Origin of the sequence: Niallia sp. FSL W8-0954 (assembly GCF_038005605.1) — a bacterium.
Lineage (GTDB): Bacteria > Bacillota > Bacilli > Bacillales > Cytobacillaceae > Niallia > Niallia circulans_A.
The window spans coordinates 3,911,679-4,834,424 of record NZ_JBBOTN010000001.1; the positions used below are offsets into that span (position 1 = coordinate 3,911,679).

The following is a 922,746-nucleotide window of genomic DNA, read 5'->3' on the forward strand; positions in this document are numbered from 1 at the left end:
CTAAACCGATTGCTTTTGCAGCACCAGTTGAGTTAGGAATAATGTTTTCAGCAGCTGCACGAGCACGACGGAAGTCACCTTTTGGATGTGGAGCATCTAAAGTATTTTGGTCGCCTGTGTAAGCGTGAATTGTAGTCATTAAACCAGATACGATACCGTATTTGTTTTGAAGAACTTGTGCCATTGGAGCAAGACAGTTAGTAGTACAAGAAGCACCAGAAATAACTGTTTCAGTTCCATCAAGAACATCATGGTTAACATTGTAAACAACTGTTTTCATTTCGCCAGTTGCTGGAGCAGAGATAACTACATTTTTAGCACCTGCTTGAATATGAGCTTCTGCTTTTTCTTTTGTTGTGAAGAAACCAGTAGATTCGATAACTGTATCTACACCAAGTTCTCCCCATTTAAGATCAGCTGGGTTTCTTTCAGCAGTTGTAACAACTTTTTGACCATTTACTAAGAAATAACCTTCGTGTACTTCGATTTCACCTTGGAAAGTTCCTTGAGATGAATCATATTTTAAAAGATGTGCTAGCATTTTAGTATCAGTTAAATCATTGATTGCAACCACTTCTAATTCTGGGTTTTCCATGATTTTTCTGAATGCCAAACGTCCGATACGTCCAAAACCGTTAATACCTACTTTTACTGTCATTGTAAATTTCCTCCTCTAATTTTAAGAGTATTAAATATATAAAGGGATTTCCCATTATATCAACTTTTTTGCGGCTCCTTCATCTGTTATTAAAATAGTTGAAGTTGGTGCTTCCTTTAGATAAGCACGAATAGCCTTTGACTTCGATGCTCCACCTGCTACAGCGATGATATTAGGTACAGTAGATAAGTCTTCCAGTCTAAGGCCAATTGTTTGTACCTTGTGGACAACTTCTCCCTCTTCATTAAAATAGTACCCGAATGCTTCGCCAACAGCTTCTGCATTTTTAATCTTTTCTAAATCACTTTTGCTGGTATTTCTGCGATTCGCCATTGTAAGCGCCTCGCCAATGCCGTGAACTAAAAGATTTGCGGAACGAATGAGTTTTAATACTTCGCTGATACGAGGGTCTGTGGAAATGCTTTTGTACATTTCTTCGCTGACCTCATCAGGAGCATATAAAACCCGATGTTTTGATGCAGTATGATCTGCCATCATGGAACAAATTGTATTCGCCTGATTTTTGACATCTTCTCCTATTCCACCACGTGCCGGGACAAATAATAATTCCCCATCTGCAATATTAGGCGTCAGTGCCTCTGCAACAGAGGACATAGTAGTCCCACCAGTAACTGCGATGATATTATTTCCCTTTAGAAGAGATTTCATACAATTTGCTGTGGCAAGTCCTAATTCTTTTTTTACCCATGGAGAGTGATCACTGTCTCCAGCTACAATGATAACTCGGTTAATACCTAGTTTTCTTTGCAGTAGCTGCTCCATTTCGTTAATACCCGTTACTTCTCTCATTACACTAGAAAGACTTTCCAACACTTCTTCCCCTATCGAAGTGACTGTCATGCCGATGTTTGAAATATGTATAAGCTGCTGCTCCTTTAAAAACTCGACTTCACTTCTCAAGACTCTTTCGGTCAGTCCTAGGCTCACTGCCAGACTTCTTCTTCCGACAGGCTGCATATTCTTGATATATTGCAGAATATAGTACCTTTTTTGCATAACTGTAAGTAAATCAGGTAATAATCTTTTTTGAATCTCAATAAATGAAACCATGCTTTTGATGCGCTCCTTCACTTACAGTGGTCGTCAGAAGTCCCGCATAGACATTTTCCGTCCCGGGTACTACAAAAAAATAATTCCTTGCTACAAGAACAATTCTAACACCAGTATAGTATGAATTCAACTGATATGTGTCTATTTTTTGTTAAATTTGGCGAAAAAGTGTCGTTCTATCTTTTCATATTATTTGGAAAAAACTAATTATTACTTATGTTATTGATTCGCTAAGAAAATACAGCTTTAAATATGCTTTTTTTATTATAAAAGCTTTCATTTACTATACTAATCATTTTATGAGAATAACTTTCATCATGATGCACAATCGGTTAAAATTTGGATATTTTAGCATTAAGCGTCCATACTCTGGAGTTTTCAGCCCTAATGATGCGGATATCAACCACACTTCCTTTTTTCCAGCCAATGTTTAATCGGTACTACTCACCTGATGTATGATGAAAAAAAGGAGAATACACCTTTGTTACCTCCCGTTATTTCAAGAAGAACTGACAAGATCATAATGAATGCTCTTCATTTTTAAATAACTTTATTATTCGTGAAAAAACTGTTATTTCCGCTACAACAATATTTCAAAGTCAGGTCATTTTATCCCTATATACTAAGGAGGTTTCTTTATTGTGTAGTAAATCCCTTTTAATTCACAATAAATACCCCACTCCTAAGAGCAGGACTTATTTAAGTTTTTTCCCAGAATATTTAGGTGAATACGGAGTTATAATAACTAAAAAATTAACAGGAGATTATTATGACCAAAAAAAGTCAGATGTTACTAAACATTATTATGGTTATTGTATCTTGGCTTTCCATTCCTTTACTAGGTAAGCAAACTATAAAGAGATTTTCCCAGCCGCTATTTTTAGTATTATTATGTGTAGCTTAGATCTTCAAATAGGTAAAAGGCTTAAGTGGTGGAGTTTTTATAATATTCCTCATTCCACTTTGCAAAATGAAATTCCTTTCCTTATAGGTCCAATGTTATTAATGGCTTTATGCACATTAAAATGGGCTTATGGAAGTTTTGTGAAGTTCCTGTTATTGAATGCGTTTGGTGGAGTAATATTCACCTTTCCTTTAACAATGTTATTCTCTAAATTAAAATTGTATAGATTAGTAAAAATAAATCACACACAATTTTTCCTATATTTCTTTTATAAAGCATTTTTTCTTTATGGATTTCAATATTTGTATGAGAAAAGCAAAATAACTAAGGCTTATTAATTTACACAAATATACTATGTATCGCTGTTTACAGATACTTTATAACCATTACTCTTATTTAAAATTATAATTAAATATGCCCCCACTCCAAATGAGTACATACCACTCCACATATGTTTAGCCATACACATGAAACTATTTTATGGGAATCTAATATTCCGATATAAATTATATGAGTGCTTGCCTCGGAGACACGGACAAATCTATTTTATTGAATAATGACAAAGTGAATAGTTTTATGAGAGATTGGTTAAAGCAAATAAAGTGAAATAAAATAAGGATTTTTTGAGGAGAGCCGGACAAAAAAACACTCCTCAAAAAAATCCTTATTTATCAACATTTTAGCGCCCTCGGAGGGAATCGAACCCCCATTTTAAGAACCGGAATCTTACGTGCTATCCGTTGCACCACGAGGGCATTATGTTAAAGTTACGCTTTCATATTATAAGCGAACATTCCGTATATTGCAATAGAAGATGTTTAAAAAAAGGTGCAGTGGGTATCATGGAGAAAGGATTGTAACCGGAATAAAGAGATGGTATTTGATAATAGCTTTCTATATCACCAATAATGAAAAAGATGTCGAATGATATTTTCAGGGAATCAAGCTTTAACGTTTGACCTTAATTGACCATCCGTGTATCATTAGGAATACATACAGTTTAGATGTTTTTCATCTGACTGAAGAAACAAATACTTATGCTTTTCGAACAGATATTAAAAAGGAGGATTTTAAATGAATTTAATCCCTACAGTTATTGAGCAAACAAATAGAGGAGAACGTGCTTACGATATCTACTCTCGTTTATTAAAAGACCGTATTATTATGCTGGGCAGTGCTATCGATGATAACGTTGCTAACTCTATCGTATCACAGCTTTTATTCTTAGAAACAGAAAATCCTGAAAAAGATGTATCTATTTATATCAACAGCCCTGGTGGAAGCATCACTGCTGGTATGGCAATTTATGATACAATGCAGTATATTAAGCCGGATGTGCAAACAATTTGTATCGGTATGGCTGCTTCTATGGGTGCATTCTTACTTGCTGCTGGTGCAAAAGGTAAACGTTATGCATTGCCTAATAGTGAAGTGATGATTCACCAACCACTTGGCGGAGCACAAGGTCAAGCAACTGAAATTGAAATTGCTGCTAAACGTATCTTATTCCTACGTGATAAATTAAACGGTATTTTATCTGAGCGTACTGGTCAACCAATGGAGGTAATCGCAAGAGATACAGAACGTGATAACTTTATGACTGCGGAAAGAGCAAAAGAATATGGTTTAGTTGACCATGTTATCAGTCGTAATTCACTTGAAGACAAGAAAAATTAATATAAAAACTCTTAATAATTAAAAAAGGCTATTCCAAATTAGATTTCTATAGATGGATATCATCTATAAAATTTTCCTATTTGGAACAGCCTTTTTCATTAGGAGAGTATTATTAAGCAGCTTTACTTTAATAAACCTGTTAAATTTTGAAGCGCTTCCACTTCATCACTGCCATCAACTATTAATTTTATTGTTGCCCCTGAATGAATAGCTAGACCCATTATTCCCATAATACTCTTTGCATTCACTCTTCTTCCATCCTTTTCAATAAATACTTCAGATAAATAATTACTTGCCTCTTGGACAAATAAAGCTGCGGGTCGTGCTTGAAGTCCAGATTTTAAGTCCACTGTAATCTCTTGCTCTACCATCGAACATCCTCCCCTTCATCAATGTAGTAATATATCTATTATACAAGGAAAAGGAAAATTTTGCTCGATTCACCTCAAAGAATATTCAGTTTAGAACAATTTTTCTGATAATAATCTTCTAAATAAAAATGGATAATATATATCGTTTACTTGATATAATTATCCATTCTTATTAGTTGACTTTTTCTCCACGACGAAGAGCATCGGCAATTTCATCTATTTTTCTTAAACGGTGGTTGATGCCGGATTTACTGATGTTACCAGATGACACCATTTCTCCTAATTCTTTTAAGGTTACATCTTGATAGGCAACTCTAAGCTCTGCAATCTCTCTAAGTTTATCAGGTAGAATTTGTAATCCGACTGTTTTATCAATATAACGAATATTCTCAACTTGTCTTAATGCAGCACCGATTGTTTTGTTTAAGTTAGCCGTTTCGCAATTGACTAAACGGTTGACTGAATTTCTCATATCTCTAACAATTCGAATGTCTTCAAAACGAAGAAGTGCTCCGTGTGCACCGATAATATTAAGAAATTCAGTTATTTTTTCAGCTTCTTTTAAGTAAGCAATAAAACCTTTTTTTCTTTCTAATGTCTTACTTTTTAACCCAAATGTATTCATTAAATCACTGAGCGCTATAATATGTTCTTTATATAAAGAGGCAATTTCCAAATGATAAGAAGAAGTTTCCGGGTTATTAACCGAACCTCCTGCTAGAAAGGCTCCGCGTAAATAAGATCGTTTACAGCATTTTTTCTTAATAAGATCTGGAGAAATTTCATGTGTAAACACAAAACCTTCTTTAAGAATGCTCAGTTCCTCAAGCACTTCTTTTCCTTGATTAGAAATTCGCACAATATAGACATTGTTCTTTTTTAAACGCATTTTTTTGCGGACTAATAGTTCAACCGGGATATCAAAATACCTTTTTATTAGCGTATAAATTCTTCTTGCGATAGCTGCATTCTCTGTCTGGATATTTACAACTAGCCTCTGGTTAGAAAAGGAAAGTGTCCCATTCATTTGAATTAATGCTGATAATTCTGCTTTTCCACAACAATTTTTGGCTTCAATTGTTGTTAATTCTTTTTTAGTTTCTGAAGCAAAAGACATGTCCTTCCCCCCTTATAGACTCGGAGTATATTGTTCCAATACCTTGTCTAAAAAGTTACTCTTCTTTCAATCGATAATTGAATAGAGAATTTTCGCCACTTCTAGAGTATTATGGCGAATAACACCTTGATCAAGCTTAATGATATCACCAGCTATTACATCTAAATCCATCCGTTCCAGCCGATTAATATCAAAAACCACAGGCTTTGCTTTTTCTTCATCATATCTTTGTTGTATACTTGCAGGAATATTCGTTTTGTTCACGATTATTGTATCAATAAATGGCTTTTCTACATGTTCATATAGTGCCTTCACATGATCACTTGCCGTATAATCGGACGTTTCCCCTGCTTGTGTCATTATATTGCACACATAGACTTTTTTCGCTTTCGCTTCTCGGACTGCCGCTTTGATTTCTGGAACGACTAAGTTTGGTAAGATACTAGTATATAAGCTTCCAGGCCCCATCACAATTAAATCGGCTTGCTCGATAGCATGTATCGTTTCAGGAAGCGGCTCAGAATCTTCGGGGGTTAGGAAAACTTTTTTTATCTTTTTCCCAGCCTCTGGAATATTAGACTCCCCTATTACAATCGATCCATCTTCCATTACCGCATTTAAGATAACACTATGACTAGTCGCAGGTAATACTTTACCACGGACATTAAGTACTTTGCTCATTTCTTGAATCGCATAGGTAAAGTTACCAGTAATGGAAGTCATGGCCGCTAAGATTAAGTTACCTAATGAATGTCCATCTAAATCTTTGCTATTCGTGAAGCGATGTTGAAACATTTCCTCCACTAAGGGCTCGACATCCGATAACGCGGCTAACACATTACGAACGTCTCCAGGAGCAGGGATATCGAGATCCTCTCTTAATCTTCCAGAGCTTCCTCCATCATCGGCTACTGTTACGATTGCCGTTATGTCTACTGGATACTTTTTCAATCCACGCAGAAGCACAGAAAGGCCAGTTCCTCCCCCGATGATTACAATTCTTGGCTGTTCCTTTTCACTCATGCCTGTTGGTCCTTTCTCCTCTCCATATCACGGTGAGCAATAGCAATATTATATTCTTTTTCAAAATGATGGCCGATATACTCAGCTAATGCAACAGATCGATGCTGTCCCCCAGTACAGCCAATCGCAATAACTAGCTGCGATTTTCCTTCTCTCTTATATTGAGGCAGCATAAATGTTAATAAATCAATGACTTTTTCTAAAAATTGGCCTGTTTCCGTCCATTTCAATACATAACTGGATACCTCTACGTCTAATCCAGTTTTCGGTCTCATATGCTCAACGTAATGAGGGTTTGGTAAAAAACGCACATCAAATACTAAATCCGCATCAATAGGAAGTCCATGTTTAAATCCAAAACTCATCACATTTACAGTAAAGATAGATTGTTTATTAACAGAGAATTCTTTTAGAATCTTTTCACGAAGTTCTCTCGGTGAGCTTTGTGATGTATTATAAATAATTTGCGCTCTTCCTTTGAGCTCTTCTAACAATTCTCGTTCCAATTTAATTCCTTCTAAAGGAAGCCCAGCCGGTGCAAGGGGATGAACTCTTCTAGTCTCCTTATATCTTCTAACAAGGGCACTGTCATCAGCGTCTAGAAAAAGGATCTTGGGAACAACCCAGGAAGTTGCCAAATCATCTAGTGCAGTGAACAAATCATCAAAAAATTCTCTCCCCCGCAAATCCATCCCAAGAGCAACCTTATTCATCTTATTCTCCGACTCTTTCATAAGTTCGAGAAACTTAGGTAAAAGTGTAGGCGGTAAGTTGTCCACACAAAAAAAGCCTAAGTCTTCAAAGCTTTGAATAACAACTGTTTTTCCTGCTCCTGACATACCTGTGATGATTACGACTTGTGGTTCCATTTTAATTCCCCCTATAAATCTTTAGCTTGGATCTAATCGGTAACTAATTAATTCGAAATCTGGTGTATAAGTAAATGTTCCATAGATTATTCCATTTCCATGGATCATGTAATCTAAAATATGATAATCGCCCTCAGCCATTGGCAAATTTTTCACATCATCTAAATCGTGCCAGACAATTTTCCCTTCAGCTGATTCGTCTACATTGACACCATCTGCATTCGTAGAGAAAAAGGTGAACATCATCCACTCCGATATAATCTTATCTCCCTCTTTAATAATAAAGGTAAAAATTCCTTTGATGTTAGGATTTCGTAAATAAATACCTGTTTCTTCTCTATACTCACGAATACAGGAATCTCTAACAGATTCTCCCGGCTCCATTTTTCCGCCAGGCGCTACCCACCAGCCACGTCTTGGTTTTTGTAGCAATAAGACTTTATTATCTTTAAGTAACAAACAATTCGTCACACGTTGCAAAATTATTCACCCCAATTTTCTCTATATGTAGGCACTGCTTTTTATCCATTCCTTTTATTATACTATTATTGTCATGCCCCCACAATAAATTGCCTTTTCCAATTATGAAGGATTCTTTATTCCTGATAGAGAAATGATTATATATCTTTAGAAAAGGATGTGGATACTCTTGTATGTTAACCCTGTTAAAAAGGATTTAAAGGTAAGAAAATTAGAAGCACTCTTAAAACGCGGAGATAAACATTCGTCCATCAAAAAAGATGTATCGATTTATTTACGCGGCTATAAAGGAGAAAAGCAGCTAACCTATTATCTCGATTTTATCCCTGAGAAGGAATGCTTTATTATTCATAATCTTCGTTTATACGATGGAAAATCTTATTTTCAAATAGACTATCTCTTGTTGACACATTGCTTTTTTATTATCATTGATTGTAAAAACTATTTAGGCACATTACTATTTGATACAACTTTAAACCAATTTACCCGAATTCGAAATAATCAAGAAGAGGGCTACCTGGATCCCATCTCTCAAATGAAAAGATTAAAGCGCCAACTAGAATCGTTCTTACAAAAACGCCACTTTCCTATTCCTCCTATCAAGCCAATCGTTATTATATCCAAACCTTCTACTATCATAAAGGCAATCCCTCGATAAAAAATCATGTTCTCCACAGTCATAGTTTTCTTGAAAAATGGGATCAATTACAAAGGAAATATTCTCGATGACAAGAGCCTTCGCAAAATCTCCAAATTCCTGCAACAAGCATCACACTCCAGACCATACTAATTTATTGAAAAAATACAATTTAAGTAAAGAAGATATTATAACAGGCGTTCATTGCACGGCATTTGCAATGGTTAGAAAAAAGCGCAGCTGGTTTTGCCCATCCTGTTCGGCATTTGATAAAAAACCCCTTATTAAAGCAGTGAAAGATTATTTTCTTTTAATCAAACCTTCTATAACCAGTAAGGAATTTCGTGAATTCGTCCATATTTCTTCCAAAGATACCGCCAATCGACTTCTTGTCTCGATGAATTACCTTATACAGGTGAAAATCGAGGGAAAATTTATTACCCTACAAAAGATTTTTGGGAATGAATAGAAGTACTTACACTATATTCGCGTAATCACCTCTTAAATTCGCGAAAAGCGCAAAGTATTCGCGAAAACATTCCAGATATTCGCGAAAAATAACATTTATCAGCCAAATCCTACTAAATCGAGTAAAATCCATAAAAAAGGCATAGGCTCCATGTTTGAGCCTATGCTAAAAAATATATCTTAAAAGGGGGTCAATTTCTATTTCTATGATACCCTAACTATGTTTCACTACTGTTACATTCCAATTAAAACACAATGACACTTTCTTATGCTTGTTGTTTTAACTCTTCAGCTAGCTCTTCTACATAGTGTTGTGCACTTTGCGCGGCGATACTTCCGTCTCCTGTTGCTGTAACAATTTGACGAAGTGTTTTTTCACGAATATCACCAGCTGCAAAAATACCAGGCACCTTTGTTTCCATTTGGTCATTTGTTTCAATATAACCATTTTCATTGGTAATCCCTAAGCTTTCAAACGGTTTAGATAATGGAACCATGCCAATGTAAATAAAGACACCATCTGCCTCTAATTCTTGCTCGGACTGATCTACTGTCGAAACAAGTGTCACACTACCCACTTTGCCATCTTTTTCATTAATGGACTTAATGGTATGATTCCAGATAAAGTCTACTTTTTCATTATCAAACGCTCTTTTTTGCAAGATTTTTTGTGCTCTTAATTCGTCACGTCTGTGCACAATGGTAACTTGGGAAGCAAAACGAGTTAAGTATACCCCTTCTTCAACAGCTGAATCTCCGCCGCCAATAACGAATAATCGCTTATTCTTAAAGAATGCTCCGTCACAAACAGCACAATAAGATACGCCGCGTCCACCTAATTCTTTTTCCCCAGGAACTCCAACTTTTTTATATTCTGCACCTGTTGAAATAATAATAGATCTTGCTTTAAATTCTTTTGATCCAGCTTTTACTGTTTTATATTCTTTTCCATCCACTATTTCCTTAATGTCACCATATGCGTATTCAGCACCGAATTTTTTCGCATGATTAAACATTTTATTGGATAAATCAGGGCCTAAGATACTTTCAAATCCAGGGAAATTTTCTACATCTTCTGTATTTGCCATTTGCCCGCCTGGTATTCCTCTTTCAATCATTAATGTAGAAAGATTAGCACGAGATGTATAAACCGCAGCTGTCATTCCAGCTGGACCTGCTCCAATTATAATAACATCATAAATTTTTTCTTCCGTCATTTTAAAAACTCCTTTTCCATTAACTACCTATTAGATGATAGAATCCACATTGTCCATTTATTATTATAAGTATGATTATCTATTACTATCCTATAAAACAATCCCCTATCCGTCCAAATATCTGCTCATAAATTATTATAATAAATTCTTTAATTTCTTTGCTTCATTTTCTAAAATCAGCCGACGTTCTCGTATTTCATTTTCCTCTTGCAGCAGCTTCTCTAATTGTCCCGTTAAAATTTGATGAACTTGGCCAATTAATTGCTTATCCCCATAATCCACTGCCTCTTTTAAAGAAGAGATTTTCTGAATATCTTTTAAGGAAAAACCATATTTTTTCAACTCATTTACCACTTGAAAGTCGAGGATTTCTTTATCACTATATTCCTTTTTATTATTTTGCCAATTTGGTTTTAATAAATTTAGCTCTTCATAATGCCGAACAGTATCTTTTGTTGTATTTAACAACGCTACAAATTCCCCAATTTTCATTTCTAATTCTCCTTTTTACTGGGACCTTTTCACTTAAGAAAGAACCGATTCAAATTACTTTTAAAACAGGGGAGATAAAATGTCACAAATTGGATAAATATTGTCTGATGTTGAAATGAAACACCGGTTTGGCATGTTCTTATTTGGTGTTACATCCCTATTCCATATACACTCTACATCCTTTCCTTTATCTGTATAAGCAATAATAAATGGGTTTTACTTATATGGAAAACTTCATATCATGCATCATATCGTTAGATTAATTATAACTCTTTTTATTATATATTTAATGTGTCATCTTTTTAAAGCTTATAAAAAAGAAGCAGTCCAACTCCTAACTGCTTCTTCCTACTATTTATTCAATAAATGCATAAAACATCAAAATAATGGAATCTTAGTTATAGATGGGCTGCATAAAATTCTTCATTGATTTTATATATTTTTGTAAAGTAGAGGTAGAAAGTCCATAATTATTGGCAATTTCTTGCTGAGTTTTCTTCTTCTCTCGAGATTGACTCCACAGATAATCAATAGCAGCTGCACTTGCAATACAATTTTTAAATAAAGCTCCTTCTGTTTGCATTTCCATGATAGCTGAAAACCATAATAAATATAAGCTAGTTTCTTCCGTACCAATTGGATGATAGTTGGTATAAATTTGTTCGGCTGTATGATGTGCAACATATAAAAATGGATCCTCTATTTCAGTGCCATTTTTCACAAAATCACGATATTTTTTTTCTATTTGTGTAAAAGCATTCTCTTGCTGAAAAACAGAAGAAGACAAAATCTTATCTTTTTGAGAAGATATAGAAGTTAAAAAAGTAGCAAACATTCGCTCCTCAGCATGGCTGCTTTCAAATCTTTTGAGAATGGAGCTTACATGCTCCTCAAATCCATTGATTGTATATTCCGAGTTATTCCAAGGCTCTTGCCCTTCTTTTTCTGGATCGATATCCATTACCTTTTTCCATGCTTTCTTTGCTGTTTGCTTATTTCCTGTGTAATAAGCTGCATAAGATAGCCAATAGTAAAAAGAACCATCTCCCTGAAATCCTTGTTTATAAATCTTCTTCAACCAAAAATAGGCTGTATCATATTCACCAATAAGTGCGAAAGTAGTTCCTAGTTTGAACTGATGGTCAATAGAAATAGGGTTGATTTTTCTTAAAATAGCAGCCATTTCTTTCACATGTCTATCGTTATTTTGATAATAAGCAAATACAAGTTTATTACATAAAGCATGTAAGTTTCCGATATTATTCGTTAAAACATGCTCCAAAATCTCACTTGCCTTTTCCGATTGTCCAAGATAGAAATGGGCTAACGCTAAATTATTATATGCTGACCAGTATTCCGGATAATCTTGAATAATCTTTGTTAAAGCTTCGACAGCTTGTGCAAAGTTACCAGATTCAAGCAAAGCCCTTGCCTGCTCCTGTCTTGTAATAAGATCTTCTTCCTCGTTAGCTTCCTCTTCCTCGAGCTCCTCTGATTCGAGAGATAACACTTCCATAAGATCTTCTGTATCCTCTACAAACTCCCCATCTTTATCCAAACTTAAATATAGTTTTGCATGATAATATGCATCTTTAAAAAATCCCAAATGGGCGTAATTATTAGCTAGGAAATAATAACACTCAACCATGTCCTCATCTAATTCTTCAATAATAACATGGAGAAGTTCATTCGATTTTTGATATTCTCCAATATCTGCATAAACGACCGCAAGCTGACATGCAATCATTGGTTCTCCCGGTTCTAACGCCAGTGCTCTTTGCAAATATTTAAGGGATTTATAATAATCTCTTTGATGATATGCCTTAATTCCTTTGTTAAAATAAAATTCGCCTGTAGGATTAAATGTAATAAGTTTACCCACTGGTTGTACTCTATCTGAGTTTTTATTCATAAATCCTCCAATATATATGTTCCCTTATCAAGCTGCATTATAAAGTTCCTATTAACTCAACAAGTATACCATACTAAATACAAATCCGAGAAGAGTCAATGCCTTTTCGGAAAAACTTTTAGAGGGGGAAATTTAACTTAAGGAGACATGTATGGATGGAGCAAAAAAAGAGAGCGGCTCTCTAGATGAACCATTCTCTAGTTTGCTTACTTCCCTGTCTTTTCTTCATGGCGCGCTTCCAGCACCTGCAAAATCTCAGAAAATGGCAGTTTTTGTTCTCTTAATAAGACAAATAAATGGTAAAGAAGGTCAGATGCTTCCCACTTCAATTCTTCTGCATCGCGATTTTTTGCAGCAATAATAACTTCGGCCGCTTCTTCGCCAACTTTCTTGAGAATTTTATCTACCCCCTTTTCAAATAGATACGTTGTATAGGTACCTTCTGGGCGCTTAATATCTCTTTCTTCAATAACTTTCTCTAAATTAGCAAGAATTTGATAGTCCGCTGAAATTACATCCCTTGCTTTGTTTTGATACATGCTGTCTACAAAACAGCTTGTTGTTCCATTATGGCAAGCGGGTCCATTCGGTTGAATTAGCACTACTAATGCATCTTGATCGCAGTCGTATTTTATTTCTACAATAGATTGTGTATTTCCACTTGTTCCTCCTTTATGCCATAATTCCTGTCTAGACCGGCTATAAAACCATGTTTCTCCGGTGCGTATGGATTTTTCTAATGATTCTTTATTCATATAAGCCAAGGTTAACACCTCTTTTGTCACAACATCCTGTACGACAGCAGGTATTAATCCTTTTTCATCAAATTTCAATTCATCTAATTTCATCGTACAAGCACTCCTTTTTCCTTTAAATAGCTCTTCACTTCCAAAACGGATGTTTCTTTATAATGGAAAATGGAAGCCGCAAGTGCAGCATCAGCTTTGCCCATTTTAAATGCCTCTTCAAAATGAGCGGCGTTGCCGGCTCCTCCAGAAGCGATAACTGGAACAGAAACAGCCTCACTTACCGATTTGGTTAATGCTAAGTTAAATCCATTCTTCTCCCCATCCGTATCCATGCTTGTTAACAATATTTCCCCTGCTCCCAAAGCCACAGCCTCTTTTGCCCATGTAATTACATCCTTATTTACTGGTTTCCTACCACCATGAGTATAGACACGCCATGTGGCAAGCTCAGAATCATATTTAGCATCAATGGCAACAACGATACATTGAGATCCAAAAAAATTAGCTCCCTCTTCAATCAAAGCAGGGTTTAACACTGCTGCTGTATTTAAAGATACTTTATCGGCACCAGCCCGCAGAATTTTCTTCATATCTTCTAGGGAGTTTATTCCTCCTCCAACAGTAAAAGGAATGGCAAGTTCTGATGCAACTTCTTTTACTACCTCCACCATCGTTTTTCTACCTTCATGTGATGCAGAAATGTCGAGAAATACAAGCTCATCTGCTCCTTGTTCATCATAGAAACGCGCTAATTCAACGGGATCCCCCGCATCTCTTAATTGAACAAATTGAATTCCTTTGACCACACGTCCCTCTTTTACATCTAAACATGGAATAATTCGCTTTGTTAACATTAATAAACTCCTCTCACCATATCCAGTTACTTCCCATTCAATTGTTCTAACGCTTCTCGGAGCGTGAATCTTTTTTCATATAATGCTTTACCAATAATCGCACCTCTAGAGTCGCTTTTCTTTAGTTGATTCAAATCTTTTATACTGCTGATTCCGCCAGATGCGATCACTTCTTTTTTCGTTATCAGAGCCATTTCCTCAATCGCTTTAACATTGGGTCCACTTAGCATTCCATCTGTTGCAATATCCGTAAAAATAAAAGTTTCCGCCCCAGCATCTGCAAAGCGTTTTCCAAGTTCTACTGCTTTTACTTCTGAAGTAGACAGCCAACCATGTGTCGCAACAAATCCATTTTTTGCATCGATACCTATCACTATTCCCTTTCCATATTTGCGGATCATCTCCATCGCAAAGTCTGGCTGTGAAACAGCGATACTGCCAATTATTACTCTTGTTATCCCATTCTCAAGGTAATGGACAATATCTTCTTCTTTTCTAATACCGCCACCAATTTGCACTTTTACTCCTAATTTTGTTGCTGTATCAATGACAAATTGATCATTTACTTTCTTGCCATCCTTCGCACCATCTAGATCAACCATATGAATCCACTTCGCACCGTGGTCTACAAAGCTTTTTGCCATATCAAATGGTGAATCTCCATAAATTGTTTCTTTTTCATAATTCCCTTGCTGTAAACGAACGCATTTTCCGCCTCGCATATCAATGGCCGGATATAAAGTGAAGGTCATATTGTTCATCCTTTCTGTATTAAATTCGCAAAGTTGCTTAATAATTGCATCCCCAATTTGCTACTTTTCTCCGGATGAAACTGCATGCCAAACACATTGTTTCTTCCTACTACTGCTGGAACCTCTTTATCATAGGAACAGCTTGCTATAATAACACCCTCGTTAGTATCTGCATAATACGAGTGCACAAAATAAACGAAATCATCTTCCAAATCAGATGTGACCAAAGACTCTCTTTTAAAATGCAACTTATTCCAGCCCATATGAGGAACCTTATAGGCCGCACCACTTTCTGTAATGCCAGGAAAACGAACCACTTTTCCAGGTAGTAAATTTAACCCTTCACTGTATCCATGCTCCTCACTTGATTCGAACAATAACTGCATCCCTAAGCAAATGCCTAACAAAGGCCTCCCACTATCAACAAATACAGAAATCATTTCAGATAGGCCCGTCTTCTTTAATTTTTCCATTGCATCTTTAAACGCTCCGACACCTGGAAGAATCAATGCATCTGCCTGAAGTAATTTATCTTTATCCTCTGAAATAAAATAGGGAGCACCTAATCTTTCTAATGCTTTACTTACGCTGAACAAATTCCCCATTCCATAGTCAATAATTCCGATCATTTACAGCATTCCTTTCGTGGAAGGAATTCCTTTAATTCTTGGGTCAATCGTCGTGGCTTCATCTAATGCACGAGCCATCGCTTTAAAGATCGCTTCGATCATATGATGGGTATTTTTCCCATAGTGCAAAATAACGTGCAGATTCATTCTAGCTTCTAACGCTAGTTTCCAGAGAAATTCATGTACCAGTTCTGTATCAAAGGTTCCTACCTTATCATTTGGAAACTCTGCTCGGAATTCTAGATGAGGTCTGTTGCTTAAATCGATAACCACTTGTGCCAATGTTTCATCCATTGGTACAAAGCTATTCCCATAGCGCTTAATCCCTCTTTTATCTCCGAGCGCCTCTTTTATGGCCAATCCTAAACATATCCCAATATCCTCTGTTGTATGGTGATCATCTACCTCAATATCTCCATTCGCTTGAACTGTTAAATTAAATTGACCATGTTTGGTAAATAAGTCGAGCATATGATTCATAAATGGTACACCTGTGTCTAGTTCAGAAACTCCTTCTCCGTCTACATTAAAAGATAACTGAATGTTCGTTTCACCTGTTTTTCTACTAATTGCAGCTGTCCTTGCCATTTTCCTTCCTCCTTTTATTATTCCAGGTCGTCATATCGCGCTTCTATGGCTCTTGCATGAGCCTCCAATCCCTCTAAGCGGGCAAACTTGGCTATTTTATGAGCGTTTTCTTTAAATGCTGCTTCACTGTAATGTGTGATACTAGATTTTTTTTGGAAATCATCCACGTTTAGTGGGTTGGAGAACCTTGCTGTTCCATTTGTAGGTAATACGTGGTTTGTTCCAGCAAAATAATCCCCGACTGGCTCTGAGCTATATCTTCCTATAAAAATAGATCCTGCATGACGGATATGGTCGAGGAGAACGTATGGATTTTTTGTTATGATTTCTAAATGTTCTGGCGCAATAGTATTGATGACAGCGACAGCCTTATCTAACGTTTCTACAACCACGATTAATCCATATTGATCAATTGATTTTTCCGCTATTTCCTTACGTGGCAAATCATTTAACTGCTGCTTCACTTCTCGAGAGACTTCCTCAGCCAATAAAATGGAAGTAGTAACGAGAACAGAGGAAGCTCTTTCGTCATGCTCTGCCTGTGATAATAAGTCTGCAGCAATTTCTTTTGCACTTGCTGTTTCATCAGCTATGATGGCAATTTCACTTGGTCCTGCAATCATATCAATAGCAACATCGCCAAAAACTTCTCTTTTGGCAAGGGCAACAAAGATATTTCCAGGACCGACAATCTTATCAACTTTCTCAATTGATTCCGTCCCGTACGCTAATGCGGCAATAGCCTGAGCGCCCCCCACTTTGTAAATCTCCTTTACCCCAGCAATATCAGCTGCTACTAAAACAGCACTCGGGAGAATTCCATTTTCATTCGGCGGCGAGACCATAACTATCCGCTGAACTCCTGCAACTAATGCTGGAATGACATTCATTAATACAGACGAAGGATAAGCTGCTGTTCCCCCTGGAACATAAACACCAACGGAATCTAATGGGAGAATCCGTTGACCAAGAACAGAGCCATTTTCTTGGGTAAAATCCCATGAGGTTTTCAATTGCTTTTGATGGTATTCTTTAATATTTGCGGCCGCCTCTTTTATAATCGAAACCATTTCCTTGTCTACATAATTGTAAGCAGCTGCTAGCTCTTCTTTCTTCACCCGAAGACTTGTCAATTCAGCTCCATCCCATTTTTTTGTATATTCGATTAAAGCTTGGTCACCACTTCTTTTTACCTGTCCCATAATCTCCCGAACCGCTTTTCGCTGTTCTTCCGTACCTGCATCAACAGAGCGTTTTAAACTAATATTCTCTATATCTGTCACAATTCGCATCTAGAATACTCCTTATTCGTTATTTCACACTTAATTTCGACTTTACTACCGGCTGAAGCCTCACTACTAATTCACTAATTCGTCTATCCTTCAATCGGTAGCTTGCAGGATTGACAATTAATCTTGAAGTAATGTCTACGATTCTTTCATATTCAATTAGGCCATTCTCAGCAAGTGTCTTTCCTGTCGAAACAATATCGACAATTCGATCTGTTAAGCCGATAATTGGTGCAAGCTCAATGGAACCATTCAGCTTAATAATTTCTACTTGAGACCCTTGTTCACGAAAATAGGCTGCCGCTACATTAGGATATTTTGTTGCAATTCTAGGAGCAATTTCATTCAGTTCTGTATGAGGAAGCCCTGCTACTGCTAAATAACAGGCACTAATATGTAAATCTAGCAATTCATATACATCTCTTTCTTCCTCTAGCATGACATCCTTTCCTGCAATCCCCAAATCGGCAACGCCATGCTCGACATAGGTAGGAACATCCATAGGCTTAGCCAAGATAAAGCGGAAGTTTTCTTCTTCAACCTCTATAATTAATTTCCGGGAGTCATCAAATTCTGCTGGTAAACGAAAGCCTGCATCTCTTAATAAATCGGCTGCCTCTTCGAAAATTCTTCCCTTTGGCATTGCGATAGTTAGCATGTCATTCATTTGGCCACCTCCGCTCCTTTTTTTCCAACCAATAGTATGATTTCACTATACTGCTTTGTACAAGCATCTACATCTTTCACCCCATTAATATCTTGCGTAATGACATGGATGCCAGCTTGCCTTTTTTCTTGAGCTAATAGAAATGCTTCTTTTCTTCGTTCACTACTAAATAAAATACATTCGATCATGGTTGTTTTTGCGACCGTGCCTAATGCTTCCAATAGTCGATCCACTCGAATAGCAAAACCAGTTGCTCCAGTGTTTTTTCCGAATTTCTCTAATAGCAAATCATATCTGCCCCCACTACCAATGGGAAAGCCTACCCCTTCTGCATATACCTCATATACAATGCCAGTATAGTAGCTCATATGACTAACAAGTGATAAATCAAATGTCACTCTGTCTGCCACTTCGTAATCTACAAGGATATCTCTTAGCTGTTTTAAATCATCGATTGCTTTCTTTCCTTGATCTCCTTCCATTAGCTGATAGGCAAGGTCAATCACTTCTTCTTTTCCTCTTAGTGTTAGGAAATCATTTAAGCGCTGTTTATCAATACTTGATAAAGCAAGTTGTTCTACATGCTGACGATAGCCGACATAATTTTTCTCATATAAATATTTGGTTAAACTGTCCACTCTATCTTTTGTTCCAAGAATTTGTTGAAAAAATGATTGGACAAAGCCAATATGCCCTACCGACACTTGATAGTTTTTCACACCTGCTTGTTGAAGGGAGGAAATAAGTAGAGAAATTCCTTCTCCATCTGCACTAATGGTTTTATCGCCAATATATTCAACACCTATTTGTTCAAACTCCGCCGGTCTGCCGCCTTCTCGCTGCTGCGCTCGAAACACGGACGCATTATAGGCAAGACGTAATGGCAAATCTTCTGATAGAAGCTTAGATGCCGCTACTCTCGCTATTGGCGCAGTCATATCTGGGCGAAGAACTAGTGTATGTCCCTGCTGATCCAATAATTTAAAAAGCTGCTGGTCTAAAATAGCGGACGCTGTGCCGACTGTTTCATAGTATTCTAATGTCGGAGTTTCAATAAATTGATAACCCCATTTTTTTATTTCTGTATCTATTTTTTGTTTAACTTTATATTTTCTTTCGTAAATCGCTGGTAATGTATCTCTCATGCCTAATGGCTTTTCAAACATAAATAAGCTGCTCATCATAACACCTCATGTTTTAAAATTCCGAATGCTTTAGTTCGCTAATATACTACCAAATTAAAGAGTTGTTTTTAGTGTACTCTTCGTCTGAACTGAGGTCAAGAGAAAAGTTTCATTTATTAGATCTTTCTAAAAAATCCAACGAAACTTATAAACAAAGTCTTTCGGTATATTCAATTTATCGTTATATTTCAATGTTTTTTATTAATTCTGACATTTTCAAAAAAACCTATCTATTCCTTACTTCTAGAAACTTATTCTTGAAATAACGGACAGATAGGTTTTTGTCTTTATTCATCTAATACATAGGAAGGCTCATTTCGTTTACGTTCTTCCATTTGTTCTGCGGTATAAATGATTTGCATCGGATTTCCCCCAACAAAGCTTCCTGCCGGGACGTTCTTATGTACTAATGTACCTGCAGAAACAATCGCACGATCACCAATTGTCACACCAGGAAGAATAGTGGAATTGGCACCAATCATGACTTCATCGCCAATTTCAATCTCCCCAAGTCTGTATTCCTCTATTAAATATTCATGGGCAAGAATAGTGCTATTGTAGCCTATGACAGTATTCTTGCCGACCTTAATTTTTTCTGGAAACATAATATCAAGCATTACCATTAAGGCGAAGGAGGTTTGATCTCCCACCTGCATTTTTAATAGCTTTCGGTACATCCAATTTTTCACTTTCAAAAAAGGCATATATCTTGCTGTCTGAATAACAATAAAATTTTTAATTACTTTCAAAAACGGGACCGTTTTATAAACATGCCATAAGGAATTGGGTCCACTAACCGGATATCTCGTCGTTTTTCTCATGTTTGTTGTACTTCAGGAATAGAAAGAATGTCTTTCATATTCTCAAAAATATAATCAGGATTATATGCCTGCAAAAATTCTTTCCCTTTTAGTGTCCAAGCAACACCCGCTGTTAAAGTACCTGCATTTTTCCCAGACAAAATATCATGTTTATTATCTCCAACCATAATTGCATCGCCAGGGGGAGCCTTTAATTTTTCAAGAGCAAGGAGAACCGGCTCGGGATCTGGTTTAGCGTTTGTTACATGATCTAAAGCAACCACTACATCAAAAAACTCATCTAGCTTCGTCAATTTCAAGCCCATTTCCACTACATCGGAAAGTTTTGTTGATACAATTGCAAGCTTAAAGCCTCTTTGCTTTAATTCTTTAATAGCATCATAAACACCATCAAATATTGTAACAATCTTATCGTGATTCGCAATATTATAGGAGCGATACATTGCTATCATCTCTGGAGCTCTCATTTTATCAATCGACTCAAATATTTCCAATAATGGTGGTCCCATAAAAGGAATGACATCAACTCGTTTATATTTTCCTGGGTAATAATGATTTAATGTATGTAAGTAGGAGGAAATAATTAATTCATTTGTATTTATTAGCGTTCCATCCAAATCGAATAATGCTGTATTAATCTTTCCAGTCAACCTAAACATTCCTTTCCATGATTAACCATTTGCATCTAAATAACGTTCACTTGCAAGACCCGTTTTCCGTCTATAAGCGATACAGATAATAGAAATGACAATTAACGCTAATGAAATTAATTGAGCCATCCGTAAATCACCAATCATAAGGCTATCTGTTCTCATTCCTTCGATAAAGAATCTTCCAACTGAATACCAAATAACATAAGTTAAAAAGATTTCTCCTCTACGTAAGTTCACTTTCCGTAAAACTAGTAAAATTACGAATCCAACAATATTCCATAATGATTCATATAAAAAAGTAGGATGATAGTAAGTGCCGTTAATATACATTTGATCGATAATAAAATTCGGCAAATGTAAACCTTCTAAAAAAGAACGTGTAACTTCTTCGCCATGTGCCTCTTGATTCATAAAGTTGCCCCAACGGCCAATAGCTTGTCCAAGGATTAGACTAGGTGCAGCGATGTCCGCGATTTTCCAGAAGGAAATACCCTTTTTCTTTGTAAAAATATAAGTAGTCACAATCGCACCAATTAAAGCTCCATGAATGGCAATTCCACCATTCCAAATTTTCGGTATATCCCCTAGATGATCTTTATAGTAGCTCCATTCAAAAATGACGTAGTAAATTCGCGCACATATAATAGAAATGGGGATTGCCCATAACATTAAATCAGGAAAGTCATCCTTTCCAAGTCCTCTTCGATTCCCTTCTCGCATTGCAATAACAAGAGCAAGAATCAATCCAAAGCCAATGATAAGTCCGTACCATCTAACATCAAACGGTCCTAACGAAAAAGCAATTGGATCAATTGGTTGTATATCTTCCATTCGATTTCCTCCTATTTCCCACGTTTTTCACAGCATTTCACTTTATTTATTTTCTTTCGTCAGATATAACATTGTTTAATTTATTCGTGAATTGTTCGGCTGCATTAACACCCATTCTTTTTAAACGGAAATTCATTGCCGCGACCTCAATAATTACCGCTAAATTTCGGCCAGGACGAACTGGAATTGTCAGCTTGGTTACTTCTGTATCAATTATTTTCATTTTTTCCTCATCTAAACCTAAACGATCATATTGCTTGTTTTGCTCCCATAATTCCAAAGACATAACTAAAGATATTTTTTTGTGGGTACGAACAGCCCCAGCTCCAAAAAGCGTCATGACATTAATGATCCCTAATCCACGAATTTCCAATAGATGTTCAATTAACTCTGGTGAACTACCGACAATTAAATTCTCATCTTCTTGGCGTATCTCCACACAATCATCAGCAACTAATCGATGCCCGCGTTTTACAAGCTCAAGTGCTGTTTCACTTTTACCTACACCACTTTTACCAGTAATTAAAACGCCCACACCATAAATGTCAACAAGAACCCCGTGAACCGCTGTTGTTGGTGCTAATTTTCTTTCCAAGAAATTTGTAAGACGACTGGAAAAAAGCGATGTTTTATGCTTAGATCGTAGTACAGGTACAGCTAATTCTTCTGATGCCTCTATTAATTGGGGAGGCACCTCCATATTTCGAGTAATAATAATTCCTGGCGTTGTATCACTACATAACTTGGTTAAGCGATTTGCCCTATCTTCCTCACTTAATCGTTCAGCAAAGGATAGTTCTGTCTTCCCTAACAGCTGAACACGTTCTGCTGGATAATAGTTAAAATAGCCAGCCATCTCGAGACCTGGTCTTGATATATCACTAACTGTAATTGGTCGATTAATTCCCTCTTCTCCACTTACAATTTCTAAATCAAACTCTTCGATAACATCTTTTATTAGTACTTTCGCTGCCATGAAGCTCCTCCTTTAAAGGTCACTGCTGTTAAGTTTTTTATAAACAGTATTAGCTGTTTAAGGTATGTTTTTTTAGAATTCCATATTCACCTTATTTTAGCATTAAACACTAAATATATGCTAGAATTCAGTCAAAATAATAAGAAAAGCTGCTAGGTAAAGCAATGGCCATTTCTCCACTCCTTTACCCGGCAGCTTTCTATTCTTTTCCTCGCAGAACTGTGTTTTGAACGATTATATTGCAAAGTGACAGTAGAACGCTAAAAAATAAACACATACCAAAACTCGAAATTTCAAAACTATCTCCCATTAATCTGTCTGTTAATGACAGCGTAATAGCGTTGATGACAAATAAAAATAGCCCAAGCGATAACACTGTTACAGGTAACGTCAATAAAATTAAAATTGGTTTGACAATAATATTTAGCAAAGATAAAATCACACTTGCTCCGATTGCTGCACCTATTCCCGATAAATAAAATTGTTCCTGAAATAATCCAGCTAATGCTACAAAGAATATAGCATTAATCAGTATTCCGATAATCCATCTCATTCCAATTACTCCTCATTTAAACACAGAAGAAGCTGATTGATTTAAGATACAGAAGAAAACCACATTTTACCTTGAAGTCCCTGTATCTTATTCATTTCTTCTATTAAAATTAATTGCTTTTTTCAATTTTCTTCACTTTTATCGATCCTGTTTTAGTATTAGCTTCAATTTTTGTATGATGCTCACTTGATTGGATTGATTTAAATTGTAACGTTTTTTGCAGAACTTCATTTTTTTCCTCTATTATTTGTATTCCCTCTAACTCTACATTGAATCCACCAAAATTCGTTTTTAATTCACCGCTGACCGCTAATGTTTCAGGTAAACTTACTTCAATGCTTCCTGTTGTCCCTTGGAGCTCAAGGATTTCACAGGTTTCTGAATGGTTCACACATGATATACTGCCATTAAAGGCTTGTAAATCAACTTTATTGAAATACCCCTCAACCGTAATAGAGCCATTTATTGTTTCTGCATCCAGTTTATCTATCTTTCCTTTTTCGACTTTAATACTGCCGTTTGCAGCATCTGCCTCCACTTTTTTGTTTTCACCAGCTTTTAGCGTTATTTTACCATTAGCTGTTTTAGCATACAATTTTTCCGCTTTAACATCAAACGTAGTAATTGGTCCATTAAATAAACGGATGATGGCTGATTCATATGAAATTTGTGGAATATAAACCTGTGCTTTCACTTTCATCCACTTATGGTTCGTTTTCACTACTAAGCGCTCATTATCTACTATTACGTCTACTTCCTTGAGAAATACTCTTTTTGCTTCCTCTAAAGAATTCACTCGATAGACCCTTGCTTTACACTCAATACTTACTTCCTCTTGATCCCATGGAATCAGTTCTACTTCTCCATTGGGAATATCGATATCCAACTTTTTGGGAGCAATATTATTGAATTGAAAAATGTGAGAAACTTCTTCAAAATGACCGAAGTTTAAATCTAGGTCTACTTCCTTCACCTTTTTTATGGTTGTATCAACTATGTCAAAAAGCTTATCTTTCGCTGCTTGAAAATTAAATCCATAATTTGAAGACGTTTCTTTCTTTTTTTCATGAAACTTTGATTCTTTTTGAAAATCTTCTAAAATTATTTTTTCTTCTTCATTTAAAGACTTTTTCTCATTCACTTCATCAACCTTTTCCATTAGCTTTAACGCTTCATCAACAGTTAATTTTCCACTTTCCACTAATTCTAAAATTCGCTTTTTCTCTTCTGCCACTTTAAATCCTCCTCAAAAAATACGATTTTATTCTTTTAAGTACTTTTCACAAAACATTAAAACACCGCTTATTTCCATTTGCTAATGTGAAGACTATTAGATTAAAGAAAAAAGACACTTTCAAAGCCAATCATTGGTTGAAATTACTAATTAACAGAAAGGACTCCTATATGTTAATACGGAATCATCCCAGCAAAGGTTTCAATTTGAATACTTTCTGATCTTCTTTATTTTATGTAGCGGGTTTCTAATTCAGAAGAATTTCTCCTTAAGTTAGGAAAAAAGAGACGAGGTCTGGCAGGTAACTGTTGGTAATAATTCCATCAGCTTTTCTACTTTCCCCGTCTCTTGATTTAAGTTGTAGCGATTTTTTCCGCTTCTTCGATACTATTCTTCATTCTTTGCCGCTCTCTATCTAGGATCGGCTTTAAATATTTCCCTGTATAAGACCCTTTTAGATTGGCAATATCTTCAGGAGTCCCTGTTCCTAATATTGTGCCACCTTTATCTCCGCCTTCTGGTCCTAAGTCGATAATATAATCAGCAGTCTTAATGACATCGAGATTATGTTCAATAACTAGTACTGTATCTCCATTTTCGACTAGTCGCTGAAGAACAATCAATAGTCTTGAAATATCATCAACGTGTAAGCCTGTTGTCGGCTCATCCAAAATATAAAAAGACTTTCCGGTAGATCGACGGTGTAATTCTGACGCTAGTTTTACCCTTTGTGCCTCTCCACCTGATAAAGTAGTCGCTGGCTGTCCGAGTTTAATATAACCTAAACCAACGTCCACAATTGTTTGCAATTTACGATGGATTTTCGGTATATTTTCGAAGAAGGATACACCATCTTCCACTGTCATTTCCAATACATCGGAGATGTTTTTTCCTTTATATTTCACTTCTAATGTTTCCCTATTGTATCGTTTGCCATGACAAACTTCACATGGAACATAAACATCTGGAAGGAAATGCATTTCAATTTTTATGATTCCATCTCCGCGGCATGCTTCGCATCTTCCACCTTTAACATTAAAACTAAAACGTCCTTTTTTATAACCGCGTACCTTTGCTTCATTGGTTGTCGCAAAAACATCACGTATATCATCAAACACACCCGTATAAGTCGCCGGATTCGATCTTGGTGTTCGACCAATTGGGGATTGGTCAATATCTATGACTTTTTCCAATTGTTCAATTCCCTTAATTTCCTTATGGGCACCTGGCTTTGCCTTCGCACGATTTAGCTTTTGAGCCAAGCCTTTATGAAGAATTTCATTAATTAAAGTACTTTTTCCTGAACCAGAAACCCCTGTCACAGCGATAAACATTCCGAGCGGTATTTTTACATTTACATTTTTTAAATTATTTTCTTTTGCCCCAGTAATTTCAATATATCTGCCATCACTTTGTTTTCTCTCTAATGGAAGTGGAATGAATTTCTTTCCAGATAAATACTGACCAGTTATCGATTGTGGATCATTCATTACTTCTTTTGGCGTTCCCACAGAAATAATTTCGCCACCATGGACACCCGCACCTGGACCAACATCAATTAAATAGTCAGCAGCCATCATGGTATCTTCATCATGTTCTACAACAATCAATGTATTCCCTATATCACGCATCTGTCTTAATGTATCGATTAATTTATCATTATCTCTTTGATGAAGCCCAATGGAAGGCTCGTCCAAAATATAAAGAACACCCGTAAGCCTTGAACCGATTTGTGTTGCTAAACGAATTCTTTGGGCTTCTCCACCTGATAAAGTTCCTGCCGCTCTACTTAGTGTTAGATAATCTAATCCAACATTGATTAAAAATCCAACTCTTTCTTTTATTTCTCGAAGAATCAAGTTAGCAATTTGTTTTTCTTTATCTGTTAAATCAACCTTCTCCATAAATTCATAGCATTCCACCACTGATTTTTCAGTAATTTTGCCGATATGCTGTCCGTTAATTAAAACAGCCAAAGCCTCTTTCTTTAGGCGATATCCTTTACATGTGCGACAAGGCTGTTCTGCCATGTATTTTTGCATTTGCTCACGGATGTAGTCAGAACTAGTTTCTTTATATCTTCTTTCCACGTTTTTCATAACGCCTTCGAATTGGATATCATTTTCTCTCACTTGGCCAAAGTCATTTTCATAGCGGAAATGGATATATTCCTTTCCAGATCCATAAAGGATTTTATCCATTAAATTCTTCGGAATGTTCTTTACAGGTATATTCATGTCAATTCCATAATGATTACATACACTTTCAAGAAGCTGTGGATAGTATTGAGAACTAATAGATTCCCAAGGAGCTATCGCATTTTCCTTTAAAGTTAAATTCCAATCAGGAATAACTAAATCTACATCTACAACTAGTTTATTTCCTAGACCATCACAATCTGGACAAGCTCCAAATGGACTATTAAAAGAAAATAGCCTTGGTTCTAATTCACTAATAGAGAAACCGCAAATTGGACAAGCGTGATGCTCACTAAACAGTAATTCCTCTTGTCCCATCACATCAATAATGACTTTTCCATTCCCGAATTGTAAGGCTGATTCCAATGAATCTGCCAGACGAGCAGTTATTCCCTCTTTGACAACAAGTCGATCGATAACTACTTCAATATTATGTTTCTTATTTTTCTCTAGAGAAATATCATCACCAATTTCAAACATTTCTCCATCGATGCGCAAACGAACATACCCTTGTTTTTTTACATCTTCAAGTACTTTCACATGTGTTCCCTTGCGCCCTGATACAACCGGCGCAAGTACTTGCAGTCTAGTTCTCTCAGGATATTCGAGAATACGGTCAACCATCTGTTCTATTGTCTGAGAAGAAATTTCAATACCATGCTCTGGACAAGTTGGTCTTCCTACCCTCGCAAATAATAATCTCAAATAATCATAAATTTCTGTTACAGTCCCCACAGTAGAACGAGGATTTCGACTTGTCGTTTTCTGATCAATAGAAATAGCAGGAGATAAGCCTTCTATTGAATCAACATCAGGCTTATCCATTTGTCCTAAAAACTGCCGAGCATAGGCAGATAAAGATTCTACATATCTTCTTTGTCCTTCTGCATAAATCGTATCAAAAGCAAGAGAAGACTTTCCTGAACCAGATAAACCAGTTATCACTACTAATTGATCTCTCGGTATTGTTATATCAATATTTTTTAAATTATTTGCACGTGCACCTTTTACGATAAGTTTATCTTTTGCCATTGTTCTCTCACCCCTCAGCCTTTAATTCAAGCAGTAAATCGCGAAGTTCTGCAGCTCTTTCGAAGTTTAATGCTTTTGCTGCTTCTTTCATCTCGTTTTCCATTTGTGCGATCATTGCTTCTTTTTCTTTTTTCGTTAATTTATCAAGTTTTGTAGTTGTTCCATACTCTTCAGGCTCCTCTGCTGCTTGCGTAGCACGGATTGTATCTCTAATTCCTTTTTGAATGGTTTGCGGGGTAATTCCATGTTCTTCATTATACTTTTCTTGAATTTCTCTACGTCTTTTCGTTTCGCTGATAGCGACTTCCATGGAATGGGTAATCTTATCAGCGTACATGATGACATGGCCATTAGAATTTCTCGCCGCCCGTCCAATCGTTTGAATAAGGGACCGCTCTGAACGAAGGAACCCTTCCTTATCTGCATCCAAAATAGTAACGAGTGAGACTTCAGGAATATCCAAGCCTTCTCGCAATAGGTTAATTCCTATCAATACATCGTATTTCCCAAGACGTAACTCTCGAATAATTTCAATCCGTTCTAATGTTTTTACTTCGGAATGTAGATACTGTACTTTTATCCCTATTTCTTTTAGATAATCTGTTAAATCCTCTGACATTTTTTTCGTCAGTGTTGTTACCAATACCCGTTCATTTCGTTTCATTCTCTCATGGATTTCCGCTATTAAATCATCAATCTGTCCTTCAATTGGACGAACATCAATGGTTGGATCAAGTAACCCAGTTGGACGGATTATTTGTTCAATCATAACAGGAGTATGTTCGATTTCATATGGTCCTGGTGTTGCAGAAACACAAATCATTTGATTAATATGCTTCTCAAATTCTCCGAACGTTAATGGGCGGTTATCAAGAGCTGAAGGCAGGCGGAAACCATGCTCAACTAATACGTTTTTCCGCGCTTGGTCTCCATTATACATTCCTCTAATTTGCGGCAACGTAACATGGGATTCGTCAATCACAAGTAAGAAATCTTTTGGAAAATAATCCAGCAATGTATAAGGAGTAGATCCAGGAGGTCTTAATGTTAAATGTCTTGAGTAATTTTCTATTCCTGAACAGAATCCCATTTCTCGCATCATTTCTAAATCATAGCGTGAGCGTTGTTCTAGACGCTGAGCCTCTAATAATTTATTATCTGCTCTTAATTGCTCTAAGCGTTCTTCTAATTCTTTTTCAATGTTTTCAATTGCTATTTTCATTTTCTCTTCTCTTGTTACGAAGTGAGACGCCGGAAAAATAGCAATATGATTTCGTTCTCCTAAAATTTCACCCGTTAATGCATCCACTTCCCGAATCCGGTCAATTTCATCTCCAAAAAATTCGACTCTTATACAATGTTCATCTCGGGACGCTGGGAAAATTTCGACTACATCACCACGGACACGAAAAGTTCCCCGTTTAAAATCAATATCATTTCGATCGTATTGAATATCCACTAATTTACGAAGCAATTGATTTCTTTCCAATTCCATACCGGTTCTTAATGATACAACCATTTCTCGATATTCTTCTGGAGAACCTAATCCATATATACAAGATACACTGGCAATAATTATTACGTCATCTCTTTCAAATAAGGAAGATGTTGCTGAGTGACGGAGCTTATCAATTTCATCATTAATGCTTGCATCTTTTTCAATAAACGTATCCGTTTGCGGGACATAAGCCTCTGGTTGGTAATAATCATAGTAGCTAACAAAATATTCTACTGCATTATTAGGAAAAAATTCTTTAAACTCACTATATAATTGACCTGCTAAGGTTTTATTGTGAGCAATAATTAATGTTGGCTTTTTAACTTCTTTAATCACATTGCTTATGGTGAACGTTTTACCCGTCCCAGTTGCCCCCAGCAAGGTTTGAATCTTCTCTCCTGCTTGTATACCTGAGACTAATTTTTTGATTGCTTCTGGCTGATCTCCTTGAGGAGTATACTTCGAAACTAATTCAAAATCATGACTCACTAAACCATCCTCCGATCTATACACACGCCTGTTTATTCATCTATTCCATTGCTGCTTTATGTTAATACTCCACGATATTAGCTATTTTCGTACACTCTGTTGTTTTAAGGATTCAAATTCTCCGCAAAAACAAAAAGCAACAAATTAAGGAAAACAACAAAATGAAAAGACGATTTTTAACCATTTCTTTCTTTAATTCCTACCTATGTAATCAATATAACATCATTCTACCACAAACCTTCCATTTCAAACCACAAAAAAGAGAACAAACATTCGATTTATTTTTGAACATAATTTGATTAGGACGAAAAACATTTCCCTATAAAAAAATGACTATACGAAATACCTATCCTCTTTATCGACGGAAAATCGTTTAGTCATTCTTCTTCTCTATTCTTTTTTATATTTCTTCTATTAAGTATCCTTACTTGCTAATCTCTCTTTCCAATTTCTACTGATCATATAACCAATAGTCATAGAAAAAGCATCAACGACAATTAATAAAAATGTATCCGTATATCCTCTGTAAACCGAAGCAGCAATTAAAGCAACGGTTAAGACTAAACCAATAATTGGATAATAGGTTGCTTTTGAAAAAAGGATTACCAATAGGCACGGGAAAAATAGTGCAGCTATATATTTCCCCATCTATATACACCTCTATTTAACAAATTTCACTTCATTGACCGTTAATCCAAATTTCCCTAGTGCACTTGCTAAATTATTAAATATTGGTATCTGGCTAAAATCTACACCTAGTTGAATAGCTGTTTGTGCCACCTCTGGTCTTAATCCTGAAAGATAACCTTTGACACCAATTAATCGTAAAGCATGAATCACTTGGAAAATTTGATGCGCAACCATTGTATCAATTAGGGGCACACCCGATAAATCAATAAATAAGTGATTAAATCGTTTCTCGTTACATTCCTTTAGTGTATTCTCCATAATTAATTGCGCTCGCTTTGTATCAATATCGCCGATTAATGGAATAACACCAATTCCCTCCGTAATTGGAATAACTGGGCTGCTTAATTCATATATAGTTTCTTGCTGTGCCGTTAATTGCTGAAATTTATATTTATCGTAAGAACCAATAAAAATATTTACAAATAAATCAAATGCATAATGAATTAATCGTATCCATTCAAAGAGTGTAGGAATTGTTAAATGAGCAGTAGTCTCCGCAGAAAATTTTTCTACATATGATAAAAGAATGCCTTTAACCGTGTTAAGCTGTTCAATTGATTCTAAAATTGGTACTAAGTCTTTCGCCCGCTTTTCTGCAACTTTAAGAGCCCATTCAGAAATATTTGCTGAATATACTTCTTCTTCCTCAATAAAAACCTTTATTACATTTTCTAAAAGAGTTTGATGGGCGGTAATTAGTTCTGCCATATTCTCTGCTGATTTATGGACTGAATAAAAGGATGAATCACTATTTTCTATCATGCTTAGCCACTCTTTACGCATATCAACAAGATGGTCATTTAAATAAGTATATAAACTTTGCATACAAGGTTCCAACTAATTCTCCTCCTAATTCAAGAAACAAGGCTTCATTAGGTTTCTATATGGCTATTTCTTACAATACAATAACAGAAGCATTCACAACTGTCTATTTTGATTTTCTACTCTTTTTCTTAAAATCCGGTCTAGTGTTTATCGATAAATATATACTATTATATAGTTCTCCACATAGTGAAACAAGCAAGAAGCCTTTTGTTAAAAACAGAATCCTTATGTAATTTTTAACAAGCTTGTTGCAATCACTTGAAAGATTGGTTTCACAGAAGATGCTCTTTTCTTAGCTTGTTCTAGCAATACAATAATTTCATCTAGTTCTTCAGGACTTAACTCTTCCACAATCCAATCTTCCAAATCCTGATTCTTAATGATTATCGTACGATTTGGTATATCAATCGTACGATAATTCCTCAATTCATTATGAATGAAATTAATATGATGTTGATATTTCTTTTCCTTATGTAAAGAATATGTATTTTTATTCACTCGACTCCTCTTCATCCTTCCGCTCCTCTCTCTATGTATCTATGCATCTTCTTCTATTCTATTTGGTAAATATATAGCTATTATAATAGGAAAAATATACAGAAGGCCTTACTCCCTAGTAATTTCTACTAAAATAGGCAATAAGAAGTGCGATAACTAGTCAAAAAGTCCGTTTTATCTATGATGGAGCTAAGGTAATATTTACTAATAAGGGGATGCGAGGCAGCAATATATAGCCATTATGTAAAGGAGACAATTAATATGGGAAAAGGAACTATGGATATTGTTGGGTATCGTATAAAAAAGGATGTTTATTCAAACTCTATTGAAGGCTTACTTCTACTTAAAAAGGACTCCATCTTAACCAAGAAGCATGTTGAATTACTTACAAAGCATCAGGTTAATCCATTTGATGTTATTGAACCTACAGATGAAACCGCTACCTCCTCCGATAATAAGGAATTTACTAATTTGCTAGATGAGGTAAAAGAAACTTTCCATCGCATTATGGAACAAGATAACAGCACGGTGGAAAAACTCTTAACTGGCTTTAAAGACATCATTGATTCTTCTCTTCAAGAATTAGCAATTTTAGAAATTCTTCATAAAGAAGTCTCACCAAATGATTATATTTACCAGCATAGTATAAATGTTGGAATCCTTTCCGCCATTATTGGGAAGATTTTAGGATTGCCTAAAAAGCAATGCCATCTGCTTAGTCAGATGGGATTATTTCATGATATCGGAATGTTAAAGTTGGATTCATCTATTTTAAAGGCATCTGCTCGTTTAACACAAACAGAATATAAAGAAATGCAAAAACACACAATCTATGGAAAAAGTATTTTATTTCAAGTTCCACAATTGGATATATTAATATCGCGAACTGCTCTGTTACATCATGAAAAAATAAATGGCAGAGGCTACCCCTCTCAGCGTACAGAAAAGGATATTCCTTTCTTGATCCAAATTGTTTCCGTTGCAGACAAATTTAATAGCATGTGTACTGCTAATACGTATAAAGACAAGAAAACCTACATTGAAGCTATTGATGAATTAATGAGTGAATCCTATGGAAATGCTTTAAATCCAGCTATTGTTATTCCATTTACCAATTTCATCATGAGGAAGCAGCTCTTTAAAAAAGTCATGCTATCTAATAATGAAACAGCAGAAATTATCTTTATTCATCAAAATGAACCTCATTTACCATTGATTCGACTAAAGGATTCCTATATTGATTTACGCAGGACTTCCTCTTTAAAGATTACTGGATTAGCAAATTGAATAATAAAAATGGTCAAATCACGAGTGATTTGACCATTTTTATTATTCGAGGATTTTTTAAACCCCTTTATAGGCTTTACGATAAATATCTGCTAACTCTGTAACTAATGGTAATTTAGGGTTAGCTGTTGTACATTGATCTTCAAAGGCCCGGTCCGCTAAATAATCCACTTTTGCTTCGAATTCTTTTGCATCTACGCCTTGTGCAGCAATACTCATTGGAATATTCAGTTCTTTCCCTAGTCTGATTACTGCCTTTACAAAGTTGTCTACACCTTGTTCAACTGTATTAGCCGGCAATCCAAGAATTCTAGCAAGATCCGCATAACGTTCATCTGCTTTAAAATATTCATATTTAGGGAATGACATGAATTTTTTTGGTTTCTCAGCATTATATCTGATAACATGTGGCAATAAAATTGCATTAGAACGGCCATGTGCGATATGGAATTCGGCTCCTAATTTATGTGCCAAGCTATGGTTAATTCCTAAGAACGCATTTGCAAATGCCATACCGGCGATCGTAGAAGCATTATGCACTTTTTCACGTGCTTCTTCATCATTTCCATTACGATAAGCTCTTGGTAAATATTCAAAGATCAATTGAACAGCTTTAACTGCTAATGCATCTGTATAGTCATTTGCCATATTTGATACATACGCCTCCACAGCATGTGTTAGTACGTCCATCCCTGTATCTGCTGTAACGGATGGTGGAACTGTCATCACAAATTGCGGATCAATGATTGCTACATCTGGTGTTAACTCATAATCTGCTAAAGGATATTTAATATTTTGCTCTTTATCGGTAATAACCGCAAAAGATGTTACTTCAGATCCAGTACCAGAGGTAGTTGGAATTGCCACAAATTTAGCTTTTCCACCCAATGATGGATATTTATATACTCTTTTGCGGATATCTAAGAACTTTTGCTTTAAGCCAAAGAACTCTTCATCTGGATGTTCATAGAATAACCACATTCCTTTCGCTGCATCCATTGGAGAACCCCCACCAAGAGCGATAATGCAATCCGGCTGGAATTTAGCCATCATTTCTGTTCCTCTAACAACTGTTTCAATAGATGGATCTGGCTCTACATCGGAAAATACTTCTACTTGCACTAGATTTGAACGTTTTCTTAAGTTATAAAGTAATTTATCAACATATCCGAATTTGACCATATATGGATCAGTTACGATAAACACTCTAGAAATGTCCTTCATTTTTTGTAAATACTGTACAGAGTTTTTCTCAAAATAGATTTTTGATGGAACTTTAAACCATTGCATATTTACATTCCTTTTTGCTAGTTTTTTTACATTCAATAAATGAATGTCTGTTACGTTAGTAGATACAGAGTTTTTACCATAAGATCCACAGCCAAGTGTTAAAGATGGCATGAAAGCATTGTAGATATCACCGATCGCACCTTGAGAAGATGGAGCGTTGTTAATAATTCGGCATGCTTTCATTCTTAGCGCAAAGCTTTCGATTACTTTTGGATCTTCAGAGTGAATAACTGCTGAGTGTCCTAATCCGCCGAATTCTAGCATTTCTTCTGCACGTTTGATTCCTTCTTCTGTTGATTCAACTTTATAGCATGCAAGGACTGGACTTAATTTTTCTCTTGATAGCGGGTAATTTGGTCCCACACCCTCTAATTCCGCAAGTAGGATTTTGGTATCTTCCGGAACTTTTACTCCTGCCAATCCTGCGATATAATGAGCAGATTTACCAACGATATCAGGATTTACAGCACATGTGTTTTCATTAATTACTAGTTTTTCTACTTTGGCTAATTCCTCTTTATTTAAGAAATAACAGCTATTACGAACTAATAAATCTTTCACTTCTTCATAGATTTCTTTATCAATGATTACTGCTTGTTCAGAGGCACAAATCATTCCATTATCAAATGTTTTAGAAAGAATTAAATCAGTGACTGCTCTTTTAACTTTTGCTGTTTTTTCAATATAACAAGGTACGTTACCAGCTCCAACTCCCAGTGCTGGTTTGCCACAACTGTATGCAGATTTAACCATTCCTGGTCCTCCAGTTGCAAGAATTAGTGCGATATCATTATGGTTCATTAATGCTTTTGTTGTTTCAATGGAAGGTTTTTCAACCCATTGAATACAGTTTTCTGGTGCCCCTGCTTTTACAGCTGCATCTCTTAAGATTCTAGCTGCTTCACTACTGCATTTCTGTGCAGAAGGATGGAAAGCAAAAATAATTGGATTCCGTGTTTTAATAGCAATAATAGCTTTAAACATTGTAGTAGAGGTAGGGTTTGTAACAGGTGTTACTCCTGCAATCACTCCAACTGGATCAGCGATTTCGACAATTCCTGTTTGTTGATCCTCATTTATTACCCCAACTGTACGATCATATTTAATATTGTGGTATATATATTCTGTAGAGAATATATTCTTTGTTATTTTATCTTCATAAATGCCTCTTCCGGTTTCTTCTACTGCTAGTTTAGCTAAATACATATGTTTATCTAAGCCAGCAAGAGCCATTGCTTTTACTATTTCATCTACTTGCTCTTGATCTAAGGACATAAATTCCTTTAGTGCTCTTTTTCCTTTCACAGCCATTTCATCAATAACTGCTTGCACATCAACTTGTTCATTTTTCCCTTTTACTTCTTTTTCAACAACTGACATCGTAGATCCCTCCAATTATAGAGAATGATAATTATGTGAAGTTTTTCACATATTACTTTAAAGAAAAAACTACTTTATAAAAGCAGTTAATTTGTGAAATATTTCACAAATTATTCTTTAAAGAAAAACTACTAATATAGTAGTTTAATTTTCCTACCAACTTACAGTTCTTGTTGCTTGTTTGCAAATTCTCGTTAGTTTTTCTTTACACGCTTATCATATAACGACTTGTGAAAACCTTCAAGCCTATTTAAATAAATTTGTTCATATTTTCACAATGTCGTTCACATTTTATACAAATTTGAAATATCCCCTTATTTTTTCTATAATATTAAATGTGATAAATTCAACAATGAAAGGGTTTACAATGTGAATAAAAAAATAGTTAGGTCGAGTACCAATCATGATACCTATCAGTTCATTATCCATGTTTCCTATCAGCTATTTATGGAATTAGGATATCGAAAGGTTAGTACAAGAATGATTGCAGAACATTGTGGAATTACACAGCCAGCCTTATATCATCATTTCAAAAATAAACAAGATATTTATAAAGAAGTAATTAATGCGTCTATAAAACAAACCGAACAAGCTCTCTTAAACATTACGAAAAAATTCGAGAATCTTCAAGAATGTCTCTATCAAATTGCTATTTACTTTTTAGAAAATTATCAAGAGGATTTAATGCAAATGTTTCATGACTTACAGCATGAAATGCCAGCTGATGTCCAAACACATTTAAGAATTCGCTGGCAGGAAGGATTTTTGAACCCCATTATACAAGTATTTGATCAAGAGGAAAAAAACAATGCAAATATTTCCTACAATAAAATAGAAAGTAATAGCCAAGAAATTGCCTTGATGTTTCTTCAATATATTCAAACAGCGATGCAGCCTTCTTATATGAAAGAACTATCTTCTAATCAACAAAAAAAGGAAATCCAGCGAAAGGCAAAGTTAATTGTTCATTTATTTTTGTTTGGCCTAGTAGATAGGTAATGATTTTGTAAAAAACACTTCATTTCTTTCTGTATTAACTATATACTCAACTTATCAAGTGATAAGTTTGTTTTACATCTTACTTATCGATTGATAAGTTGCGTCTTTAAGGAGTGGAAAAATGAAACATTATATTCAGCAATATTTTACTGCAGTAACTAGTAAAAAGGGAAAGTGGATTACTTTAATTGCCTGGCTTCTCCTTGTCGGGATAGTAAGCATGTTTTTACCTCAGGCTAGCTCACAGAAAAATGATTTAGCTAGAAATATTCCCACTACTGCTTTATCACAGCAGGCAGAGGAAAAAATGAAAGAGGAATTTCCCAATGAACAAGGAACACCTGCATTAATTGCTTGGTATCGATCAACAGGATTATCTGATCAAGATTTACAACAAATCCAAGAGCTTACCAAACAACTAACAGAGAAACCGCTAATCCATCAAGAAATGATTATTCCCTATCATCAACTACCGATAGAAGCAGTAAAGCGACAAATTTCTGAAGATGGAACAACATTCGTTCTCCCGCTTTTATTTGAGAATAATTTAGCTACAAGCGAACTGAAGACTGGTATTCAGGAATTAGAAACGGCTGCAAGTGACTTATGGGGAGAAAATCCTTTTAACACCTCTATAAAAGACGAAACAAAATTGCACGCAAGAACAACCGGTCCAGTAGGTATCTCTATTGACGCGACAGAGCTGTTTAGCCAAGGTGACTTATCATTACTCATTGGCACAGTCATGATAGTTTTAATTTGTTTGCTTGTCATATATCGTTCTCCAGTATTAGCTTTAATCCCGCTAATCGGAGTTGGAATCGCTTATGGAGTTATCAGTCCTTTACTTGGCTTCTTAGGTAAGTCAGGGTGGATTGAATTTGATTCTCAAAGCATTGCTATTATGACCGTATTGCTTTTTGGAGCTGGTACAGACTATTGTTTATTCATTATCAGTAGATATCGTACGTTACTAACACAAGAATCAGTAAAGGAAATTGCGATGCAAAAAGCCTTAAAACGTTCTGGCGGAGCCGTGGCGATGAGTGGTTTAACAGTATTTTTCTCCCTCATTGCATTATTATTAGCTCAATATGGGGCAGTTCACCGATTTGCCATTCCATTTAGCATATCTATTCTCATAATGATGATAGCTAGTTTAAGTATTGTCCCTGCCATTTTAGCTATTATCGGCAGACTGTCTTTTTATCCATTCGTTCCTAGAACAGAAGAATTATTAGCAAAAAAGGGCATTAAAAAAACAGCGAAAAAAAGAAAATCACTCGGAACCGCGATTGGTAAGGTAGTAACAAAACATCCATGGAAAGTGACGATTCTCACGACAATATTACTTGGAATTTTTGCTCTTTTTTCCCTTAAAACGGAGTATACGTATGACTTATTATCCTCATTTCCGGATGATATGCCCTCAAGAGAAGGCTATACTTTAATTGAAGATCATTTTAATGCAGGGGAACTTGCTCCCGTATCGGTTATTATTAACACCGAAGGAGAAGCTGTAAAAGTCGAGGAATCCTTGAAGCAATTAGATTTTATCGCAAAGGTTTCAGAGAGTGAAGCAGGAAAGAAGAATCCTGATTTAATCAAATATTCAGTGGAGCTTCAAACGAATCCTTATTCAAATGAAGCGATGGATAAACTACCAATAATTCGGGAAACATTGGAAGAAACGCTTCAGGAGAATGGAATCAAAAATGCGAACGATAATGTTTGGATTGCTGGAATTACTGCAGAGCAATATGATACAAGAGAAGTAACAAATGATGATGCGCAAATGATCATTCCTGTTATTTTAGCCATGATTGCCATCCTTTTACTTATTTATCTACGCTCTATAACGGCAACCATCTATTTGATTGCGACCGTTCTGCTTTCCTATTTTAGCGCATTAGGATTGGGCTGGATTATCCTTCACTATGGATTTGGAGTAGAGGCAATTCAAGGTTTAATTCCGCTATACTCCTTTGTATTTATTGTGGCATTAGGAGAAGATTATAATATATTCATGATTTCAAGCATATGGAAGAAAAGCAAAGAAAAGCCTCTCTTACAAGCGGTGAAAGAAGGTGTAGCAGAATCTGGCGGCGTTATTACTTCTGCTGGAGTCATTTTAGCCGCTACCTTTATGGTACTAACGACTTTACCAATGCAAGTACTTGTCCATTTTGGAACCATAACTGCAATCGGAATTGTGCTGGATACCTTTATTGTAAGACCATTTTTAGTGCCTGGAATAACTTCCCTATTAGGAAATGCTGCCTTTTGGCCAAGCAAGAAACTACATGTAAAAGAAAAAGAATAGATTATTTATTCCTCCAAGTGCTGTCTCACCAGAAAGCTTGGAGGATTTTCTTCTCTCTTTTCCGTTTTATCCTTCCTTTTTTTAATTTATTTGATTTTCTTAAAACAAAATCCCCTTTCCATACGTCTATTCCTTGTAAAACTTAAGTTATTACGTATTTCTTCCATAAAGGAGCTCTTCTATGTTAAACAAAAATAAAAAAGAAACGGAGTTAATTACATTTATTATGGATCATAAGGAAAGCTTCTATCGATTTGCTTACTCTTATGTACGGAATCAAGAAGATGCCTTAGATATTGTACAAGACTCTATTCATAAAGCGTTAAGAAAACAACATCAATTAAAAGATACTGCTATGATGAAAAGTTGGTTTTATCGAATTGTCGCTACAACCTCTCTTGATTTTTTACGAAAAAAGAAACGTTGGTATGTGGCAGACGATGACAGTTTAGAAGTGCTTGCTTCAAGTTCTGTCGATACTTACAAAAATTTAGATTTAGAACAAGCAATGAATCAGCTTCCACCATCCTATAAAACCATTGTGATTCTTCGTTTTTTTGAAGACTTAAAGCTCGAAGAAATTGCTTCTGTACTAGATGAAAATATAAATACAGTAAAAACAAAACTTTATAAGGCACTAAAAATACTTCGTATAGAAATGAAATAGTGGAGGAATAAAATGGATAGAAAATTAGAAAAGATGAAAAAGGATTATTTGAATATACCCATACCAAATGAACTGGAGAAACAGACACATAGATCGATTAAACGATATCGTACTTTGAGAAGAATTTCAAAAAACGCTATCTTCTTAGCTGCTTCCATCCTTTTATTCATTACAACGGTCAATATAAGTCCGGCAGCAGCAAGCACCTTATCAGATATACCTTTTTTAAACAAAGTCATTAAGGTCGTTACAATAACAGAATGGAAAGAAACGAAGAAGAATAGTGAGCTAGATATTAAAACGCCTGAAGTAACTGGCTTAGAGAATAAAACTCTTTCTCAGACATTAAACCAACAATACGTTCAAGAATCAAAAGAGCTTTATTCTAAATTTATGCTAGAAACAGCAAATGATAATGGAAACTACTCGCTCGAAAGTGGCTATATCGTTAAAACAGATGATGATTTGTTATTATCGCTTGGTCGATATACGATCGAAACAAAAGCATCTGCTGCAGAATCTATTCGCTATGATACGATCGATAAACAAAACGAACTGTTAATCACATTACCAAGTCTATTTAAAGATGATTCTTACATTGATGCTATCAGTTCGTACATTTTACATGAAATGAACAAGCAAATGAAAGCAGACATCGGAAGCTATTTTGTAAAAAGTGATACCGATCCAGAAGGGTTTGATAAAATCGATCCATACCAAAATTTCTATATAAACAAACAGCATCAATTGGTCATTTGCTTTAATGAATACGAAGTAGCACCAGGGTATATGGGGACAGTTGAATTTCCCATTCCATCCGATGTGATAAAGGATTATTTAGTAAGTGATTTATATATAAGATAATTGGTTATCATTGATAAGTCAGAGGAGAGGATTTATTCTTTCCCTCTGACTTTTCTTCTTTTATAATTGAAAAGTTTTCCTCTGGCAAACTGTTTTCTCTTCCTCATACTTTTGTTGATAGGTATAAAAACGTTGCTCTAGACCCACCCTATAGTGACTTGATATGATTAGTGAGGTAGTTAAGGAGGCATTTGCAATGGATAAAAAATATGCAGACTTAAAGCTCGGAGAACGAGCCGCGATATTAAGCATTATTACATATATTATTTTAGCATCAGTGAAATTAATTATTGGAAATAGCACTGATTCGCAAGCTTTAAAAGCAGATGGATGGAATAATTTCACCGATATTATTGCTTCTGTTGCCGTTTTAATCGGGTTGCGGCTATCTCAAAAACCAGCTGATAAAGACCATCCTTATGGCCATTGGAAAGCGGAAACTGTTGCTTCGTTAATTGCTTCCTTTATTATGATGAGTGTTGGATTACAAGTATTATACCAAGCAATCTCTTCCTTCTTTACTCATTCTAGACAAGCACCTGATTTAGTGGCAGCATATACAGCTATCGCCTGTGGTGCTGTTATGTTCTTTGTCTATCGGATCAATTTACGATTGGGAAAAAAAATAAATAGCCAAGCTGTAAAAGCAGCAGCGAAAGATAATTTTTCTGATTCGATGGTTAGTTTTGGTACTGCTGTCGGTATTTTTGGAGCACAATTAAACTTGGGATTTTTAGATCCGCTAGCGGCCTGTATTGTCGGCCTGTTAATTTGTAAAACAGCTTGGGGAATTTTCCGAGAAACCACTCATTATCTGACAGATGGTTTTGACGTTTTATTGATTGATAAATATAAAAAGACCATTTTACATACAGATGGCGTTTAAGCTGTTAAAGAAATTAAAGCAAGAAATTATGGCAATAACCCAGTCGTGGATGTCGTCATTACCGTTAACCAGCAGCTAGATATTACTCACGCCCATGATATCTCTTCAGCCGTAGAAAATGCCTTAATAAATGAATTTAATGTGTTAGAGGTTCATGTCCATATTGAGCCAGACGAAGAAACCCAGTAAAGAAACGAATGAATAGTATTTAGAAGTATAACGGAGAAAGCTGAAGATTGACTTATGTAAGTATTCCACAATATAAAAAGGAATAATTTTCCTCACTATAGCTAATTCTGTCCTTTGCTTTTTTTGATTGCTGTGTATAGAGTGAGAAAATAGCCAACTCTCATTGAGCTGGCTTACAGTAATACTATTTTTCCCCTCCAATAAAATATAAAATGGTAATATGTATTGGATAAAAGAGATAAAAAAATATTTTAAGCCAACTCCTTTTTCCCCATTATAAAAATAGAGCAATGGCAAAGCTAAAATCATCATCCATTGGAAGTCTGCAAACGGAAGTAAAAATTGTGAAAACGGATTTAAACTGCCTCCCCATTTTTTATATACTAAAAAGATAAAAAGGCAATAAATTGAATAGCTTATTACTAATTGTTTTTTATTTCTAAATAAATAAAAGACAACACCTAATAAAACGAACAAGATTCCCCCTTCTACATATATTACATTTCCAAATATAGCTCCATAAAAAGGATATCTCAGAGCTGTATTTAATATAAATATTTCTGTAATGAGGGTAGAAAGCACAGTACTTATCATCTGCCATATTAAGTAGATACTAAAATATCTCCAACTTCTCTTATCGATTACATAAATTAACAATGCAACCGTAAATAATGTCGCAAAAAAATTATTAGTTAATCCTACTCCCGTATTATAATTTTGATTAATAAACACATTAACGCAAGCCATGATAACACTAGCAATATACAAACGGAAGAGATATCGATGTTTATTAGAGGTGTGAGTCATACCTATTATCACAAAATAAATAAAAATCGGTGCTGCTATTCTCCCTCCCCATCTTAAATATACTGGAGTACCAGGGATAAATTCCCCTATATGATCTATTAGCATAAAAATTAAAGCTATTATTTTTATTAAAGTAGTAGTCATGATCATCTCCTTAATGAAGAAAAGCACCTATACAACTAGGTGCTTTATATTTGTCATTTAGTGCTTTTTTATATTTAAACTTAGAATTTCATGGTTGGTAAAGTAGATGATCTTACTTTACCAACCTTTACATAAATTTCAGCTTTTTTATTAGAACATCTTCATATTTTCGAGATCCAAATTGCTCGTTTTTACTATCCATTTGATTTAGGCAAAAATATTAATATGCTTTAGCCCAATAGACTAATTTATTTGCTTTTTTGCCACAGCATATACAAGTGTCAGCGATTTTTTCTTGCTCAAAAGGCATACATCTAGATGTTGCACTTGTTTCTTCCTTTATTTTATCTTCACACGCTTGATCTTCACACCACATTGCTTTAATAAATCCTGGCTTTTCTTTTGCCGTCAACTGTTTAAATTCATCAAAATTTACAGCAGTATGAGTGTTTTCTTCTCTATGATCTGTGGCTTTCTTTAACATGTTGTCTTGGATATCCGTTAATAATTGTGTAATTGTTTCTTCTAATCCATCCATAGAGACAAATTGTTTCTCTCCAGTATCTCTTCTCACAAGAACCACTTGATTTTTCTCGATATCTTTTGGTCCCACTTCTAGACGGAGAGGAATTCCCTTCATTTCATACTCATTAAATTTCCAGCCTGGCTTTTTATCACTTGCATCAATACCAACGCGGATCGAATTACTTAGTTTCTTCTGTAAATCGTAGGCAAAATCCAATACCCCTTCCTTATGCTGGGCAATTGGTACGATCATCACTTGTGTTGGTGCAATCATTGGCGGTACGACTAAGCCGCGGTCATCCCCATGAACCATAATCATGGCACCAATGATTCTTGTCGTAAAGCCCCATGATGTCTGCTGAACATGCTGCAAGTTGCCATCTCTGTCCGAGAACTGAATTCCAAAGGATTTTGCAAAGCCATCGCCGAGATTATGCGAAGTACCTGATTGCAATGCTTTGCCGTCATGCATCAAGCTTTCAATCGTATAGGTGTATTTCGCGCCTGCAAACTTTTCTTTTTCTGTTTTACGCCCTTTGATCACTGGAAGTGCCAAGTACTTTTCGCATATTTCTGCATAGACCTGAAGCATTTGAATTGTTTCTCTATCTGCATCCTCTTCCGTTTCATGACATGTATGACCTTCTTGCCATAAAAATTCTAAAGTACGTAAGAATGGACGTGTCGTCTTTTCCCAACGCACAACATTAGCCCACTGATTATATAGCTTAGGAAGATCACGATAGGAATGAATAATATTTTTATAATGCTCTGCAAAAAGCACTTCTGATGTTGGGCGCACACAAAGTCTTTCTGCTAGTTTCTCGTCTCCGCCATGTGTAACCCATGCTACTTCTGGTGCGAATCCCTCAATATGATCTTTTTCTCGTTGTAAAAGGCTTTCTGGAATAAATAATGGCATATAAACATTTTCATGCCCTGTTTCTTTAATACGTTTATCTAATGCTTCTTTAATATTCTCCCAAATCGCTGTTCCATAAGGTCGAATAATCATCGAACCTCTTACACTTGAATAATCGATTAGTTCCGCTTTTGTCACTACATCTGTATACCACTGGGCAAAATCATCTTCCATGCTAGTAATGCTTTTTACAAAATCCTTCGCCATTTTAAAGGGCCTCCTATTTTATCTGTGTTTTAAACGTATTTCAAGCGATCTTTCTTAGAAAAAGACCATAAAAAAAAGCGTTGCTATTCATTAGGGACCAAATAATGGCGGTACCACCCTAATTCAAAGCAAAGCTTTACACTCTTCCATGTTAACGGTATTGAACCGCTGAATCTTCTTAAACAAAGTCTATTCGATACAGAACGAAAAAGGCAGGTTCAACAGGTAAGCCTATAGGTCCTTTCAGCATTTAGACCCTCTCTTTTTATAGACATTGCTGCATACTAATCCTTTTTATAGTTTCATTATTCATTTCTTTGTGAAAAATCATATCGGATAGAAACATTATTGTCAATATAGATTTTTTTTATTCTTTTTAACCGATAGGGCATATATCTTTTATTTTCGATAATGGAGAAGGAGTGAATGGCTTCTCTGTGTTTTCTTTAAGCTCTATGCTTTTTAGGCATAGAAAGTATTTCTCTGGACCCTTATCTATTAACCTCTTAAATAAAAATTCAGCGCTGCTTGCAGTGCTTGGCCTGCAGGGAGTTTTACACCATGGCTAATGAGGCATGCCTCTAAACTCGCAAGTACGAATAAGACATTTTCTTTGCGACAGCTATAGCCCATTGTTCCAATTCTCCATATTTTTCCGTGTAATGGACCAAAAGAGCTGGCTATTTCTACTCCAAATTGCTCAAGCATCATACTACGAACAGATTCTGCATCAATCCCCTTTGGAACGTTAATGCATGTTACCGTTGGCAGCTTCCACCTTTTATCACCGAACAATTCAAGCCCCATTCCCTTTATTCCTTCCATGAGCGCTTGTTCATGGTACTGATGACGAGCAAACCTCTTTTCCAAGCCTTCTTCTAAAACAATTCTTAATCCTTCATGAAGAGCATATAACATGGTAGTTGCTTCTGTATGATGATTCAGCCTTCGCGGACTCCAATAATCCTGCAATTGTGCCAAATCTAAATAATTTGAGCGAATCGGGGCATGGGCTTTTATCTCTGCTAGCTCCACTTCTGTAGCTATTCCTCTTTCTACTTTCTTCCGTGCATTTAACACTTTTTCCACTCGATCATTATACGTAATAGGGGCATTTCCAGATGGAACTGATAAACATTTTTGATTTCCTCCAATTACTGCATCGATATACCAATTATCTGTTTGAACATTGGCTCCTCCAATTGTTGCAACTGCGTCAACGATAAAGAGAATATCTTGTTCTCGACATGCTTTGCCGACCTCTTCTAATGGCTGCATACACCCTGTTGATGTTTCTCCATGAACAAGAGCAACTACTTTCGGTCTCACTCTTTTCATTTCTGCAATAATTACTTCTGGATCAAAAACCTCGCCCCATTTACATTGAAGCAAATGAATCTCAGCCCCATACCTTTCAGAAATTTCCGTCAAAAGATGTCCAAATCTTCCGTAAATTGGAATTAACACTTTATCTCCTGGCTCAATGACACTGGCCAATACAGCTTCCAGTCCAGATCTTGATGTTCCATCAACTGGATATGCCCATTGATTTTTAGTTTGGAAAACTTGTTGAATCATTCTCATAACATCATTCATGATAGATGTAAATGCAGGATCAAATTGTCCCAAAATAGGTGTACTTAACGCCCTTAACACTCTCGGATCAACCTCAACTGGTCCTGGTGTCATAATCGTTCTTAAGGGTGTGTTTAGTTCTAAAAAAGTCACTATGATACTTCCTTTCCTTATCTTTTAGTAATTCCCTCTGCTTGCTTCGTGATCCTTCTTTTTGGTCTTCATCAATCTCATAAACACCACTTTTCCTATTACTCTCCTACTTTTTGGCTTTCATCAACCCCATGAACTCCACTTCTCTCTTTCCTCTCTTACTTTTTGGTTTTCATCGACCTCATGAACACTACTTCTCTCTTTCCTCTCTTCTTTTTGGCTTTCATCAACCCCATGAACTCCACTTCTCTCTTTCCTCTCTTACTTTTCGGCTTTCATCAACCCCATGAACTCCACTTTCCTCTTTCCACTCTTACTTTTTGGCTTTCATCAACCCCATGAACTCCACTTTCCTCTTTCCACTCCTACTTTTCGGCTTTCATCAACCCCATGAACTCCACTTTCCTCTTTCCACTCCTACTTTTCGGCTTTCATCGACCTCATGAACTCCACTTTCCTCTTTCCACTCCTACTTTTCGGCTTTCATCAACCCCATGAACACCACTTTCCTCTTTCCACTCTTACTTTTCGGCTTTCATCAACCCCATGAACTCCACTTTCCCCTTTCCTCTCTTACTTTTTGGCTTTCATCAACCCCATGAACACCACTTTCCGCCTTCCCTGCACCTTAAGTACGTTCATCTCAGAAAAAATCAATAAGCCAAACGGTGTAGTAATTCTATAAGAACAACAACCCCATTTTTTAAATCTTCTAGATTTGTATGTTCCTTTGGGGAATGACTGATCCCCTTTACACTAGGAACAAATAGTAACGCTGTCGGGCAATAGGTTCCGAAAATTTGTGCATCGTGACCGGCACCACTAATCATTTTTTGATATGGGATATCTATTTCCTCCACAATTCTCTCCGACAGCTGCGTTAGTTTATCGTCCATTTCAACGGCCTTAACATCCAGCCATTGATTCCAACCTACTTCCATACCAGCAGTCTTACATCTCTCTTTAAAATGTGCAAAAATTTTCTCACAATAGTAATCTAGCACTTCTTCTTGGTGGTGGCGGACATCCAGTGTAAAAGTAACCTCTTTGGCAATCACATTAGGAATATTAGGCACTGCCTGTATTTTCCCAACTGTCGCCACTAAGTGAGCGTCCATTTCCGTAACTTGTTTAATGGCATATGTAATTAATTCCGCTGCAAGATGTATACTATCCTTTCGATAAGGCATGGGAGTTGTACCTGCGTGGTTACTCTCCCCCGTAACTTTGATCGTAAATCTTCTTTGTCCAACTATATGAGAGACAATCCCTATAGACTTCTGCTCTTTTTCTAAGACAGCCCCTTGTTCTATATGTATTTCTATAAAGCATTCAATATCCTCTCGCTTAACTTGTTTTTCAACTGGCTGCAAGCCCGCCGATGTCATAGCATGAGCAAAAGAAATATTTCTTGCGTCAGCTAATCCTTCGCAATCACTTTTAGTAAACTTTCCCGTTACCGATCCAGATCCCCAGAAAGCTAAAGGAAATCTACTCCCCTCTTCCTCACATAAAGAGACTACTTCTATTGTCTTTTTTGGTTTACCATAATGTTGTTTCAAATAATTGACAGCGATAAAACTCGCCATAATCCCGAAGGCTCCATCATATTTTCCACCATCTATAACAGTATCAATATGAGAACCTGTTAGAATGGCTTTCTCCTCTTGATCTACTCCTGCTAACCTGCCAAATAAGTTGCCAACACCATCAAAATAAGGATTCAAGCCATTTTCTTTCATTTTTTGAAAAAGAGAATGTTGGGCTAAGCGCCAATTTTCATCATAGAGAAGTCTTGTAACTCCACCATTTTTCGTCTTCCCAAATCGGGCAAGCCATTCTATCCAGTCCCCTACTTCTTTTGTTTCAATATCAATAGTTGTCTTCATTTCTCCCGCTCCTCTCTGCTGATACTCTCCCTACATTCAAAATAAAAAGAAAGAACTCTCCTTCCTTTTGTTATTTTCTAATAATATTTAAAACTACTTAAAACGCACTAATATATGTATCCATTATTTTAATAATCACTTGCTAGCAATTCATTAGATAAAATGTTAGAATTGTCTAAATACTTTGTATAAATTAACTAAAGAAGCTTCTTGATTACACGGATTACTTTGGGAGGGATACAATTGAAATTAGCAGAGATATTACAAAAACCTGCCTTTGCAGAAGTGCAAGTAATTGCAGGTCACGGAGGATTAAATAAAGAAATTAAGCATATTACCATGATGGATGCCCCTGATATCGTGGACTTCTTAAACCCAAACGATTTATTAGTCACTACTGCCTATCATCTTAAAGATAATCCTGGTGTTCTGCTCTCCTTAATAAAAAGTATGCATAAAAGGGATTGTACAGCTTTAGGAATTAAGTCCAAGAGATTTTTAGGACATATACCACAAGAAGCGATTCAATTCGCAAATGAAATAGGATTTCCCCTATTAGAAATACCTTTAGAAACTTCACTAGGGGAAATCGTTAATGCTTCTTTAAACTATATGTTGAGTCAAAGAACAGCAGAGTTAACCACTGCCTTTGAAACCCATCGGAAATTCACGCAGCATATTCTGAAAGGGAAAGGGATAAAAAGGCTAATTGATGACTTATCTCAAATGATTAACAAGCCGATCTTTTTACTAGATGCCCATTTTCAAATGCACACTTCTTCTCATAATCGAACATCTACCGATAGCTTTTTGAGCTCTCTCCATGCTAAAGGGTTTGAATTTTTATTAGCTAACTCACCATACTCTTGCTTTTCGAGTAGAAATACAGAAGAAATTTTTACTATTTTCCCCATTTATACACATATGAGAAAACCAGCATTTTTAGTTGTTCTGGGAGAAATCCCCATGGAAGATCATAGCTTGCTTCTTACGATTGAACAAGCAACTAATGTGCTTTCTTTTGAGCTAATGAGGGAAAATACAGTGAAGCAATATACTAGAAGAGCAAGAAATGATTTCTTCGCTCACTTTATGGAAGGAAAGTTTAGCTTTGCTGAGGAAATCGAAAGCAGAGCTAAAGAATTTTTCTTAAAAAAAGAACAGGCTTCCATCGCAATAATTGGCAAATTGGATAGCGGCGATCAATATAAATCTTTCACACAGCATTCTGTTGAGGTAGATTATGTATTTGAATTTATCGAAACAGAAATAAAAAAGGCACCTTTCGCTTCTCAGCTTTTTCTTATTGAGGATCATTGTATTATTATCATGGAAGTTACCGATTCCTCTTATGAGCTAGACAAAACCATTCTTCCTTATTTACAAAATATCCAAACCCATCTTGTGAACACATTTAAAACAAGTATTTCATTCGGTATCAGTAATGTTTATCAGCGCCTGTTAAATTTACCTAATGCTTATCAAGAGGCGCTTAGTGCATTACATACTGGACAGCTTTCTGGAAACACTCCTTTTATCCAGATACATCGACCAAAGGATGCCTTTGAAATGTTAAGAATCATTCCAACAAAGGATCTGCAGGAATTTTATGATCATATTTTTCAACCTTTCTCTAACAATCATCAGCAAGAAGATGAACAAATATTACTCCATACATTATCTGTTTACTTAGAGACCCATTGCCAAATTTCTGAAACAGCGAAACGTCTTTATGTACATCGTAATACAGTAATTTATCGCTTAGAAAAATGTGAGGATCTCTTAGGAAAAAGTCTTAAGGATCCAGAGACTACCTTCCACCTTCGTTTTGCCTTTCGGATTAAATCAATTTTAAAAATGAATGAAAGAAAAAAACAAAGCCAAATCTAAAGAAGTTTTTCATTTGTCTTAGTTATACAATCTATATTTTCTAAATATTTTGTATAAATTAACCAATGACTTCTTTCTTCTCACTTCTTATTATGTTAATAAATATAACACCATACGTTAGAATTAATAACAAAGGAGAAGGAGTGTTTATAATGCCTCAAAATAACAAAAAGGGAGTTCGAATTTTTTCTTTAGGTCTTCAACATGTTCTTGCTATGTATGCTGGTGCTATCCTTGTTCCACTATTAGTTGGAAGAGCCTTAAATTTAACAAGCGAACAACTAGCCTATCTTGTTGCAATTGATCTTTTAACATGTGGAATTGCCACATTGCTTCAAGCCTGGAAAAACAAATATTTAGGCATTGGCTTGCCAGTTGTACTAGGTAGTTCATTCGTCGCTGTTACTCCGATGATTTCGATCGGAACAAATTATGGAGTCACCGCTATTTATGGAGCCATTATTATTACAGGGATTTTTATGTTTATTTGTGCTCCTTTTTTCAGCAAAATTACCAAGCTCTTCCCTCCAGTTGTAATTGGAACAGTTGTAACTATTATCGGTTTATCTCTTATCCCATCTGGTATTAAAAATATGGGCGGAGGAGCAACAAGCGAAGATTTTGGCTCCATTGAGAATTTGCTTTTGGCATTTGGCGTCCTATTGTTCATTCTTTTGTTAAACCGGTTTACAAAAGGATTTATGCAATCATTGGCCGTCCTAATTGGAATTATTGCTGGTACTATTATTGCTGCTATTCTTGGTAAAGTAAACCTTACTCCAGTAAAAGAAGCTAGTTGGTTCCATTTTCCTGAACTATTTTATTTTGGGATACCTAGCTTTGAATTTGGGCCAATTCTAACCATGTTAATTGTCGGTTTAGTTATTGTAATTGAATCAACTGGTGTCTTTTTCGCACTAAGCAAAATAACGGAGACGCCACTAAGTGAAAAGGATTTAACGCGTGGGTATCGTGCCGAGGGTTTAGCGATTACTTTAGGTGGACTATTTAATGCCTTTCCGTATAATACCTTTGCTCAAAACGTTGGTCTTGTTCAGCTATCAAAAGTCAAAACGGTAAATGTCGTAATTGCCGCAGGAGGAATCCTTGTTTTCTTAGGCTTTATTCCTAAGGTTGCGGCTTTTGCCACTATTATTCCCACACCAGTGTTAGGCGGAGCAACCGTTGTTATGTTTGGAATGGTTGTTGCTTCTGGCATAAGAATGCTGAGCAAAGTTGATTTTACCAATCAGGCTAACTTGTTAATCATGGCTTGCTCTATTTCTATCGGTTTAGGAGCAACAGCAGTTCCTAATTTATTTGACCAGCTTCCTTCCGCCTTACGAATCATTGTAAGTGATGGGATTATCACAGGAAGTTTGGCTGCCATTTTATTAAATCTTCTTTTTAATGTTAAAACCAGTAAGAAAAGCTCTGATGTCTCTCTCTTGAGCAAACAAGTCGGCGAAACAAATACATTGTAAACAAAAAGAGGCTGCCCATTTGGAACTAGCCTCTTCATCAATCCTTTTATTCTTTATCAAAAGTCGTCATTTTCATTGTTTTCAGTCTTACAGCTTCTGGATTAACTTGAATTCTTGCTACCTTTGTTTCCATTGCTGCTTTTGCCACAGCAGAAGCAACAGCAGGAGCAACTCTAGGATCAAAGGGACTTGGAATTACATAATCTTCATTCAACTCAGCATCCGCAACTAAGCCTGCAATCGCTTCAGCTGCTGCCTTTTTCATTTCTTCATTAATAGTGGTTGCACGAACATCTAAAGCACCACGAAAAATTCCTGGAAAGGCCAATACATTATTTACTTGGTTCGGAAAATCTGATCTTCCTGTTCCAACTATGACCGCGCCCGCTTCTTTCGCCTGTGCCGGACTTATTTCTGGTACTGGATTTGCCAGTGCAAAGATAATCGCATCCTTATTCATTTTCTGTACCATTTCTTTCGTTAAAGTATTTGCTACAGAAACACCAATAAATACATCTGCTCCCACTAAAACATCTCTCAGTGTACCTCTCGTCAACTTAACATTCGTATAGGCTGCAACAGATTCTTTCGCTGGATTCATCCCAGCTGTCCTGCCAGCAAAGATCGCCCCTTTTGTGTCACATATAATCATATTAGTTACACCATAAGAGTTGAAAAGCTTTGTAATAGCAATACCTGAAGCGCCCGCACCATTTATTACTATTTTCAAATCCTTCATTTCTTTCTTTACTATCTTAAGGGCATTTAGAAGTCCTGCCAAAGCTACAATTGCTGTACCATGCTGGTCATCATGATAAACTGGAATGGCTAATTCTTGATTTAATCTTTCTTCAATCTCAAAACACTGTGGAGCAGCAATGTCTTCTAGGTGAATGGCACCAAAAGTAGGAGCCATTAGTTTAACTGCATCTACTATCTTGTCTACATCTGTTGAATTTAAAACAATGGGGAAGGCATCTACACCTGCAAAACTTTTAAGCAATATTGCTTTCCCTTCCATTACTGGCAAAGATGCTTCAGCACCAATATTACCCAAACCAAGTACAGATGTACCATTGGTGATAAGGCCCACCATATTACCCTTCATGGTAAAGTCATAGACAGTTTCTGGATTCTCAAAAATTTCTTTACATGGTTCTGCTACTCCCGGAGAATAAGCTAAACTTAAATCTTGGGCATTTTTTACTTCCACTTTTGCATAGATTTCCAATTTCCCCTGTTTGACTTGATGCATATGTAAAGCATCTTCTCGTAAAGACATTCTATCTCTCCCTTATTTCTGTAACATGATTGCATCCTTCCATTGGATGCATTTCTTAGTTAAGGATTCCCCTCCCTATCTACGATAATATAACGTAGAAACAAAAAAAGAAACGCTTTCAAGAAAAAATAAAGAATATCTTTAAAACTGTTCCAAAGCATTTCTACAGACTGCCACTCTTCTTTATCAAACCATCATTACAAGGGAATTTATCTACATAAATCCCCTATATCTAAAATTACCTGTTCTTATGCTCCACGCTGATTTGATCTTGCTCATTTATGGAAATTAAAACGTCTACCATATTAATAAAAAGGCCATTCTCTACTACCCCTACTATATTATTCAAGTCTTGATGTAATTGAGTGGGGTTTTGGATAGTAGGAAAAGAACAATCTATAATATAATTTCCGTTATCTGTTACGAAGAGCTTGCCATCTTTCTGCCGTATCGCTGTTTTGCAGCCAAATTTTCGAATGGCTTTCTCTGTATGTTTATAACCAAAAGGTACGACTTCAATAGGAAGAGGGAATTTCCCCAATGATCGGACTTTCTTGCTTCCATCAGCAACTACAATAAAGGTTTTAGCAGCACTGGCAATTATTTTCTCACGCAATAATGCTCCGCCGCCCCCTTTAATCGCAAAGAAGTTATCATCAATTTCATCCGCTCCATCAATAGCAATGTCTAATTGCTCTACTTCGTTTATATCAATCAGCTGAATTCCACATTCGCTAGCTAATTTTTCTGTAGCCTTTGACGTTGCTACACCTTTTAATTCCACCCCCTTCTTAATCATTTCTCCCATTTTTTTTATCACATAATAGGCAGTAGATCCCGTGCCTAGTCCGACTGTCATCCCATCTTTCACAAATTGAATGACTGCTGCTTCTCCGACTAATACTTTTTCATCCTGTCTTTCCATTCTGTTCACCTACACACTTTTTTTTATTCATCCAAATAGTTATCCTCCTTCTATAATAGATGATAACGCCTTCTCTTTCATCTATTTTCCTTAGAAATTTTCTCCTAAATATACTTTCACTTTATTTTTCACTTGTTCCATTTTATCTGCATTCCTCCTATAGATCGCTTTTGCTGCAATAATCATATTTTCCTTCAAAAAAAGAAGCCATTATATTTTTTGAACTGTCCGATTTCCTTTTTTGTGCCCTTTTAAATGATTTCATTTCCTCCTTAGTTATTCTGCAAAAAAATTCCAATTTACCGAGTCATAGTTCGTTTGTCTTTCATTTGAAACTTTTTCATGCGTTTTTCGTATTTGTTAATAAACAATATAAGGGAGTTATATGATGATTATTATTGTGATTGTAATAGCTATATTCTTGAGTTCCCTAGCTGGAATTATCACGGATCATTTAGAAAAAAGGGCCAAGCTCAACAAAGCAATGCTAAAAGATCAGTTAGAGCTGGAAAGATTAAAACATGAAAATTTCTTATTAGAAACAGAAAAATTGAAATTAGAAGTGGAAAAAATGGAGAAGGAAAACAACTTATTAGAAAAGAAGTAATGGTGAATTCTATTAAAATGAAAACCGGAATACACTTCCCTTTCGGGTGCGTGGATTCCGGCTGAATCAATCCAGTATTCAAGGACATTGACCATATAATTTTTCATTATATAAACAATAACAAACTTACTGCCATCACAGCCATCCCTGCTATCAGGCCGTATATGGATAAGTGGCCTTCGTCGTATTTTTTGGCTGCTGGCAGTAATTCATCTAAAGAAATAAACACCATGATTCCTGCTACTGCTGCAAATATGAGACCGAACATAACATCATTTAGAAATGGCATCAAGATGAGAAAAGCAACTAATGCGCCAACTGGCTCTGCTAATCCTGATAAAAACGAAAGTTTAAATGCCTTTTTTCGATCACCTGTTGCAAAGTAAATGGGTACTGCCACAGCAATCCCCTCTGGTATATTATGTATGGCGATGGCAACAGTAATTGCTACCCCCAGTCCTGGATCTTGTAAAGCTGCCGTAAAGGTTGCAATTCCTTCTGGAAAATTGTGAATAGCAATTGCCAATGCTGTAAAACTTCCCATCTTTAATAAAGAATGATCTGTCCTTTTTAGATTAGATTTATTAATTTCCTCTACTTTCTTTAATTCATGTGGGTTTCCTTGCTCTGGAACAAATTTGTCGATCAAGGCAATAAGGAGAATTCCACCAAAAAAACCCGCCACCGTAAGCCAATTCCCAGTCTGTATCCCCAATGATCCTACTAATGCATCCTTTGCCTTCACAAAAATTTCAATCATCGATACATAAATCATTACTCCTGCTGAAAAACCAAGCATCCAAGAGAGAAACTTTGTGTTTGTGGTGGATGTAAAAAAAGCAAGGACACTTCCTATCCCAGTAGCAAGGCCTGCTAATAATGTTAAACCAAAGGCAATTAATAAATTTTCGGGCATTTAAATCCCCCTTTATCTACTATAATATTTCTGTGTTTTTCATTTATATAAAATTTATTTCTTCATTAAAAAATGTTTCTCTCAGGAAAAATTTTATCTAAATTCCAAATATTCGTCAATCTATACATTATGTATTATAGGTGAATTATCCATATCTCTATGCTAATCTTTTGCTTTTTTTATCCTTCTTCCCTAACCATTAACATCACTTAATACATTATACGCAAAAAGATCACTTTCTTTCCTTCCTTCTTTGTTTTTTCGAAATCAGCTCCATCTTCTAGGTAGTAGTCTTATTTTTTATTATTTATCCCTTTAAACACTCTTTTAACTCCCTCAGTAATAATCGTACTTCCTATTAAATCAATAAGGAGATTGCCATTAATCATTTTAATTAAATAATAGGACAAAGTGCCGATTCCCATATCCATCATTAAAAATCTTTTCATTTGTGAAAATTCTAAAACCACAATCATTACTTCTTTTCCTCTATTGTCTTTCATTTTCCACAGCTCCCCTTTGCATTTAACGTATGAAAGCAAGAGATTGTCCGATGTCCCTAATTAATTTATTTAAGACAATAATCTTAATAGCAAAATAAAAGGTCCAAATCAAAAGTGATTTGAACCTTTTATCTATCAGCCTAATTGGCTAATGAAACTGAAATATAAGCTTTCACAGTACTATCGATTATTTTGCTTTTACATAATCTGCAGATTTCACACCAGCCTGACGACCAAAAATAATTATTTCTGCGACAGAATTACCGCCAATTCGATTTTCTCCGTGAAGTCCACCGGTAACTTCCCCTGCTGCAAATAAGCCTGGGATTGGCGCTCCTTCTTTATTAAGGACTTCTGTGTTTGTATTAATTTTTACTCCCCCCATTGTATAATGGATACCTGGGGCAATTTTAATAGCATAGAAAGGAGCTTTGGATAAATCATTGTCTATTCCTGTTGTTCTTCCGAAAGCTTGATCATCCTTATTTTTAACAGCACTATTCCATGTTTCTAGCGTGGCAGTTAACTCGTCAGCAGAAACATTCATCTTTTCCGCTAGAGCCTCGACTGTTTCTCCTTCTAATACAAATCCCATTTTTTTATACTGCTCAATAGCTTTTACACGAGATTTCACCCCAGCATCAAACACTAAAAATGCCGCTTTTTCTGGAAGCTCATTGATTGCCGCAGTAACTTTATCACGCGTGTCTAATTCGTTTGTAAATCTTTTTCCTTCTGCAGAGACCATTATTGCACCTTCTCCACGAACTGCTTCTCCTATTAAATATGATTCATCTTGTTGTACAGTTGGATGGACTTGAATTTGATCTAAATCAACGGTTGTCCCACCTAGTTTTTCAATCATTTTAATTCCGTCACCAGTACTACCAGCTTGGTTTGTTGTCACATAGTCTCCTAAATCACTTCTTACTTCTTTAATCATTTCCATATTGGCGCCGAATCCACCAGTAGTGACAACAACTGCTTTTGCAGCAATTTCTTTTTCATCGGTTTGATTGAATAATACATGGACGCCATTTACATTCCCGTCTTTTACTGTTATTTCTTTCACATCTGCATTAACAAATAATGGTATATCCTTTTCTTGCACATTTTTCAATAATCCATCTACAATGTACTGCCCAACTGCTGAGCCATCTTCAGGACGATGAGTACGTTTTTCGCTCATTCCACCTGTGATCGTTAAATTATTTAACCGGATACCAATGGAATCTAGCCAATCAATAGCACTTGCAGAATGATCAACAAAGAAACGTAACATTTCTTTATTATTTGTTCCATGACCACCCTTTAATGTCTCTTCATAAAAATTATCATTACTATCCTTAATGCCTTGTTCTTTCTGAAATTTAGTTTCTGAAGCATTCATTCCAGAAGAAGCCTTTGTTGTATTACCTCCTGCAACCGGCATTTTTTCAAGGATAACTGGATTTAATCCCTTGGCCTTTGCTTCTAACGCAGCTGTCATTCCAGCTCCGCCAGCGCCAACAATAATAATATCATAGCTGTCTTTAAGTTCTTCATATGGCGTATAACTAGTTTTGGACGCTCCTGATACTGTTTCTGCCCCCTTATCTTTTTTTTCTTGCTTTTGCGTGTTACTTGCTTTGTCGTTTCCACAACCAGCAAGGACAAGCACTAGGGAAAAAACTAAGATAAGCATAGATGTTATTCTTTTTTTCATCTTTTTACCTCCATACAGCACCTATTCTATTCATTGCTCAGGTGCCTTCATCTACCAAAGTATAGCACCAAAAACATAGTTTGTGCATAAGTTCACAAAAAAGTTAGAATTTCATTTACCTGTCACAATGGAAAATCTAAAAAGGCTGCCAATACTCTTATAAGGAGTATATCGACAGCCTATTTCCCTCTTTTTTATCGTTTTATTAATACAGATAATTCTCCTGTAAATACTTCCTCTTCTTTATCATTAAACGTCTTAAGCAATACAGTAAGAATACCGGTAGCACTTTTATTGGCTTTTTTTTCAAGAACTTTTACAATCGTATACAACTTATCACCTGGATATACAGGTTTAATAAATTGTACGTTATTCATCCCTGTTCCGGCAATAACATCCTCACCATATTTCTCCTCTTCGACCCATAGTTTAAAGGAAATAGCTAAAGTATGAATCCCTGAAGCAATTATGCCATTGAATCTTCCTTCTTTCGCTTTCGTTTCATTTACATGCAAATACTGCGGATCAAATTCTTCTGCAAACTTTATAATCTCTTCTTTCGTTAATGAAAGCGTCTTCGTTTGAAAAGTTTGTCCGATTGTAAATTCATCTAATTTCATCGTTACTTCCCTCTTCTTCTTGTAAATAATGTTTTTTCTCTAAAACAATGTAACTGGGTTCACAATTAATGATTACACTAATCTTTCATTTCCGCAAATCAAATTTATGAGGCTTAAGAGAGGGGCTTACCCTCTGATATAAAGTATTGTTACGTTATTGATACAAATACTATGTAGCGCATGAAAAAGTAATGGGAGTGGAGATCACCTGCAGACTGAATACACTTCACTTTCTAGGGCAAGCGGTGAGTTAATGCAATGGATTCGGTCCGCCAGTTTCTCTATTCCCATCTTTTGCAAAGTTCAAAACAAATAACTTTTCATTTTTTCCTTAAAGCAAGCTTTCTTCTAGTACCTTCATTTGATAAAAATAACCTTGCTTATCCATTAAATCCTTGTAAGAACCGCACTCGATAATTTCGCCATGATCCATTACAATAATTTGATCCATGGACTCTAAGCCATTTAAACGATGACTGACAATAATAAATGTATCCTGATCAGCATCTTTAAAAATTTCTTTGTAAATAGTTTGTTCTGTCTGTGCATCAAGTGATGAGGTTGGCTCATCTAATAACCATAGATGTCCTTTTTTCAAAAATGCTCTGGCAATAGCTAAGCGTTGTTTTTCTCCGCCTGAAAGATTTTCTCCTTTTTCTAATACGCGATGATCTAGGGAAAAATGTTCTAGCTGCACCTTTGCTAATACTGCTTCCATTTGTGTGTCACTAAGTTCTGATGCAGCTAATTGAAGATTTTCACGAATCGTACCATAAAAGTAATAATTCTCCTGCAAGACAACTTTTGTTTGTTCCCATATAGCCTCACCAGATACAGATGTTATATCTGCTTCTCCCCAATAAATATTTCCGGCATCTACTTCTTGCAGCTTTAAGATCAGCTGAAGGACAGTCGATTTTCCAGAACCACTGGCACCAACAATTGCCGTCTTTGACCTAGCTGGTATCGTAAAGGATATGTTAGGAATCGTGCTGCGCCAATCCCCCATGTAAGTGAATTGCACATCTTTAAACTCTAATGATGGCGGAAGGCTAGATAACTTATTAATAGCAGAATCACTATGATTCTTTTTATAACTAGGATCTTCTACCACTTCATATAAGCGACTTGATGCATCTCTACTTTCTTGCATATAAATTGGAAATACAGCCATTGGAGCTGCAGACTCAAAGACAGTTAAAGAAATCATAACAAGCATTGCTAAAAATATCCCCTCAAGCATGCCATTCGCAACTAAATAGGCTCCAACTCCTATGACAGTCCAACTTGTAACCAACGTGATAAAACCATTAAATGATTGACTCGATACTTTATTTAAATTTTCTCGTTTTTGTTCATTGATATACGATTCAGAACGATTTAATAGCTGTTGTTGTTTATATGGTAATTGATGAAACAGCTTTAATTCGCGAAACCCATACATCACCTCTGTAATATGGGTGGATAAATCACCTCGCGCATGCCTAACTTTCCCTTTAATATTAACCTGCTTTAAGGAAAATAGTGCCGGAATGATAATTGTCGTCAAGAAAAAACCAAGTAAGAGAATCAGCGCAATGGTGATGGAATAAAAACTAGTAAATAAGATCGTGCTGACAAAAACAAGTAAGAGCACAAGCGGTGGGTAAAACACCCTTAAAAAGAAATTTTGCAAGCTTTCTACATCTCCAACTACACGCGCAAGTAAATCCCCGCTTCTATATTTATGAAATATTTGCGGAATAAGCGGCGTCAATTTTTCAAAGAAAGCCACTCGCAAATTACTTAAAATCGTAAAAGTTGCTCGATGTGATGAAAGACGTTCTCCATATTTTGCTCCTGCTTTAACAAGACCAAGTAACTTAACAGTTGAAGTTAATATAATTAAAGTATAGAAGGGAGGAATTAATGCCGACTTAGATATAAGATAACCACTTGCAGCAAATAAGCCGACACTGCTAATTCCAGCAATAAAACCACATACTACCGCTATAATAATGTCTTTTTTCTCTATTAACATTAATCTCATTATTTTCTGCAGCGCACTCATTATTGTGCCCTCCCTTTTTGAATCATTACTATCTCCTTATATGCAGGTGAAATTTCTAATAATGATTCATGTGTCCCAACAGCTTGGAGTCTCCCATTTTCTAAAAAAAGAATTTGGTCAGCATTTTTTATCGTATGCAAACGATGGGCAACGGTAATCACCGTAGCTGTCTCCTTTAATTTTTGAATTGACTGCTGTAAGATTTTTTCAGTAGCTAAGTCAAGTCCACGCGTTGGTTCATCCAACAATACAATATGAGGCTTTTTCAGAAAAGCACGTGCTATCGAAACTCTTTGTTTTTCACCGCTAGAAAGCCCTCTGCCAGCTTCACCAATTCGAGTATCAAAGCCATGTTCTAATGAATTAACTAGTGGTGCAATTCCCGCTAATTGTGCTGCCGTTTCAATTGCCTGCATCCCAACTTCCTCTGTCGTTCCCATCGCAATATTCTCGCCAATCGTTCCTGAAAAAATATAAGGAGTTTGCGATATATAAGAAATCCTTTCTAACCAAGCAGCTTCTGTATATTTAGTGAGTGCTTCATGATTAATATAAATCGTCCCTTTTTCAGGAGTAATCATACCTGCTAATAAGTGAAGCAAGGTTGTCTTGCCAGCACCACTTGCGCCTACAATGGCAATTTGCTGCTTAGGTAAAAAAGTTGCTGTTATCGACTGTAGTCGGAAGTTAGTATTCGTATAAGCAAAATCAACTTGATGAAGCTGAATGGTTGGCGGTACTTTCCACTTAGGAAAGGTTTGCTTTCCCCATAAAGTGGGTTCATCTTCCTCTTCAAACACTTCTAATACCTTTTTTGCCGCTCCCATGCTGCTTCTGCCATTATGAAACGTTACACCCACTTCTTTTAAGGAAGTATAAAATTCTGGAACCAATATTAATATCAAAAAAGCCGTAAAAAAGGAAATACTTTCATAAATAATTAATTGAATAGCAAGTTCTAAAGCCACAATTCCAATACTTAGCATAGATATTAGTTCAAGTGCAAAGGATTGTGTAAAAGCAATCTTCAATATTTCTAGTGTTGTATCGCGAAAGCTCAAACTACTTTTTTCTAATTCGCCTTTTTGCCGATTTGTTTGAGCAAATAGTTTTAACGTCACTAGCCCTTGTAAAGTTTCTAAAAATTTACCAGAAAAAGAAGCTAGTTTTTCCAGCTTCTCCTCCGATTTTTTTTGGGTTTTGATTCCAATTACGATCATATAAATCGGAATAAACGGGGCAGAAACAATTAAAATAATCCCTGAATTCACATGCTGAGTAAGAATAACAAGCAGCATTAAAATTGGCACAAAGGTACTCTGCATAACCTGGGGGATAAACTGGCTATAAAAACTATCCATCTCATCCACACCGTCAAGAAGCATGCTTACCTTTTCGCCTGTCTGTCCTTTTTCATTCAGCTGGACAGAATTAGCAACATATTTTTTTAATAAATTCTTTCGTGTTTCCCCTTTTACCTTGCTCGCAATCGAAACACCAATTCGTTTACTTATATAATCGGTACTTGACCTTACAAATAGGATAATAAGCAGCAGCAGCAACCACGGTATAATCGCTGAAAACGACTGTTCTTTTAGGAAAACACCGTCTACAATGGACGTCATCACATATGCCTGGGCAACAATCGCAAATCCTAGTATTAAGGTTAGTCCAAATAAACAATAAATCTTTTTCTTATGCATCCAAACTGTTTTCTTTATATTTTGCATAATGATTCCGCCTTCTTATTTTTTTCCTTTGGCATAATCTGCATCGAATAAAAACAGGCGCATCAATAATATTAGGGACGGAATTAACAGTAAAAGTCCTCCAATGAAGGCAATGATAAGCGCCATTGCCATGGATGGATTTGTGGCACTATCCTCAATATTGATGTATGGATAGAGCAAATAAGGATATTTAGCCATTCCGTATCCGAAAAAGGCAAAGAGAAACTGCAGCATAATGGCAATAAAAGCAATCCCATAATTCCTGCCTATATATAATAGACCGATCCCAATAATAAAAAAGCCCATTGATAAGCCAAATACCCACCATAAATCCAGCATATTTTCGTAGTTAACTTGGTTTCTCTGGCTTAAAGCAATCATTGTTGTCAACGCCATAATAATGGTTGGCGTTGCCCAAAATAATGCCCATTTACGTACTAACTGAAGTGCAGCTAGATCTTTTGCCCTTGAGGCATAATAAGTAATAAAGCTTGCACTAATAAATAGAACAGATACAATCGCTAGCGCAACAATACTCCAAGCTAGCGGACTAGTAAATAATTCGAAATACTTTAACGAAACTTGGCCATTATGTTCAGAAATATATCCTCCTTCTGATATCGTTAAAGCGACTGATAATGATGCTGGGATAAATAGTCCTGTCGCTCCATATAGAAACATATAAACATTACTTTGTTTAGAACCGTAATTTTCAAAAGCATAAAAGGAACCGCGAATAGCTAGCAAAACGATTGCAAAACTTGCAGGTACCAGCAATGCGGAGCCATAATAATAGGCTGAAGAAGGAAAGAAACCAACAATACCTACAAAAAAGAAAACTAAAAACACATTCGTTACTTCCCATACTGGTGATAGGTAACGTGAAATGATTTGATTAATGATATGGTCTTGCTTTGTAATCTTTGCATAATAAGCAAAAAATCCTGCGCCAAAGTCAATCGATGCTACAATTAGATAGCCATACAGAAATAACCATAGTACCGTAATCCCGATTACCTCATAACTCATTTTTCAATCCCCTCTTTCCATTCAGGGTAGTTCTTTTCTAACTCCAGTTCTGCTGGATTGTCTTTAAATAATTTTCGTAAGGTGATCGTAAATAGAGTGCCAAGGACTATATACAGTGCTAGAAATAGAAAAAACATCTGCAAAATATAAGGAGATGATGTAGCTGCCTCATCCACAGTCATATATCCTCTTACTATCCATGGCTGTCTTCCCAATTCTGCAAAAACCCACCCAAGTTCTACAGCTAACATGGCAAGCGGCCCACTTATAGCGATTAACCATAGCATTAATCTATTATGCTGGTTCCAGCGTTTAAACCTAGCTAATACAATATATAAGAACGAGATTCCTAAAAGGAAGAATCCAATAGATACCATCGAATCAAATAAATAGTGGATGACCAATGGCGGTCTTTCTCCTTCTGGGGTAGCTTCTAACCCTGTTACTTCGCTCGTAAAATCGCCATGTGCTAAAAAGCTTAAAAAGCCAGGTACTCGAATCGCTCCAACGACCTCATTCTCATCATTCAACCATCCAAATAGAAGGAGATCTGCATTCTCTTCTGATTCAAATAGCCATTCTGCTGCAGCTAGCTTTTCTGTCTGATGTTTGGCTAAATATTTGGCCGATACATCCCCTGCTAATGCAGTAATTACGGAAAAGATAAACATAGCGATAACCGTCATCTTTAGTGCTTTTTTATGATATTCTCGTGCACCTTTGTTTCGCAATAACGCAATAGCAGCAATCGTTGCTAGTATAGCTGCTACAGTCAAATAGGAACCTCCTAAGACGTGAAAAATTCTAGTCGGTGATGATGGGTTTAACATCGCTTTTAACGGATTAACCGCAACAAATTCTCCATCGACCATAGTAAATCCATTAGGCGAGTTCATAAAAGAATTTACTGTCGTTATAAAAACCGCAGACATCCCTGCACCAATTACAACTGGTAATGTTAATAGCCAGTGCGTATATTTCCCTTTAAAGCGATCCCATGTATATAAATAAATTCCTAAGAAAATCGCTTCAAAGAAAAATGCAAATACTTCCATAAATAGTGGCAGTGCTATGACATTACCTGCAAGCTGCATAAAGTTTGGCCATACTAAAGATAGCTGTAGAGCAATGGCTGTTCCCGTTACTACTCCAATCGCAACCGTTATCACAAATCCCCTAGACCATCTTTTGGCTAGCAATTCATAATGCTTATCCTTCTTTCTAATACCAATAAATTCAGCTATAGAAATAAACAATGGTACTCCAACCCCTAATGTAGCAAAGATAATGTGAAAGATAAGGGTCATTGCTGTAATCATCCTGCTAATGGTGACTGTATCAAACTCCATGTTTCTCCCTCCTGTTTTCCTTAGTGAAATATTGAGCAAGTTTAAGCTATATATTAATATTTTGGATTTTAATCATGGATACTATCTATACTTCTTTATTAATACCCTAATTATTAAGTACTTATGTACTTATCCAAAATATACGAATACTGATATTAACACTATGATTATAATGTTAACATAAGGAGGTGGAAGTAATATGTGTACACTTTTAGAAGGATTTTTTTTCCATCTTCACAGTGGCGTTTTTTACATAAAAAAGAACCAACTCCATTTTAGAATTGGTTCTTGCTGGCTTATTTATTTTTTCTACTTAAGATGATTAGCAAAATTAAATCTACTTGAACATTCAGCAGACAGTACATTTTTAAACTGCTTCATTTCCATGAACTTTTTCATCCGGAATCAATAACAGACCTAATTCGTGGTGATCGCCCTCAAATAGAGCCCTTTGTACAAAACGAATTTCGCCATGACTATCAAAGACCTCCAATTTACAATGGGCAGAATTCTTCTGTAAAGCTTTATACAATTGAATTTTATCTTGAACGGGAATACTATTTACTTTCGAAATCATTTCTCCAATTCTAAGTCCCATTTTATCAGCAGGCGAATCTGGTACAATTCCTAAAATTACTACCCCATTATTTTTTCTAGAAAAATAAAAGGATCTGTTTTTTTCTTTATTTCTCTGTTTTGAGGTAATCCATTCACGACCGATAATTGCTACAAACACTAGACCAAGTGATGCAAGCGGGTATAAATAAGTTGCCGCTCCACCTACTATGACAAAAGAACCAAGGATAATTAGATTTCGCCCCACATTTCTAATAGCAACAATAGGATGCTCTCCTTGCACTTCTAGCTTTGCGCCAATCAAGAATGGAACGAAAATTAAAGAATAGGTTTGATTGGCAATAGTAAACATAGGCCACCATTCAAATGGAATTGTCAGTACGCCTGAAGGGATAAATAAAAACACCGGCATGAGCCATGCTCTTTCAAGTAAATGAACACCTATAACTTGGCCTCGTTTACTTTTCTTTAATCGCGGGGAAGTCCCTTTTACTCCGTTTCCACGAACAAATATTCCCTCGGAAATAATCAATAATCCTAATAAGATAATTGCCGTTGGAAAAATATACTCAGAAGGCTGAAGATTGCTTTTAGAAAACAAGAAATAATCCAAGCCAAGAAAAACAGACACACTACTTGCTATAATGCCTAGACCAGCCGTGTAAACAGGTGATAATATTCTTGTTTTTCCAATTAAAGCAAATATTATGGTGAAAATTCCTGTGAAAATAATAAATTCCATTGGAATTACTAAAACAAGACCAATTGAAAGAATAGAAACACATAGCCCTACAAGTATCCCTCGTGGAAGTAATTGTCTCAGTTCAAAATAAGCATCCTGTGCTCTTACTGTGAAATTTCTTCTTTCTTTTTTCACTCTAGAAACCCCTAAAAAAGCGGCAAATAGAAATGATAAATAAAAAACAGGATGCAAAAATAATTTACCAAATCCTTTTAATAGTTCAAGCAGCCAATCTTGCCACATAAAAACTTCCTCCATCCTTACAATAAGCTTTCAATCTATTCATTCCTCGAAATAAAGGAATTTAATCTTTTTGATAGTATAAATCTATTATATTCTACTCATATGGTAATAGAAAGACTATGTGGAAGAAATATCTATCTTTTTATCTGCTTTTCTAATTATATACTAGTTTTTTATACTAAAAAAGCTAACAACCCATTACAGTCGTTAGCTTTTATTCATTAGTGTTTAGTTTCTTGCCATGGAAGCTTTCACTTTAGCTACAACATTTTCCACCGAAAATCCATACTCTTGGAAAAGTTTATCCGCCGGAGCTGAAGCACCAAAATGATCAATGGTGATACATTCTCCTTTTGCTCCGACATATTCTCTCCAGCCAAGTGATGCACCAGCCTCGATAGCAACACGTGCTTGAACGCTTTCCGGCAGTATACTTTCTTTATATTCAGGAGATTGCTTTTCAAAAAGATCCCAGCTTGGCATACTTACCACATTTACAGAAATTCCTTCTTCTGCTAAAGCTGCTTGTGCATTGATTGCAAGGGATACTTCTGATCCTGTTGCCAGAATTAATGCCTGCGCTTTTCCTTGAGCTGGGGAAACAATGTATGCACCTTTTTTCACCCCTTCGTAGGCTTCTCCCTTCGTTAAGTCGAGAGTCGGCAGGTTCTGACGTGTCAATACTAGTGCTGTTGGTGTATCTGTACTTTCTAATGCCAGTTGCCATGCTGCTGCTGTTTCTTTGGCATCTGCTGGACGAATAATCGATAATCCTGGCATAGCGCGGAGGGAAGCCAATTGTTCAATTGGCTCATGTGTTGGACCATCTTCTCCGACAGCAATACTATCATGTGTGAATACATATGTTACTGGTAGTTTCATTAATGCTGCTAAGCGGATTGCTGGGCGTAAATAATCAGAGAATACGAAGAATGTTGCGCCAAATACTTTTACACCACCATGTAGTGCTAATCCGTTTAATGCAGCACCCATTGCAAATTCACGTACACCAAACCAGATATTTCTACCAGCATATCCATCGATAGCAAAGTTCTTTTCAGCAGTCATTAACGTCTTATTGGATCCTGCTAAATCAGCTGAGCCACCAAATAAAAATGGAAGTTCTTTCGCTGCTGCTTGAATCGTTTTCCCAGAAGATTCTCTTGTTGCCATCGATTCCCCTGCAGTAAATTCAGGTAGCTTTGCTTGCAAATCAGCTGGTAATTTCCCCTTGATTGCTGATTCTAATTGAGCAGCTAATTCCGGATAGGCTGCTTTATAATTTTCATAAAGTTCATTCCATGCTTTCTCTTTATCTGCGCCTGCTTGTGCTAATGCCGCATAATGCTCCGATACTTCTGCTGGAATATAGAATGCTTCTTCATATGCCCACCCATACGTTTGTTTTGCTAATTGTGTTTCAGAAGCTCCAAGCGGTGCACCATGTGATGCAGATTTTCCGCCTTTATTTGGAGAACCATATCCAATTACGGTTTTCACTTCAATGAGAGAAGGAATATCTGATTGTTTCGCCTTTATAATAGCCTTATGAATTTCTTCTATATTATTTCCATCTTCCACACGAATAACTTCCCATCCATATGCTTCAAAACGTTTTTGAACACTTTCAGAGAACGAAAGATGCAAATCACCATCTAACGAGATATCATTGGAATCATATAATACTACTAATCTACCTAATTTTAAATGGCCTGCAAGAGATGCTGCTTCTGCCGATACTCCTTCCATTAAATCGCCATCACCGCAGATGCTGTACGTATAGTGATCTACTACTGGATAATTTTCTTTATTATAAGTTTCTGCCAAGTGTCTTTCTGCCATTGCCATTCCTACTGCCATCGCGATTCCTTGTCCCAATGGGCCAGTAGTTGCTTCCACACCTGGAGTATGGCCGAACTCTGGATGACCTGGCGTTTTACTTCCCCATTGACGAAAATTTTCCAAATCATCAACCGTTACATCATATTGGAATAAATGCAACAAGCTATAAAGAAGCATGGAACCATGTCCTGCTGATAAGACAAACCGATCACGGTTAAACCAATTAGGATTAGCCGGATTATGATTCATTTCCTTTGCCCATAATGTGTATGCCATTGGTGCTGCCCCCATTGGCATTCCTGGGTGACCAGAATTTGACTTTTCAATAGCATCAATGGATAATGTTCGAATTGTATTAACTGCTAGTTTTTCTACATTTGCAACAACTGTATTAGTCATACTATCATTCCTTCGTATTTTTTATTTAAATAAAGAACTCCCTCTTTTTTAACTGCTATTTCTCCTGTTGGACTATCATTTTTTATCCATAATGAAATGATTTCCGCTATTTCGTTTGCTAAAATTCGGTCAATTGTTGTTGGATTGGTTCCCATGCACAGAGCTTCATCAATTTCCGTGTATTTCCAATCCACATTTAAAGAGCGAATCAGGTTCTTCTCTACACTTGCTTTGTTTAAATGACTATAAACTAGTACAGAAGAAGTTTGAAGAGAATTAAAACTATTATCGATTTTATTGCATAAAAGCTCTACTTCTTCTAATTCATCCGTATTTGCTAAAAAATGGCCATCTACCGCCATGGAAATATCTTGGAGCATATGATTCGATGGGAACCCGTTTATAGCAAAACCAAACAATCTTGGTTTATCATATTTTAGCGAATGAATGGTATCTTTTACCTTCAGAACCATTTGCGTGATACTATTAATTGCGGTGTCATAGCCTAAAGACCAATCTGAACCTTTGATATTATTATAAATAGAGACAGGAACATATAAGGAATGGATCGTTTCGCTCGCTGCAAATGTCTGCGTCCATCGTTCTTTTGCCTGTTCATCGCCAATAAAAATTATACTGTCCATCGGAGAACAGATTTCTTCCCATCTGATATTGTCTACTAATGGGGATGGCTTCAATACAGAATCACTTAAATAGGGAGAATCATTATTCACAATAAATTCAAGATAGTCCGCTTTCCCTGTTTCTTTATTCACTTCAATCCCAAATAATTGATGAGTTGGAGTCCATTCATTAAACATTTTATGAATAATCTGCTTTACCCCTGCAGGCAGTAGCCCTGCAATAATGATGCCTATCTTCAAAATGGATGCCCCCTGTTTACCGTTATTTATTTAGTCTTATAGATTTCTATTGATTAGCTGTTTTCCATCCTTTTATCTTTATAAGCTTTATCAATCTATCAACATTGGTATTTCTCTAATTCCCCAATAGCTCCGACTCTTCTTTCATGTCTTCCACCTAAAAATTCCGCCTGAAGCCATGTTTCTACTATTAGCAAGGCCAAACCTTCTCCTGTCACTCTCTCTCCTAAACATAGGACATTACTATTATTATGTTCCCTAGTAGCTTTCGCGGAAAAAACATCTCCAACTACAGCTGCTCGTATACCATTTATTTTATTTGCCGCAATACTCATTCCGATACCAGTTCCACAACAAAGAATTCCTAAATCATTTTGCCCTCTAACAATCGATTCTCCCACTTTTTTGGCATAGTCTGGGAAATCTACACTTCCTCGACTGTGACAACCAAAATCTTCTACTTCTACTTCTTGTTCTAATAAATACTTCTTCACTGCTTCCTTGAGCAAAAATCCACCATGATCACATGCAATAGCTAACTTCATGCTCCTCATCCTTTCTATTAGTCAACTCTATTAATCGGATTCAGAATGGGAAAAGACGTATTATTTCCTTCCAGGAAGAACCAAATAATAGAATCATGAAACAATCAACTCTCATGCCCATTACATTCTGTTAGTTCCTTTTGGCATGTTCATTTTATCACATAAATTCTAGTTGACTGTATACGTTTTCATTCTCAATATTGTTTTACCTTTTGTGCCATCTAGTGATGGAAGATAATTTATAATAAAGTAAACAGATAAAAATACCCCACTTTTATGATGGAAGAGGAGTATTTTTTATCTGACAGCTGCTTAAGATTCAATTAAAACTTTTATCTCATCACCAGCCATTACTTTTTCAAAACCATTGCGCCATTCAGCAAGTGATACGATCTTTGTAATCATTTTATCTGTATCGATTTTTCCATCTTCAAGTAATTTCAGGGCAATATCCCAAGAACTAGGTTTTTGAGAACGACAGCCGATATAGTTAATTTCGCGTTGAATAATGGACTCTTGATCGATTTCATTTGCTTTCTTTGCAAATAATCCTACTTGAACGAATGTTCCTTTTTTCTTTGTTAGTGCAAGACCTTGGTTTACAGCTGGAACTGCTCCCGAACAATCAAATACTTTATCTGCACCATAGCCATCCGTATATTGGTAAACCATTTTGCTCAAATCTTCTTGTAAAAGATCAACGACAACATCTATTCCTAATTCCTTTGCAAGATCTAATCGCTTTCTATCTTTTGTAATGCCAGCCAATATAACGAAAGCGCCTTGTGCTTTTACTACTTGACTTAATAACAATCCAATGGGACCAGGACCAAATACTAAAACAGTATCGGTTTCTGCAATCGTTGTTTTTTCTAACGCGGCATGAACACAACAAGCTAATGGTTCTGTTAAAGCAGCTGCTTCTAAACTAACCTTTTCGTTTAAAACATGAACGCTCTCTTCCCTAGCAATCACATATTCTGCCATACTACCATTTACTTGTGTACCAAGACCTGTTCGATTTGGACAAAGATTATAGTCCTTTTCTTGACAATAGATACATTCTCCGCACGTTGTAAAGGTCGTTTCACTTGTTACTCGATCTCCGACTTTTACTCTTGTAACATCTTTGCCAACCTCCACTACTACACCAGAAAACTCATGTCCTAAGACAACAGGAGTATTTTTGCTATTGTATTCCCCTTTAAAGGTGTGAATATCAGATCCACAAATCCCTGTGTATGCAACTTTTATTTTTACTTTATCGTCATATGCAGAAGGCTCATCGATTTCGATTAGCTCCATTTCATCATAGCCGGATTTTAATTTTGTTACAGCTTTCATTTAATTCTCACTCCCATTTGGTAAAATTAACACTTTTCCATAGTTCTCTTCACGATTAATAATTAGATTAAAAGCCGCTTGAGTATCTTCTAAAGGAAATCGATGAGAAATTAAATCTTTCAACTTAATTTGTCCCTTTTGTAAAAAGGTAATGCTTTTTGTCCATTCTTCACCAGGGAAAGGAGCTGAATAGGAATTCCAAAATCCCTTTAAGGTTAACTCTCTTCTAAAAATATTTTCAAATGCTTTTTGTGATAAAGTTACATCAGAATATGCAATGCCTAAATATCCGATCTTTCCCTTCTTACGTGTAATCAATAAACATTGTTCTTGTGTAATTTTTGAACCTGCACATTCTAAAGCTATATCTACACCCAGGCCATTGGTATATTCATCTATTTTTTGATATAAGTCTTCTTTTTTTGCATTAATAGTTTTTTCACAGCCAAATGCTCTTGCTTCTGCTAACTTTTCATCGGAAATATCAATAGCTATTATTTCTTTAACCCCGGCTATTTTTAACCACTGAATAACGAGCATACCAATTGTTCCTGCACCAAAGACTGCGACTACATCACCTAAATGCGGCTTAATATTTAATACTCCATGTAAAGCAACTGCCAGTGGTTCAATCATTGCTGCCTCTTCAAAATCCATTTCGCCAATTGATAAAATATTCGTAGCAGGAACATTACAATACTCTGCAAATCCTCCATAAGATTGGGATCCTATCATTCCATGATTTTCACACAATGAAAATTGTCCCTTTAGACAATATTCACATTCGTTACAAGGTATAAAAGGAATGACAACAACTCTTTCACCAACTTTTACATTTGTAACCTTAGATCCAATTTCAGTAACAATTCCGGAAAATTCATGCCCCATTATTGCTGGTAATGGATATTTCCAAACACTTGTCATTTTATGTGTATCAGATCCGCAGATACCAGCCGCCATTACTTTGACCTTAACTTCTGTGGCTTTACATGATTCTAGCTCTATATCTTCATAAATAATTTTGTTTTCAGCGTGGAGAACTGCTGCTTTCATCGTTTAAACCTCCATTTCTTATTTTCATTTCATAATAAAAGCAGACGCACCAGCATAATTGCTTAAATCATCTGCTTTTATTCATTAAGTTCTAGTTATTTTCCAAATAAAAAGGCAACCGCTTCAGAGAATTTTAAGATTAACCAGTTAAATAAGTTACCTCCTAGATCTAAGCTAGAAATTTGGGTAGCACCCTCAGGTAAAGTAAATTGCGCACCAGAAATCATCTGAGTATGAACCTCCGCAAAATTAGTAGCCATATATAGTGATAACGCTACCATTACGATTCCAGCTAAAACAGAGTGAATGATATTTCCTTTACGAGATCCTACAACAAACGCAATATAAAATGGAATTGTCGCTAAATCACCAAATGGCAACACTTTATTACCTGGTAAGATTACAGCTAAAAATAATGTAATTGGAACTAAAATAAGTGCAGTTGCCATAACTGATGGATGTCCTACAGATACTGCTGCATCCAATCCTATATAAATCTCTCTATCGCCATATCTCTTTTGTAAAAATGACCGTGCTGACTCTGAAATAGGGATTAAGCCTTCCATTAAGATCTTAACCATACGCGGCATTAATAACATTACTGCTCCCATTGAAATACCTGTTTGTAATATTTTTCCGATATCATAACCAGCAAGTAATCCAATAAGTGCACCGAGGATTATGCCCATCATCATTGGTTCACCAAAAATTCCAAAACGCTTTTGAATAGTTTCAGGGTCTGCATTTAATTTATTTATTCCTGGAATTTTTGCGATAGCCCAGCCTACTAATATACCAATTGGTCCGAATGCCGCTGTAGAACCAGTTGGTAATGAAATTCCATCAAGCCCATAAAATTTTTGAACCATAGGAGCCGTTTTATCAGCAACAAACAGAACAGCATATTGATAAATAATTGCACATAAAATTGCAAACCACCAACTATCTGTTACAATATAGCCAGTTGCACCAGCTGCAATAAAGTGCCAGTAATTCCAAATATCAATATCCAAAGTTTTTGTCATCTTTGTTAATAAGAAAAAGATATTTGCAAATAAACAAATCGGAATTAAAATTGCTGCAACAGGTGATGCCCAAGATAAAGCTGCTGCTGAGGGCCATCCTGTATCAATTACTGTTAGATTCAATCCAAAACGCTCAACCATCTGCTGTGCAGCTGGGCCTAGAGTACTAACAAGCAAATCAATAACTAAGTTAATCCCAACAAATCCAATCCCAATAGTTATTCCCGCTTTTAATGCCTTTTTAAAGCCTGTCTTAAATGCAAGACCCAATAGAATAATAGCAATAGGTAAAATTACAGTTGGTCCAAGATTTAATACATACTGAACGCCATCTAATAGCTTTTGCATATTTTTCCCTCTTCTCTTTTGTTATATATTAGATTTAATTTCTGTTAATTGTTATATAACAATTAACAGAAATTTCATCCAAATTCACTTAACTTCTTATTTCAAATGATCGAGAATTTTTTTATCTAAACTTTCCATTCCAATTCCAGTGATATAAGCCGTAGCTATAATTGCTGGTATCTGATAAGTTGTAGGAAGAATAGTAGTTGAAACGATAATATCTGCCTCACTTTGTTTTGAAGCTACTTCTGCTATTTTACATTGAATAACTTCCGCATTAATATTGTTATCCTTCACCAAATTCTCCACTCGATTACAAACTACAGTTGAAGTTGCGATACCTGCTCCACATGCTACTAAAATTTTATATTTTTTCATTTTTAAAATCCCCTTCCATTCTTTTAACGTATTTAGATTGTTTTGCTTGTTCTTTCAAAATAACTTAGAATCTCTTTATCTAGTTTTTCTATACCTAACCCACTAATATAAGCAGTAGCACTGATTGCTGGGACTTTATATTTTGTAGGCAATATAGTAGTTGATATGATTAAAAATGCATCATCTTGTAAACTTGCCACTTCTGCTATTTTACATTGAACAAGCTCTACCTTTAGATTTTCTCGTCTAAATAATTCTTCTAAATGATCTAAAACAACTGTTGATGTAGCAATCCCTGCACCACATGCCACAAGTACTATTGGCTTGTTCAATCTAATCACCACCTTTCATGAAATTTTAATGCTTTCAAATAATAATGTTATATCTGATTTATCCTTTGCATGAATAAGCTTTTCAAGATGCTCTTCTACTTGGATAACCTGCATTAACTCCTGTAGAACCTCAATTTGGCTATGTGGTTGATTTAAGCCAAGCATTAATACAGCTTGCACCTCCGTTGTTTTTGTATTATCTTCCATTAAATGAAAGGATACTGGTTTTTCTAAAACAGAAACGGCGATAAATTGCTCCACTACATGTTCCGGATCTGTATGAGGGATAGCGATACTATAATTATTGACACTGAGCCCTGTTGGGAAGATCGATTCTCTCTCTTTAATTTTCGGTAGAAAGGTTTCTTTTACAAAGCCTTGCTCATATGCCTTTTCGAACATTGCATGGAAAAGCTCATCTTGATTTTCTACCTTTAATCCGATGTTTATTAAACTTTCTTTAATAAATGAAGCAACTGCCATTTTAAACTCCTCCACTTTCACTTAACTTTAAGAATATTTTTTAATGATTTCATATAGTTGATTGGAATCATTACTGTTTTTTAAATTGCTGATATCTTCTTCATTTTTTGATAACTTCATCAGCTGTCTTAATGCATAAAGATGTTTATGCTTATCTGTAGATGCCAATACCACAATAAAATGGACGCAAACGTTATCATTAAATGGAATACCTTCTTCTATTTTTAATAAGCTCATGCCGACATTATTTACACCATCTTCTGGTCCTGCATGAGGTATGGCTATTACGTTTCTTAGTAAGATATGCTGTACCATTGTAGGATACTGTTTCACCATTTCTGCAATATAATTTTCTGTGATGCTGCCATTTTTCAGCAGCTTTTCTGCTGCAAGTTGGATTCCTTGCTGCCAACCTTCTATTCTTTTCACCACGGTAATCATTTTTGGTGCTAAGAGAGAGGAAAGGGATAAATCTGTCTTCGCCATTGGTTCTTGTGAATCATTAGCTGGTGTAATGGAGAAATGTTCTTGTAACGTACTGCGCAAAGACTCTTTATCTTTTATAGAAGCATATTTCTCAATTTTCCCCATTAATTGTTCAATGTTGATCACACTAGTATTTAAGTCAAATATTTCTCTTAATACTCTTTGTCTAAGCTGAACTTTTTCAAAATCTGTTAATATGCGATTAATGACAAATTGCTTTGTATCCGTTTGCAAAGGCACTGGTGAAAAAATAATATCCACTTGGTAATTAAGTTGTTGAAATTCCCGAATAGATAAAGCATGATAAAAGTAAAATTCAGGGAATAACTCACGTAATGTGCTTTCCATTAGGCGTGATATCGATACACCATTTGGACAAACAACGACCGCTTTCTTCTTCTTCTGAATTGTTTCTCCTGAGCTGATTAAATGTCCGCCAATGAAGATGGTGATGAACATTAGTTCACTTTCTGGTATGGGACAGCCGATATATTCTTCTACTGGAGAAATCGAATCCTTTACAATAAAATGAATTGTTTCAAATTCTTCGCTTACTTTTTCCATCATCGTGTAATTCGTCGTTAGATTATATTTCATTCGATAATAAGCAGGCTTCATATGAAGAACTAATCTTTCAAGTAATGCCGCTTTATCCTTGAAGGCTATACACGCTTTATATTCAAAAGTATGAAGAAATTGTTCCAAGGCCCTCGTCAGCTCTGGGATTTGGTGATCAGCTAAAAACTGTGCAGATAATATTTTGGATGTAAGCAGCTGCAAGGTCAAAAACAGATGCTCTTCTTTCGGAATAGCTTTCATATCTTTAATCAAGATTTCTGCAGCAATAAATTCTTTCGTATCGGACAAGGAGCGATAATCAATATGGTAAAAATCTTGAATTACTTTCCCTTGTTGAATACGCTTTAGTATGACTGCTAAAATATATGGCAAAAGATTAATTCGTTCATCAATAAACTGAAGGTGTAAACTGCTTTCGACTTCTGCAAGCCTTTCTTTAATCGTTGTCAGATTGTCTTTTGATATATCAATAAACTTTTGAATATAAACTTCTCCATTATAAATCGATAAGATATTTTCCAATACTTCCACTAATAATTTTCGGACATCCCATTCCTTTCCTTTTAATTCATATCCTTTCATTCTTGAATAACTAACTTCAAGCTCGTATGGTTCAATCATTTGCTGAACATTTTTCATATCACGAAGGACCGTGTTTTTACTTACACCTAAGGCGGTAGTAAAATGCAGTAAGGAAAGCTCTTCATTGCTACTGATAATATACAATAGAATAAATTGAGCTCTTTCCGTTTCAGATGGAATATAATGTTTATCCACTTGTTCGTCTGTCTTTTCAGCGAATAATTCCATAATGACTGGGCTAATAATGAATTTTCCGCCATTTGTTCTTTTGATAGCTGGATAATTATTCGATTCAAGCCAATCATTAATCTTCTGAAAACTGTAACTAACTTGCCTTCTAGATAACTGAAATTTTTTCTCTAGCTTTATGTTAGAAGTATCGGGATTACTCAATACTTCCTTTAATAAGATATTACTTCTTTCGTCAAGATACATTATCTATCACCTCTTAACTTGATTTCATTGTAGCATGTAAAAACAAGATATTGTATCCGTTTTCATTTCCATTACTAGTTTGTGAATTGTGTCACTAAGTGATTAACTTGCACAAATCCCCTTCTTTTCTCCTTCTATCATAAATACAAACTTGTTGCCAAGATTAATCTGATTATGTATATACAGCATGAAGCATATTTCTCTATTGTGACTGTATTTAACTACTTTTGCTACTTAAACTAATGATAAAGTTGACATCGATTCCTAAGACAAGATTTAACAATTTTATTTTTTCATTGGCGCCTACTTCTTTTTCTTTGTACAAAAAAGAAGCTAATAACCATCTCACATGGTTATTAGCTTCTGTCCTTTTCACCTAGAAACTTGCGGATATTATTTTGCTTTTGCGATAGATGATTTTACTTTTGCCACAACATTCTCAACAGTAAATCCATACTCTTGGAATAATTTATCTGCTGGAGCAGATGCACCGAAATGATCAATTGTAATGTGCTCCCCTTTAGAACCGATGTATTCTCTCCAGCCTAGAGATGCACCAGCCTCGATTGCAACACGTGCTTGAACACTTTCTGGCAATACACTTTCTTTATATTCAAGAGATTGTTTTTCAAAACGATCCCAGCTTGGCATACTTACTACATTTACAGAAATTCCTTCTTCTGCTAAAGCCGCTTGTGCCTTGATTGCAAGAGATACTTCTGAACCAGATGCTAAGATTAATGCCTGAGCAGCTTCTTTACCAGCTACAACTGTATAAGCACCTTTTTTCACGCCTTCGTATGCTTCTGCTTTTGTTAAATCTAATGTTGGTAAGTTTTGACGAGTCAACACTAGTGCTGTTGGAGTATCTGTGCTTTCAATTGCCAGTTGCCATGCAGCTGCTGTTTCTTTTGCATCTGCTGGACGAATGATAGAAAGCCCTGGCATTGCACGTAAGGAAGCAAGTTGTTCAACAGGCTCATGTGTTGGACCATCTTCTCCGACAGCAATACTATCATGTGTAAATACATATGTTACTGGTAATTTCATTAATGCTGCTAAGCGGATTGCTGGGCGCAAATAATCAGAGAACACGAAGAATGTTGCGCCAAATACTTTTACTCCACCATGCAGTGCTAATCCGTTTAATGCCGCACCCATTGCAAATTCACGTACACCAAACCAGATATTTCTGCCGGCATATCCATCAATGGCAAAGTTTTTCTCACTAGTCATTAATGTTTTGTTCGAACCAGCAAGGTCTGCAGAACCACCGAAGAAAGCAGGAACCGCACTAGCAATTGCTTGAATTGTTTTCCCAGAAGAATCTCTTGTCGCCATAGAATCTCCAGCATTAAATTCTGGTAATTTTTCTTGTAAATCAGCAGGTAGTTCTCCTTTAATAGCTGTTTCTAATTGAGTAGCTAATTCTGGATATGCTGCTTTATAATTTTCATAAAGCTCATTCCAAGCTTTCTCTTTTTCTGCACCTTCTTGTGCTAGTGCCGCATAATGCTCCGATACTTCTGCTGGAACGTGGAATGCTTCTTCATATGCCCAACCATATGTTTGTTTTGCTAATTGTGTTTCAGAAGCTCCAAGTGGTGCACCATGTGATGCAGATTTTCCGCCTTTATTCGGAGAACCATAGCCAATAACTGTTTTCACTTCAATTAATGTCGGTATATCTGATTTTTTCGCTTGAGCAATTGCCGCTTGAATTTCAGCTAAGTCATTGCCATCTTCTACACGAATAACTTCCCATCCATATGCTTCAAAGCGCTTTTGAACACTTTCAGAGAAAGAGAGATTTAAATCACCATCTAAAGAAATATCATTGGAATCATATAATACTACTAGTCTTCCTAATTTTAAATGACCTGCAAGAGACGCTGCTTCTGCAGATACGCCTTCCATTAAATCACCATCACCGCAGATGCTGTACGTATAATGGTCAACAACTGGATAATTTTCTTTATTATAGGTTTCTGCAAGATGTCTTTCTGCCATTGCCATCCCAACAGCCATCGCAATACCTTGTCCTAATGGACCAGTAGTAGCTTCCACACCTGGTGTGTGTCCAAATTCTGGATGTCCTGGAGTTTTGCTTCCCCATTGACGGAAGTTCTTTAAGTCATCTACAGTAACACCGTAATTGAAAAGGTGCAGCAAGCTATATAGAAGCATAGAACCATGTCCAGCTGATAAAACGAAACGGTCACGGTTGAACCAGTTAGGATTAGCCGGATTATGATTCATTTCCTTAGCCCATAATGTATAAGCCATTGGCGCTGCCCCCATTGGCATTCCTGGGTGACCAGAATTAGACTTTTCAATTGCATCAATGGATAAAGTACGGATTGTGTTAATAGCTAATTGTTCGATATCTGTTTTTACTTGATTACTCATTTTCCTCATCCTTTTTTGATTTATTTAATGCTAGCCAAAATTAAAAAGAGTTTATTTCTTTTGGCTTAGCGTTTATTTAAATTGAATTCCATCCTTTTGAACGGTGAGTTCACCTGTTAAGCAATTATTCTTTATCCATCGCAAGACTTCATCCGCAAGTTCATTTGCTAGGATTCGATCGATGGCTGTTGGGTTTACTCCCATACATAATGCTTCGTCAATTTCTGTATATTTCCAATCTACCTCTAGCTTACTAATAACTGAATTTTCGATTACCTCTTGTAAAGCTTGGCTATATATTAGAACATTAGATGTTTTTGTATATGTATAGCTTTTCTTTATCGCATCACATAAAGTGGTAATTTCCTCTTCCTCGTAATCTACTGCTAAATAGTTACCATCCACCGCAAGAGAGATATCCTGCAGCATATTAGTCGATGGGTTACCCTCTATCGAAAAACCAAATAATCTTGGCTTATCATATTTAAGAGAATGAATGGTATCTTGAACCTTTAACACATTCTGAGTAATACTGTTCAGTGCGGTATCATATCCTAGAGTCCAATCATTTCCTTTAATATTATTATAGACGGAAACTGGGACAAATAATGTACGTAGCGCTTCTTTATCAGCTATAGAAGTTTGCCATATTTCTTTTGCCTGCGCATCCCCCAATACAACAGTCATATCCATTGGAGCAAATGTTTGTTCCCATAGATTATTTACTGGTGCAGCGCTTACCTTTAAGATAGTATGGCTTAAGTATGGTGAATCACTCACTTCTTTTATCTCTGTATAATTGACTTCACCGGACTTTCTATCTATTTCCATTCCAAATAGTTGATGCTTAGAAGATAACTCTTCATATAAGCGATGAAGAATTTGCTTTACTCCCGAAGGCAAACAACCTAAGACAATTACACCAACCTTCAACACCTTACCCCCTAACCTTTACAAGCTATTAAGTAACTAATAATATACAGAAAAATGTACATACTTATTGAAGAAAAAGGACCAATTTCCCTTTTCTTCTCCGTGATATATTTTTCCAAACTCATTATAGCATACAACTTACCAAGAATAAACCATACATATTTAGTATAACCTATTAATAGTACGTACAAGTTATAATATGTTTCATTTAACAAATCCGAGGTTAATTTGTCCTACTATTAACAATAATATGATTCTAATTCTTTAATTCCACTGATACGCTTTTCATGTCTGCCGCCTAAAAATTCTGCATTTAACCAAGTATCTACTATTAAACACGCTAGTCCTTCCCCAGTCACTCTTTCTCCTAAACAAAGAATATTGCTATCATTATGCTCTCTTGTTGCCTTTGCTGAGAAGACATCACCAACAACCGCTGCACGAATTCCAGTGATTTTATTGGCAGCAATACTCATGCCTATTCCTGTTCCACAGCATAAAATACCTAGTTGGTTTTCACCATTCACAATCGATGCACCAACACTTTTTGCATAATCTGGAAAATCCACACTTTCTCTACTATGACAGCCAAAATCTTTTACTTCCATCCCCGCATTATGAAGATGGGCTTTTACTGCTTCCTTTAACTGATATCCACCATGATCACTGGCTATTGCAATTTTCATAAACTCATCCTTTCTAGATAAGATGGTTCTATTTCAGATGTATTCTAACATAAAAACTATTATTTGTATTCGGTTGCATGTGAAAACTTTATTAATTTTCAACCACAAACAAATGGGAATAAGATCTATACCTAAACAATTCCCAGACCATATAGAAATTTGTGTGATAACATACTTTAGTCCAACCCAATGTATTTAGTAATATTTAAAAACAAACAAAGAACGATGAATTTTAAAATTCTCTCGTTCTTTGTTTGGATGTTTTCTTGTGAACTAAATATATTAGTTTACAAGAAAGCATTACAATTATTTATTCATAGGATAGCTGAACTAAGAATGTCTTGTTCTTTTGTGAATAAAATAAAACCAAATTAATTGGACTATAAGGATAAATACAAATGGAACGGCCAAAATTATAAATGTAATAATTCTGATTTCAGGAGTTTGCACAGCCCCTGATCCATCTATTTGCCTTGTTGCGATGATAATCGATAGTATTGAAAAAACGACTACCCAAAAAACATTTGCAATCCACCAGAGTTTCACCTTTTTTCTCCTTCCTTCATTACTAATTTCTGCACAAATTGTATTACGGTAATTCAAGAGAAAAGGTTACATTTTTTTGATTTCCACCCTAATTTTAGAATATAAGTAATTGATATAATGACTTATTAACTGTTATTATTACTAATTTGGCTGCGAACTTATTTGTATGCTTATTCAGATGTTTTCAAAAGTGGCTGGACAAAACAAAATATATAATGAATAAGACAAACAATCTCTAATTTAATGGTGAAACCAATTCGTTCCATTTCACTCCGTTTTTAAAGATTATTTAGTTTTTCAGCAAACTAAAATTACTAGAAAAAAACAGAGCAGCCTGAATACACATAGACTCCTACGGGAGCTGCGAGAAAGTCCAAGGACCCGCAGGAACGTAGTGACGAGGAGGCTTGGCGCTCGCCTCAAGGAAAGCGAAGTGTATTCAGGCTGCGGGTGATTACCACAAACCTTCTTTCTTAAATTTAATTAACCCCGAACAATTATACGAATTTTTTTAGTGTGTACGTATAATTGTTCGGGGCTATATTTGATTGAAATACTTATGTCCCACCCTTTCGTACTACTTTTATTTGTTTCTTTTCCGAAACGGGATTAATGCTCCATTAAAAATCGAAATTATCTGGATCAGGACCAACTCGTTGATCCAAATTTAAGGCATCAATTTGTGCCATTTCTTCTTTTGATAACGTGAAATCAAAAACATTTCCATTTTCGATGATACGGTGCTCTTTAACGGATTTAGGAATCGTAATAATTCCATTTTGCAAGTCCCAACGAATAATTACTTGTGCAACAGATTTCTGATGTTTTGCAGCTATTTCCACTAATTCCGGCTGATCGAATAATTGTCCTTGCATTAATGGAGACCATGCTTCCACCTGTATGCCTTGCTCTTGGCAATACGCTATTAATTCTTTTTGTGTAAGTCTTGGATGCAATTCAATTTGATTAATCATTGGTTTCATTTCCGCATCTTTCATCAGGTCTTCTAAATGATGGATTTGAAAATTACTTACTCCAATTGCTTTTACCCTGCCTTGTTTATATAGTGTTTCTAACGCTTTCCATGCGTCTTTATATTTTCCTTCTTTTGGCCAGTGAATAAGATATAAATCTAAATAATCGAGTCCGAGCTTTTCTAAGCTTACTTCATATGCCTTTATTGTTTCTTCATATCCTAAATCATCTGTCCATACTTTTGAGGTAATAAACAAATCATCTCTTGTAATGCCTGCTTCTTTCATACCCCTCTTTATGCCTTCGCCAACCCCTGCTTCATTAGCATAAATAGCCGCTGTATCAATACTACGGTAGCCATTCTTAATTGCAGAGCTTACAGCATCCACAAGCACTTGCCCTTCCTCCACTTTAAATACTCCTAATCCTAGCCAAGGCATTTTGATTCCGTTTGTTAGTTGAATTGTATCTTGTAAGTTTTTCATCGTGTTATTACTCCTTTTTGCAATGAATTTTTTTCTAAAATTAAACTGAAACCAGTCAGGATAATAGCGGCAATAACCATAATTCCGCCTACCCATGAAGTATGGATAAGCCCCAATGAATTGGTCACTATTCCTCCCAAGTAAGAACCGATTGCTATTCCTGCGTTAAAAGCTGCAATATTAACAGCAGAGGCTACATCTACTGCACTTGGTACATAGCGTTCTGCTAGCATTACTACATAAACCTGCAGCCCTGGAACATTCATGAATGCTAATAAGCCCATGAAAAGAATACTTATTAAGCCAATTACCTTAAATGGAAGGGTAAAGGACAAAACAAATAGGATAATAGCTTGGATAATAAACATAAAAAATAATGCCCGAAGCGGGTTTTTGTTGGATAGCTTGCCGCCAATCATATTACCTATGGCAATTGCTACACCATACAATAGTAAAATCCCAGCAACTGTATTTTGCTGAAAGCCAGTTACTTCATGCAGTAATGGAGAAAGATACGTGAAAACAACAAATGTTCCTCCATAGCCTAATGCTGTAATTAAAAAAAGCATTAATAGTCGTGGATTTGTAACTAACTGCAACTGATCTTTAAAGGTTGCTCGGCCTCCTTTAGATAAGTTACTTGGCACAAGCAAACTATTGGCGATAAACGCTATGATTCCAATAATAACAATGGTGATAAATGCTAATCTCCAGCCAAAGTGCTGACCGATAAATGTCCCAAAGGGAACTCCTGTTACAGTGGCAACCGTTAATCCGGAGAACATGATAGAGATAGCACTTGCTCTTTTTTCTTTCGCTACTAAATCTGCTGCTATCGTGGAACCAATCGACATAAATATACCGTGAGCAAAAGCTGATACAATACGTGCAATCAGTAAAATAGTGATATTTGGAGCAATTGCAGCCATACTATTACCAATAATAAAAACAATCATGATCCACAATAATAAAGATTTTCGTGAAATATTAGAGGTAATGGCTGTCAAAACTGGAGCTCCGAATGTGACGCCCAGTGCATAAATAGAAACAGTTAATCCTGCTGTTGTAATCCCTACCCGAAAGTCATCGGCAATCAAAGGTAATAATCCAACGCTTATGAATTCAGTAGTACCAATAGCAAAAGCACTAACAGCCAAGGCTATTAACGCAAAAGTATTCATATTTTGCTTCAACTTCCTTTTCCTCCTCTTACATATATCGCTAACCACTAGTGGTATTTTTTGTAGTTTTGCATTTTAACCGGCAAGTGTTATTATGAATCATATAAGACAAATAGAAAAGTACGTACTTTTTTGTAATGTAGGAACTTAAAGGTAATATAGGTACAAAAAAGTTCCTATAAAATGGAGGTTATTATGGAAAATAAAAAATATAATATATCAGTTGAAGCCACTTTAGAAGTAATCGGCGGTAAATGGAAGTGTGTGATTTTGTGCCACTTAACACATGGCAAAAAAAGAACAAGTGAATTAAAACGATTAATGCCAAATATTACGCAAAAAATGCTTACACAACAATTAAGAGAATTAGAAGAAGATGGTGTTATTAATCGCATAATCTATCAACAAATACCACCGAAAGTAGAATATGAATTAAGTGACTATGGAAAAAGTTTAGAGCCTATTTTAAATGCACTTTGTGAATGGGGAGATACTCATATCACAAAAATATACGGAGATAAGAACTTAATGCTGGAAGATAGTGTGTTAAATAAATAAAACATTATAGAGAGTGGACAAAGATGAACATCTTCTAATTTAGCTAGAAACCCCTTTTTTCCATTGCGCTGCAGCACCGGAGAGCAAGTTTTAGAACACAGTATCTTTAGGTGTAGAAGACAGGCTATATTATGAACCTACATTATCATCATGGACAATGCAGTGATAATGAAGCTTAGGTGCAGCCCCTGGAAGGCGAAGCGTATTCAGTCTGCGGGTGATGTCCACAAACCTTCTTTCTTTAAATAAAATAAGCCGAACAATTATCCGATATACCTAATAGTATCTTCGTATAATTGTTCGGCTTTATATTTGGCTGAAATCCTTGTGTACCACGTTTTATTAATGAACTAAATAGCGGATAGCTGTTTGTAATTGAATATCGTTTTCGTCTTTTTGTTTTTCTGTTCTAACAGCTTCCTCCAGCTTTGCAGCTGTTTTTCCATCTATTACACCAGTAACCTCCAGTGCATTTTTGCTTTGGAATGCTCTTACAGCTACTTCTGTTTGCGGACTATAATAGCCATCTTGCCTATCTGTTGTAAATCCTAAGCTTGTTAAAATTTCTTGTGCGTATTGAACCTGCTCATCATTATCCTCCAGCTTAAGTGAATCTACAATCTGCAAAGGATGGGTATGATATAAGTCCGTTTGCTCGACATCGATAGTGGGTTTTATTCCTTGTTTATGAATCCAATTTCCATCAGGAGTAAGCCATTTAGAAACTGTTAATTTGATTTCACTGCCATCATCCATTAATATAGGCTGTTGGACGGTTCCCTTTCCAAATGAATTTTCGCCAATTAGCGGATAACCAGCTCCCTCTTTTAAGGCAGCAGCTAAAATTTCGGACGCCGATGCACTTCCATTATCAATCAATACTACAACTGGATATTCCTTTTGTTTCTTCAAATCAGAATAAAACTGTTCACGATCTCCATTTCGATTCTCTACTTGCACATAAGGTTTTTTATTTGTTAAAAATTGTTCTACGATCGCATTTACACTTGTTAGCAAGCCACCAGGATTACCACGTACGTCTAAAATTAGACTTGAAATGCCATTCTTCTCTAATTTGTTTAATTCCTTTTCAAACTCACTTGCAGTATCTTTAGAAAATGATGTAATTTCTATATAACCAATCTTTTCTCCGCCATCTTTTTTGATATCAGAATAAACTGTTATTTGGGGTACTTCATCGCGGACAATTTCCATTTTTAATGGTTTATCGACTGTTGCTCGCTTTATTTCTAATTCTACCTTTGATCCTTTTTCCCCTCTGATTTGGCCGATAACATCATTAAGATCTTTTCCTTCTACATTTTCTCCATTTACCGAAATGATTTGATCTTGAGCTTTAATACCTGCTTTTTCTGCTGGAGATCCTTTTATTGGTGATACTATGATCATTTTATCCTCCTCTATACTAATTTCTGCACCAATTCCTTCAAAAGAAGAATCAAGAGCTTGTTCAAATTGCTTGGCAGCTTCTTGATCCATGTAAACAGAGTATGGATCCTCCAATGTAGCCAGCATCCCTCTTATTGCACCATCTTCTAACTTTTGCTTGTCTACATTTTCCACATAGTTTTGCAAGATTATTTGATAGGCTTTATCCAATTTATCAAGCGAACCAGCCTCCATTGTTTGATTATTTAATTGTTCCTCCTGTCTTTTTTCTAACATATTTATTCCTATATAAGTCATTCCTGATCCTGCTAATAAGGAGCCTGCCATATAAATAGCCAACCACTTCCGATTCATTGCAATCGTCCCTTCTTCTACCACGATATATTTATCCTTTTTTATGTATATGAAGGGCTCGGACAACTTATGATTGAAACTATTTTTTAAACAGGACACGTACCTATAAAGAAAGCTTGCATAGTATATAGAGTATTTTATGAGGAGGGGAACCAATGTTTTTTCACATTAAAGAGCTAGCCTATGAAGCAAAACCGGAGAGACCCGATCCAGTTTTCGCGAAAAAAATACAAGAACTAATTGGTGGACAATTTGGAGAAATGTCCGTTATGAATCAATATTTATTTCAAGCTTGGGGAACAAGAAAAAATGATAAATATCGTGATTTATTATTAGATACGGGAACAGAAGAAATTGGTCATATTGAATTATTATCAACCATGGTGGCAAGATTATTAGATGATGCGCCCGTTACCGAGCTTGAAACAGCAGCTGCAACAAATCCAGCAATGGCTGCTATTATTGGGGGAATGAACCCGCAGCATGCGATTGTTTCAGGACTTGCCGCAATGCCCAAAGATAGCGTAGGGGTACCTTGGAATGGAGGTTATGTAGCTGCAAGTGGAAATCTACTAGCAGATATGCGCGCAAATTTAAATGCAGAATCGCAAGGTAGACTTCAAGCAGTCCGGTTGTTTGAGCAAACCGATGATCGAGGCATAAAAGATATGTTATCATTTCTAATCGCCCGTGACACGATGCATCAAAACCAATGGCTTGCCGCAATTTACGAATTAGAGCAAAAAGAAGGCGTAGTTGTACCAAGCACTTTCCCTAGACATTTAGAAAAGACAGAAGTATCTTATCTCTTTCTTAATCATTCGATGGGAGACGAAAGCAGTAAGGGGAGATGGGCATCTGGACCAAGCATGGATGGCATGGGGACATTCCAATATGTCCGAGATGTACCACCATTTGGTTCTGCACCTAAATTAAAGCCTGCTCCTCCAGCTGAACATAATACTCCTCCTAATCTTAAATAGGAGACAATTTCATTCATAAAAAAAACGGAGCCAGTCGTAAACACTAGCTCCGTTTTTCCTTGAAGTAGAATAAATGCAATTCTTCTCTCCGAAATCCTCTCTTTATATCCCTTTCACTTGCAATACTCTCATTGCATTAAGAACGGCAAGTACAGTAACACCTACATCTGAGAAAACTGCTTCCCACATCGTTGCAATCCCAAATGCACCTAGAAGGAGAAAGATTGCTTTAACTCCTAGTGCAAATATTATGTTCTGCCAGACGATTCGACGTGTACGTTTTGCAACAGAGAGTGCAGTGGCTATCTTAGAAGGCTCATCTGTCATAAGGACGATATCTGCTGCCTCTATTGCTGCATCAGCACCTAAACCTCCCATTGCCATTCCCACATCTGCTCTTGCTAAAACAGGGGTATCATTAATACCGTCTCCAATAAAGAGAATTTTTTCCTTTGCTTGCTTATGCTGATCAAGCTTTTCGATTTCTTCTACTTTATGCTGTGGCAATAATTCTGCATGAACTTCATCTATTTTTAAAAGAGACCCAATCTTCGCGCCAACCTTTTGAGCATCACCAGTTAACATCACTGTTTTCTTAATTCCTTGCTCTTTTAGTAGTTGAATAGCTTTCTCTGCATCTTCTTTTATCTGATCAGAAATAACAATAGAACCGATGAACTCTTGATCTGCTGCCACATAAATAACTGTTCCGACTTCTTCGTTTGGTAAATAATTGATATTTTCTTTGATCATTAATTTTTGATTACCAGCTAACACTTTTTTTCCATCTAGCTCAACCAAAATTCCATGACCCGATAATTCTTGATATTCTCCTATGCGTTCCTCTATGATCTGTCTTTGATATGCTTTGCGAATGGATTCAGCAATTGGATGATTAGAATGCACTTCTGCATATGCTGCATATTCCAGCACTTCTTCTTCTGCAATTCTAGGTGCTGGGTGAATGGAGTCTACTTCAAATACTCCTTTTGTTAAAGTACCAGTTTTATCAAAAACCACATACTTCACATCATTTAAAGCTTCTAAATAATTGCTTCCTTTTACTAAAATTCCTTTTTTAGAAGCTGCGCCAATTCCGCCAAAGAATCCTAATGGAATCGAAACAACAAGCGCACAAGGACAAGAGATAACAAGAAAGACAAGGGCTCGATACAGCCAGTCTGAGAAAGTAGCACCACTTATTAAGAGAGGTGGTACGATAGCTAATAATGCAGCTGTTATTACAACTACCGGCGTATAATATCTTGCAAATTTAGTAATAAAATTTTCGGTAGGCGCTTTGCGGTTACTGGCATTTTGAACAAGCTCCAGTATTTTCGTAACAGTTGATTCTCCAAAGTCCTTTGTCACTTCGATTGTTAATAAACCATGATTATTAATATAACCACTAAGTACCTCATTGCCAATTTCTATATCTCGCGGAATGGACTCTCCTGTTAAAGCGGATGTATCAACAGAAGAGCTTCCTTCTATCACTCGCCCATCAAGCGGGATTTTCTCTCCAGGCTTCACAATAATAATATCGCCAATGTTCACTTGCTCTGGAGATAGCTTCTTCAGTTCAGATCCATCTTTTACATTGGCATAGTCTGGTCGTATATCCATTAAGCTAGTAATCGATTTTCTAGAACGATTGACAGCTATCCCTTGAAATAACTCGCCTATTTGATAAAAAAGCATAACAGCTACTCCTTCAGGATATTCCTGAATGGCAAAGGCTCCTAATGTAGCGATAGACATCAGAAAATGCTCATCAAATATTTGCCCACGTAAAATATTTTTTATCGCTCTAAATAAAATGTCTCCTCCAACAATTAAATAGGCCAAAAAGAAAAGAGCGAATTCCATTATTCCGGTTAAAGGAGCAAAAAATCCAATTGCTGCAACAAATGTTCCCGCTACTAATCTTCCAACTAATCTCTTTATATTCTCTGTACCATGGTCATGGGAATGCTCATGACCATGACCATGTTCGTGATGATGCGAATGATCAGGAGATGGAGAAGTAGCCTTTTTCCTCTTTTCTACCATCTTCACATGTGGTTCTAGTCTTGAAATTGTTTTTTCCGCTTTTGCTAAAATACTCTTTTCTTCTATTTCATCCACCTGTAATTGTAATGTTTGTGTAGCAAAGTTAACCGTGCATTCTCTAACTCCATTAATGGATGCTATTCCATTTTCTATTTTCATTGCACAATTTGCACAATCTAAGCCTTCTAATATAAATTCTTTTTTCCGTAGCTGCTTCTCTTCCTCCATTTCTTTCCCTACTTTCTTTAAATTTAATTTATTATACACAATTGCTTCCACTCTTAATATATGAACAATTATTCATATACTCATATTTATATTATATGAATAGTCTAATAAAAGTGTCAATCTATTTTCTGATTTTTTATAAAAAAACCATTCAAATCTAGAGCAAAAAACCTCTAATCTGCAACGGCTATAAAAACACCCCTAAATCGTTAGATTTGATGTCTAACAATTTAGGGGCAGTACAGCATCTATCTATTATATAGAAGCATCTACAGTCTAGATAATTGGTATTTTTTAATGATGTCTTGCGTGATCAATCATTTGTTTTAACACGCCCATTACATGCTCATCATCACAAGAATAAATCATCGTAGTTCCTTCGCGCTTATATTTAACTAAGCGCAAATTCTTAAGGAAGCGAAGCTGATGAGAAACCGTGGATTGGAGCATACTTAGGCTTTCCGCTATTTCATTAACAGAATGTTGTTTTTTTGATAATAGATGGAGAATTTTTATTCTGGTAGGATCTGATAATGCTTTAAACGTTTGAGAAACAATAAATAATGTTTCTTCATCCAATTCAGACTTATTTATGGGATTCATTGATTCCTTTTTCTCATTAAATTCGCTCATCTCTATTCTTACCCCTTCATTATTACAAACCTTTCCATCTATTATAGCATAGAAATGATTGCTTTCTGTAGTAACATGATTCTTGTTCAGCTCGGTTCTTACTACAAAAAACAATGGCGTTCATTTAATATGAACGCCATAAAGTCAGGTTATAGGAGAATAAAGAGATTATGTTTAACTCTCCTTATTTCGGATAAACTAATACTATACTAATCTATTACAATGGAACAATTCCAACTGGGTTAATAGCATTTGATTTCGCTTGATTCCATGGTCCTTTATGCAATTCGAAATGTAAATGCTGACCAGTAGAATCACCTGTATTACCCATTGTACCGATTTGTTGTCCTTTGGAAACGACATCGCCAGCATTTACTAAACGACTGCCTTCTCTCATATGTGCATACACGGTTGTGTATTGTTGACCATTAATATAATGACTAATAAAAATAACTTGTCCATAACTGGTTGAAGGATATGATCTAATAACTACGCCATCAGCAGCTGCGTATATTGGAACTGTTCCAGTCGCTGCAATATCAACACCTGCATGGAAAGTACCCCAACGATGCCCTAGCCCTGAAGATAAATATCCTGCGCCTGCTGGTCGGGTAAAGCTGCCAGATGATACAGAAGTTTTTGGCTTGGATGCAGGAGAATTGCTTCCGCCATTAGATGAAGCAGTTGTCTTTGAAACTGCTTTGGAAGTAGCCTTTGTATTATTAGCCGCTTGTTTTTGTGCAGCCGCTCTTTCAGCCGCAGCCTTAGCTTCCTCTGCTTTTCGTTGTTTTTCTGCTTCTGCTGCTTGTCTTGCTAATTCAGCTTGTCTTTCCTTTTCTAACTTGATTGCTTTTTCCATCGCCACTTGTTGATCCTTCAATAACTGTTCTTCCTCTTCTAAAGAGAGCATTTCTGCATGAACGTGATTTTCTTCTTTTTCCAATTGAGCCATTAATTTATCTTTTTCTTTTTTCTCTGCGTTCAATTGAGAACTTAGTGATTCAAGATCAGCAAGCATTGTTTCAAGAGAGCTTAATTTTGACTTCAGCTCAGCTTTTGATTGTTCCAATAACTTTTTATCTGCTTCTTGTTCTTTAATGATTGTTTGATCCGCTTCTACGATTGTTGCTACTGCACCAACTCTATCAATGAAATCACTGATGCTTTGCGAACCCATTAACACATCTAGGTAATTAACCATACCACCCGTTTGTTGATAAGATCTTGCACGTTCCTTCAATAATTCATTTCTTTTTTCAATTCTTGCTTTTACTTCTTCAATTTGCTTCTCTAATTTTTTTACTTCTTCTTTCGTAGTGGAAATTTGTTCTTTTTTCTCTGTGATTTTCACTTGTGTACTAGAGATAGAAGTATTTATTCTTTTAATCTCTGTTTCTACTGAATCTTGTTGGGAATGGATATCACCTAATTTATTGGATGAATCATCTAGTTTTTTCTTTACGTTGCTATGCTTATTCTCAAGATTACTTTTTTCCTTATTCAATTCACTGAGTGAACCTTGGGCAGATACTGGTGATGCCGTAATAGATGTATATGCGATCATACTACTTACACTTAGTGTAGATACAAGTGTTAATTTTGCTAGTTTCTTTTTCATTTAGTACAAGCTCCTCCCCCGTATACCAATCGTTAAAATTGGTAAACCTGATGTTTTCTCTCTTTTTATAAGTTTTATTTCTTTAATCCCACGTCTAAACAATTGCCAATACATCTCTTTAAAGTAGCATTTTTTCCAATATAATAGCTTGAAGCACTGTAGTTCTCGCTCTTCAAGCTATTGACCATAAGACTAATTTATTTATCGACGACTACTTTACACTCTTAAAAACTTGCGGATACTCATTACGGAACCCCATATTCCAATCACCGCTCCCATTACTAGGAGTAACGTAGATACTTGGAATACAAATGGAGTATAATCCAAAATTTTAATATAGCTTCCTGCTAATTTTGCTTTTAAGAACTGATATGCATAGTAATATATTGCGCTAACCGCAGCTATCGGAATAATCGACCCTAAGAGGCCCAGCCACATACCTTCTAAGAAAAATGGCCAGCGAATAAACCAGTTAGTCGCTCCGACTAAACGCATAATTTCAATTTCTTTTCTTCTTGCTACAATCGTAATCTTAATTGTATTAGAGATTAGGAACATCGCTGTAAATAGCAAACCAATAATCAGGACAATTCCTACGTTTCTACTCATATTGATTGCGCTAAACAGCTTTTCAACCGTTCCTTGTCCATACCTTACTTTTGCAACATGTTCAAATTTCTCAATCTTCTTTACTACAGCTAATGTATCCTCTGGATCTTTCGTTTTCACCACAAATACGTCGTTCAACGGATTATCCTGTTCAAAGAGTTTAAAGGCATCCCCATCTTCTCCAAGACTGGTGATTAAGTTGTTCAATTCTTCTCCTTTAGGCGAGAAAATAACACTACCAACTTCAGGAATCGCCTTAATTTCTTCTTCTAGAGCGTTTTTTTCTTCTTTCGTTGCTGCCACATCAATATGCACTCTGATCTCTACATTTTCTTCAAGGGAAGTCGCTACATGATTTAAATTCATCATAATAACGAAAAATACACCAACAAGGATTAATGTGATCGTTACTGCGCTGACAGAGGCAAATGTCATCCAACCATTACGAAGAAGGCTTTTAAAACTTTCTCTTGTATGTCTCGCTACTGTTCTAGCCTTCATAGCCGTATTCACCTCTCGTTTCGTCCCTTACAATTCTGCCGCCCTCAATAGCAATAACACGATGCTTAATCGTATTAACAATTTCACGATTATGTGTTGCCATTACAATGGTTGTTCCTCTATTATTTATCGTTTCAAAAATATTCATAATATCCCATGATGTCTCGGGATCCAGATTACCTGTAGGCTCATCTGCAATTACTAGTTTCGGAGAATTAACGATCGAGCGCGCAAGCGAAACACGCTGCTGCTCTCCTCCAGATAATTCTGTTGGCAGCATTCTTGCCTTATGCTTTAATCCAACTAGCTCTAAAGTATCCATGACTTTTTTCTTTATATTTTTTGGGTTTTCTTCAATAACTTCTAATGCAAAAGCCACATTTTCAAATACAGTTAACGTAGGAAGGAGTTTGAAATCCTGAAAGACAACTCCCATGTTTCTTCTTAATAACGGAACTTTCTTATCTTTTAATTTTTCTAAATTAATACCATTTATTCGGATACTTCCTTGAGTGGGCTTTTCCTCACGATACATCATTTTTATGAATGTAGACTTCCCCGCACCACTTGGTCCTACTACATAAACAAATTCACCTTGATTAATCCTAACATTTATTCCATTAGCGGCTATTACACCGTTCGCATACTTCTTCATTACATTTTTCATTTCTATCATCTATTATCACACCTGAATTATTTTTTGTATGGATTATTGAAAAGCGAAGAAGGTACATATGAGTTTGAAAACATAAACGAATCACTGAAGAGTTATGGTAGAAGTGATTTGGTTTATGAATTTATCCTCTAGCAATAAGCTTTATTTCTTTCACTTATTCCTTCCACTCTTCCATATGATTCAAAAACCAAAATTCGACAAGTTTCAACCGACTAAAAATGACAATCTGCAAATAGTTGCAGGTTGTTACTTTTCTTACTTAAATTATTATAGCATCATAATACGACAAATTAATGTAAAAAATTATTACATTTTCTTTTCAAACATAACATAAAGTACTATCAATTTCATCATATGCCAACAATTCCTATTATTATAGTACTACAAATCGACCTATTTCCCCTTTATTTCTGTAATTTTTCTTGATAAATAGTAATATATACCTAAAAAATATACTGGGTATATCCAGTATTTACATAATGAAAGGGGGCGTTTTAGGTGTCCAAAAAAGTTCATAGAATTAATTTCATCTGCATTATAGGAGTTAAAAAGAAAATTCGACAAAAACAGGCTAGCTTTTTTTCCTATTTCTGTTAAAACCCACAAAAAAATATCTTTTTTAGTCCAATTCCCATTTCACGAATCAACTCTAAAAAAGATACTCTCATTAATTTATTTAAATCCTCTACCAAGAACCTCTGAAGCATCTGTTACAACAACAAAAGCTGTTTCATCGATTGATTGCACTAATTGCTTAAGCTTGATAAATTGGGATTGGTCTACGACACACATTAAAACAGGTCTTTCTGAATCTGTATAACCACCATGCGCTGTTAATCTTGTTACACCACGGTCAATCTTATTTAAAATCCCTTCTCTTACTTCCTCTTGCTTATCTGTAATGATTAAAGTCATTTTGGAACTGCCAAAGCCCACTTGAACAAAATCGATGGTTTTGCTCGTTACAAATAGGGCAATTAAAGCATATAAACCTTGTTCAATACTGAAGACGATAGAAGCGGTGATGACGATTACGCCATCGATCATAGCTACACATTTCCCTAACGAAATGCCTGTATATTTGTTGATAATTTGTGCGGCTAAATCTGTGCCGCCAGTAGATGCCTTGCCTCGAAAAACAATGCCAATTCCTAGGCCAATACCAATGCCCCCATATATCGCAGCTAATAATGGTTCATTGGTCCATGGCTCCAATCCTCTAGAGAGATACACAACAAATGGCAAGAATACGGTACCTATTAATGTTTTCACTCCAAAGTTTCTTCCTAATAATACAACCCCTAAAACAAATAAAGGAATATTAAGGGCCCACTGAACATAGGCTGGCTCCCAATGAAATACCGCCTTCGTAATAGTACTTATTCCACTTACTCCGCCAGATGCAATATTATTAGGTAATAAAAATAAATTAAAGGATAAAGCGACAAAAGCCGACCCTATTAGCACATAAATATATTCGCGCCATTTCATTTTTTTACACCTCTATTTTTTTGTCAGTTTATGTCATATTTTCACGGTGTTCTTATTCGACATCTTTATTAATGATAAAGAGTATAATCCAGAATATGACATGGTTTTAATATCAGCTTATTCTATAGAAAAAATCCACATGAAAAAGAGGAAGCGATGTACCTTTCCCCAGTTTTATGCTTCTAAAAAACAAAATGATTCTTCCAAGCAGAGAGTATATCATCTATTATTTGAAGTGTAAATGGTGGCAAATTAGCGTGGTAAAGCAGTGAAATAACGGGAATCATCTTCAGACGGGTTCGTTATTTTCCGTATTTATGGAAAGTTGGGATAGAATATAGGACCTCACATCAAATGTATGCGAGGTCTTTCTTTCAAGCTTATAAAATAAAAATCCAAAAGAGGAAGGCAAGTACAAAACGATAGTAGGCAAAAGGAGCAAGTTTAATTTTATTGATTAGTTTTAAGAAGAATTTGATCGCTAATAATGCAACAACAAAGGCGGTGATAAATCCAGTCAAGAAAAGAGGAAGATCCTGTGGGGATAAATAATTCCAGCTTTCGAATAAGTCTTTTCCTGTCGCTGCTGCCATAATAGGAATGGCCATAATAAATGTAAATTCAGATGCTGCTTTATGGCTCATTCCAGCAAGAACCCCGCCAGATAAAGTCGCTCCAGAACGAGAAAACCCTGGTACTAATGCAAAACACTGAAACATTCCTACTGTAAAGGCTTGCCGATAAGTAACCTCATCAAGTGTTTCTGCTGTAGGCTTACGTGGCTTCCATTTCTCAGCTGCAAGCATCAGTAAGCCGCCAATTATAAGGGTTATCACGACCGTTCCTGACCGAAAAAGCACTTCCTTAATAAAATCATAGAACAGGATGCCACCTACCCCAAACGGGATAATGCCAATTGCGAGATGAAAAATACTTAATGTCCCAACATCCTCTTCTGTCTGCCATTTTTTCATTCCAAGAATACTTAAAATCCGTCTCCAAAATACAAATACAACGGCAAGAATGCTTCCTAGCTGAATAATAATCTCAAATGTTTTTGCTTTTTCTCCTGTGAATTCCAGTAAATGTGCTACCAATATAAGATGTCCTGTTGATGAAACAGGTGCAAACTCGGTTAATCCTTCCACTATTCCTAATATAATAGCAATGATAATCTCCATGAAGCTCCTCCTATAAGAACAGTATGTGTAAAAGTGGCTATTAACGCCTGTCCATTTTAATATATTTTTTTACCTTCCTATCTAGAATCAAAAATAAAAAAATACCTGACTTCTTCTTGATTAGGAGAAGTCAGGTACTCTTTCACATCACTTTATATAAATAAATATGCCAATTGCTATTTTTTGATTCAAAGTCCTTCATAAAGGTGAGATTAGTTTCTGCTGCATTATTTATCGGAACGGCTGAGAGAACATATTGGCCACCCATCTCTTTCAACGCCTCAACATTTAGTTGTAAATGATTGATTTCTTTATTAGATCGCTTTGAGTATTGATAATTCTTGCCCAGTTCATCGACGAAAATATAGCATCTCCCGCCCCAGTCATCATAATAAGTTCTCAGTGCTTTATTTTTATCAAGCTCTGGCTCTATTATTTTCCTAAATTGAAGCTTGTAATCTAGTGGATAAATATTGCTGTAGGAATCAAGGGTATACAAGCCATTGTATTGTGCTATATTCGGATGAATACCGATGCTCACTACTCTATATTGGTCAAGCGGTTTTCCAATGTATTTCTTTATGTCAGTAAACTGATCTGTAGCAAAGTACGCTTTATAGCTTGGTTGATTTTTGTACATGATTTGTTCATTTGTTGGTACTAAAACAAGTAATTGACCAATAATCAGTACATAGACTAACTTTCGTCCCATGTTACGGTTCTTCCATAACATTTTTAAGGTAAGAGCAAATAAAACATATATAATCATTGGGCGCAGATAATGGAAGCGCGCAAAATTGAAGCTTGTTAAAATACCAAACTTCTCTTTTAATGGCTGCCAGCCTTCAAAAAACCAAAAAGCATACCATGTGGATAAGACAATATTCAATAGGTGAAGACCTATGTAAAGTTTATTTTCTCGCCACTGTTTTTTCAAAAGAACAAAAAGTAATCCAATTATAGTCACCGGTAAAATAATATATTGATGAATGGTACGATCTTGATTATGACTGATGACATAATTTTTTCCTACAAGCTTTAAGGTTTGGACAAAATCCAACTTTGATTGGTAAAATACATCTCTGTTCGTTAATTCATCGGATATCGGGGCAATCATCGAAGCAACAAGGCGATAATCGATTGCCAAATAAACCATTGTCATATACAAAATAGCAAAAAATAAAGCCCAGTTGCTTTTTTTATTCCGCACGAAGTCATATAGCCAGAACAACCCCAGAGCAGCTAGGAAATAGAAAAAGCCGATCACAAAGGTGGAAAAGAAAGGAAGCAGCGTTAAAACGGCTAAATCTTTCCAGCTTCTTTCACCCTTATAAATATTCAGCATACTCCATAAAGCAAGAGGCATTCCAAGAATACTAAGCATTCCTGACGGCCAATAGGGTGTTAAGCTAAAGGCAAGCGCCACACCAATAGTTAAGATATAAGCTTTATTATGCTCTTCTTTCATCACATATTTTTTCAATAATAAATACATGCCAATAAAAGCAACAAAATGTGTTATTGCTTGGCAAAGGCCATAGGCAATGACTGGTGGCAAGAATTGAAATAGAAACACCATTGCATAATACTCTGAATAATAGGTGTCTCGTGAAAATTCCCCATTCATAATTTGTTCCACTGGTGTATGTAATGGCGAGAAGGCAATTCCGTTATCCTTCATCACCTCATACCAGCCTAAATTAGAATCTAGATTATCATGTACACGCATATGTGCATCTTCATTTAACACAAAATAAGGAAGTACCCATACGAAAATAATGGCAATTGCTATATAAAAAAACTTTCTTTCTCTTTTTAGATAATTCATTTGACGCTCCTAGAATTTTGTTGATATCTTTTTGGAAAAACAAAATATTTTTGTCCAGCATAATTTAACAAAGTATAGAAGCCACTTCCAAACAGAACGGCGATTTCATCGGTATAGGAAGCGAAAATGTTCCATTCACCAAGCAGCATTTCAACCAGCACTAATCCTGCTTTATATGCCAGCAGATAAGAGGCTAAAATTACGGCAATAAAGCGAAGTCCACTGCTCCTTAGAGCGGCATTGCTTTTGAATGTAAATCGCTTATTTAAAAAGTAGCTCACACATGCTCCTACTGCATTTCCTATAAAAGTTGCGGCCCAATAATCGAAATGAAAGGCGGTCAAGCATAAATAAATCATCGTTAAACCAATAAAAGTATTCATAAGACCAACTACTAAAAATATAAGAAATGATTTATCCTTCATCAAGATTGTACCTTTGATCTTTTTTCTATTTTTTTGCATAGATTGCTTTCAATAATATAACGTGGCCGCTGCTTCACTTCTTCATAAATTTTTCCTATGTACTCACCAATTAAACCGATGCTCATTAGCATTAATCCACCAAGCAGCCAAACAGAAATCATTATAGAAGTCCATCCCGATTCTGTATGTCCCATAAATTTTTGAACAATGGCATATACACCAGCAAATACGCTAATAACAGAAAATAAGAAACCTAGTATGGTAATAAGTCGGATTGGCTTGACACTAAAAGAAGTGATTCCATCTAAAGCAAAAGCAATCATCTTACGGAACGGATATTTGGATTCTCCTGCCGCTCGTTCCTTTCGCTCATAATAAACCTTTGTTGATTTAAAGCCTAGTAAAGGGACAATCCCTCTTAAAAATAAGTTAGACTCTTTAAAGCGCAGCATTTCCTCAATCGCTCTTTTACTTAATAATCGGTAGTCAGCATGGTTATAAACAAGGGATAATCCCATTTTCTCCATTAAACGATAAAAGCCTTGGGCAGTATTTCTTTTGAAAAAAGTATCTGTTTCTCTCTTACTTCTTACCCCATAAACTATCTCATTGCCTTTTAAATACTCTATGATGAAATCTCTGATTACACCCGTGTCATCTTGAAGGTCAGCGTCAATGCTTATTACACAATCTGAAAACTTCACAGCCTCTTCCAAACCAGCTAATAGTGCCCGCTGATGGCCAAAATTTCTTGATAGCTTAATTCCACTAACTAAAGGATCAAACAAAGTTGCATTTTCTATTTTCTCCCATGTCGCATCTTTACTGCCATCATCAATAAACAATAATTGGCTTTGTTCACTGATTAAATTTTCTTCCATTAAATCGCGCAAAACAGTACGTAGATTCCCCATTGTCTGCTCAAATACCTCTTCCTCATTGAAACATGGTACCGCAATGGTTAATATTGTTTTTTGCATTTGTACTACCTCTTTTCTTTCCGTTTATTGCTCAAAATAAAATATCCCTTTTAAATTATCCCACTTAAGTAAGACGAACAAACTGTAGAATAGTTTCATAAATTGGAAAAAATTATATGAAAAATATGTAAAAAATAGTGAATAGCTAGTGATAACGGATACATTTTCCTGAACTCCCAATAAAAAAGGCCAAATTCTAGGATAGATTAGCACATACTAATCCATCCAGAATTTGGCTTCATTTATTAAGCATTAATTTTTGAACGAAGATAAGCATTAATAAAGATATCAAGGTCACCATCCATAACAGATTGTGTATTCCCGACCTCTGTATTTGTGCGGTGATCTTTCACCATGGAATATGGATGGAAAACATAAGATCGGATTTGGCTGCCCCAACCGATTTCTTTTTGTTCCCCACGGATTTCCGCAAGCTTCTCTTCTTGCTCTTCAATTTTACGTTGATACAATTTCGCTTTTAACATCTTCATGGCTGTTTCTCTGTTTTTTATTTGGGAACGTTCTGTTTGACAGGAAACAACAACCCCTGTAGGAATATGTGTAATACGTACAGCAGAGTCCGTGGTGTTAATATGCTGACCACCCGCTCCACTTGCACGGTACGTATCAATTTTTAAATCTTCTGTGCGCACTTCGATTTCGATTTCATCATTAAACTCAGGCATTACATCACAAGAAACAAAGCTTGTATGTCTGCGTCCAGATGAATCAAATGGGGAAATACGAACTAAACGGTGCACCCCTTTTTCTGCTTTTAAGTACCCATAAGCATTATGGCCTTTAATTGCCAATGTTACACTTTTAATCCCAGCTTCATCCCCTGGCAAATAGTCCAAAGTTTCCACCTTGAAGCCTTTTTTCTCTGCATATCTTGTATACATACGTAATAGCATGCTGCCCCAGTCTTGAGACTCTGTTCCACCAGCTCCTGGATGAAGTTCCAAGATGGCATTGTTTTTATCATATGGTCCACTTAATAATAAATTTAATTCGAACTGGCTTAAACGACCAACTAATTCTGTAAGCTCCTCTTCTAACTCCGCACGAAATTCAGCATCGTCTTCTTCTTTAACCAATTCATATGTTAACTCAAGATTTTCAAAAGTTTCCACTAATTTATAGAACTCATGAACTTGATCTTTTAATGCATTGCTTTCTGATATGACGGTCTGAGCAGCCTGCTGATCATTCCAGAAATCAGGATGAAGCATATCATCTTCTAACATAGCAATACGTGCCTCTTTGTTTTCTAAGTCAAAGAGACCCCCTAAAGTTTTCTAGTGTTACATTTATCTTTTCTAACTCATTACGAATATCTGCTAATTCCATTCATGTCACCCTTTATATAAATTATAGTACTAGGTAGTTTACTACTTCCTTTATGTATTATATGGCTTTTTGCAAAAAAATGCATGTTTTCCTGTTAATTTCATGGTGGATAATGTTTTTACTGGAGGAAAAAGAGAAATAGTTGTGCGTTTTTTTTATATGCTTGCGGCTTCTCCACCTTTACTTGCGACTCTCCCTTTCACCTACAAACTTGCTCCGCAAACCAAAACCAAGAAAAAAAACCTATCCTTTCTTAAAAGGAAAGATAGGCTGCTCACGAAATTCTTTTATAAATTTGCTCCATGGCAATTTTTATATTTCTTGCCGCTTCCACAGAAGCATGGTGCGTTACGTCCAATATCTAGTTGTTTTACTGCTGGCTTTTTCTTTGGTTTCTTGTCGCCGCCTTCTTCTTTCGGGTTTACTGCTTGGCCTTTTGCCACTTCTTCCCTTTCCAGATTATTGCGGATTTCTGCTTTCATGATATATTTAGCGACATCTTCTTCAATGGCAATAACCATTGCTTCAAACATAGCAAAACCTTCTGATTGATATTCACGAAGCGGGTCGATTTGTCCATATGCACGAAGGTGAATACCTTGGCGTAACTGATCCATTTGGTCAATATGATCAATCCACTTGCTGTCTACTGCACGAAGCACGATAACTTTTTCAAATTCGCGCATTTGATCAGGAGAAAGCTTCTCTTCTTTTTCATTATAGCTTTGTAGTACTTTCGCAAAAATGAATTCAACGATTTCATCGCCTTCTTTTCCGCGAAGATCACTTACTTCTACTTCGCCTTCGTTAAGAAGATTTCCACTTACATAATCCACGATCGCTTGTAAATCCCAGCTTTCTCTATCAGCATTATCTGGAGTATGCGCTTGGATATTTCTCTCTAATGATGATTTAATCATATTTTCTACAATAGAGCGCAGATTTTCCGAAGTTAATACCTCGTTACGTTGTGAGTAGATAATCTCACGTTGTTGACGAAGAACATCATCATATTGTAGCAATTGCTTACGTGAGTCAAAGTTATTTCCTTCAACACGTTTTTGGGCAGATTCTACAGCACGAGAGACCATTTTACTTTGAATTGGCTGAGAATCATCCATGCCTAGTCTTGTCATCATATTTTTCATATTATCGGAACCAAAACGGCGCATCAATTCATCTTCCATCGAAAGATAGAATTGTGTTACCCCTGGATCTCCTTGACGACCAGAACGACCACGAAGCTGATTATCAATACGTCTACTTTCATGACGCTCTGTACCGATAACGGCTAATCCGCCTAATTCTTTTACACCTTCACCAAGTTTAATATCCGTACCACGACCTGCCATGTTCGTTGCGATTGTGACGGAACCTTGTTCTCCGGCAGTTGCAATGATTTCCGCTTCTCTTTCATGGTTTTTCGCGTTCAAGACATTATGTGGAATGCCCTTTTTCGTCAAATATTTAGAAATAATTTCAGATGTTTCAATCGCAACTGTACCAACAAGTACTGGTTGGCCTTTTTTGTGGCGCTCCGCAATGTCCTCCACTACTGCTCTAAATTTCCCATCCATAGAAGCATAGATTAAATCTGCGCGGTCATCACGAACGATCTCACGATTTGTTGGAATAACAACAACGTTCATATTATAAATGTTGCGGAATTCTTCTTCTTCTGTTTTCGCTGTACCAGTCATCCCTGCAAGCTTTTCGTACATACGGAAATAGTTTTGGAATGTGATGGTTGCAAGGGTCATACTTTCATTTTGAATCTCTAAGTTTTCCTTTGCTTCAATTGCTTGATGCAAGCCATCGCTGTAGCGGCGACCTTTCATCAGACGACCTGTAAATTGGTCAACAATGACAATTTCACCATCTTGAACCACATAGTCTACATCCTTATGCATACTTGCATGGGCTTTTAGCGCTTGGGTAATATGATGGTTAATCGCAACATTGGAAACATCAAAGAGGTTTTCAATTTGGAATACACGCTCTGCTTTGGACATTCCTTCTTCTGTTAATTGAACACCCTTTGTTTTTTCATCATACGTATAATCTTTTTCTGGTTTTAAGCTGCTGACAAAAATGTTGGCACGAACATAAAGCTGTGTTGATTTTTGCGCGGAACCGGAAATGATCAGCGGTGTACGTGCTTCATCAATTAAAATAGAATCGACTTCATCGATTACAGCATAATACAATGGTTTTTGTACCTTCTGCTCATTATAAAGAACCATGTTATCACGCAAATAGTCAAAACCAAACTCATTATTTGTTCCGTAAGTAATATCTGCATTATAAGCAGCTTGCTTATCTTCTCTTGAAAGGCCATTTAAGTTAAGCCCCACTGTTAAGCCAAGAAAATTATACAATTGTCCCATTTCTGCCGCATCACGAGTAGCAAGATATTCGTTGACTGTAACAACATGGACCCCTTTACCAGAGAGAGCATTTAAATATACAGGCATTGTCGCAGTTAACGTTTTACCTTCCCCCGTTTTCATCTCTGAAATATTACCTTCATGAAGGGATGCTCCCCCCATTAACTGGACAGGGTATGGATAAAGTCCAAGCACACGCTTTGCTGCTTCTCGAACAACTGCAAATGCTTCTACCAATAAGTCGTCTAATGTTTCACCTTTTTGGAATCGCGCCTTGAATTCTTCTGTTTTTCCCTTTAATTGCTCATCCGATAATGCTGCTGTTTCATCTGCAAGCAATTCAATCTTATCCGCAATTTTAGTTAATTTTTTAATATCGCGTTTGTTTTGATCAAATACTTTATTTAAAATTCCAAGCATTAAAAAACGCTCCTTTTTCTATTATAATGAGAAATCGCACTAGTTATTGGGAAGATTATCTTTTTATCATTAAAAACAGATGAAAAATATTTGTCTTCTTTGTTAACTTATCCTGTGATTTCATCCTTTAAAATCCATTTTTTGATTATTTATCTATAAGACTGACGTAATACTATATATTATAGAAGAAAAATGATCGCTAAATACCCATTTTTCTTTAAAATGAAACTAGTATCATCTATACATCTTACCATTTCCACAATAGCGTGACAACTTATACCTAGTAAAACAAAGCACTCTATCAAGCAAACGGACACAAAACAAATAAAACGAGAGGCATGAATATTATTCTGCACTCTCGTTTTATTTGTTTTGCCTATCGCCAATTCACTAACACCTTTAATCGACCTATTCGATTTTTATCGCTTTTTCCTGTGCTTCAATACATAATGCCGCAGCAGTAAAGGCATGTTCCTGCGTCATCGCATTTTCTGTGCCATTTATGCAATCTAAAATAAATTGACCGAAAAATGGATAGCCTACTTTACCGCTTAATTGATAGTATTTTTCTCCTTCTCCATTTACCAAAAATAAATGGTTCCCCTCCTTGCTGCGTGCTATATCAATATACTTTCGCACTTCAATATAGCCTTCTGTCCCAATAATTGTCACACGGCCATCTCCCCAAGTTCCCAGCCCATCCGGAGTAAACCAATCGACACGGAAATAAAAGGTAGCGCCATTATCTGCCACCAAGGTTGCATCCCCATAATCCTGAAATTCTGGGTATTGCTTATAGTGATAGTTAGCAACCGTACTATGGAGGACTTTCGCACTTTTCGCATTTGCATAATGCAAAAATTGCTCGATTTGATGACTGCCAATATCCGTTAAAATTCCGCCATATTGCTCTGGATCAAAGAACCAGTCAGGTCGGCTATTTACATTAGCACGATGTGGCCCTGTGCCCATTACAGAAATAACCCGGCCAATCGCTCCTTCTTCTATTAATTGACCAGCAAATACGGCACTTTCTACATGTAATCGTTCACTATAATAAATCCCCCATCTTAGACCTGTCTCTGCTACCTTTTGCTTTGCTTGCTCGACTTGTGCCATTGTAGTAAAAGCAGGTTTATCCACAAAATAGTGTTTCCCAGCATCTAATACTCTTAACCCTAGTGGGCCACGCTGGACTGGAATATTCGCACTTGCTACAAGCTGAATCGTTTTATCTTGGAGGATTTCCTCTTCTGACGCTGCTGCCCTTGCTTGTGGATAGATTTGGATAAATTTTTGCACTTTTTCAGCATATAGTGATAGGTAAACCTTTGAGGCCATCTCCAGCTTTTCCCCCACTTCACACCGTGCATGAGACTTTCACCTCACACGGCGTTCCATTGAAAATTCCAAAAGAATCGTGTGTTATTTATTATGTATCTAGCATTCTTGGAAATTTCCAACTAGAGCCTATCCCTCCCCCATTTATTATCATGGTTTCATAGGTACTGTGACTCCACTCTCACGAAAGGCTACTCTGTTTTAATAGGTTAGATTGTTCCCCTTTATATACAGAACTGCTTCATAAGCAGGTTAATGCCTCCACATCCTTCCGCTTTCCACGTTCCAATTTCTCTATCCTTCCCATATATCCTTAGGTCTCTCCTATGGTCCTGTATGTATAACTTGCCTGTAACAAGCTATGGGCTTTCATAATCCAGATTCTTACTTACCCACCCATACGATCGCAATTTTGCCACCTGCTGCATTTCTACAGCATTTATGTCTAGAACCGTACATTCGGAGATTTGTCAGTATATCCCTATTCATTCTAACCATAGATACTTTATGGACTCCCGGCATATAGGATACACCATCTACCGCTAGACAGCTTTCGTGATTGACAAGGAAAGCCCCTTATCAACTTACGGTATCTCTCTGCCGACTTCACCGAGCTTCATACCAATCTATTTAACCATAGAAATGGCATGTCGGAGTATTAGAGTAGGCGTTTCAGAGCGTTACCTCTTCATTCCACCTATCGAGAAATCAGTTCTCCTAAGGTGATTAAAGAACCTTAGTGTCTAACCTTTTCCGTTAGAAACGTGTCGCACCTGGATCATAAACAGCTACTAACGTGCCGCCTGCTTCTATTAATCCATTACACATCCCATAGATATGCCCATGGTCTAAGCCAATCGCAGCAAACAGAAATTCCCCTTCTTCGACTACCTTATTTACTTGACCTTTCGGCGCATAATTCATTCCATCATTTTTATTCACATTTTTCTCCTCCTTCATATTACTCATATTTACCGCCTACCGTAATATCATTATCTTCAAAATTTTCAACGGCTGTTTTCTTTTCGTAAAAATGAATTGCATTTGTCTGTGTACCTTCTCTTGTGTAGAATAAATTATCTTTTGTTAATGGCAGCTTAATGGTTTTCCCTGTACTCGCAGATTCATAGATTGCTGAAATAAGCTCAAGTGTTTGTCTGCCTTGTTCTCCATCTACTAGCACTGCTGATCCTTGTTCCAACGCTGTTAACACATCATCGATTTGACCAGGGTGCCCTTCATATGGAATATCATCTAGCTGCTCATAATAGCGCTGAATTTTTTCTTCCAGTTCTGTATCCGCTTCTGGAAAGCCATTTCCCTTTGATTTAGACGCTTTTACTTTCCATGGTACGGAGACTCTAGCATTTTTACCCTGAAAGATTAACTGCTGTTCTTCTCCATGATGGATAACAGAGCTTGTTATTTGTGCAAGGCTGCCATCATCATAACGGCAAATAGCAACAGAAATATCCTCTACTTCCGCATTATCATGAGAGGCATTACTCATCACAGCAGTTACCTCTGAAGGCATTCCATTCATCCATTTAAAAATATCAATATGATGGACTGCATGATTTAAGGTACAACCACCACCCTCTTTTTCCCAAGTACCTCGCCACCATAAATCATAATAGCTATGCCCGCGCCACCAAAAGGAATCAACCTGTGTATGGACAATTGGTCCCATCATTTTCGTATCAAGTACGCTCTTTAACTTCATCATTGGACTTTGAAAACGATTTTGCGAAATAACGGACAATAACTTGTCATTTCTTTCTGCCGCTGCATTCATGGCATCACACTCTTCTAAAGAAGAAGCCATTGGTTTTTCCACCAATACATTTTTTCCAGCATCAAGAAAATCAATGGCAATTTTTGCATGAGTATAAGGCGGCGTACATACCGAAACTAAATCAATGTCTGTTCGCTCCAGCATCATTTGATAGTCTTCGTACACGGTTGCATTCAAATGGAATTCTTCGGCCTGTTTTTTTGCCTTTTCAGGATACAAATCACATAAGGCAACAATCCTACAGCGCTCAGGAAATTGTTGATATGCTTCAATATGAGCAGATGAAATAGCTCCTGAACCGATAATAGCTACATTTAGCACAAAACCCTCTCCTTTTCCTTAATCTATTTATTCTTGTTAAAAGAGATTTAGAATTGTTAATCTCCTCGAAATACCTTCTTAACGTTTCATATAAGTCTAGCAGTCTTCTTTGTTTGAAATGCTTCTAAGTAATTCTATGCGACTATTTCACATAAATATTTTTTTCGAAATCAGCGAATTACCATTTTATTTTTTACCAAGCCGTCTTTGGGTAAAGCTGGAAATCCATAAACTTATAAAAGCAAATAACAATAAGGGAAACATTAATGTTAATGCTAGTGAATTTAGCATTGGCTGCGGCTGGGAACCTGCTCCTTGAAGGACACTAAATACCATGACACTTAATGTCTGTGTCTTCGGTCCGGAGATTAATAGGATAATGGTAAATGTGCTAAACATACGAATGAAAATATTAATGGCAGAAGCCGTTAACCCAGGGACTAATTGCGGGATAACAATTCTACTAAATAATTTAAATTTAGTTGCACCTAAGGATTCAGCAGCCCATTCCAATCTTGGATCCAGCGACTCCATAAATGGAAGCAAAATGAAAACAGAAAACGGAATACCGACAATTAAGTTAACTAATATTAAGCCAGGAATTGTTTCCGCTAGACCTGTTGAATAAAAAATGGAAGCAACAGGTATAGCATAAACAAGTTCTGGTAAGGTAAAAGGCATCTGAAAGAAACTAATCAAGCCTTCTTTAAAAGGAAATGACTTACGCCCCAATACATATGCAGTTGGAATACTTAGCAACAATGATATAATGGTCGCAGTTACAACAATTTGTAAGGTTATTTTATAAAAATGCCCTATTTCATAAACCTGCCAAGCCTGAACAAACCAGTCCACTGTGTACCCCGCTGGAAGGAAAGTACCATACCATTCTGTTCCAAAGGCAGTTAATAATACCGCGATTGTCATCCCAATAATGGAGGTAATACATACTATTATTAAAAGCCATGTTAGAAATTTATAGAGTAGTTTGAGTAATCCTGCCACTTTACTGTTCTTAGGTACACTTGCTTCCGTAGGATTGTTTATACCACCCTTTATGGTATTCTCCACAATTCTCACTACATCTCACCTCATTGTTATTTAAATGTACTTGCTGAACCGACGAATCCTCGTTTACGTAATGCAAACACAATTGCCAGGATTACTAATTGCGTAATTGCCATTACTACAGCAACTGTATTAGCCATACTGTAGTTAAAGTTTCGCATCGCCTCTTCGAAAGCAACTACAGCAAATGTCCGGGTTGCCGATGCAGGGTTACCTACAATCACGGCAGAGGTATACACACCAATCTGCATAATAATATTTAAAGCAAATACTCTTAAAACCCCACCACGAATAAGTGGATAAAATACTCGTCTAAATGTAACCCATTCGCTGGCACCAAGCGATCTGGAAGCCTTTTCTAAATTTGGGTCAATGGAATCCATCATCCCGATGAAATTAGTAGCAAGGAATGCCACACCCAAAATAACACAAGCAATAAATGCACCAGTATAGTTATAGACAAGTCTGACTGGCTCATCAATAAGGCCAATTTGTAAAAGAATCGTGTTGAACCAGCCTGTTGGCTTGAAAAATGAAATAATCGCCATATCAATAATTAAGGAACCTAATGTAAGGGGGAAAATAATTAATCCGGCAATTATTCCTTTGCCCTTCATCTTTCCTCTTATATAATAGGTAATCGCGAAAGCAATAAATAGCTCTAGAAATGCTGCTGGAATCACTAAAGCAAGCGTTCGAAAAATAGTTTGATAATAATCTGGATTTGTAAAAAACTCAATATAGTTACCCATCGTGAAATGAGAGGTTCCATTTTCTTGGAACGTCATCATAATCCCTCTTATTAAGGGATAAACAAATATCAAAAGTACTGGAAGCAGACTCGGCAGAAGCATTAAATAATCACTTTTTTTCGGTTTTGCCTGATAATTCATGTTTTCACCCCTCATCCAAAATAATAATCTTAGCGGGATTCAAATATAGCTTTACTTTTTGGTGGGCCTTATAAGGATCCAGCCCTAAAACACTGGTCTTCAAAATAGAACCATCTTTGGTTTTAATTTCATAGCCAGTAGTGCTTCCAACATAATCCCCAACCAATATCTCCCCTTCTATTACATTGGCTCCGATTCGATCATTTGAGACAATTTCAATCATTTCTGGCTTAATTGTTAGAAGTACACTATCCCCTACCTGATGGCGACCATCCCCTTTTATTTCCAAACGAAGCTTGGCATCTGATTCAAAAATAAAGTGATCATTATTTTTACTGATAATTTTTCCTTTAATAAAGTTAGCGTAGCCTAAGAAATTGGCAACAAAGTGATTTTTAGGCTTTCCGAAAATTTCCTTTGGAGTGCCTAGCTGTTGAATTTCCCCTTTAGACATTACTGCTATTTTGGTGGAAAGCGACAATGCTTCTTCTTGATCATGTGTTACATAAATGGTGGTGATCGCTAGTTCATCATGAATTTTTTTAATTTGAATTCGCATATCTTTACGAAGCTTTGCATCCAAATTACTTAATGGTTCATCTAATAATAGAACCTTTGGGCGAATAACTAGTGCTCTTGCAAGGGCAACACGCTGCTGCTGTCCTCCACTTAACTCTTTAATAAATCTATTTTCCAGTCCATTTAGCTGAACCATCTCCACTGCTTCTTGTACTCTGCGCTTTTTTTCCTTTTTTTCTACTTTGCGCATATCTAAACCAAATGCGATGTTTTGAGAAACAGTCATATGAGGAAATAAAGCGTAGTTCTGAAAAACCATGCCAATATCTCGCCTATTCATAGCAATATGATTAATCGGAGAGCCATTAAATAGAATATCTCCTGAAGTCGGCTCAAGGGTTCCTAATACCATCGATAAAATCGTTGTTTTCCCACAGCCGCTCGGTCCAAGGAATGTCATAAATTCGCCGCTTTCAATGGTCAAATTCGCATTATTTACAGCTGTTGATTCACCAAATTGTTTTGTTAAATTCTTGATTTCAACCTTTGTACTTGTCGTATTCTTGATTGCTTTAGATGCTGCCGACTCCGTATTTGCCAATACTGATTGTTCCATACTAATTCTCCTCCTTCTCTCCCTAGTCTCTAGCAAACAAGAGACTAGGGAAAATACTTCCTATTTGAGTGCTTGAATTTTTTCTTCCCAAAGACCGTATAATTCATTGGTCTCTTCTAAGTCTGGGAATAGTATCCATTCTCCTTCTGGAACTTTCATTTTGTCGCCTTCTTTAAACTCTGGCATTACGGACTCCACTAGAGTTTCATATGATTTTTGATATTTAGGTTCTAGCATATCAGGTGTTGCTAGACTATTTGCTGGAAGGAAGCCTCGAACATATCCTTGTGCTTGTATTTCCTTCGAAGTAGCAAACTTTAGAAACTCGAGCGCAGCATTTTTACGATCTTCTGGTAAATCTTTTACCATTACATAAAATTGAGAATCGATAACTTGTTTGGCATCCTCCAATTTCACAGCTTCAATATGCGGCGGGATTGTTTTAATCGCTTTATTATCCGCATACCAGAATGGGATGTGCGGTACAATATCTACTGCTCCCTCATAAAGAAGATCAAAGGAGTCAGATGTTTTTGCTGGGTAGTATTCAATCGTTTCTCCAATTTCTTCTAAATAATCCCACGTTTTATCTAATGAGCTTGGATTATTTAAATCTTCTCCCATTGCTTGAATAAGACCAAAGAAGAATCCTCGTGCTGGACCACTAGATGGAACTGCAGGGTATGTAAATTTTCCTGGATTTTCTTTAATCCACTTTCTTAATTCTTCATATGTTTTCGGTGGGTTTTTAACAGTTTTTGTGTTATACATCAAGATAGGACCACCAGAACCAGTTGTAACTGGTGCACCATAGCCTTCGAATTTATCAATATACTCCTGACCAATTTCATTCCATTCTGTAGAATGAGTCTCTTCTGAGTATTCGGGTAATATCTTTTCCCATAAGCCTTCTTTAATGCCAAGTGGAAGACCATCTAAACCAGTCACCACTAGATCAATGGTTCCATTTTTACCTTGGGTTTTTATTTTGTTGATTACTTCTTGGGGTGTACCTCGACCATATTCCACGTTGTATTTTCCATCTGTTGCTTCTTCAAACATTGGTATAACAATATCCTTATAGTATTCATCTCCACCAGCGGCCGAATAAATCGTAAGCGTTATTTTACCATTTTTTCCTCCAGAACTTTTTTCAGCTCCTCCGCATGCAGATAGTAATAAACTAATTGTCATGATTATTGTTAAAAAAAGCCATCTATGCTTTTTCAAAATAATCCCCCCAATTCTCCTGTATTATTAATGCTCGCAAATAAAAATGCAGAATTGTTACTGGACTAAGATGTATTTTGTTTCCCCTTCTAAGAATCACCCCCTTTAAGTAACCTCGGCATCGTATAACGCTAAAATAATTGCAAACGATTACAATTATACAAATTCAAGATATTCGTTCTATATCCTTCTTTTACTCAAGAAGAATATACTAGTATGGCAGTTTGAAGTTTAATTATTATTTATCGTAAGATTTATGCTTAAAGTTTACGATTCTATTTTGAAAGATCTTTGCGCTGTGTAAACAATGGGAGAAATGATTTGTTTTAAAACTACTGTTAAATGAATCTGTTTTATTCAAAAAGGGTGGTTTTTTGGATGCTTTAGCTTTCACGATTTAACTTCCTCTATTAAACATGATCAATCAGTGGAGTTGTTGCCCCCCACTAATTGAAAGGTGACCAAATTGGTCTTTAAGCGCAGCTGTTCCTCCACCTTTGTTTTCTTTAGGTGTAAAAGTCGATTTTGCGGGGAAGAGTGGTACTAATTAATAGATCATTCTATTTTTTTCGTCGGCAATTCCTGATTTTCTATAAAAATACGTATTAATGCGATCACACCATTCTTTTGCATTTTCTAACTGCAGCTGTAAACGTTCTTGCACATTTTTAAAAATCCAATCCTCTACTTTTCCTTCTAATTCATGCCATTTCTTAATAAACATCGCCACTTCTTCTACCCCTTGAAAATGGGTATTATAAATATGCTGAATGACCGTCTCTCCAGAATTAAGTTTATGTAAGTATGGGACATGGTGGAAAAATAGCAGAAGCTCATCTGGACAATCTTCTAAAGAATTGTATCGTTGTGCATTTGGTCCAAAATATTGCCCTGCGTAGCCAGTTCCCGTTTCCATTGTACGATCTACCCCAATTCCATCACGATCTGCAAAGTGATAGGTACCCCATTTGGAATATTCGTATCCGTCTACATTCGGACCATAATGATGATCTGGATTAACCATCCAGCCAACACCAAGGGGGGCAGTATAATTTTCATATGTGTTCCATGATGAAAGTAAAATCTCTTTAACAACACTTGCAACTTTTGGATTTTCCCCAAATGTTAATTGAATCCATTCATTTGTGATTGTTTCTGTCGTTAAGTCAGGATTCCATGTTAATCTGCCAAAGCCATAAAGATTTGCCTGTGCTAAAGTATTTCCAGTCCAATTTATATCATTGCCAATATTGGAGACAGCAGCAATGCCACTATGGCTATAGTTATAAAGTGTGCCAGCTACGATTGATTTAACGGTCGATCCTTCTCCATCCGAATAGGTATCAAAATCTAGCACCTCTTTCCATTGTGGTACTAAATAGCAAACATCCTTCTGTTGACCGGTATATTCCTGTGCAATTTGAAATTCCACAACTTGATTTGTTTCCTTCATAGCACCTATTAGTGGAGAGATTGGTTCCCGCACTTGAAAATCCATGGGTCCGTTTTTAATTTGTAAAATGACATTATCAAGAAACTGCCCATCAAGCGGCTTAAAATGATCATACGCAGCTCTGGCACGATCTGTTTTTCTATCACGCCAATCCTGTAAGCAATTATAGACAAAACAACGCCATACTACTTTTCCATTAAAAGGCTGTAATGCTCGTGCTAAAACATTTGCCCCCTCAACATGGCCTCTTCCATAACTGAATGGTCCCGGTCTGCCCTCTGAATCTGCCTTCACCACAAAACCGCCGAAATCAGGGATATAGCGATAAATTTCTTCTGCCTTTCTCGCCCACCACTTTTCTACCTCTTTATCAAGTGGATCAGCAGTCGCCAGGTTTCCTAACTCTATTGGACTAGCAAAGTTTATACTTAAATAGGTAGTTATTCCATAAGACCTTAAAATATTTGCTACCTCTTTTACTTTAGGTAAAAACTCCTTTGTAAGCAATTTCGTTTCTACCTTCCATACATTAACATTATTAATAGAAATAGCATTGACACCTACAGATGATAAAAGACGAGCATAATCCTTTACCCTTGTTAAATCCTCATTGAAATCGTTATCATTAAAAAAGATTGATTTTCCAGAATAACCACGTTCAATGGATCCGTTCATGTTATCCCATTGATTCATCATCCTCAACTGATTCTGCGGTGCTTCCTTTATTTCTAAGCCAATTAACGGCTCTTCTTGCTGTAAAATTCTTAAGAAATGAAAAGCTGCATATAATGCGCCTCTATCTGTTTTTCCAATTAATAACATCTGTTTATTATCTTCAGTGGTTTTTAATAAATAGCCTTCCTCATTTAAGTCATCAAATAACGTGGATGAAATTCCGTAATCATTTAAGTTAACGCTTTCATATGTACCTAAAATAATAGAGCTTTTCTTTGAAGTATATGGTTGAAGAGTTGGATTAACGTCTAACATGGATTTAATTGCATTCTGGAGTTCCCTTGCAGCAGAATTAATAATGGGTGTATCTTCTGCTATTCCAATCATAGAGGCGATATTACTGTATTGATGAGCGTTTTCTATTTTACGATACTGTAGCCAACAATGATAACTATTGGTTACGAATTGTTGATTTTCTTTATCCACCATTTTTTCCATTTACTTAATCCTCCTATAATTAACCAATAAAGATTGATTAAAATTCTGTGAAAAGGTTAGGTTAGATTCTGTTCATTTTAACGAAAATAATCAGGATATGTCTTCTTTAGTTCCTCTTTCTCAAAGTTAACTAAGTTTAAATGTATTCCTATTAGTTTTTCTGCTTCGCTTGCTTTCTTTTCCTTTATAAACTGAAAAATATCTTTATGCTGAGAAACAAGCATATCCCATTCCAGATTGGATTCCACTCGAAGCACACGCAAGCGGTCAAAGTGACTATTCATTTTTCTAATCATCTTCCAAGTTCTCAGCTTGTTACATCCCTCAAATAATAAACGATGGAACTGATCATCCAATTCCAATAATTGATGGTAGGATTGATTTTTTAAGCATAATTCCTGCATGGCAATATTAGATTCCAATTTAAATAACTGCTCTTGTTTAAAAACCTGACAAACTTCTTTCACAACTGCTTTCTCCATATTTTCCCGGACAAACCTTGCTTCTTCCACCAGCTCTAAATCAATCAAGGAAACAATCGTACCAATTTGCGGATATATCCCCAGCAAATCTTCTTGTGACAGCTTTAAGAAGGCCTCTCTTACAGGCGTACGACTTACATTTAACTCACTTGCGATTTCTTGTTCAGAAATCTTTAGCCCTGGTTTTAACTCTAATTCTGTAATTCTATTTTTTAATGATTCATACACAAAATCTCTGGTAGAGATATTTTCCTTTTTCCAAATCGAAACGATTATACTCACCTTTTCCTCGGTATTCTAATCATACTAGTATGGTAGTTCGTATTTTCATTATAAAAGGACTCCCTTGGAATTTCAATCCTTTTTATTAGACTAATTTTGCATTTCTGACTATTTAAATTTTTATGATATAGGGAAAATAGGCGGTTGCAGTTTGGAATGAAGAATTAAAATTTTTAAAATTATCTCAATTGCATTAAACTATGAACGTTAACAATATCAAAAAACTCCCATATTAATAGGGAGTTTTTCTGCATTTTCATTTAAGCCAAGAATATTGCTCCATACACTAGAGAACACGCTATCACATAAGCTGGATGAACCTTAACCTTTTCCAATAAAATCAGGCTGACAGCTCCAAGAAATACAGTTTGCAAGATTCCTATTCCATGATAAGAATTCTGGAAAAAACTAATCGTCATCATGGCGAGTAAGACAGCAATCACAGGTCTCACTAAGTTTGTCAGCAAACTTACTTTAGGTGAATCTTTAAAATTCATTAACAGCCGTAATAAGGCAATCATTAATAATAAGGACGGTGCAACCGTTGCAAAAACCCCAATACTCGCACCAATTATTCCACCTTCTTGATATCCAATATAACCTGCCATTTTAGTCGCGATCGGGCCTGGCAGTGCATTTCCCATTGCCAGTATTTCACTAAATTCATTTTCGGTTACCCAGCCATACCGATCGACCACTTCTTTTTCCACTAAAGGGATCGATGCTGGTCCCCCTCCATAGCCAAGAATACCCGGAAGAAAAAATGCCAAAAAAATATGCCAAAAAATCATGATGCTTTCACCTCTTTCACTTCCTCTTTTTGCTTCTTGCTAAGTAGAGAGACGACAATGATAACTCCAATGACAATCGCGGGATGGATTTGGAGAAGGACTAAAAGAATAAGACTTGCGGCCATCAACCCAATAGTCATCTTCAGACGAAAATGACTATTTACTTTCTTTAGAAAGTCTACTGTCAATACCCCTAGCATTACACCAACCACAGGAACAACAGCCTTTGTCATTCCTAATACCCAAGGCTTATCTTTAAAGGAATTTAAAAAAGTTAATAAAACAATCATTAATAATATCGTCGGAACAACAGATGCAATAATAGCGTTTATCATCCCGAATACGCCCTTTACTTGCCAGCCAATATAACCAGCCATTTTCGTGGCAATTGGTCCTGGCAACGCATTTCCTAATGCCAAAACATTAGAAAACTCATCATCTGTCATCCATTTATATTTATCCACTACTTCGTTTTTTACAAGAGGAATTGAAGAAGGACCACCGCCATATCCTAAAATCCCTACTCGAAAAAAAGCAAGAAATAGATGCCAATGTGTCATAAACTCAACAACCTTTCTGCAGCTTTACCAGGAGGCAATCGTTCCATCTGTTCTTGATTCTGTTCCTCCAATTAATACACCTGTTTCTTCATCTCTCCAGATAATCTGTCCTCTGCCGAAATGTCCAAACTCTGTAGCCGTTTGAATCTCATGTCCCCGCCTTGCAAGTGCTTGAGCTAAATAGTTAGGAAAATGCGGCTCTACTAGTATCTTCTTCCCTTCCGTCCACTGCCAGCGCGGTGCATCTAAAGCCGCTTGTGGATTCAAATGAAAGTCGATTGTATTGGTGACAATTTGGAAATGACCTTGTGGCTGCATATAACCGCCCATCACCCCAAAAGGTCCGATTGGCTTATTATCTTTCGTAAGGAATCCAGGGATAATTGTATGATAGGTTCTTTTCCCCGGTTTTAATGCATTGGGATGGGCTGGATCGAGGGAAAAATCATGCCCCCTGTTTTGCATGCTAATACCTGTTCCGGGAATGACAATTCCTGAGCCGAAGCCCATGTAATTACTTTGAATATAGGAAATCATATTTCCTTCTTCATCTGCTGCGGCTAAGTAAACCGTTCCTCCCTTTGGAGGTGATAGCGGTTCAGGTGTAATGGCTTGGTCGCCAATTTTTTTTCTTCTTAAAGCAGCATATTCTTCGCTTAATAATTCCTTTACTGTATGAGGCATTTCCTTTTCATCGGTAATAAATGCTTTTCCATCCGTAAATGCAAGCTTCATTGCTTCTATATGTTTATGGTATGTATCAACAGTATCCTTCTCTGTTAACTTGAAGCCTTTAGCAATATTAAGTGCCATTAATGCGACCAATCCTTGCCCGTTCGGTGGGATTTCCCAAACATCATAACCTTTATAAGAAACAGAAATTGGCTCCACCCATTCAGGATAATAACGCTCTAAATCTTCTTTTTGAAGATAGCCATTATGCTCTTTCATAAACTGTGCTATTTTATCAGCTAATTCGCCACGATAAAAGCTCTCTGCATTTGTTTCTGCAATAGAGCGCAATGTAGAAGCATGACCTGGTGATGACCAAATCTCCCCAATTTGCGGTGCTTTTCTATTAGGAGTAAACGTATCAAACCAAGGCGTATATTCATCTCCTTGAAAACTTTCTTTAAAGCGATTATAGGCCAGATTCCAATACTTTCCGAGAGTTGGGCTAACTGGATAGCCTTCTTCAGCAAGACGAATAGCTGGTGCCAATGCTTCTTTCAAAGGTAATTTCCCAAACTTTTCTGAAAGTGACGCCCAGGCAGATGGAACACCTGGTACTGTTACTGGAATAACGCCATAAGTTGGTATCTTTTCTAGCCCTTTTGCTTTTAACGAATCAATGGAAATAGAGCTTGGTGCAGGTCCGCTCGCATTTAATCCATGCAGCTTATCCTTGAACCATACAAGTGCAAAGGAATCTCCGCCGATTCCATTAGAAGTTGGTTCCACTACTGTTAATGCCGCGGCTGTTGCAATTGCTGCATCAATCGCATTTCCGCCCTTTTGTAAAATCTCTAAACCAGCTTGAGCAGCAAGAGGCTGCGACGTAGCAACCATTCCCCTTTTTGCAAAAACAGTATTTCGCTGAGAAGGATAAGGGTGATACAAGTAATCTAGTTTCATCTTAATTCAATTCCTTTCCGACATAATGACAGGCAACAAAGTGATTTACTTCTGCTTCTTGCCACTCTGGCTTTGCTTGTTTGCATAGATCTGTTGCTATCGGACAGCGTGTATGGAATGGACAGCCAGAAGGAGGATTAGCCGGATTAGGAATTTCTCCTGTTAAGCGAATTCTTTGACCTTTTGCTCCCATTTTAGGACGTGGAATCGAGGATAACAATGCTTTAGTGTAAGGATGAAGCGGATTTTCGTATAATTTTTCCGAAGAAGCAAGCTCCACTGTATTTCCTAAATACATAACTAAAACCCGATCACAGAAATAGCGAACAACCCCTAAGTCATGTGAGATAAATAGATAGGTTAATTGATATTTATCCTTCAGCCCCTTCATTAATTTTAATACTTGGGCCTGAACAGATACATCTAATGCTGATACCGCCTCATCACAAATAATAAGGGATGGATTAAGGGCTATTGCCCGGGCAATTCCGATTCGCTGACGCTGTCCGCCACTAAATTCATGGGGAAAGCGGTCATAATGCTCTTCTTTTAAGCCCACTTCTTGTAACAGTTCTATTACTCTTTGTTTTCTTGCTTCTTTTGATAGATTCGTATGAATGACAAATACCTCTTCCAATGCATTCCCAATTTTTTGCCGAGGATTTAAGGAAGCATAAGGATCCTGAAAAATCATCTGCATATCTTTTTTAATTGCTTTCCGTTCTTTACTAGAAAGCTCCTTTGTATTTTGGCTTTGGAAATACACCTTTCCATCGGTTATGTCTTCTAAACCGAGAATCGTTCTGCCAAGTGTAGATTTTCCACACCCGGATTCGCCAACAACGCCAACACTTTCTCCTTCGATAACTTCCAAACTAACATTTTCAACAGCTTTGACATGTCCTTGAACACGCTGCAATAAGCCGCCTTTAATAGGAAAATACTTTTTAACCCCTTCTAATTTAAGAAGGGATGGTTTCTCGATCGTCTGCATGTATTTCCACCTCCTCCTGTAACCAGCATTTTACGCGATGTGCGGAATGGAGCTCATATTCACCAGGTGATGCTTCTTTACATCGGTCTGTAGCAAATGGACAGCGTGGATTAAAACGACATCCACTAATTTCCTCATTTATATTAGGGAGTGACCCAGGAATTGCCTCCAGTTCAAAAGATGGATCATCAATATCTGGTACAGAGTTCAGAAGACCTCTTGTATATGGATGCTGCGGATTCGTAAAAATACTCTCCACATCGCCTTCCTCCACCTTTTCGCCAGCATACATCACCATTACTCGGTCCGCTATTTCTGCGACTACCCCCATATCATGAGTAACCATAATCACACCCATGCCTAGTTGTTTCTTTAAATCATCCATTAAATCTAATATTTGTGCTTGAATCGTTACATCTAATGCCGTTGTTGGTTCATCCGCAATCAATAACTGAGGACAGCAGGATAATGCAATCGCAATCATGACCCGTTGTCTCATTCCTCCACTTAATTCATGGGGATATTGCTTCATTCTTTTTTCAGGATAAGGAATACCCACTTGTTTTAAAAGTTCAATTCCTTTCTCATTAGCCTTTTGCTTAGATAACTGCTGATGAAGCATAAGGGGCTCTCTTAACTGATATCCTATTGTCAGCACTGGATTTAATGCCGTCATTGGCTCTTGAAAAATCATCGATATCTCGCGGCCGCGGATAGAACGTAATTGTTCCTTTGTAAGCTTTGATAGATCTGTTCCGTTAAAATCAATCGCAGAATCTTTGCTTATATAGCCATTGCTTGGAAGAAGCCCCATGAGAGAAAGAGAGGTAATACTTTTCCCACAACCGGATTCCCCAACAATGCATAATGTTTCTCCCTTAGCTAAGTCAAAAGAAATTCCTCGTACAGCTGATAATTCCCCATCAGCTGTACGAAAATTTGTCCGTAAGTCTTTTACAGATAATAGCTTATTCTCCATTTTTTATCCCTACTCTCTGTAGACTTTATATAATGACCAAGTTCCTGTTGGATCAATGTCTAATCCTTTAACTGATTTATCATAAGCAAGTGTTACTACGCCATGATTCATCACAATCGCAGGAGCATCTTTTACAAGAAACTCATTAGCCTCTTTTAATTTCGCTGCACGGACATTTTGATCGACACTTTCACGACTTTCTTCTACTAATTTATCAAATGTTTCATTGCTGTATTTCACCTTGTTCGAAGATTCCACATTATCAGAATGGAAATTCGGATATAGAAGCTCACTTCCATCAGCAGTTGAATTCGACCAGCTTAAGAAGCTCAGTTCATAATCCCCAGTGCGAGTTGTATCTAAGTATGTTGCCCATTCCATTGTTTGAATTTTTATTTTGAAACCAGCTTCCTGTAATTGCGACTGACTAATCTCCGCCATTTTCATATAGTTCGCTCTGTTTGCAACTAGTAATGTATACTCATTGTCCCCAAATCCATTTTTCTCAACTAATTCTTTTGCTTTTTCTAGATTATATTCATAGCCAACATCGTTACTTGCCTCATCATAGCCAAATACTTTGGGTCCAATCACACTGTTGCCAGCTATCCCTAAACCATTAAGTTGTTGTACATAAGCTTCTCTATTTAACGCATAGGCTACTGCTTGACGGAACTCTAAATTGTTCATTGGTTCCTTTTGCATATTAAATCCTAACCAGTACACAGGTGTTCCCTCTTTTTTCGTTACTTCTACATTTTTAAGTCCTTCAACACGGGACAATTGCTCTGTCGCAATAGCATCAATAAATTGAACGTCTCCAGATTGGAGCATGGAAATTGCTGTCGTTACTTCCGGAACTACTTTAAAGGTAATTTTGTTTAACTTTGCTTCTCCCTGCCAATAATCAGGATTCTTTTCTAATATTACCGATTCTCCTGGTGTCCAGCTGACAAATTTAAATGGGCCAGTACCAACAGGATTTTTCATTAGATCACCATTTTGGTCTGCTTCTGGGCTAACAATTGCTGCATTGGAATGAGAAAGTGCCGCAAGCAATGCTCCGTATGCATACTTTGTTTTAATCTCAATCGTGTACTCATCTTGGACATTAACGGACTCAATTGGTTCAAGCAAGGAAGCACGAGGTGCCGCTGTTTTTGGGTCGCGGAATTTATCAAAAGTATATTTGACTGCTTCTGCATTAAAAGGTGTTCCATCTTGGAACTTAATTCCTTCTTTTAATTTGATAATCCATGTTAATTCATCGGGATTCTCATAAGATTCTGCTAAAAGTGGTTCAATTTCCATCGTTTCTGAATTACGTGTAAATAATGTTTCATACACTTGCTCATTGACAGAGGCAGAAACAGAATCATTTGTTAGAATCGGAGATAGTCCTACTACATCTGAAGTCGATGCATAGGTTATTTCTTGTGTTACCTTTTCTCCACTTGAACTACCGCTAGAACCTTTGGAACAGCCTGCTGCAACTAGCAGCATTAATGCCATTATGGCAAATACCATCTTTTTCATGTGAAATTTCCCCCTTGGTTTATGTATTATTGATTAACCTTCATATTTGGATCGAGTGCATCTCTTAATCCATCTCCTACAACGTTAAATGCAAATACTGTTAGCATAATGGCAATACCAGGAATAATCGTCATATGCGGGGATGTCCACATATACGCCTGTCCTTGGGAAATCATTGCTCCCCATTCTGGAGTTGGCGGCTGTGCTCCTAATCCTAAGTAGCTAAGAGAAGCAGTGGATAGGATTGCTGTCGCCATACGCATTGTCGCAAACACAATAATTGGTGCTGTACAGTTTGGCAAAATATGCTTAAACATAATGCGCAAATCACTTGCTCCAAGTGATTTCAATGCCAAAACATATTCTTGCTTTTTCACCGATAACACCGAACCTCTGACAATTCTGGCACAAGAAGGAATCGACCAAATGCTGATGGCGATCGCTACATTTACTAAGCTTGTTCCAAGAACAGCAATGATAAGCATGGCTAGCAAAATACCTGGAAAAGAAAATAGTAAATCTACGATTCTCATAATAATTCCGTCTAATTTTCGGTAATAGCCTGCCAGCAATCCAAGTGTAATACCACCTACTAATCCAAGCGTAACAGCTATACTGCCAACCACTAATGATATTCTTGCTCCATAAGCAATTCTGCTCCACATATCACGACCATAATTATCCGTTCCGAGCAAGTGACCCTCCGAGAACATTGGTAACTCAGTTGCTTCAAGATTTTGACTTGCAGGATCATAACCTGTGATTAGCGGTGCTGTTATCGCGATTGCAACCTGCAGAATAATAATCATCAGTCCCACGACAGCTAAACGATTTCTTATCAATTTTTTCCAAGTTGATACTAGAAATGAATCCTTTTTTGCTTTTTTCACTACTGGTGATAATTGTGGGTTTGTTACTGTTTCCATTAGCTTCCTCCTTTCTTAATTGTCATAGCTAATTCTTGGGTCTACAAAGACATAGATAATATCAACGATTAAGTTCACTAAAACAAAGAGGGATGCTACCAATAATACCGACCCTTGTACCATTGGGAAATCTCTTGAAGCAATGGCATTAATCATTAATCTCCCAACACCGTTTATTGCAAAAACCTGTTCTGTGATAATCGTCCCTCCTAATAGTCCGCCGAAGTTAACACCAATTACGGTAATGACTGGAATCATGGCATTTTTCAATGCATGTACGCCAATGATAGAGCTTTCCTTTACCCCTTTAGCTCTCGCCGTTCGAACATAATCAGCTTGAATTACTTCCAACATCGAGGAACGGCTCATCCTGGCGATCATCGCAGCTGAACCCGTTCCTAATGTAATAGCGGGAAGGATTAACTGCTGCATTCCTTCCACCGTCCAAAACGGTGCATCCAATCCTCCAACCGGCAATAGTTGCAAGTTGACGGCGAATACGAGAATCAAGATAGAGCCTAGCCAGAAGTTAGGAATCGAAATTCCCCCTAAGGAAAAAACAGTACTGAATACGTCAAGCCATGAATTTTGTTTTAGTGCGGAGATAATACCGGTTATTAATCCAATCACAACTGCGACAACGATACTTGCAATCGCTAAATTCAATGTATTCGGAAATCTTAATGCAATCGCTTCTGACACCGATTGTTTTGTCTGATAGGAATAACCAAGATCACCTTGTAAGACATTTTTTAAATAATCCCAATACTGCACAAGAAAAGGTTTATTCAACCCTAAACTTTCTTGAACCGCGGCAATATCGGAAGCAGTTGCAGTTGGTCCTGCTATGATAGAAGCTGGATCACCTGGTGCCAAATGCATACTAGCAAAAACTAAGAAAGATATTCCAATAAGTAATAGTACAAGCTGAAATAACCTTCTAATAATCATGGAGATCAATCATCTCACCTTCCCCTCTTTGTAAAAATATCCAATTTTAGCTTTCAGAAGGAAATCAAATCACTTTATTTGATTAACAAACGAAAGAAAATAATTAATATTCATGATTATAAGACAGTTATAAACAGAATTCTAGTCATTTTTCTAAAAAATTTAATAATTATATATATTCTGTATTTACAGAAAACAAAAGAATCCTTTCATACCTCTAATATTTATTTTTTCGAAATAATAATATATTTTTCACAAAGTATTGAGGGGAAATTACTAGAGAGCATGTGAGGTGAATTCTTTTAATAATCATTATTTTTTCAGTATTTTTATACTACTGTTATTTTCTTATAGTAATTTAGTTGCTTGAATCCCTTCAGATTTAGTAGGGATGTAAAAAGATCAATATTATTTCAATAAAGTACATACACTTATATTTTTTGTTGGAGATTTTTTTTAATTTGTAAATTTCCCGGAGAGAATCGATGAGGTTTCCAATAATTCACAATATAGCTATTTAAGAAGGTCGATTTGCTAGGAAGGTTTGGTAATGTCAAGACATGTAATTTCATTTATATGAATTGGTGTGTAGGAAGGTTTGTAGTAATTATCTATTATCCTCCGCTTTTCGTCAGGAAGCGGAGGACAATAGACAAGTAGAAGAAAGCAATATTTCTTTTCTTCTTAAGGCGCAAAATCAATTTGACCAGTAAACAAGAGGATAAAAATGATAATCCAAAATACAAACAAAGAACAGGAAAATATGAAAGATATAATAGGGATTACCTTTTTCTCTGTCTTCTTCACCATCGCAATGATTGATAATAGGATCCCTGTACCCGTAAGAATAAATGTAATATAATCACCAACCGCATTTCCGTTATTAGCTATTCTTGTCGGTGTGACAAAAACAATAAAGACGCAAATAATACCAATGGCAAGAGCAATATAACTAATTATACTGTGCTTTTTTGGTGTATTAATTTTATTTTCCAAATATAAACAACCTTTCTAATTTTTATAATACATATTTATTTTATCATGATTTTCCTTAATTATGGAAATTAATTTGGATAGGTTGATTAAAAGAGGGCGATAAAATACCAAACAAAAGATTAACATAATAAATTTGATCTTTGTTTGGTATTTGCATCAAATTTTTAAACCATTTCTACTTTTAAACCTTCTTAAAAGAATATGGCTTTCTACTCTTGTGATGCCTTCTAAGGAATATAATTCGTTGTTTGTAAAGCTTTCTAGTGCTTCGAAGTCTTCGACGAGAACGTGCATATGTAAGGTGCTTGGCCCCGTCATTTGATAGCAGCTGGCCACCACAGGATTTTCCGCTAGTGTTTGAGCTACTTGAATGAGGGAAGCTGGCTCGCAGTCTACTTCAAAAAAAGCAGAAACTGTTTTGCCTACTTTTTCCGAATTGATTACAGCACTGAATTTTTCAATCACTCCATTTTCGATTAGTTGGCTGACTCGCTCTCTTATAGCCACGCGGGATAATTGCAGCTCTTTGCCAATTTCCACATAGGAAAGTCTGCCATTTGCTGTTAGTAATTCTAATATTTTTTTATCTATTGCATCTAATTTCATTTAATCACCACGCATCTTCTCTTTATAAAATATGTTTCATTATAGCTTGTAGATAGGAAATAAGAAAGTATTCTTTAGAATTTTCAAACTTTCTAAAGTAAACGACAATCACGAATGGAATATTTAGTTGAATTGTCTATTGACTTGGGGGGATAACGAATTTTCTTGTGTTATATCAACATATAGAATAAAGCCTGCAATGTAATCACTGCAGGCTTTATCCATTATTATTGAGCTTCAATCAGGCCGTATTTCCCATCTTTCCGTTTATAGACGATATTGGTGTTGTTAGTTTCTGCGTCTGTATAAACGAAAAAGTTATGGCCTAGTAAATCCATTTGCAGGATTGCTTCTTCACTATCCATTGGTTTTAGATTGAAGCGTTTTTGGCGGACAATTTCTAGCTCCTGTTCTTCTTCCTCCACATTTGGTGTGCTTTCGTAAGAACCAAATAGTTCATTCAGATTTCCTTTTTCTCTATGCTTACGATTTACTTTTGTTTTATGTTTTCTTATTTGTCTTTCTAATTTATCAGAGATTAAATCAATAGCTGCATACATATCCATATGATCTTCTTCTGCACGTAACAGCAACTGGGACATTGGAATTGTAACCTCTACCTTGGATGTTTTATCATTGTACGTTTTTAAATTCACATTTACTTGTGCATCTGGTGATTCAGAAAAATATCTTTCTAATTTAGAGATTTTCTTTTCGACATACTCTCTAATTGCTGGAGTTACCTCAATGTTTTCTCCTCTAATGTTGAAATTCATAAGTTACTCCTCCTTTATAGTTTCCAGTGCAAGTCTTATTTTTTCCTTATAGTAAATGAAAATATACCATATAAGGAATTATTTTGACTATACTATCTATTTCTATCATACCCTGGCAAAATCCTGCTAAAACGATAAGAAATTTCGACAAAATTGTGAACTTTTTAAATACAAACGCTTACTATTATTCTATCAAAAATTATTTTCAACAAATTTTTATGTTAGAAAATGTTTCAAATCGATTAACAGCGGTTATATATACACCATAATCAAAACGTTTAGCTCGTACGAAAATAAAGTGACTGATTACCACCTAGTAAAAAGAAGTAGTTCTTTGAAAAAAGAAGATAGGCAAGTGTTAGTATAACCAGTATTTTCTATTTCAAAAGTAGAGGCTATTGAAGTTAAATATCTATACAAAGATTCTCCCTTTTGAAAAACATTTCGACATAATCTATGAGAAGAAGCCTATATTCCTAACAATAGATGGAATTATGAGTATTACTTATTCGGTCGGTGTCGAGTTTTAGCGAAATTAATCAAAATATTTTTACAATTCAATGTTTTATATTTGCTACAATGAACACATTAAGAATTTAACCTGGAGGTAAAAGAATGAGTGAAGCAATTTTACAGAATCAGCCTGAATTAGAACTAAAGGAAATGGAAGAGGAAGAGTACTATTACAAGTTGTGGGAAGACGATCGTTTATAGGCCGAAATAGATCTACTTGATAAGAAAGGAAAGAACATTTGCTTTTTTAAGAAGTGTTCTTAAAATTTGAAATCTCCCTGGTAAAATAAGTAATAAATTACTTTCTTTTGAATTTCTAACAAATGAACTTTGATAACGCATACTGGAGGGATCTATTTTGAATAAAAAATGTATTGCAATGCTATTGGCTGGCGGAAGAGGGACAAGACTAAAAAAACTAACAGAAGAATTAGCAAAACCGGCAGTACCCTTTGGGGGAAAATACCGTATTGTTGATTTTACATTAAGTAATTGCCGTAATTCAGGAATAGATACTGTTGGTGTATTAACACAATATCAGCCGCATGTACTGCAAAATTACATTAAAGACGGAAAAGATTGGGATTTGGACAGCAGAGATGGCGGACTAAGCATCCTCCCTCCATACCAATGTGGTACAGAAGAACGCTGGTATGATGGTACAGCCCATGCTATCTATCAAAATATATCCTATATTGACCAGTATAACCCGGATTATGTTCTCGTTATTTCTGGTGACCATATTTACAAAATGGATTATAATTTAATGCTGCAGCAGCATATCAAAACAGGGGCAGATGCAACAATTTCTGTTACGGAGGTTCCTTGGGAGGAAGCAAATCGTTTCGGTATTATGAACACAGATGGCACCAATAATCGAATCGTCGACTTTGAAGAAAAACCATCTAATCCTAAATCAAATCTAGCTTCCATGGGTGTATATATTTTCAAATGGAAAACGCTTAAATCCTATCTACAAAAAGAAGAAAAGAACGAATTATCTTCTAAGGACTTTGGAAAAGATATTATTCCTGCCATGCTGACAGATAACCGCAAACTACATGCTTACACATTTAAAGGTTATTGGAAGGACGTTGGGACAATCGACAGCTTCTGGGAAGCAAATATGGACTTATTATCAAAGGAAAGCAATATCTTTCTAAATGACAAAGACTGGACCGTATTTACCCACGAACAGTGCTACGCCCCGTCCTATATCGAATCTTCCGCTACCGTAAATCGCTCCATTATCAGTGAAGGCTGCGAAATTTATGGAACTGTTGAAAACTCTGTTATCTTCAATGATGTCATTATCGGAAAAGGAGCAATCGTCAAAGATTCCGTACTCCTACCTGGAACCGTTATCGGCGAAAATGCTGTCATTGAAAAAAGCGTAACAGCATGCAATGTAACAGTGGGAGATCACAGCATTATTGCACCAAAGGACGCTGATTCAGAAATTATTTTGATCGGTGAAAGTATTGAGAATAAACAGACCCGTGTTGGGTTGTCTAGAGTGATTTGAATATAATATTAAATAAAAAGATTGTTGCCTTAATTGGCAACAACCTTTTTATTTTTTCTTATCATAAAACATACCATCTATAGAGATATTTCCACCATACGGATCATTATATTGATTAATCCTTTTCTTTCTCACTTGCTGCTGCTTTAAATCTGTTTTTATTTTCCCTTGCAAAGAAACCATCTTGTCATTCAGAAGTTTCTCTGAAGCTATCATTTCCTTTTTATCTGCTTCATTAATCTTCGGCCATAAAGGAAGCTGATTTAATAGTTCTTCCCTCTTCTCTAATAACTCATTTATTTCCTTTATAACAGCTTCTCTTTCCTCTATCGTTCCTTCCTCTATCATAAGAAGTCCAAGCAGCTTTTTCGTACACTCTTTATAGTCAGTTAATAGACTCATTATGCTAATCCATTGGAAGGTCCAATATCTTTTTTCGCTATTTTTATTACTTCCTTCCAAGTATCACGAAATTCGATAACATAACCTTCGACTTCATTTAATATATTAATATCATTCTTAGTATTAGCTTCCACTAACCTTCTGTAAATATAATCGTACATTTGGAGCATATTTTTAGAAATATCGATCTCTAAATTTAATGTAATCATCAACTCATTAATAATATTTTGTGCTTTACCCAGATTTTCATTTCGTTTTTCAATATTTTTATCCTCAATAGCTCTTTTCGCTAATGTAATAAATTTCAAACAACCATTATACAGCATAAGAGTCAAATCACCGGGAGACGAAGTATTGACTGCATTCTGCTTATAGGTTTGGTATGGTTGATTAACTGCCATCTACTTACTCACCCCTAAGTTATTATTATCCATTTTGTGCAAAAAAGCCTGTTAATTGCGAAGATTGATTATTTAATTTTTGTATAGCCTTTTCCATTGCGTTATACTGTGCCCAATAACGATCTTCTATTTGCTTTAATCGATATTCCATTGATTCAATATTATCATCAATTCGCAGCATATCTTTACCAATGGTATAATTATATTCCGTTTTAAACGTATTACCAGCTTTTTCTTCAATTTGTTTCATTGTATCTGATATATCCGTTCTTAACCTTCTCGCTAATCCTTGTTGATCAGTTGTTGGGCCATCCGCCATAAATAACTGGTATACCGCTTCTGGATTATCTTCGATTGCTGCTTTTAATTTATCTTCATTAATTTCTAGCTTACCACGTTCTAAATAGTCCTTCGAAGTAGTGATCCCAATTTCAGCCAACTGATTATATTTTTCAATTGTTTTTGTTTTATCATTAACTGTTACAGACGCATATAAGGAGTTTCTCATTTTATTTAAACCAGAGGTTAAAAGGGGATCTCTCTTCAGTAAGCCACTTTTCGCCTTTTCCTCCCATTGCTCAATCTCCTTTTCACCCATTGCCGCCTTCTGTTCTTCTGTAAGAGGCTGAAAAGCTGAATAACGCTGAGCAGTAAGTTCTGTATTAACAGCACCGATTGTTTCATTATATTTATCTACAAAAGATTTTATCGTATCAAAAATACTATCTGTATCAGTTTGAATATTTACATTCACACTTTCACCAGCAGTAGTATTTTTATTTAAATTAAAGGTAACATCGTTCATTGTAAAGGTATTGGATTTTCTAGTAGTTTTTAAACCATTAATAGTGAATTCAGCATCAGACCCAGCAGTTTTTTCAGTTAAATTCAGAGTTTTAGTAAAAAATTCTGCATCCTTTCCCAAAAACTCAATTTCTTCTGCTCCATTATTTAGTATACCAGTATCTGTGCGTTGGGCGACTACTTTATCTGTACCAGTGTCATAAAACATACTGATCCCGACATTAGAACTGTTAATTTTACTAAACATACTATTTAATGAAGTGGAGCCATCAATTTTAAAACTTTGCTTATTCTTTGTACCATCTTCATTTGTTGTTTGAATATCAAACTCAATATAGCTGTTCTTCTTAAGATTGTCCCCACTCACTGTTACCGTGCTATTTTCTGGAAGAATTTCACCAAATGTCATTTTTCCAGTGGCTGGATTAACATATACAGTATCAGCTGCTCTAGTGCCTTTTTCTGGAGCATCTCCTTCTATCAGCTGAACTTTAAACGTTTTATCGGTCCCTCCTGTGACAGTTATTGAATCAGGAAATCCAGATAAGGAAGTACCACCTAGATATATTTCGTCTCCTTGTCCTGTTAAAGTCTGTGAAAAACTTTCTCCCTTCCATTGAATTCCTGAGTCATCAGAGAGTTTGCTTTGCTGGGAAAGTAAACTCTTGGTAGGATCTAACGTACTATTACTAATTTTATTTGCACTTTGTACTTTAGCGGACTTTGCCATTACAACATCGGAGATATTATAGGAAACATTCCCCGCATTCGCTTTTGCACTTACTGATACTATATCCTTGTTCGAAGAAACAGCAGTTCTTTTCATCATATTTGATTGTTTGGAAATACCTTCAAATATAAATGTATCGAACTCTTTTAATTTTGCATTCATTGTTCGGTAATTATCACGTTGCCATTCTAAAATTTGCTTTTGTTGTTTTAGTTTGTCTAGGGGCATACGCTGCACTTTCATTAATGAATCGACAATCGATTGTGTGTCAAGTCCACTGGCAAGACCGGTGAATTTTATTGAATTTACACTCATTATAAATCCTCCTGTAATTTAAAGCTTTTTATCGATAAATATTCCGATAAACTCTGTCATTTTTGCATAGATGTCTAAAAGTTCTTTAGATGGAATTTCTCTTATAACCTTCTCTGTAGCTTTATCAACGACTTCTATATAATAGCGTTCTGTTTCATCATGGACCTTAAAATTTATAGAAGTATAATGTGGCTTTAAAAATTCATTGATACTCGTTACTATTTCTTCCGCTTTCTCTTTTTTCAGAATGTTAGTCGATTCTTCTGAAAGAGTATCCACCAATTTAGTGTAGTCCCTATTATTTAAGCTAATTTCATTATCATTTCTGGTTGAGTTCACTAAGTTAGATATAGTCGATTGTTGTTGATTCATCTCCAATTTCATCCATATAACAGCTCCTCTATCAGATCCTTTAATTTTTATATCGGATACTCTAAACATTTATTAACAAAAAGTTATTTCAATTGTAAATAAAATGGGATAAATAAGGAAAATTACCTTTCTTTCGAAAAATAGCCTATTACTTTCTGCACTGCTTTTATTACAGATTGCACATCTTCCTCTGTCATTTTCGGAAATAAAGGAAGTGTAATCGCTTCTTCATAGTAGAGTTCAGCGTTAGGACAAATTCCCTTCTTATATCCTAAGTTTCGGTAATAAGCTAAAGTATGGACTGGGATATAATGAACATGCACACCTATATTTTCAGCACGTAAAGCTTCAAATATTGTCTTTCTATCTACCCTTAAACTCTCTAATCGCAATCGAAGCATGTATAAATGCCAACTTGATTCACCAGCTGCCTCTTGAAAAGGTACCACTACATTCGGAATGTTATGAAAAGCAACTGTATATTGATTAGCAATCTCTCTGCGTCTTTTCACAAAACTATCAAGTCTTTTTAATTGGGAACATCCAAGACTAGCTTGTATATCTGTCATTCGGTAGTTCATACCTAAATCAACCATTTCATAGCTCCATGGTCCCTCATCCCCTTTTAAAGTATCCTTCGTGATGCCATGTGACCGAAATAATCGAAGTTTTTTTGCATATTCTTCTGAATTAGTGACAATAATGCCACCTTCACCTGTCGTTATATGCTTAACAGGATGAAAGCTGAACATCGTCATATCAGCTTGAGAGCCAACCTTTTCTCCTTTATAAGAAGCGCCAATCGAATGTGCACCGTCTTCTATAAAAACTAAATGATGCTTTTTACATAACGCTTTAATTCCATCTAAATCCGCCGGCTGTCCTGTATAATCTACAGCAATAATTGCCTTTGTTTTAGAGGTAATCAGTTTCTCGATATTAATTGGGTCAATATTATAAGTTTGTTTATCAATATCCGCAAAAACTGGTTTTCCTCCCATATAAAGAACACAGTTGGCGGACGCTGCAAATGTCATTGGGGTCGTAATGACTTCATCTCCATTATCTATGCCAGCTGCATAACAAGCACCATGCAGAGCAGCTGTGCCATTTATAAAAGCAACGGCATATTTTGTGCCGACATATTCTGCTATCGCTTGTTCAAATTGATCAATTTTAGGACCCTGTGTTAAATAAGGACTTTGCAATGTTTCTACAACTGCCTGTACATCTTCTTCTGTAATCCATTGTTGGCCATATGACAGAAACTCCTGTCTTACTGGTTGGCCTCCATACAATGCTAATTCCATTTCATTTTCCTCCTTTGGAAAAAAGCCACCTTACATCAGGTGACTTTTAATCCATTCTTCCGTTTCTCTTAATCCTGCTTCTAAGGTATACTTAGGGCTCCAATTTAATAATTGTTTTGCCTTATCATAATTGCATAAAAGCTTTTGAATCTCACTTTGCGGATGAATATGTTCAATGTGTTTAATACGGTCCGAATCTCCAACAATTTTAAGGGCCAGTTCATTGATAGAAACGTCTCTTCCTAAGCCAGCATTTACAATTTCTCCGTTTACAGCATCTGAATATCCAGCATTCACAACAAATTCTGCACAATCTTCCACATATAATAAATCTCTTGTTTGCGTTCCCTCACCATATATATGAAGCTGCTCTCCAGCTATTTTTTTCTTCAGAAAAATAGCTACTACGCCACCTTCTCCTCCAGTTTTCTGAAAAGGTCCATATGTATTAAACGGACGGATTACAACAGTTGGCAAACCGTAAGCATGATAATAAGACAATACCATATTTTCCGCTGCAATTTTACTTCCTGCATAAGGAGAAGCTGGTTTAATTGCATGCTGTTCTGTAATCCCTGTTTCATCGGTACATTGATCATACACCATACATGTACTCATAAACACAACCTTTGTGTTGGTTTTTCTACACTGTTCCAATACATAGAAAGTCCCGATAGTATCGTTGTTAAAAGTTGTTCGAGGATCATCAATCGAATCTTGGACATTAATCGATGCTCCAAGATGATAGCAAATATCAAAGGATGTTTTAGCAAACAATTTCTCTAGCAATGCCTCATCCTTAATATCGCCAATAATGAATTCCTCCAGTTGATCTTTAAATTCCTCAATATTTTTCTCACTGCCATTGGATAAATCATCTAAAATCCAGACTTTATGTCCATCTGCCAGCAACTTCTTTGCCACAGCTCTGCCAATAAAGCCTGCTCCGCCTGTTAATAGAATATTCTTCAACTTTAATCCTCCTACTGAATTGCTTTACCTTGCTTTTAAGCTTAAAACATGAACCACATTATAATAAGATCCAATATTTTTTATCATAAACTTGTTCTTAAATAGATTATAAGATAGTAATTCGCCCTTTATTTGAAACAATCCCAAGATAATGGTGTCCCTTTTTTAAAGGACTTCTGAAATTTCATCCCTAATGTCCGTTCAAAATATTTAGGCGACAATCCTTTACCTGGACGGATAGATCGAACATTTTCAGTAGTAACTAGCTCTCCTTCTTCTACATCCTTAACAATGTAAAGAGAACGTCGATGTTCTAAAGAGGCGGATTCATCTTTTGTTGTTCCATAAGTAACTTTTCCTAAACTTTTCCATGCTCGCTTACTATCTTCCACTAGTACTTTCATTTCTTGCGGTTCCATGGAAAAAGTAGAGTCTACTCCACCATCAGACCGTAATGTTGTAAAATGCTTTTCTATTACGGTTGCTCCTAATGCTACGCTAGCAACAGAGACACCTACACCTAACGTATGATCTGACAAACCAACCTCACATTTAAAAAGCTCTTTCATATGTGGAATTGTTCTAATATTCGTATTTTCCGGGGAAGAAGGATAAGTACTTGTACACTTCAATAATATTAAATCCTCACACCCTGCTTCTCTCGCGGCACGCACGGCCTCATCAATTTCAGCGATGCTAGCCATTCCAGTAGAAATAATAACTGGTTTGCCTGTCGAAGCGACTTTCTTGATAAGAGGAATGTCGACATTTTCAAAAGACGCAATTTTATATGCAGGAACATTTAATGTTTCTAAAAAGTCAACCGCACTTTCATCAAAAGGAGAACTAAAAGCTAATATACCTAACTCCTCGCATTTCTTAAAAATTTGTTCATGCCATTCCCAAGGAGTATAGGCTTCTTTATATAATTTATAGAGTGAACTTCCCTTCCATAAATTATTGTCATTCTCAATAAAAAACTCCCCTTCATCAATATCCAAGGTCATTGTATCTGCTGTATAGGTTTGCAACTTAATTGCATCAACACCTGCTTCCGCAGCTTTTTCAACAATTTGTAATGCTCTTTCCAATGATTGATTATGATTTCCAGACATCTCTGCGATAATAAAGGGAGGATGGTTCTCTCCAATTAATCGATTTCCAATACGTATCTCTTTCATTTGTACCCTCTTTTAATATTTATTTATTAATTTCTAGTTCAGTAATGTATCTAAGAATTATTCCTCTACAAGCATACTTGATAAAGGTTAAGTGATTTGTCTTTAATTGGGTATAAACATTTTATCACTTTTATCAGGAATCCTACCATATTCTTCTCTACACGGTGAATTTCACTTCTTTATTACTAACTTACTTAACAAATGTATCACTAACAAAACGAACCATTTTTACTCCAGTTTTTGCGGGAACAAAGGAATAATCATTAATATTCATTCCCTCTGACTCTAATAAAAACCAACGGAAACTGTCTAACCCTGCATTTATACTTAACGTACTAGCTCCGCCAAATCTAGCATTGCACTCTATTATGTGATAATTTTCTTTCTCGTCTTTTATAACCTGCAAAACAACATGTCCATATAAATTTAATTTTTCTACTAATCCTTTTGCTAACTCTTCTAAGCGTTGATCTTGAATGGTTGTAGTAATTTGAGATTCCCCATTTACTACTAAGTCTCTTGTTCTACATATAACTCCCTTAGCCTTTCCATTTTTGCCAACATATAAATCTATGCTTATTTCTTTCCCTTCTATATAGGGCTGATAGATTGGCTCCATTAATTTTTCTGCATGCAATTTGGCATTTTCCTCATTTAAATTTATTCCGATATTTTGCGAACCTGCACCAAATCTTTCTTTCACCACATAAGAACTTGCTTTAACTTGATCAATTGACAAAGCAGTCGGAATAACAGGTAGGTTGAATGACTCTAACTCCTTAGCAAAAGTTAATTTATCTAAAGAAGCAGCAATTCCCTTTTCATCTGATACCATAACGTGTACACCCGCTGCTGCTAATTGGTCTTTATTACGCGCAAACCATAATAATTCGCCATCACGTGTCGGAATAATATATTTAATTGTATTTTCCTTACAATAACGCAACAGCTCATCAACAGTTAAATCAGAAAGTAATGGCATATGCCAAAAATCATCAGTAAAATATGCTGCCATGCTATTCTCGTTACCATCTGCACTTATTATTTTGCTATCCCAACCTAACTTTTGAACAGCTTTTCTAACTGCTTCTATTAAAGGTATTTTTTTAGAGGCACTGGTAATTAAAATATTTCCAAATGCTCCGGTATCTTCCTTCTGTTTCTCCACTTGTTTCTTTTCGAAAGCAATTAATTCTGGAATCATATCCTCTACTTGTTTTTCAGGCATCCAGCCAGTATATTGTTTTAACTTTGTTACATCAGCTTGAGAGGCTTCATAAAGGATATCACTTTCTTCTTCCGAATAATTCATATCAGGGAAATGCTGTTTTAAAACAGCTACTACATCTGATACTTTTCGTGCGTTTCCATTACCAAGGTTCACAATACCACTTGCATCGCTAACAGCAAGCCTTAAAAGTCCTTCTGCCACTTCTCCTGCATAAATATAGTCAAACATGCCTTCTTTTCGATAGACTTTGATTGGCTCCTTATTTAATAGAGCTCTAATCCATCTTGAAATGATGTCACGAGAATTCTTTCCATAAACTCGATAAATTCGAGCATTAACCGAACTAAAAGAAACCTGATTGAACCCTTCTAAAAAGCGCAGTTCAATTTCATGCATTAATTTAGCCACACCTGTCAGATTCCGTGGATAGATAGGGTCACTTTCTTTTAACAATGTTGGCACGGAAGCCGGCTGATTAAATTGATATAAATCAGGATTATAAATTAAGTAACTAGATGCAAAAACTACTCTTTTCAGATTAGGATTATCTTTTAAACAATCCATTAAATGATGGCCTAATTTTACATTATGCTGATCATTCTCACTCCAGAATTCATATGTTTCCACCGATCTTTCAAACGTTGCCGCTAAATGAAAGAAATATTCCGGATCAAAAGCATCCAGTTCTTCTTTTGTTATGTAGTTTAAATCTCCTTGCCAGTATTTAATATTTTCAGACCATTCTGCTGGCTTGGATTTTAAATCTCCTACAAGAATTTCTGCACCTAATTGGTGAAGCTTAGAAACTAATTCCCTTCCAATAACTCCTGCACCACCGCTAACAAAAACACGCTTGCCTTTAAGCATGATTAACACTCCTTACTTAATAAACATCCATGTAGTAATGAATCGACAAATTCATTTTTTATTACAACATGCTGCTTCATTCTTCCCTCAAATTCAAACCCATTCGCTTCTAAAATCCCCACATGAAATGGTCGTATATCATACGTTTCTGTGAATAAACGATTAAATTTTAACTGCTGTTTCGCTATTCTTTTTAAAAAGTTTAAGAAATACTGAAAATCTTTTTCATACAGTTGATTATTTTTTACTCGGTTAGGATTAACTAAAAAGGATACTTCTGCTCGTTTAGCCTCCCAATCAATATTTGTCAGTCCTCCATATCCGATTAACTCTTTATTATAAAAATAACTAAAAAGCAATTGTTTAGGTTCTTCTTCCCCAAAAAGCGGGATCACTACTTTTTGGTAATACAAAACTTGTCCTTCATCTGTTATTGGCTGCTTTTGTCTTAATACATCCATTTGTTTATTTCGATATTCCTTTATCTTCATCATATCTTCTCGTCTAAGCGGCTCTATATGATAATTATCCTGCTCTAGAATATTCTCCTTCAGGCACTTATATTGATAGGATTTACTTACCATGCTGTCCAACCACCATCCACACATAGATTATGTCCTGTTACAAAAGAAGAAGCATCTGATGCGAGATAAGCAACCGCCCCTTTCAATTCTTCCGGTCTCCCTACTCTGTTCAATGGATTCTTCCTAGCTAGCTGTTCTACAAATTCTCCATTCTTCAGTACTTCAGGTTTTGGAAAAGGGCCTGGCGAAATGGAATTAGCTCTAATTCCTTCCTTGCCATAATGACTTGCTATATATTTTGTAAATTGGATAATAGCTGCTTTGCCAGCACCATAATTGGGCGGATTATTTTGGCCACTGTCCCCATAAATTTCTGGATTTGGCGATACTACTCCATACATAGAGGAAATATTAATAATATTTCCAGAGCCTTGGGCAACCATATAGGGCAAAATACTATTCGTCAGGCGAAAGGCCTGATTAATTGTTCCATCAATACCCACTTCCCACATCTTGTCAGTCATGGATTCAATCTTCCCTGTTGATCCATATGAAGCATTATTAATCAGAATATCAACCTTTTCAAACTCTTTCAGAGCTACTTCAACACAATTAGTAATAGAATCTCTATTTGAAACGTCTAAATAGATAGGTAGGCAAATAACTCCATATTGATTCATTAATTTTTCCGCTAGCAGCTTATTATTTTCTTGGTTTCTGCCTGCCAATATTACATTGGCACCTGACTCTGCAAGACTTTCAGAAATGGTGGAGCCTAAATGCCCACTGGCACCAGTTATAAGAGCGGTTTTATGTTTTAAAGAGAATAACTCCTTCAACGATTTCAATACTAATCCCTCCATTTTGACGGATTTATTATATTTTCAGGAATATCTCTAAAGGATATATTAATTTCATCCATAATTGAAGAGGAGAGCGTAGGCAATTCACTAATGCGTATGTTTTCTCTCAACTGGTCCAAAGATTCACATCCAACAATCATTTTATCCACATAAGAATTGTCTCTTATAAAGAGAAAAGCGAGTTCACTTATCTTCAATTTCTCCCTTGCCGCAATTTTTTTTAATTTTAGTAAATACGGAGAGGCAGCTTTTAAAGAATTGGGCAGCTCCTGTTCCTCTAAAAATAATAGCCCCTGCAAATAAACGCTTCTCACATGGATTTCAATTTTATTATTACTTAATTCTTGTAGAAGTCCCTCATTTATTAAACGAAGATCAAAAACATTCATTGGCACTTGAATGATGTCAAAAACCCCTAACTCTATTACTCTTTTCACCTGCTCAGGTGAATAAATAGAAATTCCCATTTTATTAATGTGATACTTTTCTTTCAGGTTTTCAATCCATTCACAATCTTTGTTCGTTAATTTTTCCAAAACATTTGCATCATGGAATAACACACCATATAGCTTTTCTATCCCTAATTTGTTCTGTGATGCTTTTATAGATTTTTCTATTTCCTCAATATTATTTTCGTTCATAGAAGGAATTTTAGTAATAATATTTAACGATTCATCCATTTCTTCTTTTAAAAATGATCCTATTATTTCTTCACTTTGCCCATATCCAGGTGCAGTGTCAATTGTCTTAATTCCGTGTTTTACAGCATAATTTAAGATTTCTGCTGCTTTTTGCTTATCAGGTTGACCAATTCGGTTTGCAATCCCATATACCTGCCCTAACTGAACCGTTCCTAAGGCTAATTTCTTTTGCGTGTGATTCATCTTATTTCACCTTTTTTTGTTCAATATGTTGATTTATCATAGTTAATTCTTTATTTCCCTGTAGATAGTTTAGAATATCCTCTGTAGAGATAAATTTATTATCTGCAAAATGCGTCGCAATAACGGATAAGAGTTGATAATCCTCTTGTGTATCTAATGTTAATCTTACATCTTTGTCTAAAACATACTTAGGAATTTCCACGTTAACTTGTTTAAATAATTCTCTATTTTCATAAGCATAGTAGGTTACATGCTCTCGATGATAATCTTTCTTGCCATGGTTATAGATATAAGTCAACGCTGAGGAAGAAATAATTTCAACTCCTAATCCTAATGGAATAGGTTCCTTATATATTACAATATCTCCTTGCACTCTCTTTATCTCTTCAATAACTTCATCAGCTAGTTCATAATGAAAGAAAGGACAATCGCCAAGTGCCCTGATCACATAATCTGCTTTATATTGTTTTGCACATTCAAAATATCTAGATAATACATCTTCTTCCGAACCTTGAAATACCTCTATATCATTTTGATTACACCATTCTACAATTTGATTATCAGCTTCTTTCTCAGAAGTCGCCACAATCACTTGATCAATTCCTTTTGCTGCCTGACATCTTGAAACTGCATAATCTAACACGTTCGTATGTCCAAATGGTAATAGCACCTTGCCTGGCAATCTTGTCGATCCCATTCGCGCTTGTAGTATAGCGATAACTTTCATGTTTTCACCTGTTTCCTATCTTATTTCCATTAAGGAATAAATCTTTTTATCTGCTTCATAACCTTGATCAAGTTTTGTCTGCATATGATCTCCAATTTCTCTTACGATACGGATCGTATGGAGACCTAATTTTTTCGCCGTTACGAAATCCTTATTGGGATTATCCCCAATATATACACAGTCTTTCATATCCACCTTTAAACAATCGCTCATCCTCTGAAAAGCGAGAGGATGAGGCTTCCAAAACTCTGAACCACCTAAATCATCCGTAACAATAATAGAGGGAATTTGCTTATCTAACCCTAACGCTTTTAACTTATTCCATTGCATGGATGAATTCCCATCTGTGATAATACCAATGGGAATCTTCTTTTCCGTTAATCTCTTTAGGCATAAAACAGCGTCCTCGTATAAATGAATAGAAGGCTCATGCTTACGATATACATCTACTAGTTGCTTTACATCTACTTGAATACCATACCTGTCACAGACATGATTAAATACCTTCCCTCGTCCGTTTTGTTTCCATTCCATTATAAAATGCTCGGCCAATTCTTCTACATCGAGAAAAGGATTCACTTTTGCTAGAAAGGAAGCAACACTGTAAAATCCTGATTTTACATAATCATGCTCACAATACAAGGTATCATCCAAATCAAATATATAGGCTTTATGATTAAACATTTTAAAACTTCCTTTTTATCGTTCTGTTATCATCATTATTATTATCGGAAAAGTTTAGCGTTTATTAAACAAAAAAAGACTTGAGAATTCAAGCCTTTTTATTATTTTCGATACTGGGTTTTTAAACATTCCCATACCCGATATAGCCAATCTATATTTTTTAGTATTATAACAATATAAATAACCACATCTAATCTTTGAAAAATAGCTCCTAAAGAAATTAGAAAAAAGATTGTAAAATGATCAAATCCTGGTATAATTCCTTTACTTAAAAACCATTCCTTCCATTTGGCACGCTTCATTTTATTTCTTCTCATAAAAGGAAGTATATAATAATGAACAATAAATAAATCCCAATAGATTGTTACAATAAACAATATTTTTGCCCATAACGGTACATCTATAATTATTGCTAATGTTAAAAACAAAACTATTCTAACTAATTGATCAAAAAGTTTATCTAACTTTGCTCCTAAAGCAGAGCAATTATTAGTTAGTCTCGCTAAATTCCCATCTGCTCCATCCATAAAATGATGAAGCTGAAGAAGGATTGCACCTGTAATCCAATAGTCGAAAATAAAAAATACCGATGCGACTATTCCTAAAAAACCAGCAATAATAGTAACCATATTTGGTGTTAGCTTCAAATCATAGACTATTTTTGTAAAGAACGGATCAATTACATGGGCATAATAGCGATTAATTGCATATTCGTGTTCTCTTCTTTGCTGAACAATGTATTTGTTTTTAAATACCTGATACTCTTTTGTTAAATTCATATCTTAGCTACCATTCTTTTAATAATTCATTTTCATACCCTAATGAAACGAAATGCTTTAATCTTTTAAGTCCCAACTCTGTTAATTGCTTTTCAATATCCACATAATACATACTAGCAATAATGATAAAGATTTCATCTATATTTTCATCTGCTAACACATTAGGAGTATGGATTTTCTTACCATTAACTTCCTTCCCAGACAGCTCTTTATTGTTATCTAAGAAATAAGACACAGTACCATTCAATTCCATTACTCTTTCTAGTAATCTTAAGCCACTACCACCACTACCAAATATTATAATCCTCTTATCCATTAATAACTTGTGAATAATAGCATTTTCAGGTGGAATATCATCTTTCCAGGGTGTCATTGCTAAGTACTTTTCATATTCCTTTTTAAATGGGTGATTATTTAAGAGTTGCCAAGGCTTGGATGCTTCTGTGTAATGAATGATATTGGGAAGTTCGTCTTTACTATATTTCCCTAAATATAGTAACTGACTTGTCAAATTCCATGATGGATCTAATTCTATCCAGTCGTCGTATAAAATAGCATTCATCCCATCTTGATCATGGTAGATTACCTTAGTCCTATTTTCATTAATAAATTTTATAATTCTCTTTGAGAGATTTTCTTTTCTCCATTTTGTTAAATTTATACATAGTACACCTGAATTGAAATACTTTACTCCTTTGTCCATGTTAAGTTGTTTATGCCTATTAAAATTTAGTGTTTGTACAGCTGCTAGCGCATATCCAGAAAGTTCTACATCCCAAAGATTTTTTATATCTTTATTAACTATTAGATCACTATCTAGATAGATAACCTTTTCTATTTCGTTGCTACCTATAATTTGTGGAATCAATAAACGCAAATATGCGGCTTCCGAGATATGCTTATCAGTTCTTAAATTTTTTATACCAGAAATTTCTGGCACTAAGATGTTTAATTCTACAATCGAATAAGAACTAATTAATAATTCTAGTTTTTTTTTATTTTCTTCCGTTATTCCACCATCTATTATTAAAAATTGTAGTCTAAAAAGAGATCTAGTATTAAAAATTAATGATTGAATCATGACGCCCATATGCTTTACATACTTATTATCTGCCGCTGCGACAATGGTAATCACATAAATACCTCCCTAACAAAAAAATAAGACGGCATTAGTTCACAACGAAGAAGTCGATACCACTCTGATATCCCATCTTCTGTAATTCTTTAGCTATTTCAAACCTACCTAAAGAAGATGCAACTAAAACTTTAATTCTCTTTTGATTAATAATAGAGGGGGAATAAACCTTTTTATCAGATATAACTTTATCCCAATTAGCTTTATTACTATCAATAAAACCTACAACTCTCTTTGAGATAAATTCATATTTACTCAAAAGAGTTTTCCCAAAACTTCCTGCTCCCCAAATATAAACAGGGCTATTCCCATTAAGAAAATTCTCAAGATCCTTCCTTTTAATCTCTATTATGGATTCTAATATTTTGTCGTGTTCTCTTACTGTTGTTGAGTCGGAAGAAACACGAATATTAACAAGTTTCTTATTTATTTTAGCAAAGTTAAATCCTAATTTATTCATATGATAAATCAAATAATAATCTTCTGCTATCTGGAAAGAAGGGTATCCTACTTGCTTTATATGATCTGTTCTCCCCATTAAACTACCGTGAATAAAACAATTGTACCAATTGATTTTTTCCTTTAAATCTTGTTTATCAATAATATTATTTTGATGAATCTCATAAAAATGTTTTAAATATTTATATCGACTTGAATCTAGAATTCTCTCATTGTCAGGAAAATAATTGATTAAGGATCCTACCATAGAGATATCTGAGTTCGCTTTAAGAAACTCTATCTGTAACTTAAATCTATCCTTATGAAATAAGTCATCCGCGTCTGCTTTTACAATGTACTTAGTTTCAATTAATGATAACCCTTTCTGTAAGGTTACCCCCACTCCAACGTTTTTTTCCAAACTATATACATTGATTCTTTTATCCTTCTCAGCATAATACTCAATAATATTTTGTGTTCTATCTGTTGATCCATCATTTATTATTAGGAATTTAAAATTTTGATAAGACTGATTTAGCACACTATTTATTGTTTCTTTAATATACTTTTCTCCATTGTATACTGTCATTAAGACAGTTAATTCAACAGTATTCAATTAATATAGCTCCTTAATATAATTCTGTAACAAAATAATTGATGTTATATCAATATTGGTTTCTTAGGTTTTCGTTTAAACTAATTGATTGTAGTTATTCAGATGAATGTTCCATAGTTTCACTTAATTAACTGCAAAAAATAATTACGTTTATTTATTCTGTGAGAAAATCCTCTATGGTAAAAATACTACTTGCTTCCAAGTTATACTCTTTTATCAAGGTATCTTTAATATCAAATCTAGATTCTGACAATACTGTAATTATTATATGGCAAGAAGATAATGTTGAATCTATTTGAAATGGATTTCTAATTACAACTCCGTCAAGTTCCTTTTTATCTATGTTCTCATTATTATCAAGAAAATTTTTTATAAATAATCCTTTGTTCTCTAATTCTTTTTTCATAAGATAACCTAACCTTTTAGTCCCAAATACCATTACATTTTTTTCATCTTTTGATACCTTACTAATTATATTATTAAGATTAATAGTTTGTTTCGGGAATAAATTACTATTTCCAAATTTACTATAAAATAAATCAAATAAATTTCTATCATATATTTCTGATTGCTCTATTAAGCTATATAGCTTTAAAAGAACAACTCGCTCAAATTCCTTTTGATTAAAATAATTAGAACTTTTATTTCCATTTAATAATTGCTCACACCAATCGAGCAATTTATTAAAGTTAATCTTTTTTATCGGAGCGAATGATGCATATGAAAGATAATAATGTAGTTCCAATTCTTCCTTTGTTGGAGTAATACCAATCTTTGCTAACTCTTTTTTTCTTATCATGTTAGCGAAATATTGTTGTTTCTGAAAACCATTAGTGCTTATTTGATTAGGATGTCTTCTATATAAATATAAAGGTTCTGGTACACAGGACAAAATTATATCTACTGGTAGTGAAGTGTACCATTCATAATCTACTGCCGCTTCAAAAGATTCATCATGATATAGACAATTGTTTTTGATCAATTTCTCTTTTCTAAACATCATAAACGCAGGTATGCCAGGATTAAAAATTAAATTTGCTCGAATAACATTATTATCCGAACTGAATTTTATAATTCTATTTTGATTTTCATTAAATTCTTTAATCCAACAGGAAACAACATCTACATCTAGTCTTTCTTCTAAATAAGCCAACTGTCTCTCTAATCGTATAGGTGAATTTATATCATCAGAATCAGATATCGCAATATATTTTCCCTTTGCCTTGGAATAGCCAGTATTTCTAGCTGCTGCTACTCCCTTTCTCTTATTATGTTCAATCAAAACTATTCTAGGGTCCTTAATATTTTTGATAATCAATTTTGTTCTATCTGAAGAACCATCATCTACAATAAGTAGTTCAAAATTTCGATATGTTTGATTTAATAAGCTTTCTATAGTTTTTAGTATATATTTTTCTCGATTATAAACAGGCATTACAACACTAATAAGTGGTGAACTCATGATTATCTCCTTACATAACTAATTAGAAATTCCAAAAAAGAGCATATGACCGAATCAATAATTTACTAATTTGAATAACTAACCATCATTCCTGACAAAATTTGCTATTGAAGTTAAATCTTTAAAATAATTTTTATTTAAAATATATCCCTGATCAGTTAATTGTTCACTTATTTCCTCAACATACTTGCTTGCAATTATTATCACACTTTTATGCTTGATATCTCTAAGTAGAGATGGAGAATTTATATGTTTCATTAAAAAAGTATCATTCCATTTTTTCTTATCATTATCAATATAAAAGCTAACATCCAAATTATATTTATTTAACATATTGGTATAAGTTTTGGCCTTTTCTCCAGTACCAAATAAAATTATTTCCTTCTCAAACAATAGTTTTCTTTCAGGATATTTTTCGTATTCATATCCAGTTTTATCTAGATAATAAAAATATTCTTTTTTAAAAGGATGGTTATTTAAGTAATGCCATGGTTTTGATGCAGTTGTAAAATGTACGATTGAGGGGTCTTCCTTTACTTCCTCAAATGATTCAAAGTTATCAAACCCCGCATTTAAATAGTCTAATGAAAAAATTTGAGTCCTAACATTCCATGTATAATCGACTTGATGCCATTTATCATATAGAAGATAATTTAATATGCTTTGGTCATGAGCTATTAATTTTTCTGGATGACGCTTTATATATTCAAATGCTTTTCTAGTAATTTGTTCTTCTCTCCATTTATCTAAATTTATTACTAAGACACCAGCATTAAAATAAGGCGCATCTTTTGGTATATCAATTTTATCGTAACCATTGTACTCATTAAGTTTTATGGCACCAATTACAGAATCTCCTATTTCTGTATCCCATAACTCCATAATGTCTTTTCTAACAAGAATATCACTATCTAAATAGATAACTTTTTTTATATTCTCAGGAAATAACTCAGGAATCATTATTCTATAATAAGTTGCTTCAGAAATATGCCCTTCCAAGTTAGCCCCAACTAAATCCAATGAATCCAATCTTATAAATATAATCTTACTTTTATATCTTTTAATGAGATTATTTAGTGTGTTTTTACTCTTTCTATTAAGAGAATTATATATTACGGTAAAACATAAATTTTCATTTTTACCCACGTTTTCTAGTATTGAACATATGGTAGCAGATAAATGTTGGACGTAATTATTATCAACCGAGAACATAATATTCACTTTTTCCATTAACTTTTCATCTATCCTTTCTTAAAACCCATTCACAAAATATTGTATATTAAAATAAAGCCCAATTTTAAGTAGACATTTTAAAAAAGTCTAGACAATAGTTTATTTTATCTTTGAAATAATGAGGATCCTCTATTCCTAAATCCATGGTTGTTATTATGGGTGCATTAAAAGAAACGGCAGTTTCAATAACTTCTCTATTTTTCATAAACATAAATCTATTTTTATATTCTTCTACCACTTTGTACGTTGGTACCTTTTCCCAATTCATTCTAAGATTAGAAACCCAGTTTAGAATATCCAGAATTTCCTTTTCAAAAGTAGTACTTGCCCATTTTATAGCATTTTTCTTTGTTATATTCTTTCCTTTTGATTGGTAGTATAAGGGAAATAATAATGCAAATCCTGATAATAAATGCTTTAATTCATATAAATTTGATTTATTATTAACCAAGTCATTTACTCGATTTTCTATATTCTCACTTAGCAATAACAAACGGCCTGAAAAAATTGAATTCTTATCTACAAAATAACTTATTTCACTTGTTCCAAATATTGAGACACTCTCATTAAAAATTGAAGAAGGTATATTAACTTCATTATAATGATAAAGCTCATCAAATGAGACAAGCCAATGTCCATGATGCTGAGTAATATCTTTACTTTGATAAAATAGATTAAGTCTATGAAGCTCTTTTATTGTTGCCTCAAATACCTCAAAGGAAGTAAAAAACTCCTTTTTTAAAATTATTAAGTCATCAATATCAGAAAAAGCTGTGGCCGTACCATCAGCCTGACTACCATGTATTAATAAATCAAAACCCTTGGATAAAATTTGGGGATTTTCTTTAAATTCGTATCTCTGTAATGAAACAGGTATACCAGATTTTATTTTCTGATCAATTAATTCGTTGTTTTTAATTTTAAAAATATATTTTTCCTGAATTTCATTAAACAATGATTTTGTATTATAAATATCTAATAGGTATGGCTTTTGATTTATATACCCTTTAACTTTATTCCATATTGATTCAGTCTCATTTGTTTCTATAAAATCTAAAGCATTAATATAATGTTTATAATACTTAAAACCCATTTTTCTTAATTGAATTGAAATTTCTTTCTTATAAATACTTGCAATTAGAATAATAATATTATTATAATTTTCATCTTTTAGACACTCTGGACTCTTAACCTCTTTTCCATTAATAATTTCTCCTTGTTTCTTTTTATTATTATCAATATAGTAAGCAAAATTATTTTTAATTTTCTCAGCTACTGATTGCCCTCCATTGGAACTACTAAATATAATTACTTTTTTTCCATTTATAAAATTATTTAACCATTTATATTCACTACTCATACAAACTCCTGTCACACATAATAAGGAATTTCAAACATTGGTAAAGCACCAAACAATTTTCTAGCTTGGCTATATGATATATCCATTTCTTCTAGGGCTTTTTTTATCTTAATAACATATTCACTTTTCTCAGAAATAATTTCATTGTATAATTCTTTATATTTTGCCGGTAAGTAATTAATATCAAATTGACATACTTCACTTAATTTACCAATTTGAAAGTTTTCCTGAAATCTAATAATCTCCCATAAGTCATCCACAGCATTTAAGAAATAGCTAACAGTCAATTCCTTTGATAGAATTTTGCTTCTAATTTCCTCAACTTTTTTTTCTATATCTATCAAGTTAATTTCCTTACTGTTTTGTTTGAATAATATCGAATTGTTTTTTATTGAATGGAACATATTTTTTATTAACATCCCTGATTGTCGAAAATTAAACTCCGAATTTGTTCTTATTCTCCATATTCTTTTATAGAAATAATAATTCCATATTAATGTTTTTTCATATTCATAATTACCTTGTTCATAATTTAAATCTTTCCCGAATACTTTATTAAAGTTGGTAACAGTATGAAAAAGTGATAAGTATTTGAATGTTTGTTGATTAAGAAAAAGCGGATCATGACAAAAAAAGTATTCATATTTGTTCTCTTTCAAATAATGTCGGAATTTTATTTTTATTTCTTCTAATTTGCTTGGTGATTCATTAAAATATAATAAAAGATCTATGTCTGATATGGATGGTGTACTTATTGAACCAAAATTATATATACTTATGAGATTATAATTTGATTTCAAGAATCCTATTGCCTTCGCTTCAACTTTCTCATAATCCTCAATTGTATAGTGTTTAATATCATTAATAAATTTTTGGGGGAAATCACTATTTATTTTATCTGCATACAAATAATTACTTCCATTACAGAAATTTAAATTTTCGAAAAAACCTAGTTTTTTTAGTTGTTCTGCAATCTCTGGATAATATATACTTGCGACAATAATATATATGTTATCCTTTTTTTCATTAAGCAAAATGTCTGGTGCTTTAACAAAATGGTTTAAAAAAGTTCCTCCCCATTTCTTGTCATCATTATCAACAAAATACTCAACTACTATGTTATTATTTGCTAATAACCTTTTTGCATTTTCACTAGCCCCGAAAATAATTACTTTTTTTTCTTTTAGAAAATATTTCAATTGTGCCATTTTACCATACCTTTTAATATTATTTAAAACTATCTATTATAAATAATGGTCTAAATCCAATAGAGGGTTGAATTTCCGTCTTCTCTGATACATTTCTAAATCCCTGACTCCAATGTCCAACTCTTATTCTACTATTTTCATTTGCTGACTCTATTTTAAAGGAGCCATCCCCATATCTAAATTTTGAGGCTACAATTGGAGTCTCCATACACCATGAACATAAACTACTCCAATTCCATTTATGGTCACTATTACTCTCTTCACAAGATTCAATATATCTTGTCCATTCATTTTCTCTTGGATATCCCCCGAATCTAAGATTGTCAGGATATACTAATTTTCCAAACTCGTTACTGTAGCCTATTCCTCCACTTAGTATTCTAATGATACCTGATGAGTTATCAACTGTTTGATTTATACCATGAACCATACAACATCTATTTAAAACATCCCATGAAATACTATGCTGAACATTCCTATCAGCAATTAATTTGCTTTTACCATCTTCTTTATCCACCATAATAAAATAAAAATCCCCATCCGGATATGCAGAAGCTTCTGGCGGAAGGAATGATCCTGTTTCTTCGCCGAGCCCATAAAACTGTCCAACCTTGTTATATTTAGCAGCATAATGACAGCGAATTCGTTCACCGATTTTTATTGTATTTATATCTGTAACTTCGTTTACGTGAAATAATCTTCCTGTTCTCTCTATCTCCACTCCTGTAAAATAAAAATTACCTTCTCCTTTAATTACCACATGATGTTCTTTATTCTCCAAATTTGATTCTTGAAAGAGCATTTGATTTATTCTTTTTGCAAAAAGCTCCTCATTTTTATTTATATGGGTAGTAAATCTTTTAACATTACCATCTATCCTTATTTCCATATTTTTCGAACCTAGTTTACTAGTAGAGCCAAAAATCTTAAATGATGTTCCTGTAAATTTAAACTCTAATTTAGAATTCCCGTTAGAAACCATCTGTTTGACAGGATAATTAATCATTTTGCTAGGAGCATAATTTTCCTTTTTCCATTCTCCTTGAAAATCAAAAGCTCCACAATCACTTGCATAGAATTTGTAGTGCTGCTGTTTTGCATTTGTTTCAAGAAGTAAATGCACATTATATACACTTCCAATCACTTGATCCATTGTTTGTTTGCATCGATTAACATATGGAAGAAATGCATTGAGCACTAATTTTGCCTTCTGATAAATCCCCTCAGTCTTTCTAATTTCTGTGGCTCTTATAATCAATGCTTGATATTGAGTTCTATTTATTGGGAGGATGTATACTTTATAGAATTCATTATTAGTTAGTTTTTGCATTTCATTGTTCAACTGATTAATAGCTTTATCGAGTTTTCTTGCTTGTTTTTTCTCAGCTAACGCTTCAATTTCTATAAGGTATTTTAGAACTCGCCTATGCAATGTTAAATATTGCTCTATCGATTGTTCTAATAACCCTACCTTATTACTTAGAATGTTTTCAATGTAACTTGATTGTTTCTTATGCCAATCCTTTGAGACAACTTCGATTTTTAATCTTTCTTCCATTAAAAGACTTAATGGCTGATATTTAGTTCCAATGATAGCAGCTCCGCCATTTGTAGTATTTATAACTTCGATATTTTTATAGGAAGATACATAATGTTCTAAATAAGTCTTCATATTAATAAACCCTTTAGTAGACTTAATTAGATTGCCATGTACATCTTCTACCATTACAATATTTTCTTTATCCTCTTCAATCTTTTCCTTTTCATTTTCTATTTCACTTGAATAACGTTGCTCTCCTTTTAAAGCCAGGTTTTGTCCGACCAAAATGATTGGATTAGATTTTAATTCGCATGCAAGCTGCAGAGTAACTGCAGCGATAGTTGGTGCATCATTAATTCGTTTTACATATTGAGCAGAATCTCCAATATAATATGGTGTAACGGTATCCTGAGAAGTAATCATATGAAGTTTAGGTCCAGGATAGTGCTTAAGTGTTTCAAATCCCACGCTCGTCCCATAAATCATGGGGACATCAATCACATCATTTTCAAGCATTTTTGTAAATACTGAATAGTTTATTTCTTGAGGATCATAAGTGCACACAGCATCAGGAATAATCCCATTTACAATAAGTGCTTTATTAGCAGAACCAACTGCAAAAATAAATGCTGTCTTTTGCGCTTTTATTTTTCTTAAGTTTTCATATTCCTCTTCTAAAGATGGGCCAGCAGAAACAATAATTAATGGTTTATCCTTAAATACTTCTTCATACCCATTAAGTATATTGGGGCTAGATAGAGTAACTGGCAGATTAATAAGACTATTCAATGTCCATCGAGAACTATATTTATTATCAATATAATAACTTTCATATTTACGAGTAATGGCTTCCCTAAAGTGTTCCGCAAACTCCTCCGATTTTTGATTGAAGACTCTTTCATAACTTGGAAGTACTATAAGTAATATTCTCTCTTGAATATTCAATGTTAAATTAAGTAAAAATTTTTCCGAACCATCTTCTACTGTATCGATGTAGAGATTTTTTAAACGGTTTAAATCTAGTTTTTCTAACCTATTTAATTCAAGAAATCTTTTAAACACATTCGGTATTGGTTCAAACATAGAATAATTCAATTTTGGATATCTATTTAATAATTCCTCAACATGATATCCAAGTCCTACCCCATAAAATAGCACGTGATCATACTTATCTAATTCGTCCTTGTAGCGATCTATCAAAATCTCTGCTTCTCTTATTGGATCATATTTACTATGAAGATAGTAAGGACGTTTATCTATTGTTACAGAGAGCGTTGCAACTTGATCATCCTTTGTTTTAAGGATCTCTATATTCATCTCATCCTTATAATTTTCCAAAATACTAAAGGAACTACGCAAATGAGGAAATTTATTAATGATACTAGTTTGTTTATCCCCTATCATCTGAGTCTCTCCAATCATTAATTAAATTAAGTTTTCTTCCCGTATCCAAGTTTTTAATATATCCTTTGATATTACTGCCTCCTCATGTGGATGTGCTTTTTGAAACGTCGGAGTAATTAAATTTGGATAGTTCTCGCCTGTCGCACCATATGGTGGCCGAATTATATACATTTCTTCTGTTTCTAATGCAACTCGACCTTCATCCTCGGTCATTAATTCTTCATACATTTTTTCACCAGGGCGTAAGCCGATTTCTTTAATATCAACTCGATGGGAGCTGTACTGTTGTTCCATTTCATCGACAATGATTTCCACTAAATCCCGCAGGCGTATAACAGGCATTTTCAAGACAAAAACTTCTCCGCCGTAAGCTATTGCATTAGCCTTTAACATTAACGATATTGCCTGCTTAGGCGTCATCATATAACGAAGCATTTCCTTATTCGTTACAGTCAGGTAACCTTTTTCTATAATTTGCTTTTTAAATAATGGGATAACCGATCCCCTTGATCCCATTACATTACCAAATCGTACAGAACTAAAAATGGTATTTTTAGGACCCTTTTGATAGTTGGCTGCAGAAATAAGCCTTTCAGCCGTCAATTTCGTTGCTCCATAAGCATTAGTAGGGGCAATCGCTTTATCTGTACTTGTAAACAAGACTCTTTTTACACCAGCATCTAATGATGCTTGAATGACATTCTGTGTTCCGATAACATTTGTCTTTACTGCTTCAAAGGGATTATATTCACAAGCAGGCACATGTTTCATTGCTGCTAAATGAAATACAAAATCAATATCTTCCATCGCCATTAGTAATCTTTGTTGGTCTCTTACATCACCAATTAGGTATCTGATATTCGATTTATTTCCCATCTCTTGCTGCAGTTCAAATTGTTTATATTCATCCCTGCTAAATATCCGAACAACTTCCGGTTCACACTTTAAAAGTTCTATTAAAAGCTGCTTACCTATTGTTCCTGTTCCGCCAATAATTAAAATCTTTTTACGATAGTATAGATTATTATCCATTTAATTAACTCTTTTCTACTTATTTATAACCTGAAATGTCTTTTCAGTGATTGATTCAATTGATTCAAATTGTGGGAGAATTTCATAAGAAATAATATCTCCAATTAAGATGTAATCATGATTTTCAATTGCATCCAGCAGGTTAGGCAATTCAACTTCGAAATGATTAGCGACATTCAATAGATTTTCCTTATACTCATTTAACTCCGTATTCCCCATACTCTTTATCGTACTATACACCCAATTTAAACCTTCCAATAAATCTTGAAGCAATCCCCATGCTTCTTCTGTTGGAGATTGATAAAACTGCTCTGTAAGCTGCTTAATAATTGGGATGGCACGATTACTATATTGGTTTAATGATACCGTTAAATCGTTAATAAATTCATCAATTGTTTTTGTCACTAATTCTATTTTTTCAATTGTATTGATTTGCTCCATAATTTGTTCTTCAAAATCACTATAAACTTCTTTTCCATTAATAATTAAATGACTAAAGTATAATTTGTTTTTTTCTAAGTCTTCATTAATTTTTTGTATAAGTATATCTATATTTTTCACGCTATTTTCATAAATAAGTATTTCACTGGATAAATGTAATTCCATTTAGTAACCCCCAACAATGTATTCTACTTACTATATCGGTATTATTTCAAAGAGTTGAATAACAAAACAGAAGATAAATAATGGAAGGAAAGGAATCGAGGCGTTATAAAAGCAAAAAATGACTACCGAAATCCGGTAGTCATTTAAGATTATTAACCTAATAATTGTAATACTGATTGTGGACGTTGGTTAGCTTGAGCAAGCATAGATTGTGATGCTTGAGAAAGGATGTTAGACTTAGTCATTTCCATCATTTCTTTCGCCATGTCTACGTCACGTACACGAGATTCAGCAGATTGTAGGTTCTCAGCAGAGTTACCTAAGTTACTGATAGTATGCTCTAAACGGTTTTGGAATGCTCCAAGCTTAGAACGCTCAGCAGAAACTTGGTTAATAGCTGCATCGATAGTTGAAATTGCAGCAGTAGCTTTTTTATGATCACTGATATCTAGAGCATATACTGCAGCACCAGTAGCGTTACCAGCATCAGTAAGTTTATTTGCAGCACCTGAAGCAAATTTAGCATCAGAAGATTTTTCTACAAGTTCAGCACCAATAGTTGTGCCATTTTCAGTTAGAATTTTGTTTCCAGTTGTTGAAGCACCACTAGCAGATGTATATTTTTCAGTTCCATTAGTAGTCCAAGCATTTTTTTGACCAACTTTATCGGAATCACCAATTTTTGCTGTAGAATTCTCAGTTCCAGCAACACCAAGTGCTTCAGCACGCATATCGAAAATGTCTACTGTAAAGTTTTGTTGTGAGTTTGCACCAACTTGTAAATGTAAACCATTTCCACTAGCTGTATTACCAGCAGTTGCAACTCGCTCACCATCTTTTAATGCTTGTGAACCATTAAGAAGTTTCTTTTGGTTAAACTCAGTATTGTTACCAATACGGTTGATTTCAGAAGTTAATTGGTTCAATTCTTTTTGTAGCTCTTGACGGTCTTGATCTGTATTAGTATCGTTAGATGCTTGTGTAGCAAGTTCACGCATACGTTGCAGAATAGAATGCGTTTCGTTTAAAGCACCTTCAGCTGTTTGGATCAATGAAATACCATCTTGAGAATTACGTTGTGCTTGGTTTAAACCGCTGATTTGTCCACGCATTTTTTCAGAAATTGCTAGACCAGCTGCGTCGTCTCCTGCACGGTTAATACGTAAACCAGAAGATAATTTCTCCATAGATTTTGAAGCATTTACTTGGTTTGAACCCATTTGGCGATAAGTATTCATCGCTGATAAGTTATGATTGATAATCATTATTTGTTTTCCTCCCTGAATATAAATAGTTCCACATCCATGTGGTTAGCCGGTCATTTCAAAAAGTCGGCCGCCTTCTTGAATTGCCGTTCTATTAAATATATCGTCAGGGAATTATTTATGTTTAGTATATTAACAATAAAAATCTAATTATTTTTTCCTAATTGATTAGTAAGATTTTTTACGAAATCAACTGAGGCAATTCCCGCCTCATTATTCTCATTTTGGATGGCAACATAGACTTCTTTTCTATGTATTTCAACATGTTTCGGTGCTTCGATTCCGATTTTTATTTGCTCTCCTTCAATTGCTAGGATTGTTATTTCAATATCATTTGCAATTTTTATCGATTGATTTACTTTCCGTTTTAATACCAGCATTATTTAGAACCCTCCTTTTGTTCCTTGAAAAGAAAAAGTTCATGTTTGGTTTGATAATCTGAATCTACTAGTATGACTTGCTTGCCTCTTTTCAGCCTATCATTTATAACAATTGGACCTTGAAGATTAGCTGTAATGCTTTTCAGCTCTTCTTTAATGGTTAATAGAGAAAAGATAACTACTTCTTTTGTATCTTGTATTTTTAATAACTCTTTCACCTCATCGGAAATTTTCACTGCATATTCTTTAAAATACAAAAATGGATCTATCATGACAAAAGCTAATAAGGGGGTTGCTACTGATTGAAGTACGAAAAGGTCTGCTCCTCCTTCTAAAGGCAATATATAAAATTCCTTCTCCTCTTCAAAACCAGGTAATCCTTGTTCAAATCGAATTATTTTTTCTTTTTCTATAGCAACATTCCCATGAAATTTCGTTTTTATTTCCACTTTATTACCACCATTCTCATTTTAATTTATTATTTGCATCCAGTTAAAAAAAATTCTGTTTACCATCCTATCTATAGGTAATTCTATTATAAAGGAAAAAAGCTATCCAATCGGACAGCTTATCGTAAAAAGTCTACTAATGATCTTTGCATAATTTGCGCTCCTACTTGAAGTGATGCATTATGAACCAGCTGCTGTGTTAAGTAGCCCATCACAGCTTCTTCAAAATCCATATTTTCATTCTCAGAAAGTGTTTGATTCGCAACAACCTCTTGCTTCTTCAATCTACTTTCAACCATTTCAGCACGATTCAATTGTGCTCCTAATTGAGACTGTGTGGAAACAACATCCGTTATATATCCATCAATTGCATCTAATGATTTAGTAATTTCCTTGCCTGTTGCATCGGGGTCCAAGATCATTTTCTTAATTGCCTCAATTCCACCAAACATATCTAATGAAAAAGCATTACTTGAAGTTATGTTAACAGGGATAGATATACCTTTTGAGACTTCTAATAGCACTTGATTTGAATTCGTCGAAACAGCAGTATCTTTTGAAATAACAATACTTCCACTATCTATTTTCTTTTCAGCAGCAACTGTTTCTCCATCTTTATATGGTAATTCTTCTTGATAGGTATATGTTATTTCTCCTGTATTTCCATCAATTTCAATCGAAGAGCCATTTTTATTTTTAAACATATTATCTGTACTATCATAGGTATATTTATTTCCTTGATAGTTTATTACATATTCAGAAGGATTAATAGACCCATCTGCTAAACCAGCTTGAAATCCCTCAAATTCCATATCGATTTGATTTAAATTCATGGGAGAGGAAGCTGTATCAGTGCCATTAAAAATATACTTATCCCCTACTTTTGTTTCTGCCAATGTTACTAACTGTTCTTGTAATGTGGTAATTTCATCGACAATATTCTTACGTGCCGTTTCATCATACGTATCATTTGACGCTTGCACTGTCAATTCTCTAATTTTTTTTAAAATTTGATTCGAGCTATCTAGAGCTGTATCAGCATTTTCCATCCAGTTATATCCTTCATTAAGGTTGCGCTGATATTGTTTTATCTCCGATACTTGTGTACGATAACGCATCCCTTTCATAGCTATAACAGGGTCATCAGAGGGTCTAGTTATTTTTTTCCCCGTTGTAATTTGATCAGAAAGCCTTTGTAAATCCTTATAGCTATTACTAATGTATTTCATATTATTATTGGTAAGCATTGATTGAGTTACTCTCATTATCTATTACACTCCTAGTTTTAATTAGTTAGGAAATAGAAGTTTTTATCTTCCTCCGACACCCATTCCATTAATAACTTTATCAAGCATTTCATCCACGATTGTAATCATTCTTGCCGCTGAATTATATGCCTGCTGGTATTTGATTAAGTCTACCATCTCTTCATCAATTGATACACCACTTACAGACATTCTTGATTGCTCAACTGAAGTCTTTAATATTCCTGAAGTCTTTTCCATCCTATTTGCCTCAGAAGCTTGTTCTCCTAATTTGCCGATAACCCCTTGATAAAAGGCTTGGACATTTGTTTTATTCCCGCCAAAATCAAGAATCGAATCCTTTACTTTTGAAAGGTTTAAGGCATTTGTTCCATTTCCAGCAGAGGACTCTGTAGCAGCTGCTATGTTATCTACATCCTCCAAAATTTCCTTGGACAATACAATACTACCAGCTGCTCCTTTTGGATTATCAGCTGTTATATTGCTATCTGTAAAACTAAAGAAGTCAATATCTTTTGCAGTTCCATCTTCTATTTCATTTAAACTATATCCACTTCGGTGAACCTCATTAAAAGCTGTTACAAACGTATAGACCATTTCATCTAAATCGTCAAACATAGCATTATATGTGCCCTTTATTTCTCCGCCTTCCATATAACCGTAACCTTCAATTACGCCTTTCAGCTTCCCTTGACTATTTAAGGCCTTGAAATCGTTTAAAGTATATACACCATTTGCAGCATCAGCATCAGCATCCGTTTCTATTCCATCAAACTTACTTTTAGCAGTCGGGTCATCATTTAGTTTAAAAAATTTAAAAGAGGTAACTGGGCTGTCTAATTCTTCTCTACTATCAAATTGGATATGGATGCCATTTGCTGTTCTTGTTGATGCATCTATTAGTTTAATAGGCTGACCATTAGAATCTGTTAAGATATCCCCCTCAGGTGTTGCCATGTATACATCATAAAGTCCCTCAGCACTTGCCCGGGCTAATCCGCCGCTGGACTTAGCTTCTACTTTAATATTCATCATCGTAGAAAGAGAATCAAGCAATCTATCACGTTCATCATATAAGTCATTAGGCAAATAGCCATTAGGCTCCACAGCACCTATTTGCTGATTCAATTGATTAATTTGCTTCAACACACTATTAATATTGTCTTCTGTATTTTCTAATTCATTTCTATTATCTTTTTGAATTGCTTTTAAAGAAGAATACATATATTTAAACGTATCCGCCAAAGCAGATCCACGTTCTCTAACAACTCTTCTTGCCCCTTCATTTTCTGGCTCTGTCGCTAAATCCTGTAAGGAATTCCAAAATTGATCCATACTATTCGAAATCCCTGTTCCAGATAACTCATCCATAACATTTTCCATTTGTGATAACATTTGTGCCTTCGAATCCCAATATCCCAATTTACTAGATTCTTTGCGATATTGCATATCTACAAAGCTATCTCTAATTCGTTCAACCTGATCAGCTTGAACTCCAGTCCCCAAATGACCTGGCATTACCGGACTATTCTGACCAACTGTAGGAAATCCTTGTGTAGCAGCTAAACTTACTCTTTGTCTCGTATAGCCTAATGTATTAGCATTTGCAATATTATGCCCAGCTGTAGCAATAGCTGATTGCTGTGTTGTCAAAGCACGCTTTGCAGTTTCTAAGCCCATAAAGGTTGAAACCATTGATTCTCCTCCTAAATCTTTGATTCAAATATCGAAAATCCTTCTTTTTGATAAGGATTTTTCGTCTCTGACCGATTGTAATTATATGTGTCTATATCTGGCTTTAATAAATCAAGAGAGACCTCAATAAATTGCAGAGATTGGTTAATAAGTTGTTGATTTGTGTCATTTTGCGTTTTTATTAATCCCAGCACTTCTACCAGTTTCTGTTTTATTTCCATTAATATCTCTTTCGTTTGATCGTCAACCATTTTTATAACATCATTTAATGTTGTCTGCGTTGATTCATTACCTAAAAAATTATTACAATTCAATTGCAATTCTTGATCCTTTTTTTGAATAGCTTTAATATACTTTTGTTCTTTGCCTGTGATTACTCGTAATTGATCTGTATCGCCTTTAATAAGGATGTCTTTTTTTTCAAAAGAAAGTTGCAACAGATCTTCATGCAAGGAAAGTATGTCTTTTAACGAAGCTTCAATCTTTTCGGTCTGCATCCGAAATCCTCCTATCTTTCCTTAGCTCTTTTTCCAGAATGATAGAATTTTTTCAGCAACTTCTTTTGAATCTACTTGATATGTTCCTTCACTAATTTGCTTTTTTAGCTCTTGAATTTTTTCTAGTCTTACTTCATCTTGTGTACCTTGAAGTTCTAACGCAGCTTTTGATATTTCCACTTTGTCTTCTTTTTTTATGTTTTGTGCAGTTGCATTTTTTTCCATCTGCTTTTTATATGGATTCATATTTACCGGATTATAATTATTAATTTTCATTTTTACACTCCTCTACAGAAAATTTGACCTTATGTTTCATATATGGAAATTTACTATACTCATCTTTCAGTTCTTATTCTTCTATCTTCTATATCGGTCAAAATTTTTCCTTTTAAAGACTAAAACTTGTTTTTATACAAATTAGACTGATATTCCTATTTCTATTCTAACCAGTCTATTCATATTTCATGTTCAATTTAGTCAAAATATCCCGATATAATAAAAAAGCAGCATAGAATTCCTGGGAATTCACTTGCCGCAATAGTTCTAATTACTTATTCAAGTATATATATTAATTAAAAGACCTTGGATTTCACCAACTGATTGTAATATATCTAAACCGTTTTTTTCTTTGTCTAATAAGGTATTGGTTAAGTCCACCAGCTTTTTATCCACTTCTTTAACAATTTTATATACTTTCGTTCTTCCTCTTCGATTAAAACCACTCTGCTCTTCTAGTTTCAAAGCATTGTTAACCGCTTCATCCATAAAATCTTTTACCATTTTTTTGTATCTGCGCAAATCATCTACCGTACGGTGTTCCGATAATTTTTTCCCTTGTCCCTCAATTTCTTCTACTAATTTTGTTAATTTGTCATAAACTGCCTGTTGACGATTTTTAGAAATAACTTCTTGAAAAGAAATACTCTCTGCCGGCAAATTATCTTTACTTTTTATTTTATCCGTACTTGTCCTCGATACTCTTTGTACTTCCATATATAAACCTCCCTTTCATAATTATAAATATATTTAGATTTCCAAGAGAAGATTGTTAATGTAGTTAATTTTATATTTATTACACACATATAGCATTTATATTATCATAAAATAGAAAGAAAAAAGCTAGTCCATCTTTTACCAGGACTAGCTTTGATTTAATAATTACGATTGTAGAAGCTGTAGAACTCCATTTGGTAATTGATTTGCTTGAGCCAGCATCGCTTGAGCTGATTGATTCAAGATATTATTTTTTGTAAACTCGGTCATTTCTTGAGCCATATCTGTATCACGGATACGAGATTCTGCAGATGTTAAGTTCTCATTTGTTACTTGCAGATTGCTGATTGTGTGCTCTAAACGGTTTTGGGTAGCACCTAGTTTAGCACGAATGGAAGAAATTTGGTTAATCGCTTGGTCGATTTTGAAAATTGATTTGCTTGCATCATCGTTTGAAAGAATATTCAAATTATTAATCCCCAGCTTTACAGTGCTTAATTGCGGGATATCAATATTCAGATTCTGATTTGTATTGGCACCAATTTGGAATGTTAGAGCTTTGTTTGTTAAATCAAATTGTGATGAACCCTCTTTAACATTCGCTCCAAAAGATAGCTTCAATCCGCCGTGCTCAACTTCTCCATTTCTTGTAATAAGCTCTTTAGAGAAAGTAATTGGAGTAGTAGAATCGTCACCATTCACTTTAGAAACAGATAATGTAACTTTAGATTCTATTTGAACTTTAGCTGTACCATTTCCAGTAATTTGTGCTGTGTCTATCTTTATTTTCTTGCCAGTCTCTGTTCCAATTGTCTCAGTTTTTCCATCTTCACCTACTACTGCTGCAAGCTGGCCAATAGAAAATCCACTTGGATCAAAAATTTCAATATTGGCGCTTCTTTTTGTTCCATCATCCTGATATCCTGTAACCACCACAGAATATTCTCCTAATGCTAAGTCACTGTCTGGATCCATTGTAAGAACATCTGAGGAACTGATTCCCGCACCTGGTTGATTTAATGTATTAACAAATTGCGGAGTTCCAGAAACTGCCACTTCGTATTTGCCTGTTGCCAAAGTTGGATCTACTACTGTAGGAACCTGCTTTAAGTTTGTTTTTGCCTGTTCTCCATCAAGGAATTGTGTATCAACTGCACTAGAACCATCTAATAGCTTACGTGTATTAAATTCAGTTTTAGCGGCAACACTATCAATCTCTTTTAACAGCTGATCAATTTCTTGTTGAATGGAATTACGATCTGAATCGGTATTTGTGTCATTTGCTGCCTGTACAGATAGTTCACGCATACGTTGAAGCATTGAGTGCACTTCATTCATTGCTCCTTCTGCTACTTGCATTAAAGAAACGCCATCAAGTGAGTTGCGTTCTGCCATAGATAAGCCTTTAATTTGCGAACGCATTTTTTCAGAAATCGCAAGTCCTGCTGCATCATCGGCTGCACGATTGATTCTTAAACCAGAAGATAATCTTTCTAGGTTTTTGGAAGTATTGAATTGGTTTTGGTATAGATTTCGGTAAGCATTCAGCGCCTGAATATTGTGATTAATTTTCATTTTAATATACTCCTTTTGTTTTAATTTTTATCATATGTCATGATATTTTTTTCGTATGCCAATGTTTTTTGGCGAAGACCAGTATTTATCTTAGGTGTTTTTTCTTTCATGCTTGCAGTCCAAGCCGCAAGTAGTTCTTCTACTATCGTTTTGACTTCTTGGATAATGGATATATCTTTTTTTAAATTGGCATCAATAAGTTTTCCTGCTATATAGTTATATAACATGTCTAGTTGATCGGCGATAATTCCTGCCTCATAATTAATCCCAGCGCCAAGTCTCCAGACAATGTCATTAGCTTTCTTTAATTTAACATTCGCGAGGATATAATCTTTATTCTCTATATTTTCAATTGCTTCTTCTAAATTATTTAGGCATGCTTCGTATAATAACGCTGTGAGTTCTTGTGGAGATTTTTGATAGAGTACTTCTTCTGTAATAAGGTTAGCCATGATTTTCCACCTCCAAATGCTCCTGTTTTTTTTATCGGAACAACTTTTAATTTCTTTAATATTTTTTATTCATTTCTTCAATTAATAGAAGAATTTCTGCTATTACTGAATATAATTGAGGAGGAATACTATCTCCTAAGTCCATATCTAATAGATTTGCAACAAGAGAGGAGTCTTCTTGCATATGGATATTATTTTTTTGGGCCAATTCTATTATTTGTTGAGCAACTGCTCCCTTTCCTTGTGCAACAACGGAAGGGGCAGTACTTTTATCGTCATATTTTAATACTGCTGCAACTGGCCCATTTCTTTCAAAACGATTTTTTTGATTATAATATCTTGTCATGCTCATATTTGTAAGTTAACTCCTTTCTCTTGTATGAATTCATTAACGCTTGCAAGCCTTTTATTCTCTTTTTTCTCTATTGCTTCAGCTGAAGGATTCGTAAGATGCGTAAATTGGATATTTTGAACTTGATAACCAATCTCTTGTAAACGATCTACCGCAATTTTAGATAGCGGCGACATTTTCTTTTCAAAATCTGCTGAATCATTTTTTACGGTGATAGATAGATTGCGATCTGTCGCATTTAATAAAATTCCAACATCCCCTAATTTCTTCGTTTCTAAAAGAAAGTAAAGATTGCAATTTTCCCAATCTACCTGCTCTCCTTTTGATTTTGAATTGATAAATACTTGTATATTCTCATTTTTCTCGCCTAACAGCATGGGTAAATTAAAGAACATGCTTTGCAATTGGCTAGATGAATCTTGCTTATTTAATAATTGTTGACCATTAATATTGTTTAATGCCTGTTCCGCCTGCCTGCTAACTGTTTCATCACCTAAATTTTCACTGCTTGCCAATTTCAATAATGTTGTCTTTAGATTATCTTCTTGTTCTTTAGTTGGTGTATGGCTTGAAACTAGTTTATTTGCTACATCGCTCTCTCGATTTAAACCGAATGAGCGGATTTTTTCATACATTTGTCGTGAAGAAGGCTCTTCTCCTTCTAATATATAATTCCTCCCCATATCTTCAGATTGTTTTACCAAACTTTTCAATGGAGATACTTCTTCTAATAACGCACTATTTTTTGAAACATAGTGGACAATTTTTTGTTCAGATGGCTTATATTGAATACTCTCAACCATCTTCTTCACCTCTGAAACAATTTCAGTTGCTTTGGCAGTATTTCCATTAGAAAGATATTTTTTTGCCTCCGCTAATTGTGAGCTTGCCTGGAGTAATCGTTTTTCGGTACGCATATCGGCATATAACATTAAATCACTTTTTAAAATTGTTTGATCTAATTTAGCGATTGTACTTTCAATTATTTTGGATGCTTGCGGAATACTTGAATCTTTATATTTTTCCATTAATTTTTGTGCATTATCTAAATTCCGATAGATTTCTCTCTTTATATCTCTAAACTCATGTGTTGCCTCTGCTAATTTTTGCGATATTTTTGTTACCAATATATCCTTTGATGAGATGCCCATGGCTTGTAACTGACTATCCCATCGTTTCTCTTCCATCTCCACTTGTTTTGGAGAACTATCTTCTACATAATTTTTATTTTCCTGTTGTATTGCTGTTTCTACTTCTTGTAAAGCTTTAGAAATGTTTTGTCTAGATGCCATCTCTCTGCCTTTACTACTTAACTCTAATGAAGTATTAATTGCTTTTTCTATCTTTTCTTTTTTATCTGGACTTAAGTTTTCATTTTTACCAAGCTCAGACTTTAAATCATTCAGTGCCTTTTCTAAAATAGGCTCCTTCTGTATTTGTTTAACAGCTTGTTTGATACTATCCAACTGTAATTGAGTTGTCGCGTTAGCCCTAGCAGCTTCTCTATTGCTCTCATTTTGTTGAACTGGACTCTTTTCATTAGGAATTTTTGAATTATCCATATCGATAACCTGATTAAGAGCAGTTTTTATACGCTCTTTGGACGCTACATTTAATTGATCTGCTTGGTTAAGAATCTGTTCTACTTGTTTAACCACTTCCGGCGGCATTTTTGGATTATTGGTTATCGTTTCTTTTACCGTTTGGATCGCTTTTTGTAGGTTTGGCTCTTGCTTTATTTGGTCTTTCGTTTGGTTCAATTGATCTTGTACTGCTTTGCTTTGGTCTGTTGATATTGGTTTGGTTTGTTGGGCTGTTATTTCTTGTTCCGCTTTTGTGAGTGCTTGTACTAATTTCTCGCGGCCAGCACTTTCTTGGCCTAAACGCTGACTTATCGTTGCTTCTCTTACTGCCTGTTCTACTTGTTTAACCACTTCCGGCGGCATTTTCGGATTATTGATTATCGTTTCTTTTACCGTTTGAATCGCTTTTTGTAGATTTGGCTCTTGCTTTATTTGTTCTTTCGTTTGGTTCAATTGATCTTGCACGGCTTTGCTTTGGTCTGTTGATATTGGTTTGGTTTGTTGGGCCGTTACTTCTTGTTCCGCTTTTGTGATTGCTTGCACTAATTTCTCGCGGCCTGCACTTTCTTGGCCTAAACGCTGGCTTATTGTCGCTTCTCTTACTGCCTGTTCTACCTGTTTTACTACTTCCGGCGGCATTTTCGGATTGTTGACTATCGTTTCTTTTACCGTTTGGATCGCTTTTTGTAGATTTGGCTCTTGCTTTATTTGGTCTTTCGTTTGGTTCAATTGATCTTGCACGGCTTTGCCTTGGTCTATAGGTTTGGATGGTTGGGCTGTTATCTCTTGTTCGGCCTTTGTGACTGCTTGTACTAATTTCTCGCGGCCAGCACTTTCTTGGCCTAAACGCTGGCTTATTGTCGCTTCTCTTACTGCCTGTTCTACTTGTTTAACCACTTCCGGCGGCATTTTCGGATTGTTGACTATCGTTTCTTTTACCGTTTGGATCGCTTTTTGTAGATTTGGCTCTTGCTTTATTTGGTCTTTCGTTTGGTTCAATTGATCTTGCACGGCTTTGCTTTGGTCTGTTGATATTGGTTTGGATGGTTGGGCCGTTACTTCTTGTTCCGCTTTTGTGATTGCTTGTACTAATTTCTCTCTGCCCGCACTCTCTTGGCCTAAACGCTGGCTTATCGTTGCTTCTCTTACTGCCTGTTCTACTTGTTTAACCACTTCCGGCGGCATTTTCGGATTATTGATTATCGTTTCTTTTACCGTTTGGATAGCTTTTTGTAGGTTTGGCTCTTGCTTTATTTGGTCTTTCGTTTGGTTCAATTGATCTTGCACGGCTTTGCTTTGGTCTGTTGATATTGGTTTGGTTTGTTGGGCCGTTACTTCTTGTTCCGCTTTTGTGATTGCTTGCACTAATTTCTCGCGTCCTGCACTTTCTTGGCCTAAACGCTGGCTTATTGTCGCTTCTCTTACTGCCTGTTCTACCTGTTTTACTACTTCCGGCGGCATTTTCGGATTGTTGATTATCGTTTCTTTTACCGTTTGGATTGCCTTTTGCAGGTTTGGCTCTTGCTTTATTTGGTCTTTCGTTTGGTTCAATTGATCTTGTACTGCTTTGCCTTGGTCTATAGGTTTGGATGGTTGGGCCGTTACTTCTTGTTCGGCACGAGTCAATGCCTGCACAAGCTTCTCTCTGCCAGCACTTTCTTGGCCTAAACGCTGGCTTATTGTCGCTTCTCTTACTGCCTGTTCTACTTGTTTAACCACTTCCGGCGGCATTTTCGGATTGTTGACTATCGTTTCTTTTACCGTTTGGGTCGCTTTTTGTAGGTTTGACTCTTGTTTTATTTGGTCTTTCGTTTGGTTCAATTGATTTTGCACGGCTTTATCTGTTGCTATTGGTTTAGCTTGCTGGGCCGTTACTTCTTGTTCGGCACGAGTCAATGCCTGCACAAGCTTCTCTCTGCCCGCACTTTCCTGGCCTAAACGCTGGCTTATTGCTGCTTCTCTTACTGCCTGTTCTACTTGTTTAACCACTTCCGGCGGCATTTTCGGATTGTTGACTATCGTTTCTTTTACCGTTTGGATTGCCTTTTGCAGGTTTGGCTCTTGCTTTATTTGTTCTTTCGTTTGGTTCAATTGATCTTGTACTGCTTTGCCTTGGTCTATAGGTTGGGATGGTTGGGCCGTTACTTCTTGTTCCGCTTTTGTGATTGCTTGTACTAATTTCTCTCTGCCCGCACTCTCTTGGCCTAAACGCTGACTTATCGTTGCTTCTCTTACTGCCTGTTCTACCTGTTTTACTACTTCCGGCGGCATTTTCGGATTGTTGACTATCGTTTCTTTTACCGTTTGGATCGCTTTTTGTAGGTTTGACTCTTGTTTTATTTGGTCTTTCGTTTGGTTCAATTGATTTTGCACGGCTTTATCTGTTGCTATTGGTTTAGCTTGCTGGGCCGTTACTTCTTGTTCGGCACGAGTCAATGCCTGCACAAGCTTCTCTCTGCCCGCACTTTCCTGGCCTAAACGCTGGCTTATTGCTGCTTCTCTTACTGCCTGTTCTACTTGTTTAACCACTTCCGGCGGCATTTTCGGATTGTTGACTATCGTTTCTTTTACCGTTTGGATTGCCTTTTGCAGGTTTGGCTCTTGCTTTATTTGTTCTTTCGTTTGGTTCAATTGATCTTGTACTGCTTTGCCTTGGTCTGTTGATATTGGTTTGGTTTGTTGGGCCGTTACTTCTTGTTCCGCTTTTGTGATTGCTTGCACTAATTTCTCGCGACCGGCACTTTCCTGGCCTAAACGCTGGCTTATTGTTGCTTCTCTTACTGCCTGTTCTACCTGTTTTACTACTTCCGGCGGCATTTTCGGATTGTTGACTATCGTTTCTTTTACCGTTTGGATCGCTTTTTGTAGGTTTGGCTCTTGTTTTATTTGATCTTTCGTTTGAGTCAATTGATTTTGCACGGCTTTATCTGTTGCTATTGGTTTAGCTTGCTGGGCCGTTACTTCTTGTTCGGCACGAGTCAATGCCTGCACAAGCTTCTCTCTGCCCGCACTTTCCTGGCCTAAACGCTGACTTATCGTTGCCTCTCTTACTGCCTGTTCTACCTGTTTTACTACTTCCGGCGGCATTTTCGGATTGTTGACTATCGTTTCTTTTACCGTTTGGATGGCTTTTTGTAGGTTTGGCTCTTGCTTTATTTGGTCTTTTACTTTATTCAATTCCGTAGCAGACTCTTGTAAATTGCCTGTTTTTATATTAGTCAATACATCCATTATTTTAGTTTTGGCTATCGATTGCAGTTTTTCAGAATCTTGTATAGCTTGTGTAATACTTTTTATATGCTCTTTCGATATCCGTGGATTTTCGCTTATTTTTGTACGTAATAGCTCTATTCCTTTCTGAATATCCGCTTCCGTTTCGATTGCAGAAGATAATTCACTTATTAATTTACTCAAAGCATTATTTGGTTTTGAACTAGTTTCATTTTTTAAAGCATAGACTGTATTATGATGTTCTACTTGATTTTCCGATAAATTTTTTTGAAAATTAGGGTCTATCGCATTAGCTATTTTTGTAATGATATCATTTAAAGGCTCTCCATTAACTGCTGCATGAATAGAACGTAAATTAACTGCTGATATCTCTAGATTTTTGCTTGCCAGAGCACGTATTGAAACTAATTTTTCATCTATTGTTCCTGTTTCATCTTCCAAAAATGCATTTAACTGAACTAATATATCTCTATTTATAGTAGTCTTTTTTCCTAAAATAGCCGTTGCCATTCTTAATTCATTTTTACTTTTTTCTGAAATACTCATATCTTCTATCATTTTCTCTGATGAAGGATTCGATGGTAAGTCAGGAGTTTTAGTGGTGTTTGTTTTAACTTTTATTTCACCACCATCCATATCACTAATTTGGACAGAAACTCGATTTTCCTTGGGAATCGTTTCTTCAAATTTCACATTAAAGTCTTTTCCTTTAATTTGGACAACCGCTTCAGTTTCTGAAATCCGAGATTTAATTTGGGCATTATATGTTTCATTTTTTAAAAGCTCTAATTGTTTTTCATTGGTTGTTACATTGGATAGTTGGGTTTTATTAGATATTTGCATAATAACACTCCCATAAAATACATTCTTCTTACTATATCGGCCCAATGCTTTCTAACTTTATTTATTCAAGAAAAATGGTAAAATTTAATTAAAAAAGTTTAATAGAAAAATAATTCTATTAAACTTTTTTAATTATTCTACCTTTTATCTAATACTCGATAGGCTGATTTATTTCGTTCTTCAATTTCTCTTTTTCGTTCTTCTTCTTTTTCCATCACATTGAGATCATTCTGTATTCCTGATAAACAAGAATGACACAGCTTCCCTTCGCGAATAATCGTTCCACACTTGGCACAAGGATATCCAAGATTAGGGAATTGGGCAAGCTTGATTCTGCCTTTTTTAATAAATTTATAAATCAACGTTCTTTCTACACCAGTTGCTTCGACCACATCATCCATCTGTGCTGTGCGATTCTGCTTTTTGCGAATATATTGGTATACTTTTTCATAATCTGCTTCTTCTTGTTTATAGCATTTCAAACACACATCTCGAATGTTATTTAACACATATATATCGCCACAGTTTGGGCAATTCCCTAGTTCAGCCATCTATGATTCCTCCTCATCTTGCAATCGTAAAGGAAGTGATGGACTTTGCTCCCGCTTCCTTTAGCACTTTCGCTGCATTTCGTAACGTTGCACCTGTAGTATATATATCGTCCACCAGAACAATATCTTGAGCAATAACAGCCTCTTTCTGCTCTATTTTAAAAATATTTTCTATCTGTAATCGTTGTTTCCGTGTTTTTTTCGATTGTTTTTCACTATGTGTGCGCACAAGACCATTTACGTAAGGAACTTTTGCATAAAAGAGAACTGCCTCTACTTGATTAAAGCCTCTTTCGTACAAACGTTCGTCACTTAATGGAATGGGCATCACCACTTTATTTTTTCCGAAATCCTTCGGTAAAAATGAAACGAAAGCTGCAGCAATTTGATAGTCCCCTCTATATTTAAACCGTGCAATCGTTTCTTTCAAAAAATCATTGTACAAAAATAACGATTGGTTGGATTGCAGTATTCCTTTCCATTCCTCTACGCCCTCCCACTTTTGACAATCATGGCACATACCATCCTTAATATGAACAGATTCCAGCAACTGCAGAGATCGGCCACAAGTTCGGCAAGTATCTCCCTTTATTACTGCTAACTTCTCTTTACAACTGGCACATAAATAACATTCTGGTTCTTTTGAGAAAAGATAGGTCCAATTAAATTCCGGTATAACTGGAGCTAAACAAATCACACAAATCATAATAGAAGCATCCCCTTCTCTCTTGCTTCCTGATTGCTACTCTTAATTTGCTTTCGTGCTAATACCATATTATTTGTTTTTCCATAATGAAAAAAAGTTATCGTTCCATCTGGAAATTCCTTTTTCCTCCCTACTCTTCCCGCAATCTGTACAAGGGCACTCTCTGTGAAAATCCGATTTTCTGCTCCTAACACTGCAACATCTACATTTGGAAAAGTGACGCCCCTTTCTAAAATCGTTGTGGTAACAAGCAAATTCACTTCTTTATTACGCATTTTTAGTACCTTTTCCTTTCGATCAGGATCTTCGGCATGAACTGTTTCAATCGTATCAACAATTGGCTGCAACAGCTTTTTTACTTTTTCCATATAATGAATTTTCGGCACGAATAAAAGCATTGGTTTATTGTGTGGAACCCGTTTTCGAATCCAATCAACTAGCATGACAGGCAGCTTATCCTTTTTCAAGCCCTTTTCCCAATTCCCACACCATTGAAAATCTGGAACAGGCAACGGATATTGATGGAAGCGTGCTGGAATAGTCACAGAGTGTATTTTGTTATGCTTGCACTTTTCTTGCCAGCCTTTATTGGGAGTCGCCGTTAAATAAATAAGTGTCGATTGTTCTTTCCTAGCTTTTTGCACAGCGTATTGAAGCGATTTATCGACGGAATATGGAAATGCATCCATTTCATCCAAAATAATGAGGTCAAAGGCTTGGTGGAACCGGAAAAGTTGGTGAGTCGTGCTAATGGTTAGCGGACTATACTGATGACGTTCCTCACTACCACCATAAACAGGCAGTACCTTTATTTCCGGAAAAACTTCCTGCAATCGCGGAGCCAACTCGAGAACAACATCTGTACGAGGAGTAGCAATACATACACGTTGATTATCTCGCAGTGCTTTTTCAATTCCTTTAAAAAGAATCTCCGTTTTCCCAGCGCCGCAAACGGCCCAGATAAGGAGCTCCGATTGTACCTCGATAATATGCTCCATTTTCTCTGATGCCACTTGCTGTCCTTGCGAAAGCCTGCCGCTCCATTGTAAAGTGATCTTTGATGTTTCTTGATCTCGTTCTGGTCCGTGCCATGTAATTAATGGGGTACATTCACTTATTCTCCCCATCATGATGCAATTTCGACAATAAGTGCAGTGTTCCTGACAGCGCGCGCAGGGAAAAGTAGCAAATAACTCCTGATTTTCATTGCCACAACGCATGCAAATATATTTATTGCGTGCTTTTTTCACCACACCTTTCCTATATGAGCAATAACCATTTTCGTAATGTGTTTGGATTTCTTGTTCAGAGAAGGGGAGTTCAGCTAGTAGTAAAGCTTTACCTTGGAGCGTGGCTTGGAGTTGTGGATTAAATGGATAAGCGCTATTAAGCGACGGCGTTATCAGTTGGTTTTGGGAAGCATTTGAGATTCGGAAAGAGTGAGGGGAATTACTTTTCGTTGGGAGTAATATATTGTCCTTTTGATAAAAACGCATTATTTTCCTCCTAGTTCTGATTTACATCAATTTAGAAAAAATGTTTTCCGTCCCATAGGCGTTAATCATGCGGAATAAAGCATTCATCACCTGGCAAAAAACAAAGTGGAAAATCCACGTCCTTTCCCCCCTGTATCCTGCCAACTTCCCTTGATAAATGGAATATTAGGATGATGAGCTCTATTGCTCGAGAGCAAGGCCTCTAAGTGGAGCGCTCGATATGGATATTCAATTGGTTTACGATTAACTGCTCACTTCCTTTCTTTTTTATACTGAATTTATTCTATACTGCCATTTGAATTCCTGCCTATTTGATAAAAAAGGACTAGTGAATAAAACCAATTGCTTTTGTTTACTAAACTGCAATTTGGTAACTACATAATTTAAATTTTTTATCGTTAGTCGATATAAAATATAATACCAATTTTCAGTTTTTATATTAACTGGTAATAAAAAAGGAGTGTCGTTATGCAAATTAATCTTTTGTTTGAAGGAGCAGTAAAAGAACAATTTAAGCAACAAGTATCGACCAATACAGATGTACTAACGGGGCAGCCACTAGGTGGGAAAAAGGAAATTGAAGTAGAGCGTGACGGAAAAGCTTTTACTTTAAGATTCTCTGATGAAATCAAACACCTAAAAGCAGCGACAGATGAAGAAATTGCACAAATGTTTGCTCAGCAAGTAGAGGACCCATCTGATATTTTTTCATATCGTCCGCGAGACCAATGGCTTATTTTCAGTCAATATTTAAATGATAATGGTATCTTTGATGGGAAGAATGCGAAGGATATTGAAGAAATTGAAAATCTACTTGTAGATATAACGGATGGCTTAGATAATTTAGATATTGCTACACCAAAAGGCCGAGATATAAAATCTGGAAGCAAACCTATTACACAGCAATTAACTTCTGCTGAGGCACAATTAGAACTCGCCTCTTCAACAGCTGCATTACAACTATTTAGTGAGAAATATGTTACAGGCGATGCGAAAGAGGGCTTTCACCAATTGATTGAACAATACACAAAGCGAAATGAAAAACGTGTATTGAGTTATAAGTCAATCGAAGAAAAATTTTATCAAGGGCGTGCGAAGATTTATGAAACACGACATATGGATGCATCTTCTTTAAATGCCAAACAAAAAAATAATTTATCGATTACAAATAAACTAGGCAAAATCACTTATACAGAAGCAGAAATTTCCAAAATGATTGAAGGTTATAAAGAAAAATTCGGAATGCTTCAAAATAAATCAGATGTTGATGTCCTCATTGCTAAATTGCAGGATGAGCTATCGAAGTTTGTTACAAAAGGTATTTCTAAACAAGATAAAGACTACGAAGCAGCAAATAACTTCGTTAAAGAGAAAACAGCAAAAACTTTTGAGCGCATTGCAGATTATTGGAAAAAATTATTATAATAATATACAACCCCATACAAAATAACGTTTCCAAATCAAAGTTTGGGAACACACCCAAAACCCGTAAACGTTGATTTAACAATGTTTACGGGTTTTTACATAATGGAAGATTTCAAAAGCTTCCGAGAGCAACAAATGGAGATTAATAAACAGCTGATTGAAGAAATCCTTGGTCAGCATGAATACATAGAGAAGCGCTTATAAGAGAGGTACCGGTTGCTCGTAGAATCGATGAGCCAAACGCTGGTGGCTCGTAAAGAGATTACTGCAGCTGAGAATACGGAGAAGAAAAAATGGTGGTATTTTGGAAGATAGGGGAAGTTTAAAAATACCACCTTGTGGATCAAGAAGGGACCTTGAGCCTAGTCAAGTTCTTACAGCGGTACTGGACTGAATGTAGTAAGGGAGGATACAAAGCTGTAAATGCTTGACTAACACGATTTACAAGCTAGTCATGACGAAGGAATGAAAAGGGGCGCTCTTCCCCGTTCATTTTTCCTTGCGACTTCCACAAAAAAATCCCGATTCTTTTCCAAGAACCGGGATTCCAAACAGCATTTATTATCTTTTCTTTATCCAGCCAAGTCCCATTGATCCTTCTCCTAAGTGTGTACCAATAACAGCACCAAAGTAGCTTAAAGAGAATTCGATATTGGGGAATTCTTGTTCTAATTCTGCTTTCCATTCTTTTGCTTCTTCTTCACGATTACCGTGGATGATGGCAGCGTAGTAGCTACCTCCATTCGTTTCTTCGCGGAGAAGTTCGACAATTCGCCTCATTGCTCTTTTTTTTGTGCGGATTTTTTCAAATGGGACGATTATTTTATCCTTAAAATGCAGCAATGGCTTTACCTGCAGGAGACTGCCGATGATTGCTTGAGCACTGGAAAGTCGGCCGCCTCTTTGGAGATTGGATAGATCATCTACCATAAAATAAGCGTTGCTTGTTTGTTTTAATTCGTCCAGAATGGGTATGATTTCTGCTGCGGTTTTCCCTTGTTGGACTAATTTGGCTGCTTCTATTGCATAGAAGCCTTGAACCATGCAGCTTATTTCTGTATCAAAAGCAAATACTTCAATGCCCTCGACCATGTCTCCAGCAGTAATGGCTCCTTGATAAGTGCCGCTGATTCCACTTGATAAATGAACACTTATTACTTCATCATAATTCTTAGATAGTTCTTCAAATAGCTCTACAAATTTTCCAATAGCTGGTTGAGAAGTAGTAGGCAGGTCCATCTTTCTAACTGCTTCATAAAATTCAGATGCAGTTAATTCTCTTTCCTCCTCATATACTTCTGACCCTAAGAAGACTGTCAAAGGGATCATATATATATTGTACTTCTCCCTCACCTCTTTAGGAATATAGGCCGTACTATCTGTAACAATAGCTGTTTTCATGCAATTAGTTACCTTCCTTATCTATTCTTTGTATACATATTTTAACTAAAAAAGTTTATTAGCATTATCTATTAATTCTATTATAATGCACATAAAGAGGAATTTATATGGAATTTTAAATGGCAAGGAACTATTATAACAGATTTTTCACTTTATAGGTTGATTAGAATGGCAATAATTCTTCCCTATCACTTCCTCTAATTCTTTCGCATTTTCATATAATCGCAAGGAAAACACCAACTTCACCAAAATAGAACTATTCGTTAAAAAAAGGAGTTTCCTCAAACCAACAAGTGATTTAGGTAACCCCTTTTTTCTTAACGAACTTCTACCCAACCGTTTTTAATAGCAACAACTACTGCTTGTGTACGGTCGTTCACATTCATTTTTTGTAAAATATTACTTACATGGTTTTTAACCGTTTTTTCACTAATAAATAGTGCCTCGCCGATTCCTCGGTTACTTTTTCCATCAGCAAGAAGCTGTAAGACCTCACATTCACGTCTTGTTAATAAATGCAATGGTCTTCTTATTTCTACTACTTGAACATGATGTTCATCCGAATTTGCATTCTCTAATGCTAAACGGCGATATTCATTAACGAGATTATGGGTTACTTTCGGGTGTAAATAAGAACCTCCATCTGCTACTACTTTAACTGCTTCAACTAAAGCATCTGCATCCATTTCCTTAAGCAGATAACCGCTCGCACCAGTTTTAAGGGCATGAGTTACGTAATTTTCATCATCATGAATAGATAGGATAATGACCTTTGTCTCTGGAAATTTCTCTAGTAATTGTCTTGTTGCCTCTACACCGTTAATGGTAGGCATATTAATATCCATGATTGTTACGTCGGGTTGGTATTCTTCGATTAGCTGAATAGCTTGTGTACCATCGTCGCCTTCCGCTACTACTTCGAAACTCGATTCGAAGTCGAGAATTCTTTTTACCCCTTCTCTAAATAATTGGTGATCATCAATAATAACTATCTTTGTAGTCAACTGCTCCGCCTCCCTTATTTTCTTTAGGCTTTCGTCCCAATGTTATTTTTGGTAGGAAAATGAAGTTCTCGCTTTCCTATCCAGACAAGTATCCTCCACTCCATTCAACGCAAAAGTGTTAAACATCATTTTGGTTAAAATAACATACTTCTAGAAAACAGTCATTTTTATCATCTAATAGGAACGTTGATCATAATAATGGTTCCAACTCCAAGTTTGGAATCAATGGTTAATTCCCCATCCAGTAGTTCTACTCTTTCTTTCATCCCAATTAAACCAAAGGATTCTTCTTTTTTCTCATTCTTATCGAATCCTTTTCCATTATCCTTAACTAAGACGATAACTTGCTCCATTCGTAATTCTACTTTTACGGAGATTTTAGATGCTTCTGCATGCTTTAAAGCATTTTGGACTGATTCTTGAACTAAGCGAAAAATGGCAACTTCATATTTGCTTGGAAGTCTTGTTTCTTTTCCGATGGTGGCAAACTCAATTTTAATTGATTCATGATACTCTTCTGTTGTTTTCAAATATTTTTTTAGCGTCGGAATAAGACCTAGGTCATCTAAAGCCATTGGACGAAGATCATAAATAATTCTTCTTACCTCATATAATGCACTTCGTACCATCACTTTTAAATTTCTGATTTCTTCAAAGGCCTCTTTCGCCCCATGCTCTTTATATATTCTTTCCACTAAGTCAGAACGCATCATTACATTTGCCATCATTTGTGCAGGACCATCGTGTATTTCTCGAGAAAGTCTTTTTTTCTCTTCTTCCTGGGCACCAATAATTTTCAGACCGAAATCCTGCTTTTGTTTGGCGTCTTCGATTACTTCGCCAACTTGCTTTAAATCACTAACCAAATAATTCATCACGACAGAAATTTGTGTGACCAGATGTTCTGCCCGCTTAATTGTTTCATCTAGCCCTAACAATCGCCGCTCTAGATCATCACGGCGTTCTCGATACTGCTTTTCTAGGTGCCGATTCATGCTCAAATCCATTTGCAGTGTATGTGCTCTTTCATAAGCTTCGCGTACTTCTGCTTCTGAGTATTCATTAAAATGCTTACTCACTTCTGATAAGCGTTTACGGGCAAACCGAGACTGGATTTCTAGCTTGTCTCCTTTTTCTATCGTTTCTAATACAAGAACTTTCATTTCTTTTAATTCTTCGGTAAGGGTTTCATAATCTTGTCGACATTGTTCTCCAATACGAAAAATTTCATCTTTGCTTGAACCAACGGTTTTAATCATTTGTTCTACAATATAATCTAACGTTTTTGTGTCAAATTTCCTTATCAACATATTTAATTCCTCCAAAAAGGCTAAAACCCTTCCAACATCCATTCTTATTTTAGCTTGAAAGTTAATAATATGTTTAATTCATCGAAAAATAAATTAAAATCGTTATTTAGACATATATCCCCCTATATAAAACCATGTCCGAAGACCTATTAACATCAAGAATTACTGTGAAAAAGTATGTAAAAATGCAATAATATAATCTTATCCTATTCTAAACCAAAAAAAAAGTAAAAGAAAATAGATAGATAACGGCGCCTGTAATCAAAGACTCGTAAGCCTCTCCATGAAATATAGCCCATACCATATGTAGCGGGTCTTTTCGAGCATGGAGTTTTACTTATTATATCATGCTTGCTAAATCGCTATATTAAGATTTGATTACAATGCGAACAATAATTGAACAATAAACAATGTCGAATTATAATGAAATAAGACTAATTATCGATTTTCTACTATTTTTTTATAGAAAATGGTTACAAAAAAAAGCTTATATAACGAACAAACCAATATTAGTGGAAAGAGACACAAAGAAAGGAGCTGCCCATATGCTTCCTTCCTATCTTACTGTGCCTAGCTACGGAGAATATGAACTAATTATTCAAAAATCACGCTTTATTGCTCATATCGCTCGAACAGAAACAGAAGAAGCAGCACAGGCTTTCATAGGAGAAATCAAGAAAAAACATAAAGAGGCAACACATAATTGTTCTGCTTACTTAATTGGAGAGCATGATCAAATTCAAAAAGCAAACGATGATGGGGAACCGAGTGGCACCGCAGGAGTACCAATTCTTGAGGTCCTGAAGAAAAAAGGACTGAAAGATACAACAGTCGTTGTTACCCGTTACTTTGGTGGGATTAAGCTTGGTGCAGGTGGGCTTATTCGTGCTTATGGAAAAACAACCTCTGAAGGATTAGCAAATATCGGTATTATCGAAAGAAAGTTAAAGCAAATAATCAGTGTATCCATCGAGTATCCCTTACTTGGTAAAATAGAAAATGAATTACGTTCAAAGAACTATGAAATTAAAGATATCCATTATTTAGAAAATGTCGAAATAGATGTCTTTGTAGATTCTGATGAGGTGGAGACTTATAAGGATTGGATAACTGACTTGACGAATGGACAAGGTATTATAAAAGAAAAAGCCACCTTGTACGCTGAAACCCTCATTTGAATTTTTTACAATTAATACAAAAATATACCTGGTATAGAAATAAACTACTAATTTACGTTAAAGAGTGATAGAGGTAAGATAGTATGTATGATTTCATTCCGCTATTTCTTAATTCAAAAAGGAGAAACTTATGGCAAATAATACAAGAGAGACTTTAATAAAGGATACAAAGAAAAAGAAACGAAAAAAAATTAAGCTTTTTATTTTTGTCCCATTGCTGGTTATTATCTTAGCAGGGATTGGTTATGGAGCTACCTTATATTCCAAGGCAAAATCAGTGGCTGATGATTCTTACGAGCCAATTGACCGTGATTCTAAAAGGGATACAAAAGTAGATCCAAACATTGATGACGTTTCGATTTTATTCATTGGAGTAGATGATAGTAAGAAAAGATCGAGCAAATCCGGCACAACCCGTTCTCGTTCCGATGCTCTCATGCTTGCTACTTTAAATGAAAAAGAAAAATCCGTTAAATTGCTGAGCATCCCACGTGATTCCTATGTATATATTCCGGAACGCGGCTATTCTGATAAAATTACCCATGCCCATTATTTCGGCGGAGTTTCATCAACTTTAGACACAGTGGAAGAATTGCTAGATATTCCTGTTGATTATTATGTAAAAATGAATTTCGATGCCTTTATGGATGTAGTAGATGCATTAGGTGGAATTGATGTCGATGTTCCAGTAACATTTACAGAACAAAACTCAAAAGATAAAGCAGGCGCCATTCATCTTGAAAAAGGTTATCAAGAATTGGACGGCGAACAAGCACTTGCCCTTGCACGAACAAGAAAAATCGATAACGACATTGAACGTGGGAAAAGACAACAATTAATTATGCAAGCCATTATGAAAAAAGCAGTCTCTATCGAAGGGATTACCAAATACTCAAAAGTGATGGAAGCGATCGGAAGCAATATGACAACAGACTTATCATTTAGCGATATGCAATCTTTAATTGCATATGCAACTGCGGATAATGGTTTACAAGTGGAGACACTAACGCTAGCTGGAACTGACGGCCGTGTCGATAATAAATACATCTATCAATTGGATGAAACAGCATTAGCAGAAACAAAATCGATTCTTCAGCAACATTTAGGAATCACTAAAAGTCTTCAATCTGACTCCAACAGTACAACGGATACAGATACAACAGTAGACACTGAATCAAATACTAATACTAATACTAATACTAATACAAGCACTACAACAGACACTTCTACTTTAAATTAATCTTTATACCTGACATACACTTATCTTCTGGTGTATGTCTTTTTTTGCAAAAAATTTATACTTCTTCTGCTTACATCTATATTTGCCTTCACTCGACTTCTATCAAAACTATTTACCTCTTAAAATACCAGTATTACCCACGAAACAATAGTATAAAAGTATGATAGAATCATACTAGCTTCATGATGAAAGAAAGTTTTACTCTTCTCTCGTTCCAATGGTTTCAATTAAATTACAGATCTACATCAATTAAATAAAAGGAGCAACGATATTGAAAAAAACATTCTCATTGTTGTTATCATTCATCTTATGTATTTCTCTATTACCTACATTTGGACAGCCCACTTATGCAGCAAGCGGCAGTGAACCACAAGTACATGTTATGCTAAAAAATTATCTAGGAAACAAAACTCAAATTAGCATTGCACCATCAGGAACATATAAAACGACAGATGGAAAAATTTCCCTAAACAATACAACAGCCTATACCCTTAAAATAGAACAAGCTAAACTTAAGCTATATAAAGGAAGTACTTTTCTTTATGAAGCTGATTCATTAACATTTGCTCCATCCAATCCTGATGATTATCTAACAATTAACAATAGAAAATACAAAGGTTCTTTTACCTTTATGATGGAAACGATAAATGGTTCTAATTATGTTCGCCCGGTTAACACTCTTGGGATGGAAGAATATCTTAAAGGCGTTGTTCCGAGTGAAATGCCTGCTTCCTGGAATATAGAAGCTTTAAAAGCACAGGCAGTGGCAGCAAGAACATATTCTTGGAATTATGGCGGCAAAACCATTACAGATACAATCAGCCATCAAGTATATGGTGGCTTAAATGATTCCCATCCTAATTCAGATCAAGCAGTTGAAGCAACAACTGGCCAAGTCCTAAAATTTAATAATCGCTTAATTGACGCTGTTTTCTCTGCAAGTAACGGCGGGGTAATGGATTCGGCGAAAAACGTATGGGGCAATGATTTTGCTTATTTAGTAAATGCACAAGATTCGTTTGATACAAGCTATACATGGAGCTTCAATGTTCAGAAAGCCCAAATAAATATGCAAGATTATGATGTAGCAAACCCAGATGCTTGGTGGAATAAAGTTTCTGAAAAAGACAGCACCATTACAACGAATATAAAAAAATGGTTAAATGATAATGGATATAAGGATAAAGACATCAAAATTGTCGCTGTTCCTACCTTATCTTTTGATAACCCTTCTACAACGAAAAGAGTAAGCACAGGTTCTATCTCCATTCAATTCTATGTAAAAAATCAGAGAGATTCAAAAGGAGCACTCCTTTTACAAGAAATAAAACAGGCAAATGTGGCAGCATCGAAAGTAAGAGCAATCATCGGCATAAATAATGTAAAAAGCTATCTCATTACAAAGAGCTCTTCTACTGTTGATACACACAGCATCGCTGGAAGAGGATATGGACATGGTGTTGGTTTAAGCCAATATGGAGCAAATAACCGCGCAAGTGCTGGACAGAAGTACAATACAATCTTAGCGTTTTATTATCCTGGAACACAATTAGTTACAGAATACAGTAAGACTGCTGCAATTACAGTTCCTGAACTAAAAGAAGGAAAAGCTGAATTTAATCAAGCAAACAATACGGTTAAAGTGGGCTTTACCCTAACAAAAGCAACTAGTACTGTTGTAACAATTAAAGATAACGATGGAAACAGTGTTGCTACACTTTTAAACAATGGAGCCTTACAAGCTGGTAGTTACGATTATACTACTAATGCTTCAAGCTGGAATAATGGCAGTTACACAGCTGAAATAACAGCAACGGACATTGCGAATAATAAAGTGACAACGAACATTGCCTTCCAGGTCGCAAAAATAGAAGTGCCAACTATTAGTATTAGTTCCATCAAAACTGCATATGATCAGAAAGGCAATACTATTAATGCATCCTTCGCTATCAATCAACCATCTAAAGTAACGGTGACGATTTCGGACAGCAAGAATAAAGTAATGAAAACTTTAGCTAGCAATAAGTCTCTATCTGCCGGTACGTCCTCCTATAAATGGGATGTCCGTAGTGTAAAAGATGGCACTTATACGCTAACGATAAAAGCGGTTAATAATATAGGAAAAGAAAAAACAGAGAAACAAAATTTCACGCTTAAAAAAGCTGTTGCACCAACAATAAAAGATGTAAAAACAAGCTATGATACAGCAGGTAACAAGATAAAGACTAGCTTTAATATCAATCAATCAGCAACATCCACAGTAAAAATCTTGAATAGTAAAGGCAAGGTAGTTAAAACTCTAGCCTCTAATAAATCATTAAAGACAGGAATCCATTCTTTTACTTGGAGTGTTGGAAAAGCAGCAGACGGCAGCTACACTGTGTCTGTAGAGTCTGTAAATGGAAGTAAACTAAAGAGTACAGTTACGAAAAAGTTCACCTTATATAAAGTAAAAACAGGGACTGTAAAAGCTTCTAATCTTAATATTAGACAAAAAGCTTCCACCTCTTCCAAAAAGGTTGGTTCGATCCCAAACAATAAGAAAGTCACCATATACGCGAAAAGCGGTTCTTGGTACAAAATTAAGTATGGGAAAGTCACTGGTTATGTATCAGCACAATATGTGAAAAATGTGAAATAGCCAAAAAGGTAATTATTATATAGAGCACGGAGCATAGCCTCTGTGCTCTTTTTTATTCACTCCCTTAAATAATAGATAGAAAATCGAATTAAAAGCTTGCAAATTTGTACATACTATTTTTATTGGTATTAAAGTAGTTAAGCGAGGGATTGAAATGAAAAAGTTAAATATTTTCAATAAAGTTACTCCTGAACACTTAAAGCATTATGATAGTGAGATCTTTCATCTTGATGATGAAGAAGGAGAAGAAATAGATTCATTTTCTCTCAAGAAAGAGAATGAATGGATGTAAATGCATAATAATAAAAGTCGGGAATGTCTCCGTTATTAGAGACATTCCCGACTTTTATAATCATTATTTTTTTTCTGCTGAATATCTTATATCATTGATAAATTTTAAGATAGGTTTATAATTCTTCCCTACCAATCCTATTTTCTCTACGATTAATTCAATAACCAACAATACTGTAACAATTAATAAAATGGCTCCCCACACCTTAGCTTGGGAAAAAATAACAGCAACTAAGCCAAAGAAAGAGGCCATTGCATAAATAATAATTACTGTTTGTCTATGAGTAAAACCTACATTTAACAAACAATGATGCAAATGCGATTTATCAGGCGCCATTAACGGCTGCTTATTCACTAAACGACGAATGATCGCAAAAAACGTATCGGAAATAGGAACCCCTAAGATAATCACAGGAATAACAAAGGAAATTAACGCTACATTTTTAAATCCGAGTAATGACATAACTGCTATTATATAGCCGAGAAATAACGCACCCGTATCCCCGAGGAAAATCTTAGCAGGATAAAAATTAAAGAATAAAAAGCCTAATGTGGCCGCTAAAACGATAGAGGAAATAGCAATTACATACCCATTCCCCATAATCATAGCCATTCCAGTAATCGTAAATAATGCGATACTAGAGACTCCTGATGCTAGACCATCTAATCCATCAATTAAGTTCATAGCATTGGTTATTCCTACAATCCACAGAATAGTGATCGGAATATCTAAGAACCCAAACTCCAATTTACCTCCAAAAGGAAGATTGATGAATTCTACCTGTACTCCACCCCAAACAACAACAATCACGGCTGCTAATGTTTGCGCTAGAAATTTCACTTTCGCTGAAAGATTATAAATATCATCTAGCATTCCAGTTACAATAATTACCGCACTACCAAGTAAAATAGGATAATGATAATCTTTATCCGGATTAATAATTAATGCTCCAATTAAAAAACTTATATATATTGCTAAACCACCCATGCGAGGCATAACTTTCTGATGAACTTTACGTTGTTCTGGTTTATCCATTGCTCCTAATTTAAATGCAAGCTTTTTTACTACAGGAGTAAGCAAGATAGAAGCGATAAAACATACAACAAGCATTATATAAATCATATAGATCCTCCCTAATGCCTTAATAACGCACATTTGTAGGCATCCGTCTTTCCTTACAATATCGAGATTTATTATAGCACATTTATGAGATACTTGGTCTCTATAATTTACTATCTTTTTTTACAATTATATTACATAAAAATAATTGCTTTGTTTACTATCATAATATAAGACGTATAAAAGTCCAGAAGGTTTCAACTGATTAATACATTTTTCACCAATTATCGTTCGTTCAATAGAGTTAGTATACGATTTTTCATGTAAGAAAACAGTGACTTAAAAAAGCCACTGTTTTCTTTCTATTTTCCAACATTCAATCCTAAATTAGAGTTAACGGTTGTATAAAAATGAAAGGATTTTTTATCTAATACTTTTTGATGAGGATCTATTCGGCTTATACTTACTTTTTGATAATCATTATATTTAATAAAGATTCCATAGCTTCCTTTTGCTAGCTGTATTAATGCTGAGTTAGGTAAAAATGTTTCATAGAGATACTCTTCAGCTTTCGAAATAGAGAAGGAATATTGATCGTCTGGATTGCTTCGATTTCGAAAAATTAATTCATTTAAATTCTCCGTATAATCTCCATATACATAGAATTTAAATGTATAACCATCTTCTTGGAAACTTCCGTCCTTAAAGAAAGCTGCCATTGATACTCTTATATGTTCATATCCTTCAACAGGAGTGATCATATATGGTAAGTTATCATTAACAATAACTTCCTTCACTTTTTGACTTTTATCCCACATAAATAATTTCGCTATTTTGTCAAATTCACCATTTAGGTACATTTGATAAGCAGATTTATTGATATGATGGAAAAATTGATTTGTTATATCATATTTTAAATCCTTTGTTGTTTCGACTACCTCTGCAAATTTTTTAAAATAGGCACTCTTATTTTTGCTTTTGAAAAAATGCTGTCTATTAAAAAATCTTGTAATACAGTCAAACTCATATAATCTATTTAAAATCATTTTTTCTATTTGTTCATCCAATTGCTTTGCTTTAACATAGTTAATAACTTTAATATTCGTATCCATTTTATGCATGATATCAGTTTGTTTCGTTAGTGAAGCATTATTTTCATCCAAACGATTTAAATAGTAAATCGTTTTGGTTGTAGTGGAGATGGCGCGCGCATGGACCAAAACATCGATGAAAAACTGCTTGTCCTCAGCAAATTTCATTTCTGGATACTTAATATTATTTTCCTTTAATAAAGATGTTTTTACCATTCTTGCTCTTGGTCCTAAATGTTGAAAGATATGGGGAATTGAAGTAGGAAGTACACTTCTTCTTTCCATGCATGATTCATGTTCTCCAACAATCTTTGTTGATTTGCTTTCGACCTGAATCGTTTTCCCAACCACATAATCATCATTAGTTTCTTTTAAAATAGAATACAATGTCTGTAAACCATCTTCTTCTAACCAATCATCTGCATCTAAAAATGTCACATATGGAGAAGTAGATAATTCTATTCCTAAATTCCTTGGATGTCCAGGCGTACCGGTGTTCTTTTCCAGAAAAACAACTTTAATACTATTTGGATATCTTTTAGCATAATCTAGCAGAATAGGTCGTGAATTATCAGTCGATCCGTCGTCTACAAGGATATATTCCACTTGATTAAAATCCATTGTTTGATTAATGACAGATTCAACCGTTTTCTTTATATTTTCCTCTGCATTATATACCGGAGTAACAACTGTAACTAATTTGTCCATTTTCTTCTTAAATATTCCTAAAATGTTTGCTTTTTTTTCATATACATAGTATCCATCCGTGTTGTAATGAATATTATTCTCTCTTTCAAAGCTATTTCGGTTATAGGATTCAGTCATTCCATTAACCTCCCCAATCCATATGTATTTTCCAATATATAAATTACTATTATATCTATCATTCATCATATACCAAGAAAAAGTAATTTTCCATTATTATTCCACATATTCTACGAACTAAAACAAATTTACACAAATAAGAAACCGCCTTATCTGGCGGTCTATATTTTTCCAATATATTCGGGATCACTTTGCTTTTTAAAGCCCTGTTCTCTAAATTCCCTTTTTTCTTTATCATTCATCTTTTTATACTTAGCTAAAAATTCTTCATAGGCAGGGATAACTTCATCAATTTTCCCTTCCATTTTCAGTTGACCATGTTCTAACCATATTCCCTTTTGACAGAATTTTTTCATCTGGCCAATCGAATGACTGACAAAGAACATCGTTTTTCCATTTTTTTTGAATTCATCCATTTTCGCTAAACACTTTTCAGCAAAAGCTTTATCTCCTACAGATAATGCCTCATCAATTATTAAGACATCTGGATTTGTATTTACCGAAATGGCAAAGCCTAGACGTGATTTCATCCCACTAGAGTATGACTTCACAGGCTGATCAATAAATTTTCCTAATTCAGCAAATTCAATAATTCCTGGTTCCAGCTCTTTTATTTGTTCTTTCGAAAAACCAAGCATCAAACATTTCAATTCAATGTTTTCTCTACCCGTAAGTTCATTATTTACACCAGCAGCTACGGCAATTAAAGAGGCTTGTCCATCGATTTCTACTGTTCCCTCTGTCGGTGGAACAATCCCTGCAATAATATTCGATAGAGTAGACTTACCTGATCCGTTTACTCCGACAAATCCAATAACATCGCCATGATTTGCCTCAAAGTTGATATCTCTTAAAGCATAAAAAGGTTCCCCATAACTTTTAGGCAAGAAAATATCCTTTAATTTATCGCTGCTATTTTCATATAATTTATACCGTTTTGTTAAATTTTTAACAATAACTGATTTCTCCATTAAACCACTTCCAATTTTATAAAAAGTCAATAAAGTGTTTTCTAAATCTAACGTGCATATACGTTCCAACAAAAAGTAACACAAGTACTAAACTCCAGAAATAGATCGTAATTCCTAGATGCTCTGTGACAAACCAGCCTTGTCCTAAAAGGGCATAGCGATAACCCTCAATTAAATAATAAACCGGATTTATCTGCATAACTTTCTCAAATTTGTCTCCTAGATGATTAGCAGGCCACAAAATCGGAGTTAGATACAAAAGAACCCTCATTAAAGATTGTAAAAGCATTTGAAAATCTCTTACAATGGTAGAAATAGTTGAAGTTATTAATGCAAGCGCAAATAAAAACATAACTGCAGCAAATAAAAAATACGGAATCTGCAAATAGTATATGGAAATTGGATACCCAATAAATTGATATATAATCATTACTAGAACCATTAATAATAATTGTGGATACAATAATGACATAATGACATAAGAAGGTATAACACTTAATGGAAAATTCATCCTTGATACCATTCTTAAACGCGTGTAAATGGATTTAGAACTTTTCGTTATGGCAGGATATATAAAGAACCAAATCAAAATACCTGCAAGCATCCATATAAAATAGGGATAGGTTTCTCCATTAACACCTTTTACATCATGCCTTTTTTGTACAAATCCGAATACAAACCAATAAATCGAAATTTGGATTGCCGGATTGATTATTTCCCACAAGATCCCTAAATAGTTATTGCGATTAGCACTTTTTAACTCATAAAGGGATAATCTTCTAATTAAATGAAAATGATTAACTTGCTCTTTTAATACTTTAACAATAGAAGCCATTATCTTATAGAACCTTTCTTTAAGCTGTTCCCATTATCTATTCTCACCAAAATTAATGGGATTACACTATATATATTTATTTTGAGGAATACAATGTTTATTTCTTGTTTAAATTAATCATACGTTAGCATAAATTGCAATGCCTTTATTACTATACATCCTTTCCGCTTATTTTGAAATGAAATATTTCAACCTAGATCATACAATCTATCAAACATTATATAAAGAAAAAAGATAGATTTCAAACCTTATCATAAATACCTTTCATTCCACTACCGATAGAGGTAGTGACAGCAAGGTATTTATACTATCTTTACTACCCTATATTTTGAAAGTTTTAACCAATAAAAGGTATTGGTTAAAACTACGATTCACAACCTCAGCTTCAGGAGAGTTCGCTGAAACAACCTTCTTATCCATAAAAAGCCAAACAATCAACATGTAATTGTTTGGCTTTGACTTTAAATCCGGTCGGAACACTTGTATTCTGACCTTGTTAATTCGCTTTTATTTATATTTAGGTATCTCTAAATCCATACGATAAGAAGTTAACATATTATATAAATTATACATACTGCTTACTTGTTTGCTTGCCCATCCTATATCTGTAGCATATTGATGTACACCAGGTTTACTAGGGTTCCAGCGCATTTTATAAAGTGTGTCTTGTTTATATGTTGCATTATTAATATAATTCTTCCCTATAAACTCTGCTCCACCTATAATCGCTTTTTCTGGAGTATCCCAGCCCATCTTGTATGCATATTCAGATCCGCTCTTTACTGCAGAGCCATCCACTGCCCCGATACCATACATATTATATACTGTTTTCGGTGTAACTTTTTTTCCATCGACACTAGAAACTTTTATACCAGTTGCCAGACTTGAAGTTCCATTTCCAGTTTCTAATAAAGCATGGGAAATCAAATAAATTTCATTAATACCATATTTTTCTCCCGCTTTATTGAATGAACTTCCTTTTCCAGCTAGAATCCCTCTATTTTTAAGTATTTTATCATTTACTTCTTTTGAATTTAGATTCGCACTAGAAGATAATAATAAAAATTGTAGTTTCTGCTTGTTGTCATTCTCAAAATTACTTGGATTCATATAGTATTTAATGTCAGTTGGACTAGCGTTTACCCACGTATTATATTTAACTGTATACTTCGGTGTTATATCGGGTTTAACTTTCCCTACTGGCACCGAATATTTATAAAAGTCAACTTCATACCAGTATTTCCCGTCACTGTCTTTCTTAGCTGTTTTTGATAGAATGGTAACTTTATAATCTCCTTTAAAGGTACCTATAACCCAACTATTTTTGCTGGTCCCACCTCTAACATTCCACGTACCGCTCTTAACAAAAGCATAATCATTCTTGCTACTTACATATTCAAAGGCATCTTCTCTCATATATGCTTTATACTTTTTATCTGTTTGCGCATTTTTGCTAAGTTGAATATTCACAGCATCGTTTAATGAAGTTTTCAAGTCATTATAAGTTTTTGTCACTACTTTTGATTTTTCCATATCAAAAGAAAGATGCGCATCGCCGCTTCCCTCATAATATTTAATCACAAAAGTATGTTTCCCTTTTGGTAGATAGTAACCAATTACTTCTTTTGTTTTACCAATATTCCCATTCCAAGCATCGATTAGTACTTTTCCATCCACCTCAAGTACTGCTCCGTTATCTGCTTTCAGTTTAAAATTGTAATTACTGTTCTCCGTAACATTAAGCACTTTCTTGTAAACAGCCGAAAACTTGTTAGAAGGAATAGCACTATCAGGAGATCCTTTCTTCCAATTAAAATCGATATTATAGATTTTATTTAAAGAATCTTTTCCGCCAATAACAACATTTCTCTTTGAATCTGTTACCTTGTAAGAAGGTGATTGATTTTTGTTTATTACCTCTGGATAATACTCTGCATACCAAGTACCATCAATCATGTTTTGTTCATTATATGGCTGGATAGAGACTTGGAATTTAGCCGTTGATTTATTGTCATAGTATCTCACTTCAATCCAGTGAACATTATCGCCATTTACATTATCTATTTTTACCTTTGTTGCTTTTTCACGATAAGAACCATTTTTCCAATTATCAACGACAAGTTTTCCATCTATATACACTCTTACACCATCATCTGATAATCCTCTAATAACATATTCGCCTGCATCCAGCCTTTTAGCAGTCACATATTTTGCTGAAAAATTATCTTTATTGATTTTTGAAATCGGCGCATTTTTCCCATAATCCTTGGTAAGCGTATTAGAATTAGAATTATTGATTACATTTGATGTAACCGGAGCTCCAGAGAGATTTTTATTATTATAATAATAAGCTACCCAATTACCTAAAGGCTGGATATCAGCAAACGCATAAGCATTTCCTGTTTTCTCCATATAATCTGTTTGAATGATATGTTCTCCCTTTCCTGCTCCTTTAATAATTGCCTTATCAAATGTCCCACTAGAATTCTTCCAACGATCGATTACCGTCTTATTATCTAGTTTTACACGAATGCCATCATCTGCAAAAGTGGAAACAAAATAATCATTGTTTCCCGAAACTTTCCGTAAAAAAGAGGCGGAGAAATTATCTTTTGGCATCCCTGCTATAGGAGCATCTTTTTTCCAAAGATACTGGATGCTTGAAACTTTATTCTTTGAATTTAATCCACCTATAACTGTTCCATTGCCAGATAAACTGGTGTTAGGATAAAAAATATTCACCCATTCCTGGTTTGTAACTACTTGATTAATAGGCTTAATATCAAAATTCAATTTCGCGTTTCCTTTTTTCTCAAGATATTCCACTCTTATCCAATGAATGTTTCTTTTCGATGAATCTGCTTCATTAGTTCTATCGCTTATATTAATCTTATATGCGTCTTCCTTTGAATTCGCAGATGTCCAACGGTTGATAACTAATTTATCATCCACATAAACACGAATGCCATCATCTGCGACAGAACGGATTACATACTCACCTTGATTAAGCCTTAAGGCAGTTGTAAAGCTTGCTGAAAAATTATCTTTTGGTATACCAGACATTGGGGCATTCTTGCCATAATTAAAACTAAATGCTCCTTTGCCATCCCCTTTTAAAATGGTTTTATTTGCAGGGGCACCTTTTAAGCTAGTATTAGAATAATAGTAGCCAAGCCATTGTCCTAATGGAAGAACATCTGCATTTACAAACGCCTTACCTGTCTTTTCAAGATAATCTAACTGAAACACATTATTATTCTGATTTAGATTGGTGATTAATGCCTTATTTGCTTTACCTGAACTGCCTGTCCAGCGATCAAACAAAATGGAATTATTAATTTTCGCTCGTACACCATCATCTGCAAATGTATAAACAAAGTAATCCCCTTTATTTAAAAGCTTATAAAACGATGCTGAGAAATTGTCCTTATTGGTTGAAGCATTTGGCGCGCTTTTCCCCCAATTGTATTTAATATCTTTTATTCCTGTTGAAACAAAAGCGTTCCCTGAAACGTTTGTATTATTAAAATAGGACGCAAACCAAGTGGATGTTGATAATGCTTCTTGAACTGGTTTTAGAGAAAATTGCAAATAACTTTTTCCTGTTTTCTCTACATATTCAATTCGAATTTCATGGACATCCTTTCCTTGGCTATTCTCAATCTTTATTAGTCTAGTATCTTGAGAAACTCGATCACTATCGAGAACTAATTTCCCATCAATGTAGATACGTGTATCATCGTCATGCTTTGTTTGTAAAATATAATTTCCTGCTGGCAATTTTTTATAGGTAAAAAATTTAGCAGAAAAATGATTAGATCCAATTCCTTTAGCATTAGGCTTACCATACTGATAATCAAAGCTTAAATTGCCATTTTTATCTGGTGTAAATACTAAGGCATCTTCCGGATTGCCACTGAATTTTTCATTATTGTAAAAGTAACCAATCCATGAACCGAAAGGAAGCATATCTGCAAATAATACAGCATTTCCTCCGCCTTCATAATATTCAGTTTTTACGGTGTGATTGCCCGCAGATAAATTAGTCATTGGTGCTGCTGAGTAATTTCTACTTGAACTTGTCCAACGATCGATTTTCTTTTGATTATCCAAATACATTCTCACACCATCATCTGCATAGGTATGAAGAAAATAATCTTTTTGTGATTCCGAAATAGTTATATTTTTTTCAAAGCTAGCGGAAAAATTATCTTTGTTTATTCCGGCTATAGGCTCGTTTTTCCCCCAATTAAATCTTATATTGTTATACGATTTAGAAACAGGTGTTTCTGATAAGTTTTTATTATTGTAAAAATTGGAGGACCATGTATTTTCTGCTGCTTTTATGTTCGTTTGGGGTGACATTAACAACAAAAGAAAACATAAAAACAAAGCTGTACCTGCTATTCTCCAAAATACTCGAGTTTCTATTTCCCACTCACTCCTATCTATTTTTTCTATATTCTATTATCTAGTAAAATGGTAAATATGTTAAGAGGATTCGACGAAAATTCGTAGGTAATATTATCTATTTTTTATCGATTCTTGTCAAAATTGCTATTTTTATAAAAATTCACCCATCCACCAGAACTAGTCCATAAGACTTATTCATAGTGATTTATTTAACTATATGACAAAAAACTGCCTCCTATAGAAGGCAGTTTTCTCTATTTTTCATTTTATTTCCCAAAAACTATCTAAAAGTTATTACTTAGAAAGTTTATTCATTTCTTGTTCTTTTAGTCTTTCAGCAAGCTCTAATATATAACTTCTTAATTGTGAATTAATATCGGTGCGTTTTAACCCCAACTCAATCGTTGTTTGAATGAAACCAAATTGCTCTCCCACGTCGTAACGATTTCCTTCAAATTCATATGCAAAAACACGCTGAATTTTGTTTAACTTCTCAATAGCATCTGTCAGTTGTATTTCTCCTCCTGTGCCAACTTCTTGTGACTCAAGAAAATGAAATAGCTGTGGTGTAAATATGTATCTTCCGATAATCGCTAAATTAGAAGGTGAAGTTCCTTGCTCAGGTTTTTCTACAAATTTCTTTACTTGATATCTTCTCTTTGTATCCGGCAAAGGGTCAATTATCCCGTAACGATGGGTTTCTGAGTCAGGTACTACCTGTACACCTATCACAGAAGAAAGTGTTTGATCATATTGATCCATCAATTGCTTTAGACATGGTTTGTCATTATCAACAATATCATCCCCTAATAATACAGCAAATGGCTCATCGCCAATAAAGTTTCTTGCACACCAAACAGCATGTCCTAATCCTTTTGGCTCTTTTTGCCGTATATAATGAATGTCCACATTAGAAGATTCCTGCACTTTTGCTAATAAGGCAAATTTTTCTTTTGCAATCAAATTTTCTTCTAATTCTAAGGCATTATCAAAGTGATCTTCAATCGCTCTCTTACCTTTCCCAGTAACAATAAGAATATCTTCAATCCCAGATGCTATAGCTTCCTCCACAATATATTGAATGGTTGGCTTATCCACAATTGGCAGCATTTCTTTCGGCATTGCTTTCGTTGCTGGTAAAAATCTAGTTCCTAATCCTGCAGCAGGGATAATCGCTTTTTTCACTTTACTCATAAAAAAATACCTCTCTTATAAATAAATTTTTAGTGCGTCTCTTGCTACTATCTTTAGTATACTGCAATTCAACTAAAAGCTCTATGGCTACACTTTTTGATGGTATTCCCATTATTTCGCCATTTTTTCACATAAATAAACAAAAACCTAATTTTTTTTGCAACTTTTCTCCTTTAAAGATCGTCTATACATTCAGGGATTAGTGTATCATCATCTATTATAGAACATTTATCATATACTTTTCGTTATTTAAACAATCTTTACGAAATATTACGCATGGAAGATTAGCTTTGCCGGATAATAATTTCTGCATGTTGTCATAATAATAGGGTTCTAAGCTCTTTTTCATGACTTTATTGTATACGAAAAGTTTATCCATAACATTTAATAATCATTCCAAAAGACCTGTGATAAACAAATGACTATAAATTTGCTAATTATTACTGATTGAAAGGCAATGTTGCTTTTCTTATTGTTACTAAAAAAGATGTTCAGTAGAGATGATTTCTGCTATTCTTGAAATAAGTTTACTATCATTTCTTGTCAAGATATGGAGGATATTGTTAAATGAGTAGAAATAAACCGAAAAAAAAGAAAACATGGTTAAAGGTTACGGGTATTGTGCTTCTTCTCCTTATAATTGGGATAGGAATATATCTGTATACTGTATGGAATTCCCTTTCCACAGCTGTTAATAATATGCATGAGCCGATTGATAGACAGACGACCAAAAGAACGGACACTTTAAACCTTGGCAGCAAGGAACCATTTTCCGTTTTAATGCTGGGTGTCGATGAGCGTGATGGTGACTCTGGAAGATCGGATACAATGATTGTCCTTACAGTAAATCCTGATAAAAAGTCAGTTAAAATGCTAAGTATCCCGCGCGATACTCGCACTGAAATAGTTGGGCATGGTACTACAGACAAAATTAACCATGCATATGCCTTTGGCGGTGTTGCAATGTCGATGGATACGGTAGAAAACTTCCTCGATATACCAATTGATTACTTTATGCAAATCAATATGGAAGGCTTTAAAGATATTGTTGATTCTGTTGGCGGAGTAACGGTAGATAATGATTTAGATTTCACTTATGAAGGAGTTCACTTTGCAAAAGGGCCGGTTAATTTGGATGGAGAAAAGGCTTTAAAATTCTCCCGTATGCGTTATGATGATCCAAGAGGTGATTTCGGTAGACAGTTAAGACAGCGAATGATTATCCAAGCTGTTATTAAAGAAGGAGCTAGCTTAAGCTCTTTAACAAATTTTGATTCAATCTTTGATGCGTTAAGTAAGAATATCAAAACAAATATTACCTTCGATGAAATGATTGATATTCAATCTAAATACAAAGCAGCAGCTGGTAATATTGAGCAGCTTACAATTAAAGGCACTGGACAAACAATCGATAAAGTATGGTATTTAATTGTAGACGATGCAGAAAAAACAAAAATTCAAAATGAGCTAAAAGAACACTTGGATGTAAAATAAAGAGAAAAAGAATAAGAATAAGGCAATAAAAAAAGACCTAAACTGGTCTTTTTTTATTGCCTTAAAGTTTTACTTTTTAATGATTACCTTTTGTTAAAAACCTCTTCTACTACTCTTTCAGCAGATTTTCCCTCTTCTAGGTAGCAAAACTTGTCATAGAAGGTATTGAATTTATCACTTATTGGGTTAACTTCCGCCTCTTTGATAGATTGAATAACTTCTTCTGTCGTTTTCACTAGTGGACCCGGGGCTGTTTTTTCAAAATCAAAATAGAAACCACGTAAATTATCTCGATAATCTTCAATATCATATACAAAGAAAATCATTGGTCTTCTTAAATTTGCATAGTCAAAAAATACGGAAGAATAGTCTGTTACCAAAATATCCGACACTAAATAAAGTTCTCGAATATCTTCATAATTTGAAAAATCAAAAGCAAAGCCAGTGTATGGTGTTAAGTCAAAGTTTTCAGCTACTAAGTAATGCATGCGCAATAAAACTATATATTCATCGCCAAGCTGATCACGAAGCATATTTAAATCTAATTCTAAATCGAATTTATATTTTCCTCTTCCATAAAATTGATTATCTCGCCATGTCGGTGCATACAGAATAATCTTCTTATCCATTGGTAAAGCAAATTTTTGTTTTAAAGCTTCCATGTTTTCTGCCGTATTATCTACATGTAACACGTCATTTCTAGGATATCCAGATTCAATCATTGTTTTATTAAAAGCGAAAGCCCTTTGAAATATTTCCGTAGAATACGCATTAGGAGAAATTAAATAGTCCCAATTAGATGCTTCTTTTAAAAAGTTATTCTTATATTTAACCGTATTTGTACCAGGCATATGCACTTCATCCATATCGGCAGCCAATTTTTTCAGTGGCGTGCCATGCCATGTTTGCAAATAGGTTGTATGGTTTGGTTTTGGAATCCATAATGGTAAGCGACTATTACTCACCCAATATTGGGCTCTAGCCATTATAAATAACCACTTAATAGAGAAGCGTGGCACTATATTTAAATTTCTTCCTTCGAAATTTTTCATGTACTTTTTATCAACACTCCAGTACATTTTATATTCAGGATTAAAATCCTGCATATATTCAAAAATCGCTCTTGGATTACAGCTAAACTGCTTTCCAGCAAAACTTTCAAATACAACGGATTTTTTTCGAACCGGTGCATATCCCATCAACTTAAATGCTTTTTTATATAACGCTTTGATCTTTCGACTTCTCTTAATATCAGTCAATTTTCTTCTGATTCTACTTTTCCATTCTTTCGAACGATTGTAAACATATACTTTGACGGAAAGATAGCTCTTTACCTTGGTCTTTTTAATAAAAATTCTTCTATCTATTCCATCTATTCTGATCACTTTAGCTCTTCGCGATTGCAGAGGATTAAAAGGATTGAATGTTAATCTTGGACTGACCTTTACTATCTCTTCACCATTATCTATATAAGAAAGCTCTATATAGAATCGGAAATAGATTAATTCAGATGTATGTAAATATTCTTTTATAGAAAAGGTGCCTTTAAACCCAATATCATCATAATTTCTGATTCCATCCCCGTATAATTCGGTTAAATCCGTTCTAGTCACACTCTCTAAAGGAAGACGATACTGCTCATCATCTAAATGATTTGTAATGATTAGTGTTTTTTTCATATCATGTTTAGCGCCCATAAGCTTTGTATCTAATACATATCCGCTAATATTTAATAAACCGTCTTTACTAAGATAGGCATCTTCTACTTTCGAAATAAAAGACCTTTTCGTTGTTTTCAGGGAAAGATTCATTTTATTAGTTGTATATGGATAAAAAACAGTGCCCATATCAGCATATTGATAGTAGATCAAATTTAATTCTTGACGATTACTTACGATACGATATCGTTTGTATTCATCTTCTTCAGACTCAACAACAATATAGACATCCCATACTCCAGATTGTCCAAAAAAATCTTTTTCTTTATGTAAATCAATGGTAACTTCATAACTTCCAATCGTATTTTCATCGTCCAATGTATGAAATGGCAGATATTTTTCATTTTCCGTCTTTCTATTTAAAATGAGGAACGATGCTTTATTATCCTCTAAGATACTTGTTTTAAAACCAAATTGAATACTGAGCATATTGTGGATAATGCTGATCGTTTGTATTTGTTTATGATTAAATCCAGATTCACTCATTAAGAATCCCCTCTCCAAAATGCAAATTCCATTAAATCAAGTTATTGAATTATAAAGTTTATCCATTATCCGACAAACTTCTTATTCATCCATTCTCTTATAAAACACCTAACCAACATTATATATAACAATGTGCCGGAATTCAATCAACCATGAGAGCAACATTTATAAAGGTTGTAAAACTTCAAATAATGGCAGAGAGGAATAAATAAAAAATCACTTTTTTTCGCTATTCTAAACAAGGATAAAATGCATTCATTTGATAAATGATAAGAAAACATTCTTTACTATTATTTTAAACAATTTTTGCATAAATATTTCATTTTATGACAAAGCAATGATGATACTTGTCAATAAGCGGAAAAAGTTTTAAAATAAGATAATTAGGGAAAGCTAAAAAAAAGTTTTTCGATTTCACAATCATCATTCAAACATGGAACAATTATTATAGGTGTTTCAAATGACACATCTTAAATAATTAGCCTTTTAATAATTCTATCCTTATTAAATTGTCTATAATTGTAGGAGGAAAAAAATGAAGAAAGTTATTACCTATGGTACCTTTGATTTATTACATTGGGGCCATATAAATATTTTAAAACGAGCTAAAGAGTTGGGAGATCACTTAACTGTTGCACTTTCTAGTGATGAATTTAATGCCATTAAGAACAAACAAGCATATCATAGTTACGATAATCGCAAAATGATTTTAGAAGCAATCCGTTATGTGGATGAAGTAATTCCAGAGCATGATTGGGATCAAAAAATCAGAGACGTTGTGGATCATAATATTGATGTTTTCGTTATGGGAGACGATTGGGAAGGAAAATTTGACTTCTTGAAAGATTATTGTGAAGTTGTGTATCTTCCAAGAACCGTTGGAATCTCTACAACAAAAATTAAAAAGGACCTATTTAAAGTAAATGGTTAGAGAGTTAGCCATTTACTTATACTTAAAACTATTTTCTTTTCTATTTGAGATAGCAAAACTATTTCCTTTACAGAAGAAAATAGTTTTTTGTGTGTCTTTTGTTGAAAATACAACTCATCTCTATGATGAACTGAAGAAGAACAATCCAAACATCCCATGTATTTTATTAGCTGATTATAAAACCTATCGATTTTTTAATGACAAAATGATAACAGATCCGGTTTTATTATTTTCTCCCAAGTATCCTTTATCTTTTCTGAAAGGAATTTTTCATCTAGCAACATCTCAAGTGATTGTGCTGGATAATTATTATGGTTTCTTATCTTCTGTATCATTCAAAGAAAATGTTAAAAAACTACAAATTTGGCACGCCAATGGTGCCATTAAAACATTTGGATGGAATGACTTAAGTGTCAAAGATCGTTCCAAAAATGCCAAGGAAAGATTTGCAGCCGTTTATAAACAATTTGACTATATTATCTCTGGATCAGATAAAATGTCTGCTATCTTTTGCGAAGCTTTCTCTGCTTCCTCCCAGCAAATATTAAATACAGGAATACCTAGAACTGATATTTTCTTTGATAAAGATCATATGGAAAAAATAAAAACCAGTTTTTATAATAAATATCCTAATCTAAAAAATAAGAAAATCATTTTATATGCTCCAACTTTTCGCGAAAACGAAGAAGAATCATCTAATCAAATTCGATTAGATTTTTCCTATTTAAAAGATAGATTAGAATCCGATTATATATTTCTCGTGAGACTTCATCCCAGTATAACTAATCAAATGGATTTTAGTGAATACAATGGTTTTGTTTATAATTTTTCTGATTATCCTATTTTAAATGACTTGTTATTTATTACAGATATATTAATAACCGATTATTCATCAATTCCTTTTGAATTTTCCTTTTTACAAAAGCCCATGATTTTTTATCCATATGATTTAGATGAATATAGAAAAACTCGAGGCTTTTGGGTTCCTTATCATGAACTAGTTCCCGGTCCTATTGCCTATTCAACGGAAGAAATTGTGCAATTTATTCATCATTCATCTTTCAAAATGGAAAAAATAGCAAATTTCCATCAAGAGTGGAATACGTATTCAATTGGTAATTCTAGTAAAAATGTTGTTCAAACAATAAATAGCTGGTTAACAAAACAATAATATATATAAAGAAGTGGCAGATTAACAATTGTTAATCTGCAACTTCTTTATAAGCCGACATTTCTCGGGAAATACTTGTCAACATTTGTTGATAATTTAGTGTTTTCAATAAATACAAACGCGGTATATATAAACTATAAGAAAAAGAGTAGAAAGGATGATAAATATGAAAATAAAAGCTGGTAGCTGGAGATTACTAAGTTCTCAGGATAAGCAATTTATTTTACAAACTGTTTGTACCCTTTCTCAATATAAGGGAAAAGCACATTCTAATTAAGCCTCATATAATTCAATTGGTAACCCATCAGGATCAGCAAAAAAAGTAAACTTTTTGTTCGTAAAAGGATCGATCCGAATATCTTCAACTGTAATATTATTCGATTGTAAATACTGTACAGTTTCTTCTATATTATTCACTTCAAAGGCAATATGACGTAAGCCGGCAGCCTCAGGATAACTTGGTCTTTCTCTTGGATTAGGAAAGGAAAATAGTTCGATTTGATAGATATTGTTTACTAAAAGGTCTAGCTTATAAGAATCTCTTTCTTCTCTGTATACTTCATTTATAGGCTTAAAACCTAAAAGTTCCACATAAAAATGTTTTGATACTTCGTAATTGCTGCAAATAATCGCTATATGATGAACCTTATTTATATTAAACATTTTATAACTCCTTTTCCGTTAAAAAATAAACATCATTATGCTAGAAAAAAAGCGAAGAAACTGTTTGGATTCCTTCGCCTTCTATCTATTATTTATTGTGCCATTTCCATGCACTTTCAATAATTGTCTCTAAGCCTCTTTCTGCTTTCCAGCCTAGTTCGCTGAATATTTTCTCCGAGGAAGCAACTAATCTTGCAGGGTCGCCTGATCTTCTGTCACCTAAAATCACATTTGCCTTTGTGCCAGTAACCTTTTCACACATTTCAATTACTTGTTTGACGGAATAGCCTACTCCATTGCCTAGATTGTAAGTTTCTGCTTCTTTTGTTCCATTTAATAGAGCGTCTAATGCAGCTATGTGAGCATTTGCTAAATCTGTCACATGGATGTAATCACGAATGCATGTCCCATCCTCAGTCGGATAATCTGTGCCAAAGACAGAAATAGACTCTCTCTCTCCTAATAATTGCTGAAGAATAATAGGAATTAAGTGTGTTTCTGGATCATGATTTTCCCCGATTTCACCAGATACATGAGCACCAGCAGCATTGAAATAGCGTAAAACCACATAATGAAGACCATATGCTGCATGAAAATCAGCTAAAATTTGCTCTACCATTAATTTTGATCTACCATAAGGATTAATAGGTGCTGTTTCTGATGTTTCTACAATTATTTCTTCTTTTGGAATTCCATATGTAGCCGCCGTTGAAGAGAAAATAAAGTTTTTCACATTATGTTTTAACATAACATTTAATAACGTTAATGTATTGGCTACATTATTCTCATAATATTTATATGGATCTTGAACAGATTCTCCAACTAGACTATATGCTGCAAAATGCATAACTGCTTTAATTGGATATTTAGAAAAAATCGCTTCTAAATCGTCTGCATTTCCTAGATCTCCTTTTACAAAAATAGCACGGGAATCCACTGCTTCCTCGTGACCTGTTGCAAGATTATCTAATACGATCACTTCTTCTTTCTCTACTAATTCTTTAACCAAATGACTGCCAATATAGCCAGCCCCACCTACTACTAATATCATAGATAATTCTCCTTTAATAACAGTTTATCCTCCCTTCTATTTTATCACATTATTTGTAAATTTTTTTACTGTAAGATATTAATCGTAAATTGACACTAAAAAAGGAATAGACTATTGTCAAATAGACAAAATCATAGTATCTTTAAATAGACCTAAATAAAGAAACCGCTTTCAAGTTTTCCTATCTATCATTCTAGCAACAACATCTTATTTTGCTATTTTACACAAACGTTTTCACAAATACCCCATCATGAACTCACTTTCTTAATAAATCACCTTTATGCTATTAGGGCAATCGTTTTCTTTACAGTACATAGGTAGTAACAGAAGTCTTTCTGTTCTCATAAAAAAATGGAAAGGAGAATGTTTTTTGAAAACGAAAAAACATCCTTATCTCGCACTATGTTTAATTTTTCTTCTTATTTTCACAAGCTGTGGAGGTTATCTTCCAAGTAAAAAGGCAAAAGCAAATAATTTACTAGATTCTCCTATCGTCAATGCTGATAAGTCTGTACAATTCTCCTATGACAATGCATCTGCACAGGAAGTGAAAGTAGCAGGAAACTTTACTGACTGGCAAAATGGAGCATTAAGCATGAAAAAGGACACAGATAATCGCTGGTCCCTTTCTATTTCAAATCTTGCAGCCGGCGTCTATCAATATAAGTTTATTGTTGATAATGAATGGATAACAGATCCAGCCAATGAGACTATGGAAGATGGCAATAGTCGCTTCGTTGTTCCCGGCTTAAATCTTGATTCTATACCGGGGAAGGTTGAAAAAAGTAAATCCTATCCATTAGAAGCGACGCTAGTTAATAAAGATGGCAGTACACAAAAAGAAACAGAGCTGACTTGGTCAGTGAAAGAGAAAGTAGAAGGGATCGACATTGTTGATGGCCGACTAACCATACAAGACAATGCAAAAACTAATGAATCCTTTATCCTGCTTGTTGAAAAGGATGGGGAAAAGGTAGAAAAGAAAATTGATATTGTTGGCAATATGTATTCGTACACTATTAACTATTATCGTCTAGATGAAGACTATACGAAATGGGATTTATGGATTTTTAACAGTGGGATTCCTGATAATGGCTTTCCATTTACAGAGGAAGTGCCAAATAATTATACGTTTACAAGTGGGAACTATTCTTTTCCAGAAAATGAAATAACGATTATTCCTCGCAAAGGAAATTGGGAAGCGCAAGATATACAGAACTCTATTAAAATAGCTGATGGCAAACAAGCTGCAGAAGCATGGATAATTGAAGGAGTAGAAACTGTTTTCTACGCACAAGATGATGCTATTAAAGCGATAAAAGATTTAAAAGGAGGGGATTATGTAAGGCGCCATATTCAATTTATGTATGATCGTCCTGATTTGGATTATAAAGACTGGAATATCTGGGTATGGGGAACTGGTGTAAAAGATGACCAAATTGATTTTGATCGCAACCTTCATGGAATGGCGACTGCAGCAATTAATGTAAGCGAAGCCGCCCAAAGCGTTGGATTTATTTTACGAAAAGGCGAAAATTGGGATACAGCTATTAAAGAAGGAAATGGCGATCGTTACATTCCTCTAAATACATCGGATTTAATCACAAAAGTTTATGTTACAAGTGGTCAAGAGGAGCTATATATTGTGCCTGAAGTCACTGGACCCGTTTTAGAAAACGGAAATGCTACCTTCTACTACAGAGACAAAGATTTATATGCAAAAAACGAAATGAATAAAATAGAAAAAGTAGAACTTCAATTTAATGGAAAACGTTATAACATGACGAATGAAGCAAAAAATGAGCGTTTTTCCTATACAATAGAAAATATCCCTGAAGGAAAGCATCCCTATTCTTTCTTTGTAACAATCGATGGCATCGAAACAGAAGTAACTGATCCATATAATACGGAAAATGGAGCATCTATGCTTGTCTATGAAAAAGCAGATTTTGACTTGCTTACAGATATCACTCCAAAAGAAGTGACTTATAACGATAATGCCGTCCTTTCCGTTGATTGGCAAACAAACAAAAATACAGCTATCCGTGAAGTATATGCTGATTTACGCGCTATTGGCGGAAAAGAAAAAGTAGCAATTGATCCAAAATTAAAGGAGCTTACCATCGCCATTGACCAAAATACCACTACAGGGGCGAAAGAAATTCCCGTTTACATCACTGATCTGTATGGCAACACTCATACCGATCAAGCAAAAATCACGGTTAAAGCAAGACAATCAGTGGGAAAAGATGATTTTGACTGGGATGAAGCAAGAATTTACTTTATGCTAACAGACCGATTCTTCGATGGAAATTCAGCGAATAATGATCCATATGGCATTGGCTATGATCCAAGTAAACCTGGGACCTATCATGGTGGAGACTTTAAAGGAATTACGAAAAAGCTAGATTATCTCGAAAATCTAGGAATCAATACAATATGGATTAATCCGATAGTAGAAAATATCCAGTATGATGTTCGCTATGAAAATCCAGATACTCCTTATTATGCATATCATGGATATTGGGCTAGTAATTTTGAAAAATTGAATCCTCATTTTGGAACAATGGAGGATTTCCATGAACTAATTGATGCAGCCCATGAACGTGGAATAAAAATTATGGTGGACGTTGTCGTAAATCATGCGGGCTATGGGTTAAAAGCAAGTGATGCCGTAAATGATGGAAAAATCGCCAACTTCCCTACTGCTGAAGATAGAAATCGTTTTGCTGGAATGTTCCGTGATGGCGGCACAGATACTGTACAAGGCGAGCTATCAGGACTGCCTGATTTCTTAACGGAGGATCCAGATGTAAGGAAGCAAATTGTAGATTGGCAAACTAGCTGGATTGAAAAATCAAAGACAGCGAAAGGAAATACCATTGATTACTTCCGCGTGGATACCGTAAAACACGTTGAAAATACAACATGGTCAAGCTTTAAAAATGAATTAACAAAAGTTTTGCCAACCTTTAAATTAATTGGAGAAGCATGGGGAGCTCAAGTGAATGATGACCAAGGCTATTTAAATAGCGGGATGATGGACTCCTTATTAGATTTTGATTTTAAGAATTTAGCACGTGACTTTGCCAATGGTCATATAGAGCGTGTCCAAAGTGCGTTAGAAGAGAGAAACAATAAGCTTTCAAACACAGGCACATTAGGGCAATTTCTAGGTAGTCACGATGAAGATGGCTTTTTAGAATCTGTAGATGGTGATATTGGCAAGCTTAAGCTTGCAGCTGCATTGCAAATTACGTCTAAAGGTCAACCTGTCATTTACTATGGAGAAGAGCTTGGTCTGTCAGGGGCAAATAATTATCCCTACTATGATAACCGCTATGACATGGAATGGAATCTAACGAAAAACAACGATGTTCTGGAGCATTATACAAAACTATTAAATGTTAGGAAAAAATACTCCAGCATATTTTCCAAAGGGACTCGTACTCACCTAGCAGGTAGTGACGCGGAAGGTTATTCTGTCTTTAAACGCGAATACACAAATCAACAAATTTTTGTTGCTCTCAATACGAAGGAAACAGCGACAGACGCAACCTTTGAGGTTCCATTTATGAAAGAAGCAGTAGACTTATATTCTGGTAAAACATATTCTATTAGTGAAAATAAAATTACGCTAACCATTCCTTCTAGAGAATACGGCGGAACTGTTTTATTAGTAGATGCGGGGCAAGCAAAGCCGCCTCACCCTACAGAACCAGAGGTACCTTCTACTCCTGGAGAAACGGATTCAGAAACGCCTCCAACATCTAATGATAATGGAGGGAATCAACCTGGATCAGATGGTTCCAACAATCAGGGTTCTAAACAAGCAGCAGAACCCTCAACCACTCCTAACAAAGGGAATGGAATAGCAGCACTTCCTAATACTGCCACTGACTCTTATAACCTTATTTTAATCGGGTTAGGTCTGCTAGTAATTGGAACGGTAATATTTATTCGAAGAAAGAAACATACAGCAAATAAATAAGAAAATGCCAGATAAGTTTTTTTCCTTATCTGGCATTTTTCAGTTTGTTTTTCTTTGTTTATAAATAGAGTAGAAAAAGGAGGCATGTCCAACGACATTGCGTTTCCATAATCTTCTCGGTTCTTTACCCATTCGATATAGCCACTCAAGCCGGAGGTCGCGAAAGATTTTAGGAGCTCTTGTCACTTCACCGGAAGAAAAATCAATAAAAGCACCTACTGCCATCGTAATCGTACTCTCTAGCTTTGAACGATATTCATTAATCCATTGTTCCTGTAACGGCATTCCAAATCCTACTAAAAGGATATCTGCTTTACTTTCATTAATCTGACTAATTATATTTTCCGTATTCTCTTTCGGGAAATAACCATCCTGATTACCTACAAATAAAATATTTTGATATGTTTGCTGCAGCCGCTCTTGTGCCTTTTGGGCAACACCTGGTTTAGCTCCCAAAAGAAACACTCGATATGGTTGATTACGCTTCTCTTCATTTAATGATGCAAATAAAGCCGGAATAAAATCTGTACCATTTAAATTCTCCTTAAAAGAAAAGCCGAAAAGCTTTGCTCCCATTTCAATACCAATTCCATCATTTAACAATAAATCAGCATTATTCAGCATTTCCCGATATTCTGTGTCCTTTTGGGCAATATTATATCCATGGTCATTTAGAAAAAAAACATCCGTTGCTATTCTTTTGTCTAGTTTTTCCTTTATATACTTAATAGCTTCTTTTGAGCTTATAACATTTACTTTTAAATTTCCTAGCCATTTCTTATCCATTTTGTATCCCCTAATGAGAAATTTTTTAAAAAAGCCCTTTTCTATTATATAAAAATTGTCTACTAGAAACAATTCAAGCTAACAATCCCTCTACAAAGTAGGACTTCTAATTTGTAAAACTTTTCTCTTTATTAAGAAATATTCACTACACAAATGTTGGAATATGTCGAAAGATTTCATATGAAAATGTTATTAACTTTTGGATAATAGTGATAAAATTTTATTGTACAATTAACAGATAAAGGCAAACCATCTGAAAGGGTGGGACGCAAAGCTTCGGGTCTAAGGTAGATTTTTTTACTATGATGGCTGGGCCACCTTATATTCTATAAGGAGGTTAATTATCATGATTAATTTGTTTCCCACCGAAATTCAAACTGAAAGCAATTTGGATAGTGAATGGTTATCGCTTATCTCGGAGGCAAAAAAGCAGGGCTTAACACAAGAAGAAGTTCGTGCAATGTTAACAATACTAGAAAATAGCAACGAATAAATTGTTAGAATATTTTAAAATATGGTAGCGTTTCAACCTTAATAGTTAATCTATTAAGGTATCTTTTCTATTTCACTTCACCTGCAAACAAAAAAAGTGTCACATTGGACACTAAATAATGGGGAATAGAATCGAAGTGTGTATTGATTTTTTCTAATAAAGGATGGTGTTTCAAAGAAAGAGCTTTGAAACGGAAAGATAATTTTTGTGTGAGTAGTGTATATGGTGAAAGTCTTAAGATGTTGGGGAAGTTCGAGTGATAGTTTCCATCTGAATAATATGTTCTAGCTGTTTTATTCTTACATTACATTGTTCTAATTTTTCATTAGTCTTTGCCTGCATTTTAATTAATGTAACCATTAAATCTGGTACATTATTCACCTTGTTTTCCTCCTTTAAGGAATGGTTTGTTCTAGTTTTTTAGGGTCCAAGAAACGTACGGATTCAGCAATAACTTCTGTTACATAGACCTTTTTCCGCTCTTGATTTTCATAGTTTCTTGTCTGTATTCGGCCAACGACTCCAACTAGAGAGCCTTTATGACAATACTGAGCTGTATTTTCCGCTACCTTATTCCAAAAGGTACATTGCACAAAATCTGCATCATAATCACCAGCTTGATTCTTGTAGTTTCTATTTACTGCAACAGTCACATGGACAATAGAAGTTCCTTCTTGTGTTACTCGCAGTTCTGGATCTTTCGTTAGCCTTCCTACTAAAGTAACTTGATTGATCATCTTCTCCCTCCCTTCTCTCTTAAATTAGTAAAATCATACTATAAATTAGAGCAGAGGGAAAATGCCGAAAATTCAAGTTTTGAGCGTGTTTGCATAAAGAAAACGAAGATTTCGCCTAAGCGATTTTTAAGTTTTGGAGCAGATATAACGTTCAAATTTAAAGTTTTGCTTTTTTTATTTTTATCAATAAAAAAACTCCTTCATCGAATGTCTAGAAAAAGAATATCACTTCGCTTTTCCCAAACAATCTTGAAGGAGTTTTGGTAATTTATTTATTATATCCGTCGATTACTGCATTCACTTGCTCCATTACGCCTAGCTTCAGTGCTTCTAGCTTACTTGTGCTTTCTTCTAAAGAAGAACTATTTACGCTAAAATAGAATTTCGCTTTTGGCTCTGTTCCAGATGGACGAAGGCAGAACCATGAACCATCTTCTAAATAATATTTAATTACATTAGATTTTGGTAGATCAATCAATGTTTCTGTTAGACCTTCTGAACGCTTACTTGTTAAATAGTCTTCCACTGCTACAACGTTTAAGCCCTTAACCTCTTTGATAGGAGCTTTACGGAAAGTATCCATAATATATGCAATTTGCTCTGCTCCATCTTTTCCTTTTAATGTTAATGATTCTAAACCTTCTTGGTAGAAGCCATACTTTTTAAAGATTTCTAGTAAACCTTCATGAAGCGTTAATCCTTTTGCTTTATAATAAGCAGCAACCTCTGCAGCAAAAATAGCAGATTGAACAGCATCTTTATCGCGCACGAAATCACCGATTAAATAGCCATAGCTCTCTTCATAACCGAAAAGGAATGTATGCTCATGTGTTTGTTCAAACTCTTTAATTTTCTCTCCAATAAACTTGAACCCTGTCAAAGTATCAATAGTTGGAATGCCATAAGATTTTGCAATCGTGCGGCCGATTTCAGAGGTAACGATTGTTTTAATGACAACGCCATTTTCTGGAAGCATTCCTTTTGCTTTTTTCTCAGACAATAAGTATTCAAGCATTAATGCACCTAATTGATTTCCGGTAAGAACTGTGTATTCGCCACTTGTATCCTTCACTGCAACCCCTAGTCGATCTGCATCTGGATCTGTAGCAAGGAGAACGTCAGCATCGATTTCTTTGCCGTAACGAATCGCAATTTCAAAAGCTGCATGCTCTTCTGGATTAGGTGATTTTACGGTAGAAAAGTTAGCATCAGGTAATTCTTGTTCTTTCACAACTGTTACATTTTCAAATCCAAACGCTTCTAAACCAGCACGGACTGGCTTGTTTCCAGTACCATGTAATGGAGTATAAACAATTTTTAAATCCTTTGCTTCTGGCAAACGATTTAATTGGATTGTTTTTAGTTGTTCTACATAGGCAGCATCTACTTCTGCACCAATATATGTTAATAAACCTTTTTCTAGTAACTCTTTTTCCTCTAAAACTTCAATTGTAAGCTCATCTTCGACTTCATTTACATATTTAATAATGATATCTGCAGCCTCAGGAGGAAGTTGTCCACCGTCTTCTCCGTATGCTTTAAAGCCATTATACTCAGGAGGATTGTGACTAGCGGTAATCACTACTCCCGCAAATGTATTTAAATAGCGTACAGCAAAAGATAATGCAGGTGTAGGACGAAGCTCTTCAAACACATAGGATTTAACTCCAAGCTTACCTACTACTTTCGCAACTTCTAGGGCAAATTCTGGAGATTGATGACGAGAATCATACGCTACAGCTACCCCGCGCTTCATCGCTTCTTCTCCTTGCTCTACTATGTATTTCCCTAATCCTTCTGCTGCTTTACGAACAGTATAAATATTCATGCGATTAATACCAGGTCCTAGTTCTCCACGCATACCGCCTGTACCAAATTCTAAATGTTTGTAAAAACTGTCCTCCAGCAACTTATCAGATGTTTGTAATTCTGTTAGTTGCGTTTTTAAGTTCGCTTCTAATCCTGCAAAACTTGTCCACTTTTCTACGATCTCTTTATAAGCCATTGTCGCTGTTCTCCCACCTTTAAATTAATTAACCATATATCTTTACATTACCTAAAATATGTATATAAGTAAAGATTTTTTCAAAACCATTCTTGTGGAACACTCTTCACCAATTAGGTCGTAGTTCCTATCCCAATAAGATTCCTAGATCCATTTCACGCACATCATTTTTGTCTCCACATCTTTGACAGCGGGCCGTTTTCTCCATAGACTGGATCAGCAGCTGGAAAAAATGCACTTTCAATCTCTTCCTGTACACCATCTAAGTCTTTCTCTACATCTGTTTTTATATTATAATCTTCCCCATTTGGATATGCACCGATCACTTCAAATTCTGGAGAGGCAGATAATTTCTTATGACCAGTTCCTGCAGGAAGCAATAAGACATCACCACTCTTTACAATAAGCTTGGATCCACCTTCTCCGCCTATTTGTAATAAAGCAGAGCCTGTTTTTATCCCCAGAACTTCATGGGCATTGCTGTGATAATGATGATAGGAGAATACTCCTCCTGACCAGGTATTTTTCCAATTATTTTGCTGAAAGACCTTTTCCATTTCGTCTTCCTTATTCTCCATTGCCCTTTTATAATGAAGTGCTGGGAGATAAGGATGATTGGGTATATATCTATTCTGTTCGAAATAATACATTGTAATATCTGGATTCCCCATGGATGCACACCTCTTTGTCAATTGATATTACTGTATACCCCTCTTCTTCCTAAATCATTCCTACAGTTATTGATAGAAGCAACAAAACCATTAATTCAAATAATTACCTCTTTTCTTTTTATTCCGACTTTTGAATTTTCTACTAAAAATAAGCAAATTTCCGTCGATAATATTCAAGGTATCTTTTAATTTTGATATATGAGGATTATTTACATTAAAAAAGGAAGGCGAACAGTATGAAAATTTCCATCAGGTATAAATTATTAGCAAGCTTTCTGATTGTTTCTATTTTATTTATGATTCTGTCCTATTATTCTTATAAAAGTACAAAAGAAACAGTAGAAACTTATGATTATGTAATTGAAACCGTAACAGAATTACGCTCTATTTCTGAACAAATACAGACAAATGCAGCTAGAGAAATTTCAAACTTAAGGGGTTATTTTGTTTATAGAACTGATGCCTATAAAAATAGAGTAAATGGCGCAAGCACAAATATTGATACGCTTGTTAACACTGGGATAGAAATCTCTACTGAGGCAGAAACAGTAAAGCGATTAAAGGATATACAGACTTTAAACAAAGAACTTACTCATAAGGCGAATGCATTGATGAATAGTAATAACCCTTCTCCATCTGCTTTAGATGAGATTACGACATTATCTGACAGCTTATCTGATCAAACGGAAGCTTTTAATATTTGGCTGACCCATGATATTTTGAATCCAGAGGTTGAAAGAGCTCATACAGATTCTGAACAAAGAATGATGCTGGTACTTATTTTTAGTGTATTAGTTACGTTGCTATCTATCGTAATGGGTTTCCTTCAATCAGCTCTTATTATGAAACCAATTCAGTATTTAAAAACAAATATGCAAAAAGTCGCAAAAGGGAACTTACACACAGCAAAATCCCCAATAAAATCCAGAGATGAAATTTATCAATTAAATGAAGCTTTTGAACAAATGAAAGAGAATTTAGCAAAAATGATTGTTAACATGACAGAAAGCTCAAATCTTGTAGCAGCATCTGCAGAGCAATTAAATGCAAGTGCAGAACAATCAAGCAATGCGTCTGCAGCCATTGCTTCCTCTATTCAGGCAATTGCTGCTAGCAATGAACATGCAATTGTTAAAATATCTGGCAATACGCTTGCCTTAGATTCAATTTTAACCGGAGTAGAGGCGATTCAGGATCGTTCTTTGCATGTGTCTGCCTTATCACAAGCTGCCTTTACAAATGCAGAAAAGGGAACAAAACAAATCGAAGATAATTTAACACAAATGAAATTCATTTATGACTCTGTACAACGTTCCAATTCGATTATTGCTTCTTTAGCTGACCGATCACAAGAAATAGGAAAAATGATTGAGTTAATAAGTAATATTGCCGAGCAAACAAATTTATTAGCATTAAACGCGGCTATTGAGGCGGCTAGAGCAGGAGAAAACGGCAAAGGCTTTGCCATTGTAGCCGATGAAGTTCGTAAATTAGCGGAGCAGTCTCAAGCTTCCGCACAAGATATTTCCCAATCTTTACATGGAATTCAGCAGGATACATCCGACGCAGTCACCATGTTAAATGAGACAATGGATCGAGCGAAGAACGGAGTAACTATTTCAACAAATACGGTTGAATCCTTCTCGACCATTGTGTCCAACACTCAAAAGGTGGCCCCAGAAATAGAAGAGGTTGCCCAAACAGTTGCTACCATCACAATACAGATTAAAGATGTGGTCGAGGTTGCAAATGAAATTACCCTTCTTGCTAAAGAAAATGGAAATAGTACAGAAGAAGTTGCCGCTTCTACAGAAGAACAATCAGCATCGATGGAAGAAATTAAAGCTTCTGCTGAATCCTTATCCAGCATGGCAGATGAATTAATGAAAAGTGTGTCTCAGTTTAATAGTGAAAACTAAATTTTTTTGAAGCAAGAAGACCCGAAAAGTTAGCGTAAAAATTACTTTTCGGGTGTTTTTTTGAGGGGAATGGAATAATGATTTGTGGTTTGGCTGATTTCCTGCCCCGATCGGCTGATATTTTCTTACTTTGGCTGATTTCCTGCCCCAGTTGGCTGATATTTTCTTACTTTGGCTGATTTCCTGCCCCGGTTGGCTGATATTTTTTTACTTTGGCTGATTTCCTGCCCCGATCGGCTGATATTTTCTTACTTTGGCTGATTTCCTGCTCCGGTTGGCTGATATTTTTTTACTTTGGCTGATTTCCTGCTCCGGTTGGCTGATATTTTTTTACTTTGGCTGATTTCCTGCCCCGGTTGGCTGATATTTTTCTACTTTGGCTGATTTCTCGCTCCGGTTGGCTGATATTTTTTTACTTTGGCTGATTTCCTGCTCCGGTTAGCTGATATTTTTCTACTTTGGCTGATTTCTCGCTCCGGTTGGCTGATATTTTCTTACTTTGGCTGATTTCTCGCTCCGGTTGGCTGATTCCCTCCTATTTCCCCTGATTCCCCGGTGTATTTGACTAATTTCTCGCTACTTTTAGCCAAAATCACCATTCATTTCATCGAGTATTCCCTATAAATATTAATTTTTCATCCTTCTTCCACTCTACTCCTCCTTCTTTTTTCTCCAGACAGAATAAACAAAATAAATAGCAATTAATACCAGAAGAACAAATAAAAGCAGAAATAAATAGTGAAAGCCTAACATGACTGCCTCAAATTCCGAGCGTCTTGTATCATTCATCCAATCAGTAATCGTTCCATCTAACCACATATTCATAAAAGTAATCGCTAGCGCTGTCCCGATTACCATTCCAATATTTCTTAGCAAGGCAATAGTACTGCTCATCATTCCTAAGAATTGTAAGGGAACATATAGCATCATTATGCTGTAATTGGGCGATGTTAAGATCCCCATCGAGAACCCCAATAAACAAAGCAATATAATTAATGTAGGTAAGGATGTCCCAGGAGATAGGAAGCTCAGCCCAAGCATCGTTATACATAAAAGCCCTAAACCAACTAGGACTACCTTTTCTCCCCCAAACCGGTCTGCTAACGATCCACTAATAGGACCAAGTACTGCCAGAAGCAATGGATAACACATTAATAAAAGTCCTGACTGCTCAGCAGAAAAGCCTAAAACACCTCGTAAATAAAAAGGTAATATAACAGTCGAAGCAAATGCTGCACAATAGCTTGTCATTAAGATTAATCCACCGGCTTTCACAATGGGGGAAGAGAAAATCGACGGTTGGATAAACGGGTGCTCCTCCTTCTTACTATGGAAGAAAAAGAAAAGAAAACAGGCAACACTAACACAGGCAATCCCTAATAAATAGATCTTATAAGCTCCCTCGCCAATCGAGTTGAGAACAAAAACAAAGGAAACAATCCCTATCCCAAAATAGATACTGCCTTTGTAATCAAAGCTAGAATGTTCAAAATGGCGGTCAATTGGAACAAATTTCTGTGCTAAAAAATAGGCTCCAATACTTATTGGAACAACAGTCCAAAATAAGATATGCCAAGAAAAGGATTCGATAAAAAATCCACCAACAGAGGGACCTAATAATGCTCCGATTCCGACAGATGTACTGATAATCCCAAGGGCTTTTCCTCGATGTTTCTCAGGATAAACATCTGTCACAATTGCCATATTAACTGCTTGAAGCATTGCTGCCCCACTACCTTGGATTACTCTAGCAATAATCAACATAGGAATATTGAAAGACAGGGCGGATCCACATGCTCCCACCGCAAAAACTAAATAGCCAAGATTATGTATACGCTTCTTTCCAAACTGATCTGCTAGTTTCCCCATCAACGGTAAAAACAACATAATCGCCAATAGATAGCCATTGACAATCCATTGGGTAACAGAAAGCTTTGCCGAAAAGTCAATGGATATATCGGTTAAGGCAATATTGACAAATCCAGCAGAAAAGTGGGACAAAAAAGCACCCGTACAAACAGATAGCAGTAAAAGTATAGATTGGAATTTTTGGCTCGAGGCTGATGCTTCTTTTCTTACTTCTAAAAAACTCAGCTTATTTTTTGTCATTTAAATCATCCTTTATGCTATGCATTCAAATCGAAAGAGGAGGAATGAGAGTATTATAAACTTCTCCCCCGTTTCCTCCAATTAAGCTATTCTCTTTCTACTGTAGAGCATGAATAGATTTAACCACTTCTTTACTGGTGGCAACTGTACCAAAGAACTGGTTAATGGTTTGCAAGGTCATCTCATGTGCCTCTTTTGAGAAGGCTGCCGTACAATCTGATAAGAAAATAACATCATAATCCAGCATAAAACCATCTCTTGCTGTTGATTCCACACATATATTTGTGCTAACACCTGCCATTAACAGCGTCTCAATTTTTAATGCTCTCAGAACAGAATCCAATCTTGTATTAATAAATGCACTATATCTATGTTTTATTACGATAACATCATTCTTCTCTGGTTCCAATTGATAAAATCCTGCTCCCCATGTATCCTTTCGGCAAAGCCCCTTCTGATTTTTTCCCTTTAGTCGCTTAATCCACGTTTCTGAATCTGTGCTGTCCTCATGAATTGTTTGTATATAAATAATCGGCACATTTATATCTTTCATCGAAGCGATCATGTCTTTTAGATTTGGCATCATTTCATCTACCATAGATACATCTAAATCCTGCTGAGCTAAGCTTCCTTCTTTATGACAATAATCATTTTGAACATCAACAATTAGTAATGCAGTATGTTTGGGATTCCATTCTAGTTGATTCATCAGCCTCATCCTTTCGTGTTAAATTTATACCTACCTGTATCCTTTTGCATTCCCATCAAAATGATCCATGTTATTTAGAAAGCTCATCCACAAATTGCATGTCAATTAGCTTATCGTATTGATAGCCATTTGTATAAACTCCAGTTTTTTCGACAACTTCCATTGGTTTTGCAAGTGCCTCTTCGGAAATAAAGCCATCCTTACTCCAAAGACTGTCTGCATAAGCCCGATCAAGCGAAGCCTGCAAGCTTTTCTCCGCAGTCGAAGGGAATTCTTGTTTTAAAATTTTCATCGCCAATTCATGATCCTCATCAATCGTCTTAAGTCCTTTCATAACTGCACTGACAAAGCTTTTTACTGTCTCTGGCTCTTCTTCTATTGTTGATTTTTTCACGCTTAATACCGAATATGGGTAGTCACCAAGACTGGCAAAGCTATAAAAGGGTGCTGCCCAAACTCCTTTATTTATTCCTTCGGTAATCTGTGGTTCTGCGCCATTCGCTATATCAGCTTGACCCGATTCAACTAATGAAACGACAGCACTTGCATCTGCAGGTTCTTCTAGTTTGACATCTTTTTCAGGATCTAAACCGACATCCATTAATAACCACCGCGTTAATAAATTGGGACTTCCGCCAAAGCGCCCTGCTGCAATGGTTTTTCCTTTTAAATAATCAGCAAGTTTCTCCTTACTAGTATTGGCTATTGTTTGCTCTGTATCCGCCATTAAGTATACATTGGCTCGATTTACAACATTTACTACAGAAACAATAGGATCAGCATTTCCTGTGTTGGCCATTTGATTCGATTCTGGACCACCAATATTTCCCCATGCATCCCCACTAACTACAGAAGTAACATGGGCACCGCCTGTTGCTGTAATTATTTCAACCTCTAGTCCCTCTTCTTCAAAAAAGCCTTCCCGAATCGCTGCATATAAAGGCAGATAGCCAATTAAATGTACTGGTTCGGCAATAACAAGCTTCTTTGTTCCATTCTCAGACTCTTTTTTACTACTGGTGCCGTTTGCGGAGGAACACCCGCTAAAAATAATTAAAAGAAGTACTAAATAAACACAAATTTTAAAATAGCGACTTTTTTTCATGTAAACTCTCCCCCTATTGCATTATCTAAACTGGCTAAGACCCTACTCTCTCAGTCTTTTTCCTTTTAACAAGCGCTTTTCCAGCCAAACAGTCCCTATATACATCAACACTGATAATATGGATAAAACAACAACCCCTACCCATACTAAATTTATATTCATAATTTGTCCTGCGTACAAAATCATTCTGCCAATCCCTTGTCGCGAACTAATAAATTCCCCTACGATTGTTCCCGCTAAGGCTAAGGCAATATTAATTTTCAAACTGCTGACAATCCACGGCATAGCAGAGGGAATAACGACTTTTGCAAAAATATGATGTTTTTTTGCGCCAAGGGAGAAAAGCATTTTTTCTAAATCAGCATCCACACTTTTCACCCCACTATGTGCAGCAATAGCTGTTACAATCACAGTCATCATAAATGCCAGAACAACTTTTGAGCTGAAGCCAATCCCAAAAAGAATAACTAAAACCGGAGCTAATGCAAGTTTAGGAATGGCGTTAAAAGCAATTAAATATGGTTCTGTGATTCGGGAGTAAAAATAGGACCACCAAAAGGACAATCCAAGCAATGCACCAAAAAATGTGCCAAAAAGAAAGCCGATTATAGTAGCACCTGAAGTGTATAGAAGATCGCTCCATAAAGTTCCTTCTGTAAAAGCAATAATACCCGTTTCCCAAATAATCGTCGGGCTGCTCCAATAATAAGAATCGATTATTTTCCACTTTGTAAGTAGTTCCCATAAAACAAAGAAAAGAATACCAATTAAAACTTGCCCAATTAGCGTTATTCGCTTCTTCCTTCTTTCCTTTAATTCCTCATCCTCTATAATCGGCAATATACCTACCTCTTGCATTTTCACCTTATGCGGCAAAATAATTTGCTCTGAATTGTCTCTCATCTATGTTCCTCCTCTTTTCTAGAATCTTATTTTTCTAAAACTGCTTCTTCCTTTAATAGTGCAAATAAGTATTTTTTCAAAGCAATGAAATCCGGATGCAATAATGTTTCTTGATTGCGTGGTCTTGCTAATGGTACGTCTACCTTTTCCTTTAATCGGCCTGGTCTTGGGGATAAGACATAAATTTCATCTGATAAATAGATAGCTTCATCAATATCATGGGTTACAAACAAAATGGTTTTCTTAAAATCAGCCCAAATATCTAACAGCCAAGTTTGCATCAATAATCGTGTCTGGGCATCTAAAGCACCAAATGGCTCATCGAGTAAAATAATATCTTGGTCATATAACAAGGTGCGTAATAATGCTGCTCTTTGTCTCATTCCACCAGATAATTCATCTGGATAATGATGTTCAAATCCCCCTAATCCGTATTTTTGAAGAAGTGGTTTAGCTCTTGCCACAGCTTCTTTCTTACTCACACCCTTTATTTCTAGTCCTAATATGACATTTTGCAAAATACTTCTCCAAGGTAGAAGCAAATCTTTTTGAAGCATATAGCCCACATATCCATTCTTGCCAACAATGTTCTTGCCATCGAGGATTACCTCCCCAGTAGTAGGCTTCATTAGACCTGCGATTATATTAAATAACGTCGATTTACCACAACCACTCGGTCCAATTAAGCTGATAAACTTGCCTTCTTGGATTTTTAAATTGGCATCCCTCAATGCTACTACTTCTTTTCCTTCTTTTTTAAAGATCTTATTCGTATGGCGAACTTCTAGTTTATACACCCTAAAATCCCTCATTTCATAAAATATTTCTATTAATAAAAAAAACCGCCAGAATTTCCTGAGTGTTGTATCTCAGTCTAATTCTGACGGTTTTCCTGCTCTCTTCCAAAGAGTTCATTTAACCAGCCAAATAGGATTCAATTTTCTTGTCTAACATAATAATTGTTCCACTAATCTCTCTCATGGAATCATAATCCTTTAATATTAGCTGCACCTTGAAATGCAGTTTTTCTTCTAAATTGCGTAAAAGCATTTCCTTGTATTTATCAATTAATAGACGATCAATAATCTCCGCAAGGTTATCACTTGAACTTTCTATAATTTCCAGTACAGGAATACGCTTATGCTTAGCAATAATGATAATTTTATTATCGATTAAACTAATCTGCTGTTCAGTTAGCCCAACCTTAAAAATCAATTGATTGACAAGATTGTTTTCCTTCATGATACTTTGCTTCAATTCTCCGAGAGTTCTTGGTAGCTGATCAACTAATATAATTATCACCCCCACTAAAGATAGCAGAACGAATAAGCCATTCTATAACCTATCAAAAGCTCGCAGCACACAAGCAAAACAAATCTACCTATATAAAATATAGAATATTCTGTTTATTGGATCATATCATATCTTTGTACGACTTTCTTCTATTTTGTCAGAAATTCTAACTCTATTTTTTAGAAAAAGTTTAGAGATCTAATTCCAATGAAAGAAATTTATACTCTAAATAATCTTCTAATCCATACTTTCCACCTTCGCGACCGACTCCTGATTCTTTTACTCCGCCAAATGGTGCTTGTTCAGTGGTTGGTACCGGATCATTGATCCCAATTATGCCATATTCAAGGCCTTCTGACATTCTAAATACACGAGAGATGTCTTTTGTGTAAAAATATGCTGCTAATCCATAGGAAGTATCATTAGCAAAATGTAAGGCTTCTTCCTCTGTTTCAAATTCAAAAATTGGCGCCACTGGTCCAAATGTTTCTTCCGTCGCAATTTTCATCTCATGAGTAGCATGTAATAAAACTGTTGGTTCATAGAAATGGCCATTGTCATATTCTTCGCCAACTGGTTTTTTTCCTCCATAGATGACTTTAGCGCCTTTTTGGATAGCATCTTGAATATGCTCTTCCGTTTTGGCAACAGCTGCTTCGTTTATAAGTGGCCCAATGGTTACTTCAGGATAGAAGCCATTTCCAACAACCAAATTTTTCATTTTTGTTACTAAAATATCGGAAAAGCGTTCTGCAATTGTTTTCTGAACATAAATCCGATTCGTGCATATACATGTCTGTCCTGCATTGCGAAACTTACTTGCAATAACGCCTTCAGCTGCTCTTTCTAAGTCTGCATCCTCAAAAATGATAAAAGGAGCATGGCCCCCAAGTTCCATCGAGATCTTCTTCATGGTAGCAGATGCTTTTGCTGCAAGCTCTTTTCCTACTTTTGTTGAACCTGTAAAAGTGATTTTTCTTACTTCTTGTCTTTCCATCATCGCATCTCCGATTGGAGCCGCATCACCATGAACTAAATTTAACACACCTTTTGGCAGTCCTACTTCATGAAAAATCTTCATTACTTCTATTGCTGTTAAAGGAGTGGCTTCCGCTGGCTTTAAGACAACTGTACATCCAGCAGCAAGCGCTGGAGCAATTTTTCTAGCAAGCATGGCGATTGGAAAATTCCATGGAGTAATTGCTCCGACTACTCCTACTGGCTGTCTTAGCACAATGATTCGCTTTGTTTCTGAACTTGCAGGAATGGTATCACCATAGATACGTTTTCCTTCTTCCGCATACCATTCCAAATAATCTGCTGCTAAATTCACTTCCCCCTTAGCCTCTGCAACTGGCTTTCCCATTTCAGTTGTAATAATTGCTGCGAGATCTTCTATTTGTTCGCGCAGCTTATCAGCTACTGTTTTTAAATACATAGAACGTTCTTTTGCAGTTTTTTTCGCCCATAAAGGCAGCGCATTTTGAGCTGCATCAATTGCTAAATGCCCTTCTTCCTTTCCTCCTCTTGCCACTTCTTCAATGACCTCTCCAGTTGCCGGGTTATAGACAGAATAAGTTTTTCCTGAAACGGAATGACGCCATACCCCATTAATATATTGCATTTTCATACTCCTTTCATAAGTGTTTTTCCCCTATCATAACAAACATTTTCGATAATTCCACATAATCCGACTTGCTTACTCCTATAAAAAACGGAGCATCTTATTAAATAAAGACGCTCCGTTTCTCTTAATTCACATAAAAATATCCTATAACTCCAAGAATGATTAAAACGATTATAAGAATTCCATATTTGCGAAAAAACTTTACACCTGGATTCGCCGTTTGTTCACGAACTTCCTTTAAAAGTTTTTTCAAAGATTGAGATCGTATACTTGCTAATTCTCTTTTCCGTTCTTTCTTCTTACAAATAGAATTTCGATCCGTAATTAAGTAATCTTTTAAGGCATAATTGAACCTTGGGCTTGTCCCGAATTTTTTCAAGGACCATTCAATATAATCAAGCATTTCATCTTCAGAACCATATATCGCTATATACGAAAAGACTTGGCGATGCTCCACGCCCTCCATTCCTCCTGGAAACAGAAGGAGAAATCGTTCATATGGCTTAAAAAGACCATTGTCTTTCGTAATCTCTTGGGCTAAATCACTTGCTTTTGCTTTAATTGGTTCACTTGCCATCCGAAAAACATGTTGTGTTTGTTCCTGAGATAGATAGAAATAGGTATACAGTAATTCTAATACTTCAAACTTCTCCTTTTCCCAGCCCTTTATCTCAAAACTACGTTCCTCTTTGCCTTGTAAAAATATCTCTCCAAACTGCTTAACATCGGCAAGATCTACTTTTTCCAACTGTAATTGTACCAATAGCTGTGCTTTTACATCCGGCAGTACCATCCGCTTATATGATTCAAATGGAATAGACCTTTGAAAATAAACGATTATTTCAAAGACAATGGCCATAGGATGGCTGCTTTTTTTCACTTCATACACTAGTCTATTTTTTGTTGATTTTAAGAACGTTGCATTATGCTCAAAGGAAGAATTTACATGCAATAGATTTTTGATATTAATTAAAATTTGGGATAAGGAATGTTGAAAGCTGAATTCATGCTTTAAATAATCTTCAATAATCTCTGAGTAAGAAAAAATATCACTCATATAAGATAGAACTTGCTGATACGTTTCTGGATATTTTCCAAGAATTTCCCATAGTGATTGGCAAATATCTTCGCCTTCATAATAAGCAATCGTTTTAACAATAAATTCTACAACATCTACATGTTCAACAACCTTTTGGATTTCCAAAACAAATCGCAGATAATCTCGAACAATGGAAGCATCCTTCATCCGCTCTTCTCGATGGAGCACTTGTTTGAAAATATGTACAAGCTCGAGCTTTTCCCGATGATTTTTTTGCAGAAAAGTATACAGCATTTTCAATGTCGCCACTTTATCGTTATCATAAAAATAATAATCTAGTTTTTCCATATAAAATAGAAGAAATAAGTCATTGTATGATTGAAGAACAAGTTTCTTCTGTTTATCCAATCCTTTTAAAGCCCGTTCACAGTAAACAAAAAATTCATCTAGCTCTGTGGCAGTTTCGAGTGCTTCAAAAGCAAAATGAAGATAATCATGATCTTCTTCCTTAAAGTTTAAGCCGTTTCTTTTGTCCTGACTTAAATCAAAAGTAAATTGGTTTTCCACGGCTCTTTTTCGGAGACGAATGGATCCCTGTTCTACAAACATTACATGGATATTTTCTAATATTTCTGGTTCATTATGAAAAGTAGTTGCACCAAATAATCTTCTTGTTTCATACGGCATATATATAAATAATAGTTCCAATAGCCACATTGCATATTTATGCTGCAGATGAGGTGAGGCCTGAAACGATATATACACTCTTTTCTTTTCCGCAACTGCCGTAATACAAGCAAATAATAATTCTTTGAATTTCTTTTCATCCAGTTGTAAAACATGAAACAGTTCTTGCTTTTTAGTAAAGATATTCTCTTTCGTATAAGAGACATATTCTATTTCTTCTAATTTTTCTCCTATATTGTCGATATCTTCCAAGCTATAAAAATGTTCAATATGAAAAATTTGAGAGGGTTTATGAATCCATTCCTCTTTTCTACTTACAGGAATAATATAATTATGTACAAACAGGCGATTCTTTCGCTTTGGGCTTTCAGCAGGCGCAAAACTAGATTTCCCTATCACTAATTCTCCCGTATCAGGCTGCATTAAAGTAAATTGCGGTGGATAATTCTCTATTTCTTTGTCGCTGCTTTTCTTTAATTCACTCGGCATATGATACGTACTAATTGGAATTAGGTATTTCTTGATGAAGCTTTCCTCCACGTTAGGTGAGAAAACTATAGTATCAGACTCATCACCTGTAAGAAAAAGACCTTTACTATCTCTAGTTACTATTTGCTGCTGTATCAGGCTTTTTCCCATTATCCTCTCCTCCTTCTTTCCTTGATTGTATAAGTTAGGTTTATATTAATGCTTCTATATTCATCACTATATTTACAATATAAAAAACAACTTTCATTTCATTTTCGAAAAATAAAAAACAGCTAATATCTGTATTATACAGGCATGCTGTTTTTTTAAAAACCAACTTCGCTCCACTTTTCTAATAAATATAGAAATTCTTCCTGCTTTTTTACGAAAATTCTATATGTGATTGCCTATTCTAGAAAAGTTCTGGAGTCTGTATCCTTTTTCTTTTTTGTTTCTTGCTTTTGGTAATTGAGCGCTCCTCTCTGTTCCCCTTTTTCTTTCTGTCTCTTGCTTTTGGGCACAGAGCGCTCCTCTCTGTTCCCCTTTTTCTTTCTGTCTCTTGCTTTTGGGCACAGAGCGCTCCTCTCTGTTTCCTTTTTTCTTTCTGTCTCTTGCTTTTGGGCACAGAGCGCTCCTTTCTGTTCCCCTTTTCCTTTCTGTCTCTTGCTTTTGGGCACAGAGCGCTCCTCTCTGTTCCCCTTTTCCCTTCTGTCTCCTGCTTTTGGGCACAGAGCGCTCCTCTCTTATCGCAATTTTTCTAAAAGAAGGTGTTCACGCACGCTCTTTTCTTTTATTTCAGCTTACATGTTATTAACTCGATTATAAACTACTCAAAATAGCTCCAACGGTTGACTCCAGCTAGCTTAAAATGTTTTACTAATATTCTTCTTATTCTTTTTTTGGAATGAATGATTCTACACCAATCATATAATAAGGGGGTTGTTATTTTTTCATTAGGAAAAAGTAATTTCAGTTCTTCTACATTGCGTAATACCGCTGCTTCGACTGTTTCTGCCTGTCTGCATTCTTCACAAACTACCTTCATTCCTATTTCTACCACTTTAAATGAATGACATGTTTTGCAAAAGATGCCTTTCTGTAATTCTTTATATTCATAGATTGGAATTTTTGAAAAAGGAGATTTGTCGATGTGCAATGCTGTTAGTTTTTCAGCCAATTGCTTCTGAAACTTGTTCAGCTTTTTAGAAGGATGACCCATCCTTTTTAAATATCGCTGGACTTGCGTTGGAAAAATAAATGGTAAAGATAGTGGAGCTTGGTATAAGGTAAACTCGGGATTAACAAAAACAACAGAAGAAGTAATTGATTTATTTTCCCAACCATGCTTTTGAAGTAACTGTTGAAATAATGATTCATTCCTCCTTATTTGATTTAGCGGATTACTAATTTCTTTATGCTTCATTGTATAGATACGATCATTTTGATAGTAATAATCTCCTTCATAATTCTTTATTTCGAAAAGATGAATTTCATCAGAGTTAATAATAGTGGAATCGATTTGAAAAGTAGTGTTATTTATTTGCAGTAGTAGATCATTGATTATATAACAGTCGCTCAAAAAAGTTTCTGTGAAGGAATCAAATAATTTTTCTCCTGCCAAGCCTTTTTTCAGATGAGCTAAGTACTGTTTTTCATTTAAATCTAGTTCCATACGTTGATCCAAGGATTGTAAAACGAGGATTTCTGGAGAAAATGTCCGAGGTTTATAGAGCATACTAATTTGTTTCATCCCTTCTTTTTTATTAAAAAAGGCCATTCTATAAGAACAGCCTCTTTTTCTATTCAACTGCAACAATTATTCTGCCTGTTATTCCGCCTTCTAATATTTTGGGTAATTCTTCAGGTAATTGCTGTAAAGATACTTCTTTATACACAAAGGAAGAAAGGTTTTTTGGTTTTAAATCGGTTGCAATTCTTCCCCATATTTTTTGTCTACTTACCATCGGGCAATAGACCGAGTCGATTCCAAGAAGATTCACGCCTCTAAGTATGAATGGAAATACACTTGTCGGCACAGCTCCACCACCTGTTAAGCCACTTACTGCGACCGAACCGCCATAGATTATTTTACTAATAATTGCTGCCAATGATTCACCGCCGACAGGATCAATTGCTCCTGCCCATTCTTGCTTGTCCAACGCTTTTATCTTACCATTATAGACATCTTCTCTGCCGATAATATGAGATGCTCCGATGCTTTTCAAATAGCCCTCTGCTTCTTTCTTTCCAGAGCTTGCGATAACGTTAAAGCCCAATTGGGAAAGCATCGCTACACCGAAGCTGCCAACTCCACCAGTAGCACCTGTCACCAATACAGATCCATTCTCTGGCTTCAGACCATTATCCTGCAATCTTTGTACAGAAAGAGCTGCGGTAAAGCCTGCTGTTCCAATAATCATTGCTTCTTTTAAGCTTAATCCTTCTGGAAGCGGGACAATCCAATCTGCAGGAATACGAGCATATTCACTATAACCTCCAGAATGAGATACACCTATTTCATAGCTAGTAGCAATAACAGGGTCTCCTTCTTTAAAGCGACTGTCTTCTGAAGACACAACTATCCCTGCCATATCAATTCCTGGAATATGGGGATACGTGCGAACAATTTTTCCATCTGGAGTGCTTGCAAGTCCATCTTTATAGTTTACGCCAGAATAATGAACTTTTATGACTACTTCACCAGCAGATAAATCCTCTACGCTAACACGCTTTGTTTCTACTGAAAAATTACTATCTTTATTATCAACTACAACTGCTTGAAAATTATTTTCCATTATTAAGTCACCTCGTACTCATAGTATCAATTTAAAAATAGCAGGTCAAAGCAAAGAAATTACCCTATTAATATAGTAAAAATGTGAATTCTATCTTATAGATGTGAGTGATTTTTTTCGGCTGACTATATTTTTTGATAAAATGCTATCGCAAAATCAAAAAGTACATAGTCCAAAATGGTTAAGAAGAGACCTATTCGATCATATATTATTACATGGATCCTAGAGATTAGAACTATTTTCCCGCTAGTCGGAAAAACTTTCATTATGAGTAATATCTAACAATTCCATCACCAAAATTCATTGATTTCTTTATTTAAATAAGCTAATTTCCTTTAATTTATTCCATAATCTATCCGTTCTTTTTCTAAATGGATTTCTTTTATCATCTTTTAATTTTAAGCCTATAACCTGCGCAACTTTTTCGATTACTTCCTCGATATTTAAACCATTTGTGTCCACTTGCTCCTTAAAAATAGGAAGTTCTAGCTGTTTTAGTCGTGATTCAGCTTGGTTATATGCCCAAGAATCTTCTCCTTCTAATCTGCTGCGTAATCGTTTTTTGATCGTAGCTTTTGACGCCATCAGTGTAACATGTTTAACTATAATTTGATCATTCTGTAATCGCGAGATAATTTCATGAAAATATGCTTCATTCGTAATGGTCATCGGTACTATAATGATTCCATCGTAATCGCTGGTGATTTGTTTTAATAATGAATAGTTTGTCTCTCTCCAAAGAGGAAAATCTTGAAAATCATCCTTTTGTAAGGCAGGTGGAATATTTTTCATTAACACATATCCGAATCTTTCTGGATCAAATACAAATGCATTTTCTAATCTTTTCTCAAGCTCATAGGCAGTTGTCGTCTTCCCTGAACCAAATGTTCCGTTAATCCATATAATCATAAACTTCCCCCATAGTATATTCTTCTTTTACTATAGCAAATTTATCAATCTTCTTTTCTTCTCGCACAAAATTTTTTGAAAAATACCTACTTTTCGGTTTCCGAAAGTTGTATAATTTTTAGAATAATATAATTTATTTACAGAGACTATCTCTAAGGAGGAAAAAAATGCAAATTCAACCAGAGGACATCGTTAGAAGTGGTCCGAACCAATATATTTGTAAAGAAGGAATCCTAAAGGAGTTAGATAATTTATTGTCTCCTTTTCAAGCTCCTGCCATCATAACGGGCTATAAATCATTTGAAGCCTATAGTCAGTATGTCTCTTCCATTCCTGAACACTGGCAAATTATTCAGCACGCAGGCTATAGTTCGCAACAGGCAATAGAGGAGATCGCCCCATCATGTGGAGCAGCTGATGTCATTATTGGCATAGGAGGCGGCATTATATTAGATACTGCCAAGGCAGTTGCAGATAAATTAAATATCGAAGTTGTTTTAATTCCAACCGTTGCTGGAACATGTGCAGCAAGCACACCATTAAGTGTCATTTATTCACCAGATGGAGAGTTTGAAAGAGTAGCATATCATAGACGCTCTAGTTATTTAACGGTGGTTGATCCTGCATTTTTAATTCACGCGCCGATTGATTATTTAAAAAGTGGAATTGGTGATACCTTAACAAAGTGGTATGAAGCAGAAGCGATTATCCGAAATGCGAACGATGAAAGAGCTCACTCTTTATTTGTCCAAGCTGCATTAAGCCAATCTGTTTTCATCCGTGATATTTTATTAAAGGATAGTATAAAAGCTGTTCAAAGCAGTGAAGCTGGAAAGGTTACAGCGAGCTTTACTAAGACGGTAGAAGCAGTTATTACTTTGGCAGGAACAGTAGGGGGATTCGGCGGGAGATATGGAAGAATGTCTGGATCTCATGCTATTCATAACGGATTAAGCTTTATCGAAGAAACACACACCATCCTTCATGGGCAAAAAGTGGCCTATGGTATTTTAGTCCAGCTCGCTTTAGAAAACCGCATCGATGAAATTGATGCACTGCTGCCATATTATCAGCAGCTCGGTTTTCCAACCAATTTAGCAGACTTACATATTGTAGATAATCAGGCAATAGCTCTACAAAAGGTTGCAGAACATGCTGTTAATCCAAAAGAGTCGCTTCAGCTGATGGGTTCCTATCGAGCAGATGAGGTAATTGCGGCAATGAACGTCCTGGAAAGTCTCACAACTAGCAAATCTGTATAAAAAATGAAAAAGGAGATAGAATTCAACATCGCTTATAGCGATGTTGATCCATCTCCTTTTAACTCTTTTAAAACGGCCATTACATCGAATTCTCCTAATCCATTTTCAAGAGCGGATTGATATGTTTTATGGGCTGATGCTCCAATCGCATTTAATTCAGCCGTTTCACTTGCTAGTCGTAAATCTTTTGCCATATGCTTAAGGGCAAATGCTGCTGGAAACTCATCCTTTAAAATAGACGATGATTTCATTTTTGAAATTGCTGTTCCGACTGCACTTTCATTAATAATAGTTAACATGTCTTCTTTTTTTATTCCTTGGTTTTCTGCAAAAAGAACGGATTCGGCAATTCCTTGTACTGTAATTCCCAATAATAAGTTAATGGCAAGTTTTGCATTACTGCCGGCTCCAGATGGACCAAGATAAATAGAAAGCTTGCTCATCGGCTCCAATACAGCTTTCACTTGTTCGTAAACTTCTTCTTCGCCGCCAACTAAAACAAGTAAATTTCCTTCCTTAGCCGGTTGAACACTTCCTGAAACTGGGGCATCAAGAAACTTCACTCCATTTTCTAAAGCAGTATTATAAATGAATTGAGACGTTTGTGGGGAAACGGTACTCATATCAATAAATACTTTTCCTGCTTTTGCATGTGACAAGATTCCATTTTCAAGATAGATGCTTTTCACAGCATTATCGTCTGAAACCATTGTAAAAATGAGGTTACTGTTATCAACTAGTTCTGTTAACGATTCAGCCTGTTTGGCACCAACAGCAATTAATTCTTTTCCTTTATCAGGTGTACGATTATAGAACGTTAATTCATAACCAGCCTTGATTAAATTCAAAGCCATCGGAATCCCCATATTTCCTAATCCTATCCAACCTATTTTCATACAATCATCCCATCCTTCCCATCCAATAGTCATACACATTTTACCATATTATTTATCACAATACGTCAATGTGGTTATAGGATAGGAAGAAGAATTACCGTTTATAATCTTCTAAACAATACATTATTCTCTAGATGAATATGATCAAATGTTAAGCTCTCTAATTCTTCTAGTTTTAAATAGGTTAATCGGTACGTATTACATGCATGCAGTGGCAGTTCATAATCATTCGTAGCTTGGCGAATTTTCTTCAATATTCCCCCTGCTCCTTCATGTTCCTCTTCCAATATCGAGATTTCCGCACGAGCTGCTTCAAGACTTTCTGCTTCCTTACTCGCCTCATATTCTATTACTTGTGGAAAAATCCGCTGCTCTTCTCCAAGTAAATGTTGTTCTAATTCGTCCTTTAATAAATAAAACTGGGTATACACATCTTTCAAATGTAAATCGCGCTCTCCATGCACACGATAGACTTTACTAACAAATCCATCTAATTCTTCTAATAAATCTCTCGTATTTGCATGGTAATGATCAATAATATATCTCACTAAGTCAGTTAATGGCATATTCATCCAGTCAATCTCTTCGGTTGTCTGCATCTGTTCATACATAATATTGAGGACTTTTACTAAATCCTTATCTTCTAAATGTAAAGATTTAATTGCCTCCCCTATTGGTCGATTTCCCCCACAGCAAAAATCAATTTTATATTCTTTAAATAGTTTACTTGCTGCTGGAAACTTAATAATGATATCACCTGTTTTCGTCTCTTCTGTAAAAATGGCATTCATACGAACACTCTCCCTTATTAGAATAGCTAAAGTATAGAAGATATAGACAAAGGAAAATAGGATTGAAATCACAGATTAAAGATTGTTATAATTTAATTAGATAATCATCGTTTTAATTGTGAAAAAATACACAAATTGACTGGTGGTGTTAATAATGAAACAAAAAATGGTTAGCCCATGTCCTAAACGAGTTCCTATATTTTACTCCTTATCAGATTCAGAAATAAAAAAAATAACAGATATTGTTCATCATAGACTATTTAAAAAAGGCGAGATGATTATAGAGGAAGGAGATATTTCCACCTCTCTTTATATTATTCATAGTGGAAAAGTCAAGCTATCTAAGTTAACTATTCAGGGGAAAGAACAAATCGTTCATTTATTAACGACTGGTGATTTCTTTGGAGAAAGCAATCTTTTTCATGATGACATGGTTATGAACTTAAGCTGCCATGCTTTAGAAGATACAAAGATATGTGTATTAAATAAACAAGATTTTGATCACATAATGTTAAGTAATCCTGACATCTCTTTCAAACTGCTAAAAACGATTACCAAACGCTTATCTCATACAGAAGATCTAGCGAGAACATTAGCAACGAAAGATCCAGAAGTAAGAATTGCCGATATGCTTATTGAATTCTGTGAGAAATTCGGGACAGAACATCAAAATACTGTTCTTATTACCCTCCCTATCACCAGAGAAGAAATCTCCAGCTATGTTGGCCTTACAAGAGAAACAATCAGCCGTAAACTTGCAAAACTTGCCGACAAAGACATTCTTACCTTAATCGGTAACAAACAAATTCTCATTCATAATAAAGGGAAGCTTCAATCAATAGGGGGATAACTTCCCCCGTTATAATAATGAAAAACAAATAAATATTCATTGCAGCTATTCCTTCTCCTTTTCCAAGCAGGAAACACTTTTACACAAGTAACTTCTTCTACTCTACTAAGCTGTATGTCTTCCGCGCATGTCCAAATTTGATAAACTATCATTAATGATTTTAAAATCGTTACCAATTAATTATTTCTTCCTTTTTTATAGAACAACCTTCCTTTCTAATTAATAGAAAGGCGCTTCAAAAATCATCTCTCATTTCCATTCTTTTTGCTTCTTTTGAAATAATCTTCTCTACAAAGATATCTGTTTAAATATCCTAGTGAATTACTTCTTGGGAGAAGAACACCATTCTGAAGTCAAAATCTTTTAAAAATTCACTTGAAAAATATTTTAATTCGAATTACCTTATCTAAGAAGGAGGTTATAATATGAATATAACTATTGAAGAAATACCTAAATCAAGGATTGCTTTTTTCCGAAATGTTGGGGAGTATGGGGAAAAACAAAACAAAGAATTGATGGAATCCTTTAAAAAGTGGGCAAAATTGAATGGCATATTTGATAATTCTATTATTCTCGGCATACCGCAAGATAACCCAGAAATCACACCTAAGGAGGAATGCCGTTATGATGTTTGTATTGTGGTAGAAAATGATTTTAATGTAGCAAAACCAGCTCAAGTTGGTGAATTTTCCGGTGGGAAATACGCTGTTTTCTTGCTCGACCATACAAAAGAGGCAGTCAGTGAATTTTGGGGGAATATTATTTCTGAGATAGAAAGAAATAATCTATCATTAAAAGAACAACCAATTATAGAAAGATATACTTCACAAATGATTGAAGATCATTTGTGTGAAATACTAGTTCCTATACAGTAACCGAGCAGGGGCACAGTAGGGTATTAGACGAGTATTCGCTTGATGTCTTTATATAAAAGAATGGCGTTTCCTTATTTAAATTTTGGGCACAGCGAGAAAAGGGGGCTCTGTTACCTTTTTGCACTTTTTCTTTTGGATTTCATTCAAAGAGAGCTCTTCTCTTTGACTTTTTCTCTGTTCCCCTTCTTTTTGTGGCACAGAGACCATGGCTCTATTAAATGTTTCACTTGTTTCTCTTTATAATCGTTACTTTCCCTCTACATCCTTTAAAGTTTCTACATTCAACTTTCTTATGAACCTACTTTTTCATCATTCACGCTAACTTTCACTCATGCTACACCATATTGTATTCCACAAAAACTCTGTTTGATTATCAACATAGGAGATGCCCATCTACACTTCCCTTTCTAGCTTAAATACACTGAAAAGATCGAATACGGTTAGTATCTGTTCGATAATAGATCCAATATTTTTTTTGCCAACGATATCCTGCAATAGAATGACGTCCAATAAGAGTTGGAAAGAACCAAAATCCTTTACCATTTTCTAGCCAGATATAAGTAAAGCGGAATATACAGGGGCGGATAGACATAGATTCAACAGTTGAAGTGCTTGCTTGTGACTGGTTTAATTGTGGTGATCCAGGGTCTGTCCCCCCTCCAATCGGCGGTGCATCTGGATATGCTGGAGATCCACCTACTGGAGGAGGCGGTTGTTCTCCACCTGGAAACGGCGGCAAAATCCCACCTCCGCTTGGTGGTGAAGGAGGAACGGCCCCTCCTCCAATCGATGGCGGAGTCATTCTAGATTCTCCACCTTTTAGCAAACTGACCATCCTATATTGAGGTAGAAAAGATTGTTGTCCATAATGAGCATAATACGGCTGAAAATACATTACTATTCCCCTTTCGAGCTTTTGTATTACTCTATGTAAATAGCCCATTTGAGGTGCAGTAAATAATTTTCTTGTCCGCAATTACTAAGCCCCTTAATTAGGAATCTCCTTATTGCTTTATATCAAAATTCGCTTTCCATTTTTTACGGAAAAGAAAACCTACTAACCCCACATTGCCAATTCTCAGTAACTTCCCCATGTTCCTTCAATAAAATGGAGAGAGCGATAAGGAACAATTATACGAGTTAGTTAAAACAAATTCAGAAATAGCGACAAGTTTCCCGGGAAATTTTCCTAATATCCGTCGATATTACCTTATTAAACCTCAATCAGGCATACACCTTATCACTATTACAACTAGAATAGTAACATTAACCCTTAAATAATGGAGAAGAACGTCGAAATCCAAATGTCTCTTTTTCTTTCTTTGACCATGATCCCCTGTCTCAAACCATGATTTTGCACCTCTCCCCTCTTCTCTAGATATTCCCGAATAGAATAATATACCAATTCTACTCTTACATGAATGGTAAATTTAATCTTTGCATTGGAAAAGATATTGTTTCAGTCTTCCTTTATCATTTTCTTCCACTCGTGGATATTTTTTGAATAACTCCTCTTTTTATATGGGCATTGAATGGATAAACAATTATCAAATGTGAAAAAAAATAAAAAAAGAAATAATATATAGAGGAAAAAGAGTTTAAATGCCTAATATAGTATAAATAACCTATAATTACGACAAAAAATTTGACATTTATTTTTTTATAAAGATACCTATAGGTCTTTTGATACTGGTATTATGAACTAGTAAGTACTAATCTTATACTATAATAATCTGACTAATCGACGAAAGGGCAAAATCATTGAAAAGTGATGACGCAAAGCTATAGGGGCTTAGGGGTAACGAAGATCGATTTTTTCTACATGATAGCAAAAGTTATGACATTCATTACGCTTGCCAGCCAGTTACCGAATCCACCTTCGACGATTTAAATGAAGGGAAAAGTGAAGATGAGACAAAAAAATAATGATAAAATACTAATCAAACGATCAATCGTTGTAAGCGATCAAAACTATTTTTCACCAGAAACAGGTAATATTTGGAAAGGACTATTTTTCGGAATGCTTATCAGCATCCCTTTATGGATTTCCTTTTTTGGATGGCTTCGTATTTTCCTTACTTTTGTTGGTAAAATAGACTAGGGATCAGTAAATATTTTACTTATACTACACAAAAGCATATAATCATTATATGAATAAGCGCGAAAAAACCATTAGGAAAGGGGCTTTCATAATGGCAGAATCAAAAGAAAAATTGGAAAAAGAACTTGCTATAGCAGGAAAGCATTATTCGGAGAAAAAATTCTGGTCCAAAATTGCAAAGTTTGGAAAAAAGGCCGGTTCCTCTGTTGTTTATGCGGTGCTTCTCTTGTATTACACTTTACAAAAACCAAATGTACCTAAGAAGGTCAAAGCAACTATTATTGGAGCATTAGGTTATTTTATCCTTCCTCTTGATTTAATCCCTGATTTTTTAGTTGGTATAGGTTATACAGATGATTTAGGGGCACTAGGACTTGCATTATTCCAAGTTGCTATGTACATTGACGATGATATTAAATCAAAAGCAAGATTAAAACTTACTGAATGGTTTGGGAATAAAGTCGATACAACCGAAATAGATAAAAAAATAAATAAATGAAAAAGGGACTATTTTTTAGTCCCTTTTTCATTATTATAGAAATAATCCTACGATTGTAGCCGTTAATATAGATGCAAGTGTCGCCGCTAATAACATTTTCAACCCGAACTTCGCAACAATATCTGCTTTTTTAGCATTAATTGCTTGAATCGATCCAGCAATAATTCCAATACTAGAGAAATTTGCAAAAGATACAAGGAAAGTAGACACAATCCCTACTGTTTTGTTTGAAAGTTCTCCAAGTAATGGCTGTAATTGCAGCATTGCTACAAATTCATTTGCAGCTAATTTCGTACCCATTACAGAACCAGCCGTTACAATTTCGCTTCCAGGTATCCCCATTATCCAAGCAATCGGTGCAAAAATATAACCCAATATCCCAGTAAAACCGATGCCGAAAATACTTGTAAAGAAACCGTCAATTAGAGCCAGTAAACCAACATAAGCAACTAACATTGCAGCAACAATTAAAGCAACACGACCACCATCTAAAGCTCCTGCAGAGATTGCTCCAAAAACAGAATTCGTATTGGAGACATCTTTTACATTGATGCTCTCATCTTCATCTTTTGAAATTGGTGCAAGAAGTGTCGCTATAATTAGTGCAGATAATGCATTTAAAATCATTGCAGCTAGTACATATTGGGGAGGAATCATCTCCATATAGGCTCCCATAATAGATGCAGAAACAGACCCCATCGCAGAAGTACATACAATAAATAATTTATTTGCATTTATCGTATCTAAATGGCCTTTAATCGCAAGAAGTGCTTCCGATTGACCAAAAAAGATTGAGTTAATGCTGTTAAATGTTACTACCTTTGATAAACCAGTAATCTTAGCCAAAGCTCCACCAATATATTTAATTGCTAGAGGCAATACTTTGATATGCGTTAATAAAGATAATAAAGTAGAAGTAAAAATAATGATCATAAGAACATTAATAAAAAAAACACTTCCGCCTTCTGGAACTAATCCGCCAGTAACAAAATTTACCCCTTCATACCCATAGTTAAGGACTTTAGAGACACCGTTAGATGTAGCTTCTACTATTTTTAGTCCTACTGTAGTTTTAAACATTATTAGTGCTACAATAAATTCAAGCACAAATAATACGAGAATAGCTCTGAAATTAATCCTTTTTTTATCATTTGATAGTAAAAAGGCAATAGCTATCGTCACAATGATACCTAATATCCCAACTAAAATCGACATAGAAAATTCCTCCTAAATAAGAAGCAATAACAACCCTTTCCTCTTTATATAAACTATCTCAATATAGTTAATATAACTTCAAAAAACATTGTTAATACATTAAAAACGATATACAGTTTTAGATGTTACCTTATATTTAGGTCAATGTCATCCTTTAATTGAAGAATAAGTTAAATTAATAAAATTTAAATCTTTCTAAATATTATCTAAATATATTTAATTCATATCATTGCAAATACTTATCTAGGTAAATAGCAATATAAAAAGCAATTCCAGGAAATTCTCCTCTGAAATTGCCTTCTGCATTTCTGTATGCTATTGAACTTTCCAGTAACAAAAATAACTATTTTAAATGGAGTTTACTTTTTCTTTTTTCGCTGCTTCAAATGCTTTATTCACACGATTTAAAAGCACACTATCTGAAAGCAAACGATAGCCTGTTTTTGCGAGGACTTGTGCTCCTTTAACAAGGGCGGCATCTCCTGTTGCTGATTTTGCGGCTTCTCGAAATTCGTTCGTATGGGCAATTAAGTCGTCTGGCCCTATTTTAATATGAGGATGAGCAGTTGGAACTTCATAGCTAATATTTCCAGCGTCTGTTGATCCTTTTCCGCGAGATCTTTCCGTTACAACTGTTTCTCCAACTGCCTCTAATTCTTCTTTTAAGATTCCATCTAAAATTGGGTTTAATACAAAATCCTTCACTTCATTTTGAAATCTTTCCACTTTAACAGTCGCACCAGTGGCAAGAGCAGCTCCTTCAGCGATCGCACGAACTTTTGCTGCAACCTCTTCTGTTTTTTTCCATGTTTCGGCACGTATATAGAATCGCGCTGATGCATATTCTGGTATGATATTCGGTGCATCTCCCCCGTTTGTTATAATCCCATGGATTCTGATATCATCAGGCAGCTGTTGTCTAAGTGCATTGATGCCGACGAATAATTGGATAACGGCATCAAGAGCGTTTATCCCTTTTTCAGGTGATCCGGATGCATGTGCTGCTTTTCCGTAAAAATGAAAGTCTAAAGGATCAACAGCAAGTGTTTCACTAGTCAACGATGTTTGTCCAGAAGGATGAATCATTAAAGCGACATCAACATCCTTTAAATAGCCATGTTTCACAAAGCTTCCTTTTGCACTCCCATTCGGACCTCCTTCTTCTGCAGGTGTGCCAAGAACAACTACTTTCCCACCAGTTTCAGACAGCACTTGAGATAAGGCAATACCCGCTGCAACACTTGTTGTTCCAATAATATTGTGACCACAAGCATGCCCTAGACCAGGAAGGGCATCATATTCAGCAAGAAAGGCAATGGTGGGGCCAGATATCCCACTGTCTTTTACTGCATAAAAAGATGTTTCATGTCCAGCAACGGCAATTTCCACTTTAAATCCCGCATTTGTTAGAATATCTACATGCTTTTTGCTTGCAAAAAATTCTTGATTGCCAATCTCAGGATTTGCATGAATTAATTGACTCGTTTCAATATAAAGCTCCTTATTTGTTTGAATGGATTCATTAATTAAATCAAGACTAGATAATGTATTACTCATTTTTTCTCCTCCTTAAAGTCCTTTAAATTGTTTTGCCAACTCATCTTTTGCAATGTCCACTACAATTGAACCACCGTTTGTATCTGCTTCTACCGCTTTCACCACTTCTTCTTCATGATAAAGTTCAACAATTTTCTGATAGGTTTCGTTATTCGCATCCTTTGTACGAGCCGCAAAGATATTTACATATGGTAATACGTTTTTATCCTCTGCATCTTCTAAATAAATGGGATCTTTTACAGGATCAAAGCCTGCTTGACCAGCGACACCATTATTGATAACAGATGCTGCAACATCTGGTAAGACTCTTGGTGTTTGTTGAGCTACAACTGGCAAGATATCAAGCTTCTTTGGATTTTCTACAATCTTAGATGGATCACCAAATAATCCAAAATCATCAGCTAATGTAATTAATCCAGCAGATTCAAGTAATTTTAAAGCACGCGCTTGATTAGATGGATCGTCTGGAATAGCAATTTTGTCCCCCTCTTTTATCTCACTTACATCTTTCACTTTTTCTGAATAGATTCCCATAGGAGCAATCACTGTTGTTCCTATGGGCGTTAAATCTGTTTTGTTTTCTTCATTAAACTGACTTAGAAAAGCAATATGCTGGAAGGAATTAATATCAATATCGCCATTCTCTAAAGCTTGGTTTGGTAAAGTATAGTCTGAAAACTCGACTAACTCGATTTCAATTCCTTCTGCTTTCGCCTTCTTCTTCAAAGTCGGCCAGACTTCTCCATCGGATCCCGTCACCCCTATTTTCACCTTCACTGTTTTATCTTTACTTGATGCACTATCTGACGTGCAGGCAGCTAGTGCCCAAATAGTTGTTAATAATAGTAAAATTGCAAAATATTTTTTCATCTCTCCATCTCCTTAATTAGTAATTTTTGTATAATTTTAACTTTATAAAGCGATAAATATCCCATCGTTAAAGTTCTGTCTTAACGTCTCATTATTTTTCGTGATAATGTATTTCCAATCCATTGAGCAATTTGTACAAGTATAATCAGTATAATGACGGTAACAAGCATAACACTGCCATCAAAACGCTGGTAGCCATATGTCATCGCCACATGTCCCAGTCCGCCTCCGCCAACGGTACCAGCCATCGCAGAAAAATCGATTAAGCTGATCGTTACAAAGGTTAATCCTAGAATCAGTGGTCCTAATGCTTCCGGAATTAATACAGTAAAAATGATTTGCAAAGGGCTTGCTCCCATCGCTTTAGCAGCTTCAATAACTCCTAGATCAATACTGACTAAATTATTTTCTACTACTCTCGCAATTCCAAATGAGGCTGCAATAGTCATAGGAAATATCGCTGCCCAAGTCCCAATCGTTGTACCCACAACTGCTCTTGTTAACGGGCTGATTGCCACTAAGAAAATAATAAAGGGAATAGGGCGGATAATATTAATTAGGATATTGAGCAAACGGAAAACTAATTTATTTTCCAAAATATTTCCCTTCCTTGTCACAAAGAGAAGTAACCCAATCGTAATGCCCAATATAGATCCTAAGATAAGAGTGGTAATAACCATTAATATAGTTTCTCCAGTAGATTCCACAATGCGCGGCCAAAAAGTACTCCAATCAACCTTCATTAAACAAGCACCTCCTCAACTGTTACTAATGCTTCTAATTCATGCAGAACCGCTTTAATATTTTCCTTGCTGCCTTCAAAGGAAACAAGAAGATTCCCATAAAACTTCTCTTGCAATTCCCGCACAGATCCATAAACAATGTTTACATCGACATTAAATTTTCTTGTGACCTTTGAAAGAACTGGATCACTAGCGATTTCTCCTTTAAAAATTACTCTATATAACTTATCGCCGCCCTTATTCCTCCATTCAGCCAATAAAGAAGCAGATGGACGATCCTGCTGGACAGACTGAATAAAACGTTGAGTAGTCGAGTGTTGGGGATTTGTGAATACTTCAAAGACAGAACCATTCTCGATTACTTCACCATTTTCCATCACAGCCACTCGGTCACATATTTCTTGAATAACATGCATCTCATGTGTAATTAATAAAATCGTAATGCCTAAATCCTTATTTACTTTTTTTAATAGACGCAGTATTTCACCTGTTGTATCTGGGTCAAGGGCCGAAGTTGCTTCATCACAAATCAATATATCTGGAGAAGTAGCAAGAGCACGTGCAATCCCAACCCGCTGCTTCTGTCCTCCTGACAACTGTTCAGGATAGTCGTCTGCTTTATCGGATAAACCGACAAATTGCAAGAGCTCTGCCACCCTTTCTTTTATTTCCTTTTTCGATACACCAGCTAGCTTTAATGGGTAGGCTATATTGCCAGCTACCGTTCTAGATGTAAAGAGATTAAAGTTTTGAAAAATCATGCCGATTCTTCGGCGAAGCTTGCGAATCTCTTTTGGTGATAGGGAGGCTACATCTACTCCTTGCACATGGATATTTCCGTTTGTTGGTGTTTCTAATAAATTCACAAGTCGTAATAAAGTACTTTTTCCAGCACCACTAAAACCAATAATCCCAAAAATTTCTCCTTGTGCAATCGAGATAGAAACATCCTTTACTGCGTTTACTTTGCGACTGCCAAGCTTAAAGGTCTTGGCTACCTTTTGAAATTCAATCATTTGCCCTTCAACTCCTATACTAGGTTAAAAACATACGTATCTTGTCAAGAAGAAACAGGCTTTTAGTGAATGCAAAAAGGCCCTGCTTCTTCTTTCCAGAAAGAAAAAGCAGGGCCTTTATAAGACAAAGAAACTACTTTTTCTCATCTTTCAAATGCACAATTAGCATTTGCAGGAATTGGCACGGTGTTTAATATAAATCCGCTGCCGAGACTTCTTCGGGCCTGTCCCTCCGTCTCTCTGGATAAGAAAAATGTTTTATGTAATTTTGTAAGATTTGATAACAACTATAAAACTAGATAAATAAATTGTCAACTATGTTTTTGCATTTTTTTATTTTCAAATATGCTTCGTTATAAAAATAAATTATTCTTATAAAACATTCACTTGATATAAATCCCTATTAATCTTTCCGATTAGTTTTTTCTTATTGCTCGTTACTTCCCCAAGGAATAATAGAAAGTTTAATTGCTTTTACATGCGGGATAATAAATTATTCTTATTACACTATAGCTCCTTTACCATCGACTTCAATCAACGCAGAATATTCCCTTAACCTATTTTTATAACTATTGACAATTATATATCAATATAACAAATAACTTAAATACAATTAAACTTATCGGAATAATTTTTATAAAAAAGTGTAATTTCTCGATTTATTCTTATATTGGATTACTTTTGCCTTTTTGATTAAACAAAATAAGACTTCCCGTTTTCTCTGGAAAGTCTTATTTATTTGTTTTAGCGCCGCTATTTAGGCTGCTGTCTTTTCTTCCATTTGTACTGTTTTGGCACGAGACCCGGGAATTATGTTAAATAATATATTTAAGATAATCGCAGTTAGCCCACCTGCCACAATACCGCTTTGGAAGAGGATGCGGATGCTTTCTGGAAATTTCATAAAGATTTCTGGAACAACAGTTACACCAAGCCCCATTCCAATCGAGCAAGCAAGAATGAGCAAGTTTCCTTGCTGATTAAAATCGACCTGTCCTAGCATTTTAATACCATAGGACACAACCATCCCAAACATTGCAAGTGAAGCTCCTCCAAGGACAGCTGTTGGAATCAATGTTGTAATAGCTGCAATCTTAGGAATAAAGCCTAAAATAACTAAAATGGTTCCTGCTGCATAAATGACATTCTTTGTTTTTACACCTGTTAATTGAACTAAACCTACATTTTGGGAATAAGCCGTGTATGGGAAGGAGTTGAAAATCCCGCCAATTACAGAAGCAATTCCTTCCGCTCGATATCCTTGTGCTAAATCTTTTTCCGAAACCTTTTTATTAGTAATATCTCCTAATGCTAAATAAACACCTGTTGATTCAATTAAACTCACAATAGCAACAAGAGTCATCGTGATAATGGAAGTGAGATCAAAGGTTGGAGTCCCAAAATAAAACGGAGTAATACCATGAATCCATTTTGCCTCCCCCACTTCTGAAAAATGAACCATTCCCATAAAAGCTGCCATAACAGTTCCAATGATAATTCCTAGTAAAATAGAAATGGTTTTGATAAATCCAGTTGTAAATCTATTAAGTAAAATGATGATAGCTAATACACCAAAAGCAAGTACCAAGTTCTTTATGTTTCCAAAATCTGCGCTTCCTTCTCCTCCTGCCATATCATTAAATGCTACAGGAATTAAAGTAAGACCAATAATTGTAACGACAGAACCAGTTACGACCGGAGGAAAAAATTTCACAAGCTTGCTAAAGATGGAAGAGATAAGAACAACAATAATACCAGAAACAATAATTGCACCATAAATGGCCGTTATTCCATGCTTACTTCCAATCGCAATCATTGGACCAACTGCAGTAAATGTACAGCCAAGCATAACAGGAAGGCCAATTCCAAAAAATTTATTTTTCCAAACCTGGAGCAATGTTGCAACACCACATGTTAATAAATCAATCGATATAAGATAAGTTAACTGTTCAGGTGTTAATTTTAATGCTCCACCAACTATTAAAGGTACTAGCACAGCACCAGCGTACATTGCTAGTACATGCTGCAGACCTACAGACCATGTTTTTACTGACATTTTTTCCATTTTAATATCCTCCTGCATAAATGCCATCATGTATTCGCTGTTCAGCAAATGTTACTTTTCCACCCTTTAAAGAGGCAATTCTTGCTAGAGATTCTACTCGATAGCCTTTTGCGATTAAATCATCTGCTCCTTGCTGGAATGACTTTTCGATTAATATGCCAATTCCACTAACAGTTGCACCAGCCTGCTCGACAATATTCGCTAAGCCTAAAGCAGCCTGTCCATTTGCTAAAAAGTCATCAATTACAAGAACATGGTCATCTGAATGCATATACTTTTTAGAAACTGTAATTTCATTTGACTCTTGTTTTGTAAATGAATAAACTGTTGCTGTATATAAATCGCTTGTTAAAGTAAGGGATTTTCTTTTTCTTGCAAAAATAACCGGAACATCTAATGCTAGACCTGCCATTATAGCTGGTGCGATACCCGATGACTCTATTGTTAAGATTCTAGTAATCCCAGCATCTTTAAACAATCTAGCAAACTCCAAGCCAATTTCCTTCATCAGCTGAGGGTCCATTTGGTGATTAATGAATGAATCTACTTTCAAAACATGATCACTTAACACAATACCTTCTTTTTCAATTTTCTTCTTCAATAACTCCATTAACTAGACTCTCTCCTTTTTTGGAGGATAGCTAATAGCAATAAATGCTCTAACTAATCCTTAAATAATACAAAAAAAGCACAGCCGCTTACTCATAGAGTAAGCGGCTGTGCTTTTAAAAGCAAAAATAGACTGCCCTATTTATGCATAGATCAGTATATCTCCATTTTATACGCTTACCCGTAGTCAGATGATTAACGGTCATCTGGTAGAAACTTGCAGGCCATATTCCTGCTATTATACGAGTGTATTTATCGATTGATTATTTGACAACATAATGGATTATAACGGATTTTTTCGAAAATGAAAACTAAATTTTTTTAATGGATAAAGTTTCCAGCTTAGTGATTGAATAATTAATTGCTAAAAGCCGCTTAAAAAAGACTAATTCTATAGCTTATTAGAATAGTCATTTAACTTTTTTGCCATCTCTAAAATTTCTTCCATAAAGACGGATGTATGTTCAATGGAATCTGCTTGTTTTTCCCCGATAGCTGCAATTTTTCCAATCGATTCATTGATGGACTGAGTTGTCTGTTTTATTTGTTCCATTGTTTGTGAAATTGTCTGTGTAAAGCTGACAGTTTCTTTAGAGAATTTTCGAATTTCATTCGCTACTACTTCAAAGCCTCTTCCTTTCTCGCCTGCTCTCGCTGCTTCAATGGCAGCATTCAATCCTAATAGATTCGTTTGATCTGCAACTTTTTTTATGATAGATACTACTTCATTCGTTTTCCTAATATTTTCTTCGGCAACACTTGATTGTTCTAAAAGAATCTTTGAGAAATCTACTAAAGAATGAGACCCATCTGCAATATGATCAATATGCTTTTGCGATTGTGTTAACGATTTTGTTATTTGATCGACAATATTCCGTATCTCTGTTTGTCTTTTTAATTGAACAGCTATTCCACCAATTACTTCTCCCTTTTTATTTAATATTGGGGAAGCAGTGCCAATAAATTCAAAACCATAAAAATCTGCCGGCACTTCCTGCTTTAAGGTTTTCTTAAGCTGAATTGCCTCTCTCAGCGGTTCATCAGACTGTAAGGGCTGATTTGTTTTGATATGTAAATTAATTATCTCTCCAGGAAAATAAGCGATAAATTTTTCTTTATCACAAATGGCTATCGAAAGATCTGCTGGTATTGCTGCTTTAATAATTGGTACAATGGGAATAATATCTTCTAAAGATTCTACTTGTTTAATCACTGATGCTGCACTCCAATCTGTCAAAATCACTTTACTATAATAGCATACCTCTTCCATATATTAGCGATTTTTTAATTTTCGCTTCCACATCCCTCCTTTGTTAGGAATTAAGATGTTATAATGACCGTAGTTCTCTTCTTATTATTCACAAATAGAAGCGAATAAAAACCTATTCATATGTGGTGATTTCCATGTTTAAAATACTTTTAATCGAAGATGATCAAACGTTATTTCAGGCAATAAAGGAACGTTTAGAGCAATGGTCCTACGAAGCGATTGGGATTCATGATTTTAATAATGTAATGCAAGAATTTACGGAAAAGAAACCTGATTTAGTCATTATCGATATCCAACTTCCTAAATATGATGGGTTTCATTGGTGCCGATTGATTAGAAGCCACTCCAATGTCCCAATTATTTTCCTATCTTCTCGAGATCATCCAACTGACATGGTGATGTCGATGCAGCTGGGAGCCGATGACTTTGTCCAAAAGCCATTTCACTTTGACGTCTTAATTGCAAAGATTCAGGCTACCTTACGAAGAGTTTATAATTACAACATCGAGCAGTCCTCTCTGAAAACTTGGTGTGGTGCCACCATTGATTTTGAGAAAAATACAGTTACCTCCGTCAATGGGGAAATCGAGTTAACGAAAAATGAAATGTTCATTTTAAAAATATTATTAGACAAAAAAAATAAAATCGTATCGAGAGATGATCTTATCAATGAACTATGGAACGATAAACGCTTCGTTAGTGACAATACACTAACCGTAAACGTAAATCGTTTGCGAAAAAAACTTGATGAACTTTCTCTCGGAAGCAATATAGAAACTAAAGTTGGACAAGGCTACATGGCTATTGAAGAGGACACGTTATGATCAGAAAATTTCTAGTAGAAAAAAGAAGCTGGATTCTCTTTATTCTTTTTTTACAGCTGTTTCAATTATTTATGTCCATTATTGATGAGACAATTTCCTTTTATTCAATGATATATATTTGCTTTATTAGCATCCTCTTGTTTGTGATTTTCTGCTTTATCCGCTATCAGAAAGAGACTACGTTTTATAAAAGCCTTTCTGCTCGAGAAGATGATTTAGATCTTACAACCTTAGCGTCAGCAAAAACACCTTTTGAAAAAATAATTGCGGATAGCTTTACAACCCAAACTAGCATGTTAAAGATAGAAAGATATCAAAATCTTCAGCAGCTTGAACTAGAAAAGGATGAATTGCTTTCTTGGATTCATGAAGTAAAAACACCATTAACAGCATTACGTTTACTAATAGATGCTATTGAAAATCAGGAAATGAAGACATCCTTGACATTCGAATGGTTAAGAATTCACCATCTCTTAGATCAACAACTGTACCAAAAACGTTTTTCATTTATTCAAAATGATCTCTACATAGAGAATGTTGATATCGAAATGATTCTTTTCGAAGAAATAAAAACATTACAGTCATGGTGCATGCAAAAAGGAATCGGTTTTGATATTGAACTACAGAAAAAGATGATATTAACCGATGGAAAATGGCTTTCGTTTATTATTAGGCAGCTATTGAGTAATGCCGTTAAATATAGTAATGAATCAGATATTATCATAAGAAGCTATGAGAATGACGGATATAACTGTTTAGAAATAACCGATAATGGAATAGGAATAAGCCCGCAAGACTTGCCAAGAATCTTTGCAAAAGGCTTTACTTCCACCTCCAAGCACCAAAATAATTATGCTACTGGAATGGGATTATATTTATCTAAAAAAATCGCAGATGTACTCAAAATCAATATTGCTGTCCATTCTAAATTAAATAGAGGTACCACCTTCACCCTTACTTTTCCGAAGAACAATGAATTTAATCAAATTCATAACTAAACATAGTGACTGCGAGGCATCGTGACAAAAATGTCACATGCTTCTTTTAATTGTTCGTCAAATCGAGGGAATGGATAAAATACTTTTTGTATACTTAATCTATCATGTAAAGGAGTGTGGAGTATGGATATCTTAGTTGCTTCAAAGGTCCATAAAAGTTATGGCAATAAAGCAAATCGTCAAGAAGTGCTGAAGGGCGTAAATTTGAACGTCCAAAAAGGCGAATTTGTCAGTATTATGGGTGCCTCTGGCTCAGGGAAAACAACCTTGTTGAACGTTCTTTCTTCTATCGATCAAGCCAGCGGAGGAACTATTCGAATCGTAGAGAAGGAAATTACCCGTCTCAAAGAAAAGCAGTTAGCAGAGTTCCGAAAAAATCACTTAGGATTTATCTTTCAAGATTATAATTTACTCGATACTTTAACCGTTAAAGAAAATATTCTTTTACCATTATCGATTACAAAAACGCCCAAAAAAGAGGCTCATCAACGTTTTGATACTTTAGCGAAAGAATTAGGTATTTACGAAATAAAAGATAAGTATCCAAATGAAATTTCAGGTGGTCAAAAGCAAAGAACTTCTGCAGCCAGAGCTTTCATCCATGAACCAAGTATTATATTCGCAGATGAACCAACCGGGGCTCTTGATTCTAAGTCTGCCTCAGATTTATTAAATAAATTGAGTCATTTAAACCAAACAAGAAGTGCAACCATCCTTATGGTAACCCATGACCCAGTCGCTGCAAGCTATTGTAATCGAGTTGTTTTTATTAAAGATGGCCAAATTTATACACAGCTTTATAAAGGAGACCAGGATAGACAGCGCTTTTTCCAAGATATTATCAAAACACAGGGAATTTTGGGTGGTGTGCAAAATGACCGTAAGTAATCTTGTTATTCGAAATCTCAAAAAAAATATAAAATACTATTATCTTTATATTTTTGCCTTAGTATTCAGCGTGTCCCTCTATTTTTCCTTTGTAACCTTACAATATGACCCATCGATGGACGTGGTAGAAAATTCAGTCAAAGGTGGCGCTGCGATTAAAGCGGCCTCTATTCTTTTAATAGCAATTGTTGCGATTTTTCTACTCTATGCCAATACGATTTTTATTAAGCGGCGCGGAAAAGAAATTGGACTTTTCCAATTAATTGGAATGACTAAAAGCAGAATTTTCCGTTTATTAACACTGGAAAATTTCATTTTATATTTTCTATCTATTGTTATCGGTATTTTTATTGGCGTTTCTTTTTCTAAAATAACCATCATGATTCTATTCAAAGTAACCGGAGTCCAAGGCATTGCGAAACTTCACTTTTCGCCAGAAGCTCTCGTCCAAACAGTCATTGTCTTTTGCGCCATATATGTTCTCATTATGTTAATGAACTATATTTTCATTAAAGGCCAAACGATTCTTTCCTTATTCCGGGTTACATCTTCAACAGAAGCACGAGTAAAGAAAATGTCTGTATGGGAAATGATTATCGGTGCTACAGGAATTATTTTTATCATAAGCGGCTACTACATCTCGTCCCAGCTTTTTAATGGCAACTTTCAATCCATGAATGAATTGTTTTTCGCTATGATTTCTATTCTCGCTCTAGTTATAATCGGAACATATCTATTTTATAAAGGATCTGTCAGCTTTTTGTTTAACCTTATTCGTAAAAGTAAGAATGGCTACATTAATATTAATCAAGTACTTTCCCTGTCTAGTATTATGTTTCGGATGAAATCAAATGCTATTTTATTAACAATTATAACAACCGTTTCTGCGCTGGCACTAGGCTTTCTTTGTTTAAGCTATATATCTTACTATTCTGCTGAAAAAAATGCAGAACAAAATGTTCCAGCCGATTTCACCTTTGACAATGTCCAAGATGCAGAAGCTTTTACAAGCCGACTGAAAGAGCAAAAAATTGCTTATAAGGAAAACAGAATTCCTGTTATTCAGACTATCTTTGATATTAAGGGAGTCTTGGCTAATATTCCCGAGGGATTCGCACAAGATACCAGCGAGATGCAATTGCCGGTTATTAGTGAAGACTATGTAGATGATGTTCATCTATCTAAAGAAGAAGTACTTTTTGATGGATATAGTTCTACCTTAGAAAAATTTATCCAATTAAAATCTACAGGCTCGATTACCATGGAGTTAAAAGGCCAATCCATCCCATTAAGTTATTTAGGAATGAAGGAAATGAACATTCTTCCTTTTAACTTTTCTAGCGGCGGACTAATGACCGTAATTGTCGACTCTTCTGTCTTTGATTTAGTAGAAAAGAATAGGGATAAAAGTCTTCAATCTCCTTCTACCCTTTATATTGCGATTAATATTAATAAGGATCAAGATATTATAGACGCTGATAAAATTTATCAAAAACTAACTTTTGAAAGTCAGAAAACTTTATCACGTTATGAGACAAGCCAGTCTCAAAAGGAATTTATGGGATTAGCGATGTTTATTGTCGGTTTTCTTGGGCTAACTTTCCTTATCACATCAGGGTGTATCCTTTACTTTAAACAGATGGACGAAGGAGAAGAAGAAAAGTATAACTATACCATCCTCCGTAAGCTAGGCTATACACAGAATGATTTAGTAAACGGGATTAAATCAAAACAACTATTTAACTTTGGAATTCCATTACTTATCGGCCTGCTTCATAGTTATTTTGCTGTCAAATCTGGCTGGTTCTTCTTTGGATCGGAATTATGGGCACCAATGTTCATTGTAATGGGGCTATATGCAGTACTGTATTCCATCTTTGGAATTCTCTCCGTTATTTATTATAAAAAGATCATTAGCGAGGCGTTGTAAAGGCATCACCGCTTATCATTCAAATAAAAAAGGGAATCAGATAGCCTGATTCCCTTTTTATTAGTTTGCTTCTTGGTTCCAGCCAAAAAGTTCATTATCTCGTTGTTCGGATTCTAAAATAGCATGGTGAAAGGCTTTAAAATCAATAGGCTGATCTTTTTTCTCCGTAATCGCCTTAATATATTCACCAAGTTTCACCTTATTCTCCGGTGAAACTTGCCCAAATGGAATTTCTGCCGATCTGCCATAGTAAACATCAGCTGTTTTAGCCGCTAATTTTACTTTCTTACTATTAATTAAATAACGGGAATTAGGAACCGTATAAACAGTCTCCCAATCACTTTCTGTTTCCAACTGAATTTTTGATAGATGTTCTCCTGCAACTGAAATAAGGATTACATCAGGCTGTAAGTATTCAATAAGCTCATGCCATAATTTCACGCCTTCTGCTTGAAGATCTTTCTTTGCTTCTTTGCTTAAACTATCCCAAGTAGGATTAGTAGCAAGCGGTGAGCAAATATCTGTATGCAATGCCGTATTTTCTTTGTTACCATAAAAGCTTGCATTCATTCCATTCAATAACGGTTCAAAAGAAGGCTCATACCATGCTTTATATGGGTCTTTTTCAAAATACTGGTCAAGTGCAGTAATATACTGTTGATTGAATTGATAGTGATGGTCTCGTTTCATCGATTGAAACCTTTGGAAAGGGTCAGGGTCAGGGAAATCACGTCTAGACGGATTTAGACCTACAGTAATGATGCGGATAGGGGATTCAAAATATTTCTTACTATTACCAAAATACATAATTGGCATCGAGGGCTTTACGATATATGTCCTCTCTTTCTTACTTTCATACATTTCCCAATACTTTTTAATTAATTCGGTTTGTACTGCCTGTTGAATAACAATAAAAATCATCCTTTCAATTTAGTAAAAAATAATAGCAAGTCCACCAAAAAGGGACTTCCTTCCTCTCTATTATATATTATCCTTAGGCTATTGGTAAAGAATACGTCATCTTTTATAAAAAATCTTTTTATGGTAAAAAAACATAATCTTTCTCTATAAATTCCGGCTGATGCCCTGTTTATACACTAGGATAGTTAACTATTCTTTTAATCAAAGCACACAAAAAGAAAAGGAGCTGATCATTAAAGATACTTTTTCTAAACAAGTATATTTGTTTCCAGTTCATTCCTGTTAAAAGTATCAGTATAATCAGACCCTCGAAAAAAAGCTACGCTCTTTATTTTAAATCTGCGAACTCTCTTGCAATTCTTTCTATGGCTTCTTTTATTATCGGTCTTGGGGAAGGAATACAAATTCGTTGATGATTAATTCCTTCTTCTCCAAACATACTGCCATCTTCTAGTAAAACATTGGCTTTATGATAAATACGCTCATGCACTTCTTCTGGCGTTATTCCATATCCGCTGAAATCCATCCACATGATATAGGTTCCTTCTGGGATTGTTACTTTCACTTTTGGCATATTTTCATCAATGTAAGCCTTTACCCATTCCATGGTTCCGTCAATATATTCCTTTAATTCCTCCAGCCATTCTTCTCCTTCCTTATAAACCGCAATAAGCGCAGATATTGTAAAAGGAGATGCCAATTGGTGCCCCATTTCTTTATTAAATGCATTGCGCAGCTTCACATTTGGAATGATTAAATTCGTGCAGTGAAGTCCTGCCACGTTAAATGTTTTATTAATTGCCGTACATGTAATCAAATGATCCTGATTATCTGCTACCATCGCAATTGGAGTGAATTTCTGTGTACGTCTAATTAAATCCCCATGAATTTCATCTGCAATAATTAACACATTATGTTTTACACAAATCTCATTTAAACGAGTTAGTTCTTCTACTGTAAAAATGCGACCAGTTGGATTATGGGGATTACAAAGAATAAACAGCTTCGTTGATTCTTCCTTTGCCTTCTCTTCAAAATCAGCAAAATCGATGGTATAATACCCTGCTTCGTCTTGAAGTAATGCATTATTCCGAACCACTCTGCCATTTCCTTCAATTGCCGAAGTAAATGGCGGATAAACTGGACGTTGAATGATTACACCATCTCCAGCTTCTGTAAAAGCACGCACAGCCATATTAATTGCATGAACTGTTCCCGGACTGTAGACAATAGATTCTCTGTCTATCTCCCAATTATGTCTTTTTTTAAACCAAAGCTGAATTGCTTCATAGTACTCATCTGGAAAAATAGAATAGCCGTATATGCGATTATCTACCGTTTTATGTAATGCATCTACTAATGCTTGTGGTACGGGCAAATCCATATCTGCTGTAAATAAGGGGATTGTCTCTTCATCATACCGCTCTGTAAGTCCCATCTCCTTAATAATTTTTCCACCATCCCATTTAATCGAATAGGTATTTCGCCGATTTACTACTTCATCAAAGTTATTAATCACTACATCCACCATCCTTTTGCTAGTTTGAAGTCATTATAACATGGAGTGTTTGGAAAAAACTCGACTGGAATCTTTACCATCTAAAGTTTATTACCTTTTACGCCAAACTTATTTCCTTTATCCAAATAAACCTCCGCTATTTTAGTGGAGGTTTACATCTGCTTCTATTATGCTTTGGAAACTGTACCAAGTAATGTATCTTGTGTAGCGGCTGGAAAGATTATGGTTGCCTTTGTTCCTTTGTTTAACTCGCTTTGGAAGCTCAAATTGCCATTATGACTTTCAATGATTTTGAAACAGGTCATTAAACCAAGACCTGTCCCTTTTTCCTTCGTTGTAAAAAATGGTTCACCAAGTGTTCCTAATCTCTCGTCCGGAATGCCTACTCCCTGATCCATAATTTCTATCGATATATTGCCATCCTGGAGAGACGTACCCTTAATAGAAATATATCCACCCTTTGGCATAGCTTCTATAGCATTTTGTAGTAAGTTTATAAATACTTGTTTTAGGCGTTTTTCCTCACATAAAATCATTGGAATGTCCCATTCGTATACTTCTTTGATCTGAATATTATGTAAGCTTAATTGAGTATGTATTAATGTAACAACGTCTTTAATAATATTACGAATATCTTTAACTAAAAAAACATCCGCCGTAGGTTTAGCGAGAAAAAGCAACTCGCCGACAATCCCATTAATTCTTTCTATCTCTGACAATACAATTTCAAAATATTTATTTTGGGGATTTTCTGCCTTCGCTAGCTGAATAAAGCCTTTAATCGAGGTTAATGGATTTCTAATTTCATGGGCAATTCCTGCAGACATCTCTCCCAAAATCGCTAATTTTTCTGACTTTTGGAGCAAATGCATCGTTTGCTCTTTACTAGCTGTTATATCTTTTCCAATCGATAATATCACATCTTCACCATTTAACTTTATCGCTAAACAGGAGGCCTCATAGAAAAAATCATTTCCAGCAACACGTTTCATTTTATATTCAATAGGAGAGAGCGGTTTCTTTTTCTCTAAGGCAATATTCAGCCGCATTTTCCACCGTTCCATATAGTTTGCTGTGACAAACTCTCCAAATGATCGATTAATTAACTCTTGGTCGCTAGATGCTCCCATCATTCTAACAGCAGCATGATTGACATAGACTAACTTCTTTTCCCTTAAGGAGTGAATAAATATGGATTCAGGTAATGAATCCATTAGGAGTCGATAGCTTTCTTCACTATCCTTAGCCTTCTTCTCATAGTATTTGGACAGATCATACCTCCAGCCAACAATCCATGCTAATACCGTAAACAGGAAAAAATCAATATTGAAAAATGGTTCGTGCTTTATAACAAATTGATAAGTAGTAAATAATATAGAGATTGTTACTAACGTAATTTGTCCCCATGATTTTATTTGCCTATTACGATTCCAAAGCAGCATAGACATTGCCCCTTCAAAGTATAATTTCTATATACGTTCGTCTTAATGAACATCTTTTCTCCTATCTTATCATTTTTTAACTAGAAGCGCATTTGCTAATAATAGAATAATTAATTGCTGTTTTATTATTTTCCATCGTCCAGTATAATCTAATGAAAGGAAACATTAAAGGGGAGGGACACAATGGTAGATTTTTTTAAAATTATCGCGGAAATTGTTAATATTCTTCATGATATTATTATGGATGCTGCTGCTATTCTTGGTTGGCAAGCCACAGACAAAGATTTGCATTTATGGATTATCGGCCTTATTGGAATTATTGCATTCTTTATTGTTCAATTTATTTTTAAACGGTTAGCCGCTTGGAGTATCAAGAGTATTTCTTTTATTTATACATTTACACTTATTCTCGTATTAGTATTTGCCATTGAAATTCAGCAAGGAATTACAGGACGAGGAAATATGGAGTTCGCAGATGCTGTGGCCGGGATTAACGGGTTTCTTCTTTTCTTTGGGATCTATCTAGTTATTACTCTATTGTTTAAAGGGATTAAAAAAATCCTTCACAAAAAAAGTAATCATGTGGACACCAATAATCATTCAAACGAAGATAGCAATCTTCCATCTCGCCAATCACGCTATCATAAATAATAGTCTTCATAACTCATTAGTTACATTTTTGAAGTTAAAGGAAGGATACCTATGAATCGCTTGAACGCTTTTAGTAAGAAACATTCTAAAATTAATTATTCTGTTTTACTTGCTATTATTTTTGGCGGGTTCCTCATTTTCGGATTATCAGAGAACGTTAAAGGACCCGCTATCCCTATCATTCAAGCAGATTTTCTTTTAAGTGAGTCACAAATAGGATTTTTGCTTGCTATCAATTCACTTGGCTATTTAATTGCTTGTACCTTTACTGCCGCTTTAGCCAATAAAATTGGCATCAAATGGACTGGAATTGTTGCTTTCGCCGCAATGGCTCTTTCAGGTATTTGTCTTTATTTCTCCGAAATATATTTCACTCTTTCTTCCTCCTATTTCCTTTTATATATTGGAAATGGGATGCTTGAAATCGGACTGGGGATAATGGCAGCACGAATTTTCACAAAGAATACGGGATTTATGATGAATCTCGCTCATTTTTTCTATGGACTAAGCTCAATGGTTGCACCTATTATTGCCTCTTGGATGATGAAATGGACAATCGCAGGCGAAGAATTAAGCTGGCGAGGAATGTATTTTATTGTGCTGCTTTTAGCCATTCTCCCTATCATCCCTTCTATCTTCGGCAAATTTCCAGAAGAGGAAACTAGTGATGACGAATCAGTGTCATATCGATTTTTACTTCGCGATCCAGTTGCATGGCTTATTGTCATGATACTTTCCTTTGGGGTGGTATCTGAATTGGCTGTCGGAGGCTGGTTAGTAAACTTTTTAATTAAAGCGTATTCATGGAATGTGGAAACAGCTTCTGGTATGTTATCTATGTTTTTTCTCTTCTTTATGCTTTCACGGCTAATTCTTGGCCCACTAACAGATAAAATCGGCTATACACTCTCCATCATGATCTTTGCTGCCTTTTCCGGCATTTGCAGTTTTGCTGGCATTATCATCGGCGAAAAAGGTGCGATTCTTTTTGCTATCGCCGGAATAGGAATTGCCCCCATTTACCCGACTGTAATGGCATTGCTTGCCAAAAGGTATCCGAAAGGAACGGGTACAGCCATAACCTTTACTGTTACTCTAATGGGAATTGCCAGTGTGTTCGGGAACCTGTTAATTGGAGTCATAATTGATGGGATAAATCGTTTGTTTTATACAAGCAATGGTGTCATTGGACAACAGGCAGGCTATGGATTTATCGCATTATTATCGTTGCTTTGCTCCATTTGCTGTATCATTTTATATTATTATTTACGTAAAAGGCAGGAAGTTATTTAATTGCTACTGCCTCCTATTTAATCTTTAGATAGATAGATTTTATCGATATGGTTGTCAAGATAAGCAGCAAGAAGAGGATGCAGCATCCAATATAAAAGAGTACATCAGGATAATACTTCCATTGATAAAAGTAATAAATAGATACTCCTATTAACACTATAAGAAATAATTCAAAAAGAAATGCAGTAATCATAAAAGCAAAATAAGGATATATAATTCCTTTACGATTGACATTGGTCAAAGTTATACCGTCCCAAAAGCGATCAGCTAGTCTAGCAAAACGCATATAGTCCTCTCCTTCAAAAAAGATATATATTAATCTATGAATTTCCTTTGAAAGTCATGCCACACTTTTTGAAGAGAGGGTTTTAAAAAGGCGCTTTCCCAAAAGAAACACGCCTTTTTATTTAGTCAAACTGATAATAAAAAAACTGCTGAAACCTATTATCCCCGCTCTTTTCGATAGGTATCTCTGCTTTTATAACCAGATTGAAGGATCATCTTCATTTCTGCTTTTCTTTTTTCTCTTGTTGCTTCTTGTTTTGCACTATAGACATATCTTGCCCATTCCTTTTGATAACCTGGTGTAAGAGATTGGTAAAAGGCTAATAGCTCGGGTGTATTTATTAAATCATCTTCGATAGCTTGAATTTTTTCTATATAATCATTGACACGCTGACTCGCTTTGGAGGAAGCATCCTTTGTTGTCCTTTTTTCCTCTTCTTTTAAACCTATCACGGTAAATACTTCATCCAATCCAACCATTCGTGAAAATTTTATTGTATTCGTTCCCACATACCCATCTGAATCCGTATCTAGTCCCTTAAACAATTCATCACGATGAATAAAAGTAGAGTAGACTTTATTTCCTTTCTTTGGATATGCCAAAAAGATGTATCCCTTCTTGTTTAGCGAATTCGACTGCATAATCTTATCAATCGTTTCTCGCATTGCAGCCATGTCTAGCACAAAGGCGAATATAGCATCATATTTATCTTGAAGCTCTGTATCATATGCTTCCAATTCCCCAAAGTAATTCAGTTCTTTTGGTTGATTTAGAATCGCCATTTTTTTATATTTTTTTAAATTTAATTTATCGACAATTGTTTTTACCATTTATGTTCACCTCTTTAATCTTTGCTTTCATTTTTTCGAACTGCATAGTCTAAATAACCTCTATAAACCGAATCAATAACAGTAAATAACCCCAACAGGGATCGATGTTCAATCTCATAATGTTTCCCTAGCATAAAGGATTCATAATAAATATTATATGTAGATAAAGTTGCTAAATGGTTATTGTTGAAAGAAGTAATAGATAGGGTAGGAATTGATTTAACAGCCAATTGTCTTAGTTGACCTACTATATTTTTAACATCTCCACTTAAAGATATAACAATAACTAGATCTGTTGGCTTCATTTTGGCTAAAAGAAAATCAAATTCTGTTTCTGCGGGTATGATGTAGATTTTCTTATTATTAGAAATAAATTGCCGAGCCATTTCTTCCAAAGCATTTCTTTGACCCCATCCACTTGCAAAGCCGTATATCGTATCTGCATTTCTAATCTGATTATATATTGCTTCTGTATCAATATTTTTATATAGTTTTCTTGTCATTTCTATTTCTTTCATTTGCATAGTAAAAAAATCTAAATTTGGCTCAAAGGATTTGGGCTCATTCTTCAAAAAATATTTAAACTCACTATAACCACTAAAACCTATTTTTTGAGTCATCCTTAGAATGGAAGACTTGGAAATAGTGCATGCCTCAGACAATTCTAAAATACTCATTTTTTTACATTCTTCTATATGATTAAGAACATAATTTATCACATACAAATCATTTTCTGAGAGTTGATCATAATATTTATTCATTAAGTCTTTAAGCATATACAACTTCCTCCCTTGCCTTTATTATAAGGGATAATAGTATATTCAGAAAAACATTAATAAATAGAAAAGCAGAGTGCCCTTTTTCAAGCACCCTGTTTCTCTCTACTAATTAAGTTCTGGCCAATATTCTTTATTTGCTTCCATTAAATCATCTAAAATTTGTTTTGCTACTCTAGCATTTGGAACCGTTCTTGATAAGGTAATGGCTTGCCAAAGCTTTTGATAAGAATGTTCTTCCCAAGCTTCTACTACCAATTTTTCTACAGCTACTTGCTGCTCCATTAATCCCTTTTGGAATCGAGGAATAGTTCCTTGTACTAACGGTTCAGGCCCATTAACTCCGACAATACATGGAACTTCTACCATTGCAGTTGGATCAAAGTTTTGAATCGCTCCATTATTTTCAACAATTAAAAGCATTCTTTCCTGTGTATCATATGCTATCGCACGGGCTAAGTCTACGATATAAGAAGCATGTTCGTCTATTTCTAACTCTGAACCTTCTGTAGAACCTAACTCTGCTATTCTATTACATTGAGAAAATATAAATTTCTCTCTTCCATCCATAACCTGATTTGCTCTTGTATAGTTAGGATCTGTATGCTCTACTTCATCTTGAGGATAGAAGTAATATTTTAAGTACGTATTAGGTAAGGTGTCAGGATCAACTGCATACACATCTTTCGCCTTTCTAAAAGTAGATTGCCAGCTTTCATCTGCATGTTGTCCTTCATTTTTTGCTAAATCATAGCCATAATCCTTTACATGCTCTTTCAATTTGGGCATTAAATCATTTCCTTCTTTATCACGAATATCTGTCCACCAGCCAAAATGATTTAGACCATAATAGCGGATAGTCATATCTTTCCGTGAAGGGAGACCTAGTATCTTTGCCATCAGATTTTCAATTCCAATCGGCATATCACAAATATTAAGGATCTTTGAATTTGGTCGTAATTTTCTAGTTGCTTCTGCAACAATGGCAGCTGGATTTGAATAATTCAACATCCATGCATTAGGCGAATATTTTTCCATATAATCTAATATTTCTAATACGCCTCCGATGGATCTCATTCCGTAGGCAATTCCACCAGGACCACATGTTTCTTGACCAACTACCCCATATTTTAAAGGTATCTTTTCATCCTTTTCTCTCATTGCGTACTTTCCTACACGAATATGTGCCATCACAAAATCAATATCCACAAAGGCTTCCTCTGGTTCCGTTGTAGCTAAAAAAGTAATTTCAGGATCTTTTTCTTTAATAATTATTTCACAAGCATCAGCTATTTGTTGTTGGCGTTCTTTATCATTATCATAAAAATTAATTTGTCTAATCGGAAATTTATCTAGGTTTTCTAAAAGCATTAATATAATTCCCGGCGTAAAAGTACTTCCTCCACCTGCTACTGTGATTGAAAATTTTTTCATAAATAATCTCTCCTATTCTTCATTTTTTAACTTTTCAAACTCTTCTCTCACTTGAGGAACTGATAAGCCTACAATAATTTGTATGCCTTTATTATTTCTAACAACTCCATGAGCACCACCCTCTCTAAAGGCAATATCAGGCATCACTAGATTGGGATCCTTTACACTAATTCTTAGTCTTGTTGCACAATTATTTATTGTTTCAATATTCTCTGTACCACCTAAAGCATGAAGAAATATCGCAGCTTTTTCTCTATAACTGTTCTCCACAACTGTTACTGCAACCTCATCTTTTTTATCTCTGCCTTTTTGTTTTTCTTGATAATCTTTCTTTCTATATAGTTTAACCTCTTTATCATCCGTCTCTCTTCCAGGTGTAGCAAAGTTAAACTTCAAGATAAGAAAACGGAAAACCAAAAAGTAAATACCGGAAAAAATTAACCCAATTACGATTTGGGCTACATAAACATCCCAATGATTACCGAATAATGGAATCCAGTTTTTAGACATTATTTCAATCAGACCGCCACCCATATCTCCCACTACTCCGAATGTATATAGCGTTGCTGACAATGTAGCTGCGAGGACAGCGTGAACAGCAAATAATACAGGTGCAACAAATAAGAAAGTAAATTCTAGTGGCTCTGTAATCCCTGCCAATACCGCTGTTAAGGTAGCTGGAATTAGAAGGGCAGCTACTTTCTTCCTTTTTTCTTTTTTTGCTGTGAAATAAATTGCTAATGCAATCCCTGGTGCTGCAAACATCTTGGAGTTTCCATATAATCCAAAGCCACCAGCTGGGAACAAAGTTTTTAGTGATTCCGCACTTTGTGCAAAGTCCCCAAGATTACCCATCCAATATTTAACGATTCCATCTTCTACAACTGCTGGGCCAAACATAAATGGCGTATAAATAAAGTGATGCAATCCTGTTGGGATTAATGCTCTTTCAAAAAGATGGTAAAACCAAACACCGAATGTTCCTGAACTAGCTAAAAATCCTTGAAGGGAACCGATTCCAGATTGAATAATCGGCCATATCCATGCAACAACAACTGCGATAGGAATCATTATAAAGTAACCTAGAATGACGACGTACGTAGATCCCTGGAATATCCCAAGCCATTCCGGTAATTTCTTTTCAAAATACTTATTATGAAGCCAGACCGTTATACTAGAAATTAGTATTGCTCCGATAATTCCAGTATCCAATGTTTTTATGCCAGCAATTAGTTTCATTCCACTAGTACTGCCAACTTCCTGACTAAAATCAACACCGAATGTTGGTCCAAAGAATTCTAATATACCTGATAGAAAATAATTAAAAGTAAGATATACAACAACTGCTTCCATCACGGCTCTTGCATTAGCAGTTTTAGCCAATCCAAGTGCAATACCGATAACAAAAAGCAATTCCATCTGATTAAATACTGTCCATGCACCATCTTCCAAAATAGTTAAAATACTATTCCAAGTTGTACCTTCATCTGCTATACTTCCGACAATTTGGGGATTATTTAACATAATAGTAATAGCAAGAACAATACCCGAAAATGCAAATAAAAGTACTGGTGTAAACATTGCTCCACCAAATCTCTGAAGCTTTTGCATCATATAAATCACCCCTCTTTAATTATTTTTTTGTATTTGCTAACTTCAATCTCTATTTAATCACCAGATGAAAGCCGTTTCAATAACTCACGAGCATTTAGGTAAACGCTGTCATTTGTAGATAAACGTCCCAAATATCGGGAAAATTCCCGACAATTAGAGATAGTGGAAAATCAAAGTTTACTTGACCTTCCTTTCCAAAATGTAAATACATATGGCATGGTACTCGTTTTAGCAGGTATATTTTTCGCCAGAAAAAAGATAATAAACAGGATATTAGGCAAAATTTGTTCGATGGCAAGAACCATTCCAATTGGAGAGAAGAAACATTATATGAATGATAGATAATAAATCTTTTCTCTAAGCGGCTTTCTTGCTAATACCTGCAGAAAATCTTAAAATAGACAAAGTATTATTTACTGAACAATGATTGGAAGGAGTTGCTTTTAATGGCACAATCTTTAAAAGGAAAAGTAGCTTTCATTACGGGAGCTGGAAGAGGGATAGGAAAAGCAGTAGCAGTTGCACTCGCAAATGAAGGTGTAAATATTGGTTTACTTGCTCGTACAGAAGGCGCATTACAAGAAGTAGCCAAAGAAGTGGAAGCACTTGGCGTAAAAGCTGCTTATGCAACAGTTGATGTATCCTCTTTAGAAGAAGTAGAACAAGCAATTTCTACTTTAACAAACGAACTAGGGAAAGCAGATATTTTAATCAATAATGCTGGAATTGGTAAATTCCAATCTCTTTTAGATATGGACCCAGAAGAATGGAAACAAATCATCGACGTAAATTTAATGGGACCATATTATGTAACAAAGGCAGTTTTACCACAATTAATCGAAAAAAATGGCGGAGATATTATCAATATTTCTTCTACAAATGGCTTAAATGGCGCTGCTACTTCTAGTGCATACAGTGCTTCTAAATTCGGTCTAATCGGAATGACAGAATCATTAGCACAAGAAGTACGCAGAAATAATATTCGTGTTACTTCCTTAACACCAAGTACAGTTGCAACAGAGCTTGCTGTTAAAACAGATTTAATCAAAGGTGATGCAGAGAAATACATGCAGCCAGAAGATATCGCAGAACTGATTGTTTCTCAATTAAAACTGCATCCAAGAATCTATGTAAAAACAGCTACAGTACTAGGAACAAACCCGTTCTAATACCAATAGATATAATTGGAAAAGGGAATAGTGCTGCTATTAAATATAGCAGCACTATTCCCTTTCTTTCTTATCGGTTATTCATATCATTTGGGTGTGGACCTTTTCGTCTATTGCGGTTTAGCTCATTAATTTGTTTCATTTCTTCCTCTGTTAATTCAAAATCAAACACATGGAAATTTTCTTCAATGCGAGATGGTGTCACTGATTTCGGAATAACAATCGTATTATTTTGCAAATGCCAACGCAGTACTACTTGTGCTGGTGACTTTTCTTTTGTTTCTGCAATTTGTGTGATGACTTCATCCTGAAGAACTTCTCCCCCTTGATCAAGCGGGCTCCACGCTTCTACAAAAATATCATGCTTTGCGCAAAATTCCTTTAATTCATTTTGCGCTAAATATGGATGACATTCTACCTGATTCAAAACAGGTTTAACCTCACATTCATTTAAAATGCGCTCTAAATGTTCAATTTCAAAGTTACAAACACCAATTGCCTTGACTCTGCCATCTTTATATAATTTTTCTAGTGCTCTATATGTATCCACATACTCATCAAATTGTGGGGTTGGCCAATGAATCAAATAAAGATCGACGTAATCAAGCCCTAATCTTTCTAAACTTTCATCGAATGCTCTTAGTGTATTCTCATAGCCCTGATCACTGTTCCACACTTTTGTTGTAATAAACAACTCTTCGCGTGGAATAGAAGATTCTTTAATTGCTTTTCCTACACCTGCTTCGTTTTGATATACCATCGCTGTATCAATGGAAGTATAGCCTACTTTAAAAGCAGTGCTGACAGCAACAGCCGCTTCTTCATCTGGAACCTGCCATACGCCAAACCCCAGTTGAGGCATTTTTAAGCCATTATTTAATGTAACAACATTCATCTTTCCACACTCCTTTTTCGAATTCTCTTTTAGTTTAGCGCGAATAGAAATAAATTACAAAAAGTACGATTTCCTTATCCTTTAAAGATTCACAAATTCTCCACATACTTATGAACTTATTTTGAACATTATTATTTTGATAGCTAGTAGTTGAGCATGTTCTTTATGATAGGCATTGTGAAATAATGAACAATACATAGAGAGAGAGGGGAAAATTTTTATGAAAAGATCTTCTAGTATAGCATTTGTTCTTCTAGCTATATTTATGCTGATAATAGCAGGTTGTAGCAACAATACGAATACAGAAGAAAAAGCAAAGTTTAAAGCGGGAACATACGAAGGCATTTCCACTGGTCATGGAGGAGAAATTAAAGCTACAGTAACAGTTTCAAAAGATAAGATTGAGAAAATTGAAATCAGTGCAGACGGAGAAACAGGCAGTATTAGTGATGGGGCAACTACTCAATTAACCAATGATATTATCTCCTCACAAAGTTTAGCAGTGGATGTTGTATCAGGAGCAAGTGAATCTAGTAACGGAATTATTGAAGCTGTTACAAAGGCGTTAGAAAAGTCGGGAGCCGATATGAAAGCCTTAAAAGATGCTGCAAATAAAGTCATTGTAGAAGAGCAAAAGCAGGAAGACTTAGATGTTGATGTCGCTATAGTAGGTGCAGGTGGTGCAGGACTTGCAGCAGCCGTGAAGGCTAGCGAAGCTGGTAAGTCTGTTGTCATTTTAGAGCAAATGCCTATCATTGGTGGAAACACAAATAAAGCAACAGGTGGAATGAATGTGGCAGGCACCAAATACCAAGAAGCGGATGGAATTAAAGACGACAAACAAACATGGTTTGACGATACGATGAAAGGCGGCAAAAACTTAAATGATCCAAAACTGCTACAAACTCTAGTAGATAATGCTCCTGATGCACTGAAATGGCTAAATGATATGGGAGCAGGTTTAACAAAGGTAACATTATCTGGTGGGCAAACGAACCCAAGAATTCATCAGCCAGCAGATGGATCACCAGTTGGTCCTGTTATTGTAGAGGTTCTATCCAATAAATTGAAAAAATTAAATACTCCCATTTTATTAAATACTACAGCTGATAGTTTAATAAAAAAAGATGGAGCGATTGTAGGAGTAAAAGCTACCGATAAAAATAAGAATTCCTTCACGGTTAATGCAAAATCTGTTATTTTAGCAACAGGTGGTTTTGGAGCAAATGCTGAAATGGTTATTAAATACAATAAAGATCTGGAAGGTTTCTCAACAACAAATCATGCAGGAGCAACAGGATCAGGAATTGCTATGGCAGAAAAGGCTGGGGCTGATCTCGTAGATATGGATCAGATACAAATTCATCCAACAACCGATCCAGAAACAGGCTATTTATTTACAGAAGGATTACGCGGAGACGGAGCCATTTTAGTAAATAAAGAAGGAAAAAGATTTACCAATGAATTATTGACACGTGATGTTGTTTCGAAAAACATTTTGGCACAGACAGATAAAGTTGCATATCTCGTCGTAAACCAAGAAATGGCTGATGAAAATGCCTCATTAGCAGGATATATTAAAGATGGCTATGCTATAAAAGGAGAAACAATAGAAGCTTTAGGAAAGGCAGCAGGAATAGATAGCAGTACCATTGCTTCTACTTTAAAAAATTACACAAAATACGTTAAAAATAAAAAAGACGAAGAATTTGACAGGGTCCATCTCACTCAAACATTAGAAGAAGGTCCATACTATATAATTCCCGTAACTCCAGGTATACATCATACTATGGGTGGATTAAAAATTGATACAAAAACTCATGTTTTAGATAAACAAGGAAATATCATTAAAGGACTGTATGCTGCAGGTGAAGTTACTGGTGGTGTTCATGGTGGAAATAGAATTGGTGGAAATGCTGTTGCTGACATCATCGTATTTGGCCGTATAGCAGGTGAAACCTCTGCAATCGAAATAAAATAACCCAAAAGTGCCTTCTTTCTTTTTAGAATCAAGGCACTTTTTTCTCTCTCAATCAGTAAAATTTCGCAATTTTTTCTATCGGCATTCTGCTAGTATTAAAAGCTGGTGCAGCAGCTTTTCCTATTGCAATAAGGGTAATCGGAAATTGGTTTTCTGGTAACTCAAAACGTTTCGCAAATGCATCTTTATCAAAACCGCCCATTATAACGGTATCATACCCTCGTTCTTTTGCTAGCAGTAAAATCTGCATGGAAATTAAGCCTGCATCATAGCTAGCAATTTGTGCTAATATTTGTTTTGGTTGATTGGGATATAAACTTAGCGTGTTGTTAATCGTTCTATCTGCAATGGATTGATCCATATAGCCAAGGGAAACATTTTTCTCATAGATTTCTTCCACATTTCTATAAGCATCTGTATCTCCTAAAACAGCAATAATCGCTGAAGAATCTTCTATTTGCGCTTGGTTATTGCCAATTTCTCTTAACTCTTTTTTTAGTTCCTGATCTTGGATTACAATAAATCTCCAAGACTGCAAATTACTAGAAGACGGTGCACTTGTTGCTAATGCTAAAATTTCTTCCAATTCCTTTTTTTCTATTTTATGAGCTGAATCATATATTCTTACCGATTTACGGCTTTTCATTATTTCTTCTAAATGAGACATATTCTACCTCCAACTAATTAGTTAATTGTTTTCAAGAACTAACTTACCATTAGTAAGTAACAATTGTCAAAGATGATGATTTTATTCTTTTTCAATGGGATATAGGCCTCATTAATAAATGTTTTATTAACAAAATAATTTACTAACGCATACAGATAAAATTAGACGCTATACTGGTCCACAAAAACACCCATTTTATCCTTAGTATCCGAAATTTTTTAAAAAAATTTAATTATTTAGTTAATTGCTTCGATACTAGTAATGACAAGGTATACAGCTTATTACAAAAATCCCCTTTTGTGTTTTTTGACAGTGACATAGGCCAATATTATTTGACAGGACCAACATTTTTCGAGATAATCGAAACCATAAAATTTTTGGGAGGGGTTGCGTGAATATTATTGAAAAGTTAATCGCAAGTGGAAATACAGTACTGTGGGGGTATGTTTTGATAGCCGTCTTGCTCGGCCTCGGAATATATTTCACCATAGGATCGAAATTTGCACAAATCAGGCATGTAAAGGAAATGTTCCGCTTACTAAAGGTAAAAGAGAAGCCACCTGAACACACAGAGAAAAAACAAATTTCTTCTCTACAAGCATTTTTCGTAGGGGCAGGTACTCGAATTGGTACAGGCAATCTTGCAGGAGTAGCCATTGCCTTAGCAATTGGAGGACCTGGAGCAGTATTTTGGATGTGGATGGTAGCTATTCTTGGCAGCGCTAGCTCTTTTGTAGAGAATACGCTAGCGCAAATTTATAAGGCAAAAGACAACGGACGGTTCAAAGGTGGTCCTGCCTACTATATGAAAAAACAACTGAACAAAAAGTGGATGAGTGCACTTTTTGCTGTCATGATGATTCTTTCATATGGTACTACCTTCAATGCCGTACAGAGTAATACCATTGCAGTTGCATTAGAAAACTCATTTGGCATTAGTCCTGTCATTGCCGGAATTGCTTTAGTCATTCTCACAAGTTTAGTTGTATTTGGCGGTATTAAACGTATTGCTGATATTTCATCTCTTATCGTTCCCTTTATGGCCTTAGGCTATATTCTCCTTGCAGTCTTTGTAGTAATCACCAATATTACAGAGATTCCTCATGTTTTAGTATTAATTTTTAAAAGTGCATTCGGTATTGAACAGGTAGTGGGTGGCGGAATTGCTGCTGCTATTATGAATGGCGTGAAAAGAGGTCTATTCTCTAACGGAGCTGGAATTGGTGGAGATCCAATCGCTGCTGCAACAGCATCTGTATCCCACCCAGCAAAACAAGGGTTTATCCAAGCCCTCGGAGTGTTTTTTGACACTTTACTCGTTTGTTCTGCAACAGCGTTTATTATTCTTACCTCAGATGCGTATGGGTCAGGTTTAACAGGCATTGAATTATCACAAGCAGCAATGGCAGAGCATTTTGGTGCTTGGGGTGGAGTATTTCTCGGCATTGCCATATTTCTATTCGCCTTTACTTCCATCATCGGCTGCTACTACTACGGGGAAGCTAACCTGTCGTTTATTAGTAAAAGCAAGGGGTTCTTAATCTTCTATCGCGTAATAGCTCTAGGAATGGTGATGTTTGGTGCTGTAGCTAGTTTGCAAATTGTTTGGGATTTAGCTGACTTCACGATGGCAATCATGGCTCTTATTAATCTAGTTGCCATAGCAATTCTTGGGCCAATTGCCTTTAAAGCACTTGATCATTATATGAAACAACGAAAACTAGGAAAAGAACCTGTATTCTTTCGAGATGATATTAAGGGGCTTAGAGGAGTAGAAGCATGGCCTTTGCGAAAGAAAAAATCGATAAAACAAGTCATTTAAATATTAAAGATAAATAGACTAGGCTGTCAAAATTGGCAGCCTAGTTTTGATTCTCGGTTTTAAAGATTTATAGTTTGAATTCATTGCAAAAAGAAAGTTACTATCATAAGAATATATCTTTTCTCTTCCACATATTTTGTATTAATAACCCATATGTAAGGAGAGTAAGAGATGTCATCAAATAATAAATGGAAGGAAATACAGAAACTTTTGAATCAATGCCATTCTGATTTAAAGGAGATCCAAAAAGATCTTATAAAATTAGAGAATGCCTTAAAAATAAGGAAGAAGGCTCTACATTAACACCATTTAGGTATCCTCACATGATAGATTAATAGAAAAGTAAAAAGCAGATCCTTAAGTGTCGAGACGAACAATTGGGGTCTGCTTAAATCATTTAGATTTCCACTAAAAACGTCTTAACTTCATAAGGCTTTATGGCAAATGTTATTATTTCATTTTCTTGTTTCTCTCCATTTTTCCCTTCCAGAAGATTACATTCCTGCCATCCTTTTATAGGAGCATCTGAGGTTAATTCTACTGTTCCTCTTTTCCCCATAAATTCATGTAAACGAACAATGACTTTATCCTCATCCTCTGCCTTTTTCACTGCATCGATAAAGCAATGATCAGACGCTATTTGGAATAAAGAAAAATCTTGTGATTGTAGCTTTCCTACCAAACTTTTTAATGGCTGATTTAAATCCCATGCCTCTTGGACTGTTCTCCCTTCTCTCCAATCACCTTGATGTGGCAGAAGAGAATAAATAAATGTATGTGCTCCTTGATCTTGTAAATAATCTGGGTAAGTACCAGCCTTAATAAGGGACAGACGCATCACGGAATCTTTGATGTCATAGCCATATTTACAATCATTTAAAAGACTTATTCCATAACCTTGCTCCGATAAATCTGCCCATTGGTGTCCAACCGTTTCAAACTTCGCATAATCCCAGCTTGTATTCCAATGAGTTGGTCGTTGTACATTTCCAAACTGAATATCATAGGTTGCTTGCGTTGAACGAATTTCAACAGGAAATGCCACTTTTAATAGCTGATGCTGTTCATGCCAATCAACAGATGTCTTAAAGTCTATTCTAGGATTTTCAGCATAGAGAATTACCTCTTGTTCTACCTTCGAATGGTGATATGTCCACACAAATTTTATTACTGCTCTTAAGGAGTTGTTTTCAATTATTTCTATCTTCTCTAATGTAGAAATCTCTTGATGCTTTTCTTGATAAAAAATATCAATGTCCCAAGCTTCCCATCTTAATGGCTTATCTTCAAATACTTGCAGGACATTTCCTGCCTGATTTTCTTTTAACACATTTCTTTGTGCCTTTTTATCAAATATACGAGTTAATTGTCCCTTTTCATTCCAAAGAATTTGATAAAAAGGTGTCTCTATCCCATTATTATTTATCACAAAAGCAGACTGCTTATTCGCACCTTGATTTTCAGACGATTTAAATAAAAGATTAGCTAATCCATGTGATGGAACGTTTTCCACTAATATAAGCCACTTTCCATTTACTTTTTCAACTTGCAGCACTTTCCCATTTTCTGATGACCATTCTCCCTCTTCTAGTCCAAGTTTAACTGGCACCTCCACCAATCCGGAACGTATCCATGAAGAGTCATTTATCACGGTAAACTGATCAGAGACATCTGAATCGATTATTCTCGTTAATACTTGCTTTTGTGCTTTATTAGCCAGTCCTTCTGCTTCTTCATATTCTAATAGACTATCTTCATATACTTCACGAATCGAAGAACCTGGAATGATATCATGGAACTGATTGCGTAATAAAATCGTCCAGCCTTTATGCAGCTCTTCCTGTGGATAAATGGTCCAATCAGAAGCTAATACACCAACTAGGACACTAAGCAGTTCTGTCTCCCGGTATAATAATTCTTGTTTGCGATTGCTTCTTTTATTATATGCTTGGCTGGTATAGGTTCCTCGATGAAATTCTAAATAGAGCTCTCCATCCCATGTATGAACATATTCATCTGTGGTCTTCACTTTTTCATGAAGGGCATCAAAATAATCGCCTGCTTTAGTTGATTTAACAGCAGGCAGACCAGGAATTCGGTCAAACCGTCTTCTCATTTCCAGCATATCCCGATTTACTCCCCCTCCACCATCTCCATAGCCATAAGACATTAGTAAATCCTGCGTTATATTTTTATCCTTATAATTATCCCAAGCTCCCTGCACCACATCTGCCTGCATTTCTCCATTATAATCATAAGCCCAGCCTCTGCTGTTCGGATATGGTGTGGTCACAAAGTGGGTCAAAATTTCTGTTCCATCAATGCCTCGCCATTGAAAGGTATCATGCGGCATTCGATTGTACTGATTCCAGCTAATCTTCGTCGTCATAAAAGTTTCTATTCCTGCTTGTTTAAGAATTTGCGGCAATGCCCAGCTATAGCCAAAGACATCTGGCAGCCATAGATACTTACTCGTTACCCCAAATTCCTCTTTCAAAAATCTCGTTCCATGCAGTAATTGACGAACAAAGGATTCCCCAGAAGGCAAATTACAATCAGGCTCCAGCCACATCCCGCCTTCTGGTTCCCATCTTCCTTCCGCTACTCTATCTTTCAGCTGGGCATAAATTTCCGGATAATCCTCTTTTAAATAGGCGTATAGCTGAGGCTGGGACTGCATAAATAAGTATTCTGGATATTTCTCCATTAAACGCAATACGGTGGAAAAGGAACGTGCCGCTTTTTCTCGAGTATGCTTCAAGCGCCATAACCAAGCAACATCAATATGGGTGTGGCCAATTGCATGAATCGTTACAGCTGCATGCTTGTCCATCTTTTCTAATGTTGCATTTAAATAGTTATTTGCCTTGTTAATAGATTCATAAAATAAATCCGATTCTGGTTCTGTCCAGTCTATTTCATAAAATGCTCGATTTAATGCTGTTAGGATCGTCTGATACTCTGGTCTGTTTTCATCTAAAATATGTATGGTTTGGATCATTGCTTTGGCTGTATAGTATAAATCATCTGTCGCTTCGTCTAGCCAGGCAATCTCTGCCTTCTTTATCTTATGCTCCTGAATAAACGGTTTACCGCCACCTTCTAAGCCAGACCACAAACGAAAAATCAAGCTGACATTTGTGCCGCAATGTTCCTCTTTGAGAAAAACTTCCCGATGATTCGCATCTACTCCTTGATAGATTTTCTTATTTACATACAAAAGCGACTCAAAACCTGAATTCGTTCCACCATCTGTTATGCCAAAATCAAAATACCCCAATACTTGTTTCCCTTTCCAGCTCACAGGGATTGCTACTTCTGTCTTTAACCAGGCATAATGATCCCTTCCTGCCCAATGATCTCCGACATGGATGGTAGCCCATTCCCCATTTTCTGGTGGTCTTACCCCAATCTCTCCTTCTTCATCTAATTGCATCGAAAAGGAGTCTAAGGAAATTGATTCTCGATAGCGATATTTTTCCAGTTCCTTGATTCGTGCATCCAACTTCTTTTCTGTCCAGAACATAAAGCCCCTCCATATTAAGATAATTTTCAAAATTTTGATTATCTTTATTATCTAACAATAGGCGCTTTAGTCAATGCCAAAAAATAGTTTGGGGCGGAGATGGGGTTATCAAGCTGTTTGAATTCGTCACACTCCCTGTCCTAAATCATTTACATGCGTGCTTATTCTTTATACAACAAACAAAACCCTATTTAGAAAAGAAGGGTTTTGTTTGTTGTTCTATTTCTCTTATTCCTCACACCGTTATCTTCCTGCTGCTCTTCTAATTGGTTCAAGCTCTATCATTCTAACCTCTGGTCGGCCAATGGAGAAATAATTAATGCCTGCCTTACTTGCTTCCTCTAGTGAAAAGCAATTTCTACCATCAAATAAAAATGGTACGTTCATTTTTTCTTTAAAAATTGTTAAATCGATTGCTTTAATTTCAGCCCATTCTGTGTAAATAAAGCAAATATCTGCTCCTTCTAGTGCTTTCTCTGGTGTTTGTTCATAGACTACCTCTGTAGGAAAGAGCTTTTTAAAGTTTTCTCCTCCTACTGGATCATAAACATGTACTTTTGCTCCTTCGTTTAATAATAAGCGGACATTGGGAATAGAAGGAGCTTCGCGCAAATCATCTGTGCCAGGCTTAAAGGTAAGTCCTAATACTGCTACTTTCAGTCCATTGAAAGAGGAAAATTCAATCCGCGCCTTCGAAATCAGCTTAAATTTTTGCTTCTCATTGACCTCAATAGCAGCCTTTACTGTTCGTAAAACATAGCCTTCTTCTTCTGCAAGCCAATGCAGGGCTTTCGTATCTTTTGGAAAACAAGAACCACCATACCCAATGCCTGGATTTAAAAATTTTTTCCCAATTCGCTCATCGTAACTCATTCCGCTTTTTACATCCTCAATATTCGCACCAACTGATTCACATAAGTTAGCAATGTCATTGATAAAAGAGATCTTTAAAGCTAGAAAATCATTCGATGCATATTTTACCATTTCTGCACTGCGACGATTCATCGTTAAAATTGGCTGCTGAAAAGGTTCATAAATAAAAGTTAAAATCTTCTTAGCCTTTTCGCTTTCTACCCCGATGACAATTCGTGAAGCATGCAGTGTATCTTTAATGGCACTTCCTTGGGCAAGAAATTCTGGATTAGAGGCAACCTCTATCGAAACTTTATGTTTTAAGTGATTTTTTATGTATGTTTCAACACGGTCATTCGTCCCGATGGGAACGGTAGATTTAATGACAATTAAACAATCACGCCTTACACTTTCGGCAATTTGCTTTGCTACTTGAAAAACATAGTTTAAGTTAGCAGACCCATCTTCATTTTCGGGCGTCCCAACCCCTATGAAAATAACATCTGATTGCGCATAGGCTTTGTTATAGTCAGTTGTAAAAGTTAATTTTCCGGCCTGTGAATTTTTTTCTATAAGTGTATCTAGCTCGGGTTCATAAATAGGCGAAATTCCTAGATTCAGAAGAACAATTTTCTCTTGCTCTTGATCTACACAAGTTACCTTGTGACCAACCTCTGCTAAACAAACTCCTGTCACTAAACCAACATATCCTGTACCTGCCACTGTGATATTCATTTTGACAAAACTCCTTATGTAAAAGATTACAAATTCGGAAGATTTAAATAGTAATATAGTTAGTATAATGGTTGATTATTTCATCTCTATTTAATCTTTTTATATTTTTGGTAAAGGAATGTAAATTTTCTAACTAATTTATAAGGAGAAAATAGGAAATTTATGCTAAACTATAGCTAAAATAGCAATGGAGGAAGGATCAGTGGTCATTATCTTACTATTTATATCTTTGTTGTTTTCTGCAGTCCTCTCTATTTTTACACTCACAAAAACACAGAAGAAATGGGTGGCACTATTCGTTGCGTTCTGTGGGAATAGCGTTGTGTTAGCAGGTTTAACATGGATTATATATATTTCTAATGAAGAAGTGAGATTATTTGGTTTTGGTCATTCGCCTCTATCCTTGCTGCCACTTTTCATTCCTGTTATTACATGGATTAACTACTTCATTCTTGAGCTAATTAAAAAGTTTTCCAACTGGTCTGACTCATCTTGGATGGATTCAAATAAATAGCTGACTTTTATTAAAATTGTAATCGAAGTATTTTAAGAAGAAAGAAAGCCAGCTTTTTAAAAGCTGGCTTTCTTTCTTCTTCTGTTTTATCACTTTGCTTTTTATTCCGTTTGTTTCCTTTACTATTATCCTCACTAATACTAGACTGATGTCCCTTAAGGAAGTTTTGATTTTTACTTACAATAACAAAGAATAAGTATGGTGAACCGTATCTGTTATTTGAATCGAGATGTTAAGAAATGACAAACGCCATCTTCATCACAGCTTAACTCTGTTACTTCTGCTGCTAATTCTTTAATATGGTCTGGAGCATTTTGCATAGCAACCGGCATGGAAACAAATTGAAGCATTTGGATATCGTTATCACTATCCCCAATTCCCATAGTCTCCTCTGCGGAAAGATTAAATCTTTCTAACATCTCTTTAATCCCAGTTGCTTTATTTACGTTGGCAACCATTACTTCCACATTATGCGCGGACGAAGTAGATGCTGTAAAATCGATTTCTTTTCTTAAATCTTCTAACACCTGTTTCCATTGATTAATATGTTCTTTTGTTCGAGCAAAAAAATAGAACTTGGAAAACTCTTTTCCTTCAACCGTGTTCTTCCAAGCAATCTTTCTACTGATTGCTTCTTTTCGAGAAAGCCACTCATTAATACCTACGCTTTCTGGTTTCGGGTCTCTGATCTCTTGTATAACATACTCTTTATCCTGACTTAATGTCATTCGAGAGTCCCCATATGGAAATAACTCATAATATACTTTATTCTCTCTTGCCTTTTTAATAATGGTATCCACTAATTCTAAAGGTAGAGTATGCTGAAAAATAGGTTCCTTTCCTATGTAACCAGCCATGCCGTTAGAAGAAACATATCCATCCACTTCAAATCCTTCTGGCACGACGGATTCAATTTCATCAAAAGATCTCCCTGTAGCTATGAATACGAATAGACCATCCTTGCGTAGATCATCAATAATCTCTTTTGTCTTCACGCTTACCTGATTCTGATGATTTAAAATAGTACCATCCATATCTAGAAAAATAGCCTTTGGCTTTTGTAACAAAATAATTCCCCCTTTAACATTCTTCATTGGCAAGTATACACCTCGTTGCGTTTTCCCTCAAATGCATTGTTTACAATTAGTTTGTTTTCTTGGAATGTGAGGAGGGGTTAGCTGTTAACTCTCTTTTGGTAGCTCTTCGGTGATATTTGGCTTTCATCTTGTTTATGAACGCCACTTTTTTCACTTCTCCTTTCCATTTTGGCTTTCATCTTGTTTATGAACGCCACTTTTTTCACTTCTCCTTTCCGTTTTGGCTTTCATCTTGCTTATGAACGCCACTTTCTTTCGCTTCTCCTTTCCGTTTTGGCTTTCATCTTGTTTATGAACGCCACTTTCTTTCGCTTCTCCCCTCCGTTTTGGCTTTCATCTTGTTTATGAACGCCACTTTTTTCACTTCTCCTTTCCATTTTGGCTTTCATCTTGCTTATGAACGCCACTTTTTTCGCTTCTCCTTTCCGTTTTGGCTTTCATCTTGTTTATGAACGCCACTTTTTTCACTTCTCCTTTCCGTTTTGGCTTTCATCTTGTTTATGAACGCCACTTTCTTTCGCTTCTCCTTTCCGTTTCATTTTTAATCATAGTTTTCCATAGCGCATTTCTTGCTACTCTCTCGATTTTTCCACTTTCCTATCTTCTTCTGGACATGCAAAAAACTAGCATGTGCCTTATAAATACATGCTAGTAATAAACATTATTGCTGCTCGTCTTTCTTGAGGATTCTAAATTTCAACAATAACCTAGTAAACCAATATGCTACAAATACAATAAATAAATCCAAAAGGAATAAATGAATAACGTGAATTCCTCTATGAAACGTTACCAAGCCCATTGATTTTTCAATATTAGCGCATATAAAAGTATATACAGCACTCAATAGCACGGTTAGAATATAAAAGTTTTTCTTGCGATTCGTTGCATATTGATACACTAGCATAAACCCTACTGGCAGAAAGGAACCTGTAATATTTAATGCATTAGGAAGCATCGGTGTAAGAAAGTAAGTATGTGTTAAGTAATTAGTTCTACTAAGTGCTAGGTCTATGTATGCCCAAAGTAGATGGACAGTATAGCCAAAGAATAATATTTCAAATAATCTCCTTCTGTCTACCATAAAATATAATATGATTAATGGTACTAATAAAGATAGAAGAATGATCCAAAACTGCCATGTAGCAAAATCTGAATATTTATCCCAATAGGAAGAATATAAAGAATGCAATTGTCCATTTATTTCATTAATTTTATCCCAATATTCCTTGTAGTTCATTTTATTCATCTCCTTCTAAAAAAATTTCCATTATTGAAGGTAGAGGTATGTTTAAGGATCTCCAATAATCGAAGTTAGAGACCTATTTTTTGTCCACACATCATCATGAGTTATTTCTCTACTTTAAATAGTTTGTACAATTTATTGGTAATTACTCATAAAAAAATGGAAAAAGCTCTTTCAATTTTCCACACCTTGAAATGATTCTAAGAAGAGTGGATGCAGAACTACCTATTATTTCATAGAAAAAAGGCCAAGTGCATTTTCCACTTGACCTTGTTATATATGTGCTCTATAATTCTGCTTTCAGCTTTTTTATATAGGAAGGAATTAGATTTTCTCGGCTGCAATTGTTGCAATAGAATTGTTTTACCATGTCATCACATAAGTACGTTTTTAGCACAAACGCTGGAATACGTTGAGGCAATCCACAATGCTGGCAGAAAAATACGTATCCAACCTCTTTCTTCATGGACCTCACTCCATTCATTCATTTTCCACACTTACTTGATTCTGATGATGCTGTACTTCTATACAATTTGCCCTTTTATTCCTGTTTTCTTCTATTATACTATTAAAATATAGGTAAAGCATGAGTACTAAAACTTAATTTTCTTTCTAATTTCACCTAACGTAATCTTCCATTACACTGATTTTATTTATTAATATTTCCAGCACTTGTTTTGTTTCCGTTTAAAAATGCTTCCCATTCTTCTTTTAATAATCCCATCCGTATGGAGTCATAATATACGCCGTTATAGTAGCGGCACTTTCTCATGCGTCCTTCCATTGTCATGCCCAGCTTTTCTCCTACCTTTATCATTCGCTCATTCCCTGACCATGTTGTATATCCCACTCGAACTAATGGCAAGGTCTTAAATAAATGGTCGATCCATAGCTTCAATACCCGCGTTCCATATCCACCACTCCAGTAGTTTGGATTATAGATAACAATTCCCATCTCTAACCATTTGGACGGTTCATGTTCCCAGTAGTAGCCAACTGTTCCTATTAATTCTTCCCCGACAATAATTGCCCAGTAATCATCTCTTTCTAAGAAGCGCTCTTTTTGAGTTTTTAAGAATCCTTCATAACTTAATGCTTTATGTGCATAATACGGAGCATCCCATTTTTTCCATTCAGGATTTTCTTCTTTAAATGCCAGTGTCCAAAGCTGATAAAGATCCTCCTCTTTAATCGGTCTTACTGTCAATTCTTTATCTTGGTACAATCGCTTCACCTCTCCTGTCTTTGGGAATCCCTAAAACCTTCCCTTCGTTTTCCTCTTTTTAAAAAATATAGTACCAATAAAACCAATGACTAATCCTAATATAACGCCAGTTCCGTCGATAATGATGGCGTCTTGCCAATGGCCTGTTCTTCCAGGGACAAAGCTTTGGTGCCACTCATCTGTTAATGCATAAGCAATAGAAAGAGCTCCACTTAGTAGATAAACCCATGGTCGTTTGATTTTCGTTTGCATCAGGGTGAGAAATAGCAGCAAAGTTAAGAGACAATAACCAATTACATGCCCTGCTTTCCGAAATAAAAATTCGATAAAACCATATGGGTCAGAATCCGAAGATATAATTTGACCATCGTACTCAAATGTAATAGAGGGAAATGGAATATTTGTCAGGTCTATCTTATCTCGTAAAAATGGCTTAATATCCTGTTCTTCATACGGCATATGGGAGAACATAAAAATGATAACCATGGAGACAATGCAGATAAAAAATAATAAATAAAATCTTTTTTTTCGTGAAAACTTTAAGGGCAATTTCTTTTCATTCCTTTTTGTTTATTCCAATTTCAGCACTCATTCTTTTACCTTATAATGTAAAATTTGGCGAAATGGTGAGTTTTAACCATTATACAATTATTTATCATAAGAAGCGTAGTTTTTTATCTTTATCTTCTACAAATTATCATTAAAAAATATAATAAACAAAATATTCCTATAGTTCAATTTTTTATTGTATAATCAAACTAATCGTTTCGAAAAACGAAATAAATAGGTGGCAGAGGAGAATGTTTATGAATAAAGAAATAGAAAAAACACTTTATCGTTCCGAAGTTCCTTTCGAACAAACCTGGGATTTGCGCGATTTATTCGAAAGCGAAGCAGATTGGAAAAGGGAAGTAGAAGCGATTGAAGAAGATATTCCTACTGTGACACAATTTAAAGGGAAGCTTCACCAAAACGCTAAAATCTTGCTAGATTGTCTAAAAGCTCGAGATGCATTGGATGAAAGATTAGTGAGCGTTCTCACTTATGCAAACCTTAAGCAATCTGCAGACGGATCTAATCCTTCCAATCAAGAGAACGATGCAATTGTTTCTTCCCTCTATGCAAAAGTAAGCTCAAGCCTTTCTTTTATTAATTCAGAGATTCTTACGCTTGCAAACGATAAAATAAATACATACCTGAACGAGGAAGAAGAACTACAGCTTTTTTCCAAAACACTAACGGACTTAATGGATTTGAAGCCACATATGTTAACACCTGAAGCAGAGGAAGTATTAGCAGCATTTGGTGAAATCCAGCGTTCTCCTTATATGATTTATCAAAGAAGTAAAACATCAGATATGGAGTTTTCCTCCTTTATAACAAGTGACGGGACAGAATATCCTTTGACATTTAATTCTTTCGAAAAGTACGAAGAATCGGCAAATAAAGAAGTAAGAAGAAAAGCATATGAAGCCTTTTCGGCTAGTCTTAACCGTTATAAAAATACATATGCGGCTACCTATGGAACCGAAGTTAAAAAACAAATAATAGAATCTCGTTTACGAAACTATGAATCTGTAACAGACATGCTTTTACAAGAACAACAAGTCACAAAAGAAATGTACCATAACCAATTGGATACCATTCTTACAGAATTGGCTCCTCATATGCGCAGATTCGCCAAATTAAAAGAGCGTGTATTAGGTTTAGAAAAAATCCATTATTGTGATTTAAAGGCTCCGCTCGACACATCCTATGATCCTAAAATTACATACGAGGAAGCTTCCAAGCTTATCTTAGAAGCGCTTAATATTATGGGACCAGAATATATGGAAATAATGGAAAAAGGCTTAAATGACCGCTGGGTAGACTTAGCAGATAACTATGGAAAACGATCAGGCGCCTTCTGCTCCAGCCCGAATGGAGTACATCCATACATTTTAATGACATGGCATAACTCAATGCGTAATACGTTTACCTTAGCACATGAACTTGGACATGCTGGACATTTTGCTCTTGCTGGCAAAAATCAAATTATTTCAAATACCCGTCCATCTCGATACTTTATTGAAGCTCCATCCACCATGAACGAAATGCTTTTGAGCAAGTATATTATGAAACAATCTTCTAACAATCAAATTAGAAGATGGGTAATTCTCCAATCACTAGGAACGTATTATCATAATTTTGTTACCCATATTTTAGAAGGGGCACTCCAAAGAAAAATTTATGAATTAGCAGAACAAGGAACTCCGATTACAGCTAAAGTATTATGTGAACAAAATATCGATGTCTTAAAATCATTCTGGGGAGACAGTGTGGAAATAGATGAAGCAGCAGGCCTAACATGGATGCGCCAACCCCATTATTATATGGGTCTTTACCCATATACGTACTCCGCTGGGCTTACAGCTTCAACTGCCGTATCAGCAATGATTGAGGAAGAAGGACAGCCTGCTGTTGAGAGCTGGTTAAAAGTTTTAAAAGCCGGCGGCACTTTAAAACCATTCGATTTAATGAAACTAGCAAATGTGGATATGTCTACCCCTGAGCCAATCCGAAAAGCGGTTGCCTATGTTGGAAGCTTAATAGATGAATTAGAAGCAAGCTATTAATAGAAAAATACAAAACTGTTTCTCGTAAACTATTTAACTTCATTAAAAATAAAGTTTACTATACACTGAAAGGAAGAGGAAAATATCCCCTTCCTTTTTCTATTACAGTTTTTCCCCGTTTGACTTAATCACTTCTTGATACCAATAAAAGGAGGCTTTTTTCGAACGGCTCATGGTTCCTTTCCCTTGATTATCTCGATCTACATAAATCATTCCATAGCGTTTTTTCATTTCTCCTGTTGTAAAGGAAACAATATCAATAATTCCCCATGGTGTATATCCAATTAAATCTACTCCATCATACATTACCGCTTTCTCCAATGCTTCAATATGCGCCTTTAAGTAGGCAATTCTTTCCTTGTCATGAATAGAGCCATCAGCTTCGACAGTATCAATAGCGCCAAACCCATTTTCTACAATAAATAAAGGTATTTGATAGCGGTCATATAGACGATTTAACACATAGCGCAGACCTGTCGGATCAATGGACCAGCCCCAATCACTTGCTTTGATATACGGATTTTCAACTGCATTTGGTAAGGCGCCATTAACAATATCGCCTGTATTATTATTTTTCACATCACTCTTTACGGTAGTGGACATATAGTAGCTAAATCCTAAATAATCAACTGTCCCATTATGTAAAATCTCAGCATCCTCTGGCTCCATTGTAATTGAATAGCCTTCTCGTTCAAATTCCTTTAAGGCATAACTAGGGTAATATCCACGAACTTGCACATCTGGGAAGAAATATCTTTGTCTCATTTCTTCTTCCGCTAGCATCACATCTTCTGGATTAGAAGAAAATGGATAGATAGGAATATGGGAAACCATTGCTCCAATTTGGAAATCAGGATTTATTTTTTTACCAATAGACACAGCTAATGCACTTGCAACTAGCTCATGATGAGCAGTTTGATACATCACTTCTTTCGCATTTTCTCCTTCTTTGACGGTTACTCCAGAATTTGTCCACAAAAAGAGCGGATTAGAAACATCCATTTGATTGTTGATTTCATTAAAAGTCATCCAGTATTTTACTTTATCTTTATATCGATGGAAGCATGCTTCGGCAAAGCGTACAAAACAATCAACTACTTTTCTATTTCTAAAACCGCCATATTCTCTTGCTAGATGTAACGGCATTTCAAAATGGGATAAGGTAATAACTGGCTGTATTCCGTATTTAAGTAATTCATCAAATACTTGGTCATAGAAGCGCAGTCCTTCTTCATTCGGTTCTAATTCATCCCCTTTTGGAAAAATTCTGCTCCAGCCAATGGAAGTTCGTAAACACTTTAGCCCCATTTCAGCAAACAAGGCAATATCCTCTTTGTAACGATGGTAAAAATCAATTGCTTCATGATTTGGATAAAATTGCTCTTCTTCAATCAAGTCTGTTATTTTCCTAGGTACTCCATGAGCACCTGCTGTCATAACATCTACTACACTCGGACCTTTACCGCCTTGATTCCAGCCACCTTCAAATTGATGTGCAGCTAATGCTCCACCCCATAAAAAATCTTTCGGCATTTTGCTCATTTTTGTTCCTCCTTTTTAATGCTATTAAATTATCTTTTCTTTTTATTTTTTTGGATTACACTTATATTATAATTGTATCGGTATAATTTGATAAATACAATATAATATTTTTATACCCAATTAATCTAAATGAGTTTTTTTCCTATATATGCTATAATCCAGCTATAACGTTTAAGATAATCGAGGTATATATATGTTAAAATACCAGCAAATCGCAGAAGAAATAGAAAAATATATTGAAGAGCATGGCTTAAAGCAAGGCAGTAAGCTGCCAGTTATTGAGACATTAATGAAGCAATTCGAGGTTAGTAAAAGTACGATTACGAAAACGCTGGAGCTTCTTGAAAAAAGGGGAATCATTTTTCAAGTAAGAGGCAGTGGAATTTTTGTAAGAAGACAGAATCGAAAAGGCTATATCAGCTTGCTTTCCAATCAAGGATTTAAAAAAGATTTAGAGGATTATTCTCTAACCTCCAAAATAATCAAATTAGAGATAAGAAAACCGACTGAGGAAATTGCCCTAAATTTAAATATAGAGCTTCATGAAGATGTTTATTATGTCAAAAGAATTCGCTATATTAACGGCCAAACTCTTTGTTTAGAGGAATCTTGGTATAATAAGGCCTTCATTACGTATTTAAATAAAGAAATCGTAGCAGAATCTATTTTTCATTACATAACAGAAGGCTTAGGGCTAAAAGTAGGCTTTTCAGATGTGTATTTACATGTTGGGAAGTTAACGGCAGAAGAAGCTGCTTATTTGGGATTAGAAAAAGATGATCCTAAATTATTGGTAGAAAGCATCTTTCATCTAACTAATGGTCAGCCTTTTGACTTTTCGAAGGTTACCTATAATTACGAGCAATCCCAATTCTTTATCCAGGCGAATAGTCATTTCTTTTAACGGAGGTAACACATAGCTAATCAGGAAAAGTTTCCTAAATCTGAAAAAATATATAATTATTGAAACATTCCTATATTTCCTTTCGTATAACAGGTAGTACATAATTGAAAGGTTGGAATAGTTAATGTTAATGGAATTGAAGGATGCTTTTCTTTTCTTAATGGACATCTTTAAAGGAAAACTCCCATTACATGATTTATATTTATTAGTATTCATTATAGTTGTGACATCAATTGCTGAAACCATTCAGGAAAAGAGAAAACAGTCAAGCAGGAGTAAAAACACCATTTTTATATATTTGAAATGGATACCTATCTCATTTTTGGCTAGTTCTATTTATCTAACAAGTTTTTATTTTATCACCAATCTATTTACAAAATTCTTATTTACAGCAGAATTGTTCCATCAAGAACAAAACGTTCGCTCGATTGCGATAATGTCTTTGGCTATGACAAGTATCGTTTCGCTAATTATTGCTATTTGGAAGTTATATTCTTTTTTCACTGTAAAAAAAGCCCTATTAACTTTGATAAGTAATTCACTGTTAATAGCCATGGGTGTATACTTTATTAATATGTTTTGGTATGAAGCTATCATAATGCCGATATGGTGTTATGGAATAATAGGGTTGGTTAATACAATCTTTATAAGCTTTTTACTTTTAAAAGAGAGAGAAAACTTGCAAAGCAATTCATCTCCTATTAACGCAGTAGATCAATAGATGAAGCAACTTGGTGCTCGCCCACTGGAAAGTTTATTGCAGTCTTGCGGATAATTACCACTTATACCAAATAAAAAACGAACAATTATACAATATACATGTATAATTGTTCGCCCTATTTAGAGCCCACGGGTCCTTGCCTCTTAATTTCTCGATCTTTTTTAAATTGGATCTAGAAAATCTCACATAGTTTCTCTTTTTTTTTACATTCTTTCTTAGATTTTAAATCGGTGCACTAATTCCTGAAGCTCCTCTGCCATTTTGGATAATGCCATGCTTGAGCTTGTTATTTCTTGGAATGAGGCAGTTTGTTCTTCTGTTGCTGCTGCAACACTTTCAGTTCTTTCCAATGTCTCACGAGAAGTTTGGGCTATTTCTTCCACTGAATCTTGCACCTCTTGTACTTCTGCCGTGATTTCTTGCGTTGTTTCTGCCATCTTTTTAATATGGTCTGCGATGGATTCAACTCGATTTAGGATTTCCTTGATATGTTCATTTGTAGTATCAGATAATTTCGTACCACCATCTACATTTTCTTTTACAAAAGACATATTTTTTTCTGTCGTACTAGAATGATCATGAATAGAGCTTATCAGATCGTGTATTTGATTTACAGAAGTACCTGTCATTTCGGACAGCTTTCTAACTTCTTCTGCTACAATGGCAAATCCTTTTCCATGTTCACCTGCTCTTGCTGCTTCAATGGATGCATTCAATGCTAGCAGATTAGTTTGATTAGATATATCTTGAATACTTGCAAGTACCTCATTAATTTCATTTGTACTTAAAACAAGTGATTTCAATCCGTCTCCTGCTAAATCAACAGATGCATGAATGGCCTCCATCTGCATTTGCATTTCAGTCAATGCCAATTCTCCTTCTTTTGCTTTTTCTTTAATTAGCAGGGATTCATTTGCAACTTCGTTGGCAGTATGGGCCATATGCTTAATATTTTTCAAGGAATTATTAACTTCTATTAAACTATTTTGGGTAAGTGAATCTTGCTTATTTCCATTCTCTGCAATGGTTTGAACAGCATCCGCCACTTGCTCTACCGCTACAGTCGATTGTTCCATACTGGAAGCTAATTCATCGGAAGCTTGTGCAACATTTTTAGACGTCTGCCCTACACTTTTTATCATTATTTGAAGAGAATCAACGAAGGCGTTAAACGAATGTGCTAATTGGCCAAATTCGTTTTTCCCATTCACATTTACTCGCTGTGTTAAGTCCCCTTCTCCAGAAGCAATACTTTGAAGTTGATTATTAATTTTATTTAATGGTCGTAAAATAGACTTTAATAACAGAAAACCTAATACAATGCTCAATAGTGCTGCCATGGTGATAATTACGATTAATACCGTTTTTGTTATTTTATTATTTTTTTGATTTTGTTCTTCTATCTGAATAACATCTTGATTAATATGTTCCACTAATTCATTGACTGCTGGATCTAAAACTTCTTTCCTTAATGTCCGTAAATCCCCAAAATGGAGTTTTTTTGCAGCAGATGGATCTTCGGCATAAGCACCAGGCACTTTGTCACTTGTGGCTAAGTATGTTTGTAGACTGGATTGAAACGTTTGGATATCTTCTTTATACTCATAATAATTAGATAAAGTCTCCATTGTTTTCAAAGTATCATGAATGTCTGATTCTTTCTCATTGATTCCGTCACTATATTCTTTATTTCCAGTAAGAAGAAAGGCACGCTCGTCATTAGAAATTCCGGCAATACGATATTGCAAATGAGTAACAAGACGCTGAATTTCTTTTGCCTCTGTCAGTTCTTTACTATTTGCAATTAGCGACTGCAGACTCATATTGCTAAATCCGCCAATCCCCAACAAAGAAATAATTAAAATGAAGAAAATGATTGCCAATTGATATTTTATTTTCATTCTATCCCCCTGAATGTTTCTAGCTTTTTTCTTTTGTCCATTTCCTTTCTATATATCGGAGGTTTTTATTTTTTATATAGTTTGTATGCGATACCAAATTTTCTTTTCTCAAGAAAATTTATATTTATATCTGCAGATAAAAAAAGACAGCTTCAGAAAGCTGCCTTTTTTAATTTTCCACTCTAATTTTCCCATTATTTGTTTTCAGCTTTACTTTATTTTCCCCGTTTCCAATCACGGTACTTCCTTTGTATTTATCTAAAATATTGATGCTGCCATCATCAACTTGAACATCGAATGTGACATTTGTTGGTTCCTTATCTGTTACAATTTCGATACTTCCATCATCTGTTTCCAGTTGTATCGCCTGATCCAATGTGGCGGTTTTCATTGAAATTCTCCCATTATTCGTTTCTCCTTTCACGCTTCCGCTTACATGATCCAGCGATATTCTGCCATCGTCAGAGTTTACTTCTACACTTTTGGATTGAATATTTTGCAGATGAATGCGACCATTATTACTTTCTGCCTGTACTTGCTCAACCATTAGGTCCGCTAAATCAATCTTTCCATTATCATTATTTATGCGAAGAGATTTATATTCCTTCACAGGTACAAGAATTTTTAATGTAAGTGATTCATCTATAAAATTCATCTGAAAAAAGCTAATTTGTTTTTCATTCCAATTTACAACAAGTTTTTTCCCAACTACCTTGGCAGTAAAACTTCCCTTCGTTTCAGAGGAACCTTTTCCTTGCAACACAACCTTTGTTTCCTTTTCTGCTGTGGGAATAATTTCAATCCCTGCATTATTGGAATCTACTTCAATTCCAGTTATATTATTTTCTTTAAATATTTTCTCTTCATGAATATCTAGACTGTTATCGCGGAATGTTAGGAATGCCCCTATGCCGCCAATTAGAACAAGAACAAGTCCAATGACCATTAATTTTTTTAGACTAATCATGCTTTTGGCCTCCCTTCACTAATTTTGCATTAAATTTCAAATAATTGATGAAGCCTTTTGAAGAAATTCTTGTAATGTAATACATGGCAATTACAAGAAAAATTCCTAATCCCACTAGCAAAATAGTCATAAATAATTTAAAAAACGCAAAACTACCTGGATGAAAAACACTGTCAACAAGAACAAGTAGTGGGGAGAGTATAAAAGACACACCAACTATCCACCCAGATAGAATAAGGGCTGCTATGGTAACAAACGGTCCAAGTACAATAACCAAATTAAAGAATCCTAAACCAATAACTGCCCATACTGCTCGTAGAATATTTCCCGTTGTTCTGTTTTTCTCCACCTTTTCAAGGTGATAGGAAGCTATTAATTCTTTGGTAATTTGCTGAGGAGATCCTAAAGACTTGGCTATTTCTTCCTCCGTTTTTCCATCTTCTTTGCCTATAAAAAAATGTTCTTCATAATCATGGATGATATCTTTTCGTTCCTCTTGCGGAAGCTTTTTTAATCCAGCTTGGAGCTGTTTTAAAAATTGCTCTTTAGTCATTATTTACACCTTCTTTTATTAATTGATTGACACCATTAGAAAATTCATTCCATTCCGTAATAAGTTCATTAAGATAGGTTCTTCCTTTATCGGTTAACTTGTAGTATTTACGCGAAGGACCTTCTGTTGACTCTTGTAAATAAGTTGTAAAATATTCTTCTTTTGTTAATCTTCTTAAGAGGGGATAAACAGAGCCCTCTGAAATTTCAATTTGATTGGATATCTTCTGAACGAGTTCATAGCCATAGCGGTCCTTTTTATCTAAAAGAACAAGTACACATAACTCTAAGACACCCTTTTTAAACTGTACATTCATCTTTTTCACCTACCTTTATTCATCATCCAGTACCTTATAATAAACAGTACTATAATAAAAATAATACCTATTTCCATTAATATACCATTTAGTATTGTTCATTGCAAGGTACTGATTAAAAAATATATTTAGATTTCTCTTAAAGTCGATTAAAAATACACAGAAATCTATATCTGCACCATTTTAATGAGGACAAAAAAATAATCGCTTATAAAAAAGAGAGGATTATCTCCCCTCTTCCTACTGCTTATAACCATTCTCTACGCCATGCCGTCACATTTTCTTCTCTGTAAATTTCAGCTTTTCCAATGGATTGAAATAAATTCATTTTATATTTTACTATTTCTTTAGCTACCTCAATGCAGGCTGGATATATTGCGTTAGGATCCCAAAGCTCTGTTTCAGCTAAAATCTCACGGCATTTTTTATAAAATGCGTACTTATAATCTGATGAGATATTCACTTTTTGAATACCAATCTGAACAGCCTCTGCAATTTCTTCATCTGGATTAGCTGAGCCGCCATGCAATACAAGAGGAATGTCGACCGTTTCTTTAATTTCTTTTAAAATATCCATTCTCAACTTTGGCTCCATATCTTTAGGATAAATACCGTGACAAGTACCGATTGCAATCGCCAGTGTATCTACCCCTGTTTTCTCTACAAATTCTTGGGCGTCTTCAGGTCTCGTATAAATTACCTCCGATACCCCGCCCTCTACTGAGGTACCTGTATTTCCAATTGTTCCTAATTCTCCTTCCACTGATACTCCCAGTGAATGGCTCACTTCTACTATTTGTTTCGTTAACTGAATATTTTCTTCTAAAGAAAGCAAGGAGCCATCAATCATGACGGAACTAAAGCCTACATGAATCGCCCGCATAATATCAGCCATATTTCCGCCATGATCTAAATGCAGAACAAATGGGACATGGCTATTTTTAATTCTTGTTAATACATAAGAGAAAAAATCATCTTTGACAAAATCTAATTCAGTTGGATGTACTGCAATTATCGCAGGAGAATTATTGCTTTCTGCCTCTTCAACTACTACTCTCAAAAAATTACTATCTGCTACATTGAATGCTCCAACGGCAAATTGATGTTTTTGTGCTACTTCTAATAACTGCTTCATATTTAATAACATAATATATTCCTCTTTTCTTTAAATTTATAATGACTTTCCTTCAGAGCCTGCCAGTTCAATATAATATTTAACTAAGTCTTTTCCAGCCTTAATCGTTTGATGAATAACATCAAAATAATCTATTTCGTTTCCAACCATGTTTTTTTTTATACTATTTATCTGTGCTTTAAAAAAATCAGAGCCTACATTAATCTTATTAATACCTAATGAAATAGACTTTCTAATGTTTTCTTCTCCACATCCAGATCCTCCATGGAGTACAAGCGGGATACCAGTTTCTCCTTTAATTTTTTCTAAAATATCAAATCGAAAAGCTGGAATATAACCATCTGGATAATCCCCGTGACTAGAGCCATAAGAAATAGCTAGCGCGTCTATCCCTGTTTCTTTTGCATATCTAATGGATAAATCAGGATTCGTATACATTTCATCATCTGTCATCTGGTTCCTAGAAACAGAACCAATATTACCAATTTCCCCTTCGACGCTCGCATCATAGCTTTGCGCAAATTCTACCATTTCTTTCGTTATTCTTATATTCTCGTCAATTGGATAACGAGAAGCATCCATCATTACACTAGAAAATCCATCTCTTAAGCATCTCTTCACGAATCCAACATCCTGCCCATGGTCTAAATTAATGGCAACTTCTACACTTGCTGCATTTGCCATTTCTATAATTGGCCTTGTTAATAACTTACTTCCAAAATGCTGCATTAAATGATCTTGTAATAAATCTACAATGATAGGTGCTCTCAATTCTTGTGCTGCTTCAATCACTGCCTTAGCTGTTTCTAGGTTAAAGCAATTGATTGCCATTACCGCATATTTCCCTTGGTTGGCACGTGCAAGCATTCCCTTCATCGAAACATACATTCTAAGTCCCCTCCTTTATTGACTTACTCTAGCAAAATAAGCGTTCTTTCCTTCAGGTTAAAATGTAATCTTCACATCTGATAAATCTACTTCTTCCTCTTCACTCGATGTTTCTTCTATTTCTGCAGCTGGTTCCTTCTTCCATAAGAACAGCATAACTCCGGTAATGAGTGACCCGATAAGTAATGCCACACAAAAGAGAATTGGATGTGTCATCGCAGGTACAATAAACATTCCTCCTGATGGAACCGGAGATCCTACCCCCCACATCATAGAGAACCCTCCTCCGACGGCTGCTCCAATAGTGCATGAAGCAACAACTCTTACAATATCTACTGCTGCAATCGGGATAACGCCTTCTGTAATCATGCATATTCCCATCGGTAGAGCTATTTTGATGTTATCTTCTTCCGATTTTGTATATCGTTTCTTCTGAAATAATTTAGAAAGTCCCCAAGAAATGGCTACACCAAATGGGGGAACCATTGATGCCAATATTTTCACAGCTTCTGGCTCGTATATGCCCTCTAATAGCAAACCATCCGCAAACAAGGAAGCTACTTTATTAACAGGTCCGCCAAAATCAAATGCTGCCATTCCCCCTAATATTGCTCCAAAAACAAATCTCATCGATCCCTGCATACTTGTTAGAAAAGAAGTTAGCCCTTCTGTTGCCCATACAATCGGAAGGCCAAGTACAAAAAACATAAGTAATCCGATAAATAAACTAGATATTAAAGGAATAATCATCATTGGCATTAAGCCTTCTGCCCACTTTGGTACTTTTAAATTTTTTCTTAAAAATAAAACAAAGTAACCAACAATAAAACCACCTAGCATCCCACCCAAAAAACCTGCTCCAATGGCATTTGCTATCAATCCCATTAATAGCCCTGGAGCAATACCTGGACGATCTGCTATCGAATATGCTATTGCTCCTGAAATAACAGGAGCTAATAACCCCATTCCAAGTACTCCTAATGAAACAAGTGCTGAGGGAATATCAAAGGAAGCTTTATAATCTTCAATGACCGAACCACCTGTAAGATTCCCAATTGCAATTAAAAGTCCTGATGCCACAACAAGTGGCAACATATAACTAATGGCTGTTAAAGCATGCTTTTTTACTTGCATTTTCTTCAACATCTAGTAGACCCCCTCACTGTTTATTTAGTTCAGCGTCAATCTTTTGGTAAAGCTGTTTCGGTGCCTTTATAGCAATATGTGTAGGTATCTCAACAATTTTCTTCCCAGCAAAACGTTCTTTTCCACTAACCTTGATATCTGCAGCAATTATGACCAAATCAGCTTCCTCTATTTCCTTAGTTGTTAACTCATCCTCAATCCCAATAGTTCCTTGTGTCTCGATTCGAACTTTATGTCCCAACTCTTGACCCGCTTTAATCAATTTTTCTTTCGCAATATACGTATGAGCAATACCAGATGTACAAGCTGAAATCCCCACAATATTCATCATGATTCCCTCCAAATTGATAAGTTTTTAACAACATTCCCTTTAATCGTTTTTCGTTAATAGCTTTAAAAATTCTTTCTTTGTCTGCAGTGTTTGGAACTTACTAATTGTTTCTTCATCTGCTAATAAGACAGCCACCTTTTGTAATAATTTAATATGGATAGTGGTTTTATCCGTGTCTTTAACTGCAAATAAGATAATAATATTGATAGGATTTCCATCAAGCGATTCCCATTCTACAAATGATTTGGTTCTTCCAATTGCAATAGATGTCTTTTGTACATGCTTTGATTTACCATGGGGGATAGCTACCCCCTTTTCCAATCCAGTAATACCTTCTTCTTCTCGATACATCACATCCTTTATAAATCCTTCTTTATTCGATATACAACCGTTTTCATATAAGAGGTCGGTTAACTCATTCAGTACTTCTTCCTTTGTAGTTCCTTGTAAATTTAACTCGATAAGATCTTCTGTTACAACCTTATGAAAATCTAACTCTTCTATTTTCATGTCCACTTTAAACTCTCCTACCTCTCTATTTTTTCACCGATAATACTCTGCTGATTGTAGTAGTCCTTAATAAATTGATCTATCTTAAACTTATCCTCTTGATTTAAAATAGGACTCACAAGAATAGTAGGCTTATCAATGATACTATGTGTTTTCACAGTAGAAATAACTAATTCTACATCTTCATAATCTGTCTGTTTTATTCGTTGCTGGGCAATTATTTTCTTTATGTGGATATCAGGAAAAGTTCTTCTTATTTTTTCACTTAATAAATGCGAAGTGCCAATACCACTTGTACATTCAATCAATATAGGAATCTGATTAGCAAAATGATCATCATACGAAATTTGAAAATACAAAGTAATATAGCCAATTTCTTCATCGGTTATATACTTTTCATAATGTCCTTCTTCTACTAATTGTTGAATGCTTGTCTTCACTAAGCCAAATATATGGGAAAAATTAGTTGCTATCGATTTTATGATTGGATTAACTATATAGATTCGATGGCTTAATCGATATAACATTGCATGCATATGCAATGTTAGCCTTTCTAATAATTCATCATCTGTATCGAAGCGATATCCGCTATTTTCTGTCACTCTTGCTATTAACCTCTTTGTTAAAAGAACAACCTGAGCATTTTGATATAGCTCAGTACCTTGGTTTAATAAAAATCGTGAATTAAGTTTATACGCTTTCAAAATATAATAAAGAGAATAAATATCATATTGTTTTAACGAAAGAGAAAACTGATTTTCGATTTCCTCAATCATATCTTTACAAATACAATAAATAGCGGAATTTCCATCTATTTCTTCGTACACTACTTCTTCTTCATCTAATGAAAGCTTATTATTATGTTTTTCTATTATCGAAAGAAGAGAGCAGAATAAGGTTAAATAATAGGGCTGATCTAAGCTTAGATCATGCTTCACTTGGATATCATGCAGCAGCCTCTTAATTTTTATTAAATGATTATTTTTTACTTTTACTTTTTTGATAGAATCAGGAATATCATATTGACTAAAAGGGTCTCCCATTTGAGTTAAGTAATTCTCAATAATTACGGCCATCAAACGATAAATAGATAGTTTATCTCCCTTAATAAAGGTTCCTTCCTTTGTCCTTAATAGTCTTAAATGATAGGACCTTAATTCCTTTTCAATATGTTTAAAATCATTGAGAATAGAGCTCTGACTTACGATGTACTTTTCCGATATTTTTTGAATGGAGGTCTTACCGGGTGCAATGGCTAAAAGATATAATAGTAAATTCAAACGTCGTTCGTCAGGATAATCAAATATAATCGTTTCCTTTTCTAAAGGTTCTTTATGGTTCTGGAAGTAATAACCAAAGTTTTCTTTTTTTATTATCCTAAACGGCATTGAATTCGAATCAACTATTTGTTGGATATCTCTATATATTGTCTTCTTAGAAACTTTAAGTGATTGTGCTAACTCTGCAGCTGTCACATACCGTTTCTCCCTTCGTAAGATAGTAAGAATCATCTGATGACGCTCATTTATGACTTGACTCACAAAATCCTTCACCTCTTTTCTTCTTTCTATGGTAATATCTTATCCGACTGAAAGCGGATACACAATTACAAAATAATGCTGATTGTTATGTCCCTATTAAAGTGAGCACTCCTTATTTCTGATTTTCCGGCTGTGTTAAGAACTTGGGATTTTACAATAAAAGCTTTTTCCTTTCTTTTTGAAATAGCCGTCATAAAGACAAAAAAAAAGCACAATAGCTGTCCTATTGCACTTTTCTTCTTTGTCTATTATTCTCTTTATAATAAGTAAGTTACCACTAACAATATCGTTCCAACGATAAAGCAATAATAAGCAAAATATTTTAAATTTCCTTTTTCCATTATCCCCATTAGCCATTTCATAGAAAAATAAGTAAAAACAAGGGACGTCATAAAAGCAATGAAATAAGGCCATGCCAAAGTTTTCATATCTGGGCTGTTAATCATATCCGTTACTCCAAGAATAGCTCCTCCAACACTTACCGGAATATAAAGCATAAAGGAAAAACGCAGTGCCGTACTTTGTTTCATCCCCAATGCAATGGACGCTATAACAGTGGAACCTGAGCGGCTGATACCTGGTATAAGTGCAATCACTTGAGCACACCCAACAATTAGAGCATCTCGCCAAGATAAATCCCCATCTCTTTTTACACCACGCATATTTCGAATGATCCATAAAGCTATACCTGTAATTAGTAGTGTAATGGAAACAGTATAAAAAGAGGTGAAATAATCAGCAATATAATCGCCAAACAGTACGCCGATCACACCAGCTGGAATGGTTCCAATAATAACATACAGGGAGAATCGAAAATCAGCTCGATACCTTTCCTTTCGCGTTTTTAGATACAAAAAGCTATGTGTTATTAATTGCTTGATATCCTTTCGGTAAATGAAGACAATCGCAATTAATGAAGCTGTATTTGTAATAATCTCGAACGATAAGCCTCTCTGTTCAATTCCTAGGAGCCTTTGGCCAATAATTAAATGGCCACTTGAGGAAATTGGAATCGGCTCGGTAATACCTTGGATGGCTCCTAAAATAAAGTACTTTACCATTAATAAAAAATCATGCAAATCCACTACTTAACCTCCAACTTATCTACTTTTTTCCTAGTATACGGGAAAGTGAGATGGAAATATAGGGGATCAATTTGTTCTATCTCTTATTCTACCAAAATGTAATCGCTTTAAAACCTTTTATATTCGGAAAACAGATATTTTTTTAGATAAAATCTACTTTACATCTAACTTCGTAAAAAAAGCATAAGGCTCTCCCCTTATGCTCTTACTTTAATATTTTAAAATCATAAGAATAAATAGAAGTTCCTTTTACGGATGATAAGATGTCATCTAATCCCGCAATTGTTTTCTCTTCTACCTTCTCACCATTTTCCAAAGAGTAGCTCTCCAGATAATACTTCTCTTTTTGCGAACCGTCATATCTTAATGCAAATAAATAATCCCCTGCAAAATATACTTCTTCATTATGACAAGCTCCGTTCTGCGGAAAATCCTCCAGCAGAAATTTATTCTGTTCCTTTCCATCTTTACTTACCGCAACAACTTCTCCTAATCCGTTAACATAGAAAAAAACATCCCTCCATAAATAAGCTGCATTTTTAGAATTCATGGAATCAGCTGCAGGATCATTGGCAACATATCCTGAATTTAACTCTACTTTTGTTTGTTCCAACGTTACCTTATTAAGGAGAAATAAAACAGTATTTTGGCTCTTATCTTTAGTTATCTCTGAGAGTAAAACATAATAATGGAGTTCGTCACTTAAGATAGGAGCCAATGCTGAATACTCATATCCTTTTTCCAATTCCAAACCCTTAATGTCATTTATTTCTAATTGGTTATTTTCCAAAGACGCTTTCCTTAAGACATATTCCTTTTCTTCTTCATCATTGGTCAAAATGAGAATTTCATCCTTAGTGTAACCCGAAGCCATTATAGAATAAGGGAGATTTCCACCCTTAAACCCTTTTTGATTTCCCCAATAAATATGGGATATATCCCTTTCTTTATCATTACTAGAACGATAAATAGAGAAAAAGACATCCTGTTTCTCCAAATAGCCTGTTCGTTCTCCGTTTTGTTGGTATTCCAGATCGATTACCGCATTCTTTTCTCCAATCAACCTTATAGTATTTTTATCCTCTAGCAACAGCTGATGGTTATTTAGCGCCATGCTTCCAAATTCTAAACCACCCATTTGAAAACCACTCGCTTTTCCTTTATCATCAATAAAAACAGCGTAACTAATTCCTTCATTATTCCTATCTTGATTAGTTGTTGTGGAGAAATAGACAACTGCCTCTTTATCATGTAGAAAATCTGGCTGATTAAGCTCTTCCATCGTAAGGTTATTTTCTGAATGGCCAATTTTAGTAGTGACAGTAATCATTAGAACGATAATTAGAAATAGAGCTATACCAAATTTCGTTTTCATACTATCCTCCTAAAGTAAAAAGGCGGTATGCTAATAGTGCAAACTCGCCTTATAATCACTGATTTCCCACTATGAAATTAACGAATCTCTGAAACTATCTGTGGCATATAACCACTGAACGAAAATATAAGGAGGCAGCAATAATTTTCTCTCTTGGTGTTCGGATAACAACTCAGCAATCGCAATGGTAGATTCCACGCCTCCATGCAATGATAAAAAATAATTCAGCTTTTTCATCACCTTAATTAACTTATCCAATGTCTCTTTATCTTTTCTTAACAGTTTATATGATATCCCTAAATCTGATTTTATTCCAAGCTGCTTTTGATGAACTTCTATTTCTTGATATTGATTATCGGCAAGCTGATCAAGTTGCACAAAGATTTCATTTTCGGCATCCAACTTATAAACACCATTATGAGGTATTCCTGTCACAACATCTGGATTTAATTTAATAATTAGAGGAGAGATATCATTAATAAACTCTGGTTCAAACTTATCAAACACCTCAAACAATACTTGAGCAAGCGTATTTTTATGAAAAAGTGAATTTATTGTGTTCAATTTTTCTTTTTGATGTTTTTCAATCGAACAAGCAACGATATGAGAAGTTGATGGCTGTAAATAATCACGATTCATTTGATCTTGATAAGTTACAAATATCCGTTGCATCAACTGATTATTCATCTCCACCATTTACAATTCACTCCGTGGTTACCTTAATAATACTCAACGGACCAGGTTGTGCCTCAGCCTCTGCAAATGCTTTATCTAAATTAGTCCCTAAAGTTAAGATTACAAGAGCTAGAATAGCGAAAACTACTTTTTTCAATATAAACAACTCCTTTTTCATAATGTTTTATTACTATTAATTTAACTCAAAGGAATTGTTTAGTGAAAGCAGTAAAATTCTATTAAATTTTCTAGTATTTAAATAGTTTTTTTCTTTAACTATTTAACAAACTAGCTATCATAATGGTATTTCTTTATTAGTTTTCGTAATCAATTGCTTTCATTAATAGATCAGCTGCCTTTTTATAGGCTTTTTTTTCATAAAAATGACTTCCAAGTTCTTTCGTAATTCTTCGAATTAATGCACCTTGATTTAATTGCATAGCTGTATCAAGAAGTTTCTGCATTCCCTTTTCATACGAACTTTCATTTCCCTGCAACTTTTTCACCGAAAACTTTATAATATTAAGTAGAATATAATCATACTTTAACCGGTGTTTTTCTGAAATGAAAATTGCCTTTTCTAAATATTTATCTACTAGAACCCAATCCTTTAACTCTATATAAATCTCTACTAATCTTTTTAAAGGATAAACATTTTGTTGTTCTGAAGAATGATTTTCAAATATCTCTATGCTTTTTAAATAATAGGTAACAGCCCCCTGATAATCTCTTTTCCTTTCAAAGATTCTCCCCATGTTATGTTGAATCATAGCAATATAATTTACAAACTTCTCACTCTCTTTATCCTCCACTATAATCGCTTCCGCCTTTTTCAAGCAATCCATCGAAGTATCTAATTCATTATTCAATTGATATTGTACTCCAAGAGTAATTAATACAGTAATAATGTATTTTTTCTCTCCATATTTTTTAAAAATTTCATAAGCCTTTTGTGAATAATAAAGACTTACTTCTTGATTATCATATGTTCTTTGTTTAACCAAGCTGAGATTATAATATAGTTTCGCTGCATCTAAATTATCTCGATCAATTAGTAAGCTTTCTGCTTTTGAATAATAGTGATTTGCACGCTCAAAATCTTGGAAGTAATAAAAGTAGTTACCACATGCTAAAAAATAGTAAAAATATTCTCCCTCTAATCCATCACTTATTTCTCCAGAAATAAACCTTTTAGATAAATTAAAAATACTCCTAGCCTGCTCTATTTCTCCTTTGGCCGTATAATATCTCAACAGAACACCATAAAGATGCAAATTAATTTTAGTAGAATTTAATTCATATGTCTGAACAAGCAGATAAGAAAGATCTTCATCCGATATTTTTTCACTTTGCTTATAGTTTTCTACAATCTGTAATATCTTTTCATCTCTATTCGGACTACTCAATTCTGTTAAATCATAACCCAGTCTTTTGGACACTTTTCTTAAAAATTCTGCCGATGGATTGATTTGCCCATTTTCAATCCGGCTTAAATAAGTGATAGAACAAATCCCTTCCGTTAATTCCTTTTGCGTCAGCTGTTTATGGATACGTAGTTGCCTTATTCTTTCACCAACCATTATTTCTCCCTTCTCTCTTGTTATTTCCATTTCTCCGTATTGATATTACAATTATAGCGCTAATGTACCATTTATTAGAAAATATATGAGAAAATTCACCAATTTTTTTCTAATAACAGGAGTACTTCGACATATTTTTCATCCATAGAAAAAAACAATAAAAAACTTGGCCTTATATAAATAGGCCAAGCTCTCTTTATTTACTTATCGTTTTTTAATATTGCTCATAATAAATCCACTCTTCGGCAATGTTGGCATCTCATTTAAGTCATAATGTAAATCTTGATTTGGTACATTATAGTCCATTTTCGTTGCGAGAGTTCGCAAAACAACCTTCATTAATTCGACTGTAACTCCTTCTCCGGGACATCGATGTCCTTTTGCTGGATCTCCACCGCCATGGGGAATAAAATCATACAATCCTCCTTGCCAATTTTCAAATCGACTTGGATTAAATTGATTTGGATTTTCCCATAAACGTGCATCATGATTAGTTCCATAAATATCTAATAAGACTAAAGTTCCTTCTTTAAATTCTTGGTTCTTCCACATAAAATTAGTTCGGACACGAGCTCCAAGAAAAGGGCCAAACGGATAATATCGCCTTACTTCATGGACAAACATATCGAGATGTCGGTCATCAGCTGTGCGAAGCTTTTCTCTTTCTTCTTTATATTCATGGAAAGCTAAAGCAGAAAATGTAATGAAAGTGGCAATCGCAACGATTGGTCTTAGCACATTTATTAACTCAATTGCCGCCATTTCCGCATCAAGCCTTGCTCCATCGATTTTCTTATAAAAAGCCATTTCATGTAAGGCAGTTCCTTGTTCTGTTTCCAGTTTGCCCTCACGAACTACTTCGATCACTTGTTTAATCCACCGCTCAGCTCGATTACGAGCTATTCTGCCTTTCCAGTGCTCGGGGCCCAAGGTGCCAAATGCGTACACCATCGCAATAAAATCATCAGCACGCTCTGATATTTCTTCTTCCGCGAGAGGTACTCCTGCCCATTGACAGGCAACTTTACATAAAATATTCTTTATTTCATCAAATAAAACAATTTGATCCCGTTGTTCCCACTGTTTTATTGCTTCTTCCAAATAGACTGTTGTAAGATTCGCCAGCTTTTGTTGATGTTCAGGAGTCAACAAGGACATAAATAGAAGTTTTCTGTGAAGATGTTTTTCATCATCCATCGTTTGAACCGCATTCTTTCCAAATAATGTTTGCTGAATCCGATTAGGGGCCGCTCCATTGCGCTGAAATTTCTCGGAGTCGTAGAAAATCTTTACAGCCTCTTCTCCTCTTATACATATCACATCTTGTCCTAATAAACGTACTGTGAATATATCAGAATTAAATTTATCCATTCTGTTATTAATAAAAAGATATCCTTCCTTTAATAAGGAAATGGTTTTATCTAATCCTTTTTCTGAAGGTACGATTGAATTGGTCGGCATCTCTGACTCTCCTTTCTAAACTCCATCATCATTCACAGAGGAAAAACAAGTATTCTGCTTCTTATTACTTTGATTTTTTCCCTTTAGTCAAAAAAATAATCCCAATACTGACGGCAGCAGCAGCTGTAAGAATAGGATGCTTGCTCATTTTCACGTACATACTTCGAGAACGAATCCATCCCTGATTAGTTCCTCTTTCATGTAAACCATATCCTGGCTGATATAAATTACTGTTTTCACGATTGTTAGATGGTTGATCTTTATATTGAGTGGGTGGAATCCATTTCTCCATTAACTTGTCTGTAAATCGTGGTAATAATGTACCTAATAGATTTAATAATTTTGCTTGAGAACCAACATACATATCTCTCATTGGATTTTCTGCCGCATATAATATTGCCTCTGCTACAGCGTCAGGAGGATAAATCATTCCTTTATGAGTGGGCTGCTTATCCAAATAACTTCTAGCATGTTCAGCATATGGCGTATCTATTCTTCCGGGATGAATCAAAGTAATAGATACAGGAATTTGTTCCTTTTCCGCTTCCATTCGAATGCTTTCAGTCCAGCCATGGACAGCGAATTTCGAAGGTGCATATGTCGACTGGATAAGTGTTCCTCTATCCCCGAACAGGCTCCCTATATTAATTAGAGCACCAGCATTCCCTCGCTCTTTGAAATGGTTAATCGCAATCCTTGTACCGTAGACAACACCCCAATAGTTAGTATCATGCATTCGTTTCATGTCCTCAATGCTTACATCCATGGCATATCCGTATATCGTCACTCCTGCATTATTAACCCAAGTATCAAATCCCCCGAATGTTTCTTGCGCTGTCTCGGCAATTTTTTTAACGTCTTGTTCTTTTCCCACATCAGCCTTTACATAAACGACGGAAGCTCCTTGTTCTTTTAACTCAGCAGTCAGTTTTTCCAAGGCATTCTCATTTCGTGCTGCTAGCACAAGCTTTGCTCCTTTAGAAGCAGCCATTCTCGCTGTGACAAGTCCGATTCCACTAGAAGCTCCTGTAATTACGATGACTTGTTCATTGATTTCTTTTAATGTCCACTTGCCCGTTGAATCATCTAGTTTCTGAAACTTCCTATCTTTTAATTCCTTTAAGCTTTCTAAATGAAGTACTTTCTTATCATATTCTCTTTCCTTGCTGCTCATCATCATACCTCCCATATAATAGTAATAAGCTTAGTATTTAGTAATTCAGCAATAATAATCAGAAAAAGAATGGAAGTGACATATAGAAGATATACCCGTAAAAGCAATAAAAAAAGAATGAAAAATATCCCAAAAAGGATGCTTTCATTCTTTAGATTACTCTTTAGCCCATGGCTTCAGATAATATTTTTTTTCCTTTTTTCAGATGAACAAGGAGAGCTAGCATTGGAAAAGCCATCGCCAAAAGCAATGCCGTATTCGGACTGAATTGATAATAACTATAGCTTCCGATCCATGATCCAAACGCTCCTCCTAAGAAGAAAATGGTCATATATAACCCATTTAATCTATTTCGAATGGCCGGGTTTAAGCTAAAAATAACCTTTTGACCTAACAGCATATTTCCTGATACACCGATATCTAGTATAATCCCAGAGATTACAATAAGTGCAATACTTAAGATAGAATGATCTTTTACAAAAAATAAAAGAAAAATCGAAACAACTACTAGAACCATTGATACATTCGTCATGGAATAAATATATCCCTTATCCCCTAACTTTCCAATATATGGGGTTAACAATGCACCCGCAATGGCAACAAAGCCAAATAGGGCAATTTCGTTATTAGTAAAATGCAAGGACTCGGATCTTAATAAGATGGGCAAAACTGTCCAATACAAACTAAAGGTAGCAAAGATACAAGCATGGTAAAATGCCCTTTGTTGGAGAGGCTGCGTTTCTTTTAGGACACTTAACATCGAGCGCAATAAAGCAGGATACGTTATGCCAAGATTAGATTCTAATTCAAAATCTGGTAAAAATTTTAATAATAATAGCAAAATAGTAACTAATATAAGGCAAGAAAAAAGAAAGACCATCCGCCAACCAAGCCAGTCAGTAACGGCGATTGAAAATGGTCGCGCCACCATAATTCCAATAAAAAGCCCACTCATTACTTTACCGATATAATTCCCAGCTTGTTCTTTAGGGACAATTTTCATCGTTAATGGCACTAACATTTGAGCAGCACTTGCTCCAATCCCGATGAATGTAACAACAAATAAAAAGATCATCCCATTTGTCGAAAATAAAGCACCAATTAAAGAAAGAATGGTTAGCCCTATTAACAAGACAATGATTCGTTTACTTTTATAAAGATCTGCCAAGGGAACTAAGAAAAACAAGCCAGCACCATATCCAATTTGCGTTAAAGTCGTTAACAGCCCAGAGATATTTGAAGCAATATGTAAATCAGTAGAAATAAATTGAATAATCGGTTGGGTATAATATATATTAGCTACTACAGCTCCACAGCTTACCGCCAATAAAAAAATGAGAAAATTTGTTTTCGTGTTCATTACCAACACTCCTTTCACCAACCAAGATGATATATAATTATAACATAAGGACTATATCTGAAAATGTCTAAAACATTAATACTTGGCTAGTTGGTACTATATTTCATAACCCTATCCAAAGACAAGCTTTTTAAGAAACCTATATAAAAAAACAAGGAGTGTTCCCCCCCTTGTTTTTCACTGCTAAATTACTCCCATATAAATGTACAAATCTCCGCTTCGTTCATTTGATTGGAATCGAACATTTCTCCGTTCATTTCTTCCAATAAATTAGATTTCCTTGGGTATTTCCCATTATATTTCACCGTTAAAGGCTGTTTTTCGTCCGTTAAATTGTATCCTCGAAGAACTATTTCTTTGCTGTTTTCTCTCCGCTTAAATGCTGTTAGTCGAAAACCTTTTCCGTCCAATTGAATAAATTCATATATGGACGGATATGCACCTTTATGGATATCTGTTTGCACACTAGAAAAAGGAATTTGAAAGTTAATTGCTGCATGATAGGATTCCAGCTTGTTCGTGCTATCGTGAAATCCTACGGCAAATTTCACTGCTTGATTTCCTTGGCACTGAGCTTCTGGAGTTGGGAAGTAACCCCAATCTCCTAATTCCCCAACCGCTCGAAGCAAAGTAATGGCAATAGTATCTTCCATGATTTCATATTCATTCAGTCCATAATTCGCAACAGTCACCCCTCTATTCTCATCATGTAAATTAACGAATGCATGCTGATGCTGTGGGTTAGTTGGATTTTCCCAGTTGGAACTTACCTTATTTGCTCGCTTCACTACTTCGAAAATACTGTCTGCTTCATGCTCCTCTACATGAATGCCTGTTGGAAAGAGCACTCGTATGCGATGGTCCTTCATTTGGTTAGCAAATGATGTTTCGAATAAAAGCTGATTACTGTTTCGCTCTAATCTTATTTTTGTTTTCAGCTCCAATGTTTCCAGCTTGTTCGAACGACCTGCATGACGGCCTCGAAATTCAATTAGCCCTTTCTGCTCTTCCAATAACCTTTCATCTGCTGATTTTGGAATCAGCATTGTTTGTGTTAAAAGCACTTCTCCATATGCAAAAGTATCACCGATAACCTCCACCTCTGCTTTTCCTGCTGATGATAAAATGGGCTGATCTCCTTTTGGCATTTTGTAAATATACTCATTGCCAACATCGCCCGTATTCTCAAAAGTGAGGAAGTTTGTGTATATACTATTTGTTCCTTTATCCAAAACAGTCAATGTACCATTTTGTTCTATTTGCACCTTTAAATGGTTATTTTCTAAAAGATGCCCTTGCTGCTGAACAATTCTTTTGTGTTCTTGCTGCTGAGATTCTCCTTCTATCAACGCATAGGTTTGCCATGATAATGGACTCATTTCGTTTAATGGGAGCTCAACAGTCACATAAGCACCGATAAACGGCTGACGAAAACGATCCTCTGGAAGATCATATCCAAACCGGATATCTGTATAGATAACCCTTGCTGGAACTTCCACTCCCTCTTTATCGATTACTTTCATTGCTGGAAACTCTTCGGCTTTTAGCTTGCGATACAATTCATCTGGACGTCCGCTCGAAAAGGGAAGCCTTTTCCACTCTATCTCTATTTCAACCAAACCTGTTTTTGTACTGCCAGCAGTATTAAAGACAATAAAAGGGCGGCTTCCAGCTGGAAATTCACTCGTGTCAATTTGTTCTGCAAGCATAGTTAAAGCTTCTGTTTTTATAAATTGACCTACTTCCTCTGCTTTATGAAAGCGAGTCATCATTTCACGATGCACCTCATCCACACTGCAGCCGCAAATACTGTCATGGGGATGGTTTTGCATCAATTGTTTCCATGCAAACTGAAACATTTCATGGGGATATTTTCCGTCCTTTTGATAGGCCATTGCAGCCAATGGTTCCGCAATATTTTCTAACAATCTACTAACATCTGTATTTCTTTGTTTCAGATATACTCTAGAGGAAGCGGTATTTGCTAAAGTATACCAGCCATCTGTCTCCTGACTAGTTAATTCTCCTTTCACTGTATGTAAATTTTCAGGAATGTCTTGTTTTATTATTTTCATATACTCATCAAAACTACTATGAATGAAGGTTATGTCAGGATATAGATTATTGGCAGCTTCAATGGCAGCTGTAATATTCTTTTGAACTGGCTGATGATCACAGCCATTCATAAACAATAGATGATCTGTAGATGCATATTGAAGGGCATCCTTTAATTTCTGATCCCAAAATTGCTTTGCTTCCACTTCATCCACAGGAATTTCATTCCCATTACTATACCAATTGGCAAAAAGAATGCCTAAAACAGTGGATTTATCAGGGCCTTCCCACCACATTTCTGAATATGGTGAACTATATTGATCATCATTGATAACAATATTATTAAACCCCGTAGGTTTAACCCCGCGCCCAAACGCCGCCACATCCATACCAGACTGTTTAAGAATTTGTGGTGCCTGCCCCATATTCCCAAATGTATCTGGGAAATAGCCTAACTTAACTGGTGCTCCCCATTTTTGGCATTCTTGCAATCCAATTAAAATATTTCGTACATTTGCTTCACTACTAATTAAAAAATCATCTTGCAGAATATAGAAGGGACCAATTTTTAATTTTCCTTCTTGAATATATTTTTTAAGCTTCCATTCGTTTTGCGGCTTTATCTCCAAATAATCATCGAGAATAATTGTCTGCCCATCTAAATGAAAACTATTAAAATGAGGGTCTGTGTCAAACAACTCTAATAAATCATCAATGAGCTGAACCAATCGCATGCGATGCTGTTCAAAAGGCAAATACCATTCTCGATCCCAATGACTATGGGATACTATATACACTTTTTTCATCTTCAGCTACTCCTCTCTAGTTCCTTTACTGTCCTGTCATTTATTTTTTCTTTACTCGAATATCAAAGTAATCCATTACTAGTTCGCAAAACATCATATTTGCCCAAGAAAACCACTCTCTCGTATATTGAGTAGGATTATCCACATCAAAGCCTTCATGCATTAAATGTGTTCCTCCATCACAGGCTACTAGTAAGTCTAGTATTCTTTCTTTCTCCTTTTTATCCTCTGTCGTTAGACCTTCCATCGCAAGAGCAATCGGCCAAATATAATTTTCCGGTGTATGGGAGCTGCCAATCCCTTCCGCATATTTCCCTTTATAAAAGTAAGGATTCTCTTCACTAAGTATTGTCTGGCGTGTTGCTCGGTATCTTTCATCATTTTCCTCCACATATCCAAGATACGGGGCAGATAATAGATTAGGTATATTGGAATCATCCATAATTGTAAAGTTGCCTTTTCCATCTACTTCATAGGCATAAATTTCTTCACCGTTTTGATTGCGTACAACAGCAAACTCCTCAATCCCCTTTTCTATCTCCTCTTTGAGTTTTTGAAAGGCAGGAACTTGCTCCGTTATCTTCAAAACATCTTCATAAATCTCGATTAGATAACCTAGAACTACACTAGCAAACATATTCGAAGGCACTAAATAACCATATGTACAAGCATCATCACTTGGTCTAAATCCTGACCAGGTCATTCCAGTAGGCACTACTTCTGCCCCTCTCCCTTTGTTTATTAACGTATCCTCTTGTCGATCAGTCACTCTTTCAAATGTATAGGAGGAATTCGTATGATCTTGCTCTATCATCCATACCTCGATTATTTTTTGGACAGCTTCCTGAAACGACTGATTAAAATGATCTGTTCTCCCTGTTGCCTTCCAGAACAAATAACTAAGCTGGATTGGATAACACAGTGAATCAATTTCATACTTTCTTTCCCATATCCATGGATTCATTGTCGTTAAATCGGTTTGATGTCCTGCCCCATTCGCTTCTTTATTGAAAGCGTTCGCATAAGGGTCTAAACAAATATACTGACATTGTCGTTCAATAAGACCGGCAATCATATTAGCCATTTCTTCGTCCCTTTCAGCCAATACTAAATATGGTCTTACCTGTGCAGTGGAATCTCGCAGCCACATCGCTGGTATATCCCCTGTAAGGAGAAAAGTAGTTCCATCCTCCAGCTTTTCAACTGTTGTTTCTAATGTATTGGCAAAGCAAGTATTGAAATTAACGGCCCAATCCGCATGTTCATCCCCACATTTTTCTGTAATCCTTTTCATAAATTCTTTTACCGAAGACATCGTTGTTTTTTGATATGACATTTTTTAACCCCTCTCATATTTGATATATCATTTAAACTCATTTTAATTTCAATCGTCTTTATTGTCTAGTGTTTCTTTTTCTTAATTTAATGAAAAATTGTTTGTCTATCAATGGATATAACTTCTCTCCTATTTATCTTCATAAAATTTACTTAGCTTTACTATTTACGGAAAGCATTTTCATGTTATAATAAATTTGATATATCATTTAAGGAGTTTATGATGAAAAAAGAACCACTTTATCAAAAAATTGTCACTGACATACTAGCACAAATCCAAGCCGGTCATTTAAAGCCAGGTGATCAAGTACCGACAGAATTAGAAATTTCTAAGCAATACAACGTCAGCCGCATCACTTCAAAGAGAGCTTTAACCGAGCTGGAAAACAAGGAGCTAATCGAACGAATCCAAGGAAGAGGAAGCTTTGTTGCCGAACAAAAACCGTCTCCTTCCCATGTTATTCTGTTTATTCTTCCTTTTCCCAATAATCCGGGACTAGGAGATTATGCACAAGGCATTAGTCGCTTTATCGCGAACACACCCTATACAGTGCAAATCCAGACAAATGCTTACTTAAGCCAGCTTGATGCCAAAAAAATATCGTCTATGTATGCGGGTCTTCTCCTTTATCCAGAGGCTGGAACATCGCATTTAGATATTCTTTATACCTTATATCTCGAGAAATTTCCGGTAGTGGTACTCGATAAGAAAATCGAAAGCATCCCATTTCCTTTTATTACCTCTGATAATATGCAAGGTGGTTATCTAGCAGCACAGCATTTAATTAACCAAGGACATAAGAAAATCGTCTTTTATGCTACACAAAATTTAGAGAGAAGTTCCACTATTCGAGAAAGGTATTTAGGCTATTTAAAAGCTATACACGAAGCGAATATCGCGTATCATGGTTCAAAAGTAGTGCTCTCAGCTGAGGACAACAGCGCTTTTATCCATCAGCTAAAGGAAGAAGAAATTACAGGACTGATAGCGGAAAACGATATTAATGCAATTCATTTAATGAAAGAAATCAAAAGATACGGCTATCAAGTTCCTAAAGACTTTTCGATTATTGGCTTTGATAATATTCAAGCAGCTGAACTTGTCGACCCAGCATTAACCACAATTGCCCAAAGCTTCGAGGAGATCGGATATCAAGCAGCTGAACAACTTATTCAATTAATTGAAAACAAAGAAGCAATTCATTCTGTCGTCATTCCTATTGAAATGATCATTAGAGAATCCACTAATTAAGGAGCGGTGTCTATGCTAGAATTAATTGATACAAGACAAGGGACAGAAAATCAACATAGCTATTCAAACGGGAATACACTTCCCTATACAGGCTTTCCCTTTGGCATGAATTTCTTTGTTCCGCAAACTAAACATACAAATGGAAGTTGGTTTTTTCATCCGCGTGATCGGGTTTTTCAAGGCTTTCGGTTAACTCATCAGCCGAGTCCATGGATGGGGGATTTCTCTCATTTATTATTAACACCTCTTTCAGGCGCCGTTCACCATGACGATATTTACCATAATCAAAGTTCCTATCGACCTGAAAGTTCCGTATACCAACCACATTATTTACAAATAACGCAAGCACGCTACCGAATTAAGAATGAATTGGTTCCTACTACATATGGCTCCATACTTCGTTCTGCTTATAGAGATTTAAAGCTACCTGGTTTATCTCTACATCTTCCTGGCAAAGGAAACGTTTCACTAGATATAGAGAAAAACAAGCTAACTGGATATGTTTCCAATTTTGCTGGCTGTGAAGATTCTGATTTTAAAATGTACTTTGTCATGACCTTTAGCCATCCCATCGATCAAGTTAATACTGGCTTTTTCCAAGAGAATAAGATGTTTACTTCCGCTCTTTCAGCAACTGGCGAAGACCAGCACTTTTTGATGCGCTTCTTATTAACCGAAGACAAACCGCTAGAAACTCGTCTTGCCACTTCTTTTATAAGCAGTGCTCAAGCAGAATGGAATCTAAGTCAAGAACTATCGCCTTTTTCATTTAATGCTCTCAAAGAAAGGGCAGAGGAAGCTTGGGAACATTACTTAAATAAAATTGAAGTGAAGAATAAAGATTTTTCTACTGTTAAGACATTCTATCACTGTATGTATCGGATGTTTCTTTTTCCGCAAAAATTCTATGAAATAAATCAACAAGGTGAGCCGATTCATTATGATACAACAAGCAAAAGTGTAAAACCTGGTGTCCTGTATACAAATAACGGCTTTTGGGACACATTCCGAACCGTCTATCCTTTCTATTCTCTTCTTATTCCAGAAGAATATGAAGAAATGCTGAGAGGCTTTCTGAATAGTTATAAAGAAACGGGATTTCTCCCTAAATGGCTGTCTCCCGATGAACGTGGACTTATGCCGGGTACGTTAATCGATGCTGTTATTGCAGATGCGTCGCAAAAAGGGATTGCTCTTGATATCATTCCTGAGTTGTTTGAAGCAATGGTGAAAACTGCTTCTACCGTAAGTTCAAAGCGAACCTACGGCCGACAAGGAATCGAAGATTATGATACATATGGCTACATTCCTTCCAGCCATCATGAAAGTGTAAACCATACACTTGATTACGCGTACAGTGATTTCTGCATAAGCAGAGTAGCCCAAAAATTAGGACAGGATGATCTAAGGAAGACGTTTGAAAAGCGCGCTTATAATTACCGCAATATCTTTCATAAAGAAACGGGATTTATGCGTGCCAAAGATAAACAAGGCAAGGTAGAAGAACCCTTTAATTCCTTTAGCTGGGGGCAGGATTATGCAGAAGGAAGCGCTTGGCAAAGCAGCTTTGCTGTTTTTCACGACTTCGCTGGATTAATAAATGCTTATGGTGGAAAAGAACCTTTTCGAAACAAATTAGTAGATCTGTGCAATCAAGAGCCGATTTTTGATACCAAAGGCTATCGATTGGAAATACATGAAATGAGCGAAATGGCTGCAATTGATTTTGGCCAAGTTGCCATATCCAATCAGCCAAGTTTTCATCTACCTTATTTATTTACCTATGCTGGTGATCCCGCTTCGTCTCAAGTTTTATTAAAACAATTAATGACCCAGTTATTCTCTAGTAGTCCAACTGGCTATCCTGGTGATGAAGATAATGGCAGTATGTCTGGCTGGTTTATTTTTAGCAGTATGGGCTTTTATCCTATCTGCCCTGGTACAGGGGAATATGTAATTGGAATGCCGATTTTTGATGAGGTTACAATACATCTACCAAATGACAAAAAAATCGAAATTTCAACTGCATTCAACCTGCCACAATTTAATTTTGTTCATCAGGTTACTGTCAACAATGAAATTTACAACAAGCTATTTTTAAAGCATGACGTACTTATAAAAGGCTGCACCATCGACTTCCAGCTTGGTATTGTGCCGCCAAATAAAGACTATGCAGAAACAGATTTACCTTATTCCTTGTCGACAGACAGCGCCTCCCTCCTATAAATAAAAGCACACCAAAAACCTACCCGCGCCGCCCAAGCCAAAGGGTAGGTTTTCTTTATATTCAAATCTACTTCCTCATTCATCAATCGGCTCAAATAATTGCTGATAGCTGTCCCTAAACTCTTTTGGAGAAATACCACAATATTTTTTAAAGTTTTTATAAAAGTAACCTGGACTCATATAGCCAATTTTTTCGGAGATTTCATTTATATTCAGCTCTGAATTCAGCAATAGATTCTGCGCTAGCTTTATGCGATAGTGATTTAAATATTGAGAAAAACTCTTATTGGTTTCTTTCTTAAAAATCTGCCCTACATACATGACATTTAAGTGGAGCCTTTCGGCAATTGCTTTTAATGTTAAATCCTCGTGATATTCTTCTTGGATGATTTTGAGGACATTTTGTACATTCATGCTGTATTCTCTTCTAAACTTCTTATACTTCAGATTGTCCAACAGATCTTTAATGATCATTTGCAGCTTTTTAAAAGAACAAGCTTTATTTATTTTCTCCACCATCTCTTCATAGATGAATTCATCCTGAACTTCAAGTTCGCGATAAATATCCATGAATACCAGGAAGATAATATAACGAGTGTATGCAGGTGAAGCGGCAGATTCCATTAACTCCGCAAAGATTTGTTTAATCTCCGTTTGAATTGTTTCTATATTTCTTATTCCTAATGCCTTTTTAAACGCTGTGAACGATATATTCGGTACATTTTCATTTAAAACATTGGCGGTTGCCGTGTCCATAAATTGTTGCTGTCTTTCATAAAAAGAACAAAGATATAAACTACTCTTTGCATGTTCATAGCTTAAGGAAACATCAGCCATTTTCTTTACTTCTTCCCCGATTCCAAAAGTCACTTTATTTTGGCAGTATAGCAATTGGATTGATTTCATTAAGCTCTCCAATCCCGATCTTCCTCCAAAATAGATAACGACCCATTGGTCTTCTTCATAATGATGAAAAAAATATAAATCTTTATTCGTATGTAACAGCTGATGAACTTGGTCATGGAGTTTCTTTTTATAGGTAAAGATCAGCACTTGATACCTTTTCATCTCGGTACTTATATCAAAGGCAGCAAGCATCTTTTTTAAATCCATATAATCAATATCATCATGTACCCAGCGTTTGAGTAAATGTGCAAATAAATATTTTTCGCCTTGGATTCGCAGCTTTTCCTCTTCAAACTCCTTGATACACTTTTTTAATGTCTCGATTAATTCCTCTTTGTTTATCGGTTTAATTAAATAATTCTCTGCTCCCATCTGGAGACTTTCTTTCACATATTCAAACTCTTGATAGCCAGACAACACAATAAAACGGAAAAAGATGGACGCTTCTTGTGCTTGTTTTAAAAAGTCAATCCCAGAAAGGATCGGCATGGTTACATCGGTTATCACAATATCTACCTTTTGTCTTTTTACAAATTCAAAAGCCTCTTGGCCATTACCTGCTGTGCCGACAATTTCAAATCCAAGATTCTCCCAAGGAATCAACTTTTGCAAACCTCTTACAATCATATATTCATCATCAACAAGCAGAACTTTATACAAAGCTATCCTCTCCTTTTAAAACAAGATTTCGATTGTTAATCCGCCTAATGGATTGGTCTTTAACCTCATGCTGTATGTATCTCCAAAAAAGGATCGCAATCTTGCATTTACATTATGTATGCCGATAGAGGACTCTAACTGATTTTCTGAAGAAGGCGTTTTCAATAATTCGTTGATTTTCTTTAATTTATCTTCGTGTACTCCTGTTCCGTTATCTTTGATTAAAATGCAGGTATACCCATCTTGCTTTGAGACCTTTACACTAATTGTATTGTTTTTCCTTGTATGATCAATCCCATGTATAAAAAAATTCTCCACCAGCGGCTGAATAGAAAATTTAGGGATGCTAATTTCTCCAAGCTCCTTTTCTATCTGAAACCCGTAAGCGATGCGATCCCGATAGCGCATTTGATACAAATAAGCATATTTCTCACAAAATTCGAGCTCGTGTCTGATTGTAACTACTTTCTCTTGGGTGATGCTGTTTCTTAACAAGCTTCCAAAAACATAAACAACATTCGATAATTCATCCGCCCCTTCACTTACCGCATACATACGAATGTACTCAAGTGTATTATAGAGAAAATGCGGATCAATTTGAGACTGAAGCGCCCGCATATTAGCATCCTTTTGTTTGATTTCTAAGTTATAGATATCCTCAATATTGCGATTAATGCTATCTAACATCTGATTGATACTATGAGAAATATCTTTTAGCTCCCCTTGCTTCGTCTTTTCTTCAATGCGTACTTCCATATTCCCGTTTGAAACTTGATTGGTTCCTTTTTGAATATCTTCTACTTGAATCACATATCGTTTAAACGTTTTTCGGAGCCCAAAAAGGAGAATACCGTCTAAAATAGCACTAACAAATAAAAAGAAAAACAGACTTTTCATCGATTCGTTAATTACTTCCTTTTTACTGATGAAAGCGAGCACCTCAAAGTCATTGCTTGTATGAACACTTTTAATATAATATTGTTTTTCTAAATCCTTAAGACTAATAACGGAAGACTCTTCTAAATTTGCTGCAATCTTTTGGTGGAGCACAGAGTCTTGTCTGTATTGTCCTTGATAGTATACTAGTTTTTTTGTATCAGAAATAATTGCTGCTTGAAGAGACGTTTTCTCTTTGTCATTATCTAAAATCCGTTCTAATTCTTTATTATTAAAAACAATTGATACAATTCCAATTTGTGATAAAGTATTGGGATCCTTTATTGCTTTTTGGTAGACTACTTGATTGTTGCGGATAGGAGTATGGAAATACTTCTTGCCTCCCTTGTTTTCCTTCGTTGAATAATAGACTTCTTTATAATCATTTAATGAAATGGTTACCGATTCAATATCATCATCCAAGTAATACATCTCTGTTACGATGCGCGGAAGATAAAGAAAGGCATTATTTCTTTGCTCACTTAACGATTTTTGTAAATATGCTGCTGGTTCTAACTCAAAATACTGATACATACTTGTGATCATCTCTGAGCTGGCCATTAAATTAGCAACTACTTTATCTAACTTTTTCTCATTGTCTGTCACAATATTTTCTAATTGATTAGCGACCCTCTCAACAGAATCGATTGCGGTCCTTTGCTTATCCTGGCTTGTATTATAGCTGACTAATAAAGCAAAAAGAGTAACAGCAGAAATTAAGATAATAGAATATGTTTTTAATAGTGAATTAATAAAATACTTACTTCCCAATTAGCATCATCCTTAAGATACATATACGAGTTTTTGACTAAGTCTTATAAATAGCTTATTGGAAATAAGGCTAGCTAGTATGATAAATAGCGAGATACTTCCGAATAAAATTAGGGCAGGATTAAAATAGGTAAGAACAGAAATGACAGCGAGCAGCCCTCCTAGTTTAAGGAGTGTCCAGAAGTCCATAAAGAACAAGAGAAACGACAGCTTCCATACATCTTTTATCGCTGCTTCATATTGTGCCTCAATAAAGAGCGAAAACAGGAAGCTGATAGCCATTAAAAATAGGGCAAAAATAAGCAAGAAGTCAATGATGAGAAAGAGCAAATGATTAATTTGTAGGGAAAAATAAAGATTATAGCTTAAAATGACACCTAATAGCAAAAATCCGTAAAAGGAGAAATTGCCACGTTTATAGCTAGTCTTAAAGGTAGAAAAAACATTCTTCCATGTTAATTCCTGATGGTCCCAGCGGCACTCTAAAGATAGCTTTACAATCGTTAACAATGCAGGGCCAATACCAAAAATAATCCCCCCCATTATAGTCAGCAGCCAAAAATACAGATTCAGTTTTACTACTACATAAAATCGGTTAAAAAAAGTAGTCAAAAAAGAGGCAATCATATCGCTTTTCTCCTTTCTATTATATGATGAGAAAAGGCACGTTAACTAGAGCTAACGCACCTTTTAAAGATTAGTTTTTAGAGGCTTGAAATGCATCAAATTGCTTTTGCATTTCTTCGCGGACTTTTTCATACCCCGCACCTTCTAATTTCTCATTTAATTCAGGGATTGCTTTATCTGGATCTAAAGTTCCTGTGTTTAATCCATCAAGGTATTGACTCATTACATTCGAAATATTGGTGATTTCTGTTTTCACAGAATCTGTATTAAAGGTGAAGCCTAGAATTGGAGAGCTTGTTGCATTGGCAATATTTTCATCTCGCTCTTTGATCTGTTCATCAGTAATAGAATCTTGAACATAAACAATCTTATTATTGCCTGTATTCCAGGCTGCCATATGGTTATTTGACTTATAGCCATCTAATAATTTCACTTTGTTTTCTCCGGCCTTTTCCCATGCCTTTCCTTCTTCCCCATAAATAAGACCATTTAATAGTTCTGGATCAGAATTTAGAAGACCTAAGAACTCTACTGCTTTTTCTTTATTCTTGGAGTTACTAGAAACAACAAAGTTTGCCATTTGCGCTTGTGCTGTAGACTTAATTGGATCTGTAATCGGCATGGAAACTATTGGCTGCTCTGCCACTGTTGATAAAAGGGTATCACCATAGTCATACGGTCCCTGTGTCTCTTGGCGAACAAACCATGTACCACTATTTAATGGGTATTCCGTATTGCTTGTTGCTGCATCCTTAGCAATATATCCTTTATTGTAGTAGTCATGCATGATTCGCAAGTTTTCTTGCATTTGATCATTTTCATACTGATTAATAATTTTGGCGGTATCTCCATTTAAATCCACTGCAAAAGGCATGCCATTTCCTAAGACAAAATCCATATTAGGGAGAACGCGGAATCCTTGCCCAACAGAAAATGGCATGACGTCTTTTTCGTTTTCTTTTATCACTTTCAAAAGCGGCTCAAGATCTTTGTATCCTTTCACATCAGAAATATCTAAATTATATTTATCAATATATTGCTTATTAAATGAAAACATCGTCTGTGCGTACACATTACCATTTACCGGGAACGCATAAAGCTTTCCATTCACTGTATTCCCTTCAATATAAGCTGGATCCAGCATGTCATAGGCTTCTTTTGCATATTTTGGAAGTAATTCCGTTAAATCTGCATAAGCACCTTTTTGCGCATTTGTTACATAGTTATTGGCATAGGCAATATCATAATTTTCACCAGAGGATACGATAACAGACATTTTTTTCTCATAATCTCCCCAGCCAATATACTGTAAATTAACACGAACGCCAATCTCCTTTTCCGTTTTCTTGTTAACATTCTCCATTAACACATCAAAATTTTCCGGTTTATCGCCAATTTGATACATTAATAAGGTGGTTACGCCTTCTTTAGAACTGGTATCCGCTGTTGAATTTCCTTTTAAACTACACCCAGCTAACACAGTGCCAATCAACAACATCAATACAAGCAAAAAAGGAACTTTTTTCTTCATTTTCATATACCATATCCCCCTTTTATTTACTTACTCTTTTACCCCGCCAATTGTTAAGCCGCTAACAAAATAACGTTGAAAAAATGGATAGCTGCACGCAATCGGCAAGGTAGAGATCACAACCATCGCCATTCGCGTAGCCTCTTTTGGAATAGCGGCAAGGCCACCAGATAAGTTTCCACTTAAGCCCGCATTTTGGGTCATAAAATCAATATTGCTTTGGATTTTCATCAATAAGTATTGCAGTGGAATTAGATTATCACTTTGAATGTATAGCAGTGCATTAAACCAATCATTCCAATATCCTAGTGCGGCAAACAGGCTTATTGTTGCAATTCCTGGCACCGCTAATGGTAAAACAATTTGTGTAAAGATCCTCATTTCACTTGCCCCATCAATACGGGAAGATTCAATAATCGATTCTGGCACCTGTCTTCTAAAGAATGTTCGCATTACGATGATGTTAAACGGACTTAAAGCCATAGGAAGAATAAGGGCCCACACGGTATCTTTTAACTGTAGCATATTCGTCATCACAATATAGCTTGGGACCATTCCAGGGCTAAATAACATCGTAATTAAAGCGAAGATAGTGAAAAATCGCTTATAACGAAAATTTGGCCGAGAGATGGCATAAGCATAGGTTGATGTGAATGCAACATTGATAAAGGTTCCGACAACTGTTACAAATACGGTAATAAACAAGGATTGAATAATTTGCGTTTTTAAATCAGCTAAATATGTGTACCCTTGAATACTCCACTCACTTGGCCACAATGCATATCCATTCGTTATCAAGGCTGTTTCACTTGTAAACGATATAATAATTACGAATAAGAAGGGAAAAATACAAGAGAAGGCAAACAAGCCTACCATGATATTAAAAAAGATATTTGTTTTTCGATTAAAGGTTCGGACTCGAACATGCTCTATTTTTTTCTTTTTCACTGTATGATTTGGACCTCCTTTCCTCAAAACAATGCAGATTCTTCATCAAATTTGCGAACAATGAAGTTAGCCAGAACTACTAAAATACAGCCGACAACTGATTGATAAAGACCTGCAGCTGCTGTCATCCCAATATCACCTGTACTTGTTAGTCCGTTATAGATATAAGTATCTAAGACACTTGTTACTTCATATAAAGCACCTGAGTTTCTCGGGATTTGATAGAATAATCCAAAATCAGCTCTAAAGATATTGCCGACGGATAAAATAGATAGAATAGATATTAAAGGTACTAGCTGCGGAATCGTGATATTTTTTATCTGCTGCCATTTCGATGCCCCATCAACCATCGCAGCTTCATAATAATCCGAGTTGATTCCCATTATACTCGCAAAATAAATGACACTATTATAGCCGACACCCTTCCATATTCCTAAGACGATTAAAATAAATGGCCAATATTTTTGCTCGTTATACCAATTAATTTCTTCTCCACCAAAAAGAGTAAGGATACTATTCATTAGACCTTTATCTGGACTTAAAAATGCAAAGACAAAATAACTGATAATAACCCATGATAAAAAATACGGAAATAGCATCGAAGTTTGATAAATCTTAATCATTCTTTTAGAACGCAGTTCACTGAGTACTATTGCCAAGAAAACAGCAAAAATCAACCCTAACACAATAAACGCAACATTATATAAAACAGTATTTCTTGTAATCAAGTAAGCATTATTGGAAGAAAATAAAAACTTAAAATTATCAAACCCAACCCATGGACTTTCCCGCAAGCTTTGAAAAAATCCGCCACTTGAATAGTGGAAATCTTTAAATGCTACAACATTCCCGAATACCGGAATATAGAAAAATAGAATAAGCCATATAGTTCCAGGCAATGCCATTAACAAAAAGGCCTTATTTCTCCACAAATTTCGTAACATGGCCATTTTTCTATCCCTCCCCCCTTTTTAGAAAACGCTTTCTTTTTTTTGTATAGCTAAATTATAATATCGAAGAGGGTGATAACCAATAAACAAATTATAGGAAAAACTAAACGAATTATATGTTTTTGGAGTTAGAATATAAAGATGATGAACAAAATCTTAAATAAGGTTACATCCTTAATATGTACTCAATCACAGCCACTTCTGAAAACTTAATGATTTCCACCATAAAAAGAAAACCTGCCATTTGTGCTTCAAATAGTAGGTTTTCCTCATTTCCAATTATCTTGTAATTTTTTCACATCGCTTTTCGGCGGCAAGCCAAACATTCTGCTATATTCTCTGCTGAACTGCGACGGACTTTCATATCCAACTTGAAAGGCTGCTTCTGCAGCTTCCAATCCTTCAGCTATCAATAACCTGCGCGCTTCCTGTAAACGAATCATTTTTTGGAACTGTAAAGGAGACATACCCGTAATCAACTTAAAATTATGATGAAAGGAAGAAAGACTCATATTCACAGCTTTAGCTAGTTCCTCTACGCGAAGCGGCTGGGCATATGCCTGATTTATCAATTTAATGGTTTCTTTTATCGCCTGGGCATGGGTTCCTAAAATGGCAAATTGCTTTATCTGATCACCATCCTCCTTCTGTAAAATCCGATATAATATTTCCTTTTGATATAATGGCGCAAGCACAGGGATATCCTTTGGAGTATCAAGCAGCCTTATTAATCTAAGTAAGGCATCTGACATTTCAGAGGTGGTTTTATTTACAAGCATCGCTCTTTTAGGAGGATCTGAAACTACTTCCTTATGATTAGCAACTGCTTCTAAAATCTGTTCTGTCGTAAATCCAAGTCTAATACATAAATATGGCTTTTCCTTCATAGCCTCTGTTATTTTCCCGCGAATAGGCAGATGCACAGATATAACTAGATATTGGCTGGAATCATAGCGAAATATCTCCTCCCCCAACATCACTATTTTGGAACCTTGTATAATGAAACAAACAGAAGGCTCGACAATAGAATGAAGCGGTTCTGTTAATGTGGATGCTCGTACAATGCTTAGATGGTTAATTTCTGTTGCGTGTGTACCATCTGTTTTAAAGTGTTTTTCTACTAGATCCGTTAACTCATTTTTATTATTCACCATATCCCCCCTACTTTTCATACATTTTACCTCTTATTTGGAGAATTAGGCAAAGATTATACAGAAATCTTCTATCACTCTTGCTGAAAGTTTTCTTATCATTACAGTATGTTATCTAAAGACTAATAATTAGCTATGGGAGGAAGAAATGAAGCATTTACAAGATAAAGTCGCTATTATAACTGGTTCATCGAGAGGAATAGGAGCAACTATCGCAGAAGAACTTGCTCAATTAGGGGCGAAGGTGATAATTAACTATTCAAGTAGCTCAGAAAAAGCCAAAGAAGTTGTCGCAAGCATCGTGAATAAAGGTGGAGAAGCTATTGCAGTTCAAGCAGATGTCAGTAAAGTTAAAGAGGTAGAACGTTTATTTATAGAAACGCTTCAGCACTTTGGAAAAATAGATATTCTTGTTAATAACGCTGGCATAATGCACACCATACCATTAAAGGCTGTAACAGAAGAAGAATTTGATTTACATTTCTCCATCAATGTAAAAGGAACTTATTTTGCTTGCCAACAAGCGCTTCAGCATATGGAGGCTGATGGAAGAATTATTAATTTCTCCACTTCTGTAGCAGGAATGATGTTCCCTGGTTACAGCCTATATGCAGCAACCAAAGGAGCTGTCGAACAAATTACAAGACAGCTGGCAAAAGAATTTGGTCCCAAAAAAATCACTATAAACACGATTTCACCTGGTCCTACAAATACCGAGCTGTTTATGGATGGCAAAAGCCCTGAACAATTAGAAAACCTAAAAAAACTAAACGCCTTCGGCCGCTTCGGAGAAACGGACGATATCGCAAAAGTTGTCGCCTTTTTAGCGAGTGAAGATGCTCGTTGGATTACAGGTCAGACCCTTCGCGTTAATGGTGGAATGGTTTAATTGTAAGATAAAAATCGATTGAAAGAATCGGATTCACACTGAAAAGTGCAAATCGATGTTCTTCCAATCGATTTTTCATTATATTATTTTGCTATTAATGAGATGGATGGTCTACTTTCACTCGTTTGATAAAGAACGATAGAACTAGACCAATGATTGCAACAATAATCGCAAAGCTAAATGATTTTTGTACACCAGCTGTAAAGGCAAGCAATGGACTTAACGGGTTGGTTAAATCGGTCGCAGCACTATCTATATATTCCGCTGAACCTGAAGCTAAAAGAGAAATAGCAATTGCTGTTCCGATAGCTCCACCAACTTGCTGCAACGTATTCATAATTGCAGTTCCATGTGGATATAATTCAGGCGGCAATTGGTTTAAGCCATTTGTTTGTGCCGGCATCATTACCATAGAGACACCAATCATTAATACAATCAGCAAAGCAATAATAAAACCTGATGATGTATCAATATCAATTGTAGAGAAACCAAATAATGCAAGAGTTGCTAGTGCAAGACCAGGAATAACTAACCATTTTGGCCCAAATTTATCAAAGAGACTTCCCATAATTGGCGAAAGTAATCCGTTAATTAAACCACCTGGCAGAAGTAGTAATCCTGCTGTAAATGTGCTTAATGCAAGCACATTTTGTAAATATAGCGGCAATAAAATCATGGATGAAAGCATAACCATCATAATCATGATGACAAGTACTAAACCTATAACAAACATTGGATATTTAAAAGCACCTAAATTCATCATCGGCTGCTCACTTTTCACTTGGCGAATAGCAAACAAGATTAATGCTATTAGTCCAATGGCAATAGAAATAATCACTTCTAAGCTGCCCCATCCGCCGCCTTCTCCAGCATTACTAAACCCGTAAACAATACCACCGAATCCAATTGTTGATAAAATAATCGATAAAATATCAATCTTTGGCTTCGTTAATGTTGTTACATTTTGCATAAATATACTACCGAATACAAGCGCAACCACAAGCAGTGGCAGGGAAATCCAGAAAATCCAGTGCCAAGTAAGGGAGCGAAGAATTAACCCAGAAATAGTTGGCCCTACTGCCGGAGCAAAACTAATGACCAACCCCATCATTCCCATTACTTTCCCCCGTTTATGCGGTGGAATTAACACAAGAATTGTGTTAAACATAAGCGGTAATAATAGTGCTGTACCAATTGCCTGAACAACACGAGCAACCATTAAAATTGTAAAGGTAGGCGCGATTGCTCCTATAAGCGTTCCCGAAATCGAAAAAATAAGGGAAGTAATAAATAACTGTCTTGTCGTAAACCATTGTAGAATAAGTCCTGATACAGGAACTAAAATTCCAAGTGTTAATAAATAACCTGTTGTTAACCATTGTACGGTTGTTTCGTTAATACTAAAATCCGTAATAATTGTTCTTAGCGCCATATTCAGTGCCGTTTCACTAAATAATCCAATAAAGCCCGCAATTAAAAAGGAGGCAATAATCGGCACCGTCTTAAACTCCGTTTTCCCAATTGTTTCGCCTTTAGCGGGAATATCCATTGTCATTTCTTTTCCTCCTTTAAATCCAAAAAAATCACTGTTTTAACAGCACTGCTATTTGATTCGAAATGCAACGCAGGGGGTTACTGCTCTTATTCGTGAGAGCAAGCATGCACCCACCTTCTATCATTGCATTTAACGTAATACCCAGTTCCTTTGCCAGAGGTTCTGCAAAGCCAAAGTCCTCTAGCCTATTTGTATAAAGCGCCTGCCAATCGGTAAAAGTAGCATCACATGCCAAGCGCAGCGTTTCATGTGTTAACGCTGTTTCAGAAGCAATCAAACTAATTTGCAAGCCTTCAAGTGCACTGCAGCCCATCTGATCAAATTCATTTGCGATAGAATTCACATGTTGTTGAAATGCAGCCACAGGAGTTTCCCCACTATATAAGTCTGCTTTCATTTTCTCTACTACTAGCTCTCGCATTCGCTTAATTGCTTCTAATGCAATTTCTTCTTTCCCGTTTGGAAAGTGATAATACAAAGAGCCTTTGGGAGCACCACTCTCATCAATTATTTGATTAAGACCCGTTGCATGGAATCCTTGCAGTTGAAATAGTTTCGTTGCAGTAGTTAGAATTGCTTCTTTTTTATTGTTGCCTTTCTTCATTAGATCATCTCTTCTTAAAATTATTATAACAACTGGTCTACATAATATTAATGTGGCATTCTAGAAGTGTCAAGAAGATAATAGCTGATTTTGCTTCTTTTTTATAGAAAAATTACTGATTCTTTACTTATTTTTAAAGTAAAGGGTTTTCATTTATACTCTTCACCAAGATGCCGGTACAATTGTTTCATCATAAAAGTGACTGGCATAAATATTTCAACCAAATAGCCCCCAGAACAATTAGACGGACATCGTAAAAATACATTCGTCTAATTGTTTTGGGGGGTATTTATTTTAAGAAAGATATGCCAGTGATAATTTAAAGCAGGCTGAAGACTTATCCCGCTTATTGTGGTAGGAAGTCATAAACAATTAAAGCCATTGATAAGAGGCCCCCTGTCAAGAATACTAATAGGTTTCCAACAATAGAAAGGTATTTCAAGCGACTTTTTTCGCCTTTAAATCCGAATATCAATCCGACTAAAGGGATGATAAATATACTTGCTAATATGCTATAACCGAGATAATCGTTCCCAATTCCAATGTTAAATCCTGTTTCATCATATAACTTCCGCCTCATGTTAGCTAGAATAAAGACAACAATAAACTAAGAAGCAATAAAAAGATATGCCAGTGTTCTTGCTTTTCATTCGCCTACTCTCCTCTTTCCTGTTGTAAATTAATGGAACTTATATATATGTCATACACAAATAATGGAAATATATGAAGAGAAATCAGACTGATTTACCACAATAATTTCCTATGCTATACTCATAAACAAATTGGTTATCTTAAAGAAGTACTGGGTAATCAGATGGTATATAAGAAGGGAGATAAATTATGCGCAATAAAGAAGAGTTAAAACAGGAAATTCTTGCTGCCTATCATTTTCGTCATGCTACAAAAGAATTTGATCCAGAGAAGAAGATTCCTGAAAGTGATATGAAGTTTATTTTAGAAACAGCTCGTCTTTCTCCAAGCTCATTTGGTACTGAGCCTTGGAAATTTCTTGTGATTGAAAATCCAGAATTGCTAAATAAAATAAAACAATCATCTTGGGGAGCGTCTACAAAGATTCCAGCCGCTAGCCATTTTGTGATTTTATTAGCTAGAACAAAATTAGATACAGCCTATAATTCTACCTATTTAAAAGAACAGTTTACCAATGTATCCAAGCTTCCTGCTGGAGTGATTCCAAAAATGATTGAACGGATAAAAGAATTCCAAAAGGAGGATTTCCGCTTAGATACCGATCGTGCTTTATTTGACTGGGCTTCCAAACAAACCTATATCGCGCTTGGAAATATGATGACCGCTGCTGCCCAAATCGGCATCGATTCTTGTCCTATAGAGGGCTTTCATATGGAAAAAATGAATCAGTTATTAGATGAAGAAGGACTTTTAGAAGATGGCCATTTAGGTATTTCCGTCATGGTAGCATTCGGCTATCGTGCGAAAGATCCATATCCAAAAACACGCAGAGAATTTGACGATGTGGTGACGTGGGTATAAGTATTGTTTAAAATTGCTTAACAGAAACTCTCCCCGCTTTAGTGAATGTATTCAATGCGGGGAGAGTTAAAAAGGGATAACTAGTTCTTTATTTATACTGTCTCCATGCATCTTTTCTTTACGCTTCCTTTATACTTCTAGATATAAGACGATATTTTCTAGGGGTCACATGCTTAACTTGCAGGAATTTTTTTATAAAATAATCAGGATTCTGAAAACCTATATTTGTCGCTATTTGATAAATACGATCATCTGTTTCTTCTAAAAGCTGGCATGCTTTTTCTATTCTATATTCATTTAAGTAATCTTTAAACGCTACTCCATATTTTTTACTGAATAATTGGCCTAAATATACACTATTTATATTATATTTATCTCCTAATTTTCTTAAACTCAATTTTTCCATATAGCGCTCTTCAATGTCCCTTTCAATTTTAATTAAGATGTCTTTTGATGAATAATTTCTGATACTATATAAATAGTTTGCAAAATGTAATGAATAGGTTAAAAACTCATCCATTGAAATTTTTCCAGATAAAATATTCTTCTGATCATGAATAAACAGCGAGGACTCATCATTAGAAAAATTCCGTTTATTATTCTTGTTCCATAGATCTGTTAATTGATAAATTAACAGAGTAAGATTGTTTTTTATTAATTGAGGATGCAGACATTTCCGTTGAAATTCATCGTATATTTCTTTAACAATGACGGTTATTTTTTGCTCATTATTTTCTGATATACTATCCATATATTGATTTATCCGTTTTGGAGATAAGTGATATTGCTCTAAAGAAAATACTGGTGTATTATCGCAATAAATGATTGATTTATCGGCACAATAAAAATATTCATATTCTTTTCCTAAAACTACTTTATTATAGGAATCAGTTAGTTCTTCTATTTTCTGTACTGTATTTCCGATATACATTTTCACCCTGAACGGTACTTCACTTATTAATCTTCTTTGAAGTTTCTCTATATAATTTGCTCTATAAACCTCCGAACGATTGCATTGCCAAACAAGACTTACTGAGTATTCCATGTTTGTATTTTCTATATCATAAAGAATAAGGAAGTTCTCTTCCTGCACCATTTTTTCTATGACTTTATACAGCTTATTTCTCCACTCCTTTTTTTCATCTGTTGTAACACGTTCCTGCCTAGTTTCTTGTACAACATCCATATTAATAAAGGTATAGTTTTTGAAATCTCCATATCTATCTTTGATAAATTCAATGTCCTTTAAGGTAAATTTATCATATAATATATTTTTTAAATGATAATCATTAATTGCCTTGTTCTTTTTTTCTTCCTCTTTTTCTTTTCGCTTTAATACTATAAATCGTTTATTAATGGTTTCTAGTAAATCGATTAACTCCTTTTCCTGTATTGGTTTTAACAAGTAATCAGTAACCCGATATTGAATAGCTTTCTTCGCATATTTAAATTCATAATATCCACTTAAGATCACAAACCTTATTTCCTTATCCATACTCTGCTTTACTTGTTTAATTAATTCTAGTCCGTCCATAACAGGCATTTTTATATCAGTAAAAACAATGTCCACTTCATAGTCTCGAATAATTTGAAGAGCATCTTCCCCATTTCCCGCTTCATAACAAAGTTCAAAACCATAGTTTCCCCAGTCAATCATGACTTTAATTCCTTCCCGAATATATGGCTCATCATCAACAATAAGGACTTTTAACATTATTTATTCCTCCTAAATGATCTTTCTCCTATTCAAAATGAATTTGTGAAAGAAACACTAAATGAAAAAGTAATTAACACCTGCCTTAGAAATACTTTTCCCAGCTTACTCTCTATATAATGGGTAACTTAATGTATACTTCTGTTCCAGTGTAATTTTGGCTTTCAATTTCTAATTCCCCTTCCTCTTGATAGTGCATTTTTAACCGTAAATAGGCATTTAAGATTCCTGTGCTCTCTTCCCAATTGGATGTTGTCACATCATTTTTCTCAAGGTCCTCTCTTATTTTCCTTAATCTCTTTGCATCCATCCCAACTCCGCTATCTAAAATTTCAATATAAATAGCATTCTCTTGTGTAGAGACGATGATGCTAATTTCTCCTCCATTTTTCTTTTTCTCAATCCCATGAATACAGGCATTTTCCACAAAAGTTACTATCAGCATCTTTGGAATATAATGCTCCTTGCATTCCTCTTCTACATAGATAGAAAAGTTTAATCTATCTACAAAACGATATTTTTGAATATTTAAGTATCTTTGAACATATGCTAATTCTTCCTCGACAGTAACAAAATATGAATCACTCCATTTGGTCATTCTTCTAAATAACTGTGCTAATTCATTAATAACTGTTGCACTTTCTCGATCTCCATTTAGTAAATTCCTCATTCTGATGCTATCAAGCGTATTATAAAGAAAATGTGGATTTACTTGACTTTGAAGCGCATTTAGCTCTGCTTTTGTTTTGGCTAATTCTATTTTCTGCTGTTCTCTCTCCTTTTTGTACACTTCACCTAATAATTCATCGATTTTAACCACCATGAAATTATAACTCCTTATTAAATCACCTATTTCATCTTTCCCTTCATTTATATTGATTCTTTCGAATATCCCCTTTTCTACTTTCAATAAATGCTGCTCTGTTAGAGCAATTCTATCTTGAAAGGACTTATTAATAAGCAAAATAACAAGTGTGGGAAATAGAAAATTAAAAATTATTAACACCAGGAGTATGGTTTTCTTGTTCTCAATGAGATCAAAAATATTAATCTGATTATTAGATATATAGATATCCCATCGATCATTGATTGCTAGAAAAGAATCAGATAGATTAAATCTGGATTTTTCTTTTGATTTTAATTTTCGGAATATGGTATTCTTTTTCTCTGAGCCCTGATTACTAAAAATAACCTGATCATTATATGCTATTACAATATTATTACTCGTATCTTCATTTTTGATATTTGCCAATAATCGATAATAATTAATATTTATTTTTACAATACTTTTATATCCGTTGCTTCTATTTGGTAATTCTCTTATAAAACTAATCGTTCGATTCGACTCTAACTTTGGTGGGAATTGCTTATTCTCTTCATAATAAGGATATAAAATCATATTATGATTATTCTCTTTGTAAATTCTATACCAATTCGTTTGCTCGACCGCTCGCAAATTCCAAAAAACCCCACCGTTAATAATAGTTGGATTAGTAGTGTATATTTCTATACTTTCCAACGCTTGAGATACATAAAAATTATTAATGATGTTTTCTTGAACAAGGGAAATATAGTCACTATAATAATCTACATTATCTTTATACTTTTTTTGAAGAAATTCGTTGATTTTCAAATCTCTACTAATATAATTGGATACTTCCGTAATCTCGTTGAAGCTCTCATTAAGATGATATTTCAGCCGTTCTATCGTAATCTCCATTGATTTATTTTTTTGAATATCCTCATTTTCTCGAATGGAATGGATAATGACTAAATTAGTAAGAACGATAGGAATCACTACAGCTAATAAATAAATTAGTACCATTTTTTTCTTTATTTTTATATTATTCAGAAGCAGTGCAAGCAAATTTTTTTCCCATCCTTCCAAACCAGTCTCTACACAAATAGTAAAGCTAAAGGCTATTATCTACCATACTCAGACAGAAATATTAAACGATTGCGACTTCTGGTCCATTTGTTTTGTAAGCGTTTTCCACAATGCGTATTCTACCATTTATTCACTACTACTAGATAGAGATTTTTTTCATATAAATCAGTATTGCTATATTTCTTTGAAGATTTAGTTATAGTCTGTGCTTAATTCCTCTTCTTTCCCCCACACTCTCCTGTTATTTTTCTTTCAAATAGCTGGAGAATATAGTTTCCATATAGCGACTTATTATATAGGAGAAAAATGCAGGAATGATTACAACTAATATTGGTAATAACCATATACTAACTATAAAAAACACTAGAAGTATTAATAGAAATAGCGATTTAGGCAAATGGCTGATGGCTAAAATGGCAGCATTTTTCCAAACAATTTTTAATGGGGATTGAAATCTCGCTATATAGGAGATAGCATAAATAAAACAACAACATACCAAAGGGATAAGCAGAAGAAATATTGTTTGCCCTATTATAGATACAACACTCCCATTTGTTTGCGCTCCTAAAAACAGACTATTGTAATAAAACACAGAAATGGCAGCTACAAAAAATACCCAAGTAATAGTAGCCTGTTTAAAGCTACTTTTCATCGCTTTCCAAAATTGTTGAAATATATATCCCTCTTCCTCTCTAATAGCATGATGGGCTGCATAATACAATGCAGCCGTTGATGCCCCAATCGTAATGATAGGTAACGAAAATACTGTCCAAAGAATACTTAAATATAATAAATTAGCTACCTTTGTCAATCTCCTCATATATATGCCATTCATTAACCTATTCATACTGTTTCACCTTTTCTGTTACATGCAGCTCTACTTCCTCGTTTACTTGCTCCAACCATTGAAAGTCTGCATAACAACTGTTTGTAAGATCCGATTTACTAGTTACATAAACTCCCATTGTACAACCAACAAATCCTCCTGCCACTTCCGTACTTAGGATATGTGCATCTATATTCTTCACCACTTCTATTTCCTCGCCATCTTCTTGAGAATAATAGAAATGGAGTTTTTGACAATCGCCTTTTATTTTTAAGGTTAAATTACGAGAATCCTCTACTATACGTTCTTCCAGCTTCTCTTCCCCATTATAATTTGTTATGACTCTCAATTCTCTTTTTCCATCAAACAATCCTGAGACAAAGCGAATAGAATAACGATCATTTTGCAGAATGACAAGCCCGGCTTCATCCCCATTTTGTTGCGGAGTAAAATCCAGCCTCGTTTTAAGCGTATACCACATGGATTGTTGTCTAATCCCTATATAAGAAGGGGATGCAATATCTGCGATTGTATGTGGGGAAGCGTACATTCTTAACCAACCGTCTCTTTCATCAAAAACATACTTTTCTATATCAGGATTTCTTAAAAATAATAACCGCTTATCTAAAGGTTGTTCAAACAGAATTCGGGGATTTACTGTTTCTGTTGGAAAAAGTGGCAGCCTGTGCATCTGCTCTCTTGCTAACCTTCCTAATCCCGGATTAATGACTGGCCAATCACTCTCCCAGACTACTTCTGCTAGAAATGTCTCTCTGCCTAAATTGCTATATCCGTCAAAAATACGACTTGCAAGACAAGTCATATACCACTGCCCATCCGCTGTTTCCACTAAGTCGCCATGCCCTACATTACATACAGGATAATCACGTCCAAGATGCCTATGTGTAAGAATAGGGTTACATGGATTTCCTATATACGGACCATCAATTTTTTCACTTCTCGCAATCGTGACACAATGTTCAAACGAAGTGCCACCTTCTGCAATCATTAAATAATAATAACCGTTCCTCTTATATAAATGTGGTCCTTCTGGCCAAATTGCCTCTCTTAGAGCACCCTTCCAAAGTTTTGTACTGACTCCAATCAGTTTCATAGATTTTAGATCTATTTCCTGTAGCCATACCTCCCAGTCTCCATTGTAGCGCACTCCTTTGGGATTGGGCCTTGTCCCTACATAATAGCTTTTTCCATCTGTATCAAAGAATAGACTTGGATCGATTCCTGCTGCTCCTTCTAAATAATATGGATCAGACCAGGGTCCTGTTGGATCAGTTGCTGTCACAATAAAGTTTCCACCATTTGGAACATTTGTCGTTATCATATAGAAAATTCCTTTGTTATACCTAATAGAAGGTGCAAATATTCCTTGAGAATGTGTAACATCTGATAGGGGAAGCTGCGATTTTCGGTCCAATATATTTCCGATTAATTCCCAGTTAACAAGATCCTTACTATGGTAGATCGGAACACCAGGAAAATAAGAAAAAGTGGATGTAACCAAATAATAATCATCTCCAACTACACAAATAGATGGATCAGGCGAAAATCCTTTTAAAATTGGATTCTTAAAAGTCTGCACTGCCGATCATCCCTTCTTCTCAAAAATAGCACTACCATATTCTATAATTTCCGCTTAACGATAAAAACGCAAAGCTATAAAGAAAGTTATCATAATATCTCCGCTCTCCCGTTCTAAGGGGGGTATTCCAAAATTTCTCTACACAGTCTTTCGCATAATCAAACTTTCCTTCTGTTGCAAGGGAACCCATCGCATTTGTTGCTAATAGGCCAACAGGATGTAACACATTCTGCTCCACCTTTGTTCCATCTATAGCATAAACGTAATCCTCTTCTCCTTTGACTGTTTCGCAAAAGAATTTTTGAATCTTTGCCACGCAATTTCTTAATTCTTCGTCTTTGCCAAACCATTCGTAATCGAGGCCAATATTAGCCGCTACCCGATACGAATCACTATAAAAGTAGAAATGCTCGCTGTCATAGTAAGGATTTCCATCATAATCGGCATATTCTGCTGTAAGCCCCGTAACTGGATGACATGCTTTTAACAAATAGCTTCTACTCGCTTCCGCTGCTCCCTTCCAAAAATCACGATCTTCTTCATTTGCCCATAGGGAAAAAAGTTCATAAAAGTGGGGCAAATGATAGGAAGGATCAGAGTACTCTACTTCTGGAATAAATTTGATAAGCTTATTTTCAGGATTCCACATTGGAAAGCCATCATTGTTTTCTCCTTTATGGATGCAATAGTGGAGAATATCTTTCGCTTCTTTTGAATATTCAAAGATTCCGTCTCCATCTCCCCAGCGATGCGAAGCAAAAAATAATGCCATTGCAAAAAATTCTTCTCCGTCGGGAGCTGGTCCATAAGAATTTTTTACTCCTTCGGGTGAAACAGACCATGAAAAATAGTTAGCATGAACACCAGAATCCATCCACATATATGTTTTTGTCCATTTCCATAACCGATCAAATACTTCCTTTTGATCTAATTGCACACTTAACATCATTGCATAGGACATACCTTCTGTCCTTACATCGTTATTCCCCGTATCTACCACATATCCCATCTGGTTATCTGTTTCATAATAAATTCGTTCCTCCTCCTTTCCGAAAAATAACGTTTGCCAAATAAGCGCTAAGCGATTGTTAATTTCCTCTTCTTGATAGCCATATTTTTTAAATAAATTAGTATATTCCCCCGTCTGAAATGCTTTAACCATATTAATCTACCGAACTATCACGTTTTGATAGTAAGGCAGCTCACCTCCATCACTTATTTTTAACATCTTTATTCTTTTACTCCACCTATTGTTAGTCCACTCATAAAATATTTTTGTAAGAAGGGGTAGAGACAAACAATCGGCAATGCTGTAATAATGGTTGTTGCGGCTCGTATTGATGTAGGAGTGACCATAGAAGACGAATTTTTCATAGAATCCGCATTTGCACCTTGATTCGTCACAGAAGAAAGCAGTTTCATTAATTCATATTGTAATGTAGTTAATCGATCATTAAATCCATTGTATAACATCGCATCGAACCAAGAGTTCCATTGGTATACTGCTATAAATAATGCAACTGTTGCTAAAACTGGTTTGCATAGCGGCATTATAATACTTATAAATATTCTAAAATGAGATGCACCATCCATTTTGGCCGATTCCACTAAACTCTCCGGTAATCCATTAATATACGTGCGGATAACTAACATATTAAACGCACTTATCATTCCCGGAATAATATACACCCAAAAGCTATTTAACAATCCTAATTTACTCATCAAAAGGTAATTCGGAATCAACCCCGCATTTAAATACATAGTAAAGATATAGAGCAATGTAATAGATTTTCTAAATACAAATTCCTTTCTGCTTAATATATAGGCTAAAAGAGCAGTCAGAAATAATTGAACGATTGTAGCAATTACCGTTCTTGCAACAGTAATAATAGAAGCTTGGATAAGCGTATCTTTTTTCAATACAGTTATATAGTTTTCAAGTGTTAATTCTCTTGGAAAGAGGTAAATTCCTCCTTTAATAGAATCTAATCCATCATTAAAGGAAACTGCTAGCGTATTTAAAATGGGGTACAGTGTTGCAAGAATAAAAAACAGTAAAAAAATCCATTTAAAAATATCAAAAAGTACATCAGAATAATAGACCTTTTTCATCACTCTCCATCCTCCTTTAGAATAGTCTTTCTTCTCCCGCTGCTTTCGCTAAGTGGTTAGCAATGAAGATTAAGGTAAGACTAATTATTCCATTAAATATTCCAGCAGCAGTAGCTAATGAATAGTTATTTAAGCTAATTCCGTATTTTAAAACAAAGATATCAATTGTTTGCGATACTCCTTGCACTAATCCATTTCCTAATAAATATTGAACTTCAAATCCAGCATTTAATATATTTCCAATATTGATTAATAAGAGAATAAAGATAGTTGGTTTAATCCCCGGCAATGTAACATGCCAAATTTTTCTTAAGCGATTCGCTCCATCAATAGATGCTGCCTCATACAGTTCTTCATTAATCGATGCCATTGCCGCTAAATAAATAATGCTTCCCCATCCAGTTGATTTCCATACATTTGCAAAGCCTACAATCCACCAAAAGTATTTGGGATCTGCAAAAAAGTTAATAGGTGTATCAATTATGCCAAAAACTAACAATAATTGATTGATAATACCTGTTTCCGGAGACAATACTTCCATAACAATTCCTGTCACGATAATCCAGGATAAAAAGTGAGGAAGATAAGAAACGGTTTGCATAAACTTTTTGACTGTTTTATTTCTTACCTCGTTTAATAGAAGTGCAAATCCAATAGAAAAAATGAATCCTAGCACTAGGTTTATCATACTCATTGCTAACGTATTACGGACTACATTAATGAATGTAGGATCAGAAAAGAGAAATTTAAAATTGTTTAGCCCCACCCATTCTTGTTCAAATATTCCTCTTCCTGGCCGATAATTTTGAAAAGCCATTAACCAGCCACTAAGAGGAGCATAATAAAAAATTAATGCATAAATTACAAAGGGGATAGATAACAACACTAATTCTTTTTGCTCTTTACATTTTTTAAATAATTTTTTTAAAGAACCTACCTTTTTCGGAGATGGCTGTACGACAGTTTCTAACATTACCGGTTTCTCCTGCTGCACCCTTTACACACACCTTTCCTTAATACGAAAGGGATTGGGAAAACGTCCTATATTTCAGGGCGCACCCCAATATTTCGTTAAATAATCATTACCAGCATTTTTAATTATTAGATTCAGAGACTTCGATTCTTCGTTGTACTTCCTTTGTTAAGGCATCTTCATAGGCCTTTACATCAACTTGAGAATTGTAAGCATCCATGTAATCATCCCAAGCACTTTCAAACTTATCTGGTGATGTCATAATAACTTTTGGTAACCACTGCTGCTTTACTTCCGTCATTTTTTCTTTTGAAATTCCTTCTGGTGTGCTGGCAGTCCATCCATTTGTCGCTGAATAAATAGGATACCAAGGTGCATTTTCCTTCACTGGTGTTAAGAAATCTGTCCATTTTTTATAGCCATAAGCATCAAGAATTTTTCGATCCAAATCAGATAAAGTAGCATAGAATTCATCTGGCTGTTCACCTGGAGATACAGCATTGATTCCGTCTTCCAGCATTCCAGTGTATGTCGGGAAATAATTATAATCAGAAAAATTATTCGTCACGTAATTCTGATTTTTTGCGTTTTTACGTTGTTCTTCGGTTCGATAGAATAAACCTTTATCATCTACTTCATAATCAACGCCCTTTTCTCCCCAAGTTCTCATAACCATCACCTCAGGATCAAGTAAGTCATTTAGGAACTTCAAGGAGCCCTCAACATCTTTATTACTAATGCTAATACCAAGACCATTTGCAACATTCAATGTTGGCGGACTAAAATATTGCGGTGTAACATTTTTATCTAAGACTAAATCAAGCGGAACATAAGTTAGATGATCTAAACCTTGTGATTTAAGAGAAGTTTCTGCATCCTGGAATTGCCAATATTGATCAACCATTCCTAATACACGCCCTGAAGAAATTTTTGCAATATATTGATCATAAGACATCGTAAAAGTTTCTGGATCAACTATTCCTTTGGCAAATTTCTCACTTAGGATTTTGTAATACTCTTTTGCTTCTGGAATTTGATCATAAACTTTTGCTTCCTTTGTTACAGGATCAATAACCGCAGCTCCGTCATTAGGATATCCCGCTAAAAATTGCGGTGGGTTTTCTAAACAGAAATATCTCCAATCATCAGACAAAATGGAAAATCCAATATTCTTCTGGCCATCCTCTGAAGTAGGATTTTCTTTAAGATAGCTTTCAATTAGATCAAAATATTCATCTAATGTGGTGATTTCAGGATAATCAGCCCATTCCAAAATGCGCTTTTGAATCCAAAATGCTTCATCACTATGGTTAACTGCCATATTCTGCCCTTTAACGACACCAAATTGCGGAATAATATAAATATGTCCATCCTCATGTCTAATTTGATTCCATTGAGCATCCGTATACAAGTTTTTAATATTGGGATAATCATCTAAATAATCCTCTAATGGAATTAATGCACCAGCATTGATTAATGCAGCTGTACCATCTGATCCATCAATAAAATCAGGATATTCACCTCCTGCAATCATTACCCCGATTCGCTCAGAAGCGGTTTGTCCTGTTAACCACGTAACATCTGCTTTTGCTCCTATTTTTTCAGCAATTTTATTCATCATTCTATTATCATCCGGTAATTCTTTACCAGGCACAGCCATAAATGCAGTAAAAGTTTTTATTCCATTTTCATCCACATTAGACGATGTTTCCTTATCTGATTCGCAGCCTGAGAGCACTAATAAACCTATTAAAAACAAAGATAAAACGGATACTATCTTCTTCATCTGTACACCTCCGGATAATTGTTCAACCAATAAGAATAAAGAAATGTATATACTCCATATAAAATAAAAGATAGCAAGGTCTTCCTTATCTCCCCCTTTTCATTCTAATAAAGAAAACGCTTTCTTCATCAACCATAACAAATGTAAACAATGTTTTCATCCATACATTCTAAAGAGAATACACAAAAAAGACATGATATATTTAATTTGTCTTATTTTTTTGGTTTTTTTATCCAAAATTATAGAGGGTTTAATGATGTGGTGAAGGAGGTATTGAAGGTTGTTTTATTGATATACAAATAAATAGGACATTTTTTTTAGTCCTATTCCTTAGGAGGAAAAAACAAATATTTTCCTCCTAATTCTTCCTATACTGGTGACTATATGGATTAAACGGAGTGAAATAAGAAACGGAGTAGTCCAAGTTTATCATCTCACTATATTCAAATACGGTGCCATTCTGCAGAATTCCTCGATTAAAAATCTTCATAGCAGCCGTACCCTTTTTACAGTTAAGCAGCTCGGCATCTTCTTTACTGACATTTATGACACTATAGGTAGTAATAAAATGAGAGATTTGATAGCCACATTGCTGGACATACTCATGAACGGAGTTTTTTACTGCTTCCTCCTCTAAATCTGGGAAATAGACACACGGAAGTCTTGTCGTTTCTATTTGCATTTTTTGAAAATCCACAATGCGAACACGTTTATACTCCCATACTTTTGTTTTTTTACCACTTAAGTCAAATATTTTTTCTAAAGCATGATCTGCCTCTATTTTTTTAAAATAAATAATTTTTGATTGAATATCTTTAAACTTTCTTTCTGTGAGTGAATTATATATTAAAGGGCTTTTATACCGTGTCTCATTTACAAAAATTCCTGAACCCTGAATAACTTTTACACACCCTATATTCACAAGCTTTTTTAGTGCTTCACGAATAGTGTATCTCGATACATCATAATGTCTTGCCAGTTCTCTTTCCGTTGGGATTTTTTCGCCAGCTTTATATTTATTTTGATAAATCTTACTTAAAATATCTTCTGCTATAAAGTCTCTTTTTTTCATCATTCTTACCTCTCAAACAGAATAAGTTTCATCCGCCTCATCATTCTAACATATATTTATTTCTTAAAAATAAAAGAAAGAGACAGATCCCTTTTACTAAGACCTCTCTCTTCATTTCTATTATGGTGTATGAATAGCGCCGTTTGGTATTCGGGCTTGTGTCCATTCATGTTTGCGATAGATAACAGGGTAATTCTTCGCCATTTCCTCATCAAATTCTACGCCAATTCCCTCTCTTTCAATTGGGTAAATATAACCTTCATGCACTTTTATCGCATGCGGGAACATTTTCATTGTCGTTTCATCTGGTTCCTGAATCTCTTGAATTGCCGCGCTATGAAGATGAATATTTAAATGCGTATTAACCGCCACCCCAATTGGCGTCATATCAGAAGGCCCATGCCACGCAATGCGCACACCAAAATTTTCACAAAGAGCAGCTAGCTTAAGTGCTGGGGTAATTCCACCAATTTGTGAAACATGACAGCGTATATAATCAATTTGTCGATTAACGATTAGATTTCTCCATTCCATTGGATTATTAAAAAGTTCTCCCGTCGCAATAGGTGTCGTACATTGTACTTTTAGTTGGGAAAGCCATTCATTTTGATCAGGCGGCAAAATATCTTCTAAGAAATAAAGCTTATATGGTTCCAGTTCTTTTGCCAACTGAAGGGCTTGATTTGGAAATAACCGCTCATGAACATCGTGTAAGAAGTGAATAGAATAGCCATATTTTTCACGAAGTGCCTTAAACATAGTAATGACATCTGTCATATAAATATCTGGATCAAAATATTCCCCTTCACTTAGCTCGTTCGTCAAGTGCATTTTTTGATTTTTCCCACCATATTTCCCCAACTGACAACGAATATGACGATATCCCTTTTGGATTAACTCATCAACATTGGCGAAAAGTTCATCGAGTGTTAATCCGTCTGCATGAGTATATGCGGCAATGGCATTTTTAGATTTTCCGCCTAGCAATTGATAAAGAGGCATATTAGCAAGCTTTGCTTTTATATCCCATAAGGCCATGTCGATGCCGGCAATCGCATTATTTATTACTGGTCCATTGCGCCAATAGGAATTCACCATCATCATCTGCCATAAATCTTCAATATGATTGGCATCTTTATTTAATAATAAGGGTTTTAGATATTCCTCAAGGATGGATTGAACTGCTAAAGGCCGCTGCTGAAAGGTTGCACAGCCATATCCATAAATCCCTTTATTAGTTTCCACTTTCACGACAACTAAATTATGCCGATGTGGATTGGTTACAAAAGATTTAATATCTGTTATAATTGTCGGTTCCACCAAAATCTCCTTCTCTCTCTTTGCTTCTTCTTGTCAAATCAAAGCCAATCAATACTTAAATTTAAACATAGGAAAAATACAGCGTCAATTTGGTTAGGCAAGTCATAATATAACGTTAATTTACCGTACCAATTTTATAAACAAATCGGAAAAAACCTTTATTTTATAAGGACCAGATCATTATCTTGGTATTTTTAAACCGTTTTCAAAAATTAATGAGCTATGCTATGATTTCCTTGTCAAATCAAAGTGCAATTATACATTTTCCGCATTTATGTAAGAGGAAAGGATGCTATGAAACTATGAGGGAAAAAGACACGATTTCAAAAATCATTGAATATGTTGGCGGTAAAAGTAATATTAAAAAAGTTTGGCATTGTATGACTCGTTTACGTTTCGATTTATATGACCAGTCGTTAATAAAAAGAGAGCAAATAAAACAGCTGGATGGAGTAATCGGAGAACAATTACAAAGTGATCAATACCAAATCATTATTGGTACCCATGTCCAAAAATTTTATACAGCAATCATCGATGAGTTAGGACTAGATGAAGATAAGCAAGAAGCACAAGAAGGCGACAAGAAAAAAGGAGTTTTTGGAAGATTACTAGATGTTGTTTCAGGTGTTTTCGGACCAATAGTTCCTGCTATTGCCGGAGCTGGAATGATAAAAGGGATATTAGCTGGACTCATTGCCTTAAATATTCTTTCTAAGGAAAGTGAAACTGTCACTATTTTAGATTTAGTTGCAAGCGGTGTCTTTTACTTTCTACCATTCTTTTTAGCAGCCTCAGCAGCAAAAATCTTTAAAACCAATCAATACTTAGCTATTGCCATCGCTGGAGGACTGATGTATCCAACCTTATTGGATGCAGCTAAATTAGGAGAAATAAGTCAATTCCAATTTATCGGCTTACCGATTCCCGTTATTAATTATTCTGGTACAGTTATACCTGTTACCCTTTCAGTTTGGGCATTAAGCCATATTCACAAATGGGTGGACCGTTTTATGCCAAATGTTTTACGCACAGTATTTACACCTACTTTGGCTCTATTTATTGCTATTCCTTTTTCTTTAATTGTCACGGGTCCATTGGGTGGTTATGTCGGTAAGGCATTGGCTTATGTTATCGAACTTTTATTTGATATTTCGCCTATAGTAGCTGGTGTTGTAATGGGAGGAGCAAGACCCATTGAAATTGTATTCGGAGTGCATCACGCTATCACGCCAATCGCCCTGCAAAACTTCGCCGATAAAGGCTATGATATGTTAATGCCAATGATGTTTATGACCAATATGGCAATTGCTGGAGCGACCTTTGCTATGTTCTTTAAAGCAAAAAATAAAATGGAGAAATCGATTATCATTTCTGCAACTATATCAGCACTACTCGGCATTACAGAACCTGCTTTATTCGGTGTATTAATTAAAAATAAAAAAGCATTTATTGCATGTACAATCGGAAGTGCCATTGCCGCTACCTTCTTTGCCGCTGCAGGAGTGAGAATATATGGCTATATCCTTTCTAGTATCGTAAGTCTAGTTGCCTATGTTGGTCCTTACTTCCCATATGCGATAGCTGGAATTATTATTGCCATCGGATCCGCTTTCTTGATTGCCTACTTTACGATTAAAAAAGCTGATACTAATGATGTAAATGAGCCTGTTTCTGATACACAGAAGCTTTAATGCTAGCTACTAAAATAGCTGTCTCTACAAAGAGACAGCTATTAATCATAAGAATAGATAAATATGTATTAATTAATGAAAGATTTCTTATCTCTCACAAGCATACCCATCCTTATCTCTATCCATTTTTGACTGATAAGCAGGATGAGAGCTTGGTACCCCATTTGGATAGACAGATCTTAATTCCGTACAATTAGCAAAATTATTATTGCCTGAATTAACAGTGGAAGCAGTTGCATTATTATTTTTGGAACTAGCGGTACTGCCTGAATTCGAAGCTTTTGTTGAAGAACTTGATGGCGTATTCGCCGCAGCAGCAACTTTGTCTTCTAAGTTATTTACTTTTTCTTCAAGCTCCTTCTTTTCACTTTCTAAGTTAGCGATTTTTTCTTCTTGTGATTTTTTGTATTCTGCAAATTCCTTATCTTGATCCTTGCTATCAGAGAGCTTAGCTTCTGTATCACTTAATTCAGTTGAAAGTTTTTCTTTATCTGATTCGAGTTCTACGACTTTATCTTCAAGCTCTTTTGCTTTTGTTTTTAATGCTTTTACTTCTGACTCTAATTTACTATTCTTTCCCTCTACTTCTTGTAATTGTCCTTGAGTTCCTGTATCAAGAAAAGAAGCCGAAAGAATCATTAATAAGAAACCACCAATTAAGGAAAAATAAAATATTTTCTTTGAAAGAATTGGATTTCTGCCTCTCACCTTTTTAAGCAAATAGATAACGAAGTAAATAAGCGCAAATACCATTAATAATAATCCTATAAGTCCTAAGCCAATCATGCTGTCCTCCAAAAAATTATATTTAGGAGCCTCTTCCTATAACTTGAAAAGTAGTCATTAAGAAGTAAATCCCACCCATTTACTATCGGTAGTTTTTCCTATATTTCTATAAAATTCTTTCGACAAAATCTGCATATTCCTTTTAATTTTACTATCTCAATACAAAAAACTCCAATCTCACAAAACCGATATAACGCAGTTTTGATGAGATGGGAGCCTCTTTGATTTGCATCTACTTCTCTTAAACAACTACTCGTTAATCTATAGGCAAAAGTTATAGCGTAATACTATCATTTTTAGATACTTTCATAAATATTAAGAGAGAGAGAACTGTTATTATCGTTAATATTGTAGACAGTGCTGCTGCAATACCATAATTCCCCCGAATTACCTCCGTATAGATTGCTACTGTCATTGTTTTGGTATTTACCGTATATAGCAATATGGACGTAGAAAGCTCTGAAAGCATGGTAATCCAGCTCAATATTGCTCCAGAGATAATGCCAGGCAACATCATTGGAACGGTTATTTTGATAAAAGTATTTAACCGGCTACTGCCTAAACTTTCAGCCGCTTCCTCAATAGAAGGTGGAATTTGCTGTAAGGAGGCTACTGATGATCTTATCGTATACGGCAATCTTCTAATAGATAAAGAAATAACCATAATAAACGCTGTACCAGTAATTGCGATTATTCCACTTCCACCTATTCCCGTATTAAATGATGCTAATAAGGCTATCCCTAAAACAGTGCCAGGAACAATATAAGGAATCATACTTAAACTATCAATCAATGATGTAAATAGGTTACGTTTCCTTACCGCCAAATAAGAAATAAAGATAGCAAAAATAACTACGATTACTAGGGCTAAGAAAGGTATCCTTATCGTGTTAATTATCGCTGATCCCATTCTATCCCATGCTTCTATATAACTATTAAAAGAATATCCCTCTTGAAATACCATCCCTTTTGTATTTAAAAACGAGGTATACATCAGGTAAAATTGTGGCAGCATCGCAATAAATACAATGCCATAAACTACTATATAAACAAAAAGTTTCTTAAATCCTTTCATACTTTTGGGCTGCACAGGGTGAAGCGAACTCATACTAAAAGAATTTTTATTGGACACATATTTCTGAATTAAAAATATGACTAAGGCAATAACAATTGCAATAATAGCTAAAGAAGCTGCAAATGCTGCATTTCCTCCTACCTCACTAATGAACTGCGTATAAATTAACACCGGGAAAGTTCGATAACCTTCTCCAATTAACATTGGGGTTCCAAAATCGGAAAACGCCCGCATAAAAACTAGTAAAGCTCCTGCTAAAATGGTAGGAATCAACAGTGGTAATAACACTTTGAAAAACCGAGCTATTCCTGTACATCCCATACTCTCAGCTGCTTCTAAAATCGAATTATCAATACTCTTGAAGGCACCTGTAACATATAAGAAAATAAGCGGGAACAACTGCAAAGTAAAAACTAGGGTTATTCCAGAAAATCCGTAAATATCAAATGGAGGAAAATGAAGATATTCCACTAAAAATTTAGTAATGACTCCATTTCTTCCTAATAATAGGATCCATGAGTAGGCACCAATAAAAGGTGCTGACATGGAAGCTATAATAATTAATACTTGCAGCACTTTTTTTCCTTTAAACTGAAACATGGAAAATAAATAAGCTAAAGTTATTCCAATTACTAACGCAAAGAACGTTGCAGAAATAGAAACTTTAAAACTATTGATTAATGTTTCCGAGTAGTAACTTTTAGAGAAAAACTCAACAAAGTATTTTAATGAAAAGGAACCATTTATAAATAATGCTTGTATTAAAATCATTAATACCGGATATATAAGGAAAACGGTATAAGTAAGAAGGATAAATAAGGAGGAGCCGGTCCAAATATTAAATTTAAACTTGTTTCTCATTATTTACACCCCCAATAAATTACGTGAACCATCATCTGTAAATATATTGATTTTTTGTTTATTTATCGCCAGCCAGACTTCATCCCCAGCCTTCAAATCTTCTTCAAATGTTGACTCTTCACTTACTTGAATATTTTCTCCTGTATCAAGATGAATGAAATATTCCGTATTCATTCCTAGGTAGACACTATCAGTTATTACGCCACGAATAGTATCAGGATTTTGCTTTGTTCTTACATATTCCTCTGGTCTAATACTCACTCTAACTCTTTGACTATGTTCGCTGGCTAGTTCATCAAAGGAAAGATTAAAACCATTTTCGAACTCTATTGTGGCACTATCTCCAGTAGAAACTAGTTTCGCTTCTTGTATATTGGTTCTCCCAATAAAGGTAGCAACAAATTCATTAGCAGGGCGGTGATATAATTCTTTCGGACTTCCAATTTGCTGAATTACTCCATTATTCATAACAGCAATCTGATCTGAAATTGCCATGGCTTCTTCTTGATCATGGGTAACATATACGGTTGTTATCCCCACTTCTCTTTGGATATCCCTAATAGCTTGGCGCATATCAAGTCTTAATTTAGCATCTAAGTTACTTAGCGGTTCATCCATCAGTAGTACATCAGGATTTATTGCTAATGCACGTGCTAGCGCAACACGCTGCTGTTGTCCACCACTTAATTTTTCAGGTTTCCGCTCACTATATTGCTCAATTTGCATTAATTTCAAATATTGAGTCGTCCTCTTTTGTATTTCCTCTTTCGTAAGTTTTCTTTGTTTTAAACCAAATTCTACATTTTCTCTTACCGTTAAATGAGGAAAGATTGCGTAGTTTTGAAATACCATTCCGATATTTCTTTTACTTGGTTCTTTATCATTTATTCTGTTCTCATTAAAATAGAAGTTTCCTCCTTCTATTGAATTAAAACCAGCTATCATTCTCAGTAAGGTTGTTTTCCCACATCCAGATGGACCTAAGAGGGTAAATAAAGATCCATCCTTTATATTCAGGGTTAGATCTGGAATTACCGCTACTCCTCCATATTCCTTTTTGGCATGCTCTATATTAATAAAACTCATTCTCTTTCACCTCCTGGCCTCTCATTATTTAGATTGAATATCAACAAATATTTCATTATAATGTTGGACAATTTCATCCTTATGCTGAATAACATATTCATAGTCTTCTGTTAATGTCTTAATATCTGCAAGCGGCTTCATATTTTCTCCGATTTCTACATCATCTCTAACTGGTCTATTAGTTGTTGATTTTGCAAGTACCTCTTGAACATCTTTAGAAATAATGAAATCAAGGAATTTTTTCGCATTATCCATATTTTTGGCATTTTTCACAACCGCTGAGTTTGCAGGTAAGAAAACCGTACCTTCTTCTGGATAAATAATTTCAACATTCGCTCCATCATTCAATAACTTCACTGTCGGATCTTCATAAGATAATCCAACTGCCATCTCTCCATCGGCCACTGTTTTATATACATTACTAGAACTAGAGTTGATTTTTCCATCTATATTTGTAAAGAGATCTTCTACATAATTCCAGGCATCATCTGAATCATATCCGCCCTTTGCAAGTAAAATATTCGTTAATTGCGAAAATGCACTTGATGAATTAACTGGATCAGCTGTAGAGATTTTTCCTTTTAACTCGGGATTCAATAAATCAGCATATCCTTTAATATCCATTCCTTTTGTCAGATCTTTATTTACAACAAGTACACTTCCATCTAAAGTAAATGGAGTAGAATACCCATTAGTATTGCGATATTCCTCTATTACATTTTCGTTTTCAGCAGAAACATATTCTTCGAATAATTCTCCATGAAGAGCATAAGTAGTATAGGTTCCTCCAAACATTACATCCGCCACTGGAGAGTCTTTTTCGCTTTCCAACTTTTTGAATAACTCTCCTGTACCAGCCTGAATTAACTCAACCTTGATTCCATATTTTTCTTCAAAGGCAGGGATTGTCGCATTAATTAACCCTTCTGAATTTGGTGTGTAAATAACTAATTTATCCGATGCTCCTTCTCCCGCTTTCTCTTCAGATGAACAAGCAGTTAGTGCTAATACACCAACAACTACCAAAATCAACATTTTCCAATATCTTTTCATTTATTATCCTCTTTTTATCATTGATATGTTTAGGATAATATATAAGCAAACGCTTTCAAATGGTACTATTCTATAAATTCAGAGAAAATTCTACACTACTTTCTCTCCAAAAATTCAGTACAAGTATATCCTGTGTATTTCTTAAACACTTGATTAAAATACTTATAATCAGTGAAACCAACTTTTTCAGCTATTTGATAAATTTTATACTCTCCGCGTTGAACCTCTTCAATTGATTTTTTTATTCGATATTGATTCAGGTATTCATTAAAAGTTTGTTTGGTTTCCTCTTTAAATTTCTTATAAAGAAGAGATGAGCTATATCCCAGTTCATTTGACACTGCATTAAAAGTAAACTTTTTTGCGTAATTTTTCTCAATATATTGAATCATCTGCTTAACTAAATGATCATAATGACCCTCAAAAGATGAATGTGCTAACCCCTTAATCATATCGTCTATTTTCTGCTTTTCCTTTTGTTCCAGTTTCAATATATCTACCATTGTCCCTGCTTTTCTGATAGCTTCTTTTAATTCTGATTCATTTATCGGTTTTACAATAAATTCAACTGCGTCATAAGAAATTGCCTTTTTTGCATTAGGAAAATCATTATATCCCGAGACAATAATTTTTGAAAAAATAAGATATTTTGTTTCTTCAAGCATTTGAAAGGCATTTTTTCTTGGCATATTAATATCTGTAATGACAATATCAGGCTTTAGTTCATTTATAAGTTCAATTCCTTCTTCCCCATCACTTGCTTCTCCAATTACTACGCAATTAACTGATTCATAATCAAAACCATAACGCAGCCATTTTCTTATTAATTTTTCATCTTCAATAATGAGAACTCTGTACATTTTTCTCTCACTCCCTGATTTTCATAATGACAGTCGTATGTTCCCCAGGACTTTTTACTTTGAAGTAAGAATTTGGGTACATTAATAATAATCTTCTCTTTGCATTATATAGGCCATGATGGTTCCCACTTTTCTTAAATACATTTGAATTTACTTTAACTAACGTACTATCATCTATACCTCCTCCATTATCGCTTATTTGTATCGTCAAACTTTCCCCAGTTCTGACGATATTAATTGATAAATGTAAATCTCTTCTATCTCTAAATCCATATTTCATACTATTTTCTACTATTGGAAAAATTAACAATTTCGGAATGAGGAATTCCTCTGTTTGTTCCTCTATCGTTATGTCAAACGTAAATCGCTCAAACCGTTCTTTGCAAATTTCCAAATAGTTTTTAATATAAAGCATATCGGTTTTAATGGCTGCTACTTCATTCATTTTGGAAATGCTATATCTCAAAATAGTATTTAGATTTAAGATTAATTTGTTAGCTAATTCTGTATCATAATAAGTTGCTACTCGTATCGTTTCCAATGTATTATACAGAAAGTGAGGATTAAATTGCGCCTCTAGCATTTTGCGTTCTGAGATGACATTTTCCTTTAGTAAAGAAATGTTATTTTGATTTAATTCTTCTAATTCATCGAGCATTTGATTTATATTTTCACTCAAAAATTGGAATTCATCTTTTGACTCTATCTTAAAGCGATAGTTTTTATTATTTGTTACTTTTTTCATTTCATTGGATATAAATTCCACATATCTAGCATTATTGTAAGCGATCTTTTTAGAGGAATAACGAGAAAAAAGTAATAAAAAGAAAACCAAAATCATGACGATGCTAAACGAAAAGCGCCATAATATGTTTAGTGATTCTAATTTTTTATAAACAATTAAATTCATATTTGATTCCAGCAGTCTATGTTTGGAGTAATAGTTCTCTTCTTCACTTTGAAAATTTCCATCCCTTACTTCTGAACTTACTTTTTCTAAAGATCCTTTTAAAAATTCGAATGAGCTACTGGAGAAAACATTATGATAATTATCATACAGTAGATATTGGGTTCCATTTCCTGAAGAGTTTTGCAGAAAATCATTTCCATTCATTAAAAAAGCCGCATATCCAATCGTATAGGAATCCTCCTTTATCTTTTTTAAGGATAATAAGGTATGCTCTCTTTGAGGAGTCATAAATATCCGACGGATAACTTTTTCCTCTAATGGATTATTATCTACTACCGTATTTAAGAAATAGATCAACCTAATATCTTCTTTCTTCTCGCTATCAAATAATAAATTTTTATTTTTATCCAATAATAATAACCGAATTCTTATATTCCTTTCCTTTCTGCTTAGAAGGTGATAATACTCTTCATATAAATCTCTATCAGTTAATTTTCCATCTACATATCTTGCAAATATGGTTTCGCTGTACATTTCTAAATTTTCATCAAGGTAACTAGTTATACTTTTATACTGATTAGTAATCCTTTCCCTTTCTTCTGTTATTTCTTGGTTGATTGAATAGTAATAGTAGCCAAATAGTCCTCCAAAAATCACCAAGGAAGCCAGCGAGATAGTAATAAGCGAACTTACCATAATTTCCTTTCGTAATCTATCTTTAAATTTAAACGTTTTCAAAAAAATGATTCACCCACCTTTCTTTACTAACTCCTTATTATTACGACTACTTTACCAAGATAATTAAAAATTGGAAAGGTAATTTGAAAAACGATACTCACAAACTATTAAATACCAAAAACAGCAGAAGAGACAATTCAAGATAAATAGGATTGTTCTATGCGAATTATATGACTTTCAGGATCATATTGTAAGTCGCATATTAATGTATTCTTCACCATATAAGATAAAAAGAAGCATAGATTTCTTTTCACTTTCTTTCTTAATCATTTATGTAGGTATGTTTAAATAAAAACAGAAGATATCAATATGAATCATTGATACCTTCTGTTATAAATACTCTACTATTTATTGCGCCTTGCGCACTTTTCCAAATAATATTGTTAAAAGGAATGGGACGATTATGACAATGGCCATTCCAATGAAGAATGCTCCCCAATTATTAGGGAAAATGGACAGGAATCCTGGCAAGCCGCCTACTCCTATTGAAGGTGCTTTTACTGCTTGGATAGAAATAAAGGCACCAGCTATAGCAGATCCAATAATGGCCGAAATAAAGGCAAAGCGGAAGCGCAGATTAACACCAAACAACGCTGGCTCCGTAACACCAAGATACGCGGAGATAGCTGAAGTTACTGACAAACTCTTTAATTTTTCATCTTTTAATATAAACAACATGGCAAGTGCTGCTGACCCTTGAGCAATATTGGATAAAGCAACCATCGGCCATAGAAATGTTCCGCCAGTGCTTCCGATCAACTGCAAATCTACTGCTAAGAATGTATGATGCATACCAGTAATAACAAGCGGTGCATATAATCCGCCGTATATTAATCCACCTAAAATTGGCGCAAAATCAAAAATTGCTACAACGCCATCTGTAATTAAGTTGCCAATAAAAAATGTGATGGGACCGATTGCAATAAATGATACAAAACCAGTTACAAGTAAAGCAATAGGTGCCACGAATAACATTTGAAAAGAATCTGGAATTCTGTTTCTTAAGAAAATTTCTAATTTAGCTAAAACATAAGAAGCAAGCAGGACTGGTAAAACCTGACCTTGATAGCCAACCTTTTCTACTTCTAAACCAAAAATGTTCCATGTCGGAATTTCTTTTGCACTTCCATATCCCCATGCATTCAATAAATCAGGATGAACGAGCATTAATCCAAGCACAATCCCTAATAAAGGACTGCCGCCAAATCGAGTCATTGCAGACCAGCCGATTAAACCGGGTAAAAAAGTAAACGCTGTATTAGCTATTAAATTGATAATACTAGCAAAGTCTGCCCATTGTGGATATGCTTGAACCACCGATTGCTCAAAAAAGATACCTTCACCTGTTAGGACATTATTGATTCCCATTAGTAAACCAGCTGTTACAATTGCAGGCAAAATCGGAATAAATATATCAGCTAACATTTTTACAGCACGCTGTAATGGATTTAAATTTTGTTCTGAGGCTTTTTTGACATCATCTTTCGACCCTTCGGATGCACCCGTTTGATTGATTAATTCTTTATAAACCTTCTCCACCGTACCTGGACCAATTACAACTTGAAATTGTCCATTTGCCGAAAACGACCCTTTCACTAAATCTATTGATTCAAGCTTCTCTTTATCTACTTTTCCTTCATCTGCTAATGCAAATCGCAATCTTGTCACACAATGCGTTGCAGCAGAAATATTCTCTTTGCCGCCAATCGCGTCAATTATATTACTAACCTGCTGTTTATCTATGCTCATTTCTTACGTCCTCCCATTCTATGATGAAGATGAATTCTATTCCAAAACTAATAAAACGTTTGCAAATATTTGTCGAATCTTGTATATACATGTTATAAAACTAATGATATAGATGTATATACAAGTTGTCAATGAAAAAGTAATACGTTTACAATGGTGTTTTTTTCTATTTGGTTCTGAAATATAAATCCTATTAATAGTTATAAAACAAGTAGTATCGTATCGTATCGTATTGTATTTAATGATGATATTAAATCCTGCCAACCTTCCGTAGCTGAAGGGAGAAGATATTTATTCTTTTCTATAATATTTTAAGGATGTTTCTAATAGTTTGAGTTTGGAAAGCAAATACTTACAATGAAGCCATTAGCATTCAGCTGTTTACGTCATAGGAGTAGTAAAATATAGGAGAAATTACTGGAAAGATGCTTCCCAGTATGGCAAAGATAAGAGAATTCTAGCCGAAATGGGGTTTTATCAGTCAAATCTGTTGGCTTTTCAGCCAAACTTCTTTTTTATCAGCTAAAACTGGGGGCTTTTCAGCCAAACTTCGATCTTATCAGCTAAAACTGGGGGCTTTTCAGCCAAACTTCGATCTTATCAGCCAAAACTGGGGGCTTTTCAGCCAAACTTCGATCTTATCAGCCAAAACTGGGGGCTTTTCAGCCAAACTTCGATCTTATCAGCCAAAACTGGGGGCTTTTCAGCCAAACTTCTTTTTTATCAGCCAATCTCACTGGCTTTTCAGCCAAACTTCTTTTTTATCAGCCAATCTCACTGGCTTTTCAGCCAAACTTCTTTTTTATCAGCCAATCTCACTGGCTTTTCAGCTAAAGTCGAATTTTTTCAGCCAACATCAGTTTCCCTTGAAGCCTTACATAATTAACGTAAACACCTAATAAAGCTGATACCTTTCTTCTTTTACCCTTTTAGGCACTACATTATTCTTAAAATAAAAGCAAAAAAGACTGTTCTATATGTAGAAGCAGTCCTTCGCTTTCCATTATGGGAGATTCCTTGCCCATGTAGTTACTATTAATGTATAATCTCGCTTGCTTTTGCCTTTTCTGTCATTTTTCTTGTTCCATTTGCCAATGGCTTTTTTAAAAATAGAGCAATAATCAAAGCAATTACACTAAAGATGATAAGCATGCTGATTGAAAATAATACTTTTTCCTTTACCATCCCGCCTACGGTTTCTCTTAATAGGTTGATTGCATGTGTAAATGGTAGGTAGGGATTAATTTTTTGGAAAAAAGGTGGTGCAACTTGAATAGGAAAAGTTCCTCCAGAACCAGATAGCTGCAATACAAGAAAAATAATCGCTAATCCCTTACCTAAGTTGCCAAAAACAGAAACCAATGTATAAACAATTGTCATAAATACTAAGCTGATAAACATGCTGAACAATACGAATGCAACTGGCTCAGCTACATATGCCTTTAAGATAAACATATCTCCCAGTGTCACAATTAAGCTCTGGCATAATCCAATTGTGACAAAGGTTAGCCATCTGCCAAAGTAAATTTGGTTCGGTGTGTAAATTCCTTCAGGATCTCGAACATCCACGCGTAATAAAGAAATGAGCAGCAAGGCACCAACCCATAAACTCAAGGTTGTATAAAAAGGCGAATTCGCTGATCCATAATTAGGAATAGGAAATAACGAATTTTCATTTAATACAATCGGATCAGATATAAAGTCACTTTCTTGTTGTATATCATTTTTCAACAAGGAAATAATTTCTCCTAAATCATACTCATCTTCAAAATTCCGGATAGAATCTGCCGTTTTAGTCAAGGTCGCTTCTAAATTTGGCAATTCATTTTGTACCATATCTGCCGCTTTATGAACAGCCTCTTCCACTCTAGGTAAATCTGTTTTAATAAATGCAGCTACTTTAGAAATATCTTTTTCAGCTGCCGGAAGATCATTACGAACAAAGCTTGCTGCTGCATGAATCTTCTCTTTTAGACTTGGAAAAGATTTTTGATAAAATTCTGCAGCATCATTAATCCTTGCTAGAACTTTATCCATATTTTTCTGGATAAGATTTGTTGTTTCATGAATCTTCTTTTCTATTGTAGGTAGGTCAGAATGAAGCTTTGTTAATTCTTCTTGCGCAAAGGCAAGTGACTCATCCGTATTTTTTAATATCTCTTCTAGCTTTGGTATATTCGCTTGTGCACTTTCCAAATCATTCATTGCATTTTGAGCCGAATCCTTTATCCCCTCTAAAGCACGATGAATAGCTGGCTCTGTTTGCTTGTCATAGCGATTCACTAGAGTAGTACTAAGCTCGATTGCCTCTTGCGACAACGCCAATAAACTGGATGCTTTTTCTTTATCCTCTGCCTGTATCGTTTGTAGCAGCTCTTTTTCTTGCTGAAAATTGGTTTGTAATGCCTGTAAGTTTTTAATTTCAGACAAAAGAGCCTCATCCCCATTTGGAGTTGCACTATTAAGAGTAGTAAATAATGCAATAGAACGTGTTAAACTATTGATACTAGTTTGCACTTGTGCTTGCAAAGCTACTGCATTTGTCTTTGTTTCCTCTTCAGTTAGATTACCATTTTGAACTAATCCAGCAAATTGATGAACAGCATCAGCCGTTTTTTGATGGAGAAGAAGATTTTGTTTATAAACTGGTCCCACCGCATCGAGCGCTTCCCCATTTGCATCGATAAACGCCGGCAGTGTATCTGCTAATTGCTTCCCGTTATTTATCCCTTGTTGGATTTTCTCTAATGAACCACTTGCTGTTTCCAGAAATGACTGCATGTCTTCTACATTTGATAATGCTTTTGTTACCATTTCACTAATGTCAGCAAAATGAGCATCTAGCTCTATCACGCCATCTGCTAGCTTTTGAATCTCTGGCGCCTTTTCCTGTAATACCAGAATGCCTTCTCCAACCTTATCTAGTTCCGGAAGCTTTTCTTCTAATAACAGAATATTTTTACTTGCTTCATTAATATCTGGAAAAGCTGCTTCTAATGTTAAGATTTTTTGGGCTTGTTTATTGATTTCAGGCAATTTACCTTCCAGTGTTACTACTTTTTCTCCTAATTCATTTATTTTCGGAACTTCTTTTTCTAATGCGAAAATTTTCTCTTCTATATTTCTAATCGTCGGTAATTCTTCTTCCAGCTTAATTCCAGCATCATTAAATACACCCAATACGGATTCACTTACCGTATGAATAAAGTTTTCTTTTACTTGCTGCACAATCGTCGAGGCACCAGTAGAAGTCATCTTTGGTGCGATTGCGTTTAACTTTTCATTTACGCTATAATCAATTTCTGGCTTTACTTGTTTGTCCTCTAAAATGGTTGCAATCTTGGCAGAAAAATCATGAGGTATGTACAAGCTTGCATAATACTCTCCTTTTGTAACACCCTCCTTCGCTTTTTCTTTACTTACAAATTCCCAGCCAAGCTTATCATTTTTCTTTAAGCTTGAAATAATTTCATCGCCAATATTGACGGAGGAATCGCGAATAACTGCTCCATCATCTTCACTTGTTACTGCTATTTTTATCCCACTCGTATTCGAATATGGATCCCACGAAGCAGCCAAATTAAACCACGCATATAAAGATGGCAGCACCATTAAAGCCACAATGAGAAGTGCAGCAATAGGCGCCTTAAATATACGAATCCAATCATTTCGGTAAATAGTAAAAACATTCTTCAAAAAAATCACCCTTCGTTAGTTTATGAAGCCGGATAGAAAAGCATTCAGAGGAAAGATTTATTTAATCTTAAACAAAAGCTTCCTTCTGCAATCCCTATCATCTTAATAACGGCAGTCACCTAAAATCCATCCTCTTTTTTCTTAGTATATATTGGAAAAATCTAATATTTCTCTATGATACCACTTCAAGTGATACAACAAAACATTATGGATAAAGGAATTCATACAAAGTCCAAGTAATCAATACAAAACAATCTTCTAAGTAGAAACACTGTAGTACCATTGAATTTTGATTTCTATTCCACCATTTCCGTTTCTCTTTCATGTTCCCACCAAGTTATAAAGCCAATAAAACTTTGTGTTAAGACCCGTCAGTATGTTCATACTCTTTTAAAGAGTTACTTTATCACATGAAACTTTTGTCCATCATCTTCGTAAAATATTAAAAGGAGTGATTGGGCAATGTTGGAAGTCAAAGTAACAAAAAATGATAACAAGTTACAAATAAAATGGCAGCTATGCACCATTGAAATCCCTTTATCAGATATAACAGCAGTAGCAAATGATGAAACCTATGCTGGGAAAGAAATAACCGGAATAAGAATTGGTTTCCCTTATGGAAACACTGACAGGGTCCTTATACATACCAAAACAGATCATTATATTATTTTTACAAGTAGCGGAAATTTGAAGGACAAGATTACGGATTTAATTAAGGAAGAATAAAATTCTTTATCGCCACGATATTGGCTGACTTGTATTTTTGGATAAAAGCCGTTTACTTGAGGTTAAGAGAAACTATTGATTAAAATATACTACCAGTTTTCGAAGTTAATATTACCTTTCTTAAAAATCTTAACCGTACAAGCGGGAGACTTAGTTTTCATCGTTGATGATAGCTGTGGGAGGATACTCCTTGATAAAAAAGATGGCAAGCTAGGCTGGGTATCAACAGCATGATTATAACTCAGAGGGACGGTTTTTTTCCGCTTTCCTTTTTTAGTATGTGCTACCAACAATCTTTTAAGGAAAGAGGAGATTTTCTTATTTGAACGCGCTATCATTTAATGGTATAGTTTATTTTATTAATAAGACTATACAATAAATATTAAGGATTGAATCTAACTATGCTTGTGATTAACGAACTTCCTATTGAGGTAACCAAGATTTATCCGTCAAGTAGCTTTAAAGGGCTGGAAATTTTATTCCGCATAGAAAATCATGATTATCACTTAGAGTACTAAATTGCTTTGCTGTTCTCTCTCTACTTTTAATTTCCATTAAATGAAGTGCTTTCGACCGTTCCTTTACAATATAAAGGCTCAAACGTCTAATTCTCATATGTACCTATACAATAGCAAGTATTTTTCTTTCTTTATTAAAAGGTGGTGAGCCCATTAAAATGTATGAATTAACACCCAAACAGGCACAAAAAATTGTAAATAAAATGATGAAGGATATTCCATATAATATTAATATTATGGATAAAACCGGCATTATCATTGGCAGTGGCAATAAAGAAAGAATCGGCACGCTCCACCATGGTGCAGTTGCTGCCATCAAACAAAAAAGAATCGTTCCTATTGAAAAGGATGAAGAATTCGTCAAGAAAGGAATTAATCTGCCTATTGAATGGAATGAGTCTATATTAGGAGTAGTTGGTATTAGCGGCGAGATAAAGGAAACCAGTCCTTTCGGAAAACTAGTTAAATCAACCGTTCTGCTATTAATCGAACAGAGTATTGCTTCGGAAAAAGAAAATAGGAGAAAGAATGTAAAACAGGAATTTTTCAACTTATTAATAGATCCAAATACTATTTATACAAAAGATTTAATAGACCAAGCATCATCCTATAATGTTCAGTTAAATAAACCAAGCCAACTAGTCTATATAGAATTTCAGAAAAACGTTGATGAGACTATAGTAAAAGATTTCCCTTTCTTTCAGCCCTATCAAAATACACTATGTGTGGTTGTTCAAGAGCCAAACAACATGGAAGAGCTGCGAGATAATCTAGCTAAATATCAAGATATCTTTGTTTCCGTCAGCAAAATAAATGATAAAATTGCTGAAGGTTTTCTTCAGACAAAATTGGCATTAAAAGTATTAAAAGGATTGTTTCTTCATCAGAAAATCATTTTTTATGCTGATTGTGAGTTTATTGCTGACTTATCATATTCTTTGCAAAAAATAAAAAAAACAGCGCTTCAATCAGACTTGTTGGAAACAAATGATGAACTTATCAAGACACTCCAAGCTTACCTTAACTGTAATATGAATATGAATGAAACAGCCAGCCAGCTGATTGTGCATAGAAATACATTAAATTATCGATTAAATCGAATTTATAAAATTACAGGGAAAGATCCTAAAAATATATTGGATCTTTTAGAACTAATCTTTATGTTAATTAGTCGTATCAAATGAAGAAGCTGCTCCTAAGTCAAAGGAACAGCTTCCACAAAAAACATGACATCAGCAATGCTATTTTAATAGTCTCGCAATACTTTCTGCCGTTCTTGCAACATTTTCTTTTCCTTGAGCCAGCAAAGTGTCAATCGAATCTGCTCCAGGGACAATCCCAAAAATAGCATCGAAACCTTCTTCGTACAAAACTTCCACATCCTGACCAATACACCCTGCCAGTGCGATTACTTTAATGTCACGGTTCACACTTTTAGCCGCTTGTGAAACTCCATATGGGGCTTTGCCAAACTTTGTTTGAAAATCAATGCCGCCTTCTCCTGTAAAACAATAATCTACTGCTTTTAACTTTTCCTTTAAATTGGTATATTCAATTACGATATCTATTCCTTTCTTCATCGTTGAATGAGTGAAAGCAAGTAAACCTGCCCCAAGGCCACCTGCAGCGCCTGCACCAGGTGTATCTACTATATCGATTCTAAGATACTCTTTCACCTTGTTAGCGTAGTGACGTAGGTTTCTATCTAAAATTTGGACCATCTCTGGAGTAGCACCCTTTTGGGGACCAAAGACAACCGATGCTCCATTTTCTCCACACAATGGGTTTGTGACATCCGATGCCACCAATATATGCACATTTTTCAACTGTGGGATAACATGAGAACAATCAATTGTATTAAGTTCATTTAAATAACCGCCGCCAAACAACAATTCATTTCCATCTTTATCTAAAAATTTATAGCCAAGCGCAGCGGCCATACCCGTTCCGCCATCATTTGTTGCGCTCCCGCCAATCCCCAATATAATATCTGTAATGCCTTGCTCTATACATTCCCTTATTAATTCCCCTGTTCCAAAAGTTGTGGTAATAAGGGGATTTTTTGTTTCTTTGTTAACATGATGGATTCCGCTTGCAGATGCCATTTCAATGACAGCAGTCTTACCGTCTCCTAAAATACCATACTGTGCTAAAACTGGTGTATGAAGGGGTCCTGTAACTTCCTTTATAACTAGTGTACCGCCTGTAGCGTCTACTAGTGATTGAACCGTCCCCTCTCCGCCATCTGCCATTGGAACATGGATACATTCTGCATCAGGGATTGCTCTTTTTATCCCTGCTTCCATAGCAACACATACTTCTTTTGCTGTCATACTTTCTTTAAATGAATCAGGAGCTAATAAAAATGTTTTCCCCATTGCTTCCACCTCTTTTTATAAAATAAATCCGTATAGGATAATTGCTACAATAGTCATGGTTAAGCCAACAATACTTTCATAACCTGCCACTTTCATTCTGTCTGCCATACTCATATTCATAGCGTTGCGAGTAACATGAAAATAAGTTCCATGTGGTAAGTGGTCAATCACCGTAGCGCCAGTATGTGTCATCACTGCTGCAGCTATAGGTGCTACGCCAGTATTCAAGATTGCTTCTGAGAATGAACCAGTTGCCAAAATAACCCCTGTTGAAGTAGATGCTGTAGCGGCTGCCATTAAAGTTCCTGCAATTGGAGCAAGGAATGTGCCAGAAATGCCAGATGATTCTACTAAGGCAACTACTTGTGAAGGCAAGTCTGAAGCAGTAATCAATCCACCAATAGCACCTGCACCAATAATAATTAAAATGGTTGGTGTCATTCTATTTAAGCCAGCTGTACAATAATCCAGCAGCTTTTCTTTTTTCCCTAACGCCAGCGTACCGACAACTGCCGCAAAAGGCAAAATAAACAAGGAGTCAATGTTCAATTTTGTAAGTACATCTATTCCAAGCAATGCTCCTATTGGACTAATCATCAATAGAACAATAGCAATAATTGGTGTTATTAAAGCTTTAGATAAAGACGGCAGATTGGAGGTGTTTGCATTTTCAAGTTCTTCTGCCTCCTTATCTGTCACTTTCGTTCCTTTATACTTAATTAGCGATGCAAGGACTACTGTGACAATTACACCAAAAATAGCTGGAATTAGTCCCCCTATCATTACCTGATTAACATGAAGCTCAAATCCGCCTGCAGCAGCAATTGTATTAGGATTTGGAGATATAATATTTCCTGCTTTTCCTCCTCCGGATAAAGCGACTAAGACGGCAATCTTAGAATAACCCATTTTGTTTGCCACAGACAGAGCAATTGGTGCAACAATTAATACCGCTACGGGAATGAATACTCCTACTGCTGTAATAATCATCGTTGCTAATGCTAAAGATAACATCGCCTTTGTCCCACCGAGTTTATCAACAATAAACTTGGCAATTGTTTCTGCTGCCCCAGATTCCATCATGACACCAGCAAAAACCCCTGCAGCAATAATACGGATAACTGTTCCTTGAACACTTTGTGTCCCTGACACTAAAATCGTAATTGTCTCTGAAAAATTAGCACCACCAATAAATGCTCCAACAATCGCCCCCAAAATAAGGGAATAAGTTGGGGCTAACTTAAACAAAATTAAAATGATTGCCAGCGCCAAACCACATAAAGCTCCAATCCAACTAATTTCTAACCCAGCTGCCATAAATAATCCTCCTAATCTATTAATCTTGACAATAACGGTCTATTACATTCGAATCTCTCCAAAAATCATCCTTTGTTCTGCCCTTGTTTGGTAATATTACTAAAATTGGTGTATACCCCTTATAAACCAATTGCAAATAGAACCGTTTGAATACGGTTTCATTTTATTGTATTGTAAGCCCTTTAACAATTGATAAACCAACCAAATTTCCTTGTTCATTTGCACAAAAACTAAGTTAAAAATATATAAACAGTTTCTTTATCACCCTTATAAAAAGAAGAATTTTCTTCATGCAACATTACAATCTATCATGACTACTCGCTCGCTTACACTAAAATAATGTCAAAAAATCTTCCCTCCTACTAGAAAAATAAAAGAGAATATACTAAAGTTAGGAATATATAAAATTTTATCAATATTAAAATCATTCTTCCTTTAAGCGGTTCCTGCTATGATGCTCTATAGAGAAACTGAAGAACACATTTCATAAACCTCTCCATAGTTCGTTTTTTACCATATTATTTCCTCTACAAACGACAAATTTATATTTTTTTTGCCAAAATCCGCACATTCTATTGAATTATTTAAAAATGATATGTATAATAACCAATATCAATAAGTTTGGCAGGTGATTTATCATCGATGCAAATGAAATGAAAAGATTTCTATCTCAGGTATACAATAAGATTTCAAAAGATTTGTTTGGTGCTGGAACGACATTATTGAAGGTAACGATTGATCAGAATGTGATTACACTTCAAGCGAAGCATCCACGTGCCCCTCGATCTGCTGCTCTCGAAGGAGAAGTACCGAGCCTTAAACAAGAGGTTGACTTTCATCTGTCCTTACTTTTTAAGAAAAAGCTAAAAGAACAACTAGAAGAAACGACAAATTGGAATATTGAAGCGATTCTTAGGGATTATGATTCTTTCACACAGCTTGCTTTTACAAACATTGTATTAACTAAACATTAATCTTGGATTTCTTCTTGGATTTATCTAAGCAGAACGCCACTATATACAAAAGATAAGTTTAATCTTTGTTTACAAAGAAAAGACAATCTTAAGTAGAAGGATAATTCTATTTAAGCTTGTCTTTTTTTATTATTTATAGCTTACGAGAAAGATCGTTTCCTAAAGCCTAAAAAACTAAATCATTCGGAGGGTTCTAAAATGAAAATGAAAAAATTAGTTAGTGCAGTAGCCGCATCATCCTTTTTATTATTAGCAGCATGCAGTTCCGATGACACATCAAACAGTAAAGAAAAAAAAGAAAAGCTAGTTGTTTCCACTTGGGGTTTTAATGAAGATTTCTTCCGCAGTGAAATTTATGCCCCATTCGAAAAAGAGAACAATGTAGAAATCGTTTTAGATACAGGTAATAACGCAGACCGCTTAAACAAAGTGAGACAAGGAAATTCAGATGTTGACGTCATCTTTTTATCCGACTATTACGCCCAGCAAGGAATTGAAGATAAAGTTTTCGAAACGATTGATCGCAGCAAGCTGACTAATCTAGACAATATTTATGAAACGGCAAAAGCTCCACTTGGTGAAGAGTATGGACCTGCCTACACTATAGCGCAATTTGGAATTGCTTATAATCCAGATGAAGTAGCAAAACCCGTTACTTCTTGGAAAGACCTATGGAGTGCAGATTTAAAGGGAAAAATTACAATCCCGAGCATTACCTCTACAACAGGCCCAATGATGGTAGACGTGGCTTCTTTAGTTAGCGGTGAACAAACTTTTAGCGAAGATAAAGCCTTTAAACAATTAAAATCCTTAATGCCAAGCGTTGTAAAAGAATATGGTCAAACTTCTGAATATGTAAATATGTTTGCTCAAGGAGAAATTGCCGCTGGGCCAATCATGGAAATGTACTTTGCTGATTTAAAAGAAGCAGTTCCTAATGCTGAATTTATTACACCTGCTGAAGGTGGATATGCCGTTATGAATACAGTAAACATCGTAAAAGGTTCAGACCAAAAAGAACTATCAGAAAAATTCATCAACTATATTTTAGGAAAAGAAGCACAAGAAAAATCAGCTAAAAATAAAGTAGATTCACCAGTTAATACGCAAGTCAAATTAACAGAAGAAGAAGCACAAGGGTTAACATATGGCGAAAAGGTAATCACTAGCTTGCACACATTAGATATGAAATTTATCAACGATAACTTAAAGGGCTGGATTGATCGCTGGAACCGCGAGCTAGTTCAATAATGGAAAAGAGGGTCATCATGAAAGAGAAGCTGATATTAGATGTAGACACTGGCATTGATGATGCAATTGGTATTCTACTAGCCGTGAAAAGCAAAGCATTTGATATTCTAGGGATTACAACTGTTAATGGCAATGTCTCCCTGGACCAAGCAACAACAAACACATGCAAAATACTAGATTTAGTAAAAGCAGATCATATTCCAGTAATAAAAGGAGCTGCCACCCCCCTCGTACGGGCACCATTCTTCGAACATCGCATACATGGAGAAGATGGTTTAGGCGGAGCACTAAAGGAGACAGCTGTCACTCATCCAGTGAGTGATGGCTTCGCTCCCGACTTTTTAATCAATTCCATTTTAAGCTTTTCGGGCGAAGTAACATTAGTGTTTACTGGCCCCTTAACCAATTTAGCCTTAGCCGTGAAAAAATGTCCGCAAATTACGAATCATGTGAAAGAAGTTATTTTTATGGGTGGGGTTGTAAAAGGTCCAGGTAATGTAACGCCAACTGCTGAATTTAACAGCTATGTCGATCCCGAAGCAGTAAAAATCGTCTTACATGCAGGCTTTCCTGCTATCACGCAAGTCGGATTAGATGTAACAAGAAAAGCATTATTAACGAAAGATCATCTTCATTTAATAACGGATAAATCTTTACAAGATTATATTGCTCAAAGTACAAATGACTATCAACAAAAATATTTTAACCGGTACGGAGTCCATGCTTGCGCTATGCATGACCCACTCGCTGTAGGAATTGCCCTCAATAAAGGCCTAGTACAAACAGAAAAGTATTTTATCGATGTTGAAACAAGAAGTGAATTATGTGATGGTCAGCTCGTCTGTGATTTTCAAAATCGTCTACAAAGAGAAGCAAATTTACATATTTCCTTACAAGTAGATGCTGATGCCTTCTTCCAGATGTTTATTGACATTTTGAATGGTCACTTTGAGGAAAGGGAGTGACGTCTTGAAGAAACGATATTTATATTTACTTTTACTGCCAGGAGTATTATTTTTAACAATATTTTTAGTAATACCCATTCTTTCAATGATGGGGACAACCTTTAATGACGGAGGATCCTTTAGTTTGCAAGGATATATCGACTTTTTTAAAGATAAATACTTTATCGATATCCTTCTTACTACTTTACGCGTTAGTTTACTCACAACTTTTATCTGTATTTTAATTGGATTTCCCGTTTCCTATTATATCGCGAAGCTTCCTAGCAAAAGAAAAGCGGTTCTCCTGTTATTCACGATTTTTCCATTGCTGACAAGTCCCGTTGTTCGTTCCTTTAGCTGGATGATTATTATTGGGAAAAATGGTGTGTTAAATAAAACGTTATTGAGTCTAGGGCTTATTCAAGAACCTTTAAATATTTTATATACGCCTAATGCAATTATTATCGGTTTAGTTCACCTTTTTCTTCCATTAATTATCGTAACGCTTGTTGGTGTAATGGAGAATATCGACAATGATTTACTGCGCGCAGCAGAAAGTCTTGGTGCTTCCAAAATGGCATCCTTTATGAAAATCATTGTGCCATTATGTGTTCCCGGCCTTGTGATTGGAAGTATTTTAGTATTTGTGGGCAGCTTTACCGCATATACTACACCTGCTTTGCTCGGTGGAAAACAACGGGTTATTTCCACTTTTCTTTATCAAAATGCAATTACCTTAAATGATTGGAAACTTGCCTCTATTGTGGCAACTATAATGATTATTTGTACCTTTATCATTATTTCGATCATGAATGGTGTTGCGAAAAAACTAAATCCAAAGGGGTAAACGTGTATGCAGGAAAAACATAGAGGATTGGCCCTGTTTACGATCCTTGTTTTTATTTTTTTACTTGGGCCGCTTGTAATAATATCGATTACCTCTTTTGAGAGTGGAAGTATTCTGAAATTCCCTCCAGAAGAGTTTTCCCTTAGATGGTATGAGAATATTTTTAAAGTGGAAATGTTTTTAAGCACCTTTAAAACATCCATTATTGTATCCATAGCAGGAAACATTTTAGCATTACTACTTGGTGTACCAGCAGCCTATGCGCTTAGCCGCTTTAACTTTGCTGGCAAAGGGATCATTAATGCTATCTTCGTTTCTCCGATTCTTATTCCAGGAATCGTTCTAGGTTTCTCGTTTTTGCGCTATATTGTTGTGACCTATAACCTTCCTATTTATTTATCCTTATTTATCGGTCATACAGTCATCATGCTGCCATTTATTATTCGCGTCATTTCTTCTAGTCTGGCAAACTTTGATTTTTCCATAGAAGAAGCGGCACTTAGTCTTGGTGCGAATCGAATTGGTACATTCTTTCGTGTTGTATTGCCAAACATTAAATCTGGCATTATCGCCGCTGTCATGATTGCTTTTTTAGAGTCCTTCAACAATGTGGATATTTCGGTTTATATGACTGGACCCGGTGTCAGTACGTTCCCTATTCAAATGCTGCTTTATGTAGAGAATTATTTTGATCCTACTGTTGCAGCCATCTCTGTTCTATTAATGTTCTTAACTGCTATCTTTATGTTTGTAGTGGAAAGATTAATGGGATTGTCTTATTTCACGAAAAGATAATGGAGGATAAAAATGGCTTTATTTACTTTAGAAAATGTATCCGTAGCATATGAAAAGAAAAATATATTAGAAGATTTTAATTTAAGTATTGAAAAAGGACAGCTTGTTTCCCTGTTAGGTCCAAGCGGCTGTGGAAAAACAACGACATTGCGCTTAATTGCAGGATTTTTAGAAGCAAGTAAAGGAAAATTTATTTTTGAAGGTAAAGATTATACAAAGGTTCCTGTGAACAAACGAAATTTCGGCTTTGTTTTTCAAAACTATGCGCTCTTTCCTCACCTATCTATTTTTGACAATATTGCATTTGGCTTGCGATTACGAAAAATCAACAAAAAGGAAATCGAGAAACGCGTTTTAAATATGCTGGAGATCGTTAACTTAAGGGGATTTGAACAACGATTTCCCAGCGAGCTATCTGGTGGTCAAAGACAACGTGTGGCAATCGCAAGAGCTTTAGTAATCGAACCTGATATTCTATTATTTGATGAACCACTAAGTAACCTTGATGCAAACCTTAGGGTCAATATGAGAGTAGAGATTCGCAGAATTCAGCAAGAACTAGGAATCACTACTGTTTACGTCTCCCATGACCAAGAAGAATGCTTCTCGATTTCAGATCAAGTTGCCATTATGAATAAAGGAGTCATTGAACAGTTGAGCGACCCAGCGACCATTTATCAATATCCCGAAACAAAGTTCGTTGCTGACTTTATCGGCTTTAAAAACTTCATTTCTTTTGATAAACGGACAGATCACAAGGATCATATCGAACTTGAAAAGGCTGGATTGATCTTCAAGGTTGATCGACATGCACATATGGAAAATCGCAATAAAAAAGTTGGCGCCATTCGTCCCGATGATTTTATGATGGAGCCAAGCATAGATGCTATCCCAACGAATGGAATGAAGGGAATCATTAAAATTACGACATTCCTTGGCAGAAGCTATCAATATGTGGTAGAAACAGCCCTCGGTGATTTCACGATTAATAAAGAAATGGTTCAGCCATTTAAAAACGGACAAGAAGTAACGGTAATTATTCCACAGAATCAAATGGTACTAGTGGAATAGAGGAGGGTTTTTCGTGCAAGTAGATACACTCGTTTTGAACGGAATTGTGTTTAATAGTTATTTTAAACAATTTAGAAAAGAAAATATCGCGATTAAAGATGGAAAGTTCTTTTATATCGGAAAAAAGGGAAGAGAATTTTTCCAAGCAAAAGAGACGGTTGACGCTGATGGAAATTATATCATTCCAGGCTTAATTGATATTCACTTGCATATTGAAAGTACGATGGTTACACCTGCAACCTTTTCCTATGGATTAATAAAGAATGGAGTAACAACTATCGTTCCAGAACCCCATGAAATGGCCAATGTTTTTGGAATTGCCGGGGTAAAAGAAATGATTAAGGCAAGCAAAAATGAAGTGGTCGATATGTTTTATGGCATTCCGAGCTCTGTTCCCGCTACTGCAATGGAAACAACCGGCGGCGCAATTGAAATAGAGGATATCGAAGAATTGCTGCAGACAGAGTCCATCAAATGCCTAGGCGAAATCATGAATTACTATGATGTTCTCACAAAGCCAGATTGCAAAACCAATCAAATTCTCGACTTTGTTCGCAGCAACTATCCTGAACTAATAATTGAAGGCCATGTTCCTAAGCTATTAGATGATGAGTTACAAGGAATTGCTTTTGCTGGCGTCGGCTCCGATCATACCCACCAGACAGTGGAAGGAATGATGGAAAGAATTGCAATTGGCATGTTTTTAGAAATTCAAGAAAAATCGATGACAAAAGAAGTGATCGACTATCTTAGTGCAAATCCAGTTAAAGAACATTTTTGTTTTGTGACAGATGATGTAATGGCAGATTCTTTTCAAAGAAGAGGCCACTTAAATGTCTTGCTAAAGAAAGCTATTGCTATGGGAATGTCCATGGAGGACGCCATTTATGCTTGCACCTATACTCCTGCACAGCGGATGAGAATGTATGATAGAGGCGTTATCGCCCCAAGTAAAATAGCTGATTTTGTAATGGTGAGTAATGTCGCAGACTTTTCCATTGATGCTGTATATAAAATCGGCCAAAAAGTTTTTGACCGAGACCTCCCTTATGTGCAAAGAGCGGTCTCCAAACAATTCCCTGCCTCTTTCTATGAAAGTGTAAAGCTTGCTCCCTTAAAAGCAGAGGATTTTGAAGTACCTATCGAAACAAAGAAAAAAAGGGTGACTGTCCGTACGATTCATGTACAAAATGGCTCTACTTTTACAGAAGAAAGACAAGATACACTTGCAGTGGAAGAAGGCAAACTACAATGGATGAATAGTGCTTATTGTTTAGTGAAAACATTTGAACGCTATGGGAAAAATAACAATCAAGCACATGGCTTAATTGGCGGAGATATTTTAAAAAAGGGTGCTGTTGCCACCACCTACTCCCATGATAATCACAACTTATTAGTAGTCGGAAAAAACAAAGCAGATATGCAGCTCGCTGCAAATGAAGTCATCAAAAACCAAGGCGGCATCTGCTGTGTCTATAATGGAAAAATCCTCTCCATGGTGCCACTACCAGTTGGAGGCATTCTATCGGAAGAACCTTTAGAAGTAATAGCATCACAGGTAGAAGAATTAACAGATGCTTTAAAGTCATTAGGTTACGAACATTATAATGTAATCATGTCATTAAGCACCCTGTCCCTGCCAGTAAGCCCAGCCCTAAAAATAACAGACCACGGCTTAATTGCAGTAAACGAAGGCAAAGTTGTTTCCTTTGAAGTATAAGGACATTTCTTGTGATGTCATTTTTGGCGAAGGAAAAACTTTTCTGTTTTAACCCCTTGATAGAACGTACAAGAGAGAGTTCTCACAATTTGCTTTGTGGGGATTCTCTTTTTTTATTTGCAGTTTGTGAAACTGTAAGGATCTTCTTTTAATAGATGATAAGTATGGGACATTTCTCCACTTCTATTTTTGAGGAAGCAGAAGAACGTCTCTATGTTTCCCACCAAGAACTTGCTATAATGGAAGTAAAGTTAAAGATTACTTAAATTATACATGTATTGGTGATGATTATATGAACAGGATATTATGGGCTACTTTTATTTTTGTTGTGTTATTTGCGGGACTGGCAATAGGCAGTTCACTGGAAGTGTTAAATCCAACCACCATCAATGGCATTTTCTCCATCCTTCTTTCTGTTTTTATTATGTTTCTTTTAGATAGCTTCTTGCATCTGCTGTCTAATAGTGAAACAAGCTGGAAAAAGAAGCATTATAAAAGTTTGTTAGAATGGGTTGATGATGGAGGAAACGGCGGCAGAAGACTGGAACAAAATCTTTTGAAAGACATTAAACCGAAGTATAATCTTTTAGACAACCTTGAGCTTATCAAACAGGCATTCACTAAACTCGAGAAGGAAAAAAGAGAACTCTTACTAGCTTACTTTAAGGCACAAAGAAACTCAGTTTCCCTTCCTGCCACCATTATGGCCATTTTTTCTACTCTATTCGCTGGCATCCTGTTGTATTTCATTCAACACCCAGGGATATTCCGTATAGAAATTAGCGTCAATGCTGACTTTGCTTTCATTGTACAGCTATTTACTTGGATTTTCTTTTTTATCATTGTAATGTATCACCTTGTCAAAATGAATAAAAGAGCATCCACCAAAAATGAACTATTTATCGAAATATTGGAGAAACTAAAGGACTGATTGTGAGAACGGGGGAAATATGGATACTATTACACATACTTTATTTGGTATAGGAATCTATAAAAGTGTTAATAAAGAAAAAATGACTAGAAAAGAAAAATATGCCCTGCTTGTTACATCCATAGGCGCTAGCCAAATCCCTGATATTGATGTTATCTCCCAGCTCTGGGACACTACAGGACAGTATCAGATGTGGCATAGAGGCATTACCCATTCTATTTTTCTAGCTCCTATATGGGCTTTAATCTTTTACATGATCAGCCGTTTTGCTTTTAAAATAAAAGGATTTCAATCATTCTATATTGCCCTTCTCGCCGTTTTCATCCACAATACTAGTGATGTATTCAACGCATGGGGAACAGGTTATCTCGAACCATTTTCATCTGTTCGTTTAACTTTCGGAACAGTTCCGATTGTGGATTTGGTGATATGGTTTATCTTTTTACTAACCTTTATTGGTTCCAAAGTTTATCCTAAAGTAAATCCTCATGTATTATTCCGTATTGGCTGGATTCTAATTGCACTTCATGTCGCTATCCAATCTCTTCAGGGTGCTATTTTATTCCAAAACTATAAAACGGATTATCAGGATGTCGCGCTGTCTGCCAGCTTTATCCCTTGGCATTTTACCATTATCGGAAAAAATGCTGATACGGTCGATATCATTAATGATTCCCTTCTAACAAAAGCTAAATTTGTGGACAGACTTACTTCAAGCGATGAAGTGGACCTTGATTACCTATTTGCAGAAAATCCTGCAGCTGCAACATTATACAGATGGTCGCCATTTGTAGTTGTAGTAGATGACGACAATAGAATCGGCATTTATGATCCACGCTTTTACCGAAATGGAGAATCTTTTTTAGGAGAGTATTTAGATAAATAATCTTATCCTATGACAGCTATCAAAATAGTACTATGCTAGACCAGGAAAAAGACCAATTGGCGGGATTTCCCACGATTGGTCTTTTTGTTCATAATCCACACAGTATGTGTTTTTCTACTCTGCTTTCGTTACATTTTCCTTATCGTTTTTTGCATATACTTGCACTTCTACTAACCCATTAGCCCAGTTCCCATTACTATTATCATTCACACGCTTTATTGCAGATACTGATAGACGAACGTACCTAAATTTGCCTTTTAAAGGGGTTGATTTAAACCCTGCCCATGTATTTTGGGACTCATCCGCTATTTCAACCCAATTCTCATTATTATTAGAACCATACACCTTGTATTGATAATACATTTCCGATCCATTATATAATCGAAATGCAATATCTATTCTAGAAAGGTCATACGCTTCTTCTAAATCGACAGTATAATCAAATGGGGCATTACCTGGGCGATACCAATGTGTATTATCTCCTGAGGTCCTTAAATTAAAATCATATCCATCATTCGCTAATTCAATTGGTCTTTCAAGGTCTTCTTCATTTGAACCATATGCTGTTTTCCCCTGTGAAACTAATGATATTCCTTCTGGCAAGCTGATATTTCCATCTTCCACATTCACTTTCCAGCCAGTGGCGTATTTCATGGACGCAGTATGATTTTCTCTGTCAATCGTTAACGGCAGCCACACATATCTAGAATCGCCCAGTTGCTTCGAATTCCAACGATCTCCCATATATACATATTGTTTTGTTCCATCTTGCTTAGTGATCGTCATAATATTGGTAGATTGACTATAATACGTACTATTGTTCCCAAGTGCAGCATGCTCTAAGATAAGTCCATCGCTTCCTTTTAGCGGTGTCCATCCATCGGGATTTGTTATATCGTTTGTATATCCTACCGTTGACTGATTTGGCAGCCATCCAGATTGACCGGATGTCACTAGGTAATATCCGTCATTCTCCACATGAACGATGGCAGGAGCTTCTCGGCCAACTCCTTCATAGAAGTTATAGGATTCAAAGACTGGATCTTTGCTATCTGATGATGAAAATGGATATGTTGTAAAGTCTACATCATCAAAACGGTCATTTAATCGGTGGATTCTCATCGAATGTCCTTCAGAAGAAATCAAGTATGCGGTATCTCCTTCTTGAAATACAGTGAAATCTCTCGAAACATAACCATATTTCTGTGGATCGTTTTGTTCAGAGACTGGTATTTGCTCCCTATCTCCAGCTTTAAAATATTCTTCATCTGTATACCATCCATTATTATTTCTCCAGTTTCTTTCGGTTCCTCCCGGACGCCAATGTCCTTGAAATACATAGGGGCCTTCAGGTTTATCAGCTGTTGCCACCATTATTTGACTGGAGGAATAGCCACTTCCATCCTCCCAGTGTCCCCATAATACATATTTCTTTGTTTTTTCGTTATAAAGGAGCTTTGGCCGTTCCACCTTGCTATACTGTAATCCTAATTCAGCACCAGGTACTGTTTCCGAAAATTGGTCCAAGATATTTCCTTCATTTTGCCAATTCACCAAATCTCTTGATGAATATAAGCTCACTGCAAAAAAGTTTGCGCTATTGTGTATTTTATTCTCTCCAACCCAATAATAGATTGGTTTACCATCCGGGGCTGTTTGTTGTAAGAAGCCTCCCCCATGTGCCTGAATATGATTTCCTTCTGTATCCAACCATGTATCTCCTACAGGGATTCCAAGTTCCGAATAATCAACTGTTTCTCGAACGTGCGCTGCATATTGAAAAGCTTGCTCTATTTGTGCTTTAGCCCTATTTATGTCTTGAATGGTTATTTGCTCTTGTGCAAGGAGTGCTTCAGCATTTGTTAAAGCTCGAGTTATATTATTCCAAGTGCTTACCGTAAAGGTTCCCTTCTCTGTATCCTTATATTCATTATAAATTTCTGCTAGGCTTTCTTTTACACTTGCTAGATAACTCGTTTCAATTTCTTCCTCTGTTAGAGCTCTTGAATAAATTTTCACATCATCAATTAATCCTTGAAAGTACTCTCCATTGCCCCAATTCGCTTTTCCTAATTGAATAATTCCTCCAGTCTCCGATAAAATATCTTTTAGTTTATACGTACTCTCCTTCGTATCCTGCTGTATACCATCTACAAAAATAGTTGTTCTATTTTTGTTCACTACTAAATCAATATGTTTCCAAGAAGTACTGGATGGGGCACTTAGATTATTCCCTGGTCGAGCACCTTTATTATAGTATCGTTCTACTATAACATCACTGGTTTTATCCATTATCCCTAAATAACGCTCCTGTTGGTAAGATTGTGTTTTTTCATCGCTGGAAGCATAAAATACCCAACCATTTCCTCCTTCCGGTTTGCTATTATAAGAAATAGTTATTTCGTCTTTACTTTTTAATAATGGCTTACCGTTTTTCTTTTTGACTTGAAGCCAAAAGGTTTCACTCAGCTTTGCTGCTTTTCCACGTGGGGCATCTACATAAACAGGATTCCCTTGAACTTCAGCCTTTGCTCCTGAACCAACAATCCCATTCACCGGATCATCAAAATGAAAGCTTGCTATCAATGCATCATCAATGGAATTCTCCTTTGCTAATACTTCTTGTCCAATAAAGTACTGAGAAAAAAGTGTAATGAAAGTCAGAGCGGCAATCTTCATCAAATTATTTGAGTTAATTATCATTGTTCCCTCCTTTGGACTTATAAAGAACTTTAGTTTTATAAAAAGTCGTTTACTAACATGATCACTTAGTCTTTGCTAAGTTTGGGCAAATCTGTTAATGTAATCGACTCTCCAACCTTACCTTCTGATTCAAAAACAATAATTTCATTAATACCTTGCTTTAAGAGAGGACCTGGAATATAAAGACGCTGCTGCGGTCCTTTTTCCCAGAATCGACCTATATTGAACCCATTGACGGTTATAAAGCCTTTCCCCCATCCTTCTAAATCAATAAATGTATCTCCTATAGTCGAAGCATTAAATGTAAACTGATAGAAAGCTGGCTGCCCGGATTGCCAGGTTGCTTCAAAGTCTAATTTATTCAGATTATCCATGGGTAAAGAATAGATATCCCATTCACTTTGAAAAGCTCCATTGATGATTACCCCATCCCGAATTCCTTTTTCTTGATGATTCATTTTTACGGAATAATTGACTCTCCCCATATTTTCCACTAGAATGCCTAATTGATTTTTTGGTTCTGTTAATTCAAATTCTAATTTCTGTCCTATTTCTAAATCATATTGCGTGGCTATATGGTTCTCATTAATAAAAATTTGTGCTCGATCCATACATTCAATCAAGCGAAAATCTTCAATTGGACGTGCCTTACCAATTTGACTTTGATAATAAATATATCCAGTCCCTTGATTCAACTCCTCCATTGTCAGTGGATAGTTATGATGGAACCTCTTGCTCAATTTATCAAGGTTATGGAATAAGGATGTTTTAGCCCGTACCTTTAATTCACCATAAGCAATTTTTTCTATTTCTGTTGAAAAACGCACTTCAGGTATAGTGGTAAATTTTGCAATTACTTCTTGAAATTTACGATACTTCGGTGTAATATCGCCCCATTCTGTAAGTAATGCATCATAATCATAACTTGTCACATCTGGCGCCAATTTCTCATAATAATTGGCACCACTTGTAAAGCCAAAGTTTGTCCCCCCATGGAACATATAAATATTCACTGATCCTTCTTCTAAAATATCGGCTAATTCGTGTGCAGATTCCTCTGCATCTGTCGTATGATGAATGACATCTCCCCATGCATCAAACCAACCAATCCAGAATTCCATCACCATTAGTGGTTTTTTTGTGCCATGAAATGCTCTAAGTCGTTTAAAATGTTCCTTCACTTTTGACCCACAGTTAATAGTTGGTAAAGCCGTTTCCGGGATAGAACCATTTTCTAACATATCTCCCCATGGTCCGTCAGAGGTGACGAACGGAACATTTACGCCATGACTCTTCATCATGTCCGCCATTCTCTCCATATAATTTTTATCATTGGCATATCCACCGTATTCATTTTCTACCTGCATCAAAATGATAGGGCCGCCATTTGTAATTTGCAAATCTACAACTTGAGGAAAAAGATGCGCAAAATAACTACTAATTTTTTCCATAAATTTCGGATTCTCAAAACGAACTTTCACACTTGGATCTTTAATCAGCCAGTACGGTAATCCCCCAAATTCCCATTCTGCACAAATATATGGAGCTGGACGAAGAATCACATACAAGCCTAAATCACCAGCTAGTTGAATAAATTTACGTACATCCAATCTTTTTTCAAAATCGTATATTCCTTGATGCGGCTCATGTAAATTCCAAGGAACATAAGTTTCTACCGTATTACAGCCCAATGCTTTTAATTTTTCCAAGCGGTCTAACCAGTACTCTGGAACCACCCGAAAATAATGGATGGCACCTGATATAATTTTGAATGGCTGATTATCTAGATAAAAATCATCCTTTATTTCAAACCTCTTCATTTTTATACTCCTCTCTATTTAAGTAGTAAAATATTGTATTTGCCCTTTTGTACTTCTCTATTTCTTTTTGCAAATAGGAGGGAATATCTAAAAACACACAGTGACCAAGATGCAGGAGATGTTTCTTCATGGATTCTCTGCCAAGCAAAAAGTGATTTGATTCTAGTTGATTTTCAATCATCTAGTAAACTGACTTGTGACTGGTGTGGCAGGCATGATAGAGCTGCGGCAATTGCTGTTTGTAGGTTACTTAAAATGGTAGAGTTAATAGGGAATTCAGAAGAACCACCTTAAAAACTATTAACTGTTTTAACAGAGTAAGGCTGTAATTTTGCTAGAAATGCAGACTGTTCAGCAGTTTATAGAATTTAAGATGACAATGATATGCAGACATTCCATGTTGCTACTTTCTAATTAATATTGCCCCGTGAGCATTTACTATTTGTTTTTCCAAGCAGGTATCCTTATTCCCCCATAAATCTCTCACTACTTTATTCGCTCCAATAAATCTATTAGATAGCTCACTAGGAATCTCAAGATTAGAGTCACCCACATTAAAGAGGGCAATATATTCATTATGTTCACTTCGTCCTTCCCAAACGATCCAGTTATCATCTCGATAAGCTTGTCGACGATATGTCAGCGTTCGATACATATCTAGTACTTCTTCATTTGTAAATAAGCTTAGAGTAAAATCATCAATATCCGGCAATGTTCCACCATACATTAATGGGGATTGGAAAATGGTCCATAAGGTCATCAACAAATACTGTTCGTTCTTTGTAAACCTTGTCCAGTTATCTCCCCCTCCTCCATCCACAGCCCGAATCCCAATATGGCCCAATGGCAACATATCGCAATCTGGCCAATTTCCCGGGCGAACATAGGAAACCCACTCAGCTGCTCGATCAAACATTCGATATAACGCATCCCAATGATCCCAGAAATCATCCGTTAATCTCCACATATTGGCGTGATCCTGCAAAAATGTTCCATTTTTCAACTGTGCAGGACCAGGAGATAAAGAAAGAACAATCGGTCGCTTGGTTTTATCAATCGCTTTACGAATTGCTGCAATTTCTTTTTTATGGGCATCATCATATAATCTTGAATAAGCGATATCATCCACTTTAATGAAATCTACACCCCATGAAGCATAAAGCTCTATTAGCGAATCATAGTACAGCTGACCTTCTGGCAAATCAACGTTTACGCCATACATATCCGAATTCCAAGGACAAATATTATTCAACGCAATATCTCTGGCTCGTTTATCCGTTCCTTTAATAGCCGTATTTTGATGAACAGCCTGTCTAGGAATTCCCCGCATGATATGAATGCCAAACTTCAATCCTAATTGATGAATATATTCCCCCAAAGCTTTAAAACCTTGTCCATTACTAGAGGAAGGAAAGCGATTCTCTGCCGGAATTAATCTAGAATAGTCATCCATATTCAAAGGGAAAAATTGATTATATCTAGTCGATTTGGCAGCTGGCTCTGCCCATTGAATATCTACTACAATATACTCCCATCCATATGATTTAAGATGCTTGCTCATAAATAAAGCATGCTCTCTCACTTCTTCTTCTCTAACAGACGCACCATAACAATCCCAGCTGTTCCACCCCATAGGTGGAGTCTTAGCAAAATATAAAAATGTCATATAATTTTCACCTCAAGAATATTGATAACGTTTTCAACAGTATGATAATAACAGAAGAATAAATTAACCACTTCAATATACTCTATGTAAAAAGACCTTGGATATCCCATTTCCGCAGATAAACAGTACTTCTTTCTTGAGATAATTTCTTTCTAAGCTGCTTCTTCTATTTCTCGATTTACAAAGTCTATTACTGGTTTAAAATTTATCATACATAACAGAATAGCTACCGATGCCCCAAACATCAATAAATAGATTGGAAATAGTTTCAATAAAATAAAGGTTCCTATCAAAATTAAAAAATTCAAATTACTTCTTATAGACTTTACTATTGCTAATTTAATAGTTAAGATGGCTGTTTCTTTAATCGTCTGCTTCCAGTTCGCCATTACAATTAGGAAGTTAATCGTAAATGTAATAAGAACTAATAGAAAAAGGATGTTTAACCAAAAAAGTACTTGGAGTCTTGGCAGTTGTGCAGTAATAAAGATATTTCCGACCATAATCCATAAAAAAAACAGCAATATTAAAGACAGCTTCAAAAGTCTTTTATATCCTATTTTTAAATGAATAAAGAAATTCTTCATAACCTTCGGCTCAGTTGTAACATCTTTCAACGTTCTAATAACAGCATAGGTGGAAGGAACGAGAGTCACCGATGAAAGATAAAGGATAGGCAAAGTCCCTAGGCGTATATCCAAAATAAAAATTAATACTGCGAATGGTAAGTTCATGAGCAAAAAGAGCATATTCATTTCAAATAACCAAATAATATAGTTAAAGTAACTAGAGTAATGATAGAGTCTGTATAACCACTCGTCTTTTTTCATAGGTGACTCCTTTCTTATTTCGTTCCACTGCTACCTACACCCAATTTCAATTGGAACAAATATTTCTGACCAAAGAAATACAACAGAATTTGTGGTATTGACAAAAGCAATGATAAACACATAACAAGAGACGTATTAAGTGTACCTGTAGGGTTTGTGGATGCTGATAAATTCGCAGCACCTAAAGCTAAGGTAAATTTACTTGAATCGGAAATATAAATTAATGGGCCCATTACATCTCCCCAAGCATGATTAAAAGTAAAGATGGCAATTGCCGCCAGCGCAGGCATGATGAGGGGCAATACTATTTTCCGATAGATACCAAAATTATTTAATCCGTCCATCTCAGCTGCTTCATAAAGAGAACCAGGAATGGCAGTCATAAATTGTCTTGTAAAGAAAACGTTATATGCTGAAGCAAAAAATTGTGGAATAATTAACGGCCACAACGTATTATATAAACCTAAGTTTCTAAAGATAACAAAAACTGGAATCAGTGTTATTTGAGCAGGAAGCATCATTGTCGCTAACAATAATAGAAAATATTTGTTCTTATGCTTATATTTCATCTGAGCAAATCCGTATGCTACCAATGAACTTGAAAATATCTGCCCGATAATACTTAAAATAACGACAAACATGGTATTTAAGAACCATAACCCTATCGGGCGAGATCCCCCAAATATATTAGAAAATAGTTCTATGAAATTTCTCCAATAAAACTCCTTTGGAAAGAAGGTGAAGTTTTGTATGATGTTTGTCTCCGGAGACGCAAGCGAAATCGAAACCATATATAAAAATGGGGCAAATAATATGAAACCAAAGAAACAAAGTACTAGGTACACCACTATTTTCTTCGGCAAATTTAAATGTCTATCTAACATATTATTTAACCTCCTCTTCGTAGAATACCCACATCTTGGATGATCTTAAGACAATCAAGGAGAGAACCAAAATGATCGCAAATAAGACCCATGCCATCGCGGAAGCATATCCCATTCGATAATAGGAAAATGCATTTTTATAAAGATAAGGAACAATCATGGAGCTGGCGTTATCTGGTCCACCATCTGTTAATAAATACACTTGGGTGAATGTTTGTAAGGATCCAATAATCCCCGTAATTAAATTGAAGAAGATAACTGGTGAAATCAGCGGTATTGTAATCGATCTAAACATTTTCAAACGGCTTGCTCCTTCCATCATTGCCGCTTCATACATTTCGTCCCCAATACTGTTAATGGCGGAAAGCAATAAAACCATCGTACCTCCCACACCCCACAGTGCTAGTAAGACAAATCCATATAGTACAGCTCCTTTTTCAAGTAACCAAGCCGGACCATCAATACCAATGTAACCCAATACTTTATTTAACAATCCATTTGCAGCTAAAATATTGGTAAATAAAATAGAGCTGGCAACGATAGGAACAATTGCAGGTAGATAATATAAGGTTCTAAAGAATCTCATGCCTTTTAATTTAAAGCTAAGTAAATATGCCATACCAAGTGAAACCAATAAGCTTACCGGAACACTCATAAGTGCATAAATGAACGTATTCTTTACACTTAGAAGAAATATTTGGTCTTTAAATAGATTGATATAATTCTCCAGTCCAACAAACTCCATTTTTGTTAGCATATCCCAGTCTGTAAAGCTCATAATAAACGAATAAATCATCGGTCCTACTGTTAATCCAAGAAACCCAATTAACCATGGAGAGATGAAAATAAAGAACCATCTTCTATTCATTTTAACGCGGTGCTCTTTACTAGATATTTTGGACATTGTAGATTCTGCCAATTTCACTTCCATCATTCTGGCCTCCCTCATGAGATATGTGTGAGGATTCCTCCATGAAACCGCTCACACATAGTAGTTATCACTCTACTAACTTAATATTTTGCAACAATATCAGTTAAATTCTTTTGCAGTGTAGAAAGAGTCTCTTCAGGAGTTAAGTTCCCTAGTAGCATTTCTTTAATTTTCGCACGCGCTTCTGTTGTCGCTTCTGAATACCAAGGACCAGTTAATAATTCATCAATCACGACACGTTCTTGGGCAACCGGAATCGCACTTAAATCAATCTCATGACCTTCAACCTTTTGATTTAAGAACTCATCGGAATTTAAGGTTTTTAAGTTTGCAGGACAGTCATACAAACCTTTTCCTACTAATTGTTGCGCTTCCTCACTAGCCATATATTCAATAAACTTCCAAGATGCTTCTTGTTCTTTCTCACTAGATTGAGTAGAAATAGTTAATGCACTACCAGTTGACCAAGATGTTTTTTCTGTTCCAATCGGCATAGGGGCAATTCCGTAATCAAATTTGTCTCCAATTACTTTTGCATTACTATTCATATCCCAGAATCCTGTCATATTCATTCCGACAAGCCCTGCCTGAAAACGGTTAACTTTATCTTCGGCAATTTGATAAGAGACACTCCACTTTTTAAAAGCTTCATCATACGCTTTGATGGTTGCTTGGTTTTCTGCTGAATCAATTACAACTTTGCCATCCTCGATTACAGCACCGCCATTTGCTCGCAGGAAGTTGCCCCAAATTAATTGATAGTCACCTGCTGTACTTCCCCATTGATCAATTTCACTATCACCATTAGTGTCTTTTGTCAAGGTTTCTGCAGCCTTATAATAATCATCGATTGTCCAATTTTCATTTGGATATTCAATTCCCGCTTCATCAAATAAAACTTTATTGTAGTATAAAAGGGAAGAGCCGCCACGATCTGGTATACCAAAAATTTTATTATCTAATGTATAAAGATCAATAGCACTTCCCCATGTTGCTGCAATATCGATATTTGCTTCTTTAATTTTATCGGTCAAATCTATAAATGCATTTTTGGATGCAAAACCAGAACCGTTTTCTGCTACTTGTGCTACATCCGGTGCTTGTTTACCAGCAATCATGGTCTGTAGCTTTGTATCATAATCATCGGCAACGGTTATCGTTTTTACTTTGATATCAGGATTTTCCTTTTCGAAATTTTCAATTCTTTCTTGGTAAACTCCTTCAAAAGTTTCATCTCCGCCCCAATGCATAAATTCAATTGTCGTTTTGCCGTCGCCTGAGTCTGCATCAGAATTAGCGGCGCCTGCACAGGCAGTAGATAAGAGAGTAGTGGAAGCAAGCAATACTGAAAACCCTAGTTTTTTCCATTTTTTCATTTGTTGAGACCTCCCGATTTTTACTTTTTCTCCTTACTCATACTGAAAGAATAACTTTTTTACTAAAAAAAGTAAGCTAATTATGATTTCGGACTGCAATATATATTTTGATTTAACAATATTGTTTCCGCTTTCATGTTTTTATGATAAGCTTTTACCAATTAAAAGTAAATAGCAAAAATAATAATTTTTTAGTAAAATAATAGGCAAAGATTAACTTTTTCTGACACATTACTTTAAAAGATAACTATTTTTTCTGTATTATCGAATAATCCTTGTGATCGATTAGTCTTACTACTAACTTTTTTTGGGAGAAGAGGAAAACAAAAATGAAAATAACCTTATCAGAAGAATCGCTGCCCATACTTGAGGCTATCGCTAGCTCTGTTCGCATTAAAATTATTAAACTACTTTCTACCAAACGTATGAATGTTAAGGAATTAGCACACGAGCTTGGTTTGAGTAATCCAGTTGTTGCAAAACATATTAAAATCTTAGAGGAATCCGGTGTGATAAAAACCGAAAAAATCCCTGGGAAGGCTGGTCTACAAAAGCAGTCGATATTAAAAGTCGATTTAATAGAAATTGAATTTCCAAAGAAAATATTTCAAGCTTTCGAATTTTACGAAACCTCTATTCCTATTGGACAATATGTCGATTACCTTATTACCCCTACTTGCGGAATCGCCAGTATAGAACATCTTATCGGGGAGTATGACGAACCTAAATACTTTATGGATACTGATCGATTTAATGCAGCAATATTATGGTTTACAACAGGCTTTCTCGAATATAAAATCATTAATCCTTTAAAGAATACAGATAAATTAGAAATGGTTGATATAAACTTAGAAATCTCCTCTGAATTTCCTGGGGGAAATAATGTCTGGCCATCTGATATAACATTTTCCTTGAATAATGTGGAAATTGGTACGTGGACTAGCCCTGGTGATTTCGTTGACACGAAAGGAAAGTACAATCCAGACTGGTGGTCACCAAAACTTAATCAGTATGGTACGAATTTAAAAATTAGAATTACTGATTATGGAGTTTGGATAAACGGAAAACAGCTTACATGGATTTCTTTTAATCGCCTTGCTCTTGAAAAAAGCGTATGGAGTCTTCGGATAGAAGTCAAAGAAGATGCCGAAAACGTCGGTGGATGCACACTATTCGGTAAAGGCTTCGGAAATTATAATCAGAACATTGATTTTAAGTTTTACTATACAGATAAAGAAGAGCCCTTTTAATTTAGGGTTTGGTTACATACTGAACAATAGACGACTAAAAAGGAGAGGTGAAAACCTCCCCTTAAAAACGTTCATCAAAAAAAACGCCAATATTACGAATAATCGTTTACCGTTCGTTTGGACTCACTTTAATCTTCTAAATGCTCTGATCAATCGCACCCTCTTTCCCTTGCCATATTTTTTTACTACTCCATTCTTCATCCTGATCATTCCAAAAAGCGTCTTCTTCAGATAATCCCAGTGGTAAAAACACTGCTGAACAGAGATATAAGCTTCCAATGCCAATATAAGATTCCGCTAATGCAGGTTGATGTCCATATACTCCGGGTAACAACCACCCTTTTTCATCAAAGGTTCCAGGTGCTTGCATTCCTTTTTCCATTATAGCTGTTAACCCACATCTGACTTGAGCAGGAGTGACTGTAGCAGGCAAGGCATGTTGCAATGCTGATTGAGCTAAAGCTTGAAATGCTCCAAATCGATATGTACTAGATCGGCCAATCACAGGATAAGTTCCATCAGGTCCTATCATTCTTTCTTGAATTGCTGCATAACGAATGAATCTTGGCAGCATTTTTTCCCGATAATTTTCCAGCTCTTTACTTTGGTGATAGAATAGATTTAATAAATCTATTGCCATCGGCTGTATAACAAAGCTGTTGTAATAATCCCAATGGAAGACTGGACCATCCCCATAAACGCCATCCCCTACATACCAATCGTCTAATAGTCTAATAGCATAAATTACTCGAAGCAAATCGTATTCCTTCTCTCCTAGAACATATAATGCTCCTTCTACCATGGCAGAAAAAAGATTCCAATTCATATTAGGAGGCATTGTTCTTCTCGTTGACTTTAGTGCTAGAATAATATTTTCTCGCACATACTTTGGAAGCGCGTCTCCAATTTGTTTCGGCGCACGAATAATCGAATGAGCTAAAAAAGCAGCATCAACTAGTGGTTGACCCGGGTCGGTAAAGTTCATGTAGTCCTTAGAGTATGGATTTGTTGCTTTATCTAAACACAGAAGAACCATTTGTCGATATCTCTTTTGCATCTTTCTTTCTGACGATTCCGAGATAGAATCTAACTCAAGCCACGGAGCGATACCAGTCATCGTTCGTCCAAAAGCTTCTAACATTCCATATGATTTACGATCGGGATGAAAATCTGTTGGCAATTCTTGATGTAATTTCTCTTCACTTAATGCCTTAATTACTGGATATGCGATCTTATCCATTGCTTCTAACCATTTTCTTCTCGTCATAAGTAAAACTCTCCATTCCATTAAAAATTTTCTATCATTGATCTGGCTCAGAAATTGATAAAACCAAATCCCTCTCCTTTTTGACTAAATAAACAGGAAACATCGTAGTTTTTTTCCTAAAGTTCAGATATTATTATATTAAAAGAATTACTGAAAGGAATTTACATATGGCCACTATTACAGATATTGCCGAAAAAGCTGGTGTCTCCATTTCTACCGTCTCTCGCGTATTAAATCAGGACAAAAATTTATCCGTAACGGAGGACACAAAACGTAAAATATTTGAAATTGCGGAAGAATTAAACTACACAAAATACAAACAAAAGAAAAAGAAAAGTGCGGAACAAAAAGCAAAGCAAAAAAGCATTGCCATTATACAGTGGCGTATTGGCGAACAAGAGTTAGATGATATTTATTATATGTCTATAAGAATAGGAGCCGAAAGAAAAGCCCAAGAACTTGGCTATTATTTAATGAAATACTCTGATCTAAATGATTCTTTAAGCAATGTTGATGGAGTACTTTGCATCGGAAAATTCGATAAAATTACGATTGATAAGATACTATCAAAAAATGACAATGTGGTTTTTGTCGGCACAAATTTTCCTTTAAACAACTTCGATACTGTTAATAGCGATTTCTCTTATGCTGCCGAATTAGCATTGCAGCATCTGCTCGAACTTGGACATAAAAGAATAGCCTTTATAGGTGCAGAAGAAAGTAATAATTTATATGGCTATCGTACGTACCGCACTCCAGTAACGAACACTTACATAGACATGATGAAACATTTGGGATATTATGACGAAAAATATTTTTTCGTTGCAACAAATACTTACCTATCAGCTGAAACTGGTACAGATCTAGCTAGACAAGCTTTGGCAAAATGGGGGGGAAATCTTCCTACTGCTATCCTTGCTGGTAATGACGCTATGGCTATTGGCATTATGAACGTGTTAACTGCAAATAATATAAAAATACCAGCGGATATCTCTATTATTGGCATCAATGACTTAGCGTTCAGTCAATATACCAATCCTCCCCTTTCAACCGTACGAATTTTCACAGAAGAAATGGGGGAAATCGGTATGGAGACATTGAATCAAAGAATTTCCGCTCCAAAAATAGATCGCAGAATCATATTAACTACTGAATTAATCAAAAGGGCTTCCACCGCTAAACCACGTGAATAAGGAAAATTGCTTCCTTATAATTTATTTATTCCATATACTTCAAATTCGGTCAAAGCAGGAAACGGTGACTCATCCTCTGCTTTGACCAAGTTTGTTAATTGAACATATGTTACCGCTCTCTTTTTAAAATAAAAAAATTGTGGACTTGTGTTTTTCTGCAAGCTGAATGTTTCGCTTGATGCGTCTGAAAATAGCAAGGTAACTTCGGTCCAATAACTATCGTGAGGGAAATCTGCTCTGATTGTTATACCAATCTTATCTACCTCAACCAATCTACCAAAATCAATTGTCAATGTTGCATCAGACTGCCGATTTATTCCCCAAGATTGGTACGGATAGGACCCATGACTATTATTTGCATATATTCCGTTTATTGCATTGCACGCAAAGAATGTTGCATCATTTCTAGTTTCTACATTTGCACTCGCATGAGGATAAGCTCCTGAAAACTCCTTTTGATCATGAGGATTTAATGCCCAATTCTGATATCTTCTAATCTCTTCATTTGTCGCATATCTAACACCTAAATAATGTCTTTTGCTCTTAAAACGATGATCTGGCATTGCCTCTTTTGCCGTTTGCTCCATGTTTATTCTGTACGTCCAGCTATGACTTGGAATAAAGACAATTGTACTATCCAGACTTTCATCTAGCTTAACCATCAAATATTGATTTTTCTGTGCTACAAATATATTAATCTCATCCCCCTCTTCAAATATAAAATCTTGGGAAGCAATATAGCACATAGTATCTCCAGCACTTTCTAAGTTGTGACTTTCCTCTTCATAATCATTCCTCCCCTTTTTTATATTTCCATATTTATCACTGATACTTAATTTAAGCATTACATCCACCTCCATTGATTCTTTTTTGAATTATAATGTTTTTTTAGTACAAATACTACAAAAATTTCTGTTTTTTACTTTTGATTATTACATAAAAAATCCTAAAGATCAGATTCAATCAACAATTATCATTGATAAATAAGGGTTCATTTTAAAATCACGCATTGTTTTTTTTAGTAAAAGTAGTAAACTAACATTATAACAAAATATTTACATTTTCTTATCTTGAGCAAACACCATCTTCTTCCACTTGAAACAAACTCGAATTTCGAAAGGACGTACATTTTATGGACAAATGGATTAAGGAAGCTAGTGCTTTTATCGAAAGGAAAACGACCAAAAATGCAATCGATATTGGTGCATCCTTCCCTCATGCAACAAAGCAGGGTAAGTATGATAAGGAAAGCCCTCAATGGTGGACAGCAGGATTTTGGCCTGGGATTTTGTGGAATGTCTATCACGCGACTAATGAATACGCTTTCAAGAATTTAGCCATTCAGCTTGAGCATAAGATGGATTACTTATTAAATAATCCAAACAAAGTGGATCACGATATAGGATTTATGTGGACACTCACGAGCTTAGCCCGATACCAAATAACTGCTGATGAAACAGCGAAGAATACAGCACTTCTTGCTGCTAATATGCTGCTCGCACGTTTTAATAGTGCTGGTCATTTCTTTAAAGCATGGAACAATTGGCATGGGACTAATGATAATAGTGGCATTGTTATCATTGACAGCATGATGAATATGGGATTGCTTTTCTGGGCATCTGAAGAAACCGGTGATCCTCGCTTTATGGTGGCTGCAAAAGCTCATTGCGATATGGTCTTAAAGCACTTTATTCGGAACGATGGTTCTGTTCATCAAATGGTTAGATTTAATTCTTTAACAGGTGAATTAATAGAAAAACTTGGCGGTCAGGGGTATTCAAAAAATAGTTCATGGTCTCGTGGATGTAGTTGGGCTATATTTGGTTTTGCGATTGCCTATCATTATACGAAAGAAGAACGCTACTTATCTAGTGCAATGAAAGTAACGAACCATTTCGCGTTACACCTGCAACATGACCCTATTCCTCTTTGGGATTTTCGAATTCCTTCCCATACTGATGGAACGAAATATGACTATCGAGATTCCTCTGCTTCTGCAATAGCTGCTTGTGGCACCTTATTAATTTCCCAATATGCACCTTTGGAGGAAAAAAGATTTTACTTAGCTTTCGGAAGGGACTTATTAAAACGACTATACGAACACGCAGCAACAATAGAAGATGATCAAAATCAAGCACTCATTATTCACGGAACAAGTCATTGGCCAGAGAAAAAAAATTTAGATACTGGCTTAATTTACGGAGATTACTTCTTTACGCAAGGTATCTATGCACTCAATGGTATTAACAATAACTTTTGGTTAGGAGATTCTTGGAATGTACTTTAATACAATTTAATTTAATTTAATGCTTAAGCTGTTGAAAGAACAATTTTTGATCCTGTGCCACACCTATATAGTATTTACTAAGACAATTCTTCCTGCTCTTTGCAGAAAGGTAAAAAAACCATAGCAATCCTGTAACACGAGAATCGCATGAGAAATCATACTCTTCCTATCATTATGGGGGAAGAGTCAAAAAGAAAACACTTACTCACTTGAAAACTAGTGGTCTATTAGAAAATAGTTTAAGAAAAAGTATCAATATACAAATTATATTTTTCGAAAGAGAGTGTTCATAATATGAGAAACTATAAAATTTCTAACTGGTTATTCTTTCAAGGCGATGATTCTAATGCTTGGCAAAAAGATTATGAGGATAAATCTTGGCAACCCGTAACCGTCCCACATGACTGGAGCATTACCATGCCATTTAGTAAAAATAATTCTAGTGGTACTGGTTATTTACCTGGAGGAATTGGCTGGTACAGATGTCATATCCCATTAACAGACTTTACCAATATCGATAATAGTGTTGTTCAATTGACCTTTGATGGTGTTTATAAGAATGCTCAAGTGTGGATTAATGGATACAATCATGGCATTCGACCATCTGGATACTCGTCCTTTACCTTTGATTTAACAGAAATTCTTCCGTATACACCAGATAATGAATTAGTCATTGCAGTAAGAGTTGACCATTCAGATATTGCTGATTCTCGTTGGTATAACGGATCTGGGATTACTAGAAATGTTTGGCTGGAAATACATGATTACATTTATATCCCAAAATACGGAACTACATTCTCTACACTAGAGACCAAAACAGATGTCTCCAACATTCGTATTCAGCATTTAATCACAAATACATATCCTGCTGCTAGTGATGTAAGAGTTGTGAACGAATTAGTTTCTATCGATGGGGAACAAACCTATTGTTTTGAAAAGAAAGTAAAACTAAATCCACAGGAAACGTCGAATATTACATTTAATGAAAAACTAGATAATCCCAAATTATGGACAACTGATGAACCAAATCTATATATGCTCCATACTCATCTATATTATGAAGCAGACGACAACAAAGTCCATTCAGCCTATACTAATCACGTAGGAATTAGAACTTCTCAATTTGATGTTAATAAAGGATACTTCCTTAATAACCAAAATATGAAATTAAAAGGTGTGTGCCTTCATGAGGATGCTGGCTGCTTTGGGACTGCTGTGCCTGTAAGTGTATGGGTAAGAAGGCTTTCTAAGTTAAAAGAAATGGGATGTAACGCAATTCGCATGGCTCACAACCCACATGCTCCTGAACTGTATACCCTATGTGATATTCTAGGTTTTCTAGTTATTGATGAAGCCTTTGATGAATGGGAAAACCCCAAAAACAAATGGTGGCAAGGGCATAATGTTTATCCACCTAAAATCGAAGGCTATGCTCATCATTTTCCAAATTGGCACCAAGATGATTTAAAAAATATGATCATCAGAAATAGAAATCATCCTTCCATCATTGCATGGAGTATTGGCAACGAAATTGATTATCCTAATGACCCCTATGCAAATCCTTTATTTGAAGAAATGACAGGTAATAATGATGCGAACAAACCAGCTCAAGAAAGAATTTATAATCCAAATAGGCCAGATACTACTAGACTCACAACAATCGCCAATAGATTAATTAAAACGGTTAAGTCGATTGATGATACAAGACCTGTAACTTTAGCTGCAGCTTTTCCAGAATTGTCCAGCCAAACTGGCTTATTAACTGAAGTCGATTTAATAGGATACAATTATAAAGAGCATCTTTATGAGGAACATCATAAAATGTTCCCAAACCAGCCAATCATAGGCAGCGAAAATGGACATGGATATTCACAATGGAAGATTGTTCGAGATACTTCTTATATATCAGGACAGTTCTTATGGACTGGTATCGATTATCTTGGAGAAGCTCATGGATGGCCCATACACGGATCCGCAGCAGGAGTATTAGATTTAGCCGGAAATGAGAAAACACGTTATTTTCTTCGGAAAAGCTGGTGGACAGAGGAACCTATGATTTATTTAGTTACTCGTCCATTAGAAACTAATACGAATAATCATTCTCAGATAAAGGAACTATCGAAAAAGTGGGATTACTGTATAGGTGAAAAAGTAGAGGTCATCTGTTTTTCCAATTGCGAGCAAGTTGAAGTAGAGCTAAATGGAAATAGGATACCATTAAAGTTTGATGAAGACTTTGGTTATTTTGTTACATATATAGCTGCAACAGAGTCTCCTATCAAAGCTTTGGGATACAAAGGAGATAAAGTAGTCGCGGAGGAATTAGCCCCTGTTTTATCCCCAGCACAATTAAAATTAGATATATGGGAAATACCAGAAATATATAAGAATGTCTTACAATCAGTGTTTCCTAATATAACTCAGGACGTCATCCAAATAGAGTGCTCCCTTCTAGATAGAAGTGGAAAGTTATCAGATTATAGTCAGAAAGTAGCCGTTTCTGTGCAAAATGGAAGACTCTTAGGAATAGAAAACGGAAAATTAGATGACATAACCGATTACACCGAGCCTTTTAGAACATCAAATCATGGTAAATTAGTTATCTATGTCCAAAAAAATGGGGATAGTGAAACTCAAGTAAAAGTGGAAACAGATGGAATCAGAGATACTTTATTTACTTTAAAAACAATTAATTAGCGATTAATATATTGCTGAAGCTTTAGTGCAACATATATACTGGATTTCCGCTTGCAGATACTCTAGAGGATAAATTATTCGTTTTTTAAACATTTTTCATAAAAATAAAAGGCCAAGTAAAAGTATTTCCACTTCTACTTGGCTTTTTTATGGAGAAAGTCCTCCGAAGAACGTTCCCTCTGCTTATTTCACTAGACTTTCTACTACGTCGTCAATGATTTGTGTATTGGCGATTGGACCCGAGTATAGCCAGCTTGTGTCTGGACCGTATTCATAAATGTTTCCTTTTTTCACGGCTGGAATATTAGACCATAAGGAATCTTTTAGCACTTCTGCTCCTTCGCCATCACTGTTGATTAAGAAAAGATGATCGGCATCCAATTGAGCTAGTTTTTCTAATGAAATAGCTGACCAGTTTCCTGTTGCGGTAGCGGATATTTCTTTTACTACTTCTGGAACCTTCAAGCCTAAATCGCCATATAGAACCGCTCCGCTTGATACATTTTCTCCCACAATAAATAATTTATTCGATACAAGCCAGATTGCTGCTGCTGATTCATCCTTAATAGATGCTTGAATCTTCCCTTTTGCATCTTCTGCCTTTTGGTCATAGTCTGCTAATACTTTTTCTGCATCGTCCTTTTTGCCAATTACTTCTCCAATTGTTTGAAGTCTCTTGCGCCAGTCGTTATTATTTTCCTTTGAAACAACATAAGTAGGAGCAAGTTTCGCGTATTGATCATATTTCGCTCCCTCTACTTGTGCGCCCGATGACATTAATACTAAATCAGGAGCAAAGCTGGACACTGCCTCATAAGGCAATGAAGAGTCAATAGTTGGAACATCTTTTAACGAGTCTTGCAGATAAGCTTGAACTCCTTTTCCTTCTCTAATGGACCATTGAGCAACTGGCGTTACCCCTAATGATACTAAATCATCTTCTAAGTAAGAACCGATAATTCTTTTTGGCTCTGCCGGAACTTTCACTTCATTTCCGATAGCATCTGTTAATGTTCGTTCCTTTGTTTCTTGGGAAGCACCATTTTCTTTATTGTTATTTTCTTTACTATTATTTCCACATGCCGCAAGAACAGTGAAAACTAGTAGTAAACAAATAAATAATACCGATTTCATTTTCCGGTTATTCATTACGTATCCTCCTAATAGGTTATGTTATATTTAAATTATAAATGATAACGATTATCACTTTCAATAATAATATCGATTTTCAATTAATTTTATAGTAAAATTAATTGAAATGTTTCCGATATCCATTATTATTTAACCATTTACATACTATTATTTACTATTTTTCTCTCTATTTTATTAGAAAGTGGGTTCCTCATGAGTAAAAGTAACTCTATTGAAAATGATCAAGCTGCCATATTTAGACCAAAAGCTGCCACTTTGGTTCTCATAATTGGTCTTATAATGCTTTTCTTTTCTATTTGCATGTCCATCATTTTAGGAGTAGCCGATATTAACCTATCAACAGTTATACAAGGACTATTTCATTTCGATAATACGTCCACTGCTCATCAAATTGTTTATCGTTTACGCCTGCCAAGAGCACTTGCTGCAACCTTTATCGGAGCAAGCCTTGCTGTATCTGGTGCCATTATGCAAGGGATGACGAGAAATGCACTCGCTTCCCCTTCTATAATGGGGGTAACATCTGGAGCTATGTTTGCTGTATCGATTGCCTTTGCTTTTCTGTCTGCTGTTTCCAATATGACTATTATGCTCTTTGCATTCATTGGCGCAGGTTTAGGGGCAGCTTTAGTCTTCTTGATTGGCGCACTCTCCAAAAGAGGATTAACACCAATGAAATTAGCACTCGCTGGTACTGCTATTAGTGCCTTTCTTGGTTCCATTTCCACTGGAATTGCCCTTCGCTTTGATGTAGCAAAAGATATTAGCTTTTGGTATGCAGGAGGAGTAGCTGGAGTACAATGGATTAATGTAAAATTACTTATCCCTGTAGCTATACTAGGACTAATTCTCGCTTTTTTCATTAGTAAATCTATTACCATTTTAAGTTTAGGTGAGGATATTGCTGCTGGTTTAGGCCAAAAGGTTGGTCTAGTGAAATTATTAGGGACGATTGTCGTTTTGCTTTTAACTGGTGCTGCTGTGGCAGTCGGGGGAACTATTGGGTTTGTAGGACTCGTTGTTCCCCATATTGTTCGTTTTATTGTAGGATCGGATTATCGATTAATTATTCCTTGTTCGGCAGTTGTTGGTGCTCTTTTGTTAGTGCTGTCAGATATCGTTGCCCGTTTGATTCACCCTCCTTTTGAAACACCATTAGGAGCGATAACAGCGGTAATTGGCGTTCCTTTCTTTCTATATTTAGCACGTCGAGAAGGGAGGGGGCTGTAATGTCTTCTTTAAAATTAGCGAACAAAAAAATATATATTGTTAGCACCACCTTACTTACTGCTCTCGTTTTAGTCTTTATTCTAAGTCTAAATATGGGAACCATAAAAATTAGTCCGATGGAAATGATAGAAGCTTTTACCGGTAAAGGCACTGTTCAAAACTTTAATATTCTATATAACTTTCGATTACCTCGTTCTGTAATTGCCGTTTTAATAGGAATGGGTATGGCGATTGCTGGAGCAATTTTACAAGGGGTTTCGCGAAATAGTCTAGCAGATCCAGGTATTATAGGCATCAATTCTGGAGCTGGATTTGCCGTTATCCTTTATATCTTCTTTATTCAAGGAAGTGCCTTTCAAGCAGGTCCATTATCAGTTTATATCATGCCATTTTTTGCACTTGCCGGAGCTCTAATGGCTGCTGCACTCATCTACATCATTGCATGGAAGGATGGGGTTACGCCTGTTCGCCTAGTATTGGTCGGTATCGGCATTAACGCTGCTTTCGGTGCTTTAATCATCATTTTTCAATTGATGATGGACCCCCGGGATTTTACTCAAGCAACAATTTGGCTTTCCGGAAGTATTTGGAGCGCAAGTTGGAGTTATGTTCTTGCCCTTTTACCGTGGATTCTTATTCTTGTTCCAATTGCAATTAGTAAATTCCAATCCATTAATTTACTACAGCTAGGTGATAATCTGGCAAAGGGTCTTGGTGTTTCGATTGAAAGAGAGCGAGGATTACTTTTGCTGCTTGCTGTCGGACTTTCAGGAGCATGTGTATCAGTTGGCGGAGGAATCTCTTTTTTAGGGCTTCTTGCACCACATTTAGCAAGAATGCTAGTTGGTCCAAAACACCAACGACTCCTGCCGATAGCGGCCCTAATAGGAGCACTTCTCCTGTTAACATCTGATATCATCGCCAAAAGTCTCATGGTTGGCTCAGAAATACCAGTTGGGCTCGTTCTATCCTGTTTAGGTGCTCCATATTTTATCTATCTTCTAATTAAAGAATAAGGAAGCAGAGCCACGGTTCCTGCTTCCCTTTTTATGGTAAAAGAATATCCCCCTCTTATTGAATCAGCAAGGAATGGACTTCTCGTATTTTTAATTTTGATATGTTTGCACGCTTATCTGTTCCAGAGAAATAGGCTAAATAGGATTCTCCGAATAATTCAATGCGAACAATTTTCTTTAAATTAACAAGAAAGGAACGATGGGTACGATAAAAATACCACGGCAATCTGTCTACGAAGGAGAGAAAGGTTTCTGACGTTTCATATGACTTCTTGATTGTATGTACCATTGTTTTTCGTGCGATTATTTCTATATACAAAATTTCTTCTATTGGGATATAAACAAATCGATTACTTAATTTAATTAAGATCCGCTTTCCCTTCCCTGTATGAATCTGTCTTCTACTTTTAGAATAAGAATCCTTTATTTTATATAAAAGGGATAGGAAGGATGATTCCATAATAGGCTTCTGCAAATAACCAACAGCTGAATAATTAAATGCTTCAATTGCCATTCTCTTATCCTTGCCTACTAAAATAAGCTGGAAATCGGGGAGATAATCTTTATAGGCACTATTAAAAATAGTGGAATGGATAGATGGTAAGTCATAATCAACAATTATAATATTAGGCTTCGCTCGATAAATTAATTCTAATAATTCTTCTCCAGTCTTTGCTTCTCCTATTATTTTAAAACTAGAATGGATAGCAATCAAATGATGGATAGATGAATTAATAGGCGAATCGATACAAGCTACCGCTATCGTTAGCGTTTCCATTCTTTCTCCTTTCTATATAAGACAACTACCTCCTGATGTTCCATCTCATTAACTCCCTATTCACTGATGAAACTATCGGAATCACCTATGCAGCACGAAGAATCAAAAAAGTATCGCATCCCCTGTATTTTTCCCTGTAATAGATACTCATCCAACAGCCCTTATTTAAATGCCTCATATAACCTTATGTAAATATAACTTTATTTTATTCATAATTTCAATGTCATTCTATGATTCTCCGACTTTTTATGATTCCTTTATATAAAAAAGCTGCCATAAGATGTTTGATCACATGTAAGTAGTTGAGATCTAAACACAATGATACGGCAGCGTGCTTTTTCTATAAAAAACATTTATGTTAGTCCTTGTTTTTAATAAATAATCCATTAAAAACTAATTATACCAACATCTCCGGCTTTCCTAATAGAAACCCCTGGCCAAAAGGAACCTTCAATGCTTTAGTCATCGCTAAATCTGTTTCCTCTTCTATTCCTTCCAAGATGACCTTCATCTTCTCATCCGCAAAATCCAATAATAAGTGCACCAGTTTTTGTTTTTCAGCAGAAAAAGCCAAATTGTTGGAAAAATAGCGATCTAGTTTAAGATAGCTAGGAGCAATCTCTAAGATTTTCTCAAAATTTGCTATTCCTTTCCCAAAATCATCTAAAGCTATTTGAAACTGATTGTCTTTTAGAAAGGCAATTTTCTCCTTAAAAAGAGGGGAATTCCATAGCTCTTCTTCTAATACCGTTTCATTTAATTCAAAGATAATCTTCCCATTCATGGCTGGGAATTTTTCAAGTAAAGATAGAATTAATGATTCAAATGATTCATGTATGATAGTCGATGGAAATATATTGATAAATAGTGGCTTCTTTCTTCTTGATGAAAGTATCTGGTAGTGTTCGATCGTATCGTTAATAAGAAAGGTATCTAATTCAGATAAATAATTCTCTTTTCTCGCATCAGCGAAGAAAGCTTCTAACGAGATGTCTGGCTCTTGGGATATACGTAGCAATGATTCATATCCAATGATTTTCCATTCTTTTATATTCCAAATTGGCTGATATACATGATAAAACTTTTTGCTTTTTAATCTTGTTATTATATCCACTTAGGGTATCCTCCAAAATAAACGAAAAGTCCTGATTTTTCAAATTTATCTAATCATACAAGTAAATTTACCGATTCTGTCAGTATTTGTCTATTGAACTTAACGCCATTTAGACATAATTTTAGTCATTTCTGTATGAAAAAGATACATTTTAAACAGAACTTTAGTCATTTTAGAGTAGCTACATAAAATTCCATGTTTCGACATATTTAATTTTATTTAAAAGATATAAAAGTACTAGCTAGCTTATAAAAACAAAGATACTCTTTCCTTTACCTCATTAATTTTCAACTTTGATATTTTCGCTTGTCTGTTTACTCCATCAAAATAAGCAATATACGTTTCCTTATAGGGACTAATTTCTGTCACCTTTTCTAGATTGATAATATAGGAACGATGCGACAAAAAAAATGTATCATCTAATTGCGGTAATAATTCTCCGATATTCTCCCGAGTCTCCACTATTTCTGCGTCCGTATATATAACACATTTCTTGCCTATTTTTTCAATAAAATATATTTCTTCCTTTTTAATATAATACACGCCTTTATTATATTTAACTGGTAAATTGTTGAAAGAATATCTTTCTCTCTTGCTCGCTATTACTCGTTTTGCTTTTTCAATAGCTTTAGATAAACGAAAACTTCTGAATGGCTTGACCAAAAAATCAATAGCATCTAATTCCAAGGCTGCTAATGCATGCTTCTCATCTTCTGCTAAAAAAATAAAATGAATTTGGTCCCCTAGTTGATAACATTGCTTCATGACTTCCAGTCCGTTCATAGATGGTAAATCGACTTCTGTTATTATCAAATCAGGCTTCCACTTCTTATATTGATAAACTAAATCATTGCCGTTATCACACATGACAATAATTTTTATATCCTTATGATCCTTTAAATAATAACGAATACGAGCGATCACTCGTTTATCTTTATCGGCAATCATTACCCTAATTAACATAGTAACTCCTTTCTCTATGTTTCTATTAAATACAACAGGATAGAGTTATTTTCTTAAAACTTCTTCTCAAAAATCAATGTTTTTATCATTGCAAATAGTTAAGCAACTGAACTATTTTAACATGTTCCTTTTCTTTAAACCAAACAAAAGTCTTTAGTGAATCCTCCTACTTTTGCCATAAAAAAAGGGCGACTATAATAGTGACCCTTTCCACTTGCACTTATGAATGCTTTTCCAATCCTTCAATAAAAGTAGAAACCAAATAATGAAAGCTTTTATCTACCTCTATCGGCATGCCAAATCCTTGTTGATTTTCAATAGAGGCAAATCCATGAAGAATGCTCCTTAGCCCACGAATGGCATGAATGGTCTCTTCTTCGTTTAAGTCATATGGCTTTAATACTTCTATTAATAATTGAATGATTTGATTTGCAGCTGTTTGAATTTCCTCTCCTTTCTTCGATTCTGACTCGATAGTTAACATGTAGAGCCCTGGCTGCTCTCTAGCATAGGTTAAGTAGGCAAAACTTAGATTATGGATAGTCTCTTCTTTTCCCCCTTCCATTATTGCTTTCTTTAATAATTGATATAAACTTTCTAATGCTCGCAATGTTAACAGATTCATAATATCAGGAAGCCCCTTGATATGATTATAAAGGGATGGAGATTTAACCCGAAGCCGCTTAGCTAAATTAGCTATCGTTACTTCCTTTAATCCTTCCGTATTGGCAATTTCGATTGCCGTGACAATAATATCATTATGTGTTATTCCTGCTCTTGGCGTCATATTTATCCTCTTTCCTTTTGGAGTAATGATTCTATCAAAGGCTGTGGATTTTCGAGTAGATCTCCATGCCCAGTAGCTAAAAGACTAACATTTAGAGACATCACTTTCTTCGCACTTTCAATGGCTTTCTCTTTATTCCAGGTTGCCATTGCTGGAAAAGGAAAGAAAGACCGAAATTGACCACTTATAGCAAAGCCTCCTCTTGTATGAAAAGCATCTCCTGTAATCAAACTAGTATCTCGTTTATCGAGAAAACCAAAGCTCCCTGGTGTATGTCCTGGTAAAGAAATACTTATTAGTGAACCAATTTGATCCCCCTCTTTTATTAGCACATCTGGATTTGTCTTGATATTTTTAGGTAAACCGCCTTTTAAAACAAAGGGTTCCTCTTGCTTGTCAATAGTATGATCCCCGCCTAATATGCGAGCATCCCGTACAGATATATAGACTTTCACATCTGGTAATCTTTCTTTTAGAGCATCTAATGATCCAATATGATCTCCATGAGCATGAGTAAGAATAATCTTCGTAATCGGTTTATTCAGTTTTTCAGCAAATGCGAGAATTTTTTTATAACTAAAAGGCAAAGCTGTATCAATTAATGTTAATTCTTCCCCTTCCTCGACGAGATAGCAGTTCACTGGAAAAATTCTTGGCAAAAAAGTCAATTGATATAAATAATTATGGTGGATAATTCTCAATAGTCAAACCTCCTGATTAGAAAACTAATGGTATTAGTTTTATTTTAACTAATGCCATTAGTTTTAGCAAGTCATTGTTTTCAAACAAAAAAATACTCTTCATCATACGAGAGTATTCTAAAAAAACAGCTTATGATTTGTTATCCTTTTAAATCTCTCTTTTTTTGCCGCAACGTACACACTTATTGGAGTAATAGCTAAATTTATGGCGTCTTTTAAAAAAACAGATAATGGAACCTAGTCTCACTTTATCATCTCCATCCCCCAATAAATAACTCAAGTATTCAATTATCTTATTCTGTGATGTTACGACTTTGAAAGATTTAAGCCGCTTCTATATATTGTATTCATTATATAACAACATATTAATAAGATAAAAGGTAACACTGTAAATTTACTGTATATTTTTAATATTTCAATAGTGATTTGTACAGCAACTTTTCTCTTTACTTATTTTATTTATATCATGCATAAAATATGTAAGATTTCATCTATTAAAAAAAATATTTTTCTAACAATCAATAGGATTTATTTTCAGCATCTTGTATATAATAAATCATTGGTGAAAGCATAATATTTGAATTAAAAAGTGTCTGGTGGTAAGTTTTTTAGATAAACATATATTTTTTTTATGAAAGAAGGCAAGAATATGAAGGATCTATTTTCTCCTTTTTCTTATAAAGGATTAGAATTAAAAAACCGAGTGGTAATGCCTCCAATGTGTCAATATTCAGTGGAGAAGAAAGATGGAATTGCAACGGATTGGCATTATGTTCATTATGTAAGCCGTGCGATTGGCGGTGCTGGATTAATCATTATTGAAATGACTGATGTAGAACCAGATGGCCGTATTACAGATAACGATTTAGGTTTATGGTCTGATGAGCAAATTGCACCATTGAAACGTATTGTCGATGCTTGTCATCAATATGGCGCAAAAGTGGGTATACAAATTGCACATGCTGGTAGAAAAGCAGAAGATGCTCCACAACCAGTATCAGCTTCTGCTATTCCATTTGATGATAAATCAAAAACTCCAAGAGAATTAACAACAGAAGAAGTAAAAGAAATGGTAGAAAAATTCCGCCAAACAGCTGCCCGTGCAATAAAAGCTGGTTTTGATACTATCGAGATTCATGGTGCACATGGATACTTAATTCATCAATTCCAATCTGCCTATACAAATAAACGTACAGATGAATATGGTCAAGATTTAACGAAGTTTGGTGTAGAAGTCATTAAAGCAGTGAAAGCAGAAATGCCGACTGACATGCCACTAATCATGCGAGTTTCTGGTAAAGAGTATGTAGAAGGCGGATACGATATTGAAGACAGTGTTGCTTTTTCTAAAAAATACGAAGAAGCTGGAGTAGACATTTTCCATGTCAGCGCAGGTGGAGAAGGCCCAATTGCAGCTGCTGGCAGACCTGGGACTCATGTTGCCTACCAAGTTCCTCTAGCTCGTGCATTTAAACAAGAACTAAATGTGCCTGTTATTGCTGTTGGAAGACTAGATTCAGCAGAATTAGCAAACTCTGTTATTGGTAATGAAGATGCAGACCTTGTTGCGGTAGGAAGAGGAATGCTTCGCAACCCATATTGGACAATCGAAGCAGCGACACAATTACGTAAAGAAACAGAAATGCCAAAACAATATGCTGTTGCCTTTCCAAAAAGATAAAAAATCCCAAAGTGCCTGAGAAATGATCTCGGGTGCTTTTTTGTGGGGAGTCGGAGGGAAGGTTCTTCTGTTTCCATTTAGACTTGCTATTAAATAAGGATTCTATAGAACCATCCCTCCATTTTTCTTACATACCAGTTTTATACTTTTTTTCACTTGAAGATGTATTTTTGGTGTCATGTTTTGCCTTTTCTTCTCTTTGTTCTTCTTTTAAATCTTCCATTGGAATGGGATCAACTGTCTGCTCTATCTCAAACTTATCAAATAAACTTTCATTTTCTGTAGGATACTGTTCTGGATTATCCATATTCAGCTGCGTCTTATTCGAGGTAGATTTCCCTTTATTCTCAGCCATCAGCGTCACCTCCCTATTTATATTATTTATACCCGAGTTTCATAGAAAGTACTCCGAGGTTCTTCTGTTTCCCATGGTAATAATCGGGAACGCAACCTTCTCTCTGTCTGCCATTAATCTCCTATTTATTTAAAATAATTATTAGTTTATAATTATTTTAAAAGGAGGCTGAATAATGGCTAAACAAGCACTTATCAATAAACAAAAACGTACTGCTAAATATAAAGTACAAGAATATACGCGATGCGAACAATGCGGAAGACCTCATTCTGTATACCGCAAATTTAAATTATGCCGGATTTGCTTAAGAGAATTAGCTTACAAAGGCCAAATTCCTGGACTAAAAAAAGCAAGCTGGTAATATAGAGGAGAATCATGGGGATAGTTTTTACTGTTGCCTTTTCGTGTGTCTCTTCAAAAAAAAAGAAATGGTAGGTCTGTCCCCTCGCTTCTCTCCTCTTTACTGTTCCTTTCTTACTGCCCATCCTAAAACTCCACTTACCAAATACCCAAATAATCCCACTTTTTCCTATTACATTAACGTTTAATCTGCTTTAAATCGTCTATATATAAGAAAAAAGGAGGCGTTATAGATGGTTAAAAATGAAGATTTAAAAAACAAAACAGTGGATCGTGATTTTAAAATAACAGAGGAACAAAAAGAGAAACAGCAAGAAAAGAAAAAAGAGGATAAAGAGAAATAATAATCATAAAAAGGGTACTTGCTTCAGGAGCTAGTACCCTTTTTATGATTTAATTCTTTGCTGAACTTTTATTTTCCCTCTACTACTTCTCTCAATATTTCATAAGAGCGTTTCTGTTTTTCAGGATCAAAAATATAAGAAACTGCCATGATTTCATCGACATTAAAGCGTTCCTGAAAAGCTGTAAGCTGGTTGCGAACGGAATCTTTGCTTCCTAAAAGAGTCACGCTAGACATGGATTTGGCCATTTCTTCTTCCTGTGGATTCCAAAGACCATCTAAACTATCCATTGGTGGCTGAAGCGGCATTTGTGTTCCGCGCACAACATTTAGGAAAAATTGATGAGTAGACGTCTGTAAAACAGCTGCCTCTTCATCTGTTTCGGCGGCAATCAGATTTAAACAAACCACCATATATGGCTTATCCAAATACTTCGAAGGTTTGAAACGCTCACGATAAATCTTGATTGCATCTGCCATATATCTCGGTGCAAAATGAGAAGCAAACACATAAGGCAGTCCTAGACTTGCCGCTAAGTAAGCTGAATCAGTAGAAGAACCAAGAATATATATCGGTACATTTGTACCAACACCTGGATGTGCTTTTACATAGCCTTGATCCTCTTCAGGTCCAAAGTACGTTAGAAGAGCATTAACATCCTCTGGGAAGGTATAGACGGAATCCTTTTGCGAACGTCTTAATGCACTCGCAGTCAGCATATCAGTTCCAGGTGCTCTACCAAGTCCTAAATCTACTCGATTTGGATAAATCGTTGCCATCGTTCCAAACTGTTCGGCGACAACTAATGGAGAATGGTTTGGAAGCATCACGCCGCCAGATCCTACGATAATACTGTCTGTGTGTTCAAGCGTATGCTTAATGAGAATAGCTGTTGCCGAACTAACAAGTGTAGATGTATTATGATGCTCTGCAATCCAATAACGTTTATAGCCCATTTTCTCTGTTGCTTGAGCTAAATCCACCATTGATTCAATAGCTTCTTTAGAAGTTTGTCCCTCTCGAATCGGGGCAAGGTTTAATACGGATATAGGTATATTTAAATTTGCCATTTTGCAAGATCCTTTCTTATTTAAGTCATTCTTAATCATATCAATTGCCTTACAGGAAAAAAAATTATTTGCTTGCGGAGCACCACAGGAATAGAAAAAGAAGGATAAATAGCCATATAACTCATGAAAATATTGTTCCCTATTCAGTCACAAACATCCTTATGATCCACTCTAAAAGAAGCAGAAGATACTCCCCTCTGCTTCTATTTATACCATTGGATAGTTTGGGCTATACCGGTTTGAAATGTAAAAGTTGGCTGCCAGCCTAAAGCTGTTATTTTTGTTGGATCGATGGCATATCGTTTGTCGTGGCCGAGGCGGTCAGGGACGAATTCGATTAGATCTTCTGACTTACCTAGTGTGTTTATAATGGTTCTTACTACTTCTAAGTTTGTTCGTTCATTATGTCCACCAATGTTATAGACTTCTCCATTTTCGCCTTTATGGAGCACTAAATCGATGGCTGCACAGTGATCAAATACATGTAGCCAGTCACGAATATTCTTCCCGTCTCCATATATAGGAATCTTTTGATCGTTTAAAACACGAGAAATCGTCAAGGGGATTAATTTCTCAGGAAATTGATAGGGTCCGTAATTATTCGAACAACGGGTAATATTAATTGGTAAACCATATGTTTGATGAAAGGCACGAACAAGCATATCTGAAGATGCTTTACTTGCACTATAGGGACTATTGGGTTGAAGTGGGCTATCTTCCGTAAAGAAAGAAGTGAAATCGAAGTCTAATTCTCCATATACTTCATCGGTTGAAACATGTAGAAACTTTGTTACGCCAATTGTTTTTGCCGCATCTAATAATACTTGCGTGCCAAGAACATTTGTCCTTACAAAAATTTCTGGATTTGTAATGGAGCGATCAACATGGCTTTCTGCTGCAAAATGTGTTACGTAGTCGAACCTCTCTTTTTCAAAAAGAGCAAGGATGGTATCTCTATCTACAATATCTGCCTTAATAAAATGATAATTCTTCTTTCCTTCTATTGTTTTATGCTTTATTAAATCGCCTGCATATGTTAGTAAATCCAAATTATAAATTTCATAATCCGGATATTTATTCACCATATATTGAACAAAATTTCCTCCAATAAACCCTGCCCCACCTGTTACTAAGACCTTCTTTCTCCCCATTTCACTTACCTCCTTCTCTTTTTTTATATATAAAGCATTTATCTCTCTTTACCATTGGAATACAGTATGTCTATATTTATTATAATGAAAATTATCCTGCCAATATAGACAAACAAAAAACACTGCTTTCTTCAGTTTTTTTGTTCATCCATATAAGAAAGAGCGGTTGGGTTATAAAAAGAAATTCCTATACTTGTAATTTGCAATTCATTGCATCCTTTTAGCAAAGACAGAGACAGGAGAATTGTCCCCCTAAAAAAGGTACTAGCTATTTTCAGCTAGTACCTTTTTATCCTTCTTTATTGTAAATTCTCACTCAACATATCATGCACTTTCGTTTTTTCTTCTTCTGGAACATTTAAATAATAGGTTTGTCCAGGAGGAGTGCCTTGTCCTTTTACTTCATATTGCTCTACAGATTTTCGCACATCACGGTAATTTTTCTGTATGGTCATCATTTGATCAAACGTAATGTTTGTTTTTACATTTGCTCCAAGGGCATCTAGTATTTCATCAAAATGAGCTACTGTTGATATTCCTGTGGCCTTGTCAATAATAGCTGTAATGACTTCCCGCTGTCTATCGTTTCGACCAAAATCACCATTTGGATCTAGATGACGCATTCTAACAAATCCCAATGTTTGTGGACCATCTAATGTTAAAGTTCCTTTTTTATAATGATAGCCTTTTTTATAATATCCTTCATCAATCCAATCCAAGTCATTTTGAACTGTAATTCCCCCAATGGCATCAACTAAATCACTTAGCGCTTCCATATTTACTTGGATATAATAATCCATTTTAACACCTGTAAAATTTTCTACTGTATCTTTAGCCATTTTCACCCCGCCATAAGCATAGGCAGAATTGATTTTTGTTACTCTCCCATCTCCAATAATTTCTGTTTTTGTATCACGAGGAATACTTACCATCTGCATTTTATCTTTATTTGGATTCAAAGTCATGACGATGAGAGTATCCGATCTTCCTACATCACCTTTTCTTTCATCCACACCCATAAGCAAAATAGAAATGGGTTTTGTATTATCAAGCTTTTCTTCTCTTGCTTTTTTTTCTAAATTCGAATCACCCTCAAGAGGATTATACATTTTGTTTGCTGTCTCTTCTACGCTATGATATAGATAAAACACATAAGACCCTAATCCAATAACAAGTATTCCAATAATTACTCCTAAAGTAATCCATATCTTTTTCTTTTTGCTTTTCCTTGTTCTCATTCTCGCTCTCACTTTCCTTGTTAAATTTTCGCTCATCCATTTTATTATAAAAAAATGAGAAAATGATGAAAATAAGGATGATTCTCCTAAATTTTCTAACAAGAAAGCAGGAGAACCGTCCCTCTCTATCCTTAATAAACTCGTTTGGCTCCAACGTAATACTGGGACCAATAGGAGTTATCGATGAAGCGGAGATAGATTGGTTTATTCCCCTATAAAATCCTACATAGGAAATGATCTCTGTTGAATTAACTATAAAGAATGCTAAATCGTATAGCCGCAAATTAATCTAATACTTAACTTCCATCCTTAGTATGTATTCAAAAAGACTATTCTACTGCGAACAGAACCAACCAATTCATGGTAATTATCACTCTGTATCCCTCTAATTCCCATATGTAATTTTATTTAAAGGTGAAAAAATAAAAGGGTAAAAACTTTATATACAAAAGGAGAAAATATAATGAAGATTAAAAATACGTTTTCTGTCCTTGCATGCATGAGTTTTCTTGTGCTAGCAGGATGTAATAATAATGATCATGAAGCTTCAGATATGAATATAGATCGTTATAATGACTCTACAATTTCTAGCTTAAAAACAAATGTAAATAGTAAGAAATATCCGCATACACAACCTGTAAAAATACAAAATGCTAAATACGAATTTCGAACAATTGTCGGAACGTATGATTCAAATAATCCAAATGCAACAAATAAACAACAAGTGCAAAAAGCCACTCCACAACAGCAACAGGCTACAGAGCAGCAACAAGCAAATCAAGGTGCACAACCAGGTGCTCAATCTGCTCCGCAAACAACACCTAATAATACAGCAAAAAAAGAACCAAGTAACTTTGTGTCGGAAGTTATCGACTTAACAAACGCTGAAAGAAAAAAACAAGGACTTCCTGCTTTACAAGCGTATCCGGAATTAAACAACGTAGCAGATATGAAAGCGAAAGATATGAATGACAAGGGATATTTCTCCCATACAAGTCCTACTTATGGATCGCCATTTGACATGATGAGAGACTTTGGAATTACGTACGAGTCAGCCGGTGAAAACATTGCACAAGGACAACGTTCACCGGAAGAAGTAGTCAACGCTTGGATGAATAGTGAAGGTCACCGTGCCAATATCCTAAATGATAAGTACACACATATCGGTGTTGGTTTTGATGAAGGCGGTTATGAATGGGTGCAAATGTTTGTTAAAAAGTAAGGATAGCAAATGATAAAACATTATCATTTCTAGGAAAGCAAAAAAGACACAATTAGCAAGGCTAGTTGCGTCTTTTTTGTTATAAATTATACTTTCTGATTAAATAGGTTGGTGTGCAACTCGAAAAAATGAATTTAATGTTGAATAGAACGAGATCGATTATTCTTCTATTTATAAATGAGTTATTATTGTTTAAAAAAAATTAATTGTTATAGACTTTTTATTCTGTTTCCTCGATGTAACTCATTATTAAATAGCTAAGATTAACCTTCTCTTCATTGTTCTTATGCGCATCAATATACTTTAGAAATACCTGTCTTATTTCTTCGTTAAGGTTATTCCATTCAGTTTTCGGAATCGCTACTTCTGTAATTAAATTGGCTACTCCTTTTCTATCTTTTGATGGATCTTCAACAGTTTGTTTTAATGCATCTATAGCTCGATTTATATAGGGATATAGGTTGTTAAGCATATCAGGGTTATTGTGTAAATCTTCAGGAGATAAGTTTATCACTTTTCTCGTCCATTCTGCTGCCTTGTAATACTTTTGAATAATATTCCCGAGTTTTTCCTCTTTTACTACTTTTACTAACCCAAGTTCTTCTAGCTTTTTCATATGATAATACAGCCTTGATTGTTTTTCTTTCATTTCTTCCGCTATGTGTTTTATTGCTTTTGCTTCATACTCAATCGAATGTAGAATAGATCTTTTTTTTTCATCAAAGAAGACTTTCGCGATCTCCATTTCCTGTTTTTCCATTATCTGTTATCCTCTCTCTATCCATTCTTCCATTTTATTATATCTTAATTTCTTATTGACTAAAAATTTTTCACTCGTTAAAATAATTTTTAACGATAAAATTTATTTTAATAATAAAAAGGATGTTGATAACATGAAAACAACGATCGCTCTAAATAAAAAACAGGCCACCTTCCATTTATGGACGATTACCTTTAGTAATTTCATTTCTAGTTTTGGATCTCAGATTTATTCATTTATCGTTAGTTTTTCTATTTTACAATTAACAGGTTCTGCTTCTAGTTTTGCGATGAACTTACTTTGTGGTGTTTTGCCAAGAATTATAACGGCTCCATTCGCTGGATCCTTCACAGATCGATTTTCAAGAAAAAAAATAGTCATTTTCTCTTATATTGCTACTTCATTGACAATTTTCATCATGTTGATATCCTTTCTAACCCTCGGGCTTAACTTACCATTTCTATACTTAGGAACCGCTCTCTTCTCTTTAACTGCAACTTTTTCAGACATCGGTTTTAATGCATCTATTAGTGGATTAATCGATAAAGAGAGAATCCAAAGATCAGTATCTCTAAATTCAAGTTTTGACTCCATTGCAGCAATTATCAGTCCAGTATTAGGAGGGGTTTTATACCAATTTATTCCTATTTATACCTTTCTTGTTATTTATATGATTACAACAGTAATAGTTATTATTCTACAATTAAGTATGAACTTTAACTTATATTCCATAGAAAAAGCAATAAAAGAAACAGGTAAGAAAGAAACTATTTGGCAGAATATGTATGCTGGTCTACTCTATGTAAAAACAAAACCAGTAATAATTTCTATTGTTTCCTTTAGCATGGTTGCAAATTTGCTGGGTGGAGCATTTGGCATTGGTTACTCCTTTGTGCTAATTAATAACTTGAGTATGTCTTCACAAGTATTTGGACTCATAGAAAGTGCTTTTGCTGTGGGGATGCTTATTACTTCTATCTATTTATCGATTCGACCAGAAATTAATTATCCGTTATTAGTTACAAAGTTCGGTGCTAATTTAATGGGGCTTATTCTTATAATTTTTGCTCTACCAGTTCTTTTTCACCTATCTTCTATTTTTCTACTTGTTTATTATTTCATCCTAATGCTACTCCTAGGTATTATTCAAATTTTTGTAAATACACCAATCAATGTAATGTTGCAAACAGAAGTGGAAGATGAATATAAAGGGAGAGTTTTTTCTATTATTCGAACCGGAGCGCAATCTTTAGTCCCTATTGGTACAATTCTTTTTGGCTTTCTTTTTGATTGGCTACCCGCATATTGGGTATTTGGAATTTCTGGTTTATTCCTTATTCTTACAAGCCTATATTTCGCCAGACCAACTATCGTGCGGCAAGCGTATCCAGATTATGTAGGTAGAAGAAAGCAGGAGAACAGCACTACTGTAGCCAATTCGAGATTATTTTATGTAAAAAAACGCGACTAGTAGGACAATAAAAATGTTTGGTTGGGCGACAGTTTTATTTCGGAAAAACGTCCCCGTCCTGTTGATTACTGGAGTGGCAATAACTGGTCTTGGCATTTATGGAATCTTGGCACAACCAAATGCCACTCAAACACAATAAGCACTATCCTACATCGAAATAAGCTTCATCTAGGAATCAGTAGAATCTGATTCCTTTTTCTTTACTGTAAGTTTAAGAACACGTTTCCTCCAAGCATCTCTTCATAGCGTAGCTGCGCTTTTTCTCCTTTTTTCACTAATCCAGAGATATAGCCTTCTTTTTCGTTTCCTACATACATTTCATAACTAAATTCAGGATCGGTTGTACCGAGAATGTCACCACTATATATATCCCCATTTTCACTAACCATTTCGAAATTCATTATTCCGTCAATATAAAGGGACAAATCTTTTGTAGCCGATTCAGTAAACTTCACTTTTGTTTTCGCTAAAAGCCATTCATATCCATCTGGCGCAGGCTCATTGAATTCATTCATAGATTTCAATTTTTGATAAGCATCCTCTCCGCGTGTCACTTCCAATACAGTTAAATCAAATTTTATGGGAAAGGACTCCCCTTTGTCATTATATAGTTCATCTTCAACCGTTACTGTCTTCTTAAATGGGACTGGATTGGTTCGAGAGCCGAGCTTCGACTTTGCTTCTTCTTTCTTATCTGACTTTTTTTTCTGCACTTCTTCTTGAGCTTCATCACTCTCTTTCATTTTTACATCCTTGGTATCTTGTCCACATCCTCCAAGAATAGTGATAATAAATAAACTAGTTAGACACAGCTTAAATGTATTTGGTAGATTCTTTTTCATGTTCATTCTCCTTACTTGCTCTATATTAAAAACGACCTTCTATTTATTTCGAATCTTCTTCTAAATCATCAGGATAAATAGTTTCATCCAAAACGTCTTTTGTAGCCTCGTCTTTTGTCAAAATCTTGACCTGATAATCATCGGGGTCTACTCCACTATACACTTGATACATCATGCCTGTTATTCCAAGGGTAAAAATAGCAAAACTATCCATACTATCTTCATATTTCTTTTTATCAACCACTAACGTAAATTCAGAAAATGCTTTATTATGCGTGATATCCTTAATCGACACATAATCATCACTCTCTTTTATTTCCTTAATGGATTCTTCTAAAGAAGCTTCCATTTCCTTCATCATCTCTTTATGCTTTGCCTTAGACATTTTATAGGTAAGGGAACCATCTTCATTTTTAGTAACTTTAATGCCCTCTTTTTCTACATCGGCAATTACGGAATCAATATCTTCCCCTTCAAACAAAGAGGCTGGCAGTGTGATTTCAACATTTGAAAGACCTTTATCCACATTCATCTTTTGTTCATCTGCTTGTTTGTTATTATCCGTATTTTCCTTTTTATCCTTATCTGCTGAACAAGCAACAAGCAATATCATACATACTGCTAGAAAAGCATACGTAAATTTCCTCATAAAAAATCCGCCTCCAAATCATTTTTGACAGAACCATTTCCATTATTATTCCTTTTTCCTATTTTCCAATACATCTAAAAAAGAAGCATAGAGATGGTTCTTCCGAAGACATAACTTCAGATGATCCGTCCCTCTGCTTCCCTTAAACGAGTAATAATTCCTTCATTTCTTTTTCTGCTTTGCTCAAACTACTTAACCAGCTTTCCACAAACTTAACACCGTCGATTAATTCAACATTTAATCCTTTGGCATATTCATAAGCTGCCGGTGTAAAGCTGCCTGTTGTAATAACATATCCACCTTGAGCTCCTCGTTTGATTATATTCGAATGAATCAGGGCAATTGAATCAAATGGTAAATCTTCTTGATAACATTTTACTTGCCCAAGAAACAATCCTTTTTCTGTTTCATGTTCAAAGTCTACTCCAAAATCACCTGTTGGAGGAGTCACCCATGTCGATCCGCCTCTTGTCTTCTCCATAATTTCCGCAGCAAACCTTTCAAATTGGAGAGGATCTTGTTTTAAATAAATGGAAGAATAGTCCTTGTCTTCTTCCTCTTTACAAAACCTCAAATAAAGCCCCATCGCCAAAGTCTTTTTTAACTCGTCACTTGACTCGATATGATTAGCCAATAGAGCAGTCTGATATTCATTTTCTTTTTTCGTCCATAAATATTTCATAAAAGCCAAGATTAAAAGAATTGCTACTATAATCTCTATGTAGAACATTGCACAACACTCCCTGCATTATTAAAGGGTAAACAGGAATGCTGCTTTTTATACCGCCATTTGGTATTTAAATCTAATCTCCGTTACTTAATTTGCGCCATTCTTCCGTTTAATAACATATCAATATGGGGAATATTATCTTCTAAATACACTTCAGATATGGCTTGAAAGCCAAAAGACTGATAAAAGTTCCGCAAATAGTCCTGTGCCTGGATTTTTATCCTCTCTTCTTTTAACTCTTGCTTGGTATAATCAATTCCGCGACTTACAAGCTCTTCTGCAAACCCTTGTCCTCTATATTCTTTCTTCACAAAAATCCTCCCTAAAGAAGCCTCTGGATATGACACCCCTGGAGGTAAAATTCTTAAATACGCAACAATCTCCCCCTGTTTTTCAGCAAAAAGATGATACGATTCTAAATCCTTTCCATCTACCTCTAAATAAGGACAATTTTGCTCCACCACAAAAACAGCGGTTCTCTCTTTCAGAAGCGTATATAATTCCACATTTGTTAACTCATTAAATTTCTTTATATGCCATTTCACCTGTATATTTCCCCCTCTTTAGTCCTGAGAGGACCGATCGTACTAAAGGTATATCTCAGTAGTACCGTCCCTCCGCTTCCGCCATTTTCCTCCTCAGCTCAGCTGCCACCTCTGTTGGATTTTCAATTTGGAAAATGACATAGCGATACTTCTCATGGTTATCCAATTCGATGATTACGACTGGAATCCTTCCTTCGTAAGATAAAAAGTACCATTCATCTTGGTATTTATAAGAGCCCTCATATATATTTAACGGCGAAATAGAAGTTCCAGGCATACGAATCATCCATTTCGGTGGATCAAAATAATCAACAAACACACTTTTAATCATTCTATAGGGCAGCTTCACTTTATGCTTGAAAGTGAACAGCATCATTAATCCTCTTATCTTCAGTACTGCAGCATCCTCTTCAAAAATAATTTCCCTGTTCATTTGACTCCCTCCTAAAGAATGTCTCTATGTATTTACGAATTAACCAGGATTATGTTTCATCTACTATTGTATTGCCCTAGATAGCATTTTCCAAATTAAACGAAAAAATGCTATGTTTTATAAACAGCCTAAACTAAACTGAATAGTAAAAGATAGTGAAAAGTGTTTTAGCAAAAGGAGGGTGTTCCTAGGGAAGAAATTAGCAAACTAGGAACAGAGGGATGGTTTGAGGGGAGTGGAACAGTCTTTTTTCTTTAATGAGAATGTGTGAACAAGCTTCAAGAGGAAGTAGCACCAATAATTTTAAAATAATAGAAATGTAAAGAGGATAGTACGGCTGCTATCTAGTGAAGCTTGCGAAGAATCTGGCCACTCAGGGGTACTGCCGCGTCCCCTTTTCATTATTTAGAAGGAATAAAAGATTTGTTGTGGTTATCCTGACTGGCTACCGCATCGTCCGTAATTGTCGGAACACCTAATTTTCTCGGAGTAGCGTGTCGGTAGCACATATTTATAAACCAAACAGATTATAACTGATTGAGCTTGCTAACAGGCTCTTCTCCATTTTCTATACGTTTTATATTCTTTATAAAGAAGTCATATCTTTTTTTATGAAATTTCCGACCATCAGGCATTCCTGCTGTATGGGGAGTAAGTATCACATTACCCAGATTCCGGAGCTCACTGTCAATAGGAAGCGGTTCGGATTCAAAAACATCCAGGCATGCAGCTTTATTGATCAGGTGTTTGGTTTGCTGATTCAAAGGTACATGTACACTGACTATGTCCGATGTGCTTAGAAGTCTCAAGCTATTGTAAGCTATTGGTTAAAAACAATGGCGTAGGAAATGGGGACCATTTGATTGAGTGAAAAAAGGGGTACCAAAAAATCTGTCCCCCTCTTAGAAAGTCTCGAAATATATAGTTATCCTACTTAGCAAATGCTTCAAAATAAATCTTTTATTGGCAACTTCAGTTAGCGATACTTAGTTCTTTCCTCCATTCAATCATTTCCGCAATGAGCAATTTAATTGTTTCTGTACTCATAAATTGATCTTCTGCATGCATTAATAAAATGGAGAATTCTGTTTTATTACCCGCAGCCTCATTTTTAATTAATTCACCATGAATTTTATGACCTTCAACCAAAAGGTCTGATCCTTCCTTCATCAATGAAGCTGCACTGGAAAAATCACCATTTTTCGCTTGAGCTAGTGCTTCTATAAACTTTGTCTTCGCCATTCCTACATTCCCAATGATTTGAAAAGCAATTAGTTCTATTCCTTCCATTCCTATCCCTCGCCATCTAATAAACTATTTTTCTATCATTTCTAAAGCGGTCTCCAGAACTGCCGCTCCGTTTACTCTTCCATAATCAACAAAATCAATGACAGTAACAGGAATACTATTACCGACTACTTTCTCTGTATTGCTTTTTAAATATCCTACCTGTGGTCCCAATAAAATAATATCTGCTTTTTCCCAGTTTTCATGTAATTCTGCATCTGAAACTGCCCAAATATTTACCTCCATGCTCTGGTCTTTTGCCGCCTGCTTCATTTTTTCTACTAAAAAACTTGTAGACATTCCTTGATTACATACTAATAAAATATTTTTCATACAAACCACTCCTCCTATAGAATAGACTGTTTTATTTCCTTATTTATTCTGCATGGCACTTACTCTCTCATCTATTTTCAAAAATGGCAGATACATAAATACTGTTATGATGATTATTAATAATTGTAATATAGATGCTCGCCAGTCACCTCCTGTAGCTAGGAATCCTGAAATAATCGGTGGCGTAGTCCATGGGGTTTGAACAACCACGTGATTTATTAAACCTACAGCTGTCGCAAAATAGGCAACTGATAAAGAAAAAATTGGAGCAAGAACAAATGGAATGATTAACATTGGGTTAAATACAATTGGTAGCCCAAATATAATTGGTTCACTAATATTAAAGATAGAAGGTGTTAAGGACATTTTCGATATATCTCTATAATCCTTACGTCTACTAAAAATAAAAATGGCAATTAACAATGAAATCGTATTTCCCGATCCCCCCATAACAGCGAAGGTATCTTTAAAAGCCATATTAATTATATGGGGTATCTCTTGATGATTAGCGTATGCTAACATATTATCTTGCATGTTTTGTAATAAAAAAGGATCCAAAAGTGCTCCAGAAATAACTGCCTGATGGATACCGAATCCAAAAAATAAATTAGCGATAGAAGTAATTAATAAGAACCCTGGTAAACTGGTTGTCACATAGCTTAACGGCTTAGTAATAATGGTGGATATTAAAGTATTAAAATCCATATTAAATAATTGATTTAATAAAAAGGATGCAACTGCAAAGATGATAACATTCACCATAATTGGAATTAACACATTAAAAGATTTAATAACTGCCGGTGGTATATTTCCACTGATATTGATTTGCATTTTTTTATTTGAAGATAATTTTATAAATAAATCGGTTGCAAGCAGCCCTACGATAATTCCAACAAACATCCCTGATGCGCTTGTATAACTTACAGGAATCACATTAGAAACAAGAAAGCTTTCGGTTGATCCTTCTGGTGAAAAAGTCGTTGTCAATGGTGTAACTACTATCATTGTAGAAAGTACAACTAAGATTGGAGCTATTACATTTTTATATCCCCTATTTACACATAGATGATAAGAAATGGCAACAGCTACTAAAAGTGTCATGATATTCAGTGTACCGTTAGCAATGGATACCCCAATAGATTGCCAAGTTGTTAAAGTATCAGGATTAACCAAATTTCCCATAAAACCAGTTGGCTCTAAAATAACATAATTAATTAGAGTCATAAATCCAGCTAGTATCATAAATGGCATAATCGATGCAAAGGCATCACGCAAACTTCTTAGATGAATCTGCGCTCCTAATTTTTGTGCAACAAAAGCAAACCGATCTGCAATACCTTGCTTTGTTGAGTTATTCATGATCTATCCACCCTTTTTATTTTATTTATCCTAATTTACTCGTTTCGTACTCAAATCCGTTGTCCTTGCTCATTTTTTTATAAAATTCTCCACTTTTCTTGATTGTTCTTTCTTGTGTCTCTAAATTAAGAGAAACTAGTCCATATCGATTTTTATAAGCATTAATCCATGACCAGCAATCAATAAATGTCCATAAATGATATCCTTTGATATGGCAGCCTGCTTGAATGGCTTTATGGACATAGGCGAGATGATCTTTAATAAACTCAATTCGATACTCATCGATAATTTGTCCATGCTCATTAAGAAATCGTTCTTCATTCGCTACCCCCATACCATTTTCAGATATAAAAGCTTCTATATTACCGTAATTATCTCTAATGTCTATACATAGATCATAGATACCCTTTTCATAAATTTCCCATCCGCGGTACACATTCATTTTTTTCCCTGGCATATTATGAAGTTCAAAAAACCATTCGGGTAAAAAAGGGCTTTTTTTATTAATTTCTGTCAGGCGTGCCTTCACTCTTCTTGGTTCATAATAATTCAACCCTAAAATTTGAGAAGTATTTTCCGCAATTACTTTTAAATCGTTCTCTTCATATAAAGGCATCTGGTTATATTCCTGCAATATTTTTACCAATTTCTTTGGAAATGTTCCTTTAACCATGGGGTCTAAAAAGCTTCTTGTATAAAAGGCATCCGCAATTTCAGCTGCTTCTACATCAAACTCATTTTGGCTTCTCGGATAAGTTGGACTTAAGTTTAATATTACTCCTATCTTAGAAGGCAGTTGCTTTTCCTTAAAAGATTGAATAGCCTTCGCATGTGCCAATATAGTATTAAATGCTGCCTGTGCGCCACGCTTGAAATCTACTAAATTTGGATAATGAAAATCTTCTAAATAACTTCCTAAAATTGGTCCTAACGGCTCATTAAAGGTGAACCAATGATAAACCAAATCACCAAACTCTTCAAAACAAGCAGCTGCATAATTTACATATGCTTCAACCACTTCACGTGATTCCCATCCTCCCTTTTCTTGAAGTACATACGGCATATCAAAATGATAAAGATTAGCAAAAGGTTTGATACCGTTTTCATTCATTTCAGTCAAAAGGTTTCGATAGAAAGAAATAGCCTTTGGATTTCTTTCTCCTACTCCACCATCTGGAAACATCCTTGCCCATGAGATGGAAATACGGAAAGAATTATGCCCTGTTTCCTTCATTAATTGAATATCTTCCTTGTATCGATTTATATGATCAGTTGTTACTTCAGGTCCAATCCCCTGATAAAAACGTGATGGTTCCGTTTTAAACCAATGTTCCCAAACTGTTTCAGCTTTTCCTGTATTACCTCTACCTTCTGCTTGCTCAGCTGACCAAGCCGTTCCCCACCAAAAACCACTCGGAAACGTTAACATTTCTTTCATAATAAATGCCTCCCTCTTTCCTTTACGAACAAACTATAACACTCTTTTTAATATAAGTAAATACTTTTAATGAAAAGTATATATCTTTTGTGATTTATATACTTGTTTTTAACTGTATGGTATACTTATTATGAAAACCGTTATAAAATGGAGGATTTAACTTGAGTCAGTTACCTAAATATATGGAAATATATACAGATATTAGAGATATGATAAATAATAACGAATATGAAATAAATGAAAAGTTACCTGACGGGGATACGCTTGCTGATTATTACCAATGCAGTAAACTGACAGTAAAAAAAGCATTAGATATTCTTGTAAAAGAAGGAATGGTTGTTAGACGTAGAGGTTCCGGAACTTATGTAAAAGGGGTTTCTACTAATGGAGGAGCTATTGCATTAGGTCCATCAGAAGGTTTATCTAACATTGTTGGAAAAGAAAATATTTCCTCAAAAATCATTCTTTTTTCGATCGAAAAACCGTCCTTAGAAATTGCCAAAAAACTTGAGATTGATGACGAATATATTTATCGAATTATTCGAACACGGCATATTAATAATAAGCCTTATTCGCTGGAACATACTTACATGCCTTTATCTATTATTACTGGACTAGAGCCAAAACATCTAGAAGGATCCATCTATAATTATATACGCGAGGAATTAAAGCTGAAAACGCATAGCACCCATGTCTGGATTAGAGGAGACAAAGCAAATAGTGAAGATACTTCTTTACTAAAGATTCCAGACAACTCCTTCATGATGGAAATCGAAAAATTAGCTCAGTTAGAAGATGGAAGAATATTCGAATACTCCATCACACGCCATCTGCACGAGAGTTTTGTTTTTGAAACAGTTTTTGTTCATAACTAAGTAGGAAATAAGAGGGCAGGTGTGGAGTATCCCAAATCAGAAGGAAATTTCCAATCTTTACCCATTTAACCAGAACTGAGGACTATATTCATTAATAAAATAATAAAATAGTTTATATCCATTTTATTAATGAATAAGGGAGAAGAAAAAAATGGGAATAGTGAATGGAAAGACATATTTATCACGAATCAGCAGTTTATCTACAGAAATTTGGTTAGATGGGGAAAAAGTCCAGGATCTCTCTAACCATCCTGCTTTTAAAGGGATACTACATTCAAAAGCTTCTCTTTATGATTTACAATGTCAGCCTAACTTAAAGGAGGAAATGACTTTCTTGTCCCCATTATCTGGGGACTCTATAGGTATGTCATACTTACAGCCAAAGACAAAAGAGGATTTGCGAAAAAGAAGAAGGATGATCGAACGGTGGGCTAAGGAAACAGCAGGAATGATGGGACGGAGCCCAGATTATTTAAATACAGTAATCATGAGTTTTGCCACTTCTGCTTCCCTTTTAGAAGGAAAGGAAAATTGTTATCCAAAACATATCCAATCCTTATACGAATCGGCAAGAGAAAAGGATCTTAGTTTTACCCATACTTTTATAACTCCTCAAGTTAATCGCTCGAGTATGTATCTAGAGTATTCCAACGAGCCAATCTCTGCCCAAATAATCGAGAAAAATAATAAGGGGCTAATTATTAAAGGAGCGCGGCTCCTAGCCACACAGGGAGGCCTTACAGATGAACTTTTGGTTTTTGGGGCGCCCAGATTTGCAAAAGAGGAAGCATTTGCATTTGCAATACCTTCAGACACTAAAGGAGTAAAGTTTCTCTGCAGAGAGTCCTATGTAGGAGGAGAATCTACTATTGATTATCCATTAAGCTCACGATTCGAAGAAATGGATTCTATTGTTGTATTTGATAACGTCCTTGTTCCATGGGAACGTGTTTTTTTCCATGAAGATCTAGAAACCGCAAGTATGTTTTTAACTCAAAGCTCTTTTAATTCATTTGCTTATCATCAAGTTATTACTAGGCAAATTGTCAAAACAGAGTTTATTTTGGGCTTAGCGGAAAATATGATAAATACGATTGACGTAGGCGAATATCAACACATCCAAGAAAAGATGGCAGAAATCATTATTGGATTAGAAACGTTGAAAGCACTATTAGAAAAAGCAGAGAACGATGCTCTCTTAAATGACCAAGGATTTATGATTCCAAACAAAACCATCCTGCTAGTTGCTAGTAATATTTTCCCGAAAATTTATCCTCGTTTTTCCGAAATCCTTCAACTAATTGGCGCAAGCGGTTTAGTATCACTGCCAACAGAGAAAATGTTTCACTCAGAAGTTGGGAAAGATTTAAATCAATATCTTCAAGCAACGTGCAGATCTGCAGATGAGCGCAATAAAATCTTTCGATTAGCTTGGGATTTAACAATGAGCTCCTTCGGCACAAGACAGACACAATATGAAAGATATTTTTTTGGTGATCCTGTCCGTCTTTCTGGATTTTTATATAATAACTACCCTAAAAGTAATTATGTAGAGAGAATTAATGAATTTTTGACAGACTGAATTATCAACGGCTGCCCAAATGACTACATATGGGCAGCACTTCTGCATAAGGTTAATAACTAATGAGCGCCCTTCCCTTTTCCTCCCAAATTCAGCCGTCGCATTATTTTCGTCAATAAATCCTGGCATACTTTAACTCAGGAACAATAAAGGATTATTACAGATGGCAATCGAATATTAAATTTTTAAAAAAGGAGGAATAGAATCATGCAAAAGGTTATGGAGGGAATAAATTATTGGATAAAAAGATTACCAGAAGAATTCAACTCTATGTCTGAAAATAGTTCTTCTCATCGTCCCTTGCCAAACAAGTGGTCAAAAAAAGAAATTTTAGGGCATCTTTGTGATTCAGCGATAAATAATATAGAAAGGTTTATCAAAATTCAATATGAAGAACCGGTGTATGCTATTCAATCATATGGCCAAAATCATTGGGTTAAGATGCAAAATTATCAGGATAGACCACTTGATGAAATGATAAATCTTTTTCAAACACTCAACAAACAAATTATTCACATTGTAAAAAACATCCCAGTCGAAAAGCTTTCCAATCTTTGCGACATAGGAAATAATCAGCATAAAACACTAGAGTGGCTGATACAAGATTATCATGAGCATATGGAACACCATATTCACTCTCAAATCTTAATCGAAAAATCTTATTAAAAGAAAAGACACACATTAAAATCTGCTATATTTATAACCCCGTTCTCCTTTTAGAACGGGGTTATAAATAGGAAGTCAATCTAAAAAAGTCATATTGTCATTTTATCAATAGAAATCTTTTTACAAAGAATAATAATTACTTAAAGAAATAGGCTCTCCATTTTCATGAGAATCATTTGTAGCAAGGGTAGCAGCTAATGTTTGAACACCATTTTCATAGGATGACAGGATTAATTCTGGCTGATTGGCAGCAATCGCTTTAATGAAAGCTCGATCCTGGGCCTCATAATAATTCAACTTTGGTCGATACGTAGTAGTTGAAAATTCATCTGTAATCGTTATATTGGAACCGTTAAAAGCAACACGGAAATTCTTCCCTAAAATTTCTAGACCCATCCGGTGATCTGGTTGTATAAAAGAGCAGCCTAATTGGCCGATTGCCCCGTTCCTTAAAGTGAAATTGACCGAAGTGACATCTGGTATATCAATATGAGGAATATCCTTTGAAACCAATAGATTCATATTTGCATAGATTTTATCTATATCTCCTGCTAAATAGCGAATTAAATCCAAAATATGTGTGGCTTGTTCTACTAATTGTCCACCTGATTTGGATTGTTCCCGATACCATGGAGTTGGAACAAATTTTGTTAAATAATAGCTGTTAACCATCGCAATTTGTTTGCCTTGTAGATACTCTTTTGCTTTTGCCACTGTATCTAAGTACCGTAAACAGTATCCTGTAGCACAAATAATCCCAGAAGCTTTAATAACCGCAGATTTTCTCTTTACATTATCCAAATTTAATCCAACAGGTTTTTCTACCATAATATGAATGCCCTTTTTAGCAGCCTTTTCCTCGATATCTCCATGGGCAAATGGAGGGACACATATAAAAAGTGCATCCAATGCAGTCTCTTCCATCATCTTGTCTACATCTGTATATGCTGGAATTTGATATTTCTTCCCTACAGCTGTTGCTTGGTCTTCGGATATATCACATACCGCTGCCATTTCTGCCTGTTCAATCAAAGCAATATTCTTCAAATGTACGGATCCAATTCCCCCGACACCTATAAAGCCTACACGAACTTTTCTCATAGCGGACACTCCTCTAAGGACTAACCTTTTTCAGATTTAACACGACATCCAGATGCTTGGAGGTATCTTGGGCAAGATACTCTGGCCCAAATGCATAGGCTGGTATTTCAGCGGTTACTGTATCCTTATAGCCTATGTTCTTTAATGCTTGGTACACTTTTTCCCAATTTACATCCCCAGCTAATAATGGAACAAAGCCAGTAATATTCCCAACGTTCAATTTAAAATCCTTAACATGAACTTTTCGGATTCGCTCTCCTAATATGGAAATCCATTGTTCTGGATAGCCATATTGTAATGCATTGCCGACATCATAATAAGCACCAATATAATCGGAATGGAACTCATCAATATACCTGGCCATTTCGAGTGGAGATAGCAAAAATTTATTCCATACGTTTTCGATTCCCACATGAATATTGTGTTTTTCAGCTAATGGCAGAACTTTTCTTAACTCATCTTGACTGCGCCTATAACAATCAAGGTAAGACGTTTCTTCATTAACTACCCCTGGGACAACTAAAACAGTGTCTGCCCCAATATATCCGGCTAATTCTATTTGTTTTTCAATAACTTTTCTCCCTTGTTCCCGTACCTTTTCATCATAATGAGAAAGAGGGAACTTCCATAATAGATTCGTAGAAATACTGCTTAAGCGTAAACGATAATGCTCTGCCATTTTCCGAATTCGTTTTGCTTCTTCTCTAGACGTATTCATCGTAAGCCCAATGCCATCTATACTTACATTAAGCTCTATTGCATCAAAGCCTGCATCACGACTGTACTTAAATACCATCTCTAATGGTGTATCATCGGGATAACACCACTGATTAATCCCCTTTAGCATCTTTATTCCTCCCTAAATAGCATCCCTGCATAGAGCTATCTCTATTGATTATTCGATTCAATTTTTTCTATCAAAACAGGCCTTTTGCTTTGCGCAGATTCATAGCCTGCCAGAGCAACCTCCATTGCTTTTAGACCATCTTCTCCTGTTATAGTAGGTGCAATTCCCTTTTGCACATTTGTAACAAAGTCTTCTACAAGAGCTTGGTTCATATCATCTCCCCAATAATCCCATTTTGCTCCCTCTGCACTGTACAGCTCACTTTTCTGCGCAAAGGCATCTACTGACAATGTTCCTTTCGTCCCGATTATTTCTAATGTAACGTCTCCCCATGTTGGGAATGTCTTATTTCTTGACCAGCTACAATCAATTGAAGCAAACACATTGTTTTCAAATTCCATTGTTACGATCCCACAATCATCTATCTCATAATCAGAAAAGAGATTATCTACTTCTGCATATACTTCTTTCACATCTGAATTCATATACCATCGCATAATATCCACAAGGTGAACTGTATGATCCATTACGGCGCCGCCGCCTGATTTTTCTTTGTCTACAAACCAGCCGCCCGGGTTAGTGCCGCGATTCGTTCCTTTTATAGCAATAATACTGCCAAGTTCTCCTGTCTCGATAATGTGTTTCGCTTTTACTATTGGTGTACTAAAGCGTACAGGAAAAGCAATTTGTAGGAATACATTATTTTCTTTGCAAACTTCCATCATTTCCAATGCATCCTTCCTATTTGTCGCAATCGGCTTTTCGCATAAAACATGTTTTCCTTTCTTCGCTGCTGCAAGCACATGTTCATGATGCTTATAATTTTCGGAAGTAATGATGACAGCATCTATATCTTGGTCTAAAAGATCTTCATAGTTTGAATAGTAATTGGTACTGTATTTCTTCGCTACTTCTGCACCGCGAATCTCCTGGTCATCTGCGATTCCTACTAACTCTACTCCTTTGCTTTTCTTTAATGCCTCTGCATAGGCGTACGCATGACCATGAGCAAAACTAATAATTCCTACTCTCATCGTTTTACCTCCATTTCTTGTTTACGCAATTCTACTACTTTTCCTTCCTTTAATGACTCAATAGCAGCTAACGCAATTTCCATTGCTTTATAAGCATCTAGAGGAGTCACTATCGGCTCCTCCTTATTCTTGATACATGAAATAAAATGTTTTAATTCTGTTATATATGGATTTTCTTTTAATGGACTTTCGGGCACCGCGACTCCAGCTGAACCTGTATTATTGTGATTAATGCCTTTTACAAGCGGAGTTGCTTTCGAGCTATCATAGTGAATAACCCCTTCTTTTCCAGCTATTTCAAATTTTGTTGCAAAATTTTGGTGAGCCCAAGTTCCTTCCAAATGAGCAATTACTCCACTTTCAAAGCGCAATGTTACTAATGCATAGTCTAATTTTGCCATCGCTCTTCCTTGGGCACTTTTGGCATAGACTCGCTCTACCTCACCGAAGCACCAGCGTAGATAATCAAAATCATGAATCATTAAGTCGAGCACTAATCCACCACTGCTGTGATAGTCTGCATACCAATCTCTAGAAGCAGATGGGAATCCGCCTCCTCTTTTCGTATTTACAACACCTGGCTTGCCAATTTTCCCTTCTTCTATCATTTGCTTTGCACGCTGGTATTCCGGGAAAAAACGCACGACATGACCTACAAAAAGCTTCACGCCCTTTTTCTTGCAATAGTCGATCATTTCTTTAGCATCCTTTAAATTGCGAGCCAATGGTTTCTCACAAACAACTTGAAAACAATCATCTGCTACTTTTTTGACATATTCCTTATGAAATGGAGTGGGAACACAAACGGACACAACATCAACAGCACCAAGGCTTTCAATCGCTTCCTCATAGCTTGCAAATGCTTGAGCTCCTAATTTCCGTGCCAATTCTTCCGCTTTTTCTAAGGTTCTGTCCACAATTCCAACTAATTGAACATCATCCATGGTTGAATAGGCGAAGGAATGAGTACTCCCCATCGTTCCGGCGCCAATAACTAATGCTTTTAACATATACACACACTCCCTATTCTATTTATCAATTCTTTCTCTTTCTAAATATCTATCTTCTAACCCCTCCAAGTGCAATCCCTGCCAGTAAATGCTTTTGCAGAAAAATAAACATTAACAGCATGGGAATCGTGGACAAGACAGCACCAGCCATTAACAGCGGATAATCTGTAGAATATTGTCCTGAGAAAGTGGAAATCCCAACAGACAATACTCTCATTGACTCAGAGTTTGTCATAACAAGCGGCCATAAGAAATCATTCCATGCAGCGAGAATCGTAAAGATTCCTAAAGCAGTAAGGGCGGGTGTCGAATTTGGTAAAATAATTCTCCAATAGATTCCAAAGTACGAACAACCATCAATTTTAGCTGCTTCATCCAACTCTTTTGGAATGCCCATAAAGAATTGGCGCAGCAAAAAGGTACCATAGGCACTAAAAACGCCTGGAACAATCAAAGCAAAGAATGTGTCAATCCAGCCCAGCTGTGTTAATGTTGCATAATTTGGTATTAAAATTACTTGAGCGGGTACCATAAGCACGGACAGCATTAAAATAAAGAGAACATTTTTCCCAGGAAAATTTAAACGTGCAAAAGCAAATGCAGCTAAAGAACATAAAACAAGTTGACCAATCGTTCTACCTAAAGTGAGAATAATCGTATTCAGATAGTATTTTAAAAAATCCACAGCTTCAAAGACGTTCCCATAATTCTCGAAATGCCATTCCTTAGGGATAATCGTCGGCGGAACTTGCATGGATTCTCCAAAGGATTTCAGAGAGGTAGAAATCATCCAGAGAAATGGCACAATCATGATAAAAGCTCCGATAATGAGCAGTAAATGTCTAGAAACCCGCTTCAAGTAAATCCCCCCTTATTAAGAATCGTAATAAACCCATTTCTTTTGGAAAATAAATTGAATAATGGTCATCAATAGAATGGCAAGAAACAAGATAAATGCTTGGGCAGAAGCAATACCCATTTCACCATACTTAAAGCCTGATTCATAAACGCCATACACAATCGTACGCAGTGGTTCTAATAGCGCTGTACTATTACCAATCATGACAAATAATAAGTCGAATACTTGTAAGGAACTAATCATTCCTGTTATAAAAACAAAGAAAATAGTAGGTGTTAATAGCGGTAAGGTAATACTAAAAAACTTCCGAATCCTTGAAGCACCGTCAATGTCGGCCGCTTCATAATACGTCTTTTCTATTCCCTGAAGTCCCGCTAAGATTAAAATGATATTATTGCCGACACTCATCCATATGTAGACGATAATAACGGATATTAAAGAAATCTTCGGGTCAAATAACCACGATGGCTGCGGAAGATGAAAGATACCTAGAATGTAGTTAATTAAGCCATAATCGGTGTTATATAGCCATTTCCATACCATCCCAACTGCGACCGGCATCGTAACTACTGGCAAGAAATACAAGGTACGATAAAAGATAATGCCTTTTATTTTTTGATTCAGCATGACTGCTATAAATATCGCAATAATGACAGTAAATGGAACGGAAACAAAGGTAAATACTGCTGTATTAACAATCGAACGAAGAAAGGAAGAATCAGTAAATAATTGGATCAAATTTTCTAACCCGACATATTCTGGCATGGAAATACCATTCCATTTTGTAAAGGACAAAGCAAATGAGGCAAGTGCAGGAAAAATATAAAACATAAATAGCCCTATCATGGTGGGAGCAATAAATAAATAAGCAGCAATAGCTTCACGATTGAATTTCTTTTTCTTTCTCTTTCTTGCCACAGTCTCTGGACTCTTTTTATTCACTACCATCGTTTCCAATCGTATCTCTCCCTTCTTTCTTGATTTTTTTCATCCCTTCCCTTTCCATTTGGAATCAATGAAAAGGGAAATTACATTAAAAACCAGCTTAATCCTTCTGTTCTTCTTCCAAAATCGCATTCATTTCTGCAGCAATTTTCTCCAAAGCTTCATCAATCGATTTTTGTCCTAAGAAGGCACCTTGGATTTCCGTTGTTTCAATATTTTGCCATTCTGATGTTTTTTCGGAAACTGGATAAGGGACTGCTTTTTCAAGCGCATCTAAGAATATTTGTAATTCGACATTTGGCAGAGAATCTAACCAAACCTTACTAATTTCCATATGGGCTGGTGTAGCAAATCCTGTCTTAGCCATCACCGTTGTTCCTTCTTTATTAGATAAGCTTTTAATTAGTTCCCAAGCTAATTCTTCATTTTTTGTTTTGCTATTCATTGCCCATCCAATACCATGGACAATGGATGTATCTACTTTTCCTTTCGGCAGGGGCGCTACCCCTAAATCCTCTCCAAGAACCTCTTCATACTCCGCTGCATGAACAGAAATTTCTGGAGTCATGGCCACCTTCTGGGACATGAACCACTGATCTGCATCTGTTTCGATTTGTGCCTTCACGGTCGGAGAAATCTTCTTTTCAATTAATCTATTCAAAAATGCAAATGCTTCTTTTGCTTCTGGTGTGTCAAATCCAGACTTTGTTTTGTCTTCACTAATGACATAACCACCTGCTTGATGCATTAAGTTATAGTAGCCTGATTGATTTCGCACAACTTGATTTAAATAGCCATAGACTCCTTCATCTGGTTTTGTAAGCTTTTCGCCAACTGCCTCTATGTCTTCCCAAGTCCACGTTTCATCAGGGTAATCTACGCCTGCTTCATCAAACAATCTTTTGTTGTAAAATAGGCCAATAGAATCGACAAAATATGGAGCAGCATATAGTTTATCTTCATAGGAATAAAGATCCACAACGGCTGGATAATAATTTTCCTTGGCGAATTCTTCGTCTCCTTGAAGAAATGGTTCTAAATCTTTAATCAAATCAGAAGTTACATATTGGTAAAAGTTAGGTCCATTCATCCAAAAAACATCAGGGCCACTGCCACCGCCCAGACTTGTTCGCAACTTTGTCCAGTACTCCGCAAACGGGGTATAGGTAACTTTTACATTCACATCAGGATGTTCTTTTTTGAACGACTCAATCGATGCATCAACTGCATCACTAACATTTTCATCCCATAATGCAACTTCAATCGTTTTCTTTCCATCACCCGATGACTTCCCGCTACATGCCACAAGCATGATGGAGATCAACACAAAGATACAAAGGCTTAATAACTTTTTCATAATCCCCCTCCACTTTCCCTTTAGTAATGATTGAATATTCTTTAAATCACCTATCCACTCTTTATAATTGAAAACGAAATTTTCCTTGAAGAATAACCGCTGCCGCTCCCAATAAGTCAAAATCCGACCCCAAAGAAGTACTTTGAATGTTTATGTCCTCTTTTAATATAGGAATCACCATTTCAGATAATTTCTCTCTTATCTTTTTGATAAATAAGGGATTATCCTGTACCACTTCACCACTTATTATGATTATTTCGGGATTTAGTAAGTGAATCGTATTAGAAATCGCAATCGCTAAATAACTGATAATTTCATCAAGAATTTCGATACTTAACTTATCATTCCGTTTAATTGCATCAATAAAAATTTCAGGGGTAAGTTTTCGGATGTCATTTTCAATTAAATTTTTTATTAACGTATCACGCCCTTTAGTTAGGATGGAGGAAACTATATTAGAATAAATAGCTGGCCAGTTTACATAGTTTTCTAGACAGCCATTGTTTCCACATTCACACTTTGAACCACCTGGGACAACAGTTGTATGCCCAATTTCTCCAGAGCTTCCTTTGAATCCACGATAGATGGTCCCATTAATCATCAAACCGGAGCCTACACCATCTCCTATAGTGAGATACATGATATCTTTATAGCTGTTAAAAGAACCGAAATAATATTCTCCCACCGCAAATGCATTTACATCATTATCTAAAAAGGTTGGTAAGTTAAATTTTTCTTCTATCAATTCTGTTAGCGGAACATCATAAAGCTTAAGTTTGGTGTTATAACCAATCATCCCGTTGTTGGAATCTACAATTCCAGGAGTTATGATGGAAATCCCTTCGCAAAACTCTAATCGGTCATTCCCTGCCACAAACTGTTCCAATAAGTCTATCAAAAGCAAAATAATCTCATTACCTTGAAGCTGATTTACTGGATGAACGTTCTTCCTTAATATTTTTCCTTCTAAGTCCATATCAGCCATCTTAATATAAGAATTAGTGATAGATACCGCTATAATGGAATGCTTACTCGGGTTAAAGCGAAGCAATACCGGCTTTCGCCCGCCACTGGAATGACCAACACCATCTTCAATTACCATGCCTTTACGAATTAAATCATTGACAGCTGATGTAACGGTAGTAGGGCTTATTTTTATTTCTTTTGCAACCTGACTTCTTGAAATCGGTCCTTTTTTTCGGATTGTATCTAAAATAATGGATCGATTTAATTCTTGTATGAGCTTTAAATCCCCTGTTCTTTGCACAAATGAAATCCTCTCCCTCTACTTACTTTTACCAATGACTTTAAAAAGAAATGAAAATTCTACTTGAAATGAAATATAAATTAGTTCGACTAGGATGAGTATTATAGGAAATGAATGGGGGATCGTGGTGTATGGAAGATTCTATCAACTTACTTTTTCTAGTGTCGTTATTAAGTATAGAAAAATAAACAGATCTGTTGTAAATATGTTTTTCATAACCATCCAAATAATTGTTTTTATTTCTTTAGCCTCCTTTTATAACCGTTAGATTTTAATCATAGAACGAAATAAGTAAGGGAGCTGAAAGGTAAATATTCGTGAAGATAGTGTAGATAATTCCAATATATTATTATCATAATGAAAATAGTACATTTTATAGTTAAAGAGCGATAGTCTTAGTAAATAGATTCTACCGCTCTTTATTTTTATTAATAAATGATTATTAGAATTCCCTGTAGTTAAACCATAAATAGGAATAAATGGAACTAGATCCTATATTTCTCTACGTATTCTTCTCCAGTAAGCAACTACCATTCCTCCAATTAATAACACTAATCCTACCAGCATAATTGTATAATTTTCTGTAGCTGTATTTGGGAGTATGGTGGACTGATTATTTTTTGGTTCACTTTGATTGATAACGCTTGGATTTGGCTGTGTTGGCTTTTCGCTTCCTCCATCATTTCCTCCTAGATTCGGCTCCGTCGGCTTCTCGCTTCCTCCATCATCTCCTCCTGGATTCGGCTCCGTTGGCTTCTCGCTTCCTCCATCATCTCCTCCTGGATTCGGCTCCGTCGGCTTCTCGCTTCCTCCATCATCTCCTCCTGGATTCGGCTCCGTTGGCTCTTCGCTTCCTCCATCATCTCCTCCTGGATTCGGCTCCGTTGGCTTCTCGCTTCCTCCATCACCTGGTTCTGTTGGAGTTTCTGGTGTCGGCTGTCCTTTGGCAAAAGACCAAATATCAGAAGTTACTGATCCTGTATAATCATCAGAAGCTACTACGTACCAATCATATACTTGCCCTTCTTTTAGATTCTTCCATGCTATTTCTGCAATCTCGCCGCTTGCTACATTTTCTTGCTTGCCGATTTCTTCCTTTGTATAAACATTTACTGCAAAGTAATCCGTAGCAACTTGTTTCTCTTGGACTGTTAAATCTAAATCAATAGCCAATTCATCTTTCAATGGATACTCTATTGGGTCATAGAAATTATAATCATCTAAATATGGTGAATACGTATTAATAAGAATTCTATTATTCTTTTGATCAAAATGAAGTAGTTTCATATAGCCTTGCCCGCCTTCTGGACCACCTTGATAGTCGCCAAGCATTTGGTAGACTTTTCTATCGACTTTCCCGTCCTGATCATCATCCACTTCACTGATTAATGTCTCCGAATCATGATAATGTCCACTTAATACAAGAAAGACATTTTCATTCTTCTCTACTACCTTCTGGAAAATTTCTTCCCCAATAGGGCTTCTATTTCCGGAAACTAATAAGTATTCATGAAAATTAAGAATGGCTTTACGATCTGGATATTGTTTTAGTACATCATTTATCCATTTCATATCCTCGTCGTTTACTCCCCAGCCCATATATACCATGATAAAATCATTTCCACCCGCAGAAATCAAATCATAATGACCACGATTATTCTTGTAAGATTCTCCGTAAAATGGCTTATCTTTAAAGCGATCTTCTCCGAACCATTTAGAGAATTCTTTGTAGTCATTAGATAATTGGTTAACATCATGGTTTCCGGCAAGCACGCCATATGGAATTTTGTTTTCTTCTAACGTTCTCATATATTCATCGGCATACACCCATTGTTTCTCATCATCAAACTCGTCGACAACATCACCAGTATGCATGACATATTTAATTTTCATCTCTTCTTGTTTTTCCGCAATCCATTCTGTTTGTCGCTTATAAATATATGGATAGCTCTCTGCATAATATTGCGTATCCGACATCCAAACAAATGTATAATCATATTCATCTGGTGTGCTTGGAATTTCATCTTGAATTAACACATTAACTTTATTCGTCTTATCAGCAAATGCCCTTACATCGACGTCTGCTTTTAATGTGAAATCTTCTGATCCAGCAATTTTATATGTTAGCAGCTTCCATTTATTTTCTTGCATGCTCCAAGCATACATGGAGACCTTTCTTCCTTGCAGTGATTTTCCGTTCCACACTAGCTCCACTTTATCTTGATTACTAATAGAAGGATCAAGCGCTACTTCAAAGCGATGATAAGGGAATTTAGTACTTGAATTCGTTGTTAGATACTTTCCGTCTAAGGAAGAAATCGCCGAAACATCCTTAGCAGTTAATGCCTTTTCCCCTGCTGGTGCCAGCTCAACTGGTGGTTCTGTGTCACTAGCATTTTCAAATGATTTTACTTTACTATCCGATGCTTCATATTTATATCCTTTATAATACGTAACATCCATCGAATCATTTGTTGGATCCGTTACCTTTACCTTCAACTTCGGATCTCCATCGACGGGTGCTGCTGTGTTATTAGCTGGCGCTATTAATTCTGGCTTATTTGGATTTTCATTTGAAACAGAGAAGGAAATATCTGCTTCTGCTTTATTGCCCGCCTTATCTATTGCGACCATTTTTAAGGTATGCTTGCCTGGAGCAAGCTTGGAAGAAGCCGTATCAAATGGTACCTTAATCTCTTCCTCATCAAGGGTTACTTCCAGTGATTCTACACCAGCAATTGCATCTACTGCACTCGCTTCAATGGTAAAGACACCTTTATATTCTTTCTCAGCTTCTATATTTGTTTTGATTACTGGGGCAGTATTATCTACTTTTATAGTAGCAGTTGTTTCCCTTTCACTATCTGTAGCTTTAATGCTGTAAGCTCCATCAGAAACAGTCGTCGTATCCCAAACATAGGTTTTTGCTTTTGACTGCTCTTCTGTTATCGTAAAAGTAAAATCTTCAAATGGACGATACGTGCCATCATCCCCCATATCAAATACTTGAGAAGGATCGGCCTTTTGTGGATCTCTAATGACCGTACCATCAGCTAAAATTAACCTTACATTCCTTAGATTATAATCATCTCTATTTTCTTCACTTTCTTCTAATTGGAATGGAGAAGCCTTATTCCCCGAGCGAACGGTAATAATATTTTCTCCGACGGCTAATTTATTTGGGTCAATCGGAATCGTAAACGTTTTCCAATCAGAATTATTATCCTTATCCAAAAGGTGGATTATTTCCTCTCCCATTGTAATAGCATTTTTGAAATACATATTCAAACCGCTAATATCAACAGCAAGATAAGCTTGTGTCTCTAATGTGCTGTAGGTGCTTTCCTCTACTTTTTTTCCATCAATAAAAAGTTCTACATCCCTAGCGGCTGTTTCTTTGGATGCTGCTTTTAAGATTGCTTTTCCAGTTAAAATATCATCATCTTTAACATTTAAATAGATAGGTGCATTGTTTATTTCATTTTTAATAGTAATGACATATTTTTCGGATGTTACCTCATTTTGCCCATCTGTGGCAACGAAATAATATTCGATTTTCTCTTTCGCAATAAAGTTAGCTGCAGATAGAATAGTGGCATAATATTCGCTGTCGCTCGCATCTACTGTTAATAATATTTTTTCATAATCTGTTTGATCATTCGTACGATAATACAAAAGCACAGATTTAATTCCCTTGTCATCGGTTGCTTTTGCTCGAATGGTTAAATCATTCATCTGCTGAATTTCTTGAACATTCGTAGCGTTGATGAGAGTTGGCGGAACCGTATCATCCTCTACATGAACTGGCTCGTTCGGCACTTGTGACGGTTCTATGGAGCCAGGAGTTCCTAGTTTTGTTTTCGAACTAATTTTGACTGATTGCGTGGAGCCATCCTCCGGGAATTTATAAAGAACGCCCATATTCATTGCCGTATCTAATTGCGCTGCCTCATCATTATAATAAGCAACATTTATCTCTTCTTTTGTATTCGTGGCAATTACTAGACCACGCATACTTCCATTGGCCATGCCATCACTTTTAATACGAACAATATCTTTATTTTCGACAAGGTTTGTGCCATAATTCGCATTAAAATCAGCTACTGTTTTATCCCCATTTTGAGAATTAATCACCCAGAAGACAAGAGTGCCTTGCGGTTCGATTATCGTATCATCTGGTACAGATGGCCAGACAACATCTGTATTAGGATCTGCATTATAGCGATATTGAATTTTATAATCCTTGAAGTTTATTGCCTTATCGGTATTATTATAGATTTCTATGTACTCATAGCCATCTGCAGTCCCGACATTAGCACTATCAGGCACTATTTCTGTAATAAGCAATTTAGGAACTTTGGTAAAATCAATATCCGTTTTCTCCACCGAAATTGTATATTCTTCGGTTTTGCTTTCGTTGATTCCATCACTAGCTACCAGATAATAAATAATGTCTCCATCTATATCTGCTGCTGGTATAGTTGCTGAGTATTTCCCTTGCGTATCCTTTAAAAGAGATACAGATTTAAAATTTTCATCCGGTGCTTTTTTATAATGTAAAGTCACAATTGGATTTGCTGTCTCATTATCCGTTACCTTTGCTTCTACTGTAACGGCCGTAAATGCTTTTGCTGTTTTCATTGCCTGATGAGAAATGGCCGGTGGTTCCGTATCTTTCGGAACATCAGGTAGATCCACTATCTTAGTTGGAATTTGGTCTGCTTCTATTTTCCCAGGTGTAGGATCTGCTAATACTTTATACTTAACCATTTCCGTTCCCGTTTGAGGAAATTGATAATGAATCACTTTGCCATTATTATCATTTTCAGAACCTAAATAACTAGCTGAGATCGTGATATTCCCTTCGGCATCTTTGATTTCAAGAGCACGATTACCACCATTAGCGAAACCAGGGAATGTTTGATCTGTAAACATTACTACTTCGTTACTTGTAAGATTTGTCCCATACTCTTTATTAAAATCAGCTAATGTTTTATTTCCGTTATTAAACCAGAATACAAGCCTCTCTTTTGATTTTATTTCAGTTGCTGGTAATGGAAATAGAATCGGCTCTCTCGAATTATCTGTATATACATAGTAGAAAGAGTAACTTGCTGTGTTCAATGTTTGGTTGGAATTATTATATAGCTCAAAGTATTCGTAATAATCTGTGCCTCCTCCCATTGAATTAGGAGCAAGTTCTGTAATTAAAAGAGGACGATCACTATATGTATCTTGCGCTGGTTCTTTTTCTGGTTCTTTTTCTAATTCGATTGTATATTCGGATGTTTTTGACATATTCATGCCGTCTGAAGCTTCCAGATAATAGACTACTTTGCCTAATGCAGCCTCTTTTGGTATGCTGGCTGTGAATTTTTGTGGTTGGGCCGAATCTTGTTTCATCTCTAATGCTTTTAATTCTGTATCTGTTTCACCTTGATAATACAAAGTAGCTGTTGGATTCTTTCTATCATCTACAATAGTGGCTTCGATAGAAATTGCCTCTCCTGCTTTCATGGTTGTTTTTGCTTCGTGCGTTATGACGGGAGCTTCTGTATCCTTAGTTACGGGATTCACTGGAACTTGCTCTGCTGGTACTTGTCCATCACTTAATGCACCTGGTGTTGGGGCAGCCTTAACTTCCTGCTTTACCATCTCTGTACCTTCTGTTGGAAAAGCATAATGAACATCTGCACCTGTATTATCCGTTTCACCTGGTAAATAGTTTGCTGACACTACTTCCTGCCCTGCAAGGTTTTTTATGAGGACACCTCGATTACCACCATTGGCAAAACCTGAAAAATCCCCTTTAATGGAAATTACTTGTTGTTCTGTTAATGAAGTGCTGAAATGTTTGTTGAAATCCTCTACTGAAAGTCCCTTGACATTAAACCAAAGAACAATGGTTTCTTGGGGTGCTAGTATTGCTTCTGGCATAGACATTATTTTATCTGCTGTATTACCGCCTATGTATTGGTAATAAAAATAATAGCTATTTAAGTCTATTGGCTGATTAGTGTTATTATAGACCTCAATAAATTCAAAGTTATCTGTCCCTTTCGAATCAGGAGCTAGCTCGGTAATAAGCAATGGCGGTAGTTTTTTGTAATCAAAAGATTCTTGTTTCTTCTCTGCTTTCTCCTGATTTTGATTCGTTTCATTTGTTATTTCCTCTTTTGCTGGTTCCTTCTCTTCCGTTTCTTGAGGTTTATCCTCTTCCTTTATTACTGATTCTTCCTTTTGTTCAGCAGTTGGTGCTGATTTCTTCTCTTTGGAAATAGATGAGGATTCATTTTCATGCTGATTCTTTTCCTCCGCTTTTTCTTCTTCGGCTATTTCGCCCTTCTCTTTGTCGGTTGTAGTTTCAGGTGCTTCTACCGTGTTATTTTCTGCTGTGTTTGGCGGATTCTCCTCTACTTTTTTACCAGTTGGTTCGGCCGCATACATCGTTAAACCAGGAAAAATAGGGAAATATGTAGAAAAGAAAAATACCCCCATAACAAAAATGACAAAAGCCCTCTTTGTTATCCTCTTTTTTAAAGTCACAAGCTCATTCCTCCCTTAAGGTGATTATTCTACTCAGTAAAATCATAGAGGTCCTATTTTAAGGAACCTTTAAGCAAGTATTAATAAACATAAAATTTATGTAAAGAAAGGGAGATCAGAATTTTTTAACATTTTTACTTCACCTGTCGTAGTATATATGGTAAAGTATAATTACTACGACAGTCATAGTATGACAGATAAAGTATTTGAAAGGGGTGATTTTTTGATTAGCAGTGATATCATTCGCGGCTATAATGACACCATCATTCTTTTTTTACTATTAGAAAAGGATTCTTATGGTTATGAAATTTCAAAAGATATACGAACATTGACTAACGAAAAGTACATTATTAAAGAAACAACCCTTTATTCTGCGTTTAATCGATTAATCAAAAATAACTATATTCATTCCTATTACAAAGAAGGAGAATTCGGAAAAAGAAGGACTTATTACACCATAACGTCAGAAGGCAGAAAATATTATCAGGAAAAATGCCAAGAATGGTTCGTAACCCAGGAAGTAATTAACTTATTTATTAAGGAGGGATATAATGAATAGCATTATAAATTATTTAGACAATGTCTTTGTCAGCTTACCAAAAACTTTAGAAATGGAAACACTGAAGCAAGAAATGCTCTCAAATATGGAGGATAAATATAATGAATTAAAAAAGGCTGGAAAATTGGAACATGAAGCAATAGGTATTGTCATTTCTGAATTTGGGAATATGGATGAACTGTTAAGTGAGCTTGATCTTCCCTTAATCGAGGAAACAGCACTAGAACACCAACTTACGGAAGAAGAGGTAACAACTTTTTTACAAAAAACAACAAAGGCAATGAATTTTATCGGTATAGGTGTGATGCTATGCATACTTGGCTCCGCCCTGCTAATTCTCTTCCTTCAATTGTATAATCAAGGATTGCTGAACGGCATAACCGAAAACACAGCCACTTTAATCGGTGTTGGTCAATTACTTTTATTGGTAGCAATTGCTGTTAGTTTATTTATTTATAGTGGCCAGCTATTAGAAAAGTATAAATTTATGGAAAAAGCAGCTAATTTTGAGCTTTCCACTCCTTTAAAAAAGAAAATAACAGCAGAAAAAGATGCATATCAGCCAATCTTTTTTCGTTCAGTAATTATCGGGGTAGCATTATGTATTTTATCCCCAATCGCAATACTAATAACCTCTGGTATGAGTGATCAAGCAGCAGTTTATGGGGTCTGTCTTTTACTAGTCTTTATCGCAATAGCAGTATACCTATTTATTATTAGCGGCGGCAAAAAAGATGCATATGAAAAGCTGTTAAAAGTTGAAGACTATTCCTTTGAAAAAAGAACAGAGGATAAAGTAATCGGCGCCTTTGCAGCGGTTATCTGGCCACTAGCTGTTGTCATTTTCTTAATTACTGGCTTCGTGTACGGAAACTGGCATATCAATTGGATTATCTTCCCAATAGCCGGACTGATAATGGCCATGTTTAGCGGTGCTTATACCATTATAAAAAAAGATAGATAGGAAAACAGAGCAATGGCGGTGTTTGTGAAGGAATAGTTGCACAAAAGCAGAGAGGATACCAGCCAAACTCCGGAACTTATCAGCCAAACCCCGGGGGTTATCAGCCAAACCCCGGGGGTTATCAGCCAAACTCCAGGGGTTATCAGCCAAACTTCGGGACTTATCAGCCAAACTCCGGGGGTTATCAGCCAAACTCCAGAGGTTATCAGCCAAACTCCGGGGGTTATCAGCCAAACTCCAGGGGTTATCAGCCAAACTCCGGGGGTTATCAGCCAAACTCCAGGGGTTATCAGCCAAACTCCAGGGGTTATCAGCCAAACTCAAATTTTATCAGCCAAAGCAGAGAGGATATCAGCCAAAGCAGCATCAAAAATGTCTCTCTGCTTCTTTACAATCTTCGAACTTCCAAACGAATACCTCTACTTCCACATTAAAATTACAAATAAGTACATTAAATAAAAAAACAAACACATATTAATGGATAACGGATATTTTTACGGAGGTATTTCTTATGTATGTTCATTTTTTACTCGGAGTGATGCTATTTTCCCATCCTGTACTTTTATCAGGTGATATTATTAAAGCAACAGAAAGTATATCACAACCAAAAGATAAGAAAGAAGAAATTTTTTTATGGAAATCCCCTGGTTTACCTGTTATCCATACAGATGAGTTCAATAAAGTGATGGAGGAAATAGATAAAAAAGTATATATCGCACCCAAAGATGCTGCCGTCAATAAGTATGGAGGGATTGTCCCTGAAGAAGTTGGCTATCGTCTGCATCGAGTTAAATTTATAGAGCAAATGTATGCACATTATTTCAATGATATTTCTAGTAACAAAGGGTATCCTCTAGAAGTGATTTATCCTAAGGTAGATAGTGAGCTGTTAGAAAGTATTCGCCGCAAAAAAATAGGCAGATATATAACATCTTTTAACATGAGGAATAAAGAACGGAGTATGAATATTTCTCTTGCTACTGAAGCGATTAATAACAGTGTCATTTTTCCAAATGAAAAATTTTCTTTTAATCAAATTGTCGGGAAAAGGACCGTGGAAAAGGGCTATTTACAGGCACCCGTCATTATTAACGGGAAATTTTCAGAAGATATTGGCGGTGGAATTTGCCAAGTTTCCTCTACCCTATTTAATGCAGTAGATAATGCGGGATTAAATATCATTCAACGATATTCACATAGTAGAAAAATCTCTTACGTTCCTCCCAAGCGAGATGCTACCGTTAGCTGGGACGGACCAGATTTTGTTTTTGAAAATAATTACGAACATCCCGTCCTTATTCAAGCCAAAATGTTAGGGCATCATTTACTCATAGAACTCTATTCAGCAGAAACTATCTCTTATCAACCTAGAAAAGTTCCTTATCTATAGAGGAAAAACAGAGGGAGGGTTCTTGTGAGAACAACATATATATCATTCTAAATAAGAAGAGGGATGGTCCTATTGAAGTTCATTAACCTCCATAGAAACATCCCTCTGTTTGTTTTACAAATACTCTTTGTCGATTTCTATATTACTGCGCACTGTGTTTATAGGTCTTACGAGCTTTTCAATTTTTTCACGGTTTGGTTCAAAAAATGGTGGTAAGGATAATTTTTCTCCTAATGTTTCATATGGCTCGTCTCCCATAAATCCAGGGCCATCTGTTGCTAATTCAAATAAGATTTGCGGTGCAACATTGGAATATAAAGAACCGAAATAATAGCGCTCTACAAAACCTGAGTTTGGCAATTTAAAGCTGCTCAAGCGTTCTTGCCATTGATCTAATTCGCCACGATCTTCTACTCGAAAAGCAGCATGATGAACGGTACCAAACCCTTGTCTTGCTTGTGGAAGAATGGTGTTAAATTCTACAATAACTTGGGCACCATTACCTCCTTCTCCCATTTCAAATAGATGGAATGATCCCTCTTGAGAAACTTCTTTCATTAAAAATACTTTTTCTAATACTTCTTGGAAGTATTCCAAGTAAGCAGTCCGAACAAATATTGGTCCTAATCCTGTAATTGCAAATTCTAATGGAACAGGTCCATTTTGCCATGGAGTCCCTGATGCAACTCCTGCATTTTTTTCATCCGAAATAAGTTGATATTGTTGGTCATCAAAATCTACAAATGACAATGTCTTTTTCCCAAACTGTTCTTGAATTCCTTTATGCTTCACTTCATACTTATCAAAGCGTTTTACCCAGTATTCTAAAGCTGCATCTGTCGGCACTCGGAATGATGTTTTGGAAATCTCATTTGTGCCGTGGACTCCCTTTGGTATGCCAGGAAAATCAAAAAATGTCATATCCGTACCTGGACTGCCGACATCATCCGTAAAATATAGATGATAGGTTTGAATATCATCCTGATTAACTGTTTTCTTTACCAATCTTAGCCCTAATACATAGGTAAAAAACTCATAAATTTTTTCGGCACTGCTTGTAATTGCTGTAATATGATGAAGTCCTTTTAACTCATTCATTATTATTTCCTCCTATTATTTATCTCGAAGTTGAGATATTTATATAAAAAAATATATTTAATTAAGATATCTTTAATTCGAAATAATTTTATCACTTAATAGCATTTTGGTCAATTGTTTTTCTTTTACTATATTTTCTGCTTCCTTATAAACATCATAAATTCATATTCATCAAAAAATAAGCCAACTTAACGTAGCCTTCTATTAAATACGATTAACTAATTTTATCTAAGAATTGAGTGGAAGTCTCCATTCATTTTATCAAACAATTATGGACAAGTCTTGAAAACTACCTTAATCGTAAAGGAGATTCTTAAATAATTGTTCTAGTACATATTCTTTCTTGTTTTCTTTTATATTTTAGGGGATTATTAATAGAACGGAGAATATTCACATAACTTTTTGGGAAAGTTAACATTGTCAGTATTATTCGATGAAAGTTCTAAACTTTATATAAGATAAATGATCACCGAAGGGAGAGTTTGACATGAAACTATATCAAGTAAGAAAAGGACAATTTGTATATTTTAACAATGAGTTGCACAGGGTATATTCTGTGAAGCCTGTATACAAAAAGTCCGTCCATCTTATCAAACTTAAAGATTTAACCCAGCATTTAACCATTGCCTCGAAAATTGAAAAATATAAACCAAAACAGCTTGACAGTTTTATTTTCAACCATAAGGCATATACACTTCACAAGGATAAAAAAGCTGAAGAAGGGGACTATATCTTAATTACAAATCCAAATCCCGATTACATGGACAGCTATTCATTAAACGAAATTGAAATTGTATCGTCTGTTGAACCCGATGGAGTAATCACAACAAAACATAATGGAGTCAAACATAATGAATATTTACTGATGATTCCAGGCCGTGATAATGACAGTAACTCTATAGATTATTTTAATAAAAATTTGGCAAATAGTGATATATTGAGCGACGATTCTGATCAACCTGAAAAAAGTACTCAAGGTGATATGCCGAGTATTGGTGATGTATATAAAAAAATAGGTGGGGATCACCCCCTTCAGACGATGGTGGTCGCTATCAACGGCGAAAAAATTTTCTTGGGAAATAACTTAGAAGTCTCTTTGAATGAGTTAAACGATAAGGAAATATGGGAGTTTCAATATAGCCTCCTAGAGACAGACCTGAAATGAACACAAGTGTCAGAAAGTGGATTTGATGAAAAAAGTGACGATTGTTTTTACGATTTCAATAGTCAGCAATCGGTTGTATTCTGCAAGTTAAACCAATAATGACCTATCAATGCCATATGTACTTGCTGCTCAGATTGCTCCAAATCGTAATGAAATCTTTATCTCTAAAAAAACATAAGAAAAAGAAGCGAAAAGACGGTTCTAATGAGGATAGACCTCACTAGAACCGTCTTCTTTGCTGTTCTACTTCAACAACTGCTTGGCTAATCTCCGTTCTTCTTTATCTTTTGTTGTGCTCATTATTGTTTTAAGGGCATGCTGTATTTCTGATAGCTGCCTAAAGGTTGGCGACCATTCTGCCAACACACTTAATCCTAGCCAACGTAAGCTTTCATTTTTAGTTTCTAGAGATGCGTAAACTAATGGTGCCCCTATTCCCTCGAATTCATGTAAATCTTGAATAATATACTCTAGACAATACTGTTCTTCCAGCGATAAACTGGATAAAGAAAAATGTGTTTCTGCAAAGGCACAAAGATCTTGAATAGACTGTAAATCCCTTGTTTCCATGATAGCACCATACAATATACTGTTTGTCGGCTCTTTCTTCAGCTTTTCAAATAATAGTGCCGTAATGTCTAATTGATAGAATCGAGCTATCTCCATTGCTCGGAAATCTACCTTCTCGCTCGATTGTAATACATCCAATGCCAGCTGTGACCATTTAGGGTTGTCTATAAACGGTTGAACAGCTTCTTGAATTGCCTTGCGTTCATGCTGCTTCCATTGTCCATTTAATCGCTCTTCCCAAATGTCATCTTCAGCATGAACAAATTCGCTTATTTTCATTATCGGATAAAAATCCTCTAAGCTTTCACAGTGGGTTGTGGCGTGGTGAAGGAAGCGAGTCATTACAGCACTGGCGTAAGGATATTGATCCATGCCGTCTTGATTTTCATCGTCTAATAAGCCTTCTATAATCATAGCCGCTCCCGTGTATAGCTCCTTGGAAATATTCACTTCGTAGAGCGCAACATCTAGCTCTCCCTTTACTGCACAACGATGCGCTAGGAAATCAGCAAATTTCCTATTTTCACATCCTTTTGTAAGCAGCCAATACTTCATTTCCGGCGTCTTCGCTTCTACTAGCTCAATCGCTGTCATTTTACCAATCCCTCGGACAGATTGAACTAGTTTCCATATTTGATCATTTACTCCCTTCCCTCCGCTTCTTATAGCGAATATAGCATATGGGGTAAACTCATCGTGTAAGCCGATTGTATATAAAAGCTCCTGATATTCCTCACAGTTCGTAAACCCGAGAACAAGAATAGCAAATTTAACAACATCTCTATGTGCAGCATGTTCTAATAGCCATAATGCCTCTTGCTGTGCCAGCTGTTCATCCAATTCCGCTTGCCCTAACTGGTCTAGAAGCTCATCTCGATAGATGGCAATATGGTCAAAAATAATTTGATCATATGTCGCCTTTCTTGTTTTTATAGTGGGTTGTTCCAGCTGTTCTTTAAAAAGCTTCATCAGCTTACTCACAAAAAACGGCGTTTTCGGTTCATTCACGATGATATCAAATAACCCTGGCTCCAAAGGTGGATTATCTTCTCCAAAAAAGTACGTATCATCTGGTAAAGTATTTTCTACTATTCTATTATTTTCTAGAACTTGTCTTTGAATAAACGGAACTATTTTCTCTTTATGATCCCAGGGCAGAAATTCAAGTTTTTCGGATTCCTGCAGAATCGTCTCATTATCAATTTTGATGCTGCAGTTTAAACTTACGTAGCCACCAATTTTAACAGAGACTTTATGCTTTTTCCCACCTTCCAAAGTGAGGACTCCCGATAGTTTTGTGTAAGGAATAATATGCGATAGTATTGATTTCCGTTTATTCTGAGCTACCGTTATCCCATCAATGATAAGCAACTCTTCTTTCATTTGATTGATCACTTCTATCACATGTCCTTTATAATGAACGGTCCAACTCTTTTGAACCTCTTTCTCTATATCCTTTGTTAAATTCCGCATTTCATGTTTTAATTCATCTTTAAAGCCCATGCCATTCCTCCTCATTTTTGAACACAACAAAAATGGATAGTTTAGTATATTCACCCATATCTACCCATATTTCTATTAAATACTATCTTTCCCTTTTAGGAAAGACTTTCAGTAAAAAAAGACACAAAAGGAGAGTTTTAGCGAGGACATCCCTCACTAAAACCGTCCCTCTGCATCCTCTGTCAGATCTTTCACTGTTTCTCCTTGGATGAGTTCTGGTTGGTAATAGTTTTCATTTTTTAAATCTTTTTTGCCTTGTAGTTTTCTAATAATCCATTCCGCGGCATCGTGTCCCATTTTTTCTTGGGGATGCGTTAAGGTTGTCAGCTTGATATTAGCGTTTTTAGCCATATAGGAATTATCCTGGCCAATAACAGAGAGTTGATCTGGAATGGCGATGTTCAGTTTTCTGCATACATTAACAACCTCTAATGCTACCTCGTCGTTATAGCAGACAATCGCTGTCATTCCGTCCATATTTTCATGTAGAAATTCCTTTAATTTCACCTTTAAATCAGGCTTTGTTTCGGTTGTAAAAGAATAAACATGCTCTGCTTGAAAACGCAGCTTTGCTTCTCCTAATGCTTTTATGTATCCCTTCATGCGAAACTTTCCTTGTAAGTCATCCATTTTCGCTATAAGTCCAATTTTTGTATGCCCTTTTGCGATTAATTCATTTGTTGCAAGATAGCTAGATTTCACATCATCAAGACAGAAGAATGGCACTTCTAGTTCTTCATAATAGGCATTGACCATAATGAATGGAACGTCTTGCTCTTTAAAGGCTAGATAGTAAGCAATATTTGGATTGTATAAATTACTTTTTGTCGGCTCTACAATTAATCCGTCTACTCCAAATGCCAGCATCATCTCCAATGCCTTCTTTTCTTGTTCCACATCATTGTTTGTGCTTGCTAATAATAAAGAGTAATCCTCTGCATTTAACCGACTTTCAATTCCTCGAATAATGGAAGGAAAGATATAATCAGATATATAGGTGGTAATAACACCAATTGTTTTCCTTTTGGATTTTCCGTTCCCTTTTAATTGATAGTAGTTACTTACATAGGTACCAGATCCTTTTTCACTTCGGAGAAATCCGTCATTGGACAATTCCAAGATTGCTTTTCGCACCGTATGACGGCTAACTTTATACATTTCCTGCAAGATTGATTCAGTAGGAATTTGTTCTCCAACCTGATAATCTCCAGAAAGAATTTTACTTTTTATATCATCAATGATGATCTGATACTTTAATTTCATTTAATGCACTTCCTTCAATGTAATGGCCATCCGGTATTTGTATGGTCATATTTTAGCATAACTGCTACAGAAACAAAACAATGCATATTAGTGCATACAAATTACACACAACTAATCACATTATATTTTTCCGACAATTTTTTATACGAACATACATAAATTTATTTTCAGGCTAGTATTAATAGTAATAAGGCTATTACTGCTTCTTTTTATTTGTATGAACATTTATAAATATATTTGACAAGTGTACGTACACATTATAAAGTATAGGTAGAAAAATGATATTAATAAAGGCTATTATCTCCACTGATTACGAAACCGCTGTCAAGGAGGGAATATATGAAAAATAATCGAGCAAATACCAAACAAGATATTGTTGAGGGGGCAACTTCACTTGGAATTGAATTCGGTTCCACGCGAATCAAAGCTGTCTTAATTAACAACCGTTTTGAAACCATCGCAACTGGAAGTTATGAGTGGGAGAATCTTTTAGAAGATGGGTACTGGACTTACAATTTAGTGGACATTATTACTGGCTTGCAAACCGCTTATAGTGAAATGAAACAAGAGGTTGAGCGAAATTACGGGGTAACTATTCGCACAGTTGGTTCGATTGGTTTTTCTGCGATGATGCATGGCTATTTAGCCTTTGATCATACTGGTGAACTACTTGTTCCATTTCGAACTTGGCGCAATACTACCACAAGTACTGCTGCAAAAAAATTAACTGATGTATTCCAATTCAATATTCCAGAAAGATGGAGTATTGCACATCTTTACCAAGCTATCTGGAATAATGAACAGCATATCCCGCGTATCGACCATATTACTACTTTATCTGGATATATTCATTGGTTACTAACTGGTCAAAAGGTCATCGGCATTGGCGATGCTTCCGGTATGTTCCCAATTGATGAAACAACGCAAGATTATAATGAATCAATGATAGAACAATTCGATGCATTAATTGCTGCAAAAGAATACCCTTGGAAACTGAAGGATATCCTTCCAAAAGTCGCTATTGCTGGAGAGCAAGCCGGAAAATTAACAGAAATCGGCGCAAAAATTCTGGATCGTTCGCGGAATTTACAACCTGGTATTCCCCTATGTCCTCCAGAAGGAGACGCCGGCACAGGAATGGTTGCAACTAACAGCGTAAAGAAACGGACTGGAAATGTCTCCGTTGGAACTTCTGTTTTTGCCATGATTGTATTAGAAAAAGACCTTTCAGCCGTTTACCCAGAAATTGATATTGTTACAACTCCAGATGGATCTCCAGTTGCAATGGTCCATGCCAATAACTGTACGAGTGATTTAAATGCCTGGATGCGCTTATTCCGCGAATTTTCAGAAGCAATGGGACAAAAGGTAGAAATGGACAAATTGTTCCACGTTTTATTAAACGCCTCTTTGAAAGCGGATGCAGATGGTGGCGGATTGCTAAGCTACGGCTATTTTTCAGGTGAAAATATTACTGGTTTGGAAAGCGGCCGCCCCTTATTCGTACGCTCGCCAGAAAGCAATTTTAATTTAGCAAACTTTATGAGAGTCCATCTCTTTACGGCCTTTGGAGCTTTAAAAATCGGTATGGATATTTTAACCCAGCAAGAAAATGTGGCAATAGATAGCATCTTAGGACATGGTGGTTTATTCAAAACTCCTGTTGTGGGACAAAAAATTGTGGCAGCTGCGATGAATACACCTGTTTCTGTTATGGATACTGCTGGAGATGGCGGCGCATGGGGAATCGCTATTCTTGCTTCTTATATGTTAAATAATAACGAGAATGATAGTTTAGAAGAATATCTCGACAAAAGAGTATTTAAAGAAGTAGATAAGCAAACGATTTATCCAGACCGCTTTGACGTAGAAGGCTTTGAAGAATTTATCGAACGCTATAAAAAAGGGTTAGCAATCGAAAAGGCTGCAATCGAAAATTTGATTCATTAAGGGATGATTGGAGGGATTTACATGTTAGAAAAGCTGAAAGAAGAAGTTTTTCTCGCAAATTTGGAATTACCTAAGCAGGGACTCGTGAAATATACATGGGGAAACGCCAGCGCCATTGATCGCGAAAGTGGTTTATTCGTGATTAAACCTAGCGGGGTTGATTATGAAACAATGCAGCCAAGCGATATGGTCGTAATAGATTTAGAGGGAAATGTTGTAGAAGGAACGTTGAACCCCTCCTCTGACACAGCTACTCACGCTGTTCTCTATAAACATTATCATGAAATCGGCGGGATTGTGCATACTCATTCCACTTGGGCAACTATTTGGGCTCAGTCAGGACTTGATCTTCCCGCTCTGGGAACTACACACGCTGATACTTTTTATGGTGCTGTACCATGTGCTCGCTTTTTAACACAAGAAGAAATTGATCGTGGTTATGAAGCAGAGACTGGTAAAGTAATCATTGAAACTTTCGAAGAACGGGGATTAGACATCTTAGCTATCCCTGGCGTTTTGCTTCATGGACATGGTCCCTTCACTTGGGGAAAAGATGCTAAATCAGCTGTTATGAACAGTGTGGTGTTGGATGAAGTGGCGAAGATGAATTTATTTACAAGAGAATTAAATCATTTTTCCAAAGAATTGCCGCAGCGTATTTTAGATAAACACTATTTACGAAAGCATGGAAAGAATGCCTATTATGGTCAAAAATAATATTTAACTATAAAACTATCATTAGAAAGAGGGAAATAGCATGTCAACTAATAAAGTATTTTGGTTTGTTGTAGGATCCCAGCATCTATACGGCGAAGAAGCGTTAAAGGAAGTCAAAGCCCATGCACAAACAATGACAGACACTTTAAATGAAAGTGGTCTACTGCCTTATCCGCTTGTTTTGCAAGATTTAGCAGTAAGCGCAGATACCATTACAAAGATGATGAAAGAAGTTAACTACCGGGATGAAGTAGCTGGCGTCATCACCTGGATGCACACATTCTCTCCTGCGAAGATGTGGATTCGCGGAACTAAGCTATTACAAAAGCCTTTGCTTCATTTAGCAACACAATACAATGAAAGCATTCCATGGGATACGATTGATATGGACTTTATGAATCTAAATCAAGCAGCTCATGGGGATCGAGAGTATGGTTTCATTAATGCACGTTTGAAAAAACAAAATAAAGTAGTGGTTGGCCACTGGCAACGAGCGAAAGTACAGCAGCAAATTGCTGATTGGATGGACGTAGCCGTAGCTTATAACGAAAGCTTTCAAATTAAGGTTGCACGATTTGGCGACAATATGCGTAATGTTGGGGTGACAGAAGGAGATAAAATCGAAGCGCAAATCAAATTTGGCTGGACCGTTGATTACTTTGGAATTGGTGACCTTGTTCAATATGTAAATGAAGTAAGCGAAAATGAAATAAATGATTTATTTGCACAATATGAAAAACTATATGACTTTGACTATGGAAGCTATAGTAAGGAAGCTTGGGAAGCTAGCGTAAAAGTGCAGGCAAGCTATGAAATTGCCATTAAACGCTTCCTTGATGAAGGCGGATACAATGCTTTCACCACAAACTTTGAGGATTTATATGGTATGAAACAGCTCCCTGGTCTTGCTGTTCAGCGTTTAATGGCACAAGGCTATGGATTTGCCGGCGAAGGTGATTGGAAGACCGCTGCACTTGATCGCCTTCTAAAAGTAATGAGCCATAACGAGTCAACAGGCTTTATGGAGGATTACACCTATGAATTAGCTGTTGGCCAAGAAGCTGCACTTCAATCACATATGCTAGAAGTCGATCCAACTTTAGCAAGCAATAAACCGAAAATTATTGTATCACCATTAGGGATTGGCAATCGCGAGGATCCAGCTCGATTAGTATTTGACGGAAAAGCAGGAGATGGAGTTGTTGTTTCCATGGCTGACTTCGGTACTCATTACAAGCTTTTAATCAATGAAGTATCCGCATTTGAACCAACCGTTCCAGCCCCAAATCTCCCAGTAGCTCGGGTATTATGGAATATCAAACCAAATTTTCAAGAGGGCGTAAAGGCATGGATCGAAAACGGCGGCGGCCATCATACAGTCGTTTCTCTAAACCTAACACCCGATCAAATTATCACCTATGCAAAACTAGTTGATTTAGAATATGTCGTGATTAAGTAATGACCTTGGAAGGAAGGTTCTAGCTCAACTCCAAAAAAAGGACGGTTCATGTGATTATTATATATTCTCACAAGAACCGTCCCTTTGCTTCTTTTGCTCTCATTTATTCAACTCATTCCTCCTGGACCACTACTTGAATTAACTCGATTATAATGGACTACTTCTCCTAATTTATCTGCTTGTTTATTTTCATCAGGTGCTGTCATTCCAGATTTCTTTGCGAAAAATAGCACAAGTCCCATCACAATTACCACTGGTGCAAATAACCATAAAAATATCATTTTTACACCTCCACATCTATTGTTTAACAATTGCTACTTAAGAATACGTTTTAAAGAGCTAATTAGTTTCATTTATTTGGAAAAATCTGTTGGACGATTCTTGTATTTTTTTCCGTTCTATGTAGTCGGTTAGATTTATGTATTGAAAACTTACAAAAAACCATATCTCAATTCTAAACAGTTCTTTTTCCCATTACACTTTCCCTTTATTTTCTTATTTTACCTTTTCAATACTTATTATTTCTGTTAGAGAAATCAAGATAAAATTTGATGCTCTCCGTAGCTATAATCTATAATAAGTCAAAGCTCCCTCTTGTTTTTCCTTTTTTCATCCATATGATTGTATGGCTCTTGCATATCCAAAGGGAATACCGTGTTCTTTTGATGGACTTGACCATTTAGCAGCAATTTAAGATTATTTTCCTTTCTCCAATAGTGGAGCGGTAACCTGTTCTAATCCAACTAAGCCGAGAATCGTTAATAATATTTTTTGTGCCCCAATATGAGCATTGGTAGGATTATAATATTCCTGCAGTGTATGGAATCCTCCACCTTCGCCCCCACCGCCGAGCGTTAAGGCGGGAATCCCTAAATGAATAGGAACGTTCGAATCAGTGCTACTTGCCTGATCTAGGATCGGTTCAAATCCTAGTGTTGCTGTCGCACATCGAGCAGCTTGCACAATTACACTATTTTTATCTTGTGATCCTGCTGGACGATCGCCTACCTTTTCTATCTGAAGACTAACTTGTGCTTCCACATTCCAGCGAGCATTTTCTTCTTCCTTTGCTTGCTCCATCAAATGTAAAAATTTACTTTCGATTATTTCAAGCTCTTCTTGCGAATTCGAACGTAAATCAACTAGCATCTCTGCTGTCTCCGCAATCGTATTAACAGAAGTTCCTCCTTTTATCATCCCTACATTAAACGTCGTCTTTGGTTCAACAGGTGTTGCTAGATCAGAAATTTTGGCAATGGCTCGCCCTAATGCATGAATAGGGCTTGGAATACCAAAATTCCCAAAACTATGCCCACCAGGTCCTTTAAATAAAACATTAAATCTTTTGCTTCCTGTGCCTAAATAAGTGATACGACTTGGATCCCCAGGCTCTATCGAGATAAAACCATCTATATCTTGCCGATTTTCAAATAATGATTTCACCCCTCTTAAATCTCCTAGCCCTTCTTCCCCCACTGTGGCACCAATAATAAGATCTCCTTCTGTCTTTATCCCCGCCACAGCAAGAGCACGTATAATCGTTAAAACAACCGCTAACCCTCTTCCATCATCACAAATCCCCGGCGCATAGATTAATCCGTCTTCGTGGACAGCCTTTACATTTGTCCCTTTTGGGAACACGGTATCTAAATGAGCACAAACAACTAAGGAAGGACCATTCCCGCTTCCTGGCAGTACACCAAAAACATTTCCTACCTCATCTGTAGTTACTTTTTGAACACCTAACGATTCTAATCTCTTTTTATACCATTCTCCTTTTTCCTTTTCTTCAAAGGTTGGTGCCTCTATTTCCGTCAATTCAATTTGTTCCTTGGTTGTTGCTTCGTTATCCTCTTCTAAAAATTTGAGTGCTTTTTGGACTTGCTCATTCTCAGCAAGTAGTTTATATACTTGCCCTACCTTCTCGGTTAACCCCTCTGTTTTGTGCTCAATATTTGTCATGAAATATACACCCCTCTCTCACTTTTTAATCAATCATATAAATTTACAAGCAACAACATGTTTATCGTTAACTTGTAATTTTGAAGGCACTTCCTGCTTACATCGATCCATTGCAACTGGACACCTTGTGTGAAATACACATCCTGCTGGAGGATTTATAGAGTCCCAGCTTTATTTTTAAAATATTCTGTCTATTATTATTACAGGTGTATGATCTTTTAAACAAATGATTGCTATATTTCCTTCTAGAGTGATTTTCATACCATATAGCTCAGAAAGTTTAGCAAGTCTTTACAATATGTCCTGATTATTGGAGAGAATCGGCCAACCTCTTTCCTAATTCCACTGGATGCGACATATCCGTATGACTTAATTGATCTTTTTCCTAAAAGTCTATTGGCAAATTTGGTACAGTGTCATTTTGAAAAATAAAATTACCTAAGCTGTAAAACATCGGACGATTCTTATAAATTTCTATTCCTAAGGGATTACCTTCATTATGATGGAGTGTGACTTCTAAATTCGTAAATCGAAGGATTCAAATTTGACTGGAGCTTACGTGTGATAAAGGAATCATCAGTCGCAGCAAACGTATAATGGTATCTTACATTTTTCGACTCCTTTTATTAAATCAGAATATTCCCTTAATTATTCTTTTAATCAAAGTATAGAGAGACCAATTATCAAAGTCAATAACACATATTAAAAACACGGTAAGACTATCTTACATAAACCTTCCACACTTCATTATTACGGAAATTCAGTTTGCTCATTATTTACTATAGTATGCTCGAAAAAAGCATAGATAGAGGCATGGCAATCTTGAAAGCAAAAGCTATTCTGGACCCAAAAGACTCGGTTCAAAAAATAATAGATATCGCTATTAGCACAAATAATAAAATGATCGCAATCCAAAAAAACATTGGCAAACATGCAATAACTGCTTTCGATGTAGCTGAATGGCTCAATATGACACCAAGAAATGCCAGAAGAATACTGACAAATTTAGAAGAACAAGGACTAGCCAAAATAATCGGCGAAGAAGTTCCTCTTACAAGAGGAAGACCAAGGAAGATATATCAGATTGGTATATAAAAGGACGGTTCTTGTGAGTCGGATGATCTCACTAAAACCGTCCTTGTGCATACCTTAATTACTGATCACTTCTAAAAGCTGGTTAATATCTTCTGTAGAAGCCGCATAGAGATGGGCAAGATTATTGGATCTTACTGCGAAATAGACATTATTCTTTTTACCTGAGTATCCGTATTTTAATAGATTTGAATATTGATTGGGACTTAGCTGCACTTGCAGATGTACTCCATTTGAATAATCTCCTCCTACTCCATAGAAATTAGTATTATGGACCCGATTTACATGAAAGTCATTTACAATTCCATCAACACCGAAAAACGCTTGATAATCAGAAGACATTTCCATTCACTCCTCCATTTCTTTTCTCCCCTTATTGTACTCCACATAGATAGAAAAAAATCTCATTTGTTCACTAATTCACATATATTTCATAAAGGCAGCAAGAGAAGTTCTTCCGCTTCCCTTTTTAGCTAAAAAAATTTAATTTATATTTTTCTTAACAGGTTTCTAACTCTTGTTTTTATCCTTTGTTTGATGTCCTCACTAGAACTTACCCTCTCTTTCCCTTTGACAACGAGCAGGCTTGTTCTTATAATATATGAGGAATGTAATAATAAAACCTTGTGTAGGACGTGGATTTTTCTAGAGGAAACTCTATTTTCGCCACACGATTGTCTTTTGACAATTGTGTGGCTTTTTATGTTGAAAAGGAGGAAATTTATTTTGGCAAAATGGAATTATGCTTTAATCGTTTTTTTAGGTGGCTGCTGTTATGGAATTTTGTCTACATTTGTTAAACTTGCCTATGCTGCTGGATTTTCGGCAGCTGAAGTAACAGGAGCACAATATTTATTTGGTACTGCCATTACATGGATTCTTGTATTATTTACAAAGAAATATAAAGTAACGCGCATGCAAGCTATTAAACTCTTATTATCTGGTATCCCGTTTGGGATGACAGGAATTTTCTATTATCAATCCTTACAAACAATAAATGCTTCTCTTGCAATTATTTTACTGTTTCAATTTGTTTGGATTGGCACGCTTTTCGAAATGGTTATTTATAAGAAAAAGCCTACAAAGGAGAAGGTCATCTCGATTATTATTCTTCTATTCGGCTCTGTCCTCGCTGGAGGCATTTCTTTAGAAGGGGGCATGGATATTTCCTGGCAAGGTGCCGGTTGGGGATTACTTTCTGCCTTCACCTTTGCTACTTTTATTTTTCTTAGCGGATCTGTTGGAAAGAACACCGCTCCTCTCCTAAAGAGCGGGCTTCTTTCCTTAGGTGGATTATTCGTTGTTTTTCTAGTATTTCCACCGGTTTATTTAATGGATTTCTCCACATTAATAGGGGTAGCACCATATGGATTGCTGCTTGGAGTTTTCGGTGCAGTTCTTCCGCCTCTGCTCTATTCTATTGGAATGCCACAAATTGGACCAGGACTTGGCACTATCTTAACAGCTTCTGAGCTTCCAGTAGCTGTCTCTATGTCAGCACTCGTTTTAAGAGAACAAGTTGGCATGCTGCAATGGATCGGTGTTGCCCTAATATTAGGAGGAATCGCGTTTAGTAATGTTAGGCTTTCCAAAGCAAAAATAGTAACGGAGTATTAAGGAGTCTCTCCTAAATAAAAAGACGGTTCTTGTAGGTCAAATGACCTCACAAAAACCGTCCCTCTGTTACCAGCCTTCTATTCCTGCAGCAAAGTACTTGTTTAGTGTATTGGCTTGTTCGCCTAATAATGTGTTCGCTTTACTAGCTAAATCCTGCATTTTAAGTGGCTTACCTGGTGAACCTGTCGGCGCATCTACTCTAGAGACCAACTGTTGACCATCTTTTAACATAACTTTAGCTATACAATATCTACCTTTTGGATAACTAATTTCTTTTACTGGAATTGCGGGATCATACTTTCGATGAATTTTTTTTATTCCTGCTTGAATTTCATCGGCAATTTGATTGACAGAAAAATTTTCAATAGATAATGCTTCACCCTTTAATAATAAAGCAGCACAGTATTCTACACTAAAACGACCCTGTTCTCCATTCGTTGGGGAAGTGTAAACTAATGCAGCATCACCATTGGGAGGGAAGTACAAATCGACAGAAGTAACCTCTTCAACAGTAAAATTTCTTTGTGCCTGTATATTCTGAATGGCCTCAATGGCATGGGCATTTGCAGAACAACATGGATATAATTTGAACCATAATCCTGGTTTATCTATTGTCCAAGGTTCTCCCCACTTTTCAAAAACCTCGAATGGATTTCCGCTTTGCTCCACATACATAGAAAGTACACCATTTTTAGCTTGAATGGTATTAGCACTTCCGACAATTCCCTTATCAACAAAATGAAGAATCTGCCAAGCACTTTGGGCTGTTAGACCAGCATGCAGCGGTTTAACCATTGTTCCAAATTGACTTCGGGAACCACTTAATTTAGATACGCATAAATTAATAGCTTGTGAGAATTTCTCTGTGTCGAAATGTAAATAATGGGCTCCAGCTGCAACTGCTCCGTAAATTCCCGCAGTTGCAGTTGTATGGAACCCTTTTTCATAATGCTGTGCACCTAATAGTTGTGCAAAGCACTTCATCGTCTCTATTCCTATTAAATAGGCTTCATAGAAGCGGTCTCTATCACGCTTCTTTTCTATTAGGGCATGTAATAAGCTCAAAATAATCGCAGACGGATGTCCTCTAATCTCAGAATGAACATCATCTAAATCTAATGCATGTGCAGAATACCCATTAATTAAACAAGCATCAAATGGGTGAACCTTTAAATCAGTGCCTACTACTGCTGCTCCCTCTTCAGTAGGATAAATAGCAGTATGTAAAACAGTGGAAAAATTCATGTCAAACCTCACACTAGCAAAACACGACAGAAAATAATCGAATACTCCCTTTTCCAAATTCTCTTTTGTCTCATTAGTAAGCTCCTGATAAGACGGAGAGGATTGAATCAAGTCGACTATTGCTTTTGTTAAATCAGTCATTTTTCAAAATATTCTCCGCGAGCTTAGCAAAAAATTCAGCGGCCACTTTAATAGCATCTTCCTTTAAATCAAACTTTGGGTGATGCCATTCTTGGGGTCCATCCACTCCCATCCATACGAAAAATCCAGGAATATAGTTTTGATAAAACGCAAAATCCTCCCCACCGGCACTTGGCACAGCATCGACGACATTATACCCTGCATCCAAAACTGTGGCTCGGACAATATCTTCATAATCTTGATGATTGTTTACCACGGGAAGATAATCATCCCAAACAAATTCAACCGAACCACCATTTCCTTCTGCAATAGACTCCGCTAGCTTTTTCATTATTGTCGGAACTGCCTCACGAGCTTTAGGCTGAAATGTTCGAACAGTACCTTCTAGTTTGACTTCATCTGGAATGACATTCCATGTATTTCCTCCATGGATGCTTGTGATACTGACTACTACATTATCAAACAAATCCATTCTTCTTGCGACAATTGACTGAACTGCTGTTACGTATTGACTAGCCATAACAATCGGATCAATAGCACGATGTGGTATACCAGCATGACCTCCGACACCGATAAACCTTAAACTAAATTTATCTACACTTGCCATAAGTCCACCTGATTTTACCCCTATCGTTCCTACTGGCAAATCAGGTTTGTTATGCATTCCAAAAATAGCTTCTACTCCTTCTATTGCTCCTTTTTCTACAAATTTCTTTGCACCTTGAGCAATTTCCTCGGCAGCCTGAAAAATAAATCTTACATTTCCATGTAATTTGTCCTTTTGACTATTGATTAGAATCGCTGCTCCTAAAATAGCAGTTGTATGGAAATCATGACCACAGGCATGCATTTTCCCTTCATTTTTTGATTTAAATGCAACATCTGTTTCTTCTATTATCGGCAAGGCATCAATATCTGCCCGAATAGCAATGGTTGGTCCCGCAAACGCTCCCTTTATTTCCGCAACAACTCCTGTTTCTAGACCAAGTTCAACAATGGCAATACCCTGTTCTGTTAACCATTTTTTGATCAATTCCGTTGTATGAAATTCTTCAAAAGCTAGCTCTGGATGCTCATGCAAATATCTTCGTTTGACAATTAAATCGTTTAATAGTTCAGGAGACATGTTCATGATTTATTATTCATCTCTTTCTAAAGTTTTTAAAAATTGTTTTGTTCTTATATTTTGTGGATGATGAAATAATTCTTTCGGCTCATTCTCTTCAATGATATTTCCATCTGCCATAAAAATCACTCTATCAGCCACTTCTTCCGCAAATTTCATTTCATGGGTCACAATAATCATGGTTGTATTTTGTTGTGCAATATCTTTTATAACTTGCAGCACTTCTGAAACCCATTCTGGATCAAGGGCTGAAGTTGGTTCATCAAATAAAATGGCATACGGCTTAACAGCGAGTGCTCTAGCAATACCCACGCGTTGTTGCTGCCCGCCTGATAATGTGGCAGGGTATTGATGAAACTTATCCTCAAGCCCTACCTTCACTAAAAGTTCTTTCCCTAATTTCTCCGCATCTTGTTTATTCATTTTCTTGGCAACAATCAAGGATTCCGTAACGTTTTGCAAGGCGGTTTTATTCTTAAAAAGGTTATAGTTTTGAAACACCATCGCTGTTTCTTGGCGAAGTTGATGAATATCTTTCCGCCCCATTTTTTGTACATTTACATTTGTCTCGCCTATATGAATAGTCCCTTCATCAGGCATCTCTAATAAATTCAGACACCGGAGCAATGTTGACTTTCCAGATCCAGACGGGCCGATAATAGCCAACACTTCTCCACGATTAACTTGTAAATTAACACCATCTAATACTATGTTCTCTCCAAACCTCTTTTTTAGATTTGTAACAGCTATCATCCTACTACTCCTTTATGATAAATACGGTTTTTCCATTCTTTTTTCAATAGCCCGCTGAACGAAGGTAACAAGAATAATTAACACCCAATAAAGCAGCGCTAAAGCCAAATAGGTTTCAAAAAATTTAAGAGAACTAGCAGCAATTATTTTCCCTTGCGCGAAAAGCTCCACTACTCCTAAAGTAAACGCTAAAGAGGTTTCTTTAATTAAACCAATAAAAATATTACTTGTTGCAGGAATAGCATTTCGTGTCGCTTGAGGTAAAACAATTCTCCGGAAGGCTTGCACTTTTGTCATACCAACTGATAAACAAGCTTCCACCTGTCCCTTGTCAACTGAATTCAATGCAGCACGAAATATTTCTGCCAAAAACGCTGCTTGTTTTAAACTAAGCCCTAAGATTGCTGCTGTTATAGCAGTCATCGCACTTAGAGCTGGAAAAATTTGTGGCAGCCCATAGTAAATTAAAAATAATTGAACCAATGTGGGAATGGCACGAAAGAACGAAATATATACAGCAGCAAGCTGCTTTAATACAGGAATATTCGATCTGGATATCACAGCTAAAATCAATCCGCCAATGATCGCAAAAACCATGGATAGAACAGCAAGAAATAAAGTAAGCGGTATGAATTCCAACAGTTCTGGTAATATATCAACTAAATATGGAAAATCTAAATCAAGATTCATACTGGACCTCCAAACTATTCCTTAACGGTGATATCCTCGTCTGCAAAATATTTCTTCGATATTTCTGTTAAGGTACCATCCTCACGTAATTTTTTTATTTCCGCATTAAATGCTTCTGCCAAAGCTTCTCCATCTTTATTTTTAAGGAACGGAAAAGCAACATCTTCATACACAAACGGCTCTCCTACAAACTTCAATGGCAAATTCCCTTTTTCAATTTCTGCGATTAAAGAAGATTTAGAGTTAACATAACCATCAACACGTTTATTAATCGCATCATTCATTGCACCATCTCGGTTCTCATATGTTTTAGGGATGATGTCAGGATCAAAATTTTCTAAGTTCTTCACATTGTTCGATCCTAATACTCCGGATACTGTTTTGCCCTTTAAATCATCTAAACTATCATATGCATTGTCTTTATTTGTAACAATGGTAGCACCTGCATACGCATATGGCTCTGAAAACTGATACTTTTCTCTTCTTTCATCTGTAACTGCAACAAAGTTTGCCACTGTATCAATTTTTTTTGTTTCTAATTGTCCCATTAAACCAGCGAAGTCTGATCTAACCCACTCCACTTGATAGCCTAAGTTTTCAGCGATTTTCTCTAATACTTCTATATCAAAACCTACTAATTTACCATTTTCCTCATATCCATTTGGATAACTTTGTGCGGTTGAACCTACACGAAGTGTTTTTTGCTCCTTCGAAGATTCCCCATTTTCAGTTTTATTATCTGTTCCGCTGCAAGCAGATAATAATAGTAAAAATGCTATACTCATGATTACAGTTATTTTCTTAAACATTATCAATTCCTACCTTTTCTTATATAATTTTGCTAAAAGTAATTTTTCTAAATAGATTGTAATATGGCCTTTCCCTAAATCCGTCTCTCCAACCTTTTTGTATCCTCGTTTTTCATACATTTCTCTAAGCCAAGGATGCTCTTTCGCCGTGCCAAGCGATACAGATGGACAATGAAGAGTATCTCTTAAAAAACTCTCCTCCACATAATGAAGGATTTTGCTTGCATATCCTTTTCTTTTTTCTTCTGGTGCAACTGCAACCCACCAAATATGGGGAATTTCAAACGGACCAGGATGACCGCTCCATGGCATGCGAACAGAAGCAGTAGCAACCATTTTGCCTTCATCTCGTAAATAGAAGCATATATTTTCCTTGATATTCTTTTCTACCAATTCTACATCTGCTGTTGCAGCAGCAAAGTGAATTCCCAACTCTCGAATAGAGGCATATCCTCTTAGAGATAGATCAAGTAATTCGGGAATATCTTTGGATGTTGCTTGATGAAAAGATAAATTACTCACTTAAAAGCCCTCCATTTCTAATCGAAGCAATTACTTCATCTACCTTCTCACTGGCTAAGCCAATATATTGACTAGGATCTAATAGCTGATTAATTTGGTCTTCTGTCAATACAGCAGCCACCTTTTCATTCTGACCAAGTAATTTTTTAAATGGAATTTTTTGTTCAGCTGATTCCATTGCGATTTCATATATAAGATGATGGGCAGTTTGTTTACCTATTTTTTCTGATAAAGCAAACATGACACGTTCTGATAAAATCAGTCCACCTAATCGTTCCAAGTTTTTCAGCATGTTCTCAGGCTTCACTACAAGCCCCTCAAGAACGGTTATCATACTTTTCAATTGAGAGGATAAATATAAACAAATTTCTGGTAAAGCTATCCATTCACTTCTCCAGCTCATCGCATCCCTTTCATGTTCCATCACTAATGATTCATGCAATAGGGCAACACTATGTAAGATAGGTTTTGTTAGACTGGCAATTCCTTCAAAAATAGCTGGATTACGTTTATGCGGCATCGTAGTTGAGCCCACATTTCCTGCTGAAAACGGCTCTTCCACTTCGTCGATTTCTGTCCGCATTAAGTTATAGAATTCATTTCCCAGCTTTCCTAATGAACCACTTATTAGCCCTAGCGCTGAGCCATACTCCGAAATTCGGTCACGTGAAGAATGCCAGCAAATCTTTGGCGCATTAAGTTCTAAAATTTCTAATGCCCGTTCTTCAATTTTTGGTCCTATACTTCCTAAAGCGGCGTATGTACCAACACCACCAGCAAGAACACCTGTGAAAATACGCGACTGGACGCTCTTTAATCTATCTAGATGACGTTCAAACTCACTCAAAACGACTGCGAGCTTAAAGCCAAATGTGGTTGGCAGTCCTTGCATTCCGTGTGTTCTTGCTGGCATCGGCGTTTTCTTATACTTAGATGCTAAACCAATTAGAAGCTCTGCTACTTTTTTTGTATCTCTTCTTATGATTTCATCTGCTTCCTTCAATTGAAGAATCATCGCTGTATCCGTTACATCCTGTGTTGTTACACCATAATGAACATATTCTCCATAATCGCCTGATAGTTTCTGCAAATGGTTAACTGTAGCCATTAAGGAATGTTTTAGTTTAGCAGACTCCTTTGCAATTTCTTCAATATCAAAATTTTCTATCTTTGCAGCGTCCTTTATAGCTCTTCCAGCTTCCTTTGGAATGATTCCTAACTCACTTTCTGCTAATGCTAATGCTGCTTCTACATCCAAAATCTTCTGTAATCTATTTTCATCATCCCACACAGAACGCATTTCTTCTGTACTAAAATTGTTCTGCAGCATTTTTAAAGCTACTACATGTGAACCCATTTCCTATCCTCTCCTAGTACCAATATTATTTAAATTATCAAATAATTAATTCCAACAAAACTAATCCGAATTATTGACTATTCTAACATATTCCAAGTGGTTAATCCCACACTTTTTTTCAATTATTTATAATTTTCATTTGATTGCATTTATTAGATTATATTTTTTTAGTGTTGCAGGCATTTATAATTGAGCAAAAAAAGACGTTCTAAACTCGCAATTTAAAACGGCAAAATGTAATTAGGCTCCTTCTACAAGAAGAAGCCTATACACTATTTAATAGAAATTCTTTTCCTTCTACTTAATCAATTAAACTTCTCGTTAATCCTCAGAGGTAATATCATCTGCATAATATTTTTCTGAGATTTCAGCTAGTGTTCCATCCGCTCTCAGCTTTTCTATTTCTGCATTAAACACTTTTCTTAATGCATCCCCCTGTTCTGTTTTTGCAAACGGGAAACCAATTTCTGATTTCTTTAAGTCATCTTCTAATATTTTCAGTGGTAATTTCGATTTATTTATTGTTGCTTGCAAAATTGGCTTTCCTTGGACATAACCTGCTACAGCACCCTTAATTGTATCTGATTGTGGACCATCTCTTGTTTCATATTGTCTGACTTCAATATCTAATCCGTTTTTCTTCACATAATCTTCTAGTACATTAATTTTATTTGAACCCAATACACCAGCAACTGTTTGTCCATTTAAATCTTTTACAGAATCATAAGGACTATCTTTAAGAACAGCAATCCCTGTACTTGTATAAGAATAAGTTGTCGAGTAATTATATTGTTCTGCCCTTTCCTCTGTATATTCAAAGGCATTAGCAATCGTATCCAGTTTTCCAACTCCAAGCTGCCCTACTAACCCTTCAAAGCCTGCCAGTGTCCATTGCACTTTATACCCTAAATTGTTTGCAATCGTTTCAAGTACTTCTACATCAAATCCGATTAATTTTCCATCCTCTTGATAAGAGTTTGGAAAACTTTGACCAGTTGCGCCAACGCGAATAACTTTTTCATCTGAAGTTTCGCTTTTACTAGCAGTTTTCGTTGATTCTTCTTGAGAATTAGTAGAATTACTACAAGCAGCTAATAGATTTATAGAAATAACAAAAATAAAAAGTGCATTAAGCTTTAGAAAGTTCTTCATTTTAATACCCCCGCTTCCTTAGTAAAAATCTCTTTATTCGCTCAAATGATTCTTTCAATTGTTCCAAAGAGGTCACCAAACTAATGCGAATCCATCCCTCTCCGTTTTTGCCATATATACTGCCCGGAACCACGGCTACCAATGCCTCCTCTAGTAATTGGTCGGCAAATTCAATCGAATTTATTGGTAACGGGACTTTAGCCCAAAGGAAGAATGTACCTTGTGGGGCAACATACTCCCAATCTAGTGTTTTTAAAAAAGATTCAACTAACAATTGCCGCTCATGATATAACTCTCTTAAAGCATTACGTTCGGCCTGCTGATGTAATAGAGCAAACACAGATGCATCCTGTATTCCACCAAAAACACCTCCAACGGCATTTTGTAAATAGGCGCTTAGATGTTTAATAAGCGATTCATTCCCGACCGTAAATCCACTCCGCCAACCAGCCATATTAAACGTTTTGGAAAAGGTGTAAATTTCCACTCCTACTTCAACTGCTCCAGGAATAGATAAAAAACTGATTGGCTTTTCATCCGTATAGTAGATATCTGCATAAGCAAAATCATGAATGACTGCAATTTCGTATTTATTGGCATATGTAATCGTTTCTTCGAAAAATTTCCTTGTGGCATTTGCCCCTGTGGGATTATTTGGATAATTTAAAAATAGAATCTTCGCTCTTTGACTGACTTCCTCCGGGATGCTTGAATAATCAACTAAAAAATTATTTTTCTCGCTAATCGGCACGAAAAACGGTTCTCCACCTGCCAACTCAACGGCCGCTTGGTACCCAAAGAAACCAGGATCAGGAACTAACGCGATATCCCCGGGGTTTAAAAGGGATTGTGCTAACCCAGATAAGGCGATTGTAGAACCATTCATGATCGCCACCTGATTAGGCGAAAGATTTGCTCCATACTCCTTTCGGTAAAAAGCCACAATGGCTTCTTTAAACACTTGTTTTCCTCCATATGGTGGATAACCATGGTTTTTCTTATCATGGATGGCTTCTTGCAGACACTCCACAATACGGGGGAATGTTGGCTGATCCGGATTTCCTCTTCCCAGATTAATTACCTGCTTAGCTGATTGCTGGAGTTCTTTTATCCGTTTGTTTTGAACGACTAAATATTTCGGCTTTAATTTTCCCAGACGTTCCGAGCAATCAAAATGCATTTAACCCCACCTCATTTTCCGTAATAAATGCTTCTAATTTTTGCAGACCATCTATTACGCTTTGCTTGGTTAGCTCCATTGGCAATGCATAAATTCTAGAGGATGGTCTTAAGATTTGATCAGCCATTTTATCAAGGTCCCCTTTCTCAGGGGATAAATGCAAATCTCTCCAGCATATTGGCAACTTCAATTTTTTGTATAAAGGAACTAATTGTTTTATTTCTTCATAATTTTCTTCTAAACCCAACTGGAATAATATTCCATACGCAACAAGACTGCCATGTAAATGTCCCTTTTTCCCCAAACTGACATATCCGTAATTAAAGGCATGTGCGCCAACGCTTTGCCCAAATTTCCCTCCTAAACCACCAACAAGACCGGCTACTGCATAAATCGTATCAATCATGCGGGAGAAATCTGCATTGCTCTTTTTAGCTTCAGCTGCTTGAACAGCAGCTTCCCCCCATTTTAAAATATTATCTCGACATTGCTTAGCAGCAGTATGAGACAGTTCCAATAGAATGGTTATTTCTTCACTTGTTAATTTATTAAAACGAATTTTACTTTCATACCATTTAGCCAAGGTATCACCAATACCAGAAGTTAAATGCTCGATTGGTGCATTTACTAATAATTCTGGTTCAACCATTACCATATAATTTGATTGACTATGCCGTATCGTACCAAGATGGTCTCCTTCAGCAGAATAAACAATGCTGATTGGAGTAAAGCTAGCACAGTTGGAAGGCAATGTAGGAATTAAGATACAAGGTATTTTTGCTTTACTAGCTACCGCCTTTACCGTATCTAAAAGCTTACCTCCTCCAACTCCTATTATGGCATCATGCTGATGGTGTATGACTTCGCTCCCTATTCGGTCTATTTCTTCATAGCTACATTCACCAGCAAACAAAATTTTTTTATAGGGATGCTGAAATTCAGTTTCGGGCCAATATGGTTGAACTGCCTGCCACGACTTTTCCCCATGAATTACTAATGGAAATTGTAAATGGTTATCTTCCAAAAACTTCGGTAGTGTATTAATTACTCCTGAATAATGATAATAATTTTGAGGGCCAAAACGATGCACTAAATCGATCAATGATTAACCTCCTGAACCTTCCCTTTATCTTGTAAAGAGTTTAATTTTCTATTATTCTAATACACTTACTCGGAATTAGCAACCGCACTTTTCTGAATTTTCTAATCTATAACAACTTTAAAAATCTTAGATCGACTAGTGACTAATAGTTAAAAAAAAGAGCTCTTTCTCCTTTTTCCTTTCTTCTTTTACAATAGCAATATGCAAAAGGAAGTAAAAAAGAAGTGCTCTTTATACAATAACTTGATTATTTTCTTAAAAAACGATGATTAAACCCATTTTTATCGAAAGCTAGCCAGCCTAAATTATTCTTTGTATCAATCAATGAACCATTCGCCAATACTTGATGGGCAATTATTTCTTTCCACAGAAAAGGGACATCTGCTTCCTTTTCTTGAATTAAATAATCATGTCCGCAATAGCGGGATATTTTCTTTTCCTTCGTACGACTTTGTCTAAATTCGAGAATTCTTTTTAATGTAAAACCAGATAATCCTTCAAAAGACTGATTTTTAATGGGGCTGCTTGTAAATTGATGTAGAATCCGTTTTTGTTCTTGCTGGAAATATACTTCTACTTCGATGGCAGAGGCCATATGAGCATCACCAGAAAGAATAAGACATTCACTTGGGTTCCATTCTGCTATTTGTTGATGAAAAAAGGAGAATCCTCTGCCGTTAAATTTCCACCATTCTAAATCTAAGCTTTTTTGTAGCGATGGAAGGACCGCAGTAAGGGGCATGATGACATTTTTTAAAAAGGATTCAATCAAATGAACGCCATATAAGGGGGTAGCAGAGATAATGACTAACGGTGTTTGCTGCTGCCATCCACTTGATAATAAGAGTTCCGATAAATAATCCCATTCTTTTTTGCGGATTAAATTCGGGCCATTTGTCCGCTGTTTCAACATACTACCCACAACATAGGTTCGTTCTTGTGGATAGGCCCGTTTTGTCCGAGTGTCTAATACAAGGCTTCTTGGATTGGTTGGCGCAACAAAACTCCATGCACGAAATGTTAACATCATATGCAGCCACTCTGTATACGTCTGTGTATTTACGGTTAGTCTTTTGGTATACTTGCTTATTTTGCGAAAAAAGGAAGCTGGGAAAGCAGCTGGATTATTCCCCCATCCCTGAAAAGCCCAATAGGCTGTTAGTGCATTAGCGATAACATGGTTTCCAAGCGGAGAACAAGCTACTTTCTCCTGCCATTCTTTCGTTATATTCCAATCATCTGTTACATCATGGTCATCGAATATCATGTAGGTGGGAATATTCGCCAACAAGCGGCGCACCTTTGGCAAAGATTGCTGGAATGAGGTTATATCTTTTTGCTGCTGACTGTATGCTCTTTTTAGACTGCTTATTTTTCTTTCATACTCTTTTGCCTGATCCGCCCCTATCTGTATATGAATCTGGTTATCTTCTAAATAGTCATCGAAGTCTTTTAAATACCCTGCCCCGGTTGCCATGTCCCATATCTCTGTATTCCAGCTTAAGATATACATCGCTGCATACTCTCCCATGGACAGAAGGTGATTATCCGCTTTTCGCGAAGTAAATTGGCAGTATTCCTTTATTATCTCTCGTCTTCCATTTATCTGGCTGATGGTAATATCAAAAGCAGTATTTTTATCATCCTCTGTCTCGCACAATTCCTTTATAGGCTCTTCTTTGCCCATTAATAGCTTGCCTAATGCGAATAGAATGGGGGCAGCTGGCGCTGGAACATCATCGGCATAAATTTGATCCCCTATCAAAAAGAGCGCACTCGGCCTTTTTTCTAACTGAAAGTATTCCTCCTGTAGTTTGGCATCTCCGAGACTAAGAGCATCCTTGCCAATTCCGTGCAGTTTACGGCAAGAACCATATAAGATGTTTTTTTCAGCCGTTGCTGGTATGAAGAAAGTGGGATATTGTAAGTTTCCATAACAAATAGAGACTGGACTATCAGCTGCTAATAATCCAAAATCACTTAAATCATAGCTTGTTTCGCCTTTTTTAAATACTAGATTGTATCCTAACAATGTTTGGGTGGGAAAATTTTGGGAGATAGGCTGAAGTTTGATTAAATAAATATATAAGTTTTTTCCTAATCGACATACTTGTATATCCGACTGAATGTCAAACGGCTGGTATTCAAACTCTTTTGTCGTTTGATTGAAGTGAATCGCGTATAGATTGGCGTTCAATTGATATTTTCCACTTAAAGCTATCCAAAGATAAGCTGATGTTTCCTCCACTCTGCGCACCAATGGCCCAGCTAAAATAACCGGCAGATCCATCGTTACCACCATCCATTTCTGTTCTCTTACAACCTATTCAGAAAAAGAAGAGAATATGTTTGCAGAAAAATTGTCCTTCTGAAGTGAACATCCTTTGGCTTCTGTCTTTTTATGGTGCCTGACACCCGATTGATGTTATGATAAGGGAGGAACTTTATTTCGATAATAATGGAGGAAAAATCCGTGAGCGATATGAACGATAAGCAGACAAGGGAACAAGAAGGTAAAAAGAAAATTAGCTTACAAGAAGCCATGAAGCAGCAGCTGGCAAATAAAGCACAGCAAGGACAAGGCGGAAAAGCAAGTTTGAGTGGCAATCAAAAAATGCAAAAAATGAAAAGCCAGTTAACAAAAAAGCCAAATAACCAAAGAAAACGCATGGGTGTATAATGAACGGTCAGAATCGCAAAGACATAACACCAGGCACACCTGTTGAAATAGTACTAAAACAAGATCAAAGAACCGGGAAACGAACAGCAGGCATTGTAAAAGATATATTAACAAAGTCTCCCTCCCATCCCCATGGAATTAAGGTTCGCCTAGAAGATGGACAAGTAGGCCGTGTACAGTTAATTAAAGAAAAATAACAAAGGGAGGGGATGTCCCATATGCTGCCAATGAACAAAAAGTACAAAAAAACATCCCTGCACAAATTTTGCATGAAAGATGTTGAATAAAAAATGACCACACTGACTGGTCATCATTTTGATATTTATTTTGAATTTATAAAGTATGGCAGCTTCATCTAGGCTAAACCGTTACAGCTGGGTAACGGTTCCTTCCCAAAATAAAACAGCAACTTTGAATACATAAAAACCTCCTGTCCTAAAGCCGCAAGCATATATACAAAAAGAAGGGGCATTAATTACACCCTCTTAATTTACTAAGTTATGGCGGCTTTGATTTAGCTCAAAAATGCCATTTGCTTTTAATACGCAGTGATCCAACTTCCCAATGCAGAATCCAGCGTGTATTAAAAGGCAAAAGATATTGAGGACTTCTCACAAGTTCTTAGTGCCATACCTTATTAAGCAACAGACTATAGTTCAGCAAAATATTTAATTGTTCTAACCATTTGGCTTGTATACGAATTTTCATTATCGTACCATGCCACAACTTTCACTAAAGACTTCCCATCAGGAAGTGAAGTAACCTTTGTCTGTGTTGCATCAAATAATGAACCATATGTTATACCGATTATGTCAGAGGATACCAACTGTTCCTCTGTATATCCAAATGAATCAGAAGATGCCGCTTTCATAGCAGTATTTATATCATCTTTCTTTACCGTCTTATTGACGACAGCGACTAACTCTGTCACTGAACCAGCTGGTACTGGCACACGTTGAGATACACCGTCTAATTTCCCCTCTAATTTTGGAATTACCAGTCCTATTGCTTTGGCAGCACCAGAAGAAGTTGGTACGATATTTAAAGCGGCTGCGCGAGCTCTTCGTAGGTCGCCCTTTGCATGAGGACCGTCAAGAGTCATTTGATCACCTGTATACGCATGAATTGTTGTCATGAATCCTTTTTCAATTGGAGCCAATTCATCAAGTACATCAACCATCAGAGCCAAACAATTTGTTGTGCATGAAGCAGCTGAAATAACCGTATCATTTTTGTTCAAAACATTTTCGTTTACTCCATAAACAATTGTGGGCAGATCATTTCCAGCTGGAGCGGAGATAACAACTTTTTTAGCTCCTGCTTCAATATGGGCTGATGCTTTTTCTTTTGATGTAAAAAATCCTGTACATTCTAAAACCACATCTACGTCATGCTTACTCCAAGGAAGATTTTTAGGATCCTTTTGAGCATAAATTTCAATTTCTTTGCCTGCTACCACAATAGAACTTTCTTTCGCTTCCACCTTATCAGCTAAAGCATATCTTCCCTGCGCAGAATCGTACTTTAATAAATGAGCCAACATCTGTGGACTGGTTAAGTCATTAATTGCTACTACCTCATAACCCTCTGCAGAGAACATTTGTCTGAAAGCAAGTCGGCCAATACGTCCAAATCCGTTAATTGCAACCTTTACTGCCATAATTTATTTTCCTCCTTGTTAATTAAAATCATTTTACATAACTTTAATAGTAAAAAGCTGGTTAATATGATATTACCCTTGTGCTACATCAATATTCTATATCTCGCGATTCTTTGGTACAATGTAATAAACGAAGCATTCAACTATACTATCTGTAAGGAGAGTATTATGCCACAAATAGATCGCTATAAAAAAAGGATCGTTAATATAGATTTCTTTGCCATAGAAAATTTTAAAGAGTTACCATACCAGAATCGATTTACTATAGTATTTGTCACCAGTGGGAGTATAAAAGGAATGCTGAATAATCTACCTATTGCAATTTCTGCACCTGGGATAATCTGTTTGTCACAAACTGATGAGATACAAGTTTTTGAAAGAGAGAAAGTATCAGCACAATCGTTCAGCTTTGACCCAGATTTTCTTAGTACAATTCCAATTTCAAAAACAGAAGATTATTTTATGCCCAATCTAAAAATACACACAGGATTATCTTTATTTCAAAGAGACAGCACACATACAGGCGTACCCTTTATTACCACAAAAGCATTTCCAAAATTATTAGATTGGTTTTTTATTATTGGAACAGAAGTATTTGCTCAAAGCGATTCACTGTGGGTTTGCAGAATCAAAAAAAATCTTATTCAAATGTTAAGCTTAATTGAAAGCTTAAATTCGGAAAATGGACAGTCTCCTGTTGATACGGTTTTAGAATATATACACACTAATTACGCCAATAAAATTACTCTCGATGATTTAACACAATGTGCTCACCTAAACCGTGTTTCACTCAATAAATTATTTCATAAACGATGTAACTGTACTGCAATGTCATATTTATTATCCTATCGATTAAAAGTCGCAGAAGAATTACTCACCCATACTGGCATGAGTTTGAATGAAATTGCCCGTTCGACAGGCTTTGAGTATGATACCTATTTTATTAAGCAATTTACTTCTAAAAAAGGAATGTCCCCTACATCATTCCGAAATACTTCCCGTAAACTGGCAAGTTATCTGTAGCCAAGCAGGAGTAAATATCCCTCTTTCGCTAATCAGCAAGCAGGGCAAGCGTACACACGCTTGCCCATTTTAAAGAATTTTCCTTGTAGCAAAATCCTCAAATTAGCTTGTTGAGGAGCTCCCCAAACCCGGCGAATGTTGCGTCATTTCACTGTGGCTCATTCCTTATTTGACTTGGGGCCAAATTGGCCCGAAATCCTAAAAGCACAACCAACTTTGCAAGGTGGTCTAATAGCCTTGAATACTGTTTCCATAATTCTTCATAGTCTTTTTGCAGTTCTGCAATTTCAGAGTGATAGGCATTAAATAAGAGTTTTTTTCTCTTCTCAGCTACTTTTTTCTATAATTAATTCTGCTAATTCCACGCTCTCCATTTATTCTTTATAAATGGAATTTCAATATATTCATATTTACCTAATTCACAGGGGCTCGATAAGGTTCATGTCGAGTTTGATATTGTGGCATTGGTCCACAACCTATTGAAAGTAGCAGGCATCCACCAGCTACTTTCGGATAGAAATCAACAGAACAGAATAGAAAAGCAAGAGGAGAAAAACGTGCCTTTTTCTCCTCTTGCTTTATATTAGGGGCTTTTCAGACAGCCTCTTCTATTTATTATTATTTATATAATAATACTTTTCCTACTGTTCCGTCTTTGCTTTCACCAACTATGCGAATTTTCAAGCCGGTCGATGGAATATTGCGTCCTGCTTCTAGATTTCCTTGGTTGCTGTAGTCAGCACTATCATCAAATAGTGGAGTTCGTTTTGTAAAATTATCTTTTAATGTAGTGCCGTTAATAGCAGCATAATCTAAAAACATTTTATTAGATTTAGCTAAACTAAAGGCAGCATCATTTAACTGATAACGGGTTGCTCCTACAGTTCCATCACTCCAGTAGTTTGTATGTTGGTCTGCATCAACTACTCCTAAATAACCGTCTCCTGGATGCGCTCCCGTCCAGTTATCACTATATGACTCATCCACATACCAAACAACAAGACCTGGATCATAACTCATAAGACTAGCCCCACGGCGAATATGCGCGAGACCCTCATCTACTCCATTTTGTGATCTCCATTCTAATAAATAATAATGTTTTGAATAGAATTTTCCTTCATCCTTTTTAAAGCCTTCTAAAGCAAAGAAAGAATCCCCTTCTGCACCATCTGTTAATACTTCCGTTCCATTAGCTGTTACTTTGATATCATCTACATAGAAACCAGGATTAGCAACTGCCACGTCGGTCCAATAATTAAATTCAATTTCGACCTTTTGTCCAGCATATGCACTTAAATCAAAGACTCCATCCACCCATTCACCATTGGTACTGCCTGTAATCCCATTTCCAGGATTTTGATCGTTGGGATTTTCGGTTGTGGTAATATTTCCTTTAATCGTCTCACCATTCACCTTAATAGATGCATAATCCCATTCAGCCTCGATGTCGTACCATGTTTTAAAAGTCAACTCGGCACTTGTGGCATTAGTCAAATCTACTGCTGTCTTCATAGAATGATCGATATTATTTCCACTACCACTAAAGTATTCATATTTCCCACTTGCCGGTGTGTTTACATCTGTTGTTTTATCGGGAAGATTAATACGCACTGCGTCATTATTTGTTCCTTTTGTTACCGCTTCGTCCAGCAGTAGTTCTGTTCCTTTACTTGTAATTTCATTTGCATTTAACGTAGTGCCGCTTAACCAATTTCCCCCATGGGCGCCTTGCAAATATTCCTTGGCATATGCACTAAATCCACTCGGCTCCGTTCCTGGAACATCTCCGGCCCAGCTGCCACTAGCCATGATAGACCAGTAAGCCACAGCTTCACCGCCGCCAGTATACTGCGTATCATATTCATCTGGCAAACCTAAATCATGTCCGTATTCATGCGCAAAAACACCTGCCGCACCATCTTCTGGTTCAATGGTATAATCATATGCACCAAGTAAGCCACCGAAACGATCGCTATTAGATGTAGCCCCTGGCACTGCAACTAGGTTTCCTAAATTCCAACGATGAGACCAAATAGCATCTCCCCCTAGGGCTCCTCCACCAGCTTCTTCACCAACCCCTGCATGGATAACCATTAAATGATCGATAATTCCATCTGGCTCATTATATACACCATCGCCATCATAATCATCACGATCCCATACGTCGTACTCACTTAAGTCTACATTTGGATCTTGTGCAGCTTTTGATAATGCTTCATAGACTAATTCACGAGGACGCGCATCACTATCATCTGCCCCAGGATAATTTCCTCCATAATAAGCGGCCTCATGATCAGCTGTATACCAGCCAGCAACTTCCCCTTCTACCGAATAACTGCCACCAGATTGCTCTTCATAAAATTGTTTCATGGAGACAAGATTTTCACCGTTCGGACCTTCATAACCATCTTCGCCAAAAATCATATTTTGGAAGTGCTCATGTGTGTAATCTTCATAGAACATATCTGTCTCATCTTTTGAAATCGAGCTTTTTTTATAATCTGGGAAATCTATCGCTAAAACGAGAACCTTATCTTCACGAACTTCCCCTTCATATGCTTCCTCTTTGACAGATTCCACTGTATTTTTCTTTGCCTGTCCTAATTTATTTCCTTTTCCCTTTTGGAGACTATGATTAGATGTTTCGTTTTCTCCCTTTGTTTCTAATTTAGATAAGGCCTTCGGCAATTTATCCTTTGTTTCTTTTTTAGCTCCTTCTGCTTTGCCTTGTAAATACTTTTGTAAAGCTTTTTCCGTTTCACCAGTACTTGCATGCTTTGCCAACTTTCCCTCTTTTTTCAGCATTTCAATAATCCGTTCATCATTGGCAATGCCTAAATCAATAGGAGCTCCTCCGTAACTGGAGACAACCTCTTTATACGCTGCTTCTGCAGCAGCTTTCTCAGGAGGACTATATAACCCTAGTGAGAGAGTACTAATTCCAAGTACTGCTGCCAATGCTGTTTTTTTGAGTTTCTTCTTTACCACCAAAAATCCCCCTCTGAACACAATATGTAATATTACGAAACTTAATATTCTAAATTGATAGTCAATTCCCCTTTTTATTTTTGCAAAATAGTACTTTTATATCAGAAAATTGATTATTTTCAAACATCAAATCTCGTACTAATCTCTAATTGTGCTTCCTCCATATATTAGAGCACTGTCTTAACTAGGAAATAACAAACATTAAATCCCAGCAATAACCTTCTTTTGCTTTTCAAACTATATGAAAATATTAATAAAAAAAGAAAGGAGCATTTCTCTGTCTCCCTTTAAAAATCATGAAAAAAACGTAAACAACCTCCGATTACACTTTCTCCCCATAGAAAAGAGGGAAGGCGAAAATACCTTCCCTCATAAGCAAACACTTCTTCAAATACCTATTCTCTTTTTGAATCAATCATAGATGAACATTCATCGCCGACTGATTATATTTTTTTAATAACTTAGCAAAAGTCTCACGCTCTTCTTCTGTCCAAACCTTGGTCACTTCCGCCACCCTGCTTTTTCTAAACTTTTTTTCCTTTTGAAATTCTTCTAATCCTGTTTCAGTTATCTGGAGAGTATAAGCTCTTCCATCTGTTTCATCAGGAATTCTCAGCAAATAGCCCTTTTGCTCCAACGCAGCCGCCTGTCGACTTACAGTAGAAACATCTAATTGAAATTCTATCGCAAGCGCTTTAACACCAGCAGGGCCTGCTGTCACTATTTCATGCAGCAACAGATAAGCTGACCGATCCAAGCTGCTAGTTTTTTTATGAGAAGATGTATGGGTAACCCGTCGTATCAGTATAGATAATTCCACTTCAAGTTCTTCCAGCGATTGTTCATCCATTGATTAACTACCTCACCGTTTCCAATATTTCTATAAAATATGATAGCATACTTGATTAAAGATTTGTAATAAGAAGGGGAATCCATATCTCCGTAAAAACAATTGACGTTTCGTTATATAGTTGTATAATACAATTATATAGTTTCCTTATACAACTACTTGTCCAAAAAATAAAAGGGGGACAGATAAATGCTAGCCCATGATATTATGGTAAGCCGAGTATATAAAGTGAAAGAAGGCGACACCGTCCGTTCTGTCATCGAAAAATTCATTCAGTATAAAATTAGCGGTCTTCCTATCGTTAATGACCGCAATGAGATTGTCGGTTTCATCAGTGATGGAGATGTACTGCGATACATTGGCAAACATGATGATCATATTATCGACAGTATTTATTATACTGTTGTTATTAAAGGGGACGATGAAGATTTTGAACATAGATTGCAAAGTCTCTTACATTTGAACGTAATGAAAATTGCGAAGAAAAGGGTTATTAAAGTGTCTTGGGATGAAAATTTAGAAAAGATTGCAGCTCTGTTAGGTAAAAAGCAAATTAAAAAGGTCCCCGTTGAAAAAAATGGAGTTTTAGTAGGCATTATTAGTCGCGGTGATGTTATAAGGAATTCTTTTAAAGAATTAATCTAGTCTATAAAAACAAAGGGAATAAAAAAATAAAGGGGAGAATGAAATGTCATCTTCACAATCTGTATCAGCAGATTCAACCAAAAACAATTTAAATACGAAAACAGAAGCTAGTTTATTAAAACAGCCTAAAGCAGTATGGGCTGTATTTTTTGCGGGGATTATTGCCTTTATGGGGCTTGGTCTCGTTGATCCGATCCTTCCTGCTATTGCCGAGAAACTTCATGCCTCCCAAAGCCAGGTAACGTTACTCTTCACTAGCTATAATGCCGTAATGGCTGTAGCAATGCTGGTAACTGGGATGATTTCCTCCAGACTTGGAATTAAGTGGACACTTATTTTAGGAATTGTTATCATTGCTATTTTTTCTTGCCTAGGCGGACTATCAAATGGGATTTGGGCGCTTGTCGGACTTCGAGGAGGTTGGGGGCTTGGTAATGCCCTGTTTGTAGCAACTGCATTAGCGGCAATTGTATCTCTTTCAAACAGTGGTACTGCTAAAGCAATTATTCTTTATGAAGCAGCGATTGGACTTGGTATCTCTGTCGGTCCACTACTAGGCGGATGGTTGGGAGCCATGAGCTGGAGAGGTCCTTTCCTAGGGGTAGCTGTTTTAATGATTATTGCCTTTTTCGGTATTTTCATTTTAATGCCAAAAAATACTTCCATGAATACAACGAATACAGTTAAATCTAAAACGTCCTTGGCAGATCCGTTTAGAGCATTAAAACATCGCTCATTACTTGTTTTAGGGATTGCCGCAGCATTATATAATTTTGGATTTTTCACGTTGTTAGCCTATGCACCGTTTGTAATGGGCTTAGACGAACATGGACTTGGCTTTGTATTCTTGGGCTGGGGTATTTTATTAGCTGTCACTTCTGTTTTTATGGCACCAAGATTGCAGGAACGTTTCGGAACCGTAAAATCAATGTGTGCCATGTTAACCTTGTTTGCAGTTGTATTAGTTGCTATGGGAATTTGGACAACAACCCAATGGGTTATCATCGCAGCAGTTATTTTCGCTGGTGCCTTATTAGGAAATAACAATACGCTTATTACAACTGCCGTAATGAATGCTGCTCCTGTAGAACGATCTACCGCTTCAGCAGCATACAGCTTCTTGCGCTTTATAGGTGGAGCCATTGCGCCTTACACAGCAGGAAAGTTAGCAGAAATATTTAATCCATCTGTACCATTCCTTGTTGGAGCTGGATTTGTATTAGTTTCTGTGTTATTTATCTGGATTAATAGCAAACATGTCCATCATGTAGATGCAATGGGTTCTGGTCATTAATCAACATCTACCAATAATCATAAATAATTCCCATCTGTCTAAGTATAGATGGGAATGGCAGCAGAGGGACAGTTGTACTACTTCCCTCTAATGCTTGTGATCAGCCTTTAATCAAGTTTGGTTAACTGGAAAAGCTCCTTTTCCACTTCCCCTACTTCAACCCAGTCAACGTTATCCCCTTAATAATATGGCGTTGGAAGATTAAGAAGACGATGATTAGTGGTACAACAGCGATGGTAGCTCCTGCCATGACGATTTCCCAGTAAGTTTGGTTTTCACCGGAGAAAAAGGCAAGGCCGACTGGCAGTGTTCGCATTTCTTCTGTCTCGATAACAATTAACGGCCACAAATAGGCATTCCAGTTTCCTAAAAATGTGAAAATACATAGCGCTGCTAATGCTGGATATACTTGTGGAATGGCGATTTTAAAGAAAATTTTAAATTCATTTAAGCCATCAATTCTTGCAGCATCGAGTAAGTCATCTGGAATAGACTCCATAAATTGTTTCATGAGAAAAATACCAAAGGCAGAAATTACGCCTGGAAACATAATTCCCCAATACGTATCAACCCAGCCTAAGTCAGTAGACATGATATACCAAGGAATAATCAGCATTTCGGTAGGAATCATTAAGGAACTTAAGATGAATAAGAAAATAATACTCTTGCCAACAAAGGAAAATTTAGCAATAACATAACCAACAAGGGTGTCAAATAACGCAACACTTATAGTAGTAATAACCGCCACGATAAAACTATTTAAAAACCATTTACTAAACAGGGTATCCACCATAATCTTCCGATAATTCTCTAATGTAGGGTGGTCGGCAAGCAGCTTCAGTCCATATACTTCCGTCGGCGGCTTAAAGGATGTGGATACCATCCAAATAAAAGGGAACAGCATAAAGATAGCCCCAACGGTCAAGAGAATATAGACGATTGATTTTTTTAAATACCTTCTTTTCTTCAACTCCTCACCCCCATAAAAAACTAGTACTCAAATTTCTTTGTCAAAACTTTCATTTGAATGATTGTGATAACTAAAATAATCAGAAATAAGATAACTGTTGCCGCAGAAGCGAGACCCATATCAAAGTGCTGGAAGGCTAATTCATAAATATAAAGAACAACGGATATAGTAGAATGAAGTGGTCCACCCTGTGTCATATTTTGCACTTGGGTAAAGGTTTGTAAGAAACTAATACTGCCAATAACTGCGGAAAATACAATGGTTGGATTTAGTAACGGCAAGGTGATATGAATAAATTTTTTCCAACCATCTGCCCCATCAATTTCCGCAGCTTCATAGAATATTTTCGGGATATTTTCAAGGCCCGCTAGGAAAATAATCATTTGAAAACCGAGACCTTGCCAGATCATCGTTAAGATAATAATATAAATTGCTTGATCAGGTGATTTAAGAAAAAGCTGGGCTTCCAACCCAAACTTCATGAGAATATCATTCACAACGCCGTTGTTCATTAGAATCCATTTAAACACCCAGCTTACCGCAACAATACTTGTCACATAGGGAATGAAATAAATAGCGCGAAATACCCCGACAAATTTATTAATCCTTTGCAAAAGCAGCGCTACTCCTAATCCACACATCAGCTGTCCTACTACACCAAAAACGACATAGATAAATGTATTTATTAGTGATTTACGAAAGACTTCATCTTTAAAAAGGGCTACATAATTATCCATCCCTACAAATGGTTTATCCTCTGATAGAATATCCCATTCCCGAAACCCGATGTTGAATGTATAAAGTGTTGGCAAAAACCGAATCGAAATAAAAAAAAGAAGAGGTATCAGCAAGCATGTATATACAAAGATATATTTTTGTTGCTTTAACGTAAATCTAGCAGTCTTTTTTGGGACGGCAGAATGGTTCTTCCCAGACATGAAAACCCTCCTTTCTGAATAAAGAAAGACGATTACCACCTTTCTTTATTTCAGTATCTTTACTTGTTACTCCAATAATCATCGTAGAGCTTTTGTGACTTAGCTGCGAAATCATTGTAGGTATCTTCAATTGAAACTCCATTTAGCAACACTTCATTCACTGCATCAATAACATATTGTCTTTGTGCTGTTTCGTCGACATAAAATTGTGCATTGGCATATGGAAGCTGTTCGATGAATGGTCCGTATAATGGATCGTTTACATATTTATCTTGTGTTGCGACCGCTTCTTTTGCTGGCAATTCTCCTACCTCGTCAATCCAGCGTTCCATCACTTCATCACTTGTTAAAAACGCTAAGAATTTTTTAGAAGCTTCTAATTTCTCTCCTTCTACTTTAGCTGTAATGCCATTTGCCCAGAACGAAGATTGTGTGGCCTTTTCTTTATAAGATGGCAGTGGCGCAACCCCATAATTTAAGTCAGGTGCATCTGTCGCCAACGTACCTAAACGGAAGGAACCGTCAATATTCATCGCCGCATTCCCTGTCTTAAATGCTGTTACATCATCTGTATAAAAACCACTTTCGCCAACTTTATGTTTGGATCCGAATTCCACTAAATACGTAAATGCTTCTAAACCAGCAGGTGTATCATCCCAAAGAACTTGCTTACGATCCTCACTCAACCCTTGACCGCCAGCTTGATAGACAAGAGCATCATAAAACCAGTTGTTCAGCTGTGCACCAATTTCATACGCCATCCCCTCTGTTACAAGCTTTCCGTTTTCTCTTACTGTCAGTTTTTTCGCATAATCTACTAATTCATCCCATGTTTTTGGCGGACTATTTGGATCCAAGCCTGCTTTTTCAAAAAGATCTTTGTTATAAAACAGGGCAAGAGTACGAACCGCAGTCGGAATGGCCCAATATTTATCGTCCAATTTTGCTGCATTTACTAAGGAGAAGTATTCACTTTCGATTTTATCCACTGGAAATGCATCCTCAGGAAGAGGCTGTAAATAGCCTGAATCAATATATTTTGGCAGCCAGCCATAATATAAATTGATAACATCGGGACCTCTTCCAGCTGGAACTAGTGTAGCAACCTTCTCATTGTATTGCTCATATGGAAAAGTTGTCTGCTTTACTTTAATTCCTGGGTTTTTATCTTCAAACTCTTTAATAAGCTCATCCATTAAATCCACTTTCGCCTTATAGGCATATTGCCAATATTCAATAGTTACCGTACCATCTGCTTCCCCGCCAGAATCCTTTCCCTTTGAACAACCAACAATAATCATTGCTATGGCTAGAAAAAGAAATACACTTAAAAACTTTTTCAATAGAACCCCTCCTATTAAACAAGTTTGTTATTATTGCGAAGCAGCTGCTTATAAGAAGTAAATTTATTTCTATATATTGCTGCTTCTTTTGAAAAATCAGCAAGCTTTTGACTGGACCTTATTCGCTGTCTCTCTGTTTCTTTTGGGTTAGGGCCTCCAAAAGCAGAGCGAACCATAACAAAATGAAAAGGATTAATCGCAGTTTGATATTGTTCTTCTGTTAAAGGAAGATGTGTTCCTAATATCTCCTGAGAAATTTGTTTGACTAGTTCAGCAGAACCATCTTTTATTTTTTTCCCAGTACTAGCTAATCGCTGAACCAAAATGCTGACAATCTGATGGGCATCACGGAAGGATAATTGGCACACCCTAACCAGTACATCCGCTAATTCCGTTACGGTGGAAAAGCCTTCTGAACAACGGGTCAGGAGTTTATCTACATTTACCTCCATCGTTTTAAGAATTTCTGTCAGTAATTCGATAATTTGATAGGAATGAGAAAAGCCATTGATAAGAATAGGCTGGATATCATCCCCAATATCGACGATGTCCCCAAAAGGTGTGTTGTGGGACATCATAAAAGCAGCATTTACTTCCCCAATTGTCCGGCTAATGAGAGATTTCGTATGTTCTAAAGATGAAGGGTTTCGTTTTTGAGGCATGATGCTCGATGTTTGCACTAAGCTTTTATCTAATCTGATTGCTTCTACTTCATTTGTCGTAAAAAACAAGAGATCATGAGTAAAACGCGATAAGGTACTTAAAGTAATTTTGATCACACTAGCTATTTCCAGCATATAATCAGCGGCACTAATAGAATCATAGGAATTCTCCATTGGTTTATCGAAAGCTAATTGGATCGCCACAAATGAACGATCAATTGGAAAACCAGAAGTCCCTAAAGCAGCAGCTCCCATTGGAGACTCATTGATTCTTCTTAAAAGCGCGAAACCACGTTCCAAGTCCCTTTGTAAACTACTATCGATAGCTAACAAATAGTGGGCTAAGGTAGTAGGCTGTGCTTGCTGATTATGTGTATAGGCTGGCATAATCGTTAGTTCATGTTCTTTCGCCAAACGTAACAATACCTTTTTTAACTCTACAAGTAAGGTAAGAAACTGCAGAAGCTTTTCTCGAGATACCATTCGATACATGGTTGCATCCATATCATTCCGACTAAAGGCAATATGCATATTTCCAACAAGCACTTCGCCGATTTCCTTTTTCAAATCTTCTTCCAGCATAAAAAATAAGTCTTCATAAAGAGGATTATAGTGTTGGGGATAACCTTTTGCTAATAGTGCTTGATTCGCTTTAATGATTTTTTTGGTATCTTCTTTTGTTAAGATTTTTTGGTGGGCTAGCATAGTAGCATGGGCGATGTTAATTTCTAATAAATAAGGAAGGTAATGTTGTTTCGTAAAATCATAGATGGGTTCTAATATATGGTTTACATAGACTTGCGATCTACTGTCTGGCATTATATTGCTTCACTCCTCTCTCTAAATGGAGTAAACGGCGAGCAAATAAAATTTTCTGAATCCGTCATTCCTGGTGCACCAATCGTTAAAGACAGCACCTTTGTATGACTATTATTTTGTTCCTCTAATATGCTATTTACTTGATCAACAAGCAATTGGACAAAATTCCTCTTCAACGCCTCTTGTGTGTCGATTTTGCGGTGCAGAATAAATTTTCCAAATCCATAATCGCTATTTCAGTCGTCGTTCCTCCAATATCTATGCCAATCGTATATTTGTATTCTTTGGTAAACAATAAATGGACAGGTTTTCTCCCCTTTTGTTGCCGCCTTTTTACTTTCTTTTTCAATAATCCAGCCTTCTTCCACCATCATCTACCAATGCTGATATAGTCGGCTTACTCAGCTTCAATCTTTTTGCCAAACTTGTTCTTTGAATAAAGATTATCTCCTTCGATAATTTCTTGCAGTCCTTTTCTCTTACTGATTATCTTCAAGTAGGTGGGAGTTCCTGATTGTAAAATACTCATTCATTCCTCCAATCATGGCAGTTAGTAAACCTTCCTTACTTCTTAAAAGCTTATGATTGGCTAGAAAGTAATATGTTTGTATATATTCCGAAATTTTTTGTGAACTTTTCTTTATTTTAGTTGAGGCGCTTTTAAAGAATCGTTGTTTTCCTCATTCCTTTACTTGAATATTAGAAAAACACCATTTAAAAAATGGCGTTTCAGTTCGTAAATATATATATTACTTTCCTTATGACCAATCCAATGATTACACCTGGTAACACAAAAAGCATTGGTAAAAAAATAGGGCCGATTAGATGCCCAAATAGGAAAACCTCTGATGAATAGATTAATCCTACTGTTACAAAATAAGCTGCAAACACAAACGGAAGAAATAATAAAGGAGAATTTTCTCCTTTCTCATCAGCATCTCTTACTGCATCCCACATCGCAAAAAAATAAAGGCACGGATAAAACATAAGCCATTTTAGATTAACTTCCTCTAAAGACGCGGAAGTTTGTCCATGAAAACTTAATATAATGGCTGTATTAAAGTTAGCTTGTATGTTCACAACTAACTCAAGTAAGATAAAAATAATTCCTTTTATATATTTCTTATTAAGCAGCTGTCCAAAGCCAGGCAAAGCGATGGACCATAAAAGTTTTTCAAATGATTTCCTGTTCACATCTTTCCCCAGCCACCTTTTTAATAGATAAAGTAAATTTAGTGTACATCTTAGTGAAATCAACACATGCTGAGAATATAATCCATGGTTTTCAGAAAAAGTTTGAAGTTAGTATTTGTAAAAAATTTAAATTTTATCCATAAAATCCGCAAGAGAAATTCTCCTGCATCCTTCATAAAGAGTATAAAAAAGGACGGATGAACCGTCCCTTTTTTTCCTATATTGTAAATTTTGTAATCGTTTTTTCTAATTCAGCTGCTAAGTTTTTGAGGCTTTGGGCAGCTGAGGAAATTTCCTCTATTCCTGCTAGTTGTTCTTCTGAGGCTGCGGCCACTTCTTGTGTGCTTGACTTCGTGTTTTTAGTAATAGTAGAGATTTGATTAAAGGAAGCAGATACCTCTTCTGCTCCTGCTGAAATCTCTTCCGAAGTGGCAGACATATTGGTAATATTATCAGAAACTTCATAAGTCAATTCTAGGATTTCCTTAAATAGTTCTCTTGAGTTATTAGCAATCAATACACCACTTTGAACTTCATCCATGACTGCATTCATTGATTCGCTCGTTTGTTTAATCTCCCCTTGAATTTTCGTTACTATCCCAGCAATTTCTTGAGAAGAACGCTGTGATTCTTCTGCCAGTTTCCGAACTTCATCGGCAACTACTGCAAATCCTTTCCCGTGCTCCCCAGCTCTTGCTGCTTCAATTGCCGCATTAAGCGCAAGCAGATTTGTTTGATCAGCTATAGAAGTAATAACTTCCAATATTTTCACAATATCCTGTGATCTTACAATAAGTGATTTCGTCAATTCATCTGAGTTTTGAACTGATTGTTGAATTGTATTCATCTGGGTAATATTTTTTTCAACAGATTCCTTACCAGTTTGGGCTTTATTCAATGTTGAGCTGGCCTTTTCAGAAATAGTCGCCGAAGCCTCTGCAATTTGCTGTACTCCTTGTGCCACTTCATCAAGCGCTTCTGTGCTTTCAGTCACCATTTCCGCCTGATCGGCTGCTCCTTCAGCAACAGCTTGTATCGATTCCGTTATTACTACACTTGTTTGATTGGATTGATCTGCACTCACAGCCAATTGCGCAGATGTTTCTGCTGTATGTACAGAGCTTTCCTTCAACTGTTTAATCAATTCCCGCAAGCTATGTTTCATCGAATTCGTATTTTCCGCTAACTGACCAATCTCATCCTTTGATTGGATAGCTACATCCTTGCTTGTAAGATCTCCTGCTGCAACTAAACGCAGCTGAGCAACAATATTTCGGATTGGTTTTGTCATCCCGTTTGCAATCCAAATTGCCACACCAATTATCAGCACAGAAAATACTGCAAGTATAATGGTCGTAATGTTCTTAATACTACTAGTAATTTCTAATATATCATCCAAGGAAGTAAATAAATAAATAAATACCTAAACCTGCACTTTTTAGGGGAGCATAAGTAACCAGTTGTTTTTCTCCATCCAGCTCTGTCTCTTTAGTTCCACTTGTTGTTCTCCCCTTCTCGAAAATAGTTCCTATATTTTTGGAAAAACCAGCTTCCTCAATTGTCTTACCGATTAAGTCAGCATTAGGATGAAACTGAACTATATTATTACTATCAACTAATACAGGATATGTGCTTTTATTTTGAGAAGTTTCATTTTGTAAAAAATCCTGTATAAGGGTTTCAAAGTTAACGGTAGCAGATACCACTCCCACTACTTCTTTATTGGCATTTATGATCGGCGTTGCTATTGCAAGAACTCGATTTCCTGTCGCATTGGACTTAAGGACATTCGAAACACTCTGTTCTCCTTTTATCCCTTTGATAAAATAATCTCTTTTTGATAAGTCTAATTTACCAACTAGACTAGGGTCTGTATGTGCTTCCACCATCCCGTTTTTTCCGATAACTACAACTGATTCATAAGTTGAATCTTGCTCTTTGACAATATTAATTTGTTTACTCCGAGCTGCAAGATCTCCATTGATAATGGTATCTGATTCGAAATAAGCGTAAGTTCATCCAAACGCTTTTGAATCCATTCCTCCATGTTTTCTACTGTATCGGCTGTTTGTTTACCAAGCCATTCCTCTTCCTTGTTTAACGTATTATTACTACTAACATAATAAATAATGCTAGAGGCTATTATTACTGGAATAAGACCAATTAATAGAAAATACAAAATAAACTTTGTTTTAATCGATCTGTCTTTTCCTTTTTTCATTCTTCCTCATCTCCCTTAAATAACTCTTTGTAGTGCCATAAAACATATAACTTTACTTCTTAATATTCATATCGACAAAAGTTGACGTATATCAATACTTTCGACAACCATTTTCGACATTTTCCTACCAAAGCTCCTTTTAGTTCTCAGAGGTGGTTCTATCGCTCTCCTCTTATTTTCCAGCAGCCATCATTGATAAAGCGTTTTCCCTACTCGGCGATATTACTTCTCTGGATCAGAAATTGCTTTTACTGGTAGCTTCAGTACAACATAGCTCCCGGGGAAAATCCCCTAAATAAACCAAAAAAGAAGCATAGGAAGGCTCCTAAGCTTCTTTAATCTTTAAGGGAAGCAAAAAAAATGTCCCTACGATTCCATTTATTCATAAGCATCTACTTCAACTGGCAGTTTAACATTATCCTTCGTGAAAGTCGCATACCATACCCAGAGGTTATCTTGAAGGAAAAACTTATTTGGCTGGACATTCCCCTCACTAGTAATAATGATCGTTTTGGCATTATCTTCGGCAAACCCATAAATAATGGATAAATCCTTTTCGAGCTTATTATTTGCCTGCCAGGTAATGGAGCCTCGTTCTTGTCTCTCTTCTTGAAACTCCTGAAATTCTAATATGGGATAAATAATTTTTTGAAAGTCAGTAAATTCTTTATTAGTAAGCACAGGAACAACCCCCGAACTATTTTCCGCAAAAACGATACGGGACTGCGCATCAAACAACAGAATTTGCTTGCAATCACCAAATTGTGCCGATACTTCTTCACATACCCTTTCTTCCAAAGATGATGTAGGAGGAATATAGACAGTTTTAGTTGGATTTGGATGCATCGTAATAAGGTAAATAACAAAAATGGTCAGAGCAAGAGCGACTATCAATAGAATGTTCTTCATTACATGTTTCCTCCCTTCTTCCTTCTTTATTACTATGTCCTTTGCCTACATTTCGTGAAAACGAAATACACATTTATACGGAGTTTTCTTCCAATATGATATAGTCATTTATCAAATAGGAGCATTAGAAGCATTTGTGAAAGCAGAGGCCGGAACCTTTACTCCTGCTAAATTAACAAAAAGAAGCCGACTTCAAAAGTTGTTCTTCAACGACTTTTGAGTCAGCCACTACTTTCTATATCATGCAATCAAAAAGCAATAAGAACTGTCCCTTCGATTCCCTTACTGCATAGAAACCCATACGCTCTTTACTTCTGTATAGTTGTTTAGGGCGTAGGAGCCCATTTCGCGTCCAATGCCTGATTGTTTGTATCCGCCGAATGGGGAAGCTGCATCGAATGTATTATAGCAGTTGACCCAAACGGTTCCAGCGCGGAGTTTGCTGGCGATGTAGTGAGCATTGGCAATATCTCTCGTCCAGACGCCTGCTGCTAGACCATATTCGCTGTTATTTGCGCGATTGATCAGCTCATCTAAATCGTCATATGGCATTGCCGAAATAACAGGTCCAAAAATTTCCTCCTTGGCAATTGTCATCTCATCGCGTACATCGGCAAAAACAGTTGGGGAAACAAAGTATCCTTCCTCACGTGGATTAAAACCACCTGCGACTAGTTGCGCGCCTTCGTTTAACCCTCTTTCAATATAACCAAGAACTCGTTGCTGCTGTTCAGCGGAAACTAGCGGTCCAATTTCTGTATCAGCATGGATGCCAGCACCTTGCTTCATTTTTTTCGCTTGATCTGCCATATCGGCAACGACATTATCAAAATGTTTCTTTTGAATAAAGACACGAGACCCAGCACAGCATACCTGTCCTTGGTTAAACATAACACCATTAAAAGCACCTGGAATAGCTTTTGTTAAATCTGCATCTGGCAGGATAATATTCGGTGATTTCCCACCAAGCTCCAATGTAACTCTTTTCAATGTTTTAGAGGCATTCGCCATAATCATTTTTCCAACTTCGGTAGAACCAGTAAAGGCAATTTTATCTACTAAAGGATGATCAACTAGCGGCTGGCCAGCTGTTTCCCCAAATCCAGGAACAATATTTACAACGCCTTCCGGGAAACCCGCTTCCTGGATTAATTCCGCTAAATAAAGCGCAGATAACGGCGTTTGCTCAGCTGGTTTTAATACCACTGTACATCCGGTTGCAAGGGCCGCTCCAAGCTTCCACATTGCCATTAACAGCGGGAAGTTCCAAGGGATAATCTGCCCAACTACTCCTACCGCTTCATGGCGTGTATAATTAAAGTATGGACCATTAACTGGAATCGTTTGTCCTGTAATTTTTGTACACCAACCCGCATAATAGCGCATATGCTCAATGGCTAATGGAATATCCGCATTAGTTGTTTCGCGAATCGGTTTCCCATTATCTAACGTTTCTAACTGGGCAAGCTCCGCACTGTTTTTCTCCATCAAATCGGCCAGTATGTACATAAGACGACTGCGCTCAGAAGCACTCATTTTTGACCAAGGTCCTTCGTCGAAAGCTTTCCGTGCCGCTTTCACTGCTAAATCAATATCTTCTGGACCAGCTTCATATACACTTGCTAAAACCTCATCTGTCGCTGGATTATAACTGTCGAACGTTTTTTGTGTTTGACTCTCCACAAATTCACCATTAATAAATAACTTTTTCTTACCACTTAGGAACTTTCCAACCTTTTCTTTTAAAACCACAGTCTGTTGGTTCATCGAATTCCTCCTTAAAAAGTAGATAATTTAATGGTCAGGCACCAATGATAGAAAACGCTTACAAAACAATGTTAACACTGTGGAAATAGAGATACAACTAATAAAAGACGAAATATTTCGAGGATTTTTGACATATTTGACAGCGTTTGACAAGAAACGACAAGCTACTATGCAGGGGAATGCTTCTCTGTCCCCATGAATTATGCTGTTTTAATTCCTATTTTCTTTCTATATAGTAAACCACCTTTCATTTAATGAAAGATGGTTCTATGCATATATATACATTTTGTAAACTTGCTAAAGAAAAATTCGCCCTACTGATTCTCTAATCGGTTGATTCAAATTCACCTGTTATGGTAAAACTTACTTTATTTACATTATAGTAAAGGAGAGAGTGATATAAGGGGTCTTTATCTTTATTGTATGCTACTTTTTCCAATTGATAAAGAGGATCACTAATATTGCACTGTAAATAACCTGCCAATTCACTATTAGCTAATATAACATTTAATATCTTATTATTAAATGCAGGAGTTCTTCCATAAGTTTCGTTTAGGATTTTATGCATAGATTTATTTTCTTCCACGTATTGGTCTAATTCCGGAAAAAGCTCTAAGGAATAGGTGGAAGTTTCATGCAATAATGGTTCATTATCTAAATGGAGTAGTCGCTTTAACTCGAGAACAGGACTATTCGTATCAATTTTTAATTTCTCTGCTATTTCTTTGTTCACTTCTTTTACTTCATAAGAAATTATTTTAGGATTGGGCATTTTACCAGTGGAATTCATATATTCAGAATAACCATTAACAGCAACTAATTCACGTTTTATCTTAACATGATTAACAAATGTACCCTTTCCTTGTTTCTTAATTAAATAACCTTCATTTACTAAATCTAATACCGCCTTTCGAACAGTAATTCTACTTACTTTATATTTTTCACAAAGTTCCGGTTCAGTTGGCAATTTTTCACCATGCGTATATATTCCATCATTTATATCATCTGCAATCGCTTGCTTAAGCTGTATGTATAAAGGAGTAGAGCTGTTACTATTAAGCAAATTTTATTACCTCCTTTTCACCTTTCTTTTCTTTATTATATCTTACTATTATTTTAATTTTAAACAATTCTTTTCTTATTAGCCTATTCCATTCCTCCATTTAAAAGAAAAAAGACTATTTCAAAATCATGGTCACACGATTTTGAGACAGTCTTTTTGATGTTCAAAATATCTTTGCCATTAATACTCTAATTTCCACATATATCTTCTTTTAGTTAATGGATGATTACGGACATAGGATAATTGTTCTGCATATACCCGCAAGACACCGGAAATTAACATTGGATTAAAATAATCTACTACTTCAGAAGCTATAACTGAACCAAGCCCAAAGTCTTTTGCATCTACCACAGTTGTTTTAGCATCAAAGCGCTGCAAAAATTCAAGCGCTCTTGCATCCATAGGTCTGGTTCTTCCATCATTCATCAACAATAGGAACGGAACATCTTTTTCTACCACTTCAAAGGGACCGTGGAAAAATTCTCCATCATGAAATGTCCCCGAATTAATCCACTGCATTTCCATTAACAAGCAGATAGAAAAGGAATAAGCCACTTCATGTGTTGCTCCACTACTCATGACGTAAATTACTTCATCATCTTTATAAGCTTCCGCAAAAGCTTTGGCATCTGGTAAAACTGTGGAAGCAGCCTTTTCGATAAGTTCATAAATTTTTCCGAAACCATCTATCATTTTGTCATAATTCTCATAACCCTCATATTGATGAAGTATTTCTGTAGCTAATCCTAATACTTTTGTCATTTTCTCCATTTTAGCAGCATAATTAGCCTCAAATCCATGATATACTATGTAACCTGCATCTTTTGTTAAAGCAGATCCCTCCACATGTGTTACTGCAATAACATGTGCGCCTAATTCTTTTGCTTTTGTTGTTGCTTCTACTGATTCAGGAGTGGCTCCACCTAGTGAGCAAGTAATAACAATACTTGTATCGTCAACAGAAATTGGGGTTGCATAATTAAATTCATTTGCTGTATATAAACTTACACGCAGAGTTTTGGCATTAGCTTCTAGAAAATACTTTGCAGGATACAATTCTGCTTTAGATGCTCCACATCCAACAAAAAACACACTTTTAATGTTCGGTTGTCTTTCCTTAATTGATCCAATAATTTGATTAAGTTCCATCTTGATTACCTCCAATATTTTAAGTTAATAGATTTTTATTTCAAAAATGTAAGAAGTATTTACCTATCTACCACCACCTTAAAATCAATCATTATGTATATTTCTTGCCAAATCCAAATGACCCCTCAACTAGACATTGTTCAGATGAAAATGCTGCTGCTTTTTTGAGACTTTCTTTAATAATGGACTCTGTATCTGTTTTTCCATCTTTAATTTCTTTTCCATAGTGATAGATAAAACAAGTAATAAAGGAATCGCCTGCTCCCATCGTATCTTTGGGTTTCACAAAGAAGGACTCTTGCATATAAAATTTGTTTCCATCAAATAAAATGGCCCCTTTTTCTCCTAAAGTACACAATACCAATTGGCAGCCTATATGAGTAACATTCAGGCATAAATTTAAAATGTCATCTAGTTTCATATGACTACAGGAAAAATAAGCATAATCGATTACTTTGCTTATTCGTCTTACTTGCTCCATTGTGAAATCAGAAGAAAAATCAAATCCAATTGGTATTCCTAACTGTTTAATCTTTGGCAATTCCGTTTCCGCAAAGCCATACAAACCCGTATGTACTAGATCAAAAGATGTTAAATAGGAATAATCCTCTTCCGTTAAGTTCAAACCAAATTGTCTTAAAACCCCACATCGATTACTTCCTAAAAATACTCGATCCCCATCTTTTAGTGTCACTCGAGCACAACCATTTTCTCCTTTGTATAATTTGCAGTGGCTGATATCTATCCCAATTTCGGTAATACTTTCTTGTACATGTTGGCTCTCTAAATCTGAACCGAATGCTCCTAAAAAAGCCGCTTCTGCACCTAATTTTTTTGCAAATACTGCAAAATTAAGTGCATTTCCTCCAGGATACATAGTCTGAATGTGTTCATATTTATCTACGACATTATCTCCCAATCCGATTACCTTCATGATGTCATGTCACCTCACTTAATTAGCCTCATTAGTATAACGTTATATAACGTTATACTAATTTGTCTTTATGTTATTGTCAATACTATTCTGACTATTACTTGCAAATCTTATAAATTCTACATATATTTCTCAAATTCTTTCATATTTCGACAATCATGGGCTGCGGGATCCATAAAGTATCTTGAATCTGTGATTTCTTGCCCTAAGTATCCCTCGTATCCGTTTTGTTTAAGTGTAATAAGAAACTGTTCTAAGTCATGCTTACCATCACCCCAAACTAAATGACCATATGGGTTTCCGTCCACAAAATGAGTATGAATAATCTTACTACCGAATACATCAAACCACTCTTGTAAGGTTTCCCCTGCCACCCCCATAGCAGTAGTATCTACTAGAACTTTTACATTGGCATGATTAATTTCCTCTATCATTCTTTTAGTATCTTGTAATGTTGTAACTAGATTAGATTCTTCTGGGCGTAAACTTTCCAACGCAAGTGTAACTCCCTCCAACTTTGCAGTATCAGCCAGTTTCGAAAGCATTTCCCTAGAACGCTTCCATGCCTCTTCTCGATCTTCATCTAGATATCCCCATCCAGAATTACATTGCATTATTTTACAACCTAGTTCAGCAGCAGCCTTTATACCATTAGTAAAGTAGTGTAAGCTTTTTTCGAAAATCTCTGGTTTCAGAGAGGCAAACTGAAATTGATACATACAGTTTTCAGGAGTAAATACTTTCATTTCTAAATGATAGGAATCAATCTTTTTTTTCAAGGCTTTACAATCTGAATAAGTCGTAGGATCTAAATAATAGTGAGGTACACCAGTCCAAAACTCTATGGATTGAATCCCAGCTTTTACTTGTGCTTGTAAAAAATAATCTAAAGAATAGCGCATATAATGAATATTCATTCCTGCTATTTGTTCTCTAGTAATTAAAGCCATTCCTCTCACACCTTTCATATAACTTGATAGATTTTAAGATACTTACAATACTTTCGATAAAAAATCAATTGTTCGAGGATGAGTTGGGTTTCCGAAAAATTGTTTTGGATTGTTTTCTTCCATGATATAACCTTGATCCATAAATAGAATACGATCTCCAACCTCTTTGGCAAAACCCATCTCATGTGTTACCACTACCATTGTCATTCCTTCTTGAGCTAGATTCTTCATAACTGCTAATACCTCTCCAACCATTTCTGGATCTAATGCAGATGTGGGTTCATCAAATAGCATTACTTCCGGCTTCATGGCTAATGCTCTGGCAATAGCTATTCGTTGTTGCTGACCACCAGACAGGGAGGAAGGATATGCATCATATTTTTCTAACAGTCCTACTTTTTTTAATAAGTCCTTGGCCAAATTTTGGGCTTCGGTTTGCTTCATCCCTTTTACTTTTATGGGAGCATGACAAATATTTTGGGCAACTGTTTTATGGGGAAAAAGATTAAATTGCTGAAAAACCATTCCCATTCTCTCTCTTACTTTATCAATATTAACCTTTCGAGCTGTTATCTCCTGCTCTTCCACCTTTATGCTTCCACTTGTCGGTAGTTCTAACAAATTCAAACACCTCAAAAAAGTGCTTTTTCCTGAACCAGAAGGACCAATTACAACAACCACTTCTCCTTTATGGATTTTTACGTCAATCCCCTTTAACACTTCATGATTTCCGTAACTTTTATGCAGTCCTTTAACGTCGATCACTTGCTTTCAATCTCCTTTCAACCACTCCTAGGAGTTGCGTTAATGTAAAAGTCATGATCAAATATCCTAAAGAGGCTACTAAAATTGGCTCCAACCCCAGTGCTGTATTTCCTCTAACAATAGTTGTCTTATACATAAGTTCAGCTACGCCTATTATGGATACAATGGATGAATCTTTTATACTGCCAATAAATTGGTTCCCAAGTGCAGGAAGAATATTTTTAAATGCTTGAGGAAGGACGATATCAAACATCGCCTGCCTTTGATTCATACCTAAACTTCTTGCTGCTTCCATTTGTCCTTTACTGACTGCTTCAATTCCTGATCGAATCGTTTCTGAAATGTAAGCAGCCGCATTAAGAGATAACGCAATTGCTCCAACCATCAAATCCGGTATATCCCATCCCTTAAATATCAACGGAATTCCAATATAGATGATATATATTTGAGCAAGGAGAGGGGTACCTCTAATAAATTCCACATATATATCACCAATAATTTTTACTACCTTAAACCTTGACCTACGTAATAGGGTTAAAGCAATTCCTAAAATAGTTCCTAAAACTACAGCAATGACAGCAAGTAGAATAGTAATATATATACCTGTTAGGAAATATGGATAGTACTGCTCTAAAAAAGAAAAACTCAACATTATCACCTACAATATTTAGGGTATTTTTCATTTCTAGAAGATGTTTTGTGACTAAATATTTCTATTCTCTCTTTCTTATCTCTTATTCTTCTAATTCCACACCATCCATCGCTTCTTTTAACCATTGTTCATAGTCTGGTTTTACTCGATCAATCGTAGCATTAATTACATCCATTATTTCCTTATCTGTGCCTTTAGGTAAAGCAATCGCAGCACCAGCTGAAGGGTCTTCATAATAAACTTCACTTGCTACAATATCCGGATTCCCCTTAGCAAGTAGGGTAGCAGTAGGAATATCTACTAATACTGCATCAACCTTATTGTTCGCCAAATCTAAGGAAAGTTCTGTAGATTTTCCGAGTAACTTCAAGGTTGCATTCGGTAATTCTGATTCCAAAATACTCTGTTGTACAGATGTTTTTATAGCGCCTATTTTTTTATCAGCTAAGCTTTCAGGAGTTGTATATTTATTCAAGTTGCTTTTTCGAACCATCATAACATTTCGTCCTTTATAATAAACATTGGAAAAGTCAGCATTTTTTTCTCGTTCTTCTGTAGGACTCATTGCTGAAATAATCATATCAACTTTTCCACTCTGCATGGCTACTAATAATCCATCAAAGTCCATGTCCTTAATTTCATAATCTACCTTCAAGTCTTTTGCTACTTCTTCTAATAGCTTAATATCTGATCCAACAATTTTGTCTTCCCCATTTTCAACTAGATGATATTCATAAGGTGGAGTCGCAGCCATTGTACCTACTACAATTTTTCCTTTTTCACGAAGCCCCTCTAACCCTGCTTTAGAGGAAGTCTCTTTTGCCGAACCACATGCTGTTAAGGAAAGGGCTAACAAACTAGATAATCCTACTAATGACAATTTCTCAACTAATTTCCCCATTAAATCTCTCTCCTTTAATTAATATTTTTCTTAGCATTGAACGATTCTTTTAAAAATTTTCACTAAAATATATATAAGTTACATACCAAGTTATTTATGTAACGTTATATAACGTTATAATAATATCGAAAATAAAAACTGTCAATAATTTTTCTGAAAATTTTCAATAAACTTTCAATTGACGAGTTATTTGATCATTTACTATTCAAAAAAGATGTAAATACTATTTTTAAGAGCTACTTTCAAACTTTATAAAATTCAATATCAATATATTCCCTTTTTCACTACATTTTGTTTAGAAGAATACCTAAATAGATACTCTTGAAAGATAGAGAATCGCGTCAACAAACTTTTTATGGTAATGCATCAACATGAAGAAAACGTTTTCATAATTAATATTAACACTGTGGAAATAGAGATACAACTAATAAAAGACGAAATATTTCGAGGGTTTTTGACATGTTTGACGGCATTTGACAAGTAACGACAAGGGCGGCGAAAAAGAGGGACTATTCCCTCTTCACCTCTCATATCCTTCATAAATATGGAGAATGATAAGAGTATTAATATAAGCAAAAAAGGAAAAACCAATAAATAGACTAAAGTATAAAAGAAAGAAAAGGGAATAGACCGATATTCCCAAAGCTATAATAGGAATCCCAGTAACCATTAGGACGGAAATTGTCTTAAAAGGGTGAACTAGCGCTATTTTCCAAGTGTTAATGATTGAATCCTTTACTGAATTTTTAAATCTTGCAACATAAGGAAATATAAAGCTAAACAATATTATATAAGCAAAAGAAAAAAGTCCTAGACTTACTTTAACAAGAAAGACCAAGTTTCCTTTATATTGATTTAGGTAATAGTAATCCATATACAAAATAATGCCGGCTGCTAATAAAATCAACCAGATGATCGTACTCTGTTTAAAGTTTTTGTGAAAGGCAGCGACATACGCTTTAACGATTGATACATCTTCATTTTTAGCCATTTTTATTGTTATCGAATACATAGCTGTTAGTGCAGATCCTATTGTGACAATAGGCAAACAAAAAAGAAGAAATAGAGCATTTAATAGTAATAAATTAACTATTTTTTCTAGAAATCGATAAACGGGTCCGTTCCATTCAAAAATATTGTTCACTGTAAATCCTTCCCTTCCAAAGATTAGAGGTTATCGGTTTCATTAAAACTACAAGAATTAATGAAACCGATAACCTCATTACTTTTTTCTTTTAATCAAATCAATAAGGCTATTCTTTCACTGAACCTACTACAATACCAGTGATAAAGTATTTTTGGAGGATTGGGTAGATTAATAGCAATGGAACACATGAAACAACAATTTTTGCTGCATTAAGATTCTTATTAGATACTTCTCCTGCATTTGCTAGGTCACTTGAAGTTGCTCCAGCTTTTAGCATTTCCTCAATACTGATTGTCAATGACTGGATATATGTCATTAATGGATAATTAGTTACTTTTGTCATATAAATCAATCCTGAGAAAAAGTCGTTCCAGTTTCCGACGATACTAAATAAAGCAACTGTCGCCAAAGCAGGCATCGATATCGGTATATATACTTTAATCAGTACCTGCAATGGGTTGGCACCATCCATAATTGCTGCTTCCTCTAGTGATTTGGGAACGCCGATAAAAAAGTTCATTACAAGAATAATGCTGAAAACCTGAACAGCTCCTGGAAGAACTAGTGCCCAAATCGTATTCAACATATCAAGGTTTTTCACAACCAAATAGGTTGGAATCATTCCACCATTAAACAGCATGGCAAAAATAAGCAGATTCATATAGATTCCTCTACCTCTAAACTCTCTTTTGGTTTTTGAAAGAGGATATGCCATTGTAACAATTAATACCATGTTAATAACCAAGGACAAAATTACCCTCTGAATGGAAATACCAAAGGAACGCCAAAATTGACTATCATCCATAATCATTTTATATGCCTCTAAGGTCGTATTAATTGGTGTTAGACCAACCTTATTACTAGCTACGGCATCGCCTCCGCTAAATGATATCGCTACAATATTCCACAGTGGAAGCAAACAAGTAAGGGCAAGGAAAATAACGATTGCATAAATAGTTAATCTGCCACATTTTGCAGAAAAGCTCTTATTTTCTATCATATGTTCTCCCCTCCTAGAATAATTTGCGATCCGTATATTTTTTTGCTGCATTATTTGCTGATAGAATCAGGATAATTCCAATTACCGATTTAAATAAACCTACTGCAGTACCAAAGCTATATTCTCGCCCTATTAATCCCACTCGGTAGACATAAGTATCCAATATATCACCTGATTCATATACCATTGGGGAATAGAGATTATACACTTGGTCAAATCCAGCATTTAAAACGTTAGGCAAACTTAATACGGCCAACAACAGGATAATTGGCAGCATACCTGGAAGGGTAATGTTCCATATGCGTTTCCACCAATTCGCTCCATCTATGCTTGCTGCCTCATGAAGCCCAGGATCAATAGCAGTTAATGCGGCTAAATAAACAATCGAATTAAAACCAAACTCTTTCCATACGTCTGTCCCTATCAGCAATGGTTGAAATAGTTTATTACTTCCAAGGAAATTCTGCTTATCCATGCCAAAGAAGGCTAGAAGCTGATTGATTGTTCCATCTAAGCTGAACATATTAACAACCACAGATGCTAGTACCACCCATGAAAGAAAGTGTGGTAAGTAAACAATTGTTTGAATAGATTTCTTCAGCAGTTTCAATCTGACTTCATTTATCCATCAAATGTAGCAGCTTCTAACGTTTTGTTATCATACGTACCATAAACTTCTTTTATGAAATCGCTTGCATTTTTATCATATACTTCTGTCAAGTCAGCAATTAGGTCATTTTCCACTAGCTCTTTTAGCTCTTCACGACTATCTACACGCATCATGTCTGGTAACTCACCTGATGCAATTGCAAGTGCTACTTGACGATTGTAGTCCTCACCTTCTGCTTCGAATTGATCCACTATTTTAGCATTTAGTTTCTTTTCTACTAATCTTGTGTACGCATTGTTTTCATAGGTGTCTCCTTCAGGCAATTTAGAATTAGCTGCGGTTACTCGCCCCATTTTAATAATAGTTTTCCCATCTTCTGTCATACTCTCACCGGATGAAGAATTATCCATACATGCAGCTAGTGATAGTGTTAATGAAGTTGCCATCAATCCAAATGCCGCACGCTTACAAAATGTTTTGTATTTCATAAAATGTCCTCCCTCTTTTTATATAAGTTAAACACAAGTTTTTTAAGAAATCTTACATGTTACCAAAATATAGTTAAAGTTTACTGGATTAACAAAGAGATGAATATATTAAATAAACCGTTTTCATGTACTTTTTTCCGGAAATTTTTCTGTTGACCATTAAAAAAAAAGACCATATGTTATAATCAACTAGAATTTTAGTCAGGAGGTATTACGATGTATCGTATATTAATAGCAGATGATGAAAAAGACGAACGTAGCGTTATTCGGTTTCTTCTTGATAAATTTCAATTTCAACTCGATATAGTAGAAGCAGCTAATGGAAAAGATGCCATCCACTTATTAGAGAAAGAATCAATTGATATCTTATTTACAGATGTGAAAATGCCTTTTGTCAATGGCATAGATTTAGCTAAAGTGGCCAAATCTATAAATCCCAATATCCAACTTATCTTTTTTAGCGGCCATGACGATTTCGATTTTGTCAAAAATGCTTTGTCGCTGCGAGCCGTTGACTATATATTAAAACCAGTTAATCCAAATGAATTAAAACAAACGATAGCATCTGTTATCAAAAACATGGAACAACGAAATCAGGAGCTGAAGAAAGAAAAATCGAATATTGCTTTCCTTAAAAACCATCTATTGTATCGATTATTGAATGGCACCTCCATAGATGCATTAAAAAATGAATACCCTTTCATAGATATGGATTATTTATATGCATACAGCCGAATGATACTGATGCAATTTGAAGAACCTTTCTTTGATAAATTGCTCAAAGAAGAGACTTCCCTACTTTTCGCACAAATCAAGCAATGTATGGAAGGATTGTCTTTTGACTATCTTCATCTAAATCCCTATCAATTATTACTTCTAATAAAGAAGCCGATAGAGCATACAGAAATAAGATTAATAGCCAAGAATATTCATCAGCAGATTCACTCTGCTCTTGGGATACATGGTTATTTTTCTATTAGTGAAGAAGTAGAAGCCCCAGAGAAAATTCCTGAACGATTTAAACAAATCGAATATTATTTAGAAGATCGATTTTTCTATAGAGATAACTATCTTTATCCGATTGAATGTGGAAAGTTTGAACAAGAGGAATATTTAGAGCAGGATGAAAATTTGCTGCTATCGATACAGAATGCCATTCAATATGTAGATACATTTAGCTTTCGACTTAGCCTAGATGCCCTTTTTCAAAAATATCAAAGCAAAAAACAAATATCGCATATTTATGTACGTTATTTATTTTCACGACTGCTTCAGATTTTATGTAATGCATTACCGGAGTACAAAGAAACGATATTAAATAAAAAAATATCAGCTATTTATAAATGCACTCATTTTTCAGAAATAGAACAAATAATAGAAGAAGTAAAAAGGAGTGTCTTATCCTTCCTAGAGAAAAAGGAAAAGTCACCTAAACATGTCATTCATATCGTAATGCAATATATCCATGAACATTATGCTGAAGACTTAAGCCTGAATATTCTTGCTGATAAAGTATACTTATCACCGCGTTATTTAAGTGATGTATTTATTCAAGAAACCGGTTCTGGGATCAACAAATATATAAAACAGGTTCGAATGGATGCGGCCAAGAACTTACTAATTCATACAAATATGAAAATCAATGATATTTGCAAGCAAGTAGGATATCAGAATATTTCCTATTTTGTCCGCACTTTCCGCGAAAGTTTTGGTTTAAGCCCTGAAAAATTCAGACAATCAAATGGAAATACGAAAGAGAAGACGAATTAATGAATAAACTATCCCAATGGTTTAAAGATTTAAAATATCGTAGAAAAATATTGGTAATCTGCCTTCTATCCAGTTTGTTGCCTGTTACTGCATTAGGAAGCTATTGCTATTTTCAAATTCAAAAACTATTAATCAATCGAGAAAAGGAAGTTTTAGAAGAAACCTTACATCAGGCTATTCTAAGTCTCGATTATAAAATTAATTCCTATAATGATGCCATGAATCAAATTGTTTGGAATCAAAATATAGAAAGTGGGTTAACCGCTAATTATGACAATAACTTTGATATGTATACGATGTATCGAGATCATCTCAAGCCACTTATCTTCAATGTAAAGAATTCACAAACCGATATCAATCGGATAACAGTTTATAGCAATAACAATACATTATTCCCACATGGGACCTTTCTTCGACCTCTAACAGATGTAGAAAAATTAGAATGGTTTCCGGAAGTTATCAAAAATGCTTCCGCCCATTTACTCGTTTCTTCTGATAAAAACTCTTTTGAAATGGCTAGTAAAATATTTGATTATAATGGAAATAATATAAATATTGTCTACATGGATATCCATTATCAATCTTTCTTTAATCCATTATCCAACCTATTTGAGAATTCCTATGGACTCATTATTCTGGATGAGAAAAAGCAACCTGTTTACAATCATCAAAACTTTAATAAAAATAAACAATCTTATACACTCTCTGTAGACGAGTTATTAAACAAAATCAATAATGGATCACTGAAAAATGAATATGTATTCAAAAGTGCTAAATTTCAATCAAACGAGTGGACAGCTTATTTATTTCGACCATTTGATATCGTATCTCAATCTACTTCACCTATTATGACGTGGGTAATTATCGTTATTATCTTATGTATCTTTACGCTTTATCTTTCTATTTTTTTTCTTTCAAAGGTTGTTGTTCGGCCATTGGAGTTGCTTGCAGCAAATATGAAGCAAATTGAAAAAGGAGACTTAACTGTGACTGTGACCCATTCCTCTCAAGATGAAATTGGTGATGTAATTGGACAGTTTGGAGACATGGTTCACAACCTACAAGAGATGATTAATGAAGTTTATAAAAGTAAAATTGCTCAGCAAGAATATGAAATGAAAGCATTACAGGCACAAATCAATCCACACTTTTTTTATAATAGTCTTTCTCTGATTAATAGTAAGGCTATCCTTGTGGGGCAAGAAGACATTAGCGAGATGGCACAACTCCTTTCTACATTTTATCGTACTACCTTAAACAAAGGGAAAAATATGATTACAGTTAAAGACGAAATAGAAAATACAATTTCTTATATGAAAATACAGCAGATGATGCACAGTAATTCCTTTGATCTTTCAATCATTGTGGACGACCAAATTCTTGGACATACGATGATTAACCTATTACTGCAACCATTAGTAGAAAATGCTATTAATCACGGAATAGATCATAAAGAAGATAGAGAGAGAGGAATAGTAACGATTATTGGAAAACAGGCAGATAATGATCTCCTATTTACTATTTCGGATAACGGCATTGGCATGGAACCAGAAATACTAGAAACCATTCTAACTACCAAAACTACAGGATATGGCGTACAGAATGTTCATCATCGAATTAAGTTGGCTTATGGGGAATCCTATGGTTTATCTTATATTAGCAAGCTAGGAAAAGGGACAACGGTAGAGGTACGAATACCAAAGATTTTATAAATGGCAGAGGACGGTTTTTTATGGAAGATATTGCCCGCACAAGAAACCGTCCATCTGCTTCTCTACTTCACAATCGCTACAAACTTTTCTGCTTCGCGGCTTACTGCTTCGTAATCGCCTGTAGCGGCTCCTTTTGTTAAGCTGGAGCCTGTTCCTATAGCGTAGGCGCCATTTTTGATCCATTCAGCTGCGTTTTCAACGGTAACGCCGCCGCTTGGCATAAAGTTTCCTTGTGGAAGAGGTCCTTTAAAATCTTTCACTATACTTGGTCCAAAGGCTCCACCCGGGAATACTTTGATAACATCTGCGCCCAGTTCTATTGCTGTTAGTGCTTCGGTTGGTGACATCACGCCAGGCATAACGGCGACTCGGTAGCGGTGGCACATCGTAATGACTTCCGGGGACAGATTTGGTCCTACTATAAATTTTGCCCCTGCCAAAATAGCAAGTCTTGCTGTTTCCGGATCTAATACTGTTCCAGCACCAACGATTACATCCTCTCCTGCATATTTATCAGCAAGTTTTTTGATCACATCCAATGCACCAGGAATTGTCATGGTTAACTCTAAAAATTTAATGCCGCCTTGCCGAATTGCTTCACTTACACGGAGCCCTTGTTCTATATTTTGTGCTCGAATTACTGCTACAATCTTTTCCTCTTTCATTTTTGCTAAAACTTCTATTTTATCCATAAAAGATCACCTTTTTCCTTTTATTTAAAATTAGCAAGGATATTTTCAACTGCCATTAAGCTCATTTTATTGACTGCATCCACACTAGAGGCAGCAGCATGTGATCCGATAATCATATTATCCAGCTCCAGCAGTTCCTTCTTTTCTGGTGGTTCCTTTTTGAAAACATCTATTCCTGCTCCCCAAATTTTCTTATTCCGCAGAACATTATAAAGGGCATCTTCATCAATCAGTTCTCCGCGAGCTGTGTTGACCAATACAGCCGTTTCCTTCATCATGCTGAATTCTTTCTCACTAAATAAATTGTTTGTTTCTGGAGTTGCTGGTAGATGAAGAGTTATAAAGTCACTTTCTTTCACAAGGTGTTCCAAATCCACATAAGTCACCTTGTATTCTTTAGCAAACTCATTATCTGGGCAAACATCGTAAGCTAGAATATCCATGTCAAAGCCATGGGCTCTCTTAATAACGCCCTTTCCAATTGCACCGGTCCCAATCACACCAAGTGTTTTTCCGTATATACCAATACTTGTTTTTTTGCTCCAATCCATTACACGGCATGATTGATCGATTTCTACTATTCTTCTCGCAATCGCTAACATTAGAGCGAAAGTAAAATCCGCGACAGAGTCGGCGTTTGCATTTCGAGTAATCGTTACTGGGATATTGTTGGCTTTGCAATAGTCGATGTCAATATTATCTGTTCCAACGCCATATTTTGAAATAACCTTTAACCGTTTCGCCTCTGCTAGGACATCAGCATTCAATGGATCCACGCCAACAATAACTGCATCTACATCCACTATTTCTTTTTTCATTTCTTCTTCCGTCATGATTCTTCCATATGGGTTAGTAACCACTTCAAAGCCATGAGCAGTTAATATTCGGCTAGCCTCTTCACTGTGTTTTCCAAAAGATCTGGGAGTAATGAGTACTTTCGGCATTTGTCTCCCTCCTTTTCTCGTTTCCTAATTTTAGGTATTATACGAATCGTAAATATTGTTCAACTTCCGCTAAATCCCGAAAAATTTTTGGCTTGAGCTTACGAATTATATCTGTTTCCTTCACAAAATCAGGGATAAAAAATGCTGGAATGCCAGCAAGATAGGCCGCTTGAATACCTGCGGGGGAATCTTCCAATACAAGAGCCTCTTTCGGATTCACCTTTAATCGAGTACAGACTTCAAGGAAAATATCAGGGCTTGGCTTTCCATTTGGTACTTCCTCTCCTGAAACATATAAATCAATGAAAGCAAGTGTGTCTGATACAGTTAGAAATCGATGAATTACTTCTCTCGCACTTGATGAAGCTACAGCTATCTTTATGCCCTGAGACTTTAAAAAGGAAAGTAATTCGTCCAATCCTGCTTTTTTAAAATGAGGTTCTCTAATAAACAAATATTCTAATTCATGCTTTTTTAAACGCATGTATGCTCGCCACTCTTGCACAGGTTGATCTGGACCATAATAATCAGCCATTTTTCGAATAATATCTTGATTCGTTATGCCTATCAACTGTTCAAATAGTGTCCTTTCAAAAGAAAAGCCATAATGGGCAGCTGCCATTTGCCACGCTCGATAGGCTAACTTTTCCGTATCAAACATTAAGCCATCCATATCAAAAATAACTAATGATGGAATTCCCAAACTAATTCTCCTTTCAATCAATAAAACGCTTAGGACAAATCATCCTTGGAACAAGTCCACATTGACCACATTGTCCGGTCTCTCTTTTTTAAGTGTTCTTTCTATGTCTGACACTACTTTTTCTCCCATTCCTCGTAAGCATTCCATTGTATAGGCGGAAGTGTGCGGGGTCACCAGAACATTTTCATATTGGAAAAATGGATGGGTTTTATCCACTGGTTCCCCTTCTAAAACATCTGTTGCGAGCCCTGCAATTTTGCCGCTCTCCAATGCCCGCAATACAGCATCCTGCGCCCACAATTCACCACGTGCCGTATTAGTGATATACACCCCTTCTTTCATTAAAGAAAATTCGTGATCAGACAGAAGATGGTAGCTTCCCTCATTAACAAATGCATTTAATGAAATAATATCGGACTGTTTTAATAATTCTTCTAAAGAAACACTTTCCGCACCTTTTTGTTCCAGTTCCTCTTTTGTTTGATAGGGATCATATGCTAATAATCTAGCATTAAAACCATCCTTGAAAATCTCGCCAACTCTACTTCCTATATTCCCTAATCCAATTACACCAACTGTTTTCCCATTGATTTGATGTCCAACAAATTGAGCTCGATCTGCCCAACGGCCTTCTCTTGCTGCTGTTGCTGCTGGATATGTTTTTCTCACTACTGCTAAAAGGTTAGTAACTGCATTTTCCGCCACAGCATCCCTTTCTACTAATGCAGATACAATGGTCACAATCGTCCCTTTTTCTGTTGCAGCTTCTATATCAATGTTGTTATACCCTATCCCATGACGGGAAATAATCAGTGTTTCGTCCTTTTGTTCAAAGAATTCCCTCGTAAAAAAAGGAGTAACGCTGGATATAATGATCGTAAACCCCTGCAATTTTTCTGCGAGCTCTTTTCCCGAAATATTTACAGGGAAAGTAAATCTTTTTATCTCTCCAATGCTTGCAAGACGTTCTATTTGATCAGGGAATCTTTCTCCAAAACTACTTGAATTTACAATTGCAATTTTGTTTGCCATTGCTTTGTTCCTTTCCGCTTAAATTGTGCCTTACTGAACATATGGGGAAGGAATGAAATCACCTTGAGAAAACGGTACTTTCATTCCTTCATATCTATTTTTTAATCGTTTTTAATCCATCTGTTAATGAAACTTTTTTGCTGTCTGGAACCGTTTGGAAAAATATTTCGATTCCTTTGGCATCTAACGACTTTAAATTATCAACATCTGTTTCTGTTAACGCAACGGTGGGGATAACAAATTGTGCCTCTCCCTTTTTTGAAACGCCTCCTATATTGAGCCTAGTAACAGGTAACCCCTGTTCCACAACTTCTTTCACACTAGCAATATATTTAAAAAGTAGGACAACATTATCTTTTCCAAACTGATCGCTATTCCATTTTTCAACTACTTCTTGATTGCTGTATACCTGAATCTTCAATCCAGAAGAAGAGTTTGTATTTATATAAATATCTTTCATAAATTCATCAGATGCTGTTTCGTTGTCAATAACATAAAGGGCATTAGTCCCCAAACCTTTTGACCATTTTGTCATTACTTGTCCATGAATTAAGCGATCATCTACTCTTACTAAATTGATTTTCCCCATGCTGGCCTCCCTTTTCACATTAAATATTTATTTCTTTAAGAAATTCCGATTCAAATGATGAATTCCACTTGTACCTGTTCCCTGCACTGTTTGTATTAAATTATTGGCATCTTCTTCTGTTTGGTAGAAAGTTAATAATTCAATTAACATCGGCATATTGATTCCCGTTAATATGTGTAAGTCATACTTGCTTAATAACGATAAAGATACATTAGAAGGGCTGCCGCCCAATAAATCTACAAGTAAAATGGTTTCCAAGCCGTTTTTCTCATTCTCTTGCACTATTTTACTTGCATCCTCTCGCAAATCATCTACTGATTCACCTGGGCGCAGTGCTAAAGCTCGTAAATTTCGCTGAGGTCCCATAATCATTTCTGCACTTTTAATGAGCTCGATGCCGAATTCCCCATGTGTAATCACCAAAATTGCTCGATTTTCCATACACCTGCTCCTTTACTTTGGGATAATCTAATCAATTTTTTCCTTACCTATATAATCACTTCTCAAAAATAATAGATTTATAAAACTTTGATTGCACCGAGTACAATTAATGTACCAGTTAGCCATAATAATCCTTTGGTGATATTAAAACCTTTTTTATCAAAGTATAAGTAAACACCTAATACGGTTAATAAAGGTAATAACCCTGGTAAAATCGAGTCTAAAATATCCTGCAGTACAAATTGTTTTTCTGATAGAGTAAAGGATAGTGAGCTGCTTACTTTTACATAGGACCCTGCCAAGATGCCCATCATAAACAATCCAAGAACAGATAATGCATCAATCATCGTTTTAATACGGCTGCCGGCTAAAATTTCTTTGGCCGCATTACGTCCCAACCCGTAGCCCATTCTGACAAAATAATAGCCATAAAGAAATGTTACGAGCGTGAAACCAAGGAACGGAAATAATGCTCCAAGAGGACTGCCTGCCATCGCCCATGGCAAGGCGATTGCTATAAAAATATATTGGACAGTACCGGAGTCAATAGCATCTCCAATCCCTGCTAGAGCACCCATCAATCCTACTTTTGTATTGTTGATCATGTCTGGACTCGGCGCTTCTTCCTCTTTTCCTTCAGCAAGTGCTTTCGCGCGTGACTCCTCAAGGGATGCTGTAATACCAGTCAATGTACCTCCGCCCCAAATGGCTTGCGTGTTAAAAAATAATAAGTGCCTTTGGTACGCCTCGCTTAAATCTTTTTTATCTTTATATAATTTTTTCAGAATTGGCGTCATTCCAAATAAAAAGGAAGGAGCCACCATTCTATCAAAGGTATGCGGGATTTCATTTGCCCACCACCATCTTGCCCAAGCCTTAAGCAAATCTTTTTTTGTGATTGGCTCAGGGTAATTCTCTGGACTTTGTTTCTTTTCTTCTGCGCTCATCAATCAACCCACCTTTTTAAGTTCTTAAGCTGCTTCCTTCCCTCTCGTGAATAATACATACAGACCAGCAAGAATAGCACCGAAAATCGCATACGTTACCGTATTAATCTGTAAGTCTTTTAATGCAACACTCATGAAGTATGCTAGAAAAAAGAATAAAAGCAGTTCCTTTTTACCGATAACATGCATAATAACGGCAATACCCAGAGCAGCAAGACCGCCGCCAACTACTTCAAGCACGTGGATAATTGGACCATCGCTAATTGAATTAACAAAATCAGCAACAACCGGAGCTCCATAGTAAAGAGCAATAAACACTAATGGAACATAAAGAATGAAACTTATGACAATCGGGATAATGATGACAGATGTAAATATTCCTCTGTCATTTACATCTGCTGCATATTTATCTAACACTCGCAATGCAAACGTATTCAAAAAGAAGCGGAATTGATAAGCGTAACTACCAAGTATTCCAACTGGAACTGCGATAGCCACTGCTTTTTCCGGTGTAAAATCCCCTAATACAGCTACTGTTACAGCAATAGCTGCCGCGATAGCAGGCTCACTTGGCAATGCACCTCCTGGCGCAACTGCGCCCATATAAACTAATTGAATTGCCGCTGTAATAATCATTGCTTCTGTTATATGTCCTGTTACAATTCCCACAACTAACCCTGTCATTAACGGGCTAAAGCGCAATGTTAAAGTTGCATAGCCTATCCCTCGGGACATAACGATTGCAACCCAAATGGCGATTATTAGTGCTTGACCAATGGATAGTGTTGCCATTTGTCTTATCACTCCCTTATATTTTAAAAATGTTCATAATTGCACAAACTACTACAACACTAGCCTCCTTCCGCAGAAAAATATGAAATAATTATATAAAATATAAAATTACTTCCTAATCACACGGTGGCCGCCAAATTCATTACGGAGAGCAGCGACCACTTTCGCAGAAAAACTATCCTCTTCCAAAGATCGGTTTCTCATCATTAGGGACAAAGCAATAATGGGAACAGGAACTTCTAAATCTAATGCTGTTTCAACTGTCCACTTCGCCTCACCTGATGATGCTACCATTCCACGAATATTTTCGAGTCTAGCATCTTTTTGGAAGGAGGATTCCATTAATTCCATAAGCCAGCTCCGAATGACAGAACCATTATTCCAGACAGCAGCGACTTTAGCTAAATCAAAATCATACTGACTTTGATTCAACACTTGAAATCCCTCACCAATTGCTTGCATAAAGCCATATTCAATTCCGTTATGAACCATTTTTAAGAAATGACCGCTGCCAGATTCTCCTGCATATAAGTAACCATCTTGAGTAGAAACACTTTTAAATATTGGTTCTATTCGTTCAAAAATCTCCTGTCTGCCTCCGATCATTAAACAGGCTCCCTGATTGGCACCTAAAATTCCTCCTGATGTACCTACATCTAAGAAGTGAATGCCCTTTTCCTCAGCTACTGCAGCACGGCGGATGGAGTCTTTATAATTTGCATTTCCACCATCAATGACAATATCATCCGCTTTCATTTTTCCGAGCAGCTTTTCTATCACGATTTCACTTGGTTTTCCTGCTGGTACCATCACCCATACCACTCTTGGAGATTGCATATTTATAAGCATTTGATCTATACTTTCCACAATATGTATCCCATTTTCATTCGCTCTATTTCTAGCATCACTAGATTTGTCAAAACCATAGACAGAATGATGATTGTTTGCTAAGTTTAACGCAAGGTTATATCCCATTTTTCCTAAACCAATCATTCCAATTTGCATCAAACCACTCCTTGTTTACAAACAGCTTATTCTTTGCTAATGCTTGTGACTTTGAAAAAGTATTGCCATTATTGTTTATTCTTTCATGCAGATAATATTAAGCATGAATCTACTTTTTTTCGTGTACAATTGCTAGGTTAATAGATAAATGGGCATAGCTATCCCTTCACTAATTTGCTACGCTCATCGAGCATCCTAGAAAATGATGTACCAAATAAATGCAACTTATTTATATGTCAGAAAGCTCTTACAACTTTCTGGTCCATTCTAAAAACTTAGTAACTACCGGAAACTTACTACTATTTTTTTCACAAAGTGACATTTACTAGCTAGAACACCGGTGGGCAAATATCATTTGTTAATTCAAATTATACACGTTTTTTCGAGCGAGTCAACCAAAAATAGTCGAATTTTCGTATAAATACGTTTTTTCGTGTGAAAGGAGTTTAATATTAGTGAAAAAGATTGAGCATATTGGGGAACGTATCAAATTATTAAGAGAAAAACATGGATTATCACAAGCTGCTTTCGGAAAAAGAATTGGGGTCTCTTCGGGAAATGTCGGAGACTGGGAAAGTGAGAAAAAGAAATCATTACCTGGAGCTAAAGCCATCTATACTATTGCGAAGGAATTTGAGGTTTCTGCTGATTGGTTGCTTGCTGGAGAGGAATTTTTAGGAGATTCATCCTTAAAAAGCGGAAATATAGTAATCCAGGATGACAAACCATCCATCAGCACTAGTATCATAAAAGAACGAGAATCCATTAATGAACTCGCCCCCGACGAAACATTAACAGAAGAAGCAAAAGAACTAGTTTCCATATTTAATAATTTAAATGAGCGAGATGCAGCCGAATTATTAATGATTGCTCGAATGAAACGCGATTTTGAAAGTCGGTAACGGTCGACGGTTCTTGTACAGGCATTCGTTACCCAATGGGGAATGGTTCTAGTCCTATCTTGTGCCTATAACATGGTAACAGTAGAACCATCCCTCCGATTCTCTTATATCCTCTCCTGCTAGGTTTTTAACATTTTCTAATCCTTTGGAAATAGCGATAAACTGTTCCATATAAGTAATGGGACCTCATAGGAACCTATTCCTTTCAACCCGCTATTCATTATAAGAGCCTATTGTCGGATATCCTTTCTATCTTCCATTGATTTTCTTATCCTCCATGATTTGATAATCTGTGTCTCTAGGATATAGGGAGATACTTCCGTAAAGATTTTTTCTCCATTTTTAAAAATGATAGCGCTTTTAAATTTTTCATTGTGTTTTACTGGGTGTATGTGATCGATATGCTCGGTGAAGATCCATTGACAGTGAAATTGCCTAGGAGCATGGGTGGGAAATGCATATATATTTCTTTGGGGGTTAATTGGCATAGGCAGTCTTTTCTGCATTCCTAATTTATATGTAATGGAACGACGTCTTCCATCAAAATCAGAACCTCCAATTAATAGATTCTCCTTGATTATGTCAAAGGGAGTTTCTTTGACATACACAGTCCGATCTACTTCTTTTACCACTGCGTCACATTCGATTGCTTCCATGGGCATGATGGTCATCGTCCGTTCATTGGCAATATATTTATTTAAAATACACTCTTTCTTCATCCTTTACACTCCTTCTTTTTCACACACTTTTTAATCTAGTTCCTCCATTGTCTCTTTAATAAGTACTGCATCCAGCTGTAAATCAAGTACTTCACAAATCTTATATAAGGTACTTACTTTCGGTTCCTTTTGCCCTCTTTCGATTTGTCCAAGGTGAGCATAGTGTAAGCCTGTTTCATCCGCAAGCTCAAACTGAGTGAGCTTTTTCTGTAACCTCCTCTCTTTCAGTAATTTATAATCAATACAACTTTTTTCTCCTCTTGATTTCAACTTTATCACCTCCTTTAGAACTATTATGAAGGAAATGAATAACCAGTAAAACTTCCTATAGGTAGGAATTTGTTAACATTTTGTTAATTTTTAGGAACTAACTGTAAAAACAGAAAAAAGACGGTTCGATGGAAGGTCATTGACCTCACAAGAACCGTCCCTCTGCTTCCGTTAAAAATGAAAGTATTTCGCTTGGTGGAAGGGGTTTGCTATATAAGTAGCCTTGTAGGTTAGTGCATCCTTTTCTTTTTAGGAAGTCAGACTGCTCTTGGGTTTCTACTCCTTCTGCAATCACATTCATACCTAATTCCGATGCAAGGATGATAATCGCTGAAACAATGGCTGCATCTTCCTGACTAGCAGGAAGATGACTAATAAATGACTTATCAATTTTAATCGTATCTGCTTGAAACTGTTTTAAGTACATAAAGGAAGCATATCCCGTTCCAAAGTCATCAATAGAGACTTTTATGCCCATGCTCCGCAATGTAGAAACCGTATCTCGAACAAGAGATTCATGGTTAGATAACACACTTTCTGTTATTTCTATTTCTAGGTATTCAGAAGAAATCTTATATTCCATCAGTTTTTTGCTCACTAGTGCAGCGAAATCTTGTTTTAAGAGCTGTTTAATCGATACATTGATGGCGATGGGGATTTTTATATTTAACTTTTCCCATTCTTTTATTTGAGCACATGCTTTATCTAGTATCCACTCACCAAGCAGTAAAATAAAGTCACTTTCCTCCGCAAGGGAAATAAAGGCAGCAGGACTGATTATCCCTTTCTCTGGGGAAATCCACCTAATTAATGCTTCCACTCCAATAAAATTACCTGTTTCTATATTCACTTTAGGTTGGTAATAAAGAACAAACTCGTTTTCTTTCAGTGCTTTTTTTAGATTGCTCTTTAACTGAAAAGCACTGACAGCATTTTCATTCATTTTAGGATCATACAAATTAAAGGCATTGCCACCCACTTTCTTCATACTATACATAGCAATATCAGCGTTTTTCATCAGTTCCTCAAATGTTTGGCCATGTTCTCCACTAAGACTTATGCCGATGCTTCCATGGGTGGAAAATTCTTGACCATCTATAATGATCGGTTCTTCAATTGCTTGGAGAATTTTAGCAGCTAATGCACGTAAGCTGGATTTGCTCGTATACTTACTAATTAATATAACAAATTCATCCCCGCCCATTCGTGCCACCACATTCTTTTCACCAATGGCTTCTTGAATTCGTTTCCCTACTTCTTGTATTAACCTATCTCCTGAAGAATGACCAAAAGTATCGTTATGTGGTTTTAAGTTATCTAAATCTAAAAACATAACTGCAAGGTGGTTCGTTTCTTGTAAGCGCTGCGAGAAGATCTCCTTTAAATACCGCAAATTCGGCAGATTTGTTAAACTATCATAATTTGCGAGATATTTAATTTTTTCTTCATGGAAATGGCGCTCCAATGCAATTCCTGTCAAATGACTAAAATCTTTCAACATTTCAATGTCAGAATCCTTTGGTTCTACCGGTTCCTTATAATAAATAGCAAATGTTCCTAATAAGGAGTCTTTAGATGAGATAATAGGCAATGACCAACAGGAACGCAGACCCTCTGCTAAGGCGATTTCTTTCCAATTGGACCAGGATGAATCTGTTTCTATATCGGCAACAATTTTTAATTCCTTCGTGTATGCTGAATGGCCACAGGAGGCAAAATTCTCTCCTACAGGAAACTTATCAATCTTTTCAATGAATGTAGAATCCAGCTTTGGACCATAGCCAAAACGCAGCCAATTATGCTCTTCTTCATAATACATAATCGAACAAATTCCTTTTAAAAGTTCTTCTACGCTTTCAGTAATATATTCAATTATTTGTTCTAATGGTTCACCCACGGCAATTCTCGATAAAATAGCCTTTTGTTTCTTTTGCAGTTCCTCCATGTTTTTCTTTTCTGTTATATCTTGGGCGATTCCATGGATACCGATAACTTGATCATTTAACTTCAAAGGAATCGTCGTCAATTTGATATCCCGAATTTCCCCATCTTTTCGAATGATTTGCGACTCAATCCCTTGAGTCATTCCACAACAGACCTTGTCAAAACGCTGCAGCACTCTCGGAAGTTGCTCTGGTACAATCAAATCACGGAAATTTAATGTCTTTAATTCTTCCTTTGTATATCCGCTGATTTCTTCTGCAACTTTATTAACATCTAAAAAATTACCTTTCTTATCCAAGGTATAGACTCCATCTGGATCATGTAGAAATAGAGATTTATACGTTTGTTCACTTTTTTCTAATTTTGTAATGTCTCGTCCAAATACGATTAGATTTTGACGATTTCCAGCTGAATCAAATATCGGTACCTTAATTACCTCATATATACGCTCTTGGTTATAGAAGAAAATGGACTCTTTTACTTCTATCTGTTTTCCTGTCTTCCACGCTTGAAGATCACTTTTTACAATGGCAGGCACATATTCAGCAAAATGGGGATATAACTCTCCTAATTCCTCGTTTGTTTTCCCTAGGTATTCCTCTATATTAAAAAGTTTCAATGTTTTACGATTCGCTTCCATCCAGCGACCCTCTTTATCCTTTATAATAATAATATCAGAACTTGCATTTATATATGGTTCTAAATTCATTGCTCTCTCCCTAATTTCTACGGTCATATACAATCCATTATATAGCTTCAGCAAGATTTGGACTATATTGAATTCTTGGACAGTTTATTCATGGAAAGAGGATGGTCCATCTTATAAAGGGTTCTCATAGTTGGTAGTTCTCGCTCTTTTTAGAATTCCAATATCCGCTTCAACTTCTCCTTCGCTCCCTTGCGCCACCACTTTACAGCAGAAGGCGAAACTCTTTCGTTCTGTGCTATTTCTTCTACAGTCATCTGATGAACAAAGGTGGCAATAACCCAAGTTGTTTCTCTTTCAGATAGTTCCTTGCAAAGATCTTTTATGTAGTCCTCTTCTTCTCTGTATAGAATAGGACTTTCCATCAGCGCCCAGAACTCCTCACTTGGGTAAGCATTTCTTTCTGCCTCTCTTGTCCGCCGCTTCAATTCATCAAGAAATCTTCCTTGCATATGTCGATATAAATAATTGCTGTATTTACCCTTTTCCTCTTTAAAATGACTCATCGTTTCCCAAATGCTTATTAAACCAATTTGAAAAAACTCTTGCTTATCTTTATAAATCAGCAACTTTTTTATCATATGGTGGATCATCGGTGTAAACTCCTCCACTAATTGCTCGTAATTCTTCCCTTCCACGTTCGTTTCCTTCCAGAAAAGCGCCTTTCCTTTTTATTCCTAGGTACCTTTACTTTATGGAAAAATTGAGTGACTTTCGATTGAAGAAAAAATAAGTTAAAATACCAAAAACACAAGTAATAATTAGAATTGACGTCTAACTTGAAGTTAGAGTGAGGATTATTTGATAAATAGCAATATTTTAAGAGACTGATATCGTTTAAATAAGTCTGCTACTAGCCCAAAATATGCTATAATTCGAAGGGGAAAATATAGATAGAGGTGACATTCATGGCCATACACGTTGTTTTGTATCAGCCTGAAATTCCGGCTAATACTGCCAATATTGCACGTACTTGTGCAGGAACAAATACAGCTCTGCATTTAATTCGACCACTTGGTTTTTCAACCGATGAAAAGATGATCAAACAAGCAGGTCTAGATTTCTGGGAGAACGTAAACATTACCTATTACGATTCATTAGACGATTTTTTTGTGAAAAATCAAGGTGAATTTTACTATATTGAGACATTCGCAGAAAAAACATATACAGCCTACGATTTCACTGATCAATCAAAGGACTATTATTTCATATTTGGAAAAGAAACAACGGGTTTGCCAAAAGACTTACTAGAAACACATAAGGACCATTTTCTACGAATTCCAATGACCGAACACATCCGGTCCCTGAACCTTTCCAACACAGCAGCAATACTAGTATTTGAAGCATTACGACAACAAGGATATTCACAAATAAAATAAGGAAGCAGAATCTCCTCTGCTTCCCTTTTTTCATTGGTCTTCTTGGCGACTGAAATAATTACTGTAAATCAATTGAATCCATCTTGCGTATAGTCATGTTAACAATGCCAATAGCAACAATTGTTAAAGCGATAGGGATATAAATAATATTAGCCAAGGAAAAGTCCGTCCCGATCGAGGAACACATGATCATGACAATCAACAGAGAGGAGCCAATTGTTGCAGGGGTTGAATAATTTCTCATCCCAAAATAGAGAGGCACAAGCGATGCACCAGCAGTTGCCACATTAAACATCAAAATATTTAATAGCTCGGAAAGAAATTGATTGATCGTTATATTCATTTCAACTGTTAGATGCAATACTTGATTTAGCCCGAGAAAACTCAATACAACAAACAGATTAGAAATAATCAATGTCACGAATGTCATGATAAAAATCAAGACAATCTTTGCGCTCATTATTTTTTTCCGATCTATTGGGTAAGAAAACAAAACAAGCGCAGTTCGATTTTTGAACTCATCTATGATTACCTTCGAAATTAGTACAGAAGCAAAAACAACAAATACGCCACGAACCATTGTTCCAGCTACCATGGAATAATCCGCAAAGCTTTGAAAGGATTCCTCTCCTTCCATTATTTGCTCGAAAGTAATCATGCATAATAACCCAAGAATAACGATATTAGCAATAATAGCCCCTTTAATAAACCAACCTAATTTATGTTTTCTAAGCTCCAGCTTGATTAAATGAAACAAAATATATCCTCCTATTATCATTAAAAGTTAATTAATGATTGATTTTTTCCAATCCAACTTTCTTTATAAAATATTCTTCTAATGAGGTTTGTTTCTTTGTTATAGACTCCACATCAATATCCTCTACTATCAACGTTTTCGTTATTTGTGATGGTAGAATGGCTGTATCATAAATTCGAATAACATCATCATCGATCACTTTCAAATTATTCATATTCAATTTATTGTGTAAAACAAAAGCTGCTTTGCGCTGATTATTTGTTACTAACTCCAGATAATCTGTATTTTTCGCTTTTATAGAATCCATCGTTGCTTCTTCGATAAGTTTACCGTTTTTTATTACACCAATCGTGTCTGCAATTTGTTCAATTTCACCGATTATATGACTAGAAACCAAAATGGTCATTCCATATTCTTTATTAAGGATGTTAAACAATCTTCTCATTGACTTAATCCCAGCTGGATCTAGCCCATTAATCGGCTCATCTAAAATTAATAATTCCGGCTTGGTGATAATTGCTCTGGCAACACATAAACGCTGCCTCATCCCCAAGGAAAAGTCTTTTGGTTTCATCGCTTCCACATTTTCAAGACCGACCCACTCTAATGCTTCCTTAATTGCTTTTTTGTTATGATAACCCATGTACTCACAATGTAATTCTAGATTTTCTAAAGCAGTCATTTTTTCATAAAAAATTGGATACTCAATCATGCTGCCAATTCTCGTCAGGTAATCAAAGGAATTCGGAAGAAGGGGCTTTCCGAAGATTGTAATACTTCCTTGTGTAGGCTTAATCATATTGGTCAGCATCTTCATAATCGTTGATTTCCCAGCACCATTAGGACCAAGAAATCCATATACTTCTCCTTGTTTAATATGAAGGGAAACCTGGGATACGACTTCACGTCCTTGTATTGTTTTGGTTAAATCTTTTGTTCGTACAGCATAGTCCATCTAAATCCTCCTCATTTACTATCTGTATTCATTTTAGCTCCTATCCCTTGCTTTTTTCTGTCTTAAATCTTACAAAAACCTTAAGTTTCCCTTACCCATTCATTCGCCTAAAGGTAATGTAAAATGAAGTTTTTTCATATGGAATAGAATGCACAGAAATTTCTCCGTTCATCTCCTCGACAAGCCTTTTGGTAATAGTTAGCCCTAAACCACTACCTTGAAATGCTTTATTCCTCGAATCGTCAAGTGTAAATAGGCGCTCAAAGATATTCGCTTGGTCAGCTTCGTCGATTCCCTTCCCGCGATCAAACACTTCTATATATACATGCTGTTCATCAAAATGCAGGCTTAATCCAATTACCTTCCCATCGAGACCATAACGGATCGCATTCGAAAGGAGGTTATGTAAAACACGATTTACAGCTTCCTCATTTCCCAGTGCAAAGACAGACTCATCAGGTATATCAATCATTACCTCTAGCCCTTTGGCTCTTATCCAATCATGGAATGTTAAGATATTTTTCTTGCATAGTTCAGATAAATTTACTATTTCAAGGGGAATTTCTTTATCACCAGACTCTAGCTTTGCTAGATCAAAGAATGTATTCATTAATTGAATAAGCTCCATTGTTTTGTCATGCACCTGACTTAATAATTGCACTCTTTCTGTTTCTGTAATGGGAAAATCTTTCTGAAACATTTCAATATAACCGGCTATCACAGTAAGAGGCGTTTTTAAGTCATGGGAAATATTTGCAAGCATACGCTTCATAGAATGTTCCATTTTGATAAATTCTCGGGACTTTTCGTGACGGTCATCTAATACTTGATTGATGCTTATAAGGAGATCTCTTAATTGTTGATCATTTGAGACAACGAGAATTCTTTCATTTGTTTGCATGTGAAGAATTTTTTTCAGTTTGTTTGATATATATGTTATATGTTGATCCCGATTTTTCCTTTGTCGATATTGATACACGTTAAAAATAAGAAGAACCAAAATAATACTGATCCAGATAATCATTCAAACTCCCCTAACTTATAACCAATCCCCCATATTGTTTTGATATAAATAGGATCAGAGGGATTATCCTCAATTTTTTCGCGCAATCGTCTCATATGGACATTAATAACATTATCATCACCAAAATAATCATCGCTCCAAACAGAACGATAAATTTGTTCCTTAGTAAACACTTTCCTTTGGTTGCTAAAAAACAAAAGCAGAATCTTCCATTCTGTCGCTGTCAAATTAATTTCCAAACCATTCTTCCATACCCGATGATTTTCTTTATCTAATTCCAATTCATAGACTTTCATCCTTGATGGCTTAGATTCTTCACGACTTTTGTCAGCGTACTGTGTCGATCTCCTAATCGCTGCTTTTACTCTTGCAGCTAGTTCAATCATAGAAAATGGTTTTGTTATATAATCATCTGCGCCAAACCCTAATCCTAAAGCTTTATCAATCTCTGTGTCTTTCGCTGACATGATGATAACAGGAATATAACTAGTTGTTCTGATACTTTGAAGAACATCCATTCCACTCAATTCTGGTAACATGATATCTAATAAAATCAAATCATAACGCTTTTCCTTAAACATTTGTCCTGCCGTCTTCCCATCAAAAACACATTCCACCTTAAATCCTTCATTATGTAAATATCTTTTTACCATATCACTAATCGCAAGATCATCTTCCACAAGTAAAATAGTTTTTTGCACCTAAACTCCCCCTCTCTTATTTCCCTACATATAAGAGCTAATTATTCTATAAAATATATATTTACCTTTTATACTACTATAAGTAGTATAAATTAATAATGGCATTTATATGGAGATTTACGAAAAGCACACGTGAGAAAAGATTCCTTTTGCTTACATTCCTATCCTATTTGGACAAAAAAAACTGCGCCTCCCGTTGTTAGATGTATCTAACAACGGGGCGCAGTAAAAGGACCGGGTTTTAGATATTTCAACTTTTTTTAGCCCAATCTCTTACCTTCTCCTTTCATAATGAACCTCAACAAACTGGTTATAACATTTCGTTCCTTTTAAGATCAATTCCAATTGATAATCAGCTTCTTTAAATAAAGGAATTCCTTCTCCAATTATTGCAGGGGCGATGGTAAGAATGAACTCATCTATTAACTTCTCTTTAAGAAAAGAATGTAATAGTTCTCCCCCGCCAACCATCCATATATTCTTTCCCTCTTGTTTTTTTAATTTATTTGCAAACTCGATGATGTCATCCTTTATAAATGTCACCTCGTCTGTATCCTTGTGTTCCTGTCTCGAAAAAACATAGCATTCCTTATTTTTATAAGAAAAATCATTAGTATGATTGATAATCCAATCATATGTTTTTCTTCCCATTAGAATAGTATCTATCGTTTCGTAGAATGCAGAAAACCCATTATCTCCTTCGCCTTCTACTTTAAATAACCATTCTAATGATTCATCTTTTGCAGCAATATAACCATCCAGACTTGTTGCCGTAAATAATACGATATTCCGCTGTTTTTTCATATACATTCCTCCTAAAATGTTCGATGGTTATAGTATAATATTTAATAATGACACCTTTTGTCATATATAAAATTTTAGAGGTGATTATATGCGGGCTGATCGGTTGATATCCATTTTGCTCCTGTTACAAAATAGAGGGAAAATGACAACAAAAGAATTAGCGAAGGAATTAGAAGTTACAGAAAGAACAATCCATCGGGATATGGATGCTTTAAGTACAGCAGGAATACCCATTGTAGCAGAAAGAGGGAAAATGGGCGGATGGACATTGCTTGACCAGTATCGTACGAACTTAACTGGATTAAAGTATGATGAAATGTTATCTTTGCTTATTTCTCCTTCTGTTCAATTGTTATCCGATCTCGGATTAGCAAAAGAATGGCATGATGCCCGCCAGAAAATGGTTGCCGCACTCCCGAACGCTTTTCGACAACGTTCCCTCGATGTCTGGAACCGAATTCATATAGATACAACCGCATGGAAACAACCAGCGAAAAAAACTGTTTCCTTTAAGATAATACAAGAAGCAATTTGGAAAGAAAAAGTACTGCATATTCAATATGAGCGAGCAGATGGAAATGTAATTTTTCGGATGGTCAATCCTTTAGGATTAGTAGCTAAAGGAAATACTTGGTACTTAATTGCCTCCTCAGACGAAAAGATACGAAATTATCGAGCATCCAGACTCCTGTCCCTAGTGATGACAGAGGAAGCTTTTACTAGACCACTGGACTTCAATTTGGAGAAATATTGGCTGGAATCCACACAAACTTTTATTAGCTCTCTTCCTGAGTTTAAGGTAGAAGTGGAAGCATCGCCATCGATTATTCATAGAATGAAATTCACCACACGTTTTGTGCAAATCGAAAGAATAGGAACACCAACTGCAGAGGGATGGTTCCCTGTAAGCCTGCGCAGTGATACAGAACAAGAAGCAATTGCCTATATTCTAGGCTTTGGCGATCAAATCAGAGTCATCTCCCCTTCCCCGCTGAAACAGGAAATTTACCAAATGGCGAAGAAGATAGTTGATTTTTATAACCGGTAGCGGACGGAGGAGAGCGTTGCTACTGATGGGAAAGAAACGATAGAAGAGGAGCTTAATTTAAAAAGTCTATCTTTCATTAGGATAGAAAGATAGACTTTTACTGATTGACTATTGCTGATTCTTATATTTTCCCGCTCAATTTTTTGCTTTCTAATTTCATATGGAATTTCGGATCTTTTGGTGTACTTGGATTAATTCCTTTTAAAGCAGGGACTATTGCACATATTAACTGCACTGCTATTGGATACACAAATGAATGATACAAATAATTATCTCCATTTTCTATTACTAAATTCTTATCCTCAAAGCCCTCTACCTTACTGCCAATAATATAGATATTATCTGTCCAGTCTGATAAGACGCTAATTAATTTATTTACTCTCGGCTCTTCTCCGGTATGCAAGAATATAATTGTAGAGTCTTCATTAATTGCGTTGTAGATTCCATGAATAAATTCTTCAAATTCATAACCCGTTACAGGAACACGCATCGTCTCTAATAATTTTAAAGCACTTTCTAAAGTATCCCCATATAATTCATCGGTACCAACAATTCTTATTTCTTTTGCATTTTTTAGTTTTTCACTATTCTTTTGCACCCATTCTTCCGCAGAATAGTAAATATCTATAAAGGCATCGCTCGTTTTATTTAATATTTCTATCACTTGCTTCGTTTCCTCACTACTCAATTTCCCATTTTCTTCTCCAATATAAAGAGCTAAAAGAAGCAAATTTAATTTTGTACAATAAAATCCTTTTGTTTTTGCACCTGATTTCTCTTCCCCACATTGAACAGTCAGTACATAATCAGCAATTTCATCAATTAATGCATTATCCGTTCCCGCCATGGATGCTATAATACATCCTGACTCTTTTGCTAATTTCATAGAATTATAGGTAGAATAACTACTTCCCCCTTGCGAGATTCCAATAAAGAGAGTATTTTTTGTGTCCTTTGTTAATAATTCCTCTGTAATTTGAAAAGGATAATAAGCTTCTACAGATAATCCAGTTAACTCACGCATTTTTTGTTGAACTTGCGCTCCTGAATGATAACTAGTTCCTGATCCTGTAATAATAATTCTATTAATCTCCTCTTTTTTAACAGTAGAAAACAGCTCACTTGATAGTGCAATTATTTCCTTCATTTTTGCTGGGGTTTCTTTTAAATAATCTGTAATATTCATTAATAATCTCTCCTTTTATAATATTCCAATCCAATGTATAATTATTCCAATAAAAACAGTCGCAATTGTCATCTTAGATATGCTTACTTTTTTTCTAATCATCCAAAAGACAACAAATGTTACTAATATTGGCAAAAGATTAGGCAAAATTTGATTCAATATGTCTTGAATTACTACTTCTGCACCATTTACGCTAAATTTCAATGGTGTGGTGATTTTTAACATAGTTGCTACCATTGCTCCCACTACAAGTAATCCAACTGTAGTAGCCATTGCCATAATTTTGTCCATCAGACCTTCTTTTTGGATTCTTTCCAATGAATTCACACCAACAGAATAACCAAACTTTAATCCAAAAACCCTTACTAATATATTGGGAACATTATAAAGCAGTAAAAACAGGATAGGTCCAATCAAATTGCCATGCTCTGCAAAGGATATACCAATACCAGCAGCAATTATCCTCAATGTTCCCCAAAATAATGAATCTCCAATACCAGCTAACGGTCCCATAAGTGCGGTTTTTACAGCATTAATCGAACTAGTGTCAAAATCTTTATTATTTGCATTTTGTTCCTCCATCGCTGCACTAATTCCAGCAATAGTTGGAGAAACAACTGGTGTTGTATTAAAAATTTCCAAATGTCTTTTTAAAGCCTGTGCCTGTTCTTCTTCCTTTTCATATAATCTTTTGATTACTGGGATCATCGTATAACAAAAGCCGAGATTCTGCATTCTCTCATAGTTAAAGGCACCCTGCAGAGCAAATGACCGCCAAAAAACGCTTTGCAAGTCTTTTTTACTGAGCTTCTTCCCCTCACTCAAAGTTAATCTCTCCCTCCGTTAAATTATTACTTTCGTCCTTCTTCTTTCCAGCATCGTTATTATTAATGAAAAAGTTTAATAGGATTGCTAAACATACACCCATTAACGCTATTGCCATAACATCAAGTTCTAGATATGATGCCGATAAGAAACCGATAAAGAAAAATACGGCCATTTTTTTAGAAAACAGCATATCCATCAAGAGAGCAAACCCAATGGCTGGCAGCAGGTTTCCGGCAATAGTCATTCCTTCTAAAATCACCTTTGGAACTGAATTAATTAGATAAGAAACTTTATCTGCCCCCAATAAAATTGCTAAAAAGGTTGGAACAAACACACTTAGGAAAAATAAAGAGATAGGTATCCACATCATGAGGGTAACTTTTTTAAAATCAGCTTTTTGGGCGTAATGATCTGCTTTATGTACAAAATAAGTATTAATTACCCTTACAAGTACACCTAGTGATTGAGCTAAAACGGCAATAGGAACTGCAAGTGCCAAAGCAACTTCCGGACCCTTTCCAGAAATGATCGCAAAAGCAGTACCCAAGACTCCTCCTGTCACAACATCGGGTGGTGTAGATGAACCGATGCCAGCTATTCCCATCCAGATTAATTCTAGTTGGGCACCAATAATAATCCCTGTCTTAAAATCACCAAGAACTAATCCAACCAATGCACCTAATACCAAAGGGCGTTCTAACATCAAGACTCCGAATAATCTGCTATCTAATATTCCTATACCGGCTATTAACCCCAATAATATTGCCTCATATAACAAAAATCTCGCCTCCCCTTATTCTTACTACCATTTTCTTAGATATGATGACGACCATTGTTCGTAGATCTTGTTGAAATATTTTTTTATTTTAGTAAATCGCTGAATAATTGTTTTTTATCTCTTGGCAATATTCTGAAATCTAAATTTATACCTAGTTGCTCTATTTGTTTCAGGTTGTTAATATCTTTTTCGCTGACTGCAACTAAATCAGTCAACTTTTTCTTCCCTTCTTCGTATCTTAGCCCCCCTACATTTATCTCACTTATGGCACCTTGGGAGTTCTTAGCAACTTCTAACGCATCATCCGTATTTCTTACCAGAACTAATACATTACTTTTCTTCGCTTCAGCAAATTTACTAATTATTTCTCCAGATTCTGCAACTCCCCTAATATATAATTTCACATTATTAGGTTTAGCCAAATCGAGTGCCATTGCTTTTACTTTGTCATTTTTCGCTTCGTCATTTACCACAAGAATAACATTAGCACCAACAGAAGGTGACCAGCCAAAAGCAACTTGCCCATGGAGGAGACGATCATCAATTCTGAATAAAGAAATCATTTTCACACCACTCCTTTTACTAATTCATTGATGTATTTAATCCCATGTCTTCCTTCTTTAATAGATTCAGTTAAAATCGCTTCAACTGAATCTTCGTTATAAGAAGTCATAATGGTAGTCAAAATCATAGGAAGATTCACACCCGAAACTAAATGAAATGTTTCATTTTCTGGTAAACTCAATAATATTTCAGAACAAATATTATTAACACTTCCCCCGTACACATCTGTAAAAATAACAAGATCTGTTAAAGTATCGCTAAAAATTAACTCTGTTAATTCCTGCTTTCCTACTTCTCCAGATTTTGATTTTGTCATACAAAAACAACTCATTTGGTGGTTTGTACCTATAATTAATTCAGCAGTCTCGATTAATGACTTAGCTAACTCACCATGTGTTGCAATAATGATTCTCACTATTCATCCCTCCATAAGATGCTTTTTGTATTACTGATTTTCTATCTGTTTAAACATAAATGCTATCGCACCAAGTGCCCCAGCATCCCCTCCAAGCCTAGCCAGACTTATTTCTGTTTTTATTGGAGTAAGGTTTGTAACTAATTCGCTTATTTGATTGATTACGATATCCATCGATTCGGAAACATCCCCACCAATAATAACTCTTTCAGGATTTATTAGATTTGTAGCATTAGCAATAAAAACAGATAGTTCAACAACAAAACTATCTACGATAGAAATCACTTGTTGCTCCCCATGAGAATACTTTTGAAACAAAACTTCTGGGGAATAACCTGACTCTGCCAATGCAATTCCTGATATTTTTGATTCAAATACACCTGGTTTTCCCATCAGGTTAAACTTGCCATTCTCAAAATCACTCCGGCTTATTTGATAGGCAATCTCACCAGCTTGGTAATCATGACCATAAACTAGATTCCCCTCGTTAATGACTGCGCTTCCAATACTCTGCCCAATTTCAATAAATAAAAGATTTTTTATCCCTGAAGGATCCAGCCACATTTCGCCTAAACCTGCACAATTGACATCATTGTTAATAAATGTGGGAAAAGGAAAATGCGGTTTGAAAATTTCATGAAGGTTAAGATTAGTCCAATTTAAAGCTTTTGCTCGAAATACTATTTCTGAATTAGCTCTACCAGGCACCCCTATGCCCATACCTAGAATTTTTTCCTCTGGTATAGCAGATTCTTTTATGCTCTCTTTGACAATACTGATAATTTCTTCTACTTGATTTGTTAATTTCACCTTTTTTTTAAAGATTATCTTTCCAACTAAATTGGTAATAATGATTAAAATTCTTACTCTATCAATATCTAATCCAATACCATAAGCTGAATCCGTGTTATATCCTAGCATCAATGCAGGTCTCCCACCACCCTTAACAGGACTTTGTTCTCCCATCTCTATTACTAATTTTTTTTCTAACAATTCTTCCACAATTGATGAAACTGTTGACTTACTTAATGATAATTTTTTTGCAATTTGAGCTCTGCTAATTAACTTTTCTGTTTTAATTTCTTCCAATATCAATGACCGATTAATTTTTTTTATCAAGTCATGATGTGCTGCAACTTTGTTTTTCATAATGCTTTATCCTATCTCCAATACTAGTTTGTAAATCCTTAAAAATTTCTATTATGTCTTATTCCCTTTAATTAGTTTTGTTACTGGACTAATTATTTGTATTATCACATAAGTTTTCTGACATTTCAATATTTTTTTAAAAAATTTCTGATTGTTCTACTAATTTTATTAGTATTTTTTAGTTACGGGGAAGATATCAGGGAAATTAAGGGGTAAATCAGCCAAAAACGAGGAGGATATCAGCCAAAGTAGGGATATATCAGCCAAAACGAAGAGCATATCAGCCAAAGTAAGGGATATATCAGCCAAAACGAAGAGCATATCAGCCAAAGTAAGGGATATATCAGCCAAAACGAAGAGCATATCAGCCAAAGTAAGGGATATATCAGCCAAAACGAAGAGCATATCAGCCAAAACGAAGAGCATATCAGCCAAAGTAAAGGATATATCAGCCAAAACGAAGAGCATATCAGCCAAAGTAAAGGATATATCAGCCAAAACGAAGAGCATATCAGCCAAAGTAAAGGATATATCAGCCAAAACGAAGAGCAAATCAGCCAAAGTAAAGGATATATCAGCCAAAACGAAGAGCAAATCAGCCAAAGTAAGGGATATATCAGCCAAATTGGGGAAGAAAATTCATTTTGAAGATTCCTTTACTGAATTATCTTTGTTTATACTAAAATAGGGCTCTCTCATACAGTAGAGAGAAGCCCTGTTAAAAGTTAATAAAAGAGACTTTCTTATAGAGTTAAAAGTTCTATTTTCATGCCAATGATTAGCTGCCTCGTTACTTACTCATCTTTCATATTTAAAGTTAGTAACGGGATTCTTTTTTCATATTTTTTTACTAATGCTTCATTATGGTCGTCAGATCCTTCTATATTTCCACTTAAGAAAACTGGTGGTTCAAAATCATGATCTGCCATGATTTTAATCGCCTCTGCGAAGATACTATTAAGAATAGTCGCACCAATAACAGTAGAAGTCGGGGCAAATGGTACCTTCACCTTATCGTAGCTTAAAATTGCATCTCCCTTAGCAGAATGATTATTTATCACTAAATCGACTGAATTAAAAAGATGACTGCCGCTTTTATGACGAGAAGGTTGGCTTTGGGAATATTCTAATGACGTTATCCCAATGACAAAAGCACCTTTCTCTTTCGCATATTGCGCTACATCTACAGGTACAGGATTTCGCCCAGATGTAGATAACACAAATACGATATCATTTTGCTTAATCTCATATTTCTCTATAAAGTTTTGAGCATAATCATTTTTGCGCTCCAACTGGGAAGAACGCATTGCCCCTTCGTGAAGCATTAGTGGTTCGAATAAAATTGGTTTTAGGGGTACCAATCCACCAGCGCGGTAAAAAACCTCTTCTGTTAGGATATGGGAATGTCCGCATCCAAATAATTGAATAATGCCATCATTTTCAATGCTGTCTGCGACTTTTTCTGCCGCCAGTTGTAAATGTACTTTTTCCTTTTCTAAAACCAACTGTAGTAGATTGCCTACTTTTTCAAAATAGTTCGTTAGCATGAGTTAAGCCCCCAGTTTATTTAATATTTGTGCAACTTCCGTCGGAATGGTTTTCCCTGTTGCTTGATCAATTGTGGAACCAAATATATGCGGCATAAAAAATTCGATTTCTATTTTCTTGACTGCATCAATGATTGTCTTTATATTGAACGCACTTATACCGCCTGCAGGTTCAATGCCGCGAATTCCTTTTTGTGCAGCAACTTTTGTTAAATAGACAAGCTCCTCTAAATGAACTTCCCCTGATAGAGGCATAAATTTAATGGACTCCACGCCTAAAGCAAGCGCAATTTCTACGAATTCCTCTACCTTTACTTCCATACCAGAAGCTAATTTCACTGTTCCAACGGTTCCACTTGGTTTTACTAATGCATTAACAAGCTGGGGAGAGGCTCCATTTCCTTCTAGAAATCCTTTTGCATAAACCGCACTTTCAAATGGCTGATTAATATGTCCCGGATTAGAAATAGCAGCTATGTCGAGAACTCGTTTTGCATACATAGGATCCCCGCCACCGCCAAGGCCGATTGAGACAATGTCAACTACTTCCTTCAGTTCTTTAACCTTACTCGCTCCTTCTTGCCTATTGGAAAAATCGGACGCTACGATTCCTGGAACAACAAAACCTTTCCCAGCTTCCATGATGTCCTGTACATTTTCTTTGTCCTTTGCTAGAAAATTGAATAAAACAAAATCAAAAAGCTTTTCTTTTAACATGTTAGCGGCCCTCTTTCATTTTTTCAATAATTTGTACCATGTTTTGAAGAGCAACTTTGATTATTTTTTCCCCTTTATCTGAACGGGCTAAGGTTGCATCACTTAAAACGGCTGTTTCGGTAAATTCCTCCCAAGGCGTTGGTGTCACATCGGCAATCATTGGAATGGCTGGCATATCATTCAATGCTTTCTCCATCGCAACAAACTCTGGAGCTAGATATAACATGTAGGATGTTTCTATTTCATCTGCATGAAAGTATGTGCCATGGCTTGCTGGCGTTTCTCTAACTTCCGCAATAACTTTGCTTGTACCAGGATAAAATAGATAGAGTACGATTAACTCTGGGTAAATTTCATAAAGCTTTCGTGCTGCTTCTTTCATAGCAAAAGCATTTCCTAGATGGCCATTAACCATGGCGAAAATTTGGAAGCCCTGACGGTATAAACTTTCTCCGATATCGAATAGCATACTAATTAAAGATTCATTCGATACATTGATGCTGCCAGGGAAGTTCTTTAAACTCCAAACCTGTCCATAAGGTAACGTCGGTAAAACAAATCCATTAACTTGTTCGGCGAGCTTTGCACTTAACCGTTCCGCTAAAAGATTATCTGTACCTAATGGTAAATGCGGGCCGTGAGCCTCTACGGCTCCAATTGGTAAGATAGCGACCTTTTTATCGATTATTTTTTCTTTCACTTCGAATGAGTTTTCGTATTGGAATTGCATGCTTACACCTCGCTCATTATTTTTTAAATGTAAAGCATCTCGCTGGATTTTCTACAAAGAATTTATGAACCAGCTGCTCCCCATTAAAGCCTTTTTGATTTGCTTCCTCGATGAATCTAGGAACCCACTTGGCAATAATGTATTCGAGACCTAAGCCGTAATCATAATGCTTATAATAGCTTTTACGAGCTGTATCACCAGAAATGAGGATTTGATTTTCATAGCCCTTTTCTACTAAATGTAGAATGCACTCAATTCTTAGCGACTCTGGTGCATATTTGATTTTCGCTATCCCGTCAAAGCTTAAAAGAGCTCCTGTTTTCGCTATTTTTTCATGATAAGATGGATCTGGATTACGATCCATATGTCCTAGACTTAAGAATTCCAGATTGACATTTTCTGATTTTAATAGTTCGATTTGCTCTAATGCCATCGTGCCAACTTCAGTATGGGAATGGATTGGAGCTTTTGTTTCATGATGTGCCCTTGCTACTGCACGTAAAGTCTTCTCTTCTAAGGGAGTAATTCGGTTATAGCCTGTCCCGAATTTCACTTGTCCTGCTTTAAAGGGCGTGCCTTCCAGTCCTTCTTCTACTTCTCTAATGACAAAATCCGTTAGTTTATTTATACTTGTTTGATCAATCCATTCTGCATAAGTATCGTAATTCCCAATAAGCGGTTTGAGCTCCTCTTTAATCTTTCCATCCCAAAGAAAGCTCTTGTTGAAACCAGCTGTACCGATAATGTGGAGATCCAGCTCATCTGCAATTTCCTTTACCGCCTGCACATCGCGACCATAATCAACGGCTGTAGCATCGACAATTGCTTGGCCACCGTGGCGTTTGAAATCAGCCACATCCTTTTTCGATTTTTCTTTATCATCTAACAGTAAATCATCTGCATCTCTTTCAGCCCAATAAGCTGGACGGCAAACAATATGTTCATGTGAATAAGTAAACCCTAACTCTTTAGGCTGAATATCTCCTCTTAACGTCCGAATAAAGCTCATTTCATTTACCTCCTGATCGATTAAGTGAAAAACCGACATATGAATCAATGTCGGATTATATAATTGTTATTTAATTAAAGAGCATCCCGATCAATCTGAATAATGGTCCTAAGATGAACATATCAGAATCCGCAGCCCACATGGCGGTGTCTGGAATCGTCGAAGCAATCAGCGTTTTCACCATTAAGTATTGTCCCCATGCGACAACGGTTGCTGTTATGAAGCCACCCATTAGAGCGCCGCGGACGCCGCCAGTTGCATTCCCAAAAACACCAGCAGTTGCTCCATGAAAGAATAGTACAATCATTGTTGGCACAAACACATATCCTACTGTTTGCCCTAAAATAATTAGCCAGATGATACCGCCAGCAAATGCGCCAAGGAATCCAAGAATAACGGCATTTGGAGCATAAGTGAATACGATAGGTGCATCTAATGCAGGTCTTGCACCAGGAACTAGTTTCGTAGCGATTCCGTTGAAGGCAGGAACAATCTCACCAATAAACATTTTCACCCCGAAAAGGACAACAGCAATACCAGCTGCAAAGGTAAAGGATTGAATAATGGCATACATGATAAAATTCTGATCGCCAGCTTGAGCAACTAAAGCATCTGCAGCAGGTGTATCTTTTAGAGACAGAATAACAGCACCTATTACGAAGAGAATACTCATTGTCAGGGCAGTAATAACATTGGAGTCTCTAAGAAATTCAAGACCTTTTGGCAATTTGATTTTTTCCGCATCATTTTCTTTATTGCCAAACCACTTTCCAAACCAAGATGCTAGTAATGCAACGAGCGCGGAAGTGTGTCCCAGCGCTATTTGGTCATGTCCAGTAATTTTCCGCATATACGGCTGGACAATAGCTGGCTGGAAGGTCCAATAAATTCCCATAAATACGGATAATATAAGAACTAAAGCTGCGAATGGAATATTTGTTGTTGTATCAATAAGGACACCAGCAAATATCATGGTTGTCCAGAACATCATATGCCCTGTTAAGTAAATATATTTAAAGCGAGTAAATCTTGCTAATAACACGTTAATGACAAATCCGATAAACATCGCTAATGTAACTGCTGAGCCGTATTTCGCATTGAAGGCTTCTTGCCCCATAAAGGAACTAAATTCTGCTCCTTCAATCCCAAATACTTCACTCCACATCGGTTCAAATACTCCAAGGGAACCAGTAATAACACCTGCACCGGCATTAATGATTAAGAAACCAATCATTGCTTTAAATGTGCCACTGATGATCTGGCTTGTATTCTTTTTCTGTAAGATCAAACCAAGCAACACAATAAAGCCTAATAAAATTGCTGGGATTCCGAAGAAGTTAGATGCTAGCCATTGAATGACCTCCATTGTTTGTTCCTCCTCTATTATTTAGGATTTATTAAACGATATTTGCTTCAAGAGCTGCTTTAATTTCAGTTGTATCAAAGTAATTATTAACGATAATGATTTTAGAGGAATGTCCTGCTAATGACTGGGATAGTTCATTACTTGTAATGATAAAGTCAGGACGCTCGGCAGAAGCACTGGAAACGTCTGTATTTTCTACATCTGCGTCTATCCCCATTTGGCGCAGCACATTTTCTACATTTATTCGTAAAATCAAGCTTGTTCCTTGTCCTAATCCACATACGCATAAAATTTTCATTAGATTTGTCCTCCTATTAATGGTTTAATCTCTTCATAGCTTTGTGCATTCAGCAGTTTTTCTACATTTTCTTGATCCGATAGAAGTGCCGTTAATCTTTGCAACACGGTAACATGCTCAGTACTAGAGGAAGCACCTAAAGCGAATACTAACCTCACTGGGTCGTTAAAAGAATGACCAAATTTAACTGGTGTCTTTAGTCTGACAAATGATACACATGCCTCTTTCACACCATCTTCTGGTCTTGCGTGAGGTAGCGCTATATTTGGCGCAAGAACAAAATAAGGGCCATTTGTTTGAAATGAACGCACCATAGCATGTATATAAGTTTCTTCAACAAGTTTACTATTCATTAGAAGCTTCCCCGTGCTAATAATAGCCTCTTCCGGTGATCCAGCTTCTACATCTAAAGCAATTAGAGATTTCTCCAAAAATTTCATATATCACACCTCCATGTTAGTTAACCAATTGCTGATCAATTAAGGATTGTTTCATATATTGATAGATATCCTGTGCTGTTTGAAGTTTGATTAATCTGTTCACTGTGTCTTTTTTGGAAAATAATCCTGTTAATTGGGATAAAGCCCTGAGATGTGATTCTTGATCCAAAGGAGCCAATGTAATGATTAAGGAAACATCATGCTTTTCATCATTTGAAAAAGAAACAGCTTCTTCCAGTTTCAATAGACTGATGCCTAGTTTTTTGACGCCATCTTCTGGTTTAGCATGAGGAATCGCTACCTTTGGTGAAATAACAATATAAGGTCCATACTCTTCAATTTTTGAAATCATCGCATCTCGGTATGCTTCCGTAATATATTCGCCTTCTATCAGGGAGCAAGCCGCTAATTTAATAGCTGATTTCCAATTTGGAACATTTAAAGTTGTCTGGATATGTTCTTCTTTTAAAATATCAAGTAAGTTTGGTTTATAGGCTTCGGCTATTGTCATTTCTGGACTATTTAAATATTGTCTTAATTCCTTCATTAACTCGTCTTTTTGATGTATCGTTGCATATCGCTCCACCACATCGATAATTCTATTTGTCGCAAGATGCTGCTTTTGCGTGCTATTAAAGATAGCGTTTACTTTTTTTAATAAGCTTTCCTTTTCGGCATCCGATAGAATAGAACTGACGATAAAAACTGGAGTGTCCTTTTTTTGAATCGCTGTTGTGGAAAAGACAAGATCAACATGATAGTTCTTCTCCTCATAATCTCTAACTGAAACAGAATCAGTAATATCGATTGTTGAGAATAACCCTTCTAATTGCTGTTTTAATATTTGAGAGGTGCCAATCCCATTTGCACACACGACTAATGCTTTCTTTCTAGAAATTAATGTTGTCCCAGCTCTCCGTAAGCAGCCTCCAAAGTGAAAAGAAATATAAGCGATTTCATTTTCTGGCAGCTGCTTCCCAATTAACTTTTCGAAGGGCTCAATTACTTTCTGTGTGAGGAAGTACACCTCTTCAAATTGGGATTTAACAGAGTCAACAATATTTTTTTCGACATCAAGTCCATATTTGACTCGATAAAAAGCAGGTTTTAAATGAAGAACAAGATTTTTCACCAGTGTTTCCTGATCATCGAATAAGGTACAGGCAAGGATTTGAAATTGATTCGTCATTATTTTGGCAACCTTCATTAATTCTTCTGAAAGGATATTATCATTTAAATCTTCTTCCGAATAATTAACTCGTGCCCCTAATAAGTAAGTGGTTAAATAAATCTGCTCATCTTCAGGAAAGGTTGTTTGAAATATACGTTCGAGTTCCCTGCAAATTTGTTTTGCAACCAAAAATGCTTTCGTGTTCCGTAATACTTCCTTTTCCACTTCATCCATTTTTATATATTGTTCTTGCGCTATTCTCATGCTAAATAACATAAATCGCAAACTTAAGCTGTAAAGCATATTATCGGTAAACTTAATATTTAATTCTTTTTCGCTTTGAAACAGTAAATGATAAACCTGTTTTAGCAATGTTAAAAGTTGCTCATTGTTTTTGGCATCGCTAAGTTGAATTTGTAGAGCAGCTACTAATGAATGGTGGTTTTGGACGGGGATGGCAATCGATAAATAATAGCCAATTGCTCTCCGAACTTCCGTTTCATCCCCTGATATGGTGTATCCTTGCTTCCGCTCAAAATCCAAATGAAGATGAAAAGAGCGAATGTCAGCTTTTAAAGATTTAATATCTTCAATAGTAGTCGTTCTACTAACTCTAGTTTTTTCCATTAGGTCTTCCAAAAAATATCGTTTTCCACCCATTAAGATATAAATAGCAATCCATGCCTTGCGTTCATCTTGTGAATATTCATAATGCCAGGCTTGTACTCTCTTTATATTGATTGGAATAAGCTTTTTCACTTGATCTGCAAGTATAAATCCCGCACTCCGCACTTTTTTCACCTTGTCGATTCCAAGGCTTTCGAGCCAGTCATTTATTTTCTCTATATCATAATAGATGGTTCGGCGGGAAACATTTAATTTCTCTGTTAATTCTTCCACAGACATATACGAGTCTGCATGGATGAGTTGCATTAATATCGCAGTACTGCGTTTATCTAATGACATGTCATATTCCTCCTCGCACTTAAGAAATGTGCAAAAAGATAAAGGGCAATTGCTTAGCTTGATTCTACCTCTTAACGATTTATCGGGAAAGACCGATTATAATCAACAGCTTTTGTGCAAAATCGTACTCGTTAATCAGCATGATCCGAAAACAAATATTTATCTGTATATACGCTCTTCCCCATTCTCCAATGGATACAACCGATATTCCCATCTATGTGTACATTCCTCCAGCATATAATAGCCGTTCTCTTCATTCCTCACTATCCGAGAACACTGCTGTCTTGGGATCGCTCCTGACTCCTTGTCGTTTTCAACTTCTATCCAGCTTTCATTCGCTGATTTATCATAACGAACCTCTAAGCGATTACCATTAATCTCTATCGCTTGTCCATCCTCTTTCTTCTCAGCCATTTTCATAAAGGTTTCAATCTTTTCCTTCATTTCTGACGAAAAGGATTGGTTTTCTTCCTTCTTATTTTGGAGAGGATTATTACGGATAGAAGTGGGATTTAAATAAACATCCTTTTCTCCCTCTAAAGTTGGAAAACGAACCATATCTTTTGTAATCCATTGGGCGTTTTTCCACCCAATGGCACTTTCATCTCCCTCATCTCCCATGTCAGAAGAACGAACCATTACTTTAATGGATTGACCCTCCAGATGCTTGCCAATTAGTCCGAATTTTGTTTTGTAGAATTCATAATAATAAGTGGTTTCACCAAGGGTAAAGTTCCGATGTTCAATCACTAACGACTGCCTGTTATAAGGGGAATCAATGGTCGTATAATTGTTTTCCAAAAGGGAATTCATTAGCGCGTATAAAAGTAAAATAGGAATACTTAACATTAAAATAATAATCCCCCAAAAGAAACGTCTACGAGTGGAACGAAATCCCATTATAACTATAATCAGAATGTTAAGACAGAACGGGAGGATATACCCAGTTGGCAGCAGAAAGATAAAATAATAGCCTGTATAGTGCATGATGAGTAGTGTTATGTCCATTGCAGCTAGTAAAGCTAATATCCATTTTGTTTTTGTCATTGTATCAGTCCTCTTCTTTTCTATACTTAGAAATTCTATGTAGTTATCTATATTTATACCTTATTAATAAATTTAAAACAACCCTATTCACTAATAACTGGGCTTTACAAACAAAATTTAATCCCCATCTAAATTTAGACAGGGATGCCTTAATTCAGTTTCTCATAACAGAAGCTCTACACTCAAAAAATATAAACACATTAACAAACATCAACTCTCCTCACCAAACGGACAATTCTCTACCAAAATAGACCCAGTCGGACACCCATCAACTGCATCGAATAAATCATCATATAATTCATCTGCTAACGCTACTGTTCCTGTATTATGATCTATCATCACCTCTGATAATCCTTCCTCATCGTAATCAAAAATCTCTGGGGCCGCTGCTCCACATGCTCCGCACGCAATACATGTATCCTTATCAACCATTACATATTTAGCCATTCTTATCCCCCTTCCCTCCATTTCTAGCTCAAGCTTCCTCTCCTAATCTTTTCATTTCCAGCTAGTTCTCTCCGGCACCGTCTCTACCACTAACGCTCCTTTCCTAAATAAATACCTGCATTTTGGTTGCTTAAAGAAAATCTCATATACATCTTTTACTGAAAAGCAGGCAAAATTCGCTTCTTTTCCTACTTCAATCCCATACTTATCCTTTATAGAGTAAGCCCGTGCTCCATTAATCGTAATCATGTTCACTATTTGCTTCAGCTCCTCTCTTCCAGTCATATGTGCTAAATGAAGAGCCATGTGAGCTGCTTGAAGGATATTGCCATTTCCGAATGGGTAAAAGGGAGTTTGGATATCATCATGGGCAATGCATACATTTACGCCATATTCCGCTAACTCTTTCAAACGTGTAATACCTCTCCCCTTTGGATGAGCATCTGTTCTCCCTTGCATCGTAGTGTTAACTAATGGGCAGCAGACAATTGTAACTTGAGCCTTTTTCACTAATGACATGACTTTGTTGGCATAGGTATCTGAATAATAAAGCAAGGCATTAGCGTGGCTAGCGGTTACCTTTCCCTCCATTTTCCCCTGCATTGTCAGGCTTGCGACAACTTCAAGGAAACGAGAATGTTCATCATCGACTTCATCACAAAAAATATGAATTTCTTTTTCATATTTTTTGGCTAGAGAAAAAGCGAATTCCAATGATTGAATTCCTTCCTCTCTCGTATTTTCCAAATGCGGAACTGCACTAACTGCATCAGCTCCTAGTAATATTGCTTTTTCTAACCGCTCTTGATTTTCCGAACAAGAAATAATTCCATTTTGCGGGAAAGCGATTATTTGAAGAGAAAGGAATGACTTCAGCTCTTCTCTTAATTCCATGATGGCATGCAAAGCTGTTAAGTCAGAATCGGAAATATCCACTGCTGCTCTCACATATAGCACGCCATATTCCATCAACATTTTAAGAGCTTTGAATGCTCTATTTTTCACATCTTCTTTAGTCAGCAACTGCTTTCTGACAGACCAAATATCAATTGCTTCTCCCAATGTACCAGATTGATTAAACCGAGGTTCCCCTGCTGTCAGCACCGTATCTAAATGCGTGTGCATCTCCACAAAAGGAGGCAGTAACACATTTCCTTCTAAATCCATTTCCTCTTTCCCCATTAAATTGCTTGATGAAATGGAGTGGATTTTTCCATCCTTTATACCTATATTAGTAGGATTTTCCTTAAAAGGAAGCTGAGCATTTTTTAAAACTAAATCAAGCATCATCTTCTCACTCCATTCATCTGTTTATCCCAGCTCTACTAATCTACTTAAACCGCCTTCGCCGAATCGATGCTCGAATTGGGAGCTACTAATCCAATCACCATTTTTGTATACATACCGCGCGGGAGATAGATTCGCAAAAAGATCATATATATTTGTAGCATCGAATAACACAAACTCAGCTATCCCTCCTTCTTTCATTCCATGGGCCTTTTTCCCAAAAATAGCAGCCGGAGTTTGAGTTATCATATTTAAAACAGCTATCAACTCCTCTTCACTCGCCAAATGTGCTGTATAGGCAGTGAGCAATCCTATTTGCAATAAATCAAATCGACCAAAAGGATGAAAGGGATCACTCACATTATCGGAGGCTGTCGCTAATCCGACCTTTTTCTGTAGCATTTCACGCACTCTCGTTATTCCTCTTCGAACGATTCCCTTATCTCCTCTGCCTTGCAAATACATATTGGCACCAGGCAAAGTGACAGCGTAGATATGTTGAAGAGCCATTTCTTCTATAATGCGATCGGACTTTTCCTCTGTCATAGCAGACAGAGAGCATAAATGCCCCGTCGTTACTCTTCCTTGAAAATCCCATTTCTTCGTATTATCAATAATTCTTTCAATTGTACAAACTTCCGGATTATCCTGTTCATCCACATGCAGATCAACGAACTTATCATATTTAGCGGCTAGTTCAAACAGCTGATCGATATCTTTTGTTGCGTTCGGTGACAAATGTGGTGCTCCGCCAATGCCATCTATCCCATAGGAAATCGCTTCTTTCAATACATCTCGTTCTCTTTCCGACTTCACCGATAGGTCTGAGAACATCGGAACAACTTGTATAGACACATACGACTTTAATAAATCTCTTGCTTCCAGTACTGCTTGCAGATGGCTTAATGCCAACTCATTCGATATATTCCATTCAAAGTTAACATGTGTACGTATATGTGTGGTGCCATGCGAAAGTGCTTGAAGCGCGCCTTTCATCACTCGCTGTTTTATTTCTTCTTTGGAAAAAGACGCCGCTTTTCCGCTATAATTTCTAATTGCCTCGATTAGCGTGCCCGACTTATTCGGCACCGTTTCTAAAGAGAATGCTTTATCAAGATGGGTATGGATATCAATAAAAGAGGGAAGAAGAATTCTCCCCCCCATATCTATTATTGGTTGATGATCTTCCTTACTGCTCCAAATGTCTTTAAATACGGAAAAATTCCCATTCCGCTTTTGGGTTTGTGGTTCTACTTTTGTATACATGCCGTTTTGAATCACAATGGTATAAAGCTTTTCTATATTCAGCAATGGCAAAGAAACATTGATCAATTGAATATCCTTCATCTTATTCACCTAAATATTTATTCGTAAATATTTTTGAAACATCTTCTTTCTTTTTAATAATGCCCAGATCCAGCAGCTCATCTTGGAGCATTGTCCAGCGCTCATCAGACATATAACCAAATCCATGCTCTTTTGCATCCCCGCCAAAAATCAATTCTTCTTCCGCTTTCGCACCATAATCCATTAATTCCATGGATAAATCAGGATTTTTCTCCTTTAAGAAGGGATTAATCTCGTCTGAATGGTCGCGGTAATATTCCCAGCCTTTTGTCGTCGCCTTCATAAAGGATTGAACCAATTCAGGATTATCTTTAATTACATCTTCTGTCGTGAAAATAACATTGGCATATGTTTCAAACCCAGAGTCATGAATGAATAAGTAGTCTGTTTTTACTCCATCCTGCTCTAAAACATAAGGCTCCGAAGTAACATACCCTTGTGTGACGGCATTAGGGTCATCAATAAATGTTGCCAATGATCCGGTATAAGCCATATCCTTCACTTCTAAGTCATTTGCCTTCTTAATATACTCCCAATAGCCACTGCCTGGTGCTGTGTATACTGTTTTACCATCTAAATCTTTGAAATCCTTTAATGCACCTTCATGCCCTATTAATACTTGAGGACTTTTTTGAAAAATTGCGCCAATTGCTACTAAAGGTATTCCTTTATCTCTGGCGATTAGAACATCCTCTGCTTGCGTATAACCAAATTGGGCTTTGCCAGAAGCGACTATTTGTGTAGACGAAATTTGCGGACCGCCTGGCTCAATCGTCATATCAAGTCCTTCTTCTTTATAGAAATCCTGTTTTAAGGCGGCATAGTTCCCACCATGCTCCGGCTGAGCAAACCAATTTGTAACTAATTTAGCTTTCATTAATTCTCCATCCTTAGAACTTCCGCCTGATTCCTTCGCATCTCCACAGGCCGTAAGCAGCAACATAGACATGGCAGTGATGAACACACCAATTTTTTTGGATGATTTTATTTTCCTCATTCACTAATTTCCCCCTTTACGATTATCTAGTAAAAAATCACATACCTATTAATTGTCTCGTTTCATTTCTGATTCATGCCAGGATCCTAAAACCCATTTTGACAATAGATTGACCAACAGGAAAAAGACAATCCCTAAAATACTCGCAGAAATTCCACAGGCAAATAAGTAGGCTGTTTCCATGCGACTAGAGGCAACGGTAATCGCATAGCCTAACCCACCGTCTCCACCGCCAATGCCTGCAATATACTCCCCGACAATGGCACCAACCACAGCAAGGGTACAGGAGATTTTCAGCCCTGCCATAATATAAGGGAGGGCAAAAGGAATGCGAACCTTCCACATAATTTTCCATTTAGACGCTTGGTACAAGGTTAGTAGATTAATCATTCCTCGATCTGTTGCATTTAAACCCACTAAGGTATTCGACAGCATTGGAAAAAATCCAATCGTAAAGGCAATAATGACAATCGCATTTGTTCCAGATCCGAACCAGATAACAATGATCGGGGCAATCGCGACAATCGGAATCGTCTGGAGAAGAATGGCGTAAGGATACAAGCTTCTTTCCAGCATTTTCGAACTAGCCATTAATATTGCTGCAATGACTCCCCCAATCACACTAAAAATAAATCCAATGATAGAAGCAGTAATCGTTTTAGTCACTGCATTTCGCAAGTTCTCCCAGTTCTCTAGTGAAGCTTGAAGAATATCTGTTGGTTTCGGCAATAGATAGGGTGGTATTTGAAATAGCACGGTACCGTATTGCCAAAGGAGCATAAACAATACAAATACAATCAAAGGGGGAATCCAAACGCTAAACGCTTTCGTCCATTTTTTATCCGTTTTTATTCCTATTATCTGCACTTCCGTAACCTTTTGTGATGCTTGTTCCATAATATCCCTCCTTTTAAATTATCTCTGATTCTTGTTTCACCGGAATCTTACCTGGATTTAGTAAATCGAAAGGATCATTTTCTCGTTTCTTCATTAAGATTTTTTCCATTTTCAGATTATAACCGCCAAATCCAAGTAAGTACGTATGTGGATCATTAATTTCCACTTCTATCGTTCGGCAGAAATCAATAATTTCATATAATCTTTCTTTTGACTGATAGAGTATGACTGGTAAGGAGGCAGGAGTAATTTTTCCTTTTATCTTGATATACTCAAAGTGAAATTGAATCTCCTCTCCAAATTCCGCCCTCAATGTATCCATCTGTTCAAAAATACGATCAACCTTAAATCTAGCTTGAAGGTATGTCATATTCTCACCATGCTTATGAGCCCAAAGTGTTGCATGATTCCATGTAAAATCAGATACCTTTAAACCTTTATGATAGTTGTTAGCAGGTATCATTAAATCCGTGCTTCCTTTATATTTATCTACTAAGCTTTGTAACGCATCCAAACAGGACTCCTCTATTTCTAGCATCGTAATAGATTTCCCCTCATGAAGAACATCTTTTAGCGAATGAAAGTGAGAAGGAATCGGCCATTCACACACAGATACGAGACGTTTTATTATCTCTTCCTTATGGGCTAACTCATCCCCAAATTTCACCGCCTCTTTAAAGGTCGGGAAGGAAATGATGTGCTGGGTCCACTCTTGCTTCTCCTCCACTGGTAAAATAGCTTCTAACACAATCCCGGTTGTCCCGTAATTATGTATATAGTCCTCTATTTCCTCTCCTACTACCTCAAAGACTCTCGGCTCGCCTTCAAAAGTCATCACCGTCACACTTAGAATATTGCCATCCCATAAATTGCCCCACCGAATGGAACCAATTCCACCTGAACCTCCGCATAAGAAACCGCCTACTGTCGCAGTCATAAAAGTGCTTGGATAAATCCTTAGTTCTTTTCCTTGTTTTCGTAAGTTTTTTTCTAATGTGCCAAGACGCATTCCCGCCTGTACTTTGACAGTATCGTCTTTTAATTCTAGTAATTTATCCATTTTCGTTAAATCGAGCACAATCCCGCCTTTTAAGGGAATGGCCTGCCCATAGTTACCTGTTCCAGCTCCTCTAATCGTTACAGGTACTTTATTTTCGACTGCAAAAGTTACCAACCCTCGTATCTCTTCTATCGATGTCGGTTTTACTACACAATCAGCTACTTTATCCTTTAATTCTTCGAATAGTACGGGCGAATACCAGTAATAATCCTTAGACAATCGTTCTCTTAAGTTATCACTTACAATGACCTTCTCTTCTCCCACTAACTCTATTAATTTATCTAACCACATAAAAATCACCACCTATTAAAATTGTAAATAATGAGAAACCTTTGCTGCTATATCACTAAAATGATGGGAAGTTCTTAATTCAGCATTTCTCGGAAAGGGTAAGTCCACTTCGACTGTATTTTCAATTTTTCCTGGACTAGGGGTCATTACGGCAATTTTCGTTGATAAATACACAGCCTCAAATACATTATGGGTAATGAATAGAACGGTCATTTTTTCCTTTCCCCATATTTTTAACAACTCTGTTTGCAAGTTTTGTCTCGTAATTTCATCTAAAGCGCCAAAGGGTTCATCCATTAATAGTAATTTCGGTTTCGCCACAAGCGCCCTGGCAATTGATACCCTCATTTTCATGCCGCCAGATAATTCCCTTGGCAAAGCTTTGCGGAAATCCTTTAATCCTACTAATTCCAATACTTTTTCTGCCATTTCCTCTTTTCGCTTTTTTGGAATCTGTTGGAATTCGAGTGGAAGTAAAATATTATCCATTACATTTCTCCAAGGCAATAAAGTAGCATCTTGAAAAACGAAGGATACATCTGTGCTCTGCTTTTGAGCTTGATGAGGGCTCTTCCCTAGAATCGTCAGTTCTCCATCTGTATGCTCAATCAATCCTGAAATCATTTTAAAGATCGTTGATTTTCCACAGCCCGATGGACCTACAAAGGATACAAACTCTCCTTGTTCAATATCGAGACTGACATTTTGAACGGCTGTTTTCCCATTTGGATAAACCTTATTAACATTTTGGAGATGAACAATCGTTTCATTTAAAGGATGCAGTTTTTTTCCTTCCATCACATTGGTATTTTGCATACAGAACCTCCTCCTGAGTTTTCGAATTATATTGTGCTTTTGACTGTACGAAGATCGAAACGAATCATTTCCTTAATAGCACCGGCAAAGCTTTCACTAACTAATTGAAGAATCTGTTCCCCTTTTTCAATGGTCGCACTAGCAGCATCTCCCGCAATTCCTGTTTCCGATATATCCTTCATCACCCACGCAAAGTAACTGTTTCCTTTCAAATATAAATGCTGTGTATCTTCAGGTAAGTGGACAAACTCTGTTGGACTAAGTTCCATGTCCACCCATGCTTCTTTTAACGCTAACACCATGGACGTCTCGACCTCGCCTCCATGAATCCCATACTTTTGTTCCTTATCAGAAATAAGGGAATGTATGACCGAATAATCAGGGTTTAGTCGAAAGACATTCATCCCTGTTTCAATCCGTACTTCTCTTGCCATCATATTTAGAAGATCATGATTCCCTCCATGCGTATTGAACAGAAGTAATTTTTTAAATCCGCTTTCTCGTATACTTTTCGCAATATCACGAATGACAGCCTGTAAAGTATCTGCCGATAATGTTATCGTTCCTGACATCCCTAAATGCTCTGTACTCTTTCCATATGGTAAGGAAGGTAAAACCCAAACATCCTCATCTGGGATTAAATTTAATGCTTCCACTAATAGTCCTTCGCCTATTAATGTATCTGTATAAACAGGCAAATGTGGTCCATGCTGTTCTACTGCACCGATCGGCAAAATAACAAGTGCATTTTCCTTATCTAATTCCTTGATTTCTTTGGATGTCAATCTAGGTAAAAACCTTTTTTCAAATGCATGACCGCTATATCTTCTATGTAACATTTTTTCCCATCTCCTTTAAGAAAACTACAATTTCCCCTTACACTTATCCATAAATTAACTTTTTATGCCACACCATCACAGCTGATGTTATATTTACTAACATAAACATAATATTTATATTAGTGGTTACTTTGCAAATAAACATTAGCAGTTTTGTGGATATTTTCATAATATTTTGTATACTTTGAACAAATTTGAATATTCAATAAATCAAGAGCAAAATCAAAAGGATTTTTTATTCCTGCTTCCGCTAGTCTTAACACTTCTAAAATTTTCGTCAAATAAGAAGATAAACCAGAGGAGAGAAAGGGAAACAGGGGATGCTTTTAGCGACATACGAGGTTCTTTATAAACCAATCTTATAAAACAAACATTGTATGGATCAGTATATTAAGGTTAGAATATGAATTTTACATTTCTTGGGATGGAACCAATATCCTTCTAATCTGATACGATTGATTTGCAAAGAAAAAAGAACCATGAAGATGGTTCCCAGCTTGTAGAAAACCCCCTATTTTTAAAAGTATGATTTTGAAAAAGAGGGGTTTTTGATATTTTAATTGATCACGAACACAACATATGGTTTTCAAGACATTATCGAACCGCTATATGTTGTATAGTGAAATTGTAAAAAAAAGCTGTCGAGACTTTCTCGACAGCCTGAGAACCATAAAAATGGTTCCTTTTCCTTGCCCTCACCTGCTTGGCGTGGATACCAATATCAAACCGAAAGATCAATTGATTTCCCTAGTGTGGGATGGGGGGCTTCTAGCATTTTTAGTAATTGATCACTATTCTGTTCAGCGGTATCCATTGCCTTTTTTGTTAAAGCTATGCCAACATTTTTCGATAAGCTTGCTTGCTTCATTCCTATTGATAATGCAGCAATATCCATTTTTTTCACCACCTCTTCTTGTTATCGGCTGCCAGACATAACTGTAAACAAATTTTTACCAATCTATTACTTAGCGCTTGGTAATACCTTAATTGCTTATAACAAAAATCCCCTTTTGCCGTATGTTTCTCTATCTTTATTTCTATTTATCTCCAATCTTCTTTAATTAAACGGCCGAACCGTCCCTCTGAATTTATTAAGTTGTCTTAGGCTCTAATTTCATTATTGCGCCAAAATATTGGGAGGCGGTAGTAAAGGTGATAAAAGCAATAAGCTCACTGATTTCCGCTTCTGAAAGATACTCTTTCACTATATTGAATTGGGCATCTGAAATATCCCTTTTTTGCTTCAAAAAGGCTTCTGCAAACCCTACTGCAATCGACGTTTTTTCATCGAACAAGTGGAGTTCAGGTTTTCCCTTTGCCTTGCAATATTCACACCCATTGCTTTGTGCTAAGGTTCTTCTTACTTGTTCTTTTAGATAGGAAGATAGATTCAAATCTTTTTCTAACACATCTCCTAATTGATTCCATCTATTTAAGACATCTAGATTATATCCTAAGAGTCTTTGAAAAGGGGTTTCACCGTTTTTTGATTCATTAATTCTTGCCATCCTTACTACCTCCTTGTAGAATTAATTTTACTGGAGATTATGTAAGGTTCCCATTAAAAATGATACATTTTTTATAGATACACTTTACAATCTTAACAAATATGGAGGTTTTTTATTAAAAATGAAAATAGATTCAATTGATAAGAAAATAATCGATGAATTAAACCAAAATAGTCGATTATCGATGAGTGAACTTGGAAGAAGAATTAATTTATCTTCTCCGTCTGTAACAGAACGCGTAAGGCAAATGGAGTCATTTGGAATAATCAAAAGGTATACTTTAGAAGTGGATTACAGTAAACTTGGACTTCCTATTCAATGTATTATTGAAGCAACAGTCAAAAATGGTGATTATAATTCTTTTAAAAGGTATATTGAGGAGCAGCCAAATGTGGAGTTTTGTTACAGAATTGCTGGAAATGCCTGCTATATGCTAAAAATGCAATTCGATACATTTGCCAAAGCAGAACAATTTATCGAAGGTGTAAATCCTTTTGCTCACACTGTAACACATTTTATTTTTTCAAAGGTGGATACGAATTTAAGAATGGGGATGGACTAATTTTAATCAATTCTTGGTTAACTGAGTGCCCCTTAAAATACTTTTTATTAAAGTATTTGTTCACGAATAATAATGTTCTTTAAAAAATATTAAAGTTATTTAATAAACAATAAAGTTATTTAAAAATGAAGAGCATTCATCGTAATCTTGTCAGTTCTTCTTGAACTAACGGAGCAGGTTAATTGATAACGAGTTTACTAAATGTGGAAATATATGTTAGATTGGATTAAGGAGGGAAGAAAATGAGTAAAACGTTACATCTATTTAATATAATTGCAGGAATAATTATTTTATCTTCAATGATAATAACACTTGTATCTGGAAGCAACAATCTACCATATGCCATTATATTGATATATGTCCTATGTTATTGGTTGCAAAAGGTTAATTATAAGGGGATAACCAAGTTTATTGGGTTAATAGTTAACATTTTACTTCTTATCTGGTCTTTATTCCCTTTGTTAGATTTTATTTTTCCTTTTGCACCATAGGAATGTAGGTATAAACAATGTTATTCCACTACCATGTAAGAACCTAATTTTCTTACAATTTCTGTGGCGAAGCGCTCTTAATGGTTAGCTAACCGGTAGCATTAGTCTAAGAAGGATTAATGCTTTTTTTGTTGAAGTTATTAAACTAAAGGGGCAGTTTAGTGAAAGAAGGATTTACATATTTTTTGGTGAATATTTGAATGAACTTACTAAATTTAACAGAAGATGATGTAATCCATATGGCTAGTAAATCAGATTTATAATGAAAATTTCGCTTTTTAGAAATTATGTAGATATATGCGAAGGAGGATATACATGACTGAAATAAAAACACTTTCAATTCCAAACCCAATAACTGCCCTGCTAAATAACTATGAGATGACTATTGAAAGGTTATATATATTTAATAGGTTACTACCAGAAAGGGATACCAAAGAGAATGATTTATATCAACTAGCTGAAGAGTACTATAAAGTTTTAAAGCATGTTTCTAAAGAGCTATATAAGGATTTTCCAGTGGAGTTATTACCGGTTGGAGAGTTCTTAGAAGAAATGTACGAGAGGTTGGATGACGATGAAATTCAAAAATTAATTAAACCATTCTTAGAATAAATCTTGAGTAGCAAGCCCTAAGTAGTGTTTCCCTAAGTTTATTATTTTTGCTCTAGTGGTGTGTTTTTAACTTTTATCAATAAAACCTAATGAAAAATTCTTTAGAAAGATCGTGCTACATTCCTATAATAAATTAGATGCTTCTTTTGTCGCTATAGGGGCATGTTAGCGGAAGAAGAATATTTACATATTAATAACGAATTAACGATGAACATAAACATAGTAAAGAAGATTCAGACCGTTTATATGAATTCAATAGTGACAGTGACAATTTAAATTTGTAGGGTGATAAGACAATGATAGGAATAAGCATTGCAACAAAGTGGGAATATGAAGCGACATTAGAATACTTTAGCATAGAAGATAACGAATGTTTCGGTTATCCTTATGGCGAGTATTTTACAACAACAATAAATGATACTGAACTTGTTTTTTATAGCACAGGTGTAAGAAAAGTAAATGGTGTCGGTGGAAATCAGTATATGATTTCTAAATTTAACTTAACTAAAGTAATCGTTGCTGGAACGTGTGCAGGAATAGATGATAAATTCAGTAATTTGGATATTTTTATACCTGATAAAGCCGTTCAATATGATTGTACAGTAAAAGAAATTGAACCTCTTATTAAACAATCCTTCATAGTCGATATTGATCTATCGAAATACGGAAATGATTATTATACTGGAACAATTGCCACCGCTGATAAAGCAGTAGTTATGTGGAAGGACTATTTAGAACTAAAAGAAAACAAAATAACAATAGCAGATACAGAAGCGGGTGCTATTGCTTATATTTGTAAGAAGAATGATGTTGAATGCATTATCATTAAAGGAATATCTGATTTCCCAACAGATGAAAGAAACTGTAATAAATTCGAATCAAACATTGAACAAATTAATGTATATTTAGAAAACACACCAAAAGTTATGAACAAAATATTTGGGGAATATCTAAAGAGATTTATTTAAATTGATTTAAAGTCAATAGAAAGATGATGTTGATGGATTAATGCCCGCTTCTGTTGAAATCCTTATTGTAGAAACGTGGCAGGTTAGTGGAATAATGGCTTTCATATATCTAGTACACTCACCATTTCTTAAAGGAGATTTGGAATACTCCTTTGAAAAACAAAAAAGCTACCGTACTTTGGTAGCTTTATTTTTTTTTAGTCTTGAGCAAGCTTATCTCTATTTAGTGCAACAGGAGGTTTCTCCATCCACTCATTTTTTATCATAAAGGTTTTTATATTTTCTTCATATTGATACACATCTGCAATTATCTTTGCATATGTAGTTTTTAAATCTTTTCGGATACTTACTGCTGCACTATATCCATAACTGGCGATACCATCACGATTAAGTTGGTCTAATAGATAAGATATTAATTTATCTGAAAAAGGAGATGTTTTACCATCCAAAACATTCGTATCCCAAGTCATTGAAATAGGCAAATCATTTTGAACTAAAATATCACCTAATTTGTCTATAATATTTAAAGATAATTCTTTTCCATGTTGCAATAAACTCATTAATTGCTGATTAGATGTAGATTGTATAAATCCAATTAATAAGTTTTTACCAATATAATTCATAAAAACATTTTTGTGTAGCTCATTTGCTTCTCTTGCCGTTAATTCTCGATTATCATTAAAGAAGTTACCCAAAAATCCTTTATCTGCAATTGGGTTTGTTTCATGAGTGGAGGTAATTGAAGGAGGTCTTACAAATACTCCCTTTTCTAATAGAATAGTTGTTGTACGTTCAAATAAATTTGAAACGTTTTTTAATTGTTCATGGAAAAAATTGCGGATATCCTCCCTTACTGAATCGGATAGTGCCATACTTGTTAAGGACATTCCAATTTTAGACATATTTTTTAAATAAAATAGTATAAAAACATCCGTATACATCTTAGGGGCATTTGGGTTTAAATCATCTTTAATGTTAAAGCCTTTAGGGATTGGATAGTTTTCACTTCGTAGAACAGATTCAAAAAATTGTACAGCAGATTTAGAAATAGAAACCGCCTCACTACAAAGAGATTTAACTTCTTCTAGTTCTGATGTTAGGGTAAGATACTCCAAAACAACATTTGACATACTATTATTCATGAACTGTTCCCAACAGTGTGCTAACTCACCCGCAGTTAACTTTGCAGCCTTTTTATTATCCATATAATCAATTCCTTTTTAAGATTAATTTTATATTCTATAACAAGTATCTGGTATTTTTTTATCAATTATGTATTATTGCATGGAAAATTAATAATTTTTTGGTTTGTCAAGGGAGATATCATAACTAAGAGGGCTTTTCAAATATTCAGCAATGGGGGACTTTAAAAAAGTTTGTGAAATATTGTACTTAAACTATCGGGGGCGTTAGTTGAATAAGAATCAAACAACTTTATTATCAAATTCGAAGATAAGAATATTTATATTGATACAAAATTAATCAACTTGAAAAAATCCTTACTACAGTAAATCGTAGTAAGGTTCTTGTTTTTTATTTCAAAATTAAACGTCTTTATTATCTCTATACAGTATTTGTCCGTTATTCCCGCACGATTAGAAAAAGGAAGGTTTCTCCCATATGGTGACCTTCCCTCTTCTTATTTATTAGTATTTCTAATCAATAGTTAAATTTCTTCCGTTATAAACATTAGCTTTAGGAAACGCTTCTAATAAAATCGCTACTACCATCTAGCTAATGTCAGCTGCACCAACTTAGAAAACGCTTAATTTTTTATTCTGGACAACATTGATTAAACAGCCGTAATGACAACTTGCTTTTCACTTACTGTCCTTTCCTTTGTCGTATCGATTTGTTTATAATCTGCACTGTTTGTAATAATAACAGGAGTAATCAGATTGTATCCTTCTTCTCTAATTTTTTCTATATCAAATTCTAATAACAAGTCACCAGCACTCACTTTATCTCCTTGTTTTACATGTGCTGTGAAGTATTTACCTTCTAGCTGGACTGTATCCATTCCAATATGAATTAAGATTTCTGCCCCATTGTCAAATGTAATTCCGATGGCATGCTTTGTTTTGAAAAGAGTCGTAACAATACCGTTTACTGGAGATACAGCCCGCCCTGCTGAAGGGATAATGCCAACGCCTTTCCCCATTGATTCGGAAGCAAAAACTTGATCAGGAATTTCTTTCAGAGAGATTAGTTCACCAGAAATTGGGCTAACTATTTCTTCATTTCTTACTCCTTTCATTAATTCTTTCCCTTCACTAACCACTTCTTTTACTTGTTTATTAATACCACCAAACAATAATGTAAGAACGAATGATAATACAAATGCAACACCAATCGCAATCATCGCACCCCAAAAGGAAGAATCCACACCATTTTCCGGGTTGATCAATGTAGGAATTTTGAAAATTCCTAGTGGACCTGGAGAATATGATTTTGCATTCATGACCGCAATGATTGCCCCACCTATACCTGCGCCTATGCAACTGATAATAAACGGCTTTTTAAGTGGTAGTGTCACCCCATAAATTGCTGGTTCTGTTACACCAAAGATACCAGAAATAAAGGCTGGAATACTTAATGATTTTACCTTTTTGTTTTTAGTAAGAAGCATAACAGCTAGGACGGCACCAATTTGCGCGAATGATGCTGCAAATGTCATTATCAAGAAATTATCATAGCCTAATACGGGGTAGTTATTGTAACCAATTGGAACGAATCCCCAGTGAAGACCAAAGATAACAAATACTTGCCAAAAACCACCCATGACCAAACCTGCAATAGCTGGAACAGCTTCATAAATCCATAAAGTTCCTTGACCAAGAAGATTTGATGCCCATGTTGATACAGGTCCAATAATTAAGAATGTTAGTGGGACAATCAATAACAAGGTGAATAGTGGAACAAAAAAGCTTTTTACCACCGCTGGCATGACCTTTGCTAACCATTTTTCTACTTTTGCCGCAAAATATGTTGCTAAGATAATCGGAATAACACTAGATGTATAAGTCATTAGAACAACGGGAATTCCTAAAAATTCGATTTGAATTGGTGATTCAAATAGTGTTCCTTGAAAAACTGTCATAATTGGATCAAGCGCTTTGATATCCACAAGAGTTGGGTGTACCAAAGCTGTAGCGATAGCCATCCCTAACATAGGAGTTCCGCCAAACTTTTTCATTGCCGTATAACCTAAGAAGATTGGCAAAAATACGAAGAAACCATCGCCTATCGCATTTAATAAGGCATAGATTCCATAGGTAGACTCCACTGCCCCTGTCTGAGCATTTACTGGTACATTGCTGATCCAGCCAAATGCCACGAATAATGCATTAAAACCTTTGATAATACCTGTTGCAGCTAGCAAACCTAAAACTGGGGAGAAAATATTTGAGATAATATCAATAAAGCGATTGAACAAGCTTTGTTTTTCTTGGTTTTCATCCTCTGGATCTACTGGGGCTGATGATGAAAATCCGCCTGCTGCCACAACATCTTTGTAGACATCTGGCACATGATTTCCAATTACCACTTGGTATTGTCCACCGCTTTTGATAACGGTTACAATTTCATCCATGTCTTTTAATACCTCTGTGTTTGCCTTACTTTCATCTTTCAACTTAAAACGTAAACGTGTAATACAATGGGTTACGCTCTTTACATTCTCTTTCCCGCCGACATTTTGTATTATGTCTTTTGCTAGTTGTTCATATTTCATGATGGTGACACCTCCAACATGTATTATTTAGCAAAATTTTCAGATCGTGTCGAATCATGAAAAACAAAAAAACCTAAATCTCTTACAATATAAGACATGAGCCTCATATTATAAGTGACTTAGGTTTTGCCTGCTTTACCAGTAACAACCCTATTACGGTCTGATATTTTGCTGTTGCCTTCAATATAATATAGATCCATTAAAATGTAAACCCTTTCTTTTTTTGATAAATGTAAATTTTGAACAATTTAACGCTGACACACTCTTTCAATATGAATCGTTAAGTAAAGCAGTTCTTCATTGGTTGGTGCATAATGATACTCTTTTTTAAGATAATCATTAATTTTTACCGAACAGGAAAAGGCTTTTGGATGTTTTTCTTTTACGATATTAAATAAATCATCATCATCATTATCCATATAAGTGCGAGTGAGCATTCGTTGGGCAAAAAACTTCAGGTGCGTGATAAAACGAAAATAATTTAACGACTCCTCATCAAAGTCTATCTTAAAATGATATTTTACAATCGTTAAAAGTTCTTGAATGACTTTGGTAATAGACATAATATTGGTGATATCATCATTCAACTCTGCATTTAGAATATGAAGAGCTATAAAACCAGCTTCATCCTCAGGAAGCTCAATCCCAAGCCTTTCCTTTATCATCTTAATAGCCTCCACCCCAATAGCAAACTCATCTTTATATAATTTCTTCGTTTCCCACACGAGAGCATTTTTAATTTCATAGCCATCCTTTTTTCGTTGGATCGCAAAATTAATATGGTCGGTCAAAGCAACATAAATAATATCATTTAATTTCTTATGATATACCGTTTTCGCATATAGGATGATCTCTTCACATACTTCCATTACTTCAATCGGAACTTCACGAAGCAGGGTTTTAAATTTTTCCGACACTTCTTTGCTGTCTAGCGTATAAATTTTTTCAATTTTTTCTTATTGACCAAATCTCCAGGTTTTACCTGAAATCCAATTCCTCTTCCCATTATCATTAATTCTTTGTTCTGATTATTGATGACACTAATAATATTGTTATTGAAAACTTTAATTACTTTCAAATTTGCACCACCTTTCTAATTTCTGCTATTTTTTCGTTATTATTTCTATAATAAGGAACAAAGAAATGGAGTGTCAACAAGAATCAAAGCGCAAAATATGCAGGAAGGGAATATCCAATCCAAGAATTAAATTAAATGCGCTTTCCCTTTCCAGAAAAAAATCCAGATACCTTATTGGCAGCTGGATTTAAAAAACTGTAATTTCCCTTTAAAAGTGCAGCATACAAACATTTTTAATCCCTTTGGCATAAGGTTCTGCAGTTATCCTATTATGCAATTGCTTTGCTTCTTCAGTAGCAGAAGACTGGAATTGTCCCCCCTTAAGTGAAACTTACTATTTTTGCTAAGCTTGTGAATAACGATCAGATAGTTTCTTTTTATGTGACTGAAACACTTCTTCTAGTGGAATATTGTACTTGTTGGCAATTACTACTAAATTACCCAGCACATCACCTAGTTCTTCCGTTAACTCTTGTTTATTTTCCTCATATGAGCCTACTACTTCATCTGGCCTGTCTCTACCAATTTCAAGAGCTCTTATAGCGCGTGCTACCTCACCTGTTTCTTCTGCTAAAAAGCCAATTCGAATAAATATATCCTTAATCAAATGCTAATAAATGAATTATTGGAGGAGATTTTTTAGGATGAATGAAATACACTTTTTACGTAAATTTAATAGGTTAAGTATAAATATATTATAAAGATCCAATTGACTTACAAAGAAAAAAAGAACCATAAAAATGGTCCTTTTTCCTTGTCCTCACTTGCGTGGCGCTGGATAGCAATCAAACCGAAAGATCACTCGATTTCCCTAGTGTGGGATGTGGGGCTTCTAGCATTTTTAGTAATTGATCACTATTCTGTTCAGCGGTATCCATTGCCTTTTTTATTAAAGCTATGCCGACATTTTGCGTTAAGCTTTCTTGCTTCATTCCTATTGATAATGCCTTAATTGCTTATGACAAAATCTCATTAGGCGGTATGTTTCTCTATCTTTATATCTATTTATCTCCAATTTCCTCGCCATTAATTGAAAAAAGGGAAGCGGCAGAACCGTCCCTCTGAATCTGTTATATTGTCACAGGCTCTAATTTCATTATTGCGCCAAAATATTGGGAAGCGGTAGTAAAGGTGATAAACGCAATAAGCTCACTGATTTCCGCTTCTGAAAGATACTCTCTCAATATATTAAATTGAGCATCTGAAATATCCCCTTTTTGCTTCAAAAAGGCTTCTGCAAACCCTACTGCAATCGACGTTTTTTCATCGAACAGGTGGGGTTCAGGTTTTCCCTTTGCCTTGCAATATTCACACCCATTGCTTTGTGCTAATGTTCTTCTTACTTGTTCTTTTAGATGGGATGATAGATTCAAATCTTTTTCTAACACATCTCCTAATTGATTCCATCCATTTAAGACATCTACATTATATCCTAAGAGTCTTTGAAAAGGTGTTTCACCGTTTTTTGATTCATTAATTCTTGCCATCCTTACTACCTCCTTGTAGAATTAATTTTACTGGAGAATATAAAAGATTCCCATTAAAAATGATATATTTTCCTTCGAAACACTTTATAAAATTAATAAAAATGGAGGTTTTTTATTAAAAAAGAAAATAGATTTAATTGATAAGAAAATAATCGATGAATTAAACCAAAATAGTCGATTATCGATGAGTGAACTTGGAAGAAGAATTAATTTATTTTCTCCGTCTGTAACAGAACGCGACAACTTGCTTTTCACTTACTGTCCTTTCCCTTGTCGTATCGATTTGTTTAAAATCAGCACTGTTTGTAATAATAACAGGAGTAATCAGATTGTATCCTTATTTTCTAATTTTTTCCATATCAAATTCTAATAACAAGTCACCAGCACTCACTTTATCTCCTGTTTTACATGTGCTGTGAAGTATTTACCTTCTAGCTGGACTGTATCCATTCCAATATGAATTAAGATTTCTGCCCCATTGTCAGATGTAATTCCGATGGCATGCTTTGTTTTGAAAAGAGTCGTAACAATACCGTTTACTGGAGATACAGCCCGCCCGGTTAAAGGGATATTGCCAACGGAGGACAGAGCCTGTTTTTTTACTCTTAATATATTTCATGGACGCTTTTTATAAAAAATTTGGTCATTTTCTGTTTGTGTTGTTAAACAATCGCGCCATTAATGGAGTAAAATACTCACCTACACTTGGTCCATCATATAGAGTATTGTGTCTCTTATTTTTTCTGAGGATCCTTTTTCTAATAACGTCATATATGCCTCATAGCTGTCACTCGCATAGTAGCCTTCTGGGACTATATATCCTATATAGTCGTTAGTGTTACCAGCTATGAATACTGGTACTCCATTGTAGTTATTAGTTATTTCTGTTCCAGTTTCATTAAATATTTCTCCAGGTATTGATACAAGCAAGATCTCACCCAGCTTTAATACTTGTATTTCGGTAGAAATGGTTAACGAATTTTCTAACGCTCCTGATTTCTTGATTAATGCAGAAACACCTTCAATCTCTGATTCTATCTTTCTTAAATAGGCACAGTTGTTTCCAGCTGTTACTCTTTGGATTTTATGTTTTTGTTTAAGTTCGTGCAATTTATGCTGCAGTTGCGCAGAATCTTCTATGTTGCGAAGGGCCAAATCTACTTTCTCTATTTTAGAAGTTATGGTATCAACCTTGATTTGTTTTTTGTGAGTTAATAATTCCAGTACCGCTGCTGATAATACTGTTCCTACCCTTCTTACTTCATAAAAACTTGCCTCTTTTCTTGTAAAACGGGTACTAATATCACCTGACGGACCATTTATAAATAATGCAATTTCTACATTATTTTCATTTTCTAAATTAGAGCTAGTTACTCCAGGGAAATCAGCACTAATTAGAAGGTTGTCTCTATTCATTATCGTTGGATGGCATGCAAAGTGATATACTATAACCTTTTTGTTCGTACTGCAATATTCAAATTCTATTACTTTTAAAATTGAGGAATATTCTATTTCAGATGATATCCTATTAGCAGCAATGCCGCTGGCTTCCCCCTCACAAATACTGACTTTACATTCTTCTAAATTTTCCAATGCTAGTTTAACAGCCTCAACAATTTTTTTATGTTGTTCATTTACAAGTATTCTATCGTATGGCATCCATAAATCAGGAAATGCTCTCCAGATGGGAGATGTTTCCTGAATAATCCCCCCTGGACCAGAATGAGTATGCGTAGCGTGAAGAAAGATACATTCTTTTGAAACATTCGTTTGGTCTGAAATTTTTTTGCGAAGTTCGACTGTATAGTTTTGATCTATACAAATCAAATCTAAGCTAACTAGAATTATAAAAGTCTGTTGAGATCTGATTGCAACAATTCGTGCATAAATTGGATCATGAATTCCCTTAGATTGTCTTGTAGCCATATAACCTGCTAAAAGCTTACTTTCAGTAGGTGTGATATCAACTTTAGCTGATCCGCAATAAATATTCATTTTATCACCTTATTCATTATAAAATACCAATCTATTTACCCAATACACAAAAAATAATCATTCCCATTAAAATTTTGATTGCACTAAAACCTTACTTAATTAATAGGAAACTAATAACTGTAATAGCTAAGGGATGTAAGCTAGGTAAAATCCAATCAAAGATTTCCTGGAACTTTATTTCTGCACCTCCCACTTTTAGTACATAAGGAGTGGCTAATTGTACAAGTTGCGGGATTAAACCACCAATGACTACAATCCCTAACATCGTTGCCATTGCAATATATCTTTGAACACATATAATTATAAAAATTGAAAAGTACTGCATATAGACAGAATTATTACCATCTGAGCTCCTTGTAAGATTTTAACTGGATCCTAGCTTTTTGAATGGCAGTTATTGTTAAGGGATCAGTTAATATATCTAATTCCTTTATTCTTTGTATGTTATAAGAACTGTGATTTAAAAGTTGTTGATCAACAAAACCAGGATGACACATCATTTCTAAAGGGGTCACACTTGCACGCTCAAAAATATCCAATAAAGTTTCATAAGAAGCATTATCATCATGGAATTTAGAACAAAACTCTAGAGTGTTTATCGCTGGATCTTCCTTATTTAATTGACGTATTGGCAGCCGGTACTCTTCAGCCAAAACTTTTACAATCGAAGAAACTGGCTCTGTGCCGTGTAAATTATGATGAGTATCTATGTGAGTAGGATTCAATCCAAAAGAGTAAAATTCGTTAATTTGTGCCCTAAGTTCTTTTTCTATCTCAATTACATTTGCCTTGTTTAAAACTTCTTTCTTGCTATGGAAATATCCCTTTTGATTGACTAGTGATGGAACATTTTGATGAATAGGTTTACCTGCCGTTAGGTTGAGGTGAACTCCAACACCCAAAGAAGGATATTTTTTGGCTAGACTTGAGGCATGTTTCGCTACCGGCATGTTCACCATTAGCGTTGTTGATGTAACAATTCCACTTACATGTGCATCAATAATTCCGTAATTTACTCCTTTTGAAAGACCAAAGTCATCAGCATTTACTATTAAATATGGCATGATGAGTTTCTCTCCGCACTAGAAGGGAAATTTTTGGCTAAATGCCACGCTCCCCATAAACCGCTCTGTCCGCTAAGTGCAGCCAATTTAAGATCCAGATGACCCCTGTGAATTTTGAACAAGCGTTGATTCATTTCATTTTCTATTAATGGAATTAATAGTTTTGACTGATTATTCATAATTCCGCCTCCTAAAATTATCGCGTCAGGGTTGAAAATTTGTATTATATTTGCCAAACCAATCCCTAAATATCGGCAAGTTTGTTGGATGATAGAAAAACAGGCTTGATCTCCCAACCTAACTGCCTCAAAAACCATTTCAGCAGTAACCGAATTCTTACCGGCAAGTTCTAATAATACTTCAGATTGCTCTTGAATCAATAATTGCTCCCCTTTTTTTGCAATAGATGTTCCAGAAGCCAAAGCTTCTAGGCAACCGAAATTCCCACAGGAGCATGGTGGTCCGTCTGGTGATACCGTCATATGGCCGATTTCGCCCGCAAGATCTTGTTTTCCATAATATAGTTTTTCATCTATAATGATTGCACCTCCAATACCTGTACTGACTGTCAAATATATTTGATTCTTATAGCCTTTTCCTGCTCCATAAATCGCTTCTGCAATACCAGCAGCGTTAGCGTCATCATCTATGATTATCGGAATATCATTGAGCCTTTTTCTTAGTTCTTCCACAATCTTAAAATTGGACCACTTTAAATTTCCTGTGAAATGAATAACTCCATTTTCTCGATTTAACGGACCCGGGACACTTATACCGACCGAGTTTAACCTTCCATATTTATGGTCCGTTTCAGCTATTAATGAATCGAATTCTTTCATAAGAATATCTATCAGCATTTGTGGTGATTCTATAGTTTTAGACATCAACTGACGTGTGCCAATAATTTTTTCATTAGTGGCTATTCCAATTAGGGTTTTAGTTCCTCCAATATCCACTAATCCATACAAACCACTCATTTTATCACCTTTTCTACATTTTTTCTGAACCATCTGAACTAATAATTTTACTAACATCCTGTACAAGGTTTTGCGTTTTTCTTTTTTAGGACTAATCCTAAAATGAAACCAACTAAGATATAGACCAAAACTAGTATCAATACCAAATTATATGGCCAGGCCGGAAACGGAAAAATGGAGCCATAGATCGGCAATAACATAACGAGAGCACCAATTATTTAGTGTTTATACCAATCCTAAATTGGTATTAACCAATTTATATAAATTTTATATTTGCCCAATATTTTTGTCAAATTAATTTAAAAAAAAATACGAATCCCTTATTTTGGATTCGTAGTCATAGTCTAGCTATAAATTTCAGTATTTATTTCATATCTGTCTCCCCTATATACTGAATGAGCAACCTCGAAAATTTCGTTATTTTGATCAAAGGTTATCTGTTTAAAATGAAAGACGGGTACAGAATAGTTTATTTCAAGTAATTCTGACTCCTGAGGAGTAGGCATTCTTACCTCGATTTTTTGTTGAGCCTTTGTAATCTTTATACTGTATTCATCCTCTAAGATTCGATATAGCGATTCGTTCTCGAAGTTTCTACTTTCAAGATTATTAAACTTTTCAATCGGCAGTATTATTGTTTCAATTGCTAAAGGATACAAATCTGCCAATCTTAAACGCTTCAGCATAAGAATCTTTCCCTCAGATTTTAAATCAGCAATCATGTTTGCAGGAGGTTCTACAATTATTCTTTTCTCTAGAACCTTGGATCCGGGCAACAGTCCTCGCGCGCTCATATCTTCACTGAAGCTCTTTAAACGCCTGCCTTGTGGAATTTTAGATTCAGCTACATATGTCCCGCTGCCGTGTCGTCTTATGAGAATATATTCATTGACCAATTCTGAAATAGCTTGCCTCACCGTCATGCGACTCATTTCGAATAATTCTGCAAGTTCTCTTTCAGGTGGTAACACATCACCCGGTTTCAACTCCCCTCTTTCAATTTTTTGTATAATTTCCTTTTTCAGTTGTTTATATAAAGGGGTTTTTTTATTGTTCATGTTTCACATTCCTTTTTTTAAGATTATTCTATTGACATTATAACCATATTTTTATAATAATTAAAGAGAATTGGTATATATCAATTTATAAAGGAGGTATAAATTCGAATTATGGTGTAAATCTTTATGGATGGATATGATTCATTAGATTTAAAAAAATCAAAGGACGTAATGCATTACTTTTTAGGGTTTAATTAAATTTTGACTAAATAAACATACGGAGTGATTGATGTGAAAACAGCTATTATATTGGCTGCAGGTAAAGGAAAAAAAATGTGGCCATATAATGATTATTGGCCTAAGGCAGCATTACCAGTAGCTAACCAAGGAAATATCGTTCATCTCGTAAACCATCTTAAGAGCTTGTCTTTTGACCGGATTATTATTGTGACTAGTTATCTAGGACGCAGAATTAAATCTCTTGTTTGCGATTTTGAAGGAGTTGAAACTATTGAACTCTCGGTAACTGAGGGGACTGCAGATAGTTTAGAAAAAGTAGTGTCCCTCGTTAACGACGAACATTTGTTGATCATGTATGGAGATATCTTTATTACTCTAGAGAGATTAACTAGTTTTGTTGATGCCTATAAAAAAGAACTTAATACTGTAGATACACTCATTTTATCTAAACCTATAACAAATGAATTTGCACCTGATTGGTTTGGAATTTCCAAAGGGACCGGAAACAGCGTTCAGAATATTTATGGTCACCCTCGTCCTCATTATGTACAAGAGCGACTCATAGGCGTCTTTGCTCTAAGTACAAAAGCGCTGAAGAGAATGTTGCACCATAACCCAGGTTTCATGAAAAATGTACCGACAGGAGTTATGCCACAACACGAGATGGAATTTGAGCAAAGTCTACAATGGTTAGTAGAAGAAGGATATACGGTTTCATCCTATCCTGTCACAGATGGAGTAATTGATATAGATAAGCCTTGGCACCTAATGCAAGCTAATCAGCTGGCGCTATCGGTTATGACAAATAAACTTCAACATAATGATATTCCTGAGACTTGTAATATCCATCCGACAGCTGATATTCAAGGATGTATAAAGCTTGGAGAACATGTGGAAATAGGAAAATATGTAACGATAAAAGGAAATGCGATTATTGGAGATCATACAAAAATTGAAAATGGTGTAACTATAGAAGGAAACGTAGTAATAGGTTCTCATTGTCGCATAGAAAACTTTTGCAGGATAGGTCCTGATAGCGTCATTGGGAGTAAAAATCGCATTGGACATTGTGCAGAATTTAGCGGTATTACCTTTGATAACGTCAGTTTTATACATTTTGGTGAAGTATTCGGAATCATAGGTGAATCAACAGATATCGCTGCTGGAGTCACAGTAGGTATTACTCGTTTCGATGATCTGCCTCAAACTCAAAAGGTGAATGGTAGAAGAGAAATTCCTGAGAAATTTGGAAATGCTGTTTATTTTGGCGACTTTACTCGGACCGGTATTTTGAGTCTATATATGCCGGGAACTAAAGTAGGCAGTAATTGCGTTATCGGATCAGGTGTTGCAGTGGAGAAAGATATACCATCTAAGACGTTATTGTATGCCCAACAAACTCTAATTGAAAAAGGATGGGACACTCATCGTTATGGATGGTAAAGCTTAAAAGCTATCATAGTAATAAATTCAAAAATAAAAACTTTTAATGGAGGAAGAACAATGGGATCATTATTTGCGGATTATAGTAAATTCTTTAACAATATTTTAATGGAAGTTCAAGAAACACAAGAAGAAGCCATTATAGAAGGTGCTAACCTCATCTCACAAGCTGTTAAGTCGGGTGGAAGATTTTATGTATTCGGTTCTGGGCACTCTCATATGATTGCCGAAGAGATTTATAATCGTGCAGGTGGACTTGCCTTAGTCACAGCTATTTTACCTCCAGAGTTAATGTTGCATGAACGCCCAAATAAAAGCACCTATCTTGAAAGAATCGAAGGACTTGCGAAGTCGTACTTAAATTTACATGAAGTATCAGACAAAGATGTAATTATGATTGTATCAAACTCAGGAAGAAATACTGTACCCGTTGAAATGGCTATAGAGGCAAGGAAAAAGGGAGCAAAGGTCATTGCTATGACGAGCATTAAACATTCTCAAAGTGTAACTTCAAGACACCAGAGCGGAAAAAAACTTTATGAACTTGCTGATGTAGTACTCGATAATGGCGCTGTTATCGGTGATGCTGGTTTCCGGATCTCAAACTCTGACATTTATTCTGGAGCTACTTCAGATGCCGTTGGATGCTTCCTTGCTCAAGCTCTCATCGTTGAATCTCTACAGCTTTTAATAGAAGCTGGTATTACCCCTCCAGTATTTAAGAGTTCAAATGTAGATGGGGCTGATCAATTTAATGATGAGATATTTTCAAATTATGTGAAATGGTAAGTAATCCATAATTTGTGTTTCCTTATTACGCTTTTAAAAATAAACCAAGAAAAGGAAGAGAGTGCCAAAAGTCTGACTTTTGAGCACTCTCTCTTATTACTTTTCCCTCTCATTACAGCAAACCAAAAATCCCAAAGCTTGAAGTCTTTTGAATCCTTTCTGAAAAGATTGAAACCAGCTTCCGATATATCTTTATAGTCATTATTCTCAATCAAATTTAAAGCCTCTTCAATAATAAAAAGTACAACTTCTAAACTTTTCTGAACTTGTTTGTAGTTCCCCACTTACAGGTATACCTAATCACCACATATTAAAGATATTTTTTCTGAATTACTGCATCTTTAATTGCCTCTTTGGTTTCTACAATACCATCAGGCAATTCCCAACCTCTTCTGGGCTCCTTCTTTTACAAAACCAATTCTTTCTTCAAAAAACTGCCAAGAAAGCACAATAAGCCTTATTTCATTGAATGGCTCTTCGGAATATACTGAAGTTTTTTACAACAACAGCATAAATAAGAAATCAAATTACTGTAACAAAAACAACCAGTTTTGCTACGGGTGGTAGTGGCATACTTTTAGACTATCTAACTCGTATAAAATAATTAAGAATGTTAGCGGGACAATCAATAACAAGGTGAATAGTGGAACAAAAAAGCTTTTTACCACCGCTGGCATTACCTTTTACTAACCATTTTTTTACTTTTTCCGCAAAATAGGTTGCTAAGATAATCGGAATAACACTAGATGTATAAGTCATTAGAACAACGGGAATCCCTAAAAATTCGATTTGAATTGGTGATTCTAATCGTGTTCCTTGAAAAACTGTCATAATTGGATCAAGCGCTTTGATATCCACAAGAGTTGGGTGTACCAAAGCTGTAGCGATAGCCATCCCTAACATTGGTGTTCCGCCAAACTTTTTCATTGCCGTATAACCTAAGAAGATTGGCAAAAATACGAAGAAACCATCGCCTATCGCATTTTAATAAGGCATAGATTCCATAGGTAGACTCCACTGTGCCTGTCTGAGCATTTACTAGTACATTACTGATCCACCCAAATGCCACAAATAATGCATTAAAACCTTTGATAATACCTGTGGCAGCTAGCAAACCTAAAACTGGGGAGAAAATATTTGAAATAATATCAATAAAGCGATTGAGAAGTTGTCGTTTGTGAATAACGATCAGATAGTTTCTTTTTATGTGACTGAAACACTTCTTCTAGTGGAATATTGTACTTGTTGGCAATTACTATTAAATTACCCAGCACATCACCTAGTTCTTCCGTTAACTCCTGTTTATTTTCCTCATATGAGCCTACTACTTCATCTGGCCTGTCTCTACCAATTTCAAGAGCTCTTATAGCGCGTGCTACCTCACCTGTTTCTTCTGCTAAAAAGCCAATTCGAATAAATATGTCTAGATCAGACCAGCCTCTGCCTTCATAATAATCCTTTACCCATTGCTGAAATTCCGTTACATTCATACTCATCTAACCTCCAATTCAATTATAAGTTTATCAAAAATAATGAAAATTTTTTATGGTTTTAATAGGATATTTTCTAGGAGAATTCATTATTTTAAAAGGAATTACAAAAATAAATAAGATTCCTTTTTATTAAAAATTTATAATTTCGCTTATCCATTTTTGAACCATTTTTTCTCTATATTCGTAGTTGGGTATTTTATCAAGCGATATTTTAAACGACTGAAAATTTTCAGGTAAATGATAAACCTTTCTTCTTAATTTCTCATTATCAGTTGATTCATCATCTATTAGTATAATTTCTTTATTGTCAATTGTAACGAACGATCGTGCAGTATATTCTATATTATTAATATGTATATAGTAATGTCCTCTGTGATTCGGCCTGCAATATAGATGACATCCATTAAACTTTGTAAATTCTTCTTTAAATCTTTCAAACTGCTTATCTATTATATAAAACTCTTCTAGATAATATAGGTTTTCTATATGTTTATCTTTATTAATGTCAAAAGTATCTATGATTAATTTTACATCTGGATTCTTAGGAATATTTTTGTTGATTTTATCATATCCAAGGTTCCTAAATGGCATTAACATTTCTTTGACTAAAGTATCTATTCTTTCATGTTCTAAGTCAGAACCATAGTTCAATAAAAAAATGGTTTTCAACTATTTAAGCCCCCATTTCATTTGTATTGGTTACATAACTTTAATGTTTGCTTGCTTACATATATTACTGACTGATTGCATTTACTTTAGCTATATATACTGCAAAATTACTATTTTATTTAAAGGTATAATTTCATTCTGAATGGTATTGAGTGTAAAACCAAGTGTATATTCTTTCACAAGTAGTCAGCTGTATTTCAAAAAGCATTTAGAATAAAATGGGAATCAATAGAACAAAAGGAAAGCAGAAGCCCCCCCTGCTTTCTTACTCATTCACTCAAAATATCGTAAACAGGGGAATTTGGTTTCAAGTCAAAGTCATGGTTTAAGGGATTCTTATATTTTGGATCAATATACATGGATTGCTTATCACTGTTGGAGGCTTCTTTAAAATCTATAAAATCTGTATATTCTTCTCCTTTCCAGATCCATCTTCCCTGTTTGTTCTCTTCTTTATGATAAATATTTTTCACTAGTCGATTATCTACATTTTTTTGAAATTCATTAACGATAAATAACTGTGAAGAACTAGTTGTCATGATATTTTGTTGGATGGTATTCTTTTTGGTATCATATTGCAGAAGCAGCTGTCCCCCCTCTAACCCCTTTGTATCATTTTGATAGAGAATATTTTTTGCAATAATAGTGTTGGTAGTACCGCCACGCTCTTCGTCATATCCCCCAATAGATATACCGGTATAAACATTTTCATAAACTATGTTGTGGGTAATCTCAATATTATCTGCATACTTCTTTCGATGCTCAGATGTTGCCTCAATCCCAAGGTCATTAAGATAAATCGTATTAGCTTTCACTTTTATATTTTTGCCGCCATCTACATATATCCCCGCTGCACTATAATCATCTCCATAAGCGGGATTACCAAATGAAGAATTATTATATACTATATTATTTCTGATCATTCCATTACGGGTGAAGTCATCCTTTTTTCCCGTGCCTTCGTATCCAATTAGATCAATGCCAATATTATCATTATTACGAACTGTATTCCCTTCAATGATAAATCCGTCTATATTACCATTTAAGACAAGTGCTTCACTTGCTCCAAGCTTTAAATCTTGGACCACATTATTGCGAATGACAATATTCTTAATTCCCTCTGTTCCATAAACTGCTATTCCGTGTGCATTCCCATCCTCGTTCATGGTGCTGATTTTTCTTACTACATTGTTCTCTATCACAATATGACTGCTTGACCCTGCTATATATATTCCCATGACTGTTTCATCAGCAAGACTAGTAGATAGGTCTTCCATTATTAATCCTTTAATAGAAACATAATTTTTATTCTGAATGGTTATTAGAGATGTCTCCTCTTCTTTTTCTGCCTTCTCCACACCGCTAATTATTACTTCCTCTTGGTCATAGGCTTGAAAGACAATCGGAAGTTCTTTTTTTCCACTATGTTTAACCGTGAGCGGTTCTTTGTAAATACCCTCACGTATATAAACAGTTGTTCCTGCTACCGCTTTATCTGTCGCCTTTTTTAATGTTTGAAAGGGATGTTCCTTACTTCCATCATTTCGATCATTTCCTGTTGGAGAAACATAAATGGATTGGTTTCCAGTTTCTTGCTCTTGGTTTATTTTGGGTTCTGTCTCTCTATCCTCTGTTTTTCCTCTCCAATCGATAAACCCATAAATTATGACAACAAGTATTACAATCGCAATTAAGATTACTACTTCTTTTTTCAAATTATTATCCCCTCATCTAATTTATTTTTAATTAATGGTACTCTAGCAGTTATTATACTGCAAGACTTGCCTACCGAAGCACATTCTACTTTTAGAAAATCACAGCAAAAAATAATCCCCTATCTATTAGAAAATAGATAGGGGATTATTTACAAAGAACTATTAGTACAATTTTTGTATAGCCTGATGCCTACTTAAAACTATTTAGAAATTTACTCGCCTCACTGTTAAATTTCCACGTTACCCCGTACTTATCCACTACCATTCCGAAACTTGCTGACCATGGTGTAGAAGCTAACGGCATGATTACAGTACCATCTTCTGCAAGCTTTTCAAATATTTGCTGATTCCTATTTTGATCTGCATCAATAATACTGATTAAGACGGTATTCCCTTTTACGATTTCGCCCGTTATAACTTGCATAAAAGGCAGGACGTCAGAAATCATTAGAATATTCCCTGAAAACTCAATACGAGATTCCATAATCATGTTTTGCTCTTCTTCCGTTAATGGAGCATTAGGATCTTGACCAAAAGCGCCAAATCTCACCTTTTTTACATTTGTTGCATGTAATGCCTTTTCATAGAAGTCTATCGCTTCTTCTGCTTTTCCATCGAATTGTAAATAACCTATTGCTTTCATATTTAATTCCTCCTTTTTATATTTAAAGTATAATAGGACATAAGCGACAACTATATGTCGTATATAGGAGGAGAAAATGAAAAAAATTGAGCGACTTATATCAATAGTAATGATCTTATTACAAAAAGAAGTTGTTTCCGCATCAGAATTTAGTCGACTTTTTCATGTAACGAAACGAACGATTCAACGTGATATGGAAGCATTAAGCTATGCAAACATCCCTATTTATGCGAAATATGGTGCTGAAGGTGGATATGCACTAATGGATGAGTATAAATTCGATAAACGATTACTAAATCAGAAGGATATTGAAAATATACTCATAGCTTTAGGTGGTTTTGAGCAGCTGATTACAAATCAAGAAATTCAAACGACTATTCTAAAAATCAAAGGAATGACCAGTGCAAATATATCTCCAAAATTAGATGTAACTTTTTATGATTGGAAAGGAAGAAGTCAAATAGATGAAGATGTTTTATTAATAAAACAAGCAATGGAAAATAACTGGTTAGTAAAATTTGAGTATGTAGATTCAATAGGAAATATAACTTCCAGAGTTGTAGAACCTTATAAGATGCATTTGCGAGAAATGCATTGGTACCTTTTTGGTTATAGTTTAGAACGGGAAGATTATCGAACCTTTAAATTGACGAGGATGACTAATATCAACAAAGGCGGTTTTTTTATACCGAGAACTGATAAGGTATTGGAAGCAGAAAAGCAGCATAATGAACAACAAGATTTAGTTAATGTACAGCTATTGATAGACGTTTCAGTCAGAGATCAATTTATCGAGAGATATGGCAAGAACGCTGTTAACAAGAGGAATTCAGAAAGTTATCTTGCCACTATTGAATTGCCTATGAATCCATTTGCCTACCAGTTTTTAGCGGGATTCGGTAATAAGGTGAAAATTATAAAGCCTAAAGCTTTTATTGCTGAATACTTAAAATTTTTGGAGGATACAGTGAAGCTTTATAAGTAAAGTTGATGTTAACCATCATTTTCAGTTCCTTAATAATTGCTTAAAAAAACTGGATCAATACTTTTATTATTATTGATGATTAAGTTTAACGGAAAAAAACTCCAATAAGTCATAAAATCCTTTAGAAAAGGGGAATCCAGAGCCTTCCCTCTGATTCCCTTCTCCCCCTCACAAGCGTTGCAATCGAAGTTCCTGGATAAACGCATCGTAATCAATTTCTAATGTTTCACAATTGGCTTTTACTTCTTCAAAGAAGTCGAATTCTCCATCTGCTGGGCGGTCACGGTTTTCGTAGTAAAAGTTGATTAGGTGGTATAGTTTTATAAAAGAATCTAGCTTCTCTTTTTTATTCATTTTTCCCGCTCTCCTCCTGTTTTTCGATACTGTCTTTTTATCTACAAAACTTTAATAGAAGCAATCACAAATCACCTATGCTCCTAAGCTGGAAAGAAGAACCGTCCCTCTCATTCCCTCCTGGCACCACGATTCTTCCAATTGGTTGACTGATAATTTGGCCGTTTTCCATTACTTTTGTTCCGCGGACAATGGTGGCGACTGGCATTCCTGTAATAGGAGTTAGGTCGTATGCTGTTACCTTGCTTTTACTGTGGAGCTCTTCTCTTTTAATAGTATGTTTTTTCTTCATATCTACTATGGTAATATCTGCATCGGTTCCTACTTGTAATGATCCTTTTTGCGGATAGATTCCATATTGCCTTGCTGGGTTTTCGGAAAGGAGTTTACAGGCATCGACTAAAGAGATTTTCTCTTCACTTACTGCGTTTAATAGTAGCGGTGCTAATGTTTCAACCCCACACATTCCAGCAGGAATATCCCATAAGCTGCCATCCTTTTCTTCCTCGGTATGAGGAGCATGGTCGGAGCAGACAACCGTTACGGTACCATCTTGAATCCCTCTCCACAGCTCTTCCTGATCCTTTTTATATTTAATAGGCGGATATACCTTCATCTGCGGGCCAACTCTTGCATAATCCTCATTGAATAAAAAGAGATAATGCGGACATGTTTCTGATGTAATATTTGTATAGCCATCTGCTTGCGCTTGTCTTATTAACTTTACCCCTTCTCCTGTACTTACATGAAGAATATGCAGTCTAGTGCCAAGACTTTTCGCCAATGCAATCCCAGATTGAATGGTCATTTCCTCTGCTAAGTTCGGGCGTCCTTGCAGAAGTGCCTCATAATCTCTTTTCCCGGAAGCTTCTACTTCCTCTGTCAGCCGTTGAATTATTTGATTATTTTCCGCATGAATAGCAAGAATTTGTCCCGTTTTTTGAACTTCTCGGAAAATACTATAGACCTCTCCATCTGAAAGCGGCGGAATGACGCCTTCGTCTCCATCCTTATAGTTATACATCAACTGATAAGTCTCTTTATTAATGGCATAGCCCCAGAAAAACTTAAAGCCAATAACCCCAGCATGATGCAGTGGAACGATATCCTCTCGGTTAGCATCCCCTAAGCAAATTCCCCATATAGCGAAATCCACATGTGCTTTAGCCGTGAGATTTTTCTTTTGTTTCTCAAAATTTTCGACATTATTAATAGGAGGATTAGTGTTCGGCATTTCAAACACAGTCGTAATCCCACCTGCCGCTGCAGCTTGGGTGCTATAATAAAAATCTTCTTTATACGTTGGACCTGGATCCCTTGAATGTATATGGGTATCCATAAAGCCCGGACACACATATAACCCTTCTCCATCTGATACCTCTACCACTTCTCCCGCTAATTCATCCTGAGTGATGGCCGCAATCTTTCCATCTTTAATATAGAGATGCCCTTTTTCAAATCCATTTCCGGTATATAAATAGCCGTTTTTAATAACATGATCCCACAACATACTCTCCACTCCTTTTTTATATGAAAAAATCGATTTATCAACCAATGCGGCGAAGATATCAGCCAAACTTTGGGAGGCATCAGCCAAAATGGCATGCTTATCAGCCAAACCTTGAGAGGTATCAGCCAAAACGCCTTGCTTATCAGCCAAACCTTGGGAGGTATCAGCCAAAACGCCTTGCTTATCAGCCAAACCTTGGGAGGTATCAGCCAAAATGGCATGCTTATCAGCCAAACCTTGGGAGGTATCAGCCAAAACGCCTTGCTTATCAGCCAAACCTTGAGAGGTATCAGCCAAAACGCCTTGCTTATCAGCCAAACCTTGGGAGGTATCAGCCAAAACGCCTTGCTTATCAGCCAAACACCCCTACATCCGACTACCGAACCACCACTCCACCAATAATCTCTTGTATATCCTTTATTCCATGTGCCTGCATATAGGCTTCCATTTCGTCGCGGATCGTTATCATTGCTTCTGGATCGACAAAGGAAGCTGTGCCAATTTGTACAGCGGACGCACCGGCGAGCATTAATTCGATGGCATCCTCTCCATTCATGACGCCTCCGCATCCTATAATCGGAAGGGAAGTTGCCTGATACACTTGGTAAACCATTCTGACAACGAGGGGCAAAATAGCTGGGCCGGAATAGCCGCCCATTACATTGCTGATCTTCGGTTTTCTAGTATGAACATCAATAGACATAGCCAAAAATGTGTTGGAAACTGTTAAAATATCGGCGCCGGCTGCTTCACAAGCTTTGGCAATCTCCACAATACTTGTTACATTAGGAGATAACTTCGGAATGAGCGGCTTATTTGTCGTCTTTCGTACCTTGCTTACTAATTCATGCGAGATGGATGGATCCATGCCAAACGCCATCCCATTATTTTTCAAATTGGGACAGGAAATATTTAATTCAATGGCATCCACCTCGTCCATAGCACCGAGCTCTGCGCTAACCTCCACAAATTCCTCGATGCTGTCTGCTGACACACTAGGGATAAGAGGAGTCGAAAAAGCTGCATAAAAGGGGATTGTCTTTTCTTTAAAATACGTTAATCCCTCACTTTGAATCCCAATCGAATTAATCATGCCACCAGCCTTTGTTTCACAAATACGAGGGGTAGAGTTGCCTGTTCGCCGATTTTTGGTAATGCTTTTGGGAATAATGGCCCCAATCTGATTAATATCAATATAATTAGTCATTTGTTCCGCAAATGTTCCAGACGCTGGCATAACCGGATTTTTCAAATGAAGATTGCCTAATGTTACTTCCAAGCCACTCATGCAAATACCACCTTTTCTAATGGAAAGACTGGTCCTTCCATACAAATCCGGACCGGTCGGATGCGTTCCTCTTCTTCAATCTGACAGACACATCCATAGCAAGAACCAATCCCGCATCCCATATTTTCTTCCAAGGCGATTTCCGCAAAAAGCCGATGTTCATATGCTAATTCCTTCATTAATTTAGATAGTCTTCTTGATCCACATGTATAGATACTATCTATCTTTTTTTCACTTATCCATGTTTCTGCTAAAAGTTTTACACAACTAGGATCACTCGTTCCAGCTTCATCATTTACAAACACAGCCTCCACACCAGCTGCCTTTAACTCCGCTTCCACTAAATAATCTTCTTTTGTTCTAGCACTGACAATCGCAAAACACGAAGCATTCTTACTTTTCAGCTTGAAAGCAAGAGCGGAAAGGGTGGCAATTCCTACACCTCTAGCAACAATAAGAATATTTTCACTTCCTTCCGCTATACTGAATCCCTTCCCTAATGGACCAAGTATATCCAGCGTCTCTTCCGACTTTCGCTCCGCTAAAGCCTTCGTCCCAACCCCTTTTACTAAATAAAGAAACTCCAATGTGCTTTCTGCTTCATTGATGCGAAAAATACTAAGTGGTCTGCGTAACAAGGGCTTAGGTCCTTCACAGCATTTGATATGAAAAAATTGACCCGCTTGAACTGGGAATAGCTGCTGATTGGGAACTTTTACTTTTAAATGAAAATATCGCTTGCTTACTTGCTTGTTAAATATTATTTCTGCTTTCACTGCCATCCTTTTTCTCTCCTTTCTTTAATTAATACACTGCTATTGCCTGCTGTAATACAGCTGCCTCTAACACATCAATACCGATTAAAATATCGTCTAAATCGGTATGTTCATCTGGATGATGACTAATTCCGTTTAAGGACGGAATAAAGATTAACCCAACCGGACCGAAGGAAGTCATATTCATGGCATCATGCCCAGCGCCACTTTGCATCCATTGATAAGGAAGCTTTTTTTCCAGACAAATTTTTTCTATTTGAAGAGTAAGCTCTTTCGATAACTGAACAGGCTCTTCCTTGCTAATCTCCTGTGAAGTTATCGTTAAACCTCGTCTTTCCTGAACATCCTCCATTTTTTTTAAAAGAGCGGTGAGTACTTTATTTCTAGAGGCAGTCGAAGTGGAGCGAATATCGACTTTCATTTCGACTGTACCTGGCACCACATTCATCGCCCCCATTAGAATGGAAAGCACCCCGATTGTGGCGACGGTCCCGTTATGCTGTTCTTCTTTCGCTGCTTCTTCTAAAGCGAGCGCTAGTTCACTTGCCCCAAGCAATGCATCCTTGCGCATATTCATCGGTGTTGTCCCAGAATGAGAAGCAGCGCCTTTTACTTCAATAATGAAGCGGACGGGTGCGGCAATCCCTGTTACAATCCCAATTTTCTTATTGGTATTCATCAGAATCGGACCTTGCTCAATATGTAATTCAAAGAATGCTTGAAAACGTTCTGTCGCTCTGCTTGCCAAATCCAATTGATCAAATCGCAAGGCACAAAGGGAAAGAGCTTTTTCAAAGGTAATTCCATCCTTATCCTTCAGATGTTGATACTTCTCCTTTTGCAGTGTTCCTGCCATCGCCTTGCTGCCAACCGTTGATACTCCGAATCGAGACGATTCTTCACAGGCGAAAGAAATAATTTCAATCGGATGTTCCGTTTCCAGATTTTGTTCATTGAGGCGTTTTATCACTTCTAAACCTGCTGTAACTCCTACTACGCCATCGTATTTACCGCCTTGGTAAACGGTATCTAGATGGGATCCTATGACAACTGGCGGAAGATCTTTGTGCTTTCCTTCTCTTCTCGCAATAATATTGCCGCAATAATCCATTCTAATTTCTAGGCCCTCATTTTTGCACAAACGCATAAAAGCATGACTGCATGCCTGCTCCTCATTTGTAAAGGCCACTCTGGTGATTCCTTTCGTTCCCGAATTATATTGATTCATATTATTCAACAGTTCTTCGTATCTTCTTTTTCGATCCATCTTTCTATCTCCTTGATTATGGGCCATGGAGCTCCGCCCTTCTCTTTATAAGCGAATAGAACTTAATAGATGCATAGATTTCATATGTTCACTTGCCTCTTTGGCCACTTCTTTTATTTGTTTCACTAATGTTGCTTGCTGCATCGCAATATAGTCACTTTCGCCAACAATGCTGATGCTGACATTCGTTTTTTTATCATCATAAAATATTGGCGCGGAAATAGCAGATACCCCCATTTCCAATTCTTCAATGCAAAATGCTAGTTGGGAATGATAGATTTCTTTTAATTCTTTTTTGATGTCGAGAGGATTTGTTTTCGTATAGGGGGTGGTAGCTTCAAAGGGTGTCTCATGCACCATTCTCTCAACTATCGCTTCCTCTTGATACGCCAAAATTACTTTTGCTGCCGCGGCACTATGAATTGGCATCCGCTGTCCCACATGAACAAAATATTTATTGCGCAGATCTGATGGCTGATGGGTGTAGACACAATAGACATCGCCTCCATGATAACGACAAATGAAGGTATAGAGATTAGTCTCAATAGATAATTTTTCCCCATATCTGCCCAGTAGTTTAATCGGATCCTGCAACCTTAAAAACTGACTGCCCCACAGCATCGTTTTCGGTCCTAGATAATATTGTTTAGTCGTTTTATCTTGGACAACAAGCTGATGTTCACACATACTTGTAAGCATTCGATGAATCGTACCCTTACTTAAATCCGTCTCTCTCGCAAGTTCACTGACACCCATCCCTATATTGGCATTAGAGGAGAGGCAGTCCATTACATCTGTAAAACGATTTAACCATTCCAAGCCATGTCTCCCCTTTTAAAATAAGTTTCTCTGAGCGGAACAATGTTCCATTTTTTTAAAATTAGAGAAGGTGTCATCAAAACATCCTTCTCTCTTAAAATATAGATTGTAACCTTAATTCTTAAACAATCTCTTTATCCTTTGATTCTGGAATTAAAAAGATAAATGCTAATGCAGATAAAATGTAAACACCGGACAATAAGCTAAGTGCATAGCTTAAAGAATGATTAAGAGAAATATAACCAATAATAAATGGCGCAAATCCCGCGATTGCTCTCCCTACATTAAAAATAATGTTTTCTGCAGTGGAACGGACTTCTGTATTATAATGCTCTGCTAGCAGGGCTCCATATCCACCCATCATCCCATTTACAAAGAATCCTAATACGCCGCCAAGAAGCAATAAAGCTGCTGTCGATGTTACTTGGAAATAGACCCAAACAATAATTGCCGCCGCAATCAGGAAAGTGATATACGATGGTCTGCGTCCAATTTTGTCTGCCAAATAACCAAAGATTAAAATCCCTAATATCATCCCGACAATCGTTGTTACCGTCCATAAAGTTGTTTTATTAAAATTGTAACCTAGTTCCGAAGCAAGCATCGTCGGCATCCACGTCATAATGCCATAAAAGCCAAAGTTTTGAACACTTGTGGCGATAATTAAGCCAATCGTTATCTTCGTTGTTTCCTTTGAAGCAAATAATTGTCCAATGGCAATCTTATTTTTATTTTCTTCTTTAAGTTTTGTCCAAATCTCTGGTTCCTTTAAATTTTTGCGGGACCAAAAAGCAAAAATCGCTGGTACTACCCCTGCAAGGAATACACCATGCCACCCGAATTTCGGTGCAATAAACAATACCGTTAAAGTTGCAAGAACAATCCCTAACTGAAATCCGACCGCTACAACAGATGTAGCACGAGAGCGATATTTCTTCGGCCAAGTCTCACTGACAAGCGTCATCCCAATTCCAAATTCGCCCCCAAGCCCTAAACCAGCTAAAAAGCGGAAGATCGCAAATGTTTCTAAATTAGGAGCTAAAGCACATAAACCTGTAAAAACAGAAAATATTAAAATAGTCCAAGTAAACACCCGTACTCGCCCAAATTTATCCGCCATTACTCCAAATACAATTCCACCAATTACAGCTCCAAGCAATGTAATGGTAGAAAGGCTTCCCGCCTGCGCTTGATTAATGCCAAAAAAAGCAATAATGAGCGGCAGCGTATAAGCCAAAATCATCATATCTAGCCCATCCATGGCATATCCAACCGTTGAAGACCATAGCGTTTTCCATTGATAACCCGTTATCTTCTTTTCCGGTACCTCTGAATTTTCATATGCTTTTATATTCACTGAATAACTCCTCCCCTTAACTTAAATATGATCCCTTCTATTCTGTCATCTCTCTATCAAAACCTGCTCCTCTCCTAAAATAATCTTTATATGTCCTTCTAACCGCATTGTTTCACTGAACGGAACGATGTTTCAAAATGAAGTAGCATAAACGTATAATACTATTAACTTTTTTGGAAATCTATCATATTGTCAGAAAATATGACAATATTTTTTATTTTCAGATATTATAACATAGTATGAGTCATGCAAAAATATCCTCATCTGGAATGGGGATGAGGGAGGAAGGATTATTATGAATACTGTAATAGTTTGGTTATCTGCCTTGTCCACTTTACCAAAGACTGTCTATGAACTATTAATCTAAGGCTAATCCCTGAGTCTGTTCCCATGTTTGAATGAATCATTCCATTGTCAAAGTGAATATAAAATGTATAAAGATTTTCCTCCATCTTTTGATAGCTAAATGAAATGTCGGGTTCAATGGCTGAAATTTCTCCAGAAAGATGGAGATTTTCCAATTGAGACAGCGCTGTTTCTATACCAGGGTTAGACCAAGTTACCTCATGAGAAAATGTTCCCGAGCCAAAGTCAAATGTGAATCTTAATCGTAATTGAGGAAAGCCTTCTTCTAAATTATGTATATCGATTACTTCTGTTTTTAGTTTTGTCTTACTATATTCAAATCCCTCATCTTTTAGGGAAAACATGATGAGTCCCCTCCCTTTCCTAGTTAATATTATCTTACCATTTTCTTTAGAGGTAGGAGCTGTCGTTTAGTAAACCATCGAAATGCTGTAATAATGAACTATTAATCGAGAAAGCTCTCGGTTTCAAAGTAGTTCCCACAAGCAAAAGCACCTTCCACGCGGGAAGGTGCAGATCCTGTCTCTATTTCACTTTTATCTCTCTTTTTTTACTCTTATTTCCCGCTTTATCTTGTGCATAAATAGTTAAAACGGTATGCTTTTTTTGTTTTTTTATAGTAATTTTATAGGTACCATTTTTTCCAGCTACACTTTTCCCTAGCTTGCTTTTTCCTTTATAGACATATACGGTTGCATTTTTTTCTGCTTTTCCAGATATGCTAGTAGATTTCGTTGTAACGGTGCTTGCAGTCGGCTTGGCTGGGGCCGTCTTATCCGCTACTTTTACCACTACCTCTTTACTTTTATTTTTTGCTGCATCTTCTGCATAGACTGTTAGCTTAGTGCCTGCCTTTTGCTTCGCAATTTTCACTTTAAACGTCCCTTTTGCATCCGCTGCTGCTTTCCCTAATGTCTTGCTGCCTGCTTTTACGGATATTGTTGCTTTTGCTTCTGTTTTACCTGTTACCGCTGTTGCCGAATCGCTTACACTATTTACTTTTGATAAAGAAGGAGCCGTTTTGTCTACTACTTTTACCACTACTTCTTTACTCTTATTTTTCGCTGCATCTTCTGCATAGACTGTTAGCTTAGTGCCTGCCTTTTGCTTCGCAATTTTCACTTTAAACGTCCCTTTTGCATCCGCTGCTGCTTTCCCTAATGTCTTGCTGCCTGCTTTTACGGTTACTGTTGCTTTTGCTTCTGTTTTACCTGTTACCGCTGTTGCCGAATCGCTTACGCTATTTACTTTTGATAAAGAAGGAGCCGTTTTGTCTACTACTTTTACCACTACTTCTTTACTTTTATTTTTCACTGCATCTTCTGCATAGACTGTTAGCTTAGTGCCTGCCTTTTGCTTCGCAATTTTCACTTTAAACGTCCCTTTTGCATCCGCTGCTGCTTTCCCTAATGTCTTGCTGCCTGCTTTTACGGTTACTGTTGCTTTTGCTTCTGTTTTACCTGTTACCGCTGTTGCAGAGTCGCTTACGCTATTTACTTTTGATAAAGAAGGAGCCGTTTTGTCTACTACTTTTACCACTACTTCTTTACTTTTATTTTTCACTGCATCTTCTGCATAGACTGTTAGCTTAGTGCCAAGCTTTTGTTTAGCAATCTTTACTTGGAAAGCACCCTTTGTATCTGCTGTCGCTTTTCCTAAAATTTTGCTGCCTGCTTTTACGGTTACTATTGCTTTTGCTTCTGTTATCCCTGTTACCGAGGTCGCCGTATCACCAACAGGATTAACCTTCGAAATAACAGGAGCCGTTTTGTCTACTACTTTTACTACTACTTCTTTACTTTTATTTTTCGCCGCATCTTCTGCATAGATTATTAGCTGCGTACCCGCCTTTTGTTTAACAATCTTTACTTGGAAAGCACCTTTTTCATCAGCCATTGCTTGCCCTAATATTGTGGAACCAGCTTTCACCGTAACTTTTGCCTTCGCCTCTACTGTACCTGTAACAACTGTTGCAGAATCACTGACACTATTCACCTTTGGTAATGGTGGGGCCGTTTTGTCCTTGACTGTAACGGTTGTCTCTTCACTCTTCACTCCATTTCTCTCTGCGTAAACAACTAGCTTGGTGCCTGCTGCTTGGCGCGGGATAGAAACAGCAAAGGAACCATTAGAATCGGAATAGCCCGTTGCTAATACCGATTTATTTTTCGCGATGACTATGGCAGTATTCTTATCCGCCTTGCCTCTCACTACAAGATCAGAATCTCCTATTTCAGTTACACTAGGTGTTGCAGGTTTCACAATCGCTGCATCTTTCTTTGTTAAAAGAGTATACGTAATGTTTTGCCCCTTACTTGCCGGTACCGTAAATTCCTTTTCAGATTGAATCGCTTTAACGATTGCTCCGCCACCCTGTAAGTATGTGTAATTGCCGTTGTATAGCTTTTCTTTAATTGAATCAAATGAGGCATTTCCTTTAAAGCCATAAGGACCTGAATCTTCTTTTAATGTGAGTGCTCCTCTAAAGTTTGTCATCAATTGGCCAAATGTAATGTTAGAAGTATATTTTTGCATGACTTCTTCTATAGCAAGATAATTTGAGTTCTTATTGTTAATGATTTGCTTAAAAATCTGATTTCCTTGTCCTGCTTGCTCTTTCACATATTGCATAAATAAATAAGATAAGGAATAGTTGGCTAACGTATCGCCATAATAATCCCAATAGATTAGGGAGTGTCCATTTGTTATGCTTGAAGCACTGTTATAATAATCAATTCTGCTTTGAAGTGCTTCTCCTAGATAGATTTGCTCGGCAGCCATCGCTAATCCCTCATCCATCCAGACATCCATACTAGTCTCGCCTTGAACAAATACTTTTTGATTATAGTTAATCATATGCTCAAATTCATGGGCAAGAGTAGAATAGGCCGCAGACACATCTTTTGACGAATACATTCCCATGAGCGGATAGGTATCGATATAAAAGATTTCTGAGCGATTGGATGTAGAGTAAGCATACAGATCTTGCGGTGAAAAGTATCCTGCAACATAACCGCCGCTGCCACTAAAGCCATCCTGTATATCATAGGTAAAAATATTTACCTTTCCATCCCCATCCACATCTGATTCATTTCCAAAATTCGTGACATCTGATGTATAAATTTTATCATCGAATTCTTTCCCTAATTGTTCCGCCTGCTGTTTAGAAAGCTGGTTATTATGAACCCAGACATTCGCATGTTTCCCACTGTAAAGCAGGCTTGCAGTTAACTGATAATCTTGATTTGTTTCTACATTTGTTACCCAAAAGCTCTTATTTGCCCCAACCTGATAGCTTTTTTGAATGGAGCGCATATTTTTGTTGAGCTTTCTACTATCACTTGTTTCTGGATCAAACGGTTTTACAAAGTCCAGTTTGTAAGCATCTTGATCCATCTTCTTATTAAAGCTATACTCCTCATTGTTTATTTGAAAATAACCAGTAGATTCATAGTTATTTTCATCAGGGGATTCATTACTAATTAACTCAAAGTAACGACCATCGGGCGGTTCTGAGGCCCCATTATAAAAAGGATTCACTACTTTGAAATAAGTGGAATCTGAGTAATAGCTATCATCATTACTACTATATGTACCAATTCTCATATAAATATATGGATCTTCCTGATACAGTGATTTATCCAAAGTTATTCCTAAAGATACAACCCCTGAATATGATCCCAAATAGCTAGTGGAAGTACCTATATAAGCTATTTCTCCATTGTTAGCTGTGTAAAAATTCACATCCAAATAAGGGTCTTTGTAATTATCGTCGTTTTCTATCTTAAGGGAGACTTCCATTTTCGAGTCCGTATATTCGGTAGTAGAAGAATATGTAAGCAAGTGCGTGCTTCCCACACTATCAACCAACGAGTCAATAAAACTACCTTGTTTAATTAATGGATAGTCATTAGGATTCAAATAATTCTGATTCCCCTTATTATTCTTACAAAGATTCTCCTGCTTAGTAATGCTTGTTTGAATCTGTCCATTCTTTAAAGATGATTGCTGCATTTCATTACTGTTTGCTAAAACATTTGATGATAAACCAAAAGCTAATAGCAACGCCATAAAAATAGATATTATCTTTCTACTTTTTTTCATCATTTTCCCCTCCGTTGCTATCATACTATATTTACCTATTTCCTTCTATATATTAGGAATATAATCCATATTTTTCTATATTTATAGTAATAAAGATTCTATTTATTTAATCAAAAGCAGAAAAAGAGCCTCCATATGATTGGAAACTCCTTCAATGCATAGTTTTGTACTTCTCAGATGGACAAAATTGATAGAATGTCTTTTTGTGGTGCCTGTCACCATTAAAAGAAGAAAAGGAAGCAGTAAGATCCCCTTCTGCTTCCTTTTCTTCTTTTAAATCAACCAGGTTATAAAGATTGGTAATGTAATTAATGATAATATAGTGCTTATCACAAAAGATGATGCTGTTTCCGTTGTTAATGAATCAAATCTAGTTGAAATCATCGCTGCAACGGCTGATCCTGGAAATGCTACTAATAAAATAGCTTTTACGGTATCGGCATGGCTTAACCCTACTAGATGAGCGACCAATATCATAAATAATGGAAGCACTATTACTTTTAATAGCGAAATACCAAAAGCAACTCCTTGGAAATTAATTTTGCGTATACCTACGGTTACCCCTACCGCAAATAAAGCAACGCCAGACGTTACGGAGCCAATTTGATTAAGCGCACTTTGTATTATTTCTGGTGAGTGAAAACCAAAGAGTGTCAATACAACTGCTAGTAATGGAATACAAGCAAGTGGTTCACTTAATCCATGCAAAATAATACCTAGTGTGCTTCCCTTCTCATCCTTTGTTTTCCCTTTATTGCTTTCTCCAATATTCCCAACAATTGTTGCTAAAGGATCTAAGATGGCATTAACTACAATTCCTGTAATCGCAATAGGAATAGCTACTTCTTGTTGTCCGAATAAACTACCAAGCACAGAAATTCCCATAAAGGCAAATGCTGGCTGCGTAGAATTTAACGAGAACATCGAAGCTTTTGTAACATCATATTTAAAAATAAACTTCATAATAACTAGTAATATGACATAAAAACCAATAATACCAAGAAACATATTTAAGAAGAACGGCCATTGATCGATTAATGTTTGCTTCGATGTGGTTGTAATTCCAATAAATAAATGCGCAGGCAGTGCAAATTTTGTTACTAATGTATTGAGACCTTTTGAGGAATCAGCATTAAATATGTTTAAATAGCCACCTAAATATCCTAAAATAATGGTAAAAAAGATGGGGATTAATACTAAAAATATATGTCCAAGAGACATGGTAGTTCACTTCACTTTCCCTTTGTTCGTTTCTAAGATGTAGGAACCGTCTTTCAGTGATTGCAAGACGATTCCATTTATTTAATTGTCTTGTTTTAATGTTATTGTTTTATAATCCGGCTTCCACATATAATCATTAAGCGCTTGTTCTAGATTCTCTATTTCCGCGTGCGCAATTCCTTCTTTGATCGCAGCTTCCGCTACTGCCATAGCTACAGCTTTAGATACCTCTTGTAATTTATCAATAGAAGGAAGAATAGATGCCCCAAGCGAGCTGCTATTAGATAAAGACGCAACGGCATTTGCAGATGCTGCAAACATTCCTTTTGAAATAATGGCAGCTTTTGCAATAATTGCTCCTAACCCTAATCCTGGAAATACAAATGCGTTATTTGATTGGCCAATTTCATATGTGACACCGTTATATTCCACGTCTTTAAATGGACTACCAGTAGCAATTAATGCTTTTCCATCTGTCCATTTAATAATGTCTTCTGGTGTAGCTTCTGCTAATGGAGTCGGATTAGACATTGGCATGATAATCGGACGTTCAACATGTTTAGCCATCTCTTTTACCACTTCTTCCGAGAAAGCACCTGCTTGTCCAGATGTACCGATAAGAATAGTCGGTTTTACTTTTCTAATCACTTCTAAAAGCGGAATAATATTTACCTCATTTCTTTCCCAATCCTCTACTTCTTTTGCAGAACGAATATATGGTTGTTGGAAAGAAACAACATCTGGAGTTTCGTCTGTTAATAATCCACGGAAGTCAATAGGCCAAAAGCGGTTATACGCTTCTTCTCTTGGAACTCCCTCTAATACCATTGTTTCTACCATTTGATCTGCATTCCCAATGCCTGCAGCACCTGGCCCAAAGATAACAATTCGCTGATCAGAAAGAGACTCTTTCGTAACTTTTAAAGCAGACATGATAGCCGCCAAAGTAACAGCACCTGTTCCTTGGATATCATCATTGAAAGTAAGAATTTTATCACCATATTTATCCATGATTGCACGAGCATTTACATTTCCAAGGTCTTCCCAATGAAGGAGAACATCTGGAAAAGCCTTCAATGCATTGTCCACGAATCGCTCAATAAACTGATCATAGTTTTTGCCACGAACACGACTAAATTTGTTACCAAGATATAATGGATCTTGAATTAAAGCTTCGTTGTTTGTTCCCACATCCAACACAATTGGAAGCACTCTACTAGGATCTATGCCAGCCGCTGCCGTATAAACAGCTAGTTTACCGATCGCAATATTAATACCACCGACACCCTGATCTCCAATACCAAGAATACTTTCTGAATCGGTTACTACTATTAAATCAATTCCATCACTAGGAATATTTAAATTGTTAAAAGCTTCTTCCATGTTCTCCATATTATCGATAGATAAGTATAATCCACCAGGAATATGATATTCATGAGAGTACTTTTGAATTACTTCTCCAACAGTAGGAGTGTAAATAATGGGCAGCATTTCGTTCAGGTTATCCTGAAGTACTTTATAAAATAGAACGACGTTTCGATTATACAAATCATATAAAAGACCGTTTTTACGTAAATCACTTGTTTGGGCAGAAAATTGTTCGTAAATACGTTTAGCTTGTTCTTCTAATGTTAGAATTTGAGTTGGTAATAAACCATTTAAACCAAGCTCTTGACGTTCTTCTTTCGAAAAGGCTACGCCTTTATTAAGAAATGGATTTAATAAGAGCTGTTTTCCTTTTAAATTTGTTTGAATAACATCTTGTTTACTAATTGTACCTATTGCCATGTCTTGCTCCTTCTTTCTTTTTTAAGTTAACAGAAATTCTCAAATTGATATATCTTTAATTCGAGATAAATTCCGACACTTCTTTTCCTTACGAAGTTCTCTCTAAGCCTCGTTCCTTCCTATAGTTAAACTACTTCTTTGTCCCCCTTTCTCTCCATTAATCTATAGGTCATTCTTATTTTTTTAATAATTTTTTCTACCCTAGTTATAATTCGTAACCAAATATACGCCTGCTAAAAATGCTTGTCAAGGAATTGATTTAGACAAAAGTTTACGGAAAAGATGAGGATTTTAGTAGCAGCGTAGATGGTACCGCTTTATCATCATAGAAAAAATAATTAAGTCATTTATCTTTAGTGGAAACGATCTAGCACCCTTGTTTTTTTGGTCTTACCTCCTGCTTACTCTTTACCCTTTATTAGGATAACTAGGTAAAATTTAGAAGCTTCATTATCGGCTGAAAATTTTATAAAAAACAGCCTCCTGATGAAGACTGTTTTCTTCCTTAAACTTTTGTTGAGAAAATAATTGAACTCTATCCAAGATCATTGAAAAAAAATCTATATATTACCTTTGTCCATGGTAACAAACATTAACTATATTTATTCTATAGATTAAATGTTAATAAAGTGCACTAATGTTATATTATTGAGCTTAATGATAATCTCACTCTACTTTTTTTAGAGATTTAATATACTATTTTGTGAAATAAAATAAAAATCACTATTATTTACTCTAAATTCATTAGGAATTGAATCATAATCAATAAATAAGGATAACTTTCAATATTTAAAATAGACCTTATCAGGTTGATTTTTTATGATAGAAAATAGCTTTTTCAATTATTAGATAATTCCCAATGGAAGATTGATGATACCACCATGAATTATACTGATTACTTCTTCCGCAAGTGAATTTTCCACTTCTATATATTGAATATACTCACCATTATTAAGTAATCGTTCAAAATATAGGTTCCATTGCTCAATAATATTTTTTATTGAGCAAATTCTTTTTTTATCAATCCAATTATAATAATATAAGAAAAAATTAAACTCATTGGGGACAGTTATTGTAAAATTTAGGAATTCCACACATAAAATATCCATTTTTTGTTATAAAAGTATTATAATTCTATTTATCTAGTATTTTATCAAAAATAATAGGAGGTATAGCCACTGATTAAGCAAAAAAATTTCTTCCAACTAACATAAATAAATAGTAGGTTTGTTAATATTATGGATAAATATGTATATTAGATTTTAAAATAAGTACTTTGGAGAGGGGAAGTATGTTGAGGAAAAAATTATTTCTGACATTTGCTTTAACTATTCTGTTAATAGGAGGATGCTATTATTTTTTTATCTATTTTCCATTTCCACCTTCAAAAGATTTTTATGACTTCCCAGTTCCTAGAAATGCTGAAATTATAAAAGAAACTGAAACTTCAAAAACTTATAAATGGCCAAATGCATCAGAAGAACATGGTATTCCCTTTAGATATGTAAAAGTCATAAAATCAAATGGCTGGAAAAAAGAAGAACAAGTGGGAGCGTCGACTTATTATAGCAACGGAGAGCATCAAATCATATTGACTTCCACAACAGATATAATAGCCATCGAAAAAGTAAAATAAGATATAAGAATTTTGTTGTAAAGTGTTATTTTTCAGGAGAAATACAAATATTTGGAGGTTTGAATTGAAAAAGGCATTAGGATTATTAATATTTCTTTTGTTCTTTAGTATAGGCTATAAAGCTCATGCAAGTGAACAGAGATTTTCAATTGATAGTTTTACAGTAAAGCAAAAAACGTAAAACCTTGGTGAAAAAACTCTTTAATTAAGAACAACTTATTCAACTGTCCTAAAGCTAGTAATGCAAACTTAGATTGGATATTGATCAGATTCTTTTCCTCTCGCATGTAAAAATTGAAGATATTTCTCGATTTTTGGGTCGGGGAAATAAGCAAAAATCCGTTCTGAATTTACCAAGCTTCCCTCCTTGGTCTCTATATAGTCAAAATAACTGCTCCAAGGATATTCTTCCAAGCTTTCTACCATACCAGCTCGAATTGGATTTAGATGAATGTACCGATTTACTTCTAATTCATATTGAGCAGAAGTGATCAACTCAGAGCCATAACGACTTTCAAACACATGCCCTGTAAAATCGTATTTCTTATTGAAATATATCGCGTAATTAAAATGGAGAGATCTTATAATGTCACTTGGAGAATGTTGAAGGGTTTTTATTTGAAGATGGATGTGATTTGTCATCAAACAATAGGTTTGCAGAATAAATGGCTTTTCCTCCATTACTTCTGTCAACAATCGCAGATACTTTTTACGATCTTCCTCGTCCAAAAATAAAGAAGTCCGGCGAATACCTCGACTCGTAATATGATAACTAGCTTCAGGATACCAAACACGCTTTTTTCTAGGCAACGAACAACCTCCTTTTTTATGAAATTTGATTGCATATTATGAAGGATGAAACTGAGGGAGATTAGCAAAGGGACTTATAACTGTATCCTAGGAATAAGTTAAAAAGAGGCAGCTTAAAATATTACATTCTACCTCCCAAACAAAATCCCTCCATTTTTTGTCCAAAAAAATAGGAAAAGGAACCAAAAAATGATCCCTCTTCCCCTTTGTCCTCCAGAGAGAGACAGAATTAGCTTTTTGTCTTTTTATGGTGCCTGTCACCAGGAGTTGTTCCATTCTCCACCCCTAGTTCCTGCAGCCATCTACGGTAGCTGATCGTCAAAGCGTCTGACTTAAGATGCAATTCAACCTGCAGATCCAATGGCAGTAATTCTGGCTTTTGGCTTTGAACAATATCTAAATCTTGATAAAAGATTTTATCCTGGAATTCGATAAATGGTTCATCTGGTTTATCTAAATCATAGTTTCTTGTTAACAGCATAAAGGCTTTCGACTGTTCGTTATCTTCTTGATTGACGACAAGCAAAATCGTCAACGCATCTTCTGATCCATCTGTTGTTTTCGTGAAACGAGCAGTTGTTGGATTTAGAATTTCATACACATAATTGGCATATCCACCTTTTGAGCGTCCATCTGGATTGGGCTGGTAGACAGGAATTTTGCTTGTAATAAAACGGTTATCGATAAAATCCACTTTATAATCGACCACTTCGGCATGATCCTCATCTCCAAGCAAGCCTTCATGAACAAACATAAGATGGGAAACATCGAGGAAGTTTTCAATGATTCGCGGTGCATTTGCTTTTACCTCATAAGGACCACATATCGCTGTTCGATATCCTTCTGTACTATATTCAGGATAAGAAATAAGCGGTGCTGGATCATCCCCCAAGTTCACCCAAATAAGTCCAAGGTATTCCTCACAATGATAAACGGTTGCTTTCGCTTTTCTTGGAATAGCTCGTCCATTTGGCAATGCTGGAATCTTGACACACGCCCCTGCACAATCGTATTCCCAAGCATGGTATGCACAAACTAAATTTCCGTTTTTTACCTTACCAAGCGAAAGTGCCGCTCCTCTATGAATACACAAATCTTTAAAGGCATGAACGCCTTTCTCATTTCGAAAAATGGCTACTCTTTCTCCAAGAACAAATACTTGTTTCGGATCATCCTGCAATTCCTCTGCTTTACATACTGGATGCCATTCATTCCATAGTCTATCTTGTTGCATAATCGCGCCTCTCCTGTTCCTATTTTTAGTTAACATTTACCGTTGGCTTGTTTGTATTTACACGCTCTACTTGTTTTTGCGGCAAAACTAGATTAAGAATTAATGCAGCAATGGCTCCTATAGCTGTCCCTGATGATACAAAGTAAGTAACAATTTCAGGCAGCCCATTTAACACATTCGCCGGCATTAATACAGCAAATAAAGCGAGCATGATTGGAACTCCAATAACAATCATATTTCTCTCCGTAAATTCCAATCCTTTCACGACTTTAAATCCATTCATCATAATGATTACGCATAAAATCGCAAATACACTATTAATCACCACACTAGGGATACAGGCAATCAAACTCGTCAGTTTTGGCATCATGCCTAGAACTACTAACATAATTCCCCCCATAATAATTGGCTTACGGCTCTTTACTCCTGTAATCGCAATAATACCAGCATTAGAGGAATAGCCCGTTACTGGCGTTCCACCAAAAAAAGAACCGACAAAACAGCCTAACCCTTCACCGAATGCACCGCCATTTAAACGTTTGTCATTAAGCTCTTCACCCGTTACATTGCTTACAGTAAACCATGTTCCCGTTGTTTCAATAGTGACAATTAAGTAAACTACAATCATGACTAGGATGGCATGAACATTGAATTGTGGCGCTCCAAATGCAAATAGACTTGGCATTTGAAACCAGCTTGCATTTTCTAATGAGGCAAAACTAACTAAACCGAAGAAAGAGGCAACAAGTGAGCCTAATCCTAGTGCTAAGATAACCGATACTACTTTTATATATTTCCATTTAGATTTAGCCTTTTCCCCTACGTACATACAGAAAATCAATACAGCTGCTGTAACGGTCGCAACCAAGATATTTTCGCCAAAACTACCTTCTGCTGTATAAATAGAATTAATCGCACTCGGCATTAAAGAAATCCCTACAACCACAATAACAGTCCCAGCAACAATCGGTGGGATGACTTTTCTAACCACTTTGCTATAGAGTTTAAGCGGATAACCAAGCAAGGCAATAATTAAAGCACCAGGTATTAAGCTGCCTATCATTGTTCCAATTCCTGATGTCGTTCCAATTGCTGCAAGTGCACTTAATGGCACAAAGGAAGGTCCTTGCATAACAGGAAGCTTCATTGCAAAGCCTGCTTGAATAATCGTTGCAATTCCACATGCGATAAAGGTCATTTGGATCAGCAATGCACTATCCGATACGGAAAAGGACAATAAGCCTGCCAAGATAATCGGCGGGATAAACAAATCCATCGCTAATATTTGCTGTACTCCTAGAAAAATCGATTTGCCAACGGTAATTTCTTCTTTTCCTTTCTGTATATTCCCCTTTGCTTCCAAATCTTTTGCCATATTCTCCATCCCAGTACCCCCTGTTGATGATACCTTCATATAATCCTTGTTTCTTCATTAACGAGCAAATTCACCGAACAGAAAAGCTCGAAGTACATACCTTCCTTAACAAAAGAAAAGCATGCACTTCGAGCCCTTTATAATCAAAGTATGACAAGAATAGACATCTCCCTATAAAGGGACGTCATGTCCATTTTATCTCTGCTTTTCATAGTCAGTTTATTTACGGTAAACAGGTAGAAACTTGTAGGCCATATCCCTACGATTATATGAAAATACACTATTTATTTTTGAATATTATAGCAACCTGAAACATTTGCAATGCTCAAGCCCACCTTCAACATTCACTTCATTTTTTAAAATACGCAATAAAATTTTTTATTTACTAGCAATTATCAACTTGCTACAATGACTATATTAACACAAAACACGAACATTAGGAAGGTGTTTATGAACAATTATACGCATATTTTTCACGGAACTGCTTTTTCTAGTGAATCTCCCAAAAAAGTAACTATATTGAAAGACTATTTATTCTTTATCGATACCAATGGAATGATAAAAAAAATGATCGGACCGGAACAGGCCGAATATCCAGCCTTGTTAGAGACTTATGAAGGACAAGCTAACTTCCACCGTTTAGCAGAGGGGCAATATTTCTTACCTGGTTTTGTAGACTTGCATGTTCATGCACCGCAATGGGCACAGTCGGGTACAGCTTTAGATATCCCGCTATACGATTGGCTGCATACCTATACATTTCCGCTAGAAGCTAAGTATGCAGATTTATCCTTCGCCTCATCAGTATATGAAGACTTGGTAAGCACCTTGCTTGCAAATGGAACAACAACCGTTCTTTATTTCGCGACTGTCCACAAAGAGGCGAGTTTGTTATTGGCAAAAATCTGTGCAGAAAAAGGGCAAAGAGGTTTAGTAGGCAAGGTCGTCATGGATGATCCAGAACAAAACCCATCCTATTACCGAGATGCTGATACAAAAACAGCTCTAGCTGATACAGAGTCATTTATTTTAGCCGTGAAAGAGTTAGCCAAAGAGGCGAAACAAGGTGTTTATCCTGTTGTTACACCTCGATTTATTCCAAGCTGCTCAGACGAAGCCCTTAAGGGACTTGGCGAATTGGCAGCAAAATATGATACCCATATTCAGTCCCATTGCAGTGAAAGTGACTGGGCTCATGGTTATGTAAAAGAACGCTTGGGTAAGCATGACGCATTCGCTCTCCATGATTTTGGATTATTAGGCGACAAATCTGTGATGGCTCATTGTAACTTCTTAGATGACAACGATGCCGCATTATTTGCGGAAACTGGTACAGCCATCAGCCATTGCCCGCTATCCAACGCCTACTTCGCCAATAGCGTACTGCCCATAAAAAGATTTCAATCAATGGGAATTGATATCGGACTCGGTACAGATATTTCCGCTGGTGCCACTCCAAGTCTGTATGATAATGCGAAGCAAGCCGTTGTTTCCTCGAGAATGCTAGAAGATGGCGTAAATCCAGCTCTTCCCGCAGAGGAAAGAGGCGTACCAGATTCCCGAATTTCTATTCATGAAGCCTTTTATCTAGCAACTGCCGGCGGGGGTGAAAGCTTAAGTCTGCCAATCGGACGTTTACAAGAAAACTACACTTGGGATGTACAAATCATTGATACAAAAACACCAACTGCAAAACTGCCGATTTTCTCTGAAGCAGAAGATTTAGATGATATTTTCCAAAAGATCCTCTATCTCGTACGCCCAGATAATATCTCGGAAGTTTGGGTTCAAGGAGAGAAAGTTCACTCCCGTTCTTGAGAATTCTATTGGTCTACAATCAATCAGATAACATGAAGCACCCTAATCAAACGTTTGATTAGGGTGCTTCTGCTAAGTAAAAAAGCTAATACGGAAGAATATATTTAAATGTCCCTTGTAGAGAGACAGCGTCTTTTTATGGTGCCTGTCACCCTATCTGTCACCCTATCTGTCACCCTATCTCTACCTTAACCCCAAAATGATCAGACACAACCGGCGTGGTTCTTCCATCAAAAACAGTTTCATATGAGTAAACAGATAGATTAGAAGAAACAAAGATATAATCAATCCGAAGCAGATCACTATTATTCTCCCAGCCATCAATTTTCTTCTCCACAGTATGGCTGCCATTTTTGACCGTGGCATCTAGATAAGCATCCTTTAAATAAGGGTGCTTGGAAACAACACTATACCCTTCCTCTTCGATATGGGCAGGGTTATTAAAATCGCCCATCAACAAGATACATCCACCTGCCCGTGCTTCCGCTTCCCATGCTTCAACAAGCTTGTTCCATTCATACAAGAAAGGATAACTTTCGGTTTCATCCTGCCACCAAGATAGGTGCAATCCGTATACTAAATAGTTTCTTTCACTTGCTTGAAAACTAACTTCCAACGCTTTTCTTGTATGATAGTCTGTATAATCATCTTTGCGGGACAGCAATATCCCTCTTGCATTTGTTACTTTAAATCGAGTAAGAATGGCGATTCCTTCATCATATTGGTCGTAACCTATATGACTAGGAACCCAGCTCCAATAATATTCAAGCCCTTCTTTCTTCAGCTCCTGCTGGAGAAGAAAAGCAAAGTTATCTTTTTTAATTACCGTATCTTGATTGGGGGCAATGAAAAAAGAATCCACCTCTGCCTCCTCTGCATCCATCGATTGATTTACTTCCTGTAAGGAAATAACATCATAGGAATCAGCAAGCAATTGCTCCATGATTGCTTCCAGTTTTTCTAAAGGACTTTCTTCTATCCAGCTATGGGTATTTAATGTTAATAATTTCATTCACTTTGCTCCAAATAGTCATTAATGTCTGATTTCAGAATGTCAGCCTTTGGACCATAGATAGCTTGAACACCGCCATCCTTCTTAATTAAGCCCATTGCACCAGCTGCTTTCCATGACGATTCATCGCCTACTTTATCTAGCTCTTTTACGGAGACACGCAGTCTTGTCATACAGGCATCCACATCGGTAATATTAGCTTTTCCGCCTAATAAGTCGACAATTTCTAACACTTGGCTGTTAGTAGGACCAGCGTTCCCAGCTTCTGTGGTGTTAGAATCTGCATCACTTTCATAGTTACCATTACGACCTGGTGTTGAAAAATTAAATTTCTTAATCATGAAATTCGCAATAAAATAGCTCACTATAAAGAAGACAATACATACAATCACAAAGTTTAGGACGTCGCCTCCCAAGCCTGCTTTAAAAGCAATCGGCAAACGTGTAATCAGTTCTAAGTTTCCAAAGGAATGGAGCCGTAAATGGACAATATCCGCAGAGGCAAAAGCTAATCCTTGTAAAATAGCATAAACAACATAAAGTACAGGAGCAGCAAACATAAACATGAATTCTAATGGCTCTGTAACCCCTGTTAAGAAGACAGCGATGGCTGCGGAAAAAATCATTGATTTATATTTTTTCTTTTTATCCATATCCACATTTCGGTAGATTGCAACAGCGACTCCCATCAAAATTGCTGTCGCACCAATCATCTGCCCTACTTTAAAACGTGCTGGAGTAACAGATGAGAGCAGTTGGTTATATGCCGCAGTATCACCCGCATTTTGTAGATTCACTAAATCACTTGCCCATGCTAGCCAAAGTGGATCTTGTCCAAATACTTCCTTACCAGCCATCACACCAGACATAATCGTATATGTTCCACCTAGTGAGGTATAGTTAATTGGAATCGTTAACATATGGTGTAGACCAAATGGAATAAGTAGACGTTCAGCTGTACCATAGATAAAAGGCGCTAGGATTGGAGCGCTTTCACTTGAAGTCGCAATCCACAGTCCAAAATGGTTAATTCCCGTTTGAATCGTAGGCCAAATCACCGCAAGGATCAAGGAAACGATAACAGACCAAAGGATAACCACAAACGGTACAAATCGTTTTCCATTAAAGAAGGCCAGTGCATCTGGCAGCTTTCTGAAATTGTAATATTTATTATAGACAATTGCTCCGATAAAGCCAGAGATAATCCCCACGAAAACACCCATATTAAGTGCAGGCGCTTCCAATACACTTGTAAAATATCCTTCTACTAAAATTTTGGTTCCAAATAAAGTATGCGTAAATGCTCCTTCTTCAGATAGCATTTCATTTGTAACTCCAAAGATAGAGCCTGTAATTCTATTAATTAATAAGAAGGCAATTCCCGCAGCAAAGGCTCCTCCTGCTTTTTCCTTTGCCCACGAACCACCAATTGCTAAGGCAAATAAAATATGTAAATTACCAATAATCCCCCAGCCAATATTCTCTACAACGCTTCCAATTGTGATAAAAACAGAAGCATCGATCATGGCAATCAGCTTACCTAAACTAATCATGATTCCAGCTGCCGGCATAACAGCTACCACTACCATCAATGCTTTTCCGAATTTTTGCCAAAATTCAAATGACAACATCTTTTTCATTGTGTTCCCTCCTATTTCCAATTAAAACGTTTGCACTAAAACTTATCTTTGATTATAGTAATATATCTACCATTTTACAAGAAAAATATTCTTGTTATTAGTAACTAGTGGTGAAAAATACGAAAAATCACGCAAACGATTGCATTAAAATAAAATCTTCGCAAAAGAAAATCCTTCTACTAGAATGAATGATAAATAAATTGCGTCTGTTAATTTAACTGTCTATCTCCTATGGACAAAATAGACCGTTTGTCTTTTTATGGTGCCTGACACCCAAAAAATCCCCAACCAGTTACGGATGAGGATTTTATCAAGTTTTTTAGTATAACCAAAGCCTTACTTCACCAAATACCCTTCTACTTCACTCAAAGTTGGGATTGCTTCTTGGCCGCCGCTCCGCGATACTTTTATTCCTGCTGCAACGCTTGCGAAATTAGCCGCTTTTACTAAATCATTCGTATCTAAATAGGCACTAGCAAGAGCACCTGCAAAGCAGTCGCCTGCTCCTACTGTATCCACTGCTTTCACTTTAATAGCATCTACTACTGTTGCTTCTCCATTTTTGTATACTAAGCTTCCATGTTCGCCCATTTTGACAATGACATCAGAAATGCCTTTTTCATTTAGTTTTTTCGCTGCTTCAAGTGCCGTTTCTTTATTTATTACATCAATTCCAGTGATGCGTTTTGTTTCTTGTTTGTTTGGTGTTACTAAGTCAGCATATTGAAAGGCTTCCTCAAAGATTCCATCAGCAGGTGCTGGATCTAAGATTACATACATTCCGCGTTCTTTAGCGGCCTGCATTGCAGCGATGATAGATTCCTTGCTAGTTTCCAATTGGACAAGCAGAATCTTCGCATCTATTTGGGCGAATATCTTCTCAATATCCTCTTTTGATAGAGAATCGTTTGCTCCCTTTGTTCCTACCATTGTGTTTTCACCTGAACTGTCAACAATCGCAACAAAAGTACCAGTGCCTGATGCTTCACTTTGCACAATATAACTAGTATCCACATTTTTTGCCTGTAAATTCTCAATCAATTGATTTCCTGCACTATCTTTTCCAACGGATCCAACTAGACACGTTTTTTTACCAAGCTTCGCTACAGAGACAGCTTGGTTTGCTCCCTTTCCCCCTGGCAGCATCTTAATAGAATCACAAAACATCGTATCCCCATATGCTGGATACTTCGGTGCTTCTACAATTATATCCATATTAATACTGCCGACAACTACGATATCATAATTCATTTTAGCTTTCCTCCAGTTGGTTTTAGTTAAATATTTCTCTTGTTAATCGAACATTTTCTTCCAATGAATGATTACTATTAAATACAGCACTTGTTCCTAATACATACATCGACGCACCATTTTCTTGGCATGTTGGAATGGTAATTTCTCCAATATTGCCGTCTACTTGAATCTCGATTTCACGATTATACTGCTTTATCTTCTCATTTAGTTTCGCAATCTTTTCATACATAGAAGGAATAAATTTTTGGCCGGCAAATCCTGGGTTTACAGTCATCACTACGACATAATCAATTAAGTCATATACTTGATCAAGGAATTCAAGCGAAGTTCCCGGATTTATCGCTACTCCCGCTTTTATTCCTTTCTCTTTAATTTTCATTAATACACTATGTAGAGCATTTGTTGATTCTTGATGCACGGAAATCATGTCTGCTCCACACTCTGCAAATAAGTCGATATGTCTTTCTGGCTCTTCTACCATTAAATGAATATCTAATGGGGTTGTTGTAAGTCTGCGAACCGTTTTCACAAAGTCTGGTCCTAATGTGAAATTGGGTACAAATTTTCCATCCATAATGTCAATATGATAAAAATCAACACCCGCTTTATCTAACTCTTTAATATTTTGTTCTAAATTCCCTAAGTCTGCACACATCAGAGATGGTCCGATTTTATTCATTAATACTTCCTCCATTAATTGTTGACGAATTTCTTATGACTAACTTTGGCTCCAATTCATATTGTTTCTGCTTATTCTTCGGATTTTTTATTAATTGGATTAATTCATTGACCGCTAATCTGCCAATATCTTCTTTGCACTGATCTACAGATGAAAGAGTTGGATACATATAGGAAGCAAGACTAATATTATCGTAGCCTACAATCTTCACTTCACTTGGTACTTTAATGCCAAACTCATGGCATGCACGCATAGCGCCAATAGCCATTGCATCGTTTGCACAGAAAATGCTATCGAATGAATGGCCATTTTGAATGAGAGCCTTTGTATTTTCATACCCACTTGCGGTTCCAAAATCGCCATAACATATATGCGTTTTGACAGGATGTCCCGCCTCGTTTAAAGCAAGCGTGAATCCAGTTAAACGATCAATCGCACTTTTCTCATTTTTAGGTCCGGAAATAAACACAATATTATTACATTTTTCATCTCGAATAAGATGAGTAACTGCCAGCTGTGCACCTAAAGTGTGATCAACAGTTATGGCAGAGTATGGATGTTCAAAATTTGCACGGTCAATTGTAATTGTTCTAATTCCGCGTTTTTCTAATTCTGCTAAGTCACTTGCATCTACATGAAGCGAATTAATAATGGCGCCACTAACATAGTGGTCAATCATAGATTCTAGGTAATATTCCACTTTCATGCGATCATCATCACTATTGCATAAATACACATTATAACCGTTTTCATTTGCAACCTTTTCAATTTCCCTAACCAACTCAGGAAAAAAGGGATTATTCAATGTTGGGACAAGAAGCGCAATTAAATTGGAGCTTCCTTCCGAAAGACTTTTGGCTATTTTATTTGGTTTATAATTTAATTTTTTTATTACATTTTCTACATGCGTAATTGTTTCAGGCTTCGCGCCACCTTTATTATTAAGAACTCTTGATACAGTAGCAACAGAAACACCTGCTTCTTTCGCAACATCTTTGATTGTTATCATCTTAATCCCTCATTTACGTAACCGATTACTTATTTTCATTTAATCATTCCCAAAAAATAATGTCAACTGAAATTATATATTTTAAAAACTTACCGCTTTTTATCAATCCAGCGAAAAGGCTCTCCTATCAACGAAACCGGTTACTTTCCTTTCTCTCTTATTCTTTTAAAAATGCTTTTCCTTTAATAAACTAATTTAAATTAATAGTTGTACCTTTAAAAAAATTCTGTTATATTTTGAGTAACCGTTTACGGAACCGATTACGTAAATTTCATAAAAGGAAGGTAAGTCAAATGTTTTTTGAGAAATTAAATGATGCTTTTAATGGCTTTATTAATTTAGGAGGATCTGCCATGATGTTTATCATCATTACGATTCTTTCCTTAATCGTTGGCGTTTCTATCTCGAAAGCAATTGAAGGCGGCCTAAGAATGGCCATTGCCTTAACGGGTATGGGAGCAATTATTTCTTTGCTTACTACTGCTTTTTCACCAGCACTAAATAGTTTTGTAGAATCTACGGGAGTTGCCTTATCTGTTACGGATTTAGGATGGGCTCCACTCGCTGTTATCACATGGGGATCTGTTTACACACTCTATTTCGCTTTTATATGCCTTTTAGTAAACGTATTCATGTTGATCGCTAAGAAAACAACAACCTTAAACGTAGATTTATTTAATATTTGGAATCTCTCTGTCATTGGTCTTCTTACTATGTATTATTCTAATGATAATCTAATTTTAACAACATTATTCGTAGCTTTTATTTACGCATTAATGCTTATCAATGCAGATGTAATGAAGCCTACAATCAATGAGCTTTTAGGCTATGACCAAAACAACATTACAACAACTGCTCATCCATCCTTATTAATCGCACCACTTGTTATGGTGTTAAACAAGTTTATTGATATATGCTTACCATTTATTGATAAATTTGACTTTAATGCAGAAGCATTAAATAAAAAAATTGGTTTCTGGGGCAGTAATTTCGCAATTGGTGCCTACTTAGGGATATTCATCGGTATTCTTGGACAATTGTCAGTCGCAGAAATTTTCACCTTAGCCTTTACTGGTGCTGTTGCCCTTGAACTATTTGCATTAGTTGGCAGCTGGTTCGGCCCAGCAATTGGTCCTTTATCCGAAGGTATTACATCGAAAATGAGTAAGCGTTTTAAAGGCCGGAAATTATTGATAGGAATCGACTGGCCAATCTTAGCGACACGCGCAGAACTATGGGCAGTAGCGAATATTTTAGCACCAATCTTGCTGCTAGTCGCTATCTTTCTTCCCGGCAATACAGTCCTTCCATTAGGAGGAATTCTGCTTACTGTATTAGCCCCAGCTCTTCTAATCGTAACAAAGGGAAGAGTAGTACGCATGACCATTATTGGAACCATTTTAATTCCTTTATTCTTATGGGGAGCAACTTTTATTGCTAAATTCGTGACGGAAACCTCCAAAGCTATGGGGAATTTTCCTAATGGACTGGCTGCTGACGCCCTGTTCTCTTCCGTGGACTCTGATCCAATTGAAAAAATGCTCGCTATTCTATTTGGAAAAGCTGTCGATACTTGGGATATCAAATTAATAGGATTCTCCGTGCTAGCTCTTGCCGCTTATATCCTGTTATTCGGCTGGTACTTTAAACAAATGAGAAAGGAAAATAAGAAAATGGAATTGAAACAAAATACAGATAAGAAAGTGTCATAACTAGAAAGTAGGCTGGGACAAAACCCACCTCTAAGACGAAAAAAACGGTGAAATTTTACGACAAGTAAAATTTCACCGTTTTGCTTATTTTTACAATAAAAAATAAGGACAACTTCTGATAAATTAAGTTACCACACAAAATCTAATCAGAAAGAAGTGTCCTTATATTTAAAGATTATATCATGAATCAACTCGTTTTGCCTTTAGATTTAGAAGTAACGTTACAAAATAATGATATTGCCTTCCATGTCCATCATTTAGTGGAAAGTATCCCTCAAGAAACGTTTGAACCATTTCTTCAAAATGAAGGTTGTCCTGCCTATCATCCACGCATGAAGCTTAAAATTATTCTATGCACCTTACTCTCAATCTGTCTTATAAGACATAAAATTAAGGACCTAGTAATATTCAATATATTCACTTTTGTTATTACTTTGCCCAAGATTGTTAAAATCTGATTTCAATATAATAGAGATACTGTTTTATCAAGTTAGATATACTAGAGTAATTTAGTATTTAATGCAGAAATTGTAAGAATATAGTCTCTTATTTAAATAGAGGACTATCTTTCAAGAGATTTGCAATTTTTAAAAGGTTAGACGCAATGATAAACTGTGAAGTAAATTTAAGGAGGGATAATGATGATGATAGAACGACATAAAGGAATTTTGATTGTTTTTTTCTATCAATAGTTTTTTTAGGATTCTCATTGGAAGCCTCAGCAGATACAAATTTTGATAGTTTATTAGTTGAAAAGGGATTCTCAAAAGAAGAGATACTGTCAATGAATGAGGAAACTAAAGAAAAACTTGCTACTTCGACAGGAGAAAAAGCAGATTATACTATTACAAAAAAGGAATATTATAATAGTTTAAATGGAAAAAAATATGAAGTAACAAATGAAAATCGAAATCAAATAAACGAACTGATTGAAAAAGATATCGCTAAATATAATAAAGAAAATAACATACCTATTAGCAATACAAAGACGTCATTAGCTAGTATTAATTCTTATGATAACGGAGATTATTATAATGATGATAAATTATCAGTTTCTGCATTTGTAGATAAGTCTTCAAGTAATGCAACTGAGTATTCATATCGTGCATTTTTAAATTTCACTTGGTCTGATTATGCTGATTTGCAGTGGACAGATAATGTCGCTATTGCCTGGGATAATAGATTTATTGGGGTTACAAATTCTCTAGATGGGTTTTATTCTTACCTTCATGTATTTAACAATAATTATGTCAGCGCTAAAATGGATACCTCACAAAATCTGTATGGTATAAGTGGGAAGTTCTTATTACCTAATACATACTTTATGACTGGTGGACTTAGTCAAGATATAAAAGTTCCCGTTAAATTTAAAAATGAGACTGGAAAATTTCAAGCTAAGTATATTCATTCATTAATTCCTTTCACTGGAGCCGTAAGTATTGGAAAGGCGTCTGTAAATGTACCTACTGGTTGGTTATGTCAAGAGTTTGTATTAGATTTTAATATTAAAATTGGTAATTAACAAATAATTTTCTTACACACAATTTATAGGTTTTATTTTTTCAGAGATTAAACTTGAGACTAATAAAGTATTTAAAAGGAAAGGAGGATTTATGTATTTAATTATAGCCAGCTCCATCTATTTCCTTCTATGTACTTCTGTTTTTATTCTTCAGAAGAAAAAAAGTTCTATTCTTTTTTTGAAGCTAACATTCATATACATTATTACATTTGTTTCGTTTAAAACAGAATCTATTACTATACCAATAGGAATAATACTTGGAATAATCTTTCTATTCTTAGTCAAAAAGGATAAAAAAATAGTGCTTTTCTCATTAATTTTTGGGATTTTAACTAACACTTTGCTTCATTTTTTTATTCCTCCTATTTCGATAGACCATCTCGCTGAATCTACGGAGGTTTATGAAGTGGTGAAGAAATTTAATGAAGTAGAATATGTTAAAACGTTCTTAGAAAAAGAAGAAATACAATTAGATATTAAAAAATTTGTAGATAGTGATTTAGATATTCCTTATTTCATGCTAGTCTCTTATATTCTTATCGATAATGGTGTTACTGTTAATGGAAGAGAAGAGCTTATGTCTACTCCTCATGAAAGGCATTTATCAGGTACTAAAATAACAACAAAAGACAAGGCAGAAGAAATATATTTGAATTATAATGGAATAGATTACATTGGTCTCTTTGAATACTCAAAAAAAGAACCCTATTTAAAAGTAGTAGTAAGAGGCAGTGTTAAGAAAGGATTGGTAGATTAATGGTGTAATATTTATAAGGGCGCTAATCCAAGAAGGACTAGCGCCCGATCTATTATATCTTTTTTATCCTATATAAAGTTAGTAGACTTAATAATTACCATTTGGTCCTATAGATTTATATTTTGATAAGACTAGGACCAACCTCTCCGCAGAAATGAAAGGCGGTGAAATTTTACGAAGAGGAAAATTGATATGCTTCCTGTCAAATAGACCAATTGATTTCCTGCTATGCAATTTTTACTTTAAATAAAATAAAAATTCGTCCCTATACTTATTGCAGTTTTTATTTTCCCACCCCTAATACAAGCAATTCAAGAAAACGACAGGTAAAGGATTAGTGTACTTAATTATTATTTTTAACGGCCTAATTCAACCATATCAATACAGATATGAGATTTTTTATAACAATATTTGAGTCCATTATTCGAACTACTTTATTCTATCCTTCAGCAGATTCTACCGCTAAAAGAAGTCACTATCTTCTATTTTTTCAAAATTTTTATTTAAAATACGAACTTTTTAAGTTACAATGTAAATATTGTACGTAAATAACCCGTATAATCCCGGTAATATGGTCTGGGAGTTTCTACAGAGTGGCCATAAATCACTCTACTATGGACGGAAAATTTCTTTTTCTAGAAACCGTTCTAATTTGCTGAACGGTTTTTTTCTATAGGACATTGCGGGAAATAGTAAAGGAGAAGGAAAATGGAAGATATACTAAAAGACATACTAGCAGCATTAAGTGTTGTATTAAATGGATTGCCCCAAGGGTTACTGGCTCTATCTTTTGGCTTTGCGTCCGTGCCAACCGCACTTGCCTTTCTTGTAGGTGCTGCTGGGAATAGCTTAACAAGCAATGTTGCCGTTATTTCCTTTCAGGCGGAAACCATAACAGTTGCAGGAACAATGGGGAAAAATATGTGCGAACGGCTCTCTTCCATCTTTTTTGGTGCCTTTTTATTAGTTATTATAGGTGCTTTTGGATTGATGGAACAAATCGTTGCCTGGATTGGTCCTGTTATTACAAATGGGATGATGGCTGGTGTTGGTTTTATGCTTGCAAAGGTTGCCTGGGATATGGCAAAAAACGATCGATTGATTGGGGTCACTTCATTCGCTAGTGCCTTATTAACCTATATTATTTCAAAAGACTTAGTATATACCATCACTGTTTCTGTGCTGCTTTCTAGCATTGTCTATCATTTCACTAAAAAAGAATCTGCCACTGTAACAAATATGCTAACAGAAGATAAATTTAAGCTCCAAAAGTTTATTCTCAACCCTTCTGTTATTCGCGGGGCACTCGCTCTTGTTTGTTTGAATATTGGTGCTAATATTGCCTTTGGAAAAATCAATGGAGAAATCGCCGGAGCAAATGTAAATATTGACACGCTAACGATTATTAGTAGTTTAGCAGATATGGTCTCTTCTCTATTTGGTGGAGGACCTGTGGAAATCATTATTTCCGCTACTGCCTCTGCTCCCCATGCAGTATGGGCAGGAGTTCTAACAATGGCCATCATGGCAGCGATCCTGTTCTTCAAACTTTTGCCGAAGATTGGAAAATATGTACCTAGTTCATCCATTGCCGGTTTCCTTTTCGTCTTAGGGGCGATTGTGACATTACCAGGCAATGCAACAGCTGCACTAACTGGTACAGAAGCTAGTTCCCCTATTGTTGGAGCCATTACTATCATCGTAACAGCCATTGCCGATCCATTTTTAGGGTTATTAGCTGGCGTTGTGATGGAATTTTTACTAGGACTCTTTGGAGTTTAAGAAAAAGGAGAATTTATGATGGAGACTTATTCACTTACTGTTGCCGGAGTAAAAAGAGAGTTACCGATTATCCCTATTTCAAATGATTTAAAGATTGCAAGCTTTGTTATTTTAGGCGATACAGAAATCGTCGTTGCAGCCGCTTCCCTCTTAGCTGAGCAATTGAAAGACATCGATTATTTAGTAACAGCTGAGGCAAAAGGAATTCCCCTCGTCCATGAATTATCGAAACAACTAAACATGCCAGAATATATCGTTGCTCGAAAAAGTGTAAAACCCTATATGGACGAACCACTAATTAATCAAGTCGTGTCCATTACCACCCAAAAAGAACAATTACTCTGTTTAGATGGAAAAGACGCCGCCAAGATTAAAGGAAAACGCATTGCCATAATTGATGATGTCATTAGCACCGGGGAATCGATACGAGCACTCGAGGAACTCGTTACCAAAGCAGGAGGAATCATTGTTTCAAAAGCTGCCATTCTTGCTGAAGGAGATGCTGCAGAAAGAGATGATATCGTTTATTTAGAGAAGTTGCCTGTGTTTTAATAGGTTGGGATACAGAGGATGTTTTTTGTGAAAGATAAAAAAAATCGTGTCGTAAAAAGAGCCATTGGAACAAACATTGTTCTAATGGCTCTTCATTATTTTATTCACTTTAAAAACAACGCCGAACCTCTCCTCCAATACTCCCCCCAAAAAGAAAGCAGGAGGAACCGTCCCGCTAAATAATGGAATACCCTAATTCTTGTACGTCTTTATTAAACATTTTTACTGTATCGAGGGATATAGTTTTTAGGTCTCTTCCTACGTTTGCTAGTTTGTTAAGGATGTCTGGGGAGCAGGTGATGATCGAGCAGCCACATGCGTCTGCTTGCATGATGTTTAATAGCTCTCTCGAACTGGCCCATAATAGCTCCGTTCCTTCTTTTTTGTTGCATATTTTGGCGGCTTCTTTCATAGTGGGGATAGGATCAATTCCCGAATCTGCAATTCTGCCGGCGAATACGGAAACGATATTCTTTGTTCCAGATTTGAAGGCTTGAACCGTTTCTTCGACTTGGTCTAGTGTTAAAATGGCTGTAATGTTTAATTGCATTCCTTTACTGGATAGTTTTTGGATTAAGGGAATAGATGACTGCCCCATCGAATTAGTAATTGGTATTTTAATATAGACATTTTCTCCCCAGCTATCTATCTTTTCTGCTTCTTTTTCCATGATGGCAAAGTCATCGGAAAATACTTCAAAAGATATTGGCAAATCTGGTATATGGTGAAGTGCTTCGACTGCAAATGCTTCATAGTCTTGAATACCAGCTTTTTTCATTAGACTTGGATTTGTCGTAAATCCACGGATGATTCCACTTTTATATGCTGCTAACATATCAGCTAATACTGCTCCATCTGCATAGATTTTGACGTTTAATTGATCGATTAATTTATCCATTCTGCTTCACTCCTACATATTGGTATCTTCATCGACATGATTGATCGTAACGGTTTTCGTTTTAATAAAGTTTGGAATAATTAAAATGAGTACTAGCAAAAAGACAATCGCGTAGATGCCAGCTGTGGTAAATAGGTTTCCTGCTTGCCCAAGAAGTATCCCAATTAGAGCAAAATCCACATCACCGAACGTAGAATTAGCAAAGCCTAAATCTCCTAATACAGGGAGAAGTAATGCAGGTAAGAAGGTTAGTGCCAACCCATTTACAAAAGAACCAAGCATTGCTCCTTTTCTTCCGCCTGTTGCATTTCCATAGACACCAGCAGTAGCTCCACAGAAAAAATGAGGAACGAGCCCTGGAATAATTAATACACCGCCAGCAAATCCAAGAATGAGCATTCCAATAATTCCTCCTGCAAAGCTACAGATAAAGCCAATGATTACCGCTGTTTGTGCATACGGGAAGAAGACGGCACAATCTACTGCTGGAACTGCATTTGGGATTATCCTTGTAGCAATTCCTTGGAAGGACGGAATAAGGTCTGCAAGAATCATCCGCACCCCGTTATAAACGATTGTTACACCAATGGCAAATTTCAAAGCACTCATAATAGCAAATAAATAAGGGGACACCCCGTCCGATAGGGTGTTAACAAATTCTGAACCAGCTGCGATTGCTGCTATAAGATAAATAACACACATCGTTAGTGCCGTAGATAAGGTTGTATTTCTTAAAAAGGACCATTGCTCCGGAATATTAATTTTCTCCGTACTATCCTTTGGACTTCCCACAAACTTTCCAACCCATGCAGACAGATAGTATCCGATGCTCCCAAAATGGCCCATCGCAATATCATCCCCATCCGTAACTTTTAATGTATATTTCTGCCCGATTGCTGGGGAAATCGCACTCCATGCGCCTAAAATAAAGCCACCGATCATAACGAGTAATGCTCCTGATAAACCAGATGCACCTAGCACTGCGGATAACAAGCAAGCCATGAAAAAGCTATGGTGACCGGTTAGAAATACATATTTGTACTTTGTAAACCTTGCTATGACGATATTAAGAATGAGACCTAGTAATAAAATCGACATCGTTTCTACACCAAGCATTTTTTGAGCGGTAGCAACTACTGCTTCATTATTGGGAACAACCCCTTGGATGTGAAAACCTTTTTCTATCATTGCTCCCAATGGCTCCAGATTGGCAACAATAAAGGATGCACCTGCACTCAGCATAATATAGCCGAGAATAGGACCAAGTGTACCGGTTAAAACTTTATGAAATGGTTTCCTCAATGCAACAAGGCCAATGAATGCAATTAACCCTATTAAAAGTGCTGGCTCTGAGAGAATATCCTTAAGAAATTCTAAAACATTTGTTAAAAAGCCCATTTTAAAGCCCCCTCAACCGTATGTTATTTTTTATTAGAAGCAACCTCTTGCAACACTTCCTGGACATCCGCTTTAATTTTCTTCTTATTTATATAGCTCCTTACCACACAAACTCTTTGCGCCGTGCCATCAAATTGTTTTGCTAATTCATCAATCGTCACGACTAAGTCACAGTTTCTTCCCTTGGCTCCGTTAAAGTCAGATGATTCGACTTGTGCTGGAATTCCCAATTCTGCACAAATTTCTTCTATCTTCATTTTCAACATTAAACTACTGCCAATTCCATTTCCGCAAACGGTTACAATTGTAATCATTGTTAAACATCTCCTTTATAATTCACTATAGCTTTGAATAAGCTCGAGAAATGATTCAGTTGCTGTCATTTCTATCATTTGGTCGATATTCTCCTCTTCCTCTAATAATTCTGTTAGCTGACTTAATGCTTTTAAGTGCGAATGATTATCTACAGCAGCCAATACAAAAATCAAGTGAACATTTTTATCTGGATCCTCTGGTGAAAAAGAAATAGGTTCGTGCAATTTAAGTAGACTCATGCCTAATTTTTTCACACCTTCTTCTGGTCTCGCATGTGGAATCGCTACATTTGGTGCGAGAACAACATAAGATCCCAGCTTTTCAATATTGGTAATCATTGCATCGATATAGCGTGGTTCTATCGCTTGTATGTCAAGCAATGGTGACGAAGCAACGCGAATTGCCTCCTGCCAACTATCCACCTTATCTTTTATCTGAATCATTTCTTGTTTTAATAGATCACTTATCACTGGTTTGTACCCCCTAAACTGAGCAGCAGTATGCCCCATTACTAAATCACAAAGTGCTTCATAGAGTCCATTTTCATTATGGATGGTCGTAAAAGGCTTGATGACTTCCATTATTTGATTAACGCTGACTCCTTTTAAATCCTTTTTCCTGAGAAAACGAAAATCAAATTCCTGAAGAATACGCGCTTTATCTAACGCTGTTAAAATAGGATTAACCATAATAATTGGTTTTGTTGTTTGAAAAGGAACGGTTGAAAACAACAAGTCAAATTCATCTTCCCTTTGGTAGTCATAGTCACTTAGGGAATAAATAGCTAGTATTTCTACCTCTGGCAAAAGCTTTTCTATCTGGTATTTGAGCATATTAGATGTTCCCATTCCATTCGGGCAAACAATGACTGCCTTTTTACGCAGATCCACTTGAATATTTGCCGCATCCACATAGGAACCAAAATGTAAGGTAATATAACCTGCCTCCTCCTCCGAAATAGGACAGTTTACGAATTCCTCTAATGGCTTGAGCGCCTTTTTTACTAACACAAACAAATCCGGAAATTCTTCCTTTATTTGCTTTAATAATGGATTGACGATAGGAATATGAAATAACATTCGATAGTAAGCCGGTCTAATATGATAATAAAGAGAGTGAGCTAACTCCTTCTGATTGGAAATCGACACACAGGCTAGCAGTTCGAATTCTTGAATGATTACTTGTGTCAACGCATATAATTGCCTTTCCATTAAGAATGAAGCTTCGTTTAGATGGCTATCCTTGCATTGCAATCCTATCAGAACGCTTGTTATATAAAGGTGTTCATCAGTCTCCTTTGAAATGCCAAGCTTGGTAACTTTTTCAGAAATAACCTTATACTCGCTTAAGTTCGCAATGATTTCTCTCCTATCATCTGGATAGAAAATACTGCCTCCTTTTTGTATTCTCAATAGAAGAAAAAGTAGAAAGACGATTACTTCTTGGACCTTTTCTTCAACGTATTTAATGCCAAGCTGTTTTTCCATTTCTGCTATAATAGCAGAAATCTTTTTGTGACTATGTTCATAAGCCCCTTGGCCATTTTCTTGATTGTATAAGTCCTTTAATAGCTCAGATCCTTCCTCATAACGTATAAATTCCGAAATGCAAAGCATCATGAGAAACCTTATATTACCTTCCTCCCCAACCAATTCGTAACCATGCCTTCTTGTATACTTAATAATTACATGATATTGTTCAGCGAGCTTAGATGCTTCTTTAATAGAAGTAAGGACCGTATTTTTGCTTACCTTAAGAAGATCAATGAAGTGATTCACAGACACATATTCTGTATTCGTAAATATTTTTAATAGAATTAACCCTTTTCTTTCCGTTGGTGAAGCAATATAAGTATTTGTCTTTACGACCGGTATCTTTCCTTCTTCCTGTTCCTTCCATTGATTAGGAAAGATTAACCCTTTTGAACGATCATTTTTAATAGGGGGCATCCCCTGATCTATTAACCAATTATTGATTTTCTTTACATCATACGTAATTTGTCGCCGTGTACATCCTAACTCCTTTTCTAATCTCTTGATTCTTTGAGGACCATAATTTTTTAATACCTGTAATAAAGCAGCCGCCCTCTGATCCAACATCTTCCTACCTCCTTCTACGTACAGTATAAAATATTCCAACGAAAGAAAGCGTATTCATTTAGTCCGAATTGTGGCTAGTTCGTTTGAACAAGATTGGATTGATTTTGGGGTCTATTGTTTTTTACTTATATGGAGCTTACTTAATTAAAGAATTGACTATATAATAATAATCACGTTAGTTTGACATAATTATGCCGAGGGAGATGCAATAGAAAAAGAGGAAACTATTTTGAGAAGCAAAGATAGAGCGAAGCAGGGAAAGGAATTCTTATAAAGTATTGACCATATGATCACTCCCTTGCCCCTTTTGATAAATATGGAATGCAGAAAGAAAATTTAGATCACAACGAACTCGTTCAGAGGTAATTGAAAAATTGATAAGCAATTAGAGGAATTAAAAAATCGTGTAATACAAACAGCCATTGGAACAAACATTGTTCTAATGGCTGTTCATCAACTTTAGTGAAACATTCTTGTTAAATCAGCTTATTCGAGGTGTCCCCGTGCCTTAGATTTCTACACTTCTTTACTCAATTCCAACATTAATCTTTACACAAATAATATCCTCTTTTTTGACAATTGAATTTTAGAATTAATTCCACGGAAGAATTCGGTAAATTATTTAAACCGTGTATTTTTTACAAAAGAGGGATTTGAAAACTTGACAAAAGTTAATCCGAAGTATTTTGAGACATTATTAAATGAGACTATAATTAATGGAGTGGAGTTAATATACAAACTGTATAGATACAATAAAGTGTTAAATCAGTTATTAAGACTAAATTCAGATAAACTTGGGAGAAGTTTAAGAGCATTTACTGGTAAAGAATAATTGTAACTTTATACTTTCTATGTAGTCATATCTGGAAAGGACTCAGCAAAAGTCTGAAATGTGCATTCAAGAAATGACCATCGTTATAATATGCGGCAGAAGTTAAGAAAAGTAATGATCGTTATCTAATCAATATATATTGCCAAAAGTGGAAAACTCTATTTATGGCTACAATTCCCTCAAAGAGAGTTTTCCATTACTACAAAATATTATTCTTGTAATTATAATAACTACCAATATTTATTTCCTCTTTTACATTTCCTGTGTTTGAAACATTATTTCCGTCTTTAATTCTCTTAGAATTATCGATTAATTTTGAGATTGGGTATCCGCTAGTTGTATCTCCTAGTAGCTATTTAAGAGCTACTCCTTAATTTTTAACAAGACACTCCTTGCAATCCAATTATCCTCCCTAAAACATTCCGTAAAACAAATTATTCGGACCATCACTTGACCATACCTTTTGTACCAAAACACAGTTTTTCTAAATTGAATTTTTCAGATATATAAATAAATGATCTGTTGCCTACCAATTTATTTAATGAATATACTACTAAAAAATATTAAATTGGATTGGCAAGCTAAAATCAACCCCACTGTCAAATTCGATGATACTTATAATGCCTTACAAATGATGCTATTTCTTTTTTAAGGAATGAATGAAAGAAGTGGAATTTTTTACATAGAGAATATTTGCAGTCAGCAGTTTATCAATATATTAGAATGAATTCATTATATTCAAAAATTCTTTTGGTTGTGCTATTAAAAATTTGATAATGTTGTCTTTTAATTCTGAGAAATCCATGATATTATTCACTTACACGCAACTTTATTCTTTCTCCTTGTTTCTCGGCAATTCAAGTATAAAAGAATTTGAAAGTTACATAATTCTTATTTTTAAATTATAAGTTGATAATGTATAAATAATTAATTCTTATTTTATTACTCTCTCTTTTTTCTAAGTGACATAACATTAGAAATCAAAACCACAATGATAATTACAATTCCAGGTAGTATCTGCTAAACTATTCACGCCCTTCATAAATGGCATTCCTTGCATAAGCTCTCCGGAACCCATGAAAGTAAAGCGAATTTCTTGTTTTATAAACTCGGCCTTTATTCCTAACCAGTTTTTATCCTCGCTCAGTTTATAAAACTGCTAGAAACAGGTAAATCTAGCAGAAATACAATTTATTCCGGTAACTTAGATGTTATAATCAGTTTCTCATCTTTATTTTTCGTCTCTATTTTCATTAAATAAACTCCATTATTAGCCGCCATATCAAAAATATCATTATCTTCAATTTCCCCAATTTTTTTTATATTCCCATTATCAATTTGATATTTTTGGAAATAGTTACTAACACCAGTACCAACAAAAACATGATTGCTACCATCCACTCGTAGTCCATTAACTTCCATATACTTACTTGAGAATTCTTTTGCCTTTTTCGTTTGTGTATCGAAAAGAACCAATTTATTGTCTGCAAAAGACTCAGTAAAGAAAGCTAAGTAAACAATTTGGTGATCATTTAATAATTCTCCCCAGCCAATCTTCTTATGAGGACTTTGGAATTCTTCTAACTTATGCGTTGAAATATTATATAAATAACAGTAGCTTTTTCCTTCCCTTATATCTGTGAAAAGGATTTTTCCATCTTGAACGGATAAAAATGCATTATCAAGAGTATGTGTTTTTAGATTAAAAACAGTTTTATTACGTTGTGTCTTTAAATCTCTTATCATAACATAAGATTGATTTTTATTTTGATCAAAATATATCCATGCTAGATAATTATCAGCTAACACAGGAAATTCATTTTTGATCGACTTATCGTTTTCCTTTGTGATCGGCTCAATTTCCCTTGTTTTTGTATTCATGATATATATGTTTTTCTGATCCCCAAAATCATCACTGTCTACCCATGTAACCCATTTATCATTAGCTTTTAGCCCTTGAATAGAAGAACTATCGAATTTTGTTGTGAATAGTGTTTCAACTTTATTAGTTTTTCTGTTGTATTCGATGATTTTATTAGCCATTCCTGAAGGGCTGTTATCAGCTGCACTCATATAAACATTGTCTTTGTAAGCAGCATAGGATGATATTTCTTTATAGGGTAAATTCACATTCACATCAAAATCTTTATCATAAATCTGAGTCTTTTCCAATGATTTAGAATTTGTTGCTGATGTCTTTTTTGTTTGAAGCAAATGATTGCCATAAAATACGATAAATATAAGTACTAGTATAGTTATTAATATAAATGTATTTTTTCTCGTCATTACGCCCCTCCTTCTTCAATATACAAATTTTTGATTAAAATATAATACGAAAGGTTGTAAGATTCTCACAACCTTTAATGTAATATTACCAAACCATAACGGGGTTAGAACCCTTTGTCTCTTTGTCAGCTTCATATACTGCTCGAGCTACCCCTTTTTTTGAAACTGTTGTCTTTAATTTGGACCAATATGTTCCCCCTTTTGTAAATTCAGTGTGATGATTTGGATCAACTAAACGAAATTCATCTGCATTTTTATCATACCCGCTTACTGTAACATAGTGCCTATATTTTGTCCCTCTATATTGTTCTATAAAATCAGTTCTCGTTAATAGAATTGGTGCAGTTTTCTTATTCCGTAATGTTGTCTTTACCCGAGTTTCTAATTTTACTGCTGGCTTTGAATATTTAGCGATATTCCCAACAATATAGGGGTTCCCACTAAATTTATACACATATTTATATTTATTAAGACCATCAGCTAAAAATGTAGATTTTGTACCACCACCGTTGGGGAGAGTACCTATTGTGTTTCCGAAATGCTTTTGACTCGGAAGTTTTTCAGAACTACCACTTTTCAATTTATGAAAACTTAGAGATTGTCTACCAGCAGCTACTCCGCAAAAGTTACTATACTGCTGCTTATTATATTTAACAGAAATCGTGTAATGCTCATTGGTTTTAGCAGCTAACTTCGACATAGCTTGTTTCTTTTGAAAGGCCTGTTCTTCTCTTTCAGTTTGTTTATCTCTTTTCTCTTCCAGAGAGTTATAATAATCTTCATTTTGAATATAATTTGGATCATTTAATGCGGCACCCGTACTAATATCATTATTCGCTTTGGATTCAGTTTCAGCAAATACAGAAATTGGTATTATCGAAGCAGTACTTATAATTGTTACTAAAACTAATTTTATTAATTTTTTATTCATATTATCTTCTCCTCATAAATTTTATTGTTAAATATATCCTAATAATACCATAATATAGAATTCAGAGAAGAATTTTTTCCTTTTTATAGAAATAGTAGCAAGTATTTTGTACCCTACAGAAATTTATTGAAGGAAATTTTATAATACTCGTATATTTGCTGAACCACACAAAAAACTTCGAATCTTTTAATCTCGAAGTTTTTAACTAACTATATTTCTCTAAACATTATTTTACTTTCCGTTTACTCTGATTCTTTCATCATATAAATAATTTCTTCAATCGAAAGTGCATCCATTATTTACACTAAATAAAAAAGGTGAGTCTCTTTAAATCCTCATATTCACTAGCAAGTTTCTACTTTTTGATAAATAATTGTTCTGCAGATAAAAGATTACCTGTTAATCTTATTTTGAAAAGTAACTTCACTTTGTTCAAAAGAAAAAGTAAAGTTTTGTAGTGCTTTTCTTTTTTATAGGGTAAAAATCCTTTCCGTTCTGCTGAAAAAAACTCTCGCTTAACGATGCCAAGCAATCTGGTTCTCCATAACATAATTAACTTATGGCTTTACAGAGTAATCCACTCTTACTTATATACTGACGGCTTATTAAATTCTATATCTTCTATTTCACATTCAAACCAGTTAAAATTACAATTTTCTTCGTACCAAATAATAACTGATTTATTAGGAATGCGAATCCCTGCAAACTCTTTAAATTCCAGGTTTTCACCACCCCAATCACTAAGGATATACTTTCCATTTACATCCTTATACCTTTTCCCTAAAAAGCGAAGGACATCTCCTCTTTCATTAAAATAAAAACACCCGGAAACAATATTTCCCTTGTATTCTATCGTAGCCTTTGCTGTATTTTCACCAACTTCTTCCCATTTTATATATGGGCTTAGGGCTGCAGATGGAAACCACATCATTTCGGCAAGGAATCTCATCATAGTTCCTGAGTTAATCTCTGGCCCTTCAGAATTAACAACAGGAATTGCAGATAGCAGCTTAATATCCATTTTACCTTTACCATCTCTATATGTATCTAGACCCGACAGTTGAACAAAAGGTGCCATTTTAACCTTTGCAATCCAAACGAACTCTGGACTGTGTACATTAAAGTACTGCACGGCTTGTGTAGGCATCCAAGGACCACCTTTTTTTATTCGCATCCTACCTTTTTGTTTTAAACGAACAGATATTATTTGCTGTTTTCCTATTACCTTCGAATTTCTTAACCAATTTTGTACTGTGCATGGTAAACCTGTAATGTCTTCTTCCTTGATTGTTTTTATGTCCTTTATATCAGCATTATTAAGGATTTTCTTTGCAATCTTTTTAGCCTCTATTTCAAATAATATGCGGCCTATTTTTGAAATGATAAACAATAGGAATAATATTAATAAAACAAGGATTAATAGTACCAAAACCCACTTTTGCATAAAATACCTCCCTCTTCCAAGCTTTGTCTATATGATATCAAATGTCAAAACTTTACCTAAACGACAAAAGTCACTAAATTGATTTATGTTTGGAAGTGTTATAGCTTCCCCCATAAAGGATACCAGTAATAGGTATATTCAATTACTTTTTCATATTCATTCTATTGAGATAAGTGTGTTCATAAGTAAGTGATAATCTTGAATATTTGACTTTTGAAGAACAATTACTCTGTTTAGATGGAAAAGACGCCGCCAAGGAAAACGCATTGCCTTAATTGATGATGTCATTAGCACTGGAGAGTCGATACGAGTACTGGAGGAACTAGTTTTGCCAAAGCAGGGGTAACGTTGGTTCAGGAGCTGCCCTTCTTGCTGAGGGGGATGCAGAAGAAAGAGATGATATCGTTTATTTAGAGAAGTTGCCGGTGTTTTAATGGTGGATGTGGGGGATGGCTCTTTCTATTTCATCTTGTAAATGTCTACATTATTAATTTCCCCTACAACAGATAGTCAGTTTTCAATACCAGTTCATATTCACATGCGGTTCTTGCCATAAAACAAGAGCATACTTTTTATATTACTTTGCTAATATTGAAACCTATTAATCCATGAAGCGTATTACATATAATCCTACCAAAGAAAGGAGGGAATTCTTCATGGCTGGTAATTCAGGAAAACATCGTGATGGTGCGGTTAAAGGTCGTAGTCAGTTTAAAGGACCGAATGGCAATTATATCAAACGTGATACTAACACTGGAAGATTTATGGATCAGAAGACAACTGGTGGAAAATTTAAAGGCGTTCGTACTGAGAAATAAAATAGTTCACGGGCATCTATCCTAAGAGAGATAGATGCTTTTTTAAGTAAAATTATATACACAAACCTCTCGTGAAGTATTGCTGTTAAACAATATTATTTTAGGTGTAACTGTGATCTGAATTAACAGTCACTCAAAACTCTGCAATATTCAATCAAACCTCAAAATAAACATTTCCAATTCATGAAATAAACCGCGTCTGATGTCTAGGCTCCATAGACAACACCTTACTGTCCTCCTAATAAATTAAAAGAGGACAGCAGATATTTTCTCTAAAAGGAGACTTTTTAAGTAATTTCAAACCACCCTTCTAATCCCCTCAACTCTCCAATAATCTTGTAGCAATGGTATCGGTGGTAACTAGTACATTGATTAATTTATTATTTACCGCTACTTGGATTGCATTGAATTTTTCTTCGCCATAGGCAATGGTCATTACTGTTGGTATGGATTGAATTTCTTTTAAATTGATTCCTAGAACATGATGATTAATTGTGCAGTCTACTTCTTCACCAGATTGGTCAAAAAAGCGGGAATTAATGTCACCGATGACGTTATTTTCTTCAATTTCCTTTAAGTCATTTTGATTAAGGTAACCAATTCTTACCATTGTACTTTCCTTAAATGGGCTAGAAATTCCCACAAGTGCAATATCTACTTTTTTGCTTTCCTCAAAAACAGCATGGATTGTCGGGTTCTCTTGGAGGTCTTTTTTAATCTGTTCATTAGAAACTAATGCTGGGGCGTATAAATATTTCGCTTTTGCTCTCATCTTTCTTGCTAGGTCAAAACATAGCTGATTTGAATGAATATCTATATAGTCATCACCTATTCCACCTATTAAAGGAAATACGGTAAGATTGGATTGGTTCGTGTATGGATAATGATTTACGAGCCCTCTCAGTGATTCTCCCCATGAAATACCGATTGAATTTGCATGTTTAGATATTTCCTTTAAATATAAAGCTGCCTCTCTACTAATTGTTTTACTTACTTCATTATTTTCAACTTCCGAGGTATCTATAACGATTGCACGCTTCAGGTTATATTTAATTTCTAGTTTTCTTTCTAAATTCACTGTATAGGCATTTTTACTATTAATAATAATTTCTACAATACCCGCTTTTTTAGCATCAAGTAGGATTTTGGAAATCAATGACCGGGATACGCCAATTTTTCTCGCAATTTCCGCCTGTGTCATTCCTTCTTCATAGTACATTGTAGCTACTCTAACGAATTCCTTTTCTTCTAGTTGATTCATAGAATAGATCCTCCAACTAATTCTTTTATGATGTAAATATACCATAATGTAGGAAGGCCTAACAACACAGGCATAGAGGAACCTAATTATAAAAACGGATGGTATCCCCCTGATTTAATGTTGGATAAATTTTTGGTTCAGCCAATATTGCACCTGGCAAAATTTCATTTTTATCCATGCTAAAGTAAATAGAAATGTGTCCTAATTCAGTAAAATTCTTATTAGCGGCAGCTCCGACTTGGGTAATCGTATAAGTCTGATTTTCATTACCCACCATAAATTTCGTTCCCACCTTAAGGAATATATTAGGTTTAGTGACAAATTCATGAATAACAGAAATTGATTTTAACTCTGCTGTAGCCGTTGGTCCAAATAAAATCAAGACCATTTCTTCTGCAAATGAGGGAACTAATTCACCAATTTCGACTATTTTACTTTCGATCACCTAAAATCTCCTCCCATGATAAAATTAATACATGCCACTACTGAACACCCATGCAATTAGTACAGCTAACGCCCCTGTAATAACACGACTGTACAGGATAGCTGGTACTCCAACTTGTACAATTTCAGGCTTAGCTTCTCCAAGTGATAAACCAACCGGGATAAAATCACAACCTGCTTGTGCATTAATCGCAAATAGTGCTGGTAATGCATAAGTTACCGGAATTGATCCAGCAGCAATTTGTGTCCCAATCAGCACTCCAACAACCTGTGCAATAACAGCACCTGGTCCTAAGATTGGAGATAAGAATGGCAAACTACAGATAAAAGCAATAACAATCATGCCATGAATCGAATCAGAAATGGGTGCTAATAAATTGGCGATCATATCTCCCACACCAGTGTAGTTAATAATACCGATTAACACACTGATGAATGCCATGAATGGAATAATGTTTTTAAGTAGCATCTCTACAGCGTCACGCCCTGCTTGATAGAATACTCCCATAATCTTTCCGATTCCTCTAGAAAATTTAATCAAGATACTATCCTTTTTCTGATTGTTTACATTCCGTTCTATTTTCGATTTTGTATATTTTTTATCAACTAGTTCTTCTCTTGATTCTGTTGTTTGAGCTGTTTGAACTTCCGGTTTTGTCACTATTTCATCTGAAGCTTCTTCGATTACTTCTATATCATTTAGTGTAACACCAGAAACAAAAATATCTTCCGTAATATATTGAGACAATGGTCCAGATGGTGATGATGGTAACACATCGACAGTTGGTATTCGTTTCATAGGATAAACACCAATACGTGCCGTTCCGCCACAATCTATAACGGCAGCCATCACTTCACTTTCTGGCACAGAATTTGTAAATCCATCCACTACTTCTGCTCCACTCAAGTCGGATATTTTTTTAGCAACTGGATGAATTCCACCACCAGTTATAGAAATAACTTTATTCTTCTTCCCAGCTGGTTCTAGTTCAAGGCCTGCTCCCCATCCACCTGGACCCTTTTTAACAAGAACTTTTTTATACATAGTTTATGACCTCCATTTATGATTAAAGAGTAATTCCTTCTCGTTTTATTAAGAATTTAGTAATGATTTCTGTGATAACGCCTCTCACTAAAACGACAACAATACCGCATAGGAAATAACGAACTGCTAAACTGCCTTGATCGTAACCGGCTTGCATCACACCATTTGCAATTCCTAAATAAACAAACAGTTCACCAGCATTCGCATATGGGAATAGTCCTGTAACAGGATGTAAGAAAGTAACTACAGAATCATAAAATGCAGGTTTTTCTTCTTCTTTAACAAATTTACCAAATGTATAAGCCATGGGATTAGTTAATAATAGTACGGATAAAACAGGCATAACAGTATATCTTAAAATCATATATTTAGCACTTGCTTGTATCGCTCGATTTACTCGCTCTTCCCCAATAATAGCAATTAATGAATAAGTAAATGTTAGTAGAACAATCAATAGAGGGACAATTCCAGTCATAAATCCCATAAATGTCTCTCCACCTGCTTCAAACAAACCAATAAAATTTTTCCCAAACCACTCAATAAATTTCATTTAGAATCCTCCCCCAAAAATTATAAAGTAATCGCTTGCATTCTTTTTATTACTAACTGTTTAAATGCCCTTTTCTTAAGTCTAGATTTTTCCTGATCCATTAGTGAAACCAACTCATTATCTAATTTTTCTCCATCAAATTTTTCGAATCTCTTAAACTTCGAAAATATAGTTAAACCACTATAAAAATACAACTCCATAATTACTCCGTTTGGATCAGTTACAACCACTATTACGGCTGAAGTAAATAAATGTTTAGCAACATCGGTTAATAAATCATATCCTTTATTCCCCCTATACTTTTTGGCAAGGTTCCTAACAAACCTGTTATAATATTGCACTTGATAGAGGCTAAATACCGATTGTAACAATAGTATAGTGGTGGCCAAAATAGCAATACTCCCCATAAGAATCCCTCCTTTTTATTAAGCCCTTCCTAATCTTTTGAATAGGAAGGGACTTAACTCATTCTAAGGTGATTTTTACACGCAGGTTTCATTTGACTAATATCCTTAAATATAATAGTGAAAATTCCGATGTTTTATCTTAAGCAAACGTTTCATCTTGTAATTTGCGCAATTTAAATACAGTAGTTGATTCATCTAACTCAATGTCATCGTATGTTAAGAATGATCCGTCTTTTATATCACGTTTTGCAATAGAAGAACCACCTATTAAGCCAATGGGAATATTTCCACTTTTTATCATATCGATATGTGTTTCTAATACACCACGTACACAGTATCCACCAATACCATCGATTCTTTCGCCTGCTTTAATATCCTTTTTTGCCACAGCTACTGTTTCTGAAATAGGAGCACCTAAAGGAACAATTGCACTATCATGTTCTAGCTCTGCCCTAGCAATTGTTAATGGTGTTTCTAAGCTACATAGATGATATGGACGGTAAAGAATATGATGATCTCTATCTCCCTTTTTCATTAAGTAATTTAATTCATTCTGTACCCCTTCGTTTTGACCTTTAATGATACAGAAAATCCCTGGTGCAATTCCATCTACATACTCAACCACACCATAATTATTTAAAATGCCACCATTCGTTTTTACATCCAAGTTTTTCACTGCACCATCCAAGTCAGCAGTTATTCCATGCATTCCTACCACGTCAGGCACAAATCCGATGGCGTTTGATAATAAGTTCATTTCTGCCATGGTTTTCGTTCCGTCTTGGAATGCTGCTAACATATGACTGTTCATATTCTTAGAATCTGCTTCTGCTCGAGCTGTATCTGGATTGGCACTTACCTTTAAAGCATTATTCTTCCCTTTCCCAGCTACTAAAACCTCCATCCCCATACTCTTCGCAAATTCATACATTTGTACAGTTGCAGCAGGCTCATCACCATCTGACCCTGTATAAACTAAACCAGCTGCATCATACAATTTTTTCATAAGAGGCCCAATCGTGATATCAATTTCTACATTTAATAAGATTAAACTTTTTCTTGCCAATAATGTTTCTAATGAAATTTTTGCACCTACTTCTGGTACACCTGTTGCATCAACAATAACTTCTACCTCTGGTGAATGAATAATTTCTTTAAAATTAGCACTCGTCAAAATTTTATTGTTCTTATGTCCACTTGCATGATAAGCTTCGGCTGCTCTAATCGCAGCATCGATATTAATATCACTAATACCACCAACAATCATACCTGGAATGGTGGAAACTTGAGAAATCATTCCAAAACCCATTTGACCTGCACCAATAACCCCTACTTTAATTGGATTACCTTCTTGTTCACGTTTTAATAATTTTCTATACAATGTCATGTTATCCTCCCTTTCTTTGTTGTCATTTGACAAAATAATTATCAAATGTCATTTTATTATTTAATTTTGACACAATTATTGTCATATGTCAATAAATGATATAAAAACTCTATAACAATATTGATTTTTTTGTTTTTGGTGATTGCTGCAGGGAAATGAGATAGTTATTAGGGGAGAAGAGCTGCTTGTGCGGCTCTTTTCTAAAAAAGTAGAATTGTTATAGGGATACCGGAAGACTAATATGTTACGGATAGATTCACCATATTCAAAAGTTACCTTTTAGTTGAACTGTCAAAAAGTTAGGTAATGTGTACTTTTTATTAAACAATTAATATAAAAAAGCGAAGGAATTTATCATCCCTTCGCTCTATCTTTTATTTACTATTTCTTCCTTGCACATACAATAATAGTGCACCTTCAGCTTTCCACCAACCTCATGCAAGATTTTCATCTAAAGATGCTACTAATCTAGTCTTGCTGGCTGAATCGTGGGATGCCAAAAATGAAAATAAAGGAAAAAGGAATACAACAACAGAACTACTGTACTTCTTCTTTAACAAAATCTAACTGCAACCACACTAGCCTTCAATGAAAAGTTCCTGTGAAATAAGATTATTCTTGGTATCTCTGTGGTCTTACCTTTTAAAAGATGGAGCAACATATTTTCTATTCCATTCTAAATAGCCTTTATACATATTTTTACCTATTTCCTAAACTATTGTCACTAAATACTCGCAATCTATGAAACTTTCTTTATTTTTCTTTGTATTAAAAATAAAAAGAGGGATAAAAATTAGAAAAGAATTATTTTTAATTCTTGGAGTCATTTTGAAACAGTTTTGTCACCAGTTGAGCAGATACTTGCAAGTCCACCTTATGCTCCTTCAATAGCTCCAGATAAATATGTTTCTGATGTTAAAGAAAGAAGCGGTTCTTTTTTACTTAACTATTGGGGATTTGACCGTCATATTGCGGATGCAGTAGCTTGGTATTTTACAGGATTCTTTGCAACCAAGAATGACTAAATGATTTTTTTCACAAATCATTAAATTTTTTTCTAGGTCCCTAAAAGTCAATTCCACATTCCAGAGCCATACCTTAGTTCTACAAAAAATCAAGTTTTCCTAGTGCTTTCAGTTTTCGGTTCTAATACATCAGTCATCTTTACAATTAACTAGTTCTAGCACATACTATTCTTGTCACTGACCGATCTTGTATTGCGCAATAAAATTTGCAGAGTTTTGATACCCAATTTTCTCACTTATCTTGCACTTGATACACATTCGATAATCTATAACTTCTACCATAAAACGTTAAAACATTGGCATAATGAATTAAACGTTTTAATAACGTTGCCGCTAAGCTAGAATTAATAATATTCGATTCCATTGGCTAATTTCAAGCTTTAATGTGATTATCAATTGTCTTGCTTAAGTACTTGTTTCAATTACTCGATAAGAGTAGTCACGACACAATTAATGTAGTGAGACTTGTGATGACTGGCAAGTCTTTTTTTTTAGCACCTATTAAGTAAAGTACAGGATTCTGCATTTTTCTGTTACAAAGGTTTTCACTTTTATTTTGCAATAAACAAATAATACTTTTTAGCAGCTCAATCCTTATCATACTAAAACCTCTAAGTCATCATTGAGTAATATACAGTGAATAAAAGTAAAAGAATTATACGATTATTTTGTCAGTTATGATTATCAGAAATGCTAGTATGTTCGATATTGATTTAGATAATTCTTAAGGAACGCCTAGGATTGTTTAAAAAATGGCTTTAACAATGGAGAACAAGATACTAAACAATTTGTGATAAGTGTCAGGCTACAATATTACAAATTGTAAGTGCATTAAAAATCGTATTATTGATTTTCATTATTTCGATAAAATATTTTTAAGAGCATTATAACTCGGCTTTTCTTCATATTCATTATTAAATAATAGAGGTCTATCATTCCTTAGCCAAGTATATTTATCTGTAAACCCCCACATACTAAAAACGGAGCAACTTCCCTTTAAATTTTTACATGAATCTAACACAACTGAATATTGCTCAGCCTGTTTTTTCAACTTTAAATTTTCCGAATAATTACTATCCGAAATCTTCACATCTAATTCCGTAACATTTATTTTTAAACCAATGTCTCTAAACCTTTCCATATTTGTTGTTATCTCTTTTTCAGTGAATTTTTGGTAAAGACTAGTATGAAATTGAAATCCAATTCCGTCAACTGGAATTTTTTCATTTTTTAAGCTTTTTAATAAATTAAAAATAGCATTCGACTTTTCGTTAGTTACTTCCGCACTATAATCATTGTAAAATAATAGCGCATTAGGATCAGCCTCTTTTGCCCATATAAAGGACTTTTTTATATACTCAGGTCCAATAGTTCTTAACCAATAAGAGTCTTTTAAACTACCATCGTTATTAAAAGCCTCATTTACAACATCCCATGCATATATCCTACCTTTATACCTGTTAACTACTGTATATATATGATTCTTCAAAATTTGTTCTGCTTCTTCCTTAGTAAAGTTAGAATTCTTAAGCCAATCAGGTATCCTCTTATCCCAAACGAGAGTATGTCCCCTAACCTTTATTTCATTTTTTTCAGCAAATTCAACAATCCTGTCAGCATTATCGAAAGTAAACTCATTGAACTTCGGTTGAACTACACTAAACTTCATCTCATTTTCCGGCGTAATAATACTAAATTCTTCTCTTATTTTTTTTTTATATTCAGCATCATTATTAAGAGCATCTACATTCACTGCTGTTCCAATTAATATATCATGCTTTATACCTTCCACTTTTAAGCTACTATTTTTATTAGTGGTTATTTTTATATTGAAGGCAAATATTCCAATACAAATGAATAGTAATAGCAGAAAAATAATTAATATAAGTCTAGATTTCTTAAATAGCATTTTAAAACTCCTACTATATATTTTTTAGCTAAGCATAATTACTTCCAACAAAATTCAATATATCAATTATTAACAATAATATTTCTAATTTAATTAGGTATTTACCTTCTCCATTTAAATAATATACTCTTATTTACTTTTTATTTCTTCTTAATTCTATAAATCTCCAATCTTGTACTAAAAATACTCAAAAGGAGCACTAATAATAGCACTCCTTATATATAAATTTATTTTATTATACTTATTATCAAATTTTATTTTACAACTACTAATCTCTACTAAACAAATCTCTAGTATAAACTTTCTCTTCCACATCAGCTAAATCACTAGATAATCTATTAGCAACAATCACATCAGAAATTTCTTTAAACTGATCAAAGTCATTAATCACTCTAGAATTATAGAAAGTCTCTTCCTGCAATGCTGGTTCATAAACAACCACTTCAATACCTTTTGCTTTAATACGTTTCATGACACCTTGTATTGCTGATTGTCTAAAGTTATCTGAATCCATTTTCATTGTTAAACGATAAATACCAACAACTTTTGGATTCTTTTTGATAATCATATCTGCTACATGGTCTTTTCTCGTTCTATTAGCATCAACAATGGCTGTCATAATATTATTTGGAACATCTGCATAATTAGCAAGTAACTGCTTTGTATCTTTTGGTAAGCAGTAACCACCATAACCAAATGAAGGATTATTATAATGAGTACCGATTCGTGGATCTAGGCCTACACCATCAATAATTTGCTTTGAATCTAAACCTCTTACTTCTGCATAGGAATCTAGTTCGTTAAAGAATGCAACTCTCATCGCTAAATATGTATTAGCGAATAATTTAATAGCTTCTGCTTCAGTAGAATTTGTGAATAAAACATCTATATTCTCTTTAATTGCACCTTGGACTAACATATTAGCAAACACCTTTGCTCTTTCTGATTGTTCTCCCAATACAATTCGAGATGGATACAAGTTGTCATATAGTGCTTTACCTTCTCTTAAAAACTCTGGTGAAAAAATAATATTATCCGTTTCAAACTTTTCTTTAATCTTCTCTGTGTATCCAACAGGAACAGTTGACTTGATAACCATAATAGCTTCTGGATTAATGGATAATACATTCGCAATTACGGCTTCAACCGTTCTTGTATTAAAATAGTTTTTTTCCGGATCATAGTTAGTTGGAGTAGATATAATTACATATTCTGCGTCTTTAAAAGCTTTAAAATTATCAGTAGTAGCTGATAATTTTAATTCCTTTGTTGCTAAGTATTCCTCTATTTCATGATCAATTATCGGAGATTTTTTCTCATTAATTAAATCTACCTTTTCTTGAATTATATCAAGGGCAATTACTTCGTTATGTTGAGCCAAAAGTATAGCATTTGATAGACCCACATAGCCAGTTCCAGCAACAGTAATCTTCATTTATTCAGCACACTTCCTTTAAGTTTGTAAATCCGAGTAAATTAGGAATAAATTAACTTTCTATATTTTTAAGTCTAATAATATTTCATTCCATGAAAAAATTGGATCTTTTATATCTTCTTCAACAATATTAGTCCCTTTTTGTATCTCAATTATTTCTAAATCTTCTATAGCTCTTAAAGCATGTTTAATATAAGGAGAAATTTCTATTACATCACCAGCATTAATAGCACGTGATTCATTATTCATTATTAATTCACCACTACCTTTAATTATAGTCCAAACCTCTACTCGATGCTGATGATAATGATAACTCAAATTTTTACCTGCATTAATACAGATTTTTTTTGTAAGAACTTCCATTTTTTTATCATATTTTGAAAAATCAAGGACTTTATACCAGCCCCATATACGCTCTTCATACATTGGGCGTTGATTAAAGTCTGTTATTAAATCTTTAAGTTTAGGACTACTTTCTTTATCACTTACTAATATTCCATCAGGGGAAGCAGCTACTATTAAGTTTTTCCCTCCTAAAACAGCAACAGGTATTTCAAGTTCATTTATTAAATGGACGTTTTCACTATCTTCACTAATTGTTCCAATTCCCATTATATTTGTTGTCATTTCCTCAGTAAGCGTATTCCACGTTCCTAAATCTTTCCAATAACCATTGTAATCAATTGCTACAATTTTATTCGCTTTTTCAACTACTTCATAATCAAAGCTATTCTTATTAATTAAATCATATTGTTTTTTTAACTCTTCATAATTCGTAGATAATCCCAGACCCTCTATTATATTAAGAATAAAAGAGAGTTTAAATGCAAAAACTCCACAATTCCATAATGCACCTTTATCAATTAATTCTTTAGCTTGTAACTCAGATGGTTTTTCTTTAAAATGACTAACTTGTAAACAATCATGTTCTGAATTAGCATTAGATGGAACAATATAACCATATTTTGAAGATGGAAAAGTTGGTTTAACCCCAATTAACGCTAGATCAGATTCAGTATTTTTTACAGCGCTCTCTAACTCCGCTACTTTTAAAAAAAATGCATCTTCAACATATGGATCTACAGGTAGAATACCAACAACTTCATCTCTATCAACAGAACACTTTGAATATAAATATGAAGCAGATAATGCAATTGCTGGAAATGTGTCACGTCTTTCTGGTTCAACTACAATTGGCACTTTATTTTCTAGTTGATTCCTAATCATATCTACTTGAGAGGCACTAGTAGCAATCACTACAGACTTATCCAATCCTACGTTTTTTAGTTGCTTATAGACTCTTTGAACCATAGATACTCTATTATTTTTATCTTCTAAAACTTTTAAGAATTGCTTAGAACGAGCATCGTTTGATAGCGGCCATAGTCTTTTTCCTGATCCACCTGATAATAATACTAGTTTCATAGTATACTCCTCTATAAATATATTGTTAAATTTCTCAAAGTAATATTGTTAAACACAATTAATCACTATTCTTCAACTAACTATAGGGTAAATTAAGAATTTAATGACAGTACTTAATTTAAACTAGTAGAATGCTCAAGAATACTGTTAATAACGTTATTTAATTGTTTAATATAGCGTTCTTCTTTTATCAATTTAACCTCTTTAATTTTCTTCTGAAGTTCTTTTCTTTTTTCAAAAGCGATTCTCAAGTTCATAGCAATTGCGTTCGCTGAATTTTCTGTATATATCGCACCATCTTGATAGATTAATCTTAATGCCTCCATATCAGACAAAACCATTACTTTTTCTGCACCTAATCCCTCATTACTTACACTCATCTGAATATCATCAAAAATCGTAAGTCCCAAAAGAATATCACAATTTTTCACTAAATCTAAATAATCCTTAGTTTCTATCCACCCTGTAATTTCAACATTTTCTGGTAAATCTTTTGCAGATAAATTAAAGTTTGAATATAACTTCTTATAATTACCAGTCATTATAATTCTAAACTCTGGAACTAACTTAGCACTGTCAATCACTTCAGAAATAGGTTCATCTTTATTAAATGAAGCAGGAAAAAAAACAATTGGTCTCTTATCAGGAGAACTAGTTACCTTTCTTTCTACTTCCGTTATAAGTGGAGTTTTATCTTCTAATACAATAATTTTGTTTGAATTTATATAATTAAAAAGATTTTTTTCTCTTATTCCTTGATGCACAATTTCATTATGGACAATTATTAGGTCACATTGACTTAATAAAAATTTTGTTCCAATTCTATTTAGCCAAGGTTCACGAGTCATTGCATTATGCAAATCAGAAATTACTTTTACCCTTTTATTAATAATGAGCTTATATAAAACTGGAGCAAATAGTGAGTAGCTTGGAGGATTTTGTACAAACACACTTTTGGGCTTATTTTTAATTATAAAAACTAAATCTTTAAAAAAGTAAATCATATATAATATAATTTTCTTTATACTGTTTGCTGGCGGATTATCTCTATAAATAATCTTTGAGTCACCTAAATTGTGTGTTATATCCTTTATTAATGACTCAACTCTTGCTTGATATTTCGTCCATACTAAAAATATATTATCCATCTAATTTATTCCTCACTATTCTGTCTCATTTAGAATATTATTTACAATAATATTGGCTAGTTCACCAGTTGAATTATATTTATTATAGGTTGTTTCATATGCTTTAGTAACATAATGTTCTAGTTCTTTTATATTCTCAACCATTTCTATATATCCCTTTTGAAAGAGAACTTTTGCAATCTCTTTCTGATGATCATCAACATGTTCATTAAATTTAGATAGTCTTGGAACAACGATTACTTTTTTAGATAGATTAAGCGATTTAATTATAGCTGAAGTACCACCATGGCAAATAACAAGCGAGCTGTTTGCTAAATACTGATCAAAATCATCTTCCTTAATTATCTCCAAACTTTTAGCAAATTTTGACATCTTACTATATCCAGATTGTATTACAACTTCCTCAGCAGTAAATACATTTCTCTCTATTAATAAATCAATTTCATCTATTAATCTATTCATAGGAAATTTTTGAGTCCCTAATATAACAAATATCAATACAAACTCCCCTTATATATTCCCTTAGGATAGAATTTTAGCATCTCTGGCCATTGAACATAAAATATATCTGCAAATTTATAAACTATTTTTCCTGTTATAGTAGGACTATTAATTTTCGCATAGCTTTCAATAAAAATCACTTTCGAACCCATAAGCTTTGCAAATATCAAATAAAGAATAGTTCCCCCTGCACCAGTTGATATAACATAATGTGGTCGGTATCTGATAACATAATATAAAGATAAAATAGTATTAAGAATTAGAATAAATATTAAATTTTTACTTTTTCTATCTTGTTGGTAAAGAAAGTCTACATTTTTATTCTCTTTATTAGAATCATTTTTCTCAGTTATTAGCTTAATTTTCACTCTACTTTCAATCTCATCTATTTTTTGAAATTCTTTATATATATTATTTAGTTGTGTCCAATGTCCACCGGTTGAACTAATTAAAGTCACTCTTTTCACGTTCAGTCCCCTTCCTGATTTTTTCGATATGTAAAAACATTCACTAAGCATAGTATTAATAAAATAAACGGTAAGCTAAAGTGAATTGTTACAAATAAATTATCATAATAAGAGACTATTCCAACGGAAATAATATTAAACAAAATAAATTTATTACTAAACAATTTATTTGATCTGTTACTATAAATTAACCATCCAATAAATATTAAAATAAAAATAATCATCAATATACTACCTAAAATGCCTACTTCCAAATACGATCTAATATATTCGTTATGTGGTGCTACAAATTCTTTATAGGGGTTAACATCATATAACGATTGGCTTGCTCCCATCCCTCTTCCGAAAATAGGATATTCATTTGCTCTATCAATAAAATATCTCCAAGCCCAATATCTCCCAGAAGTATTTATTCCTCCACCTTCATTAGTTGATCTTTTTAAAATACTTTTAATAGTATAGATAAAGATAAGTATTGCAGGAAATATACTTATAATAGTGATAAAAATAAATGGTAAGGAATATCTATTTTTAATTATTGTAATATACATTTTCTTGATTAATAAATAGAAAATAATCAATCCTGCTCCTAAAAGAGTAATCCTTGTAAAAGTAAGAATCAAAATTAAAGTATTAATGAATAAATAACCATACACTTTATTGTTTGAACTTATAAATAAACTTTTTTGAGTATCTTTCTTTAATAAAATTCCTACAGATGTAATTATAGCAACAAAGCAAATTTCAGCTAGATGGGCAGGAGGATTACTTCCTTGCAGCCTATTTACACCCGTAAATTCAAATTTAATTACAGACCAATTAGTAAAAAGAGAAAAGAACAAACCAAATAACACACTAAAAATCGGTAATTTTTGTATCAAATCTAAGATTCTTTTAAGTTCCTCTTTTCTTAACCTAATCATTAACATTAAAAAGATTAAAAGGTAAGATGAAAAAGATCTGAATATATCCCCTGAGTTAGCAAATTCAACGGAATCAATCCTACTTATTTGTAACAGTAGATAAATAAATAAAACAAAGATACCACTTAAACTGAAATAAGTAAGAAAATTCTTATTAATCCCCCTAAAAATAATAAGAAAAATTATTATTATCAGTAATGCTCCTTTTATTAAAGTTAAAATCGTCCCGCCATAACTCGGTATTAATGGCTTCCAGGAAATTGCACCTAACATAACAATAAGAAAATAGTATAAATAAATCAATTTCATCAACCTTTTCTAAGATTAAACTTCCATCAATATCAGTGAAAGAACTTTTTAAAATTAGGAGTATAATCTAAGTCTTTATTTCTTTCTCCAATCTTCTTAGCAGGAACTCCTCCTACAATTGCATATGGCTCAACATTTCTAGTTACTACTGCTCCAGCTGCTACTACTGCTCCTTCCCCTATAGTTACACCAGGCATAATCATTGCATTTGTGCTAACCCAGGCATAATCATCTATAACTACTTTTCCCTCAATATACTTAAAGGTAGCACTATTCACGTCATGTTCCGCAGTGTAAATTTTTACATAAGGTGATATATTTACGTTATTACCGATTTTTAATGTACCTCTCCCATCAAGTACAACGTGGTCATTAATAGCACAGTTTCTACCTATTGCAATCTTAAATGGATTGTAGAAAAAAACTGGTCTTAAAATAGTAGTATCTTTACCAATATTGACTTTTAGTAATCTATATATGAGTATTCTTATAGTATGAAATGGAATATATGGCACAATAAAATTTAAAATTGCTAAATAAGCATCTTTAACTATTTTCATTATGTCTCCCTTATAACCTTATTTATTTTGGTCACCTTTAATTTATATAAAATTAAAATTGCAACAAATAATACCATCAACAAATCAGAAACTATACTTACAATAATGGCCCCCATAACTTGAAATTGGCTTATAAAATATATATTTAATAAGAAATTCAAAGCTGCTACTATAATCTGAATAATACTCCTTTCTTTTTGGTAACCCGCTCCTGTAACTGCATCAGCCAGTATATAATGAATATTTCTTAAAATAACAATTGGTAATAATAATTTAAACATGCTAATACTTTCTATATATTTACTCTCAAATAACTGTTTAATTATCGGAGGAACGAAGTAAAAAGAAAGTAAGCATATTACTATTAGCAATGGTAATAAAAGAAACATTATTTTTAATCCAAAACGTAAAGTTTTTCTTATTCCTCCCTCTTGTCCATATTTAAAAAACATCGGGAAAGTAATTGCAAGAATTGCCTTAATAGGTATAAATAATACATCTAAGACTTTATATGCGAAACCATATTGCCCAGTTGTTTCTAAATTGGAATATTTCCCTAGTAAAGTTTTATCAATATCATTATATACACCTTGAGATGATAATCCTATTGAAAAATATATTCCTTCTTTTATATATGGCAGTGAGATTTTCTCTCTTATTAGAGGTTTTTCACTTCTTTTAAAAGTATAAATTAATACATAAATAGTAAAAATCAGGGATCCTATTAGATATATTTTCCCCCAGTTTAAAAGACCACTATATGCAGGATTAATTTTTATTAAAATAAAATAAAATAAAACTGACATAAAACGAATTAAACTAATAAAATTTAGAATATGAGCAGAAACCTTCACCGAATTTTTAGCAATAAAAATTTGTGAAGACATTTCGGTTAATTTTAAAAATAATAAATCAGCAAGGCTTATTAGTATAAATAATTTTAATGCTTCAAAGTAATTATCAAATAAAAAACAAATAGCAATAGATCCAATTACTAACAATAAAACGTAACTATATATTGTTATTTTCAAAGCATTACCATAGACTTTTGGAAAACTTTTAATATCTGTAGAAATTATTTTAACTAATAAACTATTAAATCCTACTCCACAAAACGGACTAAGTATTACCGTTATAGCTGTAATACTAACGTATATTCCATATTCATAAGGCGTAAATACAAAAGCTAAGCCAAGGAAGTAAATTGTTTGAAATATTAACCTCCCTCCTTGTCCATAAAGCATCCAACCTACTTTTTTCATCATTGAATTCATTAGAATTTCACCATAATATTTTAATATGCCCCATTTGGTTTAAACATGCATTTTACAGTTTTTAAAATGATTTTAACATCAAATAGAATCGTTCTTTTTTTTATATATTCAATATCCAATTCAACCATTTGTTGAAAACCTAACTCATTTCTACCACTTACTTGCCACAGACCAGTACAACCTGGAACTACTAATAATCTCAGCTTGTCATAAGAAGAATATTCAGCTACTTCTCTTGGTAATGGTGGTCTGGGTCCCACTAAACTCATTTCCCCTTTTAAAACATTAAACAGCTGAGGTAATTCATCGATACTAGTTTTCCTAATAAATTTTCCAATCTTAGTTACCCTCGGGTCATCTTTCATCTTGAACATTGCCCCAGATACTTCATTTAATTCTAATAATTCTTTCAAACGTTCCTCAGCATCTGATGCCATTGATCTAAATTTATACATATAAAACTCTTTTCCATCTTTTCCAACTCTTAATTGCTTAAAGAAAACTTTCCCTTTTGGATCTTCTATTTTAATTAAAAGCCCAATAATAATAAAAAGGATACTTAGAACAACTAATCCACAAAATGAACCGATGATGTCTATTGATCTTTTCATTACAAGGTAGCTTCGAGCTGTATTTACAGATATATTTTTTTTCCTTTCTAAATACAGAGATTGATCCTTATAAAATTCAGACATCACTATACCACCTGTCTCTTTATTATTTTACTATTTTTATGTAACTTACTGATAACCTATGATAAAATCTAACTTTATTAACTATTAATAATCTATTAGTTATCAAGTAAAATTACTATATTAGAAAATCCCCAAAAATTTCTTTCTTTGTATACGCTCAGGTATTTCTTTTATTATATTTTTATCTTCAATTAGCAACTCAGCATTTTCTTTAAAAAGATAAATATAATCCATCCCAAAATTTTCTTTAATCATCTTTAAAGACTCGGCCATTTTAAAAGTGCGATTATGAATATTATGGGCATCTGAAGCAATAAAATGAGTTAAATTATGCTCTATCATCTGTTCCGAAAACTTTTTCACATTTTTCCCAAAGTATCCTACCACACTGGATGCCGTTACTTGAGTCAATGCTCCGTTTTTTACAAACTTATAAAGAAGATCTGGTTTTTCTTGCAATTCTTTGTTTCTTTCAGGGTGTACAATAATTGGAATAATCCCCTCTGTTTGCAATTCATATAATAATCTTTCTGCATATCGTGGTACAGAGGAAGAAGGAAATTCAATGAAAAGATATTTTGTATGATTCAGTGTTAGAACCTCACCCTTATTATAATCTTCTAACACTTCTCCATAAATTCGAACTTCCTGCCCTGGAAGTATATTAAGAGGAAGGTTTTCTTGTTTTAAAACAGCATTTAAGTCATTAACCTTTTCAAGAATGGATGACTTCTCGTTAATATATTGGTTATTCTTATGATGAGGTGTAGCAATAATTGTTGTAATCCCTTCATTAATAGCAGTCTTAGCCATCTCTAAACTATTTTCTAATGTCTGTGCTCCATCATCAATATTCGGTAATATATGACAATGTATATCAATCATCGTGCTACACCTCTCTATTTTTATTCATTTAGTATCTTTCTATAACATTATCAAATAGTAACATTGATCATTTTTTCCGTAAATAGCAAATATCGGTTTTTATTCTATTTTGTTAGATAATTAATTTGTGCCGTAATAATAGTAATTACTATTTTTATCATTCTTTTTATTATTTAATACAACTCCTAGTATTTTCCCTGTAGAAGAAGCGAGCTGTTCTTTTGTTTTTACCACAGCATCTTTATCCGCTTTTTCACTGCCTACTACTAAAATACTTCCATGACAAAGATTCGCCAATACTTGAGCATCTGTTACTGCCATAACTGGCGGTGTATCGAATAAGATAATATCAAATTCTTCTAAAGCTCTTTCTAAAAAATTACTCATCGCTTTTGATCCTAATAACTCAGAAGGATTTGGTGGTATTGGTCCACTTGGAAGAACATATAAATTCTTTTCATCATCCTGATGAACAGCTTCCATTAACTCCATTTGGTTTGTTAATATCGAAGTTAATCCAGCTGTATTATTTAAATTAAACGTATAATGCACAGTCGGTTTACGTAAATCTGCATCTACTAATAATACTGTTTTTCCTGCTTGTGCGAAAACAACTGCTAAGTTAGCTGTTGTTGTTGACTTTCCTTCTCCTGGTCCTGAAGATGTCACTAAAATCGAACGAATCTCTTCATCTATGCTTGAATATATAATATTTGTTCGAATATTTCTATACTGCTCGGAAATTGGTGATTTCGGATCATACTTTGCAATAAGTTTTCGTCTATTATTAAGAGCTAATCCACCCTTTTTCACTCTCTTACTTACCAAGTAAACCACCCCTACTTCTTCCTTTTTGAGTACCTCTTTGTTTTGCTTCAAAACTTTCATCAATTTTTGTAATAGTTCCCAGAACCGGTAACGCTAATATTTTCTCAATATCTTGCTCTGTTTTCACTGTATTATCAAAGTATTCGAGTAAGAATGCTAATCCTATACCTATCAATAATCCTACTACTGCAGCAATGGCAATATTCAACGTAGGGTTTGGGCTGATCGGCGATTGATTTTCTTGATCATCTGCTAATGGTAAAATACTTACGTTATCTACCTTCATTAATTTCTTAATTTCTTTCTCAAATACTTCAGCAGTTGTATTAGCAATTTGCAACGCAATCGCTGGGTCATCATCAGTTACTGAAACGGTCATTATTTGCGAATTTTGTGCACTTTCTACAGTTATTTTACTGTTTAATTGTGATACAGTCATATCTAAATCTAATTCTTTTTTCACATTGTTTAAAATAGCTGCACTTTTAAGTATTACACTATATGTGTTTATTAATTGCACATTTGTTTGTACTTCATTGTAATTATATACTGATTGATCATCTTTTGCCTGGTTTACCAGAATCTGTGTCGAAGATTTATACTCAGGCGTAATAATAAAATAACTTACAACAGCACTTACTATCATTGCTACTAATGTAATGGAGACAATAAGTGATACTCTTTTCTTTAACGTATCAAATAATTCTTTTAGACTAATAGTTTCTTCCATGACTTCCTCCTAGAAAAATATAAAAACCAAAAATATTATATCATATATCGTTGCATATATTGTCATTTCTTGTCATAATTTTATATGAAATGTTTTTACGTGTTTTACTATATCAATTAATTTACATTTTTGATATATATTTTTGTAAAAAGGGAGAAGTTTCCTATCTAATGTACTAATTTGGTAGATTACTAAAAGACTATACTTAAATTTTAGGAGGTTTCAATGAAAGCTATTATTTTATCCATCCTTTCTATTATTCTCGTGGCTATTCTTGTTATTGGGAATATCCATTGGAATATTCGGGAGGACCGTCCTCTATCTAACATCCATCCTACTAAAGAAGCAGATAGTAAAGTAGAAAATAAAGAGAATAAAGACCAGTACTTTAGTCTTGATTACTATATGAGCTTTGCAAAGTCATGGCCAGAAAGTGCACAGAAAGTACTGGAAGAGAAACTTACAGAGAAACAACCCTTTCATATATTATTGGTTGGTTCCGATGAAATTGGTGATCAAGAGCTTGGGTTAATTACACCATTGCAAGAAGCATTAGCTAGTAAATATGATAAATATGTAACAATTGATAGCATTACATATGAAGAAACTTCATCCGATTATGTAAATAATAATGAATATGAATCTATTATCGAACAGAAGCCAGATATGGTTATCTGGGAGCCTTTTTTGTTGAATGATAACGGAGTAGTTGATATTTCTACAACCTTATTGAATGTCAACCAAGTGATTAATGAAACAAAAGATGTCCTGCCAGATGTAACATTTGTTTTAATGCCAGCACATCCCCTGTATAATGCAGGCCTCTATCCTATGCAAGTAAGCGATTTGAAGAAATTTGCTGAATCGAAAGAAATTCCCTATTGGAATCATTGGGAAGCATGGCCTGAGAGCAATGATTTAAAACTTAAAGATTATTACGTTGAGTTAGGTGATAGATCACAAGCAAATGAACAAGGCTTTAAAGTTTGGAGCAGCTATCTGTCTAAAAAACTTATATCAGAATAAATCTTTTCATTAAGCGAGAATTTCTCGCTTTTTTTTTTCAAGAAAATAGTTCTGTATAACGCACATGGATAGCATGTTATCACATTTTCTGAATATTTGTAAATATTACTTTACTCCTATCTCCTTCCTGTAAGCGCTACCTAGTTTCTTCTATTATATATATTATTTTACTCAACCTTAAAGGATGTCTGTCTGCTGTAATTGTATGAATAACATAATGAATGAAAATGAAGAACGATGGGAGGATTAAAATCTTTTAGGAGGGATTGCAGGGAAAGTAGGCAGAAAGGGGATTACTTTCCCTTTAGCAAAGTTTAACTATGTATCTTTTGATGACTCTGACGTCTATTTGATCGTTCCTTTACTGCTTGCATTATTATTAAGCATATCCTTTTCAAAATCATCACTAATTAAGTATTCCACGCTTGTTCCTAGTTTAGCCGCTACTTTTTCTAAGAAGTGTAGAGAGGGATTATTTTGTAAGCCTCTGTCGATGTTGCTTAAGTATGTTTTGGATACCTCTGCCTCTTTTGCCAACCTAGATAACGAATAACCTTTTCGCTGACGTAAATATCGAATTCTTTCGCCAATCATTCATTCTCCTCTTTTCCTTTAGGTACTCTTTATTGTAATCAAACCTTCCTCTTTTAATGTTTCCAAGAAGGAACAAACATGCTGCTCGCATTTTCGTTGTGTTACGTCATACTTTTCCATTAAGGTAGCTACCACTCTGTCAATCGAGATTGGCTCCTTTATTAATTCCCAAATATCGCCTCCAATATGGCCTAAATTATAGTATTTGCTATTCGCAATGCTTAACATTACTTTTTCTCCATTCATATCACTCACAATATGTCCTAGGGTTTGCACAACGATCGTCTGTTTATCTATTTGCGTTTGTGTTTTCCTCATTTGTCTTCTTCTCCCTTTTGCTTTGTTAAAATAAGTTCTACCAGTTCATTTACAGTAAAGCGAGATTTCGGCCGCTCGATTTTATAAATAAAGGTACTTTTTAAGAATTTAGATGTGGTTATTAAGTGCCATTCCAATAAACCTAATGGTTGTAGAAAGCTGTTCCGAAAAGTATGCTTATACAATATTTGCAGCCGTTCAAGATTCCGTTTTTCTTTTATTTCAATCTTCTCTCCATCCTTTTTTGTGAGCTCAAAGATGCCTGCCAGCGGGAGACAGCTTGTTTCAAACTGCTGTTCTATCGGCACACTAAATTTCTCTTCTCGATAAGCAATCGGTTTGAAAGAACGATTAGTCATTTCAAACTCATGCAAACTCTCAAGCCATAACTTTTGATAGGGATAGGTAGGGATAACAATTGGATTTCCGCCTTTATTTAATTGGACTGGAATAATGTCGTCACTTATCAATTTATAGCCTTTTTGTAAAAATGCTCTTGCTAATGTGGACTTGCCCGCGCCACAGTCCCCTACAATGGCATATACTTTTCCCTCTATCACAATTCCACTGCCATGAAGAGGAAGAATTCGTTTTTGCATGAGCAGAATACCCATACATGTACCTAATAAATAGAGGCGCATTTCATCCATTTTATTTGCCGACAACAACGTGATAGAAATGCTTTCTCCTTTTTCGATTAAGAATATCGCGATATTTGGAACATGGAAGAGAACCATATCCCTCTCTATGACAAAATAGTTATTTGCCTTTGCTTTAGCTTTAGCATTCCAATATTCCCGCAGGTCCTTTTCTTTAATCACCAGTTCTGGAATGGCTTCTACCTTTTCTTCTTTACATAACTCCGGCAGCATGAATTCGCTGTACACATGGCATCCAAAAGCATAATAACGAAATGCACTTTTTGTTATCATATGTCCCTCCTACACCTTCTTCCTTATCCTATCAAAAAGAAAAGCCTCAACCTTCTTAGCAGCGAAGGATGGAGGCAGATTGAAAAAATATAACTATTATGTCCTAAAAGTGGAATTGAGCATTAGCTCCAGCCAAGATCAGGGAATGGCGTTCCCGTTTCATATGTTGCATCTAACTTATTGTTATTAAATGGTCCTGCCATCGTTTCTTTTACATCTAAAACTTCTAAGTTCGGCTCTTTCCATTCAAGCTTGTTCATCTTATCACCTCCTTTCAAGTTGAAAGATCTAGTAACTTCCTACTCATCCTGCCAATTTTAGCTTCTTTAGAAACCGATACACGATAATGCTTCTGAACAATGCTCGGACATCAGGATCCACTGCGTATTCAGAAATTGCTCCTTTTCCTAACTTATCCAGCCCCCTTTTCAAGCAATTATAATTGATATAAGAAAGAATCACTGGATCTTTTGAAACCTCCCTAGCCTCCTGCAATAGACTCTTCCAATGGGGAATCACTCGATAAAGCCAATCCGTCCCTTGAGCCCCTCTTATTTGCTGATTCAGTCGTATTTCATCAGGCAAATACCCCTCCGTACTTCTTCTTATCAGGGCACGATCCATTCCCTTCTGTACATACTGATCTTCTGGAATAGACAAACAAAAACGAATAACTCGTATATCATTTGTCGGGTCTCGACTGATTAATCCATATTTCAGCGAAAGTTTGGTCATGAATGTATTGGAAGCATTCCAGTGAAATAAGTCATCAAAATGTCTTCTCCTTTGCTCAAATGCGTTTAATTCAGAAAACCATCCTGTTGCATCCATTCCTGCTTCTGCTAATTTCGTATATATTCTTGTTTTCGCTGCAAACTCTGGATTAATCAGCGGCGGCGGCCCTCCCGTTGTATATTTCTTCCTTTGCTGATTTAAAAAAGGAAAAGTTTCTCTAAGCACCATCGCAGCAACCCTTTTCCGCGGTCTTGCAATGTTTTTGCTATATGCTTCCACTTCTTTATAGAGCTTAAGCAATCTACATTGTTTTAGTAGAAGAGGAAAATAATCCTGCACCCCTCCCCACGATATAGACAGGTTTCCGCGATTTCCATTCAGAAGAATACCAATGTCCCGTTTTTGCGCCTCTTCAAAAATCCCCTTAATCCAAAAGGAATTTTCAAAAAACTTATAGGGCATTTCCATTATTTCTAAAAATTCGTCTATCTGTTTGTAGGAATCCTTCCCTTCGAAATCCAGATAATGATCCTGCAAACGGCCAATATAATTCACTGTTTTATGTACAAAGGATGATTCATTGGCTACTAAATTCTTCGGACCAAATGGAATAAAATCTTTAGGTGGTATATAGCTAAAAGTATGTAAGCCAGCATCTTCTGGAAGATGTTTGGCTGCTAAGCTGACAACCGATCCTGAATCCAATCCACCACTTAACTGAGACCCCACCTTTTTATGGGTTCTAAGCCTTGCTTGAACAGCTGATTGATAAATCTCCTGAAATGCTTCTACATAGTCATTATCACTAGGTAAATGTATTGGTTTTACTTCCGAGCTTATCTGACTATATCTCTTTACTTTTTTCCTTCCTTTTTCAATTGTGATGCTATGTGATGGCGGCACTTGCTCAATCCCGACAAAAGGCGTAATGGAAGAATCAACCGTATCTACTACCCCAGCAATAGCTAAATATTCAGCTAGCCATTCCTCATTTAACTGTTGCTTGACATTTGGTAATTTCAATAACGATTCTATTATTGTTGAAAAGTAAAACTGCCTATCCTTATACACATAATATAAAGTTCTGCTTCCCGAAAAGTCTCTTGCACCAAATAACTTTTGCTGCCTTTCATCCCAAAGAAAAAAGGCAAAATCTCCAATCAGATATTTCGGGGTTTCTTCCCCCCATTTAAGATAAGCAAGAAGGATTAACTGCGTATCAGAAATAGTTTGCTGCAAGGAACGATCAACCTGCAGGGATTGAAACAATTCCATTCGGTTATCGATAATAGAATCAGAGGTAATTACCACCCCGCTCGTTTTATCGTAATAGGGATTTCTCTCTCCCATTGATTCTGGTGTAATCCACCGTGCATGACAGCCAAGGAAAATATTCATTCTGCTATATACTTGAATATCATCGGAAGGGAATCCTTGAAACCCATTCATTATTTTCCCAGCATACTCCGTTGCTATGTTCGCTTGATTTTCATATAAGATTCCAGCTATACCACTCATTTATTGTACTTCACCCTCATTTATTCTTAATAAAGAACGAAACAGTTAAAAAAATACGAATATTGAGTAGTGTTCCCCCACCTTATTCTTTATTAAGAACATATCATACTAAAGCCTTCCTAGCAATACCTGTTTATAAATTTATCGCGAGATTTTTAAAGGTTATTTCATTCATTATTTGTTTCCATTCTAGAGAGAATCGATAAATATCCTCTTCAACTAGCTCACTACCAGTCTGCACTTCAATTATCTCCATTGTACTTGTTGCTCTTAAAGCATGCTTTGTTCCTAGAGGTATATGAATAACATCCCCTGACCGAATATGCTGTAGTTGATCATCTAATACCAGGACACCCTCTCCTTTAACAATTGTCCATACCTCACTTCGTTTGTAATGAACTTGATAGCTCAGATTCTTCCCTGTTTCTACACATATTCTTTTTGTTAAAACTTCATTTCCTTCGAGATATTTCGTATGTTCTAGCACCTTATACCAGCCCCACCTTCTCTCTTCAAACATAGGTCTTTCTATTAGGTCTTTTAATATTTCCTTCACTTGCAGACTATCCTCTTTATTTGTTACTAAAATACCATCTGGACTTGCCGCCACCACCACATCATCTAAACCAATTAATGTAATAGGAATATCCAACTCATTTACAATATGAGAATTGGTGATCCCTTTACTAACAAAGCCCTTTCCACTAATCGGATTTTGCATTTCCTCTGTTAACGTATTCCAGGTTCCAAGGTCTTTCCAATAGCCCGTATAAGATAAAGCAATTACTTGCTCTGCCTTCTCTGCCACCTCGTAGTCAAAGCTATTATGGGGTAATAGGTGATATTGACTTACTAGTTGTTCATATTGAATAGGGTAGCCTCTTTCCAACAAGATATTAAGCAGATATTCGATTCGGAAAGCAAACACCCCACTGTTCCATAATCCGCCACTTTCTATTAGTCTTTCTGCCTCTTCTCGTCTCGGCTTTTCCTTGAAGGCGGATACTCGGATATAGTTCCTCTTTTCTTCATCATAAGGAACCATATATCCATATTTTTCAGAAGGATAGGTTGGCTGCACTCCTATTAAAGCAAGCTCTGCAGTACTTTCTATCAGCGTTTTCTCAAGCTCTTTTACCTTTGAAAAAAAGTGATTCTCTACAAAAGGGTCAACAGGAAGTATCGCTATCACTTCATGAGGACTGCAGCCTTTAACAGAATATAAATAGACAGCAGCTAGAGCAATTGCTGGAAATGTATCCCTTCTTGTTGGTTCCACCACAATCGGCATTTGTGTTCCCACTTGTATTTGAATCATTTCCACTTGTGATTTACTTGTTGCAATCAGCGAATCCTTAGCAAGATCATTTTTTTCTAGCTGTCCCCATACTCTTTGAACCATCGATTCCTTATTGCCCTCTTCATCGGTTAACACTTTCAGAAACTGCTTTGAACGGGCATCATTGGACAACGGCCATAGACGTTTGCCAGAGCCGCCAGACAATAAAACAAGTTTCAATTTCATCCTCTCCTTTTTGAAATTAAGCCAACGTTTGATTTCTAGCTAATTCTTGGGAAACAAGCATTTTTCTTAATGCTCCCTTTGTTTGCGTCAATTGCTTATATTCTCCTTCTTGTATTACCTTTCCAGATTCCAAGACTAATACCTTATCTGCATTTCGAATCGTTGATAAACGATGAGCAATTACGATTATCGTCATTTTCCCTTTTAATCGATCAATAGCCTGCTGAATCTTCTGTTCATTTTCACTATCTAATGCACTTGTTGCTTCATCTAGTATGAGAATAGCTGGTTTTCTCAAGATGGCCCTCGCCAAAACAAGACGCTGGCGCTCTCCGCCTGAAAGCCTTATTCCTCTATCTCCAATAACCGTATCCAATCCTTCCGGCATCTGTTTAACAAAGTGCTCCGCAGCAGCAAATGACAAAGCTTGCCATAATTCCAGTTCTGTCGCCTTTGGTGCAACCATTAATAAATTAGCTCGAATGCTGCTATGAAATAAAAAAGGCTCCTGAGCAACATAACTAATGGAATTCCGATATAACAGTAACTCCTCCTCTGTTAACGATTTTCCGTTTACAAGCAATCTGCCTTTTTCAGGCTGCAGCAAGCCCATTACTAAATCGACTAATGTCGTCTTTCCCGCTCCTGACGGCCCAACTATTGCGGTTGTTTTCTTAAGCGGAAAATGAATATTTACGTTTGTTAGTGTCCAGTCTTCCTGAGATGCTTGATAGCGGAAATAGACATGGTCACATTCTATTGCTTGTTCGAGAATAAACGGCTCCCATTCCCTTGTGCGAAAGGTACTCCATTCTTGGCTTTTGTTACTTTCCGCTTGAACACGCAGAACATGATCTAATGCCGGAAACATGGAAACAATTTGTTCTACATTACTCTGCAAGGAGGAAAATCGCGGCCATAATCTTGAAAAAATCAAAATAATTACCATAAGCTTCTCTGGCGGCAGTTTAAGAAAGGAAAAAGAAATAGAAACAAAAAGAACAATCAAGAAACCAGCCATCAGTCGATAAATGAATACAGACTTAGTATTTAAGTGAACTAAATTCATCACATTATGGTGTATTAAATGAGACTTAGACTGAAACCAATCAAAGAAAGATGGCTCAAGCATATTGCTTTTCATATCTTTCATTCCACTAAACTGTTCTGTAATTCCTCCAAAGTAATCGTTCATTAACTCTGTTGTTTCTTTGCCGATTGTTTTAGAATTCCTCACGAATTTCCTCATAAAAACACTAAGTAGCCCCCCACTAATTAAGACAATGCTTGTTAAGGATGGTGATAAGAGAAAAGCCAGCATTATTTGAACAATAGTAAAAAATACAATGCTGATTAATTGGATAATACTATGTGTTCCCACGCCGATTCGTGATATTTCTGTTGTGAGAATATAGTTAAAATCCGACTTTCTTTTTCTCAGCATGTATTCCCACTTCACTTTGATAAGTGATTCATATGTCTCTAGTCGCAACTGTTTAATAAAGTTCTGCTGGATATCTGTATTTAAAATCGTTTGACTCCGTTGCAGCAAAGCCTGGCCAACTATCAATATAAGATAAATCAATAAGACAGAAGCCAAATTTAGTTGAAAAGGCAGCTTTTCCATTGCTGCTACTATTAAAGTAATAGGAAACAGATCATTTATCTGCATATTCAACAATCCAATAACAGAAAGCATTGGTATTAAAAGATAAATGCTAATTCCTTCAAGGGCACTTATTAGAATGCTAAGAAAAATATTAAGATACATCTTCGTTCCAGTAACTGCCTGCAGTTTCTTAAAAAAAACAATAAGATTTCTCATTTTCTAAAGTCTCCTAAGTGAAACTTTTTGCTTTAAAATTACTCGCCACAGCCATAAAATCGGTCTTAATGGAAGATAAAGAAAGTGCAATGATTTTGGTAAAGGAAGCACTTCTGCATCCCATGAATTGGCATAGAATTTCCGAATAATGTAAGCTGCCTTCTGCTTAAATGGTTTCATCATAAATAGATACTTTTTTCCTTCCTTATCCCATGTCTTGTCTGGAGGATGAAAAAAGTTGATTCTTTCTCTCATGAATAGAAAAGCCTTTTGTGCAAGTCCCTTCGATTGCTTCTTTATCTTTCTCTGATACCTTTTTGGGCTTAATTGTAGGTTTTCTACTAAATAGAGCGCTTGTTGATAGAGGTGGCAGGCTTGATTTTCCATAAAGACCATTGGATAACTATTAATATCTTCTTCTCTCTTCAGCAGTTGCACAATATCTACTAGCCACCGAATACGAAACCAGCCATGACGTGCCCCGTGTGTAACAAGATAATAACACAATATTTCCTCACCTAAAGTATGGAATGCTGTTGACCCTATAGACACCGTTTTGCGATTATTCCATAAGTCTGCAAAGCTCGGCTCTTTACTAGGACCGGGATGAAGTCTCCAATGCACTTCCACTTTGCAATTTTTCTCTTTATGAAGGAATTCAAGATGATGGTTTCTTTTTTGCCAATCTTTTAATTTTCGTGGTGGTTCATACTCCATTTCATATCCTTTTGCTTGCAGTATTTCTATCGTCGACTTTAAATCTTGAAAGGAAATCAGAATGTCAAGATCGTTGGAAGTTCTAGAAGATAAGTCTCCGTACAAATAATAGGAAAGAATTGGTCCTTTTAAAGTCAGCATGCGGATCTCATTCTTCGTTAATGCAGTTGAAATATTATCTAGTTCTTTGATCAATTGGAGCATTTTGATTGTATTGTCTTTATATAAACCCTCTACTAGTTTGACTACGTTGTTAGGCAAATAGGGAGAGTCTGTACCAGACAGTCTTAAATAGATGGATGGATACACTTTATGAAAATAAACTAACTGAAGAAACTCCTTCCAATCTACCTTTTTATGAAATTCTTCTATCAGTTTTACGGAGTCTTCTTCCTCATTCAATAGCCTTAATAACAACTGCAGTTCATTAGCACAGCTATGCAGATCAATTTCTTCTGATCCCTTCATTCTTTTCACCTCTTTTACTCATACCACCGGCAAATGTATTCACAACGGTGAACCGTTGTTTACCGCGTGCACCTGTCACATAATGAGAACCACTTCTAACCCATGCATGTGCCTCCATTTTGCCTGCTTGGTCCCTAGCAATACCTAGATATAAAGTGGTTGGAATCTTTCTTCTATTTAACATTCTCGTTGCTGCAATTGCTTGGACTAGGCAAGCACTTTCCCAAAATGTATATTTGCTCATCGTCTCAATCGCCAAAGATACATCTTTTATCATCTTTTCATTGCCATTTACCTGAACTTCCGTTTCCATCGATTCTTCGCCCAGACTAGGAGCAACTTTCGCGAATGGCAATAGTTTCAAAAACCTGCCTCTTGCCAAAAAAATAAATGCCTCCATCATTAGGCATTTTAGTTTAAAATCCATTTCTATAAATTTCTTGACTTTCCGTATCACTCTAAACATGCTTTTAAATCTACCTTTATTAGTAAATTATCTGCTAATAATTCTGCTAAAAAATATTCTACTTGATGCTCACATTCTTCTTTTGAAACTTCATAGTCCTCCATTAACATTGCTACGATTTGCTGCTCACTTATCGGATACTTGCAATATTCCCATATCACAGTCCCTATTTCTCCAATCTTGTAATACGTATTATTTTGCTCATTCCATATATACATTTGGCTATTTAATTCTTTACATGTATTTTCTTTATTAACTTGATAAAAACAATCTCTCACTAACTCCTCATTTAATAACATCATCATCGCTCCTAACTGATTGATTGTTTCTTTGTCCAGTGAACGTCTGAAATGATATAAGATTTTACTACATTGATTTTCGTTGCCTTTTCCCAAATTTGCTGTTTGAGCGCTATTTTTTCCTCTATAAACTGTTTGAATTCTGTACGAAACCGTTCCGGAGAGAAATTCAAAGCATGCTCTCGACAATGGACTGGATTGAATGGTAATCGTTCGAATTGCTCCACAGCCCTTCTTATCGCTTCTGGAGTTTGGTCATAGAAGAAATACCCCGTTGGATGAAGCGATTCATTGTATCCTTTGACCGTTTCTAAGGACCCCCCTTTTCCATAAGCAATGACTGGCGTACCACAAGCCTGTGCTTCTAGAGGGGTTATGCCAAAGTCTTCTTCCGCTGCAAAGATAAAACCTTTTGCTCGCTGCATATGGTCTTTTAACACTTGAAAGGATTGATAGCCCATCAAGTGAACATTTGAACCTGCTTTCGCCTTAATTTTTTTAAAATCCGGACCGTCGCCAATTACGATTAATTTCTTATCTGGCATCAGAGAAAATGCTTCAACTATTGTATCTATTTTCTTGTAAGGAACCATCCTGGAAGCAGTAAGGTAGAAATCCTCTTTGTCTGGATAAAAGCTAAATTTAGAGATATCCACGGGCGGATATACTGTTTGGGATTCTCTTTTATAAACCTTCCAGATTCTTCTTCCGATAAAATCAGAATTAGACATAAAAAAATCTACACCATTTGCTGTTCGATAATCCCAATTACGAATTTGGTGCAGTAGAAATCTAGTTAAATATCCTTTTATTCCTTTATCCATCCCTGCTTCTTTTAAATATTGGTGCTGAAGATCCCAAGCATAGCGAATAGGAGAATGAACATAAGAAATATGCAGCTGATCTGGTCCAGTTATGACCCCTTTTGCTACAGCATAGGAGCTAGAGATAATGAGATCATATTTAGATAAATCTAATTGTTCAATGGCTAATGGCATTAAGGGAAGATACGCACGGTACTTCCTTTTCGAAAAAGGAAGCTTTTGAATAAAAGTCGTGTTCACTTTCTTATGTTGAATAAAATGCCGATCTTTCTCATCTAAGTAATCGACTGTACTGTAAAGGTCTGCATCTGGATAAATCTTGAGTATCTCCTCTAGTACTTTTTCTGCCCCATTATAAACTACCAGCCAATCATGGATAATTGCTGTTTTCATAGGAATGCCTCCTTTTTATCATGCCTTCTTTCTCTTATGCAGCCAGTGTTCAGAAGTTCCCTCCTTTTCACTTGCTAAAGCTTTTTCTATTCTCCATTCATTGATTTTGGTATCAATAAACGCTTTAAATTCTTTTTGAAAACGTTCATTCGAAAAATATAAGGAGTGATTTCGGCAATTAATTGAATCTATCTGGATATGCTCAAACTTTTGGACAGCTGCCGCAATTGCTTCCACATTTTGTTCATAAAAAAAGAGCCCTGTTGGACTGGTAGATTCATTGTATCCTCTAACTGTCTCCCGAGACCCGCCTTTCCCGTATGCAATAACAGGTGTTCCACATGCTTGCGCTTCTAATGGAGCAATGCCAAAATCCTCTTCGGCAGCAAAAATAAAGCCTTTCGCACGCTGCATAAAGTCCTTTAATACTTCAAAAGGCTGGTACCCCATCAACATAACATTTGGTCCAGCTTTTGCTTTAATTTTCTTAAAGTCTGGACCATCTCCTATGACAACTAGTTTCTTGTCTGGCAATAAAGAAAAAGATTCTACAATGGTATCTATCTTCTTGTACGGTACCATCCGTGATGCGGTTAAATAAAAATCTTCTTTCTCATCTCTTAACGTGAACGCAGATACATCTACTGGAGGATATACTGTCTTGGCTTCCCTCCGATACGTCTTCCAAATTCTCCGCCCAATAAAGTCAGATACGCACATAAAAAAATCCACACCATTTGCTGTTCGATAATCCCAGTTTCGAACATAGTGCAGAATGAACCTTGTTATCCAGCTTTTCATTCCCTTTTCAAGACCCGATTCCCTTAAATATTGATGCTGCAAATCCCAGGCATAGCGTATTGGTGAATATACGTAAGAAATATGCAGCTGATCCGGACCTGTTATCACTCCCTTTGCAACTGCATGAGAACTGGAGATGATTAAATCGTATTTAGAAAGATCCAATTGCTCGATTGCTAACGGCATAAGAGGAAGATAATTTCGATACTTCTTCTTCGAAAAAGGAAGCTTTTGTATAAATGTTGTTTTCACCTGTTTATTTTGAATAAAATGCCGGTCTTTGGCTTCTAGATGTTCGACCGTACTGTATAGATCTGCATCTGGGAAGAGTTTAAGTAATTCCTCCAGCACTTTTTCCGCCCCGCTGTAGACTACTAACCAGTCGTGGATGATGGCTGTTTTCATAAGATTCGACCTCCTTCAGTATGCTTGCTACTAAAAAACTATTAGAAATTTATTAGTTTTACTCATACATTTTTGTTAATTGTCGATTTATGTTTCTGAACTTTATTTATATAGATTACACTTAATAGTACTTGCAAAAGTGATTTATATGAATCTATATAAAGGGTGAATAATGACCTATAGTTTACCCCTATCTTACAGCTTGCATGTAAATTTACAATCCATTTTGCAATCGAACTACTCACTACTCCCAACGCTGCCGCTTCTCCACCCATAAATCTATATAAAAGTACTGTAACAATTAACCCCACTATAATACCTAAAATCTCCGAGCAGGTAATTCTATGAAACTTAGCTTCAGCTGTTAAAAAGTTGACTAATATCGCATTTCCTATCGAAAAAGGGACACTGCTTAAGAGTATTACCCCCATAATGATGGAATCTACAAACTCTTTTCCATAAATTAAAGGAATCACTAAAGGCAACACACTACTTAAGAATATTGATACAAAGAATGTCCCGTAAAATAGCGTCCCATGTATTCTTTCCACCTTCATATATCTCTCGGTACCCTTTAAATCCATTAATTTAGGCATCAAATAGACACTTATTGCTCCATGAATTAGGGATATCAACATATTTCTAATACTTACAGCTACTGTATATAAACCTAAAATAAACGGACTTAGAACTAAGGAAATCACCAACTGATCCATTTGATTACCAAAACTAGATGTTATGGAATAGCCATAAATTTGAATACCTCTCTTTGTTAATTCTTTTGTTTTATTTAAAGTGTTATTTAATGTTGGTTTGATAAACTTTAAAACCATTAACAAGGAAATGATACAAATAAGAACATTTAATAAAGTAGTTATAACAATGAAATTATAGACATTGTATTTACCAGCAAAAATAAGAACTAAAATTATTGTAACAATCCCAAATGGCGTCATTAATTTAATCGCCATCACATGCTTAAACTTATTTATACCTTGTAGACTTCCTATTAGACCATGTGACATTATTGCGAAAGGTAATGCTAGTAATGATATTTTTGCCATATTTATAATAGAAGCGGGTTGATTGGAGATTATCATTGGAAAAACTATAAAGCCGATAATTAAACCAACAGGACCTATAATAGCATTAAGTATAAAATACGCACTTAAATAGCTGCTTTGTTCCTTATTATTTTTCTTTCCTAAGAAAGTAAGTGCACCAGGCAACCCAAACGTAAAAAGCAAGATGAATAAATTCGGCCATCTAGTTGCTATTGCCAATTCCCCTCTCCCATATGCTCCTAAATAACGTGCACTTAATATACCAGTAATTAAATTGATAATCATTATAAATAGATTGACAGATAAACTAGATAAAAATAATTTTTTCATCTAATAGCTCCTATTATTACGATAGTTTTCCACATTTATTCCTATATTCATCTAACCTCAATTGCATTTTCATATACTGTTAATCTCTGCTTTGCCGCTTGATTCCAACTATATTTTTGAGCAGTATGATAAGCATTCACTTGTAAATCATATAATAATGCCGGTTGGTTAATTAACTTTTCAAGAGCATTCCGCAATAACTCTTTATTCCTCCTCGGCACCACAAGTCCATCATGCATATTCGTCAAAATATCTAACGGACCTGGTGTTTCAAAGGTGATTGGCGCCAGACCACAAGCCATAGCCTCTATCAATGTTTTTCCAAATCCTTCAGATAAAGAAGGAAAAAGATTAATTTGGTAATGTTCTAGTAGTTCCGGCAATTCGCTATGTTTATATTTTTCCATTACCTTTACTCTATTTCTTACCTCAGGAATGTAATCTTGATAGACCGTTTCCCTATTACACCCTGTTCCCAGAAAAGTTAGTTCTATATTTGGATACTTCTGAAGTAGTTCATTCATTACTTCTGATGTATATTTTATCCCTTTTCTTTGAATGTAACTCCCGATCTGTACTATTTTAATTGACTTACTGTCACCCCTTTTCCGAGTAAATTCTCTCCCTATAAAGTAATCTGGTATACCATTGGGAACAATATAGACGCTTTTAGGATTGACTTTGAAATGGTTGATTGCATATTTCTTATCATTTTCATTTAAGAATATAGACACATCAGACATCTTTATAGACTTAGCTACTTCCCAAAGTCTGAACCCACCCCAATATATAGGATATTTCCAACTTAAATTCACATGGCCATTCTTTGATTCTTTTAATAGCTCATGATGGGCTAAATGCTCTAATCCGTGACTACTAAAAACGGTAGTAGGACGATTTCGCATAGAAGATAATACCCAGCCATCCCCTGAAGCGACGTCTATCACATCATAATCATTCCATTTCATCTTATTCCAAGCTACTTTCCACGGGAATAAAACCTTATCCGTTAGCCCCCCAGAAAAACTTTTTAAATCATCCATGAAATACGTATCGGCCTGCACGCCTAACTCTCTAAGAGCATCTCTAAAAGCTATTCGAGTACCAGAAACTCCGGTATTTGGATCATAATCAGCACTTGATATTAGAGCTACTTTCATTTTCACACCTCAAATGTATTTATATAATTGTTTACTGCCTAATGTGAGAATTAATATACTTTTCTACTAATGACACTGTTTTTCTAATATCAAAATTATCTTTGAACTTGTGATAGCCATTTCTCGCAACATAATTATATTTTTCTTCATTTTTGTAAAGCAACGCTATTTTTTCGGCTAATTGATTGTAATCTCCTGGTGAATATAAGATACCTGTGAAATCATCCTCAATTAACTCCAACGGTCCTCCTATCCCAGCTGCGATTACTGGCTTTCTAGAAGCCATTCCTTCAATAATCACCCTGCCAAAAGGCTCTGCTCTAGTAGAAGCATGCACTAGGATATCGATATCTTTCAGTAATGCCAAAACGTTTTCTCTATGACCTAGAAACTGAATATAATTACAATCCTTTGCTAATTCTATTAAATGATTCTTGTACTGAAGTTCTTCTTCTTTCGCAAACAATACATCTCCAATTATCAAAAATTTGATCTCGGGGTACTTTGGGTGCAAAAGCTTTGCTGCCTTAATGAACACGTCTTGCCCTTTCCATCTAGCTATCTGACCCACAATAGCAACTTTAAATTCCCTCACGACTTCTAACCTCCTCTAATGGAAGGATTCCGTTATAGACAATTTTTGTCTTCTCTGTTTTTCCAAATTGACTGGATACAGACTTTGAAATACATATAATTTCGTCCGCAAACTTTGACAGCAAAACAAATAATTTCTTATTTATTCCACCATCAATAATATCCCTTACATGCCAAATAACTTTTTTAAATGCCAGCTTCCCAACAACAAGTCCAATAAAATGGGCTTTCATTGAGTTAGAATAGACAATCTTTGCCTCATTCTTATACATGAAAGAAAAAAGTCTAACCATTGGGACAAATAAAGAGAATATGGACAAGAACCTTAAGGTGCTTTTTTCATCTCTGTTATACTTCAATACTTTCTCGGAAAATGGAATGACAGCAACCTCCACACCAGAAATTTCCGATACTCTTTCCACAAGTGGACCGTCTTCAAAGCATACTAATGTGGGCTGGAATCTTTCTTTGTTGATATAGGTCAATATATCAATTAAACTTCTTTCTCCCCCTCCAATTATTGCCGTGTGTACTAGGAACAGTACTTTAATCTTTCCAACTTGCTTCACTGGCTCCCCTCCTTTTCGCCATTTTTATACATAAAAAAGAAGCAGTTCTTGACTACTTCAAAGTTAATTTTCTATAAATTTGCTAATTTAGGAAAAAGAGAAGGATAGCTGTTTAGTTCTTTCCTTATTCTCTGTACATCCGCATCCACCATTACTTTTACCATCTGCTCTAACTCTGTCTTCGCTCTCCAATTTAACTTTCTTCTCGCTTTCGATGAATCTCCCAAGAGAACATCTACTTCTGCTGGACGGTAGTATTGAGGATCTATCACTACATAGTCTTGATAATTTAAATCAAGATAGCTAAAGGCGATTTCACAAAGTCTGCGTACAGTTGTTGTTCTTCCAGAAGATATAACGTAATCATCTCCTGATTCTTGTTGAAGCATCAGCCACATTGCTTCTACATAATCTGCTGCATAGCCCCAATCCCTTTTGGCTTCTATATTGCCCAGCCTCAATTCCTTTTGTATCCCCATCTTTATTCTTGCCGCAGCATCTGTGATTTTTCTGCTGACGAATTCAATTCCCCTCAATGGCGACTCATGATTGAAAAGAATGCCACAAGAAGTATGCATTTTATAGCTTTCTCGATAATTAATTGTCATCCAGTGTGCGTATAATTTAGCCGCTCCATAAGGGCTCCTAGGGTGAAATGGTGTTTTTTCTGTTTGAATCTCCTCCTGCACTAATCCAAACATTTCACTTGTTGATGCTTGATAGAATTTTATCCCTGGATTCGTTAACCTTATAGCCTCCAGAATATTCACTGTTCCTATACCTGTGATATTGCCTGTTAATACTGGCTGTTCCCAAGAGGTCCCAACAAAGCTTTGCGCTGCTAAATTATATACTTCATCAGGTTTGGCTAACTGTAATGCTCTTATCAAAGAAGACAGGTCTGTCATATCTCCGTCAACTAATACCACTTCTTCCTTAATTTGCAGATACTCTAATCTCCATAATGTATCTGTACTTCTTCTGGCCAGTAACCCAAACACTTTATATCCTTTATTTAATAGCAATTGCGCTAAATAAGCTCCATCTTGACCAGTTATCCCAGTAATCAGTGCAGATTTCAATCATCTCGCCATCCTTCCTTTATCCCTCTAGGTTGTCTAAGAGCTTCACTCTACTCGACCATAAACAATTGCTATTAACCCACTTATATCCATTTATCCCTATTTCCTTTATTAGCCGCTTATCTTGCTGTAACATCTGAATCGTGTTTACTACCTCTTGAATATCTGTAGCATTTACTAGGTAGCCAGTCGTTCCATTCACTACTGCATCTGGCACTCCTCCGTTGTTTCCTCCTATAACTGGCAATTTATGCATGCCCGCTTCTAAAAAGACGATTCCGTAGCCTTCTACATCTCCTTGCTCTTTCAATTCCCTATTCAACATAATAAATAAATCCGCTGCCTCATATAATGCTTCCAATTCGTTCTGATCTATGGCCCCTGTAAAAATTACAAACTTCTCTAATTGTAATTTCTTTGTCTGTGCTTCTAACTTTTCACGTTCTGGCCCCTTGCCACAAATAATATATCTAATATTCGGATTATCTTGCACAAGCTCCTTTAATGCTTCTAGTACTTTATCATGGCCTTTACGCTCTACTAGTCGACCAACTGTTAACAAAACAAATTTATCCTGGAGTTGGTACTTAGTTACTACTGCTTCTTTATGTAACTTTTTAGATTGAAGATTGGCATGGATTCCTGGATGAATGACCATTAACTTACTTTCATCGATACCTGATTGTATCAGCACATTTTTCGTATAATTGCTATTACATATTATTTTCGTGGCATGTTTTAAACTATAATTTAGTAACTTATACTTTAATGGATTGGTCTTAGACTCAAGAAAATCAAGTCCATGAATATAAGGATAAAATTTTACCTTTAACCATTTACTAGCGAACGGACCAACTAATCCAATCGGCATTATATTTCCGAAATGGAGTTCCTTTATATGATGGTTTCTTTTAATGGACCAAATAGAGAAAAATAAAACAAATAGCTGCACTACTTGTTTGACCATGGACACCTTGTTAGAAAATCCGATTCGATACGTTGGAAAGGACTGTTTGCCATCGAATTCTTTATAGACGTCCTCTCCTAATCTATTAGAAGTTAAAACCACTGTTTTCATAGGATCAAGATGAGAAACAAGCCCATATACATAGTTTTGAATTCCCCCCTTTTCTGGTGGAAAGTCTACAGATATAAATAATCTATTGGTCATTTATATCACTTCCTTTTTATAAATATCAGCTTCTTTATCCAGCATTATCTCCGAAAGTATCTTTTGTCCCATTTGTTTATTGGAAAATAGGCTAATCGCTCTTTCCCTCCCCTTTATACCCATTCTATGAAAATCCTCCATTTCTATTAGAGCTTCTATCTTGTTTGTTACCATTTTAGGAGAGTCTGAATTAACCAATAATCCTGTTTCCATATCCTTTACGATTTCAATTGAACCAGGGGATTTGATGGCAACGACCGGCTTTGCATGTAACATCGCCTCTACCATCACTATTCCAAAAGGTTCTCCCTTAGCTGTATGAACATATATATCCATTGCGTCATAAAAAGGAGCTACATTTAATTGATTGCCAGTAGTGATAATATACTCACTCAATCCTTTTTCTATAATCAACTGATTTATCTTTCTTTCATATTCATTATCGAGATTATAAAGATTTCCGCCTACCATTAAAAGCTTTACCCTTTTGTTTTGTTTAATCAATAACTCAACAGCCTCTATCAAGATATCTTGTCTTTTCCAACCTTGTATCCTCCCAACATTACCCAGAACTATTGTCTCTTCATCAATCCCATATTTTTCTCTAATTACCTTTCTACTTTTTAAATCCGGAGAATGTTTTGCTACATCTGAGCCTGGAAAAGTGCAGAAAACTGGTTTATTAGTTAGCTTTTCTTGTGCTAACTTTGCAATGTTGGAGGAACTGCCAATTTTCTTTGCAGGTAATTTCGGTGTGACTTTATCAAAAAAATTGGGAGGATTGGGAACCCCATGCTGCCACCAGTATGTTGGTTTTTTTGCAAAGTAATTAGGAAGTGCAGTAAACAGATGGGCTTTAGGCATCCAGTTTAATACGATGCTTGGATTTATTTTTTTTAATACTTGATTATATTTTGTCATCCAGATTAGGACTCCCACCCCATTTTTCATCCTAGGTATTTCTAAATAATGTGTCCTAATCTTCAAATTCTCTACAGCTTTCTTTAATTTTCCGTCTTTCATAAATAGAACTTCCAACTCAATTTCCTCTTTAATGCTAAAGATTAGTTCATAAAGCATTGATTCTGCACCACCACCGAGTTCACCTACAGATGAAATTATCAATAACTTCACATTATTCCCCCTTCAAATAATCGCTTCAAATGCATTAATTAATTGAGCTGCAACACCTTTATTCCCATATTTTTCAATTGTAAATGTTCGAATAGTATTAGCATCGTTTTTATACTCACTAGCCTTTATTATTTCAGTTGCAAGCTGACTAATTTCCCCTTCTTTGAATATACTTTTCATTCCAAGCTTATCCATTACATATGGAATCTCACCACTCGAGCTACCAATAGAAGGAACACCACATGCTGCTGCTTCAATCAATACTCTACCGAATTGTTCTCTCCAATTAGATATTGTAATGGAGGGAAGTACATGAACATCCATACAATTAAACCATTTTGGCATTTCCGTATGGATTGCATCATTTATAAATTTAACCCTTTCTCTCACTCCCAATTCTATTGCTAGTTGTTTCATCGTTTCTAATAATGGCCCTCTTCCTACAATTAATAAGTACATATCATTCTTCCTTTTATAAACAGAACTAAATGCCTTAATTAATAGATCTATGCCCTTCTCCTTTACAATTCGTCCAGCAAATCCTATTACAAAAGCATGAGAAGGAACGTCCACTTCCTTCCTTGCCTTTACTCTTAAATCTGGAGAAACGATGAAATATTCTTCATCTACGCCTAATGGGACTTCATAAATCTTATTTTGATACCCTTTTTCTCTTAATACCTTTGTTACATCTTCACTGATGCTAACCGCAAGAGAAGAATGCTTATAAACATATTTCTCCATTTTTCGAAATAAAAATGGATAATTTTTTTTTATATTTTGTGCGGAATAAAAACCGATTGCTTTTGTATAGGGTAAGGCACTTCTTAAAACTTGAAAACAGCTAAGAGAATATGGCTCTTCTGCAACGTATACAGCATCTGGTTTACAATTTTCAAAGAAATGCTTAAATCTTTTTTTATAAAAGTGAAGTGGAATACTTTTATTAAAATAAATAGGAACTTCCATAATTCTTCCGCTAAATTGAGGCCACCTTTTCACTGATATTGGTTTATCCGCTAATCCCGGTGCAACAAAATTACTGGGGACGATTAAGTCAACTTGATGTCCCATCTTTTCGATTTCTGCATATACTTGTTGATTTATATCGGTAACACAAGCATGACTAATGACTACTAAATGCATTAACTTCACCTCGATAAATACTATATTGTCTGTGAATCCAACCCGCTAAGAGCCATGTTATAATAGTGGCTGTATAGAAACCTCCATTTATCCATGTTCCAAATCCTCCGAGAAAAATTGCCAATGATATTGCATATTCCAAATGGTTCTTCTTGTTTATAAGATAGAGAGCTTTATAAATGGTAGTAAAAACCACAGCCATATAAATAATTCCCCCTACTCCCATCGCTACGATCATATTGGATATGTCAATCTCAGTAGACATCGCTTCCGTTGTTGCTGATTTATCAGCAGCCTTTGTAACAGAAGCAATCCCATGTCCAACTGGGTTAGTAAAAATAGATTTCATACCATCAACAAACCGCTCAATATGCCCTAAACCGGTTTGATCCTCTGATAAAGGATCTACTAAACCTTCAACCATATGGGAAACAGCTGGTTCTGCAACTCCGAACCACGCAGGGTTTAAATTGGGTAAGGTCATCCAGATCATATAAAAAGCTATAATACTTATGATTCCTGTAGTAATTTTTCTTATTAACGTTTTTCTCGTTACGATCAAAACAATAAAAATTGCCATTGCTATAAAAAAAATAATCGTTCTTGAACTAGCGAAGAAGATAGATAATAGGGTAACCAACACCACAGGTAGATGTAGTAAAGGATCTTTTTTATATATCAACTTTGTAAATCCAATCATAAAAGTAATCATTGTAAAATAAACAAATTCCTGTGCACTCGGAAATGTGCCAATTGCTCTTACTGTATCTTCTGCTAGATACAAAGCAGCATACCCCGTCAGATCCACCCACATTTGTTCAAATGGAAGAATTCCAAAGAATGTCTGGTAGATGCCATAAAGTGCAATCAGTGTACCGATTACTTCTACAATATTTAAAATCCTGACTATATCCTTTTGCTTAATTTTGTAGAATGCAATGAAATACCATAACCAAGGAACAATTATATATATCGCGGCTACGAAACCTGATATCGGACTCCCAGAGTATGGATTAAACATTTGTACACAACCAAAAATAAAAAGAGCAACCATTAATTTATCCGGCTTCTCTTCTCCTAGGTTCTGTTGACTTTTCAATTCCCAAAATAAAGAAAGAGCTAAAATAATCGTTATGCTTGGTCCAAGTATTAGTAAAGGATCAAATGAGCTCCAGCTTGCAATAGGGATTAGTGCCCTTCGAATTAAGCCCATGAAAGCTAAGTAGACAATTAAAAAGAAAATGATACGTTCTCTAACGATTGCTAACATGGCTAATGTAATGATAAAGAGACTAGCAAATATAAGTACTCTTATATTTCCAGGACTTATTGAAAGTCTGCCAACAACAAGAAGAGCTAAGAATAGAATCCCTAACTCCATTAATCTTCTTCTATAAAGAAAAGTAGTCAATATTCAGCCCTCACTTTTAAGACACATCAATTAAATTCTCATATTGCTTTTGAAATAACTTATACGTATCATCCCAAGTGATATTTAGCGATCGTTGTCTAACTTGGAATGACATCTTGTCTCTTAATTCTGGATTTAATGCTAATTTTTCCATTGCTTCTAAAACCGATTCCTTATTTCTGTCAACGGTATACCCTGTAATGTTATCTTCGGCAATTATATTAGCAATACCAACAGAAGTCATAATGACTGGTAAACCACATGCCCCTGCTTCCAATGATGCAATGCTAAACGTTTCATATAAGCTAGGGAGAACATATATATCTGACAATCTATATAAATCGGCTGGATTCTCTTTGAAGCCGTGAAAAATAATATGATCGGTTACCTCCTTAGAAAAATCTTTCAATATTGCTGATTTGTCCCCTTTTCCTACTACTAATACTTTTGCCTTTAGTTCTGCATTCCTCGATAATAATTCTTGAAAAGCCTCTAATAGAATTCTTAGACCTTTCCTTGACCAATCCCCACCAACAAAAACGAATACTAAAGCCTCTGTAGGAATTCCTAATTTTTTCTTATAATGCTTTTTCTCTTCAATAGATGCTGGTCTAAAAGCTGAAACATCAACCCCGTTATAAATAATACTTATATCATCTTCTTTATAAAGAAAATGCTTTAAAACTTCTTTTTTAACATGTTCAGAAACGACTACTAGATGCGGAATACGGTCTGGCTGATAACAAACCCCTTCCATCCATAAAGCAAAATTGCCTTGTAGCCAAGAATTTATTTTATGAGCAAATGATTTTGTATGTTTGAGACGATCATTTAGTCCAAGAGTTCTATATGCCCGATGGCAAAAATGAATAGTAGACATATCTACTCGGTTAAAAACTATTGCACCTGTTGTATGAACTAAATCATATTTTTTAATAAACAAAACAAGACTTGCTATAACCGCAAAAAGTACACTTTTTAGAAAAACAGGTCTCTGTGGAACTGGAATTTTTATGAATTTAACTTCGCTAAATTCCCCACTTAATTCAGAAGCAATAACAGTGATCTCATATTCATTACTTAGTCGCCTAATCATCTCTGAGAGATGAATTTCCATTCCACCTCTATTGTTTATGTTATGGGCAACAATCGCTAGTTTCTTTTTCATCTAGCTTAACTCCTTACTATGGTTTTTAATTTTTTTTGAAATCCTAATCGAGTATGAATATTTACGGAGAATTTTTGGAAGTTGGATTTTGGATTTTTCTTTAAAAGTCGAATAAGTTGTAATATTCCCGGTCTGTCAGATGTACCAATCATTATAGACCATCCTATGTATAATAATTTTCGGATCGGATTTGACATATATTCAGATAAGATCAAAGTTTCATTAAATACCCCTTGTAAATACGCTTCCTTATTAAATTCCCCTCTCTGATCGAGATCAAATCGCGGAGCTGGATAATGATCCACTGCTGCTTCCGGGTCATATACCAGCCTCCATCCCCGCTTTCTTACACTTAAACTAAATGCCATATCATTATGTATTTGTGCTCCCTGCCCTAATAATCTTTCATCAAAAGATAATCCAGCAATTGCCTTACGGCGAAAGCTCATGTTTGCTCCTTTTAAAACATCTACATCCCGAGCTTCTCCATACCCTAGATGGTGATTTCCAATGACACGACCAAACCATTGTACTTTTCCAACAGGATCTTTCCTTTCCACTTCTTTGTGGTTGCCGTGAACTACCCAGTCACGCCCACCGACCCCGCCAATTTGCTCAGAACTTTTAAATATATCGATTATCTTTTGAAGCCAGTGAGTATGCGGCACTGTATCATCATCTAATATACAAATGAATTCTCCTGCAGCCTGCTGCAGCCCTTCGTTTAATGCGGCAACTTGACCTGGTCGAGTTACGATTGCTTGTTTAATAGAAATAATAGATTGATAGTCTTTTAGAAAGCTTGCAGTTTGGTTATCTGTATCACGAACTACCACTATTACTTCATCAGGTTTATGAAGTTGTCTGCATAATCCCTCTAAACATCTTTTTAAATCATTTGTCCGCTTATAGGTCGGGATAATTACCGACGTTTCCATTTCTTCATCCCTCCACTCAAAACGCATCCTTTGATCCAAATAGGACAAAAAAGGTTTTAATGATTAACTTAAAATCAATAAATAGGTTTCTTTCTCTTATATATTTAAGATCAAGCTCTACCCATTCACTAAAACTAAGACTGCTTCTTCCACCAACTTGCCAATAGCAGGTGATGCCTGGAACTACCTTTAATCTTTGTCTTTCATATGATGAATAGGCAGCAACTTCTTGGGGAAGGGAAGGCCTTGGTCCTACTAAACTCATTTCTCCTTTTAAAACATTTATTAACTGTGGAAGTTCATCGATACTAGTCTTGCGGATAAATTTGCCGATTCTTGTTACTCTTGGATCGTCCTTTATTTTAAACACAGGACCAGTAGCCTCATTTTTATCCATTAACGAGGCTTTAAGGTCTTCTGCATTGGATACCATAGAACGGAACTTATACATCTCAAAGGGTTTTCCGTCTTTTCCAATTCTCGTCTGTTTAAAAAAGACTGATCCCTGTTTGTCCTCGAGCTTTATTAATAATCCAATAATGAAAAATAATACCGAAAGTATAAGCAGCCCTATGATGGCACAGAGAATGTCGAAGACCCTTTTGAAAAGAAGATAAGCTTTCTGCTCTTTGATCAGCACTACTTCTGTCCTTACATTTAATTCTCTTACTAATGATTTTTCTCCTAACGACAACTACTTTCACCAGCTTTCTTGTTAACTGCTAATTAATATGTTCTAGTTACAATAAATATTATTTATCTAGTAACAATGATAATAATATTTATTTCTCTTTAAAAAAACTTAACGAAGAAAACGAACTTGTTTCCTTCGTTAAAATTTCTTAAATAAGGCATTTAACCTCCCCTCACATCACACTTTTGCAGACTAGCGCTAAGGTAGAGCCTTTATTCTACCCACAGCGTGACCGAGTGCCTCTATTGATATTGGTTAAGAGACATCACCAAAAAACCATAATATTCTTAATAAAGAACGAATCTTCAAAAATATATAGCCTTATAAAGGTCTATATTGTAAGATCATAAAAGATTTAATTTAAAATACTTTATTTACATTAAAAGCAAATCGTTCTTTTTGAAGAACGATTGACTAATCGTCATTATAACAATGTATCTAATAGAAGGAAATAGCACTTTTTGTCGAATGGAGTTTATTTATAAAAAACGCTTAAGTTAAGCAGTTTTCTTTTCAGCTCTAGTTTATTCTCACTTTTTTACGCTGCCTTTTACTCACACGCTCATCATTAAGCACTGCACCTAAAAAAATCGCTTTAGAATTCGAAAGCATATCCCGTGTAAATTCAACGGTTTCTATATTGTTTTTATTGCTGCGCACAACCATTAATACCCCGTCTGATATATTCGATAGTAATAAAGAATCAGCGACAGATACTAGTGATGGCGTATCAAATATAACCATATCGTACTGGTGGGATACGTTACTTACTAACACCTCCATTGCAGGTGAACCGAGTAATTCTGATGGGTTAGGAGGCACAGGTCCACTCGTTAACAGGTCAAGATGGTCAATAGGTGTTTCTATTACACATTCTTCTAGCCTATCCCTGTTTACTAGTATAGTGCTTAAACCAATTTCATTATTTTCTTCAAATGATGTGTGTAATGTTGGATGACGAAAATTGGAGTCTACAAGAAGAACTCTTTTTCCTACCTCTGCAAAGGCAATTGCTAGATTAGCAGAAAAGGTAGATTTTCCTTCTGATTCTTCTCCTGATACAATTGCTAAGGTTTTAATCTGATTTTCATTAATAGCTAACTGAATGCTAGCACGTATTGCATGGTATTGTTCTCTGATTGGCGATTTGGGTTTTAGGTGGGATAATAGATTACTTACCCTTTCTAATTTAGATTTCCGTTTCGGTAGTGGTGACATTTAACGATCTCCTTTCTGCTTTTAAGGATTCCATAAGTGATTGAGGGATTCTGTCTTTTTCAGAAATAGCAGATAGCGTTCCAACTACCTTTATATTTAATTTTTCTAAATCTGATTTTGATCTTACGGTCGTATCCAAAAAGGCAAATAATAAGACTAATCCCACTCCCATAATCCCCCCTAAAGCAACCGCAATTGCTATATTAACAGTTATACTAGGGCTGATTGGCTTTTCATTTACTATTGCTTCATTCATTATTTGCACATTATTAACCTTCATTAGGGATGGCAATTTTTCTAAAAAAGTAGTAATAGTAGTATTGGTAATTTTTGCAGCTCGTTCTGGATTAGTGTCTGTAGTTGTTACATTTAAAACTTGTGTAGAATCTTGTTTAGCAACTTGGATTTGACTACTTAATTGCTCTGCCGTTATTGGTAATTGGAGCTTTTCAACCACATCATTTAAGATGACTGGATTTCTGATAATAACAATATATGTATCGATTAAATCCATATTGGATCTTACATCCAGTTCACTGACATCAACGACTTTTTCAATATTCTTATTAACCAAAAGCTGTGAGCTGCTTTGATAGAGTGGCGTTATTTTATAATTAGTATATAAGCCGCTTACAATGCCAGCTCCAATGGATACCATCATAATAAGTAACATTCTTTTTTTCAAAATAGCTAAAATCTCTTTAACCGACTTTATTCCTTCCAAATAGAATACCTCCCAGATTATTCGTGCTTTATAAAATTACACTCATTGAATATTCGTTCTTTATAGAGAACCTATGTCCATTATACATCTTTTCTTTCTATTTGCCATAGTAATTTTTAGTGATTTATAATTTTTTTACTTTAATGTAAGTACATACATTATTCTGTTATATATATTTGTTAAAAAACTAGATAATAAAAGAGATTTTTTCAAGTCAATTTCTTCATGAAAAAGAGTTAAAAATACTTTTCTCATATTACAGTTTATTTACCATTGATTGAATTGATAAGAGTCCGGGTATTCCTATGCTATAATGATGGGCGAGGTGAATTTTTTAATGGGTAATTTGCAAGTGTGGTCACAATCAGAGCGATTTATAACTGCTTTTCAGCGGTTTAACTGGATTGATTTAGGTATCGCTTTGTTAATCTTTTTAGTTTTCTTAGGTTTTAGAAAGCTATTTACTAAGTACATTTATAAATTAATCTTAGCATTGGTAAAAAAATTACCTGTAGATATTGTTTCAAAAATTTTCTTAGCATATGAAAGGCCCCTACGCTGGTTCTGGGTCATACTTGGAACTTATTTGGCTTTAACTTACTTACCATTCCCGATTACAACCTTTAACTTTGTTCAACAAGTCTTTAGATCGTTTATAATCGCTTTAATTGGCTGGGGAATTTTTAATTACTTTTCCGATCAATCGAATCCGTTTGAACGAATGATATCACGAACAAAGTTAGATGCTGATAGTATGCTTATTCCATTCTTAGGAAGAATTTTCCGTATGCTTGTCGTTATCTTTACAGCTGTGAGTATTCTAGATACATGGCATATTCAAATTGGCGCCTTTGTCGCTGGTCTCGGAGTTGCAGGTCTTGCCTTCTCCTTAGCTGCCCAGGACACTGTCGCTAACTTCTTTGGCGGGGTTGTCATTATTACCGAAAAGCCGTTTGCAAAGGGAGATTGGATTCAGACACCTTCAGTAGAAGGAACTGTTGAGGATATTTCCTTCCGAAGTACGCAAATTCGGACATTTGCGGATACCATCGTGACAGTTCCAAACTCGAAGCTTTCCAATGAAGCTATTACAAACTGGTCGAAGATGTCAAAACGACGAATTGATTATGAACTAGCCATTTCCTATCGTACACCAAATGAAAAGCTCAAAACAGCATTAAAAGAAATTGAAGCTATGCTTCATGCACATCCAGGTGTACATCCTGATACGATAATGGTTCGATTTACCGATTTCCGCGATTATTCATTAGGAGTCTTTGTCTACTTTTTTACGAAGACAACTGTTTGGGCTGAATACTTAGCGGTGAAAGAAGATACAAATTTACAGATACTTAGCATTCTAGAGAAACATGGAATTGAAATTGCCTTGCCTAGTCAGCAGATTTACTTGCCGGAGAAAGAGGATGGTAAGAAATTGATGACTGGGGAGTAAGTATTAGAGGACAGCTTTAAGTGTATTTTGCACTTAAAGCTGTTTTTCTATTCGGTTTATAAATGGAAGAACTTATCAAGCCCAAAAACAGCATAATCACTCTTAATTTTACAAACAATACCTTCTAACTAGGGGGTGTCACAATGTTATGGAATAGTGCCAAGAAAATCATCTGGCTGTTATTTGCGAGCACGATTTTATCAAGTATATTGAGTACGTCCTTGATCATCATAAGCATGAAAATTTATAAGGATGTAATAAGTTTAAGAAGAAAATTAAGCAACACAGGTGACAATGGAATTAGATTTCAAAAGTATCGACAGCCATAGAACTTAAATTGCTTTTACTTTTTATAGACACACCAAAAAAAGCGTCTAGAAAAGCTACCTTTTCAGACGTTTTTTCGTTATTCAGCCTCTCGCAAACGAAAAAGACGCTAAAAACATTAAAATATACGCTAGTAAACTTCCACCTATAAAAAACACTAGCCCCGGTATATATTGAAACAACAAATAGACAGCGATAATTCCAACTAGCATGGCCATCGTTTGGAGAGGGCGTGCAAAGGAAAGAATAATGGCGTGTTTGACATATTGAACTAGCGAAAAATCATAATGGACATATACAGGGAAAATATATAATAAGACCACACAAAACCAAAACAGTAAGGATAAAAATATCAGACTAATAATTCCATAACCTGGATTCATTTCTGTCTGAAAAAACCTCAAATCAAAATAGAGAAAAAACCCTATTAGGGATAAGGCATAGCCTAATATATTGGCTCTTTTAAAATCCGATTTATAGTAACGCCAAAATGTCGCTATAATTGGAAGGTCTTTATCTCCCATAATCCATTTTCTCACAACCGAAAACAAAGCGATAGTGGCTGGGAATAAGCCGAATATCCCCCCTCCAAGTATGATTCCGCCAACCCAAAGCGCATTTACATACATTAATTTTGCGACTATCTGACTCCCATGGTACACTCGAGCAAAAAGTCCATCCATCTTTTCCTCTCCCTTTTTGAGCACATATTCCGATTTCTTTTCCTCTTAACATCTACAGAAAATGCCACAGCTTAAGGAATAGTCGCTAAAGATAAATCCTTGAGCTAACTATTCCTATTAGGCTAGCTTATTTCAGCGCTTAACTATTTTAATTAGCTTGGTAACGGTCATGAGCTGCTTTTTCTACTTCTAAATATTGATCTTGCCCCATTTGTTTTACTTGCTCTACATATTGATCCCATTCGCTAAAGTCTTTATCTCCTGCAATGAATGCAGCTTCTGTTTCATTGATAAATGTTTCTAAATCAGTTCCTGTAGCTAGCTTGAATTTCAACTCATCATCCGTGTAGTTAAAACCATTCCAGATTTCTTTTGGAGCATCTGGCTGTACTTTATCTCCAACAGCTACAGAGCTTGGTAAAGCTTCTGATCCACCAAAATACTTTTCTTGTACATACCCAGGATAACTTCCTCCCATCCAGGTAACATACGGTGTTAGAGCTTGGTCAAAAGTTAATCCATCTGGGTTATTGGTAATTTTTTCAGTGAATTGAGGTTTCCCATCGCCATTTTTTTCATACGTTTCTCCTTCTACTCCCATAAATTGCAATGTTGCCCCTTCTTCCCCGAAGAAATAATCAATCCAACGAATAGTCGCTTGCGGATTCTTATTTTTATCTGTTATCGCAAATGCTCCAACATGTACAAGAGGTGATTTCACATGACTGTATAATGTATCACCATGAGGTCCCTTTAATCCGCCTAAACCAATGTAGTCTTTCTGATTAGTGAAGACTGTCTCTGGATTCGGAACGATCGCTGTTCCTAAAATTCCTTGCGAGCCTTTCGCATTCAATTTATTGTCATCCATCGTATAAATCTCTCCGTCAATCAGTCCTTCTTTATTCAATTTATGAATAAATTCGAGCACTTCTTTAAAACGGTCGTCTGTGCGGAAAAATCTTAATTCATTTGTTTCTGGATCCACATCGACAAATTTATGACCTAATCCTCTTGTGCCAACACCCCAAGAGCCTTTAATCGAGTCCATAATTTGGGCAATACTTGTCGCACTTAATGGAATCTCATCCTTTTTGCCATTTCCATTAAGATCTGTTTCCTTTACAGCCTTTAAATACTGATAAAATTCCTCAATCGTTTTCGGCTCATCCATCCCTAATTTTTCTAACCATTCTCCTTTTATCCAAATTGGTTTACCAATAAGCATCGGCAAAAATTCCGGGCTATAGTAAGAAGGGAGTGAATAAATATTTCCGTCCGGCATCGTTAAACCTTTCTTTATATCTGGATGCTTGTCCATGGCAGCCTTAATATTTGGTGCATATTCTTCAATCAAGTCATTTAGCGGCATAAAAATTCCTTGCTTGCCGTATTTATAGAGATCTGCTGATGGAATCCGCGAAGAATAGAAGACATCTGGATACTCACCACTTGCAAGAGCAAGGTTTCGCTTCTCTGTTAGCGTTGCAAAAGGCACCTCATTAAAGGTCACATTCACGCCAGACTTTTCCTGATATGTTTTAAACACCAATGTTTCTTCATAGTCATCAAGATTCGGTTCATATTTTCCTGTGAAAAATGTTAAATCGATCGGTTCTTTGACAATTGGAAATCCTTCTTTATTCACATTGTCAACAGACTCTGTCGTCACTTTATTCTCCTTTTTATCAGAAGATGCGCTCTTTTGACACCCTGCTAGCAAGGAAGCACTCATTACTAAAGCTGTTGTCACCGTAATAAATTTCCTTCTTTTGAACTTAACCATTTTTTCTCCTCCTCATTTATCCCTTTATTGAACCAATCATGACACCTTTTACAAAATATTTTTGCAGAAATGGATAAAGCACTAACATAGGCAAACTTGCTACAATAACTACTGCGTATTTAAGTCCTTCAATTTGCATTAAATGCTCTGAAATGGCATTGTCACTTGCACTCGACATGCCAGACATATCCTCTTGAATCAGCATTTGTCTTAAATAAAGCTGCAATGGAAATTTGCTTTCATCATTTAAATAAATAAGGGAATCAAAGTAGGCATTCCAGTGCCCCACTCCATAAAACAATGTCATTACGGCGATAATGGGCATTGATAACGGCATGACAATCTTCAGCAGAAAGGATATATTTCCACATCCATCAATGGATGCTGCCTCATGCAGTTCATTTGGGATACTTTGAAAAAATGTCCTCATAATAATCACGTTATAAACCGAAACGGCGCCAGGTAAAACAATTGCCCAAATTGTATCCAGCATTCCTAAATCCTTCACTAATAAGTAGGTAGGAATCATGCCCCCGCTGAAAAACATTGTAATCATAATAAAAACAGTAATCATATTTCGTCCGTAAAAATCTTTCCGTGATAAAGGGTAAGCAATCATAACGGAAAACAATAAATTAATAAATGTTCCAAACACTGTGTAGATAATAGTATTTCGATAGCCGATTAAGATTTTTTCATTTTGAAATACCTTCACATACAAATCTACTGTCAGCTCTTTCGGGAATAGCCAAATATCCCCTAAAACCGTACGTGCTGGATTACTAAATGATGCACTTAACACGTAAATTAATGGATAAATCATTAGACAGGCAATTATTGCTAAAAGGGTATAATTTACCACCACAAACACTTTGTCTCGAACACTTTCTCTTTTTAACATGAAGGATTTTCCCTCCCAAACACTGTACTTACCATAAGCTGACCTTGTTTACCTTCCGAGCCGTATAATTCACCAGTAATAAAATAATCAAATTAACAAAGGATTCAAATAAACCAATTGCCGTAGAGTAGCTATAATCAGCTCCCAATATACCTGTCCGATAAATATGGGTCGAGATTACGTCTGATGCACTCATATTTAAAGAGTTCTGCATTAAAAAGACCTTTTCAAATCCTACACCAAGAATGCTACCGCATTGTAAAATCAACATAATGATGATAGTTGGCTTGATGCTCGGAAGATTGATATGCCATATCCGCTGCAATCTGCTTGCGCCATCTATTTTGGCTGCCTCTTGTAATTGTGGATCAATCGCTGACAGAGCTGCCAAATAAATGATCGAACTCCACCCCATATTCTGCCAAACTCCAGAAAATACAAAGATTGTTTTAAACCATGCAGGTTCTGCCATAAAGTAAATCGGCTCTCCACCTAAAATGACGATTAGCTGGTTGATAATGCCTGTTTGTGGAGATAAGAATAAATAAAGAATTCCTACTACTACCACGACAGACAAAAAATGGGGCGCGTATGTAATTGTCTGGATAAAAGATTTAAAGTACTTATTCTTTACTTCATTAATCATGAGGGCAAGAATAATCGGAATTGGAAATCCTACCGCTAATTCATATAAACCAATTAATAGCGTGTTCGAGAGTAATCGTTCAAAATAAAAACTCTGAAAAAAACGCTCAAAGTGTTCCAATCCAACCCATGGACTATTGAAAATACCATCGACTGCAATAAAATCCTTAAACGCAATTTGCAAACCATACATTGGGATGTATTTAAAAATAATAAAGTATGCAATAATCGGAATTATCAATAAATAAAGATCCCAATTTTTTCTTATTTTCCTTACTATTTTCTTTTTCTCGCTTTTCCTTGCTATCTTCATCTGTGCTGCTTTTTCTATAGCGGACGAGCTATCCACACCCCTCACCTACCTTCCATCTTTCAGCTTGATTAAGCGCATTTTGTAAACAGCTATTTTAAGAATAAGCAGGCAGCCAATCACCATGTGCTTCAATTAATTCATCACATAATTGTACGATTTCATCAATGGACAGTTCAGAAGCTGTATGGGGATCTAACAATGCAGCCTGGTAGATATACTCTTTCTTTTTCGTGATGGCAGCTTCGATTGTTAGTAGTTGTGTATTAATATTTGTGCGATTTAGTGCAGCTAATTGCTCTGGCAGATCTCCTACATAGGTCGGGAGAATCCCGCTTGCATCCACCAAACAAGGAACCTCTACACATGCCTTTTCTGGCAAGTTACTAATCAATCTACCTGTATTCAGCACATTTCCGCCTATTTTAATAGAGTTGTCTGTTTCCATTGCTTCGATGATGTAGGAACCATATTCATGGGTGCGTTTATGAGTGACATGTTTATTTCCAACTAACTCCGCTTTTCGTTTTTCCCATCCTTCTATTTGTTTTTCACAGCGGCGTAAATACTCATCTAGCGGGATATGGTAATAGTCTATTAGTTCAGGATAATTCTTCTTTATAAAGTATGGATGATATTCGGCGTTATGTTCCGATGACTCCGTAACGTAATAGCCAAATCGCTCCATCAATTCAAAACGTACCTTATCCGAATGAAGGACCTTCTGCTTCTCCCTTGCCCTTTCTTTAATTTCTGGATATAAATCTTTGCCGTGCTGTGTTATTTCAAGCAACCAAGCCATATGATTTATCCCCGCAATCTTCCATTGGACATTCTCCTTAGCCATTCCCAATGCATCTAATAAACGATCGGCACATACCTGCACACTATGACACAATCCAACGGTTTTAATAGCGGTGTTCCTTAACATCGCCCCTGTTAACACAGCCATAGGATTCGTATAGTTCAACAGCCAAGCGTCAGGGCACACCTCCTCCATATCATTTGCAAAATCAAACATAACTGGTACAGTTCTTAAGCTGCGAAAGATGCCTCCTATTCCAACCGTATCTCCAATCGTTTGCCGCAGTCCATATTTCTTCGGAATATCAAAATCAATAACTGTGCTTGGCCGATATCCCCCTACTTGAATGGCATTAATAACATACTTAGCTCCTCTTAAAGCTTCTTTTCTATCTGTGTATAAATGTATCGCTATATTTGCATCTAAATTTTCCTTTAATTGATGCAACATCATAAATGAATCATTCAATCTCTCTAAATCAATATCAAAGAGTGCAAACTCAAATCCCTGCAATGCCTCTACCTGCATACAATCTCCTAGTAGATTTTTGGCGAATATCGTACTCCCTGCTCCTAAAAAAGTGATTTTCGACATATCTTCCTCCTTATTTCGTTAGTGCTAAAGGGAAATAGTACAAATCTTGCTATACAAAAAATTTACAAATTATCCACTTTTCAGACAACATTCCCTTGTTATACTCATCTTAAAATGCGACAGAAAGACTTACAATGGTAAGATATTTTGAAAGGGTGGTAAAATGTTGCTGTCAAATAATCCATTAACTACTTATCGCACTTACTTTTTTCGTTTTCCTGAAAAGCAACAACAACGAATAGCAGGTATTTATACGTTAGGATGGGAGAAAAGGAATAGTGCTTCCTATTATTGGGATGGGCTTAAACGATCAGAGAAGGGGAAGATTATTTTTCAATATACATTGCAAGGAGAAGGAGAAATCATCATCCAAGATCAGAAAGTTCGCTTAAAGCCCGGATACGCTTTTTTCGTCAATATCCCTAGTGATCATACCTATTATCTTCCAAAGGATAGTCAAGAGTGGGAGTTTATTCATATCACTTTATATGGGGAAGAAGTGTGGAGAAGCTATCATGAAATAGTGAAAGAGCATGGAAATATTCTTCGTTTGGACGATAACGCCTATCCAAATCAGCTTATTTTTAAGCTTTTTGATAAAGCGGTTCATGAAGAAATTAAAGATGCCTTTGAATCTTCTTCCCTTGCCTATACATTCATCATGGAGCTTAAACGCTATCTTATGCATACAAGCCATTCCAATAAAACCATACCAGAATCGATATCCAATGCCGTGCGTTACATTCAACATAATTATGCAAATCCAATCATTTTAGATGATATTGTCGAAGCATCCGGACTTAGCAAATATCATTTTTCCAGACTTTTTCAGTCCATTATGCAAATCACCCCTATGAATTTCCTAACAAGAATCCGGTTAAATAAAGCCATTGAATTAATGAAACAACAGGACTTAACCATTGAAGAAATTGCCTTACGAGTCGGTTACTCCAATGGAAACTATTTCACCAAAGTGTTCCGCTCCATCATCGGCGTGTCTCCTGGAAAGTATCGAAACAGCGAGAATTTCGTGCCCTTTGATGAGGTTATTGGACCGAGTTCTCTTTTTGCTTATAAGGAGGGGACTAAGATTCTATGCTGAACAAACCTATTCTACCTTAGCATGTTGTCGATATTATCCATGGGGGATAATTAGAAAGTTATGATTTTATTCCACTACAAGGCATCGTTTAAAATAACGATGCCTTGTAGTGGGTCTATGAAAAGTATGATAATGCCCATAGAAAGCTAAGAAACGTGGAGAAAAGAAAGATTTCTTCTCTTAAAATAGTAGTTATCGCGGCATAGTACTGAAATGCTGGTTGGATCGATCGAAAAACAGAAATAGGGCGTGGAAATAGTCTTCTGCCTGTCTAAAATCAAACCACACCACTGTATAAATGTTAAGATGTGCATGGCTAATTATTTGACGTATATTTATTGCTTCCAGGAAGTTTTTTAATATTATTCCAAGCTTCAATTGCTTCCTCACGACTCTTCTCTTGATTATTAATGTCGGCAAAAAAATCACGAATAAATTGATTGTATTCAAATTGAGGAGCGATTATTTTCTTGTATGATGGGTCCTTCTTTCGTTCTTCTTCTTTATACCAAGCGTCTACTGCATCCCGATATGTTTTTCCAATGTTGTTTTTAAAATAATTTTGGATATACGTAGAAAAATGAAAATTAGGAATAACTGTCTTGAAGAAGGCTCTTACATTTTGACTACAACGATGATTTTCCGAAATGATTGTATCAAGACTTAAATCGGCCTGTATCTCTGACTTACTATTTATCTTTACCTTTCTAATCGGCTTCTTTATCTCTCCTGTTCGAAGAAATGTTTCAATTCTATCGGAAATCTCTATTTTTGAACCTGAAACACTTATTCCAATTTCCCTGCAAAAAGATTGTAATTCCTCTTTTAACCAATAAAAATCTTTAAAACTATCTATACTGATATCTTTCGTAAGATTTGGTCTCATATTTTCCCCTCCCCATTTTTCATACTCCTAATCTTAGATTAAGCATTTGGATATTCCTTGTAAATAGTGTAAAAATTATTATTAATCTGACAGAAAATAGCAAACCCATTGACTCTACCCTTAGAGGAGAGTTTACACTTAATGTTTGTAGATACTTCTTAAGGAGACGAACATTATGCTTAGACAGAATATTACTCTTTCTATTTTACTTATAAATTTATTCATTGCCTTTCTCGGTATTGGTCTGGTTATTCCTGTAACTCCTACGATTATGACTGAGCTTCATCTTTCTGGAGCGATTGTTGGTTACATGGTGGCAGCTTTTGCGATTGCCCAGCTTGTTGTTTCTCCTATAGCTGGTCGCTGGGCCGATCAATTTGGTAGAAAGCGCATGATTGTCATTGGACTACTTATCTTCGGAGCGTCTGAATTATTATTCGGACTTGGGAAAACGGTCAGTATTCTTTTTCTTTCACGTGTGCTTGGCGGGATTAGTGCGGCGTTTATTATGCCTGCTGTTACGGCTTTTATTGCCGATATTACTACAATGGAAGCTAGACCGAAAGCACTTGGCTATATGTCTGCTGCTATTTCCACTGGATTTATCATTGGCCCAGGAATTGGCGGATTTTTAGCAGAAATTGGGACGCGTATGCCTTTTTATTTTGCCGGAATCTTAGGCTTTACAGCTGCGATTCTCTCCTTTTTCGCCTTAAGGGAACCTGAGCGACGTACAGAGGAAAATCAAGCAAATGCAGAAAAGGTGGGCTGGCAGCGAATTTTCGTGCCTATCTATTTTATTTCTTTTCTCATTATCTTTATTTCATCCTTTGGATTATCTTCCTTTGAATCACTATTCTCGCTTTTCGTCGATCATAAATTTGGATTTACGCCAAAGGATATTGCAATTATCATAACAGGTGGGGCAACGGTTGGGGTTATTGCACAAGTAGCCTTATTTGAAAAATTGACAAAGTGGATGGGCGAAATTCTGTTAATTCGATACAGCCTGCTTTTTTCCACTATACTAGTCTTGCTTTTAACGATCGTACATTCGTACTCTCTCATTCTCCTTGTTACGATTATCGTTTTTGTTGGCTTTGATTTAATGCGACCAGCCGTGACGACCTATCTTTCTAGAATCGCGGGAGACGAACAAGGCTTTGTTGGCGGGATGAATTCCATGTTCACAAGCATTGGTAATGTATTTGGCCCGATTATTGGAGGAATATTATTCGATATTGATTTAAATTATCCTTTCTATTTCGCAGCTGTCTTTTTAGCGATCGGTATCGCCTTGACTCTTATTTGGAGACAAAAATCATTAGCTAAATCTTAGAATGGATGGAGTTGATTAAGATGGAAGAGAAACTTTACTCCATTGGAGAAGTCGCAAAAGTAGCGAATATTACCATTAAAGCACTTCGCCATTATGATAAAATCGGCTTATTTAAGCCTGCTTATGTCGATCCCCAAACGAATTATCGTTATTATCGGGATACTCAATTATACCGTCTTGATATTATTAAATTGCTTATTTCAATCGGCACACCTCTTGGGCAGATTAAAGAAATCCAAGAAACAGATAACTTGGATTTCGTCGCTTTTTTGGAAAAACAAGAAGAGCTAATATCTGAAAAAATTGCTTCTTTACTGGAGACGCAACAGTCCATTCGAGAGCTCCGCGAAGAATTGCAAAGACAAGAATATCCGTTTGGAGAAATCATCCTAATGGAAAAGGAAGAACAGGCCATTATCCAAACAAGCGTTAAAAATATTGGACCACAGAACATTCTTAATCCTTCCTATAGCAACCTAAAGAAAGCAACAAAGGAAGAGTTTCGCAACAATGGCTATGGCTCCATTATTCCATTCAAACAATATGAAAAAGTGGAAGAGATCACTTATAGCTATCTTTACACACCAGTCCCTTTACGAAAACAGCTATCCAGCCTTTCCAATGAAGCAGAGCGAGCAGTTATTCCGAAGGGGACATATGTATGTATCAAATTAAAATCCTCCATATTTACAGAGTATTTTCAAACCTTGCAAAAGCTCCTTCACTATGTCCAGGAACAAAACTTAACCGTGACCAGCGACATTTACGAAACATTCTCGGTGGGGCTTTACCATAAGAAAGAAGAATATATTAGTGAATTTAGCGTGCGGGTTGCGGAGGATGAGAGCAGGAAAAATAATGTTGGATAACTTTTTTGGGGCTGTTAGCTTAAGGGATTATGGCACTTAGCCTGCTCTGTTACCGAATATATGAGTAGAGTAACAAAAGGGAACGGAGAGACTTCCTATGTTACCTTTTGCTAAGGATACCTGGGGAAATGGGATTAGAGAGGTGTTCTCTGTTACTGGAAACATTGGATGCTGGCGATAAAGGGCGCTGAAAACCTTTCTCTGTTAGCTAGGAGAACTTTCGTCCAATAGCTCAGAGAACTTCTCTCTGTTACGGGAAGCATCCTCCTTTTTCAATAGATACAAGCTTTTAAGTCGCAAAAATACATTCCATGCAAAAAAGTCAGGTCCTAGACCCGACTTTTTTATTTGCATTTCTTTTCCTTTGGCAAAAATAATACTTCGAAATCTTCTAAATCATCAATACCGTCTGCTTCCAGTTTCTTACCGACAGCGGCTACCAATAATCTCATTCCTTCTTCAACTTTTGCTTGCTCGCTTGGCTGCAAATGATCTAAGACGGATCCCATTATTTGTTGATTGGGCTTTGGGGATTTTTCTTCAATTCTCTTTACCATTCTTTCTGTTAACATAATCTGAACGGAGCGTTTGTCATTCGGATTCGGTTTCTTTATCAGAATGCCCTTTTCTGTCAGTCGTTCTACAATATCCGAAACAGTACTTTGTGTGATACGCAGATTTTGGGTAAGCTCCTTCACACTTATTTTTTTATGAAGGAAAACTTCTAGGATGAGACGCGCTTGAGGAGCAGTTAGTCCATGCTCTTCTGCGTACCTTTGGCGGCTCTTCATAATAAATCGATTCAAAAAATCAATCGATTCCCAAATGTATGTCGGCCTATCTAACATTTCTTAACTCCTTTCTATAAGAAGCTGGAAGAAAAACTCGCAACATTCTAGCGAGTTTTTCGATGAGAATCTTTTTATTACGATGCTTCTTCAAACTGGCTATTATAAAGCTCAGCATAAAATCCATTTTTCTCGATTAATTCCTTATGTGTTCCGGCTTCGATAATATCGCCGTCTTTCATGACAAGTATTAAATCGGCATTTTTAATTGTAGAAAGTCTATGGGCGATCACAAAGGAAGTTTTTCCTTCTGTCAGCTTATCCATTGCTGTTTGAATCAGTAATTCCGTACGGGTATCCACGGAGCTAGTCGCTTCATCTAGGATAAGTAATGGCGCCATTTTTACCATGGCACGTGCGATGGTGATAAGCTGTTTTTGACCTGCTGATAAACTTGTTTTGTCATCCAAGATAGTATCATAGCCGTTTGGCAATGTTTTGATAAAATGATGCAAGCCAACTGCTTTGCAGGCAGCTTCTACCTCTTCATCTGATACTCCTTCTCTTGAATAGACGATATTGTCGCGAATAGACCCTTCAAATATCCAAGTATCTTGCAGCACCATACAGAAAAGCTCATGCAGGGCCTCTCTTGTCATTTCGTTGGTTGGAATCCCGTCAATTGTGATCTCGCCGCGATTTATTTCATAAAAGCGCATCAGCAAATTAATTAATGTTGTTTTTCCAGCGCCAGTCGGTCCTACGATTGCTACCTTCTGGCCAGCGGCTACTTGTACGGAAAAGTCTTCAATGATTGTTTTATCTTCACTGTAGCCAAAGCGGACATGCTTAAATTCCACATCACCTTTGATATTTGCCAATTTTGCTGTTTTCTCCTCTTCTACTGCTAGTTCTTCTTCGGACAAGAACTCAAACACACGCCCACTTGCTGCTGCTGTGGATTGCAGATTTGTCGCTGCTTGCGCAATTTGTTGCAGCGGCTGTGTAAATAAGCGAATGTACAGCATAAAGGCAACAATAACACCAAATGAAATATGGCCATTTACAGCAAGAGCAGCCCCGACAATACATACAACCACATAACCAAAGTTTCCAATAAACATCATTAATGGCATCATCAGCCCTGACATAAATTGCGATTTCCACGCACTCTCATATAATCGTGTATTGATAGCAAAAAAGTCATCCTTCGCCTGCTGCTCTGCATTATAAGCTTTCACGACATTATGGCCAGAATAGATTTCTTCAATATGACCATTTAATTTTCCAAGCTCTTGCTGCTGTTGAGCGAAGTATTTCTGTGATTTCGAAATAATAAAGAACATAAACGCAAAACCAATAAAGGTGGAAAGAATAGCTGCAATTGCCATAATCCAGTTGGTGTAGAACATCATGATTAAGGAACCGACGAACATAGTAATAGCCGTAATTAAGCTGCTAATACTTTGGTTCATCGTCTGTCCCACCATATCGACATCATTTGTAACCCGGCTAAGGACATCACCTGTTGTTGTATTATCAAAATACTTTAAAGGCAGACGGTTAATTTTTACCGAAATGTCTCTTCTTAATTGTTTTGAAATTCTCTGGGTGACAGTTGCCATAATATAGCCTTGCACATAGTTAAAAATAAAGCCTAAACCGTATAGGAACACCAACAGAATCGCTACATCATATACAGCATCTAGATCAATGTCTCCCATCAGTCCTGCTGTAATATAATCCGTCATTTTGCTTAGCTGATCAGGACCGATAATGCTAAAAATTGCCGCTGTCATCGCCAGAATTAAAGCAAAGATGATAATCGGAAAGTAAGCTTTACAGTAAATTACCAGCTGCTTTAAACTGGAAAAATTCATCCCTTTTGCACGCGGAGGAATCGATTTTGCTGGTTGGTTCCCCAACTCCTCATTTTGGGTTGGATTTTTCTCTTCTTTTACTTCGTTTTTCTTAGCCAATTTCGAGTTCCTCCTTTGATAATTGTGATAAAGCAATTTCTTGGTAAACATCGCAAGTTACCATTAATTCGTCATGTGTCCCCATTCCAACTACTTCGCCTTTATCTAATACCAGAATGCGGTCAGCATCCTTAATCGTTCCAATTCGCTGTGCCACAATAATATTAGTGGCATCTTGGATCTCTTCTTTCAGTTTAGAACGGAGGACACGATCTGTTTTATAGTCTAACGCGGAAAAAGAATCATCAAATAAATAGACTTCTGGATCTTTATAAATGGCACGTGCAATCGATAATCTTTGTTTCTGTCCACCAGAAAGATTGGTTCCACCTTGTGAAATCGTCGCCTCATATTGCTGATCCATTTTTTCAATAAAGTCTTTTCCTTGCGCAATTTCCACTGCTCGTTGGATTTTTGTCTGTTCCACTGAATCCTTATCTTCCTCTCCAAACGTAATGTTGGAAGACACAGAGCCACTGAACATAACTGCTTTTTGCGATACATATCCAATTTTGTCTCGTAATGCTTCTAGCTTATAATTCTTCACATTTAGACCATCTACCAAAATTTCGCCCTCGGTTGCTTCCATAAAGCGAGGTATCAAGTTCAACAGAGTACTTTTTCCGCTCCCAGTAGAACCAATAATCGCAACAGTCTCCCCTTTAGAAGCAGTAAAGCTAATATTTCGGAGAATATAATCACTCGCTCCAGGGTATTTAAAGCTCACATCGCGAAATTCAATCTCTCCTACTTTGTCTCCATTTGTTTTTGAACCACTCTTAATTTTCACATCGGTATTCAGGACTTCGTTTATTCTCTTAATCGAAACTGCCGCACGAGGAAGAAGAACAAATGTAATGGAAACCATCATAAACGCCATAATGATTTGCATCGCATAGGAAGAAAAGACAACCATGTCTGAGAATATCGGCAAGCGGTCTGCCATTGCCGCATTATTGATTAACACTGCTCCAATCCAATAGATGGCAAGCGTCATCCCCGACATTATCAGGGAAATCGTCGGCATCATCAGGGCCATGATTCGAGAAGTGAATAAATTTGTATCCGTTAATTCCTTATTTGCTTTCTCAAATTTTTCCTCATGATAGTTTGCTGCATTATAAGCATGAACAACCCGGATTCCGTTTAAATGCTCTCTTGTTACCATGTTAAGATTATCCGTTAACTTCTGGATAACTTTGAATTTTGGAAGAGCAACTAGCACAATCGTAGCAATCAGCACTAATAACACCGCAATTGCCACGCCTGTAGCAGCGGTCCATTCCCAGCTTTTCCCGGTAATTTTTAAAATTCCCCACACAGCAATGATCGGTGCTTTAATAACAATTTGTAAGCTTAATATAATCAGCATTTGAACTTGCATAATATCATTTGTCGAACGAGTTATTAAGCTAGCTGTTGAAAAACCAGACAGCTCTTCCATCGAAAAAGATAATGTCTTATCAAAAACCTTTTTGCGCAGACGATTCGAAAAGCCTGCGGCCACTTTCGCAGCAAAGAAAACCGTGATAATCGAAGCAACCATACTTCCGATCGCACAAAGCATCATAAATCCACCTTGAGCTAAAACGTCGCTTAACTCACTTCCCTCTGTCTGCACTAGTCTTGTGATTTCAGACATATAATCTGGCAGCTTTAAATCAAGCCATACTTGTAAAATAATAAAGACTAATGCACATGAAATGAACATCCAGTCCTTTTTTTGAAAGTTTTTAAAAATATTTATCATGAATCCATTCCTCCCCCTGCAGCCATACATCAATCTCACCAAATACATCGCATCCGATATATCGTATGCGATTATATTAATGATTTTAGAGTTCGATGTCAAACAAAAGCTTTTACCAATTAAAAAACAGCCCTCAAATTCAAGGGCTGTCTGTTTATTTAATAATCTCTTGGACTCTGCTCTTAAAGCTTTTGTATACATATGTCCAAATAGCTGGCTCGGTGCGATATCTCTTCTGTAGGCTTTCGTAAAAATCTTTTTGTTTTTCCGCAAATGTTGGATCCTCTTTTGCAGGAAGCTTGGCACGCCCTTCATTAACTATTTCTTGGACTTCTGGTGCACGCGGTCCCCATTTGCCAATTAACTCGCCTTGTTCATTTAAAATAAGCACCATAGGAATCGCTCTGCCGCCGTTTGTTAAATGGCGATCAATTAAATCTGTATCTGCATCTCGCAATGCCACATGCATTGGCAAATCCGCCGCTTCTACTATTTTGCGAAGAACAGGATTAATCACCATCGCATCGCCACACCAATCTTCCGTAATCGTTAGGAAATGTAACTTATGCTTTTTTAATTCTTCGGTAAAACCATCTTGCGGCAAAGAGAAGTTTTCATATACTTCATGGCTTTCCTCTTTTAATGTACTCATGTTTTCCATATATGTTTGAATCGTTGTGCCTTCTTCAAAATATTGTTGCTCTGTCTTCATTATGGTACACGCTCCTTTTCTATGTAGACCTTCTCTATTATTTTACTATGTCTATGTGTTTCATACTATTTTGACGATTTGGGATAAATTGCTTTTTTTGATAGATGAATGTATAGGGCTTTGTTACAATTAACTTAACAAGATTTCTTAAGATTGGAGTTATGGCATGAAGAAATTTTTTTCAACACTAGGAATGGCTTTGATTGGAGGAGTATTTGGCGGAGCACTTATGCTCACTCTTTTATCGCAAGAATGGACTATCACGAATATTCTTCTTGGAGTCGTTTGTTTCCTTGCATTTTATATTATACATATTATTTTACATGAAGGTGGACATCTTATTTTCGGAAAATTAACTGGCTATTCCCTTGTCTCCTTTCGCGTTTTTTCCTGGATGGTCGTTGCCACTAAAGACGGTTTAAAGTGGAAAAAGCTGCATGTGCCAGGCACATTAGGCCAGTGTTTAATGGCTCCTCCCGAATATGTGAAAGGCAAGTATCCCTTTAAGTTGTATTTATGCGGCGGAGTTATCATAAATTTTCTCAGTAGTTTAGTGGTTGGCGGCATTGCTTTGATTGTATACGGGAATGCTTTTCCTATCCCTGTCACTCTATTCGTACTCCTTGGCCTCTTTATTGGAGTCACAAATATTATTCCTTATGGTTTTAACGATGGGATGACATTAAAAATGGCGTGGAGCAACGAAAAAAAGCAATGGCAGCTATTTAGTCAATTCTATATTAATGCGCAAACTTCCAATGGCATTTCTTATCAGGAGCTGCCAGAAGAACTATTTGCACTGCCCGATGGCGATGATGGGAAGGATTATTTTTCCCAGTGGGGACTGTGCATGCAACAAGTGCGCGCAATGGACCGCCTCGATTTTGAAGAAGCAAAGAGAATTAATGACTTACTGTGGGCAAGGAAAGACGAGTTAATCTCCCTTTTCCGAGTGGAGGTTGCCAAAGAGCGCTTGTTTTTGTTAACTGTGCTGGAAGGTGACAAAGAAGAAGTCCAATCTATTTATAAGAATAAAGAAGTAAAACGCTTCTTAGCAATCAAACAGATGAGCAATAAACGAATTGCCGCCGCATATGAGTTGCACGTAAATGGCGATCGCCAAAAAGCAACTGCGCTTTGCGAAGAAGGAGCTCAGTTGGAGAAGCATAATCCGAATATGACGGATATTGTGCTAGAGAAGCGATTGATGAAGACTTTGTTGGCAGGATGAGTTTTGGTGGGGTGGGATTGAGTTGGTTTGGGTTGGGGGTTGGCTGATATATTCCCAGGTTGGCTGATATTTTCCTAGGTTGGCTGATTCCTCCCTTACTTTGGCTGATATTTTCCTAGTTTGGCTGATTCCTCCTCCACTTTGGCTGATATTTTCCTAGTTTTGGCTGATTCTACCTCTACTTTGGCTGATATTTTCCCAGGTTGGCTGATTCCACCCTAACTTTAGCTGATCCTCTTCCCGCTTCTCCTAATATATCCATAACTCGGCTGACCTTCGCCCAAACTTTCGCTAATAAAGTGTATTTTCTTATATCCTCTCATCCATTTCATCGAATATTCCCTTCACTCCAAAAAAAGCTCCAATAAAAGTCTATAATTAGACTAATTGGAGCTTCTTTTTATTTTATTTTTGCCTTTTTGTATATGCTCTACCTATCTTAGCTTCTTCAGACCATCTTGCTGAGGCAATGCCGGGTACAGCTCCTTTTAATAAAGGATCTTTTGTTTCGTTCATCCAATTTGCCACTTTTTCGCGCAATTGCCTTGCTACTTCAGAGTATGCAGGATCATGGATAAGATTTTTATATTCTAATGGATCTTTTTCTAGGTCATACAACTCTTCTGCCTCATTTGGTACATAATATTCTTTGCGAACCTCAGCTCCTGATGGGCTGCTGTGGATATCCATCGGCATATAAATTTTGGGACCATCCTCAAAATTTTTCACATACTTATATTTCTCTGTCCGCACTCCGCGCATTGGATGGTAATTATCATGCCAGGTTAATTCACAAAAGAAGTCCTCACGAATTTTCTCATTAGATTGTTTTAATAATAATGGAGCAAAGCTTTTCCCATCTAAATCATCGGGAATCGGTAAGCCCGCTAAGTCTAATAATGTGGGCATAATATCAATATTGCAAAGTAATTCCGTCGAAACAACATTTTTCCCAAACAGTTTTGGATTATAGAAAATTAAAGCTGTTTCTAATCCTGCTTCTTTCAACGTTCCTTTTGCCCTTGGGAACGCTATTCCGTGATCTGTTGTATAAATAACAATTGTATTGTCTATTAAACCTGTTTCTTCTAATGTGTCCATAATTCTTTTTATTGCAGCATCTAGCACTTTTACAGAACCATTCATTAACGCAATTTCCTTACGAATGGCTTCCGTGTCTGGTAAATATTCTGGTACTTCTACTGCTGAAATTTCATCTGCAAATGGTTCATACTCATCAAAAGTACGATGTGTTTCCCAAAATCCAATATTTGCAAAGAAGGGTTTACCATCCTCCTTTTTTTCTTGCAGGTATTTCACTGCACTATCTGCAACTTGCGGCGCTCTTGATCCTTCAATTTTCTCATAGCGGTCATATCCTAGCTTATAAGAAGAAGTCCAAGTGCCTCTTTCTGTGTGTCCTACTGTCTCATGGCTAAATCCAATTAAAGCTGATTCATAGCCAGCCTCGGAAAATTTAGTAGGCATTGTATCGATGCTTTCCTCTATTCCAAACTCATAATGCGCTAGACCAATTAATCCATTATTATGTGGATACAAACCTGTTAAGATACTACCACGACTCGGACTACATTGAGGTGCTGGACAAAAGAATTGATCAAAGCGCACCCCTTCTGCAGCTAATCGATCAATTTCAGGAGATTCAACAGCTTTTCCATAACAGCCTAAATGTCTACCTGTATCATGCGAAATCATAAAAACAATATTAGGTTTATTCATTTATATTCACTCCTTTTATTCTCCTACTATTTCTTCAATCTCTGTTTTGATAATAGATACATGTGGTCCATAAATTACTTGAACTCCATTTCCACGTAACATTACTCCCTTAGCACCTGTACCTTTTAATACAGCTTCTGATACTTTCGAAGAATCTTTGACGGTTACGCGCAATCTAGTTGCACAATTATCAACTTCGGATAAATTATCTTTTCCACCTAATCCAGAAATAATGGTTGCAGCTCTGCTACTTCCATCTGTTGCGGCAGCTGCATCTTCTGCCAACTCCTCGTCCTCTCTTCCAGGTGTTTTATAATTAAATTTCACAATTAGAAATCTAAATACTACATAATAAACAACAAAGAAGACTATCCCTATTAGGGGAATCAGAATCCAATTTGTTTTATCGTTTCCTTGTAGAATTCCAAATAAAGTCAAGTCAATTAATCCAGCAGAGAAGGTCATTCCCACTGTAATATGGAAGATATGAGCTATCATATAAGATAGTCCCCAAAAAGCTGCATGTACTACAAATAACACTGGCGCTACAAATAAAAAGGCAAACTCCAACGGTTCTGTAATACCAGTTAAAAAGGAAGTCAATGCTCCTGTTGCCAGTAAACCAAATATCTTCTTTTTATTCTCTGGTTTCGCTGTATGATACATCGCTAAGGCTGCCCCAATTAATCCAAACATCATTGGGAAGTATTTCCCACTCATAAAACGTGCTGTTCCAATGTAATACTGTTCAACATTTGGATCTGCTAATTGAGCGAAGAAGATATTCTGCGCTCCTTGCACAACATTCCCCGCGACCTCTAACGTCCCCCCAAGGCCGGTTTGCCAAAAAGGTAAATAAAAGATATGGTGCAATCCCAAAGGCCCTAATAACTTTACAACAAACCCAAATAAGAAGGTTCCAAAATATCCTGTTTTATCTACAAGTCCACCTAATTGAGCGATTCCTTCTTGAATTGGCGGCCATACTATATACATGGCTATTCCAAGGAAGATGGATACAACAGAAGTAATGATAGGAATAAAACGGGATCCACTAAAAAATCCTAAAAACTGTGGCAGTTGAACTTTATTGAATCTGCTGTGCAGCATGTATGTAACTAAACCAGCTATGATACCGCCAAATACACCTGTTTGTAATGTCTGAATTCCTAATGTCATGCCCTGCCCAACGCCAGCTAAGTTTTCAGTAGCTAACTTATTGGTAATTTGTAACATTGCATTTAGCGATGCATTCATTACAAGGTAGGAAAGAACGGATGCAAGTCCAGCAACCCCTTTATCGGATTTTGCTAGGCCAACCGCAATTCCAATAGCAAAAATTAAAGGTAAATTTCCAAATATAATGTTTCCTGCGGAACTCATTATCGTAAAAATCGCCTGTAAAATCGTATGATCTAAAAATGGATAAAGAGCAATTGTATTAGGGTTAGAAAAAGCACCCCCAATTCCTAATAAAAGTCCTGCGGCAGGTAATACAGCAATTGGAAGCATAATTGCTTTCCCAAACATTTGAAACTTACCAAAAAGCTTGTTAAACATATTTTTTTCTCTCCTCTCACACTGGCCCCTGTTCTGTTGTGACTCTCGATTTTTTAGTTGTTTATTCATTTCAAGGTACAATTGATAAGTGCTATCTTTTCCAAGAAGTATATGCAGTTCATCCTCCCGAAATAGTGCTGCGTACACTCCCTGTAATGACTTTAATTCCTCTAGCCTTACCTGATCCTCCCTCACTAGCCCTAACCGTAATTTAGTTGCACATGCCTCGGCATACTTAATATTTCCAATGCCTCCAAGGTGTCTCATAATATTTGCGCATATCTGTTGGAAATCCATTTGAAACCTCCCGTAAATAGACCTGTTAAACTAGTGCAATCTTTCCTCTTGTTGTTGCTAGCAATAGAAAAAGGCAAGACCTAAAAAGACAGAGAGAATATTTCTCTATCTTTTTAGGTCTTGCCTGATTGAACAGTAACAATCCCCTGTATTCTACTTATTGCTTTTGTCCCAAAGTCTTTGAATATGCAAGGTTAAAAACCCAACTTCTGATTCTGGCACTTCGTATTGATATTCTTGATTTAAAAACACCGCTAGCACTTCTGAGCATTCATATGCTCTCTTATATTTACTCTTCACAATATCGAGCATCTCGTCATCCATCTCATGAAATGCCTCATTTTTTTCCATTCTACTGATAACAAATTCTAAATGCGTTAAAAATCGATGGTATGTTAAGGAATCCTTATCAATTTCCATATTAAGCTGACTTGCAACAATATCCAATAAATCTTGTAAGATCATCGTTCGCTTTAAAGGGACATCTACATTATTCGAATTCATTGTTCCCGTATGGATATGTAAGCCTATATATCCAGCCTCATCAATAGGAAGTTGAATGCCAAGTTTTTTCTCTACTTGGTTAATCGCCCATACCCCAATTTCATACTCCTTAGGATATAAAATCTTTACTTCACTTAATAATCTATTGCGAATGGCTATCCCTTTTTTCATCCGATCAATGGCAAATGCCAAATGATCTGTTAGCGCAATATGAATATGACTATTCAGCTCAACTTCTAAAAATTCCTCCGCATAAGAAATAATTTCTTCTGCTATCGTTATATAGGATTCTGGCAATGACTCTAGCAATTCCTGAAATTGTTTCGTTTCATTTTTCAAGATAAAAATCTTTTCAATTTTACTCTCTTGAATTAAATCATTCTTCCCTTTTTGAAAGGCAATACCTGCACCAAGCACAATTTTTTCTGTGCCCTCTTCTATAATAACTACTGCATTATTATTCAATATCTTATTAATCCTAAGCATTATCCCATCCCCTTTTTCAAATGAAGGGTTTTATTATAAAGAGGCAATTAGAACTTCCTCAATTCCAGCATTCCCTTGCTCCTTATATTTCTTTTCCAGACTCTTCACATTATCTCTATTCAATATAACCATTGGGGTTATAGTGCTAGCCGCATTTTCTTCCACTTTCTCTAAATCGAATTCAACAAGTATATCTCCAATAGATACTTGATCGCCTTCTTTTACATGAACGATAAACCCTTCTCCTTTCATATTAACTGTATCCAACCCAATATGAATCAGAATTTCTAAACCATTATTACTTTCCAATCCTATAGCATGTTTCGTTGGAAACACTTGTTTTACTGTTGCTTCGATCGGAGCAACTACTTTTCCTTCAGCTGGGACAAAAGCGATCCCATCTCCCATCATTTTTTCAGCGAAAACAGGATCCGGAACTTCTTCTATTGGAATGACCTTTCCTGTGATTGGTGCTTTTAATCTTTCTTGCTTTGCTTTATTGTTTCCAAATAGTTTACCTAGTACCAATTTCCATACACTCCTTTATTTTGACAAAAAAAGACCTAAAACAACTAGAGAAACATTCCTCCCAATTGTCTTAGGTCTTGCCTGATTGAACAGTAACAAATCCTCGATATATTAATTGACTTTATCTTATAATAGAATAAAAGCGTTGTCAATCATTTTTTGTATTCGCTTACTATCTATTTATTAACTTTCCAATTTTCTCGATTGTGTATGGATAATACGTTTTATAGTTTTAACAAATATAATCCTTCACCATTTGTTTATGCGCCTCATTAAGTCAATTCCTCAGGCACCCTCTGTAGCAACAATTTCTGGCATTAGGCCCTAGGACTTCTTTACGTTCATTTTATCTCCCTCAATCTACATTAAATAGTACGAATGAGTTTTCTGTTCTTCCATTCACATCATAACACACTTTTATCCAAAACGGATGAAAGTGTGCAAATTAATAAATAAACTTGTGAGGAAAAGGCTATTATATAAATTAGTAGCTCACAAGTTTTCAGAATAAGAAATGATAGTTTCTTTCCATTCATCAAATGAATTTACTTCACATAGTTGAATCATCAGCTCTTTATTATGCACTAATTCTTGTATGAATAGTAACAAATCTCTAACCTCACTGCTTTTAGCTTGTGCAATAGTAAAAATTATTTTAACAGGTAAGCCTGACCAATCAATCGGTTTCTTTAGAATCCCTATGCCAATTTTCGTTACTTCTGAGCAAAGTTCTATGGGGTGAACAAGGGCAATTTGATTTCCAAAAGCTGTACTAGCCAAACTTTCTCTTATTAAACAAAGTTCTTCAAAATTTGGAGGCGTTATTCCTGTTTTCCCTATTAAATCACACATTTTAGTAATTGCCTCTTTTTGGTCATTACAGTCCAAATTACTCTGAAACAAATCCTTAGAAAAATACTTATCTAGTATATATTCTGTTTTCACCTTAGACTTTTCTTCTAGCAATTTTCGTTTCTCCTCTTCTGTGAAAAAAGGACTAATCACTTCTATTGGTATGTTATTTATGTCAACAGGAACAGTGGAGAATATAATATCAGGATTAAAGGCTATAACATCTTCTTGATGATATAAAGAGAAGTTTTTAATCATATGAGCTTTTGGAAATGTTTGCTCTATCTTAAATTTAAGTAATTGAGCCGTACCTTGCCCAGTTGTACATATAATAGCTATTCGATTGAAGTTCTTATCATCAAATTTTTTAAAATCTCTTTCTAGAGCCAAACCAATATGCATTGTCAAATAAGCTATGTCATCATCAGTTAACTGACACTTAAAAATGGAATTCACCTTTTCCGCTAACAATACTGCTAGATTGAAGGCAAAGGCAAATTGTTTTTTTATATCATGAAGAATGGGATTCCTCAAATGAATGTCTTTCATAATCCTTCCTATCAAAGGACGCAAATGAATAAGAAGGCCAGACCGAAGCTTCTGATCCTTCCATAGAGAAATATCATACATCGATTCTATCTTTTCTAAAAAACTATCAATAATCATATTTATTCTTGCATCCGATATATGCATTCCAGCCTGGCTATCATTTTGAAAAATTTGACCACTAATATGAGAATATACATAGACTATTTCAGCATCAGACATTTTCATTGTAAATACATTCTCTACCTTTTCTATAATCGATTGAGAAACTTCATGCTCTAACGAACCTTCCGTCATATTTTCTGTGGGAATATCAATAGGATGCCCTGCTAAAACACGTCTAATCATAATTTTTATATGATAAATAATATTCTGAAGCACTATATCTGAACAATTAATATCTCTAATTTTCCATTCCTTCACAATGAAATCTTCAATAAAAAATAACTTTGGCGTTCCATCTAAATATATTTTTGGTCTAAGCATGTTAGCAATAGCTAACCTTTTCCCTAACTCCGTGCCACTTATTTTAAATCCGTAATGTGGCTTACTCTTTAACAATAATCCATATGTTTGAATTTCCTTTTTCAACTTAGAAATTATGCTGCTCATTTTGCTTCTGCTTACATAATATTCATCACATAATTCTTCTAGTTTTACATACTTAACCTCTTCAATCAGTCTTTTGAATACATTTTCTAATAGATCAGAAGAAGAAAAGAAGGGCGTATCACTAACCCTGGTGATACTTTTTAATATTTCTTCTCTATTGCTCGTACGAAGATAATATCCTTCTCCTCTTTTGGCCACTATCTTACTATTAAATTTCTCTAAAAAGACGTTTATGCTACCTATTGAATTTCTGATTGTTTTTTCGCTTACGCCAAATGCAAACATTAAATTTTTAATAGGTATATATTGCTCTTCTCTAAGAAATTCTTCCAGTAATTTCATATCTTTCTCTATTAAATTCATGTTTATCATCCTTTTTTAAATCCAATAAAAATTACGTACGCTTATCATATCGCTGTGGCACGACATCTCCCGTTTCAAAGAAGTGTTTCAGCATTTTTTCTTTAAATCTTTGAATAACAGGGGCATATTTTTCATCATTAATCTTGTTGCATGTTTCATATGGATCTTCTGTTAATACATAAAACTCGGCTTGTTCATACAAACGGTAGATATATTTATAAGATTGATCCCGAATCATCATAGCCTTCGTATGCTGCGGCATTTTTGTTTGTTCTATCGTTCTAGCCCAATATTCATTACTTGGATCATGACCTGCATCCATACAATGTGATTCCCCTTCTAATCTTCCACCTTCAGAAAAAACTACCTCTCTATGCTCCTCTTTTCCTTCTAATACAGGTTTAAGAGACTTTCCAAAATGAGTATATTCAGGTGTAATACCAGCAATATCTAAGATAGTTGCCTGAATGTCGATTAACTCTGTCAAAGCTGCAGTTACCCTTTGCTTCACTTCCATACCTTTAGCAGGCTTAATAACGAGGGGCACATTTGTTAACATATCTTCAAAGGTATTCTGGTTTTTCTCTGCTATTTCATAATCTCCCGTATAATCACCGTGATCACTAAAGAAAATAAACAAAGTATCATCGTATAGTTTTTTATCCTTTAATGTCGCAATCAGCTCCCCAATATAGTGATCAAGTTCTGTTCCCATCGCATAATAGACGTGTTTCATTTCTCTTAATTGTTCGTCTGACCAATTATATAGCTTCTGGTTTTCTCTTATCCCCCTTAAAATGCTAGGTTTTAGTTTCCACTCTTCTTCTGTAAGGCGAATTGGATTTGGTATATCTTCTTTCTTAATTTGCTCATACCATTTCTGATCTACTTGATAAGGTGGATGAGGAAGACTTAAGGCCAGATAAACACAGAAAGGATTTTCTTCATATCGTTCTTCCTGAAGAAATTCGATAGCATTATTAATTTGTTCCCAATCTAACTTAGCAGGGCTTTCTTTTACTCCCTTAAAATGAGAATAATCGAAGTCTTTGGACTCCTTCTTTTTTGGTTGAGCTTCTCTCATTTTGCGGAAAAATTCTGCATACTGATTATCCCTTGTAGAACAATATTCTGCAACATCAACATCGGCACGTAAAAAATCATTACGTCCGCCCCAATATACGTGATATCCTTCTTTTTTTAATGTCTTTAATATATTCGGATCCTCTTCTCCCATTAAATGGTGCATCGTTCTAAAACCTTTTGTATGTGGATACCAACCTGAAAGAAAGGAACTTCGACTTGGGACACAAACAGGCAGTTGACAATATGCATTCGAAAAACCTACACCATCTTCTACTAAACTATCAATATTGGGCGTTACCGTTGTAGTATTACCTGTATAACTAATGGAATCTGCTCGCCATTGATCTGCTACTATCATTACAATATTTGGCCTTTTCATACCCGCAACAAGAAAGATTATCTTTCTTGTCATCCACCTCCTATTTCAAACTTTTGTTTTTTATAAAAATAAGTGGGAACTAATTTATTCCCACCTATTTACATTACTGTACTAGTTCTTCTATTCTTTTAAGCACCTTGCTTCCTTTTGCCATCGCATAATCTCGGCTGTCAATGACTTCGCATGGCTTCCCATTTGCATCTGCTACTTTCTTTACCGTTCTTAATTTATGACGAATTTGTGGTCCTAATAAAACGACATCAAATCGGTCAATTAAGTTCTCTAGTTGATCAACTGGATGGGCTTCTACTGTCCAATCCGCTTTTTCCGGACCAAACGAATCTCTAATACTTTTTTCTAGGATACTTGTTGAAATTCCGCCTGCACATACTAATAAAATATTCATTATAATACCTCCGTAATTTTTTCTATTAAGTCTCGCATCGTAATGGTTGTCATTAAATGATCTTGAGCATGGATTAACAATACACTTATTTGAACTCCATCCCCCCCAGCTTCAGCTGCTAATAATGTAGTTTGTTTCTTGTGAGCTTGATTTAATTCTTCTTTCGCTAACAACATAAGTTCGTTTATTTTATCTTTCTTTTTAGGCTTTATATAATCCATTGATTCTAAAATGTATGCTCTTGCATTTCCACTATATAGGATAATTTCCATACACAGTTGTTCTAAATTCATTTTTGTCTCTTCCATCTTCGCTTTCATTCCTTCCTTATTGGACGCTTATGCCACTTTCTTGATCATTACTTCTTGCTGTCATTTGTTCTTCCTCTTGTTCTTCTTTCATCATGTCTTTCTCAAAACTCTTATGAAATGGATAATATATAGCAATGTCCACAAGAATGATTATCAAGGCAACCAATCCTGCTTTGACAGATGCAGAAGCTGCCATCGCAATTAAGATAACTGGTGTTTGGGCTGGTACATTTAAGATAGGATAATTAATAAAATGGAACCAATCAAATGCTGCATAAGTAATTATTGTATTAATAACCGGCACAGTAACAAATGGTATGAACAATTTCGTATTAAAAGGTATTGGTGTTCCGAACATCGTTGGTTCACTAATATTAAACACAGAAGGAATAAAGCCAATTCTTCCTATTTGCTTCAACCCTTTAGATTTACTAAAAAGATTAAGGAAAGCTAGAGCAAAGATTCCTGCTCCTCCAATCAAAATAAATCCAAAGTGTACCGGTGTAGTAAATACCTTGTCATAAGGAAGCCCAGCTGAATAGTTATTAAGATTCTCAACGATATTTTGAAGTTCTATCGGTAATATAATGGGCATAATGATACTTCCGCCATGTATTCCCATAAACCAAAATAAGTTTATTATGAGCATGAACAAACCAACTAAAAATACATTATCAAAATTATTTACAAGCGGACTAAAGATAGTAGTAATTAATTCAGGAAGCTTCACTCCAAATAAAGCAGTTAATATACCGTTAATAAGGATGAAAACCAATACCGTGACAATACCTGGTAAAATTGCATTAAATGAAGTTTTCACATAAATCGGTACAGAATCAGGAAATTTAATGCCTATATCTTTCACATGAAATAACCGAATGATTTCTACAACAATTATCGAAATAATAATCCCTGAAAATATACCCGTAGCGCCAAATGCACTCATATTAACTTGTAAGGTGGCAACATCATTAATCAGTATAGAAGTTGGCTCTCCTACAATGAAAAAATAAATCATCAGACTAGTAATTAGGGCACCCAGCTCATTCAGCTTATAATGTTTGGCTAAATTATATGTCAACCCCATTGTGAAAGCGATGCCAATTATTCCAGTAGAAATATCATTTATTCCTCTTATCCATAAATGATTGTCCCCCCAATTCGCCCAACCTACAAGCATCTTAGCAAATATACTCTCTGAATCAAAAACTACTTCAGGAATCGGCGGCTTCCCAATAATAACTCCTAAGGCTCCAACAATAGTCAGTGTAAGCGTAGCCAAAATACCTGTCATAATAGCCTTTAAATAACGATTGCTCGATGCCCAATCTGCTACTGGCCCCATAACCTTCTCTATATTTCCCATCATTTTATCAAACATTTTTATTCCCCCTTTATCTTTTATTTTGTTTTAACTTCTATCTTCATTATAGATAAGCACCATATTAGTTCCATTTAGATATTTACCAGATAAACTGGAAAAAGAAAAAGACATGCTTTTTACATGCCTTTTTTACTTTATATATGAAAATATGAGTTAGCTAACTCCCATGCTGTGTCAATGTTTGGCTGATATTTTTCTAGTTTTGGCTGATTTCTCCCTTACTTTGGCTGATATTTTCCCAGGTTGGCTGATTCCTCCCCCACTTTGGCTGATATTTTCCCAGGTTGGCTGATTTCTCCCTTACTTTGGCTGATATTTTCCCAGGTTGGCTGATTTCTCCCTTACTTTGGCTGATATTTTCCTAGTTTTGACTGATTCCTCCTCCACTTTGGCTGATATTTTCCCAGGTTGGCTGATTTCTCCCTTACTTTGGCTGATATTTTCCCAGGTTGGCTGATTCCTCCTCCACTTTGCCTGATATTTTCTCAGGTTGGCTGATTCCTCCCTCACCTTGCCCAATAATTAATGGATAATGAGTACATTTTCATTCTCTACTCATCATCCATTCGAATATTTATCCTGATTGCTTATGGGTTTTGATACTTTCTTCCTCTATTTTCTCCTATACTTCGCAAATTCATTCTTACTAGCATTTTAGCAGCTGTTTCACGTGAGGATATGTTGGCAAATTGCCGGAATTCTTTATTTGTAATAGTGGCTTTTATTAATAAAAAATAATCGTTCACTGTTTGGTGATGGGCATTTTTGTCATATGTGTGGCAGTGAGGACAGAACCATTTGCGTTTTTGACGTATCATCGCAAATTTTTCGCATGCTGGGCATTGTACACCTGTGATGAGGTCACTTTGTGGGATTCCATATTTTCTTAGTAGATCGATACTTTCAGGAGTGTTATTTTTCAAGAGATTTTTGGATACTTTGCGGAGGAGCTTCCCTTCTACCACAGTCACTTTATATTTTTGAGAGAGATTGTCCCATTTTTCTAAAAAACTATGACTGTGAATGACTTTATCTCTGATAGCTGGACTTCCTTTTAATATAGTAGATGAACTGCTGAATATTATGATGAATTCGATGGGGATTGGCGGGAGATTATGCAGTTGAAAGTACTTTTGCAATTGACGTTGGTGCCTTTTTGCTTGGGAAATTGGATTCGAATAGCCTTCTACCTTTTCATCTACTTTGCGAATCATCTGATTAAAGTTGGAGTCAATCTCTACTTCTCCATAATAGTTTTTGCATTCGACAATAAGAGCAAATTTTTGCGTGAGGATGAGATAGTCCATCTGGAAATATGTTTTTCCATCGTAGAGGCGAAGATTATGAATGATGAGGCAATCTTTGTCTGGCAAAAATTGAAAGTAATACTTCATATCTTTCTCACCCCGATAGCCTGCTAACAATTTCCTTAAATCTTCCATTACATTCGGTCTAAGCTTATACATTTCTTTTAATCTTTTGATTAGAATTTCCGTAGTTTTTAATCTATTGCTCTTACCAATTTCGTTTATAAACAATTTACCACTTCCTTTCTCTATTTCATTTATTCTATTTGTTTGCTTGAAAATCCTTTTTTTGGTGGGGAGAGGGATTGGGGTTGGCTGATATTTTCCTAGTTTGGCTGATTCCACCCTCACTTTGGCTGATATTTTCCCAGTTTGGCTGATTCCAACCTCACTTTGGCTGATTCCTACTCTACTTTGGCTGATATCCCCCGCACTTTGGCTGATTCCACCCCAACTTCGACTGATATCCGCTGATTTCCTCGCCTGCTTCAGCAAAATCCACCCCAATCAAGCCAATTCTCCCCCATATTTCAGTCCATTCACATCAAACTTCTCCAACCACCCCGCTCAATTAGTCAAACTATCTTAAAACTCTTCATAAACAGCTGGATCTTGATCGGCAATTCGCCCGTCAGCACGGGTTAGGCTGGAAATTTTATTCATTTCGTCTTCGTTCAGTTTAAAATCGAATATCTCTAAGTTTTCTTGTTGGCGTTGAGGGGAGCTTGATTTTGGGATTGGTAATGCTCCTAGTTGGGTGTGCCATCTAAGGATGACTTGGGATATTGTTTTTCCATGGGCTTCTGCTATTTGTTTAATTGTTTCGTTTTCTAACACGTTATTGGCGCGGCCGAGCGGGCTCCATGATTCGGTTACAATACCGTTTGCTTTATCGTAGGCCAGTTGTTCTTTTTGAGAGAAAAATGGGTGGAGCTCTACTTGATTAATGCTTGGCAGTACGCCGGTTTCTTTTTTCAAGCGGTCGAGATGCTCTGGCAGGAAGTTACATACGCCGATGGAGCGGATGAGTCCCCATTTTTGGGCATCAATTAAGGCTTGCCATGCCTCTACATATAAGTCTGTTTTTGGGTTTGGCCAGTGAATTAGGAATAAATCGTAATAATCTAATTTGGTGCGGTATAGTGATTCTTGGATGGTATAGATGGCTTTGTCGTATTGATGATGGCGTCCTGGAAGTTTGGAGGTAATAAATAACTGTTGTCTGCTTACGGTGCTACGGCGAACTGCTTCTCCAACTGCGCCTTCATTTTCGTAATTGAATGCAGAATCTAGTAACCGATAGCCCATGTCTATTGCTGATGTCATGGCCTGAACCCCAGTTGCTCCTCGTAAATTATAAGTACCAAAACCAATTGCTGGAATAACAAGACCGTCATTAAGCGTGATTTGTGGAATAGTTGTATGCATGATTAATATCCTCCTTCTATGAATTAGAAAAGATTTCCTCTTCAAAAAAAGTATAGTGGAAACCTAGTAGCTAATTCTAGTGATATGCTTTCAGCAAGTTATCTTTACTTCAAAATATTTCTTCATTTTCCGAGACTGTATGTTAAAATATAGGATATATATTAAAAATTGTATAGGGAGGGAAAAGTATGAAAAGCACAGGAATTGTTCGTAAAGTGGATGAATTGGGTCGTATTGTTATTCCAAGAGAATTGCGAAGAACATTAGGAATTGAAATTAAAGATCCTTTAGAAATTTTTGTCGAAGGGGAAAAAATTGTCTTCCAAAAATATAAAGCTTTTGAAGAATGTGCCATTACAGGAGAAGTCTCCCCCGATAATATCACGGTTGGGAATGGAAAGCTTGTGTTAAGTAAAGAAGGCGCAGCATTATTAATGAAAGAGTTGGAAACTGTCTTTGCAAGTGAATCACAGAAGTAAACTTTATAATAGGACAATTCCACCTTTTTCAATCACAGCGGAATTGTCTTTTTCTATGGAAATCGATTCATTAAGAAGGGCAGACTCTCGCCTAGGAGGAACTGCAGACTACTACATTTCTTCCTAATTTCTTCGCCTTATATAGCATTTGGTCACTCTCTTTTATTAATTCGTCTAGTGATTTCCCCGCAGAAAGACCACCTATTCCAACAGAAACGGTTACTTTTCCATTAGGCTGTGTCTCTTCCCCAAAGAATCGATACTCTTCCACATTTTTCCGAAATCGCTCGGCAATAGTTGCAGCTGTTTGCATATTCGTTATTTTGGTAAAGCACATTATAAATTCTTCGCCGCCATATCGAGCAAACACGTCTTCTTGTCTCATCGTATCATTTAATAACTGTGCAATCGTACGTAGTACAGCATCACCAGCTGGATGCCCATGGGTATCGTTATATTTTTTAAAATAATCCACATCCATCATGGCAATGACAATGGGAACATTATGCTGCATTAATTTTTCAACATTGGTCCGAAAAAAACGAAGATTGTATAAATCGGTCATACTATCATGTCTTGAATAATATTCTAGTTCTTTTCGTAATAATTGTTTTCTACTTACCCCATTTTGCATAAAAAAAATGCTGAGAACGGCAATGAACTCGAATACTATCAGGACAATTACTGTCATAAACGAAACATGAGTTGTCTGCAGAATAAGGAATAACCTTAAGATCTGGTAGCAGAAAAATGCGCTTAGCATATGCTTCATATTTACAATGGAATATGGTGGATTATGGGACTTCTTATTTTGAAAAAAAGCGCCTATTATAAAGGGCAGGATGATTGCCTGAAATATTCCTTCCATTACAACGGTTCCACCAAGCTGATAACGATATAAAGCCGGTAGGATGGTCGAGATTAATCCACATTTCCATCCCAATAAATAAGAAATATAAAAAATCGGAACACCTCGTAAATCCAATCGCACCTCCCCATAAATTAGTGGTTCCCACATGGCTGCAATACTTAATAGACTAACAACGATTGGAGTAACCCACATATACTTGAGAATATTTTTATATCGCAAGACAAGATATTCTTTTAACTGAAGTGCCAAAAACATAAAAGCAATTATTAATGTCATATTATTTAAAAAGGCATGGAACGTTATTTTAATGTCAATCACCCTATTTTCATGTTATCTCTTGTTGAATTGCGAATGATTATCCACTCTAGTTACATGGAAACTATTCCTACTTTTGTCCCTGTAAAAGATGCTTATTCCTAGGGGATATTTATTCAAGAGGATTTATAGAGGAATCACTTTACACATTTGAAAGGAAGTATCCCAAAACGAGCAATTAATGACGCGGTGCAAAAACCATTATCATTACACCTATTAAACAAATTCCTGCCCCTATCCAGTCATATATATCTGGTGTTTTTCTATCTATGCCCCACCCCCATAATACGGAGAGAATAATAAAAATTCCTCCATATGCAGCATATACTCTACCAAAGGACATAAAAGATTGGAAGGTTGCAATAACACCATATAAAACGAGCGATATCCCGCCAAAAATCCCCCAATAATAGGGTTTTCCTTCGCGAAGCCATTGCCAAATAAGATAGCCTCCACCAATTTCGGCTATACCGGCGATGATAAATAGAAGAATTGTCATGTCAAACCACCTAAGATTTTAGTATTTCCTTTATTATACCAAATTGGAGGCAGTTTAATGGTCGCTTTCTCTCCTGCTTCTTTTCAATAATTTCACCGTAAATTGATGAAAGAGAAGGAGCGTGACATAAAGAACTGGATAAGTAAATATAGAATATGATTGCTTCCAACCATTTAAATAGAAGGTACCGCTCCAAATAAATATCGTTTCAAAGATCATGGCAAGGACGACCAAGACAAAAACATAAACTATCTTATTCCTGAGCCTCTTTTTATACGGAAAGCAATTGAGAAAAATAATATTGACCGCAGGGTAAATTCCCAGAATATAGATAAAGCTTTCCCAATCCGGTCCTTTTTCGAAGTAACCATAAATATTATATTTCAAACTAAGATAGATATCTGTTAATAACTGAATTAACATTGCAAATAGTGTTGTTGTCAACATTTCAATAGGAGTTAAACGTTTTGGTATGCTATAGGCTAGCGTATTAAATAAAAGCACAATAAGGATAAGAACGAGCATGGAATAGACTCCAATCTATACTAAAATGTTCTTTCTTATCCTTGCCGAAATCAGATAAATTACTCATCTTCTTGCCATTTCATAAATAGTTTTGTTACTAAATATCCACCAATATATAGGAGCAAATAAATCAAGAAGATATGAAAAAAGTTAACCCATTTATATGGTTCAAATAATCCAATGCTTGTTAACAATGGTTTAAAGCCAAAACCAAAAATGGCTGCTAAAATGACAGCATATAGATAGAAGTTCTTTCCGTGTTTTAATGTCCATTGAAATACTAGCATAACCGCGACTGGAATAATCGACCCATCTAACGAAAAGCTTGGTAAGAAAGGAAGCATCTGGTATGGATAGGCCCATAACCCAAAGCGAATACCAATTGCATCTGCATAGAAAAATAACATATGCACGGCGAATCCAAAGAAACCAATGATGAAAATCCGCTTGCGGTCAATGGTAAAATATAAGACGATCAGGGGAACAACTAACATAAGCAGCACCACCCAAAATTGCCATGAATCTATGCTTGAATACAAACTCCAATACTCTTGTGCCTCTTTTGTATATTTTTCTTGAATGGAAACTAATCGATCAAAAAAGGAACGTTGTTGGTCATCATCTGATCACCTCAGGAATTATTTTCATTTTTGTAGTATGAGCTTTTTTTTAGAAAATATTTCTCCCCTGCAAAGCTTATTAAATTAGAAGAATAGGGAATGCTTCCATTAATAGAGGTTGGTTCGATTAAGATTAGCACTGGAGGTCCGATATGCATCATCGAATTTGGAATAATCCTGCTTATTTTCGTTATTTATTCTTTATTCTCTTTATCATTAGTATCATTTTAAATCGCTATATTCTGCAAAACCATGATAATTACTTTATTTTATATATATTATGCTCTATTTTTCTGGGACTCGGCTTCTACAATAGCTCTCTTTGGAAAATTGTAATGTTGACGTTTCTAGTCGTTATTTGTAGATTTTTTTTCATTCCGGATCCACATACTTCGTCTATGCTTACTTTTATTACCTATTTATTAACCTACCTTCTTATCACATTCATATCCGTTGCCTTTATGTCCCGTGTGCAAAGAGTGATGGAAGATAATTTAGCTTTAACAAAAGTACTTTCAAACGCACTAGACTCCCGAGATTCCTATACGATGCACCATTCGAAAAACGTCGCAAAATACGCCATGCAAATCGCCAAAAAAATGAAGCTCCCTCATCATTTATGTGAGGTTATTCATATCGGGGGATTACTCCATGATATTGGAAAAATTGGCATCCCAGAATCTTTATTAACAAAACCTGGAAAGTTAACAGAAGAAGAATACGAATTAATAAAAACACATACAACAAAAGGGTATGAAATCATTAAACATGTGAAGCAATATAAAAACAGCGGAATATTAGATATTGTCTTATATCACCACGAGCGTTTTGACGGAAAAGGATATCCACGACAATTAAAAGAAGAAGAAATCCCCTTGCTTGCTCGTATCGTCGCAGTAGCAGACACGTTCGACGCGATGTCTTCTGGACGTGTCTATCGAAAAGAACTTCCTTTAGCGGAAATTCTCCACGAAATTAGGCTGAATAAAGGAAAGCAGTTTGACCCAAACGTAGTCGATGTCTTTCTCGCTCTTTTTGAAGAAGAAAACAAACCATTTACAGCTGATTAATAAATTAGTGATTTCCTTAACAAGATCTCACCAAATCCGTTGACTTCTTTAAAAAAATATGCGAAAATCCAATAGTTCGCATACGAACAGTTCTGATAAAAACTATTAGAAAGGGAGAAAAATTTCAGATGAACGGGTCGTTAAATAATGAATTAATCCGCTCCTATTCTCGCATTAATAAAGCCTATAACCACCTAGTGCACCTTGATGCGAAGAAACTGGATTTAACAGCCGTGCAGCTAAAGACACTGTACAGAATTTATTTCTGCCCTAATATCGGCATTGGAGAACTTGCAACAAAACTATCTTTAACCAAAAGCACCGTTAGTGGCGTTATCGATCGACTATCCCAACGACAATTAATTGAACGAACCATTCCTGAAAACAATCGTCGATCGGTCAACATCCAACTAACTGCAGAAGGTCAGCACGTCATGCAGCAATATTTCGCCGGAACTTCCATTCTAGCGGGCAAAGTGAGAGAAGTTATGCAGCTTCCAGAGGAAGACATAAACAAATTACTTGAGCTAAATGAAAAAATACTGACCATTTTAAATGAAATTGAGGAGGAACAACCATGAATAGTAAACGCATGATTTTATTAAATATTATCCTATTGATTGTGTTAGTTGGCGGAGGGTTTGCCGGCTATTACTTCTACGATCAATCTGTTTCCTATATCAAAACAGATAATGCACAAATTGCTGGACAACAAATCAGCATCGCATCACCAGCAACAGGGAAATTAACGGATTGGAAAGGCGAAGCAGGTACTTCTTTTAACAAAAACCAAAAAATCGGTACTGTAGAAGTTGTAACAGAATCAGGTACAAATAAAATGGATATTACCGTTCCAGAAGATAGTACCATTGTTCAATCTAGCGCTGTTCCAAATACATTTGTTGCTGCAGGAACTTCCCTTGCTAAAAGCTATGATTTAGAAAATCTATGGGTTACAGCAAATGTCGATGAAACAGATATTAACAAAGTAAAAGTTGGCCAAGAAGTTGATTTATATGTAGATGCCTTCCCAGAGACTGTTTTAACAGGGAAAGTAGACAGCTTGGGACTTGCAACAGCAGGAACATTCTCCCTTCTGCCAAGCAACAACAGCTCAGGAAACTATACAAAAGAAACACAAGTAGTTCCGGTAACAATCTCTATCGATAACTACGGCGGACTAAAGCTAATTCCAGGTATGAACGTTTCCGTAAGAATTCATAAGTAGGTGATGGATATGACCACTTACATCACAAGCTATATTATAGGAAGCATCCTCCTCCTGCTGATCATCAATCTTCTTTTACGAAAAAAGAAGACAGTAGCAGAACCAAACCGCGTTATGGAAGATGCCAAGAAGGAAAATGACACTGCGTCATCCCTTACAAAATCAGAGATGGTGAAACAAGAAGAGCCATCGAAGAAAGAAGATGGCGTAGCAGAAGCAATGGAAACAAATGAAGGAATATCCGATGAAGAGGAACGCCTTGCTAATGCGGTCGAATCTAACGAAATAGCGGATGAAGAGGAGCCAGCAGCTGTGGCCAAAGAATCAAAAACAGCAAAAGCGCCTTATAAACCACTTGAAATGGGCGAAGAAATCCACCGCGGCAAAGTGATTATTGCCCTCATGCTAGGTGCATTTGTCGCTATTCTGAACCAAACTTTACTAAATGTGGCCATTCCACATATCATGAACGATTTAAATGTATCAACAAGTACTGTCCAATGGCTGTCCACTGGATATATGCTGACAAATGGAGTGTTTATCCCAATCACCCCATTTTTAATCAATAAACTAGGAACACGGAAACTGCTGATTTCAGCAATCTCCGCGTTTACTATCGGATCCATTGTCTGTGCAACCTCTGTTGGATTTTCGATGCTCCTAATTGGGCGTATCATCCAAGCAGCAGGTGCCGGTTTACTAATGCCACTTTTAATGACCGTCTTTTTAATTATTTTTCCGCCCGAAAAACGCGGAACAGCAATGGGAATTATGGGCGTCGTTATGATTTTCGCCCCAGCCATTGGGCCAACTTTATCAGGCTGGTTAATCGGTCATTATTCTTGGAGAGTTTTATTCGAGCTTGTTATTCCAATTGGCATTCTCGATTTAATTATCGCTATTCTGTGGATGAAGGATGTAACGAAAGTATCCAATCCAGTCTTTGATACAATTGGCTTTATCACTTGTACAGTCGGCCTAGGCTCCTTACTTTATGGTTTCAGTGAAGCAGGAAATAACGGCTGGGATAGCAGAGTAGTTGTTCTTTCTCTTGTTATCGGAGTAATCTTCTTATGCCTCTTCGTCTGGAGAGAACTGACAACAGAAGCGCCAATGGTGGACTTACGTGTATTCAAATATAGTATCTTTACTTTAACAACATTAGTAAGCATGATTGTCAATATGGCAATGTTTGCGGCAATGCTGCTTTTACCAATCTATTTGCAGAATATCCGTGGCTTCACTGCCCTCGATTCAGGATTATTAATGTTGCCAGGTGCGATTGTGATGGGAATCATGTCACCAATTTCCGGTAAACTTTTTGACCGCTTCGGGGCAAGACCACTAGCGATCATCGGTTTAGTCATTACGGTTCTCACCACATGGGGCTTCACTCAATTAACGATGCAGACATCTTATTCTCATCTCATGATGCTTTATATTTTCCGGATGTTCGGGATGTCGTTTATTATGATGACGGTAATGACAGAGGGAATGAACCAGCTTCCATTAAGCTTAACAAGCCATGGGACTGCTGTCTCCAATACAGCAAGAACGGTTGCGGGAAGTATTGGTACTGCCTTCTTAATCACAGTTATGACTAATCGTACCGCTTTTCATTTAGATAACTATAACAACATTATCTCGTCTGCCAACCCATATATTGCAGAGAAATTAGCTCAGCTTGGTCAAGGCTTAGCTGGTCTCACAGGACTTCCGACTGGAGCAGGCCAAACCCTAGCGATTTCTACGATTTATGGAAAAGCAACTCAAGCATCTACAATCAGCGGAATTAATGACGCTTTTATTGTAGCTACAATTATTGCGAGTGTTGCATTAGTGCTATCGTTTTTTATCCGAAGAGCTACTGCAAGTTCGAAATAAAGTTAAAAATAGGAAAAATCCCGAAGCAGAAGATGGTGCTTCGGGATTTTATTTTTTGAAAAGAAAACTGGTTTATGAAAGAGTGTCGTAAGATAGAAAGTTAATTTTTTAGCAATATTGTCATTAATATGCTGAAATAAAGGAGATGATCAGCAAAAATAACCGGTTTTTCAGCCAAAGTAAGGGGCGAATCAGCCAAAGTACAGAGGGTATCAGCCAAACTGGGGATTTATCAGCCAAAGTACAGAGGGTATCAGCCAAACTTGGAAAATATCAGCCAAAGTACAGAGAGAATCAGCCAAACTTGGAAAATATCAGCCAAAGTTCAGAGAGAATCAGCCAAACTGGGGATTTATCAGCCAAAGCTCAGAGGTAATCAGCCAAACTTGGAAAATATCAGCCAAAGCTCAGAGGTAATCAGCCAAACTTGGAAAATATCAGCCAAAGCTCAGAGAGAATCAGCCAAACTGGGGATTTATCAGCCAAAGCTCAGAGAGAATCAGCCAAACTTGGAAAATATCAGCCAAAGTACAGAGGGTATCAGCCAAACTTGGAAAATATCAGCCAAAGTTCAGAGAGAATCAGCCAAACTGGGGATTTATCAGCCAAAGCTCAGAGAGAATCAGCCAAACTGGGGATTTATCAGCCAAAGCTCAGAGGTAATCAGCCAAACTTGGAAAATATCAGCCAAAGCTCAGAGGTAATCAGCCAAACTTGGAAAATATCAGCCAAAGCTCAGAGGTAATCAGCCAAACTTGGAAAATATCAGCCAAAGCTCAGAGGTAATCAGCCAAACTTGGAAAATATCAGCCAAAACAAAGTCAGCGCTGCCACACAAAAAAGCACCTCTCAACGAGATGCCTTTTCCCCATAATACCCTTTAATCAGCTGATCCATTACCCAGTTGGTTCTTGCTCCACTTACGCCTGTGCTTGGACTAGTGCCTTTTCCAGTTAACTCATCCACCATCAATTGAATCATATGCTGCTGAATATGACGCGGATTTTCGATTACCCACTCTTCCGTTCCTTCTGAGGTTGTTAACGTAATGGGACCATTCCCAAAGGTTGCAAAAGTCAGTTTCCCTTTGCTTCCGACAATTTCGTTTTCGTCCATATGGTCATAGGCGCCAAAACACCATGTCCCTGTTCCATGCACACCTGATTCAAATAGATAATTGCCGGTCACCATGTCTTCTGCTTCGTAGCTGCCATTTTGGTTGGTTGCGAATCCTTCTGCCTCCTTAATCGGTCCAAGCAGAAAATCCAGAATATCCAATGTATGGCTCGCTAAATCAAGGAATAGTCCACCGCCTGCAAGTTCTGGCTGCACTCTCCATGCTTGATCATCTTTTAAAGGTGGCTGGTATTGGATTGTTCGCACAAAGCGAATATCCCCAAGCACACCGCTGTCGACTATTTCTTTTATTTTTAGAAAACGAGGAAGTGCACGTCGATAATAGGCAACATATAAAGGCACATCTGCTTGTTTACATGCTTCAATCATCTCTAGGCACTCTTGATAATTTCTTGCCATTGGTTTTTCAACATACACTGGTTTCCCTGCTTTTGCGGCAAGAAGTGCATATTCTTTATGAAAAGCTGGTGGAGTAGCGACATAAATAGCATCGACATCTGGATCATTTATTAGCGCTTCTCCATCGTCATACCATTTGGAAACATGATGACGCTCCGCATAATCCTTAGCCAATTCACCATTGCGGCGCATAACTGCCACTAGCTTTGAGTTTTCAGCTAGTTGAAAGCCTGGTCCACTTTTTACTTCTGTCACATCTCCACAGCCAATAATTCCCCATCGAACTTCTTTTTCTATCTTTTTCATCTATTTTTTCACCTCACCTTTTTATTCGCTCTTCGCCTTTGAAAACCCTTCATTTTCCACAAAATATGTCTAGTCAATTCAGATTTTTATCGCTTGCCCAGGGTAAATAAGGTCCACATTTTTAATCTGTGGATTTTTTGCTTGGATGGATGAAAGGCTTGTTCCATAGATTTTGGCAATTTTCGTTAACGTTTCACCACTGGAGACGATGTGGACTGTTTCTTGCTGCGGGTTAATCCATGCCCCCGGTTTTCCTGCTATTTTCGTGACATTTATCATTCCTTGGGATGTGTTAAAAATCGAGTATGTTCCTGGCTTGACGATTCCCTTTTTATTTTGGCCAGCTTTAGCATCTGCTGCTGTTAGAAAGGCACCTGTTTCCTGCTGAACAGTGTACTTATTCGCCTGCATTTTGTCTGCTCCCCAGTGTCCAGGACTTTGCATAATCTGATTCCGGTCAATGTTGACGCCTTCTAGGATGATATTATTTTCATGTTGATACATATGAATAAAGGGAGCGACTTCTCCCCGTGACCATGCATAGGTCTGCCATAAGTAATCAACTTCCCCCTTCATGGCATGCATTACTCCATAGGAACCGTATACGCCTATTTTGTAGGATTTTAGTTCCTTTTTCACAGCCGCAGTGTAAGCTTGGATTTGTGCCATTTGCTTTCCTGTAACCTCACAATCAACTGCAAAGTAAATAGCGGTTCCTGCCGGCTGTCCAACTGCCTTTGCCCACTTTTCTGCGTCCTTCCCATCTACTGTTCCTTGCTTTTCTGTAAAATAGGAAATCTTATTAGCGCTTTTTTGAAAAATACTAATTAGCTTTATTCCTGCCTTCTGAATCACTTCAGCCTCTTTCTTATTAAAGGACTTCCAGCTATCCCCTAAATAGCGTGCGGCATAACGAAATCCTGCTCCATACAAGTCTTTTGCCATTTTCTCTGTTAATTTGGTAGCACAATCAAAGCCTATTGTCATTCTGACCCACTCCTTTTTCTTTTTATATAGAAAAAAAGCAAATAAATGGTCAGCACCTTTTCCATCTGTAAATGCATGTCGTCATGTAGTGAAACTATTATCTTGGAAAGAAAAACGGGAAAAAATTCTGCAATGAGCTATCTCTTTCATCCTATCTATATTGGCGAGAAAAGAAAGTTATTCTTTGTTGCTATTTAAGAATCATTAAAGAGTATGGATAAACGGCAACTGGAAGTCGTATCCGGTCCTAATTTTGCTCATCAAATAGTGGTGCCGGATCAAAAAAGTTATTGACATCCTTGTTATTCACTTTTATCATGATATTGTACTCGAGTTCAAAAAAATATACCTTAGTACAATTTTATAAAAAAAGGTGGATAAGAAGAATGACAAATATTAGAACACATCCAATTGACATTAATGGAAATCCATTTAGTAGAGCCGGATTTGTCATCGTTTTAATGATTGGTACTTTTTTAACTATCATAAACCAAACGTTATTGGTCACAGCTTTGCCAAAGATAATGGTTGACTTAGACATTAGTGCTATTAACGCACAATGGCTCATTACTGCATTTATGTTGATCAGTGGCATCATGATTCCCACTTCAGCATTTTTGTTAAATACAATAAATAATAGAACATTATATATGACAGCAATGGTAAGCTTTGTAATAGGCACAGTAATTTGTGCTCTCAGCCCTACATATAACATACTGTTATTAGGACGTATCATCCAGGCGGTTGGTTCAGGATTGATTATTCCTTTAATGCAGACATTAATGTTTTTAGTATATCCGGTTGAACGACGAGGAGAGGCTATGGGGTTAGTAGGAATTGTTATTGCATTTGCTCCCGCTATTGCTCCTACTTTATCTGGGTGGATTGTTGATTATTTTAATTGGCGATACTTATTTTATATTATTCTCCCAATTGCTGTGATTAACATGTTGCTGGCATGCTTCTATTTGAAAAACGTCATTAATTTAAATAAACCGAAGATTGATATCCTTTCTATTATACTTAGTAGCTTAGGTTTAGGTTCCCTTCTATATGGGATTAGCGTTGCAGGTAATATAGGGTGGCAAAATAAAATTACAGGGTTCTCTTGCATAGCTGGTCTCCTAATCATAATCTTATTTTCCCATCGACAATTTAAACTCACCCAACCTTTTTTGGAGTTACAAGTTTTTAAAAGTAGAACATTTACATTGTCTACAATGATCGTTTCTATTATTTTTATGACAATGATTGGATTTGAAATTCTTTTACCTATTTATACACAAACTATAAAGAGCTTCTCAGCACTTCAATCGGGGCTAATATTGCTTCCTGGTGCGATTGTACTGGGTATTATTTCTCCAATATCAGGGAAATTATTTGATAAGTATGGCGTTAAAAAAATATCAATAATGGGCATGTTCATTCTAGCGGCAGCAACTTTTCCATTCTTATACCTCTCTAACAATACAGCTACTTGGTGGATTGTTTGTCTTTATTCATTTAGAATGCTAGGTATGGGATTTGTCATGATGCCGTTAGCCACTGCGGGAATAAATGCGTTATCTAATGATTGGATAAGTCACGGTTCTGCAATAAATAATACTGTTCGACAAGTGTTTGCCTCACTAGGCTCCGCAGTCATGGTTGGAGTTATGTCGGCTACTGTGACCAAATATTCAAGCTATTACGAAGACTCTTCCTTTATTCCGTTGTTGAATGGTCTTAAGAATGCCTTTATATCCGGCTTAATTCTAATCGTCATCGCATTTATACTATGTTTTTTTATAAAGTCTCCATCGAATAAAGCTGAATAAACAGTATCTCTTCTATTAAGTCATCTGCCTTATGGGTACTCTTTTAAAAGGAGAAAGGATATCTGGAAATTCGATATAGCTTTGAAATTTAGAGATATTGGGGAATTATTTAAATCGACTTACAAAAGTTCCATCTATTAATCTATTTGTAACTTAAGAACTCTTAACAAACAGTGATCTAAAATCAGTCATAAATTATTTCTTAAAACTTAACTAAAACGATTGGTGAGTTTTAGTAAAAACAACTATGTGGAGGAATTCAAATGAATCATTTAAAGTCAGACGACCCAAAAAGTACATACATTCAATCTTACGATAACGTATTAAAAGCATTATGGCCAACACAATTTTCCTCTTATTTTGTAGAAACGTCTTATGGAAAGACCTATATAATTGAGAGTGGAGATAAGTTGTCTCCCCCACTACTCCTTTTGCATGGTGCTAAAATGAGTTCGACCATGTGGTATCCAAATGTGGCAGAATGGAGTAAGCATTATAGAGTCATTTGTATTGATATTTTAGGTGATACAAATAAAAGCATTGCAGAGAAACCATTCTCCAATCGATTAAGCTATGCCTCTTGGTTAAATGAAGTGCTAGACTCTTTGAAAATTGCTAAAACAAATATTGTAGGTTTATCCTATGGTGCTTTACATACGGTTAATTTCTTGACCTTTTTCCCTGATAAGGTGAATAAAGCTGTTATTATGAGCCCAGCTGCTACTTATATTCCTTTTCAGCCTGAATTCTATTCTTACGCTATCGGATTAGTTAGTAATGAAGCAGGAGTTAACAACTTTTTAAACTGGATTTTTGGCAACCGTTATACTGTTGACCCTCTAATAAAACAACAATTAATAGCTGGAATGAAGGACACTGTGTCTTCTCCACCAAAAGCAACTCAGGTGAAACAAGCATTCCCCTATGTATTTGAGGATGAGGAATTAGCTCAAATTCAGACTCAACTTCTTCTGTTACTTGGAGAAGAAGAAGTAATGTATGATCCTGTGGAAGCTTTTAATCGTGCCAAGAACTCCTCTCCTCATATTATGACAGAGATTATAAAAGGAGTTGGTCATTTGATGTCGATGGAGAAGCCAGAACAAATTAATAATCGCGTCTTAAATTTTTTTAATAAATAGAAAAAGATAAAAGCCCTTATTGATATTACATGAGGGGCTTTTATCTTTTCATCCTCTCTTAAAAATAAACAAAAGTTTATTTTTCTGTACTCAAGTCTATTTTTATGGTAGATTGGTATTATAATGATAACCATCATATTTTAAGGAGTTAAAATTGTATGAGTAAAAAAGAAAAAATCATTGAAGCAGCTAAACAATTATTTCGAACAAAAGGCTATCATGATACTGCAATCCAAGATATCTTGGAACAAGCAAAAGTTTCCAAAAGCACATTTTATAATTACTTCTCTACAAAATCACAATTGATTCTTTCTATTATTCAAAAAGTTGACGAAAAAGTTGACGAACAACAAGATACGTTATTGCTGGAAGGAAGTCCATATGATAAACAGCTATTTCATTCCCAGCTTCGAGTAAAGCACTCCATTTATGGGACGGAGAAAATCTCGGAATTGTATAATATCTCTTTGGGCGAAAATGATGAAGAATTACAAAGTTACATGCAAGAAAGACATTATAAAGAACTAAATTGGCTGTCAAAACGCTTAATAGACGTTTATGGAAAAGAGATCGAAAAAAGTGCAATGGATTTATCCACACATTTTATTGGAAGTTTAGGTTATCAGTTTAGATATTCCGATCAAATAAAGCTGAATATAAGTAGTTCTGATATTCTAGATTATAATATTTTACGTTTAGAAAATAACATTGAGATTACAAAACAAACGAATCAAGTTTTATTTCCGTATAAATCAGCTAATTCAGCCGACGATCAAGAATCAGCTATTAGGGAAATAAGAAAATTACTTGACAAGTGTATAAGTTGGGATGAATTATCACAAGAGCAAAAAGAATTAATAAGTTTTATTTTAGAAGAAACTCAAAGTTCTTATACAAGATGGGGTGTTTGTGAAGGTGCTATTCGTCAATTACAGACACTATCTTCCTCCACAGATTTATCTTATCAAAATATATTGAAAGAATTATTTGACATTATCCATACGCAAAAAGATATTTATCAATAATGTTAAATGTTATGTAACACACTTTTTTATATAAATCAGCAGTGTAGCTAATTGAAAAGCGCTATCCTACCTTAATAAATTGAAGGCTATCAATGGATTTAACTAACCTATATTTAAATAAGTGTAAGGAGAGAATACCATGAACAACTACTTAGAGAGAGTAAGGAAGCTGAGTAACTTGGAGCCAAAGACACTGGAGCAAATGGCATTAAAGTTATCAGAAGAAGCTGGGGAAGTGTCGCAGGCTGTGCTTTCTTATTCAAATGCAAGTGGAAGCGACTATAAACAGCTCAATAAAGAAGACATTAAGGAAGAATGTGTTGATACTCTCCTTGTTGCTTTATCATTATTTTATAAGCTTTCTAATCAAGAAGAAGAGCTGTATGACTTACTAGATAAAAAAATGAATAAATGGGAAAACAAAATAAGTTAAACAAAAAGCCTGCGCTATAGCGAGTCTGTTGAAATGAACAGATAATACCAGCTCGGAATAAAGGTTGGAGTGGTAATTACTTCTTTTGTCAAAATGCCTTTACAACGCAGCAAATAAATTTTTCAAAGAGCTTTGATTCTTAATACTGGACTAGTGAGTCTTTGATTAGAATAAGAAAATTCCTAACTATAGGATTTAAACGATAAAAATATAATAATAAAGGCCGTTTTCTTGTCATGTTATTCCAAATATATATTTTTTTCCTCTAATATTCAACGAAGTCTTATTTATGAGATAGAATGAATGCTATACAATCCAATACATATGGGAAAAAGCTAGATATGCCTGTGTTCCCAACATGTCGGTCTGCACTTTAAGCTATTGCAGCTGCTGACTCCTGAATAAAAATCACTCTTTCTTATCACACTAAGAGAAAAAAGGGTGATTTTTTTATGACTAATTTTCTGCTGACTAACTTGTTTTCGGCATTTCTCCTTCATCGCAACTTACAATGGCACCGTAAACTCGTCTTTCTTGCCATCCCATTGTTTTTTCTATTTATGCTTCTGCAAGGAGAGTATATTATTGCTCGTTTGAAAAAAAATACCTTTCATTTATAAATTAACGGGGAACATGGATAGCATCCTCTTCCCCCATTTTTATTTAGGTTTTCAGCAATGAAATAGGAAATATAGACAAACATAATGCCATAAACAAGTTGTTCTAATTGGTGTAAGTCGATAAAAAACGGTAATCGGCTTCCGCAACGTCTAATATCCCAAACTATTTAATGTATAGTGAGGATGTATGGAAATACATTCAAGCAACTATCTAGGATAAGCGCGAGGGCGGTGAATGGTACTCCCGCATTGACGCAGACGGCGAAGTTATTTCTTCCCTCCGCGATGAAAAGTATCAAACACAAGAAAATATCGTCGATTCCTGGAAATGTCCCTATCATCATGCAAGAATGTGTTTAGAAATGATCAAACGCTTAGCTAATTAAAGAGAAAACCACTGCTCCAGCAGTGGTTTTCTCTTTATCCTTTTAGCACCTTATCAATAGCAGCAAGCTCTTCCGCACTAAAACGAATATTATCCAGCGCCTTCACATTGTCTTCAATTTGGCTTACCTTGCTTGCGCCAATCAGTACACTTGTGACAATGCCATCACGCAAAATCCAGGCCACGGCCATTTCGGCAAGGGTTTGCCCTCGTTCTTTCGCAATATTGTTTAAAGCTCTGACTTTATCGATCGTCTGATCCACATTTTCTTTATGCAGCCATAGTCCCGTTTCCCGATTGGCACGAGAATCCTCAGGAATTCCATTTAAATAGCGGTCTGTCAATAATCCTTGAGCAAGTGGACTGAAGGCAATCGCTCCAAGCTGTTTTTCCACTAAAACATCCTTCAATCCATCCTCGATCCAGCGATTAAACATGCTGTAAGAAGGCTGATGAATAATGAATGGCGTTTTTTTCTCTTCAAAAATCCGCGCGATTTCTCTTGTTTGCTCCGATGAATAGTTGGAAACACCAACATATAACGCTTTACCTTGACGGACCAATAAGTCCAAAGCCTCGGCCGTCTCCTCTAATGGCGTTTCCTCATCTGGACGATGGTGATAATAAATATCCACATAATCAAGCCCCATCCGCTTTAAGCTTTGATCAAGACTAGCCACTAAATATTTCTTCGAGCCACCATCACCATACGGCCCAGCCCACATCCCATATCCTGCTTTTGTGGAGATAATCAGCTCATCCCGATACGACTGTAAATCCTTTTCTAAGATTCTTGCAAAATTCTCCTCCGCACTACCAGCAGGCGGCCCATAGTTATTCGCCAAGTCAAAATGCGTAATCCCCAAATCAAACGCTCTTCTTACAAGAGCACGACTATTTTCAAATAAATCGACACCCCCAAAATTATGCCACAGCCCCAGTGATAGCGCCGATAATTTCAATCCACTCTTCCCCACACGATTGTAGATCATCTTTTCATACCTATTATCATTTGCCATATACATAATTCGTCCCTCTTCTCTCATTATTTTAACTACTATTTTTTGAAAAAAAATAATATTGTGGACTAGCAATATATTGAATCTTAATCGTTGTTTAATGGTCAGCGGCTACTTCGGCGATACTATGTCAGTTAGTTTGAGAGCTACGAAAGTTTGTTTGCGCGATTCACTAGATTACTTGTGGGTTTTGTCCGTTTATTTGCAGTTCTTGCGAGTTTCCTTGCGGCTCTCCACACTTTACTTGCTCCTTCCGCATACTTACTTGCGACTTCGCACACTTTGCTTGCGCCTTCCTCACACTTACTTGCGACTCCGCACTTTCCATTGCCTACTTTCCAAAAACAAGCTCATAATTATAAACAGCACCAATTAAATTGGCATCATTTTGAAAATCGCATATAGCTACGTCGGGAATGAATGGAGCGATTTTTGTGCTTTCTACTACTCTGGCAAGATGAACGTTCAACTCGTCTAGTAAGCCTTCCTTAGCAGAGACACCGCCGCCAATTATGATTTTTTCCGGATCGAAGCTATACTGCAGATTGTAGATGCCTGTTGCCAAATAGTGATAGAACGTTTCTACTTCTTCTTTTGCTGCCTTATCTCCTTGTTCGGCGAGTTCGAATACTTCTTTGCCGCTTAACGGAGTTTCTAATCCCATTCTCTTGGAATAGCGTTTCGCCATATTGACAGCCGTCCCTAGGTCACTAAAGGTTTTATCCTCTTTTAGCAGCATGTATCCAAACTCGCCTCCAAATAGATGCTTCCCATGACGAATTTTTCCATCCACAATAACTGCACCGCCAATTCCCGAACCAATAACTACGAACAGAACATTCTGCATTCCACGAGCGGCACCTTTCCATACTTCCGCCAGACCTGCACAGTTTGCATCATTTTCCATGGAAACAGGACAGCCAAATAGTTCCTCTAACTCGAATATAACCGGAAAGTGGTGAATATAAGGAACAGCACTTGCCCCTTCAATCACTCCTTTTCTTTGATTCACCGCACCTGGAGCACTAATTGCAATGCCCTCAATAGTGTATTTTGCGTCCATTTTTTCTTTTAACTGCATCATTTCTTGTTTCATCTCATCCCACATTTTTGGTGTGATGAAAGAGCCTTTGTCCACTAGCTTTTCTTTTTCCCAGACAGCAAACTTGACGGAAGACCCGCCTATATCCATTACTAATAAGGACATTTGAACACCCTCCATTTGTGTACGCTTTCACTTTTATTATATGCTTTGAGAAAAGATCACCGCAAAAATTAAGCGATGATCTTCTTCCTAATTATTCAATCCCATTCTTGGCACTTACTTCTTTAATCCAATAACCCGATTTCTTAATAGTTTTCACTTGGGTATGAATATTGTTTGAAATAAATCCATAGCGGTTGCGATAGGCATTCATCCAGCTCCAGCAATCGATTGGAGTCCATAAATGATAACCATAACAATTAGAGCCCTCCTCGATTCCCTTATGAATCCATTCCAAATGTTCTTGAATAAATTCAATGCGGTAATCATCCTCGATTACGCCTTCTTCATTTAAGAAACGTTCCTCACGGGAAACGCCCATGCCATTCTCTGATACAAACCATTCGATATTTTTATAGTTATCACGAATATTGATGGCAATATCGTATAGCGCCTTTGGGAATATTTCCCATCCTTTATCCAAGTTCATACGACGCCCAGGCATGGCGTAATGATCGTAATAGCGATCTGGCATCCAGTCCCCGACACTGTTTGGTGCTACATCTGGTGCTTTTACGCGCGAAGGATGATAGAAGTTTACCCCAAGTGTATCAATGGTATTTTCTTTTAAAATCGCTAGCTCTTCTTCTGTTGCTTCCCAAATTACTTTATCCTTTGTTAAAAGTTCCACTAATGCAGGCGGGAATTCTCCGTAAACGGCTGTATGCAAGAACATTTCATTGCGCCAGAGGTCCGCAATTCTTCCTGCTTCCACATCTTCTGGCTTATCGCTAGCTGGATAGGACGGAGTTAGGTTTAAGATTGTGCCTATTTTCGCGCCTTTTTCGTTCATTTTTAAGTCGCGGAATTCTTTAATGGCTTTTGCAGATGCTAGGTTCAAGTTATATGCCACCTGTACTGCCTTTTTTCCATCTACTACTTTTGGATAATGGAATTGGTATAAATATTGCCCATCGACAATGACCATTGGCTCATTAAACGTGAACCAATGCTTCACGCGATTGCCGAATAATTCAAAGCAGCGGCGAGCAAACTTGGCAAAAAGATCAACGACATGCTTAGATTCCCAGCCGCCATACTGATGATACAGCTCGACAGGCAAATCGAAATGATGCAGGTTCATTACAGGTGTAATCCCTTGCTTGATAAATTCATCAATTACATTGTTATAAAACCGTACGCCATCTTCGTTTAAGCTTGCTGTTTCGAAATCATCAATTAAACGTGTCCACTGAATCGATGTACGAACAGAGTTTAAGTTGATCTCTTTCATTAATGCAATATCTTCTACATAACTATTGTAAAAATTAGATGCTGTATCTGGTCCTACATGATTATGGAATACTTCCGGCTCTGTTTCATACCAGTAGTCAAAAACGTTCGCATGCTGTTTATTAAAACGGCCTTCACTCTGCGGCCCAGATGTTGCTGCACCCCACCAAAAATTTTCCGGAAATTTTTTCATGATACTAATCTCCCTTATTGTTTTCTTATATGCTCTAAAGTAAAAGGATGATTCCCCTCTATTTGATTAATAGAAGGACGAATCTCTCTTTCTAGTATGTATTGAGAATTATCAAGTGTCGGTTTGCTTTTACCAAAAATAAAGATGCTCTAGCCAGGATGTTTTTTCAATGACATGAAATAAATAACCTATTAATCCATTTGATAAATAAAATTCTAGTGTTTCTTCTTTGAGTATAATCATTCTACTCATGATTTAACAAAAATCCCCTGACTCTATCTCCGAGCTTCGGCAAATATTCATGCCCATACTCTGGGAAGAAGATCATCTCTTTTGGTGAAGAAATCTGATTATACACAGCAAATTGCGTTGCTGGCGGACAAACTCCATCTTCTAACGCAATTGCCACTTTACTTCTGCTTTAATTCTCGGTGCCAAATGCTGTAAATCAATGTATTCTAATGTATCGAAAAACTCCTCTTCTCTGTCATGCATTGGGTCGCGGAATCGAAACCAATATGCCAATTCCTCATATGCAGATGAATTAATGTCTAACTCAAATACTTTGCGATAATCACTAAGGAAGGGATATTGCACTACTACTTTTTTCACTCTCGGTTCCAGTGCTGCACAGACTAATGATAAAGCTCCCCCTTGTGAGGCACCTTGAACAGAAATAGCCTCTTCATCAACTTCCTCCATGCTCATTAAAATTCTAGCTGCATGAGCAGTATCTAAAAATACGCTTCGATAATAAAGGCTCTCTGGTCCTTCTTCGACCCCGCGGATAATTAATCCTTTTAATGTCGTTCCTTTCGCCGTTGTCTTATCTTCTGACTCTCCGCCTTGCCCGCGACAATCCATCGCAAGAACAGCGAACCCCTCTGTTACCCAGAAAAGCTTATCACCAAAGTCCCCACTATCGCCATGGTAACCATGAAACATCAGCATCCCAGGCACTTTTCCTTCTATTTTTTTCGGGCGGATATATTGGCATCTTATCCTTGCACCTTTTACACCTGTAAAATATAAGTTGAAAAACTCTGCCGTTTTGGAAGGAATCTCTACTCTTTCTAACTCGTAATCTAAGCTTTGTTCTGCTAGCTCTTGTATCGCTTTATCCCAATACGCATCATAATCCGCGGGCTTTCGACCAGATCCTTTATATTCTCGATATTCATTGATTACCTGCTCTTTTTTCATGAAGGACACCTCCGAACTGTTATCGTTTTCATTATAATGTTTATACTTGTAATTGTAAATGTCTATGTTTATTTCTTTTAATGTAAAACCAAAACTTTTATTGAAGTATTTTTTCGATTATAAGTGCGGTTATTGGCTATTTTATTGAGTAACTTTCTTTGTATACTTGCTGATTATGTGTTTTGTTGGAGCTGATGGAGGATGGGGTTGCAGCATTTTTGGTATTGTTGCGGTTTATTCAACTTTGTTTGCAGTTTTGCTACTTTTGCTTGCGACTCTCTCCATTTTACTTGCGACTCTGTCAACTTTGCTTGTGGGCTCCCCCTCATCCTCTCCAATCCAATAAACTTTTCACAAAAACAATAAAAAATGTATATCTGCGGAATTGGCTGCATTTGTTAGAAGTAACAGATTTGCATTTAAAGGGGGACTTACAATGGGGCGACATTCAAAAAAGGTAATGGTGATGGAATCGGTAAAGGATTGGGTAATCAATGGACGGGTGAAACCGGGGGATCGGATTTATTCGGAGTATGAGCTTTCGAAGCTGTTTGATGTAAGCAGGCACACGGTTCGATTAGCGATTGGAGAGCTTGTCGATGAGGGATGGCTCTATCGGGAGCAGGGTGTTGGCACCTTTTGCGGGGAACCTTTTGCTAGTAGAAAAGGTAAGAAAATAGCGAATGGGAAAAACATTGGGGTGATGACCACTTATCTTTCTGATTATATTTTTCCATCGATTATCCGTGGAATGGAAACTTATTTAACAGAAAAAGGCTATACTTTAACATTAGTTTGTACGGAAAATGATCATGCAAAGGAGCGATTATGTATCCGCAAGCTCCTTGATTTGAATATGGATGGGCTTATTTTAGAACCTACGAAAAGTAGTCATTTCAATCCTAATCTAGATTATTACCTGGAGCTGGAGGAACGCCATATTCCCTATGTAATGATCAATCAATATTATTCGCAGCTTTCTCCCTTCTATTTAATCATGGATGATGTAAAAGGCGGATATATGGCAACAAATCATTTAATCCAGCTTGGGCATGAACAACTTCTTGGTCTCTTTCAATCAGATGATTTACAAGGCGTTCATCGCATGCAAGGCTTTTTGCAGGCGCTGCGAAATGAAAAGCTTCCGATTGCACCAGAGCTTGTCGTTACTTTTACAACAGAAGAATTACATGCTGGTTTGGAGGAGAAAATTTTGAATACGCTTACAAATCGAAAGAATATACCTACTGCTATCGTCTGCTACAATGATAATATTGCCGTTATTGTTCAAAAAGTTTTACAAAAATTGCATTTATCTGTACCAGAGGATATCTCCCTTGTTGGCTTCGATGATACTGCATTAGCTGACTCACCAAATCTTCCCTTAACTACTATCGCCCATCCGAAAAGTCATATGGGAAGAGATGCAGCTAGAAGAATAATTGCAGCCATTGAAGGAAAAGAATACACGCTTTTCTTGAAAGACCCGATTATTTATGAACCAGAACTAGTCATCCGTTCCTCCACTAACATTGTAAAAAAGAACAGATCCGCCGTGTATTGACACACGCGGATCTTAACATACTAGAATATTAATTTTCCTATTAATCCACTGATAATTCCTAAAACGACTACCGATATGGATACAAATACGAGCACTTTTCTTGGAAAGGATTTTGCTACCATCAATAAAGATGGCAAGCTTATACTTGGCAGTGTAATAAGCAGGGCTGCAGCTGGTCCTGCTCCAAGACCCATCGCCATTAACGTTTGAATAATTGGAATTTCTGCGGCTGTTGGAATAACAAAAAGCATCCCAGCAACTGCAAAAAGCAGAATAGCAAGCAAACTATTAGACATGCTGTCACTTAGCTGCGGGAAGAGCCAAAAACGCGCTGCCCCTAGAATTAATACGGACAGAACATAGGCCGGTACCACATAAAGAACCATGCTTCCAAGAGAAGTAAGCCATCTATTTAAAAATGGACGCTTATCTACTTCCGCATCTTCTATTAATTTATCCACAGAGACAGGAGTTGGATTTTTAACAAAGCGGTTGGCAAAATAGCTAATGCCAAATGTTAAAACTAGTCCAACGATAAGACGTAATAATGTAAACTTCCAAGAAAGGACAAAGGTCATAAAAATTAAGGTTGCTGGGTTGATGGTTGGATTCCCAATCCAAAAAGCCAAGCTTGCGCCGACGGAAGCATTTTTTTTACGAAGCCCCACAGCGACTGGCGCGGCACAGCAAGTACACATCATTCCTGGTATGGATGCTAGTCCTGCTGCTGCAGTACTGCCAAAGCTCGTTTTTCCTAGCACCTTTAATAGCCAGCCAGTCGGCAGAAGCACTTGCACAAGGGAACCAAGTAGAATACCTAAAATTGCTGCCTTCCAAACAGATTGGAAGTAAGTGACCGTATAATCTACTGCGGCACTCCATGTGAATGTTCCGGAAATTTGATCCTGTAAAATCGAATCTCCGATAGAATTTGTTTGAAAAGAAAGGATGGCTTTATGATAATATGGCCACCATTTCACATATGTGAGACCGATTACTGCGACTAAAACAAATAGAAAAGCGAACCAAAACGTTCTTTTTTTGCTTGATTGCTCCTCTGCTAACGTACTCATCACTTTCACCTTCGATATATTAGATTAATTGCGTATAAATTATATCATATTTTAAATTTTAGGTACCCGAAAAATGATTCAACCTCCTTTTTTTCCCATCCAATCTACTAGGCATGCAATGAACCGCCCATTGCTTTATAATAGAGAAGGATACTTAATAAAAAATATTTAATTTACTAGAAAGAAGGTTGGTGTCATATGACACAGTCTTATTCCGTTAAACTTACATCTTTATCCTCCAAAGGGGGCTGCGGCTGCAAAATCGGTCCTGCTGACTTATCTGAAGTTATTCGTACATTACCACCAGCAGAGAAAAATCCAAATCTTCTTGTTGGCTTAGATACAAGCGATGATGCTGGCGTTTACAAGCTGACAGATGAATTAGCAATCGTGCAAACAGTCGACTTCTTTACGCCAATTGTGGATGATCCTTACTCGTTTGGACAAATTGCTGCAGCGAATGCCTTAAGTGATATTTATGCAATGGGTGGAAAACCGTTAACTGCCCTAAACATTGTGGCTTTCCCTATTTCTGTTTTGGAAAAAGAAATTTTGGCTGATATTATGCGAGGTGCTGGCGATAAAGTGAAAGAGGCTGGAGCTACCCTTGTTGGCGGACATTCCATTGATGATAAAGAACCCAAATTTGGTCTTGCTGTCACTGGAACCATTCATCCAGATAAAGTACGTACAAATGCCGGTGCTAAGCCTACTGACAAACTAATTTTAACAAAACCAATCGGTGTCGGTATTCTAACCACTTCTATTAAAAGAGGTCTTTTATCAGCAGAAGAAATTGATCGTGTGACAAAAGTTATGGCTACACTGAATAAGAAGGCTGCTGAAGTGATGGAGGCTTATAATGTGCATGCTTGTACAGATGTAACTGGATTTGGATTACTTGGACATGCTTCAGAGATGGCGAAAGGAAGCAATACAACCATCCATATTAAGCGCGATCAAGTTCCTGTTCTTCCACGCGTAAAAGAATTAGCGGAACAAGGAGTAATTCCTGGCGGTACGAAAAATAACTTTGCCCACCTAGAAGGCGATGTTACTTTTGCTTCTGACTTAGATGAGCTTGATCAGTTGATTTTATGTGATGCTGTAACGTCTGGCGGATTGCTTATTTCGGTGGAAGGTGAACAAGCAGATGCATTGCTGCAAGAATTAGTTGATGCCGGTGTAGAAGCGGCGATCATTGGAGAAGTCACAGAAGAGAGCCCTGGCCATATTTTTGTTGGGTAAGAGAAAGGCGGAGCTACCTTGTTTCAAGATATAACAATCGAACGATTATTTGAATTACGGGAGAAAAAGGAATTTTCTTTAGTAGATGTTCGCTCTCCTTCTGAATTTAACGAGCATACAATTCCTGGCAGTATCAATATCCCTCTTTTTACAGATGAGGAAAGAGCAGAAGTTGGGACTCTTTATAAGCAGGTAAGTGTGGAAGCGGCAAAAGCTCGCGGCTTGGAAATCGTGTCTGCTAAACTGCCTGCTTTCATCCAGTCCTTCCAAGAATTATCAAGGGATGTAGTGGTCTTTTGCTGGCGGGGCGGCATGCGCAGTAAAACAGCGGCAACCGTTATTGATTTAATGGGCGTGCATAGCTACCGCTTGCAAGGCGGTTTCCGAACGTACCGCCAATGGGTTATCCACCAATTAGATACAATGGAAATGGCTCAGGAAGCAATTGTCTTAAACGGCTACACGGGTTCCAATAAAACTGTTATTTTACAGCATTTAAAACAAGAAGGACTTCCTGTATTGGACTTGGAAGGAATGGCCAATCATCGTGGCTCCATCTTCGGACAAATTGGACTCAAGCCCCATAATCAGAAGACTTTCGACTCCTTGCTTGTCGGTGAAATCGAAAAGCTGCCTGCTTCTCCCTATTTTTTAATGGAAGGTGAAAGCAAGCGGATTGGCAAAGTACTGATGCCTAACTTTCTTCTGAAAAAAAAGGAGGCTGGCCTTCAGCTATTTATTCATATGCCCATCGAGGAGCGAGTTCAGCATATATTGGCTGACTATTCTCCAGCCGATCATCATGATGAATGTGTAGAAGCATTCCAATTAATCAAGCGGCGCATCCACACACCCGCGGCTGCTAAAATTGAAGAAGCTCTGCAGACTAGAAATTATGCTGAAGCTGTTGAATTGCTGTTAACCTACTATTATGATCCACTCTATGAAAGAACGGCTTTACAATATAAAGATGAGCAAACTATCGATTTATATGTGCAAAACACAGAGGATGCGATCATCAAAGTGAAGGAGTTTTGGCAAAAGAAGAGTCGGACTTCAGCGAAGAGTGAAGTGAACTAATTTAGAAACTTTGCTTTTGGAAATAGCTTTATTACTTGTTATTGAGGACAAGTGATAAAGCTTTTTTTAGTTTGGAAGGCGTGGTGCGAGTAGAATGTTAAATGAAGGAAGGGAATTTGCAGTGGTGATTGAATGTGGAGTCGATTTGAGTGCCGTTTTGTGGTAATCCTTCTAATTTTGGCGGAGATTTGGAATTATTGGCTAGAAACACTGAGACAAGAGCAAAATTAAACGAAGAGATTTTAGGATATCAGCCATTCTTCAGCACTTATCAGCCAAACCTCAGTACTTATCAGCCATTCTTCAGATTTATCAGCCAAACCTCAGATTTATCAGCCAAACCTCAGATTTATCAGCCAAACCTCAGATTTATCAGCCAAACTTCAGATTTATCAGCCAAACCTCAGTACTTATCAGCCAAACCTCAGTACTTATCAGCCAAACTTCAGATTTATCAGCCAAACCTCAGATTTATCAGCCAAACCTCAGATTTATCAGCCAAACCTCAGATTTATCAGCCAAACCTCAGATTTATCAGCCAAACTTCATAACTTATCAGCCATTCTTCAGATTTATCAGCCAAACTTCAGTACTTATCAGCCAAACTTCAGATTTATCAGCCAAACCTCAGTACTTATCAGCCAAACCTCAGTACTTATCAGCCAAACCTCAGTACTTATCAGCCAAACTTCAGATTTATCAGCCAAACCTCAGTACTTATCAGCCAATCTTCAGATTTATCAGCCAAACCTCAGTACTTATCAGCCATTCTTCAGATTTATCAGCCAAACTTCAGTACTTATCAGCCAAACCTCTCAACTTATCAGCCAAACCACCAGCAACTACCAACCCCCTCTCACTCACACCACAAATTCCAAATAAAAACGCCTCTCACATGCAGATTATCTACATCCAAAAGGCGTTCTCTTATTACAATACTTTGATTTTATCTAGATCAGCTTTATCCAGTACTGTTTTCATATATTCAATAATTTCTTCTCGCATTTCATCGCGTTGTAAAGCAAATTCTAATGTTGTTTTTACGAATCCTAATGTTTCACCAACATCATAACGATCTCCTTCGAAATCATAAGCAAAAACACGTTGAATTTGGTTTAATTGTTGGATGGCATCTGTTAATTGGATTTCTCCGCCTGCACCTGTTTTTTGATTTTCCAAGTACATGAAGATTTCTGGCGTTAGCACATAGCGACCCATGATTGCTAGGTTAGAAGGTGCTGTTCCAGGAGCTGGTTTTTCAATGAAATTATTCACCTGGTATCTTCTTCCTTCGCTCTCGCCTGGATCGACAATTCCGTAACGGTGTGTTTCATTATCTGGCACTGTTTGAACGCCGATAACAGAAGCATGTGTTTCTTCGTATTGGTCAATTAATTGTTTTAAGCATGGTGTATCGCTCTGAACGATGTCGTCACCAAGTAAAACAGCAAATGGCTCATCGCCAATAAAGCTTTTTGCACACCATACAGCATGTCCTAAGCCTTTTGGCTCTTTTTGTCTAATATAATGAATATCTGCAAGATTTGAAGAATATTGAACTTTCTCAAGCAATTCAAATTTCTCTTTATCACGAAGATTCTGTTCTAATTCATGTGCGTAATCGAAGTGATCTTCAATCGCTCTTTTTCCTTTACCTGTAACGATAATAATATCTTCAATACCAGAAGCAATTGCTTCTTCTACGATATATTGAATAGTAGGTTTATCGACAATTGGTAACATTTCTTTCGGCATCGCTTTCGTTGCTGGCAAAAATCTAGTACCTAGACCAGCGGCTGGAATGATCGCTTTTCTTACTTTTTTCAACTTATTTCCTCCTTTAGGCAATTCACTTTTGATTATACCATTTTTTTGCTAAAAAGGAATTCAAATACGAATTTCTTCTTTGTAAATTATTAGTAAAAAACACAAAGATGTTCTGTATAAAATCCTATCATCCTACCACTTCGTTCTTTATAACGTACAACTATTATATCACTTTGGCTTTTCTTTGAGAATAGTTGTATATGTATTTTTTAATAACTTATCACTTTTTACAATATTTTGTCAAATTATCCCTAAAAAGCATTAATTACATCTATAATTTTCAGAAAACTTATTATTTCAGCATACAAAAAAAGAGTTGTGATGACAACCCTTTTCTTCTAATATTATTCCGGATATACTTCTTCTTCGGTGACCCACTTGTGGTTTGTTACCCTTTCGCCACCTGTTGTCGGTTGATAATCTACCATATATACGGTTGTGTTCTCAGCGGATTCAATCGTTGCTTTTGCACCTTTCATCCCTTCCATATGATCTGCTTCTAAGGTAACCTCTGTCCCTTTTTCAAGCATTTCATTTCCAGCATCCTTTATTTCCTCTTGGATAACCCATTTATGATGCTTGACTGGTTTTCCACCTGTTGTCGGAGTGTAAGTCACTTCATACGCAATCGTGTTAAATGCATTTAATACCGTCGCTTCTGCTCCGTCCATTCCTTCCATATGATCTGCCTTTAAGATGACTTGACTACCTTCTTTATAAGTTGGATCTGATGCTGGCTCTAGGTCATCGGGAATATCTGAAGATCCTGTTTCTTTATGTTCATGCTGAGTTTGCGTAGATTGATTTTCACCATCGCTATTTTTTTCACCAGATGAACAACCGTAAAATAGTAACAGTACGGCAAAAATCGCCGCCATGTAAAAATGCCTTCTTTTCATTTCATTACCTCCTCTATTATTATGAATTCTTTCACTTTAGAGGTTATTTTAAACATACGTCTATTTATTAGCGAGAGGTAATTGGATTGTGAATGTGGTACCCATTCCATCTTCTGAGACAAAATCTATTTTGCCCTTATGTTCTGCGATAATGTTATAGCAGATTACTAGCCCTAGCCCGGTTCCTTTTTCTTTTGTTGTATAAAAGGGTTCCCCCAGCTTATTCTTTACTTCATCTGGTATTCCTTTCCCATTATCATTAATAGTAACAACTACCCATTTTCCATCAAGCTTTGCTTCCATATTTATGGTGCCGCCATTATCCATTGCTTCAATCGCATTTTTGACCAAATTGATAAAAACTTGTTTCATCTGATCCACATTGCATAATGTAATTAAATGATCTCCATATGTATCTAAATTAATGACAACATTATCTAAATTGGCTTGTGATTGCATCAATGTATAGACATCGAGAAGAATTTTCCCAATATTTGTTTCTTTAATCTCTGATCTGGCTGGCTTTCCTAAGAACATTAGCTCGCTTGCGATTGTTTCGATTCGATTGATTTCAAGATCAAGGATTGGATAAATATCATCTAATTTCATCGCACCTTGGTATGCCAGCTTTAAAAAACCTTTAATAGCCGTGAGAGGATTTCTAATTTCATGGGCAATACTTGCTGCTAGTTGTCCTGCTATTCCAAGTTTTTCATTTTTTATCTGAAGCTGCTGATTCTCTTTTCTGACACTTATATCTCGAGCAATGATAATAATGGTGGAACTTAAATCTTCAAAAAGAAACGGATAAGCTAAAACTTCTACCTCTACCTTTTTTCCTTTTGAGGTAATCAGCTGCATTTCATACGGAGTCGAAATTTCTTCTTTCCATATATTTCTATTTTTATCTAAATAGTTTTCTAGAAAATCTGGCTCCATAATCTCATAAGCTGACTTTCCGACAAGATCTTCTGCATCTAGTAACTTTGCAGCTGCTTTATTTACATACATAATAATATTGTTGGAAGTAATAAATACCGCGTCTAGCATGTCCTCTACTAGCCGGGAATAGTAGGTTTGTGCTAATTGTAAATTAGCAATTGTCTCTTCATATTTACCATTTCGCACGGGGGATGGAGGTAAGATTTCTTTTTCATAAACACTGGATAATGTAAATTCCGTATCTGTCATCACATATGGATGGTATTTTTTTAAGCGTATATAATTGCTTGCTGATAACTCCATCCCGTCATAAACACATACCGTATAATTATGATAATTCCTTATGTACTCATCCACTTCATCCTCATATTGAAGTAATTTGTCTATGTTACTTTTTTCACTTAAGACTCTTGGTATTATTTTCCCCCAATAACGGATGGTAATTTCTTTATTGAAAAAAAGGGTAGGATCCACCAAGTCTTTGCTTGCCTCCAACATATTCTCCAAACATAGCTCTCCGTTTTTAAAATAAACATCTTCACTATTAATAAAGTTTATTTTATCAATTAGCTTAGTATGTAATCCGTTCGCTTCCAACTTTTTTATTATTAGTGGCCATATTTTCTTCTGATCGACAAAAATTACTATTTGCTCCAAAAGCAGACCGGTTTTTAAGAAGGACGCCGCATTAGTTATGTATTTATCTTCATCGTTCATTAAGTACAAGATATGGGCGCCACTTGTCATATCAGAGAGATTTGTAAGAGCAACCTCTGGATGAAACCTTGTCTGAGGAGTATATACAGCCATTAAAAACCCCCAACTTTCTTTATAAAGTTTAATATCCTTTTATTATAGCATGTAAATTTCCGACTATTTGGATGATTTTATTATTTTTTCAAAAAGAGAGAGTTCCTTACTATGCAGGAAGGAACTCTCTCTCCATCTATTCTTCATATTCATACAATGTTACACTCTCAATATAATGAACAAATCTACGAAGTTCTTTCGCCTGTTCTCGATTCACTTCTCCTTTTTCATACATCTTCTGTATGGCTGCACGTTGCTGATCCACGATACCTAGACGCAATTCTTCTATTTGTTCCTGCAGCCTTTCATTAAATGATGCAGTTGGTTTTTCCCAGCGATCGACCATCCGTCGGTATTCTAAAATAACGGATTCCACCTGCTGTTTATGTTCCGCTGTCTCTTTCCATTGTTCTAAATAGAAAAGAGCAGATTTCATCGAATTTAATAGAACTTCTTTGCTGATACGAATTTGTTCTCTTCGATCGGATTTATTGCCGCGGTGCTTCCGAACAAAACGTTTCCAGCCTCTCATGGCCTTTCCAAACAGAAATCTCGTCCCAGTCTGCACATTGGTACATAGAATTTCTTCGCGATAATCCAATGATTTTTCAAAAATCGCAAACACTTCTTCTGAAATTTTTTCCTTTTTTACTAACTGGTGTACATAGTTACGTTCTTCTTTTAAGGCGCGCAATCTAATTTCAACCAAGGCTGAATAATTATTCTCTTCCTCTTCTGTTCTTGCCACTTGATAATTTAATTGCTTAATGCGTCGTTTATACTCATCAATTAGTTCATAAGCAGCCGCTGTATTTTCTTCATTCATTTCTAAATAGAGCTTATCAATAGTAGAAAGCATAATTTTTTTCTTTGCCCTAATTACTAGATCTTCATCATTTATTTCTGTCTCTCCACTACTTTTACTAAGAAATGGCAAAAATATCGTAGCTGCAAGTAAAGTGAACATGATAACACCTGCAGCTAGAAAAAGAATTAAGGAACGCTCAGGAAATCCTTGACCAGTATGGATGACAAAGGGGATAGACAGCACCCCTGCCATTGTTACCGCCCCGCGGACTCCTGTTAGACTGACAAGTAAAGTATGTTTAATACTCGGCTTTTCAATTTCTCTCTTCTTGTTCATTTTATATTCATAAATGGAAAATAAATAAGACCAGAAAAAGCGAATACCAAGAATAACCATTCCAATTAACATAACATATCCGATAATTAACCAGTTACTTAAAGAAGGATCTTCCACTGTATCCACAATAGAAGATGGGATATTCAATCCGAGTAATAAGAAGACTATTCCGTTAAGAATAAAGATAACGATAGACCAAATATTTTCCGTTAATACCTGTTCCTCCGCAAGCATCGTTTCTGTTCGTTCACTGACTAAGGAGTGAATAATTCCACCTACTACAACAGCAATCACCCCAGAAGCATGGAGCATTTCCTCCGCTATAATAAAAATTAGAAACGGTGTCAGCACCTGTAACAAGGAGTGAAATGTAACATCCTGAATTCCCTGTTTTCGTAAAATAAAGCGGATGATGATGATAAGGAGACTTAAAACAAGTCCTGCTACAGCTCCTATAAAAAAGGTATACGTGAAATCAGTCAATGCCTCTGTAATCGAGAAATATCCTGTGACAACAGCAGCAACTGCGTAATTAAATGCCACTAGTCCTGAAGCATCATTAATCAGCGATTCTCCTCTTACAAGGTTGAGCACACTTGCCGGAATATGAATACGTTTCGCAATCCCATTGACAGCTACTGGATCTGTCGGGGATAAAATTGCCGCTAAAGCAAAAGCTGCTGCGAGCGGGATACTGGGAATAAGCCAATGAACAAAATAGCCGCCAACGATAGTTGTAAGCAATACTAAAATGATGGCATTGCCTAAAATAGAAGTGCGCATCTTCCATAGCTCTTCTCTTGGAAAATGCCTACCATCGTTATAGAGCAAGGGGGAAACGAACAAAAGCAAAAACCACTCTGCCTCTAGTTCAAGCTCAAAGTCGGAGAAGAGAAGTGCCATCACTACTCCAAAGGCAATTTGCGTTAAGGCAGTTGGGATAGAGGGAAGATAATGACTGACAATATTTGAAATCAGTAAACAAAATAATAATAAAATAATTGTTATTAATAACTCCATCTTGTTGGCTCCTTGCAGATTCTTATGCTAGTTTTTCTCCTTTTTATGTAGATTATGTTGGAATGAGATTAAAAAGAGATTCCCAACAGGAACCTCAATCCATAATTAAACCATATATCTTTCCTTTATCAGTTTCAAATGATGAAGCTCATGACCGGCGATAATATAAGCAAGAGCCAGGACAGTAAATTCTCCATTATTAGCAAAACCCCTGTTTTCCCAAGTATCTTCTGAAAGACCTCTCAACAAGCTTACCGTAGATTTGCGGACTGCCACCAATTCTTCTAATAGGTCCTCTATTGTTCTTGTCGAAAAGCGGGCATTCTCCACATAGCCTTCATCATCATAGCCGGCTAATGGTGTTTTATCTCCTCGAGCAATCCGCATTAAGCGATATGCCTGAATTCTCTCCGTATCGATCATATGACCAATTACTTCGATGAGCGACCACTTTCCTTCTGCATAGCGAAAATCTCTTCGGTCTTCGTTTTTCTTTATATAAGCAACTGTTTCTTCTATTTGAGCATTAATTATTGCAATAATATCTCCCTCTGGAACTAAGCCTACATACCCCCGATAATGTTCTGGATAATCGCAAATTGCTGGTCTTATCATGCTGACTCCCCCTTATTCTTCTACTGGAGATTTAGGTCCTGTTAATTCTAGCTGATAAAAAGCTAAATCTAACCATTTCTCAAATTTATAGCCGGCTTTTTTGATCGTGCCTGAATACGTAAATCCTAATTTCTCATGAATAAAAATACTTCCTTTATTCGTACTGTCAATTCCTGCAATAAGGGTTGCATATCCCTCTTCTTCCGCTCGCTCGATTAGCGCTTTTAATAAGTGTGTGCCAATTCCTTTCTTTCTTGCTTCTTTATGAACATACACCGAATGCTCAATCGAATATTTATAAGCAGGCCATGCGCGAAATGGTCCATATGTTGCAAAACCAAGCACCCTCCCAGCCTCCTCGAAAACAAAAAGAGGATATCCGCCCTCCAGTTTCTGGTTATACCATGCTTTTCTGTCTTCTAAGGAATGTGCACGATAATCATATACAGCCGTTGTATGTAAAATAGCATCATTATATATTTCCAAAACCTCTTCTAAATCTGTTTCCTTCATCTCACGGATCATCGCCATATCCCCTTTTTTCTATAATTTGAAAAATTCCATCTAATTTTATAATCTTATTAAGTAAGATACCAATTTGGGGCGAAAAATGAAAGTATTATCTACCTTATCTAATGAAAAAAGATGTCCTATTAAAGACATCCCTTACTCTTTCCTGCTATTATAGCCACTATCTCCAAACGGCTGTAATTTCTCCAGCCACTTTTCTTCCAACTTAGTCAGCTCTTCCTTTTCATTGTAATAAGGATCATCTTTCCTTGGCTTTAATACTTCTACTATCTCAAAGGAAAATGCCTCTTTTCCATATTGCTTCCATTCGTCCACCAGTTTTTTATTTGCATATCCGCCATTTTCCAAGGAAAATTTCACGCCATTAATTGTTTTGAAATTTCTTGTACTAACGACACAGACTTTCCCATTCTTCTTATTAGTGATTGTATAAATACCGGCTTCAACTGGAATTTCTTTATATTGCATTTTCAACTCTTTTTTTCGATCCATTGTGATTCACCTTTCTCTTATTTTTTTAACCAGTAAAGACTTCCATCTGCTTTACGGTCAAGAAATCCGTATTCGATTAAATATCTTCTAATAAGAACATAGTCATCGTAAATTGTTTTTAAATGTTGATTCAATTGCTTCTCCGTGTAGCTTTCTTGTGCATCTAAATACTTCGCTATTTCCCGAAGCACCCCTAATTTCTGCTTTTGTTTGATTGGAAATTTACTTAATATACCATTATTGAAATATTTGGCTACTATCTTTTCCTGCTCTTCTTCCGTGATATTATATCTGTCGTCAACCATTACAGCAGTAGGATGAACAGGGACAAAGCTTGGCGCATGATGGTCCTTTTCCTTCAGCAGCTCCATTATTGCCAGAAAATTTTTCGCCTGCCTTTCTTTTTCCTTAAGAGCAAAACGATGATGCCGAATGGTTGAAGCACTGCCGATTTTCAACTCCTCTTTCACTTCTTCATCCCTTTTTCCCTGATAAAACAGCTCCAGCAATTTTGTCTGATGCTCCGTTAACCCTGTCAGCTTTTTATCTAAGCTTAGTAAATAATGAAAAACTGATTGATGGACATCCTCGATATGACGCTTCATGTACTTTTCCGCTTCATATAATCTGCCGCCTTCCGGGTAGATAACCCCTTTCTCGATCTCCTCCCCACATAAAAGACAAAGATACGAATCTGAATTCTCTATATAACCTTTTTTTAATTCATCAATCGTTGCATTTTGAAAATAAGATGAAACATTCATTTATAAACACTCCATTAATTAGTTTGTTATTTTACAAACAATTATTATTTACGTTAGTTAAATATTAAACTTTCTTTGGATAATCGTCAATAGTCTTAGGAGTTTTTTGTTGATGGATCTTTGGCGTGCTTTGAGGCTTTTGGGGTTTCTTTCTTTTTCAGCTTCTATTGGAGTTAGGTTATGCAAGCTATTTTTCTTCTCTATTCTCCTTTTTGGCTTTCATCTGCGCTATGAACACCATCTTTCTCTTCCCTGCTCTCCTTTTTGGTTTTCATCTGCGCTATGAACGCCTCTTTTTTCTTCCCAACTCTATTTTTTGGCTTTCATCAACGTTATGAACACCTTTTTTCTCTTCAATGCTCTCCTTTTTGGTTTTCATCAACGTTATGAACGCCTTTTTTCTCTTCCCTGCTCTCCTTTTTGGCTTTCATCTGCGCTATGAACACCATCTTTCTCTTTCCTGCTCTCCTTTTTGGCTTTCATCTGCGCTATGAACGCCTTTTTTCTCTTCCCTGCTCTCCTTTTTGGTTTTCATCAACGCTATGAACACCACTTGTCCCTTTCCCGCTCTCCTTTTTGGTTTTCATCTGCGCTATGAACACCTTTTTTCTCTTCCCTGCTCTCCTTTTTGGTTTTCATCTGCGCTATGAACACCATCTTTCTCTTCCCTGCTCTCCTTTTTGGCTTTCATCTGCGCTATGAACACCTTTTTTCTCTTCCCTGCTCTCCTTTTTGGTTTTCATCTGCGCTATGAACGCCATCTTTCTCTTCCCTGCTCTCCTTTTTGGTTTTCATCTGCGCTATGAACACCATCTTTCTCTTCCCTGCTCTCCTTTTTGGTTTTCATCTGCGCTATGAACACCTTTTTTCTCTTCCCAGCCCTCTTTCATCTTAGCTCTCCATCTATCAATCTCTGAATGGACATTCCCAAACAAGTGTACTACCATGAAAGAAACAGCTTTTATTGGAGGATATATGGATGAATATTCTTTGGGATTTTGATGGTACGTTATTTGATACGTATCCTGCTTATACAAATATTATTTATAAGGTATTAGGTGAAAAGGTGGACAAAGCTCTTATCTATAAAGAGCTAAAAGTATCTTTTTCTCATGCGATGGAATATTTCAACATATCAGACCAGCAGCGAAGTGAGATTAAGCTTATGAATAAAGGAATTGCTGCGGATGAGGTAAAACCTTTTACAGGGGTAGAAGAGATTTTGAAAGCTGCGAAAACAAATGTAATTATGACGCATAAAAGCTATAATGGTGTTGTCCATTTTCTTCGGCACTATGGGTGGGAGCTTTATTTTGCTGAAATAGTAACATTGGAGAATGGTTTTCCGCGGAAGCCTGCGGTTGATGCCTATCACTATTTGCACACGAAGTATTCTATTGACTTAGCTATTGGTGATAGAGAACTAGATTTGATTCCGGCTAGGGAATTAGGCATACAAACTTGTATATTTCAAAATCAATGTGAATTTGCTGACTTTCAACTTTCAAACTTTGCTGATTTTTTCAAAGTATACCCAATGAAGGCGTAATGATAAAGATAACAAAGAGCATTCCTTCCATCACGGAATGCTCTTTACTCTTTTTCCAACACTACTTCGATGATTTCAGGGCGATTAAAAATCCGCTGGGGAATGATGCTATTTCCTAAGCCCCTATTCACAATCATTGCTGTGTCTGCTTTTTTATACATACCAGCTGTGTATTCTGGCATGAAGCCTTGATCTGGTGCGACGACTCCACCGATAAAGGGCAATCTTACTTGACCACCATGGGCATGACCTGTTAAAACTAAATCTATTTTTTCATAGAGAGAAAAAAGCTCTGGTCGATGGAAAAGCAATAAATTGAAATGTTCTTCATCCTTCAATCCACCTATTATTTCAACTAGCTCATCCTCTCTAGATAAAAAGGTTGGATCATCTACACCCATAATATTAATCGTTTCTCCTCCAACCTCTACAAGAGTCTGTTCATTTCTTAACACAAATACACCTGCATGCTTTAAATTCGCTTCTAACGACGGAAATTCCCCTGACCAGTATTCATGATTACCTGTTACATAATACGTTGGCGCTAGCTTAACAAGCCTTTCCATTAAAGTCATACTTTTTTGTTCATCGTATTTTTTTGAATCCACAAGGTCTCCCGTAAAAACGATCAGGTCTGGTTTTAGCTTTTTTACTTGCTGTATTAAACGCTGTTGCTCTTTTCCAAATTGCTTGCTATGTAGGTCCGATAACTGCACTATTTTTATCGGCTTTGTTATTTTGGGAGACGAGAGAGTAAAGCTCGAGGTCGATAAATGATTATTCTGGTAGTATGAAAAAAATATACATATGCCTATTAAAATAGCAAGAAGCAACACTCTTTTTTTCACTATATTCACTCTTTCTCCCAGTTCACCTCAAATCCACCTTGTAATCCATCTCCGGTCACAATAAGCTTATAGGTTTCTGTTTTTTTTGCATCAAAGGTTAAAACTTTTTTCTCTTCATTACTTATGCCAATTCTTCGATTTTTTTCATCTATCAAATAATACCCGAAGCCACCGCCATTGCGATTGGTAAAATCAATGTGAACGGTAACCCTTTCCCCTTTTTTCGCTTTAATCGGGACCTCATCCTCCCCGTTAAAATAAGCAAAATAGGCTTCGTAGGACTGTTCGCCTCTTACTGTATTCCATTCTTTTTTCACCGTGAAGTCTGGGATTGTTAACAAAAGAAAGAGAATAGGTGTACAAGCAAATATCCACTTAAACCAACTTACTTTTGCGGCTATTTTAATCCCTATATAGAATAAAATCGCGCTAAAACCAGAAACGATAGCAAGGATAGGTAGAACATTCCACATAATCGGCAAAAAAAGACAGACTCCAACCACAATATATAATAATAATTCTAGCTTTGGAAAATAGTTAGATACCCAATCTATTACGATCGAAATAAGAATTCCAAAGCCAAAAAAGCCTATCCAAAAGTATGGATTTTCAATTTCATGTGAAAATAAATATAAATCGAAACTTGATAGAAAAATATAAGAAAAAAAGAGTGTTGCCGCAAAACCAGCTCCTGCTAGTTTTATGAAGGCATATCCCATTCCCCTTCTAAAATTCTGACTATCTACCATATTTGTTCCTCCTAAAGGATAGTTACTCATATTCTATCAAAATAAGAAAATAAATTGTTAAAATTTTGGAAAATAAGTATAAGTTAAGGAAAACTTCCATCAGTCGGTTTTGCTGAGATGGTTATCCTAGCCTTTAGGCATGCGATAAAATCAATTATTGATTTTATATGCTTTTATCATCTTATTCTTTTCCGTCTCAAATAATCACGAGTAGATATCCTTATCTATATATTTTTCAGGAAGTAACATGAAGATTGCTATCTCCTTATTTTCTATTTTGACGGTCAAGCGACTCTCTTTAAGTTATCCTATTGGGATTCGAAAATTTATTATGCTGTGGGGGATTTAGCTTTTATAAGCTGTGAGGAGGAGGAGGGCATATTATAACCAACCATTCCGCTTCGCCTCGGCAATGGCCTCCATTCGGTTTTTTGCCCCTAATTTGCTGATTGCTTCTGAGATATAATTGCGAATCGTTCCAGAAGATAAATAAAGCATTGCCGCAAGCTCCTTTACCGATTTCCCTTCTTCAATCAGTACTAATATTTCTCTTTCGCGCTTTGACAATGGGTTTTCCTTTCCTATACTGCCAAAAATCAGTTCAGAGGCGAACTCTCTTTTGCCGTTCATGATTTTGCGAATAGCTTCTGCTAATTCCTCGCTAGGACCATCCTTTAATAAATAGCCATGAACATTGGCATTTAGCGCTCTTTCAAAATATCCTGGTCGCGCAAATGTCGTTAAAATAATCACTTTACAGGGGGATTTCTGCCGCTGTAATTCCTCTGCGACATCCAGGCCGCTTTTAATAGGCATTTCAATATCTAATAGGCAGACATCTGGATTATATTTTTTTATAAGCTCTAATGCCTGTTCGCCATTTTCTGCTTGTCCCACGACCTCCATATCCTCTTCAAAATTAAGCAAGGTTCCTAATGCTCCTCTTAGCATGCGCTGATCTTCAGAGATGATAATTCGTATCACAATATCTCCTCCTCTCTTCCTTCCTTTTGAATAATGGGGACAATGATGTGAACAGTGGTTCCCGAATCAGATGTCATACTCCATTTTCCGTCAACCAATTCCAGTCTTTCACGCATTCCCTTTAATCCATTCCCTTGCGTTTCCTCCGCCTTCACCCCTTTCCCGTTATCCTGCACGATAAGCTCTATCTCGCCTAAACGTTGTTGAATCAATACTTTACTGATGGTCGCCGCACTGTGCCTGATTATATTTGTTACTGCTTCTTTTAAGCAGAGACTAATAATATTCTGGGTTAAAAGCGGGACCTTTTCATCTTCTAGTTCGATTGTTAGTTCGCTTTCTATCTCTGCTGCCTGTAAAGCTGTCTGTATCTCTACTATTGCTTCACGAATGGTTATGGCGCGCATATCAGACACAAGCTCGCGAACTTGCTTTAATGCCGAGCGTGATATGCTTTCCATTTCCTTTGCTTCCTGTATAGCACTATCTGGTTGAGCCGGTACCATTTTTGCGACAAGCTGGCTTTTTAATGTCAGCAGGGATAAGGTATGGCCGAGCGTATCATGCAAATCTCGAGCAATTCTCATTCGTTCTTCTCTTTTGACAAGATGGCTAATTTGCTCATTCGCTATATCTAATTGTCTTTCTAAATCCATCCGTCGGTTCATCGAGCGGATTCCAAAAGGAGAAATCAGCATAATGATAAAGAACGGCACTAAGAAAAAGAGAGACTGAGGATTGACACCCTTCCAACTAAAAATAATTGGAATAACCAAAGAAATAGCGAAAAGGCTGTAAAAGTAATAGAAGTACTTTTTGCCTGAGTAATATCCGATAAAGTTAGCAGGAAAATACCCCATAAATAATAGATTAGGATCATAGAAGATACTAAAAAACATGACTATCAAGATTTGCACAACCAGCCAATAATTAAATATACTCTCTTCCATATGACAGTATAATTGTCGATACGCCAGGAGGAAAACAAGTACAAGCAGGATACCAATCAATTGCTTTATCCCCTTCTCCTGCATTACCTGAATAATCGGAAGTAATACGTATACTAAAAAGATATAAGGAAAAAAACCATATCTTTTCGGAAAAAGCTCGAATCTCTTTTTGGTATCCATTTTGCGCCTTACACCGCCTCTTGTTTTTTTCCAATATAAATTGATAATACCATAAATAGGAGAAGATACCCGATAATCATCAGATAATTTAGAAAGGATGGATATTGATCTCTAATAATCTCCCACGCTCCATTAGCGAAATGATAGGAAGGAACCCATTTCGCCACTTGCTGCATAAAGGTTGGAAACACATCAATCGGCATCCACATTCCTCCTGTTATTGCCATAGACATATATAATAGATTACTAATTCCTGAAGCCGTTTCTACTTTTTTGATATTACCGATAATCGTTCCAAGCGCTAGAAACGGGAGGGACCCGAAGAGAATCCAGATTCCGCAAAACATCCACTGGGAAAAAGAAAGATGTACCCCATTAATAAGGACTCCAGCTGTAAATATTACCAAGATAGAAAATAAATGAATAACTGTTTGTGCCACCATCTTAGCCCCAAAGTAAGCAAATTGGGAAAGAGGCGTAATATGCAGGAAAATGGTCCACCCTTCTGCTTTTTCCTGCACAATTTTGATTCCTAATGTCATAATACTAGACCCCATAATACTAAATGTTGTCATCGACATTAAATAATGTACATTCCATAACGCCTCATCATCTCGTGGTGCCGTGAAAATATTGGTAAATAAAAAATAAAAAAGGACGGGAATAAGTAAGGACCAAAAGATATAATATTTATTCCGCAGTGTTCGGACGATTTCCGCTTTACTTTGCATCCAAAAAGATTTCATTCTCATTAACCCCCTTCGTATCTTCCATTAACTGCGAGAAAACTTCTTCTAACCGACCAAGCTTTACTTCAATATGCTGAATATCCAACTGTCTTTCGAAAAGTTCTTGTAAAAGCTGATCCGAATTTGTAGCAATCAGCGTTACTTTCTCCTTCTCTTTCTGTACATCCACAACATATGGCAATTCTCGGTAGAAATTTAGACTATAAGGAGATTTCTCCTGAAACATTACCCTTGGTTTTGTAAGTTTTTCCTTCAATTGCTCTGGCGTACCGTCGCCTACTACCTCCCCCTTATTAATCATAATAATTCTTTCAGCTACTTCGTCTGCCTCCTGTAAGTAATGGGTTGTAAAAAGGATTGTCTTTCCTTGCCTATTCAATTCTTTGATTTTTTGCCAAAACTGTTCTCTTGACGTTACGTCCATGCCCACGGTTGGTTCATCTAAAAACAACAAATCAGGATTTCCTGCCAGTGCCAACGCAAAATTCAAGCGTCGTTTCTGCCCGCCAGAAAGCTTTTCCGTCCGTTGATTCCACACTTCTTCTTGAAGCCCCGTTAGTTCCAACAGAGTTGATAACGCTAGCGGACTTTGATAATAGCTTTGAACTAATTGGATTAGCTCCTTTACCTTCAAGCTGTCCATCACACTAACTTCCTGCAGCATCCCACCTACCTTTTCTAATACTTCCTTTTGTCTAGGATTCTTGTGAAAAAGAGAGATAGTTCCTCGGGTAGGCTTAATTAAGCCAAGCATCATCCGCATCGCTGTCGTTTTCCCTGCGCCATTCGCTCCTAAGATTGCCACCATTTCTCCCCGTTTTATTGAAAAGGATATATCTTGAACTGCTTTCTTCCCCTGAAACTCTTTCGTTACATGCCTTAACTCTACAATTGTTTCCAACTACTCCACCTCCAAGCTATTATCCTTAGTATAGCGAGCAAATAAGGGGCGGTTTAGTCGCAGATGTCAGGAATTTAAGATGACAAATGTCATTTTTTTATAAAAAAATGCTCTGGTTACTAACCAGAACACGGTTTGTTTCCTTCTTCTCTTGTCATTACGAAAAACTCTACATCATTTGCATTCATAAAAGCAGAAACTTTACGAAAGCCAAATTTTTCATATAAGGCATTGGCTCGTTTATTAAAGGCTGCAACTGTTAAGCGCAACGGCTGCTTCGTTTCTATGGAATCGATAATAAATTGCATAAAGCCCATGCCCCGTCCCTGTCCTGTTAAGTCAGGACGCATACCGAGGCCGATATCGAAGTATCCTTCTGGATATGCTTGAAACAGATATCCAATTGGAACCTGAGCAACAAAGCCTGTGCAATAGAATCCGACTAGATTCCCTTCCTGTTCAATCGCATAATAAGGGTTTTCTGCAAATTCTTGTAACGATTCCTCTGTTACCTCCCCATTATATAAATCATAGGGGGCAGGATAGGTCCAGCTAAGGATTTCCCTGGCCACCTCTTCTGTCATCTTTTGGATAGTGTAATTCATCCGCTATTTTCTCCTGTCCTTTTATTTCGCGTAAATCCTAAATATCTTGTTCCTTGAAATTGCAGTTCCCCGCTGTCCCCTTCAGCCAGCATGCCGTATTCTTCGTCTTTCAGTTGAAATTCGGTGCGATCTCCATTCGGAAATTCAAATGTGGCAAAGTAATGATTATATGCATGAGTATTTCCTCCGCCGTGAATACTTGTTCGCTTGCCTATTACCTTCGCAGCAGAAGTAAGACGTGGCTGCTGATTGTTCTTGCCCCACTGAAAGATTCCCTTTAAAACATTAAATAAAATAATAGCAAATACAAGAAAAATAAAGAGGCGTACAACTGTAAACATAATATCCCCACCAAGCAGGAATTCTTCCATAGGCCTATCTCCTTTTATGATAAGATTATTTTCTTTTCTCTCAATATAGTACTTATTACGCCGCTATATGGGAAAAGGTTTCAAAAGGTAGTCATCGTTTTCCTAAAAGGTTATGTTTTTTCACAAAAAAATCTAGTGCTCTCCGCACTAGATTCTGTTAATATACTCGTATTTGTGAATTACTGATGTGGTGCACCTGGAGGATAGAAGCTCGGCGGCATCTTAATCCATCCATGCTCCCTCATTCTTGTTTTCAGCTCCATCCCAAAAATGCTTTTCTCCGTATGGAAACGAATCCACATTAACCCCACATCACTGCGCACACTTTGCGTGATATTAGTGGAACACATAACAATATTGCTTGTCACTTTTGCCGCCAGCAAATTGGCTATCTCCATATCAGTAGATTTCGCTCCTAATGGAACGGCATTCGGATCAGACTTAGGCTTTGACTCAGCAGAATTCGAGAGAGGAACACCTTCCTTAATCATAAACTCCTCTAAAGTTCTGCGCTGCTCTGTTGCTAATTCCTTTGCTTCATGAACCAATTTAATTAAAACATTATCTGTCGTTGTATTAAGTGCCATCTCAAGGACGGGAATTTCATCCGCAATTGCAGCATGATATGTCCAGCAGCCCATCGCCTCTCCAATATGAAGCAAAGGTTTTGGTTCTGAATCAAATCTTGTCCTAATATAGTCAAGAAGCGCTTCCATCTTATGTGCCATTACTACACCTCTTAGTGTTTTTTACCTATAATGTTTACAACTAGATGGCAGTTTATTCAAAATAAATGGAAAGGCAAGCAAAAAGTGAAAAGAATCTCCTTTTTTGACAAATGAGCGAGCAGTTAAGTTCACACTAAAACTTATTGATGCTTTTGTTTGCGGGTCTATCTAGTTTTCTTGCGACTTTCTCCACTTTGCTTGCGACTTCCGCTCTTTTACTTGCGACTCTCCACTCAACGCAGCACGCCGATCCGCTTTCTTACTTCTTGTAAAAATGGCAATGTTCGCGCTCTAGCTTTTTCTGCTCCTTTTTGGAGAATAAGATCTATTTTTTCCGGATTTGCCATTAACTCCTGATATTTCTTTCTTGGTTCTTCTAAGAATCGATTCATCACAGCAAATAATTCTTTTTTCACTTCGCCCCATCCGATTCCGCTTTCGTACTTTTTACGCATCTGCGCTATTTCTTCGACACTGGCAAATTCCTTATATAGTGTAAATAGAATAGACGATTCTGTATCCTTTGGAGCTTCTGGCGGAAGCGAGTCAGTTTTGATTTTATTAATGAGCTTTTGTAGCTTTGCCGGTTCTTCAAAAAGCGGAATTGTGTTATGGTAGCTTTTGCTCATTTTTCGACCGTCTAAACCAGGCAAAATGCTTGTTTCTTCATCTACAATATATTCTGGAAGTACAAATGTCTCTCCATATTGGTGATTAAAGCTATCCGCAATATCGCGAGCAATTTCCACATGCTGAATTTGATCTTTTCCGACTGGTACCATATTTGCTTGAAAAGCAAGAATATCAGCTGCCATCAAGATTGGGTACGTAAATAATCCCATATTTACCCCGTCATCTACCTCTTTCCCTGCTTGTTTATTGCTAGCAACTATCCCTTTATAGGCGTGAGCTCGGTTTAGCAATCCCTTTGGGGAAAAGCAAGATAATATCCAACTCAATTCAAAAATTTCCGGCACATTCGATTGACGATAGAAGATTGTTTTTTCAGGATCCAATCCAAGCGCTAACCATGTCGCTGCTACTCCATATGTTAATGTTCGAAATTCTTCCTGATCGTGAATTTTTGTTAAACCATGGTAATCCGCAATAAAATAAGCTGCTTGATAATCGTTATTTTCTGCTAGCTTCAAAGCGGGTTTAATCGCTCCTATATAGTTTCCTAAATGAATCTGCCCTGTTGGCTTAATACCTGTTAAGACAATTTGCTCCATTTGATAATCCTCCCTTTTCTTAAGCGAAACCTCCGTCAGCGGGACGATAAGCATCGGATAAAACACAAAAAGGGCTACTCATCCTAAAAAAGGACGAGTAACCCGTGGTGCCACCTTCATTCGTTTATATCCGATAAACGCACTTATCCGTACAGAAACATAGCCGTTTCTTATACTTTGTCTTTTTTAACGGTAAGACGTTCCGCGCAGCCTACTATTGGTTCAGCCTTGAAGCTCCGAAGCCCATTCAGCAATCAATCCGTACTGATTCGCACCAACCATCAGCTCTCTTAAACCTTTCAACTGCCTACTCTTCTTCCTCATCGCTCAATAATATTACATATATAGTAAAATATACATTTCAAAAGGTCAAGAGATCCAAAACGAAAAAATTTTTAAACATAAAATCAACATAACCTCTTGTATTTGCAAATTTTATCTGTTAGTATCTTTATCAAGTTAGCGCTAACTTTAAATTTTACTAATTATACCTTTTAATATATATGCTTTGATTGGAATCAGTAGTGCCTATTTCCCTGTTCTTAGAGAGTCAATGGCCGGTGCAAATTGACACAAAAATAGACGCGAATTACCTCCAGGAGCATTCTTTGTGAAAGAATTTTATTCGATTAGCAAAGAACGGATGAGCCGTTACCCATAATGAGTGGAAGAATAGGAATAATTATATTCTTCAATTAGGGTGGTACCACGTGCTTACAAGCAACCACGTCCCTTTTTTAGGGGCGTGGTTTTTTTGTTTATTAATCATTTAATTTAACGAAAGGAGAAAAAAGATGAGTCCATTTATTGAACAGTTAACGAGCGACCAAGAAAAAGAAATGAAGAGGCAGCTAGATGTCTATCGCCAAGGCGTGCAAGACATCATTCCAACAGAAGAACTCGCAGAAAAAATTGCAAAATCCCTTGTGACCAATACGCCATTAAAAGTAAAGCTTGGTCTTGACCCATCTGCGCCAGATGTTCACCTTGGCCATACTGTTGTACTGAATAAATTACGCCAATTCCAGGAAAATGGGCATACTATTCAATTGATTATCGGCGATTTCACTGGGAAAATCGGTGATCCAACTGGAAAATCTTCTGCTAGAAAACAACTGACAGATGAAGAAGTAAAGGAGAATGCGAAAACTTATTTTGAGCAATTCGGAAAAGTCTTGGACATGGAGAAGGTTGAGCTTCATTACAACTCTAAATGGCTCTCTTCCCTTTCTTTCGAAGATGTTATAGGACTTGCTGGAAAAATAACCGTTGCCCGCTTACTAGAACGAGATGATTTTGAAGAGCGATTAGCATATGGAAAATCGATTTCCTTGCATGAATTTTTTTACCCATTAATGCAAGGGTATGATTCTGTTATGTTAGAGGCAGATATTGAGCTTGGTGGGACAGATCAGCATTTTAACATTCTCATGGGCCGCCACTACCAAGAGAAGTTTGGAAAAGAAAAGCAGATTGCTATATTAATGCCGCTATTAGAAGGATTAGACGGGGTAGAAAAAATGTCTAAGTCAAAGCATAACTACATTGGCATTGATGAGAATCCCAATGAAATGTACGGCAAAGCAATGTCCATCCCTGATCCATTAATGAGCAAATACTTTGAGCTTATTACAGATCTGGAGCCTGCTGAAATCACGCAAATAAAAAAAGAATTGCATACAGGAACTCTTCACCCTCGGGATGCTAAAATGCTGCTAGCCAAAACAATCGTCCGTATGTACCATGGCAAAGAAGCAGCCGAAAAAGCAGAACAGCAATTTATTGCAGTTTTTCAAAAAGGCTCCTTACCAGAGGATATTCCAACCGCTAAGTGGACTGGAAAAAATCCTGAATCGCTTGTTCAGCTATTAGTAGACTTACATCTATTAACCTCGAAAAGTGAAGCAAGACGGATGATACAAAACGGTGGTGTACGCATCAATGGAGAGAAAGTCGAAGAAATGGACCTTGAAGTTTCAATCAATAAGGACTTGATTATTCAAGTAGGAAAAAGAAAGTTTGTAAAACTGCTTAGCGAATAAGAAAAAATGGGCTAGCTGCTAGCCCATTTTTCTATTCTCTCTTTAGGAGCTTACTGCTTCGCCTCCATTTACGTGCAGAACTTGCCCTGTTACAAATCGGGAATCATCGGAAGCTAAGTATACAAAGGTTGGTGCTAGTTCAAATGGTTGGGCCGCTCTTTGCATTGGATTCTCTGAACCAAAGATAGCCACTTGATCAGAGGAGAAGCTCGCCGGAATTAATGGTGTCCAAATTCGTCCTGGCGCTACTGCATTTACTCGAATGCCATCTTTGATAACACTTCTGGCAAGAGCGCGAGTGAAGCCGACATTTGCTGCTTTTGTGGCAACATAGTCAATTAACAGAGGTTCCCCAGCATATGCAACAACAGAAGCAGTGTTAATAATGCTGCTGCCCGGCTTTAAATGAGGAAGCGCTGCTCTTGTCGTATAAAAATGAGAATAAATATTAACCTTAAATGTATTATCAAATTGTTCATCCGTAATATCTGTTAATCTCGCCTGTTGAAATTGAATGCCGACATGGTTACAAAGAATATCCAATTTTCCAAATGCCTTAACTGTTTTCTCTACAATATCTATACACTGTTTTTTCTTGCGCAAGTCTCCTGGTAATAACAGACATTGCTGCCCTAACTCCTCAATTCTTTTTTTCGTACGATTCGCATCCTCATGCTCATCTAAATAGGCAATCGCTACATCTGCCCCTTCCTTTGCAAAGGCAATGGCAACGGCTGCACCAATTCCACTATCTCCTCCTGTTATTAAAGCCACTTTCCCTTTCAGCTTTCCACTTCCTATGTAGTGGTCATTTTCAATAATTGGCCTTGGAACCATATAACTTTCAAGTCCCGGCTGACGAAGCTGTCTATTTTCAGGAAAATTAATCGGTATTTCCTCATACTTTGTGATTCTTCCGTAGTTCGGATAAAGCGGATATGGGTCTGTCTGTTTATTGTCAGCAAAAAGTTCTTGAACTTCCTTTAATCCCAAAAGCTTCTCTGATTGATGATTTCTTGTTTCTACTAATTCATAATATGCTTTTGGCACTTGGTACATCGGATCTCTCGGATCATTTACATAAATAGACATACTGATCCCTCCTCATAGTCTTAACATATCGTATGTGGCATTTATTATTTGGTGCCTAATTATCTTTTTGGGACTAACTCTCTTTTGTCGGAAATGAATACATTAAAAGAAGAAATGAAGGAGGGGTATAGATGAGATATGAATTTAACCCAAAGGTAAAACTATTACTACAAAAGCATTCTAATGAAACTGTGTATATGACCTATATCAACCATAAATGGACAATGCCCAAAATAACGTTAAGACCGCCATATTTTAAAAGGCCAGTTTATGAATTACATTTTCCAAAAATATGAGAAAATTAGAGGAATGGAATCTTTTCCATTCCTCTTAGCTTGTCGACAAAAAGATATTGGAGAAGTAAAAATGCATTTTCATGCGTTGCTTGGAGTGGAGGGGGTGAGACTCCTGTGGGATTAGCGAGACAGTCTGAGACCCTGCAGGCTGTAAGCCGAAGCGGCTCAGCGCGAGCCCCACGGAAAGCGAACCCCCGGAGCGGAAAGTAACGTCTAAATTCAAAGAGATTAATAAATATACTTTACTCAAACCTCTATTTCCAAAATACAGGAGTATGTCTACAGTCTGAGAGGAATGGAATCTTTTCCATTCCTCTTTTATAGGCTAATTCCCTGATTCACTCACCTTCCGCTTCAAAGCAGCATGAGCTTGTCCCCAAAAGATAAGTAAGATACCAATAATCTGCAGAAAATCAGGACGATATGCTGTTAAAACTATATCCATAAAGATTGCAACTGCTGGATCGATAAATACCAGGATTGCAATTGTCCCTGAAGACAGCTTTGGCAAACTGCTAAAAAACAAATAATACACATACCCCGTATGGACGATCCCTGTTAATAAAATATAAAACCAATTCTCTCCCGTTAACTGGCTAAAATAATCCCATTGGACAAATGGCAATAGCATGAGAACCCCTACACCTGTTTGGATAATGGTTGTTAAAATAGGATTTAATTTTGAAATTTTCTTGCCCATCAAAGTGGTTAATGCATAAAACAAGGCTGCTCCAAATGCCCACGGCAATCCAGCTGACATAAGACTTTCTAAAGACAGATAATCTTGCATTCCCCCAACTAATAATGTTCCAATAAAGCATGTAATAACCGTCAACATTACTTTTAAAGTGATCTTTTCCCGATAAAGAAAACTTCCCAGTAACACAACTAGAACCGGTGCCAAATGATAGATCGAAACGGCAACCGTTACGGACATATGCTCAAAGGAACGAAAGAAAAAGACCCAATTGACAACGAGAAACACACCACACAGGACACTAAAGCCAATCTCCTTTTTCTCCACCGTTTCTTTTTTCTTATTTGAAAATAAATACACCAAACTTAATACGACACATGCACAAATGCACCGAATAAATACAAGTTCGATTGATGGCAAATTTGTTTTGGCAGAGAAATAGCCAACCGAACCAAATATAGCCATCGATAATGCAAATTTCATTGCTGCACTCATAATACTCCCCCAAATTCTTCCCAGTTGCTCATTTTACTCTTAATGATATAGAAAAATTGGTCTTTTTGGAATATGTTGGGATGATTTTTTCAGTTTATTTCGTAAATTCTTGAAAAAAATCCTTATTCATTAGAAAAAGAAGGGGTGTGGTCATCATCCGCAGACTGAATACACTTCACTTTCCATAGGGCGAGCGCCGAGCCGCTTCGGCGTATACGCTCCTGCAGGGTCTCGGACTTTCTCGCAGCTCCCATAGGAGTCTCCGTGTATTCAGTCAACTCCATTTTCCCTAGTAATTTTAGTTTACTAAAAAAAATAGAACTAAATAAACACTAAAAACGGAGTGTAATGGAGCGGAGGACACTCAAATCCTATGGGAAGCAAAGCAATCTTTAGACCCTACAGGAGGCTTAGGTTGTTCCCCGGCGCATAGAGTGTCAGTAGCGTAATAGAACGAGTTGATTTTACTTCTTAATTAGAGATTGTTTGTCTTTATCTATTATATATTTTATCCTAGCCTCCATTCAGAAAACAAAAAAACCCTTTCTGAGAAAGGGTTAAATTCTTTTTGCACCATAGTATTTTGTTTTCCAATAAGAGTTAGATAGCTTGTCCACTTTTACTCCTTTGGAGGAGGAACTATGGATAAACTGATTACTTCCTATGTATATGCCGACATGGGAGGCACCTTTTTTATATGTTTTAAAGAAGATTAAATCTCCTTTTTTCAAGTTTGATTTCTTTACTTTTTTTCCTTTTTTATACATGCTCGCGGTTGTTCGCGGCAGTGATTTGCCGACCTTTTTGTAGCTATAACCGACAAAGCCGGAGCAGTCAAATCCTTTTGGAGATGTTCCTCCATATTTATATGGTGTTCCAATGTATTTTTTTGCAACAGTAACAACTGATTTCTTTGAAGCAGCGCTTGCTTCATGGGCATTAAATATGCCGGAAAATAACAAACCAAATGACAGGAGTGACATAACAAGAACTTTTTTCATGTAGTGACCTCATTTTAAAATATTGTTCCCAAGGCTTCCTTCTATCAACAAAATCTATCTTCTCATATTATTCAGATAATTAGGTTACAGCTAGATAGAAATTCGATTACAAATCTATTACACTATTATTCAAGAATAACTTTCCTACGGTTCCAATATCTTCTTATTAGCTAATTTCTCTAAAGAAAGGAACGAACATGATATACTAATAGAAAAAAGAAGGAGCGTATAAACAGTGGATTTTATTGCTATCGATTTTGAAATTGCGAATGCTGATATGGCAAGTGCCTGTTCCATCGGATTAGCTTATGTAGAAAATAACGCGATAATAAAAGAACAATATTTTTTAATAAAGCCGCCAAGTCTATCATTTGATCCAAAGTTTATAGCGGTTCATGGAATAACAGAAAAGGATATTGAGAATGCGAAGAGTTTTCCAGAAGTGTGGGAACTAATAAAAGAAGATATTTCTTCCCATACTATTATCGCTCATAATGCCCAGTTTGATATGAGTGTTCTGTATTCCTGTCTAGAAAAATATCAATTGGCTAAACCTGATTTTTCCTATATTTGCAGTATTCCTATTAGCAATCGGGCAACAAGAGGAGCAAAAATTGGGCAATCATTGAAGGACCGGACCTCTTATTTTGGCATTTCTATGCAAGAACATCACCATGCAGGTTCCGATGCGCGAGCATGTGCAGAGCTAGTAATCGCTTGTATTCAATCGAGAAAGAAGAATTCGTTAAGCCATTACTGTGCGTCCTATCCAACTCTTCCTATAAAACAATTTTCAGAATTAAAACCACAAAGAACTTTTGGAAGAGCAACTAATTTTTCCAACAAAAAACCATTCAAGAAGTTTTCTTCCGTTTCCATATCAGACATAACACCAACAACGGATTCCTTTGATGTGGATCACCCGCTATATGAAAAAAATCTTGTATTTACTGGTGATCTGCGTACACTAGAACGGAAAGATGCGATGCAGCAAGTAGTTAATGTTGGAGGTATTATTAAAAGTGGTGTCAGCAGTAAAACAGATTATTTGGTGGTCGGTGACCAAGACCAAAAGCTTGTTGGATCTGAAGGCATTAGTTCTAAAGAGAAAAAAGCGTATGATTTACAGGCAAAAGGAAAGCCCATAGAAATTATTAACGAACAGGAATTTTTAGCACTATTAAAAAGAGAACGAGTCAATCATTAATTGAATAGAAAAGACTGTTTCTTCCCCACTAAGAAGCAGTCTTTTTATTATCCTTTTTTCCCTTTCTTCCATCGGAAAGGCATAAGCAAAACAAAAAATAAAAAAAAGGCGACTGCCTCAAGAACCAGTATGTAATATGGATATGGACCTAAATAATCGAGTAAAGAACCATTTTCCGGTTTATATGCTAAAAACATATAATTACCGCCTGTATAAACATTAACAATCCATGCAAGCACTGCGCTGCTATTGAGAAAAACAAAGGACAAAACCATCCCTTTTTTAGTCGGTTTATATTGGTGGACAAGCACAAAATAAAGACAAGTCCATATAATAAGAATATGCGTAACAAAAAAGTGAAAATAGCGGAAATGGGGATAACCTATAAATAACTCAGGTGTGACAATAGCCATTAAGGCGCCAATCATGCCGAAAAAATAGACAACTTGAAAAACAAACTCCCATTTTGTAATCAAAAGCAGCAAACAAAGCACTAAGCTAATGGAACACAGATGGAACGGCAGCATAAAAGAAGCATCCCATAAACCATCCTTATACATCCAATAATGATACATCACCTCAAAACCAAGTAATAATACAAAGAAAACAGACTGAAAAATACCCCTGATCATTTGGATGCAATTCCGAAAAATAACAAGGAAAATTCCCCCTATTATAAGAATACCTATCATGATTAGATGGGAAACAGAAAATAATTCAAAGGGAAAATCATCATAAAGATGCCCGTACCATCCCTTCATTACCACCATTCTCCTTTCTGATATTTTCCGAAAAAAAACTTTTTCCAAATTATTTTTAAAAACTATGTATAAAAGTTTAATAGTTTGGGAATATTATAGACAAATACTACTGAAAAGAAAAAATCATTTTTAAAGGAGAGGATTATGATGAAACTACAAACAAATACTGCAATGACTGATTTTATTGACAAAGATAAATTCGAATTAGAATCCTACCTTGAATATTTATTTAACCTTGCTTCGGAAAAATAATCTGAAGGATACGATGATTTTTCTTTATTAAAAAATCATCGTATCCTCCAGACTCCTTTTAGGTGACATGGTGGATATCACTATCCTTCTAGCAAAAAAGGAAAATTATCCAACAAGTCATTCTCCTACATTTTTGTAAATTTAATAGAAAAAGTACTTATTTTTTCCAATTTAATTTGGTAAAATAATAAAGCAATCTATAAAATATAGGAGTTTTAAATGTTAATGGTACTTTCTCGAATGAATATAGAAAATGTTTGTGAACTTATGGACACAATCGATTCTTTAAAAATACAATTACTTAAATATGGGATTGAAAAAGGATTAAATGATCCCAATACCATTCAAATAAGTGAACTGCTGGATACATATATTGTCATGTATCAGAAAAAAATGGCTCAAAAATAGACAAGTATACAAAATTCTCCTGAATCCTCTTCTACAATTATTCCTGCCGAATAAGATTAATCATATCTTTCATCGCCGCTGCCGCTGCGCCCCTTGGATGTGACGCACCGCCAACACAGCAAATTGCTCCCATTTCTTCCGTTTCAAACAAGATTCCTTTATTTGTTCCCTTTACATGGATTAGCGGATTTTCAGGAGGAATCATTTCGGGTTTTACTTGTAAGATAAACTTATCTCGTTGCTTTTTCGCTGTTGCAATTAACTTCCACTCACAGCTATTTATTTTGGCACGCTGTATATCTGCTTTCGTAATCTTGTCGATGCCATCGATATCCACATCTTCTAAAGTTAGATTCGTATGAAGTAATCCATTTGCTAATAGCAATATTTTGCATGCACTATCCAACCCCTTAATATCTAAATCAGGATTTTTTTCCGCAATTCCATTTTCCTGTGCTAACTGTAATGCTTTTTCAAAAGTCAGGTTTCCCTCTGACATACTTGTCAGGATGAAATTGGATGTCCCGTTCAAAATCCCTTTTATCGATTGAATGGTACTGCCTGCCAAACTAAATTCACCGATATCTAATGTAGGCAACGCTGCTGCCGTAGCACCACTATACTTAATATGACACCCTTTTCCTTTGGCAATTGCCAGTAATTCTGGCAAGGAATGAACAAGTGCCCCTTTACTGATAGATACGATATCCATTTTTGCCTCGAGCGCTTTTTTTATGTAAGAAAGTGCTGGTTCGCCTGTTTCTAAATTCGTAGGGGTACACTCTACGAGAATATCTCCTTGGATTACTGGAGATTCAAGCACTAAATCTTTCATACTAGCATATTGCGAAATTCCGATCGATCCTGTGGGGAGCTGATTTAAAATAGTTAGATCCAGGCCTTGTGGTTCATAGATCATCCCTACAGATCCAACCACGCCAGTTACTATCAATTCTGTCTGATACTGTTTTATATACACTTCTTTTTTCCGATATAATAATTCGATAAATTCCTTCCCGACTGTGCCATATCCCGTAATGATTATTTTTTTTTGTTTCATTGTTTCAGATATTCCTTTCTTTGCTATTCTTGCTATAGACTTCTTTTTTTTCGTTTGTATTTCCTTTATTTTGGAATAAAAAATTTTTCACTGTAACTTTTCTTCTCATTAAACGTGTTATAAGCAATAGGGGGCGAAGATGAAGGATTCAATTGATACTATTTATCAAACTTATTTTAATGATATTTATTATTTTCTCCTTTCACTCTGCCATAATCATCATTCTGCAGAAGACTTAGTTCAAGAGACATTTTTCAGAGCACATCTCTATCTGGAAACTTTCCAAGGAAAAAATGTGAAGGCCTGGCTTTTCACGGTGGCGTATCACGTTTTTATCGATCAGTTTCGAAAAAATAAGCGACTAGTAGTCAAAGAGAATGATTTCTTTCAAGAAAAGATGGAGAACGCGCAAAGAATAGAGGAGACAGTCTTATTAAAAGAAGAGATTCAAAGAGTGAAAACCATTCTAAAAGTATTACCAGAAAAACAAAGGATGGCCGTATTACTAGCAGACTTCCAAGAGCTTACAACAGAGGAAGGTGCCATGGTAATGAACATTAGTCCAACCTACTTTAAAGTTTTACTCTTCCGAGGGAGACAAACAATAAGACAGAGGGGGAAACAAATTCGTGAGTGAAGAGTACAAAAAAAGGTTAGAAGCATATAAAAATGGAGAACTTTCTAAAGAGGAAGCAGAAGAAATAGAGAGAGATTTAGAAAAAGTGGAGCAATATTTTCAAGTTTTTGAGGAAGCAGAAATAGGCAATCCTCATCAAGCCGCACCACTGCTGATTGATTCAAAAAAACAAAGGAGAATTGTAAGAAGAGGAAAGTGGATAGCCCGATTACAAACAGCGCTCACTGCATTAGGACTAATCATTCTTTTCACCATTCTTTCTTCCATTTTCACTGCCGTTTATTACGCTTGGGGCACTCCCGATAGAACAGATGTATACCGAAACATTATTGATTTAACCCTTACTGTAACAGATCCCTATGGGCAGTACAGTGGAACAAGTACAGCTACAAAGCCATACTTTGGACTGGAAACAACAACAGATATTGAAAAAAGAGTCGGGGATGAAATCTATAAAACGGGGGAATATAAAACAAATTTCTTCTTTTCTCTCATGGGAGTGCCTGAAAAGAAAACACAGGGAGTCATCTCCCAACAACAAGCCTCCTTTTCCTTTTTACCAAAAGAATCATCACCATCGGAATGGAAGCGACTAGAAAAAGTAAAGAATGGCACTGTTGCGTCTGTTTATCTGTCCTTCTCTGAATTATTATCAACAAATAAAGTGTTTGATTATTTAAAAGATAGAAATGTAGAAATTATCTGGTTTGCTGTTGATACAGGGGTAGAGAATAGAGACGAATTTGGTATAGACCCAATCGGGTTTCCTAATACCCCCATTTGGCATGATGATGATATGATTACAGATTCAACCGAAAAGGAAGGAAACTTTTGGTTTTCCATTGAATCGAGCTCTTCTTCTTCGCCAGAGTATACAGAAGGAGATGCGGAGATTCTCCATAAACAATTTCTAAAAACACTTGCATTTTTGGAACCCTATGAAAAAAAGGCGGAAAATTTTTATTTTGGTCATTTAGAATTAAATAAACGAATTGCTTATATGAAAAAACATGGTATTAATCATTATGGGGTTGTTATTACTGGTCCTACAGAGGAAATTCTCAAATTAAAAAAAGAAAGCTGGATAAGGGCAATTCATATTGATGAAATAGGGTTTTGGAATTGGGATGAATAAAAGAAGCATAAGTACCCACAGGGCGCTATAAAGCACTGTGGGTCTATTTTTTCTATAAATACTTCCGGTGCAGCGCTTTTCCATCATAGCTATAAAGAAGCGGTTTATCTTCTACTACCGTCTCCATATGCACGCCTCTTCCCCATAATTGATGAATATACGGAAGAACCTTTTCTAAATATTTCAAGTCTAATTCAATTCCCTCGAAGCCATGCTTTAAGTACAACTCGCCATTTTTATTATAATCACCATCATTGACTGTAATATATGGAAAGCCCCCATTAACGCGCATGCTGACTAATTGATCTCGGACTTGTTCCCATGCCTTATCGACAATTTTATAATCTCTTCCTTGCTTTTGGAACAAATACATATCTTCTCTCATGACAAGATCTTTGGTTAAATAGTTTCTCAGAAACGAAATATCTGATTCTATTTCCCGAACTTCAAACATTTTTTCCCGTCCTGATCCCGGTTTGACACCTCTTTGCTTCATTTCTTCTGTTGGATTATTATAGCGTTCCTCGATATCTTCAAATATCTTTAATCCTAGATAATAGGGATTAATACCCGTTTTAGATGGCTGTACTACACCAGCATTCAGCTTCGCAAATTCAATGGCTTCCGCACTTGTTAAATCTAATTCTCGAACAATCCGCTGATGCCAATAGGATGCCCAGCCCTCATTCATAATCTTTGTTTCTAATTGCGGCCAGAAATAAAGCATTTCTTCGCGCATCATCGTTAAAATATCCCTTTGCCAGTCGGTAAGCTCTCTACTAAAGTTTTCAATAAAAAGTAATAAATCCTTCTCTGGCTGGGGCGGGAATTTCTTGGCTACCTTTTTCTTCGGCTTCTTTGGTTTATTTCGGTCGTCTAATCCCCATAATTCATCATAAGGCGTACTTGCTGTCTCCTCTTCCTCTACAAACTCTACATCGTCCATAGACCAGGCTAATTTAGGTCTCATTAAGCTTGGATCAATATGTTCATCAATGGCCAATACCGCATCTAAAAACGTTTCCACTTCCTGCTTCCCGTATTTAATTTCATATTGACGAATCCGATCAGCTGTTGCAGCCATACTTTCAACCATTTCTCGTTTGGTATTTTGAAAGCGAACATTATTTTTAAAGAAATCACAATGTGCCAAAACATGGGCAACGATAAGCTTATTATTTATTAAAGAGTTACTATCAAGCAAAAAAGCATAACAAGGATTTGAGTTAATGACTAATTCATATATTTTGGATAAGCCTAAATCATAATGTAATTTCATTTTATGAAACTGCTTTCCAAAGCTCCAATGGGAAAATCGAGTTGGCATTCCGTAAGCACCGAATGTATAAATGATATCCGCAGGACAAATTTCATATCTCATTGGATAAAAGTCTAGTCCAAATCCAGTAGCAATCTCAGTGATTTCTTCAATGGCATATTCCAGTTCCTTTTGTTCTACCTCATTCATTCCGCTCTCTCCTTTCACCGTTTAAACTAATGTATGAAAAGAAAAAGAGAATCATGAGTAAATTGAATAAAATTGAGTTGGATGGATCTTCTTATTTAATGCTTGTGTGGGTGTTGGGGAATTGGTTTTAGAGTAAGTATAGTGCTGGTTTTTTGTGGTTTATCTTGGTGATAAAAGCTAGTTTTTGTTGGACTAATTTGGTTTTGGCTTTCATCACGGGTATGAACACCTTTTTCAGTTATCCTGACTGTTTTTTAGTTTTCCTTCTGCCTACGTACGCTTATATGCTGTCGTTCCTCTTACTTTCCCGCTTTCATCCCGCCTTTTGCCCTTGACCGTCCCTCTTTCTACTTTTATTCCAAAAAAAGGAGCATTCCCACGGAACACTCCTTTTCTCCTTATTCTATTATCTCTTTCACCTTTTTCACAACGTATCCGGAGCTGCCTTTATCTTGTACGCTTTCCATCATCATTGCAATCAAGAGATTCTTATTGCCTTTATCATAGGTAACATACCAGCCGTTTTCTGTTCCTTTTTCGCCTTGCTTTTCTTTTAATTCAGCTGTACCTGTTTTTCCTGCGAATGTCTTGCCGCTTATTTTTCCGGCACGTGCTGTACCGTGAGGACTTTCAATAACCTGTTGTAAGTCGGCAGAAATGGTAGTGGCTACTGATTCATCCATGATTTTTTCTTTCCAAACCTTACTCTTCTCTTCACTATCTAATAATACAGGTGTTATTAAATTTCCACCGTTCACAAATGGTGTGTATGCTGTCGCAAGATGAATCACGCTCATTTCCACATGCCCTTGGCCATATCCTGAGTCTGCTAAAAGCGGCTCCGTATCTAATTTACCATAGGTAGATGTTTCAATTGGGTAAGCATAATTAAACGGTTCTTCAAACCCGAATTTTTTTAGTTCTGCTGCAAATTTATCTTTGCCTAAGTCAAGTGCTGTTTGCGCAAAGTAAATGTTATCACTATATATCAAAGCATCTGCGAGATTTACAGGCTCTGAGCTTGTATGCACTCTTGTGACATAATAACCGCCCCAAGATTTATCCTTCTGCCACTTCTTAGTGGTAATCTTTCTTTCCTGTTCAGGAGTGATAACGCCCTCTGTTAATGCAGCAGCTGCTACAAGCGGCTTCATAACAGAACCAGGAGCATATTTGTTTTTAAAGCGATTGGTAAAAGGATCTAGCTTATTATTTTCATATGCTTCTTTGTCAGATGTTGTCAGGCCAACAATCATCTTGTTTGGATCAAATGCGGGACTGCTGACTAGCGCTAGTGTTTCCCCTGTTTGCGGATTAATAGCTGTAGCTGCACCTGCTTCGCCATCCATTTTTTCATATATTTTCTTTTGCAAGTCTGCATCGATTGTTAACTTTATATTTTCGCCATTCTTTACATCTTTTTTGGCTAAACTAACTGTACTACCGTCGGCTTTTTTAATAGAAATTTCTTCGCCATTCGTGCCCTTCAATCGTTCTTCCAGCACTTGCTCTAAGCCTCTTTTTCCAATTACATCACTGCTTGAATAGCCCTTCCCTTTATTCTCCTCTAGCTCTTCTGCAGTGATGCTGCCAATGTAACCAATTAAATGGGCAGCACTTTCGCCAAATGGATAAATTCTTCCTTTAGTATCCTGCTTCTGCACACCAGGTAGTTTAAAGAGTTTATCTAAATAAGCACGGTCTCCTGTGGCAACTTTTTTAATTGGTACAAAAAAGCTCGGTTGTACCCAATCAGCCTTGATCGCTTTCTCTATGGTTTCTTTTTTAATATCCAAAAGCTTTGCTAGATTACTTACGACTGCATCTGGATTATCTCCCATTTGTTCTGGAACCAGTCCAATTTCATAAATAACTCCATTCATTGCCATCGGATTTTCATTTTTATCAACAATACTGCCGCGTTCTGCAGGTATTGTGTTGACTGAAATTTTATCATCAGGACCTAACTCAGAAAAAATATAAGTAGTATCCCAATTAATATACCAATTCTCATCCTTGTCTCGCTCTTCTTTTACAAGCTTGGCCTTATTATCAAAGCTGATTTCTCCGGCCATGCTGTTCATTTTAACCGAAAATGGAATTTCTGCTTTCTCTACTTTATCAAATTTTTCGTCTTCTGAAGGCTTCTTATATGTTACCTCTAAATCTTTAATACCTAAATCTTTATAGATTTTTTCGTATCTAGAAACAAATTCTTCTTCCGAAACATTTTTCTTTGCTTCTGTTGATAAGAAAGCATACATTTCTTTGAATTTTTCATCATTCCACAGTTTTATATATTGTGATAGCCGTTCATCTGGGGTAGGATCATTTTTATTGCATCCTGTTACCACTGCTATCAATACAAATATCAGTAAAAGCATCCATCTCTTTTTCATTCCTATCTCCCCTTCTAATCTACTATTACTAGCGTACCATTTTTTTATAAAAACGGAAAAAGAATTACATACAAAATGGTCATTTTTTTTATTTCTTCTTTCCTGCATCCTGTATATTATTACCTTTCTGACAAAATAATAACTTTATTACGAAAACCAATTGAAAAAGTTACAAATCGTTTTTAACATACTTTTGTTTCATCATTTGCTAAAATACAGGCTAAGGGGGGATATAGATGATTGTGTTATTTGATGGAGTTTGTAATTTATGCAACAAAAGTGTGCAGTTTATTATTAAAAGAGATCCAGTTAACCAATTTTCCTTTGCTTCCTTACAGAGCGAAACGGGCAAAGATCTATTGAAGAAATATCATTTATCTGAGGTTGATAGTGTCATCCTATTGAAAGATGATAAATACTATTTAGAATCGAATGCTGCTTTAGAAATTTGCAGCCATCTTACAGGTGGATGGAAGCTTCTAGCTATTTTTAAAGTAATCCCGCCTTTCATCAGAGACCCTCTTTATCGAATTATTGCTAGAAATCGTTATAAATGGTTTGGCAAACAAGATTCCTGTATGCTCCCAACAGAAGAAATGAAAAAGCGTTTTTTCGAATAAAAAAAGACCGCTTTCTCATCAGAAAACGGCAGAAAATTGGAGATAAAAGGACTACTCGTAAAACAGATATTGGGGTTTAATAGAAATCTTAAAATTTCTATTAAAAATGCTCAATTAAGTTTTATTATGCGAATAATCAGAAGGCGTAGGTGGGCACTTCTAAAAATAGCAAAAATATTCTTAATATATTGCGGTAAAAACAATTAAATCATATTATAAAGATAGATGAATTCTTGATTTTTAAGTGTATTTCGTCATTTTAAGGCATTTAGTACTGTTTTTTCACAAAAAACCTTCGAAAATATAACTTTAGGAATATCATTTAAAAAGGTGAGCTTTTCTATGTAGGAGTGAAGCGATTGGATTTTTCAGCGGTTGGGGAAAAAATCAAGGAATTACGAAAGCAAATGGGACTATCACAAAAGGAACTTTCTCACAATATTTGTACACAAGCGCAAATAAGCAAGATTGAAAAAGGAGAAGTACTTCCATTGTCCTCTACTCTTTATCTTATATCGAAACGATTGGGAGTAGACGTAAATTACTTCTTCGATATTGGTACGACCCCTAGACTAGATTATGTGGAAGAAACTTTTCGGCAACTAAAAGCAGCTAGAAGAAATACTGATTATCACACAATAAAACAGATTGTAAAAGCAGAAGAAAAAAATCCTTTATTTACGCACCATAAAAAAAACTATCAATTGTTGCTTTGGCATAAGGCGATTTATGTATTTGAAATCGACCGTGATTTTAATCGAGCAGTAAAGATTATTAATGAAGCAATTAAACTTACCTTTGACACTGTTTTCACGGAAAGAGAAATAGAAATCTTTATTAGCAAAGGAATCTTCCACTATGAGGAAGGATTTATTGATGATTCCTTGACCATTTATGAACAAGCCTTTAAAGCGATCAACCAACTACCCTATTTACAGGATGATACGATTAAAAGCAGATTATATTTTAATATCGCAAAATCCTTAACAGATCAATCAAGGTACGATGCATCCATTACCTATTGTAAGGAAGGTATCGATTGGGCGATCCAACAGGATAACCTTTATTTGCTGGCTCACTTTCACTATCATATCGGATATAACTATGAATTACAAAAGAATTTTGACCTAGCTATTCCCTATATGCAAGATGCACTCATGATTTTCCAATTAGTAAAAGATCATCGTTATACTGATTATATCGAAGGAAAAATCCGCAGCTGGCAAACATAATATATGTATTATAAAGATGTCTTCCAACTATTCTCTCTTACGAATCGAGAAATAGTTGCGGGCATCTTTTTTCTATTATTTTCTTAAGCGGGATATGATCATTTTCCATCTGCTGCCCGCATATATACCTAGTTAGTTTGCACCTGTTTATAAAATTAGTTTTCACTCCCAATAACTAATGTCCTAACGATAAGATTCTATGAATAATTACCTATTTTCGTAAAACTCTATCTATTTAATTAAAATAAAAGGTCAATAGTCTGATAGGTTATGGTAAGATAGATATACCATAGTTTAATCATTAGGAGTGAGTGATAAAAAATGAAGAAGAAAGTCACAGTATTGGCAACTACCGCTATTCTGTCAACCACTTTCGCAGCGAACGCCTCAGCTAGTACTTATGTAGTAAAAAAGGGGGATACTTTAGGACAGATTGCGAAGAAATTCAATACGACTGTTAATGACATAAAGTCGCAAAATAATCTTTCATCAGACCTTATTTTAATCAATCAAAAATTATCTATTGGCGATGATTCAAAATCTAGCAGCGATACAACTAAAGCTAGTAAATCTTCTACAAAGACAAGCTCGAGTGTCAAAACATATAAAGTCGTTTCAGGTGATTCTCTTATTAAAATAGCAAATAAGCATTCTATATCTTTAGGAGAGTTACAGCAATGGAACAATCTATCCTCTTCGCTTATTTATCCTGGTGATATTTTATATGTTTCCAAACCTGGAAATTCTAATTCAAATCCATCTAGTAATTCTGGAAATTCTAGCAGTAACAGCAACACAGCTGTAAAGGAAACTACAACTGCTTCTACAGGAACTTATACGATTAAAAGCGGAGATACTTTAAGTAAAATTGCCTCTTCGTATAAAATGTCTGTAAGCCAACTAAAGCAATTAAATAACCTAAAATCTGATTTGATTTTCCCAGGACAAAAGTTGAAGGTTACTGCCTCTGAAAAGGCAACTGACACTGGAAATTCTAATTCCAACCCATCTAGTAATTCTGGAAATAACAGCAATACAGCTGTAAAGGAAAATACGGCAGCTTCTACAGGAACTTATACGGTTGTAAGCGGAGATAGTTTAAGTAAAATTGCCTCTTCGTATAAAATGTCTGTAAGCCAACTAAAGCAATTAAATAGCCTAAAATCTGATTTGATTTTCCCAGGACAAAAATTGAAGGTTACTGCCTCTGAAAAAGTAACTAACACTGGAAATTCTAATTCTTCTTCCAATAAACCGACCCTTATTTCTAACGGAAACAATGGACAATCCTATGCTTCCAAAGTCGTTTCTGTCTCTAAAAGTTTAGTTGGCATTCCATATGTTTGGGCAGGCTCAACTACTGCAGGGTTTGATTGCAGCGGATTTGTTTACTATGTGTTAAATCAAAGCGGTAAATCTATTGGACGTTATTCTGCTGAAGGCTACTATGACCGCAGCTATTATGTAGATGTGCCAGCTGTTGGAGATATTGTCTATTTTAAAAATACCTACAAACAAGGTATCTCTCACTTGGGTATTTATATTGGCAACAATGAATTTATTCACGCGGACTCAAGCGGCGTTCGTGTTACAAGTTTAGATAACTCATACTATAAAGAGCATTTTGATAGTTTCAAACGTTTATATTAAAAGATAATAGTAGAAAGGACTGTCTATTTAGCAGGCAGTCTTTTTGTTTGCTTTCGGGTTAGTTCATTTCCTCCCCAGTTTGGCTGATATATCCCTTTCTTTGGCTGATTTCCTCCCCGGTTTGGCTGATATATCCTCTACTTTGGCTGATTCCCTCCCCGGTTTGGCTGATATATCTCTACTTTGGCTGATTTCCTCCCCAGTTTGGCTGATATATCCCTTTCTTTGGCTGATTTCCTTCCCAGTTTGGCTGATATATCCCTTTCTTTGGCTGATTTCCTCTCTAGTTTGGCTGATACCCCCTTACCTTGGCACAATTATTCCTCCATTTTGCTAATACACTTGCAATTTCACACCATTCTGCGCCAAACTTTTACCAAATTGCCTATATTTTCTCTTCATTCCCTATATTCATTACTTCAAAACAAGTAATCCAATTGCGCTCTCTTACTTCTCTTCTTCTGTCCCCTACCATCTCCATTCAAAAAGCGTTATAATTAAAGAATGGACTTTTTTGGTGCCTCTACATTTTAGAGCACATCTTTAAGCAAAATTAATCGATTTACCAATATGGGAGGGATACATTATGCTTCTAGAAAAGTATTTGGAGCCAGTGAATTTTTGTGCAGAAAACTTAATGGATTTATTGGATGCAAATGATCCCCAAATGAAAAAAATTGTGGAAAAGGGACTTCTTCTGTACAGACAAAGCTTTGTCTATCAGGTCAAGTTCTCCAATGAATTGGTGACGGGAATGATCCAAGATGTGACGCCTGTAAGGGCCACTTTAGATTTGGATTATGTTCAACAGAGCTCTTGTACTTGTCACGCTGAAGGATTTTGTCGCCATCAGCTCGCTCTATTTTTCTATTTACTCGCACAAGTTGGGAAAGTGTCCACTTGGTTGGAAAATTGGCGTAAACCCATTGAGAATGCAGAAATGTTGAAAAATCTCGGTATTATGCGAGCAAGTGATTTACTGAAGGAAAAAGAAGACAAAGAGCCAAATTATACAGATTGGATTGAAACATTTGAAAAGAGCTTTCAATCCCTTATAGAGACGAATCATACTAAACCATATATGATTGCAGAAACGTATTATATTTATATACGAAAAATAAAAGCAGCTACTCCTCTCCAAACAGAGTGGAAGCTCCTGTATTTAGTCATCGCCCATGTATTTACTTTCAAGCAATTATTAATACTTAGTAAAAAATTAGATCATAATACACAAACAATCAATCGCTATTATCGACATCTTTTTCATGATTTAATGAATAGCATCGAGGATAACCTCTATAAATTATCGAACTTTACCTTTCCATTTGCGTTTGATAATTTTTTAATTAGTCTAAAGGGTGATATTAGAACCATTCTTACCATCCAGCCAATATTAGCATTTGAATGTATTCAGCTTTATCGCTTAATGTGGACAGATCTTTTTGCCACGAAAAGATGGAGACAGGATGAATTGGCACAATTATCAGCGAGCACCAAGCCAAGCTTTTCCGAAAAAATTGCCATCATTCATCTTGAAATCCTACTTCAAAAGGATGAGAATGCCCTTAAAATCATTCAATCACTCGATACACAAGTGACCTCGTACATGCTTTATTGGATTGATTATTTATCGAGTCGCAAATCTTGGAAAAGAATGGATTTATATATACCAGCATTTATTCAAGAGCTGAAAAATTATATATGTACAGATGATGATGACGATTATTGTTACGAATTTACACAGATGGCAATCCGAGCAATTCTTCCTTACTGCCTAGCTATGAATAAAGAAGACTTGCTTGAAAAAGCCTATATTCATACACTTCCATATAGCTACCGCAAATACGAGGATTTTCTGTATGAGAAGAAACAATTTGATAAATGGATGGATCTGTTTACCATGATGGGATATGGACTAGATCATCTTCACAAAGAACAAATAAAAACGCTGCAGGAATATGATCAATCATTATTGCTTTCCTTATATCATCGTTCGATTCAAGAACATATCGAAGGGAAAAATAGAGAGCATTATCGAATCGCTGTCCGCCAATTAAAAAAACTGCGTACCCTTTATAAAAAGCTGAAAAAACAAACCGAATTCGAGCAATTCTTATTGGTTATCTTAGAACGTACGAAACGATTAAGAGCCTTTCATGAAGAATGTAGAAAGGGAAAGTTAATCCATGCTGAAAACTAACTATCTAAAAATAAATGTTCATTACTATGACAATAGAGGATTTTTTTTAACAGGAGAAATAGAGAATCGTTATCTATATCCTAATTATTGGAAAAAACTTCTTTTTCAGCAGCATCAAGAGAGCTATTATGGAACTATCCTAGATACTGTAACAATTGATGAAATAGAAGGCGTATTATTAAGTGGCTGGCAGTTGGTGACTTTGCTTGCTACTGAAGGGTTCAATCGTTATGTAGATTGGGATTGGAATGATACTGCACAGGTTTGTCTGGCTGCTGCTCCAAGTATTTTGGAAGCTATTAAACATAAAGAATGGATACCGGATTTCAGCCAATGGGAGGCTGGGAATTTCCAATGGTCCCTTCCCAATCGTGTCATGGACGAATTCGATCCGAGCTTTTGGGAAATGGAACTTCACGATGAGTTGGCAGGTCAAACAAATAGAGATTTTATCCAGCAGTGGTTCCAGCATTCGCTCAATCATTATTTAGAAGACCATCAAGAGACAAAACAAAATTTCCATGAACAAATCCAAACATTAAAGAATGCAAATATTCCATCCGAGCAGCTGGCTGCTTATTTCACTGAAGATAAATGGCAGGAATGGATGGGGTTAAAAGAAACAGACTATCCATTCACATTAGGAATCCGTCTGGAAGAACCAACTGAAATCGATACAACTTGGGATTTGGACTTATTTTTACGTTCAAAGGAAAATCCTGATCTCGTTGTGGATATACATGATGAAAGTAATATGCCGAAGAAGTGGTTAAACTATACCTCCTATATAGAGGAGGAACAACAGCGCTGGCTCCTGCTTTTCCCATGGTTAAAAGGAAAAAGCGGGATAACCAATCAATTAACAGAAGAAGAAGCTTGGCTTTTCTTATCAGAAGCTAGTGAAACATTCCTTGCCCTTGGAGTGGATATTCTTCTTCCTTCTTGGTGGCAAGCAATGAAGTCAGCCAATTTGAAAGTGAAAGCAAAGGTTTCGAGTGCAAGTCATCGTCCATCCTTTGTCGGCCTGCAGGCAATGCTGGACTATAATTGGCGCTTTTCTATGAATGGCGTCACCCTCTCTGAAGATGAATTCAATAAATTAGTGGAGGAAAAACGCCGCCTTGTCTTTATTAAAGGCCGTTGGATTAAATTAGATCCTGCTTTTATTCGCCAAATTCAAGATTTAATGAAAAAAGCTGAAAAAGAAGGTTTACATGTCCGCGATATTATTGAACAAGAGTTAATGCAAGCAGAAGAACAGCAGAATGATGAGCTAGAGAATCCGAAAACATTTGCCAAAATCCAAATCGAACTAAATAGACAATGGCGAACGATGATTCATCAATTAAAAGAAGTAAAGAATCTACCATTAGAAGACGTTCCGCACAGCTTTTTAGGCGATTTACGTGCATATCAAGTACTTGGAATGAGCTGGCTTCTCTTCTTAAGAAAGTATGGTTTTGGCGCCATTTTAGCAGACGATATGGGACTAGGAAAAACAGTTCAGCTTATTTCTTATTTATTAAAAGTGAAAGAAATAGAAGCGGAACTAACGACTCCTGCTCTTATCATTTGTCCTACTTCTGTCCTCGGCAACTGGCAAAAAGAGTTAGAGCGATTCGCACCTGATTTAAATGTATATCTCCATTATGGAGCTAATCGCTTAAAGGATGAGGCCTTTTCTAAAAGAGCACACGAATCAGATGTAGTCTTAACCTCTTATGGATTAACACATATCGATAAGCAAAACTTCGAAGAGCTCACATGGAGTACCATTGCAATTGATGAAGCACAAAATATCAAGAATGCGCAGACAAAGCAATCAAGAGCTGTGAGAAAATTAAAGGGAGCACATTATATTGCACTCTCTGGAACACCGATGGAAAATCGTCTCAATGAGCTTTGGTCTATTTTTGATTTTACCAATCACGGTTATTTAGGTAGTCTCGGACAATTTCAAAAGCGCTTTGTCATTCCGATTGAAAAGGAAAATAAAACCGAACAAATCCAGCAATTGCAGACACTTATTCGTCCATTCTTGTTAAGAAGAACGAAAAAGGATGAAGAGGTTGCCTTAAATCTCCCTGATAAACTGGAGCAAAAGGAATATTGTCCTTTAACAACGGAGCAGGCTGCCTTATATGAACAATTAGTTACCGATACATTTGTCCAAATTGAGCAGCTCTCTGGATTTGAGCGGAAAGGCCTTGTCTTGCAGATGTTAAGCAAATTGAAGCAGCTCTGCAATCATCCTGCCCTTTATTTAAAAGAGCAAGCACCTACTAGCCTAATTGATCGATCAGTAAAAATGGAGAAATTGGCAGAACTGACCGATACCATTTTAGAGAGAGGTGAAAGCTGCCTTATTTTCACACAATATATTGAAATGGGACATATGATTCAGGAAATGATGAAGAAAAAGTTCAGCATCGATGTTCCATTCTTAAATGGTAGTATGTCCAAGCAACAACGTGATCGCTTAATTGAGCAATTTCAAGTTGGAGAATTTCCGATTTTCCTCCTTTCCTTAAAAGCTGGGGGAACAGGATTAAATTTAACAGCTGCCAACCATGTTATTCATTATGATCGCTGGTGGAATCCTGCTGTAGAAAATCAGGCGACAGATCGCGCATACCGCATTGGCCAGACTCGTTTTGTTCATGTTCATAAGCTTATTTGTACAGGAACATTAGAGGAAAAAATTGATGCGATGCTGGAAAAGAAACAATCACTAAATGACCAAATTATCCAAAACGAAAATTGGATGACAGAGTTAACAACAGATGAATTAAAGGATTTGGTGTCATTGAATGAAAACCCAGCAGACTTATAGGGTGCAAGCAGAGCACAACCAAATGGATAATGACAGAAGACATGAATAAAAACCCCACCAAGGATACAATTTACTCGGTATCCTTGGTGGGGTTTATCTTTGATTGAACTATTTATGTCCCAACCCGTTACTCGTCTTCTTTTATAGATCTGTTTGTTTATTTATCCTCTGGAACTTTAATATCTTTTCGTTTTTCTTGTTTAGTCATCTTATAGAAATAAACAGTTTTCGTTGTTTTATGGCCAGCTAAATCGGTTGCTGTGAATTCAAATTCATTTAAGCCATTTTCTAAGTCTAATTCCACTTTCTTGACTGTTTTTTCTAGACTTCTCATAGCATACGGCTCTTTAAATGTCTGATAATAAAGCTCACTCCCATTTAGAGCTAATTGAATATCATCAAAATTATCCTTTACTGTTACATGCACAGTTGGATTTTTGCCATTGCTATTTACAATTCGATTGCCAGAAAGCCCTTTGAAAGAGATGACGGGCGCCTCTGCATCAACGATAAAGCTTCGTTTAAAGACTGCTGTATTATCAGCACTGTCTGTTGCTTTGATTTCAACAGAATGCACGCCATTTTCATAAGGAATAACTGTATTAAAGGTATATTCCTCTTTCTCCTCATTATAATCAGCATCTACTTTTTGTCCGCCAATCGTAAATTCTTTAAGGTCCGAATCATCCTTGATTGTTCCACTAAACGCTACTTCCTTTTCTCCATACACCTCTAAAGCTTCTGGAGTCGTTAAAGAGATTACAGGAATTGTTGTATCCTTCTTCTCTTCTTCTGCAACCACATTTGCTTCCTGTTTATTGCCAGCATAATCATATGCAACAACTGTTACAGATGTACCTGTTTTTACTTCATTCGGCAAAGTAAATTCAGTTGTTTCACCGCTGACTGGAGTAGTTACAACCGATTTTCCATCTACTAAAATATCTAAATAAGAGATGCCAGAGCCATTTTCATCATCAGATGCAGCAATTTCCAATACTTTATTACCTTCTGCTAAATCCACTTCAACTGTTGGACTTACTGTATCAACAATAACTGGAATATCTACTATCTGTGGCTTTGCACCTTTATAGTCAAGAGTTGCACTAACGCGGTAGAAATATTGCCCTTCCACTAGCTTTCCATTCACTTTTCCATCCCAAGCCCAATTGGAATCAAGAACATATTTTGTTCCTTTGCCGCCATCATAGAAATTCTTTCTAATTTCCTCTTGTGTACGTAATGTTCTTACGGTTTTTCCCTTACTATCAACAATGGAGAATTGAACTTTCTTTGCATTTCTTAAAAATGATAGAATCGGAATAATTTCTTCTTGGACTCCATCATTATTTGGAGAAATAGCAATTCCTTCTTTTGTAAACTTACTTGTAATCGGATCATATCCAAGGTATAGGAAGTCTTCTCCTTCTTTTGTCACCGCTCCAGCCATACCATAGAAAGACGTTTCATCATATTTCATCCCATCTAAAATTGGGGCTTTGTTCCAGTCACCTTTAAAGCCAACATATGGCACGGTTAATGTTGCATTTTTTTCCTGTGGATCTGTTAATGTTACATACCCTTCCACAAAATAGCCGTTTTCAAATACGCGATCAATCGCTACAGGCGTTTCCCAACTGCCTGTTTGAGAAGGATCAATTACTTTTGCATTTGTTAAATCAACAGATACTTTAATTTTTTTGCTTTTATTGGCAGGAATGCTGATCGTTGTTTCATCCTTATCATTTACTTTTATCTTTGCATCCAAAATCTTCTGTGCTTCTAATAGGTCAGCAGTATAGCCTAGCTCTCCGTAAGCCGCAAAGTCTGTTTGAATATTTGCAGCCACATCATACTTAACCTTCTTATCACTATAATTTTTCGCTTCTAGAGTAAAAGTAAAGGTGTTTCCTACTTCTTTTAAGGCTACTTTCCCTTCTTTCGTCTTCTTCTCCGTTACAATTACAGGTGATTGTAACGCTGCATGCAGCTGCATTAATCCAGCTCCTTGACGGCGTGGAGAATATGGTACTTCCCAGTCAAATGCACTGTTTACTGTTCCAATATCTGTCACCGGTTTAGCAGTGTTCATTAAAAGATTTTTGGCAATGTTTACTCGATCAAAGCCTGATACATCGAATTCATTATCTACACGTTCTAATACGAGGGCAGAACCTCCTGAAACATGTGGGGCTGCCATCGACGTTCCACTCTTCATCCCATATTGATTATTTTCTAAAGTAGAATAGATTTGGCCGCCTGGCGCTGTGATTTCTGGTTTAAAATCTAAGTTATTCGTTAGGCCCCATGAGGAAAAGCTACTCATTTTTCCTGCTTCTGGATTAGCGGAAGTTATTTTTTTGCCATCAAATGTAATCGAGATATTTTCACCACTTTGAAGAGCTGCTGCTAATTTATCCCCATCTGTTTTTAATAAGAATAGTTGAGGAATCTTAATGCTTGCATCTGTTGCCATGCTAACAAAGCCATCTGTATTATTATAAATAATTACACCAGCTGCCCCTGCCTTCTGTGCATTGATTGCTTTATCCACGAAGCCGATTTCGCCTCTTTGGATGAGCGCATAGTTATCCTTCACATCAACTGCGGCTAATTCCTCTGGTGTTCCTAATCCAGCATAAACAATTTTAAATGTTTTTTCCGCAACTGAATTCGGATGAACACTGCTTGCTGACAGGAATCCAGCTTGTTCCGTTTGACCATCATATTGATAGGAAAGTGCATCAATATCTATAAAACTATTTTCAATAGATGCAACTTGTAAACTATCATAGGCGACACCTGGTGAACCAGATACGCCAATATCAGGATTAGAGCTAGATGGATTGGCAAAGCCATTTCCAAAGTGGGCGGAGTTTCCAGCCGAAATAGACATCATTATTCCATTTTCCACAGCACGCTCTACAGCTTGCTGCTCTGGTGCATCAGCCGCAACAAAGCCTGCTGGAGATCCTAAACTCATGTTAAGGACATCTGCACCTAATACGATCGCATCATCAATAGCTTTAATATAAATATCTCCCCAAGTAGTAGAAACAGTTGGATCATTTCCGAAAACCTTTAAGGCTAAAAGCTGTGCCTCTGGCGCAACTCCTTTAATCCCATTATTGTCTTCATCGCCATTTGCGCCAACAGTACCTGCGACGTGCATCCCATGCATGCTTGCCCCTTCAGCGATATCTTGGATAATATCATTTTCATCCATATAGTTATATCCGTATGGAACCTTTTCGCTATAAAATTTGCCTTGCAGCCCATTTTCCTTTTTAAATTGGGCAATTTCTGCTTTGCTTAATTCCTCTTCTGTTTCATCAGAAAGCACCATGTCCTTATGATTCGGGTCAATGCCGGTATCAATTACACCAACAATCATTCCTTCCCCTTTAAAACCATAATCTCGCCAAGCATCTTGAGCTTGTACAAGTTCTTTACTATATATCATGTCTGCTTCTTCTTCTGGTCTTTCATAAGCTGTGGCAATATGTACTTTTGCTACCTCTGGAAGTTCTTCGATTTTTTCAATATCCCCGTACTTCATTTCTCCACTAAAACCATTAAAAATAGTGGTGAAATTCTCTAATTCCTTAAATTTTACTTTTTTTGCTTTTACTTTTTCTTTTACTGTTTTCTGCTCTGCTAACTTCTCACTCTTTAATTTTTCTTTTGTTGATTTAGGCAATTCTTTTACTTGCTTTGCCTGTGCTTGAGCATATTGCACCGTCGGCTCCGTGTTCATCTCTACCACTACCCGGACCGTATCGGTTTTTTTATAAGCAGTCTCTAGCTCATCCGCCTTTATGGTTTGGATATTTTGCTTGTTTTCTTCTCCTTTTTTACTTATTTCCTTATCAGGTACAGTTGCTGCCAATACACTATTGGAAAATAGCATAAAGAGCATAATAACTAGAAAAAATACTTTTCTAAGTTTCACGTTAAAACTCCCCTCTAATCCTTCTTTATTTTCGGAATATATCGAACTATATAAAAATATCATAATATTCTTATATTTTTTAAGGGACGAAAGTACTGTCTCTTGCTTGATATGCTAGTAATTTAGTCAGTTAATATCGCATTTTTAATCTTTTTTCGGCAAGAGTTGACGTTATTCTGCTTTTCTGCCAATTTCAGGATATAATCACCTTATAGAAAATAGTGGTACAGCTGTAATAGAAGCTACTTTTAAGAAGGAAATGTTAGCAAAATGATAAAACACTTTCATTTCAGAAAGAATGGTCGAATAAATAGTGAACAATATTGAACAAACTTTTATTAATATAATTTTTAAAGAGATTCTTTTCAGATGGAGCAGGGAAAACATTTTTGTACTATACGAAATAAAATTATATTCACTTATTTTTCAATCAGAGCATTCGAGAGCTTAGATAATTCATGAAGGTAAGGTATAATAAAAGAAATGAAGAATTTGCCTGGGGAGGGATTATTGTGAAAACGTTTAAATTAATTTCCTTACAGATCCTGACGAAGGAAAAGCTAATACCGATTAAATTGATTGATGGATTGATTATAAATAAAGAAGATGATTTTAATCATTGGCTAATTGAAGTTTATACAGAATTAGCTGCTATTGCTTTTCTTGATGAAGCATTTCAGAAGAAGGAAGAGTTGCTTGTTCAAGCTGTTATTTCAAAAAAAGAAAATGATCCCGCTCCTTTTGAAGTAACCATTCTTTCTATCCAAAATTTTGGCGATAAAGCAAGCATTCTATTAGAAGGAACATTAAAAAGAGACAGAAAAGACTATGCAGAGCTATTGCTCCAATATCTAATCGAAGAAGGCTATGAAGGGAAAAAGCTATCGAATAAATTTACTGAGCTGATGCAAAGTAAACCACAAACGTTTTTGGAGAAGAAGTTGTAGGTTATAGAATAGACGAATCTCAAGGTCCAAAATAACCTTGAGATTCTGAACAAATAGACTTTTTATCGATCTAAATCGTCTTTGTCATTCATATCATCTTTATCTTCGATCATGTCTTCACCAGGATCATTATCATCCTTTGTTGGATCTAGATCATCATCTCTATTTTCATCTGGTACATCTGATTCGTTGTCATTATCCAAATCAGTACCTCTGTCTGGAACAACGTCATTCGTATCTAGATCTTTATCTTCGACTGTGGTATCATCATCCGGTGGAGGACTTTGATTATCATCATTGTTACCACAAGCAGTTAACAGCATAGCAGATAATGCTGAAACTCCTAATAACTTCATCCATTTAGTCATTCGTTATACCCCTTTTCTTGATAAGTATCATTCATGACCAATTATTTGGTCAGTTATTAGGTTATCCAAGAAAAGAAAATTATTACGCCTTAATATTCAATTCCAATAATAAACAATGTTTGAATGAAAAAAAGAAGAAGCTCCTCGTTATACAGACACCTCTTCTTTCTACCTTTTTATGCTTCTTTCTTATCTCCAAGAGCAAACATAATTTCTGCTTCACATGCAATTTCTCCGTCAACAGTGGCTACACATTTTCCCTTTCCAAAGTTGCCACGTAATCTCGTCATTTCTACTTCTAATCGCAGCTGATCCCCTGGAAACACTTGCTTTTTAAAGCGACAGTTATCCACTCCAGCAAAGAAAGCTAATCTTCCTTTATTCTCTTCCTTGATCAACATGGCAACCGCTCCTACTTGTGCTAAAGCTTCTACAATTAATACACCTGGCATAACTGGGTATTCAGGGAAATGACCATTAAAATATTCTTCATTTGCCGATACATTTTTGATTCCTACAGCTTTTTTACCTTCTTCCACTTCTAAAATTCTATCTACTAATAAAAATGGATATCGATGCGGAATAATTTCTTTAATTTGATTAATATCTAACATTTTGTGACCTCCTACTAATATGTGGTTATATTATATTGTACTAAAAAAAGCTATAAAAAAGGAAGGGATATCCCTTCCTTTTTTAAGATGTTTTTCAAAATAGTTATTTTATCTAACATCCTGAACAGTTATTACATTAACTTGATCATTCCAGCACATCACCAAAAAAGGAATCTGTAATTATTTTTACAAATTCCTCTCTTAATTACTCTTCATTTATTAAATTGACAATATGCGTCCAGGTTTCTTTTTTAAAGGTATCCGTTGCTTTTCCGTTTCCCATAACACTATAACCGACAACGGCTCCAGCTAGAACACTTACAGCCAGTACTAAAAGAATGACAACAATACGTAGCCATATAGGAAACAGACGAACTCTAATCTTCTGCTTAGGAGAAGTTTTCTCTTCTGGATTATTCTTCTCTTTTTGATCTTCTTTAACCTGTTCTCTTGTCTTAACCATTTCTTGACTACTGCTATTTAATGCCATCACTTTTCTCCTTTTTAACGTATTCCATTCACTAATCCCATCATCTGATCTGCTAAAGAGATGGATCTGGACTGAAATTGATAGGAGCGCTGTGTAGCAATCAGATTGACCATTTCTTTGCTTATATCCACATTAGATTGTTCTAATGCATTCTGTTTCATTGCGATTTCATTTCTTCTGCCGCCATTCAAATCAACCATCACTTGATTTTCATCAGCAGTGTCAGAGAGTCGATATAAGTTCTCCCCTGTTTTTTCAAGGCTTTGTGGATTATTAGCATACGATATGCCAAGATTAAAGGTTTCCTGACCGCCATTATCCAATTTAACTGTTAAAGATCCGGTTGGTGAAAAAGCATATTCTTTAACATTATTATTTAATAAAATTGGGTTATTATTCTCATCAAGGATAGCATGGCCTTCTTTCGTAACCAGCATGTTCTCATTATTAGATACAGGTGATAAATACATCGCTCCATCTCTCGTATAACGCATTTCGGAAGTTCCTCCGTCTTGCACCAATACTCTGTATAATTGTCCTTCTTTCGTCAGTGCTGTATCTAAAACGCGATCAGTTGCTTTAATCGTTCCTTGTGTCATCACTAATTGTGTTTGAGCCATTTTAGCGCCTACGCCTTGCCTAATTCCGTTTGGCGTCTGACGATTGACTTCTTGTGTTTCATCCTTTTGATTATTAAATTGCTGATAAAGCATATCTGTAAACGTCCCATTTTGTCTTTTATAGCCTGTAGTATCTACATTAGCCATATTATTACTAATAAGATCCATTTGCTTTTGCAGCTGTGTTAAAGTATTACTAGCCGTTATCATCGTTCTATTCATAGCGATTCCCCCCTTTACTACTATCTAAATCATTCTTATAGCTTACCAATTTCATTTGCGGCTTGATCCATACTCTTATCATAAGCCTGCAATATTTTCTGATTAGCTTCAAATGCTCGATAAGCAGTCATCATATCTGTCATTGTCTGCGCTGTATCAACATTAGAATTCTCTAAAAAGCCTTGATTGATTTGAAAGGTAACTTGGTTATTTGCATATGCACTTTGTAAAGTGGCTCCATCTTGTGCTCGATACAAACCATCACCCTCTTTTACGAGTTGTTCTGGTGAATCTGTATAACTTATTCCAAGACGATACGCTTCTCCATTACTGCTTGTAAGCACTCCATCAGATGTAACAGAAAAATCCGTGCTTGTAAGCTGAATTCGTTCGTTATTTTCATCTAAAACGTAAGCACCACTAGAAGTAGTTAAATACCCTTGGCCATCTAATGTAAAATTTCCGTTTCTTGAATAGGCAACTCCATTATCATTTTGTACTGTAAAAAATAATCCGCCGCCAGCATTCGTTCCATTCCCTGGAACATTCGCGTTTAAGATCGCTAAATCTGTCTTTAATCCTGTTTGATTAAGATCACCCTGAGTAAACTTCGGTATTGCTTCTTGCATATAGACTCCTGTTGCTAAATAGCCTACTTGCTGCTTTTCTATCGCACCAACCGCATTTTTCCTAACACTTTGCTGTAATAATTCAGGAAAAGCTCTCATGGATGATTTGTCTGCCTTAAAACCCGGTGTCGTACTATTGGCCATATTATTAGAAAGCATTTCGGTTTTGCGTTGCTGAGCAAACATACCAGAAGCTGCTGTATAGAACCCTTTAAACATAACTGTCTCCTATCTATACAAAGATTTCGATTCAAGCATATATATTCTATTATAAAAAAAATATCAAAAGATTACATTAAATTTTGTTGAAAAAAGTCTAAAAATGTTCATTATATTTATCATTTATTATATCGGCTATTCATAAGAACAATCTACTGGAAGATAAAGGAGGAAGAATCTTATCGCCACTGAGAAAAACAGAAATGGCAAAATAAAAAATCGGAAAAAGAAAAAGAAATTTTTCCATTCCGATTTTTTATGTTTAAGACTTATTCAAACGGGTATGAAATAAATAGATTTCATTTTCCTATGCATAAACAAGTATTTTTCACTTGTTTATGCACCCCCCATTTTTTAGCCTAATTTTCTTTTGGGAAGACGATCAATATTATCTAACATTATTCCTGTCCCGATTGCTACACAATCCATTGGATTTTCAGCTACTAATACGGGAACCTTCAACTCATCCGCTAATAGTAAGTCAATCCCGTGCAGCAATGCTCCACCACCAGTTAAGATAACTCCACGATCAATGATATCAGCAGAAAGCTCAGGCGGTGTTCTTTCTAAGACACTTTTAGCAGCTTGTACAATAATAGATACGGACTCTCTTAATGCTTGCTCAATTTCCTCTGAATGTACCGTAATGGTTCTTGGAAGACCAGAAACCATGTCACGACCGCGAATATCCATTTCTTCTTTTCGAGAACCTGGAAAAACAGTTCCAATATTAATTTTTATATTCTCTGCCGTCCGTTCTCCAATTAACAGCTTATATCTTCGTTTAATATATTGTAGAATTTCATTATCAAATTTATCTCCAGCCATTTTAATACTAGAAGAAGTAACGATATCACCCATTGATAACACTGCTACATCTGTAGTACCGCCACCAATATCAACAACCATATTTCCACTTGGTTGGAAAATATCCATTCCTGCACCGATCGCTGCAACCTTTGGTTCTTCTTCTAAATAGATTTTCTTTCCACCGCTCTTTTCCGCTGCTTCTTTAATTGCTTTTTGTTCCACACTAGTAATATTTGTAGGACAACAAATAAGAATTCTTGGCTTTGAAAGAAATCCTTTTACGTTCAATTTATTAATGAAATGCTTTAGCATCGCTTCTGTTACATCAAAATCAGCGATAACACCGTCCTTTAATGGGCGAATAGCAACAATATTTCCTGGCGTACGTCCGACCATACGACGAGCTTCTTCTCCTACCGCTAATACTCTGCCTGTATTGCGATCTAATGCCACAACAGAAGGCTCATTTAATACAATCCCTTTTCCTTTTACATGAATGAGAACATTTGCTGTTCCTAAATCGATACCAATATCTCTAGCAAACATTATATATGCTCCTCCTTCGCCTTTAGCTTTTCCATTTTTTTCGTTTGTTCATTTTATAATTTCATTTTCCTTATAGAGACAAAGAGCTGGCTTCCACACTATATGTAACGACATCCTCATATTTAAGTTTCATTAAATGTAGTTAAATGAAAAACATTCCTAAGAATACCTTTCATTCACACAGTTATAGCACCTTTTTAAATGCCACTAAATATTTACATCGCTTAAATATGTCTTTCTTATCGCTCTATATTAAATCAACCATTTTCATTCTTTTGTAAAGTGAATTATGTATGTTTTCAGGTTAAAATTTGTATGTTTTTTTCTCTATCTATTTAAACCACTCTAATTTTTTATTTTATCATAAGATAACGAAATAAGTAACTTTTTGTAAAAAAAATGAGTTTTTTTTCACAAAATAATCCTCTTTTTTTCAAAAAAGAAAAAGGACATTGCTTCCAAGGTCCTTAAAGCTATTATGTACCCTTTATCAGCATTCCAAAATGAGTTGCTTTTTATACTCATTCTTTTTCTCTATCGATGGAGGCACCTCCACCGATAGACTGTTGAAACTCCATTTTTCTAAACTTCCCTTTCTGTTTTAAATATTTCCAGGGTAACTTCCTATCGATACTTTTTCTATATAATTAATGTCGTCATAATAAAGAATTACCCTGGAATTTCTTACTGTACAGTTTCCCCTTCAAGCTCTTCCTTTTTATACTTCATTTTTGTTGCTTCCCCACCGCGTAGATGTCGAATAGATTTATGATAATCAAGGATCTCTTTCACTTCATTTGCTAAATCTGGGTTAATTTCAGGAAGTCTTTCTGTTAAATCTTTATGGACTGTACTTTTGGATACGCCAAACTCCTTCGCTATTACGCGAACCGTTTTTCTCGTCTCCACGATATACTTTCCAATCTTGATAGTTCTCTCTTTGATGTAATCGTGCACACCACTCGCCCTCCCTAAATTGGATGTGAGAAGTGTGAAATGAGACTCGCTTTTCGCTTCATCGAAATTCTTCATCCCGCACGTTTCCTTTCCTGCATAATACTTTTCTTCATGCGGCAGAAAGTTAAAACCTTTCTGTTGTTATAGGGATTAAACATGTCCTCAACTACATATCCACTGTCTTCAAACGACCCCTCACTCCAAACTTCCGCTTTGTAAGGTTTGTAACATTTTATTAGCTTGGGTAAGACTTTATGCAGAAAAATATGAATAGGGACAAGGTTTATCTGTTTTTTTCTATATTTACTTGTTTTTTTTGAATTAAATGGCTAAGTCTTATGTGAAACAATTGATAGGAATTATATTTTGCAAAGAGGAAATTGCTGATGTACGGTTTTACATCTGTTATTTTTGGTGAAATATCTATCGTTTTCACTGTTTGGAGGTTAAATATTTCCCGAGAAATTTGTCATTTTCCGCTCGTAAGTGACAATTTTTCATTTGCGTCTCTAACTTATAGTTAAATTATACTAATACTTTTTGCTTATTAATATTTTGAGTCATTATTTTTCTTGCCTTTAGTGGACTATTCGTGGACATAAATAGAGATGTCTAGATGAGAATTTTTTCTATTTACTTATTATTTTCGACATTTCCCATCCATAAAATACTTCTTTCGAGAATACATAAAGGTTGCCATAAAGCAGCTATCACTCGCATAATATTATTTTATGCTTTGTAAAAACTACTTATAGCAACCTCTAGTTATTAAGCGTTCGGATCTGTGGATGTAGATCCTTCTGAATCTTCATCCTGATTAGCGTTTGTTCCATTTTTTAAATTGTTATCTGTCGGCATTTCTTCATCGGAATTGCTTGATTCTTCTACTGCTGATCCGTTTTCAGAAGTAGCACCAGAAGTATCATCACTTTGTAAAGCACTTAACGGTTTACCAAAATAATCAATAGGGTTCACAGCTACATTATCTTTTCTTACTTCAAAGTGTACATGAACACCTGCTTCTTGATTCAACTTACTTTTTCCAGCAGTTGCTAATGGTTGGCCTTTCTTGACTTCAGCGCCTTCTTCCACTTGGAAATCCTTCACAGATTGATAATATGTTTTAATCCCATTGTCATGATCAATTTCAATTGTATTCCCTAATAGAGAATCCTCCGCAACTTTTGTAACGGTTCCACTTAGAGCAGCTACTACTTCAAATTCGCTGTCATCTTCCATTTTCAAATCAATACCTGTGTTTGGCTGATATTGATTATTGTAGAATACTAAGGATTCAGCTTGTTTTTCTTTACTAGCCGTATTATCATAGAACTCTTTTTGTGTAATGAAAGACTCTTCATCAACTACTGGCCATGCAAAGTTCTCAAATTCTTTTGCAACTGGTTCTGCAGGTTCATCTGTTTGTTTTGTTGGCATATCAGCGTTATCATATTTATACTTATCTGTTTCTGATGCGCTATTTTGATACCAAAGGACACCTGTTAGAATAATAGCTGCACTTGCGATATAAATGGCTGGAAATGCCCAACGCTTTTTAAAAAAGCTTTTTACTTTTGACTTTGGAGAAGTACGTTTGTTTTCTTCCTCTCTCATTTTATCATCACCTCAGCAATCATTCTGAACAGATAATGATAAATATATACCTACATGCTAAAAAAATTTTTTGGACTTATTTTTCGACAAAGTTCTAGAGTTTATACATAGAAACGAAAATTTTAATTATTAGCTGAATGAAGAACGCAAAAAAGCAAGCCTTCTTGAAGAAGACTTGCTTTTTAAAGTGGGGAAGTTATGGGATTGAGCTGTAAGATGAATCTGTAATTAATGCTTTGGCTGATTCTCCAGCTACTTTGGCTGATTTCTCCGCTGCTTTGGCTGATTCCTCCCTCGCTTTGGCTGATTTCTCCGCCGCTTTGGCTGATTTCTCCGCTGCTTTGGCTGATTCTCCCACTGCTTTGGCTGATTTCCTTATTTCTGGGCTGTATATTTCGCTAGCATATCATCAGATGCTGTTACATCTACCCCTTTATAATAGTATTTTACGATTTCTTCGTAGTTTTTCCCATTTGCGGCCATTCCGTTTGCCCCATATTGGCTCATGCCGACACCGTGACCGTATCCTTTTGTAGTAATATAAACGGTATTTCCCTTTCGTTCCATTGTAAAGTCCGTTGATTTTAATTTTAACTTTTCTCTAATGTCTGTTCCTGATATTTTTTTTCCATTAATCTTGGCACTTGCAATTCGTTTTCCTTTTGTATATTTAACGTCTTCTAATACCTCCCTATCGGCTGTCAGCGTAACGCCTAAGCTCTTCTCCAAGTCCTTTACTGGTATGGTCACTTCCCCTTTGAATTTCGGCGAATTGACATCCCAGGGGCTTTTCACGCTTTGTAAATAGGAGATCGAATTAGCCCAGACATCATCTGAATTTTCCGTGTATCCGTTGCTTGTAGAAAAAAAGGTGGCATCAATAGGAGTACCCTCATACGTTAAAATTTGCCCTTTTGTAGCCGCTACAGCCTCTTCTATCTTAGCCATATTCTTTTTCCAGTCCAACCCATCGTTTTCCCAAATTTTCTTTAATTCATCGCGATTATTATACACTTGATAGTTAATTGTATCGCCAACTAAAGCTCCCTCTGGCAGATTTGTTTTCTCTTGATTCATCATTCTTTTTACAATATATGTTCTAGCTGTTAAGGCTTGTGCTTTTAATGCTTCTTTTTCAAATTTCGCTGGCATTTCTGATGCAACAACTCCAACTACATATTCTTCTAAGTCTAATGTCTCTACTTCTTGTTTATTTTCACGATATACAGCTACTTCAATAGCAGGCTCTGGCTTTTCTGCAGGTGGTATATGACTCTTTACCTCTTCCTTTTTATCCTGAATAGAGGGGAGAACAAGGATGGTAGGAACAAGTAAAGTAATAACAAACAGAATGACTCCTAGTACGATGAAAGGTTTGATTTTAATCATGAATAAAGCCTCCATAAGATAGAAATAAGACCTTCTTAACTGTCTCTAAAACATTCTTATGGGAATGGACAAGCTTTTATTCCTTCTTTTTTCTAGAGAAATACCCTTAATTTATGGTTCTAAATATTTCGGTTTTGCATACTATTTTAGCAATCCTGTTATTTAAACATCTTCTGCATTTCCCTCTATTATATAACAGCCCTTTAATAAAATTATGGCACATACCTAAACACATTTTGAGCCTTCATTGAACTTCTAAAATATTTTTCATATTATGTATAATTTTGCCCATAAAAAAACAAACTTTATCTATCGGAATGAAATCGATAAATAAAGTTTGCTTAATATATTATGCATTTAAATCTGCAACATAGCTTGCTGTTAACGTTAATTCACTTTCTTCAGTAATTCTTTCAATATCAGCGCCTAATGCAGCTAATTTTTCGTGGAAATTAACATAGCCACGATCTAAATGCTTAAGCTCTGTAACGCGTGTAATACCGTCTGCAACAAGTCCAGACAATATTAAGGCAGCTGCAGCACGTAAATCAGTAGCAGCTACTTCTGCGCCTTGAAGATTAGTTGGTCCATTCATAACAACAGAACGACCTTCAATTTTCACGTCGCCATTCATACGTCTAAATTCTTCTACATGCATAAAACGGTTTTCAAAAACAGTTTCTGTAATCATACTAGTTCCCTTTGCACGAAGAAGTAATGCCATCATTTGAGATTGCATATCTGTTGGAAATCCTGGATGAGGCATTGTTTTGATATCTACAGCTTTTAAATTTTCTGCACTAATCACACGGATACCGTCTTCTTCTTCTTTGAAAACAACACCCATTTCTTCCATTTTGGCAATCAAGGATGATAAATGTTCTGGAACAGCACCCTGTACAAGGACATTTCCATTCGTAATAGCAGCAGCAATTAAGAATGTGCCTGCTTCAATTCTATCCGGAATAATCGTATGTTCTGTGCCATGCAGTACTTCTACACCTTCAATACGAATAGTTCCTGTACCTGCACCTCTTACTGTTGCGCCCATTTTATTTAGGAAGTTTGCTAAGTCGACAATTTCAGGTTCTTTTGCCACGTTTTCAATAATAGTCGTACCTTCTGCTAAAGAAGCAGCCATCATGATATTTTCCGTAGCACCAACACTTGGGAAATCAAGATAGATTTTCGCACCTTTTAAACGTCCATCTACGGAAGCTTCAATAAATCCATTTCCAACCTGAACCTTTGCTCCCATTGCTTCAAAACCTTTTAGATGTTGGTCAATTGGTCTTGAACCAATTGCACAGCCACCAGGTAATGCTACTCTTGCATGACCATTTCTTGCTAACAAAGAACCCATTACTAAAACAGATGCGCGCATTTTTCTTACGTACTCAAATGGCGCTTCTACGCTTAAATCGCTTGATGCATCTACAGTTACTTCTCCGTTTTCAAAATGTACTTCTGCATTTAAATATCGCAATACTTCATTAATCGTATATACATCTGAAAGAGTCGGAACTGATTTAATTATACTTTTTCCATCACTTGCTAATAATGTAGCGGCGATCACAGGCAAAACGGCATTTTTTGCGCCTTCTACTTTAACCGTTCCATTCAACCTTTTTCCGCCGCGGACGATGATTTTATCCAAAGTCTATTCCCCTCCGCGTCCAATATCTCTATATTAATATTCAATCGTTATGATGGGTGTGCCAACTACGAAGGTAGTTTTTCCTCCCATATCTTGTGTTCTTAGTCCTATTTGTACATTCATTTCCTTTTCGCTATTATCAATTCGTTCTTCAAATAACGGCGTATATGCGGAGGTGGATATAAAATCATCCTCTTCCAACGCCTCTACTTTTTTTGCCTGAAATGCATCTAGCAAATGGTTAACTTTATAAGGCAAAGTCTCATTCATCTTATCACTGAATTCGCCTTTAATACAAGAGAAAATTGTTGGTTTTCCTCGAAATATGTCAGAAATTTTTTTATTAATTTCCATATCTAACCTTTTCATTTCTTTGTCCGCTAACTTCTTTCCTCTCACCTCATACATAATATATGATTGGACGTTATCAGTTGTTAAAGAAGTGGTTAAGATTATACTTTCTTCTGTTTGGCCACTGGATTTCAAGACCATCTTTGCTTGCCAGCTCTGATGATTTTTCGTTTCCACCCAATCACCATTTGGGAAAACTGTTTTTAACTCCGACTGATATGCTTTTGCATCTTCAATGCTTGTAACATTTTCCAGTCTTTCTCTTGCATGCAGAGACCATTCATTAATCGTTACATTTTCTTGTTTTTGTAAAATTTCATTTATAGTTATTAAGTCAGACTTCGTTCTCGCGATAGTGATGTTATTCCCAATTGTAAGACAAGCCAAACCAATTAATATTGTTATTATAATTAACGTTTTATTTATTTTCATTGTTATTCCTCCCCCATACTACCATTGTTTCCAAGGAGAAGAATTGCATACTAATGATTAATCGTCACTTTTTGACATGAATAAAACGTTAATCAATGAACAAACTATTTAAGCACACAAAATGAATTTTACTTAAAAAACGAACGAATGAAAACATGTATGAAGACCTATCTTTGTAATTAATTATTTCTTATTTTGGTAATTACTTCAATATTAATGGTAATTGTTGAGACCAAACTAAATAGTCGAGTAAAAAATTACTGACAATCGATCCCATTATAATGGCTAATAATACATATAATACTCGTGCTTGAAAAACTCTGTTTTTACGAAGGAATTTCTCAAAATTTAGTGACTGTAATGCCCACCACGAAAGAGCGATAAAAACGATATGTATCAAAATACTCAGTAATGCCTGTTGTCCAAAAGCTTCTACCATTTTTTCCTCCCATCTATCCCTTCTGTTTCAACTATTATTTGACGTATTGACTTATAAAAAGGTTTCACTTTGTGTTATTATTTTTTTATTTTTTTCATCTTAAAAAACGTAAACATTCATCCAGAGTGGGTTTCTCTACTCCCCGCTGACTGTTTGTTGCATTTTTATGCCCAATCCGGAGTGTTAGCTTTACTCTTAGTGTCACTTATTTAACTGCCCAATAATTTTTAAAATAATAGGACATCTACTTTACCGCTCTATATCTTTCCTTTAGATCTAACCCACTAAAAAAAGTCCCCTTAGGGACTTTTTTAGTATTTTTTCTCAACAATGGATATACGATTCATTGCACGTTGAAGAGCAAGTTCTGCACGTCTAAAGTCCACATGTTCTGATTTTTGAGCATGTAATCTTTGTTCAGCGCGCTCCTTAGCACGTAAGGCACGATCATAATCAATTTCTTCCGCTAATTCAGCAGATTGAGCAAGTACTGTCACCTGATCTGGGCGAACTTCTAATATTCCACCATTCACCGCTATATATTCAGAATCTGAACCATTTTTCAAATGAACAGCTCCTATTTTAAGTGGAGCAACCATTGGAATATGGCCTGCTAAAATTCCAAGTTCTCCACTTTCTGCTTTTGCGATCACCATTTCTACATCTGATTCATGCACCGGGCCATCAGGAGTTACTACATTGACTTTAATCGTCTTCATTACTACCCCTCCTGATTATTTTATACTTCTACACCCATAGATTTAGCTTTTTCGATTGCTTCTTCAATACGACCAACTAAACGGAATGCATCTTCTGGAAGGTGATCATATTTACCATCAAGAATATCTTTAAATCCTTTTACCGTTTCTTTTACAGGTACGTAAGAACCTTTTTGACCTGTAAATTGTTCTGCAACGTGGAAGTTTTGAGATAAGAAGAATTGAATTCTTCTTGCACGGTGAACAACTAATTTATCTTCATCGCTTAGCTCATCCATTCCTAAGATACTGATGATATCTTGAAGCTCTCTATAACGCTGTAGTGTAGATTGCACATTTCTCGCTACATTGTAATGTTCTTCCCCAACTATTTCAGGAGAAAGGGCACGAGAAGTAGAAGCAAGTGGATCTACCGCTGGGTAAATACCCATCTCTGTTAATTTACGCTCAAGGTTTGTTGTTGCATCCAAGTGAGCAAACGTTGTAGCTGGAGCTGGATCTGTGTAGTCATCCGCTGGTACATAGATTGCTTGGATAGAAGTTACAGAACCTACATTTGTTGATGTGATACGTTCTTGTAATTTACCCATTTCAGTTGCTAATGTTGGCTGGTAACCAACCGCTGATGGCATACGGCCAAGCAACGCGGAAACCTCAGAACCAGCTTGAGTAAAGCGGAAAATATTATCGATGAAGAAAAGAACATCTTGTCCTTGTTCATCACGGAAATATTCAGCCATCGTTAATCCTGTTAAGGCAACACGCATACGAGCACCTGGCGGCTCATTCATTTGTCCGAATACCATCGCTGTTTTCTTAATAACGCCTGAATCCGTCATTTCATGATAAAGGTCATTTCCTTCACGAGTACGTTCCCCAACACCAGCAAAAACAGAAATACCACCATGTTCTTGCGCGATATTGTTGATTAATTCCTGAATTAAAACTGTTTTACCTACACCGGCTCCACCAAATAGACCAATTTTCCCACCTTTAATATACGGCGCTAATAAGTCTACCACTTTAATACCAGTTTCTAAAATTTCTACTTGGGTTGATAATTGCTCAAACTTAGGAGCTTCTCTGTGAATAGAATCACGTCTTGCACTTGCTGGAATTTCTGAATCTAAATCGATTGTTTCTCCTAATACATTAAATACACGACCTAGTGTTACATCCCCAACAGGTACGGAAATAGATTTTCCAGTATCTAATACCTCTGCGCCTCTTGTAACGCCATCTGTAGAAGACATTGCAATAGCCCGAACTGTGTTATCACCTAAATGAAGGGCCACTTCAAGGGTTAATTCTATGTTAGAAGAACTATTTGGACCTTGAACAATGCGTAATGCGTTGTTAAGGTCAGGTAGACTTCCTCCATCGAACTTCACGTCAACAACTGGTCCCATAACTTGAAGAACTCGTCCTGTGCTCATTAATTTCCCTCCTAAACTTTCTTAAAGCAGGTTCTGCTAAAACATTAAGTCTAGCAGAACTTATTTATATCGTTATTCTAACGCTGCAGCTCCACCAACGATTTCCGTAATCTCTTGTGTAATCGCTGCTTGTCTTGCACGGTTATACTGTAAACTTAAATTGTCTATTAATTCTTTCGCATTATCAGTAGAATTCTTCATCGCTGTCATACGTGCAGAATGCTCACTAGCTTTACTATCAAGCAGAGCACCATAAAGTAGACTTTCTGCATACTGTGGTAATAGAACATCGAGAATTTCTTCTGCTGATGGTTCAAATTCATAGGATGTTAATGTCTTATTAGAAGCATCCATTTCCGTTAACGGAAGAACCTTCTTCTCTATCACATCCTGCTGAATAGCACTTACATAATGACTATAGTAAACATAAAGTTCATCAAAAGTACCATCATCATACATACCTACTGCTTTGCTTGTTACATCTCTAATATCTAGGAAATCTGGTAAATCAGGAATTCCCACTACATCCAAAATGACATTATGTCCTTGCTTTAATAGAAAGTCTCGACCGATTCTACCAATAACAATTATGGCATATTCATCTTTTGATTGATGACGTTCTTTAATTGTTTGATTTAGCTTTCTTAGTACGTTACTGTTGTATGCTCCTGCTAATCCACGTTCAGAAGTAATAACCAGATATCCTGTTTTTTTAACAGGGCGTGTTTGAAGCATTGGATGGCTAACACCTGAGCTGCCTAGAGCCACAGAATGTGTCACTTCTTCCATTTTAGACATATACGGAATAAATGCTTTTACATTAATAACCGCTCTATTCATTTTCGCCGAATACACCATCTGCATGGCTTTCGTAATTTGGCTAGTCTTTTTTGTTGAGTCAATACGAGCTTTTATATCACGTAAAGATGCCAAAGATTCTCACCACCAATCTATAAGTTTGCCTTCTTATTCAGAAGCTACAAACGTTTTTTTGAAGTCGTTAATTGCTGCGTTCATATCATCATCAGATGGAAGATCCTTAGTTTTAACAATATGTTCTACCACATTTGTATGATTATGATCTAACCAATTTAAGAATTCTTCTTCGAAACGTTTAATATCCACTACAGGAATATCATCTAAATGACCACGTGTAAGTGCATATAGAATTGCAACTTGTTTTTCAACTTTTAATGGCTTATTAAGATCTTGTTTCAATACTTCTACTGTACGAGCACCACGATTTAATTTATCTTGTGTCGCTTTATCTAAATCAGAGCCAAATTGAGCGAATGACTCTAGCTCACGGAATGATGCAAGGTCAAGACGTAATGTTCCAGCAACCTTTTTCATTGCTTTGATTTGGGCAGAACCACCAACACGAGAAACAGATAAACCTGCATTAATCGCTGGACGTACGCCGGAGAAAAATAGATCAGATTGTAAGAAAATTTGTCCATCTGTAATCGAAATTACGTTTGTTGGAATATAAGCAGAAACATCTCCTGCCTGTGTTTCAATAAATGGTAGAGCCGTAATTGACCCTCCACCTTTTGCATCACTCAATTTAGCGGCACGCTCAAGTAGACGTGAATGCAAGTAGAATACATCCCCTGGATATGCTTCACGACCTGGAGGACGACGAAGTAATAGGGACAGTTCACGATAAGCAGATGCTTGTTTTGTTAAATCATCATATACGATTAAAACGTGTTTACCGTTATACATAAACTCTTCACCCATTGCTACACCAGCATATGGAGCTAAGTATAGAAGTGGTGCTGGTTGAGAAGCAGATGCTGTTACAACGATTGTGTAATCTAATGCACCATTTTTACGTAATGTTTCTACAGCGTTACGTACTGTTGATTCCTTTTGTCCAATCGCAACATAAATACAAACCATATCTTGGTCTGCTTGGTTTAGAATCGTATCGATCGCTACAGATGTTTTACCTGTTTGACGGTCACCAATGATTAACTCACGTTGTCCACGACCGATCGGCACTAGTGCATCAATGGCCTTAATTCCTGTTTGAAGTGGCTCACTTACTGATTTACGATCCATTACACCAGGTGCTAAATACTCAATTGGACGAGTCTTCGTAGTGTTAATTGCACCTAGTCCATCAACTGGTTGACCAAGAGGGTTTACTACGCGTCCAATCAGCGCATCTCCTACTGGGACTTCCATGATTCTTCCGGTACGACGAACTTCATCACCTTCACGAATATCTGTATAAGGTCCAAGAATAATGATACCGACATTGCTTTCTTCTAGGTTTTGAGCTAAGCCCATTACTCCATTAGAAAATTCAACAAGCTCTCCAGCCATACAGTTATCTAGGCCATGTACACGAGCAATACCATCACCAATATTAATTACAGTACCAACTTCACTTACTTGAACTTCCGATTGGTAACTTTCAATTTGCTTTTTTATAAGAGCACTGATTTCTTCCGCTTTGATGCTCATGCGTTTCACCCCTATCTAAAGAATTACTATCCTAATAATTGTCGTTGTAGACGGTTCAGCTTCCCTTGAAGACTACCATCATATATTTGATTACCGATTCTCACCTTAATTCCGCCTAATAGGTTAGAATCAATGATATTTTCAATATTTAGCGATATTTTCCCCACTTTTGCAGCGAATGTAGCTGAAATAGCTCTTTTCTCATCCATAGTTAACGGTTTGATGGAATATACTTTTGCATCTGCAATCCCTTTTGCTTCATTAACTAGTGCAATAAATTGATCACATATACTAGTAATCATCTCTTCACGATGACGATCAATCAATAGCATTAAAAGGTTTTGTATATACTCACTCGCAGAAGCAAATGCCACTTTCACCATTTCTTTTTTCTTTTCTAATGCAATATTAGGAGATTGTAGAAATGTATGAATATCAGGTGAAGAAGTGACTAATGATCTTACTACTCGTACTTCTTCATCTAGCTGATCGATCTGTCCGTTTTCTTTGGCGATTTGGAAAAGGGCTAAAGCATAACGCTTTGCAACACCTGTATCCATCATCGTTTCTCGCCTACCTCTTGAATGTAATCATGAATTAACTTTTCTTGATCTTGTTCATTTAATTCTTTTTCAATCACTTTAGAAGCGATTAAAACAGAAAGAGAAGTGACCTGATCGCGAATTGTTGCAACAGCTTTTTCTTTTTGCTGTTCAATTTCTACTAGAGCAGAATTTTTGATTCGCTCTGCATCTTTTCTTGCATCATCAATGATTGTTTCTCTTTGAGCATCTGCTTGTTGTTTTGCTTTATCAATTAATTCTTGTGCGTCATTACGTGCTTCTTTTAATAATGCTCTTTGTTCTTCTAATAGTTTGGCAGCTTCTTGTCTGCTTTTCTCTGCATTATCTATTTCATTTGCAACAAATTCCTCACGATCCTTCATCATTTTCATTAAAGGACCCCATGCAAATTTTTTGATTGCCCACAGTAATAATAAGAAAGATAGTAATTGAACGATTACATCACCGCCCGCAAAATTCATTACGGCACCTAATACTAATCCATTTGTGAACACGCTTGATTCACTCCTTTCAGATAGTGTTTTGTATCACATACAGGAAACCTTTATTCGCTTATGGAAAAAAGGTGAATATGCTTATTTATAAAATAATAGGAACAATTTGTTAGCTATCGAAATACGCTTTTCACATGTTTTTCATGTGAATTGTTGATTTTAAATAAAGGAATGGCGAAGGTTCTTATCGAATGATCTTCGCCATAACTGGAATAATATTATTCTTATTCTATTAAAGAACCATAAATGCGATAACAACCGCCATGATAGGAATCGCCTCTACGAATGCAACCCCGATGAACATTGTTGATTGAAGCATACCTCTTGCTTCTGGCTGACGAGCAATCCCTTCTACTGTACGAGAAACGATTAATCCGTTACCTAAACCTGCACCTAGTGCTGCTAAACCAATTGCAATTGCTGCTGCTAATGAACCCATTATTAAAATCCTCCCTAAATTGTAATTATTATAAAGTTTGTCCATATTCTGAACTGGGTATATATATTAATGGTCTTGACTTACTTTATGAGCCATATAAACCATTGTTAATAAAGTGAAAATAAATGCTTGGATACTTCCGATAAAAATGGAGAATCCCTGCCATACCATTGTTAATGGGAAGGCCGCTACTGTTCCAATATAATTGGCTTTCGCTAAACCATTTACTAGTAAGTTTAGTAGTACCTCACCTGCATAAATGTTTCCGTATAAACGAAGACCCAGTGTGAGTGTGTTTGAAAATTCCTCTACTATTTTCAATGGTAATAAAAATCCTACTGGTTGGACAAACTCTTTAAAGTACCCTTTTGTACCACGCATTTTGACACCGTAGTAATGAGTTAAACCGACTACCATAATTGCCAGCGTTAACGTTACACCAGGGTCTGCAGTTGGCGATTTCCACCAAAGCTGATGGTCGACTGTAATAGCAAAAGGTAAACCTAACATATTGGAAATAAAGATATACATTAGAAGAGTGATTCCTAAAACATGAAACCTTCCTCCGTCTTTCCAATCCATGTTATTTTTAATAATATTACGGACAAAGTCCATAATCCACTCCATCAAATTTTGTCTGCCGGTCGGCTTCATTTGAAGATTCCGAGTGAGAAAAAACGCAATTAAAAAAACAATTAAACTTGATACAACAATCATCAAAACATTAGATAGGTTAAAAGTTAATCCTAAAAACACTTTGGTAGGTGCTTCATGATGCAATATTACTCACCTCTTTTCTCACCATTCTTATGTAAAATAAAATAACGCACTAAATAATCTGCCATAATGACAATATAAGCTGTCATCAATCCAATTACAACACTTATTAAGTGAACTTTTTGTGGATATTCTACGGCAATTAAGCAAACTATTACTGCTGTAGCCATTCGGGAAATGGTTCCTAAGCCATAAACCTTTCCTTGTTCTTCAATGGCTTTATCAAAGACCTTTGCTCTTCTAACCAGTAAGGTGAGATTGAATACACTGGCACTTGTCCCGACGAATAGACCAAGAAAAACAGATTGATAGGGGGTGAGCGCCCAAGCAAATGCACAAAATGATAAAAAGAAATAAAGGTATTTCTTAACCCTCATATAAATCTCAAACAATTGTTCCAATTCTCTATCCTCCTTATTTTCAGGGCATCACTCTAAACCCGCGAAAATAAAGCGAAGCAGAGAAAAAGCACATTCCTTTTGTATCATTTCGGGCATTATACCATATGTTTATCTTTCCTTTTCAACCGATAAACGAAGCGATTATATCGCTTGCCCCTTAACTCTATTAACACTATACTAGTGTTAAAATCTTGATACTCCGCGGGTGAAAACCTATTCATACCCCTTGTAAGCATACAATAGGGTATTGTCAATGTCAATGCATTTAAATACAAAAAAAAAATTCATTGCTCACCATTTAACAATCTCTTTCTTATAGCTTATTTTATTTTTAGAATTTTTTCAAGCATGTCCTCCTTCCCAGCTTTTTTGGCAAATATTTTCATTCGATATGTCCCTGCTTCTTCTACTTTTGTTAGGGCAAATTCACCTTTTAACCGACCTCTTTTTACTTCTTTTTTCCAATCTAGAAACCGGACAAATTGTAATGTATCTTCTCTAAAAAGAGCAATTCCAAATTCTTCAGCACCAGTCGGCAAATAGGTCTCATATTCATAACAGCTTTCTCCATTTTTCTTGTGAAAATCGAATCCCATAATTCTTGGATAATCTGGTTCTTCCAATACATATAAATAGGGTAATTCAATTAATTTTCCGCCTGCCCTCACTCTAATTATACCATCTTGCAGTTTCCTATTGAAAAGGTTATCATCGATATTCATTATTATTGGAATATTTTTCTTTTCTCCTGGTTTTATTGTAAAAGAAAGAGGAAGTTTCCAGCTAATCCCGCGCTTTCCTTTGGGAAAATCAAAAGATATTTTTTCCTTTCTTTTCCCTGCATTTTTAATAGTGATATACGCTTTATATTGATTCTTTTCTTTTACTAATTTATATTTTCCGAAACGAATACTACCTGGCATAATTAAAATATTGGCATCTACGGCTTGGTCAACTTGAATTCGACCCGCTCCCTGCTCATACACTTTATATGTCACATTTTGTCTATTTTTGACTGACTTTGCGGTATTCATTAAAGCCGCTTTTACTTCTTCCGGACCCCAGTCAGGATGCACTTCCAACAATAACGCACAGGCTCCAGCAACAAACGGAGCTGCCATACTTGTTCCCTGTAAAGCCATATATCCATCTGGAACTGTGCTATTTATCACAACTCCAGGCGCGAGAACATCTGGTTTAATTTCCCATGTACTTGTAACAGGTCCACGCGAGCTAAAATCTGCCAGTATATCCTTTTCCCACTTTTTTTCGATGGTTACATATATTTTCTTTTTTTGAATAGTCTTCTTTATAAATTCTCCTTCCTCCTTTGTAATTCCTGCTACTGGTATAGGGACTTCTTTTTCTAGCATTCCTTGAAATGCTCCGGGCAAGTTATTAAATATTAATACCCCGACCGCCCCAGCCTCATAGGCATTCTGCACTTTTTCAGTAAATGTCAATTCTCCTCTTTCTATTAATACTAACTTTCCTTTTGCATTCGTTAACTGCTGCTTCTTTCCTATTCCACCGCTTGCTAATGGAATAGATGCCATCCCCTTCCATTCTTTACTGTTCTCCATATTTGTTAAGGCAATTTTCTTATCATTTATGGTGAAAAAAGGAGTATGGATATTTGGCGTGGTAGCGCCAACGGAAATGGCTTTAGCTGCTGTTCCTGGAGAGCCAACTGTCCATTCGGCCGGGCCAGCGTTTCCAGCTGCTGCAACCGCAATTATCCCCTTCTTAACGACTTCATTTAAAGCCAGACTAATTGGCAAATCTGGGCCGTTCACATCACTGCCTAATGATAAATTGATAATATCAACTTTATCTCTGACAGCTCTATCGATTGCTGCTAATATTTGTTCTGTTGTTCCAGAACCACCTGGACCTAATGCTCTATAGGCATAAATTGTTGCGTTCGGAGCAACTCCTTTGATTTTTCCGTTTGCTGCAATAATTCCAGCAACATGAGTTCCATGAAAAGTATCTTTATTCCCTAACCCTTTTGTTTCCATCGGGTCCTTGTCCTTATCCACGAAATCATAGCCACCCCGATAATTTTTGGCTAAATCAGGATGTTGATAATCTATCCCTGTATCGATGACCCCTATTTTTATTCCTTTGCCACTAATATGATCTAATGACTTGCCTAAGTAATTCCTAATTTCATCTGCTCCTATTATTTCAACTGGGTCTTCTGCTTCTGCCATATAAGTCTGAACCTTTGAGACTTGGTTCACGCTTTCGCTTTGTTTTAATTTTTCAAGTTCATATACCGGTCCTTCCACAGAAAAACCACTGAATACCTCTGTAAAAATATATCTTCTTTTTAAATCAGGATATCGGCTAAGCAGCCGATCGATTTCTTGTTCGGCATAATTCTTCTTTGTATGCACAATAGCAATTTGAACTTCATTGGAATTTTGCGAGGGAAGATTTGGAGTTTTTAAAGATGCTGCCATTGTTAAATGTGATAGTAATAGTGGTATAAAGAGGAGAATTCCGAGTGTTTTTTGTAGCATTATTACCGCCCCCTGCAAATCTTTATGCTTTTTATTTTGACCGCAAGTTGTGTTTTTATGTATTGGCAAAAATACACATCGCAATCCAGATGTGACATTTATCACAAATGAATATTCAACTATTGAGGAAAGCAAAAGACTCTCAAATTTATAAAGATTCTTTTCCTAAGAAGACTTTTTTAGATGAGCAGAATAAAAAAATACCCAGAGCTATGTTGCTCTGAGCATTTCTTCCAACGGTATTATTTTGTACCAAATAATCGGTCTCCAGCGTCTCCTAGACCTGGTATAATATAACCTTTTTCATTTAATTTTTCATCTAGTGCCGCAATGTAGATATCTACATCTGGGTGTGCCTCTTTTAATGCCTCTACCCCTTCAGGAGCTGCGATTAAGCACATAAATTTAATATTTTTTCCGCCTCTATTTTTTAAAGAGTGAATTGCTTCAATTGCAGAACCACCAGTAGCAAGCATTGGGTCTACAACAATAAAATCTCTTTCTTCGACATCCGAAGGTAACTTAACATAGTATTCCACTGGCTTTAATGTTTTAGGATCACGATATAATCCAATATGTCCAACTTTCGCAGCAGGGATTAATTTTAGAACCCCATCCACCATTCCGATACCAGCACGCAGGATAGGAACGATACCCAGTTTTTTACCTGAAAGAACTTTTGATTTTGTTCTTGCGACCGGTGTATCAATTTCAATTTCTTCTAATGGCATATCACGAGTAATTTCAAAAGCCATTAAAGTAGCCACTTCGTCTACTAACTCCCTAAATTCCTTCGTACCTGTTTGTTTTTCTCTGATGTATGTAAGTTTATGCTGAATTAATGGGTGATCAAATACATATACTTTTGCCACAACTATTCACTCCGTTCCTTCATTAGTATAAATATCCGCTTTTTTCGACAGGATACTTCGTTAACACACTTCTATTTATTCTACAGAAAAAGTATTTCTGAATCAACTGAAATTCTTTTCTAAATTTGAATTTTCTATGATAGTTTTTCCGAAAACCTAGAAAAAAATCGTCTTAAAAAAAGAGAACAGTCAATAAGCCGCTATGCGTCTTATCGATTGTTCTCTTCCTCTTATAGTTCCTTGTACAATTCAAATTTACTTGTTAATGCTGTTACTCTTTTGGCAGCTTCTGCTAACTTCTCAGCGTCTTCATGGTTTTTAAGTGTAAACCCAATAATAGATGCTATTTCATCCATGTCCTCTAAACTAAAGCCACGAGATGTTACCGCTGCTGTTCCAATGCGGATTCCACTTGTCACAAAAGGACTTGCTGGATCATAAGGAATTGTGTTTTTATTTACAGTAATCCCCACTTCATCCAATACATGCTCTGCCACTTTTCCAGATAAACCCAATGATTGAAGGTCAACTAATAATAAATGATTATCCGTACCGTTCGACACTAAGTTTAATCCTTCTTTTTGCAGACCACTTGCTAACCTCTTTGCATTTGCAATAATATTCTCTGCATAATCTTTAAAATCAGCTTGCAATGCTTCCCCGAAGGCAACAGCCTTTGCTGCAATTACATGCATCAACGGACCACCTTGAATTCCTGGAAAAATAGATTTATCAATCTTCTTCGCATATTCCTCTTTGCATAGAATCATTCCTCCACGTGGCCCACGTAAAGTTTTATGTGTTGTAGTAGTAACAAAATCAGCATAAGGAACTGGATTTTGATGTAAGCCTGCAGCAACCAAACCAGCTATATGAGCCATATCCACCATTAAGTATGCTCCAACCTCATCAGCAATTTCACGGAATTTCGCAAAATCGATTTCACGTGGATATGCACTTGCTCCAGCTACGATTAATTTTGGTTTATGAGCCAACGCTTTTTCACGAACATCTTCGTAGTTAATATAATGTGTTTCTTTATCCACACCATACTCCACGAAATTATATTGAACACCACTAAAATTAACAGGGCTACCGTGTGTTAAATGCCCACCGTGTGACAAATTCATTCCTAACACAGTATCTCCATGCTCTAAAATGGTAAAATAAACAGCCATATTTGCTTGCGCACCTGAATGCGGTTGTACGTTTACATGTTCCGCACCGAAGATTTCCTTCGCACGATCACGAGCAATATCCTCGACAATATCTACATATTCACATCCACCATAATAACGTTTAGCAGGATAACCTTCTGCATATTTATTAGTTAATACAGATCCTTGCGCTTCCATTACCGCTTCACTAACAAAGTTTTCTGATGCAATCAATTCAATCTTCGCTCTTTGGCGTCCTAATTCTTGTTGTATTGCTTTAAAAACCAGTTCATCTTGCTCCGCTAAATGCTTCATATGTATTTCCTCCCGACTATTCTCTCTTTTCCACCGTAAATCTGCCTCTATTCTATCATGTATATATTTTAAAAGGAAAGAGCAAATTTACGAATTATCAAATGATTTATACACTTTTCGTTCGGTTTTTTTAAAGTATTTTCGTTATTTTTTTTAAAAGATACAAAAAAAATTATTTTTCTACTATTTCAATAAAATGAACCTGTGTTAAAATATTAATTTTTTTATTATCATTGGGTGGTTTTCTTAGCAAAAAATTATTATTTAGCGATAGTACTCAGGGGAATAGGATATAGGTGAGCGGAGGTGTCGGAGTCTCTATTATCTTTTTTCTCTCTCTTCTTAATTTCAACGCCAGTGCATAAAAACAAGAAACCAACAAAATCCCTAAAAAGCATGCAGGAATTTCATTGGTTTTTCATTAACAAGAAAGATTTTCTTTTGTGTTCTCATATACAGCTCTTGGACCACCAATTAATTTAGGACGGGATTTCGCCAGTGTGACATGAGCATTTCCTAGTTCCTTCAGCGAGGTTCTGATTGGTACAGCAACATGCTTTAAGTGCATACCAATAAAGGTGTCGCCAATATCGATTCCGCCATCTGCCTGAATAAACTCTACGACCACCGGATCTTCCATCTGCTGAAAAGCAAAAGTGGCCATAGCTCCACCGGCATGACGCACCGGTACAACAGAAACTTCCGGTAAGTTCCTTGCTAACATTACTTTTCTTTCGACTACTAAAGCTCGGTTTAAATGTTCACAGCATTGAAAAGCAAGCGAAATCCCTGCTTGCTGCTGAAATTTTTGGCATTCTTCAAAAATTAAGGAAGCGACATCTACCGTTCCCGCGGTACCAATCTTTTGGCCGATAACTTCACTTGTACTGCAGCCAATCACAAATAATTGCTGTTCTTTCAGCTGTGCCTGTTCTTGATATTCCGTTAGAATCGTTTGTAACTGCTCCTTTAGCTTAAGTGTTTCCTCATTCAATTCAAACACCCCTCTTCAAGTTACCTACATTTCTTATACTATAACCATCATTGCACAAAGATATAGGGAGTACAAGTATACTATTCTTTAATTTGAAAACGACAAATGGTTTGCTGCAATTCTTCTGCATGCGCTTGTAATTCCAATGCTAATCCATCCACCTTGCGAATAAGTGCCGTTTGATTATCCGCAATATTCGTTACCTGTTGTGCTCCGGCAGCCGTTTCTTCCGCAATCGCTGCAACTTCTTGCGATTGCTGAGTTGTTTCATAAATTTGCTGTTTTTGCTTATGAATCAATTCGGTTATATCAGCTGTTGCATCTATCATTTTATTTGTAGTTTCATTCATTTCATTGAAAATTAAATTCGTTTTCTTCCCTGTTTCCGCTTTTTCTTGAGCATTCTCGACTTGGTTTGTAATTTGCGTGACGACATTTTTAACTTCTGTCTGCATATTACGGATAATCTCCGCAATTCCTTCTACTGCTTTACCACTCTCATCAGCAAGTCTTCTTACTTCTTCAGCAACCACGCTAAAGCCAGCACCATGTTCTCCAGCTCGTGCAGCTTCAATAGAAGCATTTAATGCTAATAAATTCGTCTGTGAGGCAATTTCTCCAACAAGCTTTAACACTTCTTCAATTTCTTTAGAGTGAATTTCTAAATTTTGCACAGACTTTAAGGAATGCGTATTTTCTACTGCCAACTCCATCATCCCATCCACCAAGGAACGAACTACTTTATTTGTCTCCATTAACTTTTCAGACATTTGTCCGGAAATAGATTTGGACATATTCGCTTTTTCTTCCACACTAAGAGCGATATTCATTGATTCTTCCACAGACTCTGCTGATGCTTGTACACTTTGTGCAGACATTTCAGCCCCCCCAGCAATTTCTCCAACCGAATTAGAAATTGCTAATGTTTGCTCCAGTGCATTATCCGATTCAGCAGAAATCCGTTTTACTGTTTCGTTTGTTTTGTTAAAATTATTTTCAATACTTTGAACCATGTCGCGTAAATTAAAAAGCATATGATTAAAGGCTAAACCTAAAGATTTAATTTCATCATCTGATTTTGAAACTTCCGCATCTTGGCTTATATCTCCATGTGCGGCTTTTAATGCACTTTGTTCCAATCGCTTTAACGGTTTAATAATAAACCCCGCCGCCAAAAAGCCCAAAAAACCAGACCAAAATATACCTAATACTAAGGTGACAATATTAAAAATAACGGAACTAATGGCGATTTTGCTTTCAATGACTGGATAGAGAATATACATAAAAAAAGCACTTGTTGAATACGTAATAATCGCAAGAATCGTAATAAATAGCGCCAATTTCTTTCGTAAACTAAACTTATACTGCCCATTTGTTCCCACTCTTTTTCCCCCTCATGAATAAGAAACACCTTACCACTCACTTTTTGTTATTTTTTCCATTATTTTATCTATCAAGATTTCTAATTCTTCATATGTGTCTCGATACATCGAAACAGTCCCTCCAAAAGGATCACTCACATCCCCATTCAGGTCATCCTCTGCATATTCTTTTATCGTAAACGTTTTCTCAATGGAGGATGGATATGCTGACACAAGCATATTTTTATGTCCTTTTGTCATAGTGAATATATAATTCGCCCAGTCTATTAACTCTTTTGTGACCATTGTGGAAAAATGGTTATGCTGGATTCCCTTTTCAGAAAGAACCTCCTGCGCCTGCAAAGATGCAGCACTACCATCTACCGCATAGACTCCAGCGGATTTGACTTCGACATCAGCAGAAAATTTATGCTTTAAAATAGCTTCTGCCATTGGACTTCTGCACGTGTTACCTGTACAAACAAACAATATGCGAATCATCATTTATCCTCCTTTATATGGTTCTATTATAGACCATTTTACCTAAAAATTCTATTTAACCTACAAAGAAGACGGTGCAAATACTCGTTTATTATCGGTTAAAACTAGTATATTTTTAGCATTTATTAATTGTTAGTATTTTACACTACCTAAAAAATTGTCTTTTCACTCTATATTTTCTAAACAAACGAACGCGAAATGGCTTTCACCAAAAGATGAAAGCCACTTCTCCGTATCTAGAACTACTATAAACTAATAAGCAGCTTGATTCCAAAAATAAGAAGGATTCCTCCTCCAAGCATTTCTCCATAGGAGCCTAACCAACCCTGTACTTTTCTTCCAATTAGTAAGCCTAACCACGTCAGCACCATCGCACTAATTCCAAAGCAAAGCAGAACCACTACTGTTCTTGCCTGATATATTCCTAGACTTAAACCAACGGAGAAGCTGTCCAAACTAACACTAACCGCAAATAGAAGCAAGCCGAGACCAGCCGGCGTAATGCGACTTGTCTCCACTTCTTTAAATCCTGTCCAAATCATTTGAATTCCTAATATAACCAGAAGTGCTCCACCTATATATCCGGCTATTTCACTAAAATTTTCCGAAAGAAACTTCCCTGTAATCATCCCCAGCAAAGGCATTATTACATGAAAAACCCCAATTATAAAACCGATTTTTGCGATTTGCTTCAATCTTAATTGAAACATCCCCATCCCTAGCCCAACCGAAAATGCATCCATTCCTAAAGCAAATGCCATTAAAATAAGTGTAAAAAGTTCTCCTACGACTGCAGACATTTTTTGGCCCCCTTGGACTTGCTCATTAGAGATTATGCACGTCCAAGTTCTTTTAGAAGTAAGAATCTGCAAATAATTTAAGAGCTAACTTCTGATTTAAATACTATTTTATTACTTGGTGGGAAGCAGCTTTCATCAGTCTGTTCATAACAGCTTGTCCAACACCCTCTGTCGGAAAAATTTCTCCGAAAATAATATCCACTTGCTGATGATCAAAGCTTCGCAAACCATCATATAGATCAGCGGCTACCGTAGATAGATCCTGTCGCTCACCACAAGCATAAATAAAATCAGCTTGATAGAATACTTTATTTTCCTCTGTAGTTAAGACACCGACTCTATGTCCCTTTTGTTTTTCTTCTTCTATTAGTAATTGAATTTTCTCCTTAGAACCATCGACTAAAAACAATGGCGCATTGGGAGCGTAATGAGTATATTTCATGCCAGGTGACTTTGGTTTTATTTCCGTATCAGTCAGCGCCTGATCAACTTTCACTTCGCCAACAACACTTTCTAGTTGTTCTTTTGTAATGCCTCCTGGGCGGAGAATCATTACTTTCTCATCCGTACAATCCACAACAGTAGACTCTACACCTACTCCTGTGGAACCACCATCCACTATTCCGGCAATGTATGTATCTAAATCTTCTTTCACATGAATTGCTTTCGTAGGACTCGGTTTCCCAGAACGGTTAGCACTTGGAGCTGCAATGGGCAGGGCTGATTGCTCAATAATCTGTAATGCAACAGGGTGATTAGGCATTCGAATCCCTACTGTAGAAAGACCAGCAGTCGACAACTCCGATAACACCCCATTTTTCTTTTCGAAAATAATCGTAAGTGGTCCCGGCCAGAAGGCATCCATTAATTTCTCCGCTGTCTCCGGCACCTTTTCAACTAATTCATCTAATTGCTCTCGTTTTGCAATATGGATGATAAGCGGATTGTCAGACGGTCTTCCTTTAGCAGCAAATATTTTTGAAATGGCGGAATCTTCTTTTGCATTTCCCCCAAGGCCATAAACCGTTTCTGTCGGAAACGCAACCACCTCATTTTTTCTTAAAAGATCAGCAGCTTGTTTTATTTGTGAATAACTTTCCTCTTTATCCACATTTTTATCCACTGACCAATAATTTGTCTTCATTCAAATCCACCTTTTTCCATTCTAATATCAATTTCTCTAAATCGCTTCTTATTCCTCATTTTTCGACAATACCACCATTTGTGAAAAAGGACAAGTTTCTTCTTAAATGGGGATAAAAATCTGACTTGTCCACAAATTGTGAATAAACACCCCTGAAAAGTGGATAACTTTTGCTATTTATCCACAATATTCATCGGAATATACATAAAATGTGACTTATCAACAGTGTAAACGTTTTTTACAGTATTCGACTCTTTCATTGCTGCTGGAATGTTTTCTTCTTCTATCGCTTGAAATCCTAATAAACGAAATAATTGCATGGAATGCGGATTATGAACCTTACAATAGATAGCATCCAGGTCTTTATCCTTCGCTAATTTTAACGCTTGCTGTATTAAAAACAATATATCTTCCACATTTCCTTTAGAAAGAACCATCGAACGCAGTAATCCTGTTTTCCCAAAAGGTTCTATTCCAATTGTGCCTATCAGAGTTTGATCAGCTTCCGCTTCCATAAGCAAAAAGTAGTCCAGCCATTCTTGCAACCCTTCTACTGTCACTTCTGCATTTGTTAAAAAAGCAGCAATTCTTTCTAAATCTCCTATTTCTGCTTGTCGAATGATATGCATCTTCCTCATCCCCTCACCATCTAGTATTTAATCTATTACTATGAAATGATGGAGGAAAAAATGCGAGATTTCTTACTTAAGGCCAAATTCTTTTATTTTGTTATATAGCGTTCCTCTTGATATTCCTAGCAATGTTGCTGCAGCACTCTTATTTCCATAGGTTTTTTTGAGCGCTTCTTCTATTCGTTCCATTTCGTTATCTTCCCTATTCCCTCTTTCACCCCGAATAGAAACCTTATACTTTTCCACAATTTCTGCCGGGATATGTTCAAGCGTTAATTCTCTATTCCCCTCACATACTAATACACTATGCTCTATCACATTCTTCAACTCTTTTATATTACCTGGCCAATCGTATGAACATACAATATGCATTGCTTGTTCATTTATTTTTATTATGTTTTTCTGATATTTTTCATTGTACATCTTTATAAAACTATTAACTAAATGCGGTATATCTTCTTTTCGGTTGCGGAGGGGAGGAATTTCAATATGGACAACGCTAATTTGGTAATAAAGCTTTTCGTTAAATTCCCCTTTTCTTACTAACTCTCCTAGAGGCTGGGTAGAAGATAAAATAAGTCTTGTTGCTGGCTTTTTCTGCTGCTCCCCACCAACCCTAGTAAAGGATCGCTCTGTCATATAGTGCAAAAGTTTTTCCTGAACGGCTAAAGGCATTTTATCTACTTCTTCGATAAAGAGTGTCCCTGACTCAGCCTGTTCTATCTTTCCTTCTATTTCTTCTGGATCTCCTGCATTAAAAGTCATTTTCTGATATCCAAACAGTTCCATCTCCACCAAATCTTTTGGAACAGTGGAACAATTTAACGATAAAAACTGATTCTTTCTTTTCGATCCCCCATAGTGAATCGCTTGCGCTAGCTGTTCTTTTCCGGTACCTGTTTCTCCAGATATAAGAACAGGTATTTCAGCCGAGGCTATTTTTTGTGCCATTTCAACCGCTCTTTTCACTTCTTTGCTGCTTGATAAAATAGAAGAAAAAGGCTCATCTTTTTGTACATATATAGAGGTAGTCGAATCTAATTCTTGATTTAGGTGTATTAGCTTCGTAATATCATGTTCTGTTGAAATGCCACCGATTATTTTATTATCTACAAGAACAGGTGAAGCATTAATTAACACATGTGTATGTTCATTTGGGCGATGATACGTTCCTCTAATCGGATTGCCTTCTTTTAAAATACGATGCAATTGAATCGAATCTGTTTCAAAATGCTCGCCAATTTTTTTGCCGATAATCGCTGCTTTTGTAATTTGATAGGTATCTTCTGCTACACTATTCCAGTAAAAAACGGTTCCATCACTATCTACTGCTGTTACAGCATCATTCATTGTCTCTGCAAGTGTTTCAAAATAAGTAGCGAGATATTTATTTTCCTTTTGTAAAGCTTGGATTCTTGCTGTTGCAGTTACAATCCCTTGAAATTCATTTTGTGTCTTTATAATGACTGGTCTTAACCAACTTAGATTTTCTCTCTTTATATCCTGTACAGCAATTACCTCTGAAGGTAATATATTACTTACTTCTAGCCAATCTTTTATTGTTTGATTATTCCTTACAGCTGCTAAAAGGTATTGCTCTTCATTTCCAATCGTAAATAGCTGCTCACTTTCAATAATAACGTAGGAATAATCTGCTAACACCTCTGTTAGCGTGCTAATTTTTTCGTTGTCTGAGAGGATGGTAAATGAAGTTTCAATCTTCATTTGTGAATCTGTAAACATATCTTTATCCTTTCTTTCCTTATTATTGTTAATTTATCACTAAATAACCGTTTTTTCCAATAAGGGAAAATGGATGCGATTTATGCTATAGAAAAAAGCTGGCTCTAATAGGACTACACTCGAATGATTAAAATGCAGAAGGTACTACTTCCTTCTAGTAATATTCTTGTGTTCCTAATAGAGTCAGCTTGATAAAGTTGATTTATTTTCGACTATGGATTTAACACTGCTTGCTAGCACTTTTCCAAAAGCCAGCTAGCAATTACACTGATTACACTACTTTTTTTGTGCTTAGTTTCGCTTGTGTGAAAAGCAACAGATAATCGAATCCTCCTGCTTTGGAGTCCGTTCCAGACATATTAAAGCCCCCGAATGGATGCACCCCTACTAATGCACCAGTACATTTCTTATTAATATACAAATTGCCGCAATGCTGATTTTCTAATGCATACTCAATTCGTTCTTCTTGAGAAGAAAAAAAGGAGCCAGTCAAGCCATATTCTGTATCGTTGTATACTTCAATACCTTTTTTCCAATCAGGTACCTTACAAATTGCAAGAACTGGACCAAAAATTTCCTCTTTCATAATGCGAGCATCTGCAGGAACATCGATAAAAATGGTTGGTTCAATATAGTAGCCATTTCCTTCTGCACGCGACCCGCCTATTGCTAGTTTCCCTTCGTTTTTTCCAATTTCAATATAGCCTAGTATTTTGTTTAATGCTTTTTCATCAATTACTGGCCCTACTGCTGCATTAGTCTCTGGTAGGCCAATAGCTAGATTTTTTGTTCGTGTTAGTACCTTTTCTACTACTTTATCGTACACAGATTCCACAATCATTGCTCTAGATCCGGCAGAACATTTTTGACCTTGAAAACCAAATGCCGCTGCCACAATCGCTTCTGCTGCTGCATCAAGATCTGCTGTTTCATCGACTACAATGCCATCTTTCCCACCCATTTCGGCTACAATTCGCTTTAACCATATTTGGCCCGGCTGTACAACAGACGCACGCTCATAGATACGACAGCCTACAGCACGAGATCCAGTGAAGGAAATGAATCTTGTTTTGGGATGCTCCACTAAATATTCTCCTACTTCCAAGCTATCGCCAGGAAGATAATTAATAACACCTGATGGTAAACCCACTTCTTCCATTAATTCCACAAACTTAGCGGCAATAACTGGTGTATTATCGGACGGCTTTAAGATAACAGTATTCCCCGATACGACTCCAGCAACTGTTGTCCCTGCCATAATAGCAAGCGGGAAGTTAAATGGAGAAATAACAATTCCAACCCCAAGCGGAATATAGGTAATCTTACTATCTACTTCACCAGCTGTCGGGTACAGCGGTTGATGGATCGATGTCTCACTTAAACGAATCATTTCTCTCCCGTAAAACTCAAGGAAGTCAATTGCTTCCGCAGTATCTGCATCTGCTTCAACCCAGTTCTTCCCTGACTCTAAGATTAAGTATGCGGAAAACTCATGTTTTCTTTCCCTCATTAATTGTGCAGCTTTAAACAAATATTCAGCACGCTCAGCTGGTTTTACTTTCTTCCATGTCTCAAACGTATGCAAGGCTTCCTGCATAGCCTTTTCCGCATACTCTTTATTCCCTTTACTTACTTCTCCGATGACTTCATCCACATTCGCCGGATTAATCGATACCGTTTTTTCTTCTGTCATTATTTTGTCTTTGCCAATTACAAGAGGGAATGTTTTTCCTAATTCCCTTTTTACTTTTTGAATAGCCGCTTCCATTGCATGCTGATTCTCGATTTGAGTAAAATCGGTAAACGGTTCATTTTTATACGGTGGGATACTTGTCAAATTCGTCATCTTTATTTCTCCTTTTTTGTTTATATTTTTTCATCCTAAGTCTTGCAAACTTAATATATAAAAAGGGGAGCTCGATTCAATCGACTTACTTAAATAAGTTTTTCAAAATAAACCAAACGTTTGCTGGTCTTTCTGCCAATCTTCTCATAAAATAGCCGAACCAATCTTTTCCGTATGGCACATACACTCTTACTTTGTACCCTTCTTTCACTAGCTTATTTTGCAAATCCTCACATATTCCATACAGCATTTGAAATTCAAACTTGTCTTTAGCAATCCCCTGATTTGCGGCAAGCTCTTTAGTGAATTGGATTATTTTTTCATCATGGCTGGCAACAGCTGTGTAGTTTCCATTCAGCATATGCATTTCAATAATTTTTTTGTAATTTTCGTCTACATCCTTTTTCTCTGGAAAGGCAACATCCGGTGGCTCTTTATAAGCTCCCTTTACCAAACGCAGATTTGCATTTAATTCATTCAAACGTTTCATATCTTCTTCTGTTCGATACAAATAGGCTTGAATGACCAAACCAACATTATCATATTCCTTGCGGAGCTCTTCATAAATATCAATGGTTACTTGGCAATGAGCGTAGTCTTCCATATCAATGCGGACAAAGTTTCCGTATTGGCTGGCTCTAGAAACAATTTTCCGCATGTTATTCAAGCATAAATCCTTATCAATATCCAACCCCAGTGATGTCATTTTGACTGATAAATGGGAGTGAACGCCAGATGCATGAATCTCATCTAGTGTTTTTAAAGACATTCTCGTTGATTCATCGGCTTCTTCTTTCGTGTAGACAAACTCTCCTAAATGATCAAGCGTAACCACTCTACCAGATTTGTTTAATTCGCTGACTTTTGAAATTGCTTCTGCTATCGTTTCACCAGAAACGAATCGTTTCGCTCCAAAGCGTAAACCATATTTGCGAGCTAGTTTATTGGCGGACTTATTCTTAGCTAATGACTGAAACATATTTCTCAATGCAACTTCCATTATCAAGCTCCCCTTTTGAACACTTTTGTTTAAAATTTAAACACTGTACATTTGTGTATAATTCATATTTCGATTATACAATAATATCAGCTTTGAAATCTATAATTTTCTGATTAATTTTTATTATTAAAATACTGGAAGCGCATAATTTTTTCTTTTGATTACGGCTTAAAATTTAGAGGGGAGAGTATAAGAAGTGATTAATGAGGCTGACGATCACATAAAAAAGACTGTCTGACTAGTACGCTTTTAAAAGAAGGTTCTAACCCCTCTTTTAAAAGCGTACTTCATAGACAATCTCTTAACTAATTTTGTATGTTCTCGCGTTGTGTTTTCTTCTTGTCATTCTTTTTGCTAATACTCCATATTTAGGAGAGCAAAGGAAGCTTATCATAAAAATGATGCCTGTAGAAAAAGCCATCGCCCCTGAAATAGAGGTATCTAACCATACCGCCATATAATAGCCAATAAACGCCGCTAGAATCCCAAACCCACTGCTTAACAGAAAAAGAAAGGATAATCGATCTGTCCATAAATAAGCGGCGGCCGCTGGAGTAATAAGCATCGCTACTACCATAATGGCACCGACAGCATCAAAAGCAGCCACTGTTGTTAAGGATACTAAAGACATAAATAAATAATGCATAAAGATAACAGGAATGCCCAGACTTGCTGCAAGTGCTGGATCAAATGAAGTAATTTTCCATTCTTTATAGAATGCTATAATGACCAATAGAACTACAAATAGCACGGCGCTTAGTAATACTACTGCCTCTGGAACCCTTCCTAAAATCGGAACTTCTACTCTTTCCCATGGAATGAAAGTAATTTCCCCCATCAACGTATGTTTCACATCTAAATGAGCATTACCTACTTTTGTTGCAATTAAAATGACCCCTATCGCAAATAGTGTAGTAAAGACAATTCCAATCGAAGCTTCTTGCTGAACTCCGTGTGTATGCAGCCACTGAATGACAACCGCAGTAACAAGTCCAGCAATAACCGCTCCAATTAACATATGAATTCCTGTTAATTCTCGTGTTATTAAATAAGCACACACTATCCCCAATAACACGGTATGACTAATAGCATCAGCCATCATTGCCATTCTTCTTAAAATCAACAAAACGCCAATTAAACCACAACTTAGTCCTACTAATGAGGCAGTCAACAATATCCAACCAGTATAGCTCATTATTGTTCTACCTCCCTCGTCATTTTTACTAACTCCATGCCCTTCCTTTGTCTTTTCTGTTGAAAAAAGACAACAGCCAATCCTTTTTTACTTCCTAAAAATAAGGAGATAAAGAAAATAGCAGCTGCGGTTACTACGATAAACGGACCAGTTGGCCATCCTTTTCCAATTGTGCTTAAAAATGTCCCCATCATTCCGGAGGCTCCTCCAAACAAGGCGGAAAGAATCACCATCACTTTAAAGGATTCTGTCCAATATCTAGCACTTACACTTGGAATTATTAATAAGGCTGCCATTAATATGACGCCGACCGCTTGAATACCAACCACAATAACTAAAACAAGAATTGCCATGTAGAGTGCATTCATCCCAGTTATGGATATACCTATTCCTTTTGCAAAGCTTGGGTCGAACAAAAAGATTTTCCACTCTTTAAAAAGAATTACTGTTAAGAAAAGTACAATAATAGCCACCATCATCATAGTCCAGACATCTCTTGATACCATGGATGCCGCTTGCCCAAATATAAAACTATCCAGCCCGCTCTGATTACCGCCAGGCATTCGATTAGCAAATGATAACAGCATAATCCCTAAGCCGAAGAAAACAGATAACACAATTCCCATGGCTGCATCTTCTTTCACACGACTGGAGCTTCTGATCCACTGAATAAGAAATGCACCTAATAAAGCGGTAATCGCTGCTCCAATTATCATAACAAAGAGATTTTTTTCTCCCAGTAGTATAAACCCTAATACCACTCCTGGTAACGCAGCATGAGAAAGAGCATCACTCATTAAACTTTGTCTCTTCCAATAAGCGAAGCTTCCAATAACACCTGCTGCCATTCCTAATAAGAACGTACTGAATAATACAGATTGCGCATTATAAGATAGAATACTAAACATTATCTCTTCTCTCCCATCCAGTGCAATGTACCACCATACGCTTTCCTAATATTTTCTTTTGTAAAAGTCTCACTTGTAGGACCATGGGCAATGACCGTTTTATTTAATAAGAGAACATGGTCAAAATATTCTTCAACTGTCTGCAAATCATGGTGGACGACCATGACTGTTTTACCTCGCTCCTTCAGCATCTTTAAGGTTTCCATAATCGCCTTTTCCGTTGTCGCATCTACTCCGGCAAGCGGTTCATCTAAGAAGTATAGATCAGCATCTTGCGCAAGCGCGCGCGCAAGAAACACGCGCTGCTGCTGGCCACCTGATAACTGACTAATTTGACGATCTGCATAGTCTTCCATCTTCATTTCTTTTAAAGCTGCCATCGCCTTTTGTTTATGCTCTTTCTTCGGCCACTTGAGCAACCCTATTTTCCCATATAAGCCCATTGTAACTACATCGAGAGCATTTGTTGGAAAGTCCCAGTCTACCGAACCACGCTGGGGCACATACCCAATTCTCGATTTTGCTGTTTGATAGGTTTCACCGAAAAAATTCACCTCTCCACTAATAGCATGGTGAAGCTCTAATATTACTTTTAACAAAGTGGATTTTCCAGCCCCATTTGGTCCGACGATACTCGTCAGAGTTCCCTTCTCCACTTGAAAACTAACATCAGATAACACTTCATTTTTTCGATAAGCAGCGGACACATTTTCCACTGTAAGTATTGTTTCCATCTTTATTCCACTCCTCTGCTCAATGCTTGATAGATGGTTGCAACATTATGTTCATACATCCCGATATATGTTCCTTCTTTCGATTTCGCATCGCCCATAGCATCAGAGAATAATTCTCCTCCAAGTTCTATATCAAGCCCTTGTTTTTTTGCTCCTTCCACAACCGCATTGACGGAGGCTGGGTTAATGCTGCTTTCAACAAAAACTGCTGGAACTTGATGCTCTACTAGTAATGCAATAGTATCCTCTATATCCGATAACCCAATTTCAGCTTCCGTACTTAAACCTTGTAAACCAACAACCTCTATATCTAGCATTCTTCCAAAATAACCAAATGCATCATGTGCTGTAACTAATACCCGCTTATCTTCAGGCAATGATTCCATTTGTGTTTTTGCTTCTTCTTTTAACGAATCTAATTTCGCAAAATATTCCTGTTTATTTTGTTCAAAATAGTCACTATTATCAGGTGATGCTTTCTTTAACTCGGTCGTTGCAGCATCAAGTGCCTCTTTCCACAAATCAACATCAAACCAAATATGGGGATCAATCGCTCCTTCTTCATCCTTCAAAAGCTTCTCCTCTGCAATAACATCCCCGATCGCAAGAACTGGTTTTGTTTTGCTGATTTCTGCAAAAACCTTTACCATGTTGGCCTCTAGATGCAACCCGCTATAAAAAACGATATCCGCCCCATCCATTTTCTGGATATCTCCTTGTGTCGCTGTATACAAATGTGGATCCACTCCAGGTCCCATTAAGCTTTGCACCTCTACTTTGTCGCCGCCAATAACCGACATAGGCTCTGCAATTTGCGCAATTGTAGTAACAATCGTAAGCTTACCATCTTCTTTAGATCCCGTTGATTCAGCTGAACATCCTGTTAGAAAAACAAACGACATTAGCAATCCTGTTAGTATCAATTTCCACATTATTTATTCCTCCTTTTCTTTATCGCAACAAATATACCCATTGGACAATTTGTTTCCTCAAGGAAACTTTTATGTTTATATACAAAATACTTAACTATCCGAAAAATGTCAATGATTTAATCATAATTAGGTAAATTTTTTTAAGTAACTTTACTAACATTCAATAAAAAAGATGCCTTTATTAACAGCATCTCTCTTAAAAACTATTTTGTTATCCAAATATCTTCTCCCATAACTCCACAAGAAAGAATTTCACTTCTACTTCCTCTTCTTTTTCTCCTTCTACAAATACAGGATCTTGTTTCTCTTCCGCTTTAGTTTGTTCTTTCTTTTCTTCCTTTGCTGGTTTATCTGGTTTATCTGCCTTTCCTTCTTTCTTCTCAGCTTCCCCTTCCTCAAATCCATCACTTACCGCAACTCCATTAGAGAAATCCAAGAAGCATAATGGTGGGAAAAGAACACACCACCAATTGGCCCCTTCACCTTCTCCTAAAGTAATTAGAATGGCATCATATTGACCAGCTGGATATAAGAACTCCCCATAAAGCTTTGTTGGAAAATCTACTTTATCAAACGTAACATTTACGGCTTGGTTGGCATTTTCATCTTCTACTACTCTTTCTGCAATCTGTTGAATCTCTGGTAACTTTTCCTTCAATAAGTCTTTAGCCACTTCTTTAGAAGTTAATTCGGAAACCCAGTTTGTAATTTCCTCATTTACAGCATCTCTTACTTTTCTTTTTAACTCCTGATCATCTTCCTTATCACTATTCGCTAATATTCTTAGACGAATCGCATCGTTTGGAATAATTACTTCATTATTAGCTGTCACTTCATTTTTGGGAATATATAAACTCATCATTGTAGATAAAATAAGTACAAATAAATAAATAGTTGCCATCGGTTTATTTTTCATCTTTAGCACCGCCCCTTCACTAACACAGTGTGGGCAGATTAATAGAATCTTAAACTAGTAAATTTCATTTTTTTAGAGTAATTTTTGTAGATTTGGAATTTGCCCTCATTTATCTTGCGGTTCTGCTGCTTTTTCTTGCGATTCCCACACTTTTACTTGCGACCTCCTCTCTCTTTCTTACGATTTTCACACTTCTACTTGCAATTCCACCCCTCTTTCTTGCGACTCAACCTCTCTTTCTTTAACAACGGCTCATCCCCAAATAAAAAAGGCATATGCTATACACCGTATAACCGTGTATAGCATATGCCTTTTCTACTGCCAGCATCCCACAAATCAAAAGCCCACTTCTGCAAATACCATGCGATCTTTGCCATTGATATCATATTGAACTTCTACTTTTGCCTGAGGGAAGGCGGCTTCTAAAAGCTTTGCAACAGCATCGCTCTGGCCTGCGCCTACTTCGAAGCCGATAATAGCTTTTTCCTTGACGACTTGAGGTAGTTCTTCACATAGCCTTTTATATAAAAGGAGTCCATCCTCTCCAGCGAACAGTGCTCTATGCGGCTCGTGCTCAGTTACAACGTCAGACATCGTCACAACATCCCTTTCTGGTATATAGGGAGGATTGGATAGTACAACATCAAAGCTCTTCCCTTGAGCAATAAAAGGCTGTAATAAATCTCCTTGTACAAAATCTATTGGCTCTGCCCCTAAATTCGCAGCATTCTGCTTTGCAACAGCTAAAGAAACTTCATAAAGATCACTAGCTATCACCTGCAAGGATGGACATTCTAACTTCATAGTCACAGCAATTGCACCACTTCCTGTCCCCACATCTATTAGCTTTAAGTCCGCACCTTCTCCAAACAGTCTATCTATCCGCGTAAGTGCGGATTGTACAAGCTCTTCCGTTTCTGGTCGAGGAATGAGCACTTCCTTATTCACCTTAAAAGCTCTGCCATAAAAGTCTTCTTGACCAATAATATATTGGACTGGTTGTCCTTCAGCATGTAAGGAGACTAACTTTTGGAAATCCTTAAATTGTTCTTCATCTATGTCTTCACGAAATTTTATAAGCAATTCAGATCTACTCACTTGTAAAGAATGCCTTAATAATAACTCCGCTGCATATTCTTCTCTATTATGCTCCTTTAAATAAGAAGAAGCCCATTTGAGGGCCTCGAATACCTTACACATCAGAAGCACTTTCCAAACGACTAGATTGTTCTTCAAAAATGAGGGCATCGATTATATCATCCATTTTCCCTTGAAGAATCTGGTCTAACTTTTGAATAGTTAATCCGATACGATGGTCAGTCACACGGTTTTGCGGGAAATTATACGTACGAATACGTTCAGAGCGATCCCCTGTTCCAACTGCAGATTTACGTTGTTGATCATATTCTGCTTGTGCTTCTTGCTGGAATTTATCATAAACACGCGCACGTAATACTTTCATTGCTTTTTCTTTATTTTTTATCTGTGATTTTTCATCCTGACAGGAAACGACTGTACCTGTTGGAAGATGCGTTAAACGGACAGCAGACATCGTTGTATTAACACTTTGCCCTCCAGGACCACTAGAAGCAAATGTATCTACGCGTATATCTTTTTCATGGATTTCAATCTCTACTTCTTCTGCTTCAGGCAAACAAGCAACTGTTGCAGTAGACGTATGGATACGTCCGCCAGATTCCGTTTCCGGCACACGTTGTACACGGTGGGCCCCATTTTCAAACTTTAATTTGCTGTATGCCCCTTTTCCGTTAATCATAAAGATGATTTCTTTGTAGCCGCCAACACCCGTTGAGCTCGCATCAATGACTTCCATCTTCCATCCTTGCGCCTCCGCAAAACGGCTGTACATACGGAAAAGATCTCCTGCAAATAAAGCAGCTTCATCCCCTCCAGCAGCACCTCTTATTTCCATAATAACGTTTTTATCGTCATTAGGATCTTTAGGAATTAATAATATTTTTAAACGTGCTTCTAGCTCTTCAATACGTGCAGCCGTTTCATCCAATTCCTCTTTTACCATTTCACGCATTTCAGGGTCTAGCTTTTCTTCCAGCATTGCTTTAGCTTCTAAATGCTGTTCTTTTACTTCTTTATATTCACGATAAACTTCTACTGTTTCTTGAATATCCGATTGTTCTTTCGAATAGTCACGCAGTTTTTTTGTATCATTCACAATTTCAGGATCACTTAATAATTCATTAAGCTTGTCATAACGATCCTCTACAGCTTGAAGACGATCAAACACACTATTCACCTCGTTTTTATCCATAACGTACTCATTATATTATAGGCTATTTTCCTCGTCAAAACCAATTCTTATGAAAAATAGCGTATTAGTTAAATAAACAGAAGAATGTAAAGCCAATTTTTTTATTATCTATTATAATAGATATAACACTAAAAAGAGAGGAAATGAACTATGTCCCTAACAAACCATTCCATTTATGAATATGTGATGGACAAGGCACCCTCTATTACGAAAACTTGGTTTGCTATTAAAGATGGAGAACCAGGCTCTATTTATTCAAAAAACTCCTCCCCTGCTGTTGAAAAATTGCTAAAAAAACAGCATACTTTTACCATCCAGACTGTCATCAGTGCATTTCTAGAGGATGAAAGCATCTTTGCTAATAACCTAGAAGTATGGGCAAATGAGGTTGCTAAAAGCAGGGTAGAGCTAGCAACGCCAGTTCATGAAGTATTAGAGGCATTGAGCATCACCAGAAAAGCAATATGGAATACAATTGAACAGTTTATCCTGGAGCATAAAGAGGTTTCAACAGCCTTAGTTTTACAATGGAGCTCTAAATATCAATCTACTTTTGATCAATTGACAAATCAATTTACCAGTATGTATCATGCTTTTACAAAAGAAAAAATCCACTCGCAGGAGGAGCTTATCCAACAATTAAGTGTTCCTGTTATCCCAATTACTGAATCGATTGGTGTTCTTCCCCTAATCGGTGACATTGATAGCCTACGGGCAAAACTAATATTAGAAACCGTTCCTGTACGCTGCAAAGAGGAAGGCATTGAGCATTTGTTCATTGATTTATCAGGTATTTCTTCCATTGATACAATGGTTTTGCATGAGTTAATGAAACTAACAAAAATACTTTCTTTTATTGGTATCGAGTCTACTATTTCTGGACTCAGTCCTGATACTGCTCAAATGATTGCTGCCTTGGGAATTAAATTAGGAAAGGTTTCCACATTTAGTACGCTCAAACAAGCGCTATCTTTACAGGGAAAATCTTTAGAAGTCGCAGCCTCCAGCATAAATGCACTGCCTTTTCGCAAAGCATAAACCATAAAAAACTCCGCTAAATTGTTTACACCACTCAGGAAATTGATTTCCTGCGTAACAATAAATGATTTAGCAGAGTTTTTACTCTTTTTCTATTGAACTAGTAAATTCGAAATTAGAATCCTTTATTCAGAATCTCTTCTCCTACAAATTCATCACGTATCTCGCCAACAATTTCTTCTAGAATATCCTCCATTGTAACAAGACCTACAATTACGCCTCTTTCATTTTTCACTAGAGCCATATGCACTCTCTCTTGCTGCATTTTAAGAAGAACATTTTTAATAGGCGACGTTTGAAGAAAAATAGGCATCTCATGAATAAATTCTTCCATTTTTGTTTCTCTTCCCGCTACCACATTTGTTAGCATCTCTTTTGTATTTACATACCCTACTAGCTTTGTACCATTCTTTGTAACAGGATAACGAGTGTATTCTTGTTTATCCAAGACTGTCAGCATCTCTTCCAGTGACATTTCTATTTCTACATTTACAATTTGTTCTCTCGGAATCATAATTTCTTTGAGAATTCGATTATCGAAAGCAAAAATATTCTTTAAATAAGCTAATTCTGTTTGATTGATTTCGCCACTCTCGTAACTTTGAGTCACAATCAACTTTAATTCCTCTTCCGAATGGGCTATTTCATGTCCAGTTGGTTTGATACCAAACCAACCGAGGATCGCTCTTGATGATCCATTTAAAGCATGGATAATCGGCTTTGTAATCCGCCCAAACCAATATAAACCAGGAGCAAGCATCAACGTCATTTTTTCAGCATATTGAATAGCCAATGTCTTTGGAGCTAATTCTCCGACTACAACATGTAAAAAAGAAACAACAGATAAAGCAATTGCATAGGAGAGTACTGTTGATAAAGCATTAGGCACATCAAACCTCTCAAATAAAGGATGAAGAATTTTTTCTACTGTCGGTTCTCCTAATGCTCCTAAAACCAATGCCGTAATGGTAATTCCAAGCTGACAGGCAGATAAATAATAATCCAGGTCATGCGCTACTTTCTTTGCAGTAATTGCCTTTTTATTCCCCTCGGCAATAAGCTGATCCAATCGTGACGTTCTTACTTTTAAAATAGCAAATTCCGCCCCAACGAAAAACGCCGTTAACATAATAAATACTGCTACTAAAAACAAATTCAATAGTATTATACTGTCCAATTATTTCCCTCTTTTAAAGGGATTCACCTCCATGAGTTATCGATAAAGCAGTTTTGACATCTAGATTGTTTTAAAAGCGTTTTGTATAAGGCTAACCTCTTTGATTTGATAATTATCCATATCGGTCACTGTCCATAACCGGTCCCCTTGTTCTACTTGATCCCCAATTTTCGCTGTATCTAATAGCTGATATTGAATCCAACCGGCAATAGTATCAAGTTCTTCCCTTTCTTCAAATGGAATACCAAAACGTTCTTCTAGTTCATCTAGCAATACACGGCCATTAATGAAATATTTATCTTTCCCTGACTCCCGGATGTCCGCCACTTCATCTGCATCAAACTCATCACGGATTTCTCCAACAAGTTCCTCTAGTATATCTTCCATTGCCAATATACCAGAGGTACCACCATACTCATCAATAACCAATAACATATGCACTCGCTCCTGCTGCATTTTTAACAGAGCATCCTGCAATCTTGTTACTTCTAACACAACAGGAAGGTCGCGAACGAATTCGTCTAATTGACGATTTCTTCCCCAAGCCATCTGTGTTAGCATTTTCTTTACATTCACGACACCAATAATATGATCTTTATCTCCATCCTCTGTTACAGGATAACGCGTATAATTATGCTCATCCAAGACTTTTACAATCTCTTCATAAGACATATCTTTATTTAGTGTTACCAACTCTGTTCTAGGAACCATAATATCCTTCGCTACTCTTTCATCAAAGGAGAATACATTTTCCATATACTCAAGCTCTGTTTGATCAATTTCTCCACCTTGATAGCTCTGTGTCATTACTATTTTCAATTCTTCTTCAGAATAAGCCTGTTCGTGCTTAGCAGGTTTAATCCCCATTAAACGAAGTACTACTTGTGCCGAACCATTCAATGCCCATATAAAAGGTTTCATTACCTTACCAAACCAATATAATGGCGGTGCCAGCAACAAGGTTAATTTCTCAGCGAATTGAATAGCAAGTGTTTTCGGAGCCATTTCTCCTACCACCACATGCAAGAAAGTTACCAATGCAAAAGCAATAGCATAGGAAGCAACTGAAGCAACAGAGGGAGAAGCATTCAGTAAATTAAAGATTGGATACAATAGTTGCTCAATTGCCGGTTTTCCTAAAGCACCAAGACCAAGCGCTGTTACGGTAATACCTAATTGACAGGCAGAAAGATAGTAATCTAACTCACTTGCTACTTTCTTCGCCATAATGGCCTTCTTATTTCCTTCTGCTATTAACTGATCAATTCTTGACATACGAATTTTAACAACAGCAAATTCAGCACCAACAAAGAAAGCTGTTAGCGCTAATAATAGCACCAGTAAAAATAAATTGATTATCGTTATTATGTCCAATTATTTCCCTCGTTTCGAGGGATTCACCTCCAGGAATGGTTACATTAAAGACAGTAATTTCATTACGTCTAATAATTTTGTTTCAAGTGTACGATACACTTTCTTTTTCTCTTCCTGCGGCGCATCTTTCAATCGTTCTTCCAAAGAGGCCAGTTTTTTATGCAAACAGGCAATTTCGTCCTGTACCTCATCCATTATTGGTTCAATTTCTTGGTCTTCCATTGAATGAATAACATTTCGTATTTCTCCAATCGACATACGTTGTTTTTTCAAAAGTTTTATTCGTTCCAATGTATAGAGAACATCTTCGGAATACAGGCGATAATTGGAATCAGATCGCGTCACCGGAAGCAATTTATTACTTGTATAATAATCAATCGTTCTTGTAGATAATCCACTTAATTTCGCCACTTGGCCAATACGCAATAACGCCTTCCCAATGAAAAAACCCCTTTCTGTTTATAAGTTAATTATATAGTAACATGAAAAAAAAAATCCGTACAGTATTACGTTATGGTTTATCATTCACGTTGTTACTGAATTTAACTAAGTATAGCGAATGACTTCCATGAGTTTTATCAATTCTACGGTTTTGTACGGCTTTTCGAGCTTTTTTATAAACAATAAAAAAAAGCTCCCGTTAAGAAGGACCAACCATTCCTAACAAGAGCTTTTTCTTATAAAGCCGTTGAGGTATTATCTTTATTTGCTTTCTCTGTACTTCTAGGTACTTCATGATGATGGCGGCATCTTGGTTCATAAGATTCAGAAGCACCTACTAAAATTACAGGATCTTCGTAGTTAGCTGGGGCACCATTAATCAACCTTTGTGTTCTGCTTGCTGGAGAACCGCAAACGGCACAAACCGCCTGAAGCTTCGTCACTAATTCTGCGATCGCCATTAATTCTGGCATTTTTCCAAATGGCTCGCCTCTAAAGTCCTGATCTAAACCGGCACAAATCACTCGATGGCCACTATTTGCTAAATGTTGTATAACTCCAATAATTTCATCATCAAAAAACTGCACTTCATCTATTGCAACTATCTCTATATCGGAAGTAACATATTCAAAAATGTCGGCTGATTTACTAATAGGAATCGCATTAGTTGCAGTTCCATTATGGGAAACGACAGATTTTTCACTATAGCGATTATCGATACTTGGTTTAAACACTATAAACTTCTGCTTAGCAAATTGCGCTCTTCTTACACGGCGGATGAGTTCTTCTGATTTTCCTGAAAACATACTTCCGCAAATAACTTCTACCCATCCATGATGTTTCATTACATACATGAAACCGCTCCTTCCTAGATAAAACAACTTGTCTCTTCCATTACTCTATTTATATTTTTCTAATTAATAGTCAAGATATGAAAATCACTATTCATATTCTCTCTTACATACTTTAACAGCTATCCATGCTAATGGAAATAATAGATTCACTTCAAATATCATTTTTTCACTAGCATCTCGAGTGAAAAATAGAAGAAAAATAACATAAGATACTTAAGAATAAAAGTTATATTATGACTTTCATTCTTAAAAATCCTACTATCAGTCCAAATAAAAAACAGGCAAGGAGAAGTAACTTCTTGCCTGTTCTTGATATTCCATATTACTTAAGACCGTATTTTTTGTTGAAGCGATCAACACGTCCGCCAGCTTCAGCAAATTTTTGACGTCCAGTATAGAACGGATGGCACTCAGAACAAGTTTCAACTTTGATTTCTTTTTTAACAGAACCAGTTTTGAACTCGTTACCACAAGCACATTTCACCGTAATTTCGTTATAAGTTGGATGAATTCCTGTTTTCATTCCTTTTCATCTCCTTCCGCCCTGCAACTTTCGAAACAGAGTTCTAAAACAGTGCTTAGACACTGTAATTGTAAAACACATTGATTATATTATAACAAGTACATTCTTGTTTTGCAACACTATTAACCATGCATTAATTACCAAATATTGAAAAATACTGAAAGCCTTCCATCATAGAAATAAACTATTTAAAATCACTTCTATATATTTAGGAACGTTTAGCAGTTCCTGCTTTCATTTGTTCACCAAGGATCGCAAAGAAATCCTCATTGCTTTTCGTTTGTCTTAATTTTCTTAAGAACTTTTCAGCAAAGTCTGGTGAATCAGACATTGACTTACGAATAGCCCATAGCTTGTCTAAATGTTCTTTAGGAATCAATAGTTCTTCTTTCCGTGTTCCAGAGCGTCTAATATCAATAGCAGGGAATATTCTTCTTTCTGCTAATGCACGATCTAAATGAAGCTCCATATTACCTGTTCCTTTAAATTCTTCATAAATAACATCGTCCATACGTGAACCAGTATCAACTAATGCTGTAGCCAATATCGTTAAAGAACCGCCTTCTTCGATATTACGTGCAGCACCGAAGAATCGTTTTGGTCTATGGAATGCCCCTGGATCAATTCCTCCCGATAAAGTTCTTCCACTTGGAGGAATGACTAGGTTATATGCACGTGCTAATCTTGTGATACTATCCATCAAGATAATAACATCACGTTTATGTTCCACAAGACGCATTGCTCTTTCTAATACTAATTCAGCAACTTTAATATGATTTTCGGGAACTTCATCAAATGTTGAGCTAACAACGTCTCCACTTACAGATCTTTCAATATCTGTTACTTCTTCAGGTCTTTCATCAATGAGTAAAACAATCAGCTCTGCCTCTGGATGATTTGTTGTAATACTATTTGCTATTTCCTTAATCAGCATTGTCTTACCTGCTTTAGGAGGAGCTACAATCAGACCACGTTGTCCAAAGCCAACAGGAGCTAACACATCCATTATTCTAGTAGATACATTTCTCTGTGTTGTTTCTAAATGTATTTGACGATTCGGGTATAGAGGTGTTAAGGCTGGAAAATGAACTCTTTCTTTCGCTGACTCTGGATCGTCTCCGTTAACAGCTTCTACTTGAAGTAAGCCAAAGTATCTTTCGTTTTCTTTAGGCGGGCGAACTTTCCCTGAAACTTTATCTCCATTTCTCAAATCAAATCTTCTAATTTGAGATGCTGAGATATAAATATCTTGTGAACTTGGAGAATAATTAATCGGTCTTAAGAAGCCAAATCCTTCTGACTGAATAATCTCTAGAACGCCTTCCATGAAGAAATAGCCTTCTTGCTCTGCTCTTGCTTTTAAGATGGAAAAAATCAGTTCCTTTTTTGTTAACTTACTGTAATAGGCAACTTTATATTCGCGAGCTAATTCATACAGCTCTTTTAATTTCATATTTTCTAAACTAGATATATTTAATCCCATTTTTACACCACTCTTTTATATTTTCAGTTATCCCTACCATTTATTTCGAAATGTGGGAAGGTTATTCTTCTGTTTGAGGCGAAAGCTTTTTTGAAGAGAAATTTTGATGCGAGAAATAATTAAAGTGAAGGATGGAAAAGAAGAATCCTGCTTCTTCTCCAGCTATCGATAAATCGTATACTTTCATTTTCTTATAACTTTTTCATAAGAATGGCTGTCTTTCAATAAAGCGGAAGGAGCCGTGATTTGAATATAAATTTATCTTAAGAGGAGTTTTTATTTTATCCTTCATGTTTCTATTAGCTTCGACGAGAATCAATTAAAAGCAATCTCTATTTTACCTCCATCTACGAAAAATGTGCAACAAGAATTTTTTTACCAACACTTGTTCACTCCATAATGGAAGCAGAATATGGATGAAGTTTCGTTTTTCATCCTTCTTTTTTAGGGTCTTTCGAAAAGGAAGGTATGGAGGAAGCTTAATGAATATTCCCGTATTGGAGGACATTTATTCTTTCATAAACAAATTTAAAAGGATGGTCCCTACATGCCTTTAGTAGCAAAAATCTGCTTTTAAAATACGTATAAATAATTTATCTAGACTTATTTTCTTTTTCCAAAAAGTTATTAATGAATTTAGAACAGAGGGAACTTCCTCCCCCTGCTATCCTATATTGGCTAATAAATAGAAAAAGGTTCAACACATGATTCGAATAACACGGCGCTGTACTAGTTCACAATTGATTAGCCATTATTTATTTGTTCATATTCCTCTTCGGTCATCTTTTCTCGCCATATTGTCGCCCCTAAACCAGTAAGTTTTTCTACTATATGGCTGTACCCTCTATCAATATGCTCAAGACCTGTAATTTCTGTCACTCCATCTGCCATTAGCCCTGCTATTACTAAGGAGGCACCAGCACGTAAGTCACTTGCTTTTACTTTGGCACCTTGCAAATGAACTGGACCATTAATAATGGCAGATCGTCCCTCTACTTTTATTGTGGCATTCATTCGACGCAGCTCATCAATATGTTTAAATCTAGCACCGTAAATTGTATCTGTAACCATACTTGTACCATTTGTCTTTGTTAAAAGGGATGTGAATGGCTGCTGAAGATCTGTTGGAAAGCCAGGATATACAAGTGTTTTTATATCTACTGGTTTCAAAGAATTATTGGAGCTGATAAACACTTGTTCATCACTTGATTCTATCGAGACTCCCATCTCTCTTAATTTCGCAATTAAAGACTCTAAATGTTGGGGGATTACATTATCCACAAGCACACCATCTCCAACCGCTGCTCCAATAATAATATACGTACCTGCCTCGATACGATCCGGAATAATAGTATGACGGCAACCATGAAGATGATCTACCCCTTCAATCCGAATCACATCAGTCCCTGCACCTTTTATTTTCGCTCCCATATTGGTTAAAAGTGTTGCCACATCAATAATTTCCGGTTCTTTAGCTGCATTTTCAATGATGGTTTTCCCTTTTGCTCGTACTGCTGCAAGCATAATATTAATTGTTGCCCCTACGCTTACTACATCTAAGTAAATTCTTGCTCCCCTTAACTCATCTGCCCGAAGATAAATGGCTCCTTGTTCATTTGTAACCTGTGCACCAAGTGCTTCAAATCCTTTAATATGCTGATCTATCGGTCTTGGTCCTAGATGACAGCCACCAGGTAAGCCAATTACCGCCTTTTTAAATCGTCCTAGCATGGCTCCCATTAAATAATAAGAAGCACGCAATTTTTTTACCTTCCCATTCGGCATAGGCATAGAAATCATAGAAGAGGGATCAATTGTTATATCAGACTCTGATATAGATACCGTTCCACCTAACTCTTCCATAATCTCTTTTAATATCTGAACATCTGAAATGTCAGGCAGTCCCTCAATTGTAACGGGAGATTCAGCTAAAATGGTTGCTGGAATAAGTGCCACTGCACTATTTTTTGCACCACTCACTCTAACCGTTCCTTTTAAAGGTGATCCACCTGCAATCATAAGTTTTTCCATTTCTAGCTCCCTTCTAAGCCAATGCAAAAGTACGAATTCTGCTATAAGTTAATCAAGATGAGGCTTGGATGTAGAATCTTGTTTGAATTACTGTTACTTATTATACCAAATATTAAGACTCAATGGAAAAGTATATATGTATGAACTTTACGTTCTATTGTGTTAACAAAGTACAAACATTTTTAGTATTACCTATATAAGGAGTCCTGATACTTGGAACCAATTCATCGATAACTTCTTTTACTATAATCTTCCACTTTCATATACGCTTTTTCCATAAACAAGTCATGATATCCCTTGGTAATTCACAAATCAACTGAAACCGCTCGCTATTGATGATTGCTAGTAACCTTTTGGAATATAAATAGGGAAGTTATTTTCGAAGTATTTACCTACGCAATTATTTGAAGATATTACCTTTCCCCCCTTCCAAAAACAGCTTTTTTTGAAGAATGCCATAAAAAAAAGGATATCCTTTAAGGGTCTGCCCCTAAAAAGATATCCTCTCTTTCCTACAAATAAAATTATGCTTTATTAGAAGAACCAAATTCTTTGATTTTGCCGATTACAGTTGCTTTAATCGCATCACGAGCAGGTCCTAAGTATTTACGTGGATCGTATTCTTCTGGTTTAGCAGCTAATGTTTCGCGAACTGCTTTTGCAGAAGCAATTTGGTTTTCAGTGTTAACGTTGATTTTAGCTGTTCCTAAAGAAATAGCTTTTGTGATATCTTTAGTTGGGATACCAGTACCACCGTGTAATACTAATGGTAAACCAGTTAAGTTACCGATTTCTTCCATTTCTTTGAAACCTAAGTTAGGCTCACCTTTGTAAGGACCGTGCACAGATCCTAAAGCAGGAGCTAAAGTGTCAATGCCAGTACGTTTAACAAGTTCAACACATTCGTTAGCATCAGCATAAATTACACCTTCAGCTACAACGTCATCTTCTTGTCCACCAACAGTACCAAGTTCTGCTTCTACAGAAACACCTTTAGCATGTGCATATTCTACTACTTTAGAAGTAATTTCAACGTTCTCATCAAATGGATGGTGAGAAGCATCGATCATTACAGATGTAAAGCCAGCATCGATTGCTTCTTTACATTTTTCGAAACTTGAACCGTGATCTAAATGAATAGCAACAGGAACTGTGATGTTATAGTCTTCCATTAAACCTTCAACCATTTTTACAACAGTTTTGAAGCCACCCATATAACGGCCTGCACCTTCAGAAACCCCAAGAATAACTGGAGATTTTTCTTCTTCTGCAGCTTGAAGAATTGCTTGAGTAAACTCAAGATTATTTAAGTTAAATTGACCAACAGCATAGCCTTCTGCTTTTGCTTTGTTTAACATGTCTTTCATTGAAACTAAAGGCATATTTCTTCCTCCTTATTTAATGATCGTTCTTTTTTACAAGAGAATCTTTATTAAATTTCCCAAAGGAAAGTTGAATATGTATATAATACCTCAAGTAAAACAAAACGAATCATTCCATTTAAAAACTCAATTGTAATCATACCAAAATAAATCAAGAAATGCTATCGTTCAAGCTTTTTTTTCTATTTTGTCACAAATTAGTAGACTTTTTGTCGAATGAAAGCACTTTAATTCTAAGTCCACTTATGATGGCTTAGTAAAAAATATCACAGATCTAGTTTTCGAAAACCAATAGCTTCAAAACAGAAACTACATTTTTCGGGTTAAGGGAAAACATATAGGAACTGGCTGGCTAATAAATATGTATAAAATATGGCGATTAATAATTAATGTACTTCTTAACAGCCTCTCTCAGATCATCAATATCAAACGGTTTAGCAAAATGCGTTAGGGCACCGAGGTCCTTCGCTTCTTGAATCATATCTAGTTCTCCATAAGCTGTCATGATAATCACACGAATATCCTGATTAAGCTTTTTCATTCGTTTTAATATTTCAATTCCATCCATTCCTGGAATTTTCATATCAAGCAGCACTAAATCAGGTGATTCTCTTGTCACAATTTCTAACGCCTGATTTCCATTTGCAGCTTGGAATGTCTTATATCCTTCCTTTTGAAAAACTTCATTCAAAAGGATTCTAATGCCGAATTGATCATCAACAATTAATATTTTCCCTTTCATAAGGAACCTTCCCTTCTAACTCAAGTTATATGTATGTATTCTCTCGTTTTTATCATACTTTATCTTTTTCTACTATTTACTCGACTTTTCCTGCTAATCCCCTTAAATTTTACCTTTTCCTTCAATTTAATTATAATTATCTACTATATGAAGCAAATTACTGTTTTAATTTAATAAAATGGAGGTTTTCCACTTGCTTAAAATGTTTTCCACTCAACTAAGTGGGTTATTTAAAAGATTGCATGAGAAAGAAGAGGAAGCAATCGAAGACAGCTCAAGACTATTAGCCCAAGCCATTGTCAGTGACGGAAAGGTTTATATCTATGCAACAAATGAAATGGCAGGAGTGATAGCAGAGGCTACAACTGGGATGGAGCCGATGCTAAATACAGAAAAATGGGCAAATGCATCGCTTGAATCTATTACCTCAAACGATCGGTTTATTCTTTTTGCTCGAACAAATGAAGAGGAAGAAATAAACACATTTGCTAAACAACTATACGATGCTCAAGTTCCCTTTATTTCCATCTGTTCTATTACCAATCCTGATATTGAATCACTGGTTGACTTTGCAGATGTTTCTATCGACTTAAGACTTTCTAAAGGCTTATTGCCTGACGATGAAGGAAAGCGATATGGCTATCCATCGTTAATTGCTGCTCTTTTTATTTATCATGGCATTAAATTTACCACTGATGAAATTTTGAAAGAATATGATTTATAAAAGAGAATTACTATTACACTAAACGTTAGAAAACATTACAAAAAGAGGCTTTTCCAAATAAATGGAATAGCCTCTTTTTTTAAGTTCGCCAAAATTTTATTTTTCTGCTAAGCGGATAGATGCACCGACAAACTCACGGAAAAGAGGTTGCGGGCGAGTTGGTCTCGAGATAAATTCTGGGTGGAATTGAGAAGCAACAAACCAAGGATGATCTTTTAATTCAACAATTTCCACTAAACGGCCATCTGGGCTAGTTCCTGAGAATACAAATCCTGCATTTTCCATCTCTTGACGATATTGATTATTGAACTCATAACGATGACGATGTCTCTCATAGATTACCTCGTCTTGATATGCTTCATACGCTCTTGTATCTTCTTTTAATTTACATGGATATAAACCTAAGCGAAGTGTTCCACCTAAATCTTCCACATCCTTCTGTTCTGGCAGAAGGTCAATAACTGGATGTGTTGTTGCTTCGTTAATTTCAGAAGAATGAGCATCATTCCACCCTAAAACATTACGAGCAAATTCGATAGATGCTACCTGCATACCTAAGCAAATCCCAAAGAAAGGAACCTTCTGTTCGCGTGCATATTGCGTTGCAAGAATTTTTCCTTCCACACCACGGTCTCCGAATCCACCTGGTACGAGAATTCCATCTGCATCTTGTAATATTTCTTGCACGTTTTCTTTCGTTACCTGCTCTGCATTAATCCAATCGATCTCAATGTCAGCATCATATGCATACCCAGCGTGCTTTAATGCTTCTACTACAGATATATAAGCATCTTGTAATTCAACATATTTACCAACAAGGGCAATTTTTGTTGTTTTAGAAAGATGACGAACGCGATCTACTAGTTCAATCCATTCTGTCATATCTGCTTCTTGGCATTTAAGCTTTAAATGGTCACATACGATTTGATCAAGATTTTGCTCTTGAAGAGCTAACGGAATAGTATAAAGTGTATCTGCATCACGACATTCAATAACAGATTTATTGTCTATATCACAGAATAAAGCAATTTTATCCTTCATATCTTCAGAAATAGGTTTTTCTGTTCTTACTACAATCACATTTGGCTGAATTCCTAAGCTGCGTAGCTCTTTTACACTATGTTGTGTTGGTTTAGTTTTCATTTCCCCTGCAGCTTTGATGTATGGTACCAATGTACAATGAATGTACATAACATTGTCACGACCAATATCACTTTTAATTTGACGAATAGCTTCTAAGAATGGTAAAGATTCAATGTCTCCAACCGTTCCGCCAATTTCTGTAATTACTACATCTGCATTTGTTTCACGACCAGCTCTAAATACACGTTCTTTGATTTCATTTGTAATGTGCGGAATTACTTGCACTGTTCCACCAAGATAATCTCCTCTACGTTCTTTTCTTAATACAGTAGAATAGATTTTTCCTGTTGTCACATTGTTATATTTCGTTAAATTGATATCAATAAAACGCTCATAGTGACCTAAGTCTAAGTCTGTTTCTGCGCCATCATCTGTTACAAACACTTCTCCATGCTGATATGGACTCATTGTACCAGGATCCACATTGATATACGGGTCAAACTTTTGAATCGTTACACTTACACCACGATTTTTCAGCAAGCGTCCTAGTGATGCTGCTGTAATACCTTTTCCGAGTGAAGATACTACTCCACCTGTTACAAAAATATATTTTGTCATTATATTATCCCCCTTGATTTAAGTTTGCTCCAATTCCTCTTTATTTAAGACGAATTAACTAATTTTTTTAGAGGGGTATGAAACGATTGCTATTTACTTTCTTTACTAAAAAATAAAAAGCGCTCCACTTACTTTCTAAAAGTAAGGGAGCGCTATATTTAGCGAATTTAAGTTCGTTCCTCTTTTTAAGGAGCCCAAAAAAGATTTTACTAGCAACGACTATAAATGTCAAGACTAGGAGATTATTTATCCTCATCCTCGTCATCAAATTCGTCGTCTTCTTCCTCTTCATCCTCATCTAGCTCATCGTCATCGATTTCATAATCTTCATCGAAATCATCATCTTCTTCCGACAAATCGTCATCTAATAGATCATCATCTTCTTCATCTAAATCCTCATCCTCATCTAGAAGCTCTTCGTCATCTAGATCAGCATCAAAGTCATCAAAATCGTCATCCTCATCAAGGCTATCAAAATCATCGAAGTCATCATCAACAGCTTTTTTCGCTTTCTTCTTCTTCGGTTTTGTAACTGTTACGACATCTTCTTCTGATTTATCTACAGGGTACCATAAACGAAGTCCCCAACGATTGTCTCCTAATGATAAGAAGCGACCATCAATATTAACATCTGTATATAATTGTGCTATTTTTTCATTAACCTCTTCTTCACTTAACCCAACTAATTTTGCTACTTGATCCATTAGTTCATTAAATGCATAAGGTGTTTTACCACCATTCATAATTTCATGTGCTACATCAATTAGCGACATTTCTTTTAGTTCTTCTTGAGTGTATTTATCAATACTCATTCTTTCGCACTTCCTTTCTTATCTACTCTTATCCCTTTCCTGAAAGCTCGGACCGAAATTCAGGTGGAAGTTTCACTTTTCGGGAGTTTATTATTTTTTATGCTTTTGTTGACCATTCTGCAATAAATCCTCTAACCTATTTTAAAGCCTTTTGAAAAGAACTCTAACTAAAATAGTAAAAATACATATTCTCCATTATAAACAAATTTTAGGTGAATATGCTAGTTCTAGTTAAGGTTTATTTAACTTTTCTTCAAAATAAAAGTTTTCCTTCTCTTTTCCCGTTATTTTTGAGTGTTTATTCTTAGCTAGTTTAAAAAACAGAAGGGATAAAAGAAAGAAGCCAATGGAACCTAATTGGTGCTTATAAAGGAAAGAAAACACCACTATATATACAGGCATTCCCAGCCATATCCATAATTTCCGCACTGTTAATCCACCCCAACTAAATGTAGAATATTCTTACTTCTAGGATAACGATTCTATCAAGGGGCACGCAAGTCTAAACGCTATTTTTTTCTTCTCTCTTCCATTATCTATTGTATTTTTGGTGAATAGCAATCTCTTACGGACATGACCAAGCAAGGTATGAAAAGAAGGGAATATCGGCAATACTATCCTTCTAAGGAGGGCATTATGAATGAAGACATTCCTGATTATCCTAAGCATTATTGCCATACTTATTTTCCTTCTTTACCTGGACTTTCAATTAGGAAAGAGAGCTCAGCAAAAAAAAATCAATCGAAAAAATCATCCTTTTAGATATAGTGACTTTCACATTTACTCGGACGGTACAGAACTATTTCCAGCCCTTTTTCAAGCAATTGAAGAGGCTGCTGAACATGTCCATATTCTTTTCTATACTATTAAAACAGACAGTATTTCCAACGAGTTTCTCAATCTTTTAAAAACAAAAGCACATGAAGGAGTGGAAGTGCGACTTATTTTAGATTGGTTAGGAAGTTATAAAATAAGAAAAAAGGTTAGGGCAAAATTAAAAAAGGCCGGCGTTCAGTTTGCATTTTGTCAGCTTCCAATTTTCCCTTATCTTTTTTATTCCTTGCAGGTTAGAAACCACCGAAAAATTGCTATTATCGATGGTAAGGTTGGTTTTATGGGGGGCTTTAATATTGGCAAGGATTATATTCATGCTAATTATAAATTGAGCCCTTGGCGTGACTATCATCTTAAATTGATTGGTGAAGGGGTCGATGACTTACAACGAGAATTTTTAATGGATTGGTTAAAAGCTTCTAAGATAAATTTACTGCAAAATCGTGTATATTTTCCCCTGCAAAAAAAGGGAGAATCTAGACATCAAATAATTCCTACACAAGGGGTTTATTTAGAGGAAATAGTCTGTCATGTCATAAAAAACTGCAAAAGTTCTCTTCTAATTACCACTCCTTATTTTATACCTAGTAAACAAATAACAAAGGAGTTACTAAGAGCATTACATAGAAATATTTCCATTACCATCCTTATACCTGATAAGGCAGATCACTTGTTAGTCAAAGAGGCCTCCTTTCCATATTTACGTACATTGATTGCACATGGAGCAAGTGTTTATCAGTATATGAATGGTTTTTTTCATGGTAAATTAATTAACATTGATAATGAAATTATTATTATAGGTTCAGCCAACTTTGATAGACGGAGCATCTTTTTAAATCATGAGTTAAATTGTTGTATCTACGACCAAGGCTTTATAGAAAGAATGAACAAGATTACAACAGAGGATTTACAGCAGGCAAAGGAGTTATCGCTTGAAGGTTTAGATACTATCACAATCAGAAGTAAGCTAAAAGAATGGATAGCCCGCCTTTTCGCTCCATTTCTATAAACGGATTAGCGATTACGGAACTATCCTAGACGATTTGCATAGACATGCCCAGGACATAAGTATTCCAACAAACATAAACCCAAACAATTATACGAAGAAGTAATAAAACATCTTGTGACTGTTTGGGTCTTTATTAAAAAAAGAATTACTTGTAGGTATTTCCCGCAGACGGACTTTTCATGGTGCTACACCTAAGCTGCTTCGGATTTGCAACCAATATCCAATTAATCATCGTTGCTGTTTTTTATGACTGGTATTTTTATTTTGACAAAAAATGATTCCTCCTTATAGGTGTAATCAAGATAGCCATGATGCTTCTTCACGATATCAAGGATGATTCTTGTTCCATATCCACGTTCTTTCCCCTTCTTCGTCGACTTACCAAATTTCTTATATAAAGAGTCTAAGATGGAAACTGGAATAGGCAAGCAGTCATTTTTGCATGTCAGTAAGTAAAGCCCACTTCTTTTGGAGAGCCGAATAATAATATGGGGCTCTCGTCGATACTTTTGCTGCCATTCTCGACTTGCTTCTAAGCTATTAGACAATAAATTCCCTACTAAACCGACGATATCCTTTTCTTTCATCGGCAACGTTGATAAAGGGATATCAAAATCATATTTTAGCGTGATATTTTCCTGGACCGCCTGCTTATAAACTCTATGTAAGACAGAAGCTACAGATCCACTTTCCCCTTTTATAGATAGATTTGTTTCTTCATATCCTTCTACCAATTCGTCTAAATAAGATTTAGCATGGGAGGAACCCTCTTTTTCCAGCATAAAATGCACTGCTGAAATATGCTTTAGAAAATCATGTCTTTCGCTGCGCACTACTTGAAAAAGTTCATTATATTGGCTTATCTCCTTCTCATAGGACTCTTTTGCCTGTTGCAGTGAAAAAATTTTTGCTCCAATCATAAACCGCACTATTTCGATTAGTACGAACAACAGAAGGAATAATATATTCCAGTATGTGAATGCAACTTGAATATGCAAAAGCAAAACCAATGATTGTACAAGCCAAAAGAGAACTTCTATTCTGGAATTAATAACAGCTTTATCTGCATGTAAATATTTCGAAAGAACAAAGCATATCCCCACAAAGAATGCAAAGATCCAATATGCTTGCACCGAAAAACTTACGTGGTCGATTACTCTTTTGCTATGTATGGTGCTATAAACAGCAATAAGCAGCCAATAAAAATGGTTATTATTAATCATATATACCTCTTTAAAAGTAATTTTCCTGAAGAAAATCTACTTTTTCCTTTGTAATCATTGCCTTTTCCTCTAATCCTTCGAATGCTACAGCATAAGAGTTCTTTGCATAAAGAGAAAAATTTTTAACATAATGAATGTTTATAATAAAAGATCGATGGGAGCGTATAAAATCTCTTTCTCTCAGCTCTCCCTCTAATTCATTTAGCGTTTGATATGTTTTGATCGCTTCGGCTTTAGTATAAATGGTTGTTGACCTTCCGGATCGTTCAATAAAAACAATATCCTTCTTTTGGATAATGTGAATTTCACTCTTTTGTTTAATATAAAGTCTTCCTGCAATCTCTGTAGACTTTGTCTTTTCTAACGCTCGCTGTACCGATTGAGTAAGACGCTCCTTATTATAAGGCTTCATAATATAGTCATGGACATTCAGTTCAAAGGCATGAACAGCATAGCCACTAGTACCTGTTACAAAAATGACCAAAATATTCAAAGCATGAAAATGAATAATGTCCGCTAATTCATATCCCGATAAACCTGGCATTTCAATATCCGCAATTAATAAATCAATGCTTTCTTTTTTTATTTCCGTATAAGCTTCTTCCGCCGATATCGTTGAGAAGATAATCTCAACATCAGGAATACCGGAAACAATGCCTATTAATTTATCTAGATCAATCATACGGTCATCTACTAAACCAACTCTCAACTCTTCTTTCTCCCTTCATCCCCACAAATACTGACAGAAATTACCCTTTTTATTTTACCATGATTTCTCTACGTTCGGATGGGTTTCACCGCATTTTCCATCCCCACAAGTATTCCTATATGCGACATCTTCCCTTTTCACGACATGATAAGCCATTTTCGTGACATAATGGCAGAAAAAAAGAGGCTCTCCAATTATGATAAATGTAACGAAACCAATACGAGGTGAAAGAGTATGATAACGATTCAAACGGTAACTAAAAAATTTCAAGATAAAAAAACTTCTGTAACAGCCCTTAAACACGTGTCATTTTCCATACAAAAAGGAGAAACCATTGCTTTACTTGGAGAGAATGGAGCAGGCAAGACAACGCTTCTACGTTCTATTGCCACCCTTATCCAACCAACAGAAGGAACTATAACGGTTGATCAATATGATACAAAGAAAAACCCCAATGAAATTAAACAAAAAATTGGTGTTCTATTCGGTGGAGAAACTGGTCTTTATGAGCGATTAACTGCAAGAGAGAATCTAGAGTACTTTGCCAATCTATATGGATTAGGAAAACATGAAACAAAGGTTAGAATCGATGAGCTTTCAAGAATGTTTGGGATGCGAGATTATTTAGATCGAAAAGTTGGCGGATTCTCTAAAGGAATGAGACAAAAAGTGGCGATTGCCCGAACGATTATTCATGACCCCGAAATTATTCTTTTTGATGAACCTACAACAGGCTTGGATATTACTGCTTCAAATGTATTCCGTCAGCTTGTTCATCAATTAAAAAGAGAAGGGAAAACCATTTTATTTTCCAGCCACATTATGGAGGAAGTTGCGATGCTATGTGATAGCGTTGCAATGATACATAAAGGAGAGCTTGTCTATCATGGAAAGCTTGACGATTTATACAAAGCGGAAGGCAGCAAGGACCTAAACTACATCTTTATGAGCAAATTAGTTAGAGGAGGAAACACATATGCTATTTAAATTATTTTTGAAAGAATTAAAGGATTCATTTCGTGATAGACGAACATTATTACTTACCGTTTTCTTACCGATTATTATGATGACAGGCTTAACCCTCTTTTATGAAAAGTTAGTATCTAGTGATGAAGGAGACACCTACCAATTAGCCATTCCAACAAATATAAATGAAGAGATGCAAGCAAATTTAGCTGTTTATACAAACATTGAATTAGTAGATGCTGATAATCCCGAAAAAATGGTAAAAGACGGAGATGCACAAGCTGCCATTCTGATAGAGAATGATTTTAGCGAAAAACTCAGCAAAGGAGAAAATACCAATATCGTTCTCATTGGAGATTCTTTTAGTGAAAAATCTTCTACATTACTTTCAATTGTTATGAATGCATTAAATGAATACGAAAAGACGGTGGTAACAGAACGGTTAAATGAAGCAGGTGTCGAAAGTACGGTTGTGCAGCCTTTCTCTATTGAACAGCAAGAAATTTCTGCAGAGGACCCAACCATTAATTTAGTCGCTATGCTTATTCCATTAATCCTATCATTAGCTTTAGGAATCGGCGCTTCTCCTGCCGCTGCAGATCTGTTTGCAGGAGAAAAAGAAAAGAAAACAATGGAGGCATTATTAATGACTCCCGTAAAGCGTTCAACTTTAGTTATTTCTAAATGGTTAACAATCACTACTATCGGGGTTTTAACTGGTTTGATCACTTTGCTGGTAGTTGTGCTTGAAATTGCCTTTTTTACGGAAAATTTAAAAAATGCTGTTCCTGTGCATGATAATTTTGCATTAATTATCGTTTTTGCTTTGGTTATGACGATTATTTACTCTATGTTAATTGCTTCCTTGCTTATGATTACTAGTATTATTGGTAAAACGATTAAAGAGGCTCAAAGTTATAGCACGCCGATACTGCTTCTGACTATTTTTCCAATGATGCTCTTATCAACTACTGGAATAAATGAATTAACTACTAATCATTTTATTATTCCTTTTGTTAATGTATTTAGCACTTTAAAGGAGTTAATATTCGGGGAAATAATCTATCAGCATTTGCTTCTTACCCTAGGATCTAATTTAGTCTTTATCGTAATTTCATTTCTGATTGGCAGAATGCTATTTTTGAAGGATAAATGGGTTATTAATTAAGCAGCATGAATGTTCCTTTGATAAGATATACAAAGGAACTCCAGACTGTCGACAAACTCCTAATTCAGTAATTAGGGGTTTGTCTTAGTTTATAAATATACATTCCCTGTTTCTCTTCTACAGGCACTTCCTCCCCTTCCGTTCCTAAAAATCTATTTTCTATACTTTTAATTACGTTTTTGATGTCATCGAATCCAAAGTCTCACTGCCCTTATTTGACGATTCCAGTCACTTTTCTATTTTATTTCTTGAAAATTGGACAGCAGGAATTTTTTATACTTTGGAAACAGGCAGTGCAGGAAAGAAAATTTTGAATATCAGTTATTCACTCCACATAATTTTTGTTTTAAAGAATTAAAATTGTATAACCTTAAAGATTATTTATTGGACAAGTTGATCGTATTGCCAGTAGCCCAAATGTTTTTAGTTTCCAGTTAGAAATGTATCTTGATTAAATTTTGATAAAAGTATTCTAAAATAATCAACATCCCACATAGACACGCACAGGGGGAAAAGTCATAAGATTGAGGTGATGTATATGTTTTTAAAAAGATGTATAAACATTTCAGGCTGTATTATTGTTTTATTTATGTTATCTGCATGTCAATCATTAACAAAGTTTAAAGATAAAACAATGGAAGAAACAAAAAAAACAATGCATTTTACTGAGGGTAACGAAAACGAAACAGCTGAAACAATGGAGAGGTTGATTGATAAGGGAAAACTCGATCAAGTGGTCTACAACGAAAAACTTTATCAGCTGAAAGAAAAAGTTGATGAAGACAAAAAAGGAAAAGTCATAGGGGTAATAGGCAAAACTTTCTTTGTAGATAGCGATGGAAAGAGATGGTCAGAAGAAGAACTGAAAGAACCGTATCTCTCTCTAGACCCTGATGAAATCAAAGAGAAAAAACCTTTACGCTATGGGAAGGTTTACAGTGCAAACGAGGATTCCAATGCCGAAGATGAAATCATTGTGGAGTTTAATCGTGAGTATTATCGGGCGGTTTTGATTAAGAATGAAAAGGAATAAGGGAGGGTGTGACATGAGTACAGCCTTATTAGAAACCAAAAGTCTTACAAAAAAGTTTGGCAAAGAAACAGCTGTTTCAGATGTTTCACTAACTGTTCAGAAAAACAGTATTTATGGTCTACTTGGACCAAATGGAGCTGGGAAATCAACAACACTAAAAATTTTGACAGGAATTTTACGGAAGACTTCTGGTGAGGTTTTCTTCGACGGACATAAATGGAAACGTTCTGATTTGCAAAATATTGGATCTTTAATAGAAGCTCCGCCCCTTTACGATAATTTAACAGCATTTGAAAATGTAAAAGTACATGCCACGTTGCTGGGCCTATCTGAGGAGCGGATACACAGTGTGCTAAAAACTGTAGATATGCAGCATGCTGGTAAGAAAAGAGCAGGCCAGTTTTCTATGGGGATGAGGCAGCGACTGGGAATCGCTATTGCTTTATTAAATCATCCTAAATTATTAATTCTTGATGAACCTACGAACGGGCTTGATCCAATCGGTATTCAGGAGCTCAGAGACCTTATCCGCTCTTTTCCTCAAGAAGGAATAACCGTTATTTTATCTAGTCATATCCTTTCAGAAGTCGAACAAATAGCAGATCATATTGGGATTATCATCGGCGGTCACCTTGGATACCAGGGCGAAATAAATAAAATTGATGATTTAGAGCATTTGTTTATGGAAGTTGTAAAGGCAAGCCGTGAAAAAGAGGGTGTAAAAAAATGATAAATTATATGAAGGCCGAAAACCTGAAGTTTAAGCGGACTTTTTCTAGAAAAATGATAATCTTTGTACCGCTCCTTAATATAGGTTTTTCTTTTTTAATGAACAATCAATTTTTTGTTTCCGGTACTTTTAACTGGTGGTCTATTATTTTTATGCCGGTGATGATTGCTTTACTTTGTTCATTATCTCATCAAAAAGAAAAAAAAGCCTCTAATTATACTGGCACATATTCATTGCCTATTGATTTGGGGAGATTATGGTATTCTAAGATTGTCATTATTATGATTTATTCGTTATTATCTCAAATTGTATTTTTATTGTTTATGTTACTCATGGGATTCGTTATAGCTGATTTTACTATTGTTACGCTTTCTACAGTTGCCGCAAGTTTATTGCTTTGGGTAACAAGCCTTTGGCAGGTTCCACTTTGTTTATTTGTGGCCAAAAAGTGGGGTCTTACGATAGCGGTAATGTTGAATCTCATAGGAACATTTATTCTGGGTATAATGCCGGCATCTCGCTCTTTTTGGTGGTTTATTCCTTGGAGCTGGCCAATTCGAATGATGTGTCCAACAATAGGTATTCACCCTAACGGTCTGTTGCTTGAAAAAAATAATCCTTTGTTGAGTTGGATGGTCGTCCCTCCTGCTATATTGATTTCTGTACTATTATTTTTGATAATGGCGTTTTTGACCAGCCGTTCGTTTGCTTCTTCCATTGATTATAGAATAAAAAAGCAAGGGGCGATGTAAAGTGAGACTGCTTTTGAGGTGTTTACAAGCTGATTTTCAAAAAAACAGGCACACCTCCTTTATGTGGCTGCATTTCATTATCCCTATAGTTTGTTCAGTTGTATTAATCCTGTATTATTATGGAAGAGACCAAAGCCAATTTCACTTGTATAAATCTTTTATGGAAGCTATTGCTATTGCATTGCCGTTGCTCATAGGGGTCTTATGCGGCATGACCGCATCTTTAGAAGAACAGGCTGGAAAATTTCAAGTGTTGCTGGGAGGCACATCTCCAAAAATTATTGCTTATGCCAGTAAAATGTTAATGCTTCTTCTCATGGAACTTTGCTCAATTGGCATAGCGCTTTTCCTTTATATAATGGGATTAACATTTATTTTAAATGTGCCGGATTTGTCTTATGATATTTTTATAACAGGTGCTGCCTGGCTGGTTGCAGGTAGTGTCATTCTATATGTTATTTATTTTTTTATCAGCTGTATGTTTGGAATGGGTGCTTCTGTCCTGATAGGCGGAGCAGGCCTGCTTATGACAGCACTCATGAATACTGGATTAGGAGATGCGATATGGAAATATAATCCTTGGGCTTGGAGTATTAGACTATCAGGTTTAAATGGGGTTCTCCATTTTATAGAAAAAGATAATTATTCTTTATTAATGCATGAAATAAATTCAGGAGTATTCATTGTGATTTTTGGTACAATCTGTATAATCATTGCCGGTCTAATATGGTTTAACAGATGGGAAGGCAGAAAAACATTTGAATAGCATGAGGAGGACGGGAAATGGCAAAAATCCTTGCTGTCGATGATGAAAAAGATATTCTTGCACTGATACAAAACATTTTGCGCCGTGACCAGCATAAAGTCGACACTTTAGATCGTGTTAAAGGCCAGCCGCCTGATTTATTTCAAGGATATGATTTAATTTTGCTTGATGTTATGATGCCGGACATTGACGGTTTTGAGCTATGTAAACAGATACGCCCTTTGGTGGATTGTCCCATATTATTCCTCACAGCTAAAACCGAAGAGGAAGCGATAATCAATGGCCTCATTACTGGCGGAGATGATTATATTACAAAGCCCTTCGGCGTTAGGGAGCTTAGTGCTAGAGTTAATGCTCACTTAAGAAGGGAACGGAGAGACAAACATCAATCGAAAAGAGTCATCTCTGGTTTTTTATTTCATTTTGATAGTAAAGAAGTATTTATCAATAACCAAAAACTTAACTTAACAAAAAATGAATATAAAATATTTGAATTTTTAGCTCAACATAAAGGGAGAACTTTTTCAAGAGAACAAATTTACGAAGAGATATATGGATTAGAGGGGAATGCCTTGTATTCAACAATTACGGAGTTTATCAGAACGATTCGCAGAAAATGTAACGAGCATAATGCAGACCCTATCAAAACGGTATGGGGCTTTGGGTACAAATGGGAATAAATCATAAAGGCCAAAAAACACTTCTTAGAGAACTGATAAAGTATATAGCTGCGTTATGTATTAGTTTGATTGTACTTGCTTTACTCTATTTATTTATGAATACCATCGCTATGAATATGGGCTTCTCACATCCAGCAAATTATAATGAACGAGAAGCAGAGAAACTTATGCCGAAGCTGGAACATGTAGATAAAATAACTGCTGATATGATTCCCGATACGATGTCATTTGCCCTCCTTGATAAAGAAACAAAACAAAAAACAGCTGGAACTATTAAAGTAAAAGATCTGAAACTGGTAAAAAAGAAGATTGAAAAAAAACCGTATGTTAATTATAAACAAAAAGGATATTTGGTTATAGAAAGAAAAAATGAGTATTGTATTTTGCAATATTCATTACGGGCAGATTTTAGCTCACCTTTATTAAGAAAATACCTTCCTAATTATGAATTAACGAGTATCAGTATTTTGATAGTCTTGCTCATTATAGACATTTCTATTATAACAACGTACTTTGCTAATAGATTAAGAATACATTTTGAAACACTGAATGTAATTACTCGATATATAAAAGAGCAAAATTTGCAGTTTACCCCCGAATTTACACATATTAAGGAATTTGACGATGTAATTGACTCCTTAATTGAAATGAGAGATGCTCTTCGGTCATCACTCGAGGCTCAGTGGCGGTTAGAAAAAAATAAGAAAGAGCAAATTGGTGCTTTGGCACATGATATCAAAATCCCGATTACCATTATTAAGGGAAATGCTGAATTACTCAGTTTGTCTATTCAAAACGAAGAACAAGCTGAGTATACAAAGTATATTCTTGGAGCAGGAAATCAAATTGAACAATATATTTCTCAGCTGATTTATCTTTCGAAAACAGAGGAGTCCTTAACTATTCATTTGGAGAAAGCCTTTATAGATAAGCTGACAGAAACTCTGCAGAAAGATATATCCGCCTATAAAGGGAATAAAAAAATAACTATTTCATTTAAAAAAGAAAATCTCAAGAAAGAGGCGGAAATAGACTGGCAGCTGTTACATAGGGCGTTATTGAATATTTTAACAAATGCGGTTGATTATACACCGGAAGATGGGACTGTCTCGGTGCATGCGGAATGCGATTCTGATACTCTTTACTTTTTTGTAAAAGACACAGGAAATGGATTTTCGGAAAGCGGGCTAAAAAAAGCAACAGAACTTTTTTACATGGATGACAAGGCCCGTCAGTCTAAAGGTCATTATGGAATGGGGTTGACCTTCGCAAAAAATGCTGTGAATCTCCATAATGGAGAACTGACTCTTGGAAACACGATAGAGGGTGGCGGAGAAGTGCGAGTGAAAATACCCTTATATAGAAATCATTAAACCCACGCCCTATCTGGACGTGGGTTATAATGCTTCGCGCTATATAAAGGCAAATGAAAATGCTGATGATGATCGATGCTGACAGCAATGCTAATATAATATTCAGTTTCATCATCTCTTTATTTATTTCTTATATTATCTTACAAAGACTGAAGAGTATTATAGGAATAGAAAAAAGAAAAGGAGAAATCGGAAGCTCTGCAAATGTTGAAGAAACAACTTATTAAAAAGAGGAAAGCGTCTATTTTCGCTTTCCTCTTTTTGATTTATTACATTTTTTCTGGTGCAGATACGCCAATAAGCGCCAAGGCGTTTCTTAATGTGATTTGCGTTGCTTGGATTAATGCTAAACGTGCTTTTGTTCTTTCTAAGTTGTCTGCATCTAATACTTTTTCAGCATTATAGAAGCTATGGAAAGTAGATGCCAAGTCGTAAATATAATTCGTAATACGGTGTGGCATTCTCTTTAATGCCGCTTCTCCTACTGCTTGCGGGAATTCTCCTAATTTCTTTAATAGATCAAATTCCTTTTCCGCCGTAATTAGTGCAGCATTTAGCTCGTCCTTCGGCTCGATTCCTTGTTCTTTTCCTTGTCGAAGGATACTAGAGATACGAGCATGGGCATATTGTGCATAATATACTGGGTTTTCATTCGATTGGGATACAGCTAGATCTAAGTCAAAATCTAAATGCGTATCTGCACTTCTCATAGCAAAGAAATAACGAGTTGCATCTAGACCTACTTCTTCTACTAAGTCTCTCATTGTTACAGCTTTTCCTGTACGCTTACTCATCTTCATTTTTTCGCCATTTTTGTATAAGTGAACAAGCTGAATAATTTCCACTTCTAATGCTTCTTTGTTATATCCTAATGCTTGGATTGCAGCTTTCATACGAGGAATATAACCATGATGATCTGCACCCCAAATATTGATAAGCTTTTCAAAGCCTCTATCTAATTTATCCTTATGATAAGCGATGTCTGGCAATAAGTACGTATAAGATCCGTCATTTTTAATAAGCACACGGTCTTTATCATCTTCAAAATCAGTAGAACGTAACCATGTCGCTCCATCTTGTTCAAAAATATAGCCATTCTCCTTTAACTTGTTTAACGCTATATCAATCTTTCCGTTTTGATAAAGAGATGTTTCGGAGAACCACACATCAAATTTTACACGGAAATCTTCTAAATCCTGTTTCAGTTTAGCCATTTCATACTTCAGTCCGTATTCACGGAAAAAGTCAAAACGTTCCTGTTCTGAAACATGGACATACTTATCCCCATATTCTTCTGCTAACTTTTTCCCGATTCCGATAATGTCTTCCCCATGATAGCCATCTTGCGGCATTTCTTTTTCCATTCCTAACGCTTGGAAATAACGCGCTTCTACAGATAATGCCAAGTTATTAATTTGGTTACCAGCATCATTAATATAGTATTCTCTTGATACCTCATAGCCAGCTTTGTCTAAGATATTACAAAGAGAATCTCCTACAGCTGCTCCACGCGCATGACCTAAGTGAAGGTCGCCAGTTGGATTAGCTGAAACAAACTCTACTTGTACTTTTTCATTATTTCCAACTGTAGTTTGTCCATATTGCTCTCCCGCTTGAAGGATGGTTGGAATTAAATCCGTTAGATAGCTGTTATCCATATAAAAATTGATAAAACCTGGACCTGCTATTTCTACTTTTTTAATAGAAGCTTTCGTTTGATCGAAATTCTCAATAATAGCCTCCGCAATCATTCTTGGCGCTTTTTTGGCAACTCTCGCTAATTGCATCGCCATATTCGTTGAATAATCACCATGGGCTTTATCTTTTGGCAATTCCAAGATTACTTCTGGAATTTGTTCTTCTGCTGCTAATCCAGCTTTTATGACGCTTTGTTTAATTTCTTCCTTTAGCTTGTCCTTTATTTGATCTACAATATTCATTCTTACTCTGTCTCCTCCTTAAATGAAATAGTCATATGATAGGTTCCATTATTGCTGCCTTGCATCTTTAAATCATATAAAATATCTAATGAACCTGTGGTTGCTTGCTGTTCCACTTCTAGCGCAAGTCTCTTTGTATCGGTAACTAGCTGAAATACACCGTATGGACTTTCATAGCTGCCGATCTTTTGTTTATTAATAAGAAAAGGAAGGCGCATTTTGACCGCTCCACTTCGAAGGATTAGTCCTTCCTTTTCTGTGATTTTAATAATTGTTTTAATGGTTCCTTCTTCTATGATTTCTTCATATTTTATATATTTACTAGTATCTTTTTCTAAGTATTGACCAAACCCAATCCACTCAATACTTTCTTTATTTTTCCCATTATATATATGTGTTGTAACGTGTAATTTTACAGGCACCTGTTGCCCTGATGGTTGAGACAACGACAACACTTCCTTTTCATTTACTGTGTAACTTTATAAGTATAAATTTTTTAAAGGGGAAGTGCAAGATGGTTCGCAAAAGAACGAAGATATTCTCTCTTGACAGAACCCTGCATGTGTAAAAAAACCTACAGTATAATCTGTAGGTTTTCGCTTTAATAATTGCTTAGTTCCTTGATTGGTGTTTGGATAATCACAGGGTTTTTAGATGGATCTAGCCATTTTAAAATTTTCACAACATTTGCCTCTGTCGTTGCTGTACAGCCTAGTGTATAACTATTTGCAATATGGAAGAAGATTGCGCTTCCTTTATTAGGAATTCGCTTTGTATTATAGTCAATAACAAATCCATATTTATATGCCGGCACATTCATATTTTCAGCACTTTTCCATTGACCTTTTGTTTTCTTTTTCGACTGCCAAGTATTATATAGCTTGGATTTCGGATCATCTACCCATACATCATCTTTGGTTATTTTTCGATAAGGTAATTTTGTCCCAGGGTTTTTTTGTGTACCAAACGCTGTTCCGATCGTAAACTTACCAATGGGTGATTTTTTTCCGCCTTCATACATATTTGAGGTAAAGCCGTATTTCCCAATATGTCCAGTTGTCGTTAAAACTGGAATCCATTCACCCTTTTTATTTTTTTCAAAGGTACGAATATCAGCAGAGGATGTATTATAGCCATTTGAAGTAACAAGGATCAATTGTTTATTTTTTCCTACTGTTTTTAGGCCTGCTGCTAAATTTTTTGGTGATGCGGGTTTTTTGGTTGTTAGGTATTTACTTGATGCCCAGCCTGTCTTACTGCCCACCGTTACCTTGCTCCAAGATCCCTTTGTTTGAGATACTTTTAAAGATTGATTTTTTTTGACTGTCGTAACTACTTTATAGTTAGTTCCTGCACCACTTCTTACATTTAACGTACTTGCTGTAACATACATCGTTTTTGTAGATGTCGTAGCTTTTGCTGCTGGCTTTTTTGTCGTTAAATATTTATTAGAGGCCCAGCCGGTTTTCTTTCCAACTGTCACTTTATCCCAAGAACCTTTTGTCTGGGTTACTGTTACAGCCTGATTTTTCTTAACGGTTGTCACTATTTTATAAGAAGTACCTGCCCCGCTTCTTATATTAAGAGTGCTTGCTGTCACATATTTCGTTTTTTTACTAGCAGCTTGAGCCGTATTTACCGAATGAAAGCCAGCAAATAAAACCATTACTCCTACTAATAGAACAAAAATCCTTTTTCCCATTTCCATCCTTCTCCCTATGTATAATCAAGCTTCTTTTTTTCATGGACAAGCATGCGCAAAATGCTCCATATGTAGTCTAGCAGAACACTATTTCAGTTTCTTAATATCTACATTACAAAGCTACAATATTTTCATTGCCATTCCAATCTCGAGGGGAATTTTCTTGCCAAACGGCACTTATCTAGTAAAAATTGATAGTAGCCTTTTTCTAAAGTTAATGGTTGAATTTTAAAGCGTCTACTAAATAGATTAACTTCTCACTTTCTATATTTTAACATATTTATCCATTTTTCCGATGGTAAGTAAAGTGCATCCAGTTACGGAGGAAAACCACTAACCAGTAATAATAAAGCCAAACAACCATATGAAATCTTTGGTACAATTGTTTGGCTTTATTTCTAGCTGAAACTATGTCCCCACTTATCAAAATTATATTATTTTACAAACCCTAAAATCATTTCACGAATTAATTTACTTGCTGTATTCGCTGTTTGTTCAGATGGATCGTAAATTGGCGCTACTTCAACTAAATCTGCTCCAACTACCTGAACATTCGAACGTGCTATTTCATGAATGGATGCTAATAATTCTTTTGAAGTAATCCCCCCTGCATCCACCGTACCTGTTCCAGGGGCATGCGCAGGATCTAATACATCAATATCGATAGTTACATATACAGGTCTGCCTGCAAGTGTTGGCAAGATTTCTTTTAATGGCTCTAGCACCTCAAACTTAGAAATATGCATCCCTACTTCTTTTGCCCACTGAAACTCTTCTTTCATTCCAGAACGAATCCCAAAAGAATAAACATTTTTTGGACCAATTAAATTGGCTGCTTTTTTGATCGGTGTGGAGTGAGATAATGGCTCTCCTTCGTATTCATCGCGAAGATCTGTATGGGCATCCATATGTATGATAGCTAAATCTGGATATTTTTTATACATTGCTTGGAACACGCCCCAAGATACTAAATGCTCTCCTCCCATTCCAAGCGGAAATTTATTATCATCTAATACTTTGTCCACAAATTCTTCAATCATATCTAAGCTGCGTTGCGGATTTCCAAATGGCAAAGGAATATCTCCTGCGTCAAAGTATTTTACTTCATCAAGCTCTCTATCCAAATAAGGACTGTACTCTTCTAACCCTACAGAAACCTCTCGAATTCTTGCTGGGCCAAAACGGGAGCCCGGACGGAAGCTAACGGTCCAGTCCATTGGCATACCATACAATACTACTTGGCTTTCTTCATAATTTGGAAAACTTTTAATAAATACATTTCCTGAATATGATTCATCAAAACGCATTGGTCATCTCTCCTTTTTATTCAAAGACAGTCCAATCATTCACTTGCTTTGTTGCTATCCCCTTCACAGAGATCTTGAACAAACTTTGGTAAGATGAAGGCTGCTTTGTGTAACTCTTTCGTATAATATTTTGTCTCTATCGAATGGAATCGACTTTCTGGAACATTTAATGGATCATACTGTTTAGATCCAATTGTAAATGCCCACATGCCACTTGGATACGTCGGAATATTGGCGATATATAATCTGGTGATCGGGAATATTTCCTTTACATCTCTTTGCACGGAACGAATGAGCTCTCCCTTAAACCAAGGATTATCACTTTGAGCAACAAAAAGTCCATCGTCCTTTAACGCTTTCGCTATTCCTGCATAAAAGCCTTTAGTAAACAGATTAACAGCTGGACCCACTGGTTCTGTTGAATCGACCATAATGACATCGTATTCGTGCTCGCTTTTGGCAATATGCATAAACCCATCGCCTACTTGTACATCTACTCGTGGATCATCCAGCTTACCTGCTATTTCTGGTAGAAATTTCTTACTATATTCAATTACTTTACCATCGATATCAACAAGCGTCGCTTTTTTGACACTAGGATGCTTTAAAACTTCTCGAATAACTCCGCCGTCCCCACCGCCAACAACTAGAACATACTCAGGGTTGGGATGTGTAAACAGTGGAATATGGGCTACCATTTCGTGGTAAACAAACTCATCTCTAACAGAAGTCATCACCATATCATCCAATAATAGCATATTTCCCCATTCTTCCGTTTCTACCATATCTAACTTTTGAAATGGTGTTTGTTCTGTATGTAATGTACGCTTGATTTTCATCGTGATTCCAAAATCGTCGGTCTGCTTCTCTGTAAACCAAATTCCCATTGACATATCCTCCATTCATTTGATTGGTATAAAGTTTCTTATATGCTAAAAGTTCCTTATTTCTTCATTTCTTGTGAGTACAATCTTCTTTTTATACTTCCCAATCAAACAAATAACAAACACGAAAAAAGTATAGTGGATATTCGTTAAAATGCAAAGATTTTTTTTATATTCCATGATAAAAATGTTTAAAACGCCAATGTTTACCACATACTAGTTTTATCTATTTACCTTTCATTTAATGTGATAAAAGAACAAAGAAGTTTCTATTTAGGAGGTGTCATGTTTTGGAGGTCATTGTAAATAAACTTAAAAACTCTGGCAAGTATTTACGTCTATTGATTATATTAGGGCTTCTTTTCATGATAACCGCCAGCATCATTTTTATCGGTATATATGTATATGCTCGTACACTAGGCCCTCCACCACTTGCTGTTTCTCAGTCAACAATCTACTATTCAGATGATGGCAGCATTATTGGCGAAAGCAGCAATGGACAGAAAAGGTATTGGGTGTCCATTGATGATATTAGTCCCTATTTAGTAGACGCTACTGTTTCTATTGAAGATAAAAATTTTTATTCCCATCACGGCTTTGACTATAAACGAATTGGCGGTGCTATTTTAGCCGACATAAAAGCAATGGCAAAAGTTCAAGGGGCGAGCACAATAACCCAGCAATATGCCCGAAACTTATTTTTAGAGCATGAAAAGACGTGGAAGCGAAAAATTGCAGAGGCCTTTTACACCCTTCGATTAGAAATATTCTATACAAAGGATGAAATACTAGAAGGCTACATCAACACTATTTATTATGGTCATGGAGCATATGGAGCAGAGGCGGCAAGCCAATATTACTTTGGAAAAAAGGCCTCCGAACTAACTTTAGGAGAAGCAACCATGCTTGCTGGTATTCCGAAGGGACCTAGTATTTATTCTCCTTTTTCATCGATGGAGAATGCGAAGAAAAGACAGGGCATCATCCTAAATTCCTTAATTGAAAATGGATATATAACAGAGGAAGATAAAAAGTTAGCAGCAAAGGAAAAACTATCGTTAGTAGGAAAATTTCCAAATGCTAGTGTGGAAACAGCACCTTATTTTCAAGATACTGTAAAAAACATTCTGAAAAACCAGCTTCATTTAGATGATAAAACGATTCAATTAGGTGGATTAAGAGTGTATACAACCTTAAACACAGAGCAGCAAAAAATAGCAGAGGAAACGATTAATCAGACGATAAATAAGTCTAGTAATATACAGATTGGCTTTGTTGCTATGGATCCAACTACAGGCAATGTTAAGGCAATGGTAGGCGGAAAAGATTATGAGGAAAGCCCATTCAACAGAGCAATTCAAGCAACTCGGCAACCTGGTTCAACGATTAAGCCTTTATTGTATTATGCAGCACTTGAACATGGATTTACACCTGCTACGATGATGAGCAGCGAACAAACAACCTTTCGCTTTGATGATGGGAGAGATCCATATACCCCGCATAATTTTAACAATCAATATGCCGATGGAAATATTACCATGGCACAGGCACTAGCTGTCTCTGATAATGTTTATGCTGTTAAAACCCATCTTTTTTTAGGGCAAGATACATTAGTGAAAACAGGAAAGAAATTCGGCATTACAACCGATTTACAAGAGGTTCCATCTCTCGCTCTTGGAACTTCCAATGTTCGTGTGATTGATATGGCAAATGCCTATAGTATATTTGCCAACGGAGGAAATAGGGTATCTCCTGTTTTCATTACAAAAATTGAGACAAATGATGGGCAATTACTCTATGAACATAAGCCAAAACCAGAAAAGATTTTAGATACGGATTTAACGTTGGTGATGAATCAAATGATGACAGGCATGTTTGACCCTACTCTCAATGGCTATGCCTCGGTAACGGGAAGTACTATTAAAGACGACATCACAAGAATTTATGCAGGAAAATCTGGCTCCACTGAATCAGATAGTTGGATGATTGGTTATACTCCACAGCTAGTATCCGCTGTTTGGACAGGCTATGATCAAGGAGAGCCTATAACTTTAGCAGCTGATAAAACATATGCAAAGAAAGTTTGGGTTCAGTTCATGGAACAAAGTTTAAAAAAGGAGCCGATCAAAGGATTTACACCTACCAAAGGTACTGTTGGCGTTTATATCGATCCTAAGAGCGGCAAACTCGCATCAGCTGCATGTAATACAAAAAGAATGATGTATTTTACCAAAGACACTGTACCAACAGAATATTGTGCTGATTTACCAAAAGAAGATTCTAGCGAAAAACCAGCAAATAAGGAAAAAGGAAAAGAAAAAGTACCATGGTATAAACGAATTTTACCTTGGTAGGATAAACTTGATAAAGCATACTACCAGCTATTTTGTGGGAAGTATGCTTTTTTGTTTAGGTGCGACAGGGTAAAGCTCTCTTCTTCCTCTAAATGGTACCAGAGAGCCTTTCTCTGTTCCCTTTTCTCTCTCTTCTTCCTCCAAACGGGAACGGAGAGCCTTTCTCTGCTCCCTTTTTCCTCTCTTCTTTCTTCAAACGGGAACGGAGGCTCTCTCTCTGTTCCCTTTTCTCTCTCTTCTTCCTCCAAACGGGAACGGAGGGCCTTTCTCTGTTCCCTTTTCTCTCTCTTCTTCCTCCAAAAGGGAACGGAGGCTCTCTCTCTGTTCCCTTTTCTCTCTCTTCTCCCTCCAAACGGGAACGGAGAGCCTTTCTCTGCTCTCTTTTCCCTCTCTTCTTCCTCCAAACGGGAACGGAGGGCCTCTCTCTGTTCCCTTTTCTTTCTCTTCTTCCTTCAAACGGGAACGGAGGGCCTCTCTCTGTTCCCTTTTCCCTCTCTTCTTCCTCCAAACGGGAACGGAGAGCCTTTCTCTGCTCCCTTTTCCCTCTCTTCTTCCTTCAAACGGGAACGGAGGGCCTCTCTCTGTTCCCTTTTCCCTCTCTTCTCCCTCCAAACGGGAACGGAGGCTCTCTCTCTGTTCCCTTTTCTCTCTCTTCTTCCTCCAAACGGGAACAGAGGCTCTCTCTCTGTTCCCTTTCCTCTTACCTCCTATCCCCAAAGGGCTTAGACAGCGAGTCTCTCCTCCTATTCCTCCTCCAACCACACATCTTCTACATGCTTTCTTTTTTGCTGCTTGTTTATTTTCCGATATTCTTTCGATTTAAAAATAATATCGAAATCATAATCTTCTGGATATAGCTCTGTTCCTTTTATATAGAGCTTTAATCGTTTTTGGTTCACGGTTCTTTTTTCCTGCCGAACCTGGACTATATATCTTCCTTGTACATCAGGACCTTGATAAACAATTCCCATTTCATCCGTTTCTGTAAGAATCACATTATCCCCTTTCTCAAAAATAGGCTCCCGGGATGGAGTGGGATTAATCGTTTTTTTCTCAACTGACTTTCGCGCGTACTTATTGACTACAATTTGCTGCTGAAAATCCAGCTCCTTTAAATTCTGGTCATGATGGAAATTCCGATATGTTTTATACGTTATCTGATGCGCTTTTTCGATGAGCTTAGGGTGCAAGCCTAATTTGCTTGCAATTTCAAACGCCTGGCTTCTTCCGCTTTGTCCCAGTAATAGCTTATATGTTGGTCGCAATGTATTGATATCAAATTCCATTGTTCCATTTAAAAAACCTTCTGTTTGATCTGCAAATTCTTTCATCTCGCTATAATGTGTGGTCGCAAATAAGGTTGCTCCTTTTTGATAAAGCTGTTCTAAAATGACAATAGCAAGCGCCATCCCTTCTCCCGGATCAGTCCCTGATCCCAGCTCATCAAGTAATACAAGGGAGCGATCATTGGTTGTTCTTAAGATATCAATTATATTCACTAATCTGGAGCTAAACGTACTTAAATTTTGTTCAATGCTTTGTCCGTCGCCTATATCCACAAATATATGTTGAAAAATAGCGATTTTACTCCCTGCCTTCGCCGGAATTAGTAAACCAGATTGAGCCATCATTGTTAATAAACCAATTGTCTTTAATGTGACTGTTTTCCCACCTGTATTTGGTCCTGTAATAACAAGGGCACGATGCTCTTCTCCAAATGAAAGAGTTAAAGGAACTGCTTTGTCTCCAAGCATTGGGTGCCGAGCCTCTTTTAAATAAATCGTATAATCTTCTGATAAGAAAGGCGGCTTTGCAGCAATCACTCGGCTATATTTTGCTTTCGCAAATAAAACATCATAATAGTGCATCGTTTCTATCGCTAAATTAATAGCCTCTTCCTCAGCCAAAAGCTTCTCCGTTAATTCATATAGAATTCTTTCTACTTCAGATTCTTCTGCTAGCTTCATGGTTTCGATTTCTGCTTGCATGTCAGCAAGTTCGATTGGCTCAATAAATACAGTTGCTCCAGATGCGGATGTATCCAGTACGCTACCTTGGATTTTTGTTCGATATTCTCTTTTTACAGAGAGTGTCAAATGACCGTTACGTTCCGAAACAATTTTGTCCTGAAGATAACTCGCATATTTTTTGGATTTCACTAATTGGCTCGCTTTTTCTTTTACTCTATCTGTCAGGATGGACAGCTGTCTTCTTAAATAGGCTAAATCACTTGAAGCATAATCATCCACATTACTATGTCTAATACATCTTGCTATTTCCTCTGTAAGCTCGCTAACATCAGGAATGGATTGAACATAAAGCGAGACATTTGGTGCCGCATATTCTTTATCCCGCATAAATTGTTTAAGCTTTGTACAATGTTCCAAAAAGGAAATAACAAACGGAAATTGATCTGCCCGAATATAAATCCCTTTTTTTGCTTGGCTTAAATAAATAGACATTTCATCAAGTGTATGAATCGGCACACTACTAGATATTTCTATGATTTTCATCGCCTCTTCTATTTCCTTGATTGACTGCTCCATTTTTCTTTTATCCTGCAGCGGCCGCAGTTTTCGTATTGTCTCTTTCGCTAAATTTGTTTTGGCATAGGATTCTATCTCTTCTAAAATTTTATAAAAACCTAATACTTCAAATGCCTGTTGATTCATTTTAATTCCTCCTATTTTTCTTCCAATAGCCCTTAAAAATAGAAAAAGCCAGCGTGAACAAACACTCACACTAGCTTTTTGGGTAGACCTATCCACTTTAAGAAGCGGAGTAGGAGATCCTTTACAATAAAAAAATAAAAACTATGACAAATATGCCATAGCTTTTTATCATCTATTGCTTGCTATGAGGCTTATTCTTAACCTTCCTTGAAATTCCCATGCTAAATAAACCGGTATATCCCCAGTTTTTTAACAAAATTCAAGGCCGTATATAATTAACGGTTAGTTAAGAACACTCACACTCATAAAACAATCTCCTTTAAAAGGGCTATTTATTATAATTTCTCTTTCAGTTTATCGATTTCCTCGCTCATTTGTCAACATTTTCAAAAAATTATCCTAACAAGTCTTGTTTCAGCTGTTCTACAGAGTTATCCCATAGGCGCTGATCATGTTTTTTCAGAAAATCTGCCAGTACCTTTTTAGACTTCTCATCCATATGATCGACCATAATATGTCTTTTCATACTTTTATCCATCTTATTCACATGCTCTGGAAGAGACTTATAACCTCTTCGAATAGAACGGTCTACAGTCATTTCACATGCTGTTACACCAGCATAATAAGGACCTTCAGGCTTACGGTCAATTGTCACCCAAACTAACCAGTAAGGCTTGCCATTAGGAACCTCTTCCTTTGTTTTCAAAAATTTGATGCCACGTTCCACTGCACTTCTTGCATGCATGGCGCCGATATCAACGATCGCTTCTCCCTCTTCTACATCAATAATAACAGGAGATACATTTTCTAAACTAAGACTGCCAATTCCAAAGCCTTTATGCCCATCGGTTGGGTCATTTTTAATAATATTAAAGCCTATTGTTTTCTTCTTTTTTTCTTCCATTTTCATACTCCTTTTGCGATTTATTATAAACGATCGCGGATTGGTATAGCTTGACGATTTTTATTAGTCGTATATATAAAACCGACTTTTATCCTCTGTAAAATCAAAATAACAATTGATTAAACAGCGACAGAAAAAAGTATCGTATCACTTCAATCCAAGGGAATATCGTATAGCTTGATAAACCTGTAACAATTAATACAATAAATAAAATAGATCCATAAACTTCATACTTGGACATCGCTGCTCTGACTCGTGAGGAAACCAGATCTTCAATAATTCGGTAACCATCTAAAGGGGGCAAAGGAAGCAAATTAAAAGCAAATAGTAATAAGTTCATATAAACAAAAATTTCAAAAAACGGATATAAATCAAAATTACTTCCCATTGGTACTTGTAACTTTATTAATATTGCAAGAATGATAAAACCAAGAAAAGCTAATATTAAGTTACTGACAGGACCTGCTAAAGTCACCAATACTCCAGCTAATTTTGGCCGCTTAAAATAATGACGATTAACCGGTACTGGCTTCGCCCATCCGAATCCTGCGATTAAGATAAAAATTGCCCCTATGAGATCAATATGAGCGATTGGATTTAGCGTTAACCTTCCTTGCTTTTGCGCCGTGGGATCTCCAAATTTATAGGCTACAAATGCATGTGCGAATTCATGGAAGGTAAAACCTATTACAATGGAAATAATAATATATGGCAAATCCGCCAAATTTTGCGAAAATAACAAATGATTAGCTCCCCTCTATACACAGTTTCTATGGAAAATGAATATTCTCTATCTAGTAATGTTTCCTTTTAAAATTATACATGATATTAAATTGGAAAGGAAAATTTTCTTTTGTTGGCCTCTTCATAAGACTCTATTTACATGCATATACGCTGATTAGAAACTTGCACTTTTCCAAGAAATATGAAAAACTACAATCAAAACTAAGGAGGATTTGAACAAATGCCATATGTCACTGTAAAAATGTTAGAAGGTAGAACGGAGGAGCAAAAGAAAAATTTAGTAGAGAAAGTAACAGAAGCAGTTGTGGAGACAACAGGCGCATCAAAGGAAAAAGTAGTAGTCTTTATTGAAGAAATGCCTACAAACCATTATGCTGTTGCAGGCAAACGCCTAAGCGATCAGTAAAAGCAGTTCAAAAAGGTCCCGCCCAGCAAATCAAATCGTTGCACGGCAGGACCTTTTTTAATGATTTCTTTTCTCTCTTAAGCTTTCAATATACGCATAGGCAATCTCTATTTCTTCTTCCGTATATTTTTGTTTGGCCTTTAATGTGAATACTTTTTCCTTCACTTCTTCCTTTGGAAGGCTATCAAAGAAAAGAACGGTTGACACAAGCTCAAGGAAGCGAGAATTCTGGCCATTCATATCTTCTAGACAAGGAGACAAATCAGGCATTTCCACCTCATTAAGGTCCAAAAATTCCTTTCCATTATCGGTTAAAGTATATCGATATTGGAAATATCCTCCCTTTTTCTCTTTTACTTCATTCAAAAAACCCATATTGCATAATTCTTCTATTCGCAAGGTTAGTTCTTCTGAATAGGGACCGAAAAAGTGAAACTGATATTTTTCATGAAATGGAAAATCGAGCTTTTTTGCGATATATATCATTTTTTGCAGCTTTTTTCTTCCAATAATTTCGCCCGAAGCAGCAATTGCTTTCATTACTTTGGCATGATCTTTTAACAAATTGGGTCATCTCCTACTCCATTTAATCCTAAGACATACATCTATTGAATATCCAACAATTGACGAATTTGTTTTTTTATTTCCCCTTTGGAACTGTCATCCTTTAAAATATCCTTAGGAAAATATAACTTGTGATCGGTTCTTCTTTTTCCAGAAATACTATCAACAATTTCTGATTCTCTGGAAAGCTCTCTAATTTCTCCGTTTTTCATCAATAGATGAATCGGTAATCGCTCTTCCTCTTCTCCAGGTCGATAAAAATCATAGGGAAGATCTGACGAAGAATCGACAACTAAATAATACTCCGGATCCAAACCTACTTTTTGGAATAAACCAGATAATTCTTGAAGCTTTTTATATTCTTTAGCTGGATCAAACTCCACATACTTAAAAAGATTTCGGTTCATAAACCTGCGGCAGAGATCCTTCAAAACGGCATCATCTTCTTCTTGCCACATCTGAAAATAGTAGAGAATAATAGCCTCATCCAATTTTAAGTAGTCTTCTAACGATGTTTCGTCTTCAAAAATTGAGTAAAAATGAATAGGGTGATATTTAAAAGAGTAGAATTGCTCGTGTAAATATTTCGCTCTATGTAGAATTTTCGTAAGAATTACTTCCGCACTTCTTGTCACTGGATGGAAATAGACCTGCCAGTACATTTGATAACGGCTCATAATATAGTCTTCTACCGCGTGCATTCCGCTTTTTTTAATAACAGCCTGATCTTCACGCGGACGCATTACGCGCAAAATTCGTTCCATATCGAAATTCCCGTAGCTAACCCCTGTAAAATATGCATCTCTTAGCAAATAATCCATTCGGTCTGCATCTATCTGACTGGAAATTAAACTAACTACTAGTTTTTCCTTGGAGGTTTTGGCAATTATTTCGGCAACCTTTTTAGGGAAGTCCTTCTCTACTTTTGTCAAAACCTTATTAACTTCTGTTTTTCCTAAGATAATTCTGCGTGTAAATTCTTCATGATCAAGATCAAACACTTTTTCAAAAGAATGAGAAAAAGGGCCATGGCCTAAATCATGTAAGAGAGCGGCACATAAAGAAAGCAACCTTTGGTCATTGTTCCATTCTTCTCGGCCTTCAAAAACATCGTCAATGATTCTTCTAACAATTTCATATACTCCTAGAGAGTGATTAAACCTGCTATGTTCTGCACCATGAAAGGTAAGATAAGTCGTGCCCAGCTGTTTAATTCTTCTCAGTCGCTGAAATTCTTTTGTTCCAATCAAGTCCCATATCACTCTGTCGCGAACATGAATATAGCGATGGACTGGATCTTTAAATACTTTCTCTTCATTTAGCTTATCCGTCGAATATGGCATCTTTCTCACTCTCTTTCATTCATTGGCTATTTTTTATTCATTCTAGTAATTAGAGTAATTCCATATTCTAAAGATAGAAAAAGAGGGTTCCGTGTAGGCATTTTAAAAGGGAAAAGAATCATGGCTTTCTCCATAAAATAACTATCCAGTGGAAACTCCTCTGTTTTACTAAGGCTCTGTTCATTTTCATTGTTGTTTTATACGAAGATTATTTTTTCAGCTTCGCATTGATCTTATCCATTAACTCTTCTTCTGTTAATGCAGCTAGTGGACGATTATTGACAAAAGCAAATGTTTTTTTACGACCAGGACCGCAATAGGATTGACAGCCTATATCAATTTTAGCATCTGGATCAATTTGCTTTAAACGGGGTATTAACGTTTTTAAATTCACTGCCTGACAATCGTCGCAAACACGAAATTCGTTTGCCATTTGGACAACCCTTTCTATACATGCTCTCCAATTACGTTATCGAAAATTTATTCGACAACATTCTCACTTATTACTATATGGTATTTTACCCCTTCTCCACTAGCAATGCAAGATGCAAAAGATTGTAAAATAGTGACGAATTTGTGGAGAAAATCCACTAGTCCAACAGTATTATTCCCCCACTACTATAACAATAATTTTTGTAAACTAGCTCGCTTCTCTATATTAATTAAGCAATATGGGTTATAATTTTCTCTTGAATATAGGGAGGTTATACAATGAACAAAAGTAGAATATTAGTAATGTGCAGCATTGTTCTTGCGATGCTTATTGCCTCTATTGATACGACTATTATGAATACAACTATGCCAATTATTGCAGAAGAACTTGGCGGTACGGAATTATACGCTTGGTCTTTTGCTGCTTATATGATAGCAAGCACAATTCTATCACCAATTGCAGGAAGACTTTCCGATTTATTTGGAAGAAAAAAGCTGTTTGCTTTTGGAATTATTGTCTTTTTAATTGGTTCCCTGCTATGCGGAATCTCATCCACTATGACTCAATTAGTTATTTTTAGAGCATTGCAAGGGATGGGAGCTGGATTCATGATGCCATTTCCTGCAATCATTGCTGGGGATCTTTTTTCTATTGAAAAGCGAGGGAAAATCCAAGCATTATTTACTGGCATGTGGGCTTTATCCGCCATATTAGCCCCTACTCTTGGTTCTCTCTTTGTAGAATTTATGAGTTGGAGATGGATTTTTTATATCAATTTACCAGTATGCATTATTGCACTCCTAACTTTAATTCCATATAAAGAAGTTTATCAAGCTAAAAAGGCACAGGTGGATTACATCGGAGCAATGCTATTTGGAATCGGAATAACTTGTTTATTACTAGTTACAGTCCTTGAAAGCTACCTTTATCTTTATGCTATAATAGGTGTCCTTCTGTTAATCACCTTTTATTTCTTTGAAAAAAGACAAACATCTCCTATTGTTCCATTATCCATTTTCAAAAATAAGACGATCACTTGGATGTTTATTAATGGATTTGTTGGAACATTGGCCTTATTTGGAACATCGAGCTATATTCCATTATTCCTCCAAAATCAGGCAGGGTTGTCTGTATTATGGAGTGGGGTTTCTCTCCTTGGCCTATCGGTTGGATGGATGGCCATGTCTGTTCCTGCAGGGAAATGGATATTAAAATATGGCTATCGCATTCTATTAATTATTGGAAATGCCCTATTGCTGCTTTCAGGAATATTATTAGTATTATTAAATGAATCAAATGGCTTCTGGTACGTATTTATTCTTATGGTCGTACAAGGTCTTGCCTTCGGCTTACTAAGTACAGTAGGTGTGATTGGTGCCCAGGCACTAGTTGGAAACCATGAAAAGGGAATTTCCACCTCCTTCTTTATGTTTTGCCGAAACATGGGAACAGCTATTGGCGTAACGATTATGGGATCATTGCTAAATAGTGGTGCAACCTTTATGGATGGCATTCACCATCTCTTCCTATTTGGATTTATTGTTAGCATATTTGCTTTTCTTTCTGCATTCTTCATTCGAAACGAAGAAGCTTTAGTTGAAAAAAATGTATAGAGATTCCCATCTTCTTTGTTCCAAAAACAGTCGGTTTATCGCCGGCTGTTTTTTTAATCCTCTTTATCCGCTAATTTCCCTTTTTTCAATTCTATAAAAAAATCTACTATCCTTGTATTTCTTTTGTATAAACATCCAAGTTTCTGGAAAAGATGGGACTAGAAATATTTATTTATCGTGATTAAGTTGGGAGTTGAGTTATCAATGAAAGTTAGACAAGATGCATGGTCAGAAGAAAATGACCTATTATTAGCAGAAACAGTTTTAAGACATGTACGAGAAGGGAGCACACAGTTAAATGCCTTTGAAGAAGTTGGGGATAAACTAAACAGAACTTCGGCAGCCTGTGGATTCCGCTGGAATGCAGTCGTTCGCCATCAATATGAAAAAGCACTTCAGCTTGCCAAAAAACAACGAAAGCAACGACAACGGATGTTAGGAAAAGATCAAGGCGGCAAGAAAAAGCTATTATATTCACCACCTGTGCCAACAGTGGATGATTTCGAAGCACTTACTGTATCCACTAGCTTAGAAATGGGTTCTATGGATTTAGATGCTATGGAAACATTCATTACAGCAGAAACATTAGATACAAATGTTAATAGTCCACAAGAAGAAGAGCTTGCAAACTATCAATCAGAAGAAGATGAGCAGCCATTACCAGCGTATGAAGCGAAACAAGCACCTGTCTATTCATCTGTAAATCATAGCCAAGCTGGCACACTAAATTTCGACATGGTTCTTTCCTACTTACAAAATTTCCGAAATGCTACCATCCAGATGGAAATCTTAAAAAGCGAGAATGAAAGATTAAAAAGAGAAATGACTTCCATTAAAAGTCGAAACAAGGAATTAGAAGACAAGCTCCATCAAATCGAAAACAACTCAGAAACCATGCAAGAAGATTACGAGACACTGATGAAAATTATGAACAGAGCCCGAAAACTCGTCCTCCTAGAAGAAGACGAGCGCCCAACCAAATTTAAAATGGACCGAAACGGAAACCTCGAAAAAGTCGCAGAGTAACTAAAAAGCGGAAGCGCCTTGCTCATCAGCGTACAAACTGGAGGGCTTCGACTGAGATAAAGGATACACGGCGAACGCCAGTGAGTCGATGTTGACTTATCGTAGGGAGAAGACCGAAGTTTGCTAGCTGATAGGCGCTGTAGCTGGATTATGTTAAAGCGGAAAGGGACTGTTTAGCGGCGTGTGGGATGGAGCAACATTTCCTGAGATATAGGAAACACAGTGAGCGACAGCGATCTGATGTTGACTTATCGTAGGGAAAGGTTGTGAAGCCCATCAGCCGCTGGTCCCTTGAAGCTGGATTATGTTAAAGCGGAAGCGCCTTGCTCATCAGCGTACAAACTGGTCGACTAAAAACGCCACGTCCTGTGGCAACGTCGACACTAGTACATCCTATACGTCGAAGGGCTTCGACTGAGATAAAGGATACACGGCGAACGCCAGTGAGTCGATGTTGACTTATCGTAGGGAGAGGTTGTGAAGCCATTATCTAATCTACCTGTAGCGGTCCAAATTTATTAAAAAGAGAGAGGATTAATAGTTGGCAGCACATTTCTCGATTATAAATAGAGGATAAGAAAAGGGATTTTCTTTACTTGAAACCCCCTTCCTTATCCTCTTTTTGGTTTTAGCGAAATGGCTGCATGATTTTCTCGTTTCTTTCCACAACCCGATCATAATAAGATTCAAATAGCGAAAGCTCTTCTCCTTGTAATTGATCTGCAAATAAAAATTCTGCATGATCCTTTAAAGCTAGTAACAATTTGGTCATAACTTGATCAACTGTTAAAGATACTCCTAACAATTCTGCTAAGGATGCCATTACTTCAGGGTCTATCTCGGGATACTCAAACTTTGTCGTCTCTCCTTGTAGACCAGAAGAATAAAATTGTTTGATGATCCCTGCTCTATCCTGTCCACTTCCATTTACGCAAAGATAAATTTGCACAGCAACTCCGTTTCTTAAGCGTCTCTGGGAAATTCCAGCGAATTTTTTTCCATCAATACTTAAGTCATAGCTGCCAGGGCAATAGGAACCAACAATCTCTTTTGCTTCAATCGTTTTTCCATACTCACGGAACATATATTTAATCAATTCAAACATCGTATCATAACCACTGTTAATATCAATTCGTTTCTCCTGCTCTGGGAGAATAAGTGATATATTTAACACGTCCTTATCTAATACGACAGCTAGACCACCTGAATTACGAACAATATAGTGGTATCCCTGCTCCTTTAAAAAAGTTAATGCCTCTTTCAAATGTGGTAATCTCGTATCTTGAATTCCTAATACAATTGTCCGATCATGCACCCATGTTCTGGCCGTAGCTGGCGCCATCCCGCTTCCGACGGAAGAACATAAGGTATCATCCATACCAAAAGATGTAAGCGCGGATACATGTAAACCTGTTGTAGACTGATCAATAATTCTCCATTTTTCTTGTTTTAATAAACTAGTATTGCCAACCATCACTTAGCTCCTTCTGTTTATACCAACTATCTATTCCATTTTAAAAAGTTTTAGTCCTCTTTATTCATCACAATGATTTATTATAACGAATTTAGAGCTATTTCAAAAGCACTCTTCTCTTATTTGCATATATTTTCGTATCAATTTTTAGGAATAAACTTAAATCTGCTTCGTTCATTCGCTCTAATTACTTTTTCTTTAATCCGGGACAGATACTACCCATATGTTGTATAACTTGAAAATTTTATGAGAGGGATAAGATAAAAGGTAGATGACATAAACAAAAAAGACGCCTCCCATTCTAAGGAGACGCCTGCTTTTAAATTTATTTTGTTAAGCTTTGACCAGCTGTAATTAGAGCTAATTTATAAACATCTTCTTCGTTACATCCACGAGAAAGATCGTTTACAGGAGCATTTAATCCTTGAAGGATTGGTCCTACTGCTTCAAAGTTACCTAGTCTTTGGGCAATCTTATAGCCAATATTACCAGCTTCAAGGCTAGGGAATACAAATACATTTGCATCACCTTGAATTGGAGAATCTGGAGCTTTTTGTTTTGCTACAGATGGAACAAATGCAGCATCAAACTGGAATTCACCATCGATTACTAATAATGGATCTCTTAATTTAGCTTCTGCTAATGCACCTTCTACTTTTTCTGTTTCTGGTGATTTTGCAGAGCCTTTTGTAGAGAAGCTTAACATTGCAACACGTGGATCAATGTCAAACATTCTTGCTGTTTTCGCACTTTCCACAGCGATTTCAGCAAGATCTTGGCTATCTGGAGTAATATTGATTGCACAATCCGCGAATACATATTTCTCATCTTCGCGCACCATGATAAATACACCAGATGTCTTTTTCACACCTTGTTTTGTTTTAATGATTTGTAAAGCTGGACGAACTGTATCTGCTGTTGAGTGAATAGCGCCACTTACTAAACCATTTGCTTGATTAGCATATACAAGCATTGTTCCAAAATAGTTTTCATCTAAAAGAATTTTACGAGCATCTTCTTCCGTTACTTTTCCTTTACGTCTTTCCACAAAAGAAGCAACTAGTGCATCAAACTGAGCATATTTCTTTGGATCATAAATTTCTGCGTTTTCTAATGAAACACCAAGATTGTCTGCTTTTGTTTGAATTTCTTCTATGTCACCAATTAAAACAGGGATTAACACTTTATCTTCTGCTAAACGACCAGCAGCTTTTAAAATTCGCTCATCTAAAGCTTCTGGAAAAACGATTTTTACGTTTTGACCAGTTACTTTTTCCTTTAAACCTGTAAATAAATCACTCATTAATTTTCTTCCTCCTTTTTATGTACACTTAATAGGATACTCTACCATCATAAAATTTCAAGAAATTTTCCTTACTTTCTTCTATTTTTATCCCATATAAAGCAAGATCTACTCATCTCACTCAGAAGAAGATGGAGAAGAAAAAACATTGGTTGTAGTTCTATTTATACAATGTGATATTTCCCTATATTTATCTTCCTTATACTCTTTTGACCAAACTGAAACTTCCATTTTTTAGAAGTCACAATAAGTTCACAATTATCCTAAGGGTTATTCCACTAAAATCTGGAGAAACTATGATATAGTTAAAATCGTATTAACGTTATTAATAAGGAGTGAACATATAAATGAGTGAAGCAGCAAAAACATTAGATGGCTGGTATTGTCTTCATGATTTCCGGACAGTAGATTGGACTACCTGGAAAATGTTACCTGACGAAGAAAGACAAGAAGCTATCACTGAATTCCTAGGTCTATTGGAAAAATGGAACACTGTTCAAGAAAATAATAGCGGCAGCCATGCATTATATACAATTGTTGGGCAAAAAGCGGACTTCATGATGATGATTCTCCGTCCCACTATGGAAGAATTACAGCAATTAGAAACAGAATTTAATAAAACCAAATTAGCTGAGTTTACGGTTCCAGCTCATTCCTATGTTTCTGTTGTAGAATTAAGCAATTACCTGCCTTCCGATTCCGATAAAGATCCATATGAGAACCCATATGTAAAATCTAGACTATACCCAATCCTACCAGAATCCAGCTATGTGTGCTTCTATCCGATGGATAAACGTCGTCAAGGAGAAGATAACTGGTATATGCTACCTATGGAAGATCGTAGAAGCCTAATGCACAGCCATGGCATGATTGGCCGCCAATATGCAGGGAAAGTAAAACAGATTATAACAGGATCTGTTGGTTTCGATGACTATGAATGGGGAGTAACCCTATTCTCAGACGATGTTCTTCAATTTAAAAAGTTAGTATATGAAATGCGTTTTGATGAAGTAAGCGCCCGTTATGGTGAATTTGGTTCTTTCTTTGTAGGAACCCTTCTAAAACAAGAAGCAATCACTAAATATTTACATGTAAACTAACACAATATGGAGAATTCCCTAAAGAATCTAGCTGATAGATGATTTAGGAGTTCTTCATTTTTTTTATAAAATTTTCTCATTAATTTAAATATAAAATTCAACTCTCCTTGTCATAACTTATTCCTTTTTCTCATAGGATGAAATAGTGAGCGATGACCTATGAATGAAACAACATTCACCGTCTACTTTCTAAAATTTATGGTCAACTTCGAATGGCGGAAGTATGTAGTGAAGAGTGGATAGAAGATAATGGAGGGATGAAAATGAGTCAGTCAAATTATGGGAACTATGGTTATCCACAAGGATATAGGAATTTTTCTGGGCAAATTCCTACCTATGGAAATCAGCAAGGGTTTCAACAACAAGTACCAATACAGCAAGGAATGCCTATGCCTACACAGGCACCAACACCAACACCGCCTGCTACACCTACTACATTACCAGGACAGTTGCCAATAGAAGCATCCTATATCGAGAATATTTTACGCCTTAACAAAGGGAAAATTGCTACTGTCTATGCAACATTTGAAAACAATAGAGAATGGAATGCCAAAATCTTCAAGGGAATTATTGAAGCAGCAGGGCGAGATCATGTTATCTTAAGTGATCCACAATCTGGAATTCGCTATTTAATTCTAATGCTCTATATCGATTATGTTACATTTGATGAAGAAATAGAGTATGAATATCCTTTTGCCGCTGGTATGCCAGGGTTAGCAACATCCCCACCTAGATAACCAAAACACCTTCCCGTGCATCACTCATTTAGTGATGTACTTTTTTGTTCTTTATTAAGATTAATAATGTTTCTCTTTTTATAGAGACAAAAAAGAATAGGATGAACATTATGATCTGCTCACCTATCCTTTTTAATATACTCTTATTACATCCATTTCCATGCAGCAATAATCACTAAGAGCCACGCTACTATAAACGCTACTCCGCCAAGTGGTGTGATAGCGCCTAATACTTTTATTTGGGTAACAGCCAATATGTATAGGCTTCCTGCAAAGAGGATAATCCCAATGAACATCAGCCAGCCTGCCCAGTTTAACAAACCGCTTTCTGGAAACTTCCCTAAGAGTAAACCGATTAGAATTAAACCAGTACTATGAAACATTTGGTAGGTAACGCCAGTTTTCCATACTTCAAGGTATTTATTTGTGATTTTCCCCTCTAAGCCATGGGCACCAAACGCTCCTAAAGCGACGGATAATAATGCATTAATTGCTCCAATAATAATGAAAGCTTTCATTTTTATCTCCTTTTTTAAGGCTTTTTGCTAACAGAATCTATGTAAATAGATTGGATATTGCTTAACCCTTTTATTTACGATCGTAAAACAAGTATGCTTAAAAATCAAATAAGGAATCGCCATTTCCTTCGTCCATTTTTATTTTATTTGTTTGTGTCTGTATAGGTTGTTTTGGAATGCTTATTGGTGCTTGAACAGCTTGGAAGGATGGTTGCTGAACGGGTTGCTGAAAGGTTACGCCTTCTTTTCTTTCCTGTTCTAAAACCAATTCACATAAGGATTTAATTGCGTAAACTCTTTCTCTTATTCTTGCGTCAGAATTGCTTGCTTTTGCTTCTGTCAGCTGATCCTCTATTTTAGCTAATAATTGCTGGATTGATATATTCACTTCATCCCTCCTTTGCCTGAAATCGCAGGCATTCTTGTCCAGATGCTCTTTTTACCTCGACAGATGGCATCATTCTGCCTTTAAATTGGAATGCCTTGCACCCTTTAGGGAACTGACTATCCCATGTAACATAGTAGAATTTGCATTTATAACAATTAACCTTCTTCTTTTCCATTCCAAACCCCTTCTAATCCCTTAGAAGGAAATACATGATGAGTAGATACTTCTATTTATCTAATAGAAATGACCCTCATATATATTTCCTTTATTATATTCTTCTTTTCACAAAAAATCATCTATACACCAATTGATCGGGGACTGTCCATTATTTTCAAGCATCCTATTTATAGTAGAGAATGGTCTGCTTCCTAGAAAACCACGGTGAGCAGAAAGTGGACTTGGATGTGTCGATAAAATGGTGCCATGCTTTTCTTGATCAATAATAGCAAGCTTTTTTTGAGCTGGATTTCCCCATAGCACAAAAATAACTGGTTCTTCTCTGTCATTCAACATCTTTATTACTTTGTCTGTAAATACTTCCCATCCTTTTCCACGATGAGAATTTGCTTGTCCCGCTCTCACTGTTAAAACGGTATTTAATAGAAGCACTCCTTGGTCTGCCCAGCTTTTTAAATAGCCATGGTTCGGAATAGAACAGCCAAGATCAGCGTGAAGCTCTTTATAAATGTTTTTTAAAGATGGCGGAACTTTTACATCTGGCTTAACGGAAAAGCTTAAGCCATGAGCTTGATTCGGGCCATGATAAGGGTCCTGTCCCAAAATAACAACCTTTACTCTGTCATAAGGAGTATAGGTTAAACTATTAAAAATATCTTCTCTTTTAGGATAAATAGTAGATTCTCTGTATTCTGTTTCTAAGAAGGTTTCCAATTGGATAAAATACTCCTTCTGACGCTCCTGTTCCAATAATTGCTTCCATGATGCTGCCATACTATCTCCTCCTTTATTCTCCTGCAAAGCTGACTTCAAGCGTATAGCCTAGTCTTCCATAGAATTCCTTCAATGTTTTTTGAGCATTTTCCTCTGCTTTCACTAAAATCCCCTGGTCTACAGCCTCTTCCTTCATCGTTTCCTTTGCTTCATCCATTAAACTATATGCTTCTTCCCACTTTACATCTCCTCTAAAAATGCCTGCAACAGAATATGTTTCTACATTGTCAAAATCAATGGAAGGATCCTGAAGAAAATCTGCCTTTGGTAACTCGATATGGATGCTTTTCTCATCCTCATTTACTTTTAATTGATTTTCCGTAACTCGTGATAAGTCTACACCAGCTGTTAGTGTCCCTGGTACAACTAACAATATTTTTCTTTTTGTTCCAGGGAAATCCGTTTCAATTTCCTTACCAAAAATTTCATTATCCTCTTTTTCTAGAATTGTTTTTACAAAAGCTTGAGAGGTGGCTAAAGTGGATAAATCTTTCATCTGTTCTAGATAAGCTGTTGTTTTTAGAACAGACTCTTTCGGAAAGGCTACTTTCCACAAACCTACTATTCCGGCTATCAAAAGTATGATTAACACACTTAAAAAAAGCATGATTTTTTTATTTAACCGATTCCTTAGTCTATATAAACCAAAAAAAGGAAAGCGAATTCCCCTTCTGTTATTTAACTCCATTGCTGTACTTGCCTGTTCCCTTTTCCCTGCACTTAACTCCCGGTTGATTCGTTCTTTTTCTTTTTTACTTACCATTTAACCCCTCCTGATCCTATTATTGTCTCCTTCTATTATATAGGGAAATTTGTCGATTGTGGGGATATTTGTCTATGTAGTATTTCCCAAATCGCAGACTATGAAAAAATTACCAACGAAAAAATTGTTTCATTACCATTTTAAGAGGCTATATAAAAAACATAGATAAATTCCACTATTTTAGGAGGCTATCATTATGTATAAAGTAGAAGTAGTAGAAAACGGTGTACAAGCAACAAATATTATTAATGCATTAGAAAATCAAGGCTACAAAAAAGAGAATATTTACATTTTTGCTCACGATAAAGACCGTTCTGAGGATTTAACAAATGCAACGGAAACTGGAAATGTATCGATGAAGGAGCAAGGTTTACTTGATTCTATCAGCAACGTTTTCCGAAAAAGAGGAGATGAATTGCGTTCTAAATTACAATCAGTTGGCTTAACAGATGCAGAAGCGGCCAAATACGAGGAAGTATTAGATACAGGTAAATTAGTAATCGTTGGTTCACAAGAATAAAAAGAAATCCCGCTTTCTTCTAGCGGGATTTTTTTATCCTAATAATTGGTCATATAGCTTCTTTGCATAGACAACATCTTTTGTTTCATGGATTAATGCTCTTCCATCTTTAAAAAAGACTACTCTATTTCTTTCTAGCTGAACAGATAGGAGAAACGGATTTTGTCGCACTTTGTATCCTTTCTTTTGAAAGCTTTCTGTTAATTGTTGAAAAGGAATATTTTTTGGACTAGATGGGCGAATTTGAACCGTCTCTCTTCCACATAAAACAGCTACCTTTGTCTGATTCTCCTTTTCGAGAAAAGGATATGTCCGTTTTTCACCACATGTAGGACAATCACTTCTCTTCGCACGGCTTACTTTCACATTGTGATATTCATTATTCCATAAATCAAACGTTAAAAAAGTTCCGCGCAAAGCAGCTTTGTCTTCTATTAAAAGCTTCAACGCCTCTGTTACTTGATGAGAAACGACCATCTGTACAGCTGGCGCAATAATTCCAACCGTATCACAAGTTAAACCAGTCATAGGCATTGTTTTCAATAAGCAATGAAGACAAGGTGTCTCACCTGGTATTATTGTGTAGCTCATCCCCGAACTCCCGACACAGGCCCCATAAATCCAGGGAATTCTATGCTTAACAGCCATATCATTTACTATCATTCTTATTTCCATATTATCAGTAGCATCTATTATTAAGTCGATATTCTCAACTAACTGTTCTAATAGCGCAGCCGTTGCCTCACCAATTATTCCTTTCACTGTGCAGTCTCTATTAATTTCCTTTAGTCTATTTTCGGCGGCAAATGCTTTTGGTATTTTCTCATCAGCATCCTTTTCTGTATATAGCTGCTGCCGCTGCAGGTTGCTTTTTTCGACATAATCTCTATCTATAATGGTTAAGCTTCCGATACCGCTTCTGCATAACATCTCTGCAACGGAAGACCCTAATGCACCTGCACCAATAATTAATACATGCTTCCTGCCAATTATTCTCTGCCCTTCTTTTCCAATAGAGGAAAACAAAACTTGGCGTGAATATCTGCTTTGATCCATTTGTAACTACTCCTTCCTCATCCCCCGCTAACAGGTGGAATAAAGGCAATTGTATCGTTTTCTTCCACTGTATCTTCTTCCAATGCAAATTCCTCGTTTACCGCAACCATTACTCCTTGAAGAGACAGCGAAGGAAATGCATTTAATAAATATTCCTTAAGCTGTGCAATCGTCTGCCCTTGCCATTCCAATTCCATTGCCTCTTTTCCTATTATTTCTTTCACTCCAGCAAAGAAAAGTAATTGGATCAATTTAATTCCTCCTCACTTGGTGTGCCATCTTCATACCTTTTCGTTCCTTTCTGGTTCCCAATCCACTCTTCACCAGATTCCCAATGTTCCCTCTTCCAAATTGGCACGATTTCTTTTATTCTTTCTATCGCATATTGATTGGCCTCATAAGCATCCTTTCGATGAGGAGTCGAAACTGCTATCACTACCGCTACATCACTGATTTCCAGCTTGCCGATTCGATGAGTAATTGCAATATCAATGTCTCCCCACTTCTCCTTTACCTCTTCCCCTATTTGCGCAAGTTTTTTCGCAGCCATCGGCACATATGCCTCATATGTTAAAAATAATGTTTTTTTTCCAGCAGTCATTTCCCTTACCGTACCAATAAAAGTAGTAATCGCACCTGCATTTCTTCTTACAACCTTATCAATAACCTCTTGCAAATTAATTGGACGGTCCGTTATTTCAAATCTCATATGAATTCCTCTCTCGATCTACTCTTACCTTTTTTTCTTATCGATTTTTCTATTTTTCTTTCAAACGGAAAGATTATATTTAAAGGTTACCATAAACAAAGACAGAATTCTCTTACTACTCTTTGCTCTTTTCCATATTTTTTATCATTGGTATGCAAAATCATCTTGTAAAGCAGACTAAGCAAAGGGTGCTGAAAAGTTGTATGATTAATTAAAATGGTCTACAATTATTCAATCAAACAAAATTACTTTTCGCTGAAATAATAGCCATTACATAGGAGGCGTAACAAATGAAGAAAGTACTAACTTTAGCAGGTTCTGACACAAGCGGTGGTGCAGGTATTCAAGCAGACTTAAAGACATTCCAAGAACTAGGTGTTTATGGTATGACTGCTTTAACAACGATTGTAACAATGGACCCTAAAAATCATTGGCACCATAACGTATTTCCACAGGATATTAATACAGTTAACGCACAATTAGAAACCGTGTTATCTGTGGGAATTGATGCTATGAAAACAGGAATGCTTGGATCTGTTGAAATCATTGAAGCAGCGGCAAAGCTAATTGATGAAAATAATATCAAAAATGTTGTGATTGATCCTGTCATGATTTGTAAGGGCGAAGATGAAGTTCTTCATCCAGAAACAGCTGATGCCCTACGTGAATTGCTTGTTCCAAGAGCAACTGTAGTAACACCAAACCTTTTTGAAGCTTGGCAGCTTGCACAAACTGATAAACCAATTAAAACAGTAGAGGATCTAAAAGAAGCGGCAGTTAAAATTCACGAACTTGGACCTAAATATGTTCTCATCAAAGGCGGCAGTAAGTTAGGACATGAAAAAGCAATTGATCTTCTGTACGATGGAAAAGAATTTACTCTCTTTGAGAGCGAACTAATAGATACAACGTATACTCATGGGGCAGGCTGCACAAACTCGGCTGCTATTACAGCTGAACTAGCTAAAGGTGCTACCGTAGAGGAAGCTGTTCAAACAGCAAAAGATTTTATTACAGCAGCTATCCGCAATGGTTTTAAATTAAACGAGTATGTAGGACCAACTATGCATGGAGCATATCGTAACGAAAAAGAAAAGCTCAGTGCAAAATAAAAACAGCAGTTCAATATATTCTCCTTTTGCCATGCTATTATAAAAGGAGAGTATGCCCTTACCATTTTTTATTATTTAAATAAACTATTAGCAAGGAGGGATATTCTGTGGAATTTGTACAACTGGAAAAAGTGCAAAACGAAATCGACCGTTTTAGTGGAAAGGAAATCTATATCCACTTAGAAACAACAAATGGCGCTTATGCCAACCATAATGATGAAACCTTCTTCAATTCAGGCGCCTATATCCGTAACGCCCAGCTAACTTATGAATATGGCAAAATTACAGGAAACGGCCCTTATCGAATTGGCTTAAAAACAGCAATAGGCTGGATTTATGCTGAAGGTATTACCCACTATGAAATTGACGATAAAAATAGATTATTATTGGCAGGCTTAGACTTTACTGGAAAATTAGCAGTAGCCTTAGAAATAAGCGAAACACCATTTGAATAAACAATTAATGGAACATACTTTTTTTCATTACATGAAAGGAGGAACTCAGATGGAAACAGAAAGACAAGTATTAGTTATTTTTCCTCACCCCGATGATGAAGCATTCGGCGTATCTGGAACCATTTCAAAATTTTTACACGAAGGAGTTCCAGTTACTTACGCTTGCTTAACCCTTGGACAAATGGGAAGAAACTTAGGAAACCCACCATTTGCAACAAGAGAATCCTTGCCAGAAATTCGCAGGAATGAATTAGAGGAAGCAGCAAGAGCAATGGGACTAGAAGATCTCCGTATGCTCGGCTATCGTGATAAAACAATCGAATTCCTAAAAGAGGAAATATTAGTCGATGAATTTACAGCATTACTAGATGAATTAAATCCTTCCTTAGTAATTACTTTTTATCCAGGTTATTCTGTGCATCCGGACCACGATGCTACAGGAGCAGCTGTTGTAAAAGCCATCGCAAAGAGAGAAGCTTCTAAACGACCAAAACTTTATTGTGTAGCGTTTTCCAAGAACACAGAGGAAGATCTTGGACAGCCAGATATTGAAATTGATGTGGAAAATTTTGCAGACCAGAAAATCAAAACGATTGCAGCCCATCTTTCTCAAACACAACAATATGTGGCAGTATTGCAAGAAGGAATAAAGAATCAGGATCCAGAAGTTTTAGCTCGACTATATACGGAAAAATATTGGACATATAAATTTTAATTTTAAAAAAACAGGGAAAGTGATAGGGGCATACGTATTGCGAATATAAAAAGGTTTGTGGTAACATCTGCTTCTGCGAGAAAAGAGACGCCTTAGCCCCTTCTTTTTCCCTAGTACATTGTTTGTCTGTAGAGTAACAGAACGAATTGCTTTCGCCTCTTGGGTTTTTATTTACCTAAATACCCAAAGTTGTGAAAGCAATCGTTATTAAATCGCTATATTAGATATTGTTCATCTTTTCCCATTATCTATTTTGTTTTGTCCCTGTATGATTTTTATTAAAGAATAATCGCCTAAATTAAGCTTTCAGCCAAGCATTTGCAAGTAGAAGCGCTCCTTTTGCTGCCTCAGTGTGCGCCAATGCATTTAGCATAACAAAATCATGAATGATTCCACCAAAACGAACAGAGGTTACCTTTACTCCCGCTTCACGAAGTTTATTCGCATAAGCTTCTCCTTCATCTCTTAACACATCTGCCTCAGCTGTAATGATTAAAGCATCTGGTAGCCCAACTAATTGATCTTTTGTTGCTCTTAAAGGAGATGCTGTAATTTCTGCTCTTACTTTTGGATCAACAGTATATTGATCCCAGAACCATTGCATACCATCTCTTCTTAAAAAGTACCCTTCTGCAAATTGTTTATAAGAATCTGTTTCAAAGGATGCGTCTGTAACAGGGTAAAATAGTAGCTGTTTTTGAATAGCAGGACCTTTGCGTTCTTTTGCCATTAATGTGATAGCTGCGGACATATTTCCTCCCACACTGTCACCTGCTACAGAAATTTTATTAATATCAAAGGCATACTCTTCTCCTTTTGCTGCAATCCATTCTAACACCGTATATATTTCTTCAATCGCAACCGGATATCTTACTTCTGGAGAAAGGCTATAATTGGTGAATACCACGGCAGCGTTCGAACCTACTGCTAATTCACGAATTAGGCGATCATGTGTATGTGCATTACCGAATACCCATCCTGCACCATGTGTATATAAAATCACTGGCAATTTAGTTGTAGAGCTGTTCTCTGGACGAACAATTTTAATTGATACTTGATTGGTCGGTCCACCTTTAATAAAAAATTCGTTTTCTATCACTGGTAATTTATCTATTTCACTAGATTGCACTTCATCTACTGCTACTCTTCCTTCTGCTGGCTCCAACTCAAATAAATATGGGGGATCAGCTGTGTCTTCTGTAAATTTTTTAGCCGCTTCTTCTAATACAATTTCATTTTTGTTATTCATAGCAAATTACTCCTTTTTTAATTTTCCAAAATTTAATTGTGCACAACTTATTAGATTAAAATTTTTTACTCCTATGTTTTCTGTTCCTTTACATAAAGAGTATAAGTAGTTAGTTTAATCTGCTGCCCGCAAATTAGATTGTGTACAATTTAATTTTATAATAACTATTTCCTCATTCAAAGTCAATTTATTTTTTATTAAAAATGCTGAGGAAAAGTCTTTTTCCTCAGCATTTCATCAAAAAGATATATTTTATAAATTTTCTACTCTTTCTTCTAATACTTCTTTCGCATTCTGCACATGATCATTATCTTCAGATTTCACCATTTTGACAAGAAACTTTCGCATAAGCAGCATTTTTAGTCCCTTAACATGTACAGTGCCTTCAAACTCTACTTGTGTGCCTTCAGGAATTTCCGAAAAGCGATAAGCATAGTCAACCATCAGTCCATTGGAGCTACTTCTTCTAGTAAATGCCTTATTTTTATCAAATGTAAGATATTCTATTTCTGCATACACTCTATTTCCACGAACATTTCTTATTTCTTTATATTTTGTGCCAACGCCAATTGGCTCTTCTGTCAACTTCTCTGCCGATATTACTTTATTCATATACGCGGAAGCATTTGCCATGTCAGCAAAATACGCAAAAACCTCTTCAATGGGCTCACAAATAATAACACTTGCATGAAAATCAGCCATTTTCCACCTCAATAGGATCTATCTTTTTAGGTTTATCATTACTATTATAACGGATAAATGACTAATTGAATAATTGATTTCTAGTGGAAGAAATGGAATTTTTCTTTGCGGATTAAAACCTATAGAAGTTTACAAAGAAAGGTAGATGAACTTATCCATGTTCATCTACCTTTTTTGACTATATTATTCTTCTAATGCTTTTCTAATTGCTTGAGCAACTCCACTTTCTTCATTTGTTCCTGTCACAAAGTGGCATTGGCGTTGAATATCTTCCACCGCATTTCCCATTGCTACTGCTCTGCCGGCCATTTGAAACATGGAAACATCATTATAATTATCCCCAATTGCCATCGTGTCAGAAAGAGAAATGTCACGAGCTTTCACAAATTTCTCAAGCGCAATCCCTTTTTGGGCATCAACAGAAGTAATTTCTAAGTTCTCCTTACCGGAAGCACTGATTGCTGCTCCTTCAAGCTTAGTCAACTCTTCTCTAACATTACCTAAAACAATGGGATCAAAATGGAATGCTAATAATTTATAAATAACCTGGTCATCATCCTCAAATAATTCTTCATAACTATCTAATTGATGAATTTCCTTAAGTCGTTCCTCAGCCGCTTTTTTAATCTCTTCCATATCTTTCACATGGCCACTTACTGTAAAAATATCCATAATCAGTGATCTTGCTACTGTTTTATCAAGCGTATACGTCCCTCTATTAGTATAAACTTCATAATACACTTGATATTTATGTAAAATTTCAGCCATTTGTCTGGCTAGATCTTTACTTAATGGATTTGTATCGACGATAATATGCTCATTCGTTCTAATTTCTGCTCCATTTGCACAAATCATCGGTGTAATAATACCTGCCTCTTTTAAAAGGTCTCCTGCTTCTTCATAAGCACGACCAGTAGCAATTACTACCTCTACTCCTTTATCTTGTGCTTCTTTAATTGCTTCTCGATTTTCTTTCGTAATTTCTTGTGTGGATGTTAACAACGTCCCATCCATATCAATTGCTATGCATTTAATCATCTAAACACCCTCAATAATTTATTCAGCTTCATCAAAATTTTCTAATTCCTTTATCATCATAACATGAAAGAACAAGCAGCAAAAGGAAGAGAACTTTAAGAGATGCTTGTCTTTTTGTAAATTATTTATCTGCTTGCTTTATATGCAGGAGCACAGGTTAGGAATAGGAATGCCTTTACTTGCGGCTTTCCACTCTTTTCTTGCAGCTCTCCACTCTTTTCTTGCGGCTCCCCGCTCTTTTCTTGCGGCTCCCCGCTCTTTACTTGCGGCTCTCCACTCTTTTCTTGCGGCTCTCCACTCTTTTCTTGCGGCTCTCCACTCTTTTCTTGCGGCGCTTCTTATCTAATACCCTCACCAACCCAACTAATGAAATATCCCTGCTGTCCTCTTTCCCTTCTCAGCTTTCTTCCTAAACCATCTTCTATTTTGTCTTTTCTGTGAACGGATATGTGAACATTTTTCAAACAATGAGTGAACTTTACCGCAAACAGACGAAATTTCATTATGATATACCTATCATTTACCAAAAGGAGACGATCGGAAAAATCAACTTTGTTAAAAACCTTTTATATCAATGTTTATCGACTTTTTCCATCATTAAATTACATAGGATGAACATCAAGGAATAGCACTTTTAACAAGTTTTTTTATCCTACTACCTCAATTAAATCTAATTGAATTTCATCTTATGCAATGATTTTTATCGCTTTAGCGAACTGGAAGATTCACAAATCTGTTCAAAATACAAAAAAGGAGGAGAAATTCATGGATATGATTTTTCTATCGCGTTTACAATTTGCTTCAACGACCATATTCCACTTTTTATTCGTTCCCATTTCTATTGGTTTAGTATTTATTATCGCAATCATGGAATCTTTTTATGTGAAAACTGGGAATGAAGAATATAAAAAAATGGCAAAGTTTTGGGGCAAATTATTTTTAATCAATTTTGTTATTGGTATTGTTACAGGGATTCTTCAAGAATTCCAGTTTGGTATGAACTGGTCTAACTATTCTCGCTTTGTTGGTGATGTATTTGGGGCACCACTTGCGATTGAGGCATTGCTCGCTTTCTTTATGGAAAGCACCTTTATCGGACTTTGGATATTCGGCTGGGATCGTTTATCAAAAAAAGTACATTTAGCATGTATTTGGCTTACCGCATTTGGAACAACCATTTCCGCTTTCTGGATTTTAGCAGCAAACAGCTTTATGCAGCGCCCAGTTGGATTTGAGATTAATAATGGCCGCGCTGAAATGAATGATTTTTTTGCACTTATTACAAACGGCCAAGTTCTTGTTGAGTTCCCTCATACTGTATTTGGAGCACTAGCTACTGGCGCATTTTTAGTATGTGGAATTAGTGCTGTTAAATTGCTAGGCAAAAAAGATGTGGATTTCTTTAAAAAATCTTTTCAAATCGGTATTACCGTTGCATTAAGTGCTACTTTTCTAACACTTGTTGCTGGTCATGCCCAAGCGCAATTTTTAGTAGAAACACAACCAATGAAAATGGCTGCTAGTGAAGGACTATGGGATGAAAGCGAAGATCCAGCACCATGGACCGTTTTTGCCAATATTGATGTTGAAAACAAACAAAATAGCGGAGAAGTAAAAATCCCTTATCTACTAAGCATCCTCTCTTACAACACATTAGATGGCAGCGTAAAAGGGATGAATGACCTGCAAGCAGAGTATGTGCAGAAATATGGGGATGGCAATTATATTCCTCCAGTTAAAACAACATTCTGGAGTTTCCGCATTATGGTTGCAGCAGGAGTAGCAATGATTCTCCTTGGGATATATGGCGTATTTCTGGCTTGGAAAAAGAAATTAGTTACTAAACCTAATAAATGGTTCTACCGTTTCATGGTAGCAGGAATTTCCCTGCCATTTATCGCTAATACCTCTGGATGGATTATGACAGAAATTGGCAGGCAGCCATGGACCGTTTTTGGATTAATGACAACAGCAGATAGTATTTCCCCAAGTGTTTCAGCCGGGCAAGTATTATTCTCTATCATTGCCTTTTGTACCATCTACGCGATTCTAGGTGCTATCATGGTTTACTTATATGTAAAAGTTATTAAAAAAGGGCCATATTTGATGGAAAAAGAAGATACAAAAGTAACGAATGACCCGTTTGCGAAGGAGGGTTTCCATGCTTGAGTTAAATGTTCTTTGGTTTATCTTAGTCGCTGTTTTATTTATTGGATTCTTCTTTTTAGAAGGTTTTGATTTTGGGGTTGGAATGTCAACAAAGCTTTTAGCAAGAAATGATATGGAAAAACGAATACTCATTAATTCTATTGGTCCTTACTGGGATGCAAATGAAGTGTGGTTAATTACTGCAGGGGGCGCCATGTTCGCCGCTTTCCCTCATTGGTATGCTACGATGTTCAGCGGATTTTATACACCGCTTGTAGTTGTTTTATTAGCATTAATCGTTCGGGCAACAGGATTTGAATTCCGTGCAAAAGATAGCCACCCTGCATGGAAAAAGGCATGGGATCTTTGTATTTTCTTAGGAAGCTTTCTTCCACCTTTATTATTTGGCGTTGTTTTTGCTTGCTTTATGCAAGGACTGCCAATCGATAAAAATATGGAATTAAAAGCTGGCTTCTTTGATGTTGTAAACTACTATACATTAACAGGAGGGCTTACAGTATTAGTCCTTTGCCTTGTACACGGACTAGTATTTACTACCTTACGTACCGTTGGTGACTTACGAGAAAGAGCAAGAAATTTAGCACAAAAGCTTTTGCCTTTACTAGGTATCTTATTAACGTTATTTTCTGCATTAACCTATATTAAAACAGATATTTTCCAAGAACGCGGCTTAATCCTTTCCTTTATCTTCTCATTAGGGGTTATTGCTTTTGTCGTTGGCGGATTCTTTATCTCTCGAAAAATGGATGGATGGGCTTTCGGGATGACTGGTGCCGTTATCACCTTATCCTTTGCTTCCATTTTCATCGGCTTATTCCCTAGAGTAATGGTTAGCTCAATAAGTGATGCATTTAGTTTAACCATTCACAACGCAGCTTCCGGTCACTATTCTTTAAAAGTGATGACAATTGTAGCCCTAACGCTTCTGCCATTTGTTCTTGGCTATCAGATATGGAGCTATATTGTGTTCCGGAAACGTATTACTGAGAAGTCCCATTTAGAATACTAATGGATAAAAATCTTTTAAAACTTACTGGGATCAAGCCGATTCTCGCAACTATAGGAATATTAACCATTGTGGAAGGAGCTGCTATTATTCTGCAGGCCAAATGGCTTGCAGAAATAATAGCCTCTTTATATAACGGAGAGGCCTATCAAGAACAATATGTAAAGATCATATTGTTCTTATTAGCTTTTTTAGGGCGGCATTTTTTACACACTATCCAACAAAATATCGCTACCGCATTTGCTGAAAAAACGAGTAAAGAGCTTCGTCTTCAGTTAATGCAAAAATTATTTGAATTAGGTCCTAAGTTCACCAAGAAACAAGGAAGTGGAAACATTGCTACACTTGTCCTTGAAGGGATTAGCCAATATAAAACATATTTGGAGCTTTTTCTACCAAGAATGCTGGCTACCGGAATAGTTCCAGGCATGATTATTCTATATGTATATTGGAATGATTGGCTATCGGGTGTAATCTTAACAGTTACAACGCCGATTTTAATCGGATTTCTAATACTTGTGGGCATGGCAGCTAGCAGCCAAATGAATCGGCAGCTTGCCACCTACAAAATCTTATCTAATCACTTTTTGGATTCTTTAAGAGGACTAGAAACACTGAAGTTTCTAGGAAGAAGCAAACAGCATAGCGGAAATATCGAAAAAGTAAGTGAACAATATCGCGGGGCAACGATGAAAACATTACGATTAGCATTCTTATCCTCCTTTTCTTTAGACTTCTTTACCTCGCTTTCTGTTGCAGTGGTAGCAGTAAACTTAGGATTACGCTTAATAAACGGTGATTTAGTTTTATTACCTGCCTTAATGATTCTTATTTTAGCACCAGAATTTTTCCTGCCTGTTCGAATGGTCGGAGCTGATTATCACGCAACATTAGACGGAAAAGAAGCTGGGGATGCAATCCAAACGATTATCCAAACCCAAAAATCTACCAAAATGACAGGACAGTCTATTTCTTTAGGTAATAATCCTTTCTTAACGTTTGACCATGTTACCTTTCAGCATCATCCAAAGGAAAAGGCAACCTTAAAAAACCTTTCCTTTACGATTGATGGTTATAAAAAAATTGGTGTTGTCGGTGAAAGTGGCGCGGGGAAGTCTACGCTTATTGACCTCCTAAGCGGGTTTTCTCAGCATTGCGCGGGGAGTATTTCTGTAAATGGTGTTTCTTTACCTAGCCTTATGACAGAGGAATGGAGACAGCTGACTACGTATATCCCGCAAGCTCCTTATATATTTAGCATGACGTTACGAGAAAATATTGCCTTTTATCATCCAGATGCTACCGACGAGGAAATTATCCAAGCATTAAAAGCAACTGGGCTATACGACATTTACACCACTTTTCCTAATGGTCTAGATGAAATATTAGGAGATGGAGGAAGAAATTTAAGTGGCGGGCAGGAACAAAGAATTGCTTTGGCACGTGCATTCTTAACCAATCGAAAAATCATGCTGTTAGATGAGCCAACTTCCCATTTAGATATTGAAACGGAGTTTGAATTAAAAGAAATGATGCTTCCTTTATTTAATGAGAAATTAGTATTCCTGGCAACTCATCGTCTTCATTGGATGAAAGAGATGGATTCGATTATTGTCATGGATCAAGGCACCATCGTAGAAACAGGCACACATGAAGAGCTAGTCGCAGCAAAGGGCTTTTATTATAAGCTATTACAACAGTAAGGAGGATGACTCTAAAAATGAATGAAAACAAATGGATTTCTCCATTTCTGAAAGCAAATAGTGGCCGAATTGTCTTAATTCTTTTGTTGAGTGTCCTAGCTTTACTTACAGCTGCGATGCTTACCTTTACTTCTGGCTATCTTATTTCTAAATCAGCCATCCCAGTCGAAAATATATTAATGGTTTATGTACCAATTGTTGGCGTGAGAACCTTTGGTATTAGTCGGGCTGTTTTAAGCTATTTAGAAAAATTGGCTGGTCATCATACCGTTCTGCGCATTTTATCGAAAATGAGGATAAAGCTATATCAAATTTTAGAACCACAAGCTTTGTTTTTAAAAAGCAGATTTAAAGTTGGCGACATGCTCGGGATTCTTTCTGATGACATTGAGAAACTGCAAAATATATATTTACGGACCATTTTCCCTACCTTTGCAACCTCTGTTTTATATATTTTAGTGGTATGTGCTATTGGGATATTAGATATTCCTTTCGCCATTCTTATGGCCATTTATTTAGGCCTATTATTATTCGTCTTTCCTATTCTTTCTTTAGTGCTCATGCGCGAAAACCAAAGAGAATTTAAACAAAAAAGAAACGGGCTATATCAAAAATTAACGGATTGTATTTTAGGTATTAGCGACTGGGTTATCAGCGGTCGGTCGAAAAGCTTTATAGAGGAATATGAAAAAGAGGAAGCGATTGTTGCGCAAATCAATTATAAACTTGTTCAATTTACTCGGTGGCGCAACTTTGCTTCCCAAGCAGTTGCGGCATTGATTATCCTTTCTCTCGTTTTCTGGTCTAGTAAGCAATATATCGATGGAGCTATTCCTGTTACATTAATTGCTGCTATTATTCTAGTTGCCTTGCCAATCTTGGACGCTTTTCTAGTCGTTTCTGATGCATTTGAAAAACTGCCAGCCTATCAAGACTCGCTAGCTAGACTTAACAAACTAAATGTTCCTGAACAAAAAAACGAAAGAGTTCGTCCGATCTTGGACACCGATATAGTCAATATTCAAGTTGATCAAATTTCTTATCAGTATGAGAAAGAACAAACTTTATCCCTATCTAATGTAAGTTTAGATATTCCACAGGGGAAAAAGATTGCCATTATCGGTAGAAGCGGTGCTGGTAAATCAACCTTACTGAAATTGATTCAAGGAGTAATCCAGCCAACAACAGGAAGAGTCACTTATAATGGAGAGACATCTGCTTCGTTTCATGCAGAGACTTCTTCGATTATATCTGTGCTCAATCAAACACCTCACCTCTTTGCAACAACCTTACGAAATAATATTTTACTAGGGGTAGAAGAAGCATCCGATGAAGAACTAATAAAAGCGATTAAAGCGGCTCAATTAGAGGAGTTAATTTCCTCCTTGCCAAATGGGTTGGATACTTTTATGGAGGAAACTGGCCAACGTTTTTCTGGCGGAGAGAGACAAAGAGTAGCACTAGCCAGAATATTGCTCCAAAAGACTCCTATTGTTATTATGGATGAACCAAATGCCAGTCTTGACCCAAAAACAGAAAAAGCATTGCTTAAAACAATCTTTACAACATTGGAAGGAAAAACAATCATCTGGATTACCCATCATCTTGTAGGTGTAGAAGAGATGGATGAAATTATCTTTATGGATCAAGGAGAGATCGTTCTGAGAGGAAGCCATCAAGAACTGCTAGCTACAAGCAGCCGCTACCAGCAATTATATGCATTAGATCATCCAGAATAAATCCGATAATAGGCGAGTCTTCATTAAAGAAGGCCGCCTTAATGTTTTATTTGTTTCGGTTCTTCCTCTGTTACCTTTTCACTCTTCGGTTTTCGCAAAAGAGCCTTTGAGGATACCTCTTTACTAAGACATGTTGAACGGCCTGCCCTGCTCTTAAAAATTTAATGAATTACATCTTCTACTCTTGCTTCTGTTACTTGGATTAAATTGTTAACTTCCATTTCAATTTGAACACCAATCTTCCCTCCACTAACAATAATTGAGGATTGTTTGTTCACACTCTCATCCAGGATTGTCTCATATTTTTTCTTCATGCCGATTGGCGAACAGCCACCCCGAATATAACCAGTTGTTTTTTGAATATCCTTTACGGCAATCATTTCTAGCTTTTTTGCATTGACTACTTTTGCTGCCTTTTTTAAATCAAGCTCTGCTTCAACAGGGATAACAAATACATAAATTCCATTCCCCGTATCTTTCACCACAAGTGTTTTATACACCATTTCGGTTTCTTTACCAATCTTACCCGCAACGGATATACCATCGATTTTTCCATCCTTATTTTCATAGGTATGTACACTGTAGGGAATCTTTTCGGCATCCAAAATTCGCATTGCATTTGTTTTGGTAATAGCCATAGCTATATACACTTCCTTTCCTAACGCTGGTAAATTTTCTCTAATTAAACCATATCATATCGCCACCCAAAATGAGTATTAATTATTGCAGAACCAAAGCATCATATTCTTCATATAGTATGGAAAGTAGAAATCGACTTGCTGGGAGGAATAAAATGAAACCGACCTATCAAGATGCCCTTGCCTATTTCGGGGTGAGCGGTGCACATCCAGGTGGATTAACATTAACAAAGTTTTTATTGGAACAAGAAAAAATTACGAGCCATACAACATTACTTGATGGCGGCTGCGGCACAGGCCAAACATCAGCTTATATAAAAAAGAACTATCCTTGTGCTGTTACAAGTATTGATTATCATCCTACAATGGTGAAAAGAGCAAAAGAACGATTTAAAAAAGAAAAGCTGTCGATCCAATTAGTGCAAGGAAGCCTAGAGAAGATGCCCTTTCCTTCCAACAGCTTTGACATCATTTTAATAGAATCTGTACTAATTTTCACTAATTGCAAAAACTCCCTTGCCGAAATTAAAAGAGTACTCAAACCAGGCGGCATCCTACTATTGTTAGAAATGACGGCAGAAAGAAGTCTCCATGCAATAGAACAACAGAATATGTGTGAAGTATATGGCATTGAAAAGGTTTATACAGAAAAAGAATGGATATATTTAATGACGGAAGCTGGTTTTCCCAAAGTAGAAATAAAACTTGGGCACTCTGTTTTTTCCCATATGATGACGGGAATGGAAAAAGAAGATGAAGCAATTGATAGAACCGTACCAACGAATGTCCAATTAGAAGGTAAATTGATGGACCATTCCTATATTCTTTATACCTATGGTGATATAATCGGTTATCGAGTCTATAGAGCTAGTTTGTAAAAAAAGGAGGTTACTCAAAAAGATTAGCATCCATTTGAGTAACCTCCTTTTTTATTTTCAGCTGTCCTTTAGTAAAGCTTTATGAATCCATATAGCTGCTTGCGATCCTTCTCCCATTGCGATTGTAACCTGCTCCGAATGAGCCACAACATCACCCGCTGCCCAAACCCCATCTATATTGGTCATTTTCGTACGCGCATTTACGATTATATGATTATTTTCCATTATCTCGACCCCTAAAGGCACTGCCAAATCTGACTTTACTTTATTCCCGCCAAATGCAATAAAACTATGACTCGTCTCGAGCATCTTCCCATTTCCCAATACATACCCTTTGATTTGGGAATCATCTGCTAATACACGATCTATTCTCTCTGTAAAAACGGAAATTCCACTATCACTTAATTGTCTTCCCAGCTTTTCGCAAATAGCCTCCCCACCATGATTAATATACGTAATATCACTTGTCCAATACAACAAAGTAAGGGCCATATTTGCCCCGACACTTCCATTTCCAATCACTATTGTTTTTTTATCCTTTACTTCATATCCATCACAATCCGGGCATAAATAAACACTGATTCCAAGACAAGGATACAATTCTGCAAATGGAGGAATATTATCCATGACACCTGTTGCAAGCAAAATTTTCCGAGATTGAAACAAGCCTTTTACCGTTGCTGCCGTAAAATGCCCCTCTTCCTTCTTTAAAGAAGTAACAGTACTCTTCAGAAACTCTACCCCAAGGTTTTCTGCCTGCTTCCTTCCTAAGCTCCGCAATTCTGAGCCGCTGATTCCATCAGGATATCCTAAAATATTATGATAGCTTTTACATATCGTAGATCGACCATCCTCTGCATCAATAATAAGCACATCATGATTATATCTTCCTAATTGAATCGCTGCCTGCAATCCTGCTATGCCACCGCCTATAATAATGCAATCAAGAACTTCGGCCATCTTTTTCCCTTCTTTCTTTTAGTCAATCCTGTTTCTTTAGTTTTTACGTGGAAACTATTCTTATTCTTCCAAAATACTGTCCGAAATGGGCAAAATTAAAAAATGGCTATGTATTACGGGATTCCCGAATACATAGCCATTTAATCCTATCTTATGAAGATACTACTTCTTCTTTAAAGAATTGCGGTAAGTGTTCTTTATGTGCTTCTAGCATTTCATCCAAAATTTGTTTTGCCACTTTGTCTGACGGCAACAACGGATTAATCGTCATAGCTAATAATGCTGTATGATAATTCCCGGTAACTGCCGCTTCTGCTGCCACTCTTTCAAAGGACTTAATTTGTTGAACAAGTCCGCGAACTGCAACAGGTAAATCGCCGATTGCAATCGGTTTTGGACCATCCTTTGTGATAATACTGCTAATTTCTACCGCTGATTCATCTGGAATGCTTGCAATAGCTCCATTATTTATTGTATTGACAGGCTGAATATCTCTTCTGTCATTGTACATAGAATCAATTAAGCTGCAAGCTGCATCACTATAATAAGCGCCACCTCTTTTTTCTAGCTGCGGCGGTTTTATGTCTAAGTTTTCATCCTTATAAAGTTCAAACAGCTCTTTTTCTAATTGCTGAACGACTTCAGCACGTGTACCTTGTTCTGCTGCTTCTTCCAGCTCATTTTGCAGCATTTCTGATTGCTTATAATAATAACGGTGATACCCACATGGAATAACTCCTAATGCTTTTATAAAGTCTGGCTCCCAGTCAATAGCAGCAATATTCCTCATCGTATCACTTTTATGCTTCGACATTTTCTCTAAAAATTCTGGTGTAATGTTCTCCCCATCTAAGTATACATTTAACCCGAATACCATATGGTTCAAGCCAGCAAAATCAACGTGTACACGACTAGATTCTACTTCTAATAGCTTAGCGATACCCATTTGGATAGAAATCGGTACATTACATAACCCGACAATCTTTTTCCAATTACTATGACGAAGAACAGCTTCTGTCACCATTCCAGCTGGATTTGTAAAGTTAATGAGCCAAGCGTTTGGACAAAGCTCTTCCATATCCTTTACAATATCTAAAATGATAGGAATGGTTCTTAATCCTTTAAACAGTCCTCCTGGACCATTTGTTTCTTGTCCAATCACATTATACTTTAGAGGAATTCTTTCATCTTTTGCACGTGCAGCTAGTAAACCAACTCGAAATTGAGTTGTAACAAAATCAGCATCCTTAAGCGCTTCTCTTCGATCTAGAGTTAAGTGAATTTCAATTGGTAAACCTGCTTTCTTCACCATTCTCTTCGCTAGATTTCCAACAATATTAAGCTTTTCTTGTCCTTCAGGAATATCTACTAACCAAAGTTCCCGCACAGGTAATGAATCATATCGCTTAATAAATCCTTCCACTAATTCAGGTGTGTAGCTTGACCCACCGCCAATAGTAACAATTTTAATCCCTTTTCCCATAATAGATCGCCTTCCTTTTCCGTTTATTTCTGCAATCCCTTACAAAATTACCGATAAAAATCAAACGAATATCTCTTCACTTACAACCTTAACGTCTAACTAGTCCCGAGTAAATAGGATGCTGGGAAATAGGTTTTTTTCACACATATTGGAACGTGTTCCAAAAGAAAAACATGCTGTTTCACAAGGAATACTGCCCCCTCTAAAAAAACAATAGAATTCCTTTGCTCTATTTGCTTATAAAAAAACTCGATAAAGAGCTTTTACCCTTTATCAAGTGACTTTTTCCGAGCGCTTGCCCGGAATATTAATTGATTAATTACTTCCGATAACATTAGACCCATTGCAATAGATCCTGAAATTAAGCAGACCTTTGCTGCTAAGCTTACCGCTACATAATAATTATTCTCGACAAAATTACGCATCGCATTATAAGCAGCTCCCCCCGGAACTAAAGGAATGATCCCAGCGACACTAAATATAATAACTGGTGATTTATATATTCGGGCGAACACTTGACTTATGACGGCGACAAGAAAAGAGCCAGACAAGGCCGCAATTACTTCATTTTGATGAAAATGAACAATTGTCCAATATGCCATCCATCCAATTGTCCCTGCAAATCCACATTGGATTAATAATTTCCGAGGAATATGAAAAATAATTCCAAAGCCAAACGTTGCAACAAAGCTAGTTATTGCCTGTGCTAAAAATTCATTCATTACTTATTCCTCTCCTTAAAAAATAAAAAATGCAACGGCGATCCCTGAACCAATTGCTGTAGCTGTTAAAAAAGCCTCTGCTCCTTTTGAAATACCAGATACTAAATGACCTGCTATTAGATCCCGCACTGCATTTGTAATAAGCAAACCTGGTACAAGCGGCATTACAGAGCCGATAATAATCTTATCCACCTCTTGTCCAAAGCCAATGGAAACAGAGAAAAAAGCCACTAGCCCAATAACAAAGGCTGCCGATAACTCAGCAAAAAACTTTATTTGCAAAGCTTTGTGAAAATACAAGGAACACAAAAAGCCTAAACCACCAGCTAGCAAGGCAGGGATAAAATCTCCCCAAACTCCATTGAACATGATTAAAAAACAACCACTTGCAATGGCAGCTGCGATGACTTGAAAGGAATCCGAATACGTACATTTTTCATCTTCCACATCTTTCAATAAATGGTACGCTTCCTTCATACTTACTGTTCCTGTACTTATTTTACGAGAAATATCATTTACACGAGCTACCTTTTCTAAATTAGTTGTCCGCTCAATAATCCGATTTAATTTCGTCTTTGTCGGTTCTTCCCCTTCTAATGATAAAATAATGCCTGTTGGGGTAACAAAGCAGTCAGAATCGGTCACACCATAAGCAGTTGCAATTCTTGTCATCGTATCTTCTACTCGATGGGTCTCCGCTCCATTTTGCAGCATAATACTTCCTGCTAATATGCAGATCTCCATAATGTCATATGTTTTTTCCACTGATATATATGTCATACTATCTCTCCAACTAGAACAGTATAGGTACTCTCAAAATCATCCACAAGAAGTTTCATCTCATTAGTACTTTTAGCATTCTTTATTAGTCATTTAAAAAAGCTATTTTTATCATAAGCAACAAATTACAGTTTATATGAAATATGGCTATTTTATCAATAATTGAAGGGAAAATAAAATAGAGGAATTTTTATTAACAAAACAGAAGAGTGAAAAAAATTTTTTCCAAAATAAAAAGTCCATTATGACATCAAATGGACTAAAAAAATAACATATAGTGTTTTTTATTAATCGTTCTGAATGCCAAATCTCGCATTGATTTGACCACGGAGCATTTGCTTTTTGACTTTCCGCTCTTCTTCTTCCTTGTTTTTTTTCATAATCTCTTGTCTAATTTCATGTGTCCGAACTCCTTCTTCTCGTTTATTAGCAATCTCAATCAGTCTTTCTACATCAGAGAATGAATATTTTCTATTTCCTCTTTCTGGTCTCTCCGGAAAAATTAATTTTCGCTGTTCATAATATCGAATTTGTCTTTCCGTTAATCCAGTTAGTTCACTTACAACACCAATAGTAATGACCTTTCTTTTCTTATAGGACGGTTCATGATCCATTACATCTCACCTCATGAAGTAAAGTAGTATTCTCATTTATCCTAATTATAATACTTTTCAGATAAAACAGAACACCTTTTGTTATATTTCCTAACATAAAATTAAAAAATAGGTAAGATTTCCTTACATTTTTAATGATTTTTTCTTTACTTTTCGTTAAAATGCTAAATGTATAAACTATTTCTTATTTTCCAGCCAAGGAATAGGTAATAGGTATTATTTTTTGTAAATGGAGAGGAGCCTTCTTAGATGATAACCAAAGAAGCAGTCGATTTAGCTAAAAAGATTGTGGAACTTGATCTTTTGAGAGACGAAATTTGGGAACACTTAGCAGAAGTTGCGGGTGAACACGCCCATGAACTTCTTCGAATTGTTCAGAATAGCTAAACAAACTGTATAACCTTTACAATTCATGTTGTTATATAGAGGAATTCCCAATCAAAAACGATTGATGGATTCCTTTTTTGTTTATAAACAGTGACTCTATCATTCATTAACTTTCAAAGAAACAAATCATGTTACTTTATTGTTAATAAACTTAACATCATTTTATAAGAATTTACCTACAATCGCAAGTGATTGTCTATTTCTTTTAATAATCTAACAAAAAAACCATCCGTTAAGTCCCCAATAAAATGGGGAACTAACAGATGGTTGTGATCATTAAATACTAACATCTTTCTTTTTGAAAAACCAAAAAGTGATGATCATGATTATCGCATAGTAGATAAATAAGATACCTAGAGACATCGGCATGGTTATTGTTTCGATTATTTTATCTTTAAACAAGAAAACCGTTTGGTCTAAGTGTGGGAACACTAACAGTTTTAGCCAGGCATACTTTTCAGCTAACGATTGAATAAGTTGACCAATTGTTGAGGAAACAAACAATATAAATACCCCAACTCCCACTGCGATTGCTTGATTTTTGAATAATGTCGATAGCATAAAGGATAAAGTTAATACAAACAATAATCCCGGTAAATAATATAGGATGCTTTTCAAAAAGAACGGTCCACCACTTGCTACAATTTGGTCAACTGTCCCAAAAACAAGCACTTTATCTTCAAAATTTCCAACTCCGAAAAATACAATACTTACTAAATAGCCAACACCCATTAAGAACGCAATTAATATGGCAGTATATATCAATAAAGCAATATATTTAGATAGTAGGATTGCCCAACGCTTATATGGTCGAATCAACAATTGCTTAATGGTTCCATCTGAGAATTCCGAGGAAACGCTACCCGCACATATAATTACCACAAATAAAGTTACTAGAGATTTCATTCCAATAACTATTCCATTCATATTGGACCAAGTATTTGAATACGGACTGACGTCCTGCTTTAAATTATTTTGATAATCTTGGATTTTCGTTTCAATCGATTCTTTCGTATCATCCCAATCAAAATCTTTTCCACTTTTCATTAAAGTATCTTCTGTTTCAGCTGTAGGCAGTTTCTGTTCCAGTTCATTTATTTCTGCTTGTACTTTTGCACGCCAGTCATCTCCTTTATATTGGGGAGTTATCTTCGTTTCCAAGAAACTTCCGCCAATAAGGGCAAATAAGAGAATGATGGGAAATATCCAGCTGTTTTTCTTTTCCCAAATCTTTATAAGTTCATTTTGTACTAATCCAATCATTTTGTTTCCTCCTCTCTCTTCTGATTGGTTATTTCTAAGAAGCGATCCTCTAATGTAGCTTTTACAACATAAATGCCGTATACAGCAACATTGTTCTCGACAAACAATTTATTAACAAGAGGAATCGTTTCTTTAGGCAGCTTCGCCATCAACTCTCTGCCTTTCACGGAACTTTCCGCGACTTCATATTCACTATTACGAAGGAGTTCAACTGCTTTTTCGGGCGAGTCTAATTCAAACGTTACTTCCCTTACACTTACTTCTTCATCCGAAACTGTTTCGTCCATATTAGAAATATGAATTAATTTTCCCTTTTCAATAATCGCAAATCGATGACACATTAATTGCATTTCCGATAAAAGGTGAGAGGATACTAAAACAGAAATCCCTTCACTCGCTAATAAATGCAAATAATCACGAAATTCGCGAATCCCTTGGGGGTCTAAACCATTTGTAGGTTCATCTAGAATAAGAAGTGCTGGTTTATGTAATAACGCCTGAGCAACTCCAAGACGCTGCCTCATACCAAGCGAATAGGTCTTCACTTTTTGATGAATGGCATTTTCTAATCCTACTAGTTTAATAACTTCATTAAAGCGTTCTTCTGAAATTGGCTCCTTAGCCATTCTTGCATAATGCTTTAAATTCTTATATCCACTCATATATTTATAGAACTCAGGATTTTCTACAATCGCACCTAAGCTGCTCATCGCTTCTGAAAAATTATCATCCACATTATAGCTATCGATGATTACTTTTCCATTCGTTCTATTTATTAGGTTAACAATCATGCGGATAATCGTTGTTTTCCCCGCTCCGTTAGGACCTAATAATCCGAATATCTCCCCTTTTTCCACAGAAAAACTAACATTATCAACAATGTTTCTGCCTTTAATTCTCTTAGTGAGATTTGTGACCTCTAATGCATTTAAGCTCATTTTTTTCTCCCTTCTATATAATTGCTCTTAAGTAGTTCCGTCTACCCACAAGATGTATTCCTTCACTTTCCGTATACTAATACGGTTTTTTTTAGGAAAAGTTTCAATTAAATAAACTTTTTTGGAAATTTTTTTCTCCATACTGACAACACGCTGGCTGATTACATATTTTTTCTAGTGGGAGCAGACCAAATCCGCTATAACTCTTAGGAAAAATAAATAAAAAACCGCTCGCCTTTGATTTATTCAGAGGGAACGGCTATGGATATTCCTATAGAACTTGTATGTTTAAACAGTGGTTGTAGATAAATTGTTAATAAGTTCTTGAACTGATTTATACTCATAACCAAGATCTTTCGCTACTGGAGCAGAGGTGATTTTTCCAGCAAAAGTATTTACACCTTGTTTAATAGCGTAATTCGTTTCAATTGCCGCTACTGCGCCTAGATTAGCAATTTGAAGTGCATATGGCATTGTTACATTTGTTAAGGCAATCGTAGATGTTCTCGGAACAGCACCAGGCATATTTGCTACAGCATAATGCACAACTCCATGCTTCACATAGGTAGGATTATCATGGGTAGTGATATGATCTACTGTTTCAAAAATCCCGCCTTGATCAATTGCCACATCCACAATAACAGAACCTGGAGCCATCTTCTTCACCATCGCTTCTGTTACTAGCTTCGGTGCCTTTGCACCTGGAATTAATACAGCACCAATCACCAAATCTGCATTCACCACAGCTTCTTCAATGTTTACTGGGTTAGAAATAACAGTACTTAGGCTTGCACCAAATTGATTATCTAACTCTCTTAATCTTTCTGGATTTAAGTCTAACAGCGTTACATTCGCCCCTAAGCCAATGGCAATTTTCGCTGCATTCATTCCCACAACTCCACCGCCAATGATGGTTACATTCCCTTTTTTGACACCAGGGACACCTGCTAATAAGATTCCCTTTCCTCCATGAGGCTTTTCTAAGAACTGAGCACCAATTTGAACAGCCATTCTTCCTGCAACCTCACTCATTGGTGTCAATAATGGTAATTTACCATTTACTTCAATTGTTTCATAAGCGATTCCAGTCACACCATTCTCTGTTAACGCCTTTGCTAGTTCCTGTTCTGCCGCTAAATGTAAGTACGTAAATAAAATAAGTCCTTTACGGAAATATTGGTATTCTGAAGCGAGCGGTTCTTTTACTTTTATAATCATTTCTGCTGTATTCCATACACGAGCAGCTGAGTCGATTATCTGCGCACCCGCCGCCGCATATTCTTCATCTGTAAAGCCACTGCCGATTCCTGCATTTTGTTCTACTAAAATTTCGTGACCGCCATTCTTTAAATAAGACACACCGGAAGGAGTAATTGCGACCCTATTTTCATTGTTTTTAATTTCCTTTGGGATACCAATAATCATGAGAATTCCCCCTTGTGATAAAAACTAACATTAATTGTTAGTTGTGTTAATATTATAATAGGACGAATTCAGAAAATTATCTTTGTTAAAATTAATGAAACAAAAATCGCTCATTTGTGAAAAAACACAAAGGGAAAAGAGGAAAGGTTTCTAATCCTATTTCTATTCTTTCTGCCAATGCATTAATTTTAAATCTAAGTAGATCATAAATTTTTGACTAGGAACCGACAAATCCACTTCCATGATTTCTACCATCCGCTTTAAACGATAAGTAAGCGTATTAGGATGGATGTGCAAACGCGCAGCTGTCTTTTGAATATTTTCACTTTCATCTAAGTAAGCCTCTAGTGTTGCTAATAATTCTGTATGATGGGTTGAATCATATTTTTTTAGATTTCGAATGGCAACATTTTCCGATCCATCTTGTCTTCGTTTTTCTAAAAGGATATCTAAAAACTGATAGATACCTAACTCTTGGTAGTGAACGAATGCCCCTGCTTCCTGAGGGAATTTCTCACGTACCTCTAAAACAGTCCTCGCTTCTCTGAAACTCTTTGGTATATCTCGATGCTGTTTGTAAATCCCTCCAAAGGAACCCCTTACTTCTTTAATAGAAAATCTTTCTTCTAGGTTTTGTTGAAAACTTTTAATGAATTTTTTATAACAAGCAATAGAGTCCCCGTTATCCTCAAGGGGAGTTGCCAAAATAATTAATTCGTTATCTTCAATAGTGGAGAAAGAAATTTTTACATCTTGGGATACCTTCAATAGATAGAGGATATGCTTTTCTATTTCCTTTGTAATCATTTTAGAAAACGGAAAAATCATCACCGTAAAGCAAGCTGCTGCAGACATTCCCATTTCCTTTAATTTTTCGTCTATATCTGTCTCTTTCACATACCCAGTTAACATTCTCCAAAAAAATTCTTGATTGTCCTGTAAAGTAGGAGTTTTGCTTGTAGCAAAGCGTGACAATAAATGACGCGCTACTGATGCCGCGTTCTCTAAAAACCCCATCTTTTCTTCTGTTAGAGAGGTACCCATTTCAATGGCCCAAATATATCCGATTACCTCCTCCCCTCTCCAAATGGAAACTGCCACCCGATTTCCAAGGCCGATTTCCTTTTTCTCTTTAATTCGAATTGGCTTTTTACTTTGAAGAAGCTGCGGAATCACCCCATCCTTCCATAAACGATTGATTACCCTCTCCGGAACCCTGCGGCTAATTATGGTAGAGATTCTGACCATATCCGTTTCTTCGTCATGACTGCTGTATACTAGCACACGATGATGAGGATCCTCCAACGTAATCGGACATCCTAATAATTCACTAACATGATCTACAAAACTTTCAAGGGAATCATACATATCCCTTCTAAACGGGTTTCGCGGCTCAGCTGTCATCCATCTACTCCTCTCCAAAACGCTTACTAAAATCGTTCAATCTTGTTATATCTTTATTTTATCTCGTTTATAACGCTTTCAACAATAAGAATCTTTAGAAGATTATATTCTTTCGGCCAAAACGGTATCACTTCTCGTTTGCTTGTTCTCGCCAGTAAAACCTAAGATGGGTTGGTTCCCTTTTACCTTTTCCTCAACAAAAAACCTTTCAAAAGAATTTACTCCTTTGAAAGGTCTGTCACGCAGGATTAAATCAGCCGTTTTTTAGGCTTGCTTCCATTAATATCCTTGTTTCTTTTATCCTTTGCATATTATAGGATGATTCCTGCATTAATGTCTCATCTATATAAGCAGGATGGGTCATTACTTCAATGCTTGTTCCAGGTTTCACACGCTCTCCTAATTTTTCAAAATAATTCTCTGTAATTCCCTCACCATAGAAATCATCAAGAAAAACATCTGTTAATGTTGGAATATCCGTAAAATGAGTGCCTCCATTTCTTACAGGTAATTTATATTTTTCCGAAAGCTTTTTAATTACCGGATAAAATTCTTTTATTCCATGCATATGATGATGACTATCTAAATGGGAAGGGGCAAGGCCGGCATTTAAGCACTTTTCAATTTGTGCGGTCCATTCTCTTTCTAAATCATCTAAGCTTATAGATTCTGGATCGCCATATACAAAAGGCTGCTTTTTAAAATTACCAGACTCATCTACAAGTGTTGGAACATCATGTAAAAGTGGCCTTCCCCATGTTAATACAAGATGGACACCAACTTTTAAAGAAGGTGTCTCCTTTGCTAAAGTGATGGCATGCTTTGTTGCTGTTGCATTCATCATCATGGTTGCGGAAGTAACAATTCCCTTAAGATGGGAATCAACAATTCCATAATTAACTCCTCGGCTAAAACCAAAATCATCTGCATTAATGATTATTTTTGTCATGGATTCGTCTCCTTTTAAAGCTAGTCACATTCAGCATAAATCCGCTTTTTACATACGAATACTTTCCTTTTCCGTGAAAAACTGTGGTAAATATTCCTTATGTGCTTCAAGCATCTCATCTAGGATCAGTTTAGCAATTCGATCGCTTGGGACAAGGGGATTAATGGTCATAGCAAGCAATGCCTTATCATAGTCACCGGAAATAGCTGCTTCTATCGCTACCCTTTCAAAGGACTTGATTTGGGTTACTAATCCTTGAACTGCTACTGGAAGTTCTCCCACTGTTATTGGCTTGGGACCATCCTTTGTAATTATACAGCTTACTTCTACCGCTGATTCATATGGAATTCCTGTAATGGCACCATGATTAGCAGTATTCACCGCTTGAATATCACATTTATCTGTATAAATGGAGCAAATTAAACGTACAGCAGCGTCACTATAGTAAGCTCCTCCGCGCTTTTCTAACTGAGGAGGCTTAATCGCTAATTCTGGATCTTTATATAATTCAAACAAACCCTCTTCTAACTTCTGTACAACCTCTGCTCGCGTTTCCCCCTTTTCTGCTTCCTTTAATTCCTGAGCGAGCACATCTCCTGTTTTATAATAATAGTTGTGATAAGGGCAAGGAAATAAATTCAATCCTCTTAAAAACGAAGGTTCCCAGCCCATCGCGTGAATATTTTGCATCGTAATAGCCTTTTTCGGATCTGTGATTAACTTAATGACCTGTTCCTTTACACTTTTACCATCTATATAAACGTCTAGCCCGTAAACCATATGATTTAACCCTGCAAAATCAATTCTCACTCTGGCAGGATCAACTGCTAGTAAATCAGCAACCCCCCGTTCCATCCCGATTGGCACATTACACAAGCCAGCAACTTTTGTGATACGACTGTGGCGAAGAACTGCTTCTGTTACCATTCCAGCTGGATTTGTAAAATTTATGAGCCAGGCATTCGGACAAAGCTCCTCCATTTCTTTCGCTATTTCCAAAATAACCGGAATAGTTCGAAAAGCTTTAAATACCCCCCCAGGTCCATTTGTTTCCTGTCCGATGACTCCATACTTCAAAGGGATTTTTTCATCAAGTGCTCTTGCAGCGAGCTGACCGACTCGTAATTGTGTTGTAACAAAATCCGCTCCCTCCAGAGCCTTTTTTCGATCCAGCGTAAGGAAAATATCAATAGAAACTCCCGCTTTCTTTACCATTCTACGCGCAAGCTCCCCAACAATTTCTAACTTTTCCTTTCCTTCCTCAATATCTACCAGCCAAATTTCTTTAACTGGTAACTCGTTATGATATTTAATAAAGCCTTCTATTAGTTCCGGTGTATAGCTTGAGCCACCTCCAATAGTTACAATTTTTAAACCGCGACTCATTCTACCGACCCCTTTCTCGTTGTCTGTTGCATACACTCCTGCCGTAAATCAATTATTTCAACCGCAAGATCCTTCAATGTCATTGCATTCATTAAGTGATCCTGTGCATGAATAAGAATAATCGGAATCATAAATTGATCTCCGCCGGCTTCAAGATGGAGTAATTTGGTCTGGATTTTATGAGCCTCCGATAGTTCTGCTTCCGACTCTGTTATCTTCTTTTTGGCTTCAGCAAAATCCTTTTTTTTCGCGTCTTGAATTGCTTCCATCGCAAAGCTTCTCGCATTTCCACTATGTAATATCAGCTGAAAGGAGAGTTGGTATAATTCTTCCTTATTCATGTTTGCACCCTTCTTCCTTTAGAGACTAACTGAATCCGAATCTTTCGTAAGCTCTGTTTTATTTTTGGAATCAATTTTTACTTGTGCATAAACAAATGGTAAATAAACAACTGTTGATATCACTAAATTTAATGCTGCCAAACCAGCTCCCCAAAAGCTTCCCCCCGTCGCTAAGTACCCGCCAATTATCGGTGGTGTAACCCATGGAATCTTAGCCGTTACCGGTGGAACGATGCCATACTGCACAGCAAGATAAGAAATGACAGTTGTAATAACTGGCCCAATTACAAATGGAATAAACCAAATAGGGTTTAAGACGATTGGCAAACCAAAAAGGATTGGTTCATTAATTTGGAATACCCCAGGCGCCCCACCAAGACCAATTATTTGTTTATACCGTTTTCTCCCTGCAATTATCATCGCAATAATTAATCCTAAAGTAGCACCTGATCCGCCCAAGTAAACAAATGCATCTAGGAAGGATCCAGCTAATATATGATATTCTCCTAATGCTTGAATTCCTGATTGCGCTAAATCAATGTTTTCTGCTCCTGTTTTTTCAAATAATGGTGTCGTAATCCCACCTAATATGTTTGGACCATGAAGTCCAACCATCCAGAATAAATGCACTAATAAAACAATTAATACTGCAAATGGAAGAGAATCAACTGCATTTGTTAATGGAGAGACAATAACCGTATTTAACCAATCATTTAGAACTTTTCCATCTGTTATCATTCTGAAGATAACGCCAAACACGCCAACTAGAAAAATAGTTCCCATACCTGGTACTAATTTTGCAAAGGATTTAGAAACAGCTGGCGGTACTCCATCTGGCATTTTGATGATTAAAGCCTTGATTTTCGATAAACGCAAGAAAATTTCTGTGGCGATTATCGCTACGATAATAGCAGTAAAAAGGGCAGTGGCATTGAAGTAATTGACAGATACTAGCCCCCAGACTCCACCTGCAACTGTTTCAGTAGCAGCTTCATCTATTGGTAACGTGACACTTGCTGTTTGGGGCAAAAGTAAAAAGAAACATGCAGCAGAAATAAGCATTGCTTCAAACCCTTCATCCCCATAGGATCTAGCTAATTTATAGGAAATCCCAAAGACTGCAAATACAGAAAGAAAAGCAAATGTTCCAAACCATATGTCCCCACCCAAAGTCGACCAGTTAGCTCCGAATATTGCTTCCATCATTTTTCCATAAGGGGGAATAATTTGACCTAGATTATTAAAAAGTACAGCAAATGAACCTACAATGGTAATAGCAATCATTCCAATTAACGTATCCCTGATAGCAAGCAAATGTCTTTGATTACCAAGCTTTAATGCAAAAGGCATAATATATTTTTCAATAAATCCCATCATCTCTTTATTCCCCCTTTATTAAAGCTGTGGCATGTTCTAACACTTTTTCACCATTACATAATCCATAGTCCTGTGGATTAATTGTTGCAACTGGAATTCCTCTTTGGTCGCCGGCCTTTTTTACTTGTGGTAATAGAAATCGTACTTGAGGACCTAACAAAATAACATCAGCTTTCTCTATCTCGTTGTTCACTTCTGAGGCTGCTATTGCCCAAATCTTGCAGTCTATCCCTTGGTTTCTGGCACTTTGCTCCATCTTTGAAACTAATAAACTTGTAGACATTCCGGCTGAACAACATAGTAAAATATTCACTATTCCATCCCCTTTTAATTGATAGATTATTCCGATATTTCATTCTAAAAAATGTTTCCTTTCGTACGTCTTTTTATCAGCCACCCTTCTTCGGAAAGTAGTAATATCTTATATTCATATTGTAATAACAAATATGACATATTTCAATAACAAATTTATTTGTTACTACAAATTTGTTATTTATTTGCTTATTAGGAATAGAAAAGATATTCTATATTTAGGGACAATATGGAGGGAAACGATTGTGGAAGAAATGAACAAAGATGCTGCGCTACACTCGATTGTAAAAGAGTCCATTATCGACATGATTAAAAGCGGCGAATATCAACCAAATACTAAATTACCAACCGAAGCTGAATTTTGTAACACATTCGGTGTCAGCAGAACAACGATTCGCACAGCCCTTCAACAACTAACAGTTGAGGGCTATGTTTATCGAGTACAAGGAAAAGGTACCTTTGTAGCCGAAAATAAAATCAAACAATCTTTAACTAGTACAGTAGAGCAATTCTCTGAACAAATTACTTTGCAAGGGAAAGCCCCTTCTATCAAGGTGCTTCAGCTGAAGGTTATTGAAGCGACCGATTTTCTAGCTAAGCAATTCAACCAAAATATAGGGGATCCCGTTAACTGCTTAGAACGCATGCGTTATGTAAATGATGCTCCACTACAATATGAAATCTCTTATCTGCCTTGGCACAAGGCACCAGGATTAGATAGCGCTGCTTGCGAAAAATCTTTATACAAGATGTTGGAAACGAAGTATAATATTAAAATCCGCAAAACAATAGAGCACTTAGAAATAGTTTTAGCAGATGACACTATTTCTAAGAAATTGGAAATTCCTGCAGGATCCCCTTGCTTTCTACTTGAAACCTTTGCTTATGCAGAAGATGAAACTGCCATTGAATACTCCAAAACTATTTTCCGAGGAGACAGAGCACACTTTGTTATTGAGCGGAATTATTGAAGAAGGCAATCAAAAGGATATTTGTAATAACAAATATCCTTTTTTGTTCCAACTGTTTTTCCTCTATTCTCTTCATTCTAACTTCTCTTTCCTAGCCTTCTCCCTCGCCTAGTTTTCCACAATAAATCCACAGAACATCTTTTCTCCTACTAAATATCACCTGATTCCTACTTGGTTTTCCACAAATACAATAAAAATCACCTGCGTTATCCACATACCATCCACAAAATTAGTATATTTATCCACAAAAAGACCGGTTATCCCATAAGCATGTTCTAACCGGTCCTTCATCTATTATGCTGCTAATTTTGAGTTAACATTTGAATTGATTTTATTTTTACTAAACGACTTACTAAGATGACACCAATGATGGATCCTGCAAAACTGCTAACAGCAAAGGATGGCAAATAAAAGAGAGCACCCGTTTTTGTCCCTAAGAAAAACGATGCATATGGTACTGCCACTAAGGAGGCGATGACGCCTGTTCCAATAAATTCACCTAAAGCTGCAAAGATTGGCTTAGCTGTTTTATGAAATAGATAGCCTGCCAAAAGTGCGCCAATCATACTTCCTGGAAATGCTAATAAGGATCCCGTTCCTAATAGGTTTCTTAACAAGGAAGTAGCAAAAGCGATGATAACTGCTGGAACCGGTCCAAGTATTGCTCCCGCTATTACATTTAAAGCATGCTGAACAGGATATGCCTTGGCAATACCTGCCGGAAACCATACTAAGGTTGAGCCATATGTCCCAATTGCCGTAAACATGGCCATAATCACCAATAATTTAATTCTTTTCATCGTAATTATTTCCTCCACTCAAAATAGTTTTAAGCATGGAGACTAAGCAAACCTTCTATTGACTCGTAGACCCATAAGGCTTACAGGGCAATTACACGACAGCTTTTTACAAACTAAAAAAGCCAGATCTAAATAGACCTGACTGCTAAAGTCAAAAGAAATAGAGTGAATCCGCTACTTCCCTACGCTGGTATGATCCAGATCAGGTCGTTAGGGTTAAAAAACGAATTTGTTTTTCTCTCAGCCACCAACTGGCACCCCTAGTAGTCCATATATGCTTATACCTTCATTTTAACTTATTTCATTTAGGACGCAAAGAATTATTCTCATTGTTTCTTGGACAATTTATCCACAAACTGCATATCGATTAATTCTTCGTATTTATAGCCTTCCGTATAGACACCCGTTTTCTCGACAACATCCATTGGTTTTGCAACAGCTTCCTCTGAGATGTAACCATCCTTGCTCCATAATTCATCAGCATAAGCACGATCCAAGGATGCTTGTAAAATCTCATCCGATGTAGTTGGAAATTCTGCTTTTAACACTTTCATGGCTAGGTCTGGGTCTTCATCCACTTTCTTAAGTCCTTTTAAAACTGCTTTTACAAAGCTCTCCACAACTTTCGGTTCTTTCTCAATCGTAGATTTTTTTACACTGACAACAGAATAAGGGTAGTCTCCCAAACTAGCAAAACTGTAGAATGGCTCTTTCCATGCTCCCTTTTTCATTCCTTCTGTGATTTGCGGTTCTCCACCATTAGCAATATCCGCATTTCCGGATTCTACAAGAGAAACTACGGCACTGGCATCAGCTGGTTCTTCTAACTTTACATCTTTTTCCGGATCTAATCCTAGCTCCATTAACAGCCATCTAGTTAAAAGATTCGGACTACCACCATAACGCCCAGCTGCAATAACTTTCCCTTTTAAGTAATTTGCCAGCTCTTCATCGTTTGTACTATCAATCGTTTCATCTGAGTTTCCCATCAAATAAACATTAGCACGGTTAACGACGTTTACTACTGACTGAATCGGATCAGAACTTCCTAAATTGGCCATTTGCACAGAATCTGGTCCGCCCATAACGCCCCAGGCATCACCGCTAACAACAGACGTAACATGTGCTCCTCCGGTTGCCGTAATCACTTCTACTTCCAATCCCTCTTCTTTAAAATAACCTTCTTCTATGGCAACATACAGTGGAAGATAGCCGATCAAATGAACTGGCTCTGAAATAACAATCTTCCGCAACCCATCCTTCGTTCCCTTTTCTTCTTTTGATGAACATCCTGCAAGGATTAAGACAAAACTAAAACACATAAGTAGAAAAAGCCTCCACTTTTTCAAGGTAAAGCCCCCTTTTTCATATATGAATAGAATGGGAAATTTAGTAGTAGATAAGAAAATGAAGATGAACCAGAAGTATATTGCGGATAATGGAAATACATATTCTATTTCATATATATGGAACATTTTTTCTCTTTATGTTCTTTTCAAGGGGGAAAATATTCTATTCCACATTTCTTCCTCGCAAAAGAAGCCTTTCTATCCATACTGTAGCAAAATACATTACAATCGAAAGAATAGACAGCACAGCTACGCCCACCCAAACAAGATTGATATTCATAATTTGTCCTGCATATAGAATCATTCTGCCAATCCCTTGTCTAGAGCTAATAAATTCGCCAACGATCGTACCTGCCAAAGCTAAAGCAATGTTTATTTTTAGACTACTCACAATCCATGGCATTGTAGTCGGTACCACCACCTTTGTGAAGACATGCCATCTCTTTGCGCCAAGGGAATACATCAATTTTTCCAAATCTTTATCAACTGCCTTTACGCCGCTATATGCTGCAAGAGCTGTTGTAATGATGGTCATCATAAAAGCAAGAACTACCTTGGAGCTAAAGCCTATTCCTAATAAAATAACAAGGACAGGAGCAAGAGCCAGTTTCGGCACTGCATTAAAGGCAATTAAATATGGTTCAGATATACGAGAATAATAATACGACCACCAGAAGGAAAGACCTAATAAAGCGCCAAAAAAGGTACCTAATCCAAAGCCAAAGATAGTGGCTCCTGATGTGTATAATAGATCACTCCATAAAGTTCCTTCCGTCCAAGCTACATAACCAGTTTTCCAAATAGTAAACGGACTGCTCCAATAATACGAATCAATTATTTTCCACTTAGAAAGCAGCTCCCACGCAAGAAGAAAAATAAGTCCAAAGCTCCATTGTCCAATGCGGGTGAATTTCTTTCTTCTTTTGGCAATGGCCTCATCATCCTCTATATAAAGAACTTTCGTTTTATCCTGTGATTCCATATCTCCATTCCTCCCTCCCTATTCTTTTTCTTCTGTTGATTTTAGTGCTTGTAGTACATATTCTTTTAACTGAATAAATTTAGAGTCTAGCAGTGTTTGTTCATTTCTTGGTCTTGGTAATTGGATCGATACCTTCTCCTTAATGGTGCCTGGTCTCGGCGTCAAAATATATATCTCATCTGATAAAAAAATAGCTTCATCTATATCATGGGTGATAAACAAAATAGTTTTCTTAAAATCTCCCCATATTTGTAAAAGCCATTCCTGCATAAATAAGCGTGTTTGTGCATCTAAAGCACCAAAAGGTTCATCCAGTAAAATAACATCTTGATCATAAAGCAATGTTCGCAACAAAGCTGCACGCTGCCTCATTCCTCCAGAAAGTTCTTCCGGAAAATGTTTTTCAAAGCCTTCCAATCCATATCTCTCTAGTAAAGGCAGTGCTCTTTGGATCGCCTCCTTTTTAGGAACACCCTTTACCTCCAATCCTAAAATCACATTATGAAGAATATTTCTCCACGGAAGGAGCAAGTCTTTTTGAAGCATATAGCCAACATGCCCACTCTTTCCAACAATGTCCCTTCCGTCTAACAAGACATGGCCTGTTGATGGTTTTATTAATCCTGCAATTATATTGAATAGCGTTGATTTTCCACATCCACTTGGACCGATAATACTGACAAATTTCCCTTCTGGAATCTGCAAATTTGTATCCTTTAATGCGAAAAACTCCTTGCCATTTTTTCGAAAAACCTTACTACTGTCCTTAACCTCTAATTTATACAATTACAGCCCTCCGTTCTAAAATATTCATATTTTTAAGGTGTTTTTTATAGACCAATTCTCGTGCCTGTTATACTCAACTGAATTATCGTTCACTTCACATGGTCTCGTGTAGAGAAAAAAAATGATCAACAGCCTTTAAAACTCCCTATTGTCAATGAATATGCCATGCTTCTAAATTTACTCTTGCTATACTATATGTAAAATTAGGCGAATGGGTAATTATTATAGAAAAAAGTTCATTCGAATAAATGAAGGCTTTACAGGAGACTATTCCGAAATCAATATTCTGAAAATTTTCGCAACTACAACTTATCCACAGCATTTCTATGTTAAAATGAACTTATATTTTTACAAGAACTGGAGTCCTGTACATGTTAGAAAAAATCAATGCTTTTCTTGGGAAGTGGATGCCCCTTTTAACCCCGATTAGTGTCCTAATTGGGGTATTGCTATCAGATATCCTTCATCATGTCTCTTTCTTAGTTCCATGGATTTTTGCAGTGATGACTTTTATAGGGAGCTTGACATCTAACTTAAAATCAGTGAAATATACAATCACCCATCCGTTTTCTTTGCTTTTAACACTGGCTATTCTACATATTCTTACTCCTTTGTGGGCATTTTGGATTGGTCACTTATTTTTCCAAAATGACCCTTACACGATTACAGGGCTAACATTAGCTGTTGTTATTCCAACTGGAATCACGAGTGTTATCTGGGTTAGCCTCTATAAAGGAAACATTGCACTTACTCTTGCGATTATCTTGCTCGACACCTTACTGTCTCCGTTCCTTGTTCCATTAAGTATGAACCTTTTTGTAGGAGAAACGGTACAGCTTGAGGTTTGGGGGATGATGAAGGGGTTGCTTGGAATGATTGTTCTGCCATCTATTTTCGGTATGGTGATCAATCAGTTTTCAGTGGAAAAGGCGAAAAAGTGGAATCACACACTATCCGCTTTTTCTAAAATTGGGTTAGCACTAGTTGTTAGTATTAATAGTTCTGTAGTAGCCCCTTACTTACGAAATATTGATAAAAAGTTTCTCCAAGTAGCGCTTACTGTTTTTGTAATAGCATTATCCGGATACTTTTTTGCGTGGATATTAGGAGTAGTTACCAAACGAAGCAAAGAAGAAACAATAGCAATGATCTATTCTGGCGGGATGAGAAATATTAGTGCTGGAGCAGTTCTCGCTGTGAGCTTTTTCCCTCCAGCAGTAGCAGTTCCCGTTGTGATTGGCATGCTATTCCAACAAATTCTAGCAGCTTTATATGGGTACTTCATTAAATTAGTCTATGAAAAGCCTGTAATAGGGAAAATAAAGGAAGGGAAAATTTCTTAATTCATTTGAAAATTAAGAGGTTTTAAGTATTCTAATCGAGGATAATCCCAAACGACTGATAGAAAATGCTACTAATATTTTCCTTATCAATCGTTTGGTTTTTTATTAGTTTGTGAGTATTACCCGCAGACTAAAATCCATTTCACTTTCTAAGCTGCTGACTTTCGGTCTCCTCAACTTAGCCTTTGAGGTCTTGACTTCTTCTGCTCGCTAATCCTATAAAAATCTATGTGTCTGCTTCGTGTTAATTTTTATGATTTTTTCTCTATAATCATGGCACACATTTCTATCATCTCACTTGCCATAATCTTTAATGTTTCGGTTGTGAGCATTTGATCTTCTGCATGCATGAGAATAAGGGAGAATGGCAGTTGTTCTCCAGCAGCTTCTCTTTGGATAAGAGAAGCATGGACTTTATGAATTTCATTGTAAAATTGAACACCTTCTTCTATTTTTTGCTTCGCTTCGTCCATTTTTCCATTTCTTGCAATCTGAATAGCTTCTACATAACAACTTCTTGCTTCTCCAGCGAATGAAATAATCTGAAAAGCTGCTGTCTGCATTTCCTCTAAAGTATTCAATTTCACCACCCCTATTCTCTTCGTCAATTTTTAGCTAATGATAATGCATGATCTAGTATTTTCTCTCCATTAGCTGTACCGTATAATCTTGTATCAATGACATCCACTGGAATTCCAAATGGTTTCGCAGCACTTTCTGCCGCCTGTTTCATAAATCGTACTTGTGGCCCTAGAAGAATGGCCATTACCCCTTCGCTTGAAGTTGCTAATTCATCAGCAATTGCTCCTTCTGGAATGGCATAAACATCAATTTCTTCGCCTCTTGCCTTAATAGCTGCCTTCATTTTTGATACTACAATGGAAGTAGACATACCTGCTGCACAAGCTAATATTATTCTTTTCATTCTTCATTCCTCCTATTATTTAATAAAATCATCATTTTTTACGGTGATTTCTCGAGATTTAATGATTTCCTTATACCAATAAGCTGACTTTTTCATTTTTCGGTTTCGATTTTCTTCTAAATTAATTTCAACTAGTCCATATCTATTTTTAAAAGCATTCATCGGCGAAACATTGTCCGTAAATGCCCAGAGCATATATCCTTTACAGTTTGCACCTTGTTCGACTGCCTTTAATAACCATTTAAGATGTTCGCTAATAAACTCAATGCGATAATCATCTTGGATTACTTCACTTTCGTCTTTATACTTAAACTCATTTTCCACACCCATTCCATTCTCGGCTACAAACCACTCAATATTGCCATAATCCTCTTTCAAGCGAGTTGCCATATCAAACATAATCTGCGGATAGATTTCCCAGCCTCGGAATGGATTCATTTTCTTACCTGGCATATCGAACATTTCATAATAATAAGCCGGATGAAAAGGGGTATTTTCGTTCCATGCCGTTGTCCTTGCCTTTACACGATGAGGATAATATAAGTTAATCCCCACATAATCAACGGTATTATTTCTTATTACCGTTAAATCCTCTTCTGTATGTTCAAATAAAATATCGTGTTTGTGTAAAAGATCCATTAATTCTGCTGGATATTCTCCTTTAATCGAGGGATCTAGAAATACTCGATTAAAAAACAAATCATAAATGCGGGCAGCATCTTGGTCATGCGGAGCCGAAGATCTCGCATATGTTACCTCTGGGTTTAAAACAACCCCGATTTTAGCTCCTGTTCCATGCAGCTGCTTTTCTTTAAACAAGGCAACAACCTTAGCAGTAGCAAGTGCTTTATGATAATTCCACTGCATCCACTTTTGGGTATTTTGCTCAAATGGATAACGTATTGCATCTAAATATACACGGGTCTGCACAACAATTGGTTCATTAAAAGTAAACCAGTGCTTCACTTTACGACCGTAACGCTCGAATACTTTTTCTGCATATTTGACGAATAAGTCCACAACATGTCTATCGTTCCAACCGCCATATTTTTCAAAAAGAGCAGCCGGTAATTCATAATGCTCTAAGCAAATCATTGGCTCTACACCTTTATCTATCAGCTCATTAATAACATTATCGACATATCGAGCATACTCCTCGTCTACCACTGCGTTTTCATAATCCACCAAGAAACGGGACCAATTGATCGATGTCCGGTAATGCGTTAACCCAATTTCCTGCATTATGCTGATATCTTCTTTATATCGATGGTAAAAGTCTGTAGCGATTCCTGGTCCATAGCCATTGTGCCAAACATTTTTATTATTTTTATACCAGATATCCATATAGGAATCTTGTGAATCCTTCTTTCCAGCCCATCCTTCCGTTTGCCACGCAGATGATGCTGCTCCTAAAATAAAATGATCTGGAATAGTAACTTTCATTTGTTCCATTATTTTTTCCTCCTTACCCTTCACAAGTAGCTGTTAACTGCATTGCCTAATGATCCATCATAGACCACCTCACAAGTATTGGTCGGATAGGAGAAAAGAGGAATCATCCCCTCTTTCCTATACGATCCGATTGTCAGATTTATCTCCCCCTCCCTTTCCCTATTAAATTACTCTTCTTCCGGAACAGCAGGAGCCTTATTGGCAATCAATACAAATGGCAAGTAAATTAGAACAGATACGACAATACAAATGATCTGGGTAATAACCGCTCCAATACTTCCGGCCGTAGATAGGTATGCATTAATAATAGGCGGAGTCGTCCATGGAACCATAACAACAGCCTTAGCAGCAAAGCCAGTTACTGTAGCAATATAACCGATTGTCCCTGTAATCAGCGGGGTAATAATAAAGGGAATCGCCATAACCGGATTTAACATGACTGGTAATCCAAAGATAACTGGCTCGTTTATATTGAACACACCTGGTCCTGCGGAAAGTTTTGCAATACTTCTCATTTCTTCTCGTTTAGATACCATAAAGATCGCTATTAATAAACCAATGGTTACTCCTGAACCACCAATATTCATATACACGTCCCAAAACGGCATTGTGATAATATTAGGAATTTCCTTTCCCTCTTGGAATGCCGTCATATTAACAGTAATAGATGCCAGCAGCAGTGGTTCTCTTATCGGTTTTACCATTTGATTTCCATGAATACCAATCACCCAGAAAAATTGGGCGACAAACATAAGAATCAAAATCCCTGGCAGTCCTTGCATGACACTTTCTAAAGGTCTTTGTACAATGTTATATACTGCTTCATATAAATAAATCCCTGTAACTTTGAAAAAAAGAAATCCAAAAGTAGCAACAATCGTTACAGTTAAAATAGAAGGAATTAGTGCTGAAAACGAAGTCGCAACATTTGACGGAACACTATCAGGCATCTTAATTTGCAGCTTATCTACTTTCGATAACTTGCAATAAATTTCAACCGATACAATGGCGATAATCATTCCGAGGAATAAACTTTTTGGGTCAGAAAACTGCCTGGCTAAAACATCAACCACTAATTGACTCTTCTCATTAACAAGCAGTTCTAGCGTTGTTGGAACGACAGAAACATAGGACATTAATGCTAATATTCCAGGGAATAACGACTGATGGCCATTGATCCGTCCGAGCTCTATCCCAATAAGAAAAACGGCCCCAATTGTAAGGAAGTTCAAGGTAGCATATTGGATCGCTTTCATAATTGGCTGGTAATCAGCCAAAAAGGCAAATGCTTTAAAATGGGCTAAACCACTCTCTGTTCCCATCACCATATTCGCGATTAAAACGGCAAATGCTCCTGTTATAATGACAGGCATTAACGTCACAAAAGCTTTTTTTATGGCCATAATATATTTCTGATTTGTTATTTTGTAAGCAACATTTCCAAGGGTCTCGGTAGCTTTGTCTTTAAAACTCATTGATTAACCTCCATTCCTAATTTAAATGGAAATGATATGATTCATTTCTTGTTTTCCATTCTATTGGATAAGCGCTTACATTTACATGCACTTATTTTCCACGTTAAACTGGAAATGGCTGACTCAAAAAAAGGAACTCTAATCCGGAGTTCCTTCCCTTCTATAAATTCCTATTGGCCAATAGCTAAAATACATTCTTTGAATTCGTCAAAGGACTTTACCTTTAATAGCTGATTCACCATATAGGCATTTCCTGATATTTTGACTAGCAGCTGATATAGCTTTTGAATATCTTTCTTGTACTTTTTTTGGACACTTAATAAGAAAATAAGCTGCACTTTATTTTCGCCCCATTGAATTGGTTTTTTTAACGTGCAAATAGATAAAAAAGTACTGTCAGTGATTGGTTTTAGAGGATGAGGAATGGCTATGGAGTTTCCATAGCTTGTTGGAGCAATCTCTTCTCGTTCCATGATTAACTCAAAGAAATGATCTGGCGCAATCCCCTTCTGTATAATTTCTCTTGCTAAAAACGCCAATACTTCCTCCTTCGTTTGATACTCTTGTTGAAAAAATCCAAGGTCAGGATAAAAATATTGTAAGGTAGTTTCAACTCTATCCACAACCATATGCTCTAATTTACTAATGTCTTCCTCTCTTAAAATAGTATGTACATCAATAACAGGTATGGTTAATTCCCTGTTAATAGGAATGGTACTAACAATGAAGTCTAATGTACTTAGATCATAATTATCAATGGTAAACATATTAGCAGTTCCTACAATTTCAAGTTTATTGCCAAAGGTGGACTGAAGCTTATGATACAGTAATTGAGCACTTGCCACCCCAGTAGCACAGACAATCAAGCATCTTTTTACACTGCCTTTTGCTTTCTTTCGCTCGAGCGCTGCGCCAATATGTAATGCCAAATAGCCTATTTCATCTTCATTAATGTCCATCCTCTTATGTTTGCTTAAGTATTTCCCCATAATAACAGCAGCGTCAAAGGACATTTGATAATTTTTCTTGATTTCAGCAAGAAGAGGATTCTTTATAGTTAAATCATATTTATATCTATTGATAGCCGGCTTTAAGTGCAGACATAACCCGTAGATTAATTCTTCATCATAGGCTATTTCTAGATCCAATTCTTGCTCCACTTCTTGGAGCATCGCTTTTGTTAATGCTAGAATATCTTCCTCAATCATTTCTAACATATTCTCTCTGCTATCAGACTGGTAAACTACCATTTTCGCACCTAATAAATGGATGGTTATATAGGCTATTTCAGATTCAGGAAAAGTAACATATAACGTTTTTTCTAGAAAAAAGACAATCTGTTTGGCAATCGCAAATTCTCTCTTTTCTTTAAGAGGCTCCATTTCCTTTAAAGGCATGGAAACATAATTATCATTTTGTATGCGAATACAGGCAATCGCAATATGTGTTGCTAAATTATTTACGCCAATATCTGATAAAAAAATAGACGCCTTTTCGGCTTGTTCGATAATAATTTTTCTTATTTCTTCTAGTTTTTTATTTGGAAGTATCCAATCTGTTTCATCTTGGTCAAACACATATGCCGCAAGACAATAACGCAGCTTAGCTTCTTGTCCCATGATTTTTAAACCATAGTTTGGCTTCTTATCTAAATTTAAATTAAAGTCTTTTAATAATCTTCTTACTTCTTTCAGATCATTTTTAATAGAGGATTCACTTACAAAAAGCTCCTCAGCAAACTGTTCAATTTTCAAGTATTCTTCCGCCAATAATAGACGTTTTAGAATATAGTCGACTCTTTCCTCAGGTTCCGTTGGAAGGGGTGTACTTACGTTATTTTCATTCATTATTTTTGTTAAAAATGGTTTAAAATAATGATAATTTCCTATAACTAATTCATACCCCTTCCCTCTTGTCAGTACTATTTCTGCTCCATTATCTTTTAATGTATCGATCAATGCCTTCATATCACTTCTAATTGTTCGCGTGGTTACATCCAGGGCATTTGCTAAGTAATCACTGGAAAGCGGAGACTTTGACTGCATAAGCTGATGCAGTATCTTTTGTTGTCTTATTGGTAACAATTTCACTCACTCCTTTTAACCAATTCCCTTCTATGTTAGTTATATCCATCATATCTTATCAGCCTTTTATTAGAAAGCGGTTTCCAAACAAATTATCCGTTATCCATAATGCCAATAATCTGCAGCAGACAGCACCTCGCCTTTTTTCATTCCTGATACGTATGGGTGCCCTTTTACATAATATCGTAATGGTTTTAGCGTCCATTCCTCCTTATTTGGAATCCCAATTCTCGGAGACTCGATTATTTGGGATGGTACTTTCCCATCTACAATCCATAAAGATTCTTCATTTATAAAGACACCATTTAAAGCCTTGGTGATTTCCATTGCTTTTGTTAGCTTCCCAGGTCCATTGCATACATTTATACCATTTGTTTTTCGGTTCTTTTCCATCTCTTCTATTCCTTCAAAAGGTTCAATCGCCCGGATAAGAACAGCCTGAGGATTTCCCTCTTCTTTTGTAACAATGTTTAACATATGGTGGGTATGCATCGTGTAAATATAGATGGTTCCACCTGACTTATACATCGATTCCAATCGAGGCGTGCGTCTGCCTGCATAGCTATGACAAGCCATATCTTCTATCCCAACATAGGCTTCCGTCTCTACAATATAACCACTATACGTATATGCCGGCGTTTTATGAATAAGCTTTTTTCCTAAAAGTAACTGTGCTATTTCTTCTGTTGACTGGTTTATATAATCAATCATTTGTCTCTCTCCTATTATATTTCTTCTAGTATACGTTTCTTTCCCCCAAAAAAGAAAGGATCACCCCTTTATAAAAAGAGATGATCCTTTTCACCTAGTGCTTAACAAGTTCTTTTTGTTTTGCTATAGCTGCCAATCCAGCTTGATTTAATGTATTCCACGGTTTGTTAAAATGCGGTTGGAAGAAGAAATCGATAAATCCTAATTCGTCAATCGTCATTTTAGTTTGAATACATACAGATAATGTATTCATCATTTGCGTAACATCTGCTTTTGAAATTAATTGTGCCCCCAAAATTTCTCTTGTCTCTTGATGGAAAAGTACTTTTAAACGAATTTCATGAAATGTCGGCATAAATTCTGGGCGATCATTATCGATTACTTCTGCCACTTCATAAGGGATATTATTAAATTTAGCCGTAACTTCTGTTAATCCGGTAGATGCCATATTTAAGCCAAAAATATGCAAGCCAGAAGTCCCTTGTGTTCCCATGTATTTCAATGGTCGTCCAGCAATATTATAGCCGACAAGTGTTCCCATTCGAACAGCATTTGTTGCAAGAGGGATATACATTTTTTCTCCAGTTGGATTATAATTAACAGCACAGCTGTCACCTGCTGCATAAATATCTGGATTACTTGACTGCATATATTCATTAATTTTAATAGCACCATTAGGAAGGAGGTCTACTTTACCTTTTAACAGATTTGTGTTTGGTCTAAAGCCCACACATAAGATAACTAAATCTGTTTCATATTCTCCTTTTGTGGTATAAACCTTTGTTACTTTTCCTCGTTCATCACCTGCAAATTTTGTTACAGTTTGTTGTAAAGCTAAGTGAATGTTACGCTCCGCAAATTCTGCCTCAACCACATCTGTAAACTCTTTATCTAAATATTTATTTAGAATTCTGTCCTCACTATCAATTAACGTGACATTTTTTCCATTAAGCGCGAATGCCTCTACTAACTCAACACCAATATATCCCGCTCCAATTACGGTAACATTTCTTACATTCTTAGAACGCTCAATAATTTCATTTGCTTGATTATAGTTTTTAGAAAGCAATATATTATCCAGATTAATTCCTTCAATTGGTGGGATTATTGGCCAAGAGCCTGTAGTCATTACTAACTTATCATATGGATCAATCTTTTCTTTGCCTGTTTGTAAGTCCTTCACATGTACTTGCTTGTTTTCTGTATCAATTTCTAGGACTTCATGCTCCATATGCATCGTTGCGCCAAGCGCTTTTAACTCTTCTGGTGAAGAATAAAATAACTGACTCGCATCTTTGGCAACACCGCCAACATATAAAGCAATTCCACAAGATAAAAAGGAAACATTATTATTTTTTTCATAAACAGTTATATCTATATTTTTATTTACATTTGCTAACGTTTTGACCGCTGCTGTCCCAGCATGTGTACATCCAATTACAACTACTTTCATGTATAAAAACTCCTTTTGTAATAGATTGAATGTGAAACCTTTCACTTAATTAGTGAAAAAAATCACATATATTGTGATAGAATTCACATTCCGTTCACATCTTTATTATACATCGAATATTTCTTAATGCAAGTATTTTGTGATTAAATTCACAAAAGAAAACGCGGAAATTTATTCCAGATTTAAATAGAAAGCAAAACCTCTTATTCAGTCTACCGATAATGCAACAATCTTTCTTTTTTAATGAATTAAAACCCAACCTATAATATTTTCGCTATCATTAGTTGGGTTTGTCTTCGGTTGAAAAACCTCTATTATTTGCCAACTCAAAAACACTTTTTAATGCTTCTACGCCTTATTTTGCACGGTAAGCTCAACTAGCTGATCAATCGATTGGTCTAATGCTTCCTCATATCCCAACGGATCTGATAAAGCACGCCAGCCCTCCTTTCGTATAAAGGATAACGCTTCTTCCATTTCCTTATCCTCTATTCCAAGTTCTGTTAATAAGACTAAGGTACGTTCCAATGCACCAACCATTCTTAGTGGTCCGTAATGAGCAGGCTCTCGATATAGTCCTTTTGCACTTGTAAGAATATAGCCGCTATAATCTCTAACAAGTTCTACTAGCTTCTCATTTTTGCGTGTTTCCATATCTGTCAAAAGAAATTACCTCCTCTTTTTCCCTGTTTTTTTTCTTTCTTGGAGATTCTTTTGAATAGCCTAAACTGATGAGAAGCTCTGGCTCCATCTCATGTGGAAGCTCCAACAATTTCTTAATGGCTTCTTTATGAAAGGATCTAACTGGGCAATTTCCGACACCTAATGAATGGGTAGATAAAAGAATATAGGCAGCGGCTATTCCTAAATTTACAAAACGCAATACTTCTTCCGAATCTTTTCCGCCTTTATGGAGGGCTTCTGCAGGGTTGGAGCACAACACAATAACAGCCTCGGGATCTCCTGATAGACCAGGGGAAAATCTTTTTATACTTTTTATCTGTTCTTCGTTCTGGACTATGAGGAAGTGAGATTCTTGAGCATTGCTCCCTGACGGACTATGTAAAATACTTTGTGCAATTGAATCAACTATTTCTTGAGGTAATCCGCCACGTTCTGCAAATGCGCGTGAACTTCTTCTTGTTTTTATTGCCTCCAGTACATCCAATATCCATTCCTCCTTTAAAAAGAAAAGCCTCTACTTTCTAATACTTTTTTCAAATTTTCTCTTAAACTTGCTGAGGCAGCGATCGTTTCTGGTCTCGTGCATCTTCTAGCAGTATGTTCTCTCCATCCATAGTCCTTTCCCTGCTTTTCTGGTTCTCCAGCTAAGGAGACTCTACGGCCATCGTAGGTTTTACGAGAAATCATCGTATGATCGTATTGTTCTAGCAGCTCGTCAAGATTTTCTATTGTATATTTTTCCTGATGAACCATTACTTTTTCTGGCAATCTCGGCTTTACGCCTCGCCTTGTTCCTTCTTTTTCAAAGCCGATCGATAATCCCGAAACAGCAAATACGCCTGCTGGGAGGCCGAGTTCCTCTGCAACCGCATCAGGATGGTTACGAATGGAACCAACAGGTACACAACCTAACCCTAATGATTCCGAAGCCACTACTGCATTTTGCAGGGCGAGGGTGGCGTCCATTGAGGAAAGAAGAAACATTTCTAGCGTATTGGCTAAAAAAGAATATCCTTGTGATTCTGTCACATATTTCAAACGGTAAATATCTGCACAGAAAACTAGAAACACAGGTGCCTCATGGATAAATGACTGTTCGCCAGAAAGGGTAGCTAACCGTGATCTCCTTTCTTCATCCTTTATTACAATAATGCTATACGCCTGCAAGTTTGAAGAAGTTGGTGCACTTCTAGCTGCAGTTATAATCGTTTGAAGAATATTGGCCGGAATATCTTTCGATTGAAAAGCCCTTACTGATTCATGAGCAGTAAGTACCTCGATCGTTTCATTAAGTAAATGCTCCTCTTTTGATAAGCCTTCTAACTCAATTCTCGTTTCCCTTTTTGTATATTCCCTCACTCATGTCACCACCTTGCTATTTGATCAATACGCCTTTCTCCATCAATAATGCATCATCTATATATACGGTAGGTTGGGTGACAACTCCATCTATATGAACGCCTGCTGAAACTATTCCACCAAACGTGGCATTGCTTCCAAAAGCTACATGAATGGTCCCGTATACTTTTTCATCCTCTAATACCACACCTGTGATCCTTGCCTTATCATTTGTTCCTATCCCAAATTCTGCGAGCATTCTGCCTTCCCCATTGCCTAATATCTTTAATAATTGCTCTCCTTCTTCTCCTTCTGCCTCGACTAGGCGACCTTCTTTTATTGTAAGCTTAAGTGGATTACTTAGCTTTCCTATTCCAGCCACAGAGCCATCCACGACAATTGTGCCAGTTGCAGTTCCTTCTACTGGTGCTATATATGCTTCTCCAGACGGCAGATTACCTGATTCCCCTGGATATAAGTACATCCCCGTACTTGGGATGCCCTTTCTTTCTGTAATATCCAATGCTAAACAATAGCCGTCTTTTTCAATTTTGACATGCTTTCCCTTTGTAAGCTGGTCTGTTATTTCTTCCGTAAGAATTCTCACTTGTTCATAATCTGCAGAAATGGCTCCTTCTAAGAACATATCCTTTGTTATTCCTGGCATTGTCGCAAGCCTTGTTCCTGTCTCTACTGCTTCTTTTCTAGCTTGTGTATGGGTTAAGGAATGCGCCGTTACACAAACAGCCACATCTGCTGCTTTCATGGCCGCTGCGACAGTTGCTGGTGGCTCTTGTCCCGACTTTTCTCTGTCCTGCATAACAATAAACATCGTCTCAGCACGTAACGCTTTGCCAGCTTCATATATGGATTCAGCTATTTCCCTCTTTGCTTCATCTGTGACAACGAGAAATGACTCTCCTTCTTTTATGCCTAAACAGTTAGCAAGAACATTTTTGCTTGTTTCTATCATTTTTTCATTCATTTTACCCTCTCCTATATCATTTCTGATACTAATTTTGCCATGATTGCATTGGAGAGAATGACTGGTTTATTAGCTATTTCGGCTACCATCTCTCTAGCATTCTCTGTATACCCCATACAATCCAACAAAATTATATCTGCTTCCTTCTTTAATTCTTGAGCCGCATTCTTAAAGGTCTCTCTACTCATATTATATGGTGATGCCACACTAAAAATAGGTTTTAATCCTAAGGGGGCATATTTAGGAAGAGACGTCTTTATTTGTTCCTTAAGTGGAACAATTACTCCCAGTCTTCTATTTCCTACTAACGCATTAATGGTGGGGGGAATGATATGATCAGGTTCAATTAAATAAGCTTTCCTTGTTTGCAGCCCTGGAAAAACACCCGTGCACAACAGCAATATTTGGCTTATTCCCATATTCTCTAAATAATAGATTTTCTCCTGTAAAATTGGCTTTATTTTTTCGCGAGACATAACTACCGACTCATTTGTTACTAGTCTAGAGGTTAAAACATAATCGCCTTCTTCAGGATATAGATTTGTCTGAATATAATCTTTCGACATCCCATCTAATACTCCAACTTGGACAAGCTCCGCTTTGTTTACATACTTCTCTACAATTGGAGCAACATCCGTTCTTGGAGCTTGACCAATTGTAATCATTCCAAGTTTTTTCATATAAACAACTCCTTTTTATAAGTCACTCTCTCCTCTACTATAAGGAAAGAAAGGAAGCAATGCTCCCTCTCTGCATTACTTGGTTAAGACTGAGGAGAAGCAGCTTTTCCCATTGTTTGCAGGACTTTCATGGAACCATATAAGGTTGTTATTCTATTAAATTCATCTTTATCATAAAACTCACAAGTACCATTAGCTGTTTCCTTTGCCACCTCTATGGAAAAACGAACTGCATCTGCAATATCCGTTTCATGACTAGCTCCCGTTCCACACCCTGGGACGATTGATTGAGCAGTTATTGCCAAGCCAATAACTGGTGCGTCTGTCGCCACAGATGGCTGCAAAATAGAATTGATATGGTATAAATCATTTCCATATGGCGTTATATCTTGTGAAGTGACAGGGAAGGTGACGGGAAATTTCCCTGTCGTCATTTCCATAATTCTTAGTAAGTCCTCACTAACTCGAAGAATGTAACCTTCTTTTACTGTTGGAGAAAGAGCAATCCCTTTATGATTAATCACTCTATTTCCTTTTGTGGTATCAATTGAAATAATACTGTCCATTTCTGGAATTACTTCATGTTTATTCATTGTTAAAATATCAACTGGAGAATCCATAAAATCAACTGGTTCATGCGGTCTTGTTGGTGCATCTGGGCAAATATGTGTGGATACAATCACATCCCCAGCAAGTACATCTCCCTTTACCTGCATATCTGCTAGTTTCAAAGCAGAAGCAATTGCCGCTACGGCACCATCAGCATCAGAGACTAGCCCAATTCTGCTTGGTCGTGCACCAATGCCCCCTAATCTCCCAATAATCCCCAATGTCGGAACGGTGCCACCAGCAGATTTCCCTTTTGCTCCCGGTATGGTAATCTTAATAAAATCTGTGCTTCCTTTTTCCCCTGTTACTTTTACAACATCTGTTTGTACATTTGGATATTCTTTAAATAAATCGGCAACGGTTTCTCCTGTTACAAATGCATTATCTAACGTTTCTAAAGCTACTAAAGTTTGTTTTAAAACCATTCTATCAATCTCTCCTTTTTAAAGATAAGTTAGAATTTCTTTGTTTATTATTTTTTCAATTGGTTGGATTAACTTTTGGTTACTCATCGTACTACTTAAGCGTAATTTTTCCTTAGGAACGGTTATAACAGCTACTTGCTGCCCTTTTGCCATTTCCGCGGTTACAATAGGTCTAGCTGTTTTTGTATCCAATGTCATAATAAGATCTGGAAAGGTGCCAAAACGCACTCCATCTTTCTCAATTGTCATATACTCGTTCCAAAAGGTCATATCATAGCAATCCTCAATCGTTACTTTTCCTACATCAAAACCTCCTATTGTTTCTAAAGTACATGCCGTTACTGTTCCTTCTGTGACTACAGATCCTCCTAGTTCAGACACAACTGCTTCGATAGCAGATTCTCCTTTATTAGACAGCAAGGCTTTGCCAACTGTAATTGCTTGCGATATGGCTCCATTCGCTCCGTTTTGCTTTGCATATCCCACTGTTATAGGATTTCTTGCCACTGCTACTAACCCGCCAGCATCAACAGACAATTGGCGAACTGCTTTTGCTGTTATATCAAGGGAACCAGTGATAAGCATTTCTACATACTTATCTCCTTTCCCGCCAACGGCTGCTTGATAAGAAATATAAGTAGGCATCTCTGTTAAATTTAATGACCCCATTGTGCCAGTTGGATGAGCTCTTCCATTACAAGGCAGATCTACTACTGGTAATCCTGTCATAGCGGATTGAAACCAGCCATTTACTGTAGTGCCAGCTCCATTTTCATTGGTAATAATTCCTTGAAGTGGTCTATCTAGCTTACTTGCCAATAGCTCCATTGCTTTGACATAATGAACTGGCTTTACGTACTGCTCTTTAGCAGCTGGAGCGCCAACTAGCGAAACCGTTACAAGTAAGTCTTCATCTGCCATTTCCTCTGCTATTTTTAAGATAGGCTGACCAACCTCTAAAGCAAGGCGTCCTATTTGAAGTCCATCTTCTATTTTTCCTCCTCCGCCGCCGCCTAGTATGGCACCACCATATACAGCAAATTCAACGATTTGTTCATCTAATTTTATTGTCACGTTTCATCTCCTCATTTCCCTAATTTAAATACAGAGTTAAAGAAACTATACAGTGCATCCCCAGCAATAAACCCTGCAGCTAAAATACTCATTGGCGTCTCTGCTTCTTTTCCTTTTTTCTTCACCCACATTAATCGAATCGCAATCCCTACCAATACTGCAATGCCTGCATATGGAGTTAAAATTAATAAACCTGTTGCAAACATTACTCCTAGTTGTCTGCTTGAACCACCAAGTATTTGTAAGATAGCACCTGGAATAGCCCATATTAATAATTGCCGAGCGACTTCCATTGAAGTGCCTGCCTGAATCGTAGAAACATAGACAGCGTCTATTGGAGGAACAAGGTTATTGGCAAAATATCCTTTATAAGTGATTAGCACTGTTAGCAATGCGACTCCAAAGGCAACTAATGACGTCATATATTGTTGCTTTCTTCCATCTATTTCATATTCTTTATCAGCGCCATTTCCTCGTAAAATATGGCCTGTTTTAAAGTCATAGCCCATATCTGCAAAGGCCGGTCCTGTTGCAGCACTGAATCCTGCAAGTAAAGCAAGTGCTAAAGGCGGAAAACCAATCATCATACCAATAAGGAGGGTAATAAAGGCAACCGCAAAGGCTGGAAACCACCCTGAATGCATGGCAGCAATACCAACGATTAATTCATGAACAAACGCAGCAAATGCGGCAAAAATCAGAAATCCAATCAACATACCAAATGACATATCTGTAATAAGTCCGCCTGTTAAAGCAATAATTAAAGCAATCGCAATATAAACAATAAAGCCAATTCCTAAAGTCTTTCTTGCTACTGAAATAGGTGTTGTATAATTCGAGTCGTCAACATCATTTTCCATAGCTGCAGCTACCTCTTGATTTTTTCCCTTTTGCTTTCTCTTATCTTTTCCAAAGATTAATAGCGTAACTTGGACTAACGCCACAATTCCTGCACCAATCATAATGCCATGTGGAATGTAAAGGGCGTTTACATCTACACCAAAAACAGGAATAGAATATTGTCGGAATAGTAAGCCAATCCCAAACATCGTTAAAGCCCAAATGTTACCGATAAAAGCAACCCCAAAGGCAGACATCGGAATATGCAAAATCGAACCGATAACGCCAATAAGTGTTCCAATTCCAAGAAGCCCTGCCCGTTTTCCTCCCTTATCACCAGCAACGATAGCTTGTGCTGTTGCTACTCCTGGTGCCCATGTACCTGATGCAGGAAACAGCTTGGAGTCAAATAGTTTATATAAAATGGCAGCATCTGCAAACATGGCCAATGCTGCTCCAATCAACATCGGAACAATCAAATCTGGTTCCCCAATTAGAAAAGGAATACCGATAGGAATTAATAAACTATTTGCAGCCCCAAAAGTTGCTGCAGATATAGAGGTTTGCATTAAATTCTGTCTATGAATAGACTTATACCTTTTAAAGATAGTAACTGGAATTCTAGCAATCAGCATTGCTAGAAGCGCACCAATAATAGATGTATTTGGTGTCACTCCTAAAGAGACGATAATTTGCATCCCGATAATGGCGCCAAACACTGCTGTAATAATGGTAAATATGAGGGAAACAGGTTCAAATAGACGAGGGTGTTTTTTTACTGGTTCTACTTGTTTCATAGACTAGCCTCCAAATTATTTTTAAATAGCATTTTGATGTTAAAGAGTGGGGTCATACTAAACTAAGTGGTACATTTGATGGTTTGAATAAAGAATATTAAAAATAAGGCCAATTAATTCGTTATGCTTATTTACAAATATAATCTGGCAAACAATGAAAATTTTGGTTGTCCATATGACAATGTCAGTATAACTGTGCTGCAAACTGTCCTTCTGCTTCGACTGCATCGATAACGGGAACTTTCAATTCATTACGCAATTGGTCTGCCAGTCCAATTGTTGAAAAACCTGTGCAAGCAAACACAATTACCTTGGCTCCTTGATCTAACAAATCTTTAGCAGCCTTTAGCCCCTTTTCCTTCCCTTCCTCTTTCAGTAAATCAGTCGTATTTTCTACACCTTCTGGAACTTTGAAGCCAACCAACAGCTCCCCTAAAATTTTCTTCATAACTTCTGGAACATCCTGAGTTATCCCTAATATCCCAACAGGTTTTCCTAAAGAAAAAGCTGTTAATGCAGCAGCACTTCCCGCCCCTATTACTGGGATAGACACCGCTTTTCTTAGTTCTTCAATCCCAGGATCTGCCGCACAGCTAATAGCAAGTATCCTTGCTCCTTCCCTTTCCATCTTTTTTCCTAACTCTACGATTTTTGGTATTGCTTCTTTTTCTGAAGCATCATCATAAATACCTAACGCTTGATCTGGAATACATTGATTTACTGTTGGCAATCCAAACAATTCTGTAATTATTTTGCCATGATGGTCCAAGACTGCTTTATTCTCCGTTGTAAAAACACGAATGACACCAATCATATCCCCACTCTCCTAATTTAAATTTTCTGAATATTTATATTTTATTTTAACTTTTCTGTCTTTTTGTCACAATGTCCTAAAAAAACAAAAAACAGAAGGATCTATTGTGCTCCGAGTACAATAGCCCCCTCTGTTTTAGGAACCCTTAAAGTTATGAAAGAATATACAGCAATAGTATAAAACCTTCTCTTGGAAAGTATCTAATTTAATATCTGCAATTTCTTTTATTCTATCAATGCGATATTTTACTGAGTTACGATGAATATATAATTGATTTGCTGTGTCCTTTAAACTGCCATTAAAAGTCAAATAATAAAAGAGTGTTTTGACAAGATCACTGTCATTTTCTTTATCATATTGTATTAACTTACCTATTTTCCTTTCGATTACTGGATCCATATTGACATAGTCGGAACTGTCTAGTAACAATTTAAATAGCTCAATATCTTCATAAAAGTACATTCTTTTCCCTTTATTAAGACTGGATCCAATTAAAAGTGAATTTCTAGCTTCTAAATAGCTTAAATGTATCTCCCATAATAGCGCTCTTCCGCCAAATCCTACTTGAAAATCGGTATATTTCTTGATAAGAGGGAGTAATTTATCCATCCATAGTTGATTTGTTTCTTTTGTTATAATTGGTTGATAGGGAACGGCTGATAGGATGACAAGCCGGCTTCCTTGTTTCTGTGTGTAAATCTTATTAGCATGGGATAGATTAATGGATTCTATAATGCTGCTTAAATCATGTAACAATGATGAACCTTCTTCCATAAGGGTTGCACTTTCCATCACGATTATTTCCCACATTATTTCAGGATCCAATCCAAGTTGTCTTCCTTTATTCACTACTTCCTCTTGGGGGAGAAATATGCCTGCAAGCAGTTCTTCAATAAAATTTCCTCTTAAATGATTCTCTGTATCCATTGCTGTTTTTCTTCTCATTAGTTCTAAAGAAAAAACTAGACGTGCCTGTTCAACACAAATTTTATCCATTTCATCCAACTGTTCTTTTTCAATTAAAAATTTGCCAACTCGCTCCTTATCTACTGTAATATCCCACTGCTTTATATGCGTAAATTCGTTCATCCATCCTTCCTTTGGGGAGCAAACAATTTTTTTACCATCTTTATCTAAGAGAATAATAGGTGCTTCTATCATTTGTGATACATTATCAGCAACCGTTTGTATCCCACTGTTTTCAAGAACCAATGTCGTTAACTTCTTATAAATTTCTTCCGACCTTCTAAGTAGAGCAGCATGCTTATTCACAATTTGTTCCATGACAGCATTTGTAATATCAATGTATGGCACACCAACTGGAAGCTGAATAATAGGAAGGTTATATTTATTACTTACCTCCATCATTTCTTTTGGCATTTCATGTAAATACCTTTCCGGTTTTATTGCTAATGCTGCAGCATTTGCCTGCGCTAATTTCTCCACAAGCTTTGTCAATAAGGAAAGATCATGTCTTATGGAATAAGCTGTTGTGAGCAGCAACTCTCCCCCTCTTAACCAGCCGTCGATGTCGGGAACCTCCATAATATCAATATTTTGCACGTTTCTATTTAATCCTTCCCTCCCACTTATCACCTTTGCATCCTTTAAAACAGGGAGTCGTAATAAATCATTAACTGTAATGCCCGATTGATTCATTCTTACCACCTCCACTACAATATCTTTGATCCATTTTCATTAAAAGAGGCTTCCTGTCTATCGGAAGCCTCCATTCATAAGTTTTACTGAACCCTCATAGCCAAATCTCCAGTTTTTGCCCAGCCTACGCGAAGAATTACGAAATAAAGAGGAAGGGTAATCACAATTGGAAGAACCATACCTACTGCCACATAAATTAAGAATCCCTGCAAGCCTTGAGTGGCCATAATGCTGATTGGCGCAATTAAAGAATTCAATCCTAATCCAGCCAATTCATACGTTGCCGTGAATCCGAATCCTAATGTTGCAATCGGGGCACAAATGACGGCTGCTACAAAAGGTGGAATGATTAACAGCGGATTTTTCACCAAATTAGGGAATTGTACTTTTGGTGTAATGATCGATTGTGCAAGAAATCCTCCTAAATCATTTTGACGAAGAGACATCGCTGTAAATCCAACAAATTGGACCGTACACCCGATTAATGCAGCCGCACTTGATACTGGATCCATTTGCAATGCAATTGCTAAAGCTGCTGATGATGCTGGAGTCATCAGTAGGATGCTCCATACTAACGAGATAACCATTGGCGCTATTAAAGGTGAGCCTTGTACCGATGAAGTGATTTGGGCACTAATCCATTCTAGCATCGGAGTTGTAACTGCCGCCAAACCTACTCCAGCAATTCCTCCAACTAAAATTGCTGCAGCTGGAATGGCCACCATATCTAAAATTGTTTTTCCGTTAACCCGCTTCCCAACATATGTTGCCACTACCGCTGCTAATACTGCGCTGATTGGTTGTCCGGAAACAAGCACCATTCCAGCATCCGTTGCATGCAGCGCGTTCCCCCCAATCGTACTACAAACCATCGCACTAAAAATAACTAATGTGTTTCCACCTAACTGATAGGCAATTCCCGCTCCAAATGCCGGGGCTAACAATACCTTTGCCACTCCGCCAATTTGAACTAAGACATCCCAGCCAAATGCTTTTCCGATCGATTCTAACAACAATCCCATTCCTAACGTTACAAGGACTGCATTTGACATTCCTGCTGAGGCTTTATACATTCGTTCCATAAAATATTCTTTAGTCTTCATCATTTTCTACTCCTCTATTTAAAAATAATTATTAGCTAGATAAAAACAAAAAAGCCTGTCCAATAATGGATAGGCACCTTCAAGTCTTAAAAACTGTTTAGCGCCTTGTTTTTAATAACAAAAACTGGACTAAACAATTCCCGTTATAATACAGAGGGATTATTTAATCCTAAGAGCATAATATGAGTATAATAATCAGTGCTGTATTTGTTTTGATCTTCATGTTATGCTCCTCCTAAACCGTTTAATAGTGTGTAGCTATAATATCATCAATATTCAGAATATGTAAATAATTTTTTTATTTCAGTTTTTAATAAAACGCTATCATCAAAATCAGAATGCAATCTTCTTCTTTTCTTTCTGTAAAAAGTGATTATTATTCAAGAAAAATAAAATCAATATGAAGGCTATATGTGGATTTTTTTACTTTATTGAAGTTTTGTTAGATTATTTAACAAAAAAAAGAGTGGCGAACCACTCTAAATAATTTCGGTATTCTTTGTTTCTTTTCCAAAAAACAGAACTACTGCTGCCCCGATTAATACAGCAATACAAAAAATAGTAAAAATAGAGGGAATGGAGACCTTTTGTGCTGTTAAATAAGGAACTAATAATGGTCCTAAGATTCCGCCAACTCTTCCAATCGCAGCTGCCATTCCTGCACCTGTCCCTCGAACCTTTGTAGAGTATTGTTCTGGTGTATAGGCATAAAGAGCTCCCCATGCACCTAAGTTAAAGAAGGATAAAAGAATTCCTGCTGTAAGAAGCATCGCTGTGCTTCCCGCTAACCCAAACATAAAGGCACTTCCTGCTGTCCCAATTAAAAATAGCACGAGTACAAACTTTCTGCCTGCTTTTTCAATTAAATAGGCTGCCAAAGCATATCCCGGTAATTGTGCTAGTGTCATAATTAATACATATTCAAAGCTTTTTATCATACTAAATCCTTGAGATACCATGACACTTGGAAGCCATAAAAACATTCCATAATAAGAGAAGACTACACAGAACCATAAAATCCATAAGGTTGCTGTTTGCTTCCGATTTTCCTTCGACCATACAGCTTGCAGGCTTTCCTTAATTGTCAGCTTTTTCTCTTTTTCTACTTTTAAGAATTTCGGTGAATCCGGTAAATGCAAACGTAAATATATAGCGTAAAAAGCTGGAAGAACGCTTATGATAAGTGCTGCCTGCCAGCCATATTTTGGGATAACAAAGTAGGAAATTACTGCAGCGAGTAACCAGCCAAATGCCCAAAAACTTTCAAGTAAGACAACGACTCTGCCTCGTTTTTCCTTTGGAACACTTTCAGAAACAAGTGTAGATGCTACCGGCAGCTCCCCACCAAGTCCCATTCCAATGAAAAAACGTAGAATTAGAAAGATCGTTAAGGAAGTAGTAAAGGCAGAGAGCCCGCTGCCAATAGAAAAGAGTAATAATGTAATCATAAATACATGTTTTCTTCCGATTCTATCTGCCATTAATCCAAAAACAAGTGCACCGACAGCCATTCCTATTGAATTCATACTGCCAATCCAGCCCATCTCCTTGCCCGATAAACCCCAATCTGCTTGGAGAGCAGTAATAATAAATGAAAGCATTCCAACATCCATCGCATCAAACATCCACCCTAAGCCTGCGATACCAAGAATCTTTCTTTGAGATATTTCCTTTTTCATTGTAATCCTCCCATTTTCCCCTTAGGTTTCCACTGATAGGTGTAATTATGAAAACTAACTATTATAATAACACTTGTCATGACACTATTCATTACATTTCAAACATTTTTAGCAAAAATTGCGGTAAATAATGGATTATCCTCATAAATAATTCCAAAAAAAGCGTTAATTACTACTATATTCAAGATTTTTGAAAAATTTCTAAAAAAAAATGTTATCTTTCCCTTTACTTTCTTCCAAATAAGCATAAAATGATTGATATGTTTTCTATTTTTAAATGTAAAGGGGAGTTTTAACTGTTGAGTGTTTCAACAAATAAAATACAAAATCAGTCTCTTTTTAATATATCTTGGCCACTGTTTATTGAACTTGCTTTACACATGGGTATGGGAGTAACTGCTACCTTAATGCTAAGCCATTATTCTGATAGCGCAGCTGCAGGTGTAGGAGTTGCCAATCAGCTTCTGGGAATTTTTATTCTAGTCTTTAATGTAACATCCATTGCTGCCATGATACTAATTGGGCAAAAACTTGGGGCTAATGAGCTTAACCTTGCTAGAAGGTTTGCACGCTCTGCGGTTGGTTTAAACTTCTGGTTCGGAATAATTATTGCAGCCCTCGTTGTTATCTTCGGTGAACATTTATTACAACTTTTCGATATTCGCGGTGAAGTATTAGAATATGGATTAATATTTGTTCGTATATGTGGTGCGTCCCTCTTCTTAGAATCTCTCTCACTTGCACTTAGTGCCATATTAAGAAGTCACGGCTTTACAAAAGAATCCATGATTGTTAGTGTTTTGATGAATGTAATTAGCGTAACCGGTTATGCCATTAGTATTCTTGGTGTTTTTGGTTTACCTATTACAGGTGTCATTGGTGTTTCTTGGACTATCGTTATAGCCCGTACATTTGCTGTACTTGTTTTGCTTTATCTTGTTTATAAGAGAATTGCTTTAACTTTTTCCATTAAGGATTTCATCAAAGTCAATAAACAAGATATTCGAGATATGCTCTATATCGGCATTCCTTCTGCGGGAGAAAATTTATCGTATCAATTTTCTCAGCTTATGATTACTGCAATGGTTGCTTCTTTAGGAGATGCCTCCTTAGCAGCCAGAGTATATATTAGTAATATTTCCATGATCTGCTACTTATTTACATTAGCAATTGCTGAAGGTACTCAGCTCCTGGTTGCACGTTATATCGGCGGGAAGCAGTTTGACCGTGCATTGAAACGAGGCATTAAAACACTTAGACTGGCCATGGTCGTTTCATTAGCGGCAGCTCTTGTAATGGCATTAATCGGTCAGCCAATATTAGAGCTATTTACAGATAACTATGAAATTATTGCTATCGGGCTACCTATTCTCTGGGCAGTGGTCTTTACAGAACCAGGAAGAGCAATGAATATTGTCTTAATGAGTTCCTTAAAGTCCTCCGGTGATGTTCGCTTTCCTGTCATTATTGGTATTATCTCCATGTGGGGAATTGCCGTTACGTTGAGCTATGCTCTCGGAATTACATTAGGGTTGGGACTTCTTGGTATCTGGTTGGCTCAAGGGATAGATGAATGGTTTAGAGGAATATTTGCCTTCAGACGCTGGAAGACAAAACCTTGGGAACGAGTGAAAGTTAATCGTTCGATTGCATAAAACTATTTTGGAAAGGTCTATGTAAAAGAGTGTTTTACATAGACCTTTTTTTGGTTTGGCTGATAATTAGTGTTTTTCGCGAATTTTCTCTTCTTTTTCGCGAATTTCTCAAGTGTTTTCACGAATACCTTCCCTCTTTTCGCGAATATCCCCCCAATAATTCATATTATCCCCTTCTCCTACTTTTTCCCTAATTATTGAAAATTACAAACTAATCATTGAAAAGCGCTTTCATTCCATTTATAATATCACTAAACCGGTTTACTAAATCGTTTTATGAGAGGTGAGATATAAATGTCTACTATATATATCCCTTTAAATTCCTTTTTTGATGAAAAAATAGCAACGAAAGATTTACTTCAAGCCATTTCAATTATTGAAAAATCAAATGCCTCCGGAATTGAAATTAGGAGAGAATTATTACATGAAGAGGAGTTGCTAACAACCTTACAACATATACAGCCTATTCTCCAGCAAGCTAACTTATTTACCGTTTACTCTGCTCCTATTCCAATCTGGAACAATGCTGGGGCTGTAAATGAGCAAGCACTTCATACTATCTTGGAAGAGAGCGAGATTCTCTCAGCAAAATGGGTTAAGCTACCCTTGGGGCATTATCTGGAGAATAAATCAGATCTACACGACTTATGGAAAATTATCCACAACTACCCTTCTCTTTCATTATTAGTGGAAAATGATCAAACAAGGGAAGGGGGGAAAATCCAGCCGTTAGCATCCTTTTTTGAAAACGCTTCTAATTTAAGGATGCCAATCAAAATGACATTTGATATAGGCAATTGGACCATTCAGGAGGAAGATGCATTGGCAGCATTCCAAATTTTCCAGCCTTATATTTTTTATTTTCATTTAAAACATGTATTTAAACAAGGCAAGCATTTTTTTACCGAGCCCTTGCCACTTGACCCAAATGCTGATTGGCGAAAAATGGATCATTTGATTCCAGCTGCCATTCCGAGAGCATTGGAGTTTTCCTTGGAGAGATCAATGGTGGAGATTAATAAATTTATAGATATTGTCCATTCAAATCAAAGGAGGGAAAAATTACATGCACTCAATTGATGTCATTACATTCGGCGAAGCCATGGCGATGTTTATAGCCGACTCTTGCGGCCCACTACATGAGGTACAGCATTATACAATGGAACTGGCAGGGGCGGAAACAAATGTAGCAATCGGCTTAGCTAAATTAGGATATAAAGCTAGCTTTGTAAGTAAAGTTGGTGCTGATGCCTTTGGAAAATTCATTATGGAAAACCTCCAAAAGAATCAAGTTGATGTAGAAAAAATCATGACAGATGCATATTTCCCAACCGGATTTCAATTAAAATCACGGGTAACCAAAGGTGATCCAGAAGTCCAATATTTCCGAAAAGGCTCTGCTGCAAGCCATCTAGCTATTGCTGATCTTGATGAAGATTATTTTCAGAAGGCAAAGCATCTGCATATGACTGGTATTCCATTAGCGCTTTCCTTGGAAACTAGAGACTTTGCTCAGCATGCTTTATCATTTTTTAAAAAGCAGTGTAAAAAGGTTTCTTTCGATCCAAATTTGAGACCAAAACTTTGGAATTCAGAAAAGGAAATGGTAGATACCATCAATTTCTTCGCGAAACAAGCGAACTATGTGTTACCAGGAGTAGAGGAAGGCATCAAACTAACGGGCTATCAAACGCCTGCCGATATTGCTTCCTATTATTTAGACGCTGGCGTAGAATTAGTTATCATCAAACTTGGCGCGCGAGGTGCCTATTATAAATCCCCTACAGAAGAAGGAACCATCTATGGCTACCCTGTAGCAAAGGTGATTGATACAGTTGGTGCAGGTGACGGCTTTGCTGTTGGAGTAATAAGTGGGTTCTTAGAAGGTCTTCCTGTAGAGGAATCCGTGCAGCGCGGAAATGCAATTGGCGCGTTAGCTGTACAATCGCTGGGTGACAATACTGGCTACCCGGATAAACAAGAACTTAGGCAGTTTATAAACAATCATTCTCAAAGGAGTGTACGTATATGAATACCCTTTCTAAAAAAAGATGGATTCGTCTTATCCCGATTGTTTTTATTACTTATAGCTTAGCTTATTTAGACAGAGCAAATTATAGTTTTGGAGCTGCTGGCGGCTTAGCTGAGGATTTAAATATTACTGCGGCTACCTCTTCTCTACTTGGTGCATTATTCTTTTTAGGCTATTTCTTCTTTCAAATTCCAGGTGCTCATTACGCAGAGAATAAGAGTGCAAAAAAGCTAGTATTTTGGGCATTAATCCTTTGGGGTTTCTTAGCAACAGCTACTGGTCTTATTTCAAATGTGAACGTTTTATTCGTCATACGCTTTAGCTTAGGGGTAGTAGAAAGTGCTGTTATGCCTGCGATGCTAGTATTTCTAAGTCATTGGTTTACAAAAGCAGAGCGTTCTCGAGCAAATACATTCCTCATTCTAGGAAATCCGGCAACTGTTTTATGGATGAGTATTGTATCTGGTTATATTCTTGAATCACTCGGTTGGAGATGGATGTTTATATTAGAAGGTTTACCTGCCGTGATTTGGGCATTTTTATGGTGGAAACTCGTCAATGATCATCCAAAAGATGCAAAATGGCTTAACAGCGACGAAAAGGCTGCCATTCATCAATCATTGCTGGACGAACAAAAGGAACTTAAACCAGTTAAGGACTATCGTGAAGCATTTAAGTCAAAGACTGTTATTCTGCTCAGTCTTCAATATGCGCTTTGGAGCATTGGCGTATACGGTTTTGTGATGTGGCTTCCTACTATTATTAATTCAGCCCCAAATGCAAGTATTGTAACAACGGGCTGGCTCGCATCAATTCCTTATGTATTAGCATGTGTGTTAATGTTAGCGGTTTCTTACTTCTCAGATAAATTTCAAAATCGCAAACTATTTGTCTATCCATTCCTCTTAATTGGGGCAATTTGCTTCTACGGCTCCTATTTAATTGGCACAAGTAATTTCTGGTTATCCTTTATTCTCCTTTCTATTGCAGGAGGAGCAATGTATGCACCTTATGGTCCGTTCTTTGCGATTATTCCAGAAATCCTTCCTAGAAACGTCTCTGGTGGGGCAATGGCATTAATCAATAGTATGGGAGCATTAGGCTCTTTTGCTGGAGCCTATATCGTTGGCTATTTAAATGATTTAACTGGTGGTTTTGGAGCTTCTTATAATTTCATGGCAATTTCCTTATTATTGTCAGCTATTTTAACAATTATTGCTACAAAAAAGGAAAAGAAGGTAATAGGAAAATTAGCACAGCAACCATTGCATGAGTAATTTTTAAGCGTTTTCCTCTTTCGCTTTCTTGTAACGATAGATTGTTTTATACTAGAAAAAGAATCTATTAAAGTAGCGAGAGAGGAAAACAAATGGCGAAAGTAACCATGGCGGATGTAGCGAAATATGCAGGTGTTTCTAAAAGCACCGTTTCACAATATATCAACAAGCGTTATGAATATATGGGAGAAGACACAAGGGAAAAAATCAAAAGTGCCATTGAACAACTAGGTTATCATCCCAATTATATTGCACGCAGCCTTAAGCAAAAGAAAACTTCTATGATTGGAATTATTGTAGCCGATATTGTTCATCGTTTTTCGACAGAAATCTGCCGTTCTATTGAAGATTACTGCTTCGAGCATGATTATCAGGCAATCATCTGCAACGCTGACAACAATCCCAAAAAGGAACGAACATATATCGAAACATTGCGTGCCAAACAGGTAGATGGTCTGATTATTTTTCCTACAGGGCAAAACACCGATATTTATGCCAAAATGATAGAGGAAGATTATCCCGTTGTTTTTATGGATCGAGATATTCCGGAAATAAATGCTTCTTTTATTTTATCCACAAATATAGAATCAAGCTATCATGCAATCAAATTATTTTTGGAAAATGGCCACAAGAATATTGCTATTTTGACACAGCCATTAACTATCTCAACAAGAAAAGAACGAATTGAAGGCTATAAGAAAGCATTGCTAGAAAACTCTATAGACATATGCGAAGACTATATTATCAGCTCAGAAATAGAAAATGTGAAAACTGAATTACATCACCTATTTCAGAAAAAGAACCCGCCCACTGCTATCCTGGCAGGTAATGATTTAGTATTCTTAGAGACTTTAGCATTTTTACAGGAAAAGAAACTGCGTATTCCTGAAGATGTATCCCTAATTGTTTTTGATAATTTTCCTTTTGCACATCTTTCCAATCCTCCAATGACGATGATTGCACAGCCTGCCTTTGAAATGGGAAAAAAGGCTACGGAAATATTATTAAAACAAGTTAACAAGGAACATTTTAAAGTAGAAAAAATTATTTATCCTTGTGAATTAATTGTTAGACAATCCTCCATAAAGAAAATATAAAAAATCGATCGGAGAAGCGTTCCTTCTATATGAGCAGAATGACGCTTCTATACTGTTCCATTACTCTATTAAAAATTTTTACTGTTTAAATAAACCGGTTTAGTATTGAAAGAAAGGATGGTTAACAATGATCATTCAATTAGCTTTGGACCGATTAACTATTTCGGAAGCAATTCATATAGCCCAGTTAGTAGAAGCTGATATTGACTGGATTGAAGTTGGGACCTCTCTAATCAAGGAATTCGGAATAGACAGCGTCCGCCAAATGAGAAAAGCATTTCCCCATAAAAAGATCCTTGCTGACACGAAAACAATGGATAATGCGAAATATGAAGCAGAGCTTAGCTTTGCCGCCGGGGCAGATATCATCACGGTTATGGGAACAGCCCCAAAAGTAACCATTGAGACATGTATGGAAGTAGCAAAAAAGAAGCAAAAAAAAGTAATGATTGATTTATTAAACACTTCCAGAGAACAAATGATATCACTTGCCACGATTAAGGATGCTATTTTTTGCTACCATATAAGTAAGGATGAGCAAGAACTAAATGGGAAAAGCGAATGGGAAACCGGCACTGCCTATCTAACTCCAATTGCAGCGGCAGGCGGAATTACTATCGCTTCCATCCCACAGCTTCAAAAAGGCGGCATTGATATAGCCATTATCGGATCCGCTATTACGAAGGCTGCCGATCCAGCAAAGGCGGCAAGACAATTTAATCAGGAGGTATTGTCCAATGAGTAAGCTTACAGCTATTCAACAGGAAATCCAAGTCGTTTTGTCACAAGTCGATGAGAACTTATTAATTGATACAGCAGCATTAATTAGAGAAAAAAGGAGAATTTTTGTCGTGGGAGAAGGACGATCTGGGCTCATGGCGAAATCCTTTGCCATGAGATTAATGCATTTAGGAGCAACCGTTTATGTAGTGGGCGAGACAATTACTCCTTCTATTTCTTCTGAAGATATATTAGTCGCGATTTCTGGTTCTGGGAAAACAAAGTCTGTTATTTGGACGGCTGAAACTGCTCATAAACTAGGATGCACTGTGTTAGTCTTAACTACTGATCCTAGCTCTCCACTTGTGGAAGAGGCAACCCATACAATCTGCATTCCGGCAAGCACGAAATATCGGCAGGCAAATGAGATGAAGTCTATCCAGCCCTTAGGCTCATTATTTGATCAGTGTGCCCATATTGTCTTTGATACCATTTGTCTAAATTTTGCTGAGCTAAATGAGATTGGATTTGAGGAAGCCTTTAAGAGACATAGCAATATGGAATAATAATGCTTAATAAATACCCGTAGAAGCGAGTGACTGAGTTTACGTGCTCCTAAGCGGGTATTTTGTGCCTCTTTTGAAGAGCATATCGGCTGTTTTTATCGTAAAAGAACAATCCTCTTATTTTCACTGCTATTGTTTATCCCCGCCAAAACACAAATTGACAATTACTAAAATGGTTAAATCACTCTACTCTTCAAGAATAGTCGATCCTCGAACAACAAGCTTCGGCTCAAAAATATGTTTGCCTTGATTTTTGTTCCGTTCATTAATTTTTTTTAGGAGCATGCGTGCACAAGCCTCTCCCATTTCCATTAAGGGCTGCTTAATTGTGGTAATTTTTGGTGAGGAGATTCTATCTAGAAAGACGCCATCAAACCCAGTTACTGCGTAGTCTTCTGGCACACTTTTCCCCTTCTTCTGAATAGCACGAATCACTCCTGTTGCAATGCGATCTGAGGCGCAAACAAATCCAAATTTACCATCGTTCTTTGATAGGAATTCAGAAACCTTTGCCTCGGCTGCTCTTGAACTATTTGCTACTCTTATAATTTTTCCTTCTATAGCATTCTCTGAAATTGCATCTAGGTACCCTGCCTCGCGAAGTTGCCCAAAAGGCTCTTTCTCATCAATTCCGATAAAAATTAGCTGCTTATATCCTTGGTCTAAAATATGTTTAGTCGTAACATATGTCCCTTTTTTGTTATCCACATCGACAAAATCAAATCCATGCAAATTCTCTCCAAATAATACAACCGGAATTGTTAACTTTTCAATAAAAGCATAGTCAGATTCGCGCATACCCGTAACAATGATGCCATCACACTTTCCTATATTAAGTGATGTCCTTGTTACTAGCTGTAAGGAATAATGGTTCTTATCCAGCTCCCTGCTCATTCCCGTTAATAAATTCATATAATAAGGTTCAACCGTGTCCATTTCTTCTAAAATAAGTAATTTAATCACTTGTGTTCGATTATTAACCAATGCTCTTGCCGCATAGTTAGGAACATAATTTAATTCTTCCATTGCTTTATATACAAGCTGTTTTAATTCATCTGTTACTTGCTCTGGATGATTTAACACTCTTGAAACTGTCATCTTTGAGACATTTGCTTTTTTTGCCACATCTGAAAGTGTTGCCAATGGAACTCCCCCAGTATTAAATTTAGATTTCTCTATTCATTACATTACTAATTATTGAAAGCGATTTATTATACTACTTCATTTATTCTACAACAAATAATTATTCACTATTATATTTAAACTAAACTTTTTTATAATTATGCTTGATAAATAACGAAAATGGGTTGATAATAGAGGGGCGCAAACGTTTTCCTTTTATCTTTTTATATTATAATTGTTTTTTGCTAGATACTCAACTCTTTAATAATGCAAACGCTTGCGTAGAAAGGGAGATTTTATGTTAAAAGAAGCGATTTATCATCGGCCTGGCAATAATTTTTCTTATATTTATAAAGACGATCTAGTCCACATCCGTCTCCAGACAAAAAAAGCAGAAATGGAATCTGTTCAGCTTATTTTTGGAGACCCTTACATTTTTGTGAATCAAGCTTGGCAATACGAAAAAGCTCCCATGAAAAAAAGTGGCAGCACAGAGCTTTATGATTATTGGTTTATTGAAATAAAGCCTGAGTATCGACGCTTACGCTATGGATTTGAGCTTTCATCTGAAAAGGAGACACTTATCTATACAGAAAAAGGATTTTATGAAGCAATTCCAACAGACGATACTGCCTATTATTTTTGTATCCCTTTTGTGCATAAAGAGGATTCTTTTCATGCTCCCGACTGGGTAAGAGATACGGTTTGGTATCAAATTTTCCCAGAACGCTTTGCCAACGGGAATCCTATGCTTAATCCTGCTGATACGCTCGAATGGGGAAGTACAGAGCCTACCCCTACTAATTTTTTTGGCGGCGATTTTCAAGGTGTTATCGATCATGTTGATCATTTAGTTGATTTAGGAGTTAATGGTGTTTATTTCACTCCAATATTTAAAGCTTACTCTAATCATAAATACGATACGATTGACTATATGGAAATCGATCCCCAGTTTGGCGATAAACAGACGTTTCAAAAAATGGTAGATGTTCTTCATGATCATGGGATTCGGATTATGTTAGATGCTGTTTTTAATCACAGTGGCTATTTCTTCCCTCAATGGCAAGATGTCATGGAGAGGGGGGAGGAATCTATCTATAAAGATTGGTTCCATATTCGTGAATTCCCAATTCAAACAGCACCAATTCCAAACTATGATACATTTGCCTTTACCCCGTTTATGCCAAAGCTAAACACAAGCCATCCAGAAGTAAAAGAATATTTATTAGAGGTTGGCCGATATTGGGTAAGAGAATTTGCCATCGATGGCTGGAGGCTGGACGTTGCCAATGAAGTAGATCATCCATTTTGGAGAGATTTCCGCACAGAGGTGAAAGCATTGAAGCCCGATGTGTATATTCTCGGAGAAATATGGCATGACTCTATGCCTTGGTTGCAAGGAGACCAGTTTGATGCTGTTATGAATTATCCGTTCACAACAGGTGCCGTAAATTTCTTTGCGAAGGATTCGATTACTTCGACAGAATTCAAACATACGATTACCAATGTCCTTCATATGTATCCAAATAGTGTTAATGAAGTATCTTTTAATCTATTAGATAGTCATGATACGCCTCGTATTTTGACCCTTGCAAATAATCGAAAGGATAGAGTGAAACTACTCTATTTATTCCTTTTATCTTTCACAGGAACACCTTGTATCTACTACGGCGATGAAATAGGGATGGATGGCCCACAGGATCCAGGCTGCAGAAAGTGTATGGTGTGGGAAAAAGAGAAGCAAGATCTTGACTTATTTGCCCATATTCAAAAATTAATTTCACTTCGTAAAAACCATCCGGCATTTGGTAACAAAGGATCATTTATTTTCTTGGATTCCAATAATAATAATATTACAATGTACCGAAAAACATACAAAGAGGAACATATTATTTTCTCTATTAATAACACAGATCAAGAACAAACTTTCACGATTCCCGTTGAAAATATCGATAATAAAAATGTTCAAGATCTCTATCATGATAAAGAGATTATTTGGGACCTAGAAAAAGAATTAACACTGTCTCCAGGTGCGTTTTCAATTTTACAATTCAAGGTGAAAAGCTAACACCAACCTTCTTTTAAAAAGCGGATTCCTTCTGCGCTATGCAAAGGGAATACGCTTTTTTGTTTTTGCAATTAATTTGGTTGGGACTTATATGCGTTGAACACCACTTTTCCCCCTATCCCTTCCTCTCCCCAAAACAGCACTTTCCCCAGCCAAATAAAAAAGAACAGAGCATACAATACACTCCATTCCCTCTCACTCTATTATTCTCCTAATTTCTCCCTTAGCCGTTCAAGGGTTATTTCTGCGGTACTTCCGACTTGCCAATCTGCTAATTTCATGCGGTCAGGGGTGCCAACACCAACTGCAAACATATTTGCTCCCTTTATTGCTTGAATGCCAGCTTCCGCATCTTCCACTCCCACACATTCACGCACTTGTAATTGCAGCTGCTCTGCTGCTTTTACAAAGATTTCTGGATCAGGCTTCCCTTTTTTTAATTTTCCGGGATCGACGATGGTATCAAAAAAGTTTGTTACTTCTAAACGATCTAATATCACTGGACCATTTTTACTTGCAGAAGCAAGGCCAAGCTGTAAGCCGGCTTCTTTGCATTCTACCAAGAAGTCTTTTATCCCTGGCAATAAATCATGAGGGGTAATTTCTTTAATTAGCTCTTGATAATAGGTATTTTTATCGTGTGCCAGCTCTTCCACTTGCGCTTCAGAGAATTGCCCGCGAATTCCCCCATGATCTAGTATTTTATATAAAGAGTCCATGCGGCTAACACCTTTTAATTCCTCATTAAACTCACGATCAAAAGGAACTCCAATGGCCTCAGCTGTTTTCTTCCACGCTAAATAATGATATTCTGCAGTGTCTGTAATAACTCCGTCTAAATCAAAGATAATTCCTTTTAACATATTAATTGGCCTCCCTATATAAAAGGAGCCGTGCTTGCTTTATTCTAGCGCTCTTCTCTAGCAATAGAATACAATCAATCAGCGGCTCCCTTCTTCTAACTAGTTATTTCTTTCCAACAAACTCTTTTTCTAGTAAAATATCTTTTCCATATAACTGCATCTTTAGCGAACTCCCGGATAGAAGTTCTAATTTCACTTCCTCTGAAGTCGTTGTGACCCGAATTAATCGATTCCGATAATTGATTGTAAAGGTGTAGCTATTCCATCCTTTTGGAACAAATGGTGCAAAGGAAAGAGTTCCTGCTGCTGTGCGCATTCCAGCAAAGCCGTGGACAATAGCCAGCCAGCTTCCTGACATACTAGTTATATGCAATCCATCTTCTGTATCGTTATTATAATTATCAAGATCTAATCTTGCCGTGCGCTGATACATCTCATATGCCTTTTCCTCCAGCCCGATCTCTGCTGCTAAAATAGAATGGACGCAAGGGGAAAGACTTGATTCATGGACAGTCATTGGCTCATAAAAATCAAAGTTGCGCTTTTTCTCTTCTAAGCTAAATTCATGATTTAAGAAATACATCCCTTGTAAAACATCTGCCTGCTTAATGAAACAAGAACGTAAGATTTTATCCCAAGACCAATTTTGATTAAGTGGTCTCTCTTCTTTTAAAAGGGTATCTACGGTTCTTAAGTCTTTATCAAGGAATGTATCGTGCTGAACAAAGATTCCCAATTCCTCATCTACTGGGAAATACATCTTGTCAATGATTTCTTGCCATTTTGCTAATTCACTTTTGCCAATATTTAAATCTATTTTTCTTTTTGAAGTTGTTTTTTCAAGTAATTCTAAAGTATATCTTAATGTCCACGTCGCAATCTTATTCGTATACCAATTGTTATTCACGTTATTCTCATATTCATTTGGTCCTGTTACTCCATGTATCATGTATTGATCATTTTTTTTCGAATAATGTACGCGATCTGCCCAAAAGCGACTGATTCCGACTAACACATCTAATCCTTCATTTAGTGCATAGGTTTCGTCACCTGTGTACGTTGTGTAATTAAAAATGGCGTGGGCAATGGCACCGTTACGATGAATTTCTTCAAAGGTAATCTCCCACTCATTATGGCATTCTACCCCTGTGAAGGTTACCATCGGATATAATGCACCTTTCAGTCCCTGCTGTTTGGCATTATGCTCCGCACCTGGCAGCTGTTGGCGACGATAGCGTAATAGCTGCTCTGTTACTTTAGGCTCTGCTACTGCCAAATACATTGGAACGATATATGCTTCTGTATCCCAGTAGGTTGCTCCACCATATTTTTCTCCTGTAAAACCTTTTGGCCCTACATTGAGACGCGCATCGTCCCCATAGTACGTAGAGAATAATTGGAAAATATTGAATCGGATCCCCTGCTGCGCTTCTTCATCCCCATCAATTTGAACATCCGCCTTTTCCCAGCGGGCTGCCCATGCAGCAATATGTTCTTCTTTTAAGGAATCATATCCTTTTTCTTTCGCTTGTTTTGCTAACAAGTCAGAAACAGCACCTAATCTTTCTTCTTTCCAATCGCGAGAGGTCGAAACTGCCACATATTTCTGGAGGTGGATTGTATCCCCTTGTTTAAGCTTATTGTTATATGCATTAGCAACATACATCGGCTTTTCATTGTAAGAAGTTACTTCTAGATGATTAATGGTATTTGCCATCGAAGCAGATACTGCAAATCTTGGTGTTCCAAAAGGATTATCAACCGTTTTCATTATTAGATTGGCAGCATTAGCTTCTACTTTTCTGCCAGTCTCTTCCCAGAATTTTTCTTCATAGTTGGAATCTTCATTAGTCACATCACCATCTAAATATGGAACCAATTCAATCTTATGCGCTCCTGTTAGCGTTGTTACCTTTATATCTATTGCACAAACTTCTTTTGCAACAATACTTAAAAAGCGTTCAAACTCAAACTTGATTTGACTTTCTCCTTTTTGGAGGATGAAGCTTCTTCTTAAAATGCCTTCCTTCATATCTAGCTCTAGGTGAAAATCAATAATGTTTTCCTTATACAAATCTACTTTGGTACCGTCTACATAAATATCTACACCAATGAAGTTCAGCGCATTGATCACTTTGCCAAAATATTGAGGATAGCCATTTTTCCACCAGCCAACCCTTGTTTTATCAGGAAACCATACACCTGCAATATACGTACCTTGATGGAAATCCCCTGAGTATCCTTCTTCAAAGTTACCACGCATCCCCATATAACCATTTCCGATGGAGGTTAGACTTTCCTGCAGTCGCTTTTCTTTTTTTTCCAACTTATTTGATATTAATTTCCAGCTGTTTATTTCGAAAAGACGCTTATTTGTCATAATCTTCTCTCCCTATGCTTTATCTGAATCTATCTTTAGTCTTTTTTCTTTAAATCCTGTTCTAAAAAAAGCAAATGCAATCATTAATACCGTTCCAAGTCCTTGTATCATGATGAAGGTTGCAACATCAAATTGAATAAATCCATAGATTACAGCTAATATGGTTGGTAGTCCTGCTGCGTTAAGGACAATGGTTGCTGCCTCTTTAAAGGTTCTTATATCGGTAATATTTGATTTCTTTGTCAGCCATAATACGAGTGACATAAATAGAAATTGCACTACATTCATCGCTGTATAAACACCTGCTAGTAATAGTAACAGGATTGGCAGAAGGAACGCTTTGTTCTGCACATACCATAATGTTCCGATATATCGCAGGACATCTTCCTTGTTTTCTATTTTGAAAGGATATTTCTCCTCATTCATTGGGTAATACAATTGAAACCCAAACCCATTTTCTTCGGCAATTACAGCATAGTCCTCTTTAAAAACAATGGCATTTTCATAACCTTTAATAGCAATTGTCTGATCTTCTCCAGTCATCTGATATTTATTGTCCTTATCAATTGCAATCACATTTCCGCCTGTCTCTTCTGTATATTGACTGTCTATTCCCACTAACTTACCGTTTTTAACTTGTTTTGAAGACAATGACTTGGCAAAATCATCTGTAATTAATTCAGCTGTCTGGGGAAACAAAAACTCAAATGGGAAATTTGTTAGTTTTGCCATTTGAATAGAGGTTGGCATCATCATACATGCAATTAAGAAAATAAAAAGGAAAATCATTTTCGGCCATGTTAATAGATTCTTACCCTTAAATACATTTGTCGGTGTAATAATAGACTTGAAATATTGCATCAAAAATGGTTCCGACTTCTTCATTGTAATCCCACTCTCTTACTTTAAAATTCTTTGTTGTTTTCTTTCTATCCTAAGACGCCCGCGCCACTACTAGCAGACGTCTCTAACATTTCTTCAGTTGGTCACCGATTAGCCTTTTGATCCGCCGCTAGTTAAACCAGATACAAAGTTCTTTTGCAGGAAGAAGAATAAGACAACAATTGGTAATGCTGCGAGAACCGCTCCTGCCGCAAATAGCGCTACCTTTTGTTCACGCGGGTTGGAAATTAATGTTTGTAATCCAACAGCCAATGTTAATAATTCGTTGGAGCGTAATAAAAACTTAGATAATAAGAAATCATTAAATGGTGTCATAAATGCCCATAAAGCTTGAACGGCAAGCATTGGGCGCACTAATGGTAAGTTAATTTGTACAAAGATTCTTAAATGACCTGCTCCATCAATTCTTGCACTTTCGTCAAATTCACGCGGTATGGTATCAAAATACCCTTTCATTAACCATACGTTCATCGGGATACCACCACCGATATAGATTAATGACAGCAGCCAATAAGAATCAATTGCTCCAAGTACTGTTGCTAGTACGTAATAAGCAGTTAATGCTGCCATTGTTGGAACCATTTGAATAACAAGGAAGAAAATTAAGCTATATTTTCTTCCAACAAAGCGATAGCGGCTGAATACATATCCAGAAAGAGTGACCAATGTTACTTGCACAACCATTACTGCAACCGCAATAATAATCGTATTTTTATACCAGCTTAAATAATTCGTTTCACTAAAAAGTCTTTGGAAATTATCAAGTCCCCAGTTTGCATCCAATTTCAATGTAAATGCCGCCATATTAGTAGCTTGAAAGGCACTTGATGCCGTTACTAATAATGGGTAAATGATTACTATTGATAGGATTCCAAGAAAACCATATGTTAATATTCTATTGATAAGTCGCGATGCTTTCATGCTCATCCTACATCATCTCCTCATTGCCAAAAGCATTTGTTTTCTTAAATGTTATGAGTGATACTGCAATTACAATTGCGGAAATAATCAATGTTACCGCTGCTGCAACTGCATATTGCGGTGCTTGCCCTGTTGTTAATTTATAAATCCATGAAATGAGGATATCTGTCGATCCTGCATTCCATCCAATACTTCCTGGACCACCTTCATTAAACAAGTAGATGATAGAGAAGTTGTTAAAGTTAAATGTATACTGTGTGATCATAACTGGCGCTGTTGCAAAAAGGATCATCGGTAATGTGATATTGCGGAATTGCTGCAAAGCAGTTGCTCCATCAAGGTTTGCTGCTTCATATAAATCATCTGAAATAGATTGCAATACTCCTGTTACCATTACAAAAATATATGGAAATCCAAGCCAGCCTTGAATCATAATAAGTGCTGTTTTTGTCCAAGTCGCATCTGTCTTCCAAGAAATTGCCGGTATATCAATGAATGGAAGATGATTGATCAATGGGATTACTTGTGCGTTAATGGCACCAATACTGTCATTAAACATATTAGAGAATCCCATGATCGAAATAAATGCTGGTACAGCCCATGGCAATAAGAAAAGAATTCGGAAAAATGCTTTCCCTTTTACATGCTTCTGATGTAGCACTACAGCAGCAACGACACCAAGAACGATTTGTAAAGTGGTTGCCCCAAATGTCCAAATTAATGTCCAAACAAGGATTTTCATAAATGTTGCACGATAAGAACTTAAGAAAAAGATGTTGGTAAAGTTCTCAAAACCAATCCAATCAATCAGCTTAAATGGCGGTATATGTTGAAAATCATAGTTTGTAAATGCTATAAATAATGTCACTAATACCGGAAAAATAATGATAAAAGCCATTAAAATATAAGACGGGAATGTAAAGATGTAAGGGAATCCTTGCTCCCAAAGATTTTTCAATATATCAACCGTCTTCGTATTGATTTTTTCTCCTCTATCTCTTAATGCCCCTATTTTACGAGCATCATAAATGTTTAGTATATAGAAGAAGAGAAAGATAACAGTTAAAATTAACTGTAATGTTCCTTTAATCATTAGGAATAACGAGTGATCATCACGAGGTATACTTCCTAATGTTATTAAGCCTTCCAAAGCCTGAAATCCAGTTAATGCCATCTCTATTGCAAAAACCAAGAAGAGAGCAAAAAATACTATTCCTTTAAATGCTTGTTTATTATAAAACTGACCTAACCCAGGAATAATGGATAACAGGGATGCTTTCTTTTTATGATTTGTTTCATTTCGACTCATTGTGGGCTATCCCCTTTCTATAAAATTGCATATTGTTGCATAATGGTAATTTATTGATTTACCAAAAGAAATCATCACTCGCCCAACTTCTTTTGATAAACCAACTTGTTTTGAAAGTGTTTTCAATGCAAACGATTGCGTTATGGAAAGACGAAATTTCTAATTATCAGTTATGACAATTAGAAATTTCGACTAAAAGGGAGTGGAATATCTCCCTTCCTTTAAGCTACCTTATTTATATTTTTGATCAATCGATTCTTTAATATTTTTCACTGTATCTTCTGCAGATTGTTCAGGTGTTTTCGCACCAGAAACTGCATCAAATATTAGATATTGTCCGCCATCCCATACTTCAGCCATTTGTTGAATATTAGGCATTGGAGAAGCGTTTTCAAAGTTTGCAATAACTGCTTGAGCTAATTCATTATCTGCTGGTACCGCTTTACGTGCAATTGTGTTTGCAGGAATTTCATTTGTAGCTTCAAAGAATTTTGTTGAATTATCAGCATTCCCAACATACTCTAACCATTTTGCAGCTAATTCCGGATCTTTCGCATAAGAAGAAGCTACCCACGCTTTTCCTCCACCAAATGCAGCGAATTTTTCACCATTTGGTAATGTAGGGATTGCACCAACTCCATAATTAACGCCAGCATCTTTAAAAGTATCTGCCATCCATGGGCCATCAATAATTACAGCTGTTTTCCCAGTAGTAAACATTTCTGTGATAAAATCACCAGAACCGGTTACGTCCTGCATACCTTTAGGCCATTGATCATACCAAGTCTTTGCATATTTAATGGCATCGATTGTACCTTGATTGTTTAACCCAATGTCAGTTGGATCTGTTCCTTCACTTCCAAATGCATATCCGCCATATCCAGCAACTAATCCATAACTAAAATAGAAGTCCGTCCATTTTGCTAAGAAAGCTGTGTTCTTGCCAGACTCAGCTTCAAACGCATACTTGCTATCTTTTGTTAATGCTTCTACCTCTGAGAAATCTTTAGGCATTTCTTTAATTAAATCTTTATTATAGAACCCTACTAAAGTTTCGATAACAAATGGTGTTCCATATTGTTTGCCATCAAACGTTACTAGTTTTTCTTCCGTTTCTGTAATTCCTTCAGGCTGTGCTGTTACTTCAGCTAAATGCCCTTGGCTTCCCATTGAACCAACACGGTCATATGGTGCGATAAATACATCTGGACCAGTTCCAGCAGGACCATCTAGCGCTAATGCGTCAGCTTGATCTGTCATCGCCATTACGACGACTTTTACTTCAGCATTATTTTTAGATTCAAAATCGCCTTTGATACTATCAATATATTTTTTATATCCATCTCCATCTACTGACACTGTTAATGTTTGTTTTCCGTCAGAAGATCCGCCTTTTGAACTTTCTTTCGTATCATTGCCGCCACAAGCGGTTAAAGAGAATGCAGTAAGCAACGCTACTCCTGACATTAATAGTTTTTTATAACTCTTCATGAAATTTTCCCTCCTTATTTATCTCACATTCTTATTGTAGATTTGAAACCGTTTTAATGCAATCGCTTTCTCTGTGTTACCGATAACAGAATGTAACATAAAAACATAACAATGAATAAATTACGCTATTATTGGGTAATGTCCGTAAAAGTATGTATATTTCTATGGACCAATAGAATTTGATTACCTTTGTCCGATCCTTTTTTATTAGCTTAGAGAACCTCTCCATGTACAAATAACGGAACGCAAACAAAAAAGAGTCGAAGTTATCCCTCCTAAGGGATACTGTTTCGACTCTTACTTATTAAAATTTTATCCTCTTACTCTTTTCAAAGAAACTTTCCCCATATTAAGCTTTGAGAAAACAATTGTCAGAATAAACGGTATAACAATTGCGAGCACCATTGCAATTAAAAATGTAGGCATATGTTCTGCTTTGATAGATAAAAATCCTGGCAATCCTCCTACCCCAATAGAATGAGCCATAACTCCTGATCCAACTGAGATAACTGCTGCCACCATCGATCCAATCATGGCCGCTAAGAATGGGAAGCCATATTTTAAATTAATACCAAACATGGCTGGCTCTGTAACGCCTAAATAACAGGAGATTGCCGCTGGAACGGATACTTGTTTTTCTTGTTCGTCTTTACGATTTAAATAAATCATCGCTAATACTGCTGATCCTTGGGCAATGTTAGATAAAGCAATCATTGGCCATAGATTTGTTCCGTCAAATACACTCATTAATTGTAAATCGATTGCATTTGTCATATGATGTAATCCTGTAATAACAAGTGGTGCATAAGCAAAACCAAATATGGCCGCAAATAACCATCCTACCGAAGAGGTTAGTCCAGAATAGACAACATCGGAAATGGCAGAACCAATTGTCCATCCAATTGGGCCTAATACGGTATGGGCAATTAATACAGTTGGTACTAATGCAAGGAATGGCACAAAAATCATCGAAATCGCATTTGGAATGATTTTACGCAGACGCAGCTCTAGGAATGAAAGTAATAGACCTGCTAAAATAGCGGGAATTACTTGAGCTTGGTACCCAATCATGTCTACTTGAGCAAACCCAAAATCCCAAAATGGAATTTCTTCTGCTCCAGCTACTGCATAAGCATTTAATAATTGCGGCGACACCAGTGTGATCCCTAATACAATTCCAAGAATGGGAGTAGCCCCCATCTTTCTTGCAACTGCCCATGTAATTCCGACAGGCAAGAAGTGGAATATCGCTTCTCCTATTAACCATAAGAAATCATTTGTCCCGGCCCAAAACTGCGATACTTCTACTAATTTTTTAGTTCCGCCCTCCACTAATTTAATTTCGCCTATAACATTACGGAAACCAAGAATTAATCCTCCCACAACAATCGCTGGAATGAGCGGAGTAAAGATATCTGCTAAATGGGCAATCATTCTTTGCAGAAAATTCATGTTTTGCTTTGCTGCCTTTTTCGCTTCATCTTTAGAAGTATCACTTACTCCCGCAATAGCGATAAACTCATTGTAAAAAGATGAAACTTCATTGCCAATGATAACTTGGAATTGGCCTGCTTGAGTAAACGTTCCTTTTACAAGCTTGATTTTTTCAATGCTGTCAATATCAGCCTTAGATGGATCATTTAAAACAAAGCGCATTCTTGTCGCACAGTGTGTCACCACAGAAATGTTTCCGCTTCCACCAACATGCTCAAGAAGTTCTTTTACCTGTTCTGTGTACTTCCCCATCGTTCTTCCCCCTTTTGACTATACTATCCTGTATTTATTAAATCGATTATAATTCCTATTGCATAATCAACACATGTATATACAAGTGTTGATTACGTTTTCATTATAGTTGTATATACAGGTAGTGTCAATACAATTAAAATAAATATTTGAGATTAGGGAGAAAGGCGTTATTTGTCCATATTTTCCTAATAAAAATAGATCCCTACAATTTATTCATTTCCCTTCGTGTACATTCCGGAAGATATGAATAAATGTGGGATCTGAACTGCCAAGCCCTATATAAATACAGCAATACAAATAGCAATAACTATCATCATACTAAAATATAAATAATCAAATAATGTAATAGAAGTTTTTTGAAAATATGTCCTATCTTTTTCTCCTGTAAATCCTCTTACTTCCATTGCCATCGCCATTTGCTCGGAACGGCGAATTGCCTGTGTTAACAAGGGAACTGCATAGCGGAGGAAAGCCTTCCAGGTACCGCTATGTTTATAACCTCGAATTCGATGGGCTTCCTTTAATTGGGCAAGATCTGATTGAAACATCGGTATACAGCGAAAACCAGCCATCATTCCATATGCCCATTTCGGAGATAATTTCCATTGATGGATAAGACTCATCATTAATTCGTATAAATTCGTGGTGGTTGTAAAAAGCAATCCGATAGTCACAAATGCCAGCATCCGCATGGCAATAAGCAAACCACTATTGATACTTTCCTCAGTTACTTGAAACCAAGCCCACTTCCAAACGACTGTTTCTCCTTTTCCAAATGCCGCTAACATCCAAAAGGTAAGTACAAAAAAAATAGAATATGGGAGAAGCACTTTACCAAGAAATTTCCCTTTCCACCCCCCCAATGTTAAACCAAGTATTAACACATATAGCCAAATTGCTACAGTCGAAAAGGCGCTTTGAATCGTCATTAAAATAACCATTAATATGATATGGGTCATTAATTTCATCGCTGGATTAAGTTGTGATAGATAAGACTCGTTGCTTTTGATTGTCTTCCGCCTCCTTTAAATCAGCGATTAATTGATAATGAATAGGAGGAATAATAGCTAGCCTTTTACAAAGCTCTTGATTGGAGAAAAGCGAGTACGGCTGATCAGCAAAAACTAGGTTCTTTTGTTGTAGGACAACGACTTTGTCTGCATATTGATCCACTATATCCATATCATGTGTAACCATAATAATGGAAGTTCCCTCTTTCTTTCTTTTTTCAAGAACCTGTAATAAATCATGCGACGATTTTGCATCTTGCCCAAAGGTAGGTTCATCTAATAGAAGAATATCTTGATCTAATAACAGCATCGTAGCTACACTTAATCTTCTTTTCTGCCCAAAGCTAAGGGTGAAAGGATGTTGATTTTTATAAGGCTCTAATCCAAATTCCTGCAAAAGCTCTGTCGTTCTTTTATGAATAGCCGCTTTATCCCATTGATATTGAATACCGGAGAATGATATTTCATCAAAAACCGTTTGAGTAATAAATTGGAGCTCAGGGTTTTGAAATACAAATCCTAAGTGCTGATACAGCTCTCTGTCTTTCCACTTTTTCAGATCTTTTCCATGAAAGCAGATGTCTCCTTTTTGGCTTTTTTTAAGATGAGCAAGCAGCTTTAAAAAGGTGCTTTTTCCCGCACCGTTATTACCAATAACAGCAATCCATTCTCCTTTATTTACGGTTAACTCGATGTTTTCTAAAATGTTCTCTTTAAGGTAAGCAGCAGTTAAATTGTTCACTTCCAGAATAGGGTCGGGTTTTATTTCAAGAGCCATTGTCCTTTTTCTTTCATATGCCTTTATTAATTCTCGTCTTCTCGAATGATTTTCATTTTGGATTATATCCTCCCACTTATATGGAAAAACTTGTGGAAGCCATATACCTGCCTCTCGCATCTCCGCTTTATATTGTTTAACTACCATAGCTGGGTCGCCATCAGCAATTATTTGCCCTTTTTTATTGAAAAGAATGACACGATCCATCCATTCGATACAGCCATCTAACACATGCTCTACCATTATCATTGTTTGCCCAGCTCCAGCGGCAGTATCTTTCATTACCTCAAAGACTTCTTTTCTACCTGCCGGATCTAGCTGTGCTGTTGGTTCATCTAAAAAAAGCACCTCTGGCTCCAATGCTAAAAGGCAGGCCAGTGCTAGACGCTGTTTCATTCCCCCTGAAAGATTTGCAATAGGAGTATGCGGCTCTATTGTTAGTCCTACCTTTTCAAGAAGTTCAAAAATCATGGCATCCATTTCTTCCCTGGGTACTTTTCTATTTTCGAGACTAAAGGCAATTTCCTCATCAACATGCTGCATGCAAAACTGGGTATCAGGATTTTGGAAAAGAACCCCTGTGCTTTTTCTCCTAATCACTTCTCCCGATACATATGCTTCGATATGTTCTGGAATAATGCCCGCTAAAACAGATAGAATAGTAGACTTCCCACTGCCGCTTGGACCAAGGATTAATACTTTTTCTCCTTGATTAATATGTAGTGTCACTTCTTGGAGGACAGGTTCCCTATCCTCCAAGAAGCGCACAGACAGATGGTTACATCCTAACAATGAACTCATCATTACTCTCCTTCTTTCGGTTCACTTTAGAAATCGCATAACCATTTAAGACTCCTGTTTTTCCAAGTCCCTCTACAATTGCCTTTGCTAATAATCCACCCAAAATAAGACCACTTATTACTTGAATAACAAAGGTTAATAAAAGTGTCGTTGTCGTATAATAAGAAAAACCATTTGCTAGAAGGCTATATAGCATGCTGCCACAAGCTGCCAATCCTCCAGATAACATTAAGACAGAAACATGGTATTTTTTATAACGAAAAATCGCAAATGCTATTTCTGCCCCGACTCCTTGGAATACGCCGATTAAAAGTGCTGATAAACCAAAGTGACTGCCAATCAAGAGCTCGACCGAAGCTGCTACTACCTCTGCAATTAAAGCAGCCCCTGGCTTCTGCAGAATAAAGGCAACTATGGGACTGGCTATCACCCATATGCCAAACATAAAGTTAGCACCAACTGGGCCGACAAGTGCCGAAATAGGGAGCCATAAAGTGGACCAGCCCATATAGAGAACGCCGCATGCTACGGCAATCACTACTAGTAAGACAACCTCTTTAACTTTCCAGTTCATATAGACACCTCAAACGTCTTTACTGGCCACTCCTCCACATGGTATGCCATATCCCAAAACTTATATTCTAGCTGACAGCTTAATAAAAAGTATTCCTTTAACTTTTCCTTCTGTTCTTCATTAAGGGTTTCAGCAAGTTCATCTAATCGCTGACAAAGCGGAGTAGTAACTGTCATAGGGCCATCCCCATAAAAATGGATCCAGTCATAAAAAGGATGGGTACTATCTGGGTTTACCTCTTCTAAAAGTTTTTTCCCGATTTCTACATACGTCCATGGACAAGGTAAAAGCACTGCGATAATATCAGCAATTCCTCCTTGATGGGCAACTGTTAGCATATGGCGAATATAATGGTGAGCAGCGGGAGCTACTGGGAATCCTTGTAGGTCTTCATATTTAACACCTGCTACCTCACAAAAATTATTATGAGGGTGTATCTCACTATGAAGCACAAAGGAAATTTGGTTATTAAATAGCTCCATGTCTTGTCTGTTCGTACTTTTTGAAATCGCCAATCCATAAATTTTCATAAAAGCATTTAAATATTCAAAGTCTTGTTTCACATAATGTATAAGCTGCTCTTTCTTTAAATCCCCTTTAGCAATTCCTTGTACAAATGAATGTTCCATAATTGCCTGAAAAATTGGTTCTGCCTGTGCACGTAATTCTTGTGAAAAACTCATGTCCATTTCCTCCTTTAATTTTTATTGAAAAGGAAAACATGGAGTAACTTTGTATACAAAAAAGCCACTCCAAAAAATGGAGTGGCTTTATAATGAATAAATAAAACACTAATATTCAATGGGCCGACTCCACTTTCCTACGCTAGTATGAACTAGATCAGGTTCAAAGGGTCCAAGTAATCTTGTCTCAGCCAAAAAGGCTCCCCTAGTGGATTTTCCTATTCAATTACTTACTACATTACCGAATACACATAATTTTTGTCAATCATTTTTCACTGATACTTTTTGATTATTCTGTTTATCCTTCCTATTAGAAGGGAAACTTAAATATATATTTTCCGTTAATCTTTTAGAAACTTTCACAAAATAGACATATTCATGTGATATTTTTCACAAAGTTTAAGTGTATAATCACTATATAAACAGTAATAACATTTTACAAAAGAAAGAATGATAAGATATTATGGAGAAAAGTAACAGCAAAGTAAATGATTAACGAATTTGTTCTCCATTTAGTAATAAATAGCTCTAAAAACTATTAATCTATTCATTTAGAAAAAGGGAGTTGCAAAATAATGAAACAGCAAAATATTAACCGCGTCGTTTTAATTGGTACAGGTGCCGTAGGATGCAGCTATGCTTATTCATTAATTAATCAAGGCGTTACAGAAGAACTTGTTCTGATCGATGTCAATAAAGAAAGAGCTGAAGGGGAAGCAATGGATTTAAACCATGGTATCCCATTTGCCCCAGCACCAACGAAAGTATGGGCTGGCGACTATTCAGACTGTGGAGAAGCTGACTTAATTGTCATTACTGCTGGTCTACCTCAAAAGCCAGGAGAAACTCGTTTAGATTTAGTTGCCAAAAATACAGCTATTTTTAAAAGTATTGTAAAAGAAATTACTGCTAGCGGTTTTGATGGAATTTATTTAATTGCGACAAACCCTGTTGATATTCTGACTTATGTGGTTTGGAAAGAATCTGGACTTCCGAAGGAACGCGTAATCGGTTCTGGAACCACATTAGATTCTGCCCGTTTCCGCTATATGCTAGGTGAGTATTTCGACGTTGATACACGAAACATCCATGCTGCTATTATCGGTGAGCATGGAGATACGGAACTGCCTGTATGGAGCAGTACAACGATTGGATTAGAAAGCATTGAAACAAAGCTTGCTAAAAATGATAAATACTCTCAAAAAGACTTAGATGAGCTTTTCATTAACGTTCGCGATGCAGCTTATCATATTATTGAACGAAAAGGTGCCACTTATTATGGAATCGGCATGTCACTTGTCCGCATTACAAAAGCTATTCTTGGCAATGAGAACTCTATTTTACCAGTATCTGCATACCTAGATGGGGAATATGGTCATAAAGACATCTATATTGGTGTACCTGCCATAATTAACCGCCAAGGAATCCGTGAAGTACTGGAGCTAGAATTAAATGAAAAAGAAACAGAACAATTTAATCATTCTGTCGAAGTTTTACAACAAACAATGAGATCAGCTCTAAATTAATAAGTGATAAAAGCCTATTGCTGCTGTCGTAATAGGCTTTTTGCTGCATTTTATAAATTCAGCTAGTTTAGCAATATCTTCTATTAGTCTACAACTATTAAATCTGTTCATCGATAAAATTCAGCGGTTCATATCCATATTCTCTTAAATTAAGCGATCCGTTTTGCTGAAATACAATTCCCTCTGCTTCTAGCAATCTTCTTTGAAGCTGGCCATGTTCACCGCTTAATCCAATACAGCCTTTACTATTAAGCACTCTATGCCAAGGAAGTTGGTATTTTTCTGATAAGGTATGAAGAACTCTAACAACTTGTCTTGCTGCCCGAGGGCTTCCAGCCACAGCAGCTATTTGTCCATAGGTCATTACTTTTCCTTCTGGAATATCTGTAATAATCTCCACTGCTTTTTTTGTAAAAGGGTTCATCATCTATCCTCCTATATTTACTACTATTCTAACAAAATTCTTTTCCACTTAAAAAGCGTCTGTCATTTATGATAGAGCAAGAGAGAAATAGATGAAATGTTGATTCAACCGGGAGATTCTTCAAGAAATAAAAAAAGAACTGTTATTCCAGTGAATAACAGTTCTTCCAAATCTACTATTAATGCCCACCCAAATAAGCCTGCTTTAATTCATCACTTTCCTGTAATTCTTGTGCAGATCCTGATAAAACCACTTTTCCTGTTTCAATGACATATCCTCTATGTGCAATCGATAATGCCATATGGGCATTTTGCTCCACTAATAAAACCGTCGTTCCTTCTTCATTAATTTCTTGAATAACCTGAAAGATGGTACGAACAATAATCGGTGCTAATCCCATGGAGGGTTCATCTAAAAGAAGCAATTTCGGTTTTGCCATTATAGCTCTTCCCATTGCCAGCATTTGTTGTTCTCCACCAGATAAAGTACCAGCTAATTGTTTTTTTCTTTCAAATAACCGCGGAAAAATCTCATAAACCTTTTGTAAATTCTTCTGAATTTCCTGTTTATCTTTTCGTAAAAAGGCACCTAGTTCAAGATTTTCCTCCACAGTCATATTAGAAAAGACACGTCTTCCCTCTGGAACATGTGACATACCTGCCTTTACAATCGATTGTGCAGGCTTTCCTGCAATAGACTTGCCTAAATATTCTATAGAACCCTTTTTGGGCTTGATTAGACCGGATAATGTCTTTAATAATGTACTTTTCCCCGCTCCATTCGCACCAATAAGCGTTACTATTTCTCCTTCCTTAATATCAAGCGTTACTCCCTTTAACGCCTGAATATTACCATAGTATACATTTAGATCCTTTATATGAAGCATTATTCAGCAACCTCCTCTCCTAAATAAGCTTCGATTACTTTTGGATGATTTCTAATCGCTTCAGGTGTTCCCTCTGCAATCAATTGCCCATGATCCAAAACATAAATCCGCTCACAAATCCCCATAACAAGAGGCATATCATGCTCTATAAGTAAAATGGTCAGCTGAAATTTTTTGCGAATAAAAGCAATCAATTCCATCAGTTCATGTGTTTCCTGAGGATTCATCCCTGCAGCAGGTTCATCCAATAGCAACAATTTAGGACCCGCCGCTAAAGCTCTTGCTATCTCTAAACGGCGCTGCTGACCGTATGGGAGATTTTTCGCTTTTTCCTTCATATAACGGTCGAGTTGAAAAATCTTAAGAAACTCTATTGATTTTTCCTCCATCTCCTTCTCCCCTTTAAAGTGGGAAGGGAACCGCAAAATACTGCTTAGCATAGAGTGCTTAGCCAAAGAATGGTAAGCTACCTTTACATTATCTAAAACAGATAGTTCTTCAAATAAACGTATATTTTGAAAGGTTCTACTAATCCCTCTACGTGTTACCTGAAAAGGCTGCAACCCCTTTAAGCTTTTTCCGTCAAAAAGAATTTCTCCTTCTGTTGGCGCATATACACCAGTTAACATGTTGAAGGTAGTCGTTTTCCCCGCTCCATTCGGACCTATTAGTCCAATTAACTCTCCTTGATTGAGCTCTACATCAATCGCGGACACTGCTTTTAAGCCTCCAAAAGAAATACCTACATTTTTCATTTGCAATAAAGGTTCCTGCTTAGTCATTGGAATTACCTCCTTTGCGTTTAAACAAATCTGTAATTTCCTTTGTTCCCATTAATCCTTTTGGACGATAGAGCATGACGATTACTAAAACAAGGCTATATATAATCATTCTCGTTTCTGGATAATCTTGAAGATAAGTAGAAATAATGGTCAAGAAGCTTGCTGCAATAACAGATCCTGATAAACTCCCTAATCCTCCAAGGACCACGTAAATCAAAATATCAAAGGACTTTAAAAATCCAAAGTTAGTTGGGTTAATAATATAAAAGTTATGAGCTTGAAGCGCACCGGCTACCCCAGCGAATAAAGACCCTAATGCAAAAGCGGCAACCTTATAATAAGTTGTGTTAATTCCCATTGCATCTGCTGCAATTTCATTCTCCCTAATTGCAATGGCTGCACGGCCATGTCTTGAATTAGTAAAATTAACAATGACTAGAATAGTAATAAATAAACAAATAAACGTACTTGTCCAAGTAGTCAAATGAGTAATCTGCATTCCCGCTGCCCCACCGACATAATCAATATTTAAGAAGAAAATCCGAATAATTTCTGCAAATCCTAATGTGGCGATGGCTAAATAATCGCCTCTTAATCGCAAGGTTGGAATTCCAACTAATAGTCCAGCTAGTGCGGCAACAATTCCACCAGCTAAAATAGCAATTGGAAAAGGCATTTGAAACTTCATCGTTGCAATTGCTGATACGTATGCCCCTACCGCCAAAAAGCCAGCATGCCCAATTGAAAATTGTCCGGTAATTCCTATGACAAGATGCAAGCTAACTGCCAGCATAATATTGATAGCCATTAAAATAATCATATTGCTGTATAAAGTGTCAATCCAGCCTCCAGTCATCAGGAACTGAATTACGCCGTAAATAAGTGCGGACAGTATAAGGAATATCCAAAAAGCTTTTGATTTTTTCACCCTTCCAGTCACCTACACTTTCTCTTTTGTATTCTTACCAAGAATGCCTGATGGCTTAAAGATAAGAATCAAAATTAAAATAATAAAAGCCGCAGCATCTCTCCATAAAGAAAAACCTAAAGCACTAACAACCGTTTCAACTACCCCTAAGATAAGTCCGCCAATCATCGCGCCTGGAATAATGCCTATCCCCCCTAAAACAGCGGCAACGAATGCCTTTAATCCTGGAATAACTCCCATTAGCGGTTCAATTTTGGTGTAATAAGCGCCAAAAATAACGCCTGCTGCTCCCGCTAAAGCAGAACCAATGGCAAAAGTAGCGGAAATAGTCCGGTCTACATTAATCCCCATTAATCTTGCAGCGTCTATATCATGAGAAACCGCCCGCATTGCTTTTCCTGTCTTCGTTTTATGAACGATAAATTGCAAAATCAACATTAATCCAACCGACGTTCCTAAAATAATTAGGGACTTACTTGTAATTTGTGCCCCAAACACATCAAATGTCTTTGTTGGTAAAACACTTGGATAGGTTTCTAAGCCCGCACCTCTAAAATAAATAAAAACATACTCAATCAATAAAGAAACCCCGATTGCTGTAATGAGGGCAGCAATTCTTGTCGCATTTCTCAACCGTTTATATGCAATTCTTTCAATGATAATTCCAAAGATAGCACAAGCAATCATGGAAACAATCAATGCTGGAAAAAAACTAAGTCCCCAACCAGTAATAGCATAAAAGCCAATAAATGCTCCCACCATAAATACATCGCCATGAGCAAAGTTAATAAGTTTAATAATTCCATATACCATCGTATATCCTAAGGCGATAAGAGCATATATACTTCCCAAGGAAATGCCGTTAACTAGCTGTTGTATCCATTCCATCTATTTATTCACTCCCTTTTGCTAAGCAATAACTTTTTCACATAGCCTACTACTAATTAATTCTTATAAAAAACGTTTTTGTTTATACTCTCTATCTCTATCATTCTTTTATCTCTAATTTTCCTTCCATGGAAAATAGGGAGGCTCACCCTCCCCATCCACCAAGTCTTATTTTGGATCAACCTTTGTTTTAAATACTTGTTTTCCATCTTGATATTCTAAAACTGTTGCTGATTTGATTGGGTTATGATTTTCATCGATTGTCACTATCCCAGTAATCAGCGATAAATCTTTTGTTTTTGCCAATTCTTCTTTAATCTTATCCGAATCAGTACTTCCTGCTCTTTCAGCAGCATCTTTTAATAGATAAACAGAATCATAGCCTAAAGCATTAAATGCATCTGGGCTTTTTCCGTATTCATCCTTAAATGCTGAAACAAACTTTTGAATTTTCTCATCTGGATCTTCCGAAGAATAGTGGTTTGTAATAAACGTATTATTTAAGTTCTCTGCTCCTGCTAAATCAATTAATTTTGGAGAATCCCAGCCATCAGCACCCATAAAAGGAGCTGTTATACCCATTTCGCGCGCTTGCTTAATAATTAAGCCCACTTCTTCATAATAGCCAGGAATAAACACAAACTCTGGATTCTTCCCTTTAATTCTCGTTAGTGTTGCGCTAAAATCTGTATCCTTTGCAACATAAGATTCTTCTGAAACTATTTTTCCACCAGCAGCTGTAAAGGTTTCTTTAAATGCTGCTGCTAATCCTTTTGCATAATCACTTGCACTATCCGCATAAATGGCAGCATTTTTAATTTTCAAATCATTGATAGCAAAATTTGCAGCCACATTTCCTTGGAATGGATCAATAAAGGATGTACGGAATGCATACTCATTTAGCTTTCCATCCTCATTAACCGTAACGTTTGGTGCTGTACCCGATGGAGTTAATAAGACTGTTTGCTTGTCATTAGCTATTTGCACTTGTGCTACTGTATCACCACTTGTAGCTGCCCCTATAATTGCCGAAACCTTATCTTGGTCGATTAGCTTCAATGCACCATTAGTTGCCTCCGTTAAATCAGATTTATTATCTACCTTAACAGGAACTATTTTCTTGCCATCTATTCCACCATCTGCATTAATCTCTTTAATAGCTAAATCAATACCGCTTTCTAATGATTGTCCATATGATGCAACAGCTCCAGAAAGCTCCAAGTTCACTCCAACCTTAAATTCATCCTCTTTTGATGCATTTTTACCACCAGCACTACACCCAGCCAACATTCCAGCAACTAAGGTAGAAGCGGTAATTAAAAGACTTAATTTTTTCTTCATACAAATCCTCCTTTTGTTTGATTATTCTGACAATAAAAAGAAAATAATACTACCTATTAATTATAAGTGCTTATCAAATCCATTAATTTAACTAGTCAGACTATTCTAATCTTTTTTATATTGCGAAATTAATCATAACGAACAAGACAAAAATAATCAATAGCCGACAAACTTCACCATAACGTTACTATTTCTAACGTTTAAAGGAATAAATTTCAAATATTTTTTAACAATTCTGTCAAATATAAAATAAATCTTCTTACTTTTGTTAGTATTTTTACCAAAATAAAAAGGTTCCCATGTCCCCTTAACAATTCATCCCTATTTGTCATGGATATAAGTTACTTTTTCTCACACAACCGCGACTTTCCTTCTCAAAAATTCATCCATAAATTTTTAAAAATTTTTTATATAACTCATTTTTTTCTTATTTTAGGGAATATACAGTATTAATAAGGTATAGAAAGGAGTACGATGAATGAAAAAAATTCTATTTTCTTCACTCTTTATCTTTTCACTTATAGCTGGTGGCTGCTCCAATGGACCAGCAGAAAGTCAATCAAAACTGCCGACAACGGAGAAAGCCGACGCAGCTGGACAAGCTAATACGAAGACGGAACAAACTACGGAGAAATCCCCATCAAACAATGAACAGATGAAAGAAATTCGCTCTATGCTCAAGATGCAAGGTAATAAATTACCGATGAAATTCCCAATCACTGATTCCGAATATGTTGGAGCTAAAATTAATAAAAATGAAACAGACCAATATTCTATTTCGTTCTATCGAACACAAGAACCTGTCTCTATCAATGATAAATCTTTGGACACAAATGATAATTTGCTTGCTACGTTTAAAGCAGAAACATTCCATGATAAAAACAACCAAGAGGAGCTTTTTCCCGATACTTCATTAGATTCTATTCCAGATGAAATGAAGGTAGATTTAGGACATAAAATTACAGGAATGAAGGAAGGAGCAGCGGGAAGTTCGTATTTACTTTGGAAAGAGGGACGATGGGTAGTACAAATTAAATCCATTTCTGCTGATAAGTTAGACACTACTGATATCGCAAGAAAAATGGTAGATTATTTGGAGGAAAATGCTCTGCCAGTCCCACAAGAAAATGGAAGAATAGAAGTAAATTATCCGGAAAATGCCGATAAAGTTGAGAGTATGGCGAGATGGGAAGAAGGAAATATTGTTTATACTTTAGAAACAGGAGAAGTACCGATAAATGCTTTAATGATGACTGTCTCAACAGAATAATTCGTATTGCTTTAGTGAAAAACAACTGGATTCCGGTTAAATCTTGATTTTTTATACCAAAACAACGTGGGTATCAGCCAAAATTCAAATTTATCAGCCAAAACAACACGGATATCAGCCAAAGTTCAAATTTATCAGCCAAAACAACACGGGTATCAGCCAAAATTCAAACTTATCAGCCAAAGCAACACGGGTATCAGCCAAAGTTCAAATTTATCAGCCAAAACAACACGGGTATCAGCCAAAGTTCAAATTTATCAGCCAAAGCAACCCAGATATCAGCCAAAGTTCAAACTTATCAGCCAAAACAGCAGGGGTATCAGCCAAAGTTCAAATTTATCAGCCAAAGCAACACGGGTATCAGCCAAAGTTCAAACTTATCAGCCAAAGCAACACGGGTATCAGCCAAAGTTCAAACTTATCAGCCAAAACAACACGGGTATCAGACAAAGTTCAAATTTATCAGCCAAAACAACCCAGGTATCAGCCAAAATTCAAATTTATCAGCCAAAACAACACGGGTATCAGCCAAACTCGCTACTTTGCAGCCATTTCTCATCTAACAAAAAAGAGCTACTGGATAAGCGGAAATCCGTCTTCTCCAATAGCTCTTTTGTCTATGCTATAAAAAATATTGCACCATGTAACGATCAATTGAAATTAGGCACGGATTTTCATTACTGAACAATCATCGCATTGAATCATATTTTTTATTAATTCTTTATTCTTCTCTTCAAATAGTTCATTATGTGATGAGACCATTGCGCTATTACTTGCCTCTGGCTGGATATACAATTTAGCTTTATTGACTGCGTTTGCAGCGTCTTGAAAAGCACCAGCAATTAAATGGACTTTGCCTTCATGCTTTAGAATATCTCCAGCAGCAAATATTCCTGGCACAGATGTCTCGCTATTAACATTACCTGCTATGTAAAAATCTTCAAGCATGTCAATTTTTAATTTACTATTTTTTAAAAGTGACGAATCCATTTCATAGCCATGGTTGATAACTACTTCATCTACTTTTAAAGTCTTAACCTCTTCTGATTGTGTATTCGTTAATTCAACAGAATCAATACGATCATGATTTTCATTCGCAATCAGTTTAGTAATAGAGGTATGGAACAAACACTCTACATTGCTTTCTAGCAATTCTCTCGCTTTTGCCTCATGACCAGCAAGTGTATCTTTTCTACATGTTAAATACACTTTCTTAGCTATCGGCTCTAGTTCAAGAGCCCAGTCCACTGCAGAGTTTCCTCCTCCAGAAAGAACAACCACTTTATCTCTAAAATGCATTAAAGATTTTACCG

At 36.1% G+C, this 922,746-nt stretch carries 838 protein-coding genes, 1 tRNA gene, 10 pseudogenes, 8 riboswitches and 3 other annotated features (2 of these 860 running past the window's edge); of the genes and pseudogenes, 189 read left to right on the forward strand and 660 right to left on the reverse strand.

What is annotated here, in order from left to right:
• From gap (NX902_RS19350) to NX902_RS19360, 3 genes are all read right to left on the reverse strand, one after another.
• On the reverse strand, positions 1-658 hold the 5' portion of the coding sequence (gap, locus tag NX902_RS19350) for a type I glyceraldehyde-3-phosphate dehydrogenase (protein ID WP_047943784.1). The gene continues 353 nt to the left of window position 1, outside the view; the window shows 658 of its 1,011 coding nt (coding positions 1-658); the start codon lies at positions 656-658; its stop codon lies off the left edge, out of view.
• Between the two features lie 54 nt (positions 659-712).
• Entirely contained in the window at positions 713-1,729 is a 1,017-nt protein-coding gene (locus NX902_RS19355; protein WP_095330374.1) for a sugar-binding transcriptional regulator, read from the reverse strand.
• A gap of 1,587 nt (positions 1,730-3,316) precedes the next feature.
• Positions 3,317-3,388 (reverse strand) — tRNA-Arg (locus NX902_RS19360).
• 319 nt (positions 3,389-3,707) lie between these two features.
• Here NX902_RS19360 and clpP point away from each other — a divergent pair.
• Positions 3,708-4,310: an ATP-dependent Clp endopeptidase proteolytic subunit ClpP gene (clpP, locus tag NX902_RS19365; protein WP_047943782.1), complete on the forward strand. Its 603-nt coding sequence runs from the start codon at positions 3,708-3,710 to the stop codon at positions 4,308-4,310.
• 122 nt (positions 4,311-4,432) lie between these two features.
• Here the strand turns inward: clpP and NX902_RS19370 are convergent, their stop codons facing one another.
• From NX902_RS19370 to NX902_RS19390, 5 genes are all read right to left on the reverse strand, one after another.
• Complete coding sequence (locus NX902_RS19370; RefSeq protein ID WP_095330373.1) at positions 4,433-4,681, reverse strand: HPr family phosphocarrier protein; 249 nt, start codon at positions 4,679-4,681, stop codon at positions 4,433-4,435.
• Positions 4,682-4,853: 172 nt separating this feature from the next.
• Positions 4,854-5,798 (reverse strand): DNA-binding protein WhiA, encoded by a 945-nt coding sequence (gene whiA / locus NX902_RS19375; RefSeq protein ID WP_047943780.1) that lies wholly within the window; start codon positions 5,796-5,798, stop codon positions 4,854-4,856.
• A gap of 66 nt (positions 5,799-5,864) precedes the next feature.
• Entirely contained in the window at positions 5,865-6,821 is a 957-nt protein-coding gene (locus NX902_RS19380; protein ID WP_095330372.1) for a gluconeogenesis factor YvcK family protein, read from the reverse strand.
• On the reverse strand, positions 6,818-7,690 hold the full coding sequence (gene rapZ / locus NX902_RS19385) for an RNase adapter RapZ (protein ID WP_047943778.1): 873 nt from the start codon (positions 7,688-7,690) through the stop codon (positions 6,818-6,820). The genes NX902_RS19380 and rapZ overlap by 4 nt, the downstream gene beginning before the upstream one ends.
• Before the next feature lie 21 nt (positions 7,691-7,711).
• Positions 7,712-8,170, reverse strand: a complete 459-nt coding sequence (locus tag NX902_RS19390) for an NUDIX hydrolase (protein WP_047943777.1) — start codon at positions 8,168-8,170, stop codon at positions 7,712-7,714.
• Between the two features lie 169 nt (positions 8,171-8,339).
• Here NX902_RS19390 and NX902_RS19395 point away from each other — a divergent pair, with 169 nt between their 5' ends.
• Entirely contained in the window at positions 8,340-8,828 is a 489-nt protein-coding gene (locus tag NX902_RS19395) for a nuclease-related domain-containing protein (protein ID WP_341160922.1), read from the forward strand.
• A gap of 67 nt (positions 8,829-8,895) precedes the next feature.
• Complete coding sequence (locus NX902_RS19400; protein ID WP_303985359.1) at positions 8,896-9,276, forward strand: hypothetical protein; 381 nt, start codon at positions 8,896-8,898, stop codon at positions 9,274-9,276.
• Positions 9,277-9,541: 265 nt separating this feature from the next.
• Here NX902_RS19400 and trxB read toward each other — a convergent pair whose 3' ends face one another.
• The 22 genes from trxB to NX902_RS19510 form a co-directional block, all read right to left on the reverse strand.
• A complete protein-coding gene (trxB, locus tag NX902_RS19405; protein ID WP_095330369.1) occupies positions 9,542-10,492 on the reverse strand; it encodes a thioredoxin-disulfide reductase in 951 nt (316 codons plus the stop codon).
• Between the two features lie 135 nt (positions 10,493-10,627).
• On the reverse strand, positions 10,628-10,984 hold the full coding sequence (locus NX902_RS19410; RefSeq protein WP_095330368.1) for a MerR family transcriptional regulator: 357 nt from the start codon (positions 10,982-10,984) through the stop codon (positions 10,628-10,630).
• Between the two features lie 394 nt (positions 10,985-11,378).
• Positions 11,379-12,896, reverse strand: coding sequence for a tetratricopeptide repeat protein (locus NX902_RS19415; RefSeq protein WP_163187458.1), 1,518 nt, complete (start codon positions 12,894-12,896; stop codon positions 11,379-11,381).
• Positions 12,897-13,102: 206 nt separating this feature from the next.
• The gene (gene hisIE / locus NX902_RS19420; RefSeq protein ID WP_095330366.1) at positions 13,103-13,744 is read right to left on the reverse strand and encodes a bifunctional phosphoribosyl-AMP cyclohydrolase/phosphoribosyl-ATP diphosphatase HisIE; all 642 of its coding nucleotides are present in this window, start codon (positions 13,742-13,744) and stop codon (positions 13,103-13,105) included.
• Positions 13,741-14,499: an imidazole glycerol phosphate synthase subunit HisF gene (hisF, locus tag NX902_RS19425; RefSeq protein WP_095330365.1), complete on the reverse strand. Its 759-nt coding sequence runs from the start codon at positions 14,497-14,499 to the stop codon at positions 13,741-13,743. Before hisF ends, hisIE begins: the two co-directional genes overlap by 4 nt.
• Before the next feature lie 26 nt (positions 14,500-14,525).
• Positions 14,526-15,251, reverse strand: coding sequence for a 1-(5-phosphoribosyl)-5-[(5-phosphoribosylamino)methylideneamino]imidazole-4-carboxamide isomerase (hisA, locus tag NX902_RS19430; protein ID WP_095330364.1), 726 nt, complete (start codon positions 15,249-15,251; stop codon positions 14,526-14,528).
• A gap of 5 nt (positions 15,252-15,256) precedes the next feature.
• The gene (gene hisH, locus NX902_RS19435) at positions 15,257-15,880 is read right to left on the reverse strand and encodes an imidazole glycerol phosphate synthase subunit HisH (RefSeq protein WP_095330363.1); all 624 of its coding nucleotides are present in this window, start codon (positions 15,878-15,880) and stop codon (positions 15,257-15,259) included.
• On the reverse strand, positions 15,881-16,468 hold the full coding sequence (hisB, locus tag NX902_RS19440; protein WP_095330362.1) for an imidazoleglycerol-phosphate dehydratase HisB: 588 nt from the start codon (positions 16,466-16,468) through the stop codon (positions 15,881-15,883).
• Between the two features lie 17 nt (positions 16,469-16,485).
• Positions 16,486-17,760, reverse strand: coding sequence for a histidinol dehydrogenase (gene hisD, locus NX902_RS19445; protein ID WP_095330361.1), 1,275 nt, complete (start codon positions 17,758-17,760; stop codon positions 16,486-16,488).
• 19 nt (positions 17,761-17,779) lie between these two features.
• Positions 17,780-18,424, reverse strand: coding sequence for an ATP phosphoribosyltransferase (gene hisG, locus NX902_RS19450; RefSeq protein ID WP_123258201.1), 645 nt, complete (start codon positions 18,422-18,424; stop codon positions 17,780-17,782).
• Positions 18,421-19,605, reverse strand: coding sequence for an ATP phosphoribosyltransferase regulatory subunit (locus tag NX902_RS19455; protein WP_163187456.1), 1,185 nt, complete (start codon positions 19,603-19,605; stop codon positions 18,421-18,423). Before NX902_RS19455 ends, hisG begins: the two co-directional genes overlap by 4 nt.
• Before the next feature lie 290 nt (positions 19,606-19,895).
• The gene (locus NX902_RS19460) at positions 19,896-20,429 is read right to left on the reverse strand and encodes an acyltransferase (protein ID WP_341160923.1); all 534 of its coding nucleotides are present in this window, start codon (positions 20,427-20,429) and stop codon (positions 19,896-19,898) included.
• Positions 20,426-21,079 (reverse strand): pyrophosphatase PpaX, encoded by a 654-nt coding sequence (gene ppaX / locus NX902_RS19465; RefSeq protein ID WP_341160924.1) that lies wholly within the window; start codon positions 21,077-21,079, stop codon positions 20,426-20,428. The genes NX902_RS19460 and ppaX overlap by 4 nt, the downstream gene beginning before the upstream one ends.
• Before the next feature lie 21 nt (positions 21,080-21,100).
• Positions 21,101-21,913, reverse strand: coding sequence for a prolipoprotein diacylglyceryl transferase (gene lgt / locus NX902_RS19470; RefSeq protein ID WP_095330356.1), 813 nt, complete (start codon positions 21,911-21,913; stop codon positions 21,101-21,103).
• A 46-nt stretch (positions 21,914-21,959) separates the two neighbouring features.
• The gene (hprK, locus tag NX902_RS19475; RefSeq protein ID WP_095330355.1) at positions 21,960-22,889 is read right to left on the reverse strand and encodes an HPr(Ser) kinase/phosphatase; all 930 of its coding nucleotides are present in this window, start codon (positions 22,887-22,889) and stop codon (positions 21,960-21,962) included.
• A gap of 199 nt (positions 22,890-23,088) precedes the next feature.
• Positions 23,089-23,442, reverse strand: a complete 354-nt coding sequence (locus NX902_RS19480; RefSeq protein WP_095330354.1) for a phage holin family protein — start codon at positions 23,440-23,442, stop codon at positions 23,089-23,091.
• Between the two features lie 109 nt (positions 23,443-23,551).
• On the reverse strand, positions 23,552-24,676 hold the full coding sequence (locus NX902_RS19485; RefSeq protein ID WP_123260605.1) for a DUF4097 family beta strand repeat-containing protein: 1,125 nt from the start codon (positions 24,674-24,676) through the stop codon (positions 23,552-23,554).
• Between the two features lie 353 nt (positions 24,677-25,029).
• Positions 25,030-27,906, reverse strand: coding sequence for an excinuclease ABC subunit UvrA (gene uvrA, locus NX902_RS19490; RefSeq protein ID WP_095330352.1), 2,877 nt, complete (start codon positions 27,904-27,906; stop codon positions 25,030-25,032).
• A 7-nt stretch (positions 27,907-27,913) separates the two neighbouring features.
• The gene (uvrB, locus tag NX902_RS19495; protein ID WP_095330351.1) at positions 27,914-29,893 is read right to left on the reverse strand and encodes an excinuclease ABC subunit UvrB; all 1,980 of its coding nucleotides are present in this window, start codon (positions 29,891-29,893) and stop codon (positions 27,914-27,916) included.
• A 414-nt stretch (positions 29,894-30,307) separates the two neighbouring features.
• Positions 30,308-30,541: a CsbA family protein gene (locus NX902_RS19500; protein WP_095330350.1), complete on the reverse strand. Its 234-nt coding sequence runs from the start codon at positions 30,539-30,541 to the stop codon at positions 30,308-30,310.
• A 12-nt stretch (positions 30,542-30,553) separates the two neighbouring features.
• A complete protein-coding gene (locus NX902_RS19505) occupies positions 30,554-31,420 on the reverse strand; it encodes an STAS domain-containing protein (RefSeq protein ID WP_095330349.1) in 867 nt (288 codons plus the stop codon).
• 213 nt (positions 31,421-31,633) lie between these two features.
• Positions 31,634-31,906: a hypothetical protein gene (locus NX902_RS19510; RefSeq protein ID WP_095330383.1), complete on the reverse strand. Its 273-nt coding sequence runs from the start codon at positions 31,904-31,906 to the stop codon at positions 31,634-31,636.
• A gap of 261 nt (positions 31,907-32,167) precedes the next feature.
• Between NX902_RS19510 and NX902_RS19515 the strand changes: the two genes are divergently transcribed.
• Positions 32,168-33,193, forward strand: a complete 1,026-nt coding sequence (locus tag NX902_RS19515) for an HD-GYP domain-containing protein (RefSeq protein ID WP_095330348.1) — start codon at positions 32,168-32,170, stop codon at positions 33,191-33,193.
• A gap of 57 nt (positions 33,194-33,250) precedes the next feature.
• Here the strand turns inward: NX902_RS19515 and adhE are convergent, their stop codons facing one another.
• Entirely contained in the window at positions 33,251-35,863 is a 2,613-nt protein-coding gene (gene adhE / locus NX902_RS19520) for a bifunctional acetaldehyde-CoA/alcohol dehydrogenase (protein WP_123258205.1), read from the reverse strand.
• Positions 35,864-36,232: 369 nt separating this feature from the next.
• Here adhE and NX902_RS19525 point away from each other — a divergent pair, with 369 nt between their 5' ends.
• The 5 genes and pseudogenes from NX902_RS19525 (at position 36,233) to NX902_RS19545 (ending at position 41,791) form a co-directional block, all read left to right on the forward strand.
• Positions 36,233-36,862, forward strand: coding sequence for a TetR/AcrR family transcriptional regulator (locus NX902_RS19525; protein ID WP_095330346.1), 630 nt, complete (start codon positions 36,233-36,235; stop codon positions 36,860-36,862).
• A 121-nt stretch (positions 36,863-36,983) separates the two neighbouring features.
• On the forward strand, positions 36,984-39,185 hold the full coding sequence (locus NX902_RS19530; protein WP_341160925.1) for an MMPL family transporter: 2,202 nt from the start codon (positions 36,984-36,986) through the stop codon (positions 39,183-39,185).
• 181 nt (positions 39,186-39,366) lie between these two features.
• Positions 39,367-39,852 (forward strand): RNA polymerase sigma factor, encoded by a 486-nt coding sequence (locus NX902_RS19535; RefSeq protein WP_047943753.1) that lies wholly within the window; start codon positions 39,367-39,369, stop codon positions 39,850-39,852.
• Between the two features lie 12 nt (positions 39,853-39,864).
• A complete protein-coding gene (locus NX902_RS19540; protein WP_341160926.1) occupies positions 39,865-40,716 on the forward strand; it encodes a DUF3298 and DUF4163 domain-containing protein in 852 nt (283 codons plus the stop codon).
• A gap of 196 nt (positions 40,717-40,912) precedes the next feature.
• A pseudogene (locus tag NX902_RS19545) lies at positions 40,913-41,791 on the forward strand (cation diffusion facilitator family transporter).
• Here NX902_RS19545 and NX902_RS19550 read toward each other — a convergent pair.
• The 4 genes from NX902_RS19550 to allC all read right to left on the reverse strand — a co-directional run bounded on the left by NX902_RS19550 (position 41,747) and on the right by allC (position 48,013).
• Complete coding sequence (locus NX902_RS19550; protein WP_249928219.1) at positions 41,747-42,742, reverse strand: TraX family protein; 996 nt, start codon at positions 42,740-42,742, stop codon at positions 41,747-41,749. The pseudogene NX902_RS19545 and the gene NX902_RS19550 sit on opposite strands and share 45 nt — an antisense overlap.
• Positions 42,743-42,962: 220 nt before the next feature.
• Positions 42,963-44,396: a proline--tRNA ligase gene (gene proS, locus NX902_RS19555; RefSeq protein WP_341160927.1), complete on the reverse strand. Its 1,434-nt coding sequence runs from the start codon at positions 44,394-44,396 to the stop codon at positions 42,963-42,965.
• An 89-nt stretch (positions 44,397-44,485) separates the two neighbouring features.
• Positions 44,486-44,703, reverse strand: a binding site (T-box leader).
• A gap of 191 nt (positions 44,704-44,894) precedes the next feature.
• Entirely contained in the window at positions 44,895-46,124 is a 1,230-nt protein-coding gene (locus tag NX902_RS19560) for a pyridoxal-phosphate-dependent aminotransferase family protein (RefSeq protein ID WP_275068545.1), read from the reverse strand.
• 653 nt (positions 46,125-46,777) lie between these two features.
• Positions 46,778-48,013, reverse strand: coding sequence for an allantoate deiminase (gene allC, locus NX902_RS19565; RefSeq protein ID WP_341160928.1), 1,236 nt, complete (start codon positions 48,011-48,013; stop codon positions 46,778-46,780).
• Positions 48,014-48,256: 243 nt separating this feature from the next.
• Between allC and NX902_RS19570 the strand changes: the two genes are divergently transcribed.
• A complete protein-coding gene (locus NX902_RS19570; RefSeq protein ID WP_144546296.1) occupies positions 48,257-49,903 on the forward strand; it encodes a PucR family transcriptional regulator in 1,647 nt (548 codons plus the stop codon).
• Positions 49,904-50,055: 152 nt separating this feature from the next.
• Entirely contained in the window at positions 50,056-51,387 is a 1,332-nt protein-coding gene (locus NX902_RS19575) for a nucleobase:cation symporter-2 family protein (protein ID WP_341160929.1), read from the forward strand.
• 46 nt (positions 51,388-51,433) lie between these two features.
• Here the strand turns inward: NX902_RS19575 and NX902_RS19580 are convergent, their stop codons facing one another.
• Complete coding sequence (locus tag NX902_RS19580; protein ID WP_341160930.1) at positions 51,434-52,669, reverse strand: NAD(P)-dependent malic enzyme; 1,236 nt, start codon at positions 52,667-52,669, stop codon at positions 51,434-51,436.
• Positions 52,670-52,907: 238 nt separating this feature from the next.
• The gene (gene rpiA / locus NX902_RS19585; RefSeq protein ID WP_163187446.1) at positions 52,908-53,594 is read right to left on the reverse strand and encodes a ribose-5-phosphate isomerase RpiA; all 687 of its coding nucleotides are present in this window, start codon (positions 53,592-53,594) and stop codon (positions 52,908-52,910) included.
• Between the two features lie 388 nt (positions 53,595-53,982).
• Here rpiA and NX902_RS19590 point away from each other — a divergent pair, with 388 nt between their 5' ends.
• Complete coding sequence (locus tag NX902_RS19590; RefSeq protein ID WP_095330335.1) at positions 53,983-54,201, forward strand: hypothetical protein; 219 nt, start codon at positions 53,983-53,985, stop codon at positions 54,199-54,201.
• A 106-nt stretch (positions 54,202-54,307) separates the two neighbouring features.
• Here the strand turns inward: NX902_RS19590 and zupT are convergent, their stop codons facing one another.
• The 25 genes from zupT to NX902_RS19715 all read right to left on the reverse strand — a co-directional run bounded on the left by zupT (position 54,308) and on the right by NX902_RS19715 (position 83,594).
• The gene (zupT, locus tag NX902_RS19595) at positions 54,308-55,117 is read right to left on the reverse strand and encodes a zinc transporter ZupT (protein WP_095330334.1); all 810 of its coding nucleotides are present in this window, start codon (positions 55,115-55,117) and stop codon (positions 54,308-54,310) included.
• Between the two features lie 293 nt (positions 55,118-55,410).
• Positions 55,411-55,620, reverse strand: coding sequence for a hypothetical protein (locus tag NX902_RS19600; RefSeq protein WP_123258214.1), 210 nt, complete (start codon positions 55,618-55,620; stop codon positions 55,411-55,413).
• A 187-nt stretch (positions 55,621-55,807) separates the two neighbouring features.
• Entirely contained in the window at positions 55,808-57,325 is a 1,518-nt protein-coding gene (locus tag NX902_RS19605) for a flavocytochrome c (RefSeq protein ID WP_095330332.1), read from the reverse strand.
• Between the two features lie 194 nt (positions 57,326-57,519).
• A complete protein-coding gene (locus NX902_RS19610; RefSeq protein ID WP_095330331.1) occupies positions 57,520-57,945 on the reverse strand; it encodes a MaoC family dehydratase in 426 nt (141 codons plus the stop codon).
• 331 nt (positions 57,946-58,276) lie between these two features.
• Entirely contained in the window at positions 58,277-59,995 is a 1,719-nt protein-coding gene (gene cydC / locus NX902_RS19615; RefSeq protein ID WP_123258215.1) for a thiol reductant ABC exporter subunit CydC, read from the reverse strand.
• Positions 59,995-61,725 carry a thiol reductant ABC exporter subunit CydD gene (gene cydD / locus NX902_RS19620; RefSeq protein ID WP_341123173.1) on the reverse strand — a complete coding sequence of 577 codons (1,731 nt, stop codon included), beginning with the start codon at positions 61,723-61,725 and terminating at the stop codon, positions 59,995-59,997. The genes cydC (NX902_RS19615) and cydD (NX902_RS19620) overlap by 1 nt, the downstream gene beginning before the upstream one ends.
• A 15-nt stretch (positions 61,726-61,740) precedes the next feature.
• Positions 61,741-62,754 carry a cytochrome d ubiquinol oxidase subunit II gene (locus NX902_RS19625; protein ID WP_123258217.1) on the reverse strand — a complete coding sequence of 338 codons (1,014 nt, stop codon included), beginning with the start codon at positions 62,752-62,754 and terminating at the stop codon, positions 61,741-61,743.
• Positions 62,751-64,103: a cytochrome ubiquinol oxidase subunit I gene (locus NX902_RS19630; RefSeq protein ID WP_095330327.1), complete on the reverse strand. Its 1,353-nt coding sequence runs from the start codon at positions 64,101-64,103 to the stop codon at positions 62,751-62,753. Before NX902_RS19630 ends, NX902_RS19625 begins: the two co-directional genes overlap by 4 nt.
• A gap of 367 nt (positions 64,104-64,470) precedes the next feature.
• Complete coding sequence (locus tag NX902_RS19635) at positions 64,471-65,664, reverse strand: PDZ domain-containing protein (protein ID WP_341123175.1); 1,194 nt, start codon at positions 65,662-65,664, stop codon at positions 64,471-64,473.
• 228 nt (positions 65,665-65,892) lie between these two features.
• Positions 65,893-67,905, reverse strand: coding sequence for a transketolase (gene tkt, locus NX902_RS19640; protein ID WP_171509927.1), 2,013 nt, complete (start codon positions 67,903-67,905; stop codon positions 65,893-65,895).
• Complete coding sequence (locus NX902_RS19645) at positions 67,902-68,789, reverse strand: 6-phosphofructokinase (RefSeq protein ID WP_095330324.1); 888 nt, start codon at positions 68,787-68,789, stop codon at positions 67,902-67,904. The genes tkt (NX902_RS19640) and NX902_RS19645 overlap by 4 nt, the downstream gene beginning before the upstream one ends.
• A 98-nt stretch (positions 68,790-68,887) precedes the next feature.
• Positions 68,888-69,334, reverse strand: a complete 447-nt coding sequence (gene rpiB, locus NX902_RS19650) for a ribose 5-phosphate isomerase B (RefSeq protein WP_341160931.1) — start codon at positions 69,332-69,334, stop codon at positions 68,888-68,890.
• Positions 69,335-69,646: 312 nt separating this feature from the next.
• Entirely contained in the window at positions 69,647-70,678 is a 1,032-nt protein-coding gene (locus NX902_RS19655) for a zinc-binding dehydrogenase (RefSeq protein WP_095330322.1), read from the reverse strand.
• Positions 70,679-71,731, reverse strand: coding sequence for a galactitol-1-phosphate 5-dehydrogenase (locus NX902_RS19660; protein WP_123258221.1), 1,053 nt, complete (start codon positions 71,729-71,731; stop codon positions 70,679-70,681).
• Between the two features lie 95 nt (positions 71,732-71,826).
• Complete coding sequence (locus NX902_RS19665) at positions 71,827-73,104, reverse strand: PTS galactitol transporter subunit IIC (protein ID WP_047943924.1); 1,278 nt, start codon at positions 73,102-73,104, stop codon at positions 71,827-71,829.
• Positions 73,105-73,200: 96 nt separating this feature from the next.
• The gene (locus NX902_RS19670; protein WP_095330319.1) at positions 73,201-73,482 is read right to left on the reverse strand and encodes a PTS sugar transporter subunit IIB; all 282 of its coding nucleotides are present in this window, start codon (positions 73,480-73,482) and stop codon (positions 73,201-73,203) included.
• Positions 73,483-73,514: 32 nt separating this feature from the next.
• A complete protein-coding gene (locus NX902_RS19675; protein WP_123258222.1) occupies positions 73,515-73,814 on the reverse strand; it encodes a PTS sugar transporter subunit IIB in 300 nt (99 codons plus the stop codon).
• A gap of 15 nt (positions 73,815-73,829) precedes the next feature.
• Positions 73,830-74,297 carry a PTS sugar transporter subunit IIA gene (locus tag NX902_RS19680; RefSeq protein ID WP_095330317.1) on the reverse strand — a complete coding sequence of 156 codons (468 nt, stop codon included), beginning with the start codon at positions 74,295-74,297 and terminating at the stop codon, positions 73,830-73,832.
• Between the two features lie 27 nt (positions 74,298-74,324).
• Entirely contained in the window at positions 74,325-76,379 is a 2,055-nt protein-coding gene (locus NX902_RS19685) for a BglG family transcription antiterminator (RefSeq protein WP_095330316.1), read from the reverse strand.
• A gap of 393 nt (positions 76,380-76,772) precedes the next feature.
• Positions 76,773-78,788, reverse strand: coding sequence for a transketolase (gene tkt / locus NX902_RS19690; protein WP_341123179.1), 2,016 nt, complete (start codon positions 78,786-78,788; stop codon positions 76,773-76,775).
• Between the two features lie 72 nt (positions 78,789-78,860).
• Positions 78,861-79,724, reverse strand: a complete 864-nt coding sequence (locus tag NX902_RS19695; protein WP_235850276.1) for a 6-phosphofructokinase — start codon at positions 79,722-79,724, stop codon at positions 78,861-78,863.
• 236 nt (positions 79,725-79,960) lie between these two features.
• Positions 79,961-80,407: a ribose 5-phosphate isomerase B gene (gene rpiB, locus NX902_RS19700; protein WP_341123180.1), complete on the reverse strand. Its 447-nt coding sequence runs from the start codon at positions 80,405-80,407 to the stop codon at positions 79,961-79,963.
• A 330-nt stretch (positions 80,408-80,737) separates the two neighbouring features.
• Positions 80,738-81,010, reverse strand: coding sequence for a DUF3923 family protein (locus NX902_RS19705; RefSeq protein ID WP_164464099.1), 273 nt, complete (start codon positions 81,008-81,010; stop codon positions 80,738-80,740).
• 563 nt (positions 81,011-81,573) lie between these two features.
• Positions 81,574-82,413: an aldo/keto reductase gene (locus NX902_RS19710; RefSeq protein ID WP_123258223.1), complete on the reverse strand. Its 840-nt coding sequence runs from the start codon at positions 82,411-82,413 to the stop codon at positions 81,574-81,576.
• On the reverse strand, positions 82,410-83,594 hold the full coding sequence (locus tag NX902_RS19715; protein ID WP_095330381.1) for an MFS transporter: 1,185 nt from the start codon (positions 83,592-83,594) through the stop codon (positions 82,410-82,412). Before NX902_RS19715 ends, NX902_RS19710 begins: the two co-directional genes overlap by 4 nt.
• A 195-nt stretch (positions 83,595-83,789) precedes the next feature.
• On the opposite strand from NX902_RS19715, the gene NX902_RS19720 reads away from it, so the two are divergent.
• Positions 83,790-84,152: a winged helix-turn-helix transcriptional regulator gene (locus tag NX902_RS19720; RefSeq protein ID WP_047943915.1), complete on the forward strand. Its 363-nt coding sequence runs from the start codon at positions 83,790-83,792 to the stop codon at positions 84,150-84,152.
• A 342-nt stretch (positions 84,153-84,494) separates the two neighbouring features.
• On the opposite strand, the gene NX902_RS19725 is transcribed toward NX902_RS19720, so the two are convergent.
• The gene (locus NX902_RS19725; RefSeq protein WP_095330380.1) at positions 84,495-85,916 is read right to left on the reverse strand and encodes a S41 family peptidase; all 1,422 of its coding nucleotides are present in this window, start codon (positions 85,914-85,916) and stop codon (positions 84,495-84,497) included.
• A 155-nt stretch (positions 85,917-86,071) separates the two neighbouring features.
• On the opposite strand from NX902_RS19725, the gene NX902_RS19730 reads away from it, so the two are divergent.
• A complete protein-coding gene (locus NX902_RS19730; RefSeq protein WP_095330310.1) occupies positions 86,072-86,899 on the forward strand; it encodes a manganese catalase family protein in 828 nt (275 codons plus the stop codon).
• A 102-nt stretch (positions 86,900-87,001) separates the two neighbouring features.
• On the opposite strand, the gene NX902_RS19735 is transcribed toward NX902_RS19730, so the two are convergent.
• From NX902_RS19735 to hpf, 32 genes and pseudogenes are all read right to left on the reverse strand, one after another.
• On the reverse strand, positions 87,002-89,179 hold the full coding sequence (locus tag NX902_RS19735; protein ID WP_095330379.1) for a heavy metal translocating P-type ATPase: 2,178 nt from the start codon (positions 89,177-89,179) through the stop codon (positions 87,002-87,004).
• A 294-nt stretch (positions 89,180-89,473) separates the two neighbouring features.
• Positions 89,474-89,812, reverse strand: a complete 339-nt coding sequence (locus NX902_RS19740; protein WP_095330309.1) for an ArsR/SmtB family transcription factor — start codon at positions 89,810-89,812, stop codon at positions 89,474-89,476.
• 217 nt (positions 89,813-90,029) lie between these two features.
• Positions 90,030-91,430 (reverse strand): murein hydrolase activator EnvC family protein, encoded by a 1,401-nt coding sequence (locus NX902_RS19745; protein WP_095330308.1) that lies wholly within the window; start codon positions 91,428-91,430, stop codon positions 90,030-90,032.
• A gap of 216 nt (positions 91,431-91,646) precedes the next feature.
• On the reverse strand, positions 91,647-92,540 hold the full coding sequence (gene ftsX, locus NX902_RS19750) for a permease-like cell division protein FtsX (protein ID WP_095330307.1): 894 nt from the start codon (positions 92,538-92,540) through the stop codon (positions 91,647-91,649).
• A complete protein-coding gene (gene ftsE / locus NX902_RS19755) occupies positions 92,530-93,216 on the reverse strand; it encodes a cell division ATP-binding protein FtsE (protein WP_047943910.1) in 687 nt (228 codons plus the stop codon). Before ftsE ends, ftsX begins: the two co-directional genes overlap by 11 nt.
• A 672-nt stretch (positions 93,217-93,888) precedes the next feature.
• A complete protein-coding gene (locus NX902_RS19760; RefSeq protein WP_095330306.1) occupies positions 93,889-94,707 on the reverse strand; it encodes a YitT family protein in 819 nt (272 codons plus the stop codon).
• 380 nt (positions 94,708-95,087) lie between these two features.
• Entirely contained in the window at positions 95,088-95,888 is an 801-nt protein-coding gene (gene bacA, locus NX902_RS19765; RefSeq protein WP_123258224.1) for an undecaprenyl-diphosphate phosphatase, read from the reverse strand.
• Between the two features lie 142 nt (positions 95,889-96,030).
• Complete coding sequence (locus NX902_RS19770) at positions 96,031-97,716, reverse strand: DUF6044 family protein (RefSeq protein WP_341160932.1); 1,686 nt, start codon at positions 97,714-97,716, stop codon at positions 96,031-96,033.
• The gene (locus tag NX902_RS19775; RefSeq protein ID WP_163187407.1) at positions 97,713-98,141 is read right to left on the reverse strand and encodes a GtrA family protein; all 429 of its coding nucleotides are present in this window, start codon (positions 98,139-98,141) and stop codon (positions 97,713-97,715) included. The genes NX902_RS19770 and NX902_RS19775 overlap by 4 nt, the downstream gene beginning before the upstream one ends.
• On the reverse strand, positions 98,141-99,121 hold the full coding sequence (locus NX902_RS19780; RefSeq protein WP_095330303.1) for a glycosyltransferase family 2 protein: 981 nt from the start codon (positions 99,119-99,121) through the stop codon (positions 98,141-98,143). Before NX902_RS19780 ends, NX902_RS19775 begins: the two co-directional genes overlap by 1 nt.
• Before the next feature lie 245 nt (positions 99,122-99,366).
• Positions 99,367-100,471, reverse strand: a protein-coding gene (gene prfB, locus NX902_RS19785; protein WP_341160933.1) for a peptide chain release factor 2 whose coding sequence is annotated in 2 segments (ribosomal slippage) — positions 99,367-100,398 and positions 100,400-100,471 — 1,104 coding nt in all. Because the reading frame shifts where the segments join, the coding sequence is not laid out codon by codon here.
• A gap of 287 nt (positions 100,472-100,758) precedes the next feature.
• A complete protein-coding gene (gene secA, locus NX902_RS19790; RefSeq protein ID WP_341160934.1) occupies positions 100,759-103,278 on the reverse strand; it encodes a preprotein translocase subunit SecA in 2,520 nt (839 codons plus the stop codon).
• A 408-nt stretch (positions 103,279-103,686) separates the two neighbouring features.
• On the reverse strand, positions 103,687-104,619 hold the full coding sequence (locus NX902_RS19795; protein WP_095330301.1) for a Gfo/Idh/MocA family protein: 933 nt from the start codon (positions 104,617-104,619) through the stop codon (positions 103,687-103,689).
• 774 nt (positions 104,620-105,393) lie between these two features.
• Positions 105,394-105,561 (reverse strand): annotated as a pseudogene (locus NX902_RS19800) (Gfo/Idh/MocA family protein); the annotation flags it as partial.
• Between the two features lie 19 nt (positions 105,562-105,580).
• Positions 105,581-106,735 (reverse strand): Gfo/Idh/MocA family protein, encoded by a 1,155-nt coding sequence (locus NX902_RS19805; protein ID WP_123260587.1) that lies wholly within the window; start codon positions 106,733-106,735, stop codon positions 105,581-105,583.
• Positions 106,736-106,921: 186 nt separating this feature from the next.
• A complete protein-coding gene (locus NX902_RS19810; RefSeq protein ID WP_047943901.1) occupies positions 106,922-107,815 on the reverse strand; it encodes an ABC transporter permease in 894 nt (297 codons plus the stop codon).
• A 17-nt stretch (positions 107,816-107,832) separates the two neighbouring features.
• Entirely contained in the window at positions 107,833-108,696 is an 864-nt protein-coding gene (locus tag NX902_RS19815; protein WP_163187403.1) for an ABC transporter permease, read from the reverse strand.
• Positions 108,697-108,700: 4 nt separating this feature from the next.
• The gene (locus NX902_RS19820) at positions 108,701-109,831 is read right to left on the reverse strand and encodes an ABC transporter ATP-binding protein (protein WP_123260585.1); all 1,131 of its coding nucleotides are present in this window, start codon (positions 109,829-109,831) and stop codon (positions 108,701-108,703) included.
• 60 nt (positions 109,832-109,891) lie between these two features.
• Complete coding sequence (locus NX902_RS19825; RefSeq protein ID WP_123260584.1) at positions 109,892-111,061, reverse strand: extracellular solute-binding protein; 1,170 nt, start codon at positions 111,059-111,061, stop codon at positions 109,892-109,894.
• Between the two features lie 547 nt (positions 111,062-111,608).
• The gene (locus NX902_RS19830) at positions 111,609-113,687 is read right to left on the reverse strand and encodes an alpha-glucuronidase family glycosyl hydrolase (protein WP_123258227.1); all 2,079 of its coding nucleotides are present in this window, start codon (positions 113,685-113,687) and stop codon (positions 111,609-111,611) included.
• 77 nt (positions 113,688-113,764) lie between these two features.
• On the reverse strand, positions 113,765-114,397 hold the full coding sequence (locus NX902_RS19835; RefSeq protein ID WP_341160935.1) for a GntR family transcriptional regulator: 633 nt from the start codon (positions 114,395-114,397) through the stop codon (positions 113,765-113,767).
• Between the two features lie 314 nt (positions 114,398-114,711).
• Positions 114,712-115,242 (reverse strand): chromate transporter, encoded by a 531-nt coding sequence (locus NX902_RS19840; protein ID WP_341160936.1) that lies wholly within the window; start codon positions 115,240-115,242, stop codon positions 114,712-114,714.
• Entirely contained in the window at positions 115,239-115,802 is a 564-nt protein-coding gene (locus NX902_RS19845) for a chromate transporter (protein WP_341160937.1), read from the reverse strand. Before NX902_RS19845 ends, NX902_RS19840 begins: the two co-directional genes overlap by 4 nt.
• Before the next feature lie 24 nt (positions 115,803-115,826).
• Positions 115,827-117,437, reverse strand: coding sequence for a gamma-glutamyltransferase family protein (locus tag NX902_RS19850; protein WP_123260582.1), 1,611 nt, complete (start codon positions 117,435-117,437; stop codon positions 115,827-115,829).
• A 1-nt stretch (position 117,438) separates the two neighbouring features.
• Entirely contained in the window at positions 117,439-118,431 is a 993-nt protein-coding gene (locus NX902_RS19855; RefSeq protein WP_123260581.1) for an ABC transporter ATP-binding protein, read from the reverse strand.
• The gene (locus NX902_RS19860; protein ID WP_123260580.1) at positions 118,400-119,410 is read right to left on the reverse strand and encodes an ABC transporter ATP-binding protein; all 1,011 of its coding nucleotides are present in this window, start codon (positions 119,408-119,410) and stop codon (positions 118,400-118,402) included. Before NX902_RS19860 ends, NX902_RS19855 begins: the two co-directional genes overlap by 32 nt.
• A 9-nt stretch (positions 119,411-119,419) precedes the next feature.
• Complete coding sequence (locus NX902_RS19865; RefSeq protein WP_341160938.1) at positions 119,420-120,946, reverse strand: glutathione ABC transporter substrate-binding protein; 1,527 nt, start codon at positions 120,944-120,946, stop codon at positions 119,420-119,422.
• A gap of 26 nt (positions 120,947-120,972) precedes the next feature.
• Complete coding sequence (locus tag NX902_RS19870) at positions 120,973-121,872, reverse strand: ABC transporter permease (protein WP_123260578.1); 900 nt, start codon at positions 121,870-121,872, stop codon at positions 120,973-120,975.
• 15 nt (positions 121,873-121,887) lie between these two features.
• Positions 121,888-122,832 carry a nickel ABC transporter permease gene (nikB, locus tag NX902_RS19875; protein ID WP_123260577.1) on the reverse strand — a complete coding sequence of 315 codons (945 nt, stop codon included), beginning with the start codon at positions 122,830-122,832 and terminating at the stop codon, positions 121,888-121,890.
• Positions 122,833-123,507: 675 nt separating this feature from the next.
• Positions 123,508-123,819 carry a hypothetical protein gene (locus tag NX902_RS19880; protein WP_341160939.1) on the reverse strand — a complete coding sequence of 104 codons (312 nt, stop codon included), beginning with the start codon at positions 123,817-123,819 and terminating at the stop codon, positions 123,508-123,510.
• 156 nt (positions 123,820-123,975) lie between these two features.
• Positions 123,976-124,425: an Lrp/AsnC family transcriptional regulator gene (locus tag NX902_RS19885; RefSeq protein ID WP_095330290.1), complete on the reverse strand. Its 450-nt coding sequence runs from the start codon at positions 124,423-124,425 to the stop codon at positions 123,976-123,978.
• 227 nt (positions 124,426-124,652) lie between these two features.
• Complete coding sequence (gene hpf / locus NX902_RS19890) at positions 124,653-125,201, reverse strand: ribosome hibernation-promoting factor, HPF/YfiA family (RefSeq protein ID WP_047943892.1); 549 nt, start codon at positions 125,199-125,201, stop codon at positions 124,653-124,655.
• Between the two features lie 868 nt (positions 125,202-126,069).
• Between hpf and NX902_RS19895 the strand changes: the two genes are divergently transcribed.
• On the forward strand, positions 126,070-127,239 hold the full coding sequence (locus NX902_RS19895; protein ID WP_095322054.1) for a glucose-1-phosphate adenylyltransferase: 1,170 nt from the start codon (positions 126,070-126,072) through the stop codon (positions 127,237-127,239).
• 48 nt (positions 127,240-127,287) lie between these two features.
• Here NX902_RS19895 and NX902_RS19900 read toward each other — a convergent pair whose 3' ends face one another.
• From NX902_RS19900 to NX902_RS20085, 38 genes are all read right to left on the reverse strand, one after another.
• Positions 127,288-127,641 (reverse strand): hypothetical protein, encoded by a 354-nt coding sequence (locus NX902_RS19900; RefSeq protein WP_341160940.1) that lies wholly within the window; start codon positions 127,639-127,641, stop codon positions 127,288-127,290.
• Entirely contained in the window at positions 127,641-128,042 is a 402-nt protein-coding gene (gene fliS / locus NX902_RS19905; RefSeq protein ID WP_095330289.1) for a flagellar export chaperone FliS, read from the reverse strand. The genes NX902_RS19900 and fliS (NX902_RS19905) overlap by 1 nt, the downstream gene beginning before the upstream one ends.
• A 25-nt stretch (positions 128,043-128,067) precedes the next feature.
• On the reverse strand, positions 128,068-129,891 hold the full coding sequence (gene fliD, locus NX902_RS19910) for a flagellar filament capping protein FliD (RefSeq protein ID WP_123258232.1): 1,824 nt from the start codon (positions 129,889-129,891) through the stop codon (positions 128,068-128,070).
• Positions 129,892-129,909: 18 nt separating this feature from the next.
• The gene (locus NX902_RS19915; RefSeq protein ID WP_161798407.1) at positions 129,910-130,263 is read right to left on the reverse strand and encodes a flagellar protein FlaG; all 354 of its coding nucleotides are present in this window, start codon (positions 130,261-130,263) and stop codon (positions 129,910-129,912) included.
• A gap of 122 nt (positions 130,264-130,385) precedes the next feature.
• Positions 130,386-131,573: a UDP-4-amino-4,6-dideoxy-N-acetyl-beta-L-altrosamine transaminase gene (pseC, locus tag NX902_RS19920; protein ID WP_123258233.1), complete on the reverse strand. Its 1,188-nt coding sequence runs from the start codon at positions 131,571-131,573 to the stop codon at positions 130,386-130,388.
• A gap of 30 nt (positions 131,574-131,603) precedes the next feature.
• Positions 131,604-132,545 carry an SDR family NAD(P)-dependent oxidoreductase gene (locus NX902_RS19925; RefSeq protein ID WP_047943887.1) on the reverse strand — a complete coding sequence of 314 codons (942 nt, stop codon included), beginning with the start codon at positions 132,543-132,545 and terminating at the stop codon, positions 131,604-131,606.
• A gap of 128 nt (positions 132,546-132,673) precedes the next feature.
• Entirely contained in the window at positions 132,674-133,726 is a 1,053-nt protein-coding gene (gene pseI / locus NX902_RS19930) for a pseudaminic acid synthase (protein ID WP_341160941.1), read from the reverse strand.
• A gap of 190 nt (positions 133,727-133,916) precedes the next feature.
• Positions 133,917-135,824, reverse strand: a complete 1,908-nt coding sequence (locus tag NX902_RS19935) for an NAD-dependent epimerase/dehydratase family protein (protein WP_163187980.1) — start codon at positions 135,822-135,824, stop codon at positions 133,917-133,919.
• Positions 135,825-135,826: 2 nt separating this feature from the next.
• The gene (locus NX902_RS19940; RefSeq protein ID WP_095330283.1) at positions 135,827-136,408 is read right to left on the reverse strand and encodes a GNAT family N-acetyltransferase; all 582 of its coding nucleotides are present in this window, start codon (positions 136,406-136,408) and stop codon (positions 135,827-135,829) included.
• The gene (locus tag NX902_RS19945; protein WP_303985424.1) at positions 136,402-137,196 is read right to left on the reverse strand and encodes an SDR family oxidoreductase; all 795 of its coding nucleotides are present in this window, start codon (positions 137,194-137,196) and stop codon (positions 136,402-136,404) included. Before NX902_RS19945 ends, NX902_RS19940 begins: the two co-directional genes overlap by 7 nt.
• A gap of 2 nt (positions 137,197-137,198) precedes the next feature.
• Entirely contained in the window at positions 137,199-138,095 is an 897-nt protein-coding gene (locus NX902_RS19950) for an aldo/keto reductase (protein WP_123260569.1), read from the reverse strand.
• A 1-nt stretch (position 138,096) separates the two neighbouring features.
• Positions 138,097-138,822, reverse strand: a complete 726-nt coding sequence (locus NX902_RS19955) for a cytidylyltransferase domain-containing protein (protein WP_123260568.1) — start codon at positions 138,820-138,822, stop codon at positions 138,097-138,099.
• 15 nt (positions 138,823-138,837) lie between these two features.
• A complete protein-coding gene (locus NX902_RS19960) occupies positions 138,838-139,506 on the reverse strand; it encodes an HAD family hydrolase (protein ID WP_123260567.1) in 669 nt (222 codons plus the stop codon).
• Positions 139,507-139,607: 101 nt separating this feature from the next.
• A complete protein-coding gene (locus NX902_RS19965) occupies positions 139,608-140,285 on the reverse strand; it encodes a CDP-alcohol phosphatidyltransferase family protein (RefSeq protein WP_303985428.1) in 678 nt (225 codons plus the stop codon).
• Positions 140,286-140,292: 7 nt separating this feature from the next.
• Positions 140,293-141,420: a glycosyltransferase gene (locus tag NX902_RS19970; protein WP_341160942.1), complete on the reverse strand. Its 1,128-nt coding sequence runs from the start codon at positions 141,418-141,420 to the stop codon at positions 140,293-140,295.
• Positions 141,421-141,454: 34 nt separating this feature from the next.
• On the reverse strand, positions 141,455-142,474 hold the full coding sequence (locus NX902_RS19975) for a glycosyltransferase (protein WP_163187976.1): 1,020 nt from the start codon (positions 142,472-142,474) through the stop codon (positions 141,455-141,457).
• 154 nt (positions 142,475-142,628) lie between these two features.
• On the reverse strand, positions 142,629-143,936 hold the full coding sequence (locus NX902_RS19980; RefSeq protein WP_163187975.1) for a glycosyltransferase family 2 protein: 1,308 nt from the start codon (positions 143,934-143,936) through the stop codon (positions 142,629-142,631).
• A 78-nt stretch (positions 143,937-144,014) separates the two neighbouring features.
• Positions 144,015-145,166 carry a glycosyltransferase family 8 protein gene (locus NX902_RS19985; RefSeq protein WP_163187974.1) on the reverse strand — a complete coding sequence of 384 codons (1,152 nt, stop codon included), beginning with the start codon at positions 145,164-145,166 and terminating at the stop codon, positions 144,015-144,017.
• A gap of 67 nt (positions 145,167-145,233) precedes the next feature.
• Positions 145,234-146,529, reverse strand: a complete 1,296-nt coding sequence (locus NX902_RS19990; RefSeq protein WP_163187973.1) for a hypothetical protein — start codon at positions 146,527-146,529, stop codon at positions 145,234-145,236.
• Between the two features lie 11 nt (positions 146,530-146,540).
• On the reverse strand, positions 146,541-147,737 hold the full coding sequence (locus tag NX902_RS19995; protein ID WP_163187972.1) for a hypothetical protein: 1,197 nt from the start codon (positions 147,735-147,737) through the stop codon (positions 146,541-146,543).
• Positions 147,738-147,756: 19 nt separating this feature from the next.
• Positions 147,757-150,681 (reverse strand): 6-hydroxymethylpterin diphosphokinase MptE-like protein, encoded by a 2,925-nt coding sequence (locus NX902_RS20000; protein WP_163187971.1) that lies wholly within the window; start codon positions 150,679-150,681, stop codon positions 147,757-147,759.
• Positions 150,682-150,702: 21 nt separating this feature from the next.
• Positions 150,703-151,713, reverse strand: coding sequence for a polysaccharide biosynthesis protein (locus NX902_RS20005; protein ID WP_163187970.1), 1,011 nt, complete (start codon positions 151,711-151,713; stop codon positions 150,703-150,705).
• A 15-nt stretch (positions 151,714-151,728) separates the two neighbouring features.
• Complete coding sequence (locus tag NX902_RS20010; protein WP_163187969.1) at positions 151,729-152,319, reverse strand: hypothetical protein; 591 nt, start codon at positions 152,317-152,319, stop codon at positions 151,729-151,731.
• A gap of 152 nt (positions 152,320-152,471) precedes the next feature.
• Complete coding sequence (locus NX902_RS20015) at positions 152,472-153,584, reverse strand: flagellin N-terminal helical domain-containing protein (RefSeq protein WP_341160943.1); 1,113 nt, start codon at positions 153,582-153,584, stop codon at positions 152,472-152,474.
• A 146-nt stretch (positions 153,585-153,730) separates the two neighbouring features.
• A complete protein-coding gene (csrA, locus tag NX902_RS20020; RefSeq protein ID WP_163187968.1) occupies positions 153,731-153,964 on the reverse strand; it encodes a carbon storage regulator CsrA in 234 nt (77 codons plus the stop codon).
• Entirely contained in the window at positions 153,964-154,413 is a 450-nt protein-coding gene (gene fliW / locus NX902_RS20025; protein WP_095330270.1) for a flagellar assembly protein FliW, read from the reverse strand. Before fliW ends, csrA begins: the two co-directional genes overlap by 1 nt.
• Before the next feature lie 119 nt (positions 154,414-154,532).
• Complete coding sequence (gene flgL, locus NX902_RS20030) at positions 154,533-155,678, reverse strand: flagellar hook-associated protein FlgL (protein WP_095330269.1); 1,146 nt, start codon at positions 155,676-155,678, stop codon at positions 154,533-154,535.
• Between the two features lie 45 nt (positions 155,679-155,723).
• The gene (flgK, locus tag NX902_RS20035; protein WP_095330268.1) at positions 155,724-157,373 is read right to left on the reverse strand and encodes a flagellar hook-associated protein FlgK; all 1,650 of its coding nucleotides are present in this window, start codon (positions 157,371-157,373) and stop codon (positions 155,724-155,726) included.
• 11 nt (positions 157,374-157,384) lie between these two features.
• Positions 157,385-157,870, reverse strand: coding sequence for a flagellar protein FlgN (locus NX902_RS20040; RefSeq protein WP_123260560.1), 486 nt, complete (start codon positions 157,868-157,870; stop codon positions 157,385-157,387).
• Positions 157,871-157,891: 21 nt separating this feature from the next.
• The gene (flgM, locus tag NX902_RS20045; protein WP_095330266.1) at positions 157,892-158,146 is read right to left on the reverse strand and encodes a flagellar biosynthesis anti-sigma factor FlgM; all 255 of its coding nucleotides are present in this window, start codon (positions 158,144-158,146) and stop codon (positions 157,892-157,894) included.
• A gap of 279 nt (positions 158,147-158,425) precedes the next feature.
• Positions 158,426-158,863: a YaaR family protein gene (locus tag NX902_RS20050; protein WP_095330265.1), complete on the reverse strand. Its 438-nt coding sequence runs from the start codon at positions 158,861-158,863 to the stop codon at positions 158,426-158,428.
• A gap of 165 nt (positions 158,864-159,028) precedes the next feature.
• Positions 159,029-160,438, reverse strand: a complete 1,410-nt coding sequence (locus tag NX902_RS20055; protein ID WP_095330264.1) for a flagellin N-terminal helical domain-containing protein — start codon at positions 160,436-160,438, stop codon at positions 159,029-159,031.
• Between the two features lie 20 nt (positions 160,439-160,458).
• On the reverse strand, positions 160,459-160,890 hold the full coding sequence (gene fliS, locus NX902_RS20060) for a flagellar export chaperone FliS (RefSeq protein ID WP_095330263.1): 432 nt from the start codon (positions 160,888-160,890) through the stop codon (positions 160,459-160,461).
• A gap of 55 nt (positions 160,891-160,945) precedes the next feature.
• On the reverse strand, positions 160,946-161,242 hold the full coding sequence (locus NX902_RS20065; protein WP_047944767.1) for an EscU/YscU/HrcU family type III secretion system export apparatus switch protein: 297 nt from the start codon (positions 161,240-161,242) through the stop codon (positions 160,946-160,948).
• A complete protein-coding gene (locus NX902_RS20070; RefSeq protein WP_341160944.1) occupies positions 161,239-166,899 on the reverse strand; it encodes a hypothetical protein in 5,661 nt (1,886 codons plus the stop codon). The genes NX902_RS20065 and NX902_RS20070 overlap by 4 nt, the downstream gene beginning before the upstream one ends.
• 137 nt (positions 166,900-167,036) lie before the next feature.
• On the reverse strand, positions 167,037-167,450 hold the full coding sequence (locus tag NX902_RS20075) for a TIGR03826 family flagellar region protein (protein WP_095334308.1): 414 nt from the start codon (positions 167,448-167,450) through the stop codon (positions 167,037-167,039).
• A gap of 13 nt (positions 167,451-167,463) precedes the next feature.
• Entirely contained in the window at positions 167,464-168,156 is a 693-nt protein-coding gene (locus NX902_RS20080) for a ComF family protein (RefSeq protein WP_095334307.1), read from the reverse strand.
• Positions 168,153-169,652, reverse strand: coding sequence for a DEAD/DEAH box helicase (locus tag NX902_RS20085; protein ID WP_445668891.1), 1,500 nt, complete (start codon positions 169,650-169,652; stop codon positions 168,153-168,155). The genes NX902_RS20080 and NX902_RS20085 overlap by 4 nt, the downstream gene beginning before the upstream one ends.
• A 468-nt stretch (positions 169,653-170,120) precedes the next feature.
• Between NX902_RS20085 and NX902_RS20090 the strand changes: the two genes are divergently transcribed.
• Positions 170,121-171,077, forward strand: a complete 957-nt coding sequence (locus NX902_RS20090) for a hypothetical protein (protein WP_095334305.1) — start codon at positions 170,121-170,123, stop codon at positions 171,075-171,077.
• 561 nt (positions 171,078-171,638) lie between these two features.
• Here the strand turns inward: NX902_RS20090 and NX902_RS20095 are convergent.
• From NX902_RS20095 to NX902_RS20105, 3 genes are all read right to left on the reverse strand, one after another.
• Positions 171,639-172,478, reverse strand: coding sequence for a DegV family protein (locus tag NX902_RS20095; RefSeq protein ID WP_095334304.1), 840 nt, complete (start codon positions 172,476-172,478; stop codon positions 171,639-171,641).
• A gap of 317 nt (positions 172,479-172,795) precedes the next feature.
• Positions 172,796-173,482: a response regulator gene (locus NX902_RS20100; RefSeq protein ID WP_095334303.1), complete on the reverse strand. Its 687-nt coding sequence runs from the start codon at positions 173,480-173,482 to the stop codon at positions 172,796-172,798.
• A gap of 170 nt (positions 173,483-173,652) precedes the next feature.
• Positions 173,653-174,792 (reverse strand): sensor histidine kinase, encoded by a 1,140-nt coding sequence (locus NX902_RS20105; RefSeq protein ID WP_095334302.1) that lies wholly within the window; start codon positions 174,790-174,792, stop codon positions 173,653-173,655.
• A 545-nt stretch (positions 174,793-175,337) separates the two neighbouring features.
• Here NX902_RS20105 and NX902_RS20110 point away from each other — a divergent pair.
• From NX902_RS20110 to NX902_RS20125, 4 genes are all read left to right on the forward strand, one after another.
• On the forward strand, positions 175,338-175,970 hold the full coding sequence (locus tag NX902_RS20110; RefSeq protein WP_123258253.1) for a YigZ family protein: 633 nt from the start codon (positions 175,338-175,340) through the stop codon (positions 175,968-175,970).
• Positions 175,971-176,100: 130 nt separating this feature from the next.
• Positions 176,101-177,210, forward strand: a complete 1,110-nt coding sequence (locus NX902_RS20115; RefSeq protein WP_163186421.1) for an LCP family protein — start codon at positions 176,101-176,103, stop codon at positions 177,208-177,210.
• A gap of 271 nt (positions 177,211-177,481) precedes the next feature.
• Positions 177,482-179,851: a SpoIID/LytB domain-containing protein gene (locus NX902_RS20120; RefSeq protein ID WP_123258254.1), complete on the forward strand. Its 2,370-nt coding sequence runs from the start codon at positions 177,482-177,484 to the stop codon at positions 179,849-179,851.
• Between the two features lie 154 nt (positions 179,852-180,005).
• A complete protein-coding gene (locus tag NX902_RS20125) occupies positions 180,006-180,143 on the forward strand; it encodes a hypothetical protein (RefSeq protein WP_163186423.1) in 138 nt (45 codons plus the stop codon).
• A gap of 63 nt (positions 180,144-180,206) precedes the next feature.
• Here the strand turns inward: NX902_RS20125 and NX902_RS20130 are convergent, their stop codons facing one another.
• The 6 genes from NX902_RS20130 to galU (NX902_RS20155) all read right to left on the reverse strand — a co-directional run bounded on the left by NX902_RS20130 (position 180,207) and on the right by galU (NX902_RS20155) (position 190,531).
• Positions 180,207-181,265, reverse strand: a complete 1,059-nt coding sequence (locus tag NX902_RS20130) for a glycosyltransferase family 4 protein (protein ID WP_123258255.1) — start codon at positions 181,263-181,265, stop codon at positions 180,207-180,209.
• A gap of 299 nt (positions 181,266-181,564) precedes the next feature.
• Positions 181,565-183,118, reverse strand: coding sequence for a glycosyltransferase family 2 protein (locus tag NX902_RS20135; RefSeq protein WP_123258256.1), 1,554 nt, complete (start codon positions 183,116-183,118; stop codon positions 181,565-181,567).
• 161 nt (positions 183,119-183,279) lie between these two features.
• Positions 183,280-184,089 carry a teichoic acids export ABC transporter ATP-binding subunit TagH gene (gene tagH / locus NX902_RS20140; RefSeq protein WP_095334310.1) on the reverse strand — a complete coding sequence of 270 codons (810 nt, stop codon included), beginning with the start codon at positions 184,087-184,089 and terminating at the stop codon, positions 183,280-183,282.
• Positions 184,090-184,105: 16 nt separating this feature from the next.
• A complete protein-coding gene (locus tag NX902_RS20145; protein WP_095334296.1) occupies positions 184,106-184,924 on the reverse strand; it encodes an ABC transporter permease in 819 nt (272 codons plus the stop codon).
• Positions 184,925-185,431: 507 nt separating this feature from the next.
• On the reverse strand, positions 185,432-189,289 hold the full coding sequence (locus tag NX902_RS20150; RefSeq protein WP_341123200.1) for a PA14 domain-containing protein: 3,858 nt from the start codon (positions 189,287-189,289) through the stop codon (positions 185,432-185,434).
• A 342-nt stretch (positions 189,290-189,631) separates the two neighbouring features.
• A complete protein-coding gene (gene galU, locus NX902_RS20155; protein ID WP_095334294.1) occupies positions 189,632-190,531 on the reverse strand; it encodes a UTP--glucose-1-phosphate uridylyltransferase GalU in 900 nt (299 codons plus the stop codon).
• A 567-nt stretch (positions 190,532-191,098) separates the two neighbouring features.
• Here galU (NX902_RS20155) and tagU point away from each other — a divergent pair.
• Positions 191,099-192,025, forward strand: coding sequence for a polyisoprenyl-teichoic acid--peptidoglycan teichoic acid transferase TagU (tagU, locus tag NX902_RS20160; RefSeq protein WP_144544698.1), 927 nt, complete (start codon positions 191,099-191,101; stop codon positions 192,023-192,025).
• A gap of 83 nt (positions 192,026-192,108) precedes the next feature.
• On the opposite strand, the gene NX902_RS20165 is transcribed toward tagU, so the two are convergent.
• Positions 192,109-194,229, reverse strand: coding sequence for a CDP-glycerol glycerophosphotransferase family protein (locus tag NX902_RS20165; RefSeq protein WP_164464098.1), 2,121 nt, complete (start codon positions 194,227-194,229; stop codon positions 192,109-192,111).
• 535 nt (positions 194,230-194,764) lie between these two features.
• On the opposite strand from NX902_RS20165, the gene tagD reads away from it, so the two are divergent.
• Positions 194,765-195,160, forward strand: a complete 396-nt coding sequence (gene tagD, locus NX902_RS20170; protein WP_095334292.1) for a glycerol-3-phosphate cytidylyltransferase — start codon at positions 194,765-194,767, stop codon at positions 195,158-195,160.
• The gene (locus NX902_RS20175) at positions 195,153-196,331 is read left to right on the forward strand and encodes a CDP-glycerol glycerophosphotransferase family protein (protein WP_235973300.1); all 1,179 of its coding nucleotides are present in this window, start codon (positions 195,153-195,155) and stop codon (positions 196,329-196,331) included. Before tagD ends, NX902_RS20175 begins: the two co-directional genes overlap by 8 nt.
• Before the next feature lie 273 nt (positions 196,332-196,604).
• Here NX902_RS20175 and gloA2 read toward each other — a convergent pair whose 3' ends face one another.
• Both gloA2 and galE read right to left on the reverse strand, forming a co-directional pair.
• Positions 196,605-196,994, reverse strand: a complete 390-nt coding sequence (gene gloA2, locus NX902_RS20180) for an SMU1112c/YaeR family gloxylase I-like metalloprotein (protein ID WP_095329942.1) — start codon at positions 196,992-196,994, stop codon at positions 196,605-196,607.
• An 88-nt stretch (positions 196,995-197,082) separates the two neighbouring features.
• The gene (gene galE / locus NX902_RS20185) at positions 197,083-198,045 is read right to left on the reverse strand and encodes a UDP-glucose 4-epimerase GalE (protein WP_095329941.1); all 963 of its coding nucleotides are present in this window, start codon (positions 198,043-198,045) and stop codon (positions 197,083-197,085) included.
• Between the two features lie 370 nt (positions 198,046-198,415).
• On the opposite strand from galE, the gene NX902_RS20190 reads away from it, so the two are divergent.
• A complete protein-coding gene (locus tag NX902_RS20190; RefSeq protein ID WP_341160946.1) occupies positions 198,416-202,036 on the forward strand; it encodes an alpha-amylase family glycosyl hydrolase in 3,621 nt (1,206 codons plus the stop codon).
• Between the two features lie 39 nt (positions 202,037-202,075).
• On the opposite strand, the gene NX902_RS20195 is transcribed toward NX902_RS20190, so the two are convergent.
• Positions 202,076-202,822, reverse strand: a complete 747-nt coding sequence (locus NX902_RS20195; protein ID WP_171509966.1) for a WecB/TagA/CpsF family glycosyltransferase — start codon at positions 202,820-202,822, stop codon at positions 202,076-202,078.
• A 233-nt stretch (positions 202,823-203,055) separates the two neighbouring features.
• A riboswitch (cyclic di-GMP riboswitch) is annotated at positions 203,056-203,144 on the forward strand.
• A gap of 24 nt (positions 203,145-203,168) precedes the next feature.
• Here NX902_RS20195 and NX902_RS20200 point away from each other — a divergent pair.
• Entirely contained in the window at positions 203,169-203,315 is a 147-nt protein-coding gene (locus NX902_RS20200) for an anti-repressor SinI family protein (protein WP_095329938.1), read from the forward strand.
• A gap of 234 nt (positions 203,316-203,549) precedes the next feature.
• Here the strand turns inward: NX902_RS20200 and NX902_RS20205 are convergent, their stop codons facing one another.
• The 4 genes from NX902_RS20205 to NX902_RS20220 form a co-directional block, all read right to left on the reverse strand.
• On the reverse strand, positions 203,550-203,696 hold the full coding sequence (locus tag NX902_RS20205; protein WP_164463704.1) for a hypothetical protein: 147 nt from the start codon (positions 203,694-203,696) through the stop codon (positions 203,550-203,552).
• Between the two features lie 14 nt (positions 203,697-203,710).
• Positions 203,711-204,052, reverse strand: a complete 342-nt coding sequence (locus tag NX902_RS20210) for a single-stranded DNA-binding protein (RefSeq protein ID WP_095329937.1) — start codon at positions 204,050-204,052, stop codon at positions 203,711-203,713.
• A gap of 268 nt (positions 204,053-204,320) precedes the next feature.
• Positions 204,321-206,057: a phospho-sugar mutase gene (locus NX902_RS20215; RefSeq protein WP_123258261.1), complete on the reverse strand. Its 1,737-nt coding sequence runs from the start codon at positions 206,055-206,057 to the stop codon at positions 204,321-204,323.
• A gap of 164 nt (positions 206,058-206,221) precedes the next feature.
• Positions 206,222-206,728, reverse strand: coding sequence for a cupin domain-containing protein (locus NX902_RS20220; RefSeq protein ID WP_095329935.1), 507 nt, complete (start codon positions 206,726-206,728; stop codon positions 206,222-206,224).
• Between the two features lie 236 nt (positions 206,729-206,964).
• Between NX902_RS20220 and NX902_RS20225 the strand changes: the two genes are divergently transcribed.
• Positions 206,965-208,647 (forward strand): methyl-accepting chemotaxis protein, encoded by a 1,683-nt coding sequence (locus NX902_RS20225; protein WP_171509967.1) that lies wholly within the window; start codon positions 206,965-206,967, stop codon positions 208,645-208,647.
• A gap of 651 nt (positions 208,648-209,298) precedes the next feature.
• Here the strand turns inward: NX902_RS20225 and NX902_RS20230 are convergent.
• The 12 genes from NX902_RS20230 to NX902_RS20285 all read right to left on the reverse strand — a co-directional run bounded on the left by NX902_RS20230 (position 209,299) and on the right by NX902_RS20285 (position 222,291).
• Positions 209,299-210,756, reverse strand: a complete 1,458-nt coding sequence (locus NX902_RS20230) for an MFS transporter (protein WP_095329932.1) — start codon at positions 210,754-210,756, stop codon at positions 209,299-209,301.
• Positions 210,757-210,853: 97 nt separating this feature from the next.
• Positions 210,854-211,465, reverse strand: coding sequence for a cysteine hydrolase family protein (locus NX902_RS20235; protein WP_171509968.1), 612 nt, complete (start codon positions 211,463-211,465; stop codon positions 210,854-210,856).
• A 70-nt stretch (positions 211,466-211,535) separates the two neighbouring features.
• The gene (locus NX902_RS20240; protein WP_341160947.1) at positions 211,536-212,570 is read right to left on the reverse strand and encodes an ABC transporter substrate-binding protein; all 1,035 of its coding nucleotides are present in this window, start codon (positions 212,568-212,570) and stop codon (positions 211,536-211,538) included.
• A gap of 42 nt (positions 212,571-212,612) precedes the next feature.
• Positions 212,613-213,428: an ABC transporter permease gene (locus NX902_RS20245; RefSeq protein ID WP_047943683.1), complete on the reverse strand. Its 816-nt coding sequence runs from the start codon at positions 213,426-213,428 to the stop codon at positions 212,613-212,615.
• Positions 213,429-213,499: 71 nt separating this feature from the next.
• The gene (locus tag NX902_RS20250; RefSeq protein WP_445668892.1) at positions 213,500-214,270 is read right to left on the reverse strand and encodes an ABC transporter ATP-binding protein; all 771 of its coding nucleotides are present in this window, start codon (positions 214,268-214,270) and stop codon (positions 213,500-213,502) included.
• 118 nt (positions 214,271-214,388) lie between these two features.
• Positions 214,389-214,775: a Na-translocating system protein MpsC family protein gene (locus NX902_RS20255; protein ID WP_141231342.1), complete on the reverse strand. Its 387-nt coding sequence runs from the start codon at positions 214,773-214,775 to the stop codon at positions 214,389-214,391.
• Positions 214,776-214,956: 181 nt separating this feature from the next.
• Positions 214,957-216,390: an aldehyde dehydrogenase family protein gene (locus tag NX902_RS20260; RefSeq protein WP_163186450.1), complete on the reverse strand. Its 1,434-nt coding sequence runs from the start codon at positions 216,388-216,390 to the stop codon at positions 214,957-214,959.
• Positions 216,391-216,517: 127 nt separating this feature from the next.
• Positions 216,518-218,758, reverse strand: a complete 2,241-nt coding sequence (locus tag NX902_RS20265) for a GAP1-N2 domain-containing protein (RefSeq protein WP_163186452.1) — start codon at positions 218,756-218,758, stop codon at positions 216,518-216,520.
• 236 nt (positions 218,759-218,994) lie between these two features.
• Entirely contained in the window at positions 218,995-219,264 is a 270-nt protein-coding gene (locus NX902_RS20270; RefSeq protein WP_341160948.1) for a hypothetical protein, read from the reverse strand.
• A gap of 149 nt (positions 219,265-219,413) precedes the next feature.
• Positions 219,414-220,364, reverse strand: coding sequence for a nuclease-related domain-containing protein (locus NX902_RS20275; protein WP_341123209.1), 951 nt, complete (start codon positions 220,362-220,364; stop codon positions 219,414-219,416).
• 22 nt (positions 220,365-220,386) lie between these two features.
• A complete protein-coding gene (locus NX902_RS20280; protein ID WP_095329921.1) occupies positions 220,387-221,382 on the reverse strand; it encodes an acrylyl-CoA reductase family protein in 996 nt (331 codons plus the stop codon).
• Positions 221,383-221,694: 312 nt separating this feature from the next.
• Positions 221,695-222,291: an AAA family ATPase gene (locus NX902_RS20285; protein ID WP_095329920.1), complete on the reverse strand. Its 597-nt coding sequence runs from the start codon at positions 222,289-222,291 to the stop codon at positions 221,695-221,697.
• A gap of 173 nt (positions 222,292-222,464) precedes the next feature.
• Between NX902_RS20285 and NX902_RS20290 the strand changes: the two genes are divergently transcribed.
• A complete protein-coding gene (locus tag NX902_RS20290; protein WP_163186517.1) occupies positions 222,465-223,553 on the forward strand; it encodes an iron-containing alcohol dehydrogenase family protein in 1,089 nt (362 codons plus the stop codon).
• A gap of 32 nt (positions 223,554-223,585) precedes the next feature.
• Here the strand turns inward: NX902_RS20290 and NX902_RS20295 are convergent, their stop codons facing one another.
• On the reverse strand, positions 223,586-224,449 hold the full coding sequence (locus tag NX902_RS20295) for an NAD(P)-dependent oxidoreductase (protein ID WP_095329924.1): 864 nt from the start codon (positions 224,447-224,449) through the stop codon (positions 223,586-223,588).
• Positions 224,450-224,550: 101 nt separating this feature from the next.
• The gene (gene ric / locus NX902_RS20300; RefSeq protein WP_095329919.1) at positions 224,551-225,240 is read right to left on the reverse strand and encodes an iron-sulfur cluster repair di-iron protein; all 690 of its coding nucleotides are present in this window, start codon (positions 225,238-225,240) and stop codon (positions 224,551-224,553) included.
• A gap of 154 nt (positions 225,241-225,394) precedes the next feature.
• Between ric and NX902_RS20305 the strand changes: the two genes are divergently transcribed.
• Together NX902_RS20305 and NX902_RS20310 are read left to right on the forward strand one after the other, a co-directional pair.
• Positions 225,395-226,090, forward strand: coding sequence for a Crp/Fnr family transcriptional regulator (locus NX902_RS20305; RefSeq protein WP_095329918.1), 696 nt, complete (start codon positions 225,395-225,397; stop codon positions 226,088-226,090).
• Positions 226,091-226,515: 425 nt separating this feature from the next.
• Positions 226,516-226,965 carry an AraC family transcriptional regulator gene (locus NX902_RS20310; RefSeq protein ID WP_163186454.1) on the forward strand — a complete coding sequence of 150 codons (450 nt, stop codon included), beginning with the start codon at positions 226,516-226,518 and terminating at the stop codon, positions 226,963-226,965.
• 412 nt (positions 226,966-227,377) lie between these two features.
• Here NX902_RS20310 and NX902_RS20315 read toward each other — a convergent pair whose 3' ends face one another.
• Positions 227,378-227,941 carry a transporter gene (locus NX902_RS20315; protein WP_095329900.1) on the reverse strand — a complete coding sequence of 188 codons (564 nt, stop codon included), beginning with the start codon at positions 227,939-227,941 and terminating at the stop codon, positions 227,378-227,380.
• A 765-nt stretch (positions 227,942-228,706) separates the two neighbouring features.
• Positions 228,707-228,808: riboswitch (cyclic di-GMP riboswitch) on the forward strand.
• 66 nt (positions 228,809-228,874) lie between these two features.
• Between NX902_RS20315 and NX902_RS20320 the strand changes: the two genes are divergently transcribed.
• Both NX902_RS20320 and NX902_RS20325 read left to right on the forward strand, forming a co-directional pair.
• Positions 228,875-229,066, forward strand: a complete 192-nt coding sequence (locus tag NX902_RS20320) for a hypothetical protein (RefSeq protein WP_163186415.1) — start codon at positions 228,875-228,877, stop codon at positions 229,064-229,066.
• Between the two features lie 91 nt (positions 229,067-229,157).
• On the forward strand, positions 229,158-229,565 hold the full coding sequence (locus NX902_RS20325; protein WP_163186456.1) for a YkvA family protein: 408 nt from the start codon (positions 229,158-229,160) through the stop codon (positions 229,563-229,565).
• Positions 229,566-229,598: 33 nt separating this feature from the next.
• Here NX902_RS20325 and NX902_RS20330 read toward each other — a convergent pair whose 3' ends face one another.
• From NX902_RS20330 to NX902_RS20365, 8 genes are all read right to left on the reverse strand, one after another.
• Positions 229,599-230,780 (reverse strand): NupC/NupG family nucleoside CNT transporter, encoded by a 1,182-nt coding sequence (locus tag NX902_RS20330; protein ID WP_095329897.1) that lies wholly within the window; start codon positions 230,778-230,780, stop codon positions 229,599-229,601.
• 348 nt (positions 230,781-231,128) lie between these two features.
• Positions 231,129-232,337, reverse strand: coding sequence for a M20 family metallopeptidase (locus tag NX902_RS20335; protein ID WP_095329896.1), 1,209 nt, complete (start codon positions 232,335-232,337; stop codon positions 231,129-231,131).
• A gap of 12 nt (positions 232,338-232,349) precedes the next feature.
• Entirely contained in the window at positions 232,350-233,207 is an 858-nt protein-coding gene (locus NX902_RS20340) for a MetQ/NlpA family ABC transporter substrate-binding protein (protein WP_095329895.1), read from the reverse strand.
• A gap of 80 nt (positions 233,208-233,287) precedes the next feature.
• Positions 233,288-233,950 (reverse strand): methionine ABC transporter permease, encoded by a 663-nt coding sequence (locus NX902_RS20345; RefSeq protein ID WP_171509978.1) that lies wholly within the window; start codon positions 233,948-233,950, stop codon positions 233,288-233,290.
• Positions 233,950-234,966 (reverse strand): ATP-binding cassette domain-containing protein, encoded by a 1,017-nt coding sequence (locus NX902_RS20350; RefSeq protein ID WP_163186458.1) that lies wholly within the window; start codon positions 234,964-234,966, stop codon positions 233,950-233,952. Before NX902_RS20350 ends, NX902_RS20345 begins: the two co-directional genes overlap by 1 nt.
• A gap of 140 nt (positions 234,967-235,106) precedes the next feature.
• Positions 235,107-235,217: riboswitch (SAM riboswitch) on the reverse strand.
• A 506-nt stretch (positions 235,218-235,723) separates the two neighbouring features.
• A complete protein-coding gene (locus NX902_RS20355) occupies positions 235,724-237,031 on the reverse strand; it encodes a nucleobase:cation symporter-2 family protein (protein WP_095329892.1) in 1,308 nt (435 codons plus the stop codon).
• Position 237,032: 1 nt separating this feature from the next.
• A complete protein-coding gene (locus NX902_RS20360) occupies positions 237,033-237,641 on the reverse strand; it encodes a xanthine phosphoribosyltransferase (RefSeq protein WP_095329891.1) in 609 nt (202 codons plus the stop codon).
• Positions 237,642-237,804: 163 nt separating this feature from the next.
• Positions 237,805-237,906, reverse strand: a riboswitch (purine riboswitch).
• 125 nt (positions 237,907-238,031) lie between these two features.
• Positions 238,032-238,910, reverse strand: coding sequence for a methyl-accepting chemotaxis protein (locus NX902_RS20365; protein ID WP_163186462.1), 879 nt, complete (start codon positions 238,908-238,910; stop codon positions 238,032-238,034).
• Between the two features lie 134 nt (positions 238,911-239,044).
• Between NX902_RS20365 and NX902_RS20370 the strand changes: the two genes are divergently transcribed.
• The 4 genes from NX902_RS20370 (at position 239,045) to NX902_RS20385 (ending at position 243,550) form a co-directional block, all read left to right on the forward strand.
• On the forward strand, positions 239,045-239,734 hold the full coding sequence (locus NX902_RS20370; protein ID WP_095329890.1) for a response regulator transcription factor: 690 nt from the start codon (positions 239,045-239,047) through the stop codon (positions 239,732-239,734).
• Positions 239,731-240,732, forward strand: a complete 1,002-nt coding sequence (locus tag NX902_RS20375; RefSeq protein ID WP_172859431.1) for a sensor histidine kinase — start codon at positions 239,731-239,733, stop codon at positions 240,730-240,732. Before NX902_RS20370 ends, NX902_RS20375 begins: the two co-directional genes overlap by 4 nt.
• 123 nt (positions 240,733-240,855) lie before the next feature.
• A complete protein-coding gene (locus NX902_RS20380) occupies positions 240,856-241,620 on the forward strand; it encodes an ABC transporter ATP-binding protein (protein WP_095329888.1) in 765 nt (254 codons plus the stop codon).
• Complete coding sequence (locus tag NX902_RS20385) at positions 241,607-243,550, forward strand: ABC transporter permease (RefSeq protein ID WP_095329887.1); 1,944 nt, start codon at positions 241,607-241,609, stop codon at positions 243,548-243,550. The genes NX902_RS20380 and NX902_RS20385 overlap by 14 nt, the downstream gene beginning before the upstream one ends.
• 60 nt (positions 243,551-243,610) lie before the next feature.
• Here NX902_RS20385 and NX902_RS20390 read toward each other — a convergent pair whose 3' ends face one another.
• From NX902_RS20390 to NX902_RS20400, 3 genes are all read right to left on the reverse strand, one after another.
• Positions 243,611-244,366, reverse strand: coding sequence for a hypothetical protein (locus tag NX902_RS20390; RefSeq protein WP_341160949.1), 756 nt, complete (start codon positions 244,364-244,366; stop codon positions 243,611-243,613).
• A 433-nt stretch (positions 244,367-244,799) separates the two neighbouring features.
• Positions 244,800-245,990 carry a MalY/PatB family protein gene (locus NX902_RS20395; protein ID WP_095329885.1) on the reverse strand — a complete coding sequence of 397 codons (1,191 nt, stop codon included), beginning with the start codon at positions 245,988-245,990 and terminating at the stop codon, positions 244,800-244,802.
• A 167-nt stretch (positions 245,991-246,157) separates the two neighbouring features.
• Positions 246,158-247,432 carry an ATP-binding protein gene (locus NX902_RS20400; protein ID WP_341160950.1) on the reverse strand — a complete coding sequence of 425 codons (1,275 nt, stop codon included), beginning with the start codon at positions 247,430-247,432 and terminating at the stop codon, positions 246,158-246,160.
• Positions 247,433-247,615: 183 nt separating this feature from the next.
• Between NX902_RS20400 and NX902_RS20405 the strand changes: the two genes are divergently transcribed.
• Positions 247,616-248,083, forward strand: a complete 468-nt coding sequence (locus NX902_RS20405; protein WP_123258278.1) for a hypothetical protein — start codon at positions 247,616-247,618, stop codon at positions 248,081-248,083.
• A gap of 51 nt (positions 248,084-248,134) precedes the next feature.
• Positions 248,135-249,376, forward strand: a complete 1,242-nt coding sequence (locus NX902_RS20410) for an MFS transporter (RefSeq protein WP_341160951.1) — start codon at positions 248,135-248,137, stop codon at positions 249,374-249,376.
• A 13-nt stretch (positions 249,377-249,389) separates the two neighbouring features.
• Here the strand turns inward: NX902_RS20410 and NX902_RS20415 are convergent, their stop codons facing one another.
• The 5 genes from NX902_RS20415 to NX902_RS20435 all read right to left on the reverse strand — a co-directional run bounded on the left by NX902_RS20415 (position 249,390) and on the right by NX902_RS20435 (position 254,316).
• The gene (locus tag NX902_RS20415; protein ID WP_341160952.1) at positions 249,390-249,662 is read right to left on the reverse strand and encodes a hypothetical protein; all 273 of its coding nucleotides are present in this window, start codon (positions 249,660-249,662) and stop codon (positions 249,390-249,392) included.
• A gap of 158 nt (positions 249,663-249,820) precedes the next feature.
• Positions 249,821-250,492, reverse strand: coding sequence for a YdeI/OmpD-associated family protein (locus tag NX902_RS20420; RefSeq protein ID WP_163186471.1), 672 nt, complete (start codon positions 250,490-250,492; stop codon positions 249,821-249,823).
• A gap of 14 nt (positions 250,493-250,506) precedes the next feature.
• A complete protein-coding gene (locus NX902_RS20425) occupies positions 250,507-251,268 on the reverse strand; it encodes a MurR/RpiR family transcriptional regulator (RefSeq protein WP_341160953.1) in 762 nt (253 codons plus the stop codon).
• 108 nt (positions 251,269-251,376) lie between these two features.
• The gene (locus tag NX902_RS20430) at positions 251,377-252,702 is read right to left on the reverse strand and encodes a 6-phospho-alpha-glucosidase (RefSeq protein ID WP_095329878.1); all 1,326 of its coding nucleotides are present in this window, start codon (positions 252,700-252,702) and stop codon (positions 251,377-251,379) included.
• Positions 252,703-252,714: 12 nt separating this feature from the next.
• Entirely contained in the window at positions 252,715-254,316 is a 1,602-nt protein-coding gene (locus NX902_RS20435; RefSeq protein ID WP_123258283.1) for an alpha-glucoside-specific PTS transporter subunit IIBC, read from the reverse strand.
• A gap of 446 nt (positions 254,317-254,762) precedes the next feature.
• Here NX902_RS20435 and NX902_RS20440 point away from each other — a divergent pair, with 446 nt between their 5' ends.
• A complete protein-coding gene (locus NX902_RS20440; protein ID WP_123258284.1) occupies positions 254,763-255,485 on the forward strand; it encodes a 3-ketoacyl-ACP reductase in 723 nt (240 codons plus the stop codon).
• 70 nt (positions 255,486-255,555) lie between these two features.
• On the opposite strand, the gene NX902_RS20445 is transcribed toward NX902_RS20440, so the two are convergent.
• Positions 255,556-256,380 (reverse strand): aldo/keto reductase, encoded by an 825-nt coding sequence (locus NX902_RS20445; RefSeq protein WP_095329875.1) that lies wholly within the window; start codon positions 256,378-256,380, stop codon positions 255,556-255,558.
• Positions 256,381-256,600: 220 nt separating this feature from the next.
• Between NX902_RS20445 and NX902_RS20450 the strand changes: the two genes are divergently transcribed.
• Entirely contained in the window at positions 256,601-258,361 is a 1,761-nt protein-coding gene (locus NX902_RS20450) for a flavocytochrome c (RefSeq protein WP_095329874.1), read from the forward strand.
• A gap of 52 nt (positions 258,362-258,413) precedes the next feature.
• Here NX902_RS20450 and NX902_RS20455 read toward each other — a convergent pair whose 3' ends face one another.
• Positions 258,414-259,028: a nitroreductase family protein gene (locus tag NX902_RS20455; RefSeq protein WP_095329873.1), complete on the reverse strand. Its 615-nt coding sequence runs from the start codon at positions 259,026-259,028 to the stop codon at positions 258,414-258,416.
• Positions 259,029-259,419: 391 nt separating this feature from the next.
• Here NX902_RS20455 and NX902_RS20460 point away from each other — a divergent pair, with 391 nt between their 5' ends.
• Complete coding sequence (locus NX902_RS20460) at positions 259,420-260,850, forward strand: alanine/glycine:cation symporter family protein (RefSeq protein WP_095329872.1); 1,431 nt, start codon at positions 259,420-259,422, stop codon at positions 260,848-260,850.
• A gap of 397 nt (positions 260,851-261,247) precedes the next feature.
• Here the strand turns inward: NX902_RS20460 and NX902_RS20465 are convergent, their stop codons facing one another.
• Both NX902_RS20465 and NX902_RS20470 read right to left on the reverse strand, forming a co-directional pair.
• Positions 261,248-264,376, reverse strand: a complete 3,129-nt coding sequence (locus NX902_RS20465; protein WP_341160954.1) for an alpha-mannosidase — start codon at positions 264,374-264,376, stop codon at positions 261,248-261,250.
• A gap of 243 nt (positions 264,377-264,619) precedes the next feature.
• Positions 264,620-265,963, reverse strand: a complete 1,344-nt coding sequence (locus tag NX902_RS20470) for a UDP-glucose dehydrogenase family protein (RefSeq protein WP_341160955.1) — start codon at positions 265,961-265,963, stop codon at positions 264,620-264,622.
• Between the two features lie 187 nt (positions 265,964-266,150).
• On the opposite strand from NX902_RS20470, the gene NX902_RS20475 reads away from it, so the two are divergent.
• Positions 266,151-266,477 carry a hypothetical protein gene (locus NX902_RS20475; RefSeq protein WP_341123227.1) on the forward strand — a complete coding sequence of 109 codons (327 nt, stop codon included), beginning with the start codon at positions 266,151-266,153 and terminating at the stop codon, positions 266,475-266,477.
• 215 nt (positions 266,478-266,692) lie between these two features.
• On the opposite strand, the gene NX902_RS20480 is transcribed toward NX902_RS20475, so the two are convergent.
• From NX902_RS20480 to NX902_RS20505, 6 genes are all read right to left on the reverse strand, one after another.
• On the reverse strand, positions 266,693-267,544 hold the full coding sequence (locus NX902_RS20480; protein ID WP_095329868.1) for an HAD family hydrolase: 852 nt from the start codon (positions 267,542-267,544) through the stop codon (positions 266,693-266,695).
• A gap of 266 nt (positions 267,545-267,810) precedes the next feature.
• Positions 267,811-267,963, reverse strand: a complete 153-nt coding sequence (locus tag NX902_RS20485) for a hypothetical protein (RefSeq protein WP_204259867.1) — start codon at positions 267,961-267,963, stop codon at positions 267,811-267,813.
• A gap of 272 nt (positions 267,964-268,235) precedes the next feature.
• Positions 268,236-268,811, reverse strand: a complete 576-nt coding sequence (locus NX902_RS20490; protein WP_095329861.1) for a hypothetical protein — start codon at positions 268,809-268,811, stop codon at positions 268,236-268,238.
• 292 nt (positions 268,812-269,103) lie between these two features.
• Positions 269,104-269,283 carry a hypothetical protein gene (locus NX902_RS20495; protein WP_095329860.1) on the reverse strand — a complete coding sequence of 60 codons (180 nt, stop codon included), beginning with the start codon at positions 269,281-269,283 and terminating at the stop codon, positions 269,104-269,106.
• A gap of 183 nt (positions 269,284-269,466) precedes the next feature.
• Entirely contained in the window at positions 269,467-270,042 is a 576-nt protein-coding gene (locus tag NX902_RS20500) for a GNAT family N-acetyltransferase (RefSeq protein ID WP_095329859.1), read from the reverse strand.
• A gap of 30 nt (positions 270,043-270,072) precedes the next feature.
• Entirely contained in the window at positions 270,073-270,591 is a 519-nt protein-coding gene (locus tag NX902_RS20505) for a VanZ family protein (RefSeq protein WP_095329858.1), read from the reverse strand.
• Positions 270,592-270,848: 257 nt separating this feature from the next.
• Here NX902_RS20505 and pepF point away from each other — a divergent pair, with 257 nt between their 5' ends.
• Positions 270,849-272,657 carry an oligoendopeptidase F gene (pepF, locus tag NX902_RS20510; protein ID WP_341160956.1) on the forward strand — a complete coding sequence of 603 codons (1,809 nt, stop codon included), beginning with the start codon at positions 270,849-270,851 and terminating at the stop codon, positions 272,655-272,657.
• A 102-nt stretch (positions 272,658-272,759) separates the two neighbouring features.
• Here the strand turns inward: pepF and bglA are convergent, their stop codons facing one another.
• Entirely contained in the window at positions 272,760-274,199 is a 1,440-nt protein-coding gene (bglA, locus tag NX902_RS20515; protein WP_095329856.1) for a 6-phospho-beta-glucosidase BglA, read from the reverse strand.
• Between the two features lie 193 nt (positions 274,200-274,392).
• On the opposite strand from bglA, the gene NX902_RS20520 reads away from it, so the two are divergent.
• Both NX902_RS20520 and NX902_RS20525 read left to right on the forward strand, forming a co-directional pair.
• Complete coding sequence (locus tag NX902_RS20520; protein ID WP_123258294.1) at positions 274,393-275,103, forward strand: GntR family transcriptional regulator; 711 nt, start codon at positions 274,393-274,395, stop codon at positions 275,101-275,103.
• Between the two features lie 124 nt (positions 275,104-275,227).
• On the forward strand, positions 275,228-275,824 hold the full coding sequence (locus NX902_RS20525; RefSeq protein WP_123258295.1) for a hypothetical protein: 597 nt from the start codon (positions 275,228-275,230) through the stop codon (positions 275,822-275,824).
• Between the two features lie 215 nt (positions 275,825-276,039).
• Here the strand turns inward: NX902_RS20525 and NX902_RS20530 are convergent, their stop codons facing one another.
• The 20 genes from NX902_RS20530 to NX902_RS20625 form a co-directional block, all read right to left on the reverse strand.
• Positions 276,040-277,725, reverse strand: a complete 1,686-nt coding sequence (locus NX902_RS20530) for a methyl-accepting chemotaxis protein (protein WP_341123229.1) — start codon at positions 277,723-277,725, stop codon at positions 276,040-276,042.
• 169 nt (positions 277,726-277,894) lie between these two features.
• Positions 277,895-278,692 carry a DUF4097 family beta strand repeat-containing protein gene (locus NX902_RS20535; RefSeq protein ID WP_341123230.1) on the reverse strand — a complete coding sequence of 266 codons (798 nt, stop codon included), beginning with the start codon at positions 278,690-278,692 and terminating at the stop codon, positions 277,895-277,897.
• Complete coding sequence (locus NX902_RS20540; RefSeq protein ID WP_095329851.1) at positions 278,685-279,245, reverse strand: HAAS signaling domain-containing protein; 561 nt, start codon at positions 279,243-279,245, stop codon at positions 278,685-278,687. Before NX902_RS20540 ends, NX902_RS20535 begins: the two co-directional genes overlap by 8 nt.
• Positions 279,238-279,561 carry a PadR family transcriptional regulator gene (locus NX902_RS20545; RefSeq protein ID WP_095329850.1) on the reverse strand — a complete coding sequence of 108 codons (324 nt, stop codon included), beginning with the start codon at positions 279,559-279,561 and terminating at the stop codon, positions 279,238-279,240. The genes NX902_RS20540 and NX902_RS20545 overlap by 8 nt, the downstream gene beginning before the upstream one ends.
• Before the next feature lie 247 nt (positions 279,562-279,808).
• Positions 279,809-280,708: a ketose-bisphosphate aldolase gene (locus NX902_RS20550; RefSeq protein WP_341160957.1), complete on the reverse strand. Its 900-nt coding sequence runs from the start codon at positions 280,706-280,708 to the stop codon at positions 279,809-279,811.
• Positions 280,709-280,732: 24 nt separating this feature from the next.
• Entirely contained in the window at positions 280,733-281,584 is an 852-nt protein-coding gene (locus NX902_RS20555) for a class II fructose-bisphosphate aldolase (RefSeq protein ID WP_123258299.1), read from the reverse strand.
• A 57-nt stretch (positions 281,585-281,641) separates the two neighbouring features.
• Positions 281,642-282,727: a PTS fructose transporter subunit IIC gene (locus NX902_RS20560; protein WP_341123755.1), complete on the reverse strand. Its 1,086-nt coding sequence runs from the start codon at positions 282,725-282,727 to the stop codon at positions 281,642-281,644.
• 16 nt (positions 282,728-282,743) lie between these two features.
• Positions 282,744-283,058, reverse strand: coding sequence for a PTS fructose transporter subunit IIB (locus tag NX902_RS20565; RefSeq protein ID WP_047943848.1), 315 nt, complete (start codon positions 283,056-283,058; stop codon positions 282,744-282,746).
• A 42-nt stretch (positions 283,059-283,100) separates the two neighbouring features.
• Positions 283,101-283,571 (reverse strand): PTS sugar transporter subunit IIA, encoded by a 471-nt coding sequence (locus tag NX902_RS20570; protein WP_095329866.1) that lies wholly within the window; start codon positions 283,569-283,571, stop codon positions 283,101-283,103.
• A 17-nt stretch (positions 283,572-283,588) separates the two neighbouring features.
• A complete protein-coding gene (locus NX902_RS20575; RefSeq protein WP_095329847.1) occupies positions 283,589-285,112 on the reverse strand; it encodes a BglG family transcription antiterminator in 1,524 nt (507 codons plus the stop codon).
• Between the two features lie 257 nt (positions 285,113-285,369).
• The gene (locus NX902_RS20580; RefSeq protein WP_217279731.1) at positions 285,370-286,173 is read right to left on the reverse strand and encodes an undecaprenyl-diphosphate phosphatase; all 804 of its coding nucleotides are present in this window, start codon (positions 286,171-286,173) and stop codon (positions 285,370-285,372) included.
• Positions 286,174-286,402: 229 nt separating this feature from the next.
• Positions 286,403-287,572 (reverse strand): hypothetical protein, encoded by a 1,170-nt coding sequence (locus NX902_RS20585; RefSeq protein WP_163186495.1) that lies wholly within the window; start codon positions 287,570-287,572, stop codon positions 286,403-286,405.
• A gap of 69 nt (positions 287,573-287,641) precedes the next feature.
• Entirely contained in the window at positions 287,642-288,268 is a 627-nt protein-coding gene (locus NX902_RS20590; RefSeq protein WP_163186497.1) for a hypothetical protein, read from the reverse strand.
• A gap of 7 nt (positions 288,269-288,275) precedes the next feature.
• Positions 288,276-288,404, reverse strand: coding sequence for a hypothetical protein (locus tag NX902_RS20595; protein ID WP_268876242.1), 129 nt, complete (start codon positions 288,402-288,404; stop codon positions 288,276-288,278).
• Between the two features lie 157 nt (positions 288,405-288,561).
• Positions 288,562-289,857 (reverse strand): helix-turn-helix domain-containing protein, encoded by a 1,296-nt coding sequence (locus NX902_RS20600; protein WP_163186499.1) that lies wholly within the window; start codon positions 289,855-289,857, stop codon positions 288,562-288,564.
• Positions 289,858-290,031: 174 nt separating this feature from the next.
• Positions 290,032-291,288 (reverse strand): cytochrome P450, encoded by a 1,257-nt coding sequence (locus NX902_RS20605; RefSeq protein ID WP_163186501.1) that lies wholly within the window; start codon positions 291,286-291,288, stop codon positions 290,032-290,034.
• Between the two features lie 64 nt (positions 291,289-291,352).
• On the reverse strand, positions 291,353-292,462 hold the full coding sequence (locus NX902_RS20610; protein ID WP_095329841.1) for an SDR family oxidoreductase: 1,110 nt from the start codon (positions 292,460-292,462) through the stop codon (positions 291,353-291,355).
• 163 nt (positions 292,463-292,625) lie between these two features.
• Complete coding sequence (locus NX902_RS20615) at positions 292,626-293,822, reverse strand: MFS transporter (protein ID WP_163186503.1); 1,197 nt, start codon at positions 293,820-293,822, stop codon at positions 292,626-292,628.
• A gap of 188 nt (positions 293,823-294,010) precedes the next feature.
• A complete protein-coding gene (locus NX902_RS20620) occupies positions 294,011-296,683 on the reverse strand; it encodes an alpha-mannosidase (protein WP_341160958.1) in 2,673 nt (890 codons plus the stop codon).
• Positions 296,684-296,723: 40 nt separating this feature from the next.
• A complete protein-coding gene (locus NX902_RS20625) occupies positions 296,724-298,019 on the reverse strand; it encodes a glycoside hydrolase family 125 protein (protein WP_123258304.1) in 1,296 nt (431 codons plus the stop codon).
• Between the two features lie 222 nt (positions 298,020-298,241).
• On the opposite strand from NX902_RS20625, the gene NX902_RS20630 reads away from it, so the two are divergent.
• Together NX902_RS20630 and NX902_RS20635 are read left to right on the forward strand one after the other, a co-directional pair.
• Complete coding sequence (locus NX902_RS20630; protein WP_095329837.1) at positions 298,242-299,270, forward strand: GntR family transcriptional regulator; 1,029 nt, start codon at positions 298,242-298,244, stop codon at positions 299,268-299,270.
• A gap of 12 nt (positions 299,271-299,282) precedes the next feature.
• Positions 299,283-301,496: a GH92 family glycosyl hydrolase gene (locus tag NX902_RS20635; RefSeq protein ID WP_171510001.1), complete on the forward strand. Its 2,214-nt coding sequence runs from the start codon at positions 299,283-299,285 to the stop codon at positions 301,494-301,496.
• Positions 301,497-301,571: 75 nt separating this feature from the next.
• Here NX902_RS20635 and NX902_RS20640 read toward each other — a convergent pair whose 3' ends face one another.
• From NX902_RS20640 to NX902_RS20670, 7 genes are all read right to left on the reverse strand, one after another.
• Complete coding sequence (locus tag NX902_RS20640; RefSeq protein ID WP_171510002.1) at positions 301,572-303,062, reverse strand: response regulator transcription factor; 1,491 nt, start codon at positions 303,060-303,062, stop codon at positions 301,572-301,574.
• Between the two features lie 15 nt (positions 303,063-303,077).
• The gene (locus tag NX902_RS20645; protein WP_341160959.1) at positions 303,078-304,769 is read right to left on the reverse strand and encodes a sensor histidine kinase; all 1,692 of its coding nucleotides are present in this window, start codon (positions 304,767-304,769) and stop codon (positions 303,078-303,080) included.
• Positions 304,770-304,781: 12 nt separating this feature from the next.
• Positions 304,782-305,396, reverse strand: a complete 615-nt coding sequence (locus NX902_RS20650) for a DUF624 domain-containing protein (protein ID WP_123258307.1) — start codon at positions 305,394-305,396, stop codon at positions 304,782-304,784.
• A 70-nt stretch (positions 305,397-305,466) separates the two neighbouring features.
• Positions 305,467-306,933, reverse strand: coding sequence for an ABC transporter substrate-binding protein (locus NX902_RS20655; RefSeq protein WP_095329833.1), 1,467 nt, complete (start codon positions 306,931-306,933; stop codon positions 305,467-305,469).
• A gap of 24 nt (positions 306,934-306,957) precedes the next feature.
• Entirely contained in the window at positions 306,958-307,875 is a 918-nt protein-coding gene (locus NX902_RS20660; RefSeq protein WP_095329832.1) for a carbohydrate ABC transporter permease, read from the reverse strand.
• A 23-nt stretch (positions 307,876-307,898) separates the two neighbouring features.
• Positions 307,899-308,825, reverse strand: a complete 927-nt coding sequence (locus NX902_RS20665; RefSeq protein ID WP_204259868.1) for an ABC transporter permease — start codon at positions 308,823-308,825, stop codon at positions 307,899-307,901.
• Between the two features lie 269 nt (positions 308,826-309,094).
• Positions 309,095-309,976, reverse strand: coding sequence for an AraC family transcriptional regulator (locus NX902_RS20670; protein WP_341123239.1), 882 nt, complete (start codon positions 309,974-309,976; stop codon positions 309,095-309,097).
• Between the two features lie 148 nt (positions 309,977-310,124).
• On the opposite strand from NX902_RS20670, the gene NX902_RS20675 reads away from it, so the two are divergent.
• Positions 310,125-310,865 (forward strand): SDR family oxidoreductase, encoded by a 741-nt coding sequence (locus tag NX902_RS20675; protein ID WP_095329831.1) that lies wholly within the window; start codon positions 310,125-310,127, stop codon positions 310,863-310,865.
• Between the two features lie 94 nt (positions 310,866-310,959).
• On the opposite strand, the gene NX902_RS20680 is transcribed toward NX902_RS20675, so the two are convergent.
• A complete protein-coding gene (locus NX902_RS20680) occupies positions 310,960-312,414 on the reverse strand; it encodes a DHA2 family efflux MFS transporter permease subunit (RefSeq protein ID WP_371471514.1) in 1,455 nt (484 codons plus the stop codon).
• Between the two features lie 34 nt (positions 312,415-312,448).
• Positions 312,449-313,024 carry a TetR/AcrR family transcriptional regulator gene (locus NX902_RS20685; RefSeq protein ID WP_047943829.1) on the reverse strand — a complete coding sequence of 192 codons (576 nt, stop codon included), beginning with the start codon at positions 313,022-313,024 and terminating at the stop codon, positions 312,449-312,451.
• An 840-nt stretch (positions 313,025-313,864) separates the two neighbouring features.
• On the opposite strand from NX902_RS20685, the gene NX902_RS20690 reads away from it, so the two are divergent.
• Complete coding sequence (locus NX902_RS20690; RefSeq protein WP_095329829.1) at positions 313,865-314,536, forward strand: NAD(P)H-dependent oxidoreductase; 672 nt, start codon at positions 313,865-313,867, stop codon at positions 314,534-314,536.
• A gap of 118 nt (positions 314,537-314,654) precedes the next feature.
• Here NX902_RS20690 and NX902_RS20695 read toward each other — a convergent pair whose 3' ends face one another.
• The 10 genes from NX902_RS20695 to NX902_RS20740 all read right to left on the reverse strand — a co-directional run bounded on the left by NX902_RS20695 (position 314,655) and on the right by NX902_RS20740 (position 327,827).
• Entirely contained in the window at positions 314,655-316,250 is a 1,596-nt protein-coding gene (locus NX902_RS20695; protein WP_341160960.1) for a response regulator, read from the reverse strand.
• A 112-nt stretch (positions 316,251-316,362) separates the two neighbouring features.
• Positions 316,363-318,075 (reverse strand): sensor histidine kinase, encoded by a 1,713-nt coding sequence (locus tag NX902_RS20700; RefSeq protein ID WP_341123241.1) that lies wholly within the window; start codon positions 318,073-318,075, stop codon positions 316,363-316,365.
• 304 nt (positions 318,076-318,379) lie between these two features.
• On the reverse strand, positions 318,380-318,985 hold the full coding sequence (locus NX902_RS20705) for a YesL family protein (protein ID WP_123258311.1): 606 nt from the start codon (positions 318,983-318,985) through the stop codon (positions 318,380-318,382).
• The gene (locus NX902_RS20710) at positions 318,978-320,564 is read right to left on the reverse strand and encodes a glycoside hydrolase family 43 protein (RefSeq protein ID WP_095329825.1); all 1,587 of its coding nucleotides are present in this window, start codon (positions 320,562-320,564) and stop codon (positions 318,978-318,980) included. Before NX902_RS20710 ends, NX902_RS20705 begins: the two co-directional genes overlap by 8 nt.
• A 31-nt stretch (positions 320,565-320,595) precedes the next feature.
• Positions 320,596-321,726 carry a glycosyl hydrolase family 8 gene (locus tag NX902_RS20715; RefSeq protein WP_095329824.1) on the reverse strand — a complete coding sequence of 377 codons (1,131 nt, stop codon included), beginning with the start codon at positions 321,724-321,726 and terminating at the stop codon, positions 320,596-320,598.
• Positions 321,727-321,794: 68 nt separating this feature from the next.
• Positions 321,795-322,676 (reverse strand): carbohydrate ABC transporter permease, encoded by an 882-nt coding sequence (locus tag NX902_RS20720; protein ID WP_095329863.1) that lies wholly within the window; start codon positions 322,674-322,676, stop codon positions 321,795-321,797.
• A 16-nt stretch (positions 322,677-322,692) separates the two neighbouring features.
• Positions 322,693-323,649: an ABC transporter permease gene (locus tag NX902_RS20725; RefSeq protein WP_095329823.1), complete on the reverse strand. Its 957-nt coding sequence runs from the start codon at positions 323,647-323,649 to the stop codon at positions 322,693-322,695.
• A 121-nt stretch (positions 323,650-323,770) separates the two neighbouring features.
• Complete coding sequence (locus NX902_RS20730) at positions 323,771-325,435, reverse strand: sugar ABC transporter substrate-binding protein (protein ID WP_171510006.1); 1,665 nt, start codon at positions 325,433-325,435, stop codon at positions 323,771-323,773.
• Between the two features lie 358 nt (positions 325,436-325,793).
• Positions 325,794-326,507, reverse strand: a complete 714-nt coding sequence (locus NX902_RS20735) for a GntR family transcriptional regulator (protein ID WP_171510357.1) — start codon at positions 326,505-326,507, stop codon at positions 325,794-325,796.
• Positions 326,508-326,627: 120 nt separating this feature from the next.
• Positions 326,628-327,827 (reverse strand): enolase C-terminal domain-like protein, encoded by a 1,200-nt coding sequence (locus NX902_RS20740; RefSeq protein WP_095329820.1) that lies wholly within the window; start codon positions 327,825-327,827, stop codon positions 326,628-326,630.
• A gap of 302 nt (positions 327,828-328,129) precedes the next feature.
• Here NX902_RS20740 and NX902_RS20745 point away from each other — a divergent pair, with 302 nt between their 5' ends.
• Positions 328,130-329,518 (forward strand): PTS transporter subunit EIIC, encoded by a 1,389-nt coding sequence (locus NX902_RS20745; protein WP_341160961.1) that lies wholly within the window; start codon positions 328,130-328,132, stop codon positions 329,516-329,518.
• 87 nt (positions 329,519-329,605) lie between these two features.
• Here NX902_RS20745 and NX902_RS25840 read toward each other — a convergent pair whose 3' ends face one another.
• The 8 genes from NX902_RS25840 to NX902_RS20785 form a co-directional block, all read right to left on the reverse strand.
• Positions 329,606-330,304, reverse strand: coding sequence for an excalibur calcium-binding domain-containing protein (locus NX902_RS25840; protein WP_430755272.1), 699 nt, complete (start codon positions 330,302-330,304; stop codon positions 329,606-329,608).
• Between the two features lie 274 nt (positions 330,305-330,578).
• Positions 330,579-332,240 carry an ABC transporter permease gene (locus tag NX902_RS20755; RefSeq protein WP_047944411.1) on the reverse strand — a complete coding sequence of 554 codons (1,662 nt, stop codon included), beginning with the start codon at positions 332,238-332,240 and terminating at the stop codon, positions 330,579-330,581.
• 3 nt (positions 332,241-332,243) lie between these two features.
• Positions 332,244-333,326 (reverse strand): ABC transporter ATP-binding protein, encoded by a 1,083-nt coding sequence (locus NX902_RS20760; RefSeq protein WP_341160962.1) that lies wholly within the window; start codon positions 333,324-333,326, stop codon positions 332,244-332,246.
• A 24-nt stretch (positions 333,327-333,350) separates the two neighbouring features.
• Positions 333,351-334,379 carry an ABC transporter substrate-binding protein gene (locus tag NX902_RS20765; RefSeq protein ID WP_123258314.1) on the reverse strand — a complete coding sequence of 343 codons (1,029 nt, stop codon included), beginning with the start codon at positions 334,377-334,379 and terminating at the stop codon, positions 333,351-333,353.
• A gap of 95 nt (positions 334,380-334,474) precedes the next feature.
• The gene (locus NX902_RS20770) at positions 334,475-335,239 is read right to left on the reverse strand and encodes a response regulator transcription factor (protein ID WP_095259504.1); all 765 of its coding nucleotides are present in this window, start codon (positions 335,237-335,239) and stop codon (positions 334,475-334,477) included.
• Between the two features lie 7 nt (positions 335,240-335,246).
• Entirely contained in the window at positions 335,247-336,887 is a 1,641-nt protein-coding gene (locus NX902_RS20775) for a sensor histidine kinase (RefSeq protein ID WP_341160963.1), read from the reverse strand.
• Between the two features lie 348 nt (positions 336,888-337,235).
• Positions 337,236-338,636 carry a PTS system trehalose-specific EIIBC component gene (treP, locus tag NX902_RS20780; RefSeq protein WP_095329816.1) on the reverse strand — a complete coding sequence of 467 codons (1,401 nt, stop codon included), beginning with the start codon at positions 338,634-338,636 and terminating at the stop codon, positions 337,236-337,238.
• A gap of 1,035 nt (positions 338,637-339,671) precedes the next feature.
• The gene (locus tag NX902_RS20785; RefSeq protein ID WP_171510011.1) at positions 339,672-342,332 is read right to left on the reverse strand and encodes a YhgE/Pip domain-containing protein; all 2,661 of its coding nucleotides are present in this window, start codon (positions 342,330-342,332) and stop codon (positions 339,672-339,674) included.
• 462 nt (positions 342,333-342,794) lie between these two features.
• Here NX902_RS20785 and NX902_RS20790 point away from each other — a divergent pair, with 462 nt between their 5' ends.
• Positions 342,795-343,058 carry a SunI/YnzG family protein gene (locus tag NX902_RS20790; RefSeq protein WP_095329809.1) on the forward strand — a complete coding sequence of 88 codons (264 nt, stop codon included), beginning with the start codon at positions 342,795-342,797 and terminating at the stop codon, positions 343,056-343,058.
• A gap of 676 nt (positions 343,059-343,734) precedes the next feature.
• The gene (locus tag NX902_RS20795; RefSeq protein WP_095329808.1) at positions 343,735-344,760 is read left to right on the forward strand and encodes a CdaR family transcriptional regulator; all 1,026 of its coding nucleotides are present in this window, start codon (positions 343,735-343,737) and stop codon (positions 344,758-344,760) included.
• A gap of 57 nt (positions 344,761-344,817) precedes the next feature.
• Here the strand turns inward: NX902_RS20795 and NX902_RS20800 are convergent, their stop codons facing one another.
• Both NX902_RS20800 and NX902_RS20805 read right to left on the reverse strand, forming a co-directional pair.
• On the reverse strand, positions 344,818-345,954 hold the full coding sequence (locus tag NX902_RS20800) for a glycerate kinase family protein (RefSeq protein WP_095329807.1): 1,137 nt from the start codon (positions 345,952-345,954) through the stop codon (positions 344,818-344,820).
• 15 nt (positions 345,955-345,969) lie between these two features.
• Positions 345,970-347,271, reverse strand: a complete 1,302-nt coding sequence (locus NX902_RS20805; protein ID WP_095329806.1) for a GntP family permease — start codon at positions 347,269-347,271, stop codon at positions 345,970-345,972.
• 653 nt (positions 347,272-347,924) lie between these two features.
• Here NX902_RS20805 and NX902_RS20810 point away from each other — a divergent pair.
• The 9 genes from NX902_RS20810 (at position 347,925) to NX902_RS20850 (ending at position 356,690) form a co-directional block, all read left to right on the forward strand.
• Entirely contained in the window at positions 347,925-348,245 is a 321-nt protein-coding gene (locus NX902_RS20810; RefSeq protein WP_047944423.1) for a Na-translocating system protein MpsC family protein, read from the forward strand.
• Between the two features lie 204 nt (positions 348,246-348,449).
• Positions 348,450-349,496: an ABC transporter substrate-binding protein gene (locus NX902_RS20815; protein WP_095329815.1), complete on the forward strand. Its 1,047-nt coding sequence runs from the start codon at positions 348,450-348,452 to the stop codon at positions 349,494-349,496.
• Between the two features lie 17 nt (positions 349,497-349,513).
• Positions 349,514-350,461, forward strand: a complete 948-nt coding sequence (locus tag NX902_RS20820; RefSeq protein WP_341160964.1) for a nucleoside hydrolase — start codon at positions 349,514-349,516, stop codon at positions 350,459-350,461.
• 4 nt (positions 350,462-350,465) lie between these two features.
• Positions 350,466-351,287, forward strand: a complete 822-nt coding sequence (locus NX902_RS20825; protein WP_095329804.1) for an ABC transporter permease — start codon at positions 350,466-350,468, stop codon at positions 351,285-351,287.
• A gap of 6 nt (positions 351,288-351,293) precedes the next feature.
• Complete coding sequence (locus tag NX902_RS20830) at positions 351,294-352,082, forward strand: ABC transporter permease (protein ID WP_047944426.1); 789 nt, start codon at positions 351,294-351,296, stop codon at positions 352,080-352,082.
• A 12-nt stretch (positions 352,083-352,094) separates the two neighbouring features.
• Positions 352,095-353,153, forward strand: coding sequence for an ABC transporter ATP-binding protein (locus NX902_RS20835; RefSeq protein WP_095329803.1), 1,059 nt, complete (start codon positions 352,095-352,097; stop codon positions 353,151-353,153).
• Between the two features lie 13 nt (positions 353,154-353,166).
• The gene (locus NX902_RS20840) at positions 353,167-354,873 is read left to right on the forward strand and encodes an adenine deaminase C-terminal domain-containing protein (protein ID WP_095329802.1); all 1,707 of its coding nucleotides are present in this window, start codon (positions 353,167-353,169) and stop codon (positions 354,871-354,873) included.
• A 292-nt stretch (positions 354,874-355,165) separates the two neighbouring features.
• A complete protein-coding gene (locus NX902_RS20845; RefSeq protein ID WP_095329801.1) occupies positions 355,166-355,804 on the forward strand; it encodes a hypothetical protein in 639 nt (212 codons plus the stop codon).
• A 19-nt stretch (positions 355,805-355,823) separates the two neighbouring features.
• The gene (locus tag NX902_RS20850; RefSeq protein WP_095329800.1) at positions 355,824-356,690 is read left to right on the forward strand and encodes a metal-dependent hydrolase; all 867 of its coding nucleotides are present in this window, start codon (positions 355,824-355,826) and stop codon (positions 356,688-356,690) included.
• A 114-nt stretch (positions 356,691-356,804) separates the two neighbouring features.
• On the opposite strand, the gene NX902_RS20855 is transcribed toward NX902_RS20850, so the two are convergent.
• Positions 356,805-359,393, reverse strand: coding sequence for a LamG-like jellyroll fold domain-containing protein (locus tag NX902_RS20855; RefSeq protein ID WP_095329799.1), 2,589 nt, complete (start codon positions 359,391-359,393; stop codon positions 356,805-356,807).
• Between the two features lie 65 nt (positions 359,394-359,458).
• Positions 359,459-361,213 (reverse strand): glycoside hydrolase family 35 protein, encoded by a 1,755-nt coding sequence (locus NX902_RS20860; protein WP_095329798.1) that lies wholly within the window; start codon positions 361,211-361,213, stop codon positions 359,459-359,461.
• Positions 361,214-361,369: 156 nt separating this feature from the next.
• Here NX902_RS20860 and NX902_RS20865 point away from each other — a divergent pair, with 156 nt between their 5' ends.
• On the forward strand, positions 361,370-361,507 hold the full coding sequence (locus NX902_RS20865; protein ID WP_341160965.1) for a hypothetical protein: 138 nt from the start codon (positions 361,370-361,372) through the stop codon (positions 361,505-361,507).
• A 109-nt stretch (positions 361,508-361,616) separates the two neighbouring features.
• On the opposite strand, the gene NX902_RS20870 is transcribed toward NX902_RS20865, so the two are convergent.
• From NX902_RS20870 to NX902_RS20890, 5 genes are all read right to left on the reverse strand, one after another.
• Positions 361,617-362,879, reverse strand: coding sequence for a glycoside hydrolase family 27 protein (locus NX902_RS20870; RefSeq protein WP_095329796.1), 1,263 nt, complete (start codon positions 362,877-362,879; stop codon positions 361,617-361,619).
• 152 nt (positions 362,880-363,031) lie between these two features.
• Entirely contained in the window at positions 363,032-363,709 is a 678-nt protein-coding gene (locus NX902_RS20875; RefSeq protein WP_095329795.1) for a hypothetical protein, read from the reverse strand.
• A 14-nt stretch (positions 363,710-363,723) separates the two neighbouring features.
• Entirely contained in the window at positions 363,724-364,593 is an 870-nt protein-coding gene (locus NX902_RS20880) for a carbohydrate ABC transporter permease (RefSeq protein ID WP_095329794.1), read from the reverse strand.
• Position 364,594: 1 nt separating this feature from the next.
• Positions 364,595-365,527: a carbohydrate ABC transporter permease gene (locus NX902_RS20885; RefSeq protein ID WP_235850254.1), complete on the reverse strand. Its 933-nt coding sequence runs from the start codon at positions 365,525-365,527 to the stop codon at positions 364,595-364,597.
• Positions 365,528-365,604: 77 nt separating this feature from the next.
• Positions 365,605-366,900, reverse strand: a complete 1,296-nt coding sequence (locus NX902_RS20890) for an ABC transporter substrate-binding protein (RefSeq protein WP_341160966.1) — start codon at positions 366,898-366,900, stop codon at positions 365,605-365,607.
• A 329-nt stretch (positions 366,901-367,229) separates the two neighbouring features.
• Here NX902_RS20890 and NX902_RS20895 point away from each other — a divergent pair, with 329 nt between their 5' ends.
• The gene (locus NX902_RS20895; protein WP_095329792.1) at positions 367,230-368,150 is read left to right on the forward strand and encodes an ArsR/SmtB family transcription factor; all 921 of its coding nucleotides are present in this window, start codon (positions 367,230-367,232) and stop codon (positions 368,148-368,150) included.
• Between the two features lie 136 nt (positions 368,151-368,286).
• Here NX902_RS20895 and NX902_RS20900 read toward each other — a convergent pair whose 3' ends face one another.
• Entirely contained in the window at positions 368,287-369,417 is a 1,131-nt protein-coding gene (locus NX902_RS20900) for a DUF2264 domain-containing protein (RefSeq protein ID WP_095329791.1), read from the reverse strand.
• A gap of 167 nt (positions 369,418-369,584) precedes the next feature.
• Between NX902_RS20900 and NX902_RS20905 the strand changes: the two genes are divergently transcribed.
• The gene (locus NX902_RS20905) at positions 369,585-370,610 is read left to right on the forward strand and encodes a LacI family DNA-binding transcriptional regulator (protein WP_341160967.1); all 1,026 of its coding nucleotides are present in this window, start codon (positions 369,585-369,587) and stop codon (positions 370,608-370,610) included.
• A gap of 14 nt (positions 370,611-370,624) precedes the next feature.
• Here the strand turns inward: NX902_RS20905 and NX902_RS20910 are convergent, their stop codons facing one another.
• Positions 370,625-371,455 (reverse strand): hypothetical protein, encoded by an 831-nt coding sequence (locus NX902_RS20910; RefSeq protein ID WP_123258322.1) that lies wholly within the window; start codon positions 371,453-371,455, stop codon positions 370,625-370,627.
• 287 nt (positions 371,456-371,742) lie between these two features.
• Between NX902_RS20910 and NX902_RS20915 the strand changes: the two genes are divergently transcribed.
• Positions 371,743-372,897, forward strand: coding sequence for a glycoside hydrolase family 88 protein (locus tag NX902_RS20915; RefSeq protein WP_095329789.1), 1,155 nt, complete (start codon positions 371,743-371,745; stop codon positions 372,895-372,897).
• A 294-nt stretch (positions 372,898-373,191) separates the two neighbouring features.
• Complete coding sequence (locus tag NX902_RS20920; protein WP_341160968.1) at positions 373,192-375,594, forward strand: glycoside hydrolase family 2 TIM barrel-domain containing protein; 2,403 nt, start codon at positions 373,192-373,194, stop codon at positions 375,592-375,594.
• Positions 375,595-375,777: 183 nt separating this feature from the next.
• Here NX902_RS20920 and NX902_RS20925 read toward each other — a convergent pair whose 3' ends face one another.
• Positions 375,778-376,743, reverse strand: coding sequence for an iron-hydroxamate ABC transporter substrate-binding protein (locus NX902_RS20925; protein WP_172859992.1), 966 nt, complete (start codon positions 376,741-376,743; stop codon positions 375,778-375,780).
• A 195-nt stretch (positions 376,744-376,938) separates the two neighbouring features.
• Here NX902_RS20925 and NX902_RS20930 point away from each other — a divergent pair, with 195 nt between their 5' ends.
• Positions 376,939-377,976 (forward strand): FecCD family ABC transporter permease, encoded by a 1,038-nt coding sequence (locus tag NX902_RS20930; RefSeq protein ID WP_095329786.1) that lies wholly within the window; start codon positions 376,939-376,941, stop codon positions 377,974-377,976.
• Positions 377,976-378,992, forward strand: coding sequence for a FecCD family ABC transporter permease (locus NX902_RS20935; protein WP_095329785.1), 1,017 nt, complete (start codon positions 377,976-377,978; stop codon positions 378,990-378,992). Before NX902_RS20930 ends, NX902_RS20935 begins: the two co-directional genes overlap by 1 nt.
• Before the next feature lie 55 nt (positions 378,993-379,047).
• Here NX902_RS20935 and NX902_RS20940 read toward each other — a convergent pair whose 3' ends face one another.
• The 5 genes from NX902_RS20940 to NX902_RS20960 all read right to left on the reverse strand — a co-directional run bounded on the left by NX902_RS20940 (position 379,048) and on the right by NX902_RS20960 (position 383,335).
• The gene (locus NX902_RS20940; protein WP_095329784.1) at positions 379,048-379,770 is read right to left on the reverse strand and encodes a LytR/AlgR family response regulator transcription factor; all 723 of its coding nucleotides are present in this window, start codon (positions 379,768-379,770) and stop codon (positions 379,048-379,050) included.
• A gap of 397 nt (positions 379,771-380,167) precedes the next feature.
• Positions 380,168-380,884, reverse strand: a complete 717-nt coding sequence (locus NX902_RS20945; RefSeq protein WP_095329783.1) for an EAL domain-containing protein — start codon at positions 380,882-380,884, stop codon at positions 380,168-380,170.
• 246 nt (positions 380,885-381,130) lie between these two features.
• Positions 381,131-381,847 carry a LytR/AlgR family response regulator transcription factor gene (locus NX902_RS20950; RefSeq protein ID WP_095329782.1) on the reverse strand — a complete coding sequence of 239 codons (717 nt, stop codon included), beginning with the start codon at positions 381,845-381,847 and terminating at the stop codon, positions 381,131-381,133.
• Positions 381,848-382,067: 220 nt separating this feature from the next.
• Positions 382,068-382,634, reverse strand: a complete 567-nt coding sequence (locus tag NX902_RS20955; RefSeq protein WP_172859389.1) for a TetR/AcrR family transcriptional regulator — start codon at positions 382,632-382,634, stop codon at positions 382,068-382,070.
• A gap of 2 nt (positions 382,635-382,636) precedes the next feature.
• Complete coding sequence (locus tag NX902_RS20960; RefSeq protein WP_095329780.1) at positions 382,637-383,335, reverse strand: MBL fold metallo-hydrolase; 699 nt, start codon at positions 383,333-383,335, stop codon at positions 382,637-382,639.
• A gap of 649 nt (positions 383,336-383,984) precedes the next feature.
• Between NX902_RS20960 and NX902_RS20965 the strand changes: the two genes are divergently transcribed.
• Entirely contained in the window at positions 383,985-385,016 is a 1,032-nt protein-coding gene (locus NX902_RS20965) for an NADH:flavin oxidoreductase/NADH oxidase (protein WP_095329779.1), read from the forward strand.
• Positions 385,017-385,143: 127 nt separating this feature from the next.
• Here the strand turns inward: NX902_RS20965 and NX902_RS20970 are convergent, their stop codons facing one another.
• A complete protein-coding gene (locus tag NX902_RS20970; RefSeq protein WP_123258326.1) occupies positions 385,144-385,371 on the reverse strand; it encodes a hypothetical protein in 228 nt (75 codons plus the stop codon).
• A gap of 175 nt (positions 385,372-385,546) precedes the next feature.
• On the opposite strand from NX902_RS20970, the gene NX902_RS20975 reads away from it, so the two are divergent.
• The gene (locus NX902_RS20975) at positions 385,547-385,732 is read left to right on the forward strand and encodes a type Z 30S ribosomal protein S14 (protein ID WP_047944445.1); all 186 of its coding nucleotides are present in this window, start codon (positions 385,547-385,549) and stop codon (positions 385,730-385,732) included.
• A gap of 411 nt (positions 385,733-386,143) precedes the next feature.
• Here NX902_RS20975 and NX902_RS20980 read toward each other — a convergent pair whose 3' ends face one another.
• The 3 genes from NX902_RS20980 to NX902_RS20990 all read right to left on the reverse strand — a co-directional run bounded on the left by NX902_RS20980 (position 386,144) and on the right by NX902_RS20990 (position 389,534).
• Positions 386,144-387,145, reverse strand: a complete 1,002-nt coding sequence (locus tag NX902_RS20980) for an LLM class flavin-dependent oxidoreductase (protein WP_303984967.1) — start codon at positions 387,143-387,145, stop codon at positions 386,144-386,146.
• A 203-nt stretch (positions 387,146-387,348) separates the two neighbouring features.
• Positions 387,349-388,296: a dTDP-glucose 4,6-dehydratase gene (gene rfbB / locus NX902_RS20985; RefSeq protein ID WP_341160969.1), complete on the reverse strand. Its 948-nt coding sequence runs from the start codon at positions 388,294-388,296 to the stop codon at positions 387,349-387,351.
• Positions 388,297-388,595: 299 nt separating this feature from the next.
• Positions 388,596-389,534, reverse strand: a complete 939-nt coding sequence (locus NX902_RS20990) for an LCP family glycopolymer transferase (protein WP_172859390.1) — start codon at positions 389,532-389,534, stop codon at positions 388,596-388,598.
• 463 nt (positions 389,535-389,997) lie between these two features.
• Here NX902_RS20990 and NX902_RS20995 point away from each other — a divergent pair, with 463 nt between their 5' ends.
• Positions 389,998-390,756, forward strand: a complete 759-nt coding sequence (locus NX902_RS20995) for a CAP domain-containing protein (protein ID WP_144544563.1) — start codon at positions 389,998-390,000, stop codon at positions 390,754-390,756.
• A 220-nt stretch (positions 390,757-390,976) separates the two neighbouring features.
• Here NX902_RS20995 and NX902_RS21000 read toward each other — a convergent pair whose 3' ends face one another.
• Positions 390,977-391,516, reverse strand: coding sequence for a winged helix-turn-helix domain-containing protein (locus NX902_RS21000; RefSeq protein WP_172859391.1), 540 nt, complete (start codon positions 391,514-391,516; stop codon positions 390,977-390,979).
• Positions 391,517-391,649: 133 nt separating this feature from the next.
• On the opposite strand from NX902_RS21000, the gene NX902_RS21005 reads away from it, so the two are divergent.
• Both NX902_RS21005 and NX902_RS21010 read left to right on the forward strand, forming a co-directional pair.
• A complete protein-coding gene (locus NX902_RS21005; RefSeq protein ID WP_172859392.1) occupies positions 391,650-392,987 on the forward strand; it encodes an MFS transporter in 1,338 nt (445 codons plus the stop codon).
• Between the two features lie 13 nt (positions 392,988-393,000).
• Positions 393,001-393,126, forward strand: a complete 126-nt coding sequence (locus tag NX902_RS21010; protein ID WP_268926807.1) for a hypothetical protein — start codon at positions 393,001-393,003, stop codon at positions 393,124-393,126.
• Between the two features lie 61 nt (positions 393,127-393,187).
• On the opposite strand, the gene NX902_RS21015 is transcribed toward NX902_RS21010, so the two are convergent.
• From NX902_RS21015 to NX902_RS21060, 10 genes are all read right to left on the reverse strand, one after another.
• Complete coding sequence (locus tag NX902_RS21015) at positions 393,188-393,829, reverse strand: hypothetical protein (protein ID WP_095329766.1); 642 nt, start codon at positions 393,827-393,829, stop codon at positions 393,188-393,190.
• Between the two features lie 43 nt (positions 393,830-393,872).
• Positions 393,873-394,478 (reverse strand): hypothetical protein, encoded by a 606-nt coding sequence (locus tag NX902_RS21020; RefSeq protein WP_095329765.1) that lies wholly within the window; start codon positions 394,476-394,478, stop codon positions 393,873-393,875.
• 142 nt (positions 394,479-394,620) lie between these two features.
• Complete coding sequence (locus tag NX902_RS21025; RefSeq protein WP_095329764.1) at positions 394,621-395,208, reverse strand: restriction endonuclease; 588 nt, start codon at positions 395,206-395,208, stop codon at positions 394,621-394,623.
• An 83-nt stretch (positions 395,209-395,291) separates the two neighbouring features.
• Positions 395,292-395,753: a GNAT family N-acetyltransferase gene (locus NX902_RS21030; RefSeq protein WP_095329763.1), complete on the reverse strand. Its 462-nt coding sequence runs from the start codon at positions 395,751-395,753 to the stop codon at positions 395,292-395,294.
• 55 nt (positions 395,754-395,808) lie between these two features.
• Positions 395,809-396,186 carry a hypothetical protein gene (locus NX902_RS21035; RefSeq protein ID WP_095329762.1) on the reverse strand — a complete coding sequence of 126 codons (378 nt, stop codon included), beginning with the start codon at positions 396,184-396,186 and terminating at the stop codon, positions 395,809-395,811.
• A gap of 527 nt (positions 396,187-396,713) precedes the next feature.
• On the reverse strand, positions 396,714-396,995 hold the full coding sequence (locus tag NX902_RS21040; protein ID WP_268877115.1) for an NAD(P)-dependent oxidoreductase: 282 nt from the start codon (positions 396,993-396,995) through the stop codon (positions 396,714-396,716).
• Positions 396,996-397,158: 163 nt separating this feature from the next.
• Positions 397,159-397,476 carry a PTS lactose/cellobiose transporter subunit IIA gene (locus tag NX902_RS21045; RefSeq protein WP_095329761.1) on the reverse strand — a complete coding sequence of 106 codons (318 nt, stop codon included), beginning with the start codon at positions 397,474-397,476 and terminating at the stop codon, positions 397,159-397,161.
• Positions 397,477-397,500: 24 nt separating this feature from the next.
• On the reverse strand, positions 397,501-397,806 hold the full coding sequence (locus NX902_RS21050) for a PTS sugar transporter subunit IIB (protein ID WP_095329760.1): 306 nt from the start codon (positions 397,804-397,806) through the stop codon (positions 397,501-397,503).
• Between the two features lie 39 nt (positions 397,807-397,845).
• Positions 397,846-399,165 carry a PTS sugar transporter subunit IIC gene (locus NX902_RS21055; RefSeq protein WP_095329759.1) on the reverse strand — a complete coding sequence of 440 codons (1,320 nt, stop codon included), beginning with the start codon at positions 399,163-399,165 and terminating at the stop codon, positions 397,846-397,848.
• Positions 399,166-399,190: 25 nt separating this feature from the next.
• Positions 399,191-400,603 carry a glycoside hydrolase family 1 protein gene (locus NX902_RS21060; protein WP_172859393.1) on the reverse strand — a complete coding sequence of 471 codons (1,413 nt, stop codon included), beginning with the start codon at positions 400,601-400,603 and terminating at the stop codon, positions 399,191-399,193.
• 161 nt (positions 400,604-400,764) lie between these two features.
• On the opposite strand from NX902_RS21060, the gene NX902_RS21065 reads away from it, so the two are divergent.
• The 3 genes from NX902_RS21065 to NX902_RS21075 all read left to right on the forward strand — a co-directional run bounded on the left by NX902_RS21065 (position 400,765) and on the right by NX902_RS21075 (position 403,726).
• Positions 400,765-401,478, forward strand: a complete 714-nt coding sequence (locus NX902_RS21065; protein ID WP_172859394.1) for a GntR family transcriptional regulator — start codon at positions 400,765-400,767, stop codon at positions 401,476-401,478.
• Positions 401,479-401,629: 151 nt separating this feature from the next.
• Positions 401,630-403,060 carry a 4-hydroxyphenylacetate 3-monooxygenase, oxygenase component gene (hpaB, locus tag NX902_RS21070; RefSeq protein ID WP_095329756.1) on the forward strand — a complete coding sequence of 477 codons (1,431 nt, stop codon included), beginning with the start codon at positions 401,630-401,632 and terminating at the stop codon, positions 403,058-403,060.
• Positions 403,061-403,267: 207 nt separating this feature from the next.
• Positions 403,268-403,726: a DinB family protein gene (locus NX902_RS21075; protein ID WP_163185397.1), complete on the forward strand. Its 459-nt coding sequence runs from the start codon at positions 403,268-403,270 to the stop codon at positions 403,724-403,726.
• A 120-nt stretch (positions 403,727-403,846) separates the two neighbouring features.
• On the opposite strand, the gene NX902_RS21080 is transcribed toward NX902_RS21075, so the two are convergent.
• The 9 genes from NX902_RS21080 to NX902_RS21120 all read right to left on the reverse strand — a co-directional run bounded on the left by NX902_RS21080 (position 403,847) and on the right by NX902_RS21120 (position 418,692).
• Positions 403,847-404,827: a Gfo/Idh/MocA family protein gene (locus NX902_RS21080; protein ID WP_172859395.1), complete on the reverse strand. Its 981-nt coding sequence runs from the start codon at positions 404,825-404,827 to the stop codon at positions 403,847-403,849.
• A 13-nt stretch (positions 404,828-404,840) separates the two neighbouring features.
• Complete coding sequence (locus tag NX902_RS21085) at positions 404,841-405,674, reverse strand: sugar phosphate isomerase/epimerase family protein (RefSeq protein WP_095329753.1); 834 nt, start codon at positions 405,672-405,674, stop codon at positions 404,841-404,843.
• 41 nt (positions 405,675-405,715) lie between these two features.
• Positions 405,716-406,708, reverse strand: coding sequence for a Gfo/Idh/MocA family protein (locus NX902_RS21090; RefSeq protein ID WP_172859396.1), 993 nt, complete (start codon positions 406,706-406,708; stop codon positions 405,716-405,718).
• Positions 406,705-407,718, reverse strand: coding sequence for a Gfo/Idh/MocA family protein (locus NX902_RS21095; protein WP_095329751.1), 1,014 nt, complete (start codon positions 407,716-407,718; stop codon positions 406,705-406,707). Before NX902_RS21095 ends, NX902_RS21090 begins: the two co-directional genes overlap by 4 nt.
• Positions 407,719-407,767: 49 nt before the next feature.
• Positions 407,768-408,529, reverse strand: coding sequence for a carbohydrate ABC transporter permease (locus NX902_RS21100; protein ID WP_095329812.1), 762 nt, complete (start codon positions 408,527-408,529; stop codon positions 407,768-407,770).
• Between the two features lie 63 nt (positions 408,530-408,592).
• Positions 408,593-409,525 (reverse strand): carbohydrate ABC transporter permease, encoded by a 933-nt coding sequence (locus NX902_RS21105; protein ID WP_123260953.1) that lies wholly within the window; start codon positions 409,523-409,525, stop codon positions 408,593-408,595.
• 97 nt (positions 409,526-409,622) lie between these two features.
• Positions 409,623-410,879, reverse strand: coding sequence for an extracellular solute-binding protein (locus tag NX902_RS21110; protein WP_163185393.1), 1,257 nt, complete (start codon positions 410,877-410,879; stop codon positions 409,623-409,625).
• A gap of 61 nt (positions 410,880-410,940) precedes the next feature.
• Positions 410,941-412,146, reverse strand: a complete 1,206-nt coding sequence (locus NX902_RS21115) for an ROK family transcriptional regulator (RefSeq protein ID WP_095329749.1) — start codon at positions 412,144-412,146, stop codon at positions 410,941-410,943.
• 492 nt (positions 412,147-412,638) lie between these two features.
• On the reverse strand, positions 412,639-418,692 hold the full coding sequence (locus tag NX902_RS21120) for a lamin tail domain-containing protein (RefSeq protein WP_341160970.1): 6,054 nt from the start codon (positions 418,690-418,692) through the stop codon (positions 412,639-412,641).
• A 223-nt stretch (positions 418,693-418,915) separates the two neighbouring features.
• Here NX902_RS21120 and NX902_RS21125 point away from each other — a divergent pair, with 223 nt between their 5' ends.
• The 4 genes from NX902_RS21125 to NX902_RS21140 are packed head-to-tail and all read left to right on the forward strand — an operon-like array spanning position 418,916 to position 421,605.
• The gene (locus NX902_RS21125; RefSeq protein WP_163185389.1) at positions 418,916-419,251 is read left to right on the forward strand and encodes a PadR family transcriptional regulator; all 336 of its coding nucleotides are present in this window, start codon (positions 418,916-418,918) and stop codon (positions 419,249-419,251) included.
• Positions 419,244-420,215, forward strand: a complete 972-nt coding sequence (locus NX902_RS21130) for a permease prefix domain 1-containing protein (RefSeq protein ID WP_341160971.1) — start codon at positions 419,244-419,246, stop codon at positions 420,213-420,215. Before NX902_RS21125 ends, NX902_RS21130 begins: the two co-directional genes overlap by 8 nt.
• 36 nt (positions 420,216-420,251) lie before the next feature.
• On the forward strand, positions 420,252-420,674 hold the full coding sequence (locus NX902_RS21135) for a hypothetical protein (protein ID WP_341160972.1): 423 nt from the start codon (positions 420,252-420,254) through the stop codon (positions 420,672-420,674).
• Positions 420,675-420,726: 52 nt separating this feature from the next.
• A complete protein-coding gene (locus NX902_RS21140) occupies positions 420,727-421,605 on the forward strand; it encodes a VanW family protein (RefSeq protein WP_095329746.1) in 879 nt (292 codons plus the stop codon).
• 114 nt (positions 421,606-421,719) lie between these two features.
• On the opposite strand, the gene NX902_RS21145 is transcribed toward NX902_RS21140, so the two are convergent.
• Positions 421,720-422,703, reverse strand: coding sequence for a ring-cleaving dioxygenase (locus NX902_RS21145; RefSeq protein ID WP_095329745.1), 984 nt, complete (start codon positions 422,701-422,703; stop codon positions 421,720-421,722).
• A 487-nt stretch (positions 422,704-423,190) separates the two neighbouring features.
• Between NX902_RS21145 and NX902_RS21150 the strand changes: the two genes are divergently transcribed.
• Positions 423,191-423,868 (forward strand): hypothetical protein, encoded by a 678-nt coding sequence (locus tag NX902_RS21150; RefSeq protein WP_095329744.1) that lies wholly within the window; start codon positions 423,191-423,193, stop codon positions 423,866-423,868.
• Positions 423,869-424,111: 243 nt separating this feature from the next.
• Here the strand turns inward: NX902_RS21150 and NX902_RS21155 are convergent, their stop codons facing one another.
• Together NX902_RS21155 and NX902_RS21160 are read right to left on the reverse strand one after the other, a co-directional pair.
• Positions 424,112-425,941 carry a hypothetical protein gene (locus NX902_RS21155; protein WP_171510032.1) on the reverse strand — a complete coding sequence of 610 codons (1,830 nt, stop codon included), beginning with the start codon at positions 425,939-425,941 and terminating at the stop codon, positions 424,112-424,114.
• A 156-nt stretch (positions 425,942-426,097) separates the two neighbouring features.
• Positions 426,098-427,204, reverse strand: coding sequence for a GntR family transcriptional regulator (locus NX902_RS21160; protein ID WP_163185385.1), 1,107 nt, complete (start codon positions 427,202-427,204; stop codon positions 426,098-426,100).
• Between the two features lie 339 nt (positions 427,205-427,543).
• Between NX902_RS21160 and NX902_RS21165 the strand changes: the two genes are divergently transcribed.
• From NX902_RS21165 to araA, 3 genes are read left to right on the forward strand one after another with little or no spacing between them, the layout of a single operon-like run.
• On the forward strand, positions 427,544-429,154 hold the full coding sequence (locus NX902_RS21165; RefSeq protein ID WP_123258335.1) for a xylulokinase: 1,611 nt from the start codon (positions 427,544-427,546) through the stop codon (positions 429,152-429,154).
• A 21-nt stretch (positions 429,155-429,175) separates the two neighbouring features.
• Complete coding sequence (locus NX902_RS21170; RefSeq protein WP_095329740.1) at positions 429,176-429,871, forward strand: L-ribulose-5-phosphate 4-epimerase; 696 nt, start codon at positions 429,176-429,178, stop codon at positions 429,869-429,871.
• Between the two features lie 40 nt (positions 429,872-429,911).
• Positions 429,912-431,330, forward strand: coding sequence for an L-arabinose isomerase (gene araA, locus NX902_RS21175; protein ID WP_172859193.1), 1,419 nt, complete (start codon positions 429,912-429,914; stop codon positions 431,328-431,330).
• Between the two features lie 107 nt (positions 431,331-431,437).
• Here the strand turns inward: araA and NX902_RS21180 are convergent, their stop codons facing one another.
• The 4 genes and pseudogenes from NX902_RS21180 to NX902_RS25845 all read right to left on the reverse strand — a co-directional run.
• The gene (locus NX902_RS21180) at positions 431,438-431,611 is read right to left on the reverse strand and encodes a hypothetical protein (protein ID WP_163185376.1); all 174 of its coding nucleotides are present in this window, start codon (positions 431,609-431,611) and stop codon (positions 431,438-431,440) included.
• 415 nt (positions 431,612-432,026) lie between these two features.
• Positions 432,027-433,292: a M20/M25/M40 family metallo-hydrolase gene (locus NX902_RS21185; protein WP_341160973.1), complete on the reverse strand. Its 1,266-nt coding sequence runs from the start codon at positions 433,290-433,292 to the stop codon at positions 432,027-432,029.
• Positions 433,293-433,325: 33 nt separating this feature from the next.
• Positions 433,326-433,451 carry an oligopeptide/dipeptide ABC transporter ATP-binding protein gene (locus NX902_RS21190; RefSeq protein ID WP_328587990.1) on the reverse strand — a complete coding sequence of 42 codons (126 nt, stop codon included), beginning with the start codon at positions 433,449-433,451 and terminating at the stop codon, positions 433,326-433,328.
• 18 nt (positions 433,452-433,469) lie between these two features.
• Positions 433,470-433,773 (reverse strand): annotated as a pseudogene (locus tag NX902_RS25845) (CapA family protein); the annotation flags it as partial.
• 332 nt (positions 433,774-434,105) lie between these two features.
• On the opposite strand from NX902_RS25845, the gene NX902_RS21195 reads away from it, so the two are divergent.
• A complete protein-coding gene (locus NX902_RS21195) occupies positions 434,106-434,387 on the forward strand; it encodes a hypothetical protein (protein ID WP_163185370.1) in 282 nt (93 codons plus the stop codon).
• Positions 434,388-434,441: 54 nt separating this feature from the next.
• Here NX902_RS21195 and NX902_RS21200 read toward each other — a convergent pair whose 3' ends face one another.
• The gene (locus NX902_RS21200) at positions 434,442-434,732 is read right to left on the reverse strand and encodes a hypothetical protein (RefSeq protein WP_163185367.1); all 291 of its coding nucleotides are present in this window, start codon (positions 434,730-434,732) and stop codon (positions 434,442-434,444) included.
• A gap of 378 nt (positions 434,733-435,110) precedes the next feature.
• On the opposite strand from NX902_RS21200, the gene NX902_RS21205 reads away from it, so the two are divergent.
• The gene (locus NX902_RS21205) at positions 435,111-436,001 is read left to right on the forward strand and encodes an EamA family transporter (protein ID WP_123258337.1); all 891 of its coding nucleotides are present in this window, start codon (positions 435,111-435,113) and stop codon (positions 435,999-436,001) included.
• A 66-nt stretch (positions 436,002-436,067) separates the two neighbouring features.
• Here NX902_RS21205 and NX902_RS21210 read toward each other — a convergent pair whose 3' ends face one another.
• From NX902_RS21210 to NX902_RS21260, 11 genes are all read right to left on the reverse strand, one after another.
• Positions 436,068-437,387, reverse strand: a complete 1,320-nt coding sequence (locus tag NX902_RS21210; RefSeq protein WP_095329728.1) for an MmgE/PrpD family protein — start codon at positions 437,385-437,387, stop codon at positions 436,068-436,070.
• The gene (locus tag NX902_RS21215; RefSeq protein WP_341161082.1) at positions 437,380-438,522 is read right to left on the reverse strand and encodes an amidohydrolase; all 1,143 of its coding nucleotides are present in this window, start codon (positions 438,520-438,522) and stop codon (positions 437,380-437,382) included. The genes NX902_RS21210 and NX902_RS21215 overlap by 8 nt, the downstream gene beginning before the upstream one ends.
• Positions 438,523-438,525: 3 nt before the next feature.
• The gene (locus NX902_RS21220; protein ID WP_047942103.1) at positions 438,526-439,266 is read right to left on the reverse strand and encodes an amino acid ABC transporter ATP-binding protein; all 741 of its coding nucleotides are present in this window, start codon (positions 439,264-439,266) and stop codon (positions 438,526-438,528) included.
• Between the two features lie 12 nt (positions 439,267-439,278).
• On the reverse strand, positions 439,279-439,956 hold the full coding sequence (locus NX902_RS21225) for an ABC transporter permease subunit (protein WP_163185361.1): 678 nt from the start codon (positions 439,954-439,956) through the stop codon (positions 439,279-439,281).
• Positions 439,957-439,970: 14 nt separating this feature from the next.
• Positions 439,971-440,768, reverse strand: a complete 798-nt coding sequence (locus NX902_RS21230) for a transporter substrate-binding domain-containing protein (RefSeq protein ID WP_235850250.1) — start codon at positions 440,766-440,768, stop codon at positions 439,971-439,973.
• A 6-nt stretch (positions 440,769-440,774) separates the two neighbouring features.
• Positions 440,775-441,287, reverse strand: a complete 513-nt coding sequence (locus NX902_RS21235; protein ID WP_341160974.1) for a GNAT family N-acetyltransferase — start codon at positions 441,285-441,287, stop codon at positions 440,775-440,777.
• Positions 441,280-442,644, reverse strand: a complete 1,365-nt coding sequence (gene purB / locus NX902_RS21240; protein ID WP_164463713.1) for an adenylosuccinate lyase — start codon at positions 442,642-442,644, stop codon at positions 441,280-441,282. The genes NX902_RS21235 and purB overlap by 8 nt, the downstream gene beginning before the upstream one ends.
• Before the next feature lie 321 nt (positions 442,645-442,965).
• Positions 442,966-443,796 carry a transporter substrate-binding domain-containing protein gene (locus NX902_RS21245; RefSeq protein ID WP_172859196.1) on the reverse strand — a complete coding sequence of 277 codons (831 nt, stop codon included), beginning with the start codon at positions 443,794-443,796 and terminating at the stop codon, positions 442,966-442,968.
• A 1-nt stretch (position 443,797) separates the two neighbouring features.
• Complete coding sequence (locus NX902_RS21250; protein ID WP_172859197.1) at positions 443,798-444,976, reverse strand: aminotransferase class I/II-fold pyridoxal phosphate-dependent enzyme; 1,179 nt, start codon at positions 444,974-444,976, stop codon at positions 443,798-443,800.
• On the reverse strand, positions 444,966-446,078 hold the full coding sequence (locus tag NX902_RS21255) for an iron-containing alcohol dehydrogenase family protein (protein ID WP_172859198.1): 1,113 nt from the start codon (positions 446,076-446,078) through the stop codon (positions 444,966-444,968). The genes NX902_RS21250 and NX902_RS21255 overlap by 11 nt, the downstream gene beginning before the upstream one ends.
• Before the next feature lie 247 nt (positions 446,079-446,325).
• Entirely contained in the window at positions 446,326-448,380 is a 2,055-nt protein-coding gene (locus NX902_RS21260; protein ID WP_172859199.1) for a hypothetical protein, read from the reverse strand.
• A gap of 180 nt (positions 448,381-448,560) precedes the next feature.
• Between NX902_RS21260 and NX902_RS21265 the strand changes: the two genes are divergently transcribed.
• Both NX902_RS21265 and NX902_RS21270 read left to right on the forward strand, forming a co-directional pair.
• The gene (locus tag NX902_RS21265) at positions 448,561-448,758 is read left to right on the forward strand and encodes a hypothetical protein (RefSeq protein WP_095329726.1); all 198 of its coding nucleotides are present in this window, start codon (positions 448,561-448,563) and stop codon (positions 448,756-448,758) included.
• Entirely contained in the window at positions 448,758-448,955 is a 198-nt protein-coding gene (locus tag NX902_RS21270) for a YwbE family protein (protein WP_095329716.1), read from the forward strand. The genes NX902_RS21265 and NX902_RS21270 overlap by 1 nt, the downstream gene beginning before the upstream one ends.
• Positions 448,956-449,407: 452 nt before the next feature.
• Here NX902_RS21270 and gap (NX902_RS21275) read toward each other — a convergent pair whose 3' ends face one another.
• On the reverse strand, positions 449,408-450,418 hold the full coding sequence (gap, locus tag NX902_RS21275) for a type I glyceraldehyde-3-phosphate dehydrogenase (protein WP_095329715.1): 1,011 nt from the start codon (positions 450,416-450,418) through the stop codon (positions 449,408-449,410).
• Positions 450,419-450,586: 168 nt separating this feature from the next.
• Here gap (NX902_RS21275) and NX902_RS21280 point away from each other — a divergent pair, with 168 nt between their 5' ends.
• Complete coding sequence (locus tag NX902_RS21280; RefSeq protein ID WP_095329714.1) at positions 450,587-451,441, forward strand: helix-turn-helix domain-containing protein; 855 nt, start codon at positions 450,587-450,589, stop codon at positions 451,439-451,441.
• 618 nt (positions 451,442-452,059) lie between these two features.
• Here the strand turns inward: NX902_RS21280 and NX902_RS21285 are convergent.
• On the reverse strand, positions 452,060-454,429 hold the full coding sequence (locus NX902_RS21285; protein WP_249877717.1) for an immune inhibitor A domain-containing protein: 2,370 nt from the start codon (positions 454,427-454,429) through the stop codon (positions 452,060-452,062).
• Positions 454,430-454,844: 415 nt separating this feature from the next.
• Positions 454,845-455,279 carry a MarR family winged helix-turn-helix transcriptional regulator gene (locus NX902_RS21290; protein WP_123258342.1) on the reverse strand — a complete coding sequence of 145 codons (435 nt, stop codon included), beginning with the start codon at positions 455,277-455,279 and terminating at the stop codon, positions 454,845-454,847.
• A 189-nt stretch (positions 455,280-455,468) separates the two neighbouring features.
• Between NX902_RS21290 and NX902_RS21295 the strand changes: the two genes are divergently transcribed.
• Both NX902_RS21295 and NX902_RS21300 read left to right on the forward strand, forming a co-directional pair.
• Positions 455,469-455,924, forward strand: coding sequence for a CBS domain-containing protein (locus NX902_RS21295; protein ID WP_123258343.1), 456 nt, complete (start codon positions 455,469-455,471; stop codon positions 455,922-455,924).
• A gap of 43 nt (positions 455,925-455,967) precedes the next feature.
• Positions 455,968-457,218, forward strand: a complete 1,251-nt coding sequence (locus NX902_RS21300; RefSeq protein ID WP_123258344.1) for an MFS transporter — start codon at positions 455,968-455,970, stop codon at positions 457,216-457,218.
• A gap of 151 nt (positions 457,219-457,369) precedes the next feature.
• Here the strand turns inward: NX902_RS21300 and NX902_RS21305 are convergent, their stop codons facing one another.
• From NX902_RS21305 to NX902_RS21420, 24 genes and pseudogenes are all read right to left on the reverse strand, one after another.
• Entirely contained in the window at positions 457,370-458,188 is an 819-nt protein-coding gene (locus tag NX902_RS21305; protein ID WP_061798203.1) for a carbohydrate ABC transporter permease, read from the reverse strand.
• A gap of 20 nt (positions 458,189-458,208) precedes the next feature.
• Positions 458,209-459,126, reverse strand: a complete 918-nt coding sequence (locus NX902_RS21310) for a carbohydrate ABC transporter permease (RefSeq protein ID WP_095329711.1) — start codon at positions 459,124-459,126, stop codon at positions 458,209-458,211.
• A gap of 59 nt (positions 459,127-459,185) precedes the next feature.
• On the reverse strand, positions 459,186-460,469 hold the full coding sequence (locus NX902_RS21315) for an extracellular solute-binding protein (protein WP_341160975.1): 1,284 nt from the start codon (positions 460,467-460,469) through the stop codon (positions 459,186-459,188).
• A gap of 14 nt (positions 460,470-460,483) precedes the next feature.
• Positions 460,484-461,950 (reverse strand): argininosuccinate lyase, encoded by a 1,467-nt coding sequence (gene argH, locus NX902_RS21320; RefSeq protein ID WP_341160976.1) that lies wholly within the window; start codon positions 461,948-461,950, stop codon positions 460,484-460,486.
• Positions 461,950-462,126 carry a hypothetical protein gene (locus tag NX902_RS21325; protein ID WP_163185350.1) on the reverse strand — a complete coding sequence of 59 codons (177 nt, stop codon included), beginning with the start codon at positions 462,124-462,126 and terminating at the stop codon, positions 461,950-461,952. Before NX902_RS21325 ends, argH begins: the two co-directional genes overlap by 1 nt.
• Positions 462,127-462,186: 60 nt before the next feature.
• Positions 462,187-462,324, reverse strand: coding sequence for a hypothetical protein (locus NX902_RS21330; RefSeq protein WP_341160977.1), 138 nt, complete (start codon positions 462,322-462,324; stop codon positions 462,187-462,189).
• A 23-nt stretch (positions 462,325-462,347) separates the two neighbouring features.
• Positions 462,348-462,479, reverse strand: a complete 132-nt coding sequence (locus tag NX902_RS21335; protein WP_268877112.1) for a hypothetical protein — start codon at positions 462,477-462,479, stop codon at positions 462,348-462,350.
• A 200-nt stretch (positions 462,480-462,679) separates the two neighbouring features.
• Complete coding sequence (locus NX902_RS21340) at positions 462,680-463,144, reverse strand: hypothetical protein (protein ID WP_095329709.1); 465 nt, start codon at positions 463,142-463,144, stop codon at positions 462,680-462,682.
• Positions 463,145-463,361: 217 nt separating this feature from the next.
• On the reverse strand, positions 463,362-464,543 hold the full coding sequence (locus NX902_RS21345) for a methyl-accepting chemotaxis protein (protein ID WP_341160978.1): 1,182 nt from the start codon (positions 464,541-464,543) through the stop codon (positions 463,362-463,364).
• Positions 464,536-465,132 (reverse strand): cache domain-containing protein, encoded by a 597-nt coding sequence (locus tag NX902_RS21350; protein ID WP_445668897.1) that lies wholly within the window; start codon positions 465,130-465,132, stop codon positions 464,536-464,538. Before NX902_RS21350 ends, NX902_RS21345 begins: the two co-directional genes overlap by 8 nt.
• Entirely contained in the window at positions 465,051-465,365 is a 315-nt protein-coding gene (locus NX902_RS21355) for a hypothetical protein (RefSeq protein WP_341160980.1), read from the reverse strand. Before NX902_RS21355 ends, NX902_RS21350 begins: the two co-directional genes overlap by 82 nt.
• 378 nt (positions 465,366-465,743) lie before the next feature.
• Positions 465,744-466,274 (reverse strand): hypothetical protein, encoded by a 531-nt coding sequence (locus tag NX902_RS21360; RefSeq protein ID WP_249877710.1) that lies wholly within the window; start codon positions 466,272-466,274, stop codon positions 465,744-465,746.
• 282 nt (positions 466,275-466,556) lie between these two features.
• Positions 466,557-468,041 carry an aldehyde dehydrogenase family protein gene (locus tag NX902_RS21365; RefSeq protein WP_095329706.1) on the reverse strand — a complete coding sequence of 495 codons (1,485 nt, stop codon included), beginning with the start codon at positions 468,039-468,041 and terminating at the stop codon, positions 466,557-466,559.
• A gap of 325 nt (positions 468,042-468,366) precedes the next feature.
• A complete protein-coding gene (locus NX902_RS21370; RefSeq protein WP_341160981.1) occupies positions 468,367-469,104 on the reverse strand; it encodes a GntR family transcriptional regulator in 738 nt (245 codons plus the stop codon).
• A 180-nt stretch (positions 469,105-469,284) separates the two neighbouring features.
• Entirely contained in the window at positions 469,285-470,253 is a 969-nt protein-coding gene (locus tag NX902_RS21375; protein ID WP_095329704.1) for an SIS domain-containing protein, read from the reverse strand.
• Between the two features lie 91 nt (positions 470,254-470,344).
• The gene (locus tag NX902_RS21380) at positions 470,345-471,187 is read right to left on the reverse strand and encodes a PfkB family carbohydrate kinase (protein WP_095329703.1); all 843 of its coding nucleotides are present in this window, start codon (positions 471,185-471,187) and stop codon (positions 470,345-470,347) included.
• A 119-nt stretch (positions 471,188-471,306) separates the two neighbouring features.
• Entirely contained in the window at positions 471,307-472,137 is an 831-nt protein-coding gene (locus NX902_RS21385; RefSeq protein ID WP_341160982.1) for a sugar phosphate isomerase/epimerase family protein, read from the reverse strand.
• Positions 472,138-472,179: 42 nt separating this feature from the next.
• Positions 472,180-472,902, reverse strand: a complete 723-nt coding sequence (locus tag NX902_RS21390; RefSeq protein ID WP_095329701.1) for an amino acid ABC transporter ATP-binding protein — start codon at positions 472,900-472,902, stop codon at positions 472,180-472,182.
• Positions 472,889-473,554, reverse strand: a complete 666-nt coding sequence (locus NX902_RS21395; RefSeq protein ID WP_235850246.1) for an amino acid ABC transporter permease — start codon at positions 473,552-473,554, stop codon at positions 472,889-472,891. Before NX902_RS21395 ends, NX902_RS21390 begins: the two co-directional genes overlap by 14 nt.
• A gap of 82 nt (positions 473,555-473,636) precedes the next feature.
• Complete coding sequence (locus tag NX902_RS21400) at positions 473,637-474,455, reverse strand: transporter substrate-binding domain-containing protein (protein ID WP_095329699.1); 819 nt, start codon at positions 474,453-474,455, stop codon at positions 473,637-473,639.
• 520 nt (positions 474,456-474,975) lie between these two features.
• The gene (locus tag NX902_RS21405; protein ID WP_164464071.1) at positions 474,976-475,599 is read right to left on the reverse strand and encodes a YesL family protein; all 624 of its coding nucleotides are present in this window, start codon (positions 475,597-475,599) and stop codon (positions 474,976-474,978) included.
• 109 nt (positions 475,600-475,708) lie between these two features.
• Positions 475,709-476,602 carry a carbohydrate ABC transporter permease gene (locus NX902_RS21410; RefSeq protein ID WP_047942069.1) on the reverse strand — a complete coding sequence of 298 codons (894 nt, stop codon included), beginning with the start codon at positions 476,600-476,602 and terminating at the stop codon, positions 475,709-475,711.
• A 13-nt stretch (positions 476,603-476,615) separates the two neighbouring features.
• Positions 476,616-477,227: pseudogene (locus tag NX902_RS21415) on the reverse strand (ABC transporter permease subunit); the annotation flags it as partial.
• Entirely contained in the window at positions 477,224-477,700 is a 477-nt protein-coding gene (locus NX902_RS21420) for a hypothetical protein (protein WP_341160983.1), read from the reverse strand. The gene NX902_RS21420 and the pseudogene NX902_RS21415, both read right to left, overlap by 4 nt.
• A 216-nt stretch (positions 477,701-477,916) precedes the next feature.
• Here NX902_RS21420 and NX902_RS21425 point away from each other — a divergent pair, with 216 nt between their 5' ends.
• Together NX902_RS21425 and NX902_RS21430 are read left to right on the forward strand one after the other, a co-directional pair.
• The gene (locus NX902_RS21425; RefSeq protein ID WP_341160984.1) at positions 477,917-479,470 is read left to right on the forward strand and encodes a response regulator transcription factor; all 1,554 of its coding nucleotides are present in this window, start codon (positions 477,917-477,919) and stop codon (positions 479,468-479,470) included.
• The gene (locus NX902_RS21430; RefSeq protein WP_341160985.1) at positions 479,470-481,182 is read left to right on the forward strand and encodes a sensor histidine kinase; all 1,713 of its coding nucleotides are present in this window, start codon (positions 479,470-479,472) and stop codon (positions 481,180-481,182) included. Before NX902_RS21425 ends, NX902_RS21430 begins: the two co-directional genes overlap by 1 nt.
• 62 nt (positions 481,183-481,244) lie before the next feature.
• Here the strand turns inward: NX902_RS21430 and NX902_RS21435 are convergent, their stop codons facing one another.
• The 9 genes from NX902_RS21435 to gnd form a co-directional block, all read right to left on the reverse strand.
• Positions 481,245-481,874, reverse strand: coding sequence for a bifunctional 2-keto-4-hydroxyglutarate aldolase/2-keto-3-deoxy-6-phosphogluconate aldolase (locus tag NX902_RS21435; protein ID WP_123260463.1), 630 nt, complete (start codon positions 481,872-481,874; stop codon positions 481,245-481,247).
• A 20-nt stretch (positions 481,875-481,894) separates the two neighbouring features.
• Positions 481,895-482,818 (reverse strand): phosphoglycerate dehydrogenase, encoded by a 924-nt coding sequence (locus NX902_RS21440; RefSeq protein ID WP_095329693.1) that lies wholly within the window; start codon positions 482,816-482,818, stop codon positions 481,895-481,897.
• A 37-nt stretch (positions 482,819-482,855) separates the two neighbouring features.
• Positions 482,856-483,521, reverse strand: a complete 666-nt coding sequence (locus NX902_RS21445; RefSeq protein WP_095329692.1) for an HAD family hydrolase — start codon at positions 483,519-483,521, stop codon at positions 482,856-482,858.
• A gap of 39 nt (positions 483,522-483,560) precedes the next feature.
• Positions 483,561-484,553, reverse strand: coding sequence for a D-isomer specific 2-hydroxyacid dehydrogenase family protein (locus NX902_RS21450; protein WP_172859204.1), 993 nt, complete (start codon positions 484,551-484,553; stop codon positions 483,561-483,563).
• A 94-nt stretch (positions 484,554-484,647) separates the two neighbouring features.
• Positions 484,648-485,142, reverse strand: coding sequence for a PTS system mannose/fructose/N-acetylgalactosamine-transporter subunit IIB (locus NX902_RS21455; RefSeq protein WP_123260461.1), 495 nt, complete (start codon positions 485,140-485,142; stop codon positions 484,648-484,650).
• Positions 485,143-485,169: 27 nt separating this feature from the next.
• The gene (locus NX902_RS21460) at positions 485,170-485,583 is read right to left on the reverse strand and encodes a PTS sugar transporter subunit IIA (RefSeq protein WP_095329689.1); all 414 of its coding nucleotides are present in this window, start codon (positions 485,581-485,583) and stop codon (positions 485,170-485,172) included.
• Between the two features lie 77 nt (positions 485,584-485,660).
• Positions 485,661-486,530 (reverse strand): PTS system mannose/fructose/sorbose family transporter subunit IID, encoded by an 870-nt coding sequence (locus tag NX902_RS21465; protein ID WP_047942055.1) that lies wholly within the window; start codon positions 486,528-486,530, stop codon positions 485,661-485,663.
• A gap of 24 nt (positions 486,531-486,554) precedes the next feature.
• Positions 486,555-487,322, reverse strand: coding sequence for a PTS sugar transporter subunit IIC (locus NX902_RS21470; RefSeq protein WP_047942054.1), 768 nt, complete (start codon positions 487,320-487,322; stop codon positions 486,555-486,557).
• Between the two features lie 108 nt (positions 487,323-487,430).
• Positions 487,431-488,327, reverse strand: coding sequence for a phosphogluconate dehydrogenase (NAD(+)-dependent, decarboxylating) (gene gnd / locus NX902_RS21475; RefSeq protein ID WP_095329688.1), 897 nt, complete (start codon positions 488,325-488,327; stop codon positions 487,431-487,433).
• A 455-nt stretch (positions 488,328-488,782) separates the two neighbouring features.
• Between gnd and NX902_RS21480 the strand changes: the two genes are divergently transcribed.
• A complete protein-coding gene (locus NX902_RS21480) occupies positions 488,783-489,229 on the forward strand; it encodes a helix-turn-helix domain-containing protein (protein WP_163185314.1) in 447 nt (148 codons plus the stop codon).
• 230 nt (positions 489,230-489,459) lie between these two features.
• On the opposite strand, the gene NX902_RS21485 is transcribed toward NX902_RS21480, so the two are convergent.
• The 4 genes from NX902_RS21485 to NX902_RS21500 all read right to left on the reverse strand — a co-directional run bounded on the left by NX902_RS21485 (position 489,460) and on the right by NX902_RS21500 (position 493,506).
• Positions 489,460-489,948, reverse strand: a complete 489-nt coding sequence (locus NX902_RS21485) for a competence protein ComK (RefSeq protein ID WP_172859205.1) — start codon at positions 489,946-489,948, stop codon at positions 489,460-489,462.
• Positions 489,949-489,978: 30 nt separating this feature from the next.
• Entirely contained in the window at positions 489,979-490,218 is a 240-nt protein-coding gene (locus NX902_RS21490) for a helix-turn-helix domain-containing protein (protein WP_172859206.1), read from the reverse strand.
• A 145-nt stretch (positions 490,219-490,363) separates the two neighbouring features.
• Positions 490,364-492,871 (reverse strand): bifunctional diguanylate cyclase/phosphodiesterase, encoded by a 2,508-nt coding sequence (locus NX902_RS21495; RefSeq protein WP_172859207.1) that lies wholly within the window; start codon positions 492,869-492,871, stop codon positions 490,364-490,366.
• A 149-nt stretch (positions 492,872-493,020) separates the two neighbouring features.
• Complete coding sequence (locus NX902_RS21500; RefSeq protein WP_095329683.1) at positions 493,021-493,506, reverse strand: sigma-70 family RNA polymerase sigma factor; 486 nt, start codon at positions 493,504-493,506, stop codon at positions 493,021-493,023.
• Positions 493,507-493,776: 270 nt separating this feature from the next.
• Here NX902_RS21500 and trmL point away from each other — a divergent pair, with 270 nt between their 5' ends.
• Positions 493,777-494,247 carry a tRNA (uridine(34)/cytosine(34)/5-carboxymethylaminomethyluridine(34)-2'-O)-methyltransferase TrmL gene (gene trmL, locus NX902_RS21505; protein ID WP_047942050.1) on the forward strand — a complete coding sequence of 157 codons (471 nt, stop codon included), beginning with the start codon at positions 493,777-493,779 and terminating at the stop codon, positions 494,245-494,247.
• A gap of 58 nt (positions 494,248-494,305) precedes the next feature.
• Here the strand turns inward: trmL and NX902_RS21510 are convergent, their stop codons facing one another.
• The 5 genes from NX902_RS21510 to NX902_RS21530 form a co-directional block, all read right to left on the reverse strand.
• Positions 494,306-495,004, reverse strand: a complete 699-nt coding sequence (locus NX902_RS21510; protein WP_163185299.1) for an ABC transporter permease — start codon at positions 495,002-495,004, stop codon at positions 494,306-494,308.
• 31 nt (positions 495,005-495,035) lie between these two features.
• Positions 495,036-495,959 (reverse strand): ABC transporter ATP-binding protein, encoded by a 924-nt coding sequence (locus NX902_RS21515; RefSeq protein ID WP_095329681.1) that lies wholly within the window; start codon positions 495,957-495,959, stop codon positions 495,036-495,038.
• A gap of 91 nt (positions 495,960-496,050) precedes the next feature.
• Positions 496,051-496,983, reverse strand: a complete 933-nt coding sequence (locus tag NX902_RS21520; RefSeq protein ID WP_095329680.1) for a sensor histidine kinase — start codon at positions 496,981-496,983, stop codon at positions 496,051-496,053.
• Entirely contained in the window at positions 496,980-497,636 is a 657-nt protein-coding gene (locus NX902_RS21525; RefSeq protein ID WP_217279684.1) for a response regulator transcription factor, read from the reverse strand. Before NX902_RS21525 ends, NX902_RS21520 begins: the two co-directional genes overlap by 4 nt.
• Before the next feature lie 321 nt (positions 497,637-497,957).
• Positions 497,958-498,488, reverse strand: coding sequence for a dihydrofolate reductase family protein (locus NX902_RS21530; RefSeq protein WP_095329678.1), 531 nt, complete (start codon positions 498,486-498,488; stop codon positions 497,958-497,960).
• Positions 498,489-498,576: 88 nt separating this feature from the next.
• Between NX902_RS21530 and NX902_RS21535 the strand changes: the two genes are divergently transcribed.
• A complete protein-coding gene (locus tag NX902_RS21535; RefSeq protein ID WP_095329677.1) occupies positions 498,577-499,536 on the forward strand; it encodes a helix-turn-helix transcriptional regulator in 960 nt (319 codons plus the stop codon).
• A 121-nt stretch (positions 499,537-499,657) separates the two neighbouring features.
• On the opposite strand, the gene NX902_RS21540 is transcribed toward NX902_RS21535, so the two are convergent.
• The 26 genes from NX902_RS21540 to NX902_RS21665 form a co-directional block, all read right to left on the reverse strand.
• Positions 499,658-500,722, reverse strand: a complete 1,065-nt coding sequence (locus NX902_RS21540) for an SIS domain-containing protein (protein WP_163185296.1) — start codon at positions 500,720-500,722, stop codon at positions 499,658-499,660.
• A 15-nt stretch (positions 500,723-500,737) separates the two neighbouring features.
• Complete coding sequence (locus tag NX902_RS21545; RefSeq protein ID WP_095329675.1) at positions 500,738-501,547, reverse strand: PTS system mannose/fructose/sorbose family transporter subunit IID; 810 nt, start codon at positions 501,545-501,547, stop codon at positions 500,738-500,740.
• Complete coding sequence (locus NX902_RS21550; RefSeq protein ID WP_095329674.1) at positions 501,540-502,328, reverse strand: PTS mannose/fructose/sorbose/N-acetylgalactosamine transporter subunit IIC; 789 nt, start codon at positions 502,326-502,328, stop codon at positions 501,540-501,542. Before NX902_RS21550 ends, NX902_RS21545 begins: the two co-directional genes overlap by 8 nt.
• An 83-nt stretch (positions 502,329-502,411) precedes the next feature.
• On the reverse strand, positions 502,412-502,891 hold the full coding sequence (locus NX902_RS21555) for a PTS sugar transporter subunit IIB (protein ID WP_095329673.1): 480 nt from the start codon (positions 502,889-502,891) through the stop codon (positions 502,412-502,414).
• A 2-nt stretch (positions 502,892-502,893) separates the two neighbouring features.
• On the reverse strand, positions 502,894-503,307 hold the full coding sequence (locus tag NX902_RS21560) for a PTS sugar transporter subunit IIA (protein WP_163185294.1): 414 nt from the start codon (positions 503,305-503,307) through the stop codon (positions 502,894-502,896).
• A gap of 30 nt (positions 503,308-503,337) precedes the next feature.
• Positions 503,338-504,456 carry an ROK family transcriptional regulator gene (locus NX902_RS21565; protein WP_163185291.1) on the reverse strand — a complete coding sequence of 373 codons (1,119 nt, stop codon included), beginning with the start codon at positions 504,454-504,456 and terminating at the stop codon, positions 503,338-503,340.
• A 168-nt stretch (positions 504,457-504,624) separates the two neighbouring features.
• Entirely contained in the window at positions 504,625-505,080 is a 456-nt protein-coding gene (locus tag NX902_RS21570) for a hypothetical protein (RefSeq protein ID WP_341160986.1), read from the reverse strand.
• Positions 505,081-505,250: 170 nt separating this feature from the next.
• Complete coding sequence (locus NX902_RS21575; RefSeq protein ID WP_163187918.1) at positions 505,251-506,003, reverse strand: sugar isomerase domain-containing protein; 753 nt, start codon at positions 506,001-506,003, stop codon at positions 505,251-505,253.
• A 3-nt stretch (positions 506,004-506,006) separates the two neighbouring features.
• Entirely contained in the window at positions 506,007-506,720 is a 714-nt protein-coding gene (locus NX902_RS21580) for a KDGP aldolase (protein ID WP_123258364.1), read from the reverse strand.
• Position 506,721: 1 nt separating this feature from the next.
• Complete coding sequence (locus tag NX902_RS21585; protein WP_095329667.1) at positions 506,722-507,450, reverse strand: creatininase family protein; 729 nt, start codon at positions 507,448-507,450, stop codon at positions 506,722-506,724.
• Between the two features lie 16 nt (positions 507,451-507,466).
• On the reverse strand, positions 507,467-508,459 hold the full coding sequence (locus NX902_RS21590) for a phosphotriesterase family protein (protein ID WP_095329666.1): 993 nt from the start codon (positions 508,457-508,459) through the stop codon (positions 507,467-507,469).
• Positions 508,460-508,529: 70 nt separating this feature from the next.
• The gene (locus NX902_RS21595) at positions 508,530-509,825 is read right to left on the reverse strand and encodes a PTS ascorbate transporter subunit IIC (RefSeq protein WP_095329665.1); all 1,296 of its coding nucleotides are present in this window, start codon (positions 509,823-509,825) and stop codon (positions 508,530-508,532) included.
• A gap of 31 nt (positions 509,826-509,856) precedes the next feature.
• A complete protein-coding gene (locus NX902_RS21600) occupies positions 509,857-510,123 on the reverse strand; it encodes a PTS sugar transporter subunit IIB (protein WP_095329664.1) in 267 nt (88 codons plus the stop codon).
• Positions 510,123-510,563, reverse strand: a complete 441-nt coding sequence (locus NX902_RS21605) for a PTS sugar transporter subunit IIA (RefSeq protein WP_303983650.1) — start codon at positions 510,561-510,563, stop codon at positions 510,123-510,125. Before NX902_RS21605 ends, NX902_RS21600 begins: the two co-directional genes overlap by 1 nt.
• Before the next feature lie 16 nt (positions 510,564-510,579).
• Positions 510,580-512,700: a BglG family transcription antiterminator gene (locus tag NX902_RS21610; protein ID WP_341160987.1), complete on the reverse strand. Its 2,121-nt coding sequence runs from the start codon at positions 512,698-512,700 to the stop codon at positions 510,580-510,582.
• A 159-nt stretch (positions 512,701-512,859) separates the two neighbouring features.
• Complete coding sequence (locus tag NX902_RS21615) at positions 512,860-513,747, reverse strand: hypothetical protein (RefSeq protein WP_176474189.1); 888 nt, start codon at positions 513,745-513,747, stop codon at positions 512,860-512,862.
• A gap of 210 nt (positions 513,748-513,957) precedes the next feature.
• The gene (locus NX902_RS21620) at positions 513,958-514,194 is read right to left on the reverse strand and encodes a ferredoxin (protein WP_095329661.1); all 237 of its coding nucleotides are present in this window, start codon (positions 514,192-514,194) and stop codon (positions 513,958-513,960) included.
• A gap of 51 nt (positions 514,195-514,245) precedes the next feature.
• Entirely contained in the window at positions 514,246-515,481 is a 1,236-nt protein-coding gene (locus NX902_RS21625; protein ID WP_095329722.1) for an amidohydrolase family protein, read from the reverse strand.
• A 24-nt stretch (positions 515,482-515,505) separates the two neighbouring features.
• On the reverse strand, positions 515,506-516,828 hold the full coding sequence (locus tag NX902_RS21630; protein WP_095329660.1) for an amidohydrolase family protein: 1,323 nt from the start codon (positions 516,826-516,828) through the stop codon (positions 515,506-515,508).
• A 1-nt stretch (position 516,829) separates the two neighbouring features.
• Positions 516,830-517,825 (reverse strand): ABC transporter substrate-binding protein, encoded by a 996-nt coding sequence (locus tag NX902_RS21635; RefSeq protein WP_095329659.1) that lies wholly within the window; start codon positions 517,823-517,825, stop codon positions 516,830-516,832.
• Between the two features lie 48 nt (positions 517,826-517,873).
• Positions 517,874-518,722, reverse strand: coding sequence for an ABC transporter permease (locus NX902_RS21640; RefSeq protein WP_123260435.1), 849 nt, complete (start codon positions 518,720-518,722; stop codon positions 517,874-517,876).
• Between the two features lie 13 nt (positions 518,723-518,735).
• Positions 518,736-520,073: an FAD-binding oxidoreductase gene (locus NX902_RS21645; RefSeq protein ID WP_095329658.1), complete on the reverse strand. Its 1,338-nt coding sequence runs from the start codon at positions 520,071-520,073 to the stop codon at positions 518,736-518,738.
• A 15-nt stretch (positions 520,074-520,088) separates the two neighbouring features.
• Positions 520,089-520,889 carry an ABC transporter ATP-binding protein gene (locus NX902_RS21650; protein WP_123258371.1) on the reverse strand — a complete coding sequence of 267 codons (801 nt, stop codon included), beginning with the start codon at positions 520,887-520,889 and terminating at the stop codon, positions 520,089-520,091.
• Positions 520,890-520,915: 26 nt separating this feature from the next.
• The gene (locus NX902_RS21655; protein WP_123258372.1) at positions 520,916-521,728 is read right to left on the reverse strand and encodes a creatininase family protein; all 813 of its coding nucleotides are present in this window, start codon (positions 521,726-521,728) and stop codon (positions 520,916-520,918) included.
• Positions 521,729-522,449: 721 nt separating this feature from the next.
• Entirely contained in the window at positions 522,450-522,623 is a 174-nt protein-coding gene (locus NX902_RS21660; RefSeq protein ID WP_341160988.1) for a YjfB family protein, read from the reverse strand.
• A 196-nt stretch (positions 522,624-522,819) separates the two neighbouring features.
• A complete protein-coding gene (locus NX902_RS21665; RefSeq protein WP_163187908.1) occupies positions 522,820-523,236 on the reverse strand; it encodes a carboxymuconolactone decarboxylase family protein in 417 nt (138 codons plus the stop codon).
• A gap of 121 nt (positions 523,237-523,357) precedes the next feature.
• Between NX902_RS21665 and NX902_RS21670 the strand changes: the two genes are divergently transcribed.
• The 4 genes from NX902_RS21670 (at position 523,358) to NX902_RS21685 (ending at position 525,869) form a co-directional block, all read left to right on the forward strand.
• Positions 523,358-523,798 carry an Lrp/AsnC family transcriptional regulator gene (locus tag NX902_RS21670; protein WP_163187906.1) on the forward strand — a complete coding sequence of 147 codons (441 nt, stop codon included), beginning with the start codon at positions 523,358-523,360 and terminating at the stop codon, positions 523,796-523,798.
• Positions 523,799-524,040: 242 nt separating this feature from the next.
• Positions 524,041-524,289, forward strand: a complete 249-nt coding sequence (locus NX902_RS21675) for a hypothetical protein (RefSeq protein ID WP_123260425.1) — start codon at positions 524,041-524,043, stop codon at positions 524,287-524,289.
• Between the two features lie 315 nt (positions 524,290-524,604).
• Positions 524,605-524,901, forward strand: a complete 297-nt coding sequence (locus NX902_RS21680; protein WP_144546712.1) for a hypothetical protein — start codon at positions 524,605-524,607, stop codon at positions 524,899-524,901.
• Between the two features lie 296 nt (positions 524,902-525,197).
• A complete protein-coding gene (locus NX902_RS21685) occupies positions 525,198-525,869 on the forward strand; it encodes a 5'-methylthioadenosine/S-adenosylhomocysteine nucleosidase family protein (protein WP_171510059.1) in 672 nt (223 codons plus the stop codon).
• Between the two features lie 197 nt (positions 525,870-526,066).
• On the opposite strand, the gene NX902_RS21690 is transcribed toward NX902_RS21685, so the two are convergent.
• From NX902_RS21690 to NX902_RS21715, 6 genes and pseudogenes are all read right to left on the reverse strand, one after another.
• Complete coding sequence (locus NX902_RS21690) at positions 526,067-527,074, reverse strand: DUF3231 family protein (protein ID WP_171510060.1); 1,008 nt, start codon at positions 527,072-527,074, stop codon at positions 526,067-526,069.
• Positions 527,075-527,661: 587 nt separating this feature from the next.
• Entirely contained in the window at positions 527,662-529,602 is a 1,941-nt protein-coding gene (locus NX902_RS21695; RefSeq protein ID WP_172859825.1) for a beta-glucoside-specific PTS transporter subunit IIABC, read from the reverse strand.
• 248 nt (positions 529,603-529,850) lie between these two features.
• Positions 529,851-530,680: pseudogene (licT, locus tag NX902_RS21700) on the reverse strand (BglG family transcription antiterminator LicT).
• 343 nt (positions 530,681-531,023) lie between these two features.
• Entirely contained in the window at positions 531,024-531,287 is a 264-nt protein-coding gene (locus tag NX902_RS21705; RefSeq protein WP_249937884.1) for a MazG-like family protein, read from the reverse strand.
• Positions 531,288-531,465: 178 nt separating this feature from the next.
• Positions 531,466-531,633, reverse strand: coding sequence for a YjfB family protein (locus NX902_RS21710; RefSeq protein ID WP_283959628.1), 168 nt, complete (start codon positions 531,631-531,633; stop codon positions 531,466-531,468).
• Positions 531,634-531,750: 117 nt separating this feature from the next.
• Entirely contained in the window at positions 531,751-532,167 is a 417-nt protein-coding gene (locus NX902_RS21715; RefSeq protein ID WP_061799362.1) for a carboxymuconolactone decarboxylase family protein, read from the reverse strand.
• Between the two features lie 127 nt (positions 532,168-532,294).
• Between NX902_RS21715 and NX902_RS21720 the strand changes: the two are divergent.
• Positions 532,295-532,405: pseudogene (locus NX902_RS21720) on the forward strand (AsnC family transcriptional regulator); the annotation flags it as partial.
• Positions 532,406-532,507: 102 nt separating this feature from the next.
• Here NX902_RS21720 and NX902_RS25850 read toward each other — a convergent pair.
• From NX902_RS25850 to NX902_RS21750, 6 genes and pseudogenes are all read right to left on the reverse strand, one after another.
• Positions 532,508-532,719 (reverse strand): annotated as a pseudogene (locus NX902_RS25850) (PTS sugar transporter subunit IIA); the annotation flags it as partial.
• A gap of 147 nt (positions 532,720-532,866) precedes the next feature.
• The gene (locus tag NX902_RS21730) at positions 532,867-534,162 is read right to left on the reverse strand and encodes a neutral/alkaline non-lysosomal ceramidase N-terminal domain-containing protein (RefSeq protein ID WP_095334362.1); all 1,296 of its coding nucleotides are present in this window, start codon (positions 534,160-534,162) and stop codon (positions 532,867-532,869) included.
• Between the two features lie 91 nt (positions 534,163-534,253).
• On the reverse strand, positions 534,254-534,487 hold the full coding sequence (locus NX902_RS21735) for a PTS system mannose/fructose/sorbose family transporter subunit IID (protein WP_095334363.1): 234 nt from the start codon (positions 534,485-534,487) through the stop codon (positions 534,254-534,256).
• Positions 534,488-534,500: 13 nt separating this feature from the next.
• The gene (gene chbG / locus NX902_RS21740) at positions 534,501-535,226 is read right to left on the reverse strand and encodes a chitin disaccharide deacetylase (RefSeq protein WP_095334364.1); all 726 of its coding nucleotides are present in this window, start codon (positions 535,224-535,226) and stop codon (positions 534,501-534,503) included.
• Positions 535,214-536,260 carry an ROK family protein gene (locus NX902_RS21745; protein WP_095334365.1) on the reverse strand — a complete coding sequence of 349 codons (1,047 nt, stop codon included), beginning with the start codon at positions 536,258-536,260 and terminating at the stop codon, positions 535,214-535,216. The genes chbG (NX902_RS21740) and NX902_RS21745 overlap by 13 nt, the downstream gene beginning before the upstream one ends.
• A 287-nt stretch (positions 536,261-536,547) precedes the next feature.
• A complete protein-coding gene (locus NX902_RS21750; protein WP_303983677.1) occupies positions 536,548-537,261 on the reverse strand; it encodes a GntR family transcriptional regulator in 714 nt (237 codons plus the stop codon).
• Between the two features lie 231 nt (positions 537,262-537,492).
• Between NX902_RS21750 and NX902_RS21755 the strand changes: the two genes are divergently transcribed.
• On the forward strand, positions 537,493-538,884 hold the full coding sequence (locus NX902_RS21755) for an NDP-sugar synthase (RefSeq protein WP_303983680.1): 1,392 nt from the start codon (positions 537,493-537,495) through the stop codon (positions 538,882-538,884).
• Between the two features lie 60 nt (positions 538,885-538,944).
• Positions 538,945-539,673, forward strand: a complete 729-nt coding sequence (locus NX902_RS21760; RefSeq protein WP_047941982.1) for an SIS domain-containing protein — start codon at positions 538,945-538,947, stop codon at positions 539,671-539,673.
• On the opposite strand, the gene NX902_RS21765 is transcribed toward NX902_RS21760, so the two are convergent.
• The 6 genes and pseudogenes from NX902_RS21765 to NX902_RS21790 all read right to left on the reverse strand — a co-directional run bounded on the left by NX902_RS21765 (position 539,658) and on the right by NX902_RS21790 (position 544,193).
• Positions 539,658-539,957, reverse strand: a complete 300-nt coding sequence (locus NX902_RS21765) for a hypothetical protein (RefSeq protein ID WP_171510066.1) — start codon at positions 539,955-539,957, stop codon at positions 539,658-539,660. The genes NX902_RS21760 and NX902_RS21765 overlap by 16 nt on opposite strands.
• 315 nt (positions 539,958-540,272) lie before the next feature.
• Positions 540,273-540,841 (reverse strand): annotated as a pseudogene (locus NX902_RS21770) (PTS transporter subunit EIIC); the annotation flags it as partial.
• Positions 540,822-541,163: a MazG nucleotide pyrophosphohydrolase domain-containing protein gene (locus NX902_RS21775; RefSeq protein ID WP_047941978.1), complete on the reverse strand. Its 342-nt coding sequence runs from the start codon at positions 541,161-541,163 to the stop codon at positions 540,822-540,824. The pseudogene NX902_RS21770 and the gene NX902_RS21775, both read right to left, overlap by 20 nt.
• Positions 541,164-541,295: 132 nt before the next feature.
• Positions 541,296-541,835 carry a hypothetical protein gene (locus NX902_RS21780; protein WP_303983683.1) on the reverse strand — a complete coding sequence of 180 codons (540 nt, stop codon included), beginning with the start codon at positions 541,833-541,835 and terminating at the stop codon, positions 541,296-541,298.
• Positions 541,836-542,104: 269 nt separating this feature from the next.
• A complete protein-coding gene (locus NX902_RS21785) occupies positions 542,105-543,550 on the reverse strand; it encodes a right-handed parallel beta-helix repeat-containing protein (protein WP_303983686.1) in 1,446 nt (481 codons plus the stop codon).
• 190 nt (positions 543,551-543,740) lie between these two features.
• Complete coding sequence (locus NX902_RS21790) at positions 543,741-544,193, reverse strand: VOC family protein (RefSeq protein ID WP_303983689.1); 453 nt, start codon at positions 544,191-544,193, stop codon at positions 543,741-543,743.
• A 76-nt stretch (positions 544,194-544,269) separates the two neighbouring features.
• On the opposite strand from NX902_RS21790, the gene NX902_RS21795 reads away from it, so the two are divergent.
• A complete protein-coding gene (locus NX902_RS21795; RefSeq protein WP_303983693.1) occupies positions 544,270-545,178 on the forward strand; it encodes a helix-turn-helix transcriptional regulator in 909 nt (302 codons plus the stop codon).
• Between the two features lie 168 nt (positions 545,179-545,346).
• Here NX902_RS21795 and NX902_RS21800 read toward each other — a convergent pair whose 3' ends face one another.
• The 12 genes from NX902_RS21800 to NX902_RS21855 form a co-directional block, all read right to left on the reverse strand.
• Positions 545,347-545,532, reverse strand: a complete 186-nt coding sequence (locus tag NX902_RS21800; protein ID WP_144545740.1) for a hypothetical protein — start codon at positions 545,530-545,532, stop codon at positions 545,347-545,349.
• 64 nt (positions 545,533-545,596) lie between these two features.
• Positions 545,597-547,402 carry a dihydroorotase gene (gene pyrC, locus NX902_RS21805; protein ID WP_341123329.1) on the reverse strand — a complete coding sequence of 602 codons (1,806 nt, stop codon included), beginning with the start codon at positions 547,400-547,402 and terminating at the stop codon, positions 545,597-545,599.
• A gap of 16 nt (positions 547,403-547,418) precedes the next feature.
• Entirely contained in the window at positions 547,419-548,330 is a 912-nt protein-coding gene (locus NX902_RS21810) for a dihydroorotate dehydrogenase (protein ID WP_123260397.1), read from the reverse strand.
• Positions 548,327-549,112: a dihydroorotate dehydrogenase electron transfer subunit gene (locus tag NX902_RS21815; protein ID WP_303983701.1), complete on the reverse strand. Its 786-nt coding sequence runs from the start codon at positions 549,110-549,112 to the stop codon at positions 548,327-548,329. Before NX902_RS21815 ends, NX902_RS21810 begins: the two co-directional genes overlap by 4 nt.
• 22 nt (positions 549,113-549,134) lie before the next feature.
• Complete coding sequence (locus tag NX902_RS21820; RefSeq protein ID WP_341123330.1) at positions 549,135-550,400, reverse strand: Zn-dependent hydrolase; 1,266 nt, start codon at positions 550,398-550,400, stop codon at positions 549,135-549,137.
• An 18-nt stretch (positions 550,401-550,418) separates the two neighbouring features.
• Positions 550,419-551,192 carry an IclR family transcriptional regulator gene (locus NX902_RS21825; protein WP_303983707.1) on the reverse strand — a complete coding sequence of 258 codons (774 nt, stop codon included), beginning with the start codon at positions 551,190-551,192 and terminating at the stop codon, positions 550,419-550,421.
• Positions 551,193-551,313: 121 nt separating this feature from the next.
• Positions 551,314-552,549, reverse strand: coding sequence for an MFS transporter (locus NX902_RS21830; protein WP_123258405.1), 1,236 nt, complete (start codon positions 552,547-552,549; stop codon positions 551,314-551,316).
• 293 nt (positions 552,550-552,842) lie between these two features.
• On the reverse strand, positions 552,843-553,259 hold the full coding sequence (locus tag NX902_RS21835; RefSeq protein ID WP_163188017.1) for a hypothetical protein: 417 nt from the start codon (positions 553,257-553,259) through the stop codon (positions 552,843-552,845).
• 181 nt (positions 553,260-553,440) lie between these two features.
• Complete coding sequence (locus NX902_RS21840) at positions 553,441-557,019, reverse strand: Ig-like domain-containing protein (RefSeq protein WP_341160989.1); 3,579 nt, start codon at positions 557,017-557,019, stop codon at positions 553,441-553,443.
• A 273-nt stretch (positions 557,020-557,292) separates the two neighbouring features.
• Positions 557,293-558,240: an AEC family transporter gene (locus tag NX902_RS21845; RefSeq protein WP_144545747.1), complete on the reverse strand. Its 948-nt coding sequence runs from the start codon at positions 558,238-558,240 to the stop codon at positions 557,293-557,295.
• Between the two features lie 81 nt (positions 558,241-558,321).
• Complete coding sequence (locus NX902_RS21850) at positions 558,322-560,028, reverse strand: NAD-dependent malic enzyme (protein ID WP_144545749.1); 1,707 nt, start codon at positions 560,026-560,028, stop codon at positions 558,322-558,324.
• Between the two features lie 845 nt (positions 560,029-560,873).
• The gene (locus NX902_RS21855) at positions 560,874-561,122 is read right to left on the reverse strand and encodes a hypothetical protein (RefSeq protein WP_341160990.1); all 249 of its coding nucleotides are present in this window, start codon (positions 561,120-561,122) and stop codon (positions 560,874-560,876) included.
• Between the two features lie 197 nt (positions 561,123-561,319).
• On the opposite strand from NX902_RS21855, the gene NX902_RS21860 reads away from it, so the two are divergent.
• Positions 561,320-561,664 (forward strand): hypothetical protein, encoded by a 345-nt coding sequence (locus NX902_RS21860; RefSeq protein ID WP_286167795.1) that lies wholly within the window; start codon positions 561,320-561,322, stop codon positions 561,662-561,664.
• Between the two features lie 249 nt (positions 561,665-561,913).
• Here the strand turns inward: NX902_RS21860 and NX902_RS21865 are convergent, their stop codons facing one another.
• From NX902_RS21865 to NX902_RS21875, 3 genes are all read right to left on the reverse strand, one after another.
• On the reverse strand, positions 561,914-562,474 hold the full coding sequence (locus NX902_RS21865) for a transposase (protein ID WP_303982501.1): 561 nt from the start codon (positions 562,472-562,474) through the stop codon (positions 561,914-561,916).
• Between the two features lie 229 nt (positions 562,475-562,703).
• Positions 562,704-563,708, reverse strand: a complete 1,005-nt coding sequence (locus NX902_RS21870; protein ID WP_303982498.1) for an aromatic ring-hydroxylating dioxygenase subunit alpha — start codon at positions 563,706-563,708, stop codon at positions 562,704-562,706.
• Between the two features lie 25 nt (positions 563,709-563,733).
• Positions 563,734-565,092 carry a uracil-xanthine permease family protein gene (locus NX902_RS21875; protein ID WP_061799415.1) on the reverse strand — a complete coding sequence of 453 codons (1,359 nt, stop codon included), beginning with the start codon at positions 565,090-565,092 and terminating at the stop codon, positions 563,734-563,736.
• A 182-nt stretch (positions 565,093-565,274) separates the two neighbouring features.
• A riboswitch (purine riboswitch) is annotated at positions 565,275-565,376 on the reverse strand.
• Positions 565,377-565,533: 157 nt separating this feature from the next.
• Here NX902_RS21875 and guaD point away from each other — a divergent pair.
• Positions 565,534-566,901 carry a guanine deaminase gene (guaD, locus tag NX902_RS21880; protein WP_303982495.1) on the forward strand — a complete coding sequence of 456 codons (1,368 nt, stop codon included), beginning with the start codon at positions 565,534-565,536 and terminating at the stop codon, positions 566,899-566,901.
• Positions 566,902-567,073: 172 nt separating this feature from the next.
• On the opposite strand, the gene NX902_RS21885 is transcribed toward guaD, so the two are convergent.
• From NX902_RS21885 to NX902_RS21905, 5 genes are all read right to left on the reverse strand, one after another.
• Positions 567,074-567,913: an endonuclease/exonuclease/phosphatase family protein gene (locus NX902_RS21885; RefSeq protein ID WP_047941950.1), complete on the reverse strand. Its 840-nt coding sequence runs from the start codon at positions 567,911-567,913 to the stop codon at positions 567,074-567,076.
• On the reverse strand, positions 567,910-569,553 hold the full coding sequence (locus tag NX902_RS21890; protein ID WP_217275647.1) for a PTS transporter subunit IIBC: 1,644 nt from the start codon (positions 569,551-569,553) through the stop codon (positions 567,910-567,912). The genes NX902_RS21885 and NX902_RS21890 overlap by 4 nt, the downstream gene beginning before the upstream one ends.
• 336 nt (positions 569,554-569,889) lie before the next feature.
• On the reverse strand, positions 569,890-570,804 hold the full coding sequence (gene rbsK / locus NX902_RS21895) for a ribokinase (RefSeq protein WP_047941948.1): 915 nt from the start codon (positions 570,802-570,804) through the stop codon (positions 569,890-569,892).
• Between the two features lie 22 nt (positions 570,805-570,826).
• Positions 570,827-571,486, reverse strand: a complete 660-nt coding sequence (rpe, locus tag NX902_RS21900) for a ribulose-phosphate 3-epimerase (protein ID WP_303982492.1) — start codon at positions 571,484-571,486, stop codon at positions 570,827-570,829.
• Positions 571,479-572,495 (reverse strand): LacI family DNA-binding transcriptional regulator, encoded by a 1,017-nt coding sequence (locus NX902_RS21905; protein ID WP_047941946.1) that lies wholly within the window; start codon positions 572,493-572,495, stop codon positions 571,479-571,481. Before NX902_RS21905 ends, rpe begins: the two co-directional genes overlap by 8 nt.
• Before the next feature lie 293 nt (positions 572,496-572,788).
• On the opposite strand from NX902_RS21905, the gene NX902_RS21910 reads away from it, so the two are divergent.
• The 6 genes and pseudogenes from NX902_RS21910 to NX902_RS21935 all read left to right on the forward strand — a co-directional run bounded on the left by NX902_RS21910 (position 572,789) and on the right by NX902_RS21935 (position 578,820).
• The gene (locus tag NX902_RS21910; protein WP_047941944.1) at positions 572,789-574,207 is read left to right on the forward strand and encodes a PTS transporter subunit IIC; all 1,419 of its coding nucleotides are present in this window, start codon (positions 572,789-572,791) and stop codon (positions 574,205-574,207) included.
• 164 nt (positions 574,208-574,371) lie between these two features.
• Positions 574,372-574,611, forward strand: a pseudogene (locus NX902_RS21915) (IS5/IS1182 family transposase); the annotation flags it as partial.
• A 305-nt stretch (positions 574,612-574,916) separates the two neighbouring features.
• Positions 574,917-575,729 carry a hypothetical protein gene (locus NX902_RS21920; protein WP_047941941.1) on the forward strand — a complete coding sequence of 271 codons (813 nt, stop codon included), beginning with the start codon at positions 574,917-574,919 and terminating at the stop codon, positions 575,727-575,729.
• Between the two features lie 406 nt (positions 575,730-576,135).
• The gene (locus tag NX902_RS21925) at positions 576,136-576,486 is read left to right on the forward strand and encodes a hypothetical protein (protein ID WP_152680008.1); all 351 of its coding nucleotides are present in this window, start codon (positions 576,136-576,138) and stop codon (positions 576,484-576,486) included.
• A gap of 533 nt (positions 576,487-577,019) precedes the next feature.
• Positions 577,020-577,121: riboswitch (purine riboswitch) on the forward strand.
• Positions 577,122-577,194: 73 nt separating this feature from the next.
• Positions 577,195-578,268, forward strand: coding sequence for a guanine permease (locus NX902_RS21930; RefSeq protein ID WP_095332711.1), 1,074 nt, complete (start codon positions 577,195-577,197; stop codon positions 578,266-578,268).
• A gap of 18 nt (positions 578,269-578,286) precedes the next feature.
• Positions 578,287-578,820, forward strand: a complete 534-nt coding sequence (locus tag NX902_RS21935; RefSeq protein WP_341160991.1) for a phosphoribosyltransferase family protein — start codon at positions 578,287-578,289, stop codon at positions 578,818-578,820.
• Between the two features lie 175 nt (positions 578,821-578,995).
• On the opposite strand, the gene NX902_RS21940 is transcribed toward NX902_RS21935, so the two are convergent.
• The 7 genes from NX902_RS21940 to NX902_RS21970 form a co-directional block, all read right to left on the reverse strand.
• On the reverse strand, positions 578,996-579,706 hold the full coding sequence (locus NX902_RS21940) for a transaldolase (RefSeq protein WP_341161083.1): 711 nt from the start codon (positions 579,704-579,706) through the stop codon (positions 578,996-578,998).
• A 24-nt stretch (positions 579,707-579,730) separates the two neighbouring features.
• On the reverse strand, positions 579,731-581,116 hold the full coding sequence (locus NX902_RS21945; RefSeq protein ID WP_341160992.1) for a PTS ascorbate transporter subunit IIC: 1,386 nt from the start codon (positions 581,114-581,116) through the stop codon (positions 579,731-579,733).
• A gap of 23 nt (positions 581,117-581,139) precedes the next feature.
• Positions 581,140-581,430: a PTS sugar transporter subunit IIB gene (locus tag NX902_RS21950; protein ID WP_123260377.1), complete on the reverse strand. Its 291-nt coding sequence runs from the start codon at positions 581,428-581,430 to the stop codon at positions 581,140-581,142.
• A 15-nt stretch (positions 581,431-581,445) separates the two neighbouring features.
• Positions 581,446-583,530 (reverse strand): BglG family transcription antiterminator, encoded by a 2,085-nt coding sequence (locus NX902_RS21955; RefSeq protein WP_341160993.1) that lies wholly within the window; start codon positions 583,528-583,530, stop codon positions 581,446-581,448.
• Positions 583,531-585,553: 2,023 nt separating this feature from the next.
• Entirely contained in the window at positions 585,554-586,648 is a 1,095-nt protein-coding gene (locus tag NX902_RS21960; RefSeq protein ID WP_341160994.1) for a hypothetical protein, read from the reverse strand.
• An 85-nt stretch (positions 586,649-586,733) separates the two neighbouring features.
• Positions 586,734-587,579, reverse strand: a complete 846-nt coding sequence (locus NX902_RS21965; RefSeq protein WP_341160995.1) for a C39 family peptidase — start codon at positions 587,577-587,579, stop codon at positions 586,734-586,736.
• 583 nt (positions 587,580-588,162) lie between these two features.
• Positions 588,163-589,023: a DUF6544 family protein gene (locus tag NX902_RS21970; protein ID WP_341160996.1), complete on the reverse strand. Its 861-nt coding sequence runs from the start codon at positions 589,021-589,023 to the stop codon at positions 588,163-588,165.
• A 656-nt stretch (positions 589,024-589,679) separates the two neighbouring features.
• Here NX902_RS21970 and NX902_RS21975 point away from each other — a divergent pair.
• Positions 589,680-589,841: a hypothetical protein gene (locus NX902_RS21975; protein ID WP_341160997.1), complete on the forward strand. Its 162-nt coding sequence runs from the start codon at positions 589,680-589,682 to the stop codon at positions 589,839-589,841.
• 319 nt (positions 589,842-590,160) lie between these two features.
• On the opposite strand, the gene NX902_RS21980 is transcribed toward NX902_RS21975, so the two are convergent.
• The 6 genes from NX902_RS21980 to NX902_RS22005 all read right to left on the reverse strand — a co-directional run bounded on the left by NX902_RS21980 (position 590,161) and on the right by NX902_RS22005 (position 594,935).
• On the reverse strand, positions 590,161-591,102 hold the full coding sequence (locus NX902_RS21980) for a sugar-binding domain-containing protein (protein ID WP_144545786.1): 942 nt from the start codon (positions 591,100-591,102) through the stop codon (positions 590,161-590,163).
• A gap of 82 nt (positions 591,103-591,184) precedes the next feature.
• Positions 591,185-591,547, reverse strand: coding sequence for a PTS glucitol/sorbitol transporter subunit IIA (locus NX902_RS21985; protein ID WP_341160998.1), 363 nt, complete (start codon positions 591,545-591,547; stop codon positions 591,185-591,187).
• Between the two features lie 24 nt (positions 591,548-591,571).
• A complete protein-coding gene (gene srlE, locus NX902_RS21990) occupies positions 591,572-592,591 on the reverse strand; it encodes a PTS glucitol/sorbitol transporter subunit IIB (RefSeq protein WP_341160999.1) in 1,020 nt (339 codons plus the stop codon).
• Positions 592,592-592,613: 22 nt separating this feature from the next.
• Entirely contained in the window at positions 592,614-593,141 is a 528-nt protein-coding gene (srlA, locus tag NX902_RS21995) for a PTS glucitol/sorbitol transporter subunit IIC (protein ID WP_341161000.1), read from the reverse strand.
• A 20-nt stretch (positions 593,142-593,161) separates the two neighbouring features.
• Positions 593,162-593,548, reverse strand: a complete 387-nt coding sequence (locus NX902_RS22000; RefSeq protein WP_341161001.1) for a transcriptional regulator GutM — start codon at positions 593,546-593,548, stop codon at positions 593,162-593,164.
• A gap of 139 nt (positions 593,549-593,687) precedes the next feature.
• Positions 593,688-594,935, reverse strand: coding sequence for an NAD(P)H-dependent oxidoreductase (locus NX902_RS22005; RefSeq protein ID WP_341161002.1), 1,248 nt, complete (start codon positions 594,933-594,935; stop codon positions 593,688-593,690).
• Positions 594,936-595,774: 839 nt separating this feature from the next.
• On the opposite strand from NX902_RS22005, the gene NX902_RS22010 reads away from it, so the two are divergent.
• Positions 595,775-595,960, forward strand: a complete 186-nt coding sequence (locus NX902_RS22010) for a hypothetical protein (protein ID WP_341161003.1) — start codon at positions 595,775-595,777, stop codon at positions 595,958-595,960.
• An 856-nt stretch (positions 595,961-596,816) separates the two neighbouring features.
• Here the strand turns inward: NX902_RS22010 and NX902_RS22015 are convergent.
• The 13 genes from NX902_RS22015 to NX902_RS22075 all read right to left on the reverse strand — a co-directional run bounded on the left by NX902_RS22015 (position 596,817) and on the right by NX902_RS22075 (position 609,049).
• Complete coding sequence (locus NX902_RS22015) at positions 596,817-597,869, reverse strand: endo-1,4-beta-xylanase (protein ID WP_341161004.1); 1,053 nt, start codon at positions 597,867-597,869, stop codon at positions 596,817-596,819.
• A gap of 268 nt (positions 597,870-598,137) precedes the next feature.
• The gene (locus NX902_RS22020; protein ID WP_341161005.1) at positions 598,138-599,304 is read right to left on the reverse strand and encodes a nucleotide sugar dehydrogenase; all 1,167 of its coding nucleotides are present in this window, start codon (positions 599,302-599,304) and stop codon (positions 598,138-598,140) included.
• Positions 599,305-599,364: 60 nt separating this feature from the next.
• The gene (locus NX902_RS22025) at positions 599,365-600,729 is read right to left on the reverse strand and encodes a sugar phosphate nucleotidyltransferase (RefSeq protein WP_341161006.1); all 1,365 of its coding nucleotides are present in this window, start codon (positions 600,727-600,729) and stop codon (positions 599,365-599,367) included.
• A 113-nt stretch (positions 600,730-600,842) separates the two neighbouring features.
• Positions 600,843-601,877 (reverse strand): glycosyltransferase, encoded by a 1,035-nt coding sequence (locus tag NX902_RS22030; protein WP_341161007.1) that lies wholly within the window; start codon positions 601,875-601,877, stop codon positions 600,843-600,845.
• A 15-nt stretch (positions 601,878-601,892) separates the two neighbouring features.
• Positions 601,893-602,375, reverse strand: a complete 483-nt coding sequence (locus NX902_RS22035; protein WP_341161008.1) for a glycosyltransferase — start codon at positions 602,373-602,375, stop codon at positions 601,893-601,895.
• Positions 602,372-602,845, reverse strand: coding sequence for a PssD/Cps14F family polysaccharide biosynthesis glycosyltransferase (gene pssD / locus NX902_RS22040; protein WP_341161009.1), 474 nt, complete (start codon positions 602,843-602,845; stop codon positions 602,372-602,374). Before pssD ends, NX902_RS22035 begins: the two co-directional genes overlap by 4 nt.
• A gap of 2 nt (positions 602,846-602,847) precedes the next feature.
• A complete protein-coding gene (locus tag NX902_RS22045; protein ID WP_341161010.1) occupies positions 602,848-604,041 on the reverse strand; it encodes an O-antigen ligase family protein in 1,194 nt (397 codons plus the stop codon).
• Between the two features lie 68 nt (positions 604,042-604,109).
• Positions 604,110-604,637, reverse strand: coding sequence for an acyltransferase (locus NX902_RS22050; RefSeq protein WP_341161011.1), 528 nt, complete (start codon positions 604,635-604,637; stop codon positions 604,110-604,112).
• Entirely contained in the window at positions 604,637-605,911 is a 1,275-nt protein-coding gene (locus NX902_RS22055) for an oligosaccharide flippase family protein (RefSeq protein WP_341161012.1), read from the reverse strand. Before NX902_RS22055 ends, NX902_RS22050 begins: the two co-directional genes overlap by 1 nt.
• Before the next feature lie 20 nt (positions 605,912-605,931).
• The gene (locus tag NX902_RS22060) at positions 605,932-606,606 is read right to left on the reverse strand and encodes a sugar transferase (protein ID WP_341161013.1); all 675 of its coding nucleotides are present in this window, start codon (positions 606,604-606,606) and stop codon (positions 605,932-605,934) included.
• 120 nt (positions 606,607-606,726) lie between these two features.
• Entirely contained in the window at positions 606,727-607,491 is a 765-nt protein-coding gene (locus NX902_RS22065) for a tyrosine-protein phosphatase (protein WP_341161014.1), read from the reverse strand.
• A gap of 120 nt (positions 607,492-607,611) precedes the next feature.
• Complete coding sequence (locus NX902_RS22070; protein WP_341161015.1) at positions 607,612-608,319, reverse strand: CpsD/CapB family tyrosine-protein kinase; 708 nt, start codon at positions 608,317-608,319, stop codon at positions 607,612-607,614.
• Positions 608,309-609,049, reverse strand: coding sequence for a YveK family protein (locus NX902_RS22075; RefSeq protein ID WP_341161016.1), 741 nt, complete (start codon positions 609,047-609,049; stop codon positions 608,309-608,311). Before NX902_RS22075 ends, NX902_RS22070 begins: the two co-directional genes overlap by 11 nt.
• A 225-nt stretch (positions 609,050-609,274) precedes the next feature.
• On the opposite strand from NX902_RS22075, the gene NX902_RS22080 reads away from it, so the two are divergent.
• Positions 609,275-610,075 (forward strand): hypothetical protein, encoded by an 801-nt coding sequence (locus NX902_RS22080; RefSeq protein ID WP_123258427.1) that lies wholly within the window; start codon positions 609,275-609,277, stop codon positions 610,073-610,075.
• 345 nt (positions 610,076-610,420) lie between these two features.
• Here the strand turns inward: NX902_RS22080 and NX902_RS22085 are convergent, their stop codons facing one another.
• From NX902_RS22085 to NX902_RS22210, 26 genes are all read right to left on the reverse strand, one after another.
• Positions 610,421-610,669, reverse strand: coding sequence for a helix-turn-helix domain-containing protein (locus tag NX902_RS22085; RefSeq protein ID WP_095332661.1), 249 nt, complete (start codon positions 610,667-610,669; stop codon positions 610,421-610,423).
• Between the two features lie 18 nt (positions 610,670-610,687).
• Complete coding sequence (locus NX902_RS22090; RefSeq protein ID WP_123258428.1) at positions 610,688-610,987, reverse strand: lasso peptide biosynthesis PqqD family chaperone; 300 nt, start codon at positions 610,985-610,987, stop codon at positions 610,688-610,690.
• Complete coding sequence (locus NX902_RS22095; RefSeq protein WP_341161017.1) at positions 610,984-611,919, reverse strand: aldolase; 936 nt, start codon at positions 611,917-611,919, stop codon at positions 610,984-610,986. Before NX902_RS22095 ends, NX902_RS22090 begins: the two co-directional genes overlap by 4 nt.
• A 122-nt stretch (positions 611,920-612,041) precedes the next feature.
• Entirely contained in the window at positions 612,042-612,179 is a 138-nt protein-coding gene (locus NX902_RS22100) for a paeninodin family lasso peptide (RefSeq protein ID WP_123258429.1), read from the reverse strand.
• Positions 612,180-612,222: 43 nt separating this feature from the next.
• Positions 612,223-614,172, reverse strand: a complete 1,950-nt coding sequence (locus NX902_RS22105) for an asparagine synthase-related protein (protein ID WP_144547066.1) — start codon at positions 614,170-614,172, stop codon at positions 612,223-612,225.
• Between the two features lie 133 nt (positions 614,173-614,305).
• The gene (locus NX902_RS22110; RefSeq protein ID WP_341161018.1) at positions 614,306-615,691 is read right to left on the reverse strand and encodes a sugar phosphate nucleotidyltransferase; all 1,386 of its coding nucleotides are present in this window, start codon (positions 615,689-615,691) and stop codon (positions 614,306-614,308) included.
• 22 nt (positions 615,692-615,713) lie between these two features.
• Positions 615,714-617,522 carry an ABC transporter ATP-binding protein gene (locus NX902_RS22115; protein ID WP_341123357.1) on the reverse strand — a complete coding sequence of 603 codons (1,809 nt, stop codon included), beginning with the start codon at positions 617,520-617,522 and terminating at the stop codon, positions 615,714-615,716.
• A gap of 3 nt (positions 617,523-617,525) precedes the next feature.
• Positions 617,526-618,707 (reverse strand): nucleotidyltransferase domain-containing protein, encoded by a 1,182-nt coding sequence (locus NX902_RS22120; protein ID WP_095332649.1) that lies wholly within the window; start codon positions 618,705-618,707, stop codon positions 617,526-617,528.
• Positions 618,685-619,134: a lasso peptide biosynthesis B2 protein gene (locus NX902_RS22125; RefSeq protein WP_341161019.1), complete on the reverse strand. Its 450-nt coding sequence runs from the start codon at positions 619,132-619,134 to the stop codon at positions 618,685-618,687. The genes NX902_RS22120 and NX902_RS22125 overlap by 23 nt, the downstream gene beginning before the upstream one ends.
• A gap of 26 nt (positions 619,135-619,160) precedes the next feature.
• The gene (locus tag NX902_RS22130; RefSeq protein ID WP_341161020.1) at positions 619,161-619,472 is read right to left on the reverse strand and encodes a PqqD family peptide modification chaperone; all 312 of its coding nucleotides are present in this window, start codon (positions 619,470-619,472) and stop codon (positions 619,161-619,163) included.
• Positions 619,473-619,483: 11 nt separating this feature from the next.
• Positions 619,484-620,689 carry a glycosyltransferase family 4 protein gene (locus NX902_RS22135; RefSeq protein ID WP_341161021.1) on the reverse strand — a complete coding sequence of 402 codons (1,206 nt, stop codon included), beginning with the start codon at positions 620,687-620,689 and terminating at the stop codon, positions 619,484-619,486.
• Between the two features lie 18 nt (positions 620,690-620,707).
• On the reverse strand, positions 620,708-621,895 hold the full coding sequence (locus NX902_RS22140) for a glycosyltransferase (protein ID WP_163186329.1): 1,188 nt from the start codon (positions 621,893-621,895) through the stop codon (positions 620,708-620,710).
• Between the two features lie 62 nt (positions 621,896-621,957).
• Positions 621,958-623,289 carry an oligosaccharide flippase family protein gene (locus NX902_RS22145; RefSeq protein WP_123260352.1) on the reverse strand — a complete coding sequence of 444 codons (1,332 nt, stop codon included), beginning with the start codon at positions 623,287-623,289 and terminating at the stop codon, positions 621,958-621,960.
• 47 nt (positions 623,290-623,336) lie between these two features.
• Positions 623,337-624,449, reverse strand: coding sequence for a glycosyltransferase (locus tag NX902_RS22150; protein WP_163186332.1), 1,113 nt, complete (start codon positions 624,447-624,449; stop codon positions 623,337-623,339).
• A 31-nt stretch (positions 624,450-624,480) separates the two neighbouring features.
• Entirely contained in the window at positions 624,481-625,044 is a 564-nt protein-coding gene (locus NX902_RS22155; protein ID WP_095332636.1) for a glycosyltransferase family 4 protein, read from the reverse strand.
• Positions 625,031-625,612: a hypothetical protein gene (locus tag NX902_RS22160; protein WP_095332634.1), complete on the reverse strand. Its 582-nt coding sequence runs from the start codon at positions 625,610-625,612 to the stop codon at positions 625,031-625,033. The genes NX902_RS22155 and NX902_RS22160 overlap by 14 nt, the downstream gene beginning before the upstream one ends.
• A gap of 71 nt (positions 625,613-625,683) precedes the next feature.
• Positions 625,684-626,694 carry a GDP-mannose 4,6-dehydratase gene (gene gmd / locus NX902_RS22165; RefSeq protein WP_144547089.1) on the reverse strand — a complete coding sequence of 337 codons (1,011 nt, stop codon included), beginning with the start codon at positions 626,692-626,694 and terminating at the stop codon, positions 625,684-625,686.
• 19 nt (positions 626,695-626,713) lie between these two features.
• A complete protein-coding gene (locus tag NX902_RS22170) occupies positions 626,714-627,865 on the reverse strand; it encodes a glycosyltransferase family 4 protein (RefSeq protein ID WP_303982442.1) in 1,152 nt (383 codons plus the stop codon).
• Positions 627,866-628,999 carry a glycosyltransferase gene (locus NX902_RS22175; RefSeq protein WP_144547093.1) on the reverse strand — a complete coding sequence of 378 codons (1,134 nt, stop codon included), beginning with the start codon at positions 628,997-628,999 and terminating at the stop codon, positions 627,866-627,868. It lies immediately after the preceding gene.
• Positions 629,000-629,011: 12 nt separating this feature from the next.
• Positions 629,012-630,145 carry a glycosyltransferase gene (locus tag NX902_RS22180; protein WP_163186338.1) on the reverse strand — a complete coding sequence of 378 codons (1,134 nt, stop codon included), beginning with the start codon at positions 630,143-630,145 and terminating at the stop codon, positions 629,012-629,014.
• On the reverse strand, positions 630,126-631,556 hold the full coding sequence (locus NX902_RS22185; RefSeq protein WP_144547097.1) for a hypothetical protein: 1,431 nt from the start codon (positions 631,554-631,556) through the stop codon (positions 630,126-630,128). Before NX902_RS22185 ends, NX902_RS22180 begins: the two co-directional genes overlap by 20 nt.
• Before the next feature lie 16 nt (positions 631,557-631,572).
• On the reverse strand, positions 631,573-632,724 hold the full coding sequence (locus tag NX902_RS22190) for a glycosyltransferase family 4 protein (protein WP_095332624.1): 1,152 nt from the start codon (positions 632,722-632,724) through the stop codon (positions 631,573-631,575).
• Positions 632,725-632,729: 5 nt separating this feature from the next.
• Positions 632,730-633,662, reverse strand: a complete 933-nt coding sequence (locus tag NX902_RS22195) for a glycosyltransferase (protein WP_144547099.1) — start codon at positions 633,660-633,662, stop codon at positions 632,730-632,732.
• A 16-nt stretch (positions 633,663-633,678) separates the two neighbouring features.
• On the reverse strand, positions 633,679-634,302 hold the full coding sequence (locus NX902_RS22200) for a sugar transferase (protein WP_235850330.1): 624 nt from the start codon (positions 634,300-634,302) through the stop codon (positions 633,679-633,681).
• Between the two features lie 573 nt (positions 634,303-634,875).
• Positions 634,876-635,574: a CpsD/CapB family tyrosine-protein kinase gene (locus NX902_RS22205; RefSeq protein ID WP_123258445.1), complete on the reverse strand. Its 699-nt coding sequence runs from the start codon at positions 635,572-635,574 to the stop codon at positions 634,876-634,878.
• A complete protein-coding gene (locus NX902_RS22210) occupies positions 635,546-636,298 on the reverse strand; it encodes a YveK family protein (protein WP_095332616.1) in 753 nt (250 codons plus the stop codon). Before NX902_RS22210 ends, NX902_RS22205 begins: the two co-directional genes overlap by 29 nt.
• Before the next feature lie 337 nt (positions 636,299-636,635).
• Between NX902_RS22210 and NX902_RS22215 the strand changes: the two genes are divergently transcribed.
• Complete coding sequence (locus tag NX902_RS22215; RefSeq protein WP_123260343.1) at positions 636,636-637,751, forward strand: mechanosensitive ion channel family protein; 1,116 nt, start codon at positions 636,636-636,638, stop codon at positions 637,749-637,751.
• A gap of 143 nt (positions 637,752-637,894) precedes the next feature.
• On the forward strand, positions 637,895-638,080 hold the full coding sequence (locus NX902_RS22220) for a hypothetical protein (protein ID WP_095332612.1): 186 nt from the start codon (positions 637,895-637,897) through the stop codon (positions 638,078-638,080).
• A gap of 81 nt (positions 638,081-638,161) precedes the next feature.
• Here NX902_RS22220 and NX902_RS22225 read toward each other — a convergent pair whose 3' ends face one another.
• The 5 genes from NX902_RS22225 to NX902_RS22245 form a co-directional block, all read right to left on the reverse strand.
• Positions 638,162-638,761, reverse strand: a complete 600-nt coding sequence (locus NX902_RS22225; protein ID WP_095332610.1) for a YesL family protein — start codon at positions 638,759-638,761, stop codon at positions 638,162-638,164.
• Between the two features lie 148 nt (positions 638,762-638,909).
• Positions 638,910-640,547 carry an extracellular solute-binding protein gene (locus NX902_RS22230; RefSeq protein ID WP_303982419.1) on the reverse strand — a complete coding sequence of 546 codons (1,638 nt, stop codon included), beginning with the start codon at positions 640,545-640,547 and terminating at the stop codon, positions 638,910-638,912.
• 16 nt (positions 640,548-640,563) lie between these two features.
• Positions 640,564-641,448, reverse strand: a complete 885-nt coding sequence (locus tag NX902_RS22235; protein ID WP_123258448.1) for a carbohydrate ABC transporter permease — start codon at positions 641,446-641,448, stop codon at positions 640,564-640,566.
• Between the two features lie 28 nt (positions 641,449-641,476).
• Complete coding sequence (locus tag NX902_RS22240; protein ID WP_123259173.1) at positions 641,477-642,406, reverse strand: ABC transporter permease; 930 nt, start codon at positions 642,404-642,406, stop codon at positions 641,477-641,479.
• A 94-nt stretch (positions 642,407-642,500) separates the two neighbouring features.
• Entirely contained in the window at positions 642,501-643,802 is a 1,302-nt protein-coding gene (locus NX902_RS22245) for an alpha-glucosidase/alpha-galactosidase (RefSeq protein WP_341161022.1), read from the reverse strand.
• Positions 643,803-643,968: 166 nt separating this feature from the next.
• Between NX902_RS22245 and NX902_RS22250 the strand changes: the two genes are divergently transcribed.
• Positions 643,969-644,904 carry an AraC family transcriptional regulator gene (locus NX902_RS22250; RefSeq protein WP_341123366.1) on the forward strand — a complete coding sequence of 312 codons (936 nt, stop codon included), beginning with the start codon at positions 643,969-643,971 and terminating at the stop codon, positions 644,902-644,904.
• 316 nt (positions 644,905-645,220) lie between these two features.
• On the opposite strand, the gene NX902_RS22255 is transcribed toward NX902_RS22250, so the two are convergent.
• Positions 645,221-645,790: a DUF6434 domain-containing protein gene (locus NX902_RS22255; RefSeq protein WP_163186353.1), complete on the reverse strand. Its 570-nt coding sequence runs from the start codon at positions 645,788-645,790 to the stop codon at positions 645,221-645,223.
• 175 nt (positions 645,791-645,965) lie between these two features.
• Here NX902_RS22255 and NX902_RS22260 point away from each other — a divergent pair, with 175 nt between their 5' ends.
• Both NX902_RS22260 and NX902_RS22265 read left to right on the forward strand, forming a co-directional pair.
• Complete coding sequence (locus NX902_RS22260) at positions 645,966-647,129, forward strand: MFS transporter (protein ID WP_341123367.1); 1,164 nt, start codon at positions 645,966-645,968, stop codon at positions 647,127-647,129.
• Between the two features lie 20 nt (positions 647,130-647,149).
• Positions 647,150-647,998: a MerR family transcriptional regulator gene (locus NX902_RS22265; protein WP_164463726.1), complete on the forward strand. Its 849-nt coding sequence runs from the start codon at positions 647,150-647,152 to the stop codon at positions 647,996-647,998.
• A gap of 344 nt (positions 647,999-648,342) precedes the next feature.
• Here NX902_RS22265 and NX902_RS22270 read toward each other — a convergent pair whose 3' ends face one another.
• The 4 genes from NX902_RS22270 to NX902_RS22285 form a co-directional block, all read right to left on the reverse strand.
• Positions 648,343-648,846, reverse strand: coding sequence for a MarR family winged helix-turn-helix transcriptional regulator (locus NX902_RS22270; RefSeq protein ID WP_095332595.1), 504 nt, complete (start codon positions 648,844-648,846; stop codon positions 648,343-648,345).
• Between the two features lie 77 nt (positions 648,847-648,923).
• Positions 648,924-650,765 carry an ABC transporter ATP-binding protein gene (locus NX902_RS22275; protein WP_445668893.1) on the reverse strand — a complete coding sequence of 614 codons (1,842 nt, stop codon included), beginning with the start codon at positions 650,763-650,765 and terminating at the stop codon, positions 648,924-648,926.
• The gene (locus NX902_RS22280; protein WP_123260337.1) at positions 650,758-652,515 is read right to left on the reverse strand and encodes an ABC transporter ATP-binding protein; all 1,758 of its coding nucleotides are present in this window, start codon (positions 652,513-652,515) and stop codon (positions 650,758-650,760) included. The genes NX902_RS22275 and NX902_RS22280 overlap by 8 nt, the downstream gene beginning before the upstream one ends.
• Before the next feature lie 154 nt (positions 652,516-652,669).
• Positions 652,670-653,227 (reverse strand): thioredoxin family protein, encoded by a 558-nt coding sequence (locus tag NX902_RS22285; RefSeq protein ID WP_123258457.1) that lies wholly within the window; start codon positions 653,225-653,227, stop codon positions 652,670-652,672.
• A gap of 166 nt (positions 653,228-653,393) precedes the next feature.
• Between NX902_RS22285 and NX902_RS22290 the strand changes: the two genes are divergently transcribed.
• Positions 653,394-654,458 carry a hypothetical protein gene (locus NX902_RS22290; RefSeq protein WP_123258458.1) on the forward strand — a complete coding sequence of 355 codons (1,065 nt, stop codon included), beginning with the start codon at positions 653,394-653,396 and terminating at the stop codon, positions 654,456-654,458.
• Positions 654,459-654,863: 405 nt separating this feature from the next.
• Here NX902_RS22290 and NX902_RS22295 read toward each other — a convergent pair whose 3' ends face one another.
• The 12 genes from NX902_RS22295 to NX902_RS22350 all read right to left on the reverse strand — a co-directional run bounded on the left by NX902_RS22295 (position 654,864) and on the right by NX902_RS22350 (position 668,247).
• Positions 654,864-656,198 (reverse strand): sulfatase family protein, encoded by a 1,335-nt coding sequence (locus NX902_RS22295; protein ID WP_123258460.1) that lies wholly within the window; start codon positions 656,196-656,198, stop codon positions 654,864-654,866.
• Positions 656,199-656,213: 15 nt separating this feature from the next.
• Positions 656,214-657,758, reverse strand: a complete 1,545-nt coding sequence (locus tag NX902_RS22300) for a PTS transporter subunit EIIC (RefSeq protein ID WP_445668898.1) — start codon at positions 657,756-657,758, stop codon at positions 656,214-656,216.
• A 450-nt stretch (positions 657,759-658,208) separates the two neighbouring features.
• The gene (locus NX902_RS22305; protein WP_095332580.1) at positions 658,209-659,045 is read right to left on the reverse strand and encodes a PRD domain-containing protein; all 837 of its coding nucleotides are present in this window, start codon (positions 659,043-659,045) and stop codon (positions 658,209-658,211) included.
• 33 nt (positions 659,046-659,078) lie between these two features.
• On the reverse strand, positions 659,079-659,573 hold the full coding sequence (locus NX902_RS22310) for a PTS sugar transporter subunit IIA (protein WP_095332578.1): 495 nt from the start codon (positions 659,571-659,573) through the stop codon (positions 659,079-659,081).
• Positions 659,574-660,065: 492 nt separating this feature from the next.
• A complete protein-coding gene (locus NX902_RS22315; protein WP_341161023.1) occupies positions 660,066-661,946 on the reverse strand; it encodes a BglG family transcription antiterminator in 1,881 nt (626 codons plus the stop codon).
• Positions 661,947-661,977: 31 nt separating this feature from the next.
• The gene (locus tag NX902_RS22320) at positions 661,978-663,444 is read right to left on the reverse strand and encodes a sulfatase-like hydrolase/transferase (protein ID WP_286167725.1); all 1,467 of its coding nucleotides are present in this window, start codon (positions 663,442-663,444) and stop codon (positions 661,978-661,980) included.
• Between the two features lie 70 nt (positions 663,445-663,514).
• Entirely contained in the window at positions 663,515-663,817 is a 303-nt protein-coding gene (locus NX902_RS22325; RefSeq protein ID WP_123260332.1) for a PTS sugar transporter subunit IIB, read from the reverse strand.
• The gene (locus NX902_RS22330; protein ID WP_249937890.1) at positions 663,817-664,137 is read right to left on the reverse strand and encodes a PTS lactose/cellobiose transporter subunit IIA; all 321 of its coding nucleotides are present in this window, start codon (positions 664,135-664,137) and stop codon (positions 663,817-663,819) included. Before NX902_RS22330 ends, NX902_RS22325 begins: the two co-directional genes overlap by 1 nt.
• 7 nt (positions 664,138-664,144) lie before the next feature.
• The gene (locus tag NX902_RS22335; RefSeq protein ID WP_163186368.1) at positions 664,145-665,509 is read right to left on the reverse strand and encodes a PTS sugar transporter subunit IIC; all 1,365 of its coding nucleotides are present in this window, start codon (positions 665,507-665,509) and stop codon (positions 664,145-664,147) included.
• A gap of 303 nt (positions 665,510-665,812) precedes the next feature.
• Positions 665,813-666,031, reverse strand: coding sequence for a hypothetical protein (locus NX902_RS22340; protein WP_341123382.1), 219 nt, complete (start codon positions 666,029-666,031; stop codon positions 665,813-665,815).
• Positions 666,032-666,099: 68 nt separating this feature from the next.
• Positions 666,100-667,326, reverse strand: coding sequence for a nuclease-related domain-containing protein (locus NX902_RS22345; protein WP_249937891.1), 1,227 nt, complete (start codon positions 667,324-667,326; stop codon positions 666,100-666,102).
• Between the two features lie 78 nt (positions 667,327-667,404).
• The gene (locus NX902_RS22350; protein ID WP_095332566.1) at positions 667,405-668,247 is read right to left on the reverse strand and encodes an aldo/keto reductase; all 843 of its coding nucleotides are present in this window, start codon (positions 668,245-668,247) and stop codon (positions 667,405-667,407) included.
• Between the two features lie 188 nt (positions 668,248-668,435).
• Here NX902_RS22350 and NX902_RS22355 point away from each other — a divergent pair, with 188 nt between their 5' ends.
• Positions 668,436-668,726 (forward strand): AbrB/MazE/SpoVT family DNA-binding domain-containing protein, encoded by a 291-nt coding sequence (locus tag NX902_RS22355; RefSeq protein WP_047942606.1) that lies wholly within the window; start codon positions 668,436-668,438, stop codon positions 668,724-668,726.
• A gap of 91 nt (positions 668,727-668,817) precedes the next feature.
• Here NX902_RS22355 and NX902_RS22360 read toward each other — a convergent pair whose 3' ends face one another.
• From NX902_RS22360 to NX902_RS22375, 4 genes are all read right to left on the reverse strand, one after another.
• Positions 668,818-669,915: a GGDEF domain-containing protein gene (locus NX902_RS22360; RefSeq protein WP_249877588.1), complete on the reverse strand. Its 1,098-nt coding sequence runs from the start codon at positions 669,913-669,915 to the stop codon at positions 668,818-668,820.
• Between the two features lie 175 nt (positions 669,916-670,090).
• Complete coding sequence (locus NX902_RS22365; RefSeq protein WP_123258464.1) at positions 670,091-670,411, reverse strand: YnfA family protein; 321 nt, start codon at positions 670,409-670,411, stop codon at positions 670,091-670,093.
• Between the two features lie 54 nt (positions 670,412-670,465).
• Positions 670,466-670,936, reverse strand: coding sequence for a CBO0543 family protein (locus NX902_RS22370; RefSeq protein WP_095332562.1), 471 nt, complete (start codon positions 670,934-670,936; stop codon positions 670,466-670,468).
• Positions 670,937-670,995: 59 nt separating this feature from the next.
• Positions 670,996-671,430 (reverse strand): CBO0543 family protein, encoded by a 435-nt coding sequence (locus NX902_RS22375; protein ID WP_286167727.1) that lies wholly within the window; start codon positions 671,428-671,430, stop codon positions 670,996-670,998.
• Positions 671,431-671,708: 278 nt separating this feature from the next.
• Here NX902_RS22375 and NX902_RS22380 point away from each other — a divergent pair, with 278 nt between their 5' ends.
• From NX902_RS22380 to NX902_RS22405, 6 genes are all read left to right on the forward strand, one after another.
• On the forward strand, positions 671,709-672,626 hold the full coding sequence (locus NX902_RS22380) for an HD-GYP domain-containing protein (protein WP_163186371.1): 918 nt from the start codon (positions 671,709-671,711) through the stop codon (positions 672,624-672,626).
• 128 nt (positions 672,627-672,754) lie between these two features.
• Positions 672,755-673,207, forward strand: a complete 453-nt coding sequence (locus NX902_RS22385; RefSeq protein ID WP_047942612.1) for a MarR family winged helix-turn-helix transcriptional regulator — start codon at positions 672,755-672,757, stop codon at positions 673,205-673,207.
• Complete coding sequence (locus tag NX902_RS22390) at positions 673,204-673,854, forward strand: HlyD family secretion protein (RefSeq protein ID WP_163186374.1); 651 nt, start codon at positions 673,204-673,206, stop codon at positions 673,852-673,854. Before NX902_RS22385 ends, NX902_RS22390 begins: the two co-directional genes overlap by 4 nt.
• Positions 673,855-673,863: 9 nt before the next feature.
• Positions 673,864-675,738 carry a DHA2 family efflux MFS transporter permease subunit gene (locus tag NX902_RS22395; protein ID WP_123258465.1) on the forward strand — a complete coding sequence of 625 codons (1,875 nt, stop codon included), beginning with the start codon at positions 673,864-673,866 and terminating at the stop codon, positions 675,736-675,738.
• Between the two features lie 145 nt (positions 675,739-675,883).
• Complete coding sequence (locus NX902_RS22400; RefSeq protein ID WP_341161024.1) at positions 675,884-676,114, forward strand: hypothetical protein; 231 nt, start codon at positions 675,884-675,886, stop codon at positions 676,112-676,114.
• A gap of 51 nt (positions 676,115-676,165) precedes the next feature.
• On the forward strand, positions 676,166-676,483 hold the full coding sequence (locus NX902_RS22405; protein WP_341161025.1) for a hypothetical protein: 318 nt from the start codon (positions 676,166-676,168) through the stop codon (positions 676,481-676,483).
• Positions 676,484-676,587: 104 nt separating this feature from the next.
• Here NX902_RS22405 and NX902_RS22410 read toward each other — a convergent pair whose 3' ends face one another.
• Both NX902_RS22410 and NX902_RS22415 read right to left on the reverse strand, forming a co-directional pair.
• Positions 676,588-677,580, reverse strand: coding sequence for a Gfo/Idh/MocA family protein (locus tag NX902_RS22410; RefSeq protein ID WP_095332552.1), 993 nt, complete (start codon positions 677,578-677,580; stop codon positions 676,588-676,590).
• A gap of 78 nt (positions 677,581-677,658) precedes the next feature.
• Entirely contained in the window at positions 677,659-678,567 is a 909-nt protein-coding gene (locus NX902_RS22415) for a glycoside hydrolase domain-containing protein (RefSeq protein ID WP_123258468.1), read from the reverse strand.
• A gap of 386 nt (positions 678,568-678,953) precedes the next feature.
• Here NX902_RS22415 and NX902_RS22420 point away from each other — a divergent pair, with 386 nt between their 5' ends.
• The 4 genes from NX902_RS22420 to NX902_RS22435 all read left to right on the forward strand — a co-directional run bounded on the left by NX902_RS22420 (position 678,954) and on the right by NX902_RS22435 (position 682,984).
• Positions 678,954-680,384 carry an MDR family MFS transporter gene (locus NX902_RS22420; protein ID WP_171510144.1) on the forward strand — a complete coding sequence of 477 codons (1,431 nt, stop codon included), beginning with the start codon at positions 678,954-678,956 and terminating at the stop codon, positions 680,382-680,384.
• Positions 680,385-680,647: 263 nt separating this feature from the next.
• Positions 680,648-681,526 (forward strand): alpha/beta fold hydrolase, encoded by an 879-nt coding sequence (locus tag NX902_RS22425; protein ID WP_095332546.1) that lies wholly within the window; start codon positions 680,648-680,650, stop codon positions 681,524-681,526.
• A 158-nt stretch (positions 681,527-681,684) separates the two neighbouring features.
• Entirely contained in the window at positions 681,685-682,551 is an 867-nt protein-coding gene (locus NX902_RS22430) for a TetR/AcrR family transcriptional regulator (protein WP_095332544.1), read from the forward strand.
• Between the two features lie 139 nt (positions 682,552-682,690).
• Positions 682,691-682,984 (forward strand): MazG-like family protein, encoded by a 294-nt coding sequence (locus NX902_RS22435; RefSeq protein ID WP_095332542.1) that lies wholly within the window; start codon positions 682,691-682,693, stop codon positions 682,982-682,984.
• Between the two features lie 1,040 nt (positions 682,985-684,024).
• On the opposite strand, the gene mgrA is transcribed toward NX902_RS22435, so the two are convergent.
• The 6 genes and pseudogenes from mgrA to NX902_RS22465 form a co-directional block, all read right to left on the reverse strand.
• Positions 684,025-685,017, reverse strand: a complete 993-nt coding sequence (gene mgrA / locus NX902_RS22440) for an L-glyceraldehyde 3-phosphate reductase (RefSeq protein ID WP_163186412.1) — start codon at positions 685,015-685,017, stop codon at positions 684,025-684,027.
• 163 nt (positions 685,018-685,180) lie between these two features.
• A complete protein-coding gene (locus NX902_RS22445; RefSeq protein ID WP_163186387.1) occupies positions 685,181-685,336 on the reverse strand; it encodes a hypothetical protein in 156 nt (51 codons plus the stop codon).
• A gap of 3 nt (positions 685,337-685,339) precedes the next feature.
• Complete coding sequence (locus NX902_RS22450) at positions 685,340-686,215, reverse strand: ROK family protein (protein WP_095329646.1); 876 nt, start codon at positions 686,213-686,215, stop codon at positions 685,340-685,342.
• A 91-nt stretch (positions 686,216-686,306) separates the two neighbouring features.
• Positions 686,307-687,698 (reverse strand): glycoside hydrolase family 1 protein, encoded by a 1,392-nt coding sequence (locus NX902_RS22455; protein ID WP_095329645.1) that lies wholly within the window; start codon positions 687,696-687,698, stop codon positions 686,307-686,309.
• Positions 687,699-687,942: 244 nt separating this feature from the next.
• Positions 687,943-688,901: pseudogene (locus tag NX902_RS22460) on the reverse strand (acetylxylan esterase).
• A 173-nt stretch (positions 688,902-689,074) separates the two neighbouring features.
• On the reverse strand, positions 689,075-689,206 hold the full coding sequence (locus tag NX902_RS22465; RefSeq protein WP_341161026.1) for a hypothetical protein: 132 nt from the start codon (positions 689,204-689,206) through the stop codon (positions 689,075-689,077).
• A gap of 131 nt (positions 689,207-689,337) precedes the next feature.
• Here NX902_RS22465 and NX902_RS22470 point away from each other — a divergent pair, with 131 nt between their 5' ends.
• Positions 689,338-690,465, forward strand: a complete 1,128-nt coding sequence (locus NX902_RS22470; protein ID WP_095329643.1) for a GntR family transcriptional regulator — start codon at positions 689,338-689,340, stop codon at positions 690,463-690,465.
• Between the two features lie 20 nt (positions 690,466-690,485).
• Here NX902_RS22470 and NX902_RS22475 read toward each other — a convergent pair whose 3' ends face one another.
• Positions 690,486-691,538: a permease gene (locus NX902_RS22475; protein WP_095329642.1), complete on the reverse strand. Its 1,053-nt coding sequence runs from the start codon at positions 691,536-691,538 to the stop codon at positions 690,486-690,488.
• 198 nt (positions 691,539-691,736) lie between these two features.
• Here NX902_RS22475 and selD point away from each other — a divergent pair, with 198 nt between their 5' ends.
• From selD to NX902_RS22490, 3 genes are all read left to right on the forward strand, one after another.
• Complete coding sequence (gene selD / locus NX902_RS22480) at positions 691,737-692,786, forward strand: selenide, water dikinase SelD (RefSeq protein ID WP_095329641.1); 1,050 nt, start codon at positions 691,737-691,739, stop codon at positions 692,784-692,786.
• A gap of 18 nt (positions 692,787-692,804) precedes the next feature.
• Positions 692,805-693,866: a tRNA 2-selenouridine(34) synthase MnmH gene (mnmH, locus tag NX902_RS22485; RefSeq protein WP_095329640.1), complete on the forward strand. Its 1,062-nt coding sequence runs from the start codon at positions 692,805-692,807 to the stop codon at positions 693,864-693,866.
• A 149-nt stretch (positions 693,867-694,015) separates the two neighbouring features.
• Positions 694,016-694,417: a hypothetical protein gene (locus NX902_RS22490; RefSeq protein WP_171510149.1), complete on the forward strand. Its 402-nt coding sequence runs from the start codon at positions 694,016-694,018 to the stop codon at positions 694,415-694,417.
• Positions 694,418-694,796: 379 nt separating this feature from the next.
• Here NX902_RS22490 and galU (NX902_RS22495) read toward each other — a convergent pair whose 3' ends face one another.
• From galU (NX902_RS22495) to NX902_RS22530, 8 genes are all read right to left on the reverse strand, one after another.
• The gene (gene galU, locus NX902_RS22495; RefSeq protein WP_095329639.1) at positions 694,797-695,693 is read right to left on the reverse strand and encodes a UTP--glucose-1-phosphate uridylyltransferase GalU; all 897 of its coding nucleotides are present in this window, start codon (positions 695,691-695,693) and stop codon (positions 694,797-694,799) included.
• A 344-nt stretch (positions 695,694-696,037) separates the two neighbouring features.
• Positions 696,038-696,592, reverse strand: a complete 555-nt coding sequence (locus tag NX902_RS22500; protein WP_095329638.1) for a YdhK family protein — start codon at positions 696,590-696,592, stop codon at positions 696,038-696,040.
• Positions 696,593-696,652: 60 nt separating this feature from the next.
• A complete protein-coding gene (locus NX902_RS22505) occupies positions 696,653-698,344 on the reverse strand; it encodes an ATP-binding protein (protein ID WP_171510150.1) in 1,692 nt (563 codons plus the stop codon).
• A gap of 136 nt (positions 698,345-698,480) precedes the next feature.
• Positions 698,481-700,508 (reverse strand): Na+/H+ antiporter, encoded by a 2,028-nt coding sequence (locus tag NX902_RS22510; protein ID WP_341161027.1) that lies wholly within the window; start codon positions 700,506-700,508, stop codon positions 698,481-698,483.
• Between the two features lie 105 nt (positions 700,509-700,613).
• Positions 700,614-701,123: a DinB family protein gene (locus NX902_RS22515; protein WP_123258473.1), complete on the reverse strand. Its 510-nt coding sequence runs from the start codon at positions 701,121-701,123 to the stop codon at positions 700,614-700,616.
• A gap of 12 nt (positions 701,124-701,135) precedes the next feature.
• Positions 701,136-701,648 (reverse strand): GNAT family N-acetyltransferase, encoded by a 513-nt coding sequence (locus NX902_RS22520; protein ID WP_171510151.1) that lies wholly within the window; start codon positions 701,646-701,648, stop codon positions 701,136-701,138.
• A gap of 141 nt (positions 701,649-701,789) precedes the next feature.
• A complete protein-coding gene (locus NX902_RS22525; protein WP_123258475.1) occupies positions 701,790-702,146 on the reverse strand; it encodes a GIY-YIG nuclease family protein in 357 nt (118 codons plus the stop codon).
• 17 nt (positions 702,147-702,163) lie between these two features.
• On the reverse strand, positions 702,164-702,910 hold the full coding sequence (locus NX902_RS22530; RefSeq protein WP_095329632.1) for a DUF2087 domain-containing protein: 747 nt from the start codon (positions 702,908-702,910) through the stop codon (positions 702,164-702,166).
• 979 nt (positions 702,911-703,889) lie between these two features.
• Between NX902_RS22530 and NX902_RS22535 the strand changes: the two genes are divergently transcribed.
• A complete protein-coding gene (locus NX902_RS22535; protein WP_095329629.1) occupies positions 703,890-704,459 on the forward strand; it encodes an HAD hydrolase-like protein in 570 nt (189 codons plus the stop codon).
• A gap of 44 nt (positions 704,460-704,503) precedes the next feature.
• Here the strand turns inward: NX902_RS22535 and NX902_RS22540 are convergent, their stop codons facing one another.
• The 10 genes from NX902_RS22540 to NX902_RS22585 form a co-directional block, all read right to left on the reverse strand.
• On the reverse strand, positions 704,504-705,307 hold the full coding sequence (locus tag NX902_RS22540) for a metallophosphoesterase (protein WP_341161085.1): 804 nt from the start codon (positions 705,305-705,307) through the stop codon (positions 704,504-704,506).
• Positions 705,308-705,312: 5 nt separating this feature from the next.
• Entirely contained in the window at positions 705,313-706,056 is a 744-nt protein-coding gene (locus NX902_RS22545; RefSeq protein ID WP_095329628.1) for a hypothetical protein, read from the reverse strand.
• A gap of 381 nt (positions 706,057-706,437) precedes the next feature.
• A complete protein-coding gene (locus tag NX902_RS22550) occupies positions 706,438-707,040 on the reverse strand; it encodes a response regulator transcription factor (RefSeq protein WP_095329627.1) in 603 nt (200 codons plus the stop codon).
• Positions 707,037-708,170 (reverse strand): sensor histidine kinase, encoded by a 1,134-nt coding sequence (locus NX902_RS22555; RefSeq protein WP_163187385.1) that lies wholly within the window; start codon positions 708,168-708,170, stop codon positions 707,037-707,039. Before NX902_RS22555 ends, NX902_RS22550 begins: the two co-directional genes overlap by 4 nt.
• Before the next feature lie 8 nt (positions 708,171-708,178).
• Positions 708,179-708,916, reverse strand: a complete 738-nt coding sequence (locus tag NX902_RS22560; protein WP_123258477.1) for an ABC transporter permease — start codon at positions 708,914-708,916, stop codon at positions 708,179-708,181.
• Positions 708,891-709,820, reverse strand: coding sequence for an ABC transporter ATP-binding protein (locus tag NX902_RS22565; RefSeq protein WP_123260312.1), 930 nt, complete (start codon positions 709,818-709,820; stop codon positions 708,891-708,893). Before NX902_RS22565 ends, NX902_RS22560 begins: the two co-directional genes overlap by 26 nt.
• A 119-nt stretch (positions 709,821-709,939) precedes the next feature.
• Complete coding sequence (locus NX902_RS22570) at positions 709,940-710,425, reverse strand: GNAT family N-acetyltransferase (protein ID WP_163187390.1); 486 nt, start codon at positions 710,423-710,425, stop codon at positions 709,940-709,942.
• Entirely contained in the window at positions 710,422-710,796 is a 375-nt protein-coding gene (locus tag NX902_RS22575; protein WP_095329622.1) for a DUF2500 domain-containing protein, read from the reverse strand. The genes NX902_RS22570 and NX902_RS22575 overlap by 4 nt, the downstream gene beginning before the upstream one ends.
• Positions 710,797-710,975: 179 nt before the next feature.
• Positions 710,976-711,524 (reverse strand): DUF3231 family protein, encoded by a 549-nt coding sequence (locus NX902_RS22580; RefSeq protein ID WP_095329621.1) that lies wholly within the window; start codon positions 711,522-711,524, stop codon positions 710,976-710,978.
• 233 nt (positions 711,525-711,757) lie between these two features.
• Positions 711,758-712,756 (reverse strand): tryptophan--tRNA ligase, encoded by a 999-nt coding sequence (locus tag NX902_RS22585; RefSeq protein WP_171510155.1) that lies wholly within the window; start codon positions 712,754-712,756, stop codon positions 711,758-711,760.
• Between the two features lie 86 nt (positions 712,757-712,842).
• Positions 712,843-713,089: a binding site (T-box leader), on the reverse strand.
• 166 nt (positions 713,090-713,255) lie between these two features.
• Positions 713,256-713,493: a binding site (T-box leader), on the forward strand.
• Positions 713,494-713,550: 57 nt separating this feature from the next.
• On the opposite strand from NX902_RS22585, the gene tyrS reads away from it, so the two are divergent.
• Positions 713,551-714,798 (forward strand): tyrosine--tRNA ligase, encoded by a 1,248-nt coding sequence (gene tyrS, locus NX902_RS22590; protein WP_171510156.1) that lies wholly within the window; start codon positions 713,551-713,553, stop codon positions 714,796-714,798.
• Positions 714,799-714,840: 42 nt separating this feature from the next.
• Here tyrS and NX902_RS22595 read toward each other — a convergent pair whose 3' ends face one another.
• Positions 714,841-715,890 carry an SDR family oxidoreductase gene (locus NX902_RS22595; protein ID WP_371473119.1) on the reverse strand — a complete coding sequence of 350 codons (1,050 nt, stop codon included), beginning with the start codon at positions 715,888-715,890 and terminating at the stop codon, positions 714,841-714,843.
• Between the two features lie 131 nt (positions 715,891-716,021).
• Between NX902_RS22595 and NX902_RS22600 the strand changes: the two genes are divergently transcribed.
• Entirely contained in the window at positions 716,022-716,186 is a 165-nt protein-coding gene (locus tag NX902_RS22600; RefSeq protein ID WP_164463730.1) for a hypothetical protein, read from the forward strand.
• 325 nt (positions 716,187-716,511) lie between these two features.
• On the opposite strand, the gene NX902_RS22605 is transcribed toward NX902_RS22600, so the two are convergent.
• Together NX902_RS22605 and NX902_RS22610 are read right to left on the reverse strand one after the other, a co-directional pair.
• Positions 716,512-717,378, reverse strand: a complete 867-nt coding sequence (locus NX902_RS22605; RefSeq protein WP_095329617.1) for a DMT family transporter — start codon at positions 717,376-717,378, stop codon at positions 716,512-716,514.
• Between the two features lie 557 nt (positions 717,379-717,935).
• A complete protein-coding gene (locus NX902_RS22610; protein ID WP_095329616.1) occupies positions 717,936-718,379 on the reverse strand; it encodes a C40 family peptidase in 444 nt (147 codons plus the stop codon).
• Between the two features lie 235 nt (positions 718,380-718,614).
• On the opposite strand from NX902_RS22610, the gene NX902_RS22615 reads away from it, so the two are divergent.
• Positions 718,615-719,586 carry an exonuclease domain-containing protein gene (locus NX902_RS22615; protein ID WP_123260307.1) on the forward strand — a complete coding sequence of 324 codons (972 nt, stop codon included), beginning with the start codon at positions 718,615-718,617 and terminating at the stop codon, positions 719,584-719,586.
• Between the two features lie 47 nt (positions 719,587-719,633).
• On the opposite strand, the gene NX902_RS22620 is transcribed toward NX902_RS22615, so the two are convergent.
• Positions 719,634-720,347, reverse strand: a complete 714-nt coding sequence (locus tag NX902_RS22620) for a YwaF family protein (RefSeq protein ID WP_095329614.1) — start codon at positions 720,345-720,347, stop codon at positions 719,634-719,636.
• A gap of 471 nt (positions 720,348-720,818) precedes the next feature.
• Here NX902_RS22620 and NX902_RS22625 point away from each other — a divergent pair, with 471 nt between their 5' ends.
• Positions 720,819-721,007, forward strand: coding sequence for an aspartyl-phosphate phosphatase Spo0E family protein (locus NX902_RS22625; protein WP_095329613.1), 189 nt, complete (start codon positions 720,819-720,821; stop codon positions 721,005-721,007).
• Between the two features lie 37 nt (positions 721,008-721,044).
• Here the strand turns inward: NX902_RS22625 and NX902_RS22630 are convergent, their stop codons facing one another.
• A complete protein-coding gene (locus NX902_RS22630) occupies positions 721,045-722,094 on the reverse strand; it encodes a homoserine dehydrogenase (RefSeq protein WP_275068616.1) in 1,050 nt (349 codons plus the stop codon).
• Between the two features lie 112 nt (positions 722,095-722,206).
• Here NX902_RS22630 and NX902_RS22635 point away from each other — a divergent pair, with 112 nt between their 5' ends.
• A complete protein-coding gene (locus NX902_RS22635) occupies positions 722,207-722,704 on the forward strand; it encodes an RNA polymerase sigma factor (RefSeq protein ID WP_095329611.1) in 498 nt (165 codons plus the stop codon).
• Entirely contained in the window at positions 722,697-723,839 is a 1,143-nt protein-coding gene (locus tag NX902_RS22640; RefSeq protein ID WP_171510157.1) for an anti-sigma factor, read from the forward strand. Before NX902_RS22635 ends, NX902_RS22640 begins: the two co-directional genes overlap by 8 nt.
• A gap of 52 nt (positions 723,840-723,891) precedes the next feature.
• Here the strand turns inward: NX902_RS22640 and NX902_RS22645 are convergent, their stop codons facing one another.
• Both NX902_RS22645 and NX902_RS22650 read right to left on the reverse strand, forming a co-directional pair.
• A complete protein-coding gene (locus NX902_RS22645; RefSeq protein WP_095329610.1) occupies positions 723,892-725,307 on the reverse strand; it encodes a SpoVR family protein in 1,416 nt (471 codons plus the stop codon).
• 398 nt (positions 725,308-725,705) lie between these two features.
• Positions 725,706-727,706: a penicillin-binding transpeptidase domain-containing protein gene (locus tag NX902_RS22650; protein ID WP_171510158.1), complete on the reverse strand. Its 2,001-nt coding sequence runs from the start codon at positions 727,704-727,706 to the stop codon at positions 725,706-725,708.
• A 236-nt stretch (positions 727,707-727,942) separates the two neighbouring features.
• On the opposite strand from NX902_RS22650, the gene NX902_RS22655 reads away from it, so the two are divergent.
• The 3 genes from NX902_RS22655 (at position 727,943) to NX902_RS22665 (ending at position 731,208) form a co-directional block, all read left to right on the forward strand.
• Positions 727,943-728,326, forward strand: a complete 384-nt coding sequence (locus tag NX902_RS22655; RefSeq protein ID WP_171510159.1) for a thiol-disulfide oxidoreductase DCC family protein — start codon at positions 727,943-727,945, stop codon at positions 728,324-728,326.
• A gap of 359 nt (positions 728,327-728,685) precedes the next feature.
• Complete coding sequence (locus tag NX902_RS22660) at positions 728,686-729,558, forward strand: helix-turn-helix domain-containing protein (protein WP_095329607.1); 873 nt, start codon at positions 728,686-728,688, stop codon at positions 729,556-729,558.
• Between the two features lie 321 nt (positions 729,559-729,879).
• A complete protein-coding gene (locus tag NX902_RS22665) occupies positions 729,880-731,208 on the forward strand; it encodes a C40 family peptidase (RefSeq protein ID WP_172859372.1) in 1,329 nt (442 codons plus the stop codon).
• Positions 731,209-731,345: 137 nt separating this feature from the next.
• Here NX902_RS22665 and NX902_RS22670 read toward each other — a convergent pair whose 3' ends face one another.
• Positions 731,346-731,525 (reverse strand): hypothetical protein, encoded by a 180-nt coding sequence (locus NX902_RS22670; protein ID WP_341161028.1) that lies wholly within the window; start codon positions 731,523-731,525, stop codon positions 731,346-731,348.
• Positions 731,526-731,794: 269 nt separating this feature from the next.
• On the opposite strand from NX902_RS22670, the gene NX902_RS22675 reads away from it, so the two are divergent.
• Together NX902_RS22675 and NX902_RS22680 are read left to right on the forward strand one after the other, a co-directional pair.
• Positions 731,795-733,408 (forward strand): SWIM zinc finger family protein, encoded by a 1,614-nt coding sequence (locus NX902_RS22675; RefSeq protein ID WP_095329603.1) that lies wholly within the window; start codon positions 731,795-731,797, stop codon positions 733,406-733,408.
• Entirely contained in the window at positions 733,395-736,241 is a 2,847-nt protein-coding gene (locus NX902_RS22680) for a DEAD/DEAH box helicase (protein ID WP_172859370.1), read from the forward strand. Before NX902_RS22675 ends, NX902_RS22680 begins: the two co-directional genes overlap by 14 nt.
• 157 nt (positions 736,242-736,398) lie before the next feature.
• Here the strand turns inward: NX902_RS22680 and NX902_RS22685 are convergent, their stop codons facing one another.
• Positions 736,399-740,193, reverse strand: a complete 3,795-nt coding sequence (locus NX902_RS22685) for a S8 family serine peptidase (protein ID WP_172859369.1) — start codon at positions 740,191-740,193, stop codon at positions 736,399-736,401.
• 512 nt (positions 740,194-740,705) lie between these two features.
• Here NX902_RS22685 and NX902_RS22690 point away from each other — a divergent pair.
• Complete coding sequence (locus tag NX902_RS22690) at positions 740,706-741,140, forward strand: YwpF family protein (protein WP_095329604.1); 435 nt, start codon at positions 740,706-740,708, stop codon at positions 741,138-741,140.
• A 62-nt stretch (positions 741,141-741,202) separates the two neighbouring features.
• Here the strand turns inward: NX902_RS22690 and NX902_RS22695 are convergent, their stop codons facing one another.
• The 41 genes from NX902_RS22695 to prfA form a co-directional block, all read right to left on the reverse strand.
• On the reverse strand, positions 741,203-741,508 hold the full coding sequence (locus NX902_RS22695) for a hypothetical protein (protein ID WP_095329601.1): 306 nt from the start codon (positions 741,506-741,508) through the stop codon (positions 741,203-741,205).
• 176 nt (positions 741,509-741,684) lie between these two features.
• Complete coding sequence (fabZ, locus tag NX902_RS22700; protein ID WP_047942697.1) at positions 741,685-742,122, reverse strand: 3-hydroxyacyl-ACP dehydratase FabZ; 438 nt, start codon at positions 742,120-742,122, stop codon at positions 741,685-741,687.
• A 205-nt stretch (positions 742,123-742,327) separates the two neighbouring features.
• The gene (locus NX902_RS22705) at positions 742,328-742,612 is read right to left on the reverse strand and encodes a DNA-directed RNA polymerase subunit beta (protein ID WP_095329600.1); all 285 of its coding nucleotides are present in this window, start codon (positions 742,610-742,612) and stop codon (positions 742,328-742,330) included.
• Between the two features lie 14 nt (positions 742,613-742,626).
• Positions 742,627-743,454 carry a flagellar hook-basal body protein gene (locus NX902_RS22710; RefSeq protein WP_123258485.1) on the reverse strand — a complete coding sequence of 276 codons (828 nt, stop codon included), beginning with the start codon at positions 743,452-743,454 and terminating at the stop codon, positions 742,627-742,629.
• A 35-nt stretch (positions 743,455-743,489) separates the two neighbouring features.
• A complete protein-coding gene (locus NX902_RS22715) occupies positions 743,490-744,302 on the reverse strand; it encodes a flagellar hook-basal body protein (protein WP_341161029.1) in 813 nt (270 codons plus the stop codon).
• A gap of 354 nt (positions 744,303-744,656) precedes the next feature.
• Positions 744,657-745,658, reverse strand: a complete 1,002-nt coding sequence (locus NX902_RS22720) for a rod shape-determining protein (RefSeq protein WP_095329597.1) — start codon at positions 745,656-745,658, stop codon at positions 744,657-744,659.
• A 684-nt stretch (positions 745,659-746,342) separates the two neighbouring features.
• On the reverse strand, positions 746,343-746,615 hold the full coding sequence (gene spoIIID, locus NX902_RS22725) for a sporulation transcriptional regulator SpoIIID (RefSeq protein WP_016204804.1): 273 nt from the start codon (positions 746,613-746,615) through the stop codon (positions 746,343-746,345).
• Between the two features lie 768 nt (positions 746,616-747,383).
• A complete protein-coding gene (locus NX902_RS22730) occupies positions 747,384-748,229 on the reverse strand; it encodes a M23 family metallopeptidase (protein WP_095329596.1) in 846 nt (281 codons plus the stop codon).
• A 196-nt stretch (positions 748,230-748,425) separates the two neighbouring features.
• Complete coding sequence (locus tag NX902_RS22735) at positions 748,426-748,587, reverse strand: hypothetical protein (protein WP_171510163.1); 162 nt, start codon at positions 748,585-748,587, stop codon at positions 748,426-748,428.
• A gap of 17 nt (positions 748,588-748,604) precedes the next feature.
• Positions 748,605-749,618, reverse strand: a complete 1,014-nt coding sequence (gene spoIID / locus NX902_RS22740) for a stage II sporulation protein D (RefSeq protein ID WP_163187493.1) — start codon at positions 749,616-749,618, stop codon at positions 748,605-748,607.
• A 349-nt stretch (positions 749,619-749,967) separates the two neighbouring features.
• Positions 749,968-751,275, reverse strand: a complete 1,308-nt coding sequence (gene murA / locus NX902_RS22745; RefSeq protein ID WP_123258487.1) for a UDP-N-acetylglucosamine 1-carboxyvinyltransferase — start codon at positions 751,273-751,275, stop codon at positions 749,968-749,970.
• Positions 751,276-751,308: 33 nt separating this feature from the next.
• Complete coding sequence (locus NX902_RS22750; protein WP_095329592.1) at positions 751,309-752,058, reverse strand: YwmB family TATA-box binding protein; 750 nt, start codon at positions 752,056-752,058, stop codon at positions 751,309-751,311.
• A 202-nt stretch (positions 752,059-752,260) separates the two neighbouring features.
• Positions 752,261-752,497: a DUF1146 family protein gene (locus NX902_RS22755; protein ID WP_047945077.1), complete on the reverse strand. Its 237-nt coding sequence runs from the start codon at positions 752,495-752,497 to the stop codon at positions 752,261-752,263.
• Positions 752,498-752,808: 311 nt separating this feature from the next.
• Complete coding sequence (locus NX902_RS22760) at positions 752,809-753,216, reverse strand: F0F1 ATP synthase subunit epsilon (protein WP_047940726.1); 408 nt, start codon at positions 753,214-753,216, stop codon at positions 752,809-752,811.
• 20 nt (positions 753,217-753,236) lie between these two features.
• Positions 753,237-754,652, reverse strand: a complete 1,416-nt coding sequence (gene atpD, locus NX902_RS22765) for a F0F1 ATP synthase subunit beta (protein WP_095329590.1) — start codon at positions 754,650-754,652, stop codon at positions 753,237-753,239.
• Positions 754,653-754,724: 72 nt separating this feature from the next.
• Entirely contained in the window at positions 754,725-755,585 is an 861-nt protein-coding gene (gene atpG, locus NX902_RS22770; RefSeq protein ID WP_095329589.1) for an ATP synthase F1 subunit gamma, read from the reverse strand.
• A 33-nt stretch (positions 755,586-755,618) separates the two neighbouring features.
• Positions 755,619-757,127: a F0F1 ATP synthase subunit alpha gene (atpA, locus tag NX902_RS22775; RefSeq protein WP_095329588.1), complete on the reverse strand. Its 1,509-nt coding sequence runs from the start codon at positions 757,125-757,127 to the stop codon at positions 755,619-755,621.
• 26 nt (positions 757,128-757,153) lie between these two features.
• Positions 757,154-757,690, reverse strand: a complete 537-nt coding sequence (locus tag NX902_RS22780) for a F0F1 ATP synthase subunit delta (protein ID WP_095329587.1) — start codon at positions 757,688-757,690, stop codon at positions 757,154-757,156.
• The gene (gene atpF / locus NX902_RS22785; RefSeq protein ID WP_095329586.1) at positions 757,687-758,205 is read right to left on the reverse strand and encodes a F0F1 ATP synthase subunit B; all 519 of its coding nucleotides are present in this window, start codon (positions 758,203-758,205) and stop codon (positions 757,687-757,689) included. The genes NX902_RS22780 and atpF overlap by 4 nt, the downstream gene beginning before the upstream one ends.
• Positions 758,206-758,437: 232 nt before the next feature.
• Positions 758,438-758,644 (reverse strand): F0F1 ATP synthase subunit C, encoded by a 207-nt coding sequence (atpE, locus tag NX902_RS22790; RefSeq protein WP_016204791.1) that lies wholly within the window; start codon positions 758,642-758,644, stop codon positions 758,438-758,440.
• Between the two features lie 66 nt (positions 758,645-758,710).
• Complete coding sequence (gene atpB, locus NX902_RS22795) at positions 758,711-759,424, reverse strand: F0F1 ATP synthase subunit A (RefSeq protein ID WP_163187495.1); 714 nt, start codon at positions 759,422-759,424, stop codon at positions 758,711-758,713.
• A 2-nt stretch (positions 759,425-759,426) separates the two neighbouring features.
• Positions 759,427-759,822 (reverse strand): ATP synthase subunit I, encoded by a 396-nt coding sequence (locus NX902_RS22800; RefSeq protein WP_095329584.1) that lies wholly within the window; start codon positions 759,820-759,822, stop codon positions 759,427-759,429.
• 320 nt (positions 759,823-760,142) lie between these two features.
• Positions 760,143-762,350: a S8 family serine peptidase gene (locus NX902_RS22805; RefSeq protein ID WP_235850239.1), complete on the reverse strand. Its 2,208-nt coding sequence runs from the start codon at positions 762,348-762,350 to the stop codon at positions 760,143-760,145.
• Positions 762,351-762,592: 242 nt separating this feature from the next.
• The gene (gene upp, locus NX902_RS22810; protein WP_095329583.1) at positions 762,593-763,222 is read right to left on the reverse strand and encodes a uracil phosphoribosyltransferase; all 630 of its coding nucleotides are present in this window, start codon (positions 763,220-763,222) and stop codon (positions 762,593-762,595) included.
• Between the two features lie 230 nt (positions 763,223-763,452).
• Complete coding sequence (glyA, locus tag NX902_RS22815; RefSeq protein WP_095329582.1) at positions 763,453-764,694, reverse strand: serine hydroxymethyltransferase; 1,242 nt, start codon at positions 764,692-764,694, stop codon at positions 763,453-763,455.
• A gap of 421 nt (positions 764,695-765,115) precedes the next feature.
• Complete coding sequence (locus NX902_RS22820; protein WP_095329581.1) at positions 765,116-765,688, reverse strand: TIGR01440 family protein; 573 nt, start codon at positions 765,686-765,688, stop codon at positions 765,116-765,118.
• A gap of 80 nt (positions 765,689-765,768) precedes the next feature.
• Positions 765,769-767,070: a methyl-accepting chemotaxis protein gene (locus tag NX902_RS22825; protein WP_171510165.1), complete on the reverse strand. Its 1,302-nt coding sequence runs from the start codon at positions 767,068-767,070 to the stop codon at positions 765,769-765,771.
• 30 nt (positions 767,071-767,100) lie between these two features.
• Positions 767,101-767,550 (reverse strand): low molecular weight protein arginine phosphatase, encoded by a 450-nt coding sequence (locus NX902_RS22830; RefSeq protein WP_095329579.1) that lies wholly within the window; start codon positions 767,548-767,550, stop codon positions 767,101-767,103.
• A 245-nt stretch (positions 767,551-767,795) separates the two neighbouring features.
• Entirely contained in the window at positions 767,796-768,350 is a 555-nt protein-coding gene (locus NX902_RS22835; RefSeq protein ID WP_095329578.1) for a manganese efflux pump MntP, read from the reverse strand.
• A 103-nt stretch (positions 768,351-768,453) separates the two neighbouring features.
• Entirely contained in the window at positions 768,454-769,494 is a 1,041-nt protein-coding gene (locus tag NX902_RS22840) for an L-threonylcarbamoyladenylate synthase (RefSeq protein WP_095329577.1), read from the reverse strand.
• 173 nt (positions 769,495-769,667) lie between these two features.
• The gene (locus NX902_RS22845; RefSeq protein ID WP_095329576.1) at positions 769,668-770,123 is read right to left on the reverse strand and encodes a GNAT family N-acetyltransferase; all 456 of its coding nucleotides are present in this window, start codon (positions 770,121-770,123) and stop codon (positions 769,668-769,670) included.
• 72 nt (positions 770,124-770,195) lie between these two features.
• Positions 770,196-771,851 carry a sigma-54 interaction domain-containing protein gene (locus NX902_RS22850; protein ID WP_341123406.1) on the reverse strand — a complete coding sequence of 552 codons (1,656 nt, stop codon included), beginning with the start codon at positions 771,849-771,851 and terminating at the stop codon, positions 770,196-770,198.
• Between the two features lie 289 nt (positions 771,852-772,140).
• A complete protein-coding gene (gene pruA, locus NX902_RS22855; RefSeq protein ID WP_341161030.1) occupies positions 772,141-773,715 on the reverse strand; it encodes an L-glutamate gamma-semialdehyde dehydrogenase in 1,575 nt (524 codons plus the stop codon).
• Between the two features lie 85 nt (positions 773,716-773,800).
• Entirely contained in the window at positions 773,801-774,715 is a 915-nt protein-coding gene (locus NX902_RS22860) for a proline dehydrogenase family protein (protein WP_171510169.1), read from the reverse strand.
• A gap of 301 nt (positions 774,716-775,016) precedes the next feature.
• A complete protein-coding gene (locus NX902_RS22865) occupies positions 775,017-775,910 on the reverse strand; it encodes a metal ABC transporter permease (RefSeq protein ID WP_095329572.1) in 894 nt (297 codons plus the stop codon).
• On the reverse strand, positions 775,910-776,818 hold the full coding sequence (locus NX902_RS22870) for a metal ABC transporter permease (RefSeq protein WP_095329571.1): 909 nt from the start codon (positions 776,816-776,818) through the stop codon (positions 775,910-775,912). Before NX902_RS22870 ends, NX902_RS22865 begins: the two co-directional genes overlap by 1 nt.
• The gene (locus NX902_RS22875) at positions 776,818-777,552 is read right to left on the reverse strand and encodes a metal ABC transporter ATP-binding protein (protein WP_095329570.1); all 735 of its coding nucleotides are present in this window, start codon (positions 777,550-777,552) and stop codon (positions 776,818-776,820) included. The genes NX902_RS22870 and NX902_RS22875 overlap by 1 nt, the downstream gene beginning before the upstream one ends.
• A gap of 2 nt (positions 777,553-777,554) precedes the next feature.
• Complete coding sequence (locus tag NX902_RS22880) at positions 777,555-778,484, reverse strand: metal ABC transporter solute-binding protein, Zn/Mn family (RefSeq protein WP_095329569.1); 930 nt, start codon at positions 778,482-778,484, stop codon at positions 777,555-777,557.
• Positions 778,485-778,695: 211 nt separating this feature from the next.
• Positions 778,696-779,400 (reverse strand): stage II sporulation protein R, encoded by a 705-nt coding sequence (gene spoIIR, locus NX902_RS22885; protein WP_095329568.1) that lies wholly within the window; start codon positions 779,398-779,400, stop codon positions 778,696-778,698.
• Between the two features lie 336 nt (positions 779,401-779,736).
• Complete coding sequence (prmC, locus tag NX902_RS22890) at positions 779,737-780,600, reverse strand: peptide chain release factor N(5)-glutamine methyltransferase (RefSeq protein WP_123258492.1); 864 nt, start codon at positions 780,598-780,600, stop codon at positions 779,737-779,739.
• The gene (gene prfA / locus NX902_RS22895; RefSeq protein WP_095329566.1) at positions 780,593-781,666 is read right to left on the reverse strand and encodes a peptide chain release factor 1; all 1,074 of its coding nucleotides are present in this window, start codon (positions 781,664-781,666) and stop codon (positions 780,593-780,595) included. The genes prmC and prfA overlap by 8 nt, the downstream gene beginning before the upstream one ends.
• A 174-nt stretch (positions 781,667-781,840) precedes the next feature.
• Between prfA and NX902_RS22900 the strand changes: the two genes are divergently transcribed.
• Positions 781,841-782,728, forward strand: a complete 888-nt coding sequence (locus NX902_RS22900) for an STAS domain-containing protein (protein ID WP_171510170.1) — start codon at positions 781,841-781,843, stop codon at positions 782,726-782,728.
• A gap of 115 nt (positions 782,729-782,843) precedes the next feature.
• Here the strand turns inward: NX902_RS22900 and NX902_RS22905 are convergent, their stop codons facing one another.
• The 10 genes from NX902_RS22905 to NX902_RS22950 form a co-directional block, all read right to left on the reverse strand.
• Positions 782,844-783,905, reverse strand: a complete 1,062-nt coding sequence (locus NX902_RS22905; protein ID WP_095329564.1) for a hemolysin family protein — start codon at positions 783,903-783,905, stop codon at positions 782,844-782,846.
• 60 nt (positions 783,906-783,965) lie between these two features.
• Positions 783,966-785,279 carry a hemolysin family protein gene (locus NX902_RS22910; protein ID WP_095329563.1) on the reverse strand — a complete coding sequence of 438 codons (1,314 nt, stop codon included), beginning with the start codon at positions 785,277-785,279 and terminating at the stop codon, positions 783,966-783,968.
• Positions 785,280-785,318: 39 nt separating this feature from the next.
• A complete protein-coding gene (locus NX902_RS22915) occupies positions 785,319-785,705 on the reverse strand; it encodes a MerR family transcriptional regulator (RefSeq protein ID WP_095329562.1) in 387 nt (128 codons plus the stop codon).
• Positions 785,706-785,956: 251 nt separating this feature from the next.
• Entirely contained in the window at positions 785,957-786,574 is a 618-nt protein-coding gene (locus tag NX902_RS22920; protein ID WP_047940757.1) for a thymidine kinase, read from the reverse strand.
• 322 nt (positions 786,575-786,896) lie between these two features.
• Positions 786,897-787,097: a 50S ribosomal protein L31 gene (gene rpmE, locus NX902_RS22925; RefSeq protein WP_047940758.1), complete on the reverse strand. Its 201-nt coding sequence runs from the start codon at positions 787,095-787,097 to the stop codon at positions 786,897-786,899.
• A gap of 208 nt (positions 787,098-787,305) precedes the next feature.
• A complete protein-coding gene (gene rho, locus NX902_RS22930; RefSeq protein ID WP_095329561.1) occupies positions 787,306-788,580 on the reverse strand; it encodes a transcription termination factor Rho in 1,275 nt (424 codons plus the stop codon).
• 61 nt (positions 788,581-788,641) lie between these two features.
• Complete coding sequence (locus NX902_RS22935; RefSeq protein WP_286167771.1) at positions 788,642-788,767, reverse strand: hypothetical protein; 126 nt, start codon at positions 788,765-788,767, stop codon at positions 788,642-788,644.
• Between the two features lie 557 nt (positions 788,768-789,324).
• The gene (locus NX902_RS22940; protein WP_095322022.1) at positions 789,325-790,611 is read right to left on the reverse strand and encodes a UDP-N-acetylglucosamine 1-carboxyvinyltransferase; all 1,287 of its coding nucleotides are present in this window, start codon (positions 790,609-790,611) and stop codon (positions 789,325-789,327) included.
• Between the two features lie 524 nt (positions 790,612-791,135).
• On the reverse strand, positions 791,136-791,993 hold the full coding sequence (locus tag NX902_RS22945) for a class II fructose-bisphosphate aldolase (protein WP_047940761.1): 858 nt from the start codon (positions 791,991-791,993) through the stop codon (positions 791,136-791,138).
• Between the two features lie 379 nt (positions 791,994-792,372).
• Positions 792,373-792,735 (reverse strand): response regulator, encoded by a 363-nt coding sequence (locus NX902_RS22950; protein WP_095329560.1) that lies wholly within the window; start codon positions 792,733-792,735, stop codon positions 792,373-792,375.
• Positions 792,736-792,928: 193 nt separating this feature from the next.
• Between NX902_RS22950 and NX902_RS22955 the strand changes: the two genes are divergently transcribed.
• On the forward strand, positions 792,929-793,459 hold the full coding sequence (locus tag NX902_RS22955) for a DUF2529 domain-containing protein (RefSeq protein ID WP_163187503.1): 531 nt from the start codon (positions 792,929-792,931) through the stop codon (positions 793,457-793,459).
• Between the two features lie 96 nt (positions 793,460-793,555).
• Here the strand turns inward: NX902_RS22955 and NX902_RS22960 are convergent, their stop codons facing one another.
• The 3 genes from NX902_RS22960 to NX902_RS22970 form a co-directional block, all read right to left on the reverse strand.
• A complete protein-coding gene (locus NX902_RS22960) occupies positions 793,556-795,160 on the reverse strand; it encodes a CTP synthase (RefSeq protein WP_095329558.1) in 1,605 nt (534 codons plus the stop codon).
• 242 nt (positions 795,161-795,402) lie between these two features.
• Entirely contained in the window at positions 795,403-795,972 is a 570-nt protein-coding gene (gene rpoE / locus NX902_RS22965; RefSeq protein WP_095329556.1) for a DNA-directed RNA polymerase subunit delta, read from the reverse strand.
• 231 nt (positions 795,973-796,203) lie between these two features.
• Entirely contained in the window at positions 796,204-796,401 is a 198-nt protein-coding gene (locus tag NX902_RS22970; RefSeq protein ID WP_095329555.1) for a hypothetical protein, read from the reverse strand.
• A 211-nt stretch (positions 796,402-796,612) separates the two neighbouring features.
• Between NX902_RS22970 and NX902_RS22975 the strand changes: the two genes are divergently transcribed.
• Positions 796,613-797,815, forward strand: coding sequence for a phospholipase D-like domain-containing protein (locus NX902_RS22975; RefSeq protein ID WP_172859361.1), 1,203 nt, complete (start codon positions 796,613-796,615; stop codon positions 797,813-797,815).
• Between the two features lie 224 nt (positions 797,816-798,039).
• Here NX902_RS22975 and NX902_RS22980 read toward each other — a convergent pair whose 3' ends face one another.
• Entirely contained in the window at positions 798,040-799,038 is a 999-nt protein-coding gene (locus NX902_RS22980) for a sensor histidine kinase (protein WP_095329553.1), read from the reverse strand.
• 10 nt (positions 799,039-799,048) lie between these two features.
• Complete coding sequence (locus NX902_RS22985; protein WP_341161031.1) at positions 799,049-799,747, reverse strand: LytR/AlgR family response regulator transcription factor; 699 nt, start codon at positions 799,745-799,747, stop codon at positions 799,049-799,051.
• Positions 799,748-799,981: 234 nt separating this feature from the next.
• Between NX902_RS22985 and NX902_RS22990 the strand changes: the two genes are divergently transcribed.
• The 9 genes from NX902_RS22990 (at position 799,982) to NX902_RS23030 (ending at position 807,442) form a co-directional block, all read left to right on the forward strand.
• Positions 799,982-800,734 carry an ATP-binding cassette domain-containing protein gene (locus tag NX902_RS22990; protein WP_095329551.1) on the forward strand — a complete coding sequence of 251 codons (753 nt, stop codon included), beginning with the start codon at positions 799,982-799,984 and terminating at the stop codon, positions 800,732-800,734.
• Positions 800,724-801,881, forward strand: a complete 1,158-nt coding sequence (locus NX902_RS22995; RefSeq protein WP_171510171.1) for an ABC transporter permease — start codon at positions 800,724-800,726, stop codon at positions 801,879-801,881. The genes NX902_RS22990 and NX902_RS22995 overlap by 11 nt, the downstream gene beginning before the upstream one ends.
• 538 nt (positions 801,882-802,419) lie before the next feature.
• Entirely contained in the window at positions 802,420-802,914 is a 495-nt protein-coding gene (locus NX902_RS23000) for a NisI/SpaI family lantibiotic immunity lipoprotein (RefSeq protein WP_171510172.1), read from the forward strand.
• Positions 802,915-802,927: 13 nt separating this feature from the next.
• Complete coding sequence (locus NX902_RS23005; protein ID WP_095329548.1) at positions 802,928-803,644, forward strand: lantibiotic protection ABC transporter ATP-binding protein; 717 nt, start codon at positions 802,928-802,930, stop codon at positions 803,642-803,644.
• Entirely contained in the window at positions 803,641-804,396 is a 756-nt protein-coding gene (locus tag NX902_RS23010; protein WP_123258496.1) for a lantibiotic immunity ABC transporter MutE/EpiE family permease subunit, read from the forward strand. Before NX902_RS23005 ends, NX902_RS23010 begins: the two co-directional genes overlap by 4 nt.
• Position 804,397: 1 nt before the next feature.
• Positions 804,398-805,162, forward strand: coding sequence for a lantibiotic immunity ABC transporter MutG family permease subunit (locus NX902_RS23015; RefSeq protein WP_123258497.1), 765 nt, complete (start codon positions 804,398-804,400; stop codon positions 805,160-805,162).
• Positions 805,163-805,179: 17 nt separating this feature from the next.
• Complete coding sequence (locus NX902_RS23020; RefSeq protein WP_095329545.1) at positions 805,180-805,842, forward strand: response regulator transcription factor; 663 nt, start codon at positions 805,180-805,182, stop codon at positions 805,840-805,842.
• Positions 805,833-807,215 carry a HAMP domain-containing histidine kinase gene (locus NX902_RS23025; protein ID WP_095329544.1) on the forward strand — a complete coding sequence of 461 codons (1,383 nt, stop codon included), beginning with the start codon at positions 805,833-805,835 and terminating at the stop codon, positions 807,213-807,215. Before NX902_RS23020 ends, NX902_RS23025 begins: the two co-directional genes overlap by 10 nt.
• Before the next feature lie 53 nt (positions 807,216-807,268).
• Positions 807,269-807,442 (forward strand): hypothetical protein, encoded by a 174-nt coding sequence (locus NX902_RS23030; RefSeq protein ID WP_164464030.1) that lies wholly within the window; start codon positions 807,269-807,271, stop codon positions 807,440-807,442.
• A gap of 42 nt (positions 807,443-807,484) precedes the next feature.
• Here NX902_RS23030 and argS read toward each other — a convergent pair whose 3' ends face one another.
• The 5 genes from argS to speE form a co-directional block, all read right to left on the reverse strand.
• The gene (argS, locus tag NX902_RS23035; protein ID WP_123258498.1) at positions 807,485-809,155 is read right to left on the reverse strand and encodes an arginine--tRNA ligase; all 1,671 of its coding nucleotides are present in this window, start codon (positions 809,153-809,155) and stop codon (positions 807,485-807,487) included.
• Positions 809,156-809,157: 2 nt separating this feature from the next.
• Positions 809,158-809,601 (reverse strand): DUF1934 domain-containing protein, encoded by a 444-nt coding sequence (locus tag NX902_RS23040; RefSeq protein WP_095329542.1) that lies wholly within the window; start codon positions 809,599-809,601, stop codon positions 809,158-809,160.
• Positions 809,602-809,756: 155 nt separating this feature from the next.
• On the reverse strand, positions 809,757-810,857 hold the full coding sequence (locus NX902_RS23045) for an SH3 domain-containing protein (protein WP_341161032.1): 1,101 nt from the start codon (positions 810,855-810,857) through the stop codon (positions 809,757-809,759).
• Between the two features lie 434 nt (positions 810,858-811,291).
• Positions 811,292-812,164, reverse strand: coding sequence for an agmatinase (gene speB, locus NX902_RS23050; protein WP_095329540.1), 873 nt, complete (start codon positions 812,162-812,164; stop codon positions 811,292-811,294).
• Positions 812,165-812,199: 35 nt separating this feature from the next.
• On the reverse strand, positions 812,200-813,051 hold the full coding sequence (gene speE, locus NX902_RS23055) for a spermidine synthase (RefSeq protein ID WP_341161033.1): 852 nt from the start codon (positions 813,049-813,051) through the stop codon (positions 812,200-812,202).
• Between the two features lie 287 nt (positions 813,052-813,338).
• Here speE and NX902_RS23060 point away from each other — a divergent pair, with 287 nt between their 5' ends.
• Positions 813,339-815,402, forward strand: coding sequence for a transglycosylase domain-containing protein (locus tag NX902_RS23060; protein WP_095329538.1), 2,064 nt, complete (start codon positions 813,339-813,341; stop codon positions 815,400-815,402).
• 192 nt (positions 815,403-815,594) lie between these two features.
• On the opposite strand, the gene NX902_RS23065 is transcribed toward NX902_RS23060, so the two are convergent.
• From NX902_RS23065 to NX902_RS23080, 4 genes are all read right to left on the reverse strand, one after another.
• Positions 815,595-816,119 carry a hypothetical protein gene (locus tag NX902_RS23065; RefSeq protein WP_341161034.1) on the reverse strand — a complete coding sequence of 175 codons (525 nt, stop codon included), beginning with the start codon at positions 816,117-816,119 and terminating at the stop codon, positions 815,595-815,597.
• Between the two features lie 26 nt (positions 816,120-816,145).
• Entirely contained in the window at positions 816,146-818,074 is a 1,929-nt protein-coding gene (locus tag NX902_RS23070; protein WP_341161035.1) for an endonuclease MutS2, read from the reverse strand.
• Positions 818,075-818,468: 394 nt separating this feature from the next.
• Positions 818,469-818,978, reverse strand: coding sequence for a YwhD family protein (locus tag NX902_RS23075; RefSeq protein ID WP_095329536.1), 510 nt, complete (start codon positions 818,976-818,978; stop codon positions 818,469-818,471).
• 103 nt (positions 818,979-819,081) lie between these two features.
• Positions 819,082-819,720: a site-2 protease family protein gene (locus NX902_RS23080; protein ID WP_095329535.1), complete on the reverse strand. Its 639-nt coding sequence runs from the start codon at positions 819,718-819,720 to the stop codon at positions 819,082-819,084.
• A 222-nt stretch (positions 819,721-819,942) separates the two neighbouring features.
• Here NX902_RS23080 and NX902_RS23085 point away from each other — a divergent pair, with 222 nt between their 5' ends.
• Positions 819,943-820,128: a 2-hydroxymuconate tautomerase gene (locus NX902_RS23085; RefSeq protein ID WP_095329534.1), complete on the forward strand. Its 186-nt coding sequence runs from the start codon at positions 819,943-819,945 to the stop codon at positions 820,126-820,128.
• Positions 820,129-820,185: 57 nt separating this feature from the next.
• On the opposite strand, the gene NX902_RS23090 is transcribed toward NX902_RS23085, so the two are convergent.
• From NX902_RS23090 to NX902_RS23100, 3 genes are all read right to left on the reverse strand, one after another.
• On the reverse strand, positions 820,186-820,692 hold the full coding sequence (locus NX902_RS23090) for a YwgA family protein (RefSeq protein ID WP_047940787.1): 507 nt from the start codon (positions 820,690-820,692) through the stop codon (positions 820,186-820,188).
• 41 nt (positions 820,693-820,733) lie between these two features.
• Positions 820,734-822,035, reverse strand: coding sequence for an HD domain-containing protein (locus tag NX902_RS23095; RefSeq protein WP_095329533.1), 1,302 nt, complete (start codon positions 822,033-822,035; stop codon positions 820,734-820,736).
• A gap of 208 nt (positions 822,036-822,243) precedes the next feature.
• Positions 822,244-822,468 (reverse strand): DUF1450 domain-containing protein, encoded by a 225-nt coding sequence (locus tag NX902_RS23100; RefSeq protein WP_095329532.1) that lies wholly within the window; start codon positions 822,466-822,468, stop codon positions 822,244-822,246.
• A gap of 278 nt (positions 822,469-822,746) precedes the next feature.
• Here NX902_RS23100 and NX902_RS23105 point away from each other — a divergent pair, with 278 nt between their 5' ends.
• Both NX902_RS23105 and NX902_RS23110 read left to right on the forward strand, forming a co-directional pair.
• Positions 822,747-824,081: an MFS transporter gene (locus NX902_RS23105; protein WP_163185154.1), complete on the forward strand. Its 1,335-nt coding sequence runs from the start codon at positions 822,747-822,749 to the stop codon at positions 824,079-824,081.
• A gap of 204 nt (positions 824,082-824,285) precedes the next feature.
• On the forward strand, positions 824,286-825,107 hold the full coding sequence (locus NX902_RS23110; RefSeq protein WP_095329530.1) for an RsfA family transcriptional regulator: 822 nt from the start codon (positions 824,286-824,288) through the stop codon (positions 825,105-825,107).
• Between the two features lie 628 nt (positions 825,108-825,735).
• On the opposite strand, the gene NX902_RS23115 is transcribed toward NX902_RS23110, so the two are convergent.
• Entirely contained in the window at positions 825,736-826,581 is an 846-nt protein-coding gene (locus NX902_RS23115) for a lipoyl protein ligase domain-containing protein (protein WP_163185150.1), read from the reverse strand.
• A 325-nt stretch (positions 826,582-826,906) separates the two neighbouring features.
• Positions 826,907-827,884 (reverse strand): phosphate acetyltransferase, encoded by a 978-nt coding sequence (gene pta / locus NX902_RS23120; RefSeq protein ID WP_095329528.1) that lies wholly within the window; start codon positions 827,882-827,884, stop codon positions 826,907-826,909.
• 347 nt (positions 827,885-828,231) lie between these two features.
• On the opposite strand from pta, the gene hemQ reads away from it, so the two are divergent.
• Together hemQ and gerQ are read left to right on the forward strand one after the other, a co-directional pair.
• Complete coding sequence (gene hemQ / locus NX902_RS23125; RefSeq protein WP_095329527.1) at positions 828,232-828,984, forward strand: hydrogen peroxide-dependent heme synthase; 753 nt, start codon at positions 828,232-828,234, stop codon at positions 828,982-828,984.
• 263 nt (positions 828,985-829,247) lie between these two features.
• Complete coding sequence (gene gerQ / locus NX902_RS23130) at positions 829,248-829,721, forward strand: spore coat protein GerQ (RefSeq protein WP_095329526.1); 474 nt, start codon at positions 829,248-829,250, stop codon at positions 829,719-829,721.
• Positions 829,722-829,867: 146 nt separating this feature from the next.
• Here the strand turns inward: gerQ and NX902_RS23135 are convergent, their stop codons facing one another.
• The 5 genes from NX902_RS23135 to NX902_RS23155 form a co-directional block, all read right to left on the reverse strand.
• Positions 829,868-830,239 carry a DUF423 domain-containing protein gene (locus NX902_RS23135; RefSeq protein WP_095329525.1) on the reverse strand — a complete coding sequence of 124 codons (372 nt, stop codon included), beginning with the start codon at positions 830,237-830,239 and terminating at the stop codon, positions 829,868-829,870.
• A 97-nt stretch (positions 830,240-830,336) separates the two neighbouring features.
• Positions 830,337-830,627 (reverse strand): YwdI family protein, encoded by a 291-nt coding sequence (locus tag NX902_RS23140; RefSeq protein WP_095329524.1) that lies wholly within the window; start codon positions 830,625-830,627, stop codon positions 830,337-830,339.
• 1 nt (position 830,628) lies between these two features.
• Positions 830,629-830,802 carry a uracil-DNA glycosylase gene (locus NX902_RS23145; protein ID WP_095329523.1) on the reverse strand — a complete coding sequence of 58 codons (174 nt, stop codon included), beginning with the start codon at positions 830,800-830,802 and terminating at the stop codon, positions 830,629-830,631.
• 107 nt (positions 830,803-830,909) lie between these two features.
• Positions 830,910-831,578, reverse strand: coding sequence for a uracil-DNA glycosylase (locus tag NX902_RS23150; protein WP_171510182.1), 669 nt, complete (start codon positions 831,576-831,578; stop codon positions 830,910-830,912).
• A gap of 13 nt (positions 831,579-831,591) precedes the next feature.
• Positions 831,592-832,341, reverse strand: a complete 750-nt coding sequence (locus tag NX902_RS23155) for a DUF4230 domain-containing protein (protein ID WP_123258505.1) — start codon at positions 832,339-832,341, stop codon at positions 831,592-831,594.
• A gap of 196 nt (positions 832,342-832,537) precedes the next feature.
• Here NX902_RS23155 and NX902_RS23160 point away from each other — a divergent pair, with 196 nt between their 5' ends.
• The gene (locus NX902_RS23160; protein WP_047940799.1) at positions 832,538-832,861 is read left to right on the forward strand and encodes a general stress protein; all 324 of its coding nucleotides are present in this window, start codon (positions 832,538-832,540) and stop codon (positions 832,859-832,861) included.
• Between the two features lie 33 nt (positions 832,862-832,894).
• Here the strand turns inward: NX902_RS23160 and NX902_RS23165 are convergent, their stop codons facing one another.
• Genes NX902_RS23165 through NX902_RS23175 form a run of 3 tightly spaced genes read right to left on the reverse strand, consistent with a single transcriptional unit; the run spans position 832,895 to position 834,626 of the window.
• A complete protein-coding gene (locus NX902_RS23165) occupies positions 832,895-833,917 on the reverse strand; it encodes a MoeB/ThiF family adenylyltransferase (protein WP_163185147.1) in 1,023 nt (340 codons plus the stop codon).
• Positions 833,918-833,934: 17 nt separating this feature from the next.
• Positions 833,935-834,168 carry a molybdopterin converting factor subunit 1 gene (moaD, locus tag NX902_RS23170; RefSeq protein ID WP_123258507.1) on the reverse strand — a complete coding sequence of 78 codons (234 nt, stop codon included), beginning with the start codon at positions 834,166-834,168 and terminating at the stop codon, positions 833,935-833,937.
• Positions 834,165-834,626 (reverse strand): molybdenum cofactor biosynthesis protein MoaE, encoded by a 462-nt coding sequence (locus NX902_RS23175; RefSeq protein WP_095329511.1) that lies wholly within the window; start codon positions 834,624-834,626, stop codon positions 834,165-834,167. The genes moaD and NX902_RS23175 overlap by 4 nt, the downstream gene beginning before the upstream one ends.
• A 290-nt stretch (positions 834,627-834,916) precedes the next feature.
• Between NX902_RS23175 and pdxK the strand changes: the two genes are divergently transcribed.
• The 3 genes from pdxK (at position 834,917) to bshB2 (ending at position 836,908) form a co-directional block, all read left to right on the forward strand.
• Positions 834,917-835,738 carry a pyridoxine/pyridoxal/pyridoxamine kinase gene (gene pdxK / locus NX902_RS23180; protein ID WP_095329510.1) on the forward strand — a complete coding sequence of 274 codons (822 nt, stop codon included), beginning with the start codon at positions 834,917-834,919 and terminating at the stop codon, positions 835,736-835,738.
• Positions 835,739-835,845: 107 nt separating this feature from the next.
• On the forward strand, positions 835,846-836,193 hold the full coding sequence (locus tag NX902_RS23185) for a YojF family protein (RefSeq protein WP_095329509.1): 348 nt from the start codon (positions 835,846-835,848) through the stop codon (positions 836,191-836,193).
• 49 nt (positions 836,194-836,242) lie between these two features.
• Positions 836,243-836,908 (forward strand): bacillithiol biosynthesis deacetylase BshB2, encoded by a 666-nt coding sequence (gene bshB2 / locus NX902_RS23190; protein ID WP_095329508.1) that lies wholly within the window; start codon positions 836,243-836,245, stop codon positions 836,906-836,908.
• Between the two features lie 298 nt (positions 836,909-837,206).
• Here the strand turns inward: bshB2 and NX902_RS23195 are convergent, their stop codons facing one another.
• The 3 genes from NX902_RS23195 to NX902_RS23205 all read right to left on the reverse strand — a co-directional run bounded on the left by NX902_RS23195 (position 837,207) and on the right by NX902_RS23205 (position 839,897).
• On the reverse strand, positions 837,207-838,157 hold the full coding sequence (locus NX902_RS23195; protein ID WP_123258509.1) for an alpha/beta hydrolase: 951 nt from the start codon (positions 838,155-838,157) through the stop codon (positions 837,207-837,209).
• Between the two features lie 252 nt (positions 838,158-838,409).
• Complete coding sequence (locus NX902_RS23200) at positions 838,410-838,859, reverse strand: SRPBCC family protein (RefSeq protein ID WP_095329506.1); 450 nt, start codon at positions 838,857-838,859, stop codon at positions 838,410-838,412.
• Between the two features lie 183 nt (positions 838,860-839,042).
• Positions 839,043-839,897 carry a Cof-type HAD-IIB family hydrolase gene (locus NX902_RS23205; protein ID WP_095329505.1) on the reverse strand — a complete coding sequence of 285 codons (855 nt, stop codon included), beginning with the start codon at positions 839,895-839,897 and terminating at the stop codon, positions 839,043-839,045.
• A gap of 765 nt (positions 839,898-840,662) precedes the next feature.
• On the opposite strand from NX902_RS23205, the gene NX902_RS23210 reads away from it, so the two are divergent.
• From NX902_RS23210 to cydC (NX902_RS23225), 4 genes are read left to right on the forward strand one after another with little or no spacing between them, the layout of a single operon-like run.
• A complete protein-coding gene (locus NX902_RS23210; protein WP_123258510.1) occupies positions 840,663-842,066 on the forward strand; it encodes a cytochrome ubiquinol oxidase subunit I in 1,404 nt (467 codons plus the stop codon).
• On the forward strand, positions 842,059-843,075 hold the full coding sequence (cydB, locus tag NX902_RS23215; RefSeq protein ID WP_123258511.1) for a cytochrome d ubiquinol oxidase subunit II: 1,017 nt from the start codon (positions 842,059-842,061) through the stop codon (positions 843,073-843,075). Before NX902_RS23210 ends, cydB begins: the two co-directional genes overlap by 8 nt.
• Entirely contained in the window at positions 843,075-844,775 is a 1,701-nt protein-coding gene (cydD, locus tag NX902_RS23220) for a thiol reductant ABC exporter subunit CydD (protein ID WP_123260264.1), read from the forward strand. Before cydB ends, cydD (NX902_RS23220) begins: the two co-directional genes overlap by 1 nt.
• Before the next feature lie 17 nt (positions 844,776-844,792).
• Positions 844,793-846,514 (forward strand): thiol reductant ABC exporter subunit CydC, encoded by a 1,722-nt coding sequence (gene cydC, locus NX902_RS23225; RefSeq protein ID WP_341161036.1) that lies wholly within the window; start codon positions 844,793-844,795, stop codon positions 846,512-846,514.
• A gap of 161 nt (positions 846,515-846,675) precedes the next feature.
• Here the strand turns inward: cydC (NX902_RS23225) and ybaK are convergent, their stop codons facing one another.
• Complete coding sequence (ybaK, locus tag NX902_RS23230; protein WP_341161037.1) at positions 846,676-847,152, reverse strand: Cys-tRNA(Pro) deacylase; 477 nt, start codon at positions 847,150-847,152, stop codon at positions 846,676-846,678.
• Between the two features lie 155 nt (positions 847,153-847,307).
• Here ybaK and NX902_RS23235 point away from each other — a divergent pair, with 155 nt between their 5' ends.
• Positions 847,308-848,030 (forward strand): class I SAM-dependent methyltransferase, encoded by a 723-nt coding sequence (locus NX902_RS23235; protein WP_163185134.1) that lies wholly within the window; start codon positions 847,308-847,310, stop codon positions 848,028-848,030.
• Positions 848,031-848,087: 57 nt separating this feature from the next.
• Here NX902_RS23235 and NX902_RS23240 read toward each other — a convergent pair whose 3' ends face one another.
• From NX902_RS23240 to NX902_RS23260, 5 genes are all read right to left on the reverse strand, one after another.
• Positions 848,088-848,990 carry an NAD(P)/FAD-dependent oxidoreductase gene (locus NX902_RS23240; RefSeq protein ID WP_171510185.1) on the reverse strand — a complete coding sequence of 301 codons (903 nt, stop codon included), beginning with the start codon at positions 848,988-848,990 and terminating at the stop codon, positions 848,088-848,090.
• Positions 848,991-849,141: 151 nt separating this feature from the next.
• Positions 849,142-850,473 (reverse strand): 6-phospho-beta-glucosidase, encoded by a 1,332-nt coding sequence (locus NX902_RS23245; protein ID WP_095329497.1) that lies wholly within the window; start codon positions 850,471-850,473, stop codon positions 849,142-849,144.
• 263 nt (positions 850,474-850,736) lie between these two features.
• On the reverse strand, positions 850,737-851,195 hold the full coding sequence (locus NX902_RS23250; RefSeq protein ID WP_123258515.1) for a threonine/serine exporter family protein: 459 nt from the start codon (positions 851,193-851,195) through the stop codon (positions 850,737-850,739).
• A gap of 15 nt (positions 851,196-851,210) precedes the next feature.
• Positions 851,211-851,975 (reverse strand): threonine/serine exporter family protein, encoded by a 765-nt coding sequence (locus NX902_RS23255; protein ID WP_095329495.1) that lies wholly within the window; start codon positions 851,973-851,975, stop codon positions 851,211-851,213.
• 287 nt (positions 851,976-852,262) lie between these two features.
• On the reverse strand, positions 852,263-852,589 hold the full coding sequence (locus NX902_RS23260) for a MerR family transcriptional regulator (protein WP_047940823.1): 327 nt from the start codon (positions 852,587-852,589) through the stop codon (positions 852,263-852,265).
• A 249-nt stretch (positions 852,590-852,838) separates the two neighbouring features.
• On the opposite strand from NX902_RS23260, the gene NX902_RS23265 reads away from it, so the two are divergent.
• The gene (locus tag NX902_RS23265) at positions 852,839-852,976 is read left to right on the forward strand and encodes a hypothetical protein (protein ID WP_162837571.1); all 138 of its coding nucleotides are present in this window, start codon (positions 852,839-852,841) and stop codon (positions 852,974-852,976) included.
• A gap of 276 nt (positions 852,977-853,252) precedes the next feature.
• Here the strand turns inward: NX902_RS23265 and NX902_RS23270 are convergent, their stop codons facing one another.
• The 9 genes from NX902_RS23270 to NX902_RS23310 form a co-directional block, all read right to left on the reverse strand.
• A complete protein-coding gene (locus tag NX902_RS23270; protein ID WP_095329494.1) occupies positions 853,253-854,239 on the reverse strand; it encodes an ABC transporter permease in 987 nt (328 codons plus the stop codon).
• On the reverse strand, positions 854,236-855,177 hold the full coding sequence (locus NX902_RS23275) for an ABC transporter ATP-binding protein (RefSeq protein WP_095329493.1): 942 nt from the start codon (positions 855,175-855,177) through the stop codon (positions 854,236-854,238). The genes NX902_RS23270 and NX902_RS23275 overlap by 4 nt, the downstream gene beginning before the upstream one ends.
• 288 nt (positions 855,178-855,465) lie before the next feature.
• Positions 855,466-856,602, reverse strand: coding sequence for an alanine dehydrogenase (gene ald / locus NX902_RS23280; protein ID WP_095329492.1), 1,137 nt, complete (start codon positions 856,600-856,602; stop codon positions 855,466-855,468).
• Between the two features lie 162 nt (positions 856,603-856,764).
• The gene (locus tag NX902_RS23285; RefSeq protein WP_095329491.1) at positions 856,765-858,006 is read right to left on the reverse strand and encodes a PucR family transcriptional regulator; all 1,242 of its coding nucleotides are present in this window, start codon (positions 858,004-858,006) and stop codon (positions 856,765-856,767) included.
• A 253-nt stretch (positions 858,007-858,259) separates the two neighbouring features.
• On the reverse strand, positions 858,260-858,955 hold the full coding sequence (chbG, locus tag NX902_RS23290) for a chitin disaccharide deacetylase (RefSeq protein ID WP_095329490.1): 696 nt from the start codon (positions 858,953-858,955) through the stop codon (positions 858,260-858,262).
• Between the two features lie 48 nt (positions 858,956-859,003).
• Positions 859,004-860,341, reverse strand: coding sequence for a 6-phospho-beta-glucosidase (locus tag NX902_RS23295; RefSeq protein ID WP_163185128.1), 1,338 nt, complete (start codon positions 860,339-860,341; stop codon positions 859,004-859,006).
• Complete coding sequence (locus NX902_RS23300) at positions 860,338-860,682, reverse strand: PTS lactose/cellobiose transporter subunit IIA (protein ID WP_047940829.1); 345 nt, start codon at positions 860,680-860,682, stop codon at positions 860,338-860,340. The genes NX902_RS23295 and NX902_RS23300 overlap by 4 nt, the downstream gene beginning before the upstream one ends.
• 18 nt (positions 860,683-860,700) lie before the next feature.
• Complete coding sequence (locus tag NX902_RS23305) at positions 860,701-862,059, reverse strand: PTS sugar transporter subunit IIC (protein ID WP_172859480.1); 1,359 nt, start codon at positions 862,057-862,059, stop codon at positions 860,701-860,703.
• A 4-nt stretch (positions 862,060-862,063) separates the two neighbouring features.
• Positions 862,064-862,372, reverse strand: coding sequence for a PTS sugar transporter subunit IIB (locus NX902_RS23310; RefSeq protein ID WP_047940831.1), 309 nt, complete (start codon positions 862,370-862,372; stop codon positions 862,064-862,066).
• Between the two features lie 253 nt (positions 862,373-862,625).
• On the opposite strand from NX902_RS23310, the gene NX902_RS23315 reads away from it, so the two are divergent.
• Positions 862,626-863,342, forward strand: coding sequence for a UTRA domain-containing protein (locus NX902_RS23315; RefSeq protein ID WP_163185174.1), 717 nt, complete (start codon positions 862,626-862,628; stop codon positions 863,340-863,342).
• Between the two features lie 302 nt (positions 863,343-863,644).
• Here the strand turns inward: NX902_RS23315 and thiW are convergent, their stop codons facing one another.
• The 4 genes from thiW to NX902_RS23335 all read right to left on the reverse strand — a co-directional run bounded on the left by thiW (position 863,645) and on the right by NX902_RS23335 (position 867,259).
• The gene (thiW, locus tag NX902_RS23320) at positions 863,645-864,142 is read right to left on the reverse strand and encodes an energy coupling factor transporter S component ThiW (protein WP_047940833.1); all 498 of its coding nucleotides are present in this window, start codon (positions 864,140-864,142) and stop codon (positions 863,645-863,647) included.
• 162 nt (positions 864,143-864,304) lie between these two features.
• Positions 864,305-864,414, reverse strand: a riboswitch (TPP riboswitch).
• 54 nt (positions 864,415-864,468) lie between these two features.
• Positions 864,469-865,464 carry an ABC transporter substrate-binding protein gene (locus NX902_RS23325; protein WP_235973207.1) on the reverse strand — a complete coding sequence of 332 codons (996 nt, stop codon included), beginning with the start codon at positions 865,462-865,464 and terminating at the stop codon, positions 864,469-864,471.
• Between the two features lie 190 nt (positions 865,465-865,654).
• Positions 865,655-866,473 (reverse strand): ABC transporter permease, encoded by an 819-nt coding sequence (locus NX902_RS23330; RefSeq protein WP_095329486.1) that lies wholly within the window; start codon positions 866,471-866,473, stop codon positions 865,655-865,657.
• 18 nt (positions 866,474-866,491) lie between these two features.
• On the reverse strand, positions 866,492-867,259 hold the full coding sequence (locus tag NX902_RS23335) for an ABC transporter ATP-binding protein (RefSeq protein ID WP_095329485.1): 768 nt from the start codon (positions 867,257-867,259) through the stop codon (positions 866,492-866,494).
• A 371-nt stretch (positions 867,260-867,630) separates the two neighbouring features.
• Here NX902_RS23335 and NX902_RS23340 point away from each other — a divergent pair, with 371 nt between their 5' ends.
• A complete protein-coding gene (locus tag NX902_RS23340; RefSeq protein WP_123260261.1) occupies positions 867,631-868,602 on the forward strand; it encodes a bile acid:sodium symporter family protein in 972 nt (323 codons plus the stop codon).
• Positions 868,603-868,853: 251 nt separating this feature from the next.
• Here the strand turns inward: NX902_RS23340 and NX902_RS23345 are convergent, their stop codons facing one another.
• The 19 genes from NX902_RS23345 to NX902_RS23435 all read right to left on the reverse strand — a co-directional run bounded on the left by NX902_RS23345 (position 868,854) and on the right by NX902_RS23435 (position 889,389).
• Positions 868,854-869,189, reverse strand: coding sequence for a PTS lactose/cellobiose transporter subunit IIA (locus NX902_RS23345; protein WP_249879551.1), 336 nt, complete (start codon positions 869,187-869,189; stop codon positions 868,854-868,856).
• Between the two features lie 17 nt (positions 869,190-869,206).
• Entirely contained in the window at positions 869,207-869,527 is a 321-nt protein-coding gene (locus NX902_RS23350) for a PTS sugar transporter subunit IIB (protein WP_123258521.1), read from the reverse strand.
• 15 nt (positions 869,528-869,542) lie between these two features.
• Positions 869,543-870,979 (reverse strand): glycoside hydrolase family 1 protein, encoded by a 1,437-nt coding sequence (locus NX902_RS23355; RefSeq protein ID WP_095329481.1) that lies wholly within the window; start codon positions 870,977-870,979, stop codon positions 869,543-869,545.
• Positions 870,980-871,146: 167 nt separating this feature from the next.
• Positions 871,147-872,454: a PTS sugar transporter subunit IIC gene (locus NX902_RS23360; RefSeq protein ID WP_172859482.1), complete on the reverse strand. Its 1,308-nt coding sequence runs from the start codon at positions 872,452-872,454 to the stop codon at positions 871,147-871,149.
• Between the two features lie 170 nt (positions 872,455-872,624).
• Positions 872,625-874,538, reverse strand: coding sequence for a BglG family transcription antiterminator (locus tag NX902_RS23365; RefSeq protein WP_123258522.1), 1,914 nt, complete (start codon positions 874,536-874,538; stop codon positions 872,625-872,627).
• A 99-nt stretch (positions 874,539-874,637) separates the two neighbouring features.
• Positions 874,638-875,246, reverse strand: coding sequence for a DNA-3-methyladenine glycosylase (locus tag NX902_RS23370; RefSeq protein ID WP_204259824.1), 609 nt, complete (start codon positions 875,244-875,246; stop codon positions 874,638-874,640).
• 97 nt (positions 875,247-875,343) lie between these two features.
• Entirely contained in the window at positions 875,344-876,702 is a 1,359-nt protein-coding gene (locus tag NX902_RS23375) for an FAD-dependent oxidoreductase (RefSeq protein ID WP_095329477.1), read from the reverse strand.
• A 348-nt stretch (positions 876,703-877,050) separates the two neighbouring features.
• Complete coding sequence (locus tag NX902_RS23380; RefSeq protein ID WP_095329520.1) at positions 877,051-877,356, reverse strand: DUF6092 family protein; 306 nt, start codon at positions 877,354-877,356, stop codon at positions 877,051-877,053.
• Positions 877,337-877,870 (reverse strand): nitroreductase family protein, encoded by a 534-nt coding sequence (locus NX902_RS23385; protein WP_163185122.1) that lies wholly within the window; start codon positions 877,868-877,870, stop codon positions 877,337-877,339. The genes NX902_RS23380 and NX902_RS23385 overlap by 20 nt, the downstream gene beginning before the upstream one ends.
• Positions 877,871-877,884: 14 nt before the next feature.
• Positions 877,885-878,745 carry an NADPH-dependent oxidoreductase gene (locus NX902_RS23390; protein WP_123258524.1) on the reverse strand — a complete coding sequence of 287 codons (861 nt, stop codon included), beginning with the start codon at positions 878,743-878,745 and terminating at the stop codon, positions 877,885-877,887.
• Between the two features lie 16 nt (positions 878,746-878,761).
• On the reverse strand, positions 878,762-879,709 hold the full coding sequence (locus NX902_RS23395) for an aminopeptidase (RefSeq protein ID WP_095329474.1): 948 nt from the start codon (positions 879,707-879,709) through the stop codon (positions 878,762-878,764).
• Between the two features lie 11 nt (positions 879,710-879,720).
• Positions 879,721-880,389: an AroM family protein gene (locus NX902_RS23400; RefSeq protein ID WP_163185119.1), complete on the reverse strand. Its 669-nt coding sequence runs from the start codon at positions 880,387-880,389 to the stop codon at positions 879,721-879,723.
• 83 nt (positions 880,390-880,472) lie between these two features.
• Positions 880,473-881,423, reverse strand: coding sequence for a DUF1177 domain-containing protein (locus NX902_RS23405; protein WP_163185116.1), 951 nt, complete (start codon positions 881,421-881,423; stop codon positions 880,473-880,475).
• An 18-nt stretch (positions 881,424-881,441) separates the two neighbouring features.
• On the reverse strand, positions 881,442-882,497 hold the full coding sequence (locus tag NX902_RS23410; RefSeq protein ID WP_163185113.1) for an S-methyl thiohydantoin desulfurase domain-containing protein: 1,056 nt from the start codon (positions 882,495-882,497) through the stop codon (positions 881,442-881,444).
• Positions 882,498-882,508: 11 nt separating this feature from the next.
• Positions 882,509-884,134: an OPT/YSL family transporter gene (locus NX902_RS23415; protein ID WP_163185110.1), complete on the reverse strand. Its 1,626-nt coding sequence runs from the start codon at positions 884,132-884,134 to the stop codon at positions 882,509-882,511.
• A 184-nt stretch (positions 884,135-884,318) separates the two neighbouring features.
• Entirely contained in the window at positions 884,319-884,948 is a 630-nt protein-coding gene (locus NX902_RS23420; RefSeq protein WP_163185107.1) for an aspartate/glutamate racemase family protein, read from the reverse strand.
• Positions 884,949-885,083: 135 nt separating this feature from the next.
• Positions 885,084-886,607: a PucR family transcriptional regulator gene (locus NX902_RS23425; protein ID WP_163185104.1), complete on the reverse strand. Its 1,524-nt coding sequence runs from the start codon at positions 886,605-886,607 to the stop codon at positions 885,084-885,086.
• 83 nt (positions 886,608-886,690) lie between these two features.
• Entirely contained in the window at positions 886,691-887,710 is a 1,020-nt protein-coding gene (locus NX902_RS23430) for a PTS transporter subunit IIC (protein ID WP_163185171.1), read from the reverse strand.
• Between the two features lie 479 nt (positions 887,711-888,189).
• A complete protein-coding gene (locus tag NX902_RS23435) occupies positions 888,190-889,389 on the reverse strand; it encodes an MFS transporter (RefSeq protein WP_217279735.1) in 1,200 nt (399 codons plus the stop codon).
• A gap of 299 nt (positions 889,390-889,688) precedes the next feature.
• Between NX902_RS23435 and NX902_RS23440 the strand changes: the two genes are divergently transcribed.
• From NX902_RS23440 to hxlB, 7 genes are all read left to right on the forward strand, one after another.
• Entirely contained in the window at positions 889,689-891,044 is a 1,356-nt protein-coding gene (locus tag NX902_RS23440; RefSeq protein WP_095329465.1) for an MATE family efflux transporter, read from the forward strand.
• Between the two features lie 294 nt (positions 891,045-891,338).
• Positions 891,339-892,124 carry a hypothetical protein gene (locus tag NX902_RS23445; RefSeq protein WP_163185101.1) on the forward strand — a complete coding sequence of 262 codons (786 nt, stop codon included), beginning with the start codon at positions 891,339-891,341 and terminating at the stop codon, positions 892,122-892,124.
• On the forward strand, positions 892,111-893,076 hold the full coding sequence (locus NX902_RS23450) for a sugar kinase (RefSeq protein ID WP_095329463.1): 966 nt from the start codon (positions 892,111-892,113) through the stop codon (positions 893,074-893,076). Before NX902_RS23445 ends, NX902_RS23450 begins: the two co-directional genes overlap by 14 nt.
• A complete protein-coding gene (locus NX902_RS23455) occupies positions 893,073-894,353 on the forward strand; it encodes an MFS transporter (RefSeq protein WP_095329462.1) in 1,281 nt (426 codons plus the stop codon). The genes NX902_RS23450 and NX902_RS23455 overlap by 4 nt, the downstream gene beginning before the upstream one ends.
• Positions 894,354-894,445: 92 nt before the next feature.
• Positions 894,446-895,450 (forward strand): LacI family DNA-binding transcriptional regulator, encoded by a 1,005-nt coding sequence (locus NX902_RS23460; protein ID WP_172859483.1) that lies wholly within the window; start codon positions 894,446-894,448, stop codon positions 895,448-895,450.
• 127 nt (positions 895,451-895,577) lie between these two features.
• On the forward strand, positions 895,578-896,195 hold the full coding sequence (hxlA, locus tag NX902_RS23465; protein WP_163185095.1) for a 3-hexulose-6-phosphate synthase: 618 nt from the start codon (positions 895,578-895,580) through the stop codon (positions 896,193-896,195).
• Positions 896,188-896,736, forward strand: coding sequence for a 6-phospho-3-hexuloisomerase (hxlB, locus tag NX902_RS23470; protein ID WP_163185092.1), 549 nt, complete (start codon positions 896,188-896,190; stop codon positions 896,734-896,736). The genes hxlA and hxlB overlap by 8 nt, the downstream gene beginning before the upstream one ends.
• 186 nt (positions 896,737-896,922) lie before the next feature.
• On the opposite strand, the gene NX902_RS23475 is transcribed toward hxlB, so the two are convergent.
• On the reverse strand, positions 896,923-897,879 hold the full coding sequence (locus NX902_RS23475; protein WP_163185089.1) for a LacI family DNA-binding transcriptional regulator: 957 nt from the start codon (positions 897,877-897,879) through the stop codon (positions 896,923-896,925).
• Positions 897,880-898,156: 277 nt separating this feature from the next.
• On the opposite strand from NX902_RS23475, the gene NX902_RS23480 reads away from it, so the two are divergent.
• Positions 898,157-899,926, forward strand: a complete 1,770-nt coding sequence (locus tag NX902_RS23480; RefSeq protein ID WP_163185087.1) for a glycoside hydrolase family 13 protein — start codon at positions 898,157-898,159, stop codon at positions 899,924-899,926.
• A 203-nt stretch (positions 899,927-900,129) separates the two neighbouring features.
• On the opposite strand, the gene pgmB is transcribed toward NX902_RS23480, so the two are convergent.
• The 11 genes from pgmB to tenA all read right to left on the reverse strand — a co-directional run bounded on the left by pgmB (position 900,130) and on the right by tenA (position 913,388).
• Positions 900,130-900,789, reverse strand: a complete 660-nt coding sequence (pgmB, locus tag NX902_RS23485) for a beta-phosphoglucomutase (protein WP_095329456.1) — start codon at positions 900,787-900,789, stop codon at positions 900,130-900,132.
• A 103-nt stretch (positions 900,790-900,892) separates the two neighbouring features.
• Entirely contained in the window at positions 900,893-903,169 is a 2,277-nt protein-coding gene (locus tag NX902_RS23490; RefSeq protein WP_341161038.1) for a glycoside hydrolase family 65 protein, read from the reverse strand.
• A 12-nt stretch (positions 903,170-903,181) separates the two neighbouring features.
• Positions 903,182-904,030, reverse strand: a complete 849-nt coding sequence (locus NX902_RS23495) for a DUF1189 family protein (RefSeq protein ID WP_328282807.1) — start codon at positions 904,028-904,030, stop codon at positions 903,182-903,184.
• 132 nt (positions 904,031-904,162) lie between these two features.
• Entirely contained in the window at positions 904,163-904,999 is an 837-nt protein-coding gene (locus NX902_RS23500) for a sugar ABC transporter permease (RefSeq protein ID WP_047940863.1), read from the reverse strand.
• Between the two features lies 1 nt (position 905,000).
• Complete coding sequence (locus NX902_RS23505) at positions 905,001-906,302, reverse strand: sugar ABC transporter permease (protein WP_047940864.1); 1,302 nt, start codon at positions 906,300-906,302, stop codon at positions 905,001-905,003.
• Positions 906,303-906,533: 231 nt separating this feature from the next.
• Positions 906,534-907,793, reverse strand: a complete 1,260-nt coding sequence (locus NX902_RS23510) for an extracellular solute-binding protein (protein ID WP_047940865.1) — start codon at positions 907,791-907,793, stop codon at positions 906,534-906,536.
• Positions 907,794-908,105: 312 nt separating this feature from the next.
• Positions 908,106-909,539, reverse strand: a complete 1,434-nt coding sequence (gene treP, locus NX902_RS23515) for a PTS system trehalose-specific EIIBC component (protein ID WP_144544936.1) — start codon at positions 909,537-909,539, stop codon at positions 908,106-908,108.
• Between the two features lie 278 nt (positions 909,540-909,817).
• Positions 909,818-910,552 carry an energy-coupling factor transporter transmembrane component T family protein gene (locus tag NX902_RS23520; RefSeq protein WP_123258537.1) on the reverse strand — a complete coding sequence of 245 codons (735 nt, stop codon included), beginning with the start codon at positions 910,550-910,552 and terminating at the stop codon, positions 909,818-909,820.
• Complete coding sequence (locus tag NX902_RS23525) at positions 910,518-912,131, reverse strand: ABC transporter ATP-binding protein (protein WP_341161039.1); 1,614 nt, start codon at positions 912,129-912,131, stop codon at positions 910,518-910,520. Before NX902_RS23525 ends, NX902_RS23520 begins: the two co-directional genes overlap by 35 nt.
• Entirely contained in the window at positions 912,109-912,705 is a 597-nt protein-coding gene (locus NX902_RS23530; RefSeq protein WP_095329448.1) for an ECF transporter S component, read from the reverse strand. Before NX902_RS23530 ends, NX902_RS23525 begins: the two co-directional genes overlap by 23 nt.
• Complete coding sequence (tenA, locus tag NX902_RS23535) at positions 912,702-913,388, reverse strand: thiaminase II (protein WP_144544938.1); 687 nt, start codon at positions 913,386-913,388, stop codon at positions 912,702-912,704. The genes NX902_RS23530 and tenA overlap by 4 nt, the downstream gene beginning before the upstream one ends.
• A gap of 117 nt (positions 913,389-913,505) precedes the next feature.
• A riboswitch (TPP riboswitch) is annotated at positions 913,506-913,605 on the reverse strand.
• Between the two features lie 358 nt (positions 913,606-913,963).
• Here tenA and NX902_RS23540 point away from each other — a divergent pair.
• The gene (locus tag NX902_RS23540; protein ID WP_144544940.1) at positions 913,964-914,914 is read left to right on the forward strand and encodes an L-lactate dehydrogenase; all 951 of its coding nucleotides are present in this window, start codon (positions 913,964-913,966) and stop codon (positions 914,912-914,914) included.
• A gap of 97 nt (positions 914,915-915,011) precedes the next feature.
• On the opposite strand, the gene NX902_RS23545 is transcribed toward NX902_RS23540, so the two are convergent.
• From NX902_RS23545 to NX902_RS23570, 6 genes are all read right to left on the reverse strand, one after another.
• The gene (locus NX902_RS23545; RefSeq protein WP_047940870.1) at positions 915,012-915,338 is read right to left on the reverse strand and encodes an MGMT family protein; all 327 of its coding nucleotides are present in this window, start codon (positions 915,336-915,338) and stop codon (positions 915,012-915,014) included.
• A gap of 178 nt (positions 915,339-915,516) precedes the next feature.
• Complete coding sequence (locus NX902_RS23550; protein WP_061796971.1) at positions 915,517-916,224, reverse strand: ABC transporter ATP-binding protein; 708 nt, start codon at positions 916,222-916,224, stop codon at positions 915,517-915,519.
• On the reverse strand, positions 916,224-917,006 hold the full coding sequence (locus NX902_RS23555; RefSeq protein WP_172865960.1) for an ABC transporter ATP-binding protein: 783 nt from the start codon (positions 917,004-917,006) through the stop codon (positions 916,224-916,226). The genes NX902_RS23550 and NX902_RS23555 overlap by 1 nt, the downstream gene beginning before the upstream one ends.
• Positions 916,999-917,934 (reverse strand): branched-chain amino acid ABC transporter permease, encoded by a 936-nt coding sequence (locus NX902_RS23560; protein ID WP_047940873.1) that lies wholly within the window; start codon positions 917,932-917,934, stop codon positions 916,999-917,001. Before NX902_RS23560 ends, NX902_RS23555 begins: the two co-directional genes overlap by 8 nt.
• 12 nt (positions 917,935-917,946) lie before the next feature.
• Positions 917,947-918,822 carry a branched-chain amino acid ABC transporter permease gene (locus tag NX902_RS23565; protein ID WP_047940874.1) on the reverse strand — a complete coding sequence of 292 codons (876 nt, stop codon included), beginning with the start codon at positions 918,820-918,822 and terminating at the stop codon, positions 917,947-917,949.
• Between the two features lie 168 nt (positions 918,823-918,990).
• Entirely contained in the window at positions 918,991-920,163 is a 1,173-nt protein-coding gene (locus NX902_RS23570) for an ABC transporter substrate-binding protein (protein WP_095329442.1), read from the reverse strand.
• 478 nt (positions 920,164-920,641) lie between these two features.
• Here NX902_RS23570 and NX902_RS23575 point away from each other — a divergent pair, with 478 nt between their 5' ends.
• Together NX902_RS23575 and NX902_RS23580 are read left to right on the forward strand one after the other, a co-directional pair.
• Positions 920,642-921,433 (forward strand): hypothetical protein, encoded by a 792-nt coding sequence (locus NX902_RS23575; protein WP_123260251.1) that lies wholly within the window; start codon positions 920,642-920,644, stop codon positions 921,431-921,433.
• A 43-nt stretch (positions 921,434-921,476) separates the two neighbouring features.
• Entirely contained in the window at positions 921,477-922,061 is a 585-nt protein-coding gene (locus NX902_RS23580) for a hypothetical protein (RefSeq protein WP_341161040.1), read from the forward strand.
• 32 nt (positions 922,062-922,093) lie between these two features.
• On the opposite strand, the gene NX902_RS23585 is transcribed toward NX902_RS23580, so the two are convergent.
• Positions 922,094-922,746, reverse strand: the 3' portion of a protein-coding gene (locus tag NX902_RS23585) for an NAD(P)/FAD-dependent oxidoreductase (RefSeq protein ID WP_095329440.1). The gene runs 430 nt beyond the window's last position; only the last 653 of its 1,083 coding nucleotides appear in the window; its start codon lies off the right edge, out of view; it ends in the stop codon at positions 922,094-922,096.

Coding starts and splice junctions, on each gene's coding strand:
- NX902_RS19355 (WP_095330374.1), bottom strand. CDS start 1,729: ATGGTTTCATTTATTGAGATTCAAAAAAGATTATTACCTGATTTACTT.
- clpP (WP_047943782.1), top strand. CDS start 3,708: ATGAATTTAATCCCTACAGTTATTGAGCAAACAAATAGAGGAGAACGT.
- NX902_RS19370 (WP_095330373.1), bottom strand. CDS start 4,681: ATGGTAGAGCAAGAGATTACAGTGGACTTAAAATCTGGACTTCAAGCA.
- whiA (WP_047943780.1), bottom strand. CDS start 5,798: ATGTCTTTTGCTTCAGAAACTAAAAAAGAATTAACAACAATTGAAGCC.
- NX902_RS19380 (WP_095330372.1), bottom strand. CDS start 6,821: ATGAGTGAAAAGGAACAGCCAAGAATTGTAATCATCGGGGGAGGAACT.
- rapZ (WP_047943778.1), bottom strand. CDS start 7,690: ATGGAACCACAAGTCGTAATCATCACAGGTATGTCAGGAGCAGGAAAA.
- NX902_RS19400 (WP_303985359.1), top strand. CDS start 8,896: ATGACAAGAGCCTTCGCAAAATCTCCAAATTCCTGCAACAAGCATCAC.
- trxB (WP_095330369.1), bottom strand. CDS start 10,492: ATGACGGAAGAAAAAATTTATGATGTTATTATAATTGGAGCAGGTCCA.
- NX902_RS19410 (WP_095330368.1), bottom strand. CDS start 10,984: ATGAAAATTGGGGAATTTGTAGCGTTGTTAAATACAACAAAAGATACT.
- NX902_RS19415 (WP_163187458.1), bottom strand. CDS start 12,896: ATGAATAAAAACTCAGATAGAGTACAACCAGTGGGTAAACTTATTACA.
- hisIE (WP_095330366.1), bottom strand. CDS start 13,744: ATGAAATTAGATGAATTGAAATTTGATGAAAAAGGATTAATACCTGCT.
- hisF (WP_095330365.1), bottom strand. CDS start 14,499: ATGTTAACAAAGCGAATTATTCCATGTTTAGATGTAAAAGAGGGACGT.
- hisA (WP_095330364.1), bottom strand. CDS start 15,251: ATGACCTTCACTTTATATCCGGCCATTGATATGCGAGGCGGAAAATGC.
- hisH (WP_095330363.1), bottom strand. CDS start 15,880: ATGATCGGAATTATTGACTATGGAATGGGGAATTTGTTCAGCGTAAGT.
- hisB (WP_095330362.1), bottom strand. CDS start 16,468: ATGGCAAGGACAGCTGCAATTAGTAGAAAAACAGGTGAAACGAACATT.
- hisD (WP_095330361.1), bottom strand. CDS start 17,760: ATGCGAATTGTGACAGATATAGAGAATATTAGTTTAAAACGCTCTGTT.
- hisG (WP_123258201.1), bottom strand. CDS start 18,424: ATGAATGACATGCTAACTATCGCAATGCCAAAGGGAAGAATTTTCGAA.
- NX902_RS19455 (WP_163187456.1), bottom strand. CDS start 19,605: ATGAGCAGCTTATTTATGTTTGAAAAGCCATTAGGCATGAGAGATACA.
- NX902_RS19460 (WP_341160923.1), bottom strand. CDS start 20,429: ATGAGAAAAACGACGAGATATCCGGTTAGTGGACCCAATTCCTTATGG.
- lgt (WP_095330356.1), bottom strand. CDS start 21,913: ATGGAAGATATACAACCAATTGATCCAATTGCTTTTTCGTTAGGACCG.
- hprK (WP_095330355.1), bottom strand. CDS start 22,889: ATGGCAGCGAAAGTACTAATAAAAGATGTTATCGAAGAGTTTGATTTA.
- NX902_RS19480 (WP_095330354.1), bottom strand. CDS start 23,442: ATGAGATGGATTATCGGAATACTGATTAATGCTATATTCTTTGTAGCA.
- uvrA (WP_095330352.1), bottom strand. CDS start 27,906: ATGGCAAAAGATAAACTTATCGTAAAAGGTGCACGTGCAAATAATTTA.
- NX902_RS19500 (WP_095330350.1), bottom strand. CDS start 30,541: ATGGGGAAATATATAGCTGCACTATTTTTCCCGTGCCTATTGGTAATC.
- NX902_RS19515 (WP_095330348.1), top strand. CDS start 32,168: ATGGGAAAAGGAACTATGGATATTGTTGGGTATCGTATAAAAAAGGAT.
- adhE (WP_123258205.1), bottom strand. CDS start 35,863: ATGTCAGTTGTTGAAAAAGAAGTAAAAGGGAAAAATGAACAAGTTGAT.
- NX902_RS19530 (WP_341160925.1), top strand. CDS start 36,984: ATGAAACATTATATTCAGCAATATTTTACTGCAGTAACTAGTAAAAAG.
- NX902_RS19535 (WP_047943753.1), top strand. CDS start 39,367: ATGTTAAACAAAAATAAAAAAGAAACGGAGTTAATTACATTTATTATG.
- NX902_RS19540 (WP_341160926.1), top strand. CDS start 39,865: ATGGATAGAAAATTAGAAAAGATGAAAAAGGATTATTTGAATATACCC.
- NX902_RS19550 (WP_249928219.1), bottom strand. CDS start 42,742: ATGACTACTACTTTAATAAAAATAATAGCTTTAATTTTTATGCTAATA.
- proS (WP_341160927.1), bottom strand. CDS start 44,396: ATGGCGAAGGATTTTGTAAAAAGCATTACTAGCATGGAAGATGATTTT.
- allC (WP_341160928.1), bottom strand. CDS start 48,013: ATGAAGACAACTATTGATATTGAAACAAAAGAAGTAGGGGACTGGATA.
- NX902_RS19575 (WP_341160929.1), top strand. CDS start 50,056: ATGCCTCAAAATAACAAAAAGGGAGTTCGAATTTTTTCTTTAGGTCTT.
- NX902_RS19580 (WP_341160930.1), bottom strand. CDS start 52,669: ATGTCTTTACGAGAAGATGCTTTACATATGCATCAAGTCAAACAGGGG.
- rpiA (WP_163187446.1), bottom strand. CDS start 53,594: ATGGAAAGACAGGATGAAAAAGTATTAGTCGGAGAAGCAGCAGTCATT.
- NX902_RS19590 (WP_095330335.1), top strand. CDS start 53,983: ATGATTATTATTGTGATTGTAATAGCTATATTCTTGAGTTCCCTAGCT.
- zupT (WP_095330334.1), bottom strand. CDS start 55,117: ATGCCCGAAAATTTATTAATTGCCTTTGGTTTAACATTATTAGCAGGC.
- NX902_RS19600 (WP_123258214.1), bottom strand. CDS start 55,620: ATGAAAGACAATAGAGGAAAAGAAGTAATGATTGTGGTTTTAGAATTT.
- NX902_RS19605 (WP_095330332.1), bottom strand. CDS start 57,325: ATGAAAAAAAGAATAACATCTATGCTTATCTTAGTTTTTTCCCTAGTG.
- NX902_RS19610 (WP_095330331.1), bottom strand. CDS start 57,945: ATGAAATTAGATGAATTTACAATCGGACAAACTTTTCAAACGAAGACG.
- cydC (WP_123258215.1), bottom strand. CDS start 59,995: ATGAGTGCGCTGCAGAAAATAATGAGATTAATGTTAATAGAGAAAAAA.
- cydD (WP_341123173.1), bottom strand. CDS start 61,725: ATGCAAAATATAAAGAAAACAGTTTGGATGCATAAGAAAAAGATTTAT.
- NX902_RS19625 (WP_123258217.1), bottom strand. CDS start 62,754: ATGAGTTATGAGGTAATCGGGATTACGGTACTATGGTTATTTCTGTAT.
- NX902_RS19630 (WP_095330327.1), bottom strand. CDS start 64,103: ATGGAGTTTGATACAGTCACCATTAGCAGGATGATTACAGCAATGACC.
- NX902_RS19635 (WP_341123175.1), bottom strand. CDS start 65,664: ATGTGGCAAGATTGGCTGCTTGAACTATTAAAAGGATTTGGTAAATTA.
- tkt (WP_171509927.1), bottom strand. CDS start 67,905: ATGACTAATACAGTTGTTGCAAATGTAGAAAAACTAGCAGTTAATACA.
- rpiB (WP_341160931.1), bottom strand. CDS start 69,334: ATGAAGTTAGCTATTGCATGTGATCATGGTGGATTTTTGCTCAAGGAA.
- NX902_RS19655 (WP_095330322.1), bottom strand. CDS start 70,678: ATGAAAGCTGTAACAAAATTAAAATCCGGCTATGATGAAATGGAGCTA.
- NX902_RS19660 (WP_123258221.1), bottom strand. CDS start 71,731: ATGAAAGCAGCAGTTCTCCACGCTGAAAACAAAATTATTTATGAAGAT.
- NX902_RS19665 (WP_047943924.1), bottom strand. CDS start 73,104: ATGCAAAAGCTATTAGATGGCGTTCAGTATGTATTAAATCTTGGACCA.
- NX902_RS19670 (WP_095330319.1), bottom strand. CDS start 73,482: ATGAAAAAATATAAAATTTTAGTAGCATGTGGAGCAGGTATCGCAACT.
- NX902_RS19680 (WP_095330317.1), bottom strand. CDS start 74,297: ATGGCAGTTGCTTCATTTATTAAAGAAAGTTTAATAAACATCGGATTA.
- NX902_RS19685 (WP_095330316.1), bottom strand. CDS start 76,379: ATGTATCTTGACGAAAGAAGTAATATCTTATTAAAGGAAGTATTGAGT.
- tkt (WP_341123179.1), bottom strand. CDS start 78,788: ATGAGTAATCAAGTAAAAACAGATATCGAACAATTAGCTATTAACACA.
- rpiB (WP_341123180.1), bottom strand. CDS start 80,407: ATGAAAATTGCAATAGCCAGTGATCATGGTGGATATCAGTTAAAGGAA.
- NX902_RS19710 (WP_123258223.1), bottom strand. CDS start 82,413: ATGAAAAACTTACAAGATACAATTCAACTAACAAACGGAATCAAAATG.
- NX902_RS19715 (WP_095330381.1), bottom strand. CDS start 83,594: ATGAATACTTTTGCGTTAATAGCCTTGGCTGTTAGTGCTTTTGCTATT.
- NX902_RS19720 (WP_047943915.1), top strand. CDS start 83,790: ATGGAAAATAAAAAATATAATATATCAGTTGAAGCCACTTTAGAAGTA.
- NX902_RS19725 (WP_095330380.1), bottom strand. CDS start 85,916: ATGAATCGGAAGTGGTTGGCTATTTATATGGCAGGCTCCTTATTAGCA.
- NX902_RS19730 (WP_095330310.1), top strand. CDS start 86,072: ATGTTTTTTCACATTAAAGAGCTAGCCTATGAAGCAAAACCGGAGAGA.
- NX902_RS19735 (WP_095330379.1), bottom strand. CDS start 89,179: ATGGAGGAAGAGAAGCAGCTACGGAAAAAAGAATTTATATTAGAAGGC.
- NX902_RS19740 (WP_095330309.1), bottom strand. CDS start 89,812: ATGAGCGAATTTAATGAGAAAAAGGAATCAATGAATCCCATAAATAAG.
- NX902_RS19745 (WP_095330308.1), bottom strand. CDS start 91,430: ATGAAAAAGAAACTAGCAAAATTAACACTTGTATCTACACTAAGTGTA.
- ftsX (WP_095330307.1), bottom strand. CDS start 92,540: ATGAAGGCTAGAACAGTAGCGAGACATACAAGAGAAAGTTTTAAAAGC.
- ftsE (WP_047943910.1), bottom strand. CDS start 93,216: ATGATAGAAATGAAAAATGTAATGAAGAAGTATGCGAACGGTGTAATA.
- NX902_RS19760 (WP_095330306.1), bottom strand. CDS start 94,707: ATGAAATGGCGCGAATATATTTATGTGCTAATAGGGTCGGCTTTTGTC.
- bacA (WP_123258224.1), bottom strand. CDS start 95,888: ATGGAGATTATCATTGCTATTATATTAGGAATAGTGGAAGGATTAACC.
- NX902_RS19770 (WP_341160932.1), bottom strand. CDS start 97,716: ATGAATTATCTAAAAAGAGAAAGAAAGTTTTTTTATATAGCAATTGCC.
- NX902_RS19775 (WP_163187407.1), bottom strand. CDS start 98,141: ATGAAGGATAAATCATTTCTTATATTTTTAGTAGTTGGTCTTATGAAT.
- NX902_RS19780 (WP_095330303.1), bottom strand. CDS start 99,121: ATGCAAAAAACAATATTAACCATTGCGGTACCATGTTTCAATGAGGAA.
- secA (WP_341160934.1), bottom strand. CDS start 103,278: ATGCTTGGAATTTTAAATAAAGTATTTGATCAAAACAAACGCGATATT.
- NX902_RS19795 (WP_095330301.1), bottom strand. CDS start 104,619: ATGGCCTCAAAGGTTTACCTATCACTATATGCTGAAAAAGTGCAAAAA.
- NX902_RS19815 (WP_163187403.1), bottom strand. CDS start 108,696: ATGAATTATCAGGCAAAACCGAAAAAAAGTGATTATTTAATGCTTCTG.
- NX902_RS19820 (WP_123260585.1), bottom strand. CDS start 109,831: ATGGAACAATCAGTATTGGCAAATACGGAGTCGGCAGCATCTAAAGCA.
- NX902_RS19830 (WP_123258227.1), bottom strand. CDS start 113,687: ATGGAAAAAATGGTGGATAAAGAAAATCAACAATTCGTAACCAATAGT.
- NX902_RS19840 (WP_341160936.1), bottom strand. CDS start 115,242: ATGATTTTTTGGCATATTTTTTTGGCATTTTTTCTTCCGGGTATTCTT.
- NX902_RS19845 (WP_341160937.1), bottom strand. CDS start 115,802: ATGACACATTGGCATCTATTTCTTGCTTTTTTTCGAGTAGGGATTTTA.
- NX902_RS19850 (WP_123260582.1), bottom strand. CDS start 117,437: ATGAAACTAGATTACTTGTATCACCCTTATCCTTCTCAGCGAAATACT.
- NX902_RS19855 (WP_123260581.1), bottom strand. CDS start 118,431: ATGCAGACGATCGAGAAACCATCCCTTCTTAAATTAGAAGGGGTTAAA.
- NX902_RS19860 (WP_123260580.1), bottom strand. CDS start 119,410: ATGGAGAATAAGCTATTATCTGTAAAAGACTTACGGACAAATTTTCGT.
- NX902_RS19865 (WP_341160938.1), bottom strand. CDS start 120,946: ATGAAAAAGATGGTATTTGCCATAATGGCATTAATGCTGCTAGTTGCA.
- NX902_RS19870 (WP_123260578.1), bottom strand. CDS start 121,872: ATGGAAACAGTAACAAACCCACAATTATCACCAGTAGTGAAAAAAGCA.
- NX902_RS19885 (WP_095330290.1), bottom strand. CDS start 124,425: ATGAAATTAGATGCAATAGATAAAAAAATATTAGAATTACTAACAGCA.
- hpf (WP_047943892.1), bottom strand. CDS start 125,201: ATGAATTTCAACATTAGAGGAGAAAACATTGAGGTAACTCCAGCAATT.
- NX902_RS19900 (WP_341160940.1), bottom strand. CDS start 127,641: ATGAGTCTATTAACTGACTATAAAGAGTGTACGAAAAAGCTGCTTGGA.
- fliS (WP_095330289.1), bottom strand. CDS start 128,042: ATGGCAGTTAATCAACCATACCAAACCTATAAGCAGAATGCAGTCAAT.
- fliD (WP_123258232.1), bottom strand. CDS start 129,891: ATGAGTGTAAATTCAATAAAATTCACCGGTCTTGCCAGTGGACTTGAC.
- NX902_RS19915 (WP_161798407.1), bottom strand. CDS start 130,263: ATGAATCAACAACAATCGACTATATCTAACTTAGTGAACTCAACCAGA.
- pseC (WP_123258233.1), bottom strand. CDS start 131,573: ATGGAATTAGCATTGTATGGAGGCCAACCAGTAAGACAGGAGTTTCTG.
- pseI (WP_341160941.1), bottom strand. CDS start 133,726: ATGAAAGAGATACGTATTGGAAATCGATTAATTGGAGAGAACCATCCT.
- NX902_RS19935 (WP_163187980.1), bottom strand. CDS start 135,824: ATGCTTAAAGGCAAGCGTGTTTTTGTTAGCGGTGGTGCAGGAGTTATT.
- NX902_RS19940 (WP_095330283.1), bottom strand. CDS start 136,408: ATGGTAAGTAAATCCTATCAATATAAGTGCCTGAAGGAGAATATTCTA.
- NX902_RS19950 (WP_123260569.1), bottom strand. CDS start 138,095: ATGAATCACACGCAAAAGAAATTAGCCTTAGGAACGGTTCAGTTAGGG.
- NX902_RS19955 (WP_123260568.1), bottom strand. CDS start 138,822: ATGAAAGTTATCGCTATACTACAAGCGCGAATGGGATCGACAAGATTG.
- NX902_RS19960 (WP_123260567.1), bottom strand. CDS start 139,506: ATGTTTAATCATAAAGCCTATATATTTGATTTGGATGATACCTTGTAT.
- NX902_RS19965 (WP_303985428.1), bottom strand. CDS start 140,285: ATGAATTTAACAAAAGAGTATCAGGTATTTAAAAACAAATACATTGTT.
- NX902_RS19980 (WP_163187975.1), bottom strand. CDS start 143,936: ATGAGTTCACCACTTATTAGTGTTGTAATGCCTGTTTATAATCGAGAA.
- NX902_RS19985 (WP_163187974.1), bottom strand. CDS start 145,166: ATGGAAAAAGTGAATATTATGTTCTCGGTTGATAATAATTACGTCCAA.
- NX902_RS19990 (WP_163187973.1), bottom strand. CDS start 146,529: ATGAGTAGTGAATATAAATGGTTAAATAATTTTATAAATGGAAAAAAA.
- NX902_RS19995 (WP_163187972.1), bottom strand. CDS start 147,737: ATGGCACAATTGAAATATTTTCTAAAAGAAAAAAAAGTAATTATTTTC.
- NX902_RS20000 (WP_163187971.1), bottom strand. CDS start 150,681: ATGATAGGGGATAAACAAACTAGTATCATTAATAAATTTCCTCATTTG.
- NX902_RS20005 (WP_163187970.1), bottom strand. CDS start 151,713: ATGGATAATAATCTATACTATCGTAAAAAGATTTTAATTATTGGCGGA.
- NX902_RS20010 (WP_163187969.1), bottom strand. CDS start 152,319: ATGGAATTACATTTATCCAGTGAAATACTTATTTATGAAAATAGCGTG.
- NX902_RS20015 (WP_341160943.1), bottom strand. CDS start 153,584: ATGATTATCAATCATAACTTATCAGCGATGAATACTTATCGCCAAATG.
- csrA (WP_163187968.1), bottom strand. CDS start 153,964: ATGCTGGTATTAAAACGGAAAGTAAATCAATCGATAAAAATTGCAAAT.
- flgL (WP_095330269.1), bottom strand. CDS start 155,678: ATGAGAGTAACTCAATCAATGCTTACCAATAATAATATGAAATACATT.
- flgK (WP_095330268.1), bottom strand. CDS start 157,373: ATGGTTTCAACCTTTATGGGCTTAGAAACTGCAAAGCGTGCTTTGACA.
- NX902_RS20040 (WP_123260560.1), bottom strand. CDS start 157,870: ATGCAGACCGAAAAGATTGAAGCTTCGTTAAAAGACATACTTTCCTTG.
- flgM (WP_095330266.1), bottom strand. CDS start 158,146: ATGAAAATTAATAATTATAATCCGGTAAATATGAATCCATATAAAAAG.
- NX902_RS20050 (WP_095330265.1), bottom strand. CDS start 158,863: ATGGAAGTACAAAGAGTATCGAGGACAAGTACGGATAAAATAAAAAGT.
- NX902_RS20055 (WP_095330264.1), bottom strand. CDS start 160,438: ATGAAAATTAATCACAATATTCAGGCGCTGAATGCTTACCGAAATCTA.
- fliS (WP_095330263.1), bottom strand. CDS start 160,890: ATGGCTAACCTTATTACAGAAGAAGTACTCTATCAAAAATCTCCACAA.
- NX902_RS20065 (WP_047944767.1), bottom strand. CDS start 161,242: ATGAGCATGACAAGATATTATAATCAAAAAAATCGTTTTGAAAGAAAT.
- NX902_RS20070 (WP_341160944.1), bottom strand. CDS start 166,899: ATGCAAATATCTAATAAAACCCAACTATCCAATGTAACAACCAATGAA.
- NX902_RS20075 (WP_095334308.1), bottom strand. CDS start 167,450: ATGGCTGAACTAGGGAATTGCCCAAACTGTGGCGATATATATGTGTTA.
- NX902_RS20080 (WP_095334307.1), bottom strand. CDS start 168,156: ATGATTTGTGTGATTTGTTTAGCTCCAGTTATACCGGAATTTAATTGG.
- NX902_RS20085 (WP_445668891.1), bottom strand. CDS start 169,652: ATGCGTTTTTATCAAAAGGACAATATATTACTCCCAACGAAAAGTAAT.
- NX902_RS20090 (WP_095334305.1), top strand. CDS start 170,121: ATGCAAATTAATCTTTTGTTTGAAGGAGCAGTAAAAGAACAATTTAAG.
- NX902_RS20095 (WP_095334304.1), bottom strand. CDS start 172,478: ATGAAAACAGCTATTGTTACAGATAGTACGGCCTATATTCCTAAAGAG.
- NX902_RS20105 (WP_095334302.1), bottom strand. CDS start 174,792: ATGTTGATAAGGAAATTTGACACAAAAACGTTAGATTATATTGTAGAA.
- NX902_RS20110 (WP_123258253.1), top strand. CDS start 175,338: ATGCTTCCTTCCTATCTTACTGTGCCTAGCTACGGAGAATATGAACTA.
- NX902_RS20115 (WP_163186421.1), top strand. CDS start 176,101: ATGGCAAATAATACAAGAGAGACTTTAATAAAGGATACAAAGAAAAAG.
- NX902_RS20125 (WP_163186423.1), top strand. CDS start 180,006: ATGAAAAAGTTAAATATTTTCAATAAAGTTACTCCTGAACACTTAAAG.
- NX902_RS20130 (WP_123258255.1), bottom strand. CDS start 181,265: ATGATTTATATAATGCTTGTTGTATGTTTTATCGCTTCTATCTTGCTT.
- NX902_RS20135 (WP_123258256.1), bottom strand. CDS start 183,118: ATGACTGAATCCTATAACCGAAATAGCTTTGAAAGAGAGAATAATATT.
- tagH (WP_095334310.1), bottom strand. CDS start 184,089: ATGGAGAAATCAGTTATTGTTAAAAATTTAACAAAACGGTATAAATTA.
- NX902_RS20145 (WP_095334296.1), bottom strand. CDS start 184,924: ATGGCTTCTATTGTTAAAGTATTAAAAGAGCAAGTTAATCATTTTCAT.
- NX902_RS20150 (WP_341123200.1), bottom strand. CDS start 189,289: ATGTCACCCCAAACGAACATAAAAGCAGCAGAAAATACATGGTCCTCC.
- galU (WP_095334294.1), bottom strand. CDS start 190,531: ATGAGTAAAGTGAAAAAAGCGATTATCCCTGCTGCAGGATTAGGAACT.
- tagU (WP_144544698.1), top strand. CDS start 191,099: ATGAGTAGAAATAAACCGAAAAAAAAGAAAACATGGTTAAAGGTTACG.
- NX902_RS20165 (WP_164464098.1), bottom strand. CDS start 194,229: ATGAGTGAATCTGGATTTAATCATAAACAAATACAAACGATCAGCATT.
- tagD (WP_095334292.1), top strand. CDS start 194,765: ATGAAGAAAGTTATTACCTATGGTACCTTTGATTTATTACATTGGGGC.
- NX902_RS20175 (WP_235973300.1), top strand. CDS start 195,153: ATGGTTAGAGAGTTAGCCATTTACTTATACTTAAAACTATTTTCTTTT.
- gloA2 (WP_095329942.1), bottom strand. CDS start 196,994: ATGTTTAATATAAATAAGGTTCATCATATAGCGATTATTTGCAGCAAT.
- galE (WP_095329941.1), bottom strand. CDS start 198,045: ATGATATTAGTAGTAGGTGGGGCTGGCTATATTGGCAGTCATTTGGTT.
- NX902_RS20195 (WP_171509966.1), bottom strand. CDS start 202,822: ATGGATAAGAAATGGCTAGGAAATTTAAAAGTAAATGTTATAAGCTCA.
- NX902_RS20200 (WP_095329938.1), top strand. CDS start 203,169: ATGATTAATTTGTTTCCCACCGAAATTCAAACTGAAAGCAATTTGGAT.
- NX902_RS20210 (WP_095329937.1), bottom strand. CDS start 204,052: ATGATCAATCAAGTTACTTTAGTAGGAAGGCTAACGAAAGATCCAGAA.
- NX902_RS20215 (WP_123258261.1), bottom strand. CDS start 206,057: ATGGCTTATAAAGAGATCGTAGAAAAGTGGACAAGTTTTGCAGGATTA.
- NX902_RS20220 (WP_095329935.1), bottom strand. CDS start 206,728: ATGGGGAATCCAGATATTACAATGTATTATTTCGAACAGAATAGATAT.
- NX902_RS20225 (WP_171509967.1), top strand. CDS start 206,965: ATGAAAATTTCCATCAGGTATAAATTATTAGCAAGCTTTCTGATTGTT.
- NX902_RS20230 (WP_095329932.1), bottom strand. CDS start 210,756: ATGACAAAAAATAAGCTGAGTTTTTTAGAAGTAAGAAAAGAAGCATCA.
- NX902_RS20235 (WP_171509968.1), bottom strand. CDS start 211,465: ATGAATCAACTAGAATGGAATCCCAAACATACTGCATTACTAATTGTT.
- NX902_RS20240 (WP_341160947.1), bottom strand. CDS start 212,570: ATGAAAAAAAGTCGCTATTTTAAAATTTGTGTTTATTTAGTACTTCTT.
- NX902_RS20245 (WP_047943683.1), bottom strand. CDS start 213,428: ATGCAAGAGGTAGGTATATTGCCGATTATAGAGGATGAGGAATTAAAG.
- NX902_RS20260 (WP_163186450.1), bottom strand. CDS start 216,390: ATGCAATATATTAATGGGGTATGGCGTCATTCCGTTTCAGGAAAAACT.
- NX902_RS20265 (WP_163186452.1), bottom strand. CDS start 218,758: ATGGGAAAAAGCCTGATACAGCAGCAAATAGTAACTAGAGATAGTAAA.
- NX902_RS20275 (WP_341123209.1), bottom strand. CDS start 220,364: ATGGCCTTTTTTAATAAAAAAGAAGGGATGAAACAAATTAGTATGCTC.
- NX902_RS20280 (WP_095329921.1), bottom strand. CDS start 221,382: ATGGAAAATAATTTTCAAGCAGTTGTAGTTGATAATAAAGATAGTAAT.
- NX902_RS20285 (WP_095329920.1), bottom strand. CDS start 222,291: ATGATTATATGGATTAACGGAACATTTGGTTCAGGGAAGACGACAACT.
- NX902_RS20295 (WP_095329924.1), bottom strand. CDS start 224,449: ATGAAAATAGGTTGGATAGGATTAGGAAATATGGGGATTCCGATGGCT.
- ric (WP_095329919.1), bottom strand. CDS start 225,240: ATGAATGCCATTTTTACAGAAGAGACGAAAACAGGTGATATCATTATT.
- NX902_RS20305 (WP_095329918.1), top strand. CDS start 225,395: ATGAAACAAAAAATGGTTAGCCCATGTCCTAAACGAGTTCCTATATTT.
- NX902_RS20310 (WP_163186454.1), top strand. CDS start 226,516: ATGAATATAACTATTGAAGAAATACCTAAATCAAGGATTGCTTTTTTC.
- NX902_RS20320 (WP_163186415.1), top strand. CDS start 228,875: ATGAGACAAAAAAATAATGATAAAATACTAATCAAACGATCAATCGTT.
- NX902_RS20325 (WP_163186456.1), top strand. CDS start 229,158: ATGGCAGAATCAAAAGAAAAATTGGAAAAAGAACTTGCTATAGCAGGA.
- NX902_RS20330 (WP_095329897.1), bottom strand. CDS start 230,780: ATGTCGATTTTAGTTGGGATATTAGGTATCATTGTGACGATAGCTATT.
- NX902_RS20335 (WP_095329896.1), bottom strand. CDS start 232,337: ATGAGTAATACATTATCTAGTCTTGATTTAATTAATGAATCCATTCAA.
- NX902_RS20340 (WP_095329895.1), bottom strand. CDS start 233,207: ATGAAAAAATATTTTGCAATTTTACTATTATTAACAACTATTTGGGCA.
- NX902_RS20345 (WP_171509978.1), bottom strand. CDS start 233,950: ATGAAGGTTGATTGGAGTACTTTTTGGCCGCGCATTGTGGAATCTACT.
- NX902_RS20350 (WP_163186458.1), bottom strand. CDS start 234,966: ATGATTGAATTTCAAAAGGTAGCCAAGACCTTTAAGCTTGGCAGTCGC.
- NX902_RS20355 (WP_095329892.1), bottom strand. CDS start 237,031: ATGGAAAAAATGTCAGTAAAAACATGGTCTGTAGGTCTGCAGCATGTA.
- NX902_RS20360 (WP_095329891.1), bottom strand. CDS start 237,641: ATGGAGTTATTGAAGAAGAAAATTGAAAAAGAAGGTATTGTGTTAAGT.
- NX902_RS20365 (WP_163186462.1), bottom strand. CDS start 238,910: ATGGAAGAGGTATGCTATTATAGTAAAGTGATTTTGACAGATTGGAGT.
- NX902_RS20370 (WP_095329890.1), top strand. CDS start 239,045: ATGTTTAAAATACTTTTAATCGAAGATGATCAAACGTTATTTCAGGCA.
- NX902_RS20375 (WP_172859431.1), top strand. CDS start 239,731: ATGATCAGAAAATTTCTAGTAGAAAAAAGAAGCTGGATTCTCTTTATT.
- NX902_RS20380 (WP_095329888.1), top strand. CDS start 240,856: ATGGATATCTTAGTTGCTTCAAAGGTCCATAAAAGTTATGGCAATAAA.
- NX902_RS20385 (WP_095329887.1), top strand. CDS start 241,607: ATGACCGTAAGTAATCTTGTTATTCGAAATCTCAAAAAAAATATAAAA.
- NX902_RS20390 (WP_341160949.1), bottom strand. CDS start 244,366: ATGCCAATTATGTATTTTGGTAATAGTAAGAAATATTTTGAATCCCCT.
- NX902_RS20400 (WP_341160950.1), bottom strand. CDS start 247,432: ATGCTGCTTTGGAATCGTAATAGGCAAATAAAATCATGGGGACAAATT.
- NX902_RS20405 (WP_123258278.1), top strand. CDS start 247,616: ATGGTAGATTTTTTTAAAATTATCGCGGAAATTGTTAATATTCTTCAT.
- NX902_RS20410 (WP_341160951.1), top strand. CDS start 248,135: ATGAATCGCTTGAACGCTTTTAGTAAGAAACATTCTAAAATTAATTAT.
- NX902_RS20415 (WP_341160952.1), bottom strand. CDS start 249,662: ATGCGTTTTGCTAGACTAGCTGATCGCTTTTGGGACGGTATAACTTTG.
- NX902_RS20420 (WP_163186471.1), bottom strand. CDS start 250,492: ATGGTAAAAACAATTGTCGATAAATTAAATTTAAAAAAATATAAAAAA.
- NX902_RS20425 (WP_341160953.1), bottom strand. CDS start 251,268: ATGCTTAAAGACTTAATGAATAAATATTATGATCAACTCTCAGAAAAT.
- NX902_RS20430 (WP_095329878.1), bottom strand. CDS start 252,702: ATGAAAAAATTTTCAATCACAGTAGCAGGTGGAGGAAGTACTTTTACG.
- NX902_RS20435 (WP_123258283.1), bottom strand. CDS start 254,316: ATGATGCAAAAGCTTCAGAGATTTGGTGGAGCAATGTTTACACCAGTA.
- NX902_RS20440 (WP_123258284.1), top strand. CDS start 254,763: ATGGCACAATCTTTAAAAGGAAAAGTAGCTTTCATTACGGGAGCTGGA.
- NX902_RS20445 (WP_095329875.1), bottom strand. CDS start 256,380: ATGAATGTTGTTACATTAAATAATGGCTTAAAAATGCCTCAACTGGGG.
- NX902_RS20450 (WP_095329874.1), top strand. CDS start 256,601: ATGAAAAGATCTTCTAGTATAGCATTTGTTCTTCTAGCTATATTTATG.
- NX902_RS20455 (WP_095329873.1), bottom strand. CDS start 259,028: ATGTCTCATTTAGAAGAAATAATGAAAAGCCGTAAATCGGTAAGAATA.
- NX902_RS20465 (WP_341160954.1), bottom strand. CDS start 264,376: ATGTTCTGGACAGAAAAGAAGTTGGATGCACGAATCAAGGAACTGGAA.
- NX902_RS20470 (WP_341160955.1), bottom strand. CDS start 265,963: ATGAATATCACAGTGGCAGGTACAGGATATGTTGGTTTAGTGACAGGA.
- NX902_RS20475 (WP_341123227.1), top strand. CDS start 266,151: ATGGAGGAAGGATCAGTGGTCATTATCTTACTATTTATATCTTTGTTG.
- NX902_RS20485 (WP_204259867.1), bottom strand. CDS start 267,963: ATGAAAGCCAAAATGGAAAGGAGAAGTGAAAAAAGTGGCGTTCATAAA.
- NX902_RS20490 (WP_095329861.1), bottom strand. CDS start 268,811: ATGAACTACAAGGAATATTGGGATAAAATTAATGAAATAAATGGACAA.
- NX902_RS20495 (WP_095329860.1), bottom strand. CDS start 269,283: ATGAAGAAAGAGGTTGGATACGTATTTTTCTGCCAGCATTGTGGATTG.
- pepF (WP_341160956.1), top strand. CDS start 270,849: ATGAATAAAGAAATAGAAAAAACACTTTATCGTTCCGAAGTTCCTTTC.
- bglA (WP_095329856.1), bottom strand. CDS start 274,199: ATGAGCAAAATGCCGAAAGATTTTTTATGGGGTGGAGCATTAGCTGCA.
- NX902_RS20520 (WP_123258294.1), top strand. CDS start 274,393: ATGTTAAAATACCAGCAAATCGCAGAAGAAATAGAAAAATATATTGAA.
- NX902_RS20525 (WP_123258295.1), top strand. CDS start 275,228: ATGTTAATGGAATTGAAGGATGCTTTTCTTTTCTTAATGGACATCTTT.
- NX902_RS20530 (WP_341123229.1), bottom strand. CDS start 277,725: ATGAAAATAAAATATCAATTGGCAATCATTTTCTTCATTTTAATTATT.
- NX902_RS20535 (WP_341123230.1), bottom strand. CDS start 278,692: ATGATTAGTCTAAAAAAATTAATGGTCATTGGACTTGTTCTTGTTCTA.
- NX902_RS20540 (WP_095329851.1), bottom strand. CDS start 279,245: ATGACTAAAGAGCAATTTTTAAAACAGCTCCAAGCTGGATTAAAAAAG.
- NX902_RS20545 (WP_095329850.1), bottom strand. CDS start 279,561: ATGAATGTACAGTTTAAAAAGGGTGTCTTAGAGTTATGTGTACTTGTT.
- NX902_RS20550 (WP_341160957.1), bottom strand. CDS start 280,708: ATGTTATTAAATATGAAGCAGTTATTAGAAGTAGCACAAAAACATCAA.
- NX902_RS20555 (WP_123258299.1), bottom strand. CDS start 281,584: ATGTATGTTTCGATGAAGGGAATGCTTGCACGTGCCAACCAAGGGAAA.
- NX902_RS20565 (WP_047943848.1), bottom strand. CDS start 283,058: ATGAATATTGTGGGGATTTCAGCTTGTACATCTGGTATTGCTCATACG.
- NX902_RS20570 (WP_095329866.1), bottom strand. CDS start 283,571: ATGAAAATAGAAGAGTTAGATTTTCATAAGGTTGTAACAGAAGATCTT.
- NX902_RS20580 (WP_217279731.1), bottom strand. CDS start 286,173: ATGGTAAAGTACTTTATTTTAGGAGCCATCCAAGGTATTACCGAGCCG.
- NX902_RS20585 (WP_163186495.1), bottom strand. CDS start 287,572: ATGAAAACGAAATTTGGTATAGCTCTATTTCTAATTATCGTTCTAATG.
- NX902_RS20590 (WP_163186497.1), bottom strand. CDS start 288,268: ATGGTGGAGATGAATAATCAGTTGATGCAACGGATATTTGTAACTTAT.
- NX902_RS20600 (WP_163186499.1), bottom strand. CDS start 289,857: ATGGAAATAACAAGAGAGAAGGGAGAAATAATGGTTGGTGAAAGAATA.
- NX902_RS20605 (WP_163186501.1), bottom strand. CDS start 291,288: ATGCCGACCAATTCAATCGTACCTTCAGAAAAAGGATTAGATAAAACC.
- NX902_RS20610 (WP_095329841.1), bottom strand. CDS start 292,462: ATGAGCAGCAAGGAAAGAGAATATGATAAGAAAGTACTTCATTTAGAA.
- NX902_RS20615 (WP_163186503.1), bottom strand. CDS start 293,822: ATGAACACGAAAACAAATTTTCTCATTTTTTTATTGGCGGTAAGCTGT.
- NX902_RS20620 (WP_341160958.1), bottom strand. CDS start 296,683: ATGAAAAAAGTGTATATAGTATCCCATAGTCATTGGGATCGAGAATGG.
- NX902_RS20625 (WP_123258304.1), bottom strand. CDS start 298,019: ATGTCATATCAAAAAACAACGATGTCTTCGGTAAAAGAATTTATGAAA.
- NX902_RS20630 (WP_095329837.1), top strand. CDS start 298,242: ATGAAAAAAGAACCACTTTATCAAAAAATTGTCACTGACATACTAGCA.
- NX902_RS20635 (WP_171510001.1), top strand. CDS start 299,283: ATGCTAGAATTAATTGATACAAGACAAGGGACAGAAAATCAACATAGC.
- NX902_RS20650 (WP_123258307.1), bottom strand. CDS start 305,396: ATGATTGCCTCTTTTTTGACTACTTTTTTTAACCGATTTTATGTAGTA.
- NX902_RS20655 (WP_095329833.1), bottom strand. CDS start 306,933: ATGAAAATGAAGAAAAAAGTTCCTTTTTTGCTTGTATTGATGTTGTTG.
- NX902_RS20665 (WP_204259868.1), bottom strand. CDS start 308,825: ATGGCCATGTTACGAAATTTGTGGAGAAATAAGGCCTTTTTGTTAATG.
- NX902_RS20675 (WP_095329831.1), top strand. CDS start 310,125: ATGAAGCATTTACAAGATAAAGTCGCTATTATAACTGGTTCATCGAGA.
- NX902_RS20680 (WP_371471514.1), bottom strand. CDS start 312,414: ATGGATATTCCCGCTAAAGGCGAAACAATTGGGAAAACGGAGTTTAAG.
- NX902_RS20685 (WP_047943829.1), bottom strand. CDS start 313,024: ATGAAGAAAGGCAACAATAAAAAAGAAGCAATTCTAACTACTGCAACG.
- NX902_RS20690 (WP_095329829.1), top strand. CDS start 313,865: ATGCGCAATAAAGAAGAGTTAAAACAGGAAATTCTTGCTGCCTATCAT.
- NX902_RS20695 (WP_341160960.1), bottom strand. CDS start 316,250: ATGTTAAAAGTCCTTATTGTTGATGATGAGCCATATATTCGGGAAGGA.
- NX902_RS20700 (WP_341123241.1), bottom strand. CDS start 318,075: ATGGTACTAATTTATTTATTAGCTGTAGTGATTCCTATCGTTCTTACT.
- NX902_RS20705 (WP_123258311.1), bottom strand. CDS start 318,985: ATGAATAGGTTAATGAATGGCATATATATGAGGAGATTGACAAAGGTA.
- NX902_RS20715 (WP_095329824.1), bottom strand. CDS start 321,726: ATGGTTAAAGCATTTCAGACGGGGGAATATACTAATTTATTTAAAAAA.
- NX902_RS20720 (WP_095329863.1), bottom strand. CDS start 322,676: ATGAAAAAGGTCTATTATTCTGATGTACTTTTTGATATTTTTAAATGG.
- NX902_RS20725 (WP_095329823.1), bottom strand. CDS start 323,649: ATGTTAGAAACTGTCGTACAGCCATCTCCGAAAAAGGTAGGTTCTTTA.
- NX902_RS20730 (WP_171510006.1), bottom strand. CDS start 325,435: ATGAAGAAGATAGTATCCGTTTTATCTTTGTTTTTAATAGGTTTATTA.
- NX902_RS20735 (WP_171510357.1), bottom strand. CDS start 326,507: ATGAAAAAAAGAGACTTTATAGCAGAAGATATTTTAAGTAAGATTTAT.
- NX902_RS20745 (WP_341160961.1), top strand. CDS start 328,130: ATGAGGGAAAAAGACACGATTTCAAAAATCATTGAATATGTTGGCGGT.
- NX902_RS25840 (WP_430755272.1), bottom strand. CDS start 330,304: ATGATTGGCTTAGGACTTATAGGATTATTATTAATGGTATTTGCGCTT.
- NX902_RS20755 (WP_047944411.1), bottom strand. CDS start 332,240: ATGAGAAACAAGTTTAAATTTAATATTTGGACCGGCTCCTCCTTATTT.
- NX902_RS20760 (WP_341160962.1), bottom strand. CDS start 333,326: ATGAGTTTTATTAATATAGAGCATGCCAAAAAGGAATATGGAGGAGTA.
- NX902_RS20765 (WP_123258314.1), bottom strand. CDS start 334,379: ATGAAAAGATATTGGAAAATGTTGATTTTGGTAGTTGTTGGTGTATTA.
- NX902_RS20770 (WP_095259504.1), bottom strand. CDS start 335,239: ATGTACAGAGTTCTCATTATTGAAGATGAAAAATTAATAAGAAAATGG.
- treP (WP_095329816.1), bottom strand. CDS start 338,636: ATGAGCATAGATAAACAGCAGGTTAGTAATATAATTGACGCGATTGGC.
- NX902_RS20790 (WP_095329809.1), top strand. CDS start 342,795: ATGTTGGAAGTCAAAGTAACAAAAAATGATAACAAGTTACAAATAAAA.
- NX902_RS20795 (WP_095329808.1), top strand. CDS start 343,735: ATGTATGAATTAACACCCAAACAGGCACAAAAAATTGTAAATAAAATG.
- NX902_RS20800 (WP_095329807.1), bottom strand. CDS start 345,954: ATGGGGAAAACATTTTTATTAGCTCCTGATTCATTTAAAGAAAGTATG.
- NX902_RS20805 (WP_095329806.1), bottom strand. CDS start 347,271: ATGGCAGCTGGGTTAGAAATTAGTTGGATTGGAGCTTTATGTGGTTTG.
- NX902_RS20810 (WP_047944423.1), top strand. CDS start 347,925: ATGAAAAGATTTCTATCTCAGGTATACAATAAGATTTCAAAAGATTTG.
- NX902_RS20815 (WP_095329815.1), top strand. CDS start 348,450: ATGAAAAAATTAGTTAGTGCAGTAGCCGCATCATCCTTTTTATTATTA.
- NX902_RS20820 (WP_341160964.1), top strand. CDS start 349,514: ATGAAAGAGAAGCTGATATTAGATGTAGACACTGGCATTGATGATGCA.
- NX902_RS20830 (WP_047944426.1), top strand. CDS start 351,294: ATGCAGGAAAAACATAGAGGATTGGCCCTGTTTACGATCCTTGTTTTT.
- NX902_RS20835 (WP_095329803.1), top strand. CDS start 352,095: ATGGCTTTATTTACTTTAGAAAATGTATCCGTAGCATATGAAAAGAAA.
- NX902_RS20845 (WP_095329801.1), top strand. CDS start 355,166: ATGAACAGGATATTATGGGCTACTTTTATTTTTGTTGTGTTATTTGCG.
- NX902_RS20850 (WP_095329800.1), top strand. CDS start 355,824: ATGGATACTATTACACATACTTTATTTGGTATAGGAATCTATAAAAGT.
- NX902_RS20855 (WP_095329799.1), bottom strand. CDS start 359,393: ATGATAATTAACTCAAATAATTTGATGAAGATTGCCGCTCTGACTTTC.
- NX902_RS20860 (WP_095329798.1), bottom strand. CDS start 361,213: ATGAAGAGGTTTGAAATAAAGGATGATTTTTATCTAGATAATCAGCCA.
- NX902_RS20870 (WP_095329796.1), bottom strand. CDS start 362,879: ATGACATTTTTATATTTTGCTAAGACTCCACCTATGGGGTGGAACAGC.
- NX902_RS20875 (WP_095329795.1), bottom strand. CDS start 363,709: ATGAAAAAAGACGAGTGGTTATACAGACTCTATCATTACTCTAGTTAC.
- NX902_RS20880 (WP_095329794.1), bottom strand. CDS start 364,593: ATGTTAGATAGACATTTAAATTTGCCGAAGAAAATAGTGGTGTACCTA.
- NX902_RS20885 (WP_235850254.1), bottom strand. CDS start 365,527: ATGATGGAAGTGAAATTGGCAGAATCTACAATGTCCAAAATATCTAGT.
- NX902_RS20890 (WP_341160966.1), bottom strand. CDS start 366,900: ATGAAAAAATGGAAAAAACTAGGGTTTTCAGTATTGCTTGCTTCCACT.
- NX902_RS20895 (WP_095329792.1), top strand. CDS start 367,230: ATGAAAATAACCTTATCAGAAGAATCGCTGCCCATACTTGAGGCTATC.
- NX902_RS20900 (WP_095329791.1), bottom strand. CDS start 369,417: ATGACGAGAAGAAAATGGTTAGAAGCAATGGATAAGATCGCATATCCA.
- NX902_RS20905 (WP_341160967.1), top strand. CDS start 369,585: ATGGCCACTATTACAGATATTGCCGAAAAAGCTGGTGTCTCCATTTCT.
- NX902_RS20910 (WP_123258322.1), bottom strand. CDS start 371,455: ATGCTTAAATTAAGTATCAGTGATAAATATGGAAATATAAAAAAGGGG.
- NX902_RS20915 (WP_095329789.1), top strand. CDS start 371,743: ATGGACAAATGGATTAAGGAAGCTAGTGCTTTTATCGAAAGGAAAACG.
- NX902_RS20920 (WP_341160968.1), top strand. CDS start 373,192: ATGAGAAACTATAAAATTTCTAACTGGTTATTCTTTCAAGGCGATGAT.
- NX902_RS20925 (WP_172859992.1), bottom strand. CDS start 376,743: ATGAATAACCGGAAAATGAAATCGGTATTATTTATTTGTTTACTACTA.
- NX902_RS20930 (WP_095329786.1), top strand. CDS start 376,939: ATGAGTAAAAGTAACTCTATTGAAAATGATCAAGCTGCCATATTTAGA.
- NX902_RS20935 (WP_095329785.1), top strand. CDS start 377,976: ATGTCTTCTTTAAAATTAGCGAACAAAAAAATATATATTGTTAGCACC.
- NX902_RS20940 (WP_095329784.1), bottom strand. CDS start 379,770: ATGGAAACGCTAACGATAGCGGTAGCTTGTATCGATTCGCCTATTAAT.
- NX902_RS20950 (WP_095329782.1), bottom strand. CDS start 381,847: ATGTTAATTAGGGTAATGATTGCCGATAAAGATAAACGAGTGATCGCT.
- NX902_RS20955 (WP_172859389.1), bottom strand. CDS start 382,634: ATGACGCCAAGAGCAGGAATAACACATAATGATATTATTGTCACGGCA.
- NX902_RS20965 (WP_095329779.1), top strand. CDS start 383,985: ATGAAGGATCTATTTTCTCCTTTTTCTTATAAAGGATTAGAATTAAAA.
- NX902_RS20970 (WP_123258326.1), bottom strand. CDS start 385,371: ATGGCTGAGAATAAAGGGAAATCTACCTCGAATAAGACGCAGCTGAAT.
- NX902_RS20975 (WP_047944445.1), top strand. CDS start 385,547: ATGGCTAAACAAGCACTTATCAATAAACAAAAACGTACTGCTAAATAT.
- NX902_RS20980 (WP_303984967.1), bottom strand. CDS start 387,145: ATGGCAAATTTAAATATACCTATATCCGTATTAAACCTTGCCCCGATT.
- rfbB (WP_341160969.1), bottom strand. CDS start 388,296: ATGGGGAGAAAGAAGGTCTTAGTAACAGGTGGGGCAGGGTTTATTGGA.
- NX902_RS20990 (WP_172859390.1), bottom strand. CDS start 389,534: ATGAGAACAAGGAAAAGCAAAAAGAAAAAGATATGGATTACTTTAGGA.
- NX902_RS20995 (WP_144544563.1), top strand. CDS start 389,998: ATGAAGATTAAAAATACGTTTTCTGTCCTTGCATGCATGAGTTTTCTT.
- NX902_RS21000 (WP_172859391.1), bottom strand. CDS start 391,516: ATGGAAAAACAGGAAATGGAGATCGCGAAAGTCTTCTTTGATGAAAAA.
- NX902_RS21005 (WP_172859392.1), top strand. CDS start 391,650: ATGAAAACAACGATCGCTCTAAATAAAAAACAGGCCACCTTCCATTTA.
- NX902_RS21010 (WP_268926807.1), top strand. CDS start 393,001: ATGTTTGGTTGGGCGACAGTTTTATTTCGGAAAAACGTCCCCGTCCTG.
- NX902_RS21015 (WP_095329766.1), bottom strand. CDS start 393,829: ATGAAAAAGAATCTACCAAATACATTTAAGCTGTGTCTAACTAGTTTA.
- NX902_RS21020 (WP_095329765.1), bottom strand. CDS start 394,478: ATGAGGAAATTTACGTATGCTTTTCTAGCAGTATGTATGATATTGCTT.
- NX902_RS21025 (WP_095329764.1), bottom strand. CDS start 395,208: ATGTTCTACATAGAGATTATAGTAGCAATTCTTTTAATCTTGGCTTTT.
- NX902_RS21035 (WP_095329762.1), bottom strand. CDS start 396,186: ATGAACAGGGAAATTATTTTTGAAGAGGATGCTGCAGTACTGAAGATA.
- NX902_RS21045 (WP_095329761.1), bottom strand. CDS start 397,476: ATGGAAGGAATAGAACTAATTGCTTTTCAAATCATTGGGAATGTAGGA.
- NX902_RS21050 (WP_095329760.1), bottom strand. CDS start 397,806: ATGAAAAATATTTTATTAGTATGTAATCAAGGAATGTCTACAAGTTTT.
- NX902_RS21055 (WP_095329759.1), bottom strand. CDS start 399,165: ATGAATAACTCAACAAAGCAAGGTATTGCAGATCGGTTTGCTTTTGTT.
- NX902_RS21060 (WP_172859393.1), bottom strand. CDS start 400,603: ATGAAAGAAATGTTAACGTTTCCGAGTGGTTTTTGGTGGGGAACGGCT.
- hpaB (WP_095329756.1), top strand. CDS start 401,630: ATGGGAATAGTGAATGGAAAGACATATTTATCACGAATCAGCAGTTTA.
- NX902_RS21075 (WP_163185397.1), top strand. CDS start 403,268: ATGCAAAAGGTTATGGAGGGAATAAATTATTGGATAAAAAGATTACCA.
- NX902_RS21080 (WP_172859395.1), bottom strand. CDS start 404,827: ATGAGAAAAGTTCGTGTAGGCTTTATAGGTGTCGGGGGAATTGGATCC.
- NX902_RS21085 (WP_095329753.1), bottom strand. CDS start 405,674: ATGCTAAAGGGGATTAATCAGTGGTGTTATCCCGATGATACACCATTA.
- NX902_RS21090 (WP_172859396.1), bottom strand. CDS start 406,708: ATGAGAGTAGGAATTATTAGTTTTGCTCATGGTCATGCGTACGCCTAT.
- NX902_RS21095 (WP_095329751.1), bottom strand. CDS start 407,718: ATGTTAAAAGCATTAGTTATTGGCGCCGGAACGATGGGGAGTACTCAT.
- NX902_RS21100 (WP_095329812.1), bottom strand. CDS start 408,529: ATGATTGTGCCATTTCTCTGGATGATTTCTACCTCTCTGAAATCCTTT.
- NX902_RS21105 (WP_123260953.1), bottom strand. CDS start 409,525: ATGGTAGTGAATAAAAAGAGTCCAGAGACTGTGGCAAGAAAGAGAAAG.
- NX902_RS21110 (WP_163185393.1), bottom strand. CDS start 410,879: ATGAAAAAGTTATTAAGCCTTTGTATCTTTGTGTTGATCTCCATCATG.
- NX902_RS21130 (WP_341160971.1), top strand. CDS start 419,244: ATGAATAGCATTATAAATTATTTAGACAATGTCTTTGTCAGCTTACCA.
- NX902_RS21140 (WP_095329746.1), top strand. CDS start 420,727: ATGTATGTTCATTTTTTACTCGGAGTGATGCTATTTTCCCATCCTGTA.
- NX902_RS21145 (WP_095329745.1), bottom strand. CDS start 422,703: ATGAATGAGTTAAAAGGACTTCATCATATTACAGCAATTACAAGCAGT.
- NX902_RS21150 (WP_095329744.1), top strand. CDS start 423,191: ATGAAACTATATCAAGTAAGAAAAGGACAATTTGTATATTTTAACAAT.
- NX902_RS21155 (WP_171510032.1), bottom strand. CDS start 425,941: ATGGGCTTTAAAGATGAATTAAAACATGAAATGCGGAATTTAACAAAG.
- NX902_RS21160 (WP_163185385.1), bottom strand. CDS start 427,204: ATGAAATTAAAGTATCAGATCATCATTGATGATATAAAAAGTAAAATT.
- NX902_RS21165 (WP_123258335.1), top strand. CDS start 427,544: ATGAAAAATAATCGAGCAAATACCAAACAAGATATTGTTGAGGGGGCA.
- NX902_RS21170 (WP_095329740.1), top strand. CDS start 429,176: ATGTTAGAAAAGCTGAAAGAAGAAGTTTTTCTCGCAAATTTGGAATTA.
- araA (WP_172859193.1), top strand. CDS start 429,912: ATGTCAACTAATAAAGTATTTTGGTTTGTTGTAGGATCCCAGCATCTA.
- NX902_RS21180 (WP_163185376.1), bottom strand. CDS start 431,611: ATGATATTTTTATGGTTATTTGCACCAGTGGTAATTGTGATGGGACTT.
- NX902_RS21185 (WP_341160973.1), bottom strand. CDS start 433,292: ATGACAAATATTGAGCACAAAACAGAGGGGTTAACCGAGAAGGTAGGG.
- NX902_RS21195 (WP_163185370.1), top strand. CDS start 434,106: ATGGCAATCTTGAAAGCAAAAGCTATTCTGGACCCAAAAGACTCGGTT.
- NX902_RS21200 (WP_163185367.1), bottom strand. CDS start 434,732: ATGGAAATGTCTTCTGATTATCAAGCGTTTTTCGGTGTTGATGGAATT.
- NX902_RS21210 (WP_095329728.1), bottom strand. CDS start 437,387: ATGACTGATTTAACAAAAGCAATAGTCGACTTGATTCAATCCTCTCCG.
- NX902_RS21220 (WP_047942103.1), bottom strand. CDS start 439,266: ATGATAGCTGTTACAAATCTAAAAAAGAGGTTTGGAGAGAACATAGTA.
- NX902_RS21225 (WP_163185361.1), bottom strand. CDS start 439,956: ATGAATCTTGATTTAGATTTTCCATATTTAGTTGATATATTACCAGAA.
- purB (WP_164463713.1), bottom strand. CDS start 442,644: ATGGGTTCACATGTAGTAGCTTTAAAAATGCTGCAGAACAATTTTAGT.
- NX902_RS21245 (WP_172859196.1), bottom strand. CDS start 443,796: ATGAAGAACTTTCTAAAGCTTAATGCACTTTTTATTTTTGTTATTTCT.
- NX902_RS21250 (WP_172859197.1), bottom strand. CDS start 444,976: ATGCATTTTGATTGCTCGGAACGTCTGGGAAAATTAAAGCCGAAATAT.
- NX902_RS21260 (WP_172859199.1), bottom strand. CDS start 448,380: ATGGTGGTAACGATGGATCTGCCGGTTATTTTAGCTGGGCCATTGGTG.
- NX902_RS21265 (WP_095329726.1), top strand. CDS start 448,561: ATGAACGATAAGCAGACAAGGGAACAAGAAGGTAAAAAGAAAATTAGC.
- NX902_RS21270 (WP_095329716.1), top strand. CDS start 448,758: ATGAACGGTCAGAATCGCAAAGACATAACACCAGGCACACCTGTTGAA.
- gap (WP_095329715.1), bottom strand. CDS start 450,418: ATGGCAGTAAAGGTTGCAATTAACGGATTTGGACGTATTGGCCGACTT.
- NX902_RS21280 (WP_095329714.1), top strand. CDS start 450,587: ATGCCACAAATAGATCGCTATAAAAAAAGGATCGTTAATATAGATTTC.
- NX902_RS21290 (WP_123258342.1), bottom strand. CDS start 455,279: ATGGATGAACAATCGCTGGAAGAACTTGAAGTGGAATTATCTATACTG.
- NX902_RS21295 (WP_123258343.1), top strand. CDS start 455,469: ATGCTAGCCCATGATATTATGGTAAGCCGAGTATATAAAGTGAAAGAA.
- NX902_RS21300 (WP_123258344.1), top strand. CDS start 455,968: ATGTCATCTTCACAATCTGTATCAGCAGATTCAACCAAAAACAATTTA.
- NX902_RS21310 (WP_095329711.1), bottom strand. CDS start 459,126: ATGTCTGGGAAGAACCATTCTGCCGTCCCAAAAAAGACTGCTAGATTT.
- argH (WP_341160976.1), bottom strand. CDS start 461,950: ATGCCAGACAGTAGATCGCAAGTCTATGTAAACCATATATTAGAACCC.
- NX902_RS21330 (WP_341160977.1), bottom strand. CDS start 462,324: ATGATGGTGGAAGAAGGCTGGATTATTGAAAAAGAAAGTAAAAAGGCG.
- NX902_RS21335 (WP_268877112.1), bottom strand. CDS start 462,479: ATGAGTATTTTACAATCAGGAACTCCCACCTACTTGAAGATAATCAGT.
- NX902_RS21355 (WP_341160980.1), bottom strand. CDS start 465,365: ATGAAAAAAGGAAAAGACAGATCGATTAAAACAAAGTTTATTTTGTAT.
- NX902_RS21360 (WP_249877710.1), bottom strand. CDS start 466,274: ATGAAGAACATTCTATTGATAGTCGCTCTTGCTCTGACCATTTTTGTT.
- NX902_RS21365 (WP_095329706.1), bottom strand. CDS start 468,041: ATGAACCAACAGACTGTGGTTTTAAAAGAAAAGGTTGGAAAGTTCCTA.
- NX902_RS21375 (WP_095329704.1), bottom strand. CDS start 470,253: ATGGAACTTAATCAAATTATTGGATCAATTAAGGAAAGACAACCGAAC.
- NX902_RS21380 (WP_095329703.1), bottom strand. CDS start 471,187: ATGAAGGTAATCGGATTGGGAGATAATGTCGTAGATAAATATGAACAC.
- NX902_RS21385 (WP_341160982.1), bottom strand. CDS start 472,137: ATGGCTTTAATTACTAGAGAACAAATAGCAGGAATGAATATTCATTAT.
- NX902_RS21395 (WP_235850246.1), bottom strand. CDS start 473,554: ATGTTGAGTTTTTCTTTTTTAGAGCAGTACTATCCATATTTCCTAACA.
- NX902_RS21400 (WP_095329699.1), bottom strand. CDS start 474,455: ATGGGGAAATTAGTTGAGAAATTGTCATTAGTAGGATTATCTAGTTTG.
- NX902_RS21410 (WP_047942069.1), bottom strand. CDS start 476,602: ATGATAGAAAATAAGAGCTTTTCTGCAAAATGTGGCAGATTAACTATT.
- NX902_RS21420 (WP_341160983.1), bottom strand. CDS start 477,700: ATGAAATACAAAACATTTTGTAAGCGTGCGGCATTTGGATTGATGGCA.
- NX902_RS21425 (WP_341160984.1), top strand. CDS start 477,917: ATGTATCGTATATTAATAGCAGATGATGAAAAAGACGAACGTAGCGTT.
- NX902_RS21430 (WP_341160985.1), top strand. CDS start 479,470: ATGAATAAACTATCCCAATGGTTTAAAGATTTAAAATATCGTAGAAAA.
- NX902_RS21435 (WP_123260463.1), bottom strand. CDS start 481,874: ATGGATAAAATAGAAGTTTTAGCAAAAATGAAAGAGGAAAAGATTGTA.
- NX902_RS21440 (WP_095329693.1), bottom strand. CDS start 482,818: ATGCCGAAAGTACTCATTACTCCCAGATCTTTTGGAAAACACAGTGAA.
- NX902_RS21450 (WP_172859204.1), bottom strand. CDS start 484,553: ATGGCAAACAAAATTGCAATTGTAAATTCAAGTAGTTTTGGAGAAAGA.
- NX902_RS21455 (WP_123260461.1), bottom strand. CDS start 485,142: ATGGGGAAAATCAATTTAGTAAGAGTAGATGATCGCTTAATTCATGGA.
- NX902_RS21460 (WP_095329689.1), bottom strand. CDS start 485,583: ATGGAAAATCGAGCAATTTTGGTGATTACACATGGGGAATTCGGCATC.
- NX902_RS21465 (WP_047942055.1), bottom strand. CDS start 486,530: ATGAGCGCAGAAGAAAAGAAACAAAGTCCAGAGAATTACCCTGAGCCA.
- NX902_RS21470 (WP_047942054.1), bottom strand. CDS start 487,322: ATGGCAACACTATCCATTGGTCAAGCACTAATAATCGCCATTTGGGTT.
- gnd (WP_095329688.1), bottom strand. CDS start 488,327: ATGCAAATTGGAATGATTGGTTTAGGAAAAATGGGATATAACCTTGCG.
- NX902_RS21485 (WP_172859205.1), bottom strand. CDS start 489,948: ATGAAGAAAGAGTGTATTTTAAATAAATATATTGCCAATGAACGGACG.
- NX902_RS21495 (WP_172859207.1), bottom strand. CDS start 492,871: ATGAATTTAGAACCATATATAAATGCAAGTTCTGATATTATTATTATA.
- trmL (WP_047942050.1), top strand. CDS start 493,777: ATGGCCATACACGTTGTTTTGTATCAGCCTGAAATTCCGGCTAATACT.
- NX902_RS21515 (WP_095329681.1), bottom strand. CDS start 495,959: ATGGACTATGCTGTACGAACAAAAGATTTAACCAAAACAATACAAGGA.
- NX902_RS21520 (WP_095329680.1), bottom strand. CDS start 496,983: ATGATTATCTGGATCAGTATTATTTTGGTTCTTCTTATTTTTAACGTG.
- NX902_RS21525 (WP_217279684.1), bottom strand. CDS start 497,636: ATGGTAAAAAGATATTTACATAATGAAGGATTTAAGGTGGAATGTGTT.
- NX902_RS21530 (WP_095329678.1), bottom strand. CDS start 498,488: ATGAAAAAACAGCGGAATATCGTATTATTTACGGCAACAAGTCTGGAT.
- NX902_RS21535 (WP_095329677.1), top strand. CDS start 498,577: ATGCGGGCTGATCGGTTGATATCCATTTTGCTCCTGTTACAAAATAGA.
- NX902_RS21540 (WP_163185296.1), bottom strand. CDS start 500,722: ATGAATATTACAGATTATTTAAAAGAAACCCCAGCAAAAATGAAGGAA.
- NX902_RS21555 (WP_095329673.1), bottom strand. CDS start 502,891: ATGATTTCTTTATTCAGAATTGATGATCGTCTCCTCCATGGGCAAGTT.
- NX902_RS21565 (WP_163185291.1), bottom strand. CDS start 504,456: ATGAAAAACAAAGTTGCAGCACATCATGACTTGATAAAAAAAATTAAT.
- NX902_RS21575 (WP_163187918.1), bottom strand. CDS start 506,003: ATGCTAACGAACTATTTTGAAAAAGTAGGCAATCTACTACAGTTGGTT.
- NX902_RS21580 (WP_123258364.1), bottom strand. CDS start 506,720: ATGTTAAAAGAAAAGCTTTTTGATTTTGTTTTATTCAATTTTCTAGCA.
- NX902_RS21585 (WP_095329667.1), bottom strand. CDS start 507,450: ATGCAATTCCAATACGAAAACTCATTCGAAGTGAAAGAAAAAATAATC.
- NX902_RS21590 (WP_095329666.1), bottom strand. CDS start 508,459: ATGAGCTTTATTCGGACGTTAAGAGGAGATATTCAGCCTAAAGAGTTA.
- NX902_RS21595 (WP_095329665.1), bottom strand. CDS start 509,825: ATGGAGGTCATTCAATGGCTAGCATCTAACTTCTTCGGAATCCCAGCA.
- NX902_RS21600 (WP_095329664.1), bottom strand. CDS start 510,123: ATGAAAATTTTATGCGTATGTGGATTAGGACAAGGAACAAGCTTGATT.
- NX902_RS21605 (WP_303983650.1), bottom strand. CDS start 510,563: ATGAAATTTTTGGAGAAATCTCTAATTGCTTTAGATGTAGAAGCTGGA.
- NX902_RS21610 (WP_341160987.1), bottom strand. CDS start 512,700: ATGTCATTAGATAAACGCAGTACTGCGATATTAATGCAACTCATCCAT.
- NX902_RS21615 (WP_176474189.1), bottom strand. CDS start 513,747: ATGACAAAAACAAAATGGATATTAGCTTTACTAGCTGCAATGGACATA.
- NX902_RS21620 (WP_095329661.1), bottom strand. CDS start 514,194: ATGGCTAAATATGTAATGGTTGATAAGGATACATGTATTGCGTGCGGA.
- NX902_RS21625 (WP_095329722.1), bottom strand. CDS start 515,481: ATGCTTGATTTAGTTTTAAAAAATGCTCAGCTTCCTTTTAAGGAAAAT.
- NX902_RS21630 (WP_095329660.1), bottom strand. CDS start 516,828: ATGAAGGATATTCAATTGATCAATGTTTCTTTGCCATTGCTGAATATA.
- NX902_RS21635 (WP_095329659.1), bottom strand. CDS start 517,825: ATGAGGAAAATAAAATCATCCAAAAAAATTGGTGTGTTCATCACTGCC.
- NX902_RS21640 (WP_123260435.1), bottom strand. CDS start 518,722: ATGGAACAAGCATCACAAAAGGTTACGGAAGTGCAGATAATAGGAATA.
- NX902_RS21645 (WP_095329658.1), bottom strand. CDS start 520,073: ATGTGGTTAGATAAATTAATAGAGTTAGTGGGAGAAGAGAAGGTCATT.
- NX902_RS21650 (WP_123258371.1), bottom strand. CDS start 520,889: ATGCAAAATACCAATGTGATGGAAGGAAAAAAACTGCATCCTTTAAAT.
- NX902_RS21655 (WP_123258372.1), bottom strand. CDS start 521,728: ATGTTACATAGAAGATATAGCGGTCATGCATTTGAAAAAAGGTTTTTA.
- NX902_RS21660 (WP_341160988.1), bottom strand. CDS start 522,623: ATGGATATTGCTGCATTATCAATAGGAATGAAGCAAGCAAGCTTATCG.
- NX902_RS21665 (WP_163187908.1), bottom strand. CDS start 523,236: ATGGCAAGAATTAATGAATCAAAAAACGGTGAAACCCCTTTTCAAAGA.
- NX902_RS21670 (WP_163187906.1), top strand. CDS start 523,358: ATGAAAATAGATTCAATTGATAAGAAAATAATCGATGAATTAAACCAA.
- NX902_RS21675 (WP_123260425.1), top strand. CDS start 524,041: ATGAGTAAAACGTTACATCTATTTAATATAATTGCAGGAATAATTATT.
- NX902_RS21680 (WP_144546712.1), top strand. CDS start 524,605: ATGACTGAAATAAAAACACTTTCAATTCCAAACCCAATAACTGCCCTG.
- NX902_RS21685 (WP_171510059.1), top strand. CDS start 525,198: ATGATAGGAATAAGCATTGCAACAAAGTGGGAATATGAAGCGACATTA.
- NX902_RS21690 (WP_171510060.1), bottom strand. CDS start 527,074: ATGGATAATAAAAAGGCTGCAAAGTTAACTGCGGGTGAGTTAGCACAC.
- NX902_RS21695 (WP_172859825.1), bottom strand. CDS start 529,602: ATGAAATATGAACAACTAGCAAAAGACATAATACAAAATGTCGGCGGG.
- NX902_RS21715 (WP_061799362.1), bottom strand. CDS start 532,167: ATGGCAAGAATTAATGAATCAAAAAACGGTGAAACACCTTTTCAAAGA.
- NX902_RS21730 (WP_095334362.1), bottom strand. CDS start 534,162: ATGAATATTTATTGCGGATCAGCTAAAGTTGATATCACACCTACTGAA.
- NX902_RS21735 (WP_095334363.1), bottom strand. CDS start 534,487: ATGCAGTACTTTTCAATTTTTATAATTATATGTGTTCAAAGATATATT.
- chbG (WP_095334364.1), bottom strand. CDS start 535,226: ATGCCATATTTAATAGTAAATGCTGATGACTTTGGTCTTTCAAAAGGA.
- NX902_RS21745 (WP_095334365.1), bottom strand. CDS start 536,260: ATGTTAGTAAAATTATTAGTTCAGATGGTTCAGAAAAAATGTAGAAAA.
- NX902_RS21750 (WP_303983677.1), bottom strand. CDS start 537,261: ATGAACAATAAAAAAACCCCTTTATATAAACAACTGAAAAAGGAAATT.
- NX902_RS21760 (WP_047941982.1), top strand. CDS start 538,945: ATGGGATCATTATTTGCGGATTATAGTAAATTCTTTAACAATATTTTA.
- NX902_RS21775 (WP_047941978.1), bottom strand. CDS start 541,163: ATGAATGTAACGGAATTTCAGCAATGGGTAAAGGATTATTATGAAGGC.
- NX902_RS21790 (WP_303983689.1), bottom strand. CDS start 544,193: ATGAAAGCAATAGGTTATTTACAATTCGATGGAAAAGCAGAAGAAGCG.
- NX902_RS21795 (WP_303983693.1), top strand. CDS start 544,270: ATGAAAAAAATTGAGCGACTTATATCAATAGTAATGATCTTATTACAA.
- NX902_RS21800 (WP_144545740.1), bottom strand. CDS start 545,532: ATGAATAAAAAAGAGAAGCTAGATTCTTTTATAAAACTATACCACCTA.
- NX902_RS21810 (WP_123260397.1), bottom strand. CDS start 548,330: ATGAGTGGCTTGGAAGTAACATTAGGCAATCTTCATTTGAAAAATCCG.
- NX902_RS21815 (WP_303983701.1), bottom strand. CDS start 549,112: ATGGCAGTGAAAGCAGAAATAATATTTAACAAGCAAGTAAGCAAGCGA.
- NX902_RS21820 (WP_341123330.1), bottom strand. CDS start 550,400: ATGGCCCATAATCAAGGAGATAGAAAGATGGATCGAAAAAGAAGATAC.
- NX902_RS21835 (WP_163188017.1), bottom strand. CDS start 553,259: ATGTTTTCCCTAAAAGATGAGGGATTTGAATATAGTAAGACAAAACTA.
- NX902_RS21840 (WP_341160989.1), bottom strand. CDS start 557,019: ATGAAAAAAAGTAGAAAGATAATATCTATTTTTATGGCGTTGCTATTA.
- NX902_RS21845 (WP_144545747.1), bottom strand. CDS start 558,240: ATGTCTCTTGGACATATATTTTTAGTATTAATCCCCATCTTTTTTACC.
- NX902_RS21850 (WP_144545749.1), bottom strand. CDS start 560,028: ATGGCAATAGGTACAATTAGTAAACAAGATGTTATTCAAACAAATTTA.
- NX902_RS21860 (WP_286167795.1), top strand. CDS start 561,320: ATGTTGAGGAAAAAATTATTTCTGACATTTGCTTTAACTATTCTGTTA.
- NX902_RS21870 (WP_303982498.1), bottom strand. CDS start 563,708: ATGCAACAAGATAGACTATGGAATGAATGGCATCCAGTATGTAAAGCA.
- NX902_RS21875 (WP_061799415.1), bottom strand. CDS start 565,092: ATGGAGAATATGGCAAAAGATTTGGAAGCAAAGGGGAATATACAGAAA.
- guaD (WP_303982495.1), top strand. CDS start 565,534: ATGAACAATTATACGCATATTTTTCACGGAACTGCTTTTTCTAGTGAA.
- NX902_RS21885 (WP_047941950.1), bottom strand. CDS start 567,913: ATGAAATTATTAACATTAAATACCCATAGCTGGATAGAAGAAAGTCCT.
- NX902_RS21890 (WP_217275647.1), bottom strand. CDS start 569,553: ATGAAAAAGATGTTGTCATTTGAATTTTGGCAAAAATTCGGAAAAGCA.
- rbsK (WP_047941948.1), bottom strand. CDS start 570,804: ATGAATTATGATATCGTAGTTGTCGGCAGTATTAATATGGATATAATT.
- rpe (WP_303982492.1), bottom strand. CDS start 571,486: ATGAATAAAATCGGACCATCTCTGATGTGTGCAGACTTAGGGAATTTA.
- NX902_RS21905 (WP_047941946.1), bottom strand. CDS start 572,495: ATGATAACAATCAAAGATGTTGCGAAAGAAGCAGGTGTTTCTGTTGCT.
- NX902_RS21910 (WP_047941944.1), top strand. CDS start 572,789: ATGTTTTTTGAGAAATTAAATGATGCTTTTAATGGCTTTATTAATTTA.
- NX902_RS21930 (WP_095332711.1), top strand. CDS start 577,195: ATGGAAGATATACTAAAAGACATACTAGCAGCATTAAGTGTTGTATTA.
- NX902_RS21935 (WP_341160991.1), top strand. CDS start 578,287: ATGGAGACTTATTCACTTACTGTTGCCGGAGTAAAAAGAGAGTTACCG.
- NX902_RS21945 (WP_341160992.1), bottom strand. CDS start 581,116: ATGGGCTTTTTAACAAATGTTTTAGAATTTCTTAAGGATATTCTCTCA.
- NX902_RS21950 (WP_123260377.1), bottom strand. CDS start 581,430: ATGATTACAATTGTAACCGTTTGCGGAAATGGAATTGGCAGTAGTTTA.
- NX902_RS21955 (WP_341160993.1), bottom strand. CDS start 583,530: ATGTTGGATCAGAGGGCGGCTGCTTTATTACAGGTATTAAAAAATTAT.
- NX902_RS21960 (WP_341160994.1), bottom strand. CDS start 586,648: ATGACGAGAAAAAATACATTTATATTAATAACTATACTAGTACTTATA.
- NX902_RS21965 (WP_341160995.1), bottom strand. CDS start 587,579: ATGAATAAAAAATTAATAAAATTAGTTTTAGTAACAATTATAAGTACT.
- NX902_RS21970 (WP_341160996.1), bottom strand. CDS start 589,023: ATGCAAAAGTGGGTTTTGGTACTATTAATCCTTGTTTTATTAATATTA.
- NX902_RS21975 (WP_341160997.1), top strand. CDS start 589,680: ATGGCTGGTAATTCAGGAAAACATCGTGATGGTGCGGTTAAAGGTCGT.
- NX902_RS21980 (WP_144545786.1), bottom strand. CDS start 591,102: ATGAATCAACTAGAAGAAAAGGAATTCGTTAGAGTAGCTACAATGTAC.
- srlE (WP_341160999.1), bottom strand. CDS start 592,591: ATGTATAAAAAAGTTCTTGTTAAAAAGGGTCCAGGTGGATGGGGAGCA.
- srlA (WP_341161000.1), bottom strand. CDS start 593,141: ATGAAATTTATTGAGTGGTTTGGGAAAAATTTTATTGGTTTGTTTGAA.
- NX902_RS22000 (WP_341161001.1), bottom strand. CDS start 593,548: ATGGGGAGTATTGCTATTTTGGCCACCACTATACTATTGTTACAATCG.
- NX902_RS22005 (WP_341161002.1), bottom strand. CDS start 594,935: ATGACATTGTATAGAAAATTATTAAAACGTGAACAAGAAGGTAATCCA.
- NX902_RS22015 (WP_341161004.1), bottom strand. CDS start 597,869: ATGCTATTTAAGAAATCTAGACTTATATTAATTATTTTTCTGCTATTA.
- NX902_RS22020 (WP_341161005.1), bottom strand. CDS start 599,304: ATGAAGATTACTGTTGCTGGAACTGGCTATGTGGGTCTATCAAATGCT.
- NX902_RS22025 (WP_341161006.1), bottom strand. CDS start 600,729: ATGAAACTAGTATTATTATCAGGTGGATCAGGAAAAAGACTATGGCCG.
- NX902_RS22030 (WP_341161007.1), bottom strand. CDS start 601,877: ATGGATAATATATTTTTAGTATGGACGAAATATCAAGCAAGAGTTGAG.
- NX902_RS22045 (WP_341161010.1), bottom strand. CDS start 604,041: ATGTTAGGTGCAATTTCCTGGAAGCCATTAATACCGAGTTATGGCGGG.
- NX902_RS22050 (WP_341161011.1), bottom strand. CDS start 604,637: ATGAAAATAGTTAAAGATGCTTATTTAGCAATTTTAAATTTTATTGTG.
- NX902_RS22055 (WP_341161012.1), bottom strand. CDS start 605,911: ATGAATTCAATGATGAAAAAAGTAGGTTGGATGCTTTATGGACAAGGA.
- NX902_RS22060 (WP_341161013.1), bottom strand. CDS start 606,606: ATGTCTGAATTTTATAAGGATCAATCTCTGTATTTAGAAAGGAAAAAA.
- NX902_RS22065 (WP_341161014.1), bottom strand. CDS start 607,491: ATGATTGATATACATTGTCATATATTACCGAATATTGATGATGGAGCA.
- NX902_RS22075 (WP_341161016.1), bottom strand. CDS start 609,049: ATGGAAGAAACTATTAGTCTAAAAGAATTATTTGATACGTTAAAGAAA.
- NX902_RS22080 (WP_123258427.1), top strand. CDS start 609,275: ATGAAAGCTATTATTTTATCCATCCTTTCTATTATTCTCGTGGCTATT.
- NX902_RS22085 (WP_095332661.1), bottom strand. CDS start 610,669: ATGATTGGCGAAAGAATTCGATATTTACGTCAGCGAAAAGGTTATTCG.
- NX902_RS22090 (WP_123258428.1), bottom strand. CDS start 610,987: ATGAGGAAAACACAAACGCAAATAGATAAACAGACGATCGTTGTGCAA.
- NX902_RS22095 (WP_341161017.1), bottom strand. CDS start 611,919: ATGATAACAAAAAGTGCATTTCGTTATTATGCTTTTGGATGCCATGTG.
- NX902_RS22100 (WP_123258429.1), bottom strand. CDS start 612,179: ATGAACAAGCTTGAATGGAAAGAGCCGAACTTAGAAGTTTTAGATGTA.
- NX902_RS22105 (WP_144547066.1), bottom strand. CDS start 614,172: ATGAGTGGTATAGCTGGAATCTTATATGAAAATCAAGCGAACATAGCA.
- NX902_RS22115 (WP_341123357.1), bottom strand. CDS start 617,522: ATGAGAAATCTTATTGTTTTTTTTAAGAAACTGCAGGCAGTTACTGGA.
- NX902_RS22120 (WP_095332649.1), bottom strand. CDS start 618,707: ATGAAGGGATCAGAAGAAATTGATCTGCATAGCTGTGCTAATGAACTG.
- NX902_RS22125 (WP_341161019.1), bottom strand. CDS start 619,134: ATGGATTTTAAACTAAAATGCCTAATGATGGAGGCATTTATTTTTTTG.
- NX902_RS22130 (WP_341161020.1), bottom strand. CDS start 619,472: ATGTTATTAAATGAGGAGTTAGTGAGAGATTGTTTTTATCAAGTTAAT.
- NX902_RS22135 (WP_341161021.1), bottom strand. CDS start 620,689: ATGAAAACAGCAATTATCCATGATTGGCTGGTAGTTTATAATGGGGCA.
- NX902_RS22140 (WP_163186329.1), bottom strand. CDS start 621,895: ATGAAAACAGCCATCATCCACGACTGGTTAGTAGTCTACAGCGGGGCG.
- NX902_RS22145 (WP_123260352.1), bottom strand. CDS start 623,289: ATGAAAAAATTATTTTTATCTAGTTTATCTGTCAATCTATTTATAATG.
- NX902_RS22150 (WP_163186332.1), bottom strand. CDS start 624,449: ATGAAAGTAGCTCTAATATCAAGTGCTGATTATGATCCAAATACCGGA.
- NX902_RS22170 (WP_303982442.1), bottom strand. CDS start 627,865: ATGACCAATAGATTATTTATATCTGTAGACTTTCCACCAGAAAAGGGG.
- NX902_RS22180 (WP_163186338.1), bottom strand. CDS start 630,145: ATGCATTTAGTAGTCATTAGTCATGCTTGTGTTACCGATATAAATCAA.
- NX902_RS22190 (WP_095332624.1), bottom strand. CDS start 632,724: ATGAAAAAGAAACTAGCGATTGTTGCCCATAACATAAACAATAGAGGT.
- NX902_RS22195 (WP_144547099.1), bottom strand. CDS start 633,662: ATGGAAACGTCGGTAATTATCCCGACCTATAAGCGGACAAATGATTTA.
- NX902_RS22205 (WP_123258445.1), bottom strand. CDS start 635,574: ATGTCACCACTACCGAAACGGAAATCTAAATTAGAAAGGGTAAGTAAT.
- NX902_RS22215 (WP_123260343.1), top strand. CDS start 636,636: ATGGGTAATTTGCAAGTGTGGTCACAATCAGAGCGATTTATAACTGCT.
- NX902_RS22220 (WP_095332612.1), top strand. CDS start 637,895: ATGTTATGGAATAGTGCCAAGAAAATCATCTGGCTGTTATTTGCGAGC.
- NX902_RS22225 (WP_095332610.1), bottom strand. CDS start 638,761: ATGGATGGACTTTTTGCTCGAGTGTACCATGGGAGTCAGATAGTCGCA.
- NX902_RS22230 (WP_303982419.1), bottom strand. CDS start 640,547: ATGGTTAAGTTCAAAAGAAGGAAATTTATTACGGTGACAACAGCTTTA.
- NX902_RS22235 (WP_123258448.1), bottom strand. CDS start 641,448: ATGTTAAAAAGAGAAAGTGTTCGAGACAAAGTGTTTGTGGTGGTAAAT.
- NX902_RS22240 (WP_123259173.1), bottom strand. CDS start 642,406: ATGAAGATAGCAAGGAAAAGCGAGAAAAAGAAAATAGTAAGGAAAATA.
- NX902_RS22245 (WP_341161022.1), bottom strand. CDS start 643,802: ATGTCGAAAATCACTTTTTTAGGAGCAGGGAGTACGATATTCGCCAAA.
- NX902_RS22255 (WP_163186353.1), bottom strand. CDS start 645,790: ATGAGACCAAATCTTACGAAAGATATCAGTATAGATAGTTTTAAAGAT.
- NX902_RS22260 (WP_341123367.1), top strand. CDS start 645,966: ATGCTTAGACAGAATATTACTCTTTCTATTTTACTTATAAATTTATTC.
- NX902_RS22265 (WP_164463726.1), top strand. CDS start 647,150: ATGGAAGAGAAACTTTACTCCATTGGAGAAGTCGCAAAAGTAGCGAAT.
- NX902_RS22270 (WP_095332595.1), bottom strand. CDS start 648,846: ATGTTAGATAGGCCGACATACATTTGGGAATCGATTGATTTTTTGAAT.
- NX902_RS22280 (WP_123260337.1), bottom strand. CDS start 652,515: ATGATAAATATTTTTAAAAACTTTCAAAAAAAGGACTGGATGTTCATT.
- NX902_RS22285 (WP_123258457.1), bottom strand. CDS start 653,227: ATGAAGACAGAGCAACAATATTTTGAAGAAGGCACAACGATTCAAACA.
- NX902_RS22290 (WP_123258458.1), top strand. CDS start 653,394: ATGAAGAAATTTTTTTCAACACTAGGAATGGCTTTGATTGGAGGAGTA.
- NX902_RS22295 (WP_123258460.1), bottom strand. CDS start 656,198: ATGAATAAACCTAATATTGTTTTTATGATTTCGCATGATACAGGTAGA.
- NX902_RS22300 (WP_445668898.1), bottom strand. CDS start 657,758: ATGTTTAACAAGCTTTTTGGTAAGTTTCAAATGTTTGGGAAAGCAATT.
- NX902_RS22305 (WP_095332580.1), bottom strand. CDS start 659,045: ATGCTTAGGATTAATAAGATATTGAATAATAATGCAGTAGTTATTATA.
- NX902_RS22315 (WP_341161023.1), bottom strand. CDS start 661,946: ATGAATTTAATAGAGAAAGATATGAAATTACTGGAAGAATTTCTTAGA.
- NX902_RS22320 (WP_286167725.1), bottom strand. CDS start 663,444: ATGACAAGAAAGATAATCTTTCTTGTTGCGGGTATGAAAAGGCCAAAT.
- NX902_RS22325 (WP_123260332.1), bottom strand. CDS start 663,817: ATGAATATTTTATTAGTATGTGCAGGCGGAATTTCAACAAGTATCCTA.
- NX902_RS22330 (WP_249937890.1), bottom strand. CDS start 664,137: ATGAAAGCGAAGATGGAAGAGACAAAAATGAATTTAGAACAACTGTGT.
- NX902_RS22335 (WP_163186368.1), bottom strand. CDS start 665,509: ATGTTTGATAAAATGATGGGAAATATAGAGAAGGTTATGGGGCCAGTA.
- NX902_RS22350 (WP_095332566.1), bottom strand. CDS start 668,247: ATGCATACAACTATTCCACAAATCACGCTTAATGACGGTCTTGTTATT.
- NX902_RS22355 (WP_047942606.1), top strand. CDS start 668,436: ATGAAAAGCACAGGAATTGTTCGTAAAGTGGATGAATTGGGTCGTATT.
- NX902_RS22365 (WP_123258464.1), bottom strand. CDS start 670,411: ATGACAATTCTTCTATTTATCATCGCCGGTATAGCCGAAATTGGTGGA.
- NX902_RS22370 (WP_095332562.1), bottom strand. CDS start 670,936: ATGCTCGTTCTTATCCTTATTGTGCTTTTATTTAATACGCTAGCCTAT.
- NX902_RS22375 (WP_286167727.1), bottom strand. CDS start 671,430: ATGTTAGTTGTTCCCCTGATCGTCTTATATTTTACCATTGACCGCAAG.
- NX902_RS22380 (WP_163186371.1), top strand. CDS start 671,709: ATGCATCATCGAATTTGGAATAATCCTGCTTATTTTCGTTATTTATTC.
- NX902_RS22385 (WP_047942612.1), top strand. CDS start 672,755: ATGAACGGGTCGTTAAATAATGAATTAATCCGCTCCTATTCTCGCATT.
- NX902_RS22390 (WP_163186374.1), top strand. CDS start 673,204: ATGAATAGTAAACGCATGATTTTATTAAATATTATCCTATTGATTGTG.
- NX902_RS22395 (WP_123258465.1), top strand. CDS start 673,864: ATGACCACTTACATCACAAGCTATATTATAGGAAGCATCCTCCTCCTG.
- NX902_RS22400 (WP_341161024.1), top strand. CDS start 675,884: ATGATCAGCAAAAATAACCGGTTTTTCAGCCAAAGTAAGGGGCGAATC.
- NX902_RS22410 (WP_095332552.1), bottom strand. CDS start 677,580: ATGAAAAAGATAGAAAAAGAAGTTCGATGGGGAATTATTGGCTGTGGA.
- NX902_RS22415 (WP_123258468.1), bottom strand. CDS start 678,567: ATGACAATAGGCTTTGATTGTGCTACCAAATTAACAGAGAAAATGGCA.
- NX902_RS22420 (WP_171510144.1), top strand. CDS start 678,954: ATGACAAATATTAGAACACATCCAATTGACATTAATGGAAATCCATTT.
- NX902_RS22425 (WP_095332546.1), top strand. CDS start 680,648: ATGAATCATTTAAAGTCAGACGACCCAAAAAGTACATACATTCAATCT.
- NX902_RS22430 (WP_095332544.1), top strand. CDS start 681,685: ATGAGTAAAAAAGAAAAAATCATTGAAGCAGCTAAACAATTATTTCGA.
- NX902_RS22435 (WP_095332542.1), top strand. CDS start 682,691: ATGAACAACTACTTAGAGAGAGTAAGGAAGCTGAGTAACTTGGAGCCA.
- NX902_RS22445 (WP_163186387.1), bottom strand. CDS start 685,336: ATGGAAAGTGCGGAGTCGCAAGTAAGTGTGAGGAAGGCGCAAGCAAAG.
- NX902_RS22450 (WP_095329646.1), bottom strand. CDS start 686,215: ATGTCCTTATTAGTAATGGATATAGGCGGGTCTTCCGTCAAGTTTGCT.
- NX902_RS22455 (WP_095329645.1), bottom strand. CDS start 687,698: ATGAAAAAATTTCCGGAAAATTTTTGGTGGGGTGCAGCAACATCTGGG.
- NX902_RS22470 (WP_095329643.1), top strand. CDS start 689,338: ATGGGGCGACATTCAAAAAAGGTAATGGTGATGGAATCGGTAAAGGAT.
- NX902_RS22475 (WP_095329642.1), bottom strand. CDS start 691,538: ATGAGTACGTTAGCAGAGGAGCAATCAAGCAAAAAAAGAACGTTTTGG.
- selD (WP_095329641.1), top strand. CDS start 691,737: ATGACACAGTCTTATTCCGTTAAACTTACATCTTTATCCTCCAAAGGG.
- NX902_RS22500 (WP_095329638.1), bottom strand. CDS start 696,592: ATGAAAAGAAGGCATTTTTACATGGCGGCGATTTTTGCCGTACTGTTA.
- NX902_RS22505 (WP_171510150.1), bottom strand. CDS start 698,344: ATGGCTGTATATACTCCTCAGACAAGGTTTCATCCAGAGGTTGCTCTT.
- NX902_RS22510 (WP_341161027.1), bottom strand. CDS start 700,508: ATGGAGTTATTAATAACAATTATTTTATTATTATTTTGTTTACTGATT.
- NX902_RS22515 (WP_123258473.1), bottom strand. CDS start 701,123: ATGATAAGACCAGCAATTTGCGATTATCCAGAACATTATCGGGGGTAT.
- NX902_RS22520 (WP_171510151.1), bottom strand. CDS start 701,648: ATGATCCGTGAGATGAAGGAAACAGATTTAGAAGAGGTTTTGGAAATA.
- NX902_RS22525 (WP_123258475.1), bottom strand. CDS start 702,146: ATGGATCGAAAAAAAGAGTTGAAAATGCAATATAAAGAAATTCCAGTT.
- NX902_RS22530 (WP_095329632.1), bottom strand. CDS start 702,910: ATGAATGTTTCATCTTATTTTCAAAATGCAACGATTGATGAATTAAAA.
- NX902_RS22535 (WP_095329629.1), top strand. CDS start 703,890: ATGAATATTCTTTGGGATTTTGATGGTACGTTATTTGATACGTATCCT.
- NX902_RS22545 (WP_095329628.1), bottom strand. CDS start 706,056: ATGGTAGATAGTCAGAATTTTAGAAGGGGAATGGGATATGCCTTCATA.
- NX902_RS22555 (WP_163187385.1), bottom strand. CDS start 708,170: ATGGATACCAAAAAGAGATTCGAGCTTTTTCCGAAAAGATATGGTTTT.
- NX902_RS22560 (WP_123258477.1), bottom strand. CDS start 708,916: ATGAAATCTTTTTGGATGCAAAGTAAAGCGGAAATCGTCCGAACACTG.
- NX902_RS22570 (WP_163187390.1), bottom strand. CDS start 710,425: ATGAATTACACTATCCAAAAGATGACAGAAGAGGTGGCCAGGGAAATC.
- NX902_RS22575 (WP_095329622.1), bottom strand. CDS start 710,796: ATGGAAGAATTCCTGCTTGGTGGGGATATTATGTTTACAGTTGTACGC.
- NX902_RS22580 (WP_095329621.1), bottom strand. CDS start 711,524: ATGGCACATAAGATGGAAGCGCTTCTTGACTATATTAGGACAAGATTT.
- NX902_RS22585 (WP_171510155.1), bottom strand. CDS start 712,756: ATGGAGCAAATTGTCTTAACAGGTATTAAGCCAACAGGGCAGATTCAT.
- tyrS (WP_171510156.1), top strand. CDS start 713,551: ATGAGTCCATTTATTGAACAGTTAACGAGCGACCAAGAAAAAGAAATG.
- NX902_RS22595 (WP_371473119.1), bottom strand. CDS start 715,890: ATGTCTATTTATGTAAATGATCCGAGAGATCCGATGTACCAAGTGCCA.
- NX902_RS22600 (WP_164463730.1), top strand. CDS start 716,022: ATGAGATATGAATTTAACCCAAAGGTAAAACTATTACTACAAAAGCAT.
- NX902_RS22605 (WP_095329617.1), bottom strand. CDS start 717,378: ATGAGTGCAGCAATGAAATTTGCATTATCGATGGCTATATTTGGTTCG.
- NX902_RS22610 (WP_095329616.1), bottom strand. CDS start 718,379: ATGAAAAAAGTTCTTGTTATGTCACTCCTGTCATTTGGTTTGTTATTT.
- NX902_RS22620 (WP_095329614.1), bottom strand. CDS start 720,347: ATGAAGGGATGGTACGGGCATCTTTATGATGATTTTCCCTTTGAATTA.
- NX902_RS22625 (WP_095329613.1), top strand. CDS start 720,819: ATGTTAATGGTACTTTCTCGAATGAATATAGAAAATGTTTGTGAACTT.
- NX902_RS22635 (WP_095329611.1), top strand. CDS start 722,207: ATGAAGGATTCAATTGATACTATTTATCAAACTTATTTTAATGATATT.
- NX902_RS22645 (WP_095329610.1), bottom strand. CDS start 725,307: ATGAATGAGGTAGAACAAAAGGAACTGGAATATGCCATTGAAGAAATC.
- NX902_RS22650 (WP_171510158.1), bottom strand. CDS start 727,706: ATGAAAAAGAGATGGATGCTTTTACTGATATTTGTATTGATAGCAGTG.
- NX902_RS22655 (WP_171510159.1), top strand. CDS start 727,943: ATGATTGTGTTATTTGATGGAGTTTGTAATTTATGCAACAAAAGTGTG.
- NX902_RS22665 (WP_172859372.1), top strand. CDS start 729,880: ATGAAGAAGAAAGTCACAGTATTGGCAACTACCGCTATTCTGTCAACC.
- NX902_RS22675 (WP_095329603.1), top strand. CDS start 731,795: ATGCTTCTAGAAAAGTATTTGGAGCCAGTGAATTTTTGTGCAGAAAAC.
- NX902_RS22680 (WP_172859370.1), top strand. CDS start 733,395: ATGCTGAAAACTAACTATCTAAAAATAAATGTTCATTACTATGACAAT.
- NX902_RS22695 (WP_095329601.1), bottom strand. CDS start 741,508: ATGACTAAATGGATGAAGTTATTAGGAGTTTCAGCATTATCTGCTATG.
- fabZ (WP_047942697.1), bottom strand. CDS start 742,122: ATGTTAGATATTAATCAAATTAAAGAAATTATTCCGCATCGATATCCA.
- NX902_RS22705 (WP_095329600.1), bottom strand. CDS start 742,612: ATGGCATTAAATAGCAGTAGTCAAGAAATGGTTAAGACAAGAGAACAG.
- NX902_RS22710 (WP_123258485.1), bottom strand. CDS start 743,454: ATGAATAGAACGATGATAACGGCTAGTAATACTTTAACACAGCTGCAA.
- NX902_RS22715 (WP_341161029.1), bottom strand. CDS start 744,302: ATGTTTAAAGGGTTCTATACAGCAGCTTCTGGTATGTTTGCTCAGCAA.
- NX902_RS22720 (WP_095329597.1), bottom strand. CDS start 745,658: ATGTTTGCTAGAGATATTGGTATCGATTTAGGAACAGCAAATGTTCTC.
- NX902_RS22730 (WP_095329596.1), bottom strand. CDS start 748,229: ATGAGAGAGGAAGAAAACAAACGTACTTCTCCAAAGTCAAAAGTAAAA.
- spoIID (WP_163187493.1), bottom strand. CDS start 749,618: ATGATTAAAATCAAACCTTTCATCGTACTAGGAGTCATTCTGTTTGTT.
- NX902_RS22750 (WP_095329592.1), bottom strand. CDS start 752,058: ATGAAAATAAATAAAACGTTAATTATAATAACAATATTAATTGGTTTG.
- NX902_RS22755 (WP_047945077.1), bottom strand. CDS start 752,497: ATGGTAGAAGCTTTTGGACAACAGGCATTACTGAGTATTTTGATACAT.
- NX902_RS22760 (WP_047940726.1), bottom strand. CDS start 753,216: ATGAAGACGATTAAAGTCAATGTAGTAACTCCTGATGGCCCGGTGCAT.
- atpD (WP_095329590.1), bottom strand. CDS start 754,652: ATGAGCACAGGACGAGTTCTTCAAGTTATGGGACCAGTTGTTGACGTG.
- atpA (WP_095329588.1), bottom strand. CDS start 757,127: ATGAGCATCAAAGCGGAAGAAATCAGTGCTCTTATAAAAAAGCAAATT.
- NX902_RS22780 (WP_095329587.1), bottom strand. CDS start 757,690: ATGATGGATACAGGTGTTGCAAAGCGTTATGCTTTAGCCCTTTTCCAA.
- atpE (WP_016204791.1), bottom strand. CDS start 758,644: ATGGGTTCATTAGCAGCAGCAATTGCAATTGGTTTAGCAGCACTAGGT.
- NX902_RS22805 (WP_235850239.1), bottom strand. CDS start 762,350: ATGCTACAAAAAACACTCGGAATTCTCCTCTTTATACCACTATTACTA.
- glyA (WP_095329582.1), bottom strand. CDS start 764,694: ATGAAGCATTTAGCGGAGCAAGATGAACTGGTTTTTAAAGCAATACAA.
- NX902_RS22830 (WP_095329579.1), bottom strand. CDS start 767,550: ATGATTCGCATATTGTTTGTTTGTACAGGTAACACGTGCAGAAGTCCA.
- NX902_RS22835 (WP_095329578.1), bottom strand. CDS start 768,350: ATGTCTGCAGTCGTAGGAGAACTTTTTACACTTATTTTAATGGCATTT.
- NX902_RS22840 (WP_095329577.1), bottom strand. CDS start 769,494: ATGAAGACAAATTATTGGTCAGTGGATAAAAATGTGGATAAAGAGGAA.
- NX902_RS22845 (WP_095329576.1), bottom strand. CDS start 770,123: ATGCATATCATTCGACAAGCAGAAATAGGAGATTTAGAAAGAATTGCT.
- NX902_RS22850 (WP_341123406.1), bottom strand. CDS start 771,851: ATGAAGATTGAAACTTCATTTACCATCCTCTCAGACAACGAAAAAATT.
- pruA (WP_341161030.1), bottom strand. CDS start 773,715: ATGACGAATTTGACAAGTATCCCACCGTATAAAAATGAACCGTTTACC.
- NX902_RS22860 (WP_171510169.1), bottom strand. CDS start 774,715: ATGGAAGTTGCATTGAGAAATATGTTTCAGTCATTAGCTAAGAATAAG.
- NX902_RS22865 (WP_095329572.1), bottom strand. CDS start 775,910: ATGAGCTATACTGGTTGGATATTGTTGACTGCCTCATTAGTAGGACTA.
- NX902_RS22870 (WP_095329571.1), bottom strand. CDS start 776,818: ATGTTTAGTATTCTATCTTATAATGCGCAATCTGTATTATTCAGTACG.
- NX902_RS22875 (WP_095329570.1), bottom strand. CDS start 777,552: ATGGAAACAATACTTACAGTGGAAAATGTGTCCGCTGCTTATCGAAAA.
- NX902_RS22880 (WP_095329569.1), bottom strand. CDS start 778,484: ATGTGGAAATTGATACTAACAGGATTGCTAATGTCGTTTGTTTTTCTA.
- spoIIR (WP_095329568.1), bottom strand. CDS start 779,400: ATGAAAAATAAACCGATGGCAACTATTTATTTATTTGTACTTATTTTA.
- prmC (WP_123258492.1), bottom strand. CDS start 780,600: ATGTGTAAGGTATTCGAGGCCCTCAAATGGGCTTCTTCTTATTTAAAG.
- NX902_RS22900 (WP_171510170.1), top strand. CDS start 781,841: ATGTCCCTAACAAACCATTCCATTTATGAATATGTGATGGACAAGGCA.
- NX902_RS22920 (WP_047940757.1), bottom strand. CDS start 786,574: ATGTATGTAATGAAACATCATGGATGGGTAGAAGTTATTTGCGGAAGT.
- rpmE (WP_047940758.1), bottom strand. CDS start 787,097: ATGAAAACAGGAATTCATCCAACTTATAACGAAATTACGGTGAAATGT.
- rho (WP_095329561.1), bottom strand. CDS start 788,580: ATGGGATTAAATATATCTAGTTTAGAAAATATGAAATTAAAAGAGCTG.
- NX902_RS22935 (WP_286167771.1), bottom strand. CDS start 788,767: ATGAAAGTATACGATTTATCGATAGCTGGAGAAGAAGCAGGATTCTTC.
- NX902_RS22940 (WP_095322022.1), bottom strand. CDS start 790,611: ATGGAAAAACTTATGATTGCAGGTGGATCACCTTTAAAAGGAACGGTT.
- NX902_RS22945 (WP_047940761.1), bottom strand. CDS start 791,993: ATGCCTTTAGTTTCAATGAAAGACATGTTAAACAAAGCAAAAGCAGAA.
- NX902_RS22950 (WP_095329560.1), bottom strand. CDS start 792,735: ATGAAAGGGAAAATATTAATTGTTGATGATCAATTCGGCATTAGAATC.
- NX902_RS22960 (WP_095329558.1), bottom strand. CDS start 795,160: ATGACAAAATATATTTTTGTAACAGGTGGAGTAGTATCTTCACTCGGA.
- rpoE (WP_095329556.1), bottom strand. CDS start 795,972: ATGAGTATTGATAAATACACTCAAGAAGAACTAAAAGAAATGTCGCTA.
- NX902_RS22975 (WP_172859361.1), top strand. CDS start 796,613: ATGAAGACATTCCTGATTATCCTAAGCATTATTGCCATACTTATTTTC.
- NX902_RS22980 (WP_095329553.1), bottom strand. CDS start 799,038: ATGATTAATAATAACCATTTTTATTGGCTGCTTATTGCTGTTTATAGC.
- NX902_RS22990 (WP_095329551.1), top strand. CDS start 799,982: ATGATAACGATTCAAACGGTAACTAAAAAATTTCAAGATAAAAAAACT.
- NX902_RS22995 (WP_171510171.1), top strand. CDS start 800,724: ATGCTATTTAAATTATTTTTGAAAGAATTAAAGGATTCATTTCGTGAT.
- NX902_RS23000 (WP_171510172.1), top strand. CDS start 802,420: ATGTTTTTAAAAAGATGTATAAACATTTCAGGCTGTATTATTGTTTTA.
- NX902_RS23005 (WP_095329548.1), top strand. CDS start 802,928: ATGAGTACAGCCTTATTAGAAACCAAAAGTCTTACAAAAAAGTTTGGC.
- NX902_RS23010 (WP_123258496.1), top strand. CDS start 803,641: ATGATAAATTATATGAAGGCCGAAAACCTGAAGTTTAAGCGGACTTTT.
- NX902_RS23020 (WP_095329545.1), top strand. CDS start 805,180: ATGGCAAAAATCCTTGCTGTCGATGATGAAAAAGATATTCTTGCACTG.
- NX902_RS23025 (WP_095329544.1), top strand. CDS start 805,833: ATGGGAATAAATCATAAAGGCCAAAAAACACTTCTTAGAGAACTGATA.
- NX902_RS23030 (WP_164464030.1), top strand. CDS start 807,269: ATGAAAATGCTGATGATGATCGATGCTGACAGCAATGCTAATATAATA.
- argS (WP_123258498.1), bottom strand. CDS start 809,155: ATGAATATTGTAGATCAAATAAAGGACAAGCTAAAGGAAGAAATTAAA.
- NX902_RS23045 (WP_341161032.1), bottom strand. CDS start 810,857: ATGGGAAAAAGGATTTTTGTTCTATTAGTAGGAGTAATGGTTTTATTT.
- speB (WP_095329540.1), bottom strand. CDS start 812,164: ATGCGTTTTGATGAATCATATTCAGGAAATGTATTTATTAAAAGTTTT.
- speE (WP_341161033.1), bottom strand. CDS start 813,051: ATGGGAATTTGGTTTACAGAGAAGCAGACCGACGATTTTGGAATCACG.
- NX902_RS23070 (WP_341161035.1), bottom strand. CDS start 818,074: ATGAATCAACAGGCATTTGAAGTATTAGGTTTTTATAAAATTTTAGAA.
- NX902_RS23075 (WP_095329536.1), bottom strand. CDS start 818,978: ATGGAAGAAAAAAAGAAGAAAACAATAGGCTTTAATATTATTAAAAAT.
- NX902_RS23085 (WP_095329534.1), top strand. CDS start 819,943: ATGCCATATGTCACTGTAAAAATGTTAGAAGGTAGAACGGAGGAGCAA.
- NX902_RS23095 (WP_095329533.1), bottom strand. CDS start 822,035: ATGCCATATTCGACGGATAAGCTAAATGAAGAGAAAGTATTTAAAGAT.
- NX902_RS23100 (WP_095329532.1), bottom strand. CDS start 822,468: ATGGCAAACGAATTTCGTGTTTGCGACGATTGTCAGGCAGTGAATTTA.
- NX902_RS23105 (WP_163185154.1), top strand. CDS start 822,747: ATGAACAAAAGTAGAATATTAGTAATGTGCAGCATTGTTCTTGCGATG.
- NX902_RS23110 (WP_095329530.1), top strand. CDS start 824,286: ATGAAAGTTAGACAAGATGCATGGTCAGAAGAAAATGACCTATTATTA.
- NX902_RS23115 (WP_163185150.1), bottom strand. CDS start 826,581: ATGGTTGGCAATACTAGTTTATTAAAACAAGAAAAATGGAGAATTATT.
- pta (WP_095329528.1), bottom strand. CDS start 827,884: ATGAGTGATTTATTTACAGGTTTAAAGGAAAAAGTAACTGGTCAAAAC.
- hemQ (WP_095329527.1), top strand. CDS start 828,232: ATGAGTGAAGCAGCAAAAACATTAGATGGCTGGTATTGTCTTCATGAT.
- gerQ (WP_095329526.1), top strand. CDS start 829,248: ATGAGTCAGTCAAATTATGGGAACTATGGTTATCCACAAGGATATAGG.
- NX902_RS23135 (WP_095329525.1), bottom strand. CDS start 830,239: ATGAAAGCTTTCATTATTATTGGAGCAATTAATGCATTATTATCCGTC.
- NX902_RS23145 (WP_095329523.1), bottom strand. CDS start 830,802: ATGGAAAAGAAGAAGGTTAATTGTTATAAATGCAAATTCTACTATGTT.
- NX902_RS23150 (WP_171510182.1), bottom strand. CDS start 831,578: ATGGCAGCATCATGGAAGCAATTATTGGAACAGGAGCGTCAGAAGGAG.
- NX902_RS23155 (WP_123258505.1), bottom strand. CDS start 832,341: ATGGTAAGTAAAAAAGAAAAAGAACGAATCAACCGGGAGTTAAGTGCA.
- NX902_RS23160 (WP_047940799.1), top strand. CDS start 832,538: ATGTATAAAGTAGAAGTAGTAGAAAACGGTGTACAAGCAACAAATATT.
- NX902_RS23165 (WP_163185147.1), bottom strand. CDS start 833,917: ATGGATCAAAGCAGATATTCACGCCAAGTTTTGTTTTCCTCTATTGGA.
- NX902_RS23175 (WP_095329511.1), bottom strand. CDS start 834,626: ATGAGATTTGAAATAACGGACCGTCCAATTAATTTGCAAGAGGTTATT.
- pdxK (WP_095329510.1), top strand. CDS start 834,917: ATGAAGAAAGTACTAACTTTAGCAGGTTCTGACACAAGCGGTGGTGCA.
- bshB2 (WP_095329508.1), top strand. CDS start 836,243: ATGGAAACAGAAAGACAAGTATTAGTTATTTTTCCTCACCCCGATGAT.
- NX902_RS23195 (WP_123258509.1), bottom strand. CDS start 838,157: ATGAATAACAAAAATGAAATTGTATTAGAAGAAGCGGCTAAAAAATTT.
- NX902_RS23200 (WP_095329506.1), bottom strand. CDS start 838,859: ATGGCTGATTTTCATGCAAGTGTTATTATTTGTGAGCCCATTGAAGAG.
- NX902_RS23205 (WP_095329505.1), bottom strand. CDS start 839,897: ATGATTAAATGCATAGCAATTGATATGGATGGGACGTTGTTAACATCC.
- NX902_RS23210 (WP_123258510.1), top strand. CDS start 840,663: ATGGATATGATTTTTCTATCGCGTTTACAATTTGCTTCAACGACCATA.
- cydB (WP_123258511.1), top strand. CDS start 842,059: ATGCTTGAGTTAAATGTTCTTTGGTTTATCTTAGTCGCTGTTTTATTT.
- cydD (WP_123260264.1), top strand. CDS start 843,075: ATGGATAAAAATCTTTTAAAACTTACTGGGATCAAGCCGATTCTCGCA.
- cydC (WP_341161036.1), top strand. CDS start 844,793: ATGAATGAAAACAAATGGATTTCTCCATTTCTGAAAGCAAATAGTGGC.
- ybaK (WP_341161037.1), bottom strand. CDS start 847,152: ATGGCTATTACCAAAACAAATGCAATGCGAATTTTGGATGCCGAAAAG.
- NX902_RS23235 (WP_163185134.1), top strand. CDS start 847,308: ATGAAACCGACCTATCAAGATGCCCTTGCCTATTTCGGGGTGAGCGGT.
- NX902_RS23240 (WP_171510185.1), bottom strand. CDS start 848,990: ATGGCCGAAGTTCTTGATTGCATTATTATAGGCGGTGGCATAGCAGGA.
- NX902_RS23245 (WP_095329497.1), bottom strand. CDS start 850,473: ATGGGAAAAGGGATTAAAATTGTTACTATTGGCGGTGGGTCAAGCTAC.
- NX902_RS23250 (WP_123258515.1), bottom strand. CDS start 851,195: ATGAATGAATTTTTAGCACAGGCAATAACTAGCTTTGTTGCAACGTTT.
- NX902_RS23255 (WP_095329495.1), bottom strand. CDS start 851,975: ATGACATATATATCAGTGGAAAAAACATATGACATTATGGAGATCTGC.
- NX902_RS23260 (WP_047940823.1), bottom strand. CDS start 852,589: ATGGATCATGAACCGTCCTATAAGAAAAGAAAGGTCATTACTATTGGT.
- NX902_RS23265 (WP_162837571.1), top strand. CDS start 852,839: ATGATAACCAAAGAAGCAGTCGATTTAGCTAAAAAGATTGTGGAACTT.
- NX902_RS23270 (WP_095329494.1), bottom strand. CDS start 854,239: ATGATTGGATTAGTACAAAATGAACTTATAAAGATTTGGGAAAAGAAA.
- NX902_RS23275 (WP_095329493.1), bottom strand. CDS start 855,177: ATGAGCTTAAATGCATTAGAGGTCACAAATCTCACTAAGAGAATTAAA.
- ald (WP_095329492.1), bottom strand. CDS start 856,602: ATGATTATTGGTATCCCAAAGGAAATTAAAAACAATGAAAATAGGGTC.
- NX902_RS23285 (WP_095329491.1), bottom strand. CDS start 858,006: ATGACAGCTGAGCCGCGAAACCCGTTTAGAAGGGATATGTATGATTCC.
- chbG (WP_095329490.1), bottom strand. CDS start 858,955: ATGACAAAAATAATCATTAATGCAGATGATTTTGGTTTTAGCCGAGGA.
- NX902_RS23295 (WP_163185128.1), bottom strand. CDS start 860,341: ATGAGTCGCGGTTTAAAAATTGTAACTATTGGAGGTGGCTCAAGCTAT.
- NX902_RS23300 (WP_047940829.1), bottom strand. CDS start 860,682: ATGAATAAGGAAGAATTATACCAACTCTCCTTTCAGCTGATATTACAT.
- NX902_RS23305 (WP_172859480.1), bottom strand. CDS start 862,059: ATGATGGGATTTATTGAAAAATATATTATGCCTTTTGCATTAAAGCTT.
- NX902_RS23315 (WP_163185174.1), top strand. CDS start 862,626: ATGAACAAAGATGCTGCGCTACACTCGATTGTAAAAGAGTCCATTATC.
- thiW (WP_047940833.1), bottom strand. CDS start 864,142: ATGAAAAGAATTAAATTATTGGTGATTATGGCCATGTTTACGGCAATT.
- NX902_RS23325 (WP_235973207.1), bottom strand. CDS start 865,464: ATGTGTTTTAGTTTTGTCTTAATCCTTGCAGGATGTTCATCAAAAGAA.
- NX902_RS23330 (WP_095329486.1), bottom strand. CDS start 866,473: ATGGAATCACAGGATAAAACGAAAGTTCTTTATATAGAGGATGATGAG.
- NX902_RS23340 (WP_123260261.1), top strand. CDS start 867,631: ATGTTAGAAAAAATCAATGCTTTTCTTGGGAAGTGGATGCCCCTTTTA.
- NX902_RS23350 (WP_123258521.1), bottom strand. CDS start 869,527: ATGAAAAGAATAATATTAGCTTGTGCAGCAGGTATGTCTACTTCCATT.
- NX902_RS23355 (WP_095329481.1), bottom strand. CDS start 870,979: ATGGAACAAATGAAAGTTACTATTCCAGATCATTTTATTTTAGGAGCA.
- NX902_RS23360 (WP_172859482.1), bottom strand. CDS start 872,454: ATGAGTTTTAAAGACAAAGCTACCGAGACCCTTGGAAATGTTGCTTAC.
- NX902_RS23375 (WP_095329477.1), bottom strand. CDS start 876,702: ATGAAAGTAGTTGTAATTGGATGTACACATGCTGGGACAGCAGCGGTC.
- NX902_RS23380 (WP_095329520.1), bottom strand. CDS start 877,356: ATGGAAACACGCAAAAATGAGAAGCTAGTAGAACTTGTTAGAGATTAT.
- NX902_RS23395 (WP_095329474.1), bottom strand. CDS start 879,709: ATGAATGAAAAAATGATAGAAACAAGCAAAAATGTTCTTGCTAACTGT.
- NX902_RS23400 (WP_163185119.1), bottom strand. CDS start 880,389: ATGAAAAAACTTGGAATGATTACAATTGGTCAAGCTCCAAGAACGGAT.
- NX902_RS23405 (WP_163185116.1), bottom strand. CDS start 881,423: ATGGTTTTAAAACAAACTTTAGTAGCTTTAGAAACGTTAGATAATGCA.
- NX902_RS23415 (WP_163185110.1), bottom strand. CDS start 884,134: ATGAAACAAGTAGAACCAGTAAAAAAACACCCTCGTCTATTTGAACCT.
- NX902_RS23420 (WP_163185107.1), bottom strand. CDS start 884,948: ATGATTGGTGTCATTCGTGTTTTTACAACGGAGAATAAAGCAGTCTTG.
- NX902_RS23425 (WP_163185104.1), bottom strand. CDS start 886,607: ATGAATCAATCGGGCATTACAGTTAATGATTTATTACGACTCCCTGTT.
- NX902_RS23430 (WP_163185171.1), bottom strand. CDS start 887,710: ATGAAGACTAAAGAATATTTTATGGAACGAATGTATAAAGCCTCAGCA.
- NX902_RS23435 (WP_217279735.1), bottom strand. CDS start 889,389: ATGAAAAAGGAAATATCTCAAAGAAAGATTCTTGGTATCGCAGGCTTA.
- NX902_RS23445 (WP_163185101.1), top strand. CDS start 891,339: ATGTCTACTATATATATCCCTTTAAATTCCTTTTTTGATGAAAAAATA.
- NX902_RS23450 (WP_095329463.1), top strand. CDS start 892,111: ATGCACTCAATTGATGTCATTACATTCGGCGAAGCCATGGCGATGTTT.
- NX902_RS23455 (WP_095329462.1), top strand. CDS start 893,073: ATGAATACCCTTTCTAAAAAAAGATGGATTCGTCTTATCCCGATTGTT.
- NX902_RS23460 (WP_172859483.1), top strand. CDS start 894,446: ATGGCGAAAGTAACCATGGCGGATGTAGCGAAATATGCAGGTGTTTCT.
- hxlA (WP_163185095.1), top strand. CDS start 895,578: ATGATCATTCAATTAGCTTTGGACCGATTAACTATTTCGGAAGCAATT.
- hxlB (WP_163185092.1), top strand. CDS start 896,188: ATGAGTAAGCTTACAGCTATTCAACAGGAAATCCAAGTCGTTTTGTCA.
- NX902_RS23480 (WP_163185087.1), top strand. CDS start 898,157: ATGTTAAAAGAAGCGATTTATCATCGGCCTGGCAATAATTTTTCTTAT.
- pgmB (WP_095329456.1), bottom strand. CDS start 900,789: ATGTTAAAAGGAATTATCTTTGATTTAGACGGAGTTATTACAGACACT.
- NX902_RS23490 (WP_341161038.1), bottom strand. CDS start 903,169: ATGACAAATAAGCGTCTTTTCGAAATAAACAGCTGGAAATTAATATCA.
- NX902_RS23495 (WP_328282807.1), bottom strand. CDS start 904,030: ATGCAATATTTCAAGTCTATTATTACACCGACAAATGTATTTAAGGGT.
- NX902_RS23500 (WP_047940863.1), bottom strand. CDS start 904,999: ATGAGCATGAAAGCATCGCGACTTATCAATAGAATATTAACATATGGT.
- NX902_RS23505 (WP_047940864.1), bottom strand. CDS start 906,302: ATGAGTCGAAATGAAACAAATCATAAAAAGAAAGCATCCCTGTTATCC.
- NX902_RS23510 (WP_047940865.1), bottom strand. CDS start 907,793: ATGAAGAGTTATAAAAAACTATTAATGTCAGGAGTAGCGTTGCTTACT.
- treP (WP_144544936.1), bottom strand. CDS start 909,539: ATGGGGAAGTACACAGAACAGGTAAAAGAACTTCTTGAGCATGTTGGT.
- NX902_RS23525 (WP_341161039.1), bottom strand. CDS start 912,131: ATGAGTTCATTGTTAGGATGTAACCATCTGTCTGTGCGCTTCTTGGAG.
- NX902_RS23530 (WP_095329448.1), bottom strand. CDS start 912,705: ATGAACTGGAAAGTTAAAGAGGTTGTCTTACTAGTAGTGATTGCCGTA.
- tenA (WP_144544938.1), bottom strand. CDS start 913,388: ATGAGTTTTTCACAAGAATTACGTGCACAGGCAGAACCAATTTTTCAG.
- NX902_RS23540 (WP_144544940.1), top strand. CDS start 913,964: ATGAAACAGCAAAATATTAACCGCGTCGTTTTAATTGGTACAGGTGCC.
- NX902_RS23545 (WP_047940870.1), bottom strand. CDS start 915,338: ATGAACCCTTTTACAAAAAAAGCAGTGGAGATTATTACAGATATTCCA.
- NX902_RS23550 (WP_061796971.1), bottom strand. CDS start 916,224: ATGCTTCATATAAAGGATCTAAATGTATACTATGGTAATATTCAGGCG.
- NX902_RS23555 (WP_172865960.1), bottom strand. CDS start 917,006: ATGACTAAGCAGGAACCTTTATTGCAAATGAAAAATGTAGGTATTTCT.
- NX902_RS23565 (WP_047940874.1), bottom strand. CDS start 918,822: ATGGAATGGATACAACAGCTAGTTAACGGCATTTCCTTGGGAAGTATA.
- NX902_RS23570 (WP_095329442.1), bottom strand. CDS start 920,163: ATGAAGAAAAAATTAAGTCTTTTAATTACCGCTTCTACCTTAGTTGCT.
- NX902_RS23575 (WP_123260251.1), top strand. CDS start 920,642: ATGAAAAAAATTCTATTTTCTTCACTCTTTATCTTTTCACTTATAGCT.